The following is a 906205-nucleotide window of genomic DNA, read 5'->3' as shown; positions in this document are numbered from 1 at the left end:
TCAGGCGCCCGGCCTCCTCCGGACTTAACGACTCCGCGGGCACCGGCTCGACCGTCAAGATCCGTCCGTCGGTGCCCATGCTGATCCGACTTGGTCCGAGCAGCGTGCCTTGCGCATCCACAAGGACGCGTCCCGCCAGCAGTGTCCGCAGTGTCATGACGGGTTTCCCATTCTGCCTGTGCTCACCCAAAACCCAACGGCCTTGATCTGCCATCACTCTAAAGCGCCTGGGCGCTCCAGGCGGTGCAAAAAAGAGATCGCTCGACGCCGCTTGCAACAACGCCGGGCGCTCCTCTTACACATTTAGCAACAGGTCGGTTCGCTTCTTGCAATGGTGCAGCGGGCAAAACTTTGTCTTGATGTGCGTGCGCCGGGGAACGCGGTGCCCAGAAATGCTGGTCAACAGCAGGGAGGTTACACGCGAGGACATCTGGACGGTGCGTGGCGCAAGAGAGGTTACTCGCAAGTATCGAGAAAAAGGGGTCGGAGTCATGTCTCTCATCAAGAACGAAATCGGGTCGACGCGAAGCGGGCGCACATTCAGTGCCCTTTCCATATCCTGCGCAGCCGCTGTCTTGGCCACGTGCATCGGCACGGCGCATGCTGCCGACGCCGCCGATGCTGCCGCAGCGGAGGCTGCTGACGATCAGGGCGTCATCGTCGTCACCGCGACGCGGCGCGAACAGGCGATCAACGAGGTTCCCCTCTCGATCACCAGCTACGACAAGCGGCTGATGGACCAGCAGGGCGTGCGCACGATCGACGACCTCTCCCGCCTGACTCCTGCGCTGAACTTCACGTCGAGCGCCGGTTCTACCGCCAATAATGGCAGCAACATCGCGATCCGCGGTCTTTCCTCGGACGTCGGCTCTGCCACCACCGCGATCTACATCGACGAAACGCCGATCCAGATCCGCAACGTTGGCTATTATGGCGGCAACCCTTATCCTCGGATTTTCGATCTCGACCGTGTCGAGGTTTTGTACGGCCCGCAGGGCACCCTGTTTGGCGCCAGTGCGCAGGGTGGCGCGGTGCGCTTCATCACGCCGGAACCGAACTATGACTCGCTTAAAATTTACAGCCGCGCGCAGGTTTCCTTCACGCAGGAGGGCTCGCCCAGCTACGAGGCCGGTCTCGCTTTCGGAGCGCCGATCAGCGACAAGGTCGCCTTCCGCCTCAGCGGCTGGTATCAGGACACGGGCGGCTACATCGATCAGGTCGTGCACGGCACTGACGTGGTGAAAGCCAAGGACATCAATTCCGGCAACGCAGCGGTCTTCCGTGCCGCTTTGGGCATGAAGCCGACCGAGACGCTCACCATCACCCCGAGCTTCTATTATCAGCGCGTCCACACCCGCTCGCGCGATGACTTCTGGGAAGGCTACGGCCTGGCCGCAGAAAATGATTATCACAGCGGCGTCTACGCCCTCGAGCCGAGCACGGACACCTTCTACCTACCGGCCCTGAAGGTCGAATGGGAAGTTGCGCCCAATATCGACCTGATCACCAACACGTCCTACTTCGATCGCAAGCAGAAGCAGACGCTGAACTACGCGACTTATTTCTCGGTCCTGCGCTCGGGCAGTCCTTTCGGCACCTACGCCAACAAGGACCTGAACAACATGGGCGTATACCTGAACATGCGTCAGAAGAACTTCGTTCAGGAAGCGCGTCTGCAGTCCTACGAGAATGCGCTGCTCGATTGGACGGCCGGCGTCTATTACTCGAAGAGCAAACAGGAATTCGCCAACTACACTGGCTCTGGCCGTATTCCTGGCGTTCTGGTGAACGGCTTCCAGCAATATCAAGGCGTCTACAGCTATGTGAACCTGGTCGATGCCAAGGACGAACAGATCGCCGGCTACGCAAGCCTGGACTTCAAGCCGACCGACAAGCTGACGCTGACCGCTGCGATCCGCTACAGCCATGTTGATTTCGACTTCACCAACATCACCGATGGTCCGACCTCACGGGGCGTGCGCACCGTCACGACGGCCAGCATGAAGGAACACGCCTGGACGCCGAACTTTGGCATCTCCTACAAGTTCGCGCCCAACAACATGATCTATGCCTCGGCGACCAAGGGTTTCCGCCCCGGTGGTGCTCAGGCGAAGATCGTCAGCGACCTGTGCACGGGCGATCTTGCCACGCTCGGCCTGACCGAGAGCCCGACTGCCTATGAGTCGGATAACCTCTGGTCCTATCAGGCAGGCACCAAGAACTCGCTGTTCGGCGGTGCGCTCCAGGTCGGTGCCAGTGCCTATGTGATGAAGTGGAAGAACATCCAGCAGTCCGTGCGTTTGCCGACCTGCGCCTTCTCCTTCATCTACAATCTCGGCAACGCCACGGGTAAGGGCGGCGAACTCTCGCTGGATCTGCGCGCGGCCCGCGGCCTGAACATTGGCGGCAACGTGGCCTATGTTGATCTGACCTATGACAGCGACGTGCTCGGCGGCAATGGGCTGGTGCTCAAGGCCGACGGGCAGCACATCGGCGGACCGGCCTGGACCGGCCGCGTCTATGGCAGCTACGAACGGGAGCTCAGCGCAGGTGTGGACGGCTATGTGCGTGGCGAATATTCCTTCGCCAGCCACACTTTCCGCGGCGCGGTGCCAGGCACCTATGGCTATGATGCCGGCCTGACCGAACTGCCCGGCCGCAACTTCGTCTCGGCCCGTGCCGGCGCGCGGTTCAGCGGCGTGGACCTTTCCGTCTTCGTCGACAATCTGCTGAACTCGAACGACCTGCTGGCACGCAATCACGACTCGGTAGGCTCGCCGCTCTACTACAACCAGACCTACCGCCCGCGCACGGTGGGGCTGACGTTCCAGTATCGTTACTGACGACAGGATTTGAGACGAAGGGCAAATAGTCCTTCGGGTCGCGCGGACGGCGGGAGCAGCGATGCTTCCGCCGTTCTGCTTTGTTATGCGAGAAAGTCGTGGGCCGACTTGATCGGCGCAGGCGCGCTGGGCGCCTGGCAGAAATGGCGGGACGGGATGTATAGCCGAGGCGGTTCCGGCGCGAGACTGTCCTTCACCCAACGCCTCTCCTGACTGGAGGGGGCTAAGGGTTGGGCTTAAGCCAAATTGCGCGCGCAGTAATCACGCGCAAAAGCGCGCTCGCGCGCCGGAAAAAGGGCTTATGAAGTCGCCCGCCGCTCAGTCGATATAAGCGCCTTTGCGCTGCTGGACTGGCCCGGGGTGCTGGATGCTTGCGCAGTTAGAGGCTGGCACATGGCCCTTGAGCAGATTCTGCGCGAAGGGGATGGAGTCGGCAGCCGAAACCGTGACGGCGGTGCTGTGGTCCTCACCCGGATAGGTGTGCCAATGGACCTGCGTCCCCGCCGCGCACATGGCGCGCACGGCGTTGTACTGTCCCTGCGTGCCGGCCATGTCGTCCGCAAGTCCGGTGCCAACGAACAGCGGGCCGGGGATGCGCCCATCGGTAAAGGCGAAGGCGGCGTCCATCTTGCTGTCGAGCGGCGCGAGATCCGCTGCGAAGACCGTCTGCCCGTCCTTGAGCCCCATCTCCTCCGCCTTGGCCATCAGGTCGCGCAGGCAGCCGCGCCGCGAAAGGCGCAGGAGCGGATAGCCCGCGGGCGTGACGAAATCGGCCGGATCAAGATCGGGATTGAGCGCGCGATCTGTGCCGGCGATGCGCAGCATGGCAAAGCCCGGGTCCATCGCACGGGGATCGGTCATCTTCTCGCCCTTTGCTGCCTGCCCGGCGGCCTCCGGCGTATCGAAGGTCATGACGAGGCCGGTCGCGACGGTGCCGAGCAGGTCCAGCTGTGGCGCATAGCTCTTTGCCAAGTAGGCAGAGCCAATCGCCGCGCCCGAGCCCTGCGACTGGCCGACGAGCACCACACGGCGCGACAGCACAGCGGGATAAGCGGCGGAGGCGGCGCGGGCGGCGTCCAGCACGGCATGCCCCTCGGAACGCCAGATGAGATAGGGGTGGACGCCATCTGTCCCCAACCCTTCATAATCGGTCGCGACGACGGCAAAGCCCGCCTCCAGCCAGCGCTGCAGATAGCCCTGATCGCGCAGCGATGTGCCATTCCACGAGGGCGCGCAGACATCGGCAAAACCGGTCGTGCCATGCGCCCACGAGACGAGCGGCCAACCACCCTTCGGTGCGCTTCCCTTGGGCAGGAATAGCATGCCCGAAACGACGATCGGCCCTTGATCTCCCACGCCGCTGGTAGAGGAATAGAGAATGCGCAGTGCTTGGCCGCTTTCCGGCTGCCTGCGGTCCGCCGGCAACGGCTCTTGCCGCAGCATCTGGCCAGGTGCGGGGATTTCGCCGGTCCATTGATAGAAAGCTGAAACGCCGCCATCGCCATCGATGTCGCCCAGATCAACCGGGCTGGCAGTGTGCTGCGCCGTGTGTTCAGGCGCGGGCGCGGTCTCCTGTCCCATCGCCGGCCGGGCTAGCGCTACCAGGGGCAGTACGGACCACAGCGCAAGGCGAGCCAATCGATCTGATCGGTGCGAGGGCGCAGGGCGAAGGGGGCGGGTCATCATCGGCGGAGTCACTCCTTGTGCATCCTGCCGTTCTAACCTGCTGCGGGATAGTGTCGCGGGGGGATTGTGGCACCGGGGAGGTGCCGGCGGGGCAACGGGGTTGGCCCGACGCGGACAAATCCTTGCCTGACCGGTTGTCCGCTATTGGGTCTCGCGGAACGCTAGCGCTATCACTAAAAGTCGTTGGGAGCGCTCTTTGCCGATCTTCCCCGTTCGTGCTGAGTAGGGTCTGAGTAGCGCCGCAGGTGCGTATCGAAGAGCCGTATTGAAGCATCGCAGCGCACGTAGCGGTCCTTCGATACGCCGCTTCGACAAGCTCAGCAGCTACTCAGGACGAACGGCGGGGCGTCCAGTCCGGTTTGGAACTCAGTCTTGCAAAAGCGCTGCCGGGATGATCGACAAACTGGACTCACCGCATCATCGATTGATCGGATGGTCCAAGCCTCAAAGCGTCGCGCCGCCGTCCACGACCAGTTCCTGCCCTGTCACGTTGCGGCCGCCGTCGCCGACAAGGTAAAGCACCATGGCGACGATGTCCGCCATCTCGCTGGGGCGATTGAGCGGGATGCCCATGTCCGCCACATAGGCGCGCAGGGCTTCCTCTTCCGACAGGCCTTTCAACTCGGCCATGGCGCGCCAATTGGCCTTCATGCGCGGCACGGCGATGGGGCCGGGCGCGACGTAGTTGACGGTCACGCCGTCCGGTCCCGCCTCCAGCGCCGCGCTGCGCGTGAGGCCACGCAGGCCCCATTTGGAGGCGGAATAGCTCGAGCGACCGGCCCGGCCGCGCATGCCGTGATTACCGCCGATGTTGACGATGCGCCCATGCCCCGCCGCACGCATCACTGGAAGCAGGCGGCTCATGACGATGAACGGTGCCCGCAAATTGGTGGCGATGGTGCTGTCGAACTCTTCGATGCCAAACTCGCCGATGGGCGGTGACAGCGGGCCGGTGTGGCCGGCGGCATTGACGATGACGTCCACTACGCCTTGCGACCAGCCCAGGAAGCTATCGAGCGCGGCCTCCAGCGCGGGCGCATCGCGCACGTCTGCGGTCAGCACCAGCGCTCGGCGGCCATTCGCGCGGATTTGCTCGGCGACTTCCTCCATGGCGGCGGTGCGCCGCGCGACCATCGCGACATCATAGCCCTGCGCGCCCAGCGCCAGCGCGATCTCCCGCCCCGTGCCCGCACTGGCACCGGTGACGAAAGCGATGGGGGTTCTGCCCGCCATCACTGCGCGTCCGCGAAGAATTTGCGCTTCGAGCCGGCCTGAATCTTGTAGATCGAGCTGCCCGCGCGCGAAGGGAAGGGCAGGCGCACATAATTCTGCTCGAAGCGCACTTCTCGCGTCGAGGGGCCGCAGACGAGGCGCGATTCATACTCGTCCCAATCCACCTTGTAGAAGAGCGGGAAGGCATCGCTGGCGGCATATTCATAGAAGAGGATGCGGCGCGGATCGCCCGAGCGATTCACGCTCGAGCCGTGCAGCGTCATCGGATGATGGAAGCTGACGGTTCCGGGCGGACCTTCGAGCAATACAGCCTTCGTCATGTCGAAGGCCGCTGGATCGACCGCGCCGCAGAAATAGCCCTCCTCGTCATGATGATCGAGCAGCGGCCCCTTGTGGCTGCCGGGGATGACTTGCATCGCGCCGTTGGAGGCATTGGCGCCATCCAGCATCACCGAGGCGACGCAGGTCGACATGTTGGTGTGCGGCGCGAAGGCCCAGTCCTGATGCCACTCCAGCGCGGCGCCGCCATTGGCGGACTTCATGTTGATCTTGGTGTGCGAGAGGCGGACATTGGCTCCGATGATGCGGGTGAGGACCGCCAGAATATCCGCATTGCCCGCCTGCTCCGCATAATAGGGATCGATGCGGTTGGGCTTCTTGATCCGCTGGATGGTGCGGTTGCCCTGAACGTCCGTGTCGAAATCGAACCAGGCGTCATCGGCCTCCACCGTCTCCGCCTTGGCGGCGACGCGGTCGGTGAGCGCGCGCAGATTGTCCAGCACCGGACCCGCCAGCAGGCCGGGCAGGACGACATAGCCGTTTTCGTAATAATCGGAGACGATCTGATCGATGTTCATGAGGGTCAGTCCTTGGGGAGCGGCAGGTCTGTGACGACCATGTGCGCCTTGTGGTGCGTGATGCAGAGCGGCAGACGGGCGTTGCGCACGGCGTTCTGGCCCGTCGCGCCGCACGCCCAGAAGACCGGCAACTCGCCGGGGTTCAGGGTCGTGAGGCCGTGGCCGCCATAGCTGTGCGAAAGATCGGCGATCCCCAGATCGCCAGGCAGACCGAGCGAAACCGGCGCGCCGTGACATTGCGGGTAGCGGGCGCTGAGCAGCGTCGCGCGGATGGCATCGGCGGGGCTGAGCGCGCGCATCGAGACGATGAGCTTCCCACCGAACGGGCCGACGGGGGTGGTCTCGCGATCCGTCTCGTACATGGCCGAGACATTGCCCTCATCGAGATGGCGCAGACGCACGCCGGCGCGCTGAAGAATGGCTTCGAAGGAGAAGGAGCAGCCAAGCACGAAGGCGACGAGATCGTCCGCCCAGACGGCAGAGGCATCGCGCGGGGTCTCGACCAACTCGCCATCGCGGAACACCATATAGCCGCCGGTATCGCGGGCGATATCGAGATCGTCGGCGAGCGCGGGGATCGCACGGACGCCCGGCTCGCTGCGGCCGAGGATGGGCAGTGCTTGGGCGTTGGCGCGGCAATAAGCCTCGAAATCATCGGCATAGGCAGCGGGTACAGCGACGAGATTGCCCTGCACATGCTCCCGGGCGACATGATTTGTGAACCCGGTGAATGCCCCGACGCGGATCGCACGCCGCACGGCGCGCGGATCGGCGCGGTCGAATGCGGGCGTGGACGCCCCTGCGGAGAGGGCTTGGGTCATATTTGCTCTTTTACGCGCGCGGGGCGTTGCCGAGAGTTGCTTTTTGATGCCTCCCCCGTTGCCGATCCGGCCATGGGCGGCACCGCGCGGCCGTGCTTGGCTGCGCCTTTCGGTTGCGGGAGTGCGCAGATATGGCGGGCATGATGATCATCGGCGGCACGCGCGGACTGGGCGGCACGATTGCAGGGGAATTTGCGCGGGCTGGACATCAGGTGGCGCTGGCGGATGAAGGAGCGGCGCCTGACGGTGTCTATCCCTACGTCGCCATCGACCTCGCGGACCCTGAGGCTCCAGCCTGCGCCGTCGCGCAAGCGCTCACCCACCTCCCCACGCTCGATGCGCTGGTGATCGCCGCCAGCGCCATGGAGAGTGCCCCCATCGAACGCTGGACCGGAGCGATGTGGGACCGGGCGGCAGCGATCAACCTGCGCCTGCCTTTCCTCGCGGTGCAGGCGGCGCTGCCGGCGCTGCGCCAATCGGCCAATGCGAGCATCACCCTGCTCTCATCCACCGCGACACTGCGCGGGCAACCCTTCACCCATGGCTATCAGGCAACCAAGGCCGGTGTTGCGGGGCTGGTGCGCAGCCTCGCTGCCGAGCTGGGGCCGGACGGCATCCGCGTGAATGCGGTGCTGCCAGGCTGGCTCGATACGCCGCTGACTGACGCATACTGGACCACGCGGGAAAATGCCGCCGATGAGCGCGCGCAGATCGAGGCGCGGATTCCGCTGCGGCGGCATGGTTCAGCGCAGGAGGCCGCGGCGCTGGTCTGCTTCCTCGCGTCACCCGCCGCCAGTTATCTCACCGGGGCCATCCTGCCGGTGGACGGCGGCGACACGGCGGTCTGATCAAGCCGGCGACGCGGCCGCTTTGGGCGCCGTCGGCACGCGGGGCAACGCAATGAAGCAGACCAGCAGGCCGACGATCGCGACGCCGACATAGCTTGACCAGTGCGTCAGCGCGAAATAGACGGTGGGGGTGAGGAACGAGGCCAGCGACACGAACTGGTTGACCGAACCTGCCACTGTGCCGCCGCCGACCGTTCCGGTCGCGAGCGCCGGCATAGTCGCCATGCAGATTCCGGTGGCGGCGCCATAAGTAAACAGCCAAGCCATCAATCCCGCAATGGCGATGATCATCGGGCTGGACGGCAGGAACAAAGCGATCTGCGCAACGATGCCGATGACCACGACGATGCCGAGCAGCCGCCGCATCGGGAAATCCCGGGAGAGCAGCGCACCGGTAATCGTGCCGCCGAGCAGCACCGCGGCGATCTTGGCAATGGCCACGATGCTCGCAGACGCGGCGAGCGAGACGCCATGCACCTTTGCCAGATAGGTTGGCGCGGCAAGGCTGGTGCCGTAGGAGATCATCGCCGGCATCGCCATGGCAAAGCCGAGCATCAGAATCGGCGGACGGCGCAGGCCGGCAAACAGGGCAGCCAGCTTCTCACGCCCGCTCTGCCCTTCCTTGCGGATTGCCGCGACATGCGGGAGGATGAAGGCCAGCGCCGCGCATCCGAGCATGATCGCGCCGTGGAAGGCAATCGCGAGCCGCCAGCTGTCACTGGTGGTGAAGGGTGCGGCCATCAGCAGGCCGAGCGAAAAGCCGGTCGGCGCATAAGTGGACCACAAGGTGAGCGCACGGGTGCGCGTGCCGCCCTCCAGCGAGCCCATCAGCATCGCCGCGCCGCCGTTCAGGATGCCGAGATAGCCCACGCCCGCCATCAGCACGCCCAGGTTGAACATCCAGATATCCTTCGCGAACCACAAGATTACGTCCGCCAGCACGAAGACCGGCGAGGTGAGCAGCAGCACCAGGCGCGGACCAAGGCGATCGACAATGCCGCCGCCCACCGTCGCCACGATCGTCGCGGGCAGGGAGAAGAGCGCAATGGTGAGGCCAATCGCGGCAGCGGGCGCATCCATCGCCTCGGTAATGCGCAGCGCCAACGGAGAGAGAATGCCGACCAGCGCCATGCTCATCAGGCCGATGAGATAGACCAGCGCTATGGTGCTCCAGTTTCCTTGCGTTCGCGGCGGCAGCATCGTTAAGTCCCTCATCATGCGGCCGGACGAGCGCTCCGGCATGAGGAGGCAGGATAAGGAGACGCCCGGTGCCCACAAGCCGGGTTCGCAATCTGCACCGAGGTGTTCACATTTTTTGGGGGATCAAGGCCAACCTGTCACTCACCTAGTTTTTTAGCTGATATAGCTATGGGACGGATCCAATAGTCCCGGCTTCTAAGTCGCAATTTTGAAGTGCTCGATAGCCAACATTTTTGCTGGACAACCAGCATAGGCTTTTTTAGCCCCACCTCGGGGAGGGGTGACATGAAATTCACCATAAAATTGTTACTATCAGCTTCGCTTGCGCTATGCTTGTCGGGTTGCTCTATCGGGGTTAAACGCACCGAGGGGATGAAAGCCTACAGTAATGGCGACTACTCCACTGCTATACCGCTACTGAAGAAAGAAATTGAGCAGGGCGATATTTCTGCTCGTTATTCTCTGGGATTGGCCTATCGCGACGGCAACGGTGTGGCGCAAGACCCCGTCCAGGCCGAACTGCTCCTAACCGGCGCCGCTGTGGGCGGCGATCCTCGTGCCGTAGCGGCTATCCGGCAGATGCTGGAAAATAGCGCCCTATGCTCCAAGGACAGAAAACTTCACGATCTGTGGGGCAGCTTGGTATTGTACCGCAACATGGTCTACGGCACCTACGAACTGAATAACGCGCCCCCGGGCACCTTACTGGCCATGTCGGACCTGTATGCCGACCCCTGCCCGGGGCGTCCTGTCCAGTGGGAAGCGACAAAGACACTGAGATCCCTTGCTGGCGGCCCCCGCCATGTCTGGATCTATGTACCGGGCTGAGCACGGCCGACCCCTTCAATCCTGTTCTAACCCGCAATCTCATAATAGACTTCCGAGCCACCCCTTACTTAAGTCACGGGTGCCGGAACTTGGCCTTTTCGGAGCTTATGATGAAATATGAGGTTTATTTCAGTCTCAGCATCCTTTCCGCAATCGCACTGCCAGCAGTGGCACTTGCCCAGACCGGGCAGGGCGCGGATTACATGCTTATTACAGATAAATACGGCAGTCCCAGCTATGTCGGCCTGGTGCCGGCTTATGGCGAGAGGTCAGTGGACGATCCCATGGATAGCTTCTCCGCGCGGAGCATGTCCGGCCCTGAGGTGGCTTCTCTCTTTCAGAAAATCTGTCTCTCCAAACCCTTCGACGTAGCCGCCTACGCCGAGGCCGTGAAATCTAGCGCTCCTGACTTTCACGCCACGGTTAGCAACCTTCCTGATTTCTCGGCGCCAAAACCGCTGATCGGAACGTTCAGCGTTCCTGCGGTGACATTTTCACAGAATGTCGCAGGTTATGGAATTTCCAATATCTGGCTGGGCGAGAACGGAGAAAAACTCAACAACCGCCCCTATGCGCGTTTCTCTGGTAGCCTCATCATTACGGGACCGTTCGAAGCGAAAAAAAGCTATGCCCCGCAGTGCAACCTCATCGTCAAGGTAAACGGGGTTACGCAAAGCAATGAGCTTCTCGATGCAATTCAAGCTGCCCTGCCCGGATATACGGTTGCGAAACGCGTAGATAAACCCAAGTATGGATATGGCGTATGGCTAGGATTGCCTGTTGATGGACGCATCGCTCGCGTCACCGTAACTGCGGATGAACTGAACAAGCCCGAGCAGGTCGTGCATCTGACAATTCAGCTATTACCTCCAGGGATTGCGAAGTAGAATTTTTGGAGATGCCGATTTTCGGATAGAAGTTAAAGTACATCCCTGTCCACGGATCATTTCGGCAGCTTTCGCTATCAACTGGCGGAAAGCTTCCGTTCCGCTTCCTACGCCAACTTTTTCTGTTCGTGGCCATTCATGAGCGCTTAAAAGCGGGCTGACCGGACACGACAAACATAGTGGACGGCAGTCCGTTCATCGTGAGTAGCCGCTGAGCTTATCGAAGCAGCGTACCGAAGGACTGGGCCGTGGGTTGGGGGGATGCCCGTCCTGTCGATCTGCCTTCGTCCCTCAAAACAAATCGAAATATTCGCGATGTTCCCAGTCCGTCACGGTCTGGTTGTAGCGGGCGACTTCGGCGCGTTTGATGAGGAGGAAGTGGTCGACGAAATCATTGCCGAAGGCGGCGCGCAGGAGGGGGTCTGTGTCCAGCCGGTCGAGCGCGGCATCGAGCGTCTGGGGGAGTTTTTCGACCTGCGCAGCATAGGGTGAGTCCACCGGCGGGGGCAGGTCCATGCCGCCCTCGATTCCGGCAAGGCCGGTGACCATCTGAGAGGCGAGGTAGAGATAGGGATTGGCGGCCGGCTCGCCCACGCGGTTCTCGATACGGCGCAGCTTGGCGGCGCCTCTGGCGAGCACGCGCAGCATGGCGCCGCGATTGTCCTCCGCCCAGGCTACGCGGTCGGGCGCGAGGCTGTTGGGCCGGTAGCGCTTGTAGCCGTTGATGGTGGGCGTGGAGAAGGGCGCGGCCCCGGCTGCGCCGGCGAGCAGGCCGGCGAGGAATTGTTGGCCAACGCCGGAAAGGCCATCCGACCCGTCCGAGGGTGCGAAGGCATTCTCGCCGGTGCGGATATTGCGCAGCGACTGGTGGAGGTGCCAGCCGCTCGCCATCGCCTCGGGCAATTGGGGGCGACACATGAAGCTGACATGATAGCCATGGCGCCGGGCGATCTGCTTGGCGGCGCTGCGGAAAAGAATCATGTCGTCCGCCGGGCGAATGCCGGTGCCCGCCTTGAAGACGAACTCGCATTGGCTGGGGCCGAACTCCACTTCCAGCGAATGCAGCGGCAGGCCGAGCGCGAGGCAGTTTTCGCGCAGGATCTCGACGATTGGCTCGACCTGATCGTAACGCTGCTCGGTGAGATACGCATAGCCCTGATGGAGCAATGAGACCTGCGGGGGGCGGCCGGGCTGGCCGGCATCACCCAGCGCGAGCGCCGCGTCTTCCAGCCGGGTGAGGTAGAATTCCACTTCGAGCCCGCTCACATACTCAAAGCCGCGCGCCGCCAGCCGGTCCACCGCCGCGCGGGCGAGCCGGCGGGTGGAGGCGACCACCGGGCGACCATCATGATGATAGAGGTCGCACAGCATCCAGCCGGTGCCGGGTGCCCAGGGCAGAACGCGGAAGGTGGCCGGATCGGGCACCATGATGACATCGCCGCCGCCCTGCAGATCGGCATCGCCAATCCCGGCGCCGGCCGCGAAAACCGGCACCACTGTGCGGTGCGATGTATCCTTGAGCAGCAGCGTCGAGGTGATCGCGCAGCCATCCTCGAAGGCGCCCGCGAGGGAGCCGGCCAGCAACGTCTTGCCGCGCGTGATCCCGTGCATATCCGCAAAGACGAGGCGGACGGTATTGATCCCGTCGGCTTCGACGCGCCTGAGGACATCGGCGGCCTGGCGACGGGCTTCGTTGCTCCACAGGCCATGGGTGGCGATGAAGTCGCTCATTCCGCGGAAACAGGAGCCGGCTGGGAGGCCCAGGGTGCGGCATCGCGACGACGGCGGTCCACCTCACGCCAGTAGGCCTCCAAATCCGCACCGGCGGGCGCGACGCCATCCACGGTGCCCGGATCACGCACCTGCTGCGCTTCCTCCGCTGTCAGATCGAGCAGTGGGCGCTCGCCCTTCTGCAGCTTGCCGATCTCGCGGATGAGCATGGTGCGATAGGCGACGATGCCCTTGTCCGTGGTGCCGAGATGCTCGCGGGTGCGATCCTGGATGCGGCCCATGGACTCCACCGCCCACTGGTCGTGCACGTTGATGTCCTCGCCCATGCCCGTATAGGTGCGGCTGCGCTGCTCCACCACGTCATAGCCATAGTCGTTCTGGCGATTGAGGCGGGGCTTGTAGTCCGGCAGCTCATAAAGCGTGAGCCGCTGCCTGCGCATCTCTTCCTTGTCCACCGCATCGGTGAAGCTGGTGAAGGCGGCGTACCAGTAGCAACTGTGATCATCGATCGGCACATGCCATTGCGTGATCGTCATCGTCTCCGAAAGCGGGATGACGAAGGCCTGCGGGAAGAACAGGTTGGTGATGCGCACATGCGTCTTGCCCTCGGGCAGCGAGCGCAAGGCGGTGAGGCGGAAGCCGATATCCGTCTTGGTAATCGTGATGTCCGGGTTTTCGAACTCGCGCAGCACCTGGATCATGGTGAGGTCGCTGTCTGCCGAGCGGCCGCGGAACTGCTTGCCATAAGCGTCCGCCTCCTCATCCTCGAAGAAACGGTGGAGGAAGCTGGCATGAGCCGGGTCGACACCGACCTCCAGCGCCTGCAGCCAGTTGCAATCCAGATAGCCTTTGAAGGCAAAGACATGGCTGTCCGGCGCGGCGAAGCAATCCAGGCCGGGGAAGGCGGGCGCATCGCCCTCGCCCAGAAAGCCGAAGATCATACCGGCACGCTCGACCACCGGGTAGCTGCGCTGCTTGACGCGGCTGCACAGGCTGGAGCCGGCCGGCTCGCCGGGGGTCTGGATGCAATTGCCATCGACATCGAACAGCCAGCCATGGAACAGGCAGCGCAGGCCGCCATCTTCCAGCCGCCCGAAGGCGAGATCGGCGCCGCGATGCGGGCAATCCCGGTCGAGCAGGCCGAGGCGGCCCTGCTCGTCGCGGAACAGCACCATGTCCTGCCCCAGCACCTTTACGGCCTTGGCGGGCCGCGGCCCTTCCAGCTCCTCCACCAATGCGATGGGCTGCCAGTAGCGGCGCAGGAGTGCGCCGAGCGGCGTACCCTTGCCGCTCAGGGTGATGAGATCATTTTGTGCTGGTGTCATGCTTGGCTTCCCGTGGGTCGTCTGTGCGGTGCTGGTGCCCTGATCACGTCCGTTTTGCCTCAACCGCTCGCGCGCGCGTGTTGCCGACTGGCGCCCGCTGCGTTGCTGGAATCAGAACCCATCAGCGCTTGCCGTGACGGATTTCGAAACATAGGCTCGCGCATCGACCATTCGAACATGCGAGCACATCAATGAGCCAGCCAAAGCGCGACATCCGTACCGTTGCCGTCTTCTGCGGATCCAATCCGGGCCTTGGCGACACTTATGAACGCGCGGCGGCAGAGCTGGGCGCGGCGCTGGCCCGGCGCGGGATCGGCATCGTCTATGGCGGCACGCACAAGGGGCTGATGGGCATATTGGCCGATGCCGCGCTGGCAGGCGGCGGTCATGTCCATGGCGTCATCAACCAGCGCCTGTTCGATCGCGGGCACCTCCACCCCGATCTCTCGCTGCACGAGATCGTCGAGACGATGCGGGTGCGCAAGGAGCGGATGCTCAGCGTCGCGGATGCCTGCATCGCCCTGCCCGGCGGCATCGGGACGCTGGAGGAGTTCATGGAAGCCTGGACGCTCAACCAGCTGGGCGAGATCGACAAGCCGGTGGGACTCTACAATGTCGGCGGCTTCCACGAGCCGTTCATGACCTTCATCGACACGATGATCGGGCAGAAATTCCTGCCGCCCGAGCATCGCAACGGCATCGTCGTCGAAGGCGACCCAGACGCGCTGATCGACGCCCTCATCGCCTTCGAAAAGCCCGACGTGCCGAAGTGGCTCTGATCGCCTGAGCGCGATCAGGCCGCGAGCAGAAACACCGCGAAACCGGCGCCCATCGCACCCATCGCCCGCAAGGCCTGTGCGGGAACGCGGCTTCCGATCACGACGCCCAGCGCGTGCAGCGCCGCTGTCGCCGCGATAAAGCCGAACGCAAATGTGGCGACCTCACCAGCCGGAGCCTCAAGACCATGCGCCATGCCGTGCACAAAGCCGAAAGCACCCGTCACTGCCGCCGCGACAGCCCATGAGGCCTTCAGTCGAAGGGCCAGCGCCAGACCAAGCAGGAGGATGGAGAGCAGAATGCCGCCTTCGGCAAGTCCGGCTGGTTGGCCGAGCAGCGCATAGCCAAAGCCGATCACCATCGCGCCCACAAAGGCGGCAGGTGCGGCCCATTTCGCACGGCCCGCCAACATGCCGCCCCACAGTCCGACCATGACCATCGCGACGAGGTGATCGGCGCCGGTGAGCGGATGCAGCAGGCCCGAGACCAGCGGACTGGCGACCTCATGGCCGGGATGTGCCTGTGCCGCCGCCGGCAGCATCAGCGCGATCATGGCGACGAGCGCCGTTTTGCAATGTCTGATCATCCGTTCAGCCCTCCATGTTCGATGATAAATGCCTCGATCTCCGCGACGCCCTGGCCCGCCCGCACATTAGCGAAGACGAACGGGCGCTGTCCGCGCATCTTGCGCGCATCCCGGTCCATCACCTCAAGGCTGGCACCGACATGGGGCGCGAGATCGATCTTGTTGATGACGAGCAGGTCCGAGCGGGTGATGCCCGGTCCGCCCTTGCGCGGGATCTTGTCGCCCGCCGACACGTCGATGACGTAGATCGTCAGGTCCGCCAGCTCGGGGCTGAAGGTAGCGGCAAGATTGTCACCGCCGCTCTCGATCAGCACCAGTTGCAGGCCCGGGAAGCGCTTTTCCAGCGTGTCCACCGCCGCCAGGTTCATCGAAGCATCCTCGCGGATCGCGGTATGCGGGCAGCCCCCGGTCTCGACGCCAAGAATGCGTTCAGGTTCCAGCGAGCCGGCGCGGGTGAGGAACTCGGCATCCTCGCGCGTGTAGATGTCGTTGGTGATGGCGGCGATCCGATAGCGCTCGCGCAGCGATTTGCAGAGCGCGTCCATCAGCGCCGTCTTGCCCGAGCCAACCGGCCCGCCAATGCCGACGCGCAGGGCGCCGGTTGTCTGCGCCTGCATGGCGCCATTCTGTTCCATTGTCGTCATGTCCTGAACAGCCTCGTATATTGGGTTTCATGCGCCATGCAGCCGATCTCTGCGACGAGCGTGCAGCCGCGCAGGGCGAGGAAGGGATCGCTGTCGGGCAGCGCCATCACCTCCGCTGCCAGCGCACGGATCGGCTCGCGCAGGGCAAGCAGGGCCTGCTGGCCATCAGTCTGACCGAGCGGCACGAGCCGCTGGGCGGCGGAAACGAGATTGGCGACGCAGCCATGGAGATAGGCCACAAGACCATGCCGCTCCGATATGCCTTGGCAGCCGAAGAGGCAGCCCGCCGCTACAGAGTAGGCGAGCGCGCCATCCGGCACATGCGCGATCAGCGATGCAAAGGCGGAAGGCTGCGTCGACTGAAGCGCGATGCGGCGAAAGGCCGCACCTTGCGCCGTGGTTTCCAGATGGCGCTCGAAGCCGCTCTGGGCGGCAACCGCCAGTTCGGCCACTTCGGTCAGCCGTGCGACATCGCCAGCCTGCCCAGCGCGCAGGGCGTGGAGAAAGAATAGCGCCTCATTGAACAGCGGGCCGTGCTCCAGCAAGTCGCCGATCCACGCCACTGTCGTGTCGCGGCTGGTGACATGCCCCGCCTCCACTACCCACTCGATGCCGCCGGAATGGGCGAAGGCGCCGATGGGCCAGGCGGGCGACATCCAGCTCAGCAGATCGAAGAGCGCGCCGTCATCCATGGCTGTGATGATGGTGATGGTCGTGGTGGTCATCCCCGTGACTGTGATGGTCGTGCCCGTGATCATGTCCGTGCCCGTGATCATGGGCGTGAGCATGACCGGGCGCACCCTCATAGGCGCCACCCTCGGGATCGAACGCGGCTTCGACCGCGTGGCAGGTGCCGCCGAGCCCCTCGGCCATATGGGCGATGACATGATCCTCACGGATCAGCAGCCGTTCGCCATCGAGCTGGGTCGGCAGATGGCGGTTGCCCAGATGCCAGGCAATGCGCACCAGCGCGGGGAGATCCGGCGCGGTGATGGCGATGAGCCGCTCGGGCAGTGCCTCGACCGCGACGCGCGTGCCATCGTCCAGCAGCAGCCCATCGCCATGGCGCAGATGGACGACATTGGGCTGATCGAGCAGGATCGCGCGGCCAGCCTGTGTGCGATAGACGATGCGGCGGCGACGGCGCTGGTCATGATCGAGCAGCACCGTGTCGGTGGCGTCATGGCTGTGGCCGGGCTCAATGGCTGTGATGCGGAGCATATGGCGTCCCAACCCTTTCAATAGAGGAAGTAGCGCTGGGCGAGGGGCAGCTCGTCGGCAGGCTCGCAGGCCAGCAATTCGCCATCTGCCCGCACTTCATACGTCTCTGGATTGACCTCGATATGCGGCAGGGCATCGTTGAGTTTCATGTCGCGCTTGCCGATGCTGCGGGTGGCGCGCACGGCACTGAGCGTCCGGGACAGGCCCAAGCGCGCGGCAGGATCGGTCTCCAGCGCGGCGGCGCTCATGAAGGTGATGCAGCTTGCCGCCATCGCGCGGCCATAGCTGCCGAACATCGGGCGGGCATGAACCGGCTGCGGCGTGGGAATGGAGGCATTGGCATCGCCCATCATGGCGTGGACGATCATGCCACCCTTGATGACCAGCTCTGGCTTGGCACCAAAGAAGGCCGGATGCCACAGCACCAGATCGGCCAGCTTGCCGACCTCGACCGAGCCGACCTCATGCGCGAGGCCCTGCGCCAGCGCGGGGTTGATCGTATATTTGGCGACATAGCGTTTCGCCCGTGCGTTGTCGGCCTGCGCATCGTCGCCATCCAGCGGCCCACGTTGACGCTTCATCTTATGCGCGGTCTGCCAGGTGCGGGTGATGACCTCGCCGACGCGGCCCATCGCCTGACTGTCCGACGAGATGATCGAAAGCGCGCCGAGATCGTGGAGAATGTCCTCGGCAGCAATCGTCTCCTTGCGGATGCGGCTCTCGGCAAAGGCGAGATCCTCGGGGATCGACGGATCGAGATGATGGCACACCATCAGCATGTCGAGATGTTCGTCGATGGTGTTGACCGTGAAGGGCATGGTCGGGTTCGTCGACGACGGGATCACATGTGCCAGCCCGGCAAGACGGATGATGTCCGGCGCATGGCCGCCGCCTGCCCCCTCGGTGTGGAAGGCGTGGATCGTGCGCCCGGCGAAGGCGGCGATCGTATCCTCCACGAAACCACTCTCGTTGAGCGTGTCGGTGTGGATCATCACCTGAATGTCCATCGCATCCGCGACGCTCAGGCAGCAGTCGATCGCGGCAGGCGTGGTGCCCCAATCTTCGTGCAGCTTGAGCGCGCAGGCACCGGCGCGGATCTGCTCAATGAGGCCATCGGGCTGGCTGGCATTGCCCTTGCCGGCAAAGCCGAGGTTCACCGGCAAGCCCTCGGCGGCCATCAGCATCCGCTCGATATGCCAGGGGCCGGGGGTGCAGGTGGTGGCGTTGGTGCCGGTCGCCGGGCCGGTGCCGCCACCGATCATGGTGGTGACGCCGCTGGCGATGGCCTCCTCCACCTGCTGCGGGCAGATGAAGTGAATATGCGCATCGACGCCGCCAGCGGTGAGAATCTTCCCCTCGCCTGCAATGATCTCCGTGCCAGGGCCGATGACGATATCGACGCCCGGCTGGATGTCCGGATTGCCGGCCTTGCCTATGGCGGCGATGCGCCCATCGCGCAGCGCAATGTCCGCCTTGTAGATGCCGGTCCAGTCCAGCACCACGGCATTGGTGATGACGGTATCGGCCGCCCCGGAAGCGCGGGTGACCTGGCTCTGGCCCATGCCATCGCGGATGACCTTGCCGCCGCCGAACTTCACTTCCTCGCCATAGTCGGTGAGGTCGCGCTCGATGCGGATGATAAGATCGGTATCGGCGAGGCGCAGGCGGTCGCCGGTGGTGGGGCCATACATGTCGGCATAGGCCGCGCGGGTCATGCGATATGCCATCAGTCCAGTGCTCCCATCACGTCCTGCCGAAAGCCGATGACCGTGCGCGCGCCGGCCACCGGCACCAGATCGACCTCGCGGCTCTGCCCGGGCTCGAAGCGCACCGCCGTGCCGGAGGGAATATCCAGCCGGTGCCCGCGCGCGGCAGCACGGTCGAAATCGAGCGCCGGATTGGTCTCGGCAAAATGATAATGGCTGCCGACCTGCACGGGTCTGTCTCCGGTGTTGGCCACGGTCAGGCGCAGCACGGGGCGACCGGGATTCAGTTCCAGCTCGCCAGCGGCGGGGAGAAGTTCGCCGGGGACGATCCCGGCCGATATGGGGGCGTCAGCGGATCGGGTCATGGACTGTCACCAGTTTCGTGCCATCGGGAAAGGTCGCTTCGATCTGCACATCGGGGATCATCTCGGCGATGCCCGGCATCACCTGCTCACGGGTGAGAACGTGCGCGCCGGCCTCCATGAGATCGGCGACGCTGCGCCCGTCCCGCGCGCCTTCCAGCACGAAGTCGCTGATCAGGGCGATGGCCTCCGGGTAGTTCAGCTTCACCCCGCGCTCCAGCCGCCGCCGCGCCACCATGGCGGCGACGGAGAGCAGCAGCTTGTCCTTCTCTCTGGGTGTCAATTGCATCTCAGCACCTCCACAGGCCGGGCAGATCGGGCCGGCCCCGCAGCAATTTGAGCGATGCCGCCAGGCAGCGGCGCAGCGCCGGCGGATCACGAGCGAGCAGTCGGACGGCAAGGATGCCGTTCCACAGGCTCGCGCCGGCCAGCACATCGGGATGATCGTCCAGCGTGGCACGCACCGCATCGAGGCGGGTGAGCGCATCACCGCCAATGGCCAGCAGCACCGCGCTGGCACGGGCGCCATTGCCCAACGAAGGGCGACCGAGCTGGGCAGCCGGCGCCTCACCCAGCGCCAGCACATCGGCATAGATGAGCGCGCCGCCCCGGTGGACCCGAACGCGATCAAGCAGCTGGCCCGTCGAGCACTGCTCGCCGCGTGCGAGGCGGCCGAACACGACGGATTCGCACCAGAGCAAAGCAGCGTCGGCCTCCAATGCGATGTCGGTCATGCGCTCCAGCCGGGCGCCATCGAACAGGATGGTTTCCTGCGGCAGCCACTCTGCGCTGGCGCGGGGACCGACATGAAGGCGCGTGGCAACGGTGCAGGCGGGGCCGGTGCTGCCATAGACCTTCTCGGCGGCCTGCGTGGTCAGCAGCGATGCGGTATCCTCGGCCCACGCCACGCGCTGGTCGATGCTGTCTCCGCCGCACAGGCCGCCGGATGTGTTAATGACGACCGCCTCGACGGCAGGGCCGCGCGGCACGCGCACGCGCAGGCAGCCGCCCTCCTGCCGGTGGCGCAACACCGTCTTGCCGGCGCGTTGCTCGAAGCGCAGCGAAAGCGTCCCATGGCTACGAAGGTAGGAGGGGACGGCCTGCAGCACCGTCAGACTGCCGTATCGATCCAGACGGACTTGAGCTGGAAATGCTCCTCGACATGCTGGCGGCCATATTCCCGGCCCTGTCCGCTCGCCTTGACGCCCCCGGAGGGCACGGCAGGATCAATGCGGTTATAGCAGTTCACCCACACCGAGCCGGCCTTGAGCGCGCGCGACAGGCGATGCGCACGGCCGACGCTGCTCGTCCACACGCCCGCGCCAAGGCCGAATTGCGTGGCATTGGCGCGGGCGATGACCTCATGCTCGCTATCGAAGGGGAGCGTGGCAAGGATGGGGCCGAAAATCTCCTCCCGCACCGCGCGCATCTCGTCATGCGCATCGACCAGCACCGTGGGTGGGAAGAAAAAGCCCTGATCATAATCCGCGCCGGAGAGTCGCGCGCCGCCGGACAGGGCCTGAGCGCCCTCGGCCAGCGCATCCTCCATATGCGTAGAAACCCGGCTTAGCTGCCGCGCCGACACGAGCGGGCCGAGATCGGTCTGCGGATCGAGGCCATCGCCGATCTTGAGATCGGCTGCGATGCGCGCGACCTCGGCGGCGAACGCGCGATGCACCGGGCGCTCGACGAACAGCCTTGTGCCGGCGCTGCACACCTGACCGGAATTGGCAAAGGCGGCACCGACTGCGGCCTGCGCTGCGGCTTCGAGATTGGCATCGGCAAAGACGATGTTGGGCGACTTGCCCCCCAGCTCCAGCGACAGGCGCTTGAGATTGCCGGCAGAGGCGCGGATGATCTGCTGGCCGGTCTCCACCGATCCGGTGAAGGCGATCTTGTCTACGCCGGGATGCGTGGCGAGGGCGGCGCCGGCTTCCGTGCCGAAGCCGGTGACCACATTGAACACACCATCCGGCACGCCGGCTTCCAGCGCCAGTTCGGCAAGGCGCAGCGGCGCGAGGCTGGCATCTTCGGCCGGCTTGAGAACCAGCGTGCAGCCACTCGCGAGCACTGGACCAAGCTTGAGCACGGAAGCCCAGAGTGGGCCGTTCCAGGGGATGATCGCGCCGCAAACCCCGACCGGCTCCTTGACGGTACAGGCGAACAAGCCGGGATCGGAGGGGGCGTTGGTCGTACCTTCGATCGAACGGGCAATGCCGGCGAAATAGCGCAGCAGATCGACGAGCATCGCTACCGATCCGCGCGTGTGACGGATGGGAGACCCCATTTCCAGCGTGTCGAGCCGCGCGAAATGCTCGGCGTCGCGCTCAAGCAGGTCGGCGAGGCGCATCAATAACGCCTGTCGGTCGGCGGGAGAGAAGCGCGACCATGGCCCCTGCTCGAACGCCGCGCGCGCAGCGGCGACAGCGCGGTCGACATCCTGCGCCGTAGCGCGCGCGATATGAGCCAGCAGGCTGCCGTCGGCGGGGTTGATCGTCTCGAACGTCTCGCCGCCGCTCGCTTCCGTCCACTGGCCGTCGATCAGGAGCTTTTCGATGCGCGGCGCCATGCGATCAGCCCCTCACCCGGAAGCTGACGGATTGGGCGCCTTCCCACAAGACGGTGCGGCCGAGTTCGGGCAGATGCTCCAGTCCTTCGATGATCGTGAGGAAATGGATGCCCGCCAGCGGCCCCAGCTTGCTGGCAAAGGCCACGCCACCATAAGCGAGCAGGATCTCGCATTCGCTGTAGCCGCCGGGGTAGAAGATGAACTGGCCCGGCGCCGGATAGCGCGTGGGGTTCTCCCAGGGCAGATCGTATGTGGCATCGCCAAGCGGAATCCACACGCCCTCACCGCTCCAGCGGACGTGAATCAGCCTTTCGTCATAAGGCAGCATTGCCTTGAAGCGCGCGGCGGTCACGGGCGCCAGCTCTTCTTCCAGCTTGGCGACGAAGCTGAACGGGCCGGCGGTAATGTCGATCAGGGTCATGGGGTGTTCCATCAAAATCAGGCTGCGGCATGAAGCCGGGCGAAGCCGCTCTCGAGATCGGCGATGAGATCGTCGACCGCCTCTAGCCCGACATGGATGCGCACGGCCGGGCCAGGCGCGGACCACTCGGTCGCCGAGCGCAGCGTGTTGGGATAGGTCGGCACGACGAGGCTCTCATAGCCGCCCCAGGAATAGCCCAGCTTGAAGAGATCCATATGGTCCATGAAAGCCGCGAACTGTGCCTCGCTACATGCTTCCAGAACAAAGCCGAACAGGCCCGAAGCGCCGTCATAGTCGCGCTTCCAGATCGCATGACCGGGATCATCCGGGAGCGCGGGATGCATCACCCGGTGAACCTCCGGCCGAGCCTGCAGCCATTGCGCGATAACAAGACCGGAGGCGTGATGCTGCTTCATCCGCAGTGGCAGGGTGCGCAGGCCGCGCATCGCCATGTAGATATCGTCCGGCCCGCCGCAATAGCCCGAGGCCGAGGCCGTTTTCTTGACCGGAATGAAGGCCGCTTCGGTCGTCACGGCGATGCCGAGCATCAGATCGGAATGGCCGGAAATATATTTGGTCGCGGCATTGATCGACACGTCCACGCCATGTTCGAGGGGACGGAAATTAACCGGCGACCCCCAGGTGTTGTCGAAGATCGTCCAGATGCCCCGCGCGCGGCACTCCGCGGTGATGGCCGGCACATCCGTTATCTCGAAGGTGAGCGAGCCGGGGCTCTCCATATAGACGACGCGAGTGTTCGGCTGGAAGAGATCGACAATGCCGGCGCCGACGTCCGGACGGTAGTAGGTCACCTCGACCCCGAACTTGCGCAGAAAGCTTTCGCAGAAATCGCGCGCCGGGCCGTAGAGGCTGTCCACGATCAGCAGATGATCTCCAGCGGAGAGGAAGGCCGTGAGCGAAGCACAGATCGCGCCGAGGCCGCAACTCGTCGTGATGCCGCGATAGCCACCTTCCAGCAGGGTGATCGCATCCTCGAACGCGCGTGTGGTCGCGGTGCCCTCGCGTCCATAGGTGAAGCCCTCGAACGCGCCCGAAGCCCGGTCCCGCCGCGTTTCCAGCAGCGCATCCACGGATTCGAACAGGACCGTGGAGCAGTGGTAGACCGGCGGATTGACGACGCCAAAATTGGCTTCCGGATTGCGCCCGGCGTGCAGTGCCTGCGTATCGCGATGGAAGCCCTTGAGATCGGCCATGCTCTTGCTTTCCCCTTTAGATGACGGTGCCGGCATCCACGACGATGTCCTGCCCGGTGATCATGTTGCCTGCCGGCCCGACAAGATGGAAGAGCGCCGCTGCGACATCTTCCTCGGTGACGAGACGGCCCAGCACCGTGGTGGCGAGGAAGCGCTTGAGCGGCGCGTCCTCCGGCTCGCCATTGCGCTGCGCGGATTCACGGAACATCCGCGACAGGCGCTCGCCCTCCACGCCGCCCGGAGAGATGAGGTTGACCCGCACGCCATAAGGCGCGGCATCGAGCGCGGCGGATTTGACGAGGCCGCGCAGAGCCCATTTGGACGCCGAATATATGGCAAAGCCGGCGTTGCCCTTATGGCCATAGGTCCCGCCAATGGTGACCACGCGGCCCTCGCCTCGTTCCACCATGCTGGGCATCACGGCAGCCATGGCATTCATCACGCCCAGCACATTGATATCGAAGCAAGCGCGATAGTCTTCCGGTGTCGCCTCCCACACGGGACGGCGCGGCACGCCCACACCGGCCACGCAGACCAGAAGATCTATGGCGCCAAGTGGTGCGACGGCATCGCGCAAACCGGCTCCGTCGGAGACATCTGCCGCAACGGCCTGTGCATCGATGCCTTCCGCGGCGAGCGCGGCGACGGCCTTCGCTCCGGTGTCAGGATCGCGACCGACCAGAACCAGCTTTGCACCTTGCCGCCCCAGCGCCCGTGCCAGGCCAAGGCCGAGGCCACGCGTGCCGCCGGTCACCAGCGCGGTCTTTCCGGTCAGATCGGGGGCATTCTTCATGTTAGTCATTCGTGGCATCATCCGCAGGGGGACTTCTTTTACATGCCTACCGCAAATCGGCCGCGCGGGAAGTTGATCATTCGGCGACAGGCCCGTACCTAAAAAGCACCGCTAGCCCCATCCGCGTTGTCCTAAACGAGTCACGGACAGCCATTGGAGTGTTCAGATATGAGCCGTAGCGAAAGAAGCGAGGACGATATTGCAGCAGCAGCTGCCGTGTCGCTGGACGAGATTCCCATCGTGGATTTCGCGCCTTTCCTGTCCGGCGACCCGGCCGGTCGCAAGGCTGTCGCCGAAGAAATCGCCTTTGCCTGCGAGAATATCGGCTTCTTCTATCTGACTGGCCATGGGGTGCCGCAGGCGGTGATCGACGCCGTGTTCAGAGCTGCTGCGGATTTCTTCGCCAAGCCCATGGCGGAGCGGGCTGAGGCCTTCGCCACACCGGACTGGTATCGCGGTTACATACCCATGCCCCCGCAACAGCCGCTCTCCCGCAACACCCGCATGTTCGAGCAATATCGGATGCAGCATGAGTGGCCGGCCGATCCGGACGACATGGAGCACGCCCGCATCTTTGATCAAATCAATCGCTGGCCCGCTGACATGCCGGAGTTCCAGGCGGCTGGTGAGACCTATCTCGATGCCATGGTGACCCTTGGCCGCGAGTTGCTGCGTGCCTTTGCGATCGGTCTGGGTCTTGACGAGCATCGGTTCGATGGCTGGTTCAAGCATCCACCCTCGCAGTTGAGTATGAACTATTATCCGGTGTTGCCGAACGCGGCGGACAGCGACGTGTCCAACATGATTTCGCACACCGACGAAGGGCCGTTCACGATCCTGGCGCAAGGCGAGATCGGCGGCCTGGAGGTCAAGCGGCGCGACGGCGCATGGATTCAGGCGCCGCCGCTGCGTGGCGCGTTCACGATCAATGTGGGCGACATGATGATGTGGTGGTCGAATGGCCGCTTCATCTCCAACTATCACCGCGTGCGCAATCGCACGGATGTAGAGCGCTTTTCTGTGCCCTATTTCGCGAATCCTGATCGCAATGTGACGGTAGCGCCGCTGCCGGAGCTCGTTGGCGCAGACGGCCCCAGCTACGAGCCGGTGCGCGTTGCCGATCATCTCGCCCGTTTCTACAGCCAGCTCTCCAAGAACCCCCATGACGTCTATAACTGAGGCTGCCTCCCCCGCCGCTGCGGGGATCGGCGCGAAGATCGGTGCCGATATCGGCGGAACCTTCACCGATGTCGTTCTGGAGGTTGGCGATCGTCGCCATTCGACCAAGCTGCTGACCACCTATGACGCGCCCGAGCGCGCTCTCCTCGACGGGGTGAGCCTGCTGCTGGAGGAGGCCGGCATCGGGCCGGCGGACGTCTCGCTGGTCGTTCACGGCACGACGCTGGCGACCAACGCCCTGATCGAACGACGCGGTGTCAAACTTGCGCTGCTGACCACCGACGGGTTCCGCGACGTGCTGGCGCTCGGCACTGAAAGCCGCTTCGACCAATATGATATCGGCATGGAGAAGCCCGATCCGCTGGTGCCGCGCAAGTGGCGGCTCGGCGTGGCGGAGCGGATGGACGCGCTCGGCAACGTGTTGCTGCCGCTTGATGAAGAGGCCGTGCTCGCTGCCGCTGCCCAGTTCCGCGCCGAGGGTGTGGAGAGCGTCGCCGTCGCGTTCCTGCACAGCTATGTGAACCCGGCGCACGAGCTGCGCGCGGCGGAAATTCTGCGCGATGAAATGCCGGGTGTGGCTCTCTCGCTCTCCAGCGAGGTCTCGCCGGAGATGCGCGAATATGAGCGCTTCTCCACCACCACGGCCAATGCCTATGTGCAGCCGCTGGTCGATGCCTATCTGCGCCGGCTGCAAACGCGGTTGACGGAGATGGGCTTTGCTTGCCCGCTCTACCTGATGCTGTCTTCCGGCGGCCTGACCACCGTGGATATCGCCGCGCGGTTTCCCGTGCGGCTGGTGGAGAGCGGCCCGGCGGGCGGCGCAATCTTCGCCGCGTCCGTGGCCAGCGAATGCGGTGAGGACCGCGTGCTGGCACTCGATGTGGGCGGCACGACAGCCAAGATCTGCCTCATCAACGATGGTACGCCGCAGACATCGCAGGTGTTCGAGGTCGGTCGCGCCCACCGCTTCCGCAAGGGAAGCGGCTTGCCGTTGCGCATCCCCGTGGTGGAAATGGTCGAGATCGGCGCCGGCGGTGGATCGATTGCCGCGGTGGATAGCGCCGGGCGCCTGACGGTAGGGCCGCATAGCGCGGGATCGGAGCCCGGCCCGGCAGCTTATGGACGCGGCGGCGAGCGCCCGACCGTGACCGACGCGGATATCACGCTCGGCCGCATCGACCCCAGCCGCTTTGCCGGTGGCAAGGTAACGCTGCACCCCGAAAAATCGAACGCCGCGCTGGCCGGCCTCGGCCTGTGGGATGGCAAGGCGGAGACGCTGGCAGTCGGCGTCAGCGAGATTGTCGATGAGACAATGGCGAGCGCAGCGCGTGTCCACGCCGTCGAGCAGGGCATGACGCTGGACGAGCGCACGCTGATCGCCTTCGGCGGCGCTGCGCCGCTCCATGCGGTGAGCTTTGCCGAAAAGCTCGGCATCGGGCGCGTGATCATCCCGTCGGGCGCCGGCGTCGGATCGGCGGTCGGCTTCCTGCGCGCGCCGGTTTCCTATGAGATTGCCCGCAGCCTCACCATGCGGCTCGATCAGGCCGATCTGACCCGCCTCAATGCTCTGCTGGACGAAATGGCCGCCGAAGCGCGCGGCCTCGTCAGCGCCGGCGCGACCGGAGCGGACCAGAGCGAACGCCGCGTCTGCTTCGCCCGCTATCAGGGGCAGGGATATGAAATCCCGTTCGAGATTCCGGCCCGCCGGCTCGGCGAGGCGGACATCGCCGTCCTCCAAGCTGGCTTCGAGCAGGCTTATCGCGCGCAATATGGCGGCATGGTGCTCGACCTTCCCATCGAAATGCTGACCTGGCGCGTCAATGTGAGCGCGAGCGGCTTCCGCGCGGAAGCATCCGGCACGGCGGTCGCAACCCGCACTGCCACGCCGGTCGGCAGCCGGCGCGTGGTCGATCCCACCACCGGTCAGGCGATGGATTTCGCGCTCTACGCCCGCGAGACGATGCAGCCCGGCGAGCGGTTCTCCGGCCCGGCGCTGGTCGCCGAGCGTGAGACGACCACCGTGGTCTCGCCCCGTTTCGACGGACAGATGGACGAACGCGGCTATCTGGTGCTGACCCGCCGTGAAACAGGAGACGCCCGATGAGCGATGCGCTGACCGAACTGCGGATGCAGGTGATCTGGACGCGGCTGATCTCCATTGTCGAAGAGCAGGCCCAGACGCTGATGCGCACAGCCTTCTCGACCACGGTGCGCGATGCCGGCGATCTTTCCGCCGCGCTGTTCGATCTGGACGGACGACTGGTGGCAGAAGCGGTCACGGGCACGCCAGGGCATGTGAACTCCATGGCCGAAGGCGTGCGGCACTTCCTTGCCAAATTCCCGGTCGCGACGATGAAGCAGGGCGACCATTTCATCACCAACGATCCCTGGCTGACGGCGGGACATCTCCACGACGTCACCGTGGTCTCCCCGGCTTTCCATGAGGGGCGGGTCGTCGGGCTGTTCGGCGTGTGCTGCCATCAGGTCGATATCGGCGGCCTTGGGCAGGGGCCGGATGGCCGCTCGATCTACGAGGAAGGCTTGCAGATTCCGTTGATGAAGCTGGCCGACGCCGGGCGTATCAACCAGGATCTCATCGACATTCTCTGCCAGAATGTGCGGATGCCGCTGCAGGTGAAGGGCGACGTGCTCTCCTACATCACTAGCAACGAGGCTGCCGCCCGCCGCCTGAGCGCCATGCTTGGCGAATTCGCCATGGCGGACCTCTCGCAGGTCGCGGACTACATCATCGAGCGCTCGCTGGCGGCGACGCGCGCGGAAATCGCCAAGCTGCCGGATGGCCAGTGGTCCAGCACGCTGGTGATCGATGGCTATGATGCGCCGGTGACCATCGTCGGGACGCTCACCATCGATGGCGACACCCTCTCGATGGATTATGAGGGCACGGACGGCTGCCTGCCGCGTGGCATCAACGTCGTGCTCAATTATTGCCGCGCCTACACCGTGTTCGGCCTGCGCTGCGTGATCTCGCCGGAAGTGCCGAACAATTTCGGCGCGCTGGAGCCGTTTGAGGTCACCGCACCGGAAGGCTCCATCCTCAATGTCCAGCGCCCCTGGCCGGTCGCGGCGCGGCATGTCATCGGGCAGATGCTGCCGGATGTGGTGTTCGGTTGCCTCTCGCAGGCCATCCCCGACCGGGTGCCGGCCGAGGGCTCGTCCTGTTTGTGGTCCGTGCAATTGCGCGGTCGGCTGCCGGCGGAAGGCAATGGCCGACAGGGCGATCCATTTGATGCGATCTTCTTCAATTCCGGCGGCTCTGGCGCGCGACCCGGGCAGGATGGCCTCTCTGGCACTGCCTTCCCCAGCGGTGTACGCGCCATGCCGGTCGAGGTGACCGAGAGCGGTGCGCCCATCGTCATCTGGCGCAAGGAATTGCGTACCGATAGCGGCGGGGCCGGCGCGTTGCGCGGCGGCCTGGGGCAGACCGTGGAAGTCGGGATGCGTGATGGCAGCGGCTTCGAAGTACTCGCGATGTTCGAACGGGTTGACCGCCCGGCCAGGGGGCGCGATGGCGGGCATGACGGCGCGGCGGGCACGGTGTCGACCTCCGGCGGCAAAATGATGCGCGCCAAGGGCCTGCAGGCGATACCCGCTGGCGAGCGGCTGGTGCTGCAGATCCCCGGCGGGGCGGGCCTGGGCGACCCAGCCCAGCGCAGGCCGGACAGCGTCCGTGCCGATTTGGATGAAGGCATGATTTCCCACGCGAGCGCGAAGGCGATCTACGGCCAGGCCCTCTAGCACCGGCCCGGTCGGCCATGCCCGTCAGGCGTCGAGCGTGAACCCGTGGGCGGCATCGTCGTCGTCCTCATCCATGGACCATTCCGCCGCCCCCGGCAGGGTCGGCAGGGACCGGCACTCATGAAGATCGCGCGCCATCTGTTCGGCGAACTTCGCTGCGACCAATGGCAACGGGCGGCCCTTGAGCTGCCCCAGCACCAGCGGTCCGTAGGTCCGGTCGATGTCGCTGATCCGGCGCACCGCGAACCGGGGATCATGGCGCCAGACATCGGCACCAATGTCGATTTGAAAGGTGATGAGATCGCCGCCGGCAACCAGTTCGCCCAGAAAGTCGAAGCTGTTGGCTTCCACCGCTACATTGAGCTTGGCTGAGCTTGAGAGCAGCCGGTTCTCGACGATTTCGCGCCCGCCAAAGGCCATGTCCGGCATGGCGACGTCATATTCTGCGCATTGCCGCAGACGCAGCACCTCATGCTGGGCGAGCGGATGGTCCGCCGCCATGACGGCGACCAAACCCTGACCGATCGACATGATCGGGTGGAGCTCCGACGAGCGAAGCGGACGGAAGATCAGCACGATATCCATTTCATAATCGATCAACGCGCGCACCGCCGTGCTGTGATCGGTCACGGAGAGCTTGAACTTCACATTGGGATGCTTTTCGCGAAAGCTGACGATGTGACGCAGGACGAAACTGCGGGCGACTGCCTGGCTGCAGGCAATGCGCACCTCGCCCCGCTGCAGACCTTCCAGCTCCTCGATCTGCGAGTAGACGCGCCGCAATTCGGAGGTCTGCATCCGTATCCAGCTGATCAGCACTTCGCCGGCGGCAGTGAGGCGGACGCCAGAGGTATGTCGCTCGAAAATAACGGCGTTCAGGTCATGCTCGACATCCTGAATGCGGCGGAGCAGGGCGGAGGGCGTCACGTTCAACCGCTCGGCCGCCTGACGGACCGAACCCACGCGCGCGACCTCATCGATATACTGCCAGATCCTCTGGTTGCGTAGCGCCATCAGCGACTCCGTTCGATTTTCGGCTACACCATGCCCCTGGTTTAGCACCACTTGGTCACCGGCACATCCCTTATGCACCGATGTATCGAATATCGTCTTTGAAGTCGGCTTCGGTCGAAACGCACCTCTTTAAAGTCGAATCGAATATCAGAAGTCAATATCAATTTTGATTCTGGTCTATTTTCGAACAATAACGTCACGGGCGGGCAATGAATCTCGATCTCGATAGTAAAGTTGTGATGATTACAGGCGCCGGGAAAGGTATGGGGCCTGCAATTTCACAGGCCTTTTCTAGTGAAGGCGCCAAGATCGTCATCCTTGGCCGTGATATGACTGCGCTGGAGACCCTGAAGGAAGAGATCGGGCCAAAGGCCTCCGTTACCGTCATCCGCTGTGACGTCACCAGTGCCTCCGACTGCGAAGCCGCGGTGAGCCAGGCCGAGACGGCGCATGGTCGTGTCGATGTGCTGGTTAACGTCGCTGGCGGCACCGGGCCTGTCGGCGACACCGCCTGGGAGACCACGCCGGAAGGTTTCGATGAAATCATCAAGCTCAACATGGGCGGCTGCTTTTTGATGATGAAGGCCGTCCTGCCCGGCATGATCGCGCGGCGCTATGGCAAGATCGTGAATGTCGGCGGCACCTTCGGCATGCATGGACGCGCCGGCCGCATGGCCTATTCCGCCTCCAAATGGGGTTTGCGCGGCATCACCAAGTCGACGGCGATCGAGGCTGGGCCTTACAATATCAACGTGAATATCGTCGCGCCCGGCATGGTTGATGGTCCGCGCTTCCGCACCAAGGTGATGCCGGGTATGGCCGAGGCAGCCGGGCGCAGCGAAGAGGAAATCATCGCCGAGCACGCTGCCGAATATGCGCTGCGCCGCATCAGCAGCGCGCAGGACGTGGCCAATGCCTGCCTGTTCCTCGCCTCCGACGTTTCGCGCCAGATCACCGGCATCGACCTGCCCGTCGATGGTGGCTGGGCCGCTCTCTGATCCTCTCATAACCATGGAACCCGCCATGAAAGCCGATATCGTCATCAACGGCGCCACAATCGTCACCGACAGCGCCATGTTCCCCGCCTCGATCGCGATCAAGGACGGCCTCATCCTGGCCATCGGAGCGCGGGAGGCGATGCCCGAGGCCGCCGAGGTGGTCGATGCGACCGGCAAGCACATTCTCCCCGGCGCCATCGACGCGCATGTGCATTTCCGCGATCCCGGCTACACGCACAAGGAAACCTGGGAAACCGGTACGGCCAGCGCTGCGATGGGCGGCGTCACCACCGTGTTCGAGATGCCAAACACCAATCCGCCGACGGGCACGGTGGAAGCACTCAACATGAAGCTGGAATCGGCCAAGAAGGCCTATGTCGACTTCGGCATCTACGGCCTGCTCGGCGAGGATAATCTCGACCAGCTCGAGGCACTGATCGAGGGCGGCGTCGCCGGCTTCAAATGCTTCATGGGCAACACCTTCGGCAACCTCCCATCCCCGCCGAGCGGTGCGATCCTCGAAGGGTTCGAGATCGTCGCAAAGCACGGCTATCGCGTGGCGCTGCACGCCGAGAATGCCTCGATCATGGCGCGTCGCTCGAAGAAGCTGCGCGAGCAGGATTGCTGCGACCCGCTGGCGCATCTCGACGCCCGCCCGCCCGTCGTCGCGGTGGAAGCGGTCTCGCGAGCGGCCATTCTCGCGGAATGGACCGGAGCGCGCATCCACATCCTGCACGTCTCATCCGGCGACGAACTGCGTCCGCTGCGCGAGGCGAAAGCCCGCGGTGTCGACATCACGGCCGAGACCTGCCCCCATTATCTGCTGCTCGACGAGCGCGCTTATACCGAGAAGAAGTCGCTCATCCGCGTCAATCCGCCGGTGCGCGAGAAGGTCCATCAAGAGCAGCTCTGGCAGGGCGTTGCGGACGGCACGATCGACATGATCGCCACCGACCATGCGCCGCACAGCCATGCAGAAAAGCATAACGATGACATCTGGAGGGCCGACTGCGGCTTTACCGGTGTGCAGACACAGATGCCGCTGATGCTCACCCAGATCGCCAATGGTCGGATGACGCTGACGCAATATGTCCGCATGACCTCGCTGGCGCCAGCAAAGGCATTCGGCCTCTATCCGCGCAAAGGCGCCCTGCTGCCGGGCTCCGATGCGGACATCGTCGTCGTCGACATGGAGAAGGCGGTCAAGGTCGACTCCGCGTTGCTCAAGTCCAAGGGCTCCTCGACGCCCTTCCAGGGTTACGAGACCAAGGGTGCCCCGATCCATACGCTGGTGCGCGGACGCTTCGTGATGCGTGACGGAGAGTTGGTGACGAGCGCGATGGGCCACGGCCTCAACGTGCGGCGCATCCAGCAAATGCCTGCGCCGACACCGCGCAATACCCACACTACGACCAAGGCCATTCTCGAAAAGCGAGGCAAGCGTTACTGAAATAGGGCGCCTGGCGCGGCGAGCGTGACACCCGGTTCATAGCGGCGTGCTGTATTTTACATGAGGTCGGTTCAACAGCCGACCTTTGCGGTCCGATTTCTGCCCACCAAAGCTTGCCTTGTGCAGCCGGCAAGCTATCCGTAAATTGTCTCACCACGTTCCAGCATGGCGATGAATTCTGCGATTTTGCGCATACGCGTTTGTGCCCGCTTAGCCGTGCTGATTCTATAGAGGATGGCGTAGCGGTTCGCGCCCGCGAGCGTCGCGAAAAAGGCAGCAGCCTTCGTGTTCGCGTTGAGAGCGTCTTGCAGGTCCGGCGGCACTTCAGCCTTGCTGGCAGAGGCATAGGCGGCATCCCATCGTCCGTCGGCTCTCGCCGCTTCTACTTCTTCTATCCCGCGCGCAGCCATGAGGCCCTCCGCGATGAGGCTAAGTGCGCGTGTTCGATTTGCCTGAGACCATTTGCTGCGAGGCTTGCGCGGCGTGAAACGGATCAGCCAACTGTGCTCGTCATACTTATCCAGTTGTCCGTCGATCCAACCGTGGCAGATGGCGGTGTGGATCGCTTCTGCCTTGGTTAAGGTGACAAGGCTCGACCCCCGCTTCGCAAACCGAAGCCACGCACCCTTGGCATCTGGTCCCTGACGCGACAGCCACTCGGCGAAATGCGTATCGGTTTCGAAAAGAAGGATTTGAAGACCGGATTTGGTACCACTCATATCACTATCCTAGGGTCCCACGAGCGGACTGAACAGGGTATGTGGGTCGGCGGGAGGGCGCCACATGTGGAAACTACGCACCAGCGTTCATACGCCTTGTTCTGGACAAGGTGATGACTGGCACGCCTAGAACGCGCTTGAACGTCGTAGAGAAATTGTGCGCGCGTCACCGCCCAGATCCAGTGCCACGGACGTGATAGGCTCGCCCGCCGCCAGCTTGGAAGGCGGAACGGAAGGCGCCTGTTGGCGACGCTGCGTGAAATTCATGCCGGCTTCCCGCCGAACGATGCGCCTAAATCGGAGTCTGGTCACGCCAAGGGCGTCGGGCCATTCCTCAGGGTCGCGGTCATGCAGCATATCAAACATTAGCTCAGCAGCGCGGTTCTCGACATCAGCTCAGCAGCCGACGATGTTTGATGCTCGGGCCTTGAGGTCTGGCGGCCACCCCGGTCATGTACTATTGTTCTCATTATCATTGGCTGGAACGTTACGATATATTTGTCGCTCTCGATAATTTCATCCAACTTCATCAATTCCGGGATACTATGTGAGCAAGCCTCCTAAATTGCCGAAGTACGAGCAGACGCTTTCAGCAGTTCTGTTGAGCGCCAAGGAAGCCGTGATACTGCCGATGCGGCCGAAGATGCGGGAGCATGACATTACCGAGCCGCAATGTCGGGTCATGCGGGTCATTAACGATCACGGCCCCACGGATGCGAGCCGGGTCGCTGAAATTGGTCAGTTGCACAAGCCCAGCGTCACCCGCATCCTGAAGGAACTCGAGGCGCGCAATCTTGTGGCGCGCGAGACGGACAATCGGCGCCGCGTTCTGGTGGCTCTCACGCCCGACGGGCATGAACTCGTCAAGACGCTGACCTATGATGTCAGGCGGGTGATGGCGGAATATTCCGAGCGTTTTGGAGCGGAACGGCTGGAGCGCCTCATCAACGAACTTCGGGCGTTGACCGCGACGATCAGTGGCGTCGAGTAGCCCCTTGCAATGGCTCACCCGAAGCGATCCGCCCACGGTTTGGCGGATCGCTCCCGGCGAGCTGACTTAACGCAACTCAAGAATGGCCTCGCGGGTAAACGGGGCAATCTCGCCGAACCGCCCTTCGCGGACCTTTTCTGAAATTTGCGGTTCGCTCAGGATCGCCCGGCCGATGGCCACAAGGTCGAACTCATCGCGCTCGAGGCGTTCGACCAGTTCCCGCAAAGTGGGAGCGCCGGCCTCGGCAGTGTCCCCGTAGAAACTCTCTTCCAGCCCGATCGACCCGACCGTGATGCTGGGCTTGCCTGTCGCCTTCTTCGCCCACCCTGCCAGATTGAGGTCGCTGCCGGGAAACGCTGGCGCGGTAAAATTGCGCTGGGAACAGTGGAAGATATCGACGCCTGCATCCGCGAGCGGCCCGAGCCAGTCCGTGACCTCGGACGGGCTGGAGACCAGCAGCGTGTCATAATCCTGGATCTTGTACTGCGAGACGCGCATGCCGAGCGGCATATCTGCAGGAATAGCCGAGCGGACGGCCTGGACGATCTCCACGGCAAAGCGCGCGCGTTCGGCCAGCGTGGGGCCACCCCAACGATCGTCCCGGCGGTTGGTGCCGGCCCAGAAGAACTGGTCGATCAGATAGCCATGCGCGGCATGCAGTTCGATGCCATCGAAGCCGACGGCCTTTGCATCCGCGGCGGCGCGCGCGAAAGAGGCGATCGTATCGGCGATGTCGGACTCGGTCATCGCGTGGCCGAGCGGCTGGTCTGGGGCGGTCAGGCCGGAAGGCCCCTCGAAATTGTTCGGCCAGTCGGGCGCGCGTGGGTCCGGCAGGGCGCCGACATGCCACAGCTGGCTCCACATCCGCCCGCCCGCGTCATGCACCTCTGCCAGCACCTTCCGCCAGCCCGCCAGCCCATCGCCATGGATGCTGGGAAGGTCGGCATTGTTGCGCGAGAGGGGGCGGTCGATGACCGTTCCCTCGCTGATCAGAAGACCTGTTCCGCCTTCCGCGCGCCGCCGATAATAGGCTGCGACCTCATCGGTCGGGATGCCACCGGGGCTTTTGGCGCGGGTCATCGGCGCCATGACCAGACGATTGGGCAGGGTCAGCCCGTTCACCTGGAAGGACGCATAAAGAGGCGAAACATCAACGGTCATTCTTCAACTCCAGTTTGCCATCGACGCGATGGCTCGGAACAATGGCGTCCTCTACAGGCTGGCTCGCTGCGAGCGGATGCGGGTGCGACATGGCTGCCGCACCCGCATTCTGGCCGTACCGATGAGGCTCAGAACCTCTTCTTCACGGTCACGGCCCATTCCCGCGGACGGCCGGGCTGCGCGATGGAGAAGCCCGCCGCACCGCTCGACCGGTCGAAGCCGGTCAGCAGATAATATTTGTCGAACAGGTTCGTGACTTCAGCCGAGACGTCCAGGTCTCCATCTGCGTTGCTCCACGTCAGTCGGGCATTGGAGACGACGTAGCTGTCGATCAGGCTCGTCGGCAGATTGACGCCGAAGTAGATCTCGTCCTGGAACGAGGTGTCGATGCGCGGCGTCAGTGACCCCGCGTCGCCAAGATCGATCTCATATTGCGCTCCGATGCTCCACTTCCAGCGTGGCGTATAGAGCGGATAATCGCCGAACTGCGGCCCTGCCGGGTTGCCGGGGCCACCGACCGTCGCCGTCCCGAAGGTGCGGAAACTGGTGTAATCGAAATCGACGAAGCTGACGGCGCCATCGATCATCATGCCCTCGACCGGCCGGACCGAAGCCTCGACCTCGAACCCTTTCACATCGGCGTCGCCCGAGTTGGTGATGAGATTGCAAGGCGAGCCCAGCGCCGCGCCCACGATGGCGATGCAGTTCGACAGGCTGAGCTGGATGTCGGAATATTTGGAGAAGAAGAAGGCCGCGTTGAGCCGTACCCGCCGGTCGAACAGGTCGCTCTTGAAGCCGAGTTCGTAGGTCGTCTGCTTCTCCGGTCCGAAGGGCAGCACCTGCGCGAAGTTGAAGGGGCGGGGATTGATGCCGCCGCCCTTGATGCCTGTCGCCACCTGACCGTAAATCGAAATGTCGGGCGTGATCTCATATTGCGCATTCAGGCGGTAATCGAAGTTGGTGCTGATCGGGCCATCATAGATGCCCACGCGGCCATCCAGCGCACCGACCGCCGAGCCAGCGGGCAGGGGGCTGCCATCCGGCAAACGGCGGCCGAACTCATAGCGCTTATACTCATCGGTATAGCGCAGGCCCGCCGACAAGGTCAGCCGATCGACTGGCTTCCATGCAAGGTGGAGAAACGCCGCCTTGGTATTGGCATCAGTGGGATCGTTATTGAAGAAGGCCGGATCGGTCGTGTAGCGAATGTCGGACCCGGCGAGAATGCTCGAGAACTGCTTCATGTAGAAGCCACCGACCGTATATTGAAGGGCATCTTCGAAGAACGATCCGTTGAGGCGCAGCTCCTGGGTGAACTGCCAGTAGCGCAGCTTGCTGGTATTGTTCTGGTGCGCGAGCGGCGAGAGGTCGTCGTCGGCATCCCATTTGGAATGATAGGCCCGGTAGGCCGTGATCGAGACCAGTTGCAGATCGTCCGACAGATCATATTCGATCTGCCCGGAGATGCCCCAACCCTCATAGGTGAGCCGGCCGTCATAATAAGTTCCGGCCCTCACGCCCCCGGTGTTCGCGAAGGCGCCCTGAGGGCCCGTCGAACTGTCCGGCGCGCCGATATAGGTGGCGTAATTGCAATAGTTGCCGCAGACGAAGCGGGCGTCATAAGGAATGACCCCGCCAAAGGGGTTGATATCCGTCGCGCCCCGCGGATTGCCGGGCAGCCGATCCGTGAAATTCGGGCTGCGCCGAACCCCGGCGATGCTCCGGTCCAGCAGGACGTTGCCGGCATTGACGCGGTCCTCATTGGTGTAATCGACGGCAATATTGATATCGAGGTCGCTGCTTGGCTGAAAGCGCAGCTGGCCGCGCGCCGCCGTGTATCCCACACCGCCCTCGCGGCCGAGTTCGCAGTTGTCGGACGCCGTCATGCGCGGGATGCCGCCTGCAGGATTGATCGGAACCGTCGCGCCAGCATTGTTGACGACCGTCGTCGGGCCGCCAGCGGGGAACAGGCAGCCAAAATCCAGCCGCTTGATATAGCCGTCTTGCTTCTTGGAAACGCCGGCGATCCGCGCGCTGATGGTATCGGTCAGCTTGAAGTCGGCCGATCCACGCAGGTCGATCCGGTTGCGGCTGCCATAGGTCGCGGCCACATAGCCGGTGTTCGATCCGGTCGGCCGCCTCGAGTAGAGCTTTACCGCACCGCCGATCGAGTTTTTGCCGGCCAGCGTGCCCTGCGGGCCGCGCAGGATTTCGACCCGGTCAAGGTCGAGCAAGTCGAGAATGGAACCGGTCAGCGTCGCATAATAGACGTCGTCGACATACAGGCCCACGCCGGGTTCCAGCGCAGCGCTGAAGTCTTGCTGGCCAACGCCACGGATGTTCCCGACGAGCGAGGAGCCATAGGATGCGCCCTGCGGCTTGAGGGTGACCGAGGGCGCCTGATTGGCGACATCGGCGATGCTGGTCTGGCTGCGCGCTTCGAGCATCGCCCCGGACACGGCGGTGATGGCCAGCGGCGTGTCCTGCAGGTTCTGCTCACGAAACTGCGCAGTCACCATGATCGTCTCGACGTCTCTGGCCGTCGACGCGCTCTCGGTCTGACCGCTGGTCGAAGCCTGCGGCGCCTGCGCGCCAGCGGCGCTCGACAAGGCGATCCCCATCGCGAACAGACTGGTCCGGCAGACGATGCCCTTTCCTTTCTTGGTCATGCTCATCTCTCCTCTCGTTTTTCTTTTCGGTGCGGCCGCCCTTTGATCGGGCGGTCCTGTGGGCGATCGCCTTTCTCAGCGCGACCGCCCAAAGTCGTTCTCAGGCGCGGGTTCGGCCCGGCTCAGCTGAACCGCTGGTAGGAAATGTCGGTTTTGTCGGCCCGCCCACGCAGCGTTGCCGGGTTGTTTTCGGAACCGAACGGCGTGCGCGGTCCGGTGTGGGTAAAGTCGAGAACGGCCCAGCGTTCCGCGATCTTCCATTCTCCCTCGCGGCGCTCGAAGCGGTGGACATAGCGCCCGAACATCTGGTTGAGCTGGGCGTCGGCATTGTGGATCGCATGGTAATAGGCCTCGCACCAGGCGGTGTCCCCATCCACTTCGATCGAGATATTCGTCACATGGTGCTGGGTGCCGCCCGGTGCGACCTGCGGCATGCGCTCGACCGCGGCTTTTGCGAAATCATGCGCCAGCCGGTCGTGCCCGGCATGATGATCGATGGCGTCGGAATGGAAGGCCGACATGATGAGGTCGACGTCGCAGCGATCGACACCGCGCCAATAGCGGCTGAGCACCTTGGTGATGAGACGCTCATCGATCATCTCCTGCAGACTAGATTCAGAATTCACGCAACCACTCCATTTCTAGAAAGCGCGCGCCAGAAATCCGGCGTCGCGCGCACGCCCCATCGCTTTCGCGCCTTCGCCTGAAGCCGCGCAGCAACGAATGATCAATGATGTCGACACTTGCCTTTCCGGTTCTCACCGCCTGTCACAGGGCCACAGCTGGCCTTGCGTCTGCGCGTTCAGAGCGGACCGTCGCACGGCCTTACATCCTCCCTCATCCACAGCCCTCCTGCTCGACTCGCTTTGCGGGCTTGGCGTCGAGTTAACATGATAACTGATAGACGGCAACATGATTGATCGCCGTGGTCGAGGAGGCAAGATGGCCGGCCGATGTGATCTTAGCGTCCCCAAAGCTCTAACCGTCGACATGTCGTCGCGCCCGGACAATTGCGAGATTGCTAGTTAAAATATTGATATATGGGTTTATAATTATCAGAATCTCATTCTGTTGATCGAAGCCTGCCTGCCCATGCGAGGCGGGCCCAGGCTTCCGCACTGCCACGCGCGATATCCGCTTGACACCTGAGGGCCCCAGCGACACATTGAATTAACGTGATAACTAAATTTCAGAAGGTAGCCTTGGCTTGGCTGCCTTTCAGGATGCTCGCAACACGACGAGCGCTGGTGCCGATGTGACAAGAGAGGATGCCGTGATGGCCAATATCGATTCCCCCGATCTTCAGACGCGTCTCGAGCGCTTGCTCGACATGGAAGACATTCGCGAAGTCCTCCGCCGCTATACTCGCGGCCTCGACCGTCATGACGATGCGGTCATCGCCAGTGCTTTCTGGCCGGACGCGGAGATCAATTATCTCGACGATTTTTCAGGGCCGACAGACGCGTTCGTAGACTGGGGCAACCAGCGGCACGAAGAGCGTTATGTCTGCCACCAACATCACATCACCAATGTGAACATCGATCTCGACGGGGATCGGGCGCATGTCAGCAGCTACGTCATCTACATGCTGCGCCAGAAGCAGGATCTGCAGAACATCGGCAGCGGCCGGTACATAGACCAGTTCGAGCGCCGCAATGGTGAGTGGCGGATTGCCCTGCGGGAATTCCTGCCGGAAATGGGCGTGACCGTTCCGACGGGCCCTCGTCGCGAACTCGCGAGCCCGCCGGGCAATGGGCGGTGGGACAGGGACGATATTTCCTATCGCCGCCCGCTCATGCGGCGGGATTCATCCGGTTCAGCATAACCGTCTGGAACTGTCGTGCTGCTGAGAGCACATCTTGCACGCGGCATCCGTCCGCGGCCATGATCGAGGCAGCCGCAAAACATCGGCTGTTGGAAAGCATAAGCGCGCGCGAGGGGAGGCAAGGCCATGTCCGGTCCGTCGACCACGCCAGATCGAGAGGGTGATATCATGCAGGCTGAAGGCCTTCCAAAGCCTGCAGGCAAGCCACAGTTCGGGCCTGGTTATCGCGCGTGGCTACTCGCTCTCACCATGGCGGTCAGCGCATTCGGCTTCATTGACCGGGTCATCGTTGCCACGCTGGGCCAGGCGATCAAGGACGACCTGGGTCTCTCCGATTTCCAGCTCGGCATCCTGAGCGGCCTCAGCTTCGCCATTCTCTACAGCACAATGGGATTGCCGATCGCGCGACTGGCCGAGCGCCGCAGCCGGATCAATATCATCTCCATATCGGTCGCCCTGTTTTCGGCCGCGACGGTGGCCTGCGGCATGGCTGCAAATTTCTGGCAGCTCTTCTTGTTACGCGTGGGGGTCGGCATCGGCGAGGCCGGCGTGCAGGCGCCCGCGGTTTCGCTCCTCGCGGATCATTTCCCCAAGGAGCGGCGAGGGGCCGTGATGACCGTCATGAAGCTCGGCAACCCGGTCGGTTCCGTGATCGGTGCGCTCACGGCGGGGTGGATAGGATCGACCTATGGCTGGCGCGCGGCGATCATCTGCATCGCAGCGCCCGGGCTCGTCGTGGCGCTTCTCTTCCGACTGACACTGCGAGAGCCGCCACGCGGCCTGTCCGATCCGGATCTTGCAGAGGCGAAGAGCGAACCACCCCCGCTGCGGGCGGTGCTCAAAATGATGGCCGCGCGGCCCGAGTTTCGCCACATGCTGATCGGGTTGGCCCTTGTCACGCTCGGCATGTATGGCTCCGGTGCCTTTTATGCGCCCTTCTTCATGCGTGTGCATGATTTGAGTTTGAGCCAGGTTGGCGTGTTCTATGCCGTCCAGAGCGGCATCGCGGCGACGCTGGGCCTCGCCATCGCAGGATTCGGCGTGGATCTGATTTCGAGATGGGGCGCCCAATGGTATGCGCTGCTCCCCGCGCTCGGGGTGCTGATCGGCGCGCCGTTTACCCTGGCAGGCTACAGCGTGGCGCATCCCATGCTGGCGCTGGTCTTGCTCATCAGCGGCGCCGTTCTGGCCTTCTTTCACAATGTGCCGACGCTTGTCGCCTTCCAGAATATGGTGGGGCCGAGAATGCGCGCGACGGCGGCGTTTGTCTTCTTCTTTGTCACCACCTTGGTCGGGGTCGGCTTGGGGCCCGCGCTCATCGGTTTTATCAGCGATCTCTATGCCAACGCCCTCTTTGCGGATGGAAATTATGCCGCACTGTGCGGCAGCAAAACCGTTTCGACCGTCGCCGCCGTTCAAAGCGCCTGCACCGCTGCGTCCACAAGCGGCATTCGTTATGCGCTTATGACGAGCGTTCTGCTGCCTGTGTGGTCTGCGCTCCACTTCTTCCTCGCGGCTCGGGCGATCCGGCAATCGGGCTCTTGAGTGGTAGTTTATGACGCCGTAGCCGATCGCCGCCTTCGACTCTTTCGGCCTGCATAGTTGCGGTCGGACTAGACGGGACAGTCGACCGGAACCGAGGGGCTGCTGGCCCGGCGTGGGCCGCTAAAGCGGTGCTGCGTCCATGGGTCGTAACGAATCGTTGGTTATCGGTGCGGCCAATGTAGGCAGAACTGCCCAAGAGCGCGATGGCGCTACGCGGACCGGAATAGCCCAAGGGCCAAGGCCGCGCAGATGGTCCCCATCCAGACCAACCCGGGCATTCACGTGAAAAGCCACGCCACAGGCGAAGGCCTAGGAAAGAGCGAAGGTTTAGAGAGTGCGGCTATGCTATGGCCGCAGGTGAAATCAGTTCCAAAACCGGCTGAGTGCACGCGATTTCCGACAAACTACTGCGGGCGCGCAATTTGATAAAACCGGAGTTCGCGCATTCAGGCTAGATTGACGGGGATCACTAAGATCCAGGATCTGGCGGAGACGGAGGGATTCGAACCCTCGGTAGCCCCTTAAGGCTACGACGGTTTAGCAAACCGCTGGTTTCAGCCACTCACCCACGTCTCCGCGCTCACCGGGGGAAGTGGCGTCCCGTACCGGCTGAGAGCGGCCTATAAACAGGCTGTTCGTGCATGGCAACGCCCGGCGTCGCCTGTTTCTCGAAAGGCTGCAATTTATCGCGCCAACAAGCTCTGGTAGGCAGGCGTGACGGGGATCGCAAAATGATGCGACTCGACGCAGTGCCCGGTGGCGGTCTCGTGGCAATCGGACGCGAACCAACGCGGAACACGCGCCGCCGTTCCACTGTCACTCATCGACTCGTCGTGTCCACTTTTCGACTCATCGCAGCCCTCGTCGCCGCGATTCGCTTGCGCCCAGTCGCTCTGGTAGCCGCCGTGGCACTTCAAACGATATAGAACAGAGCAATCCTTGTCCGCTGACAAAACCAATTCCGGGGGTGTGATCGCACGTCTGCTGTCTCTCGCGCCCGAGCGGGAGATTTTTCTCCGCACTGGCGGACGCGTGCGCTTCATCCGTATCTCCACGCGCTTCCAGATCGTCGCGGCCAGCGCGCTCGCGGTGCTGGCTTTGCTCTGGGCCGTCGGCACATTCGCGATCCTGTGGAATCAGGCCAGCCTGCTTCTCGAGCGCGGCCATGTCGCGCGGGATCGGGCCGAGGTTCTCTCCCAGCAGGCCAAGGTGAAGGCCTATCGAGAGTCGGTGAACGATATCGCTCAGGATATCGAGCAGCGGCAGAAGGCCCTCGATGAACTGCTGCGCTCCAGCCTCGGTACGGGGATCGAAGAGAGCGGGGCGAACGCGCCCGCTGACGGTCCGGAGGTCAGCAAGCCGCTGAGCGCGGCGTCCCCCGAGGCCTCGCGGTTGGAGGCGCTACGGCGTCATCAGGAAGTGCTCGAGACGCGCCTGGCTGGCGCGGTCGAACATCGCCTTGCAGCGGTAGAAAAGGCGATCCGCAGTTTCGGCCTCGATCCGGCCCGCATGGCGGTGCGCGAGCGGGGGCAGGGCGGTCCCTTCATTCCCGTCGCCTCGATTGTCGCCGACCAGCCGGAGCTGCGGGATATCGCCCTGCTGCTGACCCGTCTCAACACCATGGAAGCTGCGCTGGCGGCGATCCCTTCCGGCAAGCCGACGGCCGCGCCGATGACCACCAGTTCTTATGGCTATCGGCGTGACCCCTTCAACGGCAGCCTCGCGTTCCACGGCGGCATCGATTTCCGGGGGCGCATGGGTCAGCCCATCCTCGCCGCCGCGCCCGGCACGGTGACCTTCGTCGGCACCAAGCATGGCTATGGCAATGTCGTGGAAGTCGACCATGGCAAGGGCCTCTCGACGCTCTATGCGCACCTCTCCGGCTTCAATGCCAAGCCGGGTCAGAAGGTGGCGCGCGGCACCCAGATCGCGCGAATGGGATCCACGGGCCGCTCGACCGGCACGCACTTGCATTTCGAAGTCCATGTCCATGGCGCGGCCGTCAATCCGCGTCCCTTTCTGGAGGCACGCAGGGATGTTCTCGAAGTCCAGCAAACGGCCAAGCGGCGCGTCGCCGACAGTGGCAACCGGGGCTAAGCACACGCCTTTCTCGATCCTCGGCAGCGATGTCAGGATCACGGGCAATCTGGAAGCCAGCGTGGATATGCACATCGATGGCACCATCGAGGGCGACATTGCCTGCGCGGCGCTGGTGCAAGGCGCCGAAAGTCGCATCGCCGGCCATGTGAAGGCCAAGAGTGCCCGGATCGGCGGCCTGATCGAGGGATCGATCACGGCAGAGGAGCTGGTGGTGGAGGCGACAGCCCGGATTACCGGTGATGTGAGCTACGAGCGCATCACCATCGCCACCGGCGGCCAGATCGACGGGCGCATGACGCATAGCGGCCAGCCGACCGAACTCAAGCTGATCAAGAGCGATGTCGGGTAAGTGAGCAGGGAGGCCGGGGCTAACCCCTCCGATCAGCGCTCGCGTGTGGCGCTGAAGCTGATGTCCGGGTTGCGCTCGGCCTGATAGCCCACATCCCATGCCGATCTGGCGAGGAAGACGGGGTTCTCGTCGCGGTCCTTGGCCATGCTCGTCCGATTGATGCTGGCGAAGTCTTCCAGCTTCTTGGCCTCGCCGGTCAGCCAGCGGGCCGTGTCGAACGGCGCCGGCTCTAGTACCGCGCCGACCTTATATTCCGCCTCCAGCCGGCTGATCAGCACGTCGAGCTGCAGCTGACCGACCACGCCGATGATCCACTGGCTGCCGATCTCCGGATAGAAGACCTGGATCACGCCCTCTTCGGAGAGATCGTCCAGCGCCTTGCGCAACTGCTTGGTCTTGGTCGGATCCTTAAGCGCGATGCGGCGCAGGATTTCCGGGGCGAAATTGGGCAGGCCGGTGAAGCGCACATCCGCCTTTTCGCTCAGCGTGTCGCCCACCCGCAGCGTGCCGTGATTGGGGATGCCGATGATGTCGCCGGGGAAAGCCTCGTCGGCAATCTCGCGGTCCTGCGCGAAGAACAGGATCGGCGAGTGGACGGCGATGGGCTTCCCGCTGCCGGAGGGCGTGAGCTTCATGCCGCGGCGGAACTTGCCCGAGCACAGGCGCATGAAGGCAATGCGGTCGCGGTGCTGCGGGTCCATATTGGCCTGCACCTTGAAGATGAAGCCGGTCACGTCGCCGCGTTCCGGCTCGACCGGCGCGGGCTCGGCCGGCTGGGTGCGCGGCGGCGGGGCGTGGGCAGCGAGGGCGTCGATCAACTCGCCGACACCAAAGCGCTTGAGGGCAGAGCCGAAATAGACCGGCGTCAGGTCGCCATGGCGATAGGCTGTCAGGTCGAACGCGGCATAACCAGCTTGCGCCAGTTCGGCCTCTTCCCGCAGGCGCGCAAGACCTGCGGCGGAGAGCACGGTGGCGAGCTTTTCGTCGTCCAGGCCGGTGAGCTGAGTGAAGCTGCCGTCGAATTCCTTGCTCGGGCCGACCGGCTGGTAGAGCCGATTGGTGGCAAAATCGTAGATGCCCTCAAACTCGCCGCCCATGCCGACCGGCCAGCTCATCGGGCAGACATCCAGCGCGAGCGCGTCGGCCACTTCATCCAGCAGCGAGAAGCTGTCGCGCCCCTCGCGGTCCACCTTGTTGACGAAGGTGATGATGGGCACGTTGCGCAGGCGGCAGACCTCGAAGAGCTTGCGCGTCTGCGGCTCGATGCCCTTGGCGGCGTCGATCACCATCACGGCGCTGTCGACGGCGGTCAGGGTGCGGTAGGTGTCTTCCGAGAAGTCCTCGTGCCCCGGCGTGTCGAGCAGGTTGAAAGTGATCACGCTGCCATCGGGCTGGGTGCGCTCGAAGGTCATGACCGAGCTGGTCACCGAGATGCCGCGCTGCTGCTCGATCTTCATCCAGTCCGAGCGCGCGCGACGATTGGCCCCGCGCGCCTTCACTTCGCCAGCAAGGTGAATGGCGCCGCCGGCGAGCAGGAGCTTTTCGGTGAGGGTCGTCTTGCCTGCGTCCGGGTGGGAGATGATCGCGAACGTGCGGCGGGAAGGGATCGTCATAGCAAGCGTCTTAATCCAGGGAGCGAGCGCGCCGGGCGTGGTCGGGCCGGCACAAATGTGGCGCTGCTATAGGGGCTGGGGCGGCGATCCTGCAAGGCGCGGCTTTGCACAGGGCGAGCGTGGCGTGGGGCACCGAAGGCGCGCGCTCTTCCTATCCGCGCACGAGCGGGCTGCATGGTGTTTCAGTCCTAGCTTGCACCAAGGGGGTTGACGTGCTGCCGGTAATCGATTGTACTGAAAGCCGGTTGATAGACGTAAATCGGGACGCCCCGCGTCGCCGATGACCGTAGCATTTCGGTAACACTCCGCCATAAACTGGTCTGCGCGCGCATCGTGCGTTGGACATTGTCATGCATCTCTCTATGCAATCGATTGCTCGATTTTGTTTTTTGCAGGAGATGGATGATGAAGCGGCTTCACGCCGGTGTTGCGGTTTTGGCACTGATGGCTGTCATGGGTGCAGCGCCAGTTCGCGCACAGCAGACCACCACAAACAGTGTTGATACCGCGCCTGACGAAATCATCGTCACCGCTCAGAAGTCCGGTGTGCAGGCGCTGCAGGAAGTGCCGCTCGCCATCCAGGCGTTCAGCGGTGAAGACCTCAAGGAGCGCAACATCAACAATATCGCGGACCTCGCCACGGCGATTCCGGGTATTTCCGAGAGCCAGCGCCAGTCGGTCGCGTCGCGCTCGTTCAGCATCCGCGGCGCCGGCGCTGGCGCTGCCAATGGCGACTCGGCCATCGGCTATTATGTCGACGACGTGCCGTTCGTGGTCACCAACTTCGGCATTGCGCCGCCGATTCGCTTCCTCGACCTCGACCGCGTCGAGGTTTTGCGCGGTCCGCAGGGCACGCTCTATGGCCAGGGTTCGGCCGGCGGTGTGTTCATCTTCCACACCCGCGATCCTGACCTGACCGAGATCAAGTTCGCCGCCGAGGCGCAGGCCTCCCAGACGCGCGGGGCCGGTGGCCTCAACTATGGCGTCGCAGGCGTCGTCTCCGTCCCGATCATCAAGGATGTGCTTGCGGTCCGCGTCAGCGGTGGCCACTCCTATAATCCGGGTTGGGCGGACGAATATTACGGTGCGTTCGACGGCACGCCGGACCGTAAGGGCGTGAACGAGGTTCGCGACGACGACATTCGCGTGGTCGCGCTGTTCCGTCCGGTCGACAACCTGAATATCCGCGCGCAGTACTGGCATTTCCGTCCGCGCCAGCAGTTCCTGGGCGGTCTCGCCTCGACCCAGCCCCCTTATTACGCGAACACGGCGGCGCAGCCGAGCTTCGGCAATGGCGACTTCAAGCTCTACAGCCTGTCGGCCGGTCTGGACTTCGATACCTTCTCGATCACCAGTGCCACCACTTACCTCAAGGGCAATTTCGGCATTTACGTGCCGATCGCGCCGGCGGGTGCTTTCTCGAGCCAGTTCTTCCCGGACATGTTCAGCCAGGAAGTGCGGATCAACTCCACCACCGACGGCCCATTCCACTGGCTGCTCGGCGGCGCCTATCAGGACGGCAGCGGCCCGCAGGAAAACTATCTGCGTATCCCCGTTGCGGGTATCGACACCAATGCCGACAACAATACCATCACCAAGAACTGGGCGGTGTATGGCGAACTGGGTTACGACCTGTTCGACGGCAAGCTGCGTCCCCGGGTTGGCCTGCGCTATTATCATGACAAGCGCACGTTCGAGGACGCCAACACGACGAACACGAACAAGAAGAACGTGACGACCTGGCGCGTCAACCTCTCCTATGTGCCCAATGATGATCTGACGGTGTTCGCTACGGCGGCGACCGGCTTCCGTCCGGGCATCGTGCAGTCGCAGATCCAGGCGGACCTGCTTGCGGACGTCGGCATCCCTGCCGGCACCCAGACCCGTCCCGAAAGCTCGACCAACTATGAGGCCGGCATCAAGTGGCGCTCGCCCGATCGCACGCTCAACGTCGGGTTGAACTTCTACATCAACAAGCTCGAGGACATGCTGACGCCGACGCCGACGCTGGACGCGAACGTTTCCGGTTTCTCGAACTTCGGTGACGGCACCAGCAAGGGCGTCGATATCGAGATGCGCTGGCGGACGCCTCTGGACGGGCTGACGCTGAGCGCAGTCGCGAACATCAACCAGGGCAAGTATGACACGGTCGATCCCGCCGTGCAGGCGCGCCTGCCCTACCTGCGTCCCGGTACGCGGCTGGTCAACACGCTCGAGGAAAATGCCCGCGTGGATGCGACCTATGAGACATCGCTTGGCGGTGACCTCAACGGCCTGTTCAACGTCGCATGGACCTACAATGGCAACCGCCTGCAGACCAATGGCGAGTATGTGAAGGCCTATAGCGTATACAGCGCCAATATCGGCCTGCGGTACAAGGCCTATGACCTGACGCTGTTCGGCGAAAATCTCGGCGATTATGATGGTGCTGTGCTCACGCTCAACACCTCCAGCATCCGGGTGACGCCGCGCACGATCGGCCTGCGGTTGCGCGTCAACTATCAGTGATCCTGCCACGGGCGTGGTGACACGCCCGGCAGTCAGGAGAAAAGGGCGGGCGCGGCGAGAGCTGCGCCCGCCTTCTTTTTGGTGCTATCCGCCGGCAGAGATCGTGCAAAGCGGCGGGAACCAGATGGCAGGGATCGCAATTCTGCAGGCACCGCAGCTGTTGCGGTCGGAGACACGGTCATCATGAACAGGCTTATCCGCGCCGCCCTTCTCAGCGCTGTCCTTGCGGCAGGTCCCGCCTTTGCGCAGGACGAACCGGAGAAGGAGGACAAGACAGCGCAGAAAGCGGGCGAGATCGTGACGCAGCCCGCGCGCGACGTGGGCATCGAGAAAACGAAAATCCCCGAGGTGCTGGCCCGCGCTGTCGAGCAGCCCTATGCGCCGGCCGGCAAGGGCTGCCGCGCGGTGATCGACCAGATCGCCGAGCTGAATGCGGTGCTGGGCCCGGACTTTGACGCCAACAGCAAGGCCAATGAGAACAAGTTCGGCAATCTCGCGGCTGCCGGTGGCGCGGCGATCGTCAACTCGATCATTCCGTTCCGGGGTCTCGTTCGCGAAGTGAGCGGCGCGGCAGGGGCCGAGCGTCGCCTGCAGGCCGCCATCAACGGTGGCGTCGCGCGCCGGGGCTATCTGCGCGGGCTGGCGGTCAGCCGAGGCTGCAAGCTGCCCGTGCCGCCGGCGCCCGCTCCAGCCGAGGAGGAGAAGCGGAAAGCGGACTGATCGCCCGCGTTTCCGCCGCTCCTTTGTTCTTATCCGCGCAGAGTTGCGCCCTGTTTAGCCGCAGCAGCCACTACGCGATCAGCGATGGCCTTCAGCTCTTCATCCGTGAAGCTCTTCTCGCCGGGCTGCAGAGTCACTTCCACCGCGAGGCTCTTGTGGCCTCCCGGCACGCCCTGCCCGGCGAAGAGATCGAACAGGCGCGCATCGACGATTGCGTTCTTGTCCGCCCCCCGCACGGCGCGCACCAGCGCGTCGGCTTCCAGATCCACCGGCACGAGGAAAGCGAAGTCGCGGGTGACGGCCTGCAAGGCCGGCGGTGCGTAGGCCGTGCGCATAAATGTGGTCTTCTTCGGCACCGGGATTGCATCGAGGTGGATTTCCGCCGCAACGACCGTGCCATCGAGATCGAAGGCGCGGGCGAGGCGGGGATGCAACACGCCATAAGCGGCAAGCACATTTTTGGGGCCGAGGCGCAGCGTGCCGGATTGGCCGGGATGATAGGCATCGCCAGCCTCGCCCATCATCTGCAGGCGGCTTGCAGGCGCACCGGCGGCCATCAGCAGCGCAATGACCTCTGCCTTGATGTCGAAGGCATCGAACGGGCGGGCCTTGCCGCCCTGCCAGCCGCGCGGGCTTTTTTCGCCGGCCATCAGGATGCCGAGGGTCAGCTTCTCGTCGCTGCTGCCATCATCGGCGCGGAAATAGCGCCGGCCGATCTCGAACAGGCGGATCGAGGATGCCCCGCGATCGGCATTGCGTCGCGCGGCTGAGAGCAATCCGGCGAGCAGCGTTGGCCTCATCACCTTCATGTCTTCGCTGATCGGGTTGGCGAGCGTCCAATCGCCGCCACCAAAGGGCTCGGCTTCGCTTTCAGAAATGAAGGACCAGTTGATCGCCTCGTTAAGGCCGCGAGCGGCAGCCGCGCGACGGGCGCGGCGCTCGATGAGCTGCAGCGGCGTTGCGGTCGGGCGGGCGACGCCCGGTGTGCGGGGCAGGGGGACGGACGGGACGTTGTCCAGCCCTTCGATCCGCACGACTTCCTCGACGATGTCGGCGGTGCCGTGGATATCGCGGCGCCACGTCGGGATGGTAATCCGCCAGCTTGCACCAGCCTCCACGGTGAAGCCGAGCGCGGCGAGGATCGCCTGCTGGCGCTCTGCGCTCACCGTCATGCCGGCCAGCGCATCGACCATGTCGGGCCGATAGCCCTCGATGACGCGCGGCTCTGTCGGCGGGGTGCCGGCGCGCGTCGCCTCGGTGGGCGTGCCGCCACACAAAGCGAGAACCAGCCGCGTCGCGATGTCCAGCCCCTCATCCAGGAACGCCGGGTCCACCCCGCGCTCGAAGCGCTGGCGGGCATCGGAGGTGAGGCTGAGCGCCTGCCCCGTCCGCGCGATGCTCTCGGGCGTGAAATAGGCGCATTCGATCAGCACATCGGTGGTGCTCTCCTGCGCGCCGCTATGCTCGCCGCCCATGATGCCGCCGATATCGTGAACAGCGGAGGCATCCGCGATCACCGTCATGCCCTCGGCCAGCGTATAGGTCTTGCCGTTCAGCGCCAGCACCTGCTCGCCGGCCTTCGCCTTGCGCGCGACGAGGCCGCCATCGAGACTGGCCATGTCATAGACATGCAGCGGGCGGCCCAGGCCGATCATGACGAAATTGGTGATGTCCACCAGCGCGCTGATCGGCTTCTGGCCGATGGCCTTCAGGCGCCGCTGCAGCCATTCCGGCGAGGCGCCGTTGCGCACGCCGCGCACCGCGCGGGCATAGAAGGCCGGGCAGCCATCGGCATCGTCCGTGCGCACGTCCGGGCCTGCGCCCTGCGCGTCGATTGCCGGGAGCTGGCCGATGATATCATCGAGCGGCCGCAGCGTGCCAAGGCCCTTGGCAGCGAGATCGCGCGCGATGCCGCGCACGCCCATGCAATCCTGCCGGTTGGGCGTGACCGAGACCTCGATGACCGGATCGTCAAGCTGCGCATAATCGGCAAAGCGCGTGCCGATGGGCGCGTCCGCAGGCAGCTCGATGATGCCCTCATGATCTTCGCCCAGCTCCAGCTCGCGCGTGGAGCACATCATGCCGTTGGATTCGACGCCGCGAATGGCCGCGACCCGCAGCACCATGCCATTGGCCGGCACCGTGGCGCCGGGCAGGCCGAACACGCCGACCAGACCGGCGCGGGCATTGGGGGCGCCGCAGACGACCTGCAGCGGACCATCGCCGGCATCGACGCTCAGCACCTGCAGCTTGTCGGCCTGCGGATGCGGCGCGGCCGTGAGCACTTTGGCGACGCGGAAGCCATCGAGCTTCTCCGCGGGGTTCTCGACGCCCTCGACCTCAAGGCCGATGTCATTGAGCGCGCGCAGAATCTTTTCCAGCGAGGCGCTGGTGTCGAGATGGTCCTTGAGCCAGGAGAGGGTGAACTTCATGCGCGGGCTCCGGGATTGCCGGTAAGATCAAACCCGTGCTCCTGCGAAGGCAGGAGCCCAGGGCGGTGAAGGACGGCGGCTGCGCCCTGGGTTCCTGCTTTCGCAGGAACACGAACTCGCAAGAAATGGCTCATGCGCCCACTCCTCCGCTCAGCGTAGGCACATCCAGCGCGGAGAAGCCGTAATGGCGCAACCAGCGCAGATCGCCGTCGAAGAAGGCGCGGAGGTCGTTCATGCCATATTTGAGCATGGCGAGCCGGTCGACGCCGGTGCCGAAGGCAAAGCCCTGCCACTCAGCGGGATCCAGCCCGCAATTGCGGATGACATTGGGGTGGACCATGCCGCTGCCGAGCACTTCCATCCAGCCGCCATTTTCCGCATCGCCGCTGCCGCCGATGACGCGCTGGCCCTTCTCGATGGTGTAGCCCACGTCCACTTCCACCGAAGGCTCGGTGAAGGGGAAGTAGCTGGGGCGCAGGCGCAGGACGATGTCCTCACGCTCGAAGAACGCCTTGAGGAAGGTCTCCAGCGTCCATTTGAGGTGGCCGAGATGGATGCCCTTGTCGATCACCAGACCTTCGATCTGGTGGAACATCGGGGTGTGCGTCGCGTCGCTGTCCGAGCGGTACACGCGGCCGGGCGCGATGATGCGGATCGGCGGTGGCGTGCTCGTCATGGTGCGGATCTGCACCGGCGAGGTGTGGGTGCGCAGCAACATGGCGGCCGGATTGCCATCGCCGCCGGTCGCGCGGGCATTGTCGCCGAAGTAGAAGGTGTCGTGCATCGCGCGGGCGGGGTGCGTCTCGGGGATGTTGAGCGCAGTGAAGTTGCGCCAGTCATCCTCGATCTCCGGGCCGGTAGCGACCGCGAAGCCCAGATCGGCGAAGATCTCGGCCAGCTCGTCCATCACCTGGCTGACGGGGTGAATGCTGCCCGGCGGGGGCAGGTCTACCGGCAGCGTCATGTCCAGCGTCTCGGAGGCGAGGCGGGCATCGAGCGCCGCGGTTTCGAGCGCGGTCTTGCGGGCAGCGATGGCGCTCGTCACGCTTTCGCGCAGGTCGTGGATCGCGGGGCCTTGCTGCTGGCGCTCTTCCGGACTCATCCGCCCCAGCGTCTTGAGCAGGGCGGTGATGGCGCCGCTCTTGCCCAGCGCGCTGACGCGCAGCGCTTCCACGGCATCGAGGGTGTCGGCGGCGGCGATGTCGGCGATGAGGCCGTCCTTGAGGGATGTGACGTCGGTCATGGCCGCGTCCGCTAGCCTAATTCACCGCAAACGAAAAGGGCGCCGGCACGCCGACGCCCTTTCCTTTGATGGTTGCGACCCGGTTTCGATCAGGAGAACTGAACGACCGACTGACGACGACGCAGCGTGCTGCCGATCAGCGCGAAACCGCCGAGCATCAGCGCCCAGGTCGTCGGCTCGGGTACCGGCACTGCGCTCATCGCGGTAACCGTCACGCCATCCAGCGCCGGGCCGGTCCAGGGCGAGTCGGTCATCGACGCAAAGCTGAGCGTCGTGAGGTTGCCCGAGGCCGTGAAGGTGTAGGTGTAGTTCGTCCAGCCCATATTGGTCTTCGAGAAGCCGGTATTGTCGAAGCTGAACAGCTGGCCGTCATTGCCTGTCGCGGCGACTTCCAACGTCTTGACCGCCGGCCCACCTTCGGGATTGCCGGCCATCAGGAAGTCGACATTGTAGGTCATGCCTTCGATGGTATCGAACGTCTGTGCGATCGCGCCCTGGGCGCTGCCGTTCAGATCGATACTGCGGCTGCCGCTGCCCGACTGCCAATAGCCGCCGATCAGCTCCACATTGCCGGAGGTGATGGTCCAACCCGTCAGGGCCGTGCTGTCGGTGCCCAGGCGGAGGAAATAGGTGCCTGGATCGTTACCGGTCTCGAAATCGCCGTTGATGAACGTTGCTGCCTGCGCAGCGGACGGGAGGGCGAGCGTCGCCGCGACCCCCAATAGCAGTCCCTTCATTTGGTTCTCCACTTATAGTCCCACGCACTCGCAATGCTGCAGTGCGGAAAAGGTTTCCGAAGCGTTAACCAAAATCCAGAGAGTCCCGAAATGATACAAAAAGGGCGCCGGAAGCATCCGACGCCCTCTTTGGGATGATTGTGCAGATGCTCAGGCTGCGGGCAGGGCCGCGCGCGCCTGGGCAATGATGCCCTTGAACACATCGCCTTCATGCATGGCGATGTCGGCCAGAACCTTCCGGTCCAGTTCGACGCCCGCCAGCTTGAGGCCGTGCATGAACTGGCCATAGGTCAGGCCTTCCATGCGGACAGCTGCGTTGATGCGCTGGATCCACAGGGCGCGGAAGCTCCGCTTCTTCACCTTGCGGTCGCGATATGCGTACTGGCCAGCCTTTTCGACAGCCTGACGCGCGATGCGGATCGTGTTCTTGCGACGGCCATAATAGCCCTTCGCCTGATCCAAAATCCTCTTGTGCTTCGCCTTGGTGGTTACACCGCGTTTGACACGTGCCATGTCGCCTGCTCCTTACTTGAGGCCGTAGGGCGCCCAGAGGCGCACGTGAGCGACATCCGCGTCGGAGAGAACTTCCGTACCGCGATTCTGGCGAATATACTTCGCGTTGTGGCTGATCAGGCGGTGGCGCTTGCCGGCGACACCATGCTTGACCTTGCCGGTGGCGGTGAATTTGAAGCGCTTCTTCACACCGCTCTTGGTCTTGAGCTTGGGCATTTTCGTCTCCTTTGTCTTAGCGCAAGCACCCCGGAGGATGCTCGCAGACGATTACGGACGAACACGGCAGCCCTTACTGGCCGGCCCGTCCTTGCGGTCTTCCATAGGACATGGAAGCGCGGGCGTATAAGCGCGGCCGCGCGCCGACGCAAGCCCCTTAGGTGCGGGCCGGATTTGACGCCGGTCAACGACTCCTCGCCCCCATCGCATTAATATGGCACCAGTTTCGCACGATCCCGATGCGGTGAACAAGGAGGCTGCCATGAAGACGGTGATGGTTCTGATCCATGATGACCCGAGTCAGGAAGCGCGCCTGCAAACCGCGCTCGACATTGTGCGCGCGGTGGAGGGGCATCTGCTCTGTCTCGATGTCGTCCAGATTCCCATGATCGCCGACGGTTTTGGCGCGGGCGGCGGCACCGGCGTGCTGATGATGGATGAGCGCGACCGGGAGGACAAGAATATCGAGGCGCTCGAGCCCCGGCTCGCCAATGAAGGGGTGAGCTATGAGTGGGCGCGGGTGCAGAGCCAGTCCGAGGAGGGCATTACGGACAATGTCCGGCTGGTCGACATGATCGTCGTGGGCAAGCAGGCCTTCGGCGCGGTGAACGAGACCGGCGACACGGCCTCCCGTCTCGCGGCGCTGACCTCCGCCCCGGTCCTGCTGGTGCCGACGGAGCAGAAGCGCCTGGATCTCTTCGGCAAGGCGCTGGTCGCCTGGGATGGATCACGCGCGGCCGATGCCGCGCTGCGGGCGGCCATCCCGCTGCTGCGCATGGCCAGCGAGGTCGAGGTGGTGACGATCGGGGAAGGGGAAGGCGACCCGGACGAGGCGGCCGCCTATCTTGACCGGCATGGCTGCAAGGTCGTCAGCCGGCGCCTGCCCAAGGCTGGCGCGGTGAGCGACCAACTGATCGAGGCCATGCGGTCCTCCGGCGCGAGCTGGGCGGTGATGGGCTGCTATGGCCGCAGCCGCCTGCGCGAGCAGCTGTTCGGCGGCACGACACGGACGCTGCTGGCCAAGGCGCCGATCCCGATCCTGCTTTCTCACTGAGGCGCCACCGAGGCGCGCATCCCGCAATGGGGCGCGCCTCAGTTGGCCATGGCGAAGCTGTTGGTGTCGATCAGTTCGCCGGCCTGATTGCCGGCCGCTTCGATCAGCCGCCGTTCGAGCGTGGCGAGGCGGGTCTTGCTCTCCAGCTTTCCGCCCAGAAGATCGGTCAGATAGAAGGTATCGACGGCCCGCTCGCCGAAGGTGGCGACGTGGGCGCTGTGGACCATGGTCTTGGACTGGAACAGCGCGAAGGCGAGGCTGAGCAGCAGGGCAGGGCGGTCGCGCGCCATGACTTCCACCACCGTGAAGCGATTGGAGGCCTTGTTGTCGATCAGCACCTGCGGCACGATCTGGAAGGCTTCGGCGCGCCGACGGGCCAGCGGGCGCTCGTCCAGCTTGTGCATCAGCTTGTGGCGGTTGAGCAGCGCGTCCTCGATGTAGGTCTTCACGCGCTGCAACTGCTCGGGCGCATCGAAGCGGCCCCCGAGCGGGTCCTGCACCAGGAAGTTGTCCAGCGCCGTGCCATCCTTGAGGGTGTGGATGCGGGCATCGATGATGTTGCCGCCGGCCAGATGGATCGCCCCGGCGATCCGGTAGAACAGTCCGGGATGGTCCGAGGCATAGACGGTGACCAGCGTCGCGCCGCGCTCGGGATAGGAACGGGCATCGATGGAGAGATCGGACTGCCCGGCATCCAGCAGATGCCGCGCATTGCGCTCCAGAATGTCCTGCGATTCGGCGATCCAGTAGGATTGCGGGAAGCGCTTCACCAGCCTGTCGAAGGCCTTGTCGTCCAGCGCCAGGCTCGCGCGCAACGCGTCGCGCTTCTCCTCGATGCGCTCCTGACGGCCCCGCTGCTTGTGGCCGGGGCGGATGACCTCCTCGGCGGAGTCGTAAAGCTCGGCGAGGAGCTGGCGCTTCCAGCTGTTCCACACGCCCGGTCCGACCGCGCGGATGTCGACGATGGTCAGGATCACCAGCAGCCGCAGCCGCTCGGGGCTCTGCACCACTTCGGCGAAGTCGAGAATGGTCTTGAAGTCCGAAAGGTCGCGCTTGAACGCGGTTGCGGACATCAGCAGATGGTAGCGCACCAGCCAGGCGACGGTCTCCGTCTCGGCATCGCTGAGGCCCAGGCGCGGGCAGAGCTTGGTCGCCACCTCCGCGCCGAGAATACTGTGGTCGCCACCGCGCCCCTTGGCGATATCGTGCAGCAGCACCGCAACATAGAGCACGCGGCGGGAGATGATCTTCTCGATGATCGCGCTCGCCAGCGGATGATCGACCTTGAACTCGCCCTTTTCGATCTGGGAGAGCAGGCCGATGGCGCGGATGGTGTGCTCATCCACCGTATAATGGTGGTACATGTCGAACTGCATCTGCGCGACGACGCGGCCGAAGTCGGGCACGAAGCGCCCGAACACCCCGGCCTCGTTCATCCAGCGCAGCACCTTCTCCGGGTCGCGGGGCGAGGTAAGCACGTTCATGAACAGCGCATTGGCCTGCGGGTCTTCGCGCTCCTTGCGGGTAATCAGCACCGAATCGCGGTTGAGCGCGCGCATTGCATCCGGGTGGATCTCCAGCCCATGCTTGTCCGCCAGCGAGAAGATTTCGATCATCCGCACCGGCTGCTCGCGGAAGAAATCATCCTCGGGAATGGTGATGCGGCCCCGCTCCAGCACGAAGCCATCCAGCTTGCGCGGGCGGTTGAACATGGCCGGGATGTAGCGCCGGCCTCGGCTGGCCATCTTGTCATCGAGATGGGCGAGGAACACGCCGGTGAGGTCGCCCACCGTCTTGGCCATCAGGAAGTAGAGATGCATGAACCGCTCGACGGCGGACCGGCCGCGCTTGGGCGAGAAGCCCATGCGCTCGGCGACTTCGATCTGCAGATCGAAGGTCAGGCGGTCCTCAGCGCGACGGGAAATCTCGTGCATGTGGCAGCGCACGGCCCAGAGGAAATTCTCGGCCCGCTGGAACTGGGAAAGCTCGGCGCGGGTCAGCAGGCCCACATCCACCAGTTCCGCAACAGTGCGCACCCGGTTCACATATTTGCCGATCCAGAACAGCGTGTGCAGATCGCGCAGGCCGCCCTTGCCCTCCTTGATATTGGGCTCGACGACATAGCGGCTGTCGCCCATCTGCTTGTGCCTGGCATCCCGCTCCGCCAGCTTCTCGGTGACGAAGGTCTTGGCGGTGCCCTGCATCACATCCTTGTCGAAGCGGGCGACGCATTCGTCGTAAATGCCCCGGTCCCCCCACACGAAGCGCGATTCCAGCAGGGCGGTGCGGATGGTGAGGTCCGACTTCGCCATGCGCACCGTCTCGTCGATCGAGCGGCTGCTGTGGCCGACCTTGAGGCCCAGATCCCACAGCGCATAGAGCATGCTCTCGATGACCTGCTCGGTCCATTCGGTGGGCTTGTAGGGCGTGAGGAAGCCGATATCGACATCGCTATAGGGCGCCATTTCGCCACGCCCATAGCCGCCCACCGCAACCACGGTCAGCCGCTCGGACGCGGTGCGGTTGCTGATCGGGTAGAGGTGCTTGACCGTCGCATCGAAGAGCAGGCGGATGATCTGGTCCATCAGGAAGGCCTGCGCCGTCACGGCGTCGCGCCCGCGTGTCGGGTTGCGGGCAAGCCGGCGGGAGACTTCCTCCCGGCCGATGGCAAGCGCCTCGCGCAACGCCGCGACGATCACTTGCCTACGCGCGGCGGTATCGCTCAGTTCCGTCAATTGGGCAGTGAGCGCATCGGCAATCTGGCGGCGATCAATGATCGCACGGCGGCCGGGCAGCGAATCGGGCACCTTGTTCATGGGTGCCATATAAGCGCGCTTTGCCGCAGTTGCAGGTGCAACCTCGGCATGGCGCGCAAATCGACGGGCTCAGGCGGCGGGCGCGGTTGCGATCTGCTTCAGCTGGTAGATGAGGTCGAGCGCCTCGCGCGGAGTGAGTGTATCGGCGTCGATGGCGTCCAGCCGGTCGCGCAGCGGGTCGGTGGCGACCTCCGGCGCGGCGGAGAGCGTGGCGGCGAACAGCGGCAGGTCATCGAGCCCCGCCGCGATGCCGCCGGTCTGCGCCTTGCCGGCCTCCAGCTTGCCGAGCACGGCCTTGGCGCGGGCCAGCACCGGGGCGGGCAAGCCTGCAAGCCGCGCCACCGCGATGCCGTAGCTGCGGTCGGCGGGGCCTTCGGACAGCTCGTGCAGCAGCACCAGATCGCCATTCCATTCCCGCGCGCGAACATGGTGGAGCGAGAGGGCGCCGAGGCGCTCGGCCAGGCGCGTCAGCTCGTGATAATGGGTGGCGAACAGGCAGCGGCAGGCATTGCTGTCATGGATCGCTTCCACCACCGCCCAGGCGATGGCGAGGCCGTCATAAGTCGACGTGCCGCGGCCCACTTCATCGAGGATCACGAAGCTGCGCTCGGTCGCCTGCGCAAGGATCGCGGCGGTCTCGATCATCTCGACCATGAAGGTCGAACGCCCGCGCGCCAGATTGTCCGAGGCGCCGACACGGCTGAACAGGCGGTCGACCAGCCCAAGGCGGGCGGCGCGTGCGGGCACGAAGCTGCCGGCCTGCGCGAGAATGACGATCAGCGCGTTCTGGCGCAGGAAGGTCGATTTACCGCCCATGTTGGGGCCAGTCACCAGCCACAGCCGATTGTCCGGCGTGAGCGTGCAGTCATTGGCGACGAAGCTGGTGCCGTCCTTCGCCAGCGCGGCCTCCACCACCGGATGGCGCCCGCCCTCGATGGCGATGCAGGGCTCTTCGGCGAAGACCGGTCGGCTCCAGCCGCCTTCGACAGCGCGCTCGGCCAGAGCCGCCGCCACGTCGATCCGGGCGAGGGCGTCCGCCGTGCGGGCGATGGCGGTGCGGCTGTCCATCACCAGCGTCACCAGTTCCTCGAAATGCGCCGCTTCGGCCGCCAGCGCATGGGCGCCGGCCTGCGTGACCCGGCTGGCCTGCTCGTGCAGGTCAACCGAGTTGAACCGCACGACTCCCGCCAGCGTCTGGCGATGGGTGAAGCCGCTGTCATTGGCCATCAACTGGTCGGCGTGACGGGCGGGCACCTCGACATGATAGCCGAGCACGCCATTGTGGCGGATCTTCAGCGCCGAGATGCCGGTCTGCTCGCGATAGCGCGCTTCTAGCGCGGCAATGGCGCGGCGTCCGTCGCCGGCCATGCGGCGCAGCTCGTCCAGTGCGGCATCATAGCCATCGGCGATATAGCCGCCATGCGCCGCTTCCGTCGGCGGGGCGGGCACAAGGGCGCGGGCCAGTTGATCGACCAGCGCGCCATGACCATCGAGCGATGGCAGCAGATCGTCGAGCAGGGGCGGTCGGTCGGGCAGCGCGCCCAGCCGCTCGCGCAGCGCACGGCCGCCGTCGAGGCCATCGCGCAATTGCCCCAGATCGCGCGGGCTGCCCCGGCCGATGGCGACGCGGCCGAGCGCGCGGCTCAAATCCGGCAAGGCGCGCAGGCGGGTGCGGACCAGCTCGCGCAGCGGCCCGTCATCGTGGAACCAGCGCACCAGATCGAGCCGGGCTTCCACCTTGGCGCGGTCCATCAAAGGCGCGGAGAGGTCCGCCGCGAGCAGGCGCGCGCCGGCGCCGGTTACGGTGCGGTCCACGGTGGCGAGCAGGCTGCCGGCGCGCTGGCCGCTGGCGGTCGTAACGATCTCCAGGCTCTCGCGCGTGGCCGGGTCGATGGCAAGGTGATCCTGCGCGCCAGCCCGCACCGGCGCGGTGAGGAAGGGCATGCGCCCCTTGCCGACATGCTCCAGATAGCCGAGCAGGCCCCCGAGGGCGGACAGCTCCGCGCGTGAGAAGCTGCCGAAGCTCTCCACCGTCTTCACGCCGAAATGGCGGCAGATGTCCGCTTCCGCCCGCGCGCTGTCGAAGCCGCGATTCTCGAAGGGGAGGGCGCCGGTCAGCCGATCGGCGAGGCTCGGCCGCGCAATGACTTCGCTCGCGTTGATCCGGGCCAGTTCCGCCTCGATGCCGCCGGCATCCACCGCCACCACGTCAAGCCGACCGGTGGAAATGTCGGCAGCAGCGACGGCATAATGGCCGGCGGCTTCACCCACGGCGGCGAGCAGATTGGCGCGGCGGCTGTCCAGCAGCGCATCCTCGGTCAGCGTGCCGGCGGTGACGAAGCGCACGATGGCGCGGCCGACCAGCGCTTTCGATCCGCGCGCCTTGGCCTGCTCGGGCGTCTCGGTCTGCTCGGCAATGGCGACGCGAAGGCCCGCCTTGATGAGTCGCGCCAGATAACCCTCGGCGCTGTGTACCGGCACCCCGCACATCGGGATTGGCTCGCCCTCATGCTCTCCGCGCGTGGTGAGCGCGATGTCGAGCACGGCGGCGGCGGTCCTGGCGTCCTCGAAGAACAGCTCGAAAAAATCGCCCATGCGGTAGAACAGCAGGTTGCCCCCGGCTTCCGCTTTGAGCGCCAGATATTGCGCCATCATCGGCGTGGGGCCGCCGGATGCGGCGCTGGCTTTGGAGGATTTGGCTGGCAGACTGGTCACGCGGTTGCGTTAGCAGGGGCTTTCGATCTCGAAAAGCCGGCGGTGGCGTTTCATCCACGGGGTTGTTCGTACCTCGCCTCTTGTGGAGCCGGGCGGAAAGTCGCTAGGGCGTTCCCAATTGCCGAGGAACCCTGCTGATGACCGATAAAGCCGCCATCGAATTCTCCGAGCGCGAGGCGCTGCTCTTTCATTCCTTCGGGCGGCCCGGCAAGATCGAGATCATCGCCTCCAAGCCGATGGCGACGCAGCGCGATCTGGCGCTGGCTTATTCGCCCGGTGTGGCCGTGCCCGTGCAGGCCATCGCCGATGATGCTGCCAAGGCCTATGACTATACCGCCAAGGGCAATCTGGTCGCGGTCATCTCCAACGGCACGGCGATCCTCGGCATGGGAAATCTCGGCGCGCTCGCCTCCAAGCCGGTGATGGAAGGCAAGGCAGTGCTGTTCAAGCGCTTCGCCGATGTGGACGCCATCGATCTGGAGCTGAACACCGAAGACCCGCAGGCCTTCATCGATGCGGTGGCGCTGCTGGAGCCCAGCTTTGGCGGCATCAACCTTGAGGACATCAAGGCGCCCGAATGCTTCATGATCGAGGCAGCACTCAAGGAGCGCATGAACATTCCGGTCATGCATGACGATCAGCATGGCACCGCGATCATCTGCGCCGCTGGCCTCATCAACGCCTGCTTCCTGACCGGGCGCGACATTCGCGAGACCAAGGTCGTCGTGAACGGGGCCGGCGCGGCGGCGATCGCGTGCACGGAGTTGATCAAGGCGATGGGCGTGGCGCATGACAATGTGATCATGTGCGACCGCGAGGGCGTGATCTATCAGGGCCGCACCCATGGCATGGACCAGTTCAAGTCCGCCCATGCCGCCCGCACCGAGGCGCGGACCCTGCACGAGGCGCTGAAGGATGCCGATATCTTCCTCGGCCTCTCCGCCAAGGATGCGCTGAAGCCCGAATGGATCAATGAGATGAAGCCGCGGCCGATCCTCTTCGCCATGGCCAATCCCGATCCCGAAATCCTGCCGCCCGTGGCCAAGGCCGCGCGCCCGGATGCGATCATCGCCACGGGCCGCTCGGATTATCCCAATCAGGTCAACAATGTGCTGGGCTTCCCCTTCATCTTCCGGGGCGCGCTGGACGTGCGCGCGACGGCGATCAACGAGGCGATGAAGATCGCGGCGGCGCAGGCCATTGCCGAACTGGCCCGTCAGCAGGTGCCCGAGGAAGTCGCGCTGGCTTATGGCACCAAGCACAGCTTCGGCGCGGATTACATCATTCCCGCCCCCTTCGATCCGCGTCTGATGGAAGTGGTGCCGGCAGCGGTGGCGCAGGCGGCGATGGAGTCGGGCGTCGCCCAGCGGCCCATCGAGGATATGGACGCCTATCGCCAGTCCCTGCGGGCGCGGCTCAATCCCACCACCTCCGTTCTCACCCTCGCTTATGAGGGCGCCAAGGCCAGCCCCAAGCGGGTCGTCTTTGCCGAGGCGGAGGAAGAGGTGGTGCTGCGCGCCGCGATCCAGTTCCGCGATGGGGGCTATGGCACGCCGGTTCTGGTCGGCCGGCAGGATGTCTATGATCGCCTGCGCGATCTCGGCGTGCGCGATCCGGAGAGCTACGAGCTGTATAACAGCGTCAATTCGCCGCTCGTGCCGCGCATGGTCGACATGCTGTACGAGCGCCTGCAGCGCCGTGGCTACCTCCGCCGCGATTGTGAGCGCATGGTCAACCGGGACCGCAACATCTTTGGCGCGCTGCTGCTGCAAATGGGGGAGGCGGACGCGATGATCACCGGCGTCACTCGCACCTACGCGCAGACGATGCGCGAACTGCGCCGCGTGCTCGACCCCGCCGAGGACCGCACGCTGTTCGGCATGCACATCCTCGTCGGGCGTAGCCACACCGTGTTCATGGCGGATACCACTGTCAACGAGCGGCCGAATTCCGCCGAACTGGCGCATATCGCCATCGAATCCGCCGCGCTTGCCCGGCGTATGGGGCATGAGCCGCGCGTGGCTTTTCTCTCCTACTCCACCTTCGGCAATCCGCACGGCAACTGGCTCGATAATATTCGCGGCGCGGTCCAGATCCTCGACGGAATGGAGGTGGACTTCGAATATGAAGGCGAGATGGCGCCCGACGTGGCGCTCAACCGGCGCGTCATGGCGAATTATCCGTTCTGCCGCCTGTCCGGCCCAGCCAATGTGCTGATCATGCCCGGCCTGCAGTCGGCCAATCTCTCGGCCAAGCTGCTGCGGGAACTGGGCGGCGACTCGGTCATCGGGCCGGTGCTGCTCGGGCTGAACCAGCCGGTGCAGGTGGCGACGATGGCCTCGACCGCCTCGGAGCTGGTGACGCTGGCCGTGCTTGCCGCTGGCGGGATCGCGCGCTAATCGTGATCGGGATCGGGTGAGCGCCGCCGGCTGAACCGCCGCGCAGCGCTCCCTTGGCCTTACAGGCAGCGCTGGAACGTCTGGGTGCGGCCCTTGATGGTGCCGTCGCGCAGCAGGATCGTGCCGTCCCGGCAGGATTTGCCATCTTGGGCCACGGCGTCGCCGACCACCACGATGCCGTGATAGGAGCCGGCCATCCAGTTCTGCGCATCGCCGCTCTTGACGGCGAGGCCCACAGCGCGATCGACGGCCGGGATCAGCAGGAAGTTGCCGGACTGGACGATCGCCTCATCCGGGGTCGCGCTCGGGAGCGTCGGCGCCTCATCGGACTTGGGCGCAATCGCCTGGCCCTGCGCGATCGGCACGGTGGCCTGTTTCGCCGGTGCAAAAGCGGGGGCCGTCGCGCGCTTTTCAATCACGGCGGAGAGAAACGGCGCAGGACGGTCGGCGGGGATCAGGATCGGCTGCTGGCCGGCGGGCGTCGCATCTTCGCTTTCGGTCGCGCGGGGCGCATGATCGATGATCGCTGCCGATACCGTCTCACCGCCCCAGATCGGCCCGCGTGCCGACCATAGCCAGCCGGCCAGGGCGATCACCAGCAATGAGATGCTGACCATGCCTGCCGCGATCAGGAGCTTTTGGGCAAGGCCGGGCCGGGCATCCACACCGCTTCGCGCGTGAAGCTGCTCGCTCGCGCGGTCGAAGCCGATCTCCAGCGACCCGATGGCGAATCGCCAGCGGCTCCGGCTGGCCTTGTAATGGCCGACTGTCTCAGTCCGTCGCGCGTAAGTCCGCTCGAGCGGCTGCAGATCGCCAATATGCTGCATGACCACGCTCCCGCTATACAACGATTTGAAGCGATGACGCGGTTAATGCAAGCTAAACCAGTCCGCCGGGTGCACGAACCGGCGCCGGATTACGACGGGCCTGCGGGGCTGAATTACTGAGACGGCCCTGCTGCTCCGGCCCCGCCGGCGCCAACCGCGCCGATATTGCCGAAGATTTCATCAAACAGGCTGCGCTTGCGGCCGAGCGTCGGCGTCGTGGCCCCGGTCGGCGAGATATTGGCGACCTGATCGAGTGTGGCGTTGCGATCGATCGTGGCGACATTGCCATTGGCATCGAACTGCACAGTCACCAGCGTCTGCGCGGTCGGGCGCGGCGAGGCGAAGGCCAGCGAGCGCGTGTCGCGCGCCACATAATACCAGCGCTCCGGGCCGAACTGGGAGACGAAGGTCGGACGACCCAGCGCGCCTTCCACGGACGCCTTGTTGTCCACGCCCGGCAGCACCGAACTCACGATCAGATCGTCGATCATGAAGCCCTGATGCGCGCGGATGCGGGTGCAGCCGCCCGCCAGCAGAAGGATGGCCGCTGCGCCCACGACCAGAAACGGCCGCCTCAAGCCACGCTGCATTCTCGTCTCCTGCCAATCATGCGGTCAAAAACCGGACATCCAATCAAAAAAGCGTCGCATCGCCTAACCCGCCCATTGCATTGCCAGCCGCCGCAATCAATATGCAAGTGCTGGCGCGGGCCAATGGTTGATCGGTCCCGTCCGCGCTTTCCTGTGCCGCCGCAAAGCTGAACCGAGCATGAGCCTCTTATCCAATCTGTTTTCCCGCAAGGATGATCGCGCCTATCTGCGCCCGCTGTACGAGGCCGTCGTCGCGACGGCGCGGGAGCCGCATTGGTATATGGAAGGCGAGGTGGGGGATACGCTGGATGGCCGATTCGACATGGTGGCGCTGGTGCTCTCGCTGGTGCTGCTGCGACTCGAGGCGCTGGAGGCGACCAACGATTCGGCGCGGCTGACCGAACTGTTCATTGACGATATGGATGGGCAGATCCGCCAGATCGGCTTTGGCGATGTGGTCGTGGGCAAGCAGATCGGCCGCATGGTCGGCGCGCTGGGTGGCCGGCTTGCCGCCTATCGCGCGAGCTTGCAGGGCGAGGCTTCGCTGAGCGAGGCGCTGGTGCGCAACCTGTATCGTGGCGAGGCGCCGGCAGCGGATGCACTGGCTTATGTCGAAGCGCAGGTGCGCATGCTGGCCGCGACGATCAACGCATGCAGCCGCGACGCGCTGCTGGCCGGCCAGTTGCGGGGGTGATGCCGTGAGCGAAGCGACGTCAGGCGCCGCGCCGGAATTTTCCCGCATTCTGCGTCTCAATGAGCTGGGTGACGGGCGGCGGGACCGCACCGTCGAGGCCGATGCCGCAGAGCGGGCCGCGCTCGCGCGCCGCTTTGGCCTGCGCAGCCTCGATCGGCTGGAGGCGCAGGCGCATGTCGCGCCGGACGCCGGCGGCTGCCGGGTGACCGGGCGCGTGCGCGCCTCGCTGGTGCAGGCCTGCGTCGCAACCGACGAGGATGTCCCCGCAGAGCTCGACGTGCCGATGGACGTGCGATTCGTGCGCGGTCTCGACGAGAACGGCGAGAGCGACGCAGAAGAGATCGAACTGCGCGAGGAGGATTGCGATATCCTCCCGCTGGAGGACGAGCGAATCGATCTTGGCGAAACGGTCGCGCAGACGCTGTTCCTGAACCTCGATCCCTATCCCCGCGTCGCGGATGCCGACGAAAAGCTGCGCGCGCTCGGCGTGCTGAGCGAGGAAGATGCCGGCCCCTTCGCGGCGCTGAAGGGCTTGAAGCTTGGTGGCGCCGCTTAGGCGGCATGGACAATTTGGCCGGACGGATTTTCCGCTATTGAGCGGTCCAGAATGCGCGACCAAGGGCTAAATTGGCGCCGGGAACCGACCTAGGATTGCTCGCCGAAGTCTGACGCAATCAATTTCTCAATTAGATCGTCATCTAGGTTCATGATTGCCTCGGCGATCCTTTGATGCCCTTTCGCTACCGCCAGCGCTGAGAACGCCGATAGTAGCACTGGCTCGTTCCAATCCTCACGGCGATGGAGCGCTACGCAATCCGTCAATCTGAATATTGCGTCGCTATACGTCGCTGCAAGGTGACCTGGTATCTGCGGACCATTTCCCTTGTTTCGGGCGATCTCGATCGCCGCAGGCAGCTGAAAAAATCTGAAGTCGAGCGGCCCGGTAGCTTTGCAGGCAATCTCGACGATATGGGGCACCGCTGCATATGAGGCGTCGAACACGTCGTCTTGATGGCACAGGCTTGACCAAAGAGTGAACCACGGCTCGCTCTTATAATTGTCTTTCGGATCAGTCGTTCGAGCTAGTTGGCGAAGTAGATCTGGGATATCGGCGGCGCTTCCGTGGGCATGCGTCAGCGCGGACCATCTGGGATCGTCGAGTTCGAGCATGATCGATGCCTAAACCGACGAGGGTAGGTCCGCAATGTCGTTGTGTCCGGTCAGTCCGCCTCCGGAAAAAGAGCACAGTAGCCGCCGTCCTACGAACCTTGGCGCTTGCCCACGCCGTCGAGCTAGGCCCAATCCGCCGGGACGAACCGCAGCATACCCGCGATCCGTGACACGCCGGTGTCGGAGGGATGCGCCACCCCGTCATTCACGATAACCTCGGCAAAGTCGAACGGGCTGATGCCCGACAGGCAGGCGACATTGACGCCATATTCATGGGGGTTCGAGCGGCGTCGGTGGTGGGTGTAGATGCCGCAGGTTCCGCAGAAATGGTGCTGTGCGGTTCCGCTGTTGAAGGTGTAGGAGCGCAGCGACTCTTCGCCCGCCGTCACTTGCAGGTCTTCGATCCGGGCTGAGACCGCGATGGCGCCGCGCATCCGGCAATATGAGCAGGTGCAGCGGCGCGCCGAGCGCAGGCCGTCCTTCAGGCGCACATGAAAGCGCACGGTGCCGCAATGGCAGGCGCCATCGATCTCACTGACATTCAGGTCCATGCTTCGTTCCTCTTTCGTTCGCGCGGTTGCCATGGCATAACAGGGAGCATGGCGCAGACGCCCGAGCAGGATCGCAAGATCATCCATATCGATATGGACGCCTTTTACGCGTCGGTCGAGCAGCGCGACGATCCGGCGCTGCGCGGCTTGCCGGTGGCTGTCGGCGGCGGCGGGCCGCGCGGCGTGGTGGCAGCGGCGAGCTATGAGGCGCGCGTGTTCGGCGTGCGCTCGGCCATGCCGGGCGGCAAGGCGCGCCGGCTCTGCCCGGAGCTCATCTTCGTGCGGCCGCGCTTCGAGGCCTACCGTGCCGTCTCGCAGCAAATTCGTACGATCTTCGAGCGCTTTACCGACATCATCCAGCCGCTCTCGCTGGACGAGGCTTACCTTGATGTGACGCGCAACAAGCCCGGCGTTGCCTCGGCCACTTATGTCGCGCAGGAAATCCGGCGGATGATTCGCGAGGAGACGGGGCTGACCGCCTCGGCCGGCGTTTCGTGCAACAAGCTGATCGCCAAGCTCGCATCGGACCAGAACAAGCCCGATGGCTTGTGCGTCGTGCGCCCCGATGAGGCCGAGGCGTTCATGGCGGCGATGCCGGTGTCGCGCATTCATGGCGTCGGCCCCGTGACGGCGCGGCGCATGGCGGCGCTGGGCATTCATAGCGGCGCGGACCTCAAAGAGTGGCCGCTGCCGGCGCTGCAGCGCCATTTCGGCAAGGCGGCGGCATTCTACTTCGGCGCGGCGCGCGGGCTGGACGAGCGCCCGGTGCGCGACCGGGAGTCGCGCAAGTCGATCAGCGTGGAAGATACCTTCGCCAGCGATATCGGCGCGGAAGGCCTGTTGCTGGCGGAGCTTGAGAAGATCGCAGCGCGCCTGTGGGGCCGGGTCACAGCGAGCCGGGCCTTGGGGCGCACCGTCACGCTCAAGATCAAGCTGGGGGATTTCCGCATCCTCACCCGCTCCCGGTCGCTGCCCGCGCCGCCGGGCGATGCGGAAGATCTGTTCGCGATCGGCGTCGACTTGCTCCGCGCGCAATTGCCGCTGCCGGTCGGCGCGCGGCTGCTGGGGCTCGGACTCTCAAACCTCATCGATCCCGAGCGCGAAGAGCCGGACGAGACGCCCCAGCTCAGCCTCGCCTTCGGTTAGAAACGCAGGCCGAGCGCGACGCCGCCGAGCAGCCAGCAGAAGAAGGTGATGAGCACGATGCCGACGAGGTTCAGGATGAACCCGCCGCGGACCATCCGCCCCATGGTGACGGCCCCGGTGCCGAACACGATGGCATTAGGCGGGGTGCCGACCGGCAGCATGAAGGCGAGCGTGGCGGCGAAGGCTGCGGGGATGAGCAAGGTCATCTGATCGGCCCCGATGCCGAGCGCCACGGCGCCCAGCACAGGAATGAACGTAGCGGCGGTGGCGGTGTTGCTGGTCACTTCGCTCAGGAAGACGATGAGCGTCACGACGGCGATGACGAGGAGCAGGATCGGCAGCGTACCAAGCCCGCTCACTTGCGCACCCAGCCAGCCATCGAGCCCGCTGGCGACGACCTCCCCGGCAAGGCTCAGGCCGCCACCGAACAGCACCAGCACGCCCCAGGGCACGCCGCTTTCGGCATCCTTCCAGTCGAGCAGCATCTGCCCTCGGCCCTCGCCGGGCAGCAGGAACAGCGCCAGGCCGGCGGCAAGTGCAATGGCATTGTCATCGAGGCGCCCGAACCAGCCCAGATCGGCCTTGCTGCCGAGAATGGCGCCGACCACGCCGGGCACGACCCAGAAGAAGACCGCACAGCAGAAGACGAGGGTCACCAGAAGCTCGCTGCGGCTGAACCGGCCGAGACCGTCCAGCTCCCGGTCGATGAGCGCGCGGCCGCCCGGCACCTCGCCGAAGGTGAACCGATAGAAGACCCGCGTCATCAGCAGCCACGCAATGAGAATGAAGCTGAAGGCAATCGGCACGCCGACCACCATCCAGTTCAGAAAATCGACCTGCCGGCCCAGTTCCTTCTCGATATAGCCGGCCACGATGGCATTGGGCGGGCTGCCGAGCAGCGTGCCCACGCCGCCCATGCTGGATGACCAGGCAATGGCGAGCATCAGGCACGCGCCGAAATTGGCGAGCTCCCTGGGCGCGACGGCGGATGCGCCATCGCAGGCGAGCGCGCCGGTCTCGTCGCGGCGATCACAGACCAGCGTGAGAACGGAGAAGGCAATCGGCAGCATCATGAGCGTCGCCGCCGTGTTGGAGACCCACATGGAGACAAAACCGGTAGTCAGCATCAGGCCCAGCACGATCTGGCGCGGGCTGGTGCCGACCCGGCGGAGTGTGAGCAACGCGACGCGGCGGTGGAGCTGCCATTTCTGCATGGCGATGGCGAGCAGAAAGCCGCCGAGGAACAGGAAGATGATCGGGCTGGCATAGGGCGCCGCAACCTGCGCCACGCTGCGGTCGCTTGCCATAGGGAAGAGCAGGATCGGCAGCAGCGCGGTAATGGCGATCGGCGCGGCTTCGGTGATCCACCAGAGTGCCATCAAGGTCGCGACGGCGGCGACCCAGCGGCCCTCCAACGACAGACCCTGCGCATCGCCCAGAGCGAGCCAGACCAGCGCTGCACCGGCCAGGCCGAGCGCGCGCAATGCCCAGACCTTGAGAGGCGAGCGCCCGGTCGTGGCAGGGTCGCCATCTCCCTGCTGTCCGGTTGGTTCACTCTCTTGCGATGATGTTGCCACCTTGCCCCCGCTCCCTGTCCCGCGCGAATGTGCGGCAGGAGCGGCGGCGTGGCAAGCCGCTCGCGGCTGGAATGCCGGCTGGGCTGGCGGCTGGCGTCCGGCCTGTCAGCCGGGGTCGTGGTCAGCCGGGGTAGGGGCTGTCCTTGAGGAGACCCGCGAGGTGCGCGGCATTGGATGCCACCATGCCGGCGGTCTTGCTCACCGGTTTGGGTGTCGACTTGAGGTCCTTGAAATCCTTGCTCCCCATCGCCTCGCCCACCCAATAGCAGGCGGCGACGGCGGGGATCGTCCAGCCGACATCGTTCATCGCCTGGAAGAGCTGCGCGCTGGAGAAATGGGCTCCATCCTCATTGCCGACAATGGCGGCGACGGCGACTTTGCCATAGCTCGGCATCCGGCCCGCATCGTCCGTTTCGCTCAGAAAAGCGTCCATCCGCTCCAGCACGCGCTTGGCAATGCTGGAGATCTGACCCATCCAGATTGGCCCGCCGAAGATGAGGATGTCGTGTGCCAGGATTTTCTTGCGCAAGGCTGGCCAGTCATCGCCCTTGCCTTCATCGGAGGTGACGCCGGGCAGGATGTTGAGCGCGGCAACGCGCACGGTTTCGCTCAGTGTCACATCATGTTCGGCGAAGGCGTCGGCCAGAACCGCGATCATCGCGTCCGTCGATGAGGGTTCGCTGCTGTCGGCTTTCAGGGTGCAGTTGAGGGCGAGGGCCTTCTGGGTCATGCTGGTGCTCCGTGTCCGTCCCCCTGCACACAACACCCCAGCCCGCAGAGAGTTCACCGCTGTCCTGCGCCATTGCACACGGGCTGCCGCAGGGCTATCGCGCGCCGCAAGCCCGTTTTCCCAAGGGCATTGAGGATGTTGGCCGTTCCCTTTCGCCTGCCTGTTGCCGCCCTGCTGCTGGCCTTCCTGGCGCTGCCCGTGCAGGCGCAGCCGGGCGCTGCTGCGGCCGAGGACGCCGCCGTCGTCATCACGACGGACGCAGCCGCGGGTCGGGCCGTGGATTCTGCCGCTAAGCCGGGTGCGCTGCGGATCGGGCCGGCGCCCCGCCTGCCAGCGCTTCGCTACCCGCAAGCCCGCCGCCTCGACCTGACCGAGACGCATTTTGGGGTGCCCGTCGCCGATCCCTATCGCTGGCTGGAGGGCGACCCGCGCCACGATCCCGATGTGCAGGCGTGGATTGCGGCGGAGAATGAGACGACCTTCCGCTACCTCAAATCCTTGCCGGGCCGGGAGGCGTTGCGTGCCCGCATGGCGACGCTGCATGGCTATGAGCGCTTCGGAAATCCGCGCAAGGCCGGCGAGCGCTATTTCTACACGCACAGCAAGGGCGAGAATTTCTCGCCCATCTATGTGCGCGAGGGCGTCGATGGGGCGGAGCGTCTGCTGATCGATCCCAACAGGCTCTCCACCGATGGCTCGGTGGCGCTCGCCGAGTGGCTGCCTTCGCGGGACGGGCGAGCGCTGCTGCTGGCGCTTCAGGAGCGGGGCAGCGACTGGCGGACCGTGCGGGTGCTGGATGTCGAGAGCGGCGCGCTGATGCCTGACCAGGTGGCCTGGGTCCGCTATTCGGCGCTGGCCTGGAATCATGAGGGCAGCGGCTTTTATTATGCGCGCTTTGCCGCGCCGACCGAGGGCGGGCGTGATCCCTCGTTCGAGAACCAGCAGGTCTGGTTCCACGCGTTGGGCACCGCGCAGGCGCAGGACCGGCTGGTCTATGCCACGCCGGATCGGCCCCGGCTGCTTCACCGCGCCGAGGTGACGGCGGACGGTCGCTGGCTGCTGATCAGCTCGAAAATGGGCACCGAGCAGACCGCCGAACTGGTGCTGATCCCGCTGACCGTGCCGGACGCCCGGCCCGTGACGCTGGTGCGGGGACTGCGCAATGCGTGGCAGATGATCGGCCAGCTTGGCGATCGGCTCTATTTCCGCACGGATGCAAAGGCGCCCAACGGACGGATCGTGACCATCGATGCCGGCCATCCGCGCCGTCGCCCGGTCGAGGTCGTCGCGGAGCGGGCGCAGACGCTGGCCGGTGGCTCGATGATCGGCAGCCGCCTTGTGCTGGCTTATATCGTCGATGGGCGGATCGTCGCCGAAATCACGGATCTCGCCGGCAAGCGTGAGGGCGATGTGCCGCTGCCCGGGCTGGGCGCAGCCGCAGGCTTCAGCGGCCGGCCCGGTGATCCGGAAACCTTCTACGCCTTCTCCAGCTTCACCCAGCCGCCGACGATCTACCGCTTCAATGTCGAGACCGGCGAAACCAGCATCTTCGCGCGCTCCGCACTCGGCTTCGATCCGGCGGATTATGTGACGGAGCAGGTCTTCTATCCCGCGCGCGATGGCATAGCGGTGCCGATGTTCATCGTGCGCCGGCGCGACCTTGCCCGCGCGGGCACGCCTGCGCCGACCCTGCTCTATGGCTATGGTGGCTTCAACGTCGCGCAAACGCCCAGCTTCTCGCCCACCCGCTTTGCCTGGGTCGAGCAGGGCGGCGTGCTCGCCATTGCCGGCGTGCGAGGCGGCGGGGAGTTCGGCAAGGCTTGGTACGACGCCGGGCGGGGCGCCAACAAGCAGACGACCTTCGATGATTTCATCGCAGCGGCCGAATATCTCAAAGCCCAGGGATATACCGGGGCGAACCAGCTGGCCGTTGAGGGGCGCTCCAATGGCGGCCTTTTGGTGGGGGCCGTGGTCAACCAGCGCCCCGACCTGTTCGCCGCCGCCCTGCCCGGTGTCGGCGTGATGGACATGCTGCGGTTCGACCAGTTCACGGCCGGCGCCTTCTGGGTGGACGATTATGGCCGGCCCGACCGGGAGGCGGATTTCCGCGCGCTGCTTGCTTACTCGCCCTATCACAATATCCGCAGTGAGGCGGACTATCCCGCCATTCTTGTGACCACGGCGGACAGCGACGACCGCGTGGTGCCCGGCCACAGCTTCAAATATGCCGCAGCCCTGCAGGCGGCGCCGCTCGGCGGAAGGCCAAGGCTGATTCGCGTGGATACCGGCACAGGCCACGGCATCAATCGCCCGACCGACAAAATCGTCGACGAATATGCGGATATGTACAGCTTTGCGGCCTATTGGACCGGCCTGACGCTACGGCCGCGGTCTGGCCGCTCCAGCGCGCCGACAGATGACGCCAATGCGGGCCCGGTCGCTATTCAGCCCGCGCTCATCGGCCCGGTGCGATAACGCTCTGGCCGGGATGCTGTTGCCGGTGTTGCCAGGAAGCGATCCGCCGATGAACGTTCACTCCAAACTTGCCTTGGCCGCTGCGGCCGGGGCGATGGTCATGGGCTCTGCGACGCCCGCCTCTGCGCGCGGCTATGATGGCCGCTGGGATCGGTATCCGCGCCATCATCGCGGTCATGACAATAGCGGCGCCGTCATCGGCGCGATCATCGGTGTCGGGCTGATCGCGGCAATCGCGACGGCGGCTGCCAGGCAGCGCGATGCGGAGCGCTATCCTACGCGCCGCCCGGGCGATCGCGGTTATGATCCGCGCTATGATGACCGCGCCGGCGACTATCGCAATGACCGCTATGACGACGGCTATGATGGGCGCCCCGCGGGCCAGGCGCTGGACGATGAAGACGCGGCGGTCGACGCTTGCGCCATCGCGGCGCGCGATCAGGCCTCGCGCGATGGCAATTATGCCGAGGTGCGGGACATCACGGGCGCGCGGCCCTTCGGTTCCGGCTGGGATGTGACCGGCACGCTGAGCATGCGGTCGAACTTCAGGGCCGGCGAAGGCCGCCTGCGCAGTTTCCGCTGCATCTGGGACGATGGCCGGGTGGACGGCGTCACCTTCGGCTGACCCTGACCGGACCGGTCTCAGATCAGCAGCCAGATGGCCAGCATCAAGCCGCCGGTCGTGATCACCAGCGCGCCGGCGAGCAGACGCAGGCGGACCGGTTGGAGCGCGGCCGCGCGGTGCGGCTCCAGCCGCTCGCGGATCGCCATGGCCCGCCGGGTCGCCAGAATGAAGATGACGATGGCGACCAGCATGAAGCTGCTGGCGATCGTCTTGGGGACCCAGGCCGGTTCAAGCGTGTGAAAGAGCGCGCGGAAGCCAAGGCCGATGCCGATGGCGGCGAGCCCTGTTCGCACCCAGCTGGCGAAGCTGCGCTCATGGGCAAGGACGGTGCGATCTTCGGCGAAGTCCAGTCGATCTTCCGTCCGGGCATTGTCGTCCGACAGCGTGTCTTGGGAGCGTTCGCGAGGGTCTTCATCCATGTCCAAGCCCGCTATTCGGAGAGCCCGACAAGCAGATCATCCGGCCCGTCCGAACGGCCGATGACACTCATGCTCCCGTCGGTCTCCAGCACGACCCCGGCGACCTGCGCCCGCCGTCCGAAGCCGGCGCTGCGGATGGCCGCGTCGATCTCCGCCCGAGTGACGCGCTCGGCTGCCATGGCGCGCTCAAGATATGCACCATCGCGCAGCAGCAGGCGCGGCTGGCTGCGCACCAGCCCGCTGAAGGTGGATGAGGCGACAGACAGGCGCGACACCAGCCATTGCAGACCGGCCAGCATCGCAAAGGCCAGCACCCCTTCCGCCAGGGCGACATCCTGCGTGAGCAACACGGTTGCGAGCGTGGAACCCAGTGCGACCGTCACCACCAGATCGAACGCGTTAAGCTTGGAAAGGGCGCGCTTCCCCGCCATTCGCAACACGAAGACGAGCAGCGCATAAGCGAGCACGGAGATGACCGCCACGCGCACGAGGCCGAAGAGATCGTCGAACAGCATGAAGAGGTAACGAGCCCGAGGCCACAAGTCTCCCGCGCGCCTGATCTCTCTTGCCCATCTATGTTGCCGCCAAGGCTGGACAGGTTCCATGGCGCGGATTATCCGCTGCCCATGTCAGCACATTCCTCAGCTCACCCCGATTCCATCCTCATCGTCGACTTCGGCAGCCAGGTGACGCAGCTCATTGCGCGTCGCGTGCGCGAAGCCGGGGTCTATTCCGAGATCGCCCCGTTTACGCAGGCGCTGGCCGCCTTCCAGCGGATGAAGCCGCGCGGCATCATTCTCTCCGGGTCGCCCGCCAGCGTGTGCGACGAGGGCAGCCCGCGCGCGCCGCAGGAGCTGTTCGAGAGCGGCCTGCCGATCCTCGGCATCTGCTATGGCCAGCAGGTGATGAGCCATCAGCTCGGTGGTGAAGTGCGGCCCGGCCATGAGACGGGGGAGGGCGGCGAGTTCGGCCGCGCCTTCCTTACCGTCACCGAGCCGTGCGTGCTGTTCGACGGGCTGTGGGAAACCGGCGAGCGCCATCAGGTGTGGATGAGCCATGGCGATAAGGTGACAAAGTTCGCGCCGGGCTTCCGCATCGTGGCGACATCGGACGGCGCGCCCTTCGCGCTCATCGCCAATGACGAGAAGCGCTATTACGGCACGCAGTTCCACCCCGAGGTGGTCCACACGCCGGACGGCGGCAAGCTGATCGCCAACTTCGTGCGCCATGTCTGCGGCTGTGCCGGCGACTGGACGATGGCGGAGTTCCGTGCGACCAAGATCAAGGAAATCCGCGAGCAGGTCGGCTCCGGCCGGGTGATCTGCGGCCTCTCCGGCGGTGTGGACTCGGCGGTCGCCGCCGTGCTGATCCACGAGGCGATCGGCGAGCAGCTGACCTGCGTATTCGTCGATCATGGTCTGATGCGCCATGCGGAGGCCGAGCAGGTCGTCAGCCTGTTCCGGGGGCATTACAACATCCCGCTGGTCCATGTGGATGCCAGCGAGACCTTCCTCGGCGGCCTCGCCGGCGTCACCGATCCGGAGGCCAAGCGCAAGTTCATCGGTAAGGCCTTCATCGACCTGTTCGAGGAGGAAGCCCGCAAGATCGGCGGCGCGGATTTCCTGGCGCAGGGCACGCTCTACCCGGACGTGATCGAGAGCGTCTCGTTCACCGGCGGGCCGAGCGTGACGATCAAGAGCCACCACAATGTCGGCGGCCTGCCTGAGCGCATGAACATGAAGCTGGTCGAGCCGCTGCGCGAACTCTTCAAGGACGAGGTGCGCGATCTGGGCCGCGAGCTGGGGCTGCCGGACATCTTCGTCGGTCGCCATCCCTTCCCCGGGCCGGGCCTCGCAATCCGCATCCCCGGCGAGGTCACCAAGGAGCGCTGCGACGTGCTGCGCAAGGCCGACGCCATCTACCTCGAGGAAATCCGCAACGCCGGGCTCTATGACGCGATCTGGCAGGCCTTCGCGGTGCTGCTGCCGGTGCGCAGCGTCGGCGTGATGGGCGACGGGCGGACCTACGACAATGTCCTCGCCCTGCGCGCCGTGACCTCCACCGACGGCATGACGGCCGACATCTACCCGTTCGACGCCGCCTTCCTCAGCCGCGTGGCGACGCGGATCATCAACGAGGTGCAGGGCATAAACCGGGTGGTGTACGACTATACCAGCAAGCCGCCGGGCACGATCGAGTGGGAATGAAATCGGCATAAGCTACGCACGGATATCTTGCTAACTCCCGGAGGCCGCGAGCCTCCGGGTTGACTTTTATCTACGCGCGAATTGGCGATCCCGGCGGCTCGGTGGTGATCGTGACAGCTTGATGCCGTCCCGCCCATACCGGGGGTAAAGGCGATCCTCTCCATTACCCCGACAAATAATATCCGATGACCGAAAATTGCGGCGCAGAAAATTGGCGTGATTTCAACGGAAAGCACCAAAATCTGCCGCCAGCGCCCACGCTATTTGTTGAAGTTTCTACATCATATATTGACATCTCAACAACATTTGACAGATAATGGTCTGCAATCGATTGAATCGAGCATGCTCGCCAGGGAGGCGGGCGCAATTGTCCGAAAGAGGGGATGTTATGAACGAGCGAGTCTCAGCCAAAACGCGCGGATTGCGCGATTCTCTGCTGATCACGGCAGCAATCTGCGCGGTGGCGGCAAGCGTGCCGGCGATGGCGCAGGACGCGCCCCAGGCCGATGAGGCCGACGCCGAGAGCATCGTGGTTACCGGCACGCGCCTGAGCGCCGCCGGCTTTACCGCGCCGACTCCGGTCACGGTGATGGATGCGGACCGGATCGCAAAGATCGCGTCGCCCACCGTCGGTGAGGCGCTGGCCCAGCTGCCGTCCTTCCGGCCGTCCAGCACGCCGAACACGCAGAACATCTTCCCGGCCAATGCCGGCGCCCGCATCTCCGATCTGCGCGGTCTCGGTGCCTCGCGCACGCTGGTGCTGCTCGATGGCCGCCGCTTCACGCCCAGCACCTCGACCGGCAGCATCGACCTCAACATGATGCCGACCCTGCTGATCCGCAGCACGGAAATCGTCACCGGCGGCGCGTCGGCGGCTTACGGTTCGGACGCTGTCTCGGGCGTGATCAACCTGCGCCTCGACACCCGCCTCGATGGCCTCAAGGCGACGGCCGGCTACGGCGTGACCGATCGCGGCGATGGCGACCAGTATTTCTGGCAGATCGGCGCGGGCAAGCGCTTCGCCGATGATCGCGGCCGCTTCATCTTCGGCGCCGAGTATAACAAGGACGAAGGCACCGGCGGCTGCTACACCCGCGATTTCTGCGGCAATGAAGTCGGCGACCTGACCAACGTGCCGGGCCTCGGCGGTCGTCCCGCTCACAACATCATCACCGGCATGCGCACCGCGACGCTGACTCCGGGCGGCCTTATCACCGCGACCATCAACGGCGCAGGCACGTCCACGCCGGCGCGCGGCGGTGTGCTGGACGGCATTCAGTTCGGCCCCAATGGCTCGCCCACGCAGTTCGTCTACGGCCAGAACGCCAGCGGTCTCTTCCAGCAGGGCGGCTCGGGCGAAGGCCTCAACGCCTTCTTCGACGATCCGCTCCTCTCCATCCCGGTGACGCGCTACAACACCTTCGCGCATCTGGAATATGAGTTCTCGCCAGCCTTCACCGCCTTCCTCGAAGGCAGCTACGGCCATGTCGATGGCTTCACGCGGGGCCCGGAAATTCGCGCGGCTTCCAACATTGCCGTCGACAATCCCTTCCTGCCCGCCTCCATCCGCACCACGATGCAGAACAATGGCATCGCCGCGATCAGCGTCGGCAAGCTCGGCGTCGACTTCGGCCGCATGGACAGCACGTCGATCCGCGACACCTATCGAATCGTCGGCGGCGCACAGGGCGATCTGGGCGGCGGCTGGTCATGGGATGCCCATGCGCAATATGGTGAGACGGCTTACAAGCAGAACACCATCAACAATCGCATCAATGCGCGCTACGCCAATGCCGTCGACGCGGTGGCCGGCCCCAATGGCCCGATCTGCCGGATCAATGCGGACAGCAATCCCAACAATAATGATCCGTCGTGCGTCGCACTCAACATCCTGGGTCAGGGCCAATATTCGCAGGCCGCGAAGAACTACGCCTTCGGCACCACCTGGCAGGACAACAAGTACACCCAGCTTGCTGGCGCTGTGAACATCAACGGCACGCCGTTTGAGACCTGGGCCGGCCCGGTCGCCTTCGCGGTCGGTGTGGAAGGGCGTCGCAACACGCTCGACATCAGGGTCGATCCGATTTCGGCCGCCAACGGCTTCTACGTGTTCAACCAGACGCCGTCGGCCGGTAACACCAGCGTTGTCGAAGGCTATGTCGAGCTGGGCGTGCCCCTGCTGCGCGAGAGCGCTGTCGGGTCGCTCGACCTGAACGGTGCCATCCGCCAGGCTCATTACAAGAATGAAGGCGCCGCAGGCAGCAACACGTTCAACGCCACCACGTGGAAGGTCGGCGCGACCTACAAGCCGGTCAACTGGGCGATGCTGCGGACGACCTACTCGCGCGACTTCCGTGCGCCCAACACGTCCGAGCTGTTCACGACGCCCGTCAGCGGGGTCGGCGTGTTCTATGACACGGTCAAGGGCGCCGAGAAGTTCATGAACGTGCTTACCGGCGGCAATGTCCGGCTGCGTCCGGAAACGGCCAACACGTTCACCGCTGGCTTTACCCTGCAGCCACAGGGCGCATTGCAGGGCCTGCGCTTCTCCGCGGACTATTATAACATCCGCATCAACGACGCGATTGCTACGCTGTCGGCGCAGGTCATCCTCAACACCTGCAACACGACCGGTGCTGCCGATGTCTGCTCGCTGGTCCAGCGCGACGCCAACAACTTCGTGGACACGATTTCGGTTCTCTTCCTGAACCTCAATCGTCAGCAGCTGCGCGGCGTCGACTTCGAGGCGGGCTACAACCTGCCGTTCGGCGGTGAGCGTTCGGTCGATTTCCGGCTGCTCGCCACCCACACGATCGACTTCACCAACAGCGCCCTGCCGGGCATCGATCGCGCCGGGGACAACAGCGCGTCCGGTATCCCGTCCTGGATCCTTGATGGCATGGTGAGCCTCGATATGGGTCGCCTGGGTGTGAACCTGCAGGGCCGCTATCTCTCGAGCGGTAAATATGATGCGACGCTGATCGGCCCGGAAGATGCCGGTTACAGCATCACCCTGCCCAACAGCATCAACACCAACCGCGTGCCGTCGCGCTTCTACACGAACATCGGTGTGACGTTCGATCTGATGAGCGAAGGCAGCAAGAAGGTTGAGCTGTTCGCCAACGTCTACAACCTGTTCGACGTGATGCCGCCGCCCTACTGGAACGGCAACAACAACGCCGTCTACTACGACAATGTCGGGCGTCGTTACCGCATGGGCGCACGGGTCGTCTTCTGATCAAAATCCTGAAAGCCCCGACCTCGGCCGGGGCTTTCGCTTTTTATGGAGAGGGCGCAATGCGCGAGGATGCTTTTCCGGCCAAAGGCATCAGCCGCCGGGCTTTTTCGATAAGCTGTGCGGCGGGGCTGGGCGGATTGCTTGCCCGTCCCGCACTGGCCGCAGCGGCACCGATCGCAACGACCACGCATGGGCAAGTGCGCGGGCGGTGCGAATATGGCGTCAATGTCTTCCGCGGTATCCCCTATGGCGCCTCGACGGCGGGCCGGAATCGCTTTACTGCCCCGCAGCCGCTCCAGGCTTGGAGCGGCGTGCGCGATGCGCTCGACTATGGCCTGCGCAGCCCGCAATTGCCCGATGGGCCGGACGGGCCGGGCTTCTCCTCATGGCGTGAGCCCAAGGCATCCGGCGAGGATTGCCTCGCGCTCAATGTCTGGACTCCCGGCCTTGCGGACGGGAAGAAGCGCCCGGTGATGGTATGGCTGCATGGTGGCGGTCTGGCGGTCGGCTCCGGGGCGACGCCGGTTACCGACGGGCGTAATCTGGCGGCGCGGCAGGATGTCGTCGTCGTGGCCGTCAATCACCGGCTCAACCTGTTCGGCTATCTCTATTTCGGCGATCTCACCCGCGATCGCAGCGTCGCCGCCAATCCGGGGCAGCTCGATATGGTCGCCGCCCTGCAGTGGGTGCGCGACAATATCGCCGCGTTCGGTGGCGATCCGCAGAATGTGACGATCTTCGGCCACTCCGGCGGCGGCCTGAAGGTTGCGGGGCTGATGGCGATGCCGGCGGCCAAGGGGCTGTTCCACCGCGCAATTCTGCAAAGCGGCTTTGGCACCACCACCGTCGCGCCGGACGAGGCGGAGCGGATCACTGCCTCTCTGTGCAAGGCCGTGGGCGTGCGGGCCGGGGACGTGGAGGCATTACGCGCCATCCCCATCGAGCGGTTGCTGGCTGGCCTGCAGGAGATCACTGGCGGCAATCCCGTGCGCGGGCCGGGGCTGGTCGCCGATGGCACTGTCGTGGCGCGGACACCGTTCGCGCCCGATCTTCCGGCGGTCTCGCCCGACATTCCGGTGATGGTCGGCCATACCAGCGCGGAGACCACCGTGCTGTTTCCGCCGCCCGGCGCGTTCGATCTCGACTGGACGAGCCTGCCGGGCGCGCTGGAGGGCCGCGTGGCATCGCCGGCGCCGCTGATCGAGGGGTTCCGCAAATTGCACCCCAAGGCCACGGCCAGCGACATCTTCTTCGCCATCACGACCGAGGCCGGCATGGGCCGCAATGCCCGCATCGTCGCGGAAACCCGCGCGGCCGGCGCCACGAAGCCGGCCTATGCCTATCTCGTCAACTGGCAGTCCCCGGCGCAGGGCGGGCGGATGCGCAGCCCGCACGGCATCGAGGTGCCGATGGTGTTCGATATGGTGACGGAAAGCTATGGCAGCGTTGGTGAGCGCATGGCCAATGCCCAGCATCTGGCCGACGGCATGAGCCGCTATTGGGCCAATTTCGCGCGGACCGGCGATCCGAATGGCGACTGCCTGCCGCTCTGGCCGGCTTATGGACAGGACCAGCGGATGACGATGGTGTTCGACACTGAGTATGCCGCCAGCGCCGATCCGCTCGGTGCCGAGCAGGCGCTGATTGCCCGCTATGCCTGAGGCCTTCCCCATCCGGGCTGTGACGTCCGCTCGTCCTGCCACGCAGACAGTGCTTGCTTTGCTCCTGCTCATGCTGGTGGCCCTTGTCGGCACGCCACATGCCATGGCCGCGCCGAAGAGCGAGGCCACGCCGTTCACGCTCCCGGCTCGCCCGGCCAGCGCGCCGCAAATGCCCTGCGGCGACCTCGTCAAGCCGGTCTCCCAGCAAGCGGAGGACATCGTCTATCGCGTGCGTTCGGCGACGGTAGAAGGGGCCAGCGCGGCGACACCGGGCGTCTGCCTCGTCAAAGCTTATACGGCGCCGCAGACCGAGTTTGAGCTGCGCCTACCGCTGGCCGGCTATGCGGGGCGGTTCCTGCAAGGGGGCTGCGGGGGCATGTGCGGAGTCATCGGCCGCGAGGTGACGCCGCTCTGCAGCAACGCCCATATCGCCGATGGCAGCTTTGCCGTCGCCTTCAACAATGGCGGCCATCACAGTGCCGGCATCGGCGATGGCACATGGGCGGTCGGCGCGCCGGAATTGCGGGAGCAGTTCGCGCACAAGGCCGCTCACGCCGTCGCCGTTGCCTCCAAGGCGATCGTCGCGCAATTTTACGGCGCGCCCCCGGCTTACAGCTATTTCGTCGGCTGCTCGGGCGGCGGGCGGGAAGCCTTGATGGAGGTCCAGCGTTATCCGGATGACTTCGATGGCGTTGTGGCCGGCTCGTCGGTCGCCATGCCGGCGGCGATGCAGCTCTTCCTGTGGGAAGCGCAGCAGGGGCTCTATCCCGATGGGCGCGAGATTTTCACGCCGCAGGCCGTCGAACTGCTGCACGCCGCCGTCATTAAGGCCTGCGACGGGCTGGATGGCATCACCGACGGCCAGATCGACGATCCGCGCCGTTGCCGATATAATCCGGCAAAGCTCGCCTGCCGTCCGGGCGCGGCGGGGCAGGCCAACTGCCTCAATGCCGATCAGGTCGTGGCGGCCCGCGCTTATTATCGCGGCCCGACCGATGCCGATGGGCAGTCCCTCTTCCCCGGTGGCGCGCCTTATGGCGCCGAACTGGGCTGGGTTGGCCGCGGCGCGCCGACGCAGACGGGCAAGTTCGCGGCACAATCCTTCCTACAATATCTGCTGCTGCAAGGCGAACTCCCGGCCGACTTCACCTGGCGCGACTGGACCTTCTCGCGTGAAAGCCTGCAGCGGCTGCTCAAGGGGGGCGAACTCTACGATGCCGGCAACCCGGACCTCTCAGCCTTCCGCGACGCCGGCGGCAAGCTGCTGATGTGGCAGGGCGTGGCGGACAATGCCGCCGGCGCTTTTGGCATGCTGGACTATTATCAGGCTGTGCGCGACCATGCCGGCGGGCTGGACGCGGCCCGCGCCTTTGCCCGCATGTTCCTCGTGCCGGGCGGTTATCACTGCGCGGGCGGCTATATCCCCTATGATCAGGATTTCCTGGGCGCAGTGGTGCTCTGGGTGGAAGAAGGCAAGGCGCCGGATGCCGTGGTGGCCAGCGCCCGCCTCGACACGGGCGTGGTGCGCCATCGGCCGCTTTATGCCTATCCCACGCTCACCCACTACCGGGGCGGCGACGTGAATGCCGCGACCTCCTTCGAGCCCGTCACGCCCAAGACGGAGCCGCAAGACGGCTTCGACTGGCCCGGCTCCCACGCCAAGGCGCGCCCGCGGACGGGGCGTTGACCCGCGCGCGGCGGGCCAGAAGGGTGGATGGAATCACAACGCGTGATACCGCCGCGATCTGATAAGCTGCCGGCCTGCGCGAGGAGACAATGGTCACGGTCGTCATGAGCGTCTCCCACCCCGACGAACGCCTGCCGCTGATTGGCAATGCGCTGCTGTGCCCGGGGAGCGAGCGCAAGCGTGCCGCAGCCTTGGCGCAGATCGGGGGGGCGCCGCGCTGGATTGATCCGGCAGCGGTTCGCCCGCTCCTTATCCGCCGAACCTCGCCGCCGTGTCTCCTGCGGCGAACTCTTCCGTCTCGCCTTCGACATTGAAGCGCAGGCGATAGCCGATGCCAAGCTCGTTGCCGATGATCCGGGGACGCTGGGGATCGGCTTCCAGCTTCTGGCGCAGCGTGCGGACGAGCACGCGCAGATACTCCACATGATGGGCCTTTTCGTGCGGCCAGGCATGGGCCATGATCTGCTGATGCGTGATCACGCGGCCGGGGAATTTGGCGAGCTGGGCGAGCACGGTATATTCCTTGGGCGTCAGGTGCACTTCCTTCCCCGCCTTCAGCACGACCCTGTTGAGAAGATCGATTTCGACGTCGCCCGCCCGGACCGGGGACACGCCGCCATCCTTGGCCATGCGATTGCGCAGCGCCACCCGAACGCGCGCCAGCAGCTCGTCGGTATCGAACGGCTTGGTCAGATAATCGTCCGCACCCAGATCGAGCGCGGCGACCTTCTGGTCCGTCGCGTCGCGGGCCGAGACGATGATCAGCGTCGTGTCCGACTGCTGCTTGAACAGCGGCACCAGTTCGAGGCCGTCGCGGTCGGGCAGTCCCAGATCGAGGAGGCTGATATCCGGTCGCTCCGCCTTCAGCCGCTCCATCGCTTCGCGCGCATTCTCCGCTTCGACGACGGCGTAATCGGCCCGAGTCAGCGCGGTGTGGATGAGCTTGCGGATATGCGGCTCGTCATCGACGATCAGCACCTTGTGACGGACGTTCATAGCAGATCCTCATGGGAGACGTCGGAGATGATCAGCGCCTGCGGGATCGTGATCGTGAAGGCGGCGCCGCGCGGCTCGACATTGTTGGCGGCGGACACCGTCAGGCCCATGGCCTCGGCAAAGCCCTTCACGATGGCGAGGCCAAGGCCGGTGCCATGCTTGGCCCGGTCGGAGCCTTCCAGCCGCGTAAAGGTGTCGAACACCCGCGCTTCTGCGCCCGCCGGAATGCCCGGCCCTTCATCGACCACTGACAGGGCGATCGCATCCGGCAGGCGCTGGCCGCGCACGATCACGGGCGTTCCGGGATGGGCATAGCGACCTGCATTATCCAGCAGGTTGATGAGGCAGTGATGAAGCAGCGTCGGGTCGACACGGACCAGCGGAATGTCGGGTGCGATCTCCACCTCGACCGCATGGCCCTGCAGGGACTGGCGCGTATCATGCACGGCGCCCGCGACCGCGTCGAAGAGGTCGGTCGGCTCGACCTTGAGCGGCAAGGCGCCGGCCTCCACCCGCGCCATGTCCAGCAGGTTAGCGACAAAGCGGTTCAGCCTTTGCGCTTCGGCATCGACGGTATCGAGCAGATCGGAGGGATGCTGGCGTTTCAGCTCGTGGACCGCGGAGAGGATGGTCGTCAGCGGTGTCCGTAAATCGTGGCTGACCGAGGAGAGCAGCGCCGCGCGGAGCCTGTCGCGCTCCTTGATCTGTCGCGCATCCAGCATCTCCTGCTCCAGCGCCATGCGATCGAAGGCGATGGAGGCCTGATCGAGCAGGCTCATCAGGAGCGGAACCTGATCGGACCGCAGCGGCGGCCCGGCGTCCTCGCGCGCCAGACCCAGCACGCCGAGCACGCCGCGCTTGGTCCGCAGCGGATGAAACAGCCAGTCCGACGCGGTAAGCGTGGACGATCCGCGCCCGGCCGGCTGCTCATTGTCCATCGCCCATTGCGCGGCGGCCTTCTCGATCTGTTCGAGCCGATCCTCCGGCGGCACCGCCGCGCGCAATTGCGGCCCGTCCGGAGATGGCAGCAGCAGCACGGTGCGCAGCTGGAGCAGGCGGCCGACTTCCGCGCAGATGGCGTGCATCAGCTCTTCCTGGCTCGCCGAGGCGGTGAGTTGCCGGGAAAACCCTGCAAGAGCCGCGTTCTGGCGCGCGCTGGACTGAGCGAGGTCGGCCTGGGCGCGGACGCGCGCGGCGAACTGGCTGGTCACGATGGCCACACCCAGCAGCACAAGGATGCTGACGACATTCTCGGGATTATTGACCGTCAGCGTGCCGGTCGGCGGCAGGAAGAAGAAGTTATAGGCGAGGCTCGAAAGCAGGCCCGAGACCAGCCCCGCCCGCAGGCCATAGCTGGCGGCGGCGAACATGACGGGCACGAGGTACATGAGCGCGATATTGCTAAGGTCGATCGCCTCGATGAGCAGCCTGCCGAGTGCCGTCATCGCGGCGATCGTCACCGCCGACCAGAGATAGTGGGACGGTTTGCCCCATCCCTGGCGAAAACGCTGGCGCACCGCCTGCGGGCCGGGCGTGGCGGCGTCGCCGGGCAGGACATGCACGGCGACATCCCCGATCTCGCGCACCAGCGTGTCGACGACAGAGCCATGGCGCAGCTCGAACCACCAGGGCCGCGCGGATTTGCCGATCACGATCTGGGTCGCGCGGGCGTCGGCCACATAATCTTTCAGCCCCTCGACGACGGACGTCGCGGGGATGGTCGCGGTCGTGGCGCCGAGGCGGGATGCGAGCGCCATGGTATCGGCCAGCTGCTCCCGCTCTTTGGGGGTAAAGGAGAGGCTGCGCTGCGTCTCGATATGGACGGCGGACCACGGCGCCTTGAGCGCATCGGCGAGCCGCTTGGCCGCGCGGACGAGGCCCTGCGCGCTGGTGACCTCGCTGATCGCGACCAGAACGCGTTCCCCCGCCGCGAAGCTGCCGGCCAGGGCATGGGCGCGCACATAATCGAGCATCTGGGCATCGACGGCCTGCGCGGCGCGGCGCAGTGCCATCTCGCGCAGGGCTGCGAGGTTGGACTTCGAGAAGAAATGGTTGAGCGCGCGACTCGCTTCCTGCGGAATATAGACCTTGCCCTCTTTCAGCCGCTCGATCAGCTCGTCCGGCGGAATATCGACCACCTCGATCTCGGCCATTTCGAGGATGGAATCGGGCACCGTCTCGCGCACATGGACGCGGGTGAAGGAGGCGACGACGTCGTTGAGGCTCTCGACATGCTGGATATTGACGGTGGAATAGACGTCGATGCCCGCATCCAGCAACTCCTCGACATCCTGATAGCGTTTGGGGTGCCTGCTGCCCGGCGCATTGGTGTGCGCCAGCTCATCCACCAGCACGAGCTGGGGGCGGCGCGCGAGGATGGCGTCGATGTCCATCTCACCGAGCCGGTGCCCCTTATGCTCGACGGCGCGGCGGGGGATGACCTCATGCCCGATCAGCAGCGCCTCGGTCTCCTTGCGGCCATGGGTCTCGACGATGCCGACCACGACGTCGATGCCGGCCGTGAGCCGCTGCATACCGTCGGTCAGCATCTCGTAGGTTTTGCCGACGCCCGGAGCAGCCCCGAGGAAGATCTTGAGACGGCCGCGACCTTCCTGCGCTGCCTGACGCAGAAAGGCTTCCGGATCGCGGCGGTCTGGATCGCTCATGACGGCGTGGTAGCGCCGTTTCCGTCCAGACGTCGATTGATTTCCAGCACATTGACGCGCGGCTCACCCAGAACACCGAGCAGCGGTTGTTCGATGCTCTGGTCGACGAGGGACCGGACCCTGGCTGCGTCCCAGCCGCGCGCACGGGCAATCCGGTCCACCTGATAGTAGGCCGCCTGCGGCGTGATATGGGGATCGAGGCCCGAGCCGGATGCGGTGACCAGATCGACGGGCACGGGCTTGCCGGGATTGGCCTGCTCCAGCGTCGCTATGTCCGCCTTCACCCGGTCGACGAGCACCCGACTTGTCGGGCCAAGATTCGAGCCGGAAGATGCCATGCCGTCATAGCCGCTGCCTGCCGCGGAGGGGCGGCTGTGGAAATAGCGATCCGCCGTGAAGGCCTGCCCGATCAGGCGCGAGCCGACCGGTTCGCCATAATGTTCGATCAGGCTGCCATTGGCCTGTGATGGAAAGATCAGCTGGCCGATGCCGGTGAGCGCGAGCGGATAGGCCAGACCCAGCAAGAGGGCGAAGAGCGCTGTCATGACCAGAGCCGGTCTGAGCGCGGTGAGAATGTCCTTGTTCATGCGTCTGTTCCTCAGGCGAGGCCAAGGCCGTTGACGGCCAGGTCGATGAGCTTGATGCCGGCGAAGGGTGCGATCAGGCCGCCCAAGCCGTAGATAGCGAGATTGCGCGCCAGCAGCGGCCCGGCACCGATCGGCTTGTAGGTCACGCCCTTCAGCGCGAGGGGCACCAGCAGCGGGATGATGAGGGCGTTGAAGATGATCGCGGACAGGATGGCGCTCTGCGGCGTCGCGAGCCCCATGACATTGAGCACGCCAAGCCCCGGATAAAGTACCACGAACATGGCCGGGATGATCGCGAAATATTTGGCGACATCATTGGCGACGGAGAAGGTGGTGAGCGCCCCCCGGGTCATCAGCAGCTGCTTGCCGAGCCCGACGATCTCGATCAGCTTGGTGGGGTCGCTGTCGAGATCGACCATGTTGCCTGCCTCGCGCGCCGCCTGCGTGCCGGTGTTCATGGCGACGCCGACATCGGCCTGCGCCAGCGCGGGCGCGTCGTTGGTGCCGTCTCCACACATGGCGACGAGCCGGCCGCCTTGCTGCTCCTTGCGGATCAACGCCAGCTTGTCCTCCGGTGTTGCCTGAGCCAGGAAATCGTCGACCCCGGCCTCGGCGGCGATCGACGCGGCGGTCAGCGGATTATCGCCGGTAATCATCACCGTGCGGATGCCCATATTGCGCAGCTCGCCGAAGCGCTCGCGGATGCCCGCCTTGACCACATCCTTGAGGAAGATCGCCCCCAGCAGCTTGCCGTCCTTCGCGACGGCCAACGGCGTGCCGCCGGCGCGGGCGATCTCGTCGGTGATGCGCCGCAGTTCCGCCACCGCGGGGCTTTTGTCCGGGCCTGCCATGGCATTCAGGACCGCATCGACAGCGCCCTTGATGACCGTGGTGTCGCCCGTGACCACGCCGGAAATCCGGGTTTGCGCGGTGAAGGGGATCACCTGCGCATCGGCCGGCAGGGCTTGGGCCGCCTCACCGAATTTCTCGCGCGCGAGCGCCACGATCGAGCGCCCTTCCGGCGTCTCGTCCGCCAGACTGGCCAGCAGGGCGGCTTCCGCCAACTGGGCCGGCGTCGCCCCGCCGACCGGCCGGAATGCCGTCGCCTGCCGGTCGCCGACGGTGATCGTGCCGGTCTTGTCGAGCAGCAACACGTCGATATCGCCGGCCGCCTCAACAGCCCGGCCGGACTTGGCCAGCACATTGAAGCGCACGAGGCGGTCCATGCCGGCGATGCCGATCGCCGAGAGCAAAGCGGCGATGGTCGTCGGAATGAGCGTGATGAGAAGGGCCGCGAGAATCGACACCGGGATTGCGCCGCCGGCATAGCTGGCGAAACCGGGAATGGTGCCGACCGCGATCAGGAAGATGATGGTGAGGCCCACCAGCAGCAGCGTCAGGGCGATTTCGTTGGGCGTCTTCTGCCGTTCTGCGCCTTCCACCAGCGCGATCATGCGATCGAGAAATCCCTGGCCGGGATTGACGGTGACGCGCACGTGGATCTCGTCCGAGATGACTCGCGTGCCAGCCGTCACCGCAGACCGGTCGCCGCCCGCCTCCCGGATGACCGGGGCGGACTCGCCGGTGATCGCGGCCTCGTTGACCGAGGCGACGCCCGCGACGACCTCGCCATCCGAGGGGATGAGATCGCCGGTCCCGACCAGCACGGTGTCGCCGACCCGCAGCGCGCTGGCCGGCACGGTCTCGGGCTCCTGGCCGTTCTTCAGGCGGCGGGCGGTGAGGTCCGCCTTGGTCGCCCGCAGGGACGCCGCCTGCGCCTTGCCGCGACCTTCGGCCAGCGCTTCGGCGAAGGTGCCGAACAGGACGGTCAGCCACAGCCAGATGACGAGCTGGAGCTTGAAGCTGGCGGAAAGGCCATCCTGACCGACGATGAGCAGCACCGTCAGGAGCACCGCCACGATGGCGGTCGTGAACATCACCGGGTTACGGATAAGTTGGCGCGGGTTCAGTTTGCGGACCGAGTCCGTGATCGCCGGGACGATCAGATCGGCCGTGAAGAGCGATGGGGACGCTTGGCGTGCCATGGGGGGCTCCGATCAGAAAAGCTGGCCACGGATCATCGCGAGATGATCGGCGATGGGACCAAGGGCGAGGCTGGGCAGGAAGGTGAGGCCGCCGACGATCAGCACGATTCCCACCAGCAGGCCGGTCCAAAGCGGCCCGGTGGTCGGAAAACTGCCCGCCGTCTCCGGCGTGTAGGTCTTCGCTGCCAGCCCGCCGGCAATCGCCAGCATGGGCACGATGACGAAAAAGCGGCCGACCCAGATGGCGACGCCCAGCATGCCATTATAGAAAGGCGTGTTGGCGGAGAGGCCGGCGAAGGCCGATCCGTTGTTCGCCACCGCGCTGGTGAAGGCGTAGAGAATCTCGGAAAAGCCGTGCGGTCCCTTGTTGAGCGGGCCGGCCAGCCCGGCCTCGGTGACCGAGGCGATGGCGGTGAAACCGAGGATCATGAGCGGCAGCACGGCGATGGCGAGAACCGCGAGCTTGACCTCGCGGGCCTCGATCTTCTTGCCGACATATTCCGGGGTTCGCCCGACCATCAGGCCTGCGACGAACACCGCGAGGATCGCGAACAACAGGAAGCCGTAGATGCCGGCGCCGACGCCACCGACGACGACCTCACCCAATTGCATGTTGAAGAGCGGGATCAGGCCACCAAGGGCGGTGAAGCTGTCATGCATCGCATTGACCGCGCCGCAGGAGGCCGCAGTGGTGACGACGGAAAAGAGCGCGGAGGCGGCGATGCCGAAGCGGACTTCCTTGCCCTCCATATTGCCGCCGGCGATGCCGAGGCTGTGCAGGATGGGGTTGCCCGCAGCCTCCTGCCAGTAGGTGATCATGGTCCCGGCCAGGAAGAGCAGCATCATGGCAGCAAGGATCGCCCAGCCCTGGCGACTGTTCCCGACAGCCTTGCCGAAGGTGTAGGTGAGACCCACCCCGATCAGGAAGATCGAGAGCATCTGGACGAAGTTGACGAGCGCCGTCGGGTTCTCGAACGGATGCGCGGAGTTGGCGTTGAAAAAGCCGCCGCCATTGGTGCCGAGCATCTTGATCGCTTCCTGCGAGGCGATCGGCCCCAGCGCGAGGGTCTGGCTCGCACCTTCCAGCGTCGTTACATCGACCGACCCCGCCAGCGTCTGCGGCACACCGCTCGCGATATAGAAGAGCGCGATGACGCAGCAGAGCGGCAGCAGCAGATAGAGCGTCACCCGCGTCACATCGGCCCAGAAATTGCCGATGCCCTTGGCTTCCCGCCGCGCGAACCCGCGGAACAGCGCAAAGGCCAGCGCGATCCCGGTCGCTGCCGACAGGAAATTGTGGATCGTCAGGCCCAGCATCTGGCTGAGGGCCGACATGGTCGACTCACCGCCATAATTTTGCCAGTTGGTGTTGGTCGCAAAGCTGATCGCCGTATTGAAGGCGAGCGGCTGGCTCACCCCCGGATGGCCCAGCGGGTTGAGGGGCAGCAGGCCCTGCAAGCGCAGGATCGCATAAGTGAAGACCAGTAGCGCCGTGTTGAACAGGAGCATGTGCACGGCATAGCGGCGCCAGCTTTGTTCCTCCTGCGGGTCAATGCCCGCCAGCCGGTAGAAGCCGCGCTCCAGTGGTCCGAGCAGGCCATGGAGCGGCGTCCGCCGCCCTTCATAGAGCGCGAAGAGCCACAGGCCGACGGGCTTGGCCAGTGCCAGCAATATGCCGACAAAGGCGAGGATCAAGATCCATCCCTGAACTGTCATGATGTCGCTCCCCGATCAGAAGCGTTCGGGGCGTGCGAGCACGGCCACCAGATAGAAGAGCAGGCCGATCGCGGTCGCAGCGGCCAGCCAATGGTCGATGGTCATGGCCGCCTCCCTACGCCTTGTCGCACAGCGCCGCGTAACCGAGCGTTGTGGCCAGCAAGCCGAGGGTGAGCCCCAACCAGAGCATGTCCTGCATGATCGTTCTCCTGCACGACGTCGGAGACCGCAGGAGATGCGGCGCCGAATCATGTGCCGCAGGTCAAATAAGGCAGAGCCGCATTTGAATTCGAGAGACAGGAAAGGCGATCCGCATAGTATTTGCATATGAATCGCGCAGGTCTGGGGGCCGCAGCGCGCTGGACTGGACGACGGACCGCCGATCCCTGGAACGATCCGCGCGCTGAACACTTTGCATTGCAGTCTTCAGATATCCGTCCGAGGATAGAGGCTGGCATGGAAAGGCCCGTGGTTGAGCAGACGGTCTGAAGAGTCGGAATATCAGTTCGAGCCGCACGAGCGGCCGATGATGCCGGGGTCTCCGGCGACGCCCTACCACCCAGGCCGGCGCCGCTTGGGATATTTGCTGATCGGCGTGCTGCTAGGCCTCACGGGTGGCTTCATCAACGGGCTGCTGATGGCGAACCTGCCCCAGATCCAGGGGGCGCTCGGGCTGACCAGTGTGGAGGCCGGCTGGCTGACTGCCGCCTATACGATGACCAATGTCTGCATGAGCCTGCTGCTCATCAAGTTCCGCCAGCAATTCGGCATCCAGCGCTTTGTGCGGATCGTGCTGATCGGCTTTCTCGTCCTCAACACGCTGCAACTCTTCGTGCACAGCTATGGTCTGGAACTCTTTGTGCGCGCGGGCAGCGGCATCGTCGCAAGCGGCCTGTCCACGATGGCGCTGTTCTACATCATGCAATCGATGAAGGCGGAGGCGCGGCTGGGCGGGCTGGTACTGGGCGTCGGCGTCTCGCAGATCGCAACCCCGCTCGCCCGCGTGATCTCCCCGGCATTGCTCATCCATGGTGATGTGCAGAACCTGTACTTGTTCGAGTTCGGCCTCACATTGCTCTGCCTCGCCGGGGTGTGGCTGCTGCGCCTGCCGCCAAGCGAGCGCATCGACGCCTTCGAGCCGCTGGATTTCCTGACCTTCGCATTGTTCGCCCCCGGCATAGCCCTGCTCTCCGCCGTGCTCGTGCAGGGGCGCATCGTCTGGTGGTCGACTCAGTGGCTGGGCTATGCGCTGGCCGGCGCGATCCTGCTGATCGGCGCGGCGGTGATCGTGGAGCACAACCGGGCCAATCCGCTGCTCAACACGCGCTGGATGGGTAGTGCTGCGATTATCCGGTTCGCCGTCATCGCCGCCAGCATGCGCGTGTTGCTCGGCGAGCAGAATGTCGGCGCCAGCGGCCTGCTGACCGTGCTGGGCATGGGGCAGGACCAGCTGATCGGTTTCTACACGGTGGTCACGCTGGCGACCATATTCGGGCTGGCGGTGAGCCTCAAAACGCTCAAGCCGACCGACCTGCTCAAACCCGTGATCATCTCCTGCGCGCTCATCGCCATCGCCGCGTTCTTCGACACCCAGTCCAGCAATCTCACGCGCCCGGCGCAGCTTTATGTGACCCAGGCGATGATTTCCTTCGCTGCGATCTACTTCATGGGGCCGACGCTCATGGCGGGCATCCTGCAGGCACTGGCCAAGGGGCCGAGCCATATCGTCAGCTTTTCGGCCGTGTTCGGCATTTCGCAGCAATTGGGCGGCATCGGCGGGGCAGCCCTGCTGGGCAGCTTCCAGATTGTCCGTGAGCGCTTCCATTCCGAGATGCTGGTCCAGTCGCTCGTCGGCACCGATCCGCAGGTGGCGCAGCGCATCCAGCAGCTCGGCGGCGCTTATGCGCGGACGCTGGGCGATCCGGCCTTGCGTCAGGCGGAAGGCAGCATCCTCCTCTCCCAGCAGGTCGCGCGGGAAGCCAATATCCTGGCGTTCAACGATGTGTTCATGCTGGTCGGTGCGCTGGCCACGCTCGCCTTTGTGTATCTCGGCGCGCGGTGGATCTATTATCGTCGCAAAGGCATTACCCCCCTGGCCGAAGAGCTTGCGGCCTTGGCGGCAATGAGGACCAGGGCCCAATCATGAGTGACACCTCCGCCGAACATCCGCGCCCATCGAACCGGACCGACCGTCTGGAAGATCCGGTGGAAGTGCCCAATGACACCACCCCCGTGGCCAGCGCGCCGAAGCGCGGCTGGGCGCCCCCGCAAGCCGGCCGAAGGGTGACGCTGCTGGCCGTCCTGTTCATCGTCGTCGGCATTCTCATCGTGCTTTACGCCTGGGGCCTGCCGCCCTTCTCGTCGGATGTTCAGACGACGGACAATGCCTATGTGCGCGGCCAGACCACGGTCATTGCGCCACAGGTGAACGGCTATGTAGTGGAGGTTCAGGTTCAGGATTATGAGCAGGTCCGCAAAGGGCAGGTCCTCGCGCGGATCGACGACCGGATCTATCGCCAGAGAGTGGCGCAGGCGCAGGCCCAACTCGCCACGCAGCGCGCTAACCTTTCCAACAGCAGCCAGAGCGAAGCGTCCAGCCAGGCTCAGCTTGCGGGGCAAGCCGCCAGCGTGGCCAACGCCAAGGCGCAACTGGCCCGCGCGCAGGCCGATATGCGCCGGGTGAATGATCTCGTCAGCCAGGGCTCCGTCTCCCTGCGCGAGCGGGACCAGACTCTGGCGGCGTTGCGGCAGGCGGAAGCGGCCGTGCTGCAGGCGCAGGCGCAGCAGCAGGTGGCGAGCGAGCAGGTCCGCACGGTGACGGTCGGGCGCGGTGGCCTGCGCGCCAATGTCGATGCGGCGCAAGCGGCGCTGCGCCTCGCGGAGATCGATCTCGCCAACACGATCATTCGCGCCCCACAGGATGGGCGGCTGGGCGAGGTGGGCGTGCGGCTGGGGCAATATGTCACGGCCGGCTCGCAGCTGACATTCCTCGTGCCGCCCTTCGTCTGGGTGGCTGCGAACTTCAAGGAAGCGCAGACGGCCCATATGGCGCCGGGCCAGACCGTGCGGCTGCGGGTCGACGCACTGGACGGGGCTGTCATCCACGGCAGGGTCGAGCGGCTGGCGCCCGCCGCCGGCAATGAGTTTCAGGTCATCCGATCCGACAATGCCACCGGCAATTTCGTGAAGGTGCCGCAACGGATCACGGTGCGGATCGCGCCGGATGCCAAGGACCCCCTCTATGCGCGGCTGAGGCCGGGCATGTCCGTCCAGGCCAGGGTCGATACGGCAGGGCACCGGTGATGCGGCCGGCCATCGCCTTGCTGTGCGTCGCGTGCCTGTCCGGCTGCATGGCGCCCCCGACGCCGCTGCCCCCGTCGGCTGCGGTCACGCCGCCTGCCGGCTGGCAAAACGCCGTGGCGGGAGAGGGAGCGGTCAATGCCGGCTGGTGGCGGGCGTTCAATGATCCCGCGCTGACGCAACTGGTCGAGACCGCGATCGCCAACAATGTCGACATCGCCATCGCCGCCGCCCGGGTCCGCGAAGCGCGGGCGCAGGAGCGGCTGGCGCGCGCGCAGCTTTTCCCCACGCTGGATGCGACCGCCGCCGGCTCCCACGGCCGATCGCTTAACCCGTTCGGCCAGGCGACAGAGGGCACGAGCGCCCAGCCTGCGCTGCAGGTGGCTTATGAGATCGATCTATTCGGCAGGATCGACGATCAGACATCGGCCGCGAGATCGGCCTGGCTGGCCAGTCAGGCCGCCCGTGATGCGACGGCGCTTTCGGTCAGTGCGGCCACAGCATCGGGCTACATCACGCTGCTGGCCCTCGATGCGCGTCGCGACGTGGTTCGCCGGACGATCACGGCACGGGCCGAAAGCCTTCGCATTGCCCGCTCCCGCGCCGAGGCCGGCTACACCTCCCAGCTGGAGCTGCGCCAGGCCGAGGCGGAATATCAGGCCGCAGCCATCATCCTCCCGCAGGTCGATCTGGCGATCCTGCGGCAGGAGAATGCTCTGCGCCTATTGACCGGGGATGGGCCGGGCGTGATCCAGCGCGGCGGATCGCTCGACGCCCTCGTCGCGCCGTCCGTGCCCGATCAGGGGCTGCCGTCCGAGCTGCTGCGCCGCCGGCCCGACATCGCGCAGGCAGAGTTCGCTCTGGCCGCATCGGATTCCACCCTGTCAGCCGCGCGCAAGCAGTTCCTGCCGAGCCTTCGCCTGTCTGCTGCGGCCGGCGCGGTCTTCAGCAGCGCGCTGGCGAACCCGGTGACGATCTGGTCCGTCGGCGGCAGCGTGCTGGCGCCCTTGTTCGAGGGCGGGCGCTTGCGCGCCGGCGTGGAAACGGCCGCCGCCCGCCGCGATCAGGCCGCCTTTGCCTATCGCAAGACGGCCCTGACGGCATTCGGTGAGGTGGAGAATGCGCTGGGCAATGTCTCCAGCCTTCGCCAGCAGCGGGCCAGCGCCGAGGCGCAGAGGGCAGCCATTGCCGACGCATTGCGCCACGCGACCAACCGCTATCGTGCGGGCTACAGCAGCTATCTTGAAGAGCTCGACGCGCAACGCGCCCTGCTCTCCGCCGACCTCGCGCTGGTTCAACTGCGTGCCGATCAGCTCAACGCCCTGGTCACCCTGTATCAGGTGCTGGGCGGCGGCTGGGAGAGCGATGCGCGTTGACCTGCGCTAGCTTCGGGAGGCTGGCTCAGCCTCGGCGCCCTTTGTCGGATAGGCTGCGGAAGGTGACCGACCAGCGCGGCTGGGTCATCGGCGCGATGCTGTGTTCCCAGTCGTGGCGGACCTCGCCGGACAGATGGTAGACCGACCGCGGGGCCAGTTCGAGCTTCGCGCGTTCGAAGCCGCCCGAATGGCGCCGGCGCAGCCGCAGCACCGCATCGCTGCCGAGCGAGATGCCCACGACATGCTCGAACACCGGCCGATCCCTGTGCCAGCCGATGCCGGCCCCCGCGTCATAACGGGTCAGCAGCGACTGGACGAGATCGTCAGCAGCGAGCCCCGCGAAGCGGGCGGCGCGGGCTCTGAGCGGGAGCAGCCAGTCGGGTATGGGGTCGGTCGTCCCGAAGCTGCCGGTCTCGAAATCGTAGCGCCATCCAAAGGAGTGGGTGAGGCGCTTGCCGGTCCACTGCTGGAACCGGAAAGGCGCCAGGCCCAGTGCGTCGATCCGCTCGATCAGCGCGGCTTCCTCCCGGGCATCAATGATGTCTGCGCGTGCGTTCAGGCCGGGCACAAGGGGCGTATCGAACAGGTCGAGCATCGTCATGCAGGCGGCATCACCGCAACTGGCTGTCCTTGCTGCCGCGCCGGTTGATGGCGGAAAATGCCGGGCGCTTGTCGCGTGCCGACTGGCAGGCGACGCAGGTCCGCGCGCCGGGCAGCGCCTTTCTGCGCGCCTCGGGGATTTCCTCGCCGCATTCCTCGCACGCCAGGGTACCGGGGCCCGATGGCATCCGGGCCCGGGCGGTTGCCAGAGCGTCTTTCACGCTGTCGTCGATCTGATCCTGAACGGCGCCGTCGGGCGCCCAGCCATTGGCCATGCTCGCCTGCTCCCGCATCTGTGTCTGCGATAAGTCCTATATGGGGTCGCTATCCCCGAATTTCATCAGGTCGACATGGGGGCATCGACGGACGTGTCCGCCTTGCGCCCGCAAAGATCGCGCAGCATCTTCGTGCGGCGCGCGACCTCCGGTCGTCGGAGCAGGGCGTCGACCGGGGCGGGCAGGCGGCGGCGCCAATTGGGGTGCTCGTCGAGCGTGCCGGGGAGGTTGGGCTGCTCCTCAAGGCCCAATAGATCCTCGATCGAGATGATCTTCACCGGCGTCGGCGCCTGGGCGATGTGGGCGAGAGCTGCATCGACCACGCTGTCCGTCGAGACGCTGGCAAGCGCCTCGGGCGCACCGGCCAGCAGGTTCCATAAATGCTCGCGCTCCTCCGCGCGCCGGTCATGGTCTGCGGGCGTCTCGGGCTGCAGGCTCTGCCGCCATTCCAGATCGCGCGCGCGCCACCAGCCGGCGACGGTGGGCGTGTCGTGGGTGCCGGTCATCGCGACGCTGTGCGGACGATAGGCCGAGGCTGCGGCGAATTTGCCGTGGGCGTCCCGCTCGAACCACAGCACGCTCATGCCCAATATGCCCCGCGCGGCGATGACCTCCATGAAGCTCTCGGGCGCGGTCCCAAGATCTTCGGCAATGATGAGCGCATGACTGCGATGACTTTCGATGGCCAGAATTCGCAGCAGATCCTCGAATGGATAGTCGAGATAGACGCCCTCCGTGCTGGGCGCGCCCTCGGGGATGACCCACAAGCGACGCAATCCGAACGCATGATCGATGCGAAGCCCCCCGGCATGGCGCAGGGCCGCCCGGATCATCCGGATCCATGGGCGGAAGCCCCGCGCGCGCAGGGCGTGCGGCGAATAGGTGGTAAGGCCCCAATTCTGCCCCTCGGGGCCGAGCGGATCGGGCGGGGCGCCGATGGTCAGGCCGCGCAGAAAACCATCCGGATCGCTCCAGACGTCGCTCCCGCCGGGATCGACCCCGACGGCGAGGTCGGCGATCAGGCCGATGCGCATCCCCGCCTGGCGCGCCGAGGCCTGCACTTTGCCCAGCATCCGGTCGGTCTGGGTCTGCGCCAGAATGTGAACCGCAACCTCCTGCCAGTGGCTCCGGGCGAAATGGTCGACGGCCGGGCTTTGCGGGTTTTGAAACGCGGCCGGCCAGCGCTGCCAGGGGCGGCCGCGAAACTCGATGGAGAGCGCGTCGAACAGCGCGTGGCGGATCAGGGCCGGATCGGATTGCGCCTCGTCCCAGACTGCGCGCTGGGTCTCCTCGTCGAGCGCCGCGAAGGTGGCGCGCTGCTTGAGAAGCGCCGCATCCCTGGCTGCGGTCCAGTCGATCAGATCATCATCGGCATGATCGGGCGGCGAAACAGGCGCATCGGCCAGCAGGGTGTTGAGATAGGTGCGGCTGGACGGCGCATAGGGGCTGAAATGGCGAGCGGAACCGGGCACCAGTGCATGGACTGGACTGATCGCCAGCAGATCGGCACCTTCCTCCGCAAAGCCGAGGCCCGCCACGCGCAGGTCTTCGAAGGTGCCATACATCCCATCGCTGCGCAGCGAGGGGATCTGGATCGCCGGCCCCCAAATGGCCGGGTCTGCGAGCTCGCAGCATCGGGGCGGCGCTATCGCCAAGGTAAAGACATGGCCTGCGATGTCGACCCGATGATAGCCGATTGCGGTGAAGGCCGGCAGTTGACCATCGTGGATGGCGACACGCCCTTCTCTGCCATCCTCAGAGGTGACCTCTGCAAAGGCTTCAGCCGCGAGACGATCCGGCAGAGGGACGGGCTGGCCGGCATCCGCACTCAGAAAGTCCGGATTCCGTGCGGCCTCTTCAGTCAGTTTGGCCCAAGCCTGCGCCCGCTCCGCATCCGTCTCGGCGGCATAGCCCAGTGCCTGCAGGACCGCTCGAAGCGTGTCCTGCGACACGCTATGCGCGAGCCCGTCGGCATCCTTCCAATGGATCGCGAGCCCTGCCGCGTGCGCCAGGGCTAGAATCTCATCGTCAAGCACAGCGTTCGCCCTCAGGCTGTTTTGGCTTTCTTCGCGCGGCCAGCTGCCGATATCTTTTTGGCCGGTAGCGCCGTCGAAGCCGGGGAACTGGCGGCAGCCATCGTTTCGCTCTGCTCCTGCGGCAGGGATAGGTCAGCGTCCTCGGGAGCGGAGGCAGCCTGCTGTTGCTGCTGGCTCAGGACTTCTTGTTCGACCTGCTGCCAATGCTCGCGGTCACGCCCATGAGGGCGGCCTTCGGCTTCCCACAGCTCATAGGCTCGCTTGCTGATCGTCTGATACTTGTCATCGTCCATATTGGGTTCCTTGCGTTTCGTGGGGTCGATCATGCTGGCTTCGCGCCGCCGCATCGGGGCCGGCGATCCGGTCGGGCAGGGGAATGTCGATGGTGACCGCGCGGTTTTGCCATGCCCGGGTGACGCGCAGCCCTTCCGGGGTCCGCTCCAGCCGATAGCTGCCCATGGCGAACAGTTCCGCATCTTGCCGGCGGCGCGCGAGCAGGTCCTGCGTCAGCTTGAGCTTGCGGGCATCGCGCCCGGCTGGGCCGGAGGCAATCGCGTCCCAGTCAACGGCTCTGCGATTGTCCGGGTCGGTCAGGGCAATCGCGACGATTTCGGTGCCCTGGTAGATGTCCGGCACCCCGGGCGCGGTGATCTGGAGGGCGGTCTGCGCCATCATGAGCGCTTCCCATGTCTGCATGAACGCCGCTCGCTCGTCGTCTGACCACAGCGCCCCGTCTTCAAGCGAGGCCATCAGGGACAGCGCAAGCTCGGTCACACCGTTTTCAATCTCAAGCGCCGGCTCCTCATAGCTGGATTCGAGCTTCGCCTCACGCATGGCCTTGGCCATGTGGTCCGCAATGCGCTGCGCGGCATCCGGCTGATCGAGCATCATCAGCGCGCATTGGATGGCATAGATGCCCCAGCGCGGCGGTAATGCCCGATCCTGTGCCCGTGCCAGCGCCTCCCCGTAGACGCGCACGCCCAGTTCCGGGAAGGCGGCCAGGGCAATGATCGCGGCCCTGGCATCGGCCGAGCGCTTGGTGTCATGAGTCGAGAGGGCATTGAGCGCGCAGGGCGTCTCGGACGCACGCTCGTTCATACGCACCGCAAAGCGCTCAAGGTCGATCGGCTGGAGGTCCGGGGCGGCGCCCACCTCGCAAAACGGCAGATAGGCGATGGACCGATAGAAGACGGTATCCTCCTCGGACTTGGCGGTGAGCGCGCCGGTCAGCTGTTCGAACCGGGCCGCGAAGGCCCGTGCCAGCGGATCGTCCGGGGCAGACAGCAGACTGAACACCGGCCCAAGCATACCGCTTGGGTGCGGATCGCCACGCGCACCGGCGAGAGCCTGCGCGCATAGCTCGCCCGGCGGCATCACGTCGGCGGCATAGGAGCGATAGACCGGCCAGTGCATCGCAAGCTGCACGATCGCCGCGCGCACCTCCGGCGCTGCGACGGGCGATCCGGCCAGCGCCATGATGGCCGCATCGGTCACCCGGTCGAGCTCGGGGGTGAAGACGGTGTACAGCATCGTCCGGCGAACGCCGCGCACCTCAAGGGCATAGTCCGTCGGCACAGGCGCGCGCGCTGCGGCTGCCAAGGCATCCAGACCTTCCGACGGGGTCAGCAATTGGGTCACGGGCGCCATGAATTCATAACCGCTCATGCCCTCGACCGGCCAGCCCGGCGCCAGCGGCTCGCCCTCCTTGACGATCTTCTCCACCCAGATGGGAATGAAGCCCAGCGCCTCGCGCAGTCGGCGGAGGTAGCTGAGCGGGCGGGCCAGCCCGTCGATATGGTCGACGCGGACGCCCTGGACGCGCCCGGCCCGAACCTGCTCCACAATCCAGCGATGGGTGAACTCGAAGACCTCGGGATCTTCCTGTCGCACCCCGATCAGATCGGTGACGTTGAAGAAGCGCCGGTGGACGATGTCGCCATCCTCCTGCCAATGGCCGATCTGCCAATGCTGTTCGTCGAGCAACTGCGCCAGCAGGCCTTCGTCCAACGTCTCCCCGCCCGCCAGCCGCTCGGTCAGCGGTGTCGCGCGCAGGGGGTAATGCTTGTCGTAGACGCGCAGGATCGGATCATTGCCGATGAGCGAGAAGGCCAGTTGTTCCGCGTCCAGAAGATCGGCCGGCGTCCCGTCCAGAACCGGGAACTGCAGCGGGCCACGGTCCCAGTCGATATCGAACAGGGGCGCAAAGCGGCTCTCCTGTCCATGCCGCATGATGTCGGCGATGAAGGGATTTTCCGGCGTGAACGCCATATGATTGGGCACAATGTCCAATATGATGCCGAGCCCGGCGGCGCGCGCCGCGTCGCTCAGCGCGCGAAAGGCCTCGTCACCGCCCAGCACCGGATCGACCCGATTGGGATCGGTCACGTCATAGCCATGGGTTGAGCCCGTCGCGGCGCTGAACAGCGGCGAGAGGTAGATGTGGCTGATGCCCAGCGCCTGCAGCCAGGGAATGCGCGCGCGCACCGCCTCCAGATCGACGCCGTTCCGCAGCTGGATCCTGTACGTCGCGACGAGGCCGGGGGCGCTGGGATGTCGCATGGTCATTGGTCCTTTCGAACGGCGGCGGCGAAAGCGAAGCCGCTCCCTTGCGCGGCCTCCACGAAGAAGGGGTCGGTGGGCGTGGAAAAATCCTCGCCGCCAAGCAGCAAACGGACGTGCAGGGCCGCCGTTTCAAACTCCCATCGCGCATCGAACGCCGCGCCCTCGCGCGTGACGGCTGCCTTGGGCCGTTCCGTCTGCGCGAGGAGCGGCGTGATATGGAAGGCTCGCAGTGCAAGAAGGTCGCGCACAAAGGCTTCATGCTCGCGCTGCGCATCGGTTGCGGCATGCCCGATCATCGAGCGGGCGGCCGTCTGCGGATCATTGGGGTCGGGCACGGTGCCGGCGAAGGACGTGAACTTCTCAAACTCCCGCGCGCGGCCGGTGCGCACCGCTTCAGCCAGATCGCCCGTGAAATCCGTGAAGAACAGGAACGGCGCTTCGGTCAGGAACTCATCGCCCATGAACAGCATCGGCGTGAAAGGCGTCAGCAGAGTCAGGGCCGTTACCACCCGCAGCGCGGCGCGGTCCGCCACCAGATGGTGCAACCGCTCGCCCTGCGCGCGATTGCCGACCTGATCGTGATTGCCCAGAAAATTGATGAACGCCGTTCGGGGCAACAGGGCGGATGGCTCGCCGCGCAAATGCTCATGCGGGGGCCGTTTCTGCCCCTGCTCCACATATCCATCGCGCAGCGCCATCTCGATGTCCGCCAGCGGATCGACGGCAAAGGGCGCGTAATAGCTCTCGTCTTCCCCGGTCAGCAGGCAGTGGATCGCGTGGTGCCAGTCATCGTTCCAGCTGGCATTGAAGGGCGCATCCGGCTCGAGATAGTCGACGAGGTTGCGCTCATCCTCGGTCACCAGATGGATCGGGCGTCCCCAGTCGCGCGCGCGAACAGCCTTGCCGAGATCCGCCAGAAAGTCCTCGGTGGTCTGGTCGGCAATGGCGTGAACGGCGTCCAGGCGCAGCCCGTCGAGCTGATATTCCTCCAGCCAGAACAGGGCGTTGTCGAGAAAGAAGGCGCGAACGGCGGGCACATCGAAGGCAATGCCGTCCCCCCAGGGGGTGCGGGCCGAGGCGTGGAAGAAGGACGGGCACCAGACGGGCAGATAATTGCCCGAGGGACCGAAATGATTATAGACCACATCGAGCATTACCGCGATGCCGAGCTTGTGGGCCGCATCCACGAACTGCTTGAGGCCGTCCGCACCGCCATAGCAAGGATGGGGCGCATAGAGCAGCACACCATCATATCCCCAGCCGTGCGTGCCCTCGAACTGGGCGACCGGCATCAGCTCGACGACCGTCACGCCGAGGCTTTTCAGGCGCGGCAATGCCCTTTGCGCGGCAGCAAATGTGCCCTCGGGCGTGAACGTTCCGAGATGAAGCTCATAGATGACCGCCTGATGCCAAGGGAGACCCGCCCAGTCGGCGGACCATTGGAAGGCGCGAGGGTCGACCAGGCGCGAGGGGCCGTGAACATCGCCCATCTGTGCCCGCGCTGCCGGATCGGGATAGAGCCTGTCGCCGATGCGAAAGCCGTAGGAGGCTCCCGGTCGAGCCGCAGCGGTGCCGGAGAACCAGCCATCTTCGCCCTGCGCCAAAGCGGTCGACACGCCGTCGATCTCGACTGCCACCGCTTCGCGATCCGGCGACCAGAGCGAGAAGCGCCATTGCCCGTCTTCCTCGGGCTCTGCGCCCCAGCCCTTGCGGAAATGATGGCCGGTCATCGTGCGGTCGGCGCGTAGACGCATACGCTGTTGGCCGGGATGGCGAGGACATCGCCCTCGCACGACTCTTCGCTGAAGGGATCGGCGCTGGCGGTATCCAGGATGCGCGTCCAGTGCGCGATGCCGTTGGGGTGGGGCAGGGTGAAGTCGAGCGCGTCGCCGGCGTTCACGATGATGAAGAGCGCACCGATATTCTCATCGTCAAGGAAGGCCGCTCGCGCGGAGTGGTCGATGAACAGGCCGAGCACGCGCAACTCCGTTTCCGCCCACACCGCCTCATCCATCTCGCGCCCGTCGGGCTGATACCAGGCGACTTCCGTCCGCCCATCGTCCCCCGCATCGCCGAGCAGGAATGTCTCCTGCGCAAGGACCGGATGATCGAGGCGGAAGCGGACCATTCGCTGCACGAAATCGAGAAACGCACCGTCCCGCTCGGGCCAGGTGATCCAGGCCGTCTCATTGTCCTGACAATAGACGTTGTTATTGCCCTGCTGGCTGTTGCCGATTTCGTCCCCACTCAGGATCATCGGCACGCCTTGGCTGAGCAGCATCGTCGCGATCATGTTTCGCCGGCGCTGGCTGCGTCCCGCGCGGATATCGCCGTCGTCGGTTGCGCCTTCGGTGCCCATATTGGCGGACAGATTGTGATCATGGCCGTCCGCGCCATTCTCGCCATTGGCCTCGTTATGCTTGTCGTTGAACGACACGCAGTCCATCAGCGTGAAGCCATCATGAGCGGCGAGGAAATTTACGGAGGAGGTGGGGCTCCGGTCCGAATGGTTGAACTGTTCGGGTGAGCCCAGCAGGCTCCCGGCCACATCGCCGATCAGACTGCCATCGCCGCGCCAGAACCCGCGCACGGTATCGCGGAATTTATCGTTCCATTCGCGGAACGGCGCAGGGAAGCCGCCGACCTGATAGCCGCCCTCGCCGACATCCCAGGGCTCGGCGATCAGCTTCACGCCGGAGAGGATGGGGTCCTGCCGGATCGCGCCGAAGAATGTCCCTTCCCGATCGAACCCCGCCGCCTGCCGTCCCAGCGTCGAGGCGAGATCGAAGCGGAACCCGTCGACATGCATGACCTGCACCCAGTAGCGCAGTGAATCGAGCACCATCCGCAGCACCATGGGGTGCGCCACAGAGAGCGTGTTCCCCGTGCCGGTCTGGTCGAACGAGTAGCGCGGATGGTCCGGCGACAGGACATAATAAGCCGCATTGTCGAGGCCCCGGAAGCAGAGCGTCGGGCCGCGTTCCGATCCTTCTGCGGTGTGGTTGTAGACCACATCCATGATCACTTCGATGCCGACCCGGTGGAAGCGCTTCACCATCTCCTTGAACTGGCGAATGGCACCGGGGACGCCCTCGCCCTGCTGGAGGAAGCGGGTTTCCGGGGCGAAATAGCCGAGCGTCTGATAGCCCCAATAATTGGAGAGCCCGCGTTCCAGCAGGCTGCGATCATCGAGGAAGAACTGGCAGGGCAACAGCTCGATGGCGGAGACGCCGAGCTTGCGGAGATGGTCGAGGATCGGCTCGCACACCATGCCGGCATAAGTGCCGCGCAGCTCCTCGGGCACATCGGGGTGCGTCATGGTGAGGCCACGCACATGCGCTTCGTAGATGATCGTCTCGGTCCATGGGAGACGCAGCGCCGCGTCTCCCTCCCAATCGAAATCGGGGTTCTGCACCACGCTCTTGACCATGAACGGGGCCGAATCCCGCGTGTCGAACGTCAGATCGTCGCCACTCAGGAGATCATAGCCCCACAGCGCATCGTCCCATTTGAGCGTGCCGGACACCTCCCGCGCATAGGGATCGAGCAGCAGCTTGTTGGGGTTGAAGCGATGGCCCTGCTCGGGCTCATAAGGGCCATGCGCGCGATAGCCATAGAGTTGACCGGGCTTGAGGCCGGGGAGAAAGCCGGAGTGGATCGAGCCTTCGCGTCGGGGCAATTCGAGCCGTTGAACCTCTTCTTCCCCATCGTCCGAGAAGAGCGAGAGTTCGATGGCCTCGGCATTTTCGGAAAAGACGGCAAAATGAACGCCCTCGCCGGTATATTCGGCGCCGAGCTCATGGTGCAGCCTGTCCGGCTTTGCGAAGGCCAGAGGCGTCGCGTCTGGCTCCAGGCCGATATCGTCTGCCTGGGTCAAAGTCCGGGCGCCAGCATTCTCCGGGCGCTCTCATCTGCCGTGGTATAATAGGGCTTGGCGGATCGCATCGCCCCGGCGAGCCGGCTCATCGCCTGCGCGGACAGAAGGCGAATGCCGCCTTCCGAGACAAGGCAGCCGTCGCCGCACTGCCTGAGCGCTGCGGAGAGATCGAAGCCGTCGGGAATGACGGCATCGCCGGTCACGATCGCATTGTCGATGCGCACATCCGAGCCGACGCGCGCGCCGGGCATCACCACGACGTTGCGAAGCTGGGCTCGCTCGCCGACGCTGGCACCTTGGCCGATCATATGGCCCGGCCAGACCGGACGGCCGGAAACCGGCGCAGACCGCACCGGCAGGCCAATGGCGCGCCGCCCGGCGACCGGCCATGAGGGATCGAGCGCGACCCGGCCGCTGGCGATATCGGCATGAATGCCATGATAGGCATCCACCGTGCCGAGATCGCGCCACAGGGGCGCGGCCTGCCCACGCCCGGGCAGCGCGTAGACATAGGCGCCTCGCTCGGCCACCAGCCGGGGCAGGACATGCTTGCCGAAATCCAGATCCTCATGGAGCGGAGCCAGTTCGGCCAGTACCTGCCGCAGCAGCTGCCAGGTGAAGACATAGATGCCCATCGATGCAAAGGCATGACCGGGACGGTCGGGCGCTTCCGCAGGCGAGGCCGGCTTCTCTGCGAAATCGGTGATCAGGCCATCCGCACCTGCCGTCATGACACCAAATTGGTCGGCGTCGGCCAGCGGGACGTGCACCGCGCCGACCGTCACTTTCGCGTTGCTCAGCATGTGGCGCTCGATGAACGGCCGGTAGTCCATCTGGTAAAGGTGATCGCCCGCGAGAACGACAACATGATCCGGCGCTTCTTGGTCGATCTGGTCGCTGATCTTAACGACCGCGTCCGCCGTTCCGTTGAAGGGGCCGCATTCATTGCCGTCGAGCACGTCTAGCTCGATGCCGCCAAAGCGCTGCCATGTCTGGTTCAAATGGCGATGGAGCGCGTCGGGCTCATATTGGGTGAGCACCAGTGCGCGGGGGATGCCGGAATTGGCGACGTTCGCTAGCGTGAAATCGATGAGCCTGCCCACATCGCCAACCGGCAGAGCAGGTTTGGCGAGCGCGCTGGTCAGATCATGAAGGCGACTGCCCCGACCGCCTGCCAGGACAAGAGCCAGCGCCGCAGAAGTCGCATGCCGGGCATTCGATTGGCTCATATCTACCTCAGGTCAAAGGAAATCTTCGCCTGATTAACCAACGGCAACGCGCACTGTTCCCTGTCTTTACATATGTTAAGCGATTTTTGTTGCCGCCCCTTGGGGAGTGACATGGCCCGGAGCGTGCGGCGGACGAAGCCGCGCCGATACCGGCAATAGAGGCGCCACTGTGCCAGCCGCCAAGCCGGCCGCAACGTCGGTGTTTGGCTAGCCCCTCACGATGGGCGCAAGATCAGAACAGCCGGGCCAGAAAATAGAAGGCTGCGCCCACGACAGCTGAGGCCGGGATGGTGATGATCCAGGCGATCATGACGCTCTGCGCCACGCCCCAGCGCACGGCAGAGGCCCGTCGCGCGGTGCCTGCGCCGATCACGCATCCGGTGATCGTGTGGGTGGTCGAAACGGGAATGCCCATCAGCGAGGCCGTGAACACCATGATCGAGCCGCCAAGGGAGGCGCTGAATCCCTGGTGCTGCGAGAGCTTGGTGATCCGCGAGCCCATCGTTTCGATGATCTTCCAGCCGCCCGTCAGCGTGCCCAGCGCGATCGCGATATAGCAGGCAATCGCCACCCAGTGCGGCACCGCGAATTCGCCGGTGAGATAGCCAGTCGAATAGAGCAGCACCGTGATGATGCCCATGGTCTTCTGCGCGTCATTGAGGCCGTGGCTGACGGAATAGGCGGCCGAGGACAACAGGTGCAGATAGCGAAACGCATGCTCGGCGCCACGAGCGGTGGCCCGGCGGAACACCCAGCTCGTCGCCAGCATGATCAGCATGGAGAGCAGCATGCCCAGCGTGGGCGAGAGCACGATGGCGATCAGCGTCTTGTTGAGGCCGCTCCACTGGATGCCGGAGATGCCGGCATGGGCCATCCCCGCGCCAATAAGGCCGCCGATCAGGGCATGGCTGCTGGAGGAGGGAATGCCCTTGAGCCACGTCACCACATTCCAGAACATGGCGCCGATCAGCGCGCCGAAGATGACGGCCGGCGTAATCAGATCCTGACTGACGAGGCCGGCGCCGATCGTCTCGGCGACCTTGTGCAGGCTGGGGAAGGCCAGCATGAGAAAATAGGCCGCGAAATTGAAGAAGGCTGCGAAAACCACCGCCGCAACCGGGCCGAGCAGGCGGGTCGCCACCACGGTCGCAATCGAGTTGGCGGCATCATGCAAGCCGTTGAGATAATCGAATGCGAGCGCGATGACGATCAGGCCGACCAGCAGCGGAAAAGCGAGGTTGTGCATGACCCTGTGCGCTCAGCTATGGTCGATCACGATGCCGTCAATCGCATTCGCGACATCCTCGAGCGCGTCGACAATCCGCTCCAGATGCTTGTAGATCTCGCGCCGGACGATGAACGCCATGGGATCGGCCGTCCGGAACTTGCGATAGGCCTGCTTCAGCCCCTCGCTGTGGATGGCGTCGGCATGGCCTTCCATCCGCACCAGCCGCTCGGTCAGTTCATGCAGGCGCTTGCCGTTTTGTGCGACATTGCGCAGCAGCGGCATGGCTTCCGCCAGCACGCGCGTGCTGTCGACGATAATCGCCGCCATGTCCTTCATTTCCTGATCGAAGTCGTGCACGTCATAGATGTCGATGGCCGCCACTGCCGACTGCATCTCATCGATCGCATCGTCGGTCGAACTCACAAGGCTGATGATCGCGCTGCGGTCGAACGGCGTGAGGAACGTCTTGCGGACAAGGTGAAGCACCTCACGGATGATCTCGTCGGCATCGGTTTCCCGCTCGATCACCTCGCGAATATGGTCATCGCGGCTGTCCCCGTCATGCAGCAGCCGGGTCAGCGCGTCGGCGCCGGCGACCACGGTCTGGACATGCGCTTCGAACAGATCGAAGAAATTGCCCTGCTTGGGCAAAAGGCGCTGAAACCAACCAAACATCCTGCTTATCCCTGAAGTATGCGCAACGGTGTCCATCACCGATTGGCGCCGTGTCGCCGCCTTGAACTCGGATGCTGCGAAGGATCGGATCAGATCGCTTAGATCGGGCTCGTCGACGGCATCGGCCGCCTCGCTGAGGCTGAACCACCGCCGCTCGCGTTCGTGCTGCTCTTTCCAGTCTGTGAGTTCCCGATTGACCGCCAGCGGGAACACCTCGACGTCCACCATCAAATTGGCGCCGTTACGCCGCCTTTTGCGGTAGCGATAGGTTCCCAATGGCGTCGGGCACACGGCCCCGACGATGCCGGCTTCTTCCTCGGCTTCGGCCGCGGCCGCCTGATGCGGGAGCTTGCCCGCCGATCCGTTGCCCTTGGGAATCACCCAGCGCTTCGTCTCGCGCGAAGTGATGAGCAGAATCCGGATCGGTGCATCCAGCGCATCGCCTTCAGCCCGATAGGGTAGTGCCGCAATCTGTTTGATTGTTTGTCCCCTCAGCAGAGCGCGTGGCGCCCATTGTGACAGTTTTATGTCAGTTGCAACAGTCAACCGCGCGCGATGTGCCCTGAAGAGCAGTGGGTCATTCGACATTCATGCCCTTGCCGCTAGAGCGAGGACTGTTCGATCTTCAAGGCCCTCTGCCGCACTATGTTCAGCACGCTGCTTCCGACCCTCTGCTCCTTCGACGTTCCCCGGCCTTCGCCAGGCCTCAGCAATCCCGGCGCTGGCCCGCAAGGCCGAGCCCTGCGTTTCATGCGCTCCGGCAGAGGTCTCAAGCTCATCGCGGTGGCGCTCAGCCTCACCGCTGCCCATGCCAGGGCAGAGACCTATCATGTGAACGCGATCACGGGGGACGATCGTTTCGACGGGCGCGTTGCGACGAAGCCATTTCGCTCGCTCGCCCGGTTGGGCAGCGTGAAGCTCAAGCCGGGCGACAGGATTCTGCTGGCGGCGGGGTCGGTCTGGAAAGAACCGCTCACCATCACCCAATCGGGCAGCAGAGGGGCGCCCATTGTCGTCGGCCCAACCGGCTCAGGCGCGCGCCCCCGCATCGACGCGGGCGGCGTCTCGCCCCATGCGGTCGCGATCCTGAACGCAAGCTACGTGACGGTGAGTGGCCTTGAACTGACCAATGACGGCCCGCCTGCCGGCTCACGCTATGGCGTGCTCGTGTCGGCCGAAAATGTCGGCGTCGTGCGCGGCATCCGCATCAGCGACATGTACATCCATGATGTGCGCGGCACAAATGATCGCAAGGACAATGGCGGCATCGTTTTTCAGGCGCTCGGCCCCCGCTTTCCGACCCGTTTCGATGACCTTGCGATCGAGCGCAACATCATCTGGCGGGTCGACCGCTCCGGCATTGCCGGGATTAGCGATCAGGTCACCGCCGCGCGCTGGTATCCAAGCTATGACATCGTGATCCGGGACAATTATCTGGAGGACATCGGCGGGGATGGCATCGTGCCGCGTGGCACCGATGGCGCGCTGATCGAGCATAATATCGTCCGCTATGCCGCCGGCCGGGCGCCCGGATACAGCGCCGGAATCTGGCAGTGGAGCACGGATCACAGCCTCATCCAGCTCAATGAAGCTGCCTACACCCGCACGCGCTATGACGGTCAGGGTTTCGATTCCGACTTCAACTCGCGCCGGACGACCATCGCGTACAATTACAGTCACGATAATGCCGGCGGCTTTCTGCTGATCTGCTCGCCCAAGGCCAATGACAAGGACAATATCGGCAATCGTGGCACCGTGGTGCGTCACAATGTCAGCCAGAATGACGGGACGCGCATCTTTCAGCTGTCAGGCACGATTTCGGACGCGTTGATCGAGAAGAATGTGATCCACGTCGCCAAGGGCAGGGATGTCCAGATGGTGGTCGCGACCGAGTGGCAGGGCTGGGCGAGCGACGTCCGCTTCCGCAACAATCGCTTCGCGGTCGCGGGCACGGCGCGTTATGGCAGCGAGATCGGCCGCCAGGGGCCGGATTATCTGATCTCGGCCGGCTTCTCGCCGGCTCAGTTCATTCGCTTCACGGGCAACGACTATCTCGGCGCTCATGTCGATCCGCCCCGCGACGAGGTCGGCCTGATGAAGGCTGACTATAAGGCCCCCTCGCTCGATTGGGCGGTGCCCACATTCGACCCGGCCAAGCCGGACGGCTTCGCGGATTATCTCGCGCGCCACCGCCAGTGGATGCTCGCCATGCTGGAACGGGAACTGGGCGCGCCGGTAAAGCTGCTCACGCCCCGCCGCGCGTCGGTCTTCGAGGCGCGACGGTAGGGGGCTTCAGCTTTCGGGTTCCTCGCGCGTTCCCAGCGGGCAGGGCCAACATCGCAACTTCAATTAAAGCGTTGCGCCCGCGCAATCCTGAGAGACGGAGGGATCGCAATCCTCTATCGTGGGTTTTCAGCTTGCTCTTTTCGGGAGCGGTGGACGTGCGGAGACGGTCCGGCGTTTGCGAAGGGAGATGTGCGGATGGATCGGACGGCGAAGGCGTCGAGTGGGATTGAGGGGCTTGATGATGTGACGGCGGGCGGCTTCGCCTGCGGCAGGTTGTTCCTCGTCGAGGGCGATCCGGGCACCGGCAAGACGACCATCGCAAGCCAGTTTCTCATGAACGGCGCAGAGGCGGGGGAGCGGGGGCTGTATATCACCCTGTCCGAAACCGAGGAGGAACTGCGTGAGACCGCTGCCTCGCACGGCTGGGCATTGAACGAGCAGTTCCACATTTTCGAACTCGTACCGCCCGAGACGCTGCTGGACGAGAATCAGCAGCAGAGCCTGCTCTACTCCTCCGACCTCGAACTGGGCGAAACCACCAAGCGCATCCTCGAGGCGATCGAGCGGGTCAAGCCGCAGCGGTTAGTGATCGACAGTCTCTCGGAAATCCGGCTGCTCGCGCAAAGCTCGCTGCGCTACCGCCGCCAGATTCTGGCGCTGAAGCACTATTTCGCCAAGCATAATGCAACCGTGCTGATGCTCGACGATCTGACCTCCGACACCAATGACAAGACGGTGCACAGCGTCGCTCATGGCGTGCTGCGGCTTGAGGAGCTGGCACCGCTTTACGGTTCGGAACGCCGCCGGCTGCGGATGCTCAAATATCGCGGCCAGCGCTATCGCGGGGGCTATCATGATTTCGTGATCGATACCGGCGGTGTGCGGGTTTTCCCCAGACTGGTATCGCTGGAGCATAAATCCGATTTCGTGCGGACCACCGCGCCTACGGAAAGCGCCGAACTCAATGCCCTGCTCGGCGGGGGTTTTGACTCCGGCACCAGCACGCTGATCCTCGGCCCGACGGGAACGGGCAAATCCCTCCTGGCGCTCAATCTCATGAAAGGGTGCATCGCGCGCGGAGAGACGGCGGCCATGTTCGTCTTCGATGAGGAACTCGGCTTGCTAGCCGATCGGGCCAAGGGGCTTGGCATCGATGTGAGCCGGCTGGTCGCGGACGGCAAGCTCATCATCGAGCAGGTCGATGCAGCCGAAATGTCGCCCGGCGAGTTTGCTCATCGGGTGCGCGCGACCGTCGAGGAGCATGGCATCCGCACCGTCGTGATCGACAGCCTCAATGGATATCGCGCGGCGATGCCCGAGGAGAGCGCGCTCGTCCTCCACATTCACGAGCTGTTGCAATATCTCAATCGGCGCGGGGCCAGCACGTTCCTTACCGTCACGCAGCATGGCGTGGTGGGAGACATGCAGGCGCCGGTGGACATCACCTATCTGGCCGATACGGTCGTGCTGCTGCGCTATTTCGAGGCGGTGGGCCATGTCCGGCGGGCCATCTCGATCGTCAAGAAGCGCTCGGGCGTCCATGAGAATACGATCCGCGAATATCGTATCGACGCACAAGGCATCACCATCGGCGAGCCGCTGACGCATTTTCAGGGTGTGTTGCGTGGCATCCCCACGATGGTCGGTGCCGGCGACCTGATGGACCTCGGCCAGGACAAGCGCGGCTGATGAACCGCACTTTTTCGGAGCGTGCCGTCATCCTCGCCCCTCACGGTCGGGATGCAGAGATCGCCGCCGCCATCCTCAACCAGGCCGGCATCGAAACCGAGATTGTCCCGTCGCTCGATGCGCTGGTCGCGCGCCTCGCACAGGGTCTCGGGTTCGTGATGATGACCGATGAAGCGGTCAAGGCGGCCGATCTGAGGCCGCTGGTGGAGCTCATCGCCGCGCAGCAGGAATGGTCCGATCTGCCCTTCGTCCTGCTCACCCAGCGCGGCGGCGGCATCGAGCGCAATCCTGCCGCCGGCCGTCATCTCGAATTGCTCGGCAACGTGACCTTTCTCGAACGCCCCTTTCACCCGACCACATTGGTCAGCGTCGCGACGGCCGCCTTGCGGGCACGCCGACGGCAATATGAAGCGCGAACCCGGCTTGAGGATATTCGCGCGGTCGAAGAACGCTACCGCCTGGCGAGCAAGGCGACGAACGACGCCATCTGGGATTGGGATTTCGTCACTGACTATGTGACCTGGAACGACGCGCTCTCCATCGCTTATGGCCACCCGGTCGACCAGATCGAGAATAACGGGACATGGTGGATCGCGCAGATTCACCCGGACGACCGGGACGAGGTGGACAGGACCATCCACGCAGCGATCGACGGCTCGTCGGACAGCTGGAGCGGAGAATATCGGTTCAGGCGGGGCGACGGGAGCTACGCCCACGTCTTCGATCGCGGCCACATCATCCGGGATGCGCAGGGGCGGGCCTTGCGCATGATCGGGGCGATGCTCGATCTGTCCGAACGGATGCGCGTCCGGGCCGAGCTCGCCATCAGCGAGGAGCGGCTGCGGCTGGCGACGGATGCCGCCGAGGTCGGCTTCTGGGACGTCGACGTGGTCAACGATGTTCTGATCTGGCCGCCCATCGTGAAAGGGGTGTTCGGCATCTCGCCCGATGTCGAAGTGTCGATGCGGGATTTTTACGAGGGCCTCCATCCCGACGATCGCGCGCATACCACCGAAGCCTATCGGGCGGCCGCCGACCCGAATGTCCGCGCGATCTATGATGTCGAGTATCGAACGATCGGCAAGGAAGATGGGCTGGTGCGCTGGGTCGCCGCCAAGGGACGCGGCGTCTTCGACGAGGCCGGGCGGTGTCTGCGCGTCGTCGGCACGGCGATTGACGTGACGGCGCGCAAGCGGGCCGAGGCGGAACTGCGGGAGCTCAACGAGCATCTCGAGCGTCGCGTGACCGAAGAGGTGGCCGTGCGCGAGCAGGCGCAGGCGGCCTTGCGTCAGGCACAGAAAATGGAAGCGGTCGGCCAGCTGACCGGCGGCATCGCGCATGACTTCAACAATATGCTGGCCGTGGTGATCGGCTCACTCGACCTGTTGAGCCGGCGCGTCATGCCCGATGACGAGCGCGCGAAACGCTATATCGACGCCGCGATCGACGGCGCGGAACGCGCTGCCACCCTGACCCATCGCCTCCTGGCATTCTCGCGCCAGCAGCCGCTCAATCCCGAGGTGCTCGATCCCAACAAGCTCGTCTCGGGCATGTCCGAGCTTCTGCTGCATTCGCTGGGCGGCGATGTCCGGCTGGAGACGGTTCTGGCGGCGGGGGTCTGGCGTACCCATGCCGACCGCAATCAGCTTGAAAACGCGATCGTCAATCTGGCGGTCAATGCCCGCGATGCCATGCCAGATGGCGGACACCTGACGATCGAAACGCAGAACACGCACGCCGATGATCGCTATGCCGCGGAGAATTTCGGTGTTCCGGCGGGCCAATATGTGATGATCGCCGTGACCGATACCGGCACGGGCATGCCGGACGACGTCATCGCCAAGGCGTTCGATCCCTTCTTCACCACCAAGGCGGTGGGCAAGGGCACCGGTCTGGGGCTGAGCCAGGTGTACGGATTTGTCCGGCAGTCGGGCGGGCATATCAAAATCTATTCCGAGCCGGGCGAAGGGACGACGATCAAGATCTACCTTCCGCGCTTCTATGGCGAGGCCGCCGGAGAGATCGAACAGGTGCGGGCCGACCTGCCCAGGGGCGATGAGCAGGAGGTCATTCTGGTGGTCGAGGACGAGGCCGCCGTCCGCCGGTTCAGCGTCGATGCGCTCGTGGAACTGGGCTATCGTGTGCTGGAAGCGGATGGCGGACATGCGGCGCTGCGCGTGCTCGACGAGCATCCGGAGATCACGCTCTTGTTCACGGACATCATCATGCCGGACATCAATGGCCGGAAACTTGCCGATGAAGCATGCCGCCGCCGGCCGGACCTGAAGGTGCTCTATACCAGCGGCTACACGCGTAACGCGGTCGTCCATAACGGTGTTGTCGATCCCGGTGTGGAGCTTCTCGGCAAGCCCTTCACAGTCGAGCAGCTCGCGGCCAAGATCCGGGCCGTTCTCGAAAAGGCCTAGGCCGGGGCGGCAAACCCGGGCTCAGCCAAGGTGCAGGGCAAAGCGGTCGATTGCCGAAGCCAGGCTGGGCATGATCAGGCCGCGCTCGCTGCTCATCGGCGCATGGCGGGGCCGCCGCGCCGGCCAGTTCATCGCGTCGATGGAGACCGTTTCGATCAGATCGGTCGGCAGGTCCATCCTTTCGCCGACGGCATGCGCAAACTGTGCCCAGGAAAAAGCGCCGTCGCTGGTGAGGTGCCAGATGCCGCACTCGTCATCGATCACGAGGTCGAGCGTGGCGCGGACGAGATCGGGCACATAAGTGGGCGAGGTGATGCAATCCCCCACGGCGTGAAATACGCGTTCGGTCCGCAGCGCCGCCACCAGATGCATGGCGAAATTGTGCGGATCATAGGGTGAGAAGAAGGATGCGGTTCTGATAACCAGGGCGCGCCCGCCAGCCGCCAGAACACCCGCCTCGGCCCGCGCCTTGCTCTCTCCGTAGACGTTGAGTGGCGCTGGCGCGTCGCTTTCCACATAAGCGCGCCGACCATGGCCATCGAAGACGAGGTCGCTGGAGAAGCAGCTATAATGGATGTCGCGTTGCGCGCAGGCGGCTGCAAGGGCGACGCAGCCCGTGAAATTGGTTGCAAGGCAGGCATCGGCGCTGCCCTCTGCTTCATCGACCCGCACCCAGCCTGCGCAGTTGATGACGGCCCAGGGCCGCAGCCGATCCAGCGCGTCGGCAATCGTGGCGGCATCGTGCAGGTCGATGACGTCTCGTCCGACCAGCCGATGATCGATATCACGGAGCGAACAGGCCCCCGCAAAGGCCTGGCCCAAGGTTCCGGTTGCCCCGAGGATCAAGAGCGGGCGCGCTTCTGGAGCCGGCGGTACATCGATCGCGCGTGGCTCTGTCGCAGCCCCGGTGAGGCGCCCGGGTCGACGCCACCATCCCTGTCCATGCAGGACAGGATGGTCCAGCTTTGCGCCTCCTGCCAGTGCACGCATCATCGGCGCCAAAGCGGTCTCTCGCGGTTCGGGGCCCCGCACGTCGAACACGCCGCTCTCATAATGGCCGGCCTTTTTGGTGAGCAGGCTGTCCCAATCGAACGCGCCGAACAGGCTCCAGACCGTCACCGCGTCGATGCAGATGCCGTCCGCGCGGAGCGCCGTGGCTGTCGTCCAGGCTTCGTCGAGCCAGCGCATCTGCTCCTCGCGCGTGCAACCATTGTGCACCTCGGTGAGCACGATGGGCACCTCATAGCGTTCCCAGGCAGCGCGAATGGCGCCTTCAAGGCCCGGCGGGTGAGCTATGGCTCTGACGGCTTCGACGTCGGCAACCGGCCCGAGGGCACAAGCGCCATGGCTGGCCGGGGGATGGCGCTCCAGTTGGTGGTCGAGGAAGCGGTCGCTGGTGAGATAATGATTGAGGCCGATGATGGCCGGCGGGCATGGCGCGGAAGCGATGTCACGAAGACGATCCGACAGCCCCAAGCCCTCGAGATGATCCCAAAGCGCGTGCCCCGCTATCAGGCGGCCGGCCAGCAAATCCCAGGTCGCCCAGCGGCGATGATTGTCGAAGCCTGCCTGAGCGGCCCGCTGCGGTGTCGCGTCAGTGTGCCCCAGATCCTCCGTTTGAACGAGGCGCGCCGCGGGAATGATTTTGCGGATCGCGTCCATCGCCCCCCGAATGGCATCGATCTGGTTGAGGAGCGCGGTCCAGAAAGCCGTCTCGTCGCGAAGATGGGGATACCAATGACCATAAAGGGCGGAAAAGCGCGCGGTGGTGAGTGGCTCGTTGACCGGCGTCCAATCCTGGACCCAGGGGAACCGCTCCGCCGCCTCCCGCGCGTGATCGCCAAGACCCGCCGCAAATGCCGGGTCCAGCAAGTGGGTGGGGGCGGGACCGCTGCCATGATGGATCAGGCCGAGGATCGGGCGGATGCCAAGCGCGCGCAGGCGCCCCAGCCGGTCGGCGTGCCACGCCCAAAGCGCCTCGCGCTGGTCGCTTCGGGCAAAGCTCTCCCAAAGCAAGGGGTAGCGCAGCGCCGTCACGCCCAGTCCGGCCAATCGATCCAGATCTTCGGGTCGATTGCTGTGCCCGCTCCGCGCCGACTGATCGAGATAATCATCCCCGACGCGATTGATCGTGCATTCGCACCCGCCCCACAGGGCGAGAGGGGCAAGCTGGGTCGATACGGCGTCCAAGGGAACCTCATACGGCGATGGCCGTGCACCGAGCATATACCAACCCGGCCCCCCGTTCGCCTCCAATCAAAGTCATGCTGGCACTATCGTATTGATATCGATCAATCGTGGTAAATAAGCGGGAGCAAGGACGCTGTGCGCGCATTGATACCCGTACAGGTTCATTCCGCTCTAGCCTCGAAAGCCACAAATAATGACGCTGATGTGCTTCTCGCATCTGCGCTGGGACTTCGTGTTCCAGCGCCCGCAACATCTTATGTCGCGTTTCGCATATCGTCAGCCGGTCACCTTCTGGGAGGAACCGCTCGTGAGCGGCGAGACCGCTGATGCCTGGCTGGAGCTCAGGACGCCCGCCCCGCAAATCACGGTCGCGACACCGCACCTCCCGGAAGGCCTGACGGATGCGGAAAGCCAGGTAACCCTGCGGCACCTGCTCGACGCCCATCTGAGCGATCATGCCGAGCCGCTGGTGACATGGTACTATACGCCGATGATGCTGCCCTTCTCGCGGCATCTCCAAGCGGTCTGCACGATCTATGACTGTATGGATGAGCTGGCGAATTTCCGGTTTGCGCCCCCCCAGCTGGCGGAACTTGAAGCCGAGCTGTTCGAGAGAGCCGATCTGGTTTTCACTGGCGGCTACAGTCTCTACGAGGCGAAGCGCGCGCGCCACCCTGCGGTCCATGCTTTCCCTTCCAGCGTCGACGCCGCGCATTTTGCCGCGGCGCGCCTGCCGGGCGAGGATCCTTCCGACCAGGCCGAGCTCGCGCGGCCGCGATTCGGCTTCTACGGCGTCATTGACGAACGGATGGACCTGGCCCTGCTCGCCGCCGTCGCTGATGCGCATCCCGATTGGTCGCTGGTGCTCGTGGGGCCCGTGGTCAAGATCGATCCCGCCGATCTGCCGCAGCGGCCCAACATCGCCTATCTGGGAAGCAAAGCCTATGGCGAGCTCCCGCACTATGCGCGGGGCTGGGACGTCGCGTTGATGCCCTTTGCCATCAATCCGTCCACGCAGTTCATTTCTCCCACCAAGACCCCGGAATATCTTGCAGCGGGCCTGCCGGTGGTCTCCACCCCGATCATCGATGTCGTGCGCCATTATGGCATGCTCGACGCGGTCGAGATCGCCGGCAATCCCGAGGCATTCGTGGCTGCGTGCGAGCGGGCGCTCTCTCGCGCCCGTGCACCGGCCGATGCCCCGTGGCGGGCGAGCGCAGACGCGTGTCTCGCCGATCTATCCTGGGACAAGGTGGTCGATGCCATGTTGGCGCTCATCGAGGAGGTGATGACGCCGCTCCCCACCCGCCATTACGACTATCTGGTCGTCGGCGCGGGTTTTGCGGGCGCGGTGATGGCGGAACGCCTCGCGGCGGACGGCGGCAAGCGCGTCCTCGTCATCGATCGGCGCGACCATATCGCCGGCAATGCCTATGACCATTATGACGAGGCCGGCATTCTGGTCCATCGCTACGGTCCCCATATTTTCCATACGAACAGTCAGGACATCGTCGACTATCTCTCACGCTTCACGCGCTGGCACCCTTATGAGCATCGCGTTCTGGCGGACGTCGATGGGCAGCAGGTGCCGATGCCGATCAACCGCGACACATTGAACAGCCTCTACGGGCTGGCACTGGCGGACGAGGCAGAGGCGGAGGCCTTTCTTGAGAGCCAGGCGGAGCCGGTCGAGACGATCCGCACATCGGCCGACGTGGTCATCTCCAAGGTGGGGCGCCATCTCTATGAGACTTTCTTCCAAGGCTATACCCGCAAGCAATGGGGCATGGACCCGTCCGAACTCGACAAATCGGTGACGGCCCGCGTGCCGACGCGGACAAACACGGATGACCGCTATTTCACCGACAGCTTCCAGGCGATGCCGGCCGAGGGCTATACGGCGATGTTCGCGGCCATGCTCGACCATCCGCTGATTGACGTGGAGCTTGGCGTCACCTTCGAGGAGGTTGCTGCCCGCGTGCGGTATGACCGCCTCGTCTTTACCGGGCCGATCGATGAATATTTCGGCCATCGCTACGGAAAGCTGCCCTATCGCTCGCTTGAGTTTCGGCACGAGACCCGCGCCACCGAATGGCTGCAGCCGGTCGCCGTCATCAATTATCCGTCCGAAGCCGTGCCCTATACGCGCATCACCGAGTATAAGCATCTGACCGGCCAGAGTGCGGCCCGCACGAGCATCACCTACGAATATCCCAGCGCCGAGGGTGACCCCTATTACCCGATCCCGCGCCCGGAAAATGCCGCTCTGTTCAAGCGCTATGAAGCGCTCGCTTTGGGCACGCCCGATGTTCTGTTCGTCGGACGGCTCGCCACTTATCGCTATTATAATATGGATCAGGTGGTGGGGCAGGCGCTCGCGACCTATCGGCGGCACATGATGCAGCTGAGGACGGCAAAGCCCGCGCATGATATCGACGCGATCGCTGCTGAATAGGGGGCGTCCCGCGCAAGGGGGCGTAGCGCTATCGTCAAGCAGAAATGCTGGCCGCTGAACGGGATGGCGGCTTTTGGCGATCAATCCCGGCGATCGAGAACGGCACTTCATGGCCCAGGCAATCGCGATCATGGAGTATCTGATGGCCCGCAGGGCAAGGGACCTCCCTGAGGTGCCGGATTAGCCATCGCACAGCCAGACCCGAGCGGCCTGACGCTGCAATTGCGATGGGAGCAACGCCGGATCAGTCCACCCGGTTCGAAGGGCGAGATTGCTTTGGCTCTCGGCACCAGTACAGGTGATAAGGCGGCACGTTGAGCCAACGCCGGCGTCGTTTCACTCGTGTGAAGACTTTGCGGAGTGAGGGTTCGATCGTCCGACGTACCTGATAAGCGAGGAACTCACCGTCGTCGTTGAGAAGGCGCGCGGCATCTTCCACGATTCTCGCCCTGTCGGACTTCTCCAACGCGGAGAAGGGGAGCCCAGAGAGAATATAGTCTACCCGCCCGACCACGTCGTCCCCAAGGATGGCCCGAGCTTGGAGAGCCGATCCTGTATGGACGGTCACACGAGGATCATCGATGGTTCGGCGAAGATGGGCGGCAAGCCCGTCCTCACTTTCGATCGCGATCAGCTTGGCATCGCGTGGCAGGTGCGCAAGAATATAGCGGGTAAACTCACCTGTGCCGGGGCCATATTCGACGAACAGGCCCGTGTTGGCCCAGTCGACCCCGTCTAGCTGGCGCTTGATGGTACCCGTCGAGGTGGCAATGGGCGAGCCGACCGAAAGGGGTGCCTTGGCGAACTCCTTGAGGAATGTCGTCCAATGCGGTGAGCCGCCATTTTCGCCCTGCGACGTGCTCCTCATGGCATATATCCTCCCGAAATCTTCAAGAACAATGTGATCGAGCGCTGTCCGTTCCGGGCCTGGCATTTTATTGGATACGAGCAGTCGGTTAGGTCGTGTCAGCATTGAGGCGGATAAGATAGAGATGTCCCCCCTCGGGCACGGGCCTCGGCGAGAGACGAAAGGGCATATTTGTGAAAGCCGTTATCTTCCAGGCGCTCCACACGCCGCTGGCGTTCGAGGATGTTCCTGATCAGACGCCGGGCGAGGGTGAACTGGTGGTCAAGGTCGGGCGCTGCGGCATTTGCGGCAGTGATCTGCATATGACGCAGGATGCCGCTTATGGATGCAAGCATGGTGATGTGCTGGGCCATGAGTTCGCCGGCGAAGTGGTGGCGCTGGGTCGGAACACGCAGGGGCGCAAGGTGGGCGACCTCGTCTCGGTCATCCCGCTCAAAAGCTGCGGCGACTGCGAACATTGCCGCAAAGGCGAAGTGCAGTGGTGCGCGTCATTCGGGCTGCAGGGTGGCGGTTATGCCGATTATGCCGTCACCCGCCCGAACCAGTGCGTGCCCTTGCCGGCGGGGCTGACGCTGGCGGATGGCGCCATTATCGAGCCGCTGGCCGTGGCCCTGCATGGCGTGAACCTGTCGGGCCTGAAAACCGGTGACAAGGTACTGGTGTTGGGCGCAGGGCCGATCGGGCTTGCGGTGGCCTTCTGGGCCAAGCGGCTCGGGGCCGCCAGGGTGGCCGTGCAGGATATCTCCCCCTCGCAGCAGCAGCGCGCGCACGATATGGGCGCCGATGTGTTCGTGGTGGACCCGCAGAACCCGGTTGAAAGTGCCGTGCAGGGTCTGGGCGGCATGGCCGATATCGTCTTTGAATGCGTCGGCGTGCCCGGCCTAATCGCGCAGGCCGTCGACCAGGTGCGCCCGCGCGGCACGATCCTGCTGCTGGGCCTGTGCACCAAGCCGGACACGTTCAACTCTTTCGCCATGCTCGGCAAGGAAGTGCGCCTCGTTACCTCAGCTTTCTTCACCGTGCAGGAATATGAGGCCGCCCTTGCCGCGCTGGAGCAGGGCGCCATCGCGCCCCGGCTGATGGTCACCAGCACCATTGCGCTCGCCGAGACGCCCACGGTCTTCGAGGCCCTCAAACAGCGCGGCGAGCAGTGCAAGGTGCTGATCGCGCCGGACGTCTAGGTCCTCCGAGTCCTCCCCAGCGTCAACGGTCAGCCGCGACGATGGGGTGGTTCTGGCGCAGTTCATCGAGCAGGCTCTCGACCTTTGCGATATCGGAGGTCGAACCGGTCGCATCGACCATCCAGTTGCAATGGGGATGGGTGTTGAGGCCGTAAATCCGGATCGGACCGACGACCTTGCGCCAGCGTTGGCGAGTGCCGCCATGGTCGCGGACCAGTCGTGCGATGAGAATATCGGCCAGCTGAGATTGGGTCATGACGCTGCCTATCTCTTGCGACGCGGCCCGCGCAAGGGAGGAGTGAGCACCTGATCCGCAGCGCTGTCCCGCGTCATAGGCGTCATCGGCGACCAGCTTCCCCGGGCGGTGAGCGCGAGCCCAGCGGTCGTCTCGTCCACGACGGCTAACGCATATGCTCGACCAGAAAGTCGATAAAGACGCGCACGCGGGCCGGAAGGTTGGCGCCGCCGACGAACACCGCATTGATCTGCTCGACGTCACCGGGGTTATAATCCTCCAGCAGCGGCACAAGCGTGCCGTTGGCGATCTCCTGCGCGACGCTGAAGGCGCCGACCCGCGCGATGCCGACGCCCTGTGCGGCGAGTTGGCCGAGCGTTTCGCCATTATTCGCTTCAATGCTCCCCTTCATCGCCAGGGAGAACGCCTCCCCGTCGCGCATGAAGGGCCAGACTGGCTCACTGCGGCGAAAGTTGAAGTTCAGGCAATTGTGCCCATGCAGATCCTCCGGCACGCGCGGGGTCCCGGCCCGCGCAAGATAGTCGGGTGAGGCGATGATGACGCGGCGGCTTTCGCCCAGTCTGCGCGCGGTCAGGGCGCTGTCGGCGAGCGGACCGAAGCGGATCGCGACATCGGCCTGCCCCGCCGCGACATCGACCAGCGCATCGGTCAGCGCGATGTCGGCCAGAATATGGGGATAAGCCTGCGCGAAGCGGCCGAGGAGCGGCACCACGCACAACCGTCCGTGCGACAGCGCTGCGCTGATCCGCAGGCGTCCGCGCGGCAGGCCCTGATCGGCGATCTGCTGCTCGCTATCGTCGAGATCGGCAAGGATGCGCCGTGCGGCCTGGAGATAGGCGAGGCCTTCCGCCGTCGGGGTCAGCGCCCGGGTCGAGCGGAGCAGGAGCCTGACGCCCAGTCGCGCTTCGATCCTGTCGACCGCGCGGCTCACCGCCGAGGGTGTCAAACCCACCGCGCGGCCGGCGGCGGAAAAACTGCCCCGATCGATCGCCGCGACGAATATCTCCATGGCGCGCGCGCGATCGCCACTCTCAATAACTTTTGCGTCCATAGCAAAGATCCTTGGCTCGAATGCGCACTACAACAGTGGGGCGCTGCGGTCCATTTATGAGTGGAAATCGCAATCGAAGGATCGAGCATGGATTATCGGCAACTAGGGCGCTCGGGTTTGCGCGTGTCGGCCCTGAGTTTCGGCGCCGGGACGTTCGGCGGCAAGGGGCCGTTGTTCAGCGCCTGGGGACAGAGCGACGCTGCCGAAGCGCGGCGGCTGGTCGATATCTGTCTCGATGCGGGCGTGACCCTGTTCGACACCGCCGACGTCTATTCGAACGGCGCGTCGGAAGAGGTGCTGGGGTCTGCAATCAAGGGGCGGCGCGATGCCGTGATGATCTCCACCAAGACCGGCCTGCCGATGGGCGAAGGGCCGCAGGATTGGGGCGCCTCACGGGCACGGCTGATCCGCGCAGTGGAGGATGCGTTGCGGCGTCTGGGCACGGATTATATCGACTTGCTGCAACTCCATGCGCTCGATGCGTCCACCCCGGCGGAAGAGGTCATGAGCACGCTCGATCGGCTGATTGCGGCGGGCAAGCTGCGCTATGCCGGTGTCTCCAACTATCCTGGCTGGCAGGTGATGAAGGCGCAGGCCGCGGCGGACCGCCATAGCTGGCCGCGCCTTGTCGCCCATCAGGTCTATTATTCGCTGATCGGTCGCGCCTATGAGTGGGATCTGATGCCGCTCGCCGCCGACCAGGGCATCGGCGCGCTGGTGTGGAGCCCGCTCGGCTGGGGACGGCTGACCGGGAAGATCGGGCGCGGCCGACCGATCCCCCCGGGCAGTCGCCTGAATGAGACAGAGCAATTCGCGCCGCCGGTTGCGGAGGACCATCTCTATCGCGTGATCGACGCGCTGGAGGCGGTCGCAGCCGAAACCGGCAGATCAGTACCGCAGGTCGCGATCAACTGGCTGCTGGGCCGACCGACCGTCTCCTCCGTCATCATCGGTGCCCGGAATGAGGCCCAGTTGCGTGAAAATCTGGGCGCGGTCGGCTGGGCTCTGACGCCCGAACAGATTGCCGCGCTGGATGCGGCCAGCGCCGTCATGCCGCCCTATCCGCATACGCCCTACCGCCAGCAGGACGGCTTTGCCCTGCTCAATCCCCCCATGGTCTGACGGGAGTGAACCCTTTGAAACTGAATCCCGGCATCATCGCACTGGCGATCGGCGCGTTCGGCATCGGTGTGACCGAGTTTGCACCCATGGGTCTGCTCCCGGTCATCGCCGGCGATCTTGGCGTGTCGATCCCGACCGCCGGCCTGCTCATCAGCGCCTATGCGTTCGGCGTGATGCTGGGTGCGCCATTGATGACCCTGACCACTGGCCGGGTGCCGCGCCGCACGCTGCTCATTGCGCTCGCCGGCATCTTCACGCTCGGCAACCTGTTGGCTGCGATCTCGACCGGATACGGGATGCTGCTGGCGGCGCGGCTCGTCACCTCGCTCAACCACGGCGCGTTCTTCGGCGTCGGGGCGATCGTGGCCGCGAGCCTCGTGCCGCCCGAGCGCAAGGCTGGTGCGGTCGCGGCGATGTTCATGGGGCTGACCATCGCCAATGTCGTCGGCGTCCCGCTCGCGACCTGGGCGGGCGAGCATCTGGGTTGGCGGATGTCGTTCTGGGGGATCGCCGGACTGGGCGTCGCCACCATCGCCGCGCTGCGGCTGACCCTGCCGATCTTGCCTGCGCCCCAAGGCGGCAATGCCATTGCCGAGCTGCGCGTGCTGAAGCGCGGCCCGGTGCTCGCCGCACTGGCGCTGACCGTGATCGGATCGAGCGCCATGTTCACCGTGTTCACCTATATCGCGCCCATCCTGCGTGCAGAAACGCATGCGTCGCTCGGCTTCGTGACGGCGATGCTGGTGACCTATGGCGTCGGACTCACGGTGGGCAACTGGCTGGGCGGCATCTTCGCGGATCGCTCGGTCGATCGCACATTGATGGTGACGCTCGCCGGGCTGGCGCTGGTGCTGGTTGCGTTCGCGGTCCTGATGCCCTTCGCTGCGCCAACCGCGATCCTGATCTTTCTCTGGGGCGTTGCAAGTTTCGCGCTCGTCCCGCCGCTTCAGGTGCGGGTGATGGCTGCCGCAGCGGATGCGCCCAATCTGGCGTCGGCCGTCAACATCGGCGCCTTCAATCTCGGCAACGCGATCGGCGCCGCCATCGGTGGCGGTGTGATCGCTGCGGGACTTGGCTATCGCGCTGTCGCCCTGGCAGGGGCCGGCGCCGCAGTCATCGGCCTGATCGCCGTCGTGGCCGCGGTGTGGACATCGCAGGCCCCCCAACGTCAGGAACCGAAAATTTGCGATGCTTGAACGGTGTTGAGACGCAACCACCTCTCTGCCACGGAACGGTCATTCCGGCAGAGCACTTGCTTATCGCCGGTCCTCTATTCATGCTTCGAGGACGATCATGTGATGGAGCGGCCGATGGCAGGGCATCGTATCTATTCAGTCAGTGTCGCAAGCGTCTATCCTCTCTATGTCGCCAAGGCAGCCAAGAAAGGGCGCACAAAGGAAGAGGTGGACGAGATCTTGCGCTGGCTGACGGGGCACAGCCAAGAGTCCCTCGATAGCGTGCTGGCCGCCGGCACCTCATTCGAGGACTTCTTTGCAAGCGCCCCCTGCATGAATCCCGCGCGTTCCCTGATCACCGGCGTAGTCTGCGGGGTGCGCGTCGAGACGATCGAGGAAGGCACCATGCGCGAAATCCGCTATCTCGATAAACTGATCGACGAACTCGCGAAGGGCAGGGGCATGGAAAAAATCCTGCGCGGATAGAATGATGGAGAAAGCCGCACCGTTGAACGCGCGCGGAACTGGCTCCTGCGGCCTCCGTTTCCAAAACAGAAACGGAGAAGACACATGGAAGAACACAACCCTCGACAAAAGCCGGAACGGGATCGGTCCATGCCGGACGGCAGACCCGAGCCGTCCAACCGCTCGGTCGTCCCGAACACCGATAAGCCACAAGGTCGCGAGCGCGATTATATTGAGGATGGCCAGCGAAAGGCCGAGCGCGACGAAAAGCAGATGCGGGATGCAGGCTTTGGCTCCGAAATAGGGGCCGAATAACCTAGCAGCACTTGCCTCCGCCAGCGCCTCCATAGCGCGCCTGCTCACGGTTGCGGAAAAACTCGGTCCGCGTCATCGGTACCGCCTGGGGATGGTGACGCGCCATATGGGCCAGATAGGCCTCATAAGGCGGTTGCCCGACCATCAGGCGCGCGGTGGCGCGCAGCCGATGCCACAGGCCGCTCATTCCGCCGGCACCATCTGGGCCGGGGCTTCATGCGCCGTCGGAGCGGGATTGCGCAGGCTCGCCAGGCATGTCCGGATGGTGAAGAAGAGCAGCGAGAGCACCACGGCGACAAAGAGCGCACAGAGACCGGCATCGATCCGATCATTGAAGATAATCGCGTTCATCTCCGCCATGGATTTCGCCGGGGCCAGAACTTCGCCCCGCGCGGCAGCGTCCGAGAAGCGCCGGGCATGCGCGAGGAAGCCGACGGCCGGATCGCTCGACAGGAGCTTGAGCGCGCCGGCGCTCAGCGTGCAGACCAGCAGCCAGAGGGTGGGCACCACCGTCACCCAGGCGAACTGGTGCTGCTTCATCCGGAAGAGAACCACCGTGGAGAGCATCAGTGCGACGGCCGCGAGCATCTGGTTCGAGATGCCAAACACCGGCCAGAGCGTGTTCACGCCGCCAAGCGGATCGGTGACGCCCTGATAGAGGAAGAAGCCCCAGCTGGCCACGCACAGACCGGTCGCGATCACCCCTGGCAGCAGGGCGTTGCCCGCGCGGAATGAGGGGACGGCAAGGCCGATCAGATCCTGCAGCATGAAGCGGCCGGCGCGCGTCCCGGCATCGACGGCCGTCAGGATGAACAGCGCCTCGAACAGGATGGCGAAATGATACCAGAAGGCCTTCATCGCTGGCCCGCCGACGACATGGCTGAAAATCTCGGCCATGGCGACGGCGAGGGTCGGCGCGCCACCGGTTCGCGAGACGATGCTGTGCTCACCGACATCGCGGGCGGTCTGGGCCAATGTGTCGGCTGACACGGGGAAGCCCATCGCGGTGACCGCGGCCGCTGCGCTCGCGGGATCGCCGCCGGTGATCGCGGCCGGACTGTTCATCGCGAAATAGATGCCGGGATCGAGGATCGAGGCGCCGACCAGCGCCATGATCGCCACGAACGCTTCCATCAGCATCGCGCCATAGCCGATGAAGGGCGCATCGGTTTCGGCCGCGATGAGCTTGGGCGTCGTGCCGCTGGAGATGAGCGCATGGAAGCCCGAGACGGCGCCGCAGGCGATGGTGATGAACAGGAAGGGGAAGAGGCCACCCGACCAGACCGGACCGCCCCCGCCGACGAACTGGGTCAGCGCCGGCATCCGCAGCGGCGGGGCCATGACGACGATGCCGATAGCCAGCGCGGCGATTGCGCCGATCTTGAGAAAGGTCGACAGATAATCGCGCGGCGCCAGCAGCAGCCACACCGGCAGGATGGAGGCGACGGCGCCATAGCCGATGAGGATCCAGCAGAGCTGCGTGGGCGTGAAGGTGAAGATCGGTCCCCAGACGGGGGAAGCGGCGACCGATTGCCCGTACATGATGGCGAGCATCAGCCCCACGAAGCCGAGCAGCGAAACCTCGCCAATGCGGCCGGGGCGGATCCAGCGTGTGTAGATGCCCATCAAGAGGGCGAGGGGAATGGTGGCGGCGACGGTGAACATGCCCCATGGACTCTCGGCCAGTGCGCGCACGACGATGAGGGCGAGCACCGCGAGGATGATGACCATGATCAGAAAGGCGCCGGCCAGCGCGATCGTGCCGGCGACCGGCCCCATCTCCATACGGACCAGTTCACCGAGCGATTTGCCGTCGCGCCGCATCGAGATGAACAGCACCATGAAATCCTGGACCGCGCCGGCCAGCACGACGCCGAAGATGATCCACAGCGTGCCGGGCAGATAGCCCATCTGCGCCGCGAGCACCGGGCCGACCAGCGGGCCGGCGCCGGCAATGGCCGCAAAATGATGGCCGAACAGGATGCGGCGATCGGTGGGCACATAATCCAGCCCGTCGCCCCGATACTGGGCCGGCGTGGCACGAGCAGGATCGAGCCGCATGACGTGCCGGGCGATGTAGAGCGCATAATAACGATAGGCGACGAGGAAGATGCTGACCGCGGCGATCACAATCCACAGCGCGTTGACCGCCTCGCCGCGTGCCGTGGCGACGATGCCGAGACAGACGGCGCCGATGATCGCGAGGATGATCCAGAAAATATGCTTCACCATGTCCGCCCCTAAACATTCCATCCTGGATTCGCCGCAATGCCCACTGCGCGCATGAGCTGTCGTAGGCGTCACGTACACGCTTTCCAAGCCGGTCCCGCAAGCTTGCGCGAGGGTGACCGCGTAAAGCCTGGCGCGTGATGCGAAAACCTCCGCCGCTGCTCACGTCGGCGAGCACGTTATGCCTGCTGCCCATCTCGATAACGGGGCATCGCTCTCGCCACCTCCAGCGGCGCGCAAATCATCCTTATGCGTGAAGAGCTCATTCCGAAAAACACGGTTACGTCGTGGCGTCTGGGTGGTAAGGGACGGATGATGCGCAAGCTTCTCCCTTTGCTCGCCTGCCTGATGCTGGTGCTGTCCGGCTTCGCTGGCATAGCGCACGCTGCTGAAGCGGTGGGTGGGAGCGTGCTTGGCGCCGAACTTGCGGTCCACGCACCGGGTGACGGTGACGAGGTGCCCGCCGACAGCGACAATGGACTGCCGCATCATCATAATCCCTGTCACGGACATCATGTCGGGACGCCTGCAACGATCATCGGGGCACAGGCGAGCCTGGTGACGAACGATCCCGAGCGGCGCCATTTGCGCGCGCCGCTGCCGGATGCCCGCGGCGGCGTCTTGCCACGGCCGCCCCAAGCCTGACGGTTTCGCCGGCCGGCGCATGCCGGCCTGACGATCAGCTGTCAGGAAGAATCACTCATGAAGAAATTGCTCGCGGCGATGCTCGCCGCAGCGTCCTGTGCCTCGACGGCGCAGGCGCAACAGGGGCGCGTATCGGCCGATGCTGCGGCGTCGATCCTCACGCTTGAACAGGCAATAGCCGCGGCGGGCGGCGCTGCACCGTCAACCGACGCTGCCAAAGCCGCTATCGAAGCCGCCCGCGCCAACCGCATGGTTGCGGGCCTGCGTCCCAACCCCTTGGCGCAGGCGCAGGTCGAGAATGTCGTCGGCACCGGACTATATAGGGGGCTCCAGAGCGCGGAGACGACGATGGGCGTGACATTGCCCATCGAACTCGGCGGCAAGCGCAACGCGCGCGTTGCTGTCGCCACCGCGCAACTTTCACGTGCGGAATTGGAGGCAGCAGTCGTCGCGGCCGATGTCCGCCTTCAGGTCACGTCGCTCTATGTCGAGGCGATCGCGGCGGAAAGACGGCTCGCAACCGCCCATGACCAGCTCAGGATCGCGAACGATGCCCTGCAAGCGGCACGGGTGCGCGTGCAAGCCGGCCGTGCTTCACCGCTTGAAGAGCAGCGTGCGGATCTCGCCAGGATCAACGCGGCGGCGAGCCTGGAACGCGCGGCCCGGCTTGCGGATGTCGCCCGGCTGAACCTCGCACGACGGCTTGGCGGTTCGATTGATGGTGCGCTGGACATCGGGCTGCTGGACCAAATTCCGACAGCATCCTATGGCCCGACGATCGCGCCGTCAGCGTCCGGCACGCTCACGCTTGCGGCAGCCGACGCCGATCTTGCCGTCGCCGATGCCGGCATCCGTCTGGCGCGCGCCAATCGTGTGCCCGATCTTAATATCGGGCCGGCGCTCCGGCGTCTGGAAGCGACCAACGACACCGCCGCGGCTTTCGCCATCTCGATTGCAATCCCGCTGTTCAACAACGGGCGGGCGGCGGTGGCGCAGGCTAGTGCCGAGCGCACAAGGGCTGAGGCGCGGCGGCGCATGACGGCACTCGATGTCGATCAGGCGATTGCCGAAGCGCAAGCTGAAGCAGCCAACGCCGAAACGACCGCACGCGCGGCCGCCGGCCCGGCGCTTGCGGCCGCGCAGGAGGCGGCCCGTATCGCACGGATCGGCTATCGCGAGGGCAAGTTCAGCCAGCTCGATTTGCTCGACGCCGAGCGCACGCTCGCGGACACCCGCGTCGCTGCGATCGATGCCCTCGCCAATTATCACAATGCCCGTGCGCGGCTGGAGCGGCTGACCGCTCCCGCGCCTCAAGGGGGAAACCAGTCATGAAGAAAATCAAGCTTGCGGGCGCATTCTCGCTCGCGTTCATATTGGCTGCCTGCGGTGACGGCGCTTCGACGAACGAGACCGCGCCCGAGCAACCCAAGGAAACCGGCCATGCGGTTGAAGGCGTCATCACGCTCTCGACCGAACAGATCGCGGCGGCAGGCGTGCAGGTTGCCGGTCCGCTGATCGGCGGCGCCGGCACGATCGAACTGCCCGCGACGATCGATGGCGATCCGCAGGCGACACAGGTCGTCTCGGCGGCGATCGCGGGTCGTGTCGTCGCGCTTAACCGCAATCTCGGCGAAAGCGTTGCCCGCGGGCAGACGCTTGCGGTGATCGAGAGCCGCGAGGCGGCGCAGCTCAAGGGGGCGGTCGAGGCGGCCCGGGCACGGCTCGCCCTCGCCAATTCCAATCTCGCGCGCGAGCAAAGGCTGTTTTCTCAGCGCGTTTCACCTGAGCAGGATCTGATCGCGGCGCGAACCGCGGCAACCGAGGCGCGGATCGCACTCACTCAGGCGCAAAGCCAGGTTTCGGCAACTGGGGGCGGTGGGGGCGGGCTCAATCGCCTCGGCATCGTTGCCCCCCTCTCGGGCCAGGTGATCGCGCGACCTGTCGTGCTCGGTCAAACAGTTGCGGCTGACGCCGAGCTGTTCCGGGTCGCCAATCTGTCGAAGGTGTCGCTAACGCTCAGCCTCAAGCCCGAGGATGCGGGCCGCGTCCGTCCCGGTGCGCCCGTGACGGTCACCGCAGCAGGACGCTCGGCAATCGGGCAGATCAGCTTCGTGTCGCCAGCGCTCGATCCACAGACCAGGCTGGTGCCGGCGATCGCATCGCTCGACGATGGCGGCGGCGTCTGGCGCGTTGGCCAGGCGGTTACTGCGTCGGTGCAACTGGCTGGCGGCGGCGACGGTCCCGCCTCTGTGCGCGTGCCCTTGACGGCCGTTCAAACGGTCGAGGGGAAAACGGTTGTGTTCGTGCGGACGGCCACAGGCTTCAGGGTCACGCCGGTCCAGCTTGGCGATCCCGCCGGCGACACCGTGCTGATCCGCTCCGGGCTTTCAGGCCGTGAGCGGATCGCCACCACCGGAAGTTTCACGCTCAAGGCCGAACTCGGCAAGAGCGAAGCAAGCCATGAGGACTGAACCATGATCGCCCGCATCGTCACATGGGCGGTGGAGCAGCGATGGCTTGTCCTCGCTCTCACCGCCGTCGCCGCCGTCATAGGCGCCTTTTCTTTGTCCCGCCTGCCGATCGACGCCGTGCCGGACATCACCAACAATCAGGTGCAGATCAACGTCCGTGCGCCCGCGCTCTCGCCTGAACTGGTCGAGAAGCAGGTGTCGTTTCCGATCGAAACGGCGCTCGCCGGTATTCCGGGTCTTGAGTACACCCGTTCGCTGAGCCGCAATGGCTTTGCCCAGGTCACGGCCGTGTTCACCGACGCAACCGACATCTATTTCGCGCGTCAACAGGTCGGCGAACGCCTTGAAAGCGTGAAAGAGAGCCTGCCCGGCGGCGTCAGCCCTGAAATGGGGCCGATCGCGACGGGGCTTGGCGAGGTTTATATGTGGACCGTCCGGCTCGACCATCGGGCGGACGACAAGCATCGGCCCGGCGAGCCTGGCCAGCAGCCAGACGGCAGCTACATCACGCCCGAAGGGCAACGGCTGACGAGCGAGGCCGATAAGGCCACCTATCTGCGCACCACGCAGGACTGGATCGTCACGCCGCTCCTCAAGAACGTGCCCGGCGTCGCCGGCATCGATTCGATCGGCGGCTACGCCAAACAATATCTCGTCGTGCCCAATGTCCAGAAACTGGCATCAATGGGGCTAACCCTGACCGACCTCGGCACGGCGCTCGAGCGCAACAACTCCAGCGTCGGGGGCGGGTTCGTCAATCGCGGGGGCGAAGGTCTCGCGGTCATATCGGACGCGCTGATCCGCAACGAAGCGGAATTGGCGCGGACAGTCATCGCCACCCGCGAAGGCGTGCCGATCACGCTTGATCAGGTCGCCACGGTGCAGACCGGACAGGCGGTTCGGATGGGATCAGCCTCGGAGAACGGCACCGAAGTGGTGGTTGGCACGGCGATCATGCGGATCGGTGAAAACAGTCGCACCGTGGCGACCGCGGTTGCCGACAGGCTGCAGGAGATCAACGCATCCCTGCCCCCCGACGTCGTCATTCAGCCGGTGCTGGATCGGACGGTCCTCGTGAACTCAACGATCAAGACGGTCGCAAAGAATCTCAGCGAAGGCGCGCTTCTGGTCATCGTCATCCTGTTCCTGTTGCTCGGCAACTTCCGGGCGGCCCTGATCGCAGCGCTGGTCATCCCGATCACGATGGTGCTGACCGGTTTCGGAATGCTGCGCGTCGGCGTCTCAGCCAATCTGATGAGCCTTGGCGCGCTCGACTTCGGCCTTATCGTCGATGGCGCCGTCATCATCGTTGAGAATGCGCTCAGGCGTATTGCCGAACAACAGCATCATGAGGGGCGCCTGCTCACAGTGCAGGAGCGGCTCGGCAATGTTGCGAGCGCCGCGCGCGAAATGATCCGTCCCTCTGTGTACGGTCAGGCGATCATCATTCTGGTCTACGTGCCACTGCTCACGCTCACCGGGGTGGAAGGCAAGACCTTCGTGCCGATGGCGCTCACGGTCATCATCGCGCTCGCCTTCGCCTTCATCCTGTCGTTGACCTTCGTGCCGGCGATGATCGCGATCTGGCTTTCCAAGAAGGTTGAGGAAAAGGATGGCCGGATCATCTCCTGGTTGAAGGCGCGGTACGAACCGGGCCTCGATCGGGCGATGAAGATGCCTTCGTTCACCATCGGAGCGGCGCTTGGAAGCCTTGCGATCGCGGCGGCGGCATTCCTCTCGTTGGGGCAGGTGTTCCTGCCGCAGCTCGATGAAGGCGACATCCTGATCCAGGCCCTGCGGATCCCTGCGACATCGGTCCAGCAAAGCCAGGCGATGCAGGCGCCGCTCGAGCAGATGATGTCGCGTCAAAAGGAGGTGAAGTTCGTCTTCTCCAAGACAGGCACGGCGGAACTGGCATCCGACCCGATGCCGCCCAATGCCACGGACATGTTCGTGATCCTCAAGCCACAAGACGAGTGGCCCGATCCCCGCGTGACCAAGGCGGAACTCGTGGAGCGTCTGGAAGGCGAGTTGGGGAAGATTCCCGGAAACGCCTATGAGATCACTCAGCCCATCCAGATGCGCTTTAACGAGCTGATTGCCGGCGTCCGCGGCGATGTCGCGGTCAAGGTTTTCGGTGACGATTTCGCATCGATGAACCGGGTAGCCGAGCAGGTCGCTTCGGTTCTGCGGAGGACGGAAGGCGCGACCGACGTAAAGGTCGAGCAGACAACGGGCCTGCCGATGCTCGACATCCGCGTCAATCGCGATGCGATGGCGCGGCTCGGCGTGACGGCGCAGGACGTGCAGGACACCATCACCGCCACGATCGGCGGCCGCACGTCAGGCATGATCTTCGAGGGTGATCGACGCTTCCCGGTGGTCATCCGCCTTTCCGAGGCCCAACGTGCCGACCTTGGCGCACTGGCCCAGATTCAGGTGCCGGTCGCTGGGGGCGCCTATGTCCCCCTGTCGAGTGTGGCGACGATTGCGGTGGTCGACGGGCCAAACCAGATCAGCCGCGAGAACGGCAAACGCCGCGTCGTTGTCCAGGCCAACGTCCGGGGCCGCGATGTGGGCAGTGTCGTTGCAGACGCTCAGGCAGCGATTGCGAACGAGGTGCGCTTGCCTGCGGGCAGTTATCTCGAGTGGGGCGGGCAGTTCGAGAATCTCGCTTCGGCAAGCGAGCGGCTGAAACTTGTCGTGCCGGGCTGCTTCGTCATCATCCTGTTGCTGCTCTACGGTGCGCTCGGCAATGTTCGGGACGCGGCGATCGTGTTTACCGGCGTGCCCTTCGCGCTCGTCGGCGGCGTGTTGCTGCTCTTCCTGCGCGGGATGGACTTCTCGATCTCGGCGGCGGTGGGGTTCATCGCGCTGTCGGGAATCGCGGTGTTGAACGGGCTGGTCATGGTCAGCTGCATTCAGGATCTGATCGGCAAGGGCATGAGCCGCGCCGAGGCAGCACGAACAGGCGCGATCCAACGCCTGCGGCCGGTCGCCATGACTGCGCTGGTCGCAAGCCTGGGCTTTGTGCCCATGGCGTTTGCCAGCGGCTCCGGAGCCGAGGTCCAGAAGCCGCTGGCGACCGTGGTGATCGGCGGCCTGACATCCGCAACGCTGCTGACACTGTTCGTTCTTCCGACACTCTATGCCCGCTTTGGACAACGCGCTGTCCGGCGGCGCGGTCATCCGATGACCTCGGACAAGCGTCACCCGCTCTTGTCAAAGCCGGTTAGTCAGACGCGCGAATGATGTGCATTTGAGGTGGTCCGAATGGTCATGTGACGCGCCGCAAGGAAGAAATGCCAGGCGGGCCACACCATCGCTGCGAGGCATCCCATGATCACCCATTGCGTGGCCTGGGATGTCGCGGAGCGGCATGCGCTGGCCAGTTCCGGGCCGCTCCCGGCGGCGGCCGCACCGCCGGGGCACGCGCTCGAAAAACCACCTTGCTCAAGGACGCTGAAGAGATGAGCTGCCAGCAGATCGATCCCCATGCCGGCAAGCAGTGGACCAAAACCCATCGCGATCAGACTGAGGCAGAAGCTCGCGATGACCGATGCAGTCGCCCGGCCGTTCGGCCCGACCGTACTGTGCAGCATGGCGTAGGAAGGCGCGAGATAGGTCGAGTTGACGACGGATGCGAGAAACAGGATCGCCGCGAGGCCCTGCCAGCTGCTTTGCGCATAAGCCGCGACATATAATGGCGCGCTGAGCGCAACGCCGATGGCAGGCACCCACATGATCCAGCGGTCGTCAAAGCGGGATGCCCAATGGACGATGAGCCCGCCTCCCAGTGTCGATATGGCCGATCCGAGCATGAAGGTCAGCGCGATGATCACGCCCAGTTCCGTGTAGCCCAGGTCGAAGCGGCGGATCATATAGGGGCCCATGAAGGTGACATTGGGCGCGCCGACCAGTCCCGCAGCCGTCAGAGCAATGATCACATTCCGAGCAATGGGCGATTTCCATAGCGCCATCGCAACTTCGATCAGGGACCCGGCGCTGGGCAACGTCCGCGCGGATGCCCGCTCAAAGCGGCCCCGTTCGGGCTCCTTGATAACCATCCAGGTCAGCAAGGCTACCAGCAGGCCGGGCAGACCCACGATCAGCATCGCGCTGCGCCATCCCCAATGGTCCATGACGAAGCCACCGATCACGACGCCGGCAAACCCGCCCAGCGGCAGGCCCAGCCCGAAGATCGACATCGCGCGCGTTCGCGCCTCCGGCGGAAAGAGATCACTGATCAACGAGTGTGAAGCGGGCAGGCAAGCCGCTTCACCGACACCGACACCGGCTCTGAACAGGCAAAGCTGCACGAAACTTGTCGCGAGGCCGCACAGCGCGGTCATGATCGACCAGAAGGCCACGCAGAGGGACAGGATCAACGTCCGGTTTCCCCGGTCGGACAGGCGCGCCATCGGAAATCCGACGACGACATACAGGAGACTGAAGGCAAAGCCGGTGAGCAGGCCAAGCTGCCAGTCCGCGAGGCGCAACTCTTCCTTGATCGGCTGGGCGAGGATCGAGAGGATGAACCGATCGAGATTGTTGAGCAGATAGACGAGCAGCAGGATGGAGAGCGCGATCCATGAGGCACGCGTGACATCTGGGCGGCTGGCCCCCCCCTTCAGATCGACCGCCTCATCCACCGCTAATTCGGCTGGCCTGCCAGAGTTCATTGCCTCGTCCCAACCCTTATCCCGATATCCGCCATGCCGATGTGTCGCTCAGGCCTTTGGGGGCACACCCTCCATATGGTCCGTTTCCCCATCAAGCTTGCCGAGCGCTTTGCGGGAAAAGGCGATGATGTCACCATAACGCTGCTCCTGCACCTTGTTGACCCATTCGGGGTCGCTGATCTGCCCGCGCCCGACAGCGACGAGGTCGAAGTCGCCCCGCTGCAGACCCTGGTCTAGAAGGGTGATGCTCGCCTGTGCATCGGATTGCGATTCCAGGCCCTGAGCCGTTTCCATGATGTCGGTGCTCAGGCCGACGCTGCCCACGGCGATTACCGGGAGTCCGCTCAGTTGCCTGACCCAAGCGGCCAGCGTCTTGTCGCTCTCCGGCCAGGCAGCCTCCCAGAAACGTCGCGTCGACACGTGGAGAATATCGACTCCTGAGTCCCGCAGCAGCGAGACGAATAACGCCAGCTCCTCTGGCGTCTCGGCGATCCGCGCCTTGAGATCGATCTCCTTCCACTGGGAAAAGCGAAAGGAGATGATAAAATCTTCCCCGCAGGCTGCACGTACGCTTCGCGCAATTTCGGCAGGATAGCGCGCCCGCTCGGGCAGCGACTGGCCACCATAGCGATCCGAGCGGCGGTTGGTTTGCTCCCACAGAAACTGATCGAGAAAATAGCCGTGCGCGCCGTGCAGTTCTATGCCGTCTGCCCCAGCCTTTTGCGCGAGAAGCGCGGAGCGAACGAAGGACTGTTTGATTTCCTCCAGGTCCTCAAGCGTCGCCGCCCGACCACGCGGTCGGTCCGCCGCCATCAATCCGGATGGGCTGAGTGTCGGCGTGACGACCACCCCGTCTCCCAGATCCTCATCCTTGCGCACTGCGCCCTCATGCCAGAGTTGCAGGAGAATGTGCCCGCCTGCAGCGCGCACTGCCCCAACGCACTGTCGCCAGGCCTCGAACGTGCCTTCGTCCAACCGGCTGAAAACAGCCGACCGTGTCGCGCTGGGGTGATCGACCGCGACCGACTCCGTGATGATAAGGCCCGCGCCACCCTTCACGCGCCGCACGTAGTAATCGGTGAGCGTATCGGTCGGCGCGCCGTCGACGCTCCATCCGCGTTGCATGCCGGGGAGGACGAAGCGATTGGCGAGTTGCCGCCCTTTCAAAGTGAACTGGTCGAAGAGGAGGGAGGACTGATCCGTCATGCGGTTGCGCCTCGCATCGATGATAGCTGGCCTGCCACGATCAGTAGCGCCATTTGACCGTCGCGCCGAAGGTGCGCGGCGGATTGAGCAACACCAAGTCGCCATTTGCGGACGGCTGGAAGGCCGCGATCTGCGCCTTGTCCTCAATGTTCCTGACGAACGCCGAGATCTGCCACGCGCGATTGGGGGTTTCGAAGGTCAAGCTCGCATTGGAGCGCAAATAGCCATCCTGATAGGAGCCGGGGGCGTTGCTGTTGGCCACGAAATGGCCCGTCACATATTTGCTGTCGATGCCGAAGGTCAGGCGGGCGCCGCTGTCGAAATCGAACCGGTGCTCGTAGGCGCCACCTAGCGTGAAATCGGGCGCGGCCTGGATCTGCTTGCCCGACAGGTTGGTCGCGCCAATGATATAGGTATCAAAGCGGGCATGGAGCCAGGTGGCCGCCAGCGACAGGCGACCCGCGGAGGAAACGGCGACCTCGGCCTCCAGCTCGCCGCCGTACATCGATGATTTCTGCGAATTGGTCGTCTGGATGAAGAAGCCGGGAATGGCGGCGTCGCGGATCACCTGCAGCGCCTGGAAATCCTTGTAATCATAATAGAAGACTTCGCCGTTGATCTGGAGGCGGTTGCCGAGCAGGCGGTTCTTCGACCCCAATTGATAGGCAGTAATCGTCTCCGGTCGGTAGGAGCCGGTGAAGCCGGGCAATTGCGGAACCTGATTGATGCCGCCCGATTTGAAGCCGGTGCTGACCGTCGCGTAGACCAGCGACGTCTCGGCCAGATCGAGCTCTGCCCCGGCTTTCCAGGTCCATTTGCGGGTCCGAAAATTCTGCAGGATCGGCAGTTCGGTGGTGGAGGTCGGCGAGATGGTGCGCACCACACCCGTCGCGGACTTCTCCTCGTCGGTATAGCGCAGCCCGCCGATGACCCGCAGCATGGAGGCGAGGGGCACGGTGACTTCGCCGAACACCGCTTTCGAGGTCGTCACCAGATGAGGATCGCTGGAGAAGTAGGGGATTTCGTCCTGATTGAAGGTCTGTGAAGCAGGCCCGGTCTCGCGTGCGTAAAAGCCGCCGAGGAGCCATTTGAAAGGCGACTGGGCAGGCGATGCGAGGCGCAGCTCCTGCGTGAACAATTTGCTGCGCACACCCTGGATAAAACCTGAGGACGACGTGCCGAGCACCTGCGTCTGCCGGGCGAGGAAGTCGTTGTCGCGGTAGCCAGTGAGCGAGGTGAGCGTAGCCCAGGGGAGCGTGAGATCAATCTGATTATAGACCGACCAGCTATCGCTATGATTGAAATCCGCGAGGTTGCGTCCGCTCAGCCCGGTATAGGGGCGGAAAGAGCGGCCGGCGCACAAAGCGCTGGTGGTGTTGGGCGGGCAATAGTCCCAACCCGCGCCATCGTTGCTCAGCTTGGAGCGGTCGGCACTCAGGACGATCCTTAGTTGATCGCTGGGCTGGACCATTAGACGCGCGCGCCCGACCCAATCAGCGGCATTGCTATACCCATCGGGGTAGAAGCCATCGCGCCTGTTTGAGCCGAACGCGAAACGGATCGCGGCCTTTTCACCCACGGGCACGTTCAGCATCGCCTCGGAACCGAAGGTCGCATAATTGCCCGCAGTCAGCGCGATATTTGCCTGCACTTGCCCCAGCACCGGTTCGTTGGTCAGGAAGTTGATCGCGCCGCCATTTGAGTTGCGGCCATAGAGCGTGCCCTGCGGTCCACGCAGAGACTCCACGCGCGCGATGTCGACCAGAACCGGGGGATATGCCTGGGGATGGGCCAGAAAGATGCCATCGACCGTATAGGCTATGGCGGAATCGACACCGGCCTGCGTGCTGAACGTGCCAACACCGCGCACGGTGACGATCGGCGTGCTCGTCGCTGTCTGGAATTCCACAGCGGGCAGCCGGCTCTGCAGGTCCGTCAACCCGGTGATGCCGGCCCGCTCGAGGGCGCCGCCGCCGATCACCGACACGGCAACAGGTGCGTTCTGCAACGTCTCTGCCGTCCGACGCGCAGTGACGACAATGTCCTCGATCGTTGCCGATGGTTCGCTCGGTCCCGTCTGCGCCATCCCCGGCGTCGCCACCAAGGCCGCCAGCACGCAAAAACCGGACAGACTGTCAGAGCCCTTCCACATATCCTCGCCCTCTTCATTTCGTTGTTTTGTGGCGAGCAGGCTTAATTGGCCGCAGCCAGGCCGTCTTTCCGATTTCCGCAGTGGATTTTTGAAATTTGGAAGCGCGGGTCGGTTCTGAGTCTAAGCAATGCGGCCATATCGCAACTGCCGTGGCGAAACCCCGGCATAGGACCGAAAGCTGGTGCTGAACTGACTGCTGCTGTTGAAGCCACACTCCAGCGCAATGTCGGTGATCGATCTATCCTGCCAGGCTGGCGATTTGAGGAGCGCCTCTGCTTGTTGGAGCCGGAAATTCCGGATCATCCGGGCGGGTGACTCTTCAACCTGACAGATGAGGTGCAGGTAACGCGTGGATATCCCGAGCGCGCGCGCAATATCCGCCGCTGAAAAATCGGGATCGCTGAAATTCCGTGTGATGATCTCGCGAACGCGCAGCACATCGGCGCTGCGCTTGTGCAAGCCAGGGCTATGGTCATCGGCTTTGACGGGACGCAGAGTATCAAGGAAGCCGTCCACCAGCTTCGTGCTGATCGAAGGAAACTGCGCCAACCCAATGCATGATCGAAGCGCAAACATGATGTCGCGCGCTGCGAGCCCATTGGCATCGGGCAAGACGGTCGCTGATGTGCTCAGATGAACCGGCTCCGGAACATGGCGCGCGACCATCCAGTGAGGCAGAACGAGCGTAAGATGCCGCGTGTCGCCAAGGCTGATCGTCCTGATTGGATCGTTCGTATTGATGACGACGAGTTTATGTTCCGGGATTTCCTGTATTTGGCCATCGCCTCGGCCGATCCAGGTGGGACGGTTCGCGATGTAGAAGCAGAATTTCGCAGCGCGATTGTCGGAACCGCCGCCGCTTATGACCTCGAAGCGCTCGGGCACCAGCCAGTCAAAGAGCTGGATTTCGCTCTGACTGTTCGTGGTCGCGGCCACGATGACAGGCCGATGTGGCGTCCCGACATATGTCGCCGCCTGATACAAGGCAAAGCCACTGTTCCACGACCGATTGATTGGCGAAACTGAAATGTTCTGTGCCATGATGGTATCAAGATGTCATGCGATGCGCATTCCGCATAGTGTCAATGCGTGGGGTCGCTCTTTGCGTGACCTACCCGGCTTGACTGGTCCCCGGTACATGTGACCCCCAGTGGGCCGGTCATAGGAGAACCCTTGGACAGCGCGCCCGCGGGTTGTCCTCAGTTTTAACAGTTCAACATAGCCGACATTTCACCGCGCGAAACGGCCCGTGAGGACCTGCGCTGGTTCATGAAGCTGGCTTGCGCCATGAGCCTGAGATCGGCGGCGGTTAAAATCGAAGCGCACGCTGTGGGTTGCGGTTGCGAGGCGATCCATCTGAGATCGTTTAGCAAGGATTCTCGGGGTGAATCAGGCTGAATCAATCGCGGTCTGACGCGGCTTCGGCACGAGGTGGGAGACAGATCGCATTCTGCTCGCGCCCCTTGCCTTATCCTTCTGTCTGACGACGCCAGCTCTTCTCTCTAATGAGAGCCGCTCATCAGCATCACACACAATCGGCGTAAAACCGTGCTGCTACATCAGGGTGGGATCTCAAGCGCGCCTTGAGGTGGTTCATGCCGACATCGCGAAAAAGCGGGTTGCTGGGGTCTGAACTCACCCCGCGTTCGACTGCGCGGAGTTCGGGAGGAAGGTCGATTAGGGGGATGCTGCCCTCGTGGCTCGCGCCGAGGAAGAACGGAATGGAATAGCGCGCCGTGCCGGGCTCTGGCGAGGTCGCGCAATGGACGTCCGCGTGGACGAAGCCGTTGGTGGCCAGTTCAAGCAGTTCTCCGGTGTTCACGACGAATGTACCCGGCACGGGCGGCGCATCGATCCACGATCCGTCCTCAAGCTGGACCTGCAGCCCCGGCAACACGTCTTGCAGCAAGATGGTGATCAGCCCGCCATCCTTATGGGCGCCGACGCCCTGTTTCGACGTGGTTTGATCGCGACCGGGATAGCGCACGATTTTGAGATGCTGGCGTGGGCCCGACTTGTACATGGGCGCAAAGGCATCTTCGTCTTGGCCGAGCGCTAGGGCGATCGCGCGGAGGACTTCGATCCCGACCCGCGTCACCTCAGCCTGATAGGCCAGAATGATGCCTCGCATCTCCGGCAGGGCATCGGGCCACTGATTGGGCCCGATGGCGCGATGCCACGCGGGTGTGTCGGGGCCAGTCGGCAGCGGGGCTTCCTCGCGGTCGAAATCCACCTGCTCGCGCCAGTCGGGCTTACCGCCTGTTAGCTCCATGCCGGCCCGGCAATAGCCCCGGAAATGCGGCGATCTGATCATTTCAATGGCGAGCTTGTCTTCCTCCGGCAATGCGAAGAACTGCTTGGAGACGGCGAGGGCTGCGGCGCACAGCGCGGGGTCGACGCCATGACCCTTAAGGTAGAAGAAGCCGAAACGGTGCAGCACACTCCTCAGATGTGCGATCAGCGTCTCACGGCCTCGCGCGCTGCCTTGCAGTCTGGAGATGTCCACGACCGGCAGGGTGTCAGGCAGATCGGCACCCTGTGCGGGTTGATCGTCAACGCCGGCTTTCCCAGCCACAAGATCTGAAAGAACGTCCAACATCATACTCTCCATTTGCGTCGCCAAGCGTGTAGTCATTGTCCAGGCGGGCAATGATCGCGTTGGCTGATCAATGGTGCTGATTTTGAACGACCGTGTCGGTGGGTAAACCACATTTGTTCCCACCGTCATTGGGATAAATCCCACCTTTCGAAAATTATGAATCTATATTTCCGGTGATGGAAATATATTCAGAAATAGAAGAGATTTACATCGGATTTGAGCTGCGTCTGAATCTCTTCAATATGGTGACGGAAGAGATTTGGCGCGAGGTAGATCGCCTTGCCACAAGTCGCGCAGCACAGGTCGCGTTTGGGCGTCTCCAGTGGCTGGTGGGCCACAAGGTCTGGCGTCAGGCTGCAACAGGCGCAGCCGCCGGCACTCGAAAATCTTTCGAGCTGATCAATCATCTCCTGTGTCCAGCGCGCGTGGCAGAATGGGCAGGTCGCGTGATTATCCATATGTCTTCTTTCCATGGCTATCCCAGGTCTGCGCGACGGGAGATGATGTAGGCTTCGTTCTGGAACCACAGCCCGCCATATTTGCGCAGCGTCTGGCGGGTGGCCTCGAGATAGCGATCGCTGTTCATCGCCACGGACAGCCGGTCGTCTTCGATCTGCGCCACGTAGCTGGCGGCATTCCAGGCCGCGAGCAGCGTGGAGGAGCCGATCGACTGATCGATTTCGGTATCCAGCGTCTGGATGCCATAGCGGAACACCGAGCGCTCATCGGATAGATCGTGAAGCTGGAATTTGCGCGCGTCACGGCCGAGTTCGGCCTGGACAGCGGCCATCAGTATCTGCCGCTTGTGGACGAAGGGGGCTTCGTCCGGCCAAATGGTCTGAATCAACTCCATGCCCGGATCGTCACCAAAGGAATGCACGCCCATCAGCTGCCCGCTCAGGCGCAACGCGCGGGCGAGCGGCGCGACGATCTTCTCCGCCTTGAAGGATAGCTCTGCCCGCGCGCTATAGGGTTGGGACAGTAGTACGAAGTCGAAATCGGCACTGGCCCGGCCCCGACGTGGAATGACCGCGTCGAGCGCGAACCGATGGTCGCGGCGGTACAGGATGAGGACGGCGGGGACTTCATGCAGCGGGCGCCCTGTGGCGGCACTGCGGCGCACGCGCCAGTTGCGTTCCAGAAATGGCCGAAGCTCGGCGATCGCCTCCTCGAAATCGCCGGCCGTGGTCCCATCGAGCGGCACTTCTTCCCAGACCATCCGGCTGGCGTCCACAGGATTGCGCGGGTTGAGCCAAGGGGCCTCGGCATAAGGCAGGTTAGTGACGACCAGCACCGTCGCCGGATGCTCCTGAAACCTGTCGGGCATTTTCTCCAGCATCAGTCGCACGTTTTCGAGGCTGATTTCCTTCGCGACGATGTAGAAAGGTAGCCAAGCGTAACGGCGGTGCGCGCCGCGCAGAAGCCGGGTAAGTGCGGTTCCATCGCCGGCGCCCCCATCAAACAAGCGGATCGCGGGCGGACGGGGCTGGGCGAGGGCCAATTGCTGCAACGCGCGGTCGGCGATCACCTGCTTTTCCGATGAGGTGTTCACGAACATCAGATATTTCTGGCGGTTGTCGTAGAAGCGGAAGCTGTGCTCGACGCTCATCCCGGCGCGACCGATAATGGCCGATCGCAACGTCGCTGCCGATGGCCCGCCCTGCTCGGCGATGAAGCGGTGGACCCGTTCTACCGTCTGGAGCGTCACGCGGCCGCCCTGCTGCAGGCGGCTGACGAACTTGCCGTCGTTGACAGCCTGCCGCCCGAATGTCGTCTGGGCGATCTTCAGCCGCTTGCAGGCTTCTTCGACCTGAGCCAGCAGGGTCTCGGCATCGGTCATGCCGCTACCATCGCATCTCGGGCACTGGCCAGTCCGTGCCGATGGGCGGCAGGCGCAGCAGGCGGGTCGCAGTGCCGCCGAAAATCAGGCGCTTGTCCGCAAGGCTCAGCCGGTCGCTCCGCAGCAGAAAGTTGAGGCTCTCGGCATAGGTCAGTCCGCGGCGCCGTGGGCGGGCACCGCGGGGAAGATCGGCCGTGCGCAAGCGCGTATAATCGCTGGCCCACATGATCCGCTCCGCGCCGAACGCGGCAATCAACTGGTCGAGCCGCGGCCACAGATCCTCGAACGGGTAAGACTCTTCCGACAGGAGCGGGGCGCCGCAGAGCTTCACGGCAATGTTGGGGTAGCGAGCAAGGTCGAGCAGGTCGGGGAAGGTCGCCCAGGACATCGTCTCGGGCGGCGACACGGGGTGCTGCGCGACGCCGATATGGTCGATGATCAGCGTCAAGGTGGGATGCCGTTCGGCAATCTCCGCCATGCGCGCGCATCCGCCGTGGGTGGAGTTGAAGATGGGCAGGCCGACCTCTTCTGCCGCCGCATAAAGGGTATCGAACTTTCCGGTATCGAACTCTGGGCGCATTTCCGCTGTCGCGAAGTTTCCGACCAATGCGCGCCCTGCCACCATGGCGGGATTGGCTGCGACCTTGCGGACAGCAGGGCCGAAGTCGTCGACGATCGGGAAGAAGGTATGGACCCCCGGAAAGCGCCCCGGGAAGAGGGTGCTGGCGAGTTCGATAAACGCGTCGTCGGTGACCGCGAGCGCCCGGTCGACGCCGATCGCGTCCATCGCTTCGCGCGCGAGTTCGATCTGCATCCTTGTCAACAGGTGCATGTCTGGCCCGTCCAGCGGAACTGCAGGAAAAGGCTCATGGATTTGCGCGTCGATGATTTCGAGCGTGTCGATCGGGGCCATGCAGTCGGGGTCTCCTCCGTGGGTCTGACCTTGCGCGCTCATTGCCCGGCCTCCAGCGCCATCCGGTCGACGCTGCGGGCGAATGGCTTGAGGCCCTGCCAGGTGATCAAAAGTGTCAATGGGCCAAGCAGGGCAGTGCTGAGCGAGATGGAGTAGTTGAGCAGTTGCGGATCGCGGAAGAGATAGTCCGTCAGGATCGCGACGAGGAGCGGGCCCACCGCAAAGGCCAGAACATTGGTGCAGAACTGGCTCACCGAACTGACCTGCGCGCGCATGCTGTTGGGCGTGACAAGCTGGAAGGCGGCGATGGCAGGGCCGGCGCCCATAGCGGAAACGAACACGGCCACCGATTGAAGCGTCAGCACTATCCAGGGATTGGGCAGCAGCGGCGCGACGATGTAGCAGGGCACCGACACGCACAGGCCGTAGAAGACGATGCGCAGATTAGCGTCGGAGCGCCCCTGCTTCATCCAGCGTTCCGAGACGCGCGCGCCGAGCAGCAAGGCAATGGGCGAGAGCACCATGGCAATCCCGCCGGTGATCATGCCGACATCGGACAGCTCCCAGCCGAACTCGCGATGGTAGAGCGTCGGCATCCACTGCGAGATGCCCATCACCATCAGCAGCTTCATGGCGAGGCCGCCGATCGCGGCGAGATAGACGCGCCAGTCATCGCGCATGAAGCGCGCGACATCCTTCACCGGAACGCTCTTGAGCTTACGGCCTTTCAGTCCGCGCCGTGCCGGCTCCTTGGTGGTCAGCACGACGAGCGCCCAGATGAGGCCCGGCGCGCCGACGATGATGAAGGCCCACTGCCAGGGGCGGATCGTGCCGCCGAAGGGCAGGCTGACCGTCGGGAAGTGCTCGACCATCGCGAGCACCGCGCCGCCCATGAAGAGCGCAAGCCCCGTGCCGACCGTCGCGCCGATAGACAGCACACCGGTTCCAAAGGCCACCTTTTCCCGTGGGTAGGAGTCCGTCACGATCGACCAGGTCGCCGGGCCGTAGCCCGACTCTCCGGCGCCGATGCCCATGCGCGCGAGGAAGAGGTGCGTGTAATTCTGCGCGACCCCACATAGCATCGTGGCGCCGCTCCAGAAGGCGATGCAGGCGGCGACGATGTTACGGCGGTTGCGGGTGTCCGCGATGCGGGCGATGGGCAGGCCGGCGACCGCATAGGTCAGCGAAAAGGCCGCGCCCAGCAACAGAGCCGCCTGCGTATCGGAAATACCGAAATCGCGCTGCACGGGCAGGATCAGCAATGCGAGAACCTGACGATCCACGACCGTGAACAGGACGACGACCGTCAGCACGAAGAGCGAATAATGCGCCTGCCCGCGGGTCGGCATGTCCGTGTCATCTGCCGGCGCGCCAAGCGTGGGACCAGCGGTTGCTTGGGAAACGCCAGGATCATGCGCATTGTGATGGACAGTCAAAAATCGTCTCCCAAAGCCGGTTGTTTTCTATCTTCTATCCGCATGTCGATTCAGAATGCAGCGTCGTAGATCTGGCGCGCGTCACGCCATTCGACAGGGCGCACATTGCGGTCCAGCAAGCGGGTGACGGTCATTGCGCCATCCGTCATCCGGTCCAGCGCATCGGCCGGCACGCCATGGTCGGAGAGGCGCATGGGCACGCCGCAATCGCGGCACAATCCTTCGATTAAACGCAGCCCTGCGCGCGCGATCTCGGCCGTCGTTCCGTTGCCATCCGCGCCAGCCGCCATCGCGATGTCGGCATAGCGTGCCTCCGCTGCGGGCAGGTTGAAGGCAAGGACGTGTGGCAGAAGGATGGCGTTCGACACGCCGTGGGCGACATGGAACTCACCGCCGAGCGGATAAGCCAGCGCATGAACCGCGGCCGTGTTCACCGGGCCAAGGCATAGGCCCCCATAGAAGCTGGCCCGCGCCATGTCCGTCCGCGCTTGCACATCGCTGCCATTGCGCACGGCGTTCAGCAAACTGCGGAAGACCAGCCGCACGCCTTCCAAAGCAAAGGTATCGATCACCGGATGGGCAAAGCGGTTGGCATAGGCTTCAATGCAATGAGTCAGCGCGTCCAGCCCGGTTGCGGCGGTGACGGCGGGCGGCATCGACTTCGTGAGCATCGGGTCGATATAGGCGGCATCCGGCACCAGATGCTCGCTCACCACGCCCTTCTTGAGCAGGTCATTCTCATCCAGCAGGATGGCAATGGGCGAAACCTCGCTGCCGGTGCCGGCGGTGGTCGGGATGCACGCGAGCCAGCATCTGCGCGGGCCAGACAGGCCGTCGCGCTGAACATCCGCGATCGTCTGGCGGCCATCCAGCAGGGCGGCGGCGAGTTTCGCAAGATCCATCGAGCTGCCGCCGCCGATGCCGATGACGGCATCTGCGGCCCGACTTTGGGCTATCGCCAGCAAGGCCTCGAAGTCGCTTACGGATGGCTCGCTGCCGCTGTCGCACCAGATTTCGGTGCGCAAGCCTTGCGCCCGCAAGGGGCCGGCGACCCGCTCCGCGGCGTCGCGTACCGGTGGCGTCGTCACGATAAGGGCAGACTTCGAACCGATCTTGAGAAGATCATCGACCAACCGCGCCGACACATCCGGCCCGAAATGGAGGAGCGCCACCTGTTTCATGCTGATCTGCTGGGGAATCATGGTCGGCGCGTTCCTGACGGTGATTTTGCAGGATCGGGATGACATGACCCGCCGGGCGGCACTTACCCTGGTCGGAAGTTGCAGATGCCCGTCGCGGTATGTCTGGCACCCCGCCTGTAGGCCTCCTGCAAACCAGGCGTCCGGCGTAGAAAGGCACAGCGAACTTCCGCGACGGATAAGCGCGGGCCGGTGGCCATGGGCAGTCATGGCTGCTGGCAGCAACGTCGACAGAGAAGATCATGATCACCGAAATCGCACATCTCACCATCGATCCGGCGAAGGCGGAGGCTTTCGAGCTGGCCGTGGCACAGGCGGCGGCTATTTTGCGGGCCGCCAAGGGCTCACACAGCATGACACTTGAGCGGGTGATCGAAGACCCGGCCCGTTATCGCCTGCGCGTGGAATGGGACAGCGTCGAAGACCATATGGTCGGCTTCCGGGAGTCCGACGGCTTCCTCCAGTGGCGGGCACTCGCCGGCCCTTATTTCGTCGAACCGCCCTTTGTGGAGCATAGCCAGACGGTCGGCCGCTTTTTCTGATCTCGCCGCCGCATACCGCGAGGGGCAGCATCATTTTCCGGCCCGGGCAAGTGGCTCCGGGGAGTGCTTCCTAGGTTGCGGTCCTGTCCTCCCCCTTTCAGGCCGCCTTGCTCCGTGCGGACGGCCCACACAGGAAGAAACCATGTCCACTGGCTCAATCACATTCGAAGTCGTGCCCAATTGGGAAAAATGTCCTGCCGGTGATGAATTCAGCCACGAGGACGTAGCCGGCGTCGCTTGCGATTCCCGGGACAGGGTCTTCCTCCACACCCGCAAGGGAGAGCGGGTGATGGTGTATGATTCAGACGGCAACTTCCTCTACAAATGGGGCGATGGCGTGTTCAATCGCGCCCATGGCATCACCATCCATGACGATCTGGTCTACTGCACCGACGATCAGGACAGCGTGGTGCGGGTGTTCGACCTGGAGGGGAACTTCCAGTGGATGCTGGGCGAACCGCGCAAGGTCAGCGATACCGGCTATGGCTCGATCAAAGGCCGGAAGCCGCAGATCCATCATAATGAATATGTGGAGCGCTCTGCGGATGGCTTCAACTGCTGCTGCAATGTGTGCATCGCGCAGAACAAGGACATGTTCGTCGCGGACGGATATGGCAATGCGCGCATTCATCATTTCTCGCCCAAAGGCGAACTGCTCAACAGTTGGGGCGAGGTGGGGACCGGCCCGGGCGAATTTCATCTCCCCCACGGCATCGCGCTCGATCGTCAGGAAAATGTGATCGTCTGCGACCGCGAGAATGATCGCCTGCAGTTCTTCGACCGCTCCGGCAAGTTCATCGCCATCTGGGATGACGTGCTGCGCCCGACGGACGTCGTGGTGGACGACGAGGGGCTGATTTACGTCTCCGAACTCTGGCGGCCGATGGAAGCCGGCCAAGGGTCTTTCACGCATGGCTTTGCGGACAGGGATCTGCCCGGCCGCGTGACGGTGTTTGCGCCGCAGGGCAATATCGTCGCGCGATGGGGCGCCGATTCCAACGCCCGCTCGGCCCCGGGCAACTTTATCGCGCCGCACGCCCTGGCGCTCGATTCGCAAGGCAGCCTCTATGTGGCCGAGGTTTCGGTCTCCTTTGGCTCCGGCTTCAATCGCATCGCGCGCGAGGCGTGCATCGATCACCAGATCCAGAAGTTCCGCAGGGTCGATCGCTGATGCCCCTGCCGCTGATCGCCAACCTCGTTTGCGGAAGCCCCCATCGCAATCATGATTTCGATTATGCCCGGATCAACCTGGCGCAGGCACTTTACGATGCAGATGGCATTCGCACCGATTGCTTCATCGATTATGAGAATGTGGATGCATGGGCGCGCTGCGACATGGTTGTCAGCTACACCTCGCAAGTGCCGGTCTCGGAAGCGGCGTCGAGCGCCATGCGGGCCTTTCTGGAGCGCGGTGGACGCTGGTTCGCGCTCCATGCCAGCAATTCGGTGGGGGACAATCAGATTGTGCCGCAGATCATGGGCACGCGGTTCATAACGCACCCGCCCTTTCAGCGGTTCCGGGTAGACACCGCTCGTCCGGAAGACCCGCTGCTCGAGGGGATTGCGCCCTTCGAGATCGACGACGAGCTCTACTGCGTCGAGACGGTGCGCGATGATATCGAGGTTCTGTTGCAATGCCACTGGGGCGGCGAGGCCTTTTGCGGGCGCATGATGGAAACCAAGAATTGGCCGTTGATGTATCGGCGCCATGTCGGCGAGGGTGGCCTGCTGTATCTGGCTCTGGGGCACGCCAATCGCCCCTATGACAAACCCTTTGCGGATCGGCCCGACCAGCCCGATCATCGCGGCCCTTGGCAGGACCCCGTGTTCAAGACGTTGATCCAGCGCGGCGTGGAGTGGGCCGCGCGGCGGCGTCCTTTCGCCTAGAGCAGAGCTGGTGCTTCAGGCGCCGGGGCCGTTCCGCTCCAGCACATCCTCATCCAAGCTTAGCCCGAGGCCGGGCCGATTGGACAGGATCAGATCGCCATCCTCGATCTGCAGTTTCTCGCGGAACAGCGGTTGCGCCCAAGGGACAAGACCTACGATCAATCCATTTGGGACGGCGGCGATTGCATGGCTCAGTGTTTCAGGCGCGAGATGGTTCACCACGGGCAGTCCGTAGGCCTGCGCCATATGGGCGACCTTGAGGAAGCCCGTCAGCCCGAGGTCCTGATCAATCATCACATAATCGCTGCCGCGCTTCTCCATCAGGGCGCGAAATTCGTGGGGGTGCTGGAACACTTCGCCGGCGCAGATCGCCTGCCTCGTGTTGGCCCGCACGAAGGCCATGTCGTCATAATCATGATAGGCGACGGGGTCTTCGATCCAATAGAGATCGTCAGCCTCCGTCTCGCGCGCGAAATGCAGCGCCTGCTTGGCTGTCCACTGAAAATTGCCATCGACGATGATGCGCACGTCCGGCCCGGCGCATGACCGCACGAAGTGGACATGCTCGATTGCCGTCGCCAGCGGGGCAAAGCCGACCGGACATTTGATCGCTCGAAACCCCCGGCCAAGGAGGTCGGCGATGTGGGCGGCGAGCGCGTCCTTGGGCGGCCCGGGCATCAGTCCCCAATTGGCGGACACGGGCAACCGGTTGCGAAACCCGCCCATCAGTTTCCAGACCGGCTGACCGACCGCCTTTCCCTTGATGTCCCAAAGGGCGACATCGATTGCGCTGGCGGCGCGCAACTCCAGCCCGCTGACTGGCGCGCCGAGGAGGGGGCGTGTGAGCCGGTCGTGAATGGGTTCGACCTCCGCCTCATGCCCTATGAGGCTCTCGACCATCGCTTCGATCAGCAGAATGAGGGGCTTGAGCGTGCGCGGGTTCACCCGGCTGACAGAGCCGATGCCCTCGATGCCTTGGTCGGTCATCAGGCGCACCACGATGTGCGTTCCCGCCATCACGCCTTCGAAATTGACCGTCGCACCCATCACCTTGCCGCCGGTGATCTTCATGCCGCTCTCCCGTTCGACCCCGGCACCGTGCCCAGAGTTCGGGCGCCTGTCTGCATCGCCGATGGGGCGCGGGCAATAAAGAGCCGACTGTCCCGGCCAATCCGCAAGGCAAACTTCCGAAACGGATAAGTGCGCGCAGGCCCACCTCATATGGTTTAGGTCCCGAGGCAAAGAAAAGCGGGGTTCAGGAGGGTGAAATGCGGAAGGCTATTAGCAAGAAGGCGGGGATGATGTTGACCGGCATGTTGCTTGCGACGGTGAGCGCCGGCGCAGCGGCGCAGGCGCAGCAGACCCAAGGCACAACCGATCGGGCCAGCACGGCGGGGAATGGCCTTTCCGATATCGTCGTGACCGCCACCCGGCAGCAGACCAATGTGCAGGATACGCCGATTGCGATCACCGCCGTCACGGGCGACACGCTCGCCACACGCGGTATCCAGTCGGCAGCGGAGATTTCGCAGGTCGTGCCCAACGCCACCTTCTCGCGGGCGCAGGGTGCCTTCGGCCCGGGGGTAACGACCTATATTCGCGGCATCGGTTCGCGCGATACGAGCCTGGCCGGTGAGGCCGCCGTCGCTTTCTATATCGACGACATCTACTATCCGCTTCTGCTCGGCGCCAATTTCGACTTGCTCGATCTGGAGCATGTCGAGGTGTTGCGCGGCCCGCAGGGCACGCTGTTCGGGCGCAACGCGCTCGCCGGTGGCGTCGTTCTCGTCAGCAAGCAGCCCAGCCTTACCGAGGCCTCCGGCTTCGTGGACGTCACGGTCGGCGCTTACAAGCGCCGCGATTTCCGCGCCGGGATCAACCTGCCGATCGTGGCGGACAAGCTCGGCATGTCGCTCTCCGTTCTCTCCAAGAAGCGCGACGGATTTGTGAAGCGGCTTGATTTCCGGTGTCAGATGGAGGCCAATGGCACGCCGCAGCTGGCGGGACGCATCCCCTATGTCGACCAGACGCTGGCCTCTTCTCCCAACAACCGGCCCGATGATTGTCAGGTCGGGACGCTGGGTGGCGAAGACGTGCGCGCGGTGCGAGGCGCGTTGAAATTCCAGCCGAGCGACGGCATCCGCTTCACTCTGTCCGCCGATTATATCCAGGATCAGTCGGAGAATGTCGCCGATACTCTGATCGCGACCAATGCCTCTCGCGCCGCGACGCGCGCGTCCTGGGTCGGGCAGGCCAACCTGCTGGGCGTGGCCTATGATAACAGGTTTCTGACCGGCAACCGCTTCTCCACTTATGCGACCTATTGCGATCCGGTTGGCGCCGGTACGGTGGTTGCCGGCAGCACCTTCTACAACGGCAATCCCAATCATGGCGGGGTCTGCTACAGCCCGCGCGTGGATGTCGTGAACTGGGGCGTTTCCGGCAAGCTGTCCATCGACCTGACGAGCGATATCGAATTCACCGGCATCCTTGGCTATCGCAATTTCAGCGACACGCATGCGTTCGATACCGATGGCTCGCCGTTGGTGCAGGAACACACGCTGGCGACGATCACCTCCCGATATATCAGTGCGGAAGCCCGGCTTTCCGGGCGCCACCAGTGGCTGGATTGGGTTGCCGGTGTCTTCCTGTTCGATGCCGATGGCCGCAATCGGGCCGTCACCTACTCACCGTGGAACGGTTTCCTCAAATATCAGAACACGACCTACGAGCCCACCAGCAAGGCGGTGTTCGCAAATGTCACTGTGCGTCCGTTCGAGCGCCTGTCCGTCGTGTTGGGCGGCCGCTACTCGAAGGATGCGAAGGACGTGCATTATTCCAATCTGGACGATCGCGATCCGGGCAATCCGAACTTCTCCCAGAACCTGACGTTCAATGTCAAACCCGAGGAGAGCCGCTTCGACTGGAAGGCCGGGCTCACCTATGAACTCAATGCCCAGACCATCGCGTATGTGTCGGCGGCCACCGGCTCGCAAGCCCCTGGCTTCAATGGGCGGCCGCTGCAGCCTTCGCAGAATCAGCAATATCCCGGCGATCGCACGCAGGCCTATGAACTCGGCATCAAGACCGAGTTTCTCGACCGACGGGTGCGCCTGAACGCGGTGGCCTTCTACACCGATTACAAGACGCGCATCTTCGGCCTGAGCGGGCAGGAAGCGCAGATCGGCACCAACGGTGGCCCATTGCCGGGCACACAGATCGTCATTCCCGATGTCGCTAATGGCAATGGCATTACCACCTGTCGTGCCCGCACCCCTGCGGAGGCTTCAGCCGGTCAGGGTGTGCAGTGCATTGGCCGGACATTCTTCGTGAACCTGCCGGGCAAGGCCAAGGGCTTCGAGCTGGAACTGGAGGCGAGGCCGGTCGAGGGCCTGCTGATCAACGGGTCGCTTGGCTATTCGCAGTTCACATCGCCGGATCTGAATGCGCCGGGTCGCATCACCAATCGCCTGACCGCAGTGGGAATCGGCATTCCCGAATGGACGGCCAATGCGGGGATCGAATACCGCGTGCCCGTCGCGTCGCTGGCCGGCTCGGTCACCCCGCGACTGGACTGGTTCTACACCGGCAGCATTCCGTTTGATGCGGTCGATCCCGCCTATTTCCAGAAGGCCTATTCGACCTTCAACGGACGCCTGACGTACCAGAATGACGATCTTGGCCTGTCGGTCTCGCTGGGTGCGACGAACCTCACCAATAAGGCCTATTATCGCAACTACTTCATCTACAGCAGCATCGGTTTCGCCAGCAGCCAAGGCCAGCCTGCCGCGCCGCGGGAGTGGTACCTCAAGGTCAGCAAGACTTTCTAATTCAACGCGCAGTCCTCGCCGGCAGCGCTGGCGAGGACCGCCATGGAGATTGATTTGATATGAGACGTTCTACCGACCACATTCTGAGCAGCCACGGCGGCAACTTGCCCCGGCCCGCCAAGCTGGACGTGCTGCTGGCGAAGGCCGACGATCATCGCGCCGAGATCGACGAGCAACTGCCGCTGGCGGTGCAGTGGGTGGTGGACAAGCAGATCGCCTGCGGTGTCGATATCGTTAACGATGGCGAATATGTCAAAGCCGCCAATATGGGCCATTATGTAGGCTATATTCAGGCCCGCATCACCGGCTTTGGGCAACGCGAACGGCCAGAAGGCCTCGCACCCAAACGCGCATTTGTGGCCGAGCGGGATCGCCGCGATTTCCCCGGCTTCTATGAATCCGGCCTGTGGTTCGCCGGCTCGGGCGGACCGGTGCGCCCCGGATTTTCAAAGCCCGGTGTCGTGCCCCAGCCCTCGAAGATGGAAGCGATCTGCGATGGGCCGGTCACCTATATCGGTCAGGAAGCAATCCAGAAGGATATTGCGGCGCTCAAAAAGGCGCTGGCCGGCAAGGATAGCGCGGACGGTTTCATCGCCGCGCTCGGTCCGCTCAGCCTCGGCGCGGGCACCCGCAACCTGCACTATCGGGACGAGCGCGACTATATGATGGCGGTCGCGGCGACGATGCGCGAGGAATATAAGGCGATCACCGATGCGGGTCTGATCGTTCAGATCGACGAGCCCGAGTTCGCGACGGCGTGGATGTTCTACCCCGACTGGAGCGTCGAGGAATATCGCGATTATCTGCGCTTCTGCGTCGAGGTCATCAATCACGCGCTGGAAGGATTGCCCGAGGAGCAGGTCCGTTTCCACATGTGCTGGGGCAGTGGCCACCGTCCGCATGTGCACGATATCGGCTTTGAGCACATCGCCGACCTGATGCTGATGATCAACGCGCAGACCTACACGTTCGAGGCGAGCAATCCGCGCCATGCTCACGAATATCGCGTGTTCGAAACTCTCAAACTGCCCGATGGCAAGATTCTCGCGCCGGGAGTGGTGGGGCATTATACCGATCTGGTCGAGCATCCCGAACTGGTCGCGGAGCGGCTGGTCAACTTCGCCAAGTTGGTCGGCATGGAGAATCTCCACGCCGGCACCGATTGTGGCATCGGGTCGCGCGTGGGGCATGAGGAGATCGTCTGGGCTAAGCTGTCGGCCATGGCGGAAGGCTGCCGCATCGCCAGCAAACGCCTGAAATCCTGATTTGCGTATGGATGCCGAGTCAAGAGGATCAAACATGGTGGATCAAGGCGATCGCAGCGTATTTCTGGTGACCGGCGGAAGCCGGGGCATTGGAGCTGCCATCGCACGAGACGCCGCCAAGGCGGGCTACCATGTGTTGCTCACCTATGCCGGCCGAGCGAACATGGCGGCGGCCGTGGTGGATGCCATTCGGGCGGAAGGCGGAAGGGCGCAGGCGGTCCAGGCGGATACTGGTGTTGCCGGCGACATCACCACGCTCTTTGCGGCCGTCGATCAGGTCGGCCCGCTGGCGGCGCTGGTCTATAATGGCGGCATCGTCGGTGAATCCTCGGCACTTGTGGACGCGAGCGACGACCTCCTGGCCAAGGTGGTGGATGTCAATCTCACCGGCGCCTTGCTGTGTGCGCGCGAGGCCGTGCGTCGCATGTCCACCGCGAACGGCGGGGGAGGAGGCTCGATTGTGCTGATCTCGTCGCGCGCTGCGCTCTATGGGGCGCCCGGCGAGCATGTCTGGTACGCGGCCACCAAGGGCGGAGTGGACAGCCTCGTACTGGGGCTCGCGCGCGAAGTCGCTCCGCAGGGCATTCGTGTCAACGCGGTGTCGCCCGGGCCGATCGACACCGAAATTCATGTCCCGGGGAAACTGGACCGGATCGCCTCGGCCTTGCCGATGCGCCGGGCCGGTCAGCCCGAGGAAGTCTCCGCCGCCGTCATGTTCCTGGTTTCCGACGCGGCCTCTTATGTGGCCGGGGCCAATATCGCCGTGGCCGGCGCGCGATAACGAGCGCGTAAATCCGTCATTCCGGAGTGGGGCTTATGCGCTCTCCTCCGGATGCCGCTGTTCCAAGATTTACTGCAACAGGGCCGGTTCTGCGCGCTCCGTCGCGTGTTTTAGGCGATACTGGCTGGGCGCCATGCCAAAATGCTGGCGAAACGTGCGCGTGAAATGCGGGGCGCTGTTGAATCCCCAGCTGAACGCAATCTCCGTGATGGATCGGCCCCGCCAGCGCTCGTCGCTGAACTGCCGCGCGCATTCCTCCAACCGCCGACGAAGGATATAGGCCGAGGGGGACTCATCGCTTACGGCGAAGATCATGCGAAGATAGCGGTCCGACAGCTTAAGCCGTTCCGCCACGAGCGAGGGAGAGAGCGACGGGTCCCGCAGATTTTCCTCGATGAAGAGGCGGACTTTCCAGAAGCGACGCTCCATTAGCGACGTCGCGGATGACGGCTCGTCCATGACTTCCGCATAGGCCGTGGCGAGCACATCGAGCAGATGCGTGGCCACGCGCTCGTTGAAGTGGAGGCCGGGCCTTGTTTCGAGCTTGGCGGAGAGATCCTTCGCCATTGCCAGCGCGGTGGATGTCAGCCCCACATCGCCAGGAATGCGCTGGCCATAGAAGCTGTCGGGCACCGGAAAAATCTGCCGGATAGCGGTTGAGTTCACCCGGATCATGATCACCTGGGTCGGCTGCCCGAAGTGCAGCGTGTATTCGGCGCTGTGGTCGTACATGGTGATGTCACCGGGATATAGTTCGATCTGCCGGCCATAATGGCGCAGGCTGGCCCCGCCGGACAGGACGAGGATGAAGGTCGATTGACGATCGGCGGGGGTCAATGCGCCTTCCGGCCGGGAAATCGTCACGGAGCCGCACCGCATCTGGATCAGCAACAGCGGCCCGAGTTGTTCGGCCAAAAGCATGGAGTTTGGGATGCGGCTGTGCACCGTCACCTGCGCCCGCCCGCCTTTCCAGACCACGGGAGGTGCCTGACTGGGCTCAATGGCTCTCGCTCGACGCATAAAAGACGGTCCTCTCCACCGTTTTTCGTATTTCCTATACGATATCCTAGTTGCGCTGGCAGTCAATGGACCTGAGCAAGACGGTTCGCCACAAGCCTAGCTTTGCTGCGGCTCTCCGATCAGCCGTTCATAGGAGTTGCCGATGTGTAGCCGCATGGCGGCTTCGGCCCCGTCCGCGTCCCGACGGCTCAGCGCTTGCGCGATGAGCCCATGCTCGCGGCTGGCTTCGATCGCGACCTCGGTATTCGATTTCAGGCGAAAAATGTGGAGGTGCGCGTGCAGCCGTCCCAGCGTCTCTTGAATGATCGTATTGCCGCTGCCGCGCGCGATCATCTCGTGCAATTCCGCATCGCGATCGGCGTAGTCATCATAGCCGAAAACATGGGTCTGCGGGTCCATCAGCGCGACATGGCGTGTCAACGCGCGCATATCCGCGTCGGTCATGTTTCGCGCGGCATGTCGGGCGGCGTGCGGCTCCAGCAGCAATCGGACGGCGAAGAGATCGTCGATCTGCGTCCTGGAAAGCTGCGGCGCGCACCAATATCCGGCATAGAGGCGACGCACGACAAGGCCGATCGCTTCCAGCATGCTCAAGGCCTCGCGGATCGGTGTTTGCGAAATGCCGAGTTCGCGGGCCAACTTGTCGATCGAGATCCGCGAGTCTGGCGGAATGCGCAGAGCCATGATGTCCGCGCGAATGATCTGGAACACGTCTTCGACCAGGCCGTGCCTGCGCTGGAGTTTGCGCCGGGCACGCACGGACGAGCGGGACGGTCGGGTGTCGGCGGCGCCTTCATCGGCAGGGAAGTCAGGGGGCGGGGTCATCGTCGGGCGTTTATAGCGTGCCGGGCCGGCGCTGTCCGGCAGAACGGCACGCCGCAGATACTATCGCGCGTCCATGCCGGATTGGCGAAGTGGAAGTTCCGCCTGAGGCAGGTTGGGAAGGCCCGGAAACCGTGCTTCTCGGACGAGTGGGATGCAATGTGGTTTACCCGGCCATCCGTGGATGGACAACTCGCTACGCCTGCGAAGGGCAGGCAAAGTTCGCGAGGCGATAGGGGAGCGGATATGCAGCTGACGAATAGAAACCGGCCCCACCGCGTGCCGGAGGATGAAGCGCCCCAACCCTCCGGGCCGAAGCCGCGCTTCTACGACAGTCGCCAGAATTACCTGATGTTCGTGCACAGTTGTACCGAGAAGCTGGTGATCGCCGACCGCGTGGCGCAGGAGCTTGAGCATCTCGATCCGCAGCAGCCCGCACTGAGGTTCTTCGATGCGGGCGTTGGCGACGGCACGGTGATGTCGCGCCTACTGCGTGCCATGCACCGGCGCTTCCCGCGCTTGCCCTTCTATGTGGTCGGAAAGGAAATCAGCCTCGAGGATTTGCGCCTCGCGCTCGACAAGCTGCCGGATCGCTTCGTCGAGCATCCCGAAACGGTCGTGGCACTCACCAACATTTCCTATGCGGAGGCTCCCTGGCTGCGCCGGTCCCGTCCGCAGGCGCAGAAGGCGCTGGTCTGGAAGGACGTCGCATTGCACGGCGAGACCTCCGCCGACATGGAGCAGCAAATCCAGTCTCTCATGCCGTTTCTCGCGGACCATTGGCGGATGAAGGTCAACCCCGCGACGGGCGCATTGTCGCCAGAAACGCCGACTGTGCTCCTGCTCTATCGTGAAGCCTATCGGTTCATCCTCGACCGGGTCATTCCTCGCCCGGCCGCGACACGGGCCGATTTCGATTTGGTCCTGGCGAGCCAACCCTTTCGCCTCAAGGCCGACGTGCAGTTCAAGGCTGAGCGCGTGCTGGCGCCGTTGGCGCGGGCCTTGCGCCCCGGCGGCCGACTGATCGTGGTGCAATCCGCCGGCGACGATCCGGCCATGGAGATCATTCGCAAGGTCTGGCCGGAGGAGCAGCCCTTTCCCTACAGCCGGCAGGACCTGATCCGGGCCACGCAAGCAGCCTTGTCCGGCGGCACCGCCCATTATGCCTTCGACACGCTTTCCGATGAAGCCGCGTCGATTCGCTTCGAAATGCACGTGCTGGGCAGCGAAGGCGACCGGGATGCCACGCTCATCGGTACGTCGGCGCTTTATTCCGCCTGGATCGCCGCGACCTATGTGGCGCAGATCGAGAACGAGCGCGTGGCCGAGCAAATGACAAGACCTGGCTATCTTACGGCCACCCGGGAGGTTCTGGCAAAGCACGGGCGCCTGTGGTTCCGGGACGAGTGTCTGGTCATCGAGCGGGTCGAGTGACGGGGGATGATGCTTGTCGCTGCGGTGTCTCGGGTTGACCCTGCCGTTTTCGTCAGAAATGCAGACGCACGGATAGGGCCAAATCGCAACCAATCACGTCTGACAGGACAGCTGGCTGATCACTATAGAACGTCAGATCTCCTGCCCTGAGCACTGGCATCTCGCTCTGACGATCTCAACGCTGAGCAACCCGACGCCGGGCGGTCGCCCTCTCCTGACCGGACTTGATCTGCCACAGTGAAACGCCATTTGAGTGGCGCCGGATAGGGAGTCGGCGAAATACATGCCGAAGAACTGCTACTATAACGGCCCCGTCACCGATCATTTCGACGGTCTCCGCTTTCACAATTTACGCGACGAACCAGAGACGGACCGCTCACTGCGGGACGTGATGCGCTGGAAGCGCAACGTCCCCGATAATCCCTGGCCCAAGTCGGTCGCGGTGAAGCCTGTCGTGCCGGACGAAAGGGTCGATGGCCTGCGTGTGACGATGGTTGGCCATGCCACCCTGTTGATCCAGATCGGGGATTACAATCTCGTTACAGACCCCGTCTGGTCCGATCGCGCCAGCCCGCTCTCGTTCGCCGGGCCTCGACGCATCTGCGCGCCCGGCGTTGCGCTGGCGGACCTTCCCCCGCTCGACGCCGTGTTGCTCTCCCACAATCACTACGATCATCTCGACATCGCGACGCTCAAGGCGCTTCACAGTCGTCACCATCCGCTGATCGTCACGCCGCTGGGCAACGACTATATCGTCCGCAAGCACATTCCAGCCGCCCGCTTTGGCGTGGGAGACTGGGGCGACAGCATCGAGGTTGCGCCGGGCCTCGAGGTGCATATCGTGCCCGCACTCCACTGGTCGTCGCGCGGATGGCGCGACCGGCGTATGGCCTTGTGGGCGGGCTTCGTGATCGAGGCGGCCGGCAGGCTCGTCTACTTCGCCGGCGATACCGGCTATGGCACCGGCGGCATCTTTCGGCGGATGCGCGACCGTTTCGGCGCCATGGACCTCGCGATCATCCCGATCGGGGCCTATGATCCGCGCTGGTTCATGGCCGCCCAGCACACCGATCCGGAGGAAGCGATCCAGATCATGCTGGACCTTGAAGCACGAGCCGCCATCGGCATGCACTGGGGCGCCTTCAAGCTCACCGACGAGCCATGGGACGAACCCCGGACGCGCTTGCAGGCCGGTTTGGTCGCGAGAGGGATCGATCCCACCTGCTTTCCGGCGCTCCGGGCGGGAGAAACTCGAGACCTGTCATTCATCGGCCTAGAATCCAGCGTGATGTGATTGACATAGGGACAAAGATCAAGCGCCCTCGAGCTGAACTCAGGTACATTGCCTGCCTGATATTCTGCGCTCGACCAGAAGTCGATCGATGGCATGGACGGATTGCTGTCCCTCGGTGCCCTCATCACATCGATCACCAGGACAGGTCAAAGACCGTTATTTCCTTTTCTTGACGCGAAGGATCAATATGCGGCTACGAGATCTAACCACTCGGTGGATGTGACAGTTAAACCATTAATTCGATAATGTTCGGCAGCGCCTCGGCATAGCGTGAAACGTCGTGAAGATGACCGACGGAGACGCGGGAGTATTGCGCCCATTCGCCGAACGCGCCCCGGATGACGATGTTGCGTTCGCGCATGGCGCGGTCGAGGGCGTCGGCATCCGGGACTTTGACGAAGACGAAATTGGTCTGGCTGGGCAGGGCGGTCAAACCGGCGCGGGCGACGGCATCCAGGATCATTTCGCGCCCCTCGCGGATCGAGGCGAGGGATGCGGCGAGAAAAGCCTCGTCATTATAGCAGGCGATCGCGGCAGAGATGCCTGCGACGTTGCCGCCAAAACTTGTCATGTAGCTGCGGATGCGCGCGGCATTCTCTTCGCTGGTCAGCGCATAGCCGACGCGCAGCCCAGCCATGCCGTAGATTTTCGAGAAGGTCCGGGTGACGATCACATCTTCACCAGCGCGGACCAGATCGACCAGCGAGCTTTCCTCCGGCCGATCCGAGAGTTCGTTATAGGCTTCGTCCACCAGCAAGGTGGTGCCATTTTGAGAGACGGTGCGCGCGAAGGCGCGCAAGGCGGCGTTGTCCAGCGCCATGCCGGTCGGGTTGTTCGGGTTGACGAGGTGGACCAGCGAAACGTCTTCGCTGAGGTGGCCCGCCATGGCCTCCAGGTCGAAATTCATGTCCGCCGCCAGCGGGACATAGATGCACGCGACGCCCTTGCGTTCCGCGAAGAGGATTGGCGCGTCCCAGAACAGGCTGGGGCAGATGATCGATCCCTTCTGCCCCCAGGCCAGTGCGGTTGCGCACAGGATTTCGGTCGATCCGGCGCCGAGCACGACCTGCGCGGGCGTCACGCCATGCCGCTCGGCGATCATCGAGGTGAGGTGGAAGACGCCCCGGTCGGCATAATAGCAGCCGGACCCGGCAGTTTCAGCGAGTGCCTTGAGCGCGCTGGGGGCGGGGCCGAACGGATTTTCATTCCCCACGAGCCGCGCCTGGCCGGGGAGCGGCCCAAACAGGCTGGCGACTGGCGCATCGCGATCGGTCTGCAGGAAAGGAACATTCACGGCCCCGCCTTGAACCAGGCCAGGTGCCCGGGCCGGCGCGCGCTTCTTGTCCTGCATCATCTCGATATCTCCTAAGGTCTTTATTGTGCGATGGGGGCCCGCTGATGGGGACGGCCATCAGGCGCTAAGCCTGCCGCAGAGGCGCGGCTGGGCGAACCTGCCGCGCGCCCCTAAACAATGGCCAGAAATTAGAAATTGCGTTGATATTGAATGGTTTGATCGAAATCTTATTCGGCGGGAATCTATGGCCCTGCCGTGGGACCGTCAAGAAAACGGCCATGAACCGGGCGCATAACCAATATCAGAATTCATCATTGGTGTTGGCCGAGGCAGCATCTCAATTTGAGGTGGATTATAAAGGCGATGGGCCGGCGTGATGTTTGCGCGGTTCATGCAAGCCTGCGCGCGTGTGACGGACGCTCAACGAAGCATGGTCATCCGCCGCGTACGGACAGTGGCTGAGGATGTACTGTGACTTTCATCGAAAAGACCGACCGCATTACCATTGACGATCTGCGCCGCACCGGTGCGACGAAATGGGCGGTGCAGGACGATCTGATCGGCGCCTTTGTTGCGGAGATGGACTTCGGCATCGCGCCCGTGATCACCAAGGCGCTGCATGAGATCGTCGATCAGGGGGCCTTCGGATATCTGCCGACCCGGTTCACCGCCGAGTTGCGGGCCGCAACGGCGCAGATGCTTCAGTCGCGTCACGGCTGGACGGTCGAGCCTGCCGATGTGCGCGTGGTGCCGGATGTCATCAAGGCGCTGGAGCTGGCGATCGAGCATCATTCGCGGGCCGGATCGAAAATCATCGTGCCGACCCCATCCTACATGCCCTTCCTCTCCATCCCGCCGATGATGGGACGCGAGGTCATCGAAGTGCCGATGCGGTATGAAGATGGGCATTATGCGCTCGATATGGCCGGCATCCAGGAGGCGTTCGATCAGGGCGGCAACCTGCTGATCCTGTGCAACCCCTATAATCCCGTGGGCCGTGTGTTCAGCCGCGCGGAGCTGGAAGCCGTTGCGGAACTGGTTGAGCGCAATGGTGGCCGGGTGTTCTCCGATGAGATTTGGGCGCCGCTGACCTATGCCGGCAACCGGCACCTGCCTTATGCCTCGGTCAACGAGGTTGCGGCGGGCCACACCATTACCGCGCTCTCCGCATCAAAGGCGTGGAACTTGCCGGGGCTGAAATGCGCGCAGGTGATCACGAGTAACGATGCGGATCGGGCGATCTGGAACAAGATCGGCTTTTTCGCGGCCCATGGCACGGCCAATCTGGGCGTCGTCGCCAATGCCGTGGCCTATCGCGAGGGCTTCCCCTGGCTGGAAGACGTGGTGGCCTATCTCGACCGGAACCGCAGGGCCATGGCGGACCTCGTCCACGATCTGCTGCCGGACGTGCACTACCATATGCCGGAGGGCACCTATGTCGGCTGGCTGGACTTTCGCGGGTCCGCTGTCGCCGACAATCCGGGTGCCTTCTTCAAGGAGAAGGCCGGCGTCTATCTCACCGAGGGCGTGACGTGTGGCAAGGACTTCGCAGGGTTCGCCCGCTTCATTTTCGCCACGCCCCTACCCATCATGCAAGAGGCAATGGACCGGATGAGCAAGGCGATGAAGGCGCTGTGATTGCGGCCGCCGGGATGGGTCTTCAGCCTCACCCGCCCCGGTTCTTCGTCGCGTCGTTGAACATGCCGAACATCGACTTGCGCAGCCATGAGACGAGCGGATCATTGTTATAGCGGCGGTGCCAATATTGCAGCACCTCGATGGTGCCGGTATCGAAATCCAGCTCCAATATCTTGATATCGTGGATCTTCTTCATGAAGGTGGCGAGCGATCGCGGGTAAAGCGCGATCAGCGTCTTGTCATTCGAGACGATGAAGGGCGTCGCGCTTGCATTGGGCGTGATGATCCGGGAGTTGCGGCGCAGGCCCCGACTGTCGAGCATATGATCAACCCGTGTCTTGGCGGCGGACCGAATCTGGTGGATGACATGATCGGCAGCGGCGTAGTCCGCCATCGTCATCACGCCGTCATAGGGATAGTCGGTCGCGCAGATGACGACCATGTCGTCGTCGTAGAGCTTCTGGCACATCAAATCGAGCGAGGGCGAGGCGATGAAGCCCACATAAAGATCGAGCTTGCCGTCCAGCAGTTCCTGCTCGGCTTCATGGGCAAGGCTCATGACTGTCTGAATCTTGCAGCTCGGCGCCGTGTTGCGGACGAACTCGAGCAGGGTCGGCATCAGCATGATCTCGCCGACATCGCCGAGCGCAAGATGCAGGGTCCGCTCGGCCAGTTCCGGCTGGAAGGATGCAGTCGAGAGCAGGATATTCCCTGCCGATTGAAGAATCTCGTTGATCGGCCCCGCCAGTTCCAGCGCTTTTGGGGTTGGCATCATGCGGTTGCGCGTCTTGACGAACAGCTCATCCCCTAGCAGGCGGCGCAACCGGGTGAGCGCGTGACTGGCCGAGCTTTGCGACATGGACAGCTCGTCGGCGGCGGCGCTGACACTCTGATGCTCCAGTACAGCACCCAGCACGACCAGCAGGTTCAGATCGAAATTGCGAAGCTTGCCATATTCCATATCCGCTCCTTATTCCGTCGCAGTCGCTTGCGCGAGGCTTCAGCGTTATCCTCTTTGCCGGCAAAGGCCAGCGCCCACGATGCGACAGGCTCGGCCGCGCAGAGGGGCGCTCTTGTTTAGCTGATTTGACTGCTCATCGAAGGCCCGGTGCTATGCAGCAGGTCGATGACCAATATGGATCAGGCGCCATGGTGGGCGCCGCGGCGCCATGTTAGCCATCGGGAAAATATCATCCGGGCGATCGCACATCCCACCCAATTGCCTTCGCCGTGCATGATGGACAATGAGGGGCTGCAGCCCGACCTGAGAGGATGACGACCGTATGAGCGGAGTTGGATTTAGCGGCGTATCTGCGCATCGCATCGCCCCCGTTTCATATCGAGTTTGAAGGCCGTTCTATGTCATCGATCCCTTCTTCAGCCGCCGCACCGGCCGCTCTTGACGCCTCAGTATCGCGCGATGGCGGGTGGACCCCCCGGTCGATCTATATGCTCGCCTTGCTCACCCTGGCTTATGCCTTCAACTATTTCGACCGGCTGCTGATCTCGCTGCTCTTCCCGCTCATTCAGGCGGACCTCAAGCTGACCGACACAGAGCTGGGTCTGATCACCGGCGTTGCCTTCGTGCTGATCTATGCGGTGATGGGCCTTCCCATTGCGCGGCTGGCGGACCGGTGGAACCGCAAGATGATCATTGGCATCGGCTTCTCCTTCTGGAGCGCGATGACGCTGGCGACGGGCTTCGTGACCAATGTGTGGCAGATGGCGGCGGCGCGCTTTTTGATGGGCGCCGGCGAGGCTGCGGGGACGCCGCCCTCCACCTCGCTGCTCTCCGACATTTTCGACAAGAAGCATCGGCCGCTGGCCTTCTCCATCATGGCATCCGGCACCGCCATATCCGGGCTGGTGTTCACGCCCATCGCGGGGTGGATGGGGCATCTTTATGGATGGCGCGTCGTCTATTGGGTGGCCGGTTGCGTGGGCCTGGGCCTGGGTCTGCTGATGATGCTGACGGTGCGCGAGCCGCAGCGTGGCCGCTTTGATGACAAGGCGCCGGATGGCGAGGCCGCCAAGCCGACATTCAAGAGTTCGCTGGCCTTCCTGCTCAAGCGCCGCACTTATGTGTTTGCGACACTCGGCGCCGCCTTGGTGACGATCTCCTTCTATGCGCACATCGTTTGGAGCACGACCTTCATGCTGCGCGTGCACGGCATGAGCGTGGCGGAGAGCGCCAGCCTGCTCGGCCCCATTCGGGGTATTTCCGGCCTTGTCGGGGCGATCGGTGGCGGCATCCTGCTCGCACGCCTGCTGCGCTATGACGAGCGCTGGCGGATTTGGCTCCCGGCTCTGTGCTTCACCGCCGTGGGCCTTTCGCAATATGTCTTTCTCTTCTCGACGAATATCCTTTTCGTGGCGATCGGGGCGGCCATCGACAGCGTCGCCGCGAGCATGATGGTGCCATTGCTGTCCCTGTTGCTGATTCAGGTGATGCCGGTGCCGATCCGCTCCTTCGGCATGGCGCTCTACGTCCTCTCCATCGCCATTCTCGGCCAGATCATCGGCCCGCTGGGCGTCGGCATCCTCAACGACCAGCTGGCGACGATCTGGCAGGATGAGGCGATCCGCTATTCCATGGCGATCACGGCGTTTGTGGGGGTGATTGCAGGCCCGATCATGCTGCGGGCCGGGCGCCATCTCTCCAGTGACACAGCCGAAGCGCGGACATGGTCCGGTGCGTGAGGGCAGAACGATGAGCCGAACAGATTTCGTCCGGATATCGGCTGTGTCCCTCGCGGCTGTGGTTCTCGCAGCCTCCACGATTGCTGCCAGCGAACCGGCCGTGACCGTGTTCACGGCCGAGCAGGCGAGCGCGGGCGAAAAGGCCTATAACAGCCAGTGCGCGATGTGCCACGGCGCGGAACTGCGCGGTCCCAATGCGCCCGGCCTTGTCGGCACGGATGTGATGCAGAATTTCGACACGGTGGCAGGGCTATATACCTACATCAGCACAGCAATGCCGCCGCAGGCGCCCGGGCGACTTGCCGAGCAGGATTATCTGAACATCGTCGCCTATATCCTCAAGGCGAACGGCGCCCGCGCCGGCGCAGTGCCGCTGATGGCGGAACCGCACGCGATGAAGGGCATGTCCCTTGCAGCCATTGCCGGCGCGCATGGCAGCCCGGCCCCATCTGCATCCAGCGCCCTACACGAAGCGCCTGAGGCCGTGCCGCAAGCCTACACCTGGGGCAAGACACTGCCGAGCGTGAAGTGATCCTGCCGCACCCGGTTGCTCAGATATGGAGTTTATAATGAGCAAGCCTTCTCTTGCTGCAATGACCTGGGCCGCTTTGGCCTTGGCGGGTCTTTCAATGCCGTCCCACGCGCAAGGCGTGAGGGCGCGCTACGAGCCGGTCACCGACCAGATGCTGCGCGATCCGCCGGCAGGCGAGTGGCTCTCCTGGCGTCGCACGATCGACAATCAGGGATATAGCCCGCTCGCGCAGATCGACCGCGAGACGGTCGGCCAGTTGCAGCTCGTCTGGGCGTGGCCGATGGCTGATGTGGGCGTGCAGGAAACAGCGCCGCTGATGCATGACGGCATCCTCTTCCTGCAGACCAACAACAATATCGTCCAGGCGCTGGATGCCCGGACCGGCGACCTGATCTGGGAATATCGCCCGGCCCTCGCCAAGATTCCCGCCGACTGGAGCTATCAGGCCTATCAGAGCCGCCGCCAGAAGAACTCCATCGCGCTCTATGAGGATAGCGTGGTGCTCACCACGGTTGATGCGCGCATCATCATATTGGATGCGCGGACGGGCGAGGTCCGTCGCGAGGTGCAGGCTCTCGATTACCGCAAGGGCTATAGCTACACGGTCGGCCCGCTCGTCGTGAACGGCAAGATCATCTCGGCGATTTCCGGCTGCTCTACCGCCGGGTCGGCGGGCGGCTGCTACATCATGGCGCACGACTTCGAGACGCTCAAGGAGCTGTGGCGGGTCAACACCATCGATGATCCCGCCAATCCGGCGCAGGGCAAGAGCTGGGGCGCGGTGCCGCCGGCCAATCGCTGGGGCGGCACGCCCTGGGCAACCGGCTCCTACGATCCGCGGACGAACACCACCTTCTGGGGCACCGGCGGCCCCGGCCCTTATTCGGAGCTGATCCGCGGCACCGGCAAGGGCAATGTCCTCTACACCAATTCGACGCTGGCAATCGATGCCGATACCGGCAAGATCAAATGGTATTACCAGCATCTCCCCCGCGACAACTGGGATCTGGACAGCCCCTTCGAGCGCGTGCTGGTCGATGTGCCGGAGGGCGGCAAGCTGCGTCGCCTGATGATCTCCGTCGCGGGCAAGAACGGCATCTTCTTTGCGCTGGATCGAGATACGGGGAAATATCTTTGGTCGAAGGAGACGGTGTTCCAAAATGCCGTCTCGCGCATCGATCCGGACGGGACGGTTCATCCCAATGAGGCGATGATCATCAAGGCGCTGGGCGAGGAAGTGAATATCTGCACCTCGATTTCCGGCGGGAAATTGTGGCAGGCGGGCGCCTACAGCCCGCTGACCGGGCAGTTCTACGTGCCGCTGACCGAGGCGTGCAATACCATCTCGGCAACTCAGACCAAGTTCACGGCCGGCAACATCATCGCGTCCATGAAGTTTGGGCCGCGCACCTTGCCTGAAGGCGTGACGGATGCGGGACTGGTCGAGGCGATCAATGTCGGCGCGCGCAAACCGAGCGTCGAGGGCTGGAAGGCGCGGCAGCGCACCGTCCCGACATCCTCGCTGCTGGCGACCGGCGGCGGGCTGGTGATCGGCGGCGACGCGGGTCGCTTCGTCAAGGCGTGGGACCAGAAGACCGGCGAAGTGCTCTGGCAGCAGCGGCTCAATGCGCCGGTCGGCGGCTCGCCGATGACCTATGAGCTGGACGGCGAGCAATATCTCGCCGTCCCCACCGGCTATAGCGTTTCGGCAAGCTCCATCGCGGCGACTTTTCCGGAAACACCGCTGCCCTCCGGCGCGGGCAACTCGATCTTCGTGTTCAAGCTGCCGGCGAAGAAATGACCTGCCTGAACAACGTCCTTAAAAGGCGTTGATGGGAATCTTGAGGTAGCGCACGCCATTGCCTTCGGGGTTGGGCAGGCGCCCGCCCTGCATGTTCACCTGAATGGATGGCATCAGGAGCTGAGGCATGGCAAGCGACCTGTCGCGGGCCTCCCGCATCGCGACGAAACTGTCCTCATCGATGCCGTCCCGCACATGGACATTCGCCGCGCGCTGGGCGGCCACGGTCGTTTCCCAGCAAAAGCTGTCCCGGCCGGGTGCTTTATAATCATGGCAGAGGAACAGCCGCGTCTCGGCGGGCAGGGCGAGGAGGCGGCGGATCGAGCGGAACAGGGTGCGCGCATCCCCACCGGGGAAGTCCGCGCGGGCCGTGCCGTAATCCGGCATGAACAGCGTGTCGCCGACAAAGGCGGCGTCGCCGATGAGAAAGGCGAGGTCGGCGGGGGTGTGGCCGGGCACATGCAGAACCTGGCAGTCGAGATTGCCCAGCGGCAGGCTGTCACCATCCTCGAGCAGCCGGTCAAACTGCGAGCCATCCCGTGCGAAATCGCTGCCGGCGTTGAATAGCTGCCCAAACAGCGCCTGCACGGTGATGATCGCGCGGCTGACCGCCAACTGGCCGCCAAGCCGCCCTTGAAGATAGGGCGCCGCCGAGAGGTGATCGGCATGGATATGGGTTTCCAGATGCCAGGCGACCGTCAGTCCGGCTTCGACCACATGCGCGGCGATGGCATCGGCTGAGGTGAACGCCGTGCGCCCCGATGCTGCATCGAAATCCAGCACGCTGTCGATGATCGCTGCTTGCCCGGAGAGCTGATCATGCACGACATAGCTGACGGTAAAGCTCGGCTCATGGAAAAAGGCGGCGATCCGGGGACCGCCGCGCGCTTGGCATATCGTCATGCTTGTTGGTCTCGACTGGGCGCGGACAGCCGGCGAACCGGCCGTCCACGGACCGGATTTGTTCAGGCGGCCGGCATCTTCAGGCCGAAGATCGAATGCAGGCCGGGATGGCGACCGATGCCGCCGAACAGATCGCAGCCGCGCTCATACCAGTCGCGCAGGAAGTCATCCTCGGGCAGGGGCGGCGTCTTCGCGACGGAGGCGGCCCACAGGAAGATGGAGAGCGCGGAATAATCGGCAAAGTCCGGCGCCTCGCCGCCGAGCCAGGGGCGCTCGCGCAGCACTTCGCGCAGCGGCTCGAGCTGCGGCACGACCAGCGGCAGGCGCTCTTCCCGTCCGGCCTGCGCGTCCTCCAGCGTGCGTCCGCCCAGAAAGTCCCGCTCGCGGCTTTCGCGCACATAGGGGCGATCTTCCGGCAGTGAAAGATCGTGATAGTCGAGGATGTAGCAGTGGAACCAGGGCTTGATCGCGGTAGCCCACAGCCAGGTGTCGAGGAACTTCACATAATTATGATGGTCCGGATTGCGGAACAGCATCGGGCGGTCGGGGTAAGTGCGGTCGAGATAATCCGCGACGACGAAATCGCCGCTGCGCAGGCTTTCGAACACCCATGTGTCACCATCGCTGATGCCGGGATGAAAATCCGTGCGGCCGCCCGTGCGGCGCGAGAGCGAGGTAAAGCCACCCTCGCTCATCTCGGCCTCCAGCCCCTTGTGGGCCACGGCATATTTGGCCTGCCAGCAGAACGGGCTGATCGTGGCGCCGGTGACGAGATTGAGGTCGTAGATGCGAATGGGGTTGGTCTGGGTCATGGCACTCTCTTTCGCCGGCCGAGGGGCGTGGCGGGGTTTGTTCGAGGGGAAGTCTGCTGCCGTCCGCTCAGGCGGAAGCAGGTTTCGCGGGGCCTTTGGCCTTGGGCAGGGACGGGTCGGCACCCCATTCCGTCCAGCTTCCATCGTAAAGCGCGACATCCTCCTTGCCGATCCGCTCCAGGGCGAGGGCGAGCGCGCAGGCGACGACACCGCCGCCGCAACTGGTTATGATCGGTTTTGAAAGGTCGACGCCCGCGTTCGCGAACACGCCCTTGAGCGCTTCATCATTCTTGAATGTCCCGTCCGCCTCGAACAGATCCCAGAAGGGCACGTTGATCGAGCCGGGCACATGGCCGGATGCAACGGCGGGATTGGGGTCTTCATCCGCGCCGCTGAAGTGGGCAGCGCCGCGGCCGTCGATATGCTGGGCGGTCTTGTCCTCGATGTTGCGCAGAACGTCCGCCTTGTCACGCAGGCGCGCCGCATCGAACGACGCCGTGAAGGTGCTCGGCGTCCGCGTCTCGATGCCCGTGGCGAGCGGCCGTCCCTCGGCCTTCCATTTCGCCAGACCGCCATCGAGCATGGCGACGTTCGGCAGGCCGTACATGCGGAACATGAACCAGGCCCGCGCCGCCGTCTTCACCACGCTGTCATCATAGATGACGATGCGCTGATCGGCAGAAATGCCCAGTTCGCGCATCCGGGCCGAAAACTGCTCGGCTTGCGGCATCGTATTATCGATGGGGGAGGCGGCATCGACCAGATGAAGCAGATCGAGAAACACCGCGCCCGGAATGTGCCCGGCTTCATATTCGGCGGCGGACTGCCGCTCCGGCTCGAAATGGTGCCGCGTCGCATCGACGATGCAGAGATCGGGAGCGCCAAGCTGCTCGGCGAGCCATTGAGTGGAAACGAGATTGTCCATGGCGGTCCTCATCGATGCCGGGCGACCCGTGTTTCGCGATGCGTCGCCATGCTGTTGTGCCGGTCAGGCAAAATCCGGGGCCTGTGACGGCCCCGGACCTGAACTTTCATTGTCTGCTCAGAACTCGTAGCGGGCGGTGACGGCCCACTCGCGCGGTCTGGACGGGGTGGCCTGGATGCCGGCCGTCGAGGTCGGGCCAATGCCGGTATAATAGAAGGTATCAGTCAGGTTGCTGACCGACGCCGAGAGCGTCAGCCCGCTCGCATCCGGTTGCCAGCTTACCCGCGCGCCAAGCAGGCCATAGCCCGGCTGGGACTGGCTGAGCGTGTTGCGCAGATCGTACCAGATGCGGCTGCGCCAGTTCCAGTCGGCGCGCAGGCTCACATCGCCGGCGGAACCCAGGTCAATGTCATATTGCGCCGCGACGGCATAGTTGAATGCCGGAGCGCCGACCGGCTCGCAGGTCGCGCACGGGCCGTTGGGAACAGCCGCCGCCGCGCCCAGATCGGTATACTCAAAGTCATTGTACCCCAACATGCCGTTCAGGGTCAGGCCCTGCGTGGGCCGCACCGTCACCTCGGCTTCCACACCGCGAATGCGGGCGGTGCCGGCATTGGTGCGCAGCGAGTTGGGAACGCCGTTGAGATCCGGCACGATAGCGGTGACCTGACGGTTGGTGAAGTCCGTCTGGAAGACCGCGAAATTGGCCTGCACGGCGCGATCCAGCACGTTGAGCTTCGCGCCCAGCTCGTAGGACGTCACCGTCTCCGGCAGCACGGCGGTCACCTGCGCCGCGCTGAGCGGACGCGGATTGAAGCCGCCCGAGCGGAAGCCGCTGGACACCGAGCCGTACAGAAACACGTCTTCGCTGGCCTTGAAGTCCAGACCGACGCGATAGTCGACACGATCATAGGCGACATCGGCCGTGGTGTAAGCGAAGGGCCGCGTGCCGGTCTCGTAATAGAGACGGTCGAACACATAGTCCTTCTTCTCGTTGCTGTAGCGCAGGCCGCCGTTCAGCTTGAGCTGATCGGTGAGCGCAAAGGCGACATGCGCGAAGGCCGAGTAGTTCTTGCTCTTCGAGATATCCTTGGTGAACTGGGTCAGGTTGAGCGTGGCGAAGTAGACCCAACTGTCATAATTGCCGGTCGCCGTGTAATAATAGCCGCCCAGGGTCCAATCCAGCCGGTCATCCATCATCAGGCCGGACAGGCGGACTTCCTGGCTGAACTGGTGGTGGCCCAGAGTCTCCGCGCTGCCGCCCAGGTCCATCGGCGAGCCATCGCCATCGCGCCCGAAGAAGCCGTCATATTTCCGCCACGCCGTGATCGAGGTGAGGCTGATATTCTCGCCCAGCTTCCAGTCGATCTTCCCGGTGATGCCCCACTGATCGAGATTGCTCTCATTGGGCAGGGCCAGACCGTTGCGGCCGGGCTGATAGGCGGCATAGGTCGTGTAGGGCGAGTTGGTGATGAAGCGGCTGTCGTAGGGAATCCCGTACAGCGGCACGCCGATGGTGGCATTGTAGCTTGCCAGCGTCGGGCTGATGGTGAGTAGCTTGTAAGCGCTCTGCGCCGTATGATCGCGGGAATAATCGCCCGTCACGGTCACTTCGAGATCATCGCTCACCAGCGCGCGCAGAGAGGCCCGCGCCGCCTTGGTGTTGATGTTGCCGAGCTTGCCGGCCTCGCATCCGGATTCCGTCGTTCTCTGACGCAGCAGGTAGGACAGCGGCGCCGTGCCCGCGCCGGTGCTGCCGGGGTTGGCGCAGGCGAAGTCCAGCACGGACATATAGCCCTCGCGGCTCAGCGAGGCGCCCGACACGCGCAGGAAGACGCGGTCCTTGATGAGCGATGCATCGAACGCGCCGCGCACGTCCATGCGGTCGTAGCTGCCTGCGGTCGCCTCGACATAGCCGGTGTTGCTGCCGGTCGCCTGCTTGGAAACGAGGCGCAGCGCACCGCCGAGCGAGTTCTTGCCGAACAGCGTGCCCTGCGGACCGCGCAGCACTTCCGCGCGCTCCAGATCGAGCAGGCCAAGCACGCCGCCGAACACCGTGCCGTGATACACGTCGTCAACATAGACGCCGATCGCAGGCTCGATGGTGAACTGATAGTCGGACTCGCCGATGCCACGGATGGTCGACTGGAGCGACTTGCCAAAGGCAGCGCTGCCTTCCCGCAGATAGATGTTCGGCGTGGTGTTGGACAGCGCGGTTACGTCCCGCGCATCGCGCGCCACCAGTTCGTCGCCGGTGACGGCGGTGATGGCGATCGGCACGGTCTGCAGGCGTTCCTCGCGGAAGCGCGCCGTCACCACGATGTCACCGTCGGTTCTGGCCGTCTCGGCCGCATCCTGCGCGATGGCAGGCGCCGCGACGCACAGGCTTGCCAGCACGGCTGCCGATGCAGAACAACCAAAAATCGTCTTGAGCCCCATATCACTCTCCCTTGAAATCGCTGCTACTCTAAGCGCCGCTCTTTGGGCGGTAGCTTGGCTGGCGCGTGGGCCGCGGCTGACGAGCCGGCGGCGTGTCGATCCAACGATGGGCGGATATCATCGCTCCTGAACAGCGGCCATGAGGGCGCGGCGATAACCGTTATTCAGCTTGTGCATATCGACCCCCCACGGCGGCGCTGATCAGGTCCGCCGCGCCTCGATCGCTGACATTTCCTCGCCATATTCACAAATGGTCGAGCGACGCAGGTCGCGCTTCACACCGAAGTAATCGAACGGGCGGGCGCGATGCAGGGTGCACCGATTGTCCCAGATGAGCAGGTCTCCCTGCTGCCACCGGTGGCTGTAGATAAATTGCGGCTGGGACGCGAAGGCGACGAGGGCGTCCAGCAAGGCGCGACCCTCGGCTTCCTCCATGCCGATGATATGGTCCGCGTGGGAGCCGATCACGAGGCACTTTCTGCCGGATGCGGACAGACCGACAATGTCATGGGTGACTGCCGGATACATCTCCTTGAGCGCCATCGTGCCCTCAAAGCCGATGCGCTGGCGTGATATCCAGACATTATGTTCCGCCACGCGGCCTTCGACCCCTTGGCGCACATCCTCGGGCAGCGCGTCGTACACGGCCCGGGTATCGACCAGCTCCGTCTCACCGCCCTCGCTGGTGACGCTGCGGCCGAGCAGGAGGGACCATTTGGTTGGCATGGCGTGGAAGGAACTGTCCATGTGGAACAGCTCATTGCCCTTGTTATTGGCGACCGCCTTGTCGTCCGGCGCCATGATCTCTCCGTCCAGCCGAAGATTGGAGGCATCGTACAGCAATGGGCTGATCCGCTTGCGGGGAGCGGCGCCATCAGAGCGCGTGCCGTGGGGGAGTTCCAGCGGGCCGAACGCCCGGCTGAAGCGAATGTGATCCGCATCATCGATGTGCGACTGCCCGCGGATGACGAGCACCGCATATTGCGCCATCGCCTCTTCCACGAGGTCGATCAGCGTCTGATCCGGCTCGGTGGAAAGGTCAGCGCCGATGAGTTCCGCTGCAAACAGCGGATGAAGCGGATTGATCTCCATGCATCGTCTCCCGATATTTTTATCGAGATTTATGGTGTGGCCTGACGAGGGCAACGGTGTGGTGGCGCATGGGGCCTATCGACTGCGTGCATAACGTCATCACGAAGTGGAGCTTGAGCCCGGCCCATTCTCCGCTCGCCATTGCATGCCGCACCACCGGGCTTTATGTTTGACTAGAGCCCTGCGCTTGGCGCACTTGCGCTGCGGGTGCGAAAAGAGATCTCATGAGAATCGTCATCGTCGATGATAGCGGCGCGCGCGCGACGGTCCTTGAGGAAGGGCTGCGTGATGCCGGCTATGACGACATTCATGTCGTCCCCCCACGCGGCGCCTTCGTCGCGCGGCTCGAGCGCATGGCGCCGGACGTGGTGCTGATGGACCTCGGCAACCCCAGCCGCGATACACTGGAAGAAATGCTCACCGTCAGCCGTGCGCTGGCCAAGCCCATCGCGATGTTCGTCGACCAGTCGGATGACAGCATGATCGAGGCGGCGATCGATGCCGGCATCTCTGCCTATGTGGTCGACGGGCTGCGCAAGGAGCGGATCAAGCCGATCCTCGATCTGGCGATCCGTCGCTTCAATGCCTTCGCCCGCATGCAGGCCGAGTTGGACGATGCCCGCACGCAGCTGGCCGACCGCAAGACGATCGACCGTGCCAAGGCCATCCTCATGGCCCAGCGCGGCCTCGGCGAGCCGGAGGCCTATGCGCTGCTCCGCTCCAGCGCGATGAACCAGGGGAAGAAGATGGTCGATATCGCCGCGGCCCTGATTACCGCGCATGACCTGCTGGGAGGCACGCCGTGACGCCGATCCGCATCGCTTTTTTGGGCCTGACCGATGCCGCCGTTCTTGTTGCCGCGCGGGAGAAGGGATTCGCGCAGGCCGAGGGCGTCGCGCTCGATCTGCTGCGCGATACCAGCTGGGCGACGCTGCGCGACCGGCTCGTCTACGGCCAGGTGCAGGCTGCGCATATGCTGGCCCCGCTCGCGGTGGCGGTGACGCTGGGCTTGAGCCAGCAGCCTTGCGCGCTTTCCGCGCCCTATAAGCTCAACGTCAACGGCAACCTCATCGTCATGGCACCCGGCTTTTCCGCCGCGTTGGAGCCGGACACGACCGCGCGCCTCAACGATCCGCTGGCTACCGCGCATGATTTTGCCACCGCCATCGGTCTGCATCATCGCAAGCCGATCATCGGCGTCGTCCATCGCTTTTCCAGCCATGCGCTCGTGCTGCGCTACTTCCTCGCCAGTGCCGGGATCGACCCGGACCGCGACGTGGTGATGCGCGTCCTGCCACCTTCCCTGATGGTCGAGGCGATGCGCGCCGGCGAGATCGATGGCTTCACGGCCGGCGAGCCCTGGGGCAGTGCGGCCATAGAAGCCGGGCTTGCCGAAGCCGTCGCCGCGAGCGAGCGTCTCTGGCAGCGCGGCGTCGAAAAAGTGCTCACCTTCCGCACCGACTGGATGGAGGCCAATCCGGATGCAGTCGATGCGCTGCTGCGCGCCATGGCCAAGGCAGCGCTCTGGTGCGACGATCCCGCCAATCGCGCGGAACTGGCCTTCCTGCTCGCCGGGCCGGCCTATCTCGATCAGCCAATCGCGCTGGTGGAGCGTGGGCTGGCCGGGCGCATCGTCGCGCGGCAGGGCGAGCCGCCTGTAGACCTGCCCGACTTCCTGCTCTTCGCCCGCGAAGCGACGCCCTTTCCCTGGCAGAGCCAGGCGCTGTGGATCTACTCCCAGTTCGTGCGCTGGCGCATGGTGAAGCCCGGGGAGGCGAGCCGCGCCAAGGCCGCGTCCGTCTTCCGGCCGGACATCTACCGCCGCGCGCTGGCCGACAGCGACGCGCCGATGCCGGGCGCCAGCAGCAAGGTGGAAGGCGCCCTCACCAGCCCACTCCCCATCGGCGCCCCGCGCGGCGCGATCACGCTGGGGCCGGACCGGTTCTTCGATGGCCGCAAGTTCGATCCGGATCAGATCGAGGCGTATCTGGCGGGGTTCGAGCGAGGGTGAGGGCGGCTTGATCGAAGTCGGACGCGAGCGACTTCGCGGCGGTCATCTTTTCCGCTCACCCCGTCATTCCCGCGAACGCGGGAATCCAGCAGCGAGCTAGCGATGAAGCGCAGCATCGAACCTTATGTCTACCTGCTGGCGTCGCGCCGCAACGGGACGCTCTATCTGGGCGTGACCTCCAATCTGATGCAGCTCGTGGCTCAGCACCGTACTGAAACCTTCGGTGGCTTTACGGCGGAACATGGAGTCAAGCTGCTGGTCTGGTTCGAGCAGCACGCGACGATGGAACACGCGATTCTACGCGAAAAGCAGATCAAGAAGTGGCGCAGAGCCTGGAAACTTGATCTGATCGAGCAAGCCAATCCCGATTGGCAGGACCTTGCAGTCAGCCTTGGTTTTGCGCCGCTCGACTGACTGGATTCCCGCGTTCGCGGGAATGACGAAGATATGGCGTAAGATGTTGGCTTCCCGCACCGTCTCGCATTACCCGCCTCAGCCTGGCCACGCCGAGAGCGCACCGCCGCCCGAAATTCCTCCAACATGCCTCCCGCCTCCCGCGCAAAATGCCCAACAAGAAGCGCCCCGACCCCATCCAAAATTGTGCCTTGCAACATGAGCCGAATCGCGAGATAGTATCTCCGTTACGCGACGAGGCGTGACCGCTTGGACAGGCGCTCCGTTGAGGGAGCGGGCCGCGTCCTCCCAAATTTTGCAGCAAAGCCGCTGGCCAGACATGTGCATTTTTGTGCGCATCGTCTGCCGAGCGGCTTTTTTCGTTTCACCGCCCATCAAGGGGCTTCGTCACTAAGGGGACGTGACATGGCAACGATAATCCGTGACGTACAGGGCATGAGCGCCACACCGGCATCATCCGAGAAAAGCAATTTCTGGCGCGTGGGCCACAAGCAGACGCTGATCGCCTCGTTTCTCTATTTCGATCTCGCCTTCATGGTCTGGGTGATGCTCGGCCCGCTCGCGCCGGACATCTCCGCTACGCTGGGCCTGTCGGCTGCGCAGAAGGGGCTGATGGTCGCAACGCCCACGCTGATGGGCGCCATCCTGCGCGTCGTGAACGGGCTGCTGGTGGACCGGATCGGTCCCAAGCTCTCCGGCGCGATCAGCCAGGTCATCGTCATCGTCGGACTGCTGACGGCTTGGATGATGGGCGTGGACAGCTTCGGCGGCACGCTGGCGCTGGGTGTGATCCTCGGCTTTGCGGGCGCCAGCTTTGCCATCGCGCTGCCGCTGGCCAGCCGCTGGTATCCGCCCGAGCATCAGGGCAAGGCGATGGGTCTTGCCGGCATGGGCAATTCCGGCACGGTCCTCGCCGCGCTGTTCGCGCCGACGCTGGCCAAGCTCTTTGGCTGGAACGCGGTGCTGGGCCTCGCCTGCATTCCGCTCGCGATCGTCTTCGTGATCTACATGGTGATGGCCAAGGACGCGCCGAATCAGCCCGCGCCCAAGAAGGTCCTCGAATATTTCAAACCGCTCCAAACGGCGGACGCCTGGTGGCTGATGGGCTTTTATGCGGTCACGTTCGGCGGTTTCTCGGGCCTGTCGGCCTCGCTCAGCATCTACTTTACCGACCAGTTCCTGCTCAGCCCGATCATGGCCGGTTATTGCACGGCGGCCTGCGTGTTCGCCGGATCACTGGTGCGGCCAATGGGCGGGGCGCTGGCGGATCGGGTCGGCGGCATCAACACGCTTGTGCTGGTGTTCCTCGTCGCCGCGCTGGCCCTTGCGGGGGTGAGCATGGCGACCACGCTCCCCGCCGCTCTCGGTCTTTTCGTGCTGGCCATGCTGGCGCTGGGGACCGGCAATGGTGCGGTGTTCCAGCTCGTGCCGCAGCGCTTCCAGGCGGAAATCGGCATCATGACCGGGCTGGTCGGCATGGCTGGCGGCGTGGGCGGCTTCTACCTCGCCTCCTCGCTCGGCTTTGCCAAGCAACTCACCGGCAGCTTCTCTTCGGGCTTCCTGATCTTCGCCGGTCTCGCGGTTCTGGCGCTCGCGGGGATGCTGGCGGTCAAGAGCAAGTGGCGCGCGACCTGGACCACCGGCGCCCGCATCTGATGACGTGACGATGGGGCGGGGCCGGTGGCTCCGCCCGTCTCATCAGGGGGAAAATCATGAAATACTTTTCTATCACGGCGGCCCTGCTGGTCGCCGCCGGGCCGGCTTGCGCCCAGGATCTGACGGTCAAGCCGCTCGCCGAACTGCGCCTGCGCTATGAGAGCGTCGATCAGGACGGGCTGGCCCAGCCGCAAGCCGATGCGGCAACGGCCCGGCTCCGCGCCGGCGCGCAAGCCAGCTTTGGCCCGCTCTCCGCGCTGGTGGAAGGGCAGGGCACGCTCCGCCTCGCAGGGGATGCCTTTGACGGGTTGGGTGGCGCGGCCAACCGCCCGCTCATCGCCGACCCGCAAAATGTGGCGCTGTCCCGCGCGCAGATTGCCTATCGCACGCCGTCTTTTGCGCTCACCGCCGGGCGGCAGCGCATCACGATGGATGACGAGCGCTTCGTCGGCGCGGTCGGCTTCCGGCAGAACGGCCAGAGCTTCGATGCCGTGCGCGGGGAATGGACCGGACTTCCGGGCGTTCGCGCGGATGTCGCCTTTGTCTGGCAGGTACGCACCATCTGGGGTGTGGATGGCGCCGGTGCCCGGCCGCGCAGCATCGACGGCGATAGCGTGCTGACCAACGTCTCGGCCAAAACGCCGCTCGGCACCGTTACCGGCTTTGCCTATCTGATCGATCAGGACGAGGCGGCGGTGCAGGGCTATCGGCTGTCGAGCCAGACCTATGGCGTCCGGCTCGCGGGGGCGCGCAAGCTCTCGGCTTCAACAAGGCTCGGCTATGCGTTCAGCTACGCGCGGCAGAGCGATTATCGCCGCAATCCCAATGATTATGCGGCGGACTATTGGTTGGCGGACGTGACGCTGGATGTGGCCGCCCTCAAGCTCAATGCCGGCTATGAAGTGCTCGGCGCGTCCGGCGGCGCCGCGTTCACCAGCGTCCAGACGCCGCTCGGCACCAATTTCAAGTTTCAGGGCTGGGCGGACAAGTTCCTCACCACCCCGCCCGATGGCCTGCGCGATCTCTACGCGGGCGCGAGCTACGGCCGGCGGGGCGTGACGGTGCAGGCCATCTATCACCGATTCGAGAGTGACCGGCTGGCGCGTCATTATGGCGACGAGATCAATTTCCTCGCCAGTGTGAAGCGTGATAAGGCCACGGTATCTGCGCGTTTTGCACGCTATGCGGCGGACAGCTTCGGGACCGACACCAGCAAGCTGTGGCTGCAACTGGATTGGGCGCTGTGACGATGACGCGCCGGAATCGCTTGCGCGGTTTCGCGAATCGCGTCATGTTGCAGTGCGAAGGGCAAGGACGCCCGACGGATTTCATAGCTGAGACTGGCCCGCGGATGGGCCGTCAAGGCGCGATGTGATGGCAAAGCCGCCATCCAGGCTTCGGTTCAAACACCGGAGCCCGGATGGCGGCTTTTTTCGTTTTGGAGCAAGGCACATGGACTTCCAGGATTATCGGGGCGGAGGGGCAGCACCGGAGGTGGGACCATCGGAAGGGGCATCGGGCGGCAGCGCTGCGCCGCGCGAACATCTGGTGGTGATCGGCAATGGCATGGCCGGTTGCCGCGCCGTCGAGGAGCTGCTAGCGCGCGATGCCGGGCGCTACCGCGTCACCATCTTCGGCGCCGAGCCGCATGTGAACTATAACCGCATCATGCTCTCCCCGGTGCTCGCCGGTGAGAAGAGCTTTGACGAGATCGTCATCAATACGGCCGACTGGTATCGGGAGAACGGCATCGATCTGATCGTGAGCGATCCGGTCATCGCCATTGATCGTGCCGCGCGCACCGTCACCAGCCGCTCGGGCCGGGTCGTCGCTTATGACCGCCTGCTCATCGCCACCGGATCGGACCCGTTCATCATCCCCGTACCCGGGTATGACTTGCCCGGCGTCATCAGCTTCCGCGACATGAAGGATGTCGACACGATGGTTGCTGCGGCCGATGCCGGCGGCGAGGCAATCGTCATCGGTGGCGGCCTGCTCGGGCTGGAGGCGGCGCATGGGCTCTCCCTGCGCGGCATGAAGGTGACGGTGCTGCACCTGCCCAGCACGCTCATGGAGCGCCAGCTTGATGAGGCGGCGGGCTGGCTGCTCAAGACGGCGCTGGAGGCGCGCGGGCAGACCATCCTCACCGGTGCCGATACCGCTGAAATCTTTGGGCAGGGCAAGGTCGAGGGCGTGCGCCTGAAAGATGGCCGCGAGATCCCCGCGAGCCTCGTCGTCATAGCCGTCGGCATCCGCCCGTCGGTGGCGCTGGCGCGCGAGGCCGGTCTGGAGGTCGGTCGCGGCATCAAGGTCGACGATCATATGGTCACCTCCGACCCCGCGATTCTGGCCGTCGGCGAATGCGTCGAGCATGACGGGCAGGTCTACGGCCTCGTCGCGCCCTTGTGGGACATGTGCCGCAGCCTGGCGGACGGCCTCACCGGAAAGGCGAACCCCTATCGCGGCTCGGTCACCTCCACCAAGCTCAAGGTCTCGGGCATCGATGTGTTCTCGGCGGGCGATTTCTCCGGCGCCGGCGCGGGCTGCGAGGACATCGTGCTGCGCGATGCCAGCCGGGGCGTCTACAAGCGCCTCGTGCTGCAGGATGACCGTATCGTCGGCGCGGTGCTTTATGGCGATACGGCGGATGGCAGCTGGTATTTCGATCTTCTCAAGAAGGGGGAGAGCATCGCGAACCTGCGCGATCTGCTGATCTTCGGACAGGCCTTCGCCTCCGGGGGTGGGCAGGCGGACCCTAAGGCGGCCGTTGCGGCGCTCTCGGACGATGCCGAGATTTGCGGCTGCAACGGCGTCTCCAAGGGGCAGGTCGTCTCCTGCATCGCCAAGGGCGCGCACAGCCTGGATGCAGTGCGCGCGACCTGCAAAGCCTCGGCCAGCTGCGGCTCCTGCACGGGCCTCGTCGAGACATTGCTGGCGATCACGCTGGGCGATGATGTCCAGTCCGGCCCAAAGACGATGTGCAAATGCACCAGCTTCACCCATGACGATGTGCGCCGCGAGATCCTCGCGCAAGGCATGCGGTCGATCCCCGAGGTGATGCAGAAACTGCACTGGGCCACGCCGGATGGCTGCGCCTCCTGCCGTCCCGCGCTCAATTATTATCTGCTCTGCGCCCTGCCGGGTGACTATGTGGACGACCAGCAGAGCCGCTTCGTCAACGAGCGCCTCCATGCCAACATCCAGAAGGACGGCACCTATTCCGTCGTGCCGCGCATGTGGGGCGGCCTCACCAATCCGCGCGAGCTGCGCGCCATCGCCGATGTGGTCGAGAAATATGAGGCGCCGATGGTCAAGGTCACCGGCGGCCAGCGGCTCGACATCTTCGGCATCAAGAAGGAGGATCTGCCCGCCGTCTGGGCCGATCTCAATGCCGCCGGCATGGTCTCGGGCCATGCCTATGGCAAGGCGCTGCGCACGGTGAAGACTTGCGTGGGCAGCGAGTGGTGCCGCTTCGGCACGCAGGATTCCACCGGGCTTGGCGTGCGGCTGGAGAAGATGAGCTGGGGCTCGTGGATGCCCCACAAGTTCAAGATCGCCGTCTCCGGTTGCCCCCGCAATTGCGCGGAGGCGACCATCAAGGACTTTGGCGTGGTCTGCGTGGACTCGGGCTATGAGCTGCATGTCGCAGGCAATGGCGGAATCCATGTGCGCGCCACGGACCTCCTCTGCCGCGTCTCCACCGAGCAGCAGGTGCTCGATTATTGCGCGGCCTACATCCAGCTCTACCGCGAGGAAGCCCGCTATCTGGAGCGCACCGCGCCTTGGGTCGAGCGGGTCGGCATCGATTATGTGAAGCAGCGCATCGTCGAGGATGAAGTGGGGCGCGAGGCCCTGTGCGCGCGCTTCCTTTATTCGCAGAGCTTCAGTCAGGACGATCCCTGGGCGGCACGCGCGGAGGGCGGCGAGCGCGAGCAGCACGCGCATATGGCGCAGTTCAAACCCGTCAAAGCGGAGGAAATGGCATGATCGGCGATTGGCTCGATATCGGCTGGGTGAACGAGATTCCCGTGCGCGGCAGCCGCACCGTCACCGTGGATGGCGCGGGGGAGATCGCCGTGTTCCGCACCGGGGACGACAAGGTGTTCGCGCTTCGCAACCGCTGCCCGCACAAGGGCGGCCCGCTGAGCCAGGGCATCGTCCATGGCCACAGCGTCGCCTGCCCGCTGCACAACTGGAACATCGCGCTGGCGACCGGAGAGGCGCAGGGTGAGGACAAGGGCTGCACGCCGACGATCCCGGTGAAGGTCGATGGTGGTCGGGTGCTGATCTGCCGCACCGGCACGCTGCAGGCGGCGGCGTGATGGGGGCTCACAAGCAGAAGCCCTTCCTCTTCAGAGGAGGGGTTGGGGTGGTGGCGATGCTTCAGCATCGCGCGCTCAGCGCATCATCGGAACTGTCCAGCACCACCCCCTGCCCCTCCTCTGAAGAGGAGGGGAGATGACTGCAATCCGCACCACCTGCGCGTATTGCGGCGTCGGCTGCGGCATTCTCGCGACGCCCACCGGCCCGCGCAGCATGGCGATCAAGGGCGATCCCGATCACCCGGCCAATCGCGGGCGGCTGTGTTCCAAGGGCACGCATCTGGGCGAGACGGTCGGGCTGGAGGGCCGTCTGCTCCACCCGATGATCGGCAACAAGCAGGCCGGCTGGAACAAAGCGCTCGATCTCGTGGCCCGCCGCTTCCGCGAAACGATAGCGCGCCACGGGCCGGACAGCGTCGCCTTCTACGTATCGGGCCAGTTACTGACCGAGGATTATTACGTCGCCAACAAACTGATGAAGGGGTTCATTGGCTCGGCGAACATCGACACCAATTCGCGCCTGTGCATGTCCAGCGCGGTGGCGGGCCATCAGCGCGCGTTCGGCGAGGATATCGTGCCCGCCAGCTATGACGATCTCGATGCGGCCGACCTGATTGTGCTCGTCGGCTCGAATACCGCATGGTGCCACCCCATCGTCTATCAGCGGATCATGGCTGCGAGGGCCGAGCGCGGCACGAAAATCATCGTCATCGATCCGCGCCGCACCGAGACGTGCGAGGATGCCGACCTGCATCTTGCGCTCAAGCCGGGCACGGATGTGGCGCTGATGAACGGGCTGCTCGCGCACTGCCGTCGCGAAGGGCTGGTGGATGCAACGTTTCTCGCCGATCACGTCGCCGCGCCGGAGGCTTTCTGGGAAGCGCTTGAGCGCGACCATGATTTGTGGAGCATCGCAAAGACCTGCGACCTTCCCCCTGCCGATCTCCAGCGCTTCTACGACCTTTTTGCGGCCACGCCGCGCACCGTCACCCTGTTCAGCCAGGGCATCAACCAGTCGATCCGCGGCACCGATCAGGTGAATGCGATCGTCAATGTCCATCTCGCCACCGGCCGCATCGGCAAGCCGGGCGCGGCCCCCTTCTCGATCACCGGCCAGCCCAATGCCATGGGCGGGCGCGAGGTGGGCGGGCTGGCGACGACGCTGGCCGCGCATCGCGGTTTTGGCGAGGAGGGCGTGGCCGAGGTCGGACGCTTCTGGGCCGCCGAGCGCATGGCGACAAAGCCGGGCCTCAAGGCAGTGGACATGTTCCGCGCCATTGGGGAAGGGCGCATCAAGGCACTGTGGGTGATGGCGACCAATCCCGCCGTCTCGCTGCCGGATGCCGCCCGCGTGCGCGAGGCGCTGGAGACTTGCCCGTTCGTCGTCGTCTCGGACGTGATGGCCGATACCGATACCACCCGCTTCGCCCATGTGCGCCTGCCCGCCGCTGCGTGGGGGGAGAAAGATGGCACCGTCACCAACAGCGAGCGGCGCGTCAGCCGCCAGCGCGCGGTGCTGGCGCTGCCCGGCGAGGCGAAGCCGGACTGGTGGATCATCAAGGAAGTCGGCCGCCGCATGGGCTGGCGCACGGCCTTTGGCTATGCGCATCCGGCGGAAATCTGGCGCGAGCATGCCCGCTTGACCACCTATTGCAATGAGGGCGCCCGCCTGCTCGATCTGCGGGACAAGGTGGCGCTGGGTAATGCGGATTACGACGCGCTCGAGCCTTTCCAGTGGGGCGGCACGCCCTTTGCCGATGGGCGCTTCTCCACGCCGGACGGCAAGGCGCGGCTGGTGCCGGTCGTCCAGCGCGAGGCCGAGGCGCAGTTGCGCGACTGGCCGATGACGCTCAATACCGGGCGCTATAGGGACCAGTGGCACACGATGACGCGCACGGGCCTCAGCCCCAAACTCGCCCGCCATCGCGAGGAGCCGCAAGTTGAGGTGCATCCCGCCGATGCCGCCGAACTGGGGCTGGAAGACCGCGCACTGGCGCGCGTGGTGACGCCGCAGGGCGAGAGCCTGTTCCGCGTCGCGCATATGCCCGGCCAGCGCCGGGGCGAGGTGTTCACGCCGATCCACTGGACCGATTGCCAGTCCACCGGCGGGCGCACCGGCTTGCTTGCGCGTCCGCTGGTCGATCCGCACAGTGGTCAGCCCGGCTTCAAGATGACGCCCGCTCGCATCGAGCCGGTCGCGGTCGCATGGCGCGGCTTCCTCATCCTCCACGGCTCGGCACTGGTCGCCCCCAAGGCACCGCATCGCCTCTGGGCGACGCGCATCGCCGTGCCCAATGGCGCGCTCTATGAGCTGGCCGGGGAGGGCGATCCCGCCGCGCTTGATGCGGCCCTGCCCCGCGGTCAGCGCATCGAGGCGAGCGATCCCTCACGCGGCACGCGGCGCGTCGCGATCCTGCAGGACGGGCGCCTCGCTGCCGTGCTGTTCGTCACCCGCGACGGCGACCTGCCGGCGCGCGAATGGCTCATCGGCCAGCTTGCCCAGCCGCAGGGGCCGCAGGTGCTCGCCGGTCGCGCGCCGGGCGCTCAGGTCGATCCCGGCCCGATCATCTGCGCCTGCTTCGGCGTAGGCCTCCACGCCATCGTCGCGGCCATTCGTGGGCAGGATGGCGTCGATGTCGCCGCCATTGGCGCGGCGCTCGGCGCGGGCACCAATTGCGGCTCCTGCCGCCCCGCCATTACGCAGCTCATCGCTGCCGAAACGAAGGAGGCCGTCCATGGCTGAGGATTTTCTGCCGGGTGCTGTCTGGCTCGTCGGCGCCGGACCGGGCAATCCCGATCTGCTCACCCGCAAGGCCCTGCGCCTGCTCGAACAGGCCGATGTGGTGTTCTACGATGCGCTGGCCGGGCGAGACATTCTCGATCTTGCCCCGCAGGCCGAGCATGTCAGCGTCGGCAAGCGCTCGGGCCGCCACAGCAAGGATCAGGCGACGATCGACCAGCTGATCGTCGCGGCGGCACTGGCCGGACGGCGAGTGGTGCGCCTGAAGGGCGGGGATCCCTCGATCTTCGGCCGCTCGACAGAGGAGCTGACGGCCTGTGCCGCGCATGGCATCCCTGTCTACATCTGCCCCGGCATCACGGCTGCCAGCGCCGCGGCCGCCAGCGGCCTCGTCTCGCTCACGCTGCGCGGGTCGGCACGGCAACTTACCTTCCTCACCGCCCATGCGCGCGGCAAGGAGCCGCTCGATGTCGATTGGTCACGCCTCGCTGCCGGCGAAGCGACGCTCGCCATCTATATGGGCCGCGACGCCGCGCCGGAAATTGCCCGCAACCTGATTGCCGCCGGACTGCCCCCGGAGACACCGGTCATGGTCGCCGTCAATGTCTCCCGCCCGGATGAGCGCCTGCTGCGCGGCCGGCTCGATGCGCTGGCCTTTCTCGTGCGCACCATCGGGCGCGACGATCCCACCCTGCTGCTGATCGGCGATGCGCTGCTGTGCCCGGGGAGCGAGCGCAAGCGCGCCGCGGCGTTGGCGCAGATAGGACAGGCTACCACGCAGGATTGATCTATCGCTCAGATAACAGGGTCGAAATGGCAGCGTCCTTTCGCAACAGGACGCTGTGTCAGGCGATTTTTCACTTAAACGATTGTGTAGCGTAACCAATGTCCAGACGCTTGATTTCTCAGGTGTCTGAGGGCGCAGTATCTTCAAAGTTTATGCGCTGCTGAATTTTGGTAGCGATGCAATCACGACGCCCGCCTTGCTTTCACCTTGCAATTGCAGAAAATGGGTTCCAACGAACTCCCGCATGCCAGTGGATCGAATAGCTGGCAGGCGGCCAAATCCTCCATAAGGACTGCATCAGATGTTTAGAAGACTGTCGCTTGAGACGGGTCTGAAATCGATCGGTACCCGCGTTGAGGAGTATGCCATCATCGCAATAGTCGTGGTCGGCCTTAGCTGGCCGGCTTCACTTTTGGCGGATCCAACTCCGACTCCGGCGGCACCTGTTGAATCGGTCAGGCTTTTGCCGCGTACCGGGCCGTTCACGGTGACGATGGAGACGGTGTCGAGCTTGCCCAACCACGTCATTTACCGTCCTGAGGGCGTCAAAGGCCGTATGCCGATCGTCGCCTGGGGGAATGGCGGCTGCGCGGCGGTGGGCAATCGCTACCGCAGGTTCCTGACGGATATCGCATCGCGGGGCTTTTTGGTGATTGCGGTCGGGCAGATCGGCGATGCGCGATACGAGACGGATCATGATGCCGAGCCATACATGCCGACGGGCCCGATCGATTTCAACGCGCCTGGCCCTTCCGAATCCATGGAACTGAGCAGGGCGATCGATTGGGCTACGGCGGAGAGCCAGCGTCGCGGTAGCGCCTATTTCAAGCGGGTCGACACGCGCCATGTTGCCGTGATGGGTCATTCCTGTGGCGGGCTGCAGGCGCTGGCGGTGACGGTGGCAGATCCTCGGGTGACGACAGCGGTCATCCTCAACAGCGGGGTTTGGTCCACCGGTCCGGGCGGTCTGCCGGGTGCGCGCGTAACCAAAGCCGATCTGGCGCGAGTCAAAGTGCCCATCGCCTATTTCAGCGGCGATCCATCCGATGGCGCCCACGCGAACAGCAAGGATGATTTCAGCCGGTTGCGCTCTGTGCCAGCGGTGTGGGCCTATCGCAGCGGCGTGGGGCATACCGCGCAATATTGGGGGCCGCAGGATGAAGACGAATATAGCCGGGTGACCGCAGCCTGGCTGCAATGGCAATTACAGGGCGACAAGAAGGCGGCCCAGGTGTTCCGGGGCGCGGATTGTACGCTTTGCAGTGACAGCAAGTGGACGCTGGCGCGACATGATATTCCCTAGGCGGGACGGATCATCAGTCCGTGCAGATAGGCTGCCAAAACAGCGGCTCCTCTTATATGACGAGGAGCCGCTATTTTTTATCCCGGTTCCACCTGGAAGGAGATTGATCCCGAGCATCTCGCCATCTGGCGTGATGGCTAAGAATGGCCGTCCCCCGGGGGGCGCAACGGCATCAGCCGATGCCCCCCGGGAGCAGCGGCGCCTCGTTACACCATCGCCCAATAAGTGAAGATGGATTGAGACTCACGGCGGTCCGCCTTGCCGACGAAAATCGTGCGGCTCAGCCAGTCGTGCGGGCCAACCGGCGCATCGAAGCGCGGGGTAAGGCCCATATAATATTCGGAAGGATCGACGGGCTCATATTTGCGCATCCGTTCCAGCACCTCTTTGCTGCCATAGCGAACGCCGGTGTTGTGCAGCTCGATGATGGTGCCGTCATCGGCCTCGATCAGGTAGCGGGCGTCGAACCGCACCGTGTCGTCCGGTTTCACCGTCGGCCAATCGCCACCGCTGTGCGGGATGATCTTGCCGTTCAGCTTGGGGCCTTTCACGGTGCCGCCGAGAACACCAACATAGCCGCGATCCATGCCCCAGAAGGTCGGGCCGTAACGCAGGCGCTTGCCCAGCTCGATCTTGATTTCGAATGCGAATTCGAAGCTCGGCGGCGTCAGCGCCTTTCCGGTCATGTCGGAGATCTGCTGCTGCCGCGCGGCCGCTGCGCTCGTTTGGGCAGCGGCCATGGCCGGGAATGCAGTGGCGACACCAGCAGCGCCGATGCCGGCAGACAACAGGCTGCGGCGCGAAAATGACTCATTACTCATATAGACTTCCTCTCTATCGCCCGAAGGCTCTCGCAGGCTGACGATGGGGATGCAGAAACACGGGTACCGCAGAATTGTCAGACCATAAACACCAGTCGAGGACCGGTGAGGCGGAGCTTGGTCGCAAAAAAACAGATCATTGGCAAGATTGGCGGTCTGCTGATGGCATGATGGCTCCAATTTCGCACCCCATTCCTGCATGAACAGCCGCGCACATCGGAAAACGGCTATTAAGCGCCCCGTATTCCGATCTTCTTAGAGCGTCACGAACGCGGGGACGCCCGGTTCCGGCCCCGCCGCGCCATCGCAAATCGGCTGAGAGTTCGTCGCGCCAGCGCTCTCTGCACGGGCGGCAAAGGCATAAATTCGCTGCATAATCTGACAACTTGTGCGCGCCGTGCTGGCTTTAAGGCCGCAATCCGGCTAGCTGGCGCTGCAAAACTCGGCGCAACCATGGGTGGGCAATGACAAAATCCGCAACGAACAAGGCGAGCCGCCGGCCGGTGCAGCTGAAGCGGCAGAAAACGAGCCTGCACCGTCGGATCGCGCACGATCTCGGCGTGGCGATCGTAACGGGCAAGCATCATCCCGGCGATATCCTCGCGACCGAGCTCAATGCCAGCGATGAGCTGAGCGTTTCCCGCAGCGCCTACCGTGAGGCGATCCGTGTGCTTGCCGCCAAGGGCCTGGTTGAGTCCCGCCAGCGCACCGGCACCGTTGTCATGCCCATCACGCGCTGGGCGTTGCTTGACCCGGATGTGATGGAGTGGATGTTCGAGGGCGGCGCCTCCACATCCGTGCTCGAGGGATTGGTCGAGATGCGGCTGATCATTGAGCCCGCAATTGCGAGCCTTGCAGCGCAGCGGCGCACGCTCCAGCAGATCGCGAGAATGCGCGAGGCTTTGCAGGACATGGAACGTTTTGGCCTGACAAGCGAGAAGGGACAGGCGGCGAACCGCCAGTTCTATGAAGTGCTGTTGCAGGCGACGGCCAATCCCCCGCTGGTCAATCTGGGCAACAGCCTTGGCACTTTTGTGCTGTGGTATACCGAATTTCAGGGCGGCAGCAGCACGCCGCGCGAAACCGTGCGCGAACATTGGGCGCTGTTTGATGCCGTCGCCGCGGGCGCGGCCGAGGTAGCATCCGCTGCCATGGAAGGCCTGATCCGCAGCACCTGATTTGCAACGCGGGCTACCGGGCTCCGCCAATCATAGAGCGCCCTGCCCGTAGCGCCCGCTAGAGCGCAGTTTATGCCACGAGCATTCTGCGCGTTTTCCTAAATTGTCTGTTTTTTTGTAGCCCTGCCCGCGCGATATTGGTATCGGCGCCGGCGCGTTATAGCCAGACGAGTGGCCGGACGGTGAATATTTATTGGGCTGAAGCATCTTAAGATGCTGAAAAGAGATAGATGTGAGGGGCTTGAGATGGCGGGCGGTCAGATAATCGGCGATTCGCTAGATGCGGAGCAACTGCGGCGGATTAGCTCTGCCGGAGTCCTGTCATGACCGCTTTTCCTCAGACCATTCATTTCACGGGCCTTAATACGCCTGTTCGCACCGAAGCGTCTGTCCGCAACCTGCTGGTGGAAGGCGAGATCCCTTCCGAGATCGAAGGCGCCTTCTTTCGCGCCGTCCCGGATCCGGCCCACCCGCCCATGTTCGATGACGATCATATCCTGTCGGGAGACGGGATGATCGCGCGTTTCAAGTTCGAACACGGCTCTGTGGATTATGACATTCGATATGTCGAAACCGCGCGTTATGCGGCCGAGCGCGAAGCCCGGCGCGCGCTGTTCGGCCAGTATCGCAATCCCTTTACCGATGACCCCAGCGTTGCGGGGGTTGATCGCACGGTCGCGAACACGACGCCGCTTTGGCATGCAGGTCGGCTGTTCATGACGAAGGAGGATGGCCGCGCCTATCGCGTGGATCCGACGACCCTGGACACGCTCGGTGCCTGGGATTTCGGCGGCGCCCTCAAATCGGAGACGATGACGGCCCATTCGCGGATCGATCCCGAGACCGGCGAATTGTTCTTCTTCGGCTATGAGGCCGATGGCCAATGTTCGCGGGCGATCGCCTATGGGATTGCGGATCGCGACGGCAACTTGGTTCGCGAGCAGTGGTTCGACCAGCCCTATGGCGGCATGATCCATGACTTTGCGATCACGAAGAGCCGCGCGATTTTCCCGATTTTTCCGACCACCACCGATCTTGAGCGGCTGCGCGCCGGCGGGCCGAAATGGGCCCATGAGCAGGACCTGACCTGCCGCGTTGGAATCATGCCGCGCGATGGCGATGTCGCTGCGATGCGCTGGTTCGAAGGCGCGGCTGGCGCGTCTGCTTTTCATATCATGAACGCGTTTGATGAAGGCGATCGGGTTCATCTCGATATCTTCGTATCCGACACGAACGCATTTCCGTTCATGCGCGAAGCGGGAGGAATCCAGCGCGGTCAGCAGGAGATCCGCGGTGCCTTCGAACGCTGGACGTTCGACCTCACCAAGGATGGCTCTTCCTACGAGGTGCGGCCGCTCGGCCCCCCGGGCGACATGCCGCGCATTCGCGATGCCGATACCGGCCTGCCGTACAGCTTCGGCTGGTATCTGACGGTCAATCCGAAGGGGCCGCCTCCGCTGCCCGGCGGCCCGGTCGGCATGACCTTCAACATGCTTATCCGCATCGATGTGGCGCATGGCGGGCTCGACGCGCTCGCACTGCCGCCCGGTCACGCAATCAGCGAGCCCGTTCACGTGCCCTCGGCCGCGCGAGGGCATGACGGGTGGCTGCTTGCTGTGGTCGATCGCCAGGTCGGCGATCAGGCCTTCGCCTCGCAGCTATGGGTCATCGATGCCGGCGCGGTCGGGGCGGGGCCGGTTGCCAAGGTGCATGTGCCGCTGCCCTTGCGCGCTCAGGTGCATGGCACATGGGTGCCAGCCACCCAACTGGCGCTGGCAAAGACCTGAAACCAAAGCAGTAATTCCGGGCGCCCCGCGCGCCTTCTTTTTCGTTCAGTTTTGCAATCGATTGAAATTCAATGGTTCGGCCCGCTCGTCGAGAGCGGTGCTTTTAGGAGGGAAAGAATGAAGACCATGAGCATCTGGCAAATCAACGGCGCGACCTGGTTGCGCAACTCCGTCGCGGTCGGCGCGATGGCAATCGCTTGTGCGGCACCCGCCTTTGCGCAGGAGGCGGCTCCGTCGACGGCACCCGTTAATCAGGCGGAACCGACCGCACAGGCCGAGGACGGCATCAGCGAAATCGTCGTGACCGCGCAGTTCCGTGGCCAGAGCGCCCAAAAAACGCCGCTCGCGATCACGGCCTTGTCGGCTGAGACGATCGCCGCGCAGGGGCTGACCACCGTCAGCGATATCGCGGCCCAAGCTCCTAACGTCGTGCTCCAGCCGGCTCCCGCTGGCGCCGGTCCGTCGGTTCAGTCCTTCATTCGCGGCGTGGGCCAGGTGGACTTCAATCCCGCCGTTTCGCCCGGCGTCGGCACCTATATCGACGACGTCTATTACGGCACCATCGCTGGCGCGAACTTCGATCTGGTCGACCTCGATCGTATCGAGGTCCTGCGCGGTCCGCAGGGCACGTTGGCCGGGCAGAACTCGATCGGCGGCTCGGTGAAGCTGTATTCCAAGAAGCCGACCGGCAATGGCGGCGGGTTCATCTCGCTCTCTTACGGAAGCTACAATAATGTGCGCGTGAATGCGGCAGCGGACATGACGCTGGTGCCCGATCGCCTGTTCATGCGGATCACCGGCGTGACCGACCACAAGGATGGCTATGTCACGCGGTACGATTATGCCTGCACGCATCCGGGTACGCAGGTTCCGTCCTTCGCGCGCGATGCGAACTGCAAGCTCGGCACTGAAGGCGGGAAGGCCGTGGCAGCCGGGCGCGTCCAGCTGCGCTGGGTGCCCACTGACGCGCTCGAGGTCAACCTTGCTGCGGACTATGTCAGCGACAAGTCGGAAGGCACGCCGCAGACGCTGCTTTATGCCCGCAATGACAGCCTGACGCCCAAGAACAGCATCAATGGCGTCAGCGTTGGCACCGCGACCGGCGCGTCGCAATTCATCAGCTATTCCCCGTTCGGGGCGTTCGCTGGCGACAGCTTCAGCACGAGCCCCTATACCAACTACGCGACCTATTGCGACCCGACCCCGAGCAGCCGCTCCGGCGCCTATTGCCTGGATTCAAGCTCGGCGACCAAGGGCGGCGGCGTCTCCCTGACGATCGACTACAAGCTTGCCGACAATGTCTCGTTCAAGTCGATCACAGCCTACCGCAAGCAGAAGATGGAGTTCTCGCAGGATAACGATGCGACGCCCGTCCCGCTGGCACAGAGCTTCAATGCGCTGACCTATCGCGAGGTGACGCAGGAGCTGCGCGTCAATGCCAGCCTGATGCAGGATGCGGTTAATCTGACGCTCGGCGGCTTCTTCATGGATGAGTTTACTGCGCTGGATTCGCGCATCGACATCCCGCCCTTCGACTTCATCGGGCGGGATCGCGTGCCCGCGAAGACCTATGCCGTGTTCGGCAACGTCGACTGGAGCGTGACCGACAAGCTGCAGCTGATCGGCGGGCTGCGTTACTCGAAGCAGGAAAAGACCTTCAAGTTCGGCCGCCTCGGCGTACCGGGCACGCAGCTCGGCGGCCATCCCGATGGCCCGCCCTATCTGCCCTGCCCCGAAGCGGGCGGGACGATCGTTAATGTGGCGGTCTGCCCGGTGAATGACGCCTCGGGCACCTTCAAGGGCGACAATGTCGATTATCGCATTGCAGCGCAGTATCAGTGGACCCCCACGATTATGACCTATGCGTCGGTCGCGACCGGCTTCAAGGGCGGCGGCATCAACCCGCGGCCTTACAATATCTATCAGGTCATCCCGTTCGCGCCCGAAAAGCTGACCTCCTATGAGGTTGGCTTCAAGAGCGACCTGTTCGACCGCAAGCTGCGCGTCAACGGCAGCTTCTTCTATGGCAACTACACCGATCTCCAGCTCCCGGTCAGCGCGTGCCCGGCCAACCCGGCTTACCCGGATGTGCCTCTGGCAAGCTATGCACAGCCGTGCAGCGCGTTGCTGAACGTCGGCAAGGCGGTGACCAAGGGCGGTGAACTGGAACTGACCGCTCGCCCGACCAGCAATCTCACGCTGCAGGCGGCAGTCGGCTACATCAACATCGGCTTCAAGTCGCTGCAGGCGACGGCGATCAGCGCCGGCACCACGCTGGACTCCAAGTTCCCGCTGATCTCCGACTGGAAGGGCAGCGCGAGCGCCCAGTATCGCATCGATACGGCCAGTTTCGGCACTCTGACGCCACGGCTGGACATGACGTTCCAGTCCAGCTTCCAGACGTCGATCCCCAACACGACGTTCAACAAGGTGCCGGCCTACACGCTGCTCAATGCAGGCCTGACCTGGGATGCTCCGGGCGGCGATTGGCAGGTGATTGCGAACGTCATGAACCTGACGAACAAGCTTTATTACTACGCTTATCTGGATAACCGTGCGACCAATGGCACGGTGAATGGCTTCCCGGCCGCGCCGCGGCAGTGGCGCCTGACTGTGAAGCGTTCGTTCTGATGATCGGCGGCGGGGCTGTGGTTGCGATGCGATCTCTGCCCCGCCGCGAGAACCATAAGATGAAATAGGGTGGAGGCGGCAGGGTGAAAGTCGGTCGGAGAGCGATATTAACGGGCGGCGCCGCGATCGTCGCTGCCAGCACCCAGACCCCTCGCATGGCAGCCGCCGCTGTTGCTCCCTCGCGCACTGGCGGGCAGGCGGTATCCGCAGGCCGGGATACGGCACGCGTGGAAACGCAATCGGGGACGTTGGCCGGCTATCGGCAAGGCGACGTCCTGACCTTCAAGGGCATTCCTTATGCGGATGACACGGCCGGGCCAAATCGCTTCCTGCCGCCACGTCCGCCCCGTCCATGGTCGGGTGTGCGCAGCGCGCTGAGCTTCGGACCGGTCTGTCCACAAGATCGCGGATCGGGGCGGGCCAATGACGAAGAAGCGTTCATTTTTCAATGGAATGACAGCTACGAGCGCGAAGACTGCTTGCGGCTCAATATCTGGACGCGCGGCGATGCCGGTCGCCCCCGACCCGTGATGGTCTGGCTGCACGGCGGCGCGTTCATCGCCGGATCGGGCCATGACCTGCCCGCCTTCGACGGCCATAATCTGGCCGACCTGCACGACGTGGTGGTGGTCACGTTGAACCATCGGCTCAACGCGCTCGGGTTTCTCGATCTGTCGACGTTCGATTCCGCCTTCGCGGACTCCGGCAATGTCGGTCTGCTCGACATCGTAGCCGCGCTGCAATGGGTGCGCGACAATATCGCAGCGTTCGGCGGCGATCCGGCGCGCGTCACGCTGTTCGGCCAGTCCGGCGGCGGACGCAAGGTTGCGGCGCTGATGGCCATGCCCCAGGCGCGCGGGCTGTTCCATCGGGCGATCGTTCAGAGCGGCTATGTCCCCACCGGCGTGACGGTAGACGAGGCTGCGAGCCTGGCCGCCGCAACGCTCGCTGAACTGGGCATTGCGAGGACGTCGGCGCGCGCCGTGCAGGATGTGCCCTATCCGCAATTGCTTGCGGCATCGAATGCGGCAGCGCGGCGGCTCAATCCCAAGCTTGCGGGAAGCCCCATCGATCCGCGAAATTTGCCGCGCTTCTCATTTGGGCCGGTTATCGGCGGGGCCACTCTTCCCGGCGGCGTGCTCTCCGATGGCGCACTGGCGAATTCCGCGCATGTGCCGCTGATCGTCGGCACCACGCTCAACGAATTCGCAACCGGCATCAACGACCCGGCGTTCGAGGCTTTATCGCCAGCGCAATTGCGGGAACGGGTCACCGGCCTGTTCGGCGATCGTGCGGACGGCATTATCGAGGCCTTCAAAGGTCGCACGCCGCATGCTTTGCCCTGCGATCTATGGTCACGCATCGCGACCGCGCCGCTGCGCCTCAGCGCGATGGAATTTGCCCGTCGCAAGGCCGCCATCGGCGGAGCAGGCGCATGGCTGTACCAGTTCGCACGCCCTGCGCCGGTGCTGGATGGCCGGCCACGCGCATTCCATTGTGCGGATATTCCCTACGCGTTCGCCAATGCCGAACGCTGCGCCACGATGACCGGAGGGGACGCGGCCGCGCTGAAGCTGTCCAATATCATGGCCGGCGCCTGGACCCGATTTGCCGGGACCGGTGACCCCAACGGACCGGGTTTGCCGCGCTGGGCGGCTGCAAATCGAGACCGACCTGCGACCATGATCTACGACGATCAGACCCGGCTCGACACCGGCAGCGACCACGCCGAACTGGCAACCGTCGCGGCTGCCTTGCGTGACTGAGCAGTCGCGCGAATTCTCAAGGCGGCGCGTGACGGACATCGGGAGCGAGGGCGAAACAGTTGATCAATACTCTGATTTTATGGTCGGCGTTCCACGCGCAAAGCCGCTTTCGCTCAAAGATGGTAGAAATCGTTCGCCGCTGGCGCAGATTATTGTCTTTTCATAACAGAGCGTTGCCTCGCCATCCGATCTCTAAACGAGAGGAATTGGCGGCGCTTAAAAGTCCTACCTTTTTCCGCCTCTGTCATGCTAGGCTTCTCCCATGATATCGATCCTGCTTGCTACCGCTCTTGCCATGGCCCCGGACTCGACGCCGGCTGTGGCCCCGCCCTCATCGCATGAAGCGCCGGCGGCAGCGCCGTCCGTTCCTACGGATCACGCTGCCTTGCTCGCCAGCAAGGACCCCAAGCTCGCGCGGAACAAGCGGCTGGTGTACGACATGTATCGGATCGTGCTCGTGGCTGGTCAGGTTGATCGCGCGCACGAGTTCATCGCGAAGGATTACATCCAGCATAATCCCAATGCCGCCCAGGGTTTGGCCGGCGTGATGGATTATGTCCGGTCCTCGCGCCCGCAGCGGCCTGTGGAGGCAAAATTGAGCCTCCCCATGGTCGACATCACGGCGGAGCGGGACAAGGTCGTCATTGCATTTGTGCGCCCCGAGAAGGACGCGAACGGGCAGACCTATTACACAACCTGGTTCGACATGTTCCGGATCGAAAACGGCAAGATCGCGGAGCATTGGGATCCGATGCTGAAGGGCGAGCCTAAGGTTGACCCAAATCAGAAGAAGCTCTGATCGTTAAAGGAAATCTCTTGAATTGTGAGAAGCGCGCGAGCGTTCGGCTGCAATTCAAGTGTCTCAACTGCGCCTATTGCCCCCCGTCATTTCCGATTCCATACAATGCGCTGCATCCCGTGCGGAATCCTACGATATCGTCGATCTTTACTTTGCTGGGGATTTGAAGGGCCTCTCCTTCATTAAGAGACGCAACTCACTTCGAACCTGGATAATGTGTCCGATCAGGGTTCTCCATACCTGACCACTGGCAATGGCTATGGTAACGGGAATACGCTCGGAAGGCTGGTTCAGCCCGGCATTCGTACGCGCTTCTGATCCGCCGGCCCGCCCGTCCGCCATGGCGCGATCATGGCGGACGAGGCATCGATATTTGAGGTAGGAGAACTGATGGTCACTCGATTTAGCATGGTGCTGGCCGCCGCTGCGGCACTGGCAGTTTCGGTTCCGGCGACCGCTGCCGAACCTTCGCAGACGACGAAGTCGCGTGTCCTGATCTTGTCCGACATCGGGAATGAACCCGACGATTCTGAGTCGCTTGTCCGCTTGCTGCTTTATGCGAACGAGTTCGACATCGAAGGCTTGGTTGCGACGACCTCCACCTGGCAGCGCACGAAGGTCCAGCCACAGCTCATGCGCGAGCGGGTGGAAGCCTATGGGAAGGTGCTTCCCAATCTCCAGAAACATGCTCAGGGCTATCCGGATGCCAGCACGCTGATGGCCGCGATCGTCAGCGGGGCGCCGGTCTATGGCATGGCTGCGGTGGGCGAGGGCAAGGATACCGAGGCCTCGCGCCGGATCATCGAAGTGGTCGATCGCCCCGATGACCGACCGGTTTACATCCCCGTGTGGGGCGGCAGCGCGGATCTTGCGCAAGCCCTGTGGACGGTTCGCGAAACGCGCACACCTGAACAGGTGAAGGCCTTCGTTGCCAAGCTTCGGGTCTATTCCATCTCGGATCAGGACGATACCGGCGCTTGGGCGCGACGGACCTTTCCGGACCTGTTCTGGATCGCCAGCGTCCACGGTTGGGGCCAATATGGCCTCGCCGCATGGATCGGCATTGCCGGTGACCTTTTCCGCCGTGACGACAAATGGCCGAATGCGGACATGGTCACCAATGAGTGGCTGGAGGCCAATATCAGGCGCGGGCCGCTGGGTGCCTTATATCCCCCGCATGAGTTCATCATGGAAGGAGACACACCGTCCTTTCTGGGCTTGATTCCCAATGGCCTGAATAATCCCGAGCGTCCCGAATGGGGTGGCTGGGGAGGGCGCTATCTGCCGATCTACGAAGGTGCCGGCCACCGGGCCGACGCATCTGACAGGTTTGTGGACGCAAATGGCAAGGTCTGGGTCAGCAATCAGGCGACGGTGTTTCGTTGGCGCGGGGCTTTTCAGAACGATTTTGCCGGACGGATGGCCTGGACTCTTTCGCCCGACGTGCGCCGCGCCAATCACCATCCCGAGCTGGTGTTGAACGGGGTCGCCGGAAAGGCGCCCGTCACCTTGTCGGCGAAGGTCGGCGCAACCGTGCGCCTCTCCGCCGCCGGCACGCATGATCGGGATGGCGACAAGCTGACCTATCGCTGGTGGCAATATGCAGAGCCAAGCCAGGCGCCCGGCGTCATGGTGCCGCCCCTTGAGATTACCGGCGCGGACAGCACGGAGGTGAGTTTCACCCTGCCGATGTACCGGATGACGAACACGAACGTCCCTGTGCCCAAGGACACCGCCTATCACATTATTTTGGAGGTCACGGATTCGGGATCGCCGCCCCTGACCAGCTACCGGCGGGCCGTGGTGACTTTGGAACCATGACGGGGCTGTGCCGCAATGGTCGATCGGGCCTGCATTCGATCGGCCATTGATGTTTTCTGGAAGGGCCTGTGGCAAATGGCGTGCTGGAGAGCAAGTAGGACTGTCACAGACAAGCGATCACGAAAGTAGACGTTCCCGATCATCGAGCGAAGCGGATGGCTGCGTGGACCAGTGCAGCTTACGCTAAACAACCAGCCAGAACTGGAATCTCGGGGAACGTTAGACTGTCTCGTCAAACTTGCCTATGAGCCTTCACACGCCTCGTGGGGGCAGAAGCGAAACTGAAGGATCGTAAGTGCCCTCACTCACGCGTGTGAGATACCGTGTCGCGCGCCCGACATAGCCGGGATCGGTCTTCCATCTCGCCAGCATGTCCATGGGCCGATAGACCGGCTCGATATAAGTAAGAGCATTAAGAGTCTGCAGTGCGACCATTTCCGGAGGATTTGCGGCGAGCAACTCGGCAAAAATCTGCTTGGCCTGCTCCCCTTCACTCAGATGCGTGAGGGCTTCCGCCATGACCACGCGGACCTGCGCCGACGTTTCGCGCTTGCTTGCGCTGAGTAACGTCTCTCGCGCCGGCGCGGCCTGTGCTTTGCGGATCAGCAGACCCGTTGCTGCCCAGTAGCGCATCACTTCGTTATCGTGTGTCAGGGCCCGAGTAAGATCCGGCAGTGCTGATGGGCCTCCGGTCGCCGCCTGCGCGGCCAGAGCCATAATGTCCGCCAGCGGATAGGCATGGGGCTGGCGACTGGCTTCGTAGCCCTCTAGCGGCGAGCCTTCGGGTATGAAGCCGTTATCGTTTATATCCAGCATGTGCTGGTCGAGCGCTGTCCGCAAAGCGCTCAGGCGGCGGCTCTGCTTCGGATCGGCGGCAAGGTTTTGAAGCTGATCAGGATCAGCTTCAAGGTCGTACAGTTCCTCATAGGGCCGAGGCTCGAAGAAGCGCGACTGCACGGCGTTAAGCTCGCCGGCGGCATAGCGGCGATACCAGTCCTGATAGCTGCGCAACATCATCGGGAAGGCGTTGACCTGCCCCATGGGGCGGTGCGGCATGTAGTTGCGAATATAGCGGTAATGCCCGTCCGCGACGGTGCGGACGAAGTCGTAACGCTCATCCATGCGATTGCGCATGCCAAAGGCATAGGCTTTCGGACGCGCGATCTTCCGGCCAAGGAAGGCCGTGCCCGGCATGGTCGCAGGCTGGGGAATGCCCGCGATGGACAGCAGCGTCGGTACGAAATCGATGAAGCTGACCGGCGCCGCGATCTCGCCGCCCATCGCGGCCGGCGCATAGTCCGCCCATTTGTCGGGCACATGGACCACCAGCGCGCAACGCAGCCCTTCCTCATGGCAATGCCGTTTGGAGCGGGGCATGCAGCCGCCATTGTCCGAAAAGTAGAAGATGATGGTATCGTCGGCCAGCCCGGCATCTTCCAACTCGGCCAGCTTTTCGCCGACCTGTGCGTCCATCCGCTCCATGAGGTTATAATAGCTGGCGAAATCCTGCCGCACGGCGGGGCTGTCGGGGAGATAGGGTGGGACGCGGACCTGTTCGGGCTTCACCTTGCCTTCGGTGATGCCGAACAGCCGCGATTCATGCGTGGTTTCAAAGTTGAAAACAGCCATGAATGGCGTGTTCTCAGGCCGGTTGCGGTAATGCGCCTTGACGCTCGATTCATCCCAGATCGACGTTGGATTCACGACGGCATTGTAATCGGTTTTCTCATTGTTCGTGCAGTAATAGCCCGCCGCGCGCATGAGTTGCGGATAGGTCTTGAGGAAATCAGGCAGGCTTGCGTCGGCGCGCATGTGGTTCGCCGGCGCATTCGATTCTGGATAGATGCCGGTCAGAAGGCAGAAGCGCGCCGGGGCGCAGACCGGCGCGTTCGCGTAGATCTTCCGGTAGAGCAGCCCCCGGCGCGCCAGCGTGTCGATATGTGGCGTATGGGCAATCGGGTCGCCATAGGCGCCAATGAAGGGATTATTGTCTTCGCTCACCAGCCACAGAATATTGGGCCTGCCTCTCGGGTCGGGCCGGCTTGTCTGCGCAGTTGTCGTGCAACCGGTCGCGACGCTGGCCGCAGCCAGGCTCCCGAGCATATCTCTGCGACTGATCGCCACCTTCGCGTATCCTTATCTTAATTGAGGGCGGCCTTTGCCTTCCCGGACCGAAGCAATCCCCACAGCACCAGCGCGCCGATCAGGTCGAAGGCGGCGAGCATGACGAACAGCGGATTGTACCCCACAATCTCCGCGAGCCCGCCGACGATCAGCGTGAAGATGGCGCCGCCGATCCATCCGATCGATCCAGCCATGCCGGTCGCTGTGCCGACTGCCCGCTTGTCGAACAGATCGGCCGAGAGGGTCAGCAGGGCGCCGGAAAGCATCTGGTGGGCGAAACCACCGACACAGAAAAGCGCGATGGCCATAGCCGGTGAGGTGGCGAGGCCGATGCAGGCCGGGCCGATCATCAGCGCCGCGCCCAGCGTGACGGTCAGCTTGCGCGAGGTGAGCAGGTCAACGCCGAACCAGCGGATAAGCGCGGGAGCGGTGAGGCCGCCCAGCATGGAGCCCGCGTCCGCTGCCAGAAATGGCAGCCAGGCCCACAGAGCGAGATCTTTCAGATTAAAGTCCCACACCGTGACCAGATAGAGCGGGATGAAGAAATTGAAGGTCTGCCACGCCGGCTCCGCGAAGAAGCGAGGGATGGCGATGGACCAGAAGCCCTTGGTGCGGATCACCTCGCGCCAGTGCGCCGGGCGCGCGATGACCCCGGCATCGTCACCGGCGGTCTGGATATGGGCGAGTTCCGCTTGCGTCAGTCGCTTGCTCTGCTCGGGGCTGCGATAAACGAAATACCACAGCAGGGCGAAGAGCAGGCTCAGGCCGCCGGTGATGAGGAAGGCCGACTGCCAGCCGAAATACAGGATGCAGAACGCGACGAGCGCGGGGGCGATCATGTTTCCGATGGAGGCGCCCATGTTGAACACGCCGGTTGCAACGGTGCGCTCGCGCGGCGGAAACCATTCGGAAACGACCTTGAGGCCGCCGGGAATGGCGGCGGCTTCAAAGCTGCCCAGCAGCCCGCGCCAGAAGGCGAGGCTGAACCAGCCGGTGGCAAAGGCGTGGCACATATTGGCAAAGCCCCAACCCACCACGAAGATGGCGAAGCCCAGGCGGGTGCCGAGCCAGTCCAGAATGGCGCCGCTGAACGTCTGCATCACCGTGTAGGTGGCCTGGAAGGAGAAGACCACCCAGCTATATTGCTGGGTGCTCATGCCAAACACTTCCATAAGCGTCGGCGCCGCGACGGAGAGCGACGAGCGCGCGAGATAGTTGAGAATCGTGCCGATCGTGACGAGGCTGATGATCCACCATCTCAGGCCCATGAGGGGCATGCGCCGCTTGTCATTCACCGTCATTCTCTCCCGAAGCCCTGTTTGATTGGCAAAGTCAGTCCGCCATCGTTTCCAGATGACTGGACAGTGCGGCCAGTTCATCGCTCGTGGGTTTCCACGAGGAGGCGATCAATCCGCTCTCCGCGAAAAGCGCGGGGGCGATCCCGTCCCGGCCCGCTTGCTTCCAGGCCAGCGCCAGCGTCTCCGCACGGGAGTCGCTGACATGCGGATTGTTGCCCCGCACGTGGGCGATCCACGCGGCGAGGGCTTTCAGGATCGCAGGCGAGGCTTTCCCCTGGGCCTGCCGGTCGGCAAGCGTCGCCAGCCAGCGCTGGGGGATCTTCTGCGATCCATCCATGGCGATCTGCGCGAGCCGGTGGGGAAGGGCGGGGTTGGCGAAGCGGGTTTCCAACGAGGCGGCATAAGCCTGCAGGTCTTGCCCGGCGGCCGGCTCGAAACTGTCGGCGGCTTCGTCCCGCATCAGGCTGCGGACCAGCGCGCCGATGTCTGGGTCGGCCATGGCCTGGCTGACCAGCTCATGCCCCTGGGCAAGGCCGAGATAGGCGAGCGCCGAGTGGGCGCCGTTGAGCATCCGCAACTTGGCCGTTTCATAAGGGCGCACGTCCGCCACGATCTCGGCGCCAGCAGCTTCCCATGGGGGGCGGGGGCCGGCGAACCGATCCTCGATCACCCATTGGCGGAAGGGTTCGGTGAACACTGCAGCCTCGTCCCGCAGACCGATCATGCTTTCCAGCCGGTCGATGTCATCGGGCTGCGTCGCCGGGACGATCCGATCGACCATGGAGCAGGGGAAGGTGCAATTATCCGCGCACCATTGCGCCAATTGCGGGTCGGTGCCGGTCAGCACCTTGAGGAGCATGGCGCGCAAGCGGGTGCCATTGTCCGCGAGATTGTCGCAGCTCAGGATCGTGAGGCCGGGCAGGCCCTGGTCCCGGCGCTGCTTCAGACCTTGTGCGAGATAGCCGTAGATGGTGCGCGGCGCCTGGCTTGCGGGGTCATCTTGCAGCAGCGGATCGAGCGCGTCGTCCTGCCTGCCGGAAAGGTGATAGCCTTTCTCGGTCACGGTCAGCGTCACGATATGGGTCTTGGGATCGGCGATGGCGACCATCACACGGGCCGGGTCTTCCGGGGCGACGATGATATCGCTCAGGCAGCGCACCAGCCGCGTCGCAGGCGCGCCTTCGCCCTTGGTAGTCACGGTGAACAGGCAATCCTGCGGCGCAAGCTGATCGCGCACCGTGGCGCTGCGCATCGACACGCCGAGGATGCGCCAGACCTCGCCCGACGCCGCAATGGCATCTTCGGTAAACACCGCCTGATGCGCCCGCGTGAAGGCGCCCAGGCCAAGATGGACGATCTGCTTGCTGCCGGCGGCGCGATCGTAAGGCACCTGAATAGCGCGCGCATCGAGCGACGCGAGGGTCTGCTCGGAGAGCCTCATAGTTTGTACGCTGCCTTGGCGAAATTATAGGCGAGATCCTGCGCGAGTTCGGCAGCTTCCCAGTCCTCCAGCCGATGCTCGGCGACCAGCCGCGCGAGAAAGGCGCAATCGACCCGGCGGGCGACATCGTGGCGCGCGGGAATGGACATGAAGGCACGCGTGTCGTCGTTGAAGCCGACTGTGTTGTAGAAGCCCGCTGTCTCCGTGACATTCTCCCGGAAGCGCCACATGCCTTCCGGGCTATCGTGGAACCACCAGGCCGGGCCGAGCTTGAGTGCCGGATAGTGGCCGGCAAGCGGAGCCAATTCCCGGCTGTAGGTCGTTTCATCCAGCGTGAAAACGATGAGGGACAGGCGCGGATCGCGGCCATATTTGGCGAGCAGTGGCCGCAGCGCATGGACATATTCGGTGCGCACCGGGATGTCCGCGCCCTTATCCCGCCCGAAATGCTCAAACAGCCAGGGATTGTGATTGCGGAAACAGCCAGGGTGGATTTGCATGACCAATCCATCCTCGATGCTCATGCCGGCCATGACCGTCAGCATGTGCGCGCGGAACAGTTCGGCATCCGCGGCGCTCACGTCCGGGGCAATGACGCGCGCGAAAAGAGCGCGGGCCTGCGCGTCGTCAAGGTCCGCCGTCGCAGCGGTTGGGTGGCCGTGATCGGTTGAGGTTGCGCCCATCCGGGCGAAAAACGCCCGGCGGTTGCGGTGCGCGGCGAGATAGCCCTCATAGGTGAAGCAATCTTCGCCGGCCAACTCGCCAAAGCGCACCAGATTGTCGCGAAAACCCTCGAATTCGGGATCGATCACTGGGTCCGGGCGATAGGCGGTAATCACCCGGCCGGACCAGCCGCTGGCGGCAATCGTGCGGTGATGGTCGAGACTGTCGAGGGGGGACTCGGTGGTGGCGATCACTTCGATATTGAAGCGCTCGAACAGCGCGCGAGGGCGGAACGCCTCCTGCGCCAGCTGCTCTGCGATGGCATCGTAATATGCGTCGGCGCTGTCCGCATCCAGCCGCTGGGCGAGACCGAACACTTCGGCGAACACCCAATCCAACCAGAGCCGCGAAGGGGTGCCACGGAACAGGTGATAATGGGCCGCAAAGATGCGCCATGCCTCTCGCGGCGCCGTCTCCGCCGCTTCGCCGCGCCGCCGCACGCCCAGCTTCTCCATGGGAATGCCCTGGCTGTAGAGCATCCGCAGGAGATAATGGTCGGGGATCAGCAGCAGGTCTGCGGCATTGGTGAATGCCTGATTGTCCGCAAACCAGCGCGGGTCAGTATGGCCATGGGGGCTCACGATCGGCAGTTGCGCAACCTGTGCATAAAGGTCGCGAGCGATTGCGCGCGTGGTGGAGTCCGCAGGAAACAGCCGATCAGGATGCAGTTTCAGTGGACTCATGACCTTCTCCCTGGCGACCGGAAATGACCCCTTGCCATACAATGCCTGACCAATCTAGTATTGATTGTCAGGCGAAAATGCTTGGACACTCATCGGGAGCTTTGCCTGCAATGAAGATAACTGCCGCTCGGGTCATCGTCACCTGTCCCGGACGCAATTTCGTGACGCTCAAGATCGAGACCGATCAGGGCGTTTATGGAATCGGCGATGCCACGCTCAACGGGCGGGAGCTTTCGGTCGTGTCCTATCTGCAGGACCATGTGGCGCCCTGCCTCATCGGCATGGACCCACGGCGGATCGAGGATATTTGGCAATATCTCTATCGCGGGGCCTATTGGCGGCGCGGGCCGGTGACCATGCGGGCCATCGCGGCGGTCGATGTCGCGCTGTGGGATATCAAGGCCAAGATGGCCAATATGCCCCTGTACCAGCTTCTGGGTGGCCGCAGCCGCGATGGCGTGATGGTCTACGGCCATGCCAATGGCTCGGATATCGAAGAAACCGTCGATGCCGTGGGCGAATATATCGACATGGGCTATCAGGCGATCCGCGCGCAGACCGGCATTCCCAATGTGAAGGACGCCTATGGCGTCGGGCGCGGCAAGCTCTATTATGAGCCGGCCGATGCCGCGCTGCCCTCTGTCACCGGCTGGGATACGCGCAAGGCGCTCAACCATGTGCCCAAGCTGTTCGACAAGCTGCGCCAGACCTACGGGTTCGACCATCATCTGCTGCATGATGGCCACCACCGCTACACGCCGCAGGAAGCCGCCAATCTCGGCAAGATGCTCGAGCCCTATCAGCTGTTCTGGCTGGAAGACGTCACGCCTGCGGAGAATCAGGAAGCCTTCAAGCTGGTCCGCCAGCACACGGTCACCCCGCTGGCCGTCGGCGAGATCTTCAACACCATCTGGGATGCCAAGGATCTAATCCAGAACCAGCTGATCGACTATATCCGCACGACCATTGTGGGCGCGGGCGGCGTTTCGCATCTGCGGCGCATCGCCGATCTGGCCTCGCTCTATCAGGTCCGCACGGGCTGCCACGGCGCGACCGATCTCTCGCCGGTGACGATGGGCACGGCCCTGCATTTCGATACCTGGGTGCCGAATTTCGGCATTCAGGAATATATGCGCCACACCGAGGAGACGGACGCCGTCTTCCCCCATGATTACCATTTCGAGCGCGGCTTTCTCTACTGCGGCGAAACGCCTGGTCATGGCGTCGACATCGATGAAACTCTGGCCGCCAAATATCCCTACAAGCCGGCCTATCTGCCGGTCGCGCGGCTGTCCGACGGCAGCATGTGGAACTGGTGATGCGCGTTCTCGCGATCGGCGAGGGCATGGTCGAGTTCCGGCGGGAGGATGCGTGCTGGCGGCAGGCCCATGGCGGCGATGTGGTCAACACGGCCATTCATCTGGCGCGCTTCGGTATCGCGACCGGCCTTGCGACGGCCATCGGGCGCGATGGGTTCAGTGATGATCTCGCCGGCGCGTGGCAGCGTGAGGGGCTTGATCTCTCCTGCGTGGCGCGCAGTCCGGTGCACGAATGCGGCATCTACTTCATCGCCACTGACGAGAATGGCGAGCGCTCGTTCACTTACCGTCGCAGCGACAGCGCCGCACGACGCCTGGTTTCACTGATCGCGCCCGATACCCTCGCCGCTGCAGTCCGTAACGCCGAGCTGATAGTTTATTTTTCGCTGGTGACGCTGGCCATCCTCCCGGAGGAAGACCGCGCTACGTTGCTCGATATTTTGCGGAGCCGCCGCGCAGCCGGTGGCCGCATCGCGTTTGACAGCAACTACCGTCCGGCGCTTTGGGAGACGGTGGCGGCGGCCCGGCATTGGCATGATGCGGCGCTGCGGACAGCGTCCATTGGTCTGCCGACGCTCGATGATGAGCAGGCTCTGCTCGGGACGACTTCTTGCGAGGAAGCAATAACCTATTGGCGCGAGCGCGGCGTCGATGAGGTCGCTGTAAAAATGGGGGCGGCCGGCGCGATCGCGGGCGATTGCCTCGTTCCGACCCGCAAGATCGTGGCGCGCCCTTTGGATACCTCCGGCGCGGGCGATGCATTCAATGGCGGCTATCTGGCTCATCGGCTGGTGGGGCGAAGTCCGGAGGCGTCGGCGGAGGCCGGCAATGCTCTGGCCGCTTGGGTTGTGCAGCGGCGCGGGGCTATTCCGCCGGCCGAAGCCGGGATCTACAGTCGGCCATCGGGCGACGACACAGGGATGGCCGTTTGACCGGGTGACCCCGCCAATAAGAACAGCATGATTGGAGAAGGCCGTGCGCATGACTGGCAAGATTTCGTTCTCGGTATCCGCAATGGCGCTCTGCGCCGTGTTTAGCGGCTGTGCGACAACGGACCGGTCCGCCGCCGCGTCTACTCCATCTGCTTCACCGACGATGACACAGCCGGATGTCGCGGCGCGCAGCAAGCCGGTCATCACTGTGGCCGGACTGCGGTTCAAAGACCTCAATGCCTCCGGCACGCTCGAACCCTATGAAGACTGGCGTTTGACGGCGCTTGAACGTGCACGCGATCTCGTGACGCGCATGACGCTGGCCGAGAAGGCGGGGACGATGCTGATCGCGACGCAAAATCCCGATTGCGACGGCTCGATCACTGAGGATGGCAAGGCGCTCATCGAAAAGGAGGAGATGAGCCGCTTCATCCTGCGCGCCACGGTCTCCACGGAGCCGGCAGATTGTTCGGTCAAGTTGACCGGCTTCCGTCTGAGGGGCGGTTACAGGCAGACGCCGCTGCAGATGGCGCGCTTCACCAATGCGGTGCAGGAAGCGCGCGAGGCGAGCCGGCTTGGCATCCCCGCCCTTTTCAAGGACAATGCCCGCAACCATGTCGAGGTCAGCCCGACCTTCGGCATCGGCCAGGGCGCCGGTGCCTTTACCGAATTTCCGAAAGAGGCGGGGCTCGCTGCCGCTGCGCTTGGCGCTGCAGGGCTGCTCAACGCAACGGACGGTGCGCCACCCGCTGGCCTGCGGGGCGATATGTCCGTCATCACCGGATTTACGCGCGTGATGGGCCAGGAGTGGCGGGCCATCGGCCTGCGCGGCATGTATGGTTATATGGCGGATCTGGGCACGGAGCCGCGCTGGTCACGCTTCCACGAAACGTTCAGCGAAGATGCTGAGCTGGTCGGCGATATCGTGACGGCGCTCGCCAAAGGGCTGCAGGGCGAGAAAGGGCAGGGCGGCCTTGCGCTCTCTCCGGCCACCGCAGTCAGCATGACGCTCAAGCACTTCCCCGGCGGTGGGCCGCAGCAGCTCGGGCTGGATGCGCATTACACATTCGGCAAGGACCAGTTCTACACCGATCCGAGCGGACGGTATGGGTTCGATTATCATCTGCGCCCCTTCCAGCGAGCCATCGACGCGGGCGTGGGTTCGATCATGCCTTATTATGGCGTGCCGGTTGATGCGCATCATGGCGGGCGGCCGGTCGAAAGTCTGGGCATGGCGTTCTCGCGGCAGATCGTCACGGGTATTCTGCGGGATGAGCTGGGCTTTCGCGGCTATGTGAACTCGGACAGCGGCATCATCGAAGAGCGCGGATGGGGTCTGGAAGACAGTCGCACAAATCCGGCGACTGGTAAGGGGTACACCGTCGCGGATCGCACGGCGCTCGCCGTTCGTGCTGGCACGGATATTCTCTCCGAGTTCCGCAGCAAGAGCACGATCGTCGATCTGGTTGCCCAGGGCGCGCTCAGTGAGGCAGGCGATATCGATCCGGCGGTCGAGCGGCTGCTGACCGAACAATTCGCGCTGGGCCTGTTTGAAAATCCCTATGTCGACGCCGAGGCAGCGCCGGAGATGATCGGCACGGCTGAGCATCGCGCGCTCGGGCTGGACGTCCAGCGGCGGTCGCTCGTGCTGCTGCAGAATCAGAAGGTGGATGGCACGGGCGTGTTGCCGCTCCGCCCGGGCAGTCGCATTTACACCATGGGCTTTGCCGGTGCTGACTTCGCCGCACGGGGATTTGCAGCCACTGACGGCAATTATGACGTTAAAAAGGGGCAGGTCCGTCCGGCCGTGCCGGCCGGCACGGACTATGCGATCATCAACGTCCGCGTGAGCACGGATGGCGCGCGGCGCTATTCCAGCAAGTCAGCCGAAGCCGGCGGGCGTGCGGTCTATCCGGCGACCAGCATTGCCAACCGCGTGACGGGCAAGCGGCAGGCAAGCTGGGGTGAGCAGGACCCCTGCACGGCGCCCGGTGTCAGCAAGGACGTCACCTGCGTGGACGACAATCTGATTTTCGGCGGCGCATTTCCGTGGGAGGCGGGGATGCTGTCCTTTTCCGCCATGGCGAAGGCGCAGAGCTGGTCGGTCTATCCATCGCTGGCCGACATTCAGGCGGTCATGCGCGAAATCGGCGATCCGCGCCGCGTGATCCTCAATATCTATTTCCGCCAGCCTTACGTGCTGGATGAAGCCAGCGGCCTGCGCAATGCCGGGGCGATCATCGCCAGCTTCGGGGCGAGCGATGCGGCCCAGATCGATGTGCTAACCGGCAAGCAGGCCCCGGCCGGGCGCCTGCCATTTGCCTTGCCTGCCTCACTCGATGCTGTCGACCGGCAGCATTCCGACGCGCCCGGCTATGCCGAGACGCCGGGCGGCACGCTCTATCCGTTCGGCTTTGGCCTGACCTACTGAGTGCGCGTGCCGGGGCTGCCCGGCATGTTGCTCAGGCAATCGCCCTTTCATAGCGGGCGCGCTTCGATGCCGATGCCTTGCGCGCTTCCTCGATCGCCTTTTCCTCGGTAGCAAAGAGCAGGCTGTCCAGAACCGCAGTCAGATGCGCGCGCATGGCGGCGCGGGCCTTGGCGGGGTCGCGCGTCCGCAGCGCATCGAGAATGACCTGATGCTCGTCGATGACCGGTTTGACATTGGCCGATCGCGCCTTGGCATAGAGCAGGGCGGTCTCAGGGGATTTGGCGCGCAACGACCAGAGATTGTCGATGAGGTTCACGATCGCCGAGTTGCGCGTCGCCCGCGCGATGGTCAGGTGGAACTGATGGTCGGCATCTTCCGTGCCGGCGTTGCGTTCATTCTCCGTCGCGATCTCGTCGATCAGCTGCGCCAGCGTAGCGAGCTCCTCGTCGGTGATCTGCGCCGCCGCAAGCGCGGCCGCTTCGCCTTCCAGCAGCAAGCGCGCTTCGGTCAGTTCGAAGGCGCTGACATTGAATGCCGCAGGATCGCCCGCGCTGGGCAGGCCTTTGAGATAGGCGCCGGAGCCGACGCGGACTTCGACGATGCCCTGAACCTCCAGCGCGATGATCGCCTCGCGGATCGTCGGGCGGCTGACATTATACTGGATCGCGAGTTCCCGCTCCGTGGGTAGCCGGTCGCCAGGCTTGTAGCGCCCGCTCCCGAACACCTCCAGCAACTGGTGCGCGATTGCCTGATAAAGTCGGTCTCTGCCGCTGATCGGTTCGGATGCCATGACCACCTGTTCTATGTGCCCTCTGCCAGAGGAAAGCGGCGATGCTATCGCGGATTGAGCGGATTGGCCAGACACCTTTGCGCGGTTTCTTTGCAACAGTCAGGTGTGAAAGTGGCGGCTGAAATTAGCCGTTTTCGGTCAGCACGCTGATTTTTCCCGCCACAGCCATTTATATTCTGCCTACAATGTGGCATGACCAATTATCCGCAGTGACTTGGCCAAGTCCGGTTCGGTTCCGAGTTTTGGTAAGAGGATCTCCCTAAATGCGTTCTTTCCTACGTTTTTCCGTTGCGTCTGCTGCGTTGGCGGCGGCCTGTGCGGTCGCAACGCCTGGCTTCGCCCAGAGCGCGGCGCCCGAAGCCGGTGCAGGGTCTGAGCCGGAAGCGATCATCGTAACCGCCCAGAAGCGGGAGCAGGACATTCTTGAAGTTCCGGCGGCGGTCAGCGTGATCAACTCGGCGGTGCTGAACACCGCGCAGGTCACCCAGTTTTCCGACATCACCCGCGTGTCGCCCTCACTGACAGTGAACGAGCAGGGCAATTCGGCGTCGTCGTCCGTCTCGATCCGCGGCATCGGCACCTTCTCCTTTTCGACCAGCACTGAGCCGGCCGTCTCGATCGTCGTGGATGGTGTGGCACTGCTTCAGCAGGGCCAGGCGTTCGGTGGCGGGTTGAATGACATCGCGCAGGTCGAGGTTCTGCGTGGGCCGCAGGATTCCCTGTTCGGCAAGAACGCGTCTGCCGGTGTGGTCAACATCACGACCAAGAATCCGACGCGTGACCTGAGCGGTTATGTCGAAGGTGTCCTGACCAATGACGACGAGACGCGGGTATCCGCCATGCTCTCCGGCCCCATCGGCCAGAATGCCGGCTTCCGGCTGAACGGCTTCTATTCGGACCGTGAAGGCTATATCAACAACCTGACCAACGGTCATCGCCTCAATGGCGCGGAAAGCTACGGTTTTGGCGGCAAGTTCACTTACGGTGCCGGCAACCTCGATCTCACGTTGTCCGGCAATTACAGCAACACCAAGTCGAACGGCAACGCGCCGACCTATTATTATGTGACCCCTGGTGCGACCCAGAATGGCGCGGCGATTGACCTGAGCGGCATCCGGCCGGGCGTCGGCAACGACAATGTCCGCTTCGATGGCGATCCGCGCGCTGACAGCTTCCAGTATCTGCTGTCGGCCAAAGCCGATCTCGATCTGGGCTTTGCGACGCTGACATCGGTTTCCGCCTATCAGCGCTGGAAGCTGGAATCCGGTCAGGATCTCGACTTCTCTGCCGCGCCGACCCTCTATCAGGGCGGCCCCTATGATGCGACGATGTTCAGCCAGGAACTGCGCCTGACCTCGCGGGGCGCCAGCCCGTTCGAGTATATGGTCGGCCTGTTCTATGCCGATGGCAATACCGATCGCCGCTTCATCCGTTCGGCGCCGTCTTTCCTGTCGTTCCTCCGTCAGGATTGGGATTCGACCGCATCGACGGAAAGCTATGCCGCCTTCGGTCAGCTCGGCTATAATTTCACACCGACAACCAAGCTTACGCTCGGCGGCCGCGTGAATCGCGAGACCGTCGGCGTGTTCTATCGCGATAATCGGCCGGCAACGCCTGTCGTCTACGAAGATCAGCGGAGCGACACGGCTGTCACCGGCAAGGCATCGCTGCAGCAGTTCGTGACCGACGAAGTGATGGTCTATGCCGCCATTGCCAAGGGCTATAAGGGGCAGGCCTACGACATCTCGTCCGGCTTCAACCAGTCGCGGATCGACAATCTCGTCAAGCCTGAGCATTCCGTATCCTACGAAGTCGGTATGAAGGGTCGCTTCTGGGGCAACCGTGGATCGTTCGCGATCACCGGCTTCTGGACCGACTACGACGACTTCCAGGCGCAGAGCGCGGAATTCATCGCCGGTGCGCCGCAATTCATTCTCAAGAATGTCGGCAAGCTGCGCACCAAGGGTATCGAGTTCGAGGGCTCCATCCGGGCGACTCCGAACCTCAATCTCTATGGTTCGGCCGCTTACGTCGACGCGAAGATCCGCGAATTCCCGGGCGCGAGCTGCTATCCTGGTCAGACGGTCGCGCAGGGCTGCGTCGCCATTCCGGGCACGACCACGTTCGTGCAGGATCTGGCTGGCGTCGGTCTCGCCAATTCGCCGGACTTCAAGTTCAACGTCGGTGGCGTATACGAGGCGCCCATTCAGGGTACCGAGATCAACGCCTATATGAGCGCGAACTATGCCTGGCAGGATGATGTCAACTTCTCGCTGGATCGCAACCCGCTCACCAAGTTCGATGCCTATGGCATCGCCAATGCCAGCATTGGCCTGCGCAGCACGGGCGCTGTGAACTGGGATCTGTCGTTCTTCGTCAACAACCTGTTTAACAAGGCGTATCTGACGTCCATCACCGATTATACGGGCAATGGATATTCGGCCCCGACGCTGATCCAGCAGGTTCCGCGCAACTATCAGCGCTATGTCGGCGTCCGCCTCCGGGTCGGTTTTGGAGCCAGCAACTAAAACCGTTCCAATCAACGGAACGAAGCAGAACTGAAAGAGAGGACAGTACCATGATGATTGCCCGTTTGAGAGGGTTCATTCAGCAATGGCGTGGTCCTGGCCTCTTTTTCCTCGGCGCGTTATCGGCGGCACCCCCGGCATTGGCTGGGGAGGCCGTTGGCACATCCGAGCCGCGGGTGACGACGCAGGCGGGGGCGATTGAGGGACGGATGCTGCCCTCCGGCGTTCGCGCGTTTCTGGGCGTGCCTTATGCCGCACCGCCGGTACGGGATTTGCGCTGGCGGGCGCCCCAGCCGGTGGCGGCCTGGAAGGGCATCTATCATGCCGACCGGTTCGGCCCGCAATGCATGCAGCAGCAGCGCGGCATCCTGACCAACCAGTATTCCGGCGCGGAAGTCACCAGCGAAGACTGCCTTTATCTCAACATCTGGGCCAAGCCGGGACTCAACAAGGCGCCCGTGATCGTCTTCCTGCATGGGGGCGGCTTCTTCATCGGCGCGGGCAGCATGGCGCTGTACGGTGGCGAGACTGTCGCCACGCGGGACATTGTCTTCGTCAATCTCAATTATCGCGTCGGCCCGCTTGGCTTTTTCGCGCATCCCGAACTGACCTCTGAATCGGGGCATAAAGCATCGGGCAATTATGGATTCCTGGACCAGATCGCCGCGCTGCGCTGGGTGCGGGAGAACATCGCGCAATTTGGCGGCGATCCTTCCAATGTGACCATTGCTGGTCAGTCGGCCGGGTCGATGTCGGTTCTCGCTTTGCAGGCCAGCCCGCTTGCCAAGGGTCTTTTCCAGCGCGCCGTGGGCATGAGCGGTGCGCTCATCGGCTCGGCGGGGCCGGGTGCCATGCGTCCCCTGGCGCAGGCCGAGCAAGATGGCGTGCGGCTGCAGGTCATCTGGAAGGGCAGCAACCTCGCTGATCTTCGCGCCATGCCCGCCGACCGGCTGGTCGTGCCGCGCGTGCCCGGATCTCCGCCGGTCGGCCCGATCGAAGATGGCTATGTGCTGCCTTATCCCATCGACGAGGCTTTCAACCGCTCCGCCCAGAGCGATGTCCCGCTCATGCTCGGCTTCACGCGCGATGAATCGCTCGGTGGCCTCGGCCCTGTGCAGACGCTGGCTGACTACAAGGCGCGGGCTGCGGCCGCATTTGGCGATCGTGCCGACGCCTTCCTGAAGCTCTACCCGGCGGCGACCGATGCTGAAGCGAAAGCGCAGGCGCGGGTTGCGGATCGGGACGGGACGATGGCGGCGGCGATGGATGCCTGGGCGCGGGCGCAGGTCGCGAAAGGCAAAGCGCCGGTTTACAGCTATATGTTCGCCCGCCCGCATTCCTACCCGACAGGGGTGCACATCCCCGACCTCGATCCCGCGACGGCCGGCGCTTACCACACCTCGGAAGTGCCGTTCTGGCTCTCCACGATCGAGAGCTTCAATCGCTTCCGCCCCATGCGGGACTGGTCCCAGGCCGACCGCGCGTTCAGCAGCGCGATGACGGATTCGCTCGTCGCCTTTGCCCGCTCGGGGAAGCCGGACACGCAGCAACTGAAATGGGTGACGTTCGACCCGGCCCGTCCGCGCCTGCTCGAACTCGGGGCCGATGCACATATCGCTGCCTGGCCGGACGAGCGCAGGCTGGCGTTCTTCCGTGCCGCGCCCGCCCAGCGTCCCGCAGGTGGCGCGGCGCGCGACTGACCGGCGAACGCCTGCCTGAAGACGCGCACTAGGACATGAAGAAGGCGAGATAGATATGCGGATGATGACATCGATGGCGCTGGTTCTGGCGCTCGCTGCAACGAGCCATGCCTCCCCATCGCTTGCCCGCGACGCGGTGTCGTCCAGCGATCAGGCCAGCGAGCACGTGCGCACCAGAATGGCGCTGGCGGACGGCTGGCAGTTCAATCTGGTCGGCGAGGCAGGTCCCGCCGCGCATTACCCGAAGCCGGAGAACTGGAAGCCGGTCTCGGTGCCGCACAGCTGGAATCGCGTCGGCTATTATCTCTCCGACCCGGAAACGCATGTGAATTCGGCGGAGACAGTCAACAAGATCCAGGGCGTCGGCTGGTATCAGCTGACCTTCACGCCCGCCGCGGCGAATGCGGGCAAGCGCGCCTTTCTGGAATTCGATGCAGCCAGCCGGACGGCCGAGGTGTGGCTGAATGGCGTGCGCTTGGGTGAGCATCGCAATCCGTTCGGTCGCTTCCGCCTGGATGCCAGCTGCGTGATCCGCTTCGGCGAGCCCAATTCGCTCTACGTGAAAGTCGACAACACCCAGCCGCGTCTGGGGAACAGCACTGAGGACGTGCTGCCGATGACCGGCGATTTCTTTGTGCGGGGCGGGCTGTATCGGCCCGTCAGTCTCGTCATGACCAATCCGGTCCATATCGACATGCTCGATCATGGCGGGCCGGGCATCTACGCCGCGACCCGCAGCGTCGAGAGCGGTCGGGCGACCATCGATCTGCTCGCGCGGCTCAGAAACGACAGCGCCTCCGCGCAGCCGGTGACGATCGACGCGCAATTGCTCGATCATCGCGGCAAGGCGGTCGCGACATGGCGCGAGACGGCGCAGCTGGCCGCTGGCGCGGTCAGGGAGATGCGCGGCGCGCTGGTCGTCGCCAATCCACATCTGTGGAACGGCACGGCCGATCCCTATCTCCACACGCTGCGCTTCGAGATGCGGTCTGCCACCGGCGAACTGCTCGATGCACTGGACCAGCCCTTCGGCATCCGCACGCTGAGGCTCGACCCGAAGGAGGGCTTTTTCCTCAACGGCAAGCGTACGCCGCTCGTCGGCGTGGGGCTGCATCAGGACAATGAAGCCGCCGACTGGGCCATGACGCCCAAGGACGTGGCAGAGACGGTGGACATCATGCGGGATATGGGCGCCAACTCCCTGCGCCTCGCCCATTATCAGCACGGCCAGCCGATCCACGACCTCGCAGACCGCTATGGCCTCATCCTGTGGGACGAGATCGCGCTGGTGACAGCCTGGACCAATGCCCGCGACCAGACCGAAGCGCCGGCGGGCATTCGCGAGAATGCGCGGATGCAATTGCAGGATCTCATCAAGCAGAATTACAATCACGCCTCGGTCGCGGTGTGGGGCATCGCCAATGAAGTGGATTTCGGCCCGGGCCGGCCGGACTTTCTGGGCCGCCCACCGGAGGTGCTGGCCAATCCGCGCCCGCTGCTTGACGAGCTGAACGCGCTGGCCAAATCGGTCGATCCGCTACGGCCGGTCGTGCTGGCGCAATGCTGTGAAGGGCGAGGCATGCCCGACGTGCCGCCCGTTGCGGAGTCGGTCGATGCCGTCGGCGCCAACCGTTATTATGGCTGGTATTATGGCGAGCCGGATCAGCTTGGCGCGCATCTCGATGAACTGCGCGCCAAGCGACCCGATCAGCCGATTTCGATCAGCGAGATCGGGGCTGGCGGCGCGGCCAACATGGCATCGGACAATCCGCTGGGCGGCCCGATTGAATCTGCTGGGCGGACCCAGCCGGAAGCCTTCTTCTCCTGGTATCATGAGCAGAGCTGGAAGGTGCTCAAGGATCGGCGCGATCTTTGGGGCATCTGGCTGTGGAACGGCTTCGATTTCGGCTCGACGGTGCGGCGCGAGGGCGATGCGCAGGACATCAATACCAAGGGCATCGTCACCTATGATCGCAAAATCAGAAAGGACATTTTCTACTTCTATCGCGCGAACTGGTCCGACAAGCCGACCGTCCACATCAACGGCCGTCGCTATGTGGACCGCGCCTATCCCGTCACCGACATTCGCGTTTACAGCAATGCCCCGGAGACCCTGCTCACGGTGAATGGCCGCACGCTGGGCGGTCTGAAGGATTGCCCCGACAGTGTATGCGTATGGCCGGCCGTGCGCCTGAAGCAGGGCGGCAATGTCATCGAAGCCCGTGGCGTGTTCCCGTCCGGCCCGGTCATGGATCGGATCGACTGGACCGTCGCGCCGGCGCAGGCCCGCAGCTTCCGCATCGACAGCGGCGCGCTCGTCGCCGCGCGCGCGGACGTGAAGTTCGGCTCGGATGAATTCTTCGTCGGCGGTACGGCAGGCACGACCGATCAGCCCGGCGGACGCGGCCGCCAGGCCGTCCTCGCCGAGATTAGCGGAACGGATCGGCGCGATGTGGTCGCGAGTTTTCGGCAGGGGAAGGCGTTCCAATACCGAATCCCCGCCGCCGATGGCCGTTACCGCGTCACGCTGAGCTTTGTGGAGCCAGACAAGGGCGTCGGCGAGCGGCGGTTCAGCGTCACCGCCAATGGCAGGCCGGTCCTGCAAGCCTATGACATTCGCGCCCGGGCTGGCGCCGTCCGCGCGGCCGTGCGTGAGACGTTCGACGTCGATGTGACGGGCCAGATGCTGACGCTGCAGTTCAAGGCTTCCGTTGGCGAGGCGGTGGTTTCCGCCATTGAGGTCGAACCGGTTGGTAACTGAGCCGGATTCTGGCGTTGCCCGTCGCGCTGTAGTGGCGGGCGCGGTGTCTGCGTTCGCAGCAGGATGCACGCCTTCGCTGGTTCGGCCCGCGGCAGAAGCGAGGCCGCTCGGACTGGCGAGCATCACCGTCGCGCAGGCGCTCCAGCGCGACTATGCGGGTACCCTCAAGGCCGCCAAAGCGATGGGGTACACCCATTTCGGTTTCCCGCTCGCCGCGCTCTCCCCCCGCCAGCCGCCGGCGCCCGATCCGGTCGAGGTCGCCGCGATGGTGCGGGATGCCGGTCTGTCGGTCGGCGTCGTGCGGCTGGGTTACGGCGTGGCGCCGGCAATGCAGATGGCCACAGCGCGCAAGATCGGCGCAACGATTGTCGCGCAATCGGCCGCGCCGGTGTTCTTCGAGGGCGCGGTCCCCGGCAAGACGACGCGCGCGGCGTTCGAGGCGTGGCTGCCGCGACTAAACGATCTTGCGCGCGCGGCACATGAAGAAGGCCTGCGTCTGGTTTTCCACAATCACGGCTGGGACCATGTTCCGCTCGAGGGAAAGACCCCGCTCGCGTTGATCGCGGAGCGGTTTGCGCCCGGCGAGGTGGATTTCGAGATCGATCTGGCATGGGCCGCCTTGGGCGGCGCCGAGCCTCTGAGGCTCGTCCGCGCGCTGGGGCCGCGCGTCCTCGCCATGCATTTCAAGGATGTCGATCCATCGCGCGGGCCATCGGAGCATGACCGGCTGGTCCCGCCGGGCGATGGCATATTGAACTATGCGCGGCTGATACCGCTGCTCGATAGGATGACCAACGCGATCGGCTATGTCGAAGTCGATGCGCCGGAGGACGAGATTGCAGCCGCCGGCCGGGGCGCGGTGTTCGTGCAGCGCGTGCGGCGAGGCTCGGTCTCGGACCGCTGATAGCCGACACATTCAGGGGAGGGGTCTGTGATGAAAGTTCTGGTTCGCGCGGCTTTGTTTGGCGCCACCGCCTTTGCGGCATGGGGGCCGGCCGCCGCTCAGGATAGCGCGTGGAAGGCGGGGGCGGCGAAAGTCGAGACTACACCCGATGCGTCCACGCTCAGCCCCGGCGACATCATTCGTGATCCCCTCTACGTCCGCGCCCTTGTCATCGCCAATGACAAGAACTGCGCAGTCCTTGTCGGCGCCGATCTGATCGGCATATCCGACGCGGTCGCGGAGCAGGCGATCGCCCAAGCGGCAAAGATCACGGGGTGCCCGCAAGAGAATTTCGTCGTGTCGGCCACTCATACGCATAGCGCATCCGGCTCGTCGCGCTTGCGCGCGGGTGCGGGGCCGGACGCGGCCTTGGCCATCGTCAAGGCGGTGACAATGGCCAAGGCCGCGTTGCGGCCTGCCACAATCGGCTTTGGCACGACGCAGGTGGACCTCAACATCAATCGCGACCTGTTGCGGGACAACCGCTGGGCACAGGGGGCCAATCCTGACGGACCATCCGACAAGACATTGGCAATTCTTGAAGCGCTGGGGGAGGATGGCCTACCGATCGGCGTCTATCTCAACTACGCCATGCACCCGATCAATTTCTACATGTCGGGCGTGGTGAGCGCGGACGTGCCGGGCGAAGCCTCGCGCTATATCGAGCGGCGCTATGGCGACGCCACGGTGGCAATTTTCGCGCAAGGCGCTTCCGGTGACCAGAACCCCAGATTCACGCGGGCGCAGAATAGATTAAGTCGCGTGCGCACGGGCGTGCCCGGCGCGTCGGACATGCGCGTTCTGGCAGAGGGCCAGCCGAGCGCCGGAGTGTCGATGGCGGACCGTATGGCCGCGTTGGGCAGCCCTGTGCCAGCACAAAGGCGGGCGGACTATCTTGCTGCGGTCGAGGACGTCAGCCAGATCGTCGCGGCAGGGGGAGCGCTTCTCGGGGAGAGCGCGATTGATCTCATGCATTTCGGCACGTTGGCGCGCAGCCGGCAGGGGGTGATTGCGGGCGCGGTCAGGCAGTTGCAATGTCCGGGGCGAGACCGGCTGGACCGGGACAATCCCGTCCGGGAAGGCGCCGCTCCACCCTATGCCGACGGGGAGCCGGTGACGATCCGCGCGGGCATGTTGAAGATCGGCCCGGTCTATATCAGCGCGATCAATGGCGAGGTCTACAGCGAGATCGGCACGCGTCTCAAGCGTTCCACCCCTAGCTTGCAATTGATGATGACCTCGCTGGCCAACGGATCGGCCAATTCCGGCTATATTTATTCCGACGCTGCGCGCTCGCATTTGACCTTTCAGGTCATTGGGTCTCGCCTGCAGCCGGGCTGCGCCGAAGACGCCATCGTGAGATCCGCACTCGAGATGATCGACGAATTGAAATGAGGGGGTGGGCGAGTCGGCGTTCATTTGAACCCGATTTATTGGTCAGGCAAATGTCGGTCGGTATCCCGTTGGCCATGCCATTCCACCGATCCTGCAATAAAATCCTAGTAAAATCTGATATTTGTAAAGGTTTTGGTCCTACTGTTCTTGGCTGGGCAGTCATCACTTCTCTGTCTGGCATGCTGACCAAATTGTCATTGCAATTGCTATATTGTCGTGCAAACTGGTAAAACCAATAAGGGCAAACAGGGAGAGGGAATGTGCGCCTGAAAGCATGGATGCTTGCCGGTGGCAGCGCGATAATCATCGCCACGCCCATGGCGGCAATAGCTCAGTCTCAAACATCATCTACCGCTGCGCCGCAGTCTTCGGCATCGTCGCAAGAAGAAGGTGGTGTCGAGCAGATCATCGTCAGCGCTTCGCGCATCGATCGTGCAGGGTTTATTGCGCCCAGTCCGACCGTCGTCATCGGCGCAGAGCTGTTGCAGGACAGGGCGGCGGTTAACGTCGCCGACGTCATCAACGAGGTTCCGTCCTTCCGGCGCAGTCAGGCTCCGGAAAGCGGCGGCATCGGCAATTCCGGCGCGAACAATGCCGATTTGCGTGGCCTGGGCGCGGTGCGCACGCTTGTCCTCCTGGACCGGATGCGCTTGCCAGCCGTCAATGTGCCCGGCTCGGCGGTGGCCGGCGCGACCGATCTCAATCTCATTCCCTCGGCCCTGATCCAGCGCATCGACGTGGTGACGGGCGGCGCGTCTGCGGCTTATGGCTCGGATGCCGTTGCTGGCGTGCTCAACCTGCAGCTCAATACCCGGCTGGATGGCGTCAAGGGTTCGGTGCAATGGGGGCAGACCAAATATGGCGACGCCGATGACATGTTCGCCTCGCTTGCATTCGGAACGCAGTTCGCGGGCGGTCGCGGGCGTTTCGTCATTGGCGGCGAATATGGCAGCAATGACGGCACCGATCTTTTCAATGACAAGCGGCCCTGGGGAAGGCGGAACGTCAGCAGCGTCACGCTGCCGAACAGCCGGGCCGCCGGACTGCCGGCCAACCTGATTACCGACGATGTGATTTTCGGCATGCTGACGACGGGCGGCCTGATCAGCCCGACCGCTGCCGGCAATCCAGCGGCGCTGCGTAATCTGCAGTTCGTCGTCGGGCCGAACGGAACCGTGACGACTGCGCCCTTCAATGCCGGGCTCTATCAGGGCCAGATCGGCACCAACATGGTCGGCGGAACCAATGTGTCGCCCTATCAGGTGCTCCGCGCCAACACGCAGCGCTACAATCTCGCGGCACATGCCGAATATGATCTCTCCGACAGCCTGACGTTATGGGCGCGCGGACTCTACTCCAACACCGAGGCGCAGAATATCAGCGCCCAGATTAGAGCGGCGACGGGCGGGACGACCGGTTTCCTCTCGATCAGCCGCAACAATCCCTATTTGCAGCAGGCGCTGACGCCAGCCCAGTTCGCGCTCATCCCCGCCAACGGGTCGTTGACGGTCGGCTATCTCGGCAATGATTTCGGCCCGCCGATCCTGCGCAACGCCAGTAAGACCTACAGCCTGTCCAGCGGCTTGCGCGGCGAACTGGGTGGTTCCTGGCGGTGGGATGCGGCCGTTCAATATGGCCGTAACAGAAGCTCGCTGGACCAGGCCAATACGCCCATCACCGCGAATTTCCTGAACGCGGTCAATGCCGTCACGTTGAACGGGCAGATCGTCTGCGCAAATGCCGCGGCGCGCGCGGCCGGCTGTCAGCCGATCAACATTCTCGGGCGTGCCAGCTATTCGCCGGCAGCCTACAATTACGCGTTCGGCACGACCCACGCAGTGGCGGAAACAACCTTGTTCGAGGCGAATGCCAACCTTAACGGGGATCTGTTTGCGCTGTGGGCGGGACCAGTTTCGGCAGGCGTCGGCGCCTCTTACCGGCGTGAAACCTTCGTCACCGACGCAGACGATCTGAGCCAGGCCGGTGCCTTCATGGCACGCGCACCCCGCGATTTTCCGAAGGCAAGCCAGTCGGTCAAGGAGGCCTATCTCGAGACGATCGTTCCGCTGTTGAGTGCGGACTGGGTCACGGGCTCGCTTGAATTCAACGGTGCCATCCGCCTGACGGACTATAGCGTCTCCGGCGAGGTGACGACGTGGAAAGCGGGTCTGGTCTGGAAACCGATCCCCGACATTCTGTTCCGGGGCACGCTCTCGCGGGATATTCGCGCACCCAGCCTGACGGAACTGTTCACAGCGGCCGTGGCGACTGTGCCCCGCCCGATCTATGCCGATCCCCGCGCCGGGTTCGCCGGGCAGCCCTCTTATGCGTATGACGTCGTCACGGGCGGCAATGCCGGCCTGACCCCGGAAATCGCCAAGACGTTTAGTGTAGGCGCTGTGTTCAACCCGCAATTCCTGTCGCGGCTGAACATCTCAGCGGATTATTTCCAGATCAAGATCCAGGACGCCATCGGCGCAACCGGAGCGGGCACGTCGCTGACCAACTGTCTGGGCACGGGCACGGCGGATCTGAGCAGCCCCTATTGCTCGCTGATCACCTTCGCCAATAACGATCCTGCGAACGGCGCTGTGCTCTCGGTGTTGGCGCAGAACGCCAACTTTGCCGAATTCAAGACCCGCGGCATCGACATGGCGTTGTCCTACATGCAGCCGGTCGATGAGATATTCGCCGGTGCGCAAGGGCGCATCACGCTCAGCGCACAAGCCACCCGCACGCTGGAATATCGCTCGACCTTCGACGTTTCGCTGGCCTACCCCAATGGTGTGAACCGTGCCGGGCAGACCGGTGCGATCTTCGGCGGGACAGCTGGCGTGCCGAAGTGGGTGGTGAACACTTCTCTCGCCTATCGCGGCACGCGGTTGGAAACGAGCGTCAACTTCCGCTGGATCAGCCGGAGCAAGTTCAACAACGCCTTCATCGGGCCGGACGAGCCGGGCTACAGCCCGACGCTGATCAACAGCATCAACAACAACATCGTCCCAGCGCGCGGCTATGTAAACCTGAGCGTGGCCTACAATGTGGGTTCGCAAGACCGGAAGGTGCAGATCTATGGCACGGTCAACAACCTGTTGAACCAGGAGCCGCCGCTCCCCGCCGTCAATAACAACGCCTGGTACGATCTGCTGGGCCAGAGCTTCAGGGTCGGGGTCCGCTTCGATCTCTAGAGGTTCTGAAAACTGACTGCAGTGGGAGGGGCAGATGCGCGCATTGGCAGGGATGAAACGGCTCGGCACGAGCCTGACAATTCTGGGTCTGGAGCTCTCATCTGCCTCCCTCCTTCACGCTCAGGTGCCCGGGCTGGCGGCACTGCATGTCGCGACGGCACAGGGGCAAATTCAGGGCGTCGCCACCGAAACCGGGGCAGCCTATCTGGGCGTGCCCTATGCGGCGCCGCCGGTCGGAGAGCTGCGGTGGCGATCACCGGCCCCGCCGCGCGCCTGGGCCGGCGTGAAGCAGGCCGACCATTATGGTCCACCCTGTGCTCAGGCGCCGCTGCGCGGGCAAACCGCGGTATCCAGCATCAGCAGCGAAGATTGCCTGACCCTCAATATCTGGGTGCCACGTGCGTCGGCGGAGCCAAAGCTGCCGGTCATGGTCTGGGTCCATGGCGGCGGTTTTCAGAACGGCATGGGCAGCAGTCCGACCTATGATGGCGTTGCCCTCTCCCGGCACGGGGTCATCGTGGTCACGCTCAACTATCGGCTCGGCGCGTTCGGCTTCTTCGCGCATCCACAGCTGACAGCAGAATCGCTCCATAAATCCTCCGGCAATTTCGGATTGGAAGACCAGATCGCCGCGCTGCGATGGGTTGCGGCGAACATCGCGCAATTCGGCGGTGATCCGGCCAATGTCACTCTGTTTGGTCAGTCGGCCGGCGGCGCCAGCGTTCTTGATCTGGTGACCTCCGATGTGACGGACGGGCTGTTCGCGCGCGCCATCATCCAGAGCGGCGCGGCGCGTAGCAGCATTGCGCCCCTCAATATGGCCGATGCGGAGCGGGAGGGCGAGAGCTTCGCCAACGGCCTCCCGCTATCGGCCTTGCGTGGCCTGGATACGGCGGCGGTCATCGAGATGGCGCAGGCAGCTGGCCAATCCGGCGCGCGCTTCTCGCCAGTGCAGGATGGCTACATCATCACCCGCGCCGCCACGGACGCCATCTCTGACCAGCGGCGCAAGCCCATCCCGCTGCTGATCGGCAGCAACGCGCGGGAAGGGCTGGCGGTTCTGCCGCCGGACAAGCTCGATGCTGCGATGGCCAGCGCGTTCGGTGCGAATGCGGCTGCGGCCCGCGCGGCTTATGGCTTGTCCGCCGAGATGCCGCCGGCGCCCGATCGCCTGATGGGAACGGTGGCGGAGCAATTCTCGACCGACAGCAGCTTTCGCTGCGGCGCCGTGCAGATCGCAGCAGCATCGGCAAGAGCGGGAGGGCCGGTCTGGCACTATCAGTTCGAGCAGTTCGTGCCCGGCCGTGAGGCGCGGGGCGCTGCGCATTCGTTCGAGGTGCCCTATGTGTTCGGCAATCTGCTGACCACGGGGTTTTCGGCTGCCGATTACAAGGCGGCCGACCGCCGTCTCTCTGATCTGATGGTCGAATATTGGACCAATTTCGCCAAGACCGGAAATCCAAATGGCGCAAAGCTGCCCGTTTGGCCGGCCTACCAGAAGGATCGCCGCGCCTATGCGCGGTTCTCCTCGGATCACCCCGGCGCGGTGGAACTCGGGACGGATCTGCGCGGCGAGATCTGCCGGCTTTTCCCCTGATCGATATCAACGAGGAGCAAGGATGTTATGAAGAGACCATTTGAGCCTGCCGTAAGAGCGCTGTCCCTGGCCGGTCTGGCCGCGCTGCTTTTCTCGGGAGCCGCGCCTGCGCTGGCCCAGAGCCAGGCCGGCGCGCAGCAGACAGCAGCAAAGCCGGCACCCAAGATGCGCTCGCGTTTGATGACGACGCTGACCGGGTGGGAAGTGGAAGACTATCTCAAGCGCAACGATGTCATTTTCGTGCCAGTTGGCCCGGTTGAGCAGAATGGCGGCAATCCGACGGATGTCGAATATGTCATCCCCCTCGCTTATGCGCAGGAACTGGCCGAGAAAGCGGACGGGCTCGTGATGCCCTACCTCGCTTATTTCTATCCCGGCGGGACGACGACCAGTCGGGGCACGGTGTATGTCTCGACATCCGACAGTCTGCCCTACCTCAAAGCGTTGACCCGCTCGCTCATTCGTCAGGGATTCCGTCGCATTATTTTCCTTACCTCGCACGGCCCGTCCCAGCAGACCATGCTGCCGCTGGTCCGCGAAATTTTCGATGAAGAGCATGTTCCGGTGCTGTGGATGGGGACGGACATGGTCCGCAAGTCGGAGCCGGGTCAGCCGCGCCCCGGCTTCGGTGACGGTCCGCCCAATGGCCGCAACCTGGTGAGCTATGGCGCTTATCAGTTGGTCGGCCGTCTCAACGATATGCCGGTCGGCCTCAGCCAACCTGAGCATGAGATCGAGCGCGATCCCAGTGCCGTGTCGCGCTATGTCCCTCCGTTCAGCGGCACGCCTGCCGGCAGTTTCTATCCCGACGCGGTGCTGCACGGGGGCTTCGTCAAGCCGGTGACCGAACAGGAGCGGGCGCAGTGGGGGCGGGAGGGGGCCGACCTTATTCGCTCCCAGGTCGCCTCCTTCGACGTGAACGGCCTGCTCACCGAATTGCGCAAGCGCGACGAGTTCACCAAGAAGCTCGAGAAGAAATATGGCGATCTTTTGCCCGGCAGAGGTCGCTAAAGGCGGACGGCACCGCCCCGCCCGGGAACGGCGGGGCGATCGCCACAATCAAATGCGCGCTGTTCAACAAAGTGGCAGGGATTGCGCTGGCCAGCGCGCTGCCGACATGAGATGGGTCCGGCCATGCGGTTCAAGGGCCTTGATCTCAACCTGCTCTACGCGCTCAGCGTATTGCTCGATGAACGCAGCGTCTCGCGTGCTGCGGCGCGGGTCAATATCAGCCAGCCGGCCATGAGCGCGGCATTGACCCGTCTGCGCGAATATTTTGCGGATGACCTGCTGGTCCAGGTTGGCCGCCGCATGGTCCCGACCGCTTATGCCGAGAGCCTCCAACCGCTGGTCTCCCAGTTGATCGAGCAAGCGGACCAGATCCTGTCGACATCCAGCACGTTCGATCCGGCGATCTCCAACCGTCGGTTCCGCATCAGCGTGTCGGATTATATGATGACTGTGCTGATCGGCCCGCTGATGCGCAGCCTCGGGACGATCGCGCCGGGCATCCGCATCGATGTCTACCCGACAGGGCCTGACGCGACGAGCTTTCTCGAGAAGGGCGAGGTCGATCTGGTCATCTGCCCCGAGCAATATCTATCCTCCGCGCACCCCAGCGAGATGCTGCTGGAAGATGAGCATGTCGTCATCGGCTGGGCGGGCAATCCGGCGCTGGCGGGGCCGCTGGATCGCGAGACGCTCTTCTCGCTGGGCCATGTCGCCGTTCGCTTCGGCCAGTCGCGCGAGAGCACTTTTGCAGAGCAGCAGGTTTTTCCGCAGCAGGACAAGCAGCGCACGGAACTCACGACGAACAGCTTTTCCAGCGTGCCCAGCCTGATCGTGGGGACGATGCGCGTGTCCTTCCTGCAGAAGCGGCTCGCGGATGCCTTTATCGATCAATTGCCCATCGTCGTGCGCCCGGATCCCCTTGGCCTGCCGCCGCTTCGGGAAATGGTCCAATATCATGCCGCCCGTGCGAATGACGCCGGGATACTCTGGCTGGTGCGGCAGATGCACCATATCCTCCACACCGAATGACCTATCCATAATCTTGATGGAACTGTATCTGAACAATTCATTTTTCAGATTTTCTACGCGACGATAGAACAGGCCCAAGGCCCGCTTCGGGGCTGTCATGCGCGCGGAGAGGGAGGTCGAAAGCTGCCGCACATGCTGTGCCTGCATCCGCGCTTCGCCCCTCTCATCAACATAATCATCGGACATAGACCATGCAGAGCCTGAACATTCTCGTCATCGGCGGCGGCATTGGTGGCCTGACCTCGGCCATCGCGCTGCGCAAGCAGGGGTTCTCCGTAACGGTGATCGAGCGTGATCCCAGCTGGAGCGTCTATGGGGTCGGCATCATCCAGCAGGGCAATGTCCTGCGCGCGGCGCACATGCTGGGCATATTGGACGACTATGCCGCGGCCGGCGTCGGTTTCGATGCCGTCGAGGTGTTCGCGCCCAATGGCGTTCAGGTGGCGCGGGTGCCATCGCCGCGCCTGCTGCCGGATTATCCCGCCAATCTCGGTGTCGGCCGCAGGCAGCTCCAGAAGGTGCTGGGCGATGCGGCACAAGGCGCCGGCGCCGAGATCCGCCTGGGCGTGACGGCGCAAGCGATCAGCGACGGGGATGACGCCGTCGAGGTGGCGTTCTCGGATGGCAGCGCAGGTCGTTTCGATCTGGTGATCGGCGCGGATGGCGTCTTTTCCAAGACGCGTGAGATGATCCTGCCGGACGCGGAAAAACCGCAGTTCACAGGGCAGGCCGTGTGGCGCTATAATCTCCCGCGCCCGGCCGATCTCGATGCGCTGCAGGTCTATAACGGGCCGATTGGCGCCGGTCTCGTGCCGATCAGCCCGGACCTCATGTATCTGTATGTCACCACGCCGGAGCCGGGCAATCCCTGGTATCCGCGCGAGGGCCTGGCTGCAGCGATGCGCGCCAAGCTCGCCGGCTGCGCCCCGGCCTTGCAGGCGCTGGCCGAGCAGATCGTCGATGACGAGGAGGTCGTCTATCGTCCGCTGGAAGGCATGCTGGTCGAAGGCCCGTGGAGCAAGGGGCGGGTGGTGCTGATCGGCGATGCCGTCCACGCCACCACGCCGCATCTGGGGCAGGGCGCCGGCATGGCGATCGAAGACAGTATCGTGCTCGCCGAGGAGCTGGCCCGTCACGCCTCCGTCGAAGAAGCGTTCGCGGCTTATCATGATCGCCGCTTCGAGCGCTGCGCCTACATCGTGCGCGCCAGCCTCGCCATTTGCATGGGTCAGATCGGAAAAGGCCCGCCTGTCGACAACGCCAAGGCCACCGCCGAGATGTTTGAGCGCACCGCCGGGCCGATTTGAAAAGGAACTGAAGATGAGCCGCGTCACTGAAATTCGCTATGTCGGCTATGCCGTTACCGATTTTGCCACCGAGTCCAGCTTCTATGAGAGCCAATGGGGCCTTGAGCGCGTGCCCAGCGACGATGGCATGGCGTGGTTCAAGACGCAGGGGCATGACGAGCATCATGTCGTCCGCCTGCGGCCCAGCGACGAGAACCGTGTCGATGTGATCGCCCTGGCTGCCGATAGCCGCGCCGATGTCGATGCGCTGTGCGAAAGGGTGCGGGCCTCGGCGGCCAAGCTGGTGAGCGAGCCGCAGGCTTTGACCACGCCCGGCGGCGGCTATGGCTTCCGCTTCTTCACGCCCGATGGCCTGCTGATGGAGGTCTCGTCCGATGTCGCGCGTGGCGAGGCGCGCGAGATCACGCGCTGGGAAGGCCTGCCGGTCAAGATCAGCCACATCGTGCTGCATTCGCCGGATCATCAGGCCGCCGTGCGCTTCTTCTGCGATGTCCTGGGCTTCAAGGTTTCCGACTGGCTTGGCGACTTCATGTGCTTCCTGCGCTGCAACAGCGCGCATCACCGCATCGCGCTGCTGCCTGGGCCGCCCTGCCTCAATCACGTTGCTTATGACATGACCGATGTCGACGGCATGATGGCGGGCATCAGCCGCCTCAAGCAGAACAAGACCGATATTCGCTGGGGGCCGGGGCGCCATACGGCCGGCGACAATACCTTCTCCTACTTTGTCACGCCCTCAGGCTTCGCGGTGGAATATACGGCGGAGCTGGAAGACGTGGATTTCGAAACGCATCAGCCCAAGGTCCATGTGCCCGCGCCGCGCGTGATGGATCAGTGGGGGATCGGCGTCGGCGGTCCGCAGACCATGCCACATCCGGAGGCCAATCCCGGCCTGTTCGTGGCAGTGGAGGCCTGATCCGTGGCGTTGTTCGAATATTTCCCCAACTACATCTGGAACCTCTCGGTCGCCATCGCGCTGGAGAGCGGCGGGCGCATCGGCGAAATCGTGGATATGTGCCAGCCGATCAAGGATGCCGCCGCCAGCGGCGCTGACGCCGGCACACCGCAGTTCATGGCGCAATGGGTACGCGTGGCGGATACGCTGGTCAGCCTTGCCGATGAGGACATCGCCAAGGGCCGGGCCATCTCGGCATCCGAGAAGCTGGAGCGGGCCGCGCTCTACCTGTTCGTCGCGGAGCGGATGCAGGGCCATGGCTCCCCGGGGCGCGAGGAAACCTACGCCCGGGCGCTGTCGATCTTCGCCCAGTCGACCGATCTCGGCAAGATCAACCGCGAACGGGTGGAGATCCCGCTCGGCGATGGCAGCATGATGTCGGCGCTCTACACGCGGGCGCTCGGCGAGGGGCCGCGGCCGGTGGTCGTCTACTGCAATGGCCTCGATAGCTGCAAAGAACTGCTCTACTGGTCGCGCCTGCCCGAGGCGCTGGCCCGACGCGGTGTCTCCACGCTCTGCGTCGATCAGCCCGGCACCGGCGAGGCGCTGCGGCTGCACAATCTGCCGGTCGATCCGCACAGCGAAAACTGGGCATCAAAAGCCGTCGACTGGCTGGAGACCCAGCCGGATGCCGACCCCAAGCGCATCGGCATGACGGGCATCTCGCTCGGCGGCCACTTCGCGCCGCGCGCCGTCGCCTTCGAGCCGCGCTTCGCCAGCGGTGCCTGCTGGGGCGCCAACCACAATTGGCGGGAAGTGCAGGACAAGCGCATCCGCCGCGAAGGCGAGAACCCCGTACCGCACTACTGGGCGCATGTGTTCTGGGCATTCGGTGCGACAGACATGGAGGATTTCCTCGCTAAATCCGAGGACATGAACCTCAATGGCCGCATGGATGGCGTGCGCGTGCCCTTCCTGGTCACCCACGGCGCACATGACCGCCAAATCAGCGTGGAATATGCCCATGACTGCTACGCGCAACTGGTCAACAGCCCCCGGCGCGAACTCAAGATCTTCACCGAGCGCGAAGGCGGGGTGGAGCATGTCGGCGCTGACAATATGTCTTACGGGCGCGATTATATTGCTGACTGGTTCGCCGAGACGCTGGGTGGCCATACCGATTGATCGAAAAAAACTTCGTCGGGTGCTGACGTCGCTTCCCGCCGCCCGTCGTTTTCGCAAGTCGCCATACCTCCTGTTAGAATGTCTTGTTTCCGCATCCAGCAGGTTGGGAGCGCGATAAGGGGACTAAGTTCTGCGAGGTACGGCGGGTCGGTCTATTGTCGGTGCAAATCGTTTAAGGTTCGAGAGCGGACCGGCGCAGGCTCGCCTCCTTTCGGCACGGCCGAGAGTCAGGAAGACATCGTACGCATTTTATCCATGGTTTCCATTGAGGATGCACCCCACAATATGAGGACTATCGAGCGCGCGCTGAATGTTTTGCGTGACGCAACGGCCGCGAAGGGCAAGGTGGAGACCCGTGGGGGTCGCGCTCGCGCTGTGGGTGCTCGCGAGCGCTGCCCGGACGGATGGCTGGTCGCGTTCTGGGAAGTGGCAGAATCGGACCATGAGACTGGGCGCAATCAGGGATTGCACGCCGCCTATAATGGCATTGTGAGACTGCTGCGCACCAGCGGAGGTCTGTCCGAAGACGCTGCGAGGATGAAATGAGGCCGCCGCATTCCTATAACGGTCCCTCAACCTCCAATTGCGCAGGATCGAGTACGCATGGCCAATGGCTGGGCGCTCGAGGGCGCTGTTCAGAACCAAATCGAGGACAGCGTGAAAGACGCGCTGGCAACAGCGCGTGCTCGTATGCCGGCAGGTTCGGGTCGCGCCGATTGTGAGGGAAGGTGGAGAGCCAATCCCGCAGGCACGCCGCGAAGCTCTGCCCGGTGCCCGGACATGCGTGGCCTGCCAGTCTGGCCGCGACAAGCACCGGGCTTTTTCCTTGCATCAACCGGCGCGGCAGTAAGGATAGCCAACTGCGCTGATGGTGAGCGGTCAAAATCTCACGCCATCGGGGCACTGCTGGCCGCAGTCGCCAATTTAGCAAACATTTAGCGTACAAATGCTGGAGTTCAGAAGCGGCCGTTCATTAATAACGTAAATGTCGTTTCGCCAGAATTGTAGCGTCCCCATTACCGGATGATCGGTTATTGATGGGCATTGCCGGCATGAAATCCTCAAATTTCAGATATGTACCAAATCGGGGCAGTCTCAATCCCGCGATAGCGGAGCCAAATCAGCCCCCCACGCATTGTGGTTAACGCGCATGCCATACAATGGTGGGTTGAGGGGGAGGAATGGTCACGATATCGAAGACCGAGGTGGCCGCAGACCGCATATTTGCAGAGCCGGACGGTGGGCGCCCGATCGATCAGGACGGACAATCTGACCGGGTTGCAGACGATCTGGACTGGATACTGAGCAAGTTCGCCGGTCGCGTCTTTGCGGATGAGGCGGTTCTTTCCCTTCATCGCGACGATAATAGCCCAGAGCTGCTTGCGCGAGTGAGCCCCAACCGCGCCTTGCTCTCCGATCCGCACTTGGCGGTTGCGATCGCCTGCCAGGATACCGACGCGCTTCATTATACCGGCCAAGGTGCGCGTGTTGCTTGGCACGAACTGACGCAGGTCGAGGAAGCGAAGCGTGCTATGACCTTGGCCGTGGCAGAACATGGTGGGCTGCGCCTGATCCTCACGGCGCTTTACCGCCATGCCAACATGGTCCAGCGGCTCGCCGCCGAGCAGATGGCCAAGAAGCTGCAGCCCGTGCTTGCGGGCTATTTTCGTCTCTGGCTGCATGCGCGAAGCCAGCAGCGGGCCTTGATCGCCTATAAGTCGGCGCTCGACCTGAGCGACGTGGCGATTATCATTCTTGACGGCCATGGAGCGGTGATCGGCGAGAATGCCGTCGCCACGCTGATGTTCCAGAAGCGGGATGTCGTGCACAAGTCGCGCTATTCCCTTGTTGCCGTCAATCGCGGCGAGACCACGAAGCTGCACGCGGCCATGGACCATGCGTCGCACGATGGCGAAGCGGTGCTGATCAGCCTGAGCCGGAAGAATTATCGCCGGCCTCTCATGGCCCTTTTATCGCCGACATTCACGCGCCCGGAAATTTCTGCGGATCCCTCTTTCGTTCTGTGCATTTATGATTCGGACACGAACGTGACCTTGGCGCTCCAGCGCTGTTGCGACGCCTATCGGCTCACCAAGACCGAGGGTCAGCTGGTCCACCATCTGGTTTGCGGCCTCGCGCTGAGTGATGCTGCCGCCCAGATGAAAATAGCGGATGCCACAGCCCGAAGTTATTTAAAACAAATCTTCGGAAAAACGGCCACAAACCGGCAATCTGATCTTATCAGGGTGATGTTATCGAGCATTGCCCGAACATCATTGGGTCATTTCTCGACGCTCTGATTTATATCCAGATTCCCCTATAACTATTGTTAGGCTTGCGCTCGTCTTCACAATTATCACGTTCACCCCCAAATGAGGGTTACTCATACAGCGCTATGAGGGGGGAAGAGATAGTTTGGTGGGGGTGAAGGTTAATTCGCCGTTAACCTATTCAGGGTGGGTCTCCGCGGAGGCGGAGTCGATGCGTCGATCGGGGAAAGCCCCGAGGGCGGCGTGGGAACCCTGAAAGGACGACAATCGATGAAAACTCTACTGATCACGGCCTCGGCCGCCGCCCTTATCGCGGCATCCCCTGCGCTGGCGCAGGACGGCAACACCATCAGCGATAGCGGCAACAACAGCTGGATGGCCGAATCCACCACCAGCGACAGCGGCAACAGCGCCTGGACCGCAAACACGTCCACGAACGTGGCCACCAACACGGATAACAGCGTTGCCGACAGTGGTAACGATATGTCGAACAACTCGGTCAACACCGCCGACAGCGGCAACACGATGACGTCCGACAGCGGCAATTCTGCCTGGACGGCCAACACCACCACGAACACGGACAACAGCGTGGCGGACAGCGGCAATAGCGCCACCACAACCACCACCAGCGACAGCGGCAATTCGGCATGGACCTCCAATGCCACCACCAACACCGACAACAGCGTCGATGTGGCGGACAGCGGCAACGACATGTCGAATAACTCGGTGAACACCGCCGACAGCGGCAACACCACAACCACGACGAGCGACAGCGGCAACTCGGCCTGGACGTCCAACGCCACGACCAACACCGACAATAGCGTCAATATTGCCGACAGTGGCAATGACATGTCCGACAACAGCCTCACTGTCTCCGACAGCGGCAATGATATGTCGAACAACTCGGTGAGCACCGCCGACAGCGGCAACAGCGCCTGGACGTCGAACACCACCACGAACACGTCCACGGACAATAGCGTCGCCGATAGCGGCAACGACATGTCCAATAATTCGGTGAACACGGCCGACAGCGGCAATGACTCGTCCACGCATGACATGTCGGACAACAGCTCCGCTTCGGGCGCGCAGGTTGCGGCCAACAATGGCGGCACGGCAACCGACAGCCGCGACATGTCCTCTCAGGATGACAGCTCGACCAACACCGTTGCCAGCAACAACAGCTGGGAAGACAATTCGGACAATTCCGATCACAGCTGGGCCTTCAGCGGCGGTGATACCGCAGCCGGTTCCGCCAAGTCGGATTCCGTCTTCGGTGACAGCGCCCTGGTCGCCAGCGCCAACCTCTCAAGCTATGTCACGGGCGTGAGCGTCAGCTTCGACGGTCGTGGCGGCGAGTCCCCGGTGGCTGATAACAGTATCCGCACGGGTGGCAGCGCATTCCAGAACTTTGCTGGCATGCAGGCGGTCAACCAGAACACCGGTGTTGGCGCATCGCAGAACGCGTCGGTCAGCGTGGCGGTCTCCGCGGGCGACATCACGCTTCGCTAAGCCTCTCCAACTGGCCGGCGATCTCCACCGCCGGCCAGTCTTTTCACATCGTAAAGGGAGAGGATGCATGAACCGATTTCTATTCCGCCGGGCATGGCTTGTGACCTTGTCGGGCAGTTTTGCCTCGGCTGCCCTTGCGCAACCGCCATTTGAAGGCGCGGCGCCGCCCGTCGACGTCGCCACGCTCGAGCAGGTGACGGGCCGCGCGGATCTCAACCAGATCGCCCAGTCCGAGCATGTCGCCGCCGTATCGGACAGCAGTGTGAGCGGCAATTCCGTGACCGGGGCGGTGGCCATCGATGGGAACGCATTCCAGAACCTTTCCGGCCTCGCGATCATCAATGCCAATTCCGGCAACAACGTCGCGATCAATGCTTCGATGAACGTCAACATCGCCCTGCTGCCCGCACAATAATGGCGCGCATGCTCCTTGCCGCACTCATGCTGCTCTCCGGCTGCAGTGCGCAGGTGAGCGGAGGACCGACGTTCCAGCTCGGAGCGGCGGGTCTTGGAGATGTCGCGCCGCCTGTCACGTCGTTCGAGGACCGGCGATTTTTGACGGTTGTTCGGCAGCAATATGATTTCAGTTGCGGTTCGGCTGCGCTCGCCACGTTGCTGACTTATCATTATCGCCGGAGCAGGGCGGAAGCCGACGTGTTCAACGGCATGTGGCGCGTGGGAGACCGTGCGCAGATTACCCGGCTCGGATTTTCCTTGCTCGACATGAAGCGCTATCTTGCCAATGCCGGCCTCAGCGCGGACGGATACAAGGTCTCGCTCGATCAGGTCGCTGCGGCAGGCGTGCCCGGCATCGCGTTGATCGAGGCGAACGGCTACCGCCATTTCGTCGTGGTCAAAGGCATCAGCGCGGAGGAGCTGCTGATCGGAGATCCGGCGCTCGGTCTGCGCACCATGTCGCGACCCGCGTTCCAGCGCGCTTGGAACGGCATTTATTTCGTGATCGGCGAGGATACTGCGGTGGGGCGCAGCGCCTTTAATGGGGATCGGCAGTGGGCGGCCTTCTCCCGCGCACCGGTCGGCGCCGCATTCGTTCAGCCGCTCAGCCAGCAAGCACTGGCTTTGACTGCGCCCTTCATGAGGGACTTCTAGCCATGAACCGCCATCTCATCTCGGCCGTTGCAGCAGTTGTCCTCTGCAACCCCGTCTTCGCGCAACCGCCGGTCGAGGGACACGAGCCGGTTGCGGAGGATGTTCTTGCCGAAAGCCGCGGCAAATTCCTCCTCCCCAACGGTGTGGAAGTCGCCATGGCCGTACAGACCGATACGAGCGTCGACGGGCAATTGCTCCTGCGCAGTGTCTTCACCGTCGATCAGGGCGCGCCGCGCCTTGCCATCTACGCGCCACAGTCGACAAGGCAGCCCGATGCGCCAGGCACCAGCGGCCCCTCGCAACACGCGGGCAACCCGGGTGATGTCTGGGTCAGTTTCGACCGCGAGAGCGGTGTCTCGCTCGTCGAGCGGAGCTATCGTCCGAGCGTCGGCGCCGTCACCGTGAGTACGGGCGAGCAGGCGGAGATCGGCCTCAGCCCCGATGGATCGACACCACTCCCGCTAGGCCCGGGCGATCGCGCGCAGACCCAGAACGGCACGGTCGGGCTCGACCGGCTAGGCAGCGGTTTCAAGGTGACCTTGTCGAAGCAGGATCTGGAGGTCAGCCACGTGTTTGGGCAGGCCTTGGGCAGTGTGCTCCTCAACAGCGGTAACAACCGTGCGATCGAGACCAGCACGACGATCAACCTCGATCTGATGAACGCCACGCCCGCGACCGTCGGCTCGGCCATGCCGAGGATCGACAGCATGGCGCTTGACGCGACGCGGGATCTTATTCGTTGAAGGAAGGACACAAATGACCAGAATAGGTCGGCTCCTGGGGGGAGTGGCAATGCTTGGCGGCGCACTGGCTGCATCACCGGCATGGGCCCAGCCAACGGGCACCGCGCTGCCACAGTCGAGCAATGCTAGCCCCGAACTGAAGCAGGCGCTCAGCCTCATCGCCCGGCAGCAACAGCAGTTGGAAGCGCAGGAGGCGCGCATTCGCGCGCTGGAGCAGCGCCTTGCCATGGATGCGCAACCAAGTGGCGCAACGGCGGCGCCATCGGCAGCAAATCCGCCGCAAACTGTCCAGTCCGCCAGCAACGCTGTCCCGCCGCCGCGCGCGCCCAATGGTGCGCCCCAGGCCCCGGCTGGCCCCGTGGGGGAAGCGCCACCGGATATCGATCGCCCGCCCGAGGTCGCGGTGCTGGGAGAGCAAGGCAGCGTCGTGACCCGGCGCGGTCAGCTCACCGCCGAGCTTCAGCTCGATTATGCGCGGGCCGACCGCAACCGTGCGCTTTTCCGCGGCATCGAAGTGGTTGAGTCCGTGCTCGTTGGCGTGTTCGATATCAACGAGAGCCGGCAGGACGTGCTCACGGCATCCGCCGGCCTGCGTTATGGGCTCCTCGGCAATGTCGAGATCGGCGCCCGTCTTCCGTTCGTCTATCGCAATGACAAGTCGGTGCTGGCCCCGATTCAGGGCACGACGGGCGATCCCGATGCGGCGACCATCGATAGCAGCACCAGCGGCCGGGGGATTGGCGACCTTGAGCTGTCGGCGCGCTATCAGCTGAGCTCTGCGCGGGGCGGCTGGCCGTTCCTGATCGGCAATTTGCAGGTTGTGGTGCCCACCGGCACCGACCCCTTCGACATCTCTCGGGATACGCTGGGCCGCGCGACCCGTGCGGCCACGGGGTCCGGCTTCTGGGGCGTGACGCCGAGCCTGACCGCAATTCTGCCCAGTGACCCCGCCGTCCTGTTCGGCTCCATTGGCTACACCCGCAATTTCGGTCACGGGGTCGATACGGTCATCCCGCCGGTGCGTATCACCTATGTGAAGCCGGGAGACGCGATATCCGTCAGCATGGGGATCGGCGTATCATTGAACCAACGCACCTCGTTCAACCTGGGTTATGCGCACAGCTGGTCCTTCGGCACGCGCACCACGCAGCGCCTGCTGATGCCCACGATGGACTGGGGCGACCCGCAGGTGCAGACGGCGCGCGATCTCCAGATCGGCCGCCTGCTGTTCGGCGTAAGCTACCGCGCGACGGACCGCACGACGCTGAACTGGTCGGTCGAGGTGGGGGCGACCGAAGACGCCACCGATCTGCGCACGGTGCTGCGCATCCCGTTCGTGTTGTCGAGGGGCAGGTGACGCCGCGGAAAGTAGTTGGCGAGACGATCGCATTTTTCGGGAGCACGGCCAGGCACCGCAGCTATCCAGTGATAGATGAAGAAGGGCGGTTGCTCGGTCTGGTATCGAGATCCGACGCGCTGCGCTGGCAAGTTGAAAGCGCACCGGGAGACGTGGCTTTGTCTGATGTCGTTTCGGATGCGTCACAGCCCTTTACAACCGCGTAGGCACCGGTTGGTGTGGTGGCCGATCTCATGGTCTCGACGGGCGTCGGGCGTGTTCCGATCATCGACCCGATCACCAGCAAGGTGATCGGTATTCTATCGCGACACGATTTGTTGAAGGCGCGACGGATCGGAAATGAGGCGGAACGCACCCGTGGCCGTTAAAATGACTTAGCACTGATCGAACGTCCGCTGTCGGGATGCACAGTTCCGAAGCCAAAGTCTCGAATTGGGTCGGGTCTCTCAGGGCGGGCTGAAACGTCCCGAATGACTGCTATTGGCTGGAGCAGTCGTTCAAGTAGGCCGACCCCAACGACCGGCTTTGATCGACTGTCGCAGGAAGCGAACGCGGATCGTGGGACATTGCAATCAGCAGTGGATCATCTATTTGGTGTCAAATGCATTCGATACCGCGCCTCTTAAACCTGAAGAGCGAGTATTGATTGCCTACCTTCGGGAAGTAACGAGTGCAGTAATGCTTTGCCGCCTGGAAGGCCCGTGAGCTGGGATTAGAGCAGCGCTGCTGACAGACGACACCTAATTCATCGAACCGCTGAGCCGCTTTCCACAAATTCGTGAATTACTCGCCCAGGACCGTTGAAACGTTCACGATTTGATCTACATCTACTCTGGGGAAGCACAACCGGGGGTAGAGAGCTTGAGTATCGCGGACACAGGGGGCTTGAGCATTCCAAGGTCGTGGCCATATCAGCAGATGATGTGAAGTCGAGTTGCTAGTGGCCTCAGTCGGCGAAAGGGCTCACTCCCGCGAGATCTTCTCAACAGCAGTGTCAGACACATCAAGATCGCGTCTTGCGCGTCGACGCTCCATTGTGCCTGAAACCCGGTCGCCGAGCATCCTGCAGGCCACATAGAAGATTGGCGCAAAGATGAGGCCGAGCAGGGTCAGGCCGATCATCCCGTAGAAGACGGCTGTTCCCAGCGCTTGGCGCAATTCCGCACCGGCGCCCGTCGCAAAAGCGAGGGGGACCACGCCGGCGATGAACGCGAAAGACGTCATGAGGATCGGACGCAGGCGGATGCGCGCGGCGATGATCGCGGCTTCCCGGGAGGACAGGCCCTCATCCTCGGCCTGGCGTGCAAATTCCACGATCAGAATTGCGTTCTTCGCCGCAAGGCCAATCAGCACCACCATGCCGATCTGCGTGAGAATATTATTGTCCTCGCCTCGCAGGTTCACGCCCAGAATGGCGGAGAGCAGGCAGAGCGGTATGATCATGATGATCGCGAGCGGCAGCGTCAGGCTCTCATAAAATGCCGCCAGCGCGATGAACACGAAGATGATCGCCAGCCCGAAGGCAAGTTCACCGCTGCCGCCCGCAACACGCTGCTGATAGGCCAAGTCCGTCCACTCGAAGCCAAAGCCTGCGGGGAGGCGCTGAGCGGCGATCCGCTCCATCGCTTCCATCGCCTCGCCGGAGGAATAGCCCGGCGCTGCCTCGCCCTGAATATCGGTCGATGGATAGAGATTGTAGCGCTGAACGCGATACGGCCCGGTCGAGGGCGTGAGCTTAGCGACCGCGTCGAGCGGGACCATCGTGCCGGACGCCGAGCGCGTTTTTATCTGCCCCAGCAGGTCCGCATTCTCCCGATAGGCCGGGTCCGCTTGCGCAATCACCTGGAAGCTATGGCCAAGCAGGGTCATGTTGTTGACGTAGGAGCCCGCCATGTAGGTCTGGAGCGCGGCATAAACATCCTGGCTTTCCACACCGAGCATCTCGGCCTTATCGCGGTCCACCTCCACCGCGATGCGCGGGCTGCGCATGTTGAAATTAGTGAAGCTCTGGGAAATGGCGGGCTCTTCAGCGGCCGCCGCGGCGAGATCGCGTGTCACAGCATCGAGCGCCGCGTAGCCGTGCCCGCCACGGTCCTCCACCATGAGGCGGAAGCCGCCCGCCGTGCCAAGGCCGCGCACCGGTGGCGGCATGATGAGACGAATGTCCGCCTCGGTCATGCTCGAGAAGCGCTTGCGCAGGTCGGCGACGATGACGTCCGCGGTCAGTCCCTTGGGCAACCGCTCGCTGAACGGCTCCATGATGGCATAAAGCTGTCCGGCGCTGGACTGGACGGACATGCCCATCGCATCCACGCCCGCATAGACGGAGGCTGCCTGAACGCCCGGTGTCTCCAGCATGACATCGATGGCCTGCCGCACGACGGCATCGGTGCGTGCAAGGCTGGCGCCGGTCGGCAGATTGATCGCGACGACGGCGAGGCTCTGATCCTGCTGAGGCACGAAACCGCGCGGCGTGTCATAGAGCCGCCAACCGGTGAGCAACAGCAAGCCGATATAGAGGATGAAGACGAGGCCCATCATACGCAGCAAGCGCCGTGTGAGCCTTCCATAGCTTTGACCGAAGCGGTCAAACATCATCGTAAAGCGCTCGCCGCTCCGGTGCAGCCAACGCATGATGGCGGTGCGCGGCGGGACACTGTCATGCTGGCGCAGTAGCAGCGCGCACAGGGCGGGCGAGAGGGTAAGCGACACGATGAGCGAGATGACGGTTGCGGCGGTCACCGTCAGTGCGAACTGCTTGTAGAATTGCCCCGTGACGCCACCCATGAAGGCGGTCGGCACGAACACGGCCACCAGCACCAGCGCGATGCCGATGAGCGCGCCCCCCACCTCATTCATAGTCCGATACGCCGCCTCGCGCGGGGAAACGCCGGCGCGAATATGGCGCTCGGCATTTTCCACCACGACGATGGCATCATCCACCACGATCCCGATGGAAAGAACCAGCCCGAACAGCGAGAGGTTGTTGAGCGAGAAGCCCGCCGCCGCCATGACAGCGAAGGTGCCGACTAGCGAGATGGGTATGGCCAACAACGGGATGATGGCGGTGCGCCAGCTTTGCAGGAACAATATGACGACGATCACAACGAGAATGACCGCCTCGACCATCGTGTCGCGTAACTTGTTCACGGAATCGCTGATATATTGGCTGGGGTTGAATACGATCCGGTAGGAAACGCCGGGCGGGAAACTCTTGGCGAGTTCCTTCATCGTCTCGCGAACGGCGGTGGCCGTCTGGAGTGCATTGCCGCCCGATGCCTGCGAAACACTTAGGGGATAGGCTTCTCCCTGATCGAGATAGGCGTTGATCGAATAGGTCTGTGCGCCCAGCTCCACCCGCGCAATGTCGCCGATGCGGGTGACGCGCCCTTGCGCATCGCGTTTGACGATGATTTGCTCGAACTCTTTGGGCTGGTTGAGCTTGCTCTGAACATTCAGATTATATTGGGTAGGGCCGGGATTTTGGCTCATTTGCGCGCCGCCAACCGTTCCCGCCGCAAGCTGGATATTGTTGCCGCGCAGCGCCGCCAATATCTCTTGCACGGTCAGGTCGCGCGCGGCTGCCTTGTCCGGGTCGATCCAGATGCGCATGGCATAATCACGTGAAGCGAATGTTCCGACATCGCCCACGCCGGGCAGGCGGAGCAGCCGTTCGCGCACCTGCATGGTTGCGTAGTTGGCGAGATATTCGCGATCGATACTGGGTGAAGTCGACAGCATGTGGACGATCATCAGTGTGTCGTTCTGCGCCTTGCGCACCGTCACGCCGAGATTTTGCACTTCCTGCGGCAGCTGGGGCAGCGCGGTCTGCACGCGGTTCTGCACCTGCACCTGCGCCAAATCAGGATCGGTGCCGATCTGGAAGCTGATGTTGATCGTCACGCGGCCATCCGCAATCGCGGTCGAACTCACATACAGCGTGTTGTCCACGCCATTGATCTGTTGCTCCAGTGGGGCTGCAACGGTGTCCGCCATAACCTCGGCAGACGCGCCGGGATAGACGGCGGTGACGCTGACCACCGGCGGCGAGATTTTTGGATATTGGTCGACCGGCAAGCGCCAATAGCTAATGATGCCGACGAGCAGAATGAACAGCGACAAGGCGCAAGCAAAGATGGGTCGCGCGATGAAGAAATGCGAGAAGCTCATCCGCGCGTTGGCGGCGCTCACTTGGTCGCTCCCGGTGCGGGCCGCTCAGGTTCGATCTTGCCTAGCTTGGCGACGACCTTCTGCCCCACTCGCGCGCGCTGCATGCCGGCGATGACGACCTGCTCGCCGGGCGCGAGGCCGCTGCGGATCACCCGCAGGCCGTCCGCTATATTGCCCAGCTCCACAATGCGCTGGGCAATCAGACCATCCTTGCCGACGACGAATACGGTCGGACGGGTCTGATCGACAATGATCGCCTTCTCTGGAACAAGCAGTGCAGGGCTAGGCGCGCCCAAAGTCCAGCGCATCCTCCCAAACATGCCGGGCGTGAGCAAGCCGGTGGGGTTCTGTACGAGCGCTTGTCCGCGGATGGTGCCGGAGCTTCGATCGAGCGCATTGTCCAGCATCTCGATCTGACCGGCCCAACTGAACTCGGTTTCATCCTCAAGGCGGATCTGCACGACAGCGCCACTCTCACGAGCCCGGCGGAATTGCAGGAAAGCACGCTCCGGCGCATCGAACACAAAGCGCATGGGGTTCTGTGTCATGATGGTGGTGAGCAAGGTCTGCTCGGCCGAGACCAGATTGCCTGCTGCAAGCCTGCGATAGGATGCCCGCCCGCTTGCTGGCGCCGTGATGCGCGTGAACGAGAGATCCAGCGATGCGGCCTGCGCGACGGCGCGGGCGTTGGCCAGCTCAGCGGACGCCTGCTCCCAATCAGCAAGGCGGGTATCGACCAGGGACTGGCTGATGAAGCCATCGCCGATCAGGGCAGTCGCGCGTTTATAATCAGCCGAGGTTCTGGCGAGCGCCGCTTGCGCACGGGCGACGCCGGCGCGGGCTTGCGCCAGTCTTGCGGCGAAGGGCCGTTGATCGAGCGTGAAGAGCAATTGTCCGCGCGTGACGGACTGCCCGTCCTTGAAGTGGACCGATTGCAGCAAGCCAGAGACTCGCGGACGCACATCGATGGCGTCCACCGCTTCAAAACGTCCTGCATAATCTACCCAATCGGCCACATTGCGGCTGAAGGGTTTTGCGATAATGACTTGCGGTGTAGGCGGCGGCGGTGGCGCTTTTTCCGAGCAGGCAGCCAAAGCGTGAAGGGCAAAAGCGATTAGAAAAGTGCGCTGGTTGCGGGGGAACTGCGAGATAGCAATCCTGCGGCAATGCCATTCCTCAGGTCGCGCTACCGCGCTGTGGCTCCCCCTCATTCGTCCATCCCCCCGCGCAGACTGCAAAAATATTGTTTTCCAGCGCTTATATCCGTTCGTCCTAGCAGCACCTCATAGTAGACGAAAGCAACTATTGGCCTGCGAATGAGCGCCCTGCAACTTCTCGATCTGAGGGCTTTTCTGACGGTTGTGCTGGCGAGCACGTCCTGCATCAGATCTTTCACCTCACCAACGGGCACGCGCCTAGCGAAATAACGGTGCCAGGCGCGGTTGCGCAGCGCGACGCGCTCATCCTCCAAAATGGGCTCGCACCTTTCCTGCACCTACGCTATCTCCGCCAGAGGTCAGATCTCACTGTCTCCTAAGAGCGGAAAGGCGGCCAACCCCTCATGTTGAGCGTGCATCAGAAGCATCGGTCAGCACTGTGTCGGTGTCTCGGCCCAATGGTAATAAGGCGCTGGGCAGGGGAACTGGCACCTCATTGACGTGATATGTTTGCGCGTCCTGCCCGTCGGAATGAAGAGGCCCGAACGACTGCTATTGCTTGGAGCAGACGTCCGTTACGCCGGATCTGAACGACCAGGTTTGGTCGGTTGCCGCCAACATAGCCGTTGTTCAGCACGCTTCGCTTGAGTGTCGGAGCCGGACATTCGTTAGTGGGGAGGGCCCTAGCTGGATTTGCGAACATATCTGACGCTCATGCGAACAAATGCGTGACCTCTGCGTCAGGCATGAGAGCGCCAACCAGTAGAGAACGGTGACAACTCTCTGGGTTGCGCTCGAAACAAAGCAAGGCGGTAGGCATCTCGTTCACGAGGTCGCATAACTGCGCTCCTTGCGCGATTGCTTCGGGCAGTTCCAGCTGACCAGCATAAACCTCGGCCAAGCGAGCATGATCGCCTTTTCTCGCAGCTTCGCGGCCTGCAGGGGGCGTGCCAAGAGCCTTAAATCCGACATAGGCAATATCCGCCTCTCGTAACCCGGCCGCCAAAATATTCTTCGAAAAGCCCGGTCGGCGGGAAAGCGGGACTGCGCGAACGTCAGCGACGCATTTCACGCCGGCACCAAGCAAAGCGGATACAAACTCCGCCTGGGTCGCACCTTCATATCCGATCGAAAATATCCTCATTCTCTGTAGATAGGAAGCGCGGCGGTTATAGCTATGGTAAGACTTGGGATGGTCGCCTCCCGCCCCAATTTCGACATTCAGACCGTTGAACGATCATCCCGAAAGCGGCCATTCGTTCAGTCCCGTTTTTAATGCCGCGAACTGGGACTTTCCTGCCGTAAGCAACAGAGCTTGTGGATGGCAGATATGAGGCGGACAGCGGACATTCTGAAAAACTGTCAGCACCAATTGGGAGTGCAACAGGCTAGACCGAAAGCGAACTAGCAACATTCGATTGCGGATTTAATAGAGCCATTATTCGGGCAAAACTGTGCAGATAAGCGCAGCCTAGAGCTGTAAGACTAGGCCACATGTGAATTTTTCTGGTTGGCGCAGCTGATTCTTTATCGCCCCTCGCTATAAGCCTTTTGACGCGCCAGACGTTCTGCATAAGCGCGGATCGGCCCTTCGAGTGGCTGCAGTAGCTCGTGAAAGCCATCATGCAACCGCTGCGCCATGCGATCGAGGCCACTGATCAGCCGGTGAACGTCTTCCAATCTTTCCGATATGTGCTGCTTTAGCCGCACGCTCGTGTCGCCCGACGCATCCAAATAGGCGTGATCGACCTCGCCGCCCTTATGCTCATAGATGTGCCGGCGCAGGAACATGCGCTTGAGAAACGTGACCTCTTCCGCCGCAAGGCCTGTAAGCACGTTAATATCGAACCACTGGAGCACATCGTCGATAGCACCGAGATCATGGAAGCGGCCGCGCTGCAGGCGTTCGCTCCGTCGCTTTGACAGAGGCACGAGATGAAGGAATTGCTTGGTGTATTGGCCGACAAGATTATCGAAGGCCGACACCGCGTCCCGCACCGCGTTGCTGCTCTTGTCCGCTGTAGATGTCGCGCGCAATGCGGCCATGTCCGATCGGAACATTGCCAGATCGTTACGCGTGCCGCAGGCAGAGCAATAAGCGAAGCGCCCGATAACATCGTTATATTCGTCACAGGCCGCGCAGTTGAATTTGTGCTGCTGGCTCTCCTCGGACACATAGAAGGCGGGTTTTTCACCTTCCTGACCGGCGGCATCGGCCACGGCGTCCATGTCGATGGTGATGCTGCCATCCTGATCGGCATCCAGGGCTTCGGTCAACGCGTGGCAGAAATGTGCGACATAGCGCCGCTGGGCTTCCGAAAGGAAATTGAAGGGCTGATCCTGAAATCGGCAGTAGGGGCAGAGTTGCGGCCATGGCCCGCTGCGCCAATAGCCACTGCACGTGGGGCAGTGGTGGCCGAATTTGCCGCGGCTGTCCGAGCCGATCATGATCATGTAGCAGCCGCCAACGGGAGGCGGGTCTTGCTGGTCGCCGATCCCGCCGAGATTGGCGGACGCGATGGGAATGCCCTGCTGGAGCGCCCAGACGGCGATCATGGACATGGGGTTGGGACGTGAGCCGCTGTAGGTCTGCTGATACCCCCGCCGCCCCTGCTCATCCGTCATGATGTTGACGGTGATCTTGCCCCCCGAATGGGCGATTTCTTCAAATTCCGTCATCGCGCTCCTAGACCGTCCCAAAACTCAGAGTCTCCGATGCAGATGATATAGCACGGCTTTAGCACAAGCTTACGTCTATCTCGATTGGAACGACTGAGGTTGGGGTCGGCAGCCGACAATGCTCCGCCCAAGCAGCAAATGGCGGCTATTGCGGGTTCTCTTCCCGCAACCCGCCCGGCGGCTCTTGGCGGATGAGACGTTCGTTGCTCTGATCGGGAACGACTGGGTCTGGTCGAAGGCAGTCATAGCGTTCATCGCTTCGGAATGTCCGCTTTGGCTCGATCAGCAGTTAAAAGCTGCCCGTCAGGACTGTCCGCAAAAGCAGTCGCGAAACTCTGCTCCCAAAGCAGGTGTGCGATCCGGCTGAACGAACAGCTGCTTTCCTCATTGCTGAGGGCGCACATTCGACTGGACTTGTTCTGCACACCGAGCATTGGTGCTGGTCGAGCCGCTGGAAAGAACTGTGGATATGCCCTGCCGGCTTGGTCGACAGGGCTGTGGGTGGTGGGAGCAGCGCAGTGCTGCTCCGCAAGAGGAGACCACCCATGACCAAGCTCAACGACCTGCAACTCGTTCTGCTGTCCGCTGCTGCCCAACGTGACGATGGCAGCTTGCTGCCACCGCCCGATCATCTCGCGGGCCAGGCAGGCCGGATCCGCAAGGCTATCCCGCCGCTGATCAAGCGGGGTTTGATCGAGGAAGCGGCGACGACCGACCTGCCGAAGGTCTGGCGGGAAGAGGGTGATGATCGCTTCGCGCTTGTCATCACCCAAGCGGGCCGTGCCGCGATCGGCGTGGACAGCGAGCAGAATGCTCAGGCTGAGACTGTTGCTACTGCGGCCGTCGTCACGCCACCGAACCGCACACGGTCAAAATCAGAGCAGGTGCTGGATCTGCTCCGCCGCGCGAAGGGCGCATCGCTTGATGAGCTGGTCGGCATGACCGGCTGGCTGCCGCACAGTACCCGCGCGGCGCTCACCGGCCTGCGCAAGAAGGGCCATGGGATCACGCTGGACAAGAGCGGTGAGCGCGCCTGCTATCGTCTGGTCGAAAGCGCTGCGGCATGAGCCTGGAGGCACGCCTTGATGCTCTGGCGGCGCTGTCGTTGGGCGAGCTGCGTGATCAATGGCGATCGTCAATGGGTTCAGAGCCGCCGCGCGTCAGCGCCGATCTGCTGCGCCGACTGCTCGGCTATGCGCTGCAGGAGAAAACCATGGGAGGGTTATCGCCCTCCCATGGCCAAGCCCTCCGTCGCCTTGCTGCCGGCAAGGAGAGCGTCCCGCTCAAGAGCGGAATGCATCTTATGCGGCAGTGGAACGGGCGTAGCATCAGCGTCACCGTGGTTGAAGATGGCTATGTGTGGGACGAGCGCTGCTATCGGTCGCTGTCGGCTATTGCCCGCGCGGTAACCGGAACGTCCTGGTCTGGTCCCCGCTTCTTCGGGCTGCATGACCATGGCTAGGCGGCCCAAGGTCGTTGAAGGACCGCGCGGCGCTGTGCGCTGCGCCGTCTACACCCGCAAGTCCAGCGAGGAAGGGCTGGAGCAGGCGTTCAACAGCCTCGATGCCCAGCGCGAGGCCTGCGAGGCGTACATCGTCAGCCAGCGCCATGAAGGCTGGACCCTGGTCAAGACCGCCTATGACGATGGCGGCTACTCAGGTGGGTCAATGGATCGCCCCGCGCTGGTCCGCCTGCTGGCAGATGTGGAAGCCGGAAAGATCGACGTGATCGTGGTCTACAAGGTCGATCGCCTGACCCGCGCGCTGTCCGACTTTGCCCGCATCGTCGAGATCCTCGATGCCCGGGGCGCCAGCTTCGTCTCGGTCACGCAGGCGTTCAACACCACCAGCAGCATGGGGCGGCTCACACTCAATGTGCTGCTCTCCTTTGCCCAGTTCGAGCGCGAGGTCACCGGCGAGCGAATCCGCGACAAGATCGCCGCGTCGAAGAAGAAGGGCATGTGGATGGGCGGTAACCCCCCGCTTGGCTATGATGTGAAGGGCAGGGCGCTGGTGATCAACCAGGCCGAAGCGAGCCAGGTCCGCCACATCATGAACCGCTATATCGCGCTGGGCTCCCTGCAGGCCCTGGTCGAAGAACTGTTGCGCGATGGCTATCGCACCAGGCAGCTTCATGGTCGGGGCGGCATTGCGTTCAGCCGCGGCGCGCTCTCACACCTGTTGGGCAACGCTATCTATCGCGGCAAGGTCGTGCACAAGGGGGCGGTCTATGACGGCCAGCACGACGCGATCATCAATGAGGCACTTTGGGATGCGGTACAGCGTCAGCTGGAAGAAGGACGCAACAACCCCCCGGCCAAGCGGTCTCCCAGGCGCAGCTTGCTCACCGGCCTGATCCACGATGGGGAAGGCCGAAAGATGTCGCCCAGCCACACGGCCAAGGCGGGCAAGCGCTATCGTTATTATGTAACCCATCCCAATACGCTCATCGGCAGCAGCGAAAAACGATGGCGGGTCAGCGCGCCGGAGATCGAGCGCATCGGCACGGATCGCCCGAAGGGCTGGCTCACGGATCATCGGGCTCTCGTCGAGTTCGTCGGCGCCCAACGTGCCATAGGTGCGCTGACCAGAGCATCCCAGGTTGCAGCCGATCTGCACAAGGCATCAAAGCGTCCGGCGATGCTGACGATGCTCCTCGGTCGGATCGACATGGCAGAGGAGAGCATCACTCTCACACTCCACCGTGACAAGCTGCAGTCCCTCCTGGGTCTGGATCAGCTGGCCCATGACCGTCCGGTGCAGCTGACCAGCCGCGCGATCCGCATCCGGCAAGGCAAGGATGTTCGCATGATCATTGGCGACTCGCGGGATCGGTCAGCTGATACGATCAATAAGCCGCTGGTCGCGCTGATCGCAGAAGCCCGAGCGCTGCATCTAGCGCTGCTTGGCGCCCCCGAGCATAGTCTGGCATCACTTGCTGACGCGCAGGGCAAGTGCCGCAAGCGTTCTGCGCAGCTGCTGCGCATCGCAATGCTTGCGCCAGATATCGTGGCGCAGTGCATCGAAGGTGTTCAACCGGTTTCGATTACGACCAAAGGACTGCTCAACATCGATCTGCCGATCAACTGGAGTGAGCAGCGGGCTTTGCTTGGCTGCAGGTAAATTCAGTCACCCATCTAGGGAAAGCGTCGGCCGGATGTCCTCCGGCCGTTTTCTTGTTCGACGCCGCGCAGCGCCGACCTGTCATGAGGTTTGGAAAATGGCCACTGACATAATGGGATAGAAATGGCCGACGGTGCCCGCGTGCTTGGTCTGTAGACCTCAGTTCGCGAAGCGTCGGCGCCAAAACGGCGCAGTTTCGCGCGAGTTATGCCGCGGCCACACCATGGCTGACGAATCTCGGAGAAACACGGACTATCTGGTGCGGGCGGTCGGACTCGAACCGACAAATCCTTGCGGATGGCGGATTTTGAGTCCGCTGCGTCTACCAATTCCACCACGCCCGCACGGCGCGAACCCCTTGATGCAGCGCGCTGCGGGGATGGCTGGCGCGCCTATATCTCACCTTTTTAGGAAACGCCAGATGCTCGGTGGCGTTCATGTACCGCGCGTGAGAATAGATCGTCTTACGCCCGTGCCCTCGTCAGCCGGCCCGTTCGATCAGGCTTCGGCGTGGCCGTAATCGGAGCGGTGCCGGCGGGCATCGCCGGCGGTGGCGCGGTTCTTGAGCGCCTGCTCGACCCTGTTGAGCAGTTCGGCCGGGCGATAGGGCTTGCCGATCACATCCTGCGAGATGGTCTGCGGGCCATCGGAGACGAGCTGCTCATTATAGCCAGTGGTCATGAGGATCGCGATGCCGGGCACCAGCTTCACCGCTTCCTCCGCCAGCAAAATGCCATTCAGGCTGCCGGGCATGACGAGATCGGTGAAGAGAAGATCGACCGGGTCGGCCTCCATCAGCTTCTGCAGCGCCTTGAGACCCTCATCGCCCGAGATGGCGGTCGAGACACGATAGCCGGCGCTTTCAAGGATCTCGCGGGACAGGGCCATGACTTCAGGGCTGTCTTCCACCACCAGAATATGGGCCTTGCCGGAGGAACCATCCGCGGGCGCGGCCGCGGTGATGGGGGCCGGGTTGCCGGCGCGGTCATCCTCGTCATTCTGCACGGAAACCGGGAAGAGCAGGCGGATCGTGCTGCCGACGCCCTGTTCGCTCTCAATCTCCAGCCGGCCCCGCGATTGCTGCAGGAAGCCGCTGGCCATGGCGAGGCCGAGGCCCGTGCCCTGACCGGTGGGTTTGGTGGTGAAGAAGGGCTCCGTCGCGCGCTGGGCGACATGGGCGGGCATGCCTTCCCCCTCATCCGTCACCTCAAGGCTGATATAGTCACCGGGCGGAAGCTGGCGGGCGGCAGCATCGCCGTTGAGATGCAGCTTGCCGGTCGTGATGGTCACCAGCCCGCCGGCGCCGCGCATCGCGTCCTTAGCGTTCATCACGATGTTGAGCACCGCCATCTCGAACTGGTCAGGATCGACGTGGATGCGCGGCAGGCCCCGCCGTAGGCTGAGGTGCAACTCGATATCGCTGCCGAGCGCGCTCTCCAGCACATGCACGAAGCTCTGCACGCAATCGCTCACGTCCACTGATCGGGGCGTGAGGCGCGTCTTGCGGGCGAAAGCGAGCAGCTGGCCGGTCAGCTTTGCCCCGCGCGCGGCGGCGTGCTGGGCATTCTCGATATGCCGCCCGGCCCGCTCATCCTCGATGCGGTTCGAGGCCAGTTCCAGGCTGCCGCCGATCACCTGCAGCAGATTGTTGAAGTCATGGGCAAGGCCAGCGGTCAGCTGCCCGATCGCTTCCATCTTCTGCGCCTGGCGCAGCACTTGCTCGGTTTCGCGCCGCTTGGTGACGTCCAGCTGGCTGGCGAAAAAGTAGAGCAGCTTGCCGGAGACGTCATAGACCGGGCCGATGAACACCGCATTCCAGAACGGCGTGCCGTCGCGCCGGTAGTTGAGGATTTCGAGCGCGATGGACTCATGCCGCGCCACGGCATCGCGCAGTTCGGCGATCCGCTCGCGGTCCGTCTCGGCACCTTGCAGAAACCGGCAGTTGCGCCCGATGATTTCGCTCTCTTCGTAAAGCGTGAGGTCCAGAAATGCCTTGTTGGCAAAGACGATGGGATTGTCCGGCAGATTGGGATCGGTGAGGATCATCGGCATCCGCGTCATTTCGATCGCGGCGAAAAATACGTTGCCCCGTTCGCTCAGGCCCGGCGCGGTGATGGTGCGCTCACGCCAGTGATCCTTGCCGCGCACGGTCACCCGGCCTTCGGCTGCTTCAGTGCCCTGATTGTCATCCGAAGCGGCGGTATCCCCGTTTTCAGCCGCGAAGTCGTTGTGATCGCCCGATTCAATCGCCAAGGTCGCATTCCCTGTGGTTGCCCGCTCCAGCCGTCCGCGACTTTGAAGCCAGCATAACAAACGCTTCAGGACCGAGTGGTTCCCGAAAACCGCCCAGACTGCCCTTGCGTACAGGGGGTGGCTAGTCGTCCGATTGCCGGGGTGCAAGACAATGTGGGGACAGCCGGACTGCACGAACATGGACGCTGGGCGCGATCGCGCTATATCGCCTGCATGGCTCATACACAGGCAAAGCTCATCGTCCGTCCCGCGCTCGCCAAGGATGCGCGCGCGATCGCCCGGCTCTCCACCAAGGTCTATGGCAAGGCCGAGGCCATGACCGCCGCGCAAATTCGCGGCCAGATCAATAACTTCCCCGAAGGGCAATTCGTCGCCGATTATGAGGGCACTATCGTCGGCCACTGCGCTACGCTCATCGTCTCGCAGGAGATTGCCTTCGCCCCGCACAGCTGGGGCGAAATCACCGGCGATGGCTTCGGCACGCGCCATGACCCGGAAGGGGACGTTTTGTACGGCATGGAAGTCTGCGTCGATCCCGATTTCCGGCGTCTGCGCATCGGCCAGCGCTTCTATCGCAAGCGGCAGGAACTGTGCCAATATTTCGAGCTGAAGGGCATCGCCTTTGGCGGTCGCCTGCCGGGCTATGCGCGCCGCCGGCGGGATTATCCCGATCCGCAGGCCTATCTCGATGCCGCGATCGAGCGCAAGCTGCGCGATCCGGTGATCAACTTTCAGCTGGGGCAGGGCTTCCAGGCCAAGGGCATCCTGCCGGATTATCTGCCGGGCGACCGGGACAGTGCCGGCAATGCGGTGCTGATGTTCTGGCCCAATCCGCTGGCGCCGGAGGAGGGGACGGGGCGCGCCCACCATGGCACCCTCAAGCTGCCGTCATCGGTGCGGGTTGCCACGGTGCAGTTCCAGATGCGCGGCATTACACGGATCGAGCAGTTCGAGGAGCAGGTGGAGTATTTCGTCGACGTCGCGGCGGATTACCGCGCCGACTTCGTGGTGTTTCCCGAGCTCTACACGCTGGAACTGCTCTCCATCTCCCGCGCGAAGCTCGCACCCAGCGAGGCCATCGGCAAGATCGCGGAATATACCGAGCGCTATTGCGCGTTCATGGAGAAGCTGGCGGTCAGCTACAATATCAACATCATCGGCGGCTCCCACCCCACGCGGGTCGAGAATGGCGATATCCGCAACATCAGCTATGTCTTCCTGCGCGATGGGGCGATGTACACGCAGGAGAAGCTGCACCCCACGCCATCCGAGCGGCGCTGGTGGAACATCAAGGGCGGCTTCGGCGCCGATGCCATTCCCACCGATTGCGGGCCGATCGGTGTGATGATCTGTTATGATTCCGAATTCCCGGAGCTGGCGCGGCACCTCGTCAATCAGGGCGCGCTGCTGCTGTTCGTGCCTTTTTGCACCGATGAGCGGCGGGGCTATCTGCGCGTGCGCTATTGCTGTCAGGCGCGGGCGGTGGAGAACCAGTGCTATGTCGTGACGTCCGGCGTTGTCGGCAATCTGCCGAATGTCGAGAATATGGATATTCACTATGCCGAAAGCGCGATCCTGACGCCCTCGGACTTCCCCTTCGCGCGCGATGGCGTGGCCGCCGACACCGCGCCCAATACCGAGACGATCGCCATTGCCGACCTCTCCCTCGACGATCTGCTGACCAGCCGGCAGAGCGGCGCGGTGCAAAACCTGCGCGACCGCCGCTTCGACCTCTACGGCGTGCAATGGAAGGAGCCGCGCACCAAGCGGGCGCGCTGAGGCAAGCCGGGGACGGGGACCAGGCCCTAGCCCGCCTTCACCAGATCGGCGCCTTTCTCGCCGATCATGATCACGGTCGCATTGGTGTTGGCGCCGGGCACGGTGGGCATGACCGAGGCATCGATGACGCGGAGGCCGGTGACGCCCTTCACGCGCAGCGCGGGGTCGACCACGGCGTCGGGCCCGGTGCCCATGGTGCAGGAGCCGACGGCGTGCTGGCCGATCTCGACGACCTGGCGCACCCAGTCTTCCATCTCGTCATCGCTCTGCACCTGCTCGCGCGGCAGCAGTTCGGTGCCGGTCAGCGCGGCTTGCGGGGCGGTGCGGTAGATGCGGCGGGCCTCGCGGATGCCGCGGATCATGGTCTGCATGTCCCAGCGGTCGTCCATCAGGTTGAGGGTGATGGCGGGGCGGTCGTTCGGGTCGGTGGAGCGGAGCGTCATCCAGCCGCGGCTGCGCTGGTTGAGCACCACTACGCCGCAGGCCAGCTTGTGCGGTGGTGCGGGACGGAAGGGCGGCATCCACAGCCGCGCGCCGAAGGTCACCGGATTGCACATCAGCTGAATGTCCGGCTGCGCCAGCGCGGGGTCAGTGCGGATGATGACGTTGCAACTGTTGAGCTGCGTCGCGAACTTGCCGGTGCCGAGCATCAGCCACTGGACAAAATGGCGGGCTGCCCGGTCGAGCCGCAGTTCCTTGACGAAGGTGACCGGCTTGGTCGCCGCGAACTCCATCATGCAGCAGGGATGTTCGGAGATGTTGCGGCCGACGCCGGGCACATCGGCCTTCACCGCAATGCCCATCTCGGCAAGCTGTGCGGCTGGCCCCACGCCGGAGAGCAGAAGCAGCTGCGGGCTGTTATAAACGCCGCCGCTCAGAATGACCTCGCGGCGCGCGCGCACCTGGCGGGTCTGGCCGTCCACCGAATATTCGATGCCGACTGCGCGATTGCCGTCGAACAGGATGCGGCGGGCGAGCGCCTTCAGCCGCACGTCCAGATTCTTGCGACCAAGGGCAGGGCGGATATAGGCCGCCGCCGCGCTCGCCCGTCGCCCGCGCTTGTCGATGGTGACTTCGCCGCGCGCAGGGCCTTCCGCATCCGCGCCATTGATGTCGTCGGTCGCCGGATATCCTGCCGCCAGCGTCGCCTGCCGCAGCGGCTCGTGGAGCAGATGTCCGGTCTGGATCGGCGCGACATGCAGCGGGCCGCCCACGCGATGATAGGCGCTTTCGCCCCGCCAGCTATCCTCCATGCGCCGGAAATAGGGCAGCACATCGTCATAGCTCCAGCCGCGCGCGCCCATTTGCGCCCAGGTGTCGAAATCATTGGGGTGGCCGCGCATGTAGAACATGCCGTTGATCGAAGAGGAGCCGCCGAGCACCTTGCCGCGCGGAATCCAGATCCGCCGGCCATTGAGATGCGGCTCTGGCTCGCCCATGTCGCCCCAGCTCAATTTGGGGTCGGCGATGGTCTTGAGGAAGGCGAGCGGCATGGCGATGTCCAGCCGCTTGTCGCTGCCGCCTGCTTCCAGCAGCAGAACCGACGTGCCGGGGTCTTCGCTCAGCCGCGATGCGACGACGCATCCGGCCGATCCCGCGCCCACCACGATATAGTCGAATTCATCCATCTCGTTCGGTCCGCCTGCCTGAATTGCTTCAATTCTGCCTGTCGTACAGCAGCCCCTTGAGCGGGGGTGGCAGCGGCCGACCTTCCCGCGCGCCCGTCTGCCCCGCAAAGCCCGCGAGGATCGGACCGGACCAGTCGCGGATCGTGCGCTGCGCCATGCGCCACACGCCATCCTCCTGCCGGAAGATGTCCTCATAATAGCCCATCACGTGCAGGGCGTGCGGGCCATCGCCCTGGCGCAGGGCCACGGCGCCATAGGAGATCGCCCGCGCGCCGCCCTCGCAGGGCGTGAGGATGATGTTGGTGACGTGATGCTGCCGCCCCGCCGAAGCGGGCTGATCGCGAATGAAGGTCGCGAAATGGCGGATGGCGTCGGCGCCCTGCCAGCGCAACGGCGTCTCGAAGGCGTCCCAAATCAGCAGGCCATCACGGGTGAAGCAGCCCACGAAAGCTTCGACATTGCCGGTATCCAGTGCCCAGGCATAATGCGCGATGGCATCGCGGATGCCGAACTGATCGTCGGCGGAAAGGCGGGTGGTCATGCTTCAGGTCACCGCATAATAATCGAAGAAGGTCGAATTGCCTCGCCGCTCGGCAATACCGACGAAGACGGTGCGGTTGAGCCAGGCGTGCCGCCCGTCCGGCGCCTCGAAGCGCGGCGTGATGCGACAGTAATTGTCCTGCGGATCGACCTGCTCGCCCGCCTCGATCCGCGCCGTCATCTCCGGATTGGCATAGGCGATGCCGCGATTGTGGATGTAGATCATGGCGCCGTCATCGGCTTCCAGCATGTAATGCGCCTCGAATTCGACAAGGCCGCTGGACCAGAGGCGAGGCCAGTCCCCGCCCGAATAGGGCACGACATGGCCGGAAAGGCGCGGGCCGCTCACCACCCCGCCGGCGAGCGCGACGAAGCCGCGCGTGAAGCTTTGCAGGGCCGGCTGGAACCGCGTGCGCGGCCCTTCGCCGAAATCGAGACGAACGTGGAAAGCCAGGTCGAGCGCCGGAACGTGCACATCATCCTCCCCCGCGAGCGTTCGTGCCGCTCGTCAGATTGATTTTGTCTGCACGCTTGTGCCGGAAGCCGCCTGCGAATGCCAAGGCAAAAAAAGCGGGAGCCGCGCGTTCGCTTATCGCCGCAGTTTCAGGAACCAGCCGATGTTGAAGCGCCAGCCGTCCCCGGCGTTGGGAAAGGGCGCCTCGATAACGCGCGCGGCTTCCAGCGAGAGCGAGGCGCGGGCAGTATAGTTGAGGCGCAGGCCACCGCCGGCCGAGGCCATGGAATAGCTGGCTGCCGGCAGGCCGGTGCGGGCGTTGAGACGCACGCGGGCACCATCGACAAAGCCGTAGACTTCCGACCCCTGCAGGCGCGCGGGCAGTTTGGGACGCAGGGCCAGTTCGAACAGGCCGGCCATGCCCTTGTCGCCGCTGAGCAGCGCCGTCTCGAACGCGCGGCCGATCTCCGGCCCGCCCACCGAGAAGCGCTCGTTGCCGCCCAGCCGGTCGCCGCTATACTGGCCGCTCAGCCGCAGCCGTCCGACAAGGCGCTTGCCGATCATCCGGTCGTAATTGGCGCGCCCGGCAATCTTGGTGAAGTCGATATCGGTAAAGCCCGGCACGCCGCGCGCGCCCAGCATATCGAGGCCTCGGCTGCCGGTGAGGGCAAGGCTCAAGGCGCTCTTGTCCGCCAAGATCGAGTAGCCGGCGGCCGCGCGCACGGCCCGGATGCGGTCGGAGGAAATGACCGATCCGAGATAGGCCGCATCGCTGTTCAGCCCGTCGATCCCGGCGCTGACGGTGAGATTGCGTTTATATCCGCGAATGACGGGGTAGGAGAGGCTGAGCCCGAGCGTCTGCGCCTCGCCGACGATGGCGGGTGCCTGCAGCCGCGTATCCAGCCAGGAGGTCGAGAGGCCGAGGGTGAGGCCGTCCGTGCCGAGCGGCGTCTGGTGGCTGAACCCGGCATAGCGATAGCGCTTCAAATCGGCGGCGCTGAGCAGGGTCAGGTCGCTGCGGTCGCCATCGCGCAGCAGGCTGTAGAATTTGGCCGATGCGCGCCACTGGCCGCTGCCCAGCCCGCTTTGCGTGCGGTTATCAAAGCCGAAGGAGAAATCGCTATACTCCCGCTCCGGCGTAATCGCGAGGCGAACGCTACCGACCTGCGCACCCCGCAGCATATTGGCGTCGATCTTCGCGCCGGGAATGTCGCGCATCAGCGAGAGGCTGCGTTCCAGCGTGCGGCGGCTGAGCGGGTGCTCGCGCGCCAGCGGCGCAGCATAGGCCTGGATCAGCGGGGAGGCGCCCTTGGGATAAGCGATATCCTCGATAAACCCTTCGGCCAGCAGCACGCGGACATGGCCCTCGGCCAGATCCTGCTGCGGAATGGCGACCGTATAGAGCGCGATGCCGGTCTTGGCATAGGCATCGGAAATCCTCTTGGCGAGGGCGCTCAGGGTCTCGCGCGTGGCCGGCTGGCCGATGAAGGCCCGGGCGGCCTCTGCAACGGGCGCCGGGGCATCGACGCCGGAAAAGGTCACGCTGCGGATCGGCGTGGCGGTGGCCTGCGCCTCGACGTCCACCCGGCCTGTCGGATCATCCGCAGGCGGCCGCTCCTGTGCGGGCAGCACCGGGGTGGGTGCGGGCTGGCTTTGATCGATGAGGGGCGGTGTCAGGCCGCTGCCCGTGGGCTGGGCGATGGCGATCAGCGCAATGGCTGCAGGCAGGAGCGCGACCATATGGACCTTTCGGAATGGGAGCGGTGGGTGCGCGGCGGGTCTTGAGACCGCCCGCCGCGCACCGGAGGGAATGTTGCGCCGAGGTTGGCGACTTGAGGCGGGGTGGCTGTTTAGCGGCCCAGTCCCAAGGAAGTGCCGACCGTGTTGAGCGTGCCGGTTACCGGCGCCAGCAAGCCGCCATTGGTCGTGGTGCCGGCGCCTGCGCCTGCACCGGCTTCGACGCTGCCGCCAACGCCAAGCGCACCGCCGACCGAGCCGACCGTGGCACCGACCGTGCCAAGCACGCCGCCATTTACGTCGCCGCCCGTGGCCGTTCCGCCGCCAAGCACGCCGCCGCCTGAGACGTCACCGCCCACGCCCACGGCGCCGCCGACAGACCCGACGGTTGAACTCACCGCGCCGAGCACGCCGCCCACGGCCCCCGTGCCCCCGCCGGGCAGGGACGCGCCGTTCGGCAGCACATTGGCGTTGACCAGCGCCGGATCGCCGCTCCCCAGCAGTTGATTGCCGCCGAGCGCGACATTCAGTAGATTGTCGGAAATGCCGCCGGTGGGCGCCGTAATGTTGGTCACCCGTACATCGGCGATGCCGTTCACGGTCGCCAGCGCGGTATTGCCTGCGTTCAGCACGCCGGCGGATGCGAGCGTACCCGTCGGCTGGGTGTCGCCAAGCACGCCAACGCCGATCGCGCCCGCTGTGCCATCAAGACCGTTGGTCACGGCGCGACCGCCAACATCGATGGACACGACATCGCCGACCACGCCTTGCGCGCCCTGCAGCAGCAGCGTGCGGCCCTCGCCGGCATCGACCAGCACCGTCCCGGTATCCTGCAGCACCCGCGTGATCGTGCCGGTTACGGGCTGCGTGACTGGCAAGGCAGCGGCGATGGGGGTGGTCACGCCTTGCTGGCCATCCGCCACGCCGAGCACGGCATTGCCGGCCGTCGCCAGAACCGGGGAGACCTGCGTGACGACGCCCCCAGCCAGACCGCCGCCGGTGCTGCCGCCGCCATCGGCCGAACCGCCGCCGCCGGTATTCCCGCCGCCAGTATTTCCACCGCCCGTGTTCCCACCGCCAGTGTTTCCACCGCCGGTGTCAGTCCCGCCCCCGCCATTGTTGCTGCCGCCATCGCTGCCGCCACCCGACCCGGGCGCCGGCGAGCCGACATTGGCGTAGCGGGAATAACCACTGGTCTCGCAGGCGCTGAGCAGCATGGCCAGCGCAGAGCAGGCAGCTATGGCGGGCATGGCCCGGCATAGTCGTGACGTTCTGTTGGATCGTAATGTCGTCGTGGAAAGAACCTGAGCCATTGCGTCATCTCCTGTCAGGCTTGCAGCCGGGCTGGAGACGGAGCTATCCGATGGCAGGCCCACGTAGCGCGGAGCGGTGTGGAGCGATCATAGCCAGAGCGAGGCGTAGACACGCACACACAGCTCCGACCTCGGCTCCTTCGGCAACCCCGCTACCTTGAACCCAAGGCCGGAAGCTTTGCGTCACGGCGTCACCACCGCTTTGCCATTATCGGGATCGGAGTGATCCTGCGCTTGAAATGTCAAGCTCTGGAAAAGGTTCATGGAAAAGAGTCTGAACTTAACTTTTATCATGCCTGGGAGAACGTGCCGCTCGAGCGGGACCGTCCTGGCTCCCTTCGTCGCACCGGACTCGACAAGCCCGTCGAGGAATTCTATACCGTCCGATATGGAACAGACCGCCATCAGGGGTCGGCCCCGCGAATTTTGCTGCGAGCAGGCGCTTGCGGCCGCGTTGCGTGTGTTTTGGACCAAGGGTTATGAGGGCGCGTCGCTCAGCGAGCTGACGGACGCGATGGGGATCACCCGCCCGAGTCTCTATGCCGCGTTCGGCAACAAGGAGGCCTTGTTCCGGCAGGCGCTCGATCTCTACGAGCGGGAGAAGCTGGCCTATATCGGTCCGGCGCTGGATATGCCCACCGCGCGCGGCGTGGCGCAGCATCTGCTCGATGGCGCACTCTCCACGATTGCCGGCAATGGCCAGCCCACCGGCTGCCTCAGCGTGATCAGCGTCACCGCCTGTGGCGCGGAAGCGCAATCGATCCGTGAGGAAGTGCTCAAGCGCGGCGAGACCGTGAAGCGGGCACTGGTGGCCCGGATGCAGCGCGCCATCGACGAGGGCGAGTTTGTCGGGCCCGCCGATGCGGAAGCGATCACGAAGTATCTCATCGCCGTTTTGCAGGGCATGGCGGTTTTGGCCGGCTCCGGCACCACGCGGGAGGAGCTGGAGCGCGTTGCCGAGACGACTATGGGGATGTGGCCTAGCCGCTGAAGCACCTGAGGACCCAAGACCGATTTTGCGCGCTGCAAAATAAAATATCGGTCGGTACAAAAACCGGGTTGACGCCTGAACATCCGATTAATATACCATTCAGTACAGAAGGCATGGGGGTGCGTGCGGCTTGGCCGGGCGCGTTCTGCTTGCCCGACTTGATTTGACAGCAATTTCATAGGTTCTGGTTTCGGGACGGACGCGCCGGTCGCGCACCGTCTTTCCCGGATCGATCCCTGGCATCCGCGATGCGCGCGCCCGGCAGCACTGGCTGTCCGGGGCTGCCCCGTCGTGCCTGCCGGGGAAGCAGGAGGAGACACGGTGATGGCATATCTGGATCTGAGAGATGGCGGGGCACGGGCGATGGTCCCGGGTGTCACTGCATCGGAGGCTGCAAGCCTTCAGGTGCAGGATGGCCACCTCCTTCCGGTCGAGTGGACGATTGTCCGCCTTGCGCGGGAAGACGGGCTATCTTCGCTGCGGGAGGAGAGCCGCCTGGGCCGCCTGCTGCGCCTCGTCTTCGGCTCCCGCCGGGCCATGCCGCTGGCGAGCGCGCGCCTCGAAGCGCTGCGGCGCATCGCGGTGCTGAGCTGGCACCATGGCTACAACATCGCCCCGTCCGAGCTCGGTCGCTTTTACGAGGCCGGCTACACGACCCATCAATATGAGACGCTGCTCCGCCACATCGGCGCCCTGCGTCTGTCGATCAAGCGGAGGAACCGCGCATGAACATGCTCAAGAAACTCAGCCCGGCGGAAGCCACGCCCATCGAGGCCGGCGCCACGCGGCGCCGCTCGCTGACCCGCGTCGCCTGGGTGGCGCTGCCGGTGCTCGCCATTGCCGGGGGCTATGCGCTGATGCGCCCGTCGCCCCCGGCCCAGGCCGCGATGGCGGCACCCACCGTCACCGTCTCTGCGCCGCTCGCACGCGAGATCATGCTGTGGGACGATTATGTCGGCCGGTTCGAGCCGAGCCGTGCGGTCGAGGTGCGTCCGCGCATTTCCGGCCAGATCACCGCCGTGCATTTCACGGACGGGCAGATGGTCCGCGCTGGCCAGCCGCTCTTCACCATCGATCCGCGCCCCTTCCAGGCTGCGCTGGCCGAGGCGCGTGCCGGCGTTGCGACTGCGCTGAGCGATCTCGCGCTGGCCCGCAGCGATCTTGAGCGCGCCGAACGGCTGGTGGCGGTGGAGGCCGTCTCCAAGAGCGAAGTCGACCGTCTTCGCGCCCGTGTCTCGGCAGCATCGGCTGCGCTGGCCGGTGCGCAGGCCCGTGCCCGCAGCCGCGCGCTGGACCTAGAGTTCACCACCGTACGCGCGCCCATTGGCGGCCGCATCTCGGATCGGCGGATCGACCCCGGCAACCTCGCCTCATCGGGAGAGGGCGCATCCGGCACGTTGCTCACCACCATCAACGCGCTCGATCCGATCTACTTCACCTTCGAGGGGTCGGAGGCGCTGTTCCTCAAGACCAAGCGCGATGCCGATGCCGATGCCACCCCGGTCGAGATCAAGCTGCAGGACGAGAATGCCTATCGCTGGAAGGGCAAGCTCGACTTTACCGATAACGGCCTTGATCCGCGCTCGGGCACCATTCGCGCCCGCGCCGTGCTGCCAAATCCCGATCTGTTCCTGACGCCCGGCATGTTCGGCAACATGCGGCTCTCCACCGGCTCTGCCACTCGCGCGCTGTTGGTGCCGGACACCGCCGTGCAGACCGATCAGGCGCGCAAGACGCTGCTCGTCGTCGGCAAGGATGGCACCGTCGCTGCCAAGCCGATCGAGCTTGGGCCGGTCGTGGACGGCCTGCGCGTCGTGCGGGCTGGGCTCGATCCGGCGGATCAGGTGGTGATCGTTGGCACCCAGCTCGCCATGCCCGGCGGCAAGGTGCAGGTCCGCAAAGGCCGCATTGCGCCTGAGACGCAGCCGGCGACGCCTGCCGCCGCCACCGCGCTGATGTCCGGCCAGGCCACGTTTACGCGCTAGGTCGTGATCGGCTTCGCCTGAAGCCCATCCTGATCCGGTCCCTTTTGCTTTCCGCATGTCCGAGCCGTCAGGTGAAGCCGCCTGACCCGGACATGCTCTGAGCGCTGCCCCGAGGAGAGCTCCTCATGCGTCTGTCCCGTTTCTTCATCGACCGGCCGATCTTCGCGGCCGTCATCGCCGTCATCATCACGATCATCGGCGCGATCAGCTATTTCTTCCTGCCCGTTTCGCAATATCCCGAGGTGGTGCCGCCGACGGTGACCGTCTCGGCCATGTATCCCGGCGCCTCTGCCGAGACCGTGGCGGAGACCGTTGCCAGCCCCATCGAGCAGGAGATCAACGGCGTCGAGAACATGCTCTATCTCTCGTCGCAATCGACGGGGGACGGGCGCGTGGTCGTCACCGTCACCTTCAAGCAGGGCACGGACCTCGATGAGGCGCAGGTTCTGGTGCAGAACCGCGTCGCCATTGCCGAGCCGCGCCTGCCGCAGGAGGTGCAGCGCCTCGGCATCGTTACCAAGAAGACCTCGCCGGACTTCCTGCTGGTGGTGAACCTCATTTCGCCTGATGGCTCGCTCAATCGCGAGTATATTTCCAATTACGCGCAGACCCGCATCAAGGACCGGCTGGCCCGCATCGAGGGCGTGGGCGACGTGCAGCTGTTCGGCTCGCGCGATCTCTCCATGCGCGTGTGGATCGATCCGCGCCGTGCGGCGGCGCTGGGTCTGACGGCCGGCGACATCGTCTCCGCGCTGCGCCAGCAGAATGTGCAGGTCGCGGCCGGCACGCTCGGCCAGCCCCCCTCGGGCGGATCGGCCTTCCAGCTCAATGTCGAGACGCAGGGTCGCTTCACCGATCCGCAGCAGTTCGCAAATGTCGTCATCCGCACCGACGATCAGGGCCGGCAGGTCCGCGTCTCCGATGTCGCGCGCGTTGAGCTGGGCGCCGAGGATTACGGCACCTCGGCCTATCTCGGCGACAAGGACAGCGTCATCATCCCCGTCTTCCAGATGCCGGGATCGAACGCGCTGGCCGCCGCCGAGGCTATCAAGGCTGAGATGAACGTCCTGGCGAAGGACTTTCCGCAGGGCCTTGAATATCGCATCGTCTACAACCCCACCGAGTTCATCCAGAAGTCCATCGACGAAGTCGTGAAGACGCTGGTCGAGGCGGTGATCCTCGTCGTGCTCGTCATCATCGTCTTCCTGCAGAAATGGCGGGCGGCGCTGATCCCGGTACTGGCGATCCCGGTCTCGCTCATCGGCACCTTCGCGGTGCTGGCGGGCATGGGCTATTCGATCAACAACCTGTCGCTGTTCGGCCTCGTGCTCGCCATCGGCATCGTCGTCGATGACGCCATCGTGGTGGTCGAGAATGTCGAGCGCAATCTGGAGAACGGGATGACCCCGCTCCAGGCGGCGCGCACCTCCATGGATGAGGTGGGCGGGGCGCTGATTGCCATCGTGCTGGTGCTGTGCGCCGTGTTCGTGCCGACCTTGTTCATCGGCGGCATGTCCGGCGCCTTCTACCAGCAGTTCGCGATCACCATCTCGGCTGCGACGATCATCTCGCTGGTCCTCTCGCTCACCCTGTCGCCCGCCTTCGCGGCGCTGCTGCTGCGGCACCGCCATGCCCTGCCGGAGGGCGCGCCGCGCTGGCGCCAGCTCACCGAGCGGGCGGGCGATGCGTTCAATCGCGGGTTCGACCGGTTCAGTGCCCGCTATGCGACCCTGACCGCGCGGCTGGTCCGCCAGCCCAAGAAGATCATGGCGGCCTATGTCGGGCTGATCGCGGTGACCGTCGCTGCGCTGGTTTACACGCCGTCGGGCTTCATCCCGGCGCAGGACCAGGGCTATTTCTTCACGATCATCCAGCTGCCGCCCGGCTCCTCCACCGCGCGCACCGATGCGGCGATGAAGAAGGTCGCCGAGCGGATGCTGCCCATTCCGGGCATCACCAACGCTGTCATGCTTTCGGGCTTCGACGGGGCCTCGGAGACGCGCAACGCCAGTTCGTCAGCGGCCTACTGGGTGCTCGATGATTTCGACGAGCGCGCCGCCAAGGGCCAGACCATCGACAAGCTGATGGAGGAAGCCCGCAAGGCGACCGCCGACATCAGCGAGGCGCGCCTGATGATCGTCAAGCCACCGCTCATTCGCGGCATCGGCTCGGCGGGCGGCTTCCGCCTGATGGTGCAGGATCGCGAGGGCGCCGGCTACAAGGCGATGGAGCAGGCGGCCTACAGCGTCATCGGCCCGGCCAACCAGACGCCCGGCCTCTCGTTCGTCTACACCTTCTTCGACACCGCGACGCCGCGCATCTTCGCGGATATCGACCGCGAGAAGGCGCAGATGCTCGGCGTGCCGCCGGAACGGGTGTTCGAGACGCTGCAAATCTATCTCGGCTCGGCCTTCGTGAATGACTTCAACCTGCTTGGCCGCACCTATCGGGTGACCGCGCAGGCGGACGAAGCCTTCCGGCGCACCACGGCGGACATCGCCAGCCTGCAGACGCGTTCGGACTATAACCAGATGGTGCCGATCGGCTCGATCGCCACCTTCCGGGACACCACCGGGCCGTATCGCGTGCAGCGCTACAATCTGGCGCCCGCTGTCGCCATCGATGGCGATACCGCGCCCGGCGCATCCTCGGGTCAGGCGCTGGATGCCATGGAGCAACTCGCCAATGCCAATCTGCCGCGTGGCTTCAGCCATGAGTGGACCGGCATCGCCTATCAGCAGAAGACGGCTGGCAATACTGCAGGCCTCGTCTTCGGCCTCGCCGTGCTGCTCGTCTTCCTGGTGCTGGCGGCGCAATATGAGAGCCTTGTCATGCCGCTCGCGATCATCCTGATCGTGCCGATGTCGGTGCTGGCGGCTCTGGTGGGCGTCAACCTGCGCGGCATGGACAATAACGTGCTCACGCAGATCGGCATGATCGTGCTCGTGGCGCTGGCCGCCAAGAATGCGATCCTCATCGTCGAGTTCGCCCGGCAGGGCGAGCAGAACGGCATGAGCACGCTGGATGCCGCCGTCCACGCTGCCGGGCAGCGCCTGCGGCCGATCCTGATGACCAGCTTTGCGTTCATCCTGGGTGCGGTGCCGCTGGTGCTGGCGACCGGGGCGGGCGCGGAACTGCGGCAGGCTCTGGGCACAGCGGTGTTCTTCGGCATGGCCGGCGTCACCATCTTCGGCCTCATCTTCACGCCCACTTTCTACGTCGTGAGCCGCGCGCTCGGTGACCGGATCGCACGCCTGCGCGGGCGGTCCGGTGGCGATGCCGTGCCGGCCCCCGCCGAGTGAGTGAGGAGGACCCTATCATGACTGCTCATCGCATCTTCGCACCTCTTGTTTCCGCGCTGGCGCTTTCAGCGTGCGCGGTGGGGCCGGACTACGTCGCCCCCACGCCCCCCTCGGCGTCCTCCGGCCCCTTTCTTTCCGCCGCATCCCCGGCCTTTGCGCCGGCGCCGGTCCAGCCGGACTGGTGGCGGCTCTACAATGATCCGGTGCTGGACGGGCTGGTCACCGACGCGCTCGCCGCCAATACGGATGTGCGCATCGCGCTCGCCCGGCTGGAAAAGGCCCGCGCCGGGCTGCGCGGTGCCCGGGCGGATCGGCTGCCGCGCACCGATCTTTCGGCCAGCGGCGATTATGGCCGCCTGCCCGCGAGCCAGCGCGCGCCGGGAGCGCCGCGTGAGGATTGGGCGCTCGATGCCGGACTGTCGGTCTCCTATGAGGTCGATCTGTTCGGGCGTGTGAGCCGGGGCGTGGAAGCCGCGCGCGGCGATGCCGATGCAGCCGCGGGCGATGCCGACGCCGTGCGCGTCGCCGTCGTCGCCGATACCACGCGGGCTTATGCCGATGCCGCCTCGGGCGCGGCGCAACTGGCCGTCAATCGCGAGATCGTGGGCCTGCTCGACCGGTTGCTGGACTTGACCGGCAAGCGGCGCGAGGCGGGTCTGGCGACCACGCTCGATGTCTCGCGGATCGCCGCCTTGCGCGACCAGCGCGCCGCCGACATTCCGCTCATCGAGGCGCAGCGTCAGGCCGCGCTCTTCCGTCTCGCTACGCTCACCGGCCGGACCCCGGACGCCTTGCCGGAGATTGCCGGCCAGCGCAGCATCGGGCTGGAAATCCGGCAGGCCATTCCGGTCGGCGATGGGGCCACCTTGCTTGCCCGCCGCCCGGATGTTCGCGCGGCCGAGCGTCGTCTCGCTGCCGATACCGCGCGCATCGGCGTCGCCACGGCGGACCTTTATCCGCGCATCAGCCTGGGCGGTTCGGGCGGATCGACCGGCAATGACATTGGCGCGATGTTCGGCGGTGGCCCACTGCGCTGGCTGCTGGGTGGCCTTATCAGCTGGTCCTTCCCCAATCAGGAAGCCGCCCGCGCGCGCATCGCCGGCGCACGGGCGGACAGTGACGCCGCGCTTGCCGCTTTCGACGGCGCGGTCCTCAACGCGCTGGAGGAAACCGAGACGGCGCTCTCGACCTACGGTCACGCGCTGGAGCGCCGCCAACGCCTGCAGGCCGCCCGCGATTCCGCCGGCGCCGCCGCGCGCATCACCCGTGCCCAGCAGCGCGAGGGGGCCATCGACTCCCTCCAGCTGCTCGACACCGAGCGCACCTTTGCGGAGGCAGAAGCCGCGCTCGCCGCACAGGATGCCGAGGTCGCGCGCGCGCAGATCGATGTGTTCCGGGCGCTGGGCGGGAGCTGGGCGAGCTGAGCGAGGCTCAATGGTCCCCGGACTTGCGAAGAGTCGCGCGACCGACGCTGAAATGCTAATGACATCTTAACATCCGCACCATAGCCCGTGCGGCTGAGAAGCTGTTGTGAGTCAGCAATGGACGAAGGTCAGGTTTCCAGTGAGCGGATCGACGCAATCGAACGCGCATTGTTGCGGCCTGTTGGCCAGATCGCTCTGGAGCCGTCCCTCGAAACCGCCTATCTCGACCGCACTGACCTGAAAAGGCGCACAACCATTGCCAGCTGGCACATCGGGGCGCTGATTGCCAATCTGGCGTGCCTGCCTCTGGATTATATCGTCGGTCAGCTGCAGCTGGGGTTGGCATTGCGGTTGGGCATCACGACTCCGGCCTATCTGCTGGCCATGGTGATCGTGATCCGGGGCCCGAAGCGGTTACAGAACGCCGCCATCATCCTGCCCATGGTGATCTTTGTCGCGACCGTGACCTATCTCGGGCTTCAGGTGGGGCAACCGCATAGCGACCGCTATTTGATGGCCGCGGCTCTGCTGCTGATCTTTAAAAATCTCGCAATCCCTACCTCGGTGCGGCAGGCGCTGGCGACAACGACGCTGTCGATCTTCTCCATGTTCGGTCTGGCCTTTCTACTGCGCGGCCCGAACATCGAATCCCTTACCCTCTGCGGATTCATCACCCTTGCGTCGTTCCTGCCGCTCGTTATGCGCTGTCAGGCAGAGCGCTCTGCGCGAAATGCGTTTCTCATCGAACTGAGGGACGAACTCAAATCCGCCCAGCTTGTTGCCTTGACCAAGGCGTTGGCGGAGCTTGCCGAGACGGACCCGCTGACCGGCATGCGCAACCGGCGGAGCCTTTCGGAGACGCTGAACGGCAAATGGGCGGCGGCAAGCGCAGACAACGCCTGGTTCGGTATCCTCATGATCGATATCGACCGCTTCAAGCTGTTCAATGATACCGCAGGGCATGATGCCGGCGACCGTTGCCTGGAGCGGGTGGCCTTGGCGTTGCAGAGCGAGGTTGACCGGCAGGGACATTATATCGCGCGCTTCGGCGGCGAAGAGTTCACCGCGATCACTTATGGCCTTGCGCCCGAACCTGCCCTCGCCTTTGCCGAGACGCTTCGGCGCGCGGTGCTCGATCTCGCCATTCCCCATCCCGGCTGCGAGGATGTCGCGCCGGTGACGGTCAGCATTGGTGTGGCGGTGTTGCAGCCTTCGGCTCAGGACTCCGTGGAGGATGTCATCGGCGCGGCGGACGGCGCGCTGTACAAGGCCAAGGCAAACGGACGGAATTGCGTTGTCGGCTCGGCGGGCATGTCCGGCTACATTGCGCGCACGCTCATGAAAGACGCTGGCTAGGGTCTGCCAGGAGAGGAGCGGGGCTGGCCACGGCGGGTGAACCAGCCCCATCTCTCAGTCAGAAGTCGTACCGGACCCGCACGCCATATTCGCGCGGAGCGCCGTAGAACTCGTTATTGCCGAACTGGCCGGAGACATAGGTCTCGTCGGTCAGGTTGGTGCCATAGGCTTCGACTAGCAGATCACCCTTCTGCACGCCGAGCCGGGCGCCGAGCAGTCCCCGTGAGGGCAGTCGGTCGCTAACGGGGGAGTAAAGGATATAGGTCCATTGCGGGCCGACATAGGCGTAGCTGACGCTGGGGGTGATCTTCACGTCGCCCACCCACAGGTCGTAGCGCGCACCCAGATTATAGGTCCATTTGGGCGAGTAGAGATTGGTGCCGCCGCCTGTGTTTCGCAGAAACGGCGTATAGTTGATACAGGTCGGAAGGTTGGTAGCCTGGTTCGCCGGGCATTGCTGGACCGGTGTGACCCCCGGGAAGGCGAGGGCAAGGGCGCGCGTATCGACGAACGTGGCATCGCCCAAAGAAGAGTCGACGAAAGCCACGCCGGCATCGAATGTAAAGCCAGAGACGCGCGCCTGAATTTGCGCCTCTACGCCTTTCACCGTTGCGCCGGTAAGATTGGTCACCCCCGTCTGCCCCGTTGACGTATCCAGCGCGTCGAACTGGAAGTCGTTATAGTCATAATAGAAGGCGCCAAGCTGGGTGCGAACCGCGCCGCCCAGCATCGTCGCTTTCCAGCCGATTTCATAATCGATCACCGTTTCCGGATCGAACTCGGAGACCAGCGAGTTAGAACCGCCCGGCTTGTAACCACGCGCGACGAAGGCATAGAACAGGTTGTTCTCGTCCGGTGTCCAGTTGAGCGAGACCTTGCCGGTCATCCGCCCGTCCTTGTGATCGCCGCTCAGATCCGCCACCTGCGCGCCATTCGGCGGGAAGGTGGGGATGCCCCGGCCGATCGAGACGCTGCCACCGCCCGTCACCGAGAAGTGCGAGTAGCGCGCGCCCACGTCCAGCGCGAGTTGCGGCGTGATCTTGTACGTCACCTGGCCGAAGACGCCGGTGGTGGTCTTGTCATTGTCGATCAGAATGTCCGTCGGGAAGCCGTCCGAGCGGTTCTCGATGATCACATCGATCCGGTTGCGTTGATAATAGCCGCCGACAATCCACGAAAGATCCTGATCGGTCGGCGAGATGATGTTGAACTCCTGCGTCCACACCCGCTCGCGCACGAACTGCTGCTGCGTCGCCACCGGGAAGGCTGCGGTGTAGCGCGCGGCATTGGTCGCATCGCTGTCGTAGAGGTTGAAGATGCGCTTGTTCTGGTAGCCGCTGAGCGAGCGCAGGGTAATGCCCGAGCCCAGCTCGTAGCGCAGTTCCAGCGAGGCCTGGATCGCCTTCTCGTCATTCTGCGTCGGCGTATCATAGTCGATCAGGCGCGGATCGCTGGTGCGATAGGCCGCATAGGCGGTGCCGGTAATGGGGCGGTAGGCATAGCCGCCGGTTTCCTTGTCCGCGGCTTCGAGCTTGAACAGCGCCTGGAAGCTCTCGGTCGGCTTCCACAGCGCACCAAAGCGGCCCGATAGCTCATCGAGCCGACCGGCCGAGCTGCCGGCGGGACCGATGTCGGTGTAGAAGGAATCGCGCGTGCGCCATTTGCCGGCGCCGCGAATGGCCAGCGTGCGCGAGAGCGGCAGGTTGAGCACCGCTTCCACGCTGCGGGCGTCATAATTGCCGATCGAGCCCTCGATGGAGCCTTCCACGCCCGCAAGATTGGGGTTGCGGGTGTTGATGAAGATCGCGCCGCCGGTCGAGTTGGAGCCGACGAACGTGCCCTGCGGCCCGCGAAGCACTTCCACCGTGGCAATGTCGTAGAAGCTGGAGGTGGTGACGATGGGCGGCTGGAAGATGCCGTCCACATAGGTCGCCACGCCGTTTGCCACTGCGGGCGATCCGCTGGCGAGGCCGATTCCGCGAATGTTGACGTTCTGCGTCAGCCCGGCGTCGGTGACGGAGAGCGAGGGCACCACGGTCTGTAGCTCGTCCACCCGGGTGACGCCCTTCTCCACCAGGCCCTGGCCTGAGAGCGCGGTGGCGGCAACGGCGACCTTCTGGAGATTTTCCTCGCGCCGTTGCGCGGTGACGATGATCTCTTCCAGACCCTCGCCTTGTTGCGGGTTTTGCTGCGCCAGTGCGGGTGCCATCGCAACCACGCATGTCGTTGACGAAAGCAACGTCAGCAGTGCGCGGACGGCATAAACCTGTCGATTGGCTTTCATATCCTCCCTCTCCCTTGTCTGTTTCCCCGGCCTCCTTTGGCTATTGTGCCTTCAGGTGCGCGCGAGGCTTCTCATTTTCATTTTCAGTCCGCCGACTGCGCCTCTGCCTCATCCATTTTTGGCGGCTTCCATGAGCCTGGCAGAGGATCGCGACGTGCTGTGCCATTGGTCTATGAGGTTTCGTTTGTTTCGGCGACTCCTTTCATTTATATGAAAAAGAAAATAGTCTGCCTGTGGCGCGCGGTCCACAGTTACCGCTGAGCGAGAATGGGAGAGGCGTGCAATGGAAATCATCATCGCGGCAACACCCCCGACAGTTCCCGGACAGAGTCATTCTGCGCGAAATTTGTAATCGATTGCTGATTCGCTGTCACGCGTTTACTGTGAGGGCGCCTTGTGGAGAGGAGCGGAAGACCGTCATGACCATGCATCGCCTTATGTTTGCGCCGCTTGCGGCCATCCTCGCGCTTCTTCCTCACCAGCTCCGGGCGGCCGAAGCCCCACCGTCGGGCACGACCTCTGCAATCCCCGCCGCGACCATCGCAGATGCCACCGCCCGATGCGCCGCGCTCGGCGCAACCATGGCGGGGCACTGGCCGGATGCCTCCACCCGCCTGCTCAGCGCGACCTTCAATCCCGCCGGCCCCGCGCCGGTGCCGCCCGGCCCTCCCGGCATGACACCGCCGCCGGTCGAGCTGCCGGCCCATTGCGCCATCGTCGGCGCGACGCGCGCGCACACCGGCGTCGACGGCCAGGCCTATGCGATCAGGTTCCATCTGCGCCTGCCGGTGGCATGGAACGGGCGGTTCTTCTTTTCGGGCGGGGGCGGCACCAATGGCGAGCTGGGCGACGCTATTGGCCGGCTGACCGCCGCAGCGCCGGCCTTGGTTCAGGGCTATGCCGTGCTCTCGCAGGATAGCGGGCACGATAATGCGACCAATAGCGATCCTGCGCGCGGCGGCGCGAGCGCTTTCGGTTTCGATCCGCAGGCGCGCGCCGATTATGGCGGCACCTCGCTGCCGGTCGTCACCCATGCGGCCAAGGCGGCGATCCGCCAGTTCTACGGGAGCGACCCCCGCCAGAGCTATTTCGTCGGCTGCTCCAAGGGCGGGCAGGAGGGCATGATGCTCGCCCAGCGCTACCCGGATCTGTTCGACGGGATTGTCGCGGCCGCGCCCGGCTTCTCGCTGCCCAAAGCCGCGATTGCCGAGGCGTGGAATACGCAGGCCTTCGCCTCCGTCGTGCAGGCATCCGGCAAGCCGGTGACGCTTGCCAATCTGCGCGCAAGTTTCAGCATGGGCGATCTCGCGCTGGTCGGGCAGGCGGTGCGCACCGCCTGCGACGCGCTCGACGGCACGACTGATGGCCTGATCGGTGCGGTCGGCCAGTGCACCTCCGCCAGGGTGCTGCCACAGTTGCGCGCCAGCCTGTGCAAGGGCGACAAGGCCGAGGGCTGCCTCTCCCAGCCACAGCTCGACGCGCTGTTGCGCATTCACGAGGGCGCGCGGGACAGCAAGGGCGCGCAGATCTATCCGGGTTTCCCGTGGGATGCCGGCTGGGCGGACATGGGCTGGCGCATCTGGATGCTGGGCACGCCCGATGGCAGCGTGCCGCCGATCAATGTCGCCATGGGCCTGCCTTCGCTCGCCGCCGTCTTCATGACGCCGCCGACGCTGGCCGGTGCCACGCCTGACGAATTGCTGGCCTGGGCCATGCGCCTCGACATGAATCGCGCCCGCGCCGGCGTAGAGGCGGTGGTGCCACCGTTCACGCGCTCGGCCTGGCAGGATATCGGCGCGCGGTCGAGCGACCTCGATGCGTTTCGCGCGCGGGGCGGCAAGCTCATCGTGCCGCATGGTATGTCGGACCCGGTCTTCTCGGTAAACGATACGCTGGCCTGGTGGGGCGAGGTCGATGCCCGGTACAAGGGCGCCGCGCGCGAGTTCGTGCGCGTCTTCCCGGTGCCCGGCATGGGCCACTGCGCCGGCGGCCCGGCGACGGATCAATATGATGCGTTCGGTGCCCTCGTCGCGTGGGTGGAGCAGGGCAAGCGGCCCGATCAGTTGAGCGCAACCGCCGGGCCGATGTCCGGCCTCAACGGCATCCAGCGCCCTATCTGCGCGGCGCCCGCCATCGCCCGGCGGGCGGGCGACACATCGGATCAGTCTGCGGCGCAGATCAGCTGCACGCAGCCATGAGCACCGACGGCCGCGCCATCTCCCCCGTCCGGGCGCGGCCGTCGTTGCAAGGATAGGCGCGACGTCCGTCTGCCAGACCGTCGCGGCGCGCACCTGCCATGTTGGATGAGGGGCAGCGCCTCCCATCCCGCGTCCGTCGGCATTTTTATTGAAATGCTCTGCGGTGCTGTGGACAAATTACTGTGCGACGGAACATCTGCGAAGGGCGGCCGGGGTCGCTGGGTCGACGTCGAAATGCGATCTTTGCCGATTTTCCCCGTTCGTGCTGAGTAGCGCCGCAGGCGCGTATCGAAGACCCGTATCGAAGCATCGCAGCGCACAGGCCAGCCTTCGATACGCCGCTTCGACAAGCTCAGCAGCTACTCAGGACGAACGGAGGGAATGCCGGCAATGGCGTCGCGCCTGATCAGTCCGCGTTCAACACCAAGGTTGGACCACAGCCATAGCCGCTTTGGAGAGGTGACGAAGGATGGATGAGCGGCCAGTTTGGCGTGGGGAGCGGACATCCCGATTGTGGTCTTCTGGCTTGAACCGCAGATGAGAGCGGCGGTAGCATCACGATATGACCATCGCTTCGTTTAAGCATCATCTTCAAACAGCGATGCCTTTTGGCTGTCTGCCTAGCGCCCTTCTCTTTGTCGGGATGGGATTCGCTGTGTTTGTTGGCAACATCATGGGCGATTGTGAAGCTGGATCGGGTTGCCACGATAACGATGGCTTTCACATCCTGAACGGGGTCATGTGGACGCTAGTCATCGCGATGTCGATTGGAGTAGGGACCTGGCTGGCGTCGGCGGTTTTGAAAATGGCCTTGCGACCTTTGATTGGCTCGGTCGCGACCAATCTTCTTCTAGTAATTATGTCGCTGCTTGTCGTGTGGCTTTGCTTCAATCCGGCAATGGACTTCGTCCTCAAAACCACAACCCTCGCCGGTAATCTGTAAGGCGCCTTCAGGACATTCCAGCGCTAAGAGAATGTCCGCAAAGTCGTCGTACCGGGAATGGCAGCTCACCAATCGAAATATCGGACAACGGCCACCCAGCGCGGCATTCAACCTTTCCCTCGCCGCCTAGGCTGATCGTTCAGCCCCGGCTACACTTGGGCTCGCAATCGCAAGGCCGCTGCCGAGCACGAGGGCGTCCTCGACAAAGCCGGTCGCGGTCTGCCCATAACGCCGCATCGCCGCGCAGCGCAGGCGCCAGCCGAGATAAGATGAGGCCAGCGCCGTCCCGACTGCGACCGCCGCGCCTAGCCCGCGGCGGCCACGCGGCGCCAGGGCGGCGCCGGCATAGGCCGCCGTCACGCTGCGCACGGCGAGGCCGATCGGCACGATCCGGTCGGGCGCGCTCTTCATCTTGTCGCCGGCCATCTCCGCCGCCGCCAGCGACGCTGCGCCTGCCGCGATCAGCGGATTGCGCAACAGGCCCTGCAGGGGCAGCACCACCGGAATATCCCCCTTGCGCGTGCCTGTCGCCACTGCCGCCAAGGGCGTCATGCCACGCTGCCCGGCCACCAGGCCGATGAGGAAGGATCGGATCATGTCGCGTTCTCCGTAGATGGGTTCGTCTGGAGAACTGACGCGATGCGGGGATCGTTCCGGGGCGTGAGTATTCTTGGGCGGCGTTGCGCGAGGGGCACCGCCGCCGTCCTACGGCTGCACCGGCGGCACGCGCATCTCCAGCATGGCGCGGGTCTTGCGGCTGATGCCCCACAGGATGCCGGGGCGGTTCTCGTCCCAGTCGATCGCCTGGCCTTCCGCCTCCATGGGCACGGTGGCGATATGGTCTAGCGTGGCGCCGCCCTTGGGTAATTGCGTCACATAGAGCTCGGGATTGTCATGGCCGGAGAGCCACAGCCGTCCGTCGGGGCCGAACCCGCCGCCCGAGATGCTCATCGGCGCGATCCGCTCGAGGATCGTGGCGGGCAGCGCCCAGCTTTGCGTGCGGCGCCAGTCCGTATCGAACTGGACGAGGGTGGTGTGGCGGTGGTCGCGCGGTGCCTCGCCGCCCTTGCCGTCATAATTGGCGAACAGCCCCCACCAGTGTCCGTCATGCCAGTCGACCCAGGTCAGCGAGCCGGTGCCAAGGCCGAGCGAGACGGTGCGCTTGTGGGCGAGGGTGACGGGATCGAAGATCTCGACCGAACTGGCCTGTGGCACGCTGGGGAAGTTGGAGGCCGCGCACACCAGCTCGGCCTTGATGAGCGCGCAGCTGTTGATGTGCGGGTAGCGCGCCGGCTCGCCAGTCCAGACTGCCCGCCGCGCGCCGGTCTTGCGATCGTAGCGGGCGATGGTCCAGTTGGCGACGGCATAGACATCGTTCGGGCCGACCGCCACGCCCTGCCGCGCTTCCTCGGCAGGGATGCGGCGCAGCGTTTCGGCCGGCTGGCCCTGGGGCGGGGCGGCAGCGGGTGTCCCCGCCGCCGCTGCCGCCGTGGCGGCACTGGCTGCCAGAGCGAGAAGCAGGCCCATCAGAAATTCGCCGCCACGCCGAACCAGAAGGTCCGGCCATATTCAGCGGATTCCTGCAGGTAGGTGCGCCCGGGCCCGACCAGCTCGCGCCGGCCCTGATTGTTGAGGTTCTGCCCCTCGGCATAGAGCGTGATGTTGGACGTGACGCGATAGCTGATATTGGCATCCAGCGTGCCACGGCTCTTCCAATATTGGTCGGCATTGGGGATGGTGTCGTTGATCGTCTCCAGGAAGCCGCCGATATAGTTGTAAGACAGGCGCCCCTCGAACTTGCCCTTCTGATAATAGACCGAGGCGTTCCACACCGTGTCCGGCTGGAGGAACAGGCTGGTCACGCGCGGGCCGGCCGTGGTGAGGAAGGTGAAACGCGTATCGAGGAAGGTCGCGTTGGCGCTCATGCCCAGCCCGTCGAACGGATCGGGCAGGAAGGTCAGCGCCTGCTGAAGGTTCAGCTCTAGGCCCTTGATGGTCGCCGTTTCGGCATTGCGCGGTTCAGAGACGAGTACGCTCTCCGGGCCCCGGCCGACATCGATCGTCTCCACATTGGAGAGGGTGAAGATCTCGTTCTTGATCTTCTTGTGGAACAAAGCGGCGGAGATCACGCCATCCTTCGGGTAGAACTCGAAGGAGAGATCGAAGCCCCGGCTCTCGCGCGGCTTGAGGCCCGGATTGCCACGGGACAGCGTTGGCTGGCTGCCATCGAAACTGAGCGTCTCGCTCGCCGCGATGGAGGAATAATCCGGCCGGCCGATGGTGTTGGTATAAGCGCCGCGCACCACGACGCGGTCGGTCACATCCCAGCGGATGTGCGCGCTGGGCAGCCAGTTGCCATAGCTGCCGTCCGTCGTGATCTGGGTGAGCGCGCTTCCGAGCGTGCGATAGGCATCGGAGGAGACTTCCGTGCGCTCATAGCGCAGGCCGCCGAGCAGCGTGACATTGCCGATCCGGGTGCTGCCCTGCACATAGCCGGCATAGACGTCCTCGTTGACCTTATAATCGCCCGCCTTCGAGGCGACGGTGGTGGTGAAGCGGCTCTGATTGGCCTGATAGAAGGCCGGAAAGGCCTGCGCATCGATGCGGATCGGAATGTAGAATTTGTCGCGGATCGCTTCGCTCGGCCCGGCGGTCACCACCTTGTCGAGCGTGTAGGTGAAGCCGCTGGCGGCCTTGTAGTCGGTCCGCTCGACTTCGTTCTTGCGGCTCGTGAGGCGCAGCACGGCGCCGGTCTTGAGCTTGATGCCGCCGTCGATGCTGTCATCGCCATAAGTGAAGTTCAGGCGGAACTGGCCGCTCTTCTCCAGCGACTTCTCCAGATTGCTGCGCTGCTGCTGGAGATAGAAGTTCTGCGGGTTCACCGCTGCGGCGGTGTTGGTCGGCGTGAACACGGGGTAGAAGTCCGACGTATCATAGCTGAAGGCATAGCGGGTCGCGTCGGCATCGCGGGTGCGGAACTCGATGCTCTCATTGGGCACGCGCATCCGCCCGAGCGAGAACACCGCGTCGCCGTCCAGCTTCCATTGCTCGCCGCCATCCCAGGCGAAGGCGGTGCGGCCGAGCGCGACGAGGCGCCGCGTAATCGGCTGGTTGAGCTGCACGATGATCCGCCCGCGCGCGAACTGACCGCTGGTCTGCGTCTGGTTCGCGACATTGCCGATCGGCTCCATGCGATATTCGATGCGCTCCTCATCGTCCTCGGTGCGGGCGACGACGCCGGAGAGTTCCCAGCGGAACGTGTCGGAGGGGCGCCATTCGAGCTTGGCGTTGCCGCCGGTGCGCTGCTTGGTGTTGTTGTACCAGAAGAGGCGGTGCTGGGTCGGCACCTGGATGCCGTTGCCGGTCGCCGCGCCGCTGTCCACCGGGGCGCCGGCGGCGGTATATTCGCGTACGGAGGGGCTGGCTACCTCGATCTGCGGAATGTCGTAATCGAGCTGCTCCTGGCTCGCGCCGATCACGATGCCCCATTCGTCATCCGCGCCGAAGGTGGTGCCGGCGGCAAAGGCCAGCCGGTAGGAGGGCTTGCTGTTGCGCACCTCGCCATGCTGCTCATAAATGCCATAAGAGGCGATGCCGTTGAAGAACGGCCGCCCAGCATCGAAGGCGCTACGGGTGGTGATATTGATGATGCCGCCGACGGCATTGGCGTCATTCTCCGGCGTCACCGTCTTGATGACCTCGATCCGCCCCGCCATCACGGAGGGCACGATGTCCAGCGGCACGGTGCGCCCGCCCGAATCCACGCCGGCCACCAGCGCGCCGTCCACCGTCGTACGGTTGTAGGTGGATTGCAGGCCACGCAGCACCGGGAAGCGCGGCTCACCCTGATCCTCCTGCACGGAAAGACCCGGAATGCGCCGCAGCGCCGCCGCCGTATTATGGTCCGGCAGCTTGCCGATATCGTCGGCGGAGATCGCATCCATCACCGCAAACGCCTCGCGCTTCTCCGCCGTCGCCTCATATTGCGCGCGGCGCTGGCCGGTGACGACGATGGTGTCACCGTCCGCACCGGCCTCGCTCTCGGCCTCCGGAACGGGCGCGGATTGCGCGAAGGCAGGCGTGGCAAGCAGAATGGCCGAGCACAGCAAAGCGGCCCGGAAAGTCGGGTAAAGCGGTTTCATTGTGGTGAGTCCCCAAAAGCAGGTTTTGTTCTGGGGGCGGCAGATAGGGAGGCGTTGCGTCAGGGAGGTGACGGAACGGCGTCATGCACATGAAGGGAGGATGACGGATTGGTGACGGGGTGGGTCTCGTCAGGTCAGTGGGCAGGGACAGCTCGTCACTTATAAAAGCCGTCGCGCAGATTTACCCCATGCTCCAGCCATATGCGCATGGCGCAGAGCATGCCGGTCCAGCCTTCGCAATTGCCGTAGGACGCTTTGAGGCCCGCCGCATTGTCGCGCCAGCCTTCCTCGCTGATCTGCACATGGGTTCGTCCGCCGTCCAGCGCGGTGAAGGTCATGGTCACGGTGGTGAGCGCGCGGCCTTGGGCGTCCGGCGTCACGGCGTCGTCCGCACCGGCCCAGCGCAGCACGATGCGCGCGTTCTGCTCCACCTCGACCACCTCGACAGGGAAGGCGCCGGGAAAGTCATGAAAGTCCCAGGTCACCGTTGCGCCCGGTTCCAGTCGCCCCTGCGCCCCGCCCGTGGTGAAGAATTGGGATAGGTGGGCCGGGTTCGCCACGGCCTCAAATACCTCATGCACCGGCTTATCGATCCGCCCGCCGACCGTGAACTTCAGCTCCATGCTCCATCCTCTCGCAAAGGAAGCACCACCGCCTCTTGATAGGGCGACTCATATGTTATAAAAACATAACATGTCAACGCAGACTAAAATCGCAAAGCCCGAGACGGACAATGAGGATGCTGCCGACGCGCTGTTCAAGGCGCTCGGTCACCGCGCCCGCCGCCGGATGCTCGATGCGCTCAAGGGCGGCCCTCAGACCACCGGGATGCTGTGCGCGCTCCTGCCGGAGCTGGATCGCTGCACGGTCATGCAGCATCTGGGCGTGCTGGAGAGTGCCGGGCTGGTGATCGCCGAGAAGCGCGGGCGCGAGCGGTGGAATCACCTCGATGCACTGCCCATTCACGCGATCCACGAGCGCTGGATCGGCCCTTATGCGGCCTATGCGGCGTCGATGCTCGCTCGGCTGCGCTGAATCGACGACGCTGTAAGGGATGCCCGCCAGCAGGTGACAAACCTCCGCGCTCCCCTTATGAAAGCCGCCATGCCCCGTCTGCGCTTCACAGTCGCGACTACGCCCCTCACCCGGACTAGCACCGGGGTCGTCGGCACGCGCCTCATCGATTGAAGCGCGCAGGACCGAAGGCCCCATCCCAGCAGCGGATCGGGGCGGTCATGCGCATCCGGCCCGTTCCGCCTCTTCCCAAGTCTTCCGCACTTGCCTAAGCGGCAAGCCGCACAGCAGGAACCAGACCGATGACGCAACAGGTGACAATCACGCTCCCCGATGGCTCGCAGCGCGAGGTTGCGCGCGGCACCACGCCGGCGGAGATCGCCGCCGCGATCGGCCCCGGCCTCGCCAAGGCGGCGCTGGCTGCGCGGGTGGATGGCCAGCTGGTCGACATCACCCGCCCGCTGGAGGCCGATGCGCAGCTGGCGCTGGTCACGGCCAGGGACGAGGCGGACGCGTTGGAGCTGGTCCGCCACGATTATGCGCATATCCTCGCCGAGGCGGTACAGGCGCTGTTCCCCGGCACGCAGATCACCTTCGGTCCCTCCACGGACGATGGCTTCTATTATGACGTCGCGGCGCCGGCGGATCGCGGGCCGTTCACCGAGGAAGACCTGCCCGCCATCGAAGCGAAGATGCGCGAGATCATCGCTGCCGACAAGCCACTGCGCCGCGAGGTCTGGACCCGCGAGCAGCTGGTCAAGCGCTGGACAGGGCAGGGCGAGCGCTTCAAGGCCGAGTGGGCGGCCGAACTGCCCGGCGACGAGGATCTGACTGTCTACTGGTCCGGCAGCGATTGGCTGGACATGTGCCGCGGGCCGCATCTCGCCTCCACCGGCAAGGTCGATCCGCAGGCCTTCAAGCTGACGCGCGTCTCCGGCGCTTATTGGCGTGGCGACCAGAAGAACGCGATGCTCTCGCGCATCTACGGCACCGGCTGGCTCAACAAGAAGCAGCTCGACGCGCATCTGCTGCGACTGGAGGAAGCCGCCAAGCGCGATCATCGCAAGATCGGGCAGGAGATGGACCTGTTCCACCTCCAGCAGGAAGCGCATGGCAGCGTATTCTGGCATCCGCAGGGCTTCGTCATCTGGCGCCAGCTGGAGGCCTATATGCGCCGCGCCATCGATGACGCGGGCTACAACGAGGTGAAGACCCCGCAGGTGATGGATGCGCGCCAGTGGGAGCAGTCCGGCCACTGGGGCAAGTATCGCGAGAATATGTTCGTCATCCCGGACGAGGTGCCGAATGTCGAGGACGAAGGCCCGCTCGTGTCGAATGATGCGCAGTGGATGGCGCTCAAGCCGATGAACTGCCCGGCGCATGTCCTCATCTTCCGCCAGGGCATCAAGAGCTATCGCGATCTGCCGCTGCGCATCTACGAGAATGGCTGCTGCCACCGCAACGAGCCGCATGGCGCGCTGCACGGCCTGATGCGGGTGCGCCAGTTCACGCAGGACGATGCGCACATCTTCTGCCGCGAGGACCAGATCGTCGATGAAGTCCGCGCCTTCTGCGCGCTGGCCGACCGCATCTACAAGGACTTCGGCTTTACCTATTCGATCAAGCTCGCGCTGCGCCCGGAAAAGCGCTTCGGTTCGGACGAGATGTGGGATCTGGCCGAGACGGAACTGCGCAACGCCGTTATCGCGGCCGGCCTTGCGACGGACGAGTATGGCTGGGAGGAGCTGCCCGGCGAAGGCGCCTTCTACGCGCCCAAGCTGGAGTGGCACCTCACCGATGCCATCGGCCGCACATGGCAGGTCGGCACCATCCAGTCCGACCGCGTGCTGCCCGAGCGGCTGGATGCGAGCTATGTCGGCGAGGATGGCGCGCGCCACCGGCCGGTGATGCTCCACCGCGCGATCTTCGGCAGCTATGAGCGCTTCATCGGTATCCTCATCGAGCATTATGCCGGCAAGTTCCCGCTGTGGCTGGCGCCGGTGCAGGCAGTGGTCGCGACCATCGTCTCGGATGCGGACGGCTATGCGAGCGAGGTGGTCGAGAAGCTGCGCGCCGCCGGCATCCGCGCCGAGACCGATCTGCGCAACGAAAAGATCAACTACAAGGTGCGCGAGCACAGCCTTGGGCGCGTGCCCAATCTGCTGGTCGTGGGCCGTCGCGAGGCGGAGGAGGGCACCGTCGCCCTGCGCCGCCTCGGCAGTGACGAGCATCAGAAGGTGCTGAGCGTGGAGGAGGTCATCGCGCAACTGGTGGCGGAGGCCACGCCCCCGGATCTGGCCTAACCTTAGCCCCTCCCCTGAAGAGGAGGAGCTAGATGATGAGAACCCGATGAGCATCCACATCCGCAAGGCGACTCCGGCCGATCTGCCGCGCGCGCTGGCGATCTGGCGGGCGGCGGTCGACGCGACGCATGGCTTTCTCACGCCCGAGGACCGGGTTGAGATCGATCGCATGGTCGAACACGAGCATCTTCCCTCCGTGGACCTGTGGGTCGCGACGGATGCGGCCGGCACCGTCCAGGCCTTTCTCGGCATGGGCGAAGACGAGATCGATTCGCTGTTCGTCGATCCCGCCGTGCATGGTCAGGGCTATGGCAGCGCTCTTGTCGCGCACGCTCTCGCGCTGGTGCCCGGCGCAAAGGTGGACGCCAGCGAGCAGGCGCCTCATGCCATCGCGTTTTACGAAGCGCGCGGCTTCGTGCGCACGGGGCGCTCAGAGACCGATCCGGCAGGGCGGCCCTATCCGCTCATTCATTTCCGCCATCCGGGCTGAGGGATGCCGCAACGCCCTGCTCACTCATCATGCGGCCTCGCTGATGATGGCCCTTGCCGTGAGCGGCTTGCGATCCTAAATGCACGGTGCACGCAACTGTGGCCTTCGCGCCGCAGTTCGCCTCGTGTCGCGCTACGGCCTCTTTCCGTTCTCATGGAAAACCGGTAAGGTGCGCATCTCGCATATGTGAATTGGCAACAGGAGAAACTGCTATACGTCCCCCGATGATGCGCCGCCCGATGGCGCCACAGCCCGCGAACGGCCCCCGCTACAATGAATTCATCAGTGTGCCCAAGGTGCGCGTCATTGATGAAGAGGGCGAAAATCTGGGCGTGATGTTCACGCGCGAGGCGATCGAGCAGGCAGCGGACGTCGGTCTGGACCTGGTAGAGGTCTCTCCCAATGCAGATCCGCCGGTCTGCAAGTTCCTGGACATCGGCAAGTATAAGTACGAGGCCCAGAAAAAGGCGAATATCGCCCGCAAGACCCAGAAGACGCAGGAGATCAAGGAGATCAAGATGCGTCCGAACATCGACGATCATGACTATGATACGAAGATGAAGAAGGTCGTCGATTTCATCGGTGAGGGCGACAAGGTCAAGGTCACGCTGCGCTTCCGCGGCCGTGAAATGGCGCACCAGCAGCTCGGCATGCAGCTGCTCCAGCGCGTCGCCGAGAACACGGCCGAGATCGCCAAGGTCGAATCCTATCCGCGCCTCGAAGGCCGGCAGATGCTCATGGTGCTCGCACCCAAGGGCTGAGATTTTCGGTCAGGGGGCGGTGCCTGCGCCGCCCTCTGCCATTGCTATGGCTTTCCCCGTCAGCGCATCACGGCCTTTGTGCCCTGTTGACCCGCGCGCTGGCTGCGCTCACATGGGCGCGCCATGATCCAAGCCCCGTCACTCAAGCTCTTCAACAGTCTTACGCGCCAGCTCGAGCCGTTCGATCCCGTTCACCCCGGCGAGGCGCGGGTCTATAGCTGTGGGCCGACGGTCTATAATTATCCGCACATCGGCAACATGCGCGCTTATGTGTTCGCGGATACGCTCGGGCGGACGCTGAGTTTCAAGGGTTTCAAGCTCACCCACGTCATCAACATCACCGATGTCGGTCACCTCACCGACGATGGCGATGCCGGCGAGGACAAGATGGAGAGGATGGCCGCGCAGCAGGCGCAGTCGATCTGGGACATCGCGAAGCACTATACCCAGGCCTATTGGGCGGACGTGGCGGCGCTGAACATCCGCCAGCCGGCGCACTGGTCGATCGCGACTGATTTCGTGCCGCAGATGATCGAGTTCGCCAAGAGTATTGCCGACCAGCATTGCTATGAGCTGCCGACCGGCCTCTATTTCGATACCAGCACGGTCGCCGATTATGGCCGCCTTGCCCGCGCCGCGACGGACGAGGGCGAAAGCCGCATCGATCCGGTCGAGGGCAAGCGCCACGCCGCCGATTTCGCGATCTGGCGTAGAACGCCGCCGGGCGAGAGCCGACAGATGGAATGGGACTCGCCCTGGGGCAAGGGCGCGCCGGGCTGGCATCTGGAATGCTCGGTGATGAGCCGCGCGCTGCTGGGGCTGCCGTTCGACATCCACACCGGTGGCATCGATCATCGCGAGATCCATCACCCCAATGAAATCGCCCAGAATCAGGCGATCCAGGGCTATGATGCCGATCACGGCCATCTCGATTGCGCGGCCCATTCCGGCGCACGGCTGTGGATGCACAATAACTTCCTGATCGACCGCACCGGAAAGATGAGCAAATCATCGGGCGAGTTCCTGCGGCTGCAATTGCTCATCGACCGGGGCTATCATCCGCTCGCCTATCGGATGATGTGCCTGCAGGCGCATTATCGCTCGGAGCTGGAGTTCAGCTGGGACAATCTCGGCGCGGCGCTGACCCGGCTCAAGCGGATGCTGATGAGCGCAGCGCCCCTGCGCGATGTGGCTGCGGCTGACGCGGTGGCGCATTCCAAGCTGACGCCCTTGCTGGGGCGCTTCGATGCCGCGATCAGCGATGATCTCAACACGCCGGTCGCGCTCACCGTGCTGGACGAGGCGCTGGCGATGAAGAAGGTGCCGGCCGAGGAGAAGCGCGCGCTGGTCGAGGCGATGGAGAGCGTGCTCGGCCTCGGGCTGTTCACTCTGAAGCGGGAAGAACTGCGCCTGCGTCCGAAGACTGCCGCCATCGATGAAGGGGCCATCGCGGCGCTGATGGACCGGCGCAGGGCTGCACGGGCCGACAAGGACTTCGCGGCCTCGGATGCGCTGCGCGACGAACTGCTCGCCGCCGGCGTCGAGGTCATGGACGGCGATCCGCTCGGCTGGGAATGGAGGCTCGATCATGGGGCATAAACCGCTTATCGTTCTGCCGGAAGCGCAGCGGGAGAGGCTGGAAGCCATGCTGGGCGCCGAGCTCGCCGGGCGCGTCATATTGCGCGGCTTCTCCACGGCCGAAGACGCAATGGCCCTGGCGCCGGAGGCGGAGATCGGGTGGTTCGACGAGTTCGCCGGCAATGTCTATGCCAAGGGTCCGCGCGCGGCGGTGAACGCCAAGTGGATCCATACGGTCATCGTGGGCTTCGATGCGTTCCCGATCGAGGACATGCGCGCGCGCGGCCAGATCTTCACCAATGGCGCTGGCCTGATGCCAGACGTGATTGCCGATTATGCCGTGATGGGCGCGCTGGTGCTGGCCAAGCGACTGGACGAGGTCGTGCGCGCCCATGACCGGCAAAACTGGCTGATGCGGCCGCCGGGCAATTTCGAGCTGCTCGGCGCGCGGGCGCTGGTGATCGGCTATGGCGCCATCGGCCGGGAGATCGGCACCCGCCTGCGCGCCTTTGGCGTTCAGGTGACCGGCGTGCGCCGCTCGGCAGACAGCGCCAATGCGGTGATCGGTCCGGATGACTGGCGTCCGCGGCTCGGCGAGTTCGATTTCGTCATCATCGCCGCGCCCAACACCAGCGAGACGCGGGCGATGATCGGCGCCCCGGAACTGGCCGCGATGAAGCCGGGGGCTCGCCTCATCAACATCGCGCGCGGCGATCTGATCGATCAGCCCGCGCTCATCGCCTCACTGGAGGCCGGGCACCTGGGCAGCGCGTTTCTCGATGTCGCGACGCCGGAACCCCTGCCGCCCGAACACCCGCTATGGCGCGCGCCGAACGTGCTCGTCACCATGCATCTGGCAGGGCCGAGCCAGACCAGTGCCTTCCAGCGCGGCGCCGAGCGGTTCGCGCGGAACATCCGCCACTATCTGGCCGGCGAGCCCTTGGAGCATGTCGCCGACCTCAATCGGGATTATTAGGCGAGAGCGATGTTGAGGTCCGACGCCCGCCTGCTCAACCTCGCCATCGCGCTCTCCGCGCTGGCCGGTTTCGTGGACGCACTGGGCTTTCTCACCGCTGGCGGCTTTTTCGTTTCGTTCATGAGCGGTAATTCGACGCGGTTGGCGGTGGGGATCAGCGAGGGCTCCAGCGCCGCGCTGACCGCCGCAGGCCTCATTGCCGGGTTCGTTACGGGCGTTGTGCTGGGCGGGCTGGTGGGCCATCGCGCGGGTCCACATCGCCGTCCGGCCGTGCTCGGCCTGGTGACGGCTCTGCTCCTAATGGCCGCGCTCGCCGCACCGATTTCGCCGACTTTTGCACTCGCCGCGATGGTCATGGCTATGGGCGCCGAAAATGCCGCGCTCGCCGACAATGGCGAGGTGAAGGTCGGGCTCACCTACATGACCGGCGCGCTCGTCCGGCTGGGTCAGGCGCTCGCCAACCGCCTCACCGGCAAGGATGCAAGCCACTGGCGAGTCGACCTTGGCCTGTGGAGTGGGCTGATGACCGGCGCGATTGCCGGGGCTTTCGCTTATGCAAGGCTGGGCTCTTCAGCGCTGTGGATTGCGGCGGGTGTGGCGATGGTTCTCACAGTTTTGGCCGCGCGGTTCGTCCCGGCGCCGCGTTAAGGGCGCCCTGCCCATTCGCCTTGCCTCAAAGCCCTCAAACGCGTAGGGGCTTGCCCCTTGTCCGCCACACCCCATGTTGTGGCGCGAACACGCTTGGAGTCTGGAATATCATGACGGCGAAATGGTCGCCCGCGAGCTGGCGGGATCATGAAGGGTTGCAAATGCCGATCTATCGCGATGCTGCGGCACTCGCGGCAGCCGAGGCGCAGCTTGGGACCTTTCCGCCGCTCGTCTTTGCAGGCGAGGCCCGCAACCTGACGGCCGATCTGGCCAAGGTCGCCAATGGCGAGGCGTTCCTGCTGCAGGGCGGGGACTGCGCCGAATCCTTCGCGGAATTCCACCCCAATAACATCCGCGACACGTTCCGCGTGCTGCTGCAGATGGCGGTGGTGCTCACCTTTGCCAGCAAGCTGCCGGTGGTGAAGGTCGGTCGCATGGCCGGCCAGTTCGCCAAGCCGCGCTCGGCCGGGACCGAGACGATCGATGGCGTCGAGCTGCCGAGCTATCGCGGGGACAATGTGAACGACATCGCGTTCACGGCAGACGGCCGCGAGCCCGATCCGGCGCGCATGATCCGTTCCTACAATCAGTCGGCCGCCACGCTCAATCTGCTGCGCGCTTTCTCGACCGGCGGCTATGCCAGCCTCGACAAGGTGCATGGTTGGATGCTGGATTTCATGGGCCGCAGCCCGTGGGCCCAGAAGTTCAGCGAGATGGCCGATCGCATCGGCGAGGCGCTGGACTTCATGAAGGCCTGTGGCCTCTCGCCCGACACGGTGCCCCAGCTTGGCGGCACCAGCTTCTACACCAGCCACGAGGCGCTGCTGCTGCCTTATGAGCAGGCCCTGACCCGTCAGGATTCGCTCACCGGCCAGTGGTACGACACCAGCGCGCATATGCTGTGGATTGGCGACCGGACGCGCTTCGAGGGCTCGGCCCATGTCGAGTATCTGCGTGGCATCGGCAATCCCATCGGCATGAAGGCCGGGCCGAGCCTGCAGCCCGATGTGCTGCTGCGCCTGCTCGATGCGCTGAACCCGCGGCGCGAGGCAGGGCGGATCACGCTCATCACGCGCTATGGTCATGACAAGATCGAGGGCGCGCTGCCCCCGCTCGTGCGTGCGGTGATGCGCGAAGGGCATCCGGTGGTGTGGTCGTGCGACCCGATGCACGGCAATGTCATCAAGGCGGCCAATGGCTATAAGACGCGCCCGTTCGAGCGCATCCTCGCCGAGGTGCGCGGCTTCTTCGCCGTGCACCGCGCCGAGGGCAGCTTCGGCGGCGGCATCCATGCCGAGATGACCGGCCAGAACGTCACCGAATGTACCGGCGGCGCGATCGACATCACCGAGCAGAGCCTGGCGGATCGCTACCACACGCATTGCGACCCGCGCCTCAACGCGGCGCAGAGCCTGGAGCTGGCTTTCCTGCTGGCCGAAATGCTCAACGACGAGCTGGCCGAGCGGCGCAAGCAGGCCGCTTAACAATCGGAAGGGCCGTGGCGCGCGTCACGGCCCGTTCCCGAGATTGAAAAAGAACCGCTATCGAGCGATTGCACGGGCTTGCCCCTTGCGCGGACGGCATTCTCTGCCAAATAGGTTGGTATGCTTTCGCAACGCACGCGATATTCCATCCGCGCTCTCCAGCATCTCGCGCGGCATTATGGCGAGGGGCCGATCCAGCTCACCGATATTGCGGCCGCGCAGAATATTCCCGCCAAATTTCTGACCGTGATCCTGTCCGAACTCAGCCGTGCGGGCCTCGTGGCGACGAGGCGGGGGCGGGAAGGCGGCTATTGGCTGGCATTGCCGCCGATCGACATCCGCTATGGGGACATCTTCCGCCTCACCGATGGCGCGCTGGCCCTTGTGCCCTGTGCCAGCCGCTATGCCCATCAGCCCTGCAAGAACTGCCTGCCGGAAGATGAGTGCGAGCTGCGGCGCATCATGCTCAAGGTCCGCGACGAGACCGCCGCCATCCTCGACCGCCTGACGCTGGCCGACAAGTTCGAGGATGCCGAGGCAGGCGCGCCGGCCTGATTGCGTTTGGTCTGTATTCCAAGGAGAGAGCATTGTCCCTGACCCTGCACGGCATCCCCAATTGCGACACGGTGAAGAAGGCCCGCAAATGGCTGGACGATCAGGGCATCGCGCATGATTTCCGCGATTATAAGAACGCGCCGCCGACGCCCGCAGAGCTGGCCGATTGGTCAAAGCAGGCAGGGTGGGACGTGCTGCTCAACCGCGCCGGGACGACCTTTCGCAAGCTGCCAGATGATGCCAAGAGCGGGATCGATGAGGCCAAGGCCGTCGCGTTGATGGTCGAGCATCCCTCGATGATCAAGCGCCCGGTGGTGACGGGGGCGAGCGCCTTGCTGGTCGGTTTCAAGCCGGATCAGTGGCAGGCGGTTCTCAAGGCCTAGGCCCGGGCGCCGCAGCGGTCGGGAACGACGCGGACGCTTTGCGCATTTGTTCAGCAGGAATTTGCTGGAAGGAATGCATCATGAAACTCGTTCTGATCGGGCTCATCACGGCCAGTGCATTGGCTGTCTCGGGTTGTTCGACCCTCAAGGGCGCCGGCATCGGCGCGGCTGCGGGCGCCGGCACGGCTGCCGTGACTGGCAATGACGTCGGCAAGGGTGCGGCTGTCGGTGGCGCAGCTGGCGCCGTGGTCGGGACGGTCGTCGACTAAAATCGCGGCCCTGGCCCGTCAGTCGTGATGATGGGACAGGGCGCCGATAACATCTTCGAGGCGGGCGGGGTCGCCCATGGCGATGACGTCGCCAGCGCTGGCTTCATGGAGCGGCTCGCCTGACCAGTCGCACATGTGCCCGCCGGCACCTTCGACCACGGGGACGAGCGCTGCGAAATCGTGGAGCTTGAGGCCGGTTTCGCAGACGATGTCGACATGGCCGCTCGCCAGCAGGCCGTAATTATAGCAGTCGCCGCCATAGATCGGGCCCTGACCCAGTCGGTCGCCGGCAACGGCTGCGGCGAGCGCGAGATAATGTTCGCCATCATGCGCGCTGAACAAATGGGGGCTGGTCGTCGCCAGTTGCGCGCCTTCCAGAGCCCGGCATCGCCGGGTGCGCGCAAGCTTGCCGTTGAACAATGTCGGCTGACCCATGGCGCCGACCCAGCGCTCTCCACTGATCGGCTGATCGATGATGCCGAGGATCGGCCAGCCGTCCTGCATCAAGGCAATCAGCGTCCCGAAGATCGGGCGGCCCGCGATAAAGCTGCGCGTGCCATCGATGGGGTCGAGCACCCACTGGCGTGACGCGCCTTCGCGGACGGTGCCGAATTCCTCGCCGATGATGCCATCCGCCGGACGCTGCGTCTCCAACAGGCCGCGCATCGCCAGTTCCGCCGCGCGATCGGCTTCCGTTACCGGCGAGGCGTCGGCCTTGGCTTCGATGTCATAAGGCGCGCGGAAAAACGGGCGGATCGCGGCGCCCGCTGCGTCGGCAAGGGCATTGGCGAGGGTGATGTCATCGGGAAGAGCCATGGCCGTTCGCTACGGAGAAAGCCGCCGAAGAGCCAGCGGTTTTCGCGCACGTTCCTCGCTAAAGAGACGGCGCTTCGATCCGTTTTTTGAGGGCATGAGCAAAGAGCCCCGACCATGCGCCTGCTGATGTGGGTCCTGACCCTCGGCTTTGCCTTTGGCGCGATGGGGCTGTGGCTGGACGGCGCTTTTCTGGGGGCTCGGCTAGTGGCTCTGGGGCTGGGCGCGCTGGCTGTCCTCGCCTGCCCGTTCCTGTGGGCGCGGCCCGATGGGCTGGTGCCCGATGAACTGGCGGTGCCCGGCAAGGCGCGGCTGATGCTGGCGCTGGCGCTGCTCTTCTGCGCGCCGCTGCTGCTGCCCTGGCAACTTTGGCTCTGATGCCTGTTGGCGCAGGCCGCGCGTCGGCCTATGCCTGCAGGAATGCCTGAGCTTCCCGAAGTCGAAACCACCGTTGCCGGCCTGCGTCAGGTGCTCGACGGGGCGCAACTCACGCTGGTCGAGCCGCGCCGGGCGGACCTGCGCTTTCCCTTCCCGGTCGATCTGCGCCAGCGGCTCACCGGGGCGCGAATCACCGGGCTGGGCCGGCGCGCCAAATATGGCCTGATCGATACCGATCGCGGCGACACCATGATCTTCCACCTCGGCATGTCCGGGCGCTGGCGGATCGACCCGAGCGAGGTGGGCAAGCACGATCATCTGCTACTGGAGACGGCCAGCCACCGCCTTGCCCTCAATGACCCGCGCCGGTTCGGGTTCGTGCACCTGACACCAACCGATGCGCTGGGCGCCTACCCGCCCTTCGTCGCCCTCGGCCCCGAGCCGCTGGGCGATGCGCTGACCGCTGACTATCTGGCGCGGGCGCTGGAGGGGCGGGCGGCACCGATCAAGGCGATGCTGCTGGACCAGCGGATCATCGCCGGGCTGGGCAATATCTATGTGTGCGAGGCGCTGAACATCGCCCGCATATCGCCGACGCGCGCGGCCGGGCGGATCTCGCGGGCGCGGCTCGCGCGGCTGGTCGAGGCCATTCGCGCCGTGCTGGCGGCCGCCATTGCCGCTGGTGGCTCAACCCTGCGCGATTATGCGCGGCCGGATGGCGAGCTCGGCTATTTCGCCAAGGACTGGCGCGTCTATGGGCGGGAAGGGCTGGCCTGCCCCTGCGGTGGCACGGTGAAACGCCGGGTCGATTCGGGCCGCTCCACCTTTTACTGCCCCACTTGCCAGAGCTAGGCCGAGAGATGCGCTCACCCATCAAGACGCTGTCCATGTCCGCGCGCATCGCGGCGCTGCTTGTCGGCCTCATCGCCTTTGCCGGACTTTCGATCCGCTTTGCCGTCTCTCTGGAGACGACGGGTTCACCCCAGGCCGCCGCGTGGACGATGCTGCGCTTCTTCACGGTGATCGGCAATCTGCTCAGCTGCGTGGTGCTGTTCGGCGTGGCGCTGGGGGCGAAGGCACCGAGTCATCCCCGCCGGCTGGCAGGCGTGATGCTGGCCATGGGACTGATCGGCATCGTCTATGCAGTGCTGCTGCGCGCGACGGAAAGCCTCAGCGGCCCCGCCGAGACCTCGAACCTCCTGCTCCATTACATCGCGCCGCCTGCGGTGGCGCTCTACTGGCTCGTGTTCGTGCCCAAGGGACGGCTGGTCTATGCCGATACGCTGCGCTGGGCGCTGCTGCCATTGGCTTATCTGGCCTATGCCATCGGGCGCGCGCAGTTCGATGGGCGCTATCCCTATCCCTTCGTCGATGTCTCCCGCCATGGCTGGGCGCAGGTTGGCGTGACCGTGGGCCTCATCGCTATGGGGTTCATGCTTGTCGGAGCCGTGGTAGTGTGGATCGACCGCCGGTTGGGATGAATCTGCGCCAGAGATCAAGAAATGACTGATTGAGAGACGCTTCCTGCGACGAAATCCCGCAGATACGCAAAAGTCCGCATGGACTTCCGCCTTTGCGCTCCTACATGGGTGTCTCCCCATGACGATCTTGCTCCTCACATATTGGCCCTCTTCAAGCGCGCAGCCTTACGTCTGCCGAGGCCGGATTGTGAGCGCCCATGGCGAGCGCTGAGAGTAACCGCGACGCTGTTTCGCCCGAAGAGCGCATCACGCTTGAGGCCTATGAGATCGACGGGCTGTTCGGCGACGAGGAACTGACCCGAATCGTCGAGTTTGCCGGCCAGCTCTGCGATTGCCCCATCGCGCTGGTCAGCCTGGTTGAAGAGCATCGCCAGAGGTTCGTGGCGAAGACCGGGATCGACGCCACCGAGACGCCCAGGAGCATGTCTTTCTGCGCGCACGCGATGCTCGGCCATGATGTCATGGACGTAGGCGACGCGACGCAGGACGCTCGTTTTCAGGATAATCCGCTCGTCACCGGCGAACCGCATATTCGCTTTTATGCCGGGGCGCCGCTTGTATCCAAGAGTGGCGAGGCGCTGGGGTCGCTTTGTGTCATCTCACCAGAGCCGCGCACTGGGCTGACCGACATTCAACGTCAGGGCCTCACCGTCTTGGCGGAAGCCACGATGCGGCGGCTGGAGGCCCGACGGGTCATGCTCGCGCATCGGGCTTGGGAGAATGCCGCCGAAGCCGATCTGGCGGCGAGCGAGGAGCGCTTCCGGGTGCTGGCCGACGCCATGCCCCAGATGGTCTGGTCCACGCGGGCCGATGGCTATCATGATTATTACAATGCGCGTTGGTACGAATTTACCGGTGCGCAGCTCGGCCGGACCGACGGGACCGGCTGGAACGGCCAGTTCCATCCAGACGATCAGGCCAAGGCGTGGGAGGTGTGGAGCCATTCGCTGGCCACCGGCGATCCCTATGAAATCGAATATCGCCTGCGCCGGTTCGATGGCGAGTATCGCTGGACGCTCGGGCGCGCATTGCCGATCAGGGATGATGCCGGCAACATCGTGCGCTGGTTCGGCACCTGCACGGACATTCACGATCAGCGCATCATGCGCGAGCAGAAGGAGCTTCTCTCGCGCGAGCTGGTCCATCGCATCAAGAACATCTTCACGGTCATCGGCTCGCTGCTCTACCTCTCCAGCCGGGGCGTCCCGGAGCTGAAGGGCTTCAGCTCGAAAATGAGCGACCAGATCGCGGCGCTGGGACGGGCCTATGATTATGTGCAGCCCCGCGAAGGGGCGCAGGCGCTGACGCTGCAGGGGCTGCTGGGCGAATTGTTCGCCGCCTATAATCTGGAGGGCATCGAGCGCATCCGCATTCGCGGCGACGATGTGCTGCTCGCCGAAACCTATATGACCCCCATCGCCCTCGTGTTTCACGAACTGGCGACCAACGCCGTCAAATATGGTTCGCTCTCCTCGCCAGAAGGATTTGTGGACCTGATGATCTCAGGGTCTTCGGAGCAGCTCAGGCTGGAGTGGCAGGAGAGCAAGGGCGACAGCGCGCCGCCCGGCGATCATCAGGGCTTCGGGTCCGATCTCATCCGGCTGAGCATCGAGCGCCAGTTGCGCGGCACCTTCGTGCGGGAATGGTTGCCGCGCGGCCTCAAGGTCACGACGACCATTCCCTATCGCCTGCAGGCGGCCTGAGCCTCCTGTCAGTCCGCGGTTAGAGGCGCGCAGGCGGCCTGCAGCCATGCCAGATCCTCGCCAGCCAGTTGCGGCCCGATAATCTCGAGCGTGCGCGCATGATAGGCGTCCACCCACGCGCGTTCGGCCGGGGTGAGCGCTGCGACCGCGATCAGGGCGCGATCGATGGGGGTGTGGCTCAGCGTCTCAAAGGCAAAGAACGGCCGGCCGTTTTCGCCGGTGCCGCTGTCCACTACCAGCACCAGATTCTCGATGCGGATGCCATATTCGCCGGTCTTGTAATAGCCCGGCTCGTTGGAGAGGATCATGCCGGGTTGCAGCGGTTCGTCCCCGCCGCCGAACGTCGCAATGCGTTGCGGCCCTTCATGCACCGAGAGGAAGCTGCCGACACCGTGGCCGGTGCCATGGGCATAATCCAGCCCCTCGGCCCACAGGAATTGTCGGGCGAGCACGTCGAGCTGGCTGCCGCGCGTGCCAGCCGGAAACCGCGCGCAGGCGAGCGCAATATGGCCCTTGAGCACCAGCGTGAAGCGGTGCCGCATCTCCTGCGTGGGCGTGCCGATGGCCATGGTGCGGGTGATATCGGTCGTCCCGTCGCGATATTGCCCGCCCGAATCGACCAGCAGTAGGGTGCCCGCTTCAACCGGCCGGTTCGTCGCCTCGCTCGCCTTGTAATGGACGATGGCGCCATTGGGGCCAGAGCCGGAAATCGTGTCGAAGCTCAGGTCCACGAGCGCGCCGGTTTCCTCACGGAAAGCCTGCAAGCGGTCCGACACGCTGATTTCGGTTTGGCCGCCCTTGGGGCCTTCGATGGACAGCCAGTGGAGGAACTTGGCCATGGCGGCGCCGTCCCGCGCCTGCGCGGACTTGTGGCCGGCAATTTCGGTCTGGTTCTTCACGGCCTTGGGCAGAACAGCGGGATCGCGCAGCGGCTTGATCAGGGCGACGGCCTTGTCCAGCGCTTCGAAGATCGCGGAGACGGCGCGGTCGGGGTCGACAGCGACGGCCTTGCCGGCAAGCCCTGCCAGCGCATCGGTGAAAGCGGCGCGGTCTAGAATGTCGACCGAATTGCCGAGATGCGCGCGCACATCGGCATCGATCTTGGCGGGGTCGACGAAGAGCTGCGCCTTGCCGTCCGCATGGAGCAGGGCATAAGCCAGCGCGACCGGCGTGTGGGTCACGTCCGCGCCGCGAATGTTGAAGGTCCAGGCAATCGAATCGAGCGCGGTTAGGACGGTGGCGTCCACGTCCTGCGCTTTCATCCAGTCCGCCATGTCGGCGCGCTTGGCGGCGCTGCTCTGCCCGGCATGACGCTCATCATGCGGCACGAGGCGGGCCTTGCTGGGATCGGGCCGATCGTCCCACACGGCATCGACGGGATTATGATCGACCGCCACGAGCGTGGCGCCCTTGCTGGCAAGCGAGCGTGTCGCCTCCTCGACCCATCGGCGGGTGTGCAGCCAGGGATCATAGCCAATCCGTCCGCCAGCCGGGGCATGGACCCCGAGCCAGGCGGCGACGCTCGTTTGCGGCACGCTCTCGAACTGCCAGTGCGCGCCATCCACCTGATCGCGCACCTGCAAGGTATAGCGTCCGTCCGTGAAGATCGCGGCTTCCTCCGGCAGGACCACCGCGCTGCCCGCAGAGCCCAGGAAACCGGTGAGCCAGGCGAGCCGCTGCGCATAGCCGCCGACATATTCGGACAGATGCTCATCGGTGAGCGGCACGACGAATCCGTCGAGCGACTGGCGGGACAGCTGGGCGCGCAGCGCGTGCAGGCGATCTTCATGGGTAGACATGGACAAGCGTTCCTGTTCGCGCCCGCATTCGTTCATTTTTAAGGGGCGCTCGTTAATCTCTGCCGGACAGCATAAGCGTTTCCAGACGGCTTGCCAGCATTTGCCGCCACTGCTGGCGAACAAGACCGGGACGCTCATGCGATCAGGACCAGAGCAAAGATCATCCTATGACTACCGGGCAAACGCCTTTTCTCACGCATAGCTGGCCGGTTTACGAGGCTAGCTGGCGCCTGCCGATCATGCCCATGGTGAACCGGGAGGAGAGCGCGCTGGACAATCAGGGCATTGGCCTGTGGAGCTGCCGGCTGACCGACGAAAGCCTGACATGGTCCAGAGCCGTCTACGATCTGTTCGGCATCCCCGTGGAAGAGAAGCTGACACGGTCACTGGCGACATCGATCTATCTGGCGGACTCGCGGGCGGCGATGGAGTCGCTGCGGGCCTATGCGATTCGCCATCGTCGCGGTTTCACCATGGATGCGCGGCTGCGCCGGCCGGATGGCGCCTTGCGCTGGATGCGGCTGACGGCCGTGCCGGTGCTGTGCGAACGGCGTGTCGTGCGGCTCACCGGCACCAAGCAGGACGTCACGGCGGAGTATGAGACGCAGATGTGACGGCGGGGCTCCGTTCGTCTCGATAGGTCTGACATTGCCATAGCCGACGGGGCTGCTCGACGCGGTCCGACAGGGGCGTTAGGGGAGGGTGATGTTTGAGTGGCTCTCCGCGATCATCGATGCCAACCGGGCCTTTGTCGGCCTCGTCATCCTTGTGGGACTTTTCGTGGCGTTCGTGCGGGAGCGCTATCCGGCGACGGTGATTGCCGTGCTGGGCGTCTGCGCCTTTCTGGTCACGGGCTTGCTGGACAGCGCATCGCTGCTGCGCGCCTTTGCCAATCCCGCGCCGATCACCATTGCCTCCATGTTCGTGCTCTCGGCCGCGCTGACCCGCACGGGCATTCTGGATGTGATCGGCAACTGGATCGTCGCCCGCGCCAAGGCGCATCCGATCCGCGCGATGATCGAGCTGGTCGTTGGTTTGCTGGCGGCGGCTGCATTCATGAACAACACGCCGGTCGTGGTCATCATGATCCCCATCGTGTTGCGGCTGGCCTCGGCGATCAACGTTTCCGCCAAGAAGCTGCTCATTCCTTTGTCCTACATCTCCATGCTGGCCGGAACCCTGACGCTAGTCGGCACGTCGACCAATCTTCTGGTCGATGGCGTCGCGCGCGATCTGGGCGTCGCGCCATTTAGCGTCTTCGAGATCACGCCGGTGGGCATCATCGTGGCCGCCGCCGGGACTGTCGCCCTTGCGGTGCTGGGGCGCTTCCTGCTCCCGGATGGTGACGGCGCGCCCTATCACAGCGACGCGGACCGGGTGTTCCTGAGCGAGATCAGGATCGTACGGGATAGCGGCCTGATCGGCAAAAACCTTTCCGAAAGCGGTCTCCTCAAGCGGGTTCGACTGGTGAGCATCCAGCGGGGGAGCCAGCTGATCGAGGCCATGGACGAGCCCTTCATGGCGGGCGACCGCCTCGTGGTGCGCGCTAAGTTGGCCGATCTGATGACCCTGCGCACGAACAAGGACATCGAGCTCGGCATCGCGACGGTCGGCAACACCAAAGCCGACGCGCCGCTGGTGGTGGAGGCGATCATTTCACCCGGTCACCCGAGTATCGGTAACCGGATGGTCGAAATCCCGTTTCTCAACGTGCTGCCGGTGCGGCTGCTGGGGATTACCCGGCATCGCCATGACGCCGGGCCGACCCTGGCCGATAGCCGCGTGCGCGCTGCCGATACGGTGCTGGTCACCGGGTCAGAGGCGGCCATCAATGCGCTGCGCGAGAACCAGAACCTCATCGGGGTGGAAGAGACCGAAGGCGTGGCTTTCCGCCCGACCAAGGCGCCAATTGCGGTCGCCGCGCTGGCGGGCACCATCGTCTTTTCCGCCTTGGGTCTCGTCCCGATCATGGTCGCCGGGCTGATCGCCGTCGGCATCGTCCTCGCCGCGCGCTGCATCGATGGCGATGAAGCCTGGGGCTCGATCAATGGCGATGTGCTGGTGCTGATCTACGGCATGCTGTGCGTTGGCACGGCGCTCGATCAGGCGGGGAGCATTACCCTGCTGGTCAACGCGATGCGACCGCTGCTGGAGGGCGCCAGCCCCCTGGTGCTGCTCTTCATCGTCTATTTTGCGTCGAGCGCGCTGACCGAAGCCGTCAGCAACAATGCGGTGGCGGTGATCATGACGCCGATTGCCATCGGCCTGGCGACGACCCTCGGCACCGATCCGCGCCCGTTGCTGATCGCGGTGATGTTCGCGGCTTCGGCGAGCTTCGCGACGCCGATCAGCTATCAGACCAACACTATGGTCTATGCGGCCGGCAATTATCGCTTCGCCGATTTCCTGCGGATCGGCCTGCCGATGAACGTCGTGGTCGGGCTGACGACATGCCTCGCACTGGCGGCGCTCTATTGACGGCATTGAGCGCGGCCCTTCGAGCGCCTATCTGGCGGGGATGACCGATACGCTCCAGCCGCCCCGCGCGGCGCAACGCCCCCACCGCTCCGTCCACCACAATCGCACGCTGGACGACCCCTGGGCCTGGCTGCGCGATCCCGGTTATCCCGAGGTGACGGATCGCGACGTGCTCGACTATCTGACGGCCGAGAACACTTACTTCCAGGCGCATATGGCTGCGCGCAAGAGCCAGGTCGATGCGCTGTTCGCGGAGATGAAGGGCCGCATCAAGGAGGAGGACGGCTCCGTTCCGCAGAAGGATGGCGCCTATGTTTATTGGAGTACCTTCGAGGCGGGCGAGCAATATCGCCGCCACTGGCGCCGCAAGGTCGGCGCGGCGGAAGACGGATCGGCGGACGAACTGATCGTCGATGAGCCGGCGCTGGCGGAGGGGAAGGATTATTTCCGCCTCGGCAGCGTCGCGATTTCCAATGATGACCGCCTGCTGGCCTATGCGATCGATGACAACGGGTCGGAGCGCTACACGGTGCGCATCCGCAATCTGGAAACCGGCGAGATGCTGCCCGACGTCATGCCGGACGTGCTCTCGGCGCTGGTCTGGACCCGCGATGATCGCGCGCTCGTCTATGCCCCGGCCAACGCCCAGTGGCGCACGGATCGCGCGATGCTCCACCGGCTGGGCAGCGATGTGGCGCAGGATGTCATGCTGTACCATGAGGCGGACGAAGGGTTCCGCGTCTCTGTGGGCCTCACCTGCGCGGAAAATTGGATCGTCATCGCCACCGGCGATCATGTGACGAGCGAGGTGCGGCTGGTGCCGGCCGGCGACCCGACCGCCGCGCCGATCCTCGTTTCCGCCCGCGTGCCCGAACGCGAATATGATGTGGATGAGCATGAGGGCTGGCTCTACATCCGCGCCAACGACACCCATCCCAATTTCCGCTTGGCCCGCGCGCGCATCGAGACGCCGGACCAGTGGGAAGAGGTGCTGCCGGCCTCCGACGCATTTTACCTGACCGATTTCAGCCTGTTCAAGCGCTTCTATGTCACCGAAGGGCGCGAGAACGGCCTCGATCAGGTCGAGATCCGCGATTACGCAACCAACACGCCCAAGCGCCTCGATTTTCCCGAGGCGAGCTATGTCGCTGGGCTGGATGACAATCCCGAATATGATGTCGATACGCTGCGGCTGAGCTATGAATCGATGGTCACGCCCGAGACGATCTTCGACTATCGGCTGGCCGACGGACATCGCGAAACCCTCAAGGTGCGGGAGATTCCGTCTGGCTTCGATCCGGGGCTGTATGCCACGCAGCGCCTCACGGTCACCGCACGGGACGGCACGCCGATCCCCGTCTCCGTGCTGCACCGGCGCGACCATCCGCTCGATGGCTCCCGGCCGCTCTACCTTTATGGCTATGGCGCTTATGGCATTGCCATCGAGCCGGGCTTCGGCACCACGCGGCTCAGCCTCGTCGACCGCGGCTTCGCCTTTGCCATCGCGCATATTCGTGGCGGCGATGACCTTGGCCAGCAATGGTACAAGGACGGCAAGCTGGAGAAGCGGACTAACACGTTCAACGATTTCGTCGATGTGGCGAAGGGGCTGATCGCCCTTGGCTACACCTCGGCGGGCAAGATCGCCACGTCGGGCGGCTCGGCTGGTGGCGAACTCATGGGTGCCATCGTTAATTCCGACCCCGATCTGTGGGGCGCGGTGGTTGCGCATGTGCCGTTCGTCGATGTGCTCAACACGATGCTGGATGAGACACTGCCGCTGACGCCGGGCGAGTGGCCGGAATGGGGTAACCCCATCGAGGATGCCGCCGCCTACGACCTGATCGCCAGCTATTCGCCCTACGACAATGTGAAGGCGCAGGCCTATCCGCCGATACTGGTAACGGCCGGCCTCAACGATCCGCGCGTGACCTATTGGGAGCCGGCAAAATGGGTCGCGAAACTGCGCGAGCTCAAGACCGACGACAATGTGCTGCTGCTCAAGACCAATATGGAAGCCGGCCATGGCGGCAAGTCCGGCCGCTGGGAATCGCTGCGGGAAACGGCGGAGGAATTCGCCTTCATTCTCTGGCAGCTTGGCATGGAAGAAGCCGGGCAGGGCGCCGGCGATCATGGGGGCGGCCATGGGTAAGGCATTCGAGCAGCAGTTTATGGCCGGCCCCGATGACATCGACATCATGGGCCATGTGAACAATGCCGTCTGGGTGCGATGGATGGAACAGCTTGCCACTGCCCATTGGGAATCGCTAGCCCCGCCCGACGCGCAGGCCCGCTATGTGTGGGTCGTGACGCGGCACGAGATCGATTATCGCGGTAATGTGACCGAAGGCGAGACGGTCCTCGCGCGGACCTGGATCGAGGAGCCGCCGCGCGGCGCCCGGTTCGATCGGATGATCGCCTTCACCGGAGCCGATGGCACGCCCAAGGTGAATGCACGGACGACCTGGGCGATGATCGACAAGGAGACGGGCCGGCTGGCGCGGGTGCCCGCCGATCTCGCGACAATCTTTCTGGCTTAACGAAGCACTGCGCGGTCAGGGCTGCGGACTTGCTTCAGTCTCGGTGGGCAACGGGGCGGGCGCCACGATGGGCGCGGCGCGCGGCTCCAGAATGGCGGCGGCTTCGATGACATCGAGCGCGCGCCGGGCTTCCTTGTAGCGGCGGGCTTGCTCCAGCCACAGCTCGGCCTCCGGCTGGGCCGGGAGCGCCGCGATTTCATCGATGGCGGCTTCCATCTGTCCGGATTCGGTGAACATCCGCGCGCGCGTGATGCGCTCGTCCAGCTCGGGGGAGGGATCGCCGGCGTGGCGGATCACGGCCAGACCCCGCAACTCCCGCATCGCCGCCGACCACCAGCCCTGATTCGGGTCGCCGCGCTGGGCGGTGCTGCGGACCTGCTCCAGGCCCTGGCGCAATGTGGTGAGCGTCACCGGCTGCGCTGCGGCATTCACGATGGTGGCGACGGCCTTGGGCTGCGCATCGCCGAACAGTAGCCGGAGCTGGCCCTCGATATAGCCGAGCGGCTGGCCGGCATCGAGCGCGCGCCGGGCAGCAAAGGCGATCATCATTGCCTCGGCCCGGTTGGCATGGCCAGAGGCCGCAATCGCAGCAAGCGAGATGCGGTTGAGGCGCTGCTCAAGCGTCAGCACGCGATCTTCGGGGCGTTCGGTGACGTCGGAGAGGCCGCGCGACCGCGCAGCGTCCGGCGCCTGCCCGTTCGCCCCGCTTTCGGCGCCGTTCTGGGCCGCATTCATATCGTCTGTGAGTGCCGCCGGATCGCCGCCGGGGCCGAAGGACAGCCGATCCCAGTTGGTCATGATCCAGGCCATCGCACCGAGGCCGAGCAGGAAGGCGATCAGCGAGCAGGCGACGATCAGCCGCAATCGGCTCCGGCGCGGCGGTTGCGCTCGGTCCGTCATCTCACCGACACCGTTTTCCGGTGCGTTGCCGTCCATCTGTTCTGCCCGATCCCTCAAGAGGCGCCTATACATAGCGAGGTTGCGAGGCGCAGCAAGGCGCTATCGTTCGGCTCCTGCGCGACGCTCACCCGGCGCCAGCCCGATCCGGTGGCGTCTGCCGCGGCCTGGCTGATCGCGATGAGGAAATGGTTGCGGCAGGCAGGCGGCATCAGCGCGTTGAGGCGGCGCCCGGCAGCGGGCGAATGCACGGCGATGACGGAGGGGGGCATGGTCACCAGCATCTTGGTGTAGCGCCGCATGTCCCGCGCCTCGGTGCGGTAGCAGATATGGCGCGTGATGCTGAGATCGAGCGGGTCGAAGGGGCGCGTTTCTTCCCCGCAGATATGGAGGATGCGCCGGTGGCCGGCCGCGACGATCACGGGGACGGTGGACGCCGCATCGCCGCCGCCGATGATGACATTGGGGTGGCCAGCCTCGCGCACGGCGTCCGCGCTGGCCTCGCCCACGACATAGACCGGCAGGTCCGGGAAGCAGGCCAGCGCCTCACCGCCGTAGCGCGCGCCATTGGCGCTGGTGATGAGCAGGGCGTCGAACGGGCCTTGCTGCATAGGTTCATCGTCAACCGGCACCACCTCGAAGAGCGGCAACTGCACCACCTCTAGGCCGAGTGCGGTTGCCTTGGCGGCGGACGCATCATTGCCCGGCTGTGGGCGCAGGATGAGATAGGGGCGGTTCACGGCGTGAACAGGCTCCGCAGGGCTGGGGAGGCGCCCTCGAGCAATTGCGCGGCCAGCGCGGCGGCCCCGGCCGTGTCGCCGGTGGGCAACATGATCTCGCCGGAGACCTGCTCGCTGCCGTCCTCCAGCAGGATCTGCCCGCGCAGATGCACGCCGGCGCCGGCCAGCTGCGCCAGCGCGCCGATCGGGGAATGGCAACTGCCGCCCAGTGCGAGCAGCAGCGCGCGTTCGGCCAGCACGCAGGTTTGCGTCGGCGCATCGCTGATCGCGGCGAGCAGGCGGCGCATGCGCTCGTCATCGGTGCGGCATTCGATGCCGACCGCGCCCTGCGCGACGGCGGGCAGCATCACCTCGGCGGGGACGGTGGCACCGACATCTTCCATGCCCAGCCGGTTGAGGCCCGCCGCCGCGAGCAGCGTCGCATCGATCTCGCCGGCCTCCACGCTGGCGAGGCGCCGCGCGACATTGCCGCGCAGCAGCGTCGTGCGCAGGTCTGGCCGGAGCGCCCGCAGCTGGGCGGCGCGGCGGGGCGAGGCGGTGCCGATGAGGGCGCCCTGCGGCAGGGCATCGATGCTCGGCGCGCCGATCAGCCGGTCCTCCACCGCAGCGCGCGGCAGCATCGCGGCGATGTGGATGCTCTCCGGCCGGATCGTTTCCACATCCTTCATCGAATGCACCGCGCAATCGATCTCGCCCGCCAGAAGCGCGCGATCCAGCTCCTTGGTCCACAGCGCCTTGCCGCCCAGTTCGGCCAGGGCGCGATCCTGAATGCGGTCACCACTGGTGGTGACGATAACGATCTCCAGCGACTCGCGCGGCAGACCGTGGGCGAGCGCAAGCGCGGCCAGCGTCATGTCGGCCTGGGCCAGCGCAAGGGGGGAGCCGCGTGTACCGAGGCGCAACGGGGCGGTGGGCGAAGGAAACTGCTCGGGCATGATGGCGAATGCCGATAGACCCTGCGCGCGCACGTCTCTAGAGGAAAGTGCCATGCCCATCATCCTCGGTCTGGAATCAAGCTGCGACGAAACGGCGGCTGCGCTGGTCGCCAGCGATCGCACGATCCTTGCCCACCGTCTGGCGGGGCAGGAAGCCGCGCATGGCCCCTATGGCGGCGTGGTGCCGGAAATCGCGGCGCGCGCGCATGTCGAGGCGCTGATTCCGCTGGTCAAAGCGGCGCTGGCGGACGCCAAGCTCAGCCTCGCCGATGTCGATGCCATTGCCGCGACCGCAGGGCCGGGGCTGATCGGCGGGGTGATGGTCGGCCTCGTCACCGGCAAGGCGCTGGCCCATGCGGCCGGCAAGCCGCTGATCGCGGTCAACCATCTGGAGGGCCACGCGCTCTCGCCGCGTCTGGCCGATCCTTCGCTGGAATTCCCCTATCTGCTGCTGCTGGTCTCTGGCGGGCACTGCCAGTTGCTCGAAGTGCGCGGGGTTGGCGATTATCGCCGGCTTGCCACAACCATCGACGATGCGGCGGGCGAGGCCTTCGACAAGACCGCCAAGCTGCTCGGCCTCGGCATTCCCGGCGGTCCGAAGGTGGAGGCGCTGGCGGCGCAGGGCGATCCGCGCACAGTGCCGCTGCCGCGTCCGCTGGTGGGCAGCGGCGAGCCGCATTTCTCCTTCGCCGGCCTCAAGAGCGCCGTGATGCGCGCGGTCGAGAGCGGGCAGTGGGTGGATGCCGACATCGCGGCGAGTTTCCAGCAGGCCGTGATCGATTGTCTGGTCGACCGCACCAAGCGCGCTCTGAATGCCATGACGGGCCGGCCGACGGCGCTGGTCGTCGCTGGCGGTGTGGCCGCCAATGCGGGCGTGCGCGGCGCACTGGAGGGGCTAGCCGCTCAGCACGAGTTGCGATTCGTCGCCCCGCCGCTCTGGCTGTGCACGGACAATGCCGCGATGATCGGCTGGGCGGGGGCGGAGCGGTTCGCGCTCGGCCTGGTGGACGATCTCGCCGTGGCGGCGCGCCCGCGCTGGCCGTTGGACCCGGGCGCCGAGACGGTGCGCGGCGCGGGGGTGAAGGCATGAACGCCGCCGGGCCAATCGGTGTGCTCGGCGGTGGTGCCTGGGGCACGGCGCTGGCGCAGGTGCTGGCGGAAGGCGGCAGCGATGTGCTGCTCTGGGCACGCAATGGCGCGGTGGTGGAGGCGATCAACACGCGCCGCCAGAATGAGACCTATCTACCCGGCCAACCCCTCTCGCCACGCATTCGGGCGACACAGGCGCCGGGCGATCTCGCCGGCGCCGGGGCGTTGCTGGTGGTGACGCCGTCCCAATCGATGCGCGCTGTCCTGTCCCAGTTCGCGCCGCAGGGTCAGTCGCTGATCCTCTGCTCGAAAGGCATCGAGGCCGGGTCGCACCTGCTGATGCACGAAGTCGCGCGCGAGGTGATGCCCGGCTCGCCGGTGGCGGTGCTCTCCGGCCCGACCTTCGCGCATGAGGTCGCCGCTGGTCTGCCGACGGCGGTGACGCTCGCTGCCGAAGAGGAAGCGCTGGCCCGGCTGCTGGCCGATGTGATCGCGCGACCGACCTTCCGGCCCTATGTCTCCGACGATGTGGTGGGCGCCGAAATTGGCGGCGCGGTCAAGAACGTCCTCGCCATTGCCTGCGGCGTGGTCGAGGGCGCGGGACTGGGGCAGAATGCCCGTGCGGCCCTGATTGCGCGCGGTTTCGCGGAAATGACCCGCTTCGGCCTCGCGCGGGGCGGGCGGCCGGAGACGATGGCCGGCCTGTCGGGTCTCGGCGATCTGGTGCTGACCTGTTCCTCGACCCGGTCCCGCAATTATGCGCTGGGCTATGGGCTGGGGCAGGGGCAATCCCCCGATGCGCTGCTGGCCCATCGCCATACGGTGGCGGAAGGCGCCTCGACGGCACCGGTGCTGCACGAAGCGGCGCGCGCACAGGGCATCGACATGCCCGTGACCGAAGCCGTCTGTGCGCTTCTTTCCGGCGCGTCGCGCGTTGACGATGTGATCGCCGCGCTGCTGGCTCGGCCGTTACGCGCCGAATGAGGGACCAAGAGACTTTGCGCACATCGATCGCAACGCCTATGGCTGGCTGGCGCGGCGCAACGGCCCGCGCCGGGGAGCGCCTTGCATGACCATAGCGCGTGGGGAGGCCGAGCAGGCCGAACGCGATGACATCTCGGCGCTGGCGCGGGGCGGCAGGGCCAATGTGCTGGGCTTCGTTCTGCGGCTGGCGGCGCGCATTCCCTTCCTGTTCATTGCGGGGCGGCTTTATGGCGCGGCGACGCTCGGCCGCTTCGCTTATGCCGTGCTGGTCATCGAATTTGCCGCGCAACTGGCCACCATGGGGCTCAAGCGCGGGCTGGCCGAGCAATTGGCGAAGGACAGCCGCCCGCAGGCCCATGTCGTTGCCGATGCCATGTGGCTGTGCATCCTCGTCAGCGCTGTGGCAGCGGGCCTGCTCATCGTCTTTCCTGAGGCGATGTTCCCCAATAGCGGCCTCAACGGGCTGGACCGGCTGCTGCCGCTGATCGTCATCGCCATTGCGACGACCGAGGTGGCGCTGGCAGCCTGTGCCTATCAATACAACATCGCCGCGACGGTGCGCGCGCGCGCGATTGTCGAGCCGTGGACGATCAGCATCGCGGCGCTGGCGCTCTATTTCTATTCGCCGCGCGACGGGCTGATCCTGGCTTATGTCGCCTCGATGGCGGCCGCGATGCTGGCGGCATTCTGGCCGCTGATGCGCCATTATGGCCTGCCGCGCGGCTGGCGACCGCATCCCGGGCGGATCTGGCATCTGGCCATGCGCAATCTGCCTCTGGCCGGTGCGGACGCCATCGAATGGGGTACGCGGCGTCTCGATCTCGCGATTCTGGGCCTGTTCGCGTCCCCGGCGATCGTCGGCATCTATTATGTCGCGCAGCAGGTCGCCTCCCTGCCGCAGAAGCTGAAGACCAGCTTCGAGCCGATTCTTGGCCCGGTGATCACCCGCAACATCGCGCTCGGCAATCATGAGGCGATTGGGCGCCAGGTGAGCCAGGTCGGCTTCTGGATCGTCGCGGCGCAGCTTGGGGTCGCCGTGGCGCTGGCGATGCCGGGCGAGGCGGTGATGGGACTGGTCGGGCCGACCTTCGTGATCGGTGCCGCCGCGCTTGGCGGCCTGCTGGCGGCGGAAGTGCTCGCGAGCCCGGCGGTGGTGAGCGAGGCGGCGCTGGTGTACCTCGCCCGCCTGCGCAACCTCTACCTCTCGCTCGCCACCGTGGGCCTGCAGGCGATGCTGACGGTGGGCCTGCTCATCGTGGCGCGCCGTTATGAGTTGGCGGATGGTTATGTCGCCGCAATGCCGGCGCTGGCGCTGGCGATTGCGCTCGGCTGCGGCGCCATCGCCAAATCCCGGTTGCTCAGCGGTCTGCTGGGGATGCGCCTGCCGATCTGGCGGTCGAGCCTTGTGCTCTGCGGTGTCGTGGCCGGGCTTGTCGGCTTTGGCTTCACGCTGCTCCCGCGCCGGCTCGAATGGATCGAGCTGGTGATCGGCCTGCCGCTCACGCTGGCTGTCTATTGCGTGCTGATGTGGAAGGTCGCGTTCGGCGAGGCTGACCGCACGCTGTTCCGCAAGCAGAAGCTCGGCGCCAGCGGGAGCGATACGCCCGCCTGACCAGCCCCAAGAAAAAGGCCGGCGCCCATCGGGAGGACACCGGCCTGTTCGATAATCTGCCGAAAGCCTATTTCTTCGGTTCGGGCGCCACGGTCACGCGGACCTCTTCGCCATTCTGCCCCGGGAAGCCCGTGAACAGCGCGTCGATGAGGTTCGGCACCAGATAGGTCAGCTTGTTGCTGAGCGACTGGGCGCGGGCGGTGCCCTCGAACAGTGGCTCGCCGCCGACCCGGTTGATCCGCATGTGCAGATCGCTCTGGTAGACCATGTAGCTCTCGATATCCGTATAGCCCGGTCCCCACATGAAGGGATCGTTCCAGCCCATCACATAGCGGCCGCGCCAGCCACGGTAGTAGCCTGGATAATAGAAGGGATCGTAGAAGGGCGAGCGGGCAAAGCCGGTCGAGCGGACACGCTGCGTACCGCGATCCACCCCATAATCCAGCTCGACGACGAGCTGCGCGCTCGCCGGGTCCGCCGCGCGGGTATAGCCCTGATCGACCAGACGCTGCGCGACCAGATCCGCATAATGCTGGAATTCGAGGCTGCCGGCCAAATCCTGTTCGCCGGGCATGATGGTGAAGCTCTGGCCCTGCGCGGGCGGAAGCTGCTGGAAGCGGGCCACATCCGCCTTGAAGGGCGAGGCGCAGCCTGCGAGGCCAAGCGCAAGGAGCGAGGCCGCTGCAGTGACGAGGAGACGCTTGCTGTTCATAAGACGGTTCCGTTTCTCGGGCGAGTACACCCTCTAGGACGTAGTGTACGCCTTGATACCTTAGGTCAAATGAACTGGCGTTGAATGCGGTTCCTGCAATCGGCGTGCCGTGTGTCGAAACGGCGCAGCGGCCTTCCGCTCAGCGCATCAATCCCATCGCCTCATAGGCGCCGCGCAGGGTGGGCTCGGCTGCCTTTGCGGCCGCCGCCGCACCCTTCTCCAATATGGCATCGAGCGCGGCATGATCTTCCTGCAGCGCAATGAACCGCTCCCGGATCGGCGCGAGGTGCGTCACCAGAAGATCGGCCAGCGCAGGCTTGAAGGCGCCAAAGCCCTGCCCGGCGAACTGCGCGCACACCGCATCGGGCGTGGTGCCCGAAAGGGTGGCGTAGATGCCGACCAGATTGAGCGCCTCGGCCCGCCCGGCCAGACCGGCCGCCTCGGCGGGCAGCGGCTCGGCATCCGTCTTGGCCTTGCGCACCTTCTGCACGATGGTGTCGCTGTCGTCTGTCAGGTTGATCCGGCTCATGTCGCTGGGGTCGGACTTGGACATCTTCGCCGTGCCATCGCGCAGGCTCATGATCCGCGCCGTCTCCTTGGGAATGATCGGATCGGGCAGGGTGAACAGCTCCACGCCGAAATCGGTGTTGAACTTGACCGCAATGTCGCGGGTCAGCTCCAGATGCTGCTTCTGGTCCTCGCCTACGGGCACGTGGGTGGCCTGATACAGCAGCACGTCGGCGGCCTGCAGAACCGGGTAGACGAACAGGCCGACGCTGGCGCCCTCGCGATTCTTGCCCGCCTTGTCCTTGAACTGGGTCATGCGGTTCAGCCAGCCAATCCGCGCCGTGCCGTTCAGCAACCAGCACAGCTCGGCATGAGCCGGCACCCGCGCCTGATTGAACAGCACCGAGCGATCCGGGTCGATGCCGCACGCGACGAGCGCAGCCGCCATGTCCCGCACATTGGCCAGCCTTTGCTCGCGCGTCTCGTGAACGGTGATCGAGTGCATGTCCGCCAAGAAGAAGAAGCAGTGCGAGTCCGAATCCATCTCATCCTGCATCCGCACCCAGTTGCGGATCGCGCCCAGATAATTGCCCAGATGGAGATTACCGGTCGGCTGGATGCCGGAGAGCACGCGCATGAGGAAAGTCCTGCTTTATAAGAAGAGCCCCGCTCTGTCGTCCGTGACGCGTGGCGTCAAGCCGGGCGAACAATCGGGAGGGGGCGCGTCAGCGCGGTCTGCGCCGCAACTGCGCCTTCAGTTCGGCAATGCGATAGGCGCCAAAGCCGATGGCGGCGATGGCGTAGACCAGCCCGCCGCCACCGCAGAGCAGGCCGAGCGCGATGAGGCGGCGCCAGAAGCCGGCGGCCATATGCGCGTCGAGAAGCTGGTTGCCCGCCCAGAGCGCGGCGCCCATCAGCGCGCCCGCTGCGACGATGCGCAGCGCCTTGGCGCGGAAGCGCGCGTCGAGCGTGAGATGCTCCTTGCGGCTGAGCGTCCAGTAGAGCAGCGCGACGTTCACCCAGGCCGAGAGGGCCGTGGAAGCGGCAATGCCGGCGGCACCGAACCGCCAGATCAGCGTGAGATTGCCGACCAGATTGACCAGCATGGCAATGAAGGCGATGCGCACGGGCGTTTTCGTGTCGGCGCGGGCGTAGAAGCCGGGGGTCAACACCTTGATGAGCACATAGGCGGGGACGCCCGGTGCGAAGGCGGCGAGCACGGCGGCCGCGCCGAGCGTGTCTTCCGCCGTGAAGGCGCCATGCTGAAAGACGCCGCGGATGATCGGCACGGCCGAGACGAACAGGGCGATCGCGGCGGGCAAGGCGAGGAACAGCGCCAGCTCCAGCGCGCGGTTCTGCGTCTCATTGGCCGCGCGGGTGTCGCCGGCGCCGATCTGGCGCGAGATGAGCGGCAGCATCGCGGTGCCGACGCCGATGCCGATCAGGCCGAGCGGAAGCTGGTTCAGGCGGTCGGCATAATAGATCCAGCTCACCGAGCCCTGCGGCAGGAAACGCGCTGCAAGCGAGGTGGAAATGAGCAGGTTGATCTGGATGGCGCCCTGGCCGATGGCGGCGGGCGCGATCAGCAGCAGCATCGCCTTGACCTGTGGCGAGAGGCGCGGGGCCGACAGCTTCAGGGCCACGCCGATCCGGCGGCAGGACCAGATCAGCCAGAGCAATTGCATCGCGCCGGAAACGGTGACGGCAATCGCCTGGGTGACGGCCGTCTCGATCTCCGTGTCGCCCCGGAAGAACAGCAGCGCGCCGATCATGCACAGGTTGAGCAGGGTGGGCGCAGCGGCGTTGACCCAGAAGCGGTTGAAGCTGTTGAGGATGCCGCCGAGCAGCGAGGTGAGCGAGATCAGCCCGAGATAGGGGAAGGTAATGATGGTGAGATGGCGCGCGAGCGCGAACTTCTCAGGACCACCATCCGGGAAGCCGCCGGTCATCGCCCACACGACCGGTCCGGCGGCGAGCATCATGACGATGGTGAGCGCGACGAGGATGGGAAAGAGGACCGAGAGCACCTGACCGGCAAAGCGAATCGCCGCCGCGCGTCCGGCCTCCGGATTATCGGCGCCCTCCTTGCCCATGATACGGTTGAACATCGGCACGAAGGCGGCGGAGAAAGCGCCCTCGGCGAACAGCGCGCGGAACAGGTTGGGCAGGCGCCAGGCGATCAGAAACGCGTCCGACGCGAAACCGGCGCCGACATAGCGCGCCATCAGCATGTCCCGCACCATGCCGAGGACGCGGCTGACGAGGGTGAGGGCGCCGATGGTGCCGGTGGAGCGCAGCAGGCTCATGGCTGTTCCGTCAGTATCGACGTCGACAATATTCGGGCCGGCAGAACCGGCACCGCCCGGCAGCGCTGGGGAGCGGCCGGGCGGCGAAGGGTTGCAGTCAGGCGAGGAAAGGCAAGGCGCATGGGCATGACCCTTCCTCTATGCCGGACTGGCGGATGATCAGGCGTGGCCGGCGGGCTCGCCCTGCGCAGCGGCCTCGATCTGGGCCTGCTGCTGGACGTAAAGGGCGCCGAAATCGATGGGATCGAGCATGAGCGGCGGGAAACCGCCATCCTGCACCGCATCGGCCAGCACGCGGCGGGCGAAGGGGAAGAGCAGGCGCGGCGCCTCGGCATAGAGAAACGGGCGCATCTGGTCCTCGGGCACGTTGCGGATGCCGAAGAGACCGGCGAACACCAGTTCGACCGCAAAGGCGGTGCCCTGCTCGGCCACGGCCTTGGCGCTCACCTTCAGCGCGACTTCGTACACGTCATCGGCAATCTGGTTGTTGCTGATGTTGAAGTTGATGTCGATCTGCGGCTGCTCCTGCCACTGGTAGACGGCCGGCGCGTTCGGGTTCTCGAACGAGAGATCCTTCACATATTGCGCGATCAACCCGATCTGGGGCTGGGTGTCGGCGCCATTGGCGACGGTGTCGGTCGTGTCGGTCATGCGTGAATCCTGTTCCTCGATGGGCGCTGCCATGCCGCCGGCGCAGGACCGCCGCGACCTAGAAGCTGGAAAGTCGCCGGACACCGAGCATGCCGGGCGAAACCGCGCTCCTTGTCCATGGGCGCGCCGCTTAGCAGGCACGCAAGGCGGGGGCAATGGGGGTGGCGCTTCCCGGGTGCGCGGAACGCTCGCGTGGCCGACGAAAATCGGGGTGAGGAGGCCGGGCGGCTGCGTTGGGGGCTTTTTTACCGAATGTCGGTATCGTTCCGGCGATCTGGCGCGTTGTCCGTTTGAAGTTTCGCGCGAACGTGCCTATGTCTTGCGGGTTATGTTTTGAAGGAAGGGTGTTGACCTCGTGACCGTCATCGTCGTGCTGGCCATGATCTTCGCACTGCTGGCGTTGCGGCTTTACTCTGTGCTCGGCAAGCGCACGGGTCATGAGCAGCGGCAGCTTCCCACGCCGGCCGACGATCGTCCGGCCGCGCCCATGCCGTCCTCCGGGCAGGTCGACAATCGCACGCCCGCGCAGCGCGCGGCCGACAATGCGGTGGCAGTGCCGGCCCAGCCCGGCCTGCGCGCGATCATCGCGACCGACCGCAACTTCGATGTCGCGCAGTTTCTGGGCGGCGCGAAGGCGGCCTATGGCATGATCCTCGAAGCCTATTGGAAGGGCGACCGCGAGACGCTGCGCACCTATTGCGCGGACGATGTGTATGACGCGTTCAGCGCCGCCATCGACCAGCGCGAGGCCGATGGGCTGACCATGGACAACAAGCTCGTCCGCATCGAGGACGCGCGGATCGACGCTGCGCGCGTCGAAAGCGGCACCGCGTTCATCGCGATCCACTTCGAAGCCGATCTGTCCGCTGTCACGCGCGACCGGGACGGCAATGTTGTGGCCGGATCGCTGGACGATGCCATCTCCACGGCGGAAACCTGGACGTTCAGCCGCAATCTCTCCAGCCGCGATCCCAATTGGGAACTGGTGGAGACGGACGAAGGCTGAGCGGCGCGCAGGCGGATCGCCGTGCCGGCTCGCTTTCAGACCCGTTTCAAGCAGCTTTCCGCTCTGGCAAGCGCGCTGGCTCTGGCGGCGTGCGGCAGCATGATCCCGCCGGGTGGGCCTGGTCAGCGACCCGTCCCCTCCCGGCCTTCTTCGCCCGCCACGCCGCCGCAACCGGCAACACCTCGTCCGCCGCTTACCCCGGCCCCTGCGCCTACCCCTGCGCCCGATCAGGCTGAACTGGCGCCCGCCGTGGCCGCCGGCCTGACGCCGGGGCCAGCGATCGACACGGTCCTGCCGGCTGCATCCGAGCGGATGGGGCAAGCCTTGCGAGCCTTCCGCCTCTCCTGCCCCTCGCTGCTGCGTAGGCGCGACCAGAGCGGCCTCACCGGCAATGCCGACTGGCAGACGGCCTGCGCGGCCGCAGCAAGCTGGAGCGAGGCAAACGCGCGGGAATTCTTCCGGCGCTATTTCGAAACCGTGCAGGTCGGTGACGGCAAGGCATTCGCGACCGGCTATTATGAGCCGGAAATCGCCGGCTGCCGCACGCGCGCCGCGGGCTGTGAGACGCCGATCTATCGCAAGCCGGACGATCTGATCGAGGTCGATCTCGGCCTGTTCAGCGAGAGCCTCAAGGGTCGGCGCATCAGGGGTAAGGTGCAGGGCTCCAGCTTTGTGCCTTATGATGACCGGGCGGCAATCACCGCAGGCGTGCTGGACGGGCGTGGTCTGGAACTGGCCTATGCCGTCGATCCGGTCGAGCTCTTCTTCCTCGAGGTGCAGGGTAGCGGGCGGCTGCGCCTGCCCGATGGCGGGATCATGCGCATCGGCTATGCCGGGCAGAATGGGCGCGATTATACCGGCATCGGCAGGCTGATGCGGGACCGGGGGCTGATCCAGATCGGCTCGATGCAGGACATCATGAGCTGGCTGCGCGCCAATCCGGCGCAGGGCCAGTCGATCATGAACGAGAATAAAAGCTACGTCTTCTTTCAGGAATTGACCGGCCCGGGGCCGCTGGGTGCGCTGGGCGTGCCGGTGACGGCGGAAGTGAGCGTCGCGGCCGATCCGACCTTCGTGCCGCTGGGCGCGCCGGTGCTGCTGTCGCTCGATAGGGCCGAGCCCAACGGGCTCTGGATCGCACAGGATACCGGTGGGGCCATCAAGGGCAGCAACCGCTTCGATACCTTCTGGGGAGCCGGTGAGCGTGCCCGCGGCATCGCCGGCGGCATGTCGGCCCGGGGGAGCGCGCTGCTGCTGCTGCCGAGCGGCACCTATGCCCGCCTGACCGCTGGCCGCTGAGCGTGGCCCGGCGGGTTCTCACGCCCGATGAGCGCGCGCTCTGGGGCAAGCTGACCCGTACGGTGACACCCCTGCGGCGGGTCCGTCCGCTTCCACCGGTGGAGCCGGTCTCGGCAGCGGCTTTTGCTGCGGCGCTGGACGCCCCCAAGCCGGTGAAGGGCCGAATTCCACCGAGTCGTCCCGTGGCGCCGCCGCCATCCCCTCCGGCGCCCGTCGCCGTGCCCGTGCTGGACGGCAGCTGGGAGAAGCGCATTCGTTCCGGGCGGATTATTCCCGATCATGCCATCGATCTGCACGGCCTCAATCTGGCAGCAGCGCATATCCGGCTGGAGCGGGCCATCGGCGATGCCCTCGCGCAGGGCTGGCGGGTGCTGCTGGTGGTGACCGGCAAGCCGCGGCCCGCCCCCGCACCAGGAGAGACCCGGCGACGCGGCGCGATTCGCGCGGAAATCGGTGATTGGCTGGCGAGGAGTATACATGCCCACCGCATTGCCAGTGTGCGCCAGGCCCACCCGCGCCATGGCGGGGATGGCGCGCTCTACGTGATTTTGCGCCGCAGCAATTAGGCAGCGCCGCGTGGCCGGGGATAGCCATGCGCACGAGGGTGTCCGCACCGGCATGTCGCGCGCTGGCTCGCAGGAAACCGCCATTTGCATCTGTTCATATTCGCGCTCCGAAATGAGACAGAAATTTACCGCGTTTCTGCGAAATCCCATTGGACGGAGGGTTAAGAATCGATTAACAATTGCCCCTCTTATGTGGGAGTTGAACATGAACATGAACCTCTTTGCCAAGGCGTCTGCGATCGCCCTCGGCCTTGCCGCGGTTACCCCGGCGCAGGCCGTGACCTTCCTGTACTTCCCCGGCACGTCCGCACCGACGGCAGGCTACAATGTGATCAACCAGTTCGACACGACGGCTGGCATCACCGGCTCGAACTTCCAGATCAACACGCCGCCGTCCAACTCGACCGGCGCGCCGCCGGCCTATGCGACCTTCGGTTCGTCTTCCTATCTGTCGGTTCTCGCCAACGGTTCCGCGACGATCAACTTCGGCGCTGCCAGCGCGGTGGAGTTCGACTGGGGTTCGATCGACGCCTACAACACGCTGACCGTTCTGCTGGACGGTGGCTCCAGCTTCGTCATCACGCCGGGCGGCAACTTCACCAATGACGCCGACGGCAACCAGATCCTGGCGAACACCAATGGCCTGTTCCAGATCTTCGCTGAGGGTAACGAGAAGATCGTTGGCCTGACGCTGGAATCGAGCCGCAACTCGTTCGAGATCGACAATCTCGCGACCGTTCCGGTTCCGGAGCCCGCCACCTGGGCGATGATGATCGCCGGCCTCGGCCTGGTCGGTGGCGTGATGCGTCGCCGCGCTGGCGCCACGAGCGTCACCTTCGCCTGATTTTCAATCAGTCGACAGATTTGGGAAACGCCGTCGGTTGGGAGACCGGCGGCGTTTTCTTTTGGTTTTGGGATCGGCGGTTTAGCAGGTGAGGCGCAAGGTTGCCTGAGCGGTTCGCCCTAGAGCCGCCGGGTCAACCGAGCGTTGGGGCTGCGCTCAGGATCCGCTTGTAGATGCGCGTGAGGCTTTCGATGTCGGCCAGCGACACCGCCTCATCCAGCTTGTGCATCGTCGCATTCAGCAGACCGAACTCCACGACCGGGCAAAGCGCGGAGAGGAACCGGGCATCCGAGGTGCCGCCGCTGGTGGACAGTTCCGGTGTGAGGCCGGTCTCGGCGGCGATCGCCTCGCTGATCAGGCTGGAAAAAGGACCCGGCTGGGTGAGGAACGACTCGCCGCTGATCATGGCGCGCAGCGTGCCGCCTTCGGCCTCCACCAAGGTGCGGATTCGGGCAACGAGATCCTCGCCGCGATGCAGATCGTTGAAGCGGATCGAGATGCGGGCCGTGGCCTTTGCGGGAATGACATTGGTTGCCGGATTGCCGACATGCAGGTCGGTAATTTCGATATTGCTCGGCTGGAACCAGTCGGTGCCCTGATCCAGTTCGATCGCCTCGATCGCGGACAAAATCCGCACCAGCGGGGAAATCGGGTTCTTCGCCAGATGCGGATAGGCGACATGGCCCTGCACGCCCTCGACGCTGATCCACATGTTCACCGAGCCACGCCGGCCGATCTTGACCATGTCGCCGAGGCGCTGGACCGAGGTCGGCTCGCCGACGAGGCAGACATCGGGCCTCACGCCGCGCTCGGCCATATGGCGCATCAGCGCGCGGGTGCCGTGGACGGCGTCGCCCTCCTCATCGCCGGTGATGAGCAGGCTGATCGTGCCGGGCAGCGGGGCGCCCTCGGCGTCGGCACGCGCGATCGCCGCGACGAACACCGCGATGGAACTCTTCATGTCCACAGCGCCGCGCCCGTAGAGCAACTCGCCGCGCCGCTCGGGCTGGAAGGCGTCGCTTGTCCATCCTTCGCCCGGGGGCACCACGTCCAGATGGCCGGCAAAGGCGACATGCGGGCCATCGCCCGTCCGGCGGACCGCCAATAGATTTTCCACCGGCCCGTGCGGCGGCTCGCCATCGATGAAGCGCTCGACGGTGAAGCCGAGCGGGGTAAGCACCGCTTCCAGCACATCGAACACCGCGCCGGTCGCCGGTGTGACGGACGGGCAGGCAATCAGCGCTTCGGCAAGCGCGACAGGATCGGTGAGGGACGGGGCGTTGCACATGGCGCCTGCGTTAGCCAAGCTTGCGCGCCAAGGGAAGCGAGGTCCGCGCCCTGCGCTCCCTCTGGCGGTGATGGGCCCCCTGCGGTAGCGAGGAGGCGTGCAAGACAGGGGGAGCCGACATGCCGAAGATCGAGATCGAGCAGGTGGAGCAGAGCAACAGCACGGGCTATCCGCCGCCGTTCAACGAGCCTGTGGCCGGGCGCTGGCACCGGCGGCTGGGGCGCCATGCCGGCCTGACGCATCTCGGCGCCAGCCATGTCGTGCTGGAGCCGGGCGCCTGGTCCTCGCAGCGGCACTGGCATCTCGGCGAGGATGAGTTCCTGATCATGCTGTCCGGGCAGGCGGTGCTGATCGAGGACGAAGGCGAGACCATCCTGCACCCCGGCGATTGCGTGGCCTGGGCCGCGGGCGTCGCCAATGGCCACCATCTCGTCAATCGCAGCGATACGAATTGCACCTTCATCTGCCTGAGCGCGGGAGATCGCGATGCTGGCGGGCGCTATTCCGATATCGACATGATCTTCACGGCCGGCGGCTATCAGCATCGCGATGGCGCGCCTTATGGGACTGAGCGATTGCCTTGATATCGGGATGCGGACTGCGGCGCCCTCGGCTCCTGCCTTCCCAGGAGCTTTGGTTCTCAGGCACGCTTGCAGGCTCATGCATCAGTTTACTCCACAAGCCTCCCGTTCGTGTCGAGCGAAGTCGAGACACGTGAGTGCAGTGCGTAGTGTCTCGACTTCGCTCGACACGAACGGCAAGGTGGTGGGTCTTAAACCCCGCCCGCTGGCTCCAGCCGCGGAATGACCCAGCTTTCCCGCGCGGCATCGTCCAGCCATTCGCGCATCCACGGGTGGGCGAGGATTGTGTCCATATAGGCACGCGCTGCAGGCGGCACGGCGATGGAATAGGTGACGAAGCGCGAGACGACCGGCGCGAACATGATGTCCACGGCGCCGAAGGGGCCGAAGAGAAATTCGCCCTCTGCCCCGAACCGGGTGCGGGCCTGTTCCCACACGTCCACGATGCGGGCCACATTGGCGGCGACATCGGGGCCGACATCGCGCGGGGGGAGGATGTGACGGGTGTTCATGCCGCAGGTCTGGCGCAGCGGCTGGTAACCGGAATGCATTTCCGCCGCCATCGAGCGGGCAAGCGCCATCGCTCCCTTGTCGTGCGGCCAAAAGCGGGTCCCGCCGGAGAGCGCATCGAGATAGTCGATGATGGCAAGACTATCCCACACGGCGATGTCGCCATCCCACAGCGTCGGCACCTTGCCATTGGAGACTGCGAGATCGCTCTGCGCCTTGCGGGCTTCCCACGCCTCATCGTAGAGCGGGACCAGCACCGTCTCGAAGGGCAGGCCGGATTGCTTTGCCGCCAGCCAGCCGCGCAGCGACCAGCTCGAGTAGACTTTGTTGCCGATGATGAGCTTCAGCATCCGCACATCTCCCCTTGCTCGATCAGAGACTCAGCATCAGCCCGGCCAGCGCCGCGCTCATCAGATTGGCGAGGCTGCCGGCGATCAGCGCCTTGATGCCGAGCCGGGCGATCATCGGCCGCTGATTAGGCGCCAGGCTGCCGGTCACCGCCATCTGGATGGCAATGGACGAGAAATTGGCAAAGCCGCACAGCGCGAAGGTGGTGATCGCCACCGTGGCGGGCGATAGCGTGGCCTGCACCTGCCCCAGCTCGATGAAGGCGACGAACTCGTTGAGCACGACCTTGGTGCCGAACAGGCCGCCCGCGACCTGCGCCTCGTTCCACGGAATGTTGAGCAGCAGCATCACCGGCGCGAACAGCTTGCCGATCAGCATCTGGAAGCTGAGATCGGGATAGCCGAACCAGTTGCCGACCCCGCCGAGCAGGCCATTGGCCAGCGCGACCAGCGCCACGAAGGCAAGCACCATCGCGCCGACCGCGACGGCCAGCTTCACGCCGGTCTGCGCGCCTTGCGCGGCCGCCATGATGAGATTGGCGGGCTTCTCCTCCTCATGGGTGGCATCGGGCAGGATGACCGGCTCGATCTCGGCATCGTCGGGATTATCCGGCATGATGATCTTGGCCATCAAGATGCCGCCCGGCGCGGCCATGAAGGCGGCGGCGAGCAGATAGTCGATCTGGATGCCCATCGAGGCATAAGCGGCGAGGATCGTGCCGGCGACGCCGGCCATGCCGCTCGTCATCACGGTGAACAGCTGAGCCGGTGTGAGGCTGGCGAGATAGGGGCGGATGACCAGCGGGCTTTCGCTCTGGCCGACGAACACGTTGGCTGCGCAGCACAGGCTCTCCACCCGGGAGATGCCCGTCACCTTCTGGATGGCGCCGCCGACCCAGCGGATGACGAACTGCATGATGCCAAGATAATAGAGGATCGAGACGAGGCTCGCGAAGAAGATGATGACGGGCAGCGCGGCGATGGCAAAGCTGGTGCCGCCGACCTCCGGCCGGGCGAGCGGCCCGAAGATGAAGTTCGTGCCGGCCTGCGCATAGCCGAGCAGATTGCCGACGCCATGCGACATGGCGGCGATGGCGGCCTTGCCGGCGGGTACGTAGAGAACCAGCAGGGCGATGCCGGCTTGCAAGGCGAAGGCGGCGGCGACGACGCGCAGGCGGATGGCGCGCCGGTTGCCGGAGAGCAGCACGGCGATGGCAAGAATCGCGACGATGCCAACGAGGCCGATGAGGATGGGCATGGAGTGGCGGCTGTCCCCTGTTCGCATGGCCCGCCAAAGGGCCATCAGCGCGAATCGCTTATACAGGCGCGCTGCAGCGCGGCAATCGGCTGCGCGGCGGCGGGTGTCGTTGCACGGCGGCGCGTGGCATGTCGCGCACAGGGTCTCTTCCCGCCTCGCTGCAAAGTCATTAAGCGACGGGGATGACCGCACCCGCTCAGGCCCCGTCCGCACCCATCGCCCGCTCGCTGTTCGTCCTGTCCGTCTTCTATGGTGGCATGGTCTGCATCGCCGGTGTTCTCGGCAACAAACAGGTTTCGCTCGGGCCGCTCGGCGCCATCGGCTCGGCGCTCGGCTTGGGGGACTTGGCGGTGGAAGCCGGCATCTTCGCTTTCCTCCTACTGGTCGTCGTCTCGAGCGCAGTGGCGGAACTGCATGGCCGGGCCGTCGCCAACCGGCTGGTGCTACTGGGCTTCATCCCGCTGATCGTTTCGATCCTGCTCTCGGTGGTCGTGCTGGCCCTGCCGGCCGCGCACGAAATGGCGCCGGAGCGGCAGGCGGCCTTCGCCATGATCATGTCCGGAACGCCACGCATCTGGGCGGGCGGTATCGTCGCTTACGGTATTTCGCAGATCCTCAATGTCACCATCTTCGCTGCGCTCAAGGGGCAGGCGGGGAGCCGGCTGCTCTGGCTGCGCGCCGGCACGGCGAGCGTGCTCTCGCAGATCGTCGATACGCTGCTGTTCGTCACCATCGCCTTTTACGGCGTCTTCCCCATCGGAGCGCTGCTGGTGGGGCAGATGCTCGCCAAGGTTCTGCTCTCGGCGCTGCTTGTGCCACCGGTCATCTATGCGTTCGTGGCATTGGGGCGCCGGCTCGACCGGTAATGTAATCCGCTCGGGCTGAGCTTGTCGAAGCCTCGCTCTTCTTCTTGATAGAGGGAAAGAAGTAGCACGGCCTTTCGACAGGCTCAGGGCGAACAGGGAGGTAAGGGATGCCACACCCCCTCCTTTCTTGCAGCGCGGGCCGCAAAGCCTTATGCGCCCGCGCATGACCGATCACGCACCCGATCCCGCCCTGCTGGCCAAGGCCGAGACCCTTACCGAGGCGCTGCCCTACATGCAGCGTTATGCCGGCGAGACGTTCGTCGTGAAATATGGCGGCCATGCCATGGGCGATCCGGAGGCCGCGCGCGATTTCGCCGAGGATGTCGTGCTGATGAAGATGGTCGGCATCAATGTTGTGGTCGTCCATGGCGGCGGGCCGCAGATCGGCGCGATGCTCAAGAAACTGGGCGTCGAGAGCAAGTTCGTGAACGGCCTGCGCGTGACCGACGAGGAAACCGCGAAGATCGCCGAAATGGTCCTCGCCGGATCGATCAACAAGGAGATCGTCGGCTGGATCGCCCAGGCGGGTGGCCGCGCGGTCGGCATTTCCGGCAAGGATGGCGGCCTGGTGCTGTGCGAGAAGGTCGGCGGCAAGCGCGAGCCTGACCCGAACAGCGGCATCGAGCGCAATGTCGATCTCGGCTTTGTCGGCGACCCCGTGAAGGTGGACCGGCGCATTCTGGACAGCCTCTCGCGCGACGGCATTATTCCGGTGGTCGCGCCGGTCGGCATTGGCGCCGACGGGCATACCTATAATGTGAATGCCGATACCATGGCGGGCGCAATCGCCGCTGAACTCGGCGCCAAGCGCTTCTTCCTGCTCACCGACGTGGCGGGCGTGCTGAACAAGGACAAGGATCTGCTGAGCGATCTGACCCCGGCGAAGATCGGCGGTCTGGTCGAGGATGGCACGATTTCCGGCGGCATGATTCCCAAGGTGGAAACCTGCGTGAAGGCTGTCGAGGGCGGCGTGGAAGCGGCGGTCATTCTGGATGGGCGCATTCCGCATGTCATGCTGCTGGAGGTGTTCACCCGCCAGGGCGCCGGCACGTTGGTGCATCTGTAACGCGCGGCGCGCGGGGGCTATGGCGGTAGAAAATCACCGCCCTCAAGCAACTTGCAGCCGCTAGGCCCGCTGGGCTAGACTTGTCTCAACTTTCCACCACAGGACGAACCATGGCCGTTGCCCTTATCCAGACCTTGGCGATCCTGCTGAATGTCGCCTGGTGGATCATCATCGTTCAGGCCATCTTGAGCTGGCTGATCGCGTTCAACGTGATCAACACCAGCAATGATATCGTGCGCAGCATCTGGGTCGCGCTCGACCGGCTGACCGAGCCGCTCTATCGGCCCATCCGCCGGATCATGCCGGATTTGGGCGCGCTAGATCTCTCGCCGATGGTCGTGCTCATCATCATCATCATCCTGCAGGGGCCGGGCCTGACCGCGCTGGCAAGCTTGCTGCTCTGAGCGGACGTGCGCCGTGCCGCTTCGTCGTGACGGCGCAGACCTGCTGCTGGCGATTCGCCTGACGCCGAAGGCTGCGCGTGCTCGCCTTGGCGGAACGTTCACGGATGCCGCCGGCCAACGCTGGCTGCAGGCCAGCGTCACCGCGCCGCCGGACAAAGGCAAGGCCAATGCTGCCCTGCTGACGCTGCTCGCCCGACATCTGCGCGTGCCCGGATCGTCGATTTTGCTGGAGACAGGGGATACCAACCGGCTAAAGCGCCTGCGCATTGCGGGTGCTGATCCGCACACGGAACAGTCTTTGAGAGAGATCGCTGAGAAGGAGCGAAGCGCGACATGAGTTTGGGCAAGGAAATCGACGGCAAGGCATTCGCGGCGAAGCTGCGCGGGCGGATGGCCGAGGCAGTCCCCGGTTTCGTGGAGAAGACCGGGCGCAAGCCGGGCCTCGCGGTGGTGCTGGTCGGTGAAGACCCGGCGAGCAGCGTCTATGTCCGCTCCAAGGGCAAGGCGACGGTCGAAATCGGCATGAACAGCCTTGAGTTCAAGCGCCCCGCCACGATCAGCCAGGAAGAGCTGATCGAGCTGGTCGAAGAGCTGAATGCGGACGACAGCGTGGACGGCATTCTCGTCCAGCTGCCGCTGCCTGCCCATCTCGATGACAAGGCGGTGATCGCCACCATCGATCCCGCCAAGGATGTCGATGGCTTCCATGTCGTCAATGCCGGCAAGCTGGCGGTGGGCGATCCCACCGCTCTGGTGCCCTGCACGCCGCTTGGCTGCCTGATGCTGCTCAAGGACGAGCTGGGCGACCTCTCCGGCAAGGAAGCGGTCGTCATCGGTCGCTCGAACATCGTCGGCAAGCCGATGATGCAGCTGCTGCTGGCGGAAAGCTGCACCGTGACGGTGGCGCACAGCCGCACGCATGATGTGGCCGGTGTGGTCCACCGCGCGGACATCGTGGTCGCGGCGGTCGGCCGACCGGAAATGGTCAAGGGCAGCTGGATCAAGCCGGGCGCCGTGGTCATCGACGTGGGCATCAATCGCGTGAAGGGCGATGAGGACGGCAAGAGCAAGATCGTCGGTGACGTCGCCACCGCCGAGGCGATCAACCACGTCGCGGCGATCACGCCCGTGCCGGGTGGCGTCGGTCCGATGACCATCGCGGTGCTGTTGCGGAACACTTTGGTCGCCGCGCACGTTCGCGCGGGTCTGCCCGCACCCAAGGGCCTTTGATCCGCCGCGCTGCCTTTGCCTTGCTCGCCACGCTCTCCTTGGGCGTGGCGGCTGGTCCTGCGCACAGTCAGCGCCAGATGATGCCGAGCGTCGGCGTCGGCACGGCCAATCCCAGCGCCATCGTCGCTGCCGAACTGGGCATGGCCCGCCAGGCGCGCGAGGAGGGGCAATGGACGGCGCTGCGCAAGCTGGCCGACAAGGACGCCGTGATCTTCGCGCCCGGCCCGCTCAATGCCCAAGCCTGGCTTAAGCAGCAGACGGACCCCGCCCGGCCGGTGCGCTGGAACCCGCAGCAGATCTTCATCGCCTGCGATGGCAGCTATGCCGCCGCGACCGGGTCGCTGGAGCGCGTAAACGGACAAGCGGCGCGGTTCGTCACCCTTTGGCGGCAGCAGCGCAAGGGTGATTATAAATGGGTGATGACGGCCACCAGCGACACGCCATGGAGCGGCGAGGCGGACGGCATGATCAAGGCCTCCGTTGCCGATTGCGCGCGACGGGGTGAGCGGCCGGAGCGGCGCGATCGCGACCGCGACATTGTGCGCCTGCCGGACCCGCCGCCGGCCAGCGGGTCGGCGCAGTCCGAGGACGGGTCGCTGCGCTGGACATGGACGGTGAGCGGCGATGCGCGGACGCTGGAGGTCTTCCTGCGTCGCGGTGCCGGTGAGGAGCGGGCCATTCAGGAGACGGTGGCGGAGGGCCCGCGATGATGGAGCTGTTCCTCGCGGCGTTCATCACGCTGTTCGTCGTCATCGACCCGCCGGGCACGGCGCCGATCTTCAGCAGCCTCACCATTGGCGCGAGCGGCGCCCAGCGTCGCAGCATGGCGGTGCGGGCGGTGATCGTGGCGGCCTGTATCCTGCTCGCCTTCGCGCTGGCGGGGGAGGCGTTCCTGCGCACCCTCGGCATCACGCTGGAGGCATTCCGCATCGCGGGTGGCATCATGCTGTTCTTCATCGCCATGGACATGGTGTTCGAGACGCGGACGCGGCGGCGCGAAGACCGTGCGCAGAAGATCAAGGAAACGCCGGAAATCGAGGATGTCGCCATCTTCCCGATGGCGATGCCGATGATTGCCGGGCCGGGATCGATCGCGACGATCATGCTCTTAATGGCGCGGGCGACGGGTCCGCAGGAGACGGCGATCGTGCTCTTCGCGCTCGCGGCCAATCTGCTGCTGATGCTGGCAGCGCTCCTGGCGGTCGGCCCGATCATGCGGGTGTTCGGTGGTCAGGTGGAGGCGGTCATTACCCGTTTGCTGGGTGTGATTCTCGCGGCGCTTGCGGTGCAGTTCGTGATCGACGGATTGCGCCAGAGCATTCTCTGATTTGAGAGGGAAGGGCCGGAGAGACACGCTCCCCGACCCTTCCCATCATGCAGTTCAGCTCGCGACGGCGGGCACGATCTTGATTTCCACGCGGCGGTTCTGCGCCTTGCCGTCAGCGGTTTCGTTACTGGCGACCGGGCGCGTCTCGCCATAGCCCATCGTCGCCATGCGGATCGGATCGACGCCGCGACGCCCGAGATAATTGGCAACGGCCTGCGCGCGACGCTCAGACAGCGCCTGGTTGTAAGCCTCGCTGCCGTCGGAATCGGTGTGACCCAGCACGTCGATCATCGTCTTGGGATATTCCGCAAGGGTCGAGGCCACCTGATCCAGCGTGGACTGCGCCTGCGGCTGCACCGTGGCCTGGTCGGTCGCGAAGGTGATGCCGGAGGGCATGCGGAGCAGCAATTCATCGCCCTGACGGACGACATCGACGCCGGTGCCGGCGGTCTGCTGGCGCAGCTTCCTCTCCTGCGCATCCATATAAGCGCCGACGCCCGCGCCGGCCACGGCACCAATGCCCGCGCCGACGATCTTCTCCGTGCGGTCGTTGCGGCCGCCCAAAATGTCGCCGAGCAGATAGCCGCCGAGCGCGCCGCCGACGCCGCCGATAGCGGCCTTCGAAATGGTCCGATTGCCGGTTTCGGGATCGGTCACACAGCCGGAGAGGGCCAGCGCCGCCAAAGCGGTGCCGGCAAGGGCGAAGGGGGAATGGCTGCGAAGGCTCATGATTATCTCCTCAAGTCTGGCCTCCCACGCTGTTACGCGGGAACCCAGCCATTAACGGCGCGGGAACCTGATTAGTTCCTGAACGAGGGAACTCTTGCCGGCCTGCGATGTTGCCCGGCAATGTTGCAAGTGGCTTTCCGTAGCGAAAGCCGCTAAGCTTTCAGCCAACAACCCCCTTTAGAAGAGACCATGCCGCCTTTTCCCTGGCTCGATGCCGCCATCGTCCTCGCGCTGATTGCGCTCAACGGCGTCTTTGCCATGTCGGAACTGGCCATTGTCTCGGCACGCCGGCCACGGCTGGAGGCCATGACCCGCAATGGCAAGCATGGGGCACGGGCGGCGCTGGGCCTCAGCGCTGAGCCGGGTCGCTTCCTGTCTACCGTCCAGATCGGCATCACGCTCATCGGCATTCTCGCCGGTGCCTATTCGGGCGATAAGCTCGGCGGCCCGCTGGGCGCGATCTTCGCCTATCTCGGCATGTCCGCCAATCTGGCCCAGAACACCGGTTTTGGCGTTGCGATCGTCGCGACGACCTATGTCTCGCTGATCATCGGCGAGCTGGTGCCCAAGCAGCTTGCGCTGCGCAATCCCGAGCCGCTGGCCTGCGTCGTCGCGCCCCTGATGATCATGCTCGCGCGGGTTGCCGCACCGATCGTCTGGGTGCTGGATCAGTCCAGCGAGGTCATCTTCAAGCTGATGCGCCTCAAGCGTGAAGGCTCGGACCATGTGACGGCGGAGGAACTGCAGCTTATCGTGGCGGAAGCGAGCCGGCATGGCGTGATCGAGGAAAGCGAGCGCGCGATCATTTCCGGCGTGGTGCGACTGGCCGACCGGCCGGTGCGCGAAGTGATGACGCCGCGCCGCGATGTCGACTGGCTGGATGCCGATGCCAGCGCCGAGCAATTGCGCGAGAAGCTGCTCGCGACCCCGCACACCCGCCTGCCGGTGGCGCAGGGCAGCGTGGAGGACATTATCGGCGTCGTGCAGGCGCGTGACGTGATGGCGGCGCTGTTCCGGGGTGAGGCGCTCGACTTGCGGGTGCTCATGCGCCCCGTCTCCATCGTGCCCGATCAGGTGGATGCCATGGACGCCCTCAACCGCCTGCGGGAGGCCGACGCCCCCATGGTGATGGTGCATGACGAATATGGCCATTTCGAAGGCATTGTGACGCCGGCAGACCTCATGTCCGCCATCGCTGGCGAGTTCGCGTCCGACAGCGATCTGTACACCCAGCCGATGGTCACGGAGCGGGAGGATGGCAGCCTGCTCGTCTCCGGCCAGATGGCCATCGACGCGCTGGCCGAGCGCATCGACCTCGATCTCTCCGAAGACCGCGACTACGCGACCGTTGCCGGCTTTGCGCTGGCCGTGCTGCGCCACCTGCCCGAAGAGGGCGAGCATTTCAGCGAGCAGGGCTGGCGGTTCGAGATCGTCGATATGGACGGGCGCAAGATCGACAAGCTGCTGGTCAGCGCGGAAGATTGATCCGTGCGCCTGCGCCGGTTTGGTCAGGCATAGGCATAAGGCCCGCCCGTCTCCAGCGCGCGCTGATAGGCGGGCCGTGACTGCACCCGGTCCAGCCAGGCGATTGTCGCGGGACGGCTCTCGTCCAGCCCACCCCGGCTGCGCGCGGCCTCAAGCGGAAAGCTCATCATCACATCGGCCCCACTGATCTGGTTGCCGGCAAACCACGGACGCCGGCTCAGCTCGGCTTCGACATAATCGAGATGGACGTCGATCATCGGCTGGATGCGCTTGACGGCGACCTTGCCGACCAACGGAATGCGGGCGAGCACGAGCTTGAGCAGCAGCGGCGGCATCATCGAGCCTTCCGCATAATGCAGGAACATGCGGTATTGAAGCCTTCCGTCAGCGTCATCGGGCGGCCCGAACTGGCCGGATTTCTCGACCAGATATTCGACGATCGCGCCGCTCTCGATCAGCGTGCGGCCTTCATCTTCCAGCACCGGAGACTTGCCGAGCGGATGCACCGCCTTGAGCGCGGCGGGCGCGAACATGGTTTCGGGATCGCGCTCATAGCGGCGCAATTCATAGGGCAGGCCCAACTCCTCCAGCATCCACAGGATGCGCTGCGAGCGGGAATTGTTGAGATGGTGGACGATCATGGGCGTGCCCTTGCAATGATTGATCCCCCGCGCCCTTGTCCCTGATGGCAAGGGGCGGAGTCAAGGCAAGGGGCCGTGGTCTATGGGTCAGGCGATCAGTCCGCCGCGCTGCCGCCTTCCCGCGCGATTTCCCGCCAGCCGAGGTCGCGCCGGCAGAAGCCGCCGGGGAAATCGACCTGATCGACCAGCGCATAAGCTGCGTCGCGCGCCTGCGTGACCGTTGCCCCCCGCGCGGTGACGTTCAGCACGCGGCCGCCGCTGGCCACGAGCTGCCCGTCCTTGAGCGTCGTGCCGGCGTGGAAGATCTTGGCACCATCGGGCGCCATCGGAAGCGCGATGGGCGCGCCTTTCTCGGGCGTGCCGGGATAGCCCTTCGCGGCCAGCACCACGGTGAGCGCCGGGTCGGGCGCGAAGCTGGGGCCGCTGGCCTCGTCGAGCGTCCCTTGCGCGACGGAGAGCAGCAGCGAAACCAGATCGCTGGTCAGCCGCATCATCAGCACCTGGCATTCCGGGTCGCCAAAGCGGCAATTATATTCGATGAGCTTGGGGCCGTCCGTGGTGAGCATCAGCCCGGCGAATAGCACGCCCGAATAAGGCGTGCCGCGCGCGGCGAGCGTCGTCACCGTCGGGCGGATGATCTGATCCATCACGGCATCCTGCAGGGCAGGCGTGAGCACCGAGGCCGGACTATAGGCGCCCATGCCGCCGGTATTGGGGCCGGTGTCGCCTTCACCCACGCGCTTGTGATCTTGCGCCGAGCCGAAGGCGACGACATGCGTGCCATCGGTGAGGGCGAAGAAGCTGGCTTCCTCGCCCTCCATAAATTCTTCCAGCACCACTTCCGCGCCCGATGCGCCGAAGCTGCCGCCGAACATGTCGCGGATCGCCTCTTCGGCCTCTTCGCGCGTCTGCGCGATGATGACGCCCTTGCCGGCGGCGAGCCCATCGGCCTTCACCACCACCGGCAGGCTGAAATCGCTCAGCGCCGCCAGCGCCACCTCAGCACTGGTGCAGCGGACATAGCCGGCCGTGGGAATGGCGGCATCGCGGCAGAGATCCTTGGTGAAGCCCTTGGAGCCTTCAAGCTGGGCGGCAGCGGCGCTCGGCCCGAACACCGGGATGTCCACGGCGCGCAGGCTGTCGGCAATCCCGTCCACCAGCGGCGCTTCCGGGCCGACGACCACCAGACCGACGTTGTTAGCGCGGCAAAAATCGATCACGGCGGCATGATCGGCAAGGTCGATATCGACCAGGCGCGCCGCCTCGGCTATGCCGGGATTGCCCGGTGCGGCGAACAGGCCGGTGCAGAGCGGCGATTGCGCCAGCTTCCAGGCGAGGGCATGTTCGCGCCCGCCACCGCCGAGCAAAAGGATATTCATGAGCGATTTTTCCGTCAGTGAGGATGCGTCCGGCCGCCTGTTAGCGCAGGAGCGCGCGGGGGACAATCTGACCGCGCTCAGCATTTCCGAACTGTCCGCCCAGCTCAAGCGCACGGTGGAGGACCGCTTCGGCTTCGTGCGCCTGCGCGGCGAGATTTCGGGCTTCAAGCGGGCCGCCTCCGGCCATGTCTATTGCTGCCTCAAGGACGATGCGGCGGTGATCGACGGGGTGATGTGGAAAGGCACGGCGGGCCGGCTCGCCTTCCGGCCCGAAGATGGACTGGATGTGATCGTCACCGGCAAGGTCACGACTTATCCCGGACGCTCCAAATATCAGATCGTCATCGAGAGCATGGAGCTGGCCGGCGAGGGCGCACTGATGCAGCTCTTCGAGAAGCTCAAGGCACGCTTGTCCGCCGAAGGGCTGTTCGATCCCGTCAAGCGCCGGCCGATCCCGATGCTGCCCGATGTGATCGGCGTGGTGACCTCGCCCACCGGCGCAGTGATTCGCGACATTCTCCACCGGCTTGCCGATCGCTTTCCGAGCCGCGTATTGCTCTGGCCCGTGCTGGTGCAGGGGGAGGGCGCGGCGGCACAGGTGGCAGCGGCGGTGCGCGGCTTTGGCGCGTTACCGGCGAATGGCCCGATTCCGCGCCCCGACGTGCTGATCGTGGCGCGCGGTGGCGGCTCCATCGAGGATCTGTGGTCGTTCAACGAGGAAGTCGTGGTGCGTGCGGTTGCGGAGTCACCGATTCCCGTCATTTCCGCCGTGGGGCATGAAACGGACACGACCTTGTGCGATTTCGCTGCCGATCTCCGCGCGCCGACGCCCACCGCTGCTGCGGAGATGGCCGTGCCGGTCCGTGCCGACCTCGCCGTGCAGGTCGCTGAGCTGCGCGCCCGGATGCAGCGCTGCGTGGCGCGCGGTCTGGACCGCAACCGCGAGCGATTGGAAGCACAGCGGCGGCTCCTCCCGCGCCCGGACGTGCTGCTGGCCCAGGCCCGCCAGCGGGCGGACGATCTCAGCGACCGGCTGCGGCGGGGCCTTTCCCACCGGGTGAGCCGGGCGCGCCACGAGCTGGCGGACGCATCCGGCGCATTGCGACCCTCATTGCTGCAGAGCCACCTCGCGCGGGAACGGCAGAAGCTTGCCAACGTCCGGCTCTCCCCGCTGGTGCTCGAGCGCCGGCTGGGCGACGCGCGGCGGCAGCTGGATGGGCTGTGGCGGCTGGCGCAGTCGCTCAATCCCGATGCGCCGCTCAAGCGTGGCTTCGCCCGCGTGATGGCGCAAGGCCGGCTGGTGCGCTCCGCCGAGGAGGCGCGCGCGGCGGGGCGGGTGACGCTCAAGTTCGAGCAGGATGAGGTGACCGCACTGACGCAGCCCGATGCGGCGGGTGGCGACTCTCCGGCGCCGGCCTTCCCGTCCTCCGCGCCGCCACCGCCCGCGCCCCGGCCGGTGCGCAAGGCGGCCCCTTCCGCTACGCCAGCGCGGCAGACCGACCTGTTCGACTGACGGCGCGCCCTTGCATCGCGCCAGCCGCGCGGCCATGAGTGCGGCATGACAGGTTTCCGCTTCCGCTCTCGTTCTGTTCTGGCGGGAGGTCTGCTCGCCGCATTGGCCGGCTGTGCGACGGTCCAGGCACCGCCGCCGGAAGCCAGCGCGCTGCCCATCGAGGACGTGCCCGATCTTGCGCTACCGCAAGGGCCGGCCACGTTGCAGGTTCGCGGTACCCCCCGGCAAGGGGCACTGCTGCGCGGCCTCGTCCCCGTCGGCACGCTCGGCCTCACGCTCGATGGCGTGCCGGTGGCCGTGGACGCCGAGGGGAACTTCATCATCGGGCTGGACCGCGATGCCCCCGCGAACATGACGCTGGAAGCGACCGGGCGCGATGGGCGCAAGCAACGGCGCGTGCTGACCATCGCGCGCGGCGACTGGAAGATCCAGAACGTCAATGCCTCGATCACCGGCAGCGCCACCAGCGAGGAGTTCCAGCAACGGCGGGCGGGCGAACTGGCGCGCATCGTTGCCGCCCGGGGTGATCCGCAACTAAGCAATGGCTGGCGGCAGACATTCATCTGGCCGGTGAAGGCGCGCATTTCCGGCGTGTTCGGCTCGCAGCGCATCTATCGGGGCACGCCCGGCAGCTATCATAGCGGGCTCGATCTCGCCGGGGGGCAGGGCACGGTCTATGTCGCGCCGGCGGACGGCGTTGTCGTGCTCGCCAGCGAAGAGCCGTTCACGCTGGAAGGCAAGCTGCTCATCATCGATCACGGCATGGGCCTCAACAGCGCCTTCCTGCACAGCGATCGGCTGCTGGTGAAGGAAGGCGATCTGGTGCGCCAGGGCCAGCCGCTCGGCGAGATCGGCGCGACGGGCCGCGTGACAGGTCCGCATCTGCACTGGAGCATGAAGTGGAACGATGCGCGGATTGATCCGTTACCGCTGGTACAGGGCCAAGCGGCTCGCTGATCGACAATCAGGCTGGATGCCGTAGCGTCCGGCTGTCGGTCTCATTTGCTGCATTGCAGCACGATGTGCCAAGGCCACAGTGGCGGGTGCGGCGGTCTGAAAATGCCCCCTTTGAGCATCGGACGCTACGGCAAGCTGGCCCATGAGTCGCTCCGATTTCGCCACGAATTCCATGTTCATTCGAACGGCGGTGTGAGAAGATTAACAAATAGTTTCTAGGAAAACTGCGGTTCGGGACGATTTGTGTCGTGCTGTGTAGATCGCCGCTAATATTGTTACAGCGGACCGCAGGGCGCGGAGGCACCCGGATCGGCGATTTTGTTGCATGAATGTGACATGTACGGGAAAATAGCCCCTTCATGCTGCACCTGCGCTTTACACCTTTAACCAATCCGCACAGTTTCACGGCCATATAGCGCAGGGGCCACGCGTGTTGTCGTCGGGAGACCGAGAGGACGACGCACGATCCCCGCGTTTCGTGCGACCGGATGTTCCCGGCCGCAGTTCGCAAATTCCAGAGCAAGGGACTGGATCGTGAAGAAAATAACATCGCAAACATTGCTGAAGCTGGCAGCTGCACCTGCCGTGCTCGGCCTCGCCATGCTGAGCTCCGCCGCACATGCGCAGGAGCCGCAGAACGCGGATGCCGCTGAGGAGGGCGAGGTGATCGTCGTTACCGGATCGCGCATTGCGCGACCTGAGCTCGAAGTTGCCAACCCGATTGTTGCGATCACAGCGGCTGCAATCGAGAATACCGGTCAAACCAATATCGCGGACATTCTGATCCGGAACCCTGCTTTGACCGCATCGATCGGCTCATCTCTTTCGGGCGGTGCAGATGCAGGGTTCGGCGAGACGGGCGTGAACCTGCTCGACCTGCGGAACCTCGGTACCGATCGCACGCTGGTGCTGGTCAACGGAAAGCGTCACGTCGCAGGCGTCGCCAATTCGGCAGCGGTCGATATTAACACGATCCCGCAAGAACTGATCGAGAAGGTTGACGTGCTCACCGGCGGCGCGTCTGCCGTTTACGGTGCGGACGGCGTGTCCGGCGTGGTGAACTTCATCTTGAAGCGCAACTATGACGGGTTCTCCGCGCGTGCACAGGCTGGTATCTCCAGCAAAGGCGATGCCGGCAGCCAGTTGTTTTCGGTGGTCGCCGGTAAGAATTTTCTGGATGATCGCGCAAACCTGACGGTTGCATATGAGTACAACCGGGCCGATCGGCTTCACAGTTCCAAACGCCTCTACTCAGGCGATCCGTCGCGCTGGGCGGTGATGGTTCAGAACCCAAATGATTTCCTTGAAAATGAAGACGGCGATCCAGTCGACGATCCCAATGTTTTCGACAACATTCGCCAGAATAACCTGACTTGGGCTTATAGCGCTCGCCCGGGGATGGTCGCACTTGATAGCGGTCTCTATCTGGGCGACGGTCGAGCATATGATGAAGGCATCGTGCTGCCAGGCACCGCTTTTGCCATTGGGGGGACGAATACACCCGTCGCCGGTTATTATGGTGACTTGCAGCCGGAGACAGAACGTCACTCGTTCAACATGATGTCGAGCTTTGAGTTCTCGCCTGCAGCCCGTCTCTACTTTGAAGGCAAATACGTAAAGAACGAGTCCTTCTCGGTTGGTCAGCCCAGTTTTGACTTCGGCACCTACCTTGCTCCTGACAACGCCTATCTCATTGAGCGCTTTGGTGCTGATGAGGCGGCGGGCGGCGCAGGGCTTTATCGCGATAACTTCGATTTGGGCATTCGCGGTGAAACGACCGAACGCGAAACCTTCCGCATCGTCGTCGGTCTCGAAGGTGAGATTACGGACAACCTGCGCTACGACATCTCCTATGTATTCGGTCGTACCAAGTCGCAGTTCGTTCAGACCTCGAACCTGATTGGCGACCGCTTCTTCGCCGCACTTGATGCAGTGCGCGATCCGGTCTCGGGCAATATCGTGTGTCGTTCGACCCTCGATCCCACGTCGAACATTGATCCCGAGAATTTCGACGCGCCTGCAACGACGTTTACGCCCGGAGCGAACAGCGCTTGTCGCCCACTCAATCTCCTTGGTGAAGGTGTTGCAAGCCAGGAGGCACTCGCCTTCGTCCTGGCGGACAATGTCAGTCGCTCACGCGTCGCTCAGGAAGTCGTTAGCGGCTATATCTCGGGCGATACGGAAGCCTTCTTCAATCTGCCAGGTGGACCCGTCGGTTTTGCGATCGGCGCTGAGTATCGTCGCGAAAAGAGCAGCGAAACGCCTGACGTGCGGATTCAAAATGGTGATTTCCGAGACTTCAGCGCCATCGCGCCGAGCAGCGGTGAATTTGACGTGAAGGAAGTCTTCGGCGAGATCAATCTTCCGATTCTGGCTGATCTTCCGTTCGCTGAACGCTTGTCGATCGGGGGCGCCATCCGCTTCTCGGATTACTCGACTGTGGGTAGCACGACGACCTGGAAGATCGACGGTGTTTATGCGCCGATCCGCGATATCCGTTTTCGTGCGACCTATTCGCAGGCTGTCCGTGCACCGAATATTGGAGAACTATTCCGGCCGGAAACCGGAACGTTCCTCTTCATTACCGATCCGTGCGACATCAATCGTCGTAATCAGGGCACCCAGTACCGGGCAGCAAACTGCGAAGCTCTTCTCGCTGGTTTTGGTTTGACGCCGACGCAGATCGCGACGTTTAGCCCAAGCAGCGTGCCTGAGCAAAATACGTCGCGTCGCGGCCTGTACAGCGGTAATCAGGATCTGCAGGAGGAGACGGCCAAGACCTGGACGGCCGGCGTCGTGCTCCAGCCGAGCTTCATCCCGGGACTGTCCATAACGTTCGACTGGTACAATATTCGTATCACCGATGCCATCAACACGCCGACCGCGACCGAACTGGCCGAGCTTTGCGTTGATCAGCCGACGTTGGACAATCCTTACTGTCCAAACCTCTTCCGCGAAACGACACCCGGATCGACGCTTGGCTTCTTCCTGGGTCAAGGCAACGACCCGCTGCGTCGCAACGCCTTCCTTGTACGTCCTGAAAACGTCGCGGCGTTCCGGACTGCCGGCGCGGACTTCACGATCAACTACGTGGTTACGCCGGCAGCGAACATCGGTCGGTTCCAGTTCAGTCTGGCTGGCGGTTACCTCGACTCGATCAATTTCGTGCCGACGCTCGGAGCTGATGTCGATGATGATTTGCTGGAGCGGTACAATCCCCGCTGGCGCGGGAGTGTCAGCCTGACCTGGGCGCTCGAGAACTTCTCGATCAACTACGGCCTGAGCTACTGGAGCAAGACACGTCGTTACACGACCGAGCAGCTTGCGGGCGATCCGGACATCTCTGATCCCAAGTATTTCTTCTTCAAGGAGCGTTGGGAGCACGATATCCGTGCGGCATTTACCGTGGACGAAAAGTTCGAGTTCTATGGCGGCGTGAACAACCTGTTCGACTACGAGCCGGAACCCGGTCAGCTCAGCTATCCGGTATCGGGCGTTGGACGCTACCTCTATGCGGGCGTGAAGGTCGGTTTCTAACGACCTCCTGACCATTGCCAGAAACAAAAAGGGCGGCCCATTTGGCCGCCCTTTCCTTTATTACGTGCGTTCGCACCCTCACCCCACCGTCAACACCAGCGCCCCATCGCCCTCATCGACGCGCACAGTTGCGCCGTCGGGCACTTCGCCGCGCAGGATGAGGTCGGCGAGCGGGTCTTGCAGATATTTCTGCACCGCGCGCTTCAAGGGGCGGGCGCCGTAGACCGGATCGTAGCCCACCCGGCCGAGCCAGGCGCGGGCGCCGTCGGTGAGGTCGAGCGTGACCTTGCGGTCCTTGAGCAGCTTGCCGACGCGGGCGACCTGGATGTCGACGATCGGCCCCATATGCTCTGCGCCCAGGCGGTGGAACAGGATGATCTCGTCCAGCCGGTTGAGGAATTCGGGGCGGAAGTGCGCACGCACCACGTCCATCACCTGATCCTCCACCTTTTCCACCGGCTCATCGTCACCAAGGCTGGTGAGGAACTGGCTGCCGAGGTTACTGGTCAGCACGATGATCGTGTTGGTGAAGTCCACGGTGCGGCCCTGCCCGTCGGTCAGGCGGCCATCGTCGAGCACCTGGAGGAGCACGTTGAACACGTCGCCATGCGCCTTCTCCACCTCGTCGAACAGCACGACCTGATAGGGCCGGCGGCGGACGGCTTCGGTCAGCACGCCGCCTTCCTCATAGCCGACATAGCCCGGCGGCGCGCCGATCAGCCGCGCGACGCTGTGCTTCTCCATGAACTCGCTCATGTCGATGCGCACCATCGCATTGCTGTCGTCGAACAGGAATTCGGCGAGCGCCTTGGTCAGTTCCGTCTTGCCGACGCCCGTCGGGCCGAGGAACAGGAAGCTGCCGAGCGGCCGGTTGGGGTCCTGCAGACCGGCGCGTGAGCGGCGCACGGCGGTGGAGACGGCCTTCACCGCATCGGCCTGGCCGATCACCCGGCGACCCAGCTCCTCCTCCATGGCCAGCAGCTTCTCGCGCTCGCCTTCCAGCATCTTGTCGACCGGAATGCCGGTCCAGCGCGAGACGACGCTGGCGATGTCCTCGCTGGTCACTTCCTCACGCAGCATCGCGCCCTTGGAGGCGGACTGCGCCTCTTCGAGCTGCTTCTCCAGCGTGGGGATGGTGCCATATTGCAGCTCGCCAGCCTTGGCATATTCGCCGGTGCGCTGCGCCTGCTCCAGCTGGATGCGCGCGGCATCGAGCTGTTCCTTGAGCTTGGCCTCGCCCGCGATCTTGTCCTTCTCGGCCTGCCAGCGGCCGGTGAGTTCGGCCGATTGCTGCTCCAGATTGGCGAGGTCGCCTTCCAGCGCCGCCAGCCGGTCCTTGCTCGCCTGATCGGTCTCCTTCTTCAGCGCCTCGCGCTCGATCTGCAGCTGCATGATCCGCCGGTCGAGATTCTCGATCTCCTCCGGCTTGGATTCCACCTCCATGCGGATGCGGCTCGCGGCCTCGTCCATCAGGTCGATGGCCTTGTCCGGCAGGAAGCGGTCGGTGATGTAGCGGTTGGAGAGCGTCGCGGCGGAGACAATGGCGCCGTCCGCGATCCGCACGCCATGGTGCGTCTCGTACTTGTCCTTTATGCCGCGCAGGATGGAGATGGTGTCCTCCACCGTCGGCTCGCCAACGAACACGGGCTGGAACCGCCGCTGGAGGGCGGGGTCCTTCTCGACATATTTGCGATACTCATCGAGCGTGGTCGCGCCGATGCAGTGCAACTCGCCGCGCGCCAAGGCCGGCTTCAAGAGGTTGGAGGCATCCATCGCGCCTTCGGATTTGCCCGCGCCGATCAGCGTGTGCATTTCATCGACGAAGAGGATGATCTGGCCGTCCGCGCCCTTCACCTCGTCGAGCACGCCCTTGAGGCGCTCCTCGAATTCGCCGCGATACTTCGCGCCGGCGATGAGGCTGCCCATGTCGAGCGCCATCAGCGTGCGGTCCTTGAGGGTGTCGGGCACGTCGCCATTGGCGATGCGCAGGGCCAGGCCCTCGGCGATGGCGGTCTTGCCGACGCCGGGTTCGCCGATCAGCACCGGGTTGTTCTTGGTGCGCCGAGCGAGGATCTGGATGGTGCGGCGGATTTCCTCGTCGCGGCCGATCACCGGATCGAGCTTGCCGTCGCGGGCGGCCTCGGTGAGATCGCGGGCGAATTTCTTGAGTGCGTCGTAGCGGTCCTCGGCAGAGGCCGTGTCCGCCGTCCGCCCGCCGCGCAAGGCATTGATCGCGCCATTGAGCGCCTCGGCCTTCACGCCGGCGGTGGCCAGCGCCTTGCCGGCGGCTGTCGTCGTCGCCAGCACCAGAGCGAGCAGCAGCCGCTCGACCGTGACATAGCTGTCGCCCGCCTTCTGCGCGACCTGCTCGGCGGAATCGAGCACGCGCACCGCGTCATTGTCGAGGCCGGGGGTCTGCTGCGCGCCCGATCCGCTGACGGCGGGCACCTTGGCGAGCGCCGCGTCGGTCTCGCGCAGCGCGGTCGCGGCATCGCCCCCCGCCGCCTTGATGAGGCCGCTGGCCATGCCCTGCTCATCCTCGAGCAGCGCCTTGAGTAGATGCTCCGGGCTGATGCGCTGGTGGTTCATGCGGATCGCAACAGTCTGTGCGCTCTGCAGGAAGCCTTTGGCCCGGTCTGTGAACTTTTCGAGATTCATACTATCTCCCTTCGCCCGCCACAGATGGTGTTGCTATTTCGCAACACAAGAGGGCGGTGCGTTTTTCTCCGGCGCGATCCGGGCAGCATGATCGACCGCTGCCAATATGCCATGCCAGCTTCGATATGATCAACGCTCAAGCTCGCTGGCGGGTCCTCAATCCGGGGCCGGTTCGATCCGGCGCTAGGCTTGGCCGCCGCCTGCCGCTATGGTCCGGCCATGGTTCAGGCCGTCGCTGCTACGGGTGGCGACCTGTTGATATTCGTCGGAGATTCTATGCGTCTGACTGTTCGTCGTTCGACTGCCCTCATGTATCTGGGCGTTTGCAGCCTTGCCCTTACGGCATCCGTGCCGGCCTGGTCGCAAGCGCAGCCCGCCCCCCGTCCAGCAGCTACCGCGACGGCCAGCGCAGCCGTCAAGCCCGCGCCGCTCGCCGATCTCATCAAGCGAGTCGACATTCCCTACGAGACGTTCACGCTGCCCAATGGCCTGCGCGTAATCGTGCATACCGATCGCAAGGCGCCGGTCGTCGGCGTGACCGTCTATTACCGTATCGGCTCCAAGCATGAGCCGGAAGGCAAGACCGGCTTTGCGCATCTCTTCGAACATTTGATGTTCGGCGGGTCGGAGAATGTGCCCAATTTCGATGAGCCTTTGGTTTCGGCCGGTTCCACACCCACCAATGGATCGACGTGGTTCGACCGCACCAATTATGTCGAGACGGTGCCGACGGGCACGCTCGATCGTGCGCTGTTCATGGAGGCGGATCGTATGGGACGCCTGCTCGGCGCGGTGACGCAAGGCAAGCTCGATGCCCAGCGCGCCGTGGTGCAGAACGAGAAGCGGCAGGGCGACAATCAGCCCTATGGCCTGGTGGAATATGTGCAGCTTGAGACGCTGCTGCCCAAGGGGCATCCCTATGGCCATTCGACCATCGGCTCGATGGCGGACCTCGACTCTGCCTCGCTGGAGGATGTGAAGGGCTGGTTCCGCGATCATTACGGGCCGAACAACGCGATCCTTGTGCTGGCCGGCGATATCGACGCCGCCACGGCCAAGGCGAAGGTCGAGAAATATTTCGGCGGCATCGCGGCGGGGCCGGCGGTCAAGCCGGTCGCCGCGCCGATCCCGACGCTGCCCGCGCGGGTCGACAAGGTGATGAAGGACCGCGTGGCGACCACGCGCATCTATCGCATGTGGGTGACGCCGGGCCGCAATGACAAAGACGCGCCATTGCTCTCGGTAGGCGGCGCGGTGCTCGGCGGCCTCGCCAGCTCGCGGCTGGACAATATCCTCGTCCGTGACGAGCAGATCGCGGTGAGCGTGACGGCCGGCGTGCAGCAGTTCGAGCAGCTCGGTTTCTTCATGGCGACAGCCGATGTGAAGCCCGGCACCGATCCGGCGCTGGTCTCCCGCCGGCTCGATGAGATTATGGGCGATTTCATCAAGACTGGCCCGACCGCTGATGAAGTCACCCGCGTGGCCACGCGGCAGGTCGCCGGCGAGATTGCCGCGCTTGAAGTGGTCGGCGGATTCAGCGGCAAGGCGTCCACCCTCGCTGAGGGACTGTTATATTCGGGCGATCCTGCCCAGTATAAGAAGGACCTGGCGGCCATCGCCGCCGCGACGCCCACGGCCGTGACGGCGGCGATGCAGCGCTGGCTCACCCGCCCCGTGTTTGCACTGACGGTCGAGCCCGGTGAGCGGGAGGCCTATGAGGATGCGAGCGTCGCAGCGCCGGGCGAGAATGCGCCGGCGGATGTCGCGGCGCCCAAGCCGACGCTGGCGATCCCGGACGTAACGCAGAACCCGGACCTCGATTTCCCCACGGTGGAGACGGCGACGCTCGGCAATGGCATCAAGCTGCACGTCGCGACCCGCTCGACCGTGCCGACGGTCAGCATCGCGGTCAATTTCGACGCTGGGCTTGCCAGTGACCGGCGGGACCGGATGGGGCTGGGCACGCTGATGCTCGACCTGCTGGAGGCCGGCACCACCAGTCGTTCGACCATCCAGATCGCCGAGGAGCAGGAGCGGCTCGGCGCCAGCATCTCGACCGGGCAGAGCATGGACCGCACGTCCATCTCCCTGTTCGCGCTCAAGCCCAATCTGGCGCCTTCGCTCGACCTGCTGCAGGATGTGATCCGCAACCCCGCCTTCGCGCCGAGCGAGATCGAGCGGCTGCGGACCATCCAGCTTGCCGGCATCGCGGCGGAAAAGACGCAGCCCAGCGGCCTTGCCAACCGGGCAATCTCGCCGCTGCTCTACGGCCCGCAGCATCCTTATGGCGTGGTCAGCGCGCGGGGTGAGGAGGCCACCGTGAAGGCGATCACGCGCGACGACCTCGTGCATTACCATGGCGGCTGGATCGTCCCCAGCAAGGCAGAGATCTTCGTCGCCGGCGACATCACTATGGCCGAGATCAAGCCCCTGCTGGAGGCGCGTTTCGGCAATTGGCCGCAGAACCGCATGGCCTCGCCCGTCAAGGATTTCTCGGTGGCGGTGCCTACGCCCAAGCCGGGTATCTACCTGATCGATCGGCCGCAGTCGCCGCAGTCCGTCATTCTGGGCGGGGTGGTCACCAAGGCGACCGGGCGCGATGACCTGGTCGCGTTCAACATGGCGAACACCGTGCTGGGCGATGATTTCCTCTCGCGGCTGAATGCGGACATTCGGGAGGCCAAGGGCTGGTCCTATGGCGTGCGCGGTGCGCTCAGCCGGCGGCTGGAGCGCAGCCCCTATCTGGTCAGCGCACCGGTGCAGGCGGACAAGACCGGCCCGGCCATCGCGGCGATGCGGGACCAGATCGTCAGCTTCCTTGGGCCAAAGGGCGTGACGCCTCAGGAATTCGCACGCGTGGTCAATGGCGAGATCGCCGGCTTGCCGGGCAAGTTCGAGACCACCGGCGCCGTGCTCGGGCAAATGCAGGCGGATGCGCTGTTCGGCCGGCCGTTCGATTATGTGGAGACGCTGCGGGCGCGCTATCAGGCGCTCACCCCGGCCCAACTCGACGCGGCGGCGAAGCAACTCATCGACCCCGCGCAGCTGAGCTGGGTGGTGGTCGGCGACAAGAGCCAGATTGCGGACCAGCTCAAGCCGCTGGGGTTGCCCGTGACGGAGATCACCCCCGGCGCAGCCCCCGCTCGCTGAAGAACGTTCATTCCGGAAGGAGAGATGAAATGGCCAAAGTAGACGGCGCTTATGATTGCACCACCAAGACCCCGATGGGGGATCAGGCGAGCGTGTTCACCGTCGTGACGGACGGAGACACGTTCAACGGCACCAATGCAGGGCCGCTCGGCTCGCTCGATGTGAAGAACGGCAAGGTGGATGGCAACCGGCTGACCTGGACCATGGAAATGACCATGCCCATGCCGATGACGCTCACCTGCGAGGCAATCGTGACCGACGGCAAGATCAGCGGCACCATCGATGCCGGCGCTTTCGGCACCATGGCGATGACGGGCACGCGCCGGGGCTGAGCGCGGCGCTGCAGAGACGTTCGCCGGCAGCGGCGGACATAGAAAAGGGCAGCCTTCCGCTTGGAAGGCTGCCCTTTCTTTTTGGCGCTGTGGCGCGTGTCAGTCGACCGTAACGGTAACTGCGCGACGGTTCTGGGCCCAACTGGCTTCATCCGAGCCGAGCGCGACCGGGCGCTCCTTGCCGTAGCTGATCGTGTTGATGCGGCCGGCATCGATGCCGAGCGAGGCCAGATAGTTCTTGGCGGCATTGGCGCGACGCTCGCCGAGGGCGAGGTTGTACTCGCGGGTGCCGCGTTCGTCGGCATGGCCTTCGACGGTCACGCGCTTCTGCGGGTAGCGCATCAGCCATTCGGCCTGGCTGCGCAGCACATTGCGGTCCTCATCGTCAATGTCGCTCTCATCCGTATTGAAGAAGATGCGGTCCGAGGTCACGCTGGCGACGAAGTCGGCCTGGCTGCCCGGGGTCGGGCCGCTCGGCGTGGGCGTCGGCGTGGTGGCCGGCGGCGGAGCCGTGTCAGCCGGAGCGGGGGGAAGGGTCTCCGGCGCCTTTTTGGCACAGGCCGAAAGGGCGAGCGCGGCACTGGAAACCAGCAGCAACAGGGGTGTGGTACGCATGGGGGCTTCTCCTACTGTCCTGAACACAAACCGGTTCGTCGTATGGTTGGGGCGTTTTGCCGACAAGTCAACCTGAAGATATGAAAACAAAGATGAATTATTGGTTCCCCGTCACTGAAGCAGCGGCCCCCAGGCGGGGTCCGAGCCGTCCACCGGCGTTACGATCTTGCGCTCGTTCACGCCGGTCAGATCGACCTGCCAGATGGAGGAATTACCGGAGCGACCGGCTGCGGTGCGGAAGAATTGCAGCACGCGGCCATTGGGCGACCAGGTCGGCGCTTCATCCTGCCAGCCATTGGTCAACAGCCGCTCGTTGCTGCCATTGACGTCCATCACACCGACCCGGAAGTTGCCGGCAATCTTGGTGAAGGCGATGAGGTCGCCGCGCGGGCTCCATTCCGGCGTGGCGTAGCGACCACCGCCGAAGCTGATGCGGCGCTGCCCCGAGCCATCCGCATTCATCACATAAATCTGCTGCCCGCCCGAGCGATCGCTCTCGAAAACCACCTTGGTGCCATCGGGCGAGAAGGAGCCGCCGACGTTGATGCCCGGCGTGTTGGTCAGCCGTGTCGGGCGACCGCCGGCGACGGGGATCTTGTAGATGTCCGTATTGGCGCCACTGGCCATCGAATAGAGCAAAGTGCGGCCATCGGGCGACCAGCGCGGCGCGAAGATGGCGCCGCTGCCTTCCAGCAGCACGCGCTGGCGGCCCTGATCGACATCATAGATGTAAATGCGCACATTGCGGCCGACATAGCTCACATAGGCGATGGAGCGATAATCCGGCGACCAGCGCGGGGTGAGCGCGAGGCTCTGGCCGTTGGTGATGAAGCGGTGGTTGGCGCCGTCGCTATCCATGATGGCGAGGCGCTTGACGCGATTGTCCTTGGGGCCGGTCTCGGCGATGTAGGCAATGCGGCTGTCGAAGAACGGGCTCTCGCCGGTCAGGCGCGAATAGACAAGGTCGGCGCAGCGGTGGGCGGCGCGGCGCCAGTCGCGGGGCGCAACGACATAACCCTGTCGGGCCAGTTCGGTGCCGAGCGACACGTCATAGAGATAGCAGCCGACCGTGATCTGCGAATCGCCGCCCGCCGAGCGGACGAAGCCCTGCACCAACGCCTCGGCATTCATCGCGGACCAGCGCGCGAAGACGGGGCTGGTGACTTCCGCCATGGAGGGTGCCTGCACGCCATTGGGGCCGAGCGGCGTGAACAGCCCGGAGCCGCGCAGATCGTTGGCGATTACCTCGGCAATGCGCTGGCCAAGCGACTGGGTGGAGCCCGCCGGCGTTTCGACATTCTGCTGGGTCGGCATGGCCGGAACGGCGATCCGCAGATCGCTCTCGACCGGATTGGTGACGTCCACGCTGAGCTGCGCCGTGGCGGGCATCGCGATGAGCAGGGCCAGCAGGGCGCTGGCACCGCGCAGGGTTTTGCGTCGAAGGCTGAGCATCATCATCGTCACAGACTCGCATAAATGCGGAGCGGCCGGAGCCACTTCCACTGTTCATAAAATTCGGCGGGCAGATTCTTGAACGGTGCGGCGCGCATCACGGCCTGCACGGCACGCTCGGCATGGAGATCGGCCTGGGCGCGATTGCTGGCCGTCACGCCCTCCTGCCCGACGACCTCGACCCGGCCATCGATGCGCCCGTCCGGTGTCAGGTGGACGCTGAGCAGCGTCACCAGCTTTTCGGCATCGGCGCCCGAGGGTGGGCGCCAGTGCGGCTTGATCTGGCGGGTGATCTCCGCATTGAGCGCACGGGCCGCGACCGGGCTGAGCTTGGCGTTCGAGCCGCTGGTGTTGGGCGTCGCGCGGCTGGAGGCCGTCTCGGCATCGATGCCCTTGAGGAAATCGTCGCCCAGCCGGGAGGCACGCTGACGCGGCGCTTCCTCACGTGCGGGGCGGGAGGGCGCGGGCTTGGCGGCCGGCGTCTCGCGCGTGCTCGCCCGCTGTTCGCGCGGCTTGGGCGCGGGCGGCGGGGGTGGGGCCGGTTTGGGCGTGGGGGCCTGCGCGCGCGGCGGGGGCGGTGGCGCGACCGGATCGGGCTGTGCCGGCGGCGTGGGCGCTGCAGCAGCGGGCGGCGGCGGCGCGGCATCCGGCTCGACCTCACCGATTTCCGGCGCGGTGGCGGTTTGCGGCACGTCCGGCGCATGCTCGCGGGTGAGGCTTTCGAGCGCAACAGCATCCGCAAACGTCACGTCGATGGTCGACGGCGGTTTCAAATCGGCGCTCTTCTGAAACAGGCCGAGCGACAGCGCGCCGAGCAGAAGCACATGGCCCGCCGTGGAAATTCCCAGTCCTAGACGCTCGCGCTGGTCCATGGCCCGCCCTTATTCGCCCGTCACTGAACGCACGGTGGACGGATCCGATCCGCCCATGCCGATCCCGGTCGTGACGAGCGCCACCCGGTCCAGCCCGGCGCGATTGAGCTCGCCCATCACGCGCATGACGCGGCCATAATCGAGTGCGGCGTCGGCGCGCAGGAACACCTGCTCGTCCGGGCCAAGGCCGGCGCGCAGGGCGTTGAGCCGGTCCGGCAGCGCATCGTCGCTCACCGGATCGTCATTGATGAAGACCGCGCCCTCCGGATCGACCGAGACGATGGCGGGCTTCTTGTCCTGGTCCAGCGCGCTCGCGCGGCTCTCCGGCAGGCGCACGGGCACACCGGTCACCAGCAAGGGGGCAGTTACCATGAAGATGATGAGCAGCACCAGCATCACGTCGACCAGCGGCGTGACGTTGATGTCCGCCATGGGCGCGCGTCGCCCGCCCCGCCGGTTGGAAGGCAGGTTCATGCCCATCAGGATTCAAGCTCGCGGCTGAAGGTGGTGTAGAGTCTGTCCGAGAAGCGCTGGACCCGCGCTTCCAGCCGGTTCACGCCATGGCTCAGGCGATTGTAGCCGATCACGGCGGGAATGGCTGCGAACAGGCCGATGGCGGTCGCGAACAAGGCCTCGGCAATGCCGGGCGCCACGACCGCGAGGCTGGTGTTCTGCTCGCCGGCAATGGCGATGAACGCGCGCATGATGCCCCACACCGTGCCGAACAGGCCGACGAACGGCGCCACCGAGCCGACAGTGGCAAGAATGTTCAGCCGGTCCGAAATCTTGTCGATGGTGCCGGCAAGAGCAGACCCCATGGTGGTGGCGAGCCGGTCGCGCGTGCCATCCGGATTCATGCCGCGCTGGGCGGTGGAGCGGCGCCATTCGGCGATGCCGGCATTGAGCACCTGCGCGCTCGGCAGGTCTTCGCGGCCGCGCTCCTTGGCGAAGGCGTCCATGTCCTTGGCCTGCCAGAAGGCGCGCTCGAACTCGTCGCATCCCTTGCGCATCCGCCGGAGCCTTCCGGCGAAGCTGAAAATGATGCCCCAGGTCCAGACGCTGGCCAGCAGCAGGCCGACCATCACCGCCTTCACGACGAGATCCGCCTGGAGGAACATGTCCACCGGCGACAAAGTGAGCGCATTGTCCGGCGCTGCGGCAGCAAGCATGAGGGTGAGAGTCATGGGCGGGGGTGTTTCTCCGGTCAGGAAGGAAGCGGCGCGAGCCGGCTGAAGCGATTGATCCAGTCAGCCGGCTGACGGCGCGGGCGACCGGTGCTGTCGAGGAAGGCCACGGTGACGCTGCCTCGTGTCAGTTCCGTGTCCTCGCGCCAGACCGACTGGGCTATAACGCAGCGCGCCGCGCCGAGTTGCGTCAGCTGGCTGCGCACGGTGAGATCATCGTCCAGACGGGCCGGCGCGCGGTAGCGCAGCGCAATGTCCGTCACTGCATACACGCCCTCGCCGGATTCCTGCGCCGCGCGCTGATCGATGCCAAGCTGGCGCAGCATGTCCGAGCGGGCGCGCTCCATATAGCGCAGATAATTGGCGTGATAGACGACGCCGGACAGGTCTGTGTCCTCGAAATAGACGCGCACGGGGAAGCGATGTTCTCCGTTCTCAAACTGTCCCGAAGCGGGATGAAGGGCGCTTTGCGAAGGCATGGGCGACCAGTCCTAACCGACGCGACTCGCGGCGGGAAGCCTTTTCAAGCGTCAGAACGCAGCAGATCTTCGTTCTATCGCATGGGGCCGGGCAGGATCGCTAGCGGCTTGTCGCTTCAGTCGAACAAACCGTCCTGGCTTCCCTCTGGCGGATTGAGGCCGAGATGCTTCCAGCCCGGCGCATTCAGGATGCGGCCACGGGCGGTTCGCGCGATGATCCCCAGCTGGAGCAGATAGGGCTCGATGACATCCTCGATGGTGTCGCGCGGTTCGGAGAGGCCAGCGGCCAGCGTCTCGGCACCGACCGGGCCGCCTTTATAGATGTCGGCGATCATCCGCAGGTAGCGGCGATCCATCAGGTCGAGGCCGAGCTGGTCGACCTCCAGCCGGGTCAGTGCGGCATCTGCGGCGGCGGCATCGACGACATCATGGCCGGCGGCATGGGCGAAATCACGGACCCGCCGCAGCAGCCGTCCGGCAATGCGCGGTGTGCCACGGGCGCGGCGGGCGATTTCGCTCGCGCCATCGGGGGCGATCGGCAGGTCGAGCAGCCGCGCCGCGCGGGTGATGACATGCTCCAGCTCATCGACGGTATAGAAGTTGAGCCGCACGGGGATGCCGAACCGGTCGCGCAGCGGCGTGGCCAGCATGCCCTGCCGCGTCGTCGCGCCGACCAGCGTGAAAGACGGTAGATCGATCCGCACCGAGCGGGCCGAGGGGCCTTCTCCGATCATGATGTCGAGCGCGCGGTCCTCCATCGCCGGGTAGAGAATTTCCTCCACCGCCGGATTGAGCCGGTGAATCTCGTCGATAAACAGCACGTCGCCTTCATCGAGATTGGTGAGCAGCGCGGCGAGATCGCCCGCCTTGGCGATGACCGGACCGGACGTGGCACGGAACCCCACGCCCATCTCCCGCGCGACGATCTGCGCGAGGGTGGTCTTGCCCAGGCCCGGCGGGCCGAAGAACAGCACATGATCGAGCGCTTCGCCGCGTGCGCGGGCGGCATTGATGAAGATCCGCAGATTCTCACGCGCGCCTTTCTGCCCGACGAAATCGTCCAGCGTCTTGGGCCGCAGCGCGGCATCCATATCTTCAGGCGTGCGACCGGCGGTGAGGAGGGGGGAGCTTGCCATCAGCCCGGCACCCTAGCGCGCGTTGGCCGGCCCGTCACTTGGCAGCCTTTCGCAGCGCGAGGCGGACCAGAGCATCCAGCGAGGCGCTGTCGCCCAGCTCGTCCAGCGCGGCGCTGACGGCGATGCTTGCTTCGCCCGGCTTGAAGCCCAGCGAGGCGAGGGCGGAGAGAGCATCGGCCTGCACGCCCGTCGCGGCCGGGATCGCCGCGCCGCTCGCATCCAGCCCGATGGCGAAGGACCCGGTGGCGATGGCGCCCACCTTGTCTTTCAGTTCGCGCACGATCCGTTCGGCGAGCTTGGGGCCGACGCCATTGGCGCGAGCGACCATCGCCTTGTCCTGCGCGGCAATGGCGCGGTGCAGGTCGCTCGGCTCAAGCCCGGAGAGAATGGCCAGCGCCACGCGCGCCCCCACGCCCTGCACGCCGGTGAGCAGGCGGAACCAGTCCCGCTCCGCCTCGCTGGCGAAGCCGACCAATCGGATGAACTCCTCGCCGACCAGCATCTCGGTATGCACGGTGACGGCCCCGCCGACGCTGCCCAGCGCGGACAGGCTGCGCGAGGACATGCCGACGAGGTAGCCCACGCCACCGACATCAATGACGGCACTATCCAGTCCGGTGGAGACGAGCAGGCCTTTCAAATGCGCGATCATAAGGCCGGTGTAGCGATGTTCCTGCTTCGTTTCCACCGTTTCTGAATGAGGCGCGCGTGGCTATTCATTCCCTTGCAGGTCGGAGCGCGGCCCGCCTAAGAGAGCAGCGCAGGGCGGCGTCCTTTTCCGTGCCGCTGATTGACAAATAAGCCCGCTTTGCCTATCCGCGCGCCTTCGGACAGACGGCCGCTCCTCCCGGATCGGGGCGAGGCGGCCATTTTTGTCGAGTCTGCAGAACCTGATTCGATTTTGAGGAATGAACGATGAAGCGCACCTTTCAGCCGAGCAACCTTGTTCGCAAGCGCCGCCACGGTTTCCGCCTGCGCATGGCGACGGCAGCCGGCCGCAAGCTGCTGAACGCGCGCCGCGCCCGCGGCCGCAAGAAGCTGACCGCCTGATCGAGCCCGGCGCGGACGGCGCGCTGCGGCGCGTCGTGGGTCGCATGACCCGCCGCGCCGACTATCTGGCCGCCAATCGCGGCCAGCGCGCACCCATGCCAGGCTTCGTGCTGCTGGTGCGCGATCGGGGCGATGGTGATCCCACGGCCCGCCTCGGCATTACCGTCACCAAGAAAATCGGCGGCGCTGTCATCCGGAACCGGATGAAGCGCCGTTTTCGTGCGCTTGCGCGCGAGATCCTGCCCGCGCACGCCATTGCCGGCGCCGATCATGTGTTGATCGGCCGCGAGGGCGGTGTCGAGCGCGATTATGCCTTGCTGGCCGCCGAGCTTGAGAAAGCGCTGCGGCGTGTCGCCAGCGGCAAGGGTGCCCCGCCGCGCGAAGGCGGACGGGGTCGGGGTGGGCGCGGCTCCGGTGGGAGCAAGAGGGTGACGCCCCCGGCGCCGCACAATGACCCTGCGCCGCGCAATGAGCCGCCCGCATGACGTCGATCAGGGATTGTCGCCTTGGCCCCGCACAACCCGTGCTCCTGCGAAGGCAGGAGCCCAGGGCCCAACCGACTGCCCTTGCCGCCCTGGGCTCCTGCCTTCGCAGGAGCACGGTGGTCGAGGCTGGAAGACCATGGCGTCGCCGCACACTCGACCACTTCGCCCCATGATCGCGCGCCTTCTCATCCTCGTGGCGCGCTTCTGGCAGATCGGACCGAGCCGGATTCTGCCGCCCTCCTGCCGCTATTCGCCGAGCTGCTCCCAATATGCCATCGAGGCCCTGCGGAAATATGGGGCGATAAGGGGTGGCTGGCTGGCGTTGAAGCGGCTATTGCGCTGCCACCCATGGGGCGGCTGCGGCCATGATCCGGTGCCCTGACGCCGAATCCCCTGACATGAGCTGACAAAGAGACGGAAGCCAAAGAGACGTGGACGACAAGCGCAACATCCTTCTCGCCGTGGTGCTGACCATTGCTATTCTCTTTGGCTGGCCGGTCATCAGCAATTATTTCTTCCCGCCATCGGCCCAGCCGATCGAGCGGGCCGAGCAGCAGGCGAAGCAGCAGGGCGCGGCACCCAATGTGCGCGGTGGGCCGCTGGCCGAAGGCGTGCAGGCGATTCGCCCGATCGAGGCCGTGCTGGGCGAAAGCCAGCGCGTTGCCATCGAGACGCCCAAGCTGCGCGGCTCCATCAACCTGCGCGGCGCCCGCATCGATGATGTCGTGCTGCCGACGCATCGCCAGACGGTGGATGAAAAATCGCCGCCGGTCCGCCTGCTCGCGCCAAGCGGCACGGCGGACGCCTATTTCGCGAGCTTCGGCTGGAGCGGCGAAGGCGTGCGCGTGCCGGATGCCAACACGGTGTGGACGGCGGACGGCACCAAGCTGACCTCGCAGACGCCGGTGACGCTGCGCTGGAGCAACGGCGCGGGCCAGACCTTCCTCATCCGCCTGTCGATCGACGAGGATTATCTGCTCACCGTCGCGCAGACGGTCGAGAATGCGGGCGGCAATGCCATCGCCGTCCGCAACTATGGCCTGCTCTCGCGCACTGGTCACAGCAAGGACAAGTCGACCTGGACGATCCACACCGGCCCGATGGGCGTGTTCAACGGATCGGCCAATTATGACATCGGCTTCGACAAGCTGGACAAGGATGGTGACAAGCGCTTCTCCACCACCGGCGGCTGGCTGGGCTTTACCGATCTCTACTGGCATGCCGCGCTCATCCCGGCGCAGACGCTGCCGGTCGATGCGCAGTTCCGCAAGGGCGCGAGCGACCGCTATCAGGCCGACCTGACCTATGCGCCTGCCGTCGTCCAGCCCGGCACCTCGCTCAGCACGACGAGCCGGCTGTTCGTGGGCGCCAAGGAAACCCCGGTGCTCGACCGCTATATGGACCAGCAGGGCATCGCGCTGTTCGACCGCGCGATCGACTGGGGCTGGTTCCGCTGGTTCGAGAAACCGATCTTCTATCTGCTCGACTGGCTGTTCCGCCACATCGGCAATTTCGGCGTGGCGATCATCTGCCTCACCTTCATCGTGCGTGGCCTGATGTTCCCGGTCGCCCAGCGGCAGTTCGCCAGCATGGCGGCGATGCGCGCCATCCAGCCGAAGATGAAGGCGCTGCAGGAGCGCTACAAGAACGATAAGCCGAAGATGCAGCAGGAGATCATGGCGCTGTACAAGACGGAGAAGGTCAATCCGCTCGCGGGCTGCCTGCCGATCTTCCTGCAGATCCCCATCTTCTTCGCGCTCTACAAGGTGCTGATGCTGACGGTGGATATGCGCCACCAGCCCTTCTACCTGTGGATCAAGGATCTGTCCGCGCCCGATCCGGCGCACATCCTCAACCTGTTCGGCCTGCTGCCGTTCACGCCGCCCTCGTTCCTCGGCATCGGCGTGCTGGCGGTGATCCTCGGCATCACCATGTGGCTGCAGTTCAAGCTGAACCCGGCACCGATGGACGATGTGCAGAAGCAGATCTTCTCGCTGATGCCCTGGATGATGATGTTCATTATGGCGCCGTTCGCGGCCGGCCTGCTGATCTACTGGTGCACATCCAACATCCTCACCATCGCGCAGCAATGGTGGCTGTATCGCCAGCATCCCGTGCTGGGGCAGCCGGCAGCGGATACGGCGAAGGGTTGAGGCGAGGGCAAACTTTGTTTGTGCGTGGCGGGCAGCTTGGTCGCTGGAGGGTTCATGGAAGAAAAACGCCCGTCGAAGCCAAATCTCCGTAAACGTGCGGATGAAATCAGATCGTTTCGCTGCAAGAACCTCATTGCGGTGATCGAGAACCCAAGTGATGTGAAGAACATCGGCACGGTCATTCGAAATGCGAATGGTCTGGGGGTCGAGAAGGTCTATGTGGTCGATCCTCGGCGCGCATTGCCTGACGACTGGCAAAACCTCCGAGAGAATAAGGCAATCTCTAAAACCTCGGTATCTGCCGTCAAATGGACGTTTGTGAAGCGCTTTGACAGTACGGCAGAATGTTTTGATCATCTTGAAGCAAACGGCTTCAAGTCAATCGTGACCTCGCCGCACGTGAAGGGCAAAACCTCGATTTTCCTCGATGAAGGCGATTACACGCTCCATCACAAGCTCGCTGTGTGGTTTGGGAGTGAAACGCTGGGAATCAGTGAGTTGGCTGTCGAGCGGAGCGAGATGTGTGTGAGCATTCCGATGTTCGGTATTATTGAAAGCCTGAACCTGGGGACCAGTTCGGGCATCGTTTTGTACGAAGTGGCGAAGCAGAGACGCGAATATCAGAGTCGCTTCAGGCTCCGGAAGCGGAGAGGCGAACGCTCCGAGCCGCTCCCCACTGTTATTGCGCCGCAGCGCGACCCAATGTGATCGAGTTATCGATCAGCTTTTCCGCCTTTCAGGTGACGCTTGCAGGTTAAGACGCTAGGGGAGCGGCATGGATCACAACCCGCACAGCGATATTGACGACGACACCGCCGCCCGCATCGAGGAGGCCCGCCGGATCTTTTCCGGGCCGATCAGCTTCCTCAAATCCGCGCCAGGGCTGAACTTCCTGCCGCCGGCGGATGTGCCGGAGGTCGCCTTTGCCGGGCGTTCCAATGTCGGCAAGTCCTCGCTCATCAATGCGCTGACCAACCGCAATGGTCTTGCGCGCACATCCAACACGCCGGGGCGCACGCAGGAGCTCAATTTCTTCGACGTGGGCGAGCCGCTGCGCTTCCGTCTCGTGGACATGCCCGGCTATGGCTATGCCAAGGCGCCCAAGGATGTGGTCAAGCAGTGGCGCTTCCTCGTGAACGATTTCCTGCGGGGTCGCGCGGTCCTCAAGCGCGCGCTGGTGCTGGTCGATGCCCGCCACGGCCTCAAGGATGTCGACCGCACGCTGCTCGACATGCTGGATGAAGCAGCGGTGAGCTACCGCATGGTGCTGACCAAGGCCGACAAGGTGAAGGCGACCGACCTCGCTATCGTCACCGAGCGGACTGCAGCAGAAGTGCGCAAGCGCCCGGCGGCCCATCCGCAGATCATCCCGACATCGAGCGAGAAGGGCATGGGCCTGCCGGAGTTGCGCGCGGCGGTGATTGAGGCGCTCGACTGAGGGCTGGCTGCGGGGCTGGGCGCGGCATCTCAGGGATGCCGTTCGCGCTATTGGCCCCCTCCTGCCGTAACATGGCTTATGTCGGGCGTCTCCATCGCGCCGAGCGCGTTCGAGCATTGCAGGCGATAGCGCTGGCAGCTCTCAGCCCAATACCAGCCTATCGCCCTGCAAATCCAAAAGACCTGGCCGCTGACGGTCAAAGCCGACAGTCCCGCCGTATCACCTCTGGCGGCCGCTTCAAATGTCGTCGCCCATATCGTCCGTGTCGAGACTCGGGGGGGGCGGGTCAGACATTTTGAGCCGTCAGATCACTTGGAAAACTCTCGCTTGCGGTCGACGGGCGTGACGGGGCCGCGCCGCCATTTTTGGACCAGGGCATCGGCGCGCGTCTCATAATAATCGGCCGGGCCGCCCCCGCGCGACACCGGCACGGCATGGGTGGTCTGATAGATGCCGTCGAGGATGCAGTCCTGATTGATGTGCACGTGCACGACCTGGCCGAACACCACCCGGAAATCGCTGGGGACGCCATCCAGATCCTTGAGGTGGACGATCTCCGTCACCTTGCATTCGAACTGGGCAGGACTCGCCGCCACGCGCGGCGGCGCGACATCGATCGAGGCGATCTTCTCGATCCCCGCCATCTCGAACTCGTCGACCTCGGGCCCCACCTCGTCCCCCGTCAGGATCATCACGTCTGTAACGTCGCGGCCAACGAGGTTCCAGACGAACTCACCGGTTTCCCGCGCATTGCGGACGCTGTCCTTCTCTCCGCCCGAAGAGAAGCCGATGATCAGTGGGCGATAGCTGGCAATGTTGAACAGGCTGAACGGGGCGAGGTTGGCGACTCCCTCGGTGCTGACCGTGCTGATCCAGCCGATCGGGCGGGGCGCGACGATCGCGTTGGCCGGCTGATGCTTGAGGCGATGGCCCTCGGCCGGGCGGTAGGAGTGAAATTCTCTCATGATGACGCTGGTCCCTTGGCAAGCTTCACTATGCCGGAATTATTTCCGGTTTCTGACTCGCTAGGCCTATAAGACGTGTCTGCGCTTCCGTCTAAGATATTTTCGGGGGGTGTGATTGAAGACCGCATTCACGACAGTTCGGCCGCCACGCGGTTTTCCGAGGCGGGCCGATAGCGGAAACGATGCAGGACGGCCCTAAGCCAACCGGTCTAATCCCCCTGCATCGCCCTGCCCATGCGGGCGAAGGCGGCGTTCATTTTTTCAGCCAGCGCTTCCTCTACGCCGGTGTCGATCAGCGCCTGCGCCATCGCTTGCGTCCATTGCCGGCTTTCCACATCGCCAAAGCCGATCTGGCGATGCGCGGACATGATGCAGGCGCCGGGCTTTTGCGTGAACCAGTCGCGTGGGCCGCCGAGCCAGGCGGTGAGGAATCCGGTCAGCGATTCCCGCATCGGCGCGAGATCGGGCGCGTGAATCGCGCGCAATTCGGCAAAGCGCGGGTCCTGCTCCATGAGATCGTAGAATCGCTCGACCAGCGCGCGCACGGCCGGCGTGCCGCCGATCTCGTCATAGGGTAGCGGCGCGGGATCGGGTGGGGATGCTTCGGCGGTGGTCGATTGGGTCATTCGGCATGGCTCATGGCGCAGGGCTCCTCATCATGAGGCTTGCATGTCAGGGCCGGCGCCGCGCCGCCTTGCGCTGGATCAAGCCGGGGAGGGATCGCCTGGTGCGCAACCCGGGGCCCAGCCGGGCGGTGCGAGCGTGAAACCGGCAAAGTCGAAACCCGGCGTGACGATGCAGGAGACAAGTGCCCAGCCTCGGTCGGCCTCGGCGGCCTGCCAGTGGTACGGGGCGATGACATGCTGGGGGATCTCGCCCGCCAGCACATCGCCACCGAGGCGCAGGGCTGTCACCGGGCCTTCGTCGCCCGGCGCGGTGGAGAGGCTGAGCGCGTGGCCGGCGTGCCAGAGCCAGGTCTCGCTCGCATCCACCTTGTGCCAGTGAGAGCGCTGACCAGCCTCGAGCAGGAAATAGATCGCCGTCGCCCCGGCGCGTTCGCCGGGCATGGCCTCAGCCCGCCAGGTCTCGCGATACCATCCGCCTTCCGGATGCGGCTGGAGAGCGAGGCGGTCGATGAGGGCGCGGGCTGTTGGGTCGGTCATGCGGTCTTTGTCGCCCGATCACGATGCACCGCGCAAGAGCTTGACCGCGCGGTCCCGCGCCAGGAAGGGTGGGGCGCGACCATGACGTCCCTCTATCGCCTCGATGCCAGTGCCGCGCAGATCGGCGCGGCGCTCCATGCGGATGCCGGTGAGGACCCGTGGCCGGGAGGCTATATGACGCCGGGGCGCTATGGGCCGGTGATCGTGCATGGGCGCGATGGCGTGCGCCGGCTGGTGCCGCGGCTATGGGGCGTGCCGCCGCCGCCGGCCGCGGCTCTGACGGGCGGCGCGCCGGTCGCGCATGTGCGCAATGTCGAGAGTCCGTTCTGGGTCGGCACGCTGCGGCATACGGAGTTCCGCTGCCTGGTGCCGGTTACCAGCTTTCAGCTCTGGTCGCAGGCGCCTAATCCACGCACCGGCAAGCGCGTCGCGCATCGTTTCTCGCTGCCGGATGCGGCGATCTTCGCGTTCGCGGGCATCTGGCGGGACAGCGAGGTGGCGAGTTTTGCGCTGCTGACCTGCGAGCCGAACCGGCTGGTCGCCTCGGTCAACCCGCGCACCATGCCGGTGATCCTCCACGCTGAAGATCATGGCCGCTGGCTGCGCGCGGACTGGAAAGAGGCGCAGCGGCTGGTTGCGCCTTATCCCTCGCAGGCGATGACGATGGATGAGGCGGGGCCGCGCTAGACAGTCCCCTTCGTCATTCCCGCGAACGCGGGAATCCAGAAGCCAGCGGAACTGCCCATGCGCCCCTGGATTCCCGCGTTCGCGGGAATGACGAGAGAGGAGGTCGGGACGCTCGCCAATGCCGCCCTTCGGCTACTTCGTTTGTGTTGCGTACAAATAGGGTGCAACCTACACTATGCGCCACCGGCGACGAGTCCGTGCTTGCGCCGCAGAGACAAGAGGAGAGGCCCATGGCCAGGATCATCGGCGGTTTCGCCGTTTCGCACACGCCGACCATCGCGTTCGCCAAGGATGCGAACAAGCAGACCGATCCCGTCTGGGCGCCGATCTTCGAGGGATTCGAGCCGGTCAAGCAATGGCTGGCGGACGAGAAGCCCGATGTGATCCTGTATGTCTACAACGACCACATGACCTCCTTCTTCACCCATTACTCGCATTTCGCGCTGGGCATTGGCGAGGCGTATGAGCCGGCGGACGAAGGCGGCGGCAAGCGCGATCTGCCCGCGATCAAGGGCGATCCGGACCTTGCCAAGCACATCGCCGAGTGCATGGTCGCTGACGAGTTCGATCTGGCCTATTGGCAGGGCATGGGGCTGGACCATGGCGCCTTCTCGCCGCTTTCGGTCCTGCTGCCTCACGAGAATGGCTGGCCCTGCCGCCTTGTGCCGCTGCAGTGCGGCGTGCTTCAGCATCCGATCCCCAAGGCGCGCCGCTTCTGGAAGTTCGGCCGCTCGCTGCGCCGCGCGATCCAGAGCTATCCCAGGGACATCAAGGTCGCGATCGCGGGCACGGGCGGGCTTTCCCATCAGGTCCATGGCGAGCGCTGCGGGTTCAACAACACCGCCTGGGACATGGAGTTCATGGAGAAGCTCACCAACGATCCCGAATCACTGCTCGACGCGACGGTGACCGATCTCGCCAAGCTCGGCGGCTGGGAAGGCGCCGAGGTGGTGATGTGGCTGCTGATGCGCGGCGCGCTCTCCGAACAGGTCGAGAAGCTGCACCAGAGCTACTTCCTCCCGTCAATGACGGCCATCGCGACGATGCTGTTCAAGGATTTGGGCGATCCGGTGCCGCCGGCCGAGACCGATGAGCAACTGCGTGCCCGCGCGTCCCGCGAGCTGGCGGGCGTCGAGGCGATCGAAGGGACCTATCCTTTCACCATTGACCGCGCGGTCAAGGGCTTCCGCATCAACCACTTCCTCCACCGCCTGATCGAGCCGGAGTTCCGCAAGCGGTTTGTCGAGGATCAGGAAGGGCTGTTTGCCGAGTCGGATTTGAGCGAGGAAGAGAAGGAGCTGATCCGCAGCCGCAACTGGATCGGCATGATCCATTACGGCGTCATCTTCTTCATGCTGGAGAAAATGGCCGCGGTGCTCGGCATCGGCAATATCGACGTTTATGCCGCCTTCAAGGGCCTGAGCGTTCCCGATTTCCAGAAGACCCGCAATGCCGCAATCACCTATTCGGTGGCCGGCAAACAATAAGGGGCGCGCCGCGGATGCTTTGTGAGAGGGCGGCGGACCTTGGTTTGCCGCCCTTTCTCACGGGGTATCTGACAGCCTGCCGCATTTGCGCCACACCATATCGACCTTCGCCCGGACGGCGACAAAGTAGATTGCAAACTAACAGAATCTGATGAATAGATAGCTCCCTAACAACGATAATTTGTCTGGGAGACTTTGCAATGAAGAGATCTGCGCGCGTGCTGCGTCAGCACGCCTGTTTCGCGGCCCTCGCCACCGTCCTCGCTTTCCCTGCTTTCGCGCAGGACAGCGCCCCCCAAAGCGATAGAGCAGATGCAAGCGACGAGGCCATCGTGGTCACCGGATCGCGCATCGCCTCCGGTTTCGACCGGCCGACCCCCGTGGCGGTTCTGGGCGCTGAGCGACTGGAAACACGCGGCATCACCAATCTCGGCGATGCGCTGAACGAACTGCCTGCCTTCCGCGCGACCAACTCACCGGCCTCGACCGGTCTGGGCGCGGCGGGCGGCTATGTCGGCGGTCGCATCCTCGATCTTCGTGGTCTGGGCGCGGTGCGCACGCTGACCCTCGTCGACGGCAAGCGCTTCGTGCCGTCCACCACGCAGGCGACAGTCGACACCAACATGATCCCCTCGATCATGCTCCAGCGTGCCGAGGTCGTCACGGGCGGCGCGTCCGCCGTCTATGGTTCGGACGCCGTGTCCGGCGTCGTCAACCTGCTCATCGACAAGGCGTTCACGGGCTACAAGGCCAATGCCCAAGTCGGCTTTTCGCAATATGGCGACAATTTCACCACCCAGTTCGGCGCGGCCGGCGGTTGGCAGATCGGCGAGACGCTGCATCTGCTCGTGGGCGGCGAATATGAAAAGGCGGAGGGTGTGGAAAGCTGCCCCTCGCGCGACTGGTGCGCCAATGGCTTCATCAACATCAGCCGCAATCCCGGCGTGACGAGCCTGCCCGCCAACAACATCCTGGCGGGCGTCTACCCCTGGACGGCGCCCTATAACGGTATCACCACGCCGCCGAGCTCCGCTTATGCCGGCCGCCTCGTCCCGGCTCTCCGCGCGATCGACGGCATCGGCTTCCGCGCCGACGGCACGCCGTTCCGCACCACGCAGGGCACGCTGGCCAACAACCTCTATCAGCTTGGCGGCACCAATGATGGGCCGGGCGAGAACATCTATTTCGATTTCCCGATCGTCTCGCCGACCAAGCGCTATAACGCCATGGCGTTCGCCACGTGGGAAGCCACGCCGGCCCTGACGATGGAGTTCGGCTTCAACTACGGTCATGGCGAAGGGCGCCACCGCGCGGTGCCGTATCGCAATACGGCCATCACCATCCAGCGCGACAACCCGTTCATTCCGACCTCCGGCAATCCCGCGCTGGACCTGCGCACCATCATGGATGCTAATGGCCTCACCAGCTTCACGCTGGGCAAGGGCTTCAAGGATATTGGCCCGGGCCAGCTGGTCGTGAAGAACGATGTCTATCGCGCCGTCGCGTCCGCCAAATATGAGATTTCGCCCAACTGGTCGGCGGACATCTATTATCAGTTCGGCCGCAACGAGTTCCGCAGCGACATCACGGGTGGCACGATCACCTCGCGCATTCTCAAGGCGCTCGACGCGGTGGCCGGGCCCGGCGGGGCGCCGGTGTGCCGGGTGAATGCCGATGCCAGCACAACCAATAACGACCCTGCCTGCGTGGCCCTCAATCCCTTCGGCTCCGGCCAAGGCGCCACCTTCGCGGCGGCCAAGGCCTATGTCACGGCCGATGCCTTCCAGACCAACATCACCACCCAGCATGTCGTCGCTGCCAACGTCACCGGCTCGCTGTTCGATCTGCCCGCCGGGCCGCTCGGCGTCGCCGTGGGCGCGGAATATCGCAGCGACAGCGTCAGCGGCGATGCCGATGCCAATTCCAAGGCGCTGGCCTTCTTCACCGGCAACGGATCGGTCATCTCGGGCAAGATTCAGGTGGTCGAGGCTTATGGTGAGGCCGAAGTGCCGATCCTGCGCGACACGGCGTTCTTCCGCGAACTGAGCCTGAACGGCGCCGTCCGCCGGACCCACTACAAGCGGTCCAGCGACTTCTTCCCGAGCAGCACGGTCAATGTGACCACATGGAAGGTGGGCGGCGTCTGGGCGCCCGTCGATGCGGTCCGCTTCCGCGTCACCAAGTCCCGCGACATCCGCGCGCCCAACGTCTCGGAACTGTTCGGCCCGATCACGAGTGCGTCCGGCATTCTCAACGATCCGGCGCGTGGCGGTCAGCAGACGGTCGTGCCGATCACGCTGGGCTCCAACCCCAATCTGCGGCCGGAAAAGGCGGACACGTTCACCGCTGGCATCGTCTTGCAGCCAAGCGGTGGGATGCTCGGGCGGTTCCGGGCGTCGGTCGATTATTATGACATCAAGATCAAGGATGCGATCAGCACGCTCGGCCAGCAGAACATCGTGACGCGCTGCTCGCAGGGCGATACGCTGAGCTGCTCGCTGGTCACGCGCGATGGTGGTGCGGCCAATGGCGTCATCACCAATGTTCGCGACGTGGTTCAGAACGTCAACCAGCTCAACGCGCGCGGCATCGACATGGAGCTGAACTATCGCCAGCCGGTCGGCGCGGCCAGCGCAGTCAACCTGTCCGTCATGGCCAGCCATGTCATCGATCTGGTGACCGTGGACGCCGTGGGGCCGGTCGAACGGGCCGGCCAGACGGGTCTGCGCGGCGGTACGCCTCCGGGCATCCCCGACTGGACGGTTGACGCGACCGTGGGCCTCGACCTGGGTGAGCTGTTCTCGCTCTCCACCCATGTTCGCTGGATCAACAAGGGCTTCTACAACGCGGCGTTCATCGGCGCCGAGCAGCCCGGCTATGTGATCACGGCCTCCAGCAGTTCCAGCACCAACGCCATGCCATCGCGCACCTATGTCGACATGATGGGCACGGTGAAGGTGCCGGTCGGCGGCGATAACAAGTTGAGCGTCTATTTCGGCGTGGACAATGTGTTCAATGTCGATCCGCCGAACTTCCCCGGTGCGAACGGCAGCGGTAACAACGTGCTCTTCAACCCGGTTGGGCGCATGTACAAGGCCGGCATCCGCACGTCCTTCTGATCCCCCTGCCGTGCCGGGCGCGTTTCGTCCGGCACGGCACCCTTTGGCGCACAGGCCGGCCGACGGATCGCTCTTGACGGAGCGGGTGCAGGTGCGGGAGGTCTGCTGGAACGGCACGTAAGGGAGAATGATGGTCGACAAGGCTCCGTCCGCACAGGGTTCCACCAGCGAAGAGGACGCGGCGACATCGCGCAGCCTTCCGCGATTTGGCGGTTTTCCCATTGAGGATGCCACGCGACATCTCTCCAATTTCTACGCCGGGGCCAAGCCCGACGAGCGGACCGTCACCTTTTTCCGGACCACGCGCGCGCTGGTCGTCGCGGCACGGCGCTGGCGCAAGCTTGCCAATGACAAGGTCCGCAGTGTTGGGCAAAGCATGGCGCGGTGGGAGACGATGTATCTGCTCGCCTGCGCCCGCGACGACCTCTCCCAGCGCGAACTGGCCCAACTGATCGGCGTCGAAGGGCCGACCATGGCCCATATGCTCAACACGCTGGAACGCGACGGCCTGATCGAACGCGCGCAGAGCCAGGTCGACCGCCGGGTCGTCCACAACCGGATCACCGAAAAAGGGCTGGCCGCCACGCGAGACATCATGGCGATCACCAATGATTTGCGCGCGGACATCCTGCGGGACATTCCACCTGAGAAGCTGGCCATTGCGCTGGAGGTCCTGGAACAGGTCCACGCCCGGCTGGACGATTACTGCTGAGGCGCGGTCATGCGGCTGGTTACGGCCGTCCCGTTGTGGCCTCTTCCTTCAGCGAGAACAGCACCGGCCATTCCCAGGCGCCCCGGCAGACCGGCATGGAGCGGGCTTCCGTCAGCCGGAAACGGGTGCCATCCCAGCGGTAGGTCTCCGCCGTGCCGCAGTCGCCAAGGCCACGTCCCTTGGCGAAGCTGGAAAGCTCACCGCGCGAAGGATTCCAGCGGGCGTTCATAATCAGCGGCGGGGCGCTGGCATCGCCGGTGAAGCCGGGGAGATGATCGAACGGGGCGAAGGCGATCGTCCGGTTGCCGGGCTCGCCGCTCGCGATCAGTGGGACGGCGCTCACATTATATGCGCCCGCATCGCAGGGCAGCAGCAGCAGGACATGCCCGGCATCGAGTGTATGGAGATCGGGCTGACGACTGCTCTCCAGCCCACTCTCGCACTGCGCCAGGCGCTGGGCCGTGGCTTGCTCTTGCGGCGTGAGCGCAGGCGTCGCGGTTTCGGCGAGGAGCGGGATCGTCTTGGGCAGCACGGGATCGGCCGGCAGCGGCCGCGCCATGTCGGCCGGGCCATCACCGATGGCGGCCAGCGCGCCGCGGCTGCCGATGCGGCCCTGCTGCTCATCCATGTAGCGCAGTGCCGCTGCGACGCCTTGCAGCGACGGGGCGCCGATGACCGTCCGGTTGCGATCGTACAGCTCGAACACATAGCTGGAGCCCATGGACCGCACGACCTCCAATGCGGTCTGGCCATCCAGCGCAATCGTGTCGCCATCGACCTTCTGCCGCACGCGGCGCGTGCCATCGATCATGAAATCGACCCGGTCGCGCAGCCGATCGGCCAGCAGCACGCGCAGGCTGGTGGCGCCTGCGGGGCCGCCATCGCGGTGAATGAGGACCAGCAGCCGGTTGGGCGTATCCACCCCTTCCGGGTTCAGCGATACCGCACTGCAGGATAGGCGATTGTCGCAGCCCACGGCCCAGTTGTCGAAAACACGCAGACGACCCAGCACCGGTTCTGCCACAACGGGCGCGGTCGAGAGGACAGACCCCGACGTCTGCTCGCCGCGCGGCGGGGCAGCGGGCGCGACCGTTGCCAGGCCCGCGAGAGCCAGGGCGCCCATGCGTAGAAGCCGTGAAATCCTTGTCATTCCGCGAGTCATAATGCAGTTGAAGCCAATGGTGTAGCGCCAAGCTGCATGTGTTGCGACAGCCCGTGGTCAGCAAGCCGGGCCAAGTGGATCGAAAGGACACAGATATGCGCAGAATCGCTGTGATCGGCGCCGGCCAGATGGGCGCGGGCATTGCGCAGGTGAGCGCTCAGGCCGGCATGGATGTGCTGCTGCGTGATATCGATCTCGCGCGTGCGGACAAGGGCAAGGCCGGGATCGAGAAGCGACTCGCGCGCGCCGTGGAGAATGGCAAGCTGGAGCAGGCGGATGCGCAGGCGGCGCTGGCACGGATCACGCCCGTGGTGGCGCTCGATGAGGTCGCCCGGTGCGATCTGGTGATCGAGGCCGCGACCGAGCGGGAGGACATCAAGCGCGCCATCTTCGCGGAGGTGGGCGCGGTCCTGGCGCCGGATGCGATCCTTGCAACCAACACCTCGTCCATTCCGATCACGCGGCTCGCGCAGGCGGCGCCCGACCCGGCGCGGTTCATCGGCGTGCATTTCTTCAATCCCGTGCCGGTGATGGCGCTGGTGGAGGTCATTCGCGGCCTCGCCACCTCGCCGGAGACGGTGCAGGCGGTGGAGGTCTATGCGCAGGCGCTGGGCAAGGAGGTCGTCCATGCGTTCGATGCGCCGGGGTTCATCGTCAACCGCATCCTGCTGCCGATGCTCAACGAGGCGATCTTCGCACTCGGCGAGGGCGTTGCCAGCGTGAGAGACATCGATAGCGCGATCAAACTGGGCCTCAACCATCCCATGGGTCCGCTGACCCTGGCTGATTTCGTTGGCCTCGATACCTGTCTGGAGATCTGCAAGGTGCTGCAGGACACGACGGGCGATCCCAAATTCCGGCCTGCGCCGCTGCTCGTCAAATATGTCGAAGCCGGCTGGCTGGGGCGCAAGACGGGCAGGGGCTTCTACGATTACGCCGGCGACGAGCCCGTGCCGACGCGGTGAAAGGCCTTTCGGGGCGCGCGCTGGCCGCACAGCAAGGAGCCCCGTGTCCGCAGACACGAGGCTCCCGCTCCCACATCGTAAAGGCTGTGCTTAGCTGAAGCTGATCGCCATGTTGGGGCGGCGTGCGCGCAGCGTGCGGCCGATCGCAGCGAAACCGATGATCATCATCGCCCAGGTGGCCGGCTCCGGCACGGCGGGCTTGACGGTGTAGAACAGCAGGTCCTGCTTGCTGCTGTTGGTCGCGACCCAGAAATCCAGATTGCTGTTAATCGTGCCCTTGTTGGCAAGGTAGGAATTGGCGGTGTTGATCAGCGCGGACTCGCCTTGGCTCGCCCATTCGAGCTCGAAGTAACCGGCGCCCAGATTCTTCGAGTTGCTCGTTTCGTAACGAGTCTCCCAGAGCGCCAGTTGCAGGGCAGCGGACTGAGTCTTGTCGCCACCGGCATAATTGCTCACCAGCGCGGCGACGTCGTTATAAAGAGAGCCGCCCAGATAATCGCTCAGCGACACGACATTGAACGTGCCGGTGCTCGAGTCCTGGGTGACTTCGAGACAGTAAGCCAGGAAGCTGACCGCCTTGCCGTCCCACGTGCCGGAGATATTCTGGGGCGAGAACGAGCCGCTGTAGGAGGTGGTGTTCCACCACGACGAACCAATGCTCACCTCGCCGCTCGGGCTGCTATACTGCGTCGAGAGGTTGTTGATGACGAAGGTGCTCGCGTTCGCGGCAGTTGCGGAGGCGATAGCGGCTGCACCGGCAGCGAGAGCGATAAGCGTTTTCTTCACGGCGATGTTCCCTTCAAAAGTCCTGAAGCCGGTGTGAAGGAATACTTCTCGATACAAAATGGTATTAACTACGATTGGACGCTCGTTAACTTCGATTATCGCAAAATAATCAGGAAATTCTGAGGAGAAGTTTTAAGAGAAATAGTTAATGATCCAAATGGGGTCATTAACTACGATGAGCGTTTATAAGACGCTACATTTGCGAGTGGCGTGACGCTGCGAATCGGGAAACAATGAAGGGGCGGCGGCGCCGCTGCCGCATTTCCCGATCGTCACCCCGGGCTTGACCCGGGGTCCAGCTGGCCTTCTTGCGAAGAAGGCGTGCCGCTTGAAACGTCCGAACACGGAAAGCCGCAATGTATTTGGCGATGCGTGCGAAAGAAAAGCTGGACCCCGGGTCAAGCCCGGGGTGACGGTGAGGGGGCTCAATTTCCCCTGATGTTCTCGCCGCCCTCATCGCCGACATCCTCGGCCTGCGCCGCTGCGAGGTCCTGCAGCAGGGCGTCCACATCGAGCGGCTGGCTGCGGTCATGCGCCTCGATGCGATCGCGCAGGCTCTGTGCCCACGTCGCGCTGGGGCCGCCATGCGGATCGAACGCCAGCGGACCGAGGTTGATCAGCGCGTCATCATAGCGCTGGTCCCGCAGCAGCTGCATCACCAGCATCGTACGGAGATTCTGGTCGAACGGCGCCAGCACCACAGCGCGCTCCAGCCCGGCCACCGCATTCTCGGTCGGGCGCCGGCCCTGCTCAAGGAAGCTGCGGTAGAAATATTGCAGGGGCAGGGGATGATTATTCTCGAACCTGTTGAGCTCGATGAACGGGCGTCGCGCTTCGGCATAGGCCGCGCTGGCGTCCGGGGCGGATTCCGCCTTGCGGAACAGTGCCTTTCCTTTCGCCAGATAGGCGCTCACCTGCCGGTCATCGAGCGCGAGGGCGGTGTTGGCAGCGGCAAGGGCAGCATCCTCATGACCCGCTTCCAGCTCGGCTTCGGCCAGCGTGGCGTGCAGCGCGGCATCGTTCGGATAGCGCGGCGCGAGAGCACGCAAGTCCGCCACTAGCGTCTCCAGTTCTTCAGGCGAGGGGCGGTTCTTGAGCTCGATCCGCAGCGGCATGGCCGCCGCTTCGCCCTCACTCAGCGCGCGGACCGAGACAGGGCCGGGCTTGAGCGTGGCAGCAGGCAGCTCAAGATAGGTCATCCGGCTCTGCCCCAGATATTTGTCCAGATCCCGCTGCAGGGCGTTGAGATCGCCAAAGGCGCCTGTCGCCGCCTCCGTGAGGCTTTTGCCACTGCGCAGCAGGCGCAAATAGATCGCCAGTTGCCCGGGACGCTCCTTGCTGAACGTGAGGTAATGATAAAGCAGCCAGCTCCGCCCATAGAAGGCGGCACCCTGGGAGGCGGATTTCGGATAATGGCCCGAATTGAGGATTTGCGCGACCGGGATGACATCGCCGTACATCAGGTCGCCGGCGCGGTGCCTGGCGGGCATCCCCAAGCCGACATTGCCGTTCTTGCGGAATTGGGCAGAGGCGAAGAACTCGGCGGCGCCTTCCGAGAACCAGAGCGGCATGCCGTAGCTGCTGGTCGAGATCAGATAATGGTGCGCATATTCGTGCAGCAGCGCGAGCATCGGCATATCGAGCGTGGTGTTGCTGGTCTTCACCCGGGGAACGATGGCGAAGGCATCCCCCGCGCGCGGCACATAGAACGCGTAGGTATATTTGCTGTCGCCGCCCTGTAGCCTGCGCACGTCCTTGTCGCTGCGCACGACATAGACGGTCACGCGGTTGGACGGGCTGGGCGGCTCCATCTCAACCGAGAGCACATAGCCCATGGCGTGGTGGAAGCGTTCGAGCTGGTCGGAGAATTGCTTGATCTCCTCCGGCTTCTGATCGGCATAGATGACGAAATTCTCGCTGGAGGCTTCCAGCCAAGCCGCCTGCGCAGGCCGTGCCATGGTCGCAAAGAACAGTGCGGCCCATGCTAACAGTTTGATCGGCATTGCTATTCATCTCCCCCGCTGCCGGACGCTAGGCAGGCGCGCGAGGGACGACAAGGGTGAAATGAGGCTGTCCGCGATGCACGATGTCTTTTTTAGAGCGCCCCCCGCCACCAATATGCCGCCCGCACGTTGCGCGGGGATGAAACTGCGTATCCATGCCGCGATCGATTATGCGCTGCCCCAGCCGACCGATCTCATCCTCCATATCGAAGCGGCGCACCTGCCCGAGCAGACGGTATCCGATGCCCGGCTGGACCTGAGCGTGCTCGACCATTTCGCGCGTGTCGCCGCGCACGATCATATCGGCGAGCGCGTGCTGATGCGCGCGCAGGGGCAGCTGAAGGCGGATTATCATGCAACGGTGGAGATCCACCGCCTGCTCGCCGATGTGAGCGGGCTGGAAGCGCTGCCGCCGCACATGCTGCCGGGCGAGGCCGTGCAGTATCTGCTCGATTCCCATTATTGCCCTGGCAGCCAGTTCATCAGCTTTGTCGGCGAGACGTTTGGCGATCTGCAGGGCGGACAGCGCATCGCGGCGATCCGGGATTATGTCAGCGGGCATTTCCATTATCTGCCCGGCGTGAGCACGCCGGAGACGACGGCGCTGCAGACCTTCGTGCGCCGGCAGGGCGTGTGTCGCGATTTCGCGCATATGGTGATCGCGCTCGCCCGCGCCTCCTGCATCCCCGCCCGCTTCGCCAGCGTTTATGCGCCCAATGTCACCCCGCAGGATTTCCACGCGGTCGCCGAGGTCTTCCTGGATGGCAGCTGGCATCTGGTCGATGCGACCGGCATGGCCACGGAAGGGGAGATGGCCAAGATCGGCATCGGCCGGGATGCGGCCGACGTGGCCTTCCTGACTTCCTTCGGCCCGGTCATCATGAACAGTCAGACGGTCGAGGTTGAGGTGGTCGAGCAATAAAGCCGGCGCCCGGCTCAGGGTGCCGCATCGCCCTTGAAGGGATGGGCATCGGACCAGGCGCAGCCCGAGCGCAGCGCATCGCCGATCTGGAGCGTGGCCACGAACGGATAGGTGCGGTCGGACATGCCGTCCGAACAATCGCCCGGCGTCAACGTCATCGTGAAGGGCGCCGCGTTCAGCGTGCCGCTCCACGAGAGGCCGCCGCGCCCATCGAACCGCTCCACCGCGACCCGCTCGCCCTTGGGCGTCTCGGGCGTTTCATAGACCAGCGTCTTGCCGACGACCTGACCACCCCAGAACGGCTCAGTGCCGGTGAAGCGCACGGTCTCGTTCGCCGCAATCTCCGAATAAGGGCGGTTGTCGTCGCGATTCCCCGGCACATTGGGCTCATCGCCATGCGACTGGCAACCGGCGAGCAGCAGCGCGAGGGGCAGCGCCCGGACGATATTGAGGGTGACGGCGTCGATCATGCCTTCCCTCTGCGCCCGCTATGCTTTGCGGGCAAGCGCTTTGCGATGCTGGCGGGCTATCATGGTCGGGCAGGTCGGGGAGAGATGGAGCGCACGCCCGATCCATCACTGTAAGCGGATCAATCGATTTGAATTTGCGAACGGTTCTCAATAAATGATCAGCCACCCCGCTGCCGTGCCCGACCAGTGGAAAGATATTGAGGACTGCCATGCCCCGTGACCTGACCAAGACGCTGACCTATCTGGCCGTTCATCTGACCGTGGGGTTCACGGTGGCGTATCTGCTCACCGGATCGCTGGCGATGGCTGGCGGCATCGCGCTCATCGAACCGGCGGTGAATGCCGTGGCCTTCTTCTTCCATGAGAAGGCCTGGAAGGCGGCCGATGCCCGCGCGGCGGCGGCTCCAGCAGCGGTTCCGGGCGAGGCGTTCGATGCGCGCATGGCGGCGGTGCGCTGGGGGTGATCGTCCGACGGAAGGCGATCCGCGAATAAACGCGCTTTTGCGCAGCGGCAGGCGTAGGATGTGCGGTGCGGGCTGATGCGCCCGTCACCCCGAGAGGAACGCCAATGGCCAAGGGCCAGAAAAAGTCGAACAAGGAAGTCCGCAAGCCGAAGGCGGAAAAGCCGCCCAAGCAGAATGCGTCCCAGCCCAGCCAGAAGACCGGCGTGGTCAAGGGGCTGGAGAATATGCGGAACAGCTAAGATCAGGCGCGCGATGCCCACCTCCTGGCAACGACGCGCGGCACGGTGGGTGCTGGCGGCGGCCTATCTGGTCGCCGGTACTGCGCATCTGCGGACGCCGGCCGGCTTCATCGCCATCACGCCGGACTGGGTGCCCTGGCCGGCACAGGTGGTGATGCTGACGGGCGTTGCCGAGATCGCCGGGGCGCTGGGTCTCATGATCCCGCCGCTGCGCAGTGCGGCGGGCATGGCCCTCGCGCTCTATGCGCTGTGCGTCTGGCCGGCGAACCTCAACCATGCGCTGGGTGACATCGCCATCGGCGGCACGCATCTGGGCTGGTGGTATCATGCGCCCCGGCTGGCGCTGCAGCCGGTGATCATCTGGTGGGCGCTGTGGGCGAGCGGCGTGACCGACTGGCCCTGGCGGACCGGCGCCGCGCGCAAGCCCTAGCGCGCGCTGCCCGCGCCGCCCTTCTTCGCGCCGGCAGATTTGGCGGGCGCCTTGGCACCGGCTGGATTCCCGCCGGCTGGCTTCCCATTAGCCTGCTTGGCCTTGTGCGCGGCAATGTCCGCATCGATTGCCGCGATCCGCTCCCGCTCGGGCGTGTCGCGCGGCAGGCCTTTCAAGCGGCAGGTCGCCCACAGGGCCTTGCGCTCGGATTCCAGCGCCTTGAGATACAGATCGGCCATGCCGGCTCCTATGGGTTGCGTGGGAAAGGGGTGCCATCCCCTAGCGCATGGCAGGCGAGGAGGACAGAGCCGTGCGCGGCGCACGGGCGGCTCAGGCGAGCGTGACGAAAATCTCCGCCTCGATCACCCATTGCCCGGCCACCTCGCGCCACTTGGCGGTGTAGACGCCCGAGGCCGCCAGCGCGCCACTCTCCCGCGCGACGCCGCGCCATTCGCCCTGCTCCAGTGCGATCGGCTCGACCGGCGAGACGGTGATGGCGGCGGGGATGCGCTCATAGACGAGCCGGCTGGGCGAGGCGAACTCGCGCTGCCACACCCTCAGCTGAGCGGCCCGCCCGGCGATGACCGCGCTATCCGTGCCGGTGATCATCACGCAGTCCTTGCCCAGGATCGCGCCGATGGCCTGCGCGTCGCCATCGGCAATGGCGCGATTGAAGGCGGCGCGTCGGGCGCGGATGGGGAGGTCGGTGGGGGTGGTCATACGGCCCGTGCCAGAGATAGTGACGCGATTGACATTGTACAAAGCTCTGTCCATATTTAGGATATGCAGGCTGTATCCTATTCCGAAGCGCGCGAGAATTTGAAGTCGATGATCGACAAGGTCGTTGCGGATCGCGCACCGCTGGCCATCACGCGTCAGCGTGGTGAAGGAGCGGTGCTGGTCTCCGCGAGCGAATGGGCGTCGATCGAGGAAACACTGTACCTGCTGAGTTCGCCCAAAAATGCCGAGCGCTTGCTGGAAGCCGTGCGGGGCTTCGAGGCGGGCGGTGCCGGTGTTGATAACGAGGGCGTGCCACTCCCGTGAACGTGACGTTCTGGCCGACGGCGTGGGAAGATTATCGCCATTGGCAGGACCATGACCCCAAAATGTCCGAGAAGCTCAACGGGCTGATCGAGGAATGCCGGCGACATCCCTTCAAAGGCACCGGCAAGCCTGAGCCGTTGGGTGGCAATTTGTCAGGCTGGTGGTCGCGTCGGCTCAACCATGAGCATCGGCTGGTGTATCGGGTGGCGGGGAGCGGGAAGGACCAGACGCTACAAGTGGCGCAGTGCCGGTATCATTATTGAGAATTGGCCTAGTAATCCCCACATCGCGCTTGAGGGGAACGATTAGATGCGGTTTGATGCGGCAACTCTGGGATATGTCGAGGACGCTCTGAGCGAATGCTTTAATTACCACAAAGCCTTAGACAGATATCTTATTCGATCCGGTGTGCCTGGCGAAATGCTCAAGGCTGCTCGGGATCGAGCAGAGCTTATCGCGTCGAACTCCTCAAACAGAGAATATGACAGAGCGCCTAAGAGATTCGTTGTTCAGGAAGTTTTATCGGATCTTGATTCGGCGGGGGCCGAAGGCACCCGTATTGTATCCGCAATTGTTACGGGTTTGACGAGCGGCAATTTCCCGGACGCTTCTGCATCGGCATTGGCCGCAATTGAAGGATTGAAAAATAAGCAGAAGAGCGACGCTTTCGAAGCGCGACGTATTCGGGAAGAGAAGGAACTTCTCCGCTCCCAACAACGAGCAACCGAGGAGCGTAAGCGGACGGATGCTCTTTTAAAAAGAGAACAGGCACGCGTTATACTACATGAACGTTTCCTTAGTTTAATGACGGAAGGCAATGCACAAGCCCGGGGATATCTGTTAGAATCTTTCCTAAATGACCTATTTGAACTTGAAGGATTGGATCCTCGTTCGTCTTTCAAGTTAAAAGGTGAGCAGATTGACGGATCATTCTCTTGGCGATCCCGAACCAATCTCGTCGAAGCGAAATGGGTAAAGAGCCCAATTGCGGGCGCAGAATTTGGTGCATTCATCTATAAGATTGAGGGAAAGACTGCAGATACGAGAGGGATATACATATCGATCAATGGCTGTTCCGTGGAGGCGCTGAAAGGGCTTAATAGCAAAGGCTCACTGAAATTCATCTGCATTGACGGAGCGCATGTTATGCGAGTTGTCGCTGGAGGGGAAAGGCTGCCAGAGCTCATGGAGAAACTCTGGCGCCATGCCGACGAAACTGGCGAAGCTTATCTGCCAAACAATAAAATTGCCTAGAGAATTACAAGGTGGATATCCCGCCGCCTTGGCCCTCAATCCCGCTCCCGTCCCCCACTCCCCATATACAGCTCGCTCCCCGTCTCGCGGAACACCTTGCTCATCTCTTCCATCCCCTTGAGCGCCGCAGCCTTGCTCGCCGCCGCCGTCTCCGCACCGGTCGGGCCGGTGGCGATGAAGCCTTCCACGCCCTGATTCTGCTTGCCGGCGAAGTCGCGCACTTCCTGCGTGATCTTCATCGAGCAGAATTTCGGGCCGCACATGGAGCAGAAGTGCGCGGTCTTGGCGCCTTCTGCGGGCAGGGTCTGGTCGTGATATTGTTCGGCGGTTTCGGGATCGAGGCTGAGGTTGAACTGGTCGCGCCAGCGGAACTCGAAGCGGGCGCGGCTCAGTGCATCGTCGCGGACCTTGGCGGCGGGGTGGCCCTTGGCAAGATCGGCCGCGTGGGCGGCGAGCTTGTAGGTGACGACGCCGACCTTCACATCGTCGCGGTCGGGCAGGCCGAGATGCTCCTTGGGCGTGACGTAGCAGAGCATCGCCGTGCCATACCAGCCGATCTGCGCGGCGCCGATGCCGCTGGTGATGTGGTCATAGCCGGGCGCAATGTCCGTGGTGAGGGGGCCAAGCGTGTAGAAGGGCGCCTCGCCGCAGACCTGCAGCTGCTTCTCCATATTCTCCTTGATCTTGTGCATGGGCACATGGCCCGGCCCTTCGATCATCACCTGCACATCCTGCTTCCAGGCGCGGTGCGTCAGCTCGCCCAGCGTGTACAGCTCGGAGAATTGCGCTTCGTCATTGGCATCGGCAATGGAGCCGGGGCGCAGGCCATCGCCAAGGCTGTAGGCGATGTCATAGGCCTTCATGATCTCCGTAATCTCGTCGAAATGCTCGTAGAGGAAGCTCTCCTTGTGGTGCGCGAGGCACCATTTCGCCATGATCGACCCGCCGCGCGAGACGATGCCGGTGACGCGCTTGGCGGTCATGGGGATGTAGGCAAGGCGCACGCCGGCATGGATGGTGAAATAATCCACGCCCTGCTCGGCCTGCTCGATGAGCGTATCGCGGAAGATCTCCCAGGTCAGGTCCTCGGCAATGCCGCCGACCTTCTCCAGCGCCTGATAGATGGGCACGGTGCCGATGGGGACGGGGGAATTGCGGATGATCCACTCGCGCGTGTCGTGGATGTTGCGACCGGTGGAGAGGTCCATCACCGTGTCCGCGCCCCAGCGGATCGACCAGACCATCTTGTCGACCTCATTGGCGACATCGGACGCGACGGCGCTGTTGCCGATGTTCGCATTGATCTTCACCAGGAAGTTGCGGCCGATCGCCATCGGCTCGCTCTCGGGGTGGTTGATGTTGTTGGGGATGATGGCGCGGCCGCGCGCCACCTCATCGCGCACGAACTCGGGCGTCACATAATCGGGGATGCTGGCGCCGAAGCTCTCGCCATCGCGGATATATTCGGCGAGGCGCGCGCGGCCGAGATTTTCGCGCTCGGCAACATATTCCATCTCGGGCGTGATGATTCCGCGCCGGGCATAATGCATCTGGGAGACATTGGCGCCGGCCTTGGCGCGCAGCGGGCGCTTGACGACATTGGGGAAGGGGCGGACGCCGCCGGAGCGGTCCGGGCCAAGCTGGCCGTTGTCCTCCGGCTTCACCGCGCGGCCATCATAGGCCTCGACATCGCCGCGCCCGAGGATCCAGTCGCGGCGCAGGGCGGGGAGGCCGGCCATGATGTCGATCCGCGCGTCCGGGTCCGTATAGGGGCCGGACGTGTCATACACGCGCACCGGTGGCTCGCCGGAGCTGGGCTCGAGGTGAATCTCGCGCATCGCCACACGGTGCGGGCCGACATGGATCTTGCGGCTGCCACGAATGGGTCCGGTGGTGACGCCGATTTCGGCCTTAGCGGGGATGTCAGCCATGGGGATGAGCCTTTCTGTGAACGGAGGAATCAGAGGAAACCGGCACGGCCGGTGAGCCCGGCAACGCCGAGCAGAAGACCAAGGACGATCGCGGCGATCGCCCAGATGCGGGTGGCGGTCGCGGAGGAGACCGCGCGGCCGATGCGCAGCAACGGCCCCGGCACGGCGATCAGCAGCGCGCCCTTGATGAGCGCACCCCAGCCAAACAGCGTGACGAGGGTCGCGAGCGGATCGGTGAGACTGCTGTGGGTGAGCACAAGCGCCGCGCCGATGGCGAAGGTCACCACACCGGCGAGCAGCACCAGCCCGGGCGCGCGGTCGAAATCATCCAGTAGCGCGCGCCAGCGTTGCGGCGCGGAGAGGCCGGCAAGGCCAATGAGAATGAGATAAAGCCCTAGCACCTGCGCCAGTTGCAGGGTGAGCACGCTACCGGTCATCATCGCCGCCACCCTCCTCTCAAGGGCCGGCGCGCCTGTGGCTAAGGGAATGAGGGTGGCAAGACTGGCCACGCTCCGCTCCCTCCGCCGGTACGAGCCGGTTCAGGTTCAACGGGTCGGATGGCGCTACCCATCCCTCTCAGCCAGTCAGCAGGCTCCCCGGGGAAGGCAGGAGGATAGGCCCTCTGGAGCGAGAGTGCAATGGTGCCGTCAGCCGAAGAGGACTCACCGCGCGGGCGCCGTACGCAAGGCCCGCGCGGCGGTGGATCAGAAGGTGTAGGCCAGTCCCGCGCCGAACATCCACTGGTTGCGCGATCCGGCGAGGCGGACCACCGGGCTATCGGCGATGTCGCCGAGCAGGCGGGTATAGGCCACGCCACCGACCAGCGAGAGGCCGCCCGAGAGATCGCCGGTCAGGGCGATGTTGCCGGCGGCGGCGAGCGTCCAGTCCTTCCAGCCGCTGCCGGCGGTGTAGACGGGCAGGGTGCTTGCGGCGCTCTGTGCGGGAGTGATCGAGAAATAGGTGCCGGCATAATCGCCGTCGACATGATTGGCGCTAAAGGACACGACCGCGAGGCTCTTGGTGCTCAGCGGTGTCATGTAGCTGACCGAGGGGGTGATGATCGTGCCGCCATGGGCGCCCGCGACATCCTTACGCGCGGTGACCGTTGCGGAGAGGCGGTCATAATTGCTGGTGATGAGGCCCCAGCGGGCAATGCCGGCATAGCCGCCGAGCTCGACCGAGGTGCCGACCTTGCCGAGCGCGCGAATGCGCTCGTCGTCGATCTTGTCGACATTCGTGCGGTTGAGGCCGATGGTGGCGACCGGACCGAGCTGGAAATCCCAGCGCGAGCCACCATCGTTGATCAGATCGATGCTGGCGCGATTGCCGACGTACAGGAAGTTGAGACCGCCCAGCTTGCCCACCGCACCGGGCACCGGCGTGATGCTGGTGCCGTTGGCGCCCTCATATTCCGGGATCACTGCGGCGCCCAGGCCGATGGTCAGCCGGTCCCCCGCGCGGGCGCGTGCGGCTTCACGCTGCTCGGCAGCTTCGCTTGCCGCCGTTGTGGTCTGGCCGAGGGCGGGTGCCGACAAAGCGGGTGCGACGGCCAGAATGGCGAGAAGACAAGGGGATAGGGAGGGGAAGGGGCGCAAGTTGAAACTCCGACAAGAGGCTGATCCGTGCAACGCCGCAGGAGGCAGAAGGCTCCCGCTGCGCCGATCACGCCCGTCTCTGCGTCGACAATCCTGTCCGCCTGCGTCCTTCCGGCATCACGCAGGATGCCGTGCGCGGTCAGTTGAGCCGCATCAGTCCCGCCACGGTGAGGGCCAGCCCGCAGACCAGCGTCAGCGCCACCCAGATGCGCTGCATGTTTGCCAGATTGCGCAGCCAGAAGTGGAAGTAGAGGTCCGAGAAGGCGAGCACGACCAGCGCCTCGATCATCATGATGCCGCCAATGGCCTTCATGATGCACGTGAGGATATCCGCCGGAATCCATGGATTGGCAAGATAGACCGCGGCGCCGAGGATCAGCTCCACCAGCCCGCAGAGCAATTGCAGGGCAGGCGACTGCTCGATCTCCTTGACCATCGTCTGCCACAGGCCGGGCTTGCGCAGCGCGCCGATGGCGGCGGCCAGCGTAAACGCCCCGAGCAGCATGGCCGCCCAGGCCGTTGCATCAATCATGTCGAACTCTGCCACTGATCTCTCCCGATGATGCCCGCCCCCGGGCAGCATGGGGCAGGCGATTGGTCCGGGGCCTTGTGGGCTCCTCGGCTGGCGCGGACTTTAGCGCGGGTGCGCGGGCGGTCCAGATGGAATTTTGCGGGATTATCTGACGGCGGTGAAGGAAGGTTGCCGGTGGGTTTCATGCCCTCTCCCCTTGAGGGAGAGGGATGCGCAGACTTGGCAGCCTGCTGCCTTAGTCGAAGCTGGGAGAGGGGTAAGCGATCCAAAGGATCTCGCGGATCAGAGATCCGCCACCCCTCATCCAACTCCGCCTAGCCGCCAGAAGGCGGCAAGGCTGCGTATCCTTCTCCCTCAAGGGGAGAAGGGTGAAGGGTGTTCGTTATATCCTCTTGGCTTGACACACGTCGCCCGCCGGGGGGTGTCAATGCGGCCGTGGCGCGCTATGGCGCGGGGCATGAGCGACAGCGCCCCGCATACTCCCCCGCCCTTCCGCGTGCCGGTCGATCCCCAGTCCGCGCGGTTCGCCTTCAGCATCGCCGCCACGGACGGCAAGGCCCGCACCGGCGAGATCGTCATGAAGCGCGGCGTGATCCGCACGCCGGCCTTCATGCCCGTCGGCACGGCGGCGACCGTCAAGGCGATGCGCCCTGCGGAAGTGCGCGCGGCGGGCGCGGATATCATCCTGGGCAATACCTATCACCTGATGCTGCGACCCGGTGCGGAGCGGGTGGCGGCGCTGGGCGGACTGCATGCGCTCTCCGGCTGGGAGCGGCCGATCCTCACGGATAGCGGTGGCTATCAGGTGATGAGCCTGTCTGCGCTCACCAAGGTGACCGAGCAGGGCGTCGCCTTTGCCAGCCATATCGATGGCTCGCGCCATATGCTCAGCCCCGAGCGATCGATGGAAATCCAGCGGCTGCTCGGCAGCGACATCGTGATGTGCTTTGACGAGCTGGTTCCGACCACCACCAGCCGCGATGCGCAGGCGCAGGCCATGGAGCGCTCGATGCGCTGGGCGGCGCGCTCGCGCGCGGGCTTCGATGCGGGCGGAGACCATGCCGCGCGGGCGGCGCTGTTCGGAATCCAGCAGGGCGCGCTCGATGAGGAACTGCGCAAGCAGTCCGCGCAGGCGCTCGTTGAGATCGGCTTCGATGGCTATGCCGTCGGCGGCCTTGCCGTGGGCGAGGGGCAGGAGGCGATGTTCGCCTGCCTCGACCATTGCGTGGGCCATCTGCCGGCCGAAAAGCCGCGCTATCTGATGGGCGTGGGCAAGCCGGACGATATCGTCGGTGCGGTGGAGCGCGGCATCGATATGTTCGATTGCGTGCTGCCGACCCGCTCCGGGCGGAACGGGCAGGCCTTCACATGGGCCGGACCGCTCAACATCCGCAATGCGCGCTTTGCCGAGGATCCGACGCCGCTCGACGCGCGCTGCACCTGCCCGGTCTGCGGCAGCGTCAGCCGCGCCTATCTGCATCATCTGGTCAAAGCCGGTGAGATGCTGGGTGCGATGCTGATGACCCAGCACAATCTCCATTTCTATCAGGCGCTGATGGCGGGGCTGAGGGATGCGATCGCCGCCGGGCGGCTCACCGAGTTCGCGAGCCGCTTCCGCGCCGATTATGCGAGCAAGGCGTTTTGAGCGCGCCCTTGCAGCTCGCCGATTTCGACATCGACCTGTTCCTGCGGGAGTATTGGCAGCGCAAGCCGCTGCTCATCCGCAATCCGTGGAGCCAGTGGATCAACCCGCTGGAGCCGGACGATCTCGCCGGCCTCGCCTGCGAAGATGAGGTGGAATCGCGGCTGATCACCCAGGCCGGCACCGACTGGGTCGTCGAGCACGGACCGCTGGACGAGGCGCGCTTTGGCGCGCTCGGCGATGCGCCATGGACGCTGCTGGTGCAGGCGGTCGATCATTACGTCGAAGAGGTGGCCGCGCTGATGGCGCCCTTCCGCTTCATCCCCAACTGGCGGATGGATGATGTGATGGTGAGCTATGCCACCGATGGTGGCGGGGTCGGGCCGCATTTCGACCAATATGACGTGTTCCTCATCCAGGGCGCAGGCAAAAGGCGCTGGCAGATCGGCGGTCTGTGCGACGAGGCGACGCCGTTGCGCCCGCATGACGACCTGCGCCTGCTGGCGGACTTCGTGCCGACGCAGGAATGGGTGCTGGAGCCGGGCGACATCCTCTATCTGCCACCGGGCATCGCGCATGATGGCGTGGCGGTCGGGCCGGACTGTATGACCTATTCCATCGGCTTTCGCGCGCCTTCCCAGCGCGACCTGATCGAGGACTGGAGCGCCCATGTCGCAGAAGGGCTGGCCGAGGATGATCGTTATGCCGATCCCGGCCTGCCGCCCCAGACCAATCCCGGCGAGATCACGCCCGAGGCGCTGGCCCGGCTGCACGATCTGGCGACGCAGGCGCTGGCGGATCGCGCCGGATTCGCGCGCTGGTTCGGGCAAGCGAGCAGCACGCCCAAATATCCGCAGGCAGACTGGCGGCCTGAAGCGCCGGTGCTGGCGGAGGATATGCAAGAGACGCTGAACGACGGCTTGCCGGTGCGCCGCAATCCGGCAAGCCGCTTCGTGTTCGTCCGTGACGGGGCCGATGCCTTGACGCTGTTCGTCGATGGCGAGGCGTTTGCCTGCTCGGGGGAGGCAGCGCGCTTCGCCGAGCAGCTCTGTGCAGGAGATGACGTGCCGGTGAAGACCCCGGATGCGGCGGTGCTGGCGCTGATCGCGGCGCTGGCCAATCAGGGCAGCGTCACCCTCGATCCAGAGGATTAAGCGGACGATGGCGCGGCTCATTCTTTTCAACAAACCCTATGGCGTGCTCCCGCAATTCACCGATGCGCGCTCGCCCTCGCCACGCCCGACGCTCGCGGCCTATATCGATGTGCCAGGCGTCTATCCCGCCGGTCGGCTGGACCGGGACAGCGAGGGGCTGCTGCTGCTCACCGATGACGGCCGCTTGCAGGCGCGCATCTCCGACCCCCGCTACAAGACACCCAAGACCTATCTCGTGCAGGTGGAGGGCGAGCCGGACGAGCCGGCGCTCGAGCGCTTGCGGCGCGGCGTCATGCTCAACGACGGCATGACCCGCCCCGCGCAGGCCGATCGCATCGCACCGCCGGACCTCTGGGAGCGCGATCCCCCGATCCGCGTGCGCAAGAGCGTGCCCGATTGCTGGCTGCGCCTCAACATCAGCGAAGGCCGTAACCGCCAGGTGCGCCGGATGACCGCAGCGGTCGGCAATCCCACGCTGCGTCTGGTGCGCTGGCAGGTGGGGGCGTGGACGCTGGACGGACTGGCGCCGGGAGAATGGCGCGAGGTGGCGGTTTAGGCCTCCCAATCCTCACGTGGGATTGAAATGCGCATTTGATAGGATTAAATCCTACTGGTTCGCCCCGCAGGAGCTTACCATGCGATCTACGCAGCAACTGAGCGTGACATTGCCCATCGATATGGCGGCGCAGGTCAAGGCGCGGGTCGCGTCGGGTGAATATGCCAGCGAAAGTGAAGTGATCCGGGATGGGCTGCGAGCTCTTCAGGCGCGAGAGCAGGCTGTGGAGGCCTGGCTGCGTGAAGACGTCGCGCGGACTTATGATGCGATGCAGGCTGACCCGCGCCGCGCGCGGTCTCCGGCGGACGTGAAGGCCGCGCTGGCCGCAGAACGCGCCGCCACGTCCTGATCGAATGCAAAGCGTGGTCAGTTTTGCGCCGGAAGCCGAAGCGCAACTGATCTCCTTGTTCCGCTATATTGCTCGCGAAGCGTCCGCTGATATCGCCAGTCGCTACGTCGGAGCCATTGTCGAGCATTGCGAGAAGCTCGCCGATTTCCCCCACCGCGGGACACCGCGCGACGACCTTCGCCCTGGTCTGCGCACGATCGCTTTCCGGAGGCGGGTGACGATTGCTTATTCGGCCATCGGCGTGAGCGTCACCGTTCTCGGTATTTTCTATGGCGGACAGGATTTCGCGGCGTTGCTTGCCGATGACGCTTGAGGTGGGCTCGCGTCACGCCCACCCACTCTTCCCGCCCATCCCTCCTGCCGCTAAGAGGCGGCAATGGAGAGCCTGACCACCACCCCTATTACCGATGCCCTCGCCCGCGCGCGGGCGCATTCGCCGTTTCTGGCGCGGCAGATCGATGTCTATCCCGAGCTGGTTGCACTGTTGCTTCAGGGGGGTGCGGAGGCTGCATGGGCGGCCGGACGGGCGTTGGAGCGCGATGCGGCGGTGGATCGGCGTCTGCGGGTGCGGCGCAGCGCGCTCGCGCTGGTGGCAGCGATTGCCGATCTGGCCGGACTCTGGGATCTGGATATCGTCACCCGGCGGCTCTCCGACTTTGCCGACGAAGCCATCGAAACGGCGCTGAACGCGGCCTTTGCCGAGCGCTACCCGGATGAGGCGCCGCGCGGCATCGCGGTGATCGCGCTGGGCAAGCATGGCAGCCGGGAGCTGAACTACAGCTCGGACATCGACCCGATCCTGATCTTCGATCCTGACACGATCCCGACGCGCGGCAAGGAAGAGCCACAGGAGGCAGCGCTACGGCTGGCGCGGCGGATGGTGGCGCTGCTCACCGAGCGGACCGGGGACGGCTATGTGTTCCGGGTCGATCTGCGGCTGCGCCCATCGCCCGAGGTTTCGCCGATCATCCTGCCGGTCGAGGCGGCGATCAGCTATTATGAGAGCGCGGCGGTCGGCTGGGAGCAGGCGGCATTCGTGCGGGCGCGGGCGGCGGCGGGCGACATCGCGCTGGGTGAGGAGTTTCTGAGCACGATCCGGCCGTTCGTCTGGCGGCGCAGTCTGGATTTCGGTGCGATCCGGGCGATCAGCGATGTCTCGCGCCGCATCCGAGCGCACTACGCCAGTGGTCAGCGCTTCGGCCCCGGCTTCGACTTGAAGCGCGGGCGCGGCGGCATTCGCGAAGTGGAGTTCTTCGCGCAGGCGCACCAGCTCATTCAGGGCGGGCGCAACCCTGCGCTGCGGGCACCGGCCACGCGCGCGGCGCTGCGCGTGCTGGGCGAGGCGGGGTTGATCAAGCCTGACGAGCGCGCGCGGCTCGATGCGGCCTATGTGATGCTCCGCACGATCGAGCATCGTCTGCAGATGGTCGATGACCGGCAGACGCACATGCTCCCGGAAAGCCCGGCTGCGCTCGAGAATGTCGCGCAGCTGGCCGGCTATGCCGACGGCGCGGCGCTGCTCGCGGCATTGCGGCCGCATGTCGAGGCGACCGGCCTCACTTTCGATGGGCTGGTCGGCGAGGATGAGGAAGGCGATGATCGCCTGCCCGATGAGCCGCGCGCACTGGCGCAGCGGCTGGAAGACATCGGCATTGAAGAGACCGAGCCCTTCGTCGCGCGCATCACCCGCTGGCGGGACGGCAGCCTGCGTCCGCTGCGCAGCGCCCCGGCGCGCGAGGCGCTGGAGGAGCTGCTGCCCGGCCTGATGCGCCAGATCGCCCGTGCGCCGGCGCCGCTGACTGCGCTCAACAAGCTGGATCAGGTGATCGAAGGCCTGCCCACGGCGGTCAATCTGCTGCGCCTGCTGGTCGCGCGCCCGGCACTGGCCGAGACGCTGGTGACGATCCTCTCGCACGCGCCCACGCTGGCCGATGCGCTGGGGCGCCGCGCGGCGCTGTTCGACGGGCTGATCGACCAGAGCGCGCTCGATCTGCCGCCCGATGTGCCAACGCTCATCGAGACGATGCGCACGCATGATGCCGGCGATGACTTCCAGCACCGGCTCGATCATGTCCGCCATGTGGTGGGCGAGCGGCGTTTTGCGCTGGGCGTGCAGATCGTCAGTCGCGAGGTCGATCCGCTTGAGGTCGGGCGAGGCTATGCGCGGGTGGCGGAGGCGGCGGTGGATGTGCTCGCCGCAGCTGCCGTGGCGGAGTTCGAGCAGACCCATGGCCGGGTGCCGGGTAGCGAGCTGGCCATCCTGGCGCTCGGGCGTTTCGGTGGCGGATTGCTCACCCACGCCTCCGACCTCGATCTGATCTTCCTGTTCAGCGGCGATTTCAACGCGGAATCGGACGGGCGCCGGCCCTTGGGCGCGACGCTCTATTATAACCGCCTCTCCCAGCGGGTGATCAACGCGCTCTCCGTGCCGACGGCCGCCGGAGCGCTTTATGAAGTCGATACGCGGTTGCGCCCCTCGGGCAACCAGGGGCCGCTCGCGGTCAGCTTCGAAAGCTTTGCGCGCTATCAGGCGGAGGCGGCGTGGGCCTGGGAGCATCTGGCGCTCACCCGTGCCCGTCCGGTGTTCGGATCGCCCAGCGCCCGCGCCGCGCTGGACGAGATCGTCCGGCAGACGCTGATGGTCGAACGCGACCTCGCGCAACTGCTCGCGCAGGCGGTGAAGATGCGGCGCGACATCGCCACCCACAAGCCGCCAGCCGGGCCACTCGACGTGAAGCTGATGCCGGGCGGCCTCGTCGATCTGGAATTCCTCATCCATGTGACGCAGCTCACCCATCGCACTGGCTTCTCGCCCAGTCTCAACATCGCGCTGGAGAAACTGGTCGCCGCCGGGCTCCTTGATGACGCGCTGCGTGAGGCCGCGGACCTGCTGACTCGCTATCTGGTCGTCGCTCGCCTCGTCGCGCCGCAATCGAGCGAACCGGTGGAGGAAAGCCGCTGGCTGGTCGCACGGGCCTGCGGGGCCCGCGACTGGGGCGAGCTGCTTGCCCGAATCGATGCCGCGCGGCAGATCATCGCCACGAGCTGGAACGCGCTGGCCGGCCAGGCGGCGCCATCGGAAGGAACGACATGATGCTGAGCCAAGGCGATACCCTGCCCGACGTCACTCTCACCGGTGCGGACGAGGCGCCGATCCGGCTCGCGGATTTTCGTGGCAAGCCGCTGGTCGTCTATTTCTACCCCAAGGCCGATACGCCGGGTTGCACCACCGAAGCGATCGACTTCACCGGGCTGATCGGTGATTTTGGCGCGCTGGGCGTGCCGGTGATCGCGGTCTCCAAGGATGCGCCGGCCAAGCTCAAGCGCTTCGCCGACAAGCACAGCCTCGCCGTCACGCTGGCGTCCGATGGCGATGGCAGCGTGTGCGAGGCCTTCGGCACCTGGGTCGAGAAGAGCCTTTATGGCCGCAAATATATGGGCATCGAGCGCGCGACCTTCCTGGCGGATGTGGACGGAAAGATCGTGCGCGTGTGGCCCAAGGTGAAGGTGAAGGGTCACGCCGCCGAGGTTCTGGAGGCGGTGAAGGGGCTGGGATGAGGGTTTGTGCCACGGATTGCGCGGCAGATCGACCTCTCTTCTCGCGTCACCCCGGGCTTGACCCGGGGTCCCGCTTCTTCAGACAAGCAGATCGAACCTGTCATTCCAGTCGGGATTATCCCGTTCGATCAGCGCGAACTTCCATTCGCGTCGCCAGCGCTTGAGCCGTTTCTCGTGAGCGATGCATTGGGCAATGTCCTCGCCCGGCTCCGCCCACACCAGTCGGGCTAATCCATAGCGGGCGCAGAAGTCCGATCCTGTTCCGCTGCGATGCTGAAGAACGCGCGCGCCGAGATGAGCGGTCACGCCGACATACATCGTGCCGCGATAGCGATCTGCCATGATGTAGACCCAGCCACCCTGTCGCTCCCGATCCATGGACTTATGTGCTGAGAAGCGAGACCCCGGGTCAAGCCCGGGGTGACGGAGTTGAGGTGGCGCTTCCAAAATCCATCCCCAGTCTTATCCACAGTCCTCCACAGTTGGACGCACCCTCGGCTCTTGCGCCGCACCTCGGAAGAGAGGACAATGCCTCCCCCATGTCAGAAAACACGATCCGTCTTGCTCCGGTGCCCGATGTGCCCGGCTCTGAAGCCCGTATGCCGCGCAATGTGGAGGCGGAGGCTGCGCTGATCGGCGCGTTGATGATCGACAACCGGATCGTCGAGGACGTGCAGATGGAGTTGCGCGCCGAGCATTTCTTCGAGCCGCTGCACGGGCGCATCTATGAGGCGATCCTCAAGCTGGTCGATCGCAACATGGTCGCCAATCCGGTGACCTTGAAGCCACTGCTGGAGAGCGACCCGGCGCTCAAGGAACTGGGCGGCCCGGCCTATCTCGCGCAGCTCACCGGCAGCGGCGCGGCGGTGATCGGCGCGCGCGATTTTGCGCGGCAGGTCTATGATCTGGCGCTGCTGCGCGAGCTGGTCGGCGTCGGACGGGAGCTGGTCGACAAGGCGCTCGATACCTCCGATGCCATCGACCCTAAGGGGCAGATCGAGCAGGCGGAACTGGCGCTCTATGCCGTGGCCGAGCAGGGCGGCGATACCGGCAGCATGAAGACCTTCGCGCAGGCGACGCGGCTTGCAGTCGGCATGGCGGAGAAGGCGCTCAATTCCGGCGGCCATGTCTCGGGCATCACCTCGGGCCTGGATGGCCTGAACAACCGCACCGGTGGCCTTCATCCGTCGGACCTCATCATCGTTGCCGGGCGCCCGGGCATGGGCAAGAGCTCGCTGGCGACCAACATCGCCTATAATGCCGCCAGCCGGTGGATGCGCGACATGGCCGACGGCATCCCGCCGGAAAAGTCGATCGGCGCGCCGGTTGCGATCTTCAACCTGGAAATGTCCGCCGACCAGCTGGCGACGCGTATTCTCGCCGAGCAGTCGGGCATCAGCGGCGAGAAGCTGCGCATGGGGCGGATCAACCATAGCGAGTTCCAGAACCTCGTCCGCGCCTCGCGCGAGTTGCAGGATCTACCGCTGTTCATCGACGATACCGCTGGCCTCACCATCGCGGCGATGCGCACCCGTGCCCGCCGCCTCAAGCGCCGGCACAATATCGGCATGATCGTGGTCGACTATCTCCAGCTGCTGCAAGGCTCGGGCAAGACCGGCGACAGCCGCGTCAACGAGATTTCCGAGATCAGCCGTGGCTTGAAGACCCTCGCCAAGGAGCTGATGGTGCCGGTGATCGCGCTCTCCCAGCTCAGCCGCGCGGTGGAAAGCCGCGAGGATAAGCGCCCGCAACTCTCGGACCTGCGCGAATCCGGCTCGATCGAGCAGGACGCCGACATGGTGTGGTTCCTCTACCGCGAGGACTATTATGAGATGAGCAAGGAGCCCAAGATCGAGGACGAGGGCGCTTATGCCGCCTGGCGCGAGAAGATGGACCGGATCACCGGCCATTCCGAGCTGATCGTGGCCAAGCAGCGCCACGGCGCCACGGGCAAGGTGCGGCTCTACTTCGATTCCAAGATCACGCGGTTCACCGATCTGGCGGACGATAGCTATGCCGGGGCGGATGATGGTTATGAGTGAAGGATTGAAGGAGGGCGCCTGAGCTCTTCCCGGCGGCTAGGGGCGGTTGTGGCAGATGTTGTGTTCCTGCGAAGGCAGGAACCCAGGGCACAATCGACCGGCTTCTCCGCCCTGGGCTCCTGCCTCCGCAGGAGCACGTGGGTGCGATGATGGTGCGGCGGACTTAAACCGCCTGTCCCGCCGCATGGGCGCTGGCCCACGCCCACTGGAAATTATAGCCGCCCAGCCAGCCGGTCACATCCACCGCCTCACCAATCACGTGCAAACCTGGAACCGCCTTGGCCTCCATCGTCTGCGAGGAGAGGCCGGCGGTATCGACGCCGCCCGCTGTCACCTCCGCCTTGGCATAGCCTTCGCTGCCATTGGGCATGAACGTCCAGTCCGCCAGACGCGCTTGTGCGGCGGCAAGGGCGCGGTCGGGCAGGTTGCCGAGCTCCGCCTCCAGCGCAAGATCGGCCGCCAGCCGGTCCGCGAGGCGCTCCGCCAGCGCGGCGCGGAGCAGGCGGCGCAGGGTCATGCGCGGGGCCTCGCGCTTGGCGGCAAGCAGCCAGTCGCGCGGATGATCGGGCAGAAAATCGATGCCAACGCCCTCGCCATGGCGCCAGTAGGAGGAGATTTGCAGAATCGCCGGACCGGAGAGGCCGCGATGTGTGAACAGCGCCGCCTCGCGAAAGCGCGTCTTGCCGGTGCGGGCGACGACATCGGCCGAGACGCCGGACAGCTCGCGAAACAGCGCATCGTCACCGCTGAGGGTCAGCGGCACCAGCGCCGGGCGCGGCTGCACGATCTTGAGGCCGAACTGGCGGGCAAGATCATAGGCAAAGCCGGTCGCGCCCATCTTGGGAATGGACGGCCCGCCGGTGGCGATGACCAGCGCCGGCGCGGTCGCGATGCCGCGCGGCGTGTCGACGTGGTACTGGCCATCCGCATGGGTGACCTCCCGGATCGGGCAGGCGCAGGCGATGTCGACAGCGCCCTTCGCGCACTCCTCCAGGAGCATGGCGACGATCTGCCGCGCGCTACCGTCGCAGAAGAGTTGCCCCAACGTCTTCTCGTGCCAGGCGATGCCGTAGCGCTCGACCAGCGCGAGGAAATCCTGCGCGGTGTAGCGGCTGAGCGCGGATTTGGCGAAATGGCGATTGCTGGAGAGGTAGCGATCCGGCGCGGTGTGGAGGTTGGTGAAATTGCACCGTCCGCCGCCGGAAATGAGGATTTTCTTGCCCGGCTCGTCGGCATGATCGAGCAGCAGCACCTTGCGCCCCCGCTGCCCGGCCACCGCCGCACACATCAACCCCGCCGCGCCGGCGCCGAGGATAATGGCGTCATAGGGGGTGGGGGAGGTGGGCATGGGGGCTTTCGAACCTAAGGATGAGGCGCAATGCCTACGCCGTGACGACCAGGTTTGGGCAAGTTACTCTCTCCCCTTGAGGGGAGAGATACGCAGGCTTGCCGATTTATCGGCTAGCCGGAGTAGAGAGGGGCGAGTTGCTGCGCCGAGTTTCCCCTCTCCCAACCCTCTCCCCTTAAGGGGAGAGGGCTATTCAGTTAGCTGGACCCCGGGTCAAGCCCGGGGTGACGATAGATCAAGCGGCAATCTCGAACAGGCCCCGAGACCCTCGGCGCCGAGCTTCCCCTTCAAAACGCCGGCTGGTTGGCCGGGTCTTCCGGGTCCGCCAGCGGCGTCGAGCTGGTGTGGATGCCGCATTCCACCTTGTCCCAGCCGCGCCAGCGACCGGCACGCGGGTCTTCGCCCGGCATCACCTTGCTGGTGCAGGGTTCGCAGCCGATCGAGAGATAGCCCTGTGCTTCCAGCGGATGGCGGGGCAGGTCGTGCGCGGTGAAATAGGCTTCCAGCGCCGCCTTGTCCCAATCACCCAGCGGATTGATCTTCAGGCGCCCGTCCTCGATCTCGAAGCGCGGCAGGTTCTGGCGCGTCACGGACTGGAAGGCCTTGCGCCCGCTAATCCACGCATCGAGGCCTTGCTTGGCGCGCGCCAGCGGCTCGACCTTGCGGATTTCGCAGCAGCCATCGGGGTCGTAGGACCAGCGCAGGCCCTTGTCGTCCTTCGCCGCCAGCACGTCGGCCTTCGGCTCGACCACGCGGCTATCGGTGAAGCCGAGCGTGCGGATCAGCGTATCGCGATAGTCCAGCGTCTCGGGGAACATCTTGAGCGTATCGACGAAAATCACCGGCACGCTCTTGTCCGCCTGCGCGATGAGGTGAAGCAGCACCGCGCTTTCCGTGCCGAAGGAGGAGACGACGGCGACCGTGCCCAGCGCATCCTCGGCGAACAGCGTCTTGAGCATCGTGCCCGCATCCACGCCCGCAAAGCGCGCGTTGAGCGCGTCCGCATCCGCCTGCGTCCAGCGCGGGGCGGCGTCGATCCGGTCGATCTGGCGAGCGGCTTCAGCCATTGCTTGCTCCGTGGCGCTGCGCCCAGATCGGCGCGCGCGGATCGACGGTCTTCTGATAGACGCCGGGGAAGCCGTTGAGCGCTGCCTCGACCAGCGCAGGGTCGAGCGGCTTGTCCGGCCGGAAGCTGTCAAACCCGCAGCGGACCATGTGGCTGATCTGATCGACCGCGACATCACCCACCGCGCGCAACTCGCCGGCATAGCCAGCCTCACGCAGGATGCGCGCCGCCGAATAGCCGCGCCCGTCACCGAACACGGGGAAGTTCACCTCCACCAGCGCCACGCGGTCCAGATGCGGCAGCAATTCGCGGGCGTCCTCGCCCGGCTCGATGCGTACCGCGGCCGAATTGCTCTGGCCGGAAAAGGCCTCCAGCGTCACGGCGGGCAGTTCGGCTGCCTCGCCGCCTTCACGCAGGGACAGATATTCAAGCATAAAGTGCCTCCTTGAACGGGGCCATGCCGATCCGGCGGAAGGTGTCGACGAAGCGCTCGCCCTCCTGCCGGTTGGCGAGATAGACGTTGGTGGCCTTCTCGACCGCATCGACAATGCCGTTCTCGTCGAAACCAGGACCAGTGATCTGGCCAAGGCTGACATCGTCCGCGCCGGAACCGCCGAGCAGGAGCTGGTAATTCTCCACACCCTTCCGATCGACGCCGAGAATGCCGATATTGCCGGCATGATGGTGGCCGCAGGCATTGATGCAGCCGCTGATCTTCAGCTTCAGTTCGCCCAGCTCCTTCTGCCGATCGAGATCGGAGAAGCGCTGCGCGATCTTCTGCGCGACCGGGATCGAGCGCGCATTGGCAAGGCTGCAATAATCCAGGCCCGGGCAGGCGATGATGTCGCTGATGAGATCGAGATTGGCGGTGCCAAGATCGGCTTCTTCCAGCGCCTTCCACAGCGCGTAGAGATCCGCCTTCTTGACATGCGCCAGCACGATGTTCTGGGCGTGGGTGACGCGCAGCTCATCGAAGCTGTATTTCTCCGCCAGCTCGGCCATCAGGTCGATCTGCGCGGAGGAGGCATCGCCCGGAATGCCGCCAATGGGCTTCAGGCTGATGTTGACGATGGCATAGCCCGGCACCTTGTGCGGCTTCACCTGCGTGCTCACCCAGGCCGCGAAATCGCGGTCGGAGAGGTCGATCTCGTCCGAGAGGCCGGTCTCATAGGCCGGCGGCGCGAAGTGATCGGCAATGCGCGCCAGTTCGGCAAGCGGCGGATCGAGCCCGAGCGTCTTCATATGCGCGAACTCTTCCTCGACCTGGCGGGTATATTCCTCCCGGCCCATTTCGTGAACGAGGATCTTGATCCGCGCCTTGTACTTGTTGTCGCGTCGGCCGTGGCGATTGTAGACGCGCAGGCACGCCTCCAGATAGGAGACGATTTCAGCGAAGGGCACGAAGTCGCGGATTTCCGGCGCGACCATCGGCGTGCGGCCCATGCCGCCACCCACGAACACGCGAGCGCCAATCTCGTCATCCTTCTTCACCAGCTCGATGCCGATGTCATGCAGGCGCATGGCCGCGCGATCCTCTGCGCTCGCGATCACCGCGATCTTGAACTTGCGCGGCAGATAGGTGAACTCCGGGTGGAAGCTCGACCACTGGCGCAGCAGCTCCGCGAGCGGGCGCGGATCGGCGACCTCGTCGGCGGAGACGCCGGCATATTGGTCGGACGAGATATTGCGGATGCAGTTGCCGCTGGTCTGGATGGCGTGCATCTCCACCGATGCGAGATCGGCGAGAATGTCCGGCGCGTCCGCGAGCTTGATCCAGTTATACTGGATGTTCTGGCGGGTGGTGAAATGGCCGTAATCGCGGTCATATTTGCGCGCGATGTGGGCGAGCATATGCATCTGCTTGCCCGACAGCGTGCCATAGGGAATGGCGACGCGCAGCATATAGGCGTGCAACTGGAGATACAGGCCGTTCATCAGGCGGAGCGGGCGGAACTGCGCCTCGCTCAGCTGCCCGTCGAGGCGACGCTGGGTCTGGTCGCGGAATTCGGCAACGCGGGCATCCACCATCGCCTGATCGTAAGTGTCGTACTGATACATGGTCTTACTTTCCGTTCGCTTCGAGCGAAGTCGAGAAGCGTTGGGTGCGGCGTGTCTCGACTTCGCTCGACACGAACGGCAGGGTGGTTTGGCGCGCCATCATATCACCCAGTTGCCGGCATTGGGGTCGGCGGGTTTGAGGCTCAGGTCGAGGCGCACGGTCGGGCCGAGCGCGCGGATGCGCTCCTTGATGTGGGCGGGGCGGATATTGCCCTCACCATCCTGCTCGCCGTCGATCACATAGGCTTCGTTCACGCGACGCGCGGCGGCTTCGGCCTGGGCGATTTCCGCGCCCTTCTCGCCGACGTCCACGGCGTCGTTCACATGGATGGACCAGCCTTGGCCAGTCCACCAGATGACGTCGCCTGTGGCGAGATCATTGCCGGTCAGGATATTCATGTCGTCAGTGGCTCCCCGCACCTGTGCTGTGCTCAATGTGAAATGATCCAAGCGGCAGGCAATCGAGCGCATCGGCATGCCGCACGACCTCCCCCACCACGATCAGCGCCGGACTCGCGACCGCCTCGCGCGCCACGAGATCGCCAAGATCGGCGAGCAGGCTGCGCAGCACGCGCTGATCGGGGCGCGTCGCTTTCTCAATGACCGCGACCGGCGTCGAGGGCGAGAGCCCGTCGCGCATCAGCTTCTCGGCAATATCCTGGCTGGTCGCGAGGCCCATATAGATGACGAGCGTGCGTCCGGGCCCGGCCAGGCCGACCCAATTCTGCTCGGAAAGACCCTTGCACTGCCCCGCGACGAAGCTGACGATGCTGGCATCCTCGCGATGCGTGAGTGGCAGGCCGGCACTGGCGCCGCCGCCGACCGCCGCGCTGATGCCGGGCACGACCTCGCAGCGCACGCCAGCCTCGCGGCAGGCCTCCAGCTCTTCGCCGCCCCGCCCGAAAATGAAGGGATCGCCGCCCTTGAGGCGCACGACGTCACGGCCCGAAAGCGCCTCGCCGACGAGCAGCGAATTGATCGCCTCCTGCTTCATCGAATGGCGCGAGCGTTGCTTGGCGACTGAGATCAGCTCCGCCTCTGGCGAGGCCAAAGCGAGGATGGCGGCATCGACGAGACCGTCATGCACGATCAGGCTCGCCCGGCCGATCAAACGGGCAGCACGTACCGTCAGCAGATCGGGATCGCCCGGACCTGCGCCAACGAGATAGACCGTGCCGGCCGTAAAGGACTCAGAGTGCGCCATGGGTGGTAGATGCGTTCGAGCACCTAAGCCCGCAACCGACGCTTGCTTTAGCAGGCCGAAGCGAAACTATTGTGGGGGCTTTGGGTGGCGGCAGAGGTGGTGGGTGCTTCGTTATGACGGAGGGATGGAAATGAATGTGGGGAGGTCTGCTGTCTGTGAGTGGGTGACGACTGGCTGTCGGGACGGGGCACTCACCCGTCATTCCCGCGAACGCGGGAATCCAGTAGCGAGCTCGCCATGAAGCGGAGCATCGAGCCTTATGTCTACTTGTTAGCGTCGCGCCGCAATGGGACGCTCTATCTGGGCGTAACCTCCAATTTGATGCAGCGCGTTGCTCAGCACCGTACTGAAATCTTCGGCGGCTTTACGGCGGAACATGGAGTCAAGCTGCTGGTCTGGTTCGAGCAGCACGCGACGATGGAACATGCGATCCTGCGCGAGAAGCAGATCAAGAAGTGGCGCAGAGCCTGGAAACTTGATCTGATCGAGCAAGCCAAATCCCGATTGGCCGGACTTTGCAGTCAGCCTCGGTTTTGCGCCGCTCGATTGACTGGATTCCCGCGTTCGCGGGAATGACGAAGATATCGCGTGAGCCGGCCGCATCCTCCAAATCGACCAACCGCCGCCATTGCCAATTCGCCCCCACGCCCTAGATCGGCATCATGCCCCTTCATATGACCAAGATCGCCTTTCAGTCGGAGAGCGCCGCCACTTTGCGGGACTGGCTGGAGAGCCATGCACAGGCCGGAGAGGGTGGCGAGGCGCGGTTGACGACGCGCTATCTGCCCAAGCGGCATGAAGAGATGGCGGGCGGATCGCTCTATTGGGTACTGGCGCATCAGATCGTCGGGCGCAGTCCGCTGCTCGGGTTCGAGGCGCGGTCGGACGGGCGGCAATGGATACGCCTTGCGCCGCGACTCATTCCGGTGGTGCCGCGACCCAAGCGCGCCCATCAGGGTTGGCGCTATCTGGCTGACGAGGATGCGCCGCCGGACATGGGGGATGGCGAGGGCGGTGATATGCTGCCCGATCAGCTGGCGGCCGATCTCGGCCGGCTCGGGCTGATCTAGGCGCGGCGCTGCGCGCCCTCAGGGGAGCAGCAGACTCGCATCGCCATAGCTGTAGAAGCGATAACCCTGCGCGATGGCGTGGGCATAGGCCGCCTGCATCCGCTCGCGCCCCATCAGGGCGCTGACCAGCATGAACAGGGTCGAGCGCGGCAGGTGGAAATTGGTCATCAGCCCGTCAATGGCGCGGAAGCGATAGCCCGGCGTGATGAAAATGCGCGTCTCGTCCGCAAACGGACGGATGATGCCATCTTCCCCGGTGGCGCTTTCGAGGAGGCGCAGGCTGGTCGTGCCCACCGCGATCAGCCGGCCGCCGTTGGCGCGGACCGCATTCAGCCGATCCGCCGTCGCCTGGTCGATCCGCCCCCATTCGGCATGCATGCGGTGTTCGTCGGTATCGTCGGCCTTGACCGGCAGGAAGGTGCCGGCGCCGACATGCAGCGTGAGCGTCGCTTGGCCAATCCCTGCCTCGGCGAGCGCTGCGACGAGGCCGGGCGTGAAGTGCAGGGCTGCTGTGGGCGCCGCGACGGCACCGGGTTCCTGCGCGAACATCGTCTGATAGTCCTCGCGGTCCCGCTGGTCGGTGGGCCGCTTGCTGGCGATATAGGGAGGCAGGGGCATCTGGCCGGCGCGTTCCAGAAGCAGCTCTATCGGTTCGTCGCCCAGGAAGCTGAGCGTCATGCCGCCATCCGCGTCCCGCTCGCCGGCCTGTGCCTGCACGCCTTGCGCAAAGGCGATGATGTCGCCGGGCCGCACCCGCTTGGCGTTGCGTACGAAGACCTGCCAGTCGCGCGGGCCGAGGCGCTTGTGCAGCGTCACCCCGACCTTCGCCTCGCCGCGTTGCCCCTCCAGCTGGGCGGGGATGACCCGCGTGTCGTTGAAGACGAGGCAGTCGCCGGCACGGAGCACGGTTGGCAGATCGCGCACGCCCATGTCACGCAGGCCCCCGTCCTGGCCTTCGAGCACCAGCATCCGGGCCGCATCGCGCGGCGAGGCGGGACGCAGGGCAATCCGCTCGGGCGGCAGGTCGAAATCGAAAAGGTCAACGCGCATGGCTGGCGCCCTTAGCGCGTGGGCCGGGCGTTGAACAGGTGCCGGTCAGCGCGGGGTGGCTGGCCGGCAATCCCTCGCGCGTGTCGGCGCGCTCAGCCTGCTGTGTTGCTGCTGGCGGGCGCGGCGGCCTGCTGATCGCTCTGGATATAGGCGCGCACGATGGTCGTCGGCTGGGCCGGCGGCTCGCCCTTGGCGATCTGGTCGACACCGGCCATGCCATCGATCACCCGGCCCACAACCGTATATTTGTGGTCGAGCTGCATACGCGGCATCAGCATGATGAAGAACTGGCTGTTGGCGCTGTCATCGCTTTGCGCGCGCGCCATGGAGACGGTGCCGCGCATGTGCGGCAGCCAGCTGAACTCCTGCTTGAGGTCCGGCAGGAGCGATCCGCCGGTGCCATCACCCTTCGGGTCGCCGCCCTGCGCCATGAAGCCATCGATCACGCGGTGGAACTTGAGGCCGTTGTAGAAGCCTTCCCGTGTCAGCGTCTTGATCCGCTCGACATGGCCGGGGGCCACGTCCGGGCGGAGCAGGATGCGCACGGTGGCGCCGTCCGAGAGGGTCAGCACCCAGGTGTTTTCGGGCGTCACCGGCGTCATCGCGACAAGCGGCTTGTCCGTGGACTTCTCCGCGTCCTCGCGCAGGGCGTCGGCATCCTTCTGCGCGCGGGCCGCCATTTCGGCCTTCGCCAGGGCATCCTGCGCACCGCCGCCCGGCTGGGCCTGCGCGGAATTGGCGCTGGCCAGCATGAGGCCGCAGGCGGCGGCAAGCGCAATGCCGGAGCCAAACAGTCGGGTAACACGCATGTCGTCCATCCTCACTTCACGGCCGAACCGGGCCCGGCCGCCAACTAGCGTCGCATGGCTGAACCAATGATGACCCGTCAAGTCTCGTCTGCCCTGCCGGCGTCGACGCTCATGCCGAGCCGCGCCATCACATCGGTGCGAACGCCGGGCGAAACGAACTTGCCGATGTCGCCGCCCAGCCCTGCAATTTCCTTCACGAGGCGCGAGGCAATGGGCTGCAGCGCTACGTCGGCCATTAGGAACACCGTCTCGATGCTGGCATCGAGATACTGGTTCATGCCTGCCATCTGATACTCATATTCAAAGTCCGCAACCGCGCGCAGTCCGCGCAGGATCAGCGAGGCGCCGACCGAGCGGGCATAATCGATCAGCAGCGAATCGAAGGGCCGCACGTCAATATCCGCATCGATTCCCGTACATTCCCGCCGGATCATCGCCAGCCGCTCGTCCAGCGTGAACAAAGGCGACTTGCTGGGATTGGTCGTCACGCCGATCACCAGCCTGTCGACCAGTTTCGATCCGCGCCGGATGATGTCCATATGGCCGAGCGTGATAGGGTCGAAGGTTCCCGGATAAAGGCCGATGCGGTGAACCATGTGCGCGTCCTTAATAGCTGCGGCTGATCGCGAAATCGGCAATGTCGCGCAGCAGATCGGCTTCCTCGCCAAAATCGCGCAGATGGTCCTTGGCCTGCGCCACCAGCAGGGATGCCTGCTGCCGGGCCTTCTCCACGCCCATCAATGAGGCGAAGGTGGCCTTGCCAGCAGCGGCGTCCTTGCCCACGGCCTTGCCGGTGACGGCGGCATCCCCTTCGATGTCGAGGAGATCGTCGGCGATCTGGAAAGCCAGGCCCACATCATGGGCATAGCCGCGCAGGCTTGTGCGCCGGTCCTCGGGGATCCGCGCGAAAATGGCGCCGGCTTCCAGACAGAAGACAATCAGCGCGCCGGTCTTGAGCAATTGCAGTCGCGTGATCGCCGGCAGATCGAACGGCGTCGTTTCAGCGACGAGGTCCATCATCTGCCCGCCGGCCATGCCCGCGGGACCGCTGGCCTGGGCCAGGCTGGCGATCAGTTCGCAGCGCACGGTCGCATCAGCGTGCGTGCGCTCGTCCGCAAGCACGGCGAAGGCGAGATCGTGCAGGCAGTCGCCGGCCAGGATTGCCGTTGCCTCATCGAAGGCGCGATGGGCCGTCGGCTTGCCGCGCCGCATATCGTCATTGTCCATCGCGGGCAGATCGTCGTGGATCAGCGAATAGACATGGATGCACTCGACAGCGAGGCCGGCGCGTACCGCGCTTTCCCAGCCAATGTTGAAGAGGTCGCAGCTTGCCTTCACCAGCAGCGGGCGCAGGCGCTTGCCCCCGCCGATGGCGCTATAGCGCATCGCTTCATAAAGCCGGGCGCGCTGGTCCTCCGGCACCGGCAGCAGCCGATCGAACTGCACGTCGATCGCCTCGGCAATCTCCGTCAGGGCGGTTTCGAGCCGGGTTCCGGCGTCCTGGCGCATCAGCGGATCATTCACTGGGATAAGGGGCGGTCCGCGCGGCGGATCCATCGGCGCTCGCCGTGATCTGCTCGATCCGGGCCTGCGCGGCATCGAGCCGCTTCTGGCATTGCAGCCGCAGATCCTCGCCCTCGCGATAAAGGGTGATGGACTGGTCCAGCGGCACGTCGCCGCGCTCCAGTTGCTGGACAATCGCCTCCAGGCGCTTGAGCGCGTCCTCGAAGCTGAGGGTGCCGCTATCGGTCTCGTCTGCCATGCCCATGCATTGACCCGGCTCCCCCACAGGGTCAAGCGTGCTCTCAGCGCTACCCCGAAAAATGGCGTATTGTCACGCAAATCAAGTTGACCTCGCGGGAGCGAATCGCAATAGCCGCGGGGCTATGAAAACCCTCACATACTCCTCAATCGCGCTCTGCGCGGCCGCGCTCGCCTTGTCTGCGTGCAAGTCCGAGCCTGAAACCTTCAACACTGGCACGAATGACCCAATGGCTGCGGAACTGGCTAATGCCGGCAACGTCGCCCTGCCCCCCATGCTCCGTGCCAGCACCACCTATCGCTGCAAGGACAACAGCCTGATCTTCGTCGACTTCATGACGGACGATGTGACGGCGAACCTGCGCACCGAACGTGGCGGCCCGATCACCGGTCTCAAGGCACCGGAAGCCGGCCAGCCCTTCGTTTCCGCCGATGGCGCGACGAAGCTGGAAGGCGCCGGCGAGACGGTCACGTATAACGGTCAGGCCTGCAAGGCGGGCTGACCGGCTGATCTTGGTTCAACCGCACGGTCCGCCCTGGCGGGCCGATGCTCAAAGAATGGCCGACCCGAGAGGGTCGGCCTTTTTCGTTACGAGGGCCGATCGGGCGGTTGTGCCCGCCCGCTGGCGGCGATAAAGGCCGCTCATGTCGACCAGCACCACCCCAAGCGCCTCAGGCATCACCCCCGAAATCGTCGCCGAACACGGTTTCACCCCCGAGGAATATGAGCGCGTTGTCAACGCCATCGGCCGCGAGCCGAATATCACGGAGCTTGGCATCTTCTCGGTGATGTGGAGCGAGCACTGCTCGTACAAGTCCAGCCGCATCCACCTGAAGAAGTTGCCGACCGAGGCGCCCTGGGTGATCTGCGGTCCCGGCGAGAATGCGGGTGTCATCGACATCGGGGATGGCCAGGCGGCGATCTTCAAGATGGAGAGCCATAACCACCCGAGCTACATCGAGCCCTATCAGGGCGCGGCGACGGGTGTCGGCGGCATCCTGCGCGACGTGTTCACCATGGGCGCGCGCCCCATCGCGAATATGAATGCGCTGCGCTTCGGCCGGCCCGATCATCCGCGCATGAAGCACCTCATCTCCGGCGTCGTGCGGGGCATTGGCGGTTACGGCAATTGCGTGGGCGTGCCGACGGTCGGTGGCGAGACCAATTTCCATGCCGCTTATGATGGCAACATCCTCGTCAATGCGATGACGGTGGGCGTCGCGGAGACGGACAAGATCTTCTATTCGGCCGCTTCGGGCGTCGGCAATCCGATCGTCTATGTCGGCTCCAAGACCGGGCGCGACGGCATCCATGGCGCCACCATGGCCTCGGCCGATTTCGGCGAGGATTCAGAAGAGAAGCGGCCCACCGTTCAGGTCGGCGATCCGTTCACCGAAAAGCTACTGATCGAGGCGTGCCTCGAACTCATGGCCTCTGACGCCATTGTCGCGATTCAGGACATGGGCGCGGCAGGCCTGACCAGCTCGTCGGTGGAAATGGCGTCCAAGGGTGGCGTCGGCATCCGGCTGGACATGGACAAGGTGCCGCAGCGCGAAACCGGCATGACCGCCTATGAGATGATGCTCTCGGAGAGCCAGGAGCGGATGCTTATGGTGCTCAAGCCCGGCAAGGAGGCCTTTGCCGAGGCGATCTTCCACAAATGGGAGCTGGATTTCGCGGTCATCGGCGAAGTGACGGATACGGGCCGGATGGTGCTGGTCCATCATGGCGAGACGGTGTGCGACATCCCGCTCGGCCCGCTGGCCGACGATGCCCCGCTCTATGATCGCCCGCATGTGCCGACCCCGCCGCTCGCGCCGCTCGCCAGCGCGCCGGATAGTAAGGACCCGGCAGCCGATCTGCTCGCGCTGATGGGCTCGCCTGATCTCGCATCGCGCCGCTGGATCTGGGAGCAATATGACCACATGGTCGGCGCCGACACCGCGCAGGCGCCGGGTGGTGACGCGGCCGTCGTGCGCGTGCATGGCACCAAGAAGGCGCTGGCGATGAGCACCGACTGCACGCCGCGCTATTGCTATGCCGATCCGGTGCAGGGCGGTCGCCAGGCTGTGGTCGAGACGTGGCGGAACATCACGGCAGTGGGCGGCCAGCCGCTCGCCATCACCAATTGCCTCAACTTCGCCAATCCGCAGCGCCCGGAGATCATGGGCCAGATCGTCGGCTGTCTCGAGGGCATGAGCGAGGCCTGCCGGGCGCTCGATTATCCCATCGTGTCGGGCAACGTCTCGCTCTACAATGAGTCGAAGGCGACGGGCGGCGGCAGCGCGATCCTGCCCACGCCGGCGATCGGCGGGGTCGGCCTGCTCCCGGATGTCGAGCGGATGTGCACCATCGCGTTCAAGGACGTGGGCGACATCATCTTCCTCGTCGGTGAGCGCACCGGATCGCTCGGCCAGTCACTCTGGCTGCGGCAGGTCCATGGGCTGGAAGGCCGCGATGCGGGGCCGCCGCCGCCGGTCGATCTCGCCACCGAGCGCCGGACCGGCGATTTCGTGCGCGAGGCCATTCGCTGCGGCGCCATCACGGCCTGTCACGACGTGTCGGATGGCGGCGTGGCCGTTGCGGTGACGGAGATGGCGCTTGCCGGCGGCATCGGCGCGATCCTCGATCAGCCGCTGGCCGGCACCACGGCGGAAACCTATTTCGCCGAGGATCAGGGCCTGTATGTCGTGACCGTGCGCGATGCGGCGCTGGTCGAGATGCTCAGCCATGCCGAGGCGCGCGGCGTCACGGTCGCGCGGCTGGGTCGCACCATTGCCAACCGCATCATCTTCGAGCTGCCCGAGAGTGACCATTCGGTCGCGCTGGCCGATCTGCGCACTGCGCATGAAGGCTTCTTCCCGGCGCTGATGGACGCCTGACCGGCGCCCGTCGGTGCCGGTTCAGGGCACCATGCGGCCGGGTCAGGGCACCATGCGGCCGGGTCAGGGCACCATGCGGCCGGGTCAGGGCACCATGCGGAACGTGTATTCGTAGCCGCTCTGCGGGGCGCCGGTGATGCCTACAATCTTGACGGTGTAGGTCGTGTTGGCCTGCAGGCCCGTCACCCGCCACTCGATGTTGTTCGGCACCCCATATCCGTCATTGTCATACTTCACGTTGGTGACAGGCAGGCTCGTGCCACCGCTGCTGACCGTGATGATGGCGCCGCTAAAGCCGACGTTTCCGTTGGCGCCATAGGCCCCGGTCTTGTTGGCGAGCACAGTGAATGAGAGAATGTCGCTCGCGCCGAAGTAACGCTGCGGATAGTTGCCCTGCGGATAGGCGATGAAATCGGGCAGGCTGCTCGGGGCTGGTGCCGCGACGCTGGTGCTGAAACCAAAGACCTTCATCGTCGCGCCATCTGCACGCTCACCCGAGCTAAGCTGATACACGGACCGGCCATAAGCGATCTGACCCAAGAACGGGTTCAGAATCCAGCGACGGTGACCGATCGAGGCGCTGTTGCGCTCCGTCATCCATCCCGCGAGCAGATCGTCTTCGGTCCGCCATGGCAATGACCCCCATCCGCCGATGAGATTGCCCGAGCCGGCGGCATCGCGACCTGCGGTCGTGTAGCATGTCCATGTGGGTGGGGGATTGTGGTCCAGCGTCCTGTTCGCGGCCATCATGAGCGAGGAATCGTCGACGCCTTGATTGGCAGACGCAGCGTAAACGACGGCGGGAAGCCCATGCAGGGCGCGCACCGCGTTCACCTTGGCCAGCATGTCCATCCGCACGCTCGTCTTGAGCACGCCGGTGTTGCACGAGGCGACATTCGGTTGCGTATCGTAGAGCGCGGCCGCCGCCGCCGTCCAACTTGTCGGCGTTGGGGTGGGGGTCGGCGTAGGACTTGGCGTGGGTGTGGGCGCCGGGGTCGGCGCTGGCGTGGGGGTTGGTGTCGGCGCGACCGTGATCGGCGTCGATCCGCTGCCGCCACCGCCACTGTCACTGCCACCGCAGCCGGCCAGCGAAAGGGCCAGCAGGCTTGAGGCGAGGCCTATCCATATCCGCTGTCCACGCGGCACGTCCGACCTGTTGAGGATTTCTGCAGCCCGCATCTTGTCCGTCCGTTCCAAGCTTTGCCACGGTTTTTGGCACCGTGTCTTTCTGGCGCAGGCTAGGCGCCGAACTATGGCAAAACTCTAAACGGGGCTGCGGTTCGTCGGGCGGCAGAAACGCTGCATCGCTTTCAGTCGCGGCGCAGAATATATTCCTCGTCGCGGTGGTCACCGACATGGAACAGATAATCGCCGACCTTGTAGAAGCCGGCGGCCGTATAGACTGCCTGCGCCCGGTCATTGCCGGACCAGACGCCCAGCCAGCTTGGCCCCGGATAGCGCTCTGCGAGCCAATCCAGCGCGCTTTTCAGCAAGGCGCCTCCTAATCCGCACCCTTGATGGCCGCGGCGGACGTAGAGTTGATAAAGTTCTCCGGAGTGCGCGCTGACCTCCGGGTGCGGCAGCTTGCTCGGCCCGGCATGGGCATAGGCGACCAGCTCTCCGCCGGCAGTGGCGCACACCCAGCTGGCGTGGGTCGGGTCTGCCAGTTCGCGGGCGACGGCCTGCGCGCCATAGGCCTCGATTTCGAACCGGGCGAGGTCATCGGGCGGATAGGGGACCGCGAAGTCCTCCAGAAAGGTCTCGCGAAAGCAGGTAAGCTTCAGCCTCGCCAGGGCTTCGGCATCCTCGGCTACTGCCCTGCGCAAGGTCGGTCGATCAGTCATGCCACAGCCTGCCATAGATGATGTGGTAGTTTGAAGCCCCGCTATCCGTATCGAACCGCGCCATCACGCGGCGGAGCGAAGTGGACGCAAGGCGGCGATAGCCGGGCTGCGGCACCCGCGCGCCGATGGCGTGGAAATGCCGGGCCAGCGCCAGCCCGCCGGGCGCGGGCAGCGGGATCAGCTCCTCGGCAAGATCGCACTGGCCCAAAGCCTGCGCCATCGCGGCCACCTCATCACGGTCCGGATAGTCGCGTAAGCCGCAGACCAGCCCTTCACGCGCATGGGCCGCGCGCCAGTCACTGAAGCTCTCGGCGCCCATCGTGGCGAAGCATAGGCTCCCGCCCGGCGCCAAAAGGCCGTGCAGGCGGGCGAGGGCCGCCGGCAAATCCTCGAACCACTGGAAGGCGAGGCTGGAGAGAATGAGGTCGAAGCGCTCGGTGCCCAGATCCGGGCGTTCTCCATCCATCAGCAGCAGCCGCGCCGGGCTGCCGGCCTCACGCATCGCCGCGATCATGCCGGGCGCGATGTCGGTGGCGGTGAGCGCCGCATTGGGCCAGCGCTGCGCAATCAGCCGCGTCAGCAGGCCGGTGCCGCAGCCGATCTCCAGCACGGTTGCCGGATCGCGGGCGCCGGCATCGGTGCCGCCCGTCGCAAAGTCGAGCAGGCGCATGGCGACATGGCGGTGCACGCCTGCATCGCCCTCATAGCGGGGCGCCGCCGCGCCGAATGCGGCGCCGATGCGTGTCTTGCAGTCGCTGACCATCGCCGCGCGAATGCACCAGCTTGGGGTGGACGTCACGCCAAAAGGCGATAGAGCAACGACCAATCGAACAAGGCGCCGGCCCGCTCATGCGCCCGGCCCGCAACCGGGACAGCACAGCGCATGGCCGATGAGGGCTTTCGGATCGAGGGACTGGATTTTCTGAGGGGGTGCGCCGTGATGGGCATCCTGCTCGGCAATATCGTGACCTTCGGGCTGCCCTCTGCAGCGGGGTTCAACCCGTTCACGGTGGGGACGCAAGGGCCAGCGGATCTGGCGACCTGGTTCGCGACCTTCCTGCTGGTCGATGGCAAGATGCGTGCGATTTTCGCGATGCTGCTGGGTGCGTCCATCCTGCTGGTGATCGAATCGGCAGAGATGAGCGGGCGGGACGGGCTGCAGGCGCATCGCCGGCGGATGCTGTGGCTGCTGCCCGTTGGTCTTGCGCATTATCTGCTGCTCTGGTCGGGCGATATCCTCGTCCAGCTGGCGCTGTGCGGCCTCATCGCCACCCTGTTCATCCGGTTCGAGACGCTCGGCCTGATCAAGCTCGCGCTGGTCCTGCTGCTGCTCCAGTGGGCGATCAATCTGGTGGCGGTGTGGCCCGCCTTCTCGCTCCGCGCAGCGGCGCTGGCTCCGGGAGCCGCACCGACCATCGTCGAGCATTGGCAGGCCTATGCGGACTCGGCCGGCATGGGCGCGAGCCGGGCGGTTGCCAATGAGATCGCGCTCTATACTGGTGGCTATGCTGGCATTTTTGCCGAGCGGATCGGCGCCGCGCCGCGGGCGGCGCTGAATCAGATTCTCTATTCCTGGCCCGAATGTCTGGCCTTCATCGCGCTTGGCATGGCGATGCTCAAGGGCGGCTTCATGGCGGGCCAGTGGCCGGTCCCCCAATATCGCGCGACATGGCACCGAGCGATGCTGGTCGGGCTGGTGCCGATGGCGGGCCTTGGCATCTGGGTGCTGCTGTCGGGCGATCCGCTCGCGGCGCAGGCAGCCTTGTTCGGCTGGTCGGTGCCGCTGCGTCTGCCCCTGGCCGTCGCTCTGGCCGCGCTGGCGATGGGGTTGGCGGCGCAATATCCGCAGGCGCCGCTGGTTCGGGCCATTGCAACGATTGGCCGGCTGGCGCTCTCCAATTACCTGCTCACCAGCCTGCTGATGACCGGCCTGTTCTACGGCTATGGCGGAGGGCTGTTCGGCGCGCTGACGCGGACGCAGCTTTTGCTGGTGGTGCTGGCGATGTGGGCTGTGATGCTCGTCTGGTCGGTCCTTTGGCGGCGATCGATGGGGCAGGGGCCTGTCGAACGGCTTTGGCGGCTGGCGGCGCGTCGCGGATAGCGTTGAGATAACAAAGGCTCAAAACGCTCTGGCGTCGGCTGAACGCTTGCGGCATAGTTGTGCAATGCAGCATAAACTTGGGTCCCGTTAACATCGATGCGCAGGCTTCCCCCTCTCACCGCCCTCGAGGCTTTTGTGCAGGTCGCGCGCACCGGCTCGGTAAAGGCCGCAGCGGAGGAACTGGCTCTGTCAGCCCCCGCGCTCAGCCGCCGCATCCAGGCGCTCGAGCGATTTCTGGGCTACAACCTCTTCGAGCGCAAACACCAGCAGCTGGAACTCAATCAGAACGGCCATGCCCTGATCAAGGAGATCGCGCCCGCCCTCGATGCGCTAGGTGCGGCCATCGAGAGTGCTACCGGCGGCGCGCGGACGATGCGGGTTCGGCTGGGCATGTTGCCATTGTTCGCCAGCCAGCGCCTGTTCCCGCGGCTGGGCGAGCTACACAAGCAGCATCCCGATCTGCATCTGGACGTGGATACCAGCCCCAATGCCATCGCGCGGCTGGGTGAAGGGCTGGACGCCGCCATCGTGCTGGCGCGGGATGTCGATCCGTCGTTATACGGTCGCGAACTGGATCGCGATCTTGTCTACCTCATCGGGTCGAAAACCTTGCTGGAAGGCCCCCGGCCGGTCACGCGCCCTGAGGATATCGCTCGCCAGACCTTGCTGGTTCACCGCGACATGTCGGCGACATTCGATGTCTGGAAGGAAGCCGTCGGCCTGCCGAATCTGACGCCGGCGTCCATCGACTATTACGATTCGGGTGCGCTGATGCTGGAGGCGGCGGCGCAGGGACTCGGCATCGCCGCGATGCATGGGCGCCATTTCAAGGAAGCGCATGACCCCCGGATCGTGCGGCTGTTCGATTATCATGTCGAAAGCCCCTATCGCTATTTCTTCGTCTGCCGCCCGAAAGCCATGGAAAAGCGCGCGGTGCGCATGTTCCACGACTGGGTGATCAACGCAGAAATCTGACCGGGCCGGGCCCTCGTCAGTCTGCGCTGTCGACGATTTGTAAACGCTGCCACCCTTATGGCGTGCCTTCGCTCGAACGGGCAGAAGGTCGCACACGCACATGCCGAAGGTTCTGACAGTCGATGACAGCCGCAGCATGCGGGCGTTGCTGCGCATGACGCTGACCGGCGGCGGCTATGAGGTGGTGGAAGCCGAGGATGGCCAGGCCGCGCTCGACTGGCTGGAGGCCAATGAGGCCGATCTGGTCATCACGGACATCAACATGCCCCGGCTCGATGGCTTCGGCTTCATCGAGACGTTGCGAGCGCAGGGCCGGCGCCATGTCGACCGGCCGGTGCTGGTGCTCACCACTGAATATAGCGAGGAAAAGCGCGCCCGTGCGCGGCAAGTCGGCGCGACGGGCTGGCTGGTCAAACCGTTCGATCCGGAGCGCCTCCTCGCGGCCGTGCGGCATGTGACGCACTGACCAGCCAGTCCCTGTGCTTTTCAGGACGAGCGGCGCACAAAGCCGATCGATCACCCCCATCTTGCCTCTTCCCAGCGCCCCCACGGCGCACTAGTGAGACGGTTCCGTGACAAGCGAGCGAGGGGCGATGGCGAGCAAGAGTTCCGCACTGACCGATCGTCGGTCAAGCGCCGGGGATTATCTGAAATTCCTGCACGCCTGGCTGCGCAAACCGCGCCAGACGGCCTCCATCGTGCCGAGCAGCCCGCATCTCGGCCGGCTGATGGCCTCGCAGATCGATCCGCAAGGCGGCCTCGTCATGGAGTTCGGCGGCGGCACGGGCGCGCTCACCCGGCAGATTCTTGCGACGGGCCTGCCGCGCACCCATCTGGAGGTGGTTGAGATCAACCCCGGTTTTGCGCGCAACCTGCGGCGCGATTTTGCGGGCGTTTCGATCATCGAGGCGCCGGCTCAGGCCGTGCTCGGCCAATGCACGGGCGGCGAGGGTGCCTATCAGTGCGTGATCAGCGGCCTGCCGCTGCTGGCGATGAGCAAGACCCTGCAGAGCGCGATCGTCAGCGAGGCCTTCCGGCTGCTGCGCCCGGGCGGCGCGTTCATCCAGTTCACTTATTCGCCGCGCCCGCCGCTGGCCGAGTCGGTCGCCGATGCGCTCGATCTGGGCGTGGAGCGGATCGGCACCATCGTGCGCAACGTGCCGCCGGCCACGGTGTTCCGTTACCGCCGCGCGGCAGACATTGCGGCCATGGACAGCGCGCAGCTCGCCTTCTGATGTGAGCGGAGACCAGCCCGTTCTGGGTGAACGGGCTTTTCTCCAATGGGCAGTCGCCTTCGCCCTCCGGCCTCGCTAGAATGGACCGATGCAACGCTATGATGTCATCATTCTGGGCGGCGGTCTTGTCGGGCTGACGCTGGCCGTCGCACTCGAACGCCATGGCGTGCGCAGCGCCATTGTCGATCCGGCGGCGCCCGCGCGCGTACCGGCGCAAAGTTTCGACGGACGTACCTCCGCAATTTCCTCGGCAAGCTGGCGCCAGTTCGAGGCCATCGGCATCGCGCCGCGCCTCGCCGGCAAGACCTGCCCGATCGACCGGATCTGGGTGAGCGAAGGGCTGACCGGCGGCGCGCTCGATTTCGCGCCCGATCCCGATGATGGCGCCATGGGCTTCATGGTCGAGAATCGCGAGCTGCGGGCCGCGATCGAGGCCACGGCGGACGCGGCCAACATCGTGCGCTTCCAGCCTGACCGGGCGGTGGAGACAGTGCGGGATGCGCATGGCGTGCGCGTGCGGCTGGAAAGCGGCGCCGAGATCGGCGCGAGCCTGCTCGTCGGCGCGGAAGGCCGGGGCAGCCCGACGCGTGCGGCGGCTGGCATAACAGTGGCGAAATGGGATTATCCCCACACCGCGCTGGTCACGGCCATCGAGCATGACGATCCGCACGGCAACACCGCCTATGAAATCTTCTACCCGGGCGGGCCGTTTGCGCTGCTGCCGATGCTGCCGGGCAATCGCTCGGCCATCGTCTGGACGGTGCCGACAAAGCACGCGGCCGCCTATCTCAAGCTCGGCGAGCACGCCTGGCTGGCGGAGGCGGAAAAGCGGATGGGGAATTTCCTCGGCCGTATCCGCCTTGCCGCACCCATGCAAAGCTACCCGCTCGGCTATCACCGCGCTGCCCGCATTATCGATGAGCGGCTGGCGCTGGTGGGTGACGCTGCCCACGGCATCCATCCGATCGCCGGCCAGGGGGTCAACCTTGGCTATCGTGACGTCGCGGCGCTCACGCAGGTCGTGGTGGAGGGCATGCGCACGGGCATGGAGCCGGGCGATGCGCAACTGCTCGCCCGCTACCAGCGCTGGCGGGCGCTGGATGCGTTGAGCGTGACGATCATGATGGATGGCCTCGTCCGCCTGTTCGATGTGCCGGGCCGGCCGGTCTCGGCGATCCGTCGGCTGGGCTTGTCCGCCGTGCAGAAGCTCGGGCCGCTCAAGGATCGGTTCATGGCGGAAGCGCGCGGCGAAAGCGGCAGCCGGCCCAAATTGCTGCTGGGCGATTTGGTCTGACCGCCTGACAGCTTTTTGCATTTCAGTCGCAATTCAGCCCGTCACCTTCAAAGCTTTGTTTACCACAGCCGGCTAGAAGGGCCGCGTTGGAGGAGATCAGGCATGTCTGCCGCGCAAGTGCCGTCTGAGAGTTTTGGTGGGAAGCTGGCCCGGTTGGGCCGCATTCTGGGCATCACGGAAGGTGCGTCGGAGGGCGCGCACGTCGTCGAGGGGGCTCGGCGCGAGGAAGGCAATGCGCATCTTCGCCGCGAGAGCGAGCGGCGCAAGATGATCTATGAAGAAGTCGGCAGCTTTCTCTTCGCCCATGATCTCGATCTGACGCCGCTCAACTTCGGGCTGGCGCTGGATTACATCACCGGCAACGACATCGCCGTGGAAAAGGCGGTCCGCGCGATCCTGATGGAGCGCGGGAAGCTTACCAATGGCGCGGTCGAGCAGATCATCGTCGACCAGCGGGCCGAGGAACTGACCCCTGATACGCTGGCCGACATGCTCAAGAAGGTCGAGGCCAATCTTGATCAGATCACCGGCATTGTCGATCAATCCAGCACGTCCGCCAAGGATTTCGGCGTCGCCTTGCAGAAGCAGGCGGCCTCGCTGGAGCAGTCGGATGCGGGGGAAGCGCTGGGCAATCTCATTCTGCTCACCCGCAGCATGATCGAGAAGACGCGCGAAGTCGAAAGCAAGATGCGTGAGGGGCAGACGCAGACGCGGCTGCTGCAGAAGAACCTGGAGAGCGCCCGCAAGGCGGCCGAGCAGGATCACCTGACTGGCCTGCCGAACCGCCGCGCATTCGAAAACACGCTGCGTGAGGAAGCCGTCAAAGCGCGCAAAGACGGCGAATCCCTGTGCGTCGCCTTCTGCGATATCGACCATTTCAAGGTCATCAACGACACGCATGGCCATGATGCCGGCGACCGCGTGCTCAAGTTCGTTGCCGGCCTGCTCGCGAAGATTTCCGGCGACAAATGTCATGTCGCGCGTCACGGCGGCGAGGAATTCGTCATGCTCTTCCGGGGCCTGAGCGTCGCGGAGGCCGCCAAGGTGGTGGACGATGCACGCATCGACATGGCGCAGCGCAATCTCGTCGACCGCAAGACCGGCGAACGCATGGACCGCGTGACCTTCTCAGGCGGTGTGGCGGATGTCTTTGGCTACACCGAACCGCGCGACGCGCTCAAAGCCGCAGATCGCGCCCTGTATCTGGCCAAGGAACATGGCCGCAACCGCGTCTATATCGCGGCTGAAACCGAGCACTGAGCGCGCTCAGAAATCCGGCTGATCGTAATATTTAGGCGGCGTCACGATCTCCATCCGCTCGGCGAGCAGCGGGCGGAAGGAGGGGCGTGACTTGATGCCGGCATACCAGCGCTTGGTCTGGCCATGGCCTTCCCAGTCGATGCCGCCGAGATAATCCGCGACGGAGATATGCGCGGCGGCGGCGATGTCCGCCAGACTCATCGTTCCGCCGGCCAGCCAGCTGCGATGGTCGAGCAGATAATCGAGATAATCCATATGCGTGTTGGCGCGGCGCATTGCCTCGCGCAGCGCCCCGGCATCGGGTGAGGTGCGGGAGACGACCCGCTTGATCATCCGCTCGTTGAGCAGCGGCGCCACGACATCGCGATAGACGATCTGGTCCAGCCAGGCGACGAGGCGGCGAACCTCCGCCCGATCCAGCGCGGAGCCCGCGATCAGCGGAAATTTGTCCACCGTCTCCTCGAAATATTCGCAGATCGCCTGACTGTCCGCCAGCGTCGCATGGCCGTCATCGGCCACGATCACCGGCGTGGTGCCTGCAGGGTTCAGATCGAGGAATTCATCCCGACCTTCCCAGGGCGATTCGCGCACCGTTTCGTACACGATGCCCTTTTCCGCCATGAGAAAGCGGACCTTGCGCGAGAAGGGACAGAGCGGAAACTGATAGAGATGCCACATGCGCGGCTCTTAAATCGCCAGCGAGGCCGATCATAGCTGAAACTTGCGCTGCTGGAACCAATGGCGGCGAGGGGACTTGTTCCAGAGACAGCATCCCCCACGGCAGAGTGCCCGAGAAGGCGAGATCAGATAAGGGACAGCACCATGAACACCAGCGCACGCACATGGGGGTTTATCGGCGCCGTCTTGTTGGCGGGCGGAACCGGCGGCGTGGTGCTCGGCAATTTCGTCACGGCAAATGGAGCAGGCCGCCCTACCGGTGCAGACGAACTGGCTGCGTATTGGAGCGAGGCCGGCGCCGAGGAAACGTCCTCGTCCTTCGAGGATCGCGCCTATGCAAGCGCAGCGATGCGTGACGGGCCGTCCAGCTACCATTGTGAAGGATGCGATGCGGGCCTGAACCGCCACCGGGATTATCTGGAACCGATGCCCGCGGACTATGCGCCGCTGCCGCCTTATGAGGCGGTCGACTTGCAGGAGCCGACGCGACCAGCCCCGGCGGACCGCGTTTCTGTCTCGCCGCCCTCAGCGCCCTTGCGCGTGCAGGAGCCGGCTCCGGCGAAGGTCGCCGCGCGTCTGGCCGCCGCGCCTGTCATCGCCGCGCCGCTTCTGCAGGAATGATTGGAACCCACCGCTGAGGCGCGTCGCCGCGCTTCTCAGTCGCCCTGCGCCAAGAAAAAACCCCCGGCGTCACCACCGGGGGTCTTGTCTTCATTCCGCCGCGACAACCTCTTGCTTGTCGGACAGCGGCTGCTTGAGGCGGCTGAGCATTTCCTTCGGGCAGACCTGCCAGAAGTGATCGCGGTTGCGCTCCCAGCTGTGCAGGATGGACTTGGCCCAGTCGCTGTCCGTGCGCGCGACATGCTCTTCGACCAGATCCTTGAGCACGCTTTCCCAATGGGCGCTGTCCAGCCGCTGCCAGACGATGCTCTCGGCATTGGCATGGGCCGGGAAGGTGCGGCTCTCATCATAGATGAAGGCCATACCGCCGGTCATGCCCGCGCCGAAATTGGCGCCGACCTTGCCGAGGATCACGGCAGTGCCGCCGGTCATATATTCGCAGCCATTGGCGCCGCAGCCCTCGACGACGACCTGCGCGCCGGAGTTGCGGACCGCGAAGCGCTCGCCGGCCTGACCGGCTGCGAACAGCTTGCCGGCGGTGGAGCCATAGAGCACCGTGTTGCCGATGATCGTGTTCTCCTGGCTCGCCAGCGGGCTGGAGACCATCGGCCGCACGGCAATGATGCCGCCCGAGAGGCCCTTGCCGACATAGTCGTTGGCATCGCCGAACACTTCCAGCGTGATGCCCTTGCACAGGAAGGCGCCCAGCGACTGGCCGGCCGTGCCGCGCAGACGGACATGGACGTGCCCATCCTGCAGGGTGGACATGCCGAACTTCTTGGTGATCAGCGCCGAGAAGCGCGTGCCCACGGCGCGGTGCGTGTTGCGCACCGTGTAGGTGAGCTGCATCTTCTCGCCACGCTCGAACACCGCCTGCGCATCCGCGATCATCTGCGCATCCAAGCTGTCCGGCACTTCGTTGCGCCAGGTCGGCAGGTTGAAGCGGCGCTTGTCGTCGTCCGCATCCACCTTCGCGAGGATCGGGTTGAGGTCCAGATCGTCCAGATGCTCGGCGCCACGGCTGACCTGCTTGAGCAGTTCTGTACGGCCGATCACCTCATCCAGGCTGCGATAGCCCAGACGCGCCAGGATCTCGCGCACTTCCTCGGCGATGAAGGTCATCAGGTTGATGACCTTCTCCGGCGTGCCGGTGAACTTGGCGCGCAGGCGCTCGTCCTGCACGCACACGCCCACCGGGCAGGTGTTCGAGTGGCACTGGCGGACCATGATGCAGCCCATGGCGACGAGGCTGAGCGTCCCGATGCCGAATTCCTCGGCGCCCAGGATCGCCGCGATCACGATGTCGCGGCCGGTCTTGAGGCCGCCGTCCGTGCGCAGCTTCACCTTGTGGCGCAGGCCGTTGAGGGTGAGCACCTGATTGGTCTCAGCCAGGCCCATTTCCCACGGCAGCCCAGCGAACTTGATGCTGGTCTGCGGCGAAGCACCGGTGCCGCCGACATTGCCGGAGACGAGGATGACGTCGGCATGCGCCTTGGCGACACCCGCCGCGACCGTGCCGATGCCCGCCTGGCTCACCAGCTTCACGCAGACCCGTGCGCGGGGGTTGATCTGCTTGAGGTCATAGATGAGCTGAGCCAGATCCTCGATCGAGTAGATGTCGTGATGCGGCGGCGGCGAGATCAGCGTCACGCCGGGCGTCGAGTGGCGCAGCTTGGCGATGAACTCGGTCACCTTGAAGCCGGGCAACTGGCCGCCTTCGCCGGGCTTGGCGCCCTGCGCGACCTTGATCTCGATCTCTTCGCAGGCGCCCAGATATTCGGCGTGAACGCCAAAGCGACCGGAGGCGATCTGCTTGATGCTCGAATTGGCGTTGTCGCCATTCTCATAGGGCTGGAAGCGCGAGCGATCCTCGCCGCCCTCGCCGGAGACGGCCTTGGCGCCGATTCGGTTCATGGCGATGGCCAGCGTCTCATGCGCCTCGGGTGAGAGCGCGCCCAGCGACATGCCGGGGGTGACGAAGCGCTTGCGGATCTCGGTGATCGCCTCGACCTCGTCGATCGGCACCGCCTGATCGGGATAGTTGAACTCCAGCAGATCGCGCAGATAAACCGGCGGCAGCTCCGAGACGCCCCGCGAGAATTGCAGGTAGGTCGAGTAGCTGTCCGTGTTCACCGAGGTTTGCAGCAGGTGCATGAGCTGCGCCGAATAGGCATGGGCATCGCCGCCCGCCCGGTGACGGTAAAAACCGCCGATCGGCAGCGTGGCGACGGCCTTGCTGAACGCCGCCTCATGGCGGACGAGCGCGTTATACTGCAGCGAGGCATAGCCTTCACCGGAGATCTTCGAGGGCATGTTCGGGAACAGATCGTTCACGATGGCGCGCGAAAGACCCACCGCCTCGAAGTTGTAACCGCCGCGATAGCTGGAGATCACCGCGATGCCCATCTTGCTCATGATCTTGAGCAGGCCCTCGTTGATCGCCGTGCGGAAGTTCTCCAGGCACGCCTCCAGGCTGCGGTCGCCCAGCAGGCCGCGCGCGTGGCGGTCGGCGATGCAGGCTTCGGCAAGATAGGCGTTCACCGCCGTGGCGCCCACGCCGATGAGGACCGCGAAATAATGCGTGTCCAGACATTCGGCGGTGCGCACGTTGATCGACGCGTAGGAGCGCAGGCCCTTGCGGACGAGGTGGGTGTGAACCGCCGCCGCCGCGAGGATCATGGCGATGCCGACGCGGTCCGGCCCGATGGCTTCATCGGAGAGGAACAGCTCGGTCTGGCCAGCGCGCACGGCGATTTCCGCCTCGTCGCGGATGCGGTTGATGGCCGCGCGCAGGGCATCCGGCGGGCCATCGGCCGGGAAGGTGCAGTCGATCTCCGCCACCGTCTTGCCGAAATAGCGCTTCAGCCGCGACCAGTCGTCGCACAGCAACACTGGCGATTCGAGGATCATTACCTCGCTGTTCTGGCGGTCTTCCTCCAGAATATTGGCGAGGTTCGAATAGCGCGTCTTCAGGCTCATCACATGCCGCTCACGCAGCGAATCGATGGGCGGGTTGGTCACCTGGCTGAAGTTCTGGCGGAAGAAGTGGCTGATCGTGCGCGGCTTCTCGGTGATCACCGCGAGTGGCGCATCATCGCCCATCGAGCCGACCGCTTCCTTGCCATCCTCGGCCATGGGGCTGAGGATCAGCTCCATGTCCTCCATGGTGAGGTTGGCGGCGACCTGACGGCGTGCCAGCTCGGCGCGGTCCCACTGCGGGCGCGCGTCATTGGCAGCGGCGGGGAGGTCGTCCGCCGTGCGGAAGCCCTTCACATAATCCGCATAGGGACGCTCGCCGGCAATCCGGTCCTTGATGGCGCGGTCGTCATAGACCTGACCGGCATCGAGATCGACGGCGATCATCTGGCCGGGGCCGAGGCGACCCTTCTTGACCACGGTGGTCTCCGGCACCACGACCATGCCCGTCTCCGAGCCGACGATCAGCAGATTGTCGGAGGTGAGTGTGTAGCGCAGCGGACGCAGAGCATTGCGGTCCATGCCGGCCACGGCCCAGCGGCCATCGGTCATGGCGAGCGCGGCCGGGCCATCCCACGGCTCCATCACGGAGGCGAGATAGTTGTACATGTTCTGGTGGGCCTGCGGCACATCGTCATTGTGCTGCCATGCCTCGGGCACGAGCATGATCTTCGCGGTCGGCGCATCACGGCCGGCGCGGCACAGCGTCTCGAACACGGCGTCGAGCGCGGCGGTGTCGGACGCACCCGCCGGGATCACCGGCTTGATGTCGCCGGACTGCTCGCCAAAGGCCAGCGCCGCCATCTTGATCTCGTGGCTCTTCATCCAGTTCTTGTTGCCGCGGATCGTGTTGATCTCGCCATTATGGGCCAGCGACCGGAAGGGCTGGGCAAGCCACCACTGCGGGAAGGTGTTGGTCGAGTAGCGCTGGTGGAAGATCGCCACGCGGCTCTCGAAGCGCTCGTCGGTCAGGTCCGGATAGAAGACCGAGAGCGATTCCGCGAGGAACAGGCCCTTGTAGATGATCGACTGGCAGGAGAGTGAGCAGACGTAGAAATCGTTGATCTGCGCCTCGATCACCTTCTTCTCGATGCGGCGACGCACGAGATAGAGATCGCGCTCGAACTCGGCGACGTCCTGCTCCTCGGGCATCGGGCCGGAGATGAGGATCTGCTCGATCTCGGGGCGGGTGCGCTGGGCCTTCTCACCGATGACGGAGACATCGACCGGCACCTGCCGCCAGCCGTAGATGCGGTAGCCCGCCTGGATGATCTCGGCCTCGACCAGCGTGCGGCAGGTCTCCTGCGCCCCCAGGTCCGTGCGCGGCAGGAAGATCATGCCGACGGCAAGGCGGTTGGGCAGCGGCTTGTGGCCGGAGGCGGAAATGGCATCGTCGAAGAAGCGCACCGGCAGATCGACATGGATGCCGGCACCGTCGCCGGTCTTGCCATCGGCATCGACAGCACCGCGGTGCCACACGGCCTTGAGCGCATCGATGGCGCTCTCGACCACACGGCGCGAGGCCTTGCCATCCGTCGCCGCGACGAGGCCGACACCACAGGCGTCCCCCTCGAATTCAGGGCGATACATGCCCTCACGGGCGATCCGGTCGCGTTCGGTTTCAGGAACCATGGTGGTTGTTCTTTCAACTGCGGAGTTGCGATTGATCTCGGTCATGCGGCGACCGCCTGCTTCTTGGGCGTCCGCGCACGCAGATAGCTGTGCATATGGTCGGCGACGTCGCGGCCATCGCGGATGGCCCAGACGACGAGGCTGGCGCCGCGCACGATGTCGCCGGCGGCGAACACGCCATCGACGCTGGTCATCATGTTGCGATGGTCGACACGCAGCGTGCCCCAGCGGGTGACGGCGAGGCCGGGCTCGCCGAACAGCACCGGCAGATCCTCTGGGTCATAGCCCAGCGCCTTGATGACGAGATCCGCCGGGATGCTGGTCTCGCTGCCCGGCTCCGGCTCCGGCGCGCGGCGGCCGGAAGCGTCCGGCTGGCCGAGGCGCATGCGCGTCATCTTGACGCCGGTGACCTTCTCCGTGCCTTCGAAGGCGACAGGTGCGGAGAGCCAGACGAACTCGACGCCTTCCTCCTCGGCATTCTGCACTTCGCGCTGCGAGCCGGGCATGTTCTCCCGATCGCGGCGGTAGAGGCAGCGCACCGACTTGGCGCCCTGGCGGATGGAGGTGCGCACGCAGTCCATGGCAGTATCGCCGCCGCCGATCACCACGACATCCTTGCCGGTGGCGAGCAGCGAGCCATCCTCATGCGCGGGGACATGATCGCCAAAGCCGGCCTTGTTGGAGGCGGTGAGGAAATCGAGCGCCTTGACCACGCCGGTGGTCCCGACGCCGGGCGCCTTGATGTCGCGCGCCTTGTAGACGCCGGTTGCGATCAGGATCGCGTCATGCCGCTCGCGCAGCTCGGCCAGCGAGGCGTCCTTGCCGACCTCGAAGCCCATGTGGAACTGGATGCCGGCATCCTCCAGCCGCTTGACGCGGCGCATGACGACCTCTTTCTCCAGCTTGAAGCCGGGGATGCCATAGGTCAGCAGGCCGCCGGCGCGATCGTGACGATCGTAGACATGCACCTCATGCCCCGCCGCGCGCAGATATTCCGCCGTGGTGAGGCCACCGGGGCCAGCGCCGATGATGCCGACCGAGAAGCCGGTTGCCTTGCCGACCTGCACCGGCTCGACCCAGCCTTCTTCCCAGGCGGTATCGGTGATGAACTTCTCCACCGAGCCGATGGTGACGGCGCCATGGCCGGAAAACTCGATGACGCAGTTGCCCTCGCACAGCCGGTCTTGCGGGCAGATGCGGCCGCAGATCTCGGGCATGGTGGAGGTCATGTTGGAGAGCTCATACGCCTCGCGCAGCCGACCTTCCGCGGTCAGGCGCAGCCAGTCCGGGATGTGGTTGTGCAGCGGGCAGTGGACCGAGCAATAGGGCACGCCGCACTGCGAGCAGCGCGCGGCCTGATCCTCGGCCTTGGGCGTTTCGAACCCGTCCGAAATCTCATGGAAGTCATGCGCGCGTTCGTTCGCGGACCGCTTCTCCGGATAGGATTGCGGGCGAATGACGAATTTGAGCATCGGATTCTCGGCCATGGGCGGGGTCCTTCCTTTCGGCGCCGCACATAGGGACGACAATCGCGGAAGTCACGCGTTTCTCCACATTAAGGTCAGTGTTGCTGACCTATAATGTGGCGCGCGGCCATTTTTTAGGGTTTGGGCAGGCTATCTAAACCCCTTATAGGTCCGATCCGGTCCTACCGCATCAAAAGGGCGATCAGCGCAATCGACCCGGCTATGATTCGGTACCAGGCAAAAGGCTTGAAACCGTAGCGGGTCACGACGGCGACAAAGCCCTTCACGACGAACAGCGCAGTGATGAATGCCATGCCGAAACCGATGGCGATCATCCCCAGATCGTCGGCGTTGAGCAGCGCGCGATCCTTCCAAAGCGCATAGACCGTCGCTGCAAGCATGGTGGGTACGGCCAGGAAGAAGCTGTATTCGGCCGCCGTCTTGCGGTCGACGCCCATGGTCAGCGCCCCCAAAATGGTCGCGCCGGACCGGCTTACACCCGGGATCATCGCGATGCACTGCACCAGGCCGATGCCAAGCGCGGTGGTAAACGGCATGGTTTCTACGGACTTGACCCGCACGGTCTTCACCATCCGCTCCAGCACCAGCATCAGAATGCCGCCGATGATGAGGGCGACCGCCACGATCATCGGGGTCTGGATAGCGGCGCGCACCGCTTCATAGGCGAGAACGCCGATGACCAGCGCCGGCGCAAAGCCAAGGAACACGTTGCGCGTGAAGGCGATATCGTCCGGCCGGCCCTTCAGCAGGCCCGTGCCCACGCCCCAGAAGCGCTGCCAGTAGACAGCCATCACAGCGAGAATGGCACCGAACTGGATGGCGATCTTGAACGTCACGGACGATTCGCCGGTAAAGCCCAGCAATTCGCTCGCCAGAATGAGGTGGCCTGTCGAGGAGACGGGCAGAAACTCGGTCAGCCCTTCCAATATGCCCAGCAGAATGGCGGTGAAAACGTTGCTATCCATGCGGGCGCAATCCTTGAATCGAGGCGGGTGTCTGGCGCTGGCGGGCCGGGGAGCGCTGCAAGCGTGGGCGCCCGCAGCGGATCGTCAGGCCCGTGCCGTGACGCCGAACCGCCCCTGCTTGCGATATTGCTCCAGCCATGCCGGCGCAATCGCCGCCATCGGGGCTGGGGTGATGCCGAACCGCTCGAAGCCCGCCGCGCCCGGCGCAACGACATTGTCGCTCAGCAGCATCTCGAACTGGTCACGCGTGATCGGCGCGCCCGGTGCCCAGCCGGTCAGCATGGCCAGTGCCTTGGCCACACCGTCGGGGATGGGCAGGAAGCTGCACGGGCGACCGATCTCGGCCGCGATCCAGTTGTTGATCTGGCGCAGGGAGAGCGTGTCCGGGCCGCCCAGCTCATAGGTCTGACCAGCATGATCCTCGGGCTGAGTCGCGGCCTGCGCGATGGCGCGGGCGACATCGACCACGTGCACCGGCTGAAAGCGCGTCTCGCCACGGATCACCGGGACGATCTGGCCGGGCAGGGTCGATCCCGAGGCGATCAGGCGGGCAAAGCGGTTGGTGAACTGGTCGTCCTGCCCGAACAGGATCGAGGGCCGCACGATGGTCGCGCGCGGGAAGGCGCTGCGCACTGCCGCCTCACCCTCGGCCTTGGTCCGCCCATAGGCAGACGCACTGGCGGCGTCCGCGCCAATGGCGGAGACGTGAACCAGCGCCTCAAGGCGCGCCGCCGCCGCAGCCTCGGATATGGTCTGTGCGCCCACCACATGCGCGGCGTGCATATCGCCGGTCAGCAGGCCGACGAAGTTGACTGCGGCGGATGCGCCCGTGAGGGCTGCAGTGACCTGATCGGCGCGGGTGATGTCCACGGCCGCGAACTGGATCTGGCCCATGCCGCCCAGCGTGCGCAGCGCAAAGGCCTGGCGCGGATCGCGCTGGGCGATGCGTAGGCGATAGCCCTTCGCCAGCAGCTCCTGCGCCACGTGGCGGCCGACGAAACCACCACCCCCAAACAACACAATCGGCTTGTCCGTCGCTATCATGACTCTGTTCCGTCGTCCTTGCCCCGAGGGCCTGTCTGTCCGCGTTTGCGGTTCTCCTCTCCCTTGCATCAGGCCGCCATCCAAAACAACCGGGTGGATGCGCGACTCGACAGACGGCGGCGCAAATCGCGAGCGACGAGCGCATCATCCGGGCGAACGACGCCATATGGGGTCGAATATGGCGTGGCCCGCAAAAATAATTTCGCCGGCTTATTTCGCCCATGCAGCGTAAGAATAAGTTGCACATAAATGCACAACGCGCCGGTGATCTCGGCTGTGCGCTGTATAGTCTAGGCTGGGATCGTCGAGACTGCCGGTGGGCACGGCTAGGGTCAAGGCGACGCGACCGACTTTGCAGGGTGATCCAACTATCGGTCGATTACGGGCGTAAACTTTTGAACGTAAGCCACAATATTCCGAAATTTGACTTGACGGCGGATGATCGCACCGCGCGTGGTTGGAACGTGGCCGCGATTTTGCGCAATCCATCGAACAACGCCGCTGGCGCGACTTCCGCGAGCGGAGCACCAAGCGAAAACTTGTCTCCTGGCGTACTGCGACATTGCAAGGGGCGCATGGCTTTCCTGCCTTGCAGCATCGAAAAATGGCTGATTTCTGCGGCGCAGCGACGATTTTGCCTTGTCCGTGAACGCCCGCAGACCTATCTGGACGGCAAGCGCACTCAAGAACGCTGGACAGGTTCAGGACCGCTCCTTGTGAGCGTCACGAGCCTGACTTCATCAAGAGTTACCGAAAAGAAAAATTGAGTTTGCAGGAGTAACAGACATGAAAATCGTTGCCGCCGCCCTCGTCGCGGCTGGTCTGCTCGTCGGTTCGAGCGCCGGATTCGCCAAGCCCCGTGAAAATGTCGAAGTGCGCGTCTCCACGGACGGCGTGAACTTCGCCGACGCCGAGAGCGTCGACCAGTTTCGCGGTCGCGTCGCTCGTGAAATCGCCGCTGCCTGCAACCCGGGCAACCGCGTGAATGCCGATCTGGCGCCGGACTTCAAGTGCCGCAAGTCGATGAAGCAGGTCAGCGAGACCCGCATCGCGCAGCTGTCCAACAGCAATGCGCGCATGGCGACCATGGACTGATCCATCACGATCTCATCGTCGTTGAGCGGCGCGCCCTCGGTCATCGAGTGGCGCGCCGTTTGCGTTTGGGGCGTCGCCCAGCTGGCTGGCGTGGCCGGTTAGCGGGGCCGGATCATTCCGCCGGCTGGGCCGTTCCATCGGGCTTCCCGTTCTTGCCCATCAGCGCACGCAGGCGGCGGGTGACGGTCTGGGGCGAGGATGTGCCCCGCGCAAAGCGGCTGTAGAGCAAAGGCACTACGAATAGGGTGATGGCCGTCGCGATGCTGACGCCGAACACGATCACCCAGCCGATGGACGAGCGGGCATGCGCGCCGGCACCCCCGCCGATTGCCAGCGGAATGGCGCCTGCGACCGTGGCGATGGAGGTCATCAGGATCGGGCGGAGGCGGCGGACGGACGCGTCGCTGATCGCCACCAGAAAATCCCGGCCTTCGTCGCGCAACTGGTTGGCATATTCGACGATCAGAATGCCGTTCTTCACCGCGAGGCCGACCAGCATGATCATGCCGATCTGACTAAACAGGTTGATGCTGGTCCCCGTCACCGCCAAGCCAATAATGCCGCCCGCGGCGCCCAGCGGCACAGCGGAAATGATCACCAGCGGGTGGACGAAGCTTTCGAACTGGGCGGAGAGCAGCAGGTAGATCACCACCACGGTAAAGCCGAACGCGATCCAGATCGAGGTGCCGGTCTGCATGAAGCTGCGGCTCTCACCCTTATAGCCCACGGCGGTCACTTCCGGCGACTGGCGCGCCTGCTCATTGAGAAAGTCGAGTGCGCGCCCGAGAGAATAGCCCTCGGCCAGGCCGCCACTGAGCGTAATGGCGCGCATCTTGTTGAAGCGGCCCAGCTCGCGTGCCGTCGCCGCCTGCTTGACGATCAGCAGGTTGGAGAGCGGAACCAGTGCGCCGCCGGCGGCGCGGACATAGACTTTCGCCAGCGATGCCTCATCGTCGCGATTGAAGGATTCCGCCTGCAGGACGACATAATATTCCTCGCCGTCGCGCACATAGGTCGACGTGCGGCGCGACCCCATCATCGTCTGCAGCGCCTGGCTGATGTCATTGACGGAAATGCCGAGGTCACCGGCCCGCTGATGATCGATCTCGATCAGCAGTTGCGGCTTGTTCTCGACATAGTCGGCATCGAGATTGACGATGCCGGGGTTGTCGCGCGCCGCATCCAATATGCGGTCCCGCGCGACGGCCAGATCCTCATAGCTGGTGCCGGCAATCACGAAGCTGATCGGCTGGCCGCCGCGCGAAAGGCGGTTGGTGACGGTGGCGTTGCCGCGCACGGATGGCAGGCCTGCCAGCCGCTTGTTGACCTCCTGCGCGACGCTCTGCGAGCTTTCCTTGCGCTCGTCCCAATGCTTCATGAACACCGAGAGGCTGCTGCTGTTGAAATCGTCGGTGCCGCCGCCGAAACCGCCGATGCGCGCATTCATCCCGCGCACCGGGCCATCCTCGGCGACCATGGGCAGGACCAGCGTTTCGGCCTGGTGCAGATATTTGTCGGCCTGCGCAAAGCCCGTCCCTTCCGGGCTGTTGAGGCGGAGCTGGATCACGCCGGTGTCTTCCGCCGGGGCGAGTTCGGAATCCAGGCTGCGGAACAGCACCGCGCTGCCGGCGATCAGCAGTACGGACGCGACGATCACCGGCAGGGGGCGGCGGAGCACCGAGCCGAGCGCGTTGCGATAGCCGTTTTCCGTCCGCTCCATCAACCGGTCGATCTTGGCCGTCAGGCGGCCGCGCTGGCTGCCCTTGAGCAGCTTGGAGCACATCATCGGCGTCAGCGTGAGGGCGAGGAAGCCCGAGACGCCGACCGCGGCGATCATCGCCACCGCCAGTTCGCGGAACAGCGAGCCGGCCTGGCCGGAGAGGAACATCACCGGCACGAACACGGCGCATACCACCATGGTGGAGGCGACGACGGCAAAGCCGACCTGCCGCGCGCCGTAAAAGGCGGCAAAGAGCGGGTCTTCGCCTTCCTCAATACGATGATAGACATTCTCGAGGACGACGATGGCGTCATCGACCACAAGGCCGATTGCCAGCACCAGCGCCAGCAAGGTGAGCAGGTTGATCGAATAGCCGGCCAGCCACAGCACGCCGAAGGTCGTCAGCAGGCAGATCGGCACGGTGATCATCGGCACCAATGTCGCGCGGAGGCTGCCGAGGAAGAAGAATACCACGATGGTGACGAGCAGCGCCGCCTCGAAGATGGTGTGCCACACGCCGCGAATGGCCTCGTCGATGAACATGGTGCTGTCGCCACCCATGCGGATCTCGACGCCCTCGGGCAGGTTCTTGCTCAGATCCGCAACAGCCGCCTTGGCGGCTTGCGCCACCGCCAGCGTGTTGGCGCCTGACTGGCGAACGATGCCGAGGCCAACGCCTGTTTCGCCGTTGTAGCGGAAGATGGAATAGGGATTTTCCGGCCCTTCCTCGATGCGCGCGACATCGCCCAGGCGCACCTGATAGCCATCGCTGCCCCGTCCGATGACAAGCTGGGCAAAGTCCTGCGGGGTCGTGAAGTCGCGCTGGACGCGGAGCGATAGGTTTTGCGCCTCCGCCTCGATCCGCCCGGCGGGCAGCTCGACATTCTGCCGGCGCAGCGCGGCCTCGACATCGCCGGGGGTCAGCCGAAAGGCCGCCAGCCGATCGGCATTGAGCCACACGCGCATGGCGGGCTTGGCCATGCCAAGTTCGACGATCTGCGCCACGCCATCGATGGTCGAGAGTCGGTCAACCACGACCCGCGAGACGAAATCGCCGAGCTTGGTGCGGTCCCAGCCCGGCGCCATCACGGCAAAGAAGATGATCGGCTGGGAATCGGAATCGACCTTGCGCACTTCCGGCGGCAGGGCGTCGTCCGGACGGTCCGCCGCTCCGCCGGCGACCCGGTCGCGCACATCGTTGGCGGCCGCATCGACATCGCGTCCGGCGCGGAATTCGATCACGATGCTGGAGGTGCCGTCGCGCGAGGTCGAGCTGATCGTCTCGATCCCCTCGATGCCAGCAAGCCGCTGCTCCAGCGGCTGGGTGATGCGGTTCTCGATCACGCTGGCATTGGCGCCGGTATAGCGCGTTTCGACCGAGACGATGGGCGGGTCGGTGTCCGGATATTCGCGCACGGACAGGTTCATGAAGCCGACGAAGCCGATGATCGCGAGCAGGAGGGACATCACGGCGGCGACCACTGGCCGCCGCACCGAAATATCCGAAAGGATCATGGCCGCGCTTCCGGCGTGGCGGTGCCCTTGGGCGCGATCTCTTCAGTCTGCGCGCTATTGCTGCTTTCGACTTCGGCCAGACGCACGGGCCGGCCTTCCGCGACCTTCACCACGCCTTCGGAGACGACCAGCGCATCCTGCGGCAGGCCGCTCACTTCCATCAGCCCATTGTCTCGCAGCCCGGTGCGCACGTCCATCCGCTTGGCCTTGCGGTCCTTGTCGAGTGTGTAGACATAGCGCCGGTCACCCTGGCTCAGCACCGCAGTCTCGGGCACGGCGAGCGCGGTGCGCTGTCCGGTCTCGATGCGGACGGTCAGCAACATGCCGGGCTTGATCCGCGCGCCGGGATTGGGGAGCGTCGCACGGACCATGACGGCGCGGCTTGCCGGATCGATGACCGGATCGATGGTGCTGATCGTGCCCTGCAGCACATCATCGGGATAGGCCGAGGAGGAGGCCCGGATCGGCTGGCCGATGCGCAAGGCACCGAGCTGCGTTTCCGGCACGGTGAAATCCAGCTTGATGCGCGACAGGTCGCTGATCGTCACCAGTGGCGTGCCGCTGTTGACGATGGCGCCCTCGGAGATGGTGCGGAGCGAAAGATAGCCCGAGAAAGGCGCGCGGATCAGCCGGTCGCCAAGCTGGGCCTTGATGCCATCCTGACTGGCCCGGGCCTCGCTCAGGGCGGCGCGCTGCTGATCGAGCAGGGCGCGCGTGGCGAAGCCCTGCTCATACAGGCTGTTGACGCGGTCGAGCTGCGAGGCGGCCTCGGTGGCGCTTGCCCGGGCGCCGGCCAATGCTGCCTGCTCCTGCGCGTTGGAAAGCACCGCCAGCAACTGGCCGGACCGGACGAACATGCCATCATCGAACATCAGCCGCTCGATCCGCTCGGTCACATTGGCGGCAAGCGTCACCTGCTCATTGGCGCGCGCGGTGCCGACGGCCTGAATCTCGTCCCGGAAGACGTGGGTGGCAGGTTTTGTCGCCGATACCAGGGGCGGCTGCCGCTTCTGCTCGGTTTCGCCCTTGCCGCATGCCGCGAGAAGCGCGAGCCCGATCAGCAGGGTGCCCTGCCGCCACGAGGAGAGAGGATGCCCGGCGGCGCCCGGCAGCCGGTTTAGAAGGTCCACGGCGTCATCCATATCGATAGTAGATTTTGTCTACTTTGCCCCAGTTTCGATCAGCCAGCCACTGCTTTTTTGTGCAGTCGCTCAATGGCATCCAGCGAGGAGAGCAGAGCGCCCTCCATCCAGCAGCCATAATAAGACGCATGCTCGCCCGCGAGGACGATGCGGCCATCCATGGCGACCAGATTCTGGTAGTGCTGCGCGCGCGCCGCCTCCGACCAGGTGGCGCAGCATCCCATGATCCACGGCGTGCGGCTCCAGGCGAAGGAGACTCCGTTCATAAACTGCTTGCGATAGTCTTCCGGGTGGAACACCGATCCTTGCGCCAGCGCGGTTTCGATGCGCTGCTGCGGCGTCATGCCGGCCAGCGCATAGCCGCCGGCGCCGCCTGCAAAGGCCCCGAGCAGCACCGCCGGCTTGTCCGCGAAGAAGTCGAAGTTCGGGTAAGAGATCAGCGAAATCTGCTGGTCGGTGAAGCTGTGGCCACCATAGATCGCGTCCTTCTCCTCCCAGAAGCGGCTGCGCATCTCCAGGCCCATCTTCACCGAGTTGGAGTAGGGCACGGCGGCGATGGCGGCCTTGAGGGGAGCGCTCGCCTGCAGCTCGAGCTGGTTGAGCACGCCCAGCGGAATTGTGCAGACGCAATAATCTGCCTTCGCCTCATGCATCGCGCTGGAGGTCAGGTCCTGCCAGGAGACGGTGACGCCTTTCTCGCCCTGCGCGATCTTCGTCACCTTGGCATTGTAGGTGATCAGGTCGCCGACCTGCTTGGCAAAGCCCTTGCCGATCGTGTCCATGCCGCCCTTGGGCTGGAACATCGTCGTCTGCATCACATTGGTGAAGAAGAAGCTCATCTGCTGCCACACGCCGGAATCCAGCACATCGCCCAGATCGTTGATCTTGGAAGGCGTCGGCGCGCCGTTGACGCCGCCGCCGGGCGCGCGATCATAGCCGCGCTGGCCAGAGGTACGCAGGCCGCTGGTGTAATTCAGGTCGCCATCGAGCAGACCCCATTCCCGCAAGGCCTCGACCAGCTTCTCCTTGTCCTCCTTGGTGACCTTCTGATCGAGCGCGCCGGCATTCAGCGCCTTGCCGAGCAGCTCGGAGACATGGCCCTTATAATCAACGGCCAGCTCCTTGTAGCGCTGGGGCTTGCCGCCGAACGCCTTGCTGTTGTGGACCCAGGCATTGTGATTGAGCTGGATGAACGGCTCCAGCTCGACACCGAAGGCCTTGGTGTAATGGAGCAGGGTGCGATGATGGTGCGGGATGCGCCACGGGCCGGGGTTGAGGTAATTGCCCGGCTGGAATTCGCAGGTCTGCGTCGTGCCGCCGACCTCGACCACCTTGTCGCCACCGCGGATCGAGTAGTTCCGCCCGCCGGGCCGGTTTTGATATTCGAGGATCTGCACGGCATAGCCGGCCTTGCGCAGCTCATAGGCCGCGAGCATGCCGGCAAGGCCTGCGCCGAGCACCAGCACCTTGGCTCCCTTGGGCGCGCCGGAGAGCTTGGGCGGGCCGGTGAACTGGGTTTCGGCGGCATGGCCAAAGGCGGTCATGGCCTGATACATGGCCATGGCGCCGCCCGCCTTGCCAATCATCGCCAGCAGGTCACGCCGTGTCGGAGCCGTAAATTCGGTCATGCTCATGTCCCCCAAAAGTGCCGGGCCGTCCCCACGGCTCAGCACGTGCTGCAATCGCGCGTCGACGATCCGTTCGCGGCGATGACGCGCTTGACGTCGGCGGCCGTGACGGGATCGGGATAGTTATTGAAGTGGCTGCGCGCGTAGGTCGCGACGGCGGCCATCTGCTCGGGCGTGAGCATGTCCGTGAACCAGGGCATGCCGCCGCGCCCCTTGACCAGGATCGTGGCGATGAAGTCCTTGTCCGCCAGGTTGGCGTTGCCCGCGATGGCCGGGATCGCCGCGCCGGCGCCGGCCCCGCCCTTGCCATCCGCCATGTGGCAGGCCTGGCAGATCATCTCATAGACCTCCTTGCCCTCATTGGAGATGTCCACGCTGGTCGGCCCGCCGCCTGGCGCATCCTGCGCGCGGACAGCCACCGTGGCGGCGAGGAGAGCGCCCGCCAGAGCGAGCGCGGCGGCGGTTTTGAGGGTCATGGCGTCAGGCTCCGGTGGCGCGCTGGTGGATACGGGTGATGGCGTCGAGCGCGGAGAGGAGCGAACCCTCCATCCAGCCGCCGTAATAAGAGGCATGTTCGCCCGCGAGGACGATGCGGCCATCCATCGCGACAAGGTTCTGGTAATGCGCGGCGCGGGCGTCGTCCGACCAGCGCGAGGTGCAGCCCAGGATCCAGGGCAGGCGGCTCCAGGCCACCGACGTGCCGTTCATGAACTCCTTGCGATAGGCGGCCGGGTGGAACACCGAGCCCTGCGCCAGTGCCATCTCGATGCGCTGGGCGGGCGTCATGCCGGCAAGCTGGAACCCGCCGGCATCGCGGGCGAAGGCGCCGAGCAGCACGGCTGGGCCGTTGCCGAACATCCTGTCATTGGGGTAGGAGATCAACCCGATGATCTGATCGGTGAAGCTGTGGCCGCCATAGATGGCGTCGTCTTCTTCCCAGAAGCGGCGGCGCATCTCCAGACCGATCTTCACCTGCCCGCTATAGGGCACGGCGCGCATCGCGGCCTTGAGTGGCGCACCGACCTGCATGTCGAGCTGGCTGAGCACGGGGAGGGGGATGGTGTTCACGCACCAGTCGGCGCTGCTCTGGCCGGTCTTGCCGCTGGGAATATCCTGCCAATAAGCGGTGACGCCCTTGTCGTCCTGCGTGATGCGGGTGACCTTGGTGTTGAGCTGGACCACCGGGCCGACAGCGCGGGCGAAGGCCTTGCCGATCATGTCCATGCCGCCCTTGGGCTGGAACATGGTCGTCTGCATCACATTGTTGAAGAAGAAGCTCATATGCGCCCAGATGTCGGACGAGAGCACGTCGGACAGGCTGTTGATCTTCGAGGGTGTGGGCGCGCCGTTGACGCCGCCGCCGGGCGCGCGATCATAGCCGCGCTGTCCGGAGACGCGCAGGCTGCTGGTGAAATTGAGGTCGCCATCGAGCAGGCCAAAGTCGCGCAGGGATTCGAGCAGCTTTTCCTGATCTTCCTTGGTCACCGCCTCATTCAGCGCGCCCGCATTGAGCGCCTTGCCGAGCAGGTCGGAGACATGGCCTTTGAAATCGACCGCAAGCTCCTTGTAGCGCTGCGGCTTCCCGCCGAACGCCTTGCTGTTGTGGACGAACGCATTGTGATCGAGCTGGATGAACGGCTCCATCGCCACGCCCAGCGTCTTGCAATAGTGCAGGAGCGAGCGGTGATGGTGCGGAATGCGCCACGGGCCGGGATTGAGGTAATTGCCGGGCTGGAAGGCGCAGGTCTGCGAGACGCCGCCGACTTCCACGACCTTGTCGCCACCACGCACCGAGTAATTCCGGCCGCCGGGGCGATCCTGATATTCGAGTATTTCGACGGCATAGCCCGCGCGCTGCAACTCATAGGCAGCAACGAGACCCGCAAGGCCGGCGCCGAGGATCAGCACCTTCTTGCCCTTGGGCGCGCCGGTGAGCTGGGGCGGGCCGGTGAATTGCGATTCCGCCGCATGGCCCAGCGCTGTCATCGCCTGATAGAGCGCGACCGTGCCGCCGACCTTGCCGATCATCGCCAGCATATCCCGCCGGGTCGGCCGCAGTGATGTCGTCATCCTTGCTTGTCCTTTGATGCCGGTGCCCGGTGGAAAAGGGAGGCGCGATCCCCCGATGCGCCTCCCTCGACCCTCACGGCATTTTCGCCGCGATGGCCTCGATCTCCACATACATGGTCGGGCGGCCCAGCGCGGCGACCTGGATTGTCGAGCGGGTGGGCTTGTTGGGTTGTTCCGCCGTGCCGAAGAAGGTGCGGAACACCTCATTCATCCCGGCTGAGTCCATGCGGCCCCCCGTCTCCGGGGTGCCGACCAGGAACACCGTCATCTTGACGATGTCGCCCATGGAAAAGCCCTTGGCTTCCAGCGATGCCTTCATCTTGGTGAGGATGCTGAGCGTCTGCGCTTTGGTATCGCCCAATTCTTCCGGCTTGGCCGGATCGACCGGCGAGGGTGTGGTGCCGGAGACGAACATCATGTTCGCGCCCGCCGGCACGAAGGCCAGCGAGGCGATGGGGGAGTTCGGCGCGCCATAGGTGCGCTCGACGGTCTGCGCGCCGGCGGCCGAGGGGAGCGCTGCAAGCAGCGCTCCTGACAACATGGCGGCGGTGATGCCGGTCTTCTTCAATGTCATTCTCCTCGTCCAGATACTGTTGATGTAAAGTGGCTCGTCTTGTTCGATCAGAACTTGAGCGTCAGGCGGGCGTAGTAATATCCGCCGTTCGACCCGTAGGGACCGAAGGTGTAGGGCGCGTTGAACGTGCCGCCGTTGTTGATGTAGGGCGAGACACCGGTCGTCGGCCACGTCGCGGGATCGTAGTTTCCAACGAGTGCCGGCACTTCCGGCATCTTGTCGAACAGGTTGTTGGCACCGATCGCCAGGTTGGCGAACTTGGTGATCTCGTAGCTGAACTCCAGATCGACGATCGCGGCCGGCGCCACCTCGGCATTGTAGTAACGCTGGTTGTTCGACAGCAGGATCGGCGCGGGCAGGGCAGCGATGCCACGGCTCGCATTGCCGTTGGCCGATGTGCTGTTGGGCTGCACGAACTGATTGGTCTTGCTGTAGTAATTCACGCGGGCATTGGCGGTGAACTTGCCGCTGGTGAACAGGGCGCTGAAGTTGCCCTTGAAGGCCGGGCTGGCCTTCTCGATGATCTGCTCGGAGGTTGGGCCGAACAGGGTGCCCAGCTTGTTCTTCGTGACCTTGGTGAGGTTGTAGTTGCCGCCGATCGAGAAATCGATGTTACCGAAGGGCAGATCGACCGGATAACGCGCGGCGAGTTCCAGGCCCATCGTCCGGGTATCGATGCCGTTGGTGAAGGTCTGGATCGCCAGCGAACCGTTCGTCCGCACGGTCGGATCGAGCTGCTTGCCGCTGGCATTGATGGCGTTGATCACCAGGTCATAGGGCGTCAGGCCATTGATCAGCGCGGCCGGCGTGTCGATACCGACACGTTGCGGCGGCGACGTCAGGTTGACGAACTGCTGGCCGGTGATGCTGCCCGAGGACACGATGCGGTCCTTGATCTTGATGAGATAGCCATCCAGCGTAATCGTCAGGCGCGAGATCGGGCGGAGCACGATACCGGCAGAGAAGTTGACCGACTTTTCCGGACTGAGCGCGCCGAACCCGGCGCTGGCCGATCCCGGCGAACTGGGCGCAAGTTGCAGCGTGGCAGAGGTCGGCCCGACGTTCGTGGCCGAGTAGCCGGATTCCTGCAGTGAGGGTGCGCGGAAGCCCGTGCTGGCCGTCCCGCGGATCGCGAAGGCCGGCGAGAAGTCGTAGCGCGTCGTGATCTTGCCGATCGTCGTGTCGCCGAAGTCGCTGTAATGCTCGTAGCGGCCGGCGACATCCACGGTCCAGTCGGGCACCGGGTTGACGGCGACGTCGATATAAGCCGCCTTGGCGTTGCGCGAGAGTGTGCCGGCATCGCTGAGAGCATAGCCGGGGAAGGACTGGCCACCCTCGACATAGCGCGACAGCGCGTCGCCAGCGCCAATGGCGTAGGTTTCCTTGCGATATTCCGCGCCGATGGCGAAATTCAGCGGATCCTCGAAGCCCACGTCGAACTCCTTGCGAAGATCGAGGGTGCCGACGAACTGGGTGAACTTGAAGCTGCCGTCATAGAAGTCGGACGGCGACTGGCCGGTCGCGACAAACAGCGACGCGTTGGCCGAATTGGTGGTGTAGACCTTCGCGACATCTTCCGAATAGCTGCCGGCCAGATCCCAGTCCCAGCCGCTGATCTCGCCGCGCAGGCCGGTGGTGAACTGGAATTCGTCCTGCTTCACCTCGATATGCGGCACGAGGCCGGTCTGGGCGCTGGTGCCGAAGCAGTTGGTCGGGTCCGTGGTGGTCGCGGTGCCGGCGGTGGTGCGGCACAGGCGGGTCGGATGGCGATAGCCCTGCAGGGCGTCACCATGACGATAGGAGATATTGCCGAACGAGTAGAGCTCGACGCCACCGAAATCATAGCCGAAATTGTAGAAGCCGAGCGTCAGCTGGGATGCCGGCTGGCCGCCGTTGATCCCGGCGGTGCAATTTTTGGCATTGCAGGCGTCGAGCAGCGGCTTGAAGGCTGCTGATACGTTGGTGACGGTGGTGCCGTCATAGTTCCGCACCGAGAACTGACCGTCGCCGACCGTTGTCCAGTCATTGCGACGATGGAAGAGCGACAGGTCAAGGAAGCCGCTCTCGCCGATCGGCATGCCGAAATTGCCGCTCGCGCTGTAGGTCGTGCCTTCGCCGTCATAATATTGGCCGGCGTTGAACTTCACCGCGCCGCCATAAGTGTCCGACTTGAGGATGATGTTGATGACGCCGGCAATGGCGTCCGAACCATATTGCGCGGCGGCGCCGTCCTGCAGCACCTCGATGCGCTGAACGATGTCCGGCGGAATCAGGTCGATGCTCGGCGCGGCGGAACCGCCGAAGGCGCCGTTGATGACCTGCAGGATGGAGTTGCCGTGGCGGCGCTTGCCGTTGACCAGCACCAGCGTGTGGTTGGGGCTGAGGCCGCGCAGGCGGGCCGAAAGCGAGAAGCTCGCCATGTCGGTGCCCTGCGTCTGCGCCTGGAAGCTCGGCACGAGCTGGGTGAGCGCCTGGTTGAGGTTGGGCTGACCCACCTTTTCAAGTGCGGAGGAGCTCAGCAGCTGGATCGGCGCGGCGCTCTCTGCGGCCATCATGCCGGTGGAACGGGTGCCGGTGACGATGATCTCGCCGCCATCGGCCGGCGGCTCCTGCGGCGTTTCGGCCGTTTGCGCCACGGCTGCGGCGGGAATGGCTGCGCTCGTAAGGAGCAATAGGGCAGCAATATTTCTGCGCGTGATCATGAAGACGTCCCCCTTGTTCTCGTGGTGCGCTCTCCTTTTTGTCTGTCTTTTCGGCGGGTTATGGTTGTTGCGCCGAGCGTCCCGCGTCGCCCTTTGATATGCTGTTTTGCGCCTGGCTAGCTGATCGGACTGGTCGGGATTCGGACATACGCATTTTGTCGTATGGTGGCGGAGGGGGGGTATTCGTAGCTAACATCACTATGATTAGACGCGCTTATTCGGCTCGCCGCGACCTGGGTCGCATGTCTCTCAAGGCCATGTTGGCCAAGACCGTTCTGGCAGGTGCCGCCGCGCTACTGCTGACTGCGGTGCCCGCTCAGGCAGAGGTCACGCGGATCAAGGGTAATCCCAACGCGATCATTCTGGATGGCGTACGCGTCGGCGAGGGGATGGAGACCTTCTACCTCTCCGGCCAACTGCCGTCCCCGGTCGATCCCGCCAAGCCGATGAGCGAGGTCAAGACGCTGGAGGAGATGGGCGACACCAAGGCCCAGACGATCAGCACCCTCAACAAGATCAAGAGCCTGCTCGAGGCGCAGGGCTATAAGATGTCCGATCTGGTGAAGCTGTCGCTGTTCGTCGCGGCGGACCCGCGCACCGGCAAGATGGACTTCGCCGGCGTTAACGAGGGGTTCCGTCAGTTCTTCGGGACGCAGGCTAATCCCAACACCGTTGCGCGCTCCACTTTCCAGGTCGCCGCGCTTGTCGGCCCGCTCTACCTGATCGAGATCGAGGCCATCGCGGTGCGCAAGTCCAGCGGCGCGTCGCCGGAGGCCTCGTACATGCGGCCGCCGCGCCTTCCCCCCGCCCTGCGCAAGAAGTCGCTACTGGCCCAGCATGCGGATCGCGACAGCCGCCGCGGCTGAGCGGGTCTCCACCCCCAGCTTGTCGAAGATCCGCTCCAGATGCTTGGTGACGGTACGCGGGCTGATCTCCAGCACATCGCTGATCACGCGATTGGGTTTGCCATAGCTCACCCATAGCAGCACCTCGGCCTCGCGCCGGGTGAGCGGCAGGCGCTCCTGCAGGCGGTCGAGATCCTGCTCGGGATTGAGCTCGTTGAGGCGGATGAGCACTTCATCCTCCCGATAATGGGCGATGACCTGCATCTCCAGCTCACCCTGGCCCTTGGTCTGTCGCACGCGCACGGCATTGCCGGCGACGCCCTCATCCTTGGTCAGCAGCTTCTCGATCTGGTTGCGGATTTCTTCCGGCAGCGCGGATTCGCTCCGCAGCCAGCCGGGTGAGACGCGCGAGATGGCCTGTTCCGCGCGCGGGGTGCACCACAAGAGACTGCCGCGCGCATCGGTGGCCAGGATCAGCCGGTCGGTCGCATCGAGACTGGCGACGCTGGCATGGACGGCACGCCCCTGGGCCATATGCACGCGCACGCGGGCCAGCAGCTCCTGCAGGTCCACCGGCTTGCGGACATAATCCACCCCGCCGACTTCGAAGGCCTCGACGACATGCTCGCTCTCCGTCAAGCCGGTCATGAAGATGATCGGGATGCTGGCGAGCTGGGGATTGGCCTTGATCTTCTGCGTGGTCTCGAACCCGTCCATGCCGGGCATCACCGCATCCATCAGGATGAGGTCGGGCATGATGTTGCCCAGCTGAGCCAGCGCCACATGGCCGGAGGTCGCGACCAGCACGGAAATCTCGGCTGTCTCCAGCGCGGCGGTGAGCATCCGCAGCGTGTCCGGCTCGTCATCGACGATCAGGACGGTGTCCGAATGTCCGGGAATGCCAATCATGTCAGTAATCCTGTAAGAGGCGCGCCATGGCGGTCAGGTCGTATCGGTCGAGGTGCTGGTAAAGCTGGCGAACGAGCGGCTCGGCGGCGGGTGAGGCCCGCTCCAGCTGCTTGATCTCGGTTTCGATCCCGCGAATGTGCCCGATTCGCAGGCATTCCTGCATCCGGGCGATGTGCTTGCGGGCGATGTCGTCGAGCGCAACCGGCGCTGGCTGCATGGCGGGCGGGGTATCCGGCCCGGCGCTGCCGACATTCGGCGCATCGTCCTGCCAGCGCCACGTCAGTTGCAGCAAATCGCCAATCGCGCCGACGAGCGATTCAAATTCCACCGGCTTGACGAGAAAACGATCGTGCTGCGGACTGTCATGCTCCGGGCGGTGCAGTTCCTCGCTATTGGCCGAGAGCATGAGGATTTGCAGCCGGTCGCCGAACATCGCGCGCAACTCGCAGCCGATCTCCCAGCCGGATAGCCCCGGCAGGCTGATGTCCAGAATGGCGAGGTCCGGCGGCGTCTCGCGCGCGGCGAGCAGCGCCTGTTCGCCATCGGCCCGCGCCTCGACCTGAAAGCCGAGCCCGCGCAGCAACTGCTCGAGGAAGTGGCGCTGGTCGGCATCGTCCTCCACCAGCAGGACATGGCGGGGCTTGCCCTCATAGCCGGTCAGCTTGCGCATGGGCGCCGAGGAGAGGGCCTTGCCGGCCACCTCGCTCAGCATCATCACGATGCGGAAGCAACTGCCGCCTTCCGGCGTGCTGACCAGATAGAGCTGGCCGCCGAGAATCTCCACCAGCGTGCGCGAGATGGCGAGGCCGAGGCCGGCGCCGGACTCCCGCCCCTCGCCGCGCTCGAATGGCTCGAAGATGCGCTGCCGGTCTTCCGGCGCGATGCCCGGGCCGGTGTCCTTCACCTCAAAGGTGGCGATCTGCCCGGCATAACCCACTTTGAGCGTCACGCTGCCGTGTTGGGTGAACTTGATCGCGTTGGAGAGCAGGTTGATCAGCACCTGGCGCAGCCGGTTCTGGTCGAAGCGGGCGATCTCCGGCAGGCGCCCGGTCTTTTCCAGCGTGAATGTGAGGCCCTTGGCGTGGGCGGCGGGGCGCATCATCGAGACGATATGGTCGAGGAAGCTGTTGAGGCGCACCTCTTCAGTGCGCACGCGCAGCATCCCGAATTCGAGCTGGGAGATATCCAGCAGCCCCTCGACCAGATTGGTCAGATGCTCCGAGCAGCGCAGGATGACCCGCGCTGCCTCCTGCGCGTTGACGCCATCGCCCCGCTCGAACAGTTGTGCATAGCCATAGATGGCATTGAGCGGCGAGCGGATCTCGTGACTGACGCTGGCAAGGTAGCGGCTTTTGGCGAGGTTCGCGCTGATCGCACTCTGCCGTGCCGTCTCCAGTTCACTGACCAGATGCTGGGCGCGGATCGTGTAGGCCGCCGCTTCCCGCCAACGGCGAATGCCGAGCAGCAGCAGGAAGCTCAGCGCCAGAAGATCGAGAATGGTGAGCGTTTCCAGCAGCAACCGATCTTCATTGTCGGACACCATGTGCAGGCCGACGAAAATCCCCCCAAAGGCCAGCCCGAGAAGCCCGAGCTTGACGAGGTGGGCGAGCCGGGGCGGTTGCGTCTCCAGAACGCCGGCAGCATCGATCTTCTCGATGGGAGCGGTATCCCTGCGGTGAAGATCCTGCCGCGTCATGGTCGGCCGATCTGCCGGTGATGCGGGCGGTGGCGACGCAGCGTCCTGAAGCCGGGACAATCCGACTCCAACGGCGATCGACCTTGGTTCACGCGCGCACGGTTCATTTGATGAATGGTGCATTGCAAAAAGGACAAACTCAAAGCCTCGCGCGCGCGCGAGGCATTTTCCCGGAATCTGTGGCAAATTTGCTGCAGTGCGTCATAAGGAAAAAGGGCTGTGCCTATTGTGTTCTGGGCACAGCCCTGGCGGTGAGCTTGAGGTCTGTGGGCTGCACGGTGATCCGCGCGAGAGCGCCGGTCTCGCTGGGCAACGCAGCGCTTCCGGCCGGCAGGCCATTGGCCTGCAGCAGGAAAGCGATGATGTTCGTCGTGTCGTCCGGCGTCAGCGAGCCGGGCGCGAATTGCGGCATGGCCCGGCCGACATAATCATGCAGATTGGAGAGCGGGGCATTGCTCCAATGGGCCATGAAGCGATCGCCAAGGCCGGGAATCTCGAACGTGCCTTCCAGCGCCCGGCCGTGGCACATGGCGCAGCGCGTGGCATAGAGGCGGGCGCCAGCTTCGGCCTGCGCGGCCGTATAGACGCCGTCTCGCGTGCTGGCCGAAGGGGGTGTCGCAGCGATCGCGGCGAGGGCGGTCAGGGCAGCGGCCAGCAGCGGGGCAGTGCGCAGCAGCATCGGTCAGCCCTGTGCCTGGAAGCCGGGCGCGAAGACGGGCGCCATGATCTCCAGACCTTTCTCGATATCGGCGACATTGGGCAGTTCCATGCTGTCGCCCACGCCCAGCATCTCGCCCATATCTGGGTTATTGTTCATCACGACGATCCCGTCGCGCTTGGAGGTGAGCGAAACATTGCGATAGCGCACGCTGTAAAAGGCGTCCGGTTGCGGCACGAGCCAGCCGGTCTGGCCGCGCACCGGGATGATGGTCTTGTCCTGCCACAGGTCGCGGGCGGCATAGCCGGTGCAGTTGATCACGACCTTCTGGGGCAGTGCCGCATAGTCCGCCGGGCGAGCGAAGTCGCGCATCACGAACTGCCCGCCGCGCTCGAAGAACTCGCCGAGCATGACATGGGCATAGCTGGCGAAGTTGAAGATCATCTGCGAGCTGCGCCGCACATGGGGTTGCGGGAAGGGGTTCTCCTCGGCGCTCAGCGGCTGCGCCTGCGGCACGATGTCCCGAATGCGTTCGCTATAATGGCCGAACTCGGAATTCTGCTGTGGCCGCCCACTCGTCGCGAAGTTCTGCGTGATTGCAGGGTCGGCTGGCCACTCCCGCCGGGTGATCGGCGTATCCGAAAGCTGGTAGGAATCGCCGAACTCCACCGGATGGCCCGGCAGACCGAGATAGGTGCGAAAGGCCTTCCACGAGAAGCGGGCCATGCGTTCCCACAGCTCGCCAAAGGCGGGGCCGGCGGGCTCGGCCAAGGCGATGCGGCTATCCGGGGTGAACGATCCGCTGGCGCGGAACGAGCGGGTCTGCTGGATGGATTCGCGCGCATAGAGCGTGACCTTGAGGCCGGCGCGCTGGGCCATCACGGCCGTGGTCAGGCCGATAATCCCGCACCCCACCACCGCAATCTCGCGCGGCAGCACGGAGAGCGCCTTGCCGACCGCGATGTCGGCGGAGCCCCAGGAGAGCGACCAGCCGCTGCCGCCATGGCCATAATTATGGATGACGAGGGCATCGCCCACCGTCTCCACGTCCAGATTCGGCCCGGCGGCGCGCAGCGGGCGGATGCAGCATTTCACGTCGATCAATTGGTCGCGACTGATGCGAATGGGAACGAGCGCCGTCCGGCGGCTTGGTGCACGCAAAGTCGCGGGACGGGAACCGGAGGCTGGCGCGCAGGCCTGCAGCCCTAGCATGGCTGCGGCGCCGATCGTTCCTGTGAGCATGGCCCGGCGTTCGACGCCCAGCTGCCCCTCTTGCCGAAATTCTGCCATGCGACCCCCATTTGAGACGCAGACTGTAGGGCGCGAGGGGAGGGCAGCAATTGCCCAGAATACGTATTGAGTGCTGGAAAGGCTCAGTCCCCGCCGAGGCCGAGCGCGGCCCAGTCGAGCAGCTCTGTTTCTTCCCCAGCGCGCGCGGCCGGCGCGCCTTCCGGCCGGACGATCAGCGCATTGGCCTGGGCAGCGGCATGCATCGCGCCGCTATCCTGGAAAGCCAGCGGCGTGGCCATGCCCACGCCGTCGACCATCGCGCGCATGAACAGCCTGCGCTTGCCGCCCGGGGGGAGGTCAGCGCCGAGCCGAACCGTGCGGCTCTTGGGCAGCACATCCGTTCCGCCGGCAAGACGCCGAATGAGCGGCAGCAGGAACAGCGCGCCGGTGACCATTGCCGAGACCGGATTGCCGGGCAGGCCGAGCATGATCTGCCGCCCGATGCGTGCCACGATCAGCGGCTTGCCGGGCTGCATGGCGATCCGCCAGAAATCGATGCTGCCGCCTGCCGCCTCCAGCGCCGGGCGCACCAGATCGTGATCGCCCACGGACGCTCCGCCGGAGGTGACGATGACATCGGCGGTAGCCGCATCGCGCAGCGCGGCGGTCAGCGCATCCAGATCGTCCCGCACGATCCGCTCGATGGTCACCACGCCGCCCGCGCCGCCAATCATGGCGCGCAACATCGCGCCGTTGGAGGCCGGGAGCTTGCCGGGCGGGCAGGGCGCGCCGGGCGGGACGAGCTCGTCGCCGGTGGAGAGGATCGCGACCCTCGGCTGGCGATGCACCGTCAGCGTCTCGTGGCCGGCAAGCGCCGCCAGACCAATCTGGGCCGCGCCGATGCGCAGGCCAGCTGGCAGCAGCGTGTCACCCTGCGCGAAATCGCTGGCACGCGGGCGGACATGCCGCCCCGCACCGCCCGGTCCGTCGCCGGTCAGGCGAATGGACAGGCCATCGGCAGCGATATCTTCCTGCACCACCACGGTATCCGCGCCGGGGGGCAGCGGTGCGCCGGTGAAGATCCGCATTGCTTCGCCCGCGCCGATGGCCTGAGCCGGAGGAACGCTGCCCGCCGCGCTTTCGCCCACCAGGCGCCAGGGACCGGGAAGATCGGCATGACGGATCGCGTAGCCATCCATGGCGGAGAGGGCCGTCCAGGGCTGGTCGCGGACTGCGGTCAGCGGTGCGGCCAGCCATCGGCCGTTCGCCTCAGCCAATGAAACCGCCTCGGGCGCGAGCGGGGTGGCGAGGGCGAGCAGTCGCTGCTGTGCGTCATCGACAGAGATCATGGGCGCGCCCCCGCCATGATCTCAGGCGGTCCAGTCGCCGGACTTGCCGCCCGCCTTGGCCGTGACGTGGATGTCGCGAATGACCATGTGCTTATCCACGGCCTTGAGCATGTCGTAGAGTGTCAGCAAGGCGGCGGAGACGGCGGTCAGCGCTTCCATCTCCACGCCGGTTTTGCCGGATGTGCGCACGGTCGCCGTGGCGATGGCGCCGCCCGCATCCAGCGCAAGGTCGAGCGTCAGGCCGGTGAGCGGCAGGGGATGACAGAGCGGAATGATGTCGCTGGTGCGCTTGGCGGCCATGATGCCGGCGATGCGCGCGGCGGCGAACACATCGCCCTTGGCGGCAGTGCCGTCCGCAATCGCGGCGCGAGCTGCTTCATTCATATCGATCTTACCGGTCGCGCTGGCGGTGCGGCTGGTGTCGGCCTTGGCTGTTACATCCACCATGCGCGCGGCGCCGGCCTCGTCGGTATGGCTGAGGCCGCTCATGCGCCGATCAGCGCGCGGGTCGCTGCCTCGACATCATCCTGCCGCATGAGCGATTCGCCGACCAGGAAGCAGCGCACGCCATGCTCCGCCATCGCATCGAGGTCCGCCTTCGAGCCAAGACCGGACTCGGCGACGAAGGTGCAGCCCTCCGGCGCGCTGCCGACCAGCTCATAGGTGCGGGCGAAATCGACCGAGAAATCCTTGAGGTTGCGGTTGTTCACGCCAATCAGCCGCGAGCGCAGGGTCAGCGCCCGCTCCAGCTCGGCGGCATCATGCACCTCCACCAGCGCATCCATGCCGAGGCCGAGCGCGGCATCCTCGATCTCCTGCATCTGCGCATCGGAGAGGGCCGAGACGATGATCAGCACGGCATCGGCGCCGATCGCCCGGCTCTCCAGCACCTGCCAGGGATCGACCATGAAGTCCTTGCGGATTACCGGCAACGAGACGGCGGCGCGCGCCGCGATGAGATAATCCTCATGGCCCTGAAAATAGGGCGCGTCGGTCAGCACCGAGAGGCAGGCCGCGCCGCCCGCCTGATAGGCGCGGGCATGGGCCGGCGGATCGAAGTCGGCGCGGATCAGCCCCTTGGATGGCGAGGCCTTCTTGACCTCGGCGATGAGGCCATAGCCGCCCGCGGCCACCCTGGCGTCGAGCGCGCGACGGAAGCCCCGCGGTGGGGTCTGGGAGGCAGCCATCGCCTGCAGGTCGGCGAGTGACGTCGCCTGCTTGCGGGCGGCGACCTCGTCCCGCTTGGTGGCGCAGATTTCATCGAGCTTGTTCATGCGTAGGCGATCCAGCAGTCGAGCAGGGTGTTGGCAAGGCCGCGGTCGAGGGCTTCGGTGGCTTCCTCGACCCCTTCGGTCAGCGTTTCGGCCTTGCCGGCGACGATCAGCGCGGCAGCGGCATTGAAGAGCACGGCATCGCGATACGGGCCGGCCTCGCCCAGCAGCAGCGCCCGCAGTTTCGCGGCATTGTAGGCCGGGTCGCCGCCCTTGATTGCGTCGATAGGGTGTGTCGGCAGCCCGGCATCGGCCGCGCTGATCCGTCGCATCGCAATGATGCCGTCGCTCGTCACATCGGCCACGTCATTGCCGCCGGCGAGGGAGAGTTCGTCCAGCCCCTCATCGCCGGAAATCACCATCGCCCGTTCGGTGCCCAGCTCCGCCAGCGCCTGTGCATAGATCGGCACATAGGCCGGGCGCGCAATGCCGATGAGTTGGCGGGTGACGCCGGCCGGATTGGCGAGCGGGCCCATCAGGTTGAAGATGGTCCGCCGGCCCAGCGCCTTGCGGATCGGCGCAATCCGCGCGAGCGAGGGATGATGCTTTTGCGCAAAAAGGAAGCAGATGCCGAGGTCCGCCAGCGTGCGCTCGGCGGTGTCTGCTGCGCGGTCGAGGTCCAGTCCCAACGCCTCGAGCGTGTCGGCGGCGCCGGCCTTGGAAGACGCAGCGCGATTGCCGTGCTTGGCCACCGGCGCGCCACAGGCGGCGACGACAAGGCTGACGGCAGTCGAGATGTTGAGCGTATGATGGCCATCGCCACCGGTGCCGCACACGTCGATGGTCCCCGCCGGCGCCTGCACGGGAATGAGGCGCGCCCGCATCTCCCGGGCGGCGGCGGCAATCTCGGTGGCCGCCTCGCCGCGCTCGGCCAGTGTGACCAGAAAGGCGGCGATTGCTTCGTCCTCCACCGTGCCATCCAGAATGGCGGCGAAGGCGCGGGCGGCGTCCTCCGGCGAGAGAGGGCTGGCAGGATCGGGCAAGCTGTTCATTGCCGATCCTTTGCAATCTGCGGCGCGCAAAGTCGAGGGTCGATCAATGCTCTGCCGCCAAAGGATCGCGATGCGAAGCTGTTGACGCTGCCGTGCCTGTCGTGGCAATGGCTCCAGCGCATCGCCACTGAGCGGTCGTCCCGGCCGAGTGCCGGTGAGGGTCGGCGAACGGTCGATGAGCGGGTATAGCTCAATGGTAGAGCACTAGCCTTCCAAGCTTGTGATGCGGGTTCGATCCCCGCTACCCGCTCCAGCCCTTTTTCATTCGTATCGCGATGTTGCAAGCCGGCTGCGCACGTGCGGTGATCTGGGCGATCATTCATGATCGGGCGGCATTCTTCGCTCTTGATTCCCTTTGTGAGCGGACAGGTGCAGAAGATACCGCGCGCTAAGGTCACGCTGCTGGCACGGACTGCTGGCGTTAGAATGAGCCATATGCAACCGACCGCGCTTCGCCTCGTTCCCTTTCCTGAACAGAGTTCCGGCTGCATGGGGGGAAGAGGTGAGCGAGCCATCGTTTGATGATGCGCCGGAAGGCACGACAAAGCGCCGGGTTGAGATCAATCCTACCGTGTTCTTCGTCTCGGCCGGTCTCATTCTCGCCTTTGTGTTGTTCGGAGCAATCGCTCCTAACGTTGCCGGCCGGCTATTCGCCGCTGCGCAGGCGCTCATCGTGGCGGACTTCGGCTGGTTCTACATCGCATCGGTGGCCGGCTTTCTCGTGTTTGCCCTGTTTTTGATGTTCAGCCGCTATGGCGACGTCAAACTTGGGTCCGACGACAGTGAACCGGACTACAGCTATCCTTCATGGTTCGCGATGCTGTTCAGCGCCGGGATGGGGATTGGGCTGATTTTCTTCGGCGTAGCCGAGCCTATCCAGCATTACGCCTTGCCGCCGGTCGGCGAAGGTCGCACGATCGAATCCGCCCGTCAGGCGATGGTCCTTACCTTCTTCCACTGGGGGCTCCACGCCTGGGCGATCTACATCGTCGTCGGCCTGGCGCTTGCCTATTTCGCCTTTCGTCGCGGTCTGCCGCTCACCATCCGCTCGGCGCTCTACCCGCTGATCGGGGAGCGGATCTATGGTCCTATCGGCCACGCTGTCGACATCTTCGCCGTGCTGGGCACCATGTTCGGGGTCGCGACTTCGCTCGGTCTGGGCGTGCTGCAGGTGAATGCCGGCTTTAGCTATCTGTTCGGTCTGCCGAGCAACACGGTCATCCAGCTCGTCTTGATTGCCGCCATCACGGGGTTGGCGACGCTGTCGGTTGTCATGGGACTGGACCGAGGCGTGAAGCGCCTGTCGGAACTGAACATCATCCTGGCCGCCCTTTTGCTGGTCTTCGTGCTCGTGACGGGGTCGACGGTGTTTCTGCTTCAGGCCTTCGTCCAGAATGTGGGGACTTATCTTAGCGAGGTCGTGCAGCGCACCTTCCGTCTGTACGCCTATGAGCCCAATCCGTGGTTGGGTAGCTGGACGCTGTTCTACTGGGGCTGGTGGATCGCATGGTCGCCATTTGTCGGCATGTTCATCGCGCGCATCTCGCGCGGGCGGACAATCCGCCAGTTCGTCGGCGGCGTTCTGCTCGTCCCGGCGCTGTTCACCTTCCTTTGGATGACGGTATTCGGGAACACAGCGATCGCGCTCGATCTGAGCGGCGCAGCCCACATCGCCGATACGGTCGCCAACAACCTCCCGGTCGCCTTGTTCGAGACGCTTGAGCAGCTCCCGCTTTCCACCATTGTTTCAGGCATCGCGACGCTTCTCATCATCACGTTCTTCGTAACGTCAGCGGATTCCGGTGCGTTGGTCATGGATATGATCACGTCCGGCGCGGCGAAAGACCCTCCCGTCTGGCAGCGTGTTTTCTGGGCGGTCTGCGCCGGCGGTGTCGCGGCGGTGCTGCTGGTCGCCGGTGGGCTTCAGGCGCTTCAAACCGCGGCGATCGCCAGCGCGTTGCCCTTCGCTGTGGTCATGGTGTTCATTTGCTATGGCCTGTTGCGAGCCCTTCAAACCGAGAGCCAGGAAGCGATGGACCTGTCTGCTGCGGGCGCGGCCACGGGCGCAGAAAACGCCCTCACATGGCAGCAGCGCCTCGCAACCATCACCCGGTTTCACGATCGAGACGAAGTCCTTACTTTTCTAGCCGACATAGCCCAGCCGGCCCTCGCGGCCGTGGCGGCGCAGATGCGAGACAGCGGCATTTCCGCGCGCCTCATGCAGGATGCCGATCATGTGGGGCTCACCATCCCGCATGGCGAGCGAGGCGATTTCGATTACACCGTCCGTGCGCGCGGATTTCGTGTGGCGAGTTTTGTTTGGGCCGAGCCGCGAAAGACCCAGGAGCGAGAGCGCCTACATTATCGCGCCGTGGCGCACTCTTCCGACGGCGGGCAGCCTCATGACGTGACCGGCTATACCGACGAGCAACTGATCAACGATCTGCTTAATCGCTATTCCCGCTTCCGTCACAGCCGGCGGATGTCGTGATGCGATCAGCGGCAGTCAGCAGAAGGTAAAGGGTAGAGCTCGTCTGAAATGTAGTCGTAAGACGCAAACGGCATTTGGCCTCAGAGAACATTTCATCCGATTGCAAGCTCGCGTGAGGGAGACTTCAAGGGAGCGTGTTCGTTCGTCCGCACGCTTTCTCCGACGGAAATTTGTCAGCGAGGTTCTGCTGAGACACGGGCTCATTCTGAGCGAAAAAGCCGTCAGCTATCCCTCCATCCGAAATGCGGTGAATGGAGAATCTTTATTAACGTCTTGGTACGACCTGCGGCCCAAAGGTGCTGAAAACAGTCACATCAGCAAAGGCCTATGTCACTCATTCAACGCGTGCCTGCTCGCTATCTCTGGCCTGTGCTATTGCTTCTCGGGTTGTGCTTTGGAAGCATTCTAGGGCTCATTTTAGTCACGACCTCCGCGCAGGATCGGCTTGAGGCAGTACGCGAGACGCGGACGCTGGAAGCTGCCCTCGCGACAAGCGTCTCCATGGTGGAGCATGATCTTCAGGACTACGCGAAATGGGACGACGCAGTGCGCCACATTTCGTACGACTTCAGCGCGGCGTGGATCGACGACAACATCACGGCTTACCTCGGTAAAACCCAGAATTATGACCATGTCTTTGTCATCGGTCCTGACGGGGGGACCCGCTACGCCTTCAGCAACGGGAACCGATCCTCATCTAAACTTGCCGAGATACTGGGTCCGTCAATTCAGACGGCGATGGCAAAAGTGCGTGCTATGGATGATCGTGGCACGCCAATCGTCAGCGGCTTTGCCCGCGAGAAACGTCAGGTTTTCGTCTACTCGGTTGCTGCCGTTGTTCCCTTGACCAACAAAGTGTCGGCGCCTGCGGGTGAGAGGCACCTGCTCGTCATAGCCGAGCGTTTTGATGCGAGCCATCTCGCCAGTATCCGTGCCAAGCACCATCTCCCCGCCCTAGCGCTAAACCTGGCACGGCCAGCCCCGTCGAGCGCCGCGCTAGTCCTGCGAGATATGGATGGTAACCAGATCGCATCCGTTGAGGTCGCGTTCGAGACCCCTGGCACACAATTTCGTCGCGAGGTCATCCCTGGGTTTGCCGGCATCATGGTCGTCGCGGTTATCGCTGCGCTTTTTATCCTGCGGCAGGGGGGGCAGTCCATTGCAGCATTGACAGCCAGCCAAGCCAGAACTCAGCATTTGGCGAACCACGATCCTTTAACGGAGCTTCCTAATCGCCGCGTCCTCCTCGGTCGGCTCAACGAGGCGATTGCGACCGGTAATCATTTCGTTCTGCTTTACATGGACCTGGATGGCTTCAAAGGCGTGAACGATCTTTATGGCCATGGCGCAGGAGACGCCCTGCTGCGGGAGGTGGCATCCCGGCTCGCGGCGGCAGCGCCGGCGCATTCGCTGATTGCTCGCACGGGCGGCGACGAGTTTGCAATATTGTGCCAGCTTGATGTCGATGGCCCGGGATGTTCGCTCGCCGAACGCATCATCGCTTCCTTTCAGACGACAGTTCCGGTTGCCGGCGCCAATATTCTCATCGGAATATCCGTTGGCGTCGTGACGTCTTCTTCAGATGCTCTCGTCGATATCGACGAGCTGATGCGCCGTGCAGACGTTGCAATGTACAATGCCAAAGCCAGGGGGAAGAACCGCTGGAGCGACTTCACCCTTGAACTGGACGAAGAACATCTCGTGCGGAAGCGTCTTGAACAGGACCTGCGCATTGCAATCGCGGAAAATCGAATTGAACTGGCCTATCAGCCCATTGTTCTAGCGGAATCCGGCGCCATTGTTGGGCTTGAAGCCCTGGCGCGATGGACCCATCCCACCGAAGGTCCAATTCCCCCAGATGTCTTCATTCCGCTTGCCGAAATGACTGGCCTAATCGGCTCCTTGGGAGGGCAGGTGCTCCGCAGGGCCTGCATCGACATCAAGCCTCTCGGCATCGACCTCTCGGTCAACCTCTCGCCCGCGCAGTTTTGGGATGCACATCTTGCTGACCAGATCAGCGCAATCCTTGCCGACACAGGCTTTCCAGCTGACCGGCTCGAACTCGAGATCACTGAAAGCTATTTGCTGGGTCGGCCACAGGCCGCTGCGGCAATCATGGCCGATCTGCGGACCTTGGGCATCCGGCTCGCTTTGGACGACTTTGGAACTGGCTTCGCAAGTATTGGTTACCTCCAATCCTTCAAATTCGACCGGTTGAAAATAGATAAGCTCTTCGTGAAAGAAGCCATGGGCTGTGCATCAGGTCGCGATCTGTTGGTAGCCATTGTAGCGCTGGCCCAAGCGCTGGGTCTTAGGATCACGGCAGAAGGCGTAGAGACAGAAGATCAAGCGGCCCTCGCCCGGGCCGCAGGATGCCACTGGCTGCAAGGCTGGCTGTTCGGCCGCCCGATGCCGCTCGCCCAGCTACTCCAAGAAAGCAGTCTAAGGCGCGGGACTCAGAAAAGATGATTCTCGATTGCAGCCGCTGAACGAGAATGAAGTGGGTGGCGTGGCCGCTCCTGCCGACCGAGCGATAGTGTAAACCCCAATCTTTTGGCCTTCGGAGCCGTCATTGGTTCGGCTTCAACAACCGACCGGTGTGTTGAGTGCAGCACCCAGCTTAGACAGCAAGGGGGCGCAAGCGAACAACTGGAGCGCTTTGAATCGCGGGCGCCGCCGGGGTGCTCGCTGTCCGCGCCTCACGCTCATGGGGATCGAATTAAGCGTCAGGAACGTTCCGCGATCACCAGCGGAGGCAGTATGCATTGGCCAGAACAGTTGATTATCGTGCGCCACGGGCAAAGCGCGGGGAATGTCGCCCGCGACGCTGCGCACGAGGCAGCGCATGACCGGATCGCTCTGACCTCGCGGGATGCCGACGTGCCGCTGAGCGACCTCGGTACGGCGCAGGCGCGCGCCCTGGGTCTGTGGTTCTGCGAGCAGCCGGCCGAGCATCGGCCACAGATTCTCTTATCTTCTCCCTATCTCCGCGCCTTTCAGACCGCGGAGCTTTTCCGCGAGGCGGGCGGGACCGACCGGCAGGAGCCGATCTGCTTTGACGAGCGCCTGCGCGAGAAGGAGTTCGGCATTCTCGATGGCCTCACCACGCCCGGCGTCGCGAATATCTTCCCTGATCAGGCCGAATTTCGGCGCCTGCTGGGGAAATTCTATCACCGCCCGCCCGGGGGCGAGAGCTGGTGCGATGTCATCCTGCGGTTGCGCTCCGTCCTCGATACCATCTCGCTTCATTATGCCGGAAAGCGGGTGATGATCTTCACGCATCAGGTGGTGGTCCTCTGCATGCGCTACATCATCGAGAGCCTCGATGAACAACGCATCTTGGCGATCGACCGGGAAGGGGACGTGGCCAATTGCGCCATTACCGACTATCTCTTCGATCCGTCGGCCGGCCGGGATGGCGGGCTCAAGCTCCAGCGCTACAATGTGACAGCGCCGATGCAGAACCACGCGACCCCGGTCACCAGCGAACCTGACGCGATCACGGGGCGGCGCGGATGATGCCGACCCTCGACCGCGCCTGGCTCGAAGCCCATCCGCTGCCGCCGATCGCGGCACTGGGCGATAAGGACGCGCGGGGCCGGGTTCTCCTGGTCGGCGGCGCGGAGTTCGTGCCGGGCGCGCTCAGGCTCACCGGCGAGGCGGCGCTGCGCGCGGGAGCCGGCAAGCTCCAGATGGCGACCGTGCGATCCGCCGCAATGGCGCTCGCCGTCCTGGTGCCCGAGGCGGCGATGATCGCCCTGCCTGCGGATGAGGATGGCGAGATCGCGCTCGAGGCGGTCGGGTTGCTGCAGGAACGCCTCGCGCGCTGTGACACGCTCATCCTCGGGCCGGGGATGTCCGCGGGGGATCGCACCGAGCAGTTTGTCGCCGCGCTGCTCGGCACGCCAAAGCCGGGCCAGACGATCATCCTCGATGCCGCTGCCCTCACTTGTGCCCGGAAGCTCGAGAAGCTGGTGGCGGCGCATGAGGGGCGGGTCATCCTGACGCCCCACCATCGGGAAATGAGCTTTCTGACCGGGCAGGATATCGACGTGATCCGCAAAGACCCGCGCGGCGCGGCGCTGCGTGTGGCGCGTGCCTTCAACGCGGTCGTCGTCCTGAAGAGCGCCCAAACCCTGATCGCGTCGCCGCGAGAAGATGAGCCCTTGCTGTTCGAGGGCGGCAGCATCGGTCTCGCCACGGGCGGGTCGGGCGATGTGTTGGCCGGTCTCATCGGCGGCCTTGCCGCGCGCGGCGCCGATCCTTTGCGAGCGGCGGCCTGGGGTGTCTTCGTCCATGGCGCGGCGGGCGCCGGCGTCGCCAACCAGATTGCCCAAGTCGGATTTCTCGCGCGCGATCTTCTGCCGGTCATTCCCGGGCTGATCGCTAGCCTGGAACCGGAGCGATGAACGACGGCAATCGTATTGCCAAAGGTTAATATGGGCGGCGCGGCGGGGTCCGCGGCGTCGTTCGGTGGTTGTTCTGCGAAGGGGCGCGCGCCTGCGCCCCCAGGATGGAGAAACGACATGGCCACGACCAAGACTGCCGCAAAGCCCAAAGCCAAGCCCGCATCGAAGAAGCCTGCATCGAAGACGGCGCGCAAGACCCAGCGGGCGGCGGCAAAGCCCGCCGACGCGATCAAGCTGCTCAAGGACGACCACAAGGAGGTGAAGGGCTTTTTCGACCAATATGCTGATCTCGAAGACGATGCCGAGAAGCAGGCGCTGGCTGACAAGATCTGCCTCGCTCTGACGGTTCATGCGCAGATCGAAGAAGAAATCTTCTATCCCGCCGCGCGCGAGGCCATCGACGATGATGACCTGCTCGACGAGGCCGAAGTGGAACATGCCAGCGCCAAGCAACTCATCGCTGAGATCCAGGCCATGAAGGCGGGTGACCGCCTGTTCGACGCCAAAGTGACGGTGCTTGGCGAATATGTTGAGCACCATGTCGAGGAAGAGGAGCAGGAGATGTTTGCGGAAAGCCGCGAGAGCGAACTCGATCTCAAGGCCCTGGGCGCCGAGCTCGCGGCCCGCAAGGCCGAGTTGATGGCGCAGGCCAGCAAATAAGCATGGCCGTCCAGGAGCCGGCCGACCCCTCGGCCGAACGGCTGGACTGCCTGATCGTCGGCGGCGGCCCTGCGGGGCTGACCGCCGCGATCTATCTCGCACGCTTTCATCTGACGGTCTGCGTCATAGACGGCGGACATAGCCGAGCCGCCTTGATCCCGCTCACCCGCAATCATGCCGGGTTTCCGGAAGGCATCTCCGGGGTCGATCTGCTTGCGCGGATGCGCGGACAGGCGACCCTCTATGGCGCGCGCCTGCAGGACGGGATCGTCGAGAGCCTCGCGCATGATGGCAGCCAGTTCATCGCGCACGCGGGCGGCCGAAGCCTCGCTGCGCGGACCATCCTGCTCGCCACCGGCGTGGTCAATCGCCGCCCCATGATGATGGACGATCTATGCCATGATCGCGCGCTTGCGACCGGTCGGCTCCGCTATTGTCCGATCTGCGATGGCTATGAAGTCACGGACAAGGCCATCGCGGTGCTCGGAACGGGCGAGCGCGGCTATAATGAAGCCACGTTCCTTCGCGGCTATTCCGCCGATATCACGCTGGTCGCGCCTGAAGGGGGACATAGTCTGGAACCGGCGCAATGCGCTGGGCTGAAAGCGGCGGGCATCGATATTGCCGGACAATGTACGTCCATCAGCTTGGTGGAAGATCAGATCGCGCTCGGCATCGAGAGCGAGACGCGCCGCTTCGACACGCTGTATCCGGCGCTGGGTTCGGACATCCGCTCGGAGCTGGCCGGGATGCTCGGCGCAAGCCGCACATCCGAGGGGTGTCTGATGGTCGACGCCCACCAGCGCACAGACATCCCCGGGCTTTATGCCGCCGGCGATGTCGTCCTCGGCCTCGACCAGATCAGCCACGCGATGGGGGAGGGCGGCGTCGCCGCGACCACGATCCGGAACGATCTGGCCAAGGTGGCGCCCCTCCGTCGCTAGTCAACGCTGCGACGACCGCCCACTCACATCATCCGCATCCGCAGGTTGAACAGGATCACCAGCGTGCCGCCGACCATGAGCGCGATGATCAGGCTGGAGAAGAGGATGAGCTGGAGGTCGTCACGCGTCGAGCGCTTGAGGCCGATGTGGAGGAAGCAGCGAAACTGCACGACAATCTGGATGAGCGCCAAGGCCAGCACGAGCGCATAGGTGGCGGTGCTGCCGAGCACCGGCCAGCGCACGAGCGCAAAGGCGACGCTGGTCAGCAAGAGTGCGGCGGCATAGCCCAGCACATAGCCGCGTGTCTCGCGGCGAGGGTCGTCTCGGCGTTCGCTCATGGGATCAGCCCCGGTAGATAGACGGTCGAGAAGATCGCGATCCAGATGATGTCGAGGAAGTGCCAGAACAGGCCGAGGCGCAGAAGGTTGATCTTCACGCGCGCATCAAGGCCGATGATCCGCAACTGCGCCATCATCACGACCATCCACAGGCTGCCGGCGAGCACATGCAGGCCGTGCAGCGGCACCAGCGCGAAAAAGGCCGAGAGGAAGCCGCTGCGCATGGGCGTGGCGCCATGGGCGATCATGCCGGCAAAATCGTGCAGTTCCAGCCCCAGGAAGAGCAGCCCCAAGGCAAGTGTCAGCCCCAGCCAGGTCTGGATGCTCGCCTGCGCCGCCCCATGCTTCATCGCGATCGAGGCCAGGCCGTAGGTGATGCTGCTGGTGAGCAGGACCAGCGTTTCCAGAAAGGTCGGGCCGATCTTATATTCGCTCGCGGGGGTCGGGCCGCCGGCGGTCGCGGGGAGCATGACGCCATAAGTGGCGAAGAGCAGCGCGAAGATCACCGCGTCGCTCATCAGGAACGCCCAGAAGCCGAACAGGGCCGAGCCCGCCGCCTCATGGGCTTGCGCGTCGGTGCTGCCTAGATTGAGGCCGGGGTGTTTTGTCTCACCGGCTGTCATGGGTGCACCTCGGCCAGGCCCGCATTCGCGGGGGCCGTCTCCATCTCGCGGGGGATGGGCCGCGCCCGCGCCACCGCGTCGAGCCAGGCCCGCTCCGTCCGTTCGACCGCGCTGGCCGGGATCAGCCGGTGCGTGTCGCGGGCGAAGCTGCGCGCGATCACCGTCGCTATGACCGCAAGCAGGCCAAGGATCGCCAGCCACCACATATGCCAAACGAGAGCAAAGCCGGCTGCCGTGCTGGCAATCCCGATGATCGGCGCGACGGCGCTGTTTTTCGGCATCTCGATGTCTTCATAACGGGCCGGCGGGGCATAAGGCGCACCCTTGCGCTTGGCGTCGAAGAACCAATGACGCTGGTCGACCTGCGGCAGCCGGGCAAAATTATACTCCGGCGGCGGCGCCGCGATCGACCATTCGAGCGCCCGCCCATCCCAGGGATCGCCTGCGAAGACGCGGGTGGCGGCGCGCTTGCGCAGGCTCACCCAGAGCTGGACGAAGAGCGCCACGAAGCCGCAGAACAGCACGAGCGCGCCGACTTCCGCCGCATAGAGCCAGGGCCGGTAGGCGGTCTCCATCACCGCCGGGGTGCGGCGCGCCATGCCTGCAGCGCCCAGCACGTAGAGCGGCATGAAGGCGAGATAGAAGCCGATCACCCAGCAGGCGCAGGATATCTTGCCCCACCGCTCATCGAGCCGAAAGCCGAACGCCTTGGGGAACCAGAAGGTATAGGCGGCGAGCAGGCCGTAGAGCGTACCCGGGATCAGCATATTGTGGAAATGCGCCACGAGGAACAGCATGTTGTGCACGATGTAATCGAGCGGCGGGAAGGCGAGGATGATGCCGGTGAGCCCTCCGAGCACGAAGGTCATCATGAAGGCGAGCGCATAGCACATGGGCGTGGTGAAGCGCACTTCGCCGCGGAACATCGTCCAGATCCAGTTGTAGATCTTGACCCCCGTCGGCACGCCGATCGCCATCGTCGCGATGCCGAACACGGCGTTCAGGCTCGGGCTCTGCCCCATGGTGAAGAAATGATGCAGCCAGACGGTGAAGGAGAGCACCGCGATCGCCATCGTCGCGATCACCAGCGAGTTATAGCCGTACAGCTCCTTTGAGGAGAAGGTGGAGACCACTTCGGAATAAATACCGAAGGCTGGCAGGATGACGATGTAGACCTCTGGATGGCCGAACATCCAGAACAGGTTGGCATAATGCATCATGTTGCCGCCAAGGGCGTTGGTGAAGAAGTGGAAGTCCAGATAGCGGTCGAGCGCCAGCAGCGCCGTCGCGACCGTCAGCGGCGGCATCGCGAAGATCATCAATATGGCGGTGCACAAGCTGGTCCAGGCGAACAGCGGCATCCGCATCAATGTCATTCCCGGACAGCGCATCTTATAGATGGTGACGGCGATGTTGATGCCGGCCAGGGTGGAGGCAACCGAGCCCAAAGTAACGGCCCAGATCCAGTAATCCGGCCCGACGCCGGGATTGAAGCCGATCTCCGTGAACGGCGGATAGCCGCTCCAGCCGCCGGTGGAGAAGCGGCCGATCACCAGTGAGGCCATCATCAGCCCCGCGCCGGCTGCAGTGAGCCAGAGGCCGATGGCGTTGAGCAGCGGATAAGCGACATCGCGCGCGCCGATCTGCAGCGGCACCAGATAGTTGATCAGCCCGGTGAGGAAGGGCATCGCCATGAAGAAGATCATGATCGAGCCATGGGTGCTGAACAGCTCGGCAAAATGCTCGGGCGCAACCAGGCCGGGATTGCCGATTGCCACCGCCTGCTGCAGCCGCATCAAATTGGCCTCGATCAGCGCGCGCGCCAGCATGACCAGGGCGATCGCGACGTACATGATCCCGATCTTCTTGTGATCGAGGCTGGTGAGCCATTCCGTCCACAGCCAGCGCCAGCGGCCGAGGCGGGTGATCAGCACGACCACGAAGAGCGCACCGGCCACCACCATGGCACCGGCTCCGGCGGCGATCAGTTCATTGGCGTTGGGGTTTCCCCAGGCACGCACGAAGGGCAGCGCATCCCAGCGGAACCGCCCCAGCAGCGCCGGCATAAGCGGCACGCTCAATGGGCCTGCCCCTGTGTGCTCGCCATCATCAGATGCTCGAACAGGCCCGGCGGGACGGATGAGAACAAGGCAGGTTGCGGGGCGATGGAGCGGGCGGTGATCGCCGCCAGCGCCTTGTCGTCGAGCGGCCTGCGGACGGCGCGCACCTGCCCCAGCCAGCGGCGATAGTCGGCCGGCGGCAGCGCCACGACGTCGAACTTCTGGTTCTGAAAGCCTTTCCCGTTGAACTGCGTGTTCTGGCCGCGGAAGACGCCGGCCCGACTGGCGGCCAGATGCAACTGCGTGCGCATGCCGGCCATGGCGTAGATCTGCCCGGCAAGCTGCGGGATCAGTAGCGACTGCATGACCGTCCCGCTGGTCAAGCTGAGATGGACGGGCCGGCCGACGGGGATGGCCAGCCGATTGACAGTCGCGATGCCCTCCTCGGGGTAGATGAAGAGCCATTTCCAATCGAGCGCCACCACCTGCACCTCCAGGGGCGGCTGGCTGGACGCGAGCGAGCGGTATGGGTCGAGCCGGTGCGTCGCATTCCACAGGAGGACGCCGAGCCCGATGACGATGGCGGTCGGCGGGATCCAGATGAGCAGCTCGAGCGGCCAGGAAAATCCCCAATTGGGCCGATAGGCGTCATCCCGGTTGGAGAGGCGATAGTGCCAGGCGAAGAGGGGGACGAGGATGAAAACGGGCCCCGCTACGAAGATGAGCACGATGGCAAGCTGAAGAAAAAGGTGCCACTGGTCCGCCGCCACAGGTCCGGCATGGTTGACCACGCCGAGCTTCAGTGCCTCGCATCCGCCGAGCAGCAGCGGCAGGCCGAGCAGCGCGACGCCCGGGCGAACCGCCCGAGCGCCTTCGCCACTGCGCTTCATCCCGCCTGTCCCCCTCCGGTGGCCGACTGCGCCACGATCCGCACCGGCACGCCCTTGGCGGCCGGCGTCTTGGAGGCTTTGTCATGATACCAGAGCGGGATGAGCGGGTTCATCTCCGGATAATAAGCGCCGACGCAGCCCTCCGGCAGGTCGAAGGGGGTCACGGTGAGCCCACCCACCTGCCGGTCCACGCCATCGTCCGCATCGCTGGCGAGGCCCACGACCTGCCCGGCCTCAAGGCCCGCTGCCTCAATGTCGCGCGGGCTCATCAGCAGCACGTCGCGCGTACCTTCGATTCCGCGCAGGCGATCCGAGAAGCCGTAGATCGTCGTGTTGAACTGATCGTTCGAGCGCATGGTGATGAGGCGGTAGCGGCCCGCCTTATCGGGCACGCCCATGGCGGTGAGGCTCGTCGGCGTCGTGAACTCGGCCTTGCCGCTCTCCGTCTGCCAGATCCTCTCGCGGGCCTTATTGCCCTTGAAGAAGCCGCCCGGCGTGAACAAGCGCTGGTTGAAGTCGGCGAATTTGTCCGGATAGGTCGCCTCGATGAGGTCGCGCACCTGGCCGTAATGGCCGACCCAGTCATCCCATTTGACGGCTGGCCGCGCAGGCAGCGTCGCCTTGGCCATGCCGGCCACAATGGCGAGTTCGGAGAGAAGATGCTCGCTCGCCGGCTTGCGCTTGCCGACCGAGCCGTGGATCATCGAGAGGGAATCCTCCATCGTCACGGTCTGCGGTCCGCCGGCCTGCATGTCCTCCTCCGAGCGGCCGAGGCATGGCAGGAGATAGGCGACGTCGCCGTTAATCAGATGGCTGCGGTTGAGCTTGGTGGCGATCTGGACGGTGAGCCGCATCTTGGTCCACGCGGCCTCCATCTTCTCCCGCTCCGGGATGGCGCGGACGAAATTGCCGCCCAGGCCGATGAAGGCGCGAATGCTGCCATCGATGATGCCCTCGCAGGCCTCGACGGTGTTGACGCCCTTCTCGGTCGGCGGATCGAAGCCGAACAGCTCTTTCAGCCGATCAAGCGGCACGAGTTCGGGCTTCTCGGAAATGCCGACGGTCCGCTGGCCCTGCACGTTCGAATGGCCGCGCACGGGAGAGATGCCCGCCCCCTCGACGCCGATATGGCCGCGCAGAAGCAGCAGGTTGACCAGCATGCCGATGGTCTGGGAACCATGGACATGCTGGGTCACGCCCATGCCATAGATGCCGATGACTTTCTTGGCGTCGCAATAGATCTGCCCGGCCGTTTCGAGATGAGACCGGCTGAGGCCGGACTCCTGTTCGATCTCAGCCCATGAGGTCGCGCGCACCTTCTCCACCATCGCGTCGAACCCATGCGTGTGCTGCGCGATGAAGTCCGTATCCAGCAAATGCTGCTTTTGCTCGGCCCATTGGCGGTCTTCTTCCGCGAGGACATGCTTGATCATCCCCATGATCGCGGCGATGTCTCCGCCCGGCTTCACCTGATAATAGAGGCAGGAAATCTCGGTCCGCTTCTGCGTCACCATCTGAACGGGGTTCTGCGGATCGACGAACTCGATCAACCCCTTCTCGCGGACGGGATTGAAGGTCACGATCTTGCAGCCGCGCTCCACCGCAGACTTGAGCGTATGGAGAAAGCGCGGGCTGTTGGTGCCGGTATTCTGGCCGAAGAAGAAGATCGCGTCGCAATGGTCGAAATCTCTCAGCTGACAGGTGCCGACCGGCGATCCGGTCACCTTCTTCAGGCCGACCGAGGTCGTCTCATGGCACATGTTGGAGCTGTCGGGCAGATTGTTGTGGCCATAGAGCCGCGCGAACAGGGCATAGAGATAAGAGGTCTCCAGGCTGGCGCGGCCTGAGGCGTAGAAGACGGTGGACTTGGGATCGAGCGCCTTGAGTTCAGCACCGATGCCCGCGAAGGCCTCGTCCCAGCTGACCGGCACATAGCGATCGCTGGCCCGGTCATAACGCATGGGATGGGTGAGCCGGCCGGTCTGCTCGAGGTCATAGTCCTGCCACGCCTGCAATTCGGTTACTGTGTGCTTGGCGAAGAAGTCCGGTGTGCAGCTGCGCGTGGTCAGCTCCCACAGCGTCGCCTTGGCGCCATTTTCGCAGAATTCGGCCGGGTGGGGATGCTCCGGCTTGGTCCAGGCGCAGGAGACGCACATGAAGCCGCCGGGCTTGTTCTGGCGCCGCAATGTCTCCAGCGCCATGGGCGTCGCCCACTCCTTGCCGAAGATGCGCGCGACGCCGCTCAGCGAACCAAAGCCGCCGGAGGGGCCGCCGTAATGGACCGTGTCCTCGTCCTGCGTCGTGGGGTCATCTTCATGCGCCATCGTGCCCGCTCCCGTGCCATTTGCAGCATAACGCTTCGGACCGGCGAGCGATCCGATCTGTTTGGGGAAAGTCGGGAGGGCGGCGTATTCAGCGATGGGTGGGGCACGGCTGCTGCGCTGAAAGCGCACAAGCAGGTTTGCTTGCCATTATTTATAGAGTATTATAATATAAAGGTTGAGAGAGTGGCGTCTGTGCTGGAGCATGAAGCTCACCTTCCAGATGCCAACTCTTTGGAGAGGTTGATGACTCGCAATCACATGTTTCCCGGCCAGATCGCGCGGTGCCTCCTCGTCGCGGTACTCGTCATTACGGGACCGTCCGCGTCGCTCGCGAGGGACGCGGGGCCGCCGCCGCTGATGATCGAGCGACAAGGCTCCTTCGCAGCCGGAGGAACACGGGTCGGGGACCCAGCCGTCAAGTCCACTGTCTGTGATCACGGCTATGTGGAGTACCAAATCCCGGCGAATGCGGGCCCTACTGGACTCTTCTTTTGGCATAGCTCCAGCGTCGCCGCCTGGAAAAACCGGTGGGACGGCGGGGAAGGTTTCGACAGCATCTTTCTGCGACGGCATTTCCCGGTCTATCTCTGGGATGGCCCCCGCGTCGGCCGCGCGAATCTGCCCTGTGAAACGGTGGAGTCAGCCCCGCGCTTGGGATCTGACCAGGAGACCTTCACGGCCTGGAGGTTTGGCCCAAGCTATATGAAGTGGCACCCCGGCGTGCAGTTCCCGACCGCGGACGCCCGCGCGTGGGAGCAGGCCAGCCGGGCCCGTTATGCCGAATATGACACGGTGGAGAACGTCGCCTTGCAGGCGCATGCCGCAGCCGCCGCACTCGAGCGGAGCGGTCCGGTGGTCATGGTCACGAATTCGGCGGGCGGCCTCCGGGCTCTCCTCACGGCGATTGAGAGCGACCGCGTGAAGGCGATCGTCGCCTACGAAAATGTCGGCTTCGTTCTACCGGAGAGCGAGAATGACGGTTCGCCCCCTGGCCCCTACGGCCCAGTCTACGTGCCGCTCGAGACATTCAAGAAACTGACAAAGATCCCCATGCAATTTGTCTGGGGAGACAATCTGTCGCAACCGCGCGGTCCGCAACTCGCGCTGCCGCTGAACCGGCGGTTCGTAAAGCTCATCAATCAATATGGGGGCAAGGCGGAAATTCTCGAGCTTGCCAGTGCGGGTCTCAAGGGCAACACGCACCTCCCCTTTGCCGATCTCAATAATGTCGCCGTGGCAGATTTGCTGCAGAATTTCCTGGCGAAGCACAAGCTCGCGGCGCCGGCGGGCGAAGTGTCGCATACCCGACCAAATAATTAAATTTATATAGAATATATTGCCCGTGTCGATTTGTGATGTTAGCTGATTGGCGAGCGCTCTGCGATATGTGGAGCGCCGGAGGGGATCTGCATGGCTGTTCAGTCGATTGATACCATTCTCGAGCGCCCAACGATGGGTCGCTACCGCTGGACCATCTATCTCCTGTGCGGCATCCTCATGGCCCTGGAAGGATATGACGCCTATATCGTTGCGAACCTCGCGGCCGTCATCGCCCGCGACCTCGATATACCCATTCCGTCCATGGCCTATGTGTTCTCGGCGCAGGCAGCCGGTATGGCCTTGGGCTTCTACACCATCCCTGTCCTGGCCGATCGCATCGGCCGCCGGAATATCATCCTGGTCGGTGCCACTTTCTTCGGGCTGCTGACGCTCCTGTCGACCGCTGTCCAGACGCTCGAAATGTTCACCCTTGTGCGCTTTCTCGCCTTCGCAGCCATGGGCGGAACGATGCCGAATATTGTCGCGCTGGCGACCGAGTTCATGCCGGAGAACCGGCGCGGCAAGTTGCTCACCTGGCTTTACATCGGGCACGGCCTGGGCGCGTCTGTGGCCGGGCTTGTCGGCCCAAGTTTCGTTCATTTTCACTCATGGCAGTCCGCCTTATGGGGCGGGGGCATCGCACTTCTCTTGCTGGTGCCCTACCTTTATGTTCGTTTGCCGGAGAGCTGCCGGTATCTGATGACGCGCAATCCCCGGGATCCGCGCGTCGCCCAGATCCTCGGAAAAATCGCGCCCGACCTGCAACTCGCGCCCGACACCATCTTCGTGTCCAATGAGGAACGTAATGAGGGCTCGCCGGTGATCGGCCTGTTCAGAAGCGGTCGCGCACCCATGACGTTGCTCCTCTGGGTCGCCATGGGAAGCACGCTGTGCGTGGTGGCAACACTGACCTCTTGGCTCCCGAGCTTCCTTCATCTTCTTGGAGGCGTTGAGACAGGGGCCGCCGCGCGGATGTCGTCGGTGTCTGCGTTCGGCGCTATCGCTGGGCCGATTCTGCTGACCCTGCTCATGCAGCGCCTTGGTCTTGCTCCGTCACTGGCGCTCATGTCGCTGCTGGGATTTGCCGCAATGACCTGCTTCCACTTCGTGAGTGGCTTTCATGCGCTGGGCTGGTTCCTGGGCTTCGCTTATGGCTTCTTCGTCATCGCCGTCCAGGCGGGCCTGAATTCCCTTGTTGCCTCAAGCTATCCCACCTCCATGCGGTCGACAGGTATCGGGTGGGCCGGGGGGATCGGGCGGGTAACCTCCATGATCGGTCCCGCCGTTGGCGGCGTGATGCTTGCTGCACAGGTCCCAGGCTTGTGGATCTATATGATCGTCGCCTCGCCGCTTCTGCTCACGGCCATTGCCATGATCCTTTTCCACGTCATCGTGTCGGGGCCGGCCTTGTTGGCTCGTACGGCAAAGGGCGTGCGATGAGCGCCCCCGGCCGCTCCGCCGTCCTCTCGCGCAGGGCGCTGCTGGGAGCTGTTCCGCCGCTCCTCGTCGCAGGGCCGGCGCTGGCACGAACGCGGCTGCAGCCATCGCAGCCCGATGCAACGGCGGGCATGATCGATGCCCATATCCATTTCTTCTCTGCCGATTTTGCGCACTATCCGGTCGACATGCGCAACGCCCGTGAGCCGGAAGAGGTGATGCGCGCACGCGTCCTCAATGCGCCTGTTACGCCCGAGAAGATGCTCCCCCTCTGGGAAAAGATGGGCATCAGGGCCGGCATCGGGGTGCAGTATAGCGGCGCCTATAAGACCGATAACACCTATCTTCTCGACGTCGCGCAGGCCCATTGGGACCGCATCCGCACGGAGATCATCCTGAATCCTGCGCAGGCGCAAAGTCGCAGCGTGCTTCAGGCGCTCCTGCCGACGAAGCACGTTTCGGCTATTCGCCTGACCGGCTTTGTCGATGGGGACGGGGATTTGCCCTGGCTGAAGTCTCCGGGCGCGCAGGCATTGTGGCAGATGGCACAGGCTGAAAAGCTCCCGCTCTGCATCACCTACCTGCGGATGGACCCACGGTCGGCAGCCCTCCGGACGGTGCGCGAGCTGGCCGACCGCTACCCGGATTGTCAGGTCGTCCTCGAACATTTGGGTTGGACTGGAGGCACAGGCAGCCAGGACGGTCTGCTTCCTGACCACATGGCCCTGAAGGATCACGAGACGATCGCCTTCAAGTGGACCAGCCTGAATGTCGACGCGCTTGCGGGCGCAGGCATCGACACGGCGAATTTCCTTCGTACCGCAGTAGACGTGTTCGGGGCGTCGCGCCTCATGTGGGGGTCCGATTACGGAAACACCACGAGGCCTTATGCCGGCATTGTTGCCGATGGGATCGATGCGACGCGCCTTCTCAGCGCGGCGGAGCGAGCAGCAGTGCTTGGCGAAACCGCGCGGCGCGTCTTCCGGATTTAGGCCTCACTGCCATTCTTATGCGCGATGCGACCCGGTGCGTGCCAGGTCAACGGGGCGGCACTTCGCCTCTTCGCGGGGAGGGGAAGCGCGCCATTACCATGGCACTGGACCACCCTCACCAAAAAGTCCGCCGGTTGGCCCGTCTGCGTCCAGGAGAGCAAGTGAGATGGCGACTTTCGCCCCCGCCACCGGCGATTGGCCTTTGCCGCCAGAAAGTTCCGTGGCGCAAAGGCCCGGATTGGCCGCGTTGATCTTGATCGGCGTCCCGGCAAGTTCGTTCGCGAATTGCACGGTCACGGCATTGAGGGCCGTCTTGGAGCTGTTGTAGGCGAGGAGGCGACTGAACGCCATCGGCCCATCCGGCCCGCGGGTCAGCGCAAGGGAGCCAAGGCCCGTCGACATGTTGACGATGCGGCCACGATCCGATTGGCGGAGGAGCGGCAGCATCGCCTGGATGACCGCCACCACGCCGAAGACATTGGTTTCATACACCCTGCGCATTTCGTCGAGGTCGGCGGTGCTTGGCAGGCTGTGCTTGTCCAGGGAAATGCCGGCATTGTTGACCAGGACGTCGAGCCGCCTGAAGCGGTCTGCTAGCACCGCAGCCGCAGCCTGAACCGATGCGCGATCGGTCACGTCGATGATCACATAATGGGCATCCAGGCCCTGATCGCACAGGGCCTCGGCAGCCTTCTGCCCGCTTGCAGGGTCGCGGGCGCCGATCACCACCCGCATGCCGTGCTCTGCCAGGCCTCTGGCAATCTCGAACCCGATGCCCCGGGTTGCCCCGGTCACAAGCGCAACCCGTCCAGCCTCAGTCATTCCTCATCCCTTTTTACGGATCGGTCCCTCAGACGTCGAAGGGCGCGGAGCGGGGATATTTCTCGAGATACTGGAGAAACTGGCCGAAATATTTGTCGGCCCTCAGGAGCGCGCTTTTGCCATAGCCCCGGAAACGGAGCTTGAAGAGGATCGGCTCATCCTCCGCATATAGCTTGTGCATATAGGCGATGCGGTTATCCAACTCTTCCTGCGCGGCCTGGTGGCCCATCTTCTCCGCATCGGACCGACGCATGGCGACGACGAAGAACGCGTCGGACCAGCCGGGCGCAACCTGCGAACTCCCGGCCATGAACAAGCGCTCGCTGCCATTGGGAAACTGCATATGCGCGGTAAGCCAGGTCGCGCCCCACAGCTGCGTATCGGCGATCCGCGTCACGGATTCCTGCCGGACGGTAATGAGATAGTCCTCGAACACCACGCTCACCGGGTTTGGGTCGGGGATGCCGTGCACGGTGGACAGATGCTGGAAGTCCACCAGATTCGAAGAGCCAATCCACCCTTCGATCTCTCGCTGCCCTCTGTGAAACGCACGGTAGACCAGCTCGTCTTCCCTAAGGTTCGGCATCTCGGGAAGGGGATAGAGCGGCTCTTCTCCGTTGAATGCCCAGATCATGCCCCAGCGCTCGGCAGCGGGATAATTGTAGATCCTCGCGGCGCCGGGAATAATCGTCTCGCCTGGAATTTCAGCGCATCGGCCATCGGCAGCGAACTTCCAGTGATGATAGGGGCAGCGCACCTTGCCATCGACGATTTCCCCGCCGGACAGGTCGGCGCCGACATGGGGGCAGTAGGCGCTCTGCACGACAGGCTCACCCTGCTCGTTGCGGTAGACGATGATGCGCGTCCCGAGAAAATCCTTCCCGACGATCTTTCCCTGTACCAGCTCCGAGGCCAGCATGATCGGATTCCAGTTCTTGAGATAGGTGCCGTCAGGGACCCGGCCATATTCCTGGCCGGCAAAAGGGCGCTGGCGTGAGGCATTCGCTTGCTCATCGACCGTCGTAACAGACATCACAATCCTCCTGGTTTTGGGCTCCCTATCACGCGCAAAATGAGAAGAAAAGTTTTTTATAGGATACTATAAATATGTACCACCCCGGCCGTCGTGCGGATGTTCATGCTCAGGACGAGCGGCATCGCTCGCTCCCACTGGTGGAACGTCGTCGAACACCGATGAAGTAATGCTGCCGTGAGGCTCAGCCCCTGCGGGCGGGCTCGAGCGCAATTCCACTCAGCATGAGCTGATAGACGAAGGCCTTATATTCTGCCGCCACGTCGGAATGAGGGGCGCCGCCTGCTGCCAAATTGCCTTGCTCGACGAAGCGGGATGCGTGCTGATATTGCTCGCACAGCCCCATGATCGCGAAAAATGTGAAATAGGGATCGACCTTCCGCAACGACCCTTCCGCCACGCCCTTGTCGATGATGTCGCGATAGATATCGAGCGTCTTCCCCACCCACAAAGCGATCAGCTCAGCCGCGAGCGGATCGGTCTCGTCGGCGATAATCTCGGTCATGAGTCGGTGATAGAAAGGATTAACGAAAAAGAAGTCGACCATCGTGTCGATTCTGATTTTTATCCGCTCGACGGCCGGCAGGGATCCCGCTTCGGTCTGGGCGAGGCCGTCGCCCAAAGAGACGGCCAGGGTTCGCGCGACGTCGACCAGCAGCCGGGTTCGGTCGGTGAAATAATATTTGAAAAGGGTGAGGTGTACCCCGGCATTGCGTGCCGCCATGGACAGGGACAGCTTTTCGGGCGGCACATGGCGCAGGAGTTCGACAGTCTTGTCGATCAACAGCTTCTTGCCGATACCACGCTGCCCGGATGGACGGCCGATCGAGCGCTTTTTGGCCGGTCGCGCGCCCTTCGTTTCGGCACCCTCGCTGCTGTTTTGGCTCTCCGCCTTCTTCCGGCCCATCTTAACCACCCTGGAAAGGGCATCGGATTTATCCGACACCTTGAAAACTCTGCCTGCGCATAACCGGCTTGCACGCCAGCCAGTTAGTCCGGCCGACATCCCGCGATACGGGGCGTTCATAGCCATAGCCGGTCCCCTTGTCATTTTCTACGGACGCGCAGTTTACGCGAAAGGCCGGCAGGATGGGAACGGCGGCCTACATCACGCCCGGAATAAATTCTAATCGTATTGAAATTAATCCCGGCCCCGGTTATGAGGCGCAAGCCAATTGGTCAGTGGAGAGCGAGAGGATGGGCGATTATCGGGAAAGACTGAGGCGGCCGCCCAACACGCCGCAATTTCGTGGAGGGCGCCCCCGCCAGCACGAGCTTTCCTTCCGCGATCGCATCCGCATCGAGCGGGACATTGCGGTGCCGACCCGGGAAGGCAAGCCGCTCTGGATCGACCTCTTTCTGCCAGCGGACCTGACGGGGCCGATCCCTGTTCTGGTCGCCTGGACCCCCTATGGCAAGCACGACCCGGCGCCGCTTGCGACGCTCTATCCGACATCCGGCGTGAAGGCAGAGTGGCAGTCGGACCTCACCATTTTCGAGGCCCCGGATCCCGTCTACTGGACCGGCCAGGGCTATGCGGTGATTACGGCCGACATCCCCGGAACTTGGTACGCGGAAACCGCAGCAAGCTATTTCTCGCGCAAGGAAGGCGAAGCTCATTATGATCTCATCGAATGGGCCGGCACGCAGCCATGGAGCAACGGGCGCGTAGGTCTGTCAGGCGTATCCTACCTCTCGTCGTCGCAGTGGAACGTGGCCGCACTTAACCCGCCGCATCTGGCGGCTATCAATCCTTGGGAGGGCTGGTCGGACACTTTCAATGAGATCGTGCGCCACGGGGGCATCCCAGAGACGCATTTCTGGCCGCACATCCAGGTGCGTTGGGGCGCCTCGGATACCATGGTGGAGGATCTCTGGGCGTTTACCGCCGAGCATCCGTTCTTCGACGAGTACTGGCAATCGAAGGTGCCTGATTTCGGCCGGATCGACGTCCCGGCCTATGTGGTCGCGAGCTGGAGCGACCACGGCGTGCATACGCGCGGCACCCTCGAAGGCTTCAAGAAAATCGCATCTTCGCGCAAGTGGCTCGAGGTTCATGGCGGCAAGAAATGGGGCTATTATTACGAACCTGCGTCCATCGCGCGCCAGACAGCGTTCTTCGACCATGTTCTGAAGGGCGTATCGAACGACATGGGCGCCTGGCCGCCGATCAGGCTGCACGTGCGCGACAAGGCTGGCTCGGCAATCATGAAGCAGTCAGAGCAATGGCCCGTGGAGAACACCCAATACCGTCGGTTGTATCTCGACGCAGCGACCGGACACATGAGCGGCAAGCCAGTCGCCGCCGAAGCAATCCGGAGCTATGATCCGCTCGATGACGCGGCAGAGGCGACGTTCGACTATCGGTTCGAGGAAGACTGTGCGCTCGTCGGGCATATGAAGCTCAAGCTCATAGTCTCCACCGAAGACGCCGATGACATGGACGTATTTGTCGCGGTCGAAAAGGTCGAAGATGGCGAGAAGGTAGGCTTCATCCACTGGGCTGTGTTCGAGGACGGCGCTGCCGCCTATGGCTGGTTGCGCCTCTCGCGGCGTGAATTGGACGCCGAACGCTCGACCGAATTTCAGCCCGTGCTCACCAACACCTCTGAGTGGAAGGTCACGCCGGGAGAGATTGTCGAAGCGCAGATCGAGATCCTGCCCTCCGGCACGCTCTTCAGGGCCGGCGACGTGCTGCGGATCAGGATCAAGGGGCGGGACATTTACCAGTATCCCAAGCCGATGCTCTACATGCGGCACGAAGACACGGTCAATCGCGGCATGCACCACATCCACACCGGGGGCGAGCATGACTCCCACCTGCTGATCCCTGTCGTGGCCCTGCGCGATGCTTGAGGCAGAATATCCACGTCCGGTCGTGGACGGACCGCTGTCCCCGCTCTCGCCCATCCATGAACTGGTTGGCGCGCTTCGGGCGGGCAGGCCTATCATCCTCGTGGATTCGGAAGACCGAGAGAATGAAGGTGATCTCGTTATTGCAGCCGAATTCGCAACGGCTGCGGAAATCAACTTCATGGCCCGTTATGGCCGCGGCTTGATTTGCCTCGCCCTCACTGCGGCTCGCGCGGAGGATCTGGCTCTGCAGCCAATGGTCGCAACAAACAACGCGCCGCATGGCACGGCTTTCACGGTGTCGATCGAAGCTGCCGAGGGCGTGACGACCGGCATCTCGGCCCATGACCGCGCGCGGACCATCGCCGCGGCCATCGACGACAAGTGCGGGCCGCCCGACCTCGTCTCGCCAGGCCATATCTTTCCGCTCGTCGCGCAGCCCGGTGGCGTCCTCACGCGACCTGGTCACACAGAGGCAGCGGTCGACATGGCAAGGCTGGCCGGCCTGAAGCCCGCAGGCGTGATCTGCGAGATCCTCAACGATGATGGCACAATGGCGCGTCTGCCCGACCTCATCCGCTTCGCCGATCGGCACGGGCTCTGCATTGGCTCAATCGAAGACCTTATCATCCACCGCCGCCAGACAGAGCGTCAGGCAGCGTGACGGAGCAAATGACATGACCGAACTCTCCCCCGTGGCCATCAGCTTGCGCGAGGGGCTGCGGCGTCTCGCCAAAGCCGTCGTCGTGATCACCTGTCGCTATAATGGCGCGCGCTACGCGATGGCCGCGACCGCGGTGAGCGAACTCAGCATGGATCCCCCATCGCTGCTCATCTGCGTCAATCGCTCGGCGAGCTTGTACCTGCCGCTCTCTGAAGGCGCCGACTTCTGCGTGAATATTCTGCACAGCGACCATGCCGACATATCGGCAGCGTGCGCCGGCAAAGCGCGCGGAGAAGAAAGGTTCGCCACGGGCAAGTGGGGCACGGCTGCAGATGGCTGTCCCCGGTTGGAAGATGCGCAGGCGAGCTTTTTCTGTCGCTACGAGCAGGCTCTGGACTATGGCACGCATCACATTGTGATCGGCCGTGTCGAAGAAGTGTTCCTCACTGATGAGGTCAGCCCGCTGGTGTACGCGAACGGTTCCTACGTCAGCCTGGGCGCCCCTATCACTGCCGGATGATCGTTTTTACCGCGTGAGAGGAGGAGGTCTGGAAAGGCGGGTCCATGCACCGCTGAACCGGCCAACGGAACGGGGCGCCATGGCGGTGACGAGCGGTTTGCCTCGTCAGGGCATTTGAAGCAGCAGAGACTTCCGTGGAACGGGCCAGCGCGCTCGCCGCCCTGGCCCGCCCAATCATCAGAAGCGAACCTTCGCGCCCACCTCGAACACGCGTCCGATCTTGTCGTAGAGCTGGCCATTCACCGGCTGGCTCTGCGTTGCATAGGGACTGGATGGAGGATCCTTGTCGAGGAGATTGGAGACGCTGGCGGACAGCTCGAAATTGCCCACCACGCGGATCGTCGAGAACAGATTGACGTAAGCGGCCGCCGGGATGTCATTCTCATTGATGGTCAGCGCAGGGATCGTGTCGAACTGGTTATCGTTCTTGCCCTTGCTGATGTACAAGAGCTGCGCTGACAGCGAGACCGCATCGGTGCTGAATGTCTGCGTGAGATTTCCCCGGAAGCGTGGCTGTGAACCGAGGCTGCCCATCCCGTTCTCGCCCGACCGGTCGATGCCATTGATGTAGGACCGCAAGGCGTAGGTTCCGGTGAAACGCGTGCTCATGGACACGCCGCCGCCAAGACTGGCTTGGTAAGAGAGCGCCATGTCCAGTCCGCTCGTCTTGAACTGCGAAATATTCTGGACAGGCGCGACAAGGCGCGTCGGCGTTGCGCCGCTGAAGGTGATGTAGCTGCACGCCTGGGCATCGCCCGCCGAGCAGGCATTGCCGATATTGGCGGCCGTGATCGAGTCGATCGCATCCTTGAGGTCGATGAGATAATAGTCGAGCGACATGCGCAGCCCGGGCAGGGTCGCGGGTTGCACGACGACGCCTAGGGTAAGCGTGTCGGCCTTCTCAGGCCTCAGATCGGGATTCCCCACCGTGCGGTTCTGCGGAATGACGGCCGTGACCCCGTTCACCGTCAAAGGAACGTTCACGAAAGAACCGGGCGAGAACAGTTCGTAGATCGCCGCTGCACGGATGTCCTTCGAGCGTGTCACGCGAAAACGCAGCCCCTGGATGGGCTCGTATACGCCACCCACCTTCCAGGTCGTCTGGCCCCCGGCCGTGCTGTAATCGGCATAGCGAATGGCGCCATTGAGATCGAGATTGCGCGCGAAAGACAGGTCCCTGGCGAGCGGCACGATTGCCTCGACATAGCCTTCCTTGACATTGAACTTGCCGGAGAAGGGCGCGACATTGCCGATCGCAAACCGACCGGCTGTCGCGAGCGGACCGGCCGTCAAAACCTGCGACTCTTGGCGATACTCACCACCAAAGGCGACGGCGACAGGCGCAGCCCAGGTGGAGAACGGCTCGCCGCGCATGTTGATGCTCGCGGCGTGCTGCTTGTAGATCACCTCGTGATAATCGGAGCGGTTCACATAAGCGAGCGCGGCCGGCGTTTGGGTGCTGACGGCATTCGGCCCGAAGATGTTGACTGGAACACAGCCAGCGGCGAGGGGATTGGCAGGCTGCCCGGCGAGGGTCGACCGGCAGACGATCCCGCCGCCCGGAGCCGCGACAGCATCCACTGCCAGATTCCAGAAGGCGGGTGAGAAGTTATTGCTGAAGTCGCTGCGGAACTGGTTTTCGCCATAGGAATAATGGGCATCATAGTGCCACGAATTGCCGAGGTCGCCCTCGACGCCAATCGTGCCGTGCGGCGTCTTGTTCTTTACCCGGAAATTGATGTTCCCGACATCATAGACACCCTTGGCGACGGTGATGCTGGTCAGCCCCTGCGCAGCCATGGCATTCTTGACCGCTTGCGGCAGGAAGGCATTGTCGTCGCGGATCGTAAAGGACGCAAAGTTCGGCAGGCCGCCGGTGAACAGGCCTAGCGTCTCTGAATAGCCCCCGGACAGGGTGATATTAAGAGCAGGCGAGACTTCGAAACTGCTGAGGGCGTGAACGACAAAGCGCTCGATGCCGGGGATCAGGCTCGACCCCTTGGACCGGCTAAGACCCTCGCCGCCAATCTGATTGGTGCCGTCATCGACACTGCCGACCTGATAGGGCCGGATGGTGCCATCATCATTGAAGGTATAGTTGCGCAGGCTGAAGTTGGCAGGGCCGATGATGCGGCCGCCGATGCTGTTGGAATTGCGCACGCCGTCGGCCACGATATTGGCGGGCAAGCCATTGGTCAGATAGGCTCTGTTGGTGACGATCATCTCTTCGCGGCGTCCCCAATCGCGGCGATAAATGTCCTGAATCTCGTCACTGCGGGCTTTCTCGACCGCCACGACGATGTTCCCTCGGCCGTCCCCGAACGACAAGCCTCCCACGGCGCCGAGCTTGTAGCGGAAATTGTCGCCTTGCTGCGAAATGCCGGTCTGGGCGGACAGCTCGATGCCGGTCATCTTCTTCTTGAGAAGAATGTTGACCACGCCTGCAACAGCATCCGATCCATATTGTGCGGACGCGCCGCCCGTGACGACTTCGACCCTTTCAATCATGTTCGTTGGAATGACGTTGAGGTCCGTCGCGACGGGTGATCCGGTCGTGACCGAAGATGCCTGGGGCACAACCCGTGACCCATCGACGAGCACGAGGGTCCGCTGCCCGCCAAGCCCCCGAAGATCCGCCGTCGCCTGCCCCGGGCTCGCGAAGTTGTTCGCGTTTCCGCCGACCGAGCGCGTGGCCTTGAAAGCCGGCTCCTGCTGCAGCACTTCAGCAATGCTGATCGGCGACTGCTGATCGACGATATCGGCGCCGATGACTGACACGGCCGATGGTGCAGAAAAACCGGCCGCGGCGGCGCGAGATCCGGTTACGATGATGTCGGTGCTACTGGCGCTTTCCGGCGCGCTGGCTTGTGTGCTGGCCTGAGGAAGAGCCGCCATGCCATCGGGCTGGCCGCCTTCCGACGCATTCGCAGCGATCGGTAGGCTCAGGACAATGCTGGTCACGAGTGCGGTGGTTGCCTTCCATGTTCCGCGCGGTGGCGTGAAAGCGGCAACTTTCCTGAGTGTCTTCATAATCCTCCCTCCAGTCAGCTTCGGCAGCATATGGCGCGCCGAGTTTTTTTGGTCTCTTGACGTCGTCCAGCCCTGGTTGGGCTTGGCGAGAAACGCCATCCTCCTAACCGATCATTGGGGCCGAAACAACTTATTTATAGATATATATAAAAACCGATGTGAAGCTATGGGCGCTGGCGAAGGGTGCCGTTTTTGCATCATCTGCCAACTTCCCTTCACTCGGGATATGACACGGAAAAGAGGGTATATTAAGGCCTATATCCCACGTGCGATGAGCCGTTTTTCCCGCGCTCGGTTCGCTCGCTGTCTGAGCGGTCAGGCTTCGCGAGTCTCACGAAATAATAATTTCTATTGTGTTTTAATTATTGCGTTGATAGTCGGGCCGTGACGATAAGATTTGCGGGAGAAAACCCATGTATGAGAGGCGCAACGTTCGTGCAGGCGTATTCCTGCCCCCACATCACGGCAACGATGAGGACGTAGCGCTCTGCATGCGTCGGGATTTCGAGCTTGTGGACTGGCTGGAGCATCTCGGTTTCGCCGAATTGTGGATGGGCGAGCATCATTCCGGTGGCATGCAAATATATGGCTCGCCAGAGCTGTTCATCGCGGCTGCGGCGGAACGGACCTCGAGGATCAAGCTCGGCGCCGGGGTGATCTCGGTGCCCTATCATCACCCCTACATGATTGCGGATCGCATCCTGCAGCTCGATCATCAGACACGCGGTCGGGCCATGTTCGGCTTTGGTCCCGGCATGCTGGTGTCCGATGCGCACATGTTGAACATCAAGCCGGAGCAGCAGCGCGAGAGGCTGGTCGAAGGCTTGGATGTGATCGTCCGGTTGCTGGATGGCGAAGTCGTTGATCACGATAGCGACTGGTTCTCGCTGCGGGAGGCGAGCCTCCAAATGGCGCCTTATAGCTTCCGTCGTCCCGAAATGGCGGTCGTGACCTCCAAGACGCCGATCGGATCGCGCCTGGCAGGCAAATACGGTCTAGGCATCCTCACTCATGGCGGCGGCGATGTTGCCGCGGCATGGAAGCTGGCGGAAGAAGCCGGCAGCGCCCACGGCAATCAACTCAATCGCGATAATCTGCGTGTCGTGGTTTCCTTCCACTTGGCCGAGAGCCGCGCGGATGCCGCTGCGGCCATGCGTTTCGGGCTCGAGCCGTGGCTGGCCTATCTGGAAGCACTCAACCCGAAAAGCTATGCGGATACGCGCGCCAAGGCTGGATCCGATCCGGAGCGCATCATCGCGGCGCGTGGCGGGTTGATCGGCACGCCAGACGATGCCGTCGAATATCTTGAAGCCCTGTGGGAAAAGACGGGTGGCTTCGGTTATGTTACGATGACCGGGACCAACTGGATGGATTTCGAAGCGACCAAGCGGTCTTATGAGCTCATGATGCGCTACGTCATGCCACGGTTTAATCGGGCCAATGCCCAACGGGAACGGTCCTTCAACTGGGTCCACGAGAGACGCGATGAATTCAGCGGTGCCAACCAGGCCGCCATTGCCAAGGCTGTATCAGAGGGCGGGAAAAGCTGAGCCGGCAATATGGGGCAACTCGCGGGGTGGGCCGGTCGGTGAGTGTGCGTCCCAGGTAAAGTGGGACGGCGCCGCCTAAGAGTCAGGCCATCAATGGTGGCACCTCGGGCCGATTGGCGCAGCAAGACCACCCTTTTATCCACCGGCCTGCGCTGCAGCATTACTTCTTCCACCCTTTCGCCATGGCCTGCTTTTCGGCCGTCGCATCCAGCGGATCGCCGCTGATCTGGGCGTCCACATAGGCCATGATGGCGGCATCGCCGCTGGTCGCCATGCGATAGCTTCCTTCGGTCTGGCGCGGATGGCTGACCAGCGCGCGGACGGCCCAGCCGTCCTGGTCCCGACAGGCGACGCCGGCGGTACTGGCGGTATCGAAGCTGCGGCAAATGTCGCCTTTGCCATCCTTGAAGGTGAGGCGCACCCTGACCGGTGCGGCGGCGCCATCGGCATCCCCGGCGCTGGCAAGCTGGGTGTCGAGTGCCTGCGTCAGCTCTGCGCTTGCGACCAGCCCGTCCTGAGCGGTCGCGCCGTCCTTTGGCAGCATCTGCGCCCCGACGAACCCCGCGACCAGTGCCGCCGCGACGGCCGCCCATTGCGGCAGGCCAAAGCCCGCACGGCTTGTGCGCCGGGCGCGCGCATCAGCCAAGCTCTGCACGGTTCCTTCGCTCGTTGAGATTGCGGCCATGCCGGCCGGCACTGGGGCAGCGGCGACCGGATCGAACGCTGCGCGCAGGCCCGCCTGCAACCGGCGCTGCGCTTCCAGCTTCTCGCCCAGCGCGGGATTGGCGGCGACGAGTGCGGCGACGCGCTTGGCCTCGTCCTCGGGCAGTTCGCCATCGAGCCAGGCATAGAGCGTTTCGTCATCGATCATGGGGCCGATCCTTGGGTCCGTCATCTGCTCATCCTTCGCCCACAAGCGCCAGCAGCGCATTGCGTCCACGCACCAGCCGGCTCGACAGCGTGCCGACGGGTATCTTCAATATCTCCGCGGCCTCCCGATAGCCGCAGCCTTCGATCAGCACGAGCGCGACAGCCTCGCGCTGGTCGTCCGGCAGCCGGGTCATCGCTGCCATCATCCGGTCGAGGTCCAGCCGGGCTTCGAGGCCGGGCCGGGGGTCCTCGCCCACCTGCTCGCCGGCTTCCTCCGGCAGCAGGCGCGCGGCCTCACGGTTTCGTGCGCGCGCCGTATCGATCCAGGCGTTGCGCGTGATCCGGTAGAGCCAGGAATCGAGGCGTGTGCCGGCCTGCCACTGGTTACGGGACCGCAAGGCGCGCTCCACGGCGATCTGCGCCAGATCGTCCGCGTCGGCGGCGCTGTGCGACAGCCCATGTGCGAACCGGCGCAGGCGCGGCAACATGGCAGTGAGGCCTTCCTCGAACCCGTCCAAGCCAATTCCTTTCAGCTCTTGTGGATGAAACGACGCGGCACGAGCGTTTCATCCAAAGCTTGAGAAAAAATGATAAGGACCGACCATGGCGCGACAATCAACCGCAATTCTCCTGATCGCCGCTCTGCTCGGCGCAAGTGCGCAGGCGCAGCTTCTACCGGGCAATATTGGCCAGCTTCCCAGCCAACTTCCCAGTCAACTTCCTGGCCAGATTGCCGGCGGCGTGGTCGATCCGCTCTTGCGTGATGCGCCCGCCACCATCGGCGGCGCGGTGGACACGCTCAGCGTCCGCGCGGCCGATACGCTGGACCGGGTGTCCTTGCGCGATTTGCGCCGCGCCCGGCTCGATGCGCTGATCCGCGCCAACCGCGATGTGCTGGAGGCGGATGCCGACGGCCAGCCGGTGCGGCGGGGCGAGATCATCGCGCTTGATGCGTCCCCGGATCTGCTCGCGCGCCTCAAGGCGGCGGGCTTCGAGACATTGCGGACGGAGACGATGGCGGAACTGGGCCTGCGCACCCATGTGCTCGGCGTGCCGCGCGGCGAGACGGCGCGCAAGGCACTGGAGCGCGCCCGCAAGCTCGCGCCGGAGGGCGTGTTCGATCTCAACCATGTCTTCGAGCCTGCCGGCGGCGCGCTGGAGGCGGCGGACGGCGCAGCAGCAGCCGGCGAGAGCGGGGCCGCCAGCGATGCGCCCATCGGCATGATCGACGGTGGCGTCGCGACCCATCCTGCGCTGGCTGGGGCATCGATCCGCCAACGCGGCTTTGCGGCGGGCGGGCCCAAGGGCAGCGGCCATGGCACGGCCATCGCCTCGCTGCTGGTCGGCCGGGACGGCGCCTTCAAGGGCGCGGCCACGGGGCGGGTATTGCTGGCGGCGGATGTCTATGGCGGCAATCCCGCTGCCGGATCGGCTGAGCTGATCGCGCAGGCGCTGGGCTGGCTGGTCAAGAGTGGCGCGCCGGTCATCACTGTTTCGCTGGTTGGCCCGCCCAATCAGTTGCTGGCCCGCGCCGTGGCGCTGGCGCAGCAACGCGGCGTGACGATCGTCGCGGCGGTGGGCAATGACGGGCCTGCCGCGCCGCCCATGTATCCGGCCTCCTATCCCAGCGTGATCGCGGTCACCGGTGTCGATGGCCGGGACCGGGCGCTGATCGAGGCGGGGCGCGCCAGGCATCTGGACTTCGCCGCGCCCGGCGCTGACATGGTCGCTGCGCTGCCCGGCAAGGGCTATGGCAAAGTGCGCGGCACATCCTTTGCCGCGCCGCTCGTTGCGGCACGACTGGCCGCCGCGCAGGGCGCACCTGCGCGCCGCGTCACCACGGTCGCCAGCGAAGCGGTGAAGGGCAAGGGCAATGTCGGGCGCGGCATCGTGTGCAAAGCCTGTCGCACGGTGACCGCGACCGCCCGGTAAAATTTTTCCGGCGGGTCGGGATGAAGTCCCATCCGGCCATCGTTCTCCTTCCGACGGGCCAGAAGAGAGGCCCGCATCTTGAAGGAGATGACATATGAACCGGATTTTGATCACCACGTTCGCCGCTGCCGCCATTTTCGCGATGCCCGCGCAGGCGCAGCTCCTTGGTAATGCCGGCGGGTCGCTGGGCGGCACGCTTGGTGGCACGCTGGGCGGTGCCGGCAATCTTGGCGGGACGCTCGGCACGGTCGGCTCTGCCTCACAGAGCGTCACTGGCACCCTGTCCGGCTCGGGTCGGGCCGACACCAGCCGCTCGGTCGATACGCGCTCGGGTTCGGCCAGCGCCAATGCGGGTCTGGCCGGCACGGTCGCTGGCACCGTTGAAGGTGCGACGTCCGCGACTGGTCCGGCCGGCTCCGTGACCGGTGGCGGTGCGCTGGGCACCAGCCAGAGCATTGACAAGAGCGTCGGCGTCTCGGCGCAGGGCGTCGGTACCGATGCGGTTCGCAGCACGGCAGGAGAGGTCGTCGGGACCGCCCGAGGCACCGTGCAGGGCACGGCCGAGACGGCGCGGGGCACCGCTCGCGGCACAGTGGAGACCGCGCGCGGCACGGCCCGCGGTGCGGCTCAAACGGCGCGCGGTACCGTTCGTGGAACGGCCAATGCTGCTCGCAACGCGGCCGGTCAGGTGCGCGATACCGCCGGCTCGGTGGATGCCAGCGGCGCCGTGAGCGGCTCGGTCCAGGGTTCGGGCACGGCCGGCCAGTCTGCCAGCACCGGCGACGAGTAAGCCTCCCTCGCACCGTCGCCGTAGAACGGCGCTGTGTGGGACAGACCGTTCGGAATGCCCCGGCTTCGATGAGAGGCCGGGGCATTTCTCATGCTCGAGAGATGGCGCTCAGCGCGGTGTCCAGGCGGCTGCGGCCTTCAGGAATGCAGCCGTCTCTTCGTCCGCGCTCATATTGGCTGGCGGGAAGTAGCTGAGCTTCACCACCACCGTGCGGCTCGCCGGATCGACGAACACATATTGTCCCTGCAGGCCGATGGCGGAGTAGGAGCCGCCGCCCAGCGTCCACCACTGATAGCCATAACCCATCGGCCCTGCTTCCTTGGGGTCGGTCGGCCGCGTCGATTCCGCGACCCAGGCGGCCGAGACGATCTGCTTGCCATTGGCCTTGCCGCCATCGAGCATCATCTGCCCCACGCGTGCCCAATCGCGCAGCGTGGCATTGTAGCCGGCGCCGTTGAACTCGCGGCCGACGCCCGGCGGGCCATCCATGATGAAGAAGCCGTCACGCTCGGCGCCCAGCGGCTCCCACAGATGCTTGGTCGCATAGCCGGCAATGGTGTCGCCGCCGCTCACCCGCTCGATCAGCCAGCCGAGCACGGCAGTGTCGATGGTCTTGTACTGGAACACAGTGCCCGGCGTGTGCAGCCGCTTCACCTGCCGCGCCATGTCGGCAAAGCGCGAGACATTCTTGACCAGCGCATTGATGTGATTGGTCGCGGCGATGCCGGGATTGGCGAAGTCGTAGCGCTCCTCATAATCCACGCCCGAGCGCATCTGCAGGATATGGCGGATCGACACGCCGTCATAGCCCGAACCCTTCAGCTCAGGCAGATAGGCGGTGATGGGATCGTCGAGCGACTTGATCCGCCCTTCCGCCAGCGCGCTGCCGATGAGGATCGAGGTCAGCGACTTGGTCATCGACCAGCCCATGAACCGCGTCTGCTCATTGCTGTTGTTGCGGTAGATTTCGGTGACGATCTTGCCGTCCTTCATCACCAGCAGCGCATTGGTGTAGGTGCGCTCCAGAAAGTCGTCGGCCTTGTAGGTCGTGCCCTTAAAGGCATAGCTGAAATCGAGCGGCTTGTCGTTGCGCGGGAGTTGCCAGATCGGCCCGGAGCGCGGCGCCGAGCGCGTGGTGAACAACGTGTCCATGCTGCGGAAGGTCAGGGACGCGACGTCCGCATCGTTCATGTGCCAGCGCAGGATCTGCACGGCGGGCGCGACATCGGACTTCGCGCCGCTGGCCAGCACGGGTGGCAGTTCCTGCTGGGCGAGGGCAGGGGCGGCACAGATGGCGATGGGAGCCAGGGCCAAGCCGACCCGGCGAGCAAGATTTTTCATGATTATGTCTCCTCTCCTGCGCTGTGGGTAATCCGGGTGCGGGCGGACGGCAAGAGATCGCAAAAACGAACAGGCGGCACGCCGTGAAGCCTGCCGCCTGTCTGTCTCTTGTCGCCTCGAAAGGGCGATGTTGTGGGCGCTCAGGCGGCCGGCTGGGCCTCACCCTTGAGCCGCGCGGTTTCCGCCGAAGTCGACTGCGGTCCGGTGTTGCGGCTGGAAAGCCCGTTCTTGGCATTGCCCTTCACGAACGGTTCGGGATCGCCCTCGCGCAGTTGCAGACCGAAGATGGGCGAGAGACCGGGATGACGGCCGAGGCCACCATATAGATCGAACCCACGCTCGATCCAATCGCGCAGCGGATCGTCGTCGGTCAGCACGGGCGTATCTGCCACCGAGGCGGTGAACAGGAACACGGCGAGCAGACGGTAATCGGCATAATTGGGCGTGTCGCCACCGAACCACTTATTCTCCGCCAGCACATTGCGCATGATCTGGAGGTTTGGCGGCACCTTGGGCAGACGGTCTTCACGGCCCACAATGATGTCCTCGATCTTGCGGCCGAACATCCGCTCGCGCGATTCGGTGACATATTGATGATCCTGCGGCAGCGAGCGATCACGATATTCCTTGAGGAAGCAGGTCATCCACGGGCTGATCGCTTCTTTCCACAGCCAGGCTTCCATGCCCTGGGTGAGGGCGCGCACGCTGGGGTGCGGGATGAGCGTCGGCCGGTCGGGATAGGTCTCGTCCAGATATTCGGCGATCAGCCAGCTATCGAGCACCCATTTGCCATCGTCGACGATCGCCGGCAGGCGCTCGGTCTTGCCGCCGGTCCGCTCGAGAATGCCGGTGAAACCGCCGGGCACCGTGTCGATCTCAAAGCCCTTGTGGGCGATCGCATATTTCGTCGCCCACACGAAGGGGCTGATCGTCGCGCCGCTCGCCAACGCCAGATCGTAAAATGTAATTTTGTTGTCTTTTGCCATTGCAGAGCCTCTTTCAGTCCTCGCCATTGTCGGGCGCTGAATAGGGCGTTGCAATCTCGAATGCCAGTATTTTTGCGGCTAAGCGCAAGGGGAATGAGCAGAGCTGCGCGGGCCGCGCGCACTCTCTCATTGACTAAGTCTGGCAGGCGTCAGCTTTGCGCGATGAGGCCCCGGGCGGGTTCGGTCACGGTGAGCGTGGCGGAATCCGTCACCAGCCAGCACTCGCCCGCTGCCCAAGGCTGTCCGTCGATCGTGCCCCGGCCGCTCAGCGGAACGAACCAGCAACGGCCATCGGCGCAGTCCAGGTCATGGCTGCCTTCGTGCCAGCGCTCCAGGGCCAGCGTGAAGGGCGCCTCGTCGCGACGCAAAAGCGTATCCGCATCCACCTCTGCGATGTTGACCGGCGCCCTCGTATAGGGCTCGGCCCGACTCACGGCGACGCCGTCATCCAGATGCAGTTCGCGCGGGCGGCCATAATCGTACAGCCGATAGGTCACATCGACATTCTGCTGCACCTCGACCAGCGTGACGCCAGCACCGATGGCGTGGACAGTCCCGGCGGGGATGTAGAAGAAGTCGCCGGCCTTCACCGGCTTCCAGTCCATCAGATGCTCGATGCTGCCATCGAGCGAGGCGGCGCGCAGGGTCTCGTCATCCAGCGGGCGGAGCGTCCCCATGCCAAGGGTCGCGCCGGGCTCGGCATCGAGGATGAGCCAGCACTCGCTCTTGCCGCCCGGCAGGCCGCGCGCCTGGCCCTGCGCGTCATTGGGGTGAACCTGGACGGACAGGCGCTCGCTGGTGAAGATATATTTGACGAGCAGCGGCGGATGCTGGCCGTCCGGCCCATCGAACCAGACCTCGCCGATCTGTCGGCCCCGCCCGTCCGGATAGGCCGCTGGCAGATCGGTGCGGCCCCACGGCTTCTCGACATATTTGGTGGCAAGGCGAATGGCGTTCACGATTCAGCGATCCTTCAGGGCGACGCGCTTGCCATCCATCCACAGCTCGACGACCTGCGTCGCGGCAAGGTCGGTGGGGCTGGTCAGCTCGATGTCGCGGTCCAGAATGAGGAAATCGGCACGCTGGCCGGGTGCGAGACTGCCGAGGCGCTCCTCGGCAAATGCGGCATAAGCCGCGCCGCGGCCATAAGCGCGCAGCGCCTCCGCCAGCGTCAGGCGTTGCGTCGGCAACCAGCCGCCGGCCGGCTCGTTGCGGACATCGAGCCGCGTGGCGGCCGACTTGAGGCCGATGAAGGCATCCGCTGGCTCCACGGGCGCATCCGAACCGAATGCCAGCGGCACCTTGTTGTCGAGCATTGTCCGCCAGGCATAAGCGCCGGCGAGCCGCTCCGGCCCGAGCCGTCGCGTCGCCATCGCCCAGTCGGAGGTGGCGTGCTGCGGCTGCATGGAGGCGATCGTGCCGCTGCGCGCGAAACGGGCGAGATCGGCCGGGTCGACGATCTGCGCATGTTCGATCCGCCAGCGCCGGTCGCCCTTATAGGTCTCGCTCAGCTCCTCGATGGCATCCAGCGTCTCTGCATTGGCCTGATCGCCAATGGCGTGAACGGCAAGCTGGAAGCCGTCCATCGCTGCCCGGCTCATCTGGTTGCGCAACTGGGCTGATGTCAGCAGCGCTAAGCCGCTCTCCTTGGGCGCATCGGCATAAGGCGCCTTGAGCCAGGCACCGCGTGAACCGAGCGCGCCATCCAGCACCAGCTTGACGCCGCCCAGCCGCAGCCGGTCGTTGTACAGCCACGGGGTCGGCGCAGGCCCGGCGATCAGCGCGGCCTGCTCCATGCCGGCGGCATAGCCCAGGATGCGGATTCGCAGCGCGCCCCGGTCGCCGGCGCGGCGATAGGCCTGCCAGTGCTCGATGCTGGTGCCCATGTCGGCGACGGTGGTGACGCCGCGCGCCAGCAGCGCATCCTGCGCGGCGGACAGTGCCGCGTCATAATCCTTGGGCTGGGGACGGGGGAGGGCGGGCGTCATCAGCGCCATCGCCTTGTCCACGAGGATGCCGCTGGGACGCCCTGCGACCATCTCGATCCGCCCGCCGGCAGGGGCCTTGCTGGTCGGTGCGATCTTGGCGGCGGTCAGCGCGGCGGCATTGGCCCAGCCGGCATGACCATCGACGCGCTCCAGCCAGATCGGGCGCCCATCGCCCAGCCCATCGAGGTCGGCGGCAGTCGGGAAGCGGCCGAGGTTCCACTTCTCGTGATTCCAGCCAAAGCCGATGATCCACGGACGGCCGGGATTGGCCGCAGCGAAGGCGGCGATCTTCTGCCGCGCCTCTTCGAGCGAATTGGTATCGCTCAGGTCCAGATTGAGGCGCGAGAAGCCGAGATCAATGACATGAACATGCGCGTCGATGATGCCGGGCATCAGCGTGCGGCCCTTGCCGTCAAAGCGGAAGCTCGGCCGATCGGGGCGTTTCTCGCCGCGCGCCAGCCGCTTTTCCACCCGGCCATCGTCGCTGATGACAAGGCCGGTGAAATGCACGAGGTCGCCGGTCGCATCGACCGTGATGCCGTTCACATTATCGATCAGGCCCTGAGCGTCCGCGCGGGTCGCGCCCATGCCCAGTCCGAGCGCGAGCGCCGCCAGAACGGCGCTTGTCCTTCGTGCAAAACTCATGGCTTGCGCAGGCGCCTCACCAACGCGCTGGTATCCTGCCGTCCGCCGCCCATGGCGACGACCTCGGCATAATATTGATCGACCAGCGCCGTGACCGGCAATGTGGCGCCGAGCGTGCGCGCTTCATCGAGGGCGAGGCCCAGATCCTTGCGCATCCACTCCACTGCGAAGCCGAAATCGAAGCTGTCCTCGCTCATCGTCTTCCAGCGATTGTCCATCTGCCAGCTTTGCGCCGCGCCGCCGCCAATCGCTTCCTGAACCTTGCCGAGGTCGAGGCCTGCTGCCTGTGCAAAGCGGAGCGCTTCGGAGAGCCCCTCCAGCACGCCGGCGATGCAGATCTGGTTGACCATCTTGGTGGTCTGACCCGCGCCGGCCTCACCGCAATGCACGATGCGGGCGGCATAGCCCTGCATGACCAGGCGCGCGGCCTCGACCGCTGCCTGCGTGCCGCCGCACATGACCGAGAGCGTGCCGCCCTGCGCGCCGGATTGGCCGCCGGAAACCGGCGCATCGACGAAATGAAGCCCCCGGCTCTCCGCCTCGTCGGCGAGCTGCCGCGCGATCTTGGCGGAGACGGTGGTGTGGTCGATGAACAGCCCGCCGGGCCGCATCGTCCGGAACGCGCCGTCGCGCCCGATGGTCACCGCTTCGAGGTCGGCATCATTGCCGACGCAGCTGATGACGACCTCGGCCTCCGCCGCGGCTTGCGCGGGGCTGACTGCCGCCTCGCCGCCATGCTGCTCGACCCAGGCCTGGGTCTTGCCCATCGACCGATTGAACACCGAGAGGTCGTGCCCGGCGGCGGCGAGATGCCCCGCCATTGGTCCGCCCATCACTCCCAGCCCGATAAACGCGATTTTTGCCATAAGCAGGGCATAGTGGCAGTTTGCAGGATGCGCCAGATGGGAGTAGGGGGCGGCGCCATGAACAGGATCGAACCGCTTGAGCCCCTGACGGCCAGTGCCGATGCGCTGCCCGTCTCCGTCGCCGATGTCCGCGCGGCGGCGGCGCGAATTTCGGGCTCGATCCTGCGCACGCCCACGGTGGTCAGCAAGACGCTCTCGCAGATGACCGGCGCGACCGTGTATCTCAAGTTCGAGAACCACCAGTTCACCGCCGCCTACAAGGAACGCGGCGCGCTCAATCGCCTGTTGCTGCTGGACGATGCCTCGCGATCCAAGGGTGTTATCGCGGCGTCGGCCGGCAACCATGCGCAGGGCCTTGCCTATCACGGTGCCAAGCTCGGCGTTCCCGTCACCATCGTCATGCCCATGACGACGCCGCTGGTGAAGGTGATGCAGACCGAGGGTCACGGCGCGACCGTGGTGCTGGAAGGCGAGAAATTCGAGGACGCCTATAATCACGCGCGCAAGCTGGAAGCCGAGCGCGGGCTGACCTTCGTCCACCCCTTCGACGAGCCGGACATCATCGCCGGGCAAGGCACAGTGGCGCTGGAGATGCTGGAGGACGCGCCGGAGATCGACACGCTGGTCATTCCCATCGGCGGCGGTGGGCTCTTCTCTGGCATGGGCACCGCTGCGCGCGGCATCCGCCCGGATATCGAGCTGATCGGCGTACAGGCCGAACTCTACCCCTCCATGTACGATGTGGTGAAGAGCGCCAATCTGCCATGCGATGGCGACACGCTGGCCGAGGGCATCGCTGTCAAGGAGCCGGGGCAGCTCACGCGCCGCTTCGTCACCGCGCTCGCCAATGATGTGGTGCTCGTGACCGAGCGCGCGCTGGAACAGGCGGTGAGCCTGCTGCTCCAGATCGAGAAGACCGTGGTCGAGGGCGCTGGCGCCGCCGGTCTCGCCGCACTGATCGAGCACAAGCCGCTGTTCGCCGGCAAGACGGTGGGCCTGGTGCTGTGTGGCGGCAACATCGATACGCGCCTGCTCGCCAATGTGCTGCTGCGCGATCTGGCCCGTTCAGGCCGATTGGCGCGCCTGCGCATCATCATGCAGGATCGCCCCGGCGCGCTGTTCCATGTCGCTCGCATCTTCGATCAGGAGGCGGTGAACATCCTGGAGCTCTCCCACCAGCGGATTTTCACCAATCTGCCCGCCAAGGGCCTGACGCTGGATGTGGAGTGCGAGACGCGCGACGAAGCCCATCTCCAGCGACTGATGCAGGCGCTGGCTGTGGCGGGCTACGATACCACCCCGGTCGAGCTTGCCTGAAAACGCCGCCGCGCCGGTGACGCGGCTCTGACCGGTCAGGTCAGCGGCGTGTCGGGTTCCGGCTGGCTGGCAGAGCTGGATGCCAGCGCCGTCTGGAGCGCGTCATCCAGCGCGGCCACGCTATAGGGCTTGGTCAGCGTCGTGACGTTCGCAAACGCCTCGGGGTGCAGCGCGCCGCCATAGCCGGTTACGAAGATGCAGGGCGTGCCCTTGTCTCGGAGCATTTGCGCCAGCGGATAGCTTTGCTGGCCATGGATGTTCACATCCAGAATGGCGAGGTCCAGGGCCTGTCGGCCGATCAGCTCTGCCGCACTGTCGAAACTGTGCGCCAGAACGGGGTTCGCGCCGCGATCCAGCAGCTTGTCTTCGAGAACGAGCGCGATGATCGGCTCGTCCTCAACGATCAGGATGGTCAGGTCGTCCAGTCTCATGAAACAATCGATGCGTTGGTGAGCTTTGCCTTGATGGTGCACAGCAGGCCGGTCGGCCGAAAGTCTATGACGACGCCGCTGGCCCGCTCCGTCGAGAAGCCGTGCTCGATGAGGCGCGACCCGAAACCCCGATTTGCAGGTTGCTGGACGGGTGGGCCGCCGCGTTCTTCCCAACGCAGGTCGATCAATCGGTAATCCTCTTCTTCGTCCTCGATCGTCCAGCTCAGGTCTATGTGACCTTCAGGCACGGACAAAGCCCCATATTTCACAGCATTGGTGCAGAGTTCGTGAATGATCATGGAGAGAGACACCGCCGTCTGCGGCGCGATGGTGAAATCCCGGCCGTCCAGATGCACGCGCGCCAGATCCTCCCCGATGGAGGCTTCGGCCGCACTGCGCACCGTCTCGATGAAGCCGGCGGTTTTCCAGTTGCTGGTCGTCAGCAGATTATGGGCCGCCGCCAGCGCCGCTAGCCGCGCATTGAAGGTCTGACGCGGAACCTCGGACCCGGGCATCTGGCGGAATGACTGCATCGCCAGGCCCTGGACGATCGCCAGCGTGTTCTTCACGCGGTGATTGAGCTCGTTCATCAGCAGGGCCTGCCGCTCTTCCGATTCCACCTGGTCGGTCACGTCATGGCCCTGGACGAACACCCCGGAAACAGTCCCGCCTTCGCCCACGGTGGGTTGATAGACGAAGTCGAGATAGCGCTCCTGCACCTCGGTTCCCTCGTCATTCTGCAACAGCACCTTGAGGCGGCGCCCGATGAAGGGTTTGCCCGAGCGATAGACCTGGTCGAGCAGGTTCAGGAAGCGCTGTCCGCTCACTTCCGGCAGGGCGTCCTTCACCCGCTTGCCCAGCAGATCCCGGCCCCCGACCAGCTTGTGATACGCGGCATTCGCCATGCGGAACTCATGATCCGGCCCGTGCAGAATGGCCACGAAGCCCGGCGCCTGCTCGAACAGGGATTTGAACTGCCCGGCCTCTTCCGCGAGGTCCAGATTGCGCGCCTGCACGGCATTGGCGCGCTGGATCAGGCCCATTTCATCGCGCATGGCCCGCAGCGTCTGCAGTTCGGTGACGTCGACCGTGTGCTGCAGGATGTAGGCGACCTTGCGTGCCTCGTCCGAAAAGGGCGTGTGGGTCGCACTCCAGTAGCGCACGTCCATCCCGCCATCGGGCGTGGGAATGTCGTAGCGGATGAGCGCGATCTCGTCTTGCTTGCCGGAGGCGAAAACCCGCCGGAACGAGGATTCCAGCTGCCGGTGACTCTCCGAGTCCGGGTCGCTCGGAAAGGCATCGAACATGTTCTGGCCCAGCAGCTTATCGCGGGTGCGCATGGTCACCTGCAGATAGGCGTCGTTCATCCAGACGATCCGCAGATCGCTATCGAGCAACACATAGGGATTGGGAGAACGCGCCAGCAGGGCCTGAAAATCGATCGTCACGGAGCCCTCGGAAAAGACGGACGGCGGTAGAATCCAGCCCGACAATGCACGATCTTGCGCGTCGGTTGCACAGAGTCAATTTCATTCCACCGACGCCGCCTAAAGCCCGACGATTTGGTCGCATCTGCACGGGCGGCGAAGGCCCGCTGCTCAGAACATCCCGTTCGCGTTCGGCCCGCCGAGCTTCACGTCCTGCGCGACATCCCAATGTTCCACAATGAGGCCGTTCTCGATCCGGAAGATGTCAACCACCGCCCAGCCGCTATCGTCTGGCCAGCGGCGGACGTGGTAGTGGACGATGACATGATCGCCATCGGCGAACATGCGCTTCACATCATGCACGCCCTGGGGATGCACAGACCTGATATGGTCGAGAAACGCCTTGAATGGCGCGCGCCCCGTTTCGACCGAGGGATTGTGCTGGATATAGTCGGGCGCGATGAACCGGTCCACGGCGCCCGAATCCATGGGGTTGAGCACCTCGTCGAAAAGGCCGCGCACCAGCGCCAGATTGGCTTCCTCATCGGCGGTATATCGCATCTCATCGCTCTCCATCGCGGCAGGCGTGCGTTATCGCACTTGTGCTCGTGCATATGCACCGTAAGACCAGCAGGGCAAAGGCCGCAACGGTCTGGCAGAGACAGCGTGGAGGGGAGGGCGACCGACCGATGGGTGAGGCGGACTTCGTCATCGTGGGGGCAGGCAGTGCGGGCTGCGTGCTGGCCAATCGCCTGAGCGCGCAGGCCGGAACCTCCGTCACGCTGCTGGAGGCGGGCGGCGAGTGCCGTCATCCGATCATCGACATGCCGCTCACCTGGATGCAGGCCGCCGCGACCGAGCGCTTCATCTGGGGCAATGAGAGCGAGCCGGACCCGCAAATGGGCAATGGCACCCAGCCCATTCCGCGCGGCAAGGCGCTGGGCGGCAGCTCCTCGATCAACGGCACCATGTATATTCGCGGTCATGCGGCGGACTATGATCGCTGGCGCGATATGGGGCTCCCCGGCTGGGGCTTTGACGACGTGCTGCCCTATTTCCGCCGCTCGGAGACCAATTGGCGCGGCGCGGGAGCCGACCATGGCGGGACGGGCGAACTGCACGTCACGGCGATGAAGCCGGACCCGGTGCTGTTCCCGGCGTTCATGCGCACCGCGCGCAATCTGGGCTATGACGAGGAACCGGATTTCAACGTGCCGCGCCCGGAGGGGTTCGGCATTCCTGACTGCACGATCCGCGCGGGGCGGCGACACAGCACAGTGCGGGCGTTCATCGACCCGGTGCGGGGTCGCCCCAATTTGCGGATCGAGACCCATGCGCTCGCCTCGCGCGTCATCATGGAGCATGGCCGGGCGGTCGGGGTGGAGTATCGCAAGGGGGGCACGGTGCGGCAGGTGCGGGCGCGCCGCGAGGTGATCCTGTGCGGCGGCGCGATCAACTCGCCGCAACTGCTCATGCTCTCCGGCATCGGCCCGGCGGCGCATCTGGCTGACATGGGCGTGCCGGTGCTGCGCGATCTGCCGGGCGTGGGCGCCAATCTGCAGGATCATCCGATCGCGCTCAGCTTCTGGCAAGCCGCCGCGCCGGTGACCTTTGACGATCAGTTGCGGCTCGACCGGATCGCCCTGCACGCGGCGCGCTGGGCCCTGTTCGGCACCGGCAACATGGCGCAGAGTCCGATGTCGATTCAGGGCTTCCTGCGCTCTGGGCCGTTGCAGGATCGGCCGGATCTTCAGTTTCAGATCGTCCACGCAAGCTACGCTGCGCGGCCGTGGTTCCCCGGCTGGCGAAAAGGCGCGGGGCACCAGTTCTCGGCCGGCACGCTGCTGCTTAACCCCGAGAGCCGGGGGAGCATCGCGCTGCGCTCCGCCGATCCAGAGGCGCTGCCGAAAATCCATCTCAACTTCCTGAGCGAACAGGGCGATCTTAATCGACTCTTATGGTCGATGCACTTCATGCGCCGCTTTTTCGCCACCGCGCCGGCGCGGGATCTGGTCGCAGCGGAAGTCGCGCCCGGCCCCGATGCGGCGGATGATGCCGCGCTGGAAGGCTGGTTGCGGGCGACGGCGCGGAGCGGGGGCCATCCCGCCTGCACCTGCGCCATGGGCACCGACGATGCTGCCGTGCTGGATGCGCAGTTGCGGGTGCGCGGAGTCGAGAGCCTGCGCGTGGTGGATGCCTCCTCCATGCCGGCGCTGATTCGGGGCAATACCAACGCCCCCGTAATCATGATCGCGGAAAAGGCGGCTGACCTCATTCTGGGCAAGACGGCCCCGGCCGAGCCAGCCCAGCGATGATGGACGAGCAAGAACGGCCAGACCGGATGAACCGGCGGCGACAGGGTGAGAGGATGGGATCGAGATGAGCCAGAGCAACGCAATTCTGTCGGCCGATGCACGAGCGGATCCGCCGGCGCCTGCCAAGGCGGCCAGCGGATTCCAAATCTACATCGTCGGCCTGCTGAGCTTCATCATCATGGTCATCGATGGCTATGACATCGGGTCGATGCCCGTCATCGTGCCGCATCTGGCGCAGCTTTGGGGGGAGTCACCGGCCCTGTTCGCACCGGCCTTGTCTGCCGTGGTTATCGGCCTTGGTCTCGGCGCCTTCTTTCTCGGCCCACTGGGCGACAAGGTGGGGCGCCGGACGACGACCGTTGTGGCGCTGGGCGTTATCAGCTTCGCGACACTCGGCACGTCATGGTCCCAGACGGTTAGTCAGCTCTTTTGGTGGCGCTTGCTCACGGGCACGGCGCTGGGCGCCTGCCTGCCCAACGTGCTGGCGATCCTCGCGGAGGTGATGCCGGCCAAGCGGCGGGCGAGCGCGATGACCATTGTCGGGTGCGGCATTCCGGTCGGGGCAGCCGGCGCTGGTATCGTGGTGCCGTGGCTCACGACCGGGCGCGGGTGGGAAGCGGCGTTCACCGTCCCGGCGACCTTCATGTTCGTGATCACGATTCTTCTCGCGCTGTTTCTCACGCGCCTGCCGGCGGCTCCCGTAGCGGCCAAACCGGCGCGTGAGCGGGCATGGCACTGGACGGACATTCCCATATTGGCGCCGCTAGGGCGCGGCTATCTGCTTCGCACCACGCTGTTTTCCGCGCTGTTCTGCTTCAACGCCTTGTCCATGTACATGCTGGCGAGCTGGCTGCCGACGGTCCTGCGCGGGGTCGGCTTCAGCTTCGAGACGTCGGCCCATATGGCTTCCATCGTCCAGATCGGCGGACTGGTCGGCGGCCTCATTCTGGCTACGCAGATCGACCGTCACCGCACGATTCCGGCGCTGTTGGCAGGCTATGCGCTGGTGTCGCTCGGCTTGGTGGCGCTGGCGGTGCTGGCGCCGACATTCGCTACCTGGGGTCTGCTCATGCTGATTATCGGCATGGGCGTCGGCGGCGCCCATATCGCCCTGACGGCCGTGGCCGCGAGCATCTACCCGATCACGATGCTGTCGGCCGCCATCGGTCTGGCGGTCGCCGTCGCGCGCGTGGGTGCCATGGCGGGGCCGCTCGTGGGCGGGGCGTTGATCGCTGCCAACATGTCCGCCGGCATGTTCTTTCTGGCGCTGCTGGTGCCGGTCGGCTGCTGCATCCTGTGCGTGCTCGCCTTCTCCAAGGCGCGGATCGCGACCGCGCCCTCCGCTCAGGAGGAGGCTGCAGCCTGAGCGGCCTCTTTCGTATCTGCGCCTTCTGAACTCTCAGAGGCCTCGGCAGTGCTCCCTCGCGGCGGGTGTTCGCTCGTCAGCAGATCGAGGAAGCGCTTCAGCCACCAGCGGATGTCCTGCGTTTCCACGCTGTCCATCATCGCGCGCCACCGGCTCTTGCGCTCTTCAAGCGGCATGAGCAGTGCCTGGTGCAGCGCGTCGGCCAGTTCTTCCGGGCTGAACGGGTTGACCAGTAGGGCGTCCTGCAATTGCTCGGCGGCGCCGGCATAACGCGAGAGAATGAGCACGCCGGGATTTTCCGGGTCTTGCGCCGCGACATATTCCTTCGCGACCAGGTTCATCCCATCTCGCAATGGCGTCACCAGCGCAGCGCGCGCGGAGCGGTACATGCCGGAGAGGGCAAGCCGGTCATAGCCGCGGTTCACATAGCGCAACGGCACCCAATGGGCGGTGGCGAACTCGCCGTTGATATGGCCCGAGAGCGCGTCGAGTTCGCGTCGGATGTCCTGATAGCTGGCGACCTGCTCGCGCGATGGCGGCGCGATCTGGAGGAAGGTGACTTTTTCCTGAAATTCGGGATGGTCCTGCAGCAAGCGGCTGTACCCGTGAAACCGCTGCTCCATGCCCTTGGAATAGTCCAGCCGGTCGACCCCCATGATGAGGTCGCGGCCTTCGAGACTGCGCAGGATGCTTTCGCGTGCTTCATCGGCTTCCGGGGTGGTCGCGCTTTTGGCGAAGTCCCCCGCATCGATTCCGATCGGGCAGGCGACGACCCGCACGGTCCGGTCGCCAATGCGGATCACACCGTCCGATATTTCCGCCTCGGGGAACTGGTCGTGGACATAATAGAGAAAGGAATCGAGCCAGGCCTGGCACTGGAAACCCAGCAGATCATAGGCGAACAGCGCATTCACCAGCTTGGCGTGGCTCGGCAGGGAGGTCAGCAGGCGCGCAACGGGCCAGGGCGTGTGGAGGAAGAAGCCGGTGCGGTTCGTAACGTCGCGTTTGCGCAGTTCCGCGCCGAGCGGGATGAGGTGGTAATCATGAACCCAGATCAGGTCTTCGGGCGTGATTAGCGGCAGTAGGGTGTCGGCGAAGCGCTCGTTCACCCTCGCATAACCGCCCGCGAAGTTGCGCTCGAATTCTGCGAGGTCGGTCCGGTCGTGAAAGAGCGGCCAGAGCGTGCGATTGGCAAAGCCGTTATAATATTCGTCGATATCCTGGGGTTCGAGGTCGACGGTGGCAGTAGTGACGCCATCACTCTTGCTGAAATTCACATGACCGGTGAACGTCTCGGTTTCATTGCCCGACCAGCCGAACCAGATGCCGTTTGTCTCGCGCAGCGCCGATGACAGCGCGACCGCAAGGCCGCCCTGATTGGCTTGTCCTTCCCCGGTCGGCGGGCTGACGCGGTTCGACACGATGACGAGGCGAGTCATCTGATGGTACTCCACGGCTTGCTGAGCAGAACGGCGCAGTTGATTAATCCAACCAACGAATAGGTTTGGGGATAGTTGCCCCACAGTTCGCCCGTGGCGGGGTCGATATCCTCCGAGAGCAGGCCGGCGGCGGTGCGGCGGCTGAGCATTTCCTCGAACAACACCCGCGCCTCGTCGACCCGTCCGGTGGCGTGCAACGCCTCGATCAGCCAGAAGGTGCAGACGTTGAAGGCGGTCGAGGGCAGGCCGAAATCGTCCTCGGTGGCATAACGGAGCATGTGGCTGCCGCGCCGCAGCCCCTGCTCGACGGCCTCGAGCGTCGTCTTGAATCGTGGATCGCCGGGCGAGAGAAAGCGCAGGTCCAGCAACTGGATGATGCTGGCATCGAGATCGTCGCCCCCGAATGTCGCGGACATGCGGCCCGTGTCTTCCCGCCAGGCCGCATCGATAATGGTCTGGCGCATGCTGTCGGCCCGGCCCTGCCAGAAGGCGGCCCGTTCCGGCAGGTCGAGCGCGGCAGCGGCATTGGCCAGCCGGTCGCACGCCGCCCAGCACATGGCGGCGGAGTAGGTGTGGACATGGCTGCGGGTGCGCAGCTCCCACAGGCCGGCATCGGGTTTATCGTAGACGTCCCACGCGCGCTCGCCCACGGCCTCAAGCGCATGGAAATCGTCGGTGCCGCCCATGCGCAGCAGCCGCCGATCAAAGAAGCTCTGGGTGCTGGAGAGGACGATCTGGCCATAGGCATCGTGCTGGATCTGTTCGGCGGCCTGATTGCCGACGCGCACCGGCCCCATGCCGCGATAGCCGGCCAACCCCGGCGCGATCCATTCGGTCAGCGTGGCCTCGCCGCCCACGCCGTACAACGGCTGGATATGGCCACCGCGTGCATTGTCGACGAGGTTGCGCAGATATTCGAGATAACTCTCCAGAACATCGAGCGCCCCGAGCCGGTTGAGCGCCTGCACGGTGTAATAAGCGTCGCGAATCCAGCAGTAGCGATAATCCCAGTTGCGCCCGCTATCGGCATGTTCGGGCAGCGATGTCGTCAGCGCCGCGACAATCGCGCCGGTTTCCTCATGCTGGCACAGCTTAAGCGTGATCGCGGCGCGAATGACCGCTTTCTGCCACTCCACGGGCGTGGCGAGACCCCGCACCCAGCCTTGCCATTCCCGGATCGTCCGGTCGAGCATGGTGTCCAGCGTGATGCGCAGATCGTCGGCAAAGCTCTCGTCCGGGCCCAAGAAGAAGTGCAGCGGCCGCTCGACACGGAACAGCCGCTCGTCCTCGATCCAGCCGACCGGCGCCGTCGTCGTCAGGCGCAGGGTCATGTCCGAGAGCACGTAGCGGATGTGATTGGTGCCGCGCGTGCGGTTCGGATCGCGCGCGCCCCAGTCGCGCGCCGGGCGCAGGCGGATTCGGATGCGCGGACTGCCCGCCACCGGCTTGACGATGCGGGCATAAGCGACGGGACGGAACATGCGCCCGCTCCGGTGGAAACGCGGGCAGAAGTCGATGACCTCTATGGCGTTGCCGTGCTTGTCCTCATGCCGCGTCACCAGCACCGGCGTGTTGCGCACATAATGCTGCGTCGTCTCCACGCAGTCTTCCAGGTCGATTTCCCAGAAGCCGCGCGCCCCCTCAGCGGCGCGCGGGGCCGGGTCGAGCAGGGAGGAGAAGGCCGGGTCGCCATCCACCCTGGGCACGCAGCCCCAGACGAAGCGGCCGGCCCGGTCGATCAGGGCGGAGACCTGGCAATTGCCGATAGGCCAGAGGTCGAGTGTTGCAGTCATCAGAGCAGGTCCTCCAGCCAGGCATGTACGGCGCGCGGATTGGCAAGCTTGTATTGGGCTGCGGTCGGCCGCCGATCGCCCACGATCACGCCAACGCCGCCAAGCGCCTGCGCGGCGAGAAACGCGGCCTCGTCTGTCTCGTCATCGCCAAGGAACCACGGCGAGGTGCCTGCCATGGGCGCCCGGCTCATCAGGGTACGCACGGCCTTGCCCTTGTCGCCGCCGGGCATCCGCAGTTCCGTCATCATCTTGCCGGGCTGGTAATGGAGGCCGAGATCTTCAGCCAGGCGGGTGGCGAGGGCGGTGGCTTCCGCCTCGATCTGCGGCGCCATGCGGAAATGCAGCGCGACGCCATAACTCTTGTCCTCGACGATCACGCCCTCATGCTGGCCGGCAAAGGCACGAAAATCCGCAGCGGCTTCGTCCAGTCCCTTGGGCCGCACCGGATGCGCCGCGACGCCGCGCCAGCGATGTTCGCTGCCATGGCTGCCGGACACCGCGAGATCCTGCGCGATAGGGCCGAGAATGGCGTCGATCTGCGCAATGGAGCGCCCACTCACGACCGCTAGACGCCCGTCGAGCCGCGTCGTCAGCCGGGTGAGCAGGCTGCGCAGACGCTCGTCTGCGATCACCTCTTCGGGATGGTCGATCAGCTCGAAGAGCGTGCCGTCCAGATCCAGAAACAGGCTGAGATGGTCGAGGGTGTCGATTGAGGGCGCTGGAAGATCGAATGCGGACGGATGCGAAATGGTGATTCCCCTGGCGTGGTTGGCGTCATGGTTGGGTCCGCCGCTGATTGGGTTCGGCGTGGCTCTTGTTGCGAACGCCCGCACATGGGGGCGGGTTCCTGTTTCGCGGCCTGGCCGAAGCGCGGCCGGGTCGCGTTCGTCGTCCGCGCATGATAGCGAGGCGCATGCTCAAGCCAACCCCATCCGCCATTTTGTTCGTCTGTCTCGGCAATATCTGCCGCTCGCCATTGGCCGAGGCGGCCTTCCGCCACGAGGCGTCGCTGGCCGGCCTCGATGTGACGGCGGACTCGGCAGGCACGGGCGACTGGCATGTCGGGCGGCCGCCCGATCCGCGCGCGCAGGCGACGGCGCTGCGTCATGGCATCGACATCTCGACCTATCGCGCGCGGCAGATCGGGCCGGCGGATTTCCAGCGCTTCGACATGATTTTTGCGCTGGATGGGGACAATCTCGCCAACATCCGGCGCCTCGCGCCCGCAGGGCATCGCGCTCATCTCCGCCTGTTGCTGGACATGGTGCCGGGGCGGGAAGGGCAGGCCGTGGCCGACCCCTATTTTGGCGATGAAGCCGGGTTCGATGTGACCTGGCGGGATGTGCAGGCGGCGGCGCGCGCGCTGGTCAGCCGGTTTTGATCTGCGCGTAGAGGCGGTCGATGTCGGCCGGGCGGGCGAGGTCGGTGCCCGGCGTCAGCACCGCCGCAGTGCCGCCGGCAATGCCATAGCGGAAGGCGTCCTCCACTGGCCAGTCGCTGGCCAGCGCATAGACCATCGCGGCGACGAAGCTGTCCCCCGCGCCGACCGCGCTTTTCGCGTCGATGGGGATGGCGGGGTGATAGAGGGTGCCCTCTGCGGTCGCCAGCACCGCGCCTTCATGGCCGAGAGTGACCGCGACATAGCGGGCGCGGCCCGATCGCACGATTTCCTGGGCCGCCGCGGCAATGGCATCCGGGCCTTTCAGGTCTCGCCCGACGAGCTGCTGCAATTCGCCCTGGCTCGGCTTGACCAGCAGCACATGCTCGCCGCTCAGGCCGCCGCGCAGACCGGCGCCTGAACTGTCGAGCACGAAGCCGATTCCGCGCGGTGCCAGCGCGGCGGCAAGCTGCCCGTAGAAATCCTCCGGCACCCCGGGCGGCAGCGACCCGCTGGCCACGAAATAATCGCACGTCACCTGACTGAGCTGGTCGAGCGCCAGCCGCCATTCGGCCTCCTCCACCACCGGTCCCGGCGGCGTGAAGCGATATTCCTTGCCGCTGTCCTTCTCCAGCACCGAGGTCGCGACGCGGGTTTCGCCCTGGATCGGGATCTGCGCGCGCACCAGTTGATGCCGGTCGAGCAAGCCATCGAGCGCCACGCCCGTCGCGCCGCCGGACAGGTAATGCACCCGCGCATTGCCGCCCAGCCGCACGAACACGCGGGCGACGTTGATGCCGCCGCCGCCGGGATTATGATATTCGCCAGCCGTCCGCATCTTGTGCGTGGCGAAGACCTTGTCGACCTCATAAGCCACATCGATGGTGGGATTGAGGGTGAGCGTGGCGATGTTCTTCATGCGCATGGGCTAGCAGGATGCGCGCGGCGATCAAAGCCGTGCCGCGCTGTGCGGCAGCCGGTTGCATTGGCAGAGCAGGCGCGGCACGATGACGAGCAGGGCGTTTACGCGCCTGGCAGCGCGAATTATGACAAGATAAGTTCGATTCGAATTGTTAGTTAAGTCAACTAAAGTTAGACATTGAACCAACGGAGCGGGTGAGGCGACATTCGGCGCAAGATCGAATGGGCATCACCGGATTGCTGGACTCCATCTGGGGTTCGGAAGGGAGAGTATGGCTGGAGATGCTGCGGACGGCCCGAATGACCATGGCCTGGATGATGGCGGCCCGCCACCATCTGCCGGGCCGGTGAGGCAGCGCCTCGGGGTGCTTCGGCAACTCCTGCTGGCGCTACTCTGCCTTCCGCTGCTGCTGACGATCAGTTCCGCCAGCGTTCAGGCCGTGCCGGGCGGCAATGAGCTGATCTCCAGCCATGCCTATGCGGTGTTCGGCACCCCCAAATACGGCCCCGGCTTCAAGCATTTCGACTATGCCGATCCCAAGGCGCCCAAGGGCGGCACGCTGCGGGTGGCCTATATTGGCGGCTTCGACAGTCTCAATCTCATGGCCCTGCTCGGCACGCCGCCCATCGGCATGGTGCAGGTCTATGAGCCGCTGATGCGGCGCAGTTCGGACGAGCCGGCAATGCGCTACGCGCTGGTCGCCGAGTCGATCACCTATCCCAAAGATATTTCATGGATGGATTTCCATCTCGATCCCCGCGCGCGCTGGCATGATGGCGTGCCGATCACGCCCGAGGACATCATCTTCACCATCGATCAGGCCAAGGGCCTGGTGACGCCGTCGCTCAAACGGCTGGAGCAGGCCGTGACGCGTGCGGAAAAGCGCGGGCCGCACACGGTGCGCGTCTATTTCACCCAGCCCAATAATCCCACACTGCCGACGGTGGTGATGGATATGTGGCTGCTTCCCCGCCATTATTACGCGAAGCACGCGCTCAACGCCGCCTCGCTCGACCGCCCATTGGGCAGCGGCCCCTACAAGGTCGGCCGCTTCAGCCAGGGGCGCTGGATCGAATATGAGCGCGTGAAGGATTATTGGGCCAAGGATCTGGCGGTCAACAAGGGCCGCTACAACTTCGACATCATCCGGCACGATTATTACCGGGACCAGACGGTTGCCTATGAGGCCTTCCTCGCCGGCAATGTCGACTTCCGGCAGGAAACGAGCGCAGTGCGCTGGGCAAGCGAGAAGCAGTTGCCGGCCTTCCGCGCGGGCCAGATCAAGCGGCAGGTCATCGATTACCGCAGCCCGTCCTTCTATCTGGGCATCGTCATGAACACGCGGCGGCCCGCGCTGGCGGATCGCCAATTGCGGCGCGCGCTGATGCTGGCCTATGATTTCGAGTGGGTGCGCCGGACCCTGCTCGCCGGACATCATGGCCGCCTGCACAGCTTCTACACCAACAGCGAGTTCGCGGCCGAGGGCCTGCCCCAGGGGCGGGAGCTGGAACTGCTCCAATCCGTGCAGGACGAGGTGCCGGGCGAGGTGTTCACCAAGGCGCCGGACCTGCCGGTTGGCGGGAACTGGCGCAATCGCCGGGCCAATCTCATCGAGGCGGTGCGGATCCTGCGGGCGGCGGGCTATCGCTATCAGGATGGCCGGCTGATCGACAAGACAACCGGTCGCCCCATGGCGCTTGAGCTGATCAGCTATTCCCCGCTGATGGACCGGCAGGTTTCGCTCTTTGTCGAGAATGCGCGGCAACTGGGCATCGCCATCAGTTTCCGCTCGTTCGACAGCGCGCAGTTCCGGCATCGGCTGCGGCATTATGATTATGATCTGCTGCTCAACATCCCGATGTTCCCCGGCCATGAAACGCCGAGCATCGGCCAGACACTGATCTGGGGGTCGCACGCTGCGGATCAGCCGCAATCGCTGAACTATCCGGGCGTCAAGAATCCCGCAGTCGACAAGATGCTCGCGCAGATGATCACCGCGACGGACCGCGAGACCGTGGTCGGCGCGATGCGGGCGCTCGATCGCATCCTGCTGTGGAATTTCTACGCCATTCCTTTCCAGCATGATTACCCGGCGCCGGTGGGGCAGATGCCGATCACCTATTGGGACCGGTTCGGCATGCCGAAGAAGCAGCCCGCCTATAATTTCCCGATCATGACGCTCGATACGTGGTGGGCCGACCCCGGCAAGACGGCCGGGCACGCACAAGGACAGTCCTCATGACGGCGCTCTGGTCCTATGTCGCCCGCCGGCTCCTGCTGATGGTGCCGACGCTGATCGGCATCGTCACGATCACCTTCATCATCATCCAGTTCGTGCCCGGCGGCCCGATCGACCAGATCCAGGCGCGGTTCGCCGGCACCGCGATGGACGCGACGGCTACCATCGGCGGCAGTGTGGATACCGGCGCGAGCAGCGGCATCATGCCCACCGGCGAGTTGGACCCGGCGATGGTGAAGGAGCTTGAGAAGCTCTACGGTTTCGACAAGCCGGTGCTCTATCGCTACTTCAAGATGCTCGGCGATTTTGCGCGGTTCGAGTTCGGCAACAGCTATTACAAGGACCAGCCGGTGATCGATCTGATCATCGAGAAACTGCCAGTTTCGATCTCGCTGGGCCTCTGGACCACGCTCATCACCTATCTCGTTGCCATTCCGCTCGGCATCCGCAAGGCCGTGCGCGCGGGCACCGCGTTCGATGCCTGGTCGAGCTTCTTCGTCACCATCGGCTATGCCATTCCCGGCTTCCTGTTCGCGGTGCTGCTGGTCGTGCTGTTCGCTGGCGGCACGTTCTGGAGCATCTTCCCGGCGCGGGGCCTTGTCTCGGACAATTGGGAGGAGCTCTCGCTCATCGGCAAGGTGCTCGATTATCTCTGGCACATCACCCTGCCGGTCGCCGCGATGGTCATCGGCGCCTTCGCCAACCTGACCATGCTCACCAAAAATTCGATCCTCGATGAAGTGGGCAAGCAATATGTGACGACGGCGCGGGCCAAGGGCCTCTCCGAGAACGGCGTGCTCTATGGCCATGTCTTTCGCAACGCGATGCTCATCGTCATCGCCGGCTTTCCGGCCGCCTTCGTCAGCGTGCTGTTCACCTCCTCGCTGCTGATCGAGGTGATCTTCTCGCTGGATGGCCTTGGGCTGCTGGGTTTCGAGGCGACGATCAACCGGGATTATCCGGTCATGCTTGGCTCGCTGTTCATCTTCTCGCTGCTCGGGCTGCTGACCAATCTACTCGGCGATGTCACTTATGTGCTGGTCGACCCCCGCATCGATTTCGAAAGGCGGGACGTCTGATGAACGCCGAAACGCCCGTCGCAGCCCCGGCCGTTCATCCCCGGCCTGTGCGCCCGATCAGCCGGATGAGCCCGCTCACGCGCCGGCGCTGGGCCAATTTCAAGGCCAACAAGCGCGGCTATTGGAGCCTGTGGATATTCCTTGCGCTCTATGTGGTGACGCTGTGCGCCGAGCTGATCGCCAATGATAAGCCCATCTTGCTGAGCTATCGTGGCGAGATCTATGCGCCCGTTCTGCGCGCCTATCCGGAGACCACGTTCGGCGGCGTGTTCGAGACGGAGGCCAATTATCAGGACCCCGCCGTGCGGGCGATGATCGCTGAGGGCGACGGCTGGGCGATCTGGCCGATCATCCCCTACAGCTACCGGACGATCGATTACGATATCCCCGTCACCGCGCCGTCGCCGCCGTCCGCACGCCATTGGCTGGGCACAGACGACCAAGCGCGCGATGTGCTGGCGCGCATCATCTACGGCTTCCGCCTCTCGGTGACCTTCGGCCTGCTGCTCACCTTTTTCAGCTCCATCATCGGCATCACCGCCGGCGCCATACAGGGCTATTTCGGCGGGTGGACCGACCTCATTTTCCAGCGCTGCATCGAGATCGTGCAGAGCCTGCCGATGCTCTACCTGCTCATCATCATGGCCAGCTTCCTCACGCCCAGCTTCTTCACGCTGCTCGGCGTGCTGCTGCTGGTGAGCTGGATGACCCTGGTGCACGTCGTGCGCGCCGAGTTCCTGCGCGCGCGCAATCTCGATTATGTCCGCGCCGCCCGGGCGCTTGGCCTTGGCAACCGCACGATCATGTTCCGGCACATCCTGCCCAATGCGATGGTGGCGACCATTACGTTCCTGCCGTTCATCGTCTCCTCGTCGATCACGATCCTCACGGCGCTGGATTTTCTCGGCTTCGGCATGCCGCGCGGATCGCCCTCCATTGGCGAACTGCTCAACCAGGCGAAGAACAATCTCTATGCACCGTGGCTCGGCATCGCGGGGTTCGCCGTCATGGCCACCATGCTCTCGCTGCTCATCTTCATCGGCGAAGCGGCGCGGGATGCCTTCGATCCAAGGAAATCGACATGAGCGCCACGGACACGCCCCTGCTTGCGGTCGACAGGCTGTGCTGCTCGTTCCGCTCGGAAGGCCGCATCGTCGAGGCGGTGAAGGACGTGTCATTCACGCTGGAGAAGGGCCAGACGCTGGCGCTGGTCGGCGAGTCCGGCTCGGGCAAGTCCACCGCTGCCATGTCGATCCTGCAATTGCTGCCTTATCCGGTGGCGTTCCACCCATCCGGCTCGATCCGGCTGGACGGGCAGGAGATCGTCGGCGCCAGCGAGCGCACGATGCAGACACTGCGCGGCGCCCGCATCGCACTGATCCCGCAAGAGCCGCTGACTGCGCTCAACCCGCTGCACACCATCGACCGGCAGATCATCGAGGCGATGAAGCTGCACGATCCGGCGATCAGCCGGGCGGCGGCGGTTTCCAAGACCATCGATCTGCTCAAGCTGGTTGGCTTGCGCGATGCCGAGAACCGCCTCAAATCCTATCCGCACCAGCTCTCCGGCGGGCAGCGCCAGCGCATCATGATCGCGATGGCGCTCGCCAACGAGCCGGACCTGCTCATTGCCGACGAGCCGACCACCGCGCTCGACGTGACCGTGCAGGCGCAGGTGCTCGATCTGCTCAAGGATCTGCAGCAGCGCCTCGGCATGGCGATGCTGCTCATTACCCATGATCTGGGCGTGGTACGAAAGATGGCCGAGCGCGTCTGCGTGATGACGCAGGGCGAGGTGGTGGAAGCGGGTGACACCAGCGCGGTGTTCGACAATCCCCAGCATGCCTACACCCGCAAGCTGCTCGATGCGACGCCGCGCGGCGAACCACTGAAGATCGAGGGCGATCCCGCGCCGCTGGTGCGCACCGAGGATCTGAAGGTCCATTTCCCGATCAAGGGCTGGTTCGGCAAGCCGCGCGCCTTCGTGAAGGCCGTGGACGGGGTGACGCTCTCGATCCCGCGCGGGCATACGCTCGGCGTCGTCGGCGAGTCCGGCTCGGGCAAGAGCACGCTCGGCCTTGCGCTGCTGCGCATCAGCCGCTCGGAAGGGCCGATCTGGTTCGAGGACGAGCCGCTGCACGAGCGCAACTGGAAGCAGATGCGCCCGCTGCGCAAGCGGATGCAGATCGTCTTCCAGGACCCCTTCGCCAGCCTCAGCCCCAAGATGACAATCGGCCAGATCGTGGGGGAGGGGCTGCCGATCCACCGGCCCGACCTGACGCCAGCGGAGCGCTACGAGGCCGTCGCGACGATGATCGAGGAGGTTGGCCTCTCCACGGCGGTGCTGGATCGCTACCCGCACGAATTTTCCGGTGGCCAGCGCCAGCGCATCGCCATCGCCCGCGCGATCATCCTGCGGCCCGATCTCGTGATCCTCGACGAGCCCACCTCGGCGCTCGACATGTCCGTGCAGGCCCAGATCGTCGACCTGCTCCGCAACCTACAGGCGAGCCATGGCCTGACCTATCTGTTCATCAGCCACGACCTCAAGGTCGTCCGCGCCCTCGCGCACGAAGTGGTGGTGATGCGCAACGGCAGGATCGTGGAGCAGGGCTCCTCGCAGCAAATCTTCAATGCGCCGCAGACGGACTACACGCGTGATCTAATCGCGGCGGCGTTGGAGTTGCGGGCGCGGGCGGCGGCGTGATTGGGTTAGCAAGCCCGAACTGAGTGAGTGTCCGTTTAGAAATGTGGGGCTCGCATACCTGAATGGCCGCTTTGTCTTGGGAAGCGGCCATTCGCTTGTTTGAACTAAGAGAGCGTTGCCGTGTCAAAGATCACTGCCGGCGAGGATGATCCGAGCGTGACCGAGCGTCCGTGTCTGCTATGGTCGGACCGCAGGGCTGCGCTCAATCACGACGTAGCTTAATACGGAGAAGAAGCATGCTTTTTCACACGATGGTGGGATCGAACGACATTGAGCGGGCAAAGCGCTTTTATGATACCGTACTTGGCACGCTGGGGGTTGGGGAAGCGACCGTTAACGTGGCCGACAGCGGCCATAAGCGCCTGATCTACAACAACGGGAATGGTACCAATTTCATTGTTACGCAGCCAATCAACGACGAACCTGCGACCGTCGCGAACGGCGGCACCGTTGCCTTTTCATGCAGTTCGCCAGAGCAGGTAAAACAGTTTCACGATGTCGCCGTTGCAAATGGCGCCACATCGATTGAGGCACCCCCCGGTCCCCGCAATACGGCGTCTCTGGGCACGATTGAACTCGCCTATTTCCGCGATCCAGATGGAAATAAGCTGTGCGGGATCCATTTCCCCCAGTGATCGACGTTTTCTTAGTCGGCTGCCCGCCTATGCTTTGGTTGGGCAGCTGAACTTTCTGGTAAAGGCTAGGTTTCGCTGACGCTATCGCCGCTGAGAGCGACGGCGACCCGGTTCCATTGTCTCTCTCGATCGGAAGAGAAGGAGACGAATAAACTGGCTGAGGAAATCGAGCTTAGAAGAGTGATCGTCGAGAGGCAGCTATGTCGTCGTGTCTGGACAGGCCGCTTGTAAACCCAACGGTCGGGTGCGTGCCATGACCGCTTTGGAGCGTTAACAAGAGGTCGGCGAACGAAAAGCTTGGCTTGGTGAGTCGGCATCAGCAGGGGGTGTGCCAATACACGCCGTGTCCCAGTTCCGACCAGCACCCTAAGAGCATCGTCAGGTCCTTCATGTCTAAAGCGAAACCATAGCCCCAGCCACCATCGAAAGATGGCGTTGTCGCGATATCCACCATCCCTGGGTAGACTGTGACCGAATAGGGCTTCAGCCTTGCGATTGCAGGTGGCCACTTATCTTGTGGGATGTCGACGGAACGCTCTGAAGCACGAAGCGGATAGGCCCCCATCAGATGTCGAGAATCGGCTGCGATTGATTTCAGTTGCGCCTGATCATGAGTCGGGTGCGGGAGTAAGCAATATACGGCCAGCGCGCCTAAGGCGATGATTGGGAGGATAATGCGTATGCACACTTTCACCCAGGCCTCCCCATCTCTGCCCGTCCACGCCAGATGCCCCCGAGTTTACGGATCCTTCAAATGCCCGCAACGGCGTCTCGTCTGTACTGACCACTCTTGTCCTGTAACCAGCAAACCCCAACCCCCGCCACCCCAGGCAAGGATCAATGCCGTTCCGGGCATTGTTGGCGGCCTTGCGGCTCGCTAGCCTCCTGCCGTCAAAAGCGATGTGAGGGAGAAGAGGATGTCGGCATTCAATCGGGCGATGAGCCATGGCCATGCGCGTCGGCGTGGGCGCGGCGTCCTGTTGGCCGGTATCTCACTTCTGCTTGCCGGCACCTCGGCTTGCACCCAGACGGATACGCCCGTGGCCTCGGCGTCGGCAACCTCTGCAACTGTGGCGCAGGCTGGCCCGATCCGCGCGTTCGGCAATCTCACCGTGTTCGAGTTCGCGCCGCTCTTCATCGCCGCTGAATCCTATTATCCCGCTCCCGTCACCATCGGACGCGGGAGCGTCGCCAATCTTGTCGGCGAGCCCGGTGCGACGCCAGATGACAGCAGCGCGCCGGCCGACATCGCGACCAATGCGGAGACGCAGGCGCTGCGCTATTCGCTGCGCAACCCGGACATGCGGATCGTCATGACCGTGACCGAAGGACTGTACCGCATCGTCGCGCGCAAGTCCGCCGGCATCAATTCGCTGGCTGACCTCAAGGGCAAGCGGATTGCGACCATTTCCGTCACTTCATCCGGATTCTTCACCCAGAAGATGCTGAAAACCGTCGGCCTTTCCAGCGACGATGTCACCATGGTCGGCATGAAGCTGCCGGACATGCCTCAGGCGCTGGCCGACCGGAAGGTCGATGCCGTGGCGATCTGGGAGCCGGAAGTCGAACGCGCCGCGCAGGCCATCGGCGATGATGCCATCGAGTTCAGCGGCAAGGGCGTCTATCGTGAGCTGTTCAATCTCAACACCACCGCCGGTGCGCTGGCCAATCCGGAGATGCGGCGGAACATCGTTGTGATGGTCCGCGCGATCATCGATGCCACGCAGGAGGTCCGCCGCGATCCCACACGGGCGCAGGAGCTGGTGGCGCAGAACAGCGGCTATCCGCTGGAGCTGGTCAAGCAGAGCTGGTCCCACCACAATTGGCTGGCGGACTGGACCGGCGACCTGCTGGACGTGCTCGAAGAAGAGGAAGCCTGGCTCGCCAAGCAGGACAAGCGCACGCCGCGCACCCGCGCGCAACTCGCGACGCTGATCGACACGAGCGTGCTGGAGGAAGCCAAGGCTCTGCCGCCGCTGCCCAAGCGGAAGTGACGTAACGCGGACCCTAGCCCTCAGCGCGACCGCTTCAGCCGCACGATCGTCTCATCCAGCGCCGAAAGAAAGCGTGAGCGGTCCGCCTTGCTGAATGGCGCGGGGCCGCCGATGATGTCGCCGCCGGCGCGCAGATCGGCCATGATGGCGCGGGTCGCGATGGCGCTGCCGATGGAGGCGGTGGTGAAGGGCTTGCCGGTCGGGGCGATCACGCTCGCGCCGGCTTTCAGGCAGCGATCGGCGAGCAAAATGTCCGCAGTGATGCAGATCGTCGTCGGGCCAGCCTGCTCGGCGATCCAGTCGTCGGCCGCGTCGAAGGCGTCGGACACGACCACCCGCTCGACCAGCGGATGATCGGGGATGCGGATGCGCTGGTTGCTGACGATCCTGACCGGCGTCTCATGCCGAAATGCCACCCGGTAGATTTCTTCCTTCACCGGGCAGGCATCGGCATCGACGAGGATCGCGATCATCTATCCTTGCCGGGCTTCTTGTGCGCGAAGGGCTTGGCGCCACCCTTCCACTTGTTCGGGCCCTTCTTCTTGCCGGCGCCATGCGGGCCGGGCTGGGCCTGATCCGGGCGGCCACCATGCGGCCCGCGCGCGGCGGGTGCGCGATAGGGCTTGGGCGCATGGACGGGGCGGGCATTGTCGCGGCGATTGCGGCGCGCTTCCTCGCGGGGCTTGCCGTCGGTCGGCTGGATGTCGACCTCGTCATCCTCGCTGGCGGTGCGGCGCACGGCATCGAGGAAGCGCGCAGCGACGCCGCCCGCGACCTCGAACAGCGTTTCCTGCGCCGCGATGCGGATCGCGCCGATCTCTGTGCGGCTGATATGGCCGCGCCGGCAGAGCAGCGGCAGAATCCAGCGCGGATCGGCATTCTGATTGCGGCCGACATTCAGGCGGAACCAGGCGCTCTGCTCGAAACCGGGGCGGGGGCCGCGCGGTTCGGCGGGCGCATCGCTGCCCAGCAGATCTTCAGGCTCGGGCAGGCGCGCGCGATAGGCATGGGCCAGCATCGCGGCGACATCTTCCGGGCTGCGCTCGGCCAGCAACTGGCGGCCCAGCTCATGATCTTGCTCGCTCAGTTCGACAGGGGTGCGCAGCGTTTCAAGCAGGCGCTGGGTATCGGCGCGGCGAATGTCGTCGGCGGAAGGCGGCGAAATCCAGTCCGCCTGGATGCGCGCGCCGCGCAGCATCGATTCCACCCGGCGGCGGCGTGGATAGGGCACGATGAGCACGGCGGTGCCCTTCTTGCCCGCGCGCCCGGTGCGACCGGAGCGGTGCTGCAGCGTCTCGGCATCGCGCGGAATCTCGACATGGACGACGAGACTCAGCGTCGGCAGGTCGATCCCGCGCGCGGCCACGTCGGTTGCGACGCACACGCGCGCGCGGCGGTCGCGCAAGGATTGCAGCGCCTGATTGCGCTCATTCTGGCTATGCTCGCCGGAGAGGGCAACCACCGCGAAGCCGCGCTCGACCAGCCCGGCATGGAGGTGGCGCACATTGTCGCGCGTGGCGCAGAACAGCATCGCCGTCTCAGCTTCGTGGAAGCGCAGCAGGTTCACCACGGCATGTTCGATGTCGGCCGGCGCCACAGCCATCGCCTGATAGCTGATGTCGCCATGGCCGCGCTCCTGCGTCACCGTCGAGATGCGCAGCGCGTCGCGCTGATAGCGCCGGGCCAGCGCCACGATGGGGGCCGGCATGGTCGCGGAGAAGAGCAGCGTGCGGCGCTCCTGCGGCGTGCCGTCGAGAATTTCTTCCAGATCCTCGCGGAAGCCCATGTCGAGCATCTCGTCGGCTTCGTCCAGCACCACCGCGCGCAGGGTGGAGAGGTTGAGGGCGCCGCGTTCCAGATGGTCGCGCAGGCGGCCGGGCGTGCCGACCACGATCTGCGCGCCATGCGAGAGCGCACGGCGCTCCTTGCTCGCATCCATGCCGCCGACGCAGGTGGCGATACGCGCGCCGGCCTTGCCATAGAGCCAGATCAGCTCGCGGCTGACCTGCAGCGCCAGTTCACGGGTCGGCGCGATGATCAGCGCCTGCGGCAGGCCGGGCGGCGCCATGCGCTCGCCATTTTCCAGCAGGTCTGTGGCAATGGCGAGGCCGAACGCCACGGTCTTTCCCGATCCGGTCTGCGCCGAGACGATAAGGTCGCGGCTATGCGCCTGCGCCTCCAGAACTTCGGCCTGAACGGGCGTGGGGTCGGCATAGCCGCGCTCGGCAAGGGCATTGGCGAGAAGAGGGGGGAGTGTGGAAAAGGGCATGTATCTCGCTAATCAAAAAAGAGTGGAGCGGTGGACCATCCTCGCCGCAAAGCCTGTTTCAAAGGCCTCATCTGCGCGCGTCATCCTGTTTGGTGGTCCGCCTTATGCGCCCCCCATACAGATATGGAGGGCATCTGGCTTGCAAAGTTTTGCGTGGCCGGGCCGATGGCCCCTGCGGGCCGGGCTGAGGGCTAGATTTCCTCGCGATCGAGCTTGCGGATGAAGCCGATGATACCGGTCTGCCGGTGGCGCTTGAGCCGTTCGGCCTGCAGGATCGTGAGCACCTTGGCGAAACAAGCTTCGGCATCGTCATTGACGAGCACATAATCATAGCCGTCCCAGTGCGCGATTTCGCTGTGCGCGCGCGCCATGCGCCGCTCGATCACGTCGTTGCTGTCCGTGCCGCGTCCGCGCAGCCGCGCTTCCAGCTCGATCATCGAGGGGGGCAGGATGAACACGCGGACCACGTCGCCGCCGGCCAGCTGGTGGAGCTGCTGGGCGCCCTGCCAGTCGATATCGAACAGCACGTCGTGCCCGGCTTCCAGCATCCCTTCCACCGGCGCGCGCGGCGTGCCGTAGCGATGATCGAACACATGCGCCCATTCGAGGAACTGATTGTCCGTCACCATGGAGCGGAACCGTTCCAGATCGACGAAATGATAGTCCTTGCCGTTGACTTCGCCGGGCCGCATCGGCCGGGTGGTGGCGGAGACGGACATGGTCAGGCCCGGATCATGCGCCAGCAGCTTGCGCGAGATGGTGGATTTGCCGGCACCGGACGGGGAGGACAGCACGAAAAGCATCCCCCGGCGCTTGAACGATGCGGGCTGGGCGAGCGGGTCGGCGGAAACGGGATCGGTCATGTCGGCCATGCTTGCTCCTGCCGTGAGTCTGTCGCCACGTCAATTGGCGGACTGAGACTTGGGCGGAGGAATCGCCTCTGCGCGGCCGGCGCGAACGGCTTTTTGCGCGGATCGGTGGTCTTCCAGCGGTGCCGTTAAGCGCCCGTAAAGCCAGTGGGTGCTATGGGTTATGTCATTGGAGGATGACATGATTATGCGGATTCTCCGCACCGAGCGCGGAGCAAAGGCTTTGGAACTTGGGCTGGTAACCAGCCTCACCGGTATCGCGGCATTGATTGCCGTGGCTTCACTCGGTTTGGGCTGACGGGCCTTCCGCCCTTTTAGTCCAATGTCATCTGGCGCCTTCTCTTTACCACCTCTCCACCATTTGCGGCGACGTTGAACCGACAAATGTGAGGAGTGCCCCATGCCGCGCCAGACATCACCTGCTGTTGACCGTGACCTGACGCCCTTTGCTCGGCTGCGCGCAAATGAGCGGGGCGCGACGGCAGTGGAATATGGGCTGATCGCGGCGCTGGTGTCGCTGGCCTGCGTCATGGCGTTCCTGTCGCTCGGCATCAATCTCTCCGAGCTTTTCTTCGGCATCAGCAACAGCCTGTCGGGCCGATAAGGCCGGGGGAGGCCGCAGCCTGCCAGATATTTTCCACCTTCGCGCGACGAGCAATTGCGTGGCGCGAGAATGCGCTTAGGCTGTCCCCAATCATAAGCAGGAGAGCGTGCCCATGTTCGTCAAGTTCACCAGCCCGGACCGCGCCCCCGTCGCCGTCAATGCCACGCAGATTTCGTTCATCTCCAATGTCGGCGAGGGCACGCGCATTCGCTTTGGCGAAGGCCGTAGCGTGACGGTCGTCGAGCCGCTCGATGAAGTGATCGACCGGCTGAACCGAACCAACCAGCTGCCCGAAAGCTAGGCCGCGAGCGCGCCGAGACTTCAGCTGCCCGCGTTGAGATTGATCGGGGGAGCAAGCGGATTGGTCTCATCCGGGTTGGCTTGGCTTACACCGGTACCGCTCGCTTCGCCCGATAATGCGGCCGCGATCATCGCTTCCCAAATCTCTTCATTGCCTGCGCTGGCCATTGCGGCGTCCGGCTCGCGCATCGTGCGGAGCACCGCGCGTGCGTCCTCAACGCAATCTTCCCATTCCAGGTCCACAGACCGGCTGGCGCTCGGCTCGGTGCCATCAGCATTCTCGCTCAGCCGCAGTCCGGCGAGCACGCGCGCAATGCGCTCTATCAGGGGCGTATGGGAAATGGGCATGGGGACATCCTCCAGCATGGTCTCGCACAGGGGCACGCGACCGCCGCGGACGCACCATGTCCACAACGGCGATGTGCCACTTCCATCTCGCTTGGGAGCTGGCCCTGATGAGACGCTTGTGCGCCCCGAAGGTTGCCGGACGCTCGCTCGGACGGGCGCCATTTGCTGCTAAGGGATTAGGGGCCGCGCCTTAACGCAGTTTCGCGATCGTCAGCCCGTCCGCCTTGGCGCGGTCCTTCACCGATTCCTCGCTGCGGGTGAGCGCTTTAGCGATGGCTTTCAGCGCCATGCCCTTCTTCGCCAGCGTGTGCAGCTTGTCGATCTCGGCGGCGGTCCACGGCTGGCGATGCCGCTCGAAGCGTCCGCCTGCGTCAGTCTTGGCCATCAGGCTGCACTCCTTTGCGATGGGCGGCCCGGTGCCGCGCTCACCGCTTCTTCACGAACTCGGCACGCAGCACCAGCCCCTTGATGCCCTCGTAGCGGCAGTCGATTTCCTGCGGGTCACCGGTGAGGCGGATCGACTTGATCAGCGTCCCGCGCTTGAGCGTCTGCCCCGCGCCCTTCACGGTCAGATCCTTGATCAGCGTGACCTGATCGCCATCGGCCAGCAGATTGCCGACCGCGTCGCGCACGTCCACCGCATCGGCCGCGCCCTGCTTGGTGGCCAGTTCGGAAGCCGGCAGCCACTCGCCGCTGGCTTCATCGAACACATAATCCTCGTCGCTAGTCTGCTCGCTCAACTGTCGTCCCCCATTTTGAGCGCGGCGATGAAGGCTTCCTGCGGAATTTGCACGGAGCCATATTCGCGCATCCGCGCCTTGCCCTTCTTCTGCTTCTCCAGCAGCTTCTTCTTGCGGGTGATGTCGCCGCCATAGCATTTGGCGGTCACGTCCTTGCGCATCGCGGCGATGGTTTCGCGCGCGATCACCTTGCCGCCGATCGCCGCCTGAATGGGGATCTTGAAGAGGTGGCGGGGGATGAGGTCCTTCAGCCGCTCGCACATATGGCGGCCGCGCTCCTCAGCCACGCCGCGATGGACGATCATGCTGAGCGCGTCGACCGGCTCGTTGTTGACGAGGATGCTCATCTTCACCAGATCGCCCTCGCGCAGGCCGATCTGCTCATAGTCGAAGCTGGCATAGCCCCGGCTGATCGACTTCAGCCGATCGTAGAAGTCGAACACCACTTCGTTGAGCGGCAGTTCGTAGCTCACCTGCGCGCGGCCGCCCACATAAGTGAGGCCGGTCTGGATGCCGCGCCGGTCCTGACAGAGCTTGAGGATGCTGCCCAGATATTCGTCCGGCGTGTAGATCGTCGCCTTGATCCACGGCTCGTCGATCTGTTCGATGCGGCTGGGGTCGGGATAGTCCGCCGGATTGTGCAGCAGAATCTCGCGCGCGTCCTCGGTCTTCGATTTGCGCAGCTGGATGCGATAGACCACCGACGGCGCGGTGGTGATGAGGTCGAGATCATATTCCCGCGTCAGCCGCTCCTGGATGATCTCGAGGTGCAGCAGGCCGAGGAACCCGGCGCGGAAGCCGAAGCCCAGCGCCGCGCTGCTCTCCATCTCGAAGGAGAAGCTGGCGTCATTGAGGCGCAGCTTGGCGATGCTCTCGCGCAGCTTCTCGAAGTCCGCCGCATCGACCGGGAAGAGCCCGCAGAACACCACCGGCTGCACTTCCTTGAAGCCGGGCAGGGGCGTGGTCGCGCCGTTCTTCACCGTGGTGATGGTGTCGCCCACGCGGGTCTGCGTGATCTCCTTGATCTGCGCGGTGATGAAGCCGATTTCGCCCGGGCCAAGCTCGGGCAGCGTCTCGATCTTGGGGCGGAAGCAGCCGACGCGGTCGACCAGATGCTCCGTGCCGCCGATCATGAACTTGATGTTCTGGCCCTTCTTGAGCACGCCATTGATGACGCGCACGAGGATGACGACGCCGAGATAGGGGTCGTACCAACTGTCGACCAGCATCGCTTCCAGCGGCTTGTCCCGGTCGCCACTGGGGGCGGGGATTTTCTTGACGATCGCTTCCAGAATCTCGTCAATGCCGATGCCGGCCTTGGCGGAGGCGAGCACCGCCTCGCTGGCGTCGATGCCGATCACATCCTCGATTTCCGCCTTCACCTTCTCGGGCTCGGCGGCGGGCAGATCGATCTTGTTGATGACCGGCACGATCTCATGGTCATGCTCGATGCTCTGGTACACATTGGCCAGCGTCTGCGCTTCCACGCCCTGCGCGGCATCCACGACCAGCAGCGCGCCTTCGCATGCGGCGAGGCTGCGCGAGACTTCATAGGCGAAGTCGACATGGCCCGGCGTGTCCATGAGGTTGAGCTCATAGGTCTTGCCGTCGCTCGCGGTGTAATCAAGGCGCACGGTCTGGGCCTTGATGGTGATGCCGCGTTCCTTCTCGATATCCATGTTATCGAGCACCTGCGCGGTCATCTCGCGATCCGAGAGTCCGCCGGTGCGCTGGATCAAGCGGTCGGCAAGGGTCGACTTGCCATGGTCGATATGCGCGATGATGGAAAAGTTACGGATGTGGGCGAGGTCAGTCATTGCGCGCCGATAGCAGGCGGAAGGGTTCCGGCAAAGCCTTCTGAAAGAGGGCCCGCCGCGACCATTTCATACAAGACATGAGGAGCGCCGCCTGTCATGCGCCGCCGCCGTGCAGTCGTTAACCTTGTGCCGGCATTTTGCTGTGATAAACAGCGGGCCTTGTGGTTCGGCAGGGGCGTCGACTGCATAATCCTTGTGGGTGAGGTAATACATGAAACTATCGATCAAACTGGCGCTGGCGCTGTCCGCGATCGGCCTGGTGGTGCAGCCGGCCATCGCGCAATCCTCGGGCCGCAAGGCGCAGGACAAGGGCACGCGCGACATCCCGCGTTGCACCAAGAATCTGGGCACCGTCGCCATCGTCGAGCCGGACACGCAGTGGTGGCGCGAGCTGAGCCTCGGCAGCCCCGAAGCGATCCTGCGCATCTTCATCCAGCAGTCCGGCTGCTTCACGCTCGTTAACCGCGGCCGCTCGATGCAGAACCGCGCGATGGAGCGCGCCCTGGCCGATCAGGGTGAACTGCAGGCCGGCAGCAACATCGGGCGCGGTCAGGTGAAGGCGGCGGACTATTTCCTCCAGCCGGACATCGTGACCTCCAACAAGAATAGCGGCGGCAACGCTCTGGGCGGCATGCTGGGCGGCTTCCTGGGCCGCAGCACGTTCGGCGCGCTGGCCGGCGGCATCAACATCAAGAAGAGCGAAGCCAATGTGACGCTCTCCATCGTGAACGCGCGCACCACGGTCGAGGAAGCGATGACCGAGGGCTATTCGCGCAAGTCGGATCTGAGCTTCGGTGCCGGCGGCGGCGCAGGCTGGTGGGGCGGTTTTGCCGGCGCGGCTGGCGGCGGCTACCAGAACACGGATATCGGCCAGGTCATCGTGCTGGCCTATCTGGATGCCTATACCAAGCTGGTGACCCAGCTCGGCGGTCTGCCCGCCAATGCCTCGGCAGCAGCGCCCGCTGCACGCTGAACGGCATCGGTAAATCGATCTGAAAGGGCGGGCCGAATGGTCCGCCCTTTTCGTTTGGGCGCGCCTATCGCTCCACGGGCGTCGCTCTCATGCGCACGGCCCTTGCCTCGCGCGCAGCCTCGGCTAGGCTGCCCCCCGCAAGACACATTTTCTGGAGAGGCCGTTCCATGCGTCATATCGCCATCATCGGGTCTGGCCCTGCCGGCTATTATACCGCGGAAGCCTGTCAGAAGCAGTTCGGCGAGGATGTGGCGATCGACATCATCGACCGGTTGCCCGTTCCCTTCGGCCTCGTCCGCACCGGTGTCGCGCCGGATCACCAGTCCATCAAGGCCGTATCCCGCCGCTATGAAGCCGTGGCCTTGACCGACACGGTGCGCTTCGTCGGCAATCTCGTCATCGGGCGCGATGTGTCCATCCCGGAGCTTCAGGGCCTTTACGATGCCGTGATCCTCGCCACCGGCGCGCCGTCGGATCGCCCGCTGGGCGTGCCGGGGGACGATCTGCCCGGCGTCATCGGCAGCGCCGCTTTCGTCGGCTGGTATAATGGCCATCCCGATCATGCCGATCTCGCACCGCGGATCGACGAGCGGGATGTGGTCATCATCGGCAATGGCAATGTCGCGCTGGATTGCGCCCGCATTCTCGCCAAGACCGCGCGCGAGCTTGAGGAGAGCGATGTCGTCGCTCATGCCTATGACATTCTCAAAAAGGCGCAGCCCCGCTCGATCACCATCTTGGGTCGGCGCGGCCCGGCGCAGATTGCGATGACGCCCAAGGAGCTGGGCGAACTCGGCCGGCTGGAGCGCGCCTCCGTCCATGTCGACCCCGCCGATCTCCCGCCGACCTCGGTCGATGAGGCGCTGGAGCCGGGACAGCGCAAGTCGCTGGCGCTGCTCCGCCAGTTCGCCGAGCCATCGCCCGAGAAGGTGGTCGCGATCCGGTTCGATTTCTTCGTCGTTTCCGAGCGGGTGGAAGGGGAGGGCCGCGTCGAGCGGCTGGTGCTGGAGCGAACCCGGCTCGATGCGCAGCAGCAGAGCATCGGCACCGGCGAGCGCGTGACCATGCCGGCCGATCTCATCATCAGCTGCATCGGCTATCGCACGCCGCCCATTCCCGACGTGCCTTATGACGAGGTGCGCGGCCGCTTCGCCAATGAGGAGGGCCGCATTCGCCCGGGCCTTTATTGCGTCGGCTGGGCGCGGCGCGGGCCGAGCGGCACCATCGGCACCAACAAGCCCGATGGCTTCCTGATCGCCGAAGCCATCGCCGCCGACCAGCCCGCCGCGGCCGGCAAGCAGGGCCGGGCTGGCCTGGACGCGCTGATCGCCGAGCGCGGGCTGGAGATCGTCACCTTCCGCGACTGGCAGAAGATCGACGAAGCCGAAATCGCCCAAGCCCGCTTGGGTGCCCCGCGCGAGAAGTTCGTGCGGATCGCCGATATGGTGAAGGCGGGGCGGGGGTAGGGGGCGCTCTCCGGCCGCCGCTTCTTTGATCCCACTAATTATACATGCCCGCACCGGTCTCACCGTTGCGGCGACTCGGCTCGCGCAGACGTCGCGCCACGGCACTTCGATTTGATCCTGCGGTCGCCGCCTGCTTTGGGTCGTGATCGTTCCGTTCTCGTGAAACCCCAATAAAACCGCCCTTTGAAGGTTGATCCACGCAGGCGCCGCACATTTGAGCCTCTGTCAAAAAATCGTCACGACCCTCTTTACATAAGTAAGCACGCTCTGCATACATACCAACGCCGAAGGGGGAGGGCTCAACAGGATAAACATCGCTCACGCTGCGCGTGGGCTCGAGGCGGTAACCGATGTGAGCTCTGGCCTGCGGGCATGACAGGTTTATCTGGAGGAAGCCCACAATGTTGTTTGCACGCAAGCCCGAGGCATCTTTGACGATGTCCCACAAAGCGTTTCTCGCCCTTCTTCTGGCTTCGACGAGCGCGCCGCTGATGGCTGCCGATGCCGCAGACACGGCCGAAGGTGGCGACATCATCGTCACCGCCCAGCATCGCGAGCAGCGCGTCACGGAAGTGCCGATCAGCCTCAGCGTCGTGTCCGGCGCGCAGGCCGCTGAATCGGGCGCGTCGAGCACGCTCGATCTCGCCCGCCTGGTGCCGGGCCTTTCTATCGGCCAGAACTCGGGCGACGGCGACTTCCCCTTCATCTCGCTGCGCGGCGTCGCCATGCGCGACTTTGCCGACACCAATGAGAGCCCGTCCGCCGTCTATGTGAACGAGTTCTACAAGGCGAACCTGATGGGCCTCGATTCCCAGATGTTCGACATCAGCCGCATCGAGGTGCTGCGCGGTCCGCAGGGCACGCTTTATGGCCGCAACGCGACCGGCGGCCTCATCCACTTCATTGCCGCGGCGCCGACCGAGCAGCTCGAAGGCCATGTGTCCGTCACCTTCGCCGAGCGCAATCGCGTTCAGGCCGAGGCTGCGATCAGCGGCCGGCTGTTCGGCAATCTGCTTGGCCGCGTCAGCGTCTTCCGTCACCGTTATGATGGCTACATCAAGAACAATTTCCCCGGCGGGGAAGACGGCAACGCGCTCAACGCCAGCGCCATTCGCGGCCAATTGTCGAACCAGTTCGCGGACAATCTGAGCGCCGAGCTGTTCGTGCAATATTACAAGAACGACAATGAAGCGGGCAACATGTTCACCCACATTGCCGTGACGCAAGACCCGGTGACGGGCCTCTCCACCCGCAATCCGGGCGGCGTCGACTCCTTCGGCTATGGCGACAGCAAGCCGCTGGAGACGAACACCAACTTTGACGCCTATATGCGCTCCGAGCAGTTCACCGCGATCGGCAAGATCAAGGCGGACCTCGGCTTTGCCGAGCTGACCTCGATCACCGGCTTTGAGAAGGGCAAGAAGGACGCGGCGTTCGACAGCGACTCCACGCCCGGCGCACGCTCGACCGAAGTCCACCCGCGCGCCGAGCAGTTCTCGCAGGAGCTGCGCCTGGCGGGCGTGAACGGGCCGCTCACCTGGGTCACCGGCCTCTATTATTTCGATTATAATGTGAACGGCTATCAGCGCCGCACCACCTCGGCCGCCGCCGGTCCGCGCCGTCCGGTTTATTATGATCTGGACAGCGAGAGCTGGGCGATCTTCGGCAATGTCGACTATGCGCTGACCTCGACCCTCACGGCGACGGGCGGGGTGCGCTACACCGAGGAAGACAAGGAATATGACCTCAACAACACGGACACCGGCCCGGTGTTCAACACCACCACGGTGGGCGATCTCGCCAAGCGCAACGATGACAGCACGAGCTTCACGGCGCGGCTGAGCTGGGCGCCGCAGCGCGGGCAGCTCTTCTATGCGGGTGTGGCGCGCTCGTTCAAGGCCGGCACCTTCAACGTCGGCTACACGTCGCTTCCGCTCTCGGCCATCTCGGTCCGCCCGGAACGGCTGACCAGTTACGAAGCCGGCGCCAAGTTCGCCACCTACGACAATCGCTACAGCATCAGCGGCGCGGTGTTCCATTACCAGTATAAGGACAGCCAGGCCTACCAGTTCGATGGCGTGTCGCTCTCCTCGACCACATTCAACCGCGATGCCGAGATCACCGGTGCCGAAGCCGAGTTCGCGGCAGAGCCGGTGCAGAATCTGCGCCTGCGTGGATCGCTGACCTATCTGGATGCCAAGCTGCTCGACGTGCAGCTGCCCGGCCTCGCCAATAACGGCCCGGTGGTCGATCGGCGGATGCCGCTGGCCCCCAAATGGTCGTGGAACCTGACGGCCAATTATCGCGTGCCGAACGTGCTTGGCGGCACGCTCGGTCTGCAGGGCGACATCGCCTATAAGGGCGTGCAGTATTTCGACGCCTTCAACAGTCCCAGCCAGCGTGAGGCAGCCTACGCCTTGTCAAACGTCCGCCTCTCCTGGACCGATGCAAGCGACTCGCTGACCCTCGCTGTCTTTGCCGAGAATGTGACGGACAAGCGCTATCGCACCGCCGCGTTCGACCTCGCATTCCTCGGCATGGCGACCGAAGTCTGGGGCCGTCCGCGCTGGATTGGCGGCAGCATTTCCTATCGCTTCGGCAGCTAGAGCCTCGGGTCGCATCCGATCGCTCAATCGCCGTGGTGTCAGTTCAAGCCGACACCACGGCGATTTACTTTTGGGGCAAGACGCCCGCACATGGGGCGGGCCAAAACACCGGCAAGGGAACCAAGGCATGAGGATCGTCCGAGCATCGCGCAGCCGCTGGGTCTGTATCGCGGCCGCCTGCGCGGTCCTGTCCCCGATGCCGGCCATGGCCGAGCAGACGGCTCCCGCCAAGCCCAGCGTCATCTACACCGGCAAGATGGAGGCGCGCGGCACGACGCGCGCGCAATATCAGCGCCTGATCCTCGATCTCGCCCATGTTTGGGCGGATTGCGATGCGGACCTCATGCGCCGCATTCTGACGGACGATGTCGATTTCTCCTATCCCGGCCGCCGCCTGATCGGCCGCGATGCCGCGCTCGCTGACCTCGAGGGCTTCTGCAAGGTCGCGACGGACCGCAGCATCTACTTCCCCGCCGACGCCTTCTATATCGATGTGCGCAATGGTCGCGTGGCGGCGGAAGTCCAGTTCCGCGTGACCCAGAATGGTGAGAAGCAGGTCGTCAACGACGTGTGGATCGCCACGGTGCGCAAGGGGCGCATCGCGATCATCAAGGAGTATCTGGATGGGCGCGTGCGCCTTCTCCAGGCCGAGGGCAAGCTCACTTATGGCGAGGACGCGCCGTTCCTCACACCCTGGCCGCCCCGGGTGGAGCAGCCGCCAACGCCTTGAAGATTAGCCCTGAGGCTCAGCCCCTGATACCCAGGCCTGAGCTTCAGGCGTTTTCCGACACCGGCGCGCAATGTGCCACGCTGGAGACGGCCACGCCGGCTGCTTCCAGCCGCGCGGCGATCTGGAAGATCTTGGCCTCGGCCCAGGGCGCGGCGATGATCTGGACGCCGACTGGCATGGGGCCGCTGGTCATCACTGGCGCGGTCAGCACGGGCAGGCCGATATAGCTGATCGGCTGGGTGTAGATGCCCACATGCGCGCGGGCGAGCATCTCCTTGCCGCCCAGATTGAGGGTCTGCTGGCCTAGCTTGAGCGCGGCACAGGGCGTGGCAGGGGCAAGCAGCACATCATAGTGCGCGAAGGCCCGGCGCGCCGCCTCGCGGAATCGGTAGCGGAAGCGCTGGGCCTGCACGACGAGGGTGGAAGGGAGCAGCGCGCCGGCGAACAGGCGATCGCGCGTCGCCGGATCGAACTGGTCCGGGCGCTGGCGCAGGGCATCGATGTGCAGATTGCCGCCCTCGGCCGCCGTGATGACGAAGGCCGCATAGCGCGCGATCTCGGCTTCATCGAGCTCGACATAGCGATCCGCATTCAGGGCGTCGGCAACCTTGTCCACGGCTTCCAGCGCGACATCCTCGGCATTGCCCCGGAACCAGCCGCCCAGAACGCCGACGCGAAACGCATCGGTGTCTTCTCCGAGGCGGTCCAGAACCGGCTCAGGCGCTGCCGTCGAGCAAACGGGATCGCGTGGATCCGGCCCTTGCAGCACGTCATAGGCCAGCGCGAGGTCGGCCACGCTGCGGGTCATCGGCCCGATATGATCGAGGCTGGACACGAACGGGAAGGTGCCCGCACGCGACAGGCGGCCATAGGTCGGCTTGAGCCCGAACAGGCCGCAGAAGGAGGCGGGCACGCGGATCGACCCGTTGGTGTCCGATCCCATGCCGATATGCGCAAGGCCCGCTGCGACCGCTGCCGCAGCGCCACCCGACGAGCCCCCGGCGAGCCGCCCGAGATCGTGGGGATTGCGGGTCGGGCCGAAGAAATCATTCTCGGTCGTGAAGCCGTAGGCGAATTCATCCATGTTGGTCGATGCGACGATGATCGCGCCGGCCTCGCGCAGCAGCCTTACGGCGGTCGCGTCTTCGCTGGCGGGCGGGGCCTCGCGGCGCATCTTGGCGCCGGCGAGCGTCACCTCGCCGGCAATGTCGAACAGGTTTTTCACGACGATCGGCACGCCCGCCATGGGGCCGCCGGGCTCGCCGCGCGCAATCGCGGCATCGAGCGCCGCTGCCGCAGCCAGGGCCGACTCGGAAAAGACAGCCGTGCAGCTGTTGATCAGCGGATCGAGCCGTTCGATGCGTGCCAGCATGTCGCGCACCACATCCGATGCGCTGAACGTCCCGGCATTCACCCCGCCGGCGATCTGCGCCGCGCCCATTGCTGCAAAATCGGTCATGGCCGGAACACCGGCGCGGCTTCCAGCGCGGGATCAAGCTCAAGGGCGAGCAACGGGGCACTCTGGACGAGGATGAGGTGAAGATTGTTAATGACGCCCTCGCGATATTCGGCCGGCACCGGCAAGCCGATGATTTCCGGCGCGGCCGCCACATAAACGGCCACTCCGTCCCGATCGCTGATCTGGTTTTGCTTTTGCGTATTCGTCATTTGATCCTTGTCCGGACGACCGGCGGGCTGAAATCTTTGGAAATCAGATGTTTCCTGGTGCCGGTCGGCGCCGGCAGAATCTTTTATGCATAATTTGCTCACTTAGGCAATTGTGCAGTTGCTGCATCGCGATTAGCCTTTGGGTTAAGACAGGCGCGGCGCTGCACCGCGCCGGACCGGAATGCTGGATCGAAAATGATGATGGACACGCGCCCCCCTGAACTCCTCTCCATGACGACGCGTGACGGCGTGCGGCTGGATGCGGACGTGTATCGGCCCGCGCCGGCGGGCGATCACCCCGTGCTGCTGATGCGCCAGCCCTATGGGCGGCGGATCGCGACGACGGTCTGCTTCGCGCATCCGGCCTGGTATGCGGCGCAGGGCTATATCGTCGTGATTCAGGACGTGCGGGGCCGAGGGACATCTGAGGGCGTGTTCGCACTGTTCGAGCAGGAGGCCGCGGACGGCGAGGATGCGATCAACTGGGCGGCGGGGCTGGCCGGATCGACCGGCGCGGTCGGCATGTACGGCTTCTCCTATCAGGGCGTGACCCAGCTCCTCGCTGCGGCGACGCTGCCGCCTGCGCTCCGGGCCATCGCCCCGACGATGGTTGGCTGGGATTTGCGGCAGGACTGGGCCTATGAGAACGATGCCTTCTGCCTCGCCGCCAATATTGGCTGGGCAGTGCAGCTTGCGGCGCAGAACGCCAAGCATGCCGGGGATGCCGACGCCTTTGCCGATCTGGCGCAGGCCGCACGGGCGCTGGCCTTGGGGCATGGCAATCATGCGCGGCCCGACATTCTGCATCGCCATGCCCGTCATGTGCCATTCTACCGCGACTGGCTCGACCGGGATTTTGCGGACCCCTATTGGGCGCGGATATCCCCGTCCGCCCATGCGGATCGCCTGACCCAGAGCGGGCCGCCGGCGCTGTTCGTGACCGGCTGGTACGACACCCATCTTCCCGGCACCGTGGCGGCCTATCGGGCCTATGAGCAAGCGGGACGTGCAGATGCCGCGCTGGTCGTGGGGCCGTGGACGCATTTCCCCTGGGGCCGGCGGCTTGGCGGCAAGGACTTTGGCGAGGCGGCCATCGGAGAGATCGACCAGTTGCAACGGGCGTGGTTCGACCAGCACCTCAAGGGGGAGGGGGAGGCGATTGCGCCCTCCCGCGCCGTGCGACTGTTCGACATGGGGCGCAAAGCCTGGCGGGATTTTCCGGCATGGCCCGGCGAGCAGCAATGCTGGCAGATCGGCAGCGGCGGTCGCGCGGCGCTGGACGAGCGCGACGGCGTTCTGGCGCCGGATTGCGAGACGCAGGCGCCGGCGGATTATCTGGTGCACGATCCCTGGCGCGCCGTGCCGACCACGGGCGGGGCCTTCGGCGCGGTGCCGGGACCGGTTGACCGCACCGATGTGGATGCCCGGCCCGATGTGCTCACCTACACCAGCCCGCCGATGGCGGCGCCCGTGACGCTGGCGGGCGAGACGGTCGCTGCGCTGGAGGTGGCAGCGGATTGCCCGAGTTTCGACCTGAGCTGCATCCTCACCATCGTTGATGAAGCCGGGCGCAGCCATCACCTGTCGGAAGGCTATGCCCATTTCGCGGTCGCATCCGACGGCTCTGCCACTGTGCGCTTGCGCCCGACATGCGCGACAATACCCGCCGGGGCTCTCCTGCGGCTGGCGGTTTCGGCGGCGTCTTTCCCCGCCTATCCCATCAATCCCGGAACCGGCACGCGACCGGTGGATGCCGGCGTGGAGGAAGCGGGCGTGATTACGCTGCGTCTGAACCTGGCCGAAAGCCGGCTGGTGTTGCCGGTGCTGGAGGAAGTGCCATGACGCCTCAGGATTTGCTTCCGCACGATCTCGCGTCGGGCGAGCCCTTCGTCCTGCGCGGCGTGCATGTGCCCGCCACCTTCACGGCTTTTGAGGGCGGCGCGGAGATCGTCACGGCGGACATCGGCATCGAGCAGGGACGGATCGCCTTTGTCGCGCCGTCGCTCGCCGAGACGCCCAGCGCCTGGCGCGACATCCGGCTGGATCGCATGATGGTCTGGCCCTGTTTCGTGGAAGCGCACACGCATCTCGACAGCACGCAGATCTGGACGCGCTCCCCCAATCCCGACGGGACGTTCGGCTCTGCGGCCAGCGCGATCATCGCCGACCGCGAAACCCACTGGACGGCGGATGACATGCGCCGGCGCATGGATTTCGGCCTGCGCTGTGCCTATGCCCATGGCGTACGCGCGATGCGCACCCACCTTGCATCCCAGAACGAGCAGATCGAGCAGCGCTGGGAGATTTTCTCTGAAGTGCGCGCAGCCTGGGCCGGGCGGATCGAGCTGCAGGCCGTGCCGCTGATTTCCACCGATGTGCTGGCGGACGATGTCTGGTTCGCGCGGGTGCTCGATGTCGTGCGCCGTCATGGCGGCGTGCTGGGCGGCTTCGCGCATGTCTCGCCGCTGGTCGATGCCAGCCTCGAACGACTGTTCGACGCGGCAGACAAATACGGCCTCGCGCTGGACTTCCACGCCGACGAGACGGACGACGCCACCTCGGACATCGTGCGCCGGGTCGCAACGCTTGCCGACCGGCGGGGCGGGGCGATGCAGGTGATGGTCGGCCATTGCTGCAGCCTCGCCGTGCAGGACGAGGCAGAGGTGGACCGCACGCTGGACCTGATGGCGCGCGCCGGGCTTTCCGTGGTCAGCCTGCCGGGCTGCAACCTCTATCTGCAGGCGCGGTCGCCGGGTCGCACGCCGCGTTGGCGCGGCGTCACCCTGCTGCACGAGATGGCCGCGCGCGACATTCCCATCTGCATCGGCGGCGACAATTGCCGCGACCCCTATAATCCCTATGGCGACTTCAATCCGCTCGAATCCTTTCAGGATGCGGTGCGGATCGCGCATCTCGATCATCCGGTGGGGGACTGGCCGCGCAGCGTCACCACCACGCCCGGCGCGCTGGTTTCGCAGGCGCAGGCGATTGTCGCCGGTGCGCCTGCCGATCTCGTTCTCTATCGCGCGAAGAGCTATAATGAGCTGTTCGTGCGCCATGGCGCGGGCCGTCTCGTCATGCGCGACGGCGTCTTCATCGATGCCCCCCTCCCTGACTTTAGCGAGCTGGACTGATGCTGGATCATGCGCTCTCGATTCTGGAAACGCTGGTCGCGTTCGACACGACGTCCAGCAAGTCCAATCGCGCCCTCATCGATTGGGTCGCCACCCGGCTCGCCGAGCGAAACATCCCCTATTGGCTGGTAGAGGATGCCGATGGCGGCAAGGCCAATCTGCTCGCGCGGATCGGGCCGGATGTGCCGGGCGGGATTGTCCTGAGCGGGCATAGCGATGTCGTGCCGGTCGATGGCCAGCCATGGACCAGCGATCCCTGGACGGTGACCCGCAGGGACGACCGGCTCTACGGGCGCGGCGTGGCGGACATGAAGGGCTTCATCGCGCTGGTGCTCGCGCTGATCGACACGCCGGCGGTGCAATCCCTGCAGCGCCCGCTGATCCTCGCGATCACCTATGATGAAGAGGTCGGCTGCCTTGGCGCGCCGCATCTGCTCGATCAAATGACGGCGTTCGTCCCGGCGCCAGCGCTGGCGATCATCGGTGAGCCGACCAGCATGAAGATATTGTCGGTCCACAAGGGCATGCGGGTGTTCGACGTGACGGTGACTGGGCGGGAAGCGCACAGCAGCCAGCGCGATCAGGGGGTCTCCGCGATTGCCGCCGCTGTCGAGCTGATGAGCCTGATCGGCCAGATGAATGCGCAGGCGGAGGAGGCGGTCCGGGCCGACGATCCATGCAGCCCGCCGGGTACGACGCTTTCGGTCGGCATCGTCAACGGCGGCACAGCGGCGAACATCCTCGCGCGCCAGTGCACCTTCCGCTGGGATCTGCGCTCGCCCAGCGAGGCCGAAGCCGACGGCTATGAAGCGCGCTTTCGGGCCGCGGCGCAGGCGCTGGATGCCCGCATTCGCGAGCGTGCGCCGGAGGGCGGGGTTGTGATCACCCAACTGGCCAGCGCGCCGCCGCTGGAGCTGGATCGGGACAGCGCCGCTGAATCCTTCGTGCGGTCGTTGACCGGCGATAATGGGCTGAGCGGCGCGGCCTTCGTTGCGGAAGCGGGGCTTTATCAGAAGATCGGCATCCCGGCGGTGCTGTGTGGGCCGGGCTCCATCCTCCAGGCCCACCAACCGGACGAGTGGATCGAGATCGACCAGCTGCGCGCCGGTGCGGACTTCTTGATGCGTTTGGCGGACCGCTTGTCGAACGAAACCAAAGGTTAACGAAACTGGCCCGGCTTATTTGCAAAACATGCTTACTTATGTAAGGGTTCTGGCCGTGCAGAGCCCTCTGCGCGTCCGGCGGTCGCATCGATCCAGCCGGAAGAAGCCGATGATGTGCAGGTGGATCGTGAGACGCCGAACCCTTAACCGCTCCGGGCCCGCGCCAAGGACCACCGCGCGATGACGCGGATTGTCGATGGCCACGCTGCTGCCCGGCGCCTGCTGGCGCAAACGGCGCAAGATTCGGCCCTTGCCCAAGCAAGCCTGGGTCGAGCCCCGCGTCTCGCGCTACTCATGATGGGGGAGGCGGCGCCTGCGCGTGCTTATGCCGCGCGCATCGAGGAGTTTGCCGGGCTGGCCGAGGTCGACACCATGATCGTCACCGGACCCGCCGATGGCTCATTGGCGCAGATGCAGGCGCTGGTGCGCCAGTTGAATGCCGATCAATCGGTCGATGGCATTCTGCCGCTCACACCCTTTCCGTCCGGCGTCGCGATGGCGGACATCGCTGCAATTCTCTCGAGCCAGAAGGACGTCGATGGCTTGACCCCGCTTAACGCCGGCCAGCTAGCGGCGGGGCTGGACGGCCTGTTCCCCTGCACGCCACAAGCCGCGGTGCTGCTCGCGGAGGAGGTGCTGGGCGATCTGCGCGGGCTCAATGCCACCGTGGTCGGCGCCTCGGCCAGCGTCGGGCGCCCGCTCTTGCAATTGCTGCTCCAGCGCGGCGTGACCGTGACGATCGCGCATATCGACACGCGCGATCTGGTGGCAGCCTGCCAGACGGCGGACCTGTTGTTCGCCGCGGCCGGCCGGGCGGGGCTGATCGGCGCGCGCCATGTGCGGGCAGGTGCCACGGTCATCGATATCGGCATCAATCTCGTGACGCAGGCAGATGGCAGCCGGCGCATTCTGGGCGATGTCGATCTTGCCGCCGTCGACGGGGTTGCAGCCGTGATCTCGGCCGTTCCCGATGGTGTCGGCCCGCTGACGACGGCATTCCTGCTGGCGAATACCGTGCTGGCAGCGCAAAGGCGGCACGCAGGGGCTTGAGGGCCACGCCGCGATAGGGTCAACAAGGGGCTGGCGTGGGCCGGGTCATATGAAGAGGATGGGACGTGGCGAGACAACCGAGCGTAAGAGGACCGAAAGCAGCGGTGCGGAAGACTGTCGGCGCGCGTGCCGCCAGGACGCAGGTCGCTGAACCGGCCGACGATGCGAAGGGTCTGCGTCGCACGCGGGATGCGGCTGGCACGCGCAAGAAGATTTTGGAAGCCGCCATCGAGGAGTTCGCCGAGCGCGGGCTGAGCGGCGCGCGCATCGATTCGATCGCACAGCGCTCCGGTGCCAACATGCGGATGATCTACCATTATTACGGCAATAAGGAGCAGCTTTACGTCTTCGTGCTCGACCATGTGTATGAGGACATCCGCAAGAAGGAAGCGGCGCTGAATCTCGCGAACCTCGAACCGTATGAGGCGATGATGAAGCTGTTCAACTTCACCTATTCGCACTTTGCGGCCAACCCGCATGTCATCTCATTGTGGACCGGGGAAAATCTGCAGCAGGGCGCCTATCTCTCCACCTCGATGCGCGCGCCGACGCTCAGTTCACCGCTGATGGACGCCATCAAGGAGACGCTCGCGCGGGGCGTGGAGCAGAAGGTGTTTCGCGAGGATATCGATCCGCTGCAACTCTATGTGTCGATGGTTGCGCTGTCCTATTTCCACCTGTCCAACGTCTACACGCTCTCGGCGATCTTCAGTGCCAACCTGCACAGCGAGCGCTGGAAATCGGAACGCCGGCGCCACGCCCAAGAGATGCTGAGCGCCTACCTCCTGTCCAGCGCCAAGCCGGATGCATGAGGACAACGCGGGAGACTCATTGGCGCTGCCGGCGTATTTCCGTCTTAGTGCCGGCGCATGTCTTGGTGGTCTGAACGGATAAGTTCTTGAATTATAACATTGAAAAATAGCAGGGCGGCCAAGCGGCGGTCTTGTCTTAGTAAGCAGTTTATGTATAACTATCGGCATGAAAGTTCATGTCATATATGCCTATCCGCTGAAGACGGGCCTCGCGGTCGACATTCACAACACGGTTGTCTCCAGCCTCATCGAGGCGGGGCACGAGGTCGATGATCTGGATCTCTATGCGGAGAATTTCGATCCGATCCTCAATGAGGAAGACCGGACGATCTATCATGACGTCACGATCAACCAGCGCCGCATCAAGCCCTATGTCGACCGGCTGCAGGCGGCCGATGCGGTGGTGCTCTGCCATCCAGTCTGGAATTTCGGCTGGCCGGCGATGCTCAAGGGGTATTTCGATCGGGTGTTCCTGCCCGATGTCTCGTTCAAGATGGTGGACGGCAAGCTGACGCCGGGCCTCGCCAACATCCGAAAGCTGACCAGCGTGACGACCTATGGCGTCGACCGGCTCCGGGCACTCTACTTGTTCGATCCGCCGCGCTCGAATGCCACGCGTTTCCTGCGCGTTGTGTGCAACAAGAAGGTGAAGGTGGATTACCTCGCCCTCTATGGGATCAATAACATGACGGAAGCGCGCGCGGCCAAGTTCCTGGCGAAGGTCCGCAAAGAAATGCTGGCTTTCTGACCATGGGCGATCGCCGCGTTGACCCGAATCAGGGCGCGGCCGATGCCGCCGCGCCGATTGTTTCCTTCCAGGACGTCTCGCTGACGTTCGGGACAGGCGTCGAGGCCCTGCGGGGCATTAATCTCGATATCCGCCCCGGCGAATTCATCAGCATTTTGGGGCCCTCGGGCTGCGGCAAGTCCACCTTGCTGCGCATCGCCGCCGGGCTGCTCGACTACACCGACGGCGCGCTTCATGCGGATCGCTCCCACATCGCCTTCACCTTCCAGGATGCGACGCTGCTGCCCTGGCGCACGGTGCGCCGCAATGTCGAGCTTCTGCTCGAATTGCGCGGCGTCGGGCGGGAGGAGCGGCGCCGGGTAGCGCAGGAAAAGATCGCGCTGGTGGGCCTGAGCGGCTTTGAGGAGCAATATCCCAAGCATCTCTCCGGCGGCATGAAGATGCGCGTCTCGCTGGCCCGCGCCCTGACCCTCGATCCCACGCTGTTCATGTTCGACGAGCCCTTCGGCGCGCTGGACGAGATCACCCGCGAGCGGCTGAACGATGAAGTGCAGACCCTTCAACTGCGCCAGCAGTTCGCGGCGATGTTCGTGACGCACTCCGTGTCGGAGGCCGTGTTCATGTCGTCCCGTGTCATCGTCATGTCTGCGCGACCGGGCCGCATTGTCGGCGCCTACGACATCCCGTTCCCGTTTCCGCGAGATGACGCGGTGCGCTTCTCGCCGCAATTCGCGGAATTGTGCGGCACGCTCTCGGCGGCGCTGCGGGATGCATCGGGAGGTGTGAAATGACCAAAGCGACCTATTTTCCGCCCCGCGCTGCCCGCACAAAGGCCAGTCCCGCTGCACGCTGGGTCGCGCGACTGCTGCCCCCGCTGCTGCTCGGCCTCCTGCTCGCGGCCTGCTACGCTTATGCGCGCGCCGGTCTTGAGGAGTATCGCCAGTTCCTGATGCCCGGCCCCAGCGAGATCTGGGAAGGCGCCTTTGCTTCGGCCGCCGTGCGCGCGGAACTGCTGCGTGCCGCCGGCGTGACGGCGCAGATTGCGCTCACCGGTCTGGCCGTGTCGATTCCGGGCGGGATGCTGCTCGGCGTCCTCATGTTCCGCTCCTTCTGGATCGAGCGGGCCGTCGCACCCTATCTGGTGGTGCTGCAGTCGATCCCGGTGCTGGCGATCATCCCGCTTATCCAGTCGCTGCTCGGCTTCGGCTTCCTGCCCAAGGTGCTGATCGTCGCCTTGTTCACCTTCTTCGCCATTCCCACCACGCTGCTTCTCGGCCTCAAGAGCCTCGACAAGGGCATTGCCGAGCTGTTCCGGCTGGAAGGCGCGGGCTGGGGCACGACGTTGCTCAAGGCGGGCATCCCGTCCGCGCTGCCGTCGCTCTTTGCCGGCATTCGCATTGCAGCCAGCCTCGCGGTGATCGGCGCCATCGTCTCCGAACTGTTCTTCGTCTCGGGCGATGGCGGGCTAGGCCAGATGCTGGTGAACTCGAAGATCGATTTCCTCTACGAGCAGATGTACGCCGCGCTCATCGTCTCGGCAGTGATGTCGATCGGCGTCTACCTGTTCTTCGGCTGGCTTGGCGACCGGCTCTTCTCTCACTGGCACGATTCGGCCGGGGCGAAGGGATGATGCGGCGGGCACGTCATGCCGTGTTGGCCGCGCTGGCCTTGCTCGGTGCGGTTGCGCAGGCTGCGCCGGTCGCGCAGGGCACCTTCGCCCGGGAGCATTACCGCACACCGTTGGCCAAGGTCTGCCCCAATCCGGTCGTTGTGCAGCTCGACTGGTTGCCGCAGGCCGAGCATGGTGGGCTGTTCCAGCTGATCGGTGGCGGCGGGAAGATGAGCCAGGGGCGATACCAAGGCCCGATCGGCGCGACCGGGATCGACCTGCTGATCCTGGTGGGCGGCAAGGGCATCGGCCTTGGCGATGCCGAGACGCCGTTTTCCGCGCTCTACATGGGCAATAGCCGCGCGGGCCTTCGCCCGCATCTGGCGCTGGTCGATCAGGACAATGCCTTCATCTTCTCGCGCCGCTTCCCCGCTACGGGCGTAGTGGCGATGCTCGACAAATCGCCCATGGGTCTGTTCTGGGACCGCGCGACCTATCCGCGCGGCTTCCGGTCGGTGGCCGACCTGCGGGCGTTCGCGCAGTCGGGGAAAGGCAAGATCTACCTCTCTACAACCCGGCGCACATTCGGGCGCTATCTCATCAATAACGGCCTGCCCAAGGATGCGGTGCAGGAGGGCTATAATGGCGACGCCGAAACCTTCGTGCTGAACCGCGGGCGCTGGCTCAATCAGGGCAGCATCACGAGCGAGGGCTATCAGTTCGCGCATGGGAAGCGCTGGAACAAGCCGGTCGATTTTCTGCTGCTCTCGGACATGGGCTATCCGCTCTATCCCGGCATGGTCTCGGTCGCGACAAATCGGCTCAACGAGCTGGCGCCCTGCCTCAGGGGGCTGGTGCCGCTGCTGCAACGCGCGCAGGTGGATTATATCCGCGCGCCGGGCGAGGTGAACGACCTGATCTACCGCTTCAACGAGGGCGGCTTCGCGGCGCCCTGGTGGAAGACCTCGCGCGAGTTGCTGGCAGCAGCCTCTGCCGTCTCGCTCTCGCGCGGCATCGTCGGCAACGGGCCGAACAAGACTTTGGGCGATTTCGACATGACCCGCAGCGCTGTGCTCCTCTCCCGGCTCAAGCCCTATCTCGACATCCGCGCCAAGCCGAATGTCAAGCCGCAGGACGTCGTGACCAACCGCTTCATCGATCCCTCGGTCGGGCTGCGCTGATGCCTGTGATTCTGGATGGCGATGCCACCGCGGCAGCATGGCGCGCGCGGATCAAGGCGCGGGCGGACGAGAGCGCATTCGTGCGGGCGGGGCATCGGCCCTGCCTCGTCACGGTGCTCGTGGGCGACGATGAGGCAAGCCGGGCCTATGTCTCGCGCAAGCATCAGGATTGCGAGGCGCTCGGCTTTGCCTCCCGCCAGATCGATCTCCCCGCCAGCATTTCGCAGGCCGATCTGCTGGCCCTGATCGACATTCTCAACCGGGACGCCGCCTGTCACGGCTTGATCGTGCAACTGCCGCTCCCTGCGCACATTGATGCCGGCGCGGTGATCGAGGTGATCAGCCCGGACAAGGATGTGGACGGGCTCCACCCCCTCAATCTGGGGCGGATGCTGGCCGGTCAACCTGCGTTGCGGCCCTGCACGCCAAGCGCGATCCTCGCTCTGCTGCGTGAGTATGACGTACCTCTCGCCGGGCGCCGCGTGGCGATCATCGGGCGCGGGCTACTGGTCGGTCGGCCGCTCGCGATGATGCTGGCCGACAGGGATGTCGATGCGGTCGTCACCGTGCTTCATCGCGGCGTAGCGGATCTGACGCCTATGCTGCGCGACAGCGATGTCATCATCGCCGCAGCCGGTCAGCCCGATCTCGTGCGCGCGGAGGTGGTTCGGCCGGGCGCCTGCGTCGTCGGGGTCGGGATTAGCTATGTGGATGGGCAGATGGTGTCGGACATTGCCGAGGATGTCGCGCAGGTGGCCGGCTGGGTGACGCCGCGCCATGGCTCGGTGGGGCCCATGACCCGTGCCATGCTCATGCGCAATCTGCTGAACGCGGCGCTCAGCCAGACCTGAGCGCCGCCGGTTTTCCGTCGTTCGACTATCCCCGCGCCGGGCCGATGGCCGCGGCGAGCTGGGCCTGATATTCTTCCATCCAGTCGGCATCGGCCGGCGCATTATAGGCGCCACCGCGTGCGCCGTTGACGATCTCGGGATCGTCTACGCCGGGGGGCACCGTGCCGGCATCCTGCAGCGCGCGGGCCGCCTTGATGATGCGCTTGCGGGTCTGCATGATCATCAGATCGCTGGTGACGAGATGCTCGTTGGAGCGGTCCACGATGTCGCCCATGCTCTCGGTGATATACTGGTCCTGCAGGGTGATGCCGGTCACGCCGGTGAAGCTCACCTCATTCTGCGCGGTGCGATCCACCTCATAGTCATTCTCGGCATTCTGGGCGAGCTTCCAGCGGCCGAACCAGTCGCTGCTGTTGGGCAGGAAGTTGTGGCGGAATTCGAGGCCCGCAATGGTGTTGCCATCCACCGTGGTGCGCAGCGGCTGGGTGCGCTTCACCCAGGCGAAGTTAATCACCATGGTGTGGCTGTCATCCATCGGCACCCAGGCATTGGCGGTCACATTGTCCGAGAAGGTGCCATCCGGGAAGAGTGCCCAGAAGGGGAAGATATACTGGCAGATGCGCCAGTAGAGGCCCTCGCCATCGGCAGAGGGGCGATAGGCGCCAGCCATCGTGCCCCAGTCGGTATCCGTCACCTTGAAGTCCGGCGCGCGCTTGGTCACCGCGACGCTGTGCATATTGGTCGCGTCGACGTCCTCGTCGGCCACGCTGCCGACATGCAGGAAGCCGAAGTGGCTGGTATCGATGTCGCCTTCCAGCGCCTGCAGCCAGTTGCACTCGCGCTGTGTGAGCGTCACGCGCAGTTCGGCATCCGGCAGCATCGTGGCTTCGATGCAGGGGAGGGGCGGCGGCGTTTCGCGCTCGCCCATATACACCCACACCACGCCGGCGCGCTCGGCGGTGCGATACACCTTGGCATGGACGCGCGGCTGGAACTTGGCAGCGTCGGCTTCCGAGACGTTCGGCATGTCCAGGCACTTGCCGTTCACGTCGAACTTCCAGCCATGGTACACGCAGCGAATGCCGCCCTTTTCGTTCCGCCCGAAGAAGAGCGAAGCGCAGCGATGCGGGCAGCGATGGTCCATCACGCCGACCCGGCCCTCGGTATCGCGGAAAGCGAGCAGCTTCTCTCCGAGCAGCATCAGGCGCAGCGGCGCGCCGTCTGCGGCGATCTCTGATGAGGCGCAGGCCGGAATCCAATATTGGCGCATGACGGTGCCCATCGGCGTACCAGGGCCAACGCGCGTCATCAGTTCATTATTCGCAACCGAAACCATGCAACCTTCCTTCTTTCAGATTTCCGCGAGCGCGTCTTGATTGTCCCAGGCCAGCATCTTGCCGGGGTTGAGCAGGCCCTTGGGGTCGACTTCCCGCTTGAAGGCCAACTGGACATGGTTGACCTGCTTCATGCCGCCTTCCTCGATGGTGTAGACATGCGGGTTGAACTGACGGCAGCCGCGCTGCTCATGATAGGCCATGATCTCGTTCAGTCGCTCCTCGGTGGTGAAGCGCACCATCTGGATGGCTGAGCAGCTCACGGTCGGGCCGCTCCGGGTGAACTCGAGGTGGAACATCACCTCGTCGCCGAAATGGCGCTGGAGTTCGTCCGCCAGCTCCACGCAATTCTGGGCCGGCAGCAGCGTTTGCAAATAAGTCAGCGTCGGGTCGATCTTGAGCGCCTGCAGCGTCGTATGATTCCAGCACAGCTCGTAGAGCGGCACGCGCTTGCCCGTGGCAGACGCGGTGCGGCTATCGTGCGCGATGCGTCCGCCATGAGCGGCGACGAGCGTCTCGAACCCCTCCCAGGACTGGCTGGCGACCATCACCAGCGCGCAGGCTTCATCCGCGCGGACATATTGCGCGATGGGACGTAGATAGGTGTGGGCGATCGGCGGGGCCATCACCCCGCACTGCTTCTTAACCAAGCCCGGACTTTCGGCGAACGCCTTGCCGAAGCGGGCGGCGCTCAGCAGATCGTCGAACGTGACGACCGCATCGATCCACAATTGCGCATTGGCGAGCGGCAATTCCAACTCGGTGATGATACCGGTCACGCCATAGCTGTGGTTGAACTTGGCAATGTCGGCGCCGCGCAGCTCCAGCACGCGCGGCTCGGCTTCCAGCGTCACGAGCTGGGCGCCGAGGATGTTGCCGGTCTCCCGCAGCATCCCCCAGTTGATCGAGCCGACGCCGCCGGACCCGCCGGCAATGAACCCGCCGACGGTCGCGACAGTGCGGGTGGAGGGGTGCAGCCGCATTTCATAGCCATGCTCGGCCAGTTCCTGATCGAGCGTGATGAGGCGCTTGCCGGCCTGCACGCGGCACACGCCGTCCTTCACCCACAGGAGCTGATCCATAGCGCGCATGTCGAGCAGCGCGCCGCCCCGGATCGGCATGGCCTGGCCGTAATTGCCGGTGCCGCCGCCGCGCACCGTCAATGGCACGTCATGGGCATAGCAGGCGGCGGCGATTTCCAGAATGTCGGCTTCGGAATGCGCTTCCAGCAGTACGTCGCCGGTCACATCGGCGAGCTGGCGCTTGAGGATGGGGCTGTACCAGTAATAGTCCCGGCTCATCCGGCGCACCGCTGCGGCATCGGTGATGACCTTCGGCCCCTTCAGTGCGGCGATCAGACCATTCAAGTTCATAAGCTTCGATTCCGTTTCAATCCTGCGCGGCACCGGGCCGGATCGCGATCATCCTTGCGCTCGGTCGAGCAGTAGTTATACATAAACTGCTTACTAAGAGAAGAGGGGAATCTCGGATTTGCGCGTGCGGGTCGTAGATTGGGTGGCCGAAATAGGGCAGAAATGCAGCGACGGGCGCGATGGCGGCCAGCGCGTTCCTGCGGTTTTGAGGGATAAAGGCAATGCTTGAATATTGGCAGGATATGACGACGCGCGACTTCCAGTCCGTGGATGCCGCGCGCGATATTGCCCTCATGCCGGTCGCTGCCATCGAACAGCACGGGCCGCATCTGCCGGTCTCTGTCGATGCCGATATCAATGCGGGTGTCGTCGCGGCAGCAGCGCGTCACCTGGCGGACGGCGTGCGCGTCGTCGCGCTGCCGATGCTCGCCATCGGCAAGAGCAACGAGCATATGGCCTTCCCCGGCACGCTGACGGTGGGGACCGAGACGCTGCTGCGCTACTGGATCGATATCGCCGAGTCCGTCCTGCGCGCCGGTTTCCGCAAGATCGTGGTGCTGAACTCGCACGGTGGCCAGCCCCAGCTTGTCGAGATATTGGTGCGCGAGCTGCGCGTGCGTCACGGCGCTCTCGCCGTCTCCGCGAGCACCTATGGCTTTGGCGTGCCGGAGGGCCTGTTCAGCGAGGACGAGCTGCATCATGGCATTCATGCCGGCGCGGTCGAAAGCTCGATGATGCTCCACCTGCGCCCCGAGCAGGTGAAGCGCGAGCTGATGGCGGATTTCCCCTCGACCGGCCCGGCGATTGCGCGCGATTATGATGAGCTTCGGCTCGAAGGCGCGGTGGGCATCGGCTGGATGACGCAGGACATCAATCCGGACGGGGCAATCGGCAATGCCAGCCTCGCCAATGCCGATCACGGCGCCCAATGTCTCGACCATGCCGGGCGCGGCCTCGCGCGCCTGCTCGCCGATGTCAGCCGCTACCCCTTGCCGGAGTCCCGCGCATGAATCCCGCCGTCTATCTCTCCCGTGCGACCGAACTGCAGGCGTTCCGCATCGCGCCGACCGACACCAACTATTTCGTGATCCTCCATGACAAGGCCGTGCCCGGCTTCGAGCATGTGTGCGTCGTCGAGATTTTCGAGCCCGGCGGCAAGACCCCACCGAACAGCCACAAGGCCGCCTTCGAGTTCTTCTATGTGCTGGACGGGGAAGGGCGGGCGACCTGCGATGGGGCCAGCGTGTCGCTCAGCCGGGGCAGCGCCATGCTGCTGCCGCCCGGCGGCCTGCATGTCATCGAGAATACCGGGCCGGGCAAGCTCTACACGCTTACTGTCATGACACCCGATGAAGGCTTCTCCGACCTCATCCGCTCCGGCGTGCCGGTCGATCTCGATGCCAGCGATATCGCTCTTCTCTCAGGAAACGCATGATGCCGGACCAGACAGCCTCCTATCATCGCCTCGGCAGCTCGCCGCGCCGCGCGTGGCAGGTGAATGCGCAGGAGGCCATTCTCGCGCAGGGCGACCAGCCGCGCCGCGTTGTCGCCTGCGAAGCCGCGCCGCAGAATCTGCAGATCGATCTGGCGCGCACGGCGATTGTCGTGGTGGATATGCAGAACGACTTCTGCCACCCCGATGGCTGGCTGGCCTCGATCGGCGTGGATATTTCCGCCGCGCGCGCGCCCATCGCGCCGTTGCAGGCGCTGCTGCTGCGTCTGCGCGCAGAGGATGTGCCAGTCATCTGGCTCAACTGGGGCAACCGGCCGGACCGGATGAACCTCAGCCCCTCGATCCTCCATGTCTACAAGCCGGACGGCACCGGCACCGGCCTCGGCGACCCGCTGGCGAACGGGGCACCGGTTCTGGAGGAAGGGAGCTGGGCGGCCGCCGTGGTCGACGAACTGCCGATCGGGCCGCAGGACGTGTGCGTCTCCAAATATCGCATGTCCGGCTTCTGGGATACGCCGCTGGACAGCATCCTGCGCAATCTGCGGGTCGATACGGTGCTGTTCGCCGGTGTTAACAGCGACCAGTGCGTGCTGGCGACGCTGATCGACGCGAATTGCCTGGGCTATGACTGCGTGCTGCTCACCGATTGTGCGGCGACCACCTCGCCCGCCTTCTGCGCCGAGGCGACGCTCTACAATGTGAAGCAGTGCTTTGGCTTCGTGACCGATTCGGCGGCCCTCGTTGCGGGCATCGATGCGGTGAGCGGGCAGGAGCGCGCGTGATGGAGATCAACAAGGCCGCCATCCTCGCGGAAGTGACCGCGCTGGTGGATCGCTACGAACGTGCGCTGGGAGACAATGACATCGCCATGCTGGATGGCATGTTCTGGCAGTCGCCCCGCGCAGTGCGTTATGGCGTTGGCGAATGCCTGTACGGGATCGAGGAGATCCTCGCCTTCCGCAAGGCGCGGGCGGGCGGCTCGCCGCCGCGCACGATCCGGCGGATGGAGATCACCACCTTCGGCGATGATTTCGCGACCGCCAATGTCGAGTTCCAGCGGATCGGCGGCGAGGTCATCGGCCGCCAGAGCCAGAGCTGGGCGCGGCTGCCGGAGGGATGGCGCATCGTCTCCGCCCATGTCTCGCTGCAGGGAAGCGGCCACTGACGGCACGCCCCCGCGCGGACTGACTTCAGAAGCCCGCCGCCTTGCCGTCGCTGCGCGGATCGCTCGCGCCTTCCAGCTGCCCATCGGCATGGCGGACGATGGCGCCGGCATGGCCCATCATCGCCGTCATCGGTGCGACCAGCTCCACCTCATGCCCCGCCGCGCGAAGCTGCGCATAAAGCGCCGGGTCGAAGCGGTCCTCCAGCTTGAGTGATGTGCTCTCTTCCCCCCATGTCCGGCCGAGCAGCCAGCGCGGTGCGGAGATCGCCTGCTGCAACGGCACGCCGAAGCGGGCATAGCGGCTGAACAGAGCGGCCTGCGTCTGTGGCTGGCCTTCGCCACCCATAGTGCCATAGGCCAGCACCCGGCCGTCATCGAAATGCGCCAGCGCGGGATTCAAGGTGTGGAACGGCTTGCGGCCGGGCTTGAGGGCATTCCAGCCCTCGTCGGCGAGGCGGAAAGAGCAGCCGCGATTCTGCCATGTGATGCCGCTCTGCGGGAGCACCAGGCCCGAGCCGAACTCGAAATAGGTGCTCTGGATGCAGCTCACCACCTGCCCGCGCGCATCGGCAGCGGCGAACCAGCAGGTATCTCCCAGGGCCGAGGGACGGGGCCACGGCATGGCTCGCGCCGGATCGATCGCCTGCGCCATCCGGTCAAGGCCCGCCGCGTCGTCGAGCAGCGCCTGCGGATCAATCGCCATGAAAGCCGGATCGCCGACATGCGCATCGCGGACCAGAAAGGCCTGCTTGGTCGCCTCGACCAGCCCGTGCAGATGCGCGAAGCTTTCGGCCTGTTCCGCCGGCAACCGGTCGAACAGCGCGAGGATCAGCAGCGAGGCAAGGCCCTGCGTCGGCGGGGCAGTGTTGTAGAGCATGGCGTCGCGTAGCCGCACGGAGAGCGGGGCGGGCGAGGTCGCGCGGTGGGCTGCCAGATCCTGCGCCGTCACCGGGCTACCCAGCCGCGCGAGATCATCGGCGATCCGCTCGGCCAGCGCGCCGCGATAGAAGCTGTCCAGCCCATCCTCGGTCAGCATTCTCAGCGTTTCGGCCAGTTGCGGCTGGCGCAGCGTTTCGCCCTCGCGGAGCGGGCGGCCCTCCGGCTCAAAGATCGTGCGATAGGCGCCCGGTACGCATGTCAGTTCGTCCGATTTGCTCGCGGCCAGTTCGGCGCCGCCGGCGGTCACCGCCACGCCCTGTTCGGCATGGGCAATGGCGTCCGCGAGCAGTCGATGCAGGGGGAGGGGAGAGGACAGCGACGATCGGGCCAGATCCCAGCCAGAGACCGTGCCCGCCACGGTATTGGCGGCGAGCGGCCCGCGCCAGGGAATGGCCGACAGGCCGGCATAGGCATCGCCAAGCGCCAGAGGACTGCGCCCGCAGGCGTCGATGGCCCAGACCCGGCCGTCTGGCTCGTGGATCAGCCAGAAACCATCCCCGCCGATACCCGTCATATGCGGATAGACCGCGGCGAGGCAGGCGGCGGTGGCAATCGCGGCCTCGATCGCCGTGCCGCCATCCCGCAGGATGGACAGGCCGGCTTCGCTGGCCAGATGATGAGGTGCGGTGACCATTCCGTGGCTGCCGTGGGCACTCTCTTGCATGGTCATGGTCCTTTCCGATCAGCGCATCCCGTCCGCTGCGGGTGTACTAGTATGCATCTTCTGCATAACTTTCAACTTCACCTCGCCCAGACCCATGTCTATGCTCCGGCCCGCTTCGTGCCACCCAGCCTCCTGCTTTCCGGAGAGATGCCATGCTCAAATCCCCTCTCGCGTTCCTCCTCGCCATGTCGGCGCTGGCCAGTCCGGCCATGGCCGCGACCGTGGATGCGCGAGCGACCGGTGCTATCGAGCAATCCATCAAGCAGAGCACGCCTGATCTGATCGCGCTCTACCGCGATCTGCACGCCAATCCCGAGCTGAGCCTGGCGGAAACCCGCACGGCCGCGCGGCTGGCGCAGGAAATGCGCAAGCTGGGGCTGGAGGTTACCGAGAAGGTCGGCGGGACCGGCGTCGTCGCCGTGCTGCGCAATGGCGAGGGGCCGGTGGTGCTGATCCGTGCGGACATGGATGCCCTGCCGATGAAGGAGCTGAGCCAGTCGCCCTTCGCGAGCACCCGTGAGGCGCAGTATCAAGGCAAGACCACGTTCGTCGCGCATAGCTGCGGCCATGATCTGCACATGGCCTGGTGGGTCGGCACGGCGAAAGCCATGCTCGCCATGCGGGACCAGTGGCGCGGGACGATGCTGTTTGTCGCCCAGCCGGGCGAGGAAAGCGGGCAGGGCGCGCGCAAGATGGTCGAGGACGGTCTGTTCACGCGCTTCCCCAAGCCCGATTACGGCTTTGCGGCCCATGTCGGCAATGATCCTGTCGGCCGGATCGTCGTCAAGCAGGGCGCCTTTACCAGCAATTCGGACACCATCCGGATCACTTTCAAGGGCAAGGGCGGTCACGGCTCGATGCCGAGCCGCACCATCGATCCCGTCGTGATGGGCGCGCGCTTCGTGATGGATGTGCAAACCGTGGTCAGCCGGCAGAAGGATCCGTTTGAGTTCGGGGTCGTGACGGTCGGCTCGTTCCAGGCGGGCTCGGCGGCCAATATCATCCCGGACACGGCATCGCTGGCCCTGACGCTGCGCTCCTTCTCGCCGGAGGTTCGCGAGCAGCTGGTCGAGGGCGTGAAGCGCACGGCGCTCTCCGTCGCGGCGATGTCGCAGGCGCCCGAACCGGTGATCGATCACAGCCGGGGCGCGGCATCGGTCATCAATGACGATGATCTCGCTGCGAAAACCGCAGCTGCCCTGCGCACGGCGGGGTGGGACGACATTACGCTGATCCCGGCCAGCGCGCCGGGCGGTTCTGCCAGCGAGGATTATTCGGAACTGGTGTCAGCCAGCGGCATGCGCTCGGTCTATCTGGGTGTCGGCGGCTATCTGTCGTCGGTCATCGCGGATTATGCCAAGCGTGGCGAGCCGCTCCCGACAAACCACTCGCCCTACTTCCTGCCGGACGCCGAAAGCGCCATCCCAACGGCCATACGCAGCCTGTCGGTCGCGGCCCTCTCGGTGCTGGGCAATCCCAAATAAGCCTGGTGCGCGGGATCAGACCCGCATCGGCATGAGCACGTAAAGCGCCGGCGCCTTCTCATTCTCGCGAATGAGCGTCGGCGCGGCGGCGTCGGCGAGGTGGACTTCCACCGAGTCGCCCTCGACCTGTCCGAGAATGTCGAGCAGGTAACGGGCGTTGAAGCCGATCTCGATGGGTGCGGCGCTGTAGTCGCCGGGCACTTCCTCGGCGGCGGTGCCGTTTTCCGGGCTGGTGACGGAAAGGGTGATCTTGTCCTTCTCCAGTGCCATCTTCACGGCGCGGGTCTTCTCGGTGGCGATGGTCGCGACGCGGTCCACGCCTTCCTCGAAGCTGCGCGGATCGATCTTGAGCAGCTTGTCGTTGCCGGTCGGGATCACGCGGCTGTAATCCGGGAAGGTGCCGTCGATCAGCTTGCTGGTCAGCACCGCATTGCCAAGGTCGAAGCGGATCTTGGTGGGGGAGAGGTCGATGCGCACGCTGCCATCCACCTCGTCGAGCAGCTTGCGCAGCTCGGCGATACATTTGCGCGGAATGATGATGTCCGGCATGCCCTCCGCGCCATCGGGGCGCACGACCGTGACGCGGGCGAGGCGGTGGCCATCGGTCGCGGCGGCCTTCAGCACCGGGGCGGGGTCTTCCGCGACGTGCAGGAAGATGCCGTTCAGATAATAGCGCGTCTCCTCGGTGGAGATGGCAAAGCGCGTCTTGTCGATGATCTGGATGAGCGAGGCGGCCGGCAGCTCGAAGCTGGTGGGCAGCGCGCCTTCCGCGATGATCGGGAAGTCGTCACGCGGCAGCGTCTGCAGGTTGAAGCGCGCACGCCCGGCCTGCACCAGCATCTTGCCCTCGGCAGCTTCCAGGCGGACCTGGCTGCCCTCGGGCAGCTTGCGCGCGATGTCGAACAGGGTGTGGGCCGAGACGGTGGTGGCGCCCGGCGTTTCCACCTGCGCCTGCACATTCTCGACGATCTGCAGATCGAGATCCGTGGCCATCAGCTTGATGGCGCCGTCGCCGGTCGCGTCGATCAGCACGTTCGAGAGAATCGGGATCGTGTTGCGCCGCTCCACGACCGACTGGACATGGCCGAGGCTCTTCAGGAGCGTCGCACGTTCGATGGTGGCCTTCATCCCTCTGGTGTCCGTTTCTTATCCGGTTGATGGAGTCGGAGCGAAGGAGTCCGCTCTTGGAGCCTCATTCCTTATCGAAATTGCCGCATGGGGCAAGTCGCCCCGAGAAAAAAGCGCGCGTCCACCCGGCGCCGTCTTGTGTTCGCGGGCGCGTTACGCTTTGTCCGGCGGCATGACGCTCACCTGCCCTGTCCGCGCGCTCGCTCTGCTGCTGATCGGCGCCGCGCTTGCCGCGGCCGGCAACGCGCGGACGCGGGACGTGCTCGGCGTGTTCGAGGGCTGGGGCGCGTTCCGGGATCCGAACGCCCAGCGCTGCTTTGCCATGGCCCAGCCGATGGCCGGGGGCTGGGAAGCATCGCCCTGGCGCCCGTTCGCCGCCATTGGCTATTGGCCCCGCGCCGGGCTGCGCGGACAGGTGAATATTCGCCTCAGCCATCAACTGGCCAAGGATACGCACGCGGTTCTGTCCCTCGGCGGCAGGCAGTTCGCGCTGGTTGGGTCCGAGGCGGATGTTTGGGCGGCGGACCCAGCAAGCGATGCGGCAATCATCGCCGCGATGCGCACCAATCGGACGATGAGCATATCCGGGCGGGCACGGGCAGGCGGGCGCTTTACCGATCGCTATGCCCTGAGCGGTGCCGCCACCGCCATCGATGCGGCGGCGCTGGGCTGCGCGCGGCGACGTTAAGCGCTGCTTTCCCGGTCCCGCCACGCGTTGACAGCGCTCTTGTTGCATTGCAGCATGCGGCGCATCGTCCGGGGAGACCATGCTTCATGTTCTATCGCCACGCCCTAGGGGCAGTCATTGGCTGCCTGATCGCCACGCCACTGGCTGCGCAACTGCCCGACCCATCCCCTGAGCGGATCAATGCCTGGTGGGACCATGTCGAGGAACTTGCCAGCGATGCCAATGAAGGGCGTGGAGCCGGCACGCCGGGCTATGATCGCGCGGCTGATTATGTCGTCGAGGCCTTTCGCAAGCTTGGGGCGCGGGCGGCGGGAACGGACAGCTATTTTCAGCGTGTCGATCTGGTCGAGCAGCGCTTCGATCAGCCGGCGAGCACGGCGGTGCTCAAGCGCGCGTCGGGCGATGTGGTTCTGGCGACCCCGCAGGATCTGTTCTTCCGTGGCAACACGCCCATGCCGGCCAGCATCGACGCGCCGCTCGTCTTTGCCGGCTATGGCCTCTCCATAGCTGAGGCCGGTCATGATGATTTCGCGGGGATCGACGTCAAGGGCAAGGTGGTGGTCGTGCTGTCCGGCGGCCCGGCCGACATTTCGGGAGCGCTGAAGTCGGATGCGCGCTCGGCGCGCGCGAAGCTCCTCGCTGAGCGTGGCGCCCTCGGCATGATTGCGCTCACCACCCCCAAGCAGGTCGAGATCCGGTGGGAGCGGCAGGTCGGCAATGCGAGCCTTTCCTCCATGTATCTGGCCGATCCGGCGCTGCGCGATGTCTCGGCGCCCTTCATGATGGCCACCCTCTCGCCGGAAAAGGCCGGCCTGCTGTTCGAGGGCACGGGGCAGAGCTTCGAGGCGCTGTCCGCCCTGTCGGACGCATCCGCGCCGCTGCCCGTCTTCGACCTGCCGGGCCGTTTTGCTGCGACTATCGAGGCGACCCAAAAGCCGCTCAGCAGCAACAACATCATCGCGGTCCTGCCCGGATCGGACCCGGCACTGGCCTCGGAATATGTCGTCCTCTCGGCGCATCTGGACGGCTATGGCATCGGAACGCCGGTCAATGGCGATGCCATCTACAACGGGGCGTTCGATAATGCCGTCGGCGTCGCCAGCATGATCGAGGCGGCCAGGGCGCTGGCGGCGGCGCCCCAAAAGACCCGCCGCTCGATCCTGTTCGCCATCGTCACGGCAGAAGAGAAGGGCCTGCTCGGCTCGCGCTATTTCGCCAGTCGTCCGACGGTGCCGGCCGGGTCGATCGTGGCGAACATCAATCTGGACATGCCGCTGCCGATCTTTCCGCTGACCAGCATCACGCCCATCGGCTATGAGGAGAGCACGCTCGGCGCTCATGCGCAGGCGGTGAGCGAGGCGATGGGCCTGCCCATCGTCCCGGACCCCAAGCCGGATCGCAACGTGTTCATCCGGTCGGATCAATATAGTTTCATTAAGCAGGGCATCCCGGCGCTCTTTCCCAAATATGGTTTCAAGCTCGGCACGCCCGAGGAGGCGGTGGAGGCCGCGTGGCGCGCGAACATCTACCATTCTCCCCAAGATGATCTTCTGCAGCCGGTGATGAAGGCCGAGGGCGTCAAGCTGACCGACTATGTCATCGCGCTCACCCAGCGCGTCGCCGACGCGCCGGAGCACCCGCGCTGGCTGGACAGCAGCTATTTCAAGCGCTTTGCGAACTAGTCAGCCCGCCGTCAGTCTCGTTCGCGGCGGACGATCGCGTAGGTTTTCGGGGCGAGATGGAGATCCCACTGCTGGCCCTGCGCATCGCGCGCGTCATCGACCTCCCAGCGGTTGTCGTCGATGTCGAACTCGATCTCGTCCCAGCTTTTAAAGCCCGCGTCGTGTAGCACAGCCGTGATGGCCTTCGCCTCCTCCGCGGTCGGGGCACGGTCCGCGGCGAGGGCGGGCGTCGCGCAGGCGAGCGAGGCCAGGGCGGCGAGGGGGAGCGGGAACGCGAACTTCATGGATCAATCCTCCGATAGGCGCCGAAGGATTCCACGGGAATGGCATATGTGGAATGATGTGCCTCGGGCGCGATGGGGCGTCCGACATCACGCTTGTGAGCAAGCGCCAGAGGGGCCCGGACGACCAAAGCGTAACGGCTCCTCGCTCGCCGGGTTCCCGCAACGACGGGAGATCCGGTTTCGTATGGGGATGCTCTGCCGGGATCGGCGTTGGTCAACGCCACTGGCGCAAGCTCCAACATGCGATTATATGCGCCCCCATGCCCCACACTGCGACGCCCCTCATGCCGATCCCCGGCCATGTCGATCCTGTGCCGGTCCCCCGCGCGATCACGCCGCGCGAGGACGGGCGGGTCGATCTCGTTGGTCTCTCCCGCGCCCAGATCAAGGCCGAACTGAGTGCGGCCGGTCTCGATGAGAAGCAGGCGAAGCTGCGCGCCAAGCAGCTCTTCCACTGGCTCTATCATCGCGGTGAGACCGACTTTGAACGCATGACCGATCTGGCCAAGCCGATGCGGGGCTGGATGGCCGAGCGCTTCATCGTCGGGCGGCCCAATGTGGTAGAAGCGCAGATCAGCGCGGATGGCACGCGGAAATGGCTGCTGCGTTCCGACGACGCGCAGGATTATGAAATGGTCTTCATCCCCGATGCGGACCGGGGGACGCTGTGCGTGTCTAGCCAGGTTGGCTGCACGCTCAATTGTCGCTTCTGCCACACCGGCACGATGCGTCTGGTGCGCAATCTGACGCCGGGCGAGATCGTCGGGCAGGTGATGCTCGCGCGCGATGCCCTTGGCGAGTGGCCAAAGGGCAGCATGGCCGGCTTCGGCGAGGTCGATGAGGAAGAGGACGACGACGCGCCGCAGTACAGCCCGGACGGGCGCCTGCTCACCAACATCGTGATGATGGGCATGGGCGAGCCGCTCTATAATTTCGAGCATGTGCGCGATGCGCTCAAGGTGGTGATGGATGGCGACGGGCTGGCGCTCTCCAAGCGTCGCATCACGCTCTCCACGAGCGGCGTGGTGCCGATGATGGCGCGCGCTGGCGAGGAAATCGGCGTCAATCTGGCCGTGTCGCTCCATGCCGTCACCAAGGAGGTGCGCGACGAGATCGTGCCGCTCAACCGCAAGTTCGGGCTGGAAGAGCTGCTCCAGGCCTGTGCCGACTATCCCGGCGCCAACAATGCCCGTCGCATCACTTTTGAGTATGTGATGCTCAAGGACAAGAATGACAGCGATGAGGATGCGCGCGAACTGGTCCGTCTGCTCCGCCAATATCGTCTGCCGGCCAAGGTGAACCTCATTCCGTTCAACCCCTGGCCCGGCGCGCCTTATGAGTGCTCGACGCCCGAGCGCATCCGGCGCTTCTCGGACATCGTGTTCGAGGCGGGCATTTCCGCGCCGGTGCGCACGCCGCGCGGTCGCGACATCATGGCCGCCTGCGGGCAGCTCAAATCCGCCAGCGAGAAGAAGAGCCGCGCCGAGCTGGACCGGCTCGCAGCCGAGAAGCAGGCCGCGCTCGGCTAAGCCGAGGGTTCAGCCGGGGCGCTTCATCAGGAACTGCGTGTCGGGCCGGATCTCGTAATAATCGGCCGGCCCTCCACCCCGCGCCACCGGCACGGCATCGGTGGTGCGATAGATGCCGTCATGCAGGCAGGCCGGATCAATGTGGATGTGGACCACCTCGCCAAACACCATGACATTGCCGGTTTGCGCGCCGGAAAGGCCACGCAGCGGCAGTATGTCTGTCACCCGGCATTCGAACTGCACCGGACTGGCCGCGACGCGCGGTGCCGCGATCTCCGCCGAGGCGAGCGGTTCCAGCCCAGCGAGCGTGAATTCGTCGATGTCTGGCGCGACCTCTGCAGATGTGGCGTTCATCGCATCGGCCAGGGAGCGGCCGACCAGATTCCAGGTGAAGACGCCGGTCGCACGGGCGTTGGTCAGGCTGTCCTTCACGCCGCTGGATGAGAAGCCGATGATCGGCGGGCTGTAGGCGAAGAGATTGAAGAAGCTGTAGGGCGCGAGATTGGGCACACCGGTCGCGCTGACCGTCCCGATCCACCCGATGGGCCTCGGCGCGACGATGGCATTCAGCGGATTGTGCGCCAGCCCATGGCCATCGGCCGGGCGGTAGCTGTGGAAGCTGGGGGTGGTCATGATCGTCTCATCTCCGATGGGCCGAGGCAGCGGAATAGCAGATGGAACGGTCAGGGAAAGCGCCCGCTCTTCGTGATAAGGGGGTGACCGAACGATCCGCCGCGCTATAAACGCGCGCCATGAGAATATTGGGTCGCCTGCTCGGCAAGATCATCAGTCAGGGCACATTGACCATCCGCTATGCGGATGGGTCGCAGGAAGTGTTGGGAACAGCCGTGAGGGGCTGGCCGGACGTCGCCATCCGCTTCACCGATGATGCCGCCGCACGCGCCATCCTCACCAATCCGGCGCTCGGCGCGGCCGAAGGGTTCATGGATGGCAAGCTCATCATCGAGCAGGGCAGCATCTGGAACCTGATCATGCTGGTCGCGGCCAATTCGCCTTTGGAAAGCGGCAAGACGCTCGATGAGCCGAGCTTGCTCGGCTGGCTGGGAGAGCGGATCAAGCACTGGCGCGACAATTACAACAAGCGCAGTCGCTCCAAGGCCAATGTCGCGCATCACTACGACCTGTCGGACAAGCTCTACGCGCTGTTCCTCGACAAGGACCGGCAATATAGCTGCGCCTACTTTACCGACCCCGATGCCGTGAGCCTGGAGCAGGCGCAGATCGACAAGAAGGCGCATATCGCCGCCAAGCTCGATCTGAAGTCCGGTCAGCAGGTGCTGGATATCGGTTGCGGCTGGGGCGGCATGGCCCTTTATCTCAACCGCGTGGCGGATGTGGACGTGCTTGGCGTCACCTTGTCCGAGGAGCAGCTCAAAGTCGCGCGGCGCCGGGCGCAGGAGGCGGGCGTCGCCGATCGCGTCCGGTTCGAGCTGATCGATTATCGCGATGTGAACGGCACGTTCGATCGCATCGTCTCGGTCGGCATGTTCGAGCATGTCGGCGTGCGCCATTATCGCGAGTTCTTCCGCACCTGCCATAACCTGCTGAAGCCGGACGGGGTGATGCTGCTGCACACCATCGGCCGCCTCAATGGCCCGTCATCGACGGATGGCTTCATGCGCAAGTATATCTTCCCCGGCGGTTACGCCCCGGCGTTGTCGGAGATCATGGAAGGCAGCGAGCCCAACCGCCTGCTGCTGACCGACATCGAAGTGCTGCGCATGCATTATTACTATACGCTCGAGCATTGGTATCAGCGCACGCTTGCGGCGAAGACGGAGATCGTCGCCCTGTATGACGAGCGCTTCTTCCGCATGTGGACCTTCTATCTGGCGGCGGCAGCGTCCGGCTTCCTCTATGGCAGCCAGACGATCTACCAGCTCCAGTTCGTCCGCAATCGCCACACTCTGCCGATCACGCGAGACTATATGGCGCAGGCCGAGGCACGCTATCGCGCCAAGGGCTGATCCTTGATCGAAAATCTAGCTTTCAATAACGAAGTTTAATCGCTGTTTCAGGCGGCCGCTATTCGATAATCTCCCCTCAATGAATTTTGATCGGGAAGGATATTGAAATGGACGCGAAAACAAGTGGTTCGCCGTCGGGTTGCCCGATGAAGACGTCCGCAGCCATGCGCTCGCTGCTGGGCCGCACCAACCGGGATTGGTGGCCCAACCAGCTCTCGCTCGAAATTCTCCAGAGAAACGGTCTCTCCACCGACCCGATGGGGGACGATTTCGACTATGCCGCAGCATTCAAGACGCTGGATTATGAGGCCGTCAAACGCGACCTCCATGCGTTGATGACGGACAGCCAGCCCTGGTGGCCGGCGGATTACGGCCATTATGGCCCGTTCTTCATCCGCATGGCGTGGCACTCGGCGGGCACCTATCGCACCGGTGACGGTCGCGGTGGCGCCAATAGCGGGCAGCAGCGCTTCGCCCCGCTCAACAGCTGGCCGGACAACGCCAATCTCGACAAGGCTCGCCGGCTGCTCTGGCCGATCAAGCAGAAATATGGCGCCAAGCTGAGCTGGGCGGACCTGATGATCCTCGCCGGCAATGTCGCGATCGAATCGATGGGCGGGCCGGTCTTCGGCTTCGGCGGCGGCCGGGCCGACGTGTTCGAGCCGGAGAAGGACATCTACTGGGGCACCGAGGAGCAGTGGGTGGGCCAGGAAGGCAATCTCACCCGCATTGACGAAGCTGAGGGCCGCGCGCTGGAAGACCCGCTCGCCGCGATCCAGATGGGCCTCATCTACGTCAACCCGGAAGGGCCGGGCGGCAATCCCGATCCGCTCCAGTCCGCACGGGACATTCGCGAGACGTTCAAGCGCATGGGCATGGACGATGAAGAGACAGCTGCCCTGACGGCCGGTGGCCACACCTTCGGCAAGGCGCATGGCGCGGGCGATGCCTCCAAGATCGGCGCCGAGCCGGAAGGCGCAGACATCGCGCAGCAGGGCCTGGGCTGGCAGTCGAGCCATGAGAGCGGCATCGGCGATCATACGATCACGAGCGGCATCGAAGGCGCGTGGACGCCGACGCCGATCAGCTGGGACATGAGCTATTTCGACATGTTGCTCGACCATGAGTATGAACTGGTGCGCAGCCCTGCCGGCGCGAAACAGTGGCAGCCGGTCGGCAATCCGCCCGAGACGCTGGCCCCGGCCGCGCACAATCCTGCCAAGCATGTGCCGACGATGATGACCACGGCGGACATGGCGTTCAAGATGGACCCCGCCTATCGGGTGATCATGGAGAAATTCCGGGCGAATCCGGACTATTTCGCGGATTGCTTCGCACGGGCCTGGTTCAAGCTGTGTCACCGCGACATGGGGCCGAAGGCGCGCTATCTCGGCCCGGAGGTGCCGACCGAAGACCTGATCTGGCAGGACCCGATCCCCAAGGCCGACCATGCGCCGATCGACGCCGCCGATGTGGCAGCGCTCAAGGAGAAGATCGCGGCATCGGGCCTGTCCGTGGCCGAGCTGGTTACCACCGCCTGGGCCTCGGCCTCGACCTATCGCGGCTCGGACCATCGCGGCGGCGCCAATGGCGCGCGCATCCGCCTTGCGCCGCAGAAGGACTGGGAAGTCAATCAGCCCGCGCAACTGGCCCGCGTCCTGAATGTCTATGAGGGCATCAAGGCAGACTTCGACGCGACGGCATCGGGCGGGAAGAAGGTGAGCATTGCCGATCTGATCGTGCTGGGCGGCAGCGTCGGCATCGAGCAGGCCGCCAAGGCAGCGGGGCGCACGGTGACGGTGCCGTTCACGCCCGGTCGCACCGACGCCGTGCAGGACTGGACCGATGCCGAGAGCTTCGCCGTGCTGGAGCCCAAGGCAGACGGCTTCCGCAATTATCTCCAGGTGCGCTTCAGCGTGCCGACCGAGGAGCTGATGATCGACCGCGCCCAGCTTCTACGCCTGAGCGCGCCGGAGATGACGGTGCTGGTGGGCGGGCTGCGCGTGCTCGGTGCCAATCATGATGGTCGCAAGGAAGGCGTGCTGACGGATCGTCCCGGCCAGCTGACCAACGACTTCTTCGTCAACCTGCTCGACATGGGCACGGCGTGGAAGGAAGTCGACGATCGCGGTGACGAGGTGTTCGTCGGCACCTGCCGCAAGACGGACATGGAGAAATGGACCGCGACCCGCACCGATCTGGTGTTCGGATCGAACTCCCAGTTGCGGGCGCTGTCGGAGGTCTACGCGTCGTCCGACGCTGCCGACAAGTTCGTCGCCGACTTCATCGCGGCCTGGGTGAAGGTGATGAATGCCGATCGGTTCGATCTCGCGGCATAATCCCCCTTCCATGACGGATGCTTCGCCGCCCGGCTCCAGACATGGGGCCGGGCGGTTTGATTGAGGCCAGCGCAAAACTGCCGTGGTCTGCCGGATGCTGGGGAATTTCGGGAGGCGATAGCTGCCCCGGCAGGAGGGGGGTGCCGGGGCAGCAGGTGCCCGCGCGGCCGTGGGGAACCGGCGAGCAATGGACGCAGGCTGCAGGCTGCGTTCCAAGGCTGACAATAATGCCACCCGTTCAAGAATGAAAATCGATTAAAGTCGTCTCAATGATCGATCTTGCCGATGACTAGAGGCGGGCTCCCACCGGATTGGCGCGCCCGGCGTCCCTCACAGGTTGCGCGTTTTGAGTGACGCTGATAGGCGACCGGCCTGATCCTCGACCTCCAGTTCGAAAGACCCCTGTCGCCATGTCCGACACCATCAAGCGCGTTGTTCTCGCCTATTCCGGTGGCCTCGATACCAGCGTCATCCTCAAGTGGCTGCAAATCCATTATGGCTGCGAGGTCGTGACCTTCACGGCCGATCTGGGGCAGGGCGAGGAGCTGGAGCCGGCCCGGCAAAAGGCGCTGAATGCCGGCGTGAAGCCCGAGCACATCTTCATCGACGATCTGCGCGAGGAATTCGTGCGGGATTATGTCTTCCCGATGATGCGCGCTAACGCCATGTATGAGGGGCTGTATCTGCTCGGCACCTCCATCGCGCGGCCGCTGATCGCAAAGCGCCAGATTGAGATCGCCAAGATGGTCGGGGCCGATGCCGTGTCCCACGGCGCGACCGGCAAGGGCAATGACCAGGTGCGGTTTGAGCTTGGTTATTATGCGCTCCAGCCGGATATCAAGGTCATCGCGCCGTGGCGCGAATGGGATCTGACCTCGCGCACCAAGCTCATCGAGTGGGCCGAGCAGCACCAGATCATGGTGCCCAAGGACAAGCGCGGCGAGGCGCCCTTCTCCACCGACGCCAACATGCTGCACACCTCCTCGGAGGGCAAAGTGCTGGAAGATCCGTGGGAGGAGGTGCCGGACTATGTCTATTCGCGCACCGTCAATCCCGAGGATGCGCCGGACACGCCGGAATATATCACCGTCGATTTCGAAAAGGGTGACGGCACGGCCCTCAATGGCCAGGCGATGAGCCCGGCGACGCTGCTCGAGGCGCTCAACGAGCTGGGCCGCAAGCACGGCATTGGCCGGCTCGATCTGGTCGAGAACCGCTTCGTCGGCATGAAGTCGCGCGGCATGTACGAGACGCCGGGCGGCACCATCTATGCACTGGCCCATCGCGGCATCGAGCAGTTGACGCTGGATCGCGGCGCCGCCCACCTCAAGGACGAACTGGCGCCGCGCTATGCGGAACTGGTCTATAACGGCTTCTGGTTCTCACCCGAGCGCGAGATGCTGCAGGCAGCAATCGACCACAGCCAGCTGAAGGTCGCGGGCACGGTCCGCCTCAAGCTCTATAAGGGCAGCTGCATCGTCGTGGGCCGCAAGTCGCCCAACTCGCTCTACAGCGAGAAGGTTGTGACCTTCGAGGATGATGCGGGCGCCTATGATCAGCGGGATGCGGCTGGCTTCATCAAGCTCAACGCCCTGCGTCTGCGCTTGCTCGGGCGCCGCGATATTTAAGGAATGTGGGCCGGCCGCGTCCGGCCCCACTTTCTGCGCGCAAAAGCGCGTTCAGGCCGGCGTCAGCTCTGGGCCGAGCCCCAGAACAGAACGACCGCCATCACAATCACCGCAAGCACGAGCGAGATGCTCAGCACATAACGGACGATGTGCGGCGTCTGGCCGGCACGGGCGTCTTCGGTGGTCTTGTGAACCTCATCTTCCATCTGAGAACTCCTTTCAATTGAGCCAACGCGCGATGTTGGAGGGTCGTTCCTGAGCATCGGTCGCCTCGGAGTTCCCAAAAGGGCAATGCGCTGGCGCTGAGCCCCTCAAAATGCGTCGCTGCGCACCCACACGCTCACGCTTCCGCCATTCACCCGCGCGGTCAGCCGTCCCTCGTCGTCCGACCAGATTTCTTCCTCGCAATGCCCGAGATAATCGCGGAAACCCGCGCCGGCATGATCCGGGCCGAGATCGAAGACTTTGGTGGCATCGCCCGCATTGGTGAGCAGCACGACGCAGCCCGGCGCATCCTCCGTGCCGTGGCGGATGAAGCCGATGGCGTGGGGATCGTCGAACAGATCGGTCTGCGGCCCATGCGCGAAACGCTGCCGCGCTTCGATCAGCTTCTCGAGGCCGTCAATCGGCGGCATCTCGACCTCATGAGTCTCGCCATCGCCGCCCGTATCCTTGTACCGCGCGCCATAGAGATCGGGATAGAACACGCACGGCACCCCGGCGTCGCGCAGCAGGATCAGCGCATAAGCCAGCGGGCGGAACCAGGTCTCGACGGGTGCTTCCATGGCCTGCAGCGCCTGGGTGTCGTGGTTCGCGACGATCGTCACAGCTCGGTCCGGGGACACCGCCACCAGCGAACCGTCGAAGATCGTCCGCATGTCAAATGCGTCGCCCGCGCACGAGGCCTCGTGAAAGCGGTGATGCAGGGCGACGTCGAACAGAGCGAGCTGATGATCGACGCGGTCGAGATAGGTCTGCAGGGCGGTCATGTCCGGGTGCCAATATTCGGCGACCACGAACAGGTCGTCCGCCACGCTCTCCCGCATATGTCCCACCCAGTCACGGAAGAACCAGGCCGGGATATGCTTGGCGGCATCGAGCCGGAAGCCATCGACCGGAAGCTGCTCGGCCAGCCAGCGGCCCCAATATTTCAGCTCCTCGTAGACGGCGTTGTTGCGGAACTCGATGTCCGATCCCATCAGATAATCGAAGTTGCCGAGTTCCTCGTCCACCTCCGCGTTCCACTCGCCATCGCCATAGTCGTTGACGAGCTTGAAGACGCCATTTTCATTGGGCTCGTCGAGATGGTCCACGCCGCTGAAGCAGCGGGCATCCCAGATGAACTTGGAATGGGCGCCGTTGCGCCCCGGAAAGGTGAAGCGCGTATAGGCGCGCGCCTCGAAAGCTTCGTCCTCGATCTCGGTGCGGTTATCCGGATTGACCCGGCGCACGCGCACCTGCTCCGTCTCATCACCGCCCATCTTGTGATTGAAGACAACGTCGTGGATCACCCGCAATCCGGCATCGCGCAGGGCAGCGCAGGCCCGTTCGAGCGCGGCGCGATCGCCATATTTGGTCGCCACCGTGCCCTTCTGATCGAACTCGCCGAGGTCGAACAGGTCATAGGCATCATACCCAACCGAATAGCCGCCCGCCGCCCCCTTGCCGGCCGGGGGCAGCCAGACATCGGTGATGCCGATGTCCGCGAGGCTCGCGCTCTTGTCAGCCACCTCGCCCCAATGCCGCCCTCCATCCTGCGTGTACCAATGGAAGAACTGGATCAGGGTGCGTGGCGGCATAAAAGTCCGATCTTTGGCTGACAAGCCGAGGATCGGCTCCACGCCGTAACGAAGGTTGGCGGCGGACGTTCCAGCCGGCGTCAAACCGGGCGCTATGGGGCTAACGCGAACTGCAGCGCGGAGCCGCGAAAAACCTAACCTCGCGCCCGCTCCGCTGCATCACTGGCGAGGCGGTCGGCCCGCTCGTTCTCCGGGTGGCCGGAGTGGCCCTTTACCCATTGCCAGTCGATCCGGTGGGGGGCGACGGCGGCGAGCAGTTCCTGCCAGAGGTCGGCATTCTTGACCGGTTTCTTGTCGGCGGTGCGCCAGCCATTGCGCTGCCAGCCATGAATCCAGCGGGTGATGCCGTCCTTCACATAGTTGCTGTCCGTGGAGAGAATCACGTGACATGGCCCCTTGAGGGCGTTGAGGCCGGCGATTGCGGCCATCAGCTCCATGCGGTTGTTGGTGGTGTGCGCTTCCCCGCCGGAAAGCTCCTTCTCATGGCCGTTGAAGCGCAGCACCACGCCCCAGCCACCCGGTCCGGGATTCCCCTTGCAGGCGCCGTCGGTGAACAGCTGAACGGTTTTCACGAGGCCGAGCCGAACAGCGCCGCTGCGTCCGTTTCGGCATAAAAGTCGAGGCGTCGCAGATAGGCCAGCGGGTCCTTGCGCGTCACCAGCGCATTGGCGGGCGTGTTGATCCAGTCATAGGCGCGGGTCAGCAGGAAGCGCAGCGCCGCGCCGCGTGCGAGGATTGGCAGCGCGGCATATTCCTCCGCGGTCAGCCCATGCGTCGCGCGATATCCCGCGATCAGCGCCAAAGCCACGGCGCTGTCGAAGTCCCGCCCGTCGGGCCCGAAGCACCAGGCGCCATGCATGATGGCGAGATCATAGGCGCGGATGTCCGTGCAGCTGAAGTAGAAGTCGATCAGTCCGCCGACTTCATCGCCGCGCATCAGCACATTGTCGGGGAAGAGATCGGCGTGGATGACGCCCCGCGCGAGCGTCTTTGGCCAATGCGCATCAAGATAGGCGAGTTCGGCCCGCACGCGTTGTTCCAGCCCCGGCTGGATGGTATCCAGCGCGCCGCCGCACTCATTGGCGAGGCGGTGCCATCCTTCCGGGCCGAGCGTGTTGGGGCGCTCGCCGGAGAAATCCTCGGCGGCGCGGTGAAACTGCCCCAGCGCCGCGCCGGCGGACCGGGCCTGAGGCGGGGTCGGATGCGTCACCGAGACGCCGTTCAGAAACTCGATGAGGGCTGCGGGCCGCTCGCACAGCATCTGCAGTGCCTTGCCCTCGCGGTCATGGATGAAGCGCGGCACCGGGCAGCCACGCGCGCCGACATGGTCGAGCAGGTCCATGAAGAAAGGCAGGTCCGCCACATCCACGCGCTTTTCGTAGAGCGTCAGGATGAAGCGGGCGCCGTTGCCGTCCGCGCCGGTCGTGTCGACCAGATAATTGCTGTTCTCGACGCCCTCGGCGATGCCCTTGGCGGCGAGCAGGGTGCCGACGTCGTAGCGTTCGAGAAAGAGCGCCAGCGTCTCGGCCGGCACCTGCGTGTAGACAGCCATGGCTCAGGCCGCTTCCAGGCCGCGCGGCAGCTTGAAGGTGATCGATTCGGTGGTGGTGAGCACTTCCTCCTCGGTCACGTCGAAGCGGGTGGCGAGCTTGTCGATCACGCTGCGCACCAGCACTTCGGGCGCGCTGGCGCCAGCCGTCACCCCCAGCGTCTCGACGCCGGCCAGCCAGTCGAAGTCGATTTCGTCGGCCGTTTCGATCAGGCGGGCGCGCGCACCGCTGCGGTCGGCGACCTCGACCAGCCGCATGGAATTGGAGCTGTTCGGCGCGCCGATGACCATCACCGCCTGCGCACGACGGGCGATTTCCTTCGTCGCGGCCTGGCGGTTGGAGGTCGCATAGCAGATGTCCTCGCCCTTCGGTGCGGCAATGTCCGGAAAGCGCCGCTCCAGCGTCGCGACGATCTCCGCGGTATCGTCGACGGAGAGCGTGGTCTGGGTGAGGAAGGCCAGCGACACGCCGGGGGCGGGCTGGAAGGCCTCGGCATCTGCCTGCGTCTCGATCAGCGTCATCGCGCCGTCCGGCACCTGGCCGAACGTGCCGATCACCTCGGGATGGTTGGCGTGGCCGATGAACAGGATGTGGCGCCCGGCCTCCACCTGCCGCTCGGCCTGTCGATGGACCTTGGAGACCAGCGGGCAGGTCGCATCGAGATAATCGAGACCGCGCGCCTCCGCATTGGCGGGCACGACCTTGGGTACGCCATGGGCGGAAAAGACCACTGGCCGCCCATCGGGCACCTGATCCAGCTCGTCCACGAAGATGGCGCCCTTGGCTCGCAGCCCATCGACGACGAAGCGGTTGTGGACGATCTCGTGCCGGACATAGACCGGCGCGCCGAACTTCTCGAGCGCCCGCTCCACGATCATGATCGCGCGGTCGACACCGGCGCAGAAGCCGCGCGGTGCGGCGACCAGAACGGTGAGGGCGGGGCGCTGGTGAGAGGCAGGCATGTCGGGCATATGTGTCGATCCATCCATCCAGTCCCATTAGGGGCATGGCCGCCCGAGGGAAAGCCGGAAGAATGGGAGAGGGCGCAACCTCCGTCCGGTTCATCCTGCGGTCATCTGGCGCGGGCGAGGTCTTTGCAGCCCGTCCGGGCGACGTGCCCTTTCGGTTGCGCGCCCGTGGGAGCGCGACTAAGAAGCGCGGACCCGATTGTGCGCGGGATATCCCGCGCGCGCCAGAATGAAGGAATTGGAGCCATCGTGCGGATCGCCGCTCTCTCGAAACCCGCCGTTCTGGCAGCTCTTGTCGCCCTGATGGCCGGCTGCGCGAAGCGCGGCGACATCGACTCCGCCGGACAAGGCATCATCCAGTTCCGCACCGCATGCCCGACCGTGGCCGTGGCCGCGCACACCGGCGACGTCACGCTGTTCGACCCGGCCGACAGCCGCGACGCGCGTGCGATCGACGTGGTCGCGACGCTCACCGATGTGCGGCCTGCCTGCACCACGGGTGAGACGGACATTTATTCGCAGGTCGGCTACAAGGTCGTTGCGGTGCGCCGCGATGCCGGGCCGGCGCGGACGGTCGATCTGCCCGTCTTCGCGGCAGTCGTGCGCGGCGCGACGGCGGTGACCGCCAAGCGCGTCACCATGGTGCGGCTGAATTTCGCCGAGGGCGCGCTGCGTGCCGAGGCGACCGGCAGCACCTCTGCCTATATCGATCGCAATGCGGCAACGCTGCCGCCCGAGATCGAGCGCATGATCACCCGCCCGCGCAAGACGGGCGACCAGGACGCGGCGCTCGATCCGCTGGCCCGCCCGGAAGTGCGCGAGGCGATCCAGCGAAGCAGCTTCGAGCTGCTCCTGGGTTTCAACCTGACCACCGACCAGCTCCGCTATAACGTGACCCGCTGACATTTTCCGGCGGCCGGACGACCGCAGCATCCTGCAGCCGCGCCGCCGATGCTGACAGGACCGCTGACCCGATGAATATCTTCGCTCGTATCGCCGCCGCGCTGGACGGCCTTCTGGACGACATGGTGCAGGCTGGCGAATTGCCCGCCGGCCTCAATCGCGCCGCCGTGACCGTCGAACCGCCGCGCGACCCCTCGCATGGCGACATGGCGACCAATGCGGCGATGGTGCTGGCCAAGCCCGCCGGCACCAATCCCCGTGCCCTTGCCGAGCTGATCGCCGGCCGGCTGCGGGCGCTGGCGGATGTCGACGGCGTGGAGATCGCCGGCCCCGGCTTCATCAATCTGCGTCTTGTCCGCACCGCCTGGGAAGACGAGCTGGCAGCCATCCATGCGGCTGGCACGGACTATGGCCGCTCGACGATGGGCAAGGGCGTGCGCGTCAACATCGAATATGTCTCGGCTAATCCGACCGGGCCAATGCACATGGGCCATTGCCGGGGCGCGGTCGTCGGCGATGCGCTGGCGGCGCTGCTCGAATATGCCGGGCACAGCGTCATCCGCGAATATTATATCAACGATGCCGGCGCGCAGGTGCAGACGCTCGGTCGCTCGGTGCATCTGCGCTACCGGGAGGCGCTGGGCGAGACCATCGCGATCCCCGACGGCTTCTATCCGGGCGAATATCTGATCCCCATCGGTCAGGCGCTGGCGGCGGAGTTCGGTGACCGCTACGTCGGAGCCCCGGAAGCGGACTGGCTCGACCTGTTCCGCGAGCGTGCCGTCGCCGCGATGATGGACATGATCCGCGCCGATCTGGCGCTGCTCGGCATTCATCATGATGTCTTCGCCTCCGAGGCGGCCGTGCAGCAGGCCGGCCGCGTCGATGCGGCGCTGGCCCGGCTGGAGGCGGAGGGCCTCATCTATCAGGGCGTGCTGGAGCCGCCCAAGGGTGAACTGCCTGACGACTGGGAGCCGACCGAGATGACGCTCTTCCGGGCGACGCAGTTCGGTGACGATAGCGACCGGCCGGTGCGCAAGTCCGATGGCGGGCTGACCTATTTCGGCACCGACCTCGCATATCATGCCCAGAAGGCCGAGAATGCCGACCAGCTGATCGACATCTGGGGCGCCGACCATGCCGGCACCGTCAAGCGCATCAAGGCCGCCGTGGCGGCGCTGACCGGCGGCAAGGTCCAGTTCGACGTCAAGCTGGTGCAGATGGTGCGCCTGATGCGCAATGGCGAGCTGGTCCGCATGGGCAAGCGGCTCGGCAATTTCGTCACGCTGGCCGACGTCGTCGAGGAGGTCGGCAAGGATGTCGTGCGCTTCACCATGCTGACACGCAAGGCCGATGCGCAGATGGACTTCGACTTCGCCAAGGTGGTGGAAGCCAGCAAGGACAATCCGGTCTTCTACGTGCAATATGCCCATGCGCGGATTTCCTCGCTGGCGCGCCGGGTGCAGGAGAGCTTCCCGGACGGCCTGCCCGCGGCGGACAGCGCGCTGTTCGGCCCGGAGGAGCTGGATCTGGTCAAGCAGCTGGCCACCTTCCCCCGCGTAGTCGAGGCTGCCGCCAATGCGCGTGAGCCGCATCGCATCGCCTTCTATCTCTACGATCTTGCCGCCAGCTTCCATGGCTGGTGGAACCTCGGCAATGATCAGCCCGAGCGGCGCGTGATCGTCGCGGGCGATGCGGGCCTCACGGCGGCGCGACTGCACTTGAGCGCCGGAATCGGTCAGGTTATCAAGAACGGCCTGGCCCTGATGGGCGTCAGCGCGCTTGAGGAGATGAACTGATGTCAGCCGGGGAGCCGAACAACGGTCTCAATCTTGATGACGAGGACCGGCTGCCCTGGCTGGAGCCCGCAGGAATCGAGGAAGAGACCGAAAGGGTGTCCCCGATCCGCATTGTCGGTCTGGCGGTGCTGGGCCTCGTTCTGCTCGGTGTGATTGTCGCCGGCGGCTATCTGTTCAGCAACCGCGATCGCAGCGGCAGCGATGGCTCGGCGCCGCTGATTGCGGCGGAGAACAAGGATTACAAGGTTCCGGCCAACGCGTCGGACGCGCGCACCTTCGATGGGGAAGGGGACGAAGCCTTTGCAGCCAGCGAGGGCCGGGAGGCTTCGGGGCGCATCGACGCGAGCCGCGTGCCGGAAGCACCGCGTGACGACTTGAAGCAGACCGGCCCGACCGCGCCGGCTCTGGCTGTCCCGGCGGAGCGTCCGGCGGCCAAGCCCACCGTCATCGCGCCGGTCAAGACGGCCGCCACGCCCAAGCCGGCGGCGCCAGCTCCGGCGAAGGTCGAGGATGTCGACACCTTGACCGGGCCGCGCGTGCAGCTCGGCGCCTTTGCCTCGCGCGCCATCGCCGAGGAGGTCTGGAAGAAGCAGTCCGGCCGATTCGATTATCTCTCGGCCCTCAAGCACAGCGTCGAGCCGGTCGAGACGGGCGGACGCACCCTGTATCGCCTGCGCGCCAGCGTCGCTTCCCCGGCGGATGCCACCGCCACCTGCGGCCGGCTGCGCGTGGCGGGCGAAAATTGCATCGTCGTCCGGTGATCTCGGCGCGATGAAGCCGGTCATCTTCGGCCTTGCCGGCGAGCGCGTCAGCGCGGAAGAGCGGGCGCTGTTCCGCGCTTGCGACCCGGCAGGCTATATCCTGTTCGGCCGCAACATCGTCGACCCCGCGCAGATGCGCGCGCTGACCGACGAGCTGCGCGAGATCGCCGGGCGGGACGATTTGTACATCATGATCGATCAGGAAGGCGGCCGCGTCGCGCGCATGCGCCCGCCGCACTGGCCGGACTGTCCCCCCGCCGCACGCTTCGATGCCCTTTATGATGTCGCGCCCTCCAGCGCCATGGAAGCCGCGCGCTGCAATGCGCGTCTGCTGGGTGCCATGCTCTCGGATGTCGGCATCACCGCCAATGCCGCCCCTGTGCTCGATCTGCGCTATCCCGGCGCGAGCGACATTGTTGGGGATCGGTCCTTCGGCGCTGAGCCGATGCGCGTCGCGGCGCTGGGCCGGGCAACGCTGGAGGGGCTGAGGGACGGCGGCGTCGCCGGCATCGTCAAGCATATGCCGGGCCATGGCCGCGCGCTGGTCGACAGCCACCTCGCTTTGCCCACGGTCTCGGCCAGCGTCGACGAGATGGAGCGCGACCTCGCGCCATTCCGGGCGCTGCGTCACGCCCCGGCGGGCATGACCGCGCATATCGTCTACACCGCCTGGGATGCGGATCGGCCAGCCAGCCTGTCGCCTTATGTGATTCGCGAGATTATTCGCGGCGCCATTGGCTTTGATGGCCTGCTGATGTCCGACGATCTCGACATGAAGGCGCTGAACGGTCCGGCGGATGAACTGGCCGAAGCGGTGGTCGCGGCCGGTTGCGATCTCGCGCTCAACTGCTGGGGGCGGATGGACGAGATGACGGCCATCGCCGCGCGCTTGCCTGACATCTCCGATGCGGCGCGTGAGCGGCTGGACCGGGCGATGGCGAGCATCGCCGCCGGGGCCGATCCGGCCTGGCCGGGCGAGAAGGCGCTGGCCACGCGCGACGCGCTCTTGGCCCTCGCGCCGGCATGAGCGCCAGCTCGCCCGTCCAGCCTGCCGATAAGGCGCCGACCGGGCTGTTCGATGGCGAGTGGATGGAGCCTGTCCGCCGCCTGCCGGGCGATGCCATCCTCACCGTCTCCGTGGAAAGCTGGGAGGGGCCGCTCGATCTGTTGCTGGCGCTGGCGCGGACGCAGAAGGTGGATCTGCGCGAGATTTCCATCCTCGCCCTTGTCGAGCAATATCTGCGCTTCATCGAGGAAGCGGCGGAACTGCGGCTGGAATTGGCCGCCGATTATCTGGTGATGGCGGCGTGGCTCGCCTATCTCAAATCCGGGCTGCTGCTGCCCAAGGAAGCGCAGCCCGAGCCCTCGCCGGAAGAACTGGCGCTGCGCCTGCATCTGCGGCTGCAGCGGCTGGAGGCGATGCGCGAGGCGGGCGCACGTCTGATGGCGCGGGATCGCTTGGGCCGGGACGTCTTCCCCCGCGCATCGCCGGAAGGGCTGCATCGGCCCCGCGCAATCGTGTGGCAGGCCAGCCTGTTCGACATCATTCAGGCCTATGGGCAGGTGAAGGCGCGGACGGCGCCGCGCATCCACATCGTCCATCGCCGGCCGGTGATGACGCTGGATGAAGCCATCGAGCGGGTGTCGCGCCTGATCGGCATGGAGCTGGACTGGGCGGAGCTGGGTCGGTTCCTGCCCGAAACCGCCGATCCGCAACTGCGCCGCTCGGCCCTGGCCAGCAGTTTCGTGGCGGCGCTGGAGCTTGCGCGGCTGGGTCGCGTGGAACTGCGGCAGGAAGAGACGTTCGCGCCGCTGTATCTGCGCGCGCCGGCGGTGCCGTCATGAGCGCGCCGGAGTCCCATGCTGCGAGCGAGATGGAACGTCTCGTGGAAGCCGTGCTGTTCGCGGCCGAGGCGCCGCTGACGGTCGCCGAGATCCAGCGGCATAGCGGGCTGGACGGCGATATCCGGGGCTGCCTGTCGGCACTGGCCGCGCATTATGCCGGTCGCGGGATCGAACTGGTCGAGCGGGGCGGGCGCTGGCATTTCCAGACGGCGGCTGATCTCAGCCATATCCTGCGCCGCGAGCGGGAGGAGCCGCGCAAGCTCAGCCGGGCGGCGGTGGAGACGCTGGCGATCATCGCTTATCACGAACCGGTCAGCCGCGCGGAGATTGAGGCGATTCGCGGCGTGCAGGTCGGCAAGGGGACGCTGGACGTGCTGATGGAGGCGGGCTGGGTGCGCCCGGCGGGGCGGCGAGAGGTGCCGGGACGGCCGCTCACTTATGCGACGACCCCTGATTTTCTCAGCCACTTCGGCCTCTCCAGTCGGCGCGATCTGCCCGGGATCGACGATCTGCGGGCTGCCGGCCTGCTCGATCCGGTCGATCTGGCGATGGAATCGCTGGATTTGCAGGGGAGTCTTGAAAATGACCCACAAGATGAAGAAGATGAGGACTGATCGCCTTATTCGATGAGGCAAGGGCTGATGCCGGGATGGCCATTGCGCTATGGACCCGCAGGGCTTAGTTAGGGCGCATTCACAGGAGATTTCTGATGGGTTTCGGTTCCCCGATTCACTGGGTCGTACTGGTGCTGGTGATCGTGCTGCTGTTCGGCGGCGGACGCATCTCCAGCCTGATGGGCGATGTCGCCAAGGGTATTAAGAGCTTCAAGAAGGGCCTTGCGGATGATGACGGCGATACGGCGAGCGCGGCGAAGCCTGCGCAGCGCATCGATCGCCAGTCCGCAGCCGGCGAGAGCAGCGCGACGCGCGAAGAGCAGAAGCTCGAAAGCTGATCCGGGCGGTCTGATCAGGCCAACCTGGCATGTTTGACATTGCGTCCACAGAGCTGCTGCTGATCGCGGTGGTGGCGGTCCTCGTGATCGGCCCCAAGGATTTGCCGCGCGCGCTCTATAAATTCGGTCAGATCGTCGGGAAGGCGCGCGGCATGGCGCGCCATTTCCGCAGCGGCATCGACGCCATGGTGCGCGAAGCCGAGCTTGAGGAGCTGCAAAAGCAGTGGGCCAAGCAAAACCAGAAGATCATGGACGAAACCCGCAATACGGAGTTCAGCGATCCGGCGAGCGCACCCGCCCTGCAGGATCATAGCGCGCCGGAATTGCTAGGAGATCGCGACGACAAGGTCGCCGCCGATGACGCGCCGCCGCATCCCGGCGAGACGGTCGAGGATGCCGGCCCGGCGCACAAGCCCGACGCGCCCGCCAGCGAGAGCATGGCGCAGTCCAGCCTGCCGCTTGGCACCTCCGACGAGCCGAACGGACCGCGTACCGCATGAAGGACATTGACGATACCAAGGCGCCCCTGCTCGATCATCTCATCGAGCTGAGAAAGCGCCTGTTGCGCTGCGTCGCCGCGCTCTTCATTTCCGGCGCGGTCTGCTATTATTTTGCGGGCGACATTCTCGGTTTTCTCGTGGAGCCGCTCAAGCAGGGCTTTGGCAACACGGTCGGAAAGCTCGTTTACACCAAGCTTTATGAGGCGTTCTTCGTGGAATTGAAGGTCGCCATGTTCGGCGCCTTCTTCATCTCCTTCCCGATCACCGCCAACCAACTCTGGGCGTTCATCGCGCCGGGCCTTTATGCCAAGGAAAAGCGGGCGCTGCTGCCCTTCCTGCTGGCAACGCCCATCCTGTTCGTCGGCGGCGCGGCCTTTGCTTATTATCTGGTGATGCCGACCGCATTTCACTTCTTCCTGCGCTTTCAGGGCGATGCGGGCGGGATGCAGCTGGAAGCGCTGCCCAGCGTGGACAGCTATCTCAGCCTCGTCATGCAGTTCATCCTGGCCTTCGGCATCAGCTTTCTTCTGCCGGTGCTGGTGATGCTGCTCAATCGCGCCGGCATCGTCTCGCGCGCGCAATTGGTGGGTGCGCGGCGCTATTTCATCGTCGGTGCGGTGGCTGTGGCGGCGGTTCTCACGCCGCCCGATGTGGTTTCGCAGCTCATGCTCGCCATTCCGCTCATCATCCTCTACGAAATGACGCTGATTTTCATCTGGTTTACGGATCGGCGCGCGGCCCGCGAACAGGGCGAAGACGAGCAGGCGCTCGTCCGGTCCGAATAAGCGCGTTCCGGCAGCGCTGCGGGACAAGCTGGGCTTGCGGCGGCCATGCAATCTCCTGCCTTGCTCAGCGCGCTTCGTCGTCCTAGTCAGTCGCTATGACCGTCCATCCCAATACGATCTCCCTCATCGGTAATACGCCTCTTGTCCGGCTGGCCGGTCCCTCCGAGGCCAGCGGCGCCGAAATCTACGGCAAATGCGAGTTCATGAACCCCGGCGCCTCGGTCAAGGACCGCGCTGCCCTGTTCATCGTGGAAGATGCCGAGGAAAAAGGCCTGCTGCAGCCCGGCGGCACCATCGTCGAAGGGACGGCCGGCAACACTGGCATCGGCCTCGCGCTGGTCGCCAATGCCAAGGGCTATCGCACGATCATCGTCATGCCCGAGACGCAGAGCCGCGAGAAGATGGACACGTTGCGCGCGCTCGGTGCCGAGCTGGTGCTCGTCCCCGCCGCGCCTTATGCCAATCCCGGTCACTTCGTGCACACCTCGCGCCGTCTCGCCGAGGAAACGCCGAACGCGATCTGGGCCAATCAGTTCGACAATATCGCCAATCGCAAGGCCCATATCGTAGGCACGTCCGAGGAAATTTGGGCGCAGATGGAAGGGCGGATCGACGGCTTCACCTGCGCGGCAGGGACGGGCGGCACGCTTGCGGGCGTCGGCCTCGGCCTCAAGCAGAAGAGCGAGGCGATCACCATTGCGCTGACCGACCCTTATGGCGCGGCACTGTACAATTATTACGCCCATGGCGAGCTGAAGGCGGAAGGCTCGTCGGTCGCCGAGGGGATCGGGCAAGGGCGCATCACCGCCAATCTCGAAGGCGCGCCGATCGACACGCAGTTCCGCATGTCTGACGAAGAAGGCATGATGTGGGTCGAGAAGCTGATGGGCGAGGGGCTGTGCGTTGGCCTGTCCACCGGCATCAACGTGGCTGGCGCCGTGGCGCTGGGGCGCAAGCTTGGGCCGGGCAGCCGCATCGTCACCATCCTGTGCGACACGGGCCTGCGCTATCTTTCCACGCTTTACAATCGGGACTGGCTGGTTTCCAAGGGATTGGCGCCTTTTCCATGGTTGGCGGACTAGGGAGCGCAAGGATGGCGGACAGTCGGCCTGAACGGGAAGCGGTGAGCCGCAAAAGCGACGTTCGCGCCCATCGTGAAGAATTGCAGCGCGTGCAGATCGGCCTGGTGGGGCTGGCCGCGGTGCTGCTGGTCGTTACGCTGGCGAACCTGATCGTCGATGCCGTCCGTCAGGATGGGACGAGCGATACGGCGACCATGTCGAGCGATGCGTCGTCCGCCGCCGCACAGACCGGTGGCGCCAATACGACCGGCACCCCGGCGCCGACCAACAATGAACCGCTGGCGGATCTGGGCGTTACCCCGACCACATCGGACAGCGCCGCGCCCATCCTGCCGTCACCCGTACCCGATCTGGAGCCCGATCCGCAATTGCGTCAGCGCATGGATCAGGACCGCGATCAGGCCCAATCGCAGCGCCCCACCCAGCAGCAGACGCCCTGAGCCGTCGCCCGGTTGACGCGATGCCCCGCACTGCCTTGCTGCTGGCGGCGACGCTTGCCCCTGCCATCCTGTCGCTCCTGCTCGGGCTGACTGGCACCAGCCTGCGGACCGGACGGCTTGATCCGCTCGATTGGCTGTGGCCGGGGGCTGCGGGGATCATTCTGGGCGCCATCCTGCTGACACGCGCCGCCCGCGCCGGGCAGGGCGACCGCGCCGAGGCTGCTCCTGCGAGGCTCCGCTGGCCCACGGTTGCGGCTCTGTGGGCCGTCGTCCTGCTGCCACCGCTGTGCCTGATCGGGTTGGCGTCCGTCCGTCTGCCCTGGGCCGGCATGATCGCGCTCGCGGTGGGATTGGCCATGGTCGGCAGTCTGTGGGCCTTGGTCGCAGGCCGCTCCCGCCGGGTAAGGCTGGGTTCGGCGCTGGCGCTGTGCGTAGGGGCTGTGCTTGTCGCGAATTGGGCCGTGCCAGCCATGCGCAATGCTTCCCAATCTGCCGCCGCCGGGGATCGGCCAAGCGTGGCGTTGTTCTCAGCCTTGCCCTTGCATGATGTCGCGATGGGCGCCGTTCACGGATTGCCGGCGACGCAGTCGATCGGCCTGCGCTCGCCTTTGCTGCGCGCGCTCGACCTCCATGTCGCCCTGCACCCTCTGGACGCGCTGAGTGATCAGAGCCTGGCTGGGCACGAGGCCGTGCTGCTGGCGCAGCCGCGTGCGATGGCGCCCGAAGAACTGGTCGCGCTGGACCGCTGGGTGCGCGCGGGTGGACGCGCGGTGGTGCTGGCCGATCCGCTGTTGCTCTGGCCGGACCCGCGCCCGCTCGTCCATCCCGGGCGGCCGCCGCTCACGAGTCTGCTCGATCCGCTGCTGGCCCATTGGGGCGTGCGGCTCGAGGCTGCGGAGTTCACCGCGCAATCCCATGGCGATGGCCATGGGGGCGAGGCGTCGGATCGGCGCACCTTGGCGTCAGGCGCCTTGCTGCAGGTGGCAGGCGCCTCGCGCTTCGTGGTGCGCGAACCGACAGCCGGCTGCACCCCCGCCGAGCAGGGGTTCATCGCGACCTGTCGATTGGGCAGAGGGCAGGCGCTGCTGGTGGCGGATGCGGACTGGATCGATGACCGCCTCTGGACGCTGGCCTCGCAGGATGGGGCCGACCGCGCGCTGCGCACCAGCGATGCGCCGGACGTTCTCGCCGCGTGGCTGCGCAACGAGCCGGTCTCGGCCGGCACTTTCACGCGTTGGGTGAAGGACGAGGCCGCTCTGGTGCGGGGTCTCCGCTTCGCGCTGGCCGCTGCGCTTGTCCTTTCCCTCCTGCTGGCGCTGGTGGTGCGCAATCCCCGCTTTTCCCAGTCCATGTTTCGGACAAATACGGGCCATAATGAGAACATAAGAAAAACGGAGGACATTTCTCCCTAATCTCCCCAAGATTTTCCCATCATTTCCCACTTTATCCAAGATTCTCCCTTTTCTCCCCGGGGGTGGGCTGCTAATACCGCAGGCCTAGGGGCACTCGTATCTTTGCGAGTCTATCAACCGGTCAGCCTGGTGCTTTCCGGAGCGGGAAGGCCTGTGCCCCGCGCAGGGAGTTCGTTGGGGTGTCATCGGCTTATTTCATGGGGAACGGGGCCAGTGCCCTGGACGGCAAGGGGCGCTTCGCGCTGCCGATGTCGTTCCGCTCCGTCCTGAATGAGCACAGCACCCAGCCCGGCACCATGCTTGTTCGGGCCGATCCCACCCGCAAATATGTGTCGCTTTTCGGCAGCAAACAGCTCGATTTCTTTCAGAACAAGTTCGACGAGGCCGCCCGCATCGCCATGACCCGTGGCGAGGATTTCGACGCGGAAATGGCGGATGCGAACTTCTGGAGCACCATCAAGACCGTTACCATCGACTCCGGCGGCAGGTTCACCCTGCCGCCGGCTTTTCGGCGGTTGTACGGCATCACCGACGCGCTCTTCATTGTGGGGGGCGGTCGCCTCGTCCAGCTTTGGAGCCCCGAGCGCTTCCTCGCCGAGAATTCGGCGAACCTGCTTGCCATCGAGGAATGCGAAACTTTCCTCGATGAGCTCAAGGCCAAACGGGAGGAGCGCTGATGAGCGCGGCTTCCCTTGCGAACCCGCCGGCCGAGCCGCACCGCCCCGTGCTGCTCGACGAAGTGCTGGACGCGCTTGCCATTGCCCCTGGCGAGCGTCATGTCGACGGCACATTCGGTGCCGGCGGGTACAGCCGCGCCATGGCCGCGCGCGGTGCGCGGGTCTTCGCGATCGATCAGGATCCTGACGCCATTTCCGAAGGGCAGGCGGTCGTCGCAGCCAGCGAGGGCGCGATCACGCTGCTCGCCGGCAATTTCGCGCAGATGGAACGGCTGCTGGCTGAGGCCGGTGTCGACGGCGTGGATGGCGTGACGCTGGATATCGGCGTCTCCTCGATGCAGCTTGATCGCGAGCGGCGCGGCTTCTCGTTCCGCTTTCCGGATGCCCCTCTGGATATGCGGATGAACCAGTCCGGCGAAACGGCAGCCGAATTTCTCAACCGCGTCGATGAGACCGAGCTGGCCGACATCCTCTATCATTATGGCGAGGAGCGGCAGTCGCGCCGTGTCGCGCGCGCCATCGTGGCGGCGCGCCCGCTGGCGACCATCGGCGATCTCGTCGGCGCGGTCCACAAGGCGCTCGGCAAGCGGCCCGGCGACAAGACCGATCCGGCGACGCGGACTTTCCAGGCGATCCGCATTCATCTCAATGGCGAGCTGGATGCGCTGGAGCGCGGTCTGGATGCCGCCGAGGCCGTGTTGCGCCCGGGCGGCCGGCTGGCGGTGGTGACCTTCCACAGCCTGGAAGATCGCATCGTCAAGAATTTCCTCCGCACGCGCAGCGGGCAGGAGGGTGCCGGCTCGCGCCACCGACCGGAGGTCAAATCCGCCGTGCGGCCGACCTTCCAGAAGCCCGCGCGCGCTGTTCGCCCCGGCGATGCCGAGCTCAAGTCCAACCCCCGTGCGCGCTCCGCAACGCTGCGTAGCGCCATCCGAACTGAAGCCCCTGCCATGCACCAATCTGTGGGAGCACGATCATGATCGCCATCAAGCGCTTGCAAAGCATCATGTGGATTCTCGTGGTCGCCATGGGGGCGCTCGCCGCCTATCTGATCAGCCTGCAGGTGGCGACGGAGCGGAACGCGGTGCGGCATACGATCGACCAGATCCGCTGGACCCGCGCCGACATCCGCTATCTTGAGGCGGAATTCGGTGCGCGGGCAACCATGCGTCAGCTCCACGCCTGGAACACCAGCGACCTGCGCCTGTATGTGCCGGCGCCTGCGCAATATCTGCCCAATGAGCGCGCGCTCGCCAATCTGGATCGCATGGCACCGGTGACCGGCGGCTACAGCCCGCCGCCCGTCATGACCGCGATGGCCCAGAACACCCCGCCTGCGCCGGTCGCGGCAGCGCCCGACAAGCCGGCAGCGCGCAGCGGTGCCGATGTCGCTTCGGAATTCGCGTTCATTCGCACCGCCTCGGCTGCCGAGCCCCGGCCGCCCGTGGCGGAGGTTAAGGCGAAGCCGGCAACGCGCGCGCCGGCAGAGGCTGCGGCGCGCCGCACTGTCGAGCCCGATCCGGCCTCCCGCAAGGCAGCGCGGCTGGCCCTGCTCGACAAGAAGCTGCTCGGCGGCCCGGCCCTAAGTGAAGCCATGGTGCCCTGATGGCCACCATTTTGGCGCGGCCCGAGCCGCGTTCCGAGAATCGGAAGGCGACAGATCTGGTCACGGTGGCCCACGGCCGGATCATGCTCCTCCTGCTTATTTTCGCCGCGATCACAATGGTGATGGCGGCGAAAATGGTCTGGATGGGCATCGACGCCGGCACCCAGGCGGAGCGCATGGCCAGCCCAATCCCGATTCCCGGTCGCGCTGACATTGTCGACCGCAATGGCGTGCCGCTGGCGCGCGATATCGATGGCTACGCCATTGCCGTGCGCCGCGACCGCCTGCTCGGCGATCCGCGCGATCTGGCCAAAAAGCTCCACGCGATCTTCCCCGACCAGTCCGAAGCGGATTTCTACGCCAAGCTGACCTCGGGCGGGCAGTGGAACTACCTCCGCACCCGTGCCGTCCCGCGCGACGTCGCCGCTGTGAATGCGCTGGGCGAGATCGGCATCGAGTTTCCGCGCGAGGCGGAGCGTCTGTATCCGCAGCGCACGCTGGCCGCGCACCTTATCGGCTTCGTCAATCGGGATGGGTTCGGTGCCATGGGCGTCGAGCGCGCTTTCGATGACCGGCTGACCGACGAAAAGACGCGCGGGCAGCCGCTGCAGCTCTCCATCGATAGCCGCGTTCAGGCCGCGCTGGAGGAAGAGCTTTCGCTCGGCATGGCGGAGCAGAGCGCCAAGGGCGCCGTTGGCATCGTGCTGGATTCGCGCAATGGCGAAGTGATCGCGATGGCGTCTCTGCCCACATTCAATCCCAACCGCCTGGTGCCGGTCGAGGCGCCGATGGTGATGGGCCCGGACGGCCAAATGCGCCGGGGCCAGATCACCTGCGACATGTCGCCGCGCTGCAACCGCGTGGTTCAGGCGCGCTACGAGCTCGGCTCGACGTTCAAGCCGCTGTCTTTCGCCATCGCCATGGATGCGGGCGTCATCGTCAGCATGAGCAAGCGCTATGATGCCACGGCGCCGCTGCCGGTCGGGCGCTTCACCATCAAGGATGACCACCCCCTGGGCCGCTGGCTGACGGTGCCGGAGGCGCTGGTGCACTCCAGCAACATCGTCACGGCCCGCATCGCCGATGAAATGGGGCAAAAGCCGCTTGAGGCTGCCTATCGCTCGCTGGAGTTCGACCGTCCGGCCACGGTGGAGCTGCGCGAACAGGCCGGCACGCTGTTCCCGTCGCGCTGGTATCGCACGACGATCATGACGACGGCCTATGGCCACGGCATCGCCGTGACGCCGATGCATCTGGCGAGCGCATATGCCGCGCTGGTGAATGGTGGCATCTGGCACCCCACCACCGTTCTCAAGCGCAAGCCGAATGAACAAGTAGCCGCGCGCCGGGTGTTCTCCGAGCAGACCAGCGCGAAGATGCGCCAGTTGCTGCGGATGATCGTGCAGACCGGCACCGGGCGCAATGCGGATGCCGAAGGCTATCGCGTCGGCGGCAAGACGGGCACGGCCGAGAAGCCCAAGGACGGCGGCTATGCCCGTCGCTCGCTGGTCTCCACCTTCGCTGCGGCTTTCCCGATGGAAGCGCCGCGCTACGTCGTCATCGTGATGATGGACGAGCCGCAGGGCAGTGCGCGCTACCCGGGCATCCGCACGGCCGCTTATACGGCGGCCCCGGTGGTGAAGTCCTTCGTGTCGCGCGCCGCGCCGCTGCTGGGCGTCTATCCCGAGGCGTTCCGCGACGTCGACATTTCTGAGCTGACCCCGTTGGTCAAAGACGAAGAGGTGGCCGAATGATGCGCCTTTCCACGCTCGTGCCTGACTCGATCGATCCGGCCAAGGACGCCGAGGTGAGCGGCTTCGCGCTGGACCATCGCAAGGTGGCGCCCGGCGCCGTGTTCGGCGCGTTTCGCGGCGCGCGGGTGAACGGCGAGGACTTCATCGACGCCGCCATCGCTGCGGGCGCCGTGGCTGTCGTCGCGGCGCCGGATGCGCGCGTGGCCGGCGTCCCCCACATCGCCGCCGAGGAACCGCGCCGCCTGTTCGCGAGCCTCGCGGCGCGCTATTACGCGCCCTATCCGCAGACGCTGGTCGCGGTCACCGGCACCAATGGCAAGACCTCGACGGTCGAGCTGACCCGGCAGCTCTGGCGCATGATGGGTCATGGCGCCGCGTCCATCGGCACGCTGGGCGTGACGACGGCCGTGGATCAGGTTTCGACCGGCCTCACGACCCCGGACGTGGTGACCTTCCTCTCCAATCTGGCCGGGCTCGCCAAGGAAGGCATCGACCATGTCGCCTATGAGGCGTCGAGCCATGGGCTGGCCCAATATCGGGCCGAGGGGCCGCGCGTTGCGGCGGGCGCCTTCACCAATCTGAGCCGCGATCATCTCGATTATCACGGCACCATGGACATGTATTTCGCGGCCAAGATGCGGCTGTTCGACGAGGTTGTCGCCGACGACGGCGCCGCTGTCATCTGGGCCGATGACGAGCGCTCTGCCGAAGTGATCGAGCATGTGCGTCGCCGGGGCTTGCAGTTGATGACCGTCGGTTCGGCCGGCGAGACGCTGCGGCTGGTCACGCAAACGCCGACCCATCTTGGGCAGGCGCTTATGATCGAGGCGGAGGGCGGCACGCACAAGGTCGATCTGCCGCTCATCGGCGCCTATCAGGCCGCCAATGCGCTGGTTTCCGCCGGACTGGTCCTCGCAACCGGCGGCGCGCTGAAGACGGTGCTGGGATTGCTCTCGCGCGTGCAGCCGGTGCGCGGTCGGCTGGAACGCGCCGTCATCACCACTGCCGGTGCGCCGGTTTATGTCGATTATGCCCATACGCCCGACGGGCTGCGGGCGGCCATCGAAGCGCTGCGCCCGCATGTGCGCGGCCGGCTCATCACCGTGTTCGGCGCCGGCGGGGATCGCGATGCCGGCAAGCGCCCGCTGATGGGCGGCGTTGCCAGCGACCTGAGCGATGTCGTGATCGTCACCGACGACAATCCGCGCGGGGAAGACCCGCAGGTGATCCGCGCCGCAATCATGGCCGGCGCGCCGGGCGCGCGGGAGATTGGCGGGCGACGGGCTGCCATCGCTGCCGCCATCGCCGAGGCCGGGCCGGACGATATCGTGCTGCTGGCCGGCAAGGGGCATGAGCAGGGTCAGATCATCGGCGATCGCGTGCTGCCGTTTGACGATGTCACCGTGGCGCGGGAATGCGCTGCATGAGCTTGTGGACCTCCGACGAGATCGCCGCAGCGACTGGCGGGACAGCCTCCACGGCCTTCGCGGTGGGCGGCGTCGCGTTCGATAGCCGGGAGGTCGCGACCGGCGATCTCTTCGTCGCGCTGCATGGCGAGAGCGCGGATGGTCACGCCTATATTCCAGGGGCGCTGGCGTCCGGCGCATCGGGGCTGCTGGTGGATCGGGCGGTCGAAGGCCCCTGCGTCCGCGTCGCCGACACCGCGAAGGGCCTCGATGACCTTGGCCGTGCCTCGCGCGAACGGACGTCGGCAAAGATCATCGGCGTCACCGGCTCCGTGGGCAAGACCGGCGTCAAGGAAGCGCTGTTCGCCGCCTTCGACCGGATGAGCCAGGGCGCCGCCCATCGTTCGCTCAAGAGCTATAACAATCATGTCGGTGTGCCGCTCTCGCTGGCGCGGATGCCGCGCGAGGCGCGTTATGGCGTGTTCGAGATGGGCATGAATCACGAGGGCGAGCTGCGCGCGCTGACCGCGCTCGTCCGCCCGCATGTCGCCATCGTCACGACGATTGCGCCCGCGCACATCGAGTATTTCGGGACGGAAGAGAAGATCGCGCTGGCCAAGGCGGAGATCTTCGAAGGCCTTGTCGAAGGCGGCACGGCGGTTATCCCCGCCGACTCGCCCCATGCGCCGCTGCTGACAGACCACGCCCGTCGTCACGCCGGGCAAGTTGTCACCTTCGGGCGCGATTCCGGGGCGGATGTCCGACTGATCGACGAAATGTCCGTGGGCGCTGCCGGCACCCGCATCACCGTGCAGACCCGCGCGGCGCGCCTCAGTCTGGTGGTCGGAATGCCCGGTCGCCACTGGGTCAGCAATGCGCTGGGCGTACTGGCCGTGGTCGAGGCCGCCGGTGGCGATCTGGCGCAGGCCGGGCTTGCGCTGGCGGAAATGACCGGGCTGCCGGGCCGGGGCGCGCGCCGCCCCATCGCGACCGCGGACGGTGGCGAGGCCTTGATCATCGATGAAGCCTATAACGCCAATCCCGCCTCCATGGCCGCCACCTTGGCGCAGCTTGGCGAGGAGCGGGCGCAGCGGCGGATCGCGATATTGGGCGCGATGAAGGAGCTCGGCGACCAGTCCGCGCCGCTTCATGCGGGGCTGGCGCAGGCCATTCGCGATGCGAAGGTGGATGTGGCGCTTCTGGTCGGCGAGGAAATGGCACCGCTCGCCGATGCTCTGGCCGGCGAAATTTCCGTCGAGCATGTCGCAAATGTCGATCAGGCCGTTGAATTCGCACGCTTAACGGTCAAAAGCGGTGATGTCGTGCTGGTCAAGGGGTCCAACAGTGTCGGACTTTCGCGACTTGTCGAACAGCTCGCAGCAAGCGAGGTGGCCTGATGCTTTATTGGCTCGCTGAACAACTGAATTTCCCAGGCATCTTCAACCTGGTCCGCTACCTCACATTCCGGGCCGGCGCCGCGATCATGACGGCGCTGATCATCGGGCTGGTGATCGGTCCCCGCTTCATCGGCTGGCTGCGTGTCCGCCAGGGCAAGGGGCAGCCGATCCGAGAGGATGGGCCGCAGACGCACTTCGTCAAGCGCGGCACGCCGACCATGGGCGGGTTGATGATCCTCACCGCCATGGCGAGCGCCGTGCTGCTGTGGATGAACGTCACCTCGGTCTATATCTGGGCCTGCCTCATCGTGACGCTCGGCTTTGGCGCCATCGGTTTCATGGACGATTATGACAAGGTGACCAAGGCGAGCCACAAGGGCCTCTCCGCCCGGGCGCGCCTGCTGGCGGAATTCGGCATCGCCGGTTTCGCCACCTGGCTGATCGTCAGCCAGAACGGCACCTTGCTGTATCTGCCCTTCTGGAGCGGCGGGGCGCTGGACCTCGGGCCGCTTTATTATCTGTTCGGCGCCTTCGTCATCGTCGCCTTCGGCAATGCCGTGAACCTCACCGACGGGCTGGACGGGCTGGCCTCCATGCCGGTGATCGTGGCGTCGATGGCCTTCATGCTCATCGTCTATCTTGTCGGCCGCGCCGATTATGCGTCCTATCTCGGCATTCCCCATGTGCCGGGCGCGGGCGATCTGGTGATCCTGTGCGGCGCGATTGTCGGGGCGTGCCTCGCCTTCCTGTGGTTCAATGCGCCGCCGGCAGCGGTGTTCATGGGCGATACCGGCAGCCTCGCGCTGGGCGGCACCATCGGCGTGATCGCCGTGGCGGCCCATCACGAAATCGTGCTGGCGGTCATCGGCGGCATCTTCGTGGTAGAGGCGATGTCGGTGGTCATTCAGGTGTTCTTCTACAAGCGCACCGGCAAAAGGGTGTTCCGCATGGCGCCCATTCATCATCATTTCGAGCAGCTTGGCTGGCCCGAATCCACGGTGGTGATCCGCTTCTGGATCGTCTCCTTCGTCCTCGCGCTCGCGGGCCTTGCGACGTTGAAGCTGCGATGATCGTTTCCCCCGCCTTTGCCGGCAAGCGCTATGCCGTTCTGGGGCTGGCCCGCTCCGGTCTTGCCACGGTCGATGCCCTGGCGGCCAGCGGTGCCCATGTCATCGCCTGGGACCAGCGCGAGGATGCGCGGGCACTGGTCGCGGACAAGGCCGAGCTGGGCGATCCGATGGAGATGGATCTGGCCGGGCTGGACGCGCTGGTCGTATCACCCGGTGTGCCGCTCAACCGCCATCCGGTGACCTGCCGTGCACGCGCCGCCGGCGTGCCGATCATCGGGGACATCGAACTCTTCGCGCTGGCACGGTCGAGCCTGCCCGCGCATCGCGTGGTCGGCATCACCGGCACCAATGGCAAATCGACCACGACGGCGCTGATAGATCATATCGTGCGCACCGCAGGCCTGCCCTCGCGCATGGGCGGGAATATCGGCCTGCCCATTCTCGCGCAGGCACCGCTGCCGGAGGGCGGCGTCTATGTGCTGGAGCTTTCCAGCTATCAGATCGATCTGACCTTCAGTCTCGATTGCGACGTGGCGGTGCTGCTCAACATCACGCCCGATCATCTCGACCGCTATGATGGCTTTGAGGGCTATGTCGCGTCCAAGCAGCGCCTCTTTGCCATGCAGTCGCCCGATCATCCGGCGATCATTGCGGTGGACGACGCGGTGACGCGGCGCATCGCCGATGCTCTGCCGCAGACCGTGCCCGTGACGGCCCAGTCGGTTGCCGCCGAGGACCAGTCCCGCTGGCCCGCCTTGCAGGGGCCGCACAATGCGCAGAATGTCGCGGTCGCCAAGGCCGTGGCAGAGGCGCTGGGCATTGCGCCCGAGACGACGGCGCAGGCGCTGGCGAGCTATGTCAGCCTGCCGCACCGCATGCAGCGCGTTGCCGAAATCGACGGCGTGCTGTTCGTCAACGACAGCAAGGCGACCAACGCCGCCTCGACCGCGCCGGCGCTCGCTGCCTGGCCGCCGGTCGACGGACGGTCGCGCATCCACTGGATTCTCGGCGGTCTCGCCAAGTCGGATTCGCTCGATGAGTGCGCGGCGGGCTTCCCCAACATCGCGCGGGGCTACACCATTGGCGAGGCCGGGCCGCTGTTCGCCCGTCTGCTGGGTGAGGCCTCCGTGCCCGTCACCGAATGCGAGTTGATGGTCACGGCCGTGGCCGAGGCTGCCGCGCATGCGCAGCCGGGCGATATCGTCCTGCTTTCGCCGGCCTGCGCGTCGTTCGATCAGTTCCGGGATTTCGAGGCGCGGGGCGATGCCTTTGCGGCCGCCGTGGCCGCGCTTCGCGATAAAGCAGGGGCAGAAACGGGGGCAGGGGCATGAGCGAGCGCGGGGACGAAGGCGTAGTCATGGTCGAAGGCGAGGCGGCGAAGCCGGTTACCGCGCCGCCGCTCGATGTCGCCTTGTCTCCTTTGCGCGCCCGCCCCGGCAAGCCCATGCCGCGCGAGCGGACCGCGCTGGCGATCTGGTTCTGGGAGATCGACCGAGTGCTGCTCGGCCTCATCGTGGTGCTGATCGCGATCGGGCTGGTGGCGGTCGCGGCGGCCTCGCCCGTGGCGGCGGCCAAGCTGTCGACCCATTCGGCCTCGCTCTCGCCCCTCTATTTCTTCTATCGCCAGCTCATGTGGATCGGCCTCGGTCTGCCGCTGATGATCGTGATTTCCATGCTCCCGCGTACCCAGGCCCGCCGTTTGGCGGTCGGTCTGGCGGCGCTGTTCGCGGTGATGCTGGTGCTGGTGCCGATCATCGGGACGAGCGTGAATGGCGCCTCGCGCTGGCTGGGCAGCGGCGCCTTCCGCTTCCAGCCCTCCGAGTTTCTCAAGCCCTTCTTCGTCGTTGCGATTGCCTGGCTGCTGTCGCTGCGCGCGCGCGATCCGTCACTACCGGTGATCCCGCTGACGGGCATGTTGACCGGCATCGTCGCCCTCCTGCTCATGCGGCAGCCGGACTTCGGCCAGACGGTCATTTTCGTGGCCTGCTGGGGTGCGCTGCTGCTGGTGGGCGGCGCCTCGATCAAGCTCCTCTCGGGTTTTGCATGCGGCGGCCTCGGCCTGTTCGTGCTGACCTATCTCTTCTACGACAATGGTCGTGAGCGCATCGATTCCTTCCTCAACCCGGTCGTCGATCCGGCGGCGGGGCCGGATCAGGTGCAGCTGGCCTATGCGACCATCACGCGCGGCGGCCTGACTGGCGTTGGTCCCGGCGGCGGCACCGCCAAGTTCAATCTGCCCGAGGCCCATACCGACTATATTTTCTCGGTGATCGGCGAGGAGTTCGGCCTGATCGCCTGCATCGCCATTGCGCTCGTCTATCTCGCCATCATCGTGCGGGTGCTGCTGCGGCTGCTGGATGAGGAAGATCCATTCATCGTCATGGCAACCTCCGGCCTTGTCTTCGTGATGGGCGTGCAGGCGGTCATCAACATGGGCGTGAACATTCATATCTTCCCCTCCAAGGGCATGACGCTGCCATTCATCAGCTATGGCGGCTCGTCGATGATTGCCTTGTGCTCGGGCATCGGCCTGCTGCTGGCCTTCACCCGGCGGAACCCGTATATGTCGCGCTCCCCCTACGTCGTCACATGGAGCGGGCGATGAGCCTTTTTCGGCATTATGTTCTGGCTGCCGGTGGCACGGGTGGGCACATGGTCCCCGCCCACGCCATCGCGCAGGAGCTTATGGCGCGGGGCCACCGCGTCGCCCTGATTACCGACGAGCGTGGCGCCAAGATTCCGGGCCTGTTCGAGGATGTGCAGACGCATGTGCTGCCGGCCGGCCGCATGTCCGGCGGTATTTCCGGCTGGATCAGGGGCTTCAAGGCCATTCTCGAAGGGCGCGCCATGGCCAGGCAGCTTTATTCGACCTTCGAGCCGGCCGCCGTGGTGGGCTTCGGCGGCTATCCGGCGCTGCCGGCGATGCTCGGCGCCTTTGCGGCAGGCATACCGGCGATCGTGCATGAGCAGAATGCGGTGCTCGGCCGCGTCAACCGGCTGGTGGCCCGCAAGGTGGCTGCGATCGCGACCGCTTATCCCGATGTGAAGCGCCTCGCCAAACGCCATGCGGACAAGACCTATCTGGTCGGCAATCCGGTGCGGGAGTCCGTTCTGGCCCTGCGCGACGAGCCGTTCCCGGTCTTCTCCGATGAGAGCGTGCTGCGCCTGCTGGTCACCGGCGGAAGCCAGGGCGCGTCGATCCTCTCGCAAGTCGTGCCGGCCGGGCTTGGCATGTTGCCGATCAGCCTGCGCCGCCGGCTGCAGGTCACGCAGCAATGCCGGCCCGAGGACATCGAGCAGGTCCGCGCGCTCTATGCCGAGATGGAAATTCCTGCCGATCTGGCGACCTATATCGAGGACATGCCGACCAAGCTGGCCTGGTCGCACCTTGTGATCGGGCGCGCCGGCGCCTCGACCATTGCCGAACTCACCGCCGCGGGGCGCCCCGCCATCCTCATACCTTTGCCGAGTGCCATGGATAACCACCAAGCCTATAATGTCCTCGAGATGGTGAAGGCGGGCGGCGCCCGCGCGATCGACCAGAGCAAGTTCACGCCCGCCGAGCTGGCGCGCCAGATGCAGAAGCTGGCAATGGAACCGGGCGCGCTCCAGAACGCCGCCAAGCGCGCGCATCGCTGCGGCCGCCCGGATGCGGTGAAGGACATGTGCGATCTCATCGAGAGCTTCGGCCCCGCGCCGCAGACCATCGACACCGTGCGGGCCGCAGAAGCGCCGCGCATGGCTGGCCTTGCGGGAGCGGGCGCATGAAGGGCGTCGGCACGGATATCGGTACGATCCACTTCATCGGCATTGGCGGCATCGGCATGTCCGGCATCGCCGAGGTGATGCACAATATGGGTTACAGCGTGCAGGGCAGTGACATGTCGGAAGGCTATGTCATCCAGCACCTGCGCGATCTCGGCATCAATGTGATGATCGGTCACAAGGCCGAGAATCTGGGTGATGCCGCCGTGGTGGTGACCTCCACCGCGATCAAGCGCGGCAATCCGGAGGTGGAGCTGGCGCTGGAGAATCGCGTGCCCGTCATCCGCCGCGCCGAGATGCTGGCCGAACTGATGCGGCTCAAATCCACCGTCGCGGTGGCCGGCACGCACGGCAAGACGACGACGACCTCGATGATCGCGGCGCTGCTCGATGCCGGCGGAATTGACCCCACCGTCATCAATGGCGGCATCATCAACAGCTACGGTTCCAACGCGCGCCTCGGCAACAGCGACTGGATGGTGGTCGAGGCCGATGAGAGTGATGGCAGCTTCCTGCGGCTGGACGGTACCTATGCCGTCGTCACCAACATCGATCCCGAGCATCTCGATCATTATGGCTCGTTCGATGCGGTGAAGGACGCGTTCGTCGAGTTTGTCGAGAATGTGCCCTTCTATGGCGCCGCCATGCTCTGCCTGGATCACCCGGAGGTGCAGGCGATCCTGCCGCGCGTGCAGGATCGGCGCATCGTGACCTATGGCTTTTCCGCACAGGCCGACCTGCGCGGCGAAAATGTCCGGCCCGTTCCCGGTGGCAATATGTTCGACGTGCAGATCCGCGAGCGTGATGGCTCGACGCGACGCATTGCGGACATCACCATGCCGATGCCCGGCCGGCACAATGTTCTGAATGCCATGGCCGCCATTGGCGTCGCCCTGCAGATGGGCATTGACGATGCAACGATCCAGACCGGCTTCGCCAGCTTCGGCGGCGTCAAGCGGCGCTTCACCAAGGTGGGCGAGATCGAGACGGGCGGCGGCAAGGCCGTCGTCATCGATGATTATGGCCATCACCCGGTGGAAATCCGCGCGGTTCTCGCAGCGGCCCGCGAAGGGGCGCAGGGCAGGGTGATCGCCGTGGTGCAGCCTCACCGCTTCACGCGGCTGCGCGATCTGATGGACGAGTTCCAGCAATCCTTCAACGATGCCGACATGGTCTATGTCTCGCCCGTCTATCCGGCCGGCGAGCAGCCGATCGACGGCGTGGATGCCGATGCGCTGGTCGCCGGCCTCAAGCGTCGCGGCCATCGCGCGGCGCAGACCATCGGCGATGCCGATGCGCTTGCTGCGGCCCTCGCTGCGGACCTGAAGGCCGATGACATGATCGTCTGCCTCGGCGCTGGCGACATCACCAAATGGGCGGCTGGTCTGGCGCCGGCCATCGCGGCATCGGGCGAGGGGCGCGGCTGATGTGGGAGCTGATGCGCATCGGCCTGGAGATGCAGGAGCGCATGATCGAGGTGCATGGCAAGAGCCTCGACATGGCGCGCGAGATGATCGACGCCGTCGAGAGCCATGCCGCCATGGGGCCGAAGGGCATGGGGCAGGCGGCGCTCGACATGGGTGAAGCCATGAACCGTGCCGGCAAGGCGCAGGCCGATCTGATCGGGCGTTGGTCCAGCTGGTGGAGCGGTCGCTCCTGATGCATCCCGCCGCTTCCGTGAACGTCGATCGACAGCTGAGCCCGGACGGTATTGCCGTGCGGGGCAAGCTGACGCGCGGTGCGCCGCTCGCGCCGTTGGTGTGGTTCAAGGCAGGCGGTGCGGCGGATTGGCTGTTCGAGCCGGCGGATGCGGATGACCTCGCGCAATTCCTCTCGGCGCTGGATCTCTCGGTGCCGGTGATGGCGCTGGGCCTTGGGTCTAACATGATCGTTCGCGATGGCGGCGTGCCCGGCGTGGTGGTTCGGCTCGGCAAAGCCTTCGCGCGCGTAGACCAGAGCGCGCCGCAGACGCTGCGGTGCGGCGGGGGCGCGTCTGGCATTCTGGTCTCCTCCACCGCACGCGATGCGGGCATTGGCGGGCTTGAGTTCCTCCGCTCCATTCCGGGCACGGTCGGCGGCTTCGTGCGCATGAATGGCGGCGCTTATGGACGCGAGGTGAAGGACATTCTGGTCGAGGCCGAGGTCATCCTGCGATCCGGCGAGCAGATTGTTCTGCCGCTGGATGCGCTCGGCTTCACCTATCGGCATTCGACGCTGCCCGAGGGTGCAGTGGTGATCGCGGCGACATTCCGCGGCGTTCCGGCTGAGCCGGCCGCCATTCAGGCGGAAATGGACCGGATCGCGACCGCGCGGGAAGAATCGCAGCCGCTGCGCAGCAAGACGGGTGGATCGACCTTCAAGAACCCGCCGGGCGAAAAGGCCTGGGCGCTGGTCGACCGGGCCGGCTGCCGGGGCCTGAGCCTTGGCGGGGCGCAAGTGAGCGAGAAGCACACCAATTTCCTCATCAACATCGGCGGGGCGACCAGTGCGGACATCGAGTCCCTTGGCGAAGAGGTGCGCCGGCGCGTGCAGGCAGAAAGTGGCATAACCCTCGAATGGGAGATTCAGCGCGTGGGGCGTTCGGCGCAGGAGCAGGGACAATGAGCATCAAGCGTCTCAAGGTCGCCGTGCTCATGGGGGGCTGGGCCGCCGAGCGGCATGTCTCGCTGTCGAGCGCGAAAGGCATCATCCAGGCGCTGGAAGAGCGCGGCCATGAGGTCGTGCCCATCGATCTGGGCGCGACCCGGGCGGAGGGCCGTGATTTTCCGGCCAAGCTCATCGCGGCCAATCCCGACATCGTGTTCAATGCCCTGCATGGCGTGCCGGGCGAGGATGGCACCGTGCAGGGACTCATGGACATCATGGGCTTCGCCTACACGCATAGCGGTCTGGCAACCTCGGTCATCGCCATCGACAAGCAGCTCACCAAGCAGCATCTCGTGCCCCATGGCATCCCGATGCCCGGCGGCCATATCGTCGAATGCGAGAGCCTGTTCGCCGGCGATCCCTTGCCGCGCCCCTATGTGCTCAAGCCGGTCAATGAAGGCTCGTCGGTCGGCGTCGCCATCGTCACGGAAGAGGGCAATTATGGCAACCCGATCGCGCGCGATGCGGTGGGGCCGTGGCAGGATTTCGACCAACTGCTGGCCGAGCCGTTCATTCGCGGCCGTGAGCTGACCGTCGCCGTGCTCGGCGACCGGGCGCTTGCGGTGACGGAGCTGCGCCCCAAAAGCGGCTTCTACGATTATGACGCGAAATATACCGATGGCCTGACCGACCATATCTGCCCGGCGCCCGTGCCGGCCGAGATGGCTGCGGCGATGATGGACATCGCGCTGCGGGCGCATCGTCTGCTCGGCTGCAAGGGCACGTCGCGCTCCGACTTCCGCTGGGATGACGAGCGCGGGCTCGATGGCCTGTATCTGCTGGAAGTGAATACGCAGCCCGGCATGACGGCGTTGAGCCTGGTGCCCGAGCAGGCGAAATATTTGGGCATGAGCTATGGCGAACTCGTAGAGAGCATCATCGCCGAGGCTCTGGCGGACCGTGGGGGGAAGCAATGAACAGCGCGACGATCAAGCGCGGCTCGGCGAGCGGCGCGCGCGGCGGCCGGGCCGGCCGCAAGCCGCGGCGGGCGAGGAGCAATCTGGACAAGCTGCTCGACTATGTTCCGCTCAGTCCGGCGCAGATCAATCGGTTGATGACCTGGGGGATCGGCCTGGTCCTCTTCATCCTGCTGTGGGTCACCGCCAGCTTCATGGGCTTGCCGGCGATGCTGCGCGCCGAGGTGAACGATCTCGCCGGGCGCGCAGGCTTTGCCGTCGCCAAGATCGAGGTGCGCGGGCTCGAGCGCATGGACGAGATGCAGGTCTCCGACATCGCGGTGAAATATGTCGAGCGCTCGATGCTGGCGGTCGATCTCGACAATCTGCGCAACGAGGTCATGCGGCTGGGCTGGGTGAAGGAGGCGCGGATTTCCCGCCGCCTGCCCGATGCGCTGATCGTCGATGTGGTCGAGCGGCAGCCGGCTGCGGTCTGGCAGAATGGCGGGCAATTGATGCTGGTGGACGCCGCCGGCGTCGCGCTCGGCCCGGTCGAGGCCAATGCCTTGCCCGATCTGCCCCTGGTGGTGGGGCCGGATGCCAACAAGCGGACGAAGGCGCTGGCCGAACTGATGAACGCCGCGCCGGCCCTCAAGCCGATGCTCGCCGGCGCGACCTGGGTTGGCGGGCGCCGCTGGGATCTGCGCTTTCAGTCCGGCGAGCAGCTGATGCTCCCCGAGGGCGATGCGGATGCTGCCGCTGCGCTGGTCAATTTCGCGCGCATGGATGGCGTGGACCGGCTGCTCGGGCGCGGGGTGCTGCGATTCGACATGCGCGATCCCGCGCGGTTCGTGCTGCGCCTGCCGCCGGGCAAGAAAGAGGATGAAGCGCCGGCGGTGACGTCGGCGAAGGATTCGGCTGTCGTGACGTCCGGCGAGAAGGATCGATCGACGACCTCTGCATCGGGTGGGGAGGGCTAAGCATGGCGGCGCGCAATGATGGGCTGATTACCGCGATCGACATCGGCACCTGGAAGGTGTCGGCGCTGATCGCGCGCAAGCAGGAGGATGGCACGCTGGCGGTGCTGGGCACCGGTCAACGCGAGAGCCGGGGCGTGCGCCGTGGCTTTGTGGTCGACATGGAGCGCACCGAACTGGCCGTGCGCGAGACGGTCGAGCAGGCCGAGAAGGTCGCGGGCACCAATATCGAGAAGGTCATTCTGAGCTTCTCCGGCGGCAGCATCGAGAGCAAGGTCGAGCCGGTCGAGATCAATGTCGGCGGTCGGCGGATCGAGCAGGCCGATATAGAGAGCCTGTACGATCAGGCGCGCGAGCGGATCGACCCGGGCGGCCGGGTCATCCTGCAGGCGCAGCCGACGCTCTACACCATCGATGGCATGCGCGGCGTCGCGCGTCCGATGGGGCTTCATGCCGATCAGCTTGGCGTGGATGTCCATGTGGTGCTGGCCGATGGCGCGCCGCTGCGCAATCTCGAAACCAGCGTGCGTGGGGCCTATCTCGATGTGCAGAGCATCATCGCCGCGCCGGTCGCCACCGCGGCGGCCTGCCTCTCCGACGAAGAGCGCGATCTCGGCGTTGCGCTGGTCGAGCTCGGGGCAGGCGTCACCAATGTCTCGCTGCACATCGGCGGCATGCTGGTGGGCTTCAAATCCATTCCCATCGGCGCGGCGGACGTGACCGACGATATTGCCTCGGCCTTCGGCATTCGCCGCAGCCAGGCCGAGCGCATGAAGTGCTTCTACGGCTCGGCCATGCAGTCGCGCCGGGACTTTCGCGAGATCATCGAAATCGCGCCCGCCGCCAGCAGCGCCGAGCAGACCGAAGCGCGCCGCGTGACCCGTGCCGAGCTGGTCGGCGTGATCTGCGAGCGACTGAACCGCCTGATGGCGGAGGTCAACAAGGCACTGGGCGAGATGGGCTTCCACTCGCCGGTCGGGCGTCAGGTGGTGCTGACCGGCGGTGGTGCCGAACTCAAGGGCATGGCGGACTATGCCCAGACCGCGCTGGGTCGCGCCGTTCGGATCGGTCGCCCCAAGCTGCTCGATGCCATGCCCGAGGCGCATCGTGGTCCGGCTTTCGCGACGCTCGCGGGCCTCGCGCTCTATGCGTCGAAGGAGCGGCAGGATCTGCTGCAGCGGCCTTTGCGCGAGCAGCGCGTCCACACGACGCGCGGCGGAGCGGTCGTCCAGCGGCTGATCGCGGCGTTGCGCGCAGGCTATTAGGGTCAGGCCGCAACATATTGTGGATGAGCGGTTAAAAAGAACGTGAATTGGCGGCTCATCTGGTGCATGAATCCCGACAAGGTGACGGTGCGGTTTGCACCCGGAGGAGATAGTTGATGAGCATTGAAATCGGTCCGCCCCATGTGGACGAGCTGAAGCCGCGGATTACCGTTATTGGCGTCGGCGGGGCGGGCGGAAATGCGATTGCCAACATGATTGGCGCGTCCGTCGATGGGGTCGACTTCATTGTCGCCAACACGGATGCTCAAGCGCTCAATGCCTCTCCCGCGGAACGTCGGATCCAGCTCGGCCCGCGCATTACCGAGGGTCTCGGCGCCGGTTCGCGCCCCGACATCGGCCGCGCCGCCGCAGAAGAAACCATTGCGGAAGTGCAGGAGGCGCTTGAAGGCGTCCACATGTGCTTCATCGCTGCCGGCATGGGCGGCGGCACCGGCACCGGCGCAGCGCCGGTCATCGCCAAGGCTGCGCGTGAAAAGGGCATCCTCACGGTCGGCGTGGTCACCAAGCCGTTTACCTTTGAAGGCTCGCGGCGGATGCGTTCGGCAGACTCGGGCATCGAGGAGCTGCAGAAGCACGTCGATACGCTGATCGTCATTCCGAACCAGAATCTGTTCCTGATCGCGAACCCGAACACGACCTTCAAGGAAGCGTTCGAGATGGCCGACGAAGTGCTGCAGCAGGGCGTGCGCGGCATCACCGATCTCATGGTCATGCCCGGCCTCATCAACCTCGACTTTGCCGACGTCCGTTCCGTGATGGAAGAGATGGGCAAGGCGATGATGGGCACCGGCGAGGCCGAAGGCGACGGGCGCGCGCTCGAAGCCGCCGAGAAGGCGATTGCCAATCCGCTGCTGGATGGCGTCTCGATGCGTGGCGCCAAGGGCGTCATCGTCTCCATCGTGGGTGGCGAGGACATGCGCCTGATGGAAGTCGACGAGGCCGCCAACCACATCCGCGAGCTGGTCGATCCCGATGCGAACATCATCTGGGGTTCGGCGTTCAACGAGCAGTTGAACGGCAAGATCCGCGTCTCCGTCGTCGCGACGGGTATCGATAATGAAGCGAGCGCCGCGGCGCAGGCCCGCAGCCAGCCGTTCAAGCTGGGCGATGTGGGTGTCGCCGCCGCGCCGCGTCAGGCCGCACCTGCCGTGTCGGCGCCGGCCAATCTCGTCCGCCCGGAGGCTGCCCCCGCGCCGCGTTATGAGGAAGGGCTGGACCTTGGCGGCGTCGCACCGGCGCGCAACGAGTCGTTCGCCCCGGCCCCGGCCCCGACCAGCGAGGCGCCTGCCAGCTTCCAGGCGCCCAAGCCGGAAGAGCCGAAGCCCGCCCCGCGTTTCGCGGCGTCGACTTTCGATGACATCACCGGCGAGGATGAGCTGGTGCTCGACAACAGCGTCTCGCCCGAGCCGCCGCTTCGGGTCGAGCCGCCGCAGCCTGCCGAGGAGCCGGCCAGCAAGGGCACGAGCGGTGGCACGCTGTTCGAGCGCATGTCGCAGCTGGCCCGTGGGCAGGCGCGGCAGGGCAATGCCGAGGAGAGCGAGAGCGAGCGGGATCGCACCGAATTTGAGGTGCCGCGCTTCCTCAATCGCCAGAACAACCAGTAAAACTGTGCACGGCGGGACGCAGCCCGTCCCGCCGGACAGAAGAGGTGTATCCGTGAAGTCGACCAGCTGCATTCTGGCCCTCTCTCTGGCCATCGCAGCGCCTGTGTTCGCGCAAAGCGGCGGGATGGTTCAGGCCACGCCACCAGCCGAGGCGGTAGCCGCGCTCAACCGCCATCTCGCCTCGCTCTCCCGTAATCCTCAGGATGTGAATGCCCTGCTCGGGGCCGGCCAGGCCGCGCTCGATCTGGGCGACATTCAGGCGGCCAATGGCTTCTTCACGCGCGCCAATATGGTCGATGGGCGCAACGGCCGCGCCCGGCTGGGTCTGGCGGTCGTGCAGATCGCCTTGAAGCAGCCTGCCGATGCCGCCGCGAACTTCGATGCTGCCTCGGCCTTGGGTGTCAGCGCCCAGGCGCATCTGCCCGAGCGCGCGCTGGCTTATGATCTCACGGGGCAGCAGGCCAAAGCGCAGCAGGATTATCGCGCCGTCCTGCAGGCCAATCCCAATGATAACACCGCGCGGCTTAATTATGCGGTGTCGCTGGGCGTCTCCGGCAATCTCGCGGAAGCCGAGCAGCAGCTGAAGCCCGCCCTGACCAGCGGCGACCGTGAAGCGTGGCGCATCCGGGCCTTCGTTCTCGCGATGAACGGCCAGATGGCCGAGGCGCGCTCCATTGCGCAGACGACCCTGCCGAAGGGGCTTGCCGACGCGCTCGAACCCTATCTGCAACGCCTGCCGCTGCTGACCGCGAGCCAGAAGGTCTCCGCGGTCCATTATGGCGAGTATCCGGCGGATGTCCTCCGGCTGGCTGCACCGGAACCGGCGCGGAACCGCGATACGCAGGTTGCTGCTACCACCGAGCGCGAGCGGGGCGGCCGACGCCAGACGGCGGCAGAACGACGGGCCGCCCAGCAGGCCGCGCGCCGCGCGTCGCAGGCTCAGGCTCAGCAACCAGCACCCGCTGCGGCAGTGGCCCAGCCGCTTCCACCGCCGCCACCGCCTGCTCCGGCAGCATCCCCACCGCCGCAACAGCCGGTGCAGACCGCCGCGCGCGCCCCTGCGCCGCAGCCGACGCGCCCAGTTCCATCATCCGCTCCGGCGACACAGCCGGCCAGTCGCGTGACCAACCCAGCGCCGACAGCCGTCGCTGCCGTGGCGTCGGCGGCACCCAGCACGCCGGCCCCGGTGGCGTCTGCGCCGACGCCGGCACCCGCACCTGCGCCCGTGCCGCAACCGGTGCGGTCCCTTGGCGACACGCTGCAGGCGCTCGAAGTGCCGGAAGGCGAGCGCCGGCAGGTCGCCGTCGCTGATCTGAGCGCGGTCGCGCGGATTCAGGAGCAGCGCCGGGTCGCGGCAGCCGCGCAGCAGGCCAAGGCCAAGGCGGATGCCGAGGCGCGCGCCAAGGCGGAGGCCGAACGCAAGGCCGAGGCCGAGCGCAAGGCCAAGCTGGCGGCCAATCCCTCGCGCAACTGGGTGCAATTGGCGGCAGGTCGTGACCCGGCTGCGCTGGCCTTCGATCTGCGCCGTTTGCGCCGGACCTATGGCGACACGATTGCCGGGCAGGATGGCTGGACAGCTACATGGGGTGAGACGCGCCGCCTGCTGATCGGCCCGTTCCGTCGCCCTGAGGATGCGCGGGCGGTGGTGGCCGAATTGCGCAAGGCGGGAGGCGACGCGTTCTTCTGGCAGAGCGAGGCCGGCGAGGAAGTCAGCAAGATCGGCACGCAGTGAGCGTGCTCGCCCCCTATGCCTGTGACCCGGCGCGCAGCCGGGGTCGTCAACATGCCGAGCCGGGTGGCGAGGCGCGCGGACCACGCGACATTTTCCAGCGCGACCGCGACCGGATCATTCACTCGATCAGCTTTCGTCGCCTGCGCCACAAGACGCAGGTGTTCGTCGCACCCGATGGCGACCATTATCGCGTTCGCCTGACGCACAGCCTTGAGGTGGCGCAGATTGGCCGGACGATCGCGCGGGTGCTGGGCCTCAATGAGGATCTGACCGAGGCGCTGTGCCTCGCCCATGATATCGGCCATCCCCCGTTCGGCCATGCCGGCGAGGACGCGCTGGAAGAGGCGCTGGCCGGGCAGGGCGGCTTCGATCACAACGCCCATTGCCTGCGCACGCTGGCTTTGCTGGAAAATGCCTATCCCCGCTTCCCCGGCCTCAATCTGAGCTGGGAGATGATGGAGGGGCTGGCCAAGCATAACGGCCCGGTGCTGGCCCCCAACTGGGCAATGCAGCAGATCGATGCCGCCTTTCCGCTGGAACTCGAAAGCTGGCCGTCGCTGGAAGCGCAGGTCGCGGCCCTTGCCGACGATATCGCCTATGACAATCATGATATCGACGATGGCCTGCGCGCCGGCATTCTAACGCTCGAACAACTTCTGGAAGCGCCGTTCGTCCGCCGCTGCTGGGAGCAGGTCACCGCGCGCTATCCCGATCTGCCGGCCGAGCAGCTGTTGCGGGAACTGATCCGGGACCAGATTGGCATCATGGTCAACGATCTCATCATGACCACGCGCGAGAACCTGCGCCTGCATGGGCTGGAGCAGGCCGATGTCTCAGCCGTGCGGGGCGCGGGACAGGCCATGGTCGCCTTCTCGGACGCGATGCGGGAGGACGAGCGCCAGCTCAAGCGCTTCATGTATGCCAATCTCTATCATCATCCGACCCAGCTTGCCGCCGCCGGGCGGGCGCGGGTGATCGTCACCGATCTGTTTCGCGCCTATCAGGCCGATCCTGCGCTGATGGGGACCGCCTGGGATGCCAGTTGCGGCGCCGCCGAGCCCGAGCGCAGCCGCCATATCGCGGACTATATCGCAGGCATGACCGATCGCTTCGCCGAGCGCGCGCATCAGGAGATTTGCGGAGTTTCCTAGGCGAGGACAGAGTTCGCGAGGGCGTTGTCCACTATCGATTTGGTCAGAGCGCGCGACCAACGGCTCATGTGGGGGAAGCCGACTTCGCCACCCTCCACCGTTCGTTCTGAGTAGGGTCTGAGTAGGGCCGCAGGCGCGTAGCGAAGACCCGTATCGAAGCATCTCAGTCATGGACTGCACCTTCGATACGCCGCTTCGACAGGCTCAGCAGCTACTCAGGACGAACGGAGGGGGCAGCAATAATGCCGTGTCTGAAAAGTCAGCGTGGGGGAAAAGGTGTAATAGCCGCGCTTCGCCCACGCCGCTTGATCACCCCGGAATGACCTGCCCCGCCTCCACCCGCAAATAGGTCGCCTGTTCCAGCCCGTTGAACAGATCGGCCTCCGTCCCGGTCATCCACACCTGCCCGCCGCTGGCGCGCAACCGCTCGAACAGCGCATGGCGGCGCGTCGGATCGAGATGGGCGGCCACCTCGTCCAGCAGGATGATGAGCGGTCGCCCGCTCTGTGTACCGACCAATTGGGCGTGGGCCAGCATGATGCTGAGCAGCAGCGCCTTTTGCTCCCCTGTCGAGCACAGGGCCGCATCCTGCTGCTTGGCTTCATGTGTGACCAGCAGGTCGGCGCGATGCGGGCCGACAAGCGTCCGCCCCGCCGCCCGGTCTCCCGTCCGCGCCGAGCGCAGCCGAGCGGTAAGGGTGCCTTCCTCAAATGGCTCGCCGGTCAGCCTCAAGGTCGGCCGCGCAAAGAGATGCTGCGCGCTGCGGGCGATCTCCTCTTCAAGTTCGGCGATCAGCGCCCGCCGTGCGGCGTCGATTGCGGCGCCATGTTCCGCCATGCGGGCTTCCAGTGCGGCGAGCCAGTCCGGGTCGGCCGGCCCGTCCTCCCCGAGCAGAGCATTGCGCGCGCGCATCGCGGCCTCGTAGCGCGCGCTGTGATGGGCGTGCGACGGCGCCTGGGCGAGCACCAGCCGATCCAGGAACCGGCGGCGTCCACCGGGGCTGTCCAGAAACAGGCGGTCCATCGCCGGCGTCAGCCAGCTCAGCGCCACGCGGGTCGAGAGCGCATTGGCCGGTGAGGCGCGCCCGTCGATCCGCACTTGCCGCTTGTCCGGCGCCTCGGGGTCCGTGCCGGTCCCCAAGGCGGCATCGCCCAATCGCGCGGCGACCGCAAATCCGCCCGGCCCGCTTTGCCGCGCCATGTCTCGCAGGGCAGCGCCGCGCAGGCCGCGCCCCGGCGCCAGCAGTGAAATCGCTTCGAGGATGTTCGTCTTCCCCGCGCCATTCTCGCCGGTCAGGACGATCATCGGCGCGTCAGGCACAATCAGGGCGTCGGCATGATTGCGGAAATTGGTGAGGGCAAGGCGGTCTATCGCCATGGCTGCTCGTAACCGGTGAGGGCTGGCACGCCAAGGGCTTCTATGGCAGATTATGCGGATCGTGAGTCAGCAGACAGGAATGGGCATATGTTCGGCAAAGCATCGAAGACAATCATGATTGCGATGCTGGGCAGTGCCCTGCTGGGCGGCGGCGCGCAGGCGGCCCTGCCGGTCGGTGCAAAGGCGCCGGATTTCGAAACGCGCGGCGCGCTGGCCGGCAAGGTGTTCAGCGTCAAGCTGTCCGATGCGCTGAAGAAAGGCCCGGTCGTGCTCTACTTCTTCCCCGCAGCCTTCACCAAGGGCTGTACGGCGGAAACCAAGGAATTTGCCGATCAGGCGGATGCGTTCAAGAAGGCCGGTGCGACGGTGATCGGCATGTCGGCCGACCCGGTCGACGTCCTGCAGCGTTTCTCCACAGAGGCGTGCGGCAGCAAGTTCGCGGTCGCCTCGGCCGGGCCGCGTCTCATCACCAATTACGACGTGGCGCTCAAGGCGGACAATCCGGCCTTTGCGGGCAAGACGGACCGCACCTCCTATGTCATCAGCCCGGCGGGCCGGATCGTCTATGTGCATAGCGCGCTCGACTATCGCGACCATGTGAAGAACACGCTGGCCGCCGTGCAGTCCATGGCTGGCGATCACAAGCACTGATCATCCGCACCAGACCTGCCGGACGGCGCAGGGGTTTCCAGGGATCAGCCGGCAGGCCGCGCCGACGATGGCTTGCGCGGCTCGGTTCGCTGGCTCTTCTGGCGTTTCTGCTGATCGTGCTGGCCCTGCTTCGCGCGCCGCCGGAGCGGATCGAGGCCGCCGATGGCACGCGCGTGCATGTGATGGATGGCGACAGCCTGCGGATCGGCCCGCAGATCGTGCGCATCGCGGACATCGACGCGGTTGAACTGAACCAGCGTTGCCAGGATGCGACCGGCCAGCCCTGGGACTGCGGCACGCAGGCGCGCGACGCCCTGCTGGCGCTGGTGCGTGGCGGTGGGCTCACCTGCGAGTCCCGGACGACGGACCAATATGGCCGCGCCGTGGCGACCTGCACCACCGCCCGGATCGCGGACATCGGCGCGATGATGGTGGCGCAGGGCTGGGCGATCAGCGACCTCGGGCGCGGCCCCGGCGCGTATCGGCACGAAGAGGAGGCTGCCCGTTCCGCCCGGCGCGGCATCTGGCGTGGCAGGTTCGAGACGCCCTCGGTCTGGCGCGCCGCGCATCCGCGATCCTGACTGGCCATGATCACGCGACAGCCGCTGTTGACTCTGTCCGGATTTGCTGGATGAGATTGGAGGAGCGGCCGGGCGCAGCGTCGGCCGATCATCAGTTTGAGCAAGCCGGCGAGGCGCCGGGTTTGGAGAGGAAAGTCATGGAGATTGCGGGCACGACGGCGTTCATCACGGGCGGGGCGAGCGGAATCGGCTTCGGCATTGCCCAGCAGCTGCTCGCCAATGGCGCCAGGCTGGTGCTGGCCGATATCCGCCAGGACCATCTCGATGAAGCCAAGGCATTTTTCGAGGAGCGCCAGCAGGGCCGCAATGTCCACACCATGCGGCTAGACGTGTCCGACCGCGACCAGATGCGCGAGGCCGCCAAGGAGTGCGAAGCCGTGATGGGCGGGCCGGAAATCCTGATCAACAATGCCGGCATCGATCCGTCCGGCCCGTTCGATCAGGCCACCTATGCCGATTGGGACTATGGCATCGGCGTCAATCTCATGGGGCCGATCAACGGCATTATGGAATTTACGCCCGGCATGCGCCGGCGGGGCAAGGGTGGCCACATCGTCAACACCGCGTCGCTGGCCGGGCTGACGCCGATGCCGAGCTTCATGGCCATTTATGCGGTCGCGAAGGCGGGGGTCATCACCCTGTCTGAATCGATCCGCGACAGCATGGCGCAGGACAATATCGGCGTGACGGTGCTGATGCCCGGCCCGATCAAGAGCCGCATCCATGAATCCGGCCAAAACCGGCCGGAGCGTTTCCGCTCGGGCAGCGGCCTCGCGCAGACGGAGGATCAGCTCGCCAAGCGCGTCGTGTCCGACACCTGGATGGAACCGACGGAAGTGGGCGACATGATCGTCGACGCGATCCGCAACAACACGCTGTACGTCGCGACGCACGGCAACTGGAAAGACAATGTGGAAGAGCGCTTCAAGGCGCTGATGGCCGCAATGCCGGAGGCCAAGCCGTTCGATTTCGGCGCGACCCTGGCCGTGCCGGACGAAGACTGAGGATTGATCCGGACCCGGAGCGCGCCTGCCTCTGATGCGGGGCGCGCTCCCGGCGAGCCGCTTAGCGCTGCGTGGCCGTCTGGCTGGTCGTCGCCTGGACGGTCTGCACCAGACCCGGCGTGCTGTTTGCAGCCGCAGCCCGCGCGAGCGATCCGTCCGGATCGGGCAGGCTGGCGGCCTTGTTCAGCTCCCACAGCAGGAACGTCGCCTTCTCGCTGAACGCAACGGGGGTCTGGTTCGCGACTTCGGCGAGCTGCGCCTTGGCCTTGGCGCAGAACTTGTCGCGCGACTGGGTGTTGGAATATCGGTTGTAGAGCTTGGTCATATGGTCGTCATGGGCATCCTGCCACTTGCGACCGCCCTTGGCCTTGAACAGATCGACCTGCATCTGCGCGGCTTCCGAGAGCAGGCCCTTATGGACCGAGAGCATCCGGTTGTAGTCGGAGACCATCGCGGCATTGTCCGGCCCCTGGCAGAGCAGCACGGCGACATTCAGGCCCGAGCGCAGGTGCCACATGTCCTGCCCCTTGTTCTCACCGATCAGGATCGGCGGTGGCGGCGGCACTTCGATCAGCGGAACATTCTGGGGAATGGGGACGGGAATGTTCTGCAGCGGCGCTTCAGCGACCTGCTTGGCGGTGCAGCCGGCCAGAGCCAGCAGCGGCAGAGCGGACAGTGCGACTGCGGCCTTGATCCGCCGGCCCCCGATCATGCTCAATGCCATAACATTCTTCCTCCCGAGGGGGCGCCATGGGTGGCGGCCCTGTTCCCATCAAGAGGCGCTTATCCTCCTCTGATTCCACCAAGGCAAGACCCTTATGGACTCGATTCGTCGCACCGGTGGGAACCCGCGACTCGCCGAGATTCAGAGCTTTGCGGCGATGCGGTTCATCACCGTTCAAAGTGGATCAGTGTCGGGTGCCGGTGTCGGTGCGGGCTGACTGTGCGCCGACCATATGCTGCAACACGATTACGCGCTGCCGCTCACGGTGCCAGTCACGCGAGGGGTTGGCCTGAATTTGCGCAAGCAGGCTCTGCAGCTCCTGGCGGCGATGCTCGATGGTGACCGGATCCATGCGGAAAGCTCCTTCGATTGTACCGCTAGGAATACGTGCGCGCTGGCGACCGGTTCCCGCTTGCAAGCCCCTTCCGGCAGCATTGCATCGCACAGGTGCGCCTTTTCATCCGGCCGGGGATCACCAAGCCGGGATCACCAGCAGGCGGATTGCGCCGGATCGCATTTTTTCGGATAGTCGAGGGCGTTGGAAAACATCCGATAATCGGAAAGGGATCGAGGACATGAAAACAAGACGGTCGGCGCTGCTTCTCGCGGTGGTGAGCGCATCCCTGCTCCTGTCTGCTTGCGCGACGGTGAAGGGTCTTGGCCGGGACATCGAGTCCGTGGGGCAGGCAGGTCAGGACGCGATCAACTGATCCTTGGCAACTGATCCCTGGCAACTGACCCTTGGCTGACAAAAGCCCGGCCCGCTGGGGTCAGCGCGCCGGGCTAATGCTACAGCTCTGTGTCGGTCAGGCTTAGCGGCAGACGACATCGCCCCGGTCGACCGACCGTCCGATCATCGCCCCGGCACCCGCGCCGAGCACGGCACCCAGGATCGAGGAGCGGCCGCGATCGAGCTGATCGCCAAGCAAGCCACCCAGCGCCGCACCGACGATCAGGCCGGTGGTGCCGTCCGACCGGCGGCAATAATAGCGATCGTCATAGCCCCGATACACGCGGGTATCGCGGTAGACGCGCACCGGCGCATAGCCGCCGCGATAGTAACGGTCCGCATAATAGCCGCGATAGCGCGGGTCCGGCCGGTTATAGTCATAGGCATAGACGACGCGCGGGGCAGGGCGGACGACAGGGCGGCGATCGATCACCACAACCCGGTCACGGCCCCGGCGGTCGTCCCGGTCCCAACGGCGATTGTCATGACGGTAATCGCGCCGGTCGTCGCGGCGGTAGTCACGTCGATCGTCGCGGTCCCGCTGCCAATCCCGGTCATGCCCGCGACCCGGGTCGGCAAAAGCGGGGGTGGCCGCAAGACCGCCCACGGTCACGGCACCAAGCGCCAGCGCAGCGATGCTGTTCTTCAGAGCCTTGTACATCTGTCTCACTCCGATCCTTATTCTGTCTCTCCCGGCAGCGGGAGATCGGATCGGACTGTATCGCGAGTCGCCTGAACCGGTGGCGACGGGCGGTTCATCCTACGGAAATGGAGGAATTCTCCCGCCAGTATATAAGTTAGGTATAGACCTCGGATCTATCATAACGGCCGGCGTATGGGTAGGTAGATTGAAGATGTTGATTGAGGAAATTCTAACTAGGCCCATAGATAAAAGCATTTGTTCTGAAATATCTCGATGATTGTAAAGTATTACAGCAACAAATGCACCGATTTGTATCGTCGTCATGGTTGAAGGGCTGGAGTCCCTGTTTTCTAATCCAATCCGGATTATGCCCCTGTTAGGAAATGGATAATGGATTCCAAGCCAAACATCAAAATAATTGGAAACATCTTCCCTGGTTTCCAATAATTTCTTAATGTCCCTCGGAATTACTTCATGGCTTCCGACGTCGCAATCGTACGTACATGCAGTCATCACGCACCAATCGCGAACGGTTCTAAAATTCTCTAAAGATAAATCTTGCCACTCTCCCTTTATCATCGGGCCAATTATCGGCTGGGCCGTACTTTGAACGCCACTCATCCATCCTCCGTTGCAAGACGAGCAGATGCTATTGACTGTCCGCGTTCCGGCGTCCTTTGTTTTTATTTCCCCAGTAAATCGATTTTTCGACCTTGTTCCATAAATCGGAAAGGCTTTTCGTGACCATTTTGGAAAGAAGTGCTCCTTGCTCAGTTGCGCATAGTCGCCACAGTAGGAGCACGTACCTTTCACTACGCTTCTTTCGAAATGTTAATCCTTACTCCGCCGCAACTCCAGCCCGCGAGAACATATCCTCGCCGCTGTCGCTTTCGGCCTCGCCGTCATTGGCGCGCATTTTCTTGCGGCGGTCGAAGCTGTCCCACACCTCGTTCCAGTTGCCGCGCGTGGCGCCCTTGGAATATTCGGTGGCGCGCGTTTCGAAGAAGTTGGCGTGCTCCACGCCGTTGAGCAGCGGGGTGAGCCAGGGGAGCGGGTGCTCCTCGATCATGTAGATCGGCTGAAAGCCGAGCTGGCCCAGTCGCCAGTCGGCGATGTAGCGGATGTAGCGCTTGATCTCCTTGGCGGTCATGCCGGGCACCGGGCCTTGCTCGAACGCGAGGTCGATGAAGGCATCCTCCAGCCGCACGGTCTTCTGGCAGCAATCGATAATGTCTTCCTTCACCGCCTTGGTCAGACAGTCGCGTTCCTTCACGAACTCGTGGAACAGGCGCACGATGCCCTCGCAGTGCAGGCTCTCGTCGCGCACCGACCAGGTGACGATCTGGCCCATGCCCTTCATCTTGTTGAAGCGCGGGAAGTTCATCAGCATCGCGAAGCTGGCGAAGAGCTGCATGCCCTCGGTAAAGCCGCCGAACATGGCGAGGGTGCGGGCGATGTCCTCATCGCTGTCCACGCCGAACTGCTGCATATAATCATGCTTGGCGCGCATCTCGTCATATTCGAGGAACATCGAATATTCGCTCTCGGGCATGCCGATGGTGTCGAGCAGGTGCGAGTAAGCCGCGATGTGGATCGTCTCCATGTTGCTGAACGCGGTCAGCATCATCTTGATCTCGGTCGGCTTGAACACGCGGCCATATTTGTCGTGGTAGCAATCCTGCACTTCCACGTCCGCCTGGGTGAAGAAGCGGAAGATCTGCGTCAGCAGGTTGCGCTCATGGTCGGAGAGCTTCTGCGCCCAGTCGCGGCAATCCTCGCCTAGAGGCACTTCCTCGGGCATCCAGTGGACCTGCTGCTGGCGCTTCCAATAGTCATAGGCCCAGGGATATTCGAAGGGCTTGTAGACCTTGGAGGCTTGGAGAAGCGACATTTTTCCGGGCTCCGCAATTGGGATGGCTGTAGGGCACAAATAACTAGATGAAGGGGGATGCTAGTCCAATCCACCACAATGTCTAGCGGTGTTGTCGCGTTCATCCACAGTAAATTTTGTGTCCCCGGCCTTGACTTTCGCCAGCGCCGCAGGCCGCCGTCGGTTCAGCCGGCCATGCGCTCCAGCCCCCAGGCGAACAGGGCGAGGATGAGCGCGAAAGAGAGGGTCATGGTGCCAGCGATGCGCTTGCCATAGACCCCTTGCGGGGTCCGCGCCTTGCGCGCGAGGATGAGCGCACCGCTGAGCGCAGCAGTGCCCGAGACGCCGGCCATGATGAGCGCCGGGAGGGTCATTTCCAGAAGATGTCGCGCCGTCCCCGGCTGAGCCGATTGCGGAACATCTGCACATACATCCACATGCCGGAAATCGCGAAGAAGACGAGCGCGAAGCCGGAGAGGAGAGAGATGATCACGCCGACCGGGCCGAAAAACTCGCCCGAATGGAGATGATGGAACAGGCCGACCAGCTTGCGGGCGGGGTTCGGCGCGGCCTGTGTGGCTGGCTGGGCGGCTTGCTGGGCGCCGGGCGCACCCGCAGGCGGGCCGGCCTTCTGCGCAGAAACCGGCGTCTGCGCGGCTGGCGGGGCCCCGCGCTCCTCGGTCTCGAACACGCTCCCCCGCGCGACCATCGCGGCAAAATGGCTACCCAAGCCGGTCAGGGCGATGAACAGCATGAACAGGCCGATGAAGACGGTGGTCCAGCGATGCCATTTACGCATGGGTGCATCCTTTCGTGCGGAAGGCGTGTAGCAGCGGGAGGACCGGCGATCGCCATCACCGGCCGCGCCAGCGATCGACATAGACGGTCACCGTCTTGGTCTTGCGCGCGCCCACGCCGAAGACGACGATGCCGAGGAAATAGCCGAAATCATACCATCCGCCATTATTGGGCACGGCATAGACCGCGACATCATCCGCGATCAGCGACAGCGCCCAGGCGAAGGGGAAGATGAAGCCGTGCCACAGGCCGAGCAGGAAGCCGGGCGTATCCGGCGCGCTGCTCACCGCCGCGGCGCTCTGCCGAGCGCATCCGCCTAGGATCAGCAACAGGGCTGCCGGTAAGGCGAGCCCCGCGCCGGTGCCGGCGGAGGGGCGGGGCATGGAGTGCGTGGTCATCGCGTCGGTCATCCGCTGCTATGTGACCGCTCAGGCGGCCGGACGCATTGACCCGTATCAAAAGCGGCGCGCGCCGTCTCGCGCCGGATTGCGCTCGGCGTCCGCCGTGAACGGCCCAGTCGTGGCTGCGATGCGCTGGATGGGGCGGGGTTTTCGGAACGCTCCGCCGCCTCGGCCGTTCTCTCTTCAGTACCATCTAGTTCATTGTATCTGCAGAGAAAAGGAGCGAGCCATGTTCGAGAAGTGGCGCATCAAGGAGCATATGGAAGTCGCGGATGCGAGTGGCCGCCATGTCGGCACAGTCGACAAGGTGGACGGCGATCTGCTGGTCCTCACCCGCACGGATTCGGCGGACAGCCGCCATCACCAGATCAACCTCGATTATGTCGACAGCATCCATGACGATCGCGTCACGCTCAAGCCCGACACGCCCATGCCTGAGGGCCTGACGATCGGCGGCGGCTATGCCGATGGTACGCGCCCCGGCGTGCAGTCCGGCGGCGTGAAGACGGACAGCTATGCCGGCAGCGCGGCGACCACCAGCACGACCGGCACCAACGAGAATTCGCAGATCTTCGGCACCAGCGGCCTTGGCACCGGCATGGGCGGCTCCGGCACGCCCTCGACCTGAGGCACATTCGCCCGAACAAGTCCGGTGGCCGGGTCCCTCCCGCCCGGCCACCAACCATGGCTGCGACGAAAGAGCGCCTGCATACGTCCGTCCGATGCAGCGGGACGGCCCAACGTGCGTCAGGCGCGATTGATCGCGCAGCTCTTGTTCCCTGGCCTGTCGACCCTATCTGATAGGGAACAGGTTCAGTGAATGCTGCACCCAAAGGGGTAGAAAGTCGCTTCGGCGGTGATCTCCCACACACAGCCGAGCGGCTGAAAAGGGTCCGGTCTCCCATCCCCCCACCCCCCGGGAGGCCGGACTTCTTTTTCGCTCACATCTTCCGAAAAGTTGGTCCCGAGATCAGTCGCGGAGGAAGGCCTGCAGCGCCGCGAGCGTTGCCTGCGGGTCGCTCTCCTGCAGATTGTGCGTGGCATTGGGCAGCGCATGGCCGCGCACATCCGTCGCCTCGGCCTGCCACACGCCCAATATGTCATCGAACAGGCGCGGATAGAGGCCCTTGCCGGCCCAGATGGCGAGCAGCGGGCACGTGATCTTCTTCCCCGCCGCCAGATCGGCATGGTCCAGATCCAGATCGACCGAGGCCGAGGCACGATAATCCTCGCACATCGCATGGAGCATGGCCGGGTCGAGCCGGTGGCGATCATATTCCCGCTCGATTTCGCTGGTCGCGTCGCCCGAGCGCGCCTGGTAGCGCGCCAGCGTCTCCTCCTCCGGAATGGGCGCCGGGCGCAGGAAGCTGAACCAGTGATAATAGCCGCGCACGAAGCCGAGCGTGACATGGCTGTAGAGATAATGCTCCGGCAATATGTCCAGCACCGCGAGCTTGCGGACCTTCTCGGGATGATCCAGCGCCATCCGCCGCCCGACCCGCGCGCCCCGATCATGGCCGACGAGCAGGAAGCGCTCATGGCCCAGCTGCGCCATCACCTCCACGCCATCCTGCGCCATCGCCCGCTTGGAATAAGCCGAATGATCCGCGCCGCCCTCCGGCTTGCTGCTATCCCCATAACCGCGCAGATCGGCCAGCACGACGGTATAATCCCGCGCCAGCGCCGGGGCGACGAGATGCCAGGTGACAAGCGATTCCGGCGCGCCATGGAGCATGAGCAACGGCGGCCCCGATCCGCCCGCGACGACATTGATCTCCGCACCGCTGGTCCTGATCCGCAGGTTGCGAAAGCCGGGGTAGAGCTTCTGCCAGATGGGCGAGCCGGGGGACTGCGCCTGCGCGGCGGCGGGCGCGATGTTGGCGGCGAGGCTCGCGGCGCCGACGGCGGCGGTTTGCTTGATGAAGTCGCGTCGGCTGTTCATGGGGCGGGCCTCTCCGGTTTTGCTGCGGACTATGCGCGCTCTCAGAGTGAGGGGCCGGCGGGAGGCGGTCAAGCGTGTCGGCGGCCTTACCAGTTGCCGCCGCTCTCCTTGATGGCCTTGAGCAGCGCTTTCTTGCTTTCCGTGCGCCGGGTGCCGCTGTTGCGGGGGATGTCGGCGTCCGTGATGCCGAGTTCCGCGCGGCGGCGGGCGAGCTTCTCGGCAAACGCGCCAAAGGTGACGCGCTGGCCGGGCCAGTCGGTTCTATCCTTCGCCTGCGACATCATCGGCTCCAAAACCTTCGTCCGTTTCCTGACTGACGCGGGCTTCAAGATAGGTGATATCGGCGTCCGGGTGAAGATGCAGTAATGAGCGCGCGTTTGTCAGCAGTTCGCGCGCGAACGGGGACAAGGGCGTTCTCGGGGAGGGCCTTTGCCGCGGCACTTTGCGCCGAGCGGCGGATGGGGCGGGGGCAGCGGACGCGCCGCCAGTCGCTTTCGTGGTGGATTTGGGGGAAATGCGGCTCTGCCTGGCCATGATCGTCCTCCACGAAGAGAGGGGGACGGGCCATATATGATGGATGGGGGCTGTAAGACAGAGGCTAGTCTTCAGAATACCGTCCAACTCCAGCATTCTCACTTACTGCATAAGTTCGAAACGATGGCGCTCAGAATGGTCCTCTGCCCGGAGGCCAAATCCCTCAGCTCATCTTCAATTCTAGTGAGCCTAGCATCCAATGCCATTTGGGCAGACTGGATAGCTTCGAAGGCATCGAGGCTAACACTGCCATTTCTCTGATAATGACTTTCATTATCAATATTCGCCCGAGGCAAATTAACCTCTGCATTGTTATCGGAGTTATCCTTGGCCAAAGCTTTTTCCGCTGCTTCGCGCATGCGCAAAGAAACCCAGCTTCCAATCTTCATACCTTCTCTGCTGGCCGCGTAACGCATCAAACGGATGGTATCTGTCTCAACGCCCTTCAAGGTGTATTGCCGACGTTCTGGGGTCCCATCGTTGCCGGAATCAAAAACACCAATATCAGAGCCGCCCGAACCTACATCGAACATTGCTCTCTCCTTCACAAAACAAAAACGATTTCAGGAATTTATGGTTCCTGTTACTAGTGTTTATAACTACTAGGATTGTAGTACTCTTAGGGTCCTTTCGGCCTCCTCTGTCAACATCCTGATGACCAATCTGACGACCAATTGTGCGTAAAATGCGCTGAAATGAAGGTCAATTCAAGTTGGCACACTTGTCGCTTGTGTGCCAATGGGGTACTGAAGGACCCCAGGAGCGGGAGAGGGAGCAGGCTGGCAAGTAGGGGGGTCGAGATGACCGTCGAATCGAATGAAGCTATACAACTCGAATTATTCGATCTCATCGGTCACTTGCAGGATGCGTCGCTACGCGCCTGCCAGAAACTTGCTGGTTTGTGCTCTACAGGTAAACCAGCGCACGCCGAGTTGAGCCGGAAATTTCGTAGCTGTGTCACTGACATAGATCGGGTTGTTATTGAAGCGCTGACCGACGCTCAGGGCGCCTTCATCGTGCAAAGTGGAATTTTGAGAGTTGCGGAAGATCCAATTTCCCGTTTGCTGACGATTGTTTTGAACGAGGTGGAGCAGCTTATAGACGCCAACGCTAAGTCAGTAGACGGTAATGAAATACCTGAACTTCTAGAGCGGTTGGTCGTCCAATACGTCTTTCATGAGCTTCGCCATCGGACACAAGGTCTGTCTCGGTACGAAGACATTCAGAAGCTCAAAGGTCTCGACAGTTCGATTGTCTCAGATTACGATGTATTCGCAGATCGGGATGCGGCTTCTGCTGTCGCTATGATCTATGCCAAGGATGAATCTCGGGCTACCTATCTTGAACTATTTCGAGATGCCCTATTCTTCTCAACAAATTACTTCTTTCAGGTATTCCCTGTTCCAGTTAACCGACCAGACAAGGTTGCTAGGGCTATGGCAATTTTGTTTATGGCTGCTCGGCTCGCGAGATGTAATTTTGAGAATGGCGTGCAGGAAGATGTTGAGTTTCCGTTGGATGCCCCCCTTCACGTTTCCCTTTCCATGAAAACTAAGAAGCTCGCTATTCATATTGGTGAACCGTCACGGGAGTTGTTGGGTACTGCGGATAACGATGATGGGGTGGGTGAACTAATCGATCAGATTTGTGCGCAGGATTTTGGCAGTGCAATCGAGACGTCTACCAGGCTGATGAATAAATTGCAGCTGCTCGGCTAGGCTTTCACTCCGCCGCCTCACTCACAGCCTTCTTCCCCAGCAACGGCGCCAGATACCGCCCCGTATAGCTCCGCTTCTCCTTCACCACCTGCTCGGGCGTGCCGGTCGCGACGATCTCGCCGCCCTTCACGCCGCCTTCCGGCCCCAGGTCGATGATCCAGTCGGCGGTCTTGATGACATCGAGATTATGCTCGATCACCACCACGCTGTTTCCCTGCTCGACCAGCGCGTGGAGCACTTCGAGCAGTTTGCGCACATCCTCGAAGTGGAGGCCGGTGGTGGGTTCATCGAGGATGTAGAGGGTGTTGCCGGTGGCGCGGCGGCTCAGCTCCTTGGCGAGCTTCACGCGCTGGGCCTCGCCGCCTGAGAGCGTCGTCGCCTGCTGGCCGACCTTCACATAGCCCAGGCCCACTTCCGCGAGCATGGCCATGCGGTCGCGGATCGGCGGCACGGCCTTGAAGAACTCGACGGCGTCTTCCACCGTCATGTCCAGCACGTCGGCGATGCTGTGGCCCTTGAACTTCACCTCCAGCGTCTCGCGATTGTAGCGCTTGCCGTGGCATTCCTCGCATGTGACGTAGACGTCCGGCAGGAAGTGCATCTCGATCTTGATGACGCCATCGCCCTGGCAGGCCTCGCAGCGGCCGCCCTTCACGTTGAAGGAGAAGCGGCCGGGCTTGTAGCCCCGCGCCTGGCTTTCCGGCAGACCGGCGAACCAGTCGCGGATGTTGGTGAAGGCGCCGGTATAGGTCGCCGGGTTGGAGCGCGGGGTGCGGCCAATGGGCGACTGATCGATGTCGATCACCTTGTCGAGATGCTCCAGCCCCTCGATCTTGTCATGCGCACCGGCGATCACGCGGGCGCCATTCAGCGCGCGGGCGCTGGCGGCATAGAGCGTATCGATGGTGAAGCTGGACTTGCCCGACCCGGAGACGCCGGTGATGCAGGTGAAGGTGCCGAGCGGGATGGACGCGCTGACGCCCTTCAGATTGTTGGCACGGGCATTTTTGACGGTCAGCTTCTTGCCGCTGCCCTTGCGGCGCTTGGCGGCGACGGGGATTTCCCGCGTGCCGTTGAGATAATCGGCGGTGAGCGAGCCCTGCGTCGCCAGCACATCGGCCAGCGTGCCCTGCGCGACGATCTCGCCGCCATGCACGCCGGCGCCCGGCCCCATGTCCACGATATGGTCGGCCGCGCGGATCGCGTCCTCATCATGCTCCACGACGATGACGGTGTTGCCGAGATCGCGCAGGCGCTTGAGCGTCACCAGCAGCATGTCGTTGTCGCGCTGGTGGAGGCCGATGCTCGGCTCGTCCAGCACATAAAGCACGCCAGAGAGGCCCGAGCCGATCTGGCTGGCGAGGCGGATGCGCTGGCTCTCGCCGCCCGACAGGGTGCCGCTGGTGCGGTCCAGATTGAGATAATCGAGGCCGACATTGTTGAGGAAACCGAGCCGCTCGATAATCTCCTTCAGGATGGCCTTGGCGATCTGGTTCTGCTGGTCGGTCAGCTGCTGGGGCAGGGCGGTGAACCAGGCCAGCGCATCCACCACGCTCATGCGGGTGGGGGTGGCGATGTCCTGCATCGCGACCTTCACGGCCAGCGCCTCGGGCTTTAGGCGCGCGCCGCCGCAGGTCTCGCAGGGCTGCGCGGTCTGGAACTTGCCCAGCTCCTCGCGCATCCAGGCGCTGTCCGTCTGCAGCATCCGGCGGTTGAGATTGCCGATGACGCCCTCGAACGGCTTGGAGACGCTATAGCTCTTGCGCCCATCCTGGAAGGTGAGGGTGACCGGCTTGCCGCCCGTGCCGTGCAGGATGATGAGGCGCACCTCGCCCGGCAGCTCGTTCCACGGCGTCTCCAGGCTGAAGCCATAGGCCTTGGCGAGGGAGGCGAGCACCTGCATGTAATAAGGGCTCGGCGGATTGGACTTGGCCCAGGGCACGATCGCGCCCTTTTTGAGGGTCAGCGCCTCATTGGGGACAACGAGCTGCTCGTCAAACTCCAGCTTCTCGCCCAGGCCATCGCAGGCCGGGCAGGCGCCCTGCGGTGCGTTGAACGAGAACAGGCGCGGCTCGATCTCCTGAATGGTGAAGCCGCTGACGGGGCATGCGAATTTTTCGGAGAAGATGATGCGGTTGGCCGGGATGCCGGCGTTTTTCATGCCGGTCTTGCCTTTGGCACTGCCTCCGTTCGCATCGAGCGAAGTCGAGATGCCAGCAGCGTTCTCCTCTTGTGTCTCGACTTCGCTCGACACGGACGGGGAGGGCGTGCTGCCCAGTTCCGCCACCGTCCCCTCAGCCAGATCCACATAAGCCAGCCCCTCGGCCAGCTTGAGCGCCGTCTCGAAGCTCTCCGCCAGCCGCTGCGCCATATCCTCGCGGACCACCACGCGGTCCACCACCACCTCGATGTCGTGCTTGTACTTCTTGTCGAGCGCGGGGGCTTCCTCGATGGGGTAGAACTCGCCATCGATGCGCACGCGGGTGAAGCCGGCGCGCTGCCACTCGGCCAGTTCCTTGCGATACTCGCCCTTGCGGCCCCGCACGACCGGGGCGAGCAGATAGACCCGCGTCCCCTCCGGCAGCGCCAGTACGCGGTCGACCATCTGGCTCACCGTCTGCGCGCTGATCGGCAGGCCGGTGGCGGGGGAGTAAGGCACGCCCACGCGCGCCCACAGCAGGCGCATATAGTCGTAGATCTCGGTCACGGTCGCGACCGTGGAGCGCGGGTTGCGGCTCGTGGTCTTCTGCTCGATCGAGATGGCCGGCGAGAGGCCGTCGATATGCTCGACATCCGGCTTCTGCATCATCTCCAGAAACTGGCGCGCATAAGCGGAGAGGGACTCCACATAGCGCCGCTGCCCCTCGGCATAGATGGTGTCGAAGGCGAGGCTCGACTTGCCGCTGCCGGAGAGGCCCGTGATGACGACCAGCGCATCGCGCGGCAGATCCACGTCAATGCCCTTGAGATTGTGCTCGCGCGCGCCGCGCACCGAAATATGGGTAAGGCTCATGGGCGGTGTTCTATCTCTGTTCCTGAAGGGAATCCAGCGGCAAGGTTCAGCCAGAGGCACAGATAGGATCGCCCGAGGCCAGATGCGAGATGGCCCGACGGACATTCGCGCGATTGCACGTGCATCGAGTCTTGATCTTAATCATTGTACCAACAGGCCGTGGCGTGGAATGCCCGGCCCGACAGACGACGGAGAACGACATGACCCTGGCACGTTACGCACGACTGGCGACCCTTGCAGGCACCATGATGGTTTCAGCCACCGTCGCGCTGGCGCAGGACACGCCGCAGGAGCAGGAAGAGCGGCGTGTGCTCCATGCCGAGCAGGCAAAGCTGGCTGCGCAGCAGATGAGTGATTTCGAGGCGCAGAAGAAAGCCATTGCCGACGAGCAGGCCGCGCGCGAACAGACCTATCGCGACGCGCTGGCGGCGCGGGATGCAGAAATCGCCGCCGAACAGGCGCAGGCCGCCGAGGCGCGGGCGAAGTGGGAAGCGGATGTCGCGGCCTGTCTGGCTGGCGACAAGACCAAATGCGCGCCGCTTCCGCCCAAGACCGGAAAGTAGGAGGCCGCCCCCGCGCGACAGCTCCTTGCAAACGTTAGGGGCTGACGTCGTGGACCAGATGCTCGAGCTCGGCGGGGTCCGGATAGACGCCCGCCAGCACGTGATCGAAATGGGTGCGCACCATGTCGTTGCATGAACAGGCGCGCTGACGCAGCCGATCCGCATCCAGCACGACGAGCGAGCCGCGCCGGGTCTGGACAAGCCCGTCGGTCTTGAAGCTCTTGATCAGGCGGCTGGCATAGCTGCGCGCAATGCCGAGCAGGGAGCCGAATTCCTCCTGCGTCATCATCACCTGATTGTTGCCAGTGCGATCGACAGCGGCCGTCAGCCATTTGGCCGCCCGCATCTCCAGGCTGTGGACCGCGTTACACGCGACCGACTGGAAAATCTGGGCGAGCAGACAGTCCGCATAGCGGCTGAGCAGATCGCGAATGGCGGGAGAACTCGCTTTCAGCGTCTCCAGCGTCGCAGAATCGAACCGGGCGAAATAGCCGCCATGCATCACGCATGACCGGGAGTAAGCCGCCAGCCGCCCACTGCTGACGATGCCGCCCACAGCGCCCTCACGGCCGACCATCGCGATCTCGACCGACGAACCGTCGTCCATCAGCACGTGGAAAGTCGCGACCGCATCGCCAAGGGGGAAATAAGCGGCCACCACGGTATCGCCGGGGTCGTAAAGGGTCGTGCCCGTGGGTAGGCGCACGACGCGCGCCACTTTGGCCATCAGCGCCAGATCGGCAGGGTTCAGCGCTGCCACCAGATTGTTATGATCGATGCCGGGCGAGACAATGTCGTGCATGCGATGCATAACGATCAGCCCCCGCCGCAGTTCCCATCTATGTTCAAAAGTGAACAGACATCCATCAACTCACCGCGCATAGAGGCACCGCAGAGCCGCGTTCATGATAGTAAACGGGTCGCAAAGGGTCAGTAACAGGGGCAGGCCGGCGCCTCTCGTTGAATGTTCGAGGAACCGGGGATGCTGAATGTTCTTTTGCTTGAAGATGAAATGCTTATCGCGCTCGACCTTGAGTTGACGTTGCGCGAATTGGGGGCGGATGAAGTCTATCCCGTCGCCACAGTGAGCCAGGCGCTTACAGCTCTGGAAAGCGGCAATATCACCGGCGCGATCGTCGATTATAATCTGGGCGGCGAAACCTCGGAGCCGGTGCTGATGGAACTGGAGGCCCGCAAAATCCCGTTCGTGGTGATGAGCGGCTATCCGGACAGCAGCTATCTGGGCGATGGCACCAGGGATTGGCCGATGCTTCCCAAGCCGGCGGGGCTGAGCGCCCTGCGCGAGGTTCTTGCCAGCATGAAAGCCTCGAAAAGCTAGGCGGGAGGCGCTATCGCCGTGACGCGAGGCTGGCGAAGCAGGGCGCATTCCAAGCGTGGCGAATACTTGACCATGCTAATGATTGTGCTACTATCGGCCTCCTCAGGAGCAGGATAGACTGATGACGATCACGGCCACACCCATCACCCCCCGTTTCGGCGCCGAAATTTCTGGCGTGGACATCAGCAAGCCGCTGGATGCGGATACGATCGCCGAGCTGATCGCTCAGCAGGATCGCTGGGGCGTGACCGTCTACCGGAACACCGGGCTGGACGATGAAGGGCAGATCGCCTTTGCGCGCAATTTTGGCCATCTGGAGAGTCTGCCGCCCCGCGAGGGCCGGCCGCGCATATTCCTGTTCAACGCCGGCAATCTGAATGCGCAGGGCGAGATCAACTGGGATCCGGGCGCCACGACCTATCGCAAGGGCGATCAGATTTGGCACACGGACAGCAGCTTCATGGATCTGCGCACATCTTATTCCATGCTCCGCGCCGTCGAAGTGCCGCCGTCCGGCGGGCCGACCTGGTTTGCCGATGCACGCTCGGCTTATGACGACCTGCCGCAGGACGTGAAGGACAAGATCGAAAATCTGGAATGCGAGCACAGCCTCTGGTGGTCGCGCAAGCAGGGCGGCGCCGAAATCAGCCGCGAGGATATCGAGGCGCGTCACCGCCCGGTCCATAAGCTGGTGCATGTCCACAAGGGTTCGGGCCGCAAGATGATCTACGCCGGCGCGCACTGCTATCGCGTGGTTGGCTGGGGCTGGGAAGAGAGCCGCGAACTCATCGATTATCTCAACAACTTCGCGACGCAGGACCAATATGCCATCAGCGTCGATTATGCCGTCGGCGACATGGTGATCTGGGATAATCTTGCCGTGTTCCATAAGGGCGGCCAGTTCGACTGGAACGAGCGCCGCGACATGCGCCGCGCCACCGTGCGTGAAGCGCCGGCACCGGAGGTCGAGGACGATCCGTTCGGCGAGCTGTTCCGGACTGCGCCCACGATTTCTCCCAAGGGCGCCGCAGCAGCCTGATCCTCACTTTGCAGGCTTTCCCGCAGCTGTGGGCATTCGTCGCACGCATCGGTCTGCTTGCCTTGTGGCTTCAAGCAGCTACTATCGGGGGAACTAGGGCAAAGAAATACAGGCCGGTGGCTGGCGGGGGCCGCGAACGGACTCGGTATTCTTCGTGGAATGTTGCGCTGCAATATCGTTTGTTCCGCCGATGCTTCGCGAAATAGATCCGAAATTACAAAGACTTTCCGAATTTTCCGGCAGGACGAATGCGGCTCGGAAAAAATCCTGTTGCGTTGCACAAGATAATCTGATTCCATGTGAACGTTGCACAACGGAGGCTTAAGCTGCCGGTAACCAGGCAGGGCATAGTCTCTAAGACGTAAATGATGGAGGCAGCATTGGGTCAGCATTCCAAGCCGACTGACGGGGCCGTAACCCTCGCGGAACTGCGCGAGTTCGCCTCCTTCCCGGCTGCAACGCAGCGTTACATCCGCCGCTCTCTTGATGTCGCCTTCCATCGTGGCGCGCCCATGGAAACCTGGGGCCGCGACGTTGTCGAGGCAGCGAGTATCAAGGCGCAGAGCCGGCTCTATGGCCGGCTGGACGAGATCAAGGCGCGGGTGCCCGATGATAGCGGGCTGGATCAGGTCGAGCCGTTCATGGCGCCGCTGGTCACCGTCTCCGCCTTCGACCTTGGCCAGAACCGGCTGAACAGCTTCTCGGCCTATCGCTTCCTCTACGAGCGTCTCATCGGCGCAGGGTCGCGCCCCTGGCTGCCCGGCGCCTTCTGCGCCGCCGCCAGCCTGCCGCACCTCCATCCTGAACGTCGGCGAGCGTTGCTCCAGTCGATCAGCGAAGCCGCCGCCACGGCTGCGGGCTGGTCGAGCCGCGAGCCGAGCTTCTACCCCGAATGGGTAGAAAAGGTGGATGTGAGCAAGGAGCCGCATTGAGGGCGAGGGTGCCGCTGGTTCGGGCGACCTGACGGTGCATTCAAAAACGTCGTCACCCCGGACTTGATCCGGGGTCCCGCTACCTTCTGGACTTAAGGGCGCAAACGCGTTCCGGCAGTCCCGACCCACGCATCACAAGAAGCTGGACCCCGGATCAAGTCCGGGGTGACGAAGTGGGGGGCGGCGGCCCTATTCTTATGCGGCGTCATCCGCGTCGCTCACTCCGCCGCCAGCAAATCCTCAGCCGCCTGCAAATCCACCGAGACCAGCCGGCTCACACCCTGCTCGATCATCGTCACCCCGAACAGCCGGTGCATCCGGCTCATGGTAACAGCGTTGTGCGTGACGATCAGATAGCGGGTCGCAGTATCCTGCACCATCCGCTCCAACAGTCCGCAGAAGCGCTCGATATTGGCGTCATCCAGCGGCGCATCGACCTCGTCCAGCACGCAAATCGGTGCTGGATTGGTTAGAAAGAGCCCGAAAATAAGCGCGACTGCGGTGAGAGCCTGCTCGCCACCCGAAAGCAGGGTAAGCGTCGTCAGCCGCTTGCCCGGCGGCTGGGCGAGGATTTCAAGGCCAGCCTCCAGCGGATCATCGCTCTCGATCAGTTCCAGATGCGCGCTGCCGCCCTGGAAGAGCGTGCTGAACAAGCGCTGGAAATGGCCGTTCACGGCCTCGAAGGCTGCGAGCAGCCGTTGCCGTCCCTCGCGATTAAGATGGCCGATGGAGCCGCGCAGCTGGTTGATCGCGGTGGTGAGTTCCTCGCTTTCGGCGCGGCTCCTGGTCTGCGTCTCCTCCAGCTCGGACAGTTCCGAGGCGGCGACGAGATTGACCGGGCCGATCCGCTCGCGGTCCAGCACCAGCTTGTCATAGCGGGCCTGCTCTTCGGATGCGGCTACGACCTCCTCGCTCGCGAAGCCAAGCTTGCTCGGCAGCACGGGCGGCGGGCAGGAGAAGCGCTCGCCGCAGGCCTGACCGATTTCCCGGCGGCGCGCGACGGCATGTTCGGCGCGCGCCTGCGCTCCGGCCCGCGCTTCGCGGGCGGTGGAGAGAGCTTCATTGGCATTGGCGAGCGCCTTCTCGGCGGTGGCCAATGTGGCCTCGGCCGCGGCTTCCTCGCTGCGGCTGCGCTCGACGGCGGCCTGATGGTCGCGAGCGGCCTGCGTCAGGGCGTCGAGTTCCGTCGTCAGCGCTGCGGGCCGATCGCGCAGCCCGTCCAGTTCGCTGGCCTGTGCTTCGGCGCGGGTCTTCATCTCGGCGACGCGGCGCACGGCATCGCCAGCGCGCGCCTTCCAGCCCGCCACGTCGCTGCGGATCGCCTTCACGCGCTCCTCATCGGCAGCCAATGCTCGCTCGGCCATGGCCCGCTCGGCCTGCACCTGACCGATCGCGGCCCGGCACCGTTCCGCGCTGGACTTGAGCAGATCGACGCGCGCAGCGGTGTCGTCACCGGCCGGGAGCGCATCATGGGTAGCCTGCGCGCTCTCCAACTCGCGCTCGGCGGTGGTGAGATCGGCAGAGGCTTCCTGATGGCGCCGGTCGAGGTCCGCGCGCTGGCCAGCAAGGCGCTCCAATGCGGTCGCCACTTCGCCGAGCGTGCGCTCCGCCCCGCGCAGGGCCGTATCGGCAGCGCTCATCGCCTCGCGGGCAGCGCGCTCGTCGGTGCCGGCCTCGCGCAGCGATGTCTCGGCGACGCCCAAGGCCTGTTCGGCAGCGCTGACCGTGGCAGCGACGGCAGGCCGCTCCTGCTCGATGGCCGCAAGGCGGTTGATGCGGATCAGCCGCTCGGCTGCTGCACCGCCGCCTTCCTGCGCCACAAAGCCGTCCCAGCGCCGCAATTGTCCGTCGCGCGTGACAAGGCGCTGGCCGACCGCAAGCGGCTGGCCATCATCCTGCTCGACCACGGCGATCTGCGCGAGGCGGCGGGCCAGCGCCTCGGGCGCGCGGACATGGGCAGCGAGCGGCGCGCATCCATTCGGCAAAGCAGGGTCGCGCGCATCGATAGCGGCGCCGCTCCAGCGTGCCAGACCCTGCGCCCCGAGCGCGGCTTGCAGATCATCGCCCAGCGCGGCGGCCAGCGCATGCTCATAGCCGGGGTCGACGCGCAGGGCGTCGATGGCGCGATCGCTACTGCCCTGTGTCTCCAGCCCGCGTGCCAGTGCCTTGGCTTCGCTATCCAGCGCGGCGACGGTGGCGCGGGCAGCCGCGAGCGCGCGCTGTTGCTCGGCGACCGCCTGCGTATGCGTCTCGCGCGCCTGCGCGGCGGCGGCGATGCGCGCCTCGGCATCGGTGCGCCCGGTGAGGGCATCGGCCTTGGCCTGCTCGGCCTCGCGCTGGCGGGTGGCGAGCGGCGCGGCATCGGGCAGGGCGGCGAGGGCGGCAGCGATGCGCTCGGCCTCGCTGCGAGCGCGGGCGAGCTTCTGCCGCGCGGCATTCAGCCCAGCCTCGGCAACCCGGCGCTCGGCCTGCTCACCGGCCAGTCGCGCCATGGCCTGCGCCAGCGCCACCTCGGCATCGCGGCTGGCCGTCTCGGCCTCCGCGAGGCGCGTGACGAAGGCCGGCAGTGTCGTCTTGGCCGCCTTGATCCGCTCGGCAAGCGTCGCATCCTCGGCCTGCAGCGCCTCGATGGCATTGGCGGCATCGGCGGCAAGCGCGCCCTCGCGCTGCTGATCTTCGCTCACGCGGGCGAGCTGGCTTTCCAGCTCGGCGATCCGGCGCAGCAGGGTATCGCGTTCGCCTGTCAGCCGCTCCAGCGCGAAACGGGCCTCGGTCGCGGCCTCCCGGGCCTCGTTGGCGGCCGTGCGCGCGCGTGCCAGTGTCTCGATGGCGGCCTGCTGATGAGCGGCGGCGCCCAGCTGCGCCTCCTGCGCCACCCGCACCAGAGCCTCGGCCTTCTCCGCATCCTGCGCGGCACGGTCGGCTTCGGTCGCGGCCTCGCGATGGCGGGCGAAGAACACGCGTCCCTCGGCCAGCACGATCTTTTCGCTCAATTCCGTGTAGCGCTCGGCGGCCCGCGCTTGCCGACGGAGCGCATTGGCGCGCACGTCCATTTCGGCAAGGATTTCATCCAGCCGGGCGAGATTGGCCGCGCTCGCGCGCAATTTCTGCTCGGCATCCTTGCGGCGCACATGCAGGCCGGCGATGCCCGCCGCTTCTTCCAGCATCGCGCGGCGCTCGGCGGGCTTGGCGGCGATGACGGCGGCGATCTTGCCCTGGCTGACCAGTGCCGGGCTGTGCGGACCGGTGGCGGCATCGGCGAAGAGCAGCGCGACATCCTTGGCGCGCACGTCCCGCCCGTTGGCGCGATAGGCGCTGCCCGCGCCGCGCTCGATGCGCCGCATGACTTCCAGCTCGCCATCGCTGGCCATGTCGATCGCCGGCAACACAGTGCCAGGCGGCACGCTGGCGAACAGGCCGACTTCCGCGAAATCGCGCGCCGGGCGAGTGGCGGTGCCGGCGAAGATCACATCGTCCATGCCGCCGCCGCGCATGGATTTGGGGCTGGATTCGCCCATCACCCAGCGGATCGCCTCCAGCAGATTGGATTTGCCGCAGCCATTCGGCCCGACGATGCCGGTCAGCCCCGGCTCGATCCGCAGCTCGGTCGGCTCGACGAAGCTCTTGAAGCCGGTCAGCTTGAGGCGGCGAATCTGCATGGCTTAGCGGGCAGGGCGGCCCAGCCGGCCTGACCCAGCCTGCGAGGCGGTGCGCCGTCTGACGCCCGCTCCGATGCTATGGCCCCCCAGCCTCGCCAATCAGGCGCCTGCGTTCTTCAGCTGCTCGACGAGCTGCGGCCAGGTCGACACATTGTCGAGCTTGCTGCCGTTCATGATGAAGCTCGGCGTGCCGGTGATGGAATATTGCGCCGTGTCGCGCTCCACATTCGCAGCGAGCGATTCGGCCGTCTTGGGGTCGGCCAGGCACTGGCGGGCCTTCGACTCAGGCACGCCGCGCTCCATGGCGAACTCGATCAGCCCGGCAGCCTCGGCCATGCGCTGGAAGCGCTGATCCGGCGCGGCCGACATCGCGTTCTTATACGCATCCTCGCCGGCGGACTGCAGCTTCTCGATGATCGCCTGCTGATTGGTGAAGAACTGATGGGTCAGCGGGAAGAAGGCTTCCGGTCCCGTGCAGCGGGCCAGCATGGCCATGCTGATGTCCAGCGGGTTCATCACGAAGTTGCGGAACTCGAAGCTGACCTGGCCCGTGTTCACATAATCGCGCTCGAGCACATCCTTGGATTCCTCGGAGAAGTGCGCGCAGTGCGGGCAGGTGTTGGATGCGAACTCGATGATCTTGATCGGCGCATCCGGGTTGCCCATGCGGATGCCGCCCTCGGGCGTGGCGACGACCTGCTGCGCCCATGTGGTCCCCGCCGGCGCGGCTTTGCCTTCCACCTTGCCGATGGGCGCGCTCGAGTTGCTGTCCTGAGAGCCGCAGGCAGCGAGAGCCAGCAGAGCGAGGGCGAGCGGGGCGGTAGCAAGGCGTTTCATGGGACGGATGGGCCTCATCGATCGGGGGACGGAAAGTGGCTGTGCGGGCCGGTCTAGCTCACTTGCCGGACGCGGGCAATGGCGGCAGCAGGGGGCGCAGCGCGTCCCACGTATGCACATTCTCCAGCGGTTTGCCGTTGAGCAGGAAGAAGGGCGTGCCGGTGAATTCCTTGAAGGTGCCGGCGCTGGAGGTCAGCCCGAGCACGGTCTTGAGCATCGCCTCGTCGGCCAGGCATTTGCCCTGCGCCGCCGGTGTCAGGCCGCGCTTGGTGAGGAGCGGGCCGAGCCCGGTGCCCCCGGCGATGGCGGTCAGCTGCGCGGCGCGATTGGCGGCCGGCGGCTTGCCTTCCTGCGCCTGGGCAAAGCTCTGCGCGCGGGTCATCCAGGCCTGATAATCGGCGAACATCGCCTCATGATTGCCAACGAACCGCGTCGCGCCGCCGCAGCGCGCGAGCAGCGCCGCCGTCAGGTCGAAGGGATCGCGCACGAAATTGCGCAGTTCCAGCGAGACGAGGCCGCGCCGGATCCACTGGGCCTTGAGCGCGGGCGTTCCGGTCGCCTGAAAATCCGCGCAATGCGAGCAGGTGTAGCTCAGATATTCGACCAGCTTGGTGGGCGCCGCCGGATTGCCGACCACGAAGGCGCCGTTCGCACCCAGCGTTACGGTCTGGCTCCAGTCGCGCGCCGCGCTGCGCTGCGCACTGGCGGGGGCTGGCAGCAGCAGGGCGAGGGCAAGCGTCAGCGCCGCAAGGCACAGGGCACCCAGTGCGGCGATCTGTCGGGAGACGGACGAAGCTGGCGAGATGACGGTCATGGGCATGGTCCCGTGGTGGAAATTTGGCTTAGCTGATCTTGGGGGGGCGCACAGGGTTGGAGAAGCTGCGCGCCATTGATTCGAGCACGGTGCGCAGTTCCGGGTCGCTCACTTCGCGCAGGCCCTCGCCCAGCTCCTGGGGGATCGGGCGCAGCATCGTGGGCGGCGGGCGATGCACCGGCTCACGCGGGATGACCTGGCCCTGCTTGATGGCGACGCGGGAGACGGCCTCATAGCCGAAGAAGCGGTTCACCCGCTCGATGATCTCCGGCACGATATGCTGGACCATCGGCGCATGGCCGCTGGCGACCGTCAGCTGCAGCGTCCCCCCCGAGCGCTTGCCGGTGGGGAAGCGGATCGAGTCGGGGCTGGTCAGCTCCGCATAGCGCTTGCCGACAATCTCGGCCCAGCGCGTGACGATGCTCGATTGGATGAAGCCGAATTTGCGGAAGGCGGCCCGGCCAATGTCCGGCATGAGATCGGAAATCGCGCGGGGCGCGTTGATTCGCGGGCGTTCCTGCGGCGGCATCTCGGCCTTGCCGGCCCCATTGGCCTTGCGCGCGGCCGGGCGTTTGGCCCGGCTGGCCTTTGTGGGCGCCTGCGCATCTGGGGTGGCTTCTGTCATGGCTGCGTCCATGCCATAGGCACGCCATGGCCGTCGATGGATTAATCGCAAAGCGGGGGATGGAAGAGGCGGTCGCTCCGGCGCTGCTCGCGCATTATCGCCGCCATGCGCGCGCACTGCCCTGGCGCAGCCCGCCCGGTGCGCCGCCGCCGGACCCGTACCGCGTCTGGCTCTCCGAAATCATGCTCCAGCAGACGACGGTGGCGGCCGTCGCGCCTTATTATGAGCGCTTTCTGGCGCGCTGGCCGACGGTCGAGGCGCTGGCGGCTGCGGAGGATGGCGATCTGATGGCCGCCTGGGCAGGTCTTGGCTATTATGCCCGCGCCCGCAATCTGCTAGCCTGCGCGCGCTATGTCGCAGGCGCGCTGGGCGGGCGTTTCCCCTCGGACGAGGCGGGCTTGCGCGCTCTGCCTGGTGTCGGCGCCTATACGGCGGCGGCCGTCGCCGCCATCGCCTTCGAGCAGCGCGCCGTTGTGGTGGATGGCAATGTCGAGCGGGTGGTGAGCCGGCTGTTCGCGGTGGAGACGCCGCTGCCGGCGGCCAAGCCGATCCTGCGGGCGCTGGCTGACCGCATCACCCCGCAGGCTCATGCCGGCGATTTCGCGCAGGCCATGATGGATCTGGGCGCCACGGTCTGCACCCCGCGCAATCCCGCCTGCCTCGCCTGTCCGCTCTCGGAGCTTTGTGCCGCGCGGGCAACGGGCGATTCGGCCCGCTATCCGCTCAAGGCCGCGAAGAAGGCGCGCCCGACGCGCAGCGGCACCGCCTGGTGGGTCGAGACCCGCAATGCTGTCTGGCTGGTCCGGCGGCCGGACAAGGGCCTGCTCGGCGGAATGCTGGCGCTGCCGACCAGCGACTGGAGCGAAGCGCCAGAGGCTCTGCCGCATGCGCCTCTGGCGGGCAGCTGGCAGATACTCAACCAGCCGGTGCGCCATGTGTTCACCCATTTCGCGCTCGATCTGCGCGTGGCCATGCTGCGGATCGAGAATGGGGCCGATCCCGCCGTGCTTGCCAGCGCCCTGGGGCCGGGCCAATTGTGGCCCCTCGACACGCTGGCCGATGCGGGGCTGCCCACCGTCTTTGCCCGGGCGGCGCAAGCGGCACTGGACGCCAGAGAGCAGGAGAATGCGCATCATGACCCGGCCTGATCTGCCCGCGCGGCAGGCAATCACCTTCACCGGCGGCACGCTCGACCGCGCTGATCAGCTGCGCGTGCACCCCGACCGGCTGGCCGGGGCCTGGGCCGATCCGCGCGCGCGCATCGTGCAACTCGATGGGCTGGACCCGGTGATCGAGCCGGACGGCACGCTCGCCAGCGAGCCGGTGCCGCCCGGCGCTGTGCTGGCCGACCACGCCCTGCTCGGGCTGCGCGAGGACGGCACGCCGGTTTTCGTCCCGCTGCTTGTCGAGCACAGCGTCGAGCCCCCGAGCTTTCCCGCGAAAGTGTGGGACATCATCCCGCAGCTCACCATGGCCGAAGCCGCGCATTATGCGGCGGCGCGCAGCCTGGTGGACTGGCATGATCGCCACCGTTTCTGCGCACGCTGCGGCGGCGATACCCATCCGATCAAGGCCGGATGGGCGCGCCGGTGCAGCCGGTGCAGCGCGGAGCATTTTCCGCGCACCGATCCGGTGGTCATCATGCTGGCGGAATATCGCGGCAAGGTGCTCATCGGGCGCAATCCGCGCTTTCCTGCCGGTCGCTTTTCCGCACTGGCCGGCTTTGTCGAGCCGGGCGAGACCATCGAGGAAGCGGTGCGGCGGGAGCTGTGGGAAGAATGCGGCGTGCGCACCGGGCAGGTCGACTATCTGTTCAGTCAGCCTTGGCCGTTCCCCTCCCAGCTCATGGTCGCCTGCATCGCGCAGGCCGATGATGACGCGTTGACGCTGGATGAGGAGGAAATCGCCGAGGCCATCTGGGTGAGCACTGATGATGTCAGGGCCGCTCTGGCCGGGGAGGAGGGCGCTAGGTTCCTGCCGCCATCCGCCATCGCGGTCGCCCATCACATGCTGCGCTACTGGTTGGAGAGCAGACAGACGGAACAACCGCCCGCCGCCTAATCGCGGTGCCGCAGCATCCAGTCACCAGATTGCTCGCTCTGCGCCTGCCGCAAGGCCGCATCTCGGCCCAGTCCGCCAAAGCGCGGCAAAATGATGCCGAGGCGGGTGCGCTCGGCATCATTGGGGTGCGGCGCCGGCGCGGCGGCGTCCTTATCGGAAGGTTCGAACAATGAAAACGCCGCCGACATGCCGTTTCGTCCCGGTCAGACGGCCGAAACGCTGAGCGTGCGCGGCTCTGCCGGGGGCAGGCCTTCGCTCTTCGCCTGGGCCAGCAACTCTTTCTTGCGGGCGAGCATCCGGTCGCGCAACTCGACGAGGTCGACGTCGGTCTTGCGGCACTGGGCGAACATGCCCTTGGAGGGCTGTTCCTCCTCCTTGACGTGGTGCTCGATCTCTTCCGAGAGCACCTTCACCTTGGCATCGTAGAAATCTTCCTGCGGAGAGCCGGCCTCGATTTCGTTGATCAGCACCTTCGCGCCGTCATGCTCGACATAGGCCTCATCCATGAGATCGTCTTCGATCTTGCCGCGAAAGGCCGGATAGAAGATTTCCTCTTCCAGCATGGTGTGGATCTTGAGTTCGGTGCAGATTTCCCGGGCCAGCGATTCCTTGCGGCCGGCCGCATTGGCCTTTTCGAACTTCTCGAACAGATCCTCGACCGTGCGATGATCCGCTTTGAGCAGGGCAATCGCGTCGGTGAATGTTTCAGTCGCCATGAGATGCTCCTGTGGGTTGATGTTATCAACAAAAGGATCGGCGAGGCCTGGTGGTTCCCTATAAAAAATGTTGCTGTCCTCCGTTCGTCGCAAAGCGGAGCGACTGGTCGGAAGGCACCTGACGCAGCCGCATTGCGTCGCCTCGCCGCGGGAGCTAAAGCGCGGCCTTTCATCAGACATCATTCGGACCGCGTCTTTCATGCTCAGCCTTAACGAAGCTCTCGATCGCGCCCGGTCGCTGGTCACTGCGGCCCGCAAGGCGGGCGCGGATGCGGCCGACGCCGTCTATGGCTGCGATGCCTCGTCCGGCGTGACGGTGCGGCTGGGCGCGCTGGAGGATGTCGAGCAATCCGAATCCGAGCATTTCGGCCTGCGCGTGTTTGTCGGCCAACGCTCGGCCAGCGTCGCTTCATCGGACCTGACGCCCCGCACGCTCGAAACGCTGGTCGAGCGCGCCGTGGCCATGGCCCGCGAGGCGCCGGAAGATGCCTATGCGGGCCTCGCGCCCGAGCAGATGCTGATGCGGCGCCGGCTGCCCTCGCTCGATATCGAGGATGATGAGGAGCCGACGCCGGCCCAACTGCGCGAGAGGGCGCTGGCGGCGGAAGATTCGGCGCGCAGCGTGCTGGGCGTCACCAACAGCGAAGGCGCCGGTGCGGGCTTCTCCCGCGCGCAGGCGGCGCTGGCCACCAGCCACGGTTTTTCGGGCGCTTATGCCGGGACCAGCCATTCGCTCTACGCCAGCGTGCTGGCGGGTGAGGGCGCCGCGATGCAGCGGGACTTTGCCAGCCACAGCGCCCGGCATCTCGATGATCTGGAAGGGCCGGACAGCATCGGCCAGCGCGCCGGCGCGCGCGCGGTCTCGCGGCTCAACGCGCGCCGGGTGCCAAGCGGCACGATGCCGGTGATCTTCGATCCGCGCGTGGGTAACAGCCTGATCGGGCATCTGCTCGGCGCCATCGCCGGGCCATCGGTCACCCGCAAGGCGACCTTCCTGCTCGACAGCCTCGGCCAGCGCATTCTGCCCGAGGGGCTGAGCGTCATCGACGATCCGCTGCGCGAGCGGGGCCTGCGCTCGCGCCCGTTTGATGGCGAAGGACTGCCAACTGGGCGGCGGCGCCTCATTGATGACGGCGTGCTGACCGGCTGGATGCTCGACAGCGCCTCAGCCCGCCAACTCGGGCTCGATCCCACCGGCCATGCCACGCGGGGCGGTGGCTCGCCCGGGGTCGGCGCGAGCAATGTGCATCTGGAAGGCGGCACGGCCAGCGTGCGCGATCTGTTCGCAGACGTGAAGCGCGGCGTGTTCATCACCGAACTGATTGGCCAGGGCGTCAACGGCGTCACCGGCGATTACAGTCGGGGCGCCTCCGGCTTCCTGATCGAGAACGGCACGGTGAGCCACGCCGTGTCTGAAATCACCATCGCGGGCAATCTCAAGGAGATGTTCGGGCGGATCATCGCTGCGAACGATCTTACCTTCCGCCGCGCCATCAACGTGCCCACCCTGCGCATCGACGGGATGACCGTTGCCGGGGAGTGAGCCCCCCACTCTGAATCTTCTGGCCGATATTCTGGCCATAGCCGACGCTGCCGGCCAGATGGCCATGCGTTTCTGGGAAGCCGGCGCGCCCATGCACGGCCATTGGGAGAAGCGGCCCGGCGAGCCGGTGAGCGAGGCCGATCTCGCCGCCGATGCGCTGCTGCGCACACAGCTTGGCGCGCTTCTGCCCGACGCCGCCTGGCTCTCCGAGGAAAGCGCGGAGACGCCCGGACGCGCTGAGGCCCGGCGCGCGTGGATCATCGACCCCATCGACGGCACCCGCGATTTCGTGCGGGGCCGGGCCGGCTGGGCGGTCTCGGTCGCACTGGTCGAGGACGGCGTTCCGACTGTCGCGGTGCTGACCGCACCGGCGCGCAACGAGCGTTGGTGGGCGGTGCGCGGCGCCGGTGCCTGGCGGGAGCGCACGGGGGCACAGCCCGAGCGGCTCGCCGTGGGCGATCATGCCACGCTCTCGGGCGCACGCGTGCCGCTCGATCATCTGGGCGGCATCGATATCGACTACCGCATGGTCGCCAAGCCCAACAGCATCGCGCTGCGCATGGCGATGGTGGCGGCCAATGAAGCCGATCTGGTAGCCGGCCTGCGACGCGGCGCGGAATGGGATTTGGCGGCCGCGACTCTCATCGCGCAGGAAGCCGGCGCCCGCGTTACCGATGCGCTGGGCGAACCCATCATCTTCAACAAGCCCGACCCCTATGTGACGGGGATGCTCTGCGCCGTTCCCGCCCTGCACGATGCCGGCCTGGGCCGGCTGCGCGCGCGGGCGCTCAGGCTGCTCAAGCAGGGATGATCGGCTTGTCTGGGCGCGGCTGCGCTCAGGCCTTGAGCCGGACGACCTGCCGCAGCCGCGATTCGCGCGCCAGACCCAGATAGGCCTCGACCAGACGATCGTGCATCAGGCGCTGTGCGGGCTCCGCGGCGACTTGCGCCAGACGGCGATGTTCGTTGGCGCGGTTGCGGTAATAAGCGTGACGTGACGGAATCATGCATGTCCTCCCGCCTGCCTCTTCAGCAGATCGCGCCCATGCAGAAATTGATCGGGATCAAGCCTCCGAAATGCGCGCGCTCTGGCGGGGCCGGTTCCACAGCGATGGATCACGCGGCGCGGGGGAGTAGAGGCTGGTGCGCCGACCAGCCTGCGTGCCGGCGCGGAGCAGCCAGCCCAGCTTCTCCGCCTTGCTGGTGAACAGGCGCCGACGCAGCGCCTCCTGCGGGTCGGCGGCGACCTTCCGGGCAATGCCTCCATAAATGCCCGCGGCTGCCAGCACCGCCCATGCCGAGCGGAACGGCAGCTTTGGGGTGCCATGCCGGGCACTGTCTTCATAGCGCGCCGCCATCGCCGCCACGCGCCCCGTGACCGCCGCGAGGGCCGGGCGCTGCTCCGCCGCCATAGGGTCGGCCGGGTCGATGCCAGCCTCGATCAGCCAGTCCGCGGGCAGATAGCAGCGCCCGCCTGCCGCATCCTCGGCAACATCGCGGGAGATATTGGCGAGCTGGAAGGCCAGCCCCAGATCGCAGGCGCGGTCCAGCGTGGCCTCGTCATCGGGCGCGACACCCATCACAATGGCCATCATGCAGCCGACCGCACCGGCGACATGGTAGCAATAGCGCAGCAGATCGTCCTCGGTCTGCGGTCGCCAGCCCTGCGCATCGAGCGCGAAGCCTTCGATGAGATCGTCCATATAGCGGCGCGGAATCTTGCATTCCGCCGCCACCAGCGCCCCGCCGGCAAAGGCGGGATCATCCAGCCCGGCCTGCCCCGCCAGAGCGCGCTCGGTCCGCGCGCGGATGTCGGCCAGCCGGGCCATGGGGTCGCCGGTCGCCTGCATGGTCCCGCCATGATCCTGCCCGTCGGCAATGTCATCGCATGCCCGGCACCAGCCATAGAGCAACCACGCCCGCTCGCGCGTCTCCCGGTCGAACAGCCGCGAGGCCGTGCGAAAACTCTTCGACCCGCGCGCAATGCTCTCCTGCGCAAGACCGACGAGGGCAGGGCGTTGCTCGACCGACATTTAGCCTCTCAAAGCCGGTCGACCTTCATCGCGAAGATCGTCTCATGGGGCGTGTAGGCGGCCATCGCGTCCAGCAGGTCGTCCAGCGTCTCGCGGGCGATGAGGATGTTGGCGTGGGGCGGGCGGATGAAGCCGGTTTCGATCATCTGGCGATTGAAGCCGATCAGCTGATCGTAGAAGCCGCCGGTATTGAGCAGTCCGACCGGCTTGTCATGATAACCGAGCTGCGCCCAGCTCACGGCTTCCCACAGCTCGTCCATCGTGCCGACGCCGCCCGGCAGGGTCACGAACCCATCGGAAAGCGTGGTGAACAACGCCTTGCGGCTGTGCATATCCGGCACGACGTGCAGTTCGGTGAGGCCGCGATGGGCGACCTCGGCATTCACCAGCGCCTCGGGGATCACACCGATCACCTCGCCGCCGGCCGCCAGCGCGGAGTCCGCAATGGCGCCCATCAGTCCGACCTTGCCGCCGCCATAGACGACGCCGATGCCGCGCCGGGCCAGCCCGGCGCCGACCGCGCGGGCCGTCTCCATGTAGATCGGGTCGGGTGGGGTGGCGGAGCCGCAATAGACCGCCAGCCGGTTGAACGATGTCATGCCAGATCCTCGAGCATCAAAGCCGCCGTCGCGCGGGCCGAGCCGACGACGCCGGGAATGCCGGCGCCCGGATGGGTGCCGGCGCCGACGAAGTAGAGATTGTTGATCACATCATCGCGATTGTGGGTGCGGAACCAGGCGCTCTGGGTGAGCAGCGGCTCCAGGCTGAAGGCGCTGCCCAGATGCGCGTTGAGATCATGGGTGAAGTCGCTCGGTGCATAGGAGAACTGGACCTTGATGCGCGAGCGGATGTCCGGGATCAGCCGGCGCTCGATCTCGTCGAGAATGCGCCCGGTGAGGATCGGCCCCACCTCGTTCCAGTCCACCGGCAGCTTGCCCTGATGCGGCACCGGCGCCAGCGCATAGAAGGTCGAGTGGCCCGGCGGCGCCAGATCGGGGTCGGTGACGGTCGGGTGATGCAGGTACAGCGAGAAATCCTGCGAGAGTACGCCATGGTCGAAGATGTCGGTCAGCAGCTCCTTATAGCGCGGGCCGAACAGGATCATGTGGTGCGGGATGCCCGGCCAGGTCCCCTCGATGCCGAAGTGGACGACGAACAGGCTGGGGCTCCAGCGCTTGCGGAACAGCTTGGCGCCCTGCCGCTGGCCGCGCGGATGGTCGGCCAGCAGGTCGGCATAGCTGTGCATGATGTCGGCATTGCTTGCCACCGCATCGGCCTCAATATGCAAGCCCGAGCGGGTGACCACGCCGGTCGCGCGATCACCCACCGTCTCGATCTTGGCGACCGGATCGCCGAGGATCAGCGTGCCGCCCAGCCGCTCGAAATGCGTGACCATGCCGCGCACCAGCGCATGGGTGCCGCCCTTGGCGAACCAGACGCCGCCCTGCTTCTCCAGCTTGTGGATCAGCGCGTAGATGGCGCTGGTCGTCATCGGGTTGCCGCCGACCAGCAGCGTATGGAAGCTCAGCGCCTGGCGCAGCTTCTCGTTCTTCACGAAGCTCGAAACCATGGAATAGACCGAGCGCCACGCCTGATGCTGGGCGAGGTCCGGCGCGGCCTTGAGCATCGACTTGAAGTCGAGGAAGGCAACATGCCCCAGCTTCTCATAGCCCTCGCGATAGACCTCGGCGCTATAGGCGAGGAAGCGCTGATAGCCGGCGATGTCGGCGGGATCGAGCTTGGCGATCTCGCGGTTGAGCGCGGCATCGTCATTGCCATAATCGAAGGTCGTGCCGTCCTGCCAGTGCAGGCGGTAGAAGGGGCTGACCGGCAGCAGCGTCACGTCCTGCGCCATGTCGTGGCCGGTCAGGCGCCAGAGCTGGGCAAGGCAATCCGGGTCAGTGATGACAGTCGGCCCGGCATCGAAGGTGAAGCCCTCCTTCTGCCACATATAGGCGCGGCCGCCGGGCAGCTCGCGCCCTTCGACGATGGTGGTGGCGATGCCCGCCGATTGCAGGCGCAGGCCGAGGGCAAGGCCCGCAAAACCGGCGCCGATGACGATGGCTGTCTTCATCCGCGTGTCGCTCCAAGGGCTGAAATGGCTCGGCTGACGGGAACAGGAGGCTTCCCGGTCAGAACGCGCAGCTTGTCGAAAAAGCTACTCTGCCCGGCATAAAAGCGGGCGATGAGGGATGGGTCAAGCCGGTAGAAGCGCGCCAGCACCCGCCAGCGCTCCTGCGGCTCGGCGGCGCGGAAGAGCAGCCGCGAGAGCATCCGGTAATAAGCCTGGCCCCGCCAGTGCGCGGCGCCGCGCGCGCGCATCGCCTGATGCAGGGCCGGGCCGGAAAGATCGTCCATCGCCGCGATGGCGAGCGCGTTGCGCACCGCGTCCGGCAGCGAATAGCCGGTGAGTGCGTGGAAAAAGCCGCCGCGCAGTCCGGCCTTGGCGACGCCGGGGGACTCGGCCTCCCACAGCCGCGCGAAATCGCCGCCCATGCACACAGGCAGCACGCCGGTCTCGCTATGGCCGCGCGCCGCGCCCTCCCAGCCCTGCGCCTGGGCATAAGCCGCAATTCTCGCCGCGAGCACGGGCTCATCCAGCGCCGGGCCATCGGCATAATAAGTGTCTTCGATGAACAGCTCGGTGGGGGAGAGGGGCAGGGTGTAGACGAAGCGATAGCCGTCCTGCTGATCGACGGTTGCGTCCATGATGATCGGTTCGGCAAGGCCGTGGGGGGTATGACACAGCCAGCTCGCCCCGACGAATTTCTGATAGCCCAGCTCCAGCGCGCTCATGTCGCCCGGCCCGCGTGCGTCGATGACACCGCGCGCCTCGATCACGCGTCCATCGGCCAAAGTGACGCTGTTCGGCGTGAGCGCGGTTGCCGCCCGGTCGAACAGCAGGTCGCCCTCCGGCATAGCGCGGTGCAGACGCATCCCCAGCCGCTCGCTGGTCAGCGTCGCATAGCTGCTCGGCAGGCGCCTCACCTGACCCGGGAAGCGCACGTCATAGCCGCCCCAGCCATGCACGATCAGCGGCTCGATCAGCCAGCGATCGGCGGACGCGACATCCTCGGCAAAGCAGGACCAGAGCTGATTGCCGCCAGCCCGCGCGGCTTCCTCGATCACCACGACGCGCAGCTCAGGTCGCCGCGCGCGCAGGGCCAGCGCGATCAGGCTGCCGGCAAGGCCGCCGCCGACAATGGCCAGATCGATAGGTCGTGCGCCTGTCATCCGCGCAGCCCTAGCCGAGGGGGAGACGCTTGGCTATCGGCCAGTGATGCGTGAACGATGCCCGAAGGGGCGGGGGAACTTATCCCTGCGCTTGGCGAGCGACCGGCGCGAACGCTTTACCGATTATCGTTTCCCTCGCAGGCGGGGCTCCCTATAGCATCGCCATGCAGCCCGCGATGCTGATCCTTGCGTCCATTCTGGCGATGTCCGGCATCATCGCGGTGCGTTACCTGCTTTCCAGTGGCGGGTTCGCGCTGGCGACCCGGATGACACGCCCCGGCCATTATGCCGGGCTGCGCCGGCAGATCGGCGCGGAAATCCGCTGGTCGCTCCTTTCGGCGCTGATCTTCGGCCTGCCCGCAGGGATCGTCGCTTGGGGCTGGCAGAGCCACGGCTGGACGCTGATCTACACCGATGTCGATGCCTACCCGCTCTGGTATCTGCCGATCTCGGTGCTGCTCTATCTCGCCGCGCACGATACCTGGTTCTACTGGACGCACCGGCTGCTCCACCGCCCGGCCTGGTTTCGCGTCGCCCATGCGGTGCATCACGCCAGCCGGCCGCCCACGGCCTGGGCAGCGATGAGCTTTCATCCGTGGGAAGCGGTGACCGGCGCGGTCGTCATTCCGTTCCTCGTCTTCGTCATTCCCATTCATGTTGCGGCACTGGGGGTGGTGCTAACGGTGATGACTGTCATGGGCGTCACCAATCATATGGGCTGGGAGATGTTCCCGCGCTGGCTGGTCAACGGCCCGGCCGGGCGCTGGCTGATCACCGCGTCTCACCATGAGAAGCATCATGAGCAATATCGCTGCAATTACGGCCTCTATTTCCGCGTGTGGGACCGGCTGTGCGGCACGGATCGCGGCCTGTCTCCCCGGTTCGCGCCGACGCCGGCGGGAGGCTCCGCCACCATGCCGCACAATGATGACCCCGCGCCGGCAAGGGATAATGCTGCATGATGTTCTTTGACGGTGCCGACCATGGTCTGGCGCGTCGTATTGCCCGGCCACTGATGTTGGCCGGCCTGCTGCTCTCGCTCGGCACGCCGACCCTGGCGCTGGGCGAGGATGGCGCGGCCACCGTCCGCACCGCCGATGCGGTCGTTCCGGCAGCGGCGGGCCTTGCACCGGCCACGGGCCAGATCGACGTGCGGTTCGAGGGCCTGCGCTCCAGTCGCGGTATGTTGCGCGCCTGCCTGACCAAGGACCGCTCCTATTTCCCCAAATGCGAGAAAGACCCGCTCGCCCTCACGGCCAGCGTCGCGGCGGGCGACCATGCCCAATTGCTGTTCGCACGCGTGCCACCCGGCGACTATGCGCTGCTCGTCTTCCACGATGAGAACAGCAACAGCCGGCTGGACACGATGCTGGGCATCCCGCGCGAGGGGGTCGGCTTTTCGCGCAACCCCCGCCTGCGCTTTGGCGCGCCGGGTTTTGAGTCCGTCGTCCTCACCGTCACCCCCGGCGCGGCGAAGCAGACGGCGGTGAAGCTGCAATATTTCCTGTAACGCCTCGCGCGATCAGGGCGTGACGGTCGGGCCCTGCTGCTGGGCCTCACGCTGCGCCTTGAGGCGCGCGGCTTCCTCATCGGCCTTGGCCTGCGCTTCGATCTGTGCGGATTCCGCATCGAGATTGCCGAGCCGCTCCTCGCGCGCCTTGGCGACGGCATCGGCCCAGGTGCCGGAACCGAGCATCTTCTCGCGCTCCTCACGGGCCGCGCGCGCGATCTGCGTGAAGCAGCCGGTGAAGCCCGCCGATCCGGTGGGCGAGCAACTGTCCGTGCCGGACGCGCCGACATATTCGATCGACCTGGCCCGATTGGCCCAGCTTTGCACGGCCGGGCTGTTGGGATCGGTGCGCAGTTCCTTGGGGATGCGGTAGCGATCATTGTCTGGCATCCGCGCACAGACGACGATCTCGTCGCCCTCGCTCGCCGGGCAAGGGTCTTCGCCATAGACGAACACCTGCTTCACCTTCGCGACATCCTCCGGCCCGGCGGCGGCAGCTGGAGCGGCCGGGGCCGCCTGCGCCAAAGCAGGGACCGCAAGAGCGAGGCTGAGGGGGAGTGCAAGGACGAGGGCACGCATCGACAGGTTCCTTCTTAAATCCGCTTCGAGAGGGCAATGGCAGCGCGGCAGCCAAGCCGGATTGCCCCGAAAAGCAAGGGATAGGCAGGCGCGGATTCTGCGCCATGGGCAATCGCGGCATCGCGATGCTCGACTTCTTCGGCCTGGAAGTCCGTGATCGCTTCGGTCAGCGCCGGGTCATCCTCGCCGATCTCCTTGAGCTGCTGCCCGTAATGATCGTCGATCTCGGTCTCGATGGCGGCGGTGCAGGCCATCGCCGCGCGCGGGCCGATGAGCGCGGTCGCGGCGCCGAGCGCAAAGCCGGCGACATGCCAGAAGGGCTGCATCAGCGTGGGGCGCACGCCGCGTTCCACCATCATCGCGTCGAAATGCGCGCGGTGCCGCTCTTCCTGCGCCGCCATACCGGCAATCTCGCGGCTGATCGGATGACGGTCGCCCAGCACGGCGAGCTGCCCGGCATAAATCCGCACCGCGCCGTATTCGCCGGCCTGATCGACCCGCAACATCGAGGCGCGGTCCGCACGGCGCTGGCCGGGACGGGGCGAGACGCGCGCGCTGTCGGTCATGACCGGCTCCATTTGAGGACCAGAACAAGGATCAGCAGCGCCCCGCCCAGCGAGAGGATCGCATTATAGCCAGCGAGCGAGATGCCGAACATGGACCATGGCGCGACATCGCAGCGCACCAGCGTGGCCGACATGATCGAATCCAGCATCGACTGGCCGGAAGACGTGTCCATGGTCGCCGTGCAACTGGTCAGGCCCTGCCACCAGCCATATTCGACGCCGGCGTGAAATGCGCCGATGGCGCCGCTGGTCGCGATGGCTAGCGCCGCGAGCATGGTGAACATCGCGCTCATCGGCGCGGTACGGCGCAGGGCAATCGCGGCAAGGGCAGCGATGATCGCGCCCAGATGCGGCCAGCGCTGCCACATGCACATTTCGCACGGGAACAGCCCGCCGACATGCTGCGAGAGCAGCGCGCCGCCCAGCAACAGGGTCGGCAGCATCACCGCCACGAACCGGGCGAGCGACAGGGAGGCGTCACGCGACATCGGTCTGCTTACCGCCGTGGCTTCGTCGCCGGGGCTGCCGCCATTTGCGGCGTTCCGTTCAGGCGGCCGAGAGTCTGCAGCGCGTAATGGAGCTGGAAGTCCTCAACGCCCTGCTTCTTGAGATCCTCCGCCGTCGCGGTGAAGCGCGGGTCGGGGTTGCTGTCCGCCTCCAGCTCCGAGCGATCCAGCTTGGCCTCGTTGATGAGGTGACGGCGCAGGTCGCTTTCGCGATATTTCGGCCGCTTGGCGTAATCGGGGTCGGAGAGCTGCGGCACCAGAATATCCGGCTCGATGCCGCCTTCCTGCACCGAGCGGCCTGATGGCGTGTAATAGCGCGCCGTGGTGAGCCGCAGCGCCGTATCCTGCGAGAGGGGCAGCAGCGTCTGCACGCTGCCCTTGCCGAAGCTGCGCTCACCCATGATGAGCGCGCGCTTCTGGTCCTGCAGGGCGCCGGCCACGATCTCGGAGGCGGAAGCCGACCCCGCATCGATCAGCACGACGACGGGCAGGCCCTGCGCATCATCGCCGGGCCGGGCATAATAAGGCCGGGTGTCGCCGCGCTGGCGGCCGCGCTGCGAGACGATCTCGCCGCGCTCGAGGAAGGCGTCGGAAACGCGCACGGCTTCGTCGAGCAGGCCGCCGGGGTTGGAGCGCAGGTCGATCACATAGCCGATCGGCTTGTGGCCAAGCGACTTGTCGATGCCGCGAATGGCGCTCTGCACGTCGGCCCCGGTGTCGGCGGAGAAGCTGACGATCTTGATGACGCCGACATCACCCTTCACCTGCCATTTGACCGGCTTGATATCGATGATCGCGCGCGTCAGTTCCACGTCGAACGGCTCGGTGCGGCCTTCGCGGGCGATGGTGAGCTTCACCTTGGTGTTCGGCGCGCCGCGCATCTTCTCGACTGCTTCATCGAGCGTGCCGCCATAAATCAGCTTGCCGTCGATATGCGTGATATAGTCGCCGGCCTTGATGCCCGCGCGCGCGGCGGGGGTGTCGTCGGTCGGCGCGATCACCTTCACCACGCCTTCGTCCATCGTGACGGAGAGACCCAGGCCGCCATAGCTGCCCTCGGTCTGGGTGCGCAAATTCTCGAAGGAGCGGACATCCAGATAGGCGCTGTGCGGATCGAGACTGGAGAGCATCCCCTCGATGGCGCCCTTGATCAGCGTCGCATCATCGACCTGCTCGACATAATTGGCGCGCACCCGCTGGAACACGTCCATGAACAGATCGAGCTGTTTGTAAGTCTCGCCCTCGGTCTCCGTGACGGCAGAGGTCGACGCGGGAATGAGCGCGATGGCGCCCAGGATCGCGGCGGAACGGAGAAACAGAGTGCGGCGGGCATTGGCCATGGAGACGCTTTCGACAAAAATGCTGTCCCGACCTATAGCAGGAACAACGGTTCTGCCTAGGTCGCACGCCAGCGTAGCGAAGATAGCGTTACGCGCTGCTGAACGGCTTTAGCGGACAAGGGCGGCGATATCGACAGCGCGGTCCTGCTGGCGCAGCTCGATGATGAGGCGGGCCGGATCGCTGCCGGTCGCGCCGACCGGATCGCCCTGGCGCAATAAGTCTCCCGGCGCCACGCTCAGCCGGTCGAGCCCGGCCAGCAGGCTCGTCCAGCCGCCGCGATGTTCCAGGATGACGATCTTGCCATAGCCGCGAAACGGCCCGGCAAAGGCGACTCGCCCCGCCGCTGGCGCGATGACCGCGGCGCTGGCTGCGGTTGCCATGGTGATGCCCCGCGCGCGCACGCCGCCTGCGCTCAATTCCCCGAAGCCGGTGACGATCTCGCCGATGGCAGGCAGGCGATAGGGTGGCGCTGGGGTCTGGCCTGCGGCAACGCTCGGCCGCTCGGGTGCCGGAGCGGCGCTGTTTTGCGGACGGGCCGGCCGGGGCATCGGGCCGGGCAGGCGCAGCAACGCCTCCTGCACCTGCGCCGCATCGCCGATCCGGTCCATCAGATCGCTGATATCGCGGGCCTGCTCGCCCATGGCGAGAGCGCGCTCGGTCTGCAGGCTGGCCTCCGCGCGCAATTGCCGGGAGGCGCCGCGCTGGCGCTGCTCAAGCGTGCTGAGCGCGGCCTGCTGCGTCTTCAGCCCGGCGCGGGTGCGGACGAGGGATTGCGCCGCCGCCTCCGCGCTGCGCTGCAGATCGGCACTGCGCGCAATGGCACCCCGCAGATCCTGCGTGGAGGCAGTGATGGTCGGCAATATCTGCGCGAGCGCGATGCGGCGATGCACCGCCTCGCTGATCGTGCCGGGCGCGACCAGTGCGAGCACCGGCGAGCGCCGGGCCAGTTGCTGCAGGGCGGCGGTCAGTCGGACGATCGGTTGCTGGCGGGTGGCGAGCTGGCGCCGCTGCTCGCGCTGGCGCGTGATGATGATCGCCATGCGTGCCTCGCCCGCGCGCAGATCGGCCTCGCTCTGCTGGATGCGGGCGGCGAGCGCGGCGATCTCGTTGCGGGTCTTGTCGGCTGCGGCGGAGGAAGCGCGGGCACGGGCTTCCAGGGCTTCGCCACGCTTGCGAGCTTCCTCGCCCTGCGCGCGGGCACGGGCGAGGGCAGCCTGCTGCCGGGCGATCTCCGCCTGCGCGGCCTGCGGTGCCGGATTGCGCTGGGCAGAGAGAGCCAGCGGTGCCGCGATGGCGGTGATGAGCAGGGCAGCGGTGGCCAACATCACTGGCAGGGACGGTCGCAGTGCCAGTGGCCGGCGCAGTCGGGTCCAGCTCGCCGCCACCACGCCTTATCCCTCCCGGTGATAGGGGTGGTTGGCGAGGATGCTGGTAGCGCGCCAGAGCTGTTCGGCCAGCATCGCCCGCGCCATCATGTGCGGCCAGGTCATTGCCCCGAAGGCGATCAGCAGGTCCGCGCTGGCCCGGTCTGCGGTCTCGAACCCGTCCGCCGCGCCGATCATGAAGCGGCACTCACGCACGCCGTCGTCCCGCCAGCGGCCGATCTGCTCGGCAAAGGCCATGGAGGTCAGCTGCTTGCCGGTTTCATCGAGCATCACCATGACCGACTGGGCGGGCAGGGGCGGCGGCGCCTTGCCGCCACGATCCGGCAGTTCGGTGACCTTGGCGGGCAGCGTCACACGCTTGAGATAGCGCTCGACGAGATCGGCCTCTGGCGAGCGGCCGATGCGTCCCCGTGCGACGATGTGCAGCAGCATTCGGCCCCCGGGGTACGCTTAAATAAGGATCAGGCCTCGCCGGCGGCCAGCGGTGCGTCCGAGAAGCCCCACATGCGCTCGAGATTGTAGAAGCTGCGGACCTCCGGGCGGAAGACATGCACGACGACGTCGCCCGCGTCGATCAGCACCCAGTCGGCGACGGGCAGGCCTTCGATGCGGACATTGCGGCCCATCGTCTGCTTGATCCGCTCGGCCAGCTTCTGGGCAATGGCGGCCACCTGCCGGGACGAACGACCCGACGCGATCACGATGTGATCGGCAATGCTGCTCTTGCCGGCAAGCGGAATGCTCACGACTTCCTGCGCCTGATCATCGTCCAGCGATTCCAGAACGATCGCCAGGAGGCGATCCGAGGATGCATCGATGCCGGGTTGGGACAGTCCTCCAGCGGGGGCAGGACGGGCGGGCATGGGTAACGGGTCGGGCAATGTCACTCCTGTGGGATGCGGCGACCGGTCACGCCGTCGATCGGCGCAACATCAGCAAAGCTACGGTGCCAAAGAGGCGCCTTCTGCCGAAGCAGCGTGGCTGATCTGGGATCGGGGCGAAAGCGCAAAAGCACGAGCGCCGGCAGTCTCCATGTCGTCCAGCTTTTGCTCTGACTGGCGGGTCGGACGAAACGCCGCAACCAGGCCATGGCCGGTGAGCCTACAGCCGCCCGACTATAGCCGGGTCGGGCGATAACAGCAATGGCCGTTGTTCGCGCAATATCGCGCCAGCCTTTCCACTGGTGGAACTGGGCCAGATTGTCCTCGCCCATCAGCCAGATGAACCGGCGGTGCGGGTAGCGGCGCGTCAGCCGGCGCAGCGTGTCGAGCGTGTAGCGGGTATGCGTCTCCCGCTCGATGGCGGTGACGCGGATGGGCGCGCGGCGGGCGGCCGCCTTGCCGCTGCCCACGCGCGCGTTCAGCGGTGCCATGCCGGCGGGTGGCTTGAGCGGATTGCCCGGCGAGACCAGCCACCAGACCTCATCCAGCCCCAGTGCGGCGTGCGCGAACAAGGAGATGGCGCGGTGGCCCCCATGGGCGGGGTTGAACGATCCACCCAGCAAGCCGACCGGCACGCGCTTGCCCCGCGTCATGCGGGCTGGCTCCCGCAGGTCTGCGGCTGGTCGGGGGCGGGCGCGCAACAGCTCATGGCCTGTCGCTAGAGGCCGGGCGGGATCAGGTCAAACCGGCAATGGCCAGGATGATCCGGGGAAACGTTAACGCCGCGAAAAGCATCATTGCTCCAGGTCCCTCATTATGCTCAATAAATCGCTCGGCAGCGCAGGGGGAACGCGGTGTCGACTCGGGGGGGGGGAAGATGGGTGGGACACTCGCTTTGAGCGAGCTGCTGTGCGGCGAGCTTCTCTTGTTTGCAGCTTTGGGGCTTATCATCGGTGGGCTGGACGATCTGGCCATCGACCTCATCTATCTGGCGCGGCGCGGCTGGCGGTCGCTGACCGTCTACAGCCGGGTGGCGCGGATGACGTCACGCGATTTGCCGCCCGCTGGCTCTGCGGGGCCGATCGCGGTGTTCATTCCTGCCTGGGACGAGTCGGACGTGATCCGTCCCATGCTCACCGGCTGCCTCGACAAATGGGCCGGCGAGGATGTGCAGATTTTTGTCGGCGCTTATCCCAATGATCCGGCGACCTTGTGGGCGGTCTGCACGCTGATCACCGAGCGGGGCGGCGGGCGCGTGACCTTGGTGGTCAATGATCGGCCCGGTCCCACCACCAAGGCCGATTGCCTGAACCAGCTGTGGGTCGCCATGCAACGCTGGGAAGCCGAGCAGGAGCGCCGCGTGCTCACGGTGGTGCTGCACGATGCCGAGGATGTCGTGCATCCCGATGCGCTGCGGGTGATCGGCTATCTCGCGCCACGCTTCGCGCTCGTCCAGCTCCCGGTCCTTCCGCTCAAATCGGCGCGCTCGCAATGGGTTGCGGGCCATTATCTCGATGAATTCGCGGTCGCGCACGGCGCCTCGCTGACGGTGCGGGAAGCGCTGGGCGCAGCCATGCCGTCGGCCGGCGTCGGCTGCGGCTTCAGCCGCGATGCGCTCGCCGCCGTGGCGATGGAGCGGGGCGGGCGCCCATTCGATGAGGCCAGCCTCACCGAGGATTATGAGCTGGGCCTGCGCATTGGCGATGCCGGCGGGCGCGGCATATTGGTGCGGATGCGCGACGCCAGGGGCGAGCTGATCGCCACGCGCGAGTATTTCCCGGATAGCTGGGGCGCCGCCGTTCGGCAAAAGGCGCGCTGGACGGTCGGGATCGCCTTGGCCGGCTGGGATCGGCTCGGCTGGTCCGGCCCCTGGCGCGAGCGCTGGATGCGTCTGCGCGATCGACGCGCCGCGCTGGCAGCGATCGTCCTGGTCGCGGCTTATGCCGGGCTGGGGCTGGCCCTGTTCATCCACATCACGCGCAGCCTGATGGGCCTGCCGCCGATGACCTGGCCCGAGCCCTTGCCCTGGCTGATGCGCGCGACGGCCGTGCTGCTCGCCTGGCGGCTCATCATGCGCATGCTGTTCGTCTGGCGAGCCTATGGCTGGGGGCAAGCGCTCCTCTCCGTGCCGCGCACGATCACTGGCAATATCGTTGCCATTCTCGCCGCCGGGCGCGCCATTTCGATCTACGTGCGGCATCTGCGCGGGCGGGCGCTGGTGTGGGACAAGACGCGCCATCGCTTCCCTGACGCGGCCACGGGAGTCTCGGCATGAGCGCGGGTGGCGGGCGGCCGCTGCGGTTCCTGGGCGCGGTCCTGGGCTGCTGGGTCTGCGCGCGCGGCGTGATGCTGGGCTGGCCCGTGATGGCGGGAGGCGAGCGCGGGGCGACGGACGTTGCGGCCTTGCCTGCGGCGCAGGCGCCGAGTGGCGGGGTCCGGGCTGATCATAGCGACGGGCAGCGCAGCGCGGGATTGTCGGGCGATGCCCCCGCTGTCGCCGGCCGACCGGCAGGCACGGCGGCACGATCTCACCATGCGGTTCTGTCATACCGGACGCCCGTCGCGCTTTGGGCGCAGGCTCCTCGAACGGACATGCCACAGCCAAGGTCGGACGCTCCGCGCAATGCGCCGGCTTCGGCAGCGACGCCTTCGCAAGGGACCGTGCTTGGCGAGCCGTCGATCGGCACCCTGCGAGAAGCGCGCAAGAGCGGGCGCGTGTCCGGCCAGGCATGGCTGTTCTGGCGCCCCGATGCCGGCGGGTCGCGCGCCTTTGCGCCGCTGCTCGGCGGATCGCAAATGGGCGTCCGGCTCGATTATCGCGTCAGCAGCAGCGAGATGGGCGTGTTCAGCCTCTATGGACGGGCCAGCCGCGCAATTGAACGGCCGTTCGCGGAGGAGGGAGCATTGGGCCTCGCCTGGCGCCCGGCCGGGCTGCCCGCTGCCTTGCCAGTCTCGCTGATGGTGGAGCGACGCCAGCGTCTCGGGACAGGCGGTCGCAACGGGTTCGCCCTGCTGGCGGCCGGCGGCCTGAACACGACCGCGATTCTGCCGCGCGTCGAGGCGGACGGCTATGCACAGGCCGGATTTGTCGGCTTGCCCGGCAGCGATGGCTTTGCGGACGGCAAGGCTGCGCTCTCTTACCGGCTGTTTCCGCCCGGACGCGGGCTCGCACTGGCAGTCGGTGGCGCGCTCTCCGGCAGCGTCCAGCCCGGTGCGCGGCGGCTGGACATCGGGCCGCAACTCCGCGCGCGGCTGCCATGGGCCCGGCCGGGGCTGAGCCTCTCGGCGGAATGGCGCTTCCGCATCGCGGGCAATGCACGCCCGGCAAGCGGCCCTGCGATCACCCTCGCGACGGATTTTTGAGCATCGGGCGGCAAGCCCCTTTTTGATCGGGCGCTTTGCGACTACCGAGGGCGACATGGACATCTATCTGCCGATCGCCAACCTGTCGGTGAACGCCCTGGTCATCATCGGCCTGGGCGGCCTTGTCGGCCTGCTCTCGGGCATGTTCGGCGTGGGCGGCGGATTTCTCACCACGCCCTTGCTGATCTTCTACGGCATCCCGCCGACCGTCTCCGCCGCATCCTCCGCCACGCAGGTGATGGGCGCGAGCGTTTCCAGCGTGTTCAGCCATCTCGGCCGCAAGACGGTCGATCTCAAGATGAGCGCCGTCCTCGTCGTCGGCGGTGCCATCGGCGCGGCGCTGGGCGCGGTGATCTATCGCGTGCTGGAGCGGATGGGCCAGATCGATACCACCATTGCCGTGCTCTACGTGCTGATGCTCGGCTCGATCGGCATGCTGATGGCGCGGGAATCGATCCATGCGCTGGTGATGGCGCGGCGCGGGCAGCGGCAGGCCGCGCGCAAGCGGCGGCACCACCCGCTGGTGGCGGCGCTGCCGCTGCGCTGGCGTTTCTATGCTTCGGGCCTTTACATTTCGCCGCTGGCGCCGCTGCTGCTCGGCATCTTCTCGGGCATCATGACCATGTTGATGGGCGTGGGCGGCGGCTTCATCCTCGTGCCCGCGATGCTCTACATTCTTGGCATGTCGACGCAGATCGTCATCGGCACGTCGCTGTTCCAGATCCTGTTCGTGACGATGTTCACGACGATGGTCCACGCCACCACCACCCATGCGGTGGACCTCGTCCTCGCCTTCCTGCTGCTCATCGGCAGCGTGACCGGCGCGCAGATCGGCAGCCGCATCTCGATGCGAGCGCGGCCGGAATATCTGCGCGTCGCGCTGGCCTTCATCGCTTTGGTCATCGCCATCCGCATGGCGCTGGGCCTTGGCTGGCGGCCGGACGAGATCTACTCGGTGGTTGTCCAGTGATCGCCCGCGTCGCCCCCTGGGTGGTGGCGCTGGCGCTGCTGGGCGGCGCCCCGGCGAGCGCGCAGCGGGCCGCGCCGCAGCTGGTGCCGGATGTCTCTCAACGCACCGTCGAGATCCAGTTCAGCTTCACCGGCGCGGAATTGCTGCTGTTCGGCGCGATCCTCTATCCCGGTGGGCGCGTACCGGAGGAGCCGGTCGACATCATCGTCGTGCTCAAGGGCCCGAGCCAGGCGATCACCGTGCGCGAGAAGCGCAAGCTCGCCGGCATGTGGGTCAATGCCGACAGCATCGCCTTCCGCTCGGCGCCGAGCTTCTATGCCGTGGCGTCCTCGCGCCCCATCGACCAGATCGTCGATGAACGTACGGCCGCGATCTACGAGCTGGGGCTGAGCAAGCTGCAGCTCTCGCCCGCGTCCTTCAGCGATACCGAGGAGATCGGCCGGTTCGCCAGCGGCCTCAATGATCTGCGCGCGCGCAGCGGGCTGTATCTGGAGGCGCCCAAGGCGGTCGAGATCACCGATGGCGTGCTGTACCGCGCGCGCCTGCCGCTCTCCGCCCGGGTGGTCACCGGCACCTACACCGCCGAGACGTTTCTGGTGCAGAATGGCCGCGTGCTCGCCGCCGCGGTGCGCGAGATCGAGGTCCACAAGACCGGCTTTGAGCGCGACATCGGCGTCTTCGCGCAGGAGCATGGCGTGGCTTATGGTCTGGTCGCCGTCTTCTCGGCGCTCGCTATGGGCATGTTCGCCGGCTTCGTCGCGGGTCGCGTGAAAATGCGCTGAGCCCAAGCGGCGCCCACGGCGCAGGCATTTGTTTACGCATATTCGATACGCCCTGCATCCTGGCCACAGGTGGGAGCGACGCGGTGAACTATTTTTCTGGCAGGGATCTGGATGGCCAGCCGGTGCCGGTCGATGCCGTGGCGCAGCCCGGCGTGCGGCCGCATTTCTCGGATATCGAGATCGGCGTCATCTCCGCGATATCCGGCGGCTCGGCCAAGATCCTGCTCGACATCGCCGCCATGGAGCGACTGGCCGGGGAGAGCGACCCCAGCATCGCCATGGGCGGGCAGGTCGGCAGCCAGCTCAAGATGCGGGTCGGCGCCTGCTGGATCGTCGCGACGGTGCGCACGCTGGCGCTCGATTCCCGCTCCGCGACGCACATCCTCGCCGATATCGACTTTGTGGGGGAGGGCGATCAGGAGCAACTGACCGGGCGCATCTTCCGCTTCCGCCGTGGCGTCACGCGCTTCCCGGTGCCCGGCACGCCCATCTATCCCGTCTCCAGCCCGGATATGCTGGAAATCTATTCCGCCCATGATCAGGCGCGGATCGAGATCGGCACGGTGTACCCCACCGCGAACACCCGCGCCTCGCTGCTGGTCGATGCGCTGCTCGGCAAGCATTTCGCGTTGCTCGGCTCCACCGGTACCGGCAAGTCCACTTCCGCCGCGCTCATCCTGCACCGCATCTGCGACATGGCGCCGCAGGGCCATATCGTGATGATCGATCCGCATGGCGAATATGGCGCCGCCTTCGCCGGCAATGGCGCGGTCTACGATACCAGCAATCTCGAACTGCCCTATTGGCTGATGAACTTCGAGGAGCATTGCGAAGTGCTCGTCACTTCCAAGGGCCCCGAGCGCGCGCAGGATTGCGATATTCTCGCCAAGTGCCTGCTCGCCGCGCGCGGCCGCAGCCGGTTGGCGGAAGGCATCGGGCGGCTGACGGTCGATTCTCCGGTGCCCTATCTGCTCTCCGATCTCGCGGCGATCCTCGCCAATGAGATGGGCAAGCTCGACAAGAGCACTAACTCGCTGCCCTATCTGCGCCTGCGCACCCGGCTGGACGAGATCAAGGCGGACCCGCGCTTCAGCTTCATGTTTTCCGGCATGCTGGTGGCGGATTCGATGCAGAATTTCTTCGCCAAGCTGTTCCGCCTGCCGGCGATGGGCAAGCCGATTTCCATTGTCGATACCTCGGCCATGCCGTCCGAGATCACCCATGTCGTCGTCTCCGTGCTGGCGCGGCTGATCTTCGATTTCGCCATCTGGGCGCGCGACGAGGAGCAGAAGCCGATCCTGCTCGTCTGCGAGGAAGCCCATCGCTACATCCCCTCCAGCAACATCGAGGCCGGGCAGAGCGTGCGCAAGATCCTCGAGCGGATCGCCAAGGAAGGGCGCAAATATGGCGTGTCGCTGGGGCTGATCACGCAGCGCCCGTCCGATCTTGCCGAGGGCGTGCTCTCGCAATGCGGCACGCTGATCGCCATGCGCCTCAACAACGAGCGCGATCAGCAGTTCGTGAAGGCAGCGATGCCGGAGGGCTCGCGCGGCTTTCTCGATTCGATCCCGGCCCTGCGCAACCGCGAGTGCATCGTCTGCGGCGAGGGCGTCACCGTGCCGATCCGCGTCGCCTTCGATGATCTCGAAGCCGCCCGCCGCCCGGCATCGGCGGACCCGGTCTTCTCCGACCTGTGGCGCCAGACCGGCGGCGAGGAGGAAATCCTCGAGCGCACGATCAACCGCTGGCGCAATCAGGGCCGCTGAGCGGGCGGCGCGGCCTGCGCTGAAATATTTCGTAATATACCGAAATCCGGCTGAATTGCTTCTGGGGTAGCGCGGCACTTCCACTCCCAGGAGCTGCTGCATGATTGACAAGGACCAGGCGCCGGAATTGGCGCGGCAAGACAACAATCACGATCACGGGCTCGCCCACGATCTGGTCGCCATCCGTAAGCTTGAGGTCGGTCGACGGCGCGCGTTGCTGTGGCTTGGCGGCGCGGGCAGCACGGCGCTGCTGGTCGGTTGCGGCAGTGACAGCAGCAGCAGCGGCGCGGCAAGCACGACCACGATCGCCACGCCGACGCCAACACCGACTCCGACGCCCACGCCCACGCCGACCCCCACATCGTCGGGCACCTGCACGGTCCCGGCAACCGAGACCAACGGGCCTTATCCCGCCGACGGGACCAACACCTCTTCGGGGGTGACCTCCAACGTGCTGACCTATACAGGCGCAGTTCGGCAGGACATCCGCTCAAGCTTTGCGGGGTCGTCAACCACAGTGGCGACCGGGATTCGCATGGATGTGACCATCACCCTGGTGAATGCCAATAACAGCTGCGCGCCCCTTGCAGGTTACGCCGTGTACATGTGGCATTGTGATCGCAGCGGCGATTATTCCCTGTATGATCTTCCGGCGGAAAGCTATCTGCGCGGCATTCAGGTTTCGGATGCCAATGGGCAGGTGACATTCACCACCATCTTCCCCGGCTGTTACAACGGACGCTATCCGCACATCCATTTTGAAGTGTTTTCCAGTTTGTCCAATGCAACCAGCGGGCGGTATGCCGTGCTGATTTCGCAATTTGCCCTCCCGGCGACGCAATGCGCGGAAGTCTATGCAACGTCGACCTACGCAAGTAGCCGATCGGCCTATAACAGTGCGTCGATTGCCAACGACAATGTGTTCGGCGACAATTCGTCGGCGCAGATGGCAGTGATGACTCTCGCCATGACCGGGGATACGAGTAACGGCTATGCAGCGACCGCGACCATCGGCATTGCAACCTGACCCGCCGGTGGGAGATTCCGGGTTCTGAAGCGCACGGGGAACGTGATCGATGAATGACTCCGGCGAGCGCAAGCATGTGGTCGTGCTTGACGATGACGCTGAGCTGCGCACGCTGATCTGTGAATATCTCGAGGCGCATGAGCTGCGGGTCAGCGCTGTGGGAAGCGGTGCTGAACTGCGACTGTTGCTGGGCACTGACCGACCGGATGCCATCATCCTCGACGTGATGATGCCTGTCGAGGATGGTCTTTCTGTCCTCAAGGACATCGCGGGGAAGGCCGATCGGCCAGCCATCCTGATGCTCTCCGCCATGGCCTCCGATGTCGACAGAATTCTTGGACTGGAACTGGGTGCGGACGACTATATCGCAAAGCCGGTCAATCCCCGGGAACTGCTTGCCCGCGTGCGTGCGGTGCTGCGTCGCAGGACTGCGGGACGCGGGCCGGAAGAAGAGGAGGTCCAGGCGATCCGGTTTGATGGCTGGGTGGCCCTGCCCGCAAGCTATGGACTGGTTTCGCCCGACAGCACAACTGTTGAACTGACGACCAACGAATATCGGCTGCTCCTCGCCCTGCTCAGGCGACCGGGGCGGGTGGTCAGCCGCGATACGCTGATGTTTGATGTCCACGGGGCGGATGCCGAGTTCTATGACCGGGCCGTCGATGTCGGCATCTCCCGCCTGCGCGCGAAGCTTGCGGAGCACGATGCGTCGGAGCTGATCCGCACGGTCCGGGGCGAAGGCTATCTGCTCGTGCGGCGGTCGTGACCGTGCGCCTATCTGGTCTTGCACGCTGGAGCATTTCCCGGCAGCTTGGCGTTCTCCTCTTCGGGGCGTTGCTGCTCTCGACGATGGCCAATTTCCTCACCACTTTCATCGGCCCGCCCCCACGGGCAGCGCCTGTGCAGCTCATCGAGCTAGCGGCTACCCTCGCCGGGCGTCCGACATTGGAGAGGGATTCGGGCCTCATGCCGCGCGAGACCGCTGCCTCGTTCACGCCGCGTGCGGACGAGCAGCGGAACGAGCGCTACGAGGCGCAGCTGGCCAGCATCATGAACCTCCCGCCGTCGCACGTCAGGCTGGCAAGCGAAATCGCAGCCGGGCCTGCAGGAGGACATCGGGCCGCGCCCGCGCCGAGCGCGTTGTTCGGATCGTTCTCCGCCGCCGTGCGGGACGATACCGGGGGGTGGCAGATCGTCCGCAGTGCGCCGCAGCCGGTGTTCACGGCCTGGCATCGCACTGTGCTTCTCGTCACGATTGTCGTTGCGATCGTTCTTGGGATTGGCGCTGCGCTGATGGGACGCGGGATCGTAGCGCCACTCCACCGGCTCGCCCAACAAGCCGACCAGGCTTATGTCGAGGGCAAGCGTAGCCCCATTTTCGTGGATGGCCCGCCCGAGATTGCCCAGCTGGCGACCACCATAGCGGCCATGCGGGATCGGTTCGCGGATCTGGTGGAAAGCCGCACCATGATGCTCGCGGCGATCGCGCATGACATGGCAAGCCCGTTGGCCCGCCTGGAGTTTCGCGTCGCCAGATTGCCCAAGGATATCCGCGCCGACGCCGAGAAGGATTTAGCCGAACTGGCGGCTCTGATTGCCAGCATTCTGGCTTATGCCAAGGGAACGGGGCAGCTCGAGACCGGGCTGGTGAATATCGCAGCCGTCGCGCGCGATGTGGTGGATCGCAGCACCACCGGCCCCGCGCTGGTTCTGGCGGAAGCGCCTGCGGCCGCCTGGATATGGGGGGACCGTCTCGCGATTCAGCGCCTCATCGGCAACCTGGTCGCCAATGCCCAGCGCTATGCGGGCGGCGGCTTCATCACGATCGTGGAGGCGCATGGCGAGATCGTTCTCACCGTTGCGGATGATGGCCCTGGCTTCCCTCCGGCCCTGCAGGAAAGGCTGTTCGAGCCATTCTTCCGCGTCGAAACCTCCCGTAGCCGCGAAACCGCTGGCGTCGGTCTTGGCCTTGCCGTCGGGCGCTCCATTGCCGAAGCGCATGGCGGGACGCTGGTGGCCCGGACGCGCCCGCAGGGCGGTGCCAGCTTCGTCCTTACGCTCCCCGCTTCGGAATGGCAGGCTCCGACTCCGGCGTGACGCTTTCCTCAATCGCGTGCATATCCTCGTCGGAAAAGCCGAAATGGTGGCCCACCTCATGGACGATGACATGGGCGATCAGCGCGTCCAGCGCGACGCCCGTATCCACCCATTCCTCCAGCAGCGGCCGGCGATAGAGGCGGATGATCGGGGGAAGATCGCCGGACGACCAGATGCTCTGCTCAGTGAGTGCGTGGCCCTGATAAAGTCCGGTCAGCTCCCAGGGGTCTTCGATGCCCAGCTCATCGAGCACATCCTGCTCGGCGAACTCCTCGATCTGGATCGCAATGCCATCGAGATGCTGCCGAAACAGCGCCGGCATTGCCGCAATGGCCTGACGCGCCAGGCGCTCCAGCACGGCGGCGTCGGGCGCATGGCGCAGGGGTTCAGTCACGCGCGAGCGGGTCCAGCGCCGAGCGCCCACGACGGACGGCCGCCGGGCGCGCGCTGCTGCCCGGCCCCATGGCCTGCAGCGCGGCGATCCGCTTCTCGGTCTTGGGGTGGGTCGAGAACAGCTCCGAGACGCTGGTCGGCACGATGTAGAGCTGCGCCGCTGCCGGGTTCTGCGCCACCGCCTGCGTTGGGCGGCGCTGCGCCGCGCCGGCGATCTTGGCAAGGGCAGACGCCAGCGCATGGGGATTGCCACTGATCTCCGCACCGGCCTTGTCCGCGCCATATTCGCGCGTGCGGCTGATCGCCATCTGCACGATCATCGCCGCAAAGGGCGCGACCAGCACGGCGAGGATCGCCGCGAGCGGGTTGCCGCCATTGCCATTGCCGCCCCGGAAAAACAGCGCGAAATTGGCGATCATCGAGATAGCGCCGGCAATGGTCGCGACCATGGTCATCACCAGCGTATCGCGATTGCGGACATGGCCGAGCTCGTGCGCCATCACGGCGGCGACTTCATCGCGATCCAGCATATGCAGCAGGCCGGTGGTGGCGGCAACGGCGGCATTCTGCGGGTTGCGGCCCGTCGCGAAGGCATTGGGGCTGGGATCCTCCACAATGTAGACGCGCGGCATCGGCAGGCCGGCATTGCGGGCGAGATCGCGCACCATACCGTAGAAATCCGGCGCGGAAGCCATGTCGACCTCACGCGCATTGTGCATGCGCAGGACGATCTTGTCGGCATTCCAGTATGTGAACAGGTTCATGCCTGCCGCGACCAGCAGCGCGATCATCGCGCCGCCCGCGCCGCCGAACATATACCCCAAAGCCATGAACAGCGCGGTGAGCGCTGCCAGCAGCATGGCCGTCTTCATCATATTCAACGTCTTCAACTCCCTGAGGAAAAACCCGGAAAAGACCTTGCCAATATGTAGGTGGACCGGTGTTTGGCCGCAATGGGAGCCGAGGTGGATTTGGCGCTCAGCCGTGCTGGAGATCGCAGTCGATGGGCAGCGCCGCGCCGGAGATGGAGCGCCCCGCCGGCGTCGTGAGGAACAGCGCCAGATCGGCGACATGTTCGGGCGGCACGATGCGCTTGAGCGATTGCGAGGCAAGGCCGAGCGCGGTTTCCTCCGCCACGCTGCGCCCGCTCACGGTCGCGCGACCCGCGATCACCCGGTCGAACCGCTCGCCGCCGACCGCGCCGGGCAGGATCGCGTTGGCGGTCACGTCGAACGGCCCGAGTTCCATCGCGAGTGTCTTGGTGAAGCCGATGAGGCCCCATTTGCTCGTCGCATAGGCGATGCGGTTGGGATAGCCATAGCGCCCGGCAGCGGACGACAGGGTGATGATCGTCCCGGCGCTGGCCTTGAGCAACGGAATGGCCCGCTGGGTGACCTCGAACGTGCCGGTGAGGTTGATGTCCATCACCGCGCGCCAGTCAGCGCTGGGCAACTCGTCCGCCGGTGCCGTGGGTCCACCGATGCCGACATTGTTCACCAGCACGTCCAGCCCCCCCAGATGCGTGGAGACGGATTCAAACAGAGCGTCGATTTCGGAGACCTGCGACACATCGCACCGCGCGCCGACCATCCCGGGGTGCGCGGCAAGAGCCTTGTCGATGCCATCCCGGTCCACATCGCCGATCAGCACGCGATGCCCCTCGGCATGGAAGCGCCGGGCGATGGCGAGGCCGATGCCGCCTGCGCCGCCGGTGACCAGAACGCGCATCATATCGTTGCCCTCACCCTGCGCTGTGAACCGGCGCGCTGCCCGGCATACCCAGGCTCGCCTCCCGCCAGCGCGCCCAGCGATAATAGGCCCAGCCAAGCATCAAGGAGACGGCTGCGGAGGCATTGAAGCTCCACCACAGCCCATCCGCGCCCAGATAGGGATAGCTGGCGAAGTAGAAGCCGATCCGCACCAGAAACAGTGAGAAGGTGAGGATGAACAGCGGCGCCAGCACCACGCCATTGGCGCGCATCGTGCCGAACATGACCGTGGTCACGCTGAACAGCAGGAAGCTCCAGTTGACGATGTTCATCATGTGGCGGCCGATCTCGATGGCGTCGCCGCCGCCTTCCAGGAACAGGGCGAGGATGGGCCGCGTGAACAGCATGACGAGCAGGATGAGGCTGCCGGTCATCGCCAGATTGACGCCGACGGCAACCAGCGTGGTGCGCTCCACCCGGTCCCACTTGCCCGCGCCGATATTCTGGGCGGCAATGGCGGAAACCGCGCCGCCGACCGCCATGGCCGGCATCTGGATGTAGTTCCACAATTGCTGGGCGGCGGCGAAGGCGGCCACGGTGGTGGTGCCCTCGCGGTTGACGAAGCCGATGACGACCAGCGTGGAGAGCGAGAAGATCACCATCTGCAGCCCCATCGGCACGCCGCGCCCGGCGACGATCCGCAGCAGCGCCCAGTCGGGCTTGAGATAGCCCCACTCAGCCCCGCGCAACCGCAGCGGCAGGTCGCGCCAGTAGATATAGGCGACCATTGCCGACAGGCCGGCATAATTGGCGACGGCAGTGGCGAAGGCCGAGCCGGCGATCCCCATTTCCGGCGCCGGGCCAAGGCCGAGGATGAACACCGGGTTGAGCAGGATATCCAGCAAGACGGTGAGGATCATGAACCACAAGGGCGTCATGGAATCGCCGCTGCCGCGCAGGCCCATCATCAGCATCACGAACATCATCGCACCGGGCAGGCCGAGGAAGACGAAGTGCAGATAGGCGCGGGCGAGGCGGAAGACCTCCGGCGGCGTGGAGAGCAAGGCGAGGATGCGGTCCGACCACAGGAAGCCTCCAATGGCGATGACGAACGCCATGCCGAGGCAGAAGCCGATCGCCGAGCCGAAAGCGTGGCGCGCGGCCCGCAGGTCGCCGCGCCCGAAGGCCTGGCCGACGACCACATTGGCCGCCATGCCGAAGCCGAAGATCAGCGAGAACATCAGGAACATGATGATGTTCGCATTGGCGGTGGCGGCGAGTGCCGCTTCGCCCAGGAAATGCGCAACCCAGATCGAGTTGATCGAGCCGTTGAGCGTGTGGAGGATGTTGGAAGCGAGCGTCGGCAGGGTGAAGAGCACCAGCGTGCCGAAAATCGGCCCGCTCGTCAGATCCCGCCCGCCACGGATGTGCCGCGGACCGGGCACGAGGCCACTATCCTCGACCAGCGCCTCCGCCTCGGGGTCTGCGGCTGGGCGCCGCTCCCCCGAATCGTCCCATGATGGAGTCTCGCTCATCGCTTTGTGCCCACGTCCTTATCCAAGACGCGTCAGAGCAGCCTCCAGACGCTGGAATTCCGCGACTTTCTCGGCATGGTCGGCACGCGCCTTCTCGACCGCTTCGGGCTTGGCCTTCTCGACAAATGCCGGGTTGGCGAGGCGCCCCTCGAGCGACTTGGCCTCCTTCTGCGCGGCATGAAGGGACTTTGTCAACCGAGCGCGTTCGGCCTCGATGTCGATGACGCCTTCGAGCGGGAGGACGACGGTCGCTTCGTCCACGACCACCTGTGCCGCGCCGCCGCTCGCCTCGTCATCGAACTGCCAGGTCTCGATGCGCGCGAGGCGAGAGAGGGCGGGGGTGAGCCGCTCGACACGGCCGCGCGTCTGCGGATTGGCCTCGTTCACGATGGCCGTGAGCTTGGCGCCCGGCGGCACGCCCAGTTCGGCGCGGGCGGTGCGGATTTCGCTCACCATGCGGATCAGCCAGTCGATCTCCGCGCTGGCCTGCGCATCCACCTGCGCGGCAGGTGCCGGCCATTGCGCCACGATCAGGTCATAGGGCCGCGTGCCCTGCGCATGCCACAGCTCCTCGGTGATGAACGGCATGAACGGGTGGAGCATGACGAGGATCTGGTCGATCACCCAGCCGGCGACGGCCTTGGTTTCCGCGTCGATATTGCCTTTGATCAGCTCCAGATACCAATCGCAGAACTGATCCCACACGAAATGGTATATGGCATTGGCGGCGGCATCGAAGCGCAGATCGGCCAGCGCCTTGTCCAGCTCGGCGACGGTGCTGACGACTTCGCCGATGATCCACTTGTTCACCGCCAGCGTGGCGGCGGGCGCGGCAACGCTCTCGCTCGCGCCGATGCCGTTGGATTGGGCGAAGCGCACGGCGTTCCACAGCTTGGTGGCGAAGTTGCGATAGCCCTCGACGCGCTTCTCATCCATCTTCACGTCGCGGCCCTGGCTCTCCATGGCCGCCATGAAGAAGCGCAGCGCATCGGCGCCATATTGGTCGATGAGCCCGAGCGGATCGACGACATTGCCCTTGGACTTGGACATTTTCTGCCCATCCGCCGCGCGCACCAGACCATGGAGGTACAGCCGCTTCCACGGCACCTCCTTCATGAAATGAATGCCCTGCATCGCCATGCGCGCATCCCAGAAGAAAAGGATGTCGAAGCCGGAGATGAGGAGATCGTTAGGGTAGTGTTTGGCGAGAAGGGACGAAGCCCTCTCCCCTTGAGGGAGAGGGTTGGGAGAGGGGTCGGCGGCGTTAGCCGCCGCGTTCGCGGCGGACCCCTCTCCCTCCGCGCCTGAAGGCGCTCCTCCCTCTCCCTCAAGGGGAGAGGGGGTTCCTTCCGGCCAACCCAGCGTCGCGAACGGCCACAGCGCGGAGGAGAACCACGTGTCGAGCACGTCCTCATCGCGGGTAAGCTTGCGATTGCCCGCCTTGGTCTGCGCCTCTTCCTCGGTCTCGGCGACGAAGACATTGCCATCCTCGTCAAACCAAGCCGGAATCCGGTGCCCCCACCACAACTGCCGGCTCACACACCAGGGCTGGATGTTCTCCATCCAGTTAAAGTACGTCTTCTCCCAGCTCTTCGGCACGATCTCGATCGCGCCCGAGCGCACCGCCTCGATGGCGGGCTTGGCCAGCGTCGCGGCATCGACATACCATTGGTCGGTCAGCCAGGGCTCGATGACCACGCCGGAGCGGTCGCCATAGGGCGTCTGGATCGTGCGGGGTTCGGCGTCGTGTTCGGTCTCGTTGCCCTCCTTGTCGCGGGTGACGTGGGGGATGAGGAGCCCCAGCGCCTTCAGCTGCTCCACCACCAGCTTGCGCGCCTCGAAGCGCTCCAGCCCGATGAAGTCGACGGGGACGAGGCCATCGGCCGTCTGGACGACATTCGCGTGCGCATCGAGCATGTTGAGCATCTGCGCGGGCGCGATGCCGGCGCGCTTGCCGACCTCGAAGTCGTTGAAATCATGGCCGGGCGTGATCTTCACCGCGCCCGAGCCCAGTTCCGGATCGGCATGCTCGTCGGCGACGATAGGGACGCGCCGACCGGTGATCGGCAGGATGACATGCTTGCCGATGACGGACTGGTAGCGCGCATCATCCGGGTTCACCGCCACGGCCATATCCGCCAGCATCGTCTCGGGGCGGGTGGTCGCCACCTCGATATAGTCCTGGCCCTCAACGCCGGGCCCATCGAGGCGCACGCCATCGGCAAGCGGATATTTGAAGTGCCAGAATCCGCCCTTCACCTCGCGCGTCTCGACCTCAAGGTCGCTGATCGCGGTCTTGAGGCCCGGGTCCCAGTTCACCAGCCTTTTGTCGCGATAGAGCAAGCCCTGATTGTAGAGATCGACGAACACCTTCACCACGGCGCGAGTGAAATGCGGGTCCATGGTGAATTGCTCGCGGCTCCAGTCCATCGAGCAGCCCAGGCGCCGGAGCTGGCCGGTGATCGTCCCGCCGCTCTCATGCTTCCATTCCCACACCTTCTCGATGAAGCCATCGCGGGTGTAATCGGTGCGCTTCTCGCCCTTCGCGTTCATCTGCCGCTCGACGACCATCTGCGTGGCGATGCCGGCATGGTCGGTGCCGACCACCCACAGCGCATCCTTGCCGCGCAGCCGCTCGTATCGGATCACGATGTCCTGCAGCGTGTTGTCGAGCGCGTGGCCGATGTGCAGGCTGCCGGTGACGTTCGGCGGCGGATTGACGATGGTGAAGGGCTGCGCATCAGGGCGAGCCGGGCGGAACTGGCCGGTCTGCTCCCAATGCGGATACCATTTCGCCTCGATCGCGGCCGGATCGAAGGTCTTTGCAAGCTCGGTGATGGGCGTGTTCGTCATGGCTGGGGCCTTAATCAGTCTTGCCGCGCCGCGCCAGTGGGTGCGCGGGGGGAGAGGAGGGCGGCGTTGCGCCACCTCGCATACGTTGTTCTCCCGCGAAAGCGGGAGTCCAGGGCGGGGAAGGGCGGTCTGATGCGCCCTGGGCTCCTGCCTTCGCAGGAGCACTGGTCGTTCCATCCGAAAGGGAATGCATTCGTCCGGTGACGCTCAGATGCTTATCTCATGTTGCGAGCCGGAACTGTCGCGCTCAAATCTGCCGAACCGCTGCGATGGAGGGCCGCGGCCCGGCCATCATACTCGGCCGGTGATCCGGTCGATCTCGCGCTTCACCATGGTCTCGACCATGCTGGGCAGGTTCTCGTCCAGCCATTCCTTGAGCATGGGGCGCAGCATCTCGCGCACCAGGCCTTCGACCGTGTTGGGCTGGCTGTCTTCCGGGCTGATGAGCAGCCGCGAGAGGTTGACGAGCGAATCGCGGGCGGCGCGGGCCTTCTCGTCCGAGACGAGCGTGGAAGCCAGCGCGGAAACAGCGGGGGCACCATCGGCGGACGCCACAGCGGCGCGCGGCTTGGCGGCGGCTTTGCTTTTAGACTCGGCGCTCTTTGGCTCGGCTTTCTGCTCCAAAGCGGCCGGGGCGGGCTTGGCGGGGGCGCTCATCATCGGCTCCTCATGCGAGTCGTCGCTCTCGGCCCCGTCGGCATTGTCGCCGGGCAGCGCGTCCGTCAGCTCCAGAATCTGGTCATCCAGGCTGGCGCTCACGTTCGCCATGGCGGCCCGGCGCGGCACGCGCGGCGTCGCGGAAAGGCCGTCCTCCTCGGCGATGATCCGCTTGATGGAAGAGAGAATTTCCTCCATCGACGGCTCGTTCTGCATCGCCCCCATCATGGTTCCTGCGCTCAGTTGGTGTCTGAAGCGTTTACTGTCGCGTTTTGGGCGGCAGAGTCAACCGTGCGGGACGAAATGGGCGCCGGCTTGGCGTCATCGTCCCAGTCGAACCACTTGCCCTTCACGCGCTGGAAGTTGTCGGCCGAGTTGATGACCTGCTCGGGCGCGATGCCGAAGTCCGTCGGGTTGATCCGGCCCATCGCGGCCAGCAGCGAGAAGGCCGCGACATAGGCATTGCGCTCTGCCGTCACGAGCTGGACGCTCGCGATGAAGCTTTCCTGCTCCGCATTCAGGATATCGAGGATGGTGCGGGTGCCCACGCTGTTCTCGGCGCGCACGCCGCGCAGCGAGAGGCCGCTCGCATCCACCGCCACGCGGTTGGAGGCGATCACTTCATTGCTCGCCTGCCAGCTCGAATAGAGCGAGCGGGTCTGCGCGATCACGCTGCGCTCGACGGCGGTCTCGGTTTCCATCGCCTGCTGCTGATAGGCCTGGCTCTGGCGGACCTGCGCGCCGGGCCGGCCGCCCTGATAGAGCGGCATGGAAAGGCGCGCGCCGACGATCACCTGGCCGCTGTCTTGCGCCTCGTTGGCGCCGCCGCGGGAGGCGAGATCGGTATAATGCTGGCCGCTGGCGAAGGCAGAGACCGTCGGCAGCCGCTGGCCCTTGGCGACGCGCACGTCATAGGCCGCGGCTTCGCGGATGTTGCGGGCCGCCAGCAGATCGGGATTCTGGGCCATGGCGACATCGACGGCTTCGTCGGGCGTCGCGGGCAGGCCGGGCAATTGCGGCGGGGTCTGCAGGTCGACCGGCTCGTGGCCGACCAGCTGGATATAGCGCTCGCGCGCCTCGATCAGCGAGGCTTCGGCCGTCTGCATGTCCGCGCGGGCCAGCGAAAGGCGCGACTCGGACTGGGCGACGTCCGTGCGGGTGAGATCGCCGACCTGGAAGCGATTGTTGGTCGCCCGCAGATTGACCTCGAGCACCTGCACATTGTTGCGGCTGAGGCCTACGACGGACTCCGCGCGGATCACGTCCATATAGGCCGCCACCACCTGCGAGAAGATGGAGAGCTCCGTGGCGCGCAGATCATATTGCCCGGCCTCGATCCGCTCGCGGGCGCCAGCCAGCGCATTGCGCACCCGGCCGCCGGAATAGACCGGCACGCTCACGCTCAGCAGCGTCGTGAGCGAGCGGGAGGGCGCCAGCGGATTGAGCGGGCGCTCATGGGCGAACTCGTTATAGGTGGAGGAGACGCCCACGTCCGGCAGGCCATTGGCCTTCTGGATGTTGAAATTCTCGTCCGTCGCCCGCTGGCCCGCCCGCGCCGCGGTCAGCGTCGGATTGTCGCGATAGGCCGCGGCCAGCGCTTCCTGCAGCGTCTCGGCCTGGGCGGGGAGGGTGCTGGTGCTCAGCAGAGCGGCGAGCATCGCGAGGGGCTTGGTCCGGCGGATGAGCATAAGCGGTCGAGGCTTCCGGGTCAGAATGTGAAGGTCTTGGGCCGGGCGAAACCGGGCAGGGGCACGGCCTCCCAGTCCACGAAGGCGCGTGCGCCAAAGCCGCCGGTGGTGCGCGTGCCAATGCACAGGCGCGTCACGCCGCGCTCCAGCCGGGCGAACACCGCGCGGCCACCGATGCGCAATTGCGCAATGAGCGCCTCGTCCAGCTCCTCGATGGCACCATCGACGAACAGCAGATCATAAGGCGCGCCTTGCGCGAAGCCGGCGGACAGCGGTCCCTGCTGCAGCGTGACGCCGGCGTGACCGGCCAGCGCGGCCTTGGCGTGGGCGAACAGCGCGTCATCGTCCTCGATCGCCACCACAATGCAGCCAAGCCGCGCCAGCAGCGCCGCCGCATAGCCGGTCGCCGCGCCGACCAGCAGCACCTTCTCGCCCGCGCGCGGGGCGGCTTCGACCAGCAGGCGCGCGGTGGCGAGCGGCGGGTTGAGCGCACGGCCATTGGCCAGCGGCACGGCCCGATCGATATAGGCTGCGCTGCGCCGCTCCTGCGGCACATAAAGTTCGCGCGGTTCGGCGAGGATCGCTTCGAGGATCACAGGATCGTTGACGTCGCTGGTGCGCAACTGGCTTTCCACCATCGCACGGCGCATCGCCTTGAAAGTCTGCTCGGTCATAAGCTCCCTGATGACATGGCTGTATTGTATGAGCAATACAGTAATTGGCTTTGCCAGCCTCTCTAGCTTTTTTGCACCGCACAGTGAAAAGTTTTTTAATGCCCCTACGCAGTCTGCGCACCTGTCCCGTCCGTCATGGCGCAAAGCAAGTTGCGTTGCCGAATGAATTGAGCTAGCCGCGCTCCCTCGACCACCCCCGAGGCCCGATGGCGGAGTGGTGACGCAGCGGACTGCAAATCCGTATACGCCGGTTCGATTCCGGCTCGGGCCTCCAGGACTTCACACACACACACACACACACACACACATGCCCTAGACGGGCCTCAGTGGAAGTCGCGTGATTTCGGCAGAATCCTGACATTGCGGGGATGGTCATTGAGGCGGGGGCGCTGCGGGTTGCGGACTTCGTCGCCGCGCGCGGTTTGCGGAGCCATGGGGGGATGATCGGCGAGGTCATCGAGCATGGCCGTGCGATCGATCACCCGCCGGACCATCAGGTGGACTACGCCTTCCTTGCTCTTCTGGATTTCGCCCTCGATCAGCATCAGGCGCGCGGCCATCACGGCGCGGCGCTGCTTGTCGAGATCGCGTGCCCAGAGCAGCGCGTTGACGATCCCCGTTTCGTCCTCGATCGTGATGAACACGGCATTGCCCTTGCCGGGCCGCTGCCGGGTCAGGACCACGCCGGCGACGCGCGCCCTGCGGCCATCGGGCAGCGCATTGGCGGCCGCGCAGGATCGCACGCCTTCGCGGGTGAGCGCAGCGCGCAGAAACTGCATCGGATGCCCCTTCAGCGAGAGCCGCGCGGTCTGGTAATCGGCCACCACTTCCTCGGAGAGCGGCATGGCGGGCAGGCGCGGATCGGCTTCGCGGCCCAGTTCCGGCGCATCGGCAAAGGCGAACAGCGGCAGCTGGGTTGGCGGCGTGCGGCGCACCTCCCACAAGGCATCGCGGCGTGACTCCGCCAGCGCGCCAAAAGCATCGGCATCGGCCAGCTTGCGCAAGGCCGGGGGAGGCAGGCTGGCCCGCCGGGCGAGATCTTCGATAGAAACGAACGCGCCGGCCTGCCGGGCCTGTGCGATCGTCTCGGCCCATCCCTGCCGGAAGCCGTCGATCCGTGAAAATCCCAGCCGCAGCGCCAGCACACTGCCAGCGGGCCCTTCCAGCGTACTATCCCACTCGCTGGCATTCACGTCGACCGCACGGACCTCAACGCCATGCTCCTGCGCATCGCGCACCAGCTGCGCGGGCGCGTAGAAGCCCATTGGCTGGCTGTTGAGCAGGGCGCAGGTGAACGCGGCGGGGTGGCGGCATTTCAGCCATGATGAGACATAAGCGAGCCATCCAAAGGCCTGCGCATGGCTTTCGGGAAAGCCATATTCGCCAAAACCCTCGATCTGTTGATAGCAGCGTTCGGCAAAGTCCCGCTCATAGCCCCGCGCCACCATGCCTTCGACCAGCAGGCTCTGGTAATTATGCACCGTTCCGTGATGGCGGAACGTCGCCATGGCCCGCCGCAACCCATCGGCCTGGGGCGGCGTGAACTTGGCCGCGACGATGGCCAGCTTCATCGCCTGTTCCTGGAACAGCGGCACGCCCAATGTCTTGCCCAATACCTCGCGCAGCTCGTTGGGATCGTTCGGCGGGGCAGGGCTGGGGAAGGCCACGGCCTCCTCCTTGTTGCGGCGGCGCAAATAGGGATGGACCATGCCGCCCTGAATCGGTCCGGGGCGGACGATCGCCACCTGAATGACCAGATCGTACAGCTCCTTGGGCCTCATCCTTGGCAGCATGGCGATCTGCGCGCGACTTTCGACCTGAAAGGTGCCGATGCTGTCACCGCGCTGAAGCATCGCGTAGGTCGCCTTGTCCTCGCGCGGCACCGTGGCCAGGGTCAGGTCGGCGAGGCCATGCGTGCGCAGCAGGTCGAAGCTCTTGCGGATGCAGGTCAGCATCCCGAGCGCCAGCACATCCACCTTCATCAGGCCCAGCGCGTCGATATCGTCCTTGTCCCATTCGATGAAGGTGCGATCGGGCATGGCGCCATTGTGAATGGGTACCAGTTCGTCGAGCCGGCTCTCGGTCAGCACGAATCCGCCGACATGCTGCGAGAGATGGCGGGGATATTCGAGCAGGCGCTCAACCAGCGTGCGCAGGCGGCCGACTTCGGGATTGTCAGGATCAAATCCGGCCTCCTCGATCCGCGGGGAGGGCACCCGGCTGCCGCCGGGGGAGCCCCAGATGGTCGAGGCGATCCGCGCGGTCACGTCCTCGGTCAGGCCCAGCGCCTTGCCCACTTCGCGGATCGCGCTGCGTGGGCGATAGTGGATCACCGTGGCCGCAATGCCCGCCCGCTCGCGACCATAGCGGGCATAGATATACTGCATGATTTCCTCGCGGCGCTCATGCTCGAAATCCACGTCGATATCGGGCGGTTCATGGCGCTCTTCCGAGAGGAAGCGCGAGAACAGCAGCTTCTCCCGCACCGGATCGATCGGGGTGATGCCGAGGAAATAGCAGACCAGCGAATTGGCCGCGCTGCCCCGGCCCTGGCACAGGATCGGCTGCTCGAGGCTGCGGGCATGGCGCACAATATCGTGCACGGTGAGGAAGTAATAAGCGTAGTTCCGCTTGCGGATCAGCGCATATTCCTCATCCAGCACCGCTTGGTATTTTTCGGGCAGACCATCGGGGAAATATTCGCGGCCACCCTCCTGCACCAGATGTTCCAGCCAGGCTTGCGGCTGCCAGCCTTCGGGCACCGGTTCGTGCGGATATTCATAGCGCAGGTCATCGAGCGTGAAGGCGATGCGCGAAAGGATGTTGGTGCTGGCCGTCACCGCTTCGGGGCACGTGCGGAACAGGCGGGCCATTTCGGCAGGCGGCTTGAGATGCCGTTCGGCATTGGCCAGCAGGCGGTGGCCCGCCGCAGCGATGGTCGTGCCTTCGCGAATGCAGGTCAGGATATCGTGCAGCGGTCGCGCATCGGGATGATCGTAGAGCGCATCGCACGTGGCGAGCAGAGGCACGCCGCAAGCCGCGCCGAGAGCCTGCGTCTGCGCCAGCCGCCGCGCATCCGCGCCGCTGCGCTGCATTGTGACGGCCAGCCACACCGCGCCGGGACGCGCCTCCGTCAGCCGCTCCAGCAGGTTCCGGTCGCGTCCGGTGGCGATCAGCAGCAGGTCGTCGGCATGATCGAGCAGATCCGGCAGATTGAGCGTGCAATCACCCTTTTCCGCGCGGCGGTTACCCAGCGTCAACAGCCGCGTCAGCCGACCCCAGCCATGGCGGGTGGCGGGATAGGCGATGATATCCGGCGTCCCGTCCGCAAAGACCAGCCGCGCACCGACGGCGAGGCGAAAACCGGTGGCAGGCCCGCCGACCTCCCGCCAGGCCACATGCGCGCGCACCACGCCGGCCACCGTGTTGCGATCCGCAATGCCCAGCCCGGCCATGCCCAGATGATGCGCCTGCGCCACCATATGTGCGGGATGCGAAGCGCCGCGCAGGAAGCTGTAATTGGTGGCCGCGACCAGCTCTGCGAAAGGGGGCGGGTCGCTCATGCGAACAGCCCGTGGAGATACCAGTTCGGATCGGGCTTTTCATCATAAAGCCCGTGGCGGAAGATCCAGTAGCGTCGCCCGCGCACGTCCTCGATTCGGTAATAGTCCCGCGTCAGCCCGGCCTTGCCAGGGGCTTCACCGCCCTTGCGCCGCCACCATTCGGAGGCGATCCGCTCGGGGCCTTCATAGAGCCGCACCTCGTGCAGCCTGCGTTTCCAGCGGAAGCGGTGCGGGGGGCCGTCCGGCACTTGCGCGATCACCTCCACCGGCTGCGGCGGATCGAACAGGAACAGCGGCCGCAAGGGCGGCTCGCCCACCGGCGGCGTGGGCCATGGAAGGGGCGCACGGGCGTGGATCGCCGGCAAGGCAAGCTGCGCCTGTTCGGGAATATGGCTGTCCTGCGGCTCAAGACGACACAGGCTGGCCGGCCCCAGCCGAGTGCTCAACCGGTCGATCAGATCGGCCAGCGCGCCGGCATCCTGCTCGCTGCCATCCAGAGCCGGCTGGCTGGTGCCGAGCGGCTCGGTGACGGGTAGGAACAAGGTGATGCGGTCATAGCCGAAACCGGGGTCGAGCGGGTCGGCCAGCGTCCCGATGCGTTCGTCGAACAGGCGCAACACCGGCGCCGGATCGCGCGTGGGCAGACCGGTCTCGATTGCCAGCCGATGGCGCGCCCCATCGCTGCGGAACAATGTCAGCACAAAGCGCCGGCCCCCCAGTCCGCGCTCATCGAGTGTCCGGGCCGCCTCGCGCAGCAGGTCGAGAAAACAGCCGGCGATGCTGGCCTGCAAGGCGACCGGCTCGGCAAAACGGCGCTCGAAATGGAGTGGCTCGGGCTGTGCGAGCGGATCGATCGGCGCCTGCTCCTCGCCCAGCAGGCGGCGCAAGGCAGTCACCGCGTCCGCCCCGAATCGCGCGGCGATGCTGGCGGCGGCCCGTGACGCCAGATCGCCGATGGTCTTCAGCCCGGCCCGGCGCAAGGCGAGCGTCGCCTCTTCGTCCAGCCCCAGCGCCAGCACGGGCAGTGCCCGCAGCGCCTCCCGCTCGCTGGTGACGGGCAGGCGGGCATGACGGGCCAGCGCCTGCGCGCCCTGCGCGGTAGAGGCTGTGGCCATGCGCACGCTCATGCCAATCGCGGCGAAGGCATCCTCGGCCTGCGCGGCCAGGCCTGCCTCGCCGCCGAACAGATGGTCGCTTCCCGCAATATCCAGCGTTATCCCATCGGGCGGGGCGAGGGTGACATGCGGTGACCAGGCGATGCAATGCCGGGCCAGCCGCTGCAGCCAGTGGCGGTCGGCCTCTTCGTCCATGTCGGCCACGATGAGGTCGGGCTGCAGCGCGCGGGCATCGGCCAGCGTCTGGTCCGGCGAGATGCCGAGCGCGCGGGCCTGCGCATCGACGGCGCACAGCCGCAATGCGCCCTTGATCTTGGCGACGAGAACCAGCGGCCCGTCAGGCTGCCCGCCGGTCCCCGCGCTGTCGATCCCCTGCTGAATCCGCAGCCTTTCTGTGGGCAGGAGCGGAAACCACAGCGCCAGATAGCGCCGCTTCACGGAACAAGCGTCGGTCACGGTCCCACTCCAGCCGCCAGGAAAGGCCGCAAGGGCCGGAACGCTGGCGCAGCAAGGTCACATCGAAGGTCGGCAGTCCGGGCGCATTGCCCGGCAGCGCGAGCGAAGGTGCGGCGGCCACCTGCCAGCGGGTCTGTGCCGCGCTGGGCACGGGCGGCGCGTCCGGGCGCAGTAGCAGCAATGTCACGCCGGATTTCTCTGCCGCCAGAGTCAGGCGGCGGCTGGCGGTCAGGTCCAGCGCGGGCATCGGCCCCCAACCTTCCACCACGACCGCGCTCAGGCCAGAGCAGCGCAAGGCATCCACGGCCGCCCGCAGCAGATCCATGCCGTCCCTGACGGTGCCGATCAGCCCCAGGCCGGGGGCGCCGCCCAGTTCGGCCCAGCCATGGCCCTGCGCCACGCCGCCTTTTCGGCTCGCCTGTCGCTCGCGGAGCCATAGCACCTTGCCCTCGGCCTCGCTCAAACCTGTCGCCAGCGAGACGACGAAACCCGCCGCTGCCGCGACATCGTCCACCTCTGCGGCATAGACTTCATGCACCCGCCCGCGCGCCAGCCCGCCGCCCAGCAGCGTATCGATCGCGGCGATGCCGAACGCCTTTCGGGAGGGGGCATCCGGCATCGCGTGATCGCACAAAAGGGCAGGGGCGAGTCTCATATGTTCCTATTATGTTCCTATTCTGAGCAGGGTCAAGGGATCGTTCCGGCAGCTTGTCCGATCGCTGCCCAAGCCACTGGAGTCGAACGATCATTGGCCCGCCCAGCCTCCGTCAGAAGGTCGCAAGGGCCGTGTGCTGGCCGGGCATTTCGCTTGACAAGGCAGCCTTGCACGACGGAATAAACTACAACGACGTATCACGATTTATCCGCTACATGCGGATGCTGCGTCATGAGGGGGAGGTTACAGGGGATGCGGTTCAGGTCAGCCGTCGGCAAAGCGCTCATGCTTGCCATGCTCGGATCGCTCGCCCAACCGGCTGTGGCGGCCGAAAATTGCCCGTCGCCCGGCATGACCAAGGCCGATTTCGAGCGCTATTTCCTCTGTTTCAATGCGCGCGATTATGCCTGCTTCACCAGCTATTACGACGCCGATGTCGTCCTCGTGAAAGGCGGGAAGTGGCCCGATCTCAAGGGGCGCGATGCCATCATCGCCTTCTATCGCGACGTCGATGCCCGTGGGCTGCAGGAGCATGTGACCCCGCACGCCATCGAGGTGCAACCGCAGGGCGCGACGGTCGATCTGGAAGCGCATTTCCAGGCCACCAGCGACTGGCCGGACTTTAGCTCACGGCCCTTGAAGGCGGGCGATGACTGGCGGTTGCGCGGCGTGCTGCTCTACGAGATTCCATGCGGCAAGATCACCCGCATCCGGCCCCGCCCGCGTCCCGTGCAGCCATGATCGCGCGTCCCATCCGGGGGCTGGCCATGATGGCCGCGCTCCTGCTCGCCGCCCGGGCGATGGCTGCCGGACCCGCTGCCCCGGCGGCCTGTGACCGCACCTGCCTCACCGAGATCATGGACCAATATCTGGCCGCGATGGTCGCCCGCGCGCCCGCCCGGGCGCCGATGGCAGGGCAATATCGCGCGACGGAGGATGCGCAGGAGGTCCGTCTCGGCGCGGGCCTGTGGCAGACGGCGACCGGCCTTGGTACCTATCGCATCGACCTCGCCGATCCGGTGAGCGGCACCGTCGGCTATATCGGCGAGGTGCTGGAGGGAGAGGGCAGGGTCACCATCGCGCTACGCCTCAAGGTAGCGGATCGCAAGATCACCGAGGTGGAGACGATTCTCGGGCGCGGGCGGGTGCCCGGCTCATCCATCGTGCCGGCGCCGCGCGCGTCGTTCGGCAATATCGTTCCGCCCGCCGAGCGGCTGACCCGCCAGCAGATGATCGAGACGGCCAATGCCAATTTCGACGCGCTGCTCGCGGCCGACGGCTCCCTTTATGCGGAGGATTGCCAGCGGATCGAGAACCGCATGGCGATGAGCGGCAATGCGGAACTCAACTATCCCATCGGCACGATCCCGGGCGTGCCCAAGCCGCATTTCGGCAGCATGGGCTGCGGCCAGCAGATCAGCCTGCACCTGTTCGACCAGCTCGACGCGGTCGAGCCGCGCCGCTTCCTCCTGCTCGATGAAGAGAAGCAGCTCGTCTTCGGCGTCTATGTCATGCGCTGGTACAAGAACGGCCGGTGCAACGAGATCCCCGGCTATGGCACCATCTGCCATGACAAGCCGCGCCAGCCGGTCTCGCTGCTCAATGCGGAAATCCTCGGCGTGCGCGGCGGCAAGATTCACGAGGTGGAGGCGATCTTCAAATTCGCGCCTTATGAGGCCGACAGCGGCTGGCAGGGCGATCTGCGCGACGCCGGGTCCGGCGGGGAGAACTGAGCGATGATCCGCTTTGCATGGCGTGCCACCGCCCTCGCGCTGCTGCTCTTCCCCGGCTTGCCGACGCTGGCACGGGAGGCCGCGCCGCCATGCGACCGCGCCTGCCTCTATGCGCATGTGGACCGCTATCTCGCCGCCGTCGAGCAAGGCACGCCTGCCGGACTCGATCTCGCACCGGACTTTCGCGCCACCGAGAATGGCGCGCCGGTGGCGCCGGGCGAGGGGCTCTGGCAGACGACGGATGGCTATAGCAGCTACCAGGCACGGGCCGCCGATGTGTCCGCCGGGCAAGTCGCGGTGCTGGGGGAAGTGAAGGAGGCCGGCAAGACTGTCGGCTATGCCACGCGCCTCAAGATCGTCGCCGGGCGGATCGCGGAAGCCGAGACGGTGATCGGCCGGTCATTCGCGCCGCAGCATCCCTCCATGCCGACGGAGGTCAGAGCAGGCCTGCGCACCATCGTGCCCAAGCGCGAGCGCCTGTCCCGCGCCGAAATGATCGCACTGGCCGACCGGAACTTCGATAATATGCTGCGCAACAAAGGCGATCATTTCGCGCCGGATTGCCAGCGGATCGAAAACCGGATGCCGATGAGCGGCAATCCGCAACTGGCCTATCCCATCACGCCCATCCCCGGCAAACCGCTGCCGCATTTCGGCAGCATGAGCTGTCAGGCGCAGGTGGAGGCGCATCTGTTCGACACGCTCGATAAGGTCGATCCGCGCCGCACTCTGGTGGTGGATGAGGAACAGCAGGTGCTGTTCGGCGTGTTTTCCCTGCGCTTCTACGGCCGGACCGAGTGCAACGACATTCCCGGCTATGGTCGCACCTGCCCCACCAAGCCGAGGGGGCCGATGTCGCTGCTCAGCGGCGAGATGCTGGGGATGCGGAGCGGCAAGGTGCGCGAGGTCGAGCTGATCTTCACGCGCCTGCCTTATGAGGCCGGGCAGGGCTGGGCACCCTGAGCGGACGGGGCCGCAGGACACCCGAGCCTGCCTACCCCGCCACGCCCGTCAGCGCGGCTTGACGCTATTCTCCATCTTGGCGCCGAAGTGATCGGCCAGATCCTTGCCGGTGAAGCCATGGGTCGATGAATCCGGGTCGAGCGGCAGCATCTGGCTGTCCCATGCGTCATAGGCCGCCTTCACCTGCGCCATTTTCTCCGGCATCCGGTCCTTCAGGTTCGCGCGCTCCATTGGATCGTCGACCACGTTGAAGAGGAAGCTGTTCTGGAGGATTTTAAGATACTTCCAGTCGCCCATGCGGCAGGCCTGCTGGTCCAGATTCTTGTAGCGCCAGCACAAGGTCCGCTCGCTCTTGCTGGAGGGGTCGGCGAGATAAGGCAGCAGATTGATGCCGTCGCTGGGATAGGCCGGGTCCGGCGCCCCGCCGGCCGCCGCGAGCAAGGTCGGCAGCCAGTCCATGGACATCATCACCTGATCGCTGGTGACCCCGGCAGGCACATAGGCCGGCCAGCGCACGATCGCGGGGATGCGAAGGCCACCTTCCAGCAACTCGGTCTTGCGACCCGTGAACGGCCAGGTGTCGGCGAAGCGCTCGCCGCCATTGTCGCTGGTGAAGATGACGATGGTATCGTCCGCGATGCCAAGGTCGTCCAGCCGCTGCAGGATGCGCCCGACCTGCATGTCCAACCGCGTCACCATCTGCGCATAGATGCGCTGCGAGCCGCCATCATAATGCATCAGCGCCGTCGGCTTGCCATCGGCATCCAGCCTGATGGCCTCGGCCTCGTCGCCCGGCCCCTCCCAGGGCCAGTGCGGCGCGTTGACGTGCAGCGAGATGAAGAAGGGCTTGTCGCCCTGGGCGGCGGTGCTGATCGTCTCCAGCGCGCGCTCGGCCAGAAGATCGGTGAGATAGCCCTTCTCGAAGACCTCGCGGTCATCGTCCCAAAGGTCGTGACGCCCGGCATATTTATGCGTGAAATAGTCCACGCCGCCGCCCCGGAATCCCCAGAAATGGTCATAGCCGCTCTTGAGCGGGCCATATTTGGGCAGCGCGCCCAGATGCCATTTGCCGATCAGCGTCGTCCCATAACCCACCGCCCGCAGCAGCGACGGGAGAGTGGGATGCTCGGGCGGCAGGCCGACAGGGCGCTGGGCGAGCGGCTCCTCCAGGCCGATGGGCAGGCGGTTCTGATAGCGGCCGGTGATGAGGCCCGTGCGCGTCGCCGAGCACACAGCGGAATTGGCATAGCCTTGCAGGAAGCGCATCCCGTCGGCCGCGAGGCTGTCGATCGCCGGGGTTTCATAGTCACGCCGGCCGTAGCAGGAGAGGTCGGCATAGCCCATGTCATCGGCCATGATGAACAATATGTTCGGCTGCTTGCGCCGATTGCCCGATGCCTGTTTAGGCCGCGCGGCCCGCGCCGTCGAACCGGCCCCCACCATGCCGGCGCCGATCACGCCCAAAGATTGGCCGAGCACGCTGCGGCGAGTCACGTCAAGGTCGGTCAACTTGGGTCTCCGTCTGATTTTCGCTCATTTGGCAGCGATTGAACGGGCGAGGCAACAGATGTACGGGCAATGGCATTTATAATGCACAGGTTATGGCTGAATGATGAGTGCCCTGCAAAGCCTGCCATTTACCCTGCGCCAGCTGGTGATCTTCGAGACGCTTGCCGAGACACGCAGCTTCGCCGGCAGCGCCGAATTGCTGGGCATTTCCCAGGCGTCGGTCAGCAGCCAGTTCAAGGCGCTGGAAGCGCAGCTCGGGGTCGCGCTGATGGCCCGCAGCGCGGGGCGGCGGCCAGAACTCACGCCCGAGGGCGAGCGCTTCCTCGCCGACTTGAGGATATTTTCCAGCGCGGCCGATCAACTGGCGGCACACCGCCTGCGCAGGCCCGGCCCGCGCGAGATCGTGCGCTTTCGCATTCTGCTGGGGCAGGGCCTCGCCGATCATTATGTGCGGCCAAGGCTGGACAGGTTTCTGGCGGCCCACCCCCACATCGTTCTGGAGTTCGACACCCGCATTCCGAGCCACGAATCGACACTCGCGGCCAGCAATGGAACCTATGACTTCGTGCTGATCCACCAGCCAGCCGATGAGCCCGTGGCGGAAGCGATGCGGTCGCTGGGGCGGGTGTCGGGCGGCATCTTCGGCAACCGCAAACTGGCCGCGGGCCGCGAGGTGCCGCTTTCACCGGAAGAGGTGGGGCGCTTGCCCTTCGCCTTGCCGTCCGGGCGGGACGATGGGGCGGAGCAGCGCCTGCGCCGCAAGCTGGCATCCTTTGGCGTGCAGCCCACCAACATCGTGGCGCGGGTGCAGTTTTTCGATGTGATCATTGCCATGGTGGCGCGCGGTCAGGCGGTCGCCAACCTCCCTGCGCCGATGATCCCGCCGGATATGCGGGGCAGGATCGTGCGGCTCTTCCCCCTGCATGACTGGCGGCTCGTCTTCCATCGGCGGGATGCCGAGGCGCAGGGGGACCGGGATGCGGTCGAGCGGCTGTTGCTGGAGAGCGTCGTCAAGAATCGCGCCTATGGCCTGATGCCGGATTGAGGCGCGGCGTCGCGGACGAGCGAACGCCGCGCTGCCGGTGGGTTCGGCAGCGCGGCTTTCCTGCGGTCAGATCACGTCGACGAGGACGATTTCGCTGTCCTCGATGGCCGTGATGCGCAGCACCTCCACATCGCTGATCGCGGCGCCGTCACGGGCATTCACTCGCACGTCCTCGATCTGCACCGCGCCGGTGGCGGGCACCAGATAGGCCTTGCGGTCCTTGCCGAGCGGATAGTCCGCCGTCTCGCCGGCACGCAGGGTCGCGCCCAGCACCCGGCCATCGGTGCGGATCGGCAGGGCGTCCTCATCCTCGGCATGGCCCGAGGCCAGGGTGACGAACTTGCCCGAGCGCTCGCCCTTGGGGAAAGGCTTGGCGCCCCATTGCGGCGGCTCGCCCTCGCGGGTGGGGATGATCCAGATCTGGAAGATCCGCGTGGTCACATCCTCAAGATTATATTCCGAGTGGCGGATGCCGGTGCCGGCGCTCATCACCTGCACGTCACCCGCTTCCGTCCGGCCGACATTGCCCAAGCTGTCCTGATGGGTGATCGCGCCCTCGCGGACATAGGTGATGATCTCCATGTCGCGGTGCGGATGGGGCGGGAAACCCGTCTGCGGCGCGATGGCATCGTCGTTCCACACCCGCAGGCTGCCGAAGTGGACCCGCGCAGGATCATGGTAGCCGGCAAAGGAGAAGTGGTGATGGGCATCCAGCCAGCCATGGTTGGCGGCGCCGAGGCTATCGAAGGGGCGAAGGTCGATCATCATGTGTCTCCTTGTCAGAGGGAAGGTCGCGGACGTTCTGTCCGGCGTTGGAGACCGATTTAGGGCTTGTGAGCTTTGCTGTTCAGTGGGATAAAATAGACCATTATGTTCGAGAAAGTTGAATAGTGAGCGCGCCCGGCACGCCAACGCTCGACCAGTTGCGCATCTTCCTCGCGGTGGTGGACAGCGGCAGTTTCGCGGCGGCGGGGCGGCGGCTCAATCGCGCCGTGTCCGTCATCAGCTATGGCATCGCCAATCTGGAGGCGCAGCTCGGCCTGACGCTGTTCGAGCGGGAGGGTACGCGCAAGCCGGAGCTGACCGTCGCCGGCCGGGCGCTGCTCGCCGATGCCCGTGCCGTCGCCCATGGCGTGGATGGGCTGCGCGCCCGCGTCAAAGGCCTGCTCGATGGGCTGGAGGCGGAAGTGGATCTGGCCGTCGACGTCATGCTGCCGGCCGAGCGGCTGGGCGCGGTGCTGCGGGCCTTCGCGCGCGAATATCCCACCGTCCAGCTCCGCCTGCATGTCGAAGCGCTTGGCGCGGTCCTCGCCATGGTGCGGGAGGGGCGGGCGATGGTCGGCATTTCCGGCCCGCTCGCGATTGGCGCCGATGGGGTGGAGTGTGTCGCGGCGGGCTCGGTCCCGCTGGTGCCGGTCGCCGCGCCCGATCATCCGCTCGGGCAAATGGCGCAGATCGCGCCCGGCGCCGGGCGTGATTACACCCAGCTCGTGCTCACCGACCGCTCCCGCGCCACCGATGGGCAGGATTATTCGGTGATGAGCCCCAAGACCTGGCGGCTGGCCGATCTCGGCGCCAAGCACGCCCTGCTGTGCGAGGGTGTCGGCTGGGGCAATATGCCGCTGCCGATGGTGGAGAGCGATCTCGTCGCCGGCACGCTGGTGCGCCTCGCCATGCCCGATCATCCGGGCGGAACCTACCGCTTCGCCGGCATCTGGCGCCGGGATACGCCGCCCGGCCCGGCGGCTGAATGGCTGATCGCGCAGTTCGTCGAACAGGGCCGGGCCGATGCGGCACTCGCCGGGATGATCGATCTCTGAACCCGGCCGGATCGGGATGCGCGCACCGGCAAGTTCCTGCGCAAACAATCGGCTAGGGGCTGCGAGCGTCACCGGACGAGCGGGATAAACCCGGCGGCGTTACAGGAGAGGATGTCTGCGCATGGACAGAGCCGCTTTGCTGGCATTGCTGGATGAGACCGTCGCGTCTCTGGGCGCCAATGATCCACAGCGCTTAGCCCTCGCGCCCCGGTTGCGCTATACCGAGAACAGCGTCGAATTCCCCTTTGGCGACGGCGCCTGGAAGACCGTGACCGGCATCGGCGAGTATCGCTGGGATGTGGTGGACGTGCGCACCAGTAATGCCGCGCGCTTCGGCGTGCTGGAGGAAAGCGGCGACAAGGCGCTGTTCGTGCTGCGGATCGCGGCGCTGGAAACCGGCGCGCTCGCCGAGATCGAGCTGCTGGTGGCGCGCGCGACGGACAGCGGCGTCCCCTTCCTCAACACCGATCCCGCGCCGCGTCCGGAACTGACCGAGCCGGTCCCGCCCGCCTCCCGCACCGAACGGGCACGGATGCTCTCGCTGGCCGATGGCTATTTCTCCACGCTCGAGCAGAATGACGGCACGCTGCACACCCGCTTCACTGCGGATTGCGAGCGGCGCGAAAATGGCGTGCAGACCACGCACAATCCCCAGCCCGATCTGGCGCCGGTCGCCAAGATGGGCTGCGAGGAGCAGTTCCTGCTCGGCTATTACCGGTTCGACAACTGGATCCGCGCGCGGCGCTATCCGCTGGTGGACGAGGAGCAGGGCGTGGTACTCTGCGGCGGCTTCATCGATCATGACGGGCAGACGCGCGACTACCAGCTCACCAATGGCGAGACGCGCACCGGCTTTTTCCTGCGGCCCCACAGCTTCGCCTATCTGGAAGCCTTCAAGATCCGCGACGATGCCATTTCAGCGGTCGAGGCGGTGTTCCACTTCGTGCCCTACCGGATGCGCTCGCCCTGGGCCCAGGATGAGCGCGATCCGCGGCTGGCGAAGGCCTAAGCTGATGCCACCTGATCCAAATACACTCGTCACCCCGGATCAAGCCCGGGGTGACGACGGCGAATATCTGAGTCCAGCAACCTCCAAGGAGCACCCCCATGTCCGATGATGTCTCAGCCCTGCGCGAGGAACTGGCGCGTTTGCGATCCGATCTGACGGCGCTCGCCGCCCGTGCCGACAAGGCCGATCATTATGTCGAGATCTGCAATCTTCAATGCGCTTACGGCTATTATGTCGACAAGGGCCGCTGGGACGATGCGGCCAAGCTGTTCGCCGAGGATGGCACGCTCGAGCTGGCCGGGCGCGGCGTCTATGTCGGGCGGGAGCGGGTGCGGGAATATCTCCACCACCTGCCGCCTTATGGTCCTGGCGTGCTGTACAATCACATGCAGCTCCAGCCGGTCGTCCACATCGATTGTGCCGCCGGCACCGCCAAGGCGCGCTGGCGCACGTTCATGATGGTCGGCGGCGTCGGGCGCGAGGCGCGCTGGGGCGAGGCGACCTATGAGAACAGCTACAAGATCGAGAACGGCAAGTGGCGGATCGCGCAGCTGCACGGCTATATGAACATCTATACCGAATATGATGAAGGCTGGCATCGCGGCGGCGTGCAACTCCTGCGCTCGATCGACGGGCTGCAGCCCGATCTGCCGCCGACAATGCAGTATGAATCCTACCCCGAGCCGGTGATCGCGCCTTATCACTATAAGGAGGTGTAGGGCGGCCCAGGTCGCCCGCGCGCTGCCGCTCGCCGCTCAGTCGGTGGGCGGCGTGCGCTTGCTATTGGGGTCGAATTTGAGCATCTCCACGCTCTTGAGCGCCGGGTCCCAATGCTCTGCAATCATGCCATTCTCGATGCGGAACAGGTCGAACCAGCTCGTCACATAAGGCTGCCCCTCGGCATCCTTCTCGGGCCGCTCGAACACGCACATTACCATGTCCCGCTCGGCGATCATGTTGACCAGCGGCAGCATGATCCGCTCCTCGATCTCGCGGAACGGGCGCGAGCCCTTGATGAAGTCGACCAGCGGCTGGCGGCCGGAAGCGACATTGGGGTTATGCTGGATATAGCCCTCGGCGATGAACTCGGCGGCCCGGTCGGCATGGCCCGCCTGCAGCACGGTGCGATACATGTCCCAGACGAGGCGCTTGTTGGCTGCGAGCTTGGGATCGTCGCTCTCCAGCAAGGCAAGCTGGTCGTCGCGATCGGTAATGGCCTGACTCATGCGGATCTCCGTTGCAAAATGAGGGCGCGGTCAATGCGCCGTGGCGGTCGCCTGCGCCGCGCGGTGGTTGGTCCGCGCCGCGAGATACAGCATCAGCCCGCCGAGCAGGAAGAAGATGGCGAACAGGCCGATAGCATAGCGCAGGCCCAGGGCCGAGGCCGCCGCGCAGGCTGAGCCCTGAACCTGTCCGGCAGCCCCGGCGCACTGGGTGGCGAACTGACTGCCCCCATAGATGAAGCTCGACGCCATGTCGCTGACCACGCCGACGGATGGCGGTCCCAGCCCCTGACCGAACAGATGGACCATCAACAGGAACACGGCCGATCCGGTCGCCCGGCTGAAGCTGTCCAGCGAGCCGTGCAGCGTCGCGATCGCCGGCCCCATCGCGGTGTAGAAGGAGAAAGAGCCGACCAGCATCAGCGGAATGGCGACGAACAGCATGTTGCTGCTCAGCCCCGCCAGGAAGATCGGCACGCCGATCACAGTGCCGAGCGCCGGGAAGCCAAGCAGCCAGCGGGCATCGCGCCGGGCCATATGCTCGCTGCCATAGCCGCCGAGCAGCGTGCCGAAAAAGGCGGCAATGCCTGAGACGACGCCGAAGACGAGGCCCGCCTGCGCCGCATCCAGCCCGAAATTGCGGGAGAAGAAGGCCGGGAGGAACGTGTTTACCCCAAATGCGCCAAGGCTGATGAAGGCGAGCCCGGCGAGCACATAGCGGATGCTCTTGTTGCCCAGCAGAAGCCGCACCACCTGCCAGGTGCCGAGCTTGCCCGATCCGGCAGCGGCAGGCGGCACGCTGCGTTCTGGCTCATGCAGGCAGAAGAAGCAGAGCAGGGCGATCAGTCCGCCCATCACGCCGAAGAACATGAATGTGTCGCGCCAGCCGAAATGCTCGGCAATGGCGCCGCCCGCGAACGATCCGACCAGAGCCGCCACCGGCACGCCGAGCATGTAGAGCGACAGGGCCGAGGCGCGCTTTTCCGGCGGCACCATGTCGGAGATCATCGAGTGCGGCGGCGCCTCGGTCGCCGCGTTGCCCGCCGCCATGCCGCAACGGCACAGGAAAAGCTGGAAGAAGCTGACCGTCGCGCCCGCCAGTGCCGTGAACACTGAGGCGAGCATCAGGAAGCTCGCGGTCACCCGGGCGCGGTTGTAGCGTTCCGCCAAGCGCGCGATGGGAACGCTCGCAAAGGCGTTCACCACCGCGAAGGCCGTGCCGCCGAGCAGGCCGATCTGCAGATCGCTGAGCAGGAACTCGGCTTTGATCTTCTCGGCGATCAGCGCGATCATCACGCGGTCGAGGAAGCCGAAGGCGTTGATCGAGGCGAGCAGGATCAGGGCGACGGTGAGCTGTCTTCTGGTCACGTATATCTGTTCCCGGGTGGCAGGCCTGCGGTCGGCAGGCATCGAGCGGCAGGTCTATCGGGATAGACCCTCAGCGCGACATGCCGATTGGATGGGAGCGCATGGACCTGACTGGTCGTGCTCGCGATCGCGATCCCCCTTCCGGGCCGTTCAGTGCAGCGAGAAGAGATTGCGATAATCGCGCGGCGTAAGGCCGAAGCGCTGTTTGAACGCCCGGCTGAAATGCTGGGAATCGCTGAAGCCCCAAAGGTGGGCGATCTCGGTGATCGAGCGGCGGGCGAGGGCCGGGTCGACCATCTCCTCGCGGCAGCGCTCCAGCCGCCGGTCCCAGATGGCGCGGGCAATGGTATAGGCTTCACCCTCGAACAGCTTGTGGATCGAGCGGCTGGACATGCTGAAATCCCGCGCGATGCGCGCGATGCTGAGGTCCGCATCGGCCAGATGCCGGTCGACATATTCCAGGATCGCCCGTCGCCGGCTCTCGCGCGGATCGGGCATGGTCAGCACGTCATCGGCATGGATGGTCATGTTGACCAGATGGGCGATCTGGTCGCCGAGCAATTCGCGGTCCTGCATCCGCAGCGTGTTGCCGGTCATCACCGAGGCGCTCACGCTGGCATGAAGGATCTGGGCCGGCCCGCGCAGGAAGCTGCGCGGCTTGCGCCAGCGGTCCAGGCTCCAGCGGGGCGCAGCGAGCAGGCTGCACGGCACCGTCACCGCCAACTGGCGGCACTGGTCCGGCGCGTCGATGGTGTAGGGCACGTCCTTGCGCAGCGCGCACCACTGGCCGGCCTGCACATCATTGTAGAGTCCGCCCTGGCTGATCCGGGCGGCGCCTTCCTCCTGGAACAGCAGCTTCATGGTCGGTGGCGATCGCCGGTCGGCCATGTCGGGCAGAACAAGCCGGTGACTGCCCAGCGAAACGATGCAGAAGCGGAGCGCGCCGAAATCGCCGCCGCGCAGCGATGCCTCGCGGTCGTCCGCAAATTCGATGTGGGGCGCCTGCGTGACGGCGCACCATTGCCGGCTGCGCTCGACGCGGCTCGATGCCTTTGTGGTGAAGATGTGCATCCCCGTGGCTCCTCTCGCATCCTGGCCGGGGTCTTGCGCCCTCGGTCCGGCTTTTGCGCACGCTAGACCCCATATCGGGGCCTGTCCAGCAGACCGCCACACTGTTGATTTTGTCTCCAGTGCGGCGCTGGTCAGAAAGATGCGTCGCGAGACAAGTTTGCCCGCAGGCGCGCTGATAGCAGGGGCCTCAGCCGCATCATGGACATGTATTTGAGATGACGTTGAAAGTGCCATTGCCCCTTGCCGCCGAGGCGCGTCATTTCATTGGCGGCGCGTGGACGCCCCCTGCGGCCGGCGACCGGCTGCCGGTGGAAAACCCCGCGACCGGCGCGGTCTTTACCGAGGTGGGTGCGGGCACTGCGGCGGATATCGACCAGGCCGTGCAGGCGGCCGAATCGGCGATGGTCGCGGCCCGGCGCACGCGCTGGACGCCAGCCCAGCGGCAGGATGCCCTGCTGGCCTTGGCGCAGGCGGTGGAGCGCCATGCCGAGGATTTCGCGCTGCTCGAAACACTCGATACCGGCAAGCCGATCAGCAACAGCCGGCGGGTCGACGTGCCCGGCACGGCCGCGACCTTGCGCTATTTCGCCGGCTGGGCGACCAAGCTCACCGGGGAGAGCATGGAGCTTTCCCAGCCCGGCGAGACGACGGCGTACACGCTGCGCGAACCGGTTGGCGTGGTCGGCCACATCATTCCCTGGAATTATCCGCTGATGGGCGCGGCGTTCAAGCTCGGCCCCGCCATTGCGGCGGGCTGCGCGGTGGTGCTCAAGCCGGCGGAGCAATCCTCGCTCTCCGCGCTCAAGCTGGCTGAACTGGCTGTGGCTTGCGGCGTTCCGCCGGGCTTCTTCAATGTCGTGACCGGCCTTGGTCCGGTCGTGGGCGCGGCGCTGGTCGATCATCCCGGCGTCGCTAAGATCAGCTTCACCGGATCGACGGCGACCGGCACGCAGATCGCGGCCGACTGCGCGCGGCAGATGAAGCGGGTGACGGTGGAGCTAGGCGGCAAATCGCCGGTCATCGTCTTTGCCGACGCCGATCTCGATGCCGCCGCGCGCGCTATTGCCATGAACATCTTCTTCAACAGCGGGCAGACCTGCTCGGCCGGCTCGCGCCTGTTCGTGCATCGGTCCGTCGCCGATGCGCTGGTGGAGAAGATCGCCCGCATCGGCGCGGCGATGACGATCGGCGATCCGCTCGATCCGGCGACCCAGCTCGGCCCTGTCATCACGCAGGCGCAGCGGGCGCGGATCATGGGCTTTGTCGAGGGCGCCCTCACGCAGGGCGCCAGCCGTGCGGGCGGCGACATCGCCTTGCCGGCGCAAGGCTATTATGTCGCGCCGACGGTGCTCGGCTCCGTTCAGGCGGGCATGGCAGCGGTGGATGAGGAGATTTTCGGTCCCGTCCTGTGCGCGATCCCCTTCGAGACCGACGATCTCGACGAGATTGCCGCGCTGGCCAATGCGAGCCGCTATGGCCTCTCCGCCTATGTCTGGACGGGCAGCCTCTCGCGGGCGCATGGCATGGTCAGTCGCCTCCGGGCCGGGACCGTGCGGGTGAACAGCAGCGCTGGCGACATCGCGATGCCCGCGGGCGGCGTCAGGCAATCCGGCTTCGGCCGCGAAAATGGGAGAGCCGGGGTGGAAGCCTATACCGAACTCAAATCCGTGACGATCGCGCACGATCATCAGGCCCGCGATCATGGCTGAGGCAAGCAGCGCGCCCGTGCCCGGCTTCGCGCCGGCCTTCCGCATGACACCGATGCGCGCCTTCCCGGTCACGGTCGGCGAGATCGCGACCGGTGGCCAGCGCAGCTATGTGTCCATCGGCGGCGGCACCTTCGTAGGCGAGGGGCTTGAGGGCCGGCTGGTCGGCGGCAGCGAGATGCATCTGCTGCGCGCTGATGGCGTCACGGTGGTCGAAGCCTCTTATTATGTCGCCTTCAGCGATGGCAGTTTCGCCCGCTGCTTCGGCAATGGCTATCGCACCCGCGCGCCGGATTTCGAGGGACTGCGGCTCGCTTTGCTGTTCGAGGCCGCCGAGGATGGCGGCGTCGCCCATCTGGCGCGGCTGGCGTTCGTCGCCGAGCAGGCCGAGGGAAGCCCTATCCTCAATATCGAGAGGATCGTCTGACCATGCGGCTGGAATTCGCTCTGGAAATGCGCATCGGCCTTGGTCCGCGCATGCATATCGAAGTTGCGCAGGGTTACACGCGCGGTGCGGTGCTGATCGGCGAGGGCAGCTTCTCCGGCCCCGGCCTCTCGGGTCGGATCGTCAAGGGCAGCGGCGGCGACTTTCCGCTCGTGCGCCCCGATGGTGGCGGGCGGTTCGAATCGCAATATCTGCTGGAGACGGACGACGGCGCCCATATCTTCAAGCGCAGCACCGGCGTGCGCAGCGCCCCGCCGGAGGTTGTGAAGGCCCTGCTGGCGGGCGAGCAGGTCGATCCGCAAAGCTATTATATGCGCATGACGCCCCGCTTCGAGGCGCCCGCCGGCCCCTATGACTGGCTGAACCGCACGATCTTCGTCGGCGTCGGCCAGCGCAATCCGGAAGGCTCCATATTCCGGTTCTGGAAAGTCGTCTGAGCGTGGACCGGTTCGATTACATCGTCGTCGGCGCCGGTTCGGCGGGCTGCGTGCTCGCCGCCCGCCTGTCCGAAGATCCGCGCAATCGCGTGCTGCTGCTGGAAGCCGGCGGCAGCGACCGGCGGCTGGATGTGCGCCTGCCGCTGGCGGTCTCCAAGCTGTGGCCCAATCCGGCGCTCACCTGGGGCTTCATGTCGGAGCCGGAGGCGGAGCTGGACGGCCGCCGCCTGCCGGTCGCGCGCGGGCGGATGCTCGGCGGCACCTCCTCGCTCAACGGCATGATGGCGATCCGGGGGCACAAGGCCGATTATGATGGCTGGCGCGATACCGGCCTCACCGACTGGGGCTGGGACGATGTGCTGCCCTGGTTCCGCAAGCTGGAGCGGCACTGGCGCGGCGATACGCCCGAACATGGCGGCAGCGGGCCGCTGAGTGTCGAGCCGCATCCGGCGCCCAGCCCGCTGATGGCCAATGTGCTGGAGGCGGCCCGGTCGCTCGGCTACCCGATCACGGAGGATTTCAACGGCCCGCGAACCGATGGCTTCGGCATGCCGGATTTCACGACGCGCAACGGTCGCCGCGCCAACACGTCGGAGGCCTATCTGCGTCCGGCGCTGCGCCGGCCCAATCTGGAGGTGCGCACCGGTGCCGTGGCGACGCGTGTGCTGCTGCGTGATGGCCGGGCAATCGGCATCGAGGTTTCACGCGACGGGCGACTGGAAGAGATCCTCGCCGAGCGCGAAGTGCTGCTGGCCGGCGGCGCGATCAACGCGCCGCAATTGCTGCTGCTCTCGGGCATCGGCCCGGGCGCCCATCTGCAGGAGATGGGCCTGGATGTCGCCGTGGAAAGCGGCGAGGTCGGCGCCAATCTGCAGGATCATCCCGGCGCCGGCATGGAGTTCGATCTCGATCCTGCGCTCGCGTTCGACCGGGAATTGCGCTTCGACCGGCTGACCGGATCGTTCCTGCGCTGGGTGGCTGGGCGCAAGAGCATCATGGGCGCGCCGCCGCTCGCCGCCTCCGCCAATGTCGCGACCGGCGCCGACCCGGATGTGATCGACATGCATTTCCTGCTGATCCCGCTCTCCATGTTCTCGCGGGTCTGGTTTCCCGGCGTGGCCCGGCCGTTCGGGCCGCGCATGGGGGCGATGTGGTCGCTCAATTATCCCAAGAGCCGGGGCTGGCTGAAGCTCGGTTCGCCCGATCCGCTGGCCCATCCGCGCATTGCCTTCAACCTGATGAGCGACCCGGAGGATCAGCGCGCCATGCTCGGCGGCTATCGCGGCCTCGAGGCGCTCATCCGTCAGCCGGCGCTCGCCAAGGTGGTGGGGCAGATGCGGCGGCCGGAGCGGCCCTTGCTGTTGGATGAGGAGGTCATGGCCTATATCCGCGAGACAGCGGCGACGGCCTATCACCCGAGCGGCACCTGCCGCATGGGCAGCGATGCGCAGGCCGTCGTCGACGGGCGCCTGCGGGTGAATGGCGTGGACGGGCTGCGAGTGGTCGACGCCTCCATCTTCCCGCGCCTGCCCGGCGGCAACACCAACCTCCCGGTCATCATGGTCGCCGAGCGCGCTGCGGACTTTATCAGACGCGGAGAGTAGCCGCATCCTGCCGGATCACTCCGCCGGTTCCATCTCCAGCGGCTGCTCGTCGCCAATGTAAAGCAACGCGCCCTGATCGAGCAGGCGCTGCTGCACGGCGCGCACGTCCACCTGACGCGGGGTAACGCCCGCGCGCACCGCCAGGCTGGCCGCCGCACCCGCCGCCTCGCCCATGGACATGCAGGTCGCCTGATCGCGCACTGCGCCGAGCGCCGCGAAGGTTGCGGAGACGCAGCGCCCCGCCACCAGCAGGCCCTCAACGCCCTCGGGCAGCAGGATGCGATAGGGAATGTCGTACGGCGCCTTGAACGGTGAGGCCACGCCGTCGCCCCACAGGCCGGTCACCGAGTGCAGGTCCGGCCCACGCGGTCCGCCCTTGGCGATCACGTCGGGGAAGCGGCGTCCTGCCAGCACATCATCCTCGGTGAGGATATAGTCGCCGACGATCCGCCGGCCCTCGCGCGCGCCGCCGGTGGGGGATTCCATGACGATATAGGCCTCCTCGAAGCCGGGGATGCGCTCGCGCAGGAAGTTGAGATACACCCGGTTGAGCTTGCGCCGATAGATCAGCGACTTGCTCACCTCTTCCTCATTGGTGTGGTCGTACCAGACCTCGTACACGCCGGACATCATCTGCCCGTCGCGCATCTTGCCGTGGCGGAAGATGCCGATGCTGCCAAAGCGCGGCGGCGGATAGACCGGCTCGGTCGCGCCATAGAGCAATGGCACCTTGCCGGCCTTGATATACTCCACCCATTCGCGGTCCAGCCCGGCGGGGAGGGGGACATATTTGCCATCCACCTTGGGTGCCGTCGCCTTGCCGGGGATCGGGCCGCCGGCTGCCGGAGAGAGGCGCAGCTTGGGGATGCCGCCGGCCGCGCGGATGCGGTCCACCTCGTCCCAGTCGGTCGGTTGGGCCATGGGCTCAGCGTAGAGCGTCTCGCCCTTGAGCGACTTGTAGGTGTTCACCGGCCGCCCGCCGCCCATCAGCGCGGAGCGCTCGCGGTCCAGCTCGGCGCGCTCTTCTTCGCTCAGCAGCGGCTGGTTGCGCAGATAGTCGATCAGCCGGTCGACATCGATCCCGCCGATCTGCATGTCCATCGATCCGCCATGATGGCGCCCGTCTTCCTCGCGGCCATGGTGGAAGGGCGCGCCGGCCCAGGCGGCGACGTCGGCATCGGCGGAGGCGTCGATCACCACATCGGCCAGCACCACCTGACCGCCGGACTTGTTGCCGATGGCGACGCCCGTCACCCGCCCGTCCTCCACCAGCGTGTCGAACACGACGGTGTTGAAGAGAACCTCAACGCCGGCTTCCTCCATCATTTCATCGAGCAGGCTGGTCATCATCACGGAGTCGGTCGGGTGCCGCGCAATCGGGCTACCCTCCGGCGCGCCGCCCATGGCCTGGATACGGTGCAGGATCTCCAGCGAGATGCCCTTCACCACCGGCGTGCCGATGCCCTTCTCGATGATATAGCCGTTGATGCCGATGCCGCCGATGCCACCCCCGGTCATCATCCCGCCCAGATAGCCGACCCGCTCGATGAGCATCACCCGCGCCCCATTGCGCGCCGCACTGAGCGCCGCGACACAGCCGGCAGGCCCGCCACCGACGACAACGACATCCATCGCCTTCGTCGGTGTCAGCGCGGCCACAAACCGCTCGTTCTTCCTCTGGACGGCCATGTCCTCTCCTCCGCTCTTATCGTTCGGAGAGAGCATATCCCGATAAAGATCATATAGAAAGATAGTATTATCAATTGTAGAGGGGCAGAGGCTTCAGTAGCGCGCGCTCAGGCTGAGGAACAGCGAGCGGCCCGGTTCGGGGAAACCATCGGTCAGCACATAATCCCGGTCGAAGAGATTACGACCGCCGACGCTGAGCGTGGCCTGCGGCGTCAGCGTATAATCGATGCTCAGCCCGGCGAGCGCATAGCCGCCCGTCTTGTAATAGATGGGCGCGAGGCCGTTGGCGGAGGCCGGCGTGACGGTCGTGCGGCGCGAGGCAAAATCGAGATTGGGCGTGATGCGCAGGGCAGGGACGGGCCGCCAGCCCAGATAGGCAAAGCCCTTGTGGCCCGGCACATCGGTGAGCTGGAACGGACGGATCAGGCTGCCCGCCGGCGCCGTGCCGACCGTGAAGTCCCGCTGGATGTAGGAATAATTGCCACCCAGCTCGATCTGGTCGCTCAGCTTCACATCTACCGCCACCTCGGCGCCATAATAACGCGCCGATCCATAATTCTCCCGGCGATTGAGATTGGCTGGTGTGCGGATCGAAACCAGCGCGTTGCTCACCCAGCTGTGAAAGAGTGCTGCGCTGACATGGAGCGGCCCCAACTGACGCGCCCCGCCGACCTCCAGCGTGGTCGCCCGTTCCGGGTTCAGGCCGGGATTGGGCTCGGCGGTGCCGAACTGGCTGCTGAACCGCTCGAACAATGTCGGAAAGCGGGCGCGAGACGAGAGCGAGAGATGCGCCGCGCTGCCATGCTCGCCGCGCCAGTCCAGCCGCCCTTGCGCGTTCAGCGCATCGACGTTGCGCAGCGGAAAGCTGTAGAGCCGGTTGGCGCCGGTCTGCCCCTGCGGCACGCCATATTCCTCCGCGCGGTCGAGATCGCGCCAGTCATAGGAGGCGCCCAGCGTCAGCGTCAGGGCGGGCAGCAGGGCAAGGCGGTTCTCCACCGCGATGCTCCAGTTGCGCTCGGCACTGATCTGCACCGGCTCGGCGATGCTGCCGGGCAGGCCCGGCCGGCTGGTCTGGGATTCGCTGTGCTCGTCATGCCGATAATGGAAGGCGAGGGTCAGGCGGTTGACGGGCAGCAGGTCCACGCCGAGTTCCGCCGATCCGCCATAGGCCGTGTCCGCATAAGGGCTGTCGAAGGACCGACCCAGCGTCTGGCTGGTCTGGCTGCGATTGTCCCAGGAGCGCAGCAGATTGTCGAAGCGGCTGTAATAAGCCCGCGTCTTGAGCGTCGCCTGATTGCTGAGCGCGGTGGTCGAAAGGGCGGACAGCGTGTCGATGGCCCAATAGGGCCAGCTCCAGTTGCGCAGCGAGACATTGCTGGTGTCGCTCACATGCAGCGGCGCGTTCTTGCTGCCTTCCTGCCGTGTGTAGCTCAGCACATATTCGTCGGTGGCGTTGGGGGTGACGCCCAGCTTGGCATTCACGCGCCAATCTGATGTGCGGGAGAAGTCGCGGGCGCCGCCGTCCTCGTTCGCGCTGACCGGGTGGAAACCACCGGCGAGCGTCCAGTGGTCGGTGAAATTGCGCGCATAGCTCGCCTGCGCGTACCACTGGTCCTGCCGCGTGCCGAGCAGGGCGAAGACGCTGTAGCCACCATAATCCGCATCGCGGTCGAGATTGAGCGTGGCGCGCGCCTCAGCCTCCACAGCCTTGGTGGGCTTGCGCGTGACGAGATTGATCGCACCGCCCATGGCGTCGGGACCATCCAGCACGGAAGCATAGGCCTTCGCGACCTGCACCTCGGCAATGTCCGGCGTGAGGAAGCGGCCGAAGTCCAGCCGGTTGTCGGCCGGGAGATAGACGCGGATGCCATCAATCGAGAGCGGCACCTGAAAGCGGTCGAACCCGCGCACGAAAACCAGCCGCTCGTTGCGCGAGCCGCCGCTATTGCCCGCCGAGACGCCCGGCAGGAGGTCGATCGCATCGTCGAGCTGCACGCGGTTGAAGCGGGCCATGGCCTGCTGGCCGAGCGTCTCCGTGCCGATCAACCGGTCGGGCCCGGCGGGCGCCGTCACGATGATCTGGCCGAGCCCGAAACTGCCGGCCTCGCCGTCCGACGCCTGCGCGCGGGCCATGCCGGACGTCACGAGAATTGCGGCGCCCAGCACCAGTGTCGCTCTCATCAATGGATCCCCTTTTCTTGTTCGTGATTCGATGTATATGCGCAAATACATCGAAAGAACCGACCGTCCAGAGGAGAAGCGGACAATGCGTGTGATGATGGCTCTCGCAATGGCGCTGGCACCGGTGCCGGTTGCCGCTCAGGCGACCGCTGCGGATGCGCCCGCCTGCGCGGACGATGCAACTCTGCCGCCTGAATTTGCGGCCTGGCGCAGCGCCGAGCGGGTTGCCAGCGCGACGGAAGCAGCCGTTCAGCTCAAGCCCGGCCAGGCCGTCGATATCACCTTGTCGCCTGCCTCATCCGTCGCGTTCGCCGCCGCGCCCGAGCGCGCGGCCAAGCCCGGCACCCACGCCGGGATGCTGGCGTTCGACGCCCCGCGCGAGGGCGTCTATCGCGTCGCCTTGGGCGCAGCGGCCTGGCTGGACATGGTGACCAACGGCGCCCGCGTGACCTCCCTCGCGCATGGCCATGGGCCTGCTTGCTCGGGCATCCGCAAGATCGTCGATTTCCGCCTCAAGGCCGGGCGCCACATCCTGCAGACTAGCGGCAGCGAGGCGCCCGTCATCAGAGTGATGATCGTCCCATCACCCGAATGACGTCGGGCCGTCCGTCCGGCCAAGAGCAGATTTCCCCAATCGCCGCGCAGGCCCGGTTCTGATAAAGTCGCGCCGAACGGTGAGGGGGATCATCCATGAGGCCGCATCGGGAATATCATCTTGTTTCGCGCATCGGCTGGCTGCGCGCGGCGGTGCTGGGCGCCAATGACGGCATCGTGTCCACCGCCAGCCTCATCCTCGGCGTGGCGGCCTCGGGTGCGGATCGGTCGGCGCTGATCGTCGCGGGTGCTGCCGGTCTGGTGGCCGGGGCGATGTCCATGGCGGCCGGCGAATATGTCTCGGTCAGCTCCCAGTCCGACACCGAGCGCTCCGACCTCGCGCGCGAAACGCAGGAGCTCGCCACCGCGCCCGAGGCCGAGCTGCAGGAACTCACCGACATCTATGTCGCGCGCGGCGTCGATCCGGCGACGGCGCGGCGCGCGGCCGAGCAGATGATGGCCCATGATGCGCTCGGCGCTCATGCGCGCGACGAGCTGCACATTACGGAGACGACAGCGGCCCGCCCGGTGGTGGCCGCCTTCACCTCCGCCGCCACCTTCACGGCCGGCGCGGCGCTGCCGCTGGTGCTGGCCGCCGTGCTGCCGATGGACCGCATGGTGGTGGGCGAGGCGGCAGGGTCGATCCTGTTCCTCGGCCTGCTCGGCGCCATTGGCGCGCGCGCTGGCGGGGCCAAACCCTGGCGGCCGGTGGCGCGGGTGGTCTTCTGGGGCGCGCTTGCCATGGCCCTGACAGCCGGGATCGGGCGGCTGGTCGGGACGAGTGTCTGACCGGACGGCGTCGGCCGCCTAGCTGGCGGGCGTCGCAATCCCCGCCTGGTCGCTCAGCTCCTTGAGCCGGTAGAGCATCGACTTGCGCCGATCGAGCAGATGGAGGCGCATCGCCGTGAAGGCGCCCTCACTGTCGCGCGCGGCGATCCGGTCGAAAATGCCCTGCAGCGACTTGTAGCCGATGCGACTGTTGCGCGGCGAGGCTTCCAGCGCCGTGAACAGGTTGAGCAGCGCATGCTCCAGCGCATGCATGAGCGTCACGAGCGTGCGCGCGCCCGAGGCCTCCACGATGAAGCGGTGGAAGGCGAGGATGCGATCGACCGACTCCCGCCGCGGCAGGTCCGGTTCCATGATCCGCTCCAGCAGCAGCCGCAGCGCCTCGATCTGGTCGTCGGTGATCTTCTCGGCAGCCAGTTCGGCGGCGCGACATTCGATGCCGATGCGGGCATCGAAAATCTCCTCGGCCGTCACCTGCACGAGCATGAACTGCACCGCCAGCGCCGTCGCGAACTGGTCGGGCTTGCCCTCGGCAATCGTCGCGCCGCCGCCCGCGCCGGTCTTGATCGTCACGACCCCCAGCGCTTCGAGCCGGCCCAGCGCCTCGCGGATCGGCACGCGGCTGGTCTGGAAGGTCTCGGTCAGCTGCGCCTCGGTACCCAGGAACTGGCCGGGTTTGAACTGGCCGGCGAACAGCGCGTCGATCACCTGCGAGACGATGCGCGAGGCGAGCGACTGGCTGCGCACGGAACTGAAAACGGTGTCGGATTCGGCCAAGGGAACACGCTTTCTCATGTTGGCATCGCCCGCGCGGAGCGGGCGATCGGTCATTCTATATGATGATTTCAATCCTGCCCCGCCCGGCATTGCTTGACAAGCCACGCCGCATCGGATGAAAAAGAATAACTATATTATAGTTTGATTCATTCAAGTGTGGGGGAGGGCGGAATGTCGCCGGAAGACAATGCCTTGCTGACCCAGACTGGCCCCGGCACCCCCATGGGCGCGTTGATGCGGGAATATTGGATCCCCGCGTTCATGCCGGACGAAGTCAAGGCTGGCGGCGCGCCGCTGCGGCTCCGCCTGCTCGGGGAGAACTTCCTCGCCTTCCGCTCGCCCGATGGCTCGCTGGGCGTGGTCGATCATCGCTGCGCCCATCGATGCGCATCGCTGTTCTACGGGCGCAATGAGGAGGGCGGCATCCGCTGCGTCTACCATGGCTGGAAGTTCGATCGGACCGGCCAGTGCATTGAGATGCCGAGCGAACCCCCGGAGACGGACTATAAGGACAAGGTGAAGATCCGCGCGCTCCCCGTGGCCGAGCGCTACGGCGTCGCCTGGGTCTATATGGGCACCCGCGCCGAGCCGCCCGCACTGCCGCATTTCGACTGGGACGAGGTAGAGGCGGGCCAGCCGCTCACCGTCACCTTCATGATGCGCGAGTGCAACTGGCTGCAGGCCTTGGAGGGAGACATCGACACCTGCCATGTCGGCTTCCTGCATCTGGGCGCGGCGACGCCGGATCAGTTCGAGGAAGGCTCGATCAATTATTACCGGCAGATGCGCGAGAATCTTGCGCCGAAATATGAGGCGCTGGAGACCGATTACGGCACCATGTATTGCGCCTATCGCCCGGCCGGGGACAATCTCTATCACCGCATCGGCCAGTTCGCGCTGCCCTTCTGGACCATGGCGCCCTCCGAACCGCTCGACCATATCCGCGCCCGCGCCTGGGTGCCGCTGGATGATCATCATGCCATGCTCGTCACCATCGGCGGCCCGCGCACCGGCGCGACGACGCTCACCAAGGCGGGCAAGCCGATCCCCGGCACCACCTCGCCCATCAATTTCCTGCCCAACACCACCGACTGGCTCGGCCGCTTCCGCATCGATGCCAATCCGCGCAACGATCATCTGATCTCGCGTGAGGCGCAGTCGACGCAGAGCTATAGCGGCATCGAGGCGATCCCGGTGCAGGATCAGGCCGTCACCGAGAGCATGGGGCCGGTGGTGGACCGCACCATGGAGCATCTGGGCACCAGCGATCGGATGATCGTGCTCACCCGCCGGCGGCTCAAATGGGCCGCGACGGCGTTGCGGGACGACGGGGTGGTGCCGCCGGGCGTCGATAATCCGGCCTGCTACCATAATGTCCGCGCCGGCTATGCGCTGCTCCCGCCCGAGCAGGACTGGCTCGATTTCTACAATGCGCGCCGCGCGGTGTGGAGCAGGGGGACCGCCGAGCCGGTGGACCGCAAGCGCCGCCTCGCGGCCGCGCCAGCCTGAGGACCGTTCATGTCTGCCACCTCTTCCCATCGCCCGGGCGCGCACTTCCTGCAACTGCCCGGTCCAACGACCACGCCGCAACGGGTGATGGAGGCGATTGCGCGCCCGACCATCAACCATCGCGGGCCTGACTTCCGTGATCTCACGGTCGAGGTGCTGGACGGGATAAAGGGCATCTTCAAGACCGAAGGCCCGGTCATCATCTACCCTTCGTCGGGCACCGGCGCGTGGGAGGCGGCGCTCGTCAACGCGCTCTCGCCGGGCGATGCGGTGCTGATGTACGAGACCGGCTGGTTCGCGACGCTCTGGTGCCGCCTCGCCCGCAAGATCGGCCTGGAGCCCGAGCTGATCCCCGGCGACTGGCGTAGCCCGGTCGATGCCGCAGCCATTGGCGAGCGGCTGCGCGCGGACAAGGCCCATCGCATCAAGGCGGTCTGCGTGGTCCACAACGAGACCTCCACCGGCGTGACCTCAGACATCGCCGCCGTGCGCCGCGCTATCGATGAAGCGGGGCATCCCGCGCTGCTGATGGCCGATCTGGTCTCGTCGCTGGCGTCGGTGGATTATCAGCATGATGCCTGGGGCGTGGATGTGGCGGTCGGCGGCTCGCAAAAGGGGCTGATGCTGCCGCCGGGCCTCTCCTTCAATGCCCTGTCGCAAAAGGCCATTGCGGCGTCGAAATCGGCCGGGATGAGGCGCTCTTATTGGGACTGGGGCGAGATGCTGGAGGCCAATGCCCGGGGCTTTTTCCCCTACACCCCAGCCATCAATCTGCTGCAGGGGCTGCGCGAGGCCATTGCCATGATGCAGGAGGAAGGGCTGGACGCCGTCTTCGCGCGGCATCAGCGGGCGGCGCAGGCGACGCGCGCGGCGGTCGCCCAATGGGGCTTCGAGACGCAATGCCGCGATGCCGCCGCCCATTCGCCGGTGCTCACCGCCGTGCGGATGCCCGAGGGCATCTCCGCCGATGCGGTGCGCGAGGCGGCGCTGGAGCGCTGCAACATGAGCCTCGGCAATGGCCTCGGCCAGCTCGATGACCGGGTGTTCCGGATCGGCCATCTCGGTGACTTCAGCGACGCGCTGGTGCTCGGCACCATCGCCGCGACGGAAGCTGCGCTGGCCTTCGCGGGCGTCCCCTATCGGACGGGCGGCACGGAGGCGGCCATCGCCGTGCTGACCGGTCAGGCGCAGCGCGGCGCGCCCGGCCTGGCCGCCTGATCGGGCGAGGGCGGCAAGAGACAGGACGGGAGCGAGGGCATGGCAGGTCGAGCGAGCCTCACAGACAAGATCGCCATCATCCGCGCGACCTGGCGCTATCCGGGCTGGGGCGTGGTCGCCAAGGCGTTCTTCATCTTCCTCATCGCCTTCGGCGCGCCGCTGACCATGCCGTTCGTCTATCCCGAGGTCATGAAGGAGTTCGGCTGGACGCTCACCCAGGCGACGCTCATCTACACCTATAAGAGCCTCACCGGCGCGATCATGGCGATCTTCATCATCGGTCCGCTGGTGGAGCGGATCGGCCTCAAGCTGGTGCTGGTCGGCGCCATGGCGGCCGAAGCCATCGGGCTGGCGGGCTTCCTGTTCGTCCACTCGCTGTGGAGCTATTATGTCGTCGGCTTCATGATCGGCATCGGCCAGGGCGCCGTGATCATTTCGCTGCGGCTGCTTGTTTCGCGCTGGTTCATGCGCAATGTCGGGCTGGCGACGGGCGTCGCGGTCATCGGCACCAGCTTTGGCGGGGTGCTGTTCCCGCTGATGACCAGCCAGCTCATTCCGCTTTATGGCTGGCGCGTCGCCTTTGCCTGTCTGAGCATCGGCATCTTCTGCATTTCCATCCCGCTCGCGCTGTCGGTGCGGTTCAACCCCAGCGAGGCGGATGTGCTGCCCGAGGCGGTACGGACGAGCGAGCAGGTCAGCAGCGCCCGGCTGCGCGCGGCCGATCTCGGCATCAGCTTCCGCACCATGCTGCGCCAGCACGCCTTCTGGCTGATCGCGCTGGCGACGTTCCTCTCGGCGCTGATCGATCAGGCGCTCTTCCAGCACAGCATCTATTATCTCACCAACGAGATCGGCCTCTCGCGCACCGTCGCTGCCTCGGCCTGGTCGCTCACCTTCCTCATCGGCATCGGCGCCAAGTTCGTCGCGGGCATGACGTTCGATCGCTTTTCGGTGAAGGGCGTCGCCGGATGGAACCTGCTGCTCGGCCTCGCCATCCTGCTGGCGCTGCCGGTGCAGGGGCTGTTCACCGCGCTCGTCTTCACCACCGTGCTGGGCGTCGCGCATGGCGGGCTGACCGTGGATGGCCCGGTCGTCGCCAAGCATGTCTATGGCCCCGGCCTCATGAACCGCCTGCTGCCGGTGCTCGCCGGCTTCAACACCATGGGATCGGCCTTCGGGCCGGTCGTGCTGGCGAACCTGTACGATCGCACCGGCACCTATCTGGTCGGCTTTGGCGTGTTCATCGCCCTGACGATCGTCGCCGCACTTCTGATGGCGCGCGTCACCCCGGCCTATCTGCTGCGGATCAAGGCACTGCAGGATAGCGGGTCAGAACGCGCAACCGGTAGCTAATGGCCGCCTGAACACATTCCAACCGCTGACTATGCGCTGTCACCCTATGTTGAGCGGCGCGTTTGCTCCCTATCCTGCGTCATTCCCGCGAAAGCGGGAATCCAGTCAAGCTCGCGAGTTCAATCCCAGGGTGACGGCAAGATCCTGCCAATCGGGGTTGGCCTGCTCGATCAAATCGAGCTTCCAGGTTCTGCGCCATTTCTTGATCTGCTTTTCGATGAGGTTGGAAGTGACGCCCAGATAGAGCGTACCGTTGCGATGCGACGCCAGCAGATACACTTGGGGATCGATTTCGCGCGTCATTTCAACGTTGCTACTGGATTCCCGCGTTCGCGGGAATGACGAGGTGAGGCAACAATCATGTCCGGACGATCACATGATGAGACAGGCCGACCCGGACAAGTGCCGGACCATCCCCCTGCGCCCGTCATTGATCCGCTTGGCTGAGCGGGAGCGGAGCACCTCCGTGCCGGCGGCTTCTTCACCCAAGCGGAATCGTAACAGCCTGCATTTCCATATAGGATTGCATCCCCGCGACGCCCTGTTCCCGCCCATAGCCTGAATGCTTGGCGCCACCGAACGGCACGTCGCGGCCATTGCCGCCGTGCCGGTTGACCCAGACCATCCCGGCCTCGAGCTGCCGGGCAATCGCGCCGCCGCCGTCTGTGTCCGCCGTCCACACCGATGCGCCGAGGCCGAATTCGGTGGCGTTGGCGCGGCGGATGACATCCTCGATCTCGTCGAAAGCCAGCACCGGCAGCACCGGGCCGAACTGCTCTTCGCGCACCAGCAGCGCCGCGTCATCCAGCCCTGCGACCACTGTCGGCATGACGAAATAGCCCGGGCCGGGCAGCCGCTCGCCGCCGGTGAGAATCTGTGCGCCCGGAGTCGCCCGCACGCCGTCGAGCAGCGCCAGCACCTTCTCGAACTGCATCCGGTTCTGGATCGGCCCCATCTGGCTCTGCGGATCGGTGCCCGGCCCCACGCGGATGGCGGCGGCGCGGCGGGCCAGCGCCTCGACCATCGCCGGGTAGAGCGCGCGATGCACGAACACCCGCTTGATCGCCATGCAGACCTGCCCGCAATTGGCAAAGGCGCTGCGGGCAATGCCCTCGGCGGTGGCTTCCACATCCGCATCGGGCAGGACAATGGCGGGGTCGTTGCCGCCCAATTCCAGCGTGATGCGCTTGAAGGTGCCTGCCGCGCTGGCCATCACATGGCGGCCAGTCGCCACCGATCCGGTGAAGCTGATCTTGTCCACATCCGGATGCGTTGTCAGCCAAACGCCCAGATCATTGCCGCCGCTCAGGATGTTCACCGTGCCCGGGGGCACGATGTCCGCAATGGCCTGCCCGATGGCGAGCGTGGAGAGCGGCGTGAGCGGGGAGGGCTTCAGCACGATGCAATTGCCGGTGTAGAGCGCCTGCGCGATCTTCACGGTGGCCAGCATCACCGGCACGTTCCACGGCGTGATGCCGCCCACCACGCCGAGCGGCCGGTAGCGGATTTCCACCCGCTCGCGCGCATCTTCGCGCAGCACGCCGCCGGCGACATCGAAGGCGCTCAACGCCTCGATATGATCGGCCGCGCGGCGCACCTCGCCAATGGCGTCGCGCAACGGCTTGCCCTGTTCTGCGGTGAGCAGCGCGCCCAGCGGATCGGCGACCTCGCGCAGGCGCGCGGCGATCCGGTGGATGACGGCGCGCCGCTCGGTCACATCGCGGGCGGACCAACCGGGGAAGGCCCGGCGCGCGGCGGCGACGGCCCGGTCGAGATCGTCCCGCTGCGCGTCCGGTGCCTGCGCAAAGGCAGTGCCCGTCGCGGGATCGATCACCGGCATGAACGCCTCTCCCGCCACGATCTCCCCGTCGATCAGCATGCCGGCGGCAAGCTGGGGCGAGGCAAGCATGGGCTTTTGCGCGGTCAGACGATCGTTCATGTTGCTTTTGGTCTCCGCTTGGCTCACATCCGGCGATACGCCATAAAGATAATATAGTAGTATAGTTTGAGCAATCGGGAAGGGGTGGAATGTTTGACGATTTCGTGACCTTGGGACGGTCCGGCCTGCGGGTGAGCCGTTACGCGCTCGGCACCTTCAACTTCGGCGGCGCGCAGCCCTGGAGTCTGGACGCCACCGCCGCCGGGCGCCTGATTGCGCAATATCGCGACCTCGGTGGCAACTTCCTCGATTGCGCGAACAGCTATGGCGGCGGCGAGGCCGAGGCGATCCTCGGCGATTATCTCGCCGGCGAGCCCGGCCTGCGCGACCGGCTGGTGATCGCGACCAAATTCGGCTCGAATGTCCGCGATGGCGATCCCAACGCCGGCGGGGGTGGGCGCAAGTCCATCCTGCAAAGCGTCGAAGCCTCGCTGCGCAAGCTCAGGACCGATCGGGTCGATCTGCTCTGGATGCACATTGTCGATCCGCTGACGCCGATGGATGAGACGATGCGTGCGCTTGATGATCTGGTGCGGGCGGGCAAGGTGCTGCATGTCGGCCTTTCCAACATTCCGGCGTGGAAAGTGGCCGAGGCGCACTGGCTGGCGCAGTGGCGCAATCTGGTGCCGGTGATTGGCCTGCAGCTGCAATATTCGCTCATGGAGCGGAATATCGAGGTCGAGCATGTGCCGCTCGCCCGGGCCTATGGCATGGGCATCGCGGCATGGTCGCCGCTCAAGAGCGGGGCGCTGAGCGGCCGCTATCGGCGCGGCGATGCCAGCAATCATGATGCCGAAGGGCGTGGCTCGTTCCTTGCCCGCATTCTGGACGAGAAGGCCGAGCGCGTGCTGGACGTCGTGCTGCAGGTCGCGGAGCGCCACGGCGCCAGCCCAGCACAGATCGCGCTGGCCTGGCTGCAGGCGCAGCCTTGGGTCGCGACGATCCTGCTGGGCGCCAACGATGCCGACCAGCTTGTCGAGAATGCCGCAGCGAGCCGCATCACCCTGTCGGCCGAGGATCTGGCGGCACTCGATGCCGCCGGACCTCCCGCGCTGAGCTATCCCGCCGACTTTGCGCGGCGTGCCACGGGCTCGATCAGTGGCGGCACCCGCATCAACGGCATCGCGCCACCCACTGGCGGCGGCTCGCCGAGCCAGAGCCGCCGCTAAGGGTTTAAGCTGAGCGCTTAAAGGGCCAGCGCCGCGTAGCGCTCGAGATGAGCGTTGCGGTCGCCATGCGAAAGCTCGAACAGCCCCAGCCGGGCGAACAGATGCGCGGCCGGATATTCCTGCACCAGCCCCATGCCGCCATGGAGTTGCACGCACTGCTCGCCGATGAAGCGGGCCGACTCGCCGACCTTCACTTTCGCCGCCGAGACCGCGCGGGCGCGTGGCGTCGGGTCGTCTGCCTCGCAGGCGGCGATGGCCGCGGCCGCAATCGGCGCGGCAAGCTCCTGCGCGATGGCCATGTCGACCAGCCGATGCTGGAGCACCTGAAAGGCATCCAGCGGGCGACCGAATTGCCGGCGGGTGTGGGTATGCTCGCGAGCGAGGGCGTTCGCCGCCCGCAAGGCGCCAACGGCATCCGCGCAGGCGAGGGCGGTGGCTTCATCGAGCGCGCGGGCCAGCGCTGCCTCGCCGCCGGTCAGCCGTGCTGCGGTGGGGACGATCACGTCGTCCAGCAAGAGGTCGGCGGCACCGGTCCAGTCGAAACAGCGGGTCGGGCGAACGGCCAGATCCGCCGCCGGGACGAGAAACAGCGCCACACCGCCGGCCGTGTTCGCCGAAACGATGAACAGGTCTGCGGTATCCCCGCCCGCCACGGCGACCTTGCGCCCCGAGAGGCGCCAGCCATGCGGATCGGGCGTGGCGTGGGCGGTGATCGGCCGGCCATAGCCGCCATCGGCTTCCTCATGCGCCAGCACGATGCGCACCGCGCCGGTGCAGATGGCGGCCAGCCAGGCCGCCTGCTGGTCCTCGCTGCCGGCCGCCGCCAGCAGCCGCGCGCCGATCATCACCGCCGCATAGGGCTCCAGCACCATCGCGCCGCCCATCGTCTCGACGACCATGGCGAGATCGCCCAGCGAACCGGGGAAGCCGCCATGCCCCTCTGGCAGGGTCAGGGCGAGCAGGCCAAGCTCGGCATAAGCCGCCCAGGCCGCCCGCGATTCCCGCGCGGCGCTCTCATGCGCGTCGCGGCGCTGCTCGAAGCTGTAGTGCCGCGCGAGCACGGTTTCGAGTGAGTTGCGCAGCAGGTCGCGAATGTTCGTCTCTTCGATGCCGCTTGCCGGCGCGGCGTCCATCACGGTCGTGTTCATCGGGCTGCCCCCAGGCCAAGCGTTTTGGCGATGATGTTGCGCTGGATTTCGTTCGAGCCACCATAGATGCTGACGACGCGCGTATCGAAATGGCTCTTGAACAGGCGTCCGAGCCATGGCTTGCCCGCATCGCCACCATCCATGGCGGCGTCGGGGGCGAACGGCGCGGCGCTGCGGCCTGCTACCTCGACCAGCAGGCGCGTCAGTCGCTGCTGAAGCTCCGATCCCTTGATCTTGAGCATATTGGCTTCGATCCCCGGCGCGACGCCGGCACGGGCGCGGTCCAGCATGGCGGTGGCCATGGCCTCCAGCGCATCCAGCTCGATCGCCGCCTCGGCGATGCGCGCGCGGACATGCGGCACGCCGGCCAGCCCCTGTTCCGCCGCGATCTGCCTCAATCGCGCCAGCTGGCGGCGGTTGAGGCCGATCCGCGCGATCGACAGCCGCTCATTGCCGAGCACCACGCGCGAATAGGTCCAGCCTTTATGCGGCTCGCCGACAAGATTTTCGGCGGGCACCTGCACAGTGTCGAAGAACACCTCGTTGGTGGTGTGGGCGCCGTTGAGCAGGATGATCGGGCGAATGTCGATGCCCGGCGTCTTGAGGTCGATGAGCAGCATGGAGATGCCCATTTGCGGCTTGGGCGCATCGGGATCGGTGCGGACCAGCGCGAACATCATGGTCGATTCATGCGCCATGGTCGTCCACATCTTCTGCCCGTTGACCACCCAATGGTCGCCGTCCCGCACGGCGCGAGTCTTGAGCGAGGCGAGGTCGGACCCGGCACCCGGTTCGGAGAAGCCCTGGCACCAGATGTCTTCGCCGGAGAGGATGCGCGGCAGATAATGGGCCTTCTGCTCCGGCGTGCCGTAATGCATCAGCGTCGGGCCGAGCATCTTGAGGCCGAAGGAGCCGAGGTCCGGCGCCCCTTCCTCGGCCAGCGTCTCCGAGAAAATATAGGTCTGGACCGGGCTCCAGCCGGTCCCGCCATGCTCCACTGGCCAGTGCGGTGCCGCCCAGCCGCGCGCATGCAGCGCCTTGTGCCAGGCGAGCCGCTCCGCTGCGGTGATGCCGACCGCGTTGGTCACTTTCTCGCGCACATCCGCCGGGCATTGCGCGCGCACGAATGCGCGGACCTCTTCGGCAAAAGCCTGCTCGCTTTGCGTGTACATGCCTGTCCTCTCCTTCTGCTTCCCATCATCGCGCCCTCGCAGATAATATCAAGTAGCTTTATATAAAGCGGCTGGAGAATGTTGTTGTCATTAGCATCGATTTGCGCAACAATTGAGTCGTCACCGGATCGGGGCAGAGGGCTGCGCGGTTTGCATTGAGGGCGCCGCCGGCAAGCCTTGGTTTCCGGGGCATTGGGCCGTCATCCACGCACCTGTTAAAACCCGGCGACCCCAAAAGATAATATAGTATCATTGTTGTTGACACAGCCTTTATGACGCTTAGTCTCGGGCACAATGAAAGGCCGGCAGGCGCAAACCTGCGGCAACAAATAGGAGGGGATATGTCTCGTCGAACATGGTTGCTCGCGTCTGCTGCCGCGTGCACATTTGTCGCCCTGGGGTCTGCCCCGGCGCTCGCGCAGGATGGGGCGGCGCCCCAGGCGCAGGATAACGATGCGCAGGTGCGCGATATCATCATCACCGGCTCGCGCGTGAAGCGCGATGGCTTCCAGGCGCCCACGCCGCTGGTCGTCGTGACCTCCGAGGCGATTGCAGAGCGCGGCGCGGCGAATGTGGGCGACTATCTCAATGAGGTGCCGTCCTTCCGCCCGAGCGTCAGCAACCAGACGAACACCCAGTCGTCCAACCTCTCCGGCGCGACCTTCGCCGATCTGCGCGCGCTGGGGAACATCCGTACGCTGGTGCTGGTCGATGGCCGCCGCCATGTGCCGACTGTGCCGACCGGGCAGGTCGACCTCAACCTCATGCCGACGGTGCTGATCGACCGGATCGACGTCGTCACTGGTGGCGCCTCCGCCGCTTATGGGTCGGATGCCATTTCCGGCGTCGTCAACGTCATCATGAACAACCGCCTGACCGGCCTGAAGGGCGATCTTTCCCTGGGTCTTTCCGAAGAAGGCGATAATTTCGAGCGCCGGGTAGGCCTCGCATTCGGCAGCCCCTTCGCGGACGGGCGCGGGCATTTCACCATCGGCGGCGAATATGTGAAGTCCGATGGAATCGGCAGCTTCGATGATCGCGCCTGGGGCCGTCGCTACGAGGAATCCGTCTCCTTCGCGGCCAACCGTCCGGCCGGCGTGCCTTCCCGCTCATTCGAGAGCGGCGTGCGCTTCGTCAACTCGCTCATCGGCGGCGTCATTCTCGGCAACAATGCCGATACGAACCCGGCCAATGGCGTCGATGCCCTGCGCGGCATCTGGTTCCCGGCGTCCGGTCAGGTCGGCACGTTCACTTATGGCAATGAGAGCGGCGGCTCATCCTACAATATGTCCAGCTCGCAGGGCACGCCGCCCCGTCTCGGACATACGCTGGTGCTGCCGATCGACCGTTATGTCGTGCGTGCGAACCTCAATTATGAGCTGAGCGACTCCGTCGGCATGTTTGTCGAAGGGAGCTATGGCCGGTCCGGGTCCGATTATTCCGGCCCGATGCCGCGTGACACCGCGGTCAGCGGTCCGCGTGCGGTGGTGATCCAGCGGGATAACTATTTCCTGCCGGCGCAGGTCGCGACGATCATGGACGCAAACAATATCACGTCCTTCGTCATGGGTCGGTCCAACCCCGACTTCTCGTCCACCCAGATCGTCAACTTCAACAGCACCTATCGCATCGTCGGCGGGCTGAACGGCAACATCAGCGGATGGAACTGGGACGCTTACGTCCAATATGGCCAGAACAAGCTGGAATCGCAGATCCGCAACATGCGCATCCAGCAGAACTTCATCTGGGCGCTGGATGCGATCCAGCTTCCCAATGGTCAGATTGTCTGCCGCAACACCGTCGCGCGGGCGCAGGGCTGCCAGCCGCTCAACCTGTTCGGCGCCGGCGCGATGTCGCAAGAGGCAATCAACTATGTGAACGGCACGCAGTTCCAGTCGATCACGACCAGCCAGTTCGTGGGCGCCGCCAATATCAGCGGCGAGCCCTTCTCGACCTGGGCGGGGCCGGTCTCGCTCGCGGTCGGCGGTGAATATCGGCGGGACAGCGCCGAAAGCGTCGTGGATTCGCTCGCGGCCGCCGGGGCGTACAACTTCTCGAACCCCAAGCCCTATGAAGGCGCGTTCACGACCAAGGAAGCCTATGCCGAGGTCGTGGTGCCGCTGGCCCGCGACGTGCCCTTCTTCAAGTCGTTCGATCTCAACGGCGCGATCCGGCACACCAATTATGAGGTGTCGGGCGGCGTCACGACGTGGAAGATCGGCGCGACCTGGGATGTGGTCGATGGCGTCCGCCTGCGCACGACACGCTCGCGGGATATCCGTGCACCCAATGCGGCGGAGCTGTTCTCGGTAACGTCCACCCAGTCGACCCTGCGCAATCCGTTCAGCGGTGTGTCGCGGTCCTACACGGTGGTCTTCGCGCCCAGCGAGACGCTGGCGCCGGAGAAGGCGAACACCTTCACGGTCGGTGCGGTGTTCACGCCCACCTTCCTGCCCGGCTTCTCGGCCTCGGTCGATTTCTACAATATCAAGATCGACGGGGCGATCGCGAGCTTCCCGGCGCAGCAGATCATCGACAATTGCTATGCCGAGATCCAGGGCGGCACGCCGGGGGCCTTCTGCGCCACCACCTCGCTATCCGGCACCGGCACGAGCACGGAAATCAACTCCGTGACCGTCCAGTTGCTCAACCTTGCCTCGCTGGAAACGCGCGGCGTGGACTTCGAGATGGTCTACCGCTTCAATGCCGGGCCGGGCCGGGTCACGACGCGCCTGTTCGGCACCTATGTCGCTGACCTGATTTCCGACGACGGGCTGGGCGTTGCACCGACCTATAATGCCGCCGGGATCATCCAGACGCGCGGCAGCCGCATCGACCGCGCGGGGCAGTTGGGCGGGTTCACCTCCGGCCTCAACACCGGCGCGACCAGCGTGCCGCATTGGCAGCTCAATGCCAGCCTGGGCTACGAGACGGAGAAGTGGGGCACCACGCTCAACGCGCGCTGGATCGACAAGGGCATTGTGGACGCTACGCTCGTACAGCCGGGCGACCCCGACTATAATGCGGCCTCGCCGATTTCGGTGGGCAATATGAACGTCGCCTCGCGGCTGTATCTGAACTGGACCGGCAACGTCACGCTCATGCAGCGGGGCGACAAGAAGGTGCAGCTCTACGCCGTGGTCAACAATCTGCTGAACAAGGAACCGCCGTTCCCCAGCACGCAGGTGGCCGGCTTCTACGACCGCATCGGCCGCGCCTACAAGGTTGGCGTCCGCTTCGCCTTCTGACCGTTCGGTCCGTGGCCGGGAGCAGCATCCCGGCCATGGTCCGGCTTTTCGATATGGGGGCCGCGCTCGCGCGCCCTTTTTCATGGCCCCCTCAGCATGAATGGTGATCCTATGTCTGCGACCGATCTTTCCCCCCGGATCAAACCTGTGCGGGGAGCCGATGCGGTCGCCTTGTTCATGCGCCCCCGCTCGATTGCGGTCATCGGTGTGTCGGCCAAGCCCAAGACGGCGGGGCGGACGGTGCTGGCCAATCTCCAGCTCAACGCCTTTGATGGCGATGTGTATGTCGTCGGCCGGGCGGAGGGGGAGATTGACGGCTATCCCGTGACGCAGAGCATCGACGATCTGCCTGAGGGCGTCGATCTGGCGGTGTTCACGCTCCCGGCGGCGGGTGTGAAGGACGCGCTGGAGGCCTGCGTGCGGCGCGGCGTCAAAGCCGTCACGGTCTTTTCCTCGGGCTTTGCCGAGGCGGGTAACCGGGCGGGGCAGGATGAACTGGTCCGCATCGCCTATGAGGGCAATGTCGCGCTGCTCGGGCCGAACTGCCTCGGTTACACCAACCTTGTGAAGGGCTTGCCCATCGGCTTTGCCAACGCCCGCAAGGTCGCCAGGCTGGCACCGGACGATCCCAATCCCGCCATTGCCATGGTCTCGCAGAGCGGCGGGCTGATGGCCTATGCCAGCACCAATCTCGCCGCGCGGCATCTGCCGATGGCCTATACCGTCTCCACCGGAAACGAGGCGGGGATCGGCATCCCGGATTTCATCGATTTCTTCGCGCAGGATGAGGCGACCAAGGTCATCGCCCTGTATCTCGAGGAAGTGCGCGATCCGCAGGCCTTCCTCGCCGCGGCCCGGCGCGCGCAGGCGGCCGGCAAGGCGCTGGTCGCCATTCATCCGGGCCGGGGCGAGAAGGGCAAGGCCGCGATCCAGTCGCACACCGGCGCGCTGGCGGGCGACTATGCCACCATGCAGCTCCATCTCGATCGCGCCGGTGTGGTGCTGGTCGAGACGCTGGAGGAGTGGGTCGATGTGATCGAGCTGCTGGCACGCTATCCGGTCGCGCCGACCAAAGGCCCGGGCGTGCTCACCTTCTCGGGCGGCTTCTGCGCCATCGCCCATGATTATTTCGAGGCGTTGGACATGGAGATGCCCGCCCTTACCGAGCAGACCCGCAGCGAACTGGCGCCGCAACTCCCCGTCTTCATCCCGCCGCGCAACCCGCTCGATCTCGGCACGCAGGCGATTTTCCAGCCGGAGCTGATCCCGCTCGGCACCAATGCGCTGATGGCGGATGGCAATGTCGGCAGCGTGCTGATCGCCATCAACAGCGGCACGGCTGCCTCGCAGCGCGGCTATGGGCCGATGTTCATCGATAGCCTCAAGGGCAAGGATCTCCCGGCGATCATGGCCTTCCCGGCGCCGGAGATGGACCCCGATTTCGAAGCCTCGGTGCGCGCCAACCGCCTGATCCTCAGCCGCTCCATCGAGCGGTCGATGACGGCGCTGTCTCGCGTCACGCGCCATGGCCGCTCGCTGGAGCGCTCGGCGCGCTCGGTCACCCACACGCCCTTTGCCGATTTGCCGACGCTGGGCAGCGGCCCGCAGCCCGAATGGCTCGGCAAGCAGCTGCTGTCCGCCATGGGCATCCGCGTGCCCGCCGGCGGCCTCGCCACGACGCTGGAGGAAGCCGAGGCGACCGCCGCCAAGGTCGGCTACCCGCTCGCCATCAAGGCGCAGGCCGGCGCGCTGGCGCACAAGACCGAGGCTGGCGGCGTCATCCTCGGCATCCGAGACGCCGACGAGCTACGCCGCGCCTGGGACGATCTCCACGCCAATGTCGCCCGCGCCCAGCCCGGTCTGGTGCTGGATGGCATACTGGTAGAGAAGATGGCGCCCAAGGGCCTGGAACTGATGATCGGCGCCAAGCGCGATGCCAAATGGGGGCCGGTCGTGCTGGTCGGCCTCGGCGGCATCTGGGTCGAGGCGCTGGGCGATGTGCGCCTGCTCCCAGTCGACATGGCGCAGGACGATATCGTCGCCGAGCTGATGAAGCTGCGCAGCGCCAAGCTGCTCAAGGGCTTCCGGGGTTCGCCCCCGGTCGATGTGCAGGCGGTCGCCCACACCGCCGCGCTGATCGGCCGCCTGATGGAGACCATGCCGCAGATCGAGGAGATCGACCTCAACCCCGTCTTCGTGCATCCCCAAGGGGAAGGGCTGACGGCCGTCGATGCCCTCATCATCACCGCTGCGGAGGGGAACTGAACCATGAGCGAGACGCTGGCGACCTATGAGCTGGATGGCGAGATCGCCATCGTCGGCATCAACCGCGCGGCCAAGCGCAATGCGGTCAACACGGAGGTGATGGCGAGTCTGCACGCGGCGTTCGAGCGCGCCGCGTCGGAAGCGCGTGTTGGCATCCTCTTTGGCCATGGCGGCAATTTCTCGGCCGGGCTGGATCTGGCGGAAGCCGCCTCGCGCATGAGTGGCGCCAATCCGCCCAAGCCCTGGGAGCGCGGCCGCTGGACGGTCCCGCTCGATCTCGTCGCGCGCGGGCCGATCCCGTGGATCGCCGCGCTGGAGGGCGCCTGCATCGGCGGCGGGCTGGAGATCGCCTCGGCCTGCCAGGTCCGCGTCGCCGACGAGAGCACCTTCTTCGCCCTGCCGGAAGGCAAGCGCGGCATCTTCGTGGGTGGCGGCGGCGCCGTGCGCATTCAGGGCTTGATGGGCTATGCCCGCATGGCCGACATGATGCTCACCGGCCGCGTGCTGAGCGCCGCCGAGGGCGAGCGCGCCAATCTCTGCCAATATGTCGTGCCCAAGGGCGAGGCGATGGCCAAGGCGAAGGAACTGGCGGCCAGCATCGCCAGCAATGCCCCCAACACCAACTGGGCCGTGTGCGCTGCGCTCCCCCGCATCGGCGACATGAGCCACAGCGACGGGCTGTTCTTCGAGGGGCTGATCGGCGGATCGGCCCGCAGCAGCGAGGGCACCGACCGCATCCGCGCCTTTGTCGAGCGCGGCGAGAACAAGGTCGCCGCGCCGCCTTCCGACCCGACGAAAGGCTGAACCATGGCGCTGCGCGATAACGCCATTGTCGGCTATGCGGAAACCAGGATCGTCCTGCGCAGCGAGGTCGACGTCTGGGAGCTGGGCGCCGAGATCCTCGACGGCATTCTGGAGCAGACCGGCTTCGAGAAGGGCGAGATCGACGGGCTGATCCTCTCCTCCTCTTCCACCGGCGCCGGCAACATCTTCTGGTCGCAGACCACGGCCGATCAACTCGCGCTGGAGCTGGATTTCTGCCAGACGGTGGACATTGGTGGCTCCTCGCCCGTGGGCGCCGTCGCCCGCGCGGCGGCGGCCATCGATGCCGGGTTGTGCACCACCGTCCTGTGCCTCTTCGCCGATACCGCCGTCGCCGAGAATAATGGCCGCCCGCGCTCCTATGGCGCGGAGTGGACCACGCCTTATGGCTATCTGGGCGCGCCCGCCGCCTTCGGCATGTTGAGCCGCTATTATCATGACCGGTTCGGGCTGGACGAGCGCGCGCTCGGCAAGCTGGCGGTGGCCCAGCGCGAGCACGCCCTGCGCAACGACAAGGCCTGCGAGAAGCTGCGCACGCCGATCACGGTCGATGATTATGTGCAGTCGCGCATGATCAACGACCCGATCCGCCTGCTCGATTGCGTCATGCCGTGCGATGGCGCCAGCGGCGTGCTGGTCACCAGCCGCAAGCGCGCCGAGCAGCGCGGCCTCACGCGCTGCGCCGTGCTGCGCGGCTATGGCGAGCGCACCAATCTCGGCGCCGCATCGGCGATTGTCGATCCCACCGTCACCGGCCACCGGCAGGCGGGGGAGCGGGCCTTTGCGCAGGCGGGGCTCACCCCGCGCGATATGGGCTCCTTCCATCCTTATGACGACTTCATCATTGCGATCATGATGCAGTTAGAAATGCTCGGCTTTTGTGCGCACGGGCAGGGCGCGGCATTCATCCACGAGACCGATTTCCTCTTCTCCGGCGATCTGCCGCTCAACACCGGCGGCGGCCAGATTTCCGCCGGGCAATGCGGTCTGGCGGGTGGCGGCACCAATCTCGTCGAGGCGGTCCGGCAGCTTTTTGGCGATGGCGGCGCGCGGCAGGTGAAGGACCGCCGCCATGCGCTCGTCACCGGCATCGGCGGCATTCCCTATGGGCGGAACTGGAACACCAGCACCGCCCTCATCCTCACGTCGGAGGGCTGAGGCGCATGGCCGATCTCAACGATCTCCTCGATATCGATCGCCCGCTGCCGCCCGAGCGCAGCTTTTCGCGCCCCTATTGGGAAGCGACGCGCGAGAAGAAGCTGCTCATCCAATATGATCGCGTCGCCCGCGCCTATCAGTTCTACCCGCGCCCCACGAGCATCTACACCGGTCGCCGCGACACTCTGGAATGGCGCGAGGTTTCCGGGCGCGGCACGATCTTCAGCTACACCATCGTCCGCCGCGCCCGCCCGCCGTTCCGCGACAAGGAGCCCTATGTCGTCGCCATGGTCACGCTGGAGGAAGGCGTGAATGTGATGAGCAACGTCATCCATTGCAGCGAAGCCGAGCTGAAGACCGGGCTGGCGGTGAAGCCCTATTGGCATCCGCTGCCGGATGGTCGCCACCTGTTGCTGTTCGAACCGGCCTGAGACTTCGCCGTCCAATCCTCTTTTGAATGGCCAGAGCGACGACGCCTGCTTAGGCTAGGCGATATCGAAGGTTTGAGCGAAGGTCTGACACCGCGCTAGCACCCCTTCGTCATTCCCGCGAACGCGGGAATCCAGGTCTACGCCTGCGCCTAGACGCAAGGTCCAAGCTGGATTCCCGCGTTCGCGGGAATGACGAGGGAGAGGGCAAGCCGGTGCACTCGCCGCCCACAAGGGAGAGGACGCATAATGAGTTACATCAAGGGCAAGGTCGCGCTGGTCACCGGTGCCAGCTCGGGTCTCGGCGCGGCCATCGCAACCGAATTTGCCGCAGCCGGGGCCTCGCTGATCGTCGGCGCACGCCGCAAGGCACCGCTGGATGCCTTCGTGGCGGAGGTCGAAGCGCAGGGCGGGCAGGCGCTCGCCGTGCAGTGCGATGTGTCGCAGGAGGCCGATGTGCAGGCGATGTTCGCCGCCGGCCTCGCGCGCTTCGGGCGCATCGATATCCTCATCAACAATGCCGGCATTGCCGATCATACCCCGACCGACGAGCTGTCCTTCGCGCGCTGGTCAGAAGTGATCGACACCAATCTCAACGGCGCTTTCCTGTGCGCGCGGGAGGCGTTGCGGATCATGAAAGGACAGGGGGCAGGCCGGATGATCCACATCGGCAGCCTCTCCGCGCAGGTGCCGCGCCCGAACACCATTGCCTATGCCGCGAGCAAGTTCGCGCTGGCGGGCATGAACCATTCCCTCGCCATCGATGGGCGGGACCATGGCGTCGCCTCGTCCATCTTCCACCCCGGCATTGTCGGCACCAATCTGGTGCAGAACATGCAGGAGGGCGATCCGCGCGACCGGATCAACGCCGATGTCGCGGCGCGCGCCGTGCTGGCCATGGCCGATCTGCCCGATCATGTGAACTTCGTCGATGGCACGATCCTGCCGCTCAATATGCCCTTTCTGGGCCGCGGCTGACCGCGCCCGATATTGTTGTTTCAAGCAACGGAGTTGTTGACAGGTCGATAGGATGCATGGGAAGCTGAGCCGATAAAAAAAGCATGAATCGGCAAGGCTGGCTACGGAGAGGACAGGCGATGGCCACGACACCCGCGACAGGCAAATACTATCCCGGCTGGTGGGTGGTGGCTGCCGGATTCATCATCTTCTTCTTCTCCTTCGGCGGCCCGACCTACTCCATGTCGCTCCTCTATAATGAGGTGATCGCGGAGTTCGGCTGGACCCGGGCCGAGGCCACCGGCATCTATGCGTGGAAAGGCCTCACCGGCGCGCTGGTCGCCATTCTCGTCATCGGGCCGGCCGTGCAGCGCTTCGGGTTGAAGCCGGTCTTCCTCACCGTGCTGATCATCCAGGCGCTGGGCTTCTTCACCTTCCTCAACGTCAGCTCCATCGCCACTTACTTTCTCGCCGGCTTCCTCATTGGCCTCGGCCAGGGCGCAGTGCTGCTCTGCATCAAGCTGATGGTGGCGCGCTGGTTCATGCGCAATGTCGGCTTTGCCGGGGCGCTGGCGCTGGTCGGGTCGAGTGCTGGCGGCGTGGTCTTTCCCATCGTCATTGCCGCGCTCATTCCCGAGATCGGCTGGCGCATGACCTATGCGCTGATTGGCGTGTCGATCCTCGCCGTCTCGGTGCCGCTCGTCCTGTTCGTCAAGCAGAACCCGTCGGAAGAAGATCTGCTGCCGGAGACCGCCAATGCCAAGGGCGTGCTGCCCAGTGCCGAGGTGGCGGCGGCGACGCGCGCGGCGGACATCCCGATGAGCTATGCCGAACTGGTGCGCAAGCCGATGTTCTGGGGCATCATGGTCGGCGTGCTGATCATAGCCGGCGTGGATCAGGGCCTGTTCCAGAACATGCAGCTCTATTTCGTGCAGGAAGTCGGCCTGACCCGCGAGACGGCGGCGTGGCTGCTCTCGCTCACCTCGGCCATCGGCCTTGCCTCCAAATTCATCGCCGGCAAGTTCTTCGATGTCTATTCGGTGAAAGGCATCGCCGCCTGGTATCTGCTCATCGCCGCGATGGTGCTGCTCGCCTTCCAGGTCTCCAGCCTCTCCACCGCGATCATCTTCATCTGCGCGCTGGGTCTCGCCCATGGCGGACTGGTGTGCGAGGGGCCGGTGCTGGCCAAGCATGTCTTCGGCCCGCGCAACATGGACAAGGTTCTGCCCATCGTCACTGGCTGCTTCGCACTCGGCTCGTCCATCGGCCCGGTGACGCTCGCCTATATCTACGATGTGAACGGCCATTATGTCTGGGGCTTCGCGCTGTTCGCCGCCATGGCGTTCTTCGCGGCGTTCCTGCTCACCTTCGTGCGGCCGCTCTATCGGGACCGGCTGCGGGCCGCGACGCAGACCGGCGTGGGCGAGGGGGTGGCAACGCCGCCGGCCGTCGCCAAGCCCTCCGCCGCGCTATGAGTGCGCCGGATCTGCACAGCCTCCATGCGCAGGCCGACGCGCTGGAGGAGGAGATGAGCGAGGCGCTGGACGCGATCATCATCAAGTCCACCCTCTACCAGTCCGGCGATGTCGATCCGCGCCTGCCGCGCCCACCCATCGACAATCCGCGCCGGCTGCCGTTTCTGATGGGGCCGGACCCGCGTCTGCCACCGATGCCGGAGAAGCCGACTTTGGTCGATTTCTTCCGTCATCGCTTCGGCCCTTCGGCGCATGTCCTGCAAAGCGCGAAACTAGCGCGCGATGCCGGGCATGACGAGAAGATCGTGCTCGCCTGCCTGCTGCATGACATCGCCGTCACCGGCTTTATCCGCGCCGATCATGGCTATTGGGCGGCGCAGTTGATCGAGCCTTATGTCGATCCCGAAGTCAGCTGGGCGGTGCGCGAGCATCAGGTGGTGCGCTTCTATCCCGATGAATCGGTCGGCTATGACTATCCCGAAGCCTATATCCGCTTCTTCGGCGCCGATTACCGGCCCGATCCGCATATCGACCGCGCCTATCAGCGCGCCCGCAACCACAAATGGTATATGAGCGCCCGGCTCGTCACGCTCAATGATTTCTACGCCTTCGACCCCAATGTCGTCGTGGAGATCGAAGAGTTTACGGACATCATCGGCCGCAATTTCCGCCAGCCGGAAGAAGGGCTTGGCTTCGATGACAGCCCCTCCGCGCACATGTGGCGCACCATCATGATGCCGACGCGCTTTCTCTGAACAGCCTTGTCGAAAGCGCCCGCCATCGGTTGCTAACCGCATCGATATTGTTTACTGAGTCTACAATTATATGCCCGAGCGGCAACAATCTGGGAGCGGAGCGGAATCATGGCAGAGATCGTGCTGGGAATGTGGACATCGCACGGGCCGACCCTCTCGACCACGCCCGAGCAATGGACCCTGCGCGTCGCGGCCGATCTCAAGCGCCAGCACCCTTTCCGCGGCGCGGAATATAGCTTCGATGAGCTGGTCACGCTGCGCGCGGGCGAAAATCTCACCGAGGCCTGCACGCTGCCGGAGCGCGAGCGCCGCTCGGCCGCCTGCCAGAGCGCGATCACCGACATGGCCGACCGTTTCGCCGCCGCCAAGATCGATGTCGCCGTCATCATGGGCAACGACCAGCGCGAGCTGTTCCTGGAGGATGTGACGCCCGCGATCACCGTCTATCTCGGCGAGACGATCTGGGACCAGCCCGCCACCCCCGAGCAGGCCGCGCGGATGCCGCCGGGCATTCATGAGGCCGAGTGGGGCCACAGCCCGCCCGAGCGCCGGGATTATCCCTGCCAGCCCGAGCTCGGCATGCACGTCTGCAAGTCCCTGGTGCCGCAGGGCTTCGATCTTGCCGTCTCCAAGAAGCTGCCCGAGCCCGCCGGCCACTGGTCGAGCGGCGCGCCGCACTCGCTCGGCTTCATCTATCGCCAGATCATGCGCGACGCGGTCGTGCCCAACCTGCCGATCCTCATCAACACCTTCTTCCCGCCCAACCAGCCCACCGCCCGCCGCTGTTTCGAGCTGGGGCGCGAGGTCGGCAAGGCGATCCGCAGCTGGAAGCAGGATCTGCGCGTCGCCGTGTTCGGTTCGGGCGGGATGAGCCACTTCGTCATCGACGAGGATTTCGACCGCATGTTCTTCGAGGCGCTGCGCACCCGTGACGCGGAGACGCTCTGCGCCATCGAGGACAAGCACCTCCAGTCCGGCACCTCGGAGCTCAAGACCTGGATCGCCGCCGCCGGCGCGCTGTTCGACACCGATCTCACCGGCGACGTGGTCGGCTATGAGCCCTGCTACCGCTCGGAAGCCGGCACCGGCACCGCCAATGGCTTCGTCGCCTGGCAATAAGCCAACGCGTTTTCAAAGGACGGATGATGACAGCAACAGATCCCCATGTCGCGCGGCTGCGCCAGCTGGATGCCTGCGCGGTGTCGGACACGCTGGACAAGCTGGGCCTGGCCGGCTGCGTAACCGGGCTGCGCTCCGCCTCGCCGGGCCGCCGCATCGCCGGGCGCGTCCACACCGTGAAGCTCCAGGCCGGCAATGCCCCTGCCGATCGCCCGCCCGTGCATCTGGGCGCTGCGGCCATCGACGCCAGCGGCCCGGATGATGTGATCGTGGTCGAGCAGCGCACCGGCATCGACGCCGGCTGCTGGGGTGGCATCCTGTCGCGCGGGGCGCAGCACAAGGGCGTCGCCGGGGTGATCTGCGAAGGCCTGGCCCGCGATGTGGATGAAGCCCGCGAGATCGGCTTCCCGGTCTTCTGCCGAGGCTACACGGCCCGCACGGCCCGCAACCGCGTCTATGAGGATGCCACCGATGTGCCCGTCACCGTAGGCGACTTCACCGTCGAACCGGGCTTCTATGTCATCTGCGATTCCAGCGCTGCCGTCTTCATCGCGCCGGCCGACATCGCCCGCGTGCTCGATGCCGCGGAGGAGATCGTCCGCCGCGAAGGCGAGATGACCCGCCGCCTCGCCACCGGCGAGAGTGCCAGCGCCGTGCTCGGCGCCAATTACGAATATATGCTCAAGGGCGACCATCAATGACCGACGACCGCAACGTCACCCGCGCCGCCGCGCTCGATACCGCAACCTTGAGCGATGCGCTCGACCGGCTCGGCATCGTCGGCCAGTGCTACCAGATCGCCGGGCGCGACCCGGATTTACGCATGGCCGGCCGCGCCTACACCATGCTCTGCGGTCCCGCCTCGACGCCCCCCGGCACCGTCGGCGATTATATCGACGATGTCCCCCCCGGCCATGTCGTCGTCATCGACAATGGCGGCCGCGAGGATGCCACCATCTGGGGCGATATCCTCACCGAGATCGCGCATCGCCGGGGCCTCGCCGGCACCGTGATCGACGGGATCAGCCGCGATGTCTCACTGTGCCGCGCGCTCGGCTACCCCGTCTTCAGCAAGGGCCACTGGATGCGCACCGGCAAGGATCGGGTGCAGGTCGAGGTCACCAACTGCCCGGTCAATATCGGCGGCGCCCGCGTCGCCCCCGGCGATATCCTGCGCGGCGACCCCGATGGCGTGATCGTCATCCCGCAGGCGCATGAGGAGGCCGTCCTCGCCGCCGCCGAGGAGATCCACGCCGCCGAGGAGAGCATCCGCGCCGCCTGCCGCACCGGCATGCGCCTCGATGAGGCCCGCGCGCAGTTCAAATATCACAGCCTTCAGACACGTCAGAAATAAGGGGATCACCCGATGATCATCGACTGCCATGGTCACGTCAGCGCTCCGGTGGAGCTTTGGGCCTATAAGGCGAGCCTGCTCGCGCATCGCGGCTCGCACGGGCGCGGGAGCGTCAAGGTGACGGACGAGCAGATCATTGCCGCCGCCCACCACAAGGAGACCTGGCCGGACGGGCACATCGAGCTGCTGCACAATCACGGCACGGACATGCAGCTCATCTCGCCGCGCCCGTTCCAGATGATGAACTCGGCCAAGCCCGCGCGCGTCGTCCACTGGTTCTGCGAGGAGGTGAACACCCTCATCCACCGCCAGTGCACGCTCATCCCGGAGATGTTCATCCCGGTCGCCGGCCTGCCGCAGGTGGCGGGCGAGCCCATTGAGAATGTCTTTGCGGAGATGGACCGCTGCGTCGCCATGGGCTTCAAGGGCTTCCTGCTCAACCCGGACCCCTATGAGAATGGCGCCGAGGAAGCCCCGCCGCTGGGCGACCGCTACTGGTATCCGCTCTACGAGAAGCTGTGCGAGCTGGATCTGCCCGCGCATATCCACGCCACCGGCTCCCAGTCCGAGCGCTCGCCCTATTCGCTGCACTTCATCAATGAAGAGACGATCGCCACCTATAACCTGTGCACCTCATCGGTGTTCGATGATTTTCCGCAGCTCAAGGTGGTGGTGAGCCACGGCGGCGGCGCCATCCCCTATCAGCTCGGCCGCTTCGAATCCCAGTCGCGCCGCACCAAGCACCTCTTCTCCGAGCGCATGGCCAAGCTCTATTTCGATACCGTGCTCTACACCGAGGGCGCCCTGCGCCTGCTCATCGAAACCGTCGGCCCCGAGCGCTGCCTGTTCGGCTCCGAATGCCCCGGCGTCGGCTCCACCATCGATCCCGCCACCGGCAAGCAAATGGACCACATCGCCCCCTTCATCCAGAAATTCGACTTCCTGAGCGACGCCGACAAGAAGCTGATCTTTGAGGATAATGCGCGGAAGGTGTTTAATTTGGAGGTTTGAGGGGGAGCAACTTAACGGTTACCTTTCGCCCGATTTCGATTCTCCCGCGTCGCTCCGGAGTTTCCGCGCGCAGACCTGGCTTCTACCAATTTGGAACAGTTACAATTCCTACCCGCCCAAAATCGCAGGTTCGCGGATCAGAAGGATGGGGTGGTCGACATCCGGTGCGTCGGCGCGGGCTTGCGACCAACCCACGACGTTCGTGTCAGTGTCGCTGATGTTCCGGTTCCCGGAGGAAGCTACCGATCGGGTGTTACACCAAGCTAAACCGGTCGTGACAGTGTTCCCCTTTTCTTCTCATCGGAACTCATGTACAAAAGGAGGGCTGACTTGGCCCTTATTTCCGCTTGGCCCCTTGCGGGTGCAGGTTCGGAAGGCGGGGACAATCGCGTGGCGATGAGCCTCGCGGTGCAGGTCGATGCTTCGGCGACACTGATCGTCGGCGCTTCGCCTGAAGGACGCCCGCACGCCTCGGCCTTAACGTGCGAGACTGGGGTTCCGTCACTGGCGGCCTGCCGAACAGTCTCCGAACATAAGTGTGGGCCAGGGCGGCGAGCCGCGCAAGGGCTTGACGCGCCGAAAAAGCTGCTAAGCTGGACCGGGGAGTTATTGTGATGTGTGGACGCGGAGTTGGTTCGGCGCGCTCGACGGGGTTATCCTGCTTGATCGCGACCGTTTGGTCACTGGCCCTTATTTCCGCTTGGCCCCTTGCGGGTGCAGGTTCGGAAGGCGGGGACAATCGCGTGGCGATGAGCCTCGCGGTGCAGGTCGATGCTTCGGCGACACTGATCGTCGGCGCTTCGCCTGAAGGACGCATCTGGCCGGGGGAAATCAATGTCGGCAGGCCCCACAGCTAGGCAACGCAGCTACAAATCGCTGTGCAGACGCGTACGCTCGACACAGGTCCTCGTGCGGGCTTGGCACGCCATCCGGCGCAATGCCGAGACCTCAAGGCAGGAAGCAACCAAGGATAAGGCCAAGCTGTTCGGGGAAGACCTGCCAAGGAATCTTCGTACGCTCCAGACACGATTAAAGGCAGGCTATCATTTCGCCCCGGCTTATGGCGCCACGCCGCCTAAGGGGAAAGGCAAGGTCGGCAAGCGGCCGATAGTTGTCGCTCCCTTGGAGGACAGGATCGTCCAGCGGGCAATCCTCGATGTGCTGCAGGAAGCGACTGAGATCACCGGCGTGCAGCGGGTTCTGGGGACCCCGACTTCGATCGGCGGCATAAAGGGGCGCGGGGTGGACCATGCAATTGCCATTTTCGACGAACGGGTGAAAGCTGGCGACCGTTACGTGGCAGGGTCTGACATTTCAGGCTTCTTCACGAAGATACCGCGCGAAAGTGTACTGGCCTTCCTGCAAGCGGAGGGGGTCGAGGCGGATTTTCTCCAGCTTGTACGCGACGGCCTGTCCGTCGAGCTGTCGAACGCCGACAAGCTGAACGGCGACGACCTGAAGATGTTTCCGACCGGAGCCGATGGCGTCGCACAGGGTTGTCCCCTGTCGGCGCTAGCAGGCAATATCGTCCTTGAGGCATTCGATACAGCGATGAACGGCCGTGGCATCACCTGCATCCGCTACATCGATGATTTCCTTGTGATGGGAAAGACTCGCCAAGCAGTCGACGCGGCGATGCGCGCTGCCGAAGCGCTACTCGGCGAGTTCGATATGAAAATCTATGATCCTATCGCATCGCCCAACAAGGCGTTTGCGGGGAACGTCGACGAAGGCCATGCGTTTCTCGGCTATGAACTGCGGCCTGGCAGCTATCCGCCCGCGCTTGGCGCACGGGCGAAGCTGCACGAGCAGATTGCCGCGCTGATCAAAAGTGGACAGAAGGCGATCACCAAGGCCGTGTCGGGTCGCGCGCTGACCAGCCAGGATCGGTGCTACGCGCAGACCCTTGTCCAACTCGATCACACCATTCGCGGCTGGCGCAATTCGTTCAGGAGTTCGAACTGTCCCGAAATATTCGATCAGTTGGACCGCGAAATAGATCGCCGATTGCACGATTTTCGGTCGTTCTACCTCGACAAGATCAAAAACCGAACTGCGGCACAGAAGCGCATGGCGGCGCGGGTCTCGCTGCTCGCCGATCAGGTTGAAGCCGCTTAGATGGCGATGCGCAAGCGCCAGGTCGGAGGCGACCCTTGCAAGCACACTGCCATCATCGGCGATGTCGAGACGATGTGGCAGAAGCTCGTCTGGGACATTCACCAGTTTGACCAGATTCAGCGCGGCAATCCAGATCTCAGGGAGCCGCTCGGCTTCGCCGCGATTAACGTATGCATCGCCGCCGCCAGCCTCGCCGACTGGACCGTCGCCCACGTCGTGACGCGTCGGCGCGATGCGGGACAGCCGAGCACCGACGCCGAAGTGCGCGAGCATATCTATGCCCATGTGCCGCAGCAGGCAATGTGCGAAGCAATCGCAAACACTGCGAAACATGCCCGCCTGAAAGGCGGTCTCTGGCCTAATGGGGAAGTCCGGATCGATTGGGAAGATGCGAGCGAAGACAACCCGCCAGGCTTCATTCTTCGCCATGTCCACCCCGATGGCATACAGAGTATAGCGCTCAACGCCTTTGGCGTTCTCCAGCGCAACTGGTGGGGCGAACTCCAGAATCTCGGATTTCCCTTTTCTGGCGATATCGGCAAGTTCGAATGGTGGCAGCGACATGTCGAGACGATTTTTGGCCGTCGCAATTAGGGGGCGGGCACTTCCGACTCATTATTGCTGAATGCCGCTCGCACGTTGGTCTTCTCAAACGGTGGGCTTCAGGAAGCGTTTTCGAGCGGTCGAAGCCTGCAATTGTCCACGCCCAAACGAAACGCCCGGCCAGATCACGCCAGCCGTGCCGTGCTATCAGTCACCCGCTGGCTATCACGCCGCCAATCCTGCGACGCGATCCCGCCCCTCCGCCTTGGCGTGATACAGCGCCTTGTCGGCCCGGACGACGGCAGGCTCGAAGGCTGTTTCCGCCGCCGTCACCTGCGAGAAGCCGATGCTGACACTCCATGATCCTGGTGCGGCGCCAGCGGCGCGGCATCGGCTCATCAGTGCCTCGACGATCAGGCGTTGCCCTTCGCAACTCGCTGGCAGCAGCAGGATGAATTCGTCGCCACCGATGCGTGCGAGAGCGCCGTCTTGTGCCTGTGCGATCCGCCCCGCCTCCTGCGCAATGCCGCGCAAGACGGCATCGCCTGCTTCATGGCCGTGCAGATCGTTGACGGCCTTGAAATGATCGACATCGATCGCGACGACGGCCGCGCCAGGCGCGAGCAGCCGCCGCTTCTGCACCTCCAGGCCCGCCCTGTTCCACACGCCGGTCAGCGGATCGCGAAGCGCTGCGGCGCGCAGCGCGTCCTGCGCCTGATCGATTGGCAGAACCAGCAAACCAAGATTGATGATGCCGAGCAACGCCTGATCTGCGAGCAGCGGCAGGCTGCCCAGCGAGTGGTCGCCCGAGAGCACGCCCAGATGGCCCACCAGCGAAATCAGGAATATGGGGATGTAGGCGAGCAGGCCTGCGCCTGCGATCCGCTGCCCGCGCAATGGCCCCGAGATCATGGCTGTCCCATTGATCGCCATGGCTGCGGTCAGGCCGAGGACATCGGCGATGCGGGGGATTTGGGAGTCTGCCGGGAGCCAGCCTTGGGCCATCAGCAACAGCGGCCCAAGATGGGCAACGCCGATGACCAGCGCCGGCAGCGCCATCCACGGCGCGAGCACGGGCTGGCCCTCGAACCGGCGAACGCCCATGACGGAGACCGTGTTGCTGAACGCGAGCATCATCAACAGCACTGTCGCAGCGCCCATGCCGCGCTCACCCCACAGGGCAAAGCCGATCATCACACCGCCGTAGAGAAGCGCGCTTGCTGACCAGAACAGCAGATAATCATCCGCTTTTCGACCACGCCAAAGCAGCAGAAATACGATGCCGAAGGCGCTCGTATTCACGAGGCTGCAGAGCTGCAGCGTGTCGATGTCCAGCAAATTCATGATTCATCCGATCTTAAAGCTCTCCTGTCCGAGATCGGGTTAACAATGCGTGATGCCTGCGCATTTCATCGCAGCCGAACACCGCGTTTTGAGATCAGCCGTTCAACGGGCGCAAGGGGCGCGGACATGGCCCGACGGGGTGGGCGCGGTTGGGTATCGGGCGGACGGAGCGCTCGGCTTACTCCGCTTATCGCCGCCCTGAGCTCCTGCCTGCGCAGGAGCACGGAGGATGAGAGCCAAGCTTCACGCCCGCCCAGTACCCCCAGTGCTCCTGCGCAGGCAGGAGCCCAGGGCGCACCGGACGAACCTCGCAGCCATGCGGCATCCCCCCAAACAAAAAGCCCGGCCAGATCACGCCAGCCGGGCCAGTCTGATGCCGAGAGAGGTCGGCTGATCGCGCGCGCGCCGTCCGCCGCCCTCAGGCGTCGACATAGCCCTTATTGTCCTGGCTGATGCGCATCGCCTCCTGCTGCAGCTTCAGCACATGCGCGGGCTGGCCATATTGGAAGATGAAGCGCTTGAGGTGCATCGCGCCGCCGGCTTCGATTTCCTCCGCGGTCATGCCCTCCATCACGGCGTCGCGGTGGATGGTCGGCAGGGGGATCGCCTTGTTGATCGCGGGGTCGCGGATGATCGCCTTGGGGTCTTCGCCGCGGCCGATCTTCTCCATGTCGCGCAGGAACTGGCGGCGCATCATGCCGATGCCCTTGTCGCTCAGGCCGAGATTTTCCTGCGTCCGGTCCGAGATGGTGCCCTGGCCGATCCAGGCGACGAAATCCTGGTTCATCACATGGCTGGTGATCCACTCGCCGCGCTCGTCCTTGATCGGGCCGAACCAGACCGGGATGGATTGCTGCACATAGGGCTCGGCATCGCGCGGCACGCGGGTGAAGAACCAGCCGACGCTCATCATCGTCTCATCGTCGATGGGCACGCGGAACTCGAAATGGTCGCCGGTGAACATCGCATTGGGCCACAGGCAGGCGCGGCCGATGGTCCACAGCGGGTTGGTCTCGTCCGTGTCCTCGCGGATGCGGTTGTAGGTGAAGCCATAATCATATTCGCGGAAGTCGATTCTAAGGTGCTTGGGGCCATAGGGGCCGGTCTCGCCGCGCAGGCGCTTGCTCCAATTGGCGTGCATCCACTCGAAGTGGATCGGGTCCATCGAGTTTTCCTGCCCCTGCAGCCAGTTGCACGGCAGCTCGGAGATCACGATCTGGCGGAAGCCGTTCTTCCACGAGAAGGGCTCCCAGTCCGGCAGCTCGGGCGCGGGGAGGGGGCCCATATAGGCCCAGAGCAGCCCGGCATGGGCGCGGACCGGATAGGCCTTGATCCGCACCTTGTTCTTGTAGCGCCCCTGCGGATTGGCGGTATCCTCGAAGGGCTGCTCGGTGCAGGCGCCTTGCGCGTCGAACATCCAGCCATGATAGCTGCAGCGCAGCCCGTCGGGCTCCACCATGCCGCAGGCCATGTCGGCGCGGCGGTGGGGGCAGTGGCGGTCCATCAGGCCGAACTGGCCGGAGAGGTCCTTGTAGAGCACCAGGTTCTCGCCCATGATCCGCACCGGCTTGGTGGCGCGCGTCTCGAACTCGCTCTCGCCGGCGATGGGGTGCCAGTAGCGGCGCAGCAGCTCGCCCATCGGCGTGCCGGGGCCGACGCGGGCCAGCTTTTCATTCTGTTCTGCAGACAGCATGGCGCATCCCTCCTTGGTCATCTGCCGGGAATCCGTGGGGGACGCCCGCGGACTCATGTCGTCTTTGCCAAATCGTTGTCATAGACAACAAAGTGCGTCAAGCCCGTGTTTGCCGCGCGGGCCTTTTTGTTGTGCGCGGGCAGCGGCATCCCTTATACCGGTCCGTTCGAAACCAAGGGGGACCTGTTCTGTGGCCAGAAAGAAGGCCGGCGCATCGGTGGATCGGCCGAGCTTCCGCAACCTGATGACCTTCCGCCTCCATATGGTGGCGCGCTTTTCCGAAGGGATTTCCGAGGAATATTATCGCCGGCACCTGGGGCTTTCGCTGCCGGAATGCCGCGTGATCGGCATCACGGCGAGCTATGGGTCGGTCTCCTTCAAGCAGGTCGCGGCGGATGCGCATCTGGAGAAGAGCTATGCCAGCCGCGTCGTCTCCTCGCTGGTCGAGCGCGGGATCATCGAGAAGCAGGCCAATCCGTCGGACAGCCGCTCGGTGCTGCTCCAGCTCACCGATCATGGCAAGACCGTGCACGAGCAGACCTATGCCCTGGCGCTGCGCCTCAACGAGGTGCTGCAGATGCCCTTCACCCGAAAGCAGAGCGATGATTTTCTGGCGTTTCTCGGCCAGCTGGATCAGCAGCTCAAGCGCGTGAGCGGGGTGGTGGAGGATGTCGATGCGCTGGGCAAGGTGCCCCGCATCGAGAGCGCCCCCGCGCCGGAGACCCGCAGCGACGGCGCCATGATGCTGGACCGCGCCTTCGCCCAGAAGCTGCACGACATGCTCGGCCGCTACCTCGCCGAAAACCCCTGAGCGATCCCCGCACGATTTCGGCGAGCACGATTTCGGGGTTGTAGATTCAAACAACAATATCCATGCTCCTGCGCAAACGAGTCAGGAGAACATGGATGGGTGAGGGAACAGTGCTGGAGCGGCCGGCGAGCGTGGAAGGTGCGGACGCGCATCTCATCGGCGGCAAGCTCGTGCAGGGCGCTTTCGAGGACGGGGGGCGCAGCTTCGCGGTGATCGATCCCGCCACCGGCCGCCCCTTCGCGCTCTGCCCGGAGGCCTCGCAGGCCGATCTCGATGCCGCCGTCGCCGCCGCCCGCGCGGCCTTCCCGGCCTGGGCCGCGCGCACCCCGGAGGATCGCCGCGCGCACATCCATGCCCTCGCCGACAGCATCGCCGGCGCGGCCGATCGCCTCGCCCCCTTACTCACCCGCGAGCATGGCAAGCCCATCGAGCAGGCGCGCATGGAGCTGACCGTCGCCGCGCATCACATGAAGCAGCTCGCCGTGCTGGAGATCGGCGATGAGGTGCTGCGCGATGATGCGCGCGGCAAGGTGGAGCTGCGCTACCATCCCCTGGGCGTCGTCGGCGCCATCGCGCCGTGGAACTTCCCCATCGCGCTCGCCATGCACAAGGTCGCGCAGGCGCTCTACACCGGCAACACGCTGATCCTGAAGCCCTCGCCCTACACGCCGCTCACCACGCTGGCGGTGGGGGCGCTCGCGGCCGATGTGCTGCCCGCCGGCGTGATGAACGTCCTCGCCGGCGGCAATGATCTGGGCGCCTGGATGACCGCGCATGAGGGGATCGACAAGATCAGCTTCACCGGCTCGGTCGCCACCGGCAAGAAGGTGATGGCCAGCGCCGCCGCCACGCTCAAGCGCATCACGCTGGAGCTGGGCGGCAATGATGCGACGCTGGTGCTGGCCGATGCGGATCTGGACAAGGCCGCTGGCGGCATCGCCCGCAGCGGCTTCTACAATTGCGGGCAGATCTGCATGGCCATCAAGCGCGTCTATGTGGCCGAGAGCGTGCGCGATGCCCTTCTGGAAAAGCTGGTCGAGAAGGTGCGCGCGCTCAAGGTCGGCCCCGGCAGCACCCCCGGCATGGACATGGGGCCCATCCAGAACCTGCCGCAATATGAGAAGGTGAAGGCCTATCTGGAAGACGCCCTCGCCCGCCCCGGCGCGCAGGTGCTGACGGGCGGGAGCGCTAGCGGGGGGACGCAGGGCGGCGCGCACGGCGAGGGGGGCTATTTCATCGAGCCGACCATCATCGCCGGGCTGGATGAGAGCGTGCCCCTGGTCTGCGAGGAGCAGTTCGGCCCGGTCATGCCCGTGCTCAGCTTCACCAGCGAGGATGAAGCCGTGCAGCGCGCCAACGCCACCCGCTTCGGCCTCGGCGCCTCCGTCTGGAGCACGGACGAAACCCGCGCCCGCGCCGTCGCCGGGCAGCTGATGGCCGGCACCGTCTGGATCAACCGCCACGGCCTCAACGAGTCAGACGTGCCCTTCGGCGGCATGAAGGACTCCGGTTATGGCCGCGAGCATGGCGTGCTGGGGATACGGGCCTATCAGGAACTGCAGGTGGTAAGCCGGCCGACGGGGTGAGGGGGCTAAAGCCCCCGCGCCTGAACCCTGGTGAGCCGGCCGGCAAGGTTGTGCCTCGAGTTAAGCGAGGCAAAGATGAAATATCGCTCTGAGTGATATTCTATCTTGCATTTTGCGGAGAAGCCGATAATTTAACCTGGCGATGGTAGCTCATACTGAACCCGTCAGAAGCTGGGGCGTAAAGCCCTGTGGGGAGACTTCCCCGACTACCACCTGCGTCTCGGCGGCGGGGAGCGGCGCGCCGCGCCCGCCCGGGACCGGGCGCGGCAACCCCGAGGTACAAACGCTCCGGAACAGTGCTCTCACCAGTGCCTACGGGGGCCGGCATTTTGTCGCCGGTCTGGCCGATAGGAGAGCAACCAATGAGCCGTCATCCTCGCACGCAGCGGCACCAGCCGCCTCCCCCCTCGCGCTGGCTCCTTCTCATGAAGGTGATCATCGCAATTGGGCAGGTGGTGTCATTCCTGAAGTATCTTCTTCACTTCCGCGAATAACAGGTGACCTCGGGACAGCCGTACTATGACGAAGCGCAAAAGCATAAACGACGCGCTCCGTCTTCTCCGCCTTTATTGTGGGTATTCACAGGTGCAGATGGCCACCAAACTTGGCGTGGCTCAGTCGCTCATATCCGACATTGAAAGTGGACGGAAGAATGTAACGATGGATCTCTTGGAAGCTTATAGTGAAGCAGCAGGGGTTCGAATGTCGCAGCTTTTGTTCTTTGCGGAAGAAATTGACGGGCAGCCGATTGCAAAACGGGGGCAGTTGATTGTGGCCGAGAAGGTACTAAAACTGCTCGAACAGCTCAAGCCAGCTGAACATGAAGCGGCGTAGAAATCCGCCCTATGAGCGCTATCTTTTCGAGCACTCTCCTTGGGTGCAGAACCTCACCCAGCGCGACCTTGCTAATTTGCTTGGGTTCTCGAAAGATCAATTAGAAGCGCTTATCCGCGATAAAAATATGTGGATCAGTCGGCGTAACGAGATGATTGGCGGCAAGCCGCGTCGTTTGGCAGTACCATTTGGTAAGCTGCGCGGGGTTCATGAGCGGCTAAAGTTCCACCTCAATAAAATCAAACAGCCAGACTATCTTTTCAGCCCTCGGAAAGGCAGGGGGCAGCGCGACAATGCCGAACGACATGTCGGTCAGGTTCAGTTCCTGAGTCTAGACATAAGGCAGTTCTACCCTTCAACCACCAGCGAACACATCTTTCGGTGGGCACATCATGAAGCGGGGCTGAAAGCTGACGTTGCAGGAATGCTGGTCCACTTGATTGCAGTGGATGGTCGGATGCCGTTCGGTTCACCGATCAGCCCAGTGTTGACGGCATTGGTTCATCGTCGGATGTTCGACGCTATCAAGCAAATATGCGATGCTCGCGGATTGCAGATGTCGCTTTGGGTTGACGACCTTACTATTTCAGGTCGTGAGGTCCGGGGCGAGGTGGTCGACGAAATTCGTGCCCAGATCAGAAAAAGCGGGTTCGACACGCACAAGATTCATTTCAGAACTGCCAACCGCCCGGTGGTGATTACCGGAGTTCCGATTCAAGGCGGTCGCGTGATGGCGCCGCGTAAAGTTCACGATCGCATACGCGCTGGCTATTCTGATCTCCGCGCGTCTAATGATGACGGTATTCGGGAGCAGATAATCGACAGATTGTTGAGCGCTTTGGGCACCTACCGCTATCATGTTGGGCGGGGTACGCCCGAGGGCCGGGTCGCCGCGAATAGAATGCACGCACTGCGGGCGCGACGTTCGAAGCTCGTTGTTGTTACTACGACGAAACCGCAGGATAGAAGCGCTGCTTCCGCTCAGACTATTTCTGACGCCTCGATCCCTTGGGATTAAGCAGTTCTCGACTGAGGTAGCCCTGACGATGAGACAGCTGAAGCGCCTGCCTTGATCTGCTGGGCAGGCGTCGGTGGCAGCCGCTCTACCGCCCCACCTTAACCTCCACCAACACCTGCCGCTTCTCCTCCCGGATCACCCGCGCCGCCTGGCGCAGCGTGTCGGCCAGCGCCGCGGGGTCGGCCACGCGCGCGGTCCAGGCGCGTGAGGCCTGCGCGATCTTGCAGAAGTCGGGCAGCGGCTCGAGCGATGTGATGGGCATCACATTGGCGCGCGCCGCGTGGCCCTGGGGGTAGATGCCCAGGGTCGATCCGCGCACCGCGCCCCAGATGCCGTTATTATAGACGATGGTGAGCAGCGGCAGGCCGTGCGCCTCGGCGATCTGGTGGCAGGCGACCGGATTGGCGAACATGTAGCTGCCATCGCCCACCGTCGCGACGACGAGCCGGTCGCGGTCCGCCAGCTGCACGCCTAGCGCGGCGGGGAGCCCCCAGCCGAGCCCGCCGGAAATCGGGTTCTGGAAGAACTGGTCGCCGCGCAGCCCGGTCACGAATTCCGGCTTGGCGCCCAGCTCGCTGACGATGCAGCCCTCCGCGCCGATCAGCGCCACGATCGCGCGGGTGACGAAGGCGGCGGACATGGGCGGCCCGGCGCGCACCGCGCTGTCCAGCTGCGCGCGCCGCGCGGCGTGGCGCTCGGCCAGCCGGGCGAAGCGGGCGGATCGGTCCCGCGCCAATGTCGGAGGGGGCGTCATGGCCTGCATCGCCTCGTCCAGCGCGGCGATGATGTGGGCGGATTCGCCGGTCAGCGCCAGATCGGTGGCAAAGCCGCGCAGGGGCACTTCCAGCTGGTGCGGATCGGCCCCGGCCTGGATCACCGTCGCCTGCTCGGCAAAGCCGTGGCGGTGCGGCAGCCAGGGCACGATGGCATCGAGCACCAGCACCACGTCCGCCGCCGCCAGGTCCTCGCCGGGGTCGAACCCGCCATGCATGGGCGAGGTGCCGTCGATGGAGAGCTGCGAGGGCCAGAACTCGACCACGGGGATCGCGTGGCGCTCCGCAAAGGCGGTGAGCGCGTCGAACCCGCCACCCCGCGCGCCCGTCCGGAAGGCGACGATCAGCGGGCGCTCCGCGGCATCGAGCAGCCGCGCGGCCTCCGCCAGATCCTCCGGATGCGGCGCGGCGCGGGCGGCGGCATTGCGCGGCTTGCTGTCGCGATAGGTCGTCACTTCGCACAGCGCCTCGCGCGGCAGGCCCAGATACACCGGGCCGCGCGGGCTGGAGGTGGCGATGGCCACCGCGCGGTCGACCAGCGGGGCGATCTGCTCGGGGCGGGAGAGGGTGGCGTCCCACTTCACCGGCTCGCGCACCATCGCGGTCTGGTCGCGCATGTTCTGGCCCCAGTTGATCGGCGAGTTGCGGTGGCCGAGCGGCCCGTGCTCCGTATGCGGGGTGATGCCGCTGGCGAGGATCATCGGCACCTGGTCGGAGGCCGCGTTGAGCACGCCCATCACGCAATTGGCCAGGCCCACATTGGTGTGGACCATCACCGCCTGCGGGCGTCCGGTCGCCAGATAATAGCCATGCGCCATGCCGAGCGCGGCGGTCTCGTGCGGGATGAGGATGGGCGTGGGCACCTTGAAGTCCGCCACCTGCGCATGGGCAAAGCCCTCGATCACCGGCGCAAAGTCCGTGCCGCCATTGGCGAAGAGATAGTCGATGCCGTTGGCCGCGAGCCGCCGCAGGAAGATCTCGCCCGCCGAAGCCTCGATCATGGGGGTATCGATATCCGCCGTGTCCGCAGGGGCAGAAACGCTTTGCGCCGGACTGACCATGAAATCTCCTATCTGTGGCAGCTTATTTTGTTGTCATTGATAACGAAAATTGTGGCTGCTGCAAGGAATCGTGCTATTGGCGAGGGGCAGGGATTGTCTCAAATGACGATCATCAAAACCGCATTCTGTTGTTGCCCAAAGGAGAGTTTTGCATGAAGCCAGCGCCGTTCCGAGCCGACCATGTGGGCAGCCTCATCCGCCCGGAATATCTCATCGAAGCCCGGAACAAGAAGGCCGCCGGCGAGCTCAGCGCGGAGGAACTGCTGACCATCCAGCAGGACGCCATCCGCGAGGTCGTGGCGCTGCAGGAAGGCGTCGGCCTCAAGTCGATCACCGACGGCGAGTATAATCGCGGCAGCTGGCACACCGATTTCCTGCTCCGCTTCGCCAATGTCGAACCCTGGCAATCCAGCCACCGCACCACCTTCCGCAACGAGCAGGGCACGGTCGAGAGCAAGCCCCATACGGTGCGCATCACCGGCAAGCTCAGCCGCCCCAAGCCGATTTTCGTGGAGGACTTCAAGTTCCTCAAGACGGTGACGAAGCAGACGCCCAAGATCACCATTCCCTCGCCCTCGATCATGCACTTCCGCGGCGGGCGCGATGCGATCGACGCTGAGGCTTATCCCACGATGGAGGAGTTCTACGCGGACCTTGCGGCGGTCTACGCCGAGGAGATTGGCGACCTCATCGATGCCGGCTGCCGCTATCTGCAAATCGACGAGACCAACTTCGCCTATCTCTGCGATCCCACCCTGCGCGCGCAGGTGCCCACCAGCATCGGCGAGGACCCGGACGAGCTGCCGCACGTCTACGCCAAGCTCATCAACGCGGCGATCGCCGCCAAGCCCGATGATATGGCCGTCTGCATGCACGTCTGCCGGGGCAACTTCGCCGGCCGCTGGGTCGCCGAGGGTGGCTATGATCCGGTTGCCGAAGTCATGTTCAACGAGATGAACATCGACGGCTATTTCCTGGAATATGATTCCGACCGCGCCGGCGGCTTCGAGCCCCTTCGCTTCCTGCCCAAGGGCAAGACCGTGGTGCTCGGCCTCGTCACCACCAAGCGGGGCACCATGGAAAGCCCCGACGAACTCAAGCGGCGGATCGAGGATGCGGCGAAATATGCCGATATCAGTCAGCTCGCACTGTCGCCGCAATGCGGCTTCTCCAGCGGCATCGGCGGCAACATGATGGACATCGAGCACGAGAAGGCCAAGCTGGAACTGGTCGTGCGCGTAGCCGAAGACGTCTGGGGCTGACGCCTCCCCGCGCAGTACAAGATGGGATTTCTGAAGGGCGGCATCGGCAGGTGTCGCCCTTTCGCATGCGGTGCGGAGAAGGCGAAGCCGGTTGACAGTCAGCGGGATAATTATCAAGAAGCTTTATATAAAGTAGATTGTCAATTTGTGCGGCCGGAAGTCGGCGGGAGAGGGGGAGCATGAGCGCGCAGTCGCGATCCGATGAAGGAAGGCCGCGGCGGCTGCTCTATCTGCTCAAGCGCGGCTACACCGCCGGCAAACTGGAGCTGGACGAGGTAGTGCGCGCGCACGGGCTGACGACCAGCGATTTCACGATCCTCTCTTTCCTCAAACGCCTCGCCCCCTGTTCCGCAGCGGAGCTGGCGCGGGTGCAGCGGGTCACGCCGCAGGCCGCCACCCAGCAACTCGCCCAATTGCGCGAGAAGAACCTCATCACCAGCGAGACCAGCGAACTCAACCGCCGGATCTCGCTCATCAGTCTGACGCCCGAGGGGCAGGCGCGGTTCGAAGCGGTCAATGCCGATGCGCGGCGGCTGGAAGAGCAACTCACGGCCGGGCTGGCGGAGCAAGAGCGCAAGACATTGCTCGATCTGCTCACCCGCCTGGTCGTGTCCATGGAAGCGAAAGGACAATCCATCGATGACAAGTGAACACACCTATGAGGCCGTGAAGGTCACGCTGGATGACGGCATCGCATGGGTGTCCCTCAACCGCCCGGCCAAGCGCAATGCGATGAATCCCACGATCAATCGTGAGATGTGGCAGGTGCTCGATGGGCTGGAGGTGCGCGACGATGTCGGCGTCGTCGTGCTGACCGGTGAGGGGGAGGCCTTCTCGGCCGGCATGGACCTCAAGGAATATTTCCGGGAGACCGAGGGCGAATCCGCCATTGTACAGGCCCGCTTTCGCCGCGCCGCGACGGATTGGATGTGGCGGCGCCTGACGCACTATCCCAAGGCCACCATTGCGATGGTCAACGGCTGGTGCTTCGGCGGGGCATTCACGCCGCTGGTCGCCTGCGATCTGGCGATTGCCGCCGATGAGGCCACTTTTGGCCTTTCGGAGATCAATTGGGGGATCATCCCGGCGGGCAACGTCACGCGCGCCGTGGCGCAGGTGATGAACCACCGCGACAGCCTTTATTATATCATGACCGGCGATCCGTTCGACGGGCGCAAGGCGGCGGAAATGGGGCTGGTCAACCGCTCGGTGCCGTTGGCCGATCTGCGTGCCGAAACCGAGGCGTTGGCGCGCAAGCTACTCTCCAAGAACCCGACCATCCTGCGCCACGCCAAGTCCGCGTTCAAATATGTCGAGCGGCTGGATTGGGACACGTCCGAGGCGATGCTCGGCGCGATGGCGGCGACGGCGGCGGGTCAGGATACCGAGCGTGGGCGTCGCAAGGGGATGACGCAGTTTCTGGACGAAAAGTCCTTCAAGCCCGGCCTGGGCGGGTATCGCCGCGAGGATTGATCGCTCCTCGCGTGTAAGCGCCGAACCTCACCTGCTCCGCGTCCCCGCCTTGGGCAAGGGGCGCGGGGAGGGCGCCGGTCTCAATCCATCAGGACATTCAAGCCCCGGCTAGCGAGGGTTTCCCGCACTTGCTGCACCCGGACCTTGCTCCGGTCCAGATTCATGCCGCCTTCGCTCAGCAGGGCGCGCACCGCGTCCGTATCGACCTGACGCGGCGAAACGCCGTCGCGCACTGCCACGGCGGCGGCCACACCCGCGGCCTCGCCCATGGCGATGCACTCGGGCATCAACCGCACGCGCTGATGGGCCTCATTATCGAATGAGACGGTCTTGCCCGCGACCAGCAGATTCTCGATGCCTTGCGGGAGCAGGCAGCGATAAGGCAGGCCCAGCACGACGACCGAGATCGGCATTTCGGTGAGGTCATGGCCCTTGCCGCCCTCGCTGCCATCGGGCTTGTGGCGCACCCAGCCTTTCACATTCGGGCCGCGATAGACCTTGAGGGCGATCTCGTCCGCAAAGGTGGCGCCATCGAAAATGTCATCGCGGGTGAGCGTGTAGTCGCCGACAATCCGGCGGCTGTCCCGCACACCGATCTGCGGCGCCATATCGATCAGGAAGGCGTCCTCCATGCCGGGAATGCGCTTGACGAACGGCAGGAAATCGCGCGCCCGGCGGCGACCTTCGACCTCCGCGCCGGTGAGGTCGGCGGCGTCGGTGGGATCGCGATTGAGCACCTGCACGGCATAGAGATAGCCGATGCCATGGCGCAGATTGGCCGGTGTAGCACCAAAGATCGAGATGTGATGGCCGAATGTGCCGGGCAGGGCGCCCTCTTCCTTGCCCTGCGCCACCAGCGACTTCCAGCCGGTCAGGTGGACATATTGGGCACCATCGAGCGGATTGGCGGGCGTACCCCACAGCTTGGAGAAATCGTCCGGGTTCGCGCGGGCATGGGCCTGCATCCGTTCCCAGTCGACGCCGCCCATGCGGCACAACATCATCATGGGTTGTGGGTCCTCGCGCGGATGCATGGCGACGCCGGCGCGCGCGGCGACATCGGCATCCCCGCTGGCGTCGATGATCACATCGGCGAGAATGGCCTGCCGGCCGGATTTGTTCTCGATGATGACGCCCTTGAGCGCATCCCCCTCACGGATCACGTCGACGACATTGGTATTGAGCAGGAGATCGACGCCGGCTTCCACCAGCATGTCGAGCACCACCAGCTTGAGCATCTCAGGGTCGTAAGCGAGATTGAAATACTCCGGCAGGAAGGTCTCGGCTGCGGCATCATGCGCGGCGAGGCGCTGCTGCATCTCGCGCAAAATGCCGCTCATATTCTCGCAACTGAGGAATTCAGTGACGAACGACATGGGCCCGGTGCCGCCGACAACGGCGTTGCGCTCGATCAGCAGCACTTCAGCGCCATTGCGTGCGGCACGGATGGCAGCGGGGTAGCCCCCTGCGCCGGCACCGACGACCAGAACCTGCGTGCGCCGCGCCACCGGGATCTCCCGTGCGGCCTCGGTGATGGTTTCCCGTGCGGTGGGAGCCCCGAATCTCTTCTCCATGCAAAAATAATATAGTCATATGTTTTGAGCCGCAAGCGGCGATGCCGCTTGCAAAGAATATTATAGTTAGATAGTTCCTGGCGGCCGACAGCAAGGGGTGACGCATGACAACCGTGGACCAGCAGGAGTGGATCGAGGAGCAGCCGCAAGTGCTGCCGGTGGTTGACCGGGCCGCAGTGCTGGTCTGCGGCGGAGGCGCCGGCGGCGTCGCTGCAGCGGTCGCCGCAGCCCGCAATGGCGCCGACGTTCTGATGATCGAGCGGGATACGACCTTGGGGGGCACCGGGCCGCGCTCGTTCGTCACGGAATATCACCAAGCCTTCTTCACCGGCGGGATCATGAAAGAGGTGATCGAGCGGCTGCGCGCCAATGGCGGTGCCGATCCGGACCTGGAGGACGGGCATTTCGCCGTGCCTTTCGACCCCGAAATCCTCAAATTCGTCCTCGCCGAACTGGTGGAGGAAGCCGGCGTACGCATGCTGTCGCAGACCTGGGTCACCGATGCGATTGTCGAGGATGGCGCTGTGCGCGGCGTGGTCATCGAGAACAAGGCCGGGCGGCAGGCCGTGCTGGCCGACGTGGTGATCGACGCGACCGGCGATGCCGACGTCGCGGCCCGGGCCGGAGCGCCGATGCAAGAGTATAATCACCCGCAGCCGATGGTCATGCTCTTCCAGATCGGCGGGGTGGATTATCGCCACAGTCAGGATCGCAAGGGTCGCACCGAGATGGTGAAGGCAGCCAAGGCTGCAGGCGTTCTGCTGGACGACGTCTATCTCGACAACTTCTCCAACTTCGGCATCGCGCCTTCCACCCGGGCCGGGCAGATGGGCTATATCTACGGCGTCCGTGTGCTGCACCGCGACCCTTATGATGCCGACGAGCTGACCGATGCGGAGATCCGCGCCCGGCAGGGCGTGCGCGCCTTCATGCCGTTCCTGCGCACCGTGCCGGGGTTCGAGGAGGGCTATCTCATCAAGGCAGCGCCGATGATCGGCGTGCGCGATTCCCGGCGGATATTGGGCGACTACACGCTCACGCGCGACGACATATTGGAAGGGCTCTTCCACGCGGATGACATCTTCAAGCGTTACCACCGCCTGCCTGACACGCTTGGCTTCGTGCGTCACCCCTCGGATGGCAGCGAAACGACGGCGGCCTTTCGCGAGCGGCTGGCTAACGCCAAGATGGTCACGTCGGTGTTCGGCGTGCCCTTAGGCTGCCTGATGCCGCAGGGCTTCGAGAATCTTCTGGTTGCCGGCAAGACCGTGTCGATGAGCTATGAGGCCCATTCGCGCTGTCGGCAGATCCCTGACTGCATGGCCTTCGGTCAGGCGGCGGGGACGGCGGCGGCGCTGGCTTGCCGGGACGGGGTGACGCTGCGCGAGGTCGCCATCGACGAATTGCAGGCGCTGCTGATCGCGCAGGGCCAGAACCTGGCCGATGGCGCGATCGATATCAGCAAGGCCAAGATCCACAATATGGTGCGGGATTAAGCGGATGAGCACGACGATCATGGAACGCACAGCGGGGGCAACGCGCGGTGAGATCATGCTGCCGGGCCGCCGAACCCCGGTCTATCGCGCGGTCGACGTGCTGGTGTGCGGCGGCGGATTGTCCGGCGTAGCGGCGGCTGTGGCGGCGGCGAGGGGCGGGGCGCGCACGCTGTTGGTGGAGCGCAACGTGGTGCTGGGCGGCAATGGCCCCTTGTCCTTCGATATCGCCCTTACGCCCGCAGAACAGGGCATCGCGGCCGAGTTGGTCAGCCGGCTGGAGCGAAACGGCGATGCCGGGCCGGACCTTCTCGGCGATGGTCTGGTTCACGATGCCGAGGCACTCAAATATGCGCTGCTCGATCTCGCGCAGGAGGCGGGGGTGCAACTGCTGCTCTCCAGTTGGGCGGCCGATCCCATCGTGGAAAAGGGCGTCGTGCGGGGCGCGATGGTCGAGAACAAGTCCGGGCGCTTCGCTGTCCCGGCCGGCGCGGTCATCGACGCCACCGGCGATGGCGAACTGGCGATGCGGGCGGGCGCTGCAATGCGCGGGCTGGACGAGCCCGCCAGTATCGCCATGAATTACCGGATTGGCGGCGTCGCGTTCGATGCGGTGCTGGACGGACAAGCGACATGGCCTGCCCGCCTCGCCGAGGCGAAGGCGCGGGGCGTGCTGTCGCCCGATCAGCCGGACCGACTCGTGCTCTATGGGATAACGTCAGCGGGTCGGGACAGGGGCGTGGCCTATGTGCGCGGGCCTTCCATGCAGGTTGACGGGGCAACCAGCGTCGCGCAACTGGGCGCGCAGGAGGCGCGGGCGCGGACATTGATCCGCGAGATCCTGCCGCTCCTGCGGACCCTGCCTGGACTCGAAGCGAGCTTTCTGATCGACGTCGCGGGTGCCATGCAGGCCGCGCGCCTTCGCCATGTCGTGGGCGGGCATGTGCTGGGCGCTGAGGATGCGCCACTGAAGAGCGATAGTGCACTCATTGATGCGGCACTGCGCCCCCGCGAGTTGAGCGGGCTGTTCGTCACCGGGCGGGCTGTCTCTGCCGATCCGCGCGCCTGGGCCGCGCTGGGCACGGGCGGATCGTTACAGCTCGGCGAGCGGGCGGGCGCGCTTGCGCTCGCGCATCTGGCGGCCAGGTCCGCTGCCTGATCGCGGCAGAACTCGGCAATGGCGTCAGCGCTGAAGATTTCGTAGAAGACGCTCCCCCGGCAGCGCGGGGTTTGGGGCGGAGCGTCTTCTTTTTCATGGATTCATCGACCAACACCGATCGCGGCTCTGGCGCCCGCATGATTGCGCTGCTCAAACTGATCGGCGAAAGCGACGGCGATTGCGCGCTCAAGGATCTTGCTGCGGGCACGGGAATGCCGGCGAGCAGCGTGCATCGGCTGTTGCAGATGCTGATTCGTGGCGGGTTGGTGGAGCGGGGTGACGGCACATCCTATCGGGCTGGGCGTGAACTGTTCAGGCTGTCCGCCAACATCTTGAGCCGCAGCCATTATGTCGCGGCGGTGCGGCCTTTCCTCCGCACCCTATGGACGGGTTGGCAGGAGACGGCGGTATTCTGCACCTACGATGCCCCCCATCACCGCGCCATCGTCTCAGAGCGAATCCTCACGCCGCACACGCTGCGTCATGTGCTGGAGCCCTATACTGATCTTTCGCTGACCTGGGGCTCGCTGGGCCGTGCCATTCTCGCCCATCTGGAGGCGGAGGATCTGGCGGCGGCGCTGGCGCAGAGCCCGGTGGGGCCTTTGACCGGCGCCCCGACGCCGCCGCCCGAAGTGCTGGTGGAGGAACTGGCCGCCATTCGTGAGCGGGGCTGCGCAATCTTCTACAGTCAGGAAGCCGATGTCGCGGGCATCGCGGCGGCTGTCTTCCGCAGCGGGAATGCGGTGATTGGGTCGATCGGCCTCACGATGCCGGCCAAGCGCTTCGGCACGATGGACCGCGAGCGCATGGCGAGCGACGTCATGGCGGCAGCGCGCACGCTCAGCGCTACCTTCGGCCACGCCTCCGCCGAGGCCTGACGCCCGCCCTGGCGGGCCAGGGCGGGTCGTCAGGGTTAGGCGGGATCAGGCTGGCGGGAGGTGGAAGACCTGCGCGGCATTGCGATGGCAGACCGCCTCGCGTTCTTCTCCGTCAAGCGGGGCGTGGTTGATGAAGGTGACGGAGGGCTCCATCTCCTCATAGGGATAGTCGATCGCCCAAAGCACGCGGTCTACACCCAGTACGTCGATCGCGTAGCGCAAGGCCGGGCCATGCTCCACGCCGCTGGTAGTGATGTACACGTTGCGCTTCATGACTTCGGAGGGCTTGAGCTTGCTGCCATAGGCATCGCGCCGGCGCTCGAACCAATGGTCCGTGCGCCACAGGTGGAACGGGATGTTTTCACCCATATGGCCAATCACGATCTTGAGGTTGGGCAGCTTGTCGAACACACCGCTTAGGATCAGCCGCATGGCATGGGTGCCCGTTTCGGCAGCATAGCCCCAGATCGCCGATTGCAAGCGATGATCGCGGAACGGCTCAGCCATGCCGTCTGACGGGCAGCGGGGATGGATGTAGATTGGCCGGTCGAGCGCGGCGGCGGCCTCCAGGATCGGCATGAACTTGGGATCGTCCAGATACTCGTTATTGGTGTGCGAGTTCACGATGAAGCCGCTGAAACCGAGCTTATTGACGGCGCGCTCCATTTCCTTGGCAGCCCGGCCCGGGTCTTGCGGCGCGAAGGACGCAAGGCCGGCGAAGCGCTTCGGGTGAGCGCGGACCACTTCGGCTAGGCGATCATTGGCAAGCTCGGCCATGGCGACGGCCTGATCGGCGCGGAACATCTGCACGCCCGGCGAGGTGAGCGAAAGGATCTGCATGTCGACACCGAGGCGGTCCATTTCCGCGAGCCGCTCCGTCACGTCGCGCAGGCGTCGGGTGAGGCGATCGGGTCCACGCGAACCAAGCGGGTTAATCAGCTGCGCGTCCAGATTGGGCCATGTTCCGGTGGCAAGGGCGGCCAGCGCGTCCTGATGCTCGGCAATCGTCCAGGCTTCCTCAACGGCGATCCGTCGCGCGGGTGCGGCGGCTGGGGGCGGCCGCATCGTGCGCGCCGCTGCGGTGCCGGTCATCGCGCTCATGGCGCCGCCAGCGGCAAGTCCGCCCGCCAGAAGCTGCCGTCGATCGAACTCTGCCATTCATCCCTCCTCGTTTTTCTGGGGCGGAAGCTACGGCGGTGCGGCAACAAGTCAAGTCGTCAATTCCAATATACGGAACAAGACTTCTGCAATATGGAATAAATTTGACATGCGCGCCGAGCGTCGCCATGGTCCCGCCCGATAACAGCCCGAGGCACGGGCGTTCTGACATTGGAGGAGAGTGATGATGAAGAAGGCCAATCTTTTGTTGCAGGCCGCGAGCGCACTGGCGCTAAGCGCCGCAACCCTGGCGACACCCGCCATGGCGCAGGATGCCCCCGCTCCCCAGCAAAGCGCTCCCCAGCAGGCCGATGCCGATGACATCGTGGTGACCGCGCAGTTCCGCTCGCAGCGTCTGCAGGATGCGCCGCTGGCCATCACCGCCGTCTCTGGCGACATGCTGGAAGCGCGCAGCCAGACGAGCATCGCTCAGGTTGCCGCACAGGCACCCAACGTCAATCTCGCCGAAGCGCCGGCCACCTACGGCCCATCGATCCAGGCGTTCATTCGCGGCGTCGGCCAGTCGGATTCGACGTTCGCGCTGGAGCCGGGCGTCGGCCTCTATGTCGATGACGTCTATTACTCGACGCTGCAGGGCTCGATGCTCGATCTGCTGGACCTCGACCGGGTGGAAATCCTGCGCGGGCCGCAGGGCACGCTTGCCGGGCAGAACTCGATCGGCGGCGCGATCAAGCTCTATTCCAAGAAGCCGGACGGCTCGGGCGGCGGCTATGTCCAGGCAACCTACGGTAGCTTCAACCGCACCGAGGTGCGCGGCGGCCTGAACCTGACGGTCGTGCCCGATCAGCTTTTCCTGCGCGTCTCCGGCGCTGGCGTGAAGAAGGACGGCTACGTCACGCGCTACGATTACCGCTGCACTCACCCGGCCTCGCCGGTGCGGACCTTTGCGATTTCCGACAATTGCAAGCTCGGTACGGAGGGCGGCAAGTCCTATGTCGCCGGCCGCGGCACGTTGCGCTGGACGCCTAATGACGCGGTCGACATTTCGATCATCGGCGACATCACCCGTGATGACAGCGAGTCCGCGCCCTCCACACTGCTCTATGTCGGCACGCTGACGGGGCCGGGGTCGAGCGCGACCGCCCCTTATGTGATCGACGGCGTCCGCTATGGTACGGCCACCGGCTCGCCCTTCATCAGCTATTCCCCTTACGGCAATTTCGCGCAGGATACGTTCACGACCAGCCCGTTCGTGAGCTATGAGAATTACCTCAACTATGCCCCGCGTGATGGCACGGCGCCTTATGCAGCGCCGGCGCGTAACTCCCTTGATACCTGGGGCCTCTCAGGCAACATCACCATCGATGTCGGCGATCTGAGCATCACCTCGATCACGGCTTATCGTAGCTATAATTCGGTGTTCACATCGGCCGAGTCCTCGCCGATCAACATCGCGCTGACGGCCAATGACGTGAACCACAATCAGTTCAGCCAGGAACTGCGCGCCAGCGGTGCGATCGGTACGCTGCTGAACTATACGGTGGGCGGCTATTATTTCGAGGGCACCAGCGACGGCGGCTCGCGTGTCCAGCTTCCCACGCTGGAATTTCGCCAGAACGACCATGTCGAATCCCAGACCATCGCTGCCTTCGCCAATGCCGAACTGCATCTGACGGAGAAGCTGACGCTGATCGGCGGCCTGCGCTACACGGACATTACCAAGAGCTTCCAATATGCGCGCAAGGGCAATCCGGGGAACATCTACGGCGGTAATGCGCCGCCGTCGCTCGCCCCGCTCGATGGGCTGGTGCGGACGTTCAAGGGCGATCGTCTCGATTATCGCGGTGTCATCCAGTATCGCTGGACGCCCGACTTCATGACCTATGCGCAGATCGCGACGGGCTTCAAGAGTGGCGGCGCCAACCCGCGGCCGTTCTTCCCGGCGCAGGCGCTGACGCATGATCCCGAGACGCTGACCGCCTATGAAGTCGGTTTCAAGAGCGACCTGTTCGACCGGCTGCTGCGCCTGAACGTCTCCGGCTTCCTCAACAAGTATAACGACATTCTGGTCAGCGTCTCGACCTGTCCGACGGTGCCGGCCGCGCCCTGCGCATTGCCGCTCAACGCCGGCAAGGCGGATGTGAAGGGCTTCGAGGTCGAGGCGACGCTGCGCCCGGTTCGCGGCCTGCTGATCGATGCCTCGCTCGGCTATCTGGACTTCGACTACAAGTCGATTTCCGCCATCGGCCAGAGCGCTGGCATCACCCTCGATATGGACGCGCCCTTCGTGCAGGAATGGCGCTGGAGCGTCGGCGGGCAGTACAAGATCGAACTGGGTGATGCCGGCTCGCTGACCCCGCGCATCGACGTCAATTCGCAGAGCCCCTATTTCTCGACGGCGATCAACCGCGCGCCGTTCAACCAGGTGGAAGGGCGCACGATCGTGAATGCGCGCCTCACGTATCGCGATGTGGCCGAGGATTGGCAGCTCTCGCTTGAGGTCACCAACCTCACCGACCGGCTCTATTATGACGGCCTGTTCGACAATCGCGGATCGACCCAGTCCATCCAAGGGCGCCCGGCGCGTCCGCGGGAATGGGCTGTCACCATCAAGCGCAATTTCTGATAGATGATGACCCCGGCCGGTCTTGCGCCGGGGTCTTGGAAGAGGAGCTTCGAGATGAACATCCAAGTGTCTCACAAGGGGCAGGCCGCCGATCAGGCGACCGGCACGATCGTGGCGGGTTTGCCCATGCCCGAATTCAAGCGGATCACCGTCGAGCCGATCTCCGGCGCGTGCGGCTGCGAGATCAGCGGTGTGGACCTGCGGGAGCCGCTGGATGACGAGACGCTCGCCGAAGTGATGAAGGCGTTCGAGCATTTTCTGGTCATCGTGTTCCGCGACCAGGATCTGACGCCGGAGCAGCACAAGGCGTTCACGCGCTACTTCGGCCCGATTACCGAGCTGCCGCAGGCGCCGACCTACGGCGAGCATCAGGATATGCAGGAAGTGCGCCGCGAAGCGCATGAGCCGGAGAACGTCGTTCCCTCCTTCGAGCACTTCCACACGGACAGCCCGTTCCTGCTGCAGCCGCCGCTCTGCGTGGTGATGCGCGCGCTGGAAGTGCCCAAATTCGGTGGCGATACCGCCTTCTCGAACGGCTACCTCGTCTATGAGCATCTTTCCGATGCTATGAAGGAACTGCTCGACGGCCTTGAGGTCGTTTACTCAGGCAAGGAAATCTGGGCGCGCAATGAGAAGCTGCCGCCCGAGAAGCGCCTGCGCCTGCGTGAATCGCACGGGTTCAGCGAAGACGAGCTGGAGAATATCCACCCGGCGGTGCGCGTTCACCCGGTGACTGGCCGCAAGGCCTTGTTCGCGACGACGGCCTATTTCAAGCGCTTCGTCGGCTGGACGGAGGCCGAGAGCCAAGCGCTGCTCGGCTATCTCCAGAGCCTTGCCCAGCACCTCCATTATCATTGCCGCGTGAAATGGAAGAAGGACACATTGATTGTCTGGGACAATCGTTTCTTGCTTCATCGTGGCGTCCATGATTTCAAGTACGAACGTCGGCATCTCATCCGCACGACGGTCATGGGCGAGAGGCCGATCGGCCCGAAAGGCCCCAGGAAGGATTGAAATTACCCCATGAAAGTCAGTGCTGCCATCGCCAACATCCTCAAGCGTGAGGGTGTAGACGTCATTTTCGGTTATCCGCGCAACGCCGTGCTGGAGGATGCCGCCGCAATCGGCATCCGCCCGGTCATAGTCCGCCAGGAGCGGACGGGCGTTCACATGGCCGATGCGCTGTCCCGCCTGACGCGGGGCAAGCGCATGGGCGTGTTCGCCATGCAACATGGGCCGGGGACGGAAAATGCCTATGGCGGGGTGGCACAGGCTTACTCCGAATCCGTGCCCGTGTTGGTGCTGCCGCAGGGCTATGCCCGCCGCATCGCCTTCGTGCCGGACAATTTCAATGCCAGCGTCTCGATGCGGGATGTGACCAAGCATGCCGAGCCGATCACGGTTGCGGCAGAAACGCAGAACATCATGCGCCGCGCCTTCACGCAGCTGCGCAATGGCCGTCTGCGCCCTGTGCTGGTCGAGATGCCCTGGGACGTGCTGGGCGAAGAAATCGACGCGCCCGAGAGCTATCAGCCGGTTGTCACCACCCGCTATGCGCCCGAGCCAGACGCGGTGAAGCGAGCAGCCGAGGCGCTGGTCGCCGCCAAGCGCCCGGTGATCTACGCCGGGCAGGGCGTGCACTGGGCCGAGGCCTATGAGGAACTGAAGGCGCTGGCCGAGTTGTTGGCCATCCCCGTTTCCACAAGCCTTGAGGGCAAGAGCGCGTTCGACGAGACGCACCCGCTGGCGCTCGGTTCGGGCGGCGCGGCTATTTCGGGCCAATTGCGGCATTTCCTCGATGAGGCGGACCTCATCTTCGGCATCGGCTGCAGCTTCAGCGAGACGGCGTTCGGCGTGAAGATGCCGCAGGGCAAGCGGGTCATCCATTCGACGCTCGATCCGGCTGACTTCAACAAGAATGTGCCCTGCGAGATGGCGCTGGCCGGTGATGCCAAGCTGACGCTCGGGATGCTGCTGGAAGCCTGTCGCGCGCTGGTGTCAGCGCCGCGCGATGCCGGGCCGGTGGCCGCGGAAATCGCCAAGGTCGAGAAGGAGTGGCTGGCGAACTGGCTGCCGCTGCTGGAGAGCGACGATGCGCCGATCAGCCCCTATCGCGTGCTCTGGGATCTCCAGAAGACCGTGGACGTTGCCAACACCATCATCACCCATGATGCCGGCAGCCCGCGCGATCAGCTCACGCCTTACTGGAAGTCGATCACGCCGCTCAGTTATATCGGCTGGGGCAAGTCCACGCAGCTTGGCTATGGCCTTGGCCTCGCCATGGGCGCCAAGCTCGCTTGTCCGGACAAGCTGTGCATCAACGTGTGGGGTGATGCGGCCATCGGCTTTACCGGCATGGACTTCGAGACGGCGGTGCGCGAGCGCCTGCCCATCCTGTCGATCCTGCTCAACAATGAGGCGATGGCCATCGAACTGCCGGTGATGCCGGTGGCGACCGAGCGCTTCCGCGCGACCGATATTTCCGGCCATTATGCTGATTTCGCCAAGGCGCTTGGCGGCCATGGCGAGCGCGTCACGCGTCCGGAAGAGATCGTGCCGGCCATTCACCGCGCGCTGGCCGCGATCGAGGCGGGGCAGCCCGCGCTGATCGAATTCATAACCGCGAAGGAAACGCGCGCTTCGCGACTATAAAAGCGGGCGACCATAACCGGGTGACTATAAACTGGGAGAGATGCGATGGCCGAAACGACGGCGCCCCCGACTGGCTCTGGCCCTGAGGGGGGCGTGAAGGATTGGAACTTCAGCGCCGTCTACGGCCTCGGGTTCCTCACACTGGTTTCGGCCTTCAATTATCTCGATCGCTCCCTCCTGGGGCTGGCGTTGCCCTCCATTAAGTCGGAGATGCATGTCTCGGACACCGCTCTCGGGCTGGTGTCCGGGCTCGCCTTTCTGCTGTTCTATTCCATCCTCGGCGTGCCCATCGCCTGGGCGGCGGATCGCTACAACCGGCGCAATATCATTGCCGTCGGCTTCGCCTTCTGGAGCCTGATGACGATGGTGACCGGCTGGGTGGCGAACATCTGGCAACTGGCCATCGCGCGCTTCCTCATGGGTGCGGGCGAGGCGTGCGGTATTGCCCCGTCCAATTCGATCATCTCCGACCTGTTCCGCGCGGAGCGGCGCCCGCTCGCTTTCTCGATCTTCGGCACGGCGGTCTCGATCTCATCGATTCTCTTCTTCCCCATCGTGGGCTGGGTCGGCCATGAATATGGCTGGCGGTCGATGTTCGTCGTGGCCGGTATGCCGGGCGTGTTCCTGGCGGTGCTGTTCTTCCTGACGGTCAAGGAACCGGAGCGCGGGGCGTCCGAAGCCAAGCGCATCGAGCGTGCGGCGAGGGAAAGCTTCAAGGCGAGCATGGCCTTTCTCGCCAAGCAGCGTGCCTATGTCTTTTTGGTCATCGGCGCCACCCTGATGGGGCTGAATGTCTTTGCCGCCAGCGTCTGGACTCCGACCTTCCTGACGCGCGTCCACGGCCTCACGCTGGTGGAGGTGGCTGCGACCATCGGTCCGATCCGGGGTGTGTTCGGGGTGGCCGGCGTGGTTCTGGGCGGTCTGCTGATCGACCGGTTGAGCCGCAAGGCCAGCCACTGGCGCATGACCTTGCCGGCGATCACCTGTCTGCTTGCCGCGCCTGCTGAGCTGATCTTCCTGCTCGCCGAGGATACGGCGGTTTGGCTCGCGGCTTATGCGGCCTCGGCTTTCCTTCTGCTGATCCATCAGGGCCCGGTGTTCGCGGCGGTCATGAGCGTGGCGAAGCTGAGGATGCGCGCTGTCGCAACCTCCATCCTGCTGTTCAGCGCGGCACTGATTGGGCAGGCGCTCGGCCCGCTGGTCGTGGGCTATCTGAATGACGTGCTGCACCCCACGCTGGGTGATGTGGCCGTGCGCTATTCGATGCTGGTCATCGTCGTGACGGCGCTGTTGGCGGGGGTGATGTTCCTGCTCGCTGGGCGGTCGCTGGAGGCGGACGCGAAGCGGGCCTTGGCGGACGCCTAAGAGGCGAGAAGGGCAGGCGCTCGCTCCTCGCTAGATTAGACTGCAGATCACGGACGGAGTTGGTGGCCGGGTCAGACCCAAGGCTGCCAACTCCGGCGTCGTTTCTGATCACAGACCAGTCGCCGCTCGGCCCAACTGCGGCACCAAGCGCGCGTAAGGACTGCCGATTCAGCACACGCAAGGGAAGTCGCGGTCACCCACGTTGCAGAACCCAAAAGTTGTAAATCGCAACGCTGACCACAAATCATGTGTTGCAAATCACTCGCAATATCCTAATTGGTGCGACCGACTCGCAATAGCGATCGATGACACCAACTGGGGAACGCCGCATGAGTAAATCCGCCAATCTCACTTCCTTTCTCGCGCTTGGCTGCGTCAGCGCCGTCGCGTTTGCCGCGCCGGCTGTCGCGCAGGATAGCGAGCAGGGGCGCCGTCTGGGCGGGATGACCGTGACCGACACGGCCATCGATGAGTCCGAGGTCAAGGTCGAGCGGGCAGAATCGCCCAAATATACGCGCCCGCTGCTGGATACGCCGCAGACGGTGACGGTGATCGGCGCCAAGACGCTGCAGCAGCAGAACCTGCTCACGCTGCGCGAAGTGCTGAGCACCGTGCCCGGCATCACCTTTGGCGCCGGCGAGGGCGGTTTCGGCTATGGCGACCGCATCAACCTGCGCGGCTATTCGGCCAACAACGATATCTCGGTCGATGGCGTGCGCAGCGGTGCAATCATGAACCGCAACGAGACCTATAATATCGAGCAGGTCGAGGTCGCCAATGGCGCGAACTCGGTGTTCAGCGGCGCGGGCTCGGTCGGCGGGTCGATCAATCTGGTGACCAAGAAGCCGCTGGCGGACGACAAGATGTCGGTTCAGGGCGGCGTCGGCACGGACAATTATTATCGCGGCACCGTCGATCTCAACAGGCGCGTGAGCGACATGATCGCCGTGCGACTGAACGCGGTCTACCACAAGAACGACGTGCCCGGCCGGGACGTGGAGTTCTACGAGCGCTGGGGTGTGGCGCCGGCTGTCACCATCGGTATCGATGGCCCGACCAGCCTGACGCTGCAATATGAGCATCTCGACGACAAGGGCATGCCGCAATACGGCCTGCGTTATTATGCGGCTCAGGGCGGCTATCTGCCCGACTTCAACCAGAGCGCTTATTACGGCTTCGCCAATGTGGACACGCAGCAGTCTGTGACAGACTCGGTGCAGGCGATTTTCTCGCACGAGCTGAGCGACACGGTGAAGGTGCGCAATCTCACTCGCTATGAGAATGTCAGCCAGTACACCGTTACCAGCCAGCCCACGGGCACCTTCTGCCTGGCGAACGGTCTGCAGCCGGATGGCAGCGCCTGCACCGTCGCGATCGGCAGCAGCACGCTGGTCGTCCCGGCAGGCTATTATCTGCCGACCGGTGGTCGTGGCACGGCCCGCCACATCCGCAACGAAACCGCCTATAACCAGCTCGACCTGAGCGCCGAATTCGCCACGGGCGGCATCGAGCACACGCTCGTTCTCGGCGGATCGCTGCTGTGGGAGCGTTATACGCTGAACAATGGTAGCATCCTGCGTGCCGCCGACGGCAGCAATCCCTTTGCCGCCCCGAGCTACTATCCGCTCACCAACATCGCCAACCCCGGCGCCGTCCTCACGGGACCGGCCGCCCCGGCAGGAACGCTGGCGCGCGTCTATGGCAGCAACATCTATACCGGTCCCCAAAACTACATTCAGACCGGCTACAATGTCGGCGAGCAGACCAGCTATGCGGCCTATCTGTTTGACACCATGAAGCTTTCGGACATGTTCGAGATCAACGGCGGCGTGCGCTATGAGCGCTTCGAGGGTTCGACCCGGACGCGCAACGTGACCACCGGCGTGGTGACCGGCCCGTTCGAGGCGAAGGACAATCTCTTCTCCTGGCGTGTTGGCGCGGTGTTCAAGCCGATGCCAAACGTCAGCGCCTATGTGGCGGTCGGCAATTCGCGCACACCGTCCAAGGGTTCGGTTGATGGCAGCTGCGCTGTCAACACCTGCAACGTCGAACCGGAATCGGCGAAGAATTACGAAATTGGCGTGAAGGCCGATCTGTTCGACGCCAAGCTGCAACTCGCAGCGGCGGTTTTCCGCAATGAGCGCGACAAGTATCGCGTGGCCTCGGGCGATCCCACGATTCCCGATCAGGTGCTCGATGGCCGCTCGCGGGTGAACGGCGTGTCGCTGAGCGCCACGGGCAACATCACCGAAGCCTGGTCGATCTTCGCCAACTACATGTATCTGGATAGCAAGCTGATCCAGGGCGTGTCCGACTTCTGTCTGGCCAATCCGGTGAGCTGCGGCAACACGGTGGCCAATCCCGATCCGACGGCCGGCACGGCGCTCTCGGCAACGCCTAAGCATTCGGGCAGCCTGTTCACCACCTACAAGTTCCCGTTCGGTCTCGAAGTGGGCTATGGCCTGACCTATCAGGGTCGCCACTCGATGAACCCGACCGCGACGCCGGTCTATTATGTGCCAGCCTATACGCTGCATCGGATCATGCTGGCCTATCCGGTGACCGAGCGATTGCTGGCGCAGGTGAACGTGCAGAACGTGACGGATGAGGACTATGTCACCACCGTGCGGACCAATGTGAACAACAGCTGGGCGCAGCCGGGGGTGGGGCGGTCCGCCGTGTTCAGCCTGACCTACAGCTACTGAGTGTGGGGGGCAGGGGCGAACCGACCCAAAGCGGTTCGCCCCTGATCCACATCAATGATCCGGCGCACGTCTGGTAATATTGATTCGCATTATTGACGGAATGGGCCTGTTCGTCGATAGCGGCAGGCGAAAAGGGGTGTCCGCAGTGAACATTTCACACTCGGCAAGTCAGGGGCGCTATGGGCAGGGCAGGCGGTTCAATCCGCTGGTCGTGCTGCTCGTCATCATGATCCATGCCGGGTTGTTCGCGCTTGTCACCCGCCTCGGGCCCAGTTTCAAGGTGGGTGAGGCGCCCAAGGTCTTCACGGTCAATCTGATCTCTTCGCCGCCGCCTCCGCCGCCCGTCGACGCGCCGCCACCGCCGCCCCGTGCGCCCGAGGTGGTGGTGCCGCGGCCACAGATCGACATTCCCCGGATTGATCCGCCGATGGTGGCCGCAATGCCGGATATTCCGGTCGTCCCGGTCTTGGCACCGGGGCCGCCGGCACCGCTCCGCCCGGCCGCCGCGCCGATCTCAGTGCCCTCGGTCACCGACGGCGGCGACCTGGGCACGCAAATGGTGGCCGGCAAGGCGCCGCGTTACCCCATTGAGAGCCGCCGCAAGCGGGAGCAGGGCGTGGTCCTGCTGGCCTTGACCGTGGGCCTCGATGGTTGCGTGGACGATATCAGGATCGCACGCAGCAGCGGTTTCACTCGGCTCGACAAGGCCGCGCTCGATGCCGTCAAGCGCTGGCGCTGGCGGCCCACCTTGCGTGATGGCCAGCCGGTTTTCGTGAAAGGCGTGGTGGAAATCCCCTTCGTCATTCAATCCCAAGACAACGCATAAGGCGCTTCATGCTGATCCCCATTCCAGAGGTGCTCGACGGGCCGACGCTCGCCAAGGTGCGTGATCTCATCGATTCCGCCGCGTGGGTAGATGGCAACGTCACCTCCGGCCATCAGTCGGCGCTGGCCAAGAACAACCTTCAGTTGCCAGAGGAGGCGCCGCAGGCCCAACAGGCCGGCGAGATCATCCGCGACGCGCTGGGCCGCAATCCTTTGTTCATTGCCGCAGCGCTGCCGCTCAAGATCTTTCCGCCCCTGTTCAACAGCTATGCGGGTGGGCAGTCCTTTGGCGTGCATGTCGACAATGCCGTGCGGATCCAGGCCGGCACCGGCTTTCGCGTCCGTTCGGACCTGTCCATGACGATCTTCCTCGAGCCGCCCGAGGCTTATGATGGCGGTGAACTGACAGTCGAGACGCAATTCGGCGTGCAGCAGGTCAAGCTGCCGGCCGGCCATGCCGTGCTCTACCCGTCATCCTCCCTGCATCGGGTGGAGCCGGTGACGCGCGGCCGCCGGGTGGCGAGCTTCTTCTGGCTGCAATCGATGATCCGCGACGACGGTGAGCGGCAGATCCTGTTCGATCTCGACAGCAGCATCCAGCAACTGGCCGCCACGCTGGGGCAGGGTCATGCCGAAGTGATCCGCATGACCGGGGTCTATCATAATCTGCTGCGCCGCTGGGTGGACGCTTAGGCCAGCCACCGCCCTCAGACTCGCTCAGCCTTTCGGCGTCAGCTTGAGCATCCGGCCCTTGGGGCTGTCTTCGAGCAGCCAGAGCGCGCCATCCGGCCCGACCCGCACGTTGCGCAACCGCATGCCCATGCGCCAATGGTCGGCCTTGGTCGCCGTCTCGCCGTCAAGTGAGATGCGAACAAGCGCCTGACCGGACAGGCCGGTGATGAACAGCGAGTTCTTCCAACCCGCGAACAGGTCGGCATTGTAATAAGCCAGCGAGGACGGCGCGAGCGAAGGGTTCCAGTAGAGCTTGGGCTTCTCGAACCCGTCATCGGCGCTGTGGTCCGGGATGGGGCGCTTGTCATAATGGTCGCCATAGGAGCGGGTTGGCCAGCCATAATTCCCGCCGGCCTTGACGACGTTCAGCTCGTCGCCGCCAAGCGGGCCCATTTCCACCTGCCACAAACGCTCATTCGCATCGAAGGCGAGGCCGGTCAGATTGCGCTGGCCATAGGTCCAGATGGCGGGATGGAAGCCCTTGGCCGCCAGCGGGTTTCCCGCGGCGGGTGTCCCGTCCAGATTGAGATGCAGCACCTTGCCGAGCGTCGACTTGGGGTCCTGCGCCGGGTCGAACTTGGCGCGCTCGCCATTGGTGAAGAACAGGCTGCGCTTGTCCGGCGCGATGGCGATGCGGCCGGAATAATGGGCGCCGCTCACCATATTGGGCGTCGCGCGGAAGATGATCTTGACATCCTTGAGCGCGCCGCTTGCTTCATCAAGCGTGGCGGTAGCCAGCGCGGTGCCGGTTTCCTTGCCTTCGCCGGGTTCGGAAAAGCTGAAATAAATCTGGCGACTGGCGGTGAAGTCCGGTGCGAGCACCACGTCCATCAACGCGGCCTGGCCCTCGCTGACGACGGTCGGCGTGCCCAGCAGCACCGTCTTGTCGCCCGTGCGGGGATCGAAAAGGACCATCGCCCCGCGCTTCTGGGTCACCAGCTGCTTGCCGTCCGGCAGGAAGGCCATCGACCAGGGATAATCGAAGGTTGCGACCTCGGTGATCGTGAAAGGCAATTGGGAGAGATCGACTTTGGCCGGGGCCGGGGCCGCAGGCGGCGTCGCGGGGGCGGTCTGGGCGAGCGTGGGCGATGCGACGCCCAGGGCCAAAACCGCCCCCAGGGCGATGCGGTGCGGACGGAATGACATAGGCGCTCTTCTCCAGTCGGTCTTTTGTTCCGCCGGCCCATAAGCGGTGGGCCGGCCGGGAGCAATGACCGAGGCCGCGCGCGCCTTGACCGAGCGCGAAGCGGCGCGCGGCTGGATCAGGCTGCGGGCGTCAGCTTGAGGAGGCGGCCATTTTCTCCGTCCTCAAGCAGCCAGATCGCGCCGTCCGGTCCGGCGCGTACCGCGCGGATGCGCGCGCCCATGTCCCAGTGATCGACCTTGGTCGCGGTTTCGCCATCGAGCGCGATGCGGTCGAGCGACTTGCCGGAGAGGCCGGTGATGAACAGCGAGTTCTTCCACTGCGGGAAGAGGTCGGCATTGTAATAATCCAGCCCGCCGGGCGAGATGGCCGGCACCCAAAAGACCTTGGGCGCTTCATAGCCGTCGCCCGGCTGATGATCGGGGATCGCCTTGCCGTCATAATGGTTGCCCATGGAGGCGTTGGGCCAGCCATAGTTGAGGCCGGCTTTGATCAGGTTGATCTCATCGCCATGGCGCGGCCCCATTTCCATTTCCCATAGGCGTCCATCGGCATCGAAGGCGATGCCGAGCAGATTGCGGTGGCCGTAGGACCAAACAGCCGGGTGGAAGCCCTTGGCCGCGAGCGGATTGCCGGCTGCCGGGCTGCCATCGAGGTTGAGGCGCAGGACCTTGCCGAGCGTCGTGCCCGGCTCCTGCGCTGGCGTCATCAACTGGCGGTCACCAGCAGTGAAGAAGAGATGGGTCTTGTCCAGCGAGAAGGCGATTCGGCCGGAATAATGGCCGCCCTTCTCCGAGCGATCATCGCCCCGGAAGATCACCCGCACATCGCTCAGCGCAGCCGCTGTCGGGTCCAGCTTCGCAGTCGCCAGCGCAACGCGGCTTTTCTTACCCTCGGCGGCTTCCGAGAAGCTGAAATAGATCGTCTTGCTGGTCGCATAATCCGGGGCGAGCCGCACATCCATGAGCGCCCCCTGATCGTCGCTCTTCACGCTGGGCGTGCCGCTCACCGTCTGCTTGCGGCCGCTTTGCGGGTCGAGCAGGATCAGCGTGCCTTCCTTCTGCGTGACCAGCATGTGCCCGTCCGGCAGGAACTCCATGGCCCATGGCGAGGCGAACTGCGCGACTTCCGTGGTCTGGAACGGTGCGCCGCTTGCCGCCTTGACCTCATCGGGCGCGGACGCGCTGCCGCAGGCGACAATGGCGAGGCTGACGGCACAGGTCAGGCCGAGCTTACGGACATTCATGGGGCGGATCTCCGGCGAAGGGTGGGATATCCGACCATAGCGACAAGAGCGGCTTGGCGGTAGACCGTTCTATAACAAGAGCTTGGCGCGCACCGCCCGCCAGAACGCAGCTTGAGTGGCGGGCCTCACCCACGCCCGAGATGCTGACAAAAAAGGGGAGCCGAAGCTCCCCTTTCTCATATCGACTTTTCCTGAACGATCAGGCGAAGCTGATGGTCGCGTTGGTCTTGCGGCGACGCATGGCGTAGCCGGTCACGGCCAGACCGCAGATCATCATGCCCCAGGTGGCCGGCTCAGGAACCGGAGCCGACGTCTGCGTGACGGCGTAAGTGATACCGTTGACCTTGAAGCTGTCGTTGCTCTGCCTGTCATTGAAGGCGGCAGCCACGTAGAACAGGTTGCCGGACAGATTGTTCGGATTGATATCACGGTTCTGGTCCTGACCGTTGCCGCTCGAGTAAATCGAGGTGCCGAACAGCGACGTGAACGTGGAATAGTTCGCGATCGTGAACGTGCTGTTGAAGGCCACGTTGGTGCTGCCGATAGCATAATTGATGTCGGTGTCGCCGAAGCTCACGAGGCCGATCTTATCGACGGTGACCATCTTGTCGAACTGGAACACCAGGATGTCCGTATAGCCGTTATTGTCGACCGTGTGCGAGTCGTCGTTGGGGCCATTGAGGACACCGAGGCCAGGCGTGTAGGCGCCGACGGCAGCCTTCGACAGGGTCGTGTCGTTGAGGCTGTAAGCCGTGACTTCCAGCTTGGTGCCGTCCGACCCGGTGTAGGTGCGCACGTTGCCGATGGAGCCATCGCTATTGCCGCCGCTGGTCAGCAAGAAGGTGGCTGCCGAGGCGGACGCCGGCAGCATCGCCGTCGCGGCAATGGTCGCAGCCGACAGCAGTACGGCTTTCCTGAAAGACTTGTGAAACATGATCTATAACTCCCACAGATATTAACTTTCAGGTTTTGCCCCGGAAATGCGTGCGCCCATGACGGGAGTCCGGTAATCCGGGCCCATCTGGCGCTTTGCATCTGTCAAAGGTCACCCCACCTGAGGTCTTGGAGATATCTTTTCCGTTTCAGTCCTGTCAAAGATGTTGATGATCGGTTAACCATCAATTGTGACCCGAAATTGAACAGTTCCACCTGAGTGGAGCGGGCTGGTGGGGCCGTGCGGCCAACCTAAATCGTTCGATTTGCTGGATTCTGTTGTTTACAGTCGCGAAGACCCTCTTTCTTCTAAAGACGTCGGGCGCGGATTTTTTCTGCCGAAGGCCAGAACAGGCACGGTTTTCGATAGCGTAGAGACTGACGAGGGAAAGCGTCTCATCTGAGTGCTGAGCAGATCCATGCAGCTTGCCTTCAACTGCGACTCCGCCTATATGGCCCTTGCTTTCCTGACATCGTTGCGAAGTTGGGGTCGGCGCCGAGAGGGGCCGGCGGCGAAACCCTGTCGCGTGTCCATGTCCGGACGAGGCGCAGGCATAGGGAGTGCGAATGAGCGATATTGCGCGGATCGAGACGGTTGTGGCGTCGGAGGCGAAGGCTCTGGGGCTCGATCTCGTGCGCGTGCTGCTCTTCGGCCAGGGCGATGACCGGACGCTGCAGATCATGGCTGAACGGCCCGATACGCGCCAGCTCAACATCGATGATTGCGCCAGCCTCTCGCGCCGCATCTCGGACAAGTTCGATGCGCTGGAAGAAGCGGGCGATGTGCTCATCGAGGACGCCTATCGTCTGGAGGTCAGCTCGCCGGGTATCGACCGGCCGCTCACCCGCCTCAAGGACTACAGCGACTGGGCCGGGCATGAGGCACGCGTTCATTTCGTGACGCCCATGGAGGATGGCCGCAAGCAGGTGCGCGGCATTCTTGCGGGCATCGAGGGCGAGCAGGTGCTGGTCGATGATCCCAAGGCCGGCCGCATCGTCGTGGACTTTGCCAATATCGACAGCGCCAAGCTGATGCTGACCGATGCGCTGATTTCTGCTACTGTCCCGCTCTCCACCGAGGGCGCGGACGAAATCGTCACCCAGGAACAGGAAGACTGACTCTCATGGCCAACGCCATTTCCGCCAACAAGGCCGAGCTGATTGCCATTGCCAATTCGGTGGCAAGCGAGAAGATGATCGACAAGGCCATCGTCATCGAGGCGATGGAAGACGCGATCCAGCGGTCCGCGCGGGCGCGCTACGGCGCCGAGAACGATATTCGCGCCAAGCTCGATCCCGAGACCGGCGACCTGCGCCTGTGGCGCGTCGTCGAAGTGGTCGAGGTGGTCGAGGACTATTTCAAGCAGGTCGACCTCAAGGCCGCGCAGAAGCTTCAGAAGGATGCCGTGATCGGCGACTTCATCGTCGATCCGCTGCCGCCCGTCGACCTCGGTCGCATCGACGCACAGAGCGCCAAGCAGGTGATCTTCCAGAAGGTGCGCGATGCCGAGCGCGAGCGCCAGTTTGAGGAATTCAAGGATCGCGTGGGTGAGATCATCACCGGCGTCGTCAAGTCGGTCGAGTTCGGCCATGTGGTCGTGAACCTTGGCCGTGCCGAGGGTGTGATCCGCCGCGACCAGCAGATCCCGCGCGAAGTCGTGCGCGTCGGCGATCGCGTCCGTGCGCTGATCCTCAATGTACGTCGCGAGAACCGTGGCCCGCAGATCTTCCTCAGCCGTGCGCACCCCGACTTCATGAAGAAGTTGTTCGCGCAGGAAGTGCCCGAAATTTACGACGGCATCATCACCATCATGGCCGCCGCCCGCGATCCGGGCTCGCGCGCCAAGATCGGCGTCATCAGCCGCGATAGCAGCATCGATCCGGTCGGCGCCTGCGTTGGCATGAAGGGCAGCCGCGTGCAGGCTGTCGTGCAGGAAATGCAGGGCGAGAAGATCGACATCATTCCCTGGAGCGAGGACACGGCGACCTTCGTCGTCAACGCGCTCCAGCCCGCTCAGGTCGCCCGCGTGGTGATCGACGAGGAAGAAGAGCGCATCGAGGTCGTGGTGCCTGACGACCAGCTCAGCCTCGCCATCGGTCGTCGCGGCCAGAACGTCCGTCTTGCCAGCCAGCTCACCGGCAAGGCCATCGACATCATGACCGAGGCGGACGCGAGCGAGAAGCGTCAGCGCGAGTTCGTGCAGCGCTCCGAGATGTTCCAGAACGAGCTGGACGTGGACGAGACGCTCTCGCAGCTGCTGGTGGCCGAAGGCTTCACCGAGCTGGAGGAAGTTGCTTATGTCAGCATCGACGAGCTGGCCTCTATTGAGGGCTTTGACGACGAGCTGGCGCAGGAGCTGCAAAGCCGCGCGCAGGAAGCGCTGGACCGTCGCGAGGCGGCCGCGCGCGAAGAGCGCCGTGGGCTTGGCGTTGACGATGCGCTGGCCGAGATGCCCCACCTCACCGAGGCCATGCTGGTCACGCTGGGCAAGGCCGGCATCAAGACGCTGGACGATCTCGCCGATCTCGCCACCGACGAGCTGGTGGCCAAGAAGCGCAACGACCCGCGTCGCCGCCGCGAAGTCTCCGAGGACAAGGGCGGCATTCTCGCCGAATATGGCCTGAGCGAAGAGCAGGGCAACGAGATCATCATGGCGGCCCGCGCGCACTGGTTCGAAGACGAGCCCGCTGCAGAGGGCGCCGCTGAGGATGAAGTGGAAGGCAACGCCTGATGCCCTATGTGAAGATCGAGGTGATCGAAGGCGTGACGCGCGAACAGAAGGCGGCTCTGGTCGCCGATGTTACGCGTTCGCTGGTCGATCGCCTCGGCAAGCGGCCCGAGCAGGTGTTCGTCGTCATCGATGAGGTGTCGGCGGACAACTGGGGTGCTGCGGGCATCCTCGTTTCCGAGCGGGAAGCCGCGCAAAGGGAGGTCGCCGATGCTGCGAATTCCTCCCAATGAGAGGCTGAGGCTTCCAATCATCGCTGCGCGCCCGGCCGCTCCTGCGGAAGCGGGGGACTGGGCTACGCTAAACGAGAAAATGCTCATCCATCCCGTTCGTGTCGAGCGAAGTCGAGACACGCGAGCGCAGTCCTATCGTGGCTCGACTTCGCTCGACACGAACGGAAGTTTGGAGGCGATAGTCTTAGACGTGCAACTCACAGGAGGTGCCCATGTCTGAGCGTCGCTGCATTCTCTCCAGCACTCACGCCGATCCCGCGGCGCTGATCCGCCTGGCCATTTCGCCCGATGGCGACGTGTTGCCGGATGTCCGCGCGCGGGCGCCGGGGCGCGGCGCCTGGCTGGGTGTCGATCGCGCGACGCTGGAGGAGGCCATGGTCAAGGGCCGGCTGCGCGGCGCATTGGCGCGGGCGTTTAAGGGTGAGCCGCTTACCGTGCCGGACGATCTGGCCGAGCGGATCGCGGTTGCGTTGCGCGATGATTTCATGGCGCGGCTGGGGCTGGAGGCCAAGGCTTCCAATCTCGCCACCGGTTTCGACAAGATCGATGTCGCGGCCCGGCGCGGACAGGTCCGCATGCTGCTCCACGCGGCGGATGCCGGCGATGACGGGGTGCGCAAGCTGGATCAGGCGTGGCGGGTTGGCGAGGAGCGGGAAGGCGAGGAATTTGCCGGCACACGCTTGCCGGTGGACCGCGACGCCCTATCTATGGCATTGGGCAGAAACAATGTCGTCCATATCGCGGTGACAAACGCTGCTGCGGCAGGCCGCCTGTCCGGTCTGCTCGGTCGCTGGCAAAACTATCTGGGATGCGCTAACGCGGCGCCGAGCTCCGGTTCGGCAGTCGTCAGGCATATGGACGATGATCCCGCGCCTCTGGCGTGAGGACGAACGACTCGGGTCACCTCTGCGGGGGTGCGCCGGATGGAAGATGAAGGGTTAGATTGCGTCGATGAGTGACAATAGGGAAGACAAGCCGACTCTGGGCCGTAAACCGCTTGGTCTCAAGCGGACGGTCGAGGCCGGCCAGGTGCAGCAGAGCTTCAGCCACGGCCGGAAGAATACGGTCGTCGTTGAGGTGAAGCGCCGTCGCGTCATCGGCAAACCCGGTGAGGCAGAGACGGCGCGCGCCGTGCCCGAGCAGGCCGCGCCCGTCGCGCCGCCGGCACCGCCGCCGCCGCCCGCTGCCCGTCCTGCGCCGACCCCGGCGCCGGCACCGCGCGCCTCCTCGACGGATAGCCTGATGAGCCGGCAGGAGCTGCAGGCCAAGCTGCTGCGCGAGGCCGAGGAAGCCCGCATGGCCGCGCTGGAAGATGCGCGCCGCCGTGAAGAGGCCGCCCGCCTGGCCGCGACCGAGGAAGAGAAGCGCCGCGCTGAGGACAATCGCCGCGCGGAGGAAGAAGCCGAGCGCCAGCGCCAGGAAGCCGAAGCGAAAGCTGCCCAGGCGCCCGCGCAAGAGGCTGCTCCGGCGGCACCTGCGGCTGCAGAGACCGCGGCACCTGCCGAAGAGGCTCCCAAGGCCGCGACCGGCGCGACGCCCGAGCGTCCCGCGCCCCGTCGTTTCACGCCTGTGGCCGCGCCGGTCATCAAGCGTCCGGAACCGGCCAAGGTCGAGCGCAAGAAGGGTGGCGACGATCGTCGTCAGGCTGGCAAGCTCACCGTCAACCGTGCGCTCGCCGATGATGACAGCGCTCGCGCGCGCAGCCTCGCCGCGCTGCGCCGTGCCCGCGAGAAGGAGCGTCGTTCGCACTTCTCCGGCTCGTCACAGCCGCGCGAGAAGCAGTCCCGCGATGTCATCGTGCCGGAGGCGATCACCGTTCAGGAACTCGCCAACCGTATGGCCGAAAAGGGCGCGGACCTCGTCAAGTCGCTCTTTAAGCTGGGCATGGCGGTCACCGTCAACCAGACGATCGACCAGGATACGGCCGAGCTGCTGGTCGAGGAATTCGGCCACCGCATCCAGCGCGTCTCCGATTCCGATATCGAGATCGATACCGCGAGCGACGTGGATGCCGCGGAATCGCTGGTCACGCGTCCTCCGGTCGTCACGATCATGGGCCATGTCGATCACGGCAAGACCTCGCTGCTCGATGCCCTGCGCGGCACCGATGTGGTGGCGGGCGAAGCGGGCGGCATCACCCAGCATATCGGCGCCTATCAGGTGAAGACCAAGGGCGGTGAGATCATCACCTTCCTCGATACGCCGGGCCATGAAGCGTTCACCGAGATGCGCGCACGCGGTGCCAACGTCACCGACATCGTGATCCTGGTGGTCGCGGCGGACGACGGGCTGATGCCGCAGACCATCGAGGCGATCAACCACACCAAGGCCGCCGGCGTGCCGATGATCGTAGCGATCAACAAGGTCGACAAGCCGGATGCCAATCCGCAGCGCGTGCGCGAGCGTCTGCTCGAGCATGAAGTCATCGTCGAGGATATGGGCGGCGACACGCAGGACGTGGAAGTCTCCGCGCTCAAGCGCACCGGCCTCGATGACCTGATCGACAAGATCCTGCTGCAGGCCGAACTGCTGGAGTTGAAGGCCAATCCCGAACGCGCCGCTGAAGGCACGGTCGTGGAAGCGCAGCTCGACAAGGGCCGTGGTCCGGTCGCGACGATCCTCGTGGGTCGTGGCACGCTCAAGGTCGGCGATATCTTCGTCGTCGGCGAGCATTCGGGCAAGGTCCGCGCCATGGTCAACGACAAGGGCCAGCAGGTGAAGGAAGCAGGGCCTTCGGTTCCGGTCGAGGTGCTTGGCCTTGCCGGGGTGCCGATGGCGGGCGACCAACTCAGCGTGGTCGAGAGCGAGGCGCGTGCCCGCGAGGTCGCGGCCTATCGTCAGGAGCTGGCGACACGCAAGCGCACCACGGCGGCCCCGACGAGCTTCGAGCATATGTTCTCGGCGCTCAACACGCAGGTCATCGAATATCCGGTCGTCATCAAGGGCGACGTGCAGGGCACGGTGGAAGCGATCATCGGATCGCTCACCCGCGCCTCCACAGATGAGATCAAGGTGCGTGTGCTCCACTCCGGTGTGGGCGCGATCACCGAGAGCGACGTGACGCTGGCCGCCGCCAGCCGTGCGCCGCTGATCGGCTTCAACGTGCGTCCCAATGCCAAGGCGCGTCAGCTTGCCGAGCGCGACAAGGTCTCGCTGCGTTATTATGACGTGATTTACGACCTCATCGAGGAAGTGAAGCGCGAAATGGCCGGCCAGCTTGCGCCGGAGCGCATCGAGACGGTCATCGGTGCCGCACAGGTCCTGCAGGTCTTCCCGGCCGGCAAGAAGGACAAGGCGGCCGGCCTGCTGGTGCAGGATGGTGTCATCCGCAAGGGCGTCAACGCACGCCTCACGCGCGACAATGTCATCGTTTCGGCAACCACCATCGCCTCGCTGCGGCGCTTCAAGGACGACGTGTCCGAAGTGCGGGCCGGCATGGAGTGCGGTGCGGTGCTCGAGAACACCAACGACATCAAGGTCGGCGATACGCTCGAGCTCTTCGAAGTCGAGGAACGCGCACGGACGCTCTGACGTCCGGCGCGCCGCGAAGGAGGTAAGTCATGAGCGGTCCGGGGGAACCTTCCGTTCGGTTGCTGCGGGTGGGGGAGCAGGTGCGCCATGTGCTGGCGGACGTGCTCCAGCGTGGCGACGTGCATGACGATGTGCTCGCCAGTCACGTCGTGACGGTAACGGAAGTGCGCATGTCGCCCGATCTGCGCCATGCCACGGTGTTCGTGAAGCCGTTGCTGGGGCGGGATGAAGAGGTGGTGCTCAAGGCACTGCGCACCAACACCGCCTATCTGCAGCGCGAGGTCGCCAAGCGCGTGAAGATGAAGTTCGCCGCCAAGCTCAAATTCCTCAGCGATGAGAGCTTCGAGGAAGGCAGCCACATCGATGCGATCCTGCGCTCACCCAAGGTCGCGCAGGACATCGTCGACGAAGAGGAGTGAGAGCCCGGCGTGATGATCCGTTGATCGTTCGCGCGCCGGGCTGATCCGGTTGATATTGTCGAGCGCCGCTTGCACGGGCATCATGCGTCCGTCCGGGGGCATTGCCATGACCATTACGATTACTGCGTTTGAGAGTTCGCCGGATCGCGGCCGTGGCCTAGCGCGCGACATGCCGGTCCGCTGGGCGCTGGAGGAAGTGGGGCAGCCCTACGCTGTGAGCCTCGTCTCCTTCGCGGCGATGAAGCAGCCGCCGCACCGCATGCGCCAGCCGTTCGGGCAAATTCCGACTTATGAGGAGGATGGGCTGGTTCTGTTCGAATCCGGCGCCATCGTCTTCCACATTGCCGAGCGGCATGTCGGTCTGTTGCCGACCGATATGGACGGACGGGCGCGCGCGATTGCGTGGATGTTTGCCGCGCTCAGCACGGTGGAGCCGCCGATCCTCGAGCGCGAGACGGCCGGGCATGTCGATCGCGACAAGGATTGGTATGACGCGCGCCTGCCGATGCTGGAAGGCTGTATCCGGGCGCGGCTGGATGACCTCTCCGCGCGGCTCGGCGAGGCCGCGTGGCTGGACGGTGCATTCAGCGCGGGCGATTTGATGATGATAACGGTGCTGCGGCGGCTCGGCAGCTCGGATCTGCTGAAGGGCTATCCGGCTCTCTCAGCCTATGTCGCACGCGGCGAGGCGCGGCCCGCCTTCCAGCGTGCCTTCGCGTCGCAGCGGGCGGTGTTCGAGAGGCAATCCACGGCTCGCTGAGCCGGGCGACGCCGTCACTTGGTGGCGTATTGCCCCGGCTCTGCCTTGAACGTGTCACGCGCGAAGGCGCGGGCTTGCGTGGCCGTCGTGAAGGTCTCGTCCTGCAGCGTGGAGGTGACCAGCGGATAGCCCTGCGAATTATAGCGCGTCTCGCGCACCGTCAGGCGGAAATTGCCGCCATCGTCCTTGGTGATGAGGAAGGGTTTGATCGTCTCGCGGCTCATTATCGGCTCCCGGCGGAAAGGGGGGTGAGTGAAGTCTGCGCGGAGCGGAACCGCGCAGGCCCACATCTTATCGGTTCTTGCGCGCGAGGTAGCGCGCGTCGCGGGCGGCCTTGCGTTCGGCTTCGGTGAGTTCGGGCTTTTTCTTTGCCTCTTTGGCTGCCTTTGCAGCGGCGGCTTCCTCAGCCTTGGCCTGCTTGGCGGCCTTGCGCTCTTGCGCGGCCAGCCGGGCGAGGCGATGCTTTTCCTGCTGGGCAGCTTCCTGTGCCTGTGCGGCGGCAGTGCGGGCAGCAGCGACTTCCGGATCGACGGGCGCGCGCGTGCGCAATTTTGCCATCACTTCGTTGCGGGCATCGGCTGCGGCAGCAATGCGTGATTGAAAGTCCGGCTCTTTGTATTTTTTCATGCGTAGAATTCAGCTCCGTTTCGCCACTTCGGGCGAGGAGGCCGGGCGACGATGCCGCCCGGCCCTGTATCTTCAAACTGCCCGGTCGTCGGGCAGCCCTTTTCTTCAGACAGCCTGAAGGTTCACGGCCGAAGCCTTGCCGCGCTTGTCATTTTCCAGCTCGTAGGAAATGCGCTGATCCTTCTGCAGGGTGTGCATACCGGCGCGCTCGACAGCCGAGATGTGCACGAAGGCGTCATTGCCGCCGTCTTCCGGCGCGATGAAACCATAACCCTTGTCGGCATTGAAAAACTTGACTGTTCCGATGGTCATATTGGGTATCCTTGTTCCCAAATGGTAATCGGGCACGCGCGATGCATTCGCGCGTCCCGGCTTCGTGAGGCTAGATGGGGACAAAGGGGGACGCTGAAGCGGTCCGATATCCGTCAAAGGCGACGTTAAGCCCGCATGGTGTAGCACGATGGCGTTGGAATAGAAAGCGAAAGGGCCGGTCATGGCCGGGCGGGGCCTGCGCGGGGTCTCCCCGCTTGTCGAAAAGGCGCCGCGCAGGCAAAGCTGCGGCATGGCCAAGCTCTATTTCTACTACGCCTCGATGAATGCGGGGAAGTCCACCAATCTGCTGCAGGCTGACTTCAATTATCGCGAGCGGGGCATGGCGACGATGCTGTGGACGGCGCAGGGGACAGCGCGGGAGGGTGATAATGAAACAGTGGACAGCATCGGCAGCCGGATTGGGCTGCGCGCTGCCGCCCACAGCTTCGATGCCATGACCGATCTGCACGGGCGCATCCAGGCGGCGCATCTTGAAGGGCCGATTGCCTGCGTGCTGGTCGATGAGGCGCAGTTCCTCTCGCCAGAACAGGTCTGGCAACTTGCGCGCGTGGCTGATGAGTTGGGCATTCCCGTACTGTGCTACGGGCTGCGCACCGATTTTCAGGGCAAGCTCTTCCCTGGCTCGGCGGTGCTGCTCGGCATTGCCGATACGTTGGTCGAGCTCAAGGCCGTCTGCCACTGCGGGCGCAAGGCGACGATGAACCTGCGGGTGGACGAGCGCGGCGAGGCGGTGCGGGAAGGCGCGCAGACGGAGATCGGCGGCAATGATCGTTATGTCGCGCTGTGCCGACGGCATTTCAGCGATGCGATGCGGCGATTCTAGAGTTGCGATGAAGCGATATCATGCAGCGCCGAACGGTTCATCGCCGCTTCACGCGCGTCATGCTATTGTAACGCCATGATCCGGACTCACATCATTATCGGAAGGATGCACGCCATGACCCATTTCAGAAAAGCGATGCTGGCAAGCGCGCTGCTGCTGGCTGGCGCGCCCGTCATTGCCCAGCCGACCGCGCAAGCGGGCGCCGGCAAGGAAGCGTCGATCCCCTTTGTCGACCAGCGCGGCATTCGCGATTGGCAGGCGGTCAGTGACGATCAGATTTATGTGCAGGCCAGTGGCGGGCAATGGTATCTGGCGACGCTGATGACCGGCGCACCGGACCTGCCCTTTGCCCAATCCATCGGCTTCGAGACCAAGGGCCTCGATCGGCTCGACCGGTTCGGCGCGATTGTCGTGGCCGGCACGCGCTACCCGCTCAAATCGCTTGTCGAGAGCGGGCCGCCCCCGAAGAAGAAGTAAGCCCGCTCCTCCGTCGGCGCGGGATGCGGGAGCGGAGAGGGGCTGCCCCTCCGCTCCGCGCCAATGTTCAGGTCGCGTTTTCAGGCGGCCGTCTGGTGGATGTACACCGCGCGCTCGTGGCTAAAGGCCTTGAAGCCGAAATAACCGTGATAGCTGCCCATGCCGCTGCCATTGACGCCGCCGAAGGGCAGGCGGTTCTCCAGATAATGCGAGAAGACGCCGTTCACGGTCACGCCGCCTGACGAGGTGCGGTTGAGGATCTTCTGCACATTGGCTTCGTCATTGCTGTAGATATACAGCGCGAGCGGTTTGTCGCGCTCCTCGATGTAACTGATCGCCTGATCGAGATTGTCGTAGGTCATCACGGGCAGAATGGGCGCGAAAATCTCTTCTTGGAGAATTTTCATCTGCGGATTGACGTCGGTCAGCATGGTCGGGTGGATGGTGCGGTCTTCCGCCTCCAGCACGCCGCCCGCGGCAACGGTGGCGCCCTGCGCCACGGCATCATCGAACAGGCCCTTCACGCGGTTGAAATTCGCCTGATTGACGACCTGGGCGATGCCCTGCTTCTTGATCTGGCCGTTCTCGTAGAGGTTCTTCTCGACGTTCGCCTTGAAGCCCTCGACCAGCTTTGCCTTCTGGTCTTCTTTCACGAACACATAGTCCGGGCAGATGCAGGCCTGGCCGCCGTTGAACTGCTTGGCGCCGGCGAGATCGGCCGCGATCTTCTCGACGTCCGCGCCTTCATCGATGATGACCGGCGACTTGCCGCCGAGCTCCAGCGTGACGCTGGCGAGATGCTTGGCGGCGGCGGCCATCACGATCTTGCCGACCCGCGTGCTGCCGGTGAAGAAGATGTGATTGAACGGCAGGTCGAGCAGTGCGGTGGCGACGCTGACATCGCCCTCGAACACGGCAACCTCATTCTCCTCGAAGACCGACTTCACGATCTTGGCGGCGACCTTCTCGGTGGCGGGGCACAGGTCGGTGAGCTTGAGGATGCAGCAATTGCCGGCCGCGACGGCAGCGGCAAGCGGGCCGAAGACGAGGCCGAGCGGAAAGTTCCATGGCCCGAGGATCAGGCAGACGCCGCGCGCTTCATAGATGATCTGGGCGCGGTCGGTCTCCACCTTGGAGGGCGTGACTTCGGTCGGCTTCATCCAGTCATCGAGATTGTCGAGAATGAGCTGGATGTTGCCGAGGATGTTCAGCACTTCCGTCACGCGGATTTCCGGCTCGGGCTTGCGGGTATCTTCCAGCACCGCCGCGACGATCTCGTCGGCGTGGGACGCGACCGCGTCCTTAAGCTTGGTCAGCTTCAGGCGACGCTCGGCAGCGGTGGTGGCTTTGACATTCCACTGGTTCGCCTTTTGCAGGGCAAAAACGCGGGCAATGTCATCGGAGATCTGGGAAGCAGTCTGCTGGGTGCCGGTCATGGATCACTCGCCTATATTGGATTGTGGAAGGAATGGCGCCTTGTAGAGGCTTCACGCGCTGCAAGACAAGGCGCTGGTGGCGTCCGCAAGATTTTTTGACAGAGTCATTTCCGGTCGATCACGGCCTGCCCGCGGCACCGGCAGGACGCTGCTCGTATGAGATTCGGATGCGCACCCATTGGCCGACCAGTACCTTGCCACCGACACGGGGCGGGCGCACGCGGAACTGCCATGCGGCGGCCAGAATCGCGCGGTTGATGTCCGATCCGTTGGGATATTCTGCCACCGGCACGCAATCGGCCACCCGATAATCGGCAACCGTGCGGCAGGCAATCATGCCCCAGCCCTGGCTGCGCGCGGTCGAGAGATAGCCACGCAATTCCTCGGGATAGGGCTCGCGATACCAGCTGGCGGCGTAGAGCGGTTCGCCATTGGGGCCAGTGCCGTCGACCAGCGGTGTATCGGCTGGTTGTCCGGTGTTCGGTGGTCCCATGGGCGTTGCTGGGCGGGCGGGGGCCGGCGGGGCGGGGGGGGCCGGGCGGATCGCGCGAAGATCGACAGCCGCCATCTGGTCCGGCTTCATCTCGATGAAGGCGGGCTTGCGCGGCGCCGGCGGTGTGACGATCGGCTTTGGCTCGGGCTGCTTGGGCGGCTGCGGTGGGTCGGGGACCGGTTCGGGTTGTTGTTCTGGTTCGGGCTGGGCCTCCTCGGGAACGGGCTCGGGTTCAGCCTGCTCCGGCTCGGTCTGTTCAGGTTCGGGCGCAGGGTCGGGCGGGATCGCGACGTCGAATGTCAGGACATTTTTGTCGGGCGCTTCGCGGGCTTCGAAAGGGGAGGGAGCAAAGGCGATAAGCGCCAGCACGATCAGCCCCTCCACCGCTAATGCGAGGAGAAACGCCGTCGCGCGCTCGCCAAATCGGGTCCGGGCCCGTCCGGTCAGACGCTGGAAGCCGGAGCGGATGCTGTAAATCAACGGACCTCAACTGCATTGGCACCGGACTGGGCGTGGCGGGCGGGGGCGCAACCCACCCTTGCGCCTATAAGCATGCCTATGGCTACAATATGAACAGATCAAGGCACGCGCGCCGGCCCTTGCGGCCAGCGGGGCCTGACAGGCGCTATATGCCTCGCTATGGGCAGCCGATGAACGATCCCGACACTATGCCTGACACCGGGCCCAAGCCGCTGCATGGCTGGCTGATCCTCGACAAGCCGCTGGGCCTTGGCTCCACCCAGGCGGTGAGCGCCGTCAAGCGCGCGCTGCGCGAGGCTGGCCTGCCCAAGGCGAAGGTCGGCCATGGCGGCACGCTCGATCCGCTGGCGACAGGCGTGCTGCCCGTGGCGGTGGGGGAGGCGACCAAGCTGGCCGGGCGAATGCTGGACAGCGACAAGATCTACGACTTCACGATTTGCTTCGGCGCGCAGACCGACACGCTCGACCTTGAAGGCACGGTGATTGCGACCTCCGACGTGCGGCCGACTTTGGCGCAGGTTGAGGGGGTGCTGGCGCAGTTCACCGGCCCGATCGAGCAGGCCCCGCCCGCCTATAGCGCGATCAAGGTGGATGGCCAGCGCGCTTATGATCGCGCGCGGGCGGGCGAAGAGGTGGAGATGAAACTGCGGGCGGTGACGGTGCATGGTCTCTCGGTCAACGCCACCCCCTCCGTTCGTGTCGAGCGAAGTCGAGACACCGCGGAGCTGGGCGAAGGCATCTCGACTTCGCTCGATGCGAACGGGACGGGGGGAGGCCTCAAGGATGAGCAGGCCGCCAGCGAAACCCTTGAAGCCGTCACCCTCACTGCCCATGTTTCGAAAGGCACCTATATCCGCAGCCTGGCGCGGGACATCGCGCTGGCGCTCGGCACGGTCGGGCATGTGACGATGCTGCGCCGGGTGAAGGCCGGTCCGTTCACCCTGGATCGGGCTATTTCACTGGACATTCTGAGCGATGCTGGTAAAGGGCGCGCCATTGCGCAGCATATGCTGCCATTGACGGCAGGGCTGGACGACATCCCGGCTCTCCCCGTCACCTCGCAGCAGGCGATGGCCTTGAGACAAGGCCGGACACTGCCCGGGGACCCTCGCAAGCAAGGGCTCATGCTGGCAGCCGAGGGCGATACGCCTGTGGCGCTGGTGGAGGCTTTGGGCCCGGAAATCCGGGTCGTGCGGGGCTTCAATCTCTGATTTTGGAAAGGAATGACGATGTCGATTACGGCTGAACGCAAGGCGGAACTGATCAAGGACAATGCCCAGCAAGAGGGCGATACCGGTTCGCCGGAAGTGCAGGTTGCGATCCTCACGGAGCGCATTTCCAACCTCACCGAGCACTTCAAGGGCCACCACAAGGATAATCACAGCCGCCGCGGCCTGCTGATGATGGTCAACAAGCGTCGTTCGCTGCTCGACTATCTCAAGAAGAAGGATGCGGGGCGCTATACCGCTCTCATCGCGAAGCTCGGCCTTCGCAAGTGACCCAATCGTTCGGCCCGCTTCGGCGGGCCGTTTACGTATTGCGTCATCCCTGCGCAGGCGGGGATCCAGCACGAGACAGGCGCGGGAGCGCCGTCCAAGGCTGAGATGACAGAACTGGACTCCCGCTTTCGCGGGAGTGACGAGGAGGGGATGGCACTTCGGCCAACCTCTTTGTGGGACGCAAGACTAGTCCCGAACCGCCGCGGGCCGGCTTAGCCCGCACTGCAGCCCCGCCGCGCAATAGGGCCGGTGGGTGGAAGGAAAACCAATGTTTGATGTGAAGACAGTAGAAATCGAGCTGGGCGGAAAGACCCTCAAGCTCGAAACGGGCCGTATTGCCCGTCAGGCCGACGGCGCGGTGCTCGCGACCTATGGCGAAACGGTTGTGCTGTGCGCTGTCACCGCCGCCAAGTCGGTGAAGGAAGGGCAGGATTTCTTCCCGCTCACCGTTCACTATCAGGAGAAATTCTCGGCTGCCGGTCGTATTCCGGGCGGCTTCTTCAAGCGCGAGCGCGGCGCGACGGAAAAGGAGACCTTGGTCTCCCGCCTGATCGATCGCCCGGTGCGTCCGCTGTTCCCGGAAGGGTTCTACAACGAGATCAACGTGATCGCGCAGGTTCTCTCCTTCGATGGCGAGACCGAGCCCGATATCGTGGCGATGATCGCGGCTTCTGCTGCGCTCACCATTTCCGGCGTGCCGTTCATGGGCCCGATCGGCGCCGCGCGCGTCGGCTACAAGGATGGCGAGTATCAGCTCAACCCGAGCCTCGATGAGGTGAAGACCGGCGAGCTGGATCTCGTCGTCGCCGCGACCGACACGGCCGTGATGATGGTGGAATCGGAAGCCAAGGAGCTCTCCGAAGACGTCATGCTCGGCGCCGTCATGTTCGCGCATGATGCCTCGCGCAAGGTCGTCGATGCGATCATCCAGCTGGCCGAGAAGGCTGCCAAGTCGCCGTGGGAGATCGACCTTTCCGACAATACGGCGGACATGAAGGCCAAGCTCAAGAAGCTGATCGGCAAGGACATTGCCGCCGCCTACAAGCTGACCGACAAGTCGGCACGCTCCGGTGCCCTGAACGAAGCCCGCGCCAAGGCGAAGGAAGCGTTCGCGGCTGAGGGCGCGCAGACCCAGATGGTCGCCAACAAGCTCATGAAGAAGCTGGAAGCGGAAATCGTGCGCGGCGCCATCCTCAAGGACGGTCAGCGTATCGACGGTCGCACGACCACGCAGATCCGCCCGATCGAGGCGATGGTGGGCTTCCTGCCCCGCACGCACGGCTCGGCGCTGTTCACGCGCGGCGAGACGCAGGCCATCTGCACGACCACGCTCGGCACCAAGGATTCCGAGCAGATGATCGACGGTCTGACCGGTCTCTCCTACGAGAACTTCATGCTGCACTATAACTTCCCGCCCTATTCGGTCGGTGAAGTGGGCCGCTTCGGCGCGCCCGGTCGTCGTGAAGTCGGCCACGGCAAGCTCGCCTGGCGCGCGCTGCACCCGGTGCTGCCGAGCAAGGACGAGTTCCCGTACACGATCCGCGTGCTCTCGGACATCACCGAGTCCAACGGTTCCTCCTCGATGGCGACCGTCTGCGGCGGTTCGCTCTCGATGATGGATGCCGGCGTGCCCCTGAAGCGTCCGGTCTCCGGCATCGCCATGGGCCTGATCCTGGAAGGCAAGGACTTTGCGGTCCTCAGCGACATTCTGGGTGACGAGGATCACCTTGGCGACATGGACTTCAAGGTCGCCGGTACCTCCGAAGGCATCACCACGATGCAGATGGACATCAAGGTCGCCGGTATCACGCAGGAGATCTTCGAGGTCGCGCTGCGTCAGGCCAAGGACGGTCGCGCCCACATTCTGGGCGAGATGAGCAAGGCGCTGGGCGAAGTCCGCACCGAACTCTCGGCTCATGCCCCGCGCATCGAGACGCTGCAGATCGACAAGAGCAAGATCCGTGAAGTCATCGGCACGGGCGGCAAGGTCATTCGCGAGATCGTCGCGGAGACGGGCGCCAAGGTCGACATCGACGACGAAGGCCTGATCAAGATCAGCTCGTCCGACGTGAACCAGATCGAGGCGGCCAAGGCCTGGATCCTCGGCATCGTCGAGGAAGCGGAAGTCGGCAAGGTCTATAACGGCAAGGTCGTCAATCTGGTCGACTTCGGCGCGTTCGTGAACTTCATGGGCGGCAAGGACGGCCTCGTCCACGTCTCGGAAATCCGCAACGAGCGGGTCGAGAAGGTGGCGGACGTCCTCAAGGAAGGCCAGGAAGTCAAGGTCAAGGTCCTCGAGATCGATCCGCGTGGCAAGGTGCGCCTCTCCATGCGCGTTGTCGATCAGGAAACCGGCGAGGAGCTGGAGGACACCCGTCCTGCCCGCGAACCGCGCGGTGACCGTGGCGACCGGGGTGATCGCGGCGACCGTGGTCCGCGTCGTGACGGCGGTGGCCGTGGCGACCGTGGTCCCCGCCGGGATCGCGGTGGTGACCGTGGCGGCGAGCGTGGCGAACGCGGCCCCCGCCGCGAGCGCAGCGATGATGACGGCCCGGCGCCCGAGTTCGCGCCTGCCTTCCTGAAGCGCGACGACGACTGATCGCCTTCAAAGCGAGATTGAGAGAAGCCCCGCAGCGATGCGGGGCTTTTTTCATGCCCACGGTCCGAGCGGGCGTTGCAGCTCTGCAAAGACTCCGAGCCGTTCGAGACAAGCGGGCGCCGCCGGCCTGCGCACAGTGGCTTTTTGCGCACCGGTGCAGCGGATCGAACAGGGCGGTTAGTGGACAATTTCGTAGACTATGCGCTGCAGCGGGCCGCGCAGGGCCGGGGCCTGTTGGGAACATGGGTCAAGCTGCCGTCGTTGGCGACGCTGGAGCTGATCGGCCATGCCGGCTTCGATGTCGTGGTGATCGACATGGAGCATGCCCCGCACACTCTGGAGCGCGCCTACACGCTAATCGCAGCCGCGCAGGCGATGGGCATGGCCGCGCTGGTGCGGCTGCCCGATCACAGCGCATCGACGATCCAGCCGCTGCTCGATGCTGGTGCCGACGGTCTGCTGGTGCCGCGCATCACCGTTCCTGCCGATGCCCTCGCGGTGTGCCGCAAGATGGTGTTCAGTCCGGCTGGTGAGCGGGGCCTCGGCCTCACCTCGCGCGCTGGTCGCTGGGGACTGGCGCCGATCCCGGACTATGTCGCGCGGGGCGACGGGCAATGCCTGCGCATGATCCAGCTTGAGGACTGGGCCAGTCTGGAGCGGACCGCGGAATTTGCGGCGGTCGAGCATGTGGGCGGCATTTTCATCGGCCATGGCGACCTGTTTCTCTCCAGCGGCAAATCGGCCGCGCATCCCGATGTTGAGGCGCTCACCGCCGCCATGCTCGCCGCGACCAAGCAGGCGGGCCTGCTGTCTGGCGTGGCCGTCGGCACCGCGCAGGAAGCCGCGCCATATCTGGCGATGGGCTTCTCGCTGGTGATGGTGAGCAATGATGCGATGATGTTCGCGCACGCTGCGGCGCAAACGGTGCAGGCGGTGCGGGGAGGGCTGGATTGAGGCGAGCGAGGCGCAGCCCAGCCTGCGCTATTTGTCCTCGACGGAAGCCAGTTTTTCCTCGCGCGGCATCAACGCGCATTTGAATTGCGGCCCGCCAGCGTGGGCGCCTAGCGTGAATGAATAGGGCCGGGCCAACAGGTTGCGGTGTTGAGGAGGGATGACGGTGCGCACAATCAGGAACAGTCTCGCAATGGCGGCCATGCTCGCGGCCGGCGCGCTCCTTCCCGCGAGTGCCACAGCCAGGGATGAGGGGAAGCCGGGCCCCATTGCCGTGTACGGCAATATCCAGACCGTCGAGATCGCGCCCGTGCTCCTGGCGGCCAAGACTTTCTATCCCGATGCCGCCACGGTGAAGATGGGCGGCATTCCCAATCTGGTTGGAGAGCCGATCATTGCCGGCTTCGGCGAGGAAGGCGTGGCGGATGTCGCCACGCATGCCGAAACGCAGGCGCTGCGCTACTCGGTCAAGCATCCCAATCTGCGCATCATCCTGCAGGTGACCGAGGGGCATTATCGCATCGTTGCGCGGAAATCGGCGGGGATCGCGAGCGTCGCGGACCTCAAGGGCAAGCGCGTCGCGTCGATCCCGCAGACGTCCTCGGGCTATTTCTTTCACAAAATGCTGGCCCAGGCTGGCCTGTCCTATGACGATATCGAGGTCGTCCGTACGCCGGGCCCGCTCAGCGAGATGACCAAGGCGCTCGCCGAACGGCGCGTCGATGCCGTGATCATCTGGGAGCCGGAGAGCGAGAACAGCGCGCGCGCCTTGGGTAACGACCTGATCGAGTTCAGCGGCGATGGCGTTTATGCCGAGCAGTTCAACCTCAACAGCACAGCTGAAAATCTCGCCGATCCGGTCAAGCGCAAGAAGATCGTCCGCTTCGTCCGTGCCGTGATCGATGCAGCGGCGGCGCTCCGCAAGGACCCTGCAGCGGCGCAGGTCCTGGTGGTGGAGCGGGGCGGCCATTCGGCACAGGAAGTGCAGACGGCCTGGAAGCATCACGCCTTCAACGCTGATTATCCTGCTGATCTGCTCGATATCATGACTGAGGAAGAACTATGGCTGGCAGAGCGTGACAAGCGCCCGGCACGGTCGCGCGCGCAGCTTGCGAGGCTGATCGACCGCAGCGTCTACGAAGAGGCGCTGGCGCTGGAGCCGGCAGCGTGAGCGCGGAGTGGCACATGATCCTCTCGCGACGCGCGATCCTGCTCGGAAGCGCGGCTTCGCTGCTGGCGGGCTGCGCGGCCTCCCGCATGGTGTCATCGGGCGGCGGCGACGCTGCGAACCTCACCGCGCGCCTCGCGGATGTCCGCGCGATCCGCGAGATCAAACGCCTCCAGCATGTCTGGGCGCATTATGCGCAAGCCGGCCAGTGGCCGGACATGGCGCGTCTGTTCGCCGCTGACGGCCTATGGACCGACGGCACGCAATCCGTGACGGGCCGCACACCCATCGAGGCGCATCTGCGCAGCACGATGGGCGGCGACAGTCGTGGACTGCCGGCAGGGCATCTCAATCTGCGCCTGTTCCTCAGCCCGGTGATTACCCTCGCGCCCGATGGCCAGTCCGCGCGCGGACGCTGGCATGAGGTGGCGATGACGGGCGTGAACGGCCAGTCGGCTGGCTGGGCCGGCGGCATTCACGTGATCGATTATGTCCGGGTCTCCGGCGACGCTGGCGGCATGGGGGGCTGGGCGATTGCGCGGATGCACTATCACCCGCAATTCGCCGGCCCATATGACAAGGGCTGGACGCATGTCGCGCCCAGCGTGCCGATGGTGCCGTTCCACTATACGCCAGATCAGGCCGGTAATCCGTGGGGCGCCAAGCGTCCCGCACCGAGCCCGCTGCCGGTCCGCGAGATCGCAGCGCGGGCCGATCTGCTGGTCTCGCAAGGGCTGGTGCAGAATCTCCAGGCTGCGTTCGGCTTCTACCTCGACCGCAAGATGGACGACGATATCGTTGATCTGTTCACCGAAGACGCGTTTGTCGACATTGCCGGCACCGGGCAGTTTGTGGGCCATGCCGGCGTCCGCCGTGCGCTCGCGCTGTTCGGCGAGGCCGGTCTGAAGACCGGCGAATTGAACGACCGTCCCCAGCTCATGCCGGTCGTGACGATGGATGCGGGCGGACGTAGCGCCACGGTGCGCAATATCGAGATCGGGATGACCGGTCAGCATGGCGGTGAGACCTATTGGTCGGCGACGATTCAGGATTTCACCTGCGCGCGCGGTGACGATGGCCGCTGGCGTATCACGGCGCTGCGCCGCGTGCCGGTGATGCGCGCGGCTTATGCAAAAGGCTGGCAGGCGCCGCTTGCGGCCGGTTTGCCCGGCGTGGCTGCGGCGCGACCGGACCGGCCCTCGCAACTGGCCGACGCCTCCTATCCCGGTCATCGACCTGCACCCGTGCGCTTCGCCGATGCGCTCGCGCCTGCGCCATCCTTTGCCAGCACCGGAGACGCAGCGACACTGCTCGCCCGCGCGGCTGCCTTCGATGGCGCGGAAAACATCGCCGATGCCTATGGCTATTATATCGACGAGTTCCGCTGGGACGACACGGCCGATCTCTTCGCCACCGACGGCTGGAAAGAGCTCTCCTATATCGGCACCTATGTCGGGCGGGAGCGTGTGCGGGGATCGCTGTTCGGGCGCTATGGCAATGCCGGGCGCTCGGCGGCGTTCATGGCCATCCACCAGAAGACGCAGCCCTATGTGACCGTTTCGGAAGACGGGATGCGCGCCAATATCCGCCTGCGCTTGTTCCAGTTCAACAGCGCCGCCAAGGGGCAGGGGTCGTGGATTTCGGGCATCTACGAGAATCAGGCGGTGCTCGAAAACGGCGTCTGGTGCATTCACGGCATGGATCTCGATTATGTCTGGCTCGCCGATTATGCCGGCGGTTGGGCCGCGATTGTGCCGGGCGCCAGCGAGCGCTATCGCCCCAAGCCCGAGGATGTTGCCAAGAACCCGCCGGATGGCCCGCTGCGCGGCGTCACCTTCGCGCCTTATCCCGCCATCGCCCCGATGGGCTTCCATTTCGCCAATCCGGTGAGCGGCCGCGCTCCCGAGACCTTCCTGCACTGGTCGGACGGCCGCCGCGCCGCCGCCACGGAGTAATTCATGTACGAATCCGACGATCCCCGTTCCCGCCTCTCGACTGCCGCAGCCGGGGGAGCCGCGCCGGCCAGCGCCTTCGGGGCCTCCACTTACGCCCGCTTCTATGAAGAGGCCCCACAGGAGACGGCGCCCGGCCTCAAGACTTGGCTCACGCGTGGGCAGAATTTCGTAGTCGCTTACTCGCAGGCGGAAGAAGGTGCGGTGTTCGAGCGAGCCGGCCAGATCGACGAATATGTCCTACTGCTGCCGGATGCCCAGAGCGCGCTGACCATCGAGATCGACGGCGTGGCGCACGAGATTGCCGGCAACAGCATCAACTTCGTGCCGCCGGGCGATAGCCGCATCACGGTCCGCTCGGCTGGCCAGATCGTCCGGCTGTTTTCGCTGGAGGCGCAAGATCTGCTTGCGCGGGTCGTCAATCCGCAGGCCTATGCCGGGCCGCATCCGCAGATTCCGCCGTTCCAGCCGTGGCCAGATCCGGTCGATGGGTTCAAGCTGCGCAGCTACAGCCTGGACGTGCCCGACGAGCCGGGGCGCTTCGGCAAGATCTGGCGATGCACCACCTTCATGGTCAACGTCTTCCCGCCGCAGGGGCCGCGCGATGTGACCAAGCTCTCGCCGCATCATCACGATGATTTCGAGCAGTGCTCCCTGGCGCTGGAGGGCGACTATATGCACCATCTGCGCTGGCCATGGACGGCCAACCAGCATGACTGGCGCGACGACGAGCATGAGCGCTGCGGCGCGCCGTCGGTGTGCGTCATTCCGCCCCGCGTCATCCACACCTCCGCGCCGTCCGCGCCCGGTCGTAACGTGCTGGTCGATATCTTCTCGCCACCGCGTGCCGATTTCTCGGACATGCCCGGCTGGGTGCTGAACGCGGATGAGTATCCGCGCGCGCAATGATGCAGTCGAGGAGGGGGACCAGATGACATCCTTGACCGATGACGCGGTGCGCAATCCTATCATCGATTGCCATGCCCACATCTTTTCGGCGGACATGCCCGTTACCAGCGGCGCGTGGATCACTCCGGACTATGCCTTCACTGCCGACGATTTGCTGGCGCGGATGGATGCGCATGGCATCCACTTCGCCGTCATTTCGGCGCTGAGTATTTCGGGCAGCTACAATGATTATCTGATCTCCGAACTGCGCCGCCACAAGCGGCTGCGCGGCACCGCCATCGTCCCGCCGGGCACGGATTTCTACGTGCTGGAGCGGATGCGCGACGATGGCATCATCGGCATCCGGTTGCAGCTCGCCCGCGCCGAATATCATGCCGATTATCGCAGCGACGAATATCGGCTGCTGTTCCGCCGCGCCCGCGATCTTGGCTGGCATGTCCATGTCGCCATCGAGGGACAGAACCTGCCGCCGGTGCTCGATGCGCTGGTGGAGAGCGGCGTCGATATCGTGATCGACCATTTCGGCCATCCCGATCCGCAAGCGCCGCTCGATTGCGTCGGCTTCCGCGCGATGCTCGATGCCGTCGACAAGGGACATACCTGGGTCAAGCTCTCGGGCGGCTTCCGCCTGCCGGGGCCGGAAGCCTGGCGCGACGATCCCGATGGCGACCTCGAAAGCCTCGCCCAGCATGTCGCGGACCATTTGGTGTCACGCGTCGGCACCGATCGCCTGCTGTGGGGCAGTGACGCGCCCTTCGTCGGCTACGAACGCCGCATTGGCTACGAGCAGGTGCTGGCCAGCTACCGCCGCTGGGTGCCCGATCCCGCTCAGCGCGCCCAGATTTGCCGGACTGCACTCAAGCTCTATTTTTCCTGATTGGAGACCATGATGACCAACACCCAGCTTTCCCGTCGCGGTTTCATCGGTGCGAGCGGCGGCGCCATCGTCGGCGCGGCCATGGTGCCCGCCGCCCTTCAGGCCGCCGAAGTGCCAGTGCTCCATGCCGATGGCATCCATGATGATACCGATGCGCTGGAGGCGCTGTTCGCCGGTCGGCAGGTGCGGGTCGTGCAGAAGGACGTCGTGGCGCGCTACGAAAACGGCACGGTCCGGCTGATCAATGGCCGTTACCTCATGAGCCGGCCCGTGCGCGCGCATGGCGATGCCGCGGTCTATACCGGTCACTGCACCTTCCGCATCGGAGAGGGACCGGCGCTGCCTTATCCGGAACTGCAGCAGTTCGCGTGATGAACGCGGGTTCGTAAACGGCATATGCCGGGCAAGGCGTCGTTCAGTGCCGCATCCGGCAAGATTGGATGATGGAGGCCCTCTAGTGCTCCCCCCGAGGCCAGACATGGCTGCACCAATTCGGGAGGGGATGAGATGAAGAGGACTTTCGGCAAGCTTTCAGCGTCCGCGCTGGCGCTGTGTATAGCGCAGACCGGCCATGCGCAGGTCACTGAGGCGGACGGCGCTTCCGAGCGTGGAACCGGGATCGCGGACATCGTCGTTACGGCGACCCGCCGCGCGACCAACCTGCAGGATACGCCGATTGCGATCTCGGCGCTGCCGGCAGACGCGCTGATGGAGCAGGGGCTGACCAACGTCGCCGAAATGTCGCGGGTCGTTCCCAACGTCTCCTTCGAGAAGTCGCAGGCGGCATTCGGCCCCGGCATGAGCGCCTTCATCCGTGGCATCGGCTCGAGCGAGACCAATCTGTCGGGCGAGGCGGGCGTCGCCTTCTATATCGACGATGTCTATTATCCGCTGGTCTTCGGCTCCATGTTCGATCTGCTTGATCTGGAGCGGGTAGAGGTGCTGCGCGGCCCGCAAGGCACGCTGTTCGGCCGCAACTCGCTGGCTGGCGCCGTCAACCTCACCACCCGCCGGCCGGTGCTCGGCGAAGCCTCGGGCTATGGCGAGTTCACGGTCGGGAGCTACGACCGCCGCGAAATGCGCGCCGGCATCAACCTGCCGCTCGGATCGACCATGTCGCTCTCCGTCTCCGGCTTGGTCAAGAAGATGACTGGCTATCAGCGGCAGCTCGATTTCCGCTGCGAAATGATCCGCCGGGGCACGCCTCAGCTGGCCGGGCTGTTCCCGACCGCGGATGCCGGCCTGCTCAACAATTCCGACATCAATCCGCCCAAGGATTGCACCATCGGCCATCTGGGTGGTGAGGATGTGCAGGCCATCCGTGGCCAGATCTACTGGGAGCCCACGCCGCGCCTCAAGATCACCGCCGCGCTGGATTATCTCCAGGACAATTCGGAGGCGGCCATGGATAGCGTCGTCGCCATCAATCCGGCCGTCGCAGCCGGCCGCTCCGCGGTCTCGACGCTGTTCAACCGCTGGACGGCACCGGGCGGCCCGACCTTTGCTTATGATAGCCGCTTCATCACCGGCGACCCTTATACGACCTTCGCGACTTTTGCCGATCCGATTGCCGCCGGCACCGCGATTCCTGGCAACACATTCTACAATGGCTCGCCTTTCCGCGGCGGCATTACGCACCCCAGCAACGTTCCGCAGACGAACTGGGGCGGCAATGCGCGGATCGAATATGAGATCAGCGACAATATCGATGTTGTCGGCATCGTCGGCTATCGCCGCTATGATGGCGTGTTCGGGTTCGATGTCGATGGTTCGCCCGTCGCCATGGAAAACAATCGCAATGATGTGTTCCAGGATGACTGGACCGGGGAAATCCGCCTGATCGGCAAGACCGGCTGGGCCGATTGGGTCGTCGGCGCCTTCTACTACTGGGCGGATGGCGAACAGCGCTTCTCCGGCACGTCGCCGTTCAACAATACGCAGCGTTATCTCTGGAGCCGCTACACGCCGGAGAGCAAGGCGGTCTTCGCCAACGCCACGCTGCGGCCCTTCGGCGATCGCTTTGGCCTGACGCTCGGTGGGCGTTTCTCCAAGGACAAGAAGGGTGTCGATTATCGCAGCGTGCTGGATGGCACGACGGCCGCCTCGACGCAGTTCACCATTTCACCCACCGGCCAGACCGTCTTCAACTTCGACATCAAGGATGAGCGGTTCGACTGGAAGGTCGGTGCGGACTACAAGCTGAGCGAGCGCACGATGATCTACGCGTCCGTGGCCACCGGCGCGCGGCTGCCGGGCTTCAATGCCCGTCCGCTGCAGCCGAGCCAGGTCGCGCAATATCCGGGTGACGAAACCCAGTCGTACGAACTGGGCGTGAAGACCGATCTGTTCGACCGCATGCTGCGGATCAACGCTGCGGCCTTCTACACGGACTACAAGACCCGTCCGACAAGCGTCTCCGGTCAGGAGTATCAGCTCGGGGCGAACGATCAGCCTTTGCCGGGCGGGTTCATAGAGATTCCAAATCCGGTCAATGCCGAATTCACGACCTGCCGTCCGTTGACGCAAGCGGAGATCAACGCCGGGACCCCGGGCTATGCCTGCGTCGGTCGCACCTTCTACCAGAACACGCCGGGCAAGGTGAAAGGCTTCGAGTTGGAGCTGGATTTCCGTCCGGTCGAGGGCTTGGCGGTCGGCGGCTCAATCGGCTACCACAAATTCTCGTCGGCCGATCTTGATGCCCGCCCGGCCGGCCAGAACCGGCGCCCGGTGGCGATCCCGGAGCTCAAGGCCAATGCCGGCATCCAGTATGAGGTCGATGCGCCGGCTCTGCAGGGCACGGTCACGCCACGTGTCGACTGGTTCTACACCGGCAGCCAGGTCTACAGCCCGGACCGTGTAGAGTATAATCAGGACGGCTATTCGCTGGTCAACGCTCGCCTGACCTACGCGAACAAGGAGTATGATTTCTCCATCGCAGCGGGCGTCACCAACGTCTTCAAGCAGTTCTACTGGCGCAACTACTTCATCTACCAGGCCATTGGCTATCCGCAGATCAACGGCCAGCCGGGCGCCCCGCGTGAGTGGTATCTCACCCTGAACAAGCGGTTCTGACCGGAAGGCGGGCACGTGCCCGCCACCGACCATCAAGCATAGGCGAGAGGAACAAGGTACATGCAGATCATCGACGGTCAGATCCACGAACCCCATATCGGCGGCGGTATGCGCGCCGCCAAGCCCGAAGGCGAGACGATCACGCCACAGCTTGAAGAGTTCATCAACGTCGAGCTGGCGCGCGAGGCGATCGATTGCGTCGGCGTCGACAAGGCGATTATCTATGCGGGCCGGGCCTTTAATGAAGCCGCGGTGCGCTACTATCCGGACCGGTTCGGAGCGGTCGAAGTGTTCGACCATGCGGCGCCGGACCTGGAGCAGCAGATGGCAGCTTTCAAGAAGAAGCCGGGGATGCTCGCCACGCGCGTGCTGTTCACCAATTACGGGCAGGTCTGGCGCAAGCCGGGCGCGCAGATCGCGGTCAGTCCGCTGGTCAAGCAGGGCGCGTTCGACCGCTATTTCGCTTATGGCGCCAAGTATAAGATCCCGATGTTCGTCGGTGCCCATGAGTTCGGTCACGAGGCCGCGATCTATGCCGAGCGTCACCCGGACATGACGATCATCATCGATCACTACGGGGTCACCCAGTCGATGATCGCTCCGCCCAAGGACCGCTGGGCGAACCTTCCCAAGCTGCTCGACATGGCGCGCTATCCCAATGTCTATGTGAAGCTGTGCGGGATGCCGATCATCTCCAAGGAGGCCTATCCCTATCACGACATCTGGCCATACATTCACAAGATCCTGCACGCCTTCGGCCCGGAACGGTGCCTGTGGGCGAGCGACATGACCCGGCAGCGCTGGGGCACGGAAACGCCGCCGGGTCCCAATGGCTTCCCGCTCCGCAAGGACTGGAAGCCCTATGCGGACGCGCTCTACAGCCTTCTCCACACCAATGAGATTTCGCAGAGTGACAAGGAGTGGATTTTGGGCGGCACGATCAAGCGTGCGCTCAACTGGGCGTAAGAGCACCGCAGCACACCGATGACATCAGAGCCGGGCGATACCGTCGTCCGGCTCTGTTTGTGCCGAATTCGGCATAAGCTGGATCACTTGGAGATAAGAAGCGGCCCGTTGCGCAATGCGATGGTCCGCATGAGATCGCGCCCGGCAAAGGTCGTGCGCGCAAAATATACATAATGGGGAGGCCGTACGAATGACTCTGAAAGTGAAGGGACGCGGGGGCGCGTCGCATTTGATGTGGGCGGCGCTGCCCGCCGCTGCATTGCTGTCGATGCCGGTGCAAGCGCAGGACGGCAGCGGCGCGGAAAACGCGAGCGAGCCCTCGATCGTCGTCACGGGCACGCGCATCCGCAACAATGCCTTTAACGAGCCGACGCCCGCGACGGTGTTCGGCATCGAGCAGACTGAGAAGCTGGGCATCGTGAATGCCGGCGATATCGTCGAGCTTATCCCGCAGAACACGGCGTTCCAGTCGGACGCAACCGCCGGCATCACCGCGGGCGCGAATGTCGGCGCTTCCTATGCGAACCTGCGCGGGCTCAACCCGGATTCCGGCACGCGCACGCTCACGCTGGTCAATTCCCGCCGCTTCGTGCCGACATCGGATGGCGGTGCGGTTGATCTCAACCTCATTCCCACCGCGATGATCAAGCGCGTGGAGACGGTGACGGGCGGCGCATCGGCGGCTTATGGGTCGGATGCGATTGCCGGTGTCGTCAACCTGATCCTCGATACCGAGCTAGAGGGGCTGCGCGGGCAGGTCGATTATGGCCAAACCTTCCGGGGGGATGGCAAGGGGCATCATGGCTCGCTCGTCTATGGCACACGCGTCGGCAGCCGCGGCCATATCGTCATCGGCGGCGAATATGAGAAGAAGGACGGCATCGGCGATTGCTCGCTTTCGCGCGACTGGTGTGCGGAAAGCTACGACGTCTTCGTGAATGCCAATAATGTGCTGGCCAACGGCTCGCTCTCTGGCTTCGATCGTCCCGGCACGCCGGGCTATGGTCTGCCCAACTTCATCATCGGCCCCAATTCCAAGCAGGCGTTCAACGATGCGCGCGGCGTCGTCCGCAACCGTGCACCTGCCGCGCCGGCGGCGCGCAACATCCGCTTCAATGACGACGGCACCGGCATCGTGCAGTTCGATCCCGGCACATACGTCCAATCGTCGCAGACCGGTCCGCGGCAGGGCGGCGACGGCGAATCGACCTATGCGGATTCCGACATCCAGACGCCGGTCGAGCGATTCGTCGGCTATCTCTCCGGCAAATACGACCTGTCGGACACGGTCGAAGCCTATACCGAAGTCACCTACGCGCACCGCTCCGCCTCCAACAGCGGCGTGACGGCAGGTCCACGCTCGACCTATTTCGTGCAGCCGGACAATGCCTTCCTCCCCGCCTCGCTCAAGACGCTGCTAGCCGGCACCCAGTTCAGCCTCGGCAAAGATGTTGATGCGCAGATCCCGGCGCTCAACTCGGTCACCGCCGATGTCTGGCGAGCGGTGTTCGGCGTCACCGGCGAGATTGGTGGCGGTTGGAACTGGGATGTCTATTATCAGTACGGCCGCAACAAGCGGCACCAGTCGGCCCGCTATTCGCGCGTGAACACCGAGTTCCAATATGGGCTGGACGCCGTGGTCAATCCGGCGACCAACCAGATCGTCTGCCGGGAACTGCTCAAGGCCAATCCCAATCCGCGCGCGCAGGGCTGCGTACCGATGAACCTGTTTGGTCTCGATAATCTCAGCCAGGCAGCCATCGACTATGCCTATCGCCCGGTGGTGGAGGACTTCCTCTATACCCAGCATGTCGCTGCCGCCTCGATCAGCGGCTCACTGTTCGACGGCTTTGGCGCCGGGCCGGTCGGCGCTGCCACGGGTGTGGAATATCGCAAGGAAAAGGGCGATGTGACCCATGGCGATATCCCCAATTACACCGACTACGCCTTCACCTTCGGCCTGGATTATGGCGGCACCATCGAGGTTCTCGAAACCTTCGGCGAAGTGAGTGTGCCGCTGTTGGCGAACCGGCCTTTCTTCGAAACGCTGGAACTGAACGGCGCCGTCCGCTGGACGCGCAACAAGGCGTCGGATGCGTTCACCAGCGAGGAGAAGACGACCGAGGCGGTGAGCTACAAGCTCAGCGGCATCTGGGAAATCGGCGGCGGTGTGCGCCTGCGCGGCTCGCGCTCGCGTGATATCCGCGCTGGTGGCTTCCGCGAGCTTTTCCAGCGTCAGGTGGCGACGGAGGAAGGCTCCTCGCAGGGCATCGTCGACAATCCGAACATCGCGGGCGTCGGCAATGACGATCCGACCCCGATCCTGAATGGCGGCAGCTTCGCGCTGACGCCGGAAAAAGCGGATACGACAACGGCGGGCATCGTGTTCCGGCCCGGTTTCATTCCGGGCCTGCGCATGTCGGTCGACTGGTATCAGATCGCAATCGAGGATGCCGTCAGCCGGCTCGGCGGCCAGCAGATCGTCGATTTCTGCGATCAGTTCGACATCTTCTGCGATCGGATCACCTTCGTCTCGCCGACCAACATCTCGTACATCGACGCCCGGCAGGTGAACCTCGGCAACATGACCGTGCGCGGCCTCGATTTCGAGTTCGACTATACGCTGCGCCTGTCCGACCTTTCGGCCGATTGGGGCGGGGCGCTCAACCTGCGCGTGCTGGCCAACCACCAATATGACTTTAAGGTGCAGGCCGATCCGACGACGCCGGTGATCGATTATGCTGGGCAGACCGGGCCGGTCAGCAGCGGCGGCAACTTCAACCCCGCACCCTCATGGATCGTCAATGCGTTCCTGAGCTATGATAGCGGGCCGTTCAACGCTACGGTGAGCATGCGCCGGATCAGCTCGGGCATCTACAATGTCGAGCGGGTTGGGCCGGAAGATGAAGGCTACGATCCGACGCTGCGCAACAGCATCAACACCAACCGCGTGAAGGGAGCGAGCTATTTCGGCCTCGCCATGTCCTATGCGATCCCGGTCGGAAATGGTGGGAACAGCATCGAGGTCTTCGGCGCGATCGACAATATCTTCGACAAGAAGCCGCCGATTGCGCCGGGTGGCGGTGGCCTGGGTGGCTCCAACTATCCGACCAACCCGGTCTATTTCGACACCTTCGGGGCGCGTTTCCGGACCGGCGTGCGGGTCAAATTCTGATCTGACGTCAGCGCTGCAGATGCCAGCCGGGCTTCCGAAAGGAGGCCCGGCTTTCTGTTGCAGAAATGCCCGCCCGGCCATTCAGGCCGGGCGGGCACCCAAAAGCGATGGACGTTGAAGGGAGGCCGAAGCTCTGGCTCAGAAGCCGACGGCGTCGCCGCCCTTGAGGCCGAGCAACGCGCGGGCTTCGGCAGGCGTCGCAATCTCGCGGCCCAGGGCTTCGATCACGAGGCGGATGCGTTCCACCTGCTGCGCGTTGGAGGTGGCGAGTTCGCCCTTGCCGATGAACAGGCTGTCTTCCAGCCCGACGCGGACATTGCCCCCGAGCAGCGCGCTCTGGGTGCAGAAGCCGAGCTGATGCCGGCCTGCCGCGAAGGCCGAGAACACATAATCCTCGCCGAACAGACTATCGGCCATGGTCACCATATGGGCGAGATTGCGCGGGTCCGCGCCTATGCCGCCCAGGATGCCGAACACGCCCTGGACGAGGAAGGGCGGGTCGATGAGGCTGCGGTCGGCAAAATGAGCGAGCGTGTAGAGATGGCCGATGTCATAGCATTCGAACTCGAAGCGCGTGCCGAACTCCCGGCCGACCTCCAGCATGATGCGCTCGATATAGGCATTGTCATTGTACATGATCCGCCCGCGCGCGCCTTCGACATAGGGCTTCTCCCAGCCGTGCTGCCACTGGGTGACCCGCTTGGCCGCCCCGGAGAAATCGAAGATCAGCGGTCCCATGTTGAGCGAGCACAGCTCGGGCCGGGCCTGCTTGGCGCCTTCCAGCCGGTCATCCAGCGACATGGTGGCGCTGCCGCCAGTGGAGATGTTGACCACCGCATCCGTCGCCTCCCGGATGCGCGGCAGAAAGGCCATGAAATCGGCCGCGCGGGGGCTTGGGCTGCCGTCTGCCGGGTTACGCGCATGCAGGTGCAGGATCGCCGCGCCGGCCTGCGCTGCGCCAATGGCGGCCTCCGCAATCTCGTCCGCGCTCACCGGCAAATGCGGCGACATGGAGGGCGTGTGGATCGAGCCGGTCGGCGCGCATGTGATAATGACCTTGGCGTGTTTGCGCATAAGCGGGTCTAAAGTCCTGCGTGACAGAGATATTTGAGGTTTTGATATTCGGCGAGGCCGTGGTGCGAGCCCTCGCGCCCGAGGCCCGACTGCTTGACGCCGCCAAAGGGCGCATAAGGCGTCGAGATGAGGCCGGTGTTGATGCCGACGATGCCGCTCTCCAGATCCCGGCCCACGCGGGCAATCGTCGCCGGATCGCTGGAGCAGAGATAGGCGGCGAGGCCAAATGGCGTATCGTTCGCCAGCCGCACGCCGTCCTCCACGCTGGCAAAGCCGATGACGCCGGCCAGCGGCCCGAAGGTCTCTTCGCGGGTCAGCAGCGCATCCGATGCAACGTCGCCAATCAGCGTCGGCACCGCGATGCGCCCGCCCGGCGATGCGCCCCCGGCAATCAGACGTCCGCCATGGCGCAGCGCATCCTCGCGATGCTCGTCGATCTTGGCAATGGCGCGATCGTCGATCATCGGGCCCACATCGATGCCGTCTTCAAAGCCGTCGCCGGCCTTCATCGTCGCGACCTTGCTACCAAACGCGTCGAGAAAGCGGTCGCGGATGCCATTCTGCACATAGATGCGGTTCGCCGCGACGCAGCTCTGGCCGCCATTGCGAAACTTGGCGACCATCGCCGTTTCGACGGCGGTGTCGAGGTCCGCATCGTCGAAGATCAGCAGCGGCGCATTGCCGCCCAGTTCGAGGCCGAGCCGCTTGATTGTCGGGGCGCAGGCTTCCGCCAGCATTGCGCCCACCGGGGTCGAGCCGGTGAAGGAGAGTTTGCGGACGATCGGCGAACCGGTCATCACCGGCCCGATGGTCTTGGAATTGCCGGTGACCACGCTGAACACGCCCGCTGGCACGCCTGCTTCTTCACCCAGCTTGGCAAAGGCCAGTGCCGTGAGCGGCGTCAGCTCGGCCGGCTTGGCGACCATGGTGCAGCCGGCGGCCAGCGCCGGCCCGACCTTGCGCGTGAGCATGGCGAGCGGGAAGTTCCATGGCGTGATCGCCACGCACACGCCGATCGGCTCGCGCTCGACCATGAGGCGGCGGCCGGTCACCGGGGCGGGGATGATCTCGCCCAAAGAGCGGGTCGCCTCATCGGCGTAGAACTCCAGGAAGCCCGCGCCATAGTCGACCTCGGCGCGCGATTCCTTGAGCGCCTTGCCGTTCTCCAACGTGATGAGCCGGGCGAAGTCCTCCTTGTGCTGGATGACCAGCTCATACCAGCGTCGCAGGATCGCGCCGCGCTCCTTGGCAGGCCGCCGCGCCCATTGCGGGAAGGCGCGGTTCGCGGCATCGATGGCCTCAGACACTTGCGCGTCGCTGACGCGCGGCACCTGTCCCACGGTCTCGAGCGTATAGGGATCGTCGACAGCGATGGGGTCGCCACTGCCATCCACCCATTTGCCGGCCACATAGGCCTTGGAAAGCAGAAGATCCTTCTCGTCGAGTTCACCGCGCTGTCTGCTCATGGGCCTGCTCACTTTGCTTCTTGATCGTCCAGGTTCGGATTGGTGATCGGAGTATCACTCTCGAACAAATGCTCGAACCGGCGATAGGTGCACAGCCAGCGCCCGCCGGCGCCGCGAACATAGCGGTCGGTCGCCAGCGAGATCGTCACCGGCGGATGGGTGGGGAGGGGACGCACGCCATCGGCGGCATAGAGGAACAGGTAATTGGTCGCTTCCGCGCTGTCCGGCCCAGTGAACCACGCCCGGAAATTGGTGAAGGCATGGACCGCGAGCCGCTCGCCGCGTTCGGCGCGCCAATCGTAAAATTGCTGGATTTTCGCGCGGCCGTTATAGGAGGCGAACTGGCCGTGGAAGACGGCATCCTCGGTATAATAATCCGAGGCTTTGCGCCCTTTGTTGGTATCGATCTCGTGCCAATATTCGGTCAGCTGCAGCGACAATATCTGGTTCAGATCAAGCACTTCCCTGGCAACCATTGCGTCTTCCGTCCTCCATGTCTCGCCTGTCGGCGTGGAGACCGGGCTGACATAGAGGTTGCGCCGCCGCTTGCCCGGGCGGGCAGGATGACTTGCTCAGGAAGGCGCCCGCGCGGCTGGTCAGTTCGAGCCAGCGCGCCGGTAATCGCGCGGCGCCATGCCGAAATGCTCGTGGAAGGTGCGGGTGAAATGCGCCGCGCTGTTGAACCCCCAGGCAAAGGCGATCTCGGTCAGCGTATGGCCGGCCCAGGCGGGATTGCGCAGTTGCTTGCCGCATTCTTCCAGCCGCCGCCGGACGATGTAGCTCGACGCCTTCTCCCCGCGCGAAGCGAAGAGCGTGCGCAGGTAGCGCGGCGAGATGCGCAGCCCTTCGGCGACGCGCGCGGGCGTCAGTTCCGGGTCGCGCAGATTGTCCTCGATGTAGCGAATGACTTCGCTCTGTCGGCCGAGCATCACCGCCGAGCCTTCCGGCTGCTCGTCAAAGCCCATCGCATAGGCCGTGGAGAGCATTTCCAGCACGTGGCGAGCAAAGCGGCCATCATGATCGGAATGGAAGCCGCTCTGCACTTGCGTGTTGAGGTTCTCCAGCATGGCGGACATGACCGCCGTCAGCCCCACCTCATGATCGAGCTTGAGGCCGCAAAAGCGCTCGGGCGTCGGCAGGTGCTTCTTGATGAGGCCGGCATCAACGCGCAGCATGATAATCATCGAATTGTCGCCGAGCGTGAAGCTGTGCGGTGCTGCGCTGTCGCACAGCACGAAATCGCCCTGATCGAGCTGGGCCTGATGCCCGCAATGGTCGAGCACGCTGTTGCCGCGCGCCTGCATCAGGAAGGAATAAAGACGCGGCGCGCCGGGGCGGATGTGGTTGCGCGTCCGCTCGATATGGCTGCGGTTGGCCGCGATGCTGGCGAGTTGGATCGGCCCGAACTGGCTGAGGCTGAGCCGCGCGGCAAACTCGTGCCGGTCGGCGGGCGTGAAGTTCACGCGATTGAGCTGCTGCGAATAGAGCTTTGTCCATGCCGCCGCGCGCGTCGATATGGGGAAGGCTTCAGTGCTGTAGGATTCCATGCTTATCCTCTCCGCGTGCCCTCTGTCCTTCTATCGAGGCGTCCCGGCCGCTTTCCTTCAGGGTCAACCATTTCAAGGCGCTTTGCAAGTTTCCCATCGTCACACGCCGCCGGAAACGGCGAGGTTCGCGCCATTCACAAAAGAGGCGTCGGGCGAGAGCAGGTAACGGACCGCCTGCGCGATCTCGTCGGCCTGTGCTGCGCGCTGCATCGGCACGCGGGCGGCGCCGGCGGCCAGCCGCTCGGCGCTCAGCATTTCGGTGGCGACCGGGCCGGGGGAGACGCAGTTGACGCGAATGCCATCGCCGCCGACTTCCCGCGCCAGTCCGGTCATCAGGCTATCGAGCCCGCCTTTGGATGCGGCATACCAGACATATTCCCCGGCTGACCCATAAGCGGTCGCCCGTGACGAGATGAAGACGATGCCGCCGCCCGTCCCGCCGCGCGAGAGGGCCATGCGCCGCACGGCTTCACGCGCGGCCAGCATTGCGCCGGTGAGATTGACCGCCATGACGCGCTCGAGGGTTTCCGCCGAGACCTCCGCCAGGGGAGAGGCCTGGCCGGTGATCCCGGCGGAATAGACGAGCGCGCCGATCGGCCCCAGCGCCTGCGCTTCGTCGAACAGGGCAATCAGATCGGCCTCGCGCGCGCTGTCCGCCTGCACCGCGTCGGCCTGACCGCCGGCAGTGGTGACGCTCGCTGCGACGGCCTGCGCTGCCGCTGCGTCACGCGCATAGCTGAACACGACATGGTAGCCGGACGCCGCGAGCAGCTGGACGATGGCGGCGCCGATGCCGCGGCTGCCGCCGATGACGATCGCGATGGGCTGCTGGCTCATGGAGCGGTTGCCTTTGCCTCAATGGGTTGGGGGGCTTCGTCCCGACCGAAGTCATCCAGTGACTGCAGCGCGCGGCCGGCGGTCTCGGGCAGCATCAGCGTTGCGATGAGGGCGCACAGGATGCCCCCCATGCCGACGATGGCCATCGCCGCGCCCAGCGGGATGATGGCGGCCACCAAGGGTACGGTCATGATGAACAGAGCGCTCGCGGCACGGCCGAAATTATAAGCAAAGGCCTGTCCGGTGCCGCGCAGTTCGGTCGGGAACAATTCGGTGAAATAGGGGCCGAAGCTTGCATAGATGCCGAACTGGAAGAAGCCGTAGACGATGCCGAACGGCACGAGGAACCAGACATTCCCGCCCCATGGCCCGAACAGATAGATGGCGGCGGAGATCACGAAGCCGAGGCCGAACAGCCGGAAGGCATTGCGGCGCCCGACAAAATCGCTGATCGCGGCGTTGAAAAGAAAGCCGAAGAAGCCGCCGACGCTGTTGAACATCACGCACAGCCCGGCCATCGCGATGCCGATGCCGCGCTCATTGGCGAGGAACACCGTCAGATAGCTGCTCACGGCATAGCCCGCGCCCTGTGCGCCGACGGCCAGCAGCGATGCCAAGATGGTGATGCGGACGACCTTGGGCCGGAAGATGCTGGTGAGGCTGGTGCGCTGTCCGGTCTCCTGCGCACGCTGCTGAGCCTGCTTGAACAGATCAGAATCGTCGGACCCACGCCGGATGAAGAAGATCAAGGCGGCCGGAATGATGCCGACAAAGAAGGCGAGGCGCCAGCCGATCTCGGGATCGAAGGCAGAGGCGAATGGACCGGCGATCAGGGCTGCGAGACCGGAGCCGACTGCCGCGCCGCTGTGCAGCGTGCCCAGCGCCTTGCCGCGATGCTTGGGTGAGACGATTTCGCCGAGCAGCACCGCGCCGACCGCCCATTCCGCGCCGAAGCCGATGCCTTGCAACACGCGCAGCACGAGCAGTTGCTCGAAATTCTGCGCAAAGCCGGAGGCGAAGGAGAAGAAGGAGAACCACAGGATAGTGAGCTGCAGGATGCGGGCGCGGCCATAGCGGTCGCACAACCAGCCGCCGATCCAGCCGCCGATCGCCGCCGCGAAATAATTGGCGCTGGCGATGGTCCCGGCCTCGGTCAGCGAGATGCCGAGGCCGACGATGAGCAGCGGGATGAGATACTGATAGACCAGCCCATCCGCGCTATCCATCGCCCAGCCGGCGCTGCACGTCCAGAACACGCGGCGGGTTTTGCGGTCCGCGCCGCGATACCAGGAGAAGAGGTCGGCTTTCATGGGGTGTCGGTCCTATAGCGCAGCTTCGTAGATCGCGCGCGCATCGGATTCGGTGACCTCGCGCGGATTTCTGATGAGCAGCCGTTGCACGGTCATGGCGGCGGCGGCCATCTTGGGCACCGCGTTGGCGCCGATGCCGAAGGCGGACAAGTGCCGCTCGATGCCGATGGCGGCGGAAAGGCGCTCGATCTGCGCGATGCCGGCCAGCGCATCCAACTTGTCATCGCCGGTCCGCGCCACGCCAAGGGCGGCAGCGACCTGAGCGTAGCGAGCGGGGGCCGCAGGCAGGGTGAAGCGCAGCACATGCGGCAGCAGCAGCGAGTTGGCGACGCCATGCGGGATGTGGAACTCACCGCCGAGCGGATAGGCCAGAGCGTGGACCGCCGCGGTGTTGACCGGGCCGAGGCACATGCCGCCAAGATGCGCCGCGCGAAGCATGGCATCGCGCGCCTCCAGGTCTGTGCCGTCCGTGCAGGCGCGTTCGAGATGGCCGGCGATCAGGCGGATGCCTTCGAGCGCCCAGGCATCGACAACGGGGCGGGCAAAGCGGTTGGCATAGGCCTCGATGCAATGCGTCAGCGCATCCAGCCCGGTCGCGGCGGTGACGGCGCGGGGCATTGAGACGGTGAGTTCGGCATCCAGATAGGCGAAATCCGGCACGAGATGATCGCTGACCACGCCCTTCTTCAGTTCCGCCGCCACGTCTTCCAGAATGGCGATGGGAGTGACTTCGCTGCCGGTGCCGGCGGTGGTCGGGATGCAGGCGAGCGGAATGGCGCGGCCTTGGAGGAGGCCTGTGCCGATGACGTCATCGATGCCCTGCGCGCCATCCATCAGCGCGGCGACCAGCTTGGCGACATCCATCGCACTGCCGCCGCCCAGTCCGATGATGAAGCCGGCTTGGCTCTCGCGCGCCGTCGCCATGGCGGCCTCAAAATCGGCGAAGGTCGGCTCGCCGGCAATGGCGTCGAAAATCGTGGCGGCGCAGCCGGCTTTGGCCAGTTCGGAGGCGAGTGCTTCGCTGAGCGCACGCAGGGGGCTGCCGGAGACGATCAGCGCGCTTTCGGCGCCGGACGCGACGACATCGGCGGCACAGGCCGGCAGAAGACCGGCACCGATGCGCACCGTGCGGACATTGCGCAGGCTCAAAAGCTGTTCAGATTGCAAGGCTCACCTCTCCATCCCATCCCGTCTCTCTCTCTCGGTAGCGCGCGGCGTGCTGTCTTGATCTAGGCGGCAATATGCTTTGCCGCGCTCGTATCGGCACTTGGTGGCGGAGCCAAAGGGCGAAAGGGGCAGGGCTCCGCGGAGCCGCGGGCTGACGAAGCGCGCCCGGCAGCGGTGCTAACCTCGCCGCGCCTTTTCGACACCGAAATGGAGGCAATTGATGGAATGCCGGGGGCGGACTGGGTTAGCGTCTCCTGCTCGATCGACAGGAAGGAACCCATGCCACGCTCCGGCACCTTGCAGGGCATAAGACCGGTGCCGCACCGCGCCATTGCAAGCCGCCCAATGACGTGTCCCCGTTGACCGTGGAGGGGCGGGGTGACGGAGCCAGATCGATCCGGCCAAGCGCGCCGTCATCGTGCGGCCCGGCTGATTCAGGAAGCTGCAGACCGCATCGAGGCCGCGCGCCATCTGCTTGAGATAGAGCACAACGATGCGGAAGGGGCCGGTGTGAGGCCCTTTGCCAACGGCGCGTTGCCGGTTGGGCTGCTCAGCCACGCGAACGAGCCGATTGCAGTTGCCCATCTGAATGCGGCCCTGGCACTGCGGGGCCATATCTGTGCGCGCCTGCTCCTGCGCCTGATTGCCGAGCCTGACCGGCTGATCCCGCTCGATGAACTTGCGTTGCTCCTGGACCGCGGCGCGATGTCGCGTGCGGCGATCAAGGTTCACATCTCCACGCTGCGGGCTGCGCTCAGCGAAAAAGGCCTCGCCGGATCGGCGATCGAGACAGGCCGCCGCAGCTATGCCTTTCGCGCGGCAATGCTGCCGGCGCTGTCCAACATCCTCGAAGCGTGCCGTTTTGGTGCTGATTCCGGCAGGAACGAATCAAAACGGGACAGATGAGGTGGGCCCCCATCGCATCGCTCCATCGACCCGTCCTTTAGCGGTTGACTTCCCGTGATCACGGCGCACAAAGTGAAGCTCGCATAACATAATGTTGCCTTAGAAAGCCAAAAAGGCTTCTAAAATTGCAGGGTCGCACCAGATGACAATCGACTTCAAGACATGACGGACCGCCGCTGACTGCCACGCGTTTGAGAATGATGTTGAGGCAGGGATAGGCGAGGAGACACGGGTTCAGTGTGAACCCCGCGAATATCCCAGGGACGGATCGTGATGTTCGATACAGCCAATAAGCCGCGCCCACCGGGCGTGGACGACGATGCGCGCGCTTGTCTGCCGGATGACCCGGTGATCGAGCGGGCGCGGCGTTTGCAGGCCCTTATGGGCCAGCGCAGTGCCCTCTTTCCAGAGCCGGTGATGGCCGATGACGCCATGGCGGCCATGCTGACGCTGTTCCTTGCCCAGAGCGAGGGGCGGACGGTCTCCCGGGCATCGTTGAACGGCGCGCAGGATCTGCGCAGCGATCCGCAAGACGAGGTGGTTGCAGCGCTAATCAAGGCAGGTCTGGTCCGCGCCGGGTCGGCGGGAGCGGGCGGGCCTGCTGTCGGCGAAGGCGATGCGATCACCCTGACCCCGATGGGATCGGCGCGAATGCGCAATTATCTCGGCGACCATCGCGGTATTGGACAATGAGTGGTCAACCCGACCACCTCACGGGTCTTATTCCCGCCGCTCGGCCCGGTCTTCCCGGTCAGTGAGCGCGGCTGGTGACGATAGGCTCCTCCTGTCTGGTGGTTACGGGACATGCGCCGGCAGAGACGGTGGTCTATCCGCCGCCTCTTCTCACAGCGGCGGCGCATCTTTCGCGCGCGGGGTGTTTCCCGCGCGGCGAGGGTAGTCCGATGCCGAATCGAAAGTTTTTTGACGTGCCCAATATCGTGCAACGCGACGCCGCAGCCCGGTCGGACGCGCCGGCTGATCCTCGCTCCGCGGAAGCTTCGAGCGTTCTGCGGGCCAAGGCCGGCCGCATGCACATGCTCGGCCGTCTGCGCAGCAAGCATTTCTACACGCCCGTCATGGCCGATCGCGCCATGGACGTGATGCTCTCTCTTTTCGTCGGTGAACTGCAGTCCAGTCCGGTGAGCGACACGGCCTTGGCCGTGGGCAACATGCTCAGCCCGGCTGAGGCCGCTGCAGTGATCGATAAACTGGTCCAAGCGGGGCTGGCCGTCGTTGCGGGTGAAGAACCCGAGCGGCGGACGGTCGGGCTAACGCCCCTCGGGTCCGCGAGGATGCGGAGTTATGTCAGCGACCACCCGGACGTCTGACAGCTTCGCAGGTCGACGACCGGCCTGAACCGTGTGCCGCCATCCCCCACGCTGGCGTGCGCATTCCCCGGTTCGGGTCGGGCGTCGACCGTTTTCTGCTCCGCAAGGTGCAGGCCGCGTCGCCGCTTCCCACCTCCCACACAGAGAGCGGCGGCGCGGTTTGCGGGCGGTGCGCCCGCATGGGGAAAGAGGGTCAGGCGCCCATTCAGCCGCTCTCGTTCAGCGCCGGTTCAACGGGCCGGTCCTTGTTTCGCGCGCCATGCATCATCTGTCTTCTGCCCGTGGCGCAAAGCGCGCATCATTCGCTTGGCGCGGTCCGGTTGCTCGGTTAAGAGGCTGCGCATGACCGTTACACCGCTGCGTCGTGGCCGGCTGATTGCCGCCAGCCTGATCTCACTCGCCTTGCTGGCCGGCTGCGCGCGCAGTTCGAACCGCGTTGATACGCGCTATGTCGCGCGCGACGTCAGCACGCTGTATCTGGCGGGCCAGCAGCGGCTCGACAATGGTCGCTTTGCCGAGGCTGCCGTGCTGTTCGACGAGGTGGAGCGCCAGCATCCCTATTCGCCCTGGGCCCGTCGCGCGCAGCTGATGAGCTCGTTCAGCTATTATGCCGCGCGCAATTATCGCCAGTCGATCCAGTCGGCCCAGCGCTTTCTCTCCATCCATCCCGGCAACCGCGACGCGGCCTATGCCTATTATCTGATCGCTCTGTGCTATTATGAGCAGATCAGCGACGTGACGCGCGACCAGAAGCTGACGTTGCAAGCTCGTGACGCGCTGAACGAGCTGGTCCGCCGCTACCCCGATTCGCGCTACGCATCCGATGCACGGCTCAAGCTCGATCTGGTGAACGACCATCTCGCCGGCAAGGAAATGGAAGTCGGCCGCTTCTACCAGCGCCGCCGCGAGTGGATCGCCGCCGCGATGCGCTTCCGTCAGGTCGTCGATAATTACCAGCAAACCAGCCACACCGCAGAGGCGCTGCACCGTCTGGTCGAGAGCTATCTGGCGCTCGGCATGACGGAAGAAGCCAAGCGGGCCGCTGCCGTGCTGCAGACCAACTATCCTGATTCGGACTGGTATCAGCGCTCCTATCGCCTGATGACGCAGCACGCTCCGAGCGCCTGATCTCTTTCCGGCGCGTTGCGCTGGCGAAGGCGGGTGACAGCATGAGGGCAATGGATTAGCTCTGCACCGCATATGCTGACCGGCCTCTCGATCCGTAACATCGTGCTCATCGAGGCGCTCGATCTCGTGTTCGAGCGGGGGCTGACCGTGCTCACCGGCGAAACCGGCGCGGGCAAGTCCATCCTGCTCGATGCGCTGGGCCTTGCGCTGGGGATGCGGGCCGATAGCGGCCTTGTGCGTGCCGGTGCCGATCAGGCCAGCGTGACCGCGACATTCGATCCGCCGGCGCCCGGTTCTGCCCTGGCCATCCTGCTGGCCGAAAGCGACGTCGCGCAGGAGCCGGGCGAGCCGCTGCTGATCCGCCGCACGCTCAAGGCCGATGGCGGCAGCCGCGCCTTCATCAACGATCAGCCTTGTTCGGCGGCGCTGCTGCGCGATGTCGGCGCCTATCTTGTCGAGATTCACGGCCAGCATGACGAGCGCGGCCTCATCAATCCGCGCGGGCATATGGACCTGCTCGATGCCTTTGGCGGACTGGATGCCGGCGCGGTACGCACCGCACACGGCGTCTGGCAGGCTGCGCAGGCGCGGCTCACCGAGGCCCGCGAAACGCTGGAGAGCGCCGCTCGTGAACGCGATTATCTCGCCCATGCTGTGGCCGAACTGACAGCCTTCGCGCCCGAACCGGGTGAAGAGGAGACGCTCGCCACCGAACGCGCTGACATGCAGAAGGGCGCGCGCCTCACCGAAGACATGGCCGCGCTCGACGATTTGCTCGGCGGATCGGACGGCGTCCTCGCCAAGCTTCGACAGGCAGCGCGACGGCTGGACCGGATCGGCGAGGAGCATGAGTTGCTGACGCAGGCGCTCGCCGCCTTCGATCGCGCCGTGATCGAGGCCAGCGAAGCGGAGGAGCATCTCGCGCGGGCTGGCGAGGCGCTGTCCGTCGATCCCGCACGGCTGGACGCGATCGAGACCCGCCTGTTCGATCTGCGGGCCTTGGCGCGCAAGCATCAGGTCGCGGCCGACGATCTGGCCGATCTGGCGGCGCGGATGAGCGATCAGCTCGCGCGGATCGATGCGGGCGAGGCGGGGTTGGCCGATCTTGAACGGGATGTCGCGGCCGCGCGGCAGGCATATGAAGCCGCGGCGCAGGCGCTCAGCGATGGCCGCCGGGAGGCCGCTGCCCGACTGGACGCGGCGGTCGCCGGCGAACTGGCCCCGCTCAAGCTGGATGCCGCGCGCTTCCGCACCGATGTCGAGCCGCTGCCGGAAGGGCAGTGGCGCGCGTCCGGCAAGGATCGGGTCGAGTTCATGATTTCCACCAACCCCGGCGCGCCCTTCGCCCCGCTCACCAAGATCGCCTCGGGCGGTGAATTGTCGCGCTTCATCCTGTCCCTCAAGGTCGCGCTCGCCGCACAGGGCAGCGCGGGCACGATGATCTTCGACGAGATCGACCGGGGCGTCGGCGGGGCCGTGGCCGGCGCGATTGGTGAGCGGCTGGCACGGCTCTCCGGCGGCGGGCAGGTGATCGTCGTCACTCACTCCCCGCAGGTGGCCGCACGCGGCGCAGCGCATCTGCTGATCGCCAAATCCTCGCAAGGCACCATCACCCGCACCGGGGTCCATCCGCTCGACGACGCCGAACGCCGCGAGGAAATCGCGCGTATGCTCTCCGGTGCCGAGATCACCAACGAAGCGCGCGCACAGGCGGAGCGGCTGCTGGAGGGGGTGTGAGGATGGGGACGTCCAACACCACCCCCGGCCCCTCCTCTGAAGAGGAGGGGAGGAAAAGCGCATGACCGACTCCCACACACTCACCGAAGCTGAGGCCGCGAACCGCCTCATGCGGCTCGCGAAGGAGATCGCGCGGCATAACGGGCTCTATCACGCCAATGACGCGCCCGAGATCAGCGATGCCGCTTTCGACGCGCTGGTGCGCGAGAATAATGCGCTGGAGGCGGCCTTCCCGCATCTGATCCGGGCGGACAGCCCCAATCGGCAGGTGGGCGCTTCGGTGGCGACGTCTGCGCTCGCCAAAGTGCGCCACGAGAAGCGCATGATGAGCCTCGACAACGCCTTTGCGGACGAGGATGTGGCGGAATTCGTTGCGCGCGTCCGGCGGTATCTGGCGCTCGGTGAAGATGAGCCGGTCTTGATGACCGCAGAGGACAAGATCGACGGCCTGTCACTCTCCATCCGCTATGAGGACCGCAAGCTTGTGCGCGCGGCGACACGGGGCGATGGTGAGGTGGGCGAGGACGTGACGCCCAATGTTGCGCATATCGGCGATATCCCTCAGACCCTGCCCGCTGAGGCACCGGCCATCCTCGAGGTGCGCGGCGAGGTCTATATGGAAAAGTCCGCCTTCACCGCGCTCAATGCGCGGCTGATGGACGAGGCGCGCGCGACGGCCGAGGCGCGGGGCGAGGCATTCGACCCCGAGGGCGTGCGGCAGTTCGCCAATCCGCGCAATGCCGCTGCCGGATCGCTGCGCCAGAAGGATGCCAGCGTCACCGCCAGCCGTCCGCTGCGGTTTCTCGCGCATGGCTGGGGCGTGGTGAGCGATGATGGCCTGCCGGCGGATACGCAATATGGCGTGATGAAAGCGCTGGAAGGCTGGTGCATTCCGGTGTCGCGGCATCTGGTGCTGTGCGATGGCAGCGCGGCGATGCTGGCGCATTATCGCGCCATCCAGCAACAGCGCGCGGACCTGAATTACGATATTGACGGCGTGGTCTACAAGGTGGACCGGCTGGACTGGCAGGCGCGGCTCGGCTTCGTTGCCAAGGCGCCGCGCTGGGCGATTGCGCATAAATTCCCCGCCGAACAGGCCGAGACGACGCTGGAAGCCATCGACATTCAGGTCGGCCGCACCGGTAAGCTGACGCCGGTGGGGCGGCTCAAGCCGGTGACGGTCGGCGGGGTGGTGGTCCAGAACGTCACGCTGCACAATCGCGACGAGATCGCGCGGCTGGGCGTGCGGCCCGGCGACCGGATTCTCGTCCAGCGCGCTGGCGATGTGATCCCGCAGGTCGTGGACAATCTGACGCGGGATGCGGAGCGGGCGCCCTATGTCTTCCCCGATCATTGCCCGGAATGCGGCAGCGAGGCGGTGGCGGAGGAAGGTGAGGTCGATGTGCGCTGCACGGCGGGCCTCATCTGCCCGGCCCAACGCATCGAGCGGCTCAACCACTTCGTCAGTCGCGGCGCGATGGATATCGATGGCTTGGGCGACAAGACCATTCGCGAGTTCTTCGCGCTCGGCTGGCTGGAGTATGGCCCGGCGGACATCTTCCGGCTCAGGCAGCATCGCGCCGATCTGCTGGGCCGCGAGGGCTGGAAGGAGAAGTCGGTCGACAATCTCCTCAAGGCCATCGAGGACCGGCGCGCGCCCGATGCCGCGCGGCTGCTGTTCGGCCTCGGCATTCGCCATGTCGGCGCGGTAACAGCGCGCGATCTGATGAAGGCCTTCGCGACCCTGCCGGTGCTGCAAGCGTGGTCGATGCTTGCCAATGCCGACCGGCTTCCGTTCGCATCGAGCGAAGTCGAGATGCTGATGCGCGAACGGGTCTCGACGTCGCTCGACCCGAACGGGGACGTTGTCCAACAGGCCAAGGCCACGCTCACCGCGATCGAAGGCATCGGCGGCGCCGTGGTCGAGGCGCTGGGCGACTTCTTCCATGAGGAACATAATGTCGCGGCGTGGGACGACCTGCTCGCGCAGGTTTCGCCGCCGCCTTATGTGGTGGATGTGAAGGCCAGCGCCGTCTCGGGCAAGACCATCGTCTTCACCGGCAAGCTGGAGACGATGAGCCGCGATGAAGCCAAGGCGCAGGCCGAGGCGCTGGGGGCCCGGTCCGCCGGATCGGTCAGCGCGTCGACCGATCTGGTGGTTGCGGGGCCGGGCGCCGGTTCCAAGCTCAAGAAAGCCGCCGACCTCGGGATCGAGGTGATCGACGAGGCCGCCTGGGCCGAGATCGTGCGGAGCGCCGGCTAGGGCGCCTCCGCGTCAGGCCAGCGCCGTGCGGTACATGGCGAGCAACGCCGCCCAGGCCTTTTCCGCCGCGTCATGGTTATAGGCCTGGCTGCCGGGCACGCACCAGCCATGGTCGGCGGGGTAGACCTCGACCGTGGCGGTCTTGCCCGCCGCATCGAACGCCTTGCGCAGGATCGTCTTGGACTCCGGCTCCTTGGCATCGTCATTCTGCGCCACCGCGACGAGATAGGCGGCATCGGTCTTGGGGATGAGCAGATGCGGACTGCTCGGCTGGTCGGTGGTCAGGCCTCCGCCATGGAAGCTGCCGACCGCGCCGATCCGTGCCGAAGCGACAGCGGCGGTGCGGAAGGAGAGCGGACCGCCCATGCAGTAGCCCTGCACGCCGGCCTTACGGCCCTTGTCGACCTGCGGCTGCGCGTCGAGGAACGCGAGATAGGCCGCCGCGTCATGATCGACTGCGGCATCGCTCATGGCGGCGCGATAGCCGAACAGGATCTTGCGCGACTCCGGATTGCTGAAGTCGAATGTTCCGTCGATCACCGGCGCGACGGCGTTGCGGTAGAAGGGGTTGGGGACGAGGACCACATAGCCCTCGGCTGCTAGGCGCCGGCCCATCTCGCGGAACACCGGGCGCAGGCCCATTATGTCCGGCCACATCAGCACGGCAGGCCAGGGCCCCGTGCCGGCGGGGTGGAAGAGGGCGGCATCGGCAGAACCGTCGGGCGTTTTGATGGTCACATTCTTCTCGGTGACGTTGGCGACGGCCTGCGCGGTCGCCGCGCCAGCGAAGCCGACGGCGGCACCGGTGGCCATGAACATGCGCCGGGTGACGCTCCAATCCTCGACCAGGCCCTGATGGATGTCATTGTCGCACATGCCGAATCTCTCCCTCGCAGCGTCAGGCGGGGATGGTCGGTCGGCGCGGGCGCCCTGTCAATGCGTAGCCGGTCTTACCAGCTGCCGAAGCCGGGCGCGGCGCCATGATCGCCCGTGCGCCAGCGCGTCGGGCGGCGCCAGCCGAAGCGATGGCGCTTGCGCAGCACGAGCGTGGGCCAGTCGCCATGGTCGAACCGCCAGATCAGCACCATGCCCTGCGCGCGATAGGCGGCCTGCACGCGGCCGGCCTGACTATCCAGCAGGCCCGCCAGCATCAGCGTGCCGCCCTCGGCGACCTGTGCGGAGAGGCTTGGCGCCAACTCGATCAACGGCCCGGCGAGAATATTGGCGATGAGCAGATCATAAGGCGCAAGGCCTTGAATGAGCGGATGCTCGACCCCCGGCGCGGCGACCAACCGCAGCGCCCCCGCGCCGGCCCCGAGCGGAACGCCGTTCAAATCGGCATTTTCGGCCGAAACGTCCACCGCGACAGGATCGATGTCGGAGGCCAGCACATGAGCGCGCGGCCACAGACGGTTGGCGGCGAATGCAAGCAGGCCGGTGCCGGTGCCGATGTCCGCAATATTGCCATAGCGCATACCCCGCGCCTTGAGGTCGGCCAGCGCCAGTAGGCAGCCGCGTGTCGTCTCATGCTGGCCGGTACCGAAGGCGCGGCTGGCGGGGATGAGAAAATCGATGCGGTCGGCGCGCGGGCTGTCCACACTGTCGTGGCGGACATGGAACGGCCCGGCCGTCATCGGTTCCAGGCCGGCTTGGCTCTGCGTCACCCAGTCGGTGTCCGGCAATTGCGCCAGCGTGTAGGGGGTGGCCGCGCCATCGGGCATCAGCGCCGCGATGGCATCGATGGTCGCGCGCGTCGGCTTGGTTTCGAAGATGATGTCAAGCTGCCAGGCATCGGGCTGGCTTTCGTCCGGCTCGCTCGCCAGAATCGCGGGCGGCGAGGGCCAGTCGATGAACAGCGGCTCGGCCTCAAGCTCGAACCGCTCGGCGACGGCGCGCGTGCAGGAAAAGGTCATCTGCCAGGGCGTCGCGGGCGCGACGCTGGCGGTGGAGGAACGCTTTGTCATGCCCTCTCTCTAGCCGATTTGGACGGCAAAGGGAGAGAGAATGGACCGTGTCACCCCCCGCAGAGCGGATTTGTCAGACGGCGCGTCGGATTGGCGGATAAGCCGGCTGCGGCTCTGCCTGGGCGTCGGTCGCCGGTGCCATGGAGACCACGAAATTGGCCGAGCGCGTGCGCAGGGCGCCGAGCAGGTTGCGGACTTCGGTGAAGCCGCTTTCCAGCTCGTCGATCTCCGAGGCGACGATCTCCGTATCCTGCCGGATCGCCGAAATGTTGGATGACATGGAGTCGGCGGCAAGCGCCGTCTCGTCCACTGCAGCGGTAATCATCGTTACGGTTTGCGATTGCGCGTCCATCGCGGTGCGGATGCGCATGCCCATGGTCTGCACGTTGAGCACGGTTTCGCGGATGCGTTCGTTGGTCTCGACCGTATGCCGCGTGGCGTTCTGGATGGCGGCGATCTTCTGCGCGATGTCGTCGGTGGCGTGGGCGGTCTGGCTCGCCAGCGACTTCACTTCCTGCGCGACGACGGCAAAGCCGCGTCCGGCATCGCCGGCGCGCGCGGCCTCGATGGTCGCGTTGAGGGCAAGGAGATTGGTCTGCCCGGCAATATCGCGGATCAGGCCGAGGATCGATTCGATGGACTGTGCGTGATCGCTCAGCGCGGTCGAGACATTCACGGCCTCGCCGGCCTGCTCGGAGGCCAGGGCGGCGACTTCCGCCGCCTGGTCCACTTCGGTGCGGGCTTCCTCGATGGCGCGGATCAGGCCGGAGCTGGTGTGCGCGGCTTCGCGCATGGCGATGGCCGATTGTTCGGCAGCGGCGGCGACTTCGGAAGCCTTATCGAGCATCCCGCGCGTGGCGTTCGAGGATTCGCGGGCTTGTTCGCGCAGGCGCTCGCCCAGTTGCGCGGCCAGATCGATCTGCGTGTTGAGAAGTTCGGAGAATTTGTCGCGCTGGCGCTGCCGCTCGATCCGGTCCTGCTCGCGGATCGTGTCGGCGTAAAAGGCGCAGCACACTTCCGCTTGCACCAGCGAGATGAACCGCATGGCGGCCAGCAATTCCGAGCGCTCGTCGCGATCGGCCACGAGCTCCGTCAGGATATCACGGACCTTGTCGACCACGCGGTTAATGATGACGATCTGGGTGCGGATGGAGACATCGCGCGCCAGCATCTTCATGACGCCGGTCCGCGCCATCTCCGTCCATTCTTCCCCGGCGAAATCGCTGAGCAATGTTCGATGGAAGGTTCTTGCGCCCTGCCGCGTGGCTTCCAGCTCCGCCGGGCCGACCGCCGTAAGGTCGATGCAGGGGAGGTAGACCGCCATGGCGGTGTCGCCCAGTTCGTCGATGCGGTCTCCGAGATAAGCCAGGATTTGACGCGCCCGCCCCGGCAATGTCGCTTGGGGGTCGAACTCCTGCAGCCGTTCAGCCATTGAAATCGTGTCGCTTTTTCCTGCGATCATGGCCTCGGTGCCCCTTTTGTCCTGCCATTTGCCGGGTCGTATGGGGTGGCGTGATATCGGCCTTTCGTTAATCGAGGGCTAACATCCTCTGTTTTCCATGTTCATCGGGACCTCAGTCTGCACATTGGTGACATGGCGCCAGCGAGCGTTTGCAGTGCAGCAGCTTTGCGCTAAAGGGGCGCATTCTTTCACGAACAGGACTGCTCGATCATGGCGCAATCCGGGCGAAGGCCGCTTTCCCCGCACCTCACCATCTGGAAGTGGGGCCCGCATATGCTTCTTTCCATCCTCCACCGGGTGACGGGGGATGGCATGGCGATTCTGGGGGGCCTCGGCCTGACCTGGTGGCTGTATGCGGCGGCGAGCGGACCCGCAGCCTATGCGAACTTCCAATATTATGTCTGGCAAGCTGATGCGGGCGATCTGGCTGGCCTGATTGCCAATGTGATCGCGCGCATCGTGCTGATCGGCCTGACCTGGGCCTTCTTCCAGCACATGCTCTCGGGCCTGCGCCATCTGGTGATGGACATGGGCGCGGGCTTTGAGCTGACGGCGAACAAGCGGTGGTCGAAGGTCATTCTCGCCGCCTCGGCGCTGGCGACTGTGGCCTTCTGGGCGTGGATCTTCGTGGGGAGGGCATTCTGATGGGCAGCGGAACCAGACTGGGCCGCGTGCGTGGCCTCGGCTCGGCACGGAGCGGCACGCATCACTGGATCGCCCAGCGCTTCACGGCGATCGGCAATCTGCTGCTGGTGAGCTGGCTGCTGGCCAGCCTGGCGCTGCTTCCGGCGCATGATCATGCGGCCATCACCGGCTGGCTGACCCAGCCCATCGTCGCGGTGCCGATGATGCTGATGATTGTCAGCGTTTTCTATCACATCCGCCTCGGTCTTCAGGTGCTTATCGAGGATTATGTGCATGATGAGGGGCTGAAGTTCGCCACGCTCATCCTGCTGCACTTCTTCGTTATCGGCTGTGCCGCGGTCAGCCTGTTCTCTGTCGCGAAAATCGCCTTGGCCGGAGGGGCGCTCTAATCATGACGCAAGCCTACAAGATCATCGATCACACCTATGACGCCGTCGTCGTCGGCGCCGGCGGCTCGGGCCTGCGCGCCACCATGGGTATTGCCGAGAGCGGCCTCAAGACCGCCTGCATCACCAAGGTGTTCCCGACCCGCAGCCACACCGTCGCTGCGCAAGGCGGCATCGCGGCGAGCCTCGGCAATATGGGGCCGGACCACTGGACCTGGCACATGTACGATACGGTCAAGGGCTCCGACTGGCTCGGCGACCAGGACGCCATCGAATATATGGTGCGCGAGGCGCCCGCGGCCGTTTACGAGCTGGAACATGCCGGCGTGCCGTTCAGCCGCACGCAGGAAGGCAAGATCTACCAGCGCCCGTTCGGCGGCATGATGCAGAATATGGGCGAAGGCCCGCCGGCCCAGCGCACCTGCGCGGCGGCGGATCGCACCGGCCACGCCATGCTGCACGCGCTCTACCAGCAGAGCCTGAAGTATGACGCGGACTTTTTCATTGAATATTTCGCGCTCGACCTGATCATGGAGGACACGCCGGACGGCCCTGTCTGCCGTGGCGTCATCGCCCTCTGCATGGATGATGGGACGATCCATCGCTTCCGCGCCCATTGCGTCGTGCTCGCTACGGGCGGCTACGGCCGGGCCTATTTCTCGGCCACCAGCGCCCACACCTGCACGGGTGACGGCGGTGCCATGGTGCTGCGCGCCGGCCTGCCGCTGCAGGATCTGGAGTTCGTCCAGTTCCACCCGACTGGCATCTACGGTGCAGGCGTGCTCATCACCGAGGGCGCACGCGGCGAAGGCGGCTATCTCACCAACTCGGAAGGCGAGCGCTTCATGGAGCGCTATGCCCCGTCCGCCAAGGATCTCGCCTCGCGCGACGTCGTGTCGCGGTCCATGGCGATGGAAATCCGTGAGGGTCGGGGCGTCGGCGCGAACAAGGATCACATCCACCTGCACCTCGATCATATCGATCCCAAGGTGCTGGCCGAGCGCCTGCCGGGCATTACCGAGAGCGGCAAGATCTTCGCGGGCGTGGACCTGACCCGCCAGCCGCTGCCGGTGGTGCCGACCGTCCATTATAATATGGGCGGCATTCCGACCAATTATCATGGCGAGGTTGTCACCCGGAAGGGCGACAATCCCGATCATGTCGTGCCGGGCCTGTTCGCGGTCGGTGAGGCTGCCTGCGTCTCGGTACACGGCGCCAATCGCCTGGGCTCAAACAGCCTGATCGACCTCGTGGTGTTCGGCCGGGCGACCGGCAAGCGTATTGCCGAGATCGTGAAGCCCGATACGCCGCACAAGCCGCTGCCCAAGAGCGGTGACGAGCTGGCGCTGGGTCGTCTCGATCACTTCCGCAATGCCAAGGGCGGCACGCCCACGGCGCAGATCCGCCTCGACATGCAGCGCACGATGCAGGCTCACGCCGCCGTGTTCCGCACCGAGGAGCTGATGGCGGAAGGTGTCGAAAAGCTCGGCAAAATCTACGAGGGGATGACGGACATCGGGGTCACCGATCGCTCGCTCATCTGGAACAGCGATCTCGTCGAGACGCTGGAGCTGGACAACCTCATTTCGCAAGCCAGCGTCACCATCCACGGCGCGATTGCGCGCAAGGAAAGCCGTGGCGCCCATGCACGCGAGGATTATGCCGATCGCGACGATGCCAACTGGATGAAGCACACCCTTGGCTGGTTCGAAGGCTGGGGTGGCAAGGGAGGCAGCGTGAAGCTCGATAGCCGTCCGGTGCATGACTACACGCTGACCGACGACATCGACTATATCGCGCCGAAGAAGCGCGTTTACTGATCGGGCTCCATCGCGATGGCGTGCCAACAGAGCGTCCCGCACGATGTGGCTCCGGCAGGCGTTTTCAGCTTGGTCGTTGGGGGATCGTCAGTCGTCTGACGATAGCCGGGCTGGCCAGAGCAGGGGCGACCAGCGCCCCTACCTGGCTGTCATAGCCCTGGCGCTCAGGTCGCTGCGGAAGCGAGTGCCTGTTTGATGCGCAACTTCTCTTTCTTGAGGGTGGCGAGCCGGTAACTGTCCGGCGCAGGACGGGTAATCTCGTCCTTGATCCGGGCCTCCAGCCCGGCATGCTTGGCGTGCAGTGCGGAAACGTGGCTTGTGTCCATCATGTCCTCCTTGGCCATTGCTTCAATGGAGGTTCAGTAGATCACCAATTGCGCCCGCTGTCTCTGTCAATTGCCCGAAGCTGCGATAAATCGAGACCCTTCATGCGGTGTCACGTTATTTCGTTAAACATTCTTTCTGTGGGCAGACAGAAGCTTGCGGGCACGCGAAAGAAAAATCGCTAACCACCTTCTTTTGTTGCGCAGTTGCGCATTGCCGCGCCAACGGTGCCCTGGCATGTAGGCGTGCCGTTCAGAACTGGGGGCGAATCGGTGTTATCGATCGAGGAAATCGAGCAGCGGCTGGAAGCCTTGCGTGTCGAGCATCGCGATCTCGACTGCGCGATTGCGGCTTTGGGTCAGCTTTCCTTGCCCGACCAACTCCAGCTTGCCCGCCTCAAGAAGCGCAAGCTGCGCCTCCGCGACGAGATCACCATGCTGGAAAACAGCCTGATTCCCGACATTATCGCCTGACCGCCCACGGGTATAAGCGGCCGCCGGATCCGCCCAGATGGTATATTGAAGGTTAATCGACCTGACGTTCCGCCCGGCTTGTGGCAGCACAGGCTCATGAACGACTCGATGCCCCCGCACGTGCTTGACCGTCAGCTTGTCGACGCCCTGTATGTCGATGCCATGGTGCTGGCTGATGAGGCGCGCTCCTATTTCGATGATCGCGCCGAGGAGCATCGTCAGTCGCTGGGTCGCATCGGCTGGGTCGATTTCTCCTGCGAATCGATCAAGGTGACGACGCGGCTGATGCACGTCATCGCGTGGCTGCTCACGCAGCGCGCGATCTTCAACGGCGAGATGCGCGAATCTGTGCGGGAGGAGGAGCGCTATCGGCTTGGCCCAGCCGCCCTCACGCCGCTCGATGTCTCCTGCCAGTTCAACACAGAGATGCGCGCGCTCATCGCCAGCTCCGAGGAGCTCTATGCGCGAGTGGCCCGCCTCGAGCGCCAGTTCCTGGCCCGCAGGTCCCGCTTGTCGGCGATGCCGATCAATCCGGCGCATGTTCTGCTGACGCGGCTTGAACGGGCCTTCTGAGCCGTCCGGCCGGACAGCCCGCCGCAAAACGGTGCGTCACGCGCGAATGCTGCTTGCAGTCCTGCGACAAGCTCATAGACAGGCCTGATGCTGCGGCGATCGCGTTTGGGCAGGTGTTCCCGTGCAGGTGGGACTTTCATGGCGATCCTGCTGGCGGCGCAGGGCGCGCTGACGTGCGACCGCGCGCTGGCGCAAACGTCGCCCGGTCAAGCCACCCCATCGCCCGACGCCGCGCAGGACGCGCTCGATCTCGATGACATGCCCGACATCGGCCTCGACTGGCCGGACCTCGATCAGTCGGGGGAAACTCTGGCAGTGGAGGGCAGTGACGCCGGAGGAGAGGCCGAGCCCGCGCTAGCTGGCGGGCAGGGGACAGCAACGCCTGCAACGGAAGCTCCCGCCGGCACTGAGCCGGACCCCCTAGGCGGCACGGCGGGCGAAGCGGCAGCCCTTGCTGCGCTCGACCCCACCCAGCCGCTGCGTTATCAGCTCAATCTTGAAGGGCTGGACGATGCCGCCGATCCCATGTTCTACAGCCGGTTCGATGCGCTGTCGGCGCTGCGGACGGGGGAAGGCGACCGTGCCAGCATCGCGCAGATCCGGCGTCGGGCGCAGACCGATGAGGAACTGCTCGAAGATCTGCTGCGCACCCGGGGCTATTATGAGGGCCGGAGCCGTGCGCGCTTTGGCGTCAGTGGAGCAAGTGACCCCTATGTCCGCGTCGCGCTGCGCGCCGTCCCCGGCCAGCGCTTCGCCCTGAGCGCGGTGGAGGTGTTCGGGCTGGAAGGAACGATGGCGGACGGCAAGCCGTTGCGCTCGCTTTTCCCGGTGAAGGTCGGCGACCCGGCCGACACCGACACAATATTGGCCGCGACGAGCGCTTTGCGCGTCAGCCTCGAGGAGGGCGGCTATCCATTTGCGCAGGTGCGCGAGCCGGTGCTCACTGTCGATCATCAGCAGCGTCAGGCCCTACTCAGCCTTAATGCCGATACCGGCGACTTTCTCCGCTTCGGCTCAATCCGTGTGAATGAGGGCGCGCCGTTCGATGCGCGGCACGTGGCCGTCATCAGCCGCTTCTCGCCCGGCGACCCGTTCAAGCAAAGCGAGCTGACCGATCTCAACCGGGCCATCGTCGCGACCGGGTTGGTCTCCCAGCTTACCATCACACCCGCAGCGCGGCCGGACCGCGAGGCGGTGGACATCGTCGTGAACATGAACCGCGCGCCGCCACGGACGATCGCGGGGGAAATCGGTTATGGCACCGGCGAAGGCGCGCGCGTGGAAGTGCGCTGGCAGCACCGCAATCTCGTCCCGCCGGAAGGAGCGGTGACGCTGCGCGGCGTGATCGGTACGCAGGAACAGAGCGCGTCCGCGATCTTCCGGCGCAACAATCTGTGGCAGCGCGATCAGGCTCTCAATGGCGAGCTCAGCATCGCCAATGTCGATCAGCCGGCTTATGACGCGCTGACCGCCGGCATCGCCGCGAGCCTGGAAAAGCACACCAACCTGATTTTCCAGAAGGAATGGACCTGGTCCGCCGGCCTTGAGCTGCGCGTCAGCGACGAGCGGCGCCTATATGAGGGGTCGCCCGATCCGGTGCGGCGCCGCTATCTCATTCTCGCCCTGCCGACGAGCCTGACTCATGACGGCAGCGACGATCTGCTCGATCCGCGCAAGGGCTTCCGCCTCGGCGGGCGCCTGTCTCCCGAACTGTCCCTGCAGGATGGCGCGTTCGGCTATGTCCGCGCGCAGATCGATGGCAGCACCTATATTCCGGTCGGCGAGCGGCTGACCATTGCCGGGCGCGCGCGTCTCGGCACCATCGTCGGCGCGTCGGCCGACCGCATCGCGCCGACGCGGCGCTTCTACGCCGGCGGCGGCGCCTCCGTGCGTGGCTATGCCTATCAGGCCATTGGCCCGCGCGACCTCAATAACGATCCGGTGGGCGGGCGCAGCCTTGGCGAAATCTCGCTGGAAGCGCGCTATCGCTTCGGCAGTCTCAACCAGTTCGGCATCGTGCCGTTCATCGATGCCGGGACGATTTCGCCCGATCCCCTGCCGACGATCCGCGAGATGCGTGTCGGCGCGGGCCTTGGATTTCGCTATTACAGCAACTTCGGGCCGATCCGGATCGATGTCGGCACCCCACTCAATCCGCAACCGGGTGACTCGCGCATCGGCGTCTATGTGTCGCTGGGGCAGGCCTTCTGATGGCCGCGCAAGACGAGCCCGTGCCGGAGGGTGCCTCGGAGCAGGCGCCGCCGCCGCCCCGCCGCAAGCGTTCGCTGCTGCGCTCGGGGTTCAGCCTTTCGGTCATCCTGCTCATCGTGGCGCTGGTGGTGGCGCTCTGGGGTGGGGTACGCTGGCTGGATAGCGAAGGCGGCCATCGCTTCATCATCCGCAAGATCGCGCAGTGGGAGGCGACCTCCGGCCTGCGTATCACCGTGGGCGCCATTGAGGGGCGCGTCTTCAACGACATGGTGCTGCGCGATGTGCGCTTTTTCGATACGCAAGGGCAGTTCGCCAGGGTCGATCGCGCCGATGTGAGCTGGTATCCGCTCGGCTGGCTCTCCAACCGGCTCGATCTTGATCGGCTGCACATCCATTCGGCCGACCTTTCCCGCCGGCCCGCGCTCAAGCCCTCCACCTCGCCCAAGCAGCCGCTGCTGCCGGGGTTCGACATTCGGCTGGCGGACCTGCGGGTGGACAGGCTGGGCATCGGCCCGGCGGTGCTGGGTGAGGCGCACGTCGTCCGCGCAATCGGCAATGCCGATGTGCGCTCCGGTCGCGCGGTGATCGATCTTCTGGCGAGCGCGCCGCGCACGGGCGATGTGCTGCGTCTCGCGCTGGACAGCCGGCCCGATGATGGCCGGTTCGATCTCGATGCGATTGTCGTCGGGCCACAGGGCGGCGTGATCGCGGGCACCCTGGATGCGCAGCAACCGGTGTCGTTTCGCATCCATGGCGATGGCGATTGGCGCCGCTGGAAGGGCCGGCTTACGGCGTTGACCGCCAATCGCCTTACTGCGAACGTCGCACTGACCGCAGTGGAGGGCCGCTATCAGGCGAAGGGCCCGTTGGCCTTGCTCGGCCCGCTCGAACCGCTGACCGCGCTGGGCAGCCAGCAGGCGCAGATCGAGGCGGACGTGCGGTTCGACAACCGGCTGCTCTCGGGCACCGCCTCGCTGGCGATGCCAGCCGCCAAGCTGACGGCCAATGGCGGTGTGGATTTCGGCCGCAATCGTTTCGATGAGCTGCGCGTTTCGGCGGTGGTCGCGCGGCCCGGCCAGTTGGCGAAGGGCGTCGCCGGCCAGTCCGTCAATCTGCGCGCCCGGCTGTCCGGCGCATTCGATGCGATGGAGGTGGGGTATCTGCTGACCTCTGCCGAGCTGCGGCAGGGCGGGTTGGCGCTTCGCAACATCCGTCTGGAAGGCGAGGGCCGGCTGAACGGCCCGCGCGGACGCTTCCCCATCCGGCTGACGGCGCAGGCACTGACTGTCGGCCAGCGCGCTGTGGACGAGCGGCTGCGCAATCTCGTCGTTCAGAGCGTGCTGCTGAAGAATGGCGATGATCTGCGCATGGATCGCTCGGACGTGCGGGCGAGCGGTTTTCGCGGGCAGATCGAGGGGCAAGGCAATCTCGGCTCTGGGAGCTACCTCGCGAGTTTTCGCGGCGGTCTGAATGGACTGGAGATTGCCGGCCTGGGTCGGCTCGATCTCGATGCCGTGCTGCGGCTGGCCCGACCGCCGCAAGGGCAGAGCAGCTTTTCCGGCACTGCCCGCGCGACGATGCGGCGGCTCGACAATGGCTTCCTGCGTGGCCTTGGGGACGGGTTGCCGGTCATCACCAGCCAAGTCGGGCTGGCGTCGGGCGGCGGCATCGCGTTGCGCGATCTGCGGCTGGTGGCGCCCGCGCTCACCCTTTCCGGCCAAGGGCGGATCGACGGCGCTGGTCAACTCGATCTTCGCGGGCAGGGCGAGCATCGCGATTATGGTCCTCTGCAACTGGCGCTTGCCGGCAAGCCGGATCGCCCCCGGGTTGACATCACCCTTGCGCGCCCGCTGCCGGCAGTCGGCCTAGCCAATGTCCACGCGCTGCTGACCCCTGACGATCAGGGCTATGCCGTGACGGTCGAGGGCGGCTCGATGTTCGGCACCTTCGCCGCGACCGGCGCGATCCTGCTGCCGCGCGGTGGCGCCGCGACCATCTCGGTGGCGGATCTGGGGGTTAGCGGCGTCACGGTGCGGGGCGATCTCGTGCCCGTCGATGGCGGCTTGCAGGGCGCCCTGTCGCTCTCCGGTCCCGCCGAGGGCGCGGTGACGCTGGGCATGGTCGATGGCGTGCAGCGCATCGGCTTCGATGTCGACCTGAGCGGCGCCAATTTCACGGGATCGCCGGGGATCGTCATCAATCGTGGCTCGCTGGAGGGCGAAGCGCTGCTCCGTCCTGGCGCGGTGACGATCAACGCCAATGCGCAGGGTCGCGGCGTACGCGTCGGCGGCGTGCGGATCGGGCGGTTCGCCGGTGCGCTCAAGCTGGTCAATGGCGAGGGAACGGCCACCGTCTCCATGAATGCGCGGACGGGGCGCAGCTTCGATCTGCAGGCGCGCGCCGGCATCGCGCCGAACCGGATCAGCATCGATCTGGATGGCTCGCTGGATGAATCGGCGATCCGGCTCGACCGGACGGCAGTGCTCAGCCGGGAAGAGGATGGCTGGCGCTTGGCGCCGGCGACCGTGCGAATGCAACGCGGCGCCCTGCGCCTGTCCGGCTTTATCGGCGGGACGCGCACCGAGATGGACGCCAAAATGCAGGCCGTGCCGCTGCTGCTGCTCGATCTCGCCAATGACGATCTGGGATTGGGTGGCACCATGGACGGCACGGCGCATTATGTCGCGCCGGTCGACGGGCCGCCGACCGGCAAGCTCAATTTGCGCGTGAAAGGCCTCACTCGCTCTGGCCTGGCGCTCAGCTCAGCGCCGATCGATATGGGCCTCAATGCCGAGCTGGATACGCGCCGACTGGCAGCCCGTGCCGTGGTGGCGCGTGGCGGGAAGGTGGTCGGTCGCGCGCAGGCGCTGGTGACACCGCTTGGCAGCGGGTCGCTGAGCCAGCGTCTGTTCCGGTCGCCCTTGCAGGCCCAGTTCCGCTATGCCGGCGATGCCGACACGCTCTGGCGGCTCACCAATGTCGAGATCGTTTCGCTGGGCGGCGATCTGCGCCTGTCCGCCAGTGCCGGCGGCACCTTGTCGGACCCGCGCATTGAAGGGACGCTCTCCACGCGCAATGGCCGCATCACCAGCCCGGTGACCGGCATGGTGATCCGCGATGTGCAGGCGAGCGGTCGGTTCAACGGATCGCAACTGTCGATTCCAGACCTTCAGGGCCGGGCCGGCAGCGGCAAGGTTACCGGTACGGCGGTGTTCGATCTCTCTGCCGAGCGCGGCATCGGCATGGATATCGCGCTGCAGGCAGATCGCGCAGTGCTGATGGACCGCGACGATGTCGGCGCGACAGTGACCGGCCCCGTACGCATCGTCTCCTCCGGCAGCGGGGGCACGATCTCGGGCAATCTGGAGGCCGTCTCCAGCCGGTTTACGCTCGGGCGCGCCAGTTCGTCGACGGAAATTCCGCGTCTGCGTCTGGTGGAGATCAACCGCTCGGGCGATCAGGTGGAGCGGGCGCGGGCGGACGCGCCCTGGCGGCTCGACATCACCGTCAAGGCGCCGCGCGGGCTCATCGTTGAGGGGCTGGGGATGCAGAGCGAATGGTCGGCCGATCTCAAGATCGGCGGGCTGGCGACCGCGCCGGCCTTTTCCGGCGTGGCGACGCTCACGCGCGGAACCTATGATTTCGCGGGGCGCCGGTTCGACCTGCAGGAGGGGCGCCTGACCTTTACCGGCAGCACGCCGGTCAATCCGCGCCTCGATATCCGCGCGGTCGCGGACGTGCAGGATCTGAGCGCGACGATCAACGTCACCGGCACCAGCATGCGGCCGATCATCGCCTTCTCCAGCATTCCGGCGATGGCGCAGGATGAACTGCTCTCCCGCCTGCTGTTCGGCACCTCGATCGCCAACCTCTCGGCGCCTGAGGCGCTGCAGCTTGCCTCGGCCGTGGCGGCATTCCAGGGCGGGGGTGGCGGTCTTGACCCGATCAACGCCGTCCGCCGCGCGACCGGCCTCTCGCGGCTGCGCGTGCTGGCGGCCGATACCACCACGGGACGGCAAACCTCGATCGCGGCCGGCAAGAATATCGGCGAGCATCTCTATGTCGAGCTGATTACGGACGGGCAGGGCTATAGCGCCACCAGCATCGAATATCAGATCACCCGCTGGCTGGCCTTGATCTCCACCGTGTCGACCATCGGCCGGCAGAGCGCGGCGGCGCGGATTTCCAAGGATTATTGAGCCGGGGCGGGCGGCGTCAATCGGCGGCGCCAGCTGCCGTGGCGGAACCAGTAGAGGCAGAGCAAGGCCGCCGCGACATTGGCGATCGGATAACTCCACCATACGCCTGCGATGCCCCAGTGGGTGGCATAAGCAATCAGATAGGCCGCCGGCATCTGGAACCCCCATTGCATGATGATCGAGATGACCATCGAGTGGCTCGGGCTGCCCGCGCCCCGGAATGCCCCGAGTAACGCTTGCGGCACGGTGAGCACGCCCAGAAAGGGGAAGTAGACATAGGCGAAGGTCGAGGCGAGGGCGATCACATCCGGCTCGCCCGGCGCCAGCGCGGCCATGATCGCCGGCACGAATGGCAGATTAAACAAGCCGATGAGCGTCATCCCGCCAAAGCCGAGCCAGGCAGAAAGGCGCGCAGCCTGTTCCGCGCGCTCGGTGAGGCCGGCGCCGACATTCTGGCCGACCACGGCTGCGGTGGCGATGGAGAGGCCGAGCATGGGCGTAAACCAGAAGAACAGCGGCCGCGTCCCCACGCCATAAGCAGCAAGGCCGAGCGTGCCGAAGCTGGCGGCCAGCGCCATGAGCAGCACCGAGCTGAAGGTGCGGATCGCCTGCTCGATGGAAGCAGGCAGGCCAAGCCCCAGCGCCAGGCGGATATGCGACCAGTCCGCGCGGAAATGCCGGGCCCGCACATGCAGGGCGGATCGCCCTGAGAGCATGTGATGGAGCAGTACCAGCAGCGCGCCGATCTGCACGATCACCGTCGCCAGCGCAGCCCCGGCAATGCCCAGGGCGGGAAACGGCCCGATGCCGAAGATCAGCAGCGGATCGATCAGTGCATTGGCGATGACGCTGCCGATCTGCACGCGCATGGCAAAGCGCACCTCGCCGGCGGCCTGCAACATCGCCTGCATGGCCATGAAGCCAAACATCGGAACCATGCCGATGAAGCGGATGTGCAGATAGTCGGTTGCCCGCGCATGGATCGCCGGCTCCACGCCGATGAGGGTGAGCACGGCCGACGCGGAGAAGGCGCCCGAGAGGGTGAAGGCCAGCGCGACAATGCCGACCATCAGCAGGGTCTGCGCTGCGACATGATCGAGCGCCTCCATGCGCCGCGCGCCCATATTCTGCGCGATCAGCACGGCGCCGGCGGTCGATAGGCCTGAGCCCAGGCCGATCAGCACGAAGAACAGCGGGCCGCTGGCGGTCACCGATGCAATTGCGGCCTCGCCGAGCCGGCCAACCCAGAAGGCGTTGACAATATCGAAGCTGGCCTGCGCGAGATTGGTGACGGTGATCGGCCAGGCTACGCGCAGCAGCACCGTGAGCAGCCGCCCTTCCGTCATCGAGACGCTTCTGCCGCTCATTGTCGCGCGATCCTCCCCCAGCTTCGCTCAGGGGTAGAGAGCGGCCCTGCGGATGACAAGCGACGATGATTCGCGCGCCCTATGCGTGAAGTCGGCGTGGGTCATCGGCATTCACCCACAACAAAAGGCCCGGGATCTTTCGATCCCGGGCCTTCCGTTTCGCTTAATCCTGGGGATCAGGAGCTGTAATACATGTCGAACTCGACCGGGCTGGGCGCCATTTCCCAGCGGTACACTTCCGGCCACTTCAGTTCGATATAGGCGTCGATCTGGTCCTTGGAGAACACGTCTCCCTTGAGCAGGAAGTCGTGGTCGGCTTCCAGGCTGTTCAGCGCTTCACGCAGCGAGGCGCAAACCGTGGGAACCTGGCTCAGCTCTTCGGGCGGCAGATCGTAGAGGTTCTTGTCCATCGCCTCGCCGGGGTGGATCTTGTTCTCGATGCCGTCGAGGCCGGCCATCAGCAGCGCAGCGTAGCACAGATAGGGGTTGGCCATCGCGTCGGGGAAGCGGAACTCGACGCGCTTCGCCTTGGCACCCGAACCGTAAGGAATACGGCAGGAAGCCGAGCGGTTGCGGGCCGAATAGGCCAGCAGCACGGGCGCCTCGAAACCGGGGACCAGACGCTTGTAGCTGTTGGTCGTCGGGTTGGTGAAGGCGTTAAGGGCCTTGGCGTGCTTGATGACGCCGCCGATGAAGTACAGGCACATGTCGGACAGGCCGGCATAGCCGTTACCAGCGAACAGCGGATTGCCCTTGTCCCAGATCGAGATGTGGGTGTGCATACCCGAGCCGTTGTCCTGCGCGATCGGCTTGGGCATGAACGTGGCGCTCTTGCCATAGGCCTGGGCGACCATCATCACGACATACTTGTAGATCTGCATGCGGTCGGCGGTGGTGACCAGCGTGCCGAAGGTGAGGCCCAGTTCGTGCTGCGCGGCGGCCACCTCATGGTGGTGCTTGTCGCAGGGCAGGCCCATTTCGAGCATGGTCGTGACCATCTCGGCGCGGATGTCCGTGCAGGGATCGACCGGCGCGACGGGGAAGTAGCCGCCCTTGGCGCGCGGACGGTGGCCGAGGTTGCCGGCTTCATATTCGCGGCCGGTGTTGGTCGGCAGCTCGATGTCGTCGATCTTGTAGAAGGACTCGTTGTAGTCCGTATTGAAGCGGACGTCGTCGAACATGAAGAACTCGGCTTCCGGGCCGACATACACAGTGTCGCCGAAACCGGCGGCCTTGACATAGGCCTCGGCGCGCACGGCGGTCGAGCGCGGATCGCGGCCATAGAGTTCGCCGCTCGAGGGCTCGACGATGTTGCAGAACAGGATCATCATCGGCGTCGCGCTGAACGGATCGACATAGACCGCGTCCAGATCGGGCTTCAGGATCATGTCGGACTCGTTGATCGCCTTCCAGCCCTCGATGGAGCTGCCGTCGAACATGAGGCCTTCCTCAAGCTCGTCCTCGCCCAGCACGCCGGCGCACATGGTCAGGTGCTGCCACTTGCCCTTGGGATCGGTAAAGCGCAGATCGACCCATTCGATCTCCTTTTCCTCGATCATCTTGAGGATGTCTTTGGGCGTATTGGCCATGAGGATGTTACCTTCTCTTTGGTCTGAGTTGTTGCGGGTCTTCGGTCAGCGAACGGAAACGGTCAGATGGCAGCTTCGTCGAGCTCGCCGGTGCGGATGCGCACGGCCTTTTCGACAGGGATGACGAAGATCTTGCCGTCACCGATGCGGCCCGTCTGTGCGGCGCTGGAGATGGCATCGACCACGCGATCGACGATCTCGTCCGCCACCACCACTTCGAGCTTCACCTTCGGCAGGAAGTCCACGACATATTCGGCGCCGCGATAAAGCTCGGTGTGACCCTTCTGTCGCCCGAAGCCCTTCGCCTCCGTGACGGTGATTCCGGAAACGCCGACCTCGTGCAGCGCTTCCTTCACATCATCCAGCTTGAACGGCTTGATGATTGCTTCCACCTTCTTCATGTCAAACGCACCCCTTTGTTTCGCGGTTTGATTGCGGACCGCGACATGCTGCCCGGACGATTTCGACCCAGGCGACATGCGCGACCGCGCAGGAAATCGGACGCTACAGCGCCCGTTCGCGAATCACCAGCGAAGCATTGGACACTTTGCGACGACTTGTCGATATTGCCCGGATTTCGGGCATTTTGGGCAGCAGTTGCCCAAATAATAGGCACCGATCTGCGCCTATTGAAACACGAGCTCCGGATAGCGACCAGCTTCAATAAGGCGGGCGGTGCAAACCCTTGGGGCTGAGCGTGAAAATCTCGCAGCCATCCTCGGTAATGCCGATCGAATGCTCGAACTGCGCCGAGAGCGAGCGGTCGCGCGTGACCGCCGTCCAGCCATCCTCGAGCATTTTCACCGTCGGCTTGCCGGCATTGATCATCGGCTCGATGGTGAAGATCATGCCCGGCCGCAATTCGGGGCCGGTGCCGGGTCGCCCGACATGGATGACTTCGGGCGCGTCATGGAACACCCGGCCGAGGCCGTGGCCGCAGAAATCCCGCACCACGCCATAGCGATGCCGCTCGGCATAGCTCTGGATTGCATGACCGATGTCGCCGAGATGATTGCCCGGCTTTGCCTGCTCGATGCCGAGCATCAGGCAGTCATAAGTCACGTCGACCAGGCGCCGCGCCTTCACCGGTACATCGCCGACCAGGTACATGCGGCTGGTGTCGCCATGCCAGCCCTCCACCAACGGGGTCACGTCGATGTTGACGATGTCGCCGTCCTTGAGCGGCTTGTCGCCCGGCATCCCGTGGCAGATCACATTGTTGAGGCTGATGCAGCAGCTATACGCATAGCCGTGATAGCCCAGCGTCGCGGGGACGGCGCCGGCATCCAGCATCATCTGGCGGATGAAATCATCGATGTCGGAGGTCTTCGCGCCCGGCACGACCAGTGGTACGATCGCATCGAGAATCTCGGCCGCCAGCCGGCCCGCCTTGCGCATTCCGGCAAAGCCCTCCGGGCCATGCAGCTTGATGGCGGAGGTGCGGACGTTCTGGGTTTCGGCGGTCGGCGTGAGATAGGTCGTCATCCGCTCCATATAGGGGGAGGCGTGCGGAAAGGCGATAGGCTTGCCAGGGGAAGGGGGGACGCAATGCAGGACGCTGCCGAAATGGCCGGAGGGGACCTCAGCGGAGGCTGCGCGTGCGGCGCGGCGCGCTATCGCGTTTCGCGCGCGCCGATCTTCGTGAACAATTGCCACTGCCGGCGCTGCCAGGTGCAGACGGGGTCGACGTCGGTCGTCAACATGTTCGTGGAGGCCGAAAGCGTGGGCCTCTTGAGCGGAACGCTCAGCGAGCATGTCGTAAAGGCAGGCAGTGGCGGCGACCATATCATCTGCCGCTGCACGGCATGCGGGACGGCGCTCTGGAGCTATTATCCCCGGCTGGGCAGGCTGGGCGTGGGGGTGCGGGTCGGTACGCTGGACGACCCCGCGCGGGTGAAGCTGGACGCAGTGATCTTCACCGCCAGCAAAATGCCATGGACGGCGCTGCCCGAGGATATCCCGTGCTTTGAGGCTACCTACAATCCGGCGGAACTCCTCCCGCCCGACCGTTTCTCGCGCCTTGAGGCGCTCATCGTCCAGCGCGCGGCTGGCGGCGGATGACAGCGCAGGGCAGAAATTTTCCGGTCTCGCTTGGCGCGATGGGGCGCCGGGTCTAAAGCCGGGCGATGAGCGAACGCATCTGGACTGCCGCCCTTCTCGTGATCGGCGACGAGATTCTTTCTGGTCGCACGCAGGACCGCAATGTGGCGCAGATCGGCACCTGGCTGAACGTGCAGGGCATCCGCCTGCGGGAAGTGCGCGTGGTGGGTGATGATGCGGCGGCAATCGGCGAGGCCGTGAATATCCTGCGCGCCCGCAACGATTATCTCTTCACAACCGGCGGCATCGGCCCGACGCACGATGATATCACGGTCGATTCCATCGCGGCTGCCTTGGGCGTGCCCGTGGTCGTCCATCCCGAAGCGCGTGCAATTCTGGAAGCCTATTACGCCTCGCGCGGAGGCATCAACGAGGCGCGGCTGCGCATGGCGCGCGTGCCGGAGGGCGCCGCGCTGATCCCGAATCATTATTCCGGCGCCCCGGGTATTCGGGTCGGCAACATCTTCATCATGGCCGGTGTGCCGCACATCACGGCAGGCATGCTCGCGGAACTGACCGGCAAGCTCGAGGGCGGCGCGCCGCTGCTCTCGCGCACCATTGGCTGCAATGTCGCCGAAAGCGAGATTGCCGATCAGCTCGCCCAGATCGAGCGGCGGCACGAGGGGTGCCAGATCGGCAGCTATCCCTTCTTCCGCGAAGGCAAGGTCGGGGCCAATTTCGTAGTCCGCGCCACCGATCAGGCGCGGCTCGATGCCTGTGTGGACGATCTCAACGCGGCGCTGGTCGCGGCGGGTTTTCAGCCGGTCGACGGCGGTATCTGACGCACAGAGGGCGGCCCGCGCCTGGCGGTGATGCGGGGGCGTGCTCTATCCCGCATACTCCGTCGCGCGAACGAACATCCGCACGAGACGCCGGCGAAGAGCCTGACGCTGGTCGAAATTGTCGACGGTAGCCGAGCGCGCGAGATCCCCGCAACGCCCCGAGAAATGGACTGCCCCGGCATCCTCGGCGCAGCGCGCGAGCCAGCCGGCCGATGTGGCGACGGCGCGGTCATGGATCGTCAGCGCGCGGGTGCAGAGCGCCGGCATGTCGTCGGTGCAGCCCATCGCGAAGGCCAGATAAGCGATATAGTCCGGCGCCCACACATCGTCGGAGACGTCCATCGCATCAGCGTCTGGAATGTCATCCGCGAGGATTTCGCAGCCATTTCCGTCGATGAACGGGCTATCATTGTGGAGGAAGCAGGCGCGGGACAGGATGTTGAAGGCCCGGTCCAACTGTGGTTGGCCGGCCAGACCCCTGCGGTAGATGATGCCCAGATATTTGCAGGCATAAGGGCCAATCCCGATGTCGGATGAATCGCAGACGCGGGCCATTTTTTCCTGCGCGGCGCCATAGTTGCGCAGCGTGGTATTCAGAAAATAGATCTTGCCGGCTTCGTAGCAGCCCCCCATCTGAATGCCCGCGGCGCAGGAGGCTTCGTAAGCGACGAGAGCGGCGCTCGCATCGCCCCGCCGTTCCGCCGTGACGCCCGCCTGCCAGCAACTGTCGACGTTCGAGTCTTTCACGCAGGCAGCGGAAGACTGCTCGCCCCCGAACGAGGCCTGCGCCGGCTGGGCAGTCGCTGCGCTCGAGAGAAACATCGCGCCGATCATCATGACGAGGGCTGCCAGCGCTGATCGCATTCTTTGTCTCCCGAGCCGACGAATGGGCCGCATCAGTCAGGAAGCGGCCATCACGCGCTGAATCTGCCGACCTCCGCTGCGTGGATCAAGCGCAGTGGAGCGGCCACCCTCAAATGCACCGTGCGAGCGGGAAAATTCAACCGGTTCGGCGGCTTAATGCTGGTGGGAATTTCTGGAAATTGGAGCGGGTGAGGGGAATCGAACCCCCGTCGTCAGCTTGGGAAGCTGCTGCTCTACCATTGAGCTACACCCGCTAATCAGGCGTTTCGCGCTGATCAGGCCGTCCCTGTCGCATCGGTTTGGCAACCGCGGCGGCGGCGACGCCTATGGCATAGGCTCATCACAGCGTCAATTTGCGAACGACGCGGGTCGGCGCCTGACACTGCGGCTCGTGAAACGCATGAGCAGCCAAGTTGCAGTCGCGAAAGGTCGGGCTTGAACGGTATCAACTTCGCTGAGAATCGACCGGCTGCTTGCCGGCTGCTCTGTTAGCAATACCGAAACATCCGAAGTCGACCTCAGCCAAGTTGCTTTCCCGTTTGATCAAGACGAGCGCTCTGTGCACCGCGACCATCTTGCGACGTCCCTCGACGAGATTTGATAGAGCGGCAGACATATCATCCAACAGCTTTTGAAAGCGCGCCGGCTCAATCACCGTGGTACGTTTGGTTTCGAGGATACTTGTCGTCAGCCGCGCCAGATCGAGCAGGGCCAGGTCCGTACTGTTGAAGGCGGTTTCGATGTCGGCCGCAATGGTGCGACCGCCGGCTTCAGAAATGTCCATAAATCCTCCGAGATGCAGATGTACCGGGTGACGCCGCCAGTGTTAGCCTGGGAACCTTTTCTCGCAAGTGTGCTGCCAGCTCCAGCGGGCGGGAACCCTCACGGATTGGCGGCGTTGGTTCAATTGGTCTGGCATGTGGCGGCGGGGATGCTGCTCAACTCCTCCTGGGACCTTTTCGGGGAAGTATAATCGTCACGAATATCCCTTATTGTGGCGCACCACCGGACCCGAGCCTGCTGCTCCTTAGCTGGAACTTCGATCCCTGGTTGTTGGCCGCCATGCTGGGCGGGACGATCCTGCTGCTCGCGACCGTCGGGCGACAGCGGCCCGGACTCGTCGCCGCCGGTTGCGGCATCATGCTGATCGCCTTCGTGTCGCCGCTCTGTGCGCTCGCAAGCGCAATGTTCTCCGCGAGAACCGTGCACCACATTCTGCTGGTCGCCTGCGCGGCGCCGGTCTTTGCGCTTCTTCTGCCGCGCGGGCGCTCCGGCAGCGCGGCGCTGCCCTTCGCCGTATCCACGGGCACGCTCTGGCTTTGGCACATCCCCGCTTTCTACACGGCGGCGCTCAATCATCATGGTCTGTACTGGCTGATGCAGCTTTCCCTGCTCGGCACCGCCATCTGGTTCTGGCACGCGATACTCTCGGCACGCGCGGCGTGGCCTGCCGCGATGGTCACGCTTGCCGCCGGGGTCGGGCAGATGGGCCTGCTGGGCGCGCTGATCACCTTCGCACCGCGCGTGCTCTATCCCCATCACCGCATCGCGCCCCTGGCCTATGGGATCGATCCCTTGCACGATCAGCAGCTTGCCGGTCTGATCATGTGGGTTCCGGCGATGCTGCCTTATGCCGTGATCGCCGGATTGATCGCGCGGCGCGCTTGGAGCGACGGCTGGCGGTGGACGCCCGCGTGACAGCGTGGATTCCGCTCATCAAGGGATTGCACATCGCCGCGATCCTGTTGTGGGCTGCCGGCCTGATCGCCTTGCCGCTGCTGTTGGCGCAGCATGAGCGCGGGCAGGGTCAGCAGGCGTATCAGCGCATCCGCCGCTTCACCCATTATGGCTATACTCATTTGCTGACCCCCGCTGCGGTGATCGCGGTTGCGGCCGGCACCGCGCTGTTGTTTCTGCGCGAAGTGTTCGTGCCCTGGATGTTCGGCAAGCTGCTGTTCGTGGGGCTGCTGGTCGGGCTGCACGCTTGGATCGGCAATCTCGTCGTGCGGATGGGCGAGCATGGCAATCAGCGTCAGCCCTCGCCGATCCTGCCGCTCGTGCTGCTCGCCCTCCTTCTGTGCGCGGCGATCTTTGCGATCGTACTAAGCAAGCCCTCCATCGACTTGACCATGCCGGACTGGCTGACGACGCCGCGCGGCCGTCAATTGCCGGTCGACGAGGTGCCGATTTGATAGTCAAACACCAGCTTGCCGCCATGCCATCCGGCAAAGGCCACGAAAATGGCCGACAGCACGGAGAGCAGCAGGCCGTAAGGGAGCACGGCGGATTCATAGCCGGACAGCCGATAGCCCCAATTGGCGCCGAGGACGGACAGCAGGGTGATCGCGACGATGAAGTGCGTCCAGCTTGCCGCACGAGCGCGAATACCCGGCACGCTAAGCAGCTCGACGGTTCCGGAAAGGCCGGCGAGCAGGCCCATCAGAAAGGCCATGCCGGTGCTCCACAGCGCCGCGCGCGCCCAGAAGCCGTCTCCGGTCCACCAATAGAAGAGATCGGCGCCCAGCGCGCAGGCCGCGAGGCCGATCGGGAACGAGACGAGCATGGCGTGAACGGGGTGCCCAGAGACCGCGATTTTCGATTCGGCGTCATCGAAGGAGGGGTTCGCGCTGATTGGGTCGGTCAGCGCATCTTCGCGCTGTTCGGTGCTGGGCATGGCCGTCCTTTACGCTGTCTGCGCTCTCGGGTCATAATGCCCGGCGCGGCGTTTTTCTCCAGCGGCTGTGCCGGCCGCTACTCGACGCTAGAGCCCGCAGGGCCGGCGGCGGATGCTATCGCATCCTTGTGGTGGGTCATGCTGGCCGGGGCGGTGGCGATCCTTGTGCTGGTCTGCGCGCTGCTCGCGCTCGCCTTTCGACGCGGCTCACTGGAGCGCCCGACCTCGGCCAAGCGGTGGATCATCGGCGGCGGGCTCATCTTCCCGTCCGTCGTTCTCGTCGCGCTGCTGGCTTATGGTCTGGTCATTGGCGAGCGGCTGCTGCCGCGCAACGATGCGCAGACCCTGCGCGTCATCGCCGAAGCGAGCCGGTGGCAGTGGACCTTCACGCAGCCCGGCCGCACCGGCGATGTCGTCACGCAGGATGTGCTCAACATTCCCGCCGGCCAGCCGGTTGATGTCGAACTGCGGACGCTCGACGTCATTCACGCTTTCTGGGTGCCGCGCCTCGCGGGCAAGATGGACGCCATTCCCGGCCATCGCAATGTCCTGCGCATCGAGGCCAACGTGCCGGGCGTTTATCATGGCCTGTGCGCCGAGTTTTGCGGCCCGGGGCACACGGGTCACGCCTTCCGCGTCGTCGCGCATGACCCAGCGGGTTGGGCGCGCTTTGTGGCGGGGGAGGGGCAGTGAAGGCGCTCCAGCTTCATCGTGCCCTAGAGCGCATCTGGGGAACGCCGCGCGGCTGGCGTGGCACCATCTCGACGGTCAATCACAGCGTGATCGGCGTGCGGTTGATGGTAACCGCCTTCATCTTCTTCCTGATCGGCGGCCTGCTGGCGATGCTGATCCGCGCCCAGCTGGCGACGCCGGGCAGCGCCTTTGTCGGGCCAGATATCTACAACCAACTGTTCACGATGCATGGCAGCATCATGATGTTCCTGTTCGCGATCCCGATGTTCGAAGGGTTCGCGATGTACATGCTCCCCAAGATGCTGGGCGCGCGCGATCTCGCCTTCCCGCGCATCACCGCCTATGGCTGGTGGTGCTATCTGTTCGGCGGCACGATGCTGATCGTGGCCATGCTGCTGGGCATCGCGCCCGATGCGGGCTGGTTCATGTACACGCCGCTGTCGTCCAAACCCTATTCGCCGGGGATCAATTCCGATTTCTGGCTGCTCGGCATCACCTTTGTGGAGATTTCCGCGATGGTGACGGCGGTCGACATCGTCGTCTCGATCCTCAAATTGCGGGCGCCGGGCATGTCGTTGGATCGGATGCCGCTGTTCGCCTGGTACATGCTGGTGACAGCGCTGATGATGCTGATCGGCTTCCCGCCGCTCATCCTCGGCTCCATCCTGCTCGAACTGGAACGTGCGTTCGGCTGGCCGTTCTTCGACGCGGCGCGGGGCGGGGACTCCCTGCTGTGGCAGCACCTCTTCTGGCTGTTCGGCCACCCGGAGGTCTACATCATCTTCCTGCCGGCCGCCGGCGCGATCTCGACCATCCTGCCGGTCATGGCGCGGACCCGCATCCTTGGATATGGCTGGATCGTGGCGGCGATCCTCGCGCTCGGCTTCCTGAGTTTCGGGCTGTGGGTCCACCACATGTTCACCGTCGGCATCCCGCATATGGCGCTGGCTTTCTTCTCCGCCGCCTCGACGCTGGTGGCGGTGCCGACCGGGGTGCAGATCTTTGCCTGGCTGGGCACGCTATGGGCCGGCCGGCCGCAAATGAAGCTACCGATGCTGTACCTGATCGGCTTCTTTGTCACCTTCGTGATGGGCGGGTTGACCGGCGTGATGGTCGCCATGGTCCCGTTCAACTGGCAGGCGCATGACAGCGCCTTCGTCACCGCGCATCTCCATTATGTGCTGTTCGGCGGTTTCGTCTTCCCGATGCTGGCGGCGGCCTATTACTGGCTCGGGCATTTTACGGGGCGGCAGTATAGCTACACGCTCGGCAAGGCGGCCTTCTGGCTGATCTTCACTGGCTTTCACCTGACCTTTTTCCTGATGCATCTGGTCGGCCTGCTCGGCCAGCCCCGCCGCATCGACAGCTATCCCGAGGGGCTCGGCTGGACGGGCTATAATCTGCTCTCGTCGGTCGGCGGCTTTGTGATGGCGACCGGCGTGGCCCTGTTCGTCATCGACATTGCGCTGCAGATTTTCCACGCGCCGCGCACCCGCCGCAACCCGTGGAATGCGGGCACGCTGGAATGGGCGATGATGCTGCCGCCGCCATCCTACAACATCGCGAGCCTGCCCCATGTCGATGACCGCGAGCCGCTCGAAAAGGCGCCCGACCTTGCGCTTTCGCTGGCGCGCGGGGAGGGCTATCTCGCCGAGCCGCGCCATGGCTGGCGCGAGACGCTGGCCGTCGACACGGCAAGCGGGCGGGTGGAGCACATCGTCGTCCTGCCGGGCAACACGACGCTGCCTTTGTGGACGGCGATGGTCACCGGCAGCTTCTTCCTGCTGATGCTGTTCAAGCTCTACATCTTGGCGCCGGTGCCGCTCATCCTGCTGGCGGCGCTTGGCTGGCGCTGGGCGTGGCTCCTTGGCGACAAGCAGGTTCGCGGCACGCTGCCCATCGGACATGGGGTCGAGGCGCCGCCCCATGCCGAGATAGGCGGATCGCCCGGCTGGTGGGGCAGCGTGTTCCTGCTGTTCGCCAACGGCACCTTCTTCGGCGCGCTTCTGTTCGGCCATGCCTTTCTCTGGATCATCGCCCCGAACTGGCCCCCGCCGGCGCTCGTCCTGCCTTCCCTCCCGATTTTGCTGGCGGGGATCGTGGGGGCGGGGGTGGCCGCGCTGTTCGGCCGCCGCCTGCGCCATGTTGCCATTGCCGGGGGTGGGCTGGCGACGTTGCTGGCTGCGTTGATCGTGACCGCCTGGCTGCTGTCTCCCGCACCCACGCTGCATGCTTATGGGGCGGTGGTGGCCGTGCTGCTCGGCTATGCCATACTCCACGCGGCACTCGCTCTGCTGATCGGCCTGTTCGTCTGGCAACGGCGTCGGGGAGGATATGTGGCCGCCACCCATGGCGCCGAGCCCAGGATCGCGCGGCTCTGGGCGGATTATGCCATTGCCGTCTGCGCCATCACGCTCATGTGCACCCATCTTTCCGGACTGCTGGCATGACCGCGTTGTTCCGAGCGATGGCAGGGTTGATCGCCTGGGCGGCGGCATTTGCGCTGTTATATGCCGTGCAGGGCCTCTCCTGCGCCTGGGGCTGGGACGATGCCGGCCTCGCCAGCGTGAGCGCTGCGCGGGTGGTGCTGGTCGTCATCTACCTGGTTTCAGTCGGCGCGGCAGCATGGCTATGCTGGGTCTTTAGGCCCCGCACCGGTCGCATGGACCTGCTCGCCTGGCTTGCCTTTGCCAGCGCCGTCACCGGTCTGGTCAGCATCTTGTATACCGGCATACCGGTCCTCACTGCGACCATCTGCACGTGAGAGCTCGCCTAGCCGGAAGGAAGGCCGTCGCCGGACGCGCTGTCGACGCCGGCCTCTCAGTGCGACCTTGATCGAGCCGGACATTCGCCGGGCTGATCTGGAAATCCGTGACTTTTCCGACCTTCAGCGCGTGACAAGCGCGCGAAACGCCCCTTATGGTGGCCCCGCTCCGTAACAAGCGATCAGTGCAGGCATCGCTGGGCGGAAGGCGACAGGAGGGGAAATTTGTGAGCAACAGGGTTCACCGCTGGCACACGCGGCTGATGGCCGCGGCAGGCGCCGCGCTTCTGGCAACGACGGCGACACCAGCCATGGCGCAGGCCTTTGGCGAGCGCAGTGCGGTCAATATTCCGACGTGCAACCGCGACTGTCTGATCGGCTATGCGCGCGATTACATGGCGGCGCTGGCGAAGAAGGACCCCTCGTCCCTCAAGCTCGCGGCAGACGTGCAGTTTACCGAGAACAATGTCGTCATCCCGATCGGCAAGGGTCTGTGGCGCTCGATCAGCAAGGTCGCGCCGACTGGCCTCGAAGCCGCCGATCCGCTCACCGGGCAGGTCGCCTGGTTCGGCGTCGTGTGGGAGCATGGCGAGCCGGCTTATTATGCGATGCGGATGCGCGTGCAGAATGACAAGATCGACCAGATCGAGACGGTCGTGCATCGCCGCACCGGCCTGCCGGCGCCCTTTGGCGATCCGGACAAGGTCGCGCATCACCCTGCCTTCAACGAGGTTCTGCCGCCCGATCAGCGCGTCTCGCGGGCGCGGCTGATTGCGGTGGCGCAGAGCTATTTCAACACGGTCGAGCGTAATGACGGCACGGTGTTTGCGCCGTTCACCGAGGATTGCGGGCGGCTGGAGAACGGCATCAGCACCACCGCGCCGGGCAAGGGCGTTTCCGCCGAGCCGGGCGCGAACGGCAATGCGGCCTCGCTGGCCTCGGGCTGCCTCGAACAGTTCAAGCTCGGCATCTACTACATCAATAAGCGCATCCGCGAGCGGCGCTTTCCGCTGGTCGACGAGGAGCGCGGCGTCGTCATTGCCTCCGGCTTCTTCGATCATGACAATGAGGTGGACCGCTACAAGCTGACCGACGGGCGCGAGATGAAGACCGCGCTCAAATGGCCGAACTCGATCACGCTCTTGGAAGCCTTCCGCGTGAGAGACGGTGCGATTCAGGAGATCGAAGCCGTGTTCACCTATGTGCCCTATTTCATGCACAATCCCTGGGCGACCGGCCGCGAGCATGGGGAGCAGGGCGAATGAGGCGCCCGCTTTTCACCGCAGCCGCGCTCTGCGCGCTCGTCACCGCGCCGGCCATGGCGCAGACCACGGCACAATCTTCTGCGCCTTGCGACTCCGCCTGCCTCAGCCAGCTCGCCGGCAGCTTCATGACCGCGATGGCCAAGGCCGATCCGGTCGGCGTGGCATGGTCCGACCCGGTGCTCTACGCCGAGAACAGCGTGCCGGTGCGCATTGGCGAAAGCTCCTGGGTCACGATCAAGGCGGTCGGTGATGCGCCGCTGGTGGTGACGGACAGCCAGACGGGCCGCGTGGTCTGGTTCGGCTCTGTCGAGGATCATGGCCAGCCCGGCTTCTACGCCATGGACATGGCGTCGGAGGGCGGCAGGATTGCCGCCGTGCAATCCGTCATCCGGCGCAAGCAGGGGCGCCAGCCCTTCGGTGATCCGGTTACCTACGCGCCGTCCAAGAGCCTGACGAGCAGACTCAGCCCGAAGGCACGCCTGCCGCGCGGTCAGATGACGGCGCTGGTCGATGCTTATTTCTCCTCTGTCGCCGCGAATGGGGAAGGACCGGCGGTCAGCTTCGACAAGGGCTGCACGACCATCGAGAATGGCGTGCCGGTGACGGGGCTGCTGGTCGCCAAAAGTGCGAAGGATGCCGGCTGTGCGGCGCCTTTGACGCGCGGCCTGTTCGGCGAGGTCGAGGCGCTGCGCCATGAGGTCGTGGCGGTCGATGAGGCACGCGGGCTGGTCGCTGCGATCGGCTATCGCGACCTCTCCGGGGCGCAGATGCAGTTCACCGGGCGGAACGGACAGAGCTACCCGGCTGAGGCCCATTATGCGCGCACCGTCGGTTTCGTAAGCATCTTCAAGATCGCCAATGGCCGTATCGCGCGGATCGAGACGATCTCCAATGAAGTGCCCTATCTCATGCCCGCGCCCTTCGCCAAGCCGCTGCCGAAGGACATCATCGTCGCGGACAAGGGCGTGTTCCCCGAGAATGCCGACGTCGATTCCAAGGGCAATTTCTACATCAGCAGCTTCAAGGGCAATATCTACCGTGCGGTGCCCGGCAGTACGCAGGCCGTCGCCTGGATCCGTCCGGACGAGAAGAACAAGCTGGCGGCGGTGCTGGGCGTGCTCGTCGACGAGCGGACCAACACACTTTGGGCCTGCTCGGTGCCGATGGGGCAGGCAGGGGCGGTGTCCGCGCTCGTCGCCTTCGACCTCGCATCGGGCGATCTCAAGAAGCGCTACGAGATGCCTGCGCCGGCCAGCGCGTGTAATGACATCGCGCTCGCCAAGGATGGCACGGCTTATATCGCCGAGACCACCAATGGGCGCATCTTCACGCTTGCGCCGGGTGCAGAGGCGGTGTCGCTGCTGGTCGAGGATAAGGCCCTGCTCGGCGGTGTCGATGGCATCGCCTTCAGCGAGGATGGCACGCTCTACGTCAACAATGTCCGGCAGAACATAATGCTGCGGGTCAATCTGCGAGGGGATGGCAGCTTTGCCGGCCTGACGAAGCTCAATGTCTCGCAACCGCTCAACGGGCCGGACGGCCTGCGGCCCATCGGGGGTAACCGCTTCCTGCAGGCCGAAGGGCCGGCAGGGCGGATCAGCCTGCTCACCATCGAAGGGGATGATGTGACCGTGAAACTGCTCAAGGATGGCATGGACGGCGTGCCCGGCGTCACCCACTTCGATGGCTTTGCCTATGCGGTGGAAAGCAAGGGTCGCTTCCTCTTCGACCCCGCCCTCAAGGGGCAGGACCCGGGCGCCTTCGCTTTGCGGGCCGTGCCGATGGGAGAACTGCGATGAGGCGCGCGGCATCGCTGGGACTACGGCTGGCGCTGGGGTCACTGCTCATCGCGGCCGGACCGGCGCAGGCGCAGATGCAGACGGGCATCGACCGGGAGATCGACACGCTCACCACGCGCGTCGAGAAACTGGAGGGCGCCCGCGCGGTGTTGAAGCTGCAGCGCGCCTTTGGCTATTATCTCGATCGGGGCCTGTGGCAGGACGCGGCCGACCTGTTCGCGGACAAGGGCAGCATCGAGATCGGCGCCGATGGCGTCTATATCGGCAAGGACCGCATCCGCGATTATCTGAAGGCCCTGCATGGCGGGCAGGATGGGCTGATCTATGGCCAGCTCAATGAGTGGGTGACGCTCCAGCCGGTCGTGGATGTCGCGCCCGATGGCCGCAGCGCCAAGGCACGGTGGCGGGACCTCGGAATGCTCGGCCAGCACAAGCAGCATGCCGAGTGGCGCGACGGCATTTACGAGAATGAGTATGTGAAGGAAGACGGCGTGTGGAAGATCGCGCGGTTGCACCTCTACATCAATTTCGTGGCGCCTTATGAAAAGGGCTGGGCACGCCTCAAGCCCGGTGAGGGGCTGACACGCAGCGCGGCCAGCAAGGCCATGCCGCCGGATCGCCCGTCGACCAGCACGCGCGCCTTCCCGGATCGCACGCTTCCGCCGTTCCACGCGCCCAATCCCGTGACTGGCCAGCCCGTGTCGGAGACCGTGCAATGAGCGCTCGCACCAGCATCATGGCCGCATTGATTGGCGGCCTTGTCATCACGGCGCCTGCGCCCGCCGCGGCCCAGAGTGACGCGTCCTTGCGCGGCAAGGTCGCCGCCTATCAGAAGCGGGTGCAAGCGCTGGAGGACCAGCTCGCCATCGAGAACCTCACCGCGACCTTTGGCTATTATTTCGACAAGGGCCTTTGGAACCAGGCGGCGGACCTGTTCACAGCGCGCGGGCAGTTCGAATATGGGCAGCGCGGGGTCTATATTGGCCCGGCGCGCATCCGGCAGGCGATGCTGCTCTTTGGGCCGCAAGGCCTGAGCGCAGGCAGCCTCAACAATCACATGATGCTGCAGCCCATTGTGGTGGTCGCGCCGGATGGCCGCACGGCGACTGGGCGCTGGCAGGGCATGGTGATGCTCGCCCGGCCCGGTGAGAACGGCCGTTGGGGCGTTGGCATCTACGAGAATAAATATGTGAAGGAAGGCGGGGTGTGGAAGTTCGACACGCTGCACTTCTACGTCACTGCCATGACCGATTATGATCTCGGCTTCGCCAAATATGCGATCCAGATGGACGGGCCGAGCGCCTTGTTCCCACCGGACAAGCCGCCGACGGAGGTCTACCGCTCCTTCCCGAACGCTTATCTCCCGGCGTTCAGCTACGATCATCCCGTCACCGGCCAGTCGCTCAAGGCGCTGCCGATGGAGGGCGATGACATCGTTGGCCGCCCGGATCGCGGCATGGAGAGCGGCAAGCGCGAAGAGAGCAGCGCAGCAAAGGGAATGAGGCAGCCATGATGAACCGGACCCGCATCGTCGCGGCCCTGATCGCCGCGTCCGCCCTGCTTCCTGCGGCGCAGGCCTCGGCGCAAACTGCAGCCGAACGCCTCGCCGCCCTGGATGAGCGCATCACCCGACTGGAAGACCTCAACGCCATCGAGAAGCTGCAGCGCAGCTACGGCTATTTCGTGGACAAGAGCCAGTGGCATCCGCTGTCCGAGCTGTTCACAGAGGATGCCACGCTGGAGATTGGCGGCAAGGGCATCTTCCTCGGCAAGGCGCGGGTACTCGAATATATGCAGAAGGCCTTCGGGCCGGACGGCACCAAGAAGGGTGCGCTCGCCAACCACATGCAGTTCCAGCCGATCCCGGACATCTCCGCCGACGGCAAGACCGGCTGGGTGCGGGCGCGCGCCTTCGTGATGAGCAACGGCGGCTGGGGCCTGCCGCTCTACGAGAATGAGTATCGCAAGGAGAATGGCGTCTGGAAGATCAGCCGCCTGACCGGCCCCTTCACCATGTACACAAGCTGGGAAGGCTGGGGCAAATGGGCGATGAACAACACCTGGCCGGACAAGTTCGATCCGCCGCCGGATCTGCCGCCGTCGGTGATTTATCTGACCTACCCCGCTTATTACATCATCCCTTTCCATTACCCCAATCCGGTGTCCGGCAAGCTGTTCGCACCTGATCGGGGCGAGGTCGGTGCCTATCATCGCCCGCCGGGCACGAAGGCGCAGATGGACTCGCTCAAGGTCGGCCGCTGGGTCGATGGATCGCAGCCGATTGGCCAGCCGCCGAAGGACTGAACGCAATGATGGCGATGTGGAGACGGCCCGCCGGTGCGGTGGGCATAGCCCTGCTGGTTCTGGGCGCGCTGATGGTTGCGTTCATGGCGCAGTTGCAGGCCAGCGGTCGGGCCGAGGTCGACAGCGCACGGATGGCGGCACAGGCGACCGACGGCACGGACTGGCTGCATGACGGGCGTACCTACAGCGCCCAGCGCTACAGCCCGCTCGACCAGATCAATGCGCAGAATGTAAGCCAGCTCGGCATCGCCTGGTATGACGATCTCGATACCTTCCGGGGTGTCGAGGCCACGCCGCTTTATGCTGATGGCGTACTTTACAACACGCTGCCGTGGAACATCACGATTGCCTATGATGCCCGCACCGGCAAGCGCCTGTGGACCTATGATCCGCAGGTGCAGCGCGAGTTCGGGCGCTATGCGTGCTGCGAGCCGGTGGCGCGGGGCCTGGCGCTGTGGAAGGGCAAGGTCATCATCGCGACGCTGGACGGGCGGGTGATTGCGCTCAATGCGGCGGACGGCAAACCGGTCTGGTCGGTGCAGAGCACGCCCAAGGACATGCCCTATACCATCACCGGCGCGCCGCGCGTGTTCGACGGCAAGGTGGTCGTCGGCAACAGCGGCGGCGACATGGGCATTCGCGGCTTCGTGGCAGCTTACGACGCCGACACCGGCAAGGAAGACTGGAAATTCTACCTGACCCCGGGCGATCCCGCCAAGGGGCCGGATGGCGCCGCGTCCGATAATGTCATGGAAATGATCCGCAAGACATGGTCCGGCGACTATTGGAAGCTCGGCGGCGGGGCAAATGCGTGGGACAGCATCGGCTATGATCCCGCGCTCAAGCTTGTCTATATCGGCACGGGCAACGGGTCGCCGCTCTCCTGGCATTATCGCAGCAATGGCAAAGGCGATAACCTCTTCATCTGCTCCATCGTCGCGGTGAATGTCGAGACCGGCAAATATGCCTGGCACTACCAGATGGTGCCCGAGGAGGACTGGGACTACACCTGCACGCAATCCATCGTCACGGCGGACCTGAAGATCGGCGGGCGTGACCGCAAGGTGCTGATGCAGGCGCCCAAGAACGGCTATTTCTACGTGCTGGACCGCGCGACGGGCGAGTTCATCTCGGCCGGCCAGATTGCGCCGGCGAACTGGACGCTCGGCATCGATCCCAAGACCGGCCGCCCGAAGATGAACCCGGATGCGCATTATGGCCAGGATCCGTTTCTGGTGAAGCCGGGGCCGGGCGGCGCGCATAACTGGTTCCCCATGGCCTATAGTCCGCGCACCAAGCTGGCTTATTTCCCGCTCTACGAATCCGGCATGGTGCTGGCGCTCGATCCCGATTTCCAGCCCAAGCCGTTCCGCTCCAATGCGGGCTGGGGTGGATATACCGGCGAGGCGGCGAAGAAGCGTGGCGAGCTGATGAAAGGGGCCGTGGCCATGGACAAGGCCTATCTCCTGGCCTGGGATCCGGTGAAGCAGAAGGCTGCCTGGAAGATTCCGTTGCCGCGTCACGGCAATGGCGGCGTGATGGTCACGGGCAGCGACCTCGTTTTCGAGGGCACGACGCGCCAGACCTTCGCGGCCTTCGATGCCCGCAACGGCAAGCTGCTGTGGGAAATGCCGGTGCAGAGCGCGCCGGTCGCCGGGCCGATCACCTACACGCTGGATGGCGTGCAATATGTCGCCGTCAACGCTGGTTGGGGCGGGGGCGCCGCCATGGTCGAGCGCGGGCAGGGCATCGAGATGCCGCGCGCGCCGGCCCGACTGATCGTCTTCAAGCTGGGCGGCACGGCGCAGTTGCCGGCGCTCCAGCCGGCCGCGAAGGCGCCGGAGCCGCCGCCGCTCCGCGCCAGCGAAGCGCAGGTCGCGCGCGGGGCGCAGCTCTTCGCCGAGACCTGCGCGGTGTGCCACGGCCAGCAGGCCATCGGCGGCGTCAAGGATCTGCGGATGATGACCCGCGAGACGCACGCCAAGTTCAACGACATCGTTCTCAAGGGTCTTTATGCCGACAAGGGCATGGCGAGCTTTGCGGACCTCATCTCGGCCGAGGATGCCGAGGCGATCCATGGCTATCTGATCGCGCGGGCCAATGAGGATTGGGGCGGCGTGTCGGACGGGAAGGGGCCGCACTAAGCGCCCCGAACGCCCTCAGCCATAAACAGCAACGCCGGGGTTTTGCCCCGGCGTTTGCGTTTGTGCCGCTGTCGGAGAAGAGCTCAGCTCTCCTCTTGGGCCCCATCATCCTGCGAGCCGATGATGGTCGCGGCCACTAAAATGCCGGCGACGGTCAGCACCGGATTGCGGACCGCAAAGCGCAGGCCGTAGTTGATGAGGCGCGGCGTCGCCGCTGCGACCACCATCTTGGCGAGCGTGCGGTTATCCTCATGCTTGATCGATTTGACGATCGGTTGCGCCAGGCGCACGCTGGTCTTGCCAAGGGCGCGGCCGGTCTTGACCGCCTTGTCGGCAATGACCTGCGTCGTGCTTTTGTCATGCTCCACCACCACGGGCAACTGACGCGGGTTCACGGCCTTGGTCCTCGCGCGGCGCGGGGTTGCCGATTTCGGCTTATCGGTTTTCGCTTGTCTCGTCATGATCTCGTCCCACGCCTGTTGTCTCTCATTGGTCTAACGTCGGCGCGGGGTGCCCGTTCCCGTGCCCTTACCAGTCTTCCTGAGCACGGGTGATGAGATAGCCGTGGATGTCTTCGGTCTGCGCCTTGGTCAGCACCCCGCTGAAATTGGGCATGCCCTTGTGGAGCAGGGTTCCGTTCAGCACAATGTCGAGAAAGCCATCATGCGCATCTTTGCTCATCCGCCGCAGATCCTTGATGCCGCCGACGGCATTGTCGCCATGGCAGCGATTGCAGGTCTCGCCATAGAGAGCCGCACCACGCGCGGCGACCTCGGCAGGGATGCGCTGGCGGGGCAGATAAGCCGTCTCGTCCTGCGTTTTCATCGGCGGCAGTGTCACGCCCTTGGCGTCCAGCTTGAACACCAGCAGCTTGGCGGTGGCGAAGCGGAAGGGGCCATCCTTGGCAAGATTATAGACCGGCGAGCCGCCCCAGCCGACATTGAGCGCGATATATTGCTCGCCATCGATCATATAGGTCATCGCGCCCGCGACGCCGGCCTGATCGACGTTCATTTCCCAGAGCTTCCGGCCGTTGTCCGCCCGGTAGATGGCGACGGTCTTGTTGATGGTCGGCTGCACGAGGATGTTACCCGCCGTGGTCAGCACGCCGCCTGAGCCGGGATGCGGATAGGGCACGCGCCAGGCCTCGCTCTGGGTTGCAGGGTTCCAGGCAAGCAGATAGCCTTTCTCGCTCGCCATGATCTCATTCATCAGCTGCTTGCGCAGCTCCGGCTGGTTGGCATGATCGAAGCCGGTGTTGTTGCGCCCGCGCACATATTGATACGCACCGTCCGGCTGGTTGGCGTAGATCGACCCCTGCTCCTGCGCCGAGAGATAGACCAGCCCGGTCTTGGGGCTGTAGCTCATCGGGTGCCAGGTGTGCGCGGCCATCCAGCTCGGGCTCATGATGTGCGGCGTGGTCGTGTTATGCGCGTTGGGCAGCACCACCGGGCGCCCCGTCTTCATGTCGACATGGCTGGCCCATGTGTTGACCGAGACATAGCTCTTGGCCGAGATCAGCGCGCCGGTCGCGCGGTCCAGCACGTAGAAGAAGCCGTTCTTCGGCGCCTGCATGGCGACCTTGCGCAGCTTGCCGTCGATCTTGAGGTCGGCGAGCACGATGGGCTGGGTGCAGGTATAATCCCAGTCCTCCTCGGGCACCATCTGGTAGTGCCATTTGTACGCGCCCGTGGTCGCATCCACCGCCACCATGGAGCAGAGGAACAGATTGTCGCCCTTGCTGTCGCTGCGATGATGCCAGCTTTGCGGGCTGCCATTGCCGGTGCCGATGTAGACGAGGTTCAGTTCGGGATCGTAGGCGAAGCTGTCCCACGCATTGCCGCCGCCGCCGGTCTCCCAGAATTTGCCATGCCAGGTCGGCGCGGCGATCTTCATCGCGCTGTCGGAGGCTTCGCCGTCCGGCCCGTTGGCGGGGTTGCCGGGGACAATGTAGAATTTCCACAGTCGCTTGCCGGTCTCGGCATCATAGGCAACCACGAAGCCGCGCGAGCCATAGTCCGCGCCGCCATTGCCGATGATGATCTTGCCGTCATAGACGCGCGGCGCGCCGGTGATCGAATATTGCTCCTTGCGATCGAAGGTCTGCGCGGACCAGAGCTCGGCCCCGGTCTTGCGATCGATGGCAATCAGCCGCCCATCGAGCGCGCCGATAATGATTTTGTTGCCCCAGGCCGCAAGGCCGCGCGAGGAGGGGCCGCAGCAGGCGAGGCCGGCCCATTCCTTGCCGACCTTTGGGTCGTACACCCACAATTTCTCGCCGGTCTTGGCATTATAGGCCGTGACGACGTTGAAGATATTCTCATTGTAGAGCACGCCGTCGATCACCAGCGGCGTGGCCTGCACACCGCGATAGGTGTCGAGATCGTCGAACCAGGCGAGGCCGAGGCGATGGGCGTTGCTGTCATTGATCTGGTCGAGCGGGCTGTAGCGCTGTTCGTCCCAGGTCCGGCTGTAGGATGCCCATTGGCCGGGCTGATCGTCGGCCTTCACCATGTGCGTGTGGCCGATGCCGGCTTCCGTCGCCACCGAAGTGGTGGAGGTCGTCATCTGGCAAGCGCTGGCGCCCAGCAGCGCCGTTGCGGCCAGAATAGCAAGCCCGTGCGTCTTCATATCCTCTCCCGACGTTCGGCCGCCTGCGCGCGATGAGCAAGGCGGTGCCACGCCTTCAGGCTATGCCGCACCCGATGCGTGAATCCAACGCCGCTGGCTTGACCCGCGCGTCACACTTGTTGACCCATGTGGCTACCGGGTGGGGATTGAGATCAGAGTGCTGATCAGGCGACGCGGCGGGTGATTGTCTCGACGGCCTCATATTGGGAAATTTCGCCGCCCTGTTTGCTGGTGTAGAGCGCCTTGTCGGCAAGGGCGAGCAGGTCTTCGAGCGCTTCGTCCCGGCCGCGCGACACCACGAAGCCGTGGCCGGTCGAGATCTTGAGGGTCAGCGCGCCAATGCTGAACGGCTGGGTGATCGCCTCCCGGATGCGGGCGGCGAGCTGGGCGGCATCGTCGGCGTTCACGATGTCATACTGGATGACCGCAAATTCGTCCCCGCCGAGCCGCGCGACGATGTCGCTGTCCCTTATCGTGCGGGCGATGCGCTTGCCGGCGGCTGCGAGCAGGGCGTCGCCGACCGGGTGGCCATGGCGATCGTTAACTGGCTTGAAGTCGTTGAGGTCGAGATAATGGACCGCGACCAGCTTGTTCTCCGCCCCGGAGGCGACCACCTGCTCCCACCACTCGCGCAGCGCGATGCGGTTGGGGAGAGCGGTCAGCGCATCCTTGCGGGCGAGGTGCGAGAAGGCGATGCGCAGCGCAATGTCGTCCGCCGAGCGGTTCTGCTTGCCGCGCAGGCTCTGGATGCCGCTGAGCAGGATCGCCGCCATCACGGCGCCGCTGAGCTTATAGAGAAAGTCGGGTTGCAGCAGCATCGCGGCGATCACCGGCCCGAGCGCCAAGATCATGCTCGGCACGGCGATCCACATCCGCGATCCCATGCCGACAGCGACACCGGCGCAATAGCTCAGAGACAGGGCCGCAGCCACCATATGGGTGTCCGCGGAGGGGAGCTGGAGCAGGCGAAAGCCGAAGAGGCCAAGCACAAGGGAAAAGCAGAGATAGGGAATCGCAAAGAGCCGCTCGAGATATCTCGCCTGTTCGATCGTCACCCCTTCGGCATGGATGATTGGTGCGATCAGATGCGCCGACACGAGGCGGGCAACGGACGCAACTGCGCCCAGGATGAGGAGGACGAGCAGGATGCTGTCCCCGGTGCGGTTCAGGATCACCAGCCCCGCAGACAGAAAGCTGATCGTCATGACCAGCGCCGGCGCGAAGGCATGAAAGAGGCCGCGAATCAGATCGATTTCAACTGCTTCGGGGTGATGACGCAGGGGGCTGCCTCGGCCTTTGATGTTACCCACCGTCACATCTCACATCTTATTTCGGTCAATCACGGAGGGCTCGTCTCATCAAGCCGCGCCGCTCGCCGTGAGCACTTCATCTAGAGGGTGAAATGTCTCCAAATCTTTAAAGTTGTTATTATTTCCGGCGACCCGTTGTGCCGCGCCTCATCGGCACAGAGCACTGTAGCAGTGCTTAACGCCCGGTCCATTCCGGCCGGCGCTTTTCCACAAAGGCTGCCATGCCCTCCGCCTTGTCTTCGGTGGATGCGAGAAGCTGGAAGATGCGCCGCTCGCTGACCAGACCCTGGGTGAGTGTGGTTTCGAACGCGAGGTTGACCAGCTCCTTGTTGGCCATGACGGCCAACGGCGGCATGGCGGCGACCGCCTCGGCCGCCTTCAGCGCTTCGTCGAGCAGATCGTCGGCCGGCACGATGCGCGCGACGAGGCCAGCCCGCTCGGCTTCCTCTGCATCCATGCGGCGGCCGGTCAGACACAGGTCCATCGCCTTGGCCTTGCCGACCGCGCGGGTGAGCCGCTGCGATCCGCCCATGCCCGGCGCCACACCCAATGTGATTTCAGGCTGACCGAACTTGGCCGTGTCTGCCGCAATGATGAAGTCCGCCATCATCGCCAGTTCGCACCCGCCGCCGAGTGCAAAGCCGGCAACCGCCGCGATCCACGGCTTGCGCGTCGCGGCGATGCGGCTTGTCCACTGCGCGAACATCTCCGCGCGGTACATGTCGGCGCCGGTCTTATCGGCCATCTCCTTGATGTCCGCGCCGGCGGCGAAGGCTTTCTCGCTGCCGGTGAGGACGAGGCAGCGCTGCGCGTCGTCCGCATCGTAGCCCTCGAATACCGCGATCAGATCGGCCAGCACCTGGCTGTTGAGGGCGTTGAGCGCCTGGGGACGATTGAGCATGACCAGCGTGACGGCGCCGCGCTGCTCGACCAGCACTGTCTCATAGCTCATGCGCAATCGCTCCCTTAACGCCTCCGGTTCAGAGGATATATTTGCTCAGGTCCGTGTTCTTGGCGATACCCGAAAGCTGGCGTTCGACATAGCCGGCATCGATGGTGATTGTCTCGCCCGCGCGGGTGTCAGCCTCGAAGCTCACATCCTCCAGCAGCTTTTCCATCACGGTCTGCAGTCGGCGGGCGCCGATATTCTCGACCTGCTCGTTCACGTCGGCGGCGATCTTTGCGATCGCGCGGATACCGTCCGGCGCGAGCTGGATGGTGACGCCTTCGGTCGCCAGAAGCGCGGCATATTGCTCGGGCAGCGAGGCCTTGGTGTCGGAGAGGATCGCGACGAAATCCTCCTCGGTCAGGCCCTTCAATTCCACGCGGATCGGCAGGCGGCCCTGCAGTTCCGGCAGCAAGTCGCTCGGCTTGGCGACATGGAAGGCGCCCGAGGCGATGAACAGGATATGGTCGGTCTTGAGCGGGCCGTATTTTGTGGCGACCGTCGTGCCCTCGATCAGCGGCAGCAGATCGCGCTGGACGCCCTCGCGGCTCACCGATCCGCCGCGCACGTCGCTCACCGCGATTTTGTCGATCTCGTCGAGGAACACGATGCCGTTCTGCTCGGCCGAGGCAATGGCGACGCGGGCGACATCGTCCTGATCGAGCCGCTTGTCCTGCTCTTCCTCGACCAGCTTGTCCCAGGCATCGGCAACCCGCATCTTGCGACGCTTCTTCTGCTGCTGGCCGAGCGCCTTGGACATCATGTCCGACAGGTTGATCATGCCGATATTGCCACCCATGCCGGGGATTTCCATCGGCGCGGCCGGGGCATCGGTCACCTCGACCTCCACCTCGACATCGTTCATCTGGTCGCTCTCGATCCGCTGGCGGAAGGAGAGGCGCGTGGCCTCGCTGGCTTCCTTGCCGGTGAGGGCATCGAGCAGTCGGCCCATGGCGGCCTCGCTGGCCGCGCCGCGCACGGCCTCGCGGCGGCGCTCGCGTTCGAGGCGCACCGCCTCCTCGACCAGATCGCGCACGATCTGCTCCACATCGCGGCCGACATAGCCGACCTCGGTGAACTTGGTGGCTTCCACCTTGATGAACGGCGCATCGGCGAGCTTGGCCAAACGGCGGCTGATCTCCGTCTTGCCGCAGCCCGTGGGGCCGATCATCAGGATGTTCTTGGGCGTCACCTCGTCGCGCAGCTCGGCCGGCAGCTTCTGCCGCCGCCAGCGGTTGCGCAGGGCAACGGCGACGGCGCGCTTGGCCTCGGCCTGGCCGATGATGTGCGCATCCAGCGCGGTGACGATGGCTTTGGGGGTGAGATTGTCGTTCATAAGGGTGCTTTGAAATCCGTTCGTGTCGAGCGAAGTCGAGACACGTTGAAGCCGGTCTGTCCGTCTCTCGACTTCGCTCGAGACGAACGGGGTGGGGCGGGATGATGTGTCAGGTGGCGCTGTCCAGCATCTCGATGGTCAGGCTGTCATTGGTGTAGACGCAGATTTCCGCCGCAATTTTCATGGCCTTGCGCGCCAGCGTCTCGGCGTCTTTCTCATAATCCTGCAGCGCCCGCGCGGCGGAGAGCGCGTAATTGCCGCCCGATCCAATCGCGGCAATGCCTTCCAGCGGCTCCAGCACATCGCCATTGCCGGTGAGGATCAGCGTCGTATCCTTGTCCGCCACGATCATCATGGCTTCGAGATTGCGCAGATATTTGTCCGTCCGCCAGTCCTTCGCCAGTTCCACGGCGGCGCGCATGAGCTGCCCGTTGTGGCGCTCCAGCTTGCTCTCCAACCGCTCGAAGAGCGTGAAGGCATCCGCCGTGGCGCCGGCAAATCCGCCGATCACGCTGCCATCATGCAGGCGGCGGACCTTGCGGGCATTGGGTTTCATGACTGTCTGCCCCATCGAGACCTGGCCATCGCCGATGACGACGACCTTTCCTGAAGCGCGGACGGAGAGGATGGTGGTGCCGTGCCAGACCGGCATGGCGCTGTGCTGGGTGTCTGCCATGCGCCGCGATATGGGTGAGGGGAACCGGCCATGCAAGCGGCAGCAGGTCGGTCGAGCGCGCGCAGCGTGCGATGATCACCGGGCGGCCACCAGAATCGGGGATGACAGGGCTTGGGCGGCCCATTATCTGGCGCCGCCATGACACCTGCCGATCCCAACGCTCCGCTCCGTCCGCTGCCGCTGCTGATCTTCGGGTCGCGCTGGCTTCAGCTCCCGCTATATCTGGGCCTCATCGTCGCGCAGTGCGTCTATGTGTTCCTGTTCATCAAGGAGCTGATCCACCTCGTCCTCCACGCCTACGAGTTCACCGAGCAGCAGATCATGCTGATGGTGCTCGGGCTGATCGACGTGGTGATGATCTCCAACCTGCTGATCATGGTCATCGTTGGCGGCTATGAGACCTTCGTGTCCCGGCTCGGCCTGCAGGGCCATCGCGATCAGCCGGAGTGGCTCAGCCATGTGAATGCCGGCGTGCTCAAGGTGAAGCTGGCGATGGCGATCATCGGCATTTCCTCCATCCACCTGCTGCGCACATTCATCGAGGCTGGCGCCATGGGCACGCCTGCGGCTCGCGTGACGAGCGAGGGGGTGATGTGGCAGTCGATCATCCACGGCCTGTTCATCACATCCGCCATCGGCATCGCCTATGTCGACCGGATGACGCAGACCAAGCACTGACGCGAAGCGCGGTGTCGCGCTGGTGCCCGAAGGAATCGCACGGAAGGCCGATACAGCGGCTTGACATGCCGTCCCTCAATCGCCAAAGCGCTCGCCTCCGCGATTGGATCGCCGGGCGCGTAGCTCAGTGGTAGAGCACACCCTTCACACGGGTGGGGTCGCAAGTTCAATCCTTGCCGCGCCCACCATTAAACGCCCTGATTCAAGGGTTTTTAATGCACATTTCCGAGCGAATGAAAAAACCGCATTTCCGGGGCAGACCCAAAACAAAGGTCTCTTTCGTGGGCTGATCGGTGCAAATCCCGTACAGCATTTCACGCCGGTTTGCGGGTTCTAAATCAAATACATGCGGCGCCAATGTTCGCTCCCACATCGATGACGAGCAGTACCTTGCCCCTGGCCAAGGATAGCTTGGGAGTGATTTTCGATGGCACATGCTCGGGGGCAGGCCGTCGCCTCTATCCGGCCAGGCTAAGCGCAGGGTTTGAAATCGCTGTCACGGCGCGCGCCCTCAAGGCCCGTCCCGCTGATGAGAGCTTCGACGCCCCGAGGTTCGGCTCGACAGTATAGCTTCATCAGCGATGCCCGATGAGCGAACACGGCTTCGTCGTTCATGTGCGCACCATCCTGAGCCGCCCGGCCGATCAACGCCGCGAGGGCAGCCCGATCACGCCCCAGCCGGACCAGTTCAGCCGCTAAAGCCTGAGGATCCATGGGGGTGAGCACGCCGCCGCCGTGGCCCGAAATCAAATCCTGAGGATATGCTGACTCATAACCGACTATGGGTGTTCCGGACGCCAGCGCCTCAATCAGGTTTCGCGGAGATTCAGGTGTCAGGTGACAAAACGGCATCAGATGCGCCGCGCGCAACTTATCCAGCAGCTCCGATCGATCGACAAGGAGGCCGGGGAATTCGATCTGTTCTTCAAGCCCTTGCGCCAGCACTTTTGCGCGTGCCTCTTCCCGTTGCGGGCCATCGCCAAACCACTGGGCACGAAACGCTACCCCCGCCTCTTTGACGAGACGGAGCGTTTCTATCCAGTCCATGACACCTTTATCGGGGTGAAACCGCCCAATGTAGATCAGACGCAGTGGGGCGTGCTCGACGTCGCGTATTTTGCGGACCAGGCTCTCGTCCGAGATTTTGTCGTGCGGCTTCAAATGGATGTCGTGCACAAGAAACGAATTGGCATTGAACCCACGATAAGTCTGGTAGCAATCATTGCCGTGGAACAGGCCAAGCGCTGCCGAACCAATCGCGCGACGCTCCAGGCGTCGCGCGAGGCTCGCATTCATAAGCCTGACAAAGCGCCGGATGCCCGACGCTCTGAGGGCGTCGATGCGCATGACTTCCGACTCGACCCTGTCCGTCCACACGGCGACCTTCCGTCCTCGGCGAGCGGCCATCAGCGCCGCAACGGCGGCCCAGTCTCCCCATACCCCGCCAAGGGCACAATGGAGGAACGCGTGGCTGTCGATCAGCCGTGACAATTTGGCACGCATCTCTGGATAGGCCTTGGCAAAGGAAAGGGGCGTCCACCCTGGCGGCATCAGCTCAACGGCAAGATTGGGTCCCAAGCCAAGCCCTGCGATCGAGACGCTGTCCGCAGGAGGGGGAGCGTTCACGACCTTCACGCACAATGTCATCTGGCCGAAATGGCGAATCCATTGGTGCAGGCCATTCGCCGCCTGTTGCTCAATGAAGACATCGCCTTCGTACTGATGAACGAGAAGGGGCAAGATAAGGAGCAAGCCGCCCCACGGTTTGCTTGCCACGTCTTCCATCAACCGACCCCACCACATTTCTCCGCCCAGCCGCCCCATAAAGCGGGCGCGCGCGGCAGCAAGTCTCTAACTCCGCAAGTATTAAATCCGTTCTAACATTGGAGATCGTTTCGCTATCAGACGGGCCGCAGGTTCAGTCTTGTCTGCGCCACCATCCCAGGGCCGTCACGCCCATCTTCCCATCATATTCCTGGACAGGCTAAGCCCAGCTCAATGGCCGCTATGGTCTTCCATGCCGGCCATCTCTCCATCCGCGCCTGGCTGTTGCACGATGGCGTCGGCGAGAATGCGCTGGCCATTGGAGAAGATGAAGGTGAACGTCATCTTCTTGTCCTCAAGCGCCTGCGGGTTGATCGACCACAGCATGAGGTGCTTGCCGCCCGGTTCGAACTTCACTGTCGCGCCGGCGGGCACGTCCACCGTCTTCACTGGGCGCATGGAGGCGACGCCGTTCTTGGTGCCGCTCTCGTGAATTTCCACACGCACGGCCTCGTCGGTCAGCACGTCGCGCAACACGACATCATCGGCGCCGCCGTGGATCGTGAAATAGGCCGCTGACGGGGCATTGGGATTGGGGTTAAGGCGCAGGAAGCCGCCATCGACATCCAGCGGCGGGGGGTCGCTGCAAGCGCCGAGCATCGCCAGCATCGCGGCTGCCGTGAAGAGGGTGCGGGCCTTGAGCATTGCCGTTCTCCGGTCGTCTATTTGGCTAACCCGATAGAGGCTGGGCCAGAGCATGCCAAGTGGGAGGGTTATTGGCCCCAGGCGATCGCGCTTTCGAGCCATCCGGCAACCAGCGTCGTAAGCGCTTCCTTGCTCAGCCGCTCGCGGGCCACCAGTGCCGCATTTGCGCGATAGCGGCGAAGCAGTGGCTCGTCGGCCAGGGTCGCCATGACGAGGTCGGGCAGGGCGGCAGGGTCCGCATAGGTCATGAGATGCTCGCCGGGCACGAGCACACCTTCGTAGCCGCGCGCTGAATAGTCGCTTGCGATGACTGCGCAGCCATATTGGATGGCTTCTGCCAGCTTGATGTTCGCGCCGTTGCCTGCTTCCGTGGAACTCAGGACAAGCGCAGCCTGAGCATATTCCTGCGCGATATCATCCACGAAACCGCCGCCGCTCAAGCCGCGCATCGGCGGGAATTCGTCCGTGCCCTGGCCGACGAGGCGCAGCGTGTAGCCCGCATCGTCCAGCCGGGCCGGAAGCCCGCTGCTTATGAGCGCTTCCATAGCCTCCCGATTGGGCTGCCAGTGGCGGGGCCCCACGAACAATATGTTGCGGCCACGCGGTTGCTCAGGATCCAGTGCGGCCTGAACCGTGCGGGATGCACCGGGAAGCAATTTGGGCTGTAGGCCCGGTGATGCGAGAACGTCCCCCTCATGCTTTGCAATGACGACGGTTTCCGCAAAGCGGCGCGCCCGGCGCCGCATGGCCATTTGCGTGAGCGGCCAGATCGCGCTTGCGAAGCTGCTGTCTGGCCAGAGCAGCGCATCCACATCAAGGATGCAGGGCGCCAGATCGAGCGGTGCGACAGGCGCGGTTTTGAAAAAGCTGCAGATCGCCGCGTCAAACGGAAACTCGCGATGAATGCCGTGAAGCAGGTCGTCGTAACGCCGCGCAGCCCGATAATAACCAAAGCTGCCCTGCCACCAGAGCCATTTCATACGGCCGGCTCGATAATCGAAAGCCATAGGCGCGCCGTAGTCCGCGACGCTGGGGGCGCTGCCGGGCAACGCCATATGAAGTACGCGGCATTCGCCGATGGTCTCGATTGCCTCCTTCCACAATCTGATGCGCTGGCCCGTCCCGTAGTTGCTCGCAGGCAGGTCCTCGGTAATCAACAAAACTTTGATCATAGGCACCCGCATAGCATGGACAGAATGGCCAAATCGTGCCCGACGGGTGAGCACCGCAGCTCACAATCGTCAGGCGCTTATTCGCAACCAGCTATGAACGGTCAAGTCACCCCTTAATTCGAGTGGCGTTCCCACGTGCTTGCGTTTCCGTCCATAGGTAATTCACCGAGGCTCTTGTGACCCGAAAACACCCTCCTATATCGGCGCGGTCAACGGGGTGGTTTCGGCCTGAGTGCGGAGCCGCCCCGGCAGCGGCCCAATTCCGGGCGCTCAACTACACATGGGGTACAAGAGGGCAAATATGGCTAAGGTTATCGGTATTGATCTCGGCACCACGAACAGCTGCGTCGCCGTGATGGACGGCGGCAAGCCGAAAGTGATCGAGAATGCGGAAGGCGCGCGCACCACGCCCTCCATCGTGGCATTCGCCAAGGATGGCGAGCGGCTCATTGGCCAGCCGGCCAAGCGTCAGGCCGTGACCAATCCGGACAACACCGTCTATGCCGTCAAGCGCCTGATCGGTCGCCGGTTCGACGATCCGCTGACCAAGAAGGACATGGAGCTGGTCCCCTACAACATTGCCAAGGGTCCCAATGGCGACGCCTGGGTGAATGCTGGCGGGCAGGACTACAGCCCCTCGCAGATTTCCGCCTTCATCCTGCAGAAGATGAAGGAAACCGCCGAGAGCTATCTCGGTGAGACCGTGACGCAGGCCGTCATCACCGTGCCGGCCTACTTCAACGACGCGCAGCGCCAGGCGACCAAGGACGCCGGCCAGATTGCGGGCCTTGAAGTGCTGCGCATCATCAACGAGCCGACCGCGGCCGCGCTCGCCTATGGGCTTGAGAAGAGCGAAGGCAAGACCATCGCGGTCTACGACCTTGGCGGCGGTACCTTCGACATCTCGATCCTCGAGATCGGCGACGGCGTGTTCGAGGTGAAGTCGACTAACGGCGACACCTTCCTCGGCGGTGAGGACTTCGACTCCAAGATCGTCGAATATCTCGCTGATGGCTTCAAGAAGGATGAAGGCATCGACCTGCGCGGCGACAAGCTGGCGCTGCAGCGCCTGAAGGAAGCCGCCGAGAAGGCCAAGATCGAGCTCTCCAGCGCGCAGACGACGGAAGTGAACCTGCCGTTCATCACCGCCGATGCGACTGGTCCCAAGCACCTGGTCAAGACCATCACCCGTGCCGACCTTGAGCGGCTGGTCGAGGCGCTCATCAAGCGCACGCTCGAACCCTGCAAGAAGGCGATCGCGGACGCAGGCGTTTCCTCCAGCGAGATCAGCGACGTCGTGCTCGTCGGCGGCATGACCCGCATGCCCCGCGTGCGCGAAGTGGTGAAGGAGTTCTTCGGGAAGGAGCCGCACACCGGCGTCAACCCGGATGAAGTGGTCGCCATGGGCGCCGCCATTCAGGCCGGCGTGCTGCAGGGCGACGTCAAGGACGTGCTGCTGCTCGACGTGACGCCGCTGTCGCTGGGCATCGAGACGCTGGGTGGCGTGTTTACCCGCATGATCGATCGCAACACCACGATCCCGGCTAAGAAGAGCCAGGTCTACTCGACGGCTGATGACAATCAGCAGGCAGTGACCATCCGCGTCTTCCAGGGCGAGCGTGAAATGGCGGCGGACAACAAGCTGCTCGGCCAGTTCGATCTGGTCGGCATTCCGCCGGCACCGCGTGGCGTGCCGCAGATCGAGGTCACGTTCGATATCGACGCGAACGGCATCGTGAACGTGTCCGCCAAGGACAAAGGCACCGGCAAGGAGCAGCAGATCAAGATCCAGGCCTCTGGCGGTCTGAGCGATTCCGACATCGACCAGATGGTCAAGGATGCCGAGCGCTTTGCCGAGGAGGACAAGAAGCGTCGCGAGGGCGCCGAGGCGAAGAACAACGCCGAGAGCCTGATCCACACCACGGAGCGCCAACTCGCCGAGCATGGCGACAAGGTGGACGAGGCGCTCAAGGGCGAGATCGAGGCGGCTGTCACCGCGGCCAAGAGCGCAGTCGAGGGCGGCGATGTCGAGGCCATGAAGACCAAGACCCAGGAACTGGCTCAGGTCTCTATGAAGCTGGGCCAGGCGATCTACGAGAAGGAGCAGGCTGCGGCCGCGTCTCCGGGCGCCGAAGGCACGGCCCAGAAGGCTGATGATGACGTCGTCGACGCCGAGTTCTCGGAAGTCGACGAAGACAACAAAGCCTGATTGAACGGAAATGACGCCCGGCCGGCCCATCAACTGGCCGGCCGGGCGATTGCTTGGGACTGCTGCGGGGCATGAGTAGCAAAATCGATTATTACGAGCTGCTCGAAGTCGAGCGGACAGCGGATGGCGCGACGATCAAGTCCGCCTATCGCAAGCTGGCCATGCAGTGTCATCCGGATCGCAATCCGGGCTGCAAGGAGAGCGAAGCCAAGTTCAAGGCGATCAACGAAGCTTATGACTGCCTAAAGGACGAGCAGAAGCGCGCGGCTTATGATCGGTTCGGCCACGCCGCTTTCGAGCAGGGCGGCATGGGCGGCGGACGGGGCGGTCAGGCCGGCTTCTCCGATTTCTCCGATATTTTCGAGACGATCTTCGGCGATGGTTTTGGCGGCGGTGGCCGGCAACAGACACGGCGCGGCGCGGACCTGCGCTACGACATGGAAATCTCGCTGGAAGATGCCTTCCATGGGCGCGACACGACCATCGAGATCGATGTTTCCACCCAGTGCGACGCCTGCGACGGTAGCGGCGCGGAGCCGGGGACCAGCGTGGAAAGCTGCCCGACCTGCGGTGGCCACGGCAAGGTGCGGGCGCAGCAGGGCTTCTTCGTCATCGAGCGGACCTGCCCGAGCTGTCATGGCGCGGGCCAGCGGATCAAATCACCCTGTCGCGCCTGTCGCGGCGAGGGGCGTGTCGACAAGCGCCGTTCGCTGGACGTGAAGGTGCCGGCTGGCGTCGATGAAGGCACGCGCATTCGCCTCACCGGGCAGGGCGAAGCCGGACCGCGCGGCGCGCCGGCGGGCGATCTCTACATCTTCCTGCATGTGAAGCGGCACCAGATTTTCGAGCGGGACGGCACCAACCTGTTCTGCCGCGTGCCGATCAGCTTCACGCTCGCGGCCTTGGGCGGCACCATCGAGGTGCCCGGCCTGGACGGCGAGGATCATGAAATCCGCATTCCTGCCGGCATCCAGTCCGGCAAGCAACTGCGCCAGCGCGGCGCCGGTATGCCGGTACTGAACGCACGCGGCCGGGGCGATCTCGTCATCCAGATCGAAGTGGAGACGCCCACCAAGCTCTCTGCCCGGCAGAAGGAACTGCTGGAGGAATTTCGCGCCACCGAGACCGGCGAGGAATGTCCGCAGTCGAGCGGGTTTTTCAGCAAGATCAAGAATGTGTGGAGCGATCTGACGGAGTGATCTGAGCGGGTGGCGGGATTGTCGGAGCGCTTGTCAAAGCGCTGGTCAATCCGCCGTCGTGGAGCTCTGCTGCCCTAGGCTCCTGCCTGCGCAGGAGCACAGCTTGGGCTTAACGGCTCACTTGTACGCCCGATCAAACGTCCACGCGGTGATGCTCCACACCACCTTGTGCCCCTGCGCAGGCAGGAGCCCAGGGCGCAAAAGCACCGCCCCAAATCGTTGATGGAAAAAGCCGGCCCAATCGCCGGCCGCCGCTCTTACCGCGGCAGATCGACCCGCGTGCCGTCGGCCGCATCGCTGACCACCAGATCGGCAATCGCACGACCGACCACGTCCGGTGTCTTGAGCGTGGCCGGGTCTTCGCCGGGATAGGCGCGGGCGCGCATGGTGGTGCGGGTCGGGCCGGGGTTGACGATGTGGGTGCGGACCTTGGAAATCTTGGTGACTTCCTGCCCATAGGCGCTCACCAGCACGTCCTGCGCCGCCTTGGAGGCACCATAGGCGCCCCAATAAGCGCGTGGCGCCGTCGCGACGCCGGTGGAGAGGGCCACGACGCGTGCATCGCCGCTCTTGCGCAGCATGGGATCGAAGGCCGCGATCAACGCCTGAGTCGAGGCGATGTTGAGCGTGAGCTGCCGGGCGAATTCCTTGGTGTCGATGGCGGTCACGGCGGCAAGCGTGCCCAGCGTGGCAGCATTGAGCACCAGCACGTCAAGCGCTTCCCAGCGCCCGCTGATCGCCGTGGCCAGGCGCCCGATGCTCTCCCCGTCGGTCAGGTCGAGCGGGGCGATGGTGGCGCTGCCACCGGCGGCGTGGATCTGTTCTTCCACCGCTTCAAGATCCGGCACGGACCGCGCGACCAGAACCACATGCGCGCCATCGCGCGCGAGTTCGATGGCGGTGGCCGCGCCGATGCCCCGGCTGGCGCCGGTGACGAGGGCAAGGCGCCCGGCCAGGGGCCGGTTGTCGGTCGTGTCGGTCATGCTGTCTCCGCTCCGGCTCAGACCACGCGTTCGCGCAGCAGTTCGAGCTGGTTCACTTCGGCCTGATCGTCGAAGTCGGTGAGGGTGGTGGGATAATCGCCGGTGAAGCAGGCATCGCAATATTGCGGCAGCTCATCGTTGCGGCGGGCCTCGCCGATCGCCCGGTAGAGGCCTTCGATCGACACGAAGGCGAGGCTGTCGGCATGAATGAACGAACACATCTGCGAAACGTCCATGCGGTGCGCGAGCAGCTTGGCGCGCTCGGGCGTATCGACGCCGTAGAAGCAGCTATGCCGGGTCGGCGGGCTGGCGATGCGCATATGCACATCCTTGGCGCCGGCCTCGCGCATCATCTGCACGATCTTGAGGCTGGTGGTGCCGCGCACGATCGAATCGTCGATCAGCACGATGCGCTTGCCGGCGATCAGCGCGCGATTGGCATTGTGCTTGAGCTTCACGCCCAGATGGCGAACCTTGTCGCCCGGCTGGATGAAGGTGCGGCCAACATAATGCGAGCGGATGATGCCCAGCTCGAACGGAATGCCCGATTGCTGCGCATAGCCGATGGCGGCAGGCACGCCGCTATCCGGCACGGGAATCACGAGATCGGCATCGACCGGGCTCTCGATGGCCAGCTGCGCGCCAATGCCCTTGCGGACCGAATAGACGCTGCTGCCATCCACGATGGAATCCGGCCGCGAGAAATAGACATGCTCGAAGATGCAGGGGCGGGCCTGCGCCGTCTCGCCAAAGGGGCGGTGCGAGCGGATTTCGCCGCCCTGCGTCACGACGATCAATTCGCCGGGCTCGACCTGCCGGATATATTCCGCGCCGACCACATCGAACGCGACAGTCTCGGAGGCGAAGATGATCGCATCGCCCAGCCGGCCCATGACGAGCGGACGGATGCCAAGCGGATCGCGGCAGGCGATCAGGCCTTCGCGCGTCAGGCAGATGAGCGAATAGGCGCCTTCGACCTGCTTGAGCGCATCGATGAAGCGATCCAGCAGGGTCCGGTAACGCGATTTGGCGACGAGGTGGATGATCACCTCGGTATCGCTGGTCGACTGGAAGATCGCGCCATCGCGCACCAGCCGCTTGCGCAGGTTCATCGCGTTGGAGATGTTGCCATTGTGAGCGATGGCGAAGCCGCCCGAGGACAGCTCGGCATAGAGCGGCTGGACGTTGCGCAGGGCGGTCTCACCGGTCGTCGAATAGCGCACATGGCCGCAGGCAACATGGCCGGCGAGTTGGCGGATCACATCGTCCTTGTCGAAGTTGCCCGCGACATGGCCCATGGCCCGGTGGGTGTGGAACTCCTCACCGTCCCAGCTGGTGATGCCGGCGGCTTCCTGCCCGCGATGCTGCAGGGCGTGAAGGCCCAGCGCCACCATGGCGGAGGCTGTGTCGGCGCCATATACGCCAAAAACGCCGCACTCTTCGCGCAGCTTGTCGTCATCAAATGGGTGCGTGGTCAGCATGGCTCTACTCATAGCCGACGGGGTGCGATTCCCGCCGCGTCGCGATCCTCGTTGCCGGCCATATAGGAGCGTCAAACTGCTTTGTCGCCCCATTGTCGCAAGAAAGGTGGTGAATGCCCCGGGTTGGGCACGGGTGGGGCCTCCATAAGCGCGTGAAGCTGCCAAAATCGGCGAAGGGCATAAAGTTCGGAACCATGCCACCCGGGGGCTGTTTCCCTTGCAAAAGGAGATCGCCATGCCGGTTGATTGGACGTCCCGCGCGCGTGCTCGCTCCCTCTTCGCAACCATCGTCGGCGCGATCATCGCGCTGGTCGGCCTTGTGCTGGCTATCGGCGGCGCATGGCTCGCGGTGCTGGGTGGCAGCCTCTATTACCTCATTGCCGGGGTGCTCCTCGGTCTGGCGGGCTTTCTTCTCATCCGACAGCGGGTGCTGGGCGTCTGGGTCTATCTCGCCGCCTATGGACTTTCGATCATCTGGGGGCTGGCGGAGGCCGGGCTCGATGGGTGGGCGCTGATTCCCTTCATCGTCGGCCCGACGGTGCTCCTGATCCTCGTGCTGCTGACCTTGCCGGTGCTCCAGCCCGAGCGCTGGCAATGGCGCTTGCCGATTATGGCGAGCGTGGCAGCCGTGCTTGTGCTGGCCGTGGGTGGCGTGGTGATCTCCCGCCTCAACCTTCCTGACGTCGGCACGATGCCGGCGCGGCTAGCCTCGACGGTGGCCGATCCATCGCTATTGCGACCCGGGACGGACTGGCCGGCTTATGGCGGCAGTTACGCAGCGCAGCGTTATTCTCCGCTCGGCCAGATCACCCGTGCCAATGTCGGAAAATTGCAGCGCGCCTGGGTGTTCCACACCGGCGATCTGCCCGAGGATATGGCCGACAACAAATATGGCGCCGAAACGACGCCGCTGAAGGTCGGCAATACGCTCTATCTGTGCTCGGCCACTAATATTCTCATCGCGCTTGATCCGGCGACCGGTCAGCAGCGCTGGCGCTACGATCCCAAGGTCGACCATGCGTGGATTCCCTATACAGCGGCGTGCCGGGGCGTCGCTTATTATGCTGTCCCGCAGGCGACGGAAGGACAGGCCTGCGCGACGCGGATCATCGAGGGCACGCTGGACGGCCGCTTGATTGCCGTGGATGCGCAGACCGGCCGGCCATGCGCCGACTTCGGCGAGAACGGCGCGGTCGATATCAAGCGCGGCATGGGCAAGGTGGTGCCGGGCATGGTCTCGATCACATCGCCGCCCACCATCGTGCAAGGCGTCATCGTGACCGGGCACCAAGTGCTGGATGGGCAAAAGCGGGATGCGCCGTCCGGCGTCATCCAGGGCTATGATGCGGTCACGGGCGAGAAACGCTGGGCTTGGGACATGCTCAACCCGGATTGGGCGGGCGATCCGCCGTCCGGGCAGGAATATGCGCGCGGCACGCCCAATATGTGGACCATCGCCAGCGGCGATGAGTCGCTGGGCCTCGTGTATCTGCCGATGGGCAATTCCGCGGTGGATTACTGGAGCGGGAGCCGCAGCCCGCAGGAGGACGATTTTTCTTCCTCGCTGGTTGCGCTGGACGTGACGACCGGCAAGCCGCGCTGGCGTTTCCAGACCGTGCATCGGGACGTGTGGGACTATGATCTCGGCGCGCAGGCCACGCTGGTCGATTTCCCGAATGGCTCCGGCACCGTGCCGGCGCTGATCCTGCCGAGCAAGCAGGGCGAAATTTACGTGCTGGATCGTCGCACCGGCCAGCCGATCTTCCCTGTGCAGGAGCGGGCGGTGCCGCGCACCGGTGTGGAGCCGCAGCGGCGCAGCCCTACCCAGCCTTATTCGACCTACCACACGCTCGCCTTCCCCGACCTCAAGGAAAGCGACATGTGGGGTATGTCCCCCATCGACCAGATGGTGTGTCGCATCCAATATCGGCAGGCGGAATATCGCGGGCGGTACACGCCTCCCACGGCGGACAAGCACTTCGTCGAATATCCGGGCTATAATGGCGGCACGGATTGGGGCGGCCTTGCCATCGATCCCGTGCGCGGCGTGATCCTCGCCAACTACAATAATATGCCCAACTATAATCGCCTGGTGCCGCGCGCCGAGGCGGACCGTCGCGGCTTCCCGGCGCCGCGTGGCGATGAGAAGGCGCGGGGCGGCAGCATGAGCGAGGGGGGCGGGCATGGCTCGCAAGACCCGCAAGCCGGCTCGCCTTATGCCATCTCGGTGAATGCCGGCTGGCGGCTGTCGCTGACTGGCCTGCTGTGCAAGCGCCCGCCTTATGGTGGCATCCGCGCGATCGACATGCGGACGGGCCAGACCATCTGGGATCGCCCCTTCGGCACCGCGCGGCGCAATGGCCCCTGGGGGATTCCGTCCATGCTTCCCATCAACATCGGCACGCCGAACAATGGCGGCGCGGTGGTCACGGCTGGCGGTGTGGCCTTCATCGCCGCAGCGACGGACAATCTGATCCGCGCCATCGACATCGAGACGGGCAAGACGCTCTGGCAGGATACGCTGCCGGCGGGCGGTCAGGCGACGCCGAGCGTGTATGAGGTGAACGGCAAGCAGTATCTCGTCATCATGGCGGGCGGGCACCATTTCATGGAGACGCCGATTGGCGATGAAGTGATCGCCTACGCCCTGCCGGGATGAGAATGGGAGGAAACATGGCTTTGGCAGGTCGGGCGTGGCAAGCTCGCTCGATCTGCCGAGCGCTTGCCTGAGGCGAAGGGGTGAAGCGCGTGCTTTCACTGGAGGCGGAAAGGCATTAGGCGGGTAGGGCAACGTCGCCTTCCCAAACTCCGGTTCAAGATCCGTCCAATGATGCTCGTGCATGTCCCGCCTGCGATCGCCAACCAGTCCTGGCGTGCCATCGGCATCGTGACGGCGCTGGCTGTGGTCGGCGCGCTCGCACTCTATTCCATGGCTGGTGGTTCGATGGTGCCGTGGGCCGGTGCGCATCTGCTGCGCTTTGCGCTGTTTCTGATCCTGGCGCTGGTGATTTCCTACATCCCCTCCGAGCAGTTCAAGCCGCTGCTCTTCCCGGCCTATCTGGCGAGTCTCGCGCTGCTCATCATTGTGCTGATGATGGGGATCGTCGGCGGCGGGGCGCGGAGCTGGCTCAATCTCGGCTTCATGCAGTTGCAACCCTCCGAGTTCGTGCGGCTGGCCGTCATCGGCATGGTCGCGCGATTCTACGAGATGCTGCCGCCCGCCGCGACGCGCTCCTTCACGGCGCTATGGCCGCCGGTCGCGCTCACGGTGGTGCCCTTCGCGCTCATCCTGCTCCAGCCGGATCTCGGCACCGGCATGATGCTGGTGCTGTCCGTGGCGGTTGTGACCTTTCTCGCGGGATTACCGCTGCGGCTGTATGCGGCGGCGGGGGCGGCCGCGATCGTGCTGATCCCGGTGATCTACAGCTTCCTGCTGCCGCACCAGCAGCGACGCGTGACGATTTTCATGAACCCGGAGGCCGATCCGCTGGGCGCGGGCTATCACATCACCCAGTCGGTCATCGCCATTGGCTCGGGCGGCTTCTTCGGCAAGGGCTACCTGCAAGGCAGTCAGAGCCATCTCCATTATCTTCCTGAGTCGCATACCGATTTCATTTTTCCGGCCATCACCGAGGAGTGGGGGCTGCTCGGCGCGACGGTCATCATCGCCTTGTTCTGGCTGCTGCTGCGCTGGGGCATGAATGTCGCGCGGGATGCGGCCAGCCGCTTCGACCAGCTGCTGGCGGCGGGGCTGACCTGCAGTCTGTTCCTCTACATCTCCATCAACATGATGATGGTCGTCGGCTTTGCGCCAGTCGTCGGCCTGCCTTTGCCGCTCGTCTCCTATGGCGGCTCCGCGATGCTCTCGATCATGATCTCGCTGGGGCTGTTGATGGGCATCGACCGCAAGACCCGCAAGCGCGCCAACCCCTATCTGCGCTGAGCGCGGCCGGGGTCACATTCGGCGTCACATTCTCTGGCCAAAGCCACTGGCGCGCCTGCCCCGCTGCCTCTAAAGGGGCGGGATGCACGTCCTTGCGAACCCGCGACGTTTCCTGGCGATTGCCGTGCCTGCGACGCCCTGGTGCTTCTGGGGCGGCATCCTCCTGATTCTCGCCGGTTGCTGGGCCGGGCTGTTCATGACCCCGGCGGATTATCTTCAGGGGCACAGCTTCCGCATCCTCTACATCCACGTGCCGGCGGCCTGGCTGGGCATGGGCGGCTGGAGTGGCCTCACCATCGCGGCGATCATGCAGCTCGTCTGGCGTCACCCGCTGGCGAGCGTTGCCGGTCGAGCCATTGCTGTGCCGGGCGCGGTCTTCACCGCCCTGTGCCTCGCCACCGGATCGATCTGGGGCCGGCCCACCTGGGGGACGTGGTGGGAATGGGACGGGCGCCTGACCTCCATGCTGCTGCTGCTGTTTCTCTACATCGGCTATATTGCGTTGGCGCGCGCCAGCGTCGAGCGCGGCGATGCCGGCGGCGTCAGCCGCGTGACGGCGATCTATGCGCTCATCGGCGCGCTCAATCTGCCGATCATCCATTATTCGGTGGTGTGGTGGAACAGTCTCCACCAGGCCAAGAGCATTAGCGTCGTCGGCATGAGCAGTAGCATCGCGCCGTCCATGCTCTGGCCGCTTGGCTTGACCGTGCTCGGCTTTACTCTTTGGTTCACGGCGATCGTGCTGCTGCGGATGCGGGCGATGCTGGCGGAAAATCGGATCGAGGCGCGGTTGCGCCGGATGTCGCGGGGCTGAGGATAACCGATGAATCCCTGGCCTTTCGTGATTGCGGCTTATGGCCTCACCTTCGTTGCGACGGTTGCGACCAGCCTGTGGGCTTGGGCTCGCGCGCGGCAGGCGGAGCGGCGGGCGCGGGATTTGCTGGAGCGGGATTGAAATGGTTGCGGTGACGTCGAACAGAGCTGGCCCCAAGCGCAAGCATCAGCGCCTCATCCTCGTGGTGCTGGCGCTGGCGGCGATGATCGGCGGCGTGCTGCTGGCCATGTCCGCGCTGCGCTCGCAGGCCGCCTATTTCTACACGCCCGCCGAAGCGCTGGCCGCCAAGGTCGAGCCGGGCCGCGCGATTCGTCTGGGCGGCATGGTCCAAGCAGGAAGCATCAAGCGCCACGCCAACGGCACGACGGTCGATTTCCGCCTGACTGACGGCAAGGCCACCGTGCCGGCTTCCTTCACTGGCATCACGCCCGACCTCTTTGCCGAGAACAGCGGCGCGGTGGCGGAAGGTGCCTTTGGGGAAGACGGCGTGTTCCGCGCGACCAACATCCTCGCCAAGCATGACGAGCGCTACATGCCGCGCGAGATGGAGGGCATCAAATATGATCCGCAGACCCATCAGGTGGATGCAAGCGGCCAATGATCGCTGAAGCCGGCCTTGCCGCCCTGTGGCTCGCGGCCACACTCGCCGGCCTGCAATTGCTGCTCGCCTGGTCGGCCGTTGCACGCGGTAATGCGGATGCGGCGCGCTTCATCCGACCGCTGGCGGTGGCGCAGGGCGTGCTGGCGGGTCTCGCCATGGCGCTGCTCATCGTCCTGTTCCTGATCTCCGACATGTCGGTCTATCTGGTCGCGGCGAACAGCCATTCACTCAAGCCGTTCATCTACAAATTCGCCGGCGCCTGGGGCAATCACGAGGGCTCGATGCTGCTCTGGGTGGCGGTGATGAGCCTTGCCGGCGGCGCGGTGGCGCTGTTCGAGCGCAGTCTCGACCGTGCGACCCATTTCGCGACGCTCGGCGCGCAGGCGGCGATCAGCCTTGGCTTTTATGCCTTCCTGCTGTTCGCCTCGAATCCCTTCCAGCGCCTCAATCCCCCGGCGGTCGAGGGGCAGGGGCTGAACCCGCTGCTGCAGGACCCCGGTCTCGCCTTCCATCCGCCGACGCTTTATTTTGGCTATGTCGGCCTGTCCGTAGCCTTCTCCTTCGCGGTGGGCGCGCTGCTCACCCGGCAGGTGGATGCCCGCTTCGCCCGTGCGATCCGGCCGTGGGTGCTGGGCGCCTGGGTGCTGCTGACCATCGGCATCGCGGCCGGCTCCTACTGGGCTTATTATGAGCTGGGCTGGGGTGGCTGGTGGTTCTGGGATCCGGTCGAAAATGCCTCGCTCATGCCCTGGCTGGCGGCGACGGCGTTGCTCCATAGCGCTTCGGTCCTGGCTGCCCGCGATGCGTTGCGCGCCTGGACGGTGATGCTGGCAGTGGTCGCTTTCGCCATGTCGATGATCGGCACCTTCCTCGTGCGCTCGGGTATCCTGACCAGCGTCCACGCCTTCGCGGTCGATCCCACGCGCGGCAGCTTCATCCTCATTCTGCTCGGCCTCTATATCGGCGGCGCGCTCGCGCTGTTCGCGATGCGGGTTCATACGGTCAACGAGGGCGCCCGGTTTGATCCGCTGAGCCGGGAGGCGCTGCTCGTCGTCAACAATCTGCTGCTGTGCGTGATCCTGGGGCTGGTGCTCATTGGCACGCTCTATCCGCTGCTGACCGAAATGCTGGGGCAGAGCGTCTCGGTGGGTCCGCCCTATTTCAACGCGGTGATCGGGCCGATCACGTTGGTGCTGATGGCCGCGCTGGTCGTCGGGCCGCTGCTGCGCTGGCGGCGGGACGAGTCGGGCGCGGCGTTGCGGCGTTCGGCTCCCGCCATTGGCGCTGCCGTGGTCACGCTGATCGCCGTGCTGCTGTTTGCGGATCGCCCGATCGGCTGGTTGCCGCTGCTGGGCCTCGTCATGGCCGCCGCCGTTGCCGTGGCCAGCGTCGCGCCGCTCTGGAAGCGCAATCTGCGGCGCACGCCGATGTTCACTTATGGCATGGTGATCGCGCATCTGGGCTGCGCAGTCAGCCTGGCCGGCATGGCCAGCGAATCGGCCTTCTCATCCGAGCGGCTGGCGGCTGCAGCGCCGGGGGACTCTTTCGAGATCGCCGGCTACACCGTGACCATGGATGGCGTCCGGCCATATGCCGGGCCGAACTGGACCGCCATGGAAGCGCAGCTTGTCGTGCGGCGTGGCGCCAAGGTGATCGGCACCGCGCGGCCTCAGGCCCGCTATTTCACCGATCCGCCGACGCCGACGAACGAATCCATCCAACTCACCCGCTGGAACGGCCAGCTCTATCTGGTGCTCGGTGAAGCGCTCGAAAACGGTCGCTGGCAGTTGCGCATCTGGTGGAAGCCGTTCGTCACGCTGATCTGGGGCGGCGCCGGCCTGATTGCGCTGGGTGGCGCGCTGGCGCTGGTCGGCCGCGTCCGGCGCGAGCGCAAGCAGGCGCGGATCGTGCGCGCATCTGGCGCGGAGCATCCGCAGGAGGCGCTGGCATGAAGTTCGGCAAGCGCTCGCTCATCCTGTGGATTCCGCTGATTGCCTATGTGATCTTCCTCGGCGTGGCCTCGCTGGGCCTCAATCGTGAGCAGCAGACGGTGGTGCAATCGCGGATGATCGGCAAGCCGGTCCCGCCGATGGACCTGCCGGCGGGCGCCTCCAGCCGCCCGACGCTCTCCACCAAGGCGATGGCGGACGGGCAGCCGCGCCTGCTCAACATCTTCGCGAGCTGGTGCGTGCCCTGCATCGCCGAGGCGCCGGTGCTGCTGCAACTTGCCCAACGGGGCGTGCCCATTGATGGCGTGGCCATCCGCGATGCCCGCGCCGATGTGGACGACTTCCTGACGCGTCACGGTAATCCTTATCAGCGCATCGGGCTGGATGAGCGCAGTGCCCTGCAATTCTATATGGGCTCCTCCGGGGTGCCGGAGACGTTCGTGGTCGATGGCAAGGGCATCATCCGCTACCAGCATATCGGCGTGATCGGCCCGCAGGATGTGGACATGATCCTCACCAAGCTGCGCGAGGCGCAATCATGAGAGGCGCGCTGATCCTGCCGGCGTTGCTCGCCATCCTGCCCGCACCTGTGTTCGCGCAGACCGCGCTGCCGCCCGCACCCTATGCCAATCGCCAGCTCGACGATCCGGCGCTGGAGGCGAAGGCAACCGAGCTGATGCACACGATTCGCTGTCTGACCTGCCAGAGCCAGTCCATTGCGGACAGCGACGCGAGCATGGCGGCGGACCTGCGCTCGATCATCCGCGAGCGCATCGCCGCGGGCGAAGACCCCGAGGCCATTCGCGCATGGCTCATCGAGCGCTACGGTGACTGGATCAGCTACAAACCGACCGCCGATCCCATTCTCTGGCCGCTCTGGGCCGCGCCGCTCATGCTGCTCGGCGCTGGCGGAGCGCTGGCTTATGGGCGGATGCGCCGTCGCAAGGGAGCAAAGGCATGACCGGCCTGTTGATCGCAGCGGGCCTCGCGCTCATCGTCGGCATCGGCATCATGCTGGGTGCGCGCCTCCCGCTCCGCCATGCCGCGCCGGTTGCAACTGCTCTGCTGCTCGGCCTTGCCGGCTATGCCTGGCAGGGCAGTCCGGGGCTGGCCGACAAGCCGGTCGCGGCAAACGACTCGCGCGTGAAGTTCGATGAGGCGCTGGCCAAGAAGCGCTCGGAAATCGGCGAGCGGCTGACGGGTGCAACGAAATGGCTTGTCGTGTCCGACGCGCTCGCCCGCAAGGGCAACACGGCCGGCGCCGCCAATGTGCTGCTCTCGGGCCTGAAGGAATATCCCGATGACGCGAACATCTGGGTGGGGCTGGGCAATGCCCTTGTCGCGCATGGCAATGGCACCCTGACGCCGGCGGCGGATTATGCCTTCGCGCGGGCCCTGCATTTCCAGCCGGAAGGCGTTTCTCCCAATTATTTCTATGGACTTGCCCTGGCGGAGTCGGGTCAGTTCGACCGTGCGCGCGATGTCTGGCTGAAGCTTGCAGCGCGCCTGCCGGAGGATTTCGAGCTGCGTGAGGAGCTGATCCGCAACGTGGCGTTGCTCAATGCGCTCATCGAGCGGCGCGATGCCATGGCGCAGGGTGGCCCATCTCAGGGCGATGCCCCGCAGGCTGGAGCGCCTCAAAGCGGAAATGCCGGGCCCTGATGGTGCGTTGCGTGCCTCTCGACGAAGTGCTAGGGCGCCGCCCGTTCAGGGCAGGGCCTGGGCAAGGGAAGCGCGATTGATGATTGCGAGTCAGGCGGGCAAGTGAGCCCTACCGATCAGCCACGAGACTTTGCGGCGGGGAATCCTGCGGCCGCTGGTCATGGGCATGGCCCGGATAGCCTGCGCAAGATGGCGCTGGCGGCGATGGGTATTGTCTTCGGCGACATCGGCACCAGCCCGATCTACGCCTTCCGCGAGACGTTCGCGGGGCACCACCCGCTCGCGCCCGATGCGCTGCACATCTACGGCGTGCTCAGCCTGATCTTCTGGTCGATGATGATCGTCGTGACGATCAAATATGTCTCGATCATCATGCGGGCCGACAACAAGGGGCAAGGCGGCAGCCTGGCGCTGCTCGCGCTGGTGAACCGCCGCAGCGGCCGCAAGCGCTGGACCGGGCCGATCGTGATCCTCGGCGTCTTCGCGACCGCACTCTTCTACGGCGATTCGATGATCACCCCGGCCATGTCCGTGCTGTCCGCATCGGAAGGCCTCATCACCGTTAACGCGCACTTCGCGCCGCTGGTTTTGCCGATCTCCGTGGCGATCCTTATCGGCCTGTTCGCTATCCAGTCGCGCGGAACGGCGCGGGTCGGCCAGCTTTTCGGGCCGATCATGCTGGTCTATTTCGCGACGCTGGCGGGCCTTGGCATCATGCATATCGCCACCGATCCCGCGATTCTGCTGGCGCTCAATCCCTGGTATGCCTTCCAGTTCTTCCTGACCGACAAGTTGCTGGCCTTCCTTGCGCTCGGCTCCGTCGTGCTCGCCGTCACCGGCGCGGAAGCGCTGTACGCGGATATGGGGCATTTCGGGCGCAACCCGATCCGGGTCTCCTGGCTGTTCTTCGTGCTGCCCGGCCTCATGCTCAATTATCTGGGGCAGGGGGCGTTCATCCTTTCGCTGCCAGCCGATCAGGTGGATCACGCGATCCGCAACCCCTTCTTCCTGCTGGCGCCGGAAAACTTCCGCCTGCCGCTCGTCATCCTCGCCATCGTTGCGACGATCATTGCCAGCCAGGCTGTGATCACCGGCGCCTTTTCACTCACCCAGCAGGCGATCCAGCTCGGCTTCATTCCGCGCCTCAAGATCAAGCACACCAGCGCCAGCGCGCAGGGCCAAATCTATATCCCAGTGATCAACTGGGGCCTGATGGTGATGGTGATCCTGCTGGTGCTGTCGTTCCGCTCCTCCAGCAATCTCGCCGCGGCCTATGGTATCGCGGTGACGGGCGCGATGTTCATCGACACCTGCCTGCTCGCGGTGTTGCTGCTTTCGCTGTGGAAGTGGAACCGCCTGCTGGCCTATGGCGCGCTGGCGATCTTCTTCATCGTGGACATCGCCTATTTCGGCGCCAATCTGACCAAGGTGCCGGATGGCGGCTGGTTCCCGCTGCTGGTCGGTCTGGTGATCTTCACCATGCTCACCACCTGGGCCAAGGGCCGCGGGCTGATGGTGGATCGCCTGAGCGAAGCGGCGATGCCGATCCCGGTCTTCGTCGCCTCTGCCGCCAACAGTGCCGTGCGCGTGCAGGGCACGGCCGTGTTCATGACCTCCACCTCGGATGGCGTGCCGCATGCGCTGCTGCATAATCTCAAGCACAACAAGGTGCTGCACGAGCGGGTGGTTCTGCTGACGGTCAAGGTGCTCGATGTGCCGACGGTCGATGCATCCTATCGCTATCAGGTGGAGGATCTCGGGCGCGGCTTCTATCGGGTGCTGATCCATTACGGCTTCATGGAAGAGGCCGACGTGCCCGCTGCACTGGCGATGGTGGAAGGCTGCGGCCAGCCTTTCCGCATGATCGAGACGAGCTTCTTCCTCACGCGCCAGACCCTGCTGCCGGCCGCCCGACCCGGCATGCCGATCTGGCGCGAAAAGCTCTTCGCTTGGATGCTGCGCAACGCGGAAAGCCCGATGGAGTTCTTCCGCCTGCCGACCAACCGCGTGATCGAACTGGGTAGCCAGCTGGAGATTTAGGGGGTGGGGTTCTTCGAGAGTGCGTCGCTCCGCAACTCGAAACCTTTTCTCGTGCTCCTGCGAAGGCAGGAGCCCAGGGCGGTAAAGCGCTTCAATCAATCAGCCGACTTGAACCGATACGCTCGGCATGTGCGTGAACTCTCTCTATACGTCGCCGTGGTTCTCGAACGCCCTGGGCTCCCGCCTTCGCAGGAGCACGGGGAAGGGTGATGCTGCGAGATTGTGAGAGTGCGCTCAGTCCGGAGCTTTGCTCTCCGTGTTCGCAACCATCGCCCGCGCCCGCGCGAGATCGTCCGGCGTATCGATATCCAGCAGCAGCCGCGCGTCGGCGCTCACCAGCGCAGCCCCTGTGGCGAGGCCCCGCGCACCCCGATCTCCTTTGAGGGCTTGGAGATCACCGAAAGCGCGCGCCGGAAAAAGCGCCGGCGGTTGTGCAACCCCGTCGGGCGAACAGGAGAAGACAGCGGACGCTCGATCCGTCGCAAACCGCCCGAGCACCGCGTCCAGATGCTTGCCCGTAACGAACGGCATATCTGCGAGCAGCACCAGCATTGCCGAAGCACCCACGTCCTGTGCGGCCCTCGCCGCCAGACCCAAAGAGTGCGCCATCCCCGCTTCTGGCCGATAATTGACGACCAGCCGATATCCCGGTGCATGGCTTCCCCAGTCCACGCCCGCCGGCGCCACCAGCAGATGATGGGCCGCTTCCACCGTTCGCCCTGCCTTAGCCGCCCAGACGATCAGGGCGCGTCCGCCAAGGTCCGCCGCTAGCTTGTCCGCCGTGCCGAAGCGCGTCGAGCGTCCCGCCGCGAGCAGCGCCACGGCGAGGCAGGGCAGCGCCATCAGCGCGTGCCGCGAAAGGCTGCGACCATGCCGGCGGCGATGGAGAGGGCAATCTCCTGCGGGCCAAGGCCGCCGATCGGCAGGCCGGCCGGCCCGTCCACCCGGCGCAGGTCATCCGCGCTCACCCCCGCCGCCGCGAGCCGCTCTAGGCGCCGCGCATGATTGGCACGTGATCCGAGTGCGCCGATATAGCCGGTCGACTGCGCCAGCGCCGCGATCAGGGCCGGGTCATCGATCTTGATGTCGTGGCTGAGCGTGACCACCGCGCAGGCGGCATTCGGCGCGAAGCTGGCGACGGCCTCGTCCGGCCAGGCGTCGGTCAGCGTCACGCCGGGGAAGCGCTCGGCGCTCAGGAAGCGCTCGCGCGGGTCGTTGACCGTCACCGCCATGCCGAGCGTCTGCGCGATGGCCGCGAGCGCCTGGCCGATCTGCACCGCGCCGACGATCAGCAGCTTGCGCGCCGGCTCATAGAGATTGACGAACTGCCCCGCCTGCGTCCCCAGCCGCGCCTTGCCAGTCGCAAGGTCGGTGGAGATCGCGACCGCCTTGCCCGCCGCGCGCGCCTGCGCGATCGCCTCGAACAGGGCTGGCGCAAAGCCCGCCTCGCTCACCGGCTGGACGAGCACACCGATCTGCCCGCCGCAGGGCAGGCCTGGCTCCCATATGTTGGGGTCTGTGCTGCCGAAATAGCGCAGGCCGGTCTCGCCCTTCGTGAGCGCCCGCTCGGCCATGGCGAACACGTCATATTCCACGCAGCCGCCCGAGATCGACCCGGCAAAGCGTCCATCCGCCGCAATGAGCATATGCCCGCCGCGCGGCCTTGGCGCGGAGCCGGAGGCTTCCACGACGGTGGCGAGCGCCATGGGCTGGCCGGCCCAGTCGCGCGCGGCGGCGATGATGGCATCGATATCGTTCAAGCGCTGGTCCTGTATCGGGGTGGGGGCAGGGGAGCCGCTGCCATCTCTCGCCAGCCTCATTATTGCAAGCCTACGGACATTGACAACCGGGCGAGAGCAACGGCAATGTCGCTGTTCATCGAGACATTGCGGAGGGAGAAGCGGCATGGCCACCGAACTGATGGTCAACGGGCAAAAAAGGCAGGTCGAATCCGACCCCAAGAAGCCGCTGCTCTGGGTACTTCGTGAAGATCTGGACATGGTCGGCACCAAGTTCGGCTGCGGTATGGCGCTGTGCGGTGCCTGCACGGTGATGATTGACGGGCAGGCCGTGCGCTCCTGCACCACGCCGGTCGGTACGGCGGCGGGCAAGCAGATCACCACCATCGAGCATGTCGCGACGACGCCGGTCGGCAAGGCCGTGAGCGAGGCGTGGACGCAGCTGGACGTGCCGCAATGCGGTTACTGCCAAGCCGGGCAGATCGTTTCCGCGACGGCGTTGCTCGCCAAGACGCCCAAGCCCACCGATCAGCAGATCGATGCAGCGATGAGCGGCAATATCTGCCGTTGCGCGACCTATTTGCGCATTCGCAAGGCCATCAAGCAGGCGGCTGGCCTCGAAGAGGGAGCCGCGGCATGAACGCGCCCCTCAACATGAACCGCCGCGGGCTGCTCAAGGCGACGCTGGTCGGCGGCGCGGTGCTCGCCTTCGATGCGCGCTTCGCTTTCGCGCAGGCGCCCGGCGAGAAGGCGGTCATCATCAACGCCTATATCCGCGTACTGCCGGACAACCGCTTCGTCATCGGCTCCAAGAACCCGGAGATCGGCCAAGGCGTCAAGACGATGCTGCCGATGCTCATCGCCGAGGAACTGGATGTCGACTGGGCGCAGGTCACCGCCGAGACGACCATCGCCGACGAGAAGACCTACGGCATGCAGGTTGCCGGCGGCAGCTTCACCACGCCGATGAACTACATGCCCATGCGCCAGATCGGCGCGGCGGCGCGGCAGATGTTCATCAAGGCGGCGGCGGCACGCTGGGGTGTACCGGAAGCGACGCTCACCACCGGTGGCGGCCGCGTCTCTCAAACATCAGGTTCGCCCACGGCCAAGCACAGCGTCACTTATGCCGAGCTGGCGGCGGAAGCCGCGAAGATCGCGGCGCCGGACCTCAAGACCGTGCCGCTCAAGGACCCGGCCAGCTTCAAGATCATCGGCAAGTCCAAGATCGGCGTCGATACGCCGGCCATCGTCGCGGGGAAGCCCCTGTTCGGCATCGATGTGAAGAAGCCCGGCCTGCTCCATGCCGCGATCGAAGCGTGCCCGGCTTATGGCGGCACGCTCACCAGCTTCGATGAGGCGGCGGTGAAGGCGCTTCCCGGCATTATCGCCGTGGTGCCGCTCAACAGTGGCTATAATCCCAAGGGGCCGCACGATGCGGTGGCTATCGTGGCGGAAAGCTGGTGGGTCGCCAATCAGGCGCGCTCGGCCCTGAAGCCCGTGTGGAACATGGAGGCGCAGAAGCGCTTCTCCAGCGCGGCGTTCAAGGCTTCGGCCGAGGCCAAGATGGCTGCTGCGCCGGAAGACTCGATCCACAAGGCCGGCGATGCCGCCAAGGCCATGGCGAGCGCGGCAAAGACCGTCACCGCGCGCTATGAATATCCCTACATCGCCCACGCTACGCTCGAGCCGCAGAACTGCACCGCGCTGTTCAAGGACGGCAAGATTGAGTTCTGGGCACCCACCCAGCTCCCGGCGGATGGGCGCAAGGTGGTGTCCGAGGCGCTCGGCATCGCGCCGGAGGCGATCACCATTCACATGACGCGCATCGGTGGCGGCTTCGGCCGGCGGCTGATGAACGATTACATGGCGCAGGTCGCGCAGATCGCCAAGGCGCTGCCCGGTCGGCCGATCAAGATGATCTGGACCCGCACCGACGATCTGCGTCACGATTTCTTCCGGCCCGGCGGCTGGCATGATTTCAAGGCGGGCATCGATGGCTCGGGCAAGCTCGTGGCCTTCACCGACCATTTCATCACCTATGGCAAGGAGGGCAAGCCGGACACGGGCGCCGCCATGACCGCGACGGAATTTCCGGCGCCTCTGCTGGCAGATGTCGATCTCTCGGTCTCCTATGTCGAGAGCAACGTGCCGACGGGCTATCTGCGCGCGCCGAGCTCCAATGCACTGGCCTTTGCGTTCCAGAGCTTCCTCGACGAGGTGGCGCTGGCCGGCGGTCTCGACCTGCCCGAGCTGATGCGTCGCACGCTGGGCGAGGCGCGGCTGATGAAGCATGGCAACCGCCCCGGCATGGATGGCAGCGTACCCGAGTTCAACACGGGCCGTGCCCGCGCGGTAATCGACAAGGTCTGCCAGATGGCGGGCTGGAAGGGCCGCACCGGGGGGGATGCTGGGGACGGCGTGCGCAAGGGCCGGGGCTTTGGCTTCTATTACAGCCATCGCGGCTATTTCGCCGAAGTGGTGGACGTGACCGTCGCCAAGACCGGCAAGGTCAGCGTCGACAAGGTCTGGGTTGCGGGCGATGTCGGCCGGCAGATCATCAACCCCATCAACGCGCTCCATCAGGCGCAGGGCGCGGTGATCGACGGACTGGGCCAGGCGCTGTCCGGCCAGAAGATCGAGATCAAGGATGGCGCGGCCAACCGCACCAACTTCCACGATTACCCGTTGCCCCGCATCGTCGATGCACCGGCGGACGTGGTGGTCGAATGGGTGATCTCGGACAATGATACGACCGGCCTCGGTGAACCGGCCCTGCCGCCGGTGATCCCCGCGATCATCAACGCCATTTTCGCCGCCACTGGCAAGCGCATCCGCTCGCTTCCCGTGGTGCCGGCGGACCTGGCGGTCTGAGGGGAGGGCGGGGGAGGATGTTTCTTCCCCCACCGTCACCCCGGACTTGATCCGGGGTCCAGCTTTCTCGTGACCGGCTGGTCAGAGCAAAGGCGCACAAAGCAGCGGGGCCCCGGATCAAGTCCGGGGTGACGTGCGTTGGGAAGACGGGGCGGGTCGCTGATTACCTGCCAGACCTTGAGGAGAATGCGCATGGTCGAAGCCCGCTGGAACGGCGCCGTCATTGCCCGCAGCGACGAGACGGTCGTTGTGGAAGGCAATCACTATTTCCCGGCCGATGCCGTCGATCCCGCCATCCTCCGCCCGAGTGACACGACGACGGTCTGCTCGTGGAAAGGCACGGCACATTATCATAGTCTGCATGTCGATGGCGCCGACAATCCGGATGCCGCCTGGTATTATCCCGATCCCAAACCCGAGGCGGAAGCGATCCGCGACCGTATCGCCTTCTGGAAAGGCGTAGAGGTCGGCTGATTTGGGTAACGTCAAGGATAGAATGGTTCGGGGCGCTCGTTACGCTGCTGAAATGAGTAGTCCTGAAGCATTTCCGCCAAAGCCATGCAGGCCGCAAGATATGCAGATCGCCCACTGATTGGTCGGTATTTCTCGATCTCTCCGACGAAGAACGGTTCGCACGCCTCTTCGATAGATGGATGCGAAAAATCGATGGGGCGTGGTGCATGGGCGAACTGATTTCTAATGCGCTTTATGGTGTTCAGTCGGCCCTCCATTTCGCTACCGTAGATATTTAAGGCTCGGCCAAGAGTGATTTTGGCAGCAAAGGTCGAGAACGGCGCTAGGGGCCCCTCAAACCACTGCTTACGGACCAGTTCGCCGGGGTCAGGAATCGTGCAATTAATGGCAAGCCAAAGAGATCGCTCTGTAAAAGCACCTGCCATGATTGCAGCGCCTCGATCGGTTTCTTGTTTCAGAAGGGCGCGGTAGTTTAGTACTTCCTCTTCGGTTGGGAGTTCCCTTGCTAAGTGTTCAAGGGCTACCCGAGATTTCCCCCGCTTGGAAGCGTGGGCAGCGCGGTCATCTGACTGCCGTGCCCGTCCCCGCCTTACTTCTTCTGCTCGCTCTTCAGGCGTTTTTCTTCGCATCTATTTTCCTACGAGATCAGAGATCGCAAGGCTCGACCGATCAGGGGATCACCCCAACTTTCGGTTGCAGTATGTCACTTGGATCAGCGCTTCTTCAATGGGGCAACCGAAGGCGTCATCTCTTCGAAGAAGCTGTCCGCTCGGTCAGCGCATCGGTTGGATGGTTATGTCTGACGTCGGCTGCTCGAAATCGGAATCCTGAATGTCATCGATCTTCAGCACATCAGGAAGCACCAGCCACCCTACAGGATCTCCCGCACCGCTTCCGGCGGACGGCCCAGCCGCACGCCTTTTTCGGTCGCCACCAGCGGGCGTTCGATCAGGATGGGGTCAGCAGCCATGGCGTCGAGGATGGCGTCGTCGTCCGCGTGCTTGAGCGCCTTGGCGCCGTCCTCGGCCTTGCGCAGGCCCTCCCGCGGGGTCAGGCCGGCGCGATGGTAGAGGGCAGCGAGCGTGTCGCGGCTCGGCGGGGTCTTGAGATATTCGACGATCTCCACCTCGACGCCCGGCGTTTCCTGCAGGATCGCCAGTGCCTCGCGGGATTTCGAGCAGCGGGGGTTGTGGTAGATGGTCGCCTTCATCGCCTGATCCTTTTCGTTTGCCCGTCCGTCAGGCCGGCTGGTCGTCGCCGGGCAATGCCCGCTGCATGTAGATGGTGTCCAGCCAGCGGCCGAATTTATAGCCGACCTTCTCCATGCGTCCTGCGTGGCGGAAGCCTTGGCCGGCGTGGAGCGCGACCGAGGCGTCCTCGCCGCCGGCGATCACGCCGAGCATCTGGGTGAAGCCTGCCGCGCCGGCGGCCGGGATCAGCGCCGCCAGCAGCGCTCTGCCGATGCCTTGGCCGGTCTTCGCGGGATGGAGATAGACGCTGTCTTCGCAGGCATGAGCGTAGGCGGGGCGGTCGCGGAATTGCGCGGCATAGGCATAGCCGATCACCGCGCCGTCCTCATCTTCCGCAACGATGAAGGGCCAGCCCCGTGTCGCCAGATACGCGATCTTCTCGCGCCATTGCTCGGCCGTGGGCGCCTGCGTATCGAAGGTCGCTGTGCCATGCTGCACATGATGGGCGTAGATCGCCGTGATGGCCTCCGCATCCGCCGGGGCGACCGGACGGATGCGCAGCGGCGGTTGCCCGCTCAATCGACCTTCTGCCGCTCCAGCCATTCTTCCAGCCACTTGATGCTGTAGTCGCCATTTTGCACGTCCGGGTCGGCGATGAGCTTCTGGTGCAGGGGGATGGTCGTCTTCATGCCCTCGATGACATATTCCTCAAGCGCGCGCTTGAGGCGCATCAGGCAGCCCTCGCGGGTGCGGCCATAGACGATCAGCTTGCCGATCATGCTGTCATAATAAGGCGGCACGCTATAGCCCTGATAGAGCGCGCTTTCGACGCGCACATGCATGCCGCCGGGGACGTGGAGCATCTGCACCTTGCCGGGGGAGGGCATGAACGTCACCGGGTCTTCCGCATTGATGCGGCATTCGATGGCGTGGCCGTGGAACTCCAGCTCGTCCTGCGTCACCGAGAGCGGCTTGCCCTCGGCAATGCGAATCTGCTCGCGCACCAGATCGAAGCCGGTGATCATCTCCGTTACCGGATGTTCCACCTGAATGCGGGTGTTCATCTCGATGAAGTAGAATTCGCCATTCTCGTACAGGAACTCGATGGTCCCCGCGCCGCGATAGCCCATGTCGGCCATCGCCTTGGCGACGAGCGTGCCCATGCGGTTGCGCTCAGCCGATGAGATGACCGGGGAGGGCGCTTCCTCCAGCACCTTCTGGTGGCGGCGCTGCAGCGAGCAGTCGCGCTCGCCCAGATGGATGGCATTGCCCTTGCCGTCGCCGAAAATCTGGAACTCGATATGGCGCGGATTGCCGAGATATTTTTCCATGTAGACGGTGTCGTCGCCGAACGCCGCCTTGGCCTCGCTCTTGGCCTGGGACATCAGGCTCTCGAACTCGTCCTCGGTGGGCACCACCTTCATGCCGCGCCCGCCGCCGCCGGAGGCCGCTTTCACGAGCACCGGATAGCCGATCTCTCTCGCGCGCTGCTTGGCGTCTGCAATGTCCTCGATCGCGCCGTCGGTGCCCGGCACAAGCGGCAGGCCGAGCGCGCCGGCGGTGCGCTTGGCTTCCACCTTGTCGCCCATCACGCGGATATGCTCGGGCTTGGGGCCGACGAAGATGATGTCATGCGCTTCCACGATTTCCGCGAAACGCTCATTTTCGGACAGGAAGCCATAGCCCGGATGGATCGCATCCGCGCCCGAGATTTCGGCGGCGGAAATGATCGCGGGAATGTTGAGATAACTGTCTTTCGCAGCGGGGGGGCCGATGCAGATGGCTTCGTCGGCCAAGCGCACATGCATGGCGTCCGCGTCGGCGGTGGAGTGCACCGCCACCGTCTTGATGCCCATCTCATGGCAGGCGCGGTGGATGCGCAGGGCGATCTCGCCGCGATTGGCGATCAGCAGCTTCTCGATGCTCATGGCTGGCGTGTCCTCACGCGACCACGATCAGCGGCTGGTCATATTCGACCGGCTGGCCGTTTTCGACCAGCACAGCCTGGACCGTGCCGGCAGAGGGCGCAGTGATCGGGTTCATGACCTTCATGGCCTCGACGATCAGCAGGGTCTGGCCCGCCTTCACCGCGTCACCGACCTTGACGAAGGCGGGGGCGTCCGGCTCAGGCGTCAGGTAGCAGGTGCCGACCATCGGCGATTTGATCGTGCCGGCGGCGGGACCGGCCGCGGGGGCCGGTGCAGCGCTTTCCACGGGCGCAGCAGCAGCCACCGGGGCTGCCGGTGCGGGCGCAGCGGCCATCGGCGCATAGGTCGCGCTCTGGGCGGCGGGGGTGCGGGCGACGCGGATCTTGCGGTCGCCGTCTTCCACCTCGATCTCGGTGAGGTTCGTCGCGTCCAGCATTTTCGCCAGTTCGCGCACCAGCTTAACGTCCACCTGCATCGAGCCTTCGTTGGTCTTGTCGGCCATTGGTCTTCCCTTTGAGAAAGCTTTATTCTGTTCTGGAGTGGGGCTGGGGCCTATTGCCCTTCGCCCGATAAGGCAACCGTTTGCACGCCCTGTCTGGTTCAATCCATCTCAAGCGCCGCTTCCAGCGCCAGCATATAGGAGAGCGCGCCGAAGCCCGCGATCGATCCGCGCGCGGCCATGCCGATATAGCTATGATGGCGGAAGCTCTCCCGCGCGGCGGGGTTGGAGAGGTGAACCTCGATCACCGGCACGGTGATGGATTTGATCGCATCGTGCAGCGCCACGGAAGTGTGCGTGAGGCCGCCCGCGTTCAGGATGACGGCCATCGCTGCTTCCGCATTGGCCTGATGCAGCCAATCGATCAGATGGCCCTCATGATTGGACTGGCGGAAATCCAGCTCCACGCTGGCGCGCCGGGCCTCGTCTTCCATGCGGTCGGCAATGTCGTCGAGCGTATCATAGCCATATATCTCCGGCTCACGCGTGCCGAGCAGGTTGAGATTGGGGCCATTGAGGACATAGATTTTTCGCGCGGCAGTCATGGGGCCATCCGGTCCTTGTTGGTTGCGAGCCTTGGGCTCCACCCTATATGGCGTGGCGAACGGCTCTCAAAGCGAAAGGTGAACACACGGCATGAGCGCGGACGGAACGATCGGCATCCGGGTCAATGGCGAGCATCGCCGCGTGCGCGCCGGGCACAGCATAGCGCATCTGGCCAATGAGCTTGGGCTGGCGCCCGAGAAGGTGGCGGTCGAGCGTAATCTGGAGGTCGTGCCGCGTGCGAAGCTGGCCGATGTGATCGTCGAGGATGGCGATGAGCTGGAGATCGTGCACTTCGTCGGCGGCGGCGATGGATCGCCGGTGCTGGCCGATGACAGCTGGAGCGTGGCCGGGCGCACCTTCCGTTCCCGGCTGATCGTTGGGACAGGCAAATATCGCGATTTTGCCGAGAATGCCGCTGCCGTTGAGGCATCGGGCGCGGAGATTGTCACGGTGGCGGTGCGGCGGGTGAATGTGTCCGACCCCAAGGCGCCGATGCTTACCGACTTCATCGACCCTAAGAAGATCACTTATCTGCCGAACACTGCTGGCTGCTTTACCGCTGAAGACGCGATCCGCACGCTGCGGCTGGCGCGCGAGGCGGGCGGCTGGGATCTGGTGAAGCTGGAAGTGCTGGGCGAGGCCCGCACGCTTTACCCGAACATGATCGAGACTCTCCGCGCGACCGAAATCCTCGCCAAGGAGGGCTTCAAGCCGATGGTCTATTGCACCGACGACCCCATCGCCGCGCAGCAGCTGGAGAGTGCGGGCGCGGTGGCGATCATGCCGCTTGGCGCGCCCATCGGCTCGGGCCTGGGCCTCCAGAACCGGGTGACCATCCGCCTGATTGTGGAAGGAACGAAGCTTCCTGTGCTGGTCGATGCCGGCGTCGGCACGGCTTCCGATGCGGCAGTGGCGATGGAACTGGGCTGCACCGGCGTGCTGATGAACACCGCCATTGCAGAAGCCAAGAAGCCGGTGCTGATGGCGGCGGCGATGAGGGCATCGGTCGAAGCCGGGCGGATGGCCTATCTCGCCGGGCGCATGGGGCGACGCATGTATGCCGACCCCTCAAGTCCGCTCGCTGGCTTGATCTGAGCCAAGCGCGGCCAACCGCTGGTCGTATTTGTCGGAACCAGCCGCGTCCCAACTCGTTTAATTTTCAGACGGTCGGATCGTCCGGCCGTAGCAGAATTCAGCGATTGGAGACCTATCATGGGTGAATTGATCGACAAGGCCAAGGGTGCCGTCAACGAAGCAGTCGGCAAGGCCAAGCAGGAGATCGGCAAGCAGCGCAACGATCCCGATCAGCAGGCGGAAGGTCTCGGCCAGGAGCTCAAGGGCAAGGGCCAAGGCCTCAAGGGCTCCGTGAAGGGAGCCCTCGGCGACCGGGTCTGACCCCAAGCCGTAACGCTCAAGCGTTTGATGAAAGGTCGTACTCGCAGAAGCGAGTGCGGCCTTCATTGTTTATGTCCGAGCAGGCAGCGATCACCCGGTATGGTTCGGTTTCCCTACCGCTTCATGCAATCCGGGCATTTGACCGTCCGGTCCCGCGCTCTTATGGGCGGATCAGCTTTCGCTCCATCCGTGCCAAGGAGACACGCGTGAAGAAACTCTATCCCGATGCTGCAGCCGCTCTCGATGGCCTGCTCCACGACGGAATGCTCATTTGCGCCGGCGGGTTCGGCCTGTGCGGTATTCCCGAGCGCCTGATCGACGCGATCCGCGATTCTGGCGTGAAGGATCTCACCTTCGCCTCCAACAACGCCGGCATCGACGGCGAAGGGCTGGGCAAGCTGCTGCGCACCCGCCAGGTGAAGAAGATGATTTCGTCCTATGTGGGCGAGAACAAGGAGTTCGAGCGGCAGTATCTGGCAGGCGAGTTGGAGGTGGAGTTCTGTCCGCAGGGCACGCTGGCCGAGCGCTGCCGGGCCGGCGGTGCGGGCATTCCGGGCTTCTACACCAAGACCGGTGTGGGCACGCAGGTTGCCGAGGGCAAGGAAACCAAGATTTTCGACGGGCAGGAATATGTGCTCGAGCGCGGCATCTATGCCGATCTGTGCATCATCAAGGGCTGGAAGGCCGATGAAGCGGGCAACCTGATTTTCCGCAAGACCGCGCGCAATTTCAACCAGCCGATGGCCACCGCCGGCAAGATCTGCGTCGCGGAAGTCGAGGAAGTGGTGCCCGTCGGCAGCCTCGATCCGGACAGCATCCATCTACCCGGCATCTATGTGAAGCGCATGATCGTCGGTGCGCCCTATGACAAGAAGATCGAATTCCGCACTGTCCGCGAAAGGGAGGCCGCATAATGGGCTGGTCACGCGATGAAATGGCCGCGCGCGCCGCGAAGGAGCTTCAGGACGGCTTCTATGTGAATCTCGGCATCGGCATCCCGACCTTGGTCGCCAATCACATCCCGCCGGGCGTGGAGGTCACGCTGCAGAGCGAGAACGGCATGCTCGGCATCGGCCCGTTCCCTTATGATGACGAGGTCGATCCCGATCTCATCAATGCCGGCAAGCAGACGATCAGCGAACTGCCGAGCAGCGTCTATTTCTCCAGCGCCGACAGCTTCGCGATGATCCGCGGCGGCCACATCGATCTCACCGTGCTGGGTGCGATGGAAGTCTCCGAAAAGGGCGACATCGCCAACTGGATGATCCCCGGCAAGATGATCAAGGGCATGGGCGGCGCGATGGACCTCGTCGCCGGCGTCAAGAAGATCATCGTGGTGATGGAGCACAATGCCAAGGACGGCAGCCCCAAGTTCATCCCGGAATGCACCCTGCCGCTCACCGGCCGGGATGTGGTGGATATGATCGTCACCGATCTGTGCGTCTTCCAGCGCGTTTCGCACGATCAGCCCTTCCGCCTCGTGGAACTGGCGCCGGGTGTTACCGCCGAGGAAGTCGCGGCCAAGACGACGGCGCATTACGTCTCGTAAGGCGTCGGGTTAACGCGCGGTAGTTACCCCCCTTCTCTTCGGAGGAGGGGCAGTTCTGGAGCGCTCCGCTGCCCCACCAATACTCCGTCATCCCGGATCAAGTCCGGGGCGACGAGAGGAGGAGTGCCGCGCGCGCCATTGAAACGGACTTTGACCGCCCGATATAGGGGCTTCCCCCCCGACCGCGACAGATGTAGGGCAGCCCCATTATGACCCAGGCCCGCACCCTTTATGAGAAGATCTGGGACGCGCACGTCGTCGAGAAGCGCGACGATGGCACGTGCCTGATCTATATCGACCGCCACCTCGTCCATGAAGTGACCAGCCCGCAGGCGTTCGAGGGGCTCCGCCTTGCCGGGCGCAAGGTGCGCCGGCCCGATCTCACACTGGCTGTGCCGGATCATAACGTGCCGACCACGGCCCGAGTGGATGCGCAGGGCAATCGCATCCCCATCGTCAACAAGGAAAGCGCGCAGCAGCTCGCCGCGCTGGAGCGCAATGCGCCCGAGTTCGGCATCCGCTATTTCGGCGCGACGGACATCAATCAGGGCATCGTCCATGTCGTCGGCCCCGAGCAGGGCTTCACGCTGCCCGGCATGACCCTGGTCTGTGGGGATAGCCATACGGCCGCGCACGGTGCGCTGGGTGCGCTGGCCTTCGGCATCGGCACCAGCGAGGTCGAGCATGTGCTGGCCACGCAGACGCTGCTGCTCAAGCCGAGCAAGACGCTCGCCATCGAGGTCGAGGGCGAGCTGGGCTATGGCGTAACCGCCAAGGACGTGATCCTCGCCGTCATCGGCCGCATCGGCACGGCCGGTGGGACCGGCCACGTCATGGAATTCCGCGGCTCGACTTTCCGCGCCATGAGCATCGAGAGCCGGCTGACCGTCGCCAATATGGCGATCGAGGGTGGCGCGCGGTCCGGGCTCTTTGCGCCGGACGAGAAGACGTTCGACTATATCAAGGGCCGCCCGATGGCACCGCAGGGTGCCGATTGGGATCGCGCCGTCGCCTATTGGCGCACGCTCGTGACCGACGAAGGCGCCGTGTTCGACAAGCATGTGCAGCTGGAGGCGAGCGAGATCGCGCCGACCGTCACCTGGGGCACCAGTCCCGAGGACGTAGTGCCGATCACCGGCGTCGTGCCCGATCCGGAGAGCTTCGAGGACCCCTCCAAGCGGGAAGCTGCGGCCAAGTCGCTCGCCTATATGGGCCTCACCGCCGGCCAGCGCATGGAAGACGTGCCGGTCGAGCATATCTTCATCGGCAGCTGCACCAACAGCCGCATCGAGGATCTGCGCGCGGCCGCGTCGGTGCTCAAGGGCCGCAAGGTTGCCGACGGCATCAAGCAGGCGCTGATCGTGCCCGGCTCCGGGCTGGTCAAGCATCAGGCGGAGGCCGAGGGGCTGGATCGCATCTTCATCGAGGCCGGGTTCGAGTGGCGCGAGCCGGGCTGCTCCATGTGCCTGGGCATGAATCCGGATCGTGTGCCCAGTGGTGAGCGTTGTGCCTCTACGAGCAACCGCAACTTCATGGGCCGGCAGGGGCCGGGCGCGCGCACCCATCTCGTCTCGCCGGTGATGGCGGCCGCCGCCGCGATCAGGGGTCGACTTGCGGACGTTCGCGAACTAATGGTGCCCGAGCAAGCGTAAGGGGACGCAATGAAAGTCATTTTCTGGATTTTGGTCGCCGGTGCTCTCGGCAGCGCCGCCATGGCCATGGGCCTCGGCCAGTCCGCGGCTGTGCCCGCAAAGGCGGAAAAGCCAGCCGCACGCTGAATGCGCGTGTGACGTTAGACGGGCGCGGACTTCTCAATCTGCGCTGTCAGGCCATCGAAACACGCAGCTTCATGCGGCGACAAGTCTCGTCATAACCGGCCGGATCGGGCGCTTCGACCACCTCGAAGCCTTGCGAGGCCCAAAAGCTGTCTGCGCCATTGACGGCCGTCAGCCAGATTTCACCAAGACCCTCGCGGCGCGCCTGTGCGACGATCAGCCCCAGCGCAGTGCGCCCGGCGCCACTGCCGCGCGCGTCGGGCAGCAGGGCAAGATCATGTAGATAATAGCTGCCGGGGTTCTCGGGAATGGCGCCCAATGGGGCATTGAAGGCGGGCACGCTGTTCGCTTCCCAAGGGTGGGCGATAAGATAGCCGAGCACGCGCCCGGCGTCCTCGAAGACGAAACAGCCCGCCGGATGCAGGCTCAGGCGCTCGGCGTAGATCGCTTCATCCTCGGTATAGTGGCCATGGACCGCATCGGAGATTGCCTTGACCGTTCCCATGTCGCTGGAGCGCATCGGCCGCCATGTGCCGCTTGTTGCCATTGCCTTATCTCCTCCGCGCATCGCCGTCGGCCGCCTGCATATCGGGTCGGCATCTTGACGCAAGCGCGCACATCCGCCACTTGACCGGTCAAACAGCCCGTCATCAGCAGGACCAGCATGGAACCCGTCACCACCGTTGAAGGTCGCGCCTATCCCTTCGGCCTGAAGAATGTCGATACCGACATCATCATTCCGGCCGAATGGCTCAAGACCATCAGCCGCACGGGCCTGGGCAAGGGCGCGTTCGAGGCGCTGCGCAAGGAGCCGGGCAATGTGTTCGACGACCCGCGCTATGCCGGCGCGCCGATCATCGTGGCGGGCGACAATTTCGGTTGCGGGTCGAGCCGCGAACATGCCGCCTGGGCGCTGATCGACATGGGCGTGCGGGCCGTCATCGCGCCGAGCTTCTCGGATATTTTCTCGGGCAACGCCTTCAAGAACGGCATCCTGACCGTCGTGTTGCCGCAGGAAGCGGTCGACCGGTTGTTGGAGGTCGCCAAGACCGATCCGATCAGCATCGACCTTGAGAACCAGTCGGTGACGACGCCATTTCAGGACCGCTTCACCTTCGAAATCGACCCGTTCCGCAAGAGCTGCCTGCTGGGCGGCCTCGACGAGATCGGCCTGACGATGGCGCAGGGCGATACCATCGGTACGTTCGAAGCGCGCGATGCGCAGACGCGGCCCTGGCTGGTGCCGGCGGCCGCCTGAATTCGACGCGGCGGGGTGTCCCGCGCGTTGCCAAGGGAGCGCCTGCTTCCTAAGTAGAACCTCTATTCAGTTACCTCCAGATGAAGGTGCGTCTTTCATGAGTTCATTCGACGATCGCGAGAAGGCGTTCGAGACCAAGTTCGCCATGGATCAGGAACTCGCGTTCCGGGTCGCGGCCCGGCGCAATCGCCTGCTGGGCGAGTGGGCGGCCGGCCTGATGGGGCTGACCAAGGAAGAGACCGATGCCTATGCCAAGGCGGTCGTGCAGGCGGACTTCGAGGAAGCCGGCGATGAGGACGTGATCCGCAAGGTGATGGGCGATCTGGTATCAGCCGGTGTGGATATGGACGAGCAGCGCGTGCGCACGGCGCTGAGCGACAAGGCCGCCGAGGCGCGTCGCCAGTTCATGCAGGAAGAGAATTGAGGGGCTTTTGACATGCCCATGGCGGCTGGCGATATCGAGGCGATGATCCTCGCGGCTTTCCCGGATGCGACGGTGGAGATCACCGATCTGGCCGGCGACGGCGATCATTATGCGGCGCGGGTCACCTCCGAGAGTTTTCGGGGGATGAATCGCATTGCCCAGCAGCGTGCCGTCTATGCCGCGCTGGGCGGTCGCATGGGCGGAGAGCTTCACGCCTTGCAACTGACCACGGCCGTTCCCAACTGATAGCGCAGCGCCGGCATCGCGCCGCACTGCTGCCCGGAGACCAGACATGACCGACCCCGTCCACGCCCGCATCGCCGATATCGTCGGCAAGAACGATGTCGTGCTCTTCATGAAAGGCACGCCTTTGTTCCCGCAATGCGGGTTCTCCAGCCGCGCCATTGCCATTCTGGAACGGCTCGGCGCGCCCTTCGAGAGCGTGGATGTGCTGCAGGATCAGGAGATTCGCCAAGGCATCAAGAGCTTTTCCGACTGGCCGACCATCCCCCAGCTCTATGTGAAGGGCGAATTCCTCGGCGGGTCGGACATCATGATGGAAATGTATGAGGCGGGCGAGCTCAAGCAGCTTCTTGCGGAGCAGGGCGTCATCGCCGCCTGACCGAGCTTCCATTTCGTTCTTCAAGCGGGCGCGGGGCAAAAAGCCCGGCGCCCGTTTTGTGTTCGGGCGCCGGAGTTCGGAGGGATTGGGAGACAAAAGGATTGGGGGACAGGCAAGAAGACCGGGTGCCCGTCCCCCAAAGCGGGTGTGTCGACAAGAAGAGCAAGCGCCGTGCCAGTTTCTCCAAGTGAGGAGAGCGGGCGGCGACGCTGGTTAAGGGCGGGGCAAGAGGTGGCGACCTGTAAAGCGCTCCGACAGTTTCGCCCGCATTTCCGCTTGCGCCTTGCAATCGGCGGCGGCCGTGACACATGGAAGAGATGATGCCTGCTGCCCCCAGTCTCGCCGCCGACACCGGCCGGGTCATGCGCCTGTCGCCGCTGGTGCAGCGCGTGCTGGCACCCAATCCTTCGCCGTTCACATTCGAAGGCACGCAGACCTATCTGGTGGGGGACAGTGATCTCGCCATAATCGATCCCGGCCCGGATGATCCGGCCCATCTCGATGCGCTGGAGGCGGCGATCGCTGGTCGCCCCGTCATTGCTATCGCCTGCACCCACACCCATCGCGATCACAGTCCGGCGGCGCGGCCGTTGGCACAGCGCATTGGCGCGCCGATCATCGGCTGCGCGCCGCTGACGCTGGAGGATGACGGGCCGCGCGCCGATGCGGCATTCGACCCCGATTACAGTCCCGACCAGGTGCTCGCGGAGGGCGAGCAAATCGTGGGCACGGGCTGGACTTTGACGGCGCTGGCGACGCCCGGCCACACCTCCAATCATCTGTGCTACGCGCTCGAGGAAGAAACGGCGCTGTTCACCGGCGATCATGTGATGAGCTGGTCCACCAGCGTCGTCTCGCCGCCGGATGGCGACATGAGCGATTATCTCGGCTCGCTGGAGCGCCTCGTCGCCCGCTCGGACAGCATCTATTATCCAGCCCATGGCGAACCGGTGACGCAGCCCCAGCGTTTCGCTCGCGGCATGCTGGGGCATCGGCGGATGCGGGAAGGGCAGATCCTGCGCATTCTGGAGCGGCAGGGCGCCGTCACCATCCCGGATTTCGTCGCGAGCATGTATGTGGGCCTCAATCCGCGCCTGCATGGCGCCGCCGGACGATCCGTGCTCGCCCATCTCATCGATCTGCAACGGCGGGGGCTGGTCAAAGACAGTGCGGACGGGGTCTGGGCGAGGGTGTTGATTTAGGCGCTTGACGGGACGCGCGAACAGGATCAGCTTCCCTGCCGTCCAGGCAACGGTGGGGGGACCGTCATGGCAACACTTGCTTCAGGCATCAGATCCGAGATCGAGCGCGAGCGCAGCTTCTTCCTCAAATTGGCGCTGGCGATGGCCTTTGTCCTTGTGGCGGGCTTCTCATTCAATGTCGCCGCCGGCCGCTCGACCTTCGCCGCGCCGCTGCTGCTTCATGTCCACGCGCTGGTTTTCTTCGGCTGGCTGGTTCTTTTCGTCACCCAATCTTTTCTGGCGGCTAGCGGCTCGGTGCGCCTGCACCGGCGACTTGGTGTGCTCGCGCTGCTCTGGGTGCCGGTCATGGTCGTGCTGGGTCTGGCGGTGACGCGTCATTCGGTGCGCGCAATCGGCGGGCCTCCTTTCTTCGATACTAATGAATTTCTCTTCGGCAACAGCATCGGCCTGCTGGCTTTCGCGCTCACCGTCGGGGCGGCGCTCGTCATGCGCGCCCGTCCCGACTGGCACCGGAGGCTGATGTGCGGCGCCATGGCCGGGCTGACCGGCCCCGGCTTCGGGCGGCTGCTGCCGATGCCGTTCCTCATCCCCTGGGGCTGGTGGGTCGCGGCTGTCGTGGCGCCCATGATGTTCATCCTGGTCGGCATGGTCTGGGACTGGCGGCGCAAAGGGCGCATCCACGCCGCATGGCTGTGGGGAGCGGGCATCCTGATCGGCAGCCAGCTCATGGCCGATGCCATCGCCTACAGCCCGATGGGCCTTGCCATCACGCGCGATATGGTCGCCGGGACACCCGGTGCGATGCGCGATATGCGGGCCTTCTTCCCCTGAGCGCGGTTAGAGGTTGATCGACGGGCGCTTCGTGGCCATCTCCGCCGCATGACAAAGGAGATTCGGTGATGGATGCACGCGGCGGGATCGGCGGAAGTCTTGCGGGGCTGGACCTGCTGGAGGAGATCAATCGCCTGCGCAAGGAGCGCAATGCGGTCATACTCGCGCATTATTACCAGAAGCCGCAGATCCAGGACCTGGCCGACTTTGTCGGCGACAGCCTTGAGCTATCCCGCAAGGCGGCCGAGACGGATGCGGACGTGATCGCTTTCTGCGGCGTGCGCTTCATGGCCGAGACGGCGAAGATCCTCAGCCCCGAGAAGATCGTGATCCTGCCGGACATGGACGCCGGCTGCAGCCTGGAAGACAGCTGCCCGCCAGCCCAGTTCAAGGCCTTCCGCGAGGCCCATCCCGATCATATCGCGCTCAGCTACATCAATTGCTCGGCGGAGGTAAAGGCGCTGAGCGATATCATCGTCACCAGCTCGTCTGCCGAGAAAATCCTGAGCAAGCTCCCCAAGGACCAGAAGATCATCTTCGGGCCGGACAAGCATCTGGGTGGCTATCTCGCGCGCAAGCTGGGGCGTGAGATGCTGCTCTGGCCGGGCGTGTGCATCGTGCATGAGAGCTTCAGCGAGACTGAGCTGCTCAAGCTCAAGGCCATGCACCCCGGCGCGCCGGTTGCTGCTCACCCCGAATGCCCGCCGGCTATCATCGATCATGCCGATTATGTCGGCTCGACCAGCGGCATCCTGCAATATGCCAAGGACATGCCGGGCGACACGCTGATCGTGGCGACCGAGCCGCACATCATCCACCAGATGGAAAAGGCGATTCCCCAAAAGCGCTTCGTCGGCGCGCCGGGTGCGGACGGCAACTGCAACTGCAACGTCTGCCCCTATATGGCGCTCAACACGCTGGAGAAGCTCTACATCGCGCTCCGCGATCTCCAGCCGCGCATCGAGATGGACGAGCAGCTGCGGGTCGCCGCGAAGAAGAGCCTCGACCGGATGCTGGATCTCGCTAGCGACACGGTCGGGCAGGGCGACGTGGGAGCGCGGTGAGCGGGGAGCCGCCCCGGTGATCGTCCGCCTGCGCTCGCTCTGGCTGAACGTTAACGCGAGCTACTGGTTTTATCCGGCGCTGTTCACGATGCTCGCCCTCGCGCTGGCGATCGTCACTATCACCATCGATCGCTCGGGGCAGGCCGCCCATCTCGTCAAGTTCGTGGATGCCGCGCGGCCGGAGGGGGCGCGCAACGTCCTCAACGTGATTGCCGGATCGATGATCGGCGTGGCGTCGACCGTTTTCTCGATCACCATTGCCGCCGTGGTCTATGCCTCGGGTAATTACGGCCCGCGCCTGCTCATCAATTTCATGGAAGATCGCGGCAACCAGCTCTCGCTGGCGACGTTCATCGGCACGTTCGTCTATGCCGTGATGGTGCTGCGGGTCGTCCGGGAGGCGGCGGAATCCAGCGTCGATGTCGGGTTCGTGCCGCAGCTCTCGCTGGTCATCGCCACCGGCCTGATGCTGATTTCCATCGGCGTGCTGGTCTTCTTCCTCAATCATGTGCCCGCCAGCATCCGCATCAATTCCGTGCTTGAGGAGATCGGACGGCGCCTGACCAAGGAAGTGCGCAAGCGCTTTCCGAAAGAGGGCGGCGATGTGGAGATGATGGCGTTGTCCGACGGGCAGATCGTGCCGGCGACGGGCAGCGGCTATATCCAGATCGTCGATTTCTCAGGCCTGGCTGACGTTGCCCGCGAGCACAAATGCCGCGTGGTCATGCGCCTGCGTCCCGGCGATTTTGTCCATCCCGAAGTTGGCTTGATGTCCGTCCACGGCTGTCATGTGGATGATGAGATGGCCGAGCAACTGCGGGACTGTTTCTCCCTCGCTGGATTTCGGTCTCCGGCGCAGGACATCGAATTTCTGATCGACGAGCTGGTCGAGATTGGCTTGCGGGCCCTGTCGCCTGGCATCAACGATCCCTTCACGGCGGTGACGGCGATGCATTGGCTCGGCGCTTCGATGAGCGAACTTGCCCGGCGCGATCTGCGCAGCAGGCCGGGAGAGGAAGAAGAACACTGGCAGCGTGTCATTCCGCTCGATGACGATTTCGACCATTTCCTGCGGCGCGGGTTCGGCTCCCTGCGCTCGGCCGCCGCAACCAGCCCTATTGCCGCGGCGCAGTTTCTCGATTGTCTGCTGGGCATTTCCGCCGGCCTCGTCTCGCAGCCCCGGCGGGAGGCGCTGCGGCTGGAAGGCGAGCGGTTGATGGCGCAGGCGCGGATCGCGCTGGCCGGTCCCTCCCTCGCCGAGCTTGAGGAACGCTCTTGCGCTTTCGAGGCGGCGATGAAAAAGCGAGCGCACCATGCCCTTCACACTTGACCGCTTCGACCTTGACGCCTTCGTCGCCGCCACCCTCGCCGAGGATCTCGATGGTCCGGTAAATGGGGGCGGGCGGGATGTGACGTCGCAGAGCGTCATCCCCGCAGACGCGGTGTTCAGCGGTGTCATGGACAGTCGAGACTCGGTGACCGTTGCAGGCCTGCCGTTAGCCGAGGCCTTTTTCCGTGCGCTCGATCCCGATGTCGAGATCACGCTGCTCGCCGCGGATGGTGATCAGGTGCCCGCCGGCACCGACCTGATGCGCCTGAAGGGCCGCGCGCGCGCGATGCTCACGGCGGAGCGGTCGGCGCTCAACACGGTGCAGCACTTGACCGGCATCGCCACGATGACGCGGGCCTATGTGGACCGCATCGCGGGCACCGGAGCGACGCTGCTCGATACCCGCAAGACGATCCCCGGCCTGCGCGTGCTGGAGAAATATGCCACGCGCATGGGCGGCGCGAAGAATCATCGCATGGGCCTGTGGGACGCGGCGATGATCAAGGACAATCACGTCGCCGTCGCCGGGTCGGTGGACGAGGCGGTGCGCCGGGCAGTGGCTGCCGGGATTGCCGAGGTGATCGTGGAGGTCGACCGGATCGACCAGATCGAGCCGGCCATCGCGGCCGGGGCGACGCATCTGCTGCTCGACAATATGTCGCCGGGCGTTCTGCGCGGCGCTGTCACGCTGGTTGGAAAGCGCGTGCCCACGGAGGCGTCTGGCGGGGTTACGCTGGAGACCATCCGCGCCATTGCCAGCACCGGCGTCGATTATGTCAGTGTCGGGCGGTTGACCCAGTCGGCACCAGCGGCAGATATCGGTCTCGATTTCAGCAACATTTAGGCTCAAGGCGCCGAGGGACGGAGCCCGCTTGCTTAGCCTTCGATAATCGCTGTCTGTGGATGGTGCTTGTCGAGATGCTTGCGGATGATCCGCAGGTTGCGCGTGTTCGAGCGGAACATGACGTCGAAGGCGTCGCCGACCAGCGGGACCGCGCCGATTGCGGTGTCGAAGGCGACATTGCCGCTCATCCGCAGCAACTGCCAGCGCGGCATCCCGAGATTGCGGGCCTCCCAAACGATCCATGCGCCCATGGCCGCTGCGAGAAGATCGCCGACGATGGGAATGATGCCGAGCATGGCGTCCAGCCCGATGCGGATGCGCGTTCCGGGGACGACCATCGCATTTTCGAGCACCTGCTCCATCATCTCGATGCGCCGCCGCACCGCATGAGGATCGCGGCCAAGCCGCGAACCGGCGAGGCTCTCAAACTGTCTCGCCATCTCTTCAGCGGCGTTATGCGGTCTCGCCCGGGCCATTCACGTTCCTTTGCAGGCTGCCTTGCTGGCAGCGCGAAGAATTAGTTGGGGACGGTGATCAGCGCATTCAATGGATGAACTCCGCGCGAGGACGGTTTGAAGTTGGTGAGCCGCTGCCCGACGAGCGACCAGCGGATGGGACGACCGAGCGGGATGAACCCGCTGAAGGCTACCGTCGCTTCCTCCGCTTCCGCCAGCAACTGGGCGCGTTCCTCATCATTCTGGCTCTTGCGGGCCTCGGCGAGGCGGCTGGCCACGCGCGGATCGCACAGGAGCCCGGCCGAACAATCGAGGCGCGCGAGATACCAGAACGCACTGTCAAAGGGCGCGACCTCGTCGATCAGCCGCAGATCGGCGGGTTGGTCGATAGCCACGCGATCGAGTTGCAAGCCGGCCTGTCCGAAATCCTGAACCAGCCGCAGGAACAGCAGGGAAGCTCCCGACCCGTCCGGCAGGGCGATCCGCAGGACAGGCGGGTCACCCTTGTCCGCCCGCCAGCGGTCTATGATCCGCCGGGCCGATTCGATGCGCTCCTCGCGTGAGCGGCCGGACCAGGCCGGTGCGCTCGGCAGGCGGTTCAGCTCATAGGAGGCAGGCAGCGGGTAGGTGGCGGTGCGCCAGCCCGGCAAGCCCAGAACCTCGGCGAGCTTGTCTCGGTCCACAAGGCGGGCGAGCGCGTCGCGCACCGGTACGTCCGCGAGGAAGGACGACGTGCTCGTAAAGGCGAGGCCGAACAGGCCCTCGACCGGGTCGACCTGCGCGTCGGCCATGTTGAGGCCGGCCGCAGCAATCAAGGGGAGGTGCTGGAAGCGCCCGCCCAGCACGAGATCGGTATGGCGAGCGCGGAAGCGGACGAGAGCCAGCGACGCGCGCTCGGCGCGCACTTCCCGCCGCTCGACCGGGGGCGCGGCTTCGCTCTCGGGCTCGCCCTCCGCCGGCTCCTCGCTGGCAGCTATCGCGGGCGCCAGGACGACCGGCCCGCCCTTGGCAACCGGCTCACGGCGATAGGGGCCGGTGCCGTCGCCCGAGCGGGTCATTACCGCAAGGTCCGGCTGGGCGAGCAATTGCAGGAAGGCGGGAAGGCTCATGTCGAGCCTTATTTCGATGACCCGGTCGGTCATGGCGCGCACATCGGGGGTAAGGCCCGCCAGCAGCAGCGGATTGGCGCGCATCCGCTCGCGCAGCAGTCGGGCGACCTCATCGGCATGTACCGGCTTGCCGTCCGCCCAGTGCAGCCGCTTCAGACGGAAGATGTAGCTCTGGCCGCCATCCTCGACGATCCAGCTTTCCGCCAGAGCCCCGACAATGTCGCCGCGCGCATCGAAGCTGAGCAGCCCTTGCGCTGTCGAGGCGAGGATCAGCCGGGCTGCCGGTGCATTGCCGTGGCGCAGCGGCTGGGCGAGCGCCTCGCTCTGGCCGATCACGTCCACCCGAACGGTGCGGTTATCGCGCGGGCTGTTGCATCCCGCCGTGGCGAGTACGGCCAATGCGAGCAGGGGGCGGACCCAGGTTCGCGCGGGGCGGGTGCCCATCGCCTTTCACTCCCTGTTCGGACAAGAATCCATCGACGTTACAGGGAGGCCGTAGCCTGCCGACGCGATTCGTCCAACCATGGCTGCGCTTGAAAGGGGCGACATCGCGTTCGCTATGGTGCGGACGGCGGGACTTGAACCCGCACTCTCAGATGAGAAGCAGATTTTAAGTCTGCTGCGTCTACCGATTTCGCCACGTCCGCAAGCACATGGGATGCGCGAACGCCCATGCCATGCGCGGCAGGACGGTTCCAGCCCTTATCAAGCGCCGGTGAAGGACTGGCTCTCTTCAAATGCCGCAACCCGGCCGATGCGCTGCCGCATGGCCGGGCTGCCGGATCGTCAAAGGCTCAGTTGACGGTGCTCAGTCGCCGGCATTCAGGCGAATGCGCATTTCCTTGCCTGGCTTGAAGTGCGGCACGCGCTTGGGCGGCACCACCACCGAATCGCCGGTGCGGGGATTGCGCCCCGTGCGGCCGTCCCGTGCGCGGGTGGTGAAGGCGCCGAATCCACGCAGTTCTACCCGGCCCCCTTCGGCCAGGCGCGCGGTAATCGAGTCGAAAACGATATCCACGATGCGGTCGACTTCCTGCCCGCTGAGGTCAGGATGAAGAAGCGCAAGCTTTTGAACGAGCTGAGAACGAATCATCTCTGCTACTTTCCGAAAAGGCCGAAGCCGTCCCCCATAATCCGGAAGTGCCCCGAGTCCCCCTTCGTTGCGTTTTCCGTGACTCGCGCGATGCGCCAACATCGGCGAGCAATCAAGAAAAATCCCCGCAGAACGCCGGAAACGGAACGGGCCGGCCGATTGCTCGACCGGCCCACTGCCGCAATTATTAGAGGGTGGGAAAAGCCCCGGCGATCAGTTCTTCGCCTTGAGCGCCTCACCCAGAATGTCGCCCAGCGACGCGCCGCTGTCGGACGAACCGTACTGCGCGACAGCCTGCTTCTCTTCGGCGATCTGGAGCGCCTTGACCGAGAAGTTCGGCTTCTTGGAGCGGTCGAAACCGATCACCAGCGCGTCGAACTTCTGGCCGACCTGGAAGCGCTCGGGGCGCTGCTCGTCGCGGTCGCGGCCAAGGTCGCTGCGCTTGATGAAGCCGGTCACGCCGTCGTCGCCAGCCTGAACTTCCAGGCCGCCGTCGCGGACTTCCAGAACGGTCACGGTCACGGTCTCGTTCTTGTTGAGGCCGGTGCCACGCACCGCGCCAGCTGCCGGCGCACCCTTTTCGAGCTGCTTCATGCCGAGGCTGATGCGCTCCTTCTCGACGTCCACGTCAAGCACGATGGCCTGAACGGTCTCGCCCTTGCGATGCAGGTTGAGCGCGTCCTCGCCGGAGATGCCCCACGCGATGTCGGACATGTGGACCATGCCGTCGACGTCGCCGTCCAGGCCGATGAACAGGCCGAACTCGGTGGCGTTCTTGACTTCGCCCTCGACCTGGCTGCCGACCGGGTGACGCTCGGCAAAGCTCTCCCAGGGGTTGGACTGGGCCTGCTTGAGGCCAAGGCTGATGCGACGCTTCTCGGCATCGACCTCGAGCACCAGAACTTCCACTTCCTGGCTCGTCGAAACGATCTTGCCGGGGTGGACGTTCTTCTTGGTCCAGGACATTTCCGAAACGTGGACCAGACCCTCGATGCCGGGCTCCAGCTCGACGAACGCACCATATTCGGTGATGTTCGTGACGCGGCCGGAGAGCTTGGCGCCGATCGGGTACTTGGCCGATGCACCTTCCCACGGATCGCTCTCGAGCTGCTTCATGCCGAGGCTGATGCGCTGCGTGTCGCGGTTGATGCGGATGATCTGCACCTTCACCGTGTCGCCGATGTTGATCATCTCGCTCGGGTGGTTGATCCGCTTGTAGCTCAGATCCGTGACGTGCAGCAGGCCGTCAATGCCGCCCAGATCAACGAACGCACCGTAATCGGTGATGTTCTTGACCACGCCCTCGATGATCTGACCTTCGCTCAGCGTCTGGATGAGGCCGCTGCGCTGCTCGGCGCGGGTCTCTTCCAGGATCGCGCGACGCGACACGACAATGTTGCCACGACGACGGTCCATCTTGAGAATCTGGAAGGGCTGCGGAATGTCCATGAGCGGGGTGACGTCGCGCACGGGGCGGATGTCGACCTGGCTGCCGGGCAAGAAGGCCACGGCGCCGTCGAGATCGACCGTGAAGCCGCCCTTGACGCGGCCGAAGATGACACCCTCAACGCGGGCGCTCTCGGCGAATTCGGATTCCAGCTTGTCCCAAGCGGCTTCGCGGCGGGCGCGGTCGCGCGAGAGCATGGCCTCGCCATTGCTGTTCTCGACGCGGTCGACATAGACCTCGACTTCGTCGCCAACCTTCAGATCGGCCTTCTGGCCGGGCATGGCGAACTCGCGCAGCGGCACGCGGCCTTCGCTCTTGAGGCCCACGTCGATGACGGCGAGGTCGTTTTCGATGCCGGTGACGGTGCCCTTGACCACGCGGCCTTCGAAGCCGCCGTCTGCACCACCAAGAGATTCATTGAGAAGCGCGGCAAAATCATCGCGCGTCGGGTTTGCCTGAGAGGCCATGTAAGAGTTCCTTCAAGTCGTTGCTGGCCAACCGGTTGTCTCCGGTGGTCTTTGGCCAAACTGCCCGAACGACCTCATGCCGGCCGGGCATCCACCAGGCAGCGCGAAGGCGATCACTCGTGCTTTGGGAAAAGCAAAAGGGCGCCTCGCAACGCGAAGCGCCTCATCCAAGCCGTCTAATGGCGACTCTTCAGGCGAGCGTCCACCAGCGCGATCGCATGCTGAACGGCGGCGTCTATACTCAAATTGCTGGTATCCAGCAAGTCCGCATCTTGGGCCTGCTTCAGGGGCGCATCGGCGCGCTGCATGTCCCGCGCGTCACGCTCGGCGAGGTCGGCGGAGAGAGCCTCCAGCGCGACGGGATGGCCATGGGCGGTGAGCTCCGCATGGCGGCGCTGCGCGCGCACCGCAAGGCTGGCGGTGACGAACAATTTGGCGTCGGCATCCGGCGCGATCACCGTGCCGATATCCCGCCCGTCGAGCACCGCGCCGCCCGGCTGTGCGGCGAAGGCACGCTGCCGCTCCAGCAGCGCCGCGCGCACCTGCGGGTGACGCGAGACGCGGCTGGCGAGGGGGCCGGCTTCCTCTGACCGCAGTGCCGGATCGGCGAGCAAACTGTCCGGAAAAGCGCAAGCTGCTGCGGCATCGGCGGGATTGTCAGCGTCCCCGCCCTGCCGCGCGACTGTCATGCCGACGGCGCGATACAGCAGGCCCGTGTCGAGATGGGGCAGGCCATAATGCCGGGCCAGCGCCCGCGCGATCGTGCCCTTGCCAGACGCGGCGGGACCATCGACGGCAATGATCATGCCGCGCCCTTGAGCGTGGCCAGCATGTCGGTGAAGCCGGGGAAGCTCGTTGCGACCGGGCTCATATCGTCGATGATGAGGCCCCCGCGCGTGTGATGGCCGGCGACCGCGAAGCTCATCGCGATGCGGTGATCGAGATCGGCACTGATCGTCGGCGGTTCATTCCCCCCGTCCAGCGGCTCGCCGCCCCGGCCGTGGATGATGAGGCCATCGGGCGTCTCCTCTACCGACACGCCGAGGCGGGCGAGGCCCTGCGCCATCAGGGCGAGTCGGTCCGATTCCTTCACGCGTAACTCGTCCAGCCCGGTGGTGCGGGTGGTGCCCTGTGCGCAGGCTGCCGCGACGAAGAAGATCGGGAATTCATCGATCATGCTCGGCGCGACCTCGGGCGGCACGTCGATGCCTGTGAGCGTGCTGTGGCGCGCGACGATATCCGCGACCGGCTCGCCACCGACCTCCCGCTGGTTGGTCAGCGTAAGGTCCGCGCCCATCGCCTGCAGCATGGCGAACAGGCCGGTGCGGGTCGGGTTCATGCCGACATTGGTGACTATGATGTCCGATCCCGGTGTAATCAGCGCCGCGACCACAGGGAAGGCGGCGGAGGAGGGATCGCCCGGCACCACCAGCGTCTGCGGCTTGAGTTCGGCCTCACCGGTGAGCGAGATGATCCGTGTGCCGTCCGCCTCCGTCTCCACGGTCAGATCCACGCCGAAGCCGCGCAGCATCCGCTCGCTATGGTCGCGCGTGGGCACCGGCTCAATGACGCGGGTGATGCCCGGCGTATTGAGTCCGGCCAGCAGCACCGCCGATTTGACCTGCGCCGAGGCGACCGGCAACCGGTATTCGATCGGCACTGCCGGCGCGATGCCGCGCATGGTGAGCGGCAGGCGGCCGCCCGGCGAGGTCATGAACTCGGCGCCCATCAGCCCGAGCGGTGTGGTCACGCGGCCCATTGGGCGCTTGCTGAGCGAGGCGTCGCCCACGAAGGTCGCGGTGAGATCATGGCTCGCCAGCAGGCCCATCAGCAGGCGCGTCGAGGTGCCGCTATTGCCCATGTCGAGCGCGGTCGCGGGCGGCGTCAGGCTGCCGACGCCGACGCCATGAATGCCCCACACGCCATCCTCGCCGCGCGTGATCTGCGCGCCGAGCGCGCGCATCGCCGCCGCCGTCGCCAGCACGTCCTCGCCCTCCAGCAGGCCGGAGACGCGGCTTTCGCCGACCGCCAGCGCGGACAACATCAGGGATCGGTGGGAAATGCTCTTGTCGCCGGGCACGGTCACCGTGCCACGCAGCGGAGCGCCAGGCTCGAAGAGCATGTTGCGCGCAATGTCAGTCATGAAAATCAGGTCCGAAAAATGGCCGTCGCTGCGCGGAGCAGGAGGGCGGGCAATAAAAATGGCGAACTGCTTTTGACAGTGCCCGCCCGCTATGGCAAGGCGCCCCACACTTCGCGGCAGGCCTGCCTGTCCGCGCACTTGGCTATTACTCTCTGGAAGGATGAGGCGGCACATGGTGAAGCCTGAATGGGGATCGAAGCGGACCTGCCCCAAATGCGCAACGCGCTTCTATGATCTGGGCAAGGACGAGCCCGTGACATGCATCGAATGCGGCAATGTCTGGACGCCCGAGCCCGTGCTCAAGTCCAAGCAGCCGCTGCCCTTCGAGGAAGCGCCGCAGAAGGTCGCGGCCGGTGCGGATACGGAAAGCACGGCGGACGATGATCTGGACATCGACATCGACGTCGATGAGGCCGAAGGCTCGCCCGACAACGACGTCGATCTCGGCGGCGACGACGATCTCGGCGTCGACGCCGGCGACGATAACGACGAAGAAAACTGAGCGCGCAGGAAAGATTGCGCGCCATAAAAAATGGACTTGCAGCGAGGCAGAGCCTGACCTAAAGGCAGCGCCTCGCCGCGACGGACTCACCCGTCGCCGCTGCAATGATCGGGGCCGTAGCTCAGCTGGGAGAGCGCTACACTGGCAGTGTAGAGGTCAGGGGTTCGATCCCCCTCGGCTCCACCATTGTTATTTTAAGCTGGCATAATGGCTAGAAAATCTCAAATTGAGGGCTTTTCCTAAGCATATGTTGCAGTGATGGAAAGACCTGCCTTCCGCCTCTTCGAGCACCCTGCGGGTTAATACTTTGCCGTGTCGCCATAGGCGGCGCTGTGCTCGGCTGGCTGGAAACTATGCAGCCTTTGTGGGCAGAGTTCGGCAAAGACGCCCAGCGGCGTTCTTGGTTATGTCCGTGTCGGACAGTGCCGTTGGGCTGCTAGCTGGGCTATTACTCTATTGGGGTTCTAGGCGCACACCTTGTCTGAGTTGCCCCCTCGTATATCTACTACGGAATTAAGCCGTAGGGGGATTTATGGCAGCGAGGCTAGAGCTAACGCTGAGTGAGGCATTCACCAAGCATAAGCGCAATCTCATGGTACTGTGCAGCATCGTCATCGTAATGGCGATTGCAACGCCTACTAGCCTGAAGGTGCCCGGTCTCGGTACTGATCTATCTATTGCCGTGCCGGTAGCGTTCGGACTGCTTGGCATCACGCTCATCTATATGTTCGCTACTTATTTCGTCGAGATGCGCACCCTTCTGCATAGGCACTCAAAGGCGATCCTAGATGAGGGGAAGGGAACGCTGGACGAGAAGATTGCGCAGAAACAAGAGAAGTTGGCCGGGGATTTCTCCCAGGCTCAGTATCAGGTTCACAATCTCCGCAGCGCCTTGAGCGAGACGGAACAAGCTGTGAAGGAGGTTGTTGGGCCTCAGCTTTTGAATAAGGGGAGGCTGCTGGGCGACAAGCCTCATGACATCAACATGTCGATTGGACTGCTCGAAAGCCTAGTGAAGAATGCTCAGGCGAAGATGGAATTGCTCGATGGACGATGGGATCACTACGCCAAGGAGATAGACGCCCTCAAAGCCACCTGCGAAAATCTCGATAGGAACTTTAGCCGTCTATCCAGTGACATTAGCAGGACGCAACGGGCAGGGTTTCGAGTGCTTGAGCAGACCATCCCAATGCTGTTTGCTGCCGTCGCATTTCTGGTGAGCGTTGACGGGGCGTTAAATCATTCGCGCGTCGCGAGTGTGCTAGTGGCTGGACTGGCAAAGCCTGGGCCCTCAGCGGACCACCAATAGGGTAGGCGGCTCGGTGGATTGCCAATCCTGCCACATTCGGCTATTCCACCTGTTACAGAGACCAGAAATAAGTGTTTGATTTCAGTACGGTATGGGAGGGGCTAGCAATCCCCCTCGGCTCCACCATTTCCCCTTATCGCAGACCTGTTGAGCGCTAAAGAGTGTGCCCCGTCGTGAATGCGCGACGTAGGACCAGCGTCACATCCGATGCGTTCGGAATGCATCCCCAGCAGCCTTATTGACGTCGGCCGGCTCGCCCGCGCAGCTTCGCGCCACCCGGGCCACCCTGCCTCTCTCGACAAAAAGTTGGTCGCCCGGCGCAAAGCCAGTGGGGGCGGCGCTTGGTACACATCTTCTCAGCCTGGGGTGCTTCGCGCTGCATGGCGGTTCTGGCCGAGGGTCGGGACTGGACGCGCGGCGCGGCATGGACGCCAATTGCGAGGATGTGACATGACTCTTCTGACCGACAAGTTCTTCGACAGCTTTGCCTCCTCGGTGAAGCCCACGGAAGAGGCGGAGACGCTGCCGCCGGAGATCTACACGAGTCAGGAGTTCTACGAGTTCGAGAAGGACGCGCTGTTCTATCGCGAGTGGCTCTGCGTCGGGCGGGACGAGTGGATCGCGGAGGTCGGGGATTTCTTCACGACCAGCCACGCCAATGAGCCGATCATCATCTCGCGCGGGCGGGACGGGGAGATCAAGGCGATGTCCGCCGTGTGCCAGCACCGCGCCATGCTGGTGGCGGAAGGCAAGGGCAATACGCGCGGTTTTACCTGCCCCTATCACCACTGGTCCTATGATCTGGACGGCAAGCTGGTCGGCGCGCCGGCGATGGGCCGCACCTGCAATTTCGACAAGGCGCAGTATAATCTGCCCAAGCTCAAGGTGGAGCTGTGGCACGGCTTCATCTTCGTCAATTTCGATTCCGAAGCGGAATCGCTGGCATCGCGCATGGGGCCGATCGAGCCGGTGGTGGCGAATTACGAGTTTGCCAGCCTGCGCGGCCCCGAGCCGCTGTCCCACGAATATCCGTGGAACTGGAAGGTCCAGTTCGAGAATAACAATGATGGTTATCATGCCAGCCGGCTTCACCAGGGGCTGCACGATTTCGTCCCGAGTTCGCTGGCGAGCTTCCCCGAAGTGCCGCGCGAGACGGCGGGCTATTATCGCCTCAACGGGTCCACGCACCCCAATGCGAGCTTCAACCCCACCGAGAAGGCGCTGCTGCCGGTCTTCCCCAAGCTGACGGAGGAGGAGCAGAGCCGGCTGCTGTTCGTGAACCTGCCGCCGACGCTGTCGCTGGTCGTGCTCAACGATGTGGTGATCTACCTCATCATGGATGCGCGTTCGCCGACCACGCACGGCCTGACCTTCGGCAGCCTCTATCATCCCAGCGCCTTCGAGGACCCGGAGTTCGAGGAAAAGCGCCGGATCAATGACGAGCACACGGCGGATATCGTCGCGCAGGATCTGCACGTCGATCTGCTGGTGCAGCAGGGGCTCTCGTCCCGCTTCGCCCCGCGCGGGCGCTATAGCTGGCAGGAAGATGCGCAGCGCCAGCTCAATGTGTGGCTGGTGGACCGCTACCAGCAGGAGTGGGACCGTCGTCGCGGCCCCTCGGCGCCGGTCACGCGGTTGCACGCAACCTCCTGATCTCGCCGGCGGCGGGGCAGGGCCTCGCCGCGACGGGCTGAGGCCCGAAATCAAAACATTGTTCGCAGGAGACACAGCTTCGCGTCCGCCGCGCTGCCTAACTGGCGCGGCGGCCGAAAGGCTTGTGTCCAGTCAGAGGTGATGATGACCAATTCGCTTATTTTCTTCGATATTCCCGCCGACGATCCCAATGCTGCCGGCGAATTCTACGCGCAGGTCTTCGGCTGGGAGAATGATCCCCGCCCGATGGGCGTCTATCACCGCATGGTGCCGGGCGGCTTCTTCAAGAAGAAGGACGGGACGGACAGCGAGATCGGCAATCTCCATATGGGCATCGCCAAGGTCGACAATATGCGCCCGCATCCCGACCCGGCAGGCGTCGCGCCGCGCCATATCGCCAGCGATGGCCGCAAGCCGCGCATCTGGGTGTTGATCAGCGACGATGATTCGGCGGATCGAATCCTGGCGACGGCGCAGGAGCTGGGCGCGACCCTGCTGTGGCGCGACCATTATTGGGCCGAGTTCAACGGCTATAACCACTGCTTCGTCGACCCGTGGGGCAATGAGATCCTGCTGTGGGGCAAGGCGGGCGAGAATCCGCAGATTCCCGAGACGTTCACCAAGGAATGAGGGGTGCGTGCGGCCCGCTTGGCGGGTTGGCGGAACAACATGTTGTGCGCCAATCTGCAAGACCGGGCTGCGACCCTTCCCATAGCCTCCAGTCATCCAATGCAACGGCCCGAGCGGCAAGCATGAGGCGAAAAGTGAGTATGAGCCTACAAGTTCAACCCTGTCTGTCCGCAAGGTGCGCCTGCGCAGCGGGAGCCGGACAATGAGCCGCCTGCCGCTGATCTTCTTCGGTCATGGCAGCCCCATGGTGGCGCTCGAGCAGAGCAGCGCCACGCAGGCTTGGCAGGGCATCGCACAGAGCATCGGCAAGCCCAAGGCGATCCTGTGCATCTCGGCGCACTGGCTGACACGCGGCACGGCCGTGACGGCGATGGCGCAGCCCCGCACGATCCATGATTTTGGCGCCTTTCCGCAGGCCTTGTTCGACATGCAATATCCGGCGCCCGGCCATCCCGCCCTGGCGCGGCGTGTGGCCGAACTGCTCGATCCCGTGCCGGTCCATATGGATGCCAATTGGGGCCTGGATCATGGCACCTGGACGGTGCTCGTCCACGCTTATCCCGAGGCCGATATTCCTGTCGTGCAGCTGGGCATGGACGTGAATGCCACGCCCGAGCAGCACTGGAAGATCGGCCAGATGCTCCGCCCGCTGCGCGACGAGGGCGTGCTCATCATGGGCACCGGCAACATCGTCCACAATCTGCCGGCGATGGACTGGAACAACCCGGATGCCGAGCCCTATCCGTGGGCCGACCGGTTCAACAGCACGATGCTGGACGCCGTGGTCGCGGATCGCCCGCAGACGGTCATCGATTTCGCGGCGCTGGGCGACGATGCCCGCCTGTCGGTGCCGACGCCCGACCATTTCTGGCCGCTGCTCTATGTGCTGGGTGCGCGTCATCCGGGTGAGGAAGCGCAGCTGCACCCCAATTTCATCCATCACAAGTCGCTCGGCATGACGAGCATCCTCATCGGGGCTTCCTGAGCCTCCACAAACCCAACACTGACTGACGAGCAGGGGAATTATGGCGCTGATCTGCAATCATGGAATGCGACGGAGCGAAACGCAGCCCGGAGCGCTGCACTATTTGCGGGCGACGCCTGAGACCGTGCACTGGGGCTTCTTCTCACCGGAACTGAAACCGGCGCTGACCGTCAAGAGCGGCGATCTCATCCAGGCGCAGGCGGTGACGCACCACGCTGGCGACGATCCCGAGCTGATGTTCGACGAGCACATCCAGCGCATCTTTACCGAGGTCGATCCCAGCACGCGCGCACCGGGCTGTCACATCATGACCGGGCCGATCTATGTCGAGGGCGCAGAGCCCGGCGACATGCTGGAGGTGCGCTATTTCCAGATGACGCCGCGCTTCAACTACGGCTCCAATCTGCAGGCGAACTGGGGGCATCTCTACAAGGAGTTCGGCGAGACCGAGCGGGTGACGATCTACGAGCTGGACCCGAACGCCAACACCGCCACCGCGCTTTACGCCTATGATGTCGAGGGCGTTTATACGACGCCCGGCCGCATCACCAATTGCCCGCATTGCGACCGGCAACCGGCGCTGCCCGGCGTAACCATTCCTGCCCGCCCGCATCTCGGCACCGCCGGCGTCGCGCCTGCGGTCGATGCGCCGGTCAGCACCATCCCGCCGGGCCTGCATGGCGGCAATATCGATAACTGGCGGATCGGCGCCAATGCCCGCATGTATTATCCCGTGCAGGTGAAGGGCGGGCTGTTCTCCATCGGCGATCCGCATGTCAGCCAGGGCGATGGCGAGATCAGCGGCACCGCCATCGAAGCTTCGCTCGACGTGCTGTTCCAGATCATCCTGCGCAAGGATTTCAAGTTCCCATCGCCGCTGCTGGAGACGCCCAATCACTGGATCGTCCACGGCTTTGGCGACGATCTCGATGCGGCGATGAAGAATGCCGCGATGGACATGATCGAACTGCTCTCCGAACATCAGGGCCTGTCGCGGACGGACGCCTATTCGCTGATGAGCGTCGGCGCCGACTTTGGCGTGACGCAGGTTGTCGATGGCACGCAGGGCATCCATGTGCGGATCGACCGTGGCATGTTCCCGAACAAGGGCAGTGTCCGCGATCCCCGCTGATCCGGCCCGGCCGGGGGAGGCAGTCTCCAGTCCGGACGCCTGGTCCTTCGACGTCGCGTCGCTGCCGGCGGCGGAGCGCGCCCCGGCATGGGCCGCCGCCATGCAGCGCCTGCAGATGCCGTTTCCGAACACGGCAGAGGCAGGCGGGTCGGTGCTCGCCATCACCTCGCCGATGGGCTTCGAATTCGCGGTGGTGACGGGCGGCGCCCTCACCATCGCGGGCCGCACGCCGGGGGCCGCACCGGGCCTGTGGCTGGGTCTGCTCATCGATGGCGAGGCCTCGCTGGAGACGCATGAAGGCGTGATGCCGCTCACCGGCGACTGCCTCATCTACGGCGCGACGGGCGTGGATGCTGCGTTGCGGTTCAAGACGCAGTTTCGCCAGTTCTTCGTGCGCATCCCCAGCGTCGCGATCGATGCGCGGATGCTGGCGCCGCTGGCGCGGCGCATCGGCGTTATTCAGCCGGACAGCATGGTGGCTCACGCGCTGCTGATGCTGCTGCGCAGCGCTGCCGACTCGCTCTCGGAAGGCCGGGCGCGCGAATTCGCGCCGCTTGAGACTGCGCTGATCGAATTGCTCGTGCCAGTGATCGCCCATGCCGGCGGCGTGGAGGCCAAAGGTGGTGCCGCCGCGCACCGCGCCCGGCAATTCGAGAGGATCTGCCGCACGATCGAAACCAATCTGACCGACGCGGACCTCTCGGTGCAGTCCGTTGCGCGCAGCGAGGGCGTGTCGGTGCGCTATATCCAGCAGCTCTTCGCGCGTTCGGGGCAGACGGTGACCGGCTATGTGAAAGGGCGGCGCCTTGAGCGCGCGCGAGCCGATCTCGTCAATCCGCTCCATGCGCAATTGAGCATTTCCGAGATCGCCTTCCGCTGGGGTTTCAACCAGTCGGCGCATTTCAGCCGGGCCTATCGCGAGCGCTTCGAGGAGGCGCCGCGTCAGACCCGCGCCAATGCGCGGCAGGCGCTGCCGGACAATCGAGCTTTCGCGGGCTGACAAGACGTGTGTGCGCCGCTGGCGCATGATCGCGCAGCCCACATGCCAAGGGTCACGTTCCAGTCGAGGTTGTTCGCCATGTCCTATGATGTTCTTGATATCCGCCCCGTCACCCGGCGGATCGGTGCCGAAGTGTTCGGGGTCGATCTGAACGTCCCGCTCGGCAACAAGGTCGTCAGCGAACTGCATGATGCCCTGATGGAGCATCAGGTGCTGTTCTTCCGCGACCAGAATCTGGAGCATGACAATCACAAGCGCCTGGGCCGCTATTTCGGCGAGCTGGCGCTGCACAGCGGGGTTTCCGGCCTTGCCGAACATCCCGAGATCGTGGCGATCCATGCGGATGCGAACAGCAAGTTCATCGCAGGCGAGGACTGGCATTCGGACCTGAGCGAAGATGCCGAACCGCCGATGGGCAGCATCCTCTACATGCACACCGTGCCACCCACGGGCGGCGATACGCTGTGGTCGAGCATGTATGCCGCTTATGATGCGCTGTCGCCGGCCATGCAGGCTTTTCTGGAACCGCTGACGGCGGTCCATGATTCCAACCACATCTATCGCGAGTTGTTCCCGGATGTGGACAAGGTCTACCCGCGCAACACCCACCCTGTCGTCCGCACCCACCCGGTGACCAAGCGCAAATGCCTGTTCATCAGCAAGTCGAAGACGATCAAGATCAACGGCCTCTCGGCAGAGGAAGGCGATGCGGTGCTGCGCTTCCTCACCGAGCATGTGAAGAACCCGAATTTCCAGGTCCGTTTCCGCTGGCAGCCGCATTCGGTCGCCTTCTGGGATAATCGCTGCACCCAGCATTTCGCCACCTGGGACTATTTCCCGGAAACGCGCTCGGGCTATCGGGTGACGATCGCAGGCGACCGGCCGTACTGATGCGGGCCGCCGCCCGACTGGCGGCTGGTGCGCTGGCGTGTCTCTGGCTGACGGCCACGCCGCTCGCGGCCAAGGCCGGTGCTGCGGCAGAGGCCGTCGCGCCGGCCGATGCACTGTCCGCCCTGCGTGCGGGGCTGCAGGCCATGGTCGAGGCGCGAGAGCTGCCCAATGCGCAAGCCGTGATCGTCAAGGACGGGCGGGAGCGGCTTCGCGTTTCGATCGGTAAGCTGGACCTCGAAGCCGACCGTGCACTGCCCGCCGATGCGATCTTCCGGCTCTATTCGATGACCAAGCCGATCACGAGCGTCGCGGTGATGATGCTGGTGGAAGAAGGCAAGATCGCCATCGATGCGCCGCTCAGCCGCTACATGCCGGAATTCGCCGATCTGCGGATCTATAAGAGCGGCAGCCTCGATGCGATGGTGACCGAGCCGCTGAACCGCCCGGTGACCATTGGCGATCTGCTCACCCATAGCAGCGGGGTAACTTACAATTTCACCGGCAACGGCCCGGTGCAGCAGTATTATCGCCGCCATGGGGTGATGCGCGCTGGCGGGGTTGGGCAGAATGCCAATGATGCGCCGCCGGCCAGAACGATGGACGAGCTGATCGCGCGCCTCGCCAAGGCCCCGCTGCTGCATCAGCCCGGGGCGCGCTTCTCTTATGGCAACTCCACCGGCATTCTGGGCGCGCTGATCGAGCGGGTCACGGGGCAGGGCCTCGATGGCTTCTTCCAGACCCGCATTTTCGATCCGCTCGAGATGACCGACACGCGCTTCGTGGTGGACGACGCGCGCGCCACACGGCTTGTCACCAATTATGCCGCGGTGGACGGCGGCCTGCAGGCTATCGAGCCGGCGGCGACGTCCGAATATCGCGACCCCGCCCGGCCGTTCGACGGCGGCGGGGCGCTGGCCGGCACACTGCATGATTATCTGAACTTCGCGCAGATGCTGGCCAATCGGGGGACGTGGCACGGCAAGCGCCTCCTCCGGCCGGAGACAGTGGACCAGATGTTCCAGCCCCGGCTGGAGACTGGCGGGCAGCCGCACGAGAATGTCCTGTTCGGCTATGGCCTGGGCCTCGGCGATGCGGTCAGCGAGCAGCGCGGCGGGATGCCGGCCGGCGCCGGCGGCTGGTCGGGGTCCGCCAACAGCTATTTCTTCGTCCATCCCGGCCGAAATCTGGTCGCCATCGTTATGACCAATGTTCTGGTCGGCCCCGCCTTCGTGGATCGGACGATCAGATTGCGGGGCCTCGTTGATCAGGCAGCGCAGGCCGTGCTTGCCGAGCGCGTGCCAGCGATCAGGCGGTAAACAGTTCCTTGCGAATGATCGCGTGGACGCCCCAATTGCCGTTGGCGACCTGCGAGATGCCGAAATCCACCCCGACCGAGAGAAGCGAGATGGTTTCGTCTTCCGAGAGGTCTTTGGTGGTCATCAGGAACCGCCGCGCCTTGCGGAATGCGTCGCGCATGGCGGCATCGATGGATGCGCGCTTGTAGACTTCGCTCTGCGCATCCTCGCCCAGTTCCTTCAGATAATCGGGATGGCTGAAGCCCATGATGACCCATTCGGTCTCGGTTTCGATCATGGGGTAATCGAGGTCGCGCAGCTTGCCGGTCAGCTCGCCGGCGGGGTGGCGGATCACCTGAATGAGCGCGGTCATCGAGCATTCGATGGCGGTGCCGCATAGTTCGGAATCGCCCTGCGAGGCGTGCGGGTCGCCGAGCGAAAGCAGTCCGCCCGAGACCTGCACAGGCAGGAACACGCTCGATCCGGGGCCGGTCCGCCAATTATCCATATTGCCGCCAAAGGCGCTGGGCGGAATGGTATCGACCGGCTCGGTATGGGCCGGCGCCAGCGCGATGACGCCGAAATGCGGGCGGATCGGGATTTCGACATTCTGGAGGATGTCATAATTGCGCTCGATCGTCTCAGGATCGACCGGGACGCCCGGATAATCATAGCGCTCATGGACGGTGCCTGAGGGGTCGGTCTGCGGTGTCCAATGATAGGAATAGACCGCGTGAGCCGTGGGCCGCCGTTCGCCGCCGGATTCAACCTCGTAGATGGTGATCACTTCGCGGTTCTTCGGCTCGGTGAGCAGATCGTTATAATGGAAGCCCCAGAAGGTTGCGGCATTGCTGCCGAAGGACTTACCCTGAAAGCGGGGATTGCCGCTGCGGCGCGGATCCAGGCTGAGGATGCGCACCTCAATGATGTCGCCCGGCTCCGCGCCCTGAATGGCGATCGGCCCGGTGCAGATGTGCACGCCAAAGCCCTCGCCTGGGCCGCGCCCGAACTCGCTGGCACTCATCGGACCGGCGCCGCGGCGCTCGATCGCCCGGCCCGTCTCGTCCCAGCGATAGACGCTCTCCGCGCCATGATCGCCCTCGACCATGCGTTCGGGATCGTCATTGGCGTGGTGGGTCAGCGTCTCCACCGTCACGAAGTCGCCCGAGCGCACCATCAGCGCCGGTTTGATCGCCGAGCTGAAATAGCCCCAATGGACCGTGCGCGGGCTGACCGGCAGATGATGATGCCGCACCGTGCCTTCATCGCCAATCGCCGGGATGACGTTGGCCTCGGCGCCGTCCGAATCCACCTCGCCGATCTCCAACTCCTCGACCGGCGCGACGGCGGCTTCGTCGCTGACCGCTCGCTTGGCGGTGGAACGGCCGCGCCGCAGGGTGTCGGGGCCGTGGTCGGCCTCGTCCACGGCCGGCATCTTGCGATAGTCGCGCGGTGAAATGCCATATTGCTCGCGGAAGGCGCGGCTGAACGAGGCGGAATCGTTGAAGCCCCACTGGAACAGAATGTCCGAGATCGATTTCTGCACGTGGAGCGGGCTGCGCAGGTCGAGCCGGCAGCGCTCCAGCCGCCGCACCTTCACATAATGGCCAAAGCTGTCGTCGATCGATTCAAAAAGCTTCTGCAGATAGCGCGGGGAAATGCCATGTTCGGCCGCAACCTGCTGGTAATTCAGATTGGGGTCCGAGAGGCGCATCTCGATGGTCTGGAAGATCCGCTCCAGCAGCGCGGCGCGCATCCCCGCCGCGCCACCCAGCGCGCGGGCGGGCGCATCGTTGAGCAGGCTGGCCAGCAGAAACTCGGGGAGGGCCAGTTCGACCGGGCGCAGTTCCTCGTCCGTCACATCATTGCCCATGTCCGCCAGTGAGCGCAGTACGGTCGAGAGCAGGCGGGCAGGGCCACTGTCGGCGGAAAGGTGCCGGGGCTTTTCGGGCAGCAGGGCCTTGAGGCGCTGATCGAGCGCGCGCGGCGGAATCTTGAGCAGCAGCACGCGGTGATCGCCGGTGAACTGCAGCGACATCGGCATTTCGCTGCGCGCGCAGACCATGTGACCATCATCGAGGGTGAAGCTGGTGGTGGCGTTGCGCGCAATGCTGGGCGCATCGAGCGTCACGGCCAGCCAGAAGCAGCCCGGCTCGTCGCGAAAATCAACGGTATATTCCTGAGCGGTGGCCAGCAGGCGCACAAACACGATTCCGTTGCTGCTGGTGAACTGGATAAGCTCGCCGTAGAGCGTGGCCTCGTCGGCCGCTTCCAGCGTGATCGAAACGCGCTTGAGCGCAAAGCTCCATGCGCTGAGTCGCTGCTCCTTGGGGTAGGCATTTGTAGTCGAGCGCAACGGCGGTTCTCTATGTTTTGGTGCGCCTCTCCCGGGTCTTTATGCCCGCCAAGATGCGCGCCTGAGAGAGCCCGGTCAATCCATCACGCGGCGGCTGTTTCAGAATGGGTCATCCCTGCCCCCGTAAACAGATGAAATCGCAGCAGAATTCGGCGATTGCTCTGAGCGTCCGCACACCGCCAGCATGGTCAGGGCATAGATGAGGGCGCTGGAGTGCAGATCCTCAGGCGTCGGGCGCCAGCGTGGCATGCCGGTCGTGATGGCCGGAATGCCCTGCATGTTGAACACATTATGGTCGCGCCACATGCTGGAATAGACCGGATGCGCGCGCTCCACTGGCGCCTGCCGAGCGAGGCGCGTAGCGGCATCCACCGCGCCGGCAAGCGGGGCGACTTCGTCCGCATCGGCGACAAATCCATGGCGTACCACCATCGGCTCGACATCGAAGCTGTCCAGATCGAGCGTGCGCATGGCCGCGACGATCTGGTGATAGGCCTGCGCCGACTTTTGCCCGGGTGCGAGGCACACTTCCACATAGACGGCGCACACTTCGGTGCCCGCGCCATAATCGGTCGGCGCACCGGCGCGCACGGAAGCGATCTGCGTCTTGGGGAGGGAGAGGCCACCCGCCGTCTCGAACACGCCCTGCGCTTCCCACTGCCGGCCCCACTGGTGCAGCGCGTCGATGACCGGGCCGAGCTTGTAGATGGGGTTGAGGTGCTGGGCGACGGTCTCCGGCGTTTCCAGGATCGGCGTGAACATGCCGGTGCCGAAGATGCGTACGCGGAAGAGGGCATAGCCGCAGCCCTGCCAGGTCAAGCCGAAATCCGTGCCTTCGGCGGCAATGGCGTAATCGGGCGCGACGCCGCCATGGTGGAACAGATAATGCGCACCGATATCCTTGCCGAGATAATCGATGCCGGAGAATTCCTCGATCGGCTCGGGGCCGATCTCGCCGGGGCAGGCGGTGAGCCAGGTCTTGCCGGCAAGGCCGATGCCCGCCTTCTTGAGCGCCTTCGCCGCCATCAGGAAACAGGCCATCGGCCCGCGATCGTTGGAGATGGGGAAGCCGCGCAGGCGCCCATCCTCATCGAGCCAGCACTGCGTCCATTCCGGATCGCGCATGGTGCTCTCGCGATAGCGGAACTTGTCCTGCGAGAGGTCGCCGCTCGGGCTTTCCGTATCGAGATGGGCGGTGAAGAGCAGGTTGGCGCCCGTGCCCAAGCCGCCATACTCGCCGATGATGTTGGGTCGCTCGGGCGTGGCGCCGGCGCGGCGGGGCTGGAAGCCTTCGCGATCCATCCAGTCATAGACATATTGCGCGGCGGCGGCTTCCTCACGCGAGCGGCTCGGAATGTTGCCGAGTTCAAGGGCGAGGGTGACCAACTCATCGGAATCGATGGCGGCGGCGAGCGCGTCCTTCTCGGCTTCGGTCACCTGATAGGGAGCCGTGGCGGGATTGGCGAACATCGGAGCGGGTTTGGGCTGGGCTTGGGTCATGTCATGCTGCCAAGGCGGGCTCGGCATCCTCCGCTGTGTCTTGTTGGGGAAGCTCCGGCGTGCGGAGCAAGAGCAAGGCTCCGACGAAGATGAAGCCGAGCAGGGCGCAGCCGAGGAAAACAAGCGAGAACCCGCCCGTTTCGTCACGAATGACGCCGCCCAGCGCCGGGCCGATGGCGGCTGCAGTCGAGATCAGGCTCATCGTGGAATAGAGCTCCAGATTGGCGCGCTTGCCGAACAGGTTGAGCATCAACATCGCCGTGCTGACATAGCTGAAGCCGAAGCCGACACCCAGACCGATCACGGCCAGCGAGACGACGAACAGATTGCCGCCGATCATCAGCGCCAGCACGCCGAGCGAGGTGGAGGTGATGGAGAGCAAGGTGAGCTCGCGCGCGCCGATTTTCTCGCCCGCCATGCCGGCGATCATCGATCCGGCGGCGCTGACGAGGGCAATGCCGCTCATCACGGTGGCGGCCGCACCCATGGTCAGGCCGGTCTCGGTCAGATGCTTCACCGCAAAGCCGTGGACGGTGGTGTTGATCAGCAGGAACGAGGTGTAGACGCCGACCACGATGTAATATTGCGCGGTGCGCATCGCGGCCCGTGCCGTCCAGCCGTCCGTGGCCATGGCTTTCCGGGGCTTGGGCGCAACCTCGGCATCACCGGGCCGGTCGCTGGTGACGAGGGCAGCGAACATCGAAAGCAGCACGGCAGCAATGGCGGCCGTCCACCAGTAATGGCGCCACTCGCCGGTGATCGCCTGCGTTGAAAACGCGATCAGCGGTCCGACAACCGCGCCCATGCCGCCCGCGGTGAAGTACACGCCCATGGCGGTCGAGCGCTTCTCGAAGGAGTGGGAAATGACGTTCACGCCGCCCGTGGTCCCGCACATCGAGAAGCCGACGCCGGCAAACGCCGTGCCGATGAAGTAGACCATCGCCGTTTTGGTGACGGCCAGGCAGGTGAAGCCGATGAGGAGAAGCGCGCCGCCGATCATCATCGTGCGGGAAACGCCGAGGCGCCGGATCGAGATAGCGGGTGCAAGACTGGACAGGCCGCACGCCACGCCCAGGAAGGTGAAGCCCAGCCCAGCGACGGCCCAGGGCCAGCCCATCTCCTCGACCATATAGGGAAGCACGACGCCAAGCCCGTTGAAGGTGAAGGCGTTCAGCATGAAAAACAGCAGGCAGAACGCCGTCAGCGCCAGGTATTTTTTCCGTCCTTCATAGGTCATGCAGCGACTCGCCTATCTGGAGTAAGTGCCTGGAAGATGCCGGTTTGGGTGTGCCGGTGTCTTGACGTGGGGCGTCCTCTCGCTTGGCGCGCCGCCGTCCCGTCTCATTCGGCTGGAGCAGACGATCCGGTGCTCGCGGCGTAGGGCGGAAGCAGAAAAAGCAGCAGGCTGCCGACGGCCATGACGCCGACCGCGACGACCACTGCCGCGCGATAATGGCCTATCATGTCGTAGCTCAGGTCCATCAGCACCGGCGTGATGCCCTGCGCGCCGATGACGGCCGAATACATGACGCCAATGATGACGCCAAAGCTGCGCAGCCCGAAATATTGGGCGATGAAGTAAGGCAGCGCGCCGAACTGGGCGCCGAGCGCAATGCCAAGACACAGGCCGGCAACGGGCAGCAGGGCGCCGAAGGGTGAGAATTCGAGCAGCAGCAGGCCGAGAATGGCGAGCGCATACATCGGCACGACCACGCGCGGGCCGCGGCTCTTGTCGAGCACGCGTCCGGTGAAGATCTGCCAGAGCGAGCCAGTGAGCGCGAAGATGCTGACGATGGCGGTGCCGGTGCCAAGGCCATAGCCACGATCCGCCAGAATGGGCACGACATGGCTCAGCACCGCGATCATGGTCCCGCCACCGGCCGCGATGGCGATGAGCATCAGCCAGAATGGTGCGGTGCCGATGGCTTCACGCAAGGTCATGCCGTCCACGATGGGGGAGGCTGTCTCCGATGGGTTGCTCGGCGCTGCCGGGCGCGGTGCATCGCGCAGCAGGAAGAAAAAGATCGGAAAGCCGACGCAAAGGATCAGTGCGCCGATCCCCAGATAGCCCGCGCGCCAGCCGGCTGTGGAGACGATCAGCGCGGTCATGATCGGCACGCAGACCGAACCAATGCCGTTGCCGAGCCCTGCGCTCACGCCAAGCGCGGTGCCCCGATTGGTGTCGAACCATTCCGCCACCAGGCGCGAGAAGACCGAGGTGGCGGGCAGCGAGCCGAACAGGCTGATGGCCAGAAAGTTGAGGTAGAACAGCATCAGATTGCCGTTCGTGAGCGCGAGGCAGGCGACGGCGAGGGCGAACAGCACATTGCCCAGCAGCACCATATTGCGGGTGCCATGCCGATCGGCATAGCGGCCGGCGAGCGGATAGATGCAGGCGCTCACCACGGCTAGGATCGCCAGCACCATCGAAATGCTCGATCGCGCCCAGCCGAATTCAAGAGAGAGGGGCACGAGGAAGGTGCCGAAAACTGCATGAACCGTGGCTGTCTTGCCGAGCGCATTGCCCGCCGTGGCGGCGATCAGTACGCCGGTCCTGCTTTTGTTCAGTGCGGGCGCTTCGCTGAGAGGGCCGTTCGCGGCGTCGAGGGCGATCGCCGGCGGCGGGGTCATAGCGTCCAGGCCGTTTTGGCGGCTTGTGTGGTGACCATCAGGGCGCAGTTCTTGCTGAGCACCTTGAGCGTCGCTTCATGCAGTCCGGGCTCATAGGCGGCAGTGGCGTCCGATACGACAAACACATTGAAATTGCGGTGGAAGGCCGAGCGGGCTGCGGCGTCAACGCAGCAGTCAGTGCTCAGTCCCGTAATCAGCAACGTGTCGATGCCGCGCTCGTTGAGCTGGGCTTCAAAGTCGGTGCCGTGGAAGCAATCGTAGAGAACCTTCTCGACCTCGATATCGCCCGGCTCGGGCAAGAGCCGATAATAGTCGGCTCCATAGCCCTTGCGGCAGATGACCTGTCCGCCGGGTTCGCCGCGACGCGTGTAGAAGGTCTTGAGTGCCTCGGAATCGGTTTCGGGTGTCGTCACCACCCGCACGAAGGCGAGCGTGACGCCAGCGGCACGCGCTGCGGCGACCAGCTCCTCGGCCTTGTCGATGGCAGCATGGGGTGCGGAGAGATCCACCCCATGCTGCCCGAGCAGGCCCTCGGGGGCGGCCCAGTCGTTCTGGATATCCACCAGCACGAGCGCGGTGCGCTCGGGCGCGATCATCCCCGCCAGATCGCTGGCGGCGACGTGGGGAATGTCCACGAGCGCCGCGTCAGGCATGGACCGGAACCTTGCCGGGGAAGCGCTCGCGCAGCACCGGGAGGACACGCTCGCCGAAGATCGGGATGTCCTTCATGTAATCCGGGAAGATCAGCATCAGCCCGTCCGTGCCGGAAACCTCGAAGAGTTCGGTGAGCTTCTCGACCACCGTCTCGGGCGTGCCGATGACATGGGGGGTCATGAAGCCGGCCCGGCTCTTGCGGGTGAAGTCGTTTTCCTTGCCGATCTCGCTGTCGAGGAAGCCGTAGGCGCGCATCATGCCGTGCAACGCGCCTTCGTCGAAGCCGTCGCGGATGGATTGCGCAAAGGCTTCCGCTTCCGCATCGGTCTCGCCAAACACGGGCGTCATCATCGAATAGGTGCGGATCGGCTTGCCGATGTCGGCAGCGACGGCCTTGGCCTTCTCGCTGGCGGTCTTGAGTTCTTCCGGCGTCCCGCCGGAGAGGAAGATCGCATCCACCTCGTCAGCCGAAAAGCGCATGCCCTTACCGGAGGTGCCGGCGCAGACGAGGAAGGGGCGGGTGGAGGGTGTCGGCAGCGAGCGACAATCCTCCAGCGAGAAATATTTGCCCTCCTTCGTGACCGTTTCGCCGGTCCACAGCGCCTTGATCGCCTGGATCCATTCATAAGCGAGGTCATAGCGCTCATCATGGTTCACATCGTCGCGCCACGCGCCCATCTGTGCGAACTCGTCCTTATAGGAGCCGGTGACGATGTTGAGGCCGGCGCGGCCACCGCTGATCTGATCCAGCGTGGCGACCATCTTGGCGACGACGCCCGGATTTTGCAGCAGCGTGTGCACCGTGCCCCACACCTTCACCCGGCTGGTCGCTTCCGCCACGCCGGCAATGGTGAGGTAGGAATCGAGCTGATAGTCCCAATGCTCGGTCTCACCGCCGAAGCCCCGGTACTTGGCCATCGCCATCGCGAAATCGAGCCCGTGCTTTTCCGTCAGCACCGCCGCATCGCGGCAGTAGCTGTAGGACGCATCGATGTGCGGCTTGTTTTTCGAGAGGATCCATCCGCCGTTGGCGATGGGAAGGAACACGCCCAAATCCTTTCCTCCTGTGTCGGAGGGCAACCCGAAGGGCGTCGGCGTAATCTCGCTCATAATCTCAATCCCGTGACCTTATTGGCACGCCCACCTTATCGCGCCGACCGATCCGTTCTTGATCATTCGCGCATATTATATTGGTCGGCCCTCGTTCGGATGGGCGGCGATGAAGGCTTCCACGTCGCTCCGCAGTGGCATGGCGGGCACGGCGCCGGGCTTTTGCGTGCACAGGGCGGCCGCGGCATTGGCGAAGATCAGCAGGGCCTCGTCCGTTGGCCGAGCGTCGCCGGCGCGATCGAGCATGGCGCACAGCGCGCCGACAAAGCAGTCGCCAGCGCCCACCGCGTCGCGCGGCACGACCGGAAAGGCCGGCACATGCACCGCGCTGCCTGCCCGCACCGCTATCGAACCGGATGCGCCGAGCGTGACGATGACGAGCTGATCGTCTCGGCTGATCAACGCTCGGGCCGCCAGCGCGGCCTGCGGCGTCGCTCGCTCTTCATGCTGGCCGAGATAGACGGCCAGCTCATGCTGGTTGACGATCAGCACGTCCGTCGAGGCGAACAGGCGTTTGGCTTCCAGAACCGCAGGGGCCGCATTGAGGACTCGCACCGCCTGCTTTCCCGGTGATGCGGCAAAGAACGCCGCGACGGTTTCGACTGGTACTTCCAGCTGAGCGACGCGGATATCGGCGTCTGCCACGGTATCGACCATGGCGGGCGCCAAGGCGGCGTTGGCGCCGGACGCCACGATGATCTGATTCTCGCCGGACGTGTCGACGGTGATGTAGGCTGTGCCGGTCGCCGCTCCTTCGACGGCGACCACTGCGAGGGTGTCGACTCCAGCGGCGGAGAGCTGCTCAGTCATCCAGACGCCGGATTCGTCTTCGCCGACCGCACCGATCATGCGCGTCTGCGCCCCTGCGCGCGCTGCGGCGACGGCCTGATTCGCGCCCTTGCCGCCGGGCAGGCGCTCGGACTGCAAGGCAAGCACCGTTTCGCCGGGCCGGGGGAGGGCATCCACGGACTGGATCAGGTCCACATTGATCGATCCTGCTACCACCACCGCCATGCCGGCCTCCTTCTGAACTGCCTCGCTCCCAACCATGATCGGCGCCCCGTCACAATGCGCCGCGCGCCGGCGTGCGCTCCCTGACAACAATTGCGGTCTGCCTTGCAAAGCGCTGCGCCGCCACGGGCGTACACAGGGCGCAGCAACTCTCAACAAGGTAGATGACGCATGGTGAACTGGCTGATCACAGGTATTGGCGGCGGTCTCGGCGAAGCGCTGGCCCAGGCCGCGCTCGACCGGGGCGACCAGGTTTTCGGCACGTCGCGCAGTGTCGAGGCGTGCGCCCGTTTCGCGGCGCTGGCGCCGGGGCGCTCCTTTGCGCACGGCCTCGATTTCGGCGATCCGGCCGCGCCGGCCGCGCTCGTGGCGCTCGCTGAGGAGACCATGGGCAGTGTCGACCGGCTGGTGAACAATGCCGGATACGGGCTGATCGGTGCCGTCGAGGAAATCACGCTGGATGACGCGCGCGCGCTGTTCGACGTCAACCTCTTCGGTGCGATTGCGATGATCCAGTCGGTGCTGCCGGCGATGCGCGCACGGAAGGCGGGGCATATCGTCAACATCACCTCCGTCAGTGGCCTCGCGCCCTGGGCGGGGACGTCCATCTACGGGGCGAGCAAATATGCGCTGGAGTGCATAGGGCAGACGCTGGCGCAGGAGGTCGCGCCGCTCGGCATCAAGGTCACCAATGTCGCCCCGGGTGGCCTGCGCACCAATTTCGCGGGCGGATCGCTGCGTCTCGCTGACCGGATGATCGCCGATTATGAGGGCTCGGCCCATTTCGCCCGCCAGTCGCTCAAGGAAGGCGTCGGCAAGGAGAAGGGCGATCCGATCCGCGCCGCCGCCGCAATCCTCGCCGCGCTGGACGCGCCGCAGCCGACCATGCACCTGCTGCTGGGTGAGGATGCGCTGCATTATGCCGAAGGGCAGACCGATCTGCTGCGCGCAGAGATGGAGCGTTGGAAGGACTATTCCCTCTCCATCGCCTACCCGGCCGAGGAGATGGCAAGCGCCGATGCATGACAGCCGCCTGCCGGCATGGGCCATCGAGCGCGGGCGCTATCTGAACAGCTTTTCGGCGATCGTTCCGGAGCGGACTGCGCTGGTTGTGATCGACATGCAGACGGCCTTCCTGGCCCCCGGCGCGGTGTTCGGCAATCCGCATGGGATGGACATCATCCCGGCGGTCAACCTCCTCGCCATAGCGATGCGGGCAGCCGGCTGCCCGATCCTCTGGACCCGGCAGAGCGTCTCGGACGATCCCCCGCTCGCCATGGCGCCCTGGCAATATGATCGGGCCGATCCCTATGTGCAGGCCGCCATGGAGGCCCTGACCCCCGGGCATCCGGCGCATGGCCTGCATCCGGCTATGGCGGTGGAGACGGGCGATGTGGTGCTCGACAAATATCGCTATAGCGCTTTCGCCTGCCCGGCTGGCCAGCTTGAGGCGCAGCTGCGCGAGCGGGGCATCGAGATGCTGGTCATCGCCGGAACGCTGACCAATGTCTGCTGTGAAAGTACCGCGCGCGATGCCTATATGCGCGGCTACAAGGTCATTGCCGCGCTGGACGCGATGGCCGCGGTGACGGATGAGGAGCACAACGCAGCGCTGCTCAACCTGCGCCTCAATTTCGCGGACGTGCGCGAGAGCACGTCCATCATCAACATGCTGTAAAGCAAGGAAGACGCTGACATATGACTGACGCTGGCTCGAGGACGACCCACCACGAGATCGATGACATCTTCACCCGCCGCTGGTCTCCGCGCGCTTTTGATGGCAGCGCGGTGGCGGAAAGCGAGTTGCTGCGGTTGTTCGAAGCCGCGCGCTGGGCGCCGTCGGCGTTCAACGCGCAGCCCTGGCGGTTCCTGTACGCCGTGCGCGACGGCGCGGACTGGACGCGGTTCCTCGATCTGCTGATTCCGTTCAACCGGAGCTGGGCGGAAAGCGCCGGCGCGCTGATCATCATCCTCTCCGACACGCAGATGCGAAATCCGGACGGCACGCCGAAATCCGCATCGCACAGCCATTCCTTCGATGCCGGCGCGGCATGGGGCATGCTCGCTGTGCAGGCTACGCTCAGCGGGCTTTACACGCACGGCATGACCGGAGTCGACTTCGACAAGGTCCGCAGTGAGCTGAGCGTGCCGGAAGACTTTCGCATCGAGGCGGCCGTTGCGGTAGGGCGCATTGGCGATGCATCGACCTTGCCCGAAGGTCTGCGCGAGCGCGAGCAGCCCTCTGACCGCAAGCCCGTGGCGGACTTCGCCTTTGCAGGGGGCTTTCCCGCGGTCTGATCGTCCCGTCTCTCGGCAATAAAAGACCCCGGAAAGCAGTGCTTTCCGGGGTTTCTTCATGTTTGCGGGAGAAGCATGCAGGTCAGGACAGCAGCCTGGGGACGGAAATCGCGCCGACGGTGAATCGTGCGTCCGGATGCTCCTCACCGCCGTCGCGCGGCTTCTCGCGGTGCTGCACGACGCCGTTCTTGCCGAAATTCTCGACCACGGGCCGTCCGGAATCCCGGTGCAGCCACAGGCGAAGCAGGTGGCGGCGGCGCTGCGGTTCAGGGAAATCGTTGAACGATGTGCGCGCGTGCAGCGCGGCATAGTTGGAGAGCCACTGGATGTCGCCGGGGCGGAAATCCATCTCGATGGCCATGCCCGGCTCATAGGTGATGTCGTCGAACAGCTTGAGCACTTCGATCTGCTCGGGCGTCAGGCGCGGCGCTTCGGGATAGTCCTGCGCGGTGAGGATATAGAGCGACCCGGCGTACATGCTGAACACGCCCTCTTCCATGCTGATGATGGGCGAGGTGTAGGTGTTGGCGGGCGCATTATGGTCCTGCCGCCGCCAGTCCCAATGGAACGGCTCGAGCAGCAGGGGCGCCAGGTCGGGCCGGCGGGCGAGGATCTCATTGTAGATCTGCGCACCCGAGACGAGGCAGGATGCGCCGCCTTCCTTGGCCGGACGCAGGCACATCAGCGCCACGATATCCGAGCTGTCCGAGTGGTAGACGAGCTTGTCCCGCACCTTGGAGGAGAGGGCGGTGGGATCGTCCATCGTCTTGTCGGAGGTCGCATAGACATGGTCGATCAGGTCGCCCATTTCGTTCTGGCGGATGGGGTCGCCCATGTGCAGGCCCAGAATATAGTAGATCGCCGCCGAGAGCGCGTCCGAGTAGAGATGGGTGCGCAGGCCGCGCACCAGCACGAAGCCCCGGCCGTAATCGACATCGCGACCCCATTCGGCGGCAGCGTCGGCGCAGGCAACCAGCGGATAATCCTGCTTGGAGACGAAACGCAGGTCAGGATTGGCTTCTACGAACCGCGTGCCCAGCGTTTCCAGTTCCGCAACCTGATCCTCCGAGAGCCGGTAGATCCAATCCTGAGACTGGGACAGCGTATCGCCGCGCCAGGCGGCGTCGGTCCGTACCGGTTCCAGGGCTATGGTCGTCGTTGTGGACATGGTCAGCGCGGCTCCTCTTGCAAGGCCATTATCGTCGTCTGGGTCTGATCCTGCCTGACTAAAGCGTCCCTTTCTTCCCGTCTTGGCAGCACATGCAAAATTAGTGTCCGGTGCGCGAATCAAACGCGTGCCTGGGCGCATCGCGGGCATTCGCGCCGACCAGCCGGTGGTGATGCTTCTTATATAGGGCGCGCAGGTCGAGCGCCCGCCCGGGCTGTGTTGCAATGCAGCATGGCGCATTTGCATCAACAAGTTCTGCGCCCCGCCTCAAGATTAAGTTCCCCAAAACTGGCTCAATGCAGGCTCAGCGGCACTCAGGGAAAACCGGGGCCGGAACAATCGTCGGAGAGGAGCCGCGAGGTCAGGCCGAGAAGGGGACCGCGACAATGAGCGACAGACTGGGAAAGACATACGGATATTTCATGGCGGGTGCGGCGATGGCCGCGTTGATGACCAGCGCGGGTTTCGCGCAGGAAGCGCCTGCGGACAGCGCGAGCGCACATGATGGTGACGAGATCGTCATCACCGCCTCCAAGGTGGATGTAAGCCTGCAGCGCGCCAACCTCTCGGTGTCCGCCGTGACGGCAGAGACGCTGAGCATGGCCAACGTCACGGACGTGACCGGCCTGAACGGCTCGGTACCCGGGCTTGTGGTCGCCAAGAGCGGCGGCGCCGAGCGCATCATCACCATCCGCGGCATCGGCTCGGAAACGCCGGAGAACACGAACACTCAGCCGGGCGTCTCTTACCATGTCGATGGCGTCTACATCTTCAACTCCATCGCTGCCAATGCGGCGTTTATCGACGTGGCCCAGGTCGAGGTGCTGCGCGGCCCGCAGGGCACGACCTTCGGTCAGGGCTCGACGGGCGGCACGATCAACGTCGTGTCCCGCCAGCCTGTGCTGGGCGAATCCAGCGCGAACGGCGAGATCGGTATCGGCAACTACAATATGCTGAAGATGAACGCCGGCGTGAACGTGCCGCTGGGCGATACGCTCGCCCTGCGCGTCGCCGGGCAGCACCAGAAGCATGACGGTTATGCCGTGGCGACCGATGTCGTGGGCTTCGGCCAATATGAACTGGATGACGCCAATGAGACCGGCTGGAAGGCGGCCCTGCTCTGGGAGCCGACTGACAGCATCTCCGTCAGCCTGAACACCATTCAGTACCGCAGCAATACCCATGGCACGGCGCAGAAGAACGTGTTCGATCCTGAGCCCGATCCACGGCGCCTCACGCAGGATTATCCCGGTCGGTCGGTGGTGAACACAGAGCTTTACTACGGTGTGGTTGCTTTCGATGCCGGCTTCGCGACGGTGAAGTCGATCACCAGCTACCAGAAGGTCCACAGCGAGCAGAGCTGGGATGCGGACGGCCTGACGGCCGACCTCTTCGAGGCACTGACCTACAGCCCGCTTACCTTCGGCGGCACCCGCTACGACCACGTGGCCATGTGGGAGAGCAACACCAAGAGCTGGACGCAGGAGTTCAACATCTCCTCCACGCACGAGGGGCCGTTCCAGTGGATCGCTGGTGCGGTGTATCTGCAGTCGACCAACGACCAGTATATTCTCGAATATCGCGGCAGTGACGACAATCTCGTTCCGCCCGTCCTGCCGGTTACCACACCCTATAACGACCCGCTGGTCGGCAATCTCACTTATGCGGAGCTCTCGTCGATCAAGCGTGAAGCTTGGGCGGCCTATGTGCAGGGCACATACGACTTCTCATCGCAGTTCAGCCTCACGGCAGGCATCCGTTACAACAGCGACAAATATAGCGGTCAGGGAGCCAGCAACAGCGACACCGCAAGCTACACGTCCGGCGCCTTTCTCCAGCCGACCCCCACGGACGGCCTGAGCACGACGGAATGGACAGGCAAGGTGGCGCTGGACTTCAAGATCACGCCGGAAAATCTGCTCTACGCCAGCTTCACCCGTGGCTTCAAACCGGGCGGCATCAACAGTTCGGCTGCAGGCGGCAACAGCTCCTCGTCGCTGGGCTTTGCGACCGGTATTCAACCGACCTACAAGCCCGAGACGGTCAATTCGTTCGAGATCGGTTCCAAGAACCGCTTCTTCAACAATGCGCTGACCTTCAACGCCTCCGCCTTCTATTATGACTACAGCAACATGCAGTTCCTCGACGAGGATGCGATCCTGTATGGCGAAGGTACGGCCAACGCCCCCGGCGCGCATATCTACGGCCTGGAGCTGGAAGGGGCCTGGGCGGTCACCAGCAAGCTGAAGATCGACGGCTCCGCCTCGTTCCTGCGCGGCAAGTTCGACGAGGATTATCTCGCGCTCGATCCGGTGAAGGCCGATGAAGCGCAGACGGCGGCGGGCTATCCCGACTGGCTGTTCTGGAGTAACTTCTACCCCGCCGTGCTGGCGCGTGAAGCGGCTCGCGAGAATATCAACGGCAACCGGGTGCCCAAGCTGCCCAAGTTCCAGGGCTCGATTGCGGTCACCTACACCGATCAGCTCGGGGCCGGCGAACTCACGGCGCGGGCGCAATATCTCTATCGCGGCCAGTTCTTCTATCGTGTGTTCAACGACGATTTCTACGACAAGACGCCGTCCTACGACACGGTCAACCTGTTCGTGAAATATGCGCTGGACGATGCGCCGGTTTACTTCAGCGCTTCGGTTACCAATGTGTTCGATACGACCGGCGTGAACTCGCGCTTCTCCGACCCTTATGGCAGCTCGCAAGGGTTCGAGACGTATATCGCGCCCCGGCAGGCGATCTTCTCGGTCGGCTTCAACTTCTGATCACCACTGGCACTGCCTTATAAGGGCAGGCTGACACAGCGGCGCTCTTCCTCTCGGGGAAGGGCGCCGCTCCTGTTTGGCGGTGTGTGGTCGTGCCCTCCGTTCGTCCTGAGTAGCTGCTGAGCCTGTCGAAGCAGCGTATCGCGGCGCACCTCAGACCCTACTCAGCATGAACGGTGGGCGCTATGCTCACCGATCAAAGGAAGTTGTTCGGCCAGATCATCGTGCGCCACATGTGCGCGGTGGGTGAGCGATCGAAGCCCAGGCCTTCTTCTGGCTCCCGGAAGTGCCGCCCGATGATGTCGGTAAACTCTTCGGGATCGACCGGTGGGGACTGGTCGAAGAAGTAATAATCGTAAATCGTGACCAGCCGCGAGCTCATGTACCATTTGTGGTTGCGGGCATATTCGGCATCGCGCTGGATATATTCGGGCGGAACATAGTCCGGCCCGAAGAAGCGATCATAGCTCTCCGGATATTCATATCCCACCGACTCATCCGCGAAATAGCGGAGCGGCTGGTGATATTGCACGGCCCAGGCGATCTCCTCGGAGACATAAGGCGCAATCATCTGCGCGCCCCAATAGCCGTGGTCGGCGCGCACGAAGCAGCCATTGGAGATGTCGTGCAGCAGGCAGGCAAGGACGATCTTCTCTTCCTGCCCATCGTCCAGCGCGCGCTTGGCGCTGGTCAGCAGATGGCGGATGGCAATATCGTTGAAGCGATATTTGAAGAAATCCATCAGCTTGGGCTGTTTCGGCATGCGCGGCAGCGCGGGGTTGTCGCCCATCATGAAGACGTGATCCTCGTCCATCTGGCGAATGAGGTCCGGCTCCGGATCAGGCATGCCGGTGCCGATCCTGCCCACCGGGGCAGGCACGATCATGCGGGTGCGGCCTTCCTGGGGCCAAGGATGGTCATCGCACATCAGGTCTCTCCATAGTCAATCGCGGTCGCGCTCATAAGGAACGACTATCACCTTCATGCGGGCATGAATGATCTTTATACACCGAAATTAGCAGATTATCGGGTGGATATAGCCCGCATTGGCACCAGGTGCGGTCGATTACGCCGCATTGAGCGGCAACGCCGGGCTGTCCTTGACGACATCCAGTGCAAAGGTGGTGCGCATGTCCCGGACGCCCGGCAGCTTGAGCAACACGCGCTGGGCCAGTTCGGCATAGGCATCCATATCCGGCGCCAGCACTTTTAACAGGAAATCGAACTGCCCGGCCGTAATGACGCAACTTACGATCGCCGGCTCGTTCAGCACGGCCTGCTTGAACTGTTCGATAATCGAGGAGCCAGAGGAGCCCTTGGCAGCGCCGCTGGGCGTCTGGGGCACCTTCACCTCTACATAGGCAAGGATGCCAAGGCCCACCCGCTTGCGATCGACGATCGCCGTATAGCCGGTGATGATGCCCTCTTCCTCCAGCCGCCGCACATGGCGCAGGCACGGGCTGGGCGACATGCCGACGCGCTCCGCGAGGGCCAGATTGGTGATGCGGCCGTCCTGCTGCAGTTCGTGGAGAAGCTTCAGGTCGGTGCGGGAAAGATCCGTCATGCGCTGGTGCCGTTCGCTCGCGATGATGAGTGGTCGCCCCGACCTATCATCGCTTCGCTGGCGTGAACATGGCTGGCATGAGGTGGCCGCGCTCGATTGGCAAAGTCGAGTTGGCACCCAGCGCGGTTTGAGGGGAAATATGACGATAAGACAGCTAAAGTTATCAAACAAAAATGCCAAAATATTGACATTTTGGGCAATCGGTACCATCTAATATCCGCTAACGTCGCACCTCGACGGATTTTGATGCCATTGCAGCGGATTCTTCCTTTGATACTTCGGCCAGCGCCACCGGGACGCGCGTTTCGGTGGGTTTCTTATGTAAAAGGAATGATCCCATGCCCATTGGCACAGTCAAATTCTTCAACGCCGACAAAGGCTATGGCTTTATCGCACCCGACGATGGCGGTGAAGACAGCTTCGTCCATATCAGCGCGGTCGAGCAGGCCGGTATGCACACGCTCGACAAGAATCAGCGCGTGAAGTTCGAGATCACGACCGACCAGCGCGGTCGGGCCTCGGCGACGCAGCTCGAAGAAGCCTGAGCAGCACGCTCGCCCCTGGCTGGCTCGTCCAGTCGGGATTTCTCGCAAGGATTTCCGGGCGGGGCAGGGGAGACGGCAAAACGCCAATCTTCCCATCAGAGTTCACGCTGGGGCCACCGCGGCCCCGGTGCACAGCCGGCAAGGAGCGTGCAATGTCAGCGACCAGTGATTTCTATCTCGCCCGCGCGGCGGAAAGTGCCGATGCCGCCAGCAAGGCCGATCTGGCCAATGTCCGCGAGCGTTGCCTGCGCGCAGAGGCCGCCTGGCAGCAGATGGCCGACCGTCTTATCGAGATCGAGCGCAAGAAGCGTCAGGCCGCCGCTTAAACGGACCGGACCTGTCTGTCAGAGCGGCGTGGCTTGCGGGTCACGCCGTTTTTCATGCTGATTTTCGCGATGTGATTGTGTCCGTCGCCCGATCCATCTCGGGCCGACGGCGAAATTAAATGGTCGGGGAGAGAGGATTCGAACCTCCGGCCCCTGCCTCCCGAAGACAGTGCTCTACCAGGCTGAGCTACTCCCCGACCGGGCCGACGCTTGAAGCGCCGGCAAGACAGGCGCTGCCCTATAGTCAGGGGTTTGCGTGCTGGCAAGCGCTGCATCGAGAAATCGTCAAACAGTGCGGTAACCCTTGGCTGCGGGATCGTTTGGTCGCGCTTATCAGGGCGGCAGATGGCATGTGCTGGCGCTCGCGCGGCGGCGCGGTTAAGCTCGATCCATGCTTTCATCTGCCTCCCTCGCCGAGTCTGCGCCGCCAACGAGCGCTTCGCCGCATTATGAGCAGCAATATCTCGATCTGATGCGGCATATTTGGAATGCGGGCGATGAACGGGTGGACCGCACCGGCGTGGGCACGCGGTCGATTTTCGGGGCGACCATGCGATTCTCGCTCGCCGATGACGCCGTGCCTCTGCTGACGACCAAGCGCGTCTACTGGAAGGTCGCCGCGCGGGAGATGCTGTGGTTCCTCTCCGGGGACACCAGCATCCGTTCTCTGGTGGCGCAGGGGGTCCATATCTGGACCGATTGGCCGCTGGATCGCTACCGTCGCGAAACCGGCGACATGATCTCCATGGAGGAGTTCGAGGCGCGCATTCTGGCCGATGATGCCTTCGCGCAGGCGTGGGGCGATCTTGGCCCCGTCTACGGCCGGCAGTGGGTCAACTGGCCGCATTATGAGCTGGCGCCGGAGGCCGGGGAGGGGCTTTATCGCCGCGCGGCGACCGGGCATAACCAGATCGCGACGCTTGTCGATGCCATTCGCAACAATCCCGGCTCGCGCAGGCTGCTCTTCACTGGCTGGAATGTCGACGAGCTGGAGGGGATGGCCCTGCCCCCCTGCCATATGACCTATCAGTTCCATGTCTCGAACGGGCGGCTCAACGGCCTTTTGTTCCAGCGCAGTTGCGACCTGGGGCTCGGCTTTTCCTTCAACATCTTCGGGCTGGCGCTGCTGACGCGGATGTTGGCGCTGCAGTGCGATCTGGAGGCCGGCGAGATCGTCTGGCAGGGCGGGGACGTCCATCTCTATCTCAATCACGCCGATCTGGTCGAAGAGCAGCTTTCCCGGACGCCGTCCGGCTCGCCCAAGCTGAAAATCCTGCGCAGACCGGATACGATCTTCGCGCATCGTATCGAGGACTTCGTCGTCGAGGACTATGCGCCGCAACGTGGCATCGCTGCCCCGGTCGCGGTTTAAGGGGCTTCTCGGTGCCGCTGGACGAGAAAAATTTGCCTGCAGAGCAAGGCGCGGGCGATCAGCCCTCGGCCGAGCGCTTTGACCGCAGTACCTGGGAGCGCAACCGGCTCGTTGCCTCGATCGCGTTGTTCGCGGGGCTGGGCGTGTTGCTGGCCCTGCCGTTCGTGCTTCGGGCTGGTGGTGCTTTCTTTCTTCCCCTCACGGTCGCGCTGGTGATCGCGATCTGCCTCGTGCCCTTCCTCGAGTGGCTGGAGCGGCGGCGCATCCCGTCGCCGCTGGCCGCGCTGATCGCGCTCGTGTCCTTCCTGTTCGCTGTGAATGCCGCGCTGGTGCTCATCGTGGTGCCGGCGGTCGACTGGATCGCGCAGCTTCCCGAGCGGATCGGCCAGATCAAGACGACGCTGGAGCCGGTCATCCGCCTCTATACCGAGGCGCAGGGTTTCATTGACGGCCTGCTCAAGCTGGTCACGGAAACCCGCAGGGCGCCGACGGTGCCCGGCGAGGTGCCGCGCCCCGGCTCGCTACTGGACATGCTGACCACCGCCGCGCCGAGCGTGGTCATCAATGTCGTGTTCGGGCTGCTGGTGATCTTCTTCTTCCTCTCGGGCTGGACGCGCATGCGCCGGCGGACGATTCAGGGGCGGGGCAGCTTCTCGGGCGCGCTGACCATCGCACGGGTGATCCAGAACGTCGTCGATGCCACCTCGCGCTACGTGCTCACCATCGCGCTCATCAACGTGCTGCTCGGATTCACCGTCGCCATCGCGCTCAGCCTGTTCGGGATGCCCACGCCGTTCATGTGGGGCGGATTCGTCGCGCTGCTCAACTTCATTCCCTATTTCGGCCCCTTCGTGGCGGCGATCCTGCTGGCGATGGGCGGGCTGATGACCTTTTCCACGGTCGGCTGGGCGCTGATGCCAGCGATCATCATGACCGGGCTGCATCTTATCGAGGCGAATGTCGTGACGCCGCTGGTGCTCGGCGAGCGCCTGAAGCTCAGTCCGCTGATGATTCTCGTCTCGCTGAGCTTCTGGACGTGGGTGTGGGGCACGGCAGGCGCGCTGCTGGCGGTGCCGCTGTTGATCATCATCCAGACGGTGCTGGCGGCAGCCGGTAAGCCGGATATCGCCGGTTTCCTGTTCGAGTCCGGAACGCTCACCAGCGTGCCATCGGACCCGCAGGAAGAATATCGCAATTGATCGCGCGAAGCGTGTTGACAGGGCCGGCGCCCTCTTATACCTGCGCCCTCCTCAGCCAAGCGCGGGTGTAGCTCAGTTGGTTAGAGTGCCGGCCTGTCACGCCGGAGGTCGCGGGTTCGAGCCCCGTCACTCGCGCCATTTTCTTCAATGAAGAGAATGGCATCGCGCTGGCTTCCCCCTCCTGAACGGAGCGGGACAAGCCTCTATAAAATGGATTTGGAACTGGCGCTCAGGCGCGCCAGCGGCCTGTCTCCATCCACACCAGGATGGGTCGGGTCGGGAAGATCCAGATGATCCCCACGATCACATAGAAGACGAGTTGAAGGGCGCCGGGCCAGCGCGCGATCTGCTCCGAGAAGGAGCCGATGATGGCAGCCCAGACGGCGATGATGCCGAGGATGGCGAACATGCCCGCCGGCTTGCGCCAGCTCGGTTGCGGCGCGTCGTTCACGCGGCCTCTCCCTCGATGACGCTCTGCTCGGTGAATAGCATGTGCAGGGGCACGTCCCAGGGCTGGATGGGCAACGCATCGACCATCTGGCAGCTCCACGCCATTCCGATTCGCAGCGCGTTGGGCAGCTTGGCGAAAGCGCGGTCATAATAGCCCGCGCCATGGCCGATACGATTGAGCGCGGGATCGAACCCGACGAGCGGCGTCAGCACCACGTCCGGCGTGACGGTGGCGGCCTGCGGGGCCGGCTGGGGGATGCGGAGCTGACCCGGCACCAGAATGTCGTCCGGCGACCAGTCGGCAAATTCCATGTCCTCGGCGGTGGTCTTGCCGAGCCGGGGCAGGCACAGCTTGAAGCCGCGCTCGTGGAGGAAATCGATCAGCGCTTCGGTGGGCGCTTCCGAGCCCATGGCCCGGTAGATGGCGACCCGCGAGCCGGGGGGCATGCGGGCAAGCACGGGGGAAGGGAGAACCCGGAAGGCCAGCGTGCGCACTGAAGGCGGCAGGCCGGCGACAAAGGCGGAGCGCCGGGCGAGCAAAGAGGAGCGCAGCTTGGCGCGATCAGTATCGGTCATTCTTTGGGTCCTGTCCGAGATGCCGGCGGGGTGACGGGACCGCCGTGGCCGTTTGCCGGAAAATCCTCTGACGCCTCAACGTCAGGTGGGGACCATGTAGTTCGGACCTGGGTCCGGCCAGGGACAGCCCCCTTGGATGTGATTATCGCCTCAGGGATGTTCGCTAATGCGCGCACCGGGCAGTACCCGTCCCGCCTTACTTAGGCGTTGGACAGCTGGGCTGCAAGGCTGTCGCCCAAGGCTTCGATCCGCTCGGCCAGCGCATCGAGCGCGTCCAGAGTCGCGGATTCGTCCTCCGGCTCGGCGGGCGGTGGTGGCGCGGCTGCCGGGGCAGGGGCCTTTTCGGTGAGGGAATCGGCCAGTAGCAGGCCGGCGAACAGCAGTTGTCGCACCTCGGTCAGCCCGGGACTGCCGCTGCTGACCTGCTGGACCCGCTCGGACATCAATGCGGCCAGCTCGTGCAAACGCGCTTCCTCGCCATCCCGGCAATGCACCGCATATTGCCGCCCGCCGACCATGATTCGTACTTCTGCCATGATTCAGGCTTCGCTCCTGGCCTTTTGAAGATCGCCAATGAGCGCATCGAGCGATTTCAGCGCTGCGATTGCCTTGTCGCGCGAGAAGGGGTCGATATCAACCGGCGGGCCATCGTCCTCGATGCTGCCGGCCGCGAGCTGCGCCTCGATTTCCTGCGCACGCGCCTCGGTCAGTTCCCGCGCCAGTCCCTCGGCGCGCGTCACGGCGCGTTCCAGCCGCTCGATCGCCTGCATCATCGCCTTGCTTGCCATGCGCGAACCCTTATCACGCTCCCGAGCGAATGCAAAAACTCGTTGCGCAGCTGCGGATTGAGCGTGACGGCGCCAGAATCACCGTGCCTTTGAGGCTGTGGGGCGCCCCGCAGGTTGACGCTCGGGCCGCTAGACGACATGGAGACCGCGCGGCGACTCATGGCCCGTTCTCTCGGCGCCGGCGCGGCCGTTCATCGACCATCTTCGGTCCTTGATCGCTCTGGAGCAACACGCCTGCGGGCCAGATAAAGAAGAAGGGGCGCTCGCCCATGTCAGTCACCGAAAAGCGGCTCGCCGACGCCATTCGCGTCCTTTCCATGGACGGCGTGCAGGCCGCCAATAGCGGCCACCCAGGCATGCCGATGGGCATGGCCGATGTCGCGACGGTGCTCTTCAAGGATTATCTGAAGTTCGATCCGGCAGCGCCGGGCTGGCACGACCGCGACCGCTTCGTGCTCTCGGCTGGCCATGGCTCCATGCTGATCTATGCGCTGCTGCACCTGTCCGGCTATACCAGACCGACGATGGCGGACATTCGCAACTTCCGCCAGATGGGCAGCCCTTGCGCCGGCCACCCCGAGAATTTCGAGCTGGCGGGCGTTGAAGCCACCACCGGTCCGCTGGGTCAGGGCCTGGCCATGGCCGTCGGCATGGCAATGGCCGAGCGGCATCTCAATGCGACCTTCGGCGATCCGCTGGTCGATCACCGCACCTGGGTGATCGCGGGCGACGGCTGCCTGATGGAAGGCATCAATCACGAAGCAATTGGTCTTGCCGGTCATCTGGGCCTCGGGCGCCTGAATGTGCTGTGGGACGATAACAAGATCACCATCGACGGCGCTGTCAGCCTCTCCTCCAGCGAGGATGTGCTGGCGCGCTATGCCGCGACAGGCTGGCACGTGACGGCCTGCGACGGCCATGATTTCGGCGATATCCGCCGGGCGATGGATGAGGCCATGGCCGATCCGCGGCCCTCACTCATCGCCTGTCGTACCCGCATCGGCCAGGGCGCGCCCAACAAGGCCGGCTCGCACAAGGTGCACGGATCGCCCCTGGGTGAGGATGAAATCACGGCGACCCGCGAGGCGCTGGGCTGGGATCTGCCGCCGTTCGAGCTGCCCGATGATGTGAAGGCCGCCTGGGCAGAAACCGGCACGCGCGGCAAGAAGGCTCATGCCGATTGGCAGGGCCGCCTTGCAAGCCATTCTGACAAGGATGAATTCGAGCGGCGCATGGCGGGCAAGCTGCCGGCCGGCTTCTCCATCCAGTCCTATCTCGATGGCCTGATCGCCGAGCCCAAGAAGGTCGCGACGCGCAAGGCCAGCGAGATGGCTCTCGATGCCATCAACGTGCAGCTGCCCGAGATGTTCGGCGGCTCGGCGGACCTGACCGGATCCAACCTGACCCAGTCCAAGGATCAGAAGGTCGCGTTCAGCCGCGACGATTACAGCGGTCGCTATGTCTATTACGGCATCCGCGAGTTCGGCATGTCGGCCGCGATGAACGGCATCGCGCTCCATGGCGGCATGATTCCCTATGGCGGCACCTTCCTCGTCTTCTCCGATTATGCGCGCAATGCCATCCGCATGTCCGCTTTGCAGCGGCTGCGCGTGGTCTATGTCATGACGCATGACAGCATTGGCCTGGGCGAAGATGGCCCCACCCACCAGCCTATTGAGCATGTGATGTCGCTGCGGATGATCCCCAATCTGGAGGTCTTCCGTCCCGCCGACACCATCGAGACAGCCGAGTGCTGGGCGCTTGCGTTGCAGCAGGAGTCCACGCCGTCCTTGCTCGCGCTCAGCCGCCAGAACCTGCCGCAATTGCGCACCGACGCTTCGGAAAATCTCTGTGCCAAGGGGGCCTACACCCTCGTGACCAGCGGGACCGCGCCCAAGGTGGTGCTGATCGCCACGGGATCGGAAGTGGAGATCGCCGTGAACGCAGCCAAGCTGCTGGAAGCGCAGGGGGTCGCCACCAATGTCGTCTCCATGCCCAGCATGTCGCGCTTCCTGGCGCAGGAAGAGGGCTACCGGGCTTCGGTGCTGCCGCAGGGCGCGCTGCGTGTCTCGATCGAGGCCGGCACCACCTTCGGCTGGGCGACGATTACGGGAACCGATGGCATCAATATCGGTATCGACAGCTTCGGCCTCTCGGCGCCGGCGCAGGAAATTTACGATCATTTCGGGCTGAACGCCCAGAGTGTCGCGGCACGGGTTTCCGCCGCGCTGGTTTGACTTTGAGCTAAGGAGTGCAGGACATGGCGATCAAGGTAGCAATCAACGGGTTCGGACGGATCGGGCGCCTCGTCGCGCGCGCGCTGCTGGAGCGCACCGATCATGATTTCGAGCTGGTCGCGATCAACGACCTCGGCGATGCCAAGTCGAACGCGCTGCTGTTCAAGCGGGACAGCGTGCATGGCAATTGGAAGGGCGAGGTCTCGGTCGACGGCGACAGCCTCGTCGTGGACGGCAAGCGCATCAAGGTGACGGCGGAGCGTGACCCCGCCAATCTGCCGCACGACGAGCTCGGCGTGGTGATCGCGCTCGAATGCACTGGCATCTTCGCGGACAAGGCCAAGGCCAGCGCGCATCTGACCGCGGGCGCCAAGCGCGTCGTCATTTCCGCACCGGCCACGGGCGTCGACAAGACCATCGTGTTCGGCGTGAACCATGATGCGCTGACCGCTGACGACATCGTCATCTCGAACGCGAGCTGCACCACCAACTGCCTCGCGCCGCTCGCCAAGGTGCTGAACGATGCGGTCGGCATCGAGAGCGGCTTCATGACGACGATCCACAGCTACACCAACGACCAGAACACGCTGGATCAGATCCACAAGGACATGCGTCGCGCCCGTGCCGCTGCGCTCTCCATGATCCCGACCACGACGGGCGCTGCCCGTGCGGTGGGCGAGGTTCTGCCTGAGCTTAAGGGCAAGCTGGACGGCTCGTCGGTGCGCGTGCCGACGCCGAACGTCTCGGTCGTCGACCTCAAGTTCATCGCCAAGCGCGACACGACCAAGGAAGAGGTCAACAATCTCCTCAAGGCCGCATCCGAGAACGGCCCGCTCAAGGGCGTGCTCGGCTATTCGGACGAGCCGCTGGTCTCCATCGACTATAATGGCGATCCGCGCAGCTCCACCGTTGACAGCCTCGAGACGGCGGTCATCGACGGCAAGCTCGTGCGCGTGCTGAGCTGGTACGATAATGAGTGGGGCTTCTCGAACCGCATGATCGACACCAGCAAGGTTGTTGCTGGCCTGATCTGAGGATTGCGGAACACCGCTGACATTTCTTCGGGCCGGGCATGTTCACACACGCTCGGCCCGATTCACGCATGGGAGAGTGACGACGTGGCCAAACCCTTCAAGACGCTGGACGACATGGGCGATATCGCCGGCAAGGCCGTGCTGGTCCGTGAGGATCTGAACGTGCCGATGTTGGAAGGTTCGGTGAGCGACGACACGCGCCTGCGGGCCGCCGTGCCGACACTGCTGGAACTGGCGGACCGGGGCGCGAAAGTGCTGATCCTCGCGCATTTCGGTCGCCCCAAGGGCCAGAAGTCGCCCGATCTCTCGCTCAGCCTCGTCACGCGCGGGCTGAGCCAGGTGCTGGGTCGCGACGTGCAGTTCATTCCCGATTGCCAGGGCGAAGCGGCGGCTGCCGGGATTGCGGTGATGCGGGGCGGCGACATCGCCATATTGGAAAACACCCGCTTCCATGCGGGCGAGGAGAAGAATGATCCGGCGCTTGCCGACGCGATGGCCGCGCTGGGTGACATGTACGTCAATGACGCCTTTTCCGCCGCTCATCGCGCGCACTGCTCCACCGAGGGCCTTGCGCATCGCCTGCCGTCCTTCGCCGGCCGCTCGATGGAGAAGGAGCTGGACGCGCTTGAGGCCGCGCTGGGCCAGCCGGAAAAGCCGGTCGCGGCGGTTGTGGGCGGCGCCAAGGTTTCGACCAAGCTTGCCGTGCTCGAGAACCTCGTCGCCAAGGTCGACCATCTGATCATCGGTGGCGGCATGGCCAATACCTTCCTCGCGGCGCGCGGCGTTGACGTGAAGAAGTCGCTGTGCGAGCATGATCTGGTCGATACGGCCAATGAGATTTTCGAGAAGGCCGAAGCGGCGGGCTGCACGCTGCACCTACCCTATGATGTCGCCGTCGCGACCGAATTCGCTGCCAATCCCGCCAGCTACCGCGTGTGCAACGTGAACGAGCTGGCCGATGGCGAAATGATCCTCGACGTGGGACCGGCGGCCGTCGAGGCGCTGGCGGACGTTCTCAAGACCTGCAAGACCCTGGTGTGGAACGGCCCGCTCGGCGCGTTCGAGCTGACGCCCTTCGACACGGCCACCGTTGCGCTGGCCCGCACCGCCGCGGCGCTGACGGCGGAAGGTTCGCTGGTGTCAGTGGCCGGTGGCGGCGATACGGTCGCCGCGCTCAATCATGCCGGCGTGGCAGCGGACTTCTCGTTCGTTTCGACGGCGGGCGGCGCCTTCCTCGAGTGGATGGAAGGCAAGGAACTGCCGGGCGTCGCGGCGCTCTATCGCCACTGATCGCATTTGCCCGGTCAACCATGCCAAAGACATGGTTGACCGGCTTGCAATTTCCCCCGGATGCCCGGAAGAGCCGGGCGACGGGGACGAACCGCCGATTTTGGCACTAACTTCAAGAACAGGACAGGATGATGCAGGACTCCGACATGACCGAGAAGATTGCCAAGGGGCAGGGCTTCATTGCCGCGCTCGACCAGAGCGGCGGTTCCACGCCCAAGGCGCTGAAGGGCTATGGCATCGAAGAAAACGCCTATTCGGGCGATGAAGAGATGTTCGGCCTGATCCACCAGATGCGTAGCCGCATCATCACCTCGCCCGCCTTCACCGGCGAGAAGGTGCTGGGCGCCATCCTGTTCGAGAAGACCATGGACGGCACCGTGGACGGCAAGCCGACGCCGGCCGCGCTTATCGAACGCGGCGTCGTGCCGTTCATCAAGATCGACAAGGGCCTGGAAAACGAGGCCAATGGCGTGCAGATGATGAAGCCGATGCCGGAGCTGGACGCGCTGCTCAAGCGTGCCAAGAGCCTCGGCGTGTTCGGCACCAAGGAGCGCTCGGTCGTCAATCTCGCCAACCGCGAGGGGATTGCCGCCATCGTCAAGCAGCAGTTCGAGATTGGCCAGCAAGTGCTGGCGGCGGGCCTGATGCCGATCATCGAGCCGGAAGTGAACATCAAGAGCGCCGAGCGGGCGCAGGCCGACCAGATCCTGCTGGAGGAAATCCTCAAGGCGCTCGATGCGCTCCCCGAGGGTCAGCAGGTGATGCTCAAGCTCTCGATTCCCGAGAAGGCCGGCCTGTTCGGTCCGCTGGTCGATCATCCCAAGGTGCTGCGCGTCGTGGCGCTCTCGGGCGGCTACAAGCGTCCCGAGGCCTGCGCCGAACTGGCGAAGAATCGCGGCATGATCGCCAGCTTCAGCCGGGCTCTGCTGGAGGATCTGCGTCACCAGATGAGCGATGAGGAGTTCAACGCATCGCTCGCCAGCGCGATCGACGAGATCTACGAAGCCTCGACGGACAAGGTCGCGGCCTGACGCGACACGATGGGGCGGCGCCCAATTGCGCCGCCTGCGGTCTCCACCCGATGACAGAGGAAGGGCGGCTCCCTATCTTGGGCGAGCTGCCCTTTTTCATCTGGAGGATGACCATGACCGCGACGACGACTGCTTTGGACGAAATTCCGCTCAAGACCATCAAGGGCGATGATGCGTCGCTGGGCGATTATGCCGGCAAGGTGCTGCTGATCGTCAACGTGGCGTCCAAATGCGGCCTCACCCCGCAATATGAGGGGCTGGAAGCGCTCTATCGCAAATATAAGGACGATGGCCTGGTCGTGCTGGGCTTTCCCGCCAATGACTTTGCGGGGCAGGAGCCGGGCTCTAACGAGGAGATCGAGAGCTTCTGCACGACCAATTTTGGCGTGGACTTCCCCATGTTCGAAAAGGTGGTCGCCACCGGGCCGGACAAGCATCCGCTGTTCGCGGCCCTGACGCAGGCGCAGCCGGAAGCGCGCAACGATGGCGCGTTTCGTGAGCGTCTCAAGAACGGCAACCGCACGCCGAACGATCCGCCGGAACTGCTGTGGAATTTCGAGAAATTCCTCGTCGGGCGCGACGGCACGGTGCTCGCGCGCTTCTCGCCGGATACCAAGCCGGACGATGGCGACCTCGTCGCTGCGATCGAGGCAGCCTTGTCGGGTTCCGCCGCCGCCGGTTGACCGCGCGGCCACCGGGCTTATGGGGGCGGAATGACCGAGACCACACAGGCGCTCAGCCTTCCGCCCTGCCAGCTCTACCTGATCTCCCCGCCGGTGATCGGCGAGGATTTCGCCGCTCGCCTTGCCGAGGCGCTGGACGGTGGCAGTGTCGCCGCGTTTCAGCTTCGCCTCAAGGGCGTGAGCGAGGAAGAAGTCGCGCGGCTGGCCGAACCGCTCCAGCGCCTGTGCGCGGAGCGGGATGTCGCCTTCATCGTAAATGACAGCATCGCGCTGGCCCAGCGCCTCGGCGCCGATGGCGTTCATCTGGGGCAGGGGGATGGGGATCCTCGCGAGGCCCGACGCGTGCTCGGCCCGTCCGCTCAGATCGGCGTGACCTGTCATGACAGCCGCCACATGGCGATGGAAGCCGGGGAAGCTGGGGCTGATTATGTCGCGTTCGGGGCCTTCTATCCCACCACCACCAAGGAGGTGAGCCACCATGCGGAACCGGACCTGCTGCGCTGGTGGTCGTCCATCTTTGAAATTCCCTGCGTTGCCATCGGCGGCATCACTGCCGACAATGCGGCGCCGTTGGTCCAAGCCGGTGCCGATTTTCTCGCGCTGAGTGGCGCGGTGTGGAACCACCCTGATGGGCCGCGCGCCGGTGTTGCCGCCTTTGCGAAAGTGCTTGGGTGATCCTGACACGCGGGCTTTCCGCCCTTGGCATCGCGGCCCTGTGCGTGGCGGCGGGGCTGATGGGTGCGCCCGCCGCGGCCGGTGAACCGACCGAGACCGCCCAGATCGTCCTCCCATCCAGCCTGCCGATCGCGCGCGATGGCTGGGTGACCGACGCTGCGGCGCTGTTCACGCCCGATCAGCGGCACCAGATCGAGCGCCGGCTGGTCGCGCTGCAGGCCGCGACCGGGCGGGAGGCCATCGTCGTCACGGTGCCGTCCCTCGATGGGCAGGACATTGCCCGCTATGCGAGCGAGGTTGGGGATCGCTGGGCCGTGGGTGCGCCGGGGGCGGAAGGCATCGTGATTCTGCTCGCGCCGAGGGAACAGCTGGTCCGCATCGCGGTCGGGCAGGGCCTTGCCGCCGCCATTCCGGACGATGACTGCCAAGCGATCATAGACACGCTAATGCTGCCACAGTTTCGCAACGGGCTTTTCGAGGCCGGTCTGGTCGCCGGAATCGCCGAGCTGGAAGGCCGGCTCTAGCGACGCCGGGATCAGGCGTCGCCGACGACCATGTCCCTGGTCGGTTCGCCCGAATGCTTGAGCATGTCTGCGATGAAGATTTGCATGTTGTGCAGGGACTCATCGTAATTCTTGTCGATCACCGACATGCGGACAAGCAACCCGTCGGCGAGATAGCCGGCGATATTGGCCTTGGTCATCGCGATGCGCTGCGCGAGCCAGCTCTGCGGGAAGTCGGGGCCGATCCGCGTCCAGTACAGGATGTTCTCGTTGCGCGAGCCGAGCACCGCCGTCACCGACCGAGCCGGAATGACTGTCTGATGGCCTGCGACATCGACCGGAAGACTGATGGGTTCGCTATGCTCGATCGCGAAGCCCCCCGCATAATAGCAGATTTCGGGGCGGTGGAGCTGGACGTTGTTCAACTGCTTGCTGTTGTAAGCAGCCAGGAACATCACGCCCACGCCCTTGGAATTGACGTAGGTACGCGTGAGAATGTGTTGATAGAGCTTGTTGGCAAGGTCGCTCTCGGGCGGCAACACGAGCTCGCTGACCGGGAGCGTCTTCCAATCGCCGAAAGCCTTGGGGAACAGGGCCTCGAACTGCTTGTCGGACAGATCACGATAGCGCTGTTGCGGCTCGCGCGCGACGGCAAGGCCGCTGACGGCCAGCATGGCGCCGCCCATGAGGAGATGGCGACGGCTAAGTGTGCCCGGGGTAGGCTCGCTCTCTACCGCAACTGAATTTACGTCGTCCGCTGCCACTGCACCCTCATTCCTTGGCTCTGTCGCGCAGAATAGCAGCTAAGAGCGGATTTCCAAACTGCAAGCGCCATAGCGGCAAATTCCTGCCAAAGCCTTTCTGATTCGGCCTCTCCGTGCGTCCACCGCAGGCCCGGATGCCTGCCTTCTTGTCTTAACCGGCGGATTTCGTTAAGGAGCCGCTGTTCCGGCGCGGTTGTCCAACTGCCCGGGCGCCCTGACAGTCCTGGATTTTCACTGTCCAAGGATAGACGCTGGTCGGCGAGGTTTCGCCCACCGGCGCTTTGTGCGTTGCGGCGTTTTGGTTGGTTTTTCAGCGGCTTCGGCCGCAATGAGGTGGTGATGTTCGATAGTCTGAGCGATCGGCTCGGTGGGGTGTTCGAGAAGCTTCGGGGACGCGGTGCGCTGACCGAGGCGGACGTGCGCGCCGCGATGCGCGAGGTCCGAATCGCCCTGCTGGAAGCCGACGTCGCCTTGCCGGTCGTGCGCGCGTTCGTCGACAAGGCAACCGAGCGCGCGGTGGGGTCGGACGTTCTGCGTTCGGTTACGCCGGGGCAGATGGTCGTCAAGATCGTCTCCGACACGCTGACCGAGACATTGGGCGCCGAGACCAGCGAGTTGCTGATCGACGTGACGCCGCCGGCCGTCATCATGATGGTCGGCCTGCAGGGCTCGGGCAAGACCACGAGCACGGCCAAGCTCGCCAAGCGCCTCAAAGAAAAAGAGCGCAAGAAGGTGCTGATGGCGTCGCTCGACGTCAATCGCCCGGCGGCGCAGGAGCAGCTGGCCGTCCTCGGCACGCAGACCGATGTCGCGACGCTGCCGATCGTGCCCGGCCAGCAGCCGGTGGATATTGCCCGCCGCGCGCTTCAGTCCGCGAAGCTGCAGGGCTTCGACGTTCTGATGCTGGACACGGCCGGGCGCCTGCATGTCGATCAGGCGCTGATGGACGAGATGAAGGCGGTCGCCGATGTCGCGACGCCGGCTGAAATCCTGCTGGTCGTCGATAGCCTGACCGGCCAGGACGCCGTCAACGTCGCCAAGAGCTTCACCGAGCAGGTGCCGCTGACCGGCGTCGTGCTGACCCGCATGGACGGCGATGCGCGTGGGGGTGCCGCGCTCTCCATGCGTGCCGTCACCGGCCAGCCGATCAAGTTCGCCGGCACCGGCGAAAAGCTCGATGCCATCGAGCCCTTCCATCCCGCGCGGGTCGCGCAGCGCATCCTCGGCATGGGCGACGTCGTCAGCCTGGTCGAGCGGGCGGCGGAGACGATCCAGCAGGAAGATGCCGACAAGCTCGCCAAGCGCATGGCGGCCGGCAAGTTCGATCTTAACGATCTGCGCGCCCAGCTCAGCCAGATGCAGCGCATGGGCGGCCTCGGCATGCTCGCGGGCATGATCCCCGGCCTCAAAAAGGCGCAGGCGCAGATGACCAATGCCGGCGTCAACGACAAGACACTCGTTCACCTCGATGCGCTCATCGGCTCGATGACGCTCAAGGAGCGTGAGCTCCCGGAACTGCTCAACGCCAAGCGCAAAATCCGCGTGGCCAAGGGCGCGGGTCTGCAGGTGCAGGACGTCAACCGTCTCCTCAAGATGCACAAGGAGATGGAAACCGCCATGAAGAAGATCAAGAAAATGGGCGGTCTCAAGGGACTGGCCAAGATGTTCGCAGGCGGCGGTGGCGGCGGCGGGCTGGGCGGTTTGCTCGGCGGTGGTGGTGGTACACCGGGAGCCGGGCAGGGCGATCTCAGCGCCCTCAAGGGGCTTCCGGGAATGCCGGACATGCCCAAGCTTCCGCCGGGTTTTCAGAATTTTCTCAAGAAGTAACGCAACGATTTTCAGGTTCAGAGTTCAGTAGAAAGGTAAGGTAAGTTACAGATGGCAACCAGCATTCGCCTGTCGCGCGGTGGCTCCAAGAAGCGCCCCTATTACAAGATCGTGGTGACGGACAGCCGCTCGCCGCGCGATGGCCGCTTCATCGAGCGCATCGGCAGCTACAACCCGCTGCTCGCCAAGGATGACGAGAAGCGCGTCGTGCTCGACACCGAGCGCGCCAAGCACTGGGTGAGCGTCGGCGCCCAGCCGACCGATCGTGTCGCCCGCTTCCTCGATGCCGCAGGCGTCAAGGAGCGCGCCGCGCGCAACAACCCCAACAAGGCAGAGCCGGGCCAGAAGGCCAAGGACCGCGCCGAGGACAAGGCCACCAAGCTGGCCGAGGCCGAGGAAGCCCGCAAGGCTGCGGAAGAAGCCGCCAATGCTCCGGCTGAAGAGCCGGCTGCTGAAGCACCCGCCGAGGAAGCACCCGCTGCCGAGGCTGCCGCTGAAGAGCAGGCCGAGGGCTGATTTTGCCCGTGGATCGTCCCGTCACGCTCGCGGCTGTCATCGGCGCGCATGGCGTGACGGGAGAAGTGCGTCTCAAGCTCTTCGGCGATGGGCCGGAGAGCTTGAAGCGCTACCAGAGCTTCGAGGCGGGCGGTCGCACCCTCACGCTCAAGACGGTGCGCGATGGCCCGAATGGCGCCGTCGCGCGCTTTGCGGAAATTGCCGACCGCAATGCCGCCGAAGCCTTGCGCGGCGTGGAACTCACCGTTCCGCGCTCAGCGCTGCCCCCGCTCGAACCCGGCGAATATTATCATGTCGATTTGATCGGCCTGCCATGCGTTGCCGAATCGGCTGAAGCGGTGGGGACGGTCGTGGCTGTCGAGAATTTCGGGGCCGGTGACGTCATCGAAATCGAGAAGCCCGGCGGAAAACGGTTCATGGTCCCCATGCAGCCGGAAGCGGTGCTCGACTGGAACGAGGAAAGACTTGTCCTGAGCAGTCTTTTCCTTGCAGACTGACAGGGCATTCCGCTTCGGCGAATGAGGACGGGCCTCTTGCTTGCCCACATGGATCGGTCTCGATCGATCACCTCCAAGAGCGCAGGGCCGCATGAACGCGATTGTTTTGGACAATGAGGGTATTGGCTGCCTGCCCGCGCCGGATTGTCCGTTGTGCGGCGAATCGGGCACTCAGCACTATCGCGATCTGCGCGATCCGATGTTCGGCGCGCCGGGACGCTGGGGGCTGAGGATCTGTCGCAACCCGCACTGCGGCTCTGGGTGGATCGACCCCATGCCCACGCGGCAGAGCCTGGCGACGCTCTATCAATCCTACCATACCCATGACCAGGCACCGGTAATCGTGGCGCCGGAGGGGGCCGCCTCGCATGCGCCGGCTTTGCGCTATCGGCTTCTGGGCCTGCTGCCCTGGTGGAAGCATCATTACCAGTCGGGCCTCAATTACTTCGGGCACCGCAAGCCCGGCGTCATGCTGGATGTCGGCTGCGGGTCCGGCGGGTTCCTGCGGTCGATTGTCGAGGCGGGCTGGAGCGCCGTCGGGATCGACTTCGATGAACAGGCGGTAGCCGTGGCGTCGCAGGTGCGCGGCGCACAGGTCTTCGCGACCGATATTTTTGATCCGCGATTTGATGGGAAGAGGTTCGACGGCATCCTGCTCGACAATGTCATCGAGCATGTCCCCGAGCCCGGTCGCACGATTGCGCGGTGCGGTGAACTGCTCGCACCAGGCGGGCGGCTAGTGATGATCACGCCGAACGTCGATGCGCTGGGGCACCGCCATTTTGGGGAACATTGGCGGGGGCTGGAAACGCCCCGGCATCTGCATCTGTTCACCAGGCGCGCCCTGAGAAAGCTGGCGGTCAGCAATGGCCTGCGGTCCGCCAAGGTTTTTGCCAAGCCCAGCTCGCGGCAGTTCAATTTCATGGTGGGCGCTTCGGAAGAGATCATGCGGACGCGCGGGCTGCGCACGAGGCGCTGGCCGGTCGCGAAGCGTCTCCTGCGGGTCAAGTCTCTCCTCTCGGCGCTTCTGGGCGGCGGGGAGGCCGAATTTTTGGTGTGCATCGCCGATCGTCCCGCACGTCCGCAATCCCGCTGATCGCCTTTAAATCATGACCTTCACTGCACAGATTCTCACCTTGTATCCGGAGATGTTTCCCGGGCCGCTCGGCATTTCGCTTGCCGGTCGGGCATTGGGGGAGGGGGCGTGGTCCTGCGCACCCATCCAGATCCGCGACTTCGCGACGGACAAGCACAAGAGCGTGGACGATACGCCGGCAGGCGGCGGGGCAGGCATGGTGCTGCGCGCCGATGTGCTGGCCCGGGCGGTCGATCATGCGCTGGATGCGCGCCCTGACCTGCCGGTGCTGGCAATGACGCCGCGCGGCACGCCGATCACGCAGGCGCGGGTTCGCACGCTGGCCGAGGGGCCGGGCGCCACGATTCTATGCGGGCGCTTCGAGGGCTTTGACGAGCGGCTGTTCGAAGGGCGGCCGATCGAACAGGTGTCGATGGGCGACATCATCCTCTCGGGCGGAGAAATCGGCGCTTTCATGCTGCTGGATGCTTGCATTCGCCTGCTTCCCGGCGTAATGGGCGCGGCTTCTAGCGGTGTCGAGGAGTCGTTTGAGAACGGCCTCCTTGAATATCCGCAGTATACCCGACCCCAGGAGTGGGAAGGGCGTATGATCCCTGAAGTGTTGCGATCGGGGGATCATGCGAAGATCGCCGCCTGGCGGAAACAACGGGCGGAGGATGACACACGGTTACGCAGGCCGGACCTCTGGGAGCGTTACAGGAACGCTCGGGACTGACCTGCCTCTGGCGCGCGACGCAGACGAAGGAAGACAGGACAGATGAACCTGCTGCAGACCATTGAGGCGGAAAACATTGCCGCCATCTCCAAGGATATTCCGGATTTCCGTCCGGGCGACACGCTGCGCGTGGGCGTGAAGGTCGTCGAAGGCGACCGCACCCGCGTCCAGAACTTCGAGGGCGTGTGCATCGCGCGTTCGAACAAGGGCATGGGCTCCAACTTCACCGTGCGCAAGATCAGCTTCGGTGAGGGCGTTGAGCGCGTGTTCCCGCTCTACTCGCCGAACGTGGACAGCGTCACGGTCGTCCGCAAGGGCGTCGTGCGTCGTGCCAAGCTCTATTATCTGCGTGGCCGCACCGGCAAGCGTGCGCGTATCGCCGAGCGTCGCGACACTCGCGAAGAGGCATAAGCCTTATGGGTGCGGTGACGCGCCCAAAGCCATCAGGCGATGGCGAGCGATCATCCCGCGGGATGATGTGAGCGGAGGCCCAAGGGCCTCCGTTTTCGTTTGTGGGATGCTGGCATCGCGCCGCATTTGCGGCGGGCCGGGGAAAGTTCGCTTTCTATTGTCGCCTGGCGCCGCCATCATGCCCCGATGAGCCAAGCCGATGCGATCGCGCTGGAGAGCGTTGCCAAGAGTTTCGATGGCGGTCGGACCTTCGCCACCCATGATGTCGATCTGCACATTACAGCGGGCAGCTTCGTGGCGCTCGTGGGCGCCTCCGGCTCGGGCAAGACGACGCTGCTCAAGTGCATCAACCGGCTGATCGAGCCGGACCGCGGTATCGTCCGCATCCACGGCGAGCCGGTGAATGACCGGCCCGCTTATGAAGTGCGGCGGGAGATCGGCTATGTGTTTCAAGGCATCGGCCTGTTTCCGCATCTGAGCGTCGCCGAGAATATCGGCCTGACGCCGCGCCTGCTCGGCTGGCCGGCGCAGGATATCGCCCGCCGCGTAGGCGAGCTGCTGGCGCTGGTCGAACTGCCCGAGGATTATGGCGCGCGCATGCCGGATGCGCTCTCGGGCGGTCAGCGGCAGCGGGTCGGGATCGCGCGAGCGCTGGCGGCAAGGCCCGGCATCTTGCTGATGGACGAGCCGTTCGGGGCGCTCGACCCGATCACCCGCGACACGCTCGGCCGCGCCTGCCGCCGCCTGCACGAGACGCTGGGCCTCACCACCGTGCTGGTGACCCATGACGTCTTCGAGGCCGTGCTGCTCGCCGACCGGATCGTCATGCTGGAGGGCGGCCGGATCATTGCCGACGATACCCCGCACCGGCTGCTGACCGATCCGCCCAATGAGGCCGTGCGCGCGCTGATGGCGATGCCGATGCGGCAGGCCGAACAGGTCCGGCGCCTGATCGCGACCGGGCCGGAGGGGACCGACTGAGCGATGGACAGCTCCCTCTCCAGCGCGCTGCGCGTCCTGCCGGAATATCTGGGCTTTCATGTGCTGCTGAGTGCGGCCGCGCTAGGGCTTGGCATTCTGCTCAGCCTCCCGCTCGCCATCGCCGCAAGCCGGAGCGCGCGACTGCGCTGGCCGGTCCTTTCCTTCGTCAGCCTCGTGCAGACCATTCCGGGGCTGGCGCTGATGGCGCTGTTCTACCCCCTATTGCTAGCGCTCTCGCTGCTCTCTCTGCGACTGACCGGGCAGGGCTTCTCGGCGCTCGGCTTCCTGCCTGCGCTGCTGGCGTTGACGCTCTATTCCATGCTGCCGATCGTGCGGAACATCGTCACCGGCATCACCACGCTCGATCCGGCGCTGGTCGAGGCGGCGCATGGCGTGGGCATGACCGACCGGCAGCGCCTGTGGCAGGTCGAGATGCCGCTGGTCGCCCCGGTCGTCATGGCCGGGGTGCGGACCGCCGCCGTCTGGGTGATCGGCACCGCCACGTTGGCGACGCCGGTCGGGCAGACGAGCCTCGGCAATTATATCTTCTCCGGCCTCCAGACCGAGAATTGGGTGTGGGTGCTGTTCGGCTGCGGCGTCTCTGCGGCGCTGGCGCTGGCCGTGGATCAACTCCTCGGTCTGATCGAGACGGGGATCGCCCGGCGCACGCGCAGGCGCATCTGGGCCGGCGGGCTGATCCTCTGCCTCGGCATCGCCACGGCGGCGGCCAGTGTGTTCGCTCCCGCCGGGAAAGGCGGCTATGTGATCGGCGCCAAGAACTTCACCGAGCAATACATCCTCGCCGATCTTATCGGCCAGCGGCTGGCGGATGAGGGCGGCACGGCCACCGTGCGCAGCGGGCTGGGATCGGCCGTGGTCTTCCGGGCGCTCGCGCAGGGCGATGTGGACGTCTATGTCGATTATTCCGGCACGGTCTGGGCCAATGTGATGGGCCGTACCGATCAGCCCGGGCGCGCCGCGATGCTGGCCCAGATGGCGGAATGGCTGAAGCGCGAACATGGCGTGACGCTGGTCGGTCCGCTTGGCTTTGAGAATGCCTATGCGCTGGCGATGCGGGCCGACAAGGCGCAGCAACTCGGCATCCGCTCGATTGCCGACCTCGCGCCCTACGCCCCGCGCTTTGTCATGGGCGGCGATTTCGAGTTCTTCACGCGGCCGGACTGGACGTCGCTGACCGAGGGCTACGGCCTGCGCTTCGCACGGACGCGTGAGTATCAATCCACCTTCCTATATCGCGCGGTGAAGGATGGGGATGTCGATGTGATCTCCGCCTTTTCAAGCGACGGGCGCATCGCAGCGGACAATCTGCTGGTGCTCGCAGACCCGCTGGAGCGCATCCCGCCCTATGACGCGATCGTGATGGTGGCGCCTGGCCGCGAGACGGATGCGCGGCTGATGGCGGCGCTCAAACCGCTGATCGGCGCCATTCCGGTCGAGCGGATGCGCGCGGCCAATCTGATGGTCGACCGCCCGGATCGCCCGGTTGCCCCCGCCGTCGCTGCCCGGTGGCTGATGGAGAAAGAGGCAGCGCCGAGCGACCAATAATCGCGCCCCAATCATCGCCCGCCAATAATCGGAGGGCGGCCTACCTTTGCTCTTGGCCGGCTGCATCAAAACTGATAGCGGACCTTTCCACGCACCCGTAGCTCAGCTGGATAGAGCGTTGCCCTCCGAAGGCAAAGGCCACTGGTTCGAATCCAGTCGGGTGCACCAAAATCTCACAATTTTGATCGCTGCTTGTGATGCAGCCTTCCGATCACCTTCTCACTTGAGAGTTCGCGGCGTGCGTCGCTGCCGATCCAGCGTGCGGTCTTGTCGTCCGATGCGGCGAGCTGCTCCGCGAGCGCCAGGGCGGGCTGGTGGCAGGCGAGGTTGCGTTTGCCGATGTTGCGCAGCGCCCAGTTCACCGCCTTGCGCACATAGTTTCGCGCATCCTGTGCGTGGTGCGCGGTCAGGGACAGCGCTTCCATGAAGGTTGCATCCGGTTCGGCCTTGCGATGGACCGCCATGCCGGCGATCATGGCAAAGGCAGCGCGGCGGACGAATTCGCGCTCGTCGGCCGCGAACACGGGAATGAGCGCGTCAAGCCCGGCCTCCACGAACAGGTCGGCGGCAATGTCCACGATCTCCCAGGACTCGAAATCGTCCGCCCATGCGCGGGCTTGCCCCGCCGTCAGCCGCGCCGGCTCGGCGGTATAGATCGCCAGCACCCGCACATCGCGAATGCCAGTCTGCCACAAGGCCATCGCGCGTTCATGGTTAGGGCCGATCTGTTTGGCGATGCCCCGCAAAACCGGGTTGCTCAGCCCCAACGCATTATCGGTACGAATGCCGACCCGCTCCATGCCGGCAAGCACTGGCCCGGAGGCCATGCTTTGCATGGGGGTCACGATCTCCGGCACCGTTGATGCTTGGGTGAGGCGGTCGGGCATGAGTTGAGATCCTGCATTGGGAACGTTGCGAGGTTGCATCTAGGCTGCTTGCTGCATTCGCTCTTTGATGTGGCGCAGGCGCATGTCCCGATCTGGTGCGGTCCTCTCCGCAGCCGGCATCATGGTTAATCAAATGTAATCATGCTGTCATTCGCGCCTCCGATAGGCGGGCGACCTCCATGGGGGAGGGCATGATTCGGAGGTTGCCATGAAGATGATGTTCCTGCGTGCGGGCATTGCGATGTTCGCCTTTTCTGCTGCGTCTTCCCACGCGGCTGGCCTGCTCGACAACTATGTCGTCGGCTTCAGCAAAGCGATCGACACCAAGGAAGCCAGCGCCGTTGCCTATAATTGGGACACGCGCACGCTGATGGTCACCAATGACGAGGAAGAGGATGACGGTACGAACATCTGGGGCGAATATGATCTGAATGGCAACAAGACCGCCACCATCATCCTCTCCGGCTGCCTCTCGCTCGGCTCTTCCCAATGCGACGCCGAGGGTCTTACTTATGTGGGCAATGGCCAATATGTCGTCGCCGAGGAGCGCTATCAGGATATCGCGCTGCTCAGCCAGACTGGCGTGGACGGCACGACCCGCACCTACACCGCCTATCCGGATGCGCCGACGATCAGCGTCGGCTCCGATGCGGGCAATAGCGGCCTGGAGGGCATTGCCTACAACAAGGTGACTGGGGACTTTTTCGGCGTGAAGGAACGCAGCCCCGAGACGATCTGGAAGATCTCCGGCGCCAATTTCGGCACGGAGACGGCGACGGTCACCGAGCTGTTCGATATTGCGGCGCTGCCGGGCCTCGACCGGCTGTCTGACATTGCGGTGCTCTCCAACGGCATCTTCTCCGCGACGCCGTTCGGCGATAATCTGCTCATCCTCAGCGGCCGCTCGTTCAACCTGCTTGAGGTGACCCAGGCCGGCCAGATCGTGAGCAGCTATGATCTCTCCGGCTTCAAGTCGCTGGTCGACCCGGCCAATCAGGGCGGCAAGTTCGAGGGCCTGACCCTCGACGATGCCGGCAACATCTACCTCGTGAGCGACGATGGCGACGGGCCGAACCAGTCCTATCTGGTGAAGCTGAGTTATGCCGGATCGGTGCCGGAGCCGGCGACCTGGGCGATGATGCTGGGTGGCTTCGCGCTGATTGGCAGCACCATGCGGCGGCGCAAGGTGGCGGTCGCTTTCAGCTAAACGCAGCGGGAACGGGCGTCGCGGGCAGACCGCGGCGCCCACTCAGATCAGAGGGGGACTTCCCCCTCGTCGCTGCCGTTCCAATAATGGATGCGACGGGCGCGGACCTGGATCATGACCAGATCGGGCGTGTCGATGCCCTGCTCGAACCAGCGTTCGAGATCCTTGTTCCAATGCTCGGCGAAGCGCGCCTTGTCGCGGATCAGCTCCGCGCGACCCTCGACGGCGATGAACAGCGGCGGTCCGCCCAGCAGGCCGACCGCGCCCGTGAAGGTAAGGCCCACCTCGGGATCGCGCTCGATATCGGCGATGGTGCGCGCCGCCTCATAGGTGAAGAAGAAGCTGTCGCCGCGCCAGGCGACCTCACCATTATTGCTCATCGGCCGGCTGGCCAGCGCGCCGCCCTCCGTGCGCGTGGAGAGCATCCCGAAATCGATCTTGCCCATCTTGTCGGACAGGTCATCGAGCGTCATGTCAGCCATTAAGGGCCTCCTGGAGAAGCCGGACGAGAGCGTCCGGTCTCCTCCAACGGATCATGATGGCTTAAGGTTGCGTCGGGTCGCCTGACGCCGATCTTCAGGGCTTCTTGAACGTCCAGCGGCCGGCCGGACTCTCGGGATCGAACTTGACCAGCGCCGGCGTAGTACCGCCGATGGCAA

At 64.9% G+C, this 906205-nt stretch carries 800 protein-coding genes, 11 tRNA genes, 1 pseudogene and 2 riboswitches (1 of these 814 cut by a window edge); of the genes and pseudogenes, 459 read left to right on the top strand and 353 right to left on the bottom strand.

Annotation, left to right across the window (positions count from 1 at the left end; all coding sequences use genetic code 11):
* Positions 1-575 precede the first annotated feature (575 nt).
* Positions 576-2843: a TonB-dependent receptor gene (locus M2335_RS15920; protein ID WP_264577916.1), complete on the top strand. Its 2268-nt coding sequence runs from the start codon at positions 576-578 to the stop codon at positions 2841-2843.
* A gap of 318 nt (positions 2844-3161) precedes the next feature.
* On the opposite strand, the gene M2335_RS15915 is transcribed toward M2335_RS15920, so the two are convergent.
* From M2335_RS15915 to M2335_RS15900, 4 genes are all read right to left on the bottom strand, one after another.
* Positions 3162-4481, bottom strand: coding sequence for a lipase family protein (locus tag M2335_RS15915; RefSeq protein ID WP_264595323.1), 1320 nt, complete (start codon positions 4479-4481; stop codon positions 3162-3164).
* 492 nt (positions 4482-4973) lie between these two features.
* Positions 4974-5762 carry an SDR family NAD(P)-dependent oxidoreductase gene (locus M2335_RS15910; RefSeq protein WP_264595322.1) on the bottom strand — a complete coding sequence of 263 codons (789 nt, stop codon included), beginning with the start codon at positions 5760-5762 and terminating at the stop codon, positions 4974-4976.
* Positions 5762-6619: a phytanoyl-CoA dioxygenase family protein gene (locus M2335_RS15905; protein ID WP_264574204.1), complete on the bottom strand. Its 858-nt coding sequence runs from the start codon at positions 6617-6619 to the stop codon at positions 5762-5764. The genes M2335_RS15910 and M2335_RS15905 overlap by 1 nt, the downstream gene beginning before the upstream one ends.
* 5 nt (positions 6620-6624) lie before the next feature.
* A complete protein-coding gene (locus tag M2335_RS15900; protein ID WP_264595321.1) occupies positions 6625-7440 on the bottom strand; it encodes a D-glutamate cyclase family protein in 816 nt (271 codons plus the stop codon).
* A 131-nt stretch (positions 7441-7571) separates the two neighbouring features.
* On the opposite strand from M2335_RS15900, the gene M2335_RS15895 reads away from it, so the two are divergent.
* The gene (locus M2335_RS15895; protein WP_264595320.1) at positions 7572-8288 is read left to right on the top strand and encodes an SDR family NAD(P)-dependent oxidoreductase; all 717 of its coding nucleotides are present in this window, start codon (positions 7572-7574) and stop codon (positions 8286-8288) included.
* Here M2335_RS15895 and M2335_RS15890 read toward each other — a convergent pair whose 3' ends face one another.
* On the bottom strand, positions 8289-9488 hold the full coding sequence (locus M2335_RS15890; RefSeq protein ID WP_264595319.1) for an MFS transporter: 1200 nt from the start codon (positions 9486-9488) through the stop codon (positions 8289-8291). It lies immediately after the preceding gene.
* Positions 9489-9773: 285 nt separating this feature from the next.
* Between M2335_RS15890 and M2335_RS15885 the strand changes: the two genes are divergently transcribed.
* Together M2335_RS15885 and M2335_RS15880 are read left to right on the top strand one after the other, a co-directional pair.
* A complete protein-coding gene (locus M2335_RS15885; RefSeq protein ID WP_264595318.1) occupies positions 9774-10316 on the top strand; it encodes a tetratricopeptide repeat protein in 543 nt (180 codons plus the stop codon).
* A 110-nt stretch (positions 10317-10426) separates the two neighbouring features.
* Positions 10427-11203 (top strand): hypothetical protein, encoded by a 777-nt coding sequence (locus tag M2335_RS15880; RefSeq protein WP_184117229.1) that lies wholly within the window; start codon positions 10427-10429, stop codon positions 11201-11203.
* Between the two features lie 291 nt (positions 11204-11494).
* Here the strand turns inward: M2335_RS15880 and M2335_RS15875 are convergent, their stop codons facing one another.
* Together M2335_RS15875 and M2335_RS15870 are read right to left on the bottom strand one after the other, a co-directional pair.
* Entirely contained in the window at positions 11495-12934 is a 1440-nt protein-coding gene (locus M2335_RS15875) for a glutamine synthetase family protein (protein WP_264595317.1), read from the bottom strand.
* On the bottom strand, positions 12931-14259 hold the full coding sequence (locus M2335_RS15870; RefSeq protein WP_264595316.1) for an aromatic ring-hydroxylating dioxygenase subunit alpha: 1329 nt from the start codon (positions 14257-14259) through the stop codon (positions 12931-12933). The genes M2335_RS15875 and M2335_RS15870 overlap by 4 nt, the downstream gene beginning before the upstream one ends.
* A 191-nt stretch (positions 14260-14450) precedes the next feature.
* On the opposite strand from M2335_RS15870, the gene M2335_RS15865 reads away from it, so the two are divergent.
* Positions 14451-15038, top strand: coding sequence for a TIGR00730 family Rossman fold protein (locus tag M2335_RS15865; protein ID WP_264595315.1), 588 nt, complete (start codon positions 14451-14453; stop codon positions 15036-15038).
* 14 nt (positions 15039-15052) lie between these two features.
* Here M2335_RS15865 and M2335_RS15860 read toward each other — a convergent pair whose 3' ends face one another.
* From M2335_RS15860 to M2335_RS15805, 12 genes are read right to left on the bottom strand one after another with little or no spacing between them, the layout of a single operon-like run.
* The gene (locus tag M2335_RS15860; protein WP_264595314.1) at positions 15053-15622 is read right to left on the bottom strand and encodes a HupE/UreJ family protein; all 570 of its coding nucleotides are present in this window, start codon (positions 15620-15622) and stop codon (positions 15053-15055) included.
* Positions 15619-16257 (bottom strand): urease accessory protein UreG, encoded by a 639-nt coding sequence (gene ureG, locus M2335_RS15855; RefSeq protein ID WP_264592455.1) that lies wholly within the window; start codon positions 16255-16257, stop codon positions 15619-15621. The genes M2335_RS15860 and ureG overlap by 4 nt, the downstream gene beginning before the upstream one ends.
* A 5-nt stretch (positions 16258-16262) precedes the next feature.
* A complete protein-coding gene (locus M2335_RS15850) occupies positions 16263-17042 on the bottom strand; it encodes an urease accessory protein UreF (protein ID WP_264595313.1) in 780 nt (259 codons plus the stop codon).
* Positions 16951-17487, bottom strand: a complete 537-nt coding sequence (locus M2335_RS15845) for an urease accessory protein UreE (RefSeq protein WP_264595312.1) — start codon at positions 17485-17487, stop codon at positions 16951-16953. Before M2335_RS15845 ends, M2335_RS15850 begins: the two co-directional genes overlap by 92 nt.
* Before the next feature lie 17 nt (positions 17488-17504).
* A complete protein-coding gene (gene ureC / locus M2335_RS15840; protein ID WP_264595311.1) occupies positions 17505-19214 on the bottom strand; it encodes an urease subunit alpha in 1710 nt (569 codons plus the stop codon).
* Positions 19214-19558: an urease subunit beta gene (locus M2335_RS15835; RefSeq protein ID WP_264595310.1), complete on the bottom strand. Its 345-nt coding sequence runs from the start codon at positions 19556-19558 to the stop codon at positions 19214-19216. The genes ureC and M2335_RS15835 overlap by 1 nt, the downstream gene beginning before the upstream one ends.
* A complete protein-coding gene (locus tag M2335_RS15830; protein ID WP_181560798.1) occupies positions 19542-19844 on the bottom strand; it encodes an urease subunit gamma in 303 nt (100 codons plus the stop codon). The genes M2335_RS15835 and M2335_RS15830 overlap by 17 nt, the downstream gene beginning before the upstream one ends.
* 1 nt (position 19845) lies before the next feature.
* Positions 19846-20664, bottom strand: coding sequence for an urease accessory protein UreD (locus M2335_RS15825; protein WP_264595309.1), 819 nt, complete (start codon positions 20662-20664; stop codon positions 19846-19848).
* A gap of 2 nt (positions 20665-20666) precedes the next feature.
* On the bottom strand, positions 20667-22124 hold the full coding sequence (locus tag M2335_RS15820) for an aldehyde dehydrogenase family protein (protein WP_264595308.1): 1458 nt from the start codon (positions 22122-22124) through the stop codon (positions 20667-20669).
* A gap of 4 nt (positions 22125-22128) precedes the next feature.
* The gene (locus M2335_RS15815; RefSeq protein WP_264574216.1) at positions 22129-22545 is read right to left on the bottom strand and encodes a DUF3830 family protein; all 417 of its coding nucleotides are present in this window, start codon (positions 22543-22545) and stop codon (positions 22129-22131) included.
* Positions 22546-22562: 17 nt separating this feature from the next.
* On the bottom strand, positions 22563-23759 hold the full coding sequence (gene metC, locus M2335_RS15810) for a cystathionine beta-lyase (protein WP_264595307.1): 1197 nt from the start codon (positions 23757-23759) through the stop codon (positions 22563-22565).
* Positions 23760-23775: 16 nt separating this feature from the next.
* Positions 23776-24561, bottom strand: coding sequence for an SDR family NAD(P)-dependent oxidoreductase (locus tag M2335_RS15805; RefSeq protein ID WP_264571427.1), 786 nt, complete (start codon positions 24559-24561; stop codon positions 23776-23778).
* 159 nt (positions 24562-24720) lie between these two features.
* Here M2335_RS15805 and M2335_RS15800 point away from each other — a divergent pair, with 159 nt between their 5' ends.
* The 3 genes from M2335_RS15800 to M2335_RS15790 are packed head-to-tail and all read left to right on the top strand — an operon-like array spanning position 24721 to position 29490.
* The gene (locus tag M2335_RS15800) at positions 24721-25731 is read left to right on the top strand and encodes an isopenicillin N synthase family dioxygenase (protein ID WP_264595306.1); all 1011 of its coding nucleotides are present in this window, start codon (positions 24721-24723) and stop codon (positions 25729-25731) included.
* Positions 25715-27835, top strand: a complete 2121-nt coding sequence (locus M2335_RS15795; protein WP_264595305.1) for a hydantoinase/oxoprolinase family protein — start codon at positions 25715-25717, stop codon at positions 27833-27835. Before M2335_RS15800 ends, M2335_RS15795 begins: the two co-directional genes overlap by 17 nt.
* A complete protein-coding gene (locus M2335_RS15790; protein WP_264595304.1) occupies positions 27832-29490 on the top strand; it encodes a hydantoinase B/oxoprolinase family protein in 1659 nt (552 codons plus the stop codon). Before M2335_RS15795 ends, M2335_RS15790 begins: the two co-directional genes overlap by 4 nt.
* 24 nt (positions 29491-29514) lie before the next feature.
* Here the strand turns inward: M2335_RS15790 and M2335_RS15785 are convergent, their stop codons facing one another.
* Positions 29515-30504, bottom strand: coding sequence for a LysR family transcriptional regulator (locus M2335_RS15785; protein WP_181560790.1), 990 nt, complete (start codon positions 30502-30504; stop codon positions 29515-29517).
* Positions 30505-30713: 209 nt separating this feature from the next.
* Between M2335_RS15785 and M2335_RS15780 the strand changes: the two genes are divergently transcribed.
* Both M2335_RS15780 and allB read left to right on the top strand, forming a co-directional pair.
* Complete coding sequence (locus tag M2335_RS15780) at positions 30714-31502, top strand: SDR family NAD(P)-dependent oxidoreductase (RefSeq protein ID WP_264571423.1); 789 nt, start codon at positions 30714-30716, stop codon at positions 31500-31502.
* 25 nt (positions 31503-31527) lie between these two features.
* Positions 31528-32952, top strand: coding sequence for an allantoinase AllB (allB, locus tag M2335_RS15775; RefSeq protein ID WP_264574223.1), 1425 nt, complete (start codon positions 31528-31530; stop codon positions 32950-32952).
* Between the two features lie 134 nt (positions 32953-33086).
* Here the strand turns inward: allB and M2335_RS15770 are convergent, their stop codons facing one another.
* Entirely contained in the window at positions 33087-33671 is a 585-nt protein-coding gene (locus tag M2335_RS15770; RefSeq protein WP_264595303.1) for a YdeI/OmpD-associated family protein, read from the bottom strand.
* 565 nt (positions 33672-34236) lie between these two features.
* Between M2335_RS15770 and M2335_RS15765 the strand changes: the two genes are divergently transcribed.
* Complete coding sequence (locus M2335_RS15765; RefSeq protein WP_264595302.1) at positions 34237-34662, top strand: MarR family winged helix-turn-helix transcriptional regulator; 426 nt, start codon at positions 34237-34239, stop codon at positions 34660-34662.
* A gap of 66 nt (positions 34663-34728) precedes the next feature.
* On the opposite strand, the gene M2335_RS15760 is transcribed toward M2335_RS15765, so the two are convergent.
* The 3 genes from M2335_RS15760 to M2335_RS15750 all read right to left on the bottom strand — a co-directional run bounded on the left by M2335_RS15760 (position 34729) and on the right by M2335_RS15750 (position 39118).
* On the bottom strand, positions 34729-35823 hold the full coding sequence (locus M2335_RS15760) for an NADH:flavin oxidoreductase (protein WP_264595301.1): 1095 nt from the start codon (positions 35821-35823) through the stop codon (positions 34729-34731).
* 128 nt (positions 35824-35951) lie between these two features.
* Positions 35952-38492, bottom strand: a complete 2541-nt coding sequence (locus M2335_RS15755; RefSeq protein ID WP_264595300.1) for a TonB-dependent receptor — start codon at positions 38490-38492, stop codon at positions 35952-35954.
* Between the two features lie 122 nt (positions 38493-38614).
* Positions 38615-39118: a nuclear transport factor 2 family protein gene (locus M2335_RS15750; RefSeq protein WP_264574228.1), complete on the bottom strand. Its 504-nt coding sequence runs from the start codon at positions 39116-39118 to the stop codon at positions 38615-38617.
* Positions 39119-39768: 650 nt separating this feature from the next.
* On the opposite strand from M2335_RS15750, the gene M2335_RS15745 reads away from it, so the two are divergent.
* Entirely contained in the window at positions 39769-40317 is a 549-nt protein-coding gene (locus M2335_RS15745) for a nuclear transport factor 2 family protein (RefSeq protein WP_181560782.1), read from the top strand.
* A gap of 168 nt (positions 40318-40485) precedes the next feature.
* Positions 40486-41862: a spinster family MFS transporter gene (locus M2335_RS15740; protein WP_264595299.1), complete on the top strand. Its 1377-nt coding sequence runs from the start codon at positions 40486-40488 to the stop codon at positions 41860-41862.
* A 484-nt stretch (positions 41863-42346) separates the two neighbouring features.
* Here the strand turns inward: M2335_RS15740 and M2335_RS15735 are convergent.
* Positions 42347-42438: transfer RNA gene (locus M2335_RS15735), tRNA-Ser, on the bottom strand.
* Between the two features lie 363 nt (positions 42439-42801).
* Between M2335_RS15735 and M2335_RS15730 the strand changes: the two genes are divergently transcribed.
* Complete coding sequence (locus M2335_RS15730) at positions 42802-43959, top strand: M23 family metallopeptidase (RefSeq protein ID WP_264595298.1); 1158 nt, start codon at positions 42802-42804, stop codon at positions 43957-43959.
* Positions 43898-44311, top strand: a complete 414-nt coding sequence (locus M2335_RS15725) for a bactofilin family protein (protein WP_264595297.1) — start codon at positions 43898-43900, stop codon at positions 44309-44311. Before M2335_RS15730 ends, M2335_RS15725 begins: the two co-directional genes overlap by 62 nt.
* A 32-nt stretch (positions 44312-44343) precedes the next feature.
* Here the strand turns inward: M2335_RS15725 and M2335_RS15720 are convergent, their stop codons facing one another.
* Entirely contained in the window at positions 44344-45924 is a 1581-nt protein-coding gene (locus M2335_RS15720; RefSeq protein ID WP_264571389.1) for a peptide chain release factor 3, read from the bottom strand.
* A 405-nt stretch (positions 45925-46329) separates the two neighbouring features.
* On the opposite strand from M2335_RS15720, the gene M2335_RS15715 reads away from it, so the two are divergent.
* Together M2335_RS15715 and M2335_RS15710 are read left to right on the top strand one after the other, a co-directional pair.
* A complete protein-coding gene (locus M2335_RS15715; RefSeq protein ID WP_264595296.1) occupies positions 46330-48432 on the top strand; it encodes a TonB-dependent receptor in 2103 nt (700 codons plus the stop codon).
* Positions 48433-48615: 183 nt separating this feature from the next.
* Positions 48616-49152 (top strand): hypothetical protein, encoded by a 537-nt coding sequence (locus M2335_RS15710; protein ID WP_264578008.1) that lies wholly within the window; start codon positions 48616-48618, stop codon positions 49150-49152.
* A gap of 29 nt (positions 49153-49181) precedes the next feature.
* On the opposite strand, the gene pheT is transcribed toward M2335_RS15710, so the two are convergent.
* From pheT to rpmI, 5 genes are all read right to left on the bottom strand, one after another.
* The gene (pheT, locus tag M2335_RS15705) at positions 49182-51584 is read right to left on the bottom strand and encodes a phenylalanine--tRNA ligase subunit beta (RefSeq protein WP_264595295.1); all 2403 of its coding nucleotides are present in this window, start codon (positions 51582-51584) and stop codon (positions 49182-49184) included.
* A 130-nt stretch (positions 51585-51714) separates the two neighbouring features.
* On the bottom strand, positions 51715-52827 hold the full coding sequence (pheS, locus tag M2335_RS15700; protein ID WP_264571385.1) for a phenylalanine--tRNA ligase subunit alpha: 1113 nt from the start codon (positions 52825-52827) through the stop codon (positions 51715-51717).
* Positions 52828-52916: 89 nt separating this feature from the next.
* Entirely contained in the window at positions 52917-53564 is a 648-nt protein-coding gene (locus tag M2335_RS15695) for a choice-of-anchor C family PEP-CTERM protein (protein ID WP_264571384.1), read from the bottom strand.
* Positions 53565-53714: 150 nt separating this feature from the next.
* On the bottom strand, positions 53715-54077 hold the full coding sequence (rplT, locus tag M2335_RS15690) for a 50S ribosomal protein L20 (protein WP_181560727.1): 363 nt from the start codon (positions 54075-54077) through the stop codon (positions 53715-53717).
* 12 nt (positions 54078-54089) lie between these two features.
* On the bottom strand, positions 54090-54293 hold the full coding sequence (gene rpmI, locus M2335_RS15685; protein ID WP_014078133.1) for a 50S ribosomal protein L35: 204 nt from the start codon (positions 54291-54293) through the stop codon (positions 54090-54092).
* Between the two features lie 214 nt (positions 54294-54507).
* On the opposite strand from rpmI, the gene M2335_RS15680 reads away from it, so the two are divergent.
* Positions 54508-55347 (top strand): universal stress protein, encoded by an 840-nt coding sequence (locus M2335_RS15680; RefSeq protein WP_264586379.1) that lies wholly within the window; start codon positions 54508-54510, stop codon positions 55345-55347.
* 38 nt (positions 55348-55385) lie between these two features.
* Here M2335_RS15680 and M2335_RS15675 read toward each other — a convergent pair whose 3' ends face one another.
* Entirely contained in the window at positions 55386-58172 is a 2787-nt protein-coding gene (locus M2335_RS15675; protein WP_264571382.1) for a [protein-PII] uridylyltransferase, read from the bottom strand.
* A 60-nt stretch (positions 58173-58232) separates the two neighbouring features.
* Positions 58233-60818, bottom strand: coding sequence for a DNA mismatch repair protein MutS (mutS, locus tag M2335_RS15670; protein ID WP_264595434.1), 2586 nt, complete (start codon positions 60816-60818; stop codon positions 58233-58235).
* A gap of 197 nt (positions 60819-61015) precedes the next feature.
* Here mutS and M2335_RS15665 point away from each other — a divergent pair, with 197 nt between their 5' ends.
* Positions 61016-63277, top strand: a complete 2262-nt coding sequence (locus tag M2335_RS15665) for an NADP-dependent malic enzyme (protein WP_181560724.1) — start codon at positions 61016-61018, stop codon at positions 63275-63277.
* Between the two features lie 59 nt (positions 63278-63336).
* Here the strand turns inward: M2335_RS15665 and M2335_RS15660 are convergent, their stop codons facing one another.
* The gene (locus M2335_RS15660) at positions 63337-64104 is read right to left on the bottom strand and encodes a hypothetical protein (protein WP_264595294.1); all 768 of its coding nucleotides are present in this window, start codon (positions 64102-64104) and stop codon (positions 63337-63339) included.
* Positions 64105-64217: 113 nt separating this feature from the next.
* Positions 64218-64694 (bottom strand): outer membrane protein assembly factor BamE, encoded by a 477-nt coding sequence (locus M2335_RS15655; protein WP_264586382.1) that lies wholly within the window; start codon positions 64692-64694, stop codon positions 64218-64220.
* A 178-nt stretch (positions 64695-64872) separates the two neighbouring features.
* Here M2335_RS15655 and M2335_RS15650 point away from each other — a divergent pair, with 178 nt between their 5' ends.
* Together M2335_RS15650 and M2335_RS15645 are read left to right on the top strand one after the other, a co-directional pair.
* Positions 64873-65388, top strand: a complete 516-nt coding sequence (locus tag M2335_RS15650; RefSeq protein WP_264595293.1) for a ubiquinol-cytochrome C chaperone family protein — start codon at positions 64873-64875, stop codon at positions 65386-65388.
* A 4-nt stretch (positions 65389-65392) separates the two neighbouring features.
* Positions 65393-65944: a YceD family protein gene (locus M2335_RS15645; RefSeq protein WP_264595292.1), complete on the top strand. Its 552-nt coding sequence runs from the start codon at positions 65393-65395 to the stop codon at positions 65942-65944.
* 89 nt (positions 65945-66033) lie between these two features.
* Here M2335_RS15645 and M2335_RS15640 read toward each other — a convergent pair whose 3' ends face one another.
* Positions 66034-66558: a hypothetical protein gene (locus M2335_RS15640; RefSeq protein ID WP_264595291.1), complete on the bottom strand. Its 525-nt coding sequence runs from the start codon at positions 66556-66558 to the stop codon at positions 66034-66036.
* 122 nt (positions 66559-66680) lie between these two features.
* Entirely contained in the window at positions 66681-67109 is a 429-nt protein-coding gene (locus M2335_RS15635) for a GFA family protein (RefSeq protein ID WP_264595290.1), read from the bottom strand.
* A gap of 48 nt (positions 67110-67157) precedes the next feature.
* On the opposite strand from M2335_RS15635, the gene dinB reads away from it, so the two are divergent.
* A complete protein-coding gene (gene dinB, locus M2335_RS15630; RefSeq protein ID WP_264595289.1) occupies positions 67158-68255 on the top strand; it encodes a DNA polymerase IV in 1098 nt (365 codons plus the stop codon).
* Here dinB and M2335_RS15625 read toward each other — a convergent pair.
* Together M2335_RS15625 and M2335_RS15620 are read right to left on the bottom strand one after the other, a co-directional pair.
* Entirely contained in the window at positions 68252-69832 is a 1581-nt protein-coding gene (locus tag M2335_RS15625) for an SLC13 family permease (RefSeq protein WP_264595288.1), read from the bottom strand. The two genes, dinB and M2335_RS15625, sit on opposite strands and share 4 nt — an antisense overlap.
* A gap of 121 nt (positions 69833-69953) precedes the next feature.
* Positions 69954-70562, bottom strand: coding sequence for a flavodoxin family protein (locus tag M2335_RS15620; protein WP_264595287.1), 609 nt, complete (start codon positions 70560-70562; stop codon positions 69954-69956).
* 135 nt (positions 70563-70697) lie between these two features.
* Between M2335_RS15620 and M2335_RS15615 the strand changes: the two genes are divergently transcribed.
* Both M2335_RS15615 and M2335_RS15610 read left to right on the top strand, forming a co-directional pair.
* Positions 70698-73037 carry a prolyl oligopeptidase family serine peptidase gene (locus M2335_RS15615; protein ID WP_264595286.1) on the top strand — a complete coding sequence of 780 codons (2340 nt, stop codon included), beginning with the start codon at positions 70698-70700 and terminating at the stop codon, positions 73035-73037.
* Between the two features lie 49 nt (positions 73038-73086).
* Positions 73087-73662: a hypothetical protein gene (locus tag M2335_RS15610; RefSeq protein WP_264571371.1), complete on the top strand. Its 576-nt coding sequence runs from the start codon at positions 73087-73089 to the stop codon at positions 73660-73662.
* 17 nt (positions 73663-73679) lie between these two features.
* Here M2335_RS15610 and M2335_RS15605 read toward each other — a convergent pair whose 3' ends face one another.
* Together M2335_RS15605 and M2335_RS15600 are read right to left on the bottom strand one after the other, a co-directional pair.
* On the bottom strand, positions 73680-74081 hold the full coding sequence (locus M2335_RS15605) for a YidH family protein (RefSeq protein ID WP_264595285.1): 402 nt from the start codon (positions 74079-74081) through the stop codon (positions 73680-73682).
* 11 nt (positions 74082-74092) lie between these two features.
* On the bottom strand, positions 74093-74623 hold the full coding sequence (locus M2335_RS15600) for a DUF421 domain-containing protein (RefSeq protein WP_264574254.1): 531 nt from the start codon (positions 74621-74623) through the stop codon (positions 74093-74095).
* Positions 74624-74707: 84 nt separating this feature from the next.
* Here M2335_RS15600 and guaA point away from each other — a divergent pair, with 84 nt between their 5' ends.
* The 4 genes from guaA to M2335_RS15580 all read left to right on the top strand — a co-directional run bounded on the left by guaA (position 74708) and on the right by M2335_RS15580 (position 82874).
* The gene (guaA, locus tag M2335_RS15595; protein ID WP_264571370.1) at positions 74708-76288 is read left to right on the top strand and encodes a glutamine-hydrolyzing GMP synthase; all 1581 of its coding nucleotides are present in this window, start codon (positions 74708-74710) and stop codon (positions 76286-76288) included.
* A gap of 388 nt (positions 76289-76676) precedes the next feature.
* Positions 76677-79526: a TonB-dependent receptor domain-containing protein gene (locus M2335_RS15590; protein ID WP_264595284.1), complete on the top strand. Its 2850-nt coding sequence runs from the start codon at positions 76677-76679 to the stop codon at positions 79524-79526.
* A gap of 59 nt (positions 79527-79585) precedes the next feature.
* Positions 79586-81187, top strand: coding sequence for a carboxylesterase/lipase family protein (locus M2335_RS15585; protein WP_181560710.1), 1602 nt, complete (start codon positions 79586-79588; stop codon positions 81185-81187).
* A complete protein-coding gene (locus M2335_RS15580) occupies positions 81180-82874 on the top strand; it encodes a tannase/feruloyl esterase family alpha/beta hydrolase (RefSeq protein WP_264592396.1) in 1695 nt (564 codons plus the stop codon). The genes M2335_RS15585 and M2335_RS15580 overlap by 8 nt, the downstream gene beginning before the upstream one ends.
* A gap of 249 nt (positions 82875-83123) precedes the next feature.
* Here M2335_RS15580 and M2335_RS15575 read toward each other — a convergent pair whose 3' ends face one another.
* The 6 genes from M2335_RS15575 to M2335_RS15550 are packed head-to-tail and all read right to left on the bottom strand — an operon-like array spanning position 83124 to position 90989.
* Entirely contained in the window at positions 83124-83870 is a 747-nt protein-coding gene (locus tag M2335_RS15575) for a response regulator (protein WP_181560708.1), read from the bottom strand.
* A complete protein-coding gene (locus tag M2335_RS15570; protein ID WP_264595283.1) occupies positions 83867-86536 on the bottom strand; it encodes a sensor histidine kinase in 2670 nt (889 codons plus the stop codon). The genes M2335_RS15575 and M2335_RS15570 overlap by 4 nt, the downstream gene beginning before the upstream one ends.
* On the bottom strand, positions 86533-87123 hold the full coding sequence (gene kdpC, locus M2335_RS15565) for a potassium-transporting ATPase subunit KdpC (protein ID WP_264595282.1): 591 nt from the start codon (positions 87121-87123) through the stop codon (positions 86533-86535). Before kdpC ends, M2335_RS15570 begins: the two co-directional genes overlap by 4 nt.
* An 11-nt stretch (positions 87124-87134) precedes the next feature.
* Positions 87135-89168: a potassium-transporting ATPase subunit KdpB gene (kdpB, locus tag M2335_RS15560; protein ID WP_264595281.1), complete on the bottom strand. Its 2034-nt coding sequence runs from the start codon at positions 89166-89168 to the stop codon at positions 87135-87137.
* Between the two features lie 12 nt (positions 89169-89180).
* The gene (kdpA, locus tag M2335_RS15555; protein WP_264595280.1) at positions 89181-90884 is read right to left on the bottom strand and encodes a potassium-transporting ATPase subunit KdpA; all 1704 of its coding nucleotides are present in this window, start codon (positions 90882-90884) and stop codon (positions 89181-89183) included.
* Positions 90885-90899: 15 nt separating this feature from the next.
* Positions 90900-90989 (bottom strand): potassium-transporting ATPase subunit F, encoded by a 90-nt coding sequence (locus M2335_RS15550; RefSeq protein WP_264584082.1) that lies wholly within the window; start codon positions 90987-90989, stop codon positions 90900-90902.
* 367 nt (positions 90990-91356) lie between these two features.
* Here M2335_RS15550 and M2335_RS15545 point away from each other — a divergent pair, with 367 nt between their 5' ends.
* The 3 genes from M2335_RS15545 to M2335_RS15535 are packed head-to-tail and all read left to right on the top strand — an operon-like array spanning position 91357 to position 95560.
* Positions 91357-93030: an MFS transporter gene (locus M2335_RS15545; protein WP_264574263.1), complete on the top strand. Its 1674-nt coding sequence runs from the start codon at positions 91357-91359 to the stop codon at positions 93028-93030.
* Positions 93027-94187, top strand: a complete 1161-nt coding sequence (locus M2335_RS15540; protein WP_264595279.1) for an HlyD family secretion protein — start codon at positions 93027-93029, stop codon at positions 94185-94187. Before M2335_RS15545 ends, M2335_RS15540 begins: the two co-directional genes overlap by 4 nt.
* On the top strand, positions 94187-95560 hold the full coding sequence (locus M2335_RS15535) for an efflux transporter outer membrane subunit (protein WP_264595278.1): 1374 nt from the start codon (positions 94187-94189) through the stop codon (positions 95558-95560). The genes M2335_RS15540 and M2335_RS15535 overlap by 1 nt, the downstream gene beginning before the upstream one ends.
* 25 nt (positions 95561-95585) lie before the next feature.
* Here M2335_RS15535 and M2335_RS15530 read toward each other — a convergent pair whose 3' ends face one another.
* The 10 genes from M2335_RS15530 to M2335_RS15485 form a co-directional block, all read right to left on the bottom strand.
* A complete protein-coding gene (locus tag M2335_RS15530) occupies positions 95586-96155 on the bottom strand; it encodes an alpha-ketoglutarate-dependent dioxygenase AlkB (protein WP_264595433.1) in 570 nt (189 codons plus the stop codon).
* A gap of 16 nt (positions 96156-96171) precedes the next feature.
* Positions 96172-96435 carry a DksA/TraR family C4-type zinc finger protein gene (locus M2335_RS15525; protein WP_264595277.1) on the bottom strand — a complete coding sequence of 88 codons (264 nt, stop codon included), beginning with the start codon at positions 96433-96435 and terminating at the stop codon, positions 96172-96174.
* Between the two features lie 65 nt (positions 96436-96500).
* Positions 96501-98471 (bottom strand): 4-alpha-glucanotransferase, encoded by a 1971-nt coding sequence (malQ, locus tag M2335_RS15520; protein ID WP_264595276.1) that lies wholly within the window; start codon positions 98469-98471, stop codon positions 96501-96503.
* A gap of 11 nt (positions 98472-98482) precedes the next feature.
* Positions 98483-98764 (bottom strand): DUF2934 domain-containing protein, encoded by a 282-nt coding sequence (locus tag M2335_RS15515; protein WP_264595275.1) that lies wholly within the window; start codon positions 98762-98764, stop codon positions 98483-98485.
* Complete coding sequence (gene treY / locus M2335_RS15510) at positions 98754-101030, bottom strand: malto-oligosyltrehalose synthase (RefSeq protein ID WP_264595274.1); 2277 nt, start codon at positions 101028-101030, stop codon at positions 98754-98756. Before treY ends, M2335_RS15515 begins: the two co-directional genes overlap by 11 nt.
* Positions 101031-101032: 2 nt before the next feature.
* A complete protein-coding gene (gene treZ / locus M2335_RS15505) occupies positions 101033-102787 on the bottom strand; it encodes a malto-oligosyltrehalose trehalohydrolase (protein WP_264595273.1) in 1755 nt (584 codons plus the stop codon).
* Positions 102760-104910 (bottom strand): glycogen debranching protein GlgX, encoded by a 2151-nt coding sequence (gene glgX, locus M2335_RS15500; protein WP_264595272.1) that lies wholly within the window; start codon positions 104908-104910, stop codon positions 102760-102762. Before glgX ends, treZ begins: the two co-directional genes overlap by 28 nt.
* Complete coding sequence (locus tag M2335_RS15495) at positions 104907-106139, bottom strand: glucose-1-phosphate adenylyltransferase family protein (protein WP_264595271.1); 1233 nt, start codon at positions 106137-106139, stop codon at positions 104907-104909. The genes glgX and M2335_RS15495 overlap by 4 nt, the downstream gene beginning before the upstream one ends.
* A gap of 232 nt (positions 106140-106371) precedes the next feature.
* Positions 106372-107385 (bottom strand): inorganic phosphate transporter, encoded by a 1014-nt coding sequence (locus tag M2335_RS15490; RefSeq protein ID WP_181560695.1) that lies wholly within the window; start codon positions 107383-107385, stop codon positions 106372-106374.
* Between the two features lie 12 nt (positions 107386-107397).
* Positions 107398-108522 (bottom strand): DUF47 family protein, encoded by a 1125-nt coding sequence (locus tag M2335_RS15485; protein ID WP_264572309.1) that lies wholly within the window; start codon positions 108520-108522, stop codon positions 107398-107400.
* A gap of 270 nt (positions 108523-108792) precedes the next feature.
* Between M2335_RS15485 and M2335_RS15480 the strand changes: the two genes are divergently transcribed.
* From M2335_RS15480 to M2335_RS15470, 3 genes are all read left to right on the top strand, one after another.
* Positions 108793-110328 carry a right-handed parallel beta-helix repeat-containing protein gene (locus M2335_RS15480; RefSeq protein WP_264595270.1) on the top strand — a complete coding sequence of 512 codons (1536 nt, stop codon included), beginning with the start codon at positions 108793-108795 and terminating at the stop codon, positions 110326-110328.
* A gap of 195 nt (positions 110329-110523) precedes the next feature.
* Positions 110524-112017, top strand: coding sequence for an ATPase domain-containing protein (locus tag M2335_RS15475; protein ID WP_264595269.1), 1494 nt, complete (start codon positions 110524-110526; stop codon positions 112015-112017).
* Positions 112017-114443 (top strand): PAS domain-containing sensor histidine kinase, encoded by a 2427-nt coding sequence (locus M2335_RS15470; RefSeq protein WP_264595268.1) that lies wholly within the window; start codon positions 112017-112019, stop codon positions 114441-114443. Before M2335_RS15475 ends, M2335_RS15470 begins: the two co-directional genes overlap by 1 nt.
* 21 nt (positions 114444-114464) lie before the next feature.
* Here M2335_RS15470 and M2335_RS15465 read toward each other — a convergent pair whose 3' ends face one another.
* Positions 114465-116633: a sugar nucleotide-binding protein gene (locus M2335_RS15465; RefSeq protein WP_264595267.1), complete on the bottom strand. Its 2169-nt coding sequence runs from the start codon at positions 116631-116633 to the stop codon at positions 114465-114467.
* Positions 116634-116826: 193 nt separating this feature from the next.
* Here M2335_RS15465 and glf point away from each other — a divergent pair, with 193 nt between their 5' ends.
* Positions 116827-119088 carry a UDP-galactopyranose mutase gene (glf, locus tag M2335_RS15460; RefSeq protein ID WP_264595266.1) on the top strand — a complete coding sequence of 754 codons (2262 nt, stop codon included), beginning with the start codon at positions 116827-116829 and terminating at the stop codon, positions 119086-119088.
* A 244-nt stretch (positions 119089-119332) separates the two neighbouring features.
* Here glf and M2335_RS15455 read toward each other — a convergent pair whose 3' ends face one another.
* On the bottom strand, positions 119333-119956 hold the full coding sequence (locus M2335_RS15455; protein ID WP_264595265.1) for a class I SAM-dependent methyltransferase: 624 nt from the start codon (positions 119954-119956) through the stop codon (positions 119333-119335).
* Positions 119957-120129: 173 nt separating this feature from the next.
* Here M2335_RS15455 and M2335_RS15450 point away from each other — a divergent pair, with 173 nt between their 5' ends.
* Complete coding sequence (locus M2335_RS15450) at positions 120130-121137, top strand: alcohol dehydrogenase catalytic domain-containing protein (RefSeq protein WP_264595264.1); 1008 nt, start codon at positions 120130-120132, stop codon at positions 121135-121137.
* A gap of 22 nt (positions 121138-121159) precedes the next feature.
* On the opposite strand, the gene M2335_RS15445 is transcribed toward M2335_RS15450, so the two are convergent.
* On the bottom strand, positions 121160-121393 hold the full coding sequence (locus tag M2335_RS15445) for a hypothetical protein (protein ID WP_264595263.1): 234 nt from the start codon (positions 121391-121393) through the stop codon (positions 121160-121162).
* A 145-nt stretch (positions 121394-121538) separates the two neighbouring features.
* Positions 121539-122444 carry a LysR family transcriptional regulator gene (locus M2335_RS15440; protein WP_264595262.1) on the bottom strand — a complete coding sequence of 302 codons (906 nt, stop codon included), beginning with the start codon at positions 122442-122444 and terminating at the stop codon, positions 121539-121541.
* 87 nt (positions 122445-122531) lie between these two features.
* Here M2335_RS15440 and M2335_RS15435 point away from each other — a divergent pair, with 87 nt between their 5' ends.
* From M2335_RS15435 to M2335_RS15420, 4 genes are all read left to right on the top strand, one after another.
* Entirely contained in the window at positions 122532-123566 is a 1035-nt protein-coding gene (locus M2335_RS15435; RefSeq protein ID WP_264595261.1) for an aldo/keto reductase, read from the top strand.
* A 14-nt stretch (positions 123567-123580) separates the two neighbouring features.
* Positions 123581-124762 (top strand): MFS transporter, encoded by a 1182-nt coding sequence (locus tag M2335_RS15430; protein WP_264576703.1) that lies wholly within the window; start codon positions 123581-123583, stop codon positions 124760-124762.
* A 114-nt stretch (positions 124763-124876) separates the two neighbouring features.
* The gene (locus tag M2335_RS15425; protein ID WP_264576702.1) at positions 124877-125227 is read left to right on the top strand and encodes a DUF2200 domain-containing protein; all 351 of its coding nucleotides are present in this window, start codon (positions 124877-124879) and stop codon (positions 125225-125227) included.
* Between the two features lie 84 nt (positions 125228-125311).
* The gene (locus M2335_RS15420) at positions 125312-125521 is read left to right on the top strand and encodes a hypothetical protein (RefSeq protein ID WP_264586416.1); all 210 of its coding nucleotides are present in this window, start codon (positions 125312-125314) and stop codon (positions 125519-125521) included.
* 1 nt (position 125522) lies between these two features.
* Here M2335_RS15420 and M2335_RS15415 read toward each other — a convergent pair whose 3' ends face one another.
* On the bottom strand, positions 125523-125708 hold the full coding sequence (locus tag M2335_RS15415; protein ID WP_181560681.1) for a YbdD/YjiX family protein: 186 nt from the start codon (positions 125706-125708) through the stop codon (positions 125523-125525).
* The gene (locus tag M2335_RS15410) at positions 125705-127753 is read right to left on the bottom strand and encodes a carbon starvation CstA family protein (protein ID WP_264595260.1); all 2049 of its coding nucleotides are present in this window, start codon (positions 127751-127753) and stop codon (positions 125705-125707) included. The genes M2335_RS15415 and M2335_RS15410 overlap by 4 nt, the downstream gene beginning before the upstream one ends.
* Positions 127754-128065: 312 nt before the next feature.
* Here M2335_RS15410 and M2335_RS15405 point away from each other — a divergent pair, with 312 nt between their 5' ends.
* The 4 genes from M2335_RS15405 to M2335_RS15390 are packed head-to-tail and all read left to right on the top strand — an operon-like array spanning position 128066 to position 134118.
* Positions 128066-128395: a hypothetical protein gene (locus M2335_RS15405; protein WP_264595259.1), complete on the top strand. Its 330-nt coding sequence runs from the start codon at positions 128066-128068 to the stop codon at positions 128393-128395.
* A 57-nt stretch (positions 128396-128452) separates the two neighbouring features.
* Positions 128453-129727: a TolC family protein gene (locus tag M2335_RS15400; protein WP_264595258.1), complete on the top strand. Its 1275-nt coding sequence runs from the start codon at positions 128453-128455 to the stop codon at positions 129725-129727.
* Positions 129724-130866 (top strand): efflux RND transporter periplasmic adaptor subunit, encoded by a 1143-nt coding sequence (locus M2335_RS15395; protein WP_264595257.1) that lies wholly within the window; start codon positions 129724-129726, stop codon positions 130864-130866. Before M2335_RS15400 ends, M2335_RS15395 begins: the two co-directional genes overlap by 4 nt.
* Positions 130867-130869: 3 nt before the next feature.
* Positions 130870-134118 (top strand): efflux RND transporter permease subunit, encoded by a 3249-nt coding sequence (locus M2335_RS15390; RefSeq protein WP_264595256.1) that lies wholly within the window; start codon positions 130870-130872, stop codon positions 134116-134118.
* Here M2335_RS15390 and M2335_RS15385 read toward each other — a convergent pair.
* The 10 genes from M2335_RS15385 to M2335_RS15340 form a co-directional block, all read right to left on the bottom strand.
* Positions 134103-135548 carry a spinster family MFS transporter gene (locus M2335_RS15385; RefSeq protein ID WP_264595255.1) on the bottom strand — a complete coding sequence of 482 codons (1446 nt, stop codon included), beginning with the start codon at positions 135546-135548 and terminating at the stop codon, positions 134103-134105. The two genes, M2335_RS15390 and M2335_RS15385, sit on opposite strands and share 16 nt — an antisense overlap.
* A 48-nt stretch (positions 135549-135596) precedes the next feature.
* Positions 135597-136754, bottom strand: a complete 1158-nt coding sequence (locus M2335_RS15380; RefSeq protein ID WP_264595254.1) for a 12-oxophytodienoate reductase — start codon at positions 136752-136754, stop codon at positions 135597-135599.
* A gap of 40 nt (positions 136755-136794) precedes the next feature.
* Positions 136795-138906 (bottom strand): TonB-dependent receptor, encoded by a 2112-nt coding sequence (locus M2335_RS15375; RefSeq protein ID WP_264595253.1) that lies wholly within the window; start codon positions 138904-138906, stop codon positions 136795-136797.
* A 120-nt stretch (positions 138907-139026) separates the two neighbouring features.
* Complete coding sequence (locus M2335_RS15370; protein ID WP_264595252.1) at positions 139027-139947, bottom strand: helix-turn-helix transcriptional regulator; 921 nt, start codon at positions 139945-139947, stop codon at positions 139027-139029.
* Positions 139948-140431: 484 nt separating this feature from the next.
* A complete protein-coding gene (locus tag M2335_RS15365) occupies positions 140432-141634 on the bottom strand; it encodes an isopenicillin N synthase family dioxygenase (RefSeq protein ID WP_264595251.1) in 1203 nt (400 codons plus the stop codon).
* A 59-nt stretch (positions 141635-141693) separates the two neighbouring features.
* A complete protein-coding gene (locus M2335_RS15360) occupies positions 141694-141963 on the bottom strand; it encodes a hypothetical protein (protein WP_264595250.1) in 270 nt (89 codons plus the stop codon).
* A 17-nt stretch (positions 141964-141980) separates the two neighbouring features.
* Positions 141981-143345: a hypothetical protein gene (locus M2335_RS15355; protein WP_264595249.1), complete on the bottom strand. Its 1365-nt coding sequence runs from the start codon at positions 143343-143345 to the stop codon at positions 141981-141983.
* Between the two features lie 4 nt (positions 143346-143349).
* The gene (locus M2335_RS15350) at positions 143350-144258 is read right to left on the bottom strand and encodes an amidohydrolase family protein (protein WP_264595248.1); all 909 of its coding nucleotides are present in this window, start codon (positions 144256-144258) and stop codon (positions 143350-143352) included.
* 38 nt (positions 144259-144296) lie between these two features.
* Complete coding sequence (locus M2335_RS15345) at positions 144297-145694, bottom strand: spinster family MFS transporter (protein ID WP_264595247.1); 1398 nt, start codon at positions 145692-145694, stop codon at positions 144297-144299.
* 50 nt (positions 145695-145744) lie between these two features.
* Positions 145745-146875 carry an iron-containing alcohol dehydrogenase gene (locus M2335_RS15340; protein WP_264595246.1) on the bottom strand — a complete coding sequence of 377 codons (1131 nt, stop codon included), beginning with the start codon at positions 146873-146875 and terminating at the stop codon, positions 145745-145747.
* A 260-nt stretch (positions 146876-147135) separates the two neighbouring features.
* Here M2335_RS15340 and M2335_RS15335 point away from each other — a divergent pair, with 260 nt between their 5' ends.
* From M2335_RS15335 to M2335_RS15325, 3 genes are all read left to right on the top strand, one after another.
* The gene (locus M2335_RS15335; RefSeq protein ID WP_181560674.1) at positions 147136-147435 is read left to right on the top strand and encodes an antibiotic biosynthesis monooxygenase family protein; all 300 of its coding nucleotides are present in this window, start codon (positions 147136-147138) and stop codon (positions 147433-147435) included.
* 142 nt (positions 147436-147577) lie between these two features.
* Entirely contained in the window at positions 147578-148606 is a 1029-nt protein-coding gene (locus M2335_RS15330) for a 6-bladed beta-propeller (RefSeq protein WP_181560673.1), read from the top strand.
* Positions 148606-149322: a ThuA domain-containing protein gene (locus M2335_RS15325; protein ID WP_264595245.1), complete on the top strand. Its 717-nt coding sequence runs from the start codon at positions 148606-148608 to the stop codon at positions 149320-149322. The genes M2335_RS15330 and M2335_RS15325 overlap by 1 nt, the downstream gene beginning before the upstream one ends.
* 15 nt (positions 149323-149337) lie before the next feature.
* Here M2335_RS15325 and M2335_RS15320 read toward each other — a convergent pair whose 3' ends face one another.
* Complete coding sequence (locus tag M2335_RS15320) at positions 149338-150393, bottom strand: mandelate racemase/muconate lactonizing enzyme family protein (RefSeq protein ID WP_264595244.1); 1056 nt, start codon at positions 150391-150393, stop codon at positions 149338-149340.
* A gap of 197 nt (positions 150394-150590) precedes the next feature.
* Here M2335_RS15320 and M2335_RS15315 point away from each other — a divergent pair, with 197 nt between their 5' ends.
* The 3 genes from M2335_RS15315 to M2335_RS15305 are packed head-to-tail and all read left to right on the top strand — an operon-like array spanning position 150591 to position 155198.
* Complete coding sequence (locus M2335_RS15315; protein ID WP_264595243.1) at positions 150591-153152, top strand: TonB-dependent receptor; 2562 nt, start codon at positions 150591-150593, stop codon at positions 153150-153152.
* A 59-nt stretch (positions 153153-153211) separates the two neighbouring features.
* The gene (locus tag M2335_RS15310) at positions 153212-154417 is read left to right on the top strand and encodes a cobalamin-independent methionine synthase II family protein (RefSeq protein ID WP_264595242.1); all 1206 of its coding nucleotides are present in this window, start codon (positions 153212-153214) and stop codon (positions 154415-154417) included.
* Positions 154418-154451: 34 nt separating this feature from the next.
* Complete coding sequence (locus M2335_RS15305; protein ID WP_264595241.1) at positions 154452-155198, top strand: SDR family oxidoreductase; 747 nt, start codon at positions 154452-154454, stop codon at positions 155196-155198.
* A 69-nt stretch (positions 155199-155267) separates the two neighbouring features.
* Here the strand turns inward: M2335_RS15305 and M2335_RS15300 are convergent, their stop codons facing one another.
* Positions 155268-156218 (bottom strand): helix-turn-helix domain-containing protein, encoded by a 951-nt coding sequence (locus M2335_RS15300; RefSeq protein ID WP_181560667.1) that lies wholly within the window; start codon positions 156216-156218, stop codon positions 155268-155270.
* A gap of 96 nt (positions 156219-156314) precedes the next feature.
* The gene (locus M2335_RS15295) at positions 156315-156977 is read right to left on the bottom strand and encodes a GntR family transcriptional regulator (protein ID WP_264575536.1); all 663 of its coding nucleotides are present in this window, start codon (positions 156975-156977) and stop codon (positions 156315-156317) included.
* Between the two features lie 309 nt (positions 156978-157286).
* Here M2335_RS15295 and M2335_RS15290 point away from each other — a divergent pair, with 309 nt between their 5' ends.
* Both M2335_RS15290 and M2335_RS15285 read left to right on the top strand, forming a co-directional pair.
* On the top strand, positions 157287-158474 hold the full coding sequence (locus tag M2335_RS15290; RefSeq protein ID WP_264595240.1) for a hypothetical protein: 1188 nt from the start codon (positions 157287-157289) through the stop codon (positions 158472-158474).
* A 283-nt stretch (positions 158475-158757) separates the two neighbouring features.
* On the top strand, positions 158758-159768 hold the full coding sequence (locus M2335_RS15285; RefSeq protein ID WP_264595239.1) for an MBL fold metallo-hydrolase: 1011 nt from the start codon (positions 158758-158760) through the stop codon (positions 159766-159768).
* Positions 159769-159994: 226 nt separating this feature from the next.
* Here the strand turns inward: M2335_RS15285 and M2335_RS15280 are convergent, their stop codons facing one another.
* A complete protein-coding gene (locus M2335_RS15280; protein ID WP_264595238.1) occupies positions 159995-161122 on the bottom strand; it encodes a pyridoxal phosphate-dependent aminotransferase in 1128 nt (375 codons plus the stop codon).
* A gap of 411 nt (positions 161123-161533) precedes the next feature.
* On the opposite strand from M2335_RS15280, the gene M2335_RS15275 reads away from it, so the two are divergent.
* A complete protein-coding gene (locus M2335_RS15275) occupies positions 161534-162700 on the top strand; it encodes a MalY/PatB family protein (protein ID WP_264595237.1) in 1167 nt (388 codons plus the stop codon).
* A 28-nt stretch (positions 162701-162728) separates the two neighbouring features.
* On the opposite strand, the gene M2335_RS15270 is transcribed toward M2335_RS15275, so the two are convergent.
* Positions 162729-163661 carry a LysR family transcriptional regulator gene (locus M2335_RS15270; protein WP_264595236.1) on the bottom strand — a complete coding sequence of 311 codons (933 nt, stop codon included), beginning with the start codon at positions 163659-163661 and terminating at the stop codon, positions 162729-162731.
* 398 nt (positions 163662-164059) lie between these two features.
* Here M2335_RS15270 and M2335_RS15265 point away from each other — a divergent pair, with 398 nt between their 5' ends.
* The 3 genes from M2335_RS15265 to M2335_RS15255 are packed head-to-tail and all read left to right on the top strand — an operon-like array spanning position 164060 to position 167733.
* Positions 164060-165400, top strand: a complete 1341-nt coding sequence (locus tag M2335_RS15265; protein WP_264595235.1) for a spinster family MFS transporter — start codon at positions 164060-164062, stop codon at positions 165398-165400.
* 10 nt (positions 165401-165410) lie between these two features.
* Positions 165411-165932, top strand: coding sequence for a c-type cytochrome (locus tag M2335_RS15260; RefSeq protein WP_264595234.1), 522 nt, complete (start codon positions 165411-165413; stop codon positions 165930-165932).
* Between the two features lie 37 nt (positions 165933-165969).
* Entirely contained in the window at positions 165970-167733 is a 1764-nt protein-coding gene (locus tag M2335_RS15255) for a pyrroloquinoline quinone-dependent dehydrogenase (RefSeq protein WP_264595233.1), read from the top strand.
* 18 nt (positions 167734-167751) lie between these two features.
* Here the strand turns inward: M2335_RS15255 and M2335_RS15250 are convergent, their stop codons facing one another.
* From M2335_RS15250 to M2335_RS15230, 5 genes are all read right to left on the bottom strand, one after another.
* Entirely contained in the window at positions 167752-168636 is an 885-nt protein-coding gene (locus tag M2335_RS15250; RefSeq protein ID WP_264595232.1) for an MBL fold metallo-hydrolase, read from the bottom strand.
* Between the two features lie 62 nt (positions 168637-168698).
* Positions 168699-169448, bottom strand: a complete 750-nt coding sequence (locus tag M2335_RS15245; protein ID WP_264595231.1) for a glutathione S-transferase family protein — start codon at positions 169446-169448, stop codon at positions 168699-168701.
* Positions 169449-169515: 67 nt separating this feature from the next.
* A complete protein-coding gene (gene sseA / locus M2335_RS15240; RefSeq protein WP_264595230.1) occupies positions 169516-170373 on the bottom strand; it encodes a 3-mercaptopyruvate sulfurtransferase in 858 nt (285 codons plus the stop codon).
* A 117-nt stretch (positions 170374-170490) separates the two neighbouring features.
* Positions 170491-172812 (bottom strand): TonB-dependent receptor, encoded by a 2322-nt coding sequence (locus M2335_RS15235; protein ID WP_264595229.1) that lies wholly within the window; start codon positions 172810-172812, stop codon positions 170491-170493.
* A gap of 201 nt (positions 172813-173013) precedes the next feature.
* Positions 173014-173904: a TauD/TfdA dioxygenase family protein gene (locus tag M2335_RS15230; protein WP_264595228.1), complete on the bottom strand. Its 891-nt coding sequence runs from the start codon at positions 173902-173904 to the stop codon at positions 173014-173016.
* 224 nt (positions 173905-174128) lie between these two features.
* On the opposite strand from M2335_RS15230, the gene M2335_RS15225 reads away from it, so the two are divergent.
* The 10 genes from M2335_RS15225 to M2335_RS15180 all read left to right on the top strand — a co-directional run bounded on the left by M2335_RS15225 (position 174129) and on the right by M2335_RS15180 (position 187137).
* The gene (locus tag M2335_RS15225; RefSeq protein ID WP_264574319.1) at positions 174129-174710 is read left to right on the top strand and encodes an ANTAR domain-containing response regulator; all 582 of its coding nucleotides are present in this window, start codon (positions 174129-174131) and stop codon (positions 174708-174710) included.
* Complete coding sequence (locus M2335_RS15220; protein ID WP_264595227.1) at positions 174707-175915, top strand: CmpA/NrtA family ABC transporter substrate-binding protein; 1209 nt, start codon at positions 174707-174709, stop codon at positions 175913-175915. The genes M2335_RS15225 and M2335_RS15220 overlap by 4 nt, the downstream gene beginning before the upstream one ends.
* Before the next feature lie 102 nt (positions 175916-176017).
* Entirely contained in the window at positions 176018-176329 is a 312-nt protein-coding gene (locus M2335_RS15215; RefSeq protein WP_264595226.1) for a GIY-YIG nuclease family protein, read from the top strand.
* A gap of 405 nt (positions 176330-176734) precedes the next feature.
* Entirely contained in the window at positions 176735-177985 is a 1251-nt protein-coding gene (locus tag M2335_RS15210; protein WP_264595225.1) for a nitrate/nitrite transporter, read from the top strand.
* A gap of 56 nt (positions 177986-178041) precedes the next feature.
* Positions 178042-179232 carry an alginate export family protein gene (locus M2335_RS15205; protein WP_264595224.1) on the top strand — a complete coding sequence of 397 codons (1191 nt, stop codon included), beginning with the start codon at positions 178042-178044 and terminating at the stop codon, positions 179230-179232.
* Positions 179233-179437: 205 nt separating this feature from the next.
* Positions 179438-181972, top strand: a complete 2535-nt coding sequence (nirB, locus tag M2335_RS15200) for a nitrite reductase large subunit NirB (protein WP_264595223.1) — start codon at positions 179438-179440, stop codon at positions 181970-181972.
* On the top strand, positions 181969-182307 hold the full coding sequence (gene nirD / locus M2335_RS15195; RefSeq protein ID WP_264574324.1) for a nitrite reductase small subunit NirD: 339 nt from the start codon (positions 181969-181971) through the stop codon (positions 182305-182307). Before nirB ends, nirD begins: the two co-directional genes overlap by 4 nt.
* A 136-nt stretch (positions 182308-182443) precedes the next feature.
* Positions 182444-185050: a nitrate reductase gene (locus M2335_RS15190; RefSeq protein WP_264595222.1), complete on the top strand. Its 2607-nt coding sequence runs from the start codon at positions 182444-182446 to the stop codon at positions 185048-185050.
* Positions 185043-185834 carry a uroporphyrinogen-III C-methyltransferase gene (gene cobA / locus M2335_RS15185; protein WP_264595221.1) on the top strand — a complete coding sequence of 264 codons (792 nt, stop codon included), beginning with the start codon at positions 185043-185045 and terminating at the stop codon, positions 185832-185834. The genes M2335_RS15190 and cobA (M2335_RS15185) overlap by 8 nt, the downstream gene beginning before the upstream one ends.
* Before the next feature lie 463 nt (positions 185835-186297).
* Positions 186298-187137 (top strand): dienelactone hydrolase family protein, encoded by an 840-nt coding sequence (locus tag M2335_RS15180; RefSeq protein WP_264595220.1) that lies wholly within the window; start codon positions 186298-186300, stop codon positions 187135-187137.
* A gap of 206 nt (positions 187138-187343) precedes the next feature.
* On the opposite strand, the gene M2335_RS15175 is transcribed toward M2335_RS15180, so the two are convergent.
* A complete protein-coding gene (locus tag M2335_RS15175) occupies positions 187344-187958 on the bottom strand; it encodes a DUF3237 family protein (protein ID WP_181560779.1) in 615 nt (204 codons plus the stop codon).
* A gap of 464 nt (positions 187959-188422) precedes the next feature.
* Here M2335_RS15175 and M2335_RS15170 point away from each other — a divergent pair, with 464 nt between their 5' ends.
* From M2335_RS15170 to M2335_RS15145, 6 genes are all read left to right on the top strand, one after another.
* A complete protein-coding gene (locus tag M2335_RS15170; protein ID WP_264595219.1) occupies positions 188423-189136 on the top strand; it encodes a FadR/GntR family transcriptional regulator in 714 nt (237 codons plus the stop codon).
* A gap of 323 nt (positions 189137-189459) precedes the next feature.
* Entirely contained in the window at positions 189460-190923 is a 1464-nt protein-coding gene (locus tag M2335_RS15165) for a carotenoid oxygenase family protein (RefSeq protein ID WP_264595218.1), read from the top strand.
* Positions 190924-191040: 117 nt separating this feature from the next.
* A complete protein-coding gene (locus M2335_RS15160) occupies positions 191041-193554 on the top strand; it encodes a TonB-dependent receptor (protein ID WP_264595217.1) in 2514 nt (837 codons plus the stop codon).
* A 155-nt stretch (positions 193555-193709) separates the two neighbouring features.
* Complete coding sequence (locus M2335_RS15155; protein WP_264595216.1) at positions 193710-195320, top strand: carboxylesterase/lipase family protein; 1611 nt, start codon at positions 193710-193712, stop codon at positions 195318-195320.
* Between the two features lie 262 nt (positions 195321-195582).
* Complete coding sequence (locus tag M2335_RS15150; RefSeq protein WP_264595215.1) at positions 195583-196119, top strand: ester cyclase; 537 nt, start codon at positions 195583-195585, stop codon at positions 196117-196119.
* A gap of 390 nt (positions 196120-196509) precedes the next feature.
* Positions 196510-197940: a DUF1593 domain-containing protein gene (locus M2335_RS15145; RefSeq protein ID WP_264595214.1), complete on the top strand. Its 1431-nt coding sequence runs from the start codon at positions 196510-196512 to the stop codon at positions 197938-197940.
* 252 nt (positions 197941-198192) lie between these two features.
* Here M2335_RS15145 and M2335_RS15140 read toward each other — a convergent pair whose 3' ends face one another.
* The 4 genes from M2335_RS15140 to uxaC are packed head-to-tail and all read right to left on the bottom strand — an operon-like array spanning position 198193 to position 204209.
* Complete coding sequence (locus M2335_RS15140) at positions 198193-200064, bottom strand: sulfatase-like hydrolase/transferase (protein WP_264595213.1); 1872 nt, start codon at positions 200062-200064, stop codon at positions 198193-198195.
* A 17-nt stretch (positions 200065-200081) separates the two neighbouring features.
* Positions 200082-201341 carry an MFS transporter gene (locus M2335_RS15135; RefSeq protein WP_264586475.1) on the bottom strand — a complete coding sequence of 420 codons (1260 nt, stop codon included), beginning with the start codon at positions 201339-201341 and terminating at the stop codon, positions 200082-200084.
* A 55-nt stretch (positions 201342-201396) separates the two neighbouring features.
* Positions 201397-202803, bottom strand: coding sequence for a mannitol dehydrogenase family protein (locus M2335_RS15130; protein WP_264595212.1), 1407 nt, complete (start codon positions 202801-202803; stop codon positions 201397-201399).
* Positions 202800-204209 carry a glucuronate isomerase gene (gene uxaC, locus M2335_RS15125; RefSeq protein ID WP_264595211.1) on the bottom strand — a complete coding sequence of 470 codons (1410 nt, stop codon included), beginning with the start codon at positions 204207-204209 and terminating at the stop codon, positions 202800-202802. The genes M2335_RS15130 and uxaC overlap by 4 nt, the downstream gene beginning before the upstream one ends.
* A 110-nt stretch (positions 204210-204319) precedes the next feature.
* Here uxaC and manD point away from each other — a divergent pair, with 110 nt between their 5' ends.
* The 3 genes from manD (at position 204320) to M2335_RS15110 (ending at position 208891) form a co-directional block, all read left to right on the top strand.
* Complete coding sequence (manD, locus tag M2335_RS15120; RefSeq protein WP_264595210.1) at positions 204320-205528, top strand: D-mannonate dehydratase ManD; 1209 nt, start codon at positions 204320-204322, stop codon at positions 205526-205528.
* Positions 205528-206460: a sugar kinase gene (locus M2335_RS15115; RefSeq protein WP_264595209.1), complete on the top strand. Its 933-nt coding sequence runs from the start codon at positions 205528-205530 to the stop codon at positions 206458-206460. The genes manD and M2335_RS15115 overlap by 1 nt, the downstream gene beginning before the upstream one ends.
* A 163-nt stretch (positions 206461-206623) precedes the next feature.
* Complete coding sequence (locus M2335_RS15110) at positions 206624-208891, top strand: glycoside hydrolase family 3 protein (RefSeq protein ID WP_264595208.1); 2268 nt, start codon at positions 206624-206626, stop codon at positions 208889-208891.
* A 31-nt stretch (positions 208892-208922) separates the two neighbouring features.
* On the opposite strand, the gene M2335_RS15105 is transcribed toward M2335_RS15110, so the two are convergent.
* Positions 208923-209681 (bottom strand): FadR/GntR family transcriptional regulator, encoded by a 759-nt coding sequence (locus M2335_RS15105; protein ID WP_181558593.1) that lies wholly within the window; start codon positions 209679-209681, stop codon positions 208923-208925.
* 263 nt (positions 209682-209944) lie between these two features.
* Here M2335_RS15105 and M2335_RS15100 point away from each other — a divergent pair, with 263 nt between their 5' ends.
* From M2335_RS15100 to M2335_RS15000, 21 genes and pseudogenes are all read left to right on the top strand, one after another.
* Positions 209945-212209 (top strand): TonB-dependent receptor, encoded by a 2265-nt coding sequence (locus M2335_RS15100; protein WP_264595207.1) that lies wholly within the window; start codon positions 209945-209947, stop codon positions 212207-212209.
* Between the two features lie 50 nt (positions 212210-212259).
* Complete coding sequence (locus M2335_RS15095) at positions 212260-213909, top strand: carboxylesterase/lipase family protein (protein ID WP_264595206.1); 1650 nt, start codon at positions 212260-212262, stop codon at positions 213907-213909.
* Positions 213910-213964: 55 nt separating this feature from the next.
* The gene (locus tag M2335_RS15090; protein WP_264595205.1) at positions 213965-216670 is read left to right on the top strand and encodes a glycoside hydrolase family 2 TIM barrel-domain containing protein; all 2706 of its coding nucleotides are present in this window, start codon (positions 213965-213967) and stop codon (positions 216668-216670) included.
* Between the two features lie 43 nt (positions 216671-216713).
* Positions 216714-217574: a sugar phosphate isomerase/epimerase family protein gene (locus tag M2335_RS15085; protein ID WP_264595204.1), complete on the top strand. Its 861-nt coding sequence runs from the start codon at positions 216714-216716 to the stop codon at positions 217572-217574.
* A gap of 30 nt (positions 217575-217604) precedes the next feature.
* Positions 217605-219008 (top strand): neutral/alkaline non-lysosomal ceramidase N-terminal domain-containing protein, encoded by a 1404-nt coding sequence (locus tag M2335_RS15080; RefSeq protein ID WP_264595203.1) that lies wholly within the window; start codon positions 217605-217607, stop codon positions 219006-219008.
* A 260-nt stretch (positions 219009-219268) separates the two neighbouring features.
* Entirely contained in the window at positions 219269-222196 is a 2928-nt protein-coding gene (locus tag M2335_RS15075; RefSeq protein WP_264595202.1) for a TonB-dependent receptor plug domain-containing protein, read from the top strand.
* 34 nt (positions 222197-222230) lie between these two features.
* Positions 222231-223793 (top strand): carboxylesterase/lipase family protein, encoded by a 1563-nt coding sequence (locus tag M2335_RS15070; RefSeq protein ID WP_264595201.1) that lies wholly within the window; start codon positions 222231-222233, stop codon positions 223791-223793.
* 27 nt (positions 223794-223820) lie between these two features.
* Positions 223821-224804 carry a creatininase family protein gene (locus M2335_RS15065; protein WP_264574348.1) on the top strand — a complete coding sequence of 328 codons (984 nt, stop codon included), beginning with the start codon at positions 223821-223823 and terminating at the stop codon, positions 224802-224804.
* A gap of 123 nt (positions 224805-224927) precedes the next feature.
* The gene (locus M2335_RS15060) at positions 224928-225833 is read left to right on the top strand and encodes a LysR family transcriptional regulator (protein WP_264595200.1); all 906 of its coding nucleotides are present in this window, start codon (positions 224928-224930) and stop codon (positions 225831-225833) included.
* Between the two features lie 191 nt (positions 225834-226024).
* Positions 226025-227140, top strand: coding sequence for an FAD-dependent oxidoreductase (locus M2335_RS15055; RefSeq protein ID WP_264595199.1), 1116 nt, complete (start codon positions 226025-226027; stop codon positions 227138-227140).
* Positions 227141-227153: 13 nt separating this feature from the next.
* Positions 227154-228056: a VOC family protein gene (locus M2335_RS15050; RefSeq protein WP_264595198.1), complete on the top strand. Its 903-nt coding sequence runs from the start codon at positions 227154-227156 to the stop codon at positions 228054-228056.
* Between the two features lie 3 nt (positions 228057-228059).
* Complete coding sequence (locus M2335_RS15045; RefSeq protein ID WP_264595197.1) at positions 228060-229220, top strand: alpha/beta hydrolase family protein; 1161 nt, start codon at positions 228060-228062, stop codon at positions 229218-229220.
* Between the two features lie 603 nt (positions 229221-229823).
* Positions 229824-230089, top strand: a pseudogene (locus tag M2335_RS15040) (DksA/TraR family C4-type zinc finger protein).
* Positions 230090-230401: 312 nt separating this feature from the next.
* The gene (locus M2335_RS15035; protein ID WP_264595196.1) at positions 230402-231520 is read left to right on the top strand and encodes a helix-turn-helix transcriptional regulator; all 1119 of its coding nucleotides are present in this window, start codon (positions 230402-230404) and stop codon (positions 231518-231520) included.
* Positions 231521-231760: 240 nt separating this feature from the next.
* Complete coding sequence (locus M2335_RS15030; protein ID WP_264595195.1) at positions 231761-232999, top strand: hypothetical protein; 1239 nt, start codon at positions 231761-231763, stop codon at positions 232997-232999.
* A gap of 67 nt (positions 233000-233066) precedes the next feature.
* Positions 233067-233414 carry a hypothetical protein gene (locus M2335_RS15025; RefSeq protein ID WP_264595194.1) on the top strand — a complete coding sequence of 116 codons (348 nt, stop codon included), beginning with the start codon at positions 233067-233069 and terminating at the stop codon, positions 233412-233414.
* Positions 233415-233422: 8 nt separating this feature from the next.
* Entirely contained in the window at positions 233423-234109 is a 687-nt protein-coding gene (locus tag M2335_RS15020; RefSeq protein WP_264592659.1) for a C39 family peptidase, read from the top strand.
* A gap of 2 nt (positions 234110-234111) precedes the next feature.
* Positions 234112-234852: a hypothetical protein gene (locus M2335_RS15015; RefSeq protein WP_264595193.1), complete on the top strand. Its 741-nt coding sequence runs from the start codon at positions 234112-234114 to the stop codon at positions 234850-234852.
* Between the two features lie 13 nt (positions 234853-234865).
* Complete coding sequence (locus tag M2335_RS15010; protein WP_264595192.1) at positions 234866-236209, top strand: transporter; 1344 nt, start codon at positions 234866-234868, stop codon at positions 236207-236209.
* Entirely contained in the window at positions 236206-236415 is a 210-nt protein-coding gene (locus M2335_RS15005) for a CBS domain-containing protein (RefSeq protein ID WP_264595191.1), read from the top strand. Before M2335_RS15010 ends, M2335_RS15005 begins: the two co-directional genes overlap by 4 nt.
* A 12-nt stretch (positions 236416-236427) precedes the next feature.
* Positions 236428-236577, top strand: a complete 150-nt coding sequence (locus tag M2335_RS15000; RefSeq protein ID WP_319801203.1) for a CBS domain-containing protein — start codon at positions 236428-236430, stop codon at positions 236575-236577.
* 595 nt (positions 236578-237172) lie between these two features.
* On the opposite strand, the gene M2335_RS14995 is transcribed toward M2335_RS15000, so the two are convergent.
* The 4 genes from M2335_RS14995 to M2335_RS14980 form a co-directional block, all read right to left on the bottom strand.
* Positions 237173-240400 (bottom strand): multidrug efflux RND transporter permease subunit, encoded by a 3228-nt coding sequence (locus tag M2335_RS14995; protein ID WP_319801202.1) that lies wholly within the window; start codon positions 240398-240400, stop codon positions 237173-237175.
* Positions 240397-241473: an efflux RND transporter periplasmic adaptor subunit gene (locus M2335_RS14990; protein WP_413716150.1), complete on the bottom strand. Its 1077-nt coding sequence runs from the start codon at positions 241471-241473 to the stop codon at positions 240397-240399. Before M2335_RS14990 ends, M2335_RS14995 begins: the two co-directional genes overlap by 4 nt.
* A gap of 775 nt (positions 241474-242248) precedes the next feature.
* On the bottom strand, positions 242249-242680 hold the full coding sequence (locus tag M2335_RS14985) for a DUF488 family protein (protein ID WP_264595188.1): 432 nt from the start codon (positions 242678-242680) through the stop codon (positions 242249-242251).
* Positions 242681-243063: 383 nt separating this feature from the next.
* Positions 243064-244215 (bottom strand): hypothetical protein, encoded by a 1152-nt coding sequence (locus M2335_RS14980; RefSeq protein WP_264595187.1) that lies wholly within the window; start codon positions 244213-244215, stop codon positions 243064-243066.
* A 545-nt stretch (positions 244216-244760) separates the two neighbouring features.
* On the opposite strand from M2335_RS14980, the gene M2335_RS14975 reads away from it, so the two are divergent.
* The 3 genes from M2335_RS14975 to M2335_RS14965 are packed head-to-tail and all read left to right on the top strand — an operon-like array spanning position 244761 to position 247337.
* The gene (locus tag M2335_RS14975) at positions 244761-245282 is read left to right on the top strand and encodes a DUF3489 domain-containing protein (RefSeq protein ID WP_264595186.1); all 522 of its coding nucleotides are present in this window, start codon (positions 244761-244763) and stop codon (positions 245280-245282) included.
* Positions 245279-245677: a DUF2924 domain-containing protein gene (locus M2335_RS14970; RefSeq protein WP_264595185.1), complete on the top strand. Its 399-nt coding sequence runs from the start codon at positions 245279-245281 to the stop codon at positions 245675-245677. Before M2335_RS14975 ends, M2335_RS14970 begins: the two co-directional genes overlap by 4 nt.
* Positions 245670-247337, top strand: coding sequence for a recombinase family protein (locus M2335_RS14965; RefSeq protein ID WP_264595184.1), 1668 nt, complete (start codon positions 245670-245672; stop codon positions 247335-247337). The genes M2335_RS14970 and M2335_RS14965 overlap by 8 nt, the downstream gene beginning before the upstream one ends.
* Positions 247338-247594: 257 nt before the next feature.
* On the opposite strand, the gene M2335_RS14960 is transcribed toward M2335_RS14965, so the two are convergent.
* Positions 247595-247681, bottom strand: a tRNA-Leu gene (locus M2335_RS14960).
* Positions 247682-247835: 154 nt separating this feature from the next.
* Positions 247836-249590 carry a PAS domain-containing protein gene (locus tag M2335_RS14955; RefSeq protein ID WP_264586499.1) on the bottom strand — a complete coding sequence of 585 codons (1755 nt, stop codon included), beginning with the start codon at positions 249588-249590 and terminating at the stop codon, positions 247836-247838.
* Positions 249591-249803: 213 nt separating this feature from the next.
* Here M2335_RS14955 and M2335_RS14950 point away from each other — a divergent pair, with 213 nt between their 5' ends.
* Entirely contained in the window at positions 249804-251369 is a 1566-nt protein-coding gene (locus M2335_RS14950) for a carbon-nitrogen hydrolase family protein (RefSeq protein WP_264574361.1), read from the top strand.
* 26 nt (positions 251370-251395) lie between these two features.
* On the opposite strand, the gene M2335_RS14945 is transcribed toward M2335_RS14950, so the two are convergent.
* The 5 genes from M2335_RS14945 to M2335_RS14925 form a co-directional block, all read right to left on the bottom strand.
* On the bottom strand, positions 251396-252997 hold the full coding sequence (locus tag M2335_RS14945) for a GMC family oxidoreductase (protein ID WP_264595183.1): 1602 nt from the start codon (positions 252995-252997) through the stop codon (positions 251396-251398).
* A gap of 28 nt (positions 252998-253025) precedes the next feature.
* A complete protein-coding gene (locus tag M2335_RS14940) occupies positions 253026-253538 on the bottom strand; it encodes a nuclear transport factor 2 family protein (protein ID WP_264595182.1) in 513 nt (170 codons plus the stop codon).
* Positions 253539-253541: 3 nt separating this feature from the next.
* Positions 253542-254012 carry a DUF3237 domain-containing protein gene (locus M2335_RS14935; protein WP_264595181.1) on the bottom strand — a complete coding sequence of 157 codons (471 nt, stop codon included), beginning with the start codon at positions 254010-254012 and terminating at the stop codon, positions 253542-253544.
* Positions 254013-254126: 114 nt separating this feature from the next.
* On the bottom strand, positions 254127-255731 hold the full coding sequence (locus M2335_RS14930) for a ShlB/FhaC/HecB family hemolysin secretion/activation protein (RefSeq protein WP_264595180.1): 1605 nt from the start codon (positions 255729-255731) through the stop codon (positions 254127-254129).
* 110 nt (positions 255732-255841) lie between these two features.
* Positions 255842-256978, bottom strand: a complete 1137-nt coding sequence (locus M2335_RS14925; protein WP_264595179.1) for a hypothetical protein — start codon at positions 256976-256978, stop codon at positions 255842-255844.
* A 202-nt stretch (positions 256979-257180) separates the two neighbouring features.
* Positions 257181-257258, bottom strand: a riboswitch (cyclic di-GMP riboswitch).
* A gap of 171 nt (positions 257259-257429) precedes the next feature.
* Between M2335_RS14925 and M2335_RS14920 the strand changes: the two genes are divergently transcribed.
* From M2335_RS14920 to M2335_RS14895, 6 genes are all read left to right on the top strand, one after another.
* Complete coding sequence (locus M2335_RS14920) at positions 257430-258032, top strand: TetR/AcrR family transcriptional regulator (protein WP_264574370.1); 603 nt, start codon at positions 257430-257432, stop codon at positions 258030-258032.
* Between the two features lie 324 nt (positions 258033-258356).
* Positions 258357-258761 (top strand): hypothetical protein, encoded by a 405-nt coding sequence (locus M2335_RS14915; RefSeq protein ID WP_264595178.1) that lies wholly within the window; start codon positions 258357-258359, stop codon positions 258759-258761.
* Positions 258758-260017 (top strand): efflux RND transporter periplasmic adaptor subunit, encoded by a 1260-nt coding sequence (locus tag M2335_RS14910; RefSeq protein ID WP_413716127.1) that lies wholly within the window; start codon positions 258758-258760, stop codon positions 260015-260017. The genes M2335_RS14915 and M2335_RS14910 overlap by 4 nt, the downstream gene beginning before the upstream one ends.
* A 125-nt stretch (positions 260018-260142) precedes the next feature.
* The gene (locus M2335_RS14905; protein WP_264595177.1) at positions 260143-263319 is read left to right on the top strand and encodes an efflux RND transporter permease subunit; all 3177 of its coding nucleotides are present in this window, start codon (positions 260143-260145) and stop codon (positions 263317-263319) included.
* Between the two features lie 17 nt (positions 263320-263336).
* Entirely contained in the window at positions 263337-264743 is a 1407-nt protein-coding gene (locus tag M2335_RS14900) for an efflux transporter outer membrane subunit (RefSeq protein WP_264595176.1), read from the top strand.
* Positions 264744-264860: 117 nt separating this feature from the next.
* Entirely contained in the window at positions 264861-266099 is a 1239-nt protein-coding gene (locus M2335_RS14895) for a GGDEF domain-containing protein (protein WP_264595175.1), read from the top strand.
* 58 nt (positions 266100-266157) lie between these two features.
* On the opposite strand, the gene M2335_RS14890 is transcribed toward M2335_RS14895, so the two are convergent.
* On the bottom strand, positions 266158-268383 hold the full coding sequence (locus M2335_RS14890; RefSeq protein WP_264595174.1) for a TonB-dependent receptor: 2226 nt from the start codon (positions 268381-268383) through the stop codon (positions 266158-266160).
* A 419-nt stretch (positions 268384-268802) separates the two neighbouring features.
* Between M2335_RS14890 and M2335_RS14885 the strand changes: the two genes are divergently transcribed.
* Complete coding sequence (locus M2335_RS14885; protein WP_264595173.1) at positions 268803-270581, top strand: tannase/feruloyl esterase family alpha/beta hydrolase; 1779 nt, start codon at positions 268803-268805, stop codon at positions 270579-270581.
* Positions 270582-271143: 562 nt separating this feature from the next.
* On the top strand, positions 271144-271524 hold the full coding sequence (locus tag M2335_RS14880) for a hypothetical protein (RefSeq protein ID WP_264571954.1): 381 nt from the start codon (positions 271144-271146) through the stop codon (positions 271522-271524).
* A gap of 126 nt (positions 271525-271650) precedes the next feature.
* On the opposite strand, the gene M2335_RS14875 is transcribed toward M2335_RS14880, so the two are convergent.
* From M2335_RS14875 to M2335_RS14860, 4 genes are all read right to left on the bottom strand, one after another.
* The gene (locus tag M2335_RS14875) at positions 271651-272121 is read right to left on the bottom strand and encodes a DUF4126 domain-containing protein (RefSeq protein ID WP_264595172.1); all 471 of its coding nucleotides are present in this window, start codon (positions 272119-272121) and stop codon (positions 271651-271653) included.
* A gap of 108 nt (positions 272122-272229) precedes the next feature.
* Positions 272230-273051 (bottom strand): hypothetical protein, encoded by an 822-nt coding sequence (locus tag M2335_RS14870; protein WP_264574377.1) that lies wholly within the window; start codon positions 273049-273051, stop codon positions 272230-272232.
* Positions 273051-275666: a TonB-dependent receptor gene (locus M2335_RS14865; protein WP_264595171.1), complete on the bottom strand. Its 2616-nt coding sequence runs from the start codon at positions 275664-275666 to the stop codon at positions 273051-273053. The genes M2335_RS14870 and M2335_RS14865 overlap by 1 nt, the downstream gene beginning before the upstream one ends.
* 155 nt (positions 275667-275821) lie before the next feature.
* Positions 275822-276289, bottom strand: coding sequence for an SRPBCC family protein (locus M2335_RS14860; protein WP_264595170.1), 468 nt, complete (start codon positions 276287-276289; stop codon positions 275822-275824).
* Positions 276290-276359: 70 nt separating this feature from the next.
* Between M2335_RS14860 and M2335_RS14855 the strand changes: the two genes are divergently transcribed.
* From M2335_RS14855 to M2335_RS14805, 11 genes are all read left to right on the top strand, one after another.
* Positions 276360-276701, top strand: coding sequence for an ArsR/SmtB family transcription factor (locus M2335_RS14855; protein ID WP_264595169.1), 342 nt, complete (start codon positions 276360-276362; stop codon positions 276699-276701).
* A 281-nt stretch (positions 276702-276982) separates the two neighbouring features.
* Positions 276983-278983: a threonine--tRNA ligase gene (gene thrS, locus M2335_RS14850; protein ID WP_264595168.1), complete on the top strand. Its 2001-nt coding sequence runs from the start codon at positions 276983-276985 to the stop codon at positions 278981-278983.
* Between the two features lie 46 nt (positions 278984-279029).
* Positions 279030-279473: an acetyltransferase gene (locus M2335_RS14845; protein ID WP_264571960.1), complete on the top strand. Its 444-nt coding sequence runs from the start codon at positions 279030-279032 to the stop codon at positions 279471-279473.
* 224 nt (positions 279474-279697) lie between these two features.
* The gene (infC, locus tag M2335_RS14840) at positions 279698-280234 is read left to right on the top strand and encodes a translation initiation factor IF-3 (RefSeq protein ID WP_181558636.1); all 537 of its coding nucleotides are present in this window, start codon (positions 279698-279700) and stop codon (positions 280232-280234) included.
* Between the two features lie 123 nt (positions 280235-280357).
* Entirely contained in the window at positions 280358-281833 is a 1476-nt protein-coding gene (cysS, locus tag M2335_RS14835) for a cysteine--tRNA ligase (protein WP_264595167.1), read from the top strand.
* Positions 281823-282788 (top strand): NAD(P)-dependent oxidoreductase, encoded by a 966-nt coding sequence (locus M2335_RS14830; protein ID WP_264595166.1) that lies wholly within the window; start codon positions 281823-281825, stop codon positions 282786-282788. Before cysS ends, M2335_RS14830 begins: the two co-directional genes overlap by 11 nt.
* A gap of 9 nt (positions 282789-282797) precedes the next feature.
* Positions 282798-283436, top strand: coding sequence for a YoaK family protein (locus tag M2335_RS14825; protein ID WP_264595165.1), 639 nt, complete (start codon positions 282798-282800; stop codon positions 283434-283436).
* A gap of 110 nt (positions 283437-283546) precedes the next feature.
* Positions 283547-284920 carry a class II 3-deoxy-7-phosphoheptulonate synthase gene (locus tag M2335_RS14820; RefSeq protein WP_264595164.1) on the top strand — a complete coding sequence of 458 codons (1374 nt, stop codon included), beginning with the start codon at positions 283547-283549 and terminating at the stop codon, positions 284918-284920.
* A 120-nt stretch (positions 284921-285040) separates the two neighbouring features.
* Entirely contained in the window at positions 285041-285475 is a 435-nt protein-coding gene (locus M2335_RS14815; protein ID WP_264595163.1) for an RrF2 family transcriptional regulator, read from the top strand.
* A 32-nt stretch (positions 285476-285507) separates the two neighbouring features.
* A complete protein-coding gene (locus M2335_RS14810; protein WP_264595162.1) occupies positions 285508-285858 on the top strand; it encodes an arsenate reductase in 351 nt (116 codons plus the stop codon).
* Between the two features lie 80 nt (positions 285859-285938).
* The gene (locus M2335_RS14805; protein WP_181558643.1) at positions 285939-286127 is read left to right on the top strand and encodes a YMGG-like glycine zipper-containing protein; all 189 of its coding nucleotides are present in this window, start codon (positions 285939-285941) and stop codon (positions 286125-286127) included.
* Positions 286128-286145: 18 nt separating this feature from the next.
* Here M2335_RS14805 and M2335_RS14800 read toward each other — a convergent pair whose 3' ends face one another.
* Entirely contained in the window at positions 286146-286943 is a 798-nt protein-coding gene (locus M2335_RS14800; protein ID WP_264595161.1) for an inositol monophosphatase family protein, read from the bottom strand.
* A 114-nt stretch (positions 286944-287057) separates the two neighbouring features.
* Here M2335_RS14800 and M2335_RS14795 point away from each other — a divergent pair, with 114 nt between their 5' ends.
* The 4 genes from M2335_RS14795 to M2335_RS14780 all read left to right on the top strand — a co-directional run bounded on the left by M2335_RS14795 (position 287058) and on the right by M2335_RS14780 (position 290502).
* Complete coding sequence (locus tag M2335_RS14795) at positions 287058-287318, top strand: hypothetical protein (RefSeq protein WP_181558645.1); 261 nt, start codon at positions 287058-287060, stop codon at positions 287316-287318.
* 42 nt (positions 287319-287360) lie between these two features.
* Complete coding sequence (mutM, locus tag M2335_RS14790; protein ID WP_264595160.1) at positions 287361-288170, top strand: bifunctional DNA-formamidopyrimidine glycosylase/DNA-(apurinic or apyrimidinic site) lyase; 810 nt, start codon at positions 287361-287363, stop codon at positions 288168-288170.
* A 35-nt stretch (positions 288171-288205) separates the two neighbouring features.
* A complete protein-coding gene (locus M2335_RS14785; protein WP_264595159.1) occupies positions 288206-288799 on the top strand; it encodes a Pr6Pr family membrane protein in 594 nt (197 codons plus the stop codon).
* A 197-nt stretch (positions 288800-288996) separates the two neighbouring features.
* Entirely contained in the window at positions 288997-290502 is a 1506-nt protein-coding gene (locus M2335_RS14780; protein WP_264595158.1) for a PAS domain-containing protein, read from the top strand.
* A gap of 8 nt (positions 290503-290510) precedes the next feature.
* Here the strand turns inward: M2335_RS14780 and M2335_RS14775 are convergent, their stop codons facing one another.
* Positions 290511-292301: an aminopeptidase P family protein gene (locus M2335_RS14775; protein ID WP_264595157.1), complete on the bottom strand. Its 1791-nt coding sequence runs from the start codon at positions 292299-292301 to the stop codon at positions 290511-290513.
* A gap of 167 nt (positions 292302-292468) precedes the next feature.
* Between M2335_RS14775 and M2335_RS14770 the strand changes: the two genes are divergently transcribed.
* From M2335_RS14770 to M2335_RS14755, 4 genes are all read left to right on the top strand, one after another.
* Positions 292469-292915 carry a PAS domain-containing protein gene (locus M2335_RS14770; protein WP_181558649.1) on the top strand — a complete coding sequence of 149 codons (447 nt, stop codon included), beginning with the start codon at positions 292469-292471 and terminating at the stop codon, positions 292913-292915.
* Positions 292916-293006: 91 nt separating this feature from the next.
* Entirely contained in the window at positions 293007-294779 is a 1773-nt protein-coding gene (locus tag M2335_RS14765) for an SLC13 family permease (protein ID WP_264595156.1), read from the top strand.
* 40 nt (positions 294780-294819) lie between these two features.
* Positions 294820-296931, top strand: coding sequence for a S9 family peptidase (locus M2335_RS14760; protein WP_264595155.1), 2112 nt, complete (start codon positions 294820-294822; stop codon positions 296929-296931).
* Entirely contained in the window at positions 296924-297319 is a 396-nt protein-coding gene (locus M2335_RS14755) for an acyl-CoA thioesterase (RefSeq protein WP_264595154.1), read from the top strand. The genes M2335_RS14760 and M2335_RS14755 overlap by 8 nt, the downstream gene beginning before the upstream one ends.
* Positions 297320-297334: 15 nt before the next feature.
* On the opposite strand, the gene M2335_RS14750 is transcribed toward M2335_RS14755, so the two are convergent.
* From M2335_RS14750 to hemC, 3 genes are read right to left on the bottom strand one after another with little or no spacing between them, the layout of a single operon-like run.
* Positions 297335-298255 carry a hypothetical protein gene (locus tag M2335_RS14750; protein WP_264595153.1) on the bottom strand — a complete coding sequence of 307 codons (921 nt, stop codon included), beginning with the start codon at positions 298253-298255 and terminating at the stop codon, positions 297335-297337.
* Between the two features lie 17 nt (positions 298256-298272).
* Positions 298273-298956: a uroporphyrinogen-III synthase gene (locus tag M2335_RS14745; protein WP_264595152.1), complete on the bottom strand. Its 684-nt coding sequence runs from the start codon at positions 298954-298956 to the stop codon at positions 298273-298275.
* Complete coding sequence (gene hemC / locus M2335_RS14740) at positions 298953-299891, bottom strand: hydroxymethylbilane synthase (protein ID WP_264595430.1); 939 nt, start codon at positions 299889-299891, stop codon at positions 298953-298955. The genes M2335_RS14745 and hemC overlap by 4 nt, the downstream gene beginning before the upstream one ends.
* Positions 299892-299943: 52 nt before the next feature.
* Between hemC and tsaD the strand changes: the two genes are divergently transcribed.
* The 3 genes from tsaD to M2335_RS14725 all read left to right on the top strand — a co-directional run bounded on the left by tsaD (position 299944) and on the right by M2335_RS14725 (position 303576).
* Positions 299944-300981, top strand: coding sequence for a tRNA (adenosine(37)-N6)-threonylcarbamoyltransferase complex transferase subunit TsaD (tsaD, locus tag M2335_RS14735; protein WP_264595151.1), 1038 nt, complete (start codon positions 299944-299946; stop codon positions 300979-300981).
* Positions 300978-301964: an NAD(P)H-dependent glycerol-3-phosphate dehydrogenase gene (locus tag M2335_RS14730; protein WP_264576600.1), complete on the top strand. Its 987-nt coding sequence runs from the start codon at positions 300978-300980 to the stop codon at positions 301962-301964. The genes tsaD and M2335_RS14730 overlap by 4 nt, the downstream gene beginning before the upstream one ends.
* An 85-nt stretch (positions 301965-302049) precedes the next feature.
* Positions 302050-303576 (top strand): lipopolysaccharide biosynthesis protein, encoded by a 1527-nt coding sequence (locus M2335_RS14725; protein WP_264595150.1) that lies wholly within the window; start codon positions 302050-302052, stop codon positions 303574-303576.
* A 67-nt stretch (positions 303577-303643) separates the two neighbouring features.
* Here the strand turns inward: M2335_RS14725 and M2335_RS14720 are convergent, their stop codons facing one another.
* The 4 genes from M2335_RS14720 to secB all read right to left on the bottom strand — a co-directional run bounded on the left by M2335_RS14720 (position 303644) and on the right by secB (position 307752).
* Positions 303644-304288, bottom strand: a complete 645-nt coding sequence (locus M2335_RS14720) for a DUF4136 domain-containing protein (RefSeq protein ID WP_181558658.1) — start codon at positions 304286-304288, stop codon at positions 303644-303646.
* A gap of 139 nt (positions 304289-304427) precedes the next feature.
* Positions 304428-305432, bottom strand: coding sequence for a tryptophan--tRNA ligase (gene trpS / locus M2335_RS14715; RefSeq protein WP_264595149.1), 1005 nt, complete (start codon positions 305430-305432; stop codon positions 304428-304430).
* Positions 305433-305520: 88 nt separating this feature from the next.
* Complete coding sequence (gene murJ / locus M2335_RS14710; RefSeq protein WP_264595148.1) at positions 305521-307101, bottom strand: murein biosynthesis integral membrane protein MurJ; 1581 nt, start codon at positions 307099-307101, stop codon at positions 305521-305523.
* Positions 307102-307260: 159 nt separating this feature from the next.
* Positions 307261-307752, bottom strand: coding sequence for a protein-export chaperone SecB (secB, locus tag M2335_RS14705; protein ID WP_181558661.1), 492 nt, complete (start codon positions 307750-307752; stop codon positions 307261-307263).
* Between the two features lie 355 nt (positions 307753-308107).
* Between secB and M2335_RS14700 the strand changes: the two genes are divergently transcribed.
* The 4 genes from M2335_RS14700 to M2335_RS14685 all read left to right on the top strand — a co-directional run bounded on the left by M2335_RS14700 (position 308108) and on the right by M2335_RS14685 (position 311467).
* Positions 308108-308758, top strand: coding sequence for a Tim44/TimA family putative adaptor protein (locus M2335_RS14700; RefSeq protein WP_264595147.1), 651 nt, complete (start codon positions 308108-308110; stop codon positions 308756-308758).
* 99 nt (positions 308759-308857) lie between these two features.
* Positions 308858-310057 carry a murein transglycosylase A gene (locus M2335_RS14695; protein WP_264595429.1) on the top strand — a complete coding sequence of 400 codons (1200 nt, stop codon included), beginning with the start codon at positions 308858-308860 and terminating at the stop codon, positions 310055-310057.
* Positions 310058-310059: 2 nt separating this feature from the next.
* Positions 310060-310623, top strand: a complete 564-nt coding sequence (locus tag M2335_RS14690) for a Smr/MutS family protein (protein WP_264595146.1) — start codon at positions 310060-310062, stop codon at positions 310621-310623.
* A 205-nt stretch (positions 310624-310828) separates the two neighbouring features.
* Complete coding sequence (locus M2335_RS14685) at positions 310829-311467, top strand: PEPxxWA-CTERM sorting domain-containing protein (protein ID WP_264571982.1); 639 nt, start codon at positions 310829-310831, stop codon at positions 311465-311467.
* Between the two features lie 133 nt (positions 311468-311600).
* Here M2335_RS14685 and dapE read toward each other — a convergent pair whose 3' ends face one another.
* Positions 311601-312755: a succinyl-diaminopimelate desuccinylase gene (gene dapE / locus M2335_RS14680; RefSeq protein ID WP_264595428.1), complete on the bottom strand. Its 1155-nt coding sequence runs from the start codon at positions 312753-312755 to the stop codon at positions 311601-311603.
* A 119-nt stretch (positions 312756-312874) separates the two neighbouring features.
* Between dapE and M2335_RS14675 the strand changes: the two genes are divergently transcribed.
* Entirely contained in the window at positions 312875-313339 is a 465-nt protein-coding gene (locus M2335_RS14675; protein WP_264586538.1) for a cupin domain-containing protein, read from the top strand.
* Between the two features lie 188 nt (positions 313340-313527).
* On the opposite strand, the gene M2335_RS14670 is transcribed toward M2335_RS14675, so the two are convergent.
* Both M2335_RS14670 and M2335_RS14665 read right to left on the bottom strand, forming a co-directional pair.
* Entirely contained in the window at positions 313528-314196 is a 669-nt protein-coding gene (locus M2335_RS14670; protein ID WP_264595145.1) for a glutathione S-transferase family protein, read from the bottom strand.
* A 22-nt stretch (positions 314197-314218) separates the two neighbouring features.
* Positions 314219-315451, bottom strand: coding sequence for a NupC/NupG family nucleoside CNT transporter (locus tag M2335_RS14665; RefSeq protein WP_181558667.1), 1233 nt, complete (start codon positions 315449-315451; stop codon positions 314219-314221).
* Between the two features lie 182 nt (positions 315452-315633).
* Here M2335_RS14665 and M2335_RS14660 point away from each other — a divergent pair, with 182 nt between their 5' ends.
* The 7 genes from M2335_RS14660 (at position 315634) to M2335_RS14630 (ending at position 320344) form a co-directional block, all read left to right on the top strand.
* A complete protein-coding gene (locus M2335_RS14660; RefSeq protein WP_264595144.1) occupies positions 315634-316317 on the top strand; it encodes a queuosine precursor transporter in 684 nt (227 codons plus the stop codon).
* 151 nt (positions 316318-316468) lie between these two features.
* On the top strand, positions 316469-317383 hold the full coding sequence (gene argB, locus M2335_RS14655; protein ID WP_181558669.1) for an acetylglutamate kinase: 915 nt from the start codon (positions 316469-316471) through the stop codon (positions 317381-317383).
* A 110-nt stretch (positions 317384-317493) separates the two neighbouring features.
* Positions 317494-317787, top strand: coding sequence for a YggT family protein (locus tag M2335_RS14650; RefSeq protein ID WP_181558670.1), 294 nt, complete (start codon positions 317494-317496; stop codon positions 317785-317787).
* Between the two features lie 13 nt (positions 317788-317800).
* Positions 317801-318124, top strand: a complete 324-nt coding sequence (locus tag M2335_RS14645; protein ID WP_264571987.1) for a DUF167 domain-containing protein — start codon at positions 317801-317803, stop codon at positions 318122-318124.
* Positions 318121-319017 carry a bifunctional methylenetetrahydrofolate dehydrogenase/methenyltetrahydrofolate cyclohydrolase FolD gene (gene folD / locus M2335_RS14640; protein WP_264595143.1) on the top strand — a complete coding sequence of 299 codons (897 nt, stop codon included), beginning with the start codon at positions 318121-318123 and terminating at the stop codon, positions 319015-319017. The genes M2335_RS14645 and folD overlap by 4 nt, the downstream gene beginning before the upstream one ends.
* Positions 319014-319727, top strand: a complete 714-nt coding sequence (locus M2335_RS14635; RefSeq protein ID WP_264595142.1) for a hypothetical protein — start codon at positions 319014-319016, stop codon at positions 319725-319727. The genes folD and M2335_RS14635 overlap by 4 nt, the downstream gene beginning before the upstream one ends.
* Positions 319724-320344, top strand: a complete 621-nt coding sequence (locus tag M2335_RS14630) for a MarC family protein (RefSeq protein WP_181558674.1) — start codon at positions 319724-319726, stop codon at positions 320342-320344. Before M2335_RS14635 ends, M2335_RS14630 begins: the two co-directional genes overlap by 4 nt.
* Before the next feature lie 54 nt (positions 320345-320398).
* Here M2335_RS14630 and M2335_RS14625 read toward each other — a convergent pair whose 3' ends face one another.
* Positions 320399-321073: an OmpA family protein gene (locus tag M2335_RS14625; protein WP_181558675.1), complete on the bottom strand. Its 675-nt coding sequence runs from the start codon at positions 321071-321073 to the stop codon at positions 320399-320401.
* Between the two features lie 189 nt (positions 321074-321262).
* On the opposite strand from M2335_RS14625, the gene M2335_RS14620 reads away from it, so the two are divergent.
* A complete protein-coding gene (locus M2335_RS14620; RefSeq protein ID WP_181558676.1) occupies positions 321263-322558 on the top strand; it encodes a hemolysin family protein in 1296 nt (431 codons plus the stop codon).
* 23 nt (positions 322559-322581) lie between these two features.
* On the opposite strand, the gene M2335_RS14615 is transcribed toward M2335_RS14620, so the two are convergent.
* Together M2335_RS14615 and purD are read right to left on the bottom strand one after the other, a co-directional pair.
* Entirely contained in the window at positions 322582-323199 is a 618-nt protein-coding gene (locus tag M2335_RS14615; protein WP_264595141.1) for a glutathione S-transferase family protein, read from the bottom strand.
* A 95-nt stretch (positions 323200-323294) separates the two neighbouring features.
* Positions 323295-324578, bottom strand: coding sequence for a phosphoribosylamine--glycine ligase (gene purD, locus M2335_RS14610; protein WP_264595140.1), 1284 nt, complete (start codon positions 324576-324578; stop codon positions 323295-323297).
* Here purD and xseA point away from each other — a divergent pair.
* The 3 genes from xseA (at position 324577) to M2335_RS14595 (ending at position 330585) form a co-directional block, all read left to right on the top strand.
* The gene (gene xseA, locus M2335_RS14605) at positions 324577-326091 is read left to right on the top strand and encodes an exodeoxyribonuclease VII large subunit (protein ID WP_264595139.1); all 1515 of its coding nucleotides are present in this window, start codon (positions 324577-324579) and stop codon (positions 326089-326091) included. The two genes, purD and xseA, sit on opposite strands and share 2 nt — an antisense overlap.
* Before the next feature lie 45 nt (positions 326092-326136).
* Positions 326137-327048: a M23 family metallopeptidase gene (locus M2335_RS14600; protein WP_264595138.1), complete on the top strand. Its 912-nt coding sequence runs from the start codon at positions 326137-326139 to the stop codon at positions 327046-327048.
* A gap of 534 nt (positions 327049-327582) precedes the next feature.
* Positions 327583-330585 (top strand): TonB-dependent receptor plug domain-containing protein, encoded by a 3003-nt coding sequence (locus M2335_RS14595; RefSeq protein ID WP_264595137.1) that lies wholly within the window; start codon positions 327583-327585, stop codon positions 330583-330585.
* A 78-nt stretch (positions 330586-330663) separates the two neighbouring features.
* On the opposite strand, the gene clpB is transcribed toward M2335_RS14595, so the two are convergent.
* A complete protein-coding gene (gene clpB, locus M2335_RS14590; RefSeq protein ID WP_264576582.1) occupies positions 330664-333243 on the bottom strand; it encodes an ATP-dependent chaperone ClpB in 2580 nt (859 codons plus the stop codon).
* 276 nt (positions 333244-333519) lie between these two features.
* Between clpB and M2335_RS14585 the strand changes: the two genes are divergently transcribed.
* On the top strand, positions 333520-336393 hold the full coding sequence (locus tag M2335_RS14585; protein WP_264595136.1) for a M16 family metallopeptidase: 2874 nt from the start codon (positions 333520-333522) through the stop codon (positions 336391-336393).
* Between the two features lie 29 nt (positions 336394-336422).
* Positions 336423-336725, top strand: coding sequence for a hypothetical protein (locus M2335_RS14580; protein ID WP_181558682.1), 303 nt, complete (start codon positions 336423-336425; stop codon positions 336723-336725).
* Positions 336726-336824: 99 nt separating this feature from the next.
* On the opposite strand, the gene pal is transcribed toward M2335_RS14580, so the two are convergent.
* From pal to ruvA, 8 genes are all read right to left on the bottom strand, one after another.
* Entirely contained in the window at positions 336825-337340 is a 516-nt protein-coding gene (pal, locus tag M2335_RS14575; RefSeq protein ID WP_264571999.1) for a peptidoglycan-associated lipoprotein Pal, read from the bottom strand.
* Positions 337341-337451: 111 nt separating this feature from the next.
* Positions 337452-338795, bottom strand: coding sequence for a Tol-Pal system beta propeller repeat protein TolB (gene tolB / locus M2335_RS14570; RefSeq protein WP_264593251.1), 1344 nt, complete (start codon positions 338793-338795; stop codon positions 337452-337454).
* Positions 338796-338800: 5 nt separating this feature from the next.
* Positions 338801-339664: a TonB C-terminal domain-containing protein gene (locus M2335_RS14565; protein WP_264595135.1), complete on the bottom strand. Its 864-nt coding sequence runs from the start codon at positions 339662-339664 to the stop codon at positions 338801-338803.
* A gap of 9 nt (positions 339665-339673) precedes the next feature.
* Positions 339674-340144, bottom strand: coding sequence for an ExbD/TolR family protein (locus M2335_RS14560; protein WP_181558685.1), 471 nt, complete (start codon positions 340142-340144; stop codon positions 339674-339676).
* Positions 340144-340848, bottom strand: a complete 705-nt coding sequence (gene tolQ / locus M2335_RS14555) for a protein TolQ (protein ID WP_264595134.1) — start codon at positions 340846-340848, stop codon at positions 340144-340146. Before tolQ ends, M2335_RS14560 begins: the two co-directional genes overlap by 1 nt.
* Positions 340849-340868: 20 nt before the next feature.
* Positions 340869-341327 (bottom strand): tol-pal system-associated acyl-CoA thioesterase, encoded by a 459-nt coding sequence (gene ybgC, locus M2335_RS14550; RefSeq protein ID WP_264595133.1) that lies wholly within the window; start codon positions 341325-341327, stop codon positions 340869-340871.
* A 116-nt stretch (positions 341328-341443) separates the two neighbouring features.
* Positions 341444-342463, bottom strand: a complete 1020-nt coding sequence (gene ruvB, locus M2335_RS14545) for a Holliday junction branch migration DNA helicase RuvB (protein WP_264572002.1) — start codon at positions 342461-342463, stop codon at positions 341444-341446.
* A 34-nt stretch (positions 342464-342497) separates the two neighbouring features.
* A complete protein-coding gene (gene ruvA / locus M2335_RS14540) occupies positions 342498-343115 on the bottom strand; it encodes a Holliday junction branch migration protein RuvA (protein WP_264595427.1) in 618 nt (205 codons plus the stop codon).
* A 263-nt stretch (positions 343116-343378) separates the two neighbouring features.
* On the opposite strand from ruvA, the gene rpmH reads away from it, so the two are divergent.
* The 6 genes from rpmH to yihA all read left to right on the top strand — a co-directional run bounded on the left by rpmH (position 343379) and on the right by yihA (position 347589).
* Positions 343379-343513 carry a 50S ribosomal protein L34 gene (gene rpmH / locus M2335_RS14535; RefSeq protein ID WP_014074358.1) on the top strand — a complete coding sequence of 45 codons (135 nt, stop codon included), beginning with the start codon at positions 343379-343381 and terminating at the stop codon, positions 343511-343513.
* Between the two features lie 44 nt (positions 343514-343557).
* Positions 343558-343998: a ribonuclease P protein component gene (gene rnpA, locus M2335_RS14530; RefSeq protein ID WP_264595426.1), complete on the top strand. Its 441-nt coding sequence runs from the start codon at positions 343558-343560 to the stop codon at positions 343996-343998.
* Positions 343999-344167: 169 nt separating this feature from the next.
* A complete protein-coding gene (gene yidD / locus M2335_RS14525; protein WP_181558690.1) occupies positions 344168-344380 on the top strand; it encodes a membrane protein insertion efficiency factor YidD in 213 nt (70 codons plus the stop codon).
* A 49-nt stretch (positions 344381-344429) separates the two neighbouring features.
* Entirely contained in the window at positions 344430-346151 is a 1722-nt protein-coding gene (yidC, locus tag M2335_RS14520; RefSeq protein WP_264595132.1) for a membrane protein insertase YidC, read from the top strand.
* A gap of 54 nt (positions 346152-346205) precedes the next feature.
* On the top strand, positions 346206-346859 hold the full coding sequence (locus M2335_RS14515; protein ID WP_264578151.1) for a TrmH family RNA methyltransferase: 654 nt from the start codon (positions 346206-346208) through the stop codon (positions 346857-346859).
* 67 nt (positions 346860-346926) lie between these two features.
* Positions 346927-347589: a ribosome biogenesis GTP-binding protein YihA/YsxC gene (gene yihA, locus M2335_RS14510; protein ID WP_264595131.1), complete on the top strand. Its 663-nt coding sequence runs from the start codon at positions 346927-346929 to the stop codon at positions 347587-347589.
* A gap of 308 nt (positions 347590-347897) precedes the next feature.
* Here yihA and M2335_RS14505 read toward each other — a convergent pair whose 3' ends face one another.
* The 3 genes from M2335_RS14505 to M2335_RS14495 all read right to left on the bottom strand — a co-directional run bounded on the left by M2335_RS14505 (position 347898) and on the right by M2335_RS14495 (position 349717).
* On the bottom strand, positions 347898-348554 hold the full coding sequence (locus M2335_RS14505; protein ID WP_264586555.1) for a flavin reductase family protein: 657 nt from the start codon (positions 348552-348554) through the stop codon (positions 347898-347900).
* Between the two features lie 209 nt (positions 348555-348763).
* Entirely contained in the window at positions 348764-349180 is a 417-nt protein-coding gene (locus tag M2335_RS14500) for a group II truncated hemoglobin (protein ID WP_264595130.1), read from the bottom strand.
* A 78-nt stretch (positions 349181-349258) separates the two neighbouring features.
* Positions 349259-349717: a cupin domain-containing protein gene (locus M2335_RS14495; protein WP_264595129.1), complete on the bottom strand. Its 459-nt coding sequence runs from the start codon at positions 349715-349717 to the stop codon at positions 349259-349261.
* Positions 349718-349798: 81 nt separating this feature from the next.
* Between M2335_RS14495 and M2335_RS14490 the strand changes: the two genes are divergently transcribed.
* From M2335_RS14490 to M2335_RS14475, 4 genes are all read left to right on the top strand, one after another.
* The gene (locus M2335_RS14490; RefSeq protein ID WP_264574433.1) at positions 349799-350404 is read left to right on the top strand and encodes an SOS response-associated peptidase; all 606 of its coding nucleotides are present in this window, start codon (positions 349799-349801) and stop codon (positions 350402-350404) included.
* Between the two features lie 230 nt (positions 350405-350634).
* A complete protein-coding gene (locus M2335_RS14485) occupies positions 350635-351891 on the top strand; it encodes a gallate dioxygenase (RefSeq protein WP_264574434.1) in 1257 nt (418 codons plus the stop codon).
* Between the two features lie 200 nt (positions 351892-352091).
* Positions 352092-355010 carry a TonB-dependent receptor domain-containing protein gene (locus M2335_RS14480; protein WP_264574435.1) on the top strand — a complete coding sequence of 973 codons (2919 nt, stop codon included), beginning with the start codon at positions 352092-352094 and terminating at the stop codon, positions 355008-355010.
* Between the two features lie 130 nt (positions 355011-355140).
* Positions 355141-355722, top strand: coding sequence for a MarR family winged helix-turn-helix transcriptional regulator (locus M2335_RS14475; RefSeq protein WP_264576568.1), 582 nt, complete (start codon positions 355141-355143; stop codon positions 355720-355722).
* Between the two features lie 19 nt (positions 355723-355741).
* On the opposite strand, the gene M2335_RS14470 is transcribed toward M2335_RS14475, so the two are convergent.
* A complete protein-coding gene (locus M2335_RS14470) occupies positions 355742-356872 on the bottom strand; it encodes a DUF1176 domain-containing protein (protein ID WP_264595128.1) in 1131 nt (376 codons plus the stop codon).
* Between the two features lie 107 nt (positions 356873-356979).
* On the opposite strand from M2335_RS14470, the gene M2335_RS14465 reads away from it, so the two are divergent.
* Positions 356980-357849, top strand: coding sequence for a 3-hydroxybutyryl-CoA dehydrogenase (locus M2335_RS14465; protein WP_264595127.1), 870 nt, complete (start codon positions 356980-356982; stop codon positions 357847-357849).
* A 90-nt stretch (positions 357850-357939) separates the two neighbouring features.
* Here M2335_RS14465 and M2335_RS14460 read toward each other — a convergent pair whose 3' ends face one another.
* Together M2335_RS14460 and M2335_RS14455 are read right to left on the bottom strand one after the other, a co-directional pair.
* On the bottom strand, positions 357940-358635 hold the full coding sequence (locus tag M2335_RS14460) for a PEPxxWA-CTERM sorting domain-containing protein (RefSeq protein WP_264584266.1): 696 nt from the start codon (positions 358633-358635) through the stop codon (positions 357940-357942).
* A gap of 425 nt (positions 358636-359060) precedes the next feature.
* Positions 359061-360638 carry a hypothetical protein gene (locus M2335_RS14455; RefSeq protein WP_264595126.1) on the bottom strand — a complete coding sequence of 526 codons (1578 nt, stop codon included), beginning with the start codon at positions 360636-360638 and terminating at the stop codon, positions 359061-359063.
* Between the two features lie 139 nt (positions 360639-360777).
* On the opposite strand from M2335_RS14455, the gene M2335_RS14450 reads away from it, so the two are divergent.
* Positions 360778-361560: a transglutaminase-like domain-containing protein gene (locus tag M2335_RS14450; RefSeq protein WP_264576563.1), complete on the top strand. Its 783-nt coding sequence runs from the start codon at positions 360778-360780 to the stop codon at positions 361558-361560.
* Positions 361561-361574: 14 nt separating this feature from the next.
* On the opposite strand, the gene M2335_RS14445 is transcribed toward M2335_RS14450, so the two are convergent.
* Positions 361575-362030, bottom strand: a complete 456-nt coding sequence (locus tag M2335_RS14445; RefSeq protein WP_264595125.1) for a COG3650 family protein — start codon at positions 362028-362030, stop codon at positions 361575-361577.
* A gap of 209 nt (positions 362031-362239) precedes the next feature.
* Here M2335_RS14445 and M2335_RS14440 point away from each other — a divergent pair, with 209 nt between their 5' ends.
* The 3 genes from M2335_RS14440 (at position 362240) to M2335_RS14430 (ending at position 363163) form a co-directional block, all read left to right on the top strand.
* The gene (locus tag M2335_RS14440; RefSeq protein ID WP_264595124.1) at positions 362240-362494 is read left to right on the top strand and encodes a DUF2061 domain-containing protein; all 255 of its coding nucleotides are present in this window, start codon (positions 362240-362242) and stop codon (positions 362492-362494) included.
* Positions 362495-362598: 104 nt separating this feature from the next.
* Positions 362599-362733, top strand: a complete 135-nt coding sequence (locus M2335_RS14435; RefSeq protein ID WP_264572020.1) for a hypothetical protein — start codon at positions 362599-362601, stop codon at positions 362731-362733.
* A 13-nt stretch (positions 362734-362746) separates the two neighbouring features.
* Positions 362747-363163, top strand: a complete 417-nt coding sequence (locus M2335_RS14430) for a DoxX family protein (protein ID WP_264595123.1) — start codon at positions 362747-362749, stop codon at positions 363161-363163.
* Here M2335_RS14430 and M2335_RS14425 read toward each other — a convergent pair.
* Positions 363160-363402, bottom strand: a complete 243-nt coding sequence (locus tag M2335_RS14425) for a hypothetical protein (protein WP_264572022.1) — start codon at positions 363400-363402, stop codon at positions 363160-363162. The genes M2335_RS14430 and M2335_RS14425 overlap by 4 nt on opposite strands.
* A 91-nt stretch (positions 363403-363493) precedes the next feature.
* Positions 363494-363883, bottom strand: a complete 390-nt coding sequence (locus M2335_RS14420; RefSeq protein WP_264574444.1) for a nuclear transport factor 2 family protein — start codon at positions 363881-363883, stop codon at positions 363494-363496.
* A gap of 63 nt (positions 363884-363946) precedes the next feature.
* Between M2335_RS14420 and M2335_RS14415 the strand changes: the two genes are divergently transcribed.
* The 3 genes from M2335_RS14415 to M2335_RS14405 are packed head-to-tail and all read left to right on the top strand — an operon-like array spanning position 363947 to position 365461.
* Positions 363947-364207 carry a type II toxin-antitoxin system Phd/YefM family antitoxin gene (locus M2335_RS14415; RefSeq protein WP_264574445.1) on the top strand — a complete coding sequence of 87 codons (261 nt, stop codon included), beginning with the start codon at positions 363947-363949 and terminating at the stop codon, positions 364205-364207.
* Positions 364204-364470, top strand: coding sequence for a Txe/YoeB family addiction module toxin (locus M2335_RS14410; RefSeq protein ID WP_264574446.1), 267 nt, complete (start codon positions 364204-364206; stop codon positions 364468-364470). Before M2335_RS14415 ends, M2335_RS14410 begins: the two co-directional genes overlap by 4 nt.
* A 46-nt stretch (positions 364471-364516) precedes the next feature.
* On the top strand, positions 364517-365461 hold the full coding sequence (locus tag M2335_RS14405; protein ID WP_264595122.1) for a hypothetical protein: 945 nt from the start codon (positions 364517-364519) through the stop codon (positions 365459-365461).
* Positions 365462-365496: 35 nt separating this feature from the next.
* On the opposite strand, the gene thiC is transcribed toward M2335_RS14405, so the two are convergent.
* The 4 genes from thiC to M2335_RS14385 form a co-directional block, all read right to left on the bottom strand.
* Entirely contained in the window at positions 365497-367392 is a 1896-nt protein-coding gene (thiC, locus tag M2335_RS14400) for a phosphomethylpyrimidine synthase ThiC (protein WP_264595121.1), read from the bottom strand.
* A gap of 29 nt (positions 367393-367421) precedes the next feature.
* Positions 367422-367832 carry a DUF2065 domain-containing protein gene (locus tag M2335_RS14395; RefSeq protein ID WP_264595120.1) on the bottom strand — a complete coding sequence of 137 codons (411 nt, stop codon included), beginning with the start codon at positions 367830-367832 and terminating at the stop codon, positions 367422-367424.
* Between the two features lie 58 nt (positions 367833-367890).
* Positions 367891-368001: riboswitch (TPP riboswitch) on the bottom strand.
* A 95-nt stretch (positions 368002-368096) separates the two neighbouring features.
* Positions 368097-368927 (bottom strand): MipA/OmpV family protein, encoded by an 831-nt coding sequence (locus M2335_RS14390; protein WP_264592249.1) that lies wholly within the window; start codon positions 368925-368927, stop codon positions 368097-368099.
* Positions 368928-369126: 199 nt separating this feature from the next.
* The gene (locus M2335_RS14385; protein ID WP_181558714.1) at positions 369127-369534 is read right to left on the bottom strand and encodes a hypothetical protein; all 408 of its coding nucleotides are present in this window, start codon (positions 369532-369534) and stop codon (positions 369127-369129) included.
* A gap of 442 nt (positions 369535-369976) precedes the next feature.
* On the opposite strand from M2335_RS14385, the gene tgt reads away from it, so the two are divergent.
* From tgt to bcp, 7 genes are all read left to right on the top strand, one after another.
* Positions 369977-371164 (top strand): tRNA guanosine(34) transglycosylase Tgt, encoded by a 1188-nt coding sequence (gene tgt, locus M2335_RS14380; protein WP_264595119.1) that lies wholly within the window; start codon positions 369977-369979, stop codon positions 371162-371164.
* A gap of 8 nt (positions 371165-371172) precedes the next feature.
* On the top strand, positions 371173-372315 hold the full coding sequence (locus tag M2335_RS14375; RefSeq protein WP_264595425.1) for a cupin domain-containing protein: 1143 nt from the start codon (positions 371173-371175) through the stop codon (positions 372313-372315).
* 7 nt (positions 372316-372322) lie between these two features.
* On the top strand, positions 372323-372871 hold the full coding sequence (locus M2335_RS14370; RefSeq protein ID WP_264595118.1) for a pseudouridine synthase: 549 nt from the start codon (positions 372323-372325) through the stop codon (positions 372869-372871).
* A 79-nt stretch (positions 372872-372950) separates the two neighbouring features.
* Complete coding sequence (locus tag M2335_RS14365) at positions 372951-373220, top strand: type II toxin-antitoxin system ParD family antitoxin (protein ID WP_264584279.1); 270 nt, start codon at positions 372951-372953, stop codon at positions 373218-373220.
* Positions 373221-373224: 4 nt separating this feature from the next.
* Positions 373225-373533, top strand: a complete 309-nt coding sequence (locus tag M2335_RS14360) for a type II toxin-antitoxin system RelE/ParE family toxin (RefSeq protein WP_264595117.1) — start codon at positions 373225-373227, stop codon at positions 373531-373533.
* 63 nt (positions 373534-373596) lie between these two features.
* Positions 373597-376314: a bifunctional [glutamine synthetase] adenylyltransferase/[glutamine synthetase]-adenylyl-L-tyrosine phosphorylase gene (locus M2335_RS14355; RefSeq protein ID WP_264595116.1), complete on the top strand. Its 2718-nt coding sequence runs from the start codon at positions 373597-373599 to the stop codon at positions 376312-376314.
* Positions 376314-376778, top strand: a complete 465-nt coding sequence (gene bcp, locus M2335_RS14350; RefSeq protein WP_264595115.1) for a thioredoxin-dependent thiol peroxidase — start codon at positions 376314-376316, stop codon at positions 376776-376778. The genes M2335_RS14355 and bcp overlap by 1 nt, the downstream gene beginning before the upstream one ends.
* Before the next feature lie 78 nt (positions 376779-376856).
* On the opposite strand, the gene M2335_RS14345 is transcribed toward bcp, so the two are convergent.
* Positions 376857-377156: a GIY-YIG nuclease family protein gene (locus tag M2335_RS14345; RefSeq protein WP_264595114.1), complete on the bottom strand. Its 300-nt coding sequence runs from the start codon at positions 377154-377156 to the stop codon at positions 376857-376859.
* Between the two features lie 161 nt (positions 377157-377317).
* Here M2335_RS14345 and M2335_RS14340 point away from each other — a divergent pair, with 161 nt between their 5' ends.
* Positions 377318-378820 (top strand): replicative DNA helicase, encoded by a 1503-nt coding sequence (locus tag M2335_RS14340; protein ID WP_181558720.1) that lies wholly within the window; start codon positions 377318-377320, stop codon positions 378818-378820.
* 163 nt (positions 378821-378983) lie between these two features.
* Here the strand turns inward: M2335_RS14340 and M2335_RS14335 are convergent, their stop codons facing one another.
* The 6 genes from M2335_RS14335 to cobA (M2335_RS14310) all read right to left on the bottom strand — a co-directional run bounded on the left by M2335_RS14335 (position 378984) and on the right by cobA (M2335_RS14310) (position 384496).
* Positions 378984-380168: an NAD(P)/FAD-dependent oxidoreductase gene (locus M2335_RS14335; protein ID WP_264595113.1), complete on the bottom strand. Its 1185-nt coding sequence runs from the start codon at positions 380166-380168 to the stop codon at positions 378984-378986.
* A 287-nt stretch (positions 380169-380455) separates the two neighbouring features.
* Positions 380456-381235: a phosphoadenylyl-sulfate reductase gene (locus M2335_RS14330; RefSeq protein ID WP_264574460.1), complete on the bottom strand. Its 780-nt coding sequence runs from the start codon at positions 381233-381235 to the stop codon at positions 380456-380458.
* On the bottom strand, positions 381228-381668 hold the full coding sequence (locus M2335_RS14325) for a DUF934 domain-containing protein (protein WP_264595112.1): 441 nt from the start codon (positions 381666-381668) through the stop codon (positions 381228-381230). Before M2335_RS14325 ends, M2335_RS14330 begins: the two co-directional genes overlap by 8 nt.
* The gene (locus tag M2335_RS14320) at positions 381661-383292 is read right to left on the bottom strand and encodes a nitrite/sulfite reductase (protein WP_181558724.1); all 1632 of its coding nucleotides are present in this window, start codon (positions 383290-383292) and stop codon (positions 381661-381663) included. Before M2335_RS14320 ends, M2335_RS14325 begins: the two co-directional genes overlap by 8 nt.
* A gap of 99 nt (positions 383293-383391) precedes the next feature.
* A complete protein-coding gene (locus M2335_RS14315) occupies positions 383392-383691 on the bottom strand; it encodes a DUF2849 domain-containing protein (protein WP_181558725.1) in 300 nt (99 codons plus the stop codon).
* A gap of 4 nt (positions 383692-383695) precedes the next feature.
* Positions 383696-384496 carry a uroporphyrinogen-III C-methyltransferase gene (gene cobA / locus M2335_RS14310; protein WP_264572044.1) on the bottom strand — a complete coding sequence of 267 codons (801 nt, stop codon included), beginning with the start codon at positions 384494-384496 and terminating at the stop codon, positions 383696-383698.
* A 237-nt stretch (positions 384497-384733) separates the two neighbouring features.
* Between cobA (M2335_RS14310) and M2335_RS14305 the strand changes: the two genes are divergently transcribed.
* Both M2335_RS14305 and M2335_RS14300 read left to right on the top strand, forming a co-directional pair.
* The gene (locus tag M2335_RS14305; protein WP_319801201.1) at positions 384734-385072 is read left to right on the top strand and encodes a GIY-YIG nuclease family protein; all 339 of its coding nucleotides are present in this window, start codon (positions 384734-384736) and stop codon (positions 385070-385072) included.
* A gap of 86 nt (positions 385073-385158) precedes the next feature.
* The gene (locus tag M2335_RS14300) at positions 385159-385566 is read left to right on the top strand and encodes a DUF1489 family protein (protein WP_264576541.1); all 408 of its coding nucleotides are present in this window, start codon (positions 385159-385161) and stop codon (positions 385564-385566) included.
* Between the two features lie 18 nt (positions 385567-385584).
* Here the strand turns inward: M2335_RS14300 and queA are convergent, their stop codons facing one another.
* The 5 genes from queA to M2335_RS14275 form a co-directional block, all read right to left on the bottom strand.
* Positions 385585-386616, bottom strand: a complete 1032-nt coding sequence (queA, locus tag M2335_RS14295; RefSeq protein WP_264595111.1) for a tRNA preQ1(34) S-adenosylmethionine ribosyltransferase-isomerase QueA — start codon at positions 386614-386616, stop codon at positions 385585-385587.
* A 92-nt stretch (positions 386617-386708) separates the two neighbouring features.
* Complete coding sequence (locus tag M2335_RS14290) at positions 386709-387425, bottom strand: peptidylprolyl isomerase (protein ID WP_264595110.1); 717 nt, start codon at positions 387423-387425, stop codon at positions 386709-386711.
* A gap of 77 nt (positions 387426-387502) precedes the next feature.
* The gene (gene coaD, locus M2335_RS14285; RefSeq protein ID WP_264595109.1) at positions 387503-388021 is read right to left on the bottom strand and encodes a pantetheine-phosphate adenylyltransferase; all 519 of its coding nucleotides are present in this window, start codon (positions 388019-388021) and stop codon (positions 387503-387505) included.
* Between the two features lie 10 nt (positions 388022-388031).
* Positions 388032-388934 (bottom strand): polyprenyl synthetase family protein, encoded by a 903-nt coding sequence (locus tag M2335_RS14280; RefSeq protein ID WP_264595108.1) that lies wholly within the window; start codon positions 388932-388934, stop codon positions 388032-388034.
* Positions 388935-388941: 7 nt separating this feature from the next.
* Entirely contained in the window at positions 388942-389187 is a 246-nt protein-coding gene (locus M2335_RS14275; protein ID WP_181558732.1) for an exodeoxyribonuclease VII small subunit, read from the bottom strand.
* A 124-nt stretch (positions 389188-389311) separates the two neighbouring features.
* Between M2335_RS14275 and M2335_RS14270 the strand changes: the two genes are divergently transcribed.
* Complete coding sequence (locus tag M2335_RS14270) at positions 389312-389689, top strand: hypothetical protein (protein ID WP_264595107.1); 378 nt, start codon at positions 389312-389314, stop codon at positions 389687-389689.
* A 142-nt stretch (positions 389690-389831) separates the two neighbouring features.
* Positions 389832-392069: a phosphoribosylformylglycinamidine synthase subunit PurL gene (gene purL, locus M2335_RS14265; RefSeq protein WP_264572051.1), complete on the top strand. Its 2238-nt coding sequence runs from the start codon at positions 389832-389834 to the stop codon at positions 392067-392069.
* A gap of 84 nt (positions 392070-392153) precedes the next feature.
* Here the strand turns inward: purL and M2335_RS14260 are convergent, their stop codons facing one another.
* The 3 genes from M2335_RS14260 to M2335_RS14250 form a co-directional block, all read right to left on the bottom strand.
* Positions 392154-393248, bottom strand: coding sequence for a CAP domain-containing protein (locus tag M2335_RS14260; protein ID WP_264595106.1), 1095 nt, complete (start codon positions 393246-393248; stop codon positions 392154-392156).
* Between the two features lie 131 nt (positions 393249-393379).
* Complete coding sequence (locus M2335_RS14255) at positions 393380-393913, bottom strand: GNAT family N-acetyltransferase (RefSeq protein WP_264595105.1); 534 nt, start codon at positions 393911-393913, stop codon at positions 393380-393382.
* Complete coding sequence (locus M2335_RS14250; RefSeq protein WP_264595104.1) at positions 393906-394712, bottom strand: methyltransferase domain-containing protein; 807 nt, start codon at positions 394710-394712, stop codon at positions 393906-393908. The genes M2335_RS14255 and M2335_RS14250 overlap by 8 nt, the downstream gene beginning before the upstream one ends.
* An 84-nt stretch (positions 394713-394796) precedes the next feature.
* Between M2335_RS14250 and M2335_RS14245 the strand changes: the two genes are divergently transcribed.
* The 6 genes from M2335_RS14245 to M2335_RS14220 all read left to right on the top strand — a co-directional run bounded on the left by M2335_RS14245 (position 394797) and on the right by M2335_RS14220 (position 400778).
* Positions 394797-396014: a DUF418 domain-containing protein gene (locus M2335_RS14245; protein WP_264595103.1), complete on the top strand. Its 1218-nt coding sequence runs from the start codon at positions 394797-394799 to the stop codon at positions 396012-396014.
* A gap of 96 nt (positions 396015-396110) precedes the next feature.
* Positions 396111-396989 carry a LysR substrate-binding domain-containing protein gene (locus M2335_RS14240; protein WP_181558738.1) on the top strand — a complete coding sequence of 293 codons (879 nt, stop codon included), beginning with the start codon at positions 396111-396113 and terminating at the stop codon, positions 396987-396989.
* Between the two features lie 100 nt (positions 396990-397089).
* Positions 397090-397455, top strand: a complete 366-nt coding sequence (locus M2335_RS14235) for a response regulator (protein ID WP_181558739.1) — start codon at positions 397090-397092, stop codon at positions 397453-397455.
* 127 nt (positions 397456-397582) lie between these two features.
* Positions 397583-398224, top strand: a complete 642-nt coding sequence (locus tag M2335_RS14230; protein WP_181558740.1) for a class I SAM-dependent methyltransferase — start codon at positions 397583-397585, stop codon at positions 398222-398224.
* Positions 398225-398312: 88 nt separating this feature from the next.
* Positions 398313-399518, top strand: a complete 1206-nt coding sequence (locus M2335_RS14225; RefSeq protein WP_264586592.1) for an FAD-dependent monooxygenase — start codon at positions 398313-398315, stop codon at positions 399516-399518.
* A gap of 102 nt (positions 399519-399620) precedes the next feature.
* Positions 399621-400778 carry a sensor domain-containing diguanylate cyclase gene (locus M2335_RS14220; protein ID WP_264595102.1) on the top strand — a complete coding sequence of 386 codons (1158 nt, stop codon included), beginning with the start codon at positions 399621-399623 and terminating at the stop codon, positions 400776-400778.
* Positions 400779-400784: 6 nt separating this feature from the next.
* On the opposite strand, the gene M2335_RS14215 is transcribed toward M2335_RS14220, so the two are convergent.
* A complete protein-coding gene (locus M2335_RS14215; protein ID WP_181558743.1) occupies positions 400785-401456 on the bottom strand; it encodes a glutathione S-transferase family protein in 672 nt (223 codons plus the stop codon).
* Positions 401457-401600: 144 nt separating this feature from the next.
* Here M2335_RS14215 and M2335_RS14210 point away from each other — a divergent pair, with 144 nt between their 5' ends.
* Positions 401601-402077 carry a hypothetical protein gene (locus M2335_RS14210; RefSeq protein WP_264595101.1) on the top strand — a complete coding sequence of 159 codons (477 nt, stop codon included), beginning with the start codon at positions 401601-401603 and terminating at the stop codon, positions 402075-402077.
* A 90-nt stretch (positions 402078-402167) separates the two neighbouring features.
* On the opposite strand, the gene gltB is transcribed toward M2335_RS14210, so the two are convergent.
* The 4 genes from gltB to M2335_RS14190 form a co-directional block, all read right to left on the bottom strand.
* Positions 402168-406685, bottom strand: a complete 4518-nt coding sequence (gene gltB / locus M2335_RS14205; RefSeq protein ID WP_264595100.1) for a glutamate synthase large subunit — start codon at positions 406683-406685, stop codon at positions 402168-402170.
* A 41-nt stretch (positions 406686-406726) separates the two neighbouring features.
* Positions 406727-408172: an NAD(P)-dependent oxidoreductase gene (locus tag M2335_RS14200; protein ID WP_264578202.1), complete on the bottom strand. Its 1446-nt coding sequence runs from the start codon at positions 408170-408172 to the stop codon at positions 406727-406729.
* Positions 408173-408333: 161 nt separating this feature from the next.
* Positions 408334-409137 carry an undecaprenyl-diphosphate phosphatase gene (locus M2335_RS14195; RefSeq protein WP_264595099.1) on the bottom strand — a complete coding sequence of 268 codons (804 nt, stop codon included), beginning with the start codon at positions 409135-409137 and terminating at the stop codon, positions 408334-408336.
* Positions 409138-409221: 84 nt separating this feature from the next.
* Positions 409222-410181 (bottom strand): complex I NDUFA9 subunit family protein, encoded by a 960-nt coding sequence (locus M2335_RS14190; RefSeq protein ID WP_264595098.1) that lies wholly within the window; start codon positions 410179-410181, stop codon positions 409222-409224.
* Between the two features lie 395 nt (positions 410182-410576).
* Here M2335_RS14190 and M2335_RS14185 point away from each other — a divergent pair, with 395 nt between their 5' ends.
* Positions 410577-410948, top strand: coding sequence for a hypothetical protein (locus M2335_RS14185; protein ID WP_264586596.1), 372 nt, complete (start codon positions 410577-410579; stop codon positions 410946-410948).
* A 19-nt stretch (positions 410949-410967) separates the two neighbouring features.
* Entirely contained in the window at positions 410968-411276 is a 309-nt protein-coding gene (locus tag M2335_RS14180) for a UrcA family protein (RefSeq protein WP_264572066.1), read from the top strand.
* 112 nt (positions 411277-411388) lie between these two features.
* Here the strand turns inward: M2335_RS14180 and M2335_RS14175 are convergent, their stop codons facing one another.
* The 7 genes from M2335_RS14175 to M2335_RS14145 form a co-directional block, all read right to left on the bottom strand.
* Positions 411389-414511 carry an efflux RND transporter permease subunit gene (locus M2335_RS14175; RefSeq protein ID WP_264595097.1) on the bottom strand — a complete coding sequence of 1041 codons (3123 nt, stop codon included), beginning with the start codon at positions 414509-414511 and terminating at the stop codon, positions 411389-411391.
* Positions 414508-415653, bottom strand: coding sequence for an efflux RND transporter periplasmic adaptor subunit (locus M2335_RS14170; protein ID WP_264595096.1), 1146 nt, complete (start codon positions 415651-415653; stop codon positions 414508-414510). The genes M2335_RS14175 and M2335_RS14170 overlap by 4 nt, the downstream gene beginning before the upstream one ends.
* A 38-nt stretch (positions 415654-415691) precedes the next feature.
* The gene (locus tag M2335_RS14165) at positions 415692-417281 is read right to left on the bottom strand and encodes a flavin monoamine oxidase family protein (protein ID WP_264595095.1); all 1590 of its coding nucleotides are present in this window, start codon (positions 417279-417281) and stop codon (positions 415692-415694) included.
* Positions 417282-417319: 38 nt separating this feature from the next.
* Positions 417320-417757 (bottom strand): c-type cytochrome, encoded by a 438-nt coding sequence (locus M2335_RS14160; RefSeq protein WP_264576522.1) that lies wholly within the window; start codon positions 417755-417757, stop codon positions 417320-417322.
* 4 nt (positions 417758-417761) lie between these two features.
* Positions 417762-419351, bottom strand: a complete 1590-nt coding sequence (locus M2335_RS14155) for a flavin monoamine oxidase family protein (protein ID WP_264595094.1) — start codon at positions 419349-419351, stop codon at positions 417762-417764.
* A gap of 73 nt (positions 419352-419424) precedes the next feature.
* Complete coding sequence (locus M2335_RS14150) at positions 419425-419925, bottom strand: Rid family hydrolase (protein WP_264578208.1); 501 nt, start codon at positions 419923-419925, stop codon at positions 419425-419427.
* A 47-nt stretch (positions 419926-419972) separates the two neighbouring features.
* Entirely contained in the window at positions 419973-422627 is a 2655-nt protein-coding gene (locus M2335_RS14145; protein ID WP_264584306.1) for a TonB-dependent receptor plug domain-containing protein, read from the bottom strand.
* A gap of 200 nt (positions 422628-422827) precedes the next feature.
* On the opposite strand from M2335_RS14145, the gene M2335_RS14140 reads away from it, so the two are divergent.
* A complete protein-coding gene (locus M2335_RS14140; protein WP_264595093.1) occupies positions 422828-423493 on the top strand; it encodes a RidA family protein in 666 nt (221 codons plus the stop codon).
* On the opposite strand, the gene M2335_RS14135 is transcribed toward M2335_RS14140, so the two are convergent.
* The 8 genes from M2335_RS14135 to trpD all read right to left on the bottom strand — a co-directional run bounded on the left by M2335_RS14135 (position 423452) and on the right by trpD (position 431577).
* The gene (locus M2335_RS14135) at positions 423452-424381 is read right to left on the bottom strand and encodes a DNA-binding response regulator (RefSeq protein ID WP_181558759.1); all 930 of its coding nucleotides are present in this window, start codon (positions 424379-424381) and stop codon (positions 423452-423454) included. The genes M2335_RS14140 and M2335_RS14135 overlap by 42 nt on opposite strands.
* Before the next feature lies 1 nt (position 424382).
* The gene (locus M2335_RS14130; RefSeq protein WP_264595092.1) at positions 424383-426077 is read right to left on the bottom strand and encodes a hybrid sensor histidine kinase/response regulator; all 1695 of its coding nucleotides are present in this window, start codon (positions 426075-426077) and stop codon (positions 424383-424385) included.
* Positions 426078-426300: 223 nt separating this feature from the next.
* Positions 426301-426756 (bottom strand): c-type cytochrome, encoded by a 456-nt coding sequence (locus tag M2335_RS14125; protein WP_264595091.1) that lies wholly within the window; start codon positions 426754-426756, stop codon positions 426301-426303.
* A gap of 3 nt (positions 426757-426759) precedes the next feature.
* Complete coding sequence (locus M2335_RS14120) at positions 426760-428025, bottom strand: FAD-dependent oxidoreductase (RefSeq protein WP_264595090.1); 1266 nt, start codon at positions 428023-428025, stop codon at positions 426760-426762.
* 83 nt (positions 428026-428108) lie between these two features.
* Positions 428109-429314: a gephyrin-like molybdotransferase Glp gene (gene glp / locus M2335_RS14115; RefSeq protein ID WP_264595089.1), complete on the bottom strand. Its 1206-nt coding sequence runs from the start codon at positions 429312-429314 to the stop codon at positions 428109-428111.
* A gap of 21 nt (positions 429315-429335) precedes the next feature.
* On the bottom strand, positions 429336-429803 hold the full coding sequence (gene moaC, locus M2335_RS14110; RefSeq protein WP_264595088.1) for a cyclic pyranopterin monophosphate synthase MoaC: 468 nt from the start codon (positions 429801-429803) through the stop codon (positions 429336-429338).
* On the bottom strand, positions 429800-430588 hold the full coding sequence (gene trpC / locus M2335_RS14105) for an indole-3-glycerol phosphate synthase TrpC (protein ID WP_264586607.1): 789 nt from the start codon (positions 430586-430588) through the stop codon (positions 429800-429802). Before trpC ends, moaC begins: the two co-directional genes overlap by 4 nt.
* Positions 430585-431577: an anthranilate phosphoribosyltransferase gene (gene trpD / locus M2335_RS14100; RefSeq protein ID WP_264595087.1), complete on the bottom strand. Its 993-nt coding sequence runs from the start codon at positions 431575-431577 to the stop codon at positions 430585-430587. The genes trpC and trpD overlap by 4 nt, the downstream gene beginning before the upstream one ends.
* A 179-nt stretch (positions 431578-431756) precedes the next feature.
* Here trpD and M2335_RS14095 point away from each other — a divergent pair.
* The 7 genes from M2335_RS14095 to M2335_RS14065 all read left to right on the top strand — a co-directional run bounded on the left by M2335_RS14095 (position 431757) and on the right by M2335_RS14065 (position 440081).
* Positions 431757-431830: transfer RNA gene (locus tag M2335_RS14095), tRNA-Gly, on the top strand.
* A 249-nt stretch (positions 431831-432079) separates the two neighbouring features.
* Positions 432080-434068, top strand: a complete 1989-nt coding sequence (locus M2335_RS14090; protein ID WP_264595086.1) for a BCCT family transporter — start codon at positions 432080-432082, stop codon at positions 434066-434068.
* Positions 434069-434395: 327 nt separating this feature from the next.
* Positions 434396-436537 carry a putative bifunctional diguanylate cyclase/phosphodiesterase gene (locus tag M2335_RS14085; protein ID WP_264595085.1) on the top strand — a complete coding sequence of 714 codons (2142 nt, stop codon included), beginning with the start codon at positions 434396-434398 and terminating at the stop codon, positions 436535-436537.
* Between the two features lie 291 nt (positions 436538-436828).
* Positions 436829-437587: a histidine phosphatase family protein gene (locus M2335_RS14080; protein ID WP_264574499.1), complete on the top strand. Its 759-nt coding sequence runs from the start codon at positions 436829-436831 to the stop codon at positions 437585-437587.
* Positions 437584-438477, top strand: a complete 894-nt coding sequence (locus M2335_RS14075) for an NAD(P)H-hydrate dehydratase (protein ID WP_264595084.1) — start codon at positions 437584-437586, stop codon at positions 438475-438477. The genes M2335_RS14080 and M2335_RS14075 overlap by 4 nt, the downstream gene beginning before the upstream one ends.
* A 117-nt stretch (positions 438478-438594) precedes the next feature.
* The gene (locus M2335_RS14070; protein WP_264576508.1) at positions 438595-439137 is read left to right on the top strand and encodes a hemerythrin domain-containing protein; all 543 of its coding nucleotides are present in this window, start codon (positions 438595-438597) and stop codon (positions 439135-439137) included.
* A gap of 2 nt (positions 439138-439139) precedes the next feature.
* Positions 439140-440081: an NAD(P)/FAD-dependent oxidoreductase gene (locus M2335_RS14065; protein ID WP_264572109.1), complete on the top strand. Its 942-nt coding sequence runs from the start codon at positions 439140-439142 to the stop codon at positions 440079-440081.
* A gap of 23 nt (positions 440082-440104) precedes the next feature.
* On the opposite strand, the gene M2335_RS14060 is transcribed toward M2335_RS14065, so the two are convergent.
* Genes M2335_RS14060 through M2335_RS14040 form a run of 5 tightly spaced genes read right to left on the bottom strand, consistent with a single transcriptional unit; the run spans position 440105 to position 446316 of the window.
* Positions 440105-440419, bottom strand: coding sequence for a cytochrome o ubiquinol/quinol oxidase subunit IV (locus tag M2335_RS14060; RefSeq protein WP_264572110.1), 315 nt, complete (start codon positions 440417-440419; stop codon positions 440105-440107).
* Positions 440416-441042 (bottom strand): cytochrome c oxidase subunit 3, encoded by a 627-nt coding sequence (locus tag M2335_RS14055; RefSeq protein WP_264572111.1) that lies wholly within the window; start codon positions 441040-441042, stop codon positions 440416-440418. The genes M2335_RS14060 and M2335_RS14055 overlap by 4 nt, the downstream gene beginning before the upstream one ends.
* A complete protein-coding gene (locus M2335_RS14050; RefSeq protein ID WP_413716149.1) occupies positions 441039-443108 on the bottom strand; it encodes a cbb3-type cytochrome c oxidase subunit I in 2070 nt (689 codons plus the stop codon). The genes M2335_RS14055 and M2335_RS14050 overlap by 4 nt, the downstream gene beginning before the upstream one ends.
* A gap of 11 nt (positions 443109-443119) precedes the next feature.
* Complete coding sequence (locus tag M2335_RS14045; RefSeq protein ID WP_264595083.1) at positions 443120-443992, bottom strand: ubiquinol oxidase subunit II; 873 nt, start codon at positions 443990-443992, stop codon at positions 443120-443122.
* Positions 443989-446316, bottom strand: coding sequence for an FdhF/YdeP family oxidoreductase (locus M2335_RS14040; protein WP_264595082.1), 2328 nt, complete (start codon positions 446314-446316; stop codon positions 443989-443991). Before M2335_RS14040 ends, M2335_RS14045 begins: the two co-directional genes overlap by 4 nt.
* Positions 446317-446559: 243 nt before the next feature.
* Here M2335_RS14040 and M2335_RS14035 point away from each other — a divergent pair, with 243 nt between their 5' ends.
* The 3 genes from M2335_RS14035 to M2335_RS14025 all read left to right on the top strand — a co-directional run bounded on the left by M2335_RS14035 (position 446560) and on the right by M2335_RS14025 (position 450065).
* Positions 446560-447636, top strand: coding sequence for an alpha/beta hydrolase (locus M2335_RS14035; RefSeq protein WP_264595081.1), 1077 nt, complete (start codon positions 446560-446562; stop codon positions 447634-447636).
* Between the two features lie 90 nt (positions 447637-447726).
* The gene (locus tag M2335_RS14030; protein WP_264595080.1) at positions 447727-449076 is read left to right on the top strand and encodes an MFS transporter; all 1350 of its coding nucleotides are present in this window, start codon (positions 447727-447729) and stop codon (positions 449074-449076) included.
* The gene (locus M2335_RS14025) at positions 449073-450065 is read left to right on the top strand and encodes an amidohydrolase family protein (RefSeq protein ID WP_264595079.1); all 993 of its coding nucleotides are present in this window, start codon (positions 449073-449075) and stop codon (positions 450063-450065) included. Before M2335_RS14030 ends, M2335_RS14025 begins: the two co-directional genes overlap by 4 nt.
* 93 nt (positions 450066-450158) lie before the next feature.
* On the opposite strand, the gene M2335_RS14020 is transcribed toward M2335_RS14025, so the two are convergent.
* From M2335_RS14020 to M2335_RS14010, 3 genes are all read right to left on the bottom strand, one after another.
* On the bottom strand, positions 450159-450887 hold the full coding sequence (locus M2335_RS14020; RefSeq protein WP_264595078.1) for an SDR family oxidoreductase: 729 nt from the start codon (positions 450885-450887) through the stop codon (positions 450159-450161).
* Between the two features lie 28 nt (positions 450888-450915).
* Positions 450916-451920 carry a Rieske 2Fe-2S domain-containing protein gene (locus M2335_RS14015; protein WP_264595077.1) on the bottom strand — a complete coding sequence of 335 codons (1005 nt, stop codon included), beginning with the start codon at positions 451918-451920 and terminating at the stop codon, positions 450916-450918.
* Positions 451921-452104: 184 nt separating this feature from the next.
* The gene (locus M2335_RS14010) at positions 452105-452953 is read right to left on the bottom strand and encodes a TetR/AcrR family transcriptional regulator (RefSeq protein ID WP_264595076.1); all 849 of its coding nucleotides are present in this window, start codon (positions 452951-452953) and stop codon (positions 452105-452107) included.
* A 56-nt stretch (positions 452954-453009) separates the two neighbouring features.
* Between M2335_RS14010 and M2335_RS14005 the strand changes: the two genes are divergently transcribed.
* Genes M2335_RS14005 through M2335_RS13995 form a run of 3 tightly spaced genes read left to right on the top strand, consistent with a single transcriptional unit; the run spans position 453010 to position 455957 of the window.
* Positions 453010-454776: a CocE/NonD family hydrolase gene (locus M2335_RS14005; protein ID WP_264595075.1), complete on the top strand. Its 1767-nt coding sequence runs from the start codon at positions 453010-453012 to the stop codon at positions 454774-454776.
* Positions 454769-455437, top strand: a complete 669-nt coding sequence (gene ribB, locus M2335_RS14000) for a 3,4-dihydroxy-2-butanone-4-phosphate synthase (protein ID WP_319801200.1) — start codon at positions 454769-454771, stop codon at positions 455435-455437. Before M2335_RS14005 ends, ribB begins: the two co-directional genes overlap by 8 nt.
* 13 nt (positions 455438-455450) lie before the next feature.
* Positions 455451-455957: a flavin reductase family protein gene (locus tag M2335_RS13995; protein WP_264595074.1), complete on the top strand. Its 507-nt coding sequence runs from the start codon at positions 455451-455453 to the stop codon at positions 455955-455957.
* Between the two features lie 177 nt (positions 455958-456134).
* Here the strand turns inward: M2335_RS13995 and M2335_RS13990 are convergent, their stop codons facing one another.
* Complete coding sequence (locus tag M2335_RS13990; protein ID WP_264595073.1) at positions 456135-458918, bottom strand: TonB-dependent receptor domain-containing protein; 2784 nt, start codon at positions 458916-458918, stop codon at positions 456135-456137.
* A gap of 482 nt (positions 458919-459400) precedes the next feature.
* On the opposite strand from M2335_RS13990, the gene M2335_RS13985 reads away from it, so the two are divergent.
* A complete protein-coding gene (locus M2335_RS13985) occupies positions 459401-460537 on the top strand; it encodes an LLM class flavin-dependent oxidoreductase (RefSeq protein WP_264595072.1) in 1137 nt (378 codons plus the stop codon).
* Between the two features lie 160 nt (positions 460538-460697).
* Here the strand turns inward: M2335_RS13985 and M2335_RS13980 are convergent, their stop codons facing one another.
* Both M2335_RS13980 and M2335_RS13975 read right to left on the bottom strand, forming a co-directional pair.
* A complete protein-coding gene (locus tag M2335_RS13980) occupies positions 460698-461408 on the bottom strand; it encodes an anti-sigma factor family protein (protein ID WP_264595071.1) in 711 nt (236 codons plus the stop codon).
* Positions 461409-461436: 28 nt separating this feature from the next.
* Positions 461437-461895 (bottom strand): RNA polymerase sigma factor, encoded by a 459-nt coding sequence (locus M2335_RS13975; protein WP_264595423.1) that lies wholly within the window; start codon positions 461893-461895, stop codon positions 461437-461439.
* A gap of 115 nt (positions 461896-462010) precedes the next feature.
* Here M2335_RS13975 and M2335_RS13970 point away from each other — a divergent pair, with 115 nt between their 5' ends.
* Together M2335_RS13970 and M2335_RS13965 are read left to right on the top strand one after the other, a co-directional pair.
* Complete coding sequence (locus M2335_RS13970; protein ID WP_264595070.1) at positions 462011-463339, top strand: S8 family serine peptidase; 1329 nt, start codon at positions 462011-462013, stop codon at positions 463337-463339.
* Between the two features lie 94 nt (positions 463340-463433).
* Complete coding sequence (locus M2335_RS13965) at positions 463434-464129, top strand: hypothetical protein (protein ID WP_264595069.1); 696 nt, start codon at positions 463434-463436, stop codon at positions 464127-464129.
* Between the two features lie 108 nt (positions 464130-464237).
* Here the strand turns inward: M2335_RS13965 and M2335_RS13960 are convergent, their stop codons facing one another.
* The 5 genes from M2335_RS13960 to M2335_RS13940 all read right to left on the bottom strand — a co-directional run bounded on the left by M2335_RS13960 (position 464238) and on the right by M2335_RS13940 (position 469955).
* Entirely contained in the window at positions 464238-465470 is a 1233-nt protein-coding gene (locus tag M2335_RS13960) for a serine hydrolase domain-containing protein (protein ID WP_264595068.1), read from the bottom strand.
* A 140-nt stretch (positions 465471-465610) separates the two neighbouring features.
* Positions 465611-466456, bottom strand: coding sequence for a beta-etherase (locus tag M2335_RS13955; protein ID WP_264572128.1), 846 nt, complete (start codon positions 466454-466456; stop codon positions 465611-465613).
* Positions 466457-466605: 149 nt separating this feature from the next.
* A complete protein-coding gene (locus M2335_RS13950) occupies positions 466606-467415 on the bottom strand; it encodes a class I mannose-6-phosphate isomerase (protein WP_264595067.1) in 810 nt (269 codons plus the stop codon).
* A 3-nt stretch (positions 467416-467418) separates the two neighbouring features.
* On the bottom strand, positions 467419-469089 hold the full coding sequence (locus M2335_RS13945; protein WP_413716126.1) for an amidohydrolase: 1671 nt from the start codon (positions 469087-469089) through the stop codon (positions 467419-467421).
* Complete coding sequence (locus M2335_RS13940; protein ID WP_264595066.1) at positions 469086-469955, bottom strand: NAD(P)-dependent oxidoreductase; 870 nt, start codon at positions 469953-469955, stop codon at positions 469086-469088. Before M2335_RS13940 ends, M2335_RS13945 begins: the two co-directional genes overlap by 4 nt.
* 57 nt (positions 469956-470012) lie before the next feature.
* Between M2335_RS13940 and M2335_RS13935 the strand changes: the two genes are divergently transcribed.
* On the top strand, positions 470013-471272 hold the full coding sequence (locus M2335_RS13935; RefSeq protein ID WP_181558795.1) for a threonine ammonia-lyase: 1260 nt from the start codon (positions 470013-470015) through the stop codon (positions 471270-471272).
* Between the two features lie 35 nt (positions 471273-471307).
* On the opposite strand, the gene M2335_RS13930 is transcribed toward M2335_RS13935, so the two are convergent.
* The 3 genes from M2335_RS13930 to M2335_RS13920 form a co-directional block, all read right to left on the bottom strand.
* On the bottom strand, positions 471308-471703 hold the full coding sequence (locus M2335_RS13930) for a response regulator (protein ID WP_181558796.1): 396 nt from the start codon (positions 471701-471703) through the stop codon (positions 471308-471310).
* Positions 471700-473196, bottom strand: coding sequence for a sensor histidine kinase (locus M2335_RS13925; RefSeq protein WP_264578241.1), 1497 nt, complete (start codon positions 473194-473196; stop codon positions 471700-471702). Before M2335_RS13925 ends, M2335_RS13930 begins: the two co-directional genes overlap by 4 nt.
* Positions 473197-473301: 105 nt before the next feature.
* On the bottom strand, positions 473302-473691 hold the full coding sequence (locus M2335_RS13920) for a nuclear transport factor 2 family protein (protein ID WP_264574524.1): 390 nt from the start codon (positions 473689-473691) through the stop codon (positions 473302-473304).
* A gap of 128 nt (positions 473692-473819) precedes the next feature.
* Between M2335_RS13920 and M2335_RS13915 the strand changes: the two genes are divergently transcribed.
* On the top strand, positions 473820-475445 hold the full coding sequence (locus tag M2335_RS13915; protein WP_264595065.1) for a GMC family oxidoreductase: 1626 nt from the start codon (positions 473820-473822) through the stop codon (positions 475443-475445).
* A gap of 64 nt (positions 475446-475509) precedes the next feature.
* Positions 475510-476811, top strand: coding sequence for an MFS transporter (locus tag M2335_RS13910; RefSeq protein ID WP_264595064.1), 1302 nt, complete (start codon positions 475510-475512; stop codon positions 476809-476811).
* On the opposite strand, the gene M2335_RS13905 is transcribed toward M2335_RS13910, so the two are convergent.
* From M2335_RS13905 to otsB, 3 genes are read right to left on the bottom strand one after another with little or no spacing between them, the layout of a single operon-like run.
* The gene (locus tag M2335_RS13905; protein WP_264595063.1) at positions 476790-478250 is read right to left on the bottom strand and encodes an alpha,alpha-trehalose-phosphate synthase (UDP-forming); all 1461 of its coding nucleotides are present in this window, start codon (positions 478248-478250) and stop codon (positions 476790-476792) included. The genes M2335_RS13910 and M2335_RS13905 overlap by 22 nt on opposite strands.
* Positions 478247-480043, bottom strand: coding sequence for a glycoside hydrolase family 15 protein (locus M2335_RS13900; RefSeq protein ID WP_264595062.1), 1797 nt, complete (start codon positions 480041-480043; stop codon positions 478247-478249). Before M2335_RS13900 ends, M2335_RS13905 begins: the two co-directional genes overlap by 4 nt.
* Entirely contained in the window at positions 480043-480876 is an 834-nt protein-coding gene (gene otsB / locus M2335_RS13895) for a trehalose-phosphatase (protein WP_319801199.1), read from the bottom strand. The genes M2335_RS13900 and otsB overlap by 1 nt, the downstream gene beginning before the upstream one ends.
* A gap of 80 nt (positions 480877-480956) precedes the next feature.
* On the opposite strand from otsB, the gene M2335_RS13890 reads away from it, so the two are divergent.
* Positions 480957-481424 (top strand): low molecular weight protein-tyrosine-phosphatase, encoded by a 468-nt coding sequence (locus M2335_RS13890; RefSeq protein WP_264595061.1) that lies wholly within the window; start codon positions 480957-480959, stop codon positions 481422-481424.
* Here M2335_RS13890 and M2335_RS13885 read toward each other — a convergent pair.
* Entirely contained in the window at positions 481411-482340 is a 930-nt protein-coding gene (locus M2335_RS13885; protein WP_264595060.1) for a 1-phosphofructokinase family hexose kinase, read from the bottom strand. The two genes, M2335_RS13890 and M2335_RS13885, sit on opposite strands and share 14 nt — an antisense overlap.
* 274 nt (positions 482341-482614) lie before the next feature.
* On the opposite strand from M2335_RS13885, the gene M2335_RS13880 reads away from it, so the two are divergent.
* The 6 genes from M2335_RS13880 (at position 482615) to M2335_RS13855 (ending at position 490997) form a co-directional block, all read left to right on the top strand.
* Positions 482615-484585, top strand: a complete 1971-nt coding sequence (locus M2335_RS13880; RefSeq protein ID WP_264595059.1) for an extracellular solute-binding protein — start codon at positions 482615-482617, stop codon at positions 484583-484585.
* Positions 484582-485661, top strand: coding sequence for a microcin C ABC transporter permease YejB (locus M2335_RS13875; RefSeq protein WP_181558805.1), 1080 nt, complete (start codon positions 484582-484584; stop codon positions 485659-485661). Before M2335_RS13880 ends, M2335_RS13875 begins: the two co-directional genes overlap by 4 nt.
* Positions 485662-485726: 65 nt before the next feature.
* Positions 485727-486746, top strand: a complete 1020-nt coding sequence (locus tag M2335_RS13870) for an ABC transporter permease (protein WP_413714904.1) — start codon at positions 485727-485729, stop codon at positions 486744-486746.
* Positions 486743-488368: an ABC transporter ATP-binding protein gene (locus M2335_RS13865; RefSeq protein ID WP_264586640.1), complete on the top strand. Its 1626-nt coding sequence runs from the start codon at positions 486743-486745 to the stop codon at positions 488366-488368. Before M2335_RS13870 ends, M2335_RS13865 begins: the two co-directional genes overlap by 4 nt.
* A 236-nt stretch (positions 488369-488604) precedes the next feature.
* On the top strand, positions 488605-489003 hold the full coding sequence (locus tag M2335_RS13860; RefSeq protein WP_181560230.1) for a VOC family protein: 399 nt from the start codon (positions 488605-488607) through the stop codon (positions 489001-489003).
* Positions 489004-489920: 917 nt separating this feature from the next.
* Positions 489921-490997, top strand: a complete 1077-nt coding sequence (locus tag M2335_RS13855) for an ABC transporter substrate-binding protein (RefSeq protein ID WP_264595058.1) — start codon at positions 489921-489923, stop codon at positions 490995-490997.
* A gap of 20 nt (positions 490998-491017) precedes the next feature.
* On the opposite strand, the gene M2335_RS13850 is transcribed toward M2335_RS13855, so the two are convergent.
* The 3 genes from M2335_RS13850 to gmk all read right to left on the bottom strand — a co-directional run bounded on the left by M2335_RS13850 (position 491018) and on the right by gmk (position 494138).
* Entirely contained in the window at positions 491018-491467 is a 450-nt protein-coding gene (locus M2335_RS13850) for a YaiI/YqxD family protein (protein ID WP_264577533.1), read from the bottom strand.
* Entirely contained in the window at positions 491467-493266 is a 1800-nt protein-coding gene (locus tag M2335_RS13845) for a DEAD/DEAH box helicase (RefSeq protein ID WP_264595057.1), read from the bottom strand. The genes M2335_RS13850 and M2335_RS13845 overlap by 1 nt, the downstream gene beginning before the upstream one ends.
* Before the next feature lie 191 nt (positions 493267-493457).
* Entirely contained in the window at positions 493458-494138 is a 681-nt protein-coding gene (gene gmk / locus M2335_RS13840; RefSeq protein WP_264595056.1) for a guanylate kinase, read from the bottom strand.
* 397 nt (positions 494139-494535) lie between these two features.
* Between gmk and M2335_RS13835 the strand changes: the two genes are divergently transcribed.
* Both M2335_RS13835 and M2335_RS13830 read left to right on the top strand, forming a co-directional pair.
* Complete coding sequence (locus M2335_RS13835) at positions 494536-494739, top strand: Flp family type IVb pilin (protein WP_264578257.1); 204 nt, start codon at positions 494536-494538, stop codon at positions 494737-494739.
* A 112-nt stretch (positions 494740-494851) separates the two neighbouring features.
* Positions 494852-495040, top strand: a complete 189-nt coding sequence (locus M2335_RS13830) for a flagellar FlbD family protein (protein WP_181558812.1) — start codon at positions 494852-494854, stop codon at positions 495038-495040.
* Positions 495041-495060: 20 nt separating this feature from the next.
* Here the strand turns inward: M2335_RS13830 and M2335_RS13825 are convergent, their stop codons facing one another.
* The 4 genes from M2335_RS13825 to lepA form a co-directional block, all read right to left on the bottom strand.
* Positions 495061-495387, bottom strand: coding sequence for a hypothetical protein (locus M2335_RS13825; protein WP_264572147.1), 327 nt, complete (start codon positions 495385-495387; stop codon positions 495061-495063).
* Positions 495388-495577: 190 nt separating this feature from the next.
* On the bottom strand, positions 495578-495772 hold the full coding sequence (locus M2335_RS13820) for a hypothetical protein (protein WP_181558813.1): 195 nt from the start codon (positions 495770-495772) through the stop codon (positions 495578-495580).
* A gap of 40 nt (positions 495773-495812) precedes the next feature.
* The gene (locus M2335_RS13815; protein WP_264595055.1) at positions 495813-496127 is read right to left on the bottom strand and encodes an alkylphosphonate utilization protein; all 315 of its coding nucleotides are present in this window, start codon (positions 496125-496127) and stop codon (positions 495813-495815) included.
* Positions 496124-497944 (bottom strand): translation elongation factor 4, encoded by a 1821-nt coding sequence (gene lepA / locus M2335_RS13810; RefSeq protein WP_264572150.1) that lies wholly within the window; start codon positions 497942-497944, stop codon positions 496124-496126. Before lepA ends, M2335_RS13815 begins: the two co-directional genes overlap by 4 nt.
* A gap of 211 nt (positions 497945-498155) precedes the next feature.
* Between lepA and M2335_RS13805 the strand changes: the two genes are divergently transcribed.
* The 4 genes from M2335_RS13805 to M2335_RS13790 all read left to right on the top strand — a co-directional run bounded on the left by M2335_RS13805 (position 498156) and on the right by M2335_RS13790 (position 503719).
* Positions 498156-498917: a CsgG/HfaB family protein gene (locus M2335_RS13805; RefSeq protein ID WP_264572151.1), complete on the top strand. Its 762-nt coding sequence runs from the start codon at positions 498156-498158 to the stop codon at positions 498915-498917.
* 167 nt (positions 498918-499084) lie between these two features.
* Positions 499085-500383 (top strand): FAD-dependent oxidoreductase, encoded by a 1299-nt coding sequence (locus M2335_RS13800; protein ID WP_264595054.1) that lies wholly within the window; start codon positions 499085-499087, stop codon positions 500381-500383.
* Positions 500384-500820: 437 nt separating this feature from the next.
* Positions 500821-502989, top strand: coding sequence for a TonB-dependent receptor (locus M2335_RS13795; protein ID WP_264572153.1), 2169 nt, complete (start codon positions 500821-500823; stop codon positions 502987-502989).
* A 127-nt stretch (positions 502990-503116) separates the two neighbouring features.
* Positions 503117-503719: a nuclear transport factor 2 family protein gene (locus M2335_RS13790; protein ID WP_264595053.1), complete on the top strand. Its 603-nt coding sequence runs from the start codon at positions 503117-503119 to the stop codon at positions 503717-503719.
* 43 nt (positions 503720-503762) lie between these two features.
* On the opposite strand, the gene M2335_RS13785 is transcribed toward M2335_RS13790, so the two are convergent.
* Positions 503763-505178: an AtzE family amidohydrolase gene (locus tag M2335_RS13785; protein ID WP_264595052.1), complete on the bottom strand. Its 1416-nt coding sequence runs from the start codon at positions 505176-505178 to the stop codon at positions 503763-503765.
* Complete coding sequence (locus tag M2335_RS13780) at positions 505175-505387, bottom strand: DUF4089 domain-containing protein (protein ID WP_264572156.1); 213 nt, start codon at positions 505385-505387, stop codon at positions 505175-505177. Before M2335_RS13780 ends, M2335_RS13785 begins: the two co-directional genes overlap by 4 nt.
* 231 nt (positions 505388-505618) lie before the next feature.
* On the opposite strand from M2335_RS13780, the gene M2335_RS13775 reads away from it, so the two are divergent.
* The 10 genes from M2335_RS13775 (at position 505619) to M2335_RS13730 (ending at position 515935) form a co-directional block, all read left to right on the top strand.
* Positions 505619-507229, top strand: a complete 1611-nt coding sequence (locus M2335_RS13775; RefSeq protein WP_264595051.1) for a CocE/NonD family hydrolase — start codon at positions 505619-505621, stop codon at positions 507227-507229.
* A complete protein-coding gene (locus M2335_RS13770) occupies positions 507226-508521 on the top strand; it encodes a cytosine deaminase (RefSeq protein WP_264595050.1) in 1296 nt (431 codons plus the stop codon). Before M2335_RS13775 ends, M2335_RS13770 begins: the two co-directional genes overlap by 4 nt.
* Positions 508521-509684: an acetylornithine deacetylase gene (gene argE, locus M2335_RS13765; RefSeq protein WP_264595049.1), complete on the top strand. Its 1164-nt coding sequence runs from the start codon at positions 508521-508523 to the stop codon at positions 509682-509684. Before M2335_RS13770 ends, argE begins: the two co-directional genes overlap by 1 nt.
* Before the next feature lie 180 nt (positions 509685-509864).
* Positions 509865-510734, top strand: coding sequence for a tetrahydrofolate dehydrogenase/cyclohydrolase catalytic domain-containing protein (locus M2335_RS13760; RefSeq protein WP_264595048.1), 870 nt, complete (start codon positions 509865-509867; stop codon positions 510732-510734).
* Positions 510735-510838: 104 nt separating this feature from the next.
* The gene (locus M2335_RS13755) at positions 510839-511546 is read left to right on the top strand and encodes a TetR family transcriptional regulator (protein ID WP_264572161.1); all 708 of its coding nucleotides are present in this window, start codon (positions 510839-510841) and stop codon (positions 511544-511546) included.
* A 166-nt stretch (positions 511547-511712) separates the two neighbouring features.
* A complete protein-coding gene (locus tag M2335_RS13750) occupies positions 511713-512294 on the top strand; it encodes an NAD(P)H-dependent oxidoreductase (protein WP_264572162.1) in 582 nt (193 codons plus the stop codon).
* Between the two features lie 2 nt (positions 512295-512296).
* Positions 512297-513085 (top strand): ABC transporter ATP-binding protein, encoded by a 789-nt coding sequence (locus tag M2335_RS13745; RefSeq protein WP_264595047.1) that lies wholly within the window; start codon positions 512297-512299, stop codon positions 513083-513085.
* Positions 513082-513924, top strand: coding sequence for an ABC transporter permease (locus M2335_RS13740; protein ID WP_264574553.1), 843 nt, complete (start codon positions 513082-513084; stop codon positions 513922-513924). The genes M2335_RS13745 and M2335_RS13740 overlap by 4 nt, the downstream gene beginning before the upstream one ends.
* Entirely contained in the window at positions 513921-515084 is a 1164-nt protein-coding gene (locus M2335_RS13735; RefSeq protein WP_264595046.1) for a hypothetical protein, read from the top strand. Before M2335_RS13740 ends, M2335_RS13735 begins: the two co-directional genes overlap by 4 nt.
* Positions 515084-515935, top strand: coding sequence for a bifunctional 5,10-methylenetetrahydrofolate dehydrogenase/5,10-methenyltetrahydrofolate cyclohydrolase (locus M2335_RS13730; protein ID WP_264595045.1), 852 nt, complete (start codon positions 515084-515086; stop codon positions 515933-515935). Before M2335_RS13735 ends, M2335_RS13730 begins: the two co-directional genes overlap by 1 nt.
* Before the next feature lie 25 nt (positions 515936-515960).
* On the opposite strand, the gene M2335_RS13725 is transcribed toward M2335_RS13730, so the two are convergent.
* Positions 515961-517271, bottom strand: coding sequence for a Rieske 2Fe-2S domain-containing protein (locus M2335_RS13725; protein ID WP_264576461.1), 1311 nt, complete (start codon positions 517269-517271; stop codon positions 515961-515963).
* Between the two features lie 15 nt (positions 517272-517286).
* Positions 517287-518642 (bottom strand): FAD-binding oxidoreductase, encoded by a 1356-nt coding sequence (locus M2335_RS13720; RefSeq protein ID WP_264595044.1) that lies wholly within the window; start codon positions 518640-518642, stop codon positions 517287-517289.
* Between the two features lie 221 nt (positions 518643-518863).
* On the opposite strand from M2335_RS13720, the gene M2335_RS13715 reads away from it, so the two are divergent.
* The 4 genes from M2335_RS13715 to hpxZ are packed head-to-tail and all read left to right on the top strand — an operon-like array spanning position 518864 to position 521260.
* Positions 518864-519652 carry a creatininase family protein gene (locus M2335_RS13715; RefSeq protein ID WP_264572169.1) on the top strand — a complete coding sequence of 263 codons (789 nt, stop codon included), beginning with the start codon at positions 518864-518866 and terminating at the stop codon, positions 519650-519652.
* Entirely contained in the window at positions 519649-520077 is a 429-nt protein-coding gene (locus tag M2335_RS13710; protein WP_264595043.1) for a cupin domain-containing protein, read from the top strand. The genes M2335_RS13715 and M2335_RS13710 overlap by 4 nt, the downstream gene beginning before the upstream one ends.
* Entirely contained in the window at positions 520077-520877 is an 801-nt protein-coding gene (locus M2335_RS13705; protein WP_264595042.1) for a cysteine hydrolase family protein, read from the top strand. The genes M2335_RS13710 and M2335_RS13705 overlap by 1 nt, the downstream gene beginning before the upstream one ends.
* Positions 520877-521260, top strand: coding sequence for an oxalurate catabolism protein HpxZ (gene hpxZ, locus M2335_RS13700; RefSeq protein ID WP_264595041.1), 384 nt, complete (start codon positions 520877-520879; stop codon positions 521258-521260). The genes M2335_RS13705 and hpxZ overlap by 1 nt, the downstream gene beginning before the upstream one ends.
* A 25-nt stretch (positions 521261-521285) precedes the next feature.
* Here the strand turns inward: hpxZ and M2335_RS13695 are convergent, their stop codons facing one another.
* Complete coding sequence (locus M2335_RS13695) at positions 521286-522863, bottom strand: gamma-glutamyltransferase family protein (protein WP_264595420.1); 1578 nt, start codon at positions 522861-522863, stop codon at positions 521286-521288.
* A 152-nt stretch (positions 522864-523015) separates the two neighbouring features.
* On the opposite strand from M2335_RS13695, the gene M2335_RS13690 reads away from it, so the two are divergent.
* Positions 523016-524347 carry an amidohydrolase gene (locus M2335_RS13690; RefSeq protein WP_264595040.1) on the top strand — a complete coding sequence of 444 codons (1332 nt, stop codon included), beginning with the start codon at positions 523016-523018 and terminating at the stop codon, positions 524345-524347.
* A gap of 15 nt (positions 524348-524362) precedes the next feature.
* Here M2335_RS13690 and dnaN read toward each other — a convergent pair whose 3' ends face one another.
* Complete coding sequence (gene dnaN, locus M2335_RS13685; RefSeq protein ID WP_181558834.1) at positions 524363-525475, bottom strand: DNA polymerase III subunit beta; 1113 nt, start codon at positions 525473-525475, stop codon at positions 524363-524365.
* A 172-nt stretch (positions 525476-525647) separates the two neighbouring features.
* Between dnaN and M2335_RS13680 the strand changes: the two genes are divergently transcribed.
* The gene (locus tag M2335_RS13680) at positions 525648-526163 is read left to right on the top strand and encodes a hypothetical protein (RefSeq protein WP_264595039.1); all 516 of its coding nucleotides are present in this window, start codon (positions 525648-525650) and stop codon (positions 526161-526163) included.
* Positions 526164-526249: 86 nt separating this feature from the next.
* Complete coding sequence (locus M2335_RS13675) at positions 526250-527845, top strand: M28 family metallopeptidase (protein ID WP_264595038.1); 1596 nt, start codon at positions 526250-526252, stop codon at positions 527843-527845.
* 11 nt (positions 527846-527856) lie between these two features.
* On the opposite strand, the gene M2335_RS13670 is transcribed toward M2335_RS13675, so the two are convergent.
* Entirely contained in the window at positions 527857-528129 is a 273-nt protein-coding gene (locus M2335_RS13670) for a PepSY domain-containing protein (protein WP_264586662.1), read from the bottom strand.
* Between the two features lie 260 nt (positions 528130-528389).
* On the opposite strand from M2335_RS13670, the gene rlmN reads away from it, so the two are divergent.
* Positions 528390-529658: a 23S rRNA (adenine(2503)-C(2))-methyltransferase RlmN gene (rlmN, locus tag M2335_RS13665; protein ID WP_264595037.1), complete on the top strand. Its 1269-nt coding sequence runs from the start codon at positions 528390-528392 to the stop codon at positions 529656-529658.
* Positions 529659-529667: 9 nt separating this feature from the next.
* On the opposite strand, the gene M2335_RS13660 is transcribed toward rlmN, so the two are convergent.
* Positions 529668-530291 carry a flavin reductase family protein gene (locus tag M2335_RS13660; RefSeq protein ID WP_264595036.1) on the bottom strand — a complete coding sequence of 208 codons (624 nt, stop codon included), beginning with the start codon at positions 530289-530291 and terminating at the stop codon, positions 529668-529670.
* A 119-nt stretch (positions 530292-530410) separates the two neighbouring features.
* Between M2335_RS13660 and M2335_RS13655 the strand changes: the two genes are divergently transcribed.
* The 3 genes from M2335_RS13655 to M2335_RS13645 all read left to right on the top strand — a co-directional run bounded on the left by M2335_RS13655 (position 530411) and on the right by M2335_RS13645 (position 535613).
* On the top strand, positions 530411-531646 hold the full coding sequence (locus M2335_RS13655; protein WP_264576448.1) for an SAM-dependent methyltransferase: 1236 nt from the start codon (positions 530411-530413) through the stop codon (positions 531644-531646).
* Positions 531647-531753: 107 nt separating this feature from the next.
* Positions 531754-533985 (top strand): catalase/peroxidase HPI, encoded by a 2232-nt coding sequence (gene katG / locus M2335_RS13650; RefSeq protein ID WP_264595035.1) that lies wholly within the window; start codon positions 531754-531756, stop codon positions 533983-533985.
* Positions 533986-534395: 410 nt separating this feature from the next.
* On the top strand, positions 534396-535613 hold the full coding sequence (locus M2335_RS13645; RefSeq protein ID WP_264572181.1) for an argininosuccinate synthase: 1218 nt from the start codon (positions 534396-534398) through the stop codon (positions 535611-535613).
* A gap of 62 nt (positions 535614-535675) precedes the next feature.
* On the opposite strand, the gene M2335_RS13640 is transcribed toward M2335_RS13645, so the two are convergent.
* The 5 genes from M2335_RS13640 to ispH form a co-directional block, all read right to left on the bottom strand.
* Positions 535676-535819, bottom strand: a complete 144-nt coding sequence (locus M2335_RS13640; protein WP_181558843.1) for a hypothetical protein — start codon at positions 535817-535819, stop codon at positions 535676-535678.
* 105 nt (positions 535820-535924) lie between these two features.
* Positions 535925-537412, bottom strand: coding sequence for an alpha-amylase (amyA, locus tag M2335_RS13635; RefSeq protein WP_264595034.1), 1488 nt, complete (start codon positions 537410-537412; stop codon positions 535925-535927).
* Between the two features lie 134 nt (positions 537413-537546).
* Positions 537547-537984, bottom strand: a complete 438-nt coding sequence (gene rnhA, locus M2335_RS13630) for a ribonuclease HI (RefSeq protein ID WP_181558845.1) — start codon at positions 537982-537984, stop codon at positions 537547-537549.
* On the bottom strand, positions 537981-538964 hold the full coding sequence (gene thrB / locus M2335_RS13625; protein WP_264595033.1) for a homoserine kinase: 984 nt from the start codon (positions 538962-538964) through the stop codon (positions 537981-537983). The genes rnhA and thrB overlap by 4 nt, the downstream gene beginning before the upstream one ends.
* Positions 538965-538967: 3 nt before the next feature.
* Positions 538968-539924 (bottom strand): 4-hydroxy-3-methylbut-2-enyl diphosphate reductase, encoded by a 957-nt coding sequence (ispH, locus tag M2335_RS13620; RefSeq protein WP_413716148.1) that lies wholly within the window; start codon positions 539922-539924, stop codon positions 538968-538970.
* A gap of 255 nt (positions 539925-540179) precedes the next feature.
* On the opposite strand from ispH, the gene M2335_RS13615 reads away from it, so the two are divergent.
* The 31 genes from M2335_RS13615 (at position 540180) to M2335_RS13465 (ending at position 572376) form a co-directional block, all read left to right on the top strand.
* Complete coding sequence (locus M2335_RS13615; protein WP_264576441.1) at positions 540180-540833, top strand: hypothetical protein; 654 nt, start codon at positions 540180-540182, stop codon at positions 540831-540833.
* 71 nt (positions 540834-540904) lie between these two features.
* Complete coding sequence (argS, locus tag M2335_RS13610; protein WP_264595031.1) at positions 540905-542632, top strand: arginine--tRNA ligase; 1728 nt, start codon at positions 540905-540907, stop codon at positions 542630-542632.
* On the top strand, positions 542632-543393 hold the full coding sequence (locus M2335_RS13605) for an SPOR domain-containing protein (RefSeq protein WP_181558849.1): 762 nt from the start codon (positions 542632-542634) through the stop codon (positions 543391-543393). The genes argS and M2335_RS13605 overlap by 1 nt, the downstream gene beginning before the upstream one ends.
* 10 nt (positions 543394-543403) lie before the next feature.
* A complete protein-coding gene (gene nagZ / locus M2335_RS13600) occupies positions 543404-544420 on the top strand; it encodes a beta-N-acetylhexosaminidase (RefSeq protein ID WP_264595030.1) in 1017 nt (338 codons plus the stop codon).
* A gap of 62 nt (positions 544421-544482) precedes the next feature.
* Complete coding sequence (locus M2335_RS13595) at positions 544483-545238, top strand: segregation and condensation protein A (RefSeq protein ID WP_264585986.1); 756 nt, start codon at positions 544483-544485, stop codon at positions 545236-545238.
* The gene (gene scpB, locus M2335_RS13590) at positions 545235-545852 is read left to right on the top strand and encodes an SMC-Scp complex subunit ScpB (protein ID WP_264595029.1); all 618 of its coding nucleotides are present in this window, start codon (positions 545235-545237) and stop codon (positions 545850-545852) included. Before M2335_RS13595 ends, scpB begins: the two co-directional genes overlap by 4 nt.
* Positions 545853-545947: 95 nt before the next feature.
* Positions 545948-546190 (top strand): twin-arginine translocase TatA/TatE family subunit, encoded by a 243-nt coding sequence (locus tag M2335_RS13585; protein WP_181558851.1) that lies wholly within the window; start codon positions 545948-545950, stop codon positions 546188-546190.
* Between the two features lie 29 nt (positions 546191-546219).
* On the top strand, positions 546220-546690 hold the full coding sequence (tatB, locus tag M2335_RS13580; RefSeq protein WP_264595028.1) for a Sec-independent protein translocase protein TatB: 471 nt from the start codon (positions 546220-546222) through the stop codon (positions 546688-546690).
* Positions 546687-547475, top strand: a complete 789-nt coding sequence (gene tatC / locus M2335_RS13575) for a twin-arginine translocase subunit TatC (protein ID WP_264574577.1) — start codon at positions 546687-546689, stop codon at positions 547473-547475. The genes tatB and tatC overlap by 4 nt, the downstream gene beginning before the upstream one ends.
* 95 nt (positions 547476-547570) lie before the next feature.
* A complete protein-coding gene (locus M2335_RS13570) occupies positions 547571-548557 on the top strand; it encodes a cysteine synthase A (RefSeq protein ID WP_264595027.1) in 987 nt (328 codons plus the stop codon).
* An 11-nt stretch (positions 548558-548568) separates the two neighbouring features.
* Positions 548569-548997, top strand: a complete 429-nt coding sequence (locus M2335_RS13565) for a hypothetical protein (RefSeq protein WP_264595026.1) — start codon at positions 548569-548571, stop codon at positions 548995-548997.
* 20 nt (positions 548998-549017) lie between these two features.
* The gene (locus M2335_RS13560; protein ID WP_264595025.1) at positions 549018-550409 is read left to right on the top strand and encodes a GldG family protein; all 1392 of its coding nucleotides are present in this window, start codon (positions 549018-549020) and stop codon (positions 550407-550409) included.
* Positions 550410-550606: 197 nt separating this feature from the next.
* Positions 550607-551086, top strand: coding sequence for a division/cell wall cluster transcriptional repressor MraZ (locus M2335_RS13555; RefSeq protein WP_220128503.1), 480 nt, complete (start codon positions 550607-550609; stop codon positions 551084-551086).
* Positions 551086-552066 carry a 16S rRNA (cytosine(1402)-N(4))-methyltransferase RsmH gene (rsmH, locus tag M2335_RS13550; RefSeq protein WP_264595024.1) on the top strand — a complete coding sequence of 327 codons (981 nt, stop codon included), beginning with the start codon at positions 551086-551088 and terminating at the stop codon, positions 552064-552066. The genes M2335_RS13555 and rsmH overlap by 1 nt, the downstream gene beginning before the upstream one ends.
* Entirely contained in the window at positions 552063-552692 is a 630-nt protein-coding gene (locus M2335_RS13545; protein WP_264578307.1) for a colicin transporter, read from the top strand. The genes rsmH and M2335_RS13545 overlap by 4 nt, the downstream gene beginning before the upstream one ends.
* Positions 552692-554446, top strand: coding sequence for a peptidoglycan D,D-transpeptidase FtsI family protein (locus M2335_RS13540; protein ID WP_264595023.1), 1755 nt, complete (start codon positions 552692-552694; stop codon positions 554444-554446). The genes M2335_RS13545 and M2335_RS13540 overlap by 1 nt, the downstream gene beginning before the upstream one ends.
* Positions 554446-555873: a UDP-N-acetylmuramoyl-L-alanyl-D-glutamate--2,6-diaminopimelate ligase gene (locus tag M2335_RS13535; protein ID WP_413716147.1), complete on the top strand. Its 1428-nt coding sequence runs from the start codon at positions 554446-554448 to the stop codon at positions 555871-555873. Before M2335_RS13540 ends, M2335_RS13535 begins: the two co-directional genes overlap by 1 nt.
* The gene (locus M2335_RS13530; RefSeq protein ID WP_264595021.1) at positions 555870-557249 is read left to right on the top strand and encodes a UDP-N-acetylmuramoyl-tripeptide--D-alanyl-D-alanine ligase; all 1380 of its coding nucleotides are present in this window, start codon (positions 555870-555872) and stop codon (positions 557247-557249) included. The genes M2335_RS13535 and M2335_RS13530 overlap by 4 nt, the downstream gene beginning before the upstream one ends.
* Entirely contained in the window at positions 557249-558319 is a 1071-nt protein-coding gene (gene mraY / locus M2335_RS13525) for a phospho-N-acetylmuramoyl-pentapeptide-transferase (RefSeq protein WP_264572201.1), read from the top strand. The genes M2335_RS13530 and mraY overlap by 1 nt, the downstream gene beginning before the upstream one ends.
* Positions 558316-559650: a UDP-N-acetylmuramoyl-L-alanine--D-glutamate ligase gene (murD, locus tag M2335_RS13520; protein WP_264595020.1), complete on the top strand. Its 1335-nt coding sequence runs from the start codon at positions 558316-558318 to the stop codon at positions 559648-559650. The genes mraY and murD overlap by 4 nt, the downstream gene beginning before the upstream one ends.
* A gap of 113 nt (positions 559651-559763) precedes the next feature.
* Positions 559764-560924: a putative lipid II flippase FtsW gene (ftsW, locus tag M2335_RS13515; protein WP_264572369.1), complete on the top strand. Its 1161-nt coding sequence runs from the start codon at positions 559764-559766 to the stop codon at positions 560922-560924.
* The gene (murG, locus tag M2335_RS13510; RefSeq protein WP_264595019.1) at positions 560921-562087 is read left to right on the top strand and encodes an undecaprenyldiphospho-muramoylpentapeptide beta-N-acetylglucosaminyltransferase; all 1167 of its coding nucleotides are present in this window, start codon (positions 560921-560923) and stop codon (positions 562085-562087) included. Before ftsW ends, murG begins: the two co-directional genes overlap by 4 nt.
* On the top strand, positions 562084-563511 hold the full coding sequence (murC, locus tag M2335_RS13505) for a UDP-N-acetylmuramate--L-alanine ligase (RefSeq protein WP_264595018.1): 1428 nt from the start codon (positions 562084-562086) through the stop codon (positions 563509-563511). The genes murG and murC overlap by 4 nt, the downstream gene beginning before the upstream one ends.
* A complete protein-coding gene (locus M2335_RS13500; RefSeq protein ID WP_181558866.1) occupies positions 563511-563744 on the top strand; it encodes a hypothetical protein in 234 nt (77 codons plus the stop codon). Before murC ends, M2335_RS13500 begins: the two co-directional genes overlap by 1 nt.
* Entirely contained in the window at positions 563744-564688 is a 945-nt protein-coding gene (gene murB / locus M2335_RS13495) for a UDP-N-acetylmuramate dehydrogenase (protein WP_264595017.1), read from the top strand. The genes M2335_RS13500 and murB overlap by 1 nt, the downstream gene beginning before the upstream one ends.
* The gene (locus M2335_RS13490; protein WP_181558868.1) at positions 564685-565647 is read left to right on the top strand and encodes a D-alanine--D-alanine ligase; all 963 of its coding nucleotides are present in this window, start codon (positions 564685-564687) and stop codon (positions 565645-565647) included. Before murB ends, M2335_RS13490 begins: the two co-directional genes overlap by 4 nt.
* On the top strand, positions 565644-566606 hold the full coding sequence (locus M2335_RS13485; RefSeq protein WP_264574587.1) for a cell division protein FtsQ/DivIB: 963 nt from the start codon (positions 565644-565646) through the stop codon (positions 566604-566606). The genes M2335_RS13490 and M2335_RS13485 overlap by 4 nt, the downstream gene beginning before the upstream one ends.
* A gap of 2 nt (positions 566607-566608) precedes the next feature.
* Positions 566609-567868 (top strand): cell division protein FtsA, encoded by a 1260-nt coding sequence (ftsA, locus tag M2335_RS13480; protein WP_264595016.1) that lies wholly within the window; start codon positions 566609-566611, stop codon positions 567866-567868.
* 116 nt (positions 567869-567984) lie between these two features.
* Complete coding sequence (gene ftsZ, locus M2335_RS13475; protein WP_264595015.1) at positions 567985-569493, top strand: cell division protein FtsZ; 1509 nt, start codon at positions 567985-567987, stop codon at positions 569491-569493.
* A gap of 52 nt (positions 569494-569545) precedes the next feature.
* Complete coding sequence (locus M2335_RS13470; protein WP_264595014.1) at positions 569546-571225, top strand: SPOR domain-containing protein; 1680 nt, start codon at positions 569546-569548, stop codon at positions 571223-571225.
* Positions 571222-572376 carry a deoxyguanosinetriphosphate triphosphohydrolase gene (locus tag M2335_RS13465; protein WP_264595013.1) on the top strand — a complete coding sequence of 385 codons (1155 nt, stop codon included), beginning with the start codon at positions 571222-571224 and terminating at the stop codon, positions 572374-572376. The genes M2335_RS13470 and M2335_RS13465 overlap by 4 nt, the downstream gene beginning before the upstream one ends.
* 309 nt (positions 572377-572685) lie before the next feature.
* Here the strand turns inward: M2335_RS13465 and recF are convergent, their stop codons facing one another.
* Positions 572686-573753: a DNA replication/repair protein RecF gene (gene recF / locus M2335_RS13460; protein ID WP_264595012.1), complete on the bottom strand. Its 1068-nt coding sequence runs from the start codon at positions 573751-573753 to the stop codon at positions 572686-572688.
* Between the two features lie 87 nt (positions 573754-573840).
* Here recF and M2335_RS13455 point away from each other — a divergent pair, with 87 nt between their 5' ends.
* From M2335_RS13455 to M2335_RS13445, 3 genes are all read left to right on the top strand, one after another.
* Positions 573841-574404 carry a peroxiredoxin gene (locus M2335_RS13455; RefSeq protein ID WP_264595011.1) on the top strand — a complete coding sequence of 188 codons (564 nt, stop codon included), beginning with the start codon at positions 573841-573843 and terminating at the stop codon, positions 574402-574404.
* Between the two features lie 116 nt (positions 574405-574520).
* Positions 574521-574985 (top strand): thermonuclease family protein, encoded by a 465-nt coding sequence (locus tag M2335_RS13450; protein ID WP_264595010.1) that lies wholly within the window; start codon positions 574521-574523, stop codon positions 574983-574985.
* A 137-nt stretch (positions 574986-575122) separates the two neighbouring features.
* Positions 575123-575989, top strand: coding sequence for an SDR family NAD(P)-dependent oxidoreductase (locus M2335_RS13445; protein ID WP_264595009.1), 867 nt, complete (start codon positions 575123-575125; stop codon positions 575987-575989).
* A gap of 61 nt (positions 575990-576050) precedes the next feature.
* Here the strand turns inward: M2335_RS13445 and M2335_RS13440 are convergent, their stop codons facing one another.
* Positions 576051-576713 carry a hypothetical protein gene (locus M2335_RS13440; protein WP_264595008.1) on the bottom strand — a complete coding sequence of 221 codons (663 nt, stop codon included), beginning with the start codon at positions 576711-576713 and terminating at the stop codon, positions 576051-576053.
* Between the two features lie 184 nt (positions 576714-576897).
* Positions 576898-577065, bottom strand: a complete 168-nt coding sequence (locus M2335_RS13435) for a hypothetical protein (protein ID WP_264595007.1) — start codon at positions 577063-577065, stop codon at positions 576898-576900.
* A 223-nt stretch (positions 577066-577288) separates the two neighbouring features.
* Between M2335_RS13435 and M2335_RS13430 the strand changes: the two genes are divergently transcribed.
* A complete protein-coding gene (locus M2335_RS13430; RefSeq protein WP_264569605.1) occupies positions 577289-577423 on the top strand; it encodes an entericidin A/B family lipoprotein in 135 nt (44 codons plus the stop codon).
* Positions 577424-577525: 102 nt separating this feature from the next.
* On the opposite strand, the gene M2335_RS13425 is transcribed toward M2335_RS13430, so the two are convergent.
* The 5 genes from M2335_RS13425 to M2335_RS13405 form a co-directional block, all read right to left on the bottom strand.
* Complete coding sequence (locus tag M2335_RS13425) at positions 577526-578104, bottom strand: glycine zipper 2TM domain-containing protein (RefSeq protein ID WP_264574593.1); 579 nt, start codon at positions 578102-578104, stop codon at positions 577526-577528.
* Positions 578105-578924: 820 nt separating this feature from the next.
* Positions 578925-579977 carry a ribonucleotide-diphosphate reductase subunit beta gene (locus M2335_RS13420; protein ID WP_181558882.1) on the bottom strand — a complete coding sequence of 351 codons (1053 nt, stop codon included), beginning with the start codon at positions 579975-579977 and terminating at the stop codon, positions 578925-578927.
* Positions 579978-580141: 164 nt separating this feature from the next.
* On the bottom strand, positions 580142-580330 hold the full coding sequence (locus tag M2335_RS13415; RefSeq protein WP_264595006.1) for a hypothetical protein: 189 nt from the start codon (positions 580328-580330) through the stop codon (positions 580142-580144).
* Complete coding sequence (locus tag M2335_RS13410; protein WP_413716125.1) at positions 580327-580836, bottom strand: PepSY domain-containing protein; 510 nt, start codon at positions 580834-580836, stop codon at positions 580327-580329. Before M2335_RS13410 ends, M2335_RS13415 begins: the two co-directional genes overlap by 4 nt.
* Positions 580811-581152 carry a hypothetical protein gene (locus M2335_RS13405; protein WP_413716124.1) on the bottom strand — a complete coding sequence of 114 codons (342 nt, stop codon included), beginning with the start codon at positions 581150-581152 and terminating at the stop codon, positions 580811-580813. Before M2335_RS13405 ends, M2335_RS13410 begins: the two co-directional genes overlap by 26 nt.
* A gap of 232 nt (positions 581153-581384) precedes the next feature.
* Between M2335_RS13405 and M2335_RS13400 the strand changes: the two genes are divergently transcribed.
* The gene (locus tag M2335_RS13400; RefSeq protein WP_264569609.1) at positions 581385-581783 is read left to right on the top strand and encodes a DUF2171 domain-containing protein; all 399 of its coding nucleotides are present in this window, start codon (positions 581385-581387) and stop codon (positions 581781-581783) included.
* Between the two features lie 342 nt (positions 581784-582125).
* Here M2335_RS13400 and M2335_RS13395 read toward each other — a convergent pair whose 3' ends face one another.
* The 3 genes from M2335_RS13395 to M2335_RS13385 all read right to left on the bottom strand — a co-directional run bounded on the left by M2335_RS13395 (position 582126) and on the right by M2335_RS13385 (position 584164).
* Positions 582126-583097, bottom strand: a complete 972-nt coding sequence (locus tag M2335_RS13395; protein ID WP_264595004.1) for an alpha/beta fold hydrolase — start codon at positions 583095-583097, stop codon at positions 582126-582128.
* An 86-nt stretch (positions 583098-583183) separates the two neighbouring features.
* Positions 583184-583378, bottom strand: a complete 195-nt coding sequence (locus M2335_RS13390) for a hypothetical protein (RefSeq protein WP_264595003.1) — start codon at positions 583376-583378, stop codon at positions 583184-583186.
* Positions 583379-583729: 351 nt separating this feature from the next.
* The gene (locus M2335_RS13385) at positions 583730-584164 is read right to left on the bottom strand and encodes a hypothetical protein (protein WP_264595002.1); all 435 of its coding nucleotides are present in this window, start codon (positions 584162-584164) and stop codon (positions 583730-583732) included.
* 267 nt (positions 584165-584431) lie between these two features.
* On the opposite strand from M2335_RS13385, the gene M2335_RS13380 reads away from it, so the two are divergent.
* Positions 584432-585349, top strand: coding sequence for a hypothetical protein (locus M2335_RS13380; protein WP_264595001.1), 918 nt, complete (start codon positions 584432-584434; stop codon positions 585347-585349).
* Positions 585350-585353: 4 nt separating this feature from the next.
* Here M2335_RS13380 and uvrA read toward each other — a convergent pair whose 3' ends face one another.
* On the bottom strand, positions 585354-588362 hold the full coding sequence (uvrA, locus tag M2335_RS13375) for an excinuclease ABC subunit UvrA (protein WP_264595000.1): 3009 nt from the start codon (positions 588360-588362) through the stop codon (positions 585354-585356).
* A 200-nt stretch (positions 588363-588562) separates the two neighbouring features.
* Between uvrA and M2335_RS13370 the strand changes: the two genes are divergently transcribed.
* Positions 588563-588925, top strand: a complete 363-nt coding sequence (locus M2335_RS13370; RefSeq protein WP_264594999.1) for a hypothetical protein — start codon at positions 588563-588565, stop codon at positions 588923-588925.
* A gap of 34 nt (positions 588926-588959) precedes the next feature.
* Here M2335_RS13370 and M2335_RS13365 read toward each other — a convergent pair whose 3' ends face one another.
* A complete protein-coding gene (locus M2335_RS13365; RefSeq protein ID WP_264592788.1) occupies positions 588960-589736 on the bottom strand; it encodes a Crp/Fnr family transcriptional regulator in 777 nt (258 codons plus the stop codon).
* A gap of 171 nt (positions 589737-589907) precedes the next feature.
* Here M2335_RS13365 and M2335_RS13360 point away from each other — a divergent pair, with 171 nt between their 5' ends.
* The 3 genes from M2335_RS13360 (at position 589908) to M2335_RS13350 (ending at position 592235) form a co-directional block, all read left to right on the top strand.
* Complete coding sequence (locus M2335_RS13360) at positions 589908-590264, top strand: hypothetical protein (RefSeq protein WP_264594998.1); 357 nt, start codon at positions 589908-589910, stop codon at positions 590262-590264.
* Positions 590265-590385: 121 nt separating this feature from the next.
* On the top strand, positions 590386-591303 hold the full coding sequence (locus M2335_RS13355; RefSeq protein WP_264594997.1) for a TauD/TfdA dioxygenase family protein: 918 nt from the start codon (positions 590386-590388) through the stop codon (positions 591301-591303).
* A gap of 380 nt (positions 591304-591683) precedes the next feature.
* Positions 591684-592235 carry a hypothetical protein gene (locus tag M2335_RS13350; RefSeq protein ID WP_181558892.1) on the top strand — a complete coding sequence of 184 codons (552 nt, stop codon included), beginning with the start codon at positions 591684-591686 and terminating at the stop codon, positions 592233-592235.
* A gap of 218 nt (positions 592236-592453) precedes the next feature.
* Here the strand turns inward: M2335_RS13350 and smc are convergent, their stop codons facing one another.
* The 4 genes from smc to M2335_RS13330 form a co-directional block, all read right to left on the bottom strand.
* Positions 592454-595894, bottom strand: a complete 3441-nt coding sequence (gene smc, locus M2335_RS13345) for a chromosome segregation protein SMC (RefSeq protein ID WP_264594996.1) — start codon at positions 595892-595894, stop codon at positions 592454-592456.
* A 99-nt stretch (positions 595895-595993) separates the two neighbouring features.
* Positions 595994-596731, bottom strand: a complete 738-nt coding sequence (locus tag M2335_RS13340) for a DsbA family protein (RefSeq protein WP_264594995.1) — start codon at positions 596729-596731, stop codon at positions 595994-595996.
* Between the two features lie 58 nt (positions 596732-596789).
* Positions 596790-597545: a DsbA family protein gene (locus M2335_RS13335; RefSeq protein WP_264594994.1), complete on the bottom strand. Its 756-nt coding sequence runs from the start codon at positions 597543-597545 to the stop codon at positions 596790-596792.
* A 28-nt stretch (positions 597546-597573) separates the two neighbouring features.
* Positions 597574-598170, bottom strand: a complete 597-nt coding sequence (locus tag M2335_RS13330) for a DUF721 domain-containing protein (protein ID WP_413714801.1) — start codon at positions 598168-598170, stop codon at positions 597574-597576.
* 26 nt (positions 598171-598196) lie between these two features.
* On the opposite strand from M2335_RS13330, the gene mutY reads away from it, so the two are divergent.
* Entirely contained in the window at positions 598197-599318 is a 1122-nt protein-coding gene (mutY, locus tag M2335_RS13325; RefSeq protein WP_264594993.1) for an A/G-specific adenine glycosylase, read from the top strand.
* Entirely contained in the window at positions 599305-600231 is a 927-nt protein-coding gene (nudC, locus tag M2335_RS13320) for an NAD(+) diphosphatase (protein ID WP_264594992.1), read from the top strand. Before mutY ends, nudC begins: the two co-directional genes overlap by 14 nt.
* Here the strand turns inward: nudC and M2335_RS13315 are convergent.
* The gene (locus M2335_RS13315) at positions 600228-600419 is read right to left on the bottom strand and encodes a hypothetical protein (protein ID WP_264594991.1); all 192 of its coding nucleotides are present in this window, start codon (positions 600417-600419) and stop codon (positions 600228-600230) included. The two genes, nudC and M2335_RS13315, sit on opposite strands and share 4 nt — an antisense overlap.
* A gap of 15 nt (positions 600420-600434) precedes the next feature.
* The gene (locus M2335_RS13310) at positions 600435-600947 is read right to left on the bottom strand and encodes a hemerythrin domain-containing protein (RefSeq protein ID WP_181558900.1); all 513 of its coding nucleotides are present in this window, start codon (positions 600945-600947) and stop codon (positions 600435-600437) included.
* A 199-nt stretch (positions 600948-601146) separates the two neighbouring features.
* Here M2335_RS13310 and M2335_RS13305 point away from each other — a divergent pair, with 199 nt between their 5' ends.
* Positions 601147-602490, top strand: a complete 1344-nt coding sequence (locus M2335_RS13305; protein ID WP_264594990.1) for a TldD/PmbA family protein — start codon at positions 601147-601149, stop codon at positions 602488-602490.
* Positions 602477-603301 (top strand): 3'(2'),5'-bisphosphate nucleotidase CysQ, encoded by an 825-nt coding sequence (locus M2335_RS13300; protein WP_264594989.1) that lies wholly within the window; start codon positions 602477-602479, stop codon positions 603299-603301. The genes M2335_RS13305 and M2335_RS13300 overlap by 14 nt, the downstream gene beginning before the upstream one ends.
* A 25-nt stretch (positions 603302-603326) precedes the next feature.
* On the opposite strand, the gene M2335_RS13295 is transcribed toward M2335_RS13300, so the two are convergent.
* The 5 genes from M2335_RS13295 to crtY are packed head-to-tail and all read right to left on the bottom strand — an operon-like array spanning position 603327 to position 607757.
* Positions 603327-603497: a hypothetical protein gene (locus M2335_RS13295; protein WP_181558903.1), complete on the bottom strand. Its 171-nt coding sequence runs from the start codon at positions 603495-603497 to the stop codon at positions 603327-603329.
* 57 nt (positions 603498-603554) lie between these two features.
* Positions 603555-604523, bottom strand: coding sequence for a phytoene/squalene synthase family protein (locus M2335_RS13290; protein WP_264594988.1), 969 nt, complete (start codon positions 604521-604523; stop codon positions 603555-603557).
* A gap of 8 nt (positions 604524-604531) precedes the next feature.
* On the bottom strand, positions 604532-605122 hold the full coding sequence (locus tag M2335_RS13285; protein WP_181558905.1) for a TIGR00730 family Rossman fold protein: 591 nt from the start codon (positions 605120-605122) through the stop codon (positions 604532-604534).
* Positions 605119-606597, bottom strand: coding sequence for a phytoene desaturase (locus M2335_RS13280; protein WP_181558906.1), 1479 nt, complete (start codon positions 606595-606597; stop codon positions 605119-605121). Before M2335_RS13280 ends, M2335_RS13285 begins: the two co-directional genes overlap by 4 nt.
* Positions 606594-607757, bottom strand: coding sequence for a lycopene beta-cyclase CrtY (gene crtY, locus M2335_RS13275; protein ID WP_264594987.1), 1164 nt, complete (start codon positions 607755-607757; stop codon positions 606594-606596). The genes M2335_RS13280 and crtY overlap by 4 nt, the downstream gene beginning before the upstream one ends.
* 176 nt (positions 607758-607933) lie before the next feature.
* Here crtY and M2335_RS13270 point away from each other — a divergent pair, with 176 nt between their 5' ends.
* Positions 607934-608719 carry a sterol desaturase family protein gene (locus tag M2335_RS13270; protein WP_264586716.1) on the top strand — a complete coding sequence of 262 codons (786 nt, stop codon included), beginning with the start codon at positions 607934-607936 and terminating at the stop codon, positions 608717-608719.
* Entirely contained in the window at positions 608716-609267 is a 552-nt protein-coding gene (locus tag M2335_RS13265) for a DUF2141 domain-containing protein (RefSeq protein ID WP_264594986.1), read from the top strand. The genes M2335_RS13270 and M2335_RS13265 overlap by 4 nt, the downstream gene beginning before the upstream one ends.
* Positions 609268-609279: 12 nt before the next feature.
* Here the strand turns inward: M2335_RS13265 and M2335_RS13260 are convergent, their stop codons facing one another.
* From M2335_RS13260 to M2335_RS13225, 8 genes are all read right to left on the bottom strand, one after another.
* Complete coding sequence (locus M2335_RS13260; RefSeq protein WP_264594985.1) at positions 609280-609846, bottom strand: hypothetical protein; 567 nt, start codon at positions 609844-609846, stop codon at positions 609280-609282.
* A 14-nt stretch (positions 609847-609860) separates the two neighbouring features.
* Positions 609861-610412, bottom strand: coding sequence for a demethoxyubiquinone hydroxylase family protein (locus M2335_RS13255; protein WP_264576392.1), 552 nt, complete (start codon positions 610410-610412; stop codon positions 609861-609863).
* Complete coding sequence (locus M2335_RS13250) at positions 610409-610900, bottom strand: disulfide bond formation protein B (protein WP_264586719.1); 492 nt, start codon at positions 610898-610900, stop codon at positions 610409-610411. Before M2335_RS13250 ends, M2335_RS13255 begins: the two co-directional genes overlap by 4 nt.
* Positions 610901-610908: 8 nt before the next feature.
* Positions 610909-612258 carry a S41 family peptidase gene (locus tag M2335_RS13245; protein ID WP_264594984.1) on the bottom strand — a complete coding sequence of 450 codons (1350 nt, stop codon included), beginning with the start codon at positions 612256-612258 and terminating at the stop codon, positions 610909-610911.
* Positions 612259-612366: 108 nt separating this feature from the next.
* Complete coding sequence (locus M2335_RS13240; protein WP_264594983.1) at positions 612367-613644, bottom strand: murein hydrolase activator EnvC family protein; 1278 nt, start codon at positions 613642-613644, stop codon at positions 612367-612369.
* Between the two features lie 6 nt (positions 613645-613650).
* Positions 613651-614076 carry a 23S rRNA (pseudouridine(1915)-N(3))-methyltransferase RlmH gene (locus M2335_RS13235; protein WP_264594982.1) on the bottom strand — a complete coding sequence of 142 codons (426 nt, stop codon included), beginning with the start codon at positions 614074-614076 and terminating at the stop codon, positions 613651-613653.
* Positions 614077-614105: 29 nt separating this feature from the next.
* A complete protein-coding gene (gene rsfS, locus M2335_RS13230) occupies positions 614106-614507 on the bottom strand; it encodes a ribosome silencing factor (protein WP_181561330.1) in 402 nt (133 codons plus the stop codon).
* A gap of 20 nt (positions 614508-614527) precedes the next feature.
* The gene (locus tag M2335_RS13225; protein ID WP_264594981.1) at positions 614528-615178 is read right to left on the bottom strand and encodes a nicotinate-nucleotide adenylyltransferase; all 651 of its coding nucleotides are present in this window, start codon (positions 615176-615178) and stop codon (positions 614528-614530) included.
* 224 nt (positions 615179-615402) lie between these two features.
* Between M2335_RS13225 and M2335_RS13220 the strand changes: the two genes are divergently transcribed.
* From M2335_RS13220 to M2335_RS13185, 8 genes are all read left to right on the top strand, one after another.
* Entirely contained in the window at positions 615403-616800 is a 1398-nt protein-coding gene (locus M2335_RS13220) for a glycosyl transferase family protein (protein WP_264594980.1), read from the top strand.
* The gene (locus M2335_RS13215) at positions 616797-617888 is read left to right on the top strand and encodes a hypothetical protein (protein WP_264594979.1); all 1092 of its coding nucleotides are present in this window, start codon (positions 616797-616799) and stop codon (positions 617886-617888) included. The genes M2335_RS13220 and M2335_RS13215 overlap by 4 nt, the downstream gene beginning before the upstream one ends.
* Positions 617889-617943: 55 nt before the next feature.
* A complete protein-coding gene (locus M2335_RS13210) occupies positions 617944-618858 on the top strand; it encodes a sulfite exporter TauE/SafE family protein (RefSeq protein ID WP_181558917.1) in 915 nt (304 codons plus the stop codon).
* A complete protein-coding gene (locus M2335_RS13205; protein ID WP_413716123.1) occupies positions 618855-619640 on the top strand; it encodes a TIGR02186 family protein in 786 nt (261 codons plus the stop codon). Before M2335_RS13210 ends, M2335_RS13205 begins: the two co-directional genes overlap by 4 nt.
* A 239-nt stretch (positions 619641-619879) precedes the next feature.
* Entirely contained in the window at positions 619880-621406 is a 1527-nt protein-coding gene (locus M2335_RS13200; RefSeq protein WP_264595418.1) for an ATP-binding protein, read from the top strand.
* A 100-nt stretch (positions 621407-621506) separates the two neighbouring features.
* Positions 621507-622433, top strand: a complete 927-nt coding sequence (locus M2335_RS13195) for an intradiol ring-cleavage dioxygenase (protein WP_264594978.1) — start codon at positions 621507-621509, stop codon at positions 622431-622433.
* A gap of 49 nt (positions 622434-622482) precedes the next feature.
* The gene (locus M2335_RS13190) at positions 622483-623199 is read left to right on the top strand and encodes a response regulator transcription factor (protein ID WP_264594977.1); all 717 of its coding nucleotides are present in this window, start codon (positions 622483-622485) and stop codon (positions 623197-623199) included.
* Positions 623196-624530, top strand: a complete 1335-nt coding sequence (locus M2335_RS13185; RefSeq protein ID WP_264594976.1) for a sensor histidine kinase — start codon at positions 623196-623198, stop codon at positions 624528-624530. Before M2335_RS13190 ends, M2335_RS13185 begins: the two co-directional genes overlap by 4 nt.
* On the opposite strand, the gene M2335_RS13180 is transcribed toward M2335_RS13185, so the two are convergent.
* The 8 genes from M2335_RS13180 to M2335_RS13145 all read right to left on the bottom strand — a co-directional run bounded on the left by M2335_RS13180 (position 624487) and on the right by M2335_RS13145 (position 634039).
* Entirely contained in the window at positions 624487-624924 is a 438-nt protein-coding gene (locus tag M2335_RS13180; RefSeq protein WP_413716122.1) for a metallopeptidase family protein, read from the bottom strand. The genes M2335_RS13185 and M2335_RS13180 overlap by 44 nt on opposite strands.
* The gene (gene htpX / locus M2335_RS13175) at positions 624917-625795 is read right to left on the bottom strand and encodes a zinc metalloprotease HtpX (protein ID WP_413716146.1); all 879 of its coding nucleotides are present in this window, start codon (positions 625793-625795) and stop codon (positions 624917-624919) included. The genes M2335_RS13180 and htpX overlap by 8 nt, the downstream gene beginning before the upstream one ends.
* A 106-nt stretch (positions 625796-625901) precedes the next feature.
* Positions 625902-626654: an SDR family oxidoreductase gene (locus tag M2335_RS13170; RefSeq protein WP_264594974.1), complete on the bottom strand. Its 753-nt coding sequence runs from the start codon at positions 626652-626654 to the stop codon at positions 625902-625904.
* 10 nt (positions 626655-626664) lie between these two features.
* Positions 626665-628167, bottom strand: a complete 1503-nt coding sequence (locus M2335_RS13165; RefSeq protein ID WP_264594973.1) for an MATE family efflux transporter — start codon at positions 628165-628167, stop codon at positions 626665-626667.
* Positions 628168-628185: 18 nt separating this feature from the next.
* The gene (locus M2335_RS13160) at positions 628186-631020 is read right to left on the bottom strand and encodes a valine--tRNA ligase (protein ID WP_264594972.1); all 2835 of its coding nucleotides are present in this window, start codon (positions 631018-631020) and stop codon (positions 628186-628188) included.
* Positions 631021-631311: 291 nt separating this feature from the next.
* Positions 631312-631893: a DUF2497 domain-containing protein gene (locus tag M2335_RS13155; protein WP_264594971.1), complete on the bottom strand. Its 582-nt coding sequence runs from the start codon at positions 631891-631893 to the stop codon at positions 631312-631314.
* Positions 631894-631916: 23 nt separating this feature from the next.
* Positions 631917-633365, bottom strand: coding sequence for a TolC family outer membrane protein (locus tag M2335_RS13150; RefSeq protein WP_264594970.1), 1449 nt, complete (start codon positions 633363-633365; stop codon positions 631917-631919).
* A gap of 20 nt (positions 633366-633385) precedes the next feature.
* Positions 633386-634039 carry a protein-L-isoaspartate O-methyltransferase family protein gene (locus M2335_RS13145; RefSeq protein ID WP_264594969.1) on the bottom strand — a complete coding sequence of 218 codons (654 nt, stop codon included), beginning with the start codon at positions 634037-634039 and terminating at the stop codon, positions 633386-633388.
* Between the two features lie 200 nt (positions 634040-634239).
* Between M2335_RS13145 and M2335_RS13140 the strand changes: the two genes are divergently transcribed.
* A tRNA-Cys gene (locus tag M2335_RS13140) sits at positions 634240-634313 on the top strand.
* Between the two features lie 49 nt (positions 634314-634362).
* On the opposite strand, the gene M2335_RS13135 is transcribed toward M2335_RS13140, so the two are convergent.
* Genes M2335_RS13135 through M2335_RS13125 form a run of 3 tightly spaced genes read right to left on the bottom strand, consistent with a single transcriptional unit; the run spans position 634363 to position 639828 of the window.
* Positions 634363-637602: an error-prone DNA polymerase gene (locus tag M2335_RS13135; protein ID WP_264594968.1), complete on the bottom strand. Its 3240-nt coding sequence runs from the start codon at positions 637600-637602 to the stop codon at positions 634363-634365.
* Positions 637599-639173: a Y-family DNA polymerase gene (locus M2335_RS13130; RefSeq protein WP_264594967.1), complete on the bottom strand. Its 1575-nt coding sequence runs from the start codon at positions 639171-639173 to the stop codon at positions 637599-637601. The genes M2335_RS13135 and M2335_RS13130 overlap by 4 nt, the downstream gene beginning before the upstream one ends.
* The gene (locus M2335_RS13125; RefSeq protein WP_264594966.1) at positions 639055-639828 is read right to left on the bottom strand and encodes an ImuA family protein; all 774 of its coding nucleotides are present in this window, start codon (positions 639826-639828) and stop codon (positions 639055-639057) included. The genes M2335_RS13130 and M2335_RS13125 overlap by 119 nt, the downstream gene beginning before the upstream one ends.
* Positions 639829-640080: 252 nt before the next feature.
* Between M2335_RS13125 and M2335_RS13120 the strand changes: the two genes are divergently transcribed.
* The 3 genes from M2335_RS13120 to M2335_RS13110 are packed head-to-tail and all read left to right on the top strand — an operon-like array spanning position 640081 to position 642524.
* Positions 640081-640569, top strand: coding sequence for a nuclear transport factor 2 family protein (locus M2335_RS13120; protein ID WP_264594965.1), 489 nt, complete (start codon positions 640081-640083; stop codon positions 640567-640569).
* A gap of 26 nt (positions 640570-640595) precedes the next feature.
* Positions 640596-641561: a hypothetical protein gene (locus M2335_RS13115; RefSeq protein ID WP_264594964.1), complete on the top strand. Its 966-nt coding sequence runs from the start codon at positions 640596-640598 to the stop codon at positions 641559-641561.
* A 3-nt stretch (positions 641562-641564) separates the two neighbouring features.
* On the top strand, positions 641565-642524 hold the full coding sequence (locus M2335_RS13110) for a hypothetical protein (protein ID WP_264594963.1): 960 nt from the start codon (positions 641565-641567) through the stop codon (positions 642522-642524).
* 48 nt (positions 642525-642572) lie between these two features.
* Here the strand turns inward: M2335_RS13110 and M2335_RS13105 are convergent, their stop codons facing one another.
* Positions 642573-644033 carry a sulfatase gene (locus M2335_RS13105; protein WP_264594962.1) on the bottom strand — a complete coding sequence of 487 codons (1461 nt, stop codon included), beginning with the start codon at positions 644031-644033 and terminating at the stop codon, positions 642573-642575.
* A 100-nt stretch (positions 644034-644133) separates the two neighbouring features.
* Here M2335_RS13105 and M2335_RS13100 point away from each other — a divergent pair, with 100 nt between their 5' ends.
* Positions 644134-645078, top strand: coding sequence for a LysR family transcriptional regulator (locus M2335_RS13100; RefSeq protein WP_264594961.1), 945 nt, complete (start codon positions 644134-644136; stop codon positions 645076-645078).
* A 66-nt stretch (positions 645079-645144) separates the two neighbouring features.
* Here the strand turns inward: M2335_RS13100 and M2335_RS13095 are convergent, their stop codons facing one another.
* Entirely contained in the window at positions 645145-645843 is a 699-nt protein-coding gene (locus M2335_RS13095) for a pirin family protein (RefSeq protein ID WP_181561336.1), read from the bottom strand.
* A gap of 125 nt (positions 645844-645968) precedes the next feature.
* On the opposite strand from M2335_RS13095, the gene M2335_RS13090 reads away from it, so the two are divergent.
* The 3 genes from M2335_RS13090 to M2335_RS13080 all read left to right on the top strand — a co-directional run bounded on the left by M2335_RS13090 (position 645969) and on the right by M2335_RS13080 (position 648626).
* Entirely contained in the window at positions 645969-646898 is a 930-nt protein-coding gene (locus M2335_RS13090) for a LysR family transcriptional regulator (RefSeq protein WP_264594960.1), read from the top strand.
* A gap of 121 nt (positions 646899-647019) precedes the next feature.
* Positions 647020-647907, top strand: a complete 888-nt coding sequence (locus M2335_RS13085) for a hypothetical protein (RefSeq protein ID WP_264574638.1) — start codon at positions 647020-647022, stop codon at positions 647905-647907.
* A 98-nt stretch (positions 647908-648005) separates the two neighbouring features.
* The gene (locus M2335_RS13080; RefSeq protein ID WP_181558933.1) at positions 648006-648626 is read left to right on the top strand and encodes a nuclear transport factor 2 family protein; all 621 of its coding nucleotides are present in this window, start codon (positions 648006-648008) and stop codon (positions 648624-648626) included.
* A gap of 36 nt (positions 648627-648662) precedes the next feature.
* On the opposite strand, the gene M2335_RS13075 is transcribed toward M2335_RS13080, so the two are convergent.
* From M2335_RS13075 to M2335_RS13065, 3 genes are all read right to left on the bottom strand, one after another.
* Positions 648663-649133: a nuclear transport factor 2 family protein gene (locus tag M2335_RS13075; RefSeq protein WP_264594959.1), complete on the bottom strand. Its 471-nt coding sequence runs from the start codon at positions 649131-649133 to the stop codon at positions 648663-648665.
* A 30-nt stretch (positions 649134-649163) separates the two neighbouring features.
* Positions 649164-650498 carry an MFS transporter gene (locus M2335_RS13070; protein ID WP_264576368.1) on the bottom strand — a complete coding sequence of 445 codons (1335 nt, stop codon included), beginning with the start codon at positions 650496-650498 and terminating at the stop codon, positions 649164-649166.
* Between the two features lie 150 nt (positions 650499-650648).
* On the bottom strand, positions 650649-651569 hold the full coding sequence (locus M2335_RS13065) for a helix-turn-helix domain-containing protein (RefSeq protein WP_181558936.1): 921 nt from the start codon (positions 651567-651569) through the stop codon (positions 650649-650651).
* Between the two features lie 215 nt (positions 651570-651784).
* On the opposite strand from M2335_RS13065, the gene M2335_RS13060 reads away from it, so the two are divergent.
* From M2335_RS13060 to M2335_RS13045, 4 genes are read left to right on the top strand one after another with little or no spacing between them, the layout of a single operon-like run.
* Positions 651785-653278: an aldehyde dehydrogenase family protein gene (locus M2335_RS13060; protein ID WP_264594958.1), complete on the top strand. Its 1494-nt coding sequence runs from the start codon at positions 651785-651787 to the stop codon at positions 653276-653278.
* Positions 653271-653702, top strand: coding sequence for a DUF3237 domain-containing protein (locus M2335_RS13055; RefSeq protein ID WP_264594957.1), 432 nt, complete (start codon positions 653271-653273; stop codon positions 653700-653702). Before M2335_RS13060 ends, M2335_RS13055 begins: the two co-directional genes overlap by 8 nt.
* Before the next feature lie 2 nt (positions 653703-653704).
* Positions 653705-654157, top strand: a complete 453-nt coding sequence (locus tag M2335_RS13050; protein ID WP_264594956.1) for a DUF3237 domain-containing protein — start codon at positions 653705-653707, stop codon at positions 654155-654157.
* A gap of 2 nt (positions 654158-654159) precedes the next feature.
* The gene (locus M2335_RS13045; RefSeq protein ID WP_264594955.1) at positions 654160-655761 is read left to right on the top strand and encodes a GMC family oxidoreductase; all 1602 of its coding nucleotides are present in this window, start codon (positions 654160-654162) and stop codon (positions 655759-655761) included.
* Positions 655762-655776: 15 nt separating this feature from the next.
* On the opposite strand, the gene M2335_RS13040 is transcribed toward M2335_RS13045, so the two are convergent.
* The gene (locus tag M2335_RS13040; protein ID WP_264594954.1) at positions 655777-657450 is read right to left on the bottom strand and encodes an FAD-dependent oxidoreductase; all 1674 of its coding nucleotides are present in this window, start codon (positions 657448-657450) and stop codon (positions 655777-655779) included.
* A gap of 93 nt (positions 657451-657543) precedes the next feature.
* The gene (locus M2335_RS13035) at positions 657544-659631 is read right to left on the bottom strand and encodes a TonB-dependent receptor plug domain-containing protein (protein WP_264594953.1); all 2088 of its coding nucleotides are present in this window, start codon (positions 659629-659631) and stop codon (positions 657544-657546) included.
* A gap of 85 nt (positions 659632-659716) precedes the next feature.
* Here M2335_RS13035 and M2335_RS13030 point away from each other — a divergent pair, with 85 nt between their 5' ends.
* The gene (locus M2335_RS13030) at positions 659717-660226 is read left to right on the top strand and encodes a homogentisate 1,2-dioxygenase (RefSeq protein ID WP_264594952.1); all 510 of its coding nucleotides are present in this window, start codon (positions 659717-659719) and stop codon (positions 660224-660226) included.
* A gap of 95 nt (positions 660227-660321) precedes the next feature.
* Positions 660322-661014 carry a VIT family protein gene (locus M2335_RS13025; RefSeq protein ID WP_181558943.1) on the top strand — a complete coding sequence of 231 codons (693 nt, stop codon included), beginning with the start codon at positions 660322-660324 and terminating at the stop codon, positions 661012-661014.
* 18 nt (positions 661015-661032) lie between these two features.
* Here the strand turns inward: M2335_RS13025 and M2335_RS13020 are convergent, their stop codons facing one another.
* Positions 661033-661788, bottom strand: coding sequence for a FadR/GntR family transcriptional regulator (locus M2335_RS13020; protein WP_264584499.1), 756 nt, complete (start codon positions 661786-661788; stop codon positions 661033-661035).
* Positions 661789-661959: 171 nt separating this feature from the next.
* Here M2335_RS13020 and M2335_RS13015 point away from each other — a divergent pair, with 171 nt between their 5' ends.
* The 3 genes from M2335_RS13015 to M2335_RS13005 are packed head-to-tail and all read left to right on the top strand — an operon-like array spanning position 661960 to position 665868.
* Positions 661960-663297 (top strand): Rieske 2Fe-2S domain-containing protein, encoded by a 1338-nt coding sequence (locus M2335_RS13015; RefSeq protein WP_264594951.1) that lies wholly within the window; start codon positions 661960-661962, stop codon positions 663295-663297.
* Between the two features lie 9 nt (positions 663298-663306).
* Positions 663307-664515: a pyridoxal-phosphate-dependent aminotransferase family protein gene (locus M2335_RS13010; protein WP_264594950.1), complete on the top strand. Its 1209-nt coding sequence runs from the start codon at positions 663307-663309 to the stop codon at positions 664513-664515.
* A gap of 39 nt (positions 664516-664554) precedes the next feature.
* Positions 664555-665868 (top strand): MFS transporter, encoded by a 1314-nt coding sequence (locus tag M2335_RS13005; protein WP_264594949.1) that lies wholly within the window; start codon positions 664555-664557, stop codon positions 665866-665868.
* Positions 665869-665973: 105 nt separating this feature from the next.
* Here the strand turns inward: M2335_RS13005 and M2335_RS13000 are convergent, their stop codons facing one another.
* Together M2335_RS13000 and M2335_RS12995 are read right to left on the bottom strand one after the other, a co-directional pair.
* The gene (locus M2335_RS13000; protein WP_264594948.1) at positions 665974-666171 is read right to left on the bottom strand and encodes a hypothetical protein; all 198 of its coding nucleotides are present in this window, start codon (positions 666169-666171) and stop codon (positions 665974-665976) included.
* 178 nt (positions 666172-666349) lie between these two features.
* On the bottom strand, positions 666350-667807 hold the full coding sequence (locus M2335_RS12995) for an aldehyde dehydrogenase family protein (RefSeq protein WP_264594947.1): 1458 nt from the start codon (positions 667805-667807) through the stop codon (positions 666350-666352).
* 89 nt (positions 667808-667896) lie between these two features.
* On the opposite strand from M2335_RS12995, the gene M2335_RS12990 reads away from it, so the two are divergent.
* A complete protein-coding gene (locus tag M2335_RS12990; RefSeq protein WP_264594946.1) occupies positions 667897-668976 on the top strand; it encodes an aldo/keto reductase in 1080 nt (359 codons plus the stop codon).
* Between the two features lie 17 nt (positions 668977-668993).
* Here the strand turns inward: M2335_RS12990 and M2335_RS12985 are convergent, their stop codons facing one another.
* The gene (locus M2335_RS12985) at positions 668994-670124 is read right to left on the bottom strand and encodes an acyl-CoA dehydrogenase family protein (protein WP_264594945.1); all 1131 of its coding nucleotides are present in this window, start codon (positions 670122-670124) and stop codon (positions 668994-668996) included.
* Positions 670121-671296, bottom strand: a complete 1176-nt coding sequence (locus M2335_RS12980) for an acyl-CoA dehydrogenase family protein (RefSeq protein WP_264594944.1) — start codon at positions 671294-671296, stop codon at positions 670121-670123. Before M2335_RS12980 ends, M2335_RS12985 begins: the two co-directional genes overlap by 4 nt.
* A 341-nt stretch (positions 671297-671637) precedes the next feature.
* On the opposite strand from M2335_RS12980, the gene M2335_RS12975 reads away from it, so the two are divergent.
* The 14 genes from M2335_RS12975 to M2335_RS12910 all read left to right on the top strand — a co-directional run bounded on the left by M2335_RS12975 (position 671638) and on the right by M2335_RS12910 (position 688600).
* Positions 671638-674544 (top strand): TonB-dependent receptor domain-containing protein, encoded by a 2907-nt coding sequence (locus M2335_RS12975; protein ID WP_264594943.1) that lies wholly within the window; start codon positions 671638-671640, stop codon positions 674542-674544.
* Between the two features lie 111 nt (positions 674545-674655).
* A complete protein-coding gene (locus M2335_RS12970) occupies positions 674656-676809 on the top strand; it encodes an acetate--CoA ligase family protein (RefSeq protein ID WP_264594942.1) in 2154 nt (717 codons plus the stop codon).
* 3 nt (positions 676810-676812) lie between these two features.
* On the top strand, positions 676813-677613 hold the full coding sequence (locus M2335_RS12965; protein WP_264574657.1) for a crotonase/enoyl-CoA hydratase family protein: 801 nt from the start codon (positions 676813-676815) through the stop codon (positions 677611-677613).
* 3 nt (positions 677614-677616) lie between these two features.
* On the top strand, positions 677617-678789 hold the full coding sequence (locus tag M2335_RS12960; RefSeq protein WP_264594941.1) for a thiolase family protein: 1173 nt from the start codon (positions 677617-677619) through the stop codon (positions 678787-678789).
* A 5-nt stretch (positions 678790-678794) separates the two neighbouring features.
* Complete coding sequence (locus tag M2335_RS12955) at positions 678795-679220, top strand: Zn-ribbon domain-containing OB-fold protein (RefSeq protein ID WP_264594940.1); 426 nt, start codon at positions 678795-678797, stop codon at positions 679218-679220.
* Between the two features lie 246 nt (positions 679221-679466).
* Positions 679467-680195, top strand: coding sequence for an SDR family oxidoreductase (locus M2335_RS12950; protein ID WP_264594939.1), 729 nt, complete (start codon positions 679467-679469; stop codon positions 680193-680195).
* A 119-nt stretch (positions 680196-680314) separates the two neighbouring features.
* On the top strand, positions 680315-681649 hold the full coding sequence (locus tag M2335_RS12945; protein ID WP_264594938.1) for an MFS transporter: 1335 nt from the start codon (positions 680315-680317) through the stop codon (positions 681647-681649).
* Positions 681646-682404 carry an HD domain-containing protein gene (locus M2335_RS12940; RefSeq protein ID WP_264594937.1) on the top strand — a complete coding sequence of 253 codons (759 nt, stop codon included), beginning with the start codon at positions 681646-681648 and terminating at the stop codon, positions 682402-682404. Before M2335_RS12945 ends, M2335_RS12940 begins: the two co-directional genes overlap by 4 nt.
* A 108-nt stretch (positions 682405-682512) precedes the next feature.
* Positions 682513-683523 (top strand): protocatechuate 3,4-dioxygenase, encoded by a 1011-nt coding sequence (locus M2335_RS12935; RefSeq protein WP_264594936.1) that lies wholly within the window; start codon positions 682513-682515, stop codon positions 683521-683523.
* Between the two features lie 26 nt (positions 683524-683549).
* Positions 683550-684224, top strand: coding sequence for an RraA family protein (locus M2335_RS12930; protein WP_264594935.1), 675 nt, complete (start codon positions 683550-683552; stop codon positions 684222-684224).
* The gene (locus M2335_RS12925) at positions 684221-684877 is read left to right on the top strand and encodes an RraA family protein (RefSeq protein ID WP_264594934.1); all 657 of its coding nucleotides are present in this window, start codon (positions 684221-684223) and stop codon (positions 684875-684877) included. Before M2335_RS12930 ends, M2335_RS12925 begins: the two co-directional genes overlap by 4 nt.
* Positions 684878-684889: 12 nt before the next feature.
* Positions 684890-685888 (top strand): amidohydrolase family protein, encoded by a 999-nt coding sequence (locus M2335_RS12920; protein WP_181558959.1) that lies wholly within the window; start codon positions 684890-684892, stop codon positions 685886-685888.
* An 834-nt stretch (positions 685889-686722) separates the two neighbouring features.
* Positions 686723-688006, top strand: coding sequence for a reverse transcriptase domain-containing protein (locus M2335_RS12915; RefSeq protein WP_264594933.1), 1284 nt, complete (start codon positions 686723-686725; stop codon positions 688004-688006).
* Positions 688007-688600, top strand: coding sequence for a hypothetical protein (locus M2335_RS12910; protein ID WP_264594932.1), 594 nt, complete (start codon positions 688007-688009; stop codon positions 688598-688600).
* A gap of 174 nt (positions 688601-688774) precedes the next feature.
* Here M2335_RS12910 and M2335_RS12905 read toward each other — a convergent pair whose 3' ends face one another.
* Together M2335_RS12905 and M2335_RS12900 are read right to left on the bottom strand one after the other, a co-directional pair.
* Positions 688775-689893, bottom strand: a complete 1119-nt coding sequence (locus tag M2335_RS12905) for a sensor domain-containing diguanylate cyclase (RefSeq protein WP_264594931.1) — start codon at positions 689891-689893, stop codon at positions 688775-688777.
* Positions 689894-690311: 418 nt separating this feature from the next.
* Positions 690312-691586: an aromatic ring-hydroxylating dioxygenase subunit alpha gene (locus M2335_RS12900; RefSeq protein WP_264594930.1), complete on the bottom strand. Its 1275-nt coding sequence runs from the start codon at positions 691584-691586 to the stop codon at positions 690312-690314.
* Positions 691587-691776: 190 nt separating this feature from the next.
* On the opposite strand from M2335_RS12900, the gene M2335_RS12895 reads away from it, so the two are divergent.
* The 4 genes from M2335_RS12895 (at position 691777) to M2335_RS12880 (ending at position 695835) form a co-directional block, all read left to right on the top strand.
* Positions 691777-692397, top strand: a complete 621-nt coding sequence (locus tag M2335_RS12895) for a MarR family winged helix-turn-helix transcriptional regulator (protein ID WP_181558965.1) — start codon at positions 691777-691779, stop codon at positions 692395-692397.
* 95 nt (positions 692398-692492) lie between these two features.
* Complete coding sequence (locus M2335_RS12890; RefSeq protein WP_264594929.1) at positions 692493-693983, top strand: aldehyde dehydrogenase family protein; 1491 nt, start codon at positions 692493-692495, stop codon at positions 693981-693983.
* 519 nt (positions 693984-694502) lie between these two features.
* A complete protein-coding gene (locus M2335_RS12885; protein ID WP_264594928.1) occupies positions 694503-694817 on the top strand; it encodes a helix-turn-helix domain-containing protein in 315 nt (104 codons plus the stop codon).
* Positions 694804-695835: a reverse transcriptase family protein gene (locus M2335_RS12880; RefSeq protein ID WP_264594927.1), complete on the top strand. Its 1032-nt coding sequence runs from the start codon at positions 694804-694806 to the stop codon at positions 695833-695835. The genes M2335_RS12885 and M2335_RS12880 overlap by 14 nt, the downstream gene beginning before the upstream one ends.
* Positions 695836-695920: 85 nt before the next feature.
* Here M2335_RS12880 and M2335_RS12875 read toward each other — a convergent pair whose 3' ends face one another.
* Entirely contained in the window at positions 695921-697669 is a 1749-nt protein-coding gene (locus M2335_RS12875) for a thiamine pyrophosphate-requiring protein (protein ID WP_264594926.1), read from the bottom strand.
* 152 nt (positions 697670-697821) lie between these two features.
* On the opposite strand from M2335_RS12875, the gene M2335_RS12870 reads away from it, so the two are divergent.
* The 3 genes from M2335_RS12870 (at position 697822) to M2335_RS12860 (ending at position 700404) form a co-directional block, all read left to right on the top strand.
* Entirely contained in the window at positions 697822-698931 is a 1110-nt protein-coding gene (locus M2335_RS12870; RefSeq protein ID WP_264594925.1) for a 5-methyltetrahydropteroyltriglutamate--homocysteine S-methyltransferase, read from the top strand.
* A gap of 179 nt (positions 698932-699110) precedes the next feature.
* Positions 699111-699581, top strand: a complete 471-nt coding sequence (locus M2335_RS12865) for a MarR family winged helix-turn-helix transcriptional regulator (protein ID WP_264569702.1) — start codon at positions 699111-699113, stop codon at positions 699579-699581.
* Entirely contained in the window at positions 699571-700404 is an 834-nt protein-coding gene (locus M2335_RS12860) for a p-hydroxycinnamoyl CoA hydratase/lyase (RefSeq protein WP_264594924.1), read from the top strand. The genes M2335_RS12865 and M2335_RS12860 overlap by 11 nt, the downstream gene beginning before the upstream one ends.
* Before the next feature lie 80 nt (positions 700405-700484).
* Here the strand turns inward: M2335_RS12860 and M2335_RS12855 are convergent, their stop codons facing one another.
* Entirely contained in the window at positions 700485-701978 is a 1494-nt protein-coding gene (locus M2335_RS12855) for an FAD-dependent oxidoreductase (protein WP_264594923.1), read from the bottom strand.
* 104 nt (positions 701979-702082) lie between these two features.
* Here M2335_RS12855 and M2335_RS12850 point away from each other — a divergent pair, with 104 nt between their 5' ends.
* From M2335_RS12850 to M2335_RS12840, 3 genes are all read left to right on the top strand, one after another.
* Positions 702083-703474 (top strand): FAD-dependent oxidoreductase, encoded by a 1392-nt coding sequence (locus M2335_RS12850; RefSeq protein ID WP_264594922.1) that lies wholly within the window; start codon positions 702083-702085, stop codon positions 703472-703474.
* 4 nt (positions 703475-703478) lie between these two features.
* The gene (locus tag M2335_RS12845) at positions 703479-704630 is read left to right on the top strand and encodes an FAD-dependent oxidoreductase (RefSeq protein ID WP_264594921.1); all 1152 of its coding nucleotides are present in this window, start codon (positions 703479-703481) and stop codon (positions 704628-704630) included.
* Positions 704631-704725: 95 nt separating this feature from the next.
* Positions 704726-705508 carry an IclR family transcriptional regulator gene (locus tag M2335_RS12840; protein ID WP_264594920.1) on the top strand — a complete coding sequence of 261 codons (783 nt, stop codon included), beginning with the start codon at positions 704726-704728 and terminating at the stop codon, positions 705506-705508.
* Positions 705509-705553: 45 nt separating this feature from the next.
* Here the strand turns inward: M2335_RS12840 and M2335_RS12835 are convergent, their stop codons facing one another.
* On the bottom strand, positions 705554-706666 hold the full coding sequence (locus M2335_RS12835; RefSeq protein WP_264576325.1) for an amidohydrolase family protein: 1113 nt from the start codon (positions 706664-706666) through the stop codon (positions 705554-705556).
* 187 nt (positions 706667-706853) lie between these two features.
* Here M2335_RS12835 and M2335_RS12830 point away from each other — a divergent pair, with 187 nt between their 5' ends.
* From M2335_RS12830 to M2335_RS12800, 7 genes are all read left to right on the top strand, one after another.
* Entirely contained in the window at positions 706854-709253 is a 2400-nt protein-coding gene (locus tag M2335_RS12830; RefSeq protein WP_264594919.1) for a TonB-dependent receptor, read from the top strand.
* Between the two features lie 54 nt (positions 709254-709307).
* Positions 709308-710267 (top strand): TauD/TfdA dioxygenase family protein, encoded by a 960-nt coding sequence (locus M2335_RS12825; protein WP_181558976.1) that lies wholly within the window; start codon positions 709308-709310, stop codon positions 710265-710267.
* A 9-nt stretch (positions 710268-710276) separates the two neighbouring features.
* On the top strand, positions 710277-711905 hold the full coding sequence (locus tag M2335_RS12820) for a thiamine pyrophosphate-requiring protein (protein WP_264576323.1): 1629 nt from the start codon (positions 710277-710279) through the stop codon (positions 711903-711905).
* A gap of 45 nt (positions 711906-711950) precedes the next feature.
* On the top strand, positions 711951-713270 hold the full coding sequence (locus tag M2335_RS12815; protein ID WP_264576322.1) for a spinster family MFS transporter: 1320 nt from the start codon (positions 711951-711953) through the stop codon (positions 713268-713270).
* 329 nt (positions 713271-713599) lie between these two features.
* Positions 713600-715975: a TonB-dependent receptor gene (locus M2335_RS12810; RefSeq protein WP_264594918.1), complete on the top strand. Its 2376-nt coding sequence runs from the start codon at positions 713600-713602 to the stop codon at positions 715973-715975.
* 100 nt (positions 715976-716075) lie between these two features.
* A complete protein-coding gene (locus tag M2335_RS12805) occupies positions 716076-716801 on the top strand; it encodes an energy transducer TonB (RefSeq protein WP_264594917.1) in 726 nt (241 codons plus the stop codon).
* A gap of 8 nt (positions 716802-716809) precedes the next feature.
* Entirely contained in the window at positions 716810-717493 is a 684-nt protein-coding gene (locus M2335_RS12800) for a Fe2+-dependent dioxygenase (RefSeq protein WP_264594916.1), read from the top strand.
* A 24-nt stretch (positions 717494-717517) separates the two neighbouring features.
* On the opposite strand, the gene M2335_RS12795 is transcribed toward M2335_RS12800, so the two are convergent.
* The 3 genes from M2335_RS12795 to M2335_RS12785 form a co-directional block, all read right to left on the bottom strand.
* Positions 717518-718678, bottom strand: a complete 1161-nt coding sequence (locus M2335_RS12795; RefSeq protein WP_264594915.1) for a PQQ-dependent sugar dehydrogenase — start codon at positions 718676-718678, stop codon at positions 717518-717520.
* A gap of 116 nt (positions 718679-718794) precedes the next feature.
* Entirely contained in the window at positions 718795-719922 is a 1128-nt protein-coding gene (locus M2335_RS12790; protein ID WP_264594914.1) for a PQQ-dependent sugar dehydrogenase, read from the bottom strand.
* A gap of 199 nt (positions 719923-720121) precedes the next feature.
* A complete protein-coding gene (locus M2335_RS12785; RefSeq protein ID WP_181558984.1) occupies positions 720122-720856 on the bottom strand; it encodes a PEPxxWA-CTERM sorting domain-containing protein in 735 nt (244 codons plus the stop codon).
* A 566-nt stretch (positions 720857-721422) separates the two neighbouring features.
* Between M2335_RS12785 and rimP the strand changes: the two genes are divergently transcribed.
* The 7 genes from rimP to M2335_RS12750 all read left to right on the top strand — a co-directional run bounded on the left by rimP (position 721423) and on the right by M2335_RS12750 (position 728527).
* Positions 721423-721974, top strand: a complete 552-nt coding sequence (gene rimP, locus M2335_RS12780; RefSeq protein ID WP_181558985.1) for a ribosome maturation protein RimP — start codon at positions 721423-721425, stop codon at positions 721972-721974.
* Between the two features lie 5 nt (positions 721975-721979).
* A complete protein-coding gene (gene nusA / locus M2335_RS12775) occupies positions 721980-723587 on the top strand; it encodes a transcription termination factor NusA (protein WP_264594913.1) in 1608 nt (535 codons plus the stop codon).
* The gene (locus tag M2335_RS12770; RefSeq protein ID WP_181558987.1) at positions 723587-723817 is read left to right on the top strand and encodes a tautomerase family protein; all 231 of its coding nucleotides are present in this window, start codon (positions 723587-723589) and stop codon (positions 723815-723817) included. The genes nusA and M2335_RS12770 overlap by 1 nt, the downstream gene beginning before the upstream one ends.
* Positions 723818-724029: 212 nt before the next feature.
* Positions 724030-724701, top strand: a complete 672-nt coding sequence (locus tag M2335_RS12765; protein ID WP_264569718.1) for a DUF448 domain-containing protein — start codon at positions 724030-724032, stop codon at positions 724699-724701.
* Between the two features lie 67 nt (positions 724702-724768).
* Entirely contained in the window at positions 724769-727348 is a 2580-nt protein-coding gene (gene infB, locus M2335_RS12760; RefSeq protein ID WP_264594912.1) for a translation initiation factor IF-2, read from the top strand.
* Between the two features lie 29 nt (positions 727349-727377).
* Positions 727378-727767, top strand: coding sequence for a 30S ribosome-binding factor RbfA (rbfA, locus tag M2335_RS12755; RefSeq protein ID WP_264594911.1), 390 nt, complete (start codon positions 727378-727380; stop codon positions 727765-727767).
* A 106-nt stretch (positions 727768-727873) separates the two neighbouring features.
* Complete coding sequence (locus M2335_RS12750) at positions 727874-728527, top strand: glutathione S-transferase family protein (RefSeq protein WP_264574693.1); 654 nt, start codon at positions 727874-727876, stop codon at positions 728525-728527.
* Positions 728528-728541: 14 nt separating this feature from the next.
* On the opposite strand, the gene M2335_RS12745 is transcribed toward M2335_RS12750, so the two are convergent.
* The 3 genes from M2335_RS12745 to M2335_RS12735 all read right to left on the bottom strand — a co-directional run bounded on the left by M2335_RS12745 (position 728542) and on the right by M2335_RS12735 (position 729466).
* Entirely contained in the window at positions 728542-728751 is a 210-nt protein-coding gene (locus M2335_RS12745; RefSeq protein ID WP_181558992.1) for a hypothetical protein, read from the bottom strand.
* Between the two features lie 67 nt (positions 728752-728818).
* Positions 728819-729154 carry a DUF6481 family protein gene (locus tag M2335_RS12740; protein ID WP_264594910.1) on the bottom strand — a complete coding sequence of 112 codons (336 nt, stop codon included), beginning with the start codon at positions 729152-729154 and terminating at the stop codon, positions 728819-728821.
* 105 nt (positions 729155-729259) lie between these two features.
* Entirely contained in the window at positions 729260-729466 is a 207-nt protein-coding gene (locus M2335_RS12735; protein ID WP_181558994.1) for a cold-shock protein, read from the bottom strand.
* A gap of 250 nt (positions 729467-729716) precedes the next feature.
* Between M2335_RS12735 and M2335_RS12730 the strand changes: the two genes are divergently transcribed.
* The gene (locus M2335_RS12730; RefSeq protein WP_264595416.1) at positions 729717-730310 is read left to right on the top strand and encodes a thymidine kinase; all 594 of its coding nucleotides are present in this window, start codon (positions 729717-729719) and stop codon (positions 730308-730310) included.
* 114 nt (positions 730311-730424) lie between these two features.
* Positions 730425-730787: a DUF6491 family protein gene (locus M2335_RS12725; protein WP_264594909.1), complete on the top strand. Its 363-nt coding sequence runs from the start codon at positions 730425-730427 to the stop codon at positions 730785-730787.
* 80 nt (positions 730788-730867) lie between these two features.
* Here the strand turns inward: M2335_RS12725 and M2335_RS12720 are convergent, their stop codons facing one another.
* Positions 730868-732223 (bottom strand): aldehyde dehydrogenase family protein, encoded by a 1356-nt coding sequence (locus M2335_RS12720; RefSeq protein WP_264594908.1) that lies wholly within the window; start codon positions 732221-732223, stop codon positions 730868-730870.
* A 118-nt stretch (positions 732224-732341) separates the two neighbouring features.
* Positions 732342-733196 (bottom strand): hypothetical protein, encoded by an 855-nt coding sequence (locus M2335_RS12715; RefSeq protein WP_264594907.1) that lies wholly within the window; start codon positions 733194-733196, stop codon positions 732342-732344.
* A gap of 212 nt (positions 733197-733408) precedes the next feature.
* On the opposite strand from M2335_RS12715, the gene truB reads away from it, so the two are divergent.
* From truB to M2335_RS12655, 12 genes are all read left to right on the top strand, one after another.
* The gene (truB, locus tag M2335_RS12710; protein WP_264595415.1) at positions 733409-734407 is read left to right on the top strand and encodes a tRNA pseudouridine(55) synthase TruB; all 999 of its coding nucleotides are present in this window, start codon (positions 733409-733411) and stop codon (positions 734405-734407) included.
* A gap of 18 nt (positions 734408-734425) precedes the next feature.
* Positions 734426-734695 carry a 30S ribosomal protein S15 gene (gene rpsO / locus M2335_RS12705; protein WP_181558998.1) on the top strand — a complete coding sequence of 90 codons (270 nt, stop codon included), beginning with the start codon at positions 734426-734428 and terminating at the stop codon, positions 734693-734695.
* A gap of 268 nt (positions 734696-734963) precedes the next feature.
* Positions 734964-737294, top strand: a complete 2331-nt coding sequence (gene pnp, locus M2335_RS12700) for a polyribonucleotide nucleotidyltransferase (RefSeq protein WP_181558999.1) — start codon at positions 734964-734966, stop codon at positions 737292-737294.
* Between the two features lie 180 nt (positions 737295-737474).
* Positions 737475-738248: an HpcH/HpaI aldolase family protein gene (locus M2335_RS12695; protein WP_181559000.1), complete on the top strand. Its 774-nt coding sequence runs from the start codon at positions 737475-737477 to the stop codon at positions 738246-738248.
* A 163-nt stretch (positions 738249-738411) separates the two neighbouring features.
* The gene (locus tag M2335_RS12690; protein WP_264594906.1) at positions 738412-739416 is read left to right on the top strand and encodes an ABC transporter substrate-binding protein; all 1005 of its coding nucleotides are present in this window, start codon (positions 738412-738414) and stop codon (positions 739414-739416) included.
* The gene (locus tag M2335_RS12685) at positions 739413-741368 is read left to right on the top strand and encodes a nuclear transport factor 2 family protein (RefSeq protein WP_264594905.1); all 1956 of its coding nucleotides are present in this window, start codon (positions 739413-739415) and stop codon (positions 741366-741368) included. Before M2335_RS12690 ends, M2335_RS12685 begins: the two co-directional genes overlap by 4 nt.
* A 3-nt stretch (positions 741369-741371) precedes the next feature.
* On the top strand, positions 741372-742274 hold the full coding sequence (locus tag M2335_RS12680; protein WP_264579442.1) for a hypothetical protein: 903 nt from the start codon (positions 741372-741374) through the stop codon (positions 742272-742274).
* Positions 742275-742296: 22 nt separating this feature from the next.
* Positions 742297-743151 carry an amidohydrolase family protein gene (locus M2335_RS12675; protein ID WP_264579441.1) on the top strand — a complete coding sequence of 285 codons (855 nt, stop codon included), beginning with the start codon at positions 742297-742299 and terminating at the stop codon, positions 743149-743151.
* A gap of 12 nt (positions 743152-743163) precedes the next feature.
* The gene (locus M2335_RS12670; protein WP_184117243.1) at positions 743164-743523 is read left to right on the top strand and encodes a twin-arginine translocation signal domain-containing protein; all 360 of its coding nucleotides are present in this window, start codon (positions 743164-743166) and stop codon (positions 743521-743523) included.
* Between the two features lie 135 nt (positions 743524-743658).
* Positions 743659-746223, top strand: coding sequence for a TonB-dependent receptor (locus tag M2335_RS12665; RefSeq protein WP_264594904.1), 2565 nt, complete (start codon positions 743659-743661; stop codon positions 746221-746223).
* Between the two features lie 60 nt (positions 746224-746283).
* Positions 746284-747189 carry an amidohydrolase family protein gene (locus M2335_RS12660; RefSeq protein ID WP_181559006.1) on the top strand — a complete coding sequence of 302 codons (906 nt, stop codon included), beginning with the start codon at positions 746284-746286 and terminating at the stop codon, positions 747187-747189.
* A 190-nt stretch (positions 747190-747379) separates the two neighbouring features.
* Positions 747380-750364, top strand: a complete 2985-nt coding sequence (locus M2335_RS12655) for a TonB-dependent receptor plug domain-containing protein (protein ID WP_264594903.1) — start codon at positions 747380-747382, stop codon at positions 750362-750364.
* Positions 750365-750502: 138 nt separating this feature from the next.
* On the opposite strand, the gene M2335_RS12650 is transcribed toward M2335_RS12655, so the two are convergent.
* From M2335_RS12650 to M2335_RS12620, 7 genes are all read right to left on the bottom strand, one after another.
* Positions 750503-751438 (bottom strand): 3-keto-5-aminohexanoate cleavage protein, encoded by a 936-nt coding sequence (locus tag M2335_RS12650; protein WP_264594902.1) that lies wholly within the window; start codon positions 751436-751438, stop codon positions 750503-750505.
* An 8-nt stretch (positions 751439-751446) separates the two neighbouring features.
* A complete protein-coding gene (locus tag M2335_RS12645) occupies positions 751447-752904 on the bottom strand; it encodes an NAD-dependent succinate-semialdehyde dehydrogenase (protein WP_264594901.1) in 1458 nt (485 codons plus the stop codon).
* A gap of 8 nt (positions 752905-752912) precedes the next feature.
* Entirely contained in the window at positions 752913-753380 is a 468-nt protein-coding gene (locus M2335_RS12640; RefSeq protein WP_264574709.1) for a nuclear transport factor 2 family protein, read from the bottom strand.
* A 120-nt stretch (positions 753381-753500) separates the two neighbouring features.
* The gene (locus M2335_RS12635) at positions 753501-754451 is read right to left on the bottom strand and encodes a helix-turn-helix domain-containing protein (RefSeq protein ID WP_264594900.1); all 951 of its coding nucleotides are present in this window, start codon (positions 754449-754451) and stop codon (positions 753501-753503) included.
* A gap of 99 nt (positions 754452-754550) precedes the next feature.
* Positions 754551-755288: an SDR family NAD(P)-dependent oxidoreductase gene (locus tag M2335_RS12630; protein WP_264594899.1), complete on the bottom strand. Its 738-nt coding sequence runs from the start codon at positions 755286-755288 to the stop codon at positions 754551-754553.
* On the bottom strand, positions 755285-756598 hold the full coding sequence (locus tag M2335_RS12625) for an MFS transporter (RefSeq protein WP_264574711.1): 1314 nt from the start codon (positions 756596-756598) through the stop codon (positions 755285-755287). The genes M2335_RS12630 and M2335_RS12625 overlap by 4 nt, the downstream gene beginning before the upstream one ends.
* A gap of 12 nt (positions 756599-756610) precedes the next feature.
* Positions 756611-757765 (bottom strand): iron-containing alcohol dehydrogenase, encoded by a 1155-nt coding sequence (locus tag M2335_RS12620; protein WP_264594898.1) that lies wholly within the window; start codon positions 757763-757765, stop codon positions 756611-756613.
* Positions 757766-758143: 378 nt separating this feature from the next.
* Between M2335_RS12620 and M2335_RS12615 the strand changes: the two genes are divergently transcribed.
* The 6 genes from M2335_RS12615 (at position 758144) to ligA (ending at position 765127) form a co-directional block, all read left to right on the top strand.
* A complete protein-coding gene (locus M2335_RS12615; protein WP_264576298.1) occupies positions 758144-758671 on the top strand; it encodes a helix-turn-helix domain-containing protein in 528 nt (175 codons plus the stop codon).
* A gap of 270 nt (positions 758672-758941) precedes the next feature.
* Complete coding sequence (locus tag M2335_RS12610) at positions 758942-759364, top strand: hypothetical protein (protein ID WP_264576297.1); 423 nt, start codon at positions 758942-758944, stop codon at positions 759362-759364.
* Positions 759365-759573: 209 nt separating this feature from the next.
* Positions 759574-759999, top strand: a complete 426-nt coding sequence (locus M2335_RS12605) for a hypothetical protein (protein WP_264576296.1) — start codon at positions 759574-759576, stop codon at positions 759997-759999.
* A gap of 342 nt (positions 760000-760341) precedes the next feature.
* The gene (locus tag M2335_RS12600; RefSeq protein ID WP_264576295.1) at positions 760342-761127 is read left to right on the top strand and encodes an outer membrane protein assembly factor BamD; all 786 of its coding nucleotides are present in this window, start codon (positions 760342-760344) and stop codon (positions 761125-761127) included.
* Positions 761128-761199: 72 nt separating this feature from the next.
* Positions 761200-762864 carry a DNA repair protein RecN gene (recN, locus tag M2335_RS12595; RefSeq protein WP_264594897.1) on the top strand — a complete coding sequence of 555 codons (1665 nt, stop codon included), beginning with the start codon at positions 761200-761202 and terminating at the stop codon, positions 762862-762864.
* A 61-nt stretch (positions 762865-762925) separates the two neighbouring features.
* Positions 762926-765127 carry an NAD-dependent DNA ligase LigA gene (gene ligA / locus M2335_RS12590; protein WP_264594896.1) on the top strand — a complete coding sequence of 734 codons (2202 nt, stop codon included), beginning with the start codon at positions 762926-762928 and terminating at the stop codon, positions 765125-765127.
* Positions 765128-765139: 12 nt separating this feature from the next.
* On the opposite strand, the gene M2335_RS12585 is transcribed toward ligA, so the two are convergent.
* The 3 genes from M2335_RS12585 to M2335_RS12575 form a co-directional block, all read right to left on the bottom strand.
* Positions 765140-766003, bottom strand: coding sequence for a dienelactone hydrolase family protein (locus M2335_RS12585; RefSeq protein WP_264594895.1), 864 nt, complete (start codon positions 766001-766003; stop codon positions 765140-765142).
* A gap of 74 nt (positions 766004-766077) precedes the next feature.
* Positions 766078-767091: a 50S ribosomal protein L11 methyltransferase gene (locus tag M2335_RS12580; protein ID WP_264594894.1), complete on the bottom strand. Its 1014-nt coding sequence runs from the start codon at positions 767089-767091 to the stop codon at positions 766078-766080.
* 73 nt (positions 767092-767164) lie between these two features.
* Complete coding sequence (locus M2335_RS12575) at positions 767165-768523, bottom strand: methyl-accepting chemotaxis protein (RefSeq protein WP_264594893.1); 1359 nt, start codon at positions 768521-768523, stop codon at positions 767165-767167.
* Positions 768524-768763: 240 nt separating this feature from the next.
* Between M2335_RS12575 and sdhC the strand changes: the two genes are divergently transcribed.
* Genes sdhC through sdhA form a run of 3 tightly spaced genes read left to right on the top strand, consistent with a single transcriptional unit; the run spans position 768764 to position 771404 of the window.
* On the top strand, positions 768764-769198 hold the full coding sequence (sdhC, locus tag M2335_RS12570; RefSeq protein ID WP_264569748.1) for a succinate dehydrogenase, cytochrome b556 subunit: 435 nt from the start codon (positions 768764-768766) through the stop codon (positions 769196-769198).
* On the top strand, positions 769198-769587 hold the full coding sequence (gene sdhD / locus M2335_RS12565) for a succinate dehydrogenase, hydrophobic membrane anchor protein (protein ID WP_181559024.1): 390 nt from the start codon (positions 769198-769200) through the stop codon (positions 769585-769587). The genes sdhC and sdhD overlap by 1 nt, the downstream gene beginning before the upstream one ends.
* 2 nt (positions 769588-769589) lie before the next feature.
* Positions 769590-771404: a succinate dehydrogenase flavoprotein subunit gene (sdhA, locus tag M2335_RS12560; protein ID WP_264584568.1), complete on the top strand. Its 1815-nt coding sequence runs from the start codon at positions 769590-769592 to the stop codon at positions 771402-771404.
* A gap of 164 nt (positions 771405-771568) precedes the next feature.
* Here sdhA and M2335_RS12555 read toward each other — a convergent pair whose 3' ends face one another.
* Positions 771569-771730 carry a YdcH family protein gene (locus tag M2335_RS12555; RefSeq protein ID WP_181561349.1) on the bottom strand — a complete coding sequence of 54 codons (162 nt, stop codon included), beginning with the start codon at positions 771728-771730 and terminating at the stop codon, positions 771569-771571.
* Between the two features lie 243 nt (positions 771731-771973).
* On the opposite strand from M2335_RS12555, the gene M2335_RS12550 reads away from it, so the two are divergent.
* From M2335_RS12550 to M2335_RS12535, 4 genes are all read left to right on the top strand, one after another.
* On the top strand, positions 771974-772201 hold the full coding sequence (locus M2335_RS12550) for a YdcH family protein (protein ID WP_264588476.1): 228 nt from the start codon (positions 771974-771976) through the stop codon (positions 772199-772201).
* A 96-nt stretch (positions 772202-772297) separates the two neighbouring features.
* Positions 772298-772774 (top strand): DUF1465 family protein, encoded by a 477-nt coding sequence (locus M2335_RS12545; RefSeq protein ID WP_264594892.1) that lies wholly within the window; start codon positions 772298-772300, stop codon positions 772772-772774.
* Between the two features lie 138 nt (positions 772775-772912).
* Positions 772913-774985, top strand: a complete 2073-nt coding sequence (locus M2335_RS12540) for an autotransporter assembly complex protein TamA (RefSeq protein ID WP_264594891.1) — start codon at positions 772913-772915, stop codon at positions 774983-774985.
* A complete protein-coding gene (locus M2335_RS12535; protein ID WP_264594890.1) occupies positions 774985-779184 on the top strand; it encodes a translocation/assembly module TamB domain-containing protein in 4200 nt (1399 codons plus the stop codon). The genes M2335_RS12540 and M2335_RS12535 overlap by 1 nt, the downstream gene beginning before the upstream one ends.
* On the opposite strand, the gene M2335_RS12530 is transcribed toward M2335_RS12535, so the two are convergent.
* The 4 genes from M2335_RS12530 to map all read right to left on the bottom strand — a co-directional run bounded on the left by M2335_RS12530 (position 779178) and on the right by map (position 783625).
* The gene (locus tag M2335_RS12530) at positions 779178-780551 is read right to left on the bottom strand and encodes an MATE family efflux transporter (RefSeq protein ID WP_264594889.1); all 1374 of its coding nucleotides are present in this window, start codon (positions 780549-780551) and stop codon (positions 779178-779180) included. The two genes, M2335_RS12535 and M2335_RS12530, sit on opposite strands and share 7 nt — an antisense overlap.
* A 176-nt stretch (positions 780552-780727) precedes the next feature.
* Positions 780728-782140 (bottom strand): type I glutamate--ammonia ligase, encoded by a 1413-nt coding sequence (glnA, locus tag M2335_RS12525; protein ID WP_181559031.1) that lies wholly within the window; start codon positions 782138-782140, stop codon positions 780728-780730.
* A gap of 62 nt (positions 782141-782202) precedes the next feature.
* Positions 782203-782541: a P-II family nitrogen regulator gene (locus M2335_RS12520; RefSeq protein WP_181559032.1), complete on the bottom strand. Its 339-nt coding sequence runs from the start codon at positions 782539-782541 to the stop codon at positions 782203-782205.
* 259 nt (positions 782542-782800) lie between these two features.
* On the bottom strand, positions 782801-783625 hold the full coding sequence (gene map, locus M2335_RS12515) for a type I methionyl aminopeptidase (protein WP_181559033.1): 825 nt from the start codon (positions 783623-783625) through the stop codon (positions 782801-782803).
* A 63-nt stretch (positions 783626-783688) separates the two neighbouring features.
* Here map and M2335_RS12510 point away from each other — a divergent pair, with 63 nt between their 5' ends.
* A complete protein-coding gene (locus M2335_RS12510; RefSeq protein WP_264594888.1) occupies positions 783689-784201 on the top strand; it encodes a GFA family protein in 513 nt (170 codons plus the stop codon).
* A gap of 65 nt (positions 784202-784266) precedes the next feature.
* Entirely contained in the window at positions 784267-785022 is a 756-nt protein-coding gene (locus M2335_RS12505; protein ID WP_264584575.1) for a competence/damage-inducible protein A, read from the top strand.
* A gap of 45 nt (positions 785023-785067) precedes the next feature.
* Here the strand turns inward: M2335_RS12505 and M2335_RS12500 are convergent, their stop codons facing one another.
* The 3 genes from M2335_RS12500 to M2335_RS12490 form a co-directional block, all read right to left on the bottom strand.
* Positions 785068-785886, bottom strand: coding sequence for a hypothetical protein (locus M2335_RS12500; RefSeq protein ID WP_264594887.1), 819 nt, complete (start codon positions 785884-785886; stop codon positions 785068-785070).
* Between the two features lie 180 nt (positions 785887-786066).
* Positions 786067-786140: transfer RNA gene (locus tag M2335_RS12495), tRNA-Gly, on the bottom strand.
* A gap of 191 nt (positions 786141-786331) precedes the next feature.
* Complete coding sequence (locus tag M2335_RS12490) at positions 786332-786670, bottom strand: hypothetical protein (RefSeq protein WP_264574731.1); 339 nt, start codon at positions 786668-786670, stop codon at positions 786332-786334.
* Between the two features lie 278 nt (positions 786671-786948).
* Between M2335_RS12490 and M2335_RS12485 the strand changes: the two genes are divergently transcribed.
* On the top strand, positions 786949-787584 hold the full coding sequence (locus M2335_RS12485) for a cytochrome c oxidase assembly protein (RefSeq protein ID WP_264594886.1): 636 nt from the start codon (positions 786949-786951) through the stop codon (positions 787582-787584).
* Positions 787581-788078, top strand: coding sequence for a CopD family protein (locus M2335_RS12480; RefSeq protein ID WP_264592896.1), 498 nt, complete (start codon positions 787581-787583; stop codon positions 788076-788078). The genes M2335_RS12485 and M2335_RS12480 overlap by 4 nt, the downstream gene beginning before the upstream one ends.
* On the opposite strand, the gene M2335_RS12475 is transcribed toward M2335_RS12480, so the two are convergent.
* The gene (locus tag M2335_RS12475; protein WP_220128507.1) at positions 788048-788560 is read right to left on the bottom strand and encodes a DUF2231 domain-containing protein; all 513 of its coding nucleotides are present in this window, start codon (positions 788558-788560) and stop codon (positions 788048-788050) included. The two genes, M2335_RS12480 and M2335_RS12475, sit on opposite strands and share 31 nt — an antisense overlap.
* Before the next feature lie 36 nt (positions 788561-788596).
* On the opposite strand from M2335_RS12475, the gene coxB reads away from it, so the two are divergent.
* The 9 genes from coxB to M2335_RS12430 all read left to right on the top strand — a co-directional run bounded on the left by coxB (position 788597) and on the right by M2335_RS12430 (position 799529).
* A complete protein-coding gene (gene coxB / locus M2335_RS12470) occupies positions 788597-789253 on the top strand; it encodes a cytochrome c oxidase subunit II (protein WP_264594885.1) in 657 nt (218 codons plus the stop codon).
* On the top strand, positions 789250-791703 hold the full coding sequence (gene ctaD, locus M2335_RS12465; protein WP_264594884.1) for a cytochrome c oxidase subunit I: 2454 nt from the start codon (positions 789250-789252) through the stop codon (positions 791701-791703). Before coxB ends, ctaD begins: the two co-directional genes overlap by 4 nt.
* Positions 791700-792017 carry a hypothetical protein gene (locus M2335_RS12460; protein ID WP_264594883.1) on the top strand — a complete coding sequence of 106 codons (318 nt, stop codon included), beginning with the start codon at positions 791700-791702 and terminating at the stop codon, positions 792015-792017. Before ctaD ends, M2335_RS12460 begins: the two co-directional genes overlap by 4 nt.
* Positions 792018-792244: 227 nt before the next feature.
* Positions 792245-793282, top strand: coding sequence for a hypothetical protein (locus M2335_RS12455; RefSeq protein WP_264594882.1), 1038 nt, complete (start codon positions 792245-792247; stop codon positions 793280-793282).
* The gene (locus M2335_RS12450; protein ID WP_264594881.1) at positions 793279-795081 is read left to right on the top strand and encodes an SMP-30/gluconolactonase/LRE family protein; all 1803 of its coding nucleotides are present in this window, start codon (positions 793279-793281) and stop codon (positions 795079-795081) included. The genes M2335_RS12455 and M2335_RS12450 overlap by 4 nt, the downstream gene beginning before the upstream one ends.
* A complete protein-coding gene (locus M2335_RS12445; protein WP_264594880.1) occupies positions 795078-795800 on the top strand; it encodes a nuclear transport factor 2 family protein in 723 nt (240 codons plus the stop codon). Before M2335_RS12450 ends, M2335_RS12445 begins: the two co-directional genes overlap by 4 nt.
* Positions 795797-796594: a nuclear transport factor 2 family protein gene (locus tag M2335_RS12440; RefSeq protein WP_264576273.1), complete on the top strand. Its 798-nt coding sequence runs from the start codon at positions 795797-795799 to the stop codon at positions 796592-796594. The genes M2335_RS12445 and M2335_RS12440 overlap by 4 nt, the downstream gene beginning before the upstream one ends.
* A complete protein-coding gene (locus M2335_RS12435; protein ID WP_264594879.1) occupies positions 796591-797385 on the top strand; it encodes a nuclear transport factor 2 family protein in 795 nt (264 codons plus the stop codon). Before M2335_RS12440 ends, M2335_RS12435 begins: the two co-directional genes overlap by 4 nt.
* Positions 797386-797393: 8 nt before the next feature.
* A complete protein-coding gene (locus M2335_RS12430) occupies positions 797394-799529 on the top strand; it encodes a PQQ-dependent dehydrogenase, methanol/ethanol family (protein WP_264594878.1) in 2136 nt (711 codons plus the stop codon).
* Between the two features lie 83 nt (positions 799530-799612).
* On the opposite strand, the gene M2335_RS12425 is transcribed toward M2335_RS12430, so the two are convergent.
* The 6 genes from M2335_RS12425 to hslV all read right to left on the bottom strand — a co-directional run bounded on the left by M2335_RS12425 (position 799613) and on the right by hslV (position 806404).
* Positions 799613-799924, bottom strand: a complete 312-nt coding sequence (locus tag M2335_RS12425; RefSeq protein WP_264594877.1) for a hypothetical protein — start codon at positions 799922-799924, stop codon at positions 799613-799615.
* Positions 799925-800057: 133 nt separating this feature from the next.
* Entirely contained in the window at positions 800058-802160 is a 2103-nt protein-coding gene (locus M2335_RS12420) for a PQQ-dependent dehydrogenase, methanol/ethanol family (protein WP_264594876.1), read from the bottom strand.
* Between the two features lie 164 nt (positions 802161-802324).
* Positions 802325-803470 (bottom strand): GGDEF domain-containing protein, encoded by a 1146-nt coding sequence (locus tag M2335_RS12415; protein WP_264594875.1) that lies wholly within the window; start codon positions 803468-803470, stop codon positions 802325-802327.
* A 175-nt stretch (positions 803471-803645) separates the two neighbouring features.
* Positions 803646-804422: an enoyl-CoA hydratase-related protein gene (locus tag M2335_RS12410; RefSeq protein WP_264574746.1), complete on the bottom strand. Its 777-nt coding sequence runs from the start codon at positions 804420-804422 to the stop codon at positions 803646-803648.
* Positions 804423-804450: 28 nt separating this feature from the next.
* Entirely contained in the window at positions 804451-805752 is a 1302-nt protein-coding gene (gene hslU / locus M2335_RS12405; protein ID WP_264569771.1) for an ATP-dependent protease ATPase subunit HslU, read from the bottom strand.
* Between the two features lie 109 nt (positions 805753-805861).
* Positions 805862-806404: an ATP-dependent protease subunit HslV gene (gene hslV / locus M2335_RS12400; protein WP_264595414.1), complete on the bottom strand. Its 543-nt coding sequence runs from the start codon at positions 806402-806404 to the stop codon at positions 805862-805864.
* A 162-nt stretch (positions 806405-806566) separates the two neighbouring features.
* Here hslV and M2335_RS12395 point away from each other — a divergent pair, with 162 nt between their 5' ends.
* Together M2335_RS12395 and M2335_RS12390 are read left to right on the top strand one after the other, a co-directional pair.
* A complete protein-coding gene (locus tag M2335_RS12395; RefSeq protein WP_264594874.1) occupies positions 806567-807106 on the top strand; it encodes a TIGR00645 family protein in 540 nt (179 codons plus the stop codon).
* A gap of 113 nt (positions 807107-807219) precedes the next feature.
* Positions 807220-807294: transfer RNA gene (locus tag M2335_RS12390), tRNA-Val, on the top strand.
* Between the two features lie 283 nt (positions 807295-807577).
* Here M2335_RS12390 and M2335_RS12385 read toward each other — a convergent pair.
* The 3 genes from M2335_RS12385 to M2335_RS12375 form a co-directional block, all read right to left on the bottom strand.
* Entirely contained in the window at positions 807578-808891 is a 1314-nt protein-coding gene (locus tag M2335_RS12385; RefSeq protein ID WP_264594873.1) for a glycosyltransferase family 4 protein, read from the bottom strand.
* Between the two features lie 210 nt (positions 808892-809101).
* Positions 809102-809575: a copper chaperone PCu(A)C gene (locus tag M2335_RS12380; RefSeq protein ID WP_264594872.1), complete on the bottom strand. Its 474-nt coding sequence runs from the start codon at positions 809573-809575 to the stop codon at positions 809102-809104.
* Positions 809576-809643: 68 nt separating this feature from the next.
* Positions 809644-810747, bottom strand: a complete 1104-nt coding sequence (locus M2335_RS12375) for a glycosyltransferase (RefSeq protein ID WP_264594871.1) — start codon at positions 810745-810747, stop codon at positions 809644-809646.
* 301 nt (positions 810748-811048) lie between these two features.
* Here M2335_RS12375 and dnaK point away from each other — a divergent pair, with 301 nt between their 5' ends.
* Entirely contained in the window at positions 811049-812956 is a 1908-nt protein-coding gene (dnaK, locus tag M2335_RS12370; protein WP_181559100.1) for a molecular chaperone DnaK, read from the top strand.
* Between the two features lie 71 nt (positions 812957-813027).
* Complete coding sequence (gene dnaJ, locus M2335_RS12365; protein ID WP_264574752.1) at positions 813028-814155, top strand: molecular chaperone DnaJ; 1128 nt, start codon at positions 813028-813030, stop codon at positions 814153-814155.
* Between the two features lie 257 nt (positions 814156-814412).
* Here the strand turns inward: dnaJ and M2335_RS12360 are convergent, their stop codons facing one another.
* Both M2335_RS12360 and purF read right to left on the bottom strand, forming a co-directional pair.
* Positions 814413-815138 carry an SDR family NAD(P)-dependent oxidoreductase gene (locus M2335_RS12360; protein ID WP_264594870.1) on the bottom strand — a complete coding sequence of 242 codons (726 nt, stop codon included), beginning with the start codon at positions 815136-815138 and terminating at the stop codon, positions 814413-814415.
* A gap of 17 nt (positions 815139-815155) precedes the next feature.
* A complete protein-coding gene (gene purF / locus M2335_RS12355; protein WP_181559103.1) occupies positions 815156-816619 on the bottom strand; it encodes an amidophosphoribosyltransferase in 1464 nt (487 codons plus the stop codon).
* Positions 816620-816854: 235 nt separating this feature from the next.
* Here purF and M2335_RS12350 point away from each other — a divergent pair, with 235 nt between their 5' ends.
* The 10 genes from M2335_RS12350 (at position 816855) to M2335_RS12305 (ending at position 827649) form a co-directional block, all read left to right on the top strand.
* A complete protein-coding gene (locus tag M2335_RS12350; protein ID WP_264594869.1) occupies positions 816855-819278 on the top strand; it encodes a membrane-bound PQQ-dependent dehydrogenase, glucose/quinate/shikimate family in 2424 nt (807 codons plus the stop codon).
* Between the two features lie 168 nt (positions 819279-819446).
* Entirely contained in the window at positions 819447-820562 is a 1116-nt protein-coding gene (gene rodA, locus M2335_RS12345) for a rod shape-determining protein RodA (RefSeq protein ID WP_264574755.1), read from the top strand.
* Positions 820563-820644: 82 nt separating this feature from the next.
* Positions 820645-821376: a heme ABC transporter permease CcmC gene (gene ccmC / locus M2335_RS12340; RefSeq protein WP_264579396.1), complete on the top strand. Its 732-nt coding sequence runs from the start codon at positions 820645-820647 to the stop codon at positions 821374-821376.
* A gap of 9 nt (positions 821377-821385) precedes the next feature.
* Positions 821386-821517 (top strand): heme exporter protein CcmD, encoded by a 132-nt coding sequence (ccmD, locus tag M2335_RS12335; protein ID WP_181559106.1) that lies wholly within the window; start codon positions 821386-821388, stop codon positions 821515-821517.
* Between the two features lies 1 nt (position 821518).
* Positions 821519-821998: a cytochrome c maturation protein CcmE gene (gene ccmE / locus M2335_RS12330; RefSeq protein WP_264594868.1), complete on the top strand. Its 480-nt coding sequence runs from the start codon at positions 821519-821521 to the stop codon at positions 821996-821998.
* On the top strand, positions 821995-823950 hold the full coding sequence (locus M2335_RS12325) for a heme lyase CcmF/NrfE family subunit (protein WP_264594867.1): 1956 nt from the start codon (positions 821995-821997) through the stop codon (positions 823948-823950). The genes ccmE and M2335_RS12325 overlap by 4 nt, the downstream gene beginning before the upstream one ends.
* Entirely contained in the window at positions 823947-824489 is a 543-nt protein-coding gene (locus M2335_RS12320; protein ID WP_264594866.1) for a DsbE family thiol:disulfide interchange protein, read from the top strand. The genes M2335_RS12325 and M2335_RS12320 overlap by 4 nt, the downstream gene beginning before the upstream one ends.
* Complete coding sequence (locus M2335_RS12315; protein ID WP_264576215.1) at positions 824486-824908, top strand: cytochrome c-type biogenesis protein CcmH; 423 nt, start codon at positions 824486-824488, stop codon at positions 824906-824908. Before M2335_RS12320 ends, M2335_RS12315 begins: the two co-directional genes overlap by 4 nt.
* Entirely contained in the window at positions 824905-825609 is a 705-nt protein-coding gene (locus M2335_RS12310) for a tetratricopeptide repeat protein (RefSeq protein WP_264594865.1), read from the top strand. Before M2335_RS12315 ends, M2335_RS12310 begins: the two co-directional genes overlap by 4 nt.
* Positions 825610-825711: 102 nt before the next feature.
* Entirely contained in the window at positions 825712-827649 is a 1938-nt protein-coding gene (locus M2335_RS12305; protein WP_264569786.1) for a potassium transporter Kup, read from the top strand.
* A 234-nt stretch (positions 827650-827883) separates the two neighbouring features.
* Here M2335_RS12305 and M2335_RS12300 read toward each other — a convergent pair whose 3' ends face one another.
* Both M2335_RS12300 and M2335_RS12295 read right to left on the bottom strand, forming a co-directional pair.
* Positions 827884-828492: a nucleotidyltransferase family protein gene (locus M2335_RS12300; protein WP_264594864.1), complete on the bottom strand. Its 609-nt coding sequence runs from the start codon at positions 828490-828492 to the stop codon at positions 827884-827886.
* Positions 828492-829409, bottom strand: a complete 918-nt coding sequence (locus M2335_RS12295; RefSeq protein ID WP_264594863.1) for an XdhC family protein — start codon at positions 829407-829409, stop codon at positions 828492-828494. Before M2335_RS12295 ends, M2335_RS12300 begins: the two co-directional genes overlap by 1 nt.
* Positions 829410-829554: 145 nt before the next feature.
* Between M2335_RS12295 and M2335_RS12290 the strand changes: the two genes are divergently transcribed.
* From M2335_RS12290 to M2335_RS12280, 3 genes are all read left to right on the top strand, one after another.
* Entirely contained in the window at positions 829555-830028 is a 474-nt protein-coding gene (locus M2335_RS12290) for a (2Fe-2S)-binding protein (RefSeq protein WP_181559114.1), read from the top strand.
* Positions 830025-832262 (top strand): xanthine dehydrogenase family protein molybdopterin-binding subunit, encoded by a 2238-nt coding sequence (locus M2335_RS12285; RefSeq protein ID WP_264594862.1) that lies wholly within the window; start codon positions 830025-830027, stop codon positions 832260-832262. Before M2335_RS12290 ends, M2335_RS12285 begins: the two co-directional genes overlap by 4 nt.
* A gap of 192 nt (positions 832263-832454) precedes the next feature.
* Positions 832455-832736, top strand: a complete 282-nt coding sequence (locus tag M2335_RS12280) for a DUF427 domain-containing protein (RefSeq protein ID WP_264584607.1) — start codon at positions 832455-832457, stop codon at positions 832734-832736.
* An 11-nt stretch (positions 832737-832747) separates the two neighbouring features.
* On the opposite strand, the gene M2335_RS12275 is transcribed toward M2335_RS12280, so the two are convergent.
* The 6 genes from M2335_RS12275 to aroQ all read right to left on the bottom strand — a co-directional run bounded on the left by M2335_RS12275 (position 832748) and on the right by aroQ (position 836898).
* Positions 832748-833161, bottom strand: a complete 414-nt coding sequence (locus tag M2335_RS12275) for a hypothetical protein (RefSeq protein ID WP_264594861.1) — start codon at positions 833159-833161, stop codon at positions 832748-832750.
* Between the two features lie 446 nt (positions 833162-833607).
* Positions 833608-833946 carry an arsenate reductase (glutaredoxin) gene (gene arsC / locus M2335_RS12270; RefSeq protein ID WP_264594860.1) on the bottom strand — a complete coding sequence of 113 codons (339 nt, stop codon included), beginning with the start codon at positions 833944-833946 and terminating at the stop codon, positions 833608-833610.
* Positions 833947-833974: 28 nt separating this feature from the next.
* Entirely contained in the window at positions 833975-834505 is a 531-nt protein-coding gene (locus M2335_RS12265; RefSeq protein WP_264569794.1) for a GNAT family N-acetyltransferase, read from the bottom strand.
* Positions 834502-835854: an acetyl-CoA carboxylase biotin carboxylase subunit gene (gene accC, locus M2335_RS12260; RefSeq protein WP_181559119.1), complete on the bottom strand. Its 1353-nt coding sequence runs from the start codon at positions 835852-835854 to the stop codon at positions 834502-834504. The genes M2335_RS12265 and accC overlap by 4 nt, the downstream gene beginning before the upstream one ends.
* Positions 835855-835867: 13 nt before the next feature.
* Complete coding sequence (gene accB / locus M2335_RS12255; RefSeq protein ID WP_264574769.1) at positions 835868-836356, bottom strand: acetyl-CoA carboxylase biotin carboxyl carrier protein; 489 nt, start codon at positions 836354-836356, stop codon at positions 835868-835870.
* 98 nt (positions 836357-836454) lie between these two features.
* On the bottom strand, positions 836455-836898 hold the full coding sequence (gene aroQ / locus M2335_RS12250; protein ID WP_264594859.1) for a type II 3-dehydroquinate dehydratase: 444 nt from the start codon (positions 836896-836898) through the stop codon (positions 836455-836457).
* Between the two features lie 91 nt (positions 836899-836989).
* On the opposite strand from aroQ, the gene thiS reads away from it, so the two are divergent.
* The 5 genes from thiS to leuC all read left to right on the top strand — a co-directional run bounded on the left by thiS (position 836990) and on the right by leuC (position 841495).
* Positions 836990-837994, top strand: a complete 1005-nt coding sequence (gene thiS / locus M2335_RS12245; RefSeq protein WP_264594858.1) for a sulfur carrier protein ThiS — start codon at positions 836990-836992, stop codon at positions 837992-837994.
* Positions 837995-838111: 117 nt separating this feature from the next.
* Positions 838112-838294, top strand: coding sequence for a CsbD family protein (locus M2335_RS12240; protein WP_264576205.1), 183 nt, complete (start codon positions 838112-838114; stop codon positions 838292-838294).
* A gap of 206 nt (positions 838295-838500) precedes the next feature.
* Positions 838501-839208: a CoA transferase subunit A gene (locus tag M2335_RS12235; protein ID WP_264569800.1), complete on the top strand. Its 708-nt coding sequence runs from the start codon at positions 838501-838503 to the stop codon at positions 839206-839208.
* The gene (locus M2335_RS12230; protein WP_264594857.1) at positions 839208-839843 is read left to right on the top strand and encodes a CoA transferase subunit B; all 636 of its coding nucleotides are present in this window, start codon (positions 839208-839210) and stop codon (positions 839841-839843) included. Before M2335_RS12235 ends, M2335_RS12230 begins: the two co-directional genes overlap by 1 nt.
* 209 nt (positions 839844-840052) lie before the next feature.
* On the top strand, positions 840053-841495 hold the full coding sequence (gene leuC, locus M2335_RS12225; protein ID WP_264594856.1) for a 3-isopropylmalate dehydratase large subunit: 1443 nt from the start codon (positions 840053-840055) through the stop codon (positions 841493-841495).
* A gap of 172 nt (positions 841496-841667) precedes the next feature.
* Here leuC and M2335_RS12220 read toward each other — a convergent pair whose 3' ends face one another.
* The gene (locus M2335_RS12220; RefSeq protein WP_264594855.1) at positions 841668-842165 is read right to left on the bottom strand and encodes a GNAT family N-acetyltransferase; all 498 of its coding nucleotides are present in this window, start codon (positions 842163-842165) and stop codon (positions 841668-841670) included.
* A gap of 117 nt (positions 842166-842282) precedes the next feature.
* Between M2335_RS12220 and leuD the strand changes: the two genes are divergently transcribed.
* The 9 genes from leuD to nadC all read left to right on the top strand — a co-directional run bounded on the left by leuD (position 842283) and on the right by nadC (position 849193).
* Positions 842283-842876 carry a 3-isopropylmalate dehydratase small subunit gene (gene leuD / locus M2335_RS12215; RefSeq protein ID WP_264594854.1) on the top strand — a complete coding sequence of 198 codons (594 nt, stop codon included), beginning with the start codon at positions 842283-842285 and terminating at the stop codon, positions 842874-842876.
* 97 nt (positions 842877-842973) lie between these two features.
* Positions 842974-843300, top strand: coding sequence for a DUF1476 domain-containing protein (locus tag M2335_RS12210; RefSeq protein WP_264574774.1), 327 nt, complete (start codon positions 842974-842976; stop codon positions 843298-843300).
* A 12-nt stretch (positions 843301-843312) separates the two neighbouring features.
* Positions 843313-843546 (top strand): BolA/IbaG family iron-sulfur metabolism protein, encoded by a 234-nt coding sequence (locus M2335_RS12205; protein ID WP_181559130.1) that lies wholly within the window; start codon positions 843313-843315, stop codon positions 843544-843546.
* 46 nt (positions 843547-843592) lie between these two features.
* Positions 843593-843922 carry a Grx4 family monothiol glutaredoxin gene (grxD, locus tag M2335_RS12200; protein WP_181559131.1) on the top strand — a complete coding sequence of 110 codons (330 nt, stop codon included), beginning with the start codon at positions 843593-843595 and terminating at the stop codon, positions 843920-843922.
* A 317-nt stretch (positions 843923-844239) separates the two neighbouring features.
* Positions 844240-845124: an MBL fold metallo-hydrolase gene (locus M2335_RS12195; protein ID WP_413716121.1), complete on the top strand. Its 885-nt coding sequence runs from the start codon at positions 844240-844242 to the stop codon at positions 845122-845124.
* Between the two features lie 66 nt (positions 845125-845190).
* Positions 845191-845955 (top strand): hypothetical protein, encoded by a 765-nt coding sequence (locus M2335_RS12190; RefSeq protein WP_264586852.1) that lies wholly within the window; start codon positions 845191-845193, stop codon positions 845953-845955.
* Between the two features lie 68 nt (positions 845956-846023).
* Positions 846024-847019: a quinolinate synthase NadA gene (gene nadA, locus M2335_RS12185; RefSeq protein WP_264594852.1), complete on the top strand. Its 996-nt coding sequence runs from the start codon at positions 846024-846026 to the stop codon at positions 847017-847019.
* 16 nt (positions 847020-847035) lie between these two features.
* Positions 847036-848349: a DUF2254 domain-containing protein gene (locus tag M2335_RS12180; RefSeq protein WP_264594851.1), complete on the top strand. Its 1314-nt coding sequence runs from the start codon at positions 847036-847038 to the stop codon at positions 848347-848349.
* Positions 848333-849193 (top strand): carboxylating nicotinate-nucleotide diphosphorylase, encoded by an 861-nt coding sequence (nadC, locus tag M2335_RS12175; protein ID WP_264594850.1) that lies wholly within the window; start codon positions 848333-848335, stop codon positions 849191-849193. Before M2335_RS12180 ends, nadC begins: the two co-directional genes overlap by 17 nt.
* Before the next feature lie 32 nt (positions 849194-849225).
* Here nadC and M2335_RS12170 read toward each other — a convergent pair whose 3' ends face one another.
* The 7 genes from M2335_RS12170 to aroA form a co-directional block, all read right to left on the bottom strand.
* Positions 849226-849633 carry a DUF4112 domain-containing protein gene (locus M2335_RS12170; RefSeq protein ID WP_264594849.1) on the bottom strand — a complete coding sequence of 136 codons (408 nt, stop codon included), beginning with the start codon at positions 849631-849633 and terminating at the stop codon, positions 849226-849228.
* Positions 849634-849710: 77 nt separating this feature from the next.
* A complete protein-coding gene (locus tag M2335_RS12165) occupies positions 849711-851201 on the bottom strand; it encodes an ABC transporter substrate-binding protein (RefSeq protein ID WP_264594848.1) in 1491 nt (496 codons plus the stop codon).
* Positions 851202-851317: 116 nt separating this feature from the next.
* A tRNA-Leu gene (locus M2335_RS12160) sits at positions 851318-851404 on the bottom strand.
* Between the two features lie 161 nt (positions 851405-851565).
* Positions 851566-851850 carry an integration host factor subunit beta gene (locus M2335_RS12155; protein ID WP_181559138.1) on the bottom strand — a complete coding sequence of 95 codons (285 nt, stop codon included), beginning with the start codon at positions 851848-851850 and terminating at the stop codon, positions 851566-851568.
* A gap of 213 nt (positions 851851-852063) precedes the next feature.
* A complete protein-coding gene (gene rpsA / locus M2335_RS12150; protein ID WP_181559139.1) occupies positions 852064-853764 on the bottom strand; it encodes a 30S ribosomal protein S1 in 1701 nt (566 codons plus the stop codon).
* A 176-nt stretch (positions 853765-853940) separates the two neighbouring features.
* Positions 853941-854570, bottom strand: coding sequence for a (d)CMP kinase (locus M2335_RS12145; protein ID WP_181559140.1), 630 nt, complete (start codon positions 854568-854570; stop codon positions 853941-853943).
* Positions 854567-855907 (bottom strand): 3-phosphoshikimate 1-carboxyvinyltransferase, encoded by a 1341-nt coding sequence (gene aroA / locus M2335_RS12140; protein ID WP_264594847.1) that lies wholly within the window; start codon positions 855905-855907, stop codon positions 854567-854569. The genes M2335_RS12145 and aroA overlap by 4 nt, the downstream gene beginning before the upstream one ends.
* Positions 855908-856079: 172 nt before the next feature.
* On the opposite strand from aroA, the gene M2335_RS12135 reads away from it, so the two are divergent.
* The 10 genes from M2335_RS12135 to M2335_RS12090 all read left to right on the top strand — a co-directional run bounded on the left by M2335_RS12135 (position 856080) and on the right by M2335_RS12090 (position 865325).
* Complete coding sequence (locus M2335_RS12135; RefSeq protein WP_181559142.1) at positions 856080-856409, top strand: TIGR02300 family protein; 330 nt, start codon at positions 856080-856082, stop codon at positions 856407-856409.
* Between the two features lie 110 nt (positions 856410-856519).
* Positions 856520-856595, top strand: a tRNA-Ala gene (locus tag M2335_RS12130).
* A gap of 406 nt (positions 856596-857001) precedes the next feature.
* Positions 857002-857718: a hypothetical protein gene (locus M2335_RS12125; protein WP_264594846.1), complete on the top strand. Its 717-nt coding sequence runs from the start codon at positions 857002-857004 to the stop codon at positions 857716-857718.
* A gap of 450 nt (positions 857719-858168) precedes the next feature.
* A complete protein-coding gene (locus tag M2335_RS12120; protein ID WP_264574782.1) occupies positions 858169-859371 on the top strand; it encodes an aromatic ring-hydroxylating oxygenase subunit alpha in 1203 nt (400 codons plus the stop codon).
* Positions 859372-859515: 144 nt separating this feature from the next.
* Complete coding sequence (locus M2335_RS12115; RefSeq protein ID WP_181559144.1) at positions 859516-860001, top strand: VOC family protein; 486 nt, start codon at positions 859516-859518, stop codon at positions 859999-860001.
* Between the two features lie 202 nt (positions 860002-860203).
* Positions 860204-860986 carry a 4,5-DOPA dioxygenase extradiol gene (ygiD, locus tag M2335_RS12110; RefSeq protein WP_264594845.1) on the top strand — a complete coding sequence of 261 codons (783 nt, stop codon included), beginning with the start codon at positions 860204-860206 and terminating at the stop codon, positions 860984-860986.
* Positions 860987-861026: 40 nt separating this feature from the next.
* Positions 861027-862118, top strand: coding sequence for an acetamidase/formamidase family protein (locus tag M2335_RS12105; protein WP_181559146.1), 1092 nt, complete (start codon positions 861027-861029; stop codon positions 862116-862118).
* Positions 862099-863118: a helix-turn-helix domain-containing protein gene (locus M2335_RS12100; protein ID WP_264586860.1), complete on the top strand. Its 1020-nt coding sequence runs from the start codon at positions 862099-862101 to the stop codon at positions 863116-863118. Before M2335_RS12105 ends, M2335_RS12100 begins: the two co-directional genes overlap by 20 nt.
* A gap of 78 nt (positions 863119-863196) precedes the next feature.
* Positions 863197-864009, top strand: coding sequence for a TauD/TfdA dioxygenase family protein (locus M2335_RS12095; RefSeq protein WP_264586861.1), 813 nt, complete (start codon positions 863197-863199; stop codon positions 864007-864009).
* On the top strand, positions 864009-865325 hold the full coding sequence (locus tag M2335_RS12090) for a serine hydrolase domain-containing protein (RefSeq protein WP_264594844.1): 1317 nt from the start codon (positions 864009-864011) through the stop codon (positions 865323-865325). Before M2335_RS12095 ends, M2335_RS12090 begins: the two co-directional genes overlap by 1 nt.
* On the opposite strand, the gene M2335_RS12085 is transcribed toward M2335_RS12090, so the two are convergent.
* From M2335_RS12085 to M2335_RS12055, 7 genes are all read right to left on the bottom strand, one after another.
* On the bottom strand, positions 865315-867660 hold the full coding sequence (locus M2335_RS12085) for an acetamidase/formamidase family protein (protein ID WP_264594843.1): 2346 nt from the start codon (positions 867658-867660) through the stop codon (positions 865315-865317). The two genes, M2335_RS12090 and M2335_RS12085, sit on opposite strands and share 11 nt — an antisense overlap.
* Before the next feature lie 99 nt (positions 867661-867759).
* Positions 867760-869160 (bottom strand): peptidase M20, encoded by a 1401-nt coding sequence (locus M2335_RS12080; RefSeq protein WP_264594842.1) that lies wholly within the window; start codon positions 869158-869160, stop codon positions 867760-867762.
* Between the two features lies 1 nt (position 869161).
* Entirely contained in the window at positions 869162-870397 is a 1236-nt protein-coding gene (locus M2335_RS12075; RefSeq protein WP_264574787.1) for a CynX/NimT family MFS transporter, read from the bottom strand.
* Positions 870398-870501: 104 nt separating this feature from the next.
* A complete protein-coding gene (locus M2335_RS12070; RefSeq protein WP_264594841.1) occupies positions 870502-871791 on the bottom strand; it encodes an MFS transporter in 1290 nt (429 codons plus the stop codon).
* The gene (locus M2335_RS12065; RefSeq protein ID WP_264586867.1) at positions 871788-872444 is read right to left on the bottom strand and encodes a cysteine hydrolase family protein; all 657 of its coding nucleotides are present in this window, start codon (positions 872442-872444) and stop codon (positions 871788-871790) included. Before M2335_RS12065 ends, M2335_RS12070 begins: the two co-directional genes overlap by 4 nt.
* Positions 872437-873555: an LLM class flavin-dependent oxidoreductase gene (locus M2335_RS12060; RefSeq protein WP_181559154.1), complete on the bottom strand. Its 1119-nt coding sequence runs from the start codon at positions 873553-873555 to the stop codon at positions 872437-872439. The genes M2335_RS12065 and M2335_RS12060 overlap by 8 nt, the downstream gene beginning before the upstream one ends.
* Positions 873556-873630: 75 nt before the next feature.
* A complete protein-coding gene (locus M2335_RS12055; RefSeq protein WP_264594840.1) occupies positions 873631-874569 on the bottom strand; it encodes a ribokinase in 939 nt (312 codons plus the stop codon).
* A 168-nt stretch (positions 874570-874737) separates the two neighbouring features.
* Here M2335_RS12055 and M2335_RS12050 point away from each other — a divergent pair, with 168 nt between their 5' ends.
* The 3 genes from M2335_RS12050 to M2335_RS12040 are packed head-to-tail and all read left to right on the top strand — an operon-like array spanning position 874738 to position 876864.
* The gene (locus tag M2335_RS12050; RefSeq protein ID WP_264594839.1) at positions 874738-875592 is read left to right on the top strand and encodes an oxidoreductase; all 855 of its coding nucleotides are present in this window, start codon (positions 874738-874740) and stop codon (positions 875590-875592) included.
* Entirely contained in the window at positions 875585-876244 is a 660-nt protein-coding gene (locus tag M2335_RS12045; protein ID WP_264594838.1) for a cysteine hydrolase family protein, read from the top strand. The genes M2335_RS12050 and M2335_RS12045 overlap by 8 nt, the downstream gene beginning before the upstream one ends.
* 20 nt (positions 876245-876264) lie before the next feature.
* Positions 876265-876864 (top strand): nitroreductase family protein, encoded by a 600-nt coding sequence (locus tag M2335_RS12040; protein ID WP_264569837.1) that lies wholly within the window; start codon positions 876265-876267, stop codon positions 876862-876864.
* Positions 876865-876946: 82 nt separating this feature from the next.
* Here the strand turns inward: M2335_RS12040 and M2335_RS12035 are convergent, their stop codons facing one another.
* On the bottom strand, positions 876947-878032 hold the full coding sequence (locus tag M2335_RS12035) for a TauD/TfdA family dioxygenase (RefSeq protein ID WP_264569838.1): 1086 nt from the start codon (positions 878030-878032) through the stop codon (positions 876947-876949).
* A 386-nt stretch (positions 878033-878418) separates the two neighbouring features.
* Between M2335_RS12035 and M2335_RS12030 the strand changes: the two genes are divergently transcribed.
* Positions 878419-880806 (top strand): TonB-dependent receptor, encoded by a 2388-nt coding sequence (locus tag M2335_RS12030; protein WP_264584633.1) that lies wholly within the window; start codon positions 878419-878421, stop codon positions 880804-880806.
* Between the two features lie 196 nt (positions 880807-881002).
* On the opposite strand, the gene M2335_RS12025 is transcribed toward M2335_RS12030, so the two are convergent.
* Complete coding sequence (locus tag M2335_RS12025) at positions 881003-881734, bottom strand: HD domain-containing protein (RefSeq protein WP_264594837.1); 732 nt, start codon at positions 881732-881734, stop codon at positions 881003-881005.
* Between the two features lie 138 nt (positions 881735-881872).
* Positions 881873-882370: an Lrp/AsnC family transcriptional regulator gene (locus tag M2335_RS12020; protein WP_264594836.1), complete on the bottom strand. Its 498-nt coding sequence runs from the start codon at positions 882368-882370 to the stop codon at positions 881873-881875.
* 338 nt (positions 882371-882708) lie between these two features.
* Here M2335_RS12020 and M2335_RS12015 point away from each other — a divergent pair, with 338 nt between their 5' ends.
* Together M2335_RS12015 and M2335_RS12010 are read left to right on the top strand one after the other, a co-directional pair.
* Positions 882709-882915 carry a cold-shock protein gene (locus M2335_RS12015; RefSeq protein ID WP_181559162.1) on the top strand — a complete coding sequence of 69 codons (207 nt, stop codon included), beginning with the start codon at positions 882709-882711 and terminating at the stop codon, positions 882913-882915.
* Positions 882916-883067: 152 nt separating this feature from the next.
* Positions 883068-883241 carry a hypothetical protein gene (locus M2335_RS12010; protein WP_181559163.1) on the top strand — a complete coding sequence of 58 codons (174 nt, stop codon included), beginning with the start codon at positions 883068-883070 and terminating at the stop codon, positions 883239-883241.
* Between the two features lie 120 nt (positions 883242-883361).
* On the opposite strand, the gene M2335_RS12005 is transcribed toward M2335_RS12010, so the two are convergent.
* Positions 883362-883438, bottom strand: a tRNA-Pro gene (locus tag M2335_RS12005).
* Between the two features lie 194 nt (positions 883439-883632).
* On the opposite strand from M2335_RS12005, the gene thyA reads away from it, so the two are divergent.
* From thyA to M2335_RS11990, 3 genes are all read left to right on the top strand, one after another.
* Positions 883633-884613: a thymidylate synthase gene (gene thyA, locus M2335_RS12000; RefSeq protein ID WP_264594835.1), complete on the top strand. Its 981-nt coding sequence runs from the start codon at positions 883633-883635 to the stop codon at positions 884611-884613.
* A 32-nt stretch (positions 884614-884645) separates the two neighbouring features.
* Positions 884646-885812: an AI-2E family transporter gene (locus M2335_RS11995; RefSeq protein WP_413716120.1), complete on the top strand. Its 1167-nt coding sequence runs from the start codon at positions 884646-884648 to the stop codon at positions 885810-885812.
* A gap of 61 nt (positions 885813-885873) precedes the next feature.
* Positions 885874-885950 (top strand) — tRNA-Asp (locus M2335_RS11990).
* A 91-nt stretch (positions 885951-886041) separates the two neighbouring features.
* Here M2335_RS11990 and M2335_RS11985 read toward each other — a convergent pair.
* The 4 genes from M2335_RS11985 to M2335_RS11970 form a co-directional block, all read right to left on the bottom strand.
* Entirely contained in the window at positions 886042-886263 is a 222-nt protein-coding gene (locus M2335_RS11985) for a DUF2842 domain-containing protein (protein ID WP_264569843.1), read from the bottom strand.
* Complete coding sequence (locus M2335_RS11980; RefSeq protein WP_264584636.1) at positions 886260-886838, bottom strand: 5-formyltetrahydrofolate cyclo-ligase; 579 nt, start codon at positions 886836-886838, stop codon at positions 886260-886262. Before M2335_RS11980 ends, M2335_RS11985 begins: the two co-directional genes overlap by 4 nt.
* Positions 886839-887038: 200 nt before the next feature.
* Positions 887039-887374, bottom strand: a complete 336-nt coding sequence (locus M2335_RS11975; protein ID WP_264594834.1) for a cell division protein ZapA — start codon at positions 887372-887374, stop codon at positions 887039-887041.
* Positions 887375-887377: 3 nt separating this feature from the next.
* A complete protein-coding gene (locus tag M2335_RS11970; protein ID WP_181559167.1) occupies positions 887378-887626 on the bottom strand; it encodes a hypothetical protein in 249 nt (82 codons plus the stop codon).
* Positions 887627-887895: 269 nt separating this feature from the next.
* Here M2335_RS11970 and tkt point away from each other — a divergent pair, with 269 nt between their 5' ends.
* The 7 genes from tkt (at position 887896) to M2335_RS11935 (ending at position 895100) form a co-directional block, all read left to right on the top strand.
* On the top strand, positions 887896-889863 hold the full coding sequence (tkt, locus tag M2335_RS11965) for a transketolase (protein ID WP_264594833.1): 1968 nt from the start codon (positions 887896-887898) through the stop codon (positions 889861-889863).
* 23 nt (positions 889864-889886) lie between these two features.
* The gene (gap, locus tag M2335_RS11960; RefSeq protein ID WP_264594832.1) at positions 889887-890897 is read left to right on the top strand and encodes a type I glyceraldehyde-3-phosphate dehydrogenase; all 1011 of its coding nucleotides are present in this window, start codon (positions 889887-889889) and stop codon (positions 890895-890897) included.
* Positions 890898-890981: 84 nt separating this feature from the next.
* Positions 890982-892187 (top strand): phosphoglycerate kinase, encoded by a 1206-nt coding sequence (locus tag M2335_RS11955; protein ID WP_264576172.1) that lies wholly within the window; start codon positions 890982-890984, stop codon positions 892185-892187.
* Between the two features lie 131 nt (positions 892188-892318).
* Positions 892319-893218: a fructose bisphosphate aldolase gene (locus M2335_RS11950; protein WP_264594831.1), complete on the top strand. Its 900-nt coding sequence runs from the start codon at positions 892319-892321 to the stop codon at positions 893216-893218.
* A 113-nt stretch (positions 893219-893331) separates the two neighbouring features.
* On the top strand, positions 893332-893901 hold the full coding sequence (locus M2335_RS11945) for a glutathione peroxidase (protein ID WP_264576171.1): 570 nt from the start codon (positions 893332-893334) through the stop codon (positions 893899-893901).
* Positions 893902-893931: 30 nt separating this feature from the next.
* Positions 893932-894576 carry a thiamine phosphate synthase gene (gene thiE / locus M2335_RS11940; RefSeq protein ID WP_264584640.1) on the top strand — a complete coding sequence of 215 codons (645 nt, stop codon included), beginning with the start codon at positions 893932-893934 and terminating at the stop codon, positions 894574-894576.
* Positions 894573-895100 (top strand): TPM domain-containing protein, encoded by a 528-nt coding sequence (locus tag M2335_RS11935; protein WP_264594830.1) that lies wholly within the window; start codon positions 894573-894575, stop codon positions 895098-895100. Before thiE ends, M2335_RS11935 begins: the two co-directional genes overlap by 4 nt.
* Positions 895101-895111: 11 nt before the next feature.
* Here M2335_RS11935 and epsI read toward each other — a convergent pair whose 3' ends face one another.
* Entirely contained in the window at positions 895112-895843 is a 732-nt protein-coding gene (gene epsI, locus M2335_RS11930; RefSeq protein ID WP_413716119.1) for an exosortase-associated protein EpsI, V-type, read from the bottom strand.
* Between the two features lie 339 nt (positions 895844-896182).
* On the opposite strand from epsI, the gene ffh reads away from it, so the two are divergent.
* From ffh to M2335_RS11885, 9 genes are all read left to right on the top strand, one after another.
* Complete coding sequence (gene ffh / locus M2335_RS11925) at positions 896183-897670, top strand: signal recognition particle protein (RefSeq protein WP_264594829.1); 1488 nt, start codon at positions 896183-896185, stop codon at positions 897668-897670.
* A gap of 51 nt (positions 897671-897721) precedes the next feature.
* Positions 897722-898186 carry a 30S ribosomal protein S16 gene (gene rpsP / locus M2335_RS11920; RefSeq protein ID WP_264574806.1) on the top strand — a complete coding sequence of 155 codons (465 nt, stop codon included), beginning with the start codon at positions 897722-897724 and terminating at the stop codon, positions 898184-898186.
* Positions 898187-898188: 2 nt separating this feature from the next.
* Entirely contained in the window at positions 898189-898683 is a 495-nt protein-coding gene (gene rimM / locus M2335_RS11915) for a ribosome maturation factor RimM (RefSeq protein WP_264594828.1), read from the top strand.
* Positions 898684-898882: 199 nt separating this feature from the next.
* On the top strand, positions 898883-899779 hold the full coding sequence (locus M2335_RS11910) for a class I SAM-dependent methyltransferase (RefSeq protein ID WP_264594827.1): 897 nt from the start codon (positions 898883-898885) through the stop codon (positions 899777-899779).
* A gap of 13 nt (positions 899780-899792) precedes the next feature.
* Positions 899793-900494 (top strand): tRNA (guanosine(37)-N1)-methyltransferase TrmD, encoded by a 702-nt coding sequence (gene trmD / locus M2335_RS11905; RefSeq protein WP_264586881.1) that lies wholly within the window; start codon positions 899793-899795, stop codon positions 900492-900494.
* A 42-nt stretch (positions 900495-900536) separates the two neighbouring features.
* A complete protein-coding gene (gene rplS / locus M2335_RS11900) occupies positions 900537-900905 on the top strand; it encodes a 50S ribosomal protein L19 (RefSeq protein ID WP_181559181.1) in 369 nt (122 codons plus the stop codon).
* 186 nt (positions 900906-901091) lie between these two features.
* Positions 901092-901886: an ATP-binding cassette domain-containing protein gene (locus tag M2335_RS11895; protein WP_264586882.1), complete on the top strand. Its 795-nt coding sequence runs from the start codon at positions 901092-901094 to the stop codon at positions 901884-901886.
* A gap of 3 nt (positions 901887-901889) precedes the next feature.
* Positions 901890-903452 carry an ABC transporter permease/substrate-binding protein gene (locus M2335_RS11890; RefSeq protein WP_264594826.1) on the top strand — a complete coding sequence of 521 codons (1563 nt, stop codon included), beginning with the start codon at positions 901890-901892 and terminating at the stop codon, positions 903450-903452.
* Between the two features lie 91 nt (positions 903453-903543).
* Positions 903544-903620: transfer RNA gene (locus M2335_RS11885), tRNA-Arg, on the top strand.
* A gap of 5 nt (positions 903621-903625) precedes the next feature.
* On the opposite strand, the gene M2335_RS11880 is transcribed toward M2335_RS11885, so the two are convergent.
* Positions 903626-904279, bottom strand: a complete 654-nt coding sequence (locus M2335_RS11880) for a DNA alkylation repair protein (protein ID WP_264595412.1) — start codon at positions 904277-904279, stop codon at positions 903626-903628.
* A 268-nt stretch (positions 904280-904547) separates the two neighbouring features.
* On the opposite strand from M2335_RS11880, the gene M2335_RS11875 reads away from it, so the two are divergent.
* Positions 904548-905546 carry an SdiA-regulated domain-containing protein gene (locus M2335_RS11875; protein WP_264594825.1) on the top strand — a complete coding sequence of 333 codons (999 nt, stop codon included), beginning with the start codon at positions 904548-904550 and terminating at the stop codon, positions 905544-905546.
* 47 nt (positions 905547-905593) lie between these two features.
* Here M2335_RS11875 and M2335_RS11870 read toward each other — a convergent pair whose 3' ends face one another.
* Positions 905594-906028, bottom strand: a complete 435-nt coding sequence (locus M2335_RS11870; RefSeq protein WP_264594824.1) for a pyridoxamine 5'-phosphate oxidase family protein — start codon at positions 906026-906028, stop codon at positions 905594-905596.
* Positions 906029-906122: 94 nt separating this feature from the next.
* On the bottom strand, positions 906123-906205 hold the final stretch of the coding sequence (locus M2335_RS11865; protein WP_264594823.1) for a family 43 glycosylhydrolase. 1360 nt of this gene lie beyond the right edge of the window; 83 of the gene's 1443 nt are visible here — the last part of the coding sequence; its start codon lies beyond the right edge, outside the window; the stop codon is at positions 906123-906125.

This window comes from Sphingobium sp. B12D2B (assembly GCF_025961775.1).
Lineage (GTDB): Bacteria > Pseudomonadota > Alphaproteobacteria > Sphingomonadales > Sphingomonadaceae > Sphingobium.
The sequence above is the reverse complement of the archived record's forward strand: the minus strand, read 5'-3'. Positions and strand labels throughout refer to the sequence as shown.

Bases quoted from the DNA above. Each gene is read 5' to 3' on its own strand.
- M2335_RS15910 (WP_264595322.1), bottom strand. From the start codon at position 5,762: ATGGCGGGCAGAACCCCCATCGCTTTCGTCACCGGTGCCAGTGCGGGC.
- M2335_RS15905 (WP_264574204.1), bottom strand. From the start codon at position 6,619: ATGAACATCGATCAGATCGTCTCCGATTATTACGAAAACGGCTATGTC.
- M2335_RS15900 (WP_264595321.1), bottom strand. From the start codon at position 7,440: ATGACCCAAGCCCTCTCCGCAGGGGCGTCCACGCCCGCATTCGACCGC.
- M2335_RS15895 (WP_264595320.1), top strand. From the start codon at position 7,572: ATGGCGGGCATGATGATCATCGGCGGCACGCGCGGACTGGGCGGCACG.
- M2335_RS15890 (WP_264595319.1), bottom strand. From the start codon at position 9,488: ATGCTGCCGCCGCGAACGCAAGGAAACTGGAGCACCATAGCGCTGGTC.
- M2335_RS15885 (WP_264595318.1), top strand. From the start codon at position 9,774: ATGAAATTCACCATAAAATTGTTACTATCAGCTTCGCTTGCGCTATGC.
- M2335_RS15880 (WP_184117229.1), top strand. From the start codon at position 10,427: ATGAAATATGAGGTTTATTTCAGTCTCAGCATCCTTTCCGCAATCGCA.
- M2335_RS15875 (WP_264595317.1), bottom strand. From the start codon at position 12,934: ATGAGCGACTTCATCGCCACCCATGGCCTGTGGAGCAACGAAGCCCGT.
- M2335_RS15870 (WP_264595316.1), bottom strand. From the start codon at position 14,259: ATGACACCAGCACAAAATGATCTCATCACCCTGAGCGGCAAGGGTACG.
- M2335_RS15865 (WP_264595315.1), top strand. From the start codon at position 14,451: ATGAGCCAGCCAAAGCGCGACATCCGTACCGTTGCCGTCTTCTGCGGA.
- M2335_RS15860 (WP_264595314.1), bottom strand. From the start codon at position 15,622: ATGATCAGACATTGCAAAACGGCGCTCGTCGCCATGATCGCGCTGATG.
- ureG (WP_264592455.1), bottom strand. From the start codon at position 16,257: ATGGAACAGAATGGCGCCATGCAGGCGCAGACAACCGGCGCCCTGCGC.
- M2335_RS15850 (WP_264595313.1), bottom strand. From the start codon at position 17,042: ATGATCACGGGCACGGACATGATCACGGGCACGACCATCACAGTCACG.
- M2335_RS15845 (WP_264595312.1), bottom strand. From the start codon at position 17,487: ATGCTCCGCATCACAGCCATTGAGCCCGGCCACAGCCATGACGCCACC.
- ureC (WP_264595311.1), bottom strand. From the start codon at position 19,214: ATGGCATATCGCATGACCCGCGCGGCCTATGCCGACATGTATGGCCCC.
- M2335_RS15835 (WP_264595310.1), bottom strand. From the start codon at position 19,558: ATGACCCGATCCGCTGACGCCCCCATATCGGCCGGGATCGTCCCCGGC.
- M2335_RS15830 (WP_181560798.1), bottom strand. From the start codon at position 19,844: ATGCAATTGACACCCAGAGAGAAGGACAAGCTGCTGCTCTCCGTCGCC.
- M2335_RS15820 (WP_264595308.1), bottom strand. From the start codon at position 22,124: ATGGCGCCGCGCATCGAAAAGCTCCTGATCGACGGCCAGTGGACGGAA.
- M2335_RS15815 (WP_264574216.1), bottom strand. From the start codon at position 22,545: ATGACCCTGATCGACATTACCGCCGGCCCGTTCAGCTTCGTCGCCAAG.
- metC (WP_264595307.1), bottom strand. From the start codon at position 23,759: ATGGCCGATCTCAAGGGCTTCCATCGCGATACGCAGGCACTGCACGCC.
- M2335_RS15805 (WP_264571427.1), bottom strand. From the start codon at position 24,561: ATGACTAACATGAAGAATGCCCCCGATCTGACCGGAAAGACCGCGCTG.
- M2335_RS15800 (WP_264595306.1), top strand. From the start codon at position 24,721: ATGAGCCGTAGCGAAAGAAGCGAGGACGATATTGCAGCAGCAGCTGCC.
- M2335_RS15795 (WP_264595305.1), top strand. From the start codon at position 25,715: ATGACGTCTATAACTGAGGCTGCCTCCCCCGCCGCTGCGGGGATCGGC.
- M2335_RS15790 (WP_264595304.1), top strand. From the start codon at position 27,832: ATGAGCGATGCGCTGACCGAACTGCGGATGCAGGTGATCTGGACGCGG.
- M2335_RS15785 (WP_181560790.1), bottom strand. From the start codon at position 30,504: ATGGCGCTACGCAACCAGAGGATCTGGCAGTATATCGATGAGGTCGCG.
- M2335_RS15780 (WP_264571423.1), top strand. From the start codon at position 30,714: ATGAATCTCGATCTCGATAGTAAAGTTGTGATGATTACAGGCGCCGGG.
- allB (WP_264574223.1), top strand. From the start codon at position 31,528: ATGAAAGCCGATATCGTCATCAACGGCGCCACAATCGTCACCGACAGC.
- M2335_RS15770 (WP_264595303.1), bottom strand. From the start codon at position 33,671: ATGAGTGGTACCAAATCCGGTCTTCAAATCCTTCTTTTCGAAACCGAT.
- M2335_RS15760 (WP_264595301.1), bottom strand. From the start codon at position 35,823: ATGACCGTTGATGTTTCGCCTCTTTATGCGTCCTTCCAGGTGAACGGG.
- M2335_RS15755 (WP_264595300.1), bottom strand. From the start codon at position 38,492: ATGACCAAGAAAGGAAAGGGCATCGTCTGCCGGACCAGTCTGTTCGCG.
- M2335_RS15745 (WP_181560782.1), top strand. From the start codon at position 39,769: ATGGCCAATATCGATTCCCCCGATCTTCAGACGCGTCTCGAGCGCTTG.
- M2335_RS15740 (WP_264595299.1), top strand. From the start codon at position 40,486: ATGCAGGCTGAAGGCCTTCCAAAGCCTGCAGGCAAGCCACAGTTCGGG.
- M2335_RS15725 (WP_264595297.1), top strand. From the start codon at position 43,898: ATGTTCTCGAAGTCCAGCAAACGGCCAAGCGGCGCGTCGCCGACAGTG.
- M2335_RS15720 (WP_264571389.1), bottom strand. From the start codon at position 45,924: ATGACGATCCCTTCCCGCCGCACGTTCGCGATCATCTCCCACCCGGAC.
- M2335_RS15715 (WP_264595296.1), top strand. From the start codon at position 46,330: ATGAAGCGGCTTCACGCCGGTGTTGCGGTTTTGGCACTGATGGCTGTC.
- M2335_RS15710 (WP_264578008.1), top strand. From the start codon at position 48,616: ATGAACAGGCTTATCCGCGCCGCCCTTCTCAGCGCTGTCCTTGCGGCA.
- pheT (WP_264595295.1), bottom strand. From the start codon at position 51,584: ATGAAGTTCACCCTCTCCTGGCTCAAGGACCATCTCGACACCAGCGCC.
- pheS (WP_264571385.1), bottom strand. From the start codon at position 52,827: ATGACCGACGTCACATCCCTCAAGGACGGCCTCATCGCCGACATCGCC.
- M2335_RS15695 (WP_264571384.1), bottom strand. From the start codon at position 53,564: ATGAAGGGACTGCTATTGGGGGTCGCGGCGACGCTCGCCCTCCCGTCC.
- rplT (WP_181560727.1), bottom strand. From the start codon at position 54,077: ATGGCACGTGTCAAACGCGGTGTAACCACCAAGGCGAAGCACAAGAGG.
- rpmI (WP_014078133.1), bottom strand. From the start codon at position 54,293: ATGCCCAAGCTCAAGACCAAGAGCGGTGTGAAGAAGCGCTTCAAATTC.
- M2335_RS15680 (WP_264586379.1), top strand. From the start codon at position 54,508: ATGGCACCAGTTTCGCACGATCCCGATGCGGTGAACAAGGAGGCTGCC.
- M2335_RS15675 (WP_264571382.1), bottom strand. From the start codon at position 58,172: ATGGCACCCATGAACAAGGTGCCCGATTCGCTGCCCGGCCGCCGTGCG.
- mutS (WP_264595434.1), bottom strand. From the start codon at position 60,818: ATGATGGCGCAATATCTGGCGCTCAAAGCGGAAGCCGGGGGCAACCTG.
- M2335_RS15665 (WP_181560724.1), top strand. From the start codon at position 61,016: ATGACCGATAAAGCCGCCATCGAATTCTCCGAGCGCGAGGCGCTGCTC.
- M2335_RS15660 (WP_264595294.1), bottom strand. From the start codon at position 64,104: ATGCAGCATATTGGCGATCTGCAGCCGCTCGAGCGGACTTACGCGCGA.
- M2335_RS15655 (WP_264586382.1), bottom strand. From the start codon at position 64,694: ATGCAGCGTGGCTTGAGGCGGCCGTTTCTGGTCGTGGGCGCAGCGGCC.
- M2335_RS15650 (WP_264595293.1), top strand. From the start codon at position 64,873: ATGAGCCTCTTATCCAATCTGTTTTCCCGCAAGGATGATCGCGCCTAT.
- M2335_RS15640 (WP_264595291.1), bottom strand. From the start codon at position 66,558: ATGCTCGAACTCGACGATCCCAGATGGTCCGCGCTGACGCATGCCCAC.
- M2335_RS15635 (WP_264595290.1), bottom strand. From the start codon at position 67,109: ATGGACCTGAATGTCAGTGAGATCGATGGCGCCTGCCATTGCGGCACC.
- dinB (WP_264595289.1), top strand. From the start codon at position 67,158: ATGGCGCAGACGCCCGAGCAGGATCGCAAGATCATCCATATCGATATG.
- M2335_RS15620 (WP_264595287.1), bottom strand. From the start codon at position 70,562: ATGACCCAGAAGGCCCTCGCCCTCAACTGCACCCTGAAAGCCGACAGC.
- M2335_RS15615 (WP_264595286.1), top strand. From the start codon at position 70,698: ATGTTGGCCGTTCCCTTTCGCCTGCCTGTTGCCGCCCTGCTGCTGGCC.
- M2335_RS15610 (WP_264571371.1), top strand. From the start codon at position 73,087: ATGAACGTTCACTCCAAACTTGCCTTGGCCGCTGCGGCCGGGGCGATG.
- M2335_RS15605 (WP_264595285.1), bottom strand. From the start codon at position 74,081: ATGGATGAAGACCCTCGCGAACGCTCCCAAGACACGCTGTCGGACGAC.
- guaA (WP_264571370.1), top strand. From the start codon at position 74,708: ATGTCAGCACATTCCTCAGCTCACCCCGATTCCATCCTCATCGTCGAC.
- M2335_RS15590 (WP_264595284.1), top strand. From the start codon at position 76,677: ATGAACGAGCGAGTCTCAGCCAAAACGCGCGGATTGCGCGATTCTCTG.
- M2335_RS15585 (WP_181560710.1), top strand. From the start codon at position 79,586: ATGCGCGAGGATGCTTTTCCGGCCAAAGGCATCAGCCGCCGGGCTTTT.
- M2335_RS15580 (WP_264592396.1), top strand. From the start codon at position 81,180: ATGCCTGAGGCCTTCCCCATCCGGGCTGTGACGTCCGCTCGTCCTGCC.
- M2335_RS15575 (WP_181560708.1), bottom strand. From the start codon at position 83,870: ATGAACGTCCGTCACAAGGTGCTGATCGTCGATGACGAGCCGCATATC.
- M2335_RS15570 (WP_264595283.1), bottom strand. From the start codon at position 86,536: ATGAGCGATCCAGACCGCCGCGATCCGGAAGCCTTTCTGCGTCAGGCA.
- kdpC (WP_264595282.1), bottom strand. From the start codon at position 87,123: ATGAACAAGGACATTCTCACCGCGCTCAGACCGGCTCTGGTCATGACA.
- kdpB (WP_264595281.1), bottom strand. From the start codon at position 89,168: ATGGCACGCCAAGCGTCCCCATCGCTCTTCACGGCCGATCTGATCGTC.
- kdpA (WP_264595280.1), bottom strand. From the start codon at position 90,884: ATGACAGTTCAGGGATGGATCTTGATCCTCGCCTTTGTCGGCATATTG.
- M2335_RS15550 (WP_264584082.1), bottom strand. From the start codon at position 90,989: ATGACCATCGACCATTGGCTGGCCGCTGCGACCGCGATCGGCCTGCTC.
- M2335_RS15540 (WP_264595279.1), top strand. From the start codon at position 93,027: ATGAGTGACACCTCCGCCGAACATCCGCGCCCATCGAACCGGACCGAC.
- M2335_RS15535 (WP_264595278.1), top strand. From the start codon at position 94,187: ATGCGGCCGGCCATCGCCTTGCTGTGCGTCGCGTGCCTGTCCGGCTGC.
- M2335_RS15530 (WP_264595433.1), bottom strand. From the start codon at position 96,155: ATGCTCGACCTGTTCGATACGCCCCTTGTGCCCGGCCTGAACGCACGC.
- M2335_RS15525 (WP_264595277.1), bottom strand. From the start codon at position 96,435: ATGGCCAATGGCTGGGCGCCCGACGGCGCCGTTCAGGATCAGATCGAC.
- M2335_RS15515 (WP_264595275.1), bottom strand. From the start codon at position 98,764: ATGGACGATGACAAGTATCAGACGATCAGCAAGCGAGCCTATGAGCTG.
- treY (WP_264595274.1), bottom strand. From the start codon at position 101,030: ATGCGACATCCCAGCGCCCCCGGCCTCGTCGCGACGTACAGGATCCAG.
- treZ (WP_264595273.1), bottom strand. From the start codon at position 102,787: ATGCGTCTACGCGCCGACCGCACGATGACCGGCCATCATTTCCGCAAG.
- M2335_RS15495 (WP_264595271.1), bottom strand. From the start codon at position 106,139: ATGAGCCAATCGAATGCCCGGCATGCGACTTCTGCGGCGCTGGCTCTT.
- M2335_RS15490 (WP_181560695.1), bottom strand. From the start codon at position 107,385: ATGCACAACCTCGCTTTTCCGCTGCTGGTCGGCCTGATCGTCATCGCG.
- M2335_RS15480 (WP_264595270.1), top strand. From the start codon at position 108,793: ATGCGCTCCGGCAGAGGTCTCAAGCTCATCGCGGTGGCGCTCAGCCTC.
- M2335_RS15475 (WP_264595269.1), top strand. From the start codon at position 110,524: ATGGATCGGACGGCGAAGGCGTCGAGTGGGATTGAGGGGCTTGATGAT.
- M2335_RS15470 (WP_264595268.1), top strand. From the start codon at position 112,017: ATGAACCGCACTTTTTCGGAGCGTGCCGTCATCCTCGCCCCTCACGGT.
- glf (WP_264595266.1), top strand. From the start codon at position 116,827: ATGACGCTGATGTGCTTCTCGCATCTGCGCTGGGACTTCGTGTTCCAG.
- M2335_RS15455 (WP_264595265.1), bottom strand. From the start codon at position 119,956: ATGAGGAGCACGTCGCAGGGCGAAAATGGCGGCTCACCGCATTGGACG.
- M2335_RS15445 (WP_264595263.1), bottom strand. From the start codon at position 121,393: ATGACCCAATCTCAGCTGGCCGATATTCTCATCGCACGACTGGTCCGC.
- M2335_RS15440 (WP_264595262.1), bottom strand. From the start codon at position 122,444: ATGGACGCAAAAGTTATTGAGAGTGGCGATCGCGCGCGCGCCATGGAG.
- M2335_RS15435 (WP_264595261.1), top strand. From the start codon at position 122,532: ATGGATTATCGGCAACTAGGGCGCTCGGGTTTGCGCGTGTCGGCCCTG.
- M2335_RS15425 (WP_264576702.1), top strand. From the start codon at position 124,877: ATGGCAGGGCATCGTATCTATTCAGTCAGTGTCGCAAGCGTCTATCCT.
- M2335_RS15420 (WP_264586416.1), top strand. From the start codon at position 125,312: ATGGAAGAACACAACCCTCGACAAAAGCCGGAACGGGATCGGTCCATG.
- M2335_RS15415 (WP_181560681.1), bottom strand. From the start codon at position 125,708: ATGAGCGGCCTGTGGCATCGGCTGCGCGCCACCGCGCGCCTGATGGTC.
- M2335_RS15410 (WP_264595260.1), bottom strand. From the start codon at position 127,753: ATGGTGAAGCATATTTTCTGGATCATCCTCGCGATCATCGGCGCCGTC.
- M2335_RS15405 (WP_264595259.1), top strand. From the start codon at position 128,066: ATGCGCAAGCTTCTCCCTTTGCTCGCCTGCCTGATGCTGGTGCTGTCC.
- M2335_RS15400 (WP_264595258.1), top strand. From the start codon at position 128,453: ATGAAGAAATTGCTCGCGGCGATGCTCGCCGCAGCGTCCTGTGCCTCG.
- M2335_RS15395 (WP_264595257.1), top strand. From the start codon at position 129,724: ATGAAGAAAATCAAGCTTGCGGGCGCATTCTCGCTCGCGTTCATATTG.
- M2335_RS15390 (WP_264595256.1), top strand. From the start codon at position 130,870: ATGATCGCCCGCATCGTCACATGGGCGGTGGAGCAGCGATGGCTTGTC.
- M2335_RS15385 (WP_264595255.1), bottom strand. From the start codon at position 135,548: ATGAACTCTGGCAGGCCAGCCGAATTAGCGGTGGATGAGGCGGTCGAT.
- M2335_RS15380 (WP_264595254.1), bottom strand. From the start codon at position 136,754: ATGACGGATCAGTCCTCCCTCCTCTTCGACCAGTTCACTTTGAAAGGG.
- M2335_RS15375 (WP_264595253.1), bottom strand. From the start codon at position 138,906: ATGTGGAAGGGCTCTGACAGTCTGTCCGGTTTTTGCGTGCTGGCGGCC.
- M2335_RS15370 (WP_264595252.1), bottom strand. From the start codon at position 139,947: ATGGCACAGAACATTTCAGTTTCGCCAATCAATCGGTCGTGGAACAGT.
- M2335_RS15365 (WP_264595251.1), bottom strand. From the start codon at position 141,634: ATGACGGTGGGAACAAATGTGGTTTACCCACCGACACGGTCGTTCAAA.
- M2335_RS15360 (WP_264595250.1), bottom strand. From the start codon at position 141,963: ATGGATAATCACGCGACCTGCCCATTCTGCCACGCGCGCTGGACACAG.
- M2335_RS15355 (WP_264595249.1), bottom strand. From the start codon at position 143,345: ATGACCGATGCCGAGACCCTGCTGGCTCAGGTCGAAGAAGCCTGCAAG.
- M2335_RS15350 (WP_264595248.1), bottom strand. From the start codon at position 144,258: ATGGCCCCGATCGACACGCTCGAAATCATCGACGCGCAAATCCATGAG.
- M2335_RS15340 (WP_264595246.1), bottom strand. From the start codon at position 146,875: ATGAAACAGGTGGCGCTCCTCCATTTCGGGCCGGATGTGTCGGCGCGG.
- M2335_RS15335 (WP_181560674.1), top strand. From the start codon at position 147,136: ATGATCACCGAAATCGCACATCTCACCATCGATCCGGCGAAGGCGGAG.
- M2335_RS15330 (WP_181560673.1), top strand. From the start codon at position 147,578: ATGTCCACTGGCTCAATCACATTCGAAGTCGTGCCCAATTGGGAAAAA.
- M2335_RS15325 (WP_264595245.1), top strand. From the start codon at position 148,606: ATGCCCCTGCCGCTGATCGCCAACCTCGTTTGCGGAAGCCCCCATCGC.
- M2335_RS15320 (WP_264595244.1), bottom strand. From the start codon at position 150,393: ATGAAGATCACCGGCGGCAAGGTGATGGGTGCGACGGTCAATTTCGAA.
- M2335_RS15315 (WP_264595243.1), top strand. From the start codon at position 150,591: ATGCGGAAGGCTATTAGCAAGAAGGCGGGGATGATGTTGACCGGCATG.
- M2335_RS15310 (WP_264595242.1), top strand. From the start codon at position 153,212: ATGAGACGTTCTACCGACCACATTCTGAGCAGCCACGGCGGCAACTTG.
- M2335_RS15305 (WP_264595241.1), top strand. From the start codon at position 154,452: ATGGTGGATCAAGGCGATCGCAGCGTATTTCTGGTGACCGGCGGAAGC.
- M2335_RS15300 (WP_181560667.1), bottom strand. From the start codon at position 156,218: ATGCGTCGAGCGAGAGCCATTGAGCCCAGTCAGGCACCTCCCGTGGTC.
- M2335_RS15290 (WP_264595240.1), top strand. From the start codon at position 157,287: ATGCAGCTGACGAATAGAAACCGGCCCCACCGCGTGCCGGAGGATGAA.
- M2335_RS15285 (WP_264595239.1), top strand. From the start codon at position 158,758: ATGCCGAAGAACTGCTACTATAACGGCCCCGTCACCGATCATTTCGAC.
- M2335_RS15280 (WP_264595238.1), bottom strand. From the start codon at position 161,122: ATGATGCAGGACAAGAAGCGCGCGCCGGCCCGGGCACCTGGCCTGGTT.
- M2335_RS15270 (WP_264595236.1), bottom strand. From the start codon at position 163,661: ATGGAATATGGCAAGCTTCGCAATTTCGATCTGAACCTGCTGGTCGTG.
- M2335_RS15265 (WP_264595235.1), top strand. From the start codon at position 164,060: ATGTCATCGATCCCTTCTTCAGCCGCCGCACCGGCCGCTCTTGACGCC.
- M2335_RS15260 (WP_264595234.1), top strand. From the start codon at position 165,411: ATGAGCCGAACAGATTTCGTCCGGATATCGGCTGTGTCCCTCGCGGCT.
- M2335_RS15255 (WP_264595233.1), top strand. From the start codon at position 165,970: ATGAGCAAGCCTTCTCTTGCTGCAATGACCTGGGCCGCTTTGGCCTTG.
- M2335_RS15250 (WP_264595232.1), bottom strand. From the start codon at position 168,636: ATGACGATATGCCAAGCGCGCGGCGGTCCCCGGATCGCCGCCTTTTTC.
- M2335_RS15245 (WP_264595231.1), bottom strand. From the start codon at position 169,448: ATGACCCAGACCAACCCCATTCGCATCTACGACCTCAATCTCGTCACC.
- sseA (WP_264595230.1), bottom strand. From the start codon at position 170,373: ATGGACAATCTCGTTTCCACTCAATGGCTCGCCGAGCAGCTTGGCGCT.
- M2335_RS15235 (WP_264595229.1), bottom strand. From the start codon at position 172,812: ATGGGGCTCAAGACGATTTTTGGTTGTTCTGCATCGGCAGCCGTGCTG.
- M2335_RS15230 (WP_264595228.1), bottom strand. From the start codon at position 173,904: ATGGAGATCAATCCGCTTCATCCGCTGTTTGCAGCGGAACTCATCGGC.
- M2335_RS15225 (WP_264574319.1), top strand. From the start codon at position 174,129: ATGAGAATCGTCATCGTCGATGATAGCGGCGCGCGCGCGACGGTCCTT.
- M2335_RS15215 (WP_264595226.1), top strand. From the start codon at position 176,018: ATGAAGCGCAGCATCGAACCTTATGTCTACCTGCTGGCGTCGCGCCGC.
- M2335_RS15210 (WP_264595225.1), top strand. From the start codon at position 176,735: ATGGCAACGATAATCCGTGACGTACAGGGCATGAGCGCCACACCGGCA.
- M2335_RS15205 (WP_264595224.1), top strand. From the start codon at position 178,042: ATGAAATACTTTTCTATCACGGCGGCCCTGCTGGTCGCCGCCGGGCCG.
- nirB (WP_264595223.1), top strand. From the start codon at position 179,438: ATGGACTTCCAGGATTATCGGGGCGGAGGGGCAGCACCGGAGGTGGGA.
- nirD (WP_264574324.1), top strand. From the start codon at position 181,969: ATGATCGGCGATTGGCTCGATATCGGCTGGGTGAACGAGATTCCCGTG.
- M2335_RS15190 (WP_264595222.1), top strand. From the start codon at position 182,444: ATGACTGCAATCCGCACCACCTGCGCGTATTGCGGCGTCGGCTGCGGC.
- cobA (WP_264595221.1), top strand. From the start codon at position 185,043: ATGGCTGAGGATTTTCTGCCGGGTGCTGTCTGGCTCGTCGGCGCCGGA.
- M2335_RS15175 (WP_181560779.1), bottom strand. From the start codon at position 187,958: ATGAGTAATGAGTCATTTTCGCGCCGCAGCCTGTTGTCTGCCGGCATC.
- M2335_RS15170 (WP_264595219.1), top strand. From the start codon at position 188,423: ATGACAAAATCCGCAACGAACAAGGCGAGCCGCCGGCCGGTGCAGCTG.
- M2335_RS15165 (WP_264595218.1), top strand. From the start codon at position 189,460: ATGACCGCTTTTCCTCAGACCATTCATTTCACGGGCCTTAATACGCCT.
- M2335_RS15160 (WP_264595217.1), top strand. From the start codon at position 191,041: ATGAAGACCATGAGCATCTGGCAAATCAACGGCGCGACCTGGTTGCGC.
- M2335_RS15155 (WP_264595216.1), top strand. From the start codon at position 193,710: ATGGCAGCCGCCGCTGTTGCTCCCTCGCGCACTGGCGGGCAGGCGGTA.
- M2335_RS15150 (WP_264595215.1), top strand. From the start codon at position 195,583: ATGATATCGATCCTGCTTGCTACCGCTCTTGCCATGGCCCCGGACTCG.
- M2335_RS15145 (WP_264595214.1), top strand. From the start codon at position 196,510: ATGGTCACTCGATTTAGCATGGTGCTGGCCGCCGCTGCGGCACTGGCA.
- M2335_RS15135 (WP_264586475.1), bottom strand. From the start codon at position 201,341: ATGCCCCTCATGGGCCTGAGATGGTGGATCATCAGCCTCGTCACGATC.
- M2335_RS15130 (WP_264595212.1), bottom strand. From the start codon at position 202,803: ATGAGGCTCTCCGAGCAGACCCTCGCGTCGCTCGATGCGCGCGCTATT.
- uxaC (WP_264595211.1), bottom strand. From the start codon at position 204,209: ATGAGTCCACTGAAACTGCATCCTGATCGGCTGTTTCCTGCGGACTCC.
- manD (WP_264595210.1), top strand. From the start codon at position 204,320: ATGAAGATAACTGCCGCTCGGGTCATCGTCACCTGTCCCGGACGCAAT.
- M2335_RS15115 (WP_264595209.1), top strand. From the start codon at position 205,528: ATGCGCGTTCTCGCGATCGGCGAGGGCATGGTCGAGTTCCGGCGGGAG.
- M2335_RS15110 (WP_264595208.1), top strand. From the start codon at position 206,624: ATGACACAGCCGGATGTCGCGGCGCGCAGCAAGCCGGTCATCACTGTG.
- M2335_RS15105 (WP_181558593.1), bottom strand. From the start codon at position 209,681: ATGGCATCCGAACCGATCAGCGGCAGAGACCGACTTTATCAGGCAATC.
- M2335_RS15100 (WP_264595207.1), top strand. From the start codon at position 209,945: ATGCGTTCTTTCCTACGTTTTTCCGTTGCGTCTGCTGCGTTGGCGGCG.
- M2335_RS15095 (WP_264595206.1), top strand. From the start codon at position 212,260: ATGATGATTGCCCGTTTGAGAGGGTTCATTCAGCAATGGCGTGGTCCT.
- M2335_RS15090 (WP_264595205.1), top strand. From the start codon at position 213,965: ATGCGGATGATGACATCGATGGCGCTGGTTCTGGCGCTCGCTGCAACG.
- M2335_RS15080 (WP_264595203.1), top strand. From the start codon at position 217,605: ATGAAAGTTCTGGTTCGCGCGGCTTTGTTTGGCGCCACCGCCTTTGCG.
- M2335_RS15070 (WP_264595201.1), top strand. From the start codon at position 222,231: ATGCGCGCATTGGCAGGGATGAAACGGCTCGGCACGAGCCTGACAATT.
- M2335_RS15065 (WP_264574348.1), top strand. From the start codon at position 223,821: ATGAAGAGACCATTTGAGCCTGCCGTAAGAGCGCTGTCCCTGGCCGGT.
- M2335_RS15060 (WP_264595200.1), top strand. From the start codon at position 224,928: ATGCGGTTCAAGGGCCTTGATCTCAACCTGCTCTACGCGCTCAGCGTA.
- M2335_RS15055 (WP_264595199.1), top strand. From the start codon at position 226,025: ATGCAGAGCCTGAACATTCTCGTCATCGGCGGCGGCATTGGTGGCCTG.
- M2335_RS15050 (WP_264595198.1), top strand. From the start codon at position 227,154: ATGAGCCGCGTCACTGAAATTCGCTATGTCGGCTATGCCGTTACCGAT.
- M2335_RS15035 (WP_264595196.1), top strand. From the start codon at position 230,402: ATGGTCACGATATCGAAGACCGAGGTGGCCGCAGACCGCATATTTGCA.
- M2335_RS15030 (WP_264595195.1), top strand. From the start codon at position 231,761: ATGAAAACTCTACTGATCACGGCCTCGGCCGCCGCCCTTATCGCGGCA.
- M2335_RS15025 (WP_264595194.1), top strand. From the start codon at position 233,067: ATGAACCGATTTCTATTCCGCCGGGCATGGCTTGTGACCTTGTCGGGC.
- M2335_RS15020 (WP_264592659.1), top strand. From the start codon at position 233,423: ATGCTCCTTGCCGCACTCATGCTGCTCTCCGGCTGCAGTGCGCAGGTG.
- M2335_RS15015 (WP_264595193.1), top strand. From the start codon at position 234,112: ATGAACCGCCATCTCATCTCGGCCGTTGCAGCAGTTGTCCTCTGCAAC.
- M2335_RS15010 (WP_264595192.1), top strand. From the start codon at position 234,866: ATGACCAGAATAGGTCGGCTCCTGGGGGGAGTGGCAATGCTTGGCGGC.
- M2335_RS14985 (WP_264595188.1), bottom strand. From the start codon at position 242,680: ATGAGGATATTTTCGATCGGATATGAAGGTGCGACCCAGGCGGAGTTT.
- M2335_RS14980 (WP_264595187.1), bottom strand. From the start codon at position 244,215: ATGACGGAATTTGAAGAAATCGCCCATTCGGGGGGCAAGATCACCGTC.
- M2335_RS14975 (WP_264595186.1), top strand. From the start codon at position 244,761: ATGACCAAGCTCAACGACCTGCAACTCGTTCTGCTGTCCGCTGCTGCC.
- M2335_RS14970 (WP_264595185.1), top strand. From the start codon at position 245,279: ATGAGCCTGGAGGCACGCCTTGATGCTCTGGCGGCGCTGTCGTTGGGC.
- M2335_RS14965 (WP_264595184.1), top strand. From the start codon at position 245,670: ATGGCTAGGCGGCCCAAGGTCGTTGAAGGACCGCGCGGCGCTGTGCGC.
- M2335_RS14950 (WP_264574361.1), top strand. From the start codon at position 249,804: ATGGCTCATACACAGGCAAAGCTCATCGTCCGTCCCGCGCTCGCCAAG.
- M2335_RS14945 (WP_264595183.1), bottom strand. From the start codon at position 252,997: ATGGATGAATTCGACTATATCGTGGTGGGCGCGGGATCGGCCGGATGC.
- M2335_RS14940 (WP_264595182.1), bottom strand. From the start codon at position 253,538: ATGACCACCCGCCTTTCCGCCGACGATCAGTTCGGCATCCGCGATGCC.
- M2335_RS14930 (WP_264595180.1), bottom strand. From the start codon at position 255,731: ATGGTCGCGCTCCTGCCTGCAGCCATTGCGCTGATCGCCATCGCCCAG.
- M2335_RS14925 (WP_264595179.1), bottom strand. From the start codon at position 256,978: ATGCCCGCCATAGCTGCCTGCTCTGCGCTGGCCATGCTGCTCAGCGCC.
- M2335_RS14920 (WP_264574370.1), top strand. From the start codon at position 257,430: ATGGAACAGACCGCCATCAGGGGTCGGCCCCGCGAATTTTGCTGCGAG.
- M2335_RS14915 (WP_264595178.1), top strand. From the start codon at position 258,357: ATGGCATATCTGGATCTGAGAGATGGCGGGGCACGGGCGATGGTCCCG.
- M2335_RS14910 (WP_413716127.1), top strand. From the start codon at position 258,758: ATGAACATGCTCAAGAAACTCAGCCCGGCGGAAGCCACGCCCATCGAG.
- M2335_RS14905 (WP_264595177.1), top strand. From the start codon at position 260,143: ATGCGTCTGTCCCGTTTCTTCATCGACCGGCCGATCTTCGCGGCCGTC.
- M2335_RS14900 (WP_264595176.1), top strand. From the start codon at position 263,337: ATGACTGCTCATCGCATCTTCGCACCTCTTGTTTCCGCGCTGGCGCTT.
- M2335_RS14895 (WP_264595175.1), top strand. From the start codon at position 264,861: ATGGACGAAGGTCAGGTTTCCAGTGAGCGGATCGACGCAATCGAACGC.
- M2335_RS14890 (WP_264595174.1), bottom strand. From the start codon at position 268,383: ATGAAAGCCAATCGACAGGTTTATGCCGTCCGCGCACTGCTGACGTTG.
- M2335_RS14885 (WP_264595173.1), top strand. From the start codon at position 268,803: ATGACCATGCATCGCCTTATGTTTGCGCCGCTTGCGGCCATCCTCGCG.
- M2335_RS14880 (WP_264571954.1), top strand. From the start codon at position 271,144: ATGACCATCGCTTCGTTTAAGCATCATCTTCAAACAGCGATGCCTTTT.
- M2335_RS14875 (WP_264595172.1), bottom strand. From the start codon at position 272,121: ATGATCCGATCCTTCCTCATCGGCCTGGTGGCCGGGCAGCGTGGCATG.
- M2335_RS14870 (WP_264574377.1), bottom strand. From the start codon at position 273,051: ATGGGCCTGCTTCTCGCTCTGGCAGCCAGTGCCGCCACGGCGGCAGCG.
- M2335_RS14865 (WP_264595171.1), bottom strand. From the start codon at position 275,666: ATGAAACCGCTTTACCCGACTTTCCGGGCCGCTTTGCTGTGCTCGGCC.
- M2335_RS14860 (WP_264595170.1), bottom strand. From the start codon at position 276,289: ATGGAGCTGAAGTTCACGGTCGGCGGGCGGATCGATAAGCCGGTGCAT.
- M2335_RS14855 (WP_264595169.1), top strand. From the start codon at position 276,360: ATGTCAACGCAGACTAAAATCGCAAAGCCCGAGACGGACAATGAGGAT.
- thrS (WP_264595168.1), top strand. From the start codon at position 276,983: ATGACGCAACAGGTGACAATCACGCTCCCCGATGGCTCGCAGCGCGAG.
- M2335_RS14845 (WP_264571960.1), top strand. From the start codon at position 279,030: ATGAGCATCCACATCCGCAAGGCGACTCCGGCCGATCTGCCGCGCGCG.
- infC (WP_181558636.1), top strand. From the start codon at position 279,698: ATGATGCGCCGCCCGATGGCGCCACAGCCCGCGAACGGCCCCCGCTAC.
- cysS (WP_264595167.1), top strand. From the start codon at position 280,358: ATGATCCAAGCCCCGTCACTCAAGCTCTTCAACAGTCTTACGCGCCAG.
- M2335_RS14830 (WP_264595166.1), top strand. From the start codon at position 281,823: ATGGGGCATAAACCGCTTATCGTTCTGCCGGAAGCGCAGCGGGAGAGG.
- M2335_RS14825 (WP_264595165.1), top strand. From the start codon at position 282,798: ATGTTGAGGTCCGACGCCCGCCTGCTCAACCTCGCCATCGCGCTCTCC.
- M2335_RS14820 (WP_264595164.1), top strand. From the start codon at position 283,547: ATGACGGCGAAATGGTCGCCCGCGAGCTGGCGGGATCATGAAGGGTTG.
- M2335_RS14815 (WP_264595163.1), top strand. From the start codon at position 285,041: ATGCTTTCGCAACGCACGCGATATTCCATCCGCGCTCTCCAGCATCTC.
- M2335_RS14805 (WP_181558643.1), top strand. From the start codon at position 285,939: ATGAAACTCGTTCTGATCGGGCTCATCACGGCCAGTGCATTGGCTGTC.
- M2335_RS14800 (WP_264595161.1), bottom strand. From the start codon at position 286,943: ATGGCTCTTCCCGATGACATCACCCTCGCCAATGCCCTTGCCGACGCA.
- M2335_RS14795 (WP_181558645.1), top strand. From the start codon at position 287,058: ATGCGCCTGCTGATGTGGGTCCTGACCCTCGGCTTTGCCTTTGGCGCG.
- mutM (WP_264595160.1), top strand. From the start codon at position 287,361: ATGCCTGAGCTTCCCGAAGTCGAAACCACCGTTGCCGGCCTGCGTCAG.
- M2335_RS14785 (WP_264595159.1), top strand. From the start codon at position 288,206: ATGTCCGCGCGCATCGCGGCGCTGCTTGTCGGCCTCATCGCCTTTGCC.
- M2335_RS14780 (WP_264595158.1), top strand. From the start codon at position 288,997: ATGGCGAGCGCTGAGAGTAACCGCGACGCTGTTTCGCCCGAAGAGCGC.
- M2335_RS14775 (WP_264595157.1), bottom strand. From the start codon at position 292,301: ATGTCTACCCATGAAGATCGCCTGCACGCGCTGCGCGCCCAGCTGTCC.
- M2335_RS14770 (WP_181558649.1), top strand. From the start codon at position 292,469: ATGACTACCGGGCAAACGCCTTTTCTCACGCATAGCTGGCCGGTTTAC.
- M2335_RS14765 (WP_264595156.1), top strand. From the start codon at position 293,007: ATGTTTGAGTGGCTCTCCGCGATCATCGATGCCAACCGGGCCTTTGTC.
- M2335_RS14760 (WP_264595155.1), top strand. From the start codon at position 294,820: ATGACCGATACGCTCCAGCCGCCCCGCGCGGCGCAACGCCCCCACCGC.
- M2335_RS14755 (WP_264595154.1), top strand. From the start codon at position 296,924: ATGGGTAAGGCATTCGAGCAGCAGTTTATGGCCGGCCCCGATGACATC.
- M2335_RS14750 (WP_264595153.1), bottom strand. From the start codon at position 298,255: ATGGACGGCAACGCACCGGAAAACGGTGTCGGTGAGATGACGGACCGA.
- hemC (WP_264595430.1), bottom strand. From the start codon at position 299,891: ATGCCCGAGCAGTTTCCTTCGCCCACCGCCCCGTTGCGCCTCGGTACA.
- tsaD (WP_264595151.1), top strand. From the start codon at position 299,944: ATGCCCATCATCCTCGGTCTGGAATCAAGCTGCGACGAAACGGCGGCT.
- M2335_RS14730 (WP_264576600.1), top strand. From the start codon at position 300,978: ATGAACGCCGCCGGGCCAATCGGTGTGCTCGGCGGTGGTGCCTGGGGC.
- M2335_RS14725 (WP_264595150.1), top strand. From the start codon at position 302,050: ATGACCATAGCGCGTGGGGAGGCCGAGCAGGCCGAACGCGATGACATC.
- M2335_RS14720 (WP_181558658.1), bottom strand. From the start codon at position 304,288: ATGAACAGCAAGCGTCTCCTCGTCACTGCAGCGGCCTCGCTCCTTGCG.
- trpS (WP_264595149.1), bottom strand. From the start codon at position 305,432: ATGCGCGTGCTCTCCGGCATCCAGCCGACCGGTAATCTCCATCTGGGC.
- murJ (WP_264595148.1), bottom strand. From the start codon at position 307,101: ATGAGCCTGCTGCGCTCCACCGGCACCATCGGCGCCCTCACCCTCGTC.
- secB (WP_181558661.1), bottom strand. From the start codon at position 307,752: ATGACCGACACGACCGACACCGTCGCCAATGGCGCCGACACCCAGCCC.
- M2335_RS14695 (WP_264595429.1), top strand. From the start codon at position 308,858: ATGATCCCGCCGGGTGGGCCTGGTCAGCGACCCGTCCCCTCCCGGCCT.
- M2335_RS14685 (WP_264571982.1), top strand. From the start codon at position 310,829: ATGAACATGAACCTCTTTGCCAAGGCGTCTGCGATCGCCCTCGGCCTT.
- dapE (WP_264595428.1), bottom strand. From the start codon at position 312,755: ATGTGCAACGCCCCGTCCCTCACCGATCCTGTCGCGCTTGCCGAAGCG.
- M2335_RS14675 (WP_264586538.1), top strand. From the start codon at position 312,875: ATGCCGAAGATCGAGATCGAGCAGGTGGAGCAGAGCAACAGCACGGGC.
- M2335_RS14670 (WP_264595145.1), bottom strand. From the start codon at position 314,196: ATGCTGAAGCTCATCATCGGCAACAAAGTCTACTCGAGCTGGTCGCTG.
- M2335_RS14665 (WP_181558667.1), bottom strand. From the start codon at position 315,451: ATGCCCATCCTCATCGGCCTCGTTGGCATCGTCGCGATTCTTGCCATC.
- M2335_RS14660 (WP_264595144.1), top strand. From the start codon at position 315,634: ATGACCGCACCCGCTCAGGCCCCGTCCGCACCCATCGCCCGCTCGCTG.
- argB (WP_181558669.1), top strand. From the start codon at position 316,469: ATGCGCCCGCGCATGACCGATCACGCACCCGATCCCGCCCTGCTGGCC.
- M2335_RS14650 (WP_181558670.1), top strand. From the start codon at position 317,494: ATGGCCGTTGCCCTTATCCAGACCTTGGCGATCCTGCTGAATGTCGCC.
- folD (WP_264595143.1), top strand. From the start codon at position 318,121: ATGAGTTTGGGCAAGGAAATCGACGGCAAGGCATTCGCGGCGAAGCTG.
- M2335_RS14630 (WP_181558674.1), top strand. From the start codon at position 319,724: ATGATGGAGCTGTTCCTCGCGGCGTTCATCACGCTGTTCGTCGTCATC.
- M2335_RS14625 (WP_181558675.1), bottom strand. From the start codon at position 321,073: ATGAGCCTTCGCAGCCATTCCCCCTTCGCCCTTGCCGGCACCGCTTTG.
- M2335_RS14620 (WP_181558676.1), top strand. From the start codon at position 321,263: ATGCCGCCTTTTCCCTGGCTCGATGCCGCCATCGTCCTCGCGCTGATT.
- M2335_RS14615 (WP_264595141.1), bottom strand. From the start codon at position 323,199: ATGATCGTCCACCATCTCAACAATTCCCGCTCGCAGCGCATCCTGTGG.
- xseA (WP_264595139.1), top strand. From the start codon at position 324,577: ATGAGCGATTTTTCCGTCAGTGAGGATGCGTCCGGCCGCCTGTTAGCG.
- purD (WP_264595140.1), bottom strand. From the start codon at position 324,578: ATGAATATCCTTTTGCTCGGCGGTGGCGGGCGCGAACATGCCCTCGCC.
- M2335_RS14600 (WP_264595138.1), top strand. From the start codon at position 326,137: ATGACAGGTTTCCGCTTCCGCTCTCGTTCTGTTCTGGCGGGAGGTCTG.
- clpB (WP_264576582.1), bottom strand. From the start codon at position 333,243: ATGAATCTCGAAAAGTTCACAGACCGGGCCAAAGGCTTCCTGCAGAGC.
- M2335_RS14585 (WP_264595136.1), top strand. From the start codon at position 333,520: ATGCGTCTGACTGTTCGTCGTTCGACTGCCCTCATGTATCTGGGCGTT.
- M2335_RS14580 (WP_181558682.1), top strand. From the start codon at position 336,423: ATGGCCAAAGTAGACGGCGCTTATGATTGCACCACCAAGACCCCGATG.
- pal (WP_264571999.1), bottom strand. From the start codon at position 337,340: ATGCGTACCACACCCCTGTTGCTGCTGGTTTCCAGTGCCGCGCTCGCC.
- tolB (WP_264593251.1), bottom strand. From the start codon at position 338,795: ATGATGCTCAGCCTTCGACGCAAAACCCTGCGCGGTGCCAGCGCCCTG.
- M2335_RS14565 (WP_264595135.1), bottom strand. From the start codon at position 339,664: ATGGACCAGCGCGAGCGTCTAGGACTGGGAATTTCCACGGCGGGCCAT.
- M2335_RS14560 (WP_181558685.1), bottom strand. From the start codon at position 340,144: ATGGGCATGAACCTGCCTTCCAACCGGCGGGGCGGGCGACGCGCGCCC.
- tolQ (WP_264595134.1), bottom strand. From the start codon at position 340,848: ATGACTCTCACCCTCATGCTTGCTGCCGCAGCGCCGGACAATGCGCTC.
- ybgC (WP_264595133.1), bottom strand. From the start codon at position 341,327: ATGCCTTCGCAAAGCGCCCTTCATCCCGCTTCGGGACAGTTTGAGAAC.
- ruvB (WP_264572002.1), bottom strand. From the start codon at position 342,463: ATGGCAAGCTCCCCCCTCCTCACCGCCGGTCGCACGCCTGAAGATATG.
- ruvA (WP_264595427.1), bottom strand. From the start codon at position 343,115: ATGATCGCGCATTTGAAAGGCCTGCTCGTCTCCACCGGACTGGATAGT.
- rpmH (WP_014074358.1), top strand. From the start codon at position 343,379: ATGAAGCGCACCTTTCAGCCGAGCAACCTTGTTCGCAAGCGCCGCCAC.
- rnpA (WP_264595426.1), top strand. From the start codon at position 343,558: ATGACCCGCCGCGCCGACTATCTGGCCGCCAATCGCGGCCAGCGCGCA.
- yidD (WP_181558690.1), top strand. From the start codon at position 344,168: ATGATCGCGCGCCTTCTCATCCTCGTGGCGCGCTTCTGGCAGATCGGA.
- M2335_RS14515 (WP_264578151.1), top strand. From the start codon at position 346,206: ATGGAAGAAAAACGCCCGTCGAAGCCAAATCTCCGTAAACGTGCGGAT.
- yihA (WP_264595131.1), top strand. From the start codon at position 346,927: ATGGATCACAACCCGCACAGCGATATTGACGACGACACCGCCGCCCGC.
- M2335_RS14505 (WP_264586555.1), bottom strand. From the start codon at position 348,554: ATGAGAGAATTTCACTCCTACCGCCCGGCCGAGGGCCATCGCCTCAAG.
- M2335_RS14500 (WP_264595130.1), bottom strand. From the start codon at position 349,180: ATGACCCAATCGACCACCGCCGAAGCATCCCCACCCGATCCCGCGCCG.
- M2335_RS14495 (WP_264595129.1), bottom strand. From the start codon at position 349,717: ATGACCGACCCAACAGCCCGCGCCCTCATCGACCGCCTCGCTCTCCAG.
- M2335_RS14490 (WP_264574433.1), top strand. From the start codon at position 349,799: ATGACGTCCCTCTATCGCCTCGATGCCAGTGCCGCGCAGATCGGCGCG.
- M2335_RS14485 (WP_264574434.1), top strand. From the start codon at position 350,635: ATGGCCAGGATCATCGGCGGTTTCGCCGTTTCGCACACGCCGACCATC.
- M2335_RS14480 (WP_264574435.1), top strand. From the start codon at position 352,092: ATGAAGAGATCTGCGCGCGTGCTGCGTCAGCACGCCTGTTTCGCGGCC.
- M2335_RS14475 (WP_264576568.1), top strand. From the start codon at position 355,141: ATGGTCGACAAGGCTCCGTCCGCACAGGGTTCCACCAGCGAAGAGGAC.
- M2335_RS14470 (WP_264595128.1), bottom strand. From the start codon at position 356,872: ATGACAAGGATTTCACGGCTTCTACGCATGGGCGCCCTGGCTCTCGCG.
- M2335_RS14465 (WP_264595127.1), top strand. From the start codon at position 356,980: ATGCGCAGAATCGCTGTGATCGGCGCCGGCCAGATGGGCGCGGGCATT.
- M2335_RS14455 (WP_264595126.1), bottom strand. From the start codon at position 360,638: ATGCCGATCAAACTGTTAGCATGGGCCGCACTGTTCTTTGCGACCATG.
- M2335_RS14450 (WP_264576563.1), top strand. From the start codon at position 360,778: ATGAAACTGCGTATCCATGCCGCGATCGATTATGCGCTGCCCCAGCCG.
- M2335_RS14445 (WP_264595125.1), bottom strand. From the start codon at position 362,030: ATGATCGACGCCGTCACCCTCAATATCGTCCGGGCGCTGCCCCTCGCG.
- M2335_RS14440 (WP_264595124.1), top strand. From the start codon at position 362,240: ATGCCCCGTGACCTGACCAAGACGCTGACCTATCTGGCCGTTCATCTG.
- M2335_RS14435 (WP_264572020.1), top strand. From the start codon at position 362,599: ATGGCCAAGGGCCAGAAAAAGTCGAACAAGGAAGTCCGCAAGCCGAAG.
- M2335_RS14430 (WP_264595123.1), top strand. From the start codon at position 362,747: ATGCCCACCTCCTGGCAACGACGCGCGGCACGGTGGGTGCTGGCGGCG.
- M2335_RS14425 (WP_264572022.1), bottom strand. From the start codon at position 363,402: ATGGCCGATCTGTATCTCAAGGCGCTGGAATCCGAGCGCAAGGCCCTG.
- M2335_RS14420 (WP_264574444.1), bottom strand. From the start codon at position 363,883: ATGACCACCCCCACCGACCTCCCCATCCGCGCCCGACGCGCCGCCTTC.
- M2335_RS14415 (WP_264574445.1), top strand. From the start codon at position 363,947: ATGCAGGCTGTATCCTATTCCGAAGCGCGCGAGAATTTGAAGTCGATG.
- M2335_RS14405 (WP_264595122.1), top strand. From the start codon at position 364,517: ATGCGGTTTGATGCGGCAACTCTGGGATATGTCGAGGACGCTCTGAGC.
- thiC (WP_264595121.1), bottom strand. From the start codon at position 367,392: ATGGCTGACATCCCCGCTAAGGCCGAAATCGGCGTCACCACCGGACCC.
- M2335_RS14395 (WP_264595120.1), bottom strand. From the start codon at position 367,832: ATGATGACCGGTAGCGTGCTCACCCTGCAACTGGCGCAGGTGCTAGGG.
- tgt (WP_264595119.1), top strand. From the start codon at position 369,977: ATGAGCGACAGCGCCCCGCATACTCCCCCGCCCTTCCGCGTGCCGGTC.
- M2335_RS14370 (WP_264595118.1), top strand. From the start codon at position 372,323: ATGGCGCGGCTCATTCTTTTCAACAAACCCTATGGCGTGCTCCCGCAA.
- M2335_RS14365 (WP_264584279.1), top strand. From the start codon at position 372,951: ATGCGATCTACGCAGCAACTGAGCGTGACATTGCCCATCGATATGGCG.
- M2335_RS14360 (WP_264595117.1), top strand. From the start codon at position 373,225: ATGCAAAGCGTGGTCAGTTTTGCGCCGGAAGCCGAAGCGCAACTGATC.
- M2335_RS14355 (WP_264595116.1), top strand. From the start codon at position 373,597: ATGGAGAGCCTGACCACCACCCCTATTACCGATGCCCTCGCCCGCGCG.
- bcp (WP_264595115.1), top strand. From the start codon at position 376,314: ATGCTGAGCCAAGGCGATACCCTGCCCGACGTCACTCTCACCGGTGCG.
- M2335_RS14345 (WP_264595114.1), bottom strand. From the start codon at position 377,156: ATGGATCGGGAGCGACAGGGTGGCTGGGTCTACATCATGGCAGATCGC.
- M2335_RS14340 (WP_181558720.1), top strand. From the start codon at position 377,318: ATGTCAGAAAACACGATCCGTCTTGCTCCGGTGCCCGATGTGCCCGGC.
- M2335_RS14335 (WP_264595113.1), bottom strand. From the start codon at position 380,168: ATGCCCACCTCCCCCACCCCCTATGACGCCATTATCCTCGGCGCCGGC.
- M2335_RS14330 (WP_264574460.1), bottom strand. From the start codon at position 381,235: ATGGCTGAAGCCGCTCGCCAGATCGACCGGATCGACGCCGCCCCGCGC.
- M2335_RS14325 (WP_264595112.1), bottom strand. From the start codon at position 381,668: ATGCTTGAATATCTGTCCCTGCGTGAAGGCGGCGAGGCAGCCGAACTG.
- M2335_RS14320 (WP_181558724.1), bottom strand. From the start codon at position 383,292: ATGTATCAGTACGACACTTACGATCAGGCGATGGTGGATGCCCGCGTT.
- M2335_RS14315 (WP_181558725.1), bottom strand. From the start codon at position 383,691: ATGAATATCCTGACCGGCAATGATCTCGCCACAGGCGACGTCATCTGG.
- cobA (WP_264572044.1), bottom strand. From the start codon at position 384,496: ATGGCGCACTCTGAGTCCTTTACGGCCGGCACGGTCTATCTCGTTGGC.
- M2335_RS14305 (WP_319801201.1), top strand. From the start codon at position 384,734: ATGAAGCGGAGCATCGAGCCTTATGTCTACTTGTTAGCGTCGCGCCGC.
- M2335_RS14300 (WP_264576541.1), top strand. From the start codon at position 385,159: ATGCCCCTTCATATGACCAAGATCGCCTTTCAGTCGGAGAGCGCCGCC.
- queA (WP_264595111.1), bottom strand. From the start codon at position 386,616: ATGCGCGTTGACCTTTTCGATTTCGACCTGCCGCCCGAGCGGATTGCC.
- M2335_RS14290 (WP_264595110.1), bottom strand. From the start codon at position 387,425: ATGCGTGTTACCCGACTGTTTGGCTCCGGCATTGCGCTTGCCGCCGCC.
- coaD (WP_264595109.1), bottom strand. From the start codon at position 388,021: ATGGTTCACCGCATCGGCCTTTATCCGGGAACCTTCGACCCTATCACG.
- M2335_RS14280 (WP_264595108.1), bottom strand. From the start codon at position 388,934: ATGCGCCAGGACGCCGGAACCCGGCTCGAAACCGCCCTGACGGAGATT.
- M2335_RS14275 (WP_181558732.1), bottom strand. From the start codon at position 389,187: ATGGCAGACGAGACCGATAGCGGCACCCTCAGCTTCGAGGACGCGCTC.
- M2335_RS14270 (WP_264595107.1), top strand. From the start codon at position 389,312: ATGAAAACCCTCACATACTCCTCAATCGCGCTCTGCGCGGCCGCGCTC.
- purL (WP_264572051.1), top strand. From the start codon at position 389,832: ATGTCGACCAGCACCACCCCAAGCGCCTCAGGCATCACCCCCGAAATC.
- M2335_RS14260 (WP_264595106.1), bottom strand. From the start codon at position 393,248: ATGCGGGCTGCAGAAATCCTCAACAGGTCGGACGTGCCGCGTGGACAG.
- M2335_RS14255 (WP_264595105.1), bottom strand. From the start codon at position 393,913: ATGACTGATCGACCGACCTTGCGCAGGGCAGTAGCCGAGGATGCCGAA.
- M2335_RS14245 (WP_264595103.1), top strand. From the start codon at position 394,797: ATGGCCGATGAGGGCTTTCGGATCGAGGGACTGGATTTTCTGAGGGGG.
- M2335_RS14240 (WP_181558738.1), top strand. From the start codon at position 396,111: ATGCGCAGGCTTCCCCCTCTCACCGCCCTCGAGGCTTTTGTGCAGGTC.
- M2335_RS14235 (WP_181558739.1), top strand. From the start codon at position 397,090: ATGCCGAAGGTTCTGACAGTCGATGACAGCCGCAGCATGCGGGCGTTG.
- M2335_RS14230 (WP_181558740.1), top strand. From the start codon at position 397,583: ATGGCGAGCAAGAGTTCCGCACTGACCGATCGTCGGTCAAGCGCCGGG.
- M2335_RS14225 (WP_264586592.1), top strand. From the start codon at position 398,313: ATGCAACGCTATGATGTCATCATTCTGGGCGGCGGTCTTGTCGGGCTG.
- M2335_RS14220 (WP_264595102.1), top strand. From the start codon at position 399,621: ATGTCTGCCGCGCAAGTGCCGTCTGAGAGTTTTGGTGGGAAGCTGGCC.
- M2335_RS14215 (WP_181558743.1), bottom strand. From the start codon at position 401,456: ATGTGGCATCTCTATCAGTTTCCGCTCTGTCCCTTCTCGCGCAAGGTC.
- M2335_RS14210 (WP_264595101.1), top strand. From the start codon at position 401,601: ATGAACACCAGCGCACGCACATGGGGGTTTATCGGCGCCGTCTTGTTG.
- gltB (WP_264595100.1), bottom strand. From the start codon at position 406,685: ATGGTTCCTGAAACCGAACGCGACCGGATCGCCCGTGAGGGCATGTAT.
- M2335_RS14200 (WP_264578202.1), bottom strand. From the start codon at position 408,172: ATGGCCGAGAATCCGATGCTCAAATTCGTCATTCGCCCGCAATCCTAT.
- M2335_RS14195 (WP_264595099.1), bottom strand. From the start codon at position 409,137: ATGGATAGCAACGTTTTCACCGCCATTCTGCTGGGCATATTGGAAGGG.
- M2335_RS14190 (WP_264595098.1), bottom strand. From the start codon at position 410,181: ATGATAGCGACGGACAAGCCGATTGTGTTGTTTGGGGGTGGTGGTTTC.
- M2335_RS14180 (WP_264572066.1), top strand. From the start codon at position 410,968: ATGAAAATCGTTGCCGCCGCCCTCGTCGCGGCTGGTCTGCTCGTCGGT.
- M2335_RS14175 (WP_264595097.1), bottom strand. From the start codon at position 414,511: ATGATCCTTTCGGATATTTCGGTGCGGCGGCCAGTGGTCGCCGCCGTG.
- M2335_RS14170 (WP_264595096.1), bottom strand. From the start codon at position 415,653: ATGGATGACGCCGTGGACCTTCTAAACCGGCTGCCGGGCGCCGCCGGG.
- M2335_RS14165 (WP_264595095.1), bottom strand. From the start codon at position 417,281: ATGACCGAATTTACGGCTCCGACACGGCGTGACCTGCTGGCGATGATT.
- M2335_RS14160 (WP_264576522.1), bottom strand. From the start codon at position 417,757: ATGACCCTCAAAACCGCCGCCGCGCTCGCTCTGGCGGGCGCTCTCCTC.
- M2335_RS14155 (WP_264595094.1), bottom strand. From the start codon at position 419,351: ATGACGACATCACTGCGGCCGACCCGGCGGGATATGCTGGCGATGATC.
- M2335_RS14150 (WP_264578208.1), bottom strand. From the start codon at position 419,925: ATGACATTGAAGAAGACCGGCATCACCGCCGCCATGTTGTCAGGAGCG.
- M2335_RS14145 (WP_264584306.1), bottom strand. From the start codon at position 422,627: ATGATCACGCGCAGAAATATTGCTGCCCTATTGCTCCTTACGAGCGCA.
- M2335_RS14140 (WP_264595093.1), top strand. From the start codon at position 422,828: ATGATTAGACGCGCTTATTCGGCTCGCCGCGACCTGGGTCGCATGTCT.
- M2335_RS14135 (WP_181558759.1), bottom strand. From the start codon at position 424,381: ATGATTGGCATTCCCGGACATTCGGACACCGTCCTGATCGTCGATGAC.
- M2335_RS14130 (WP_264595092.1), bottom strand. From the start codon at position 426,077: ATGACGCGGCAGGATCTTCACCGCAGGGATACCGCTCCCATCGAGAAG.
- M2335_RS14125 (WP_264595091.1), bottom strand. From the start codon at position 426,756: ATGCTGCTGCGCACTGCCCCGCTGCTGGCCGCTGCCCTGACCGCCCTC.
- M2335_RS14120 (WP_264595090.1), bottom strand. From the start codon at position 428,025: ATGGCAGAATTTCGGCAAGAGGGGCAGCTGGGCGTCGAACGCCGGGCC.
- glp (WP_264595089.1), bottom strand. From the start codon at position 429,314: ATGATCTCTGTCGATGACGCACAGCAGCGACTGCTCGCCCTCGCCACC.
- moaC (WP_264595088.1), bottom strand. From the start codon at position 429,803: ATGAGCGGCCTCAGCCATACCGACGAGGCCGGCGCCGCGCGCATGGTG.
- trpC (WP_264586607.1), bottom strand. From the start codon at position 430,588: ATGAACAAGCTCGATGAAATCTGCGCCACCAAGCGGGACGAGGTCGCC.
- trpD (WP_264595087.1), bottom strand. From the start codon at position 431,577: ATGAACAGCTTGCCCGATCCTGCCAGCCCTCTCTCGCCGGAGGACGCC.
- M2335_RS14085 (WP_264595085.1), top strand. From the start codon at position 434,396: ATGTCACTCATTCAACGCGTGCCTGCTCGCTATCTCTGGCCTGTGCTA.
- M2335_RS14080 (WP_264574499.1), top strand. From the start codon at position 436,829: ATGCATTGGCCAGAACAGTTGATTATCGTGCGCCACGGGCAAAGCGCG.
- M2335_RS14075 (WP_264595084.1), top strand. From the start codon at position 437,584: ATGATGCCGACCCTCGACCGCGCCTGGCTCGAAGCCCATCCGCTGCCG.
- M2335_RS14070 (WP_264576508.1), top strand. From the start codon at position 438,595: ATGGCCACGACCAAGACTGCCGCAAAGCCCAAAGCCAAGCCCGCATCG.
- M2335_RS14065 (WP_264572109.1), top strand. From the start codon at position 439,140: ATGGCCGTCCAGGAGCCGGCCGACCCCTCGGCCGAACGGCTGGACTGC.
- M2335_RS14060 (WP_264572110.1), bottom strand. From the start codon at position 440,419: ATGAGCGAACGCCGAGACGACCCTCGCCGCGAGACACGCGGCTATGTG.
- M2335_RS14055 (WP_264572111.1), bottom strand. From the start codon at position 441,042: ATGACAGCCGGTGAGACAAAACACCCCGGCCTCAATCTAGGCAGCACC.
- M2335_RS14050 (WP_413716149.1), bottom strand. From the start codon at position 443,108: ATGCCGGCGCTGCTGGGGCGGTTCCGCTGGGATGCGCTGCCCTTCGTG.
- M2335_RS14045 (WP_264595083.1), bottom strand. From the start codon at position 443,992: ATGAAGCGCAGTGGCGAAGGCGCTCGGGCGGTTCGCCCGGGCGTCGCG.
- M2335_RS14040 (WP_264595082.1), bottom strand. From the start codon at position 446,316: ATGGCGCATGAAGATGACCCCACGACGCAGGACGAGGACACGGTCCAT.
- M2335_RS14035 (WP_264595081.1), top strand. From the start codon at position 446,560: ATGACTCGCAATCACATGTTTCCCGGCCAGATCGCGCGGTGCCTCCTC.
- M2335_RS14030 (WP_264595080.1), top strand. From the start codon at position 447,727: ATGGCTGTTCAGTCGATTGATACCATTCTCGAGCGCCCAACGATGGGT.
- M2335_RS14025 (WP_264595079.1), top strand. From the start codon at position 449,073: ATGAGCGCCCCCGGCCGCTCCGCCGTCCTCTCGCGCAGGGCGCTGCTG.
- M2335_RS14020 (WP_264595078.1), bottom strand. From the start codon at position 450,887: ATGACTGAGGCTGGACGGGTTGCGCTTGTGACCGGGGCAACCCGGGGC.
- M2335_RS14015 (WP_264595077.1), bottom strand. From the start codon at position 451,920: ATGTCTGTTACGACGGTCGATGAGCAAGCGAATGCCTCACGCCAGCGC.
- M2335_RS14010 (WP_264595076.1), bottom strand. From the start codon at position 452,953: ATGGCTATGAACGCCCCGTATCGCGGGATGTCGGCCGGACTAACTGGC.
- M2335_RS14005 (WP_264595075.1), top strand. From the start codon at position 453,010: ATGGGAACGGCGGCCTACATCACGCCCGGAATAAATTCTAATCGTATT.
- ribB (WP_319801200.1), top strand. From the start codon at position 454,769: ATGCTTGAGGCAGAATATCCACGTCCGGTCGTGGACGGACCGCTGTCC.
- M2335_RS13995 (WP_264595074.1), top strand. From the start codon at position 455,451: ATGACCGAACTCTCCCCCGTGGCCATCAGCTTGCGCGAGGGGCTGCGG.
- M2335_RS13985 (WP_264595072.1), top strand. From the start codon at position 459,401: ATGTATGAGAGGCGCAACGTTCGTGCAGGCGTATTCCTGCCCCCACAT.
- M2335_RS13980 (WP_264595071.1), bottom strand. From the start codon at position 461,408: ATGATCGATGACGAAACGCTCTATGCCTGGCTCGATGGCGAACTGCCC.
- M2335_RS13975 (WP_264595423.1), bottom strand. From the start codon at position 461,895: ATGTTGCCGCGCCTGCGCCGGTTCGCACATGGGCTGTCGCACAGCGCC.
- M2335_RS13970 (WP_264595070.1), top strand. From the start codon at position 462,011: ATGGCGCGACAATCAACCGCAATTCTCCTGATCGCCGCTCTGCTCGGC.
- M2335_RS13965 (WP_264595069.1), top strand. From the start codon at position 463,434: ATGAACCGGATTTTGATCACCACGTTCGCCGCTGCCGCCATTTTCGCG.
- M2335_RS13960 (WP_264595068.1), bottom strand. From the start codon at position 465,470: ATGAAAAATCTTGCTCGCCGGGTCGGCTTGGCCCTGGCTCCCATCGCC.
- M2335_RS13955 (WP_264572128.1), bottom strand. From the start codon at position 466,456: ATGGCAAAAGACAACAAAATTACATTTTACGATCTGGCGTTGGCGAGC.
- M2335_RS13945 (WP_413716126.1), bottom strand. From the start codon at position 469,089: ATGAGTTTTGCACGAAGGACAAGCGCCGTTCTGGCGGCGCTCGCGCTC.
- M2335_RS13940 (WP_264595066.1), bottom strand. From the start codon at position 469,955: ATGGCAAAAATCGCGTTTATCGGGCTGGGAGTGATGGGCGGACCAATG.
- M2335_RS13935 (WP_181558795.1), top strand. From the start codon at position 470,013: ATGAACAGGATCGAACCGCTTGAGCCCCTGACGGCCAGTGCCGATGCG.
- M2335_RS13930 (WP_181558796.1), bottom strand. From the start codon at position 471,703: ATGAGACTGGACGACCTGACCATCCTGATCGTTGAGGACGAGCCGATC.
- M2335_RS13920 (WP_264574524.1), bottom strand. From the start codon at position 473,691: ATGCGATATACCGCCGATGAGGAAGCCAATCTGGCGCTGGTGCGCGGC.
- M2335_RS13915 (WP_264595065.1), top strand. From the start codon at position 473,820: ATGGGTGAGGCGGACTTCGTCATCGTGGGGGCAGGCAGTGCGGGCTGC.
- M2335_RS13910 (WP_264595064.1), top strand. From the start codon at position 475,510: ATGAGCCAGAGCAACGCAATTCTGTCGGCCGATGCACGAGCGGATCCG.
- M2335_RS13905 (WP_264595063.1), bottom strand. From the start codon at position 478,250: ATGACTCGCCTCGTCATCGTGTCGAACCGCGTCAGCCCGCCGACCGGG.
- M2335_RS13900 (WP_264595062.1), bottom strand. From the start codon at position 480,043: ATGACTGCAACACTCGACCTCTGGCCTATCGGCAATTGCCAGGTCTCC.
- M2335_RS13890 (WP_264595061.1), top strand. From the start codon at position 480,957: ATGCTCAAGCCAACCCCATCCGCCATTTTGTTCGTCTGTCTCGGCAAT.
- M2335_RS13885 (WP_264595060.1), bottom strand. From the start codon at position 482,340: ATGAAGAACATCGCCACGCTCACCCTCAATCCCACCATCGATGTGGCT.
- M2335_RS13880 (WP_264595059.1), top strand. From the start codon at position 482,615: ATGGCTGGAGATGCTGCGGACGGCCCGAATGACCATGGCCTGGATGAT.
- M2335_RS13875 (WP_181558805.1), top strand. From the start codon at position 484,582: ATGACGGCGCTCTGGTCCTATGTCGCCCGCCGGCTCCTGCTGATGGTG.
- M2335_RS13870 (WP_413714904.1), top strand. From the start codon at position 485,727: ATGAGCCCGCTCACGCGCCGGCGCTGGGCCAATTTCAAGGCCAACAAG.
- M2335_RS13865 (WP_264586640.1), top strand. From the start codon at position 486,743: ATGAGCGCCACGGACACGCCCCTGCTTGCGGTCGACAGGCTGTGCTGC.
- M2335_RS13860 (WP_181560230.1), top strand. From the start codon at position 488,605: ATGCTTTTTCACACGATGGTGGGATCGAACGACATTGAGCGGGCAAAG.
- M2335_RS13855 (WP_264595058.1), top strand. From the start codon at position 489,921: ATGTCGGCATTCAATCGGGCGATGAGCCATGGCCATGCGCGTCGGCGT.
- M2335_RS13845 (WP_264595057.1), bottom strand. From the start codon at position 493,266: ATGCCCTTTTCCACACTCCCCCCTCTTCTCGCCAATGCCCTTGCCGAG.
- gmk (WP_264595056.1), bottom strand. From the start codon at position 494,138: ATGGCCGACATGACCGATCCCGTTTCCGCCGACCCGCTCGCCCAGCCC.
- M2335_RS13835 (WP_264578257.1), top strand. From the start codon at position 494,536: ATGCCGCGCCAGACATCACCTGCTGTTGACCGTGACCTGACGCCCTTT.
- M2335_RS13830 (WP_181558812.1), top strand. From the start codon at position 494,852: ATGTTCGTCAAGTTCACCAGCCCGGACCGCGCCCCCGTCGCCGTCAAT.
- M2335_RS13825 (WP_264572147.1), bottom strand. From the start codon at position 495,387: ATGCCCATTTCCCATACGCCCCTGATAGAGCGCATTGCGCGCGTGCTC.
- M2335_RS13820 (WP_181558813.1), bottom strand. From the start codon at position 495,772: ATGGCCAAGACTGACGCAGGCGGACGCTTCGAGCGGCATCGCCAGCCG.
- lepA (WP_264572150.1), bottom strand. From the start codon at position 497,944: ATGACTGACCTCGCCCACATCCGTAACTTTTCCATCATCGCGCATATC.
- M2335_RS13805 (WP_264572151.1), top strand. From the start codon at position 498,156: ATGAAACTATCGATCAAACTGGCGCTGGCGCTGTCCGCGATCGGCCTG.
- M2335_RS13800 (WP_264595054.1), top strand. From the start codon at position 499,085: ATGCGTCATATCGCCATCATCGGGTCTGGCCCTGCCGGCTATTATACC.
- M2335_RS13795 (WP_264572153.1), top strand. From the start codon at position 500,821: ATGTCCCACAAAGCGTTTCTCGCCCTTCTTCTGGCTTCGACGAGCGCG.
- M2335_RS13790 (WP_264595053.1), top strand. From the start codon at position 503,117: ATGAGGATCGTCCGAGCATCGCGCAGCCGCTGGGTCTGTATCGCGGCC.
- M2335_RS13785 (WP_264595052.1), bottom strand. From the start codon at position 505,178: ATGACCGATTTTGCAGCAATGGGCGCGGCGCAGATCGCCGGCGGGGTG.
- M2335_RS13780 (WP_264572156.1), bottom strand. From the start codon at position 505,387: ATGACGAATACGCAAAAGCAAAACCAGATCAGCGATCGGGACGGAGTG.
- M2335_RS13775 (WP_264595051.1), top strand. From the start codon at position 505,619: ATGACGACGCGTGACGGCGTGCGGCTGGATGCGGACGTGTATCGGCCC.
- M2335_RS13770 (WP_264595050.1), top strand. From the start codon at position 507,226: ATGACGCCTCAGGATTTGCTTCCGCACGATCTCGCGTCGGGCGAGCCC.
- argE (WP_264595049.1), top strand. From the start codon at position 508,521: ATGCTGGATCATGCGCTCTCGATTCTGGAAACGCTGGTCGCGTTCGAC.
- M2335_RS13760 (WP_264595048.1), top strand. From the start codon at position 509,865: ATGACGCGGATTGTCGATGGCCACGCTGCTGCCCGGCGCCTGCTGGCG.
- M2335_RS13750 (WP_264572162.1), top strand. From the start codon at position 511,713: ATGAAAGTTCATGTCATATATGCCTATCCGCTGAAGACGGGCCTCGCG.
- M2335_RS13745 (WP_264595047.1), top strand. From the start codon at position 512,297: ATGGGCGATCGCCGCGTTGACCCGAATCAGGGCGCGGCCGATGCCGCC.
- M2335_RS13740 (WP_264574553.1), top strand. From the start codon at position 513,082: ATGACCAAAGCGACCTATTTTCCGCCCCGCGCTGCCCGCACAAAGGCC.
- M2335_RS13735 (WP_264595046.1), top strand. From the start codon at position 513,921: ATGATGCGGCGGGCACGTCATGCCGTGTTGGCCGCGCTGGCCTTGCTC.
- M2335_RS13730 (WP_264595045.1), top strand. From the start codon at position 515,084: ATGCCTGTGATTCTGGATGGCGATGCCACCGCGGCAGCATGGCGCGCG.
- M2335_RS13725 (WP_264576461.1), bottom strand. From the start codon at position 517,271: ATGGTTTCGGTTGCGAATAATGAACTGATGACGCGCGTTGGCCCTGGT.
- M2335_RS13720 (WP_264595044.1), bottom strand. From the start codon at position 518,642: ATGAACTTGAATGGTCTGATCGCCGCACTGAAGGGGCCGAAGGTCATC.
- M2335_RS13715 (WP_264572169.1), top strand. From the start codon at position 518,864: ATGCTTGAATATTGGCAGGATATGACGACGCGCGACTTCCAGTCCGTG.
- M2335_RS13710 (WP_264595043.1), top strand. From the start codon at position 519,649: ATGAATCCCGCCGTCTATCTCTCCCGTGCGACCGAACTGCAGGCGTTC.
- M2335_RS13705 (WP_264595042.1), top strand. From the start codon at position 520,077: ATGCCGGACCAGACAGCCTCCTATCATCGCCTCGGCAGCTCGCCGCGC.
- hpxZ (WP_264595041.1), top strand. From the start codon at position 520,877: ATGGAGATCAACAAGGCCGCCATCCTCGCGGAAGTGACCGCGCTGGTG.
- M2335_RS13695 (WP_264595420.1), bottom strand. From the start codon at position 522,863: ATGCAAGAGAGTGCCCACGGCAGCCACGGAATGGTCACCGCACCTCAT.
- M2335_RS13690 (WP_264595040.1), top strand. From the start codon at position 523,016: ATGCTCAAATCCCCTCTCGCGTTCCTCCTCGCCATGTCGGCGCTGGCC.
- dnaN (WP_181558834.1), bottom strand. From the start codon at position 525,475: ATGAAGGCCACCATCGAACGTGCGACGCTCCTGAAGAGCCTCGGCCAT.
- M2335_RS13680 (WP_264595039.1), top strand. From the start codon at position 525,648: ATGACGCTCACCTGCCCTGTCCGCGCGCTCGCTCTGCTGCTGATCGGC.
- M2335_RS13675 (WP_264595038.1), top strand. From the start codon at position 526,250: ATGTTCTATCGCCACGCCCTAGGGGCAGTCATTGGCTGCCTGATCGCC.
- M2335_RS13670 (WP_264586662.1), bottom strand. From the start codon at position 528,129: ATGAAGTTCGCGTTCCCGCTCCCCCTCGCCGCCCTGGCCTCGCTCGCC.
- rlmN (WP_264595037.1), top strand. From the start codon at position 528,390: ATGCCCCACACTGCGACGCCCCTCATGCCGATCCCCGGCCATGTCGAT.
- M2335_RS13660 (WP_264595036.1), bottom strand. From the start codon at position 530,291: ATGACCACCCCCAGCTTCCACAGCTACCGCCCGGCCGATGGCCATGGG.
- M2335_RS13655 (WP_264576448.1), top strand. From the start codon at position 530,411: ATGAGAATATTGGGTCGCCTGCTCGGCAAGATCATCAGTCAGGGCACA.
- katG (WP_264595035.1), top strand. From the start codon at position 531,754: ATGGACGCGAAAACAAGTGGTTCGCCGTCGGGTTGCCCGATGAAGACG.
- M2335_RS13645 (WP_264572181.1), top strand. From the start codon at position 534,396: ATGTCCGACACCATCAAGCGCGTTGTTCTCGCCTATTCCGGTGGCCTC.
- M2335_RS13640 (WP_181558843.1), bottom strand. From the start codon at position 535,819: ATGGAAGATGAGGTTCACAAGACCACCGAAGACGCCCGTGCCGGCCAG.
- amyA (WP_264595034.1), bottom strand. From the start codon at position 537,412: ATGCCGCCACGCACCCTGATCCAGTTCTTCCATTGGTACACGCAGGAT.
- thrB (WP_264595033.1), bottom strand. From the start codon at position 538,964: ATGGCTGTCTACACGCAGGTGCCGGCCGAGACGCTGGCGCTCTTTCTC.
- ispH (WP_413716148.1), bottom strand. From the start codon at position 539,924: ATGCCTGCCTCTCACCAGCGCCCCGCCCTCACCGTTCTGGTCGCCGCA.
- argS (WP_264595031.1), top strand. From the start codon at position 540,905: ATGAATATCTTCGCTCGTATCGCCGCCGCGCTGGACGGCCTTCTGGAC.
- M2335_RS13605 (WP_181558849.1), top strand. From the start codon at position 542,632: ATGTCAGCCGGGGAGCCGAACAACGGTCTCAATCTTGATGACGAGGAC.
- nagZ (WP_264595030.1), top strand. From the start codon at position 543,404: ATGAAGCCGGTCATCTTCGGCCTTGCCGGCGAGCGCGTCAGCGCGGAA.
- M2335_RS13595 (WP_264585986.1), top strand. From the start codon at position 544,483: ATGGAGCCTGTCCGCCGCCTGCCGGGCGATGCCATCCTCACCGTCTCC.
- scpB (WP_264595029.1), top strand. From the start codon at position 545,235: ATGAGCGCGCCGGAGTCCCATGCTGCGAGCGAGATGGAACGTCTCGTG.
- M2335_RS13585 (WP_181558851.1), top strand. From the start codon at position 545,948: ATGGGTTTCGGTTCCCCGATTCACTGGGTCGTACTGGTGCTGGTGATC.
- tatB (WP_264595028.1), top strand. From the start codon at position 546,220: ATGTTTGACATTGCGTCCACAGAGCTGCTGCTGATCGCGGTGGTGGCG.
- tatC (WP_264574577.1), top strand. From the start codon at position 546,687: ATGAAGGACATTGACGATACCAAGGCGCCCCTGCTCGATCATCTCATC.
- M2335_RS13570 (WP_264595027.1), top strand. From the start codon at position 547,571: ATGACCGTCCATCCCAATACGATCTCCCTCATCGGTAATACGCCTCTT.
- M2335_RS13565 (WP_264595026.1), top strand. From the start codon at position 548,569: ATGGCGGACAGTCGGCCTGAACGGGAAGCGGTGAGCCGCAAAAGCGAC.
- M2335_RS13560 (WP_264595025.1), top strand. From the start codon at position 549,018: ATGCCCCGCACTGCCTTGCTGCTGGCGGCGACGCTTGCCCCTGCCATC.
- M2335_RS13555 (WP_220128503.1), top strand. From the start codon at position 550,607: ATGGGGAACGGGGCCAGTGCCCTGGACGGCAAGGGGCGCTTCGCGCTG.
- rsmH (WP_264595024.1), top strand. From the start codon at position 551,086: ATGAGCGCGGCTTCCCTTGCGAACCCGCCGGCCGAGCCGCACCGCCCC.
- M2335_RS13545 (WP_264578307.1), top strand. From the start codon at position 552,063: ATGATCGCCATCAAGCGCTTGCAAAGCATCATGTGGATTCTCGTGGTC.
- M2335_RS13540 (WP_264595023.1), top strand. From the start codon at position 552,692: ATGGCCACCATTTTGGCGCGGCCCGAGCCGCGTTCCGAGAATCGGAAG.
- M2335_RS13535 (WP_413716147.1), top strand. From the start codon at position 554,446: ATGCGCCTTTCCACGCTCGTGCCTGACTCGATCGATCCGGCCAAGGAC.
- M2335_RS13530 (WP_264595021.1), top strand. From the start codon at position 555,870: ATGAGCTTGTGGACCTCCGACGAGATCGCCGCAGCGACTGGCGGGACA.
- mraY (WP_264572201.1), top strand. From the start codon at position 557,249: ATGCTTTATTGGCTCGCTGAACAACTGAATTTCCCAGGCATCTTCAAC.
- murD (WP_264595020.1), top strand. From the start codon at position 558,316: ATGATCGTTTCCCCCGCCTTTGCCGGCAAGCGCTATGCCGTTCTGGGG.
- ftsW (WP_264572369.1), top strand. From the start codon at position 559,764: ATGCCGCGCGAGCGGACCGCGCTGGCGATCTGGTTCTGGGAGATCGAC.
- murG (WP_264595019.1), top strand. From the start codon at position 560,921: ATGAGCCTTTTTCGGCATTATGTTCTGGCTGCCGGTGGCACGGGTGGG.
- murC (WP_264595018.1), top strand. From the start codon at position 562,084: ATGAAGGGCGTCGGCACGGATATCGGTACGATCCACTTCATCGGCATT.
- M2335_RS13500 (WP_181558866.1), top strand. From the start codon at position 563,511: ATGTGGGAGCTGATGCGCATCGGCCTGGAGATGCAGGAGCGCATGATC.
- murB (WP_264595017.1), top strand. From the start codon at position 563,744: ATGCATCCCGCCGCTTCCGTGAACGTCGATCGACAGCTGAGCCCGGAC.
- M2335_RS13490 (WP_181558868.1), top strand. From the start codon at position 564,685: ATGAGCATCAAGCGTCTCAAGGTCGCCGTGCTCATGGGGGGCTGGGCC.
- M2335_RS13485 (WP_264574587.1), top strand. From the start codon at position 565,644: ATGAACAGCGCGACGATCAAGCGCGGCTCGGCGAGCGGCGCGCGCGGC.
- ftsA (WP_264595016.1), top strand. From the start codon at position 566,609: ATGGCGGCGCGCAATGATGGGCTGATTACCGCGATCGACATCGGCACC.
- ftsZ (WP_264595015.1), top strand. From the start codon at position 567,985: ATGAGCATTGAAATCGGTCCGCCCCATGTGGACGAGCTGAAGCCGCGG.
- recF (WP_264595012.1), bottom strand. From the start codon at position 573,753: ATGGCGATAGACCGCCTTGCCCTCACCAATTTCCGCAATCATGCCGAC.
- M2335_RS13455 (WP_264595011.1), top strand. From the start codon at position 573,841: ATGTTCGGCAAAGCATCGAAGACAATCATGATTGCGATGCTGGGCAGT.
- M2335_RS13445 (WP_264595009.1), top strand. From the start codon at position 575,123: ATGGAGATTGCGGGCACGACGGCGTTCATCACGGGCGGGGCGAGCGGA.
- M2335_RS13440 (WP_264595008.1), bottom strand. From the start codon at position 576,713: ATGGCATTGAGCATGATCGGGGGCCGGCGGATCAAGGCCGCAGTCGCA.
- M2335_RS13435 (WP_264595007.1), bottom strand. From the start codon at position 577,065: ATGGATCCGGTCACCATCGAGCATCGCCGCCAGGAGCTGCAGAGCCTG.
- M2335_RS13430 (WP_264569605.1), top strand. From the start codon at position 577,289: ATGAAAACAAGACGGTCGGCGCTGCTTCTCGCGGTGGTGAGCGCATCC.
- M2335_RS13425 (WP_264574593.1), bottom strand. From the start codon at position 578,104: ATGTACAAGGCTCTGAAGAACAGCATCGCTGCGCTGGCGCTTGGTGCC.
- M2335_RS13420 (WP_181558882.1), bottom strand. From the start codon at position 579,977: ATGTCGCTTCTCCAAGCCTCCAAGGTCTACAAGCCCTTCGAATATCCC.
- M2335_RS13415 (WP_264595006.1), bottom strand. From the start codon at position 580,330: ATGACCCTCCCGGCGCTCATCATGGCCGGCGTCTCGGGCACTGCTGCG.
- M2335_RS13410 (WP_413716125.1), bottom strand. From the start codon at position 580,836: ATGTCGATCGCTGGCGCGGCCGGTGATGGCGATCGCCGGTCCTCCCGC.
- M2335_RS13405 (WP_413716124.1), bottom strand. From the start codon at position 581,152: ATGACCACGCACTCCATGCCCCGCCCCTCCGCCGGCACCGGCGCGGGG.
- M2335_RS13400 (WP_264569609.1), top strand. From the start codon at position 581,385: ATGTTCGAGAAGTGGCGCATCAAGGAGCATATGGAAGTCGCGGATGCG.
- M2335_RS13395 (WP_264595004.1), bottom strand. From the start codon at position 583,097: ATGAACAGCCGACGCGACTTCATCAAGCAAACCGCCGCCGTCGGCGCC.
- M2335_RS13390 (WP_264595003.1), bottom strand. From the start codon at position 583,378: ATGTCGCAGGCGAAGGATAGAACCGACTGGCCCGGCCAGCGCGTCACC.
- M2335_RS13385 (WP_264595002.1), bottom strand. From the start codon at position 584,164: ATGTTCGATGTAGGTTCGGGCGGCTCTGATATTGGTGTTTTTGATTCC.
- M2335_RS13380 (WP_264595001.1), top strand. From the start codon at position 584,432: ATGACCGTCGAATCGAATGAAGCTATACAACTCGAATTATTCGATCTC.
- uvrA (WP_264595000.1), bottom strand. From the start codon at position 588,362: ATGAGCCTTACCCATATTTCGGTGCGCGGCGCGCGCGAGCACAATCTC.
- M2335_RS13370 (WP_264594999.1), top strand. From the start codon at position 588,563: ATGACCCTGGCACGTTACGCACGACTGGCGACCCTTGCAGGCACCATG.
- M2335_RS13365 (WP_264592788.1), bottom strand. From the start codon at position 589,736: ATGCATCGCATGCACGACATTGTCTCGCCCGGCATCGATCATAACAAT.
- M2335_RS13360 (WP_264594998.1), top strand. From the start codon at position 589,908: ATGCTGAATGTTCTTTTGCTTGAAGATGAAATGCTTATCGCGCTCGAC.
- M2335_RS13355 (WP_264594997.1), top strand. From the start codon at position 590,386: ATGACGATCACGGCCACACCCATCACCCCCCGTTTCGGCGCCGAAATT.
- smc (WP_264594996.1), bottom strand. From the start codon at position 595,894: ATGCAGATTCGCCGCCTCAAGCTGACCGGCTTCAAGAGCTTCGTCGAG.
- M2335_RS13340 (WP_264594995.1), bottom strand. From the start codon at position 596,731: ATGAAACGCCTTGCTACCGCCCCGCTCGCCCTCGCTCTGCTGGCTCTC.
- M2335_RS13335 (WP_264594994.1), bottom strand. From the start codon at position 597,545: ATGACCGTCATCTCGCCAGCTTCGTCCGTCTCCCGACAGATCGCCGCA.
- M2335_RS13330 (WP_413714801.1), bottom strand. From the start codon at position 598,170: ATGACAGAAGCCACCCCAGATGCGCAGGCGCCCACAAAGGCCAGCCGG.
- mutY (WP_264594993.1), top strand. From the start codon at position 598,197: ATGGCCGTCGATGGATTAATCGCAAAGCGGGGGATGGAAGAGGCGGTC.
- nudC (WP_264594992.1), top strand. From the start codon at position 599,305: ATGACCCGGCCTGATCTGCCCGCGCGGCAGGCAATCACCTTCACCGGC.
- M2335_RS13315 (WP_264594991.1), bottom strand. From the start codon at position 600,419: ATGTCGGCGGCGTTTTCATTGTTCGAACCTTCCGATAAGGACGCCGCC.
- M2335_RS13310 (WP_181558900.1), bottom strand. From the start codon at position 600,947: ATGGCGACTGAAACATTCACCGACGCGATTGCCCTGCTCAAAGCGGAT.
- M2335_RS13305 (WP_264594990.1), top strand. From the start codon at position 601,147: ATGCTCAGCCTTAACGAAGCTCTCGATCGCGCCCGGTCGCTGGTCACT.
- M2335_RS13295 (WP_181558903.1), bottom strand. From the start codon at position 603,497: ATGATTCCGTCACGTCACGCTTATTACCGCAACCGCGCCAACGAACAT.
- M2335_RS13290 (WP_264594988.1), bottom strand. From the start codon at position 604,523: ATGTCGGTCGAGCAACGCCCTGCCCTCGTCGGTCTTGCGCAGGAGAGC.
- M2335_RS13285 (WP_181558905.1), bottom strand. From the start codon at position 605,122: ATGACATCGTTCAACCGGCTGGCGGTCTATTGCGGCTCCGCCACCCCA.
- M2335_RS13280 (WP_181558906.1), bottom strand. From the start codon at position 606,597: ATGAAGACAGCCATCGTCATCGGCGCCGGTTTTGCGGGCCTTGCCCTC.
- crtY (WP_264594987.1), bottom strand. From the start codon at position 607,757: ATGACAGGCGCACGACCTATCGATCTGGCCATTGTCGGCGGCGGCCTT.
- M2335_RS13270 (WP_264586716.1), top strand. From the start codon at position 607,934: ATGCTGATCCTTGCGTCCATTCTGGCGATGTCCGGCATCATCGCGGTG.
- M2335_RS13265 (WP_264594986.1), top strand. From the start codon at position 608,716: ATGATGTTCTTTGACGGTGCCGACCATGGTCTGGCGCGTCGTATTGCC.
- M2335_RS13260 (WP_264594985.1), bottom strand. From the start codon at position 609,846: ATGCGTGCCCTCGTCCTTGCACTCCCCCTCAGCCTCGCTCTTGCGGTC.
- M2335_RS13255 (WP_264576392.1), bottom strand. From the start codon at position 610,412: ATGACCGACAGCGCGCGCGTCTCGCCCCGTCCCGGCCAGCGCCGTGCG.
- M2335_RS13250 (WP_264586719.1), bottom strand. From the start codon at position 610,900: ATGTCGCGTGACGCCTCCCTGTCGCTCGCCCGGTTCGTGGCGGTGATG.
- M2335_RS13245 (WP_264594984.1), bottom strand. From the start codon at position 612,258: ATGGCCAATGCCCGCCGCACTCTGTTTCTCCGTTCCGCCGCGATCCTG.
- M2335_RS13235 (WP_264594982.1), bottom strand. From the start codon at position 614,076: ATGCTGCTGCACATCGTCGCACGGGGACGCATCGGCCGCTCGCCAGAG.
- rsfS (WP_181561330.1), bottom strand. From the start codon at position 614,507: ATGCCCGCCCGTCCTGCCCCCGCTGGAGGACTGTCCCAACCCGGCATC.
- M2335_RS13225 (WP_264594981.1), bottom strand. From the start codon at position 615,178: ATGACGCGGGGCAAGCGCGTGCCGGTCGGCTTGCTGGGTGGATCGTTC.
- M2335_RS13220 (WP_264594980.1), top strand. From the start codon at position 615,403: ATGGGTGGGACACTCGCTTTGAGCGAGCTGCTGTGCGGCGAGCTTCTC.
- M2335_RS13215 (WP_264594979.1), top strand. From the start codon at position 616,797: ATGAGCGCGGGTGGCGGGCGGCCGCTGCGGTTCCTGGGCGCGGTCCTG.
- M2335_RS13210 (WP_181558917.1), top strand. From the start codon at position 617,944: ATGGACATCTATCTGCCGATCGCCAACCTGTCGGTGAACGCCCTGGTC.
- M2335_RS13200 (WP_264595418.1), top strand. From the start codon at position 619,880: ATGGAGCGACTGGCCGGGGAGAGCGACCCCAGCATCGCCATGGGCGGG.
- M2335_RS13195 (WP_264594978.1), top strand. From the start codon at position 621,507: ATGATTGACAAGGACCAGGCGCCGGAATTGGCGCGGCAAGACAACAAT.
- M2335_RS13190 (WP_264594977.1), top strand. From the start codon at position 622,483: ATGAATGACTCCGGCGAGCGCAAGCATGTGGTCGTGCTTGACGATGAC.
- htpX (WP_413716146.1), bottom strand. From the start codon at position 625,795: ATGAAGACGGCCATGCTGCTGGCAGCGCTCACCGCGCTGTTCATGGCT.
- M2335_RS13170 (WP_264594974.1), bottom strand. From the start codon at position 626,654: ATGATGCGCGTTCTGGTCACCGGCGGCGCAGGCGGCATCGGCCTCGCC.
- M2335_RS13165 (WP_264594973.1), bottom strand. From the start codon at position 628,167: ATGAGCGAGACTCCATCATGGGACGATTCGGGGGAGCGGCGCCCAGCC.
- M2335_RS13160 (WP_264594972.1), bottom strand. From the start codon at position 631,020: ATGACGAACACGCCCATCACCGAGCTTGCAAAGACCTTCGATCCGGCC.
- M2335_RS13155 (WP_264594971.1), bottom strand. From the start codon at position 631,893: ATGCAGAACGAGCCGTCGATGGAGGAAATTCTCTCTTCCATCAAGCGG.
- M2335_RS13150 (WP_264594970.1), bottom strand. From the start codon at position 633,365: ATGCTCATCCGCCGGACCAAGCCCCTCGCGATGCTCGCCGCTCTGCTG.
- M2335_RS13145 (WP_264594969.1), bottom strand. From the start codon at position 634,039: ATGACCGAGCAGACTTTCAAGGCGATGCGCCGTGCGATGGTGGAAAGC.
- M2335_RS13135 (WP_264594968.1), bottom strand. From the start codon at position 637,602: ATGAGCGACCCGCCCCCTTTCGCAGAGCTGGTCGCGGCCACCAATTAC.
- M2335_RS13125 (WP_264594966.1), bottom strand. From the start codon at position 639,828: ATGAGACTCGCCCCTGCCCTTTTGTGCGATCACGCGATGCCGGATGCC.
- M2335_RS13120 (WP_264594965.1), top strand. From the start codon at position 640,081: ATGCGGTTCAGGTCAGCCGTCGGCAAAGCGCTCATGCTTGCCATGCTC.
- M2335_RS13115 (WP_264594964.1), top strand. From the start codon at position 640,596: ATGATGGCCGCGCTCCTGCTCGCCGCCCGGGCGATGGCTGCCGGACCC.
- M2335_RS13110 (WP_264594963.1), top strand. From the start codon at position 641,565: ATGATCCGCTTTGCATGGCGTGCCACCGCCCTCGCGCTGCTGCTCTTC.
- M2335_RS13100 (WP_264594961.1), top strand. From the start codon at position 644,134: ATGATGAGTGCCCTGCAAAGCCTGCCATTTACCCTGCGCCAGCTGGTG.
- M2335_RS13095 (WP_181561336.1), bottom strand. From the start codon at position 645,843: ATGATCGACCTTCGCCCCTTCGATAGCCTCGGCGCCGCCAACCATGGC.
- M2335_RS13085 (WP_264574638.1), top strand. From the start codon at position 647,020: ATGGACAGAGCCGCTTTGCTGGCATTGCTGGATGAGACCGTCGCGTCT.
- M2335_RS13080 (WP_181558933.1), top strand. From the start codon at position 648,006: ATGTCCGATGATGTCTCAGCCCTGCGCGAGGAACTGGCGCGTTTGCGA.
- M2335_RS13075 (WP_264594959.1), bottom strand. From the start codon at position 649,133: ATGAGTCAGGCCATTACCGATCGCGACGACCAGCTTGCCTTGCTGGAG.
- M2335_RS13065 (WP_181558936.1), bottom strand. From the start codon at position 651,569: ATGCACATCTTCACCACAAAGGCATCGAGCCGCGTCGAGCGCAGCCGG.
- M2335_RS13060 (WP_264594958.1), top strand. From the start codon at position 651,785: ATGACGTTGAAAGTGCCATTGCCCCTTGCCGCCGAGGCGCGTCATTTC.
- M2335_RS13055 (WP_264594957.1), top strand. From the start codon at position 653,271: ATGGCTGAGGCAAGCAGCGCGCCCGTGCCCGGCTTCGCGCCGGCCTTC.
- M2335_RS13050 (WP_264594956.1), top strand. From the start codon at position 653,705: ATGCGGCTGGAATTCGCTCTGGAAATGCGCATCGGCCTTGGTCCGCGC.
- M2335_RS13040 (WP_264594954.1), bottom strand. From the start codon at position 657,450: ATGGCCGTCCAGAGGAAGAACGAGCGGTTTGTGGCCGCGCTGACACCG.
- M2335_RS13035 (WP_264594953.1), bottom strand. From the start codon at position 659,631: ATGAGAGCGACACTGGTGCTGGGCGCCGCAATTCTCGTGACGTCCGGC.
- M2335_RS13030 (WP_264594952.1), top strand. From the start codon at position 659,717: ATGCGTGTGATGATGGCTCTCGCAATGGCGCTGGCACCGGTGCCGGTT.
- M2335_RS13025 (WP_181558943.1), top strand. From the start codon at position 660,322: ATGAGGCCGCATCGGGAATATCATCTTGTTTCGCGCATCGGCTGGCTG.
- M2335_RS13015 (WP_264594951.1), top strand. From the start codon at position 661,960: ATGTCGCCGGAAGACAATGCCTTGCTGACCCAGACTGGCCCCGGCACC.
- M2335_RS13010 (WP_264594950.1), top strand. From the start codon at position 663,307: ATGTCTGCCACCTCTTCCCATCGCCCGGGCGCGCACTTCCTGCAACTG.
- M2335_RS13005 (WP_264594949.1), top strand. From the start codon at position 664,555: ATGGCAGGTCGAGCGAGCCTCACAGACAAGATCGCCATCATCCGCGCG.
- M2335_RS13000 (WP_264594948.1), bottom strand. From the start codon at position 666,171: ATGACGCGCGAAATCGATCCCCAAGTGTATCTGCTGGCGTCGCATCGC.
- M2335_RS12995 (WP_264594947.1), bottom strand. From the start codon at position 667,807: ATGAACGATCGTCTGACCGCGCAAAAGCCCATGCTTGCCTCGCCCCAG.
- M2335_RS12990 (WP_264594946.1), top strand. From the start codon at position 667,897: ATGTTTGACGATTTCGTGACCTTGGGACGGTCCGGCCTGCGGGTGAGC.
- M2335_RS12985 (WP_264594945.1), bottom strand. From the start codon at position 670,124: ATGAACACGACCGTGATGGACGCCGCGCCGGCAAGCGGCATCGAAGAG.
- M2335_RS12980 (WP_264594944.1), bottom strand. From the start codon at position 671,296: ATGTACACGCAAAGCGAGCAGGCTTTTGCCGAAGAGGTCCGCGCATTC.
- M2335_RS12975 (WP_264594943.1), top strand. From the start codon at position 671,638: ATGTCTCGTCGAACATGGTTGCTCGCGTCTGCTGCCGCGTGCACATTT.
- M2335_RS12970 (WP_264594942.1), top strand. From the start codon at position 674,656: ATGTCTGCGACCGATCTTTCCCCCCGGATCAAACCTGTGCGGGGAGCC.
- M2335_RS12965 (WP_264574657.1), top strand. From the start codon at position 676,813: ATGAGCGAGACGCTGGCGACCTATGAGCTGGATGGCGAGATCGCCATC.
- M2335_RS12960 (WP_264594941.1), top strand. From the start codon at position 677,617: ATGGCGCTGCGCGATAACGCCATTGTCGGCTATGCGGAAACCAGGATC.
- M2335_RS12955 (WP_264594940.1), top strand. From the start codon at position 678,795: ATGGCCGATCTCAACGATCTCCTCGATATCGATCGCCCGCTGCCGCCC.
- M2335_RS12950 (WP_264594939.1), top strand. From the start codon at position 679,467: ATGAGTTACATCAAGGGCAAGGTCGCGCTGGTCACCGGTGCCAGCTCG.
- M2335_RS12945 (WP_264594938.1), top strand. From the start codon at position 680,315: ATGGCCACGACACCCGCGACAGGCAAATACTATCCCGGCTGGTGGGTG.
- M2335_RS12940 (WP_264594937.1), top strand. From the start codon at position 681,646: ATGAGTGCGCCGGATCTGCACAGCCTCCATGCGCAGGCCGACGCGCTG.
- M2335_RS12935 (WP_264594936.1), top strand. From the start codon at position 682,513: ATGGCAGAGATCGTGCTGGGAATGTGGACATCGCACGGGCCGACCCTC.
- M2335_RS12930 (WP_264594935.1), top strand. From the start codon at position 683,550: ATGACAGCAACAGATCCCCATGTCGCGCGGCTGCGCCAGCTGGATGCC.
- M2335_RS12925 (WP_264594934.1), top strand. From the start codon at position 684,221: ATGACCGACGACCGCAACGTCACCCGCGCCGCCGCGCTCGATACCGCA.
- M2335_RS12920 (WP_181558959.1), top strand. From the start codon at position 684,890: ATGATCATCGACTGCCATGGTCACGTCAGCGCTCCGGTGGAGCTTTGG.
- M2335_RS12915 (WP_264594933.1), top strand. From the start codon at position 686,723: ATGTCGGCAGGCCCCACAGCTAGGCAACGCAGCTACAAATCGCTGTGC.
- M2335_RS12910 (WP_264594932.1), top strand. From the start codon at position 688,007: ATGGCGATGCGCAAGCGCCAGGTCGGAGGCGACCCTTGCAAGCACACT.
- M2335_RS12905 (WP_264594931.1), bottom strand. From the start codon at position 689,893: ATGAATTTGCTGGACATCGACACGCTGCAGCTCTGCAGCCTCGTGAAT.
- M2335_RS12900 (WP_264594930.1), bottom strand. From the start codon at position 691,586: ATGCTGTCTGCAGAACAGAATGAAAAGCTGGCCCGCGTCGGCCCCGGC.
- M2335_RS12890 (WP_264594929.1), top strand. From the start codon at position 692,493: ATGGGTGAGGGAACAGTGCTGGAGCGGCCGGCGAGCGTGGAAGGTGCG.
- M2335_RS12885 (WP_264594928.1), top strand. From the start codon at position 694,503: ATGACGAAGCGCAAAAGCATAAACGACGCGCTCCGTCTTCTCCGCCTT.
- M2335_RS12880 (WP_264594927.1), top strand. From the start codon at position 694,804: ATGAAGCGGCGTAGAAATCCGCCCTATGAGCGCTATCTTTTCGAGCAC.
- M2335_RS12875 (WP_264594926.1), bottom strand. From the start codon at position 697,669: ATGGTCAGTCCGGCGCAAAGCGTTTCTGCCCCTGCGGACACGGCGGAT.
- M2335_RS12870 (WP_264594925.1), top strand. From the start codon at position 697,822: ATGAAGCCAGCGCCGTTCCGAGCCGACCATGTGGGCAGCCTCATCCGC.
- M2335_RS12865 (WP_264569702.1), top strand. From the start codon at position 699,111: ATGAGCGCGCAGTCGCGATCCGATGAAGGAAGGCCGCGGCGGCTGCTC.
- M2335_RS12860 (WP_264594924.1), top strand. From the start codon at position 699,571: ATGACAAGTGAACACACCTATGAGGCCGTGAAGGTCACGCTGGATGAC.
- M2335_RS12855 (WP_264594923.1), bottom strand. From the start codon at position 701,978: ATGGAGAAGAGATTCGGGGCTCCCACCGCACGGGAAACCATCACCGAG.
- M2335_RS12850 (WP_264594922.1), top strand. From the start codon at position 702,083: ATGACAACCGTGGACCAGCAGGAGTGGATCGAGGAGCAGCCGCAAGTG.
- M2335_RS12845 (WP_264594921.1), top strand. From the start codon at position 703,479: ATGAGCACGACGATCATGGAACGCACAGCGGGGGCAACGCGCGGTGAG.
- M2335_RS12840 (WP_264594920.1), top strand. From the start codon at position 704,726: ATGGATTCATCGACCAACACCGATCGCGGCTCTGGCGCCCGCATGATT.
- M2335_RS12835 (WP_264576325.1), bottom strand. From the start codon at position 706,666: ATGGCAGAGTTCGATCGACGGCAGCTTCTGGCGGGCGGACTTGCCGCT.
- M2335_RS12830 (WP_264594919.1), top strand. From the start codon at position 706,854: ATGAAGAAGGCCAATCTTTTGTTGCAGGCCGCGAGCGCACTGGCGCTA.
- M2335_RS12825 (WP_181558976.1), top strand. From the start codon at position 709,308: ATGAACATCCAAGTGTCTCACAAGGGGCAGGCCGCCGATCAGGCGACC.
- M2335_RS12820 (WP_264576323.1), top strand. From the start codon at position 710,277: ATGAAAGTCAGTGCTGCCATCGCCAACATCCTCAAGCGTGAGGGTGTA.
- M2335_RS12815 (WP_264576322.1), top strand. From the start codon at position 711,951: ATGGCCGAAACGACGGCGCCCCCGACTGGCTCTGGCCCTGAGGGGGGC.
- M2335_RS12810 (WP_264594918.1), top strand. From the start codon at position 713,600: ATGAGTAAATCCGCCAATCTCACTTCCTTTCTCGCGCTTGGCTGCGTC.
- M2335_RS12805 (WP_264594917.1), top strand. From the start codon at position 716,076: ATGGGCCTGTTCGTCGATAGCGGCAGGCGAAAAGGGGTGTCCGCAGTG.
- M2335_RS12800 (WP_264594916.1), top strand. From the start codon at position 716,810: ATGCTGATCCCCATTCCAGAGGTGCTCGACGGGCCGACGCTCGCCAAG.
- M2335_RS12795 (WP_264594915.1), bottom strand. From the start codon at position 718,678: ATGTCATTCCGTCCGCACCGCATCGCCCTGGGGGCGGTTTTGGCCCTG.
- M2335_RS12790 (WP_264594914.1), bottom strand. From the start codon at position 719,922: ATGAATGTCCGTAAGCTCGGCCTGACCTGTGCCGTCAGCCTCGCCATT.
- M2335_RS12785 (WP_181558984.1), bottom strand. From the start codon at position 720,856: ATGTTTCACAAGTCTTTCAGGAAAGCCGTACTGCTGTCGGCTGCGACC.
- rimP (WP_181558985.1), top strand. From the start codon at position 721,423: ATGAGCGATATTGCGCGGATCGAGACGGTTGTGGCGTCGGAGGCGAAG.
- nusA (WP_264594913.1), top strand. From the start codon at position 721,980: ATGGCCAACGCCATTTCCGCCAACAAGGCCGAGCTGATTGCCATTGCC.
- M2335_RS12770 (WP_181558987.1), top strand. From the start codon at position 723,587: ATGCCCTATGTGAAGATCGAGGTGATCGAAGGCGTGACGCGCGAACAG.
- M2335_RS12765 (WP_264569718.1), top strand. From the start codon at position 724,030: ATGTCTGAGCGTCGCTGCATTCTCTCCAGCACTCACGCCGATCCCGCG.
- infB (WP_264594912.1), top strand. From the start codon at position 724,769: ATGAGTGACAATAGGGAAGACAAGCCGACTCTGGGCCGTAAACCGCTT.
- rbfA (WP_264594911.1), top strand. From the start codon at position 727,378: ATGAGCGGTCCGGGGGAACCTTCCGTTCGGTTGCTGCGGGTGGGGGAG.
- M2335_RS12750 (WP_264574693.1), top strand. From the start codon at position 727,874: ATGACCATTACGATTACTGCGTTTGAGAGTTCGCCGGATCGCGGCCGT.
- M2335_RS12745 (WP_181558992.1), bottom strand. From the start codon at position 728,751: ATGAGCCGCGAGACGATCAAACCCTTCCTCATCACCAAGGACGATGGC.
- M2335_RS12740 (WP_264594910.1), bottom strand. From the start codon at position 729,154: ATGAAAAAATACAAAGAGCCGGACTTTCAATCACGCATTGCTGCCGCA.
- M2335_RS12735 (WP_181558994.1), bottom strand. From the start codon at position 729,466: ATGACCATCGGAACAGTCAAGTTTTTCAATGCCGACAAGGGTTATGGT.
- M2335_RS12730 (WP_264595416.1), top strand. From the start codon at position 729,717: ATGGCCAAGCTCTATTTCTACTACGCCTCGATGAATGCGGGGAAGTCC.
- M2335_RS12725 (WP_264594909.1), top strand. From the start codon at position 730,425: ATGACCCATTTCAGAAAAGCGATGCTGGCAAGCGCGCTGCTGCTGGCT.
- M2335_RS12720 (WP_264594908.1), bottom strand. From the start codon at position 732,223: ATGACCGGCACCCAGCAGACTGCTTCCCAGATCTCCGATGACATTGCC.
- rpsO (WP_181558998.1), top strand. From the start codon at position 734,426: ATGTCGATTACGGCTGAACGCAAGGCGGAACTGATCAAGGACAATGCC.
- pnp (WP_181558999.1), top strand. From the start codon at position 734,964: ATGTTTGATGTGAAGACAGTAGAAATCGAGCTGGGCGGAAAGACCCTC.
- M2335_RS12680 (WP_264579442.1), top strand. From the start codon at position 741,372: ATGTACGAATCCGACGATCCCCGTTCCCGCCTCTCGACTGCCGCAGCC.
- M2335_RS12675 (WP_264579441.1), top strand. From the start codon at position 742,297: ATGACATCCTTGACCGATGACGCGGTGCGCAATCCTATCATCGATTGC.
- M2335_RS12670 (WP_184117243.1), top strand. From the start codon at position 743,164: ATGACCAACACCCAGCTTTCCCGTCGCGGTTTCATCGGTGCGAGCGGC.
- M2335_RS12665 (WP_264594904.1), top strand. From the start codon at position 743,659: ATGAAGAGGACTTTCGGCAAGCTTTCAGCGTCCGCGCTGGCGCTGTGT.
- M2335_RS12660 (WP_181559006.1), top strand. From the start codon at position 746,284: ATGCAGATCATCGACGGTCAGATCCACGAACCCCATATCGGCGGCGGT.
- M2335_RS12655 (WP_264594903.1), top strand. From the start codon at position 747,380: ATGACTCTGAAAGTGAAGGGACGCGGGGGCGCGTCGCATTTGATGTGG.
- M2335_RS12650 (WP_264594902.1), bottom strand. From the start codon at position 751,438: ATGCGCAAACACGCCAAGGTCATTATCACATGCGCGCCGACCGGCTCG.
- M2335_RS12645 (WP_264594901.1), bottom strand. From the start codon at position 752,904: ATGAGCAGACAGCGCGGTGAACTCGACGAGAAGGATCTTCTGCTTTCC.
- M2335_RS12640 (WP_264574709.1), bottom strand. From the start codon at position 753,380: ATGGTTGCCAGGGAAGTGCTTGATCTGAACCAGATATTGTCGCTGCAG.
- M2335_RS12635 (WP_264594900.1), bottom strand. From the start codon at position 754,451: ATGGAATCCTACAGCACTGAAGCCTTCCCCATATCGACGCGCGCGGCG.
- M2335_RS12630 (WP_264594899.1), bottom strand. From the start codon at position 755,288: ATGAGCCAGCAGCCCATCGCGATCGTCATCGGCGGCAGCCGCGGCATC.
- M2335_RS12625 (WP_264574711.1), bottom strand. From the start codon at position 756,598: ATGAAAGCCGACCTCTTCTCCTGGTATCGCGGCGCGGACCGCAAAACC.
- M2335_RS12605 (WP_264576296.1), top strand. From the start codon at position 759,574: ATGCCGAATCGAAAGTTTTTTGACGTGCCCAATATCGTGCAACGCGAC.
- M2335_RS12600 (WP_264576295.1), top strand. From the start codon at position 760,342: ATGACCGTTACACCGCTGCGTCGTGGCCGGCTGATTGCCGCCAGCCTG.
- recN (WP_264594897.1), top strand. From the start codon at position 761,200: ATGCTGACCGGCCTCTCGATCCGTAACATCGTGCTCATCGAGGCGCTC.
- ligA (WP_264594896.1), top strand. From the start codon at position 762,926: ATGACCGACTCCCACACACTCACCGAAGCTGAGGCCGCGAACCGCCTC.
- M2335_RS12585 (WP_264594895.1), bottom strand. From the start codon at position 766,003: ATGTGCGACAATGACATCCATCAGGGCCTGGTCGAGGATTGGAGCGTC.
- M2335_RS12580 (WP_264594894.1), bottom strand. From the start codon at position 767,091: ATGACAAAGCGTTCCTCCACCGCCAGCGTCGCGCCCGCGACGCCCTGG.
- M2335_RS12575 (WP_264594893.1), bottom strand. From the start codon at position 768,523: ATGGCTGAACGGCTGCAGGAGTTCGACCCCCAAGCGACATTGCCGGGG.
- sdhC (WP_264569748.1), top strand. From the start codon at position 768,764: ATGGCGCAATCCGGGCGAAGGCCGCTTTCCCCGCACCTCACCATCTGG.
- sdhD (WP_181559024.1), top strand. From the start codon at position 769,198: ATGGGCAGCGGAACCAGACTGGGCCGCGTGCGTGGCCTCGGCTCGGCA.
- sdhA (WP_264584568.1), top strand. From the start codon at position 769,590: ATGACGCAAGCCTACAAGATCATCGATCACACCTATGACGCCGTCGTC.
- M2335_RS12555 (WP_181561349.1), bottom strand. From the start codon at position 771,730: ATGGACACAAGCCACGTTTCCGCACTGCACGCCAAGCATGCCGGGCTG.
- M2335_RS12545 (WP_264594892.1), top strand. From the start codon at position 772,298: ATGAACGACTCGATGCCCCCGCACGTGCTTGACCGTCAGCTTGTCGAC.
- M2335_RS12540 (WP_264594891.1), top strand. From the start codon at position 772,913: ATGGCGATCCTGCTGGCGGCGCAGGGCGCGCTGACGTGCGACCGCGCG.
- M2335_RS12535 (WP_264594890.1), top strand. From the start codon at position 774,985: ATGGCCGCGCAAGACGAGCCCGTGCCGGAGGGTGCCTCGGAGCAGGCG.
- M2335_RS12530 (WP_264594889.1), bottom strand. From the start codon at position 780,551: ATGAGCGGCAGAAGCGTCTCGATGACGGAAGGGCGGCTGCTCACGGTG.
- glnA (WP_181559031.1), bottom strand. From the start codon at position 782,140: ATGGCCAATACGCCCAAAGACATCCTCAAGATGATCGAGGAAAAGGAG.
- M2335_RS12520 (WP_181559032.1), bottom strand. From the start codon at position 782,541: ATGAAGAAGGTGGAAGCAATCATCAAGCCGTTCAAGCTGGATGATGTG.
- map (WP_181559033.1), bottom strand. From the start codon at position 783,625: ATGACGACCTATCTCACGCCGACCGCCGAAACCCAGAACGTCCGCACC.
- M2335_RS12510 (WP_264594888.1), top strand. From the start codon at position 783,689: ATGCAGGACGCTGCCGAAATGGCCGGAGGGGACCTCAGCGGAGGCTGC.
- M2335_RS12505 (WP_264584575.1), top strand. From the start codon at position 784,267: ATGAGCGAACGCATCTGGACTGCCGCCCTTCTCGTGATCGGCGACGAG.
- M2335_RS12500 (WP_264594887.1), bottom strand. From the start codon at position 785,886: ATGCGATCAGCGCTGGCAGCCCTCGTCATGATGATCGGCGCGATGTTT.
- M2335_RS12490 (WP_264574731.1), bottom strand. From the start codon at position 786,670: ATGGACATTTCTGAAGCCGGCGGTCGCACCATTGCGGCCGACATCGAA.
- M2335_RS12485 (WP_264594886.1), top strand. From the start codon at position 786,949: ATGCTGGGCGGGACGATCCTGCTGCTCGCGACCGTCGGGCGACAGCGG.
- M2335_RS12475 (WP_220128507.1), bottom strand. From the start codon at position 788,560: ATGCCCAGCACCGAACAGCGCGAAGATGCGCTGACCGACCCAATCAGC.
- coxB (WP_264594885.1), top strand. From the start codon at position 788,597: ATGCCCGGCGCGGCGTTTTTCTCCAGCGGCTGTGCCGGCCGCTACTCG.
- M2335_RS12460 (WP_264594883.1), top strand. From the start codon at position 791,700: ATGACCGCGTTGTTCCGAGCGATGGCAGGGTTGATCGCCTGGGCGGCG.
- M2335_RS12450 (WP_264594881.1), top strand. From the start codon at position 793,279: ATGAGGCGCCCGCTTTTCACCGCAGCCGCGCTCTGCGCGCTCGTCACC.
- M2335_RS12445 (WP_264594880.1), top strand. From the start codon at position 795,078: ATGAGGCGCGCGGCATCGCTGGGACTACGGCTGGCGCTGGGGTCACTG.
- M2335_RS12440 (WP_264576273.1), top strand. From the start codon at position 795,797: ATGAGCGCTCGCACCAGCATCATGGCCGCATTGATTGGCGGCCTTGTC.
- M2335_RS12435 (WP_264594879.1), top strand. From the start codon at position 796,591: ATGATGAACCGGACCCGCATCGTCGCGGCCCTGATCGCCGCGTCCGCC.
- M2335_RS12430 (WP_264594878.1), top strand. From the start codon at position 797,394: ATGGCGATGTGGAGACGGCCCGCCGGTGCGGTGGGCATAGCCCTGCTG.
- M2335_RS12420 (WP_264594876.1), bottom strand. From the start codon at position 802,160: ATGAAGACGCACGGGCTTGCTATTCTGGCCGCAACGGCGCTGCTGGGC.
- M2335_RS12410 (WP_264574746.1), bottom strand. From the start codon at position 804,422: ATGAGCTATGAGACAGTGCTGGTCGAGCAGCGCGGCGCCGTCACGCTG.
- hslU (WP_264569771.1), bottom strand. From the start codon at position 805,752: ATGAACGACAATCTCACCCCCAAAGCCATCGTCACCGCGCTGGATGCG.
- hslV (WP_264595414.1), bottom strand. From the start codon at position 806,404: ATGCCGGTCTGGCACGGCACCACCATCCTCTCCGTCCGCGCTTCAGGA.
- M2335_RS12395 (WP_264594874.1), top strand. From the start codon at position 806,567: ATGACACCTGCCGATCCCAACGCTCCGCTCCGTCCGCTGCCGCTGCTG.
- M2335_RS12385 (WP_264594873.1), bottom strand. From the start codon at position 808,891: ATGGAAGACGTGGCAAGCAAACCGTGGGGCGGCTTGCTCCTTATCTTG.
- M2335_RS12380 (WP_264594872.1), bottom strand. From the start codon at position 809,575: ATGCTCAAGGCCCGCACCCTCTTCACGGCAGCCGCGATGCTGGCGATG.
- M2335_RS12375 (WP_264594871.1), bottom strand. From the start codon at position 810,747: ATGATCAAAGTTTTGTTGATTACCGAGGACCTGCCTGCGAGCAACTAC.
- dnaK (WP_181559100.1), top strand. From the start codon at position 811,049: ATGGCTAAGGTTATCGGTATTGATCTCGGCACCACGAACAGCTGCGTC.
- dnaJ (WP_264574752.1), top strand. From the start codon at position 813,028: ATGAGTAGCAAAATCGATTATTACGAGCTGCTCGAAGTCGAGCGGACA.
- M2335_RS12360 (WP_264594870.1), bottom strand. From the start codon at position 815,138: ATGACCGACACGACCGACAACCGGCCCCTGGCCGGGCGCCTTGCCCTC.
- purF (WP_181559103.1), bottom strand. From the start codon at position 816,619: ATGCTGACCACGCACCCATTTGATGACGACAAGCTGCGCGAAGAGTGC.
- M2335_RS12350 (WP_264594869.1), top strand. From the start codon at position 816,855: ATGCCGGTTGATTGGACGTCCCGCGCGCGTGCTCGCTCCCTCTTCGCA.
- rodA (WP_264574755.1), top strand. From the start codon at position 819,447: ATGATGCTCGTGCATGTCCCGCCTGCGATCGCCAACCAGTCCTGGCGT.
- ccmC (WP_264579396.1), top strand. From the start codon at position 820,645: ATGCACGTCCTTGCGAACCCGCGACGTTTCCTGGCGATTGCCGTGCCT.
- ccmD (WP_181559106.1), top strand. From the start codon at position 821,386: ATGAATCCCTGGCCTTTCGTGATTGCGGCTTATGGCCTCACCTTCGTT.
- ccmE (WP_264594868.1), top strand. From the start codon at position 821,519: ATGGTTGCGGTGACGTCGAACAGAGCTGGCCCCAAGCGCAAGCATCAG.
- M2335_RS12325 (WP_264594867.1), top strand. From the start codon at position 821,995: ATGATCGCTGAAGCCGGCCTTGCCGCCCTGTGGCTCGCGGCCACACTC.
- M2335_RS12320 (WP_264594866.1), top strand. From the start codon at position 823,947: ATGAAGTTCGGCAAGCGCTCGCTCATCCTGTGGATTCCGCTGATTGCC.
- M2335_RS12315 (WP_264576215.1), top strand. From the start codon at position 824,486: ATGAGAGGCGCGCTGATCCTGCCGGCGTTGCTCGCCATCCTGCCCGCA.
- M2335_RS12310 (WP_264594865.1), top strand. From the start codon at position 824,905: ATGACCGGCCTGTTGATCGCAGCGGGCCTCGCGCTCATCGTCGGCATC.
- M2335_RS12300 (WP_264594864.1), bottom strand. From the start codon at position 828,492: ATGGCGCTGCCCTGCCTCGCCGTGGCGCTGCTCGCGGCGGGACGCTCG.
- M2335_RS12290 (WP_181559114.1), top strand. From the start codon at position 829,555: ATGGCCACCGAACTGATGGTCAACGGGCAAAAAAGGCAGGTCGAATCC.
- M2335_RS12285 (WP_264594862.1), top strand. From the start codon at position 830,025: ATGAACGCGCCCCTCAACATGAACCGCCGCGGGCTGCTCAAGGCGACG.
- M2335_RS12280 (WP_264584607.1), top strand. From the start codon at position 832,455: ATGGTCGAAGCCCGCTGGAACGGCGCCGTCATTGCCCGCAGCGACGAG.
- M2335_RS12275 (WP_264594861.1), bottom strand. From the start codon at position 833,161: ATGGCAGGTGCTTTTACAGAGCGATCTCTTTGGCTTGCCATTAATTGC.
- arsC (WP_264594860.1), bottom strand. From the start codon at position 833,946: ATGAAGGCGACCATCTACCACAACCCCCGCTGCTCGAAATCCCGCGAG.
- accC (WP_181559119.1), bottom strand. From the start codon at position 835,854: ATGAGCATCGAGAAGCTGCTGATCGCCAATCGCGGCGAGATCGCCCTG.
- accB (WP_264574769.1), bottom strand. From the start codon at position 836,356: ATGGCCGACAAGACCAACGAAGGCTCGATGCAGGTGGACGTTAAGCTG.
- aroQ (WP_264594859.1), bottom strand. From the start codon at position 836,898: ATGACTGCCGCGCGAAAAATCTATGTCCTCAATGGCCCCAATCTCAAC.
- thiS (WP_264594858.1), top strand. From the start codon at position 836,990: ATGAGCGCGGACGGAACGATCGGCATCCGGGTCAATGGCGAGCATCGC.
- M2335_RS12240 (WP_264576205.1), top strand. From the start codon at position 838,112: ATGGGTGAATTGATCGACAAGGCCAAGGGTGCCGTCAACGAAGCAGTC.
- M2335_RS12230 (WP_264594857.1), top strand. From the start codon at position 839,208: ATGGGCTGGTCACGCGATGAAATGGCCGCGCGCGCCGCGAAGGAGCTT.
- leuC (WP_264594856.1), top strand. From the start codon at position 840,053: ATGACCCAGGCCCGCACCCTTTATGAGAAGATCTGGGACGCGCACGTC.
- M2335_RS12220 (WP_264594855.1), bottom strand. From the start codon at position 842,165: ATGGCAACAAGCGGCACATGGCGGCCGATGCGCTCCAGCGACATGGGA.
- leuD (WP_264594854.1), top strand. From the start codon at position 842,283: ATGGAACCCGTCACCACCGTTGAAGGTCGCGCCTATCCCTTCGGCCTG.
- M2335_RS12210 (WP_264574774.1), top strand. From the start codon at position 842,974: ATGAGTTCATTCGACGATCGCGAGAAGGCGTTCGAGACCAAGTTCGCC.
- M2335_RS12205 (WP_181559130.1), top strand. From the start codon at position 843,313: ATGCCCATGGCGGCTGGCGATATCGAGGCGATGATCCTCGCGGCTTTC.
- grxD (WP_181559131.1), top strand. From the start codon at position 843,593: ATGACCGACCCCGTCCACGCCCGCATCGCCGATATCGTCGGCAAGAAC.
- M2335_RS12195 (WP_413716121.1), top strand. From the start codon at position 844,240: ATGATGCCTGCTGCCCCCAGTCTCGCCGCCGACACCGGCCGGGTCATG.
- M2335_RS12190 (WP_264586852.1), top strand. From the start codon at position 845,191: ATGGCAACACTTGCTTCAGGCATCAGATCCGAGATCGAGCGCGAGCGC.
- nadA (WP_264594852.1), top strand. From the start codon at position 846,024: ATGGATGCACGCGGCGGGATCGGCGGAAGTCTTGCGGGGCTGGACCTG.
- nadC (WP_264594850.1), top strand. From the start codon at position 848,333: ATGCCCTTCACACTTGACCGCTTCGACCTTGACGCCTTCGTCGCCGCC.
- M2335_RS12170 (WP_264594849.1), bottom strand. From the start codon at position 849,633: ATGGCGAGACAGTTTGAGAGCCTCGCCGGTTCGCGGCTTGGCCGCGAT.
- M2335_RS12165 (WP_264594848.1), bottom strand. From the start codon at position 851,201: ATGGGCACCCGCCCCGCGCGAACCTGGGTCCGCCCCCTGCTCGCATTG.
- M2335_RS12155 (WP_181559138.1), bottom strand. From the start codon at position 851,850: ATGATTCGTTCTCAGCTCGTTCAAAAGCTTGCGCTTCTTCATCCTGAC.
- rpsA (WP_181559139.1), bottom strand. From the start codon at position 853,764: ATGGCCTCTCAGGCAAACCCGACGCGCGATGATTTTGCCGCGCTTCTC.
- M2335_RS12145 (WP_181559140.1), bottom strand. From the start codon at position 854,570: ATGATCATTGCCGTCGATGGTCCCGCCGCGTCTGGCAAGGGCACGATC.
- aroA (WP_264594847.1), bottom strand. From the start codon at position 855,907: ATGACTGACATTGCGCGCAACATGCTCTTCGAGCCTGGCGCTCCGCTG.
- M2335_RS12135 (WP_181559142.1), top strand. From the start codon at position 856,080: ATGGTGAAGCCTGAATGGGGATCGAAGCGGACCTGCCCCAAATGCGCA.
- M2335_RS12125 (WP_264594846.1), top strand. From the start codon at position 857,002: ATGGTACTGTGCAGCATCGTCATCGTAATGGCGATTGCAACGCCTACT.
- M2335_RS12120 (WP_264574782.1), top strand. From the start codon at position 858,169: ATGACTCTTCTGACCGACAAGTTCTTCGACAGCTTTGCCTCCTCGGTG.
- M2335_RS12115 (WP_181559144.1), top strand. From the start codon at position 859,516: ATGACCAATTCGCTTATTTTCTTCGATATTCCCGCCGACGATCCCAAT.
- ygiD (WP_264594845.1), top strand. From the start codon at position 860,204: ATGAGCCGCCTGCCGCTGATCTTCTTCGGTCATGGCAGCCCCATGGTG.
- M2335_RS12105 (WP_181559146.1), top strand. From the start codon at position 861,027: ATGGCGCTGATCTGCAATCATGGAATGCGACGGAGCGAAACGCAGCCC.
- M2335_RS12095 (WP_264586861.1), top strand. From the start codon at position 863,197: ATGTCCTATGATGTTCTTGATATCCGCCCCGTCACCCGGCGGATCGGT.
- M2335_RS12090 (WP_264594844.1), top strand. From the start codon at position 864,009: ATGCGGGCCGCCGCCCGACTGGCGGCTGGTGCGCTGGCGTGTCTCTGG.
- M2335_RS12080 (WP_264594842.1), bottom strand. From the start codon at position 869,160: ATGACCCAAGCCCAGCCCAAACCCGCTCCGATGTTCGCCAATCCCGCC.
- M2335_RS12075 (WP_264574787.1), bottom strand. From the start codon at position 870,397: ATGACCTATGAAGGACGGAAAAAATACCTGGCGCTGACGGCGTTCTGC.
- M2335_RS12070 (WP_264594841.1), bottom strand. From the start codon at position 871,791: ATGACCCCGCCGCCGGCGATCGCCCTCGACGCCGCGAACGGCCCTCTC.
- M2335_RS12065 (WP_264586867.1), bottom strand. From the start codon at position 872,444: ATGCCTGACGCGGCGCTCGTGGACATTCCCCACGTCGCCGCCAGCGAT.
- M2335_RS12060 (WP_181559154.1), bottom strand. From the start codon at position 873,555: ATGAGCGAGATTACGCCGACGCCCTTCGGGTTGCCCTCCGACACAGGA.
- M2335_RS12055 (WP_264594840.1), bottom strand. From the start codon at position 874,569: ATGGCGGTGGTGGTAGCAGGATCGATCAATGTGGACCTGATCCAGTCC.
- M2335_RS12050 (WP_264594839.1), top strand. From the start codon at position 874,738: ATGGTGAACTGGCTGATCACAGGTATTGGCGGCGGTCTCGGCGAAGCG.
- M2335_RS12045 (WP_264594838.1), top strand. From the start codon at position 875,585: ATGCATGACAGCCGCCTGCCGGCATGGGCCATCGAGCGCGGGCGCTAT.
- M2335_RS12040 (WP_264569837.1), top strand. From the start codon at position 876,265: ATGACTGACGCTGGCTCGAGGACGACCCACCACGAGATCGATGACATC.
- M2335_RS12035 (WP_264569838.1), bottom strand. From the start codon at position 878,032: ATGTCCACAACGACGACCATAGCCCTGGAACCGGTACGGACCGACGCC.
- M2335_RS12030 (WP_264584633.1), top strand. From the start codon at position 878,419: ATGAGCGACAGACTGGGAAAGACATACGGATATTTCATGGCGGGTGCG.
- M2335_RS12025 (WP_264594837.1), bottom strand. From the start codon at position 881,734: ATGTGCGATGACCATCCTTGGCCCCAGGAAGGCCGCACCCGCATGATC.
- M2335_RS12020 (WP_264594836.1), bottom strand. From the start codon at position 882,370: ATGACGGATCTTTCCCGCACCGACCTGAAGCTTCTCCACGAACTGCAG.
- M2335_RS12015 (WP_181559162.1), top strand. From the start codon at position 882,709: ATGCCCATTGGCACAGTCAAATTCTTCAACGCCGACAAAGGCTATGGC.
- M2335_RS12010 (WP_181559163.1), top strand. From the start codon at position 883,068: ATGTCAGCGACCAGTGATTTCTATCTCGCCCGCGCGGCGGAAAGTGCC.
- thyA (WP_264594835.1), top strand. From the start codon at position 883,633: ATGCTTTCATCTGCCTCCCTCGCCGAGTCTGCGCCGCCAACGAGCGCT.
- M2335_RS11980 (WP_264584636.1), bottom strand. From the start codon at position 886,838: ATGACCGATACTGATCGCGCCAAGCTGCGCTCCTCTTTGCTCGCCCGG.
- M2335_RS11975 (WP_264594834.1), bottom strand. From the start codon at position 887,374: ATGGCAGAAGTACGAATCATGGTCGGCGGGCGGCAATATGCGGTGCAT.
- M2335_RS11970 (WP_181559167.1), bottom strand. From the start codon at position 887,626: ATGGCAAGCAAGGCGATGATGCAGGCGATCGAGCGGCTGGAACGCGCC.
- tkt (WP_264594833.1), top strand. From the start codon at position 887,896: ATGTCAGTCACCGAAAAGCGGCTCGCCGACGCCATTCGCGTCCTTTCC.
- gap (WP_264594832.1), top strand. From the start codon at position 889,887: ATGGCGATCAAGGTAGCAATCAACGGGTTCGGACGGATCGGGCGCCTC.
- M2335_RS11950 (WP_264594831.1), top strand. From the start codon at position 892,319: ATGCAGGACTCCGACATGACCGAGAAGATTGCCAAGGGGCAGGGCTTC.
- M2335_RS11945 (WP_264576171.1), top strand. From the start codon at position 893,332: ATGACCGCGACGACGACTGCTTTGGACGAAATTCCGCTCAAGACCATC.
- thiE (WP_264584640.1), top strand. From the start codon at position 893,932: ATGACCGAGACCACACAGGCGCTCAGCCTTCCGCCCTGCCAGCTCTAC.
- ffh (WP_264594829.1), top strand. From the start codon at position 896,183: ATGTTCGATAGTCTGAGCGATCGGCTCGGTGGGGTGTTCGAGAAGCTT.
- rpsP (WP_264574806.1), top strand. From the start codon at position 897,722: ATGGCAACCAGCATTCGCCTGTCGCGCGGTGGCTCCAAGAAGCGCCCC.
- M2335_RS11910 (WP_264594827.1), top strand. From the start codon at position 898,883: ATGTTCGGCGCGCCGGGACGCTGGGGGCTGAGGATCTGTCGCAACCCG.
- trmD (WP_264586881.1), top strand. From the start codon at position 899,793: ATGACCTTCACTGCACAGATTCTCACCTTGTATCCGGAGATGTTTCCC.
- rplS (WP_181559181.1), top strand. From the start codon at position 900,537: ATGAACCTGCTGCAGACCATTGAGGCGGAAAACATTGCCGCCATCTCC.
- M2335_RS11895 (WP_264586882.1), top strand. From the start codon at position 901,092: ATGAGCCAAGCCGATGCGATCGCGCTGGAGAGCGTTGCCAAGAGTTTC.
- M2335_RS11890 (WP_264594826.1), top strand. From the start codon at position 901,890: ATGGACAGCTCCCTCTCCAGCGCGCTGCGCGTCCTGCCGGAATATCTG.
- M2335_RS11880 (WP_264595412.1), bottom strand. From the start codon at position 904,279: ATGGCCTCCGGGCCAGTGCTTGCCGGCATGGAGCGGGTCGGCATTCGT.
- M2335_RS11875 (WP_264594825.1), top strand. From the start codon at position 904,548: ATGAAGATGATGTTCCTGCGTGCGGGCATTGCGATGTTCGCCTTTTCT.
- M2335_RS11870 (WP_264594824.1), bottom strand. From the start codon at position 906,028: ATGGCTGACATGACGCTCGATGACCTGTCCGACAAGATGGGCAAGATC.